We start from the raw sequence: 903,908 nt of genomic DNA, 5'->3' as shown, positions 1-903,908 counted from the left end.
CTCGGGAATCGGGGGTTCAGGGCGTCGGCTTCAACGCCGTGAGGTAATCGATGATGGTCTGCACGTCGGCCTGATCGACCGGTGCCTTGTAGACGTGAACCATCTTGTTCACGGTCTCGGTCCACTGCGCCTTGGTGAGCTTGGGCTGGGTCAGCACCATCCCGGCCGAGTGGCAGGCAAGGCAGTTGTTGTTGACGGCCTCGGCCCCCGGCCCGTCGGGGAAGATCCGGTCGGAGGTCGGCATCGCAATGGATTGCGAGGTGAAGCGCATCGGCTCGGGGGCCGGGGCGGCGAGCGCCACCAGAGGAGACAAGGCGAGCGCGGCGATGAGGGCCGCAGGGCGGATCGGGTTCATGGCTGGTCTCCTCAAGCGGCCTGGAAGGACACGGTCTCTATGCCGTTCTGCATGAAGCCGTTGGCGTTCCAGACCTGGTCCATGCCCTGGGCGACGCCGTTGGTATTGGTGCAGCGGACCTTAACCGCATGGGTGCCGGCGGCCAGCGCCGGCAGGCTGCCGTCGAAGCGGCGGAAGCTGTAGGGGCCCTCGTCCGCGCCGAGTTGCGCCGGAAACCACGTCGCCCCGCCGTCTCCGGAGAAGTCGACCGCCTTTACCCCGCAATCGCCGCCGAAAGCGATGCCGCGAAGGGCCACCGGCGTTCCGGCCGCCACCTTGGCGCCGTCGGTCAGGTTGGTGACGAAGGAGCGCGGCACCATCCTGTTGATCGGCACCGTCTTGAAGCCGGTCTGGCCGGGCTTGATGTTGGCGCCCGGCACGTCCGGGATGCGGTAGGCGGTCTTCATCCAGTACCCGTCGTCGGGCTTGTCCAGCACCTCGATGTCGGACAGCATCTTGACCCAGTAGGTCGAATACCAGCCCGGCACCACGAGGCGGAGCGGGAAACCGTTGAGCAGCGGGAGCTGCTCGCCGTTCATCGCGTAGGCGATCATCACCTCACCATTGTTGGCGTGGTCGAGATCGAGCGACTTCTTGAAGTCCGGCGCGTCGTCGACCACGGGCTCGTCGAGGCCGTTGAAGCGCACCTGCACGGCGCCGGACTTCACCCCAGCGCGTTCGAGCACGTCCTTGAGGCGTACCCCGGTCCAGCGGGCGTTGCCCATCGAGCCGTTGGCCCATTGCGCGCCGGGCACCCGCGGCTCGAACAGCCCGCGTGAATTGCCCGAGCACTGGTTCACCGCGGCGATCTCGAAGCGCGGCAGGCCGGCGATGGCGTCGAGCGAGAGCGAGAGTTCCTTATCGACGTGGCCGTGGACCTTAAGACGGAAGGTGCCGGCATCGACTTCGGTCGGGATCGAGGCCCAGTGCCAACGGACGTAGAAGCGGTCGTTAGGGGTGAACACGCCCTCGTCGAACACCGAGAACGGCGTCTCCAGCAGCGGCGGATGGGTGCGTTGAAGGATCATCTCGGCCTTGCCCGGAAAGGCGGTGGTCAGCGCCCGCTCGTCCGGGCCGCCGGGCAGCGGAAGCTTCACCGAGCCCGCGGCCCAGGCCGGCATGGCGGTGGCGAGGCTGCCGACCCCTAGGCCACCCAGGACGAGGCGGCGGTTCAACGGTTCGTGCAGATGGCGCATGATGTCTCCCTGGAATCGTTTGTTGGGCCGCGTCGGCCGGTCGCTGGATCTCGGTGTCGCCGTCGGCGGACGGCATTGGCGTCGGTCGGGACGGTTCGGTCTCGCCGCCGGAAACTCGGGTCGTCGATCCATGTCATCCCGGCAAAGAGGCGTCCTCTCCGTGAACGAGATGCTACAGCGAGATGATTATTCCACCCAATGATCGTTAGAGATCTGAACGATCTCCGATTGCGATCATCCGAAGATTTCCGATCTCCGATCAATGGCGGGCGGCCGGATCAGATGATCGTCAGCCAGGCGGTGCCGACGGCGGCGACAGTCAGGGCGACCGTCCAGAACAGGACCCAGCGCATATGACCGCTGGTCTCGCCCTGCCGGGCCTCGTCAGTGGTCTCGAAGGTGGGTCGGGTCATGATGGATCTCCCTGTCATTCGGGTGTTCGAAGGCTTCACGTGCCGCCGGACGGATGCCCGGCGGCCAAGGGGGCGCTGTCAGCGACCGATCAGTTCCCGCGCCGGGCCGCCGGTCTCCTGGCCGCGGCCACGGGCGTAGGCCGGGAGTGCCGGGTTCTTGGCGTTGGCGCCATCGGCGTCGCCGTAGATCGGTGCGGATGGGCTGGTGATGAAGCGGACCTGCGGAGCGCGGAGGCCCTGGGCCTGCGAGAGGCCCGTCATGCCGACGAGGGCGGAGGCGGCGAGGGCGACGGCAGCGATCGTACGGGTCATGGTCGATATCCTTCTGGTCGGGTCGTCACGTCGGTTCGTGATGACAAGAAGGTAGCGGCCGACAACCATTCATACTAATGGTTTGATTAGCTAGTTTTAATCGATTGTTTTGATGATTAAGCGCCGCTTGCGAGTTGATGTTTATCGCGGCGGCGCGCGATGCGGGGTCGTGCTAGAGCCGGTGCGTTGACCCTCCGAAGCCCAAGAGCGCCCCGTGTCCGAATCCAGTCTGCTGGCGATCAGCACAGGCCTAAAGCCGCTCTCGCGCCTCCAGCATCCGCGGGACGTGATCCGACAATTCACGCCGAACTGGTTCACCGTGGTGATGGGCACTGGCGTGGTCGCCTTGGCCCTCGACCGTCTGCCGGAGACGCATGCCCTGCTGGCCCCTGTGCCGCTCGGGCTCTGGCTCGCCTCCGTCGTGCTTTTCGCCACCTTCTGCCTAGTCTACGGCGCGCGCTGGATCTTCTACTTCGATGGCGCCCGACGGATCTTCGGACACTCGACGGTGTCGATGTTCTTCGGGGCGATCCCGATGGCACTGGCGACGCTGCTGAACGGGCTGCTGATATTCGGTCCGCCCTATCTCGGCGCAGAGACCGTCCGAATCGCACTGCCACTGTGGTGGTTCGACGTGGCGCTCGCTCTGATCTGTGCTGTCGCGATCCCCTACCTGATGTTCACCCGTCAGGAGCACCGCATCGACCAGATGACGGCCGTATGGCTGCTGCCAGTGGTGACAGCCGAGGTCGTCGCCGTCTCCGGTGGCCTGCTCGCTCCAGCCTTGAGCGGCGAGAGCCAACAACTCGCCGTCATCGTCACGAGCTTCGTGCTCTGGGGCGTCTCGGTCCCGCTGGCGCTGAGCATCCTGGCGATCCTGGTGCTGCGCATGGCGCTGCACAACTTGCCACCGCGTGAGATGGCCGCATCGAGCTGGCTCTCCCTCGGTCCGCTCGGAACCGGGGCGCTCGGCCTGCTCGTGCTGGGGCAGGCCGGTGGCCCGATCCTCGCGGCAGGCGGTTTTGCCGGCGCGCCCGAGATCCTCAGGATCACGGGCCTGATCGGCGCGCTGATCCTCTGGGGCTACGGCGCCTGGTGGTTTCTGCTCTCGCTCGCCGTCACCGTGCGCTACCTACGCGCCGGCGTTCCGTTCAACCTCGGCTGGTGGGGCTACATCTTCCCGCTCGGCGTCTATGCCCTGGCCACCCTGCGGATCGGCGAAGTGACGGCACTCAGCGGGTTCGCCTGGCTCGGAGCGGGCCTCGTCGGCCTGCTGACCCTACTCTGGCTGATCGTGTCCGTGCGCACGTTGCGCGGGGCCTATCGCGGGGAGCTCTTCGTCTCGCCCTGCCTCGCCGGGGCCTGACCGGGCCTCGGGCGCATCCGATCGGTTCAAGCGAGGCCCAGCACGCGGATCAGACCGAGGCTGACGGCGCCGAGTGCGACGAGCGAGGCGACCACCGCCAGGGTCACCCGCGCCCCGGCCTTGGCGACGCTGCGCACATCGACCCCGAGGCCGAGCGCCGCCATCGAGACCACGGTGAGCAGATTGGCGGTCTCCGACATCGGCGCGAGCGCGACCTGCGGAACCAGCCCGGCCGAGCGAAGGCCCGCGAGCGCCAGGAAGGCGAGGATGAACCACGGCACCAAGCGGTGGATCGCGAGGCCGGCGCGAGCAGGGCGGTCGCCAGCGGTGACGCCGGGGGCGGCCTCGTCGGTCTCCTCGCGCAGCCGGCTTGCGCCGAGCGAGAGCATCAGGACGACCGGGCCTAGCATCAGCACCCGGACGAGCTTCACCAGGGTTCCGACCTGGACGCTGAGCGCCGCGACCGGCGCGGTGGCGGCGAGGACTTGCGGAACAGCGTAGACGGTGAGGCCGGCGAGCACGCCGTACTGCATCGGCGACAGACCGAGCAGCGGCACCAGCAGCGGTAGGCCGAGCACCACCAGCACGCCCAGCACCGCGGTGAAGGCGATGGAGGCGGCGACGTCCTCGCCGTCGGCGCCGATCACCGGTGCCGTGGCCGCGATCGCCGAGTTGCCGCAGATCGAGTTCCCGCAGGCCACGAGGATCGCCATGCGCGGATGCAGCCCGAGCGCTCGGCCGATGCCGTAACTCGACAGGATCGCCACCGCGACGACGCCCGCAATGCCGAAGAGCAGGCCCGGTCCGGCGGCGAGGATCGTCGCGAGGCTGAGCGACGCCCCGAGCAGGACGACCGCGATCTCCAGCACGGTCTTGGCCCCGAAGGCGATGCCGGGAAAGAAACGCTGCGACGGGGTCCAGGCGGTGCGAATCGCGCTCCCGAGCAGGATCGCCAGTACCAGGGCTTCGAGCCAAGCGCGACCGAACAGATGCGCCTCGACGGCCTCGAAGCCGACCGCTGCGGCGGTGACCGCCACGCAGAGGCCCAGTCCCGGAAGGATGGCTCTCGTGCCGGCCAAGGCGTGCATCGATCGAGGGTGGGAGAAAAGTCTGGGCGCGGACATGGATGGCTCCGATGTGATGCCGGAGGATCCCAGGGCCCGTTCATTCACTCCAACGGAATGATTAGATGCTTGCCATCACTGAAATAGATGAAAGCAGGACCCCTTCAGAGTTTGCGGAGACCCATTGTGGAGGGCCGACAGGCGGATTCACCCGTCGATCCAGCGGGCCTTGATCGTCGTGTCCGCAGCAAGCTCATAGATCCTGACGGAGCCCGTCGCGAGTTCAAGGTGCTCGACCTCCGCGGGGCTCAGGTCTTCAAGCGCCATGACAAGCGCCCGCAGGCAATTGCCGTGGGCGACGACGAGCACGTCTCCGCCCATAACCGCCGGCTGGATGGTTCGGAGGTAGCATGGGACGATGCGGGCGACGGTATCGCGCAGGCTCTCACCGTTCGGCGGCGCCTCGGCGTAGGAGCGGCGCCAGGTCTCGATCCGCTCCGCCCCCCAGCGCGCATCGGCGGCGATCTTGTCGAGCCCGCTGAGGTCGCCGTAGTCTCGCTCGTCGAGCGCGGCGAAGCGTTGGGGGACCAATCCGGGTTGCCCGAGCGCATCGAGAATAAGCCGGCCGCTCACGATCGCCCGCGTCAGCGTCGAGGTGAAGGCTGCGGAAAAGCGCCAGCTGCGCTCGGCCAAACGCCGCCCGGCTGCCTCGGCTTCCATCCGGCCCTGCTCGGTCAAGGGCGAGTCCAGCAATCCCGTGAACAGGCCGGATCGGTTGGCTACGCTCTGGCCATGCCGGACCAGCACGAGATGTCGCGTGACCGGGGCTTTGCAATCGTGAATCACGCTGTCTCCCGAGGCAGAGCACTTTCGTGCCGGTCGCATCGCCTCTGATGATGTCGGCATCCGACTTCAACGAACTTCGACCATGCGATGGGTTGGACCGTTCATCCGGAGTCGGCGGGTCATCCTAGGTCCGCTTAAGAACGTCTCGCGACTGAAAGCAGCCAAGCTGCTTCCCACCCCAAGCTGACCTCGCGAATGGGTACCAAGCGTCAGATTTCAACCACTAGGGGCCCGCATCCACGGGACCTACGGAAACGGCGCTAGGCAACCATGCTCCGATGGCGCAAAAGAAACCTATGTTATGCGGCAACCTACCGGCCAGGCCGGCCTTTGGTATCCATGCCCCTGCCTGACCCCGCCGATGCCCCCCATGTCCTCGTGGTCGACGACGACGCCCTCATCCTGATGGATGTGTCCGACATCCTGGAGGATGCCGGTTTCGTGGTTCTTGAGGCGATGGACGTCGCCCAGGCGACGCGGGTGCTCGACGAGCACCATGGCAAGGTGCAGCTGCTGTTCACGGACGTGCAGATGCCCGGGCCGGACAACGGCTTCGACCTGGCGCGGCGGACGGCCGTGACGTGGCCCCACATCGCCATCGTGGTCGCCTCCGGCAATGTGCGACCTGAACCCGGGGACCTGCCCGATGGGGCGACGTTCATCGGGAAGCCGTTCAGCCCCTCCTTGGTCCGGCACCACGTGCGCGAGACGATGCCGTCGGAGAAGCACCCCGGGCCCCTTCGGAGGTAAGCCCGGGATCGGTTGGCCGGAGCCCCATGCCTCCTACCGGCTCTCCTCGATCATCGACCGGATGCGAGCGACCCTCGATGTCGGGTTAGGCGAGGTCTTCGAGAATGTCGGAGACCAACATGCCTAACCGTCGGCTCGTCGTCGACCACCAGCATGGTCTCGTCCTCGTTGTCATTCCGCGGCCAAGGGCATCGTGTGCCCCTCGACGGGTTCCGGCTGCATGTCGGATCTCGGCAGTCCCCATCCCTTCACCAGCCCGTATACCGCCGGGATCACGACGAGGGTCAGGACGGTCGACGACACCATGCCGCCGATCATCGGCACCGCGATGCGCTGCATGACCTCGGAGCCCGAGCCGGTGCTCCACAGGATGGGCAACAGCCCGGCTATGATGGCGACCACGGTCATCATCTTGGGCCGCACCCGCTCGACCGCGCCGACCATGATCGCCCGCCTCAGGTCATTTCGCGATAGGGCGCGCCCATCCCGCTCGCACTCCGTCCGGATCTCGGCCAGCGCATGGTCGAGGTAGACCAGCATGATCACCCCGGTCTCGGCGGCGACCCCGGCGAGCGCGATGAAGCCCACGGCCACGGCGACCGATAGGTTGAAGCCCAACCACCACATCAGCCAGACGCCGCCCACCAGTGCGAAGGGCAGCGACAGCATCACGATGAGGGTTTCAGTCAGCCGGCGAAAGTTGAGGTAGAGCAGCAGGAACACGGTCAGGAGGGTCAGGGGCACCACGATCTTGAGCCGGGCCGTGGCGCGGTCGAGGTACTCGACCTGCCCGCTCCACTGGAGGGTGGTCCCGGGTGGCAGGCTCACCTCGCCGGTAACAGCCGCCCGTGCATCGGCCACGTAGCCGCCAAGGTCCCGTCCCGAGACATCGACGTAGATGAAGACCGCGAGTTGCCCGTTCTCGGTCCGGATCTGGGTCGGCCCCCGGGTCAGTGCCACCTTGGCGACTTCGCCCAAGGGGACCGTGCCTCCGCCCGCGATGGGCACCTGCACCTCGGTCGCGATGGATTGTGGGCTCGACCGGAAGGCGCGCGGGTAGCGCACGTTGACGGTGTAGCGCTCGCGGCCCTCGACCGTGTTGGTGACGCTCTCGCCGCCGAGCGCCATGGCGATCACGTCCTGCACGTCCCCGACCGATAGGCCGTAGCGGCCCAGAACCTCCCGGTCGGGCGTGATGTCGAGGAAGTACCCGCCCTGGACGCGCTCGGCATAGGCGCTCGACGTGCCCGGCACCGCCTTCACCACCGCCTCGACCCGGCGGGCGACCTTCTCCATCTCGGCGAGGTCGGTTCCGAGCACCTTGATGCCGACGGGGGTCCGGATGCCGGTGGCGAGCATGTCGATGCGGGCGCGGATCGGCTGGGTCCAGGCATTGGAGACACCGGGGAACTGGAGCGCGGCATCCATCTCGGCTTTGAGGCTCGCCAGCGTCACGCCCGGGCGCCACTCCGCCTTCGGCTTCAGGTTGACGATGGTCTCGAACATCTCGGAGGGCGCCGGGTCCGTCGCGGTCGCGGCCCGTCCGGCCTTGCCGTAGACGGACAGGACTTCCGGGAAGCTCTTCAGGATGGTGTCCTGTCTCCCTAAAAGCTCGCCGGCCTTGGTCACCGAGATGCCCGGCAGGGTGGTCGGCATGTACATCAGGGTGCCCTCGTCGAGATCGGGCATGAACTCGGACCCGAGTTGCAGGGCCGGCCAGACCGAGGCGCCGAGAACGCCCAGCGCGATCAGGATGGTCAGCACCCGCGCCCGCAGGACCCCTGCGATGATGGGACGGTAGAACCAGATCAGGAGCCGGTTCACCGGGTTGCGGTGCTCGGGCACGATGCGGCCGCGCACGAACAGCACCATCAGCGCCGGAACCAGCGTCACCGACAGCACCGCCGCCGCCGCCATCGCGAACGTCTTGGTGAAGGCCAGCGGCCCGAACAGACGCCCTTCCTGGCTTTCCAGGGTGAAGATGGGCAGGAAGCTGACCGTGATGATGAGGAGCGAGAAGAACAGCGAGGGACCGACCTCGGAGGCGGCCTCTATCAGGACCTGGACCCGGGGCTTGCCAGGGTCCGCCCGCTCCAGGTGCTTGTGGGCGTTCTCGATCATGACGATGGCGGCGTCGATCATGGCGCCGACCGCGATGGCGATGCCGCCCAGGCTCATGATGTTGGCGCCCAAGCCCAGCGCCTTCATGCCCGCGAACGCCATTAGGATGCCGACCGGCAGCATCAGGATCGCGACCAGCGCACTGCGGACGTGGAGCAGGAACACGACGCAGACGAGGGCGACGATGGCGCTCTCCTCGATCAGGGTCCCCTTGAGCGTCTCGATGGCCGCCTCGATGAGGTGCGACCGGTCGTAGACAGGCAGGATCTCGGTGCCCTTGGGCAGGCTCGCGGCGACCTCGGCGAGGCGCGCCTTGGCACTCGCGATAACGTCGAGGGCGTTGGCCCCGAAGCGCTGGAGGATGATGCCGCCGGCGACCTCGCCCTCCCCGTTCATCTCGGTGATGCCGCGGCGCTCGTCGGGACCGAGCTCGACCCGGGCGACGTCCTTCACCCGCAGGGGCGTGCCCGCCTCTGTCTTCAGGACGATGCTCTCGATGTCGGCGATGCTCTTGAGGTACCCGCGGCCACGGACGACGAACTCGAACTCGGAGAGCTCGACGGTGCGGCCGCCTACGTCGGCGTTGCTCGCCCGGATCGCGTCCCGGAGCTTCGCCAGGGTGATGCCCTGCGCCCGCAACCGGCTCGGGTCGACGACCACGTTGTACTGTTTGACGAAGCCGCCGACGCCTGCGACCTCGGCCACGCCTTCGGCACGAGAGGCCCCGAAGCGCACGACCCAGTCCTGGAGCGAGCGGAGCTCGGCCAGCGTGCGCTCTTTGGCGACCACGACGTACTGGTAGACCCAGCCGACCCCGGTCGCGTCCGGTCCCAGCGTCGGGGTCACCCCCGCCGGCAGGCGCTTGGCCACGGTGTTTAGGTATTCGAGCACCCGGCTCCGGGCCCAGTATGGGTCGGTGCCGTCCTCGAAGATGACGTAGACGAACGAGACCCCGAAGAACGAGAAGCCGCGCACGACCTTCGACCGGGGCACCGTCAGCATGGCGGTAGTCAGCGGGTAGGTGACCTGGTCCTCGATGACCTGTGGCGCCTGCCCGGGGTACTCGGTGTAGACGATGGTCTGGACGTCCGAGAGGTCCGGGATCGCGTCGAGCGGCAGGGTCCTCAGGGCGTAGAGCCCGGCCCCCACCGCGAACACCGTCCCGATCAACACCAGAACCAGATTCCGGGCCGACCAGCCGATGAGCCGGGCGATCATGGCGCCCTCCCATCGGCCGCCGCCTGCGGACCTGGTTCTACCTTCGGCTCGGAGAGACCCTGCAGCGCCGCCTTGAGGTTGCTCTCGGCGTCGATGAGGAAGTTGGCGGCGGTCACCACCCGGTCGCCTGCCGCGATGCCCTCCCGGACTTCGACGTAGCCGTCGCCGCGGGCACCGAGCTTGACCGGGCGCGGCTCGAAGCGGCCCTCGCCCTTGTCGAGCAGGACGACCTGCCTGGTTCCGGTGTCGATGACGGCGTCGTCGGGGACGGCGACCACGGGCTTGGCGTTCCCGGTCGCGATCTCGACGTCGCCGTACATCCCGGGCCGCAGGTCGCCGTTGAGGTTCGGCAACTCGATGCGCAGGCGGGCCGTCCGGGTCCCCATGGCGAGGTGCGGATAGATCCGCGTCACCGTGCCAGTGAAGGTCCGGTCGGGAAACGTCCGGGCACGCACGGTCGCCGTTTGGCCCTCCGCCACGGACGCCAGGTCGCGTTCGGTCACGTCGACGAGCACCCATACCCGGGTATGGTCGACGAGCTTGAACAGGGTGTCGCCGGACTTGGCGCGCATGCCGTCGGAGACGTTGCGCTCGACCACGACGCCGTCGCGTGGCGCCGACCACGTGATGGTCGCCGGCACTTTTCGGGATCGCTCGATCTCGTCGATGGCCTCGGGCGGGATGCCGAGGTTCTCCAGTCGGCGCCGGGCGCCCTCGTAGCCGATGCCGGTGAGGTACTGCGCGGCGGCCGCGTTCATCTCGGGCGAGAACAGGCGCATGAGCGGCTGGCCCTTGTGGACGTGGTCGCCGGTGGTGACGGCCTCGACCTTCTCAATGAAGGCGTCGGTGCGCATCGCGATGACCGAGATCCGGCGCTCGTCCTCCTCGATGGTTCCAGGAGCCCGCACCGGCATGGATAGGACGCGCCGTGCAGCGACCTCCGTCCGGACGCCGGTTCGCTGGACCTTGCCGGGCGAGAGGGTCACGGTGCCGTCGTCGGTGTCCTCGCCCTCGTAGACGGGGAGGTAGTCCATCCCCATCGAGTCCTTTTTCGGAATCGGCGAAGTGTCCGGAAGGCCCATCGGGTTGCGGTAGAAGCGCACCTTGCGGGCGCTCGCGGGCGTCTTGGCCTGAGCCATGGCCATGTCGCCGTGGCCGGCGTCAGGCATGGCTTCCGCCTCTTCGGGTTCGTCGAAGCGCACGTCCTCGCTGGCGTGGACGGCGCGGTAGTCGCGACCGTCCGCCGTCTGTTTGGGTTCGGAGGCGTAGTCCGGCTTCCCGTCCGGGTCTCGGTAGTAGACCACCGAACCCGTCGCCTTGATCGGAGCCTGCGCGGGCATCGGGGAGGCCGGCCGTGCACCCGGCAGCCAATGGGCGAACCCGGTCCGCGCCTGCTGGACGAGCGCCGGCACGGGGCTGCCCTCATGCCCCGCGCCATAGCCCAGCCCCCCCGCCGCGAGCGCGGCGAGGGTCCCGGCCAGCCATGCCGTCCGGCTCACTTGGTGGCCTTGAACACCAGCTTGTTCTCGACGGTGCCGGTCTCGCCTTGGACCTTGGCCCCGAGCGAGAGGCGCCAGCCGCCGGCCATCGTCAGCTTCGCCTTGAACCGGTAGAGGCCCGGCTCCGGCGAGGGCAGTTGCTCGATCTTGGAGGTCATCTCCTCCATGCTGTCGGGCGCCATATCGATGCGCTTGGCGAAGATGACGGCGTTCGGCACGGGCTTGGACGTGCGCTTGTCGACGAGGCGGACGTCGAGGATGGCCTCGCCCTGCTTGGCTTCGTCCTTCACCAGCTGGAACTCGTAGTCCTTGGTGTCGGCCCGGGCCGCGGCGGTGAGGGCGAGGCCGAGCAGCGCAACCGTGAGGGCGCGCGAAAACGATGTCTTGGTCACGATGTGGGGTCTCCTGAACGCGATGGATGGCCACGCGCGGACGCGCGTCACCGTGCCGGCGCAGGCGCCGACGGCATCGGGTTCAGGCTCGGGGAGGCTCGGAGGGTGGCCCTTGCGAGACGCTGTCGAAGGAGGCGGTGACGGCCCACGCAGTCCCCTCGACGACGGCGACGCGTCCCGGCAACCCTAAGGCGCCGGGCAGGCCGGTGGCGACCTTCGCCAGGCAGAGTGCCATCAGGGGGCAGCCCTTCGAGCAGTCGGGCATGTCCGGCCGCTCCTTGGGGCAGCACGGCATCTCGTCCATGGCCATCCCGGCCATGTCGTCCATGGCCTCGTCGGGCATCGCCATGGCGTGGCCCTGAGCGGCCATCGGCGCATGCATGCCCGCGGCGGCCGCGGATGCGGTCACCGGCGCAAGGGCGAGGCTGAGGACCGCAAGGAGCGGAAGCAGCCGCCGAAGGGCGAGCCAGAAGGTCACGGACGGACGATGCCACATCGCGGAGCGGTGAGGAAGGGAGGTGACTACCGGACGCGCCAGAGGGATACGGCGAGCGCGACGTTCGCGAGGGCGAGCACGGTCAAGAGGGCGTAGGTCGCATCGGCGCCCGCCTGCGTCAGCACGACCGCCCCGAGGGAGGGCGCAAGCGCCTGCGCCACCAGCCCCGGACGGGCGAGCCGGCCAACGAGCGGGGCGTAGCGCTCGGGACCGAACAGCGCGAGGGGCACCGTCCCGCGGGCGATGGAATAGATCCCGTTGCCGGCGCCGTAGAGGACCAGCGACAGCCCCACCACGGGCAGACCAGCCGCCAGCATCGCGACCCCGATGGCGACGAGGACCATCGCCGCGGTGAGGGTCCATAGAGGGTGATGCCGGCCCTTCCCGGCCATCTCGACGATGCGCGCCCCCACCTGTGACGGGCCGATCAGCGCGCCGTATGCGACGGCCGAGGTCAGCGCCACGCCACGGGCCTGGAGAAGGGTAATGAGGTGCACCGAGACCATGGCCATTACGGTGCCGCCGAGGGTCAGGACCCCCGCCATGAGGAGGAAGGCACGCCGCTCGCGTGCATCGAGCCGGACGGCCGAGACCGGGCCCTCGGAACGTGCTGGCCCGTGGGCAGGGGGGTGCGGGATGACGAGCAGGACGAGGGGAAGCGTGACCGCCAGGTGCAGCCCGGCATAGGCGAGGCAGGTGCCGCGCCAGCCTACCCGTTCGATCAGGAAGGCCGAGAGCGGCCAGCACACCGTGCTGGCGAAGCCGCCCCACAGGGTCAGGGTCGTGATGGCGGGTCTTGCCTCGGCGCCGTAGAGCCGACCAAGCGTGGCAAAGGCCGGATCGTACAGGCCGGTGCCCATGCCGAGCCCGACGAGGAGCCAGCCCACCAGGTAGGTCGGCAGGTTCGGCGCGAGGCCGAGGACGCCGAGGCCCAAGGCAAGGACCACGGCCGCGAAGGCCAGAACGGGCCTACCGCCGTGCTCCCCGATGAACGCTCCGACCCGTGGCGAGACCAAGCCCGCGACGAGGAGGCCGAGGGACAGGCCGCCGATGACCCAACCCAGGGGCCATCCCGTGTCCTTCGACATCGGGGTGGCCAGCACCGACAACAGGTAGAACGAGGAGCCCCAGGTCAGGATCTGGACGACGCCTAGGGCCGAGATCACGGGCCAGCGGCGCACCGGGGTCATCGGTCCGCTACCGGGCCCCAAGAACGGGTAGCCACACTGCAAGGGCAGCCAGGGTGACGAGCAGCACCGGAGGGGTGATCACGAGGCCGACCCGCATGTACTGACCCCAGGTGATGCGCTGGCCCTTGATGTCGAGGACGTGCAGCCAGAGCAGGGTCGCCAAACTCCCGATGGGCGTGAACTTCGGGCCGAGGTCGCAGCCGATGACGTTGGCATAGACCATGAGCTCCCGGGTCAGTGGCGAGAGGTCCGGGGCCTGCTGGATTGAGAGCGCGCCCACCAGCACGCTCGGCATGTTGTTCATCACCGAGGACAGGATCGCGGCGGCGACCCCCGTGCCGATGGTGGCCACTAACGGACCGAAGCCCGAGAGCCAGACGAGGCCCTGCGCCAGGTAGTCGGTCAGGCCGGCGTTCTTCAGCCCGTAGACGACGAGGTACATGCCGAGGCTGAACAGCACGATCTGCCAGGGCGCGCCGGCGAGGACCTTACGGATGGTGATGACGCGGCTCCGGTTGGCAAGCGCCAGCAGGACCACGGCGCCGGCGCAGGTCACGACCGAGACCGGCACGCCGAACGGTGCCGTCACGAAGTAGGCGATCAGCAGCAGCCCAAGGAGCGGGAAGGCCGCCTTGAAGACCAGCGGGTCCTTGATCGCGTGGCGCGGCGCTTCGAGCTCGGCCACCGGGTACGTGGCCGGCAAGTCGTGCCGGTAGAACAGCCAAAGCACCACCAGGGTCGCGGCCAGCGAGACGAGGTTCACCGGCACCATCACGGCAGCGTAGCGGCTGAAGGTGATGTCGAAGAAGTTTGCGCTGACGATGTTGACGAGATTGGAGATGACCAGGGGCAGGCTGGTCGAATCTGCGACGAACCCGCAGGCGACGATGAAGGCCAGCGCGGCAGCCGGCTTGAAGTCGAGGCGCAGCAGGATGGCCAGCACGATGGGGGTGAGCAGCAGGGCCGCGCCGTCATTGGCGAACACCGCCGCGATGGCGGCCCCGAGCAGGATCACCAGCGGGAACAGCAGGCGCCCCTGTCCGCCGCCCCAGCGAGCGATGTGGAGCGCCGCCCAGTGGAAGAAGCCGGCCTCGTCGAGCAGCAGCGATATGATGATCAGCGCCACGAAGGTGAAGGTGGCGTCCCAGACGATGTGCCAGACCACCGGGATGTCGCCCACGTGGATGACCCCGGTGGCGAGCGCCACGGCGGCCCCGATGAGGGCGCTCCACCCGATGCCGAACCCCTTCGGCTGCCAAATGACGAAGACGAGGGTGACCACGAAGATGGCGAGCGCGAGCATCGGGACCGTTTCTTGTTCTTGACGGGTGGCGGTTCAGGCGGTGGCGACGCGGCGCCCGTGCTCGTCGACGACGCGCTCGCCATCCTCCTTCACGAACTCGCCCCGCTGGGCCGGGAGGAGGTCGAGGACCGCCTCGGAGGGGCGGCACAGGGCAACACCTAGAGGGGTGACGACCAAGGGGCGGTTCAGCAGGATTGGATGTTCGGCAATGGCATCCAGAAGCTGATCGTCCGTCAGGCTCTCGTCCGAAAGGCCGAGCTCCGCGTAGGGCGTACCCTTCTCACGGAGCAGATCACGGACCTTCACGCCCGCCCGCTCGGCAAGCTGGCGCACCAGGATCCGGTTTGGGGGCGTCTTCAGGTACTCGACCACGTGCGGCTCGATGCCGGCGTTGCGGATGAGGGCCAGGGTGTTGCGGGACGTGCCGCAATCCGGGTTGTGGTAGATCACGACGTCCATCAGGCGGTCTCCGTGCAACATGCGGCGAGGGCAGCGACAGCCGGGGCGCAGACCTCGGGGCGTCCCTGGCAGCAGTCGCGCATCAGGAACTGGATGAGCTCGGACAGGTCCGGGTAGGCGGCGCTGTAGATGATCGAGCGCCCCTCCCGCCGGGACGTGACCAGCCCGGAATGCGAGAGCTCCTTCAGGTGGAACGACAGGTTGGTGCCCGACACGCCGACCGCCTCGGCCAGCATGCCGGCCGCCATGCCGTCAGGACCGGCGGTGACGAGCTGGCGCACGATGCGTAGGCGGTGCACCTGGCCAAGGGCCGCGAAAGCGGCGACGGCTTGCCGTTCGTCCATCATGATGTCAATATCTCAAACATCGTTGAAACATAGAGGAACGAAGCGTCTTGGACAAGCCCCACCAGCTCTTCGCCGATGGCCTGCCGAACCTCAGCGAGGGGCACTTCACAGTCCCGACGCCCGCCGCCCTGCAAATGGAAGCGCCGTTCACCCACGCCCCACGCTTCCTGATCCTATACGGCTCGCTCCGAGAGCGTTCTTTCAGCCGCTTCCTGGCCTACGAGGCGGCCCGCCTGCTGGAGGCGATGGGGGGCGAGGTGCGGATCTACGACGCGCACGGCCTGCCATTGCCGGACGACACGACTGCCGACCACCCCAAGGTTCAGGAGCTCAGGGAGTTCTCGATTTGGTCGGAGGGGCATGTCTGGGTCAGTCCCGAGCGCCACGGCAACATGACCGGGGTCATCAAGAGCCAGATCGACTGGCTGCCTCTGTCAGAGGGCTCTGTGCGTCCGACGCAAGGTCGAACCCTGGCCGTGATGCAGGTTTCGGGCGGCTCGCAGTCATTCAACGCCGTCAACAATCTGCGCATCCTTGGGCGCTGGATGCGGATGATCACCATCCCCAACCAGTCCTCGGTGCCCATGGCCTACAAGGAGTTCGATGACAGCGGTCGGATGAAGCCGGGTCCACTCTACGACCGGGTGGTGGATGTCTGTGAGGAGCTGGTCAAGTTCACCCTGCTCACTCGCGGGCGGGCCGACTATCTCGTGGACCGCTATTCCGAACGGAAGGAGCGCGAGCCTGAGCGCCTGAAGGCCGTGGCAGCCGACATCAAATTCGTGAGGCGGACTTCCTAATCTGCCGGGATACAGCCAGGCTCGCGGTTCCGTGACATGTGAACCTCCCACTAAGCTGGCCCCAGTGATAAACAGACCTACATACCATAGAACCTCGACACCTAGGCACTACGTGAGCATAGAGCGCAGGAAATCAGACCGATTTATTATCAAAAATTGAGGGCATATATTGGGATCACTGGATTTTGATAAGCTTTAACGAGGACGCGTCACTGCCCACTACTCAAGTATTTAGTGTCTCGCCTTCGGCCTTCTAATCTCGACCGGTAACGGGTTTCGCTCGACCTGACCCACACCTCGCTCCATTGGCGACACGTCCATCAATTGACCCTCAATCCTTCGCTACTTATGATACAATTCAGACACCGCGGCAAAGGTCTATGATGAAAAATATTCGTATTAGCACCTCACCTCCGAGTAATCATGAATTTGATGCAGATCATGAAAGCAGTTATTATTGCGACCTTCATCAAGCAGAAACGTGGCTCGAACTTGAAATAATCTCCTCAAACAAATCTATTGAAATATTCCCGGGGTTAGATAAAGTTGAGGCAGTATTTATTACTACGCAATATCTTTTCGATGAAAGACACAAGGAAATCGGCGATATTTTCCAATACATGAGTGAAGATGAGGAGCTTATGTATTATGGGATTGATCACGCTGGAAATGGGAGAATTGAACCTGCCGTAAATGAGGCAGCATGGCATATCGCGAACGCAGGCGAGCCCCTTCCAGACAATCATCGACTAACTCGAATCTCCACTACAAAACGAGCGTGGTAAAAATTATTATTGATTTTTGCTAACATAAAAACATATATATCCAATAATACTACGTCGTTGTACCCTCTATTATACCGAAATTGATGTAATAAATTAATAATCTATTGTCAGTGCTATTAAGTCTGAGATTTCCTCTCGGGAGAACACAAGACTACCTAAACCGGCACTGTTCGCCAACCTAGCGACAGGAGAGATCCTTTGTTGTTTGAGAGATGTAAGTAGCGCATTTAGTAGCGCACCCTTGTCGATCAGCTTATCATATGGAAGTCCGGTCTTCCAAAAATCCTGCATCGGCATCATGCTCCGCGAGAGCTTCGTGATGAATGGTGCATTGGATACGGCTGCGCTTTCGAGTGCGACGACATCTTGAAGCTTTACGTAAGGTCGCTCAGAATAAGACCACCTCGCTCTTGGAAGCACGCCGTCAGGGATCTCGATCAGCATCGCAAAGATGTTTGGCCGAATTCCGAGCCTACGTCTCGCCTCGGAATAAAGCAGGCATGCTTCGAATTCTTTCCGGATGCGGCCGACATCGTGATTATGCAACGCGGTCGGTAGTGCCCTTGCTTCGGGGTCGACCAATTCCCGATAAAGTTTGATCAGGATGTGCCGATCTATTCCAATTTCGCGCTGAGTTTGATGCTTATCGGCGAAGTCAACGTTTTCGTAGCCTGCGCCCAGAAGCTTCGTGGTCGCAGTGACGGGAAGATGCGTTCGCGCAAAGCGGCGGACGAGAGCTAGCAAGGGTCCGTGGCCAAGATCGTCGTTCCCTTTAAGCAACGAGTGTAGCGGATCGAGGAAGGTGTTTATTTGGTCTCGCCCTTTGTCGAACGGCGCTCTTACAGCCATCGCGCTCTCGATTGCCAAGTCGTCCTGCAAGGCGAAGCCGAAGCCGATGCTAGCCAGGGTGGCCATCGGCTTCTCTTCAGGTCTTTGAAGGCCGGCGAGGGCCAGAACGGCTGGGGCCAGAGACACGAAACGCAGGGGGTCGAGCAGTGGAACCGGTGGATGCGGGCGGCCAAGGAGGCGTGAAATATAATATTTGTCCCATTCCCATAGCCGTTCATCTGCCGCTTGGGTTTCCGAGATCAAGTCCTTTCCGCACAAGCAGATGCCTCGTCCGCTATCGATAATAGTGCAGCCGCAGTCGGTGCAGCCGTCAACGAGCGCATTCCCATGTTTTGGGCAACGTTCGATCACCCGAAGGTCCCACCAGCTACGTCGATGGATACCGGTGTTGGAATGTGAAACGAACCTGTCTTCCTCCACGCACCGAGGACACGCACGGATGCTGGACTGCCACTCCTGGTTCCTGAAGGCGGTGGAGCGGAAGGTGGTGAGTTCGCCCCTGCGTTCAAACGTTGCTGCCGCAAGCTGTTGTTGGTCAACGCCGGCGAGTTCGGCAATGGTCGGTGTCATCTTTCCCGCCTTGATCGCAGACCAATTGAGACCGAGTTCCGCCGCGAACTTGCTCGGCCTCGGCTGTCCCATCGCCGTTCCCAAGCGCCGGAACAGGTCGTAGGCCGGCTCGTCAGCGAGGTGCCTAACGCGCACTGGCAAAGATGCTGCCGAGGACAAGTCAGAAATGCCTGTTTACAAACAGCTCCTATAGGTAATAATTATAGTTAATATTCTGTTTCGCATGGACGAAGCAATTTTTGCGGCATGTTTATTTCGAAATGCGTACCCCATGCGGCAGCTTATTTGCGGATTTGCGGTGTTTTCTTTTTATAGACTGAAAATATTGCTTCTTTAAAACAAGCACTTAGCGAAAATTGTGCGGCAGGCTTTTACAGCCCTTACATACGCCGAGGCCGCCTACGACATGATCCAGTTCGGCCTGCGCCTCGGGCACCGCCCGCGCGGCCTCGTCACCACCACGCCCCGGCCGATCCCGCTGCTGCGGCGAATCCTGACGGATTCGCGGACGGTGGTCAGCCGGGCGCGCACCGCCGACAACGCCGCCAACCTCGCGCCGTCCTTCCTCGACGCGGTGGTGGGGCGCTACGCCGGCACCCGCCTCGGGCGCCAGGAACTCGACGGCGAGCTGATCGAGGACCGGGCCGATGCCCTGTGGACCCGCGACGGCCTCGAGGCCCACCGGGTCCCGCGGGCGCCGGGGGATTTGCGCCGCATCGTCGTGGCAATCGACCCGCCGGCCTCCTCTCGGGCCGGGGCCGATGCCTGCGGGATCGTCGCGGCCGGGCTCGACGCCGCCGGCCACGCCTACGTGCTCGCCGACGCCACCCTCGCCCGGGCGGCGCCGGAAGCCTGGGCCTCGGCGGCCCTGGCGCTCTACCATCGGCTCTCCGCCGACGGCCTCGTGGTCGAGGTCAACCAGGGGGGCGAGATGGCGATCGCCGTCCTGGCCCAGGTCGATGCCGCCGTGCCGGTGACGGCCGTGCGGGCCACGCGGGGCAAGTACCTGCGGGCCGAGCCGGTCTCGGTGCTGTACGCGCAGGGACGCGTCCACCATGTCGGCGCCCTGCCGGACCTGGAGGACGAACTCTGCGATTTCGGCCCGGACGGCCTCTCCTCCGGGGCCTCGCCCGACCGCCTCGACGCCCTGGTCTGGGCGCTGACGCACCTGCTGCTGCGGAGCGCGCCGGAGCCGCGCATCCGGCGGCTCTGACACCCGACCGACTCTCATCGCTTCCGCGAGGCCCCGATGGCGAACCTCCTCTCCCGGCTCGTGCGCCGCGCCGCGCCCGACACCAAGGCGGCCCCCGTGCCGGGCCTCGGCGTCGCCTTCTACGGCGAGGGTCGGCCCTCGTGGACGCCGCGCGACATCGGGGCGCTGGCCCGCGAGGGGTTCCAGCGCAACGCCATCGTCCACCGGGCGGTGCGGCTGGTCGCCGAGGCCGCCGCGAGCCTGCCGCTCGGACGGGTGGGCGAAAGCGCCGCCGGACCCCATCCGCTGGAGACGCTGCTGGCCCGGCCGAACCCGCGCCAGGGCGGGGCGGGACTGCTCGAAGCGCTGTACGGACACCTGATGGTCTCCGGCAACGCCTACCTCCAGGCGACGGGCCTCGACGGCGTGCCGCGCGAGCTGCACGCGCTCCGGCCCGACCGGATGCGGGTGGTGCCCGGCCCCGCCGGCTGGCCGGTGGCCTACGATTACGCGGTCGGCGGGCGCATTCTGCGCTTCGACCAGGTGACGGAGGGCGTGGCCCCGATCCTCCATCTCACCCTGTTCCACCCGACCGACGACCATTACGGCCTCTCGCCGATGGAGGCGGCGGCGGTGGCCCTCGACATCCACAACGCGGCCGGCGCCTGGAACAAGGCGCTCCTCGACAACGCGGCGCGGCCCTCCGGCGCGCTGGTGTTCGCCACCGCCGCCGGCTCGACCCTGAGCGACGCGCAGTTCAGCCGGCTCAAGGGCGAGCTGGAGGCCAATTACCAGGGCGCCGGCAATGCCGGGCGGCCGCTGCTGCTGGAGGGCGGGCTCGATTGGAAGCCCCTGGCGCTCTCGCCCAAGGACATGGATTTCGTGGAGGCCAAGAGCGGCGCGGCCCGCGAGATCGCCCTGGCCTTCGGCGTGCCGCCCCTGCTGCTCGGCCTGCCCGGCGACAACACCCTGGCGAATTACGCCGAAGCCAACCGCGCCTTCTACCGCCAGACCGTGATCCCCCTGGTGCGCCGCACCGCCGAGGCTCTGGCCCATTGGCTCGCACCCGCCTTCGGCCCCATCCGCCTGGAACCGGACCTCGACGCCATCGAGGCCCTGGCGCCCGAGCGCGAGAGCCTGTGGCGCCGGGTCCAGGCGGCGGATTTCCTGACCGAGGCGGAAAAGCGCGAGGCGGTGGGCTATGGGCCAGCGCCCGTCGGCTGAGCGAGATCGGTGCGCGAGAAGTCGTCGCCCTTGAACAGGAGCGTCGCACCATGCGCCCGCGCGCAGGCATAGGCATGGCAGTCGCCCATGTTCAGGGCCGCCGGATGCCGACCCTTGCCGAAGCGGGCATAGGCGTCGATGGCGAGATCGAACTCCCGCTCGCCCAGGGGCACGAAGCGGATCGCGCCGGCATCGAGGTAGAGGCGCACATGCGCGCGGGCCGCCTCGACCGTGAAGGCGTAGCTTCGGACCAGACCCGCCACCGTCTCCCAGATCGAGAGGGCGGAACACAGCCGGTCCCGGTCGCTCTCGAGCCGGTCGCTCAAGGCATCGGCGTCCGGCTCCCCGGCGATGATGGCGATCAGGGCCGAGGCATCGACGAAGATCGTCACGCGCCGCTCAGGTCGTCGAAGAACGCCTTGTCGGCCGCTTCCCCGGTCGGCGCGGGCAGAGGGTTCCGGGCGCGCAGGGCCGCGAAGCGTTCGCGCAATGGTACGACCGGGGTGAGCCGGGCCAGCTCGGCCGCGACCGCCCGGTGGACCGCCTCGGATTTCGTCACCCCGGCGGCCTCGGCCAGCTTGGCCACCAGGGCCGCGGTGCGGTCGTCCTTGATGTAGAGCGGCACGCGCACCTCCGGGATATCCTGACACGAGCGAGGATATCCGGCTTCGGCCGGGCTGTCACCAGACCTTCTCAGCGGAGCCCCCCATGGACGGCCACTTCACCGGCTATGCCAGCTTGTTCGGCGTGCCCGATCTCGGGCGCGATGTGGTGGCGCCCGGCGCCTTCGCGCAGAGCCTCGCGGCGCGTAGCGTCGCCGGCGTCCGCATGCTGTGGCAGCACGATCCGGCCGAGCCGGTCGGGCGCTGGCTCAGCCTGCGGGAGGATGCCCGGGGCCTGCGCGTCGCCGGCCAGCTCAACCTCGCGGTCCAGCGCGCCCGGGAACTCGACGCCCTGCTGCGCGACGGTTCGCTCGACGGGCTCTCGATCGGGTTTCGCACGCTGCGCGCCCGGCCCGAGCGCGGCGGCAACCGCCGGCTCGAGGCGATCGACCTGTGGGAGATCTCGCTGGTGACCTTCCCGCTCCAGGCCGGCGCACGGATCACCGCGCCGGCCCAGGCCGCTGCCACGCCAAATCAGGCCGCTGCCACGCCAAATCAGGCTGCCGCGGCTCGCATCCGGGCGGGCGTCGCCCTGGCCAACGACATCCGGGCCCTGGCCCACCGCATGGCGCCGCACCGGCGCGCGGCTTCTCCCTCCACCCGGCCCGGGCCTCGGCCCGGCGCCATCCTGCCCGCCCGCTCAGCGAGGTTCGCATGACCGTTCAGATTCCCGGCCAGATTTCCGGCCACCCCCAGCGTCCGGCACCCGAGGTGAAAGGCCTGCTGCCGCCCCTGGAGGACAAGGCCGCCACCACCGCCGACCCGGCGGTGGGCACCGCGCTGACCGACCTCTCCCGCGCCTTCGAGGCCTTCAAGGAGACCAACGACGCCCGTCTGGCCGAACTCGAGGGCCGCGCCCCCGGCGACGTCCTCACCGAGGAGAAGCTCGCCCGCATCGACGCCGCCCTCGACACGGCCCGCACCCGCCTCGACCGGCTCACCCTCGACCACCGCCGCCCGCCCCTGGGCGGCGGCGCGGCGGCTCCGCGCGACGTGGCCAGCATCGAGCACAAGGCGGCCTTCGACCTTTACGTCCGGGCCGGCGAGAGCGGCGGCCTCAAGCGCCTGGAGGCGAAGGCCCTCTCGGCCGGCTCCGGCCCGGATGGCGGCTACCTCGTGCCGGCCGAGGTCGAGCGCATGGTGCTGACCCGGCTCTCCAACCTGTCGCCGATCCGGGCGCTGGCCACCGTGCGGGTCATCTCGTCGGGCCAGTACAAGCGCGCAGTCTCGGTGCGGGATGCCGTCTCGGGCTGGGTTGCCGAGACCGCGCCCCGGCCGCAGACCGACACCCCGGTCCTGTCCGAGCTGAGCTTCCCCGCCATGGAACTCTACGCCATGCCGGCGGCGACCCAGACGCTGCTCGACGACGCCATCGTCGACATCGACGCCTGGCTCGCCGACGAGGTCGAGACCGCCTTCGCCGAGCAGGAGAGCACCGCCTTCGTCACCGGCAACGGCGTCAGCCGCCCGCGCGGCTTCCTCAGCTACGAGACGGTGGCCAACACCGCCTGGCTGCCGGGCAAGCTCGGGACGGTGTCGACGGGCGTCGCCGGCGCCTTCCCGGCGGCGAACCCGTCGGACGTGCTGTTCGACCTCGTCTATGCCCTGCGCGCCGGCTACCGGCAGAACGCCACCTTCGTGATGAACCGGCGCGTGCAGGCCACGATCCGCAAGTTCAAGGATCAGGACGGCAACTACCTGTGGCAGCCGCCGCTGGCGGCCGGGGCCGCCGCGACCCTGCTGGGCTTCCCCGTCTCGGAGGCCGAGGCGATGCCGAACGCCGCCGCCGGCAGCCTCTCGGTGGCGTTCGGCGATTTCCGCCGCGGCTACCTCGTGGTCGACCGGGCCGGCCTGCGGGTGCTGCGCGACCCCTACTCGGCCAAGCCTTACGTGCTGTTCTACACCACCAAGCGCGTCGGCGGCGGCGTGCAGGACTTCGACGCGCTCAAGCTCCTGGCCTTCGCGGCCTGACACCGGCGCCCCGGGCCGTCCGGCCCGGGGACTCCTTGCGGCTCCTGGGGCTCCTGGAGCTGCGTGGGCGACACGGCCCTGGTCTTGATGAAACGGAAACGCTGTCGCGCGATCGTCAGACCAGGATGTGGATACACTCGGGCGCGGCAGGAAATTCAAGACGCACGCGGGCGCTTAAACAGTTCCGGGGCGCTCCCGCCGGCCGGAGACCTGTCGTCGCGGCGGCGCCCGCGCTCGAAGGGGGCACCATGGACCAGACCAACCGCCGCATGTTTCTCGGCGCGCTCGCGGCCGGAGGCAGCCTGGCCGCCGGCGGGGCACGGGCGGTGGAGGACGGCCATGCGTCGGGAGCCGACGTGGCCCCCGATTCCACCTTCCTGCGCACGATCCCGCGTAAAGCCGGCACCGCGCCCGCCTTCACGGCCTCCCTCGACGGCGGACCGATCAAGGCGACCTCGGGCGGCTGGGCGCGGGAGATCACCACGCACCAGCTTCCCATCGCCACCGGGATCGCGGGCGCCCACATCTTCCTCAATGCGGGCGGCGTGCGCGAGATGCATTGGCACGCCTCGGCCGAGTGGGGCTACATCATCGCCGGCCATTGCCAGGCGACGGTGATCGACGAGGCCGGCGAGATGGAGGTCGTCAACTTCGGACCCGGCGACACCTGGTACTTCCCGGGCGGCCACGCGCACGCGATCCAGACCCTCGGGACCGAGCCGTGCCATGCCATCCTGGCCTTCGACGACGGCCTCTTCGGCGAGCACGGGACCTTCGGGCTGACCGACTGGATGAGCCGGATCGACCCCACCCTCCTACGCGGCACCCTCAATGTGCCGGAGGCGACGCTGGCGGCCCTGCCGGGCGGCGAGACCTACATCATCCAGGGGCCGGTCGTACCCCGCGACAGCGTGGCCGCGCGGGCCGAGCGTCTCCTGCCGCCGGCGCGCAGCCATCGCTTCGCGCTGGCCGATGCCGCTGCATGCGCCGAGGGCGCCGGCTCGGCGATGCGGGTGGCGCCCGCCAGCGCCTTCCCGGTCTCGTCGGGGATGACCGGCTTTCTGGTGCGCCTCGCGCCGGGCGCGGTGCACGCCCCTCACTGGCACACGCGCGCGAACGAGTGGCACTACGTGGTGCGGGGCCGGACGCGCGTCACGCTGTTCGCGCAGGACAAGCACATGGGCGTGGCCGAGCTTGGGCCGGGCGACTGCGCCTACCTGCCCCGCGCCTGCGGACATTCGGTGGAGAACATCGGTGCCGAGACCGCCGAAATCGTCGGCGTGCACGACAGCGGCCTCTTCGACGAAACTCTGCTGGCGACCTGGCTGGCCCGGGTGCCGCGCCCGATGCTCGCCGCCAATCTCGGCGTCCGTGAACAGGTGGTTGCCGGGTTCCCGTCGGTGGCCCAGACCTTCAGCCGACCGGTGAAGGACCGCACCTGAGACCCGCATGACGGGGTGGCGTCGACGCCTGACTGGGGTCGCGCCGGCGCAGACCGGATCAGCGCCGGCCGGGCTTGGCCATCCAGTCCGAGCGGGTGGCGCCGATCGAGGCGCCGGAGGGCATGCGGGCGAACTCGGCGGCGCGCTGGCTGATCCAGCCCGCATGCTCGCCCGTGGGGGTCACGGCGGTGAAGCCGCCGCAGGCGGTGCGGGCCTTGCGGTCCTGGCGCATGGCGCCGCTCGACCAGCTCACCACCCCGACGATCTGGTAGCCGCCGGGGACGGCGCGCAGGATCGGTCCGCCGGAATCGCCGAGGCAGGCGCCGGCCCCCGCCGTCTCGGCCATGCGGCGGCGGTCGGTGACCACCGTGACCCGGTTGGCGACCTGAAGCGAGCCGATCGAGACGAGATGGGCCTGGCGCAGGGTGCGGGCGGTGTTGCGCCGGTTCTCCGCGACGACGCCGAAGCCGGCGATGTCGACGGCGTCGCCGGTGTTGATGGCGCCGCCGCGCGGGTCGAGGGGCAGGAAGTCGTCGCTCAGGGGTTCGGCCAGCTTGATCAGTGCGAGGTCGATTCCCGGCTGGTCCTCCGGCGTGGTGCCGGGCACGAAATCCGGGTGCATGGAGGCCGCGATGGCGTTGATGCGGCGTGAGCGGAAGGCCCGGTCGACCGCCACCACGCTGTAGCCGGCCTGGTGCATCACGCAATGGGCGGCGGTGAGCACGAGGTCGCGGGCGATCAGGGTGCCCGAGCAGATCTCGCCCTGGGTGCTCTCGATCCGCACCACCGAGGCGCGCAGCCCGTTGGGATCGCGCGAGACCTCGCCGTTGATCACCGCCGAGGCCGGCGTCCCGAGGGCCGCCAGCACGAGCGCGGCCCCGGCCAGGGACGCCGCCGTGCGGCCCGTTCCGAAGGAGGCGGCTTGGATAAGAGCGGCTTGGATGAGGGCAGACGGGCGCGGCGCGGTCGGCAACATCGTGTCTCTCCCGCGTCCGGCGATGGTCTGGACGTGAACGGAACGGAGCGTACCGGAACGGAATGGCTCGGCCAAGCTCTGGTTCCGCCCGCCGCCCGATCACCGCAGGTCGAGGGTCACGCGGCGGCGCGGGCGCTCAGGGGGCGGACCAGCGCGCGGCACTCTGCCAGCCCCCCAGGGTGCGGTCGATCCAGGCCTGCTGCGGGGCCAGCAGGATGCCCTGCGAGATGCCGCCGCAGGCTTTGCCGGCGACCCAGGCCGAGACCGCCAGGACGGCCGGTCCGGCGGCGATCGGACCGCCGCTGTCGCCGTGGCAGGCGCTCGCCCCGCCGGGGCCGGCGCCGAGCCAGACCAGAATGCGGCTCGGGCCGTGCGGCGCGACCACGCCGAGATCGACGCTGCGATAGGTGCCGGTGCTGCGGGCATCGCCCGGGGCCGCGACGCCGTAGCCCGAGAGCGTCAGGCGCTCGCCCGCGCCCGGCATCGTGGCGCTCAAGGTCGCCGGCACGAACCGGGCCGGCAGGGGGGCCGCGAGGCGCACCAGGGCGAGGTCGATGGAGCGGCGGCGGCCTGCCACCGCGCCGGCATCGTAGCCGGGGTGGAGGGCGCGGGCGGCGATCTCGGCCAGCACCGGCGCGCCGGCCGCGTCCTTGTAATGCACCCGGTGCTCGGCCCGGGCCGCGACGCAGTGAGCCGCGGTGAGCACCGCATCGGCCGCCACCACGATGCCGGTGCAGACGCCGCCGTTCGAGGACAGCACCATCACGGCCGAGGCCGCCGCCTCCGGGGCCGGGCGGCCGCCCACCACCGCGCCCGCCGGTCCGGCGGCAGCCAGCCAGGCCAGGGCGCCCGACAATGCCAGGCGGACAAGCGGCCTCGATCCGCGCGCCATCGCGATCCTTCCTTCGCGCGCCATCGCGATCCTTCCTTCGAATGTCCCAGACGGAGACGACGATGACCCCGATACGCGTCGATGCCGCCATCGTCGAGCCGGTCACGCTCGCCGAGATGCGCGGCTACCTGCGCCTCGATCCCGACGACGGCGGAGCCGAGAACGCCCTGGTGGAGAGCCTGATCGCGAGCGCCCGGGCGCAGGTGGAGCTGGCCGCCCGCCGCATCCTGGTGCCCGGCCGCTATCGCCTGATGCTCACGGCCTGGCCGCGCGACGGCCGGCTGCCGCTGCCCCTAAGCCCCGTGGTGGCCGTGGCGCGGGCGGGGCTGGTCGACGGCGCGGGCCTCGTCATCGATCTGGCGCCCGGTTTGGTGCGGGTCGGGGCGGACCCCATCGAGGCGCCGGGCCTCATCATCGAACCGGCCGTGCCGGCGCTCATCGGACGCGCCGCCCTGATCGAGGTCGATGCCGGGCACGGGGGCGCCGGGCCGCCGATCCCGCCGGCGCTGGTCCAGGCGATCCGGCTCCTCGTCGCGCACGCCTTCGAGCATCGCGGCGACGGCCCCGGCGACGGGTCGCCGCCGCCGGCGATCGCCGCCCTGATCGACCCGCTGCGCCGCCTGCGCCTGTAGCGCCGTTTCCCGGAGATCGTCCCATGGCTGACCCCTCGACCGGCGTGCCGATCGGCGCGCGGCGCCGCCGTTTCGTGCTCGAACGCCCGCTGGAGGAGCCCGACGGCTTCGGCGGCGTGGTGCGCCGCTACGTCGCCGGGCCGCTGCTGTGGGGCGCGATCGAACCGCTGCGGCCCGTCGCGCGGACGCGCTTCGGGCGGGCCGAGGCGGTCGCCACCCACCGGATCCGATTCCGGTTCGGACCCGAGATCACCCCGGCGATGCGGCTCGCGAGCGGGCCGCGCCGCTTCGCCATCCAGAGCGCGGGCGACCCGGACGGGCGCCGGCGCGAGGTGGTCTGCCAGGTCGAGGAACTCGTCGGCGAGGCCGGTACCGCATGAGCCTGCCCCCCTCCCCCACCAGCCCGCTGCTCGCCCTGCGCGCCGCGATCCTGGCCTATCTCGCCACCGACGCCGCCCTGGCCCGCCTGATGGGCGGCTCCGTGCGCCTCGGCGACGAGCCGCCGCGCGGCAGCGCCCCCGTCTACGCCCTGTTCGGCGATGCCGAGATCCGCGACGATTCCGTCGACGGCGCCCGGCGCCACCGGCACGCCCTCGGGGTGACCGTGTTCGCCCGGCCCGGCTCGATCCGCAGCGCGGTCGATGCCGCCGAGCGCATCGCCGACCTGCTGTACGACGCGCCGCTGAGCCTCGCCGGCCACACCCTCGTGCGCCTCGACATGGAGACCATCGCGGTGCGGCGCGACCCCGCCAGCGGCGAGGCCCGCGCCACCCTGACCCTGCGGGCGATCACCGAGTGCCGGCCCGCCTGATCCCCCCTCCCCCCTCGCCCCCCTCGAACATCCGGAGCTGAACCATGGCAGCGCAACGCGGCAAGGACCTGCTCATCCGCATCGCCAACGGCGGCGCCTTCCTGGCCGTGGCGGGCCTGCGCGCCCGCCAGATCGCCTTCAACGCCGAGGCCGTCGACGTGACCAACGCCGATTCCGCCGGGCGCTGGCGCGAACTCCTGGCCGGGGCGGGGGTGCGCCGCGCCGCCGTCTCGGGCGCGGGCGTCTTCCGCGACGAGGCCTCGGATGCCCGCCTGCGGCAGGTGTTCTTCGACGGCACGCTGGAGACCTACCAGATCGTGGTGCCGGGCTTCGGCACCCTGGAGGGGGCGTTCCAGATCGCCAGCCTCGAATATCGCGGCGACCATGCCGGCGAGGTGACCTTCGACATGGCCCTCGATTCGGCCGGCCCCCTCGCCTTCACGGCCGCCTGATGGCCAACCGCAGGCGCGGCGAGGTGGCGCTCGCCCTCGGAACGGAGCGCTACACCCTCTGCCTCACCCTGGGCGCGCTCGCCGAACTCGAGGATGCCCTGGGTGCCGCCGACCTCACCGACCTCGCGGCCCGCCTCGGCGAGGGCCGCCTCAAGAGCCGCGACCTCATCGCGCTGCTCGGCGCGGCGCTGCGGGGCGGCGGCCACGACCTCGACGCCTCCGCGGTGGCGGACCTGCCGCTGGCCGGCGACCTGGAGACGATGGGCACGGCCATCGGGGCGGTGCTGGCCGCCGCCTTCGGGGAGAGCCCCGACCCCCCTTGAGTCCCACGGGCGGGACGGCGCCGGAGCCCCCCTCCGCCTTCCCGTGGGACGAGGCGCTGGCGCTCGGTCTCGGGCGTCTGCACTGGCGCCCGCGCGATTTCTGGCGTGCCACGCCGCGCGAATTGATGGCCGCCGCCGGCCTGTCCGGCCCCCGGGCCGCCCTCGACGGGACCGGCCTGCGCGACCTGATCGACCGCTATCCCGATCCTCCCTGAGCCGAGAGAATCCGCCATGGCCGACACCGAACCCGGGAGCGGCACCGCCGCCCGTGCCGACACCGCCCGGGTCAAGCAACTGGAGACCCTCGACAAGCTCGCCCAGAAATTCGGCCAGAGCCTCTCGAAGGCACTGACCGGCAATGTCGGGGCCGGGCGCCAGCTCGACAGCGTCCTGGGCAGCCTGACCATCAAGCTTTCGGACGTGGCGCTCAAGGCGGCCCTCAGCCCGGTGAAGGCCGGCATCACCCGGCTGGTCAACGGGCTGATGGGCACGGGCGCCGGGGCGGCCGGGGGCGAGGCCGCCTTCGGCCGCGGCGGGGTGGTGGCGCAGGGCCGGGTGCGCCCGTTCGCGGCGGGCGGCGTGGTGGCGGCCCCGACCTACTTCCCGATGCGCGACGGCCTCGGCCTGATGGGCGAGGCCGGGCCAGAGGCGATCCTGCCGCTGAAGCGCGGCAGCGACGGCCGCCTCGGCGTCGCCGCCGGCGCCCAGGGCGCGAGCCCCATCACCGTCAACATCGCGACGCCCGACCTCGAGAGCTTCCGCCGCTCCGAGGCGCAGGTGGCCGCCGGCCTCGCCCGCGCGGTGGCGCGGGGCCGGCGCGGCCTGTGAGCGGGCGGGGCAGGAAGCCGAGGAGCGCATCATGGCCATCGAACCGCCGAGCGACTTCCACGAGGTCCGCTTTCCCCTCGACGTCGCCCTGCGCGGCAGCGGGGGGCCGAGCCGCCTCACCGAGATCGTCACCCTGGCCTCGGGCCGCGAGCACCGCAACAGCCGCTGGGCCGATTCGCGCCGGCGCTACGATGCCGGCTTCGGCATCCGCACCCTCGATGCGCTGCACGCGGTGCTGAGCTTCTTCGAGGAGCGGCGCGGCCGGCTCTACGGCTTCCGTTACCGCGACCGGGTCGATGCGCGTTCGGGGCCGCCCTCCGGCCCGATCGCCGCCACCGACCAGGTTCTCGGGCTCGGCGACGGGACCACGCGGGTGTTCCAGCTCGCCAAGACCTACGGCACCGGCCCGATGCCCTATCGCCGGATCATCGCCAAGCCGGTGGCCGAGAGCGTGCGGGTGGCGGTGAACGGCGTCGCGGTGGCGCCCGCCCAGGTCGTCTGCGACGGCACCACCGGGCGTCTCACCTTCGCGGCCGACGCGGTGCCGGGTGCAGGCCTCCGGGTCACCGCCGGCTTCACCTTCGACGTGCCGGTCCGCTTCGACACCGACGATCTCACCATCGACCTGTCGGCCTTCAGCGCCGGCGAGATCCCGAAGGTGCCGCTCATCGAGATCGTGCCGTAGCCGGCGCAGCAAAGCGCAGCGGCCACGCGCCCGGACGCCGGATCACCGTGCGGGGGGCGAAGCGCCACAGGCGCTCGGCGCCGGGGAAGTCCGCACAGTCGGGGGCATCGAGGATCACCGTGGGGCGGCCGGTCATCTGCAGCAGGTCGCCGCTGGCGAAGTCGATGACCAGGAGCCCGGCGCGCGGATTGGCCAGCATGTTGCCCAGCGTGTTGAAGAACCGGTTGCCGGCGTAATCCGGCATGCTCAGCACGCCGTCCGATCCGACCCGGACGAAGCCAGCCGGGCCGCCGCGATGCGAGACGTCGACCTGCCGCGTCCCGTCCGCGCCCACCGCGTAGCTGGCGACGAACATCGTCTCCGCGCCTTCGATCAGCGCGCGGGCGCGCGCATCGAGGTGATCCGACACCTGGGCGGCAACCGGCGCCGCGGGGACCGGCTCCGGGGCGGTCCGAACCCGGATGTATTGCGGGCAATTGCCGAAGCTCTGCGCCACGCGGATCGCGAAGCCCTCCGGCCGGTGGCACGCCACGGTGCCGTTGAGGCGGTTGCGCCGCCGGGTGGCGAGGTCGATGCCGAGGAGCCCGATGGCGGCGCCGTCCGCCAGCCCGGCCTCGGCGGGATCGTCGGGCAGGGGCGCCGCCCGCACCCGCAGGTGCTCGGCATCGGGGGCGTCGAGGAAGCCCGGCGCCCCGGTCCGCACCGTCGCCCAGGCCTCGCCGGCCGGGTCGACCGTGCCCAGCACCACGAAGGGCAGATGCGCGTAGAAGGCGCGGTGCTGGTCGATCAGGTGGTCGCGGATCACCCGGGGACCGAGCTCGGCCATCCGCCCGGCGACCCCGACATGCGCCTGGATCGCGACCTCGCCCGGATGCCAGGGCCCGGCGGGGCGGATCTCCGAGCGCGCGTTGGGGAGGGACATGGGGAATCTCCCGAGATTGAGCTTGATCATGATCCGATGAAAGGTCTCGGCGGGATTGGGCACTCCGCCTCCTGACCGGCGCGGTGACGGCGGACGGCACCACAGGGTCTTTCCGGGGCGCCACAGATGAGCCCGGCCCCGGAGGGGCGCGCCGGCGGCGTGCGATCCAGAGCCGCCGACGGCATAACATCTTGCACCGTAAGACAGTCGCCGGGCTCCGCTGCGCGGCCCCGGGATGACGGGGTGCTGTGCGCGTGTTTCCCAGAGGACGAGTCGGATCCGCGCCAGCTTGCGACCGTTCGGAGCCAGCCACCTGCCGGGACGGTCAGGCGGCGCGCAGGCCGGCCGGACTTTGCGGGAACGGCACGAAGCCCGGCAGGGCCTCGATACGGGCGAGCCAGGCGCGGACCTGCACATAGGAGGCGAGGTCGACGTTCCCCTCGGGTGCGGCGGCGACGTAGCTGTAGAGCGCCACGTCCGCGACGGTGGGGCGGTCGCCGGCGAGCCAGGGCCGGTCTGCGAGTTCGGCCTCGACGCGGCCGAGGATGGCGTGGGCACGGGCGATGACCTCCGCGGCGTCGAAGGTGGCGCCGAACAGGGTGACCAGGCGAGCCGCCGCCGGCCCGAAGGCGATGGGGCCGGCCGCCACCGAGAGCCAGCGCTGCACCCGCGCCGCGCCGGCCGCATCCTCCGGCAGCCAGTCGGTACGGCCGAGGCGCTTGGCGAGGTAGACCAGGATGGCGTTGGAATCCGGGACGACCGTGTCGCCGTCGACGAGCACCGGCACCTGCCCGAAGGGATTGAGCGTCAGGAAGTCCGGCGCCCTGTGCTCGCCCCGGGCGAGGTCGACCTCGACGATGTCGCAGGGCTGGCCGACGAGGGACAGGAACAGCCGGGCCCGGTGGGCGTGACCGGACAGGGCAAAGTGGAACAGCTTCATGAGAGATCTCCTGTCGGGCCGGAGCGTCGGCGACATCCGCATTCAAGACCCTCCACCGGACCAGGAGAATGCTCTTTCTTCGGAAGCCACCGTTCCGCAGAATGGAATAGTCTGGACATCGGGAGGCGCAGGCATGGATCGGTGGCAGGCGATGCGGGTCTTCGTCCGGGTTGCGGAGGGCGGGGGCTTCGCCGCGGCCGCGCGCCAGCTCGCCATGAGCCCGCCCGCCGTGACCCGGGCGGTGGCGGCCCTCGAGGACCGGATCGGCACGCGGCTGCTGACGCGGACCACCCGCTCGGTGAAGCTCACCGAGGCGGGCGGGCGCTACCTGGAGGATTGCCGGCGCATCCTGGCGGAGATCGAGGAGGCGGAGGCCGCCGCGGCAGGGTCCTACGCCACGCCGTCCGGCACGCTCACCGTCACCGCGCCGGTGCAGTTCGGCCGCCTCTACGTGCTGCCCGTGATCACCGACTACCTCGCGCGCCATGCCGCCGTCTCCGCCCGCGCCCTGTTCCTCGACCGGGTGATCAACCTGATCGACGAGGGGGCCGATGTCGGCGTCCGCATCGGTCCGCTCGCCGAGTCCGGGCTCACGGCGGTCCGGGTCGGCGCCGTCCGCCGGGTGCTCTGCGCCGCGCCGGGCTATCTCGAGCGGCACGGCCAGCCAGCGACCCTGCGGGACCTTCGCCACCACGCCGTCATCGGCTCGGCGAGCCAGGGGCTCGGGGCGGACGGACGCTTCGGCCCCGAGCCGGGGACGGCCGTCGCCCTGCGGTCCCGGCTGAGCTGCAACACCATCGATTCCGTCCTGGCGGCCGCGCTGGCAGGCCAGGGCATCGCGCAATTGCTGTCCTATCAGGTCGCGCCGGCCCTGGCCGAGGGGCGTCTGCGCCTCGTGCTCGAGGATCCGGCCGCCGCCGCGATGCCGGTCCATGTGGTGAGCCCGGAGGGGCGCCGGGCCCCCGCGAAGGTGCGTGCCTTCATCGACCTCGCCGTGGCGCGCCTCCGGGCTGATCCGCGGGTGAACCCGACCCATTCCTGAGGAGGTTGGACCATGCGCGATCTGCCCCCCGACCTCGCCGCGCATCTCGCCGGCGGGGCCACCACCCTGTGCCATGCCTGGGCGCTGAGCCGGCGCGACGGTGCCCGCCTCGGCTTCACCGACCACGACCGCGACCTCACCTTCGGCGGCCTGACCTACGCCGCCCGGTCCGGGCTGGAGGCCGCCGAGGCCAGCGCCGAACTCGGCTTCGCCATCGGGGGCGGCGAGGTGGCGGGCGCCCTCTCGGCCCTCGGCCTCACCGACGCCGACATCGCGGGCGGGCTCTACGACGGGGCCTCGGTGGAGACCTGGCTGGTGGATTGGAGCCGACCGGAGACGCGGATCCTCCTCGATATCGGCACCATCGGCGAGGTGCGCCGGGCCGGCACCGCCTTCGTGGCAGAACTGCGCGGGCTGATGGACCAGCTCGACGCCGAGCGGGGCCGGACCTATCGCGCCACCTGCGGCGCCGATCTCGGCGATGCCCGATGCCGCGTGAATCTCGCCGACGCGCGCGTTTCCACCACCGGGACGGTGCGTGCCGTGCCGGAACCAGGCACGCTCGGCGTGACCCTCGCGGGCGTGTTCGCACCCGGCTGGTTCACCGGGGGGCGGCTGACCTGGACCAGCGGTACCCAGGTCGGCCAGGAGGGTGACATCCGCGAACAGGCCGACGTTCAGGACCGCACCGGCGACGCGAGGGCGATCCGGCTCGACCTGTGGCAGGCGCCGGCCCGCCCGGTGGCGCCCGGCGACCGCTTCCGCCTCCATGCGGGCTGCGACAAGCGCCTCGCCACCTGCCGCGAGAAATTCGCCAACGTGCCGAATTTCCAGGGCTTCCCGCACCTGCCGGGCAACGACTTCGTGCTGCGCCCCGTCCCGGGCTCCGGCCCGGGCCTCGACGGCGGCAGCCTGTTCCGGTGAGGCACACCATGACGCCTGAAACGGGGATGACGCCCGGGACGATCGTCCTCCTGGCGCGCGGCTGGATCGGCACGCCCTATCGCCATCAGGCCTCGCTGAAGGGCGTCGGCTGCGACTGCCTCGGGCTGCTGCGCGGGGTCTGGCGCGAGGCGTTCGGATCGGAGCCGGAGGCTGCCCCGGCCTACGGCGCATCCTGGGCGGAATCGGCCCCGCCCGGCACCGATCCGCTGGCGGAGGCGGCCGGGCGCCACCTCGCGCCGGTTGCCCGCGCCGAGCCGCAGGCCGGCGACGTGCTGCTGTTCCGGTTTCGCGCCCACCTGCCGGCCCGGCACTGCGCCCTCGCGTCGGGCGCCGGCACGATGATCCACGCCCATGACGGCGCCGTCGTCACGGAGGTGGCCCTGACGGGCTGGTGGCGGCGCCACCTCGCCCACGTCTTCCGCTTCCCGATTTCGGGAGACGGAGGCTAGCCGCACCGCCCCCGCTCTCGCCCCCTCTTCCGGAGTCCGCCATGGCCACGCTGATCCTGCAAACCGCCGGGGCGGCGGCCGGTACGGTGCTGGGTGGCCCGATCGGCGGAATCATCGGCGGCGCCCTCGGGACGATGGCGGGGTCGGGCCTCGACGCGGCCCTGCTGGGGGGCCTCGCAGGGGGACGCACCGTCGAGGGGCCGCGCCTGTCGGACGTGGCGGGCCTGAGCTCGACCGAGGGCGAGCCGATCCCGCGCGTCTACGGCCGGGCACGGATCGGCGGCACCCTGATCTGGACGACGCGGCCCCTGGAGGTGGCGAGCACGGGCGCCGTCACGGCCGCCGGCGGCAAGGCGATCGGGGGCGGCAAGGTCAAGCGCACCGCCTATGCCTACTTCGTCGATCTCGCCATCGGCCTGTGCGAGGGCCCGGTGGCGGGCGTCCGGCGGGTCTGGGCGGACGGGCGCGAGATCGACCTGACCACCGTCGCCCTGCGGTTGCATCGCGGCGCGGCGGACCAGGAGCCCGACCCGCTCATCGTCGCCAAGGAGGGGCCTGAAAACGCGCCGGCCTATCGGGGCCTCGCCTACGTGGTGTTCGAGCGGCTGGCGCTCGCCGAATTCGGCAACCGGATTCCGCAATTCGCCTTCGAGGTGCTGCGCCCGGTGGCGGGCCTCGCCGGGATGATCCGGGCGGTCTGCCTCATCCCCGGCTCCACCGAGTTCGGCCTCGATCCGCTCCGCGTCACCGAGGAGGCCGGCTACGGCACCACGCGCCCCGCCAACCGGTTCCAAATGCAGGCGGGTGCCGACGTCGTCGCCTCCCTGGACGCGCTCCAGGCCCTGTGCCCGCGCCTCACCCGGGTCTCCGTGGTGGCGAGCTGGTTCGGGGACGACCTGCGCGCCGGCCGCTGCACCATCCGGCCCCGGGTCGACAACGCCGCCAAGGTCACCAGCGGCGACACCTGGGCGGTGGCGGGCCTGCGCCGCGACGCGGTCGCGCCCGTCTCGACGGCCCCGGGCGGCGGCCCGGCCTATGGCGGCACGCCCTCGGATGCGGGCCTGACCCGGCTGGTGGCGGAGCTGAATCGGCGCGGCCTCGGCGTGGTGCTCTACCCCTTCGTGATGATGGATGTCGCCGCCGACAACGCGCTGCCGGACCCGCGCGACGGGCAGGCGGGGCGCCAGCCGGCCTATCCCTGGCGCGGGCGCATCACCTGCGACCCGGCTCCCGGACGGCCGGGAAGCCCCGACGGCACGGAGGCGGCCGGCGCCCAGGTGGCCGCGTTCTTCGCCCAGTACCGCACCCTGGCGCTGCATTACGCCGCGCTGGCGGCCGGCTGGGCGGCGCAGGGCCTGCCGCTCGCCGGCTTCATCGTGGGCAGCGAGTTCGTCGGCCTCACCCGGGTGCGGGCGGAAGCCGGGCGCTACCCCGCCGTGGAGGGATTTCGCGATCTCGCCGCCACCCTGCGCCAGCGCCTCGGCCCCGACGTCGCCCTCGTCTATGCCGCCGACTGGACCGAGTACGGCGCCGATGTGCGCGACGGGGGCGCCACTCTCCGGTTTCCCCTCGACGCCCTGTTCGCCGATCCCGCCATCGACGCGGTGGGCATCGACTACTACCCGCCCGTCACCGACTGGCGCGACGGCGCCGCCCATGCCGACCTGGCGCTGGCCGACGCCATCTACGACCCCGCCTACCTGAAGGACCGGGTGGGCGCCGGCGAGGCCTTCGACTGGTACTATGCCGACGCGGCCGACCGGGCGGCGCAGCGGCGCACGCCGATCACCGACGGGCGCTACGCCAAGCCCTGGACCTTCCGGGCCAAGGATCTGGTGGGCTGGTGGACGAACCGCCACGTGGAGCGGGACGGCGGGGTCGAGACCCGCGCGACCGCCTGGGTGCCACGTTCGAAGCCGATCTGGCTCACCGAGATCGGCGTGCCGGCGGTGGACAAGGGCACCAACGGGCCGAACGTCTTTCCCGACCCGAAATCCGCCGAGAACGCCAGCCCGCCCGCCTCGCGCGGCACCCGCGACGACCTGATCCAGGCCCGCGGTCTCGCCGCGATCCTGGGGCGGTTCGACCCGGCCCTGCCGGGCTTCGAACCCGCCCACAACCCGGTCTCGTCCCTGTATGGCGGCCCGATGGTGCCGGCGGAGGCGATCTTCGTCTGGTGCTGGGACGCGCGACCCTACCCGGCCTTCCCGGACTTCGACACCGTCTGGGCGGATGCGGGCAACTGGTCGGTGGGCCACTGGATCACCGGCCGGATCGAGGGGCTGGAACTCGACCGGCTCGTCGCCGCCATCCTGTCCGACCTCGGCATCACGGTGCCGGCGGCGATCACCGCGAACGCCTTCCTCGACGGCTACGTCATCGACCGGCCGATGTCGGCCCGGGCCGCCCTCGAGCCCCTGGCGCAGCTCTACGGCCTCGACGTCTCGGCCCAGGCCGGCGCCCTGACGATCCGGGGGCCGCGCAGGGAGGTGCCGCTGGCGATCGCGGCCGACGACCTCGTGGTGCTGCGCGAAGCCGAAGCCCCCCTCGCCCGGGTCCGGACGGAGGAAGCGGAGCTGCCGCGCTCGCTGGAGATCGGCTTCACCGACGGCGACACCGCCGAGTACCGCCGGGCGAGCGCCGCCGCGATCCGCCCCAGCGGTGCCCGCCGGCGCGAGACCCGGATGGAAGCCGCCGTGGTGACCCGGCGGGCCTGCGCCGAGGCCCTGGCGGAGGCCGCCCTCGATGCCCGCCTCGCGGCCCGGGACACCGCCCGCTTCACCTTGAGCCCGCGCCGGATCGACCTCGCGCCGGGCGACCTCCTCGCCTTGCCGGGCGAGCCCGGACCGCACCGGATCCTGCGCATCGCCGACAGCCCGCGCGGGCGCCAGATCGAGACCCGCGGCGTGCCCCTCCACGGCCGGACGCCCCGGACGGACGACCGCGCCGGGATGCGCCCCCGCCGCGCCGTGCCGGCCCTGGCCGGGCCGCCCTTCGCCGTCGCCCTCGACCTGCCGGCCGATCGCGGCAGCCCCACCGCCCTTCAGGTGCTGGCGGTGGCGGCGGACCCGTGGCCCGGGCCGGTGGCGATCTGGCGCGCCGAGGGTGAGGACGCGGCGCTCGTCCCCCACGGCTTCGTCGATCTTCCCGCCTGCCTGGGGGAGACCCTGACCGCCCTGCCCCCCGGCCCGCTCTGGCGCTTCGATCGCGGCGCCCGGCTCGATGTCCGCCTGCGCCACGCCGGCGATCTCGCCGCCATCGGCGAGGCGGCGGCGCTGGCCGGCGGCAACCTGTTCGCGGTCCGCGGCACGAGAGATGGGGCGATCGAGCTGATCGCGGCCGCCGGGGTGACGCTGATCGGGCCCGGGACTTACCGGCTGACGGGGCTCCTGCGCGGTCTGGCCGGCAGCGAGGCGCAGGCCGCCCGGGCCAGCCCCGCCGGCAGCCTGATCGTGCGCCTCGACGGGGCGGTGGTGCCGCTGGTGGAACGCCTCGACGAGGCCGGACGGCCATTCCGCTACCGCATCGGCCCGGCGACGGGCGAGCCCGCCGATCCGGCCCATGTCGCCCTGCGGGCCACGGCCGGCCTCACCGCCCTGCGCCCCTCGAGCCCCGTCCACCTGCGGGCGCAGCGGGAGCCCGAAGGCGTGCGCCTCGCCTGGATTCGCCGGACCCGGCGCGACGGGGATTCGTGGGACGCCGCCGAGATCCCGCTGGAGGAGCCCGAGGCCTACCGGGTCACGGTGTTCTCGCCCGAGGGCCGGCCCCTGCGGGTTCTGACGGCGGCCGCGCCGGGCCTCCTCTACCCGGCGACGGACGAGGCGGCGGATTTCGGCGGCCCCCAGGGGCGCCTCGACGTCGCGGTGGCGCACGTCGGTCTGGCGGCGGGGGTCGGCCCCGAGACCCGCGCGCAGGTGGCGGTCGCGTCCGCCTGATCCGCCGCGACGCCGCCGGAGATTCTCGACCCTCAAGCCGGAGCCGACCGATGCCCGAGACGACCCCCAGCCTGGCGCTGCCGCTGATCGCGGCGGGTCAGGCGCAGAAGCATGTCACGCACAACGAAGCGCTGATGGGCCTCGACGCGCTGGTCCAGCTCGCCTGCCGCGACAAGGACCTCGGCGCGCCGCCGCCCACCCCCGCCGAGGGCGATCGCTACCTGGTGCTGAGCCCCAGTCCGACCGGGGCCTGGGCCGGTCTGTCCGGACAGATCGCCCGCTTCCAGGATGGGCGCTGGAGCGGCCTCGCGCCCAAGCCCGGCTGGCTCGCCTGGATGCTCGACGAGGACGAACTCTACGCCTTCACGGCAACCGGATGGATCGGACTCCGCTCCGCTCCGAAGCTGCTCCAGAACCTGACGCGCCTCGGCATCGGCACCACGGCCGACGCCGCCAATCCGTTCGCCGCCAAGCTGAACACCGCCCTCTGGACCGCCCTGACGACGGCGGAGGGCGGCACCGGGGACCTGCGCTACACCCTGAACAAGCAGGCCGCCGGCAACATCCTGTCCCTGCTGTTCCAGAGCGCCTTCACGGGGCGTGCCGAGATCGGACTGTCCGGCAACGACGATTTCGCGATCAAGGTCGCGCCCGACACGGGCGGGTTTCGCGAGGCGCTGCGGATCGACCGGGCGTCGGGCCGGGTCGATCTCAAAGGGCCGATGCCGAGCCCGCTCCTCGGCGCGCCCGCCCTGCGCCTGACCCAGGACCTCGCCACGGACGGCAGCCTGCTGGGGGGCGGCCTGACCATGCAGGCCACCAGCGGCGGCACTCCCTGGCCCCTGGCGGGCCTTGCCGGCACGATGGGCACGGCCGGCGCGGCGAGCGGGTATCCGGGCGGCCTCGCGATCTTCGTGAAGCCGGCGGACGGCGCGCGCCCCGGCACCCTGCGCGAGGTGGCGCGCTTCGGCCCGGACGGCAATCTCGGCCTCGGCACCAGCGCCACCCTGACGACCAAGCTCGGGGTAGCGGGCATCATCGCCCACACGGCCGACAACACCTGGAGCCTCGGCACCCCGGCCCTGCGCGCCGCGGTGCTGTATGCCGGCACGGGCGCGATCAACACCTCGGATGCCCGCGAGAAGACGCCCGTCGTTCCCCTGGCCGAGGCCGAGATCGCGGCGGCGCGCGCGCTCGCCCGGGAGATCGGCACCTTCCGGTTCCTTGAAGCGCTGGCGCGCAAGGGCGCCGGGGCACGCCGACATGTCGGCCTGACCGTGCAGCGGGCGACGGCGATCCTCGAAGCCCATGGCCTCGACCCATTCGCCTACGGCTTCCTGTGTCGCGACGCGTGGCCGGCCGTGCCGCCCCGGCCGGCGATCCCCGCCTCCCCCGCCGAGGTCGATGCGGCGGGCGCCGAGATCGTCGCGGCCGTTCCGGCGGAGGACGCGGTGGCGGGCCGCGCCGCCGGGGAGCGCTACGGCTTCCGCACGGACGAGCTGCTGCTGTTCCTGGCCCGGGGCCTCGAAGCGCGGCTCACCGCCCTGGAAGCCGCCCCGAAAGGGGCCTGACCGAAGGGGGCCTAACCGCAAGGGGCCTCGCCATCCCCCTCGCGCCCCTCAGCGCAGGTAGCCCGCCGCCCGCAGATCGGCCTCGACGGCGGCGCACAGATCGGTGAGCGGATTGTCGTTCTCAGCCGGGGGCGGGTCCAGGGGCCGCATGGACGGGAAGGTCCGGTTGAGCGCCGGCGCTGCCCCGCCGCCGGACCAGTCCTGCCCCCCTGATTTCTGCCTCAAAGCAGCCGAGATGAGCTTTCGCAACACATCCCCCTCCTGATCCCGCGTCGGAATCAGTTGTCGCGTAGAGATTCCGGCAAATCAACCGGAACTTCTGCGCTCATCACTTCAGTGCTCTCTCACTTTCATCATCCGGAGACGCGGCATGACCCTCAGTGCCATCGGCGAAGCCGTGCTCATCGCCCGCGAAGGCCGGCGCTTAAGCGCCTATCGCGACAGCGTCGGCGTCTGGACCATCGGGATCGGGCACACTTCGGCGGCGGGTCCGCCCCTGGTGACGCCGGGCCTTCGCCTGACCGAAGCGGCCTGCGACGCGCTCTTCCGCCGCGACGTCGCCCGCTACATCCAGGCCGTCGCCACGGCGGTCGGCGACGATCTGCCGGACCACGCCTTCGACGCCCTGGTCTCGCTCTGCTTCAACATCGGGCCGACGGCCTTCGCACGCTCCACCGTGGTCCGACGCCTGAAGGTCGGCGACCGCGACGGCGCGGGTAAGGCGTTCCTGCTCTGGAACCGTCCGGCGGAGCTGATCCCGCGACGCGGCGCCGAGGTCGACCAGTTCCGCACGCCCTATGCCGAGGCCCTGCCCCGGGCGCGACGGGGCGATGCGGCGGCGATTCCCATGCCCAACGCCGCCACCCCGCCGCTGCCGACCGCGCGCCGGACCGTGCCGCGCCTGCCGTTGTCGCCCCGAGCGCCTGCCCAGGCGCCAACGAAACCTCAGGCGCCAGTCCAGCCCGAGGCTCGCGTGACGCCCGAGACTTCTGTGGCGCCCAAGACTTCTGTGGCGTCCAAGACTTCTGTGACGCCCAAGACTTCTGTGACGCTCAGGATTCCGGTGAAACCGGGCGCCCTGGCGACGCTGTGGTCGGCGGTGCGTCGCCGCCTGCGCGGCGAGGCCTGACGTCCGGCCCTCGCGCCCATCCGCCTCGCCCCGCCCATCCACCGCGTCCTGCCCCGCCCCCGCGTCCCGCCCTGCCCCCGATGGAGTTTCCGATGATCCGTTCTCGCATCCGCCGCGCCGGCTTCCTCGCCGCCACCGGCCTCTTTCTCGTCGCGACCACGCGTCCGGGTACGGCGGCGGAGATGGCCTCCGTCGCGCTGCCCTGGGGCGACGCCGTCGCGTCCGCGATCCAGGGCCTCGGGAGCGTGCTGGTGCCGCTCGCCGTGACCGCCGCGATGGCGGCCGTGGCCCGGCTGACCGGCCCGCTGCGCCTCCTGATTACCGCCAGCCTGGTGGAACGCCTCGTCCGCAACGTCGCCGATTACGCGGTCAACGCGGTGGCGGGCGCGACCCGCGGGCAGACACTGACGGTTCCGGTCGGATCGCTGGTGATCGCGCGCGCGGTCCAGCGCGGCCTCGACGCCGCGCCGGGCTGGCTCATCCGGGCGGCCGGCGGCGGCGCGGGCCTCGGCGAGAAGGTGTTCCGCAGCCTGCCGCTGACCGAGGAGGCGACGGTCGCCAACACCCTGGTGCCGGCCCTGCGCGCAGCCGAGGTGGAAAGCCGGCGTCGGACGCCCTGACCCTGCGGAACCCGGACGCGGCAAGCCGAATGACGCGCGAGGCCGGGCGCGCGAGAGGCCGGGCGCGGAAGCCTGACGACGGCAGGACCGGGCAGGTGCAGAACCGGGCAGACGGAGGACCGGGCAGACGGAGGACCGGATTTGGAAAAGATCGCCTTCGAAGCCGCCCGGCTCCTGGTCTCGCAGGAGGGCGCCGGCTGGATCGTCGCCGTCCTCCTCGGGCTCGCCTGCATCCACCTCCACCGTCAATCCCTGCGCGTGCAGGAGGCGCGCCTCGGCGACATCGGTGCGACCGCGACCGCCCTGGAACGGGCCTCGCAGACCAACGCCGCCGTGGCGGCCGCCCTCGAAAGCCGAACCCACGTGCTCGAAGACCTGTCGCGGCTGGCGACCGAGACCGCACGCGACATCGAGCGCAACGACGCCCGCGCCCGGGAGAAGCTGGACGACATCCTGCGCCGTCTCGCCGAGACCCGGCCCCGATCCTGAGGACGTTCCATGGACCGCATCGCCCATCTCCTGCACGGACGCCGGGACCGCCGCCGGGCGGCAACCCTGCGCCTGTGCGCTGCCCGAATTCGCTTCGACCGCTCGGCGGCGGCCGTGCGCCGCGCCGCGCGCGACCATATCGACGGTCACGCCGTGGCCGGAACGCGCCTGCGCATGGCCCTCGCCCGCCTTTCGGCCCTGGCGGGGACGGCCTGAGCACCGGGTCGGACCGCACGGGAACCGAATGGCCGAGGTTATGCTTGGGGTTGTGCCGAGCAGGGTCGGCGGTTGAGCCGGACCAGGCTTGCCGGGTCGCCCTCGGCCCGACCCCGGCGCGCGCTGGCATTCAGGGCGCATTCAGTGCCTCCCCCTAGACTGTTCCCACATGCGCATCCTCCTCGCCCTGTTGCTGATCGGACTGACCGTCGCGGGCTTCGCGACAGGTTCGATCGACACGTTCGCGGAGGAGACCACGACCGGCACCAGCTCGGTCGCGGCCCCCTTGGTCGCGATCCCCCGCAGCGAGACTTGCCTCAGTCCGGCGGATCTGCGCGAAGCGGTGGCCGACAAGCGGGTGATCGCCCCGGTGGCGGCCATCCGCGCCGCCCGACAGGTGATTCCCCGGGCGGAGATTCAGCGCGCGCGCCTGTGCCGGCAGGACGAGACCCTCGTCTACCTGCTCACGGCCCTGCGCCGGGACGGACAGTTCGTTCACGTCATCGTGGATGCGACCACGGGGCAGGTCAGCGGTCCGTGACGCCGTTTCGCCGCCGGCCGGAGACGGCTAACGTGCGCTGCGCGCCGACCCGCGGGTTCGGGCCATCATCGTAGGAGTTCGATACCGTGCGGTTGCTCGTCGTGGAGGATGACCGGGACATCAACCGGCAGGTGGTCAACGCCCTGGAGGAGGCCGGCTACGTCGCCGACAAGGCCTTCGACGGCGAGGAAGGCGGCTATCTCGGTGAGAGCGAGCCCTACGACGCCATCATTCTCGACATGGGCCTGCCCAAGACCGACGGCGTCAGCGTGCTGCAGAAGTGGCGCCGGGCTGGGATCAAGACCCCCGTCATCATCCTGACCGCCCGCGACCGCTGGTCCGACAAGGTCGACGGCTTCGATGCGGGGGCCGACGACTACGTGACCAAGCCGTTCCACATGGAGGAGCTGATGGCCCGCGTGCGCGCCCTGCTGCGGCGCGCGGCCGGCCATGCCACCAGCCAGATCGCCTGCGGGCCGGTGGTGCTCGACACCCGCTCGGGCCGGGTCTTCGTGGACGGCAACCCGGTCAAGCTGACGAGCCACGAGTACCGCCTGCTCTCCTACCTGATGCACCATACCGGCCGGGTGGTCTCGCGCGCCGAGCTGACCGAGCATCTCTACGACCAGGATTTCGACCGGGATTCCAACACCATCGAGGTCTTCGTCGGCCGCCTGCGCAAGAAGCTCGCGGTCGACCTGATCCAGACCGTCCGGGGCCTCGGCTATCTCGTCGACCCGAACCAGCCGGTGGCGCGGGGGTGATGTCAGGGGCGCGGGCTCATCGCGAGGCGCCTGCCCTTGATCCGCGTCTGCATGGGCGCAAGCACGAGGGCGACGATGCAGCTTCCGTCCGCGGGCTTTCGTGCGATCACCAGGACGGCGGGTCGATCCGTCTGCGCCACCGTTTGACCGTCGCGGTCCTCGTTCGACCAGAGGAAGGCGTAGCGGATCACGGTTCCGACGATCGGCGGCTCACCCGGGATCATCGTCCGCGGCCCGCGCTAATCCGGGTCCGTCAGTCCCCCTGGAACCTTGGCGCTCAAGATCGCGTCGGCGATGTCGTCCGGGATGTCGTCGACCGTGGATGAGCTTGAACAGGTTCATGCCGCGCTCGCACGCAAACAATTATCGCGAACTACCCGTAGATTACGGAAAACCCGCAACAGGCGAGGTGAGACATCCGGCTCGGCGCAGGCTATGATTTGACCGTCGGCGATCTGAAATCGGTTCAGGTCGCCAGCGGTCACGCCACCATCATCAACCGCGACGATTTCCCTTCCAATCTGTGGCTCAGACCTGCAGCCGTGGCGTAGACTTGGTCGACATGATCCCCTCCCCGTCCTGGCTGCCCATGCGCCGCCGCTCGATCGCGGTGCGCCTCGCCACCTCGGCGCTGCTGGCGAGTTCGGCGATCCTGCTGATCGCCGCCTGGATCCTGACCACCCTGTACCGCGAGAACACCGAGCGGGCCTTCGACAGCCGCCTGCTGGTCTATGCCAACAACCTCGCCACCGATCTCGTCTCGCCCAACGACCCGGAGAGCCGGTCCTTCACCTTGAGCGATCCGCGCTTCGACCTGCCCCTGTCGGGCTGGTACTGGCAGATCGGGCGGCCCGACGCGAAGCCGCGCGACCTGCGCACCTCGCGCTCCCTGGTGGGCGTGCCCCTGAAGGCCGCCGCCACCTCCGACAGCAAGGCGGGCATCGGCCAGATCCGCCAGGGCTACGGCCGGGCCCAGGACGAGCGCCGCCTGCGCATCATCGAGCGCGACGTCGATATTGGGGAGGACGGCCGCTACACCGTGCGGGTGGCCGGCCCCGCCGACGAGATCGAGAACGACGTCGACCGCTTCCGCTTCTCGCTGATGGTCACCTTCGGGCTGCTCGGCCTGTCACTGGCGCTCACCACCCTGCTGCAGATCCGCTTCGGCCTCGCGCCGCTGGCCAAGCTGCGCACGGCGCTGGGTGCCATCCGGCGGGGAGAATCGGACCGCATCACCGGCGAGTACCCGCGCGACATCGCCCCCCTGGCGGGCGAGGTGAACCTGCTGATCGAGACCAACCGGGAGATCCTGGAGCGGGCGCGGACGCAGGTCGGCAACCTCGCACACGCCCTCAAGACCCCGCTCTCGATCATCGTCAACGAGGTCGGCGCCGCCGATGCGCCCGGTGACCTCGCGGCCAAGATCCGCGAACAGGCGGCGGTGATGCGCGACCAGGTCAACTACCATCTCGACCGCGCCCGGGCGGCGGCCCTGGCCGGCACCCTCGGCACCTCGACGGAGGTGGAGCCGGCGCTGGCCGGTCTGGTCCGCACCTTCGGCAAGATCTACCGCGACAAGGATATCGCCTACGAGGTCCATGTGCCGCCCGGCCTGCGCTTCCGGGGCGAACGCCAGGATTTCGAGGAGATGATCGGCAATCTCGTCGACAACGCCTCGAAATGGGCGCACGGCCGCGTCGCGATCCGGGCCGAGGCGGTCGGCAAGGACGATTATCCCCACCTTCTGGTGGCGATCGAGGACGATGGCCCCGGCCTCGCCCCGGACGATCGGGCCGCGGTCCTCGGGCGCGGCCGGCGCCTCGACGAGTCGAAGCCCGGCTCGGGCCTCGGCCTCTCGATCGTAGCCGATCTCGCGGCCCTCTACCGCGGCCGCTTCCGCCTGGAGGAGGCCGCGCTCGGCGGATTGCGGGCGGTGATCGAGGTGCCGGGGGACGCGCCGGCGGGCATCGTCCCACACTGACCCGCCGGACTGGGGCGGCCGGACTGGGGCGGATTGATCCGCCCGGCATATCCGCTAGGGTTGCGCGCTCCCCCGAAGGGCTGCGCGTGACACCGTGTCGCCCGACGCCTGCATCGTGCTGGCGGGAACCCGCGTCTACATGCAAGCGGGGCAGCGTTCGGGGCGTGATGACGGCACTTTGGTTCATACTGGCGGTCATGACGGGTGCCGCGGTGTTCGCCCTGCTCTGGCCGATGTCGCGCCGGGCCAATCCCGCCGCCCCGCCCGAGGCCGGCGGTCTCGCCACCGAGACCGGGTTCTACGAGGATCAGCTCCGCGAGATCGAGCGTGACCAGGCCCGGGGCCTGATCGCCGCACCCGAGGCGGAGGCCGCCCGCACCGAGGCGGCCCGTCGCCTGCTGCGCGCCAACCGCGCCGGCGTTCCGGCGGCGCAGGACATCGCCGAGCCGGCCCTGCGCCAGCGCCGGGCGGCCTCGGCCTTCGCCCTCTCGACCATCCCGCTCGTCGCCCTTATCGCGTACGGCCTCTACGGCTCGCCGCACATGCCGGCCCAGGGCCAGGCCGAGCGCTCGGCCGCCCAGACCGGCGACCAGGATCTCCTCAAGGCGATCGGCCAGATCGAAGCCCGGCTCGCGGCCGATCCGACCGACGGGCGCGGCTGGTCGGTGCTCGCCCCCGTCTACATGCGGATGGGCCGGTTCGACGACGCCGCCCATGCCTACGAGGCGGCCGCCCGCCTCCTCGGTGAGACGCCGCAGCGCCTGTCCGATTGGGGCGAGGCCCTGGTGGCGGGCAGCAACGGCGCCGTCACACCCCAGGCCAAGGCGATCTTCCAGCGCGCGGTCGACCTCGATGCTCAGGCGGCCAAGCCGCGCTTCTACCTGGCGCGCGGCGCCGAACTCGACGGCGACATCCCGGAAGCGATCCGGCGCCTGCAGGCCATGGCCGAGGCCGCCCCCGCGGATGCGCCCTGGTTGCCCCTCGTGCGCGAAAACCTCGCCCGACTGAAGGGCGAAGCGGCCCCGGCCTCCCCTGACTCCGATCGCGCCGCCGCACTCCAGGCGCTGCCGCCGGCGAGCCGGGACGGCGCCATCCGGGCCATGGTCGACAGCCTCGACAAGCGCCTCGCCGACCGGGGCGGCACGCTCGAGGACTGGCTGCGGCTGGTGCGCTCCTACGGGGTGCTCAAGGAGACCGACAAGGCGGCCGCCGCCCTCGAGCGGGCGCGCAAGGCCCTGGCCGACGAGCCGGAGGCCAAGAATCGCCTGGACGAGATGGCGCGCGAGATCGCCCTCGGGGCGAATGCCGCGCCGGTCGCGCCGGCGGCCAACCCGGACGAGGCGGGGCGCGCCGGGACCGAGGCCGCCGTGGCGGCCGTCAAGGCAATGCCGGCGGCCGAGCGCGATGCCGCGATCCGTGGCATGGTGGCGGGCCTCGACCGCCGCCTGGCCTCCAAGGGCGGCAGCATCGACGATTGGCTGCGCCTCGTGCGCTCCTACAGCGCCCTCGGCGAGCGCGACAAGGCGGCTCAGACCCTCGACCGGGCCCGCATGGCGCTCAGCCCCGATCCCGGAGCGATCGAGCGCCTCGATGAATTGTCGCGCGAACTTCAGCTTCGCCCTCAGGCACCCCGGCCGGCGCCCAAACCCTGACATCGCAACCCGCCGACACCTCAACCCACGGACGTCCCGATACGGGCTCGGGGCTGCGCCGGAGCCGCGCTGCCCCTGACAATCGGTCCCGGCCCCGGCCCTTGACCGCGCCAGCCACTCGGCCGACACCGTGAGCCACCCGATTTTATCCTGGATCACGTCCACCGGACTGCAACGCCGGCGGGGCACACCCTTCCCGCCGCACCGCCCCGAGCCACCGAACCGGACCCCTTTCCGTGACACGCAAGAGCCGCCGCCTGATCCTGATCGCCGCCTGCGGTGCCGTGCTGGCCCTGGCGCTCGGCCTGATCCTGTCAGCCATGAGCGGATCGATCGTGTTCTTCCGCTCGCCCACCGAGGTGGCCTCCCAGGCGGTCACGCCGGGAACGCGCTTCCGCTTGGGCGGCCTCGTCAAGGACGGCTCCCTTCAGCGCGGGCCGGACCAGACCGTGGATTTCTCGGTGACGGACACCAACGCCACCGTGCAGGTGCAGTATCGCGGCCTGCTGCCGGATCTGTTCCGCGAGGGCCAGGGCGTGGTGGCCGAGGGCACGCTGCAGCCCGGCGGTATCTTCCGCGCCGATACGGTGCTGGCCAAGCACGACGAATCCTACATGCCGCGCGAGGTCGCCGATGCGCTGAAGGCGCAGGGCCGTTGGCAGGAGGGCAAGGGCATGGTCGACAAGGGCGTGGTCGACAAGGGCGTGGTCGACAAGGGCGTGGTCGACAAGGGCGTGGTCGACAAGGGCGTGGTCGACAAGGGTATGGTCGACAAGCCCAGCCCGGCCGCCGAGGCCAAGCCCTCCGTGGGGGACAAGACCCTCGGTCAGCGCAGCGAGCGATGATGCGCCGCCGCGTCCAACATCTCGCCTCGCGACCCTTCGCTTTTCGACCCTTCGCATCTCGACCCTTAGCCTCTCGACCCTTCGCCCCTCGGTCACTCTTTCCCGGAAGGACACCCCAGCCTTGCTGATCGAGGTCGGCCATTTCGCGCTGGCGCTGGCGCTGGCCCTGTCCCTGGTTCAGGCGGTGATGCCGGTCTGGGCCGCGCGTTCCGGCGATCAGGCCCTGCGGGCGGTGGCCACGCCGGCGGCGCTGGGCGCCTTCGCCTGCATCCTGTTCAGCTTCGGCGCGCTGACCTACGCCCATGCCACGTCGGATTTCTCGGTCCAGAACGTGATCGAGAACTCGCACACCACGAAGCCCTTCCTCTACAAGATCTCCGGCGTCTGGGGGAACCATGAGGGCTCGATGCTGCTCTGGGTCCTGATCCTGGCCCTGTTCGGAGCCCTGGTGGCGGTGGCGCGCGATTCGGTGCCCCCGACCCTGCGGGCCAACACCCTCGCGGTGCAGGGCCTGATCACCTTCGTGTTCGTGCTCTTCATCATCACGACCTCGAACCCGTTCACCCGGGTGAGCCCGGCCCCGGCCGAGGGCAACGACCTCAACCCGTTGCTGCAGGATTTCGGCCTCGCGGTGCATCCGCCGCTGCTCTACGTCGGCTATGTCGGCTTCTCGATCACCTTCGCGTTCGCCATCGCGGCGCTGATCGAGGGCCGCATCGACGCCGTCTGGGCGCGGGCCGTGCGGCCCTGGACGCTGACCGCCTGGAGTTTCCTGACGCTCGGGATCGCGATGGGCTCGTACTGGGCCTATTACGAGCTCGGCTGGGGCGGCTGGTGGTTCTGGGACCCGGTCGAGAACGCCTCGCTGATGCCCTGGCTCGCCGGCACCGCCCTGCTGCACTCCACCGTCGTCATGGAGAAGCGCGACGCCCTGAAGGTCTGGACGGTGCTGCTCGCCATCCTGACCTTCTCGCTCTCGCTGCTCGGCACCTTCATCGTGCGCTCGGGCGTGCTGACTTCGGTCCACACCTTCGCCACCGACCCGACCCGCGGCGTGTTCATCCTCGCCATCCTGATCCTGTTCATCGGCGGCTCGTTCACGCTCTTCGCCTGGCGGGCCCCGATGCTGCGCCAGGGCGGCATTTTCGCGCCGATCTCCCGCGAGGGCGCGCTGGTGATGAACAACCTATTCCTGGCCGCCGCCTGCGCGACGGTGTTCGTCGGAACGCTCTACCCGCTGTTGCTGGAGATGCTGACCGGCGAGAAGATCTCGGTGGGACCACCCTTCTTCAACTACACCTTCATTCCCCTGGCGATCCCCCTGCTGCTCATCGTGCCCTTCGGCCAGACCCTGGCGTGGAAGCGTGGCGACGTGCACGCGGCGACGCAGCGCCTGTTCGCGGCCCTGGCCGTCGCCCTGGTGATCGGACTCGCCGTCCTGGCCCTGACCTGGGGCGGACCGATGATGGCCCCGGTCGGCATCGGCCTCGGCGCCTACCTCGTGGTCGGCTCCGCCATGGAGATCGTCTCGCGGGCCCGCGGCTACGGCGCCAATCGCACCCGGGGCGCCGCCGCGATCTGGCGCCGCGCCGCCGGCCTGCCGCGCTCAGCCTGGGGCACGGCCCTGGCCCATGCGGGCGTCGGCGTGGTAGTCCTCGGCATCGCCGCCCAAGGCTGGGCGACGGAAGGCCTGAAGACCCTGAAGCCCGGCGAATCCCTGGCGTCCGGCCCCTACGTGGCCACCCTCGACCGGGTCGGCCCGCGCGCCGGCGAGAACTACGCCGAGACCGCCGCCTTCCTCACCATCCGCAATACCGGCGGCGACTTCATCGGGACGGTGGAGACCGGCAAACGGTTCTATCCGAGCCGCAAGATGACGGTGACCGAATCCGGCCTGCTGACCATCGGGGCGAGCCAGGTCTATGCCAGCCTCGGCGAGGTGCTGCCCGAGGGCGCCATCGGCCTGCGGCTGTACTACAAGCCCCTCGTGCTGCTGATCTGGCTCGGGGCGGTGGTGATGGCGCTCGGCGGCGCGGTGTCGCTGACCGACCGGCGCATGCGGGTCGGCGCCCCGGCGCGGGCGAAGGCCAAGGCGCTGCCCCCCGGCATGGCGCCCGCCGAATGAGCCGCGCGCCCGCCAGACGCGCGGCCGTCGCGCTCGCCCTCTTGCTCGCAGCCACGGGCGGCGCCCGCGCGGTTCAGCCGGACGAGGTTCTCAAGGACCCTGTGATGGAGGCGCGGGCACGGGACATCTCGTCGGGCCTGCGCTGCCTCGTATGCCAGAATCAGTCCATCGACGATTCCGATGCGCCCCTGGCGCGGGATCTGCGCCTCATCGTGCGCGAGCGCCTGAAGGCGGGAGACGACGACGCGCAGGTGCAGTCCTACGTGGTCGGGCGCTACGGCGAATACGTGCTCCTGCGCCCGGTCTTTGCCCTGCACACCCTGCTGCTCTGGCTCACCCCGATCGCGGTGGTGGTCCTCGGACTGTTCGGTCTCTGGCGCCTGTCGCGCCGCCGGGTGGAGTCGGCGCCCGAAGGCCTCAGCGCCGCTGAGCAGGCCGAGATCGCCGCGCTGACCCGGCGGGACTGATCGGAGGCTGCCCCCACGGCCTCCCGGCCCGGCGCCTCGCTTTCGCCCCACTGACCCCGGAGACATCGGATAGCGCGGAGCCACGCGGTCAGCGCCTGTTAACGATGTCTTCACCTTAAGTCGCGAGCGTCCCGTGCCATGCCGATCGCGTCGCCGTTCCGCCTCCTGACCCTCTGCGGGCTGACGCTCGCGGCGTCCGGCCTCGCCACGCCGAGCCTTGCCCATCCGCACGTCTGGGTGACGACCAAGGCCGAAATCGCCTATGGCGAAGGCGGGCGGGTGACGGGCATCCGGCACGCCTGGAGCTTCGACGCCTCCTACTCGGCCTTCGTCACGCAAGGGCTCGACGCCAACAAGGACGGCAAGCTCACGCCTGACGAACTCGCCGGCCTCGCCGCCGAGAACACCGCCAATCTCGCCGAATTCGCCTACTTCACCAAGATGAAGGTCGGCGGCAAGGAACAGGCCTTCGCCGATCCAACCGAGCCCCGCATGGTCATGGAGGACGACAAGCTCACGCTGAGCTTCCTGCTGCCCCTCAAGACGCCCGTGGCGCAGGGGCGCGGCGTCACCGCCCTGGAGGTCTACGATCCGACCTTCTTCGTCTCGTTCGCCCTGGCGGAGGGCAGCGATGCGGCCCGCCTCGCCGGAGCGCCAGCCGGGTGCGCCGCCACGGTGACGCGCCCGAAGACCGATCCGGGAGCGGACGGCAGATCTGCGGACGGCAAAACGGCGGATGCCAAGCCGGGGATGTCGGAAGCCTTCTTCGAGGCCCTGACCTCGGCCTCCAATTACGGGCTCCAATTCGCCAACCGGGTCATCGTCGCGTGTCCGTAGGCACCGCCCTCGAGACCGGATCGCCCCGGTCCGCCCGGCGTCTCGGCCGACAGGCGCTCCTCGCCCTCGGGGCGGTGGTGGCGGCGACACTCATCGTCACCGGCCTCGTCTGGCTGGTGAGCCCCGAGATGCGGGCGCCGGCGCCGCGCTCCCCCTTCGGGATCGGCTTTCGCGAGGCCGCCCCTGCCGCCACCGGCCTCGGCGGCTGGATCCTCGCCCTGCAATCGAGCTTTTCGCGCAGCCTTCAGGCCTCGGTCCAGGCGCTGAAGCAGGACGGCCCCTGGGGGCCGATGATGCTGCTGGGCTTCAGCTACGGCGTCTTCCACGCCGCTGGCCCGGGCCACGGCAAGGCGGTGATCGCCGGCTACATCGTCGCCGGCGAGCGAGCCCTGACGCGCGGCTTCACCCTGAGCTTCGCCGCTGCCCTGCTGCAGGCGCTCGTGGCCATCGCCCTCGTGGGGATCGGCACGCTGGTGCTCGGCGCCACCGCCGCGGGCATGACCCGCGCCGGCACGGTGATCGAGACCGTCAGTTTCGCACTGGTGGCCCTCCTCGGCCTCAGCGTCACCTGGCGCAAGGCCGGACGGCTCGCCGGCCTCGGGAACGCCGCCTGCGCGCCCGATTGCGGGCACGTCCACCTCACCGACGCGACCGCCCTCGCACGCCTCCACACCTGGCGCGAGCGGGCCGGGGTGGTGCTGGCAGCCGGCACGCGTCCGTGTGCCGGGGCCGTCCTGATCCTGGTCTTCTCCGCCTCGCAGGGCCTGCTCGCGGCCGGCATCGCCGCGACCTTCGCGATGGCGCTCGGCACCGCCCTCACCACGGGCGCGCTCGCCAGCCTCGCGGTCTTCGCCAAGGCCTTCGCCCTTCGGCTCGCGGGCGGACGCGGCCAGGCTGGCGCCCGCGCGGTCGGGACGCTCGAACTCCTGGCGGGCGCCTTCGTGCTGGTGCTCGGCCTCGCCATGCTGGCCGGGCTCGCGGCCAATCTCGGCGGCTGAAGGCGGGGGGCGCTCGTCAACCTCTCTCGTGAAGCTCTCTCGCCAAGCCCTGTGCGGCGTGCCAGTCTCCCGATGACCGGCGGGAGATCCTGAGGCATGGCGGCGGGCTTCGAACAGATTCTGAATTGGCGGCTCCTGGCCGGCTCCCATGATTTTCCCGGCCCGGACGGCGGCACCTGCATCAACGAAGCCGCCATCGTGGCGGCGGGCCTGCCCTACCGGGCGATCCGCGCCTCGACCGATTGCCCGCCCTGCTTCTCGCAACCCCTCGCCGCCTATGCCCTCGGGCTGAACGACGCCATGCCGGATGGTGAGCGCCCCCGGCTGATGGCCTTCGTGCTCCGCCTTGCCGGCTCCACCGCCGAACCTGAGACCGAGGCGCGGCGCGTCGCCTTCCTGGCCGAGGCCAGCGTTCGGCGGATCCTGCCTCCCCTCCTCGACACTGCTGGTCTCCCGGCCCTCGCCGCCCGCTGCGACGGCGCGTGTGACCCCGAGGGTGCGCGCGCGGCAGCCCGCGATGCGGCCTGGGAGGGTGGAGCGCTAGCCGATGCCGCGTCGCGACGGGGCGCCTGGACCCAGGGCGCCCGCGCGTCGGCAGTGGCCCGCGCAGCCTCGGCGGCCGTGAAGGCGTTCTGCGATGCGCGCTGTGCCGCCGAGGTTGCGGAAGGGGCCGCTCCCTTCGTCGACGGCACCTGGGCGGTGGCCGCCCAGATCCTCGATGAGGCCCTGGCGCTCGGGCGCGGCGCCCCGGCGATCGATGCGGGGCTGGCGCGGGACCGTTTCGATGCCGCGCGAGCACGGGCTGGCCTGCGCGGTCCGGGCTCGAGTCAGACGAGGACCGGCTCGGCGGTGGGGTCGAACGTGACGGTCTGACAATTGTCGAGCCAGACCCCGGTCAGGTGGTAGAAGAAGGTGCCGTGCCCGACCACCGCGATGCTGCGCTCCGGCCGGGCAGCCAACCAGTCGCGAAAACCGAGGACGCGGGCATCGAACAGGGTGCGGGGCTCGATGTGCACGCCGCTCGCATCCGGCTCGCCCTCGGCGTGCCACCAGATTTCCGGCAGGTGATCGACCGCCACATCGGGGAACTCGGTGGCCAGGATCGAAGCGGCGCGGCCGACGTCGCAACTGCTTTCCTGGCATTCGCGGTGCAGCACCTCCACGAGGATGCGCGGCCGGCTCGGATGGTCGCCGAAGATACCCTGGGTGGTCTGAATCGCCCGGGTCAGCGGCGACGTGACCACGAGGTCGAAGGGGATGTCGTGCAGGGCTGTCCGGGCCGCCTGGACCTGGCCCAGGCCGCGCTCGGTCAGCCGGGCGTCCACATGTCCCGGGTCGCGCCCGGTCAGCCGATGGGCGGCGTTGAAGGTCGATTCGCCGTGGCGGACGCAGACGATGCGGGAGGGAGCCATACCAGTCCGGTGTCAGAGGGGAGACGGGAGAGGCGGCCGGAGCCGCCGGAGCGATCATTCGCCCAGCGATAACCCGGGCCGGTCCCCATCGTTGCGGCACCGCCGCTCACGACCGGAGGAGGACGGCACCGGGACGGCTGCCGCGAACGAAAAAGGCCCGGTTGCCCGGGCCTCGATCGTGGTCTTGCGGGATCCGCCCTCGTCCCGGTTCAGGTCTTGGTTCAGGCCTTGCGGGCCAAGGGGGTGCGGCGACGCAGACGCACGATGACCTCGACGCCGGCGATTTCCATGCCCTCGGGCGCATCCGGCAGCGAATCGACCGTGATCCCGCAATCGGGCATGTCCAGCACCTGCCCCTCGTCCTCAAGGAAGAAGTGGTGGTGCTCGCTCGGATTGGTGTCGAAATAGGCCTTCGAGCCGTCGAGCGCGAGCTGACGCAGCAGGCCCGCCTCGGTGAACTGGTGCAGGGTGTTGTAGACGGTGGCCAGCGACACCGGCACCTTGGCGCGCATCGCCTCGTCGTAGAGCATTTCCGCCGTGAGGTGACGATCGCCCCGTCCGAACAGCAGCCAACCCAGGGACAGGCGCTGACGGGTCGGGCGCAGACCCGCCCGGCGCAGACGATCGCGCAGATCCGACAACGGACATCCGCGACGGCCGGCAGCCGCATCGCCGGCGGAAACGGAAGTCCGCGCGTTCAGCACGGCCTGCAGGGGCAGAAGGTTCGACATCGGGCTGACAAACATCCCACGCGGAAAACAGAACAGAATGAGGGAATATCTATACGGAACCCGCCGTCCTACCGCAACCCGAGCCGCGCGCGGGGCTGCCAGACCGGCCCCTGGGTCCGGCCCATCGTCGGCCTCCCCGTTTCAAGTCCCCCGGCATTCCCGTGCAGTGTTCCTCGGTGGATCTTCCGATCCCAGGCATCGACTTCGGGAGAACTTCGGGAGCCGGGGCAGCTTTGAGGTGCACAGGCCCTGTGTTAACGAAGCGCCGATTTCGCGCCGCATCGCCGGCGGAACCGGCTCGCGCCGGGTCCGCATCGGGGTTGGCGACACGAGCCCCAGGGGCCCCCGCGCCCCGGACCCATCCTCGAGGACCGAACCGCTCATCATGTCTTCCGCTTCCGATCCGAACGCTCCGTCGGGCACCGCCCCGGCGACCGCCGCGCCCCAGCGGGCCTCGCACTATTCCTACGAGGAACTGCTCGCCTGCGGCCGTGGCGAGTTGTTCGGCGCCGGGAACGCGCAGCTGCCGCTGCCGCCGATGCTGATGTTCGACCGCATCGTCTCGATCGGGTCGGAGGGCGGCGCCCACGGAAAGGGCCACGTGCTCGCCGAGTTCGACATCCGGCCGGACCTCTGGTTCTTCGGCTGCCACTTCAAGAACGACCCGGTGATGCCGGGCTGCCTCGGCCTCGACGCGCTCTGGCAGCTCGTCGGTTTCCACCTTGGCTGGCTCGGTGCTCCGGGGCGCGGTCGCGCGCTCGGCGTCGGCGAGGTCAAATTCTCGGATCAGGTCCTGCCCACGGTGACCAAGGTCGTCTACGGCATCGACATCAAGCGGGTCCGCCTCGGCAAGCTGGTGCTGGGCATCGCCGATGGCTGGCTCGAGGCCGACGGCACCCGCATCTACGAGGCGAAGGACCTGCGCGTCGCGCTGTTCCAGGCTCAGGCCTAGATTCCAAGCCTAGGCCCAGCTCTGGACCCAGTTCTAGACCCAAGCCGCGGGCGGCAGAACCCGACGCGGTTGAGATCGGGACGCCCGAGTCCTACCTGAATCCACGCGAAGGTGCCGTCTCAAGAACAAGCACCGCGAAGAACAAGCCCCGGCGGCGGAGAGCATCGTGTCCATGCGGCGTGTCGTGATCACCGGGATGGGCATCGTCTCATCCATCGGCAACAACACCGAGGAAGTCCTCGCCTCCCTGCGCGAGGCCAAGTCCGGCATCGGGCGCTCGGCCTCCTACGCGGAGCACGGCTTCCGCAGCCAGGTCGAGGGGCGCCCGACCCTCGATCCGGAGGGCGTCGTCGATCGGCGTGCCATGCGCTTCCACGGCGGCGGTACCGCCTGGAACCACGTCGCCATGGACCAAGCGATCCGGAACGCCGGCCTCGAGGCGAGCGACGTTTCGAACGATCGCACCGGTATCATCATGGGCTCCGGCGGCCCCTCCACGAAGGTCATCGTCGAATCCGCCGCCATCGCGCTGGACAAGGGTCCGAAGCGCGTCGGCCCCTTCGCGGTGCCCAAGGCCATGTCCTCGACCGCCTCGGCGACACTGGCGACGTGGTTCAAGATCAAGGGTGTGAACTACTCGATCTCCTCGGCCTGCGCGACGTCGAACCACTGCATCGGCAATGCCGCCGAGGTCATCCAGGGCGGGCGCCAGGACATCATCTTCGCGGGCGGCTGCGAGGATCTCGACTGGACCCTCTCGGTGCTGTTCGACGCCATGGGCGCCATGTCGTCGAAGTACAACGACACCCCGGCCCGGGCCTCCCGCGCCTATGACGCCAATCGCGACGGCTTCGTCATCGCGGGCGGCGCCGGCGTGCTGGTGCTCGAGGAATACGAGCACGCCAAGGCGCGCGGCGCGACCATCTACGGCGAGATCGCCGGCTACGGCGCGACCTCGGACGGGTACGACATGGTCGCCCCCTCCGGCGAGGGCGCGGTGCGCTGCATGCGCCAGGCGATCGAGGGTCTGAAGGGCGCCAAGATCGACTACATCAACCCGCACGCCACCGCGACGCCGGTGGGCGACGCGAAGGAAATCGACGCCATCCGCGAGGTCTTCGGACGCGGGGACGCCTGTCCGCCGATCGCCGCCACCAAGTCGCTCACCGGCCACTCTCTCGGCGCGACCGGCGTGCAGGAGGCGATCTACGCGCTCCTGATGATGAACAACGACTTCATCTGCGAGAGTGCCCATATCGACGAGATCGACCCGGCCTTCGCCGACATGCCGATCCTGCGCCAGCGCCGGGACGGGGCCAAGCTCGGCCACGTCCTGTCGAACTCCTTCGGCTTCGGCGGCACCAACGCGACGCTGGTGCTCAAGCACGTCGACGCCTGACCCGCGTGATCCGGAGCGCAGGCGCAGTCGTGCGGCCGCAGCTTAACGGTTCGTTCACGGCTCCGGGGAACCCAAAAGAGTCTTCCGCCGTTCCTTGTTTCTGAAGGATTTCTGGAAGGCTCCGCCATGTTGTGGTTCGCCCTCGGGACGGTCGGCGGCATCGCTCTTGCCGGGACCACCGCCGTCTACATCAAGCAGGTCATGATCGACCGCGCCAACTGCGACACCAACGGCCACTTCTGAAGGCCGCGCCCTCGCGACGCGGCAACCGATCGTTCTCGACAGACCCCGACGCGACCTCACCGCGACGGGGTCTGTGCGTTTTCGGGCCTGCGCGGTCCGGCCCGGGATTGGACAGGGCCACGAGCGCCGCGCTAAGCCTCCCCCAACGGTGATGGGTCCTCAGGCGGCCCGCGTTCTGCGTCCGGGGGAAGTAGCATGACAGGTTTGATGGCGGGAAAGCGCGGCCTCATCATGGGGGTCGCCAACGATCATTCGATCGCCTGGGGCATCGCCAAGGTTCTGCACCGGCACGGCGCCGAACTGGCCTTCACCTATCAGGGCGACGCGCTGGGCCGCCGGGTGACGCCGCTGGCCGCCTCGGTCGGCTCGGACATCGTGCTGCCCTGCGACGTCGAGGACGTCGCCAGCGTCGATGCGCTGTTCACGGCCCTCGATGCGCGCTTTCCGGACGGGCTCGACTTCGTGGTCCACGCGATCGGATTCTCCGACAAGGGCCAGCTCAAGGGCCGCTACGTCGACGTCACCACCCGCGAGAACTTTTCCCGCACGATGACGATCTCGTGCTTCTCCTTCACGGAGATCGCGCAGCGCGCGGCCAAGCGGATGCCGCGGGGTGGATCGCTGCTCACCCTGACCTATGGCGGCTCCACCCGGATCATGCCGAACTACAACGTGATGGGCGTGGCCAAGGCGGCCCTCGAAGCGTCGGTACGCTATCTCGCGGGCGATCTCGGCCCCGACGGCATCCGGGTCAACGCCCTCTCGGCCGGACCGATGCGGACCCTGGCCGGCGCGGGCATCGCCGACGCGCGCCTGATGTTCAACCACCAGAAGGCCCATGCGCCCCTCCGCCGGACCGTGACCCAGGAAGAGGTCGGCGGCTCGGCCATGTACCTGCTCTCGGAGCTGTCGGGGGGCGTCACCGGCGAGATCCATTTCGTCGATTCCGGCTACAACATCATCTCGATGCCGCGTCCCGACGTGCTCCAGGCCCAGGACGAGGCCGGCGTGATCGGCGACGCGGTCTGACCCCTTCGCCGACACCATCGCCCACCTGTTCGCCGATTACCCGGCGAACAGGTCCGGCCTGCGGACCCGCAGGGCCAGCACCAGGGTCAGGGTCTTGAGGTCTGTCAGCTCACAGCGCTCCGCCATGCGGGCGAGGTCGGCCAAAGGCATCTCGACGACGCGGATGTTCTCGTGCTCGCCCTCTGCGCCACCTCCGCCGGCCACGCGGTCGGCCTCGGCATAGGCCGCCAGGAACAGGTGGATGCGCTCCGTCGAGATGCCGCCGCAGGAATAGGTGGCGCCGACGAAGTCCAGGTCACCGAGGCGAAGGCCCGCTTCTTCCAGCACCTCGCGCCGGGCGTTCTCCTCGGGCGTGCCGTCGTCGATCAGCCCGGCCGGTGCTTCGAGCTGGCTCTGCTCCCCGTTGGCGTAGAGGGCGGGAACGCGCAGCTCGCGCACCAGCGTCGCGACCCGGCGTTCGGGATCGTAGGGCAGCACACCGACGGAATTGCCGTGGTCCTCGATTTCCCGCTCGGCCTCGCTGCCGTCGGCGAGGCGAACCCGGGCCAGCGTGTAGCGGCTCCAACCGTCATGGAGGGTGCGCAGGCTGAGGATCTCGGCTTTCAACGGCGATGTTTCCTTAGCCAAAGGGACGATGGCGAAAAGGGGTAATGAGGAACCGGGTGATAGCGAAGGAGGCCGACGCGGCGTCCCGGACGACGGTTCGGCCGGCACTCACGGCCCTCCAGCCAGCGCGCCCTCGATCACCATGATGAGGGCGTCGAGATCGATCCGCCCGTCGACCGTGAGATACCCCGGCTCGCTGGCATCAAGCGTCAGCCCGGGCTCGCCGATCTCGGCCTGACGCTGCAGCTCGGCGATGATCGCCTCCGCGATGGTGCCCTGGATGTCCATGTCGATCTCCCGCGTGCGCGTTCTGTCGGGGCCATCCTGGGCCAACGCCGGGGCGGGACCGAGGTTCGGGTATTCCAGGCCCACGCTCATCGCCCGAGCAGCATCAGGACTGCGATCAGCAGGGCCAGCACGATCAGGCCCGCCACGAGCACCGCGCGCCCGACTCGGCCCTCCCTGACGGGCGGATCGGCCTCGGCCCGTCCCTCGCCGGAGGCTGACGGGGCCTCCTGCCGTGGCTTGGCGCCGGATACGCGCGGCGAGGAGGCGGGCACGGCCGGACTCGCGGGACCGGGGGCGGGCGCGAGCGGCACCGGCGCGATTCCACCCGGATGGGCGAGCCCTGGAACCAGATCCTCCAATTCTACCGCGATGCCGGCGGCATCGAGGTCCAGGACGACCTGCGCGATCGCCTCCGCGCTCATACTCTGGATCGGCAGGGCCGCCTGCAGGTCGGCCGGCGTGAGTTCGCCCCTCTCCCGCCCCAGGGCGATCAGGCGGTCGAGGTCGCGGCGTGCGAAAGCCGGGGCTCCGCTCAATGTCGGCCGCCCGTCATGGCGTTCCCCCGGCGGCCCCGGTCGGCTCCTCCCGGTGCGGGATGATCCGCATCTGCGGCCCGTATGCTGTCGCCGTCGGGCGTCTCGCCGGCCATCCGCCACTCCCTTCGCCAGACGCAGTTCGTGCGCCCCGCGCGACGCTGTGGATCGAGAAACCCGGCTGGCCGTGGCGCTGTTCCCCATATGCCGGAACCGGGTCCGGAGCCGGAGCCGGGTCCGGAGCAGCCCTCACGCCTGGCTCGGCCCCACGCTGTCGGCGGCATAGGCCTGCCGGACGCCCAGCGGCTTCGGGCGTCCCTCGGTGCTGTCGCACCCGGTCTGGCGCTCCATCTCCGAGTTGATCTCGGCCCCCACCAGCATGATCACGATCGACAGCCACATCCAGGTCATGAAGCCGATGCCGGCGCCGAGCGAGCCGTAGATGCGGTTGTAGCTGTCGAAACTCGCCACGTACCAGGAGAAGAGCCCGGAGGCCGAGACCCAGAGCAGCGCCGCCAGGGTGCCACCCCAGGTTACCCAGCGCCACTTCGCCCGGTTCCGGCTTGGGCCGTAGCGGTAGATCAGCGACAGGCTGAGGCTCACGATGACGAGGAGAACCGGCCAGCGCACGATCTGCAGGATCGTGTCGGTGGCGGTGACGACGCCGAGGCGTTCGAGGATCGCCGGGAGGAGCACGACCGCGCTGGTGGAGACGAGGAAGAACACCACGCTGGTGATCGTGAACAGGAAGGTGGTGGCGTAGAAGCGGACCAGGGTGCGCTTCTCGCGCTCCTTGTAGATCACGTTGAGGGCATCGAAGAGCGCGCTGACCCCGGAATTGGCGCTCCACAGGGCGATCAGCAGGCTGATGCCGGATGTGGTGCCGAGGGAGCCTGTGCCACGCTGGGCGATCCGTACGAGCTGATCCGACAGGAGCTGGAGTGCACCAGGGGGCAGGATATCCGCCAGGAGGCTGACATGCTGGCTGATGACGTTGGGGTCCGAGAACAGCCCGTAGATCGAGACCACGGCGACGAGGCCTGGGAAGACGGCGAGCAGGGCGAAGAACGCGACGCCCCCCGCCGTGGTCAGCACCCGGTCCTGCGGTATCGCCCAGACCACCCGCCACAGGATGTCCCGCCACCCGGCCCGGGGGATGTCGGCGGGATCGGTCGCGCGGCGCCCGCGGCCGGGCTCGTGCGCGCGCTGGCGCGCCTGCGCCAGTTCGTCCGGATTCAGCGCCCGGGTGCTGACCGAGCGCCAATCCTCACCCTCGTCCTCGTCTTGCACCATGCCGAGATCCCGCCGGACCGCTCGTCGCCGGAACGCTGCCGCGCGGCGTTCGCCCCGCGCCCTCACACTCTGCCTGAATGCGCATGATCCGTCGCCACCGAGGCGCGCACCCGCGTGGGACGATCCTGCCCGGCCATGCTGCAGATGGCGGCCTGCCGGGCCATCTCCATGCGGACATGCTCGCGGAATAGCCGCACCCGCGCGGGAAGCTCCCGCCCCGCGAGAGTGACGGCCCGCAGGGTTCCGCCCCGGCTCGCCCAGGCGGGCAGGACGCGCACGAGGTCGCCCCGGACCAGGGACTTGGCGGCGACGAGGCTGGGGATGTGGCCGATCCCGGCTCCCGCCAGGGTAAGGCGCAGCACCGTGGCGAAATCCGTCGCCCGTACGGCCGGGCGGAGGGTGACGCCCTGCTCCCGGCCATCGCCGTCGGAGACGAGGATCTGGGTGGCCCCGAGGCGCTCGCGGGCCAGTACCACATCGTGCGCCGACAACGCGGCGATCTCGACCGGGGCCGGGCGTTGCGCCAGATAGGCGGGTGCCGCGTAGAGACCGATGGTCAGGTCGGCGAGGATCGGGGCGGTGTAGCCGCTGTCGGGATGGTCGCCACCGCCGAGACGGAGCGCCAGGTCGACCCGGTTGGCCGCAAGGTCGAGGCGGCTGTCGGTGATGAGAAGTTCGAGGGTGATCTGCGGGTGGCGCGCCCGAAAGCTCGCCACGAGGTCCGGCAGCACTTCGACCCCGAAATCGATCGAGGCCGTCACCCGCAGGTGACCGCTGGGCTGCGTGCGGGCGCCCCGGGCCGTCTGCAGGGCCTCGTCGAGGAGAGCGAGGCTCTCCAACGCCCGGGCATGGAAGGCGAGCCCTTCGGCGGTAGGCGAGACCGCCCGGGGCGTGCGGGCCAGCAGGGTCACCTTCAGCACCGATTCGAGGCGGGCCACGCGCCGGCTGACGCTGCCCTTGGTCTCGCGCAGGACCACGCCGGCCTGGGTCATGCTGCCGAGGTCGACCACCGCGCAGAACGCACGCACGTCGTCGAGGTTTCCAGCGAAGGTTTCCAGATGCGCAACCATGTGTCCCCGATTAGCGCGCTATCGCACCGCGGGGAAGCGGCCTATCTGCGCTCCATCGAACGGCACCCCTCGGTGTCCCACGATCTCGGAGTCGCCACGTGATTCGTCTCTCCTCGTCGCTCATCGCCCTCACCCTCGCGCTCTCGGCACCCGCCCTGGCCCAGACCCCGCCGACCCGCGACCCGGCCCAGATCCAGGCCGGCACCTACGCGGTCGATCCCGGCCACACCCAGGTCGGCTGGACGGTCTCGCATATGGGCTTCTCGAACTACTCGGGCGGCTTCTCGGACGTGTCCGGCACCCTGGATCTGCAGCCGAAGAATCCCGGCGCCTCGAAGTTGTCGATCAAGATTCCGGTCGCCTCGGTGACGACGACCAGCGACAAGCTGACCGGCGAGTTGAAGGGCGACCAGTGGCTCGACGGGGCGAAGTTCCCCGAGATGACCTTCGTCTCCACGAAGGTGACGCCCGAGGGCAAGGACAAGGCCAAGGTCGCCGGCAACCTGACCCTGCACGGCGTGACGAAGCCCGTCACCCTCGACGTCAAGCTCATCGGCGCCGGCGTCAACCCGCTCAACAAGAAGGTCACGGTCGGCTTCGAGGCCACCGGCACGCTCAAGCGCTCGGAATTCGGCGTGAAGACCTACGTGCCGCTGATCGGCGACGACCTGCACCTGACCATCGCGGGCGCCTTCGAACGCCAGGACTAAGCCTCGGCCGTCCACCAGACCACGGAGAGCGTCATGATCGGGACCGCCCGCACTGCGCCCCGGCCGCGCTACACCCGCGTCGCCATCGCGCTGCACTGGCTCAGTGCGCTGGCGGTGCTCGGACTGATCGCGATCGGTCTCGTCATGTCGCATGGGGACCTGGCGCCGATGCGCCGGTTCCAGCTCTATCAATGGCACAAGTCGGTCGGAATCACGGTGCTGGTCCTGTCGCTGCTGCGGCTCGGCTGGCGCCTGACCCATCGGCCGCCGCCCCTGCCCGCGACGCTGCCGGCCCGTGAGCGAGCCGGTGCCCACGCGGCGCACGCCCTGCTCTACGGCCTCCTCCTCGGCCTGCCGCTGATCGGCTGGGCCGTGGTCTCGGTCTCACCCTTCAACCTGCCGACCGTGCTCTACGGAATCCTGCCCTGGCCGCACCTCCCGGTGCTGCCCGAGCTGGCCGACAAGGCTGCCATGGAGGCGGTGCTCAAGCAGGTCCATGCCTGGGGGGCCTGGATTCTTATCGGTCTCCTGCTGCTGCATGTGGGCGCGGCCCTGCGCCACCACCTCGTCCTGCGCGACGACACCCTTCGGCGAATGCTGCCCCAAACCTCGCCTCCCTCTGGATCGTCGCCATGATCATCGTCCGTCTCGCCCTCGCCGCCGCCCTGGCTCTTGCGTTCCTGGCTATCGCTTCCCTGGCGCGCCCCACCGGCGCCGAGGCCGCCGCCTGGACCGTGGATGCGGCCAAGAGCCGGATCGGGTTCTCGGGGGTCCAGGTCGGCGTACCGTTCCAGGGGCGGTTCAAGCGCTTCACCGCCCGGATCGACTTCGATCCCGCGGCCCCGGAGGCCGGGCACGCCGTGGTCGACATCGATCTGGCGAGCGCCGAGACCGGCGACGCCCAGCGCGACACCGCCCTGCCTCAGGCGGAGTGGTTCGACACCAAGGCGACGCCGCAGGCCCGTTTCGAGGCGACGCGGTTCGTCGCCAAGGGAGGCGATGCCTACGAGGCCGTCGGCACCCTGACGATCCGCGGCATCCGCCGCGACGCGATCCTGCCCTTCCGGCTGACCCGCGCGGGATCGACCGCCCGGGCGGTCGGGCACCTCGACCTCGTACGCACGCAGTTCGGCGTCGGACAGGGTCCCTGGGCCTCGGGCCAGTGGGTCGCCCTGGAGGTCGGCGTCGAGATCGACCTGACCGCGACGGAGACGGCGTCCAAGCCCTGAGACAGCGTGACCGGGCGTGCCAGTCATCGATCTCGTCAGGTCGCGCTCCGCTTGCGGCAGATCGCCAGCGCCTGCGTAATCGACAGGGCGTGGTGTCATTGCAGTCCGGTCGAGAAACGCGGACCCGGCAAGATGAGCCCGCCTATTTTGGTGGATTCTCTTCCGGGTACCTGGTCCTGGCACCTGGACATCTCGAGGCTTGCGACGAAATCTGTGGGTATGCTTCCGCTCCGGACGGCCCGTCCGGCCAGCGGCGATGATCTTCGCATCGACGTGGCCAGTTCCACCACGTATGGCGAAGGCCAGTCGAAACCGGGCTCGTCGGCCTTCGCAGGACGAGCGTCATCACACGAAAGACATCGGACCTGACGGCGGAGTTCTCGACCACGCGCTTGATCGTGATCCTGGCCTTCGCGGGCTTCGCCAGCACCTTCGCGGGCCGCTCCATCGAACCGCTCGTCGGCGTGCTGGCGCGCGACCTGCAAAGCGATCCCCATACGGTGGCGCTGCTCTCCACCGCCTTCGCCCTGCCCTACGCGCTGATCCAGCCCATCCTCGGGCCCGTCGGCGACGCCCTGGGCAAGGAGCGGATCATCGCGATCTGTCTCGCCATTCTCACCTTGGCGCTGGCCGGTTGCGCCGTCACCACCAACCTCGACACCCTGTTCGTGCTGCGGATGATCGCGGGAGGCAGTGCCGGGGGTGTCGTCCCGCTCGCCCTGGCGCTGATGGGCGACCGCATCCCGATCGAGCGCCGCCAGGTCGCCATCGGCCGCTTTCTGGTGGCTGTCATCCTCGGGCAGCTCTCAGGCTCGACCTTCGCGGGGCTGATCGAGGGGGTGATCGGCTGGACCGGGGTCTTCGCCATCACCTCCGCGGTGGCGGCCCTGGGCTGCGGCGCGGCCTGGATCGGGTTCGACAGGAGGGACGCCGCGGCGGCCCGGCGTCCGGAATTCCGCACGGCGGTGGCGCGCTACCGCACCATCCTCGGCAATCCGCGCGCCCGCATCCTGTTCGGGGCCGTCTTCATCGAGGCGATCTCGGTGTTCGGGATCTTCCCCCACCTCGCGCCGCTGATCGAAGCGCGCGGCGAGGGCGGCGCCCGCGAGGCCGGACTGGCGCTCGCCGGCTTCGCCGCCGGGGGGCTGCTCTATTCGGTCTCGGTCGGCCTGCTCCTGCGCTTCCTCGGAATGTCGCGAATGCTGATCGGCGGTGGGTTCATTTGCGCCGGGGCTCTCGTCACCCTCGGCCTCGCCGGCACCTGGCAGCTCGACTGTGCCGCCCTGGTGGCCATGGGTCTGGGCTTCTACATGCTCCACAACACCTTCCAGGTGCAGGTGACGGAGGTAGCGCCGACCGCCCGGGCCTCGGCGGTCGCGCTGCACGCCTTCTCGTTCTTCTGCGGGCAGGCGCTGGGCGTGGCGATCCTGGGGGGAGCCCTGCAGAGCCTGGGACAAGGGGCGTCCCTCGGTCTCTGCGCCCTGGTGATCGCCATCCTCGGGGTCGTCACGGCCCGGCGCCTGGCGACGACCCCCTCGCGCTAGAGTTTGTCGCGGATCGGTAGAAACCGGTTCTCCCGACCAGATATACGAAAACGAAAGCCTCGGGGGTCTGGCTGGTTCAGAAAGAACCTGACAGACTCTCGGACCCCCTCGTGCGAGCCGGACCCTACTGGTTGCCGATCGAGGGACCGCCCGAAGTGCCGCCGGTGCCGGGCGGGCCGCTGGTCGGTGTCCCGCCGATGTTGACGCCCGGGGTGCTGCCGGGGACAGAGGTCGGGCTGGGGTTGCCGGGCACCGCCTGAGCCGGGCGGCCGGCCGGACCCGTCGCGTCGGGCACTTCGCCGGGCGCCATCGAGGGCGGCCTCACGCCCGTATTGCCGGCGCCACCGGTGGGCGCCAGCGTCTGGGCGAAAGCGGGTCCGCACAGGCACACGCCCCATGCCGCCGCGTGTACCAGGGTCCGGAAATGCATGGGTTCGTCCGTTTCGGTTGACGTCGGTGACGCAACCGCCGAAACACCCGGAAGTTCATGGGTCTGGACGTTGGTGGCCACGCGTTCCCGGATGGGCGCTCCTGTCTCCGGACCTCCGCGCCACCAGCCCCCTCACGCCCCGACGCCTGTCCGGGCCGGAACGCGGTTCAATCCGGGCGAGACGCCTGGGCTCCAGGTCCGGGTGGCCTGCACAACTGCTGGGCCAGGATTCCGATTTCGGCGGAGACGCCGTTCGCCCTCAGGTCGGCCTGGACCCGCTCCACGAGGGCCTGGCTGCGTGCCCCTTGGATGACCGAGGCCATCAGCTCGTCCGCGTAGGCGTCCGAGCTGAGCCGGTCGACGCCGAGCAGTTCGGCGGCATAGGCCGCCAGCGACTTCACGCCCTGACAATGCGCCAGGAACCGCGCCTCCTCGGAGCGGACGAACCGCATCTCGGCCGCACGCTCGCGCTCCTCGAACAAGCGAGACATCCCCGCCACCCTCCCTGAATATTGGCCAAGTTTTACGCCAAATCCTCTTCGCCTTCATTTACGAGATTGAAGACCAGCGCACCTTCACAAAGATCAAGCAACGGCGCGATCTGGAGCACCCGCAGGGCTTTCCTGGCTTCGACCGGACGCAAGCCGGCGCGACCGGGCCGAGCGCTCTGGATGTTTCGTCATGCTCCCGCGCACTCGGACTTCCGCGCACCGGGAATTGGCGCAGCGGTCGACCTTGGCGTATCTCCCCGATGGATCGAGGATCGGGAGCGGCGTTGGAACAGGCATTGCTCTCATGGATCGGCGCCCTGGCGTCGATTCCCACCGAGGTCGTCTGGCTTGCCGGCGCCACCCTGTCGGGCCTGATCAGCATCCACATCCTCCTGCGCAAGCGCGAGGTCGGCGCGGCCATCGGCTGGATCGGACTGGTGTGGCTGGCGCCCCTGTTCGGCAGCGCGCTCTACGCCCTGTTCGGCGTCAACCGGGTCACGCGCCGGGCGCAGAAGCTGCGCATCAAGCCGTCGCGCCCCAACCCGGCAGACCGCGCGGAGGAGCCCGAAGGGCCGCCCCTCCCCGAGCGGTTCCGCCCCCTCGACCGGGCGGTCCAGCGCATCACCGCCCTCTCCCTCCAGGCCGGCAACCGCATCGAGACCCTGCGCAACGGCGATCAGGTCTATCCGGCGATGCTGGCGGCGATCGGCGAGGCGCAGCACTCGGTGGCGCTCTCGAGCTACATCTTCCGCAAGGATGAAATCGGGCGCGCCTTCCTGTCGGCACTGGAGGACGCCCATCACCGGGGCGTCGCGGTGCGGGTCCTGGTGGATGGAATCGGCAGCGGCTATTTCTTCGCCGCCATCTATGGCGGGTTGCGACGGCGCGGCGTGCCCGTCGGCCGCTTCATGCATTCCGTGCTGCCCTGGCGGATGCCGTTCCTCAACCTGCGCACCCACAAGAAGCTGCTGATCGTCGACGGAGCGCTCGCCTTCACGGGCGGGATCAACATCGCCGACGAGAATCGCGTGGCAACGAACCCGCCCGAGCCGGTGCGCGACGTCCATTTCCGCATCGAGGGGCCAGTCGTGGCGCAGCTCACGGCGGCTTTCGCCAGCGACTGGGCCTTCGTGATGGACGAGGACTTGGAGGGGCCGCTCTGGTTTCCGCCCCTCGGCCCCTGCGGCGAGACCCAGGCCCGGGTCGTCACCTCGGGGCCGGACGCGGACCTGCGCAAGATCGAACTGGTGGTGCTCGAGGCGATCACCTGCGCCCGAACCAGCATCCGCCTCATGACGCCCTATTTTCTGCCGAGCGAGGTGCTGGTCAGTGCGCTCTCCCTCGCGGCCCTGCGCGGCCTCGCCGTGGACGTGATCATCCCGATGGACAGCGACCACGCCGTCGTCGACTGGGCGACGCGGGCCCATGTCGATCCGCTCCTGCGCAGCGACGTGCGGATCTGGCTCGACGATCCGCCGTTCGACCACGCCAAGCTCCTGGTGATCGACGACGCCTGGTGCTTCATCGGCAGCGCCAACTGGGACACCCGCAGCTTCCGCCTGAATTTCGAGCTGAACGTCGAGGCCTACGATCCGGGATTGGCCCGGCACCTCGATGCCTTCATGCGAGAAAAGATGAGCGTTCGGCTGACGCTCGAGGACCTGTCCCGCCGCGACCTCCCCGTCCGGCTGCGCGACGCAGGTGTCCGATTATTGCTGCCATACCTGTAGGCTTGTCGGCCTCCGCCGGGTCCCGCAGGGTGGACCCCTGGGTCGGCGCCAGGTGGACGATGATCGGCCGGTGATCCGATTCCCCGCGCGGCAGCACGCTGCGGCCGTGGCAGGTCAGCCCGCGCACGAGGCAGCGGTCGAGCCGCAGGGGCACGACCCGCGCCATGGCGTGGGTCGGCAGGCGCGGACCGACGTCGCGGAAGCCCGGCAGCAGGGTCGGCCCGACGAGGTTGTAGTCGCCGATGACGGCGGCCCGTTCCGGCAGGCTCTGCTCGATGCAGCGCAACTGGCGGCGGTTGAGCACCTGCCCGTGCGAGAGATGGACGTTGGCGACGCCGAAGGCGCCGAGATCGATGACCTGACTGACCCGGTCGAACATCGCCCCGGCGGGCAGCGCGATGGCCTTCGGGGCCGTGACGAACGGCGTCGGACTCCAGACCGCGAGGCCATGGATGCGCCCGGGCATCTGGGCCCAGGCATAATGGCCGCCGACTTTGGCCCGCAGACCCTCGATCTCCTTCGTGGCCTCCTGCATCAGCACGAGGTCGGGCTGCTCGCGCTCGATCAGCGCGGCGATGCCGGCGACGTTGGCGCCGACCCGCCGCAACAGGTTCCAGCTGACGATCTTGCGCAGGCCCGGCCTGTCCTGGCCCGGGCGCCCATGGGAGGTCTGGAGGGCACGGGCCGTCAGGCGGGCCAAGCGACGATCATTCAGCATTGTCACATAGGTGGGTCAGGCGCCCGTCTCGGAAAGCCCGAGCCGGCGCGTCGTCGGAACCAGCCCCGTCACGACTCCATGAGGACCGCCACGTGCGCGGCGGTGGATTCGGCGAGGCCGCGCAGGTCATAGCCGCCCTCCAGCAGGGAGACGATGCGCCCATTGCAGGCCTGCTCCGCAATCGTCATCACCGCACGGGTCGCCCAGGCAAAATCTTCCGCTTCCAGCATCAGGTTGGCGAGAGGGTCGCGCCAATGGGCATCGAAACCGGCCGAGATGACGATGAGGTCGGGCCGGAAATCCGTCAGGCGGGGCAGGATGCGCGCCGTGAACGCCTCGCGGAACCGCTCGCCGTCCGCTCCCGGCTTGAGGGGGGCGTTGACGATGGTGTCGTGGTCGCCGGATTCCGAGACCGCGCCGGTGCCAGGATAGAGCGGCATCTGGTGGGTGGAGCAGAACAGCACGGCGGGATCGGCCCAGAAGATGTCCTGGGTCCCGTTGCCGTGGTGCACATCCCAGTCGACGATGGCCACCCGCTCCACCCCGTAGGTGACCTTGGCATGACGGGCCGCGATCGCCGCGTTGTTGAACAGGCAGAACCCCATGGCGCGGGTGCGCTCGGCATGGTGGCCCGGCGGGCGCATGGCCGAGAAGGCGTTGCGGGCCTGGCCCGTCATCACCGCGTCGACGCCCTGGACCGCGGCACCGACCCCGCGCAGCACGCAGTCGATGGTGCCGGGCGACAGCACGGTATCGGAATCGACATGGACCAGTCCCTCGGCGGGGGCGGCCGCCACCATGGCCCGGACCCATTCCTCGGGATGGGCCAGCGCAACGGTCTCCAGGCTCGCGGGCTCCGGCGCCCGGCGGTCGAGGGCCGCGAAAGCCTCCGTCTCGAGCGCGTCCTGGACCGCCTGCATGCGCTCCGGCCGCTCGGGATGCCCATGCGGGGTCCGGTGCCCGAGGGCGGCCTCGTGGCTGAAGAGAAGGGTCATGCGGCGCTCCGAAGCCTGCGTCTACTCGTGGTATACCAGATCGTTCGGTGACGGCCAGAGGCGCATTCCACCTCAGAACGTCGGTGGCGTGCATGCGCTCACGACCTCGCAGGCGACGGGACCGACGCAGCGGAAGCGATGGGGACGGCGGCTGTCGAACGAATAGGCGTCGCCCGGTCCGAGGATGCGACGCTCCGAATCGACCGTCACCTCCAGGCGGCCGGACAGGATGATGCCGCCCTCCTCGCCGTCATGGACCAGGGGCACGCGGCCGGTATCGGCGCCCGGTTCGTAGCGCTCCCTCAGCAATTGCAGGCTGCGACCGAACAGGTTGTCGCCGACCTGCCGGTAGGAGATCGGCGCCCGGCCGATCTCGGTGAGTTCGTCTGCGCGGTAGAACGCCTTGCGCGAGCGCTCCGGCTCCACCGCGAAGAACTCCGACAGGCCGATGGGAATGCCGTCGAGAATGCGCTTGAGGGCGCCCACGGAGGGGTTCACACCGTTCGATTCGATCAATGAGATCGTGGAATTCGGGACACCGGTGCGCTTGGCGAGCGCACGCTGCGACAGGCCGTGGGCGGTGCGGACGAAGCGCAGGCGCGCGCCGAGATCGATGCTCATCGGAACCCGTGAGTCGGCCCCAGGGCGGAACGCCCGTTAGGGATGTTCAGGATTCGCCGACATTGCCCGCAGAGCCCCCGTCTTATCAAGCACTTCGTCTCGCGCAGAAAAGGACTTGTCCGGCCGCGACAATCGGCGCTTCTTCGGACGCAGCGACATCTCTGGGTTGAAGATCTTCATGGACCACCACCCGACAGCCAATGCTCCTGGGCTCGATGCCTACTGGATGCCCTTCACGGCGAACCGGCAGTTCAAGGCCGCGCCCCGCATGCTCGCCTCGGCCAAGGGCATGCACTACACCGCCACCGATGGACGCAGCGTCCTCGACGGCACCGCAGGCCTCTGGTGCGTCAATGCCGGGCATGGCCGGCAGGGCATCGCCTCGGCGGTGGAGCGCCAGCTCACCACCCTCGATTTCGCGCCGTCCTTCCAGATGGGGCATCCGGCGGCCTTCGACTTCGCCGAACGGCTCGCCGCCATCGCGCCGGGCGGCCCGGAAGCCGGGCTCGACCGCGTATTCTTCACGGGCTCCGGTTCCGAATCCGTCGACACTGCGCTGAAGATCGCGCTGGCCTATCAGCGCGCCATCGGCCAGGGCACGCGCACCAAGCTGATCGGGCGCGAGCGCGGCTATCACGGCGTCGGCTTCGGCGGCATCTCCGTGGGCGGCCTCGTCAACAACCGCCGCGTGTTTCCGCTGCTGCCGGGCGTCGACCACCTGCGACACACCCACGACCCCGAGCGCAACGCCTTCTCGAAGGGCCTGCCCGCACACGGCGCGGACCTTGCCGACGATCTCGAACGCCTCGTGGCGCTCCACGGCGCCGAGACCATCGCGGCCTGCATCGTCGAGCCGGTGGCCGGCTCCACCGGCGTCCTCCTGCCGCCGACGGGCTACCTGGAGCGCCTGCGCGCGATCTGCGACCGGCACGGCATCCTGCTGATCTTCGACGAAGTCATCACCGGTTTCGGCCGCCTCGGCACGCCCTTCGCGACGGATTACTTCGGCGTGATCCCCGACCTCGTCACCACCGCGAAGGGGCTGACCAACGGCACCCTGCCGATGGGAGCAGTCTTCTGCGCGCGGCGTGTCCACGATGCGCTGATGCACGGCCCGGAGGCGGTGATCGAGCTGTTCCACGGCTACACCTATTCCGGTCACCCGGTCGCCTGCGCCGCCGGTCTCGCGACCCTCGACATCTACGCGCAGGAGGGCCTGCTCACCCGCGGCGCCGATCTCGCCGACGATTGGTCCAGCGCCATGCACGACCTGCGGGGCGCCGGCCACGTCGTCGACATCCGCACGATCGGCCTCGTCGCCGGCATCGAGCTGTCGCCCCGGCCCGGAGCCCCCGGGGCGCGAGCCTACGACGTCTTCGTCGACTGCTTCGAGCGCGGCCTCCTCGTCCGGGTCACCGGCGACATCGTCGCCCTGTCGCCGCCGCTGATCGTGGAGCGCGACCAGATCGACACCATGGCGTCGATTCTCGGCGACGCCATCGCCCGCGCGGCCTGAACTTTTCCGAAGCGCCTTCTGTCAGGACTTACGATGACCACCACGATCTCCCACTTCATCGGCGGCCGCACCGTCGCCGGCACCGGCACGCGCTCCGCCCCGGTCTTCAATCCCGCCACCGGCGAGGAGACCGGCCGTGTCGCGCTGGCCAGCACCGGGGACGTGAACACGGCCGTGGCCGCCGCCAAGGCGGTCGCCCGCACCTGGGCGTCGACCACGCCCCTGCGCCGCGCACGCATCCTCAATGCCTTCCTGCGCATCGCCGAGGACCGGATCGACGAACTCGCCGCCCTGATCACCGCCGAGCACGGCAAGGTGCTGTCGGACGCCAAGGGCGAGATCCAGCGCGGCCTCGAGGTGGTGGAGTTCGCCACCGGCATCCCCCAGCTCCTCAAGGGTGAGGTCACCGAGAACGTCGGCACCCGCGTCGACAGCCATTCGCTGCGTCAGCCGCTCGGCGTGGTCGCCGGCATCACGCCGTTCAACTTCCCCGTCATGGTGCCGATGTGGATGTTCCCGGTGGCGCTGGCCTGCGGCAACTGCTTCATCCTGAAGCCCTCCGAGCGCGACCCGTCGCCCGCGCTGCTGGTGGCGGCCTGGCTCAAGGAGGCGGGCCTGCCCGACGGCGTCTTCAGCGTGGTGCACGGTGACAAGGAAGCGGTGGACGCCCTCCTGCACCACCCCGACATCGCGGCCGTCAGCTTCGTCGGCTCGACCCCGATCGCCCGGTACATCTACGCGACGGCGACGGCCAACGGAAAGCGCGCCCAGTGCCTGGGCGGGGCCAAGAACCACATGATCGTCATGCCCGACGCCGACCTCGACCAGGCGGTGGACGCACTGATGGGCGCCGCCTACGGCTCGGCCGGCGAGCGCTGCATGGCGATCTCTGTGGCGGTGCCCGTCGGCGAGAAGACCGCCGACGCGCTGGTGGCGAAGCTGATCCCCAAGGTGCGGGCCCTGAAGGTCGGGCCGGGCACCGATTCGGATTCGGAAATGGGTCCCCTGGTGACACGGGTCCATCGCGACAAGGTCAGCGGCTACATCGATGCGGGCGTGGCAGAGGGCGCCGAACTCCTCGTCGACGGGCGCGGCCTGAGCCTGCAGGGCTACGAGGGCGGCTATTTTCTCGGCGGAACGCTGTTCGACCGGGTCACCCCGGACATGTCGATCTACAAGGAGGAGATCTTCGGCCCCGTCCTGGCGATCGCCCGGGTGTCGGACTACGCCACGGCGGCGAAGCTCATCAACGAGCACGAGTTCGGCAACGGGACGGCGATCTTCACCCGCGACGGCGATGCGGCCCGCGAGTTCGCCCACGGGATCGAGGTCGGCATGGTCGGCATCAACGTGCCGATCCCGGTACCGATGGCGTTCCACTCCTTCGGCGGCTGGAAGGCGTCGCTGTTCGGCGACCACCACATGCACGGGCCGGAGGGGGTGCGCTTCTACACCCGCCTGAAGACCATCACGACCCGCTGGCCCACCGGCATCCGCGCCGGCGCCGACTTCGTCATGCCGACGATGACCTGAGCGGACCATTGAGCGCCCGCACTCTGTTTGACGACTCCGGCGCGCCGGGGTCGTCGAGGAACGCGGGTGCGATCTCGTCGCCGAGACACAGCGCTGGCGAAGTCACGCAAAGTTTGATGATGGACCGGATTCGGCGCCCGTCCGTAAGTGTACAGTAAAGATTCACATAGCGGGCGTGGCAATCCAAGGTTCAACCCGATGTGTCGGCTGCTTCAACAGCGGCGGCACGCTTCGAATCTTAGGAATATTAATCTTAACGTTGATTCTCATACCGGTGGGTACAACCTGACATACGTTGGGTCACCGCCTCTGAACTAAGAAATCAGTCAACAAAGGTCGACCCGCGCGACTGAAAGCACGAATTTTTTGAATTCATGCTACCGGACACCCAGTCATTGCGCCCGGATCTAACCATCCCAAACCAATGATCGATAGTATTATAGAATAACAAAAACTCGGATTTATTTGATTGATCCTTATGCGTCTGCCCGGGCTTCCGAAATTTTGATCAGCCTTTACTGTGCCGGCGCCTCGCAGATGGGCTCCGATCGCCCGGATTCACGCGAGTTCGCGTGCAGTGCGGCATGTTGCTCGCGACCGGAAATCCGTTTATTGAACGCTACGATCCGTCTTATATTCATCCAGATCCGAACGGATTGCGACAGGCCAGCATAATGCTTCATGTGAAGGGTAGTTCTGCATCCTACCTTGATGCCGATCAGGATGCTGGGAACGAAGCCTTCTCGTGGCTTCCGTCGGCGTTCGCCTTCCTCAGACGATCACGGGTCATCGTTGCCGTTTCAGCATCCTTTCTGCTGGCCCTGGCCATCCTGTATCTTTTCATCGCAACGCCAAAATACGATGCGACCGCGGATATCCTGATCGATCTGCGCCAGGCCGAGCTGTTCCGGCAGCAGAACACCGCCACCGATGCGCAGGTGCTCAATGCCATCGTCGAGAGTCAGACCGAGATTTTGAGGTCGAACACCGCTGCCCTCGGCGCGATTCGACAGCTCGGCCCGTCGGTCGACAAGGAGCTGAACGAGAAAGGCCTGCTTCAATCGCTGTTGGGCCCGGTGATGGGGCTGATGGGCAGCGGCCCTCCCCTCACCCAGGAGCAGCTTGAGCTTGCCGCGGCCGAGAAGCTCATGACGCTGTACTCGGTGCGGCGCGTCGGCATCACCAACATCATCGAGGTCTCGGTCCGTACTCCGAACGCAGCGCGCTCCGCTCGCTACGCCAACGCCATCGCCGACGCGTTCATCGCCGATCAGCTCGAAGCGAAGTACGAGACGACCCGTCGTGGACGCGGATGGCTCGAGGGCCGTCTGGCGGAGCTGCGCGACCAGGCGACGGCCGCCGACCGGGCCGTCCAAGACTACAAAGCCAAGATGAACATCGTCGACACCGACAAGGGTCTGATGAGCGAGCGGCAGGTCGGCGACCTGAACGGAAGCTTGATCGTGGCGCAGGCGAAGACTGCCGAAGCCAAGGCCCGCCTCGACCGCATCACGGACATCGTCGACAAGAACATAACCGATGGCTCGATGACCGATCTCACGCAGAATCAGGTCATTGTTCGTCTGCGTCAGCAATATTTCGATACCGCGAGGCGCGAAGCCGACATTTCGGCCAAGTACGGCACCAACCACGTCGCAGCGGTGAACGCCCGCGCCGAGATGGCGGAACTCCAGCGCTCCCTCCGCAGCGAATTCAACCGCCTCGCGGAAGCCTACAGGAGCGACTACGAGGTTGCGCTCTCGGGTGAGGCGGCCATCAAGAAGCGACTCGACGGCCTGGTGGCCGATGCGGGAACCAGCAATCGCTCCCGGGTCGAGTTGCGGTCGCTGGAAAGCTCCTCGCAGACCTACCGGTCCCTCTACGAGAACTTCCTGCAGAAATACACGCAGGCGGTTCAGGATCAGTCGTTCCCGATTTCCGAAGCCCGCGTAGTCTCCCTGGCCAGGCCTCCCCTGCGGAAGTCATGGCCGAAGGGTTTCGTCATCATCGGTCTGGCCCTCGTTGGTGGCGTCGGCCTCGGGTTGATGATCGCCCTGTTCCGAGAGCTCGTTCGAAGCAGCCTGCGGACGCCGTCGGCTGTGGAACAGGTGACGGGCCTGGCCTGCGTGGCGATGATCCCCCGCGTCGAGACCTTCAAGACCCTCAAGGATATCGTGCCGAGAGCCTTGGCCGCGCTGGGCTTGCGGCCCCCCCTGGTCTCGAGATCTATGCTGGTCGACGCCGTGATCAATCCGAGATCCGGAACGGCGGCGGCCATGCAGGAGGTCAAGATGCTGCTTGATCGCCCGTCGAGCCGCGCCGGGAATGGCGGTCGGGTGATCGGGATGATCTCGGCGATTTCCGGCGAGGGCAAGACGATGGTCGCATCGAACCTCGCCCATTATCTCGCCCATTCCGGAAAGCGCGTTCTCCTTCTCGATTACGACCTTCGCTCGCCGTCGATGTCGCAGGCCCTCGCCCCGGAGGCGGAGACCGGACTGCTCGAGTCGATCAACACCGGACGGCTGCAAGGCCTGGTGACGCTGCAGGCCCGCGGCACCAAACTTCACATGCTGCCGACGGTCGCCGACCCTCAGCTCGATCATGCGTCGGAGATCCTTCGGTCTCCCAACAATGTCGCCCTGCTGAACGCCCTGAGATCATCCTACGATTTCATCATCGTCGACTATCCTCCGGCCCTCGACTTCCCGGATGTCCGTGCGACCGACGAGCTCATCGACGAATACCTGATGGTGGTCGGATACGATCGACCGAGCCGACGTGACCTCGCGGAATGCATTCTGCGCGACCGGTTCGACACGACGCGGGTGCTGGGGATCGTCTTCAACCGGACCGATCCAAATCGGCATACCAAGCAGCGTTCACGGATTGGACGGTACATGCCGTGGAACTCCGAGGGTGGCTCGCGCTACGTCGGCAATACGACGGCATCGTCCTGATCGCCGTTCCCGTCCCGGGCATCGTCCGTCTTCGACGCCCGGGCACGGCCCATGAGCCAGCCACAGACCGCGGCAGCGTTGGCCAGGGTTCGATGACCAAGAATCGATCTTCGCAGCGCGGAACGGTTCGGTCTCACATACATCCGATGACCTCGCGGGCTCCCGCAACGGCGACGTCGCCGCTGGCCGGTGCGCCGCGGCATGACCCGACAGGCTGATCGATGGACGCTCCCTCGAAAGCGGCGCGAACGAGCCGGACGATTGCGGCGTCCGATCCAGGCGGGACCGGCGAGGCCACAGGCGCCCCCCGCATCTCCGTGATCATGGCCAATTATTGCGGTCGGGATCATCTGGCGGACGCGATCGAGAGCGTTCTCGCGCAGACTCTGACCGATTTCGAGCTGATCGTGGTGGACGACCGGTCTCCCGACGACAGCGTCAGCGTCATTCAGCGTTACGCCGAACGTGACTCACGCGTTCGCCTGATCGCACTCCAGGAAAACCTCGGCCCTGCAGGCGCGCGGAATCGCGGGTTCGACGTCGCCACGGGGGACTGGATCGCCATCGTGGACAACGATGACCTGATCCACCCGTCTAGGCTGGCATTCCTGCTCGATGCAGCGCTCGCCGACCAAGCCGATATCGTCGCCGATGATCTGCTGATCTTCAACGACCGAAGCCCCGGTATCACCACGATGCTGCCGGAGGCAGCCGATGCGCCGTTCTGGGTCGATGCGGCGGGCTTCATCCGATCCAACGTGATCTATGCTCCGCGACCCTCGCTCGGCTTTTGCAAGCCGATGATCCGGCGGCAGGCCCTCGGCGCCCTGCGCTATGACGAGACGCTCCGGATCGGTGAGGATGCAGACCTCCTGCTGCGCCTCGTCGTCGCCGGACGCACCTTCCGGATCTACCCCGAACTCCTGTATTTCTATCGCAAGCACAGCGCCTCGATCTCCCACAGGTTCAGCGAGGATGATTCCCGCCGCCTGATCGACGTCGAGCAACGCTTGATGCGCGAGCATGCCAGGCTTGGTGCCGATGTCGTTGCGGCGCACCGGGAGCGGCTCGCATCCCTGGAGCGTGCCGCGGCATTCGCGATGCTGGTCGCCGGGCTGAAGGCGCGATCGCCGGCGGCCGTCCTCGGGGCCGTGCGCGCCGCGCCGGCGGCCTTGTGGCTGCTTCGACTGCCGCTGAAGGCCGCCCTGAAGCGGCGCCTGGGAGCCTGGAAGCGCCCCCCTGCCCTTCAGACCGAGCAGCCCGGAATCCTGGTGCTGAGCCGCCAGCGCATTGCGGGTGCCACCAACGGAAGTTCGGCCTACCTCATCAGCATCGCGCGTTTTCTGCGCCAGCGCGGCTATCGGGTCAGCTACCTCTCGCCCTCTCCGACCACGTTCGGCCGGTGGCCGTTTCTTCGGGTGGTCGACGAAACACGATCGGCGTTCGACGCCTTTGTGGTCCGCGGGAGCGTTCGCGTCGGAAGCTATCTTCTGGTCCGGGATCCCAAGGTCTGGCTGCGGGCCTGCCTGTCGGTGGCCGAGGATCTTCTTCTGCGAGTGGGGATCGTGGCGCGCCGGCGGATGGCGAGCGCGCCGTACGCGGTGAGCCAGCCCCTGACCCGGCAGGATTGCCTGTTCCTGGCGCGACAGGGACGCCAGGGCAACGATGCCATGTTGCTCGACTATGCCTTCCTGGCATCGGCGCGGCCCTATGTGCTGCGGCCGGACGCCCGCTCGCTCATCGTCATGCACGACCTGTTCTCCAGCCGTGTCGCACGCTTCGACAAGGCCAGCGCCCAGGATTCCGTGGCTCTTCTCGATGCCGACCAGGAATACGCCCTGCTCGCCCAGTCCAACGGCGTCGTGGCGATCCAGAGCGCCGAAGCGGAGGCCGTTCGGGCGCGGTTGCCCGACCAACCCGTCATTCTCGCGCCCATGGCGGTGTCCGTCGTGGCCGAACCGGCACCGGGGCAGGACGGAACCCTCCTGTTCGTCGGCAGCAACACAGCACCCAACGTCATCGGGATGCAGTGGTTTCTGGCGTCGGTCTGGCCCATGATCCGCGCGCGGCATCCAACCGCCACCCTGCAGATCGCGGGCTCGGTCGCCCGGAGCCTGTCCAACCTACCGGAGGGAGCGACGTGCCTCGGCGTCGTCCAGGACCTCGCCCCACTGTATCGTGAGGCCGGCGTCGTCATCTCGCCGCTGACGGTCGGGTCCGGACTGAAGATCAAGTTGATCGAGGCCATGGGCGTCGGCAAGGCGATCGTCGCGACATCGACGACGGTGGAAGGTGTCGAAACCCTCGTCGAGGGCGCCGTGGTGGTGGCCGACGAGGCCGCGACCTTCGCGGTGGCGGTGTGCGATCTCCTCACGGCGACGGCGCGTCGGACCCATCTCGCCCGGGAAGCCCTTGCCGTGGCCCGATCCTCTTTCGCAGCGGAGGCGTGTTACGGCCCCCTGCTTCCTGCCTTGTTCCCGAATCGGGAGACGACGCGACCGGGGCTCAGCGCAGAGACCACAGGTGGCTTGACGAGATGACAGACGCCGGACAGGGATTGATCAGCGCTTGCATCGAGGCTGACTGAACCGTTTGACGCCCTCGACGGAACGGCAAGATCCATCCGTTGCCACCTAAGTAATAATCTTCTCTTTCCGAATCCAATCCGACGAACCGACACGACTTGGACAGTGGATTTGGATGAACAGACAATGCAAGGCGTTCACGGACGCGCTTATCCGCAAATTTAGGAACCTACCTTGAAACTACGATACTATCATACCAAGGTTCCCAACTTCGGCGATGATCTGAATGCCAAGCTGTGGCCGCATTTTGCCCCCGATCTATTCGACGACAGCACGACAGAAGCGTTTGTCGGCATCGGTACGATCATCGGCTTCCCCTGCGCGCCGCAAACCAAGCTGAACGTCTTCTCCAGCGGAGCCGGGAACGATCCGCTGAGCCGCTGGTCCGGCCTCGACGTCACCTACTGGTGCGTGCGCGGGCCCTTGTCCGCCCGGCATCTCGGTCTCGCCCCGGATATCGCCATTTCGGATGGGGCGGTCATCACTCCCCTGGCCGAAGGTTTTCCGCGCAAGCGCGTGAGCGAGCGCGGCGTGCTGGTAATCCCGCATTGGGAAAGCCTGAATGATCCGAGCTGGAACGAGATCGCGCGCCTGACCGGATTCGAACTCCTAGACCCGCGCGGCTCACCCGAATCCGTCATCGGTCGCATCGCCGAAGCGCGCTGCGTTCTCACGGAGTCCCTGCACGGTGCCATCCTGGCTGATACCTACGGTGTCGAATGGGCCGCGTTTGCGACAACGGGCAACTTCCAGATTTCCAAATGGCTCGACTGGGCCATGTCCTGTGGCCACAAACTCTCGGTCACGATCGTCCCGCCTCCCACCGCTCAGGGGATCCTCAAGTACGGCCGACCGGGAGCGCCGTTCGGTGACACGATCGGCATCACCGAGGGTGCCGCGATGGAGGAGATGCGGCGGCGAACTTCGGAACCCAAACCGCCGCGTCTTCAGGATCGCGCGAAGGGATGGATCAAGCAGACCGGAGTCATGAGCCGTTTTCTGAACATGTCGCCGGAGCGGACGGCGCAAGCTCTGATTGACCTCTCGTCGCGCCTGACAACGCCCAGTCGTGAATCGACCGTGAAGACGCTTCAGGAACGAATGCTCGATCGCCTCGAGCAGTTGCGGCGCTCCGCGCGCTAACGTTTTCAGGGCTCTTAGACACGTGAACTCGATGCTGCGGATCGTCTCCATCCCTTACCCGGCGGGTGGTCCGTGCGTGACATAGGCTCGACCGGCAACCGGCTCAATCTCGCGATGCCGATGTAGTCGAGGTTGCGTTCATCCGCCCGCTCCAATGCACAGCGTCGGCCGTCAAGGTTAATTTGATACATCGCCGCAGAATTACATAAAACATTGACGCACCAATTAATATTTCGTAAAAATTACACGTTCGAAGGCTGGAGCAGTGAAATGTCATCACCGGATGATGGAGTTATTGTCGTCGTTCCAGTGTTGAACGAGGAAAAGCACCTCAAGACCTGTATTGACGCGCTCCTGCGCCAGGATTGCAAGGCCATCACCGCCATCGTGATCGCGGATGGCGGCAGCACGGACGCGACGCGCCAGATCGCACGCGATCTCTGCAGCGCTCATGCGGTTGTTAGATTGGTGGAGAATCCCAAGCGCATCCAATCCGCCGCGGTCAATTTGGTCGCTGCCTCATCGATGCCGGGTGCAATCCTGGTGCGGGCGGATGCGCATGCCGATTACCCGAACGACTTCGTCTCGCTCTGCGTCGAGGCCCTGCGCGACCATGAGGCCGAAACCGTGGTCGTTCCCATGCGTACGGTGGGCCTTCAGCCTTTCCAGCGGGCTGTGGCGGCGGCCCAGAACAGCCTGCTGGGGAATGGCGGTTCGGCCCATCGGCGCAACACCGAATCCCGATTTGTCGATCACGGGCACCATGCGGCCTTCCGCAGGTCCTTCTTCTTGCGCATCGGCGGCTACGACGAAACCTTCACCCACAACGAAGATGCGGAATTCGATGTGCGGGCGGTCGCGGCGGGCGGCCGGATCTGGCTCTGCGCCGAGGCGATGATCACCTACTATCCGCGCGGACGCCTCGACAGCCTCTCGAAGCAATACTTCAATTACGGGCGGGGCAGAGCGCGAAACATGATCGCACACCGCAGCCGGCCCAAGCTCAGGCAATTGGCGCCGCTGCTGATCAGCGGCTCCGCACTTGCCAGCCTGATCGCGATCCCGGTCATTCCAGAAGCCGCCCTAGTGCCGATCGCCTATGCCTGCCTCTACTCCGGATGGTCGGTCTTCGCGTCGGTTCGCACGCGCGATCCAGCCGTTCTCGGCATGGGGGTCGCCGCAGCCGCCATGCATGTGAGCTGGTCGGTGGGATTCGTCAAAATGGCAATCGAAGCCGGGCTTCGGCGCAGCGCCTCGGCGTAACGACGCTGAGGCGCCAGCCCCGATTCGATCGATCGCCCAATCGATAGACGGCAGAGGCAACCAATTTTTTCGAAGCGGGCGAGACCAGCGGAGGCCGCCGCGCGCCCGTCGAGGGCTTCGCTCACTCGGTCCATCGATGTTGTTCGAGACGTGTCTGCTCCGATGCTGGGCGACGGGTTTACCGTCTTAAGAACAAACTCCGATCGACTTTGGCTGTCAGTTGAGCCGAAACGCAAGATCAGTTATCGATCCTGCTTTGCCGTTTTCAGGATTCAGAAGCGACATCGTTTTTCAGACACGTTCCTATGCCCTTGAAGAAATCGGGTCCTTAATCGGATTCGCAAGTAGAGAACACCCACTCTTGAGTCACCCGCGGAGGGTGCGCTTAATCTTTTCGTGAGCTACATTTCCAGGTTCGCAGCTCGTCTCCGTTCGTCGGTACAAGTTCCAAGTGAGGTCAGGGTTGTGCATAAGACGTCGGATACCCCCGAGATAACGGCAGCCATCAGCAAATGCCGCTTGGCATTTCTGTTCGTGGCGATCACCAGCGGCCTCATCAATATTCTATACTTGACCGCATCGTTCTTCATGCTCGAAGTTTACGATCGCGTCATTCCCAGCCGATCGATTCCGACGCTGGTCGGTCTCGGTCTCCTGGCCCTCGTCCTGTATGCCTTCCAGGGTTTGTTCGAGATGCTCCGGACGCGAATCCTCGGTCGAATCTCCGGGGCGGTCGATGAAGCGATCGCCCACCGGGTTTTCGACGTGGTTGCGCGTGCGCCTCTGCGGGGTCCGTCCGACCATGACGGGTCTCTGCCCATGCGCGACTTCGATCAGGTCCGATCCTTCCTGGCGGGACCGGGTCCGAGCGCGTTCTTCGATCTGCCCTGGATGCCGGTCTATATCGTCATCTGCTCCCTGTTCCATCCGCTGATCGGCGTCGCCGCCGTCGTCGGTCTGGTGATCCTCTTCCTGCTGACACTCCTCAGCGACTGGACCACGAGCCGGAAGATCAAGTCGAGCGTGCACTACGGATCGCGACGCTACCTCCTGGCGGAAGCCGGACGGCGGAACGCGGAGGTCCTGGCCGCCATGGGCATGCGGCGCCGGTTCGGCGCACGTTGGGCTCACGTCAATCGCGAATACATGGATATTCAGCAAAACGTTTCGGACCTTGGCGGAGGCGTCGCCTCTCTCACCAAGGTGTTCCGCATGAGCCTCCAATCCGGCGTCCTCGCCCTGGGCGCGTTCCTGGTGATCAACAACCAGGCGACCGGCGGTGTCATCATCGCGAGTTCGATCCTGGTCGCACGGGCCCTCGCGCCGGCCGAGATGGTCATTGGAAACTGGAAAAGTTTCATCCAGGCGCGCCAATCCTGGAAGCGCCTCTCGGATGCACTGGCCCTCAATGCCCCCGAGAAGGACCTGCAGGTTCTGCCGGCCCCCACCCAGACCATCGCCTTCGAGAACGTGAGCATCTCGCCGCCCGGCTCGCGCCGCGTCGTCGTCAAGGGCGCGACGTTCTCCCTTGAGGCCGGACAGGGCTTGGGGATCATCGGACCGTCGGCCTCCGGAAAGTCGTCGCTGGTGCGCGCACTGGTCGGAATCTGGCCCTGCGCGAGCGGGTCGGTTCGCATCGATGGCGCATCGCTCGATCAATGGACGTCGAACGAACTCGGACCGCATGTGGGCTTCCTGCCGCAGGAGGTCGAACTGTTCGCCGGCACCATCGCGGAGAACATCGCGCGGTTCGAACCGGACGCGACGTCCGAGAGCATCATCGCCGCCGCACAGGCGGCCGGAGTCCACGCCCTGATCCTGCGCCTGTCCGAAGGCTACGAGACGACGATCGGAGATGGCGGCATCGGCCTCTCGGCCGGGCAGCGCCAGCGCGTCGGACTGGCCCGCGCGCTCTATCGCGATCCCTTCATGGTCGTTCTCGACGAACCGAACGCGAACCTCGACCATGAGGGCGAAAACGCCCTGACGTCGGCGATCATGAGTGTTCGCGAACGGGGCGGCATCTGCGTCGTCGTCGCGCATCGGCCCAGCGCCCTGGCGGCGCTCGATACGGTGATGCTGATCTCCGAAGGTCAGATCCAGGCGTTCGGTCCCAAGGATGATGTCCTGAAGCGGATTCTGAAGCCCACGTCGCAGTCCGATGCATCCGAGGCGGAATCCGATCGGAATCGACCACGGCCCACGGGGCAGTTGCGGGCCGATGGCGTGCCCGGCGCCCTGACCTTGCAGGAGAGTGCGTGATGTCCTCGACGAGCGTTCCCTCCCTGAGACCGGGCACCGGTATCGCCCGCTTCGCGCCTCCGCGCTCGCCGGTTCAGCTTCCGCCGGCCCGAGCCCACGGATCGCTGAACCGCCACATGATCCTCCTGGCGCTGAGCTGGGCGGTCCTGGTCTTCGGCGTCGCCGGCTGGGCGGTCTTCACGAACATCTCCGCCGCTGTCATCGCGCCCGGCCAGCTCGTGGTCGAATCCGATGTGAAGAAGGTCCAGCATCCGACCGGGGGCGTGATCGGCCAGCTGCTCGTGCGCGAGGGCTCGAAGGTCAAGGCCGGCGACATCCTCATCCGTCTGGACGAGACGCAGACCCGCTCCAATCTGGAGATCATCCTGAAGGCGTTGGATGAACTGGATGCCCGCCGCGCACGGGACGAAGCCGAACGCGACGGCGTCCGGGCCGTCGTCTTTCCACCGGACCTGATGGAGCGTGCGGCGACCGATCCGTCGGTGGCGCGCCTGATCGACGGTGAGGAACGCCTGTTCAGCACGCGGCTCTCCGGGCGTGAGGGGCAGAAAGCCCAGTTCCGCGAGCGCATCGATCAGCTTCGCCAGGAAGTGAAGGGCCTCACCAAGCAGACCTTTGCCAAGGACCGTGAGATCAGCCTGATCACCCAAGAACTCAAAGGTGTGAATGAGCTCTTCGCGAAGAACCTCGTGCCGTATGCCCGCGTGACCTCGCTCGAGCGCGATGCCGCCCGTCTCGAGGGCGAGCGCGGCCAGCTCTCCGCCTCCATCGCCTCGGCGCAGGGCAAGATGACCGAGATCGAGCTCCAGATCTTTCAGGTCGATCAGGATCTACGCACGGAGGTCAGCAAGGACCTGTCCGAGATCCGCGGCAAATGGTCGGAACTGAGCGAGAAAAAGGTGGCCGCGCTGGATATGCTGAAGCGGATCGATATGCGCGCGCCCCAGGACGGAACGGTCCATGAGCTGACGGTGCACACCATCGGCGGCCTCGTGGTTGCGACCGAACCCGCGATGCTGATCGTTCCGGAAGCGGATCAATTGGTTGTCGACGTGAAGATCCAACCCCAGGACATCGACAATGTGCGCTTGGAGCAGAAGGCCCTCCTCCGATTTCCGGCTTTCAACACGCGCACGACGCCTGAAATCAACGGGGAGGTCTCACGCGTCGCTGCGGATGTGACGCACGACGCCAAGACCGGTGTGAGCTACTACTCGGCGCGCATCCGAATCCCGGAGGATCAGAAGGCGCGTCTGAACAATTTGCGCCTCGTTCCGGGCATGCCCGTCGAAACGTTCATGCAGATCGGCGAGCGCACAGTCCTCTCCTACTTGACCAAACCGCTGACCGACCAGATCGCCAAAACCTGGCGGGAACGGTAGACCTGACGGGAACGCTAGACATGGCGAAAGCGATAGATAAGGCATGAGGGTCAGGCGCCTCAGCCGTGCCGCCCATGCGACACGGCACCTTGAGATCGCGAGACAATGACGGTGCGTAGGTTTTTCTTGAGGCACGCCGCACCGCCAGCCAGGCTCCGGTGCGGCAGGGATGCAGATGGTATGACGGTCTTCGAGCGGTGGACAGTAAGGTTGAACGGACAGCAGACATACGCCACGGCAGCGTCGAAGCGTCCCGCTCATCCGGTGCGGTCCCTTGCGCTGGCGGTCCTTGCTGCGGTCACCGGCTTCACATCACCCGTGAGCGCAGCCGAATACAGGCTCCAGCCGGGTGACACCCTGGAACTGTCGGTGGCCGGCATTCCCGAACTCCGCCAGCGCCTCCCCGTCACGATCGACGGTGATATCTCGGTTCCCCTGGCCGGCGACATCAAGGCCCAAGGCAAGACGGTCGCGGAGGTCAGGGATCTGGTGCGGGAGGCCCTGCCACGCCAATCGCTGAACATGCGAACCTCGGGGAACGGTGAACAGCAGACGGTTGTGGCACCGGGCGAGATTTCGCTGGTCATCGCGGATTATCGACCGATCTACGTAACGGGCGATGTCAGCAAGCCCGGTGAGCAGCGCTACACGCCTGGTTTGAGCGTGCGTCAGGCCGTGTCGCTCGCGGGCGGCTACGACCTGCAGCGCTTCCGGATGGACAGCCCGATCCTGGCGACGGCTGACCTTCGCGGCGAGTACGAGAACCTGTGGATCGACCTCGCCCAGGGGCAAGCGACGATCGCCCGGCTGCGGACGGAACTCGACGGAAAGCAGCAATTGGACGAGACCGGCCTGGAGAAGCTGCCCATTCCGGCCTCGACCCAGGAAAAAATCCTCCAGAACGAGCAGGGCCTGCTGAAGTCGCGGCTCGATGATTATTCCAAGGAAACCGCACACCTCAAGAATGCGCAACGCATCACCGAAGAGCGTTTGACGGCTATTCAGGATCAGTATCGCAAGGATACCGAGGCGGCGAAACTCGACGTCGATGAGATCGAGCGCATCGCCGATCTCAACAAACGCGGCGTGGTTCCGTTGACCCGCGCGGTCGAAACGCGGCGCCTGAGTCTCACGACAGCCACGCGGGCGCTTCAGACGGGCGTCGAAACTGAGCGTGCGAAGCGGGATCTGCTGGAAGCCCAACGCAGTGTCGCGCGGCTCTCCGACCAGCGCCGGGCCGACCTGATGCGCGACATTCAGGATGCAACCGTCAAGCTCGCCCAGACCCGCAGCAAGCTCTCCGCGGTCGGCGAAAAACTCCTCTACACCGGCGTCGTCCGATCACAGATGGTGCGTGGGACCGGCGGAAAGCCTCAGGTAATCATTCACCGTCGGGGCGGTTCTGGTGTCGAGATCCTTCAGGCGGACGAAGATGCGTCGCTTCAGCCCGGGGATACGGTCGAGATTGCGCTGAAACTCGAGTACGAGTTCAAGCCATCCGCCAAATAACGCTGCCCCCCTCTCGACCGTCTCGCCGTTTCCACAACTGACGTGGCTCGGTGCGCAGTGCTCGACGATCGGCTCATCGATGAGACGGTGTGACCAGCTTTTCCACGAGTTCCTATAGGGCTTTGCGCATGATGACAGCGCGGGCCTTGCTCGATCAGGAGTACAGGGACGGGCGCGTTATTCCGGTTTGGATCGGCCTGTGAGCGCGCCTGCTGGGCCGATACGGCTCGGCGCTAATGGGTATTTGCCAGCTGAAGATGCCGGCCCGACCCGGCCTGGCTCAGCAGCCGCGCGAAGTTCTTGCGAATCTCCTCGGCGAGGGAACTGGTCGGGCCCTTCTCACGGTCCTTCGTGCGCTCGGAAACCTCAGTCGAGATTCGCTCCAGATCGATCTCGTTTGCGGCCGCGAGCACGCGCTCTTCGTAGCCCACGAGATCCGAGAAACTCGAGACGGCTTCGCAGAGGGCCTTGATCAGGCGAGCCGACAGCATGCCGGGCTTATTGTTGTTCGTCTGCGTCACGCACCGGAGGGCAATGACCAGATCGTTACGCTGATGCCGACGCAAGCAGGCGCGCAACGCACCCACGGCCATCGTCTGCCCGGGAACCTGACGGTCGGTTGCAATTGGATAGCGCAACAGGTTCACGTCGGCCTCGGAGCAGACATCGGTGATTTCGATCGCCCAGGTTTCGCGGGCCGTCAACGCGGCCGCATACAGAGCCATCGGCGTGATCGGCGTGATCACGCCATTGATCGCCTTGAAGGCGGCCGCTTGCTCTTCGTGAGCCGCGATCACGACCTGACAGGGAACTCTGTCGAATCCGCAGAGTGCTGCCGCCGTCGTGCGGTGCTGCCCGTCGATAATGGCAAACTGGCCGCCCTCTACGGGCGACACCACGACCGGCGCAAAAAAGGTCCAGCGGAAATCCCGAGCAATCCGGGCAACGTTGATTCGCCCACGGCCGACGATGGGGCGCTGATAGGACATATCAACGACGAGATCTTCGATCTTGAGCCATTGCAGCATCGGCGCTGGACCCGGCGCCGGAGCCTGTGGCGGCTCGAACCCATCGACCGAAATTTGGCGCACAACGTCACCCACCGTTCCCTAACCAATCCACGGAATATACATAAAATTTAGAACCATCAAGAATACGAACCTGTTACCCACTGAGCGGCTTGGTAAACTACTTAGTACCGCCTTGTCCTGCATTGAATCGCCATGCAGGCAGTTTTGGTTGTCCGGCAATCAGACGACAGGTGTCCGGGTCTTTTTCTAATGAGTTTGAGCAAATATCAATCCGTCCGCCTCATCATAATGATATCTACAAATTATCGGCTACAGAGTCAGCAATCAATCCAGCTTTACTATTTGTAAGTATCTTATTACATACATGTAAATCCAATAATCAATACATAACAAAAAATTTTGTACGTCTAGGGCCTGCCCCTGCTTCGCCGTTGGTCAAACGCGATTGTTTCAAGGAAATCCACACATCGATTGGAAGCTGACGTTTGAAACTGGCGTGTCGCCGCCAAGATCCCAGACCGTGAAGCACCGTGCGGAAGAGGCTGAGCGGTCAGCTTGTCGGGAGATATGGTTGACAGTCCCCCTCGAAGGCCAAGAAAGCTGGATGAACCAGCAGACTCGGAACCGCGCATGTGGGAATCCAAAGAATCTCTGCAGCGAGACGGTCGGCCTCACTCACGAGAGAGTGTCGGCGAAGGGGACGGGCCTCTGCTGGTCTCCCGATCCCGCTCGTCAATTGGTCGAAAGGCGCGCCATCGCAGCACAGGCGGCCCTTCGGATACGATCGACGTCCGATGCTGGAGGGATGCTTCGCAGTGCCGATCCGCGATGACATCGATCCGCGGCGATTGGCGGAGGCCTCATCCATCTTCCGCGTATGATCTTTTCTCGACGAGAACGAAATAGCAACAGAGTGAAATTCCGCGGCTGTCCGCATTTAGAAATCCGCAACGCTCTCCGCCGCTCGGCCTCAAGTCCGACAGAACGTCGGCACCGGTGGCAGCGACACCACCATGGGTGGAGAGATAGCAATCTGATGGCTTGGCGATGCTCTTCTTGGTCAGGCACCCGGGCGACCAGCCGAGTCTGCGGAACCCTCGCAACCGCGCAGCGGAGCCTTCATCTAAAGATTCGGTTGCCACTGACAAAGCTTCCTCGGTGAGCCATCGCGAGACACGTTCACCATTCTGCCAGCAAGAATGGTGGGCTCCGAGCAGGTGGAGTTCCAGCGCTCGCACAGGCTGAATGGGGTGAGGGGATTCTACACCTTTCCTGGCTTACTCAGGGTTGCGGAGCGGTCTGCGTGGAGCAAAGCGGCGCGTAGGTTCCCCTTACGTCGTGAGACATCCCTGTCGACAGCTCAGACGAATGCGAGGAAAACACCCGTCCGAACCTGGCACCGTGGCGGCTCTCGTCACCAGGTCTCCCTGCGGCGCATCGATTGCGGAAGGCGCGACATTGAAGATCGCATATTTCGTCCACGATCTAACGGATCCGGCTGTTAAGCGGCGCGTCAGCATGTTCAAGGCGGGCGGAGCGGAGGTTCTGCTCACCGGCTTTCGTCGCGGGGCAGTCCCGACATCCGTGGACGGCATCGTGCCTTACGATCTGGGCCAGACCGCCGATGCCCGTTTCGTCGCACGCCTGAGCGCAACGATGCGTCACGCGCTCCTGGGACGCCGGCTCCGGCACCGTATTGCCGGCGCGGACGTCATCGTTGCGCGAAATCTGGAGATGCTGGCCATCGCTCAAAGTGTCCGAGGCCGGCGAACCGCGGTGCCCCTGGTCTATGAATGCCTGGACATCCACCGCCTCATGCTTTCCCCGGGTCCGGCAGGCGTTGCATTGCGCACAATCGAAGGGGCGCTTTCCCGGAACGCCAGTCTGCTGATGACCAGCTCACCGGCCTTCGTCACAAACTACTTCGAGCCGCGCTCAAGCGTGAACCTGCCGGTTGTTCTCGTGGAGAACAAAGTGTTCTTGGGTCAGGCAGACGTGCCTGATCCGCCGTCCGGGACCAGGCTCGATACCGGCTCATGGAAAATCGGCTGGTTTGGCGCGATCCGATGCGCGAAAAGCTTTGCGATCCTCTCGGCGGTCACCCGGCGACTTGAGGGCCGCCTGAGCGTGATCATAAGGGGTCGGCCGGCCTACTCCGAGTTCTCGGACTTCGACGCCATGGTCGCTGCGGAGCCCTTCATCTCGTTCGAGGGTCCGTATCGCAATCCAGACGACCTGATGGCGATCTACCAAGAGGTCGACTTTGCGTGGGTGATCGACTTCTTCGAGGAAGGCCTGAACTCGGAATGGCTCCTGCCGAACCGCCTCTACGAGAGTGGCTGGGCCGGAACGATTCCGATCGTACGGGACGCGACCGCCACCGGACAATGGCTTGCGCGGCAAGGCGCAGGCGTTCGCCTTCCGAATGACCTCGTCGAGAGCCTCGTTGAATTTTTTCGGGAACTCGCGCCGGCTCAGATCGATCGGCTCACGACCGAACTCGCTCAGATCGATCCGAGCAACTGGATCTGCACCCAGGCGGAGTGTCGTGATTTGGTCGGACGCCTGACCACGCGAGATCTGCACGGCTCGCGCCCCACGACTTAAGTCGAACGTCGCGGGAGGAAGGCCGTGCGCCGGCTCCTCCCTGAGCGGTGAGAGGACGAGCAACGCGAGCGTTTTCAGCCGCGTCCGGCATTCAGGGGCACGGAACGTGCTCTGCCAGCACTCCCGATGCAGTACCCTCGTGAAGGCTCAACCCAAAATACGAAGCTTTCATGGAAAGCTCTCGTGTGTCGGTTTTTGCGCCGCTTGTCGGCCTGCCAGTTGGTCCACCACGTGAGCCAAGTCTCGACTCTATCTTTATTTTATAAACAGTCATCTTGCCAGCATCTACTGGGACGCAATGCATCTCACTGCATGCGCCAGCAATGATTAAGCGGAAGGATGTCCACTCTTATCCTCATGCAAGCTGGTCGGCCGCAGTGCGGCGCCGCTTGCTTGGTTAAGATTCACAGACACAGCCCTAGCATTGCTGAAAATCTGGGAATTTCAGAACTGATGCAATTCAGTAACTACGCCATTTGGCTGCGCCAAAACTACCTAGATGCCCATTTGGATGATTGACTCGGTGTCGCCCCCTAGTTAACACGCCGTTAGGGACGTTTCAGTAAATGAACGCCTCTTTCATAGTGCACAAATTTCCTGATTATTGATCATCGTTGCCACGGATGCCGTGCGCACAAGCTCTCGAGGATACGACAATGGCAATGGTTGATGGTGTTACCACCGCTCCCGACGCGAATGGTAAAATTCAGGGTAATGGCGGCGACGTAGACAAGATGGCCGGTGGAAGCGGTAACGATCAGCTTCAGGGGCATGCCGACTTCAACCAGTATTATGGCGGCACCGGCAACGACACCTTCGTTCTGGCTGCGAAGTTCGGTCAGGAAACGGAGGTCGCATCCAAGGATTTCGGGACCCTGGCGACCTACATCACCGACTTCCGCGGCGCGGGTGGCCCCGGCGCCGGCGAGCAGGACTTTATCAATCTGAGCGGCTTCGGTTCCGATGCCAAACTCGACCTCCTCGGCGCCGGCGCTGAGACTGCTTCGGGTGCGAAGGTGTATTACTACAGCATCTTCAACACCAACACGGGCGACTACTACAACTTCGCTGTGAACTCGCTGAACGGCAAGGCGCTCGACACCGGCGACTTCAATTTTTACGCTCCGCACGACGGCGCGTTGGTCTAACACTCGCCTAGCCTTTCAAAGCTAGGGACAGCCTGTGAAAAAAAGGCGGCGCACGCGCCGCCTTTTTTCGTTTGTGTTTTCATGTCTTCTTCTGTCGATGGGAACATCCGATCCGACCGATCGCTCGAACGGGGCTGGGCGGCAACCTGGATATGGCCGGCGTCGTCGGTCACTGGGACGCCAGATCCGGGATGGTGACGGCTGCACAGGCGGCCCGTAGCCCTGTGCCGGGTTCCGGTTGGATTCAATATCCATATTTTTCTAAAGCTCGATCAAGGGTCGCGTTTCTTCGAAGGAGGATCGGTAGCCTCCGCCGCGCGCATGCGTCCCGAAGCTCGCGCATGCGTCCCGAAGCTTTCGTCGAAGGGACGGACAGTCACCGTTGTCTCATGCCGATCCGACCGTAAGGCCCGGGATCAGGCGACTCCTCTTGGAGACGCATTCGCGGAGCGCTTGAAAGAGTGTCTCGCCGCGAGGACCTTCGGTTCGAGGCAGTGTGCAGCGGATGGGCCCGGAGATGCCCGCGCAGACGCATCGCGTCAGCCCGCGCCAATCACGCCCAGCCTCCTCGCTGGTCGGCAGGTTCGGTAAAGGGCGCTGCATGCCGTGGTGCTTATCAGCGGCCTGTTCGGCGTGGCGCTCGCAAGACGCCGGAGCTCTCCCGGGTTCGATTGCTGGCATGCCGGCGTCGCCCGGAGGCGGCTGGCCTTTCCGCCACGACGTCCGGCACTCCCCGTTTCGACAAAGACCGATCGGCGACGTCCTGCTCGAGGCCGTCGCGTCTTCAATCCCTTATCATTTCGGTGCAGCTCGGGATCAAGCCGCGGCCCAACTACAAGGCACCCGCCGGATTCTTTGGGCGAGAGAGATGGAGCAGGCGTCGTGCTACCCGTGTCATCGGTATCTCGAGGGTCCGATACACCAAGAGAGCCAGCGTAATTGATATCGCGTATATGACTAAGATAACTAACAAGCTCAAAGGGAGCGACAGGGGCTGAAGTTTATTCGACAGCTTGATGACGACTTGGGCAACGAACGGATGCGTAAGATAGAGGGAGTAACTTGCGTCACCGATCGCCACGAGAGGACGCCAGCTCAGGGAAAGCCCTCCCCGATCCATGATGAGCGCTGCAACGACCAGAACGGCCGCAGGGATCCCGGCAATCGGCAGCATACTCGATGACAGGACGGCGGCGAGCAGCATCGCCGGAAGAGCGATGATTGCGAGGCACAGTGCGATGACGGCCGCCCGCTTGCTGTGCGGGAGGATCGCATAGATTCGGGCAACGATCATGCCCAGGGCAAACTCAAGGATGACGGGCCGAGTAAAGAAGAGAGCTGGGACATTCTCAAAGGTGATGGCCTGACCCAGTACTGTCATTGAGACCAGCACCCCGATCGCAACCAGGACCCTCAAATTCAGATCTTTGATGAAGAGACAAAGGGCAAACACTGCATAAAACATCATTTCATAATTTAACGTCCATCCCAGGAACAGCAGAGGCGCAACTTTTCCGTCGTCTCTCAAGTAAGGCCAAAAAGCCAGGGAGTTCACGAGATTCGAAAGGCTTGCTTTGGTTGCTCCGAGCAGTTGGGGTTGCAAAACCGCAATGGCGAAGATCGCGATGGTTAACAGCCAGTATAAAGGAGCAACCCTGGCCACGCGATTTGCGAAGAAGCCGAGGGGGGTCGGGCCATTTCGGTCCGACGTATAAACCATGATGAAGCCGCTGATGACGAAAAATAGATCAACCCCCGTGCTCGCGGCGATCCCGATATAATGAAAATTTCCGAACGACTTTATGATCGCTTCGCAGTGGACAATAACGACAAGGAGGGCCGCCAATCCTCGAAGAACCTGAATATTCTGAATCATTGGGCCACCCTCATTTCACTCGCATCAAGCGACAGCGCTTCCACCTCTACCAACATCAGGTCGGCTTCGCCGGGGATCGCTTTTCTGCGATCTTGACGCGCACCAGGTTCGAAATCTTCGAGAGATCACGCCGATAGATCACGAGGACGGACGCCATCGCTAAAACAGAACTGAGGGCGATCATCAGAACTGACGCAGGGATGCCGTGGAGTCCTGTGGGCGCCGATAGGGCGACGGCGCGCGTCGCGCCTGCAGCAATGAGAGAGAACAGCAGCAAGGGAGAGAGCACGTTCCAAAAGCAGGTGGCGATCACCGGCCCGGTTTCCCGGCGGGTCAGATAGGCGGACACGAGATAGAAGACCCAACTCTTCAGCGCGATGGCCAAGGCAACCCACACGAGGCCGTATCGCGAGAGCAATACGACAGAGCCAAGTCCGACAATCATCGAACACAGCGCGTAGATGAGGAGAACGTGATTCCGCCCGCTGACCGAAAGCAGTGAACCGTAGATGCCGCCATAGATCCGCGCCAATCCGGACAGTGCGAGAAGCGCACAGACGGGCGCAGCACTGAGCCAGCGATCCCCAAAGACCCATCCGACCCATTCCTCGGGAAAGGAGACGAAGATGATGATTGGCAGTCCGAACAGCACGGTGGTCAGTCGCATCGCGGTCGTAACGATTTCAGAACGCGGCGCCGCACCCCGGCTCGCGAAGAGCGGTTGATACATGATGACCGAGAAGGACGATGAGGTGCTCATCAAGACCGTCTCGATGCGCTTCGCGAGATTGTATGTTCCGACGAGCGCGGCGGACACAAAGCCTGAAACGACCAGCGTATCCGCATAATTGTTGGCGGCGGCGACGATGCGAACGGCCGACGAGTAGCCGGCCTCGCGAAACAAGGCTTTCAGGGGCGCCGTCCCCAGCGTGGGTCTGACGCGGTCCATCTGGCCCCGAGCCACCAGGAAGAAGTTCAGCATCGACTGGAGGAGATAGTAGAGGATCAAGCCCTCGAGAGCGTGGCCCGCAAAGGCCAGGACCGATCCCACGCCCGCCGCGACGAAATTGGCGATGACCGTCCGCATCGCCAGGCGCCGGAAGGTGAGTTGGCGCGCGAGGGCGGCCTGCGGCTGGACCGACGTAACGTCGAACAGCAATTTCGGCGCGAGGAGAAGTAGGATCGGGCCGATCGCCTGAAGATCCGGCATGTATCGCCCGACCAGAACGATCACGCCCATATAAACCGCGGTTGCGATCAGGCCACTGAGAAGGAGCAGTCCCAGGGAGGCGCATTCCTCTTCGCGCGTCGTCTCCGGACGTAGCAGGACCTCATACAGCCCCTGGGGACAGAAGGTCTTGAGAATTTCGAGGATCGAGACGGCGATACCGACCGCGCCCACCTGGTACGCCTCGCCGGTGCGAGCAAAAATAATGAACAACAGGAAGGGGATGACCACCGTCGCGGCGGTATTCAAAAGCGACCAGATCACTGGGCCGAGCATGTCTCACCAACTTTCGCGCCACCATCGGGATCGCCACGGTCCTGTTAGCCCATGTTTCCAGGGAAGGCGATGAAGCGGTACGCACGGGTTCGCAGCGGATTCCAAGCCGGCGCGGCGCAGCCGTAGGCACCGGAACCAGTGCCGATGCTGGATCGGCAGCGGCCGGGATGACGCCGCTCCAGAATGCCTCCGCAGGCGCGAATCGCAGCCGCGGGAGAATATTCAACCGAGCGGATTTGGTAGGGTTTTCGATTTGGTAGGCATTTGCATCATCCCACGAGAGCAACGCTCGCAAATGCTCCAATGCAAGCAATTTGATCGATCGATCGAACGTTTATTTCGAGCGGATACAACCAGATGTCCTCATCGCATTGAGGACGACCCCGGTGGCCACATATCTCAACTCCGCTGGAAGCACGCTGTCGACGAGCGGGGCAACCAGAAAAGGGTTCATCGCACCTGCCAAAGAGACTCTTGCCGGAACAACCGGAAACGATGCTCTGCGGACAGGCGGTGCCAGCACCCTCGTTGGCGGCCTCGGCGATGACACCTATTTTGTTTATGGCAAGAACGACATCGTTGCTGAGAAAAGCGACGAAGGAACCGATACGATCAACTCGACGGCGAATTATTATGTTCTGCCAGCGTTCGTCGAGAACTTGATCTTAGCAGGGCTCCATTCGAGCGGCAAAGGCAATGCGCAAGACAACATCATCGTCGGCACAGGTTCCGGCAATCAAACCCTGAATGGCGGCGCCGGAAACGACGTGCTGATCGGTAGCGCCGGGAAAAACAGTTTCATCATCGCCAAAAGCGAAGGCTCGGATGTCATCGTTGGATTCGATCATACGAAGGACGTGATCGAGCTTGATAACTATCAAAGCTTGAATAGCTTTGAAAAACTCAAATCTGCGATGTCCCAGGTCGGGGCGGATACGGTCATCAAGCTTGAGACTGGCGAAACGCTGACCCTGCGCGATCACAAGGTCGAAGATCTGTCCGCGGCGAATTTCCGCCTGCCCGTCGATATGTCGAAGTATCAGCTGACCTTCTCGGACGAGTTCAACACCTTTTCGGGATCCGCAACCGGATTCGCGACGACGTGGCAAACGAAGTATCCGCAGGCCGGACTCCGGACCCTGCCCAACAACAAGGAAGATGAATACTATTCCGACAGCTCGGTCGGGGTGAACCCCTTCAGCGTCAAGGACGGCGTCCTCGATATCACTGCCGCGCGCGCGACCCAGGGCGTCGAAACCCCGCTCGGCTCGGGCCTGGATTGGACCTCCGGCGTCATCACCACCTACAAGTCCTTCTCCCAGCTGTATGGCTACTTCGAGGTTCGCGCCCAGCTTCCCGCCGGCAAGGGCTTCTGGCCGGCCTTCTGGCTCCTGCCGGCCGATCTGTCCTGGCCGCCCGAACTCGACGTGTTCGAGGTGCTCGGCGACGAGCCCGGAACGATCTACGCCAGCACCCATTCCAAAGTCGGCGGTCCCAATGTGACCGAGACCCAGACCGTCTTCGGAATCGACACTTCGAAGGGGTTCCATACCTACGGCGTCGACTGGCAGGCGGATACGATCACCTACTACGTCGACAACAACGCCGTCGCCCGGCTTGCGACGCCGAGCGACATGAACAAGCCGATGTACATGCTGCTGAATCTCGCCGTCGGCGATGCGGGCTCGTGGCCCGGGGCCACGGACGCCACCACGCCTGCCGAAGGCCACATGCTCATCGATTATGTGCGAGCCTACACAACCAAGCGTGATGCCACCCCGGTATCGCCTTCGCTCACGCCCCCGGACACCGGAGTGCCGGTCACCATCAGCGCGTTCAAGCTTTCCGGGCTCACCCCGGCCGCCGGTGGGGCAGCCGATGCCGAGCTGGCGGGAACGGCCAGTGGCGGCGCGCTGGTGACCATCTACGATGGCAACAGCATCGTCGCGACTACGAAGGCCGACGACAAGACCGGTGCCTTCGCGGTGACCTTGAAAGACCTCGGGGCCGGCAGCCACATGCTGACGGCGAAGGTCGGTCCGACAGCGGTCAGCAGCGAAGTTCTGATCGTGGTCGGCACAGCATCGTCGGTGGTCGCCCAGTTGCCGGCTCTCCAGGCGTCCGGAAAACTGGCGGCGATTTACCTGTCCGATAGCCACGTCCTCCCGGTCGCGTCCGTCGCAGCCATGACCAGCCTCCTGACCGACAGCAAGGAGGCTTTGGCCGCCATCAGGGACGGCTACAGCTTTGCAGTCACGACCACGGCCGGCAACAACATCAGCGTGGTGAGCTACGATGCCCTCGGTCGGATGACATCGACGGCGACAACGAGCATTGTCGACGGCCAAGTCACGCGCTCGGTCGAGACGAAAGCGGATGGCTCCAGCACGACGCTGGTCTACGCCAAGGGCATCGTCGTCAGCGAAACGCATGTCCATGCCGATCGGACGAAGGACGTCCTGCTCACCAACATCGTCGGCAAGACGTATGTCGCCGAAACCAACAGCTACGATGCGGCCGGAACCCTGATGTCCACCAGTCGGACGCATAGCGACGGCTCGAAGGACTGGGAATTTTCCTTCGATAAGAAGACCGGCATTAAGACAAGCACATCCTTCGATAACGCTGGCGCTGTGGCTATGCATACCATTAATTCGGCTGACAAGATGGTCGAGACCAAATACGTCGATAATCTCAAGACTTCGGAATATACATATTATACGCCAGGATCCGCCGATATCGCCAAGCTGAAGATCTTCACGGCCGGCGTCCTGACCTATGAGACCGTTCGGCACAGCGACCAAACCAAAGACAACTACACCTTTTCGCTCGACGGAAAGAGCTTCGCCGTCAAGCACGAACAGATCGACGCGACCGGTAAGACGGTCATGATTGATCTGACCTTCCAAGATGGATCGCACGCCATCACCGGCCTGAAGGGGAATCTGACGATCGAATCCACGGCGAAGACCTCCGATACGTTGAAGGGCGCAGGAGGCGATACCTTCCTGTTCGAAAGAGATTCCGGCGCTGATACCATCGTCGGCTTCCATCCCGGCAGCGGAATCGGACACGACGTCATCGCGATCGACCATTCCGTGGCCACAAACATGTCTCAACTAGCCCTCAAGACGGTTGGCCAGGATACGGTCATTCAAATCAGTGCGACCGACAGCATCACGCTTCAGCGCGTCAGTCACACTGCGCTGACTCAGGACAACTTCTGGTTCACCTGACCGGCATTACTCGGAAGCCAACTCCGGTTGTCGAGATCGACCAAGACTCCGGTGTTGCATTCTGATGGTCTGGAGCTTGTGTTGAAGTTCGCACCTGATGCCATCCTCGGATCAGACCCTGAAGGCGCGTTCGGCTGTCGCGCCCCAAAGGCTCAGGCTCCGGAGCATTCGGAGGCTTCCGACGTCCGACGGGAGGGTTCCTCATCGACCCGTTTGAGCTTGGGCGATCAAGCGCAAATGCCGTCGAAATCGGCGCAGGTCTGTGTTGTATCAACACCACTTCACACTTCCGTGGAGCGAAAAACTCGAATCCGGAAGACATCCAGGCGGCATAGCTTTAGTTGTGGCGCGACGACCCTACTCGGCCCGGCTTCGGGCGTATCTCCGGGAGGCGGTGTTTGCGCCGTAGCTTTCATTCACGTTCGATCGGTGCTGCGGTAATGGCGTTCCCCGCCAAGGATCACGACGCCGCCCCGCGTCAGGGTGGACGCCTGCGTTTCGTTTTTGCGGCCCTCGCCCTTTCCGTTTCGGCCGCTTTGTCCGCTTGCACCTTCGTTTCCAGCGATGGCCCGAACCGGGGCGAAGTGCGAGCGAACGCGGCGTTGGAGACGGCGCCAACGCCTCCGGTCGGGTACGTCGTTCTCGATCTGAACGCATCCGTTCTGAGGGCGGCCAACGCCAACACGGAGGCGATGGGTCCACGCTTTGCCCGTGTCCCGGCAGGATCCACCGCCCGGCAGGGGGTGATCGGCATCGGCGACATCATCAACATCACGATCTTCGAGGCATCGGCCGGCGGCTTGTTCATCGCTCCCGAGGGTGGAACCTCGCGCGGCGGAAACTTCGTCGCGATCCCGCCGCAACAGGTGGAAACCAGCGGAACGATCACGGTCCCCTATGCAGGCCGCATCCAGGCGGCCGGGCGTACACCACAGCAGGTGTCCAAGGAGATCGCCACACGCCTCAACCAGCGCGCCGTGGAGCCGCAGGTTGTCGTGTCCATCGGCGAGCGTCGTTCCGGCAACGTCAGCGTTCTCGGTGACGTCACGCTGCCGAACCGGGTCAACATCGATCCCGGCGGCCTTCGTCTGCTCGATGCGATCGCCCGGAGCGGCGGTCCGCGCAGCCCCCCCTATGAAACCATCGTCACGCTCAAGCGGGACAACCGGACGACCCAGGCCCTGCTGAGCGCCGTGATCAAGGTTCCGGGGCAGAACCCCTACCTCGAGCCCGGCGACACGGTCTTCCTGACCAAGGAGCCACGCTTCTACCTGACGCTCGGAGCGACCCCGGCCCCCGGATCCATCGGCGGAACGAACAATCGTCGCTTCAGTTTCGAGAACGACACCATGAGCCTGGCCGAGGCCGCAGCCAAGTCCGGCGGCCTCGATCCATCGCGGGCGGACCCGCGCGCCGTATTCCTTTATCGGGTCGAGTCGCGCAAGGTTCTGGAGGACCTGAACGTCGACCTCGCGGGCTATACCGGCGAGTGGATCCCGACGATCTACAATACGGATATGAGCCGTCCGGATGCCCTGTTCCTGGCAAACGACTTCGCGATCCGCAATCGGGATATCATCTTCGTTTCGGAAGCGCCGTCCGCCGGACTTCAGCGCTTTACGACCGCCCTGTCAGGGTTGACCGGCAATGCGAGTGCGGCCGCGGCCGTCCGGTAGGATCGACGGCTTTCTCGTGAGAGCCGCGTCAGAGTCACACCGATACCGAGACGAGGGACACGGGCATGCCTTGGTTTCTGAGCCTACTCCTTCTCAGTGGCGTGCTCATCGGCGGCGTTCAGGCCAAGGAGGTCCGCCGGACGGTGGACGGCAAGGCCGGACAGGATGCGCGGATCGGCTTGTTTGGGAGCATCACCCCGGACTGCAAACCCGAACGGACGCCGCCGGTTCGAATCGTCCATCCTCCGACCCATGGCACGATCATCGTCGGAGCGGGCCAGACTCAGGTTCCGGCCTCTGGCGGAAGTTGCGCCGGCAGCGCCTTCCCGGTACTGGCGATTTTCTACCGTCCGGCGGCGGATTTTGCAGGTGAGGATACGACGATCCTCGAGTTCGATAGCGGCCTGCCGGAGAAGCAGGTTCAGATCGTGGACGTCATCATCCGGCGCTGACCGTCTAAGGACGCCGAGCGAGACCGGGCCAACAAAGTCTCGTTCTTGAGATTCTGCGCTCGATGCTCGGCGTGCCGTAGCGCGAGGGTGGCCGTGCCTATACCGGGACGAACGGATCACCGCTGACGGGTCAGTACATGGTAGCCGGGACGTCCGATCTGGCTGAGCGTCATCCGTTCTCCTTCGAGCAGACCGACGAACCGATCGCCGCCAAGCTCGAAGACGATCATATTCTCAGTCGTATTGAGAATATGCAGCGCGTCCCATTCAAAAGGCCGGGTCGGATTGCGATTGGCCTGCACGGCATCCTCATCGATCGTCAGCGTATAGTCGTCACCGATCCAGCGCCCCTCCAGCGCGTGGCGGCGCCGATGATCGCTGAGAGCGCTGTGTGAGATACCGGGAAGGATCAGACAGGCCGCGAAAACGAGCGGCCGGAACCCGGTCCTGCGCTGCCCTCTGGCGAACACGCATCTCGCCGCCATGGCTGGCCTCTCCCTCTCTGTCGGCTCTGGACTCATAAGCTTTAGCAGACCGTTGCCGCCCCGCAGACAGGGCAGCGAGGGCATGATGCAAGGGGTCCGGTTGCGATGGAGCGGGGACGAGTTGTCAGGCGTGAGTCCCGCGGTCCAAGCCTGCCGGCGAAGCAGATCGGTGTCGAACCCCGTGTCATCCGGAAGATTGAGTGGCGGGCAAACGCTTCGGAAACTGGCCTCGCAATGGCGATCTGCACACGCTCTGCCAGCGCGACAACCCTGCCGCAAGCGCCTGAACGAATGGGGGAGCCGCGCCACAGAGGCTGCGCGCGAAGGCTTCGGACCCCGCATGATGCGGACGAGCCAGGGAATTGCGTGATCGCCGCCAGAAATCGCCGAATCGGCCCTCCGGGTTGTTGCGCATGAATCAACACACTTAAAATTGCAATGTCGTCGCTGGATAGACTCCTTAACACAAAGACGTGAAGACTAAATTCACAGCCCTGCAATCAAGAATTGGAGAGAACCAGTCAGATATTCTCATTTATCTGGCTTGTAGCCTATCGTTAACCATCTTTGGGTATTACCCCCCGCAAAGCATAAGGGGGAATTGGCAAAAATGGCGGATACAGTCTTTTCGACGGCTCAGTACACCTCCGGTACAGCCGGTGCGGACCGGATCGATCTGTCATCGCGCGGGACGCGCGCGCAGCTGATCGCCGGACGGGATGGGACCGACACCATCATCGGGGCGTTGGGCAACGACACCATCAACGGCGGCGCTGGCAACGATGTCATCACCGGCGGGCTCGGCGTGGACAGTCTGACGGGTGGAGCCGGAGCCGATCGCTTCGTGTTCAGCAAGGCGGATCTGTCCGGCTCAGCCGGCCTGACGGGCACGGCCCTCGACCGGATCAACGACTTCCAGGGGGCCGGCATCTCCGGCGGCGACACGCTGGTGTTCCGCGGCTTTGCCGCCGATGCCGATGTGGTCGAGATCAGCACGCAGGGCACGCTGCACACCTACGAGATCCGCGAGAACGGCACGGCCGTCGGCCGCTTCACCGCCATCCATGCCGGAGAGGCGCTCACGTCGGGCGACGTCGTCTTCGAAAACTCCACGACGACGCCTGTCTCACAGCCGCCCGTCGTCGTTGCGCCATCATCGGGGACGGGCGAGGCAGCCCGGGTGAGTGCCACGCCGACCCACACGATCAAGGCTAACAATGCGGTCCAGACCCTCAGCGGCACGGCCGGTCACGACGACATCTGGGGCTGGGACAAGGGCAATGCTGTCCTGAAGGGCGGCACCGGCGACGACACCTACCACATCTGGCAATCGAGCGATCAGGTCGTCGAGGCGCCCGGCGGCGGCGTCGACACGGTCATCATTGCCTGGCGCGACTACACCCTGCCGGACAACGTCGAGAACCTGAGCTTCAGCAACGCCAAGAGCGGCACCGGCAACAGCCTCAACAACATGATCACCGGCGATGGCGGCGCCCAGACCCTCAACGGCAAGGCCGGGAACGACATCCTGACCGGCCGCGGCGGGGCCGATATCTTCGTCATCGCCAAGGGCGAAGGCAGCGACATCATCACCGACTTCGCCTCCGGCGTGGACAAGGTCCGCATGGAGGGGGTCAACCTGCACAGCTTCGCCGAGCTGAAGATGGCGGCCAGTCAGGTCGGGTCGGACACCGTCATCGCGCTCGGCGGCGGCGAGACGCTGACCTTGCAGAACGTGGCGCTCACGAACCTCAAAGCCGGCGACTTCGCCCTGCCGGCGGACCCGTCGCATCCGGGCATGACGTTGAGCTTCGCCGACGAGTTCAACACCCTCAGCGCTTCTGCCAATGGCCAAGGCACGGTGTGGAAGAGCGCGCTCGGCATCGGCAGTGAGTACCGCACTCTGGGGTCCAACAACGAGGCGCAGTACTACTCCGACAAATCCGTCGGCACGAACCCGTTCTCGGTCTCGAACGGCGTCCTGAGCATCACGGCGGCTCCGGATCACGACGGCAACCCGCTGGGCCTAGCCTACACGTCGGGCGTGCTCACCACGGCCAAGTCGTTCGCCCAGACCTACGGCTACTTCGAAATCCGTGCCGAGCTGCCGGCGGGCCAAGGCATGTGGCCGGCCTTCTGGATGCTGAACGCCGACGGCACCGGTACGACCGAACTCGACGTCATGGAGTTCCTGGGCCACGACAAGGACACCGCCTACGCGTCGGTGCATTCCACCGTCGCCGGCCAGAGGCTGACCAGTACGCCGGTGCAGACGGCAGATCTGACGGAGGGCTTCCACACCTTCGGGGTCGATTGGCAAAAGGACACGCTGGAATGGTACATCGACGGCGCGAAGGTGGCCCAGATGGCAACACCGGCCGACATGCACAAGCCGATGTTCATGCTGGTCAACCTGGCGGTGGGTGACACCGGCAGCTGGCCGGGCAAGTACGACGCCTCCATGCCGACCACGCACCTCGACGTCGATTACGTCCGGGTCTGGGCCAACGACGCCATCCACTGAGACCAACTAGCTATCGAGTGCGTGTCCCCGCGATGAAACGCGGAGACACGCACTGTTCGTCAGTGGAAATCGTAGTCCAGGTGCAGCATCGCCCGGGCCGTCGCGCCGGTATCCAGCATCGCACTGTTCGTAACGGCCAACGCACGTCCGCCGGCGTCAACCACAGCGTCGAGGTAGAGGTTGTGATCGCCCGTGCTGCCCCAGCTGTCGCTCAGGTAGCGAACCACGAGGTTATGGTTCCCGGCACTCAGATCGGCATGCAAGTTCACGACGTCCGAGCCCTGACCATGAAGCGCTGACCCGGTCAGCGTCGAGCCAACCTGTTTTCCGTCGAGATAGACGGCGTAGAGTGCGTTGCCGACCACGGCATCCTGGCTGACGTAGAGCTTGAGAGCGGTGTTACCGGTTCCGATATCGTAGGTCTTGCTGACCCCTTCGGTGGCGGGTGGCGGCGGGGGTGGTGGCGGCGGCGGGGGTGGCGATACGGTACCGGTGCTCGAGCCCGTGGTCAGTGTCGCACGCGCGACGTTCCCAACATCGAGAAGAGCGGAGCCGGTGACGGTCAGCGCATTGCCAAATGCGTCCACGGCGCTCTCGACATAGAGGTTGTGGTCTCCCGCACTGCCCCAGCTGTCGCTCAAGTAGCGAACGGCGATCGCGTGCTTGCCGGCGCTGAGGTCCGCATGAACGTTCACCGTGTCGAAGGCTTGCCCATGCAGGGCCGAACCGGTGAGCGTGGTGCCGACCTGCTTGCCGTCGACATAGACCGCGTAAAGCGCGTTGCCCTGGATCGAGTCCTGACTGATGTGCAGAGTCAGGGCCGTCGAGCCGGTACCGACATCGAAAACCTTCCCGGCGGTGCCGCTCGGCGCCGTCGGCTGTGGCGGCGTCACGCTCCCATCTGAGTCGATGATTCCCGAGGCTGTGGTGCGAACCGACTCCGCCGTCCCCATGCCATCGGTGTAGCTCACCATGGCTTGCACAGCGTGACCGACATCGGCCGCACCTAGGGTATAGGTCGACTTCGTCGCACTCGTGATGGTCTGCCAGCCGCCCTTCCCATCGTCGCGCAGCCACTGGTAGTTCAACACGCCGAGCCCATCCGCATCCGCCAGGGTCCCGGGCGCTGCTGTCAGTACCTGACCTTGCCGCGCGGTGCCGGAGAGTGCGAGTGAGCCGGTGGGCAGGTCGTTGATGTTGGCGACCGGAGTGGTCTGGAAGCTGAACACCTCCTCGGAGGCCCCGAAGCCGTCAAAGTAGCTTGCCACGGCCTGGAGGCTATGGCCGACATCTGCTTGGCCGAGCACGTAGCGGTCCGCGGTTGCTCCAGCGATGCTGGTCCAGCCGCCGGCGCCATCGTCGCGCTGCCATTGGAACGCCAGAGTTCCCAACCCATCCAGATCGGCCAGAGTGCCGAGCGAAGCCGTCAAGGTTTCACCCTGTGTCGGCATGCCGGCGAGGGCCAACTGCCCGGTGGGCAGGTCATTGACGTTCGCAACCCCCGCGATGGTGTTGCTGCTGACGACATGCTCGACGATGCCGTGCCCGTCGGCGTAACGGATCATGACCTTGAGATCATGTCCGACATCGGCCTGGGTCAGGACGTACTCACGGCCCTGAGCCTGGTCGATGGTCACCCAGTTGCCGTTTCCGTCGTCGCGCTGCCACTGATAGCGCAGCGTAGTCGGAACCCCGTCTGCATCGGTGAGCGTACCCCGGAGGGCCTGGACCGTCTGACCCTGTGCCGCCGTGCCGGACACGATCGGCGCTCCGATCGGGTCAGCGTTCTCCGTGACCGTGTACTGGTTCTCGTAGACGTGGATGTAATCGATCGCATACGTTGACGGAAAGGTCGTCGCGGCGTTGGTGTTTCCACCCCATCCGCCGACGGCCAGGTTGGCGAGCATGTACATCGCCACATGCATATCGGCCGGAGTCGGCGCGCTCGCCACCTTGTTGCCGTCGAGGTACCAACTGATCTCGCTCGGCCCCCAATCGACGCCGTAGCTGTGAAAGCCCTTTGACAGATCCATGGTCGTATAGACCGCTTGGGTGTTGCCGATCGACTTGCCGCTCGCGTCGGTATGGAAGGTGGCGTAGTAGGTCGCCGGGTCCGACCCAAGCGCTTCGAGTACATCCAGCTCGGTGCCCGATGAGCCATCGGCAGGCAGGAGCCAGAATGCCGGCCAGAAACCGGCCCCAGACGGGATCTGCGCCCGAATCTCGAAGTAGCCGTAGAGCTGAGAGAATGACGCCTCGGAGGTGATCAGCCCGGAATTGTAGGGCAAGCCACGATCGTTGGTGGCACCGTTCGAGACGGTGATCTTCAGCGCGCCGTCCTCGACCGAGAACGGGTTCTGTCCGGCCGTCGCATCGCCATAGTACTGACGCTCGCCATTCCAATAAATGGTCCGGCTGCCGTCGGAGAAGGTCGTGCGCCATCCATCGGTCCCATAGACCGCATTGGGGCTGCTGGTGAAGCTGTCGAACTCGTCGGCGAAGGTCAGGTTGGTCGAGCCGACGGGCAGCCAGAAATCGGCGCTCTTGAGGCCGCTAACCGTCATGTTGCGCAGGGTCAGGCTGTCGCCCTCTCCGAGGTTGAGCACGACGTCCGCGCCCACCTGGGTCATGGCGGCCTGAAGAGACGCGAAGCTGGCGAACTGCGGATAGTTGTTGAGCTGGATGTGGTCGATCCCGGACACGAAATCGGTGACCACGTCATGCCCGGTGCCCTTGGTCAGCACGAAGCCGTCGGCGCCGCCACCGCCCGTCATCACGTCGTTGCCGAGGCCTCCGTCGAAGGTCTGGGCGTCCGCGTTGCCGACGATGAGGTTAGCGGTCGCATTGCCGAAACCGGTCCCCACACCCTGAAAGTTCAGGTTCTCGAGGTTATCGCCCAGCGTGTAGCGCCCGCCATAAACCGTGACGGTGTCGGTGCCCTCACCGGCATTCTCGACGATCTTCGTGTTCGCAGCGGCGATAATGTAGGCGTCATCGCCTGCCCCGCCGACGAACGTGACATCGCTGGCTGTGCTGCGGAACGCATTGTTGCCGGCAGTCCCCATATAGGTCGTACCCTTGACCGAGCCAAAGGTGGCCGCCGTTGTCCGTGGGCCGCTCTCCGGCATCGGGTTGCCGGCATAATCAAGGGTTGCCAATGCGGTGTTCCTCAGAGGCTGGGAAGTGCGGTTAGCCTGTCGTTAACAGGGCTTCCCCTCAGTTTCCACCATAACGTCGTGGGCTCACGAATAGTTTCGCAATTCCTAGGCCTAAGTAGTAAATTTGGCGGCTTGTTGCTGGGTGCGGCTAAATTGTGGCGGCGTCGCTGCGAGAGCTACTCAATGCCTGGGCTACTGCCCTCATCAATTGCAGCGATTCTTCAAATGCTTGGCCCGAGCTGGGCTCGGGAGCATTTTCGTCTCGAACTGTGTCAACGTGGCGCAACCGGGTCAGTCGGTCTTGCGGAGGGATGAGCCCGACGCCTCGGCGTTCCCGTTGGTCAGAGATCGAACGAACCCCCTATGGGGATCCTCCCCAGGCTTTCTCCAAGCGTCCCTGCCGCCCGAAGACCAGTGCCCTGACGCAGCCAGACCCGGACACGAAGAAAGTCGAGCCACGGCAGAACCGCGACCGTTTCCAAACAAAGGTGATTTTACCCAGCGCTGAGGCAACCCATCTAAGTCACCGCCATCAAGTTCGCGACCTTTTGTACATAGTTATCGAGACCGCAGTGCTTCACGACCCAATCACGATTGCGAGAGCCATCTTGGCGCGCCGGGTCGTGGGCGATGGCCAAGGCTTTCGAGACAGCCTGCGCGAGGTCCGTCGGCCGGTGCGGCTTCACGAGCAGCGTCGGATCGATACCATCGAGATAGCCGTCCAGACCCGCCGTTGCGCTGACCACGACGACTTTCCCGCACGCCATGGCTTCGACGAGGCCGGTGACGCCCGCGGCGTAATCAACTTCGTTGAGCGGAACCGCGATCACGTCAGCATCCTGGTAGCTTTTAAGCAGATCCGAGAAGGACACCCGCGGCATCAGCTTGATCCGATCCTGTGCTGATGGATCGACGGTGCCCTGATGCGTCCCATAAAATCCATGGGCGAAGAGTTTGAGATCGGCATCGATAGTTTTCATCGCCTGAACCAGGGTTGGATAGTCACGATTTTCTGCACCGCATGCCATCACGACCTTTGCCCCTGGCGAGGTCGCGCGCGCGATTTCGCGCGGATGAAAAAACCGATCATCCACCCAGTTGTGAACCGTGAGGACCTTCTCGGGCGGTACTTTGCCTTCCTCGATGAGAAGACGTCGCTGCTTCTCGCTCACCACAATGAAGACACCAAACATTTTGTGACCGATAAGCCTAAGTATTTTTGCTTTCTTTGGCGTCATTGCATGGAAAACACAATACAGTCTTCCCTGCCACCCTCTCAACCGCAACAATATGGCTGCAACGATCCCGATATCCTCGCCCGTCACATAGCACCGATCGATTGAACCAGCCTGCAGGACGAAGTTCACGACCGATCCGATGACTGGCTTTCGGCCAAACAGCCGCCCGAACAAAGCACTCCGTTCCGACCGGGCTGTGGCAAACGAAAAAACCTTCGCGTCGATCCTGCGCGCAACGGTAATAAATTCTGTGCGAGGGCCGCCCTCTGCTTCAAAGCCGCGAATTTCATCAGCGTAGCGACCTTTACCAAGCAAGACTGCACTGCGCATGAAAAAACCTTGATTTGCGGGATGGCACGCAGGCGGTTGGCCGCGAGCCGCGAGAAGCATCACCCATATGTCGCAAAGGACTGCAACACAACGGCAAAAGCAGCTGCAAGTTTTCGCGCTTCTGAGAAATGAACTCAGATGGCGGAATTGCCCGTCCAAAGCTTCACTTATTTGCGATTTCGCTCACAGATGGAAAATATAGTTCCTGCCAAATCTGAGTATCTCAGGCAGCGCTTCGGCTTCTTTGAAAATCTGATGCCGGCGCGCAGCGCGGTCTCGGCACTCTGATGCCAGACAAGCGAAAATGACGATCCGTTGCCCGATTGCGGCGCCGGACGGCCTCGCGCTGCGGCGGATATCGAGCTTCACTCCACGGCAGTCCGTCGGCGATCCTCCGGGGCGGAACCTGCCAGACGTCCCGGCCCGTTGGATGGCAGGCGTGCGGAATGATGCCGTCGAACGAGAACCGGGTTCGAAAACGATTGGGGCGCGATCCGTCCGAGGCTTGCGTGTCGAACGACAGATGCAGTCGGTCCGGCGACGTAAAATGAACGCGTTTCGGATGGCACCGTTTGAGGAGGCGCCCGGCTTTCCATAGAAGCTGGCGTTCGCACTCTTACCGAAAGCGCCGGCGCGCCGATTGCGGGTAAAAACATCATGAGCAGTCTGAAATTTGGGACGAGCGGCTTACGCGGTCTCGTCACCGACCTCGTCGGGTGGCCGAGTTACGCCTTCGCCCGCGCCTTCTTTCGTTCTGTTGCGACTACGGCTGGGGCCAACCGCACCGTTGTCATCGGACGCGACCTGCGCGACAGCAGCGAAGGGATCGCCGCGACCGTCGCCGCCGCTGCCGCCGAGGCAGGGTTTACGGCGATTGATTGCGGTCCGCTTCCGACGCCGGCTCTCGCGCTGGAAGGGTTGCGCCGCGGGAGCTGCGCGGTGATGGTGACCGGCAGCCACATCCCTCAGGACCGCAATGGGCTGAAATTCTATCGCCCCGACGGTGAGATCACGAAGGCCGACGAAGTCGCGATCCTGGATGCTCTCGGGGACGTCTCGGCAGTGGGTTCGATGGGGATCGTTCCCGCCACACCGGAATCGAGTGCCCGAGACCGCTACCTCCGGCGCTATCGCGATGTGTTCGCGCAGGACGCCCTCGCGGGACAGCGGATCGCCGTCTACCAACAGAGCTCCGTCGCCCGTGATGTGCTGGTCGACGCGCTCGAATCCTTGGGAGCGCAGGTGACAGCCATCGGCCGCTCGGAGACGTTCGTGCCGATCGACACCGAAGCCCATCGGCCGGAGGATATTGCCTTCGTCCGCGATGCCATGTCCTCCGGCACCTACGACGCCCTCGTCACGACCGACGGCGATGCCGATCGACCGTTGGTGGCCGACGAAGCCGGCCGGATCGTTCGTGGGGACGTCCTCGGGTTGATCACAGCCCGCTACCTGAACGCCGACACGGTTGTGGTTCCGGTCACGGCCGGTTCGGCCATGGAGCGTGCGGGTGGGTTCAGCCGTGTGGTCCGCACACGGGTCGGCTCGCCTTTCGTCATCGCCGGCATGGCGCAGGCCAAGGAGGACGGTTCGGCGCTCGTTGTCGGCTTCGAGGCGAATGGTGGGTTCCTGCTCGGGTCGGACGCCCAGGTGAACGGCCGGACCTTGGCCGCCCTACCGACACGTGACGCGATGCTGCCGATCCTGGCGACCCTGGCGGCCACGCGCGCGAGCGGCCTGACGCTGGCCGGGCTCGTGGCCTCCTTGAATGCCGGGGAAACCGCGAGCGATCGGTTGCCGGAAACGCCGGCTGAACACAGCAGCGCCTTCCTGCAGCAACTCGGCCAGGAGACCTTCCGAAGCCGCTTCCTGCAACCCATCGGAGCCGCACGCGCGGTCGATACCCAGGACGGCGTCCGCATGGAACTCGATGGCGGGCGGACCCTCCATTTCCGCGCCTCCGGGAATGCACCGGAACTGCGGTGCTACGCGGAGGCCAACACCGCGGTCGAAGCTGAAGACCTGGTGCGGTGGGGACTGTCCGCAGCAGCGGATGCCATGACATCATCGGCCGCCGCGCGTCCGTGAGGGATCCAGCGCCGCCCCTTCCAGCCGGAGGCGAGACACGAAGCCTCGCCCATGGGCGGGGCTTCCACTGAAGCAGGCAGAGCGTGGTCCCACAGCCTTCCTGCGGGTCCCCGTATCGCGCTCCCGGTGCCGCGCTCTCGGTAGCGCGGTCGAGCGCGGCAAGGTGCTGATGAGTCTTTCGAAATCAGGCTTCACGCCGCGTCCGCCCGCGCGATTCGGACGTGGCGCAGGGTATCAGCCTCATCGACCGATGTGCTAGAAGCAACAACGTGATCCGCCGCGAGCATTGTCGCCGACGGTCTGAAATCTTACGAATTGTGCAGTCGAAGGGCAGCCTGGATACAGGCAGGGGTGCCCAACGCTACGAGCCTCGGCGCTCCTGGGAATTTGCGGGTCTGATGTCGATGAGCGTTGCTGCCAAAGAGGGAACCGGAGTGACACAGCCAACGCACGCGCAATCCTATAGGAACACGGCGCAGAAAACGTCCGTTTTCAGCTGGTTGTTTGCTGCGCTCTGTCTCAATGGAATGATTTACAACGAGGTAATCGGCTCCGCCTTCTTGTATCTCCTCTTCATCGTGATGATCGTCATCGTCGCCGCGTATCCAACCGCATTTTTGCGGGAGTTCGAGAGCCAGAAGGCCATCCTACTTCTGCTTCCTGCCTACGCTCTGTTGTCGACGTTATGGTCGGCAGTCCCGGAATCGACGGCGCGAACGGCCTTGCAGGCCGTGCTGATGATCGCGTTTGGGGTCATGTTATGTCGTTTGGTCCCCGCCAAACAATTCGTTCATATCATGTTTCTTAGCCTGATCTTGGCAATTTTACTTGGTTTTATCGTCAATCGTCGTGTTCTTGATAGTATGACCAACGAAATAAACTGGTCTGGCATCTACTACAATAAAAACTCGATGTCCATGATCGGAGCGTTGTTCGGCCTGTGCTGCGCCCACCATGCGATGGATTCGAAGAGATTCGTTCCGGTCAGATTGTTTTACCTGGCGATTTTGCCGCTGTCCTATGTTGTGTGCTATTCCGCCAAATCGATCGCCATGATCGTCATTCTGACGATCGGCCTCGGTTTGATGACATCGATCTATCTGGCCTTCCTGCTCCCGCGACGCATGTTTCGATCGACGATCGAGCAGATCTCGATTGTCATCGTGATATTCAGCGGCGTCGGATTTTTTGTTCTCTCGAATTTTTCCGGTGAATTGCTTCAACTCGTCGGCAAATCTCCGACGTTGACAGGCCGCACGGTGCTTTGGGATTGGGCCAGCAAAATCATTCCCACCAAATTCTGGCTGGGATGGGGCTACAACGGATTTTGGGTCCAAGGTAACCCTCTGGCCGAGATGCTATGGCTCGAAAACCATGTTCAAAGTCGTATGGGCTTCCACTTCCACAATCTGTTCTATCAATCCCAGATTGACCTGGGGCTGTTCGGCCTCCTGATCGTGGCGACGATGCTGTCGTGGACATTCTTGATGTGTTACCGGTGGGTTTATTACTCGGCGAACATCACGAGTGTTTTCTATTTCTCCTGCGCCACAGTCATGATCGTCAGCCAATACCAAGATATCCAGCTCTTTGGAGGATTTGGTACGATGAGCCTTCTGTTCACGATTGCCGGTGTCTACGCGTATGATTTTAACGCAAAGGAACGCTCTCGCTCCTCTCACAAAGGCAACGTTCAGTCATCCCGCGTCGGCGGCGCCCTTGTCGGCTCGACACAGGTTCCCGAAGGCACGACGCAGGTCTCGCGCGGATACTGATCAGGGGAGCGATAATGGCCTCTCCAAGTCCGTCACAGCCCCGGCCGTGGTTCTGAATACCGTCAGGGCTTTTCATCATTGCGACGAGTTGGCTGCGCTCCGTCGTTGTGGCGTTGGCATGATAAAGCGGCCATGTCGAACTGCGCCATAGCGCGTGCCTCCACGCCACCGTGAAGCGTGCATCATCAACCCCGGGGCCAACGGCTCAGGTACGCTGGGAACGAGGCCCTGATGCGGATCAGGCCGCAAGCTCACGGTCGGCCTCGCCGCGTGCCGCCTTCAGACAGGCCTCGACGGCATCCCTCAGCGAGGACACGTAGACGTCCGCCCCAACCTGTCGACCAATGGCAGCGTCGGTGAGAATCTTCTCGCCGACGGGCCAAAGGCCCACCAGCACAGGCACGTTCGGCGCACGCCGCCTCAGGCGTTCCAGCAGGTAGCGCAGGTGCGCCGGGTTGCCGGTGATGTCGAGGTAGGAGATGCACACCATCGCCACGCCGTTCAGATCGAGATCACGGATACGGTCGCGTGAAACCGCGTCGTGGTCGGCGACTCGAGCGCCGAGTCCGTGCTTGCGCAGCAACTGAGCCAGCATTGCCGAGGACGCCTCATCGAGAGGACCGCGACCGGCGACGCAGAGGACAGGTGCTTCGCCACGCCACGCTTCCGGCAAGGCCTCGGGAGGCGGCGCGTGACCCGGTACGGCCTCGTTCTTGGGATGGGCGCGCTCGGCCAGGCTTGGAGTCTCCTTCGGGTTGAACGCCTTGGCCTCGCCATCAGGCTCGATGTCGGGATGGGTCTCGAAATCCGCGACCAGCGAGCGGGAGGATGCTCTGATGTTTTCCAGCTGTGCGGGCGTGACGACCCCGCGACCGAAGTCGTTGGCCGCGAGTTGCAGGCCCTTCAACGCCACTTCGTCGTAGTATGAGGAGAGCGAGCGCTCCTTGAGCATCGCCTCGGCGAGATCGCGCACCTCGTCCGGGTCGCCCGCCAGCATCCGCTGGTAGAAGTTCTCGATGGGCGTGAGCGGCGGCCGGTCACCGAGCAGCACGTCAAGGAATTCCAGACTTTCGACGTGGCGTCCGAGGACGACCAGGCACACCGTGAAGGGCGTCGCGAGGATCAGGCCGATGGGTCCCCACAAGAACCCCCAGAACAGGGTCGAGACGACGACTGCGAAGGGCGAGAGGCCGGTGGAATGACCGTAAAGGAGCGGTTCGATGACATGGCCGAACAAGGGCTCGGCAACCAGGAAAAGGGCGGCGGTGGCGATCACCATGCCCCAACCGGGATCGACGGCTGCCGCGAGCGCAAGGGGGAGCAGGGCTGAGATGAACGCGCCGATATAGGGCACGAAGCGCATCAAGGCGGAGAAGACCCCCCACAGGAGCGGATTCGGCACCCCGATGAGCCAGAGCCCCACGCCGATAATGAAACCAAACGCCGCATTCATTCCGAGCTGTGCGAGGAAGTAGGTGCCGAGCCGGCCTGCGGCGTCGTCCATGGCAACGGTCGTCCGGTGCAGGTCGCTCGACCCAAGCAAGCGGATCATACGGTTGCGGAGGTCTTCACGCTGCAGGAGCAGAAACACCACCACGACAAGAACAATGCCGATCGTGGTCAACGGCTCGACGATGGGACCAAGGACATTCCGAGCCAGGGTCAGCGGCGAGACCTCGGGTTCCTGGACCCGAACCAGTTGCGCCTTGGGCGTATCGCCTGCCGGGCCGGTCACCGCAGCGGTACCGGCCGCGTCGGCCTTCTGAGTGGCGTCGTGAACCTGATGGTTGAACTTCTGCAGGACCCGATTGGCCTCCCCGAGCCAGCCCTGCTGCAGGCCAGCGAACTTCTTGTGCACGGTGGCCTGATACTGCGGCAGGTTCCCGGCCAAGCCAGCGACCTGGGTGCCGATGAGAGCGCCGATGCCGCCGATCACCGCGAGGGCAAGGAGAACGGCGACGATCACCGAGGGCACGCGTCCCAGCTTGATCCGCCTCAGGAGATTGACCACGGGTCCCAGGACGAAGCTGAGAAGGACGGCCAGCACGAGGGGGATAAACACCTCGCGCCCGAAATACAGCGCCGCCACGAGAACCACGCCGACCGCGAGCGTCAGCAGCCCACGAAAGCCCGGCACGAGAGGTGGAGGAACCTGCGCAGGCGGGCGGACGGCAACAGCATCGTCGGTGTGCATGCAGAGGACTCCCGGACCGTCGCGCCTGGCTTCACGACACATCCCCTTAACGCGATCGGATCGCTTTCAGCCCCCGTCCGCATCGCAACGCTCACGCTGAGGGTTTGATCAGCTGCCCGTATCGACAACCCGCGCCACTCTGCGGGGGTCACCTTTTCCCGGCACGCGCGTGCGTTGTGTCGCGTAAGACGCCGGTTCAAGTCTTGGCGGTACCCAGATCGAATCTGGGAGGCACCGGGATCGGCCCCCATGGAACCCGAAGGATCGGCTTTTGCTTTCCCGTGTGATTTTGACAGAAACCTGTCGTGCGGAGTGGGCTACGATGCATGAGACCGCCAAGGACCAGCCGCTGGGGTCAGCCGAGACGAGTCCTGAAACGATCGGTGGCTTCGCTGACGAAATCCGGATGCAGGCGGTCGGCTACGCCGGGAAGCGGAAGGCTGATGTGTCTCGGGTCGTGTCGGATGTTGGGGATGCCATCCGGGCAGGTGGGTCCGGCTTTTCCGATCAGCCCAACATCAAGGCCTTCTTCGATGCGGCCGCCGAGGGAATCGAGGAGTTCGCCGACGGCATCAACCGGCGCACGTTCAGTGAAATCTACGACGAGGTGGATGCCGTCGTCCGCCGCCGTCCAGGCGTCACCTTCGCGGCGGCGGCGCTTGCCGGCTTTGCGCTGTTTCGCGTCCTGAAAGCCTCGGAGATCCGTCCGGTCCCGCGTTCGCGCGCTGTCGTTCCCGTCCAGGTCGCTCCCGTCGATGTCGTCCCCCTCGATGTCGTTCCGACCCCGGATGTGTGAGCCGATGCTTGACTGAGCGTGATCATCGACCCGCATAGAGACTCGGCCCTTCTCCGTGTGGACAGGAGGGGCGGTGTTTTCCGGCCACGCGACGCGGTGGGACCCGGCATCCTGCGCAATGGCGACGCGGTCATGCCGCGCCGGCACTGACACGCGCCGGCTCGCCCGGCCGGTGACGTGCGAGCATGCGGACCAGAGCCAGAGTCGCAGAGGTTCGACGATCGGGAACGAGACTCCATCGAGAGCGGTTCGCCTCCCGATGGAAACCTATGTTATCCTCGTCGCCGGGTTCGGTGTCCTGGTGCTTCTGACGGCATGGTTGCCGATGGTGCTTCGGGCACTGCCGTTGTCCTTGCCCATCTGCTGCGTCGGCATCGGTGCGGCCTTGTCGCTGGTCCCTGCCATCGGCGCAGTCACGCCACATCCGGGCACGCACCTCAAGCTCATCGAACATGCCACCGAGGCGGTCGTCGTGATCTCGCTGATGGGCGCCGGTCTGAAGATCGACCGCTTCATCGGCTGGAAGCGCTGGTCGTTGACGTGGCGCCTGCTCGGCATCGGCATGCCACTGACCATCCTGGCACTGACCGTTCTGGGATCGGCTCTGCTGGGGTTGGGCGCCGCGGCAGCCCTGCTTCTCGCCTCGTCACTGGCACCGACCGACCCGGTGCTCGCCTCCGATGTCCAGGTTGGCCATCCGGCCGAGGACCACGAGGACGAGCCGCGCTTCGCCCTCACCTCTGAAGCCGGCCTGAACGACGGGCTCGCCTTCCCGTTCGTGAATCTCGCGATGGCGTTGGCGGGTTCCGGCAGCCTCGCGGATGTGCCCTGGTCGCACTGGTTGGCGGTCGACGTGCTCTGGAAGATCCTCGTCGGCGCCGTCCTCGGCGCGTTGATCGGACGGATTCTGGGATGGCTGACCTTCCACCTGCCCAACCTGTCGAAGCTGTCCCGAACGGGGGATGGCTTCGTCGCCCTGGGGGTGACCTGCATCGCCTATGGCTGCGTCCAGGCTGTCGACGGCTACGGCTTCGTGGGCGTCTTTGCAGCAGCCCTGGCGCTGCGCGCGTCAAGCCACGGGCATGACTACCACCGCAAGATGCACAACTATGCCGAGGAGCTCGAACGGCTGCTGATGATGGTCCTGCTCGTGGGCTTTGGAGCCATGCTCGCTGCCGGAGGCCTGCTCCAGGCTCTCACGTGGCACGCCTTCGTGTTCGCCATGCTGGCGCTTCTGGTCGTTCGACCCCTGGCGTGCTGGATCGGTCTTCTGGGAAGCGGGCGATCCCGGGAGGACCGCGCCGTGGTCAGCTTCTTCGGCATTCGTGGCCTTGGGACGGTCTATTATCTCGCCTTCGCCATGAGCCATGCAACGTTCCCGGAGGCGGATCTGCTCTGGGCGACGGCCGGCCTGACCGTGCTGATCTCCATCCTCCTGCACGGCGTCACGGTCACGCCGGTGTTGCGCGCCCTCGATCGACGGATGGGGCGGGACACGGAAAGCGCCCAACTCGACCTGAGCCTGTGTCAAAGCTGATCCCGTGGGGCCGGGTGATTGGAACGCAGTTGCTTGACCTTGGCTCGGCGCTTTGCGGCCGAACCCAAGGGAAACCATGCAGCAGATCGAACGGAGAGGGACGACGCCGAGCCGTCTCGATGCACGATCCGGCTTCGCCAGTGCCGTCCAGCAAGGAGGTCCGACGAGGGTCGGATTGTCGTTCCAGGCTGCCGGGCATGATCCGGCATCCTGTGTCCCGATCCCTCCGCCGGGCGGACGCGAAGCCTGCGCCGATTCCAGGCTCCCGCGCCATGGGGCAACCGAGAGCGCAGGCCACGGAACAGATGCGCTCTTGATCAATCGCCCGGCGCCGCTTCGCTCGAGGACTTGGCCCCGTGGCGACAGACCCGTCACCGGAGAGTACCAAGCTCCTGAGGCTGGCAATCTGCAGCCAACCGATCGGGGCCGGCTCTGGCCGATTGGAGAAGCCCGCCCCTCAAAGCGAGGGCATAGGAGCGCAGCCTACCCTACCGAGCGCTTGCGCCCGCCGATCGTCCGTTCTTCGCCGACAGGAACTGCACGTTCAGACTCATGCCCAACCGATGCCGCACGGCACAGTCGAACTGGCGTCCGTCGGCATCGATGATGATCTCGAACCGATCCGGCACCTGCGCCGCCTGACCGAGATGCAATCGCGCGCCGCCCTCCGACAGGTCGCGGATGGAGCAGGCAATGCGTTCGCCACCGGGCAGGCGGATCCCGGCCTGCAGGAGGACGCGCGTTCTTCGCTCGGTGCGCCGCTCCTCCATCCCGATGGTCCAGTTGTCCAGCCCCGTGCTGATGCTCGACACCCCGTCGGCGGCCTGCTGCATACTGCCCAGGATCTTGCCCGTGGCCTGCGCCTGCTCATCCATCGAGGCGGTGACGCCATCGACATGCTGGCTGATCGTGCCGATTGCCGCCGTGATTGTCGCCAGGGTCGTCGCGACCTCGGTGGAGACCGCCTGCATACCGGCGATCTCGTCGCTGATCCGGTTCGTGGCGGCCGCCGCCTGACCGGCCAGGTTCTTCACCTCGGTCGCCACGACCGCGAAGCCGCGCCCGGCCTCTCCGGCGCGGGCCGCCTCGATCGTCGCGTTCAGGGCCAGGAGATTGATCTGCTGGGCGATGTCCGTGATCATCGTGGCGACGCCACTCATCGACCGCGCCGCGCCGCGCAGCCGCTCGGTGGCGGCATCCGCCTCGCCGGCCCGGCCATGGATGTCGTCCACCACGGTCTTGGACTGAGCCATGCTGCGGGAAATTTCCAGAGCGGCAGCGTTCATGGCGTCCGCCGCATCCGTGACCGCCTGGACGTTGTCGAGGGTGCGTTCGGCGGCCTCGACCGCAACGGAGCGCGCCTTCATGTTGGCCGAGACGTCGCTAGCGTACTTCACGATCTTGGTCAGGCGGCCGGCGGGATCGAAGATCGGGTTGTAGCTCGCCTGGATCCAGACGGGCCGGCCGCCCTTGCCGAAACGCTGGAACATGCCCGAGGCGTAGTGGCCGGCGCGCAGGCGGTCCCAGAACGCGGCGTAGTCGGCCGTCTGCGCATAGCCGGGCTCGACGAACATCGCGTGCGGCCGCCCCCGGATCTCCTCGATCCCGTAACCGAGCGCCGACAGGAAGTTGGCATTGGCGTCGAGGACCGTCGCGTCGGGCGCGAACTCGATCACCGCCTGCGACCGGTTGACGGCCGCCAGCTGACCCATCGCGTCGGCGACCTGCAGCTTCTGCGCCGTGATGTCGGTGGCAAACTTCACCACCTTGATCGGGACGCCATCCCGGTCGCGGATCGGATTGTAAGTGGCCTGGATCCAGATCTCGCGCCCACCCTTGGCGATGCGCTTGAACTCACCTGAGCGGAACTCGCCTCGGCCAAGATCCGCCCAGAAGGCACGATACGCCGCCCCCTCGCGCTCGGTCGGATCCACGAACAGGCTGTGATGGCGTCCCTGGACCTCGTCGAGCCCGTAGCCCACAGCAGCCAGGAAGTTGGCGTTCGCATCGAGGATCGTTCCGTCGAGGGCAAACTCGATGACGGCCTGGGAGCGTTGCAGGGCTTCGAGCTGCCCGTCATGGTCGATGTTGCGCAGCACCTGCGGGGTCACATCGGTGGCGAGCTTGACCACCCGGGTCACGCGCCCGGCGCGGTCGAGAACCGGGTTGTAGGTGGCCTGGATCCACACCGCGCGGCCGTCTTTCGCGAACCGCTTGAACTCGCGCGTCTGCGGCTCGCCACGACCCAAGGCGTTCCAGAAGGCGCGATAGGCCTCGCTTCCCTGTTCCGCGGGGGACACGAACCGGGCGTGGTGCTGTCCCGTCAACTCGCCGAGGGTGTACCCCATCAGGTCGAGGAAGAGCGTATTGGCGGTAAGCACCGTGCCATCAGGGGTAAACTCGATGCGGGCTCTGGACCTGTCGATAGCGGCCATCAGCGCGCGCAAGTCAGAGTCGAAAAACGCCACGGAGCCGCTCCTGCGATGCGCTTTCGCATCTGGGCTCTCCCTAATCGACTTCGATTAAACAAAACCGAAACATCTTAAAGGCGAGTGCCGATTTACATTCAATCATCAACACAGACTGTTTCACGGCGTTGTGATTTGTACCCGCCAAGTTAGGCTAAACTATGTTGTTGCTTTGCAGGAGAAAGGGGGTCTCGAGCGCGCCACACCCTGGCCGACGAGATCGGCGTCGGCTTCCGCTCCAGGCCTGTGTCGATGCGGCTCGCGTCTCCTGCATGAGCCGTCCCGTCTCATCGACTCGGCAGATCGCGTTTCCTCTAGGGGGACGTCGAGCCCGGCAAAGTACCTCGTGGCTGTTCCATCCTGATGCTGTGGCGATCCAACCTCGACCACGATCTCACATCTCGATCGGAGCAGCCGCCTTCAGCCGACCCGCAGCGTGACCCCAATCACCCCATAGGAACCGGCCCGGGACAGCAGGCCAGGTCGTGAAACAGATTGAGACGCTTCGCTCTCCTGCCCCCCATCACGCGGCGGCTCCGCGCTGACCGCGAAGAGAAGCGCGTGACCCGCAGGAGCGATACATCGGGACCCGGACACATCGATGGGGAGACGCTTGCCTCACGAACCTCCTTTAGAACAGCTCCTCGGTAAGCCAACCAGGACGGTCGTTTCAGTGCACGCATGTTTTCGCGCGAATCGGATGCCCAACGGGGAGGCGGGGGCTCCAGGCCCGCAACCCGCTCCTCCTTCTCTCCATCTCGCCACAGCGGCGTTCCGCGCTCTTGCGACGTGGCGTTCGTTTGACAGGATCGCCTGCGCGATTTGGGCGGCCGTCACCGCTCAGGTGGCCCCACCATCGTCATCGCCGAAGCGCGCGTGTTGCGCTTTTGTTCTAGGCGATGGGCGGGGCAATCGGGCATAGTTTCGGCATGCGCCTGATGCTTTGGTCTGCCCTCCTGCTGATGAGTTTCGCGCCGCAGCCCGCGGTCGCCGAGTCGGGTTCCGGGTCCGAGGTCGGGCTCGCGGCCCTCGAACACGCTTGGCACGACTGCGTCCGGGAGGCCTTCGTCCATCAGCCCCGGACCCAGAGCAGGGCCGCGTCCCAGCGCAGCGCCCTCGACGAATGTCAGGCCCAGGAGGACGCCTTCGTGGCCGCCGCGATGACGGCGGAGACGGCCCGGCCGCAGGAGCGGATCGGCCGGCATCTCGCGCTCGCGGACCGGGCCCGGGCCTGGGCCGCCTCCGTCGCCAGCGACGTCATCGATCCGGTCTCGTCCTGGTTCGGCGCTTGGCGGCGCTGAAGACCCGCGCAGCGAAAGTCGGCAGGTGCGCAGCATGGCTCGACAGGCGCGCAGCATGGAACGCCAGGCCGATCCCGGGACAGCCCACCAGCACGAACAGCGTGATCAGGGCCCGCCCGAGATGATCGGCCCCGAAGACCGTATCGGACAGAAGGCCGAGGAGCGGCGGACCGGTGCCCGAGGCCGACAGGGTCACACCGGCGATGAAGAGCGCGCTCACCCGCCCCCGCAGCGCCACCGGCGTCAGCAGTTGCACCCCCGTGACGGCGGCCGGAGCCGTGAGCCCGAGCATCGCCGTCAGGACGGTGAAGGCGGTCAGCGATAACGTCCGGTCCGGCACCACCGCCATGACGACCGCCGATGGCAGAGCGGCGAGGAGGCCGAGGCCCAGCATCCGCGAGCTCGCCGCCCGCCGACGGGCGCGGTCGATCCGCCCCAGGATCAGGCCGGCGGAAAGGTGGCCGAGCGGACCGCCGATCAGCAGCAGCAGGCCGAGCACGATCCCGCTCTCCGATGGGCTCATGCCGTGGCTGCGGACGTAGAGGGTCGGCCCCCAGGCCACCAGGGTCCGGCCCATGAGGACGGCGCAGGCCGCCGCGACGCAATGGGGCAGGTAGAGCCTCCAGCGGCGGCGCATCCAGGCCCAGGCCGGCCTCAACCCGCCCCGATGGGCCGGCGGAGCCCGGAGCGGCGTCAGGCGGATGGCGGCCAGGATCAGGAGGAGGTTCGGCAGGCAGGCCAGGACGAAGAGCGCCCGCCACGGCGACAGGGCGCCGAGGCCGGGAAAGACCATGCCGCCGCGCCCCGCAAGCCACGCCAGGGTCGCGCCGCCGGCGAGCAGGGCACAGCTCTGGCCCAGGCTGCCGCTCGCGGTGAACAGGGACACGTTGAAGGCCATCCGGCGCGGAGCCGACCCGTGCGCGATCAGCGAGAGGGAGGCCGGGGCGAGGCCGGCCTGGCCGAAGCCGAGAGCCAGGCGGCTGAGACACAGGCCCCAGAACGATCCGGCCAGGCCGAATCCGAGGGTCGCCAGGGTCCAGATCGCGATGCTGGCGACGAGGATTCGACGCTGGTGGCCGCGATCGGCCAGGCTGCCGAACAGCGGCATCGTCAGCGCGTAGAGGGCCACGAAGGCGGAGCCGTGGAGAACCCCGAGCTGGGCGTCGCTCAGGGCCAGCGCCTGCTTCACCGGAGTTGTCACGAGAGTGAGGAGGAAGCGGTCGCTGGCCGCCGAGAGCTGCGCGAGCGCCATCAGCACCAGCGAGCCGACGCCCAGGAGCGTCCGGCTCGGGACCGACGCGGCCGCCCTGCCCGGGCCTTCACGCATGCGCGGCGCGCTGCGGACGGTCTGGGCGGATCGTCCGGGCGGCGCGCATCAATACAGCTCGCTGTGCCACTCGGCGAGAGGCCATGTCTGGTCGCCCCGCACCCCCGTCTGGGTCCGCATCTGCTGCATGGAGGCCCGGAACTGCCCCGGGGGACGGCCGAAGGTCGTGCGGAAGGCGCGGTTGAAGTGCTGCTCGCTGGTGAAGCCGTAGGCGTAGGCGAGCGTCGCGATCGAGCGCGTCTCGCCCTGGCGGCGAAGGGCATCCCGCACCCGCTCGAGCCGTCGCTGCTGGACGAAGCGGGCCACGCCGCCGTCGCGCAGGAACGCGCGATAGAGCAGGCTGCGGGAGATCCCGAGACTGGCCGCGATGGTGTCGGCGCCGAGGTCGCGATCGCCCAGGTGCTGCTCCACATGGACCTCCGCTGCCCGGCGCCGGACCACGTCATCGGAAGCGTCGTGCGTGGCCGCCCAGACCACAGCCTCGGCCGGAGCGGCCTGCCCGCGCAGGGCGGCGGCCAGGAGCATGCCCAGAACGGCGCTCGATCGCGACGCGACCGTGGGATCCAGCGATTCCGAGCGCCGGGTCAGGGAGACGATGAAATCGGCGACCAGGCCTCCGACGCGCTCCGGCAGGATCGCGCCGTGGAAACGGCGGACGTCGGGCGCCAGGGGCTCGATCAGCTCCCGCGCCACCGGCGTCGAGATCTGATGGACGTCGTGGGCCCGGCTCAGGTGCGGCAGCGTGTTGTCGCAGACGAGGATTTCTCCCGGCCGCACCCGGCGCTCCTGTCCGGGAGGCCCGGCCACCAATTCGCCCGCGAGCAGGAGATGGAGGGTGACGTGATCGAAGCCGTCCTGCCGGACGCGCTGCGGAGAGCGGCTGTGCTGGATGCCGTTGAGGTGACGCTTGAACAGGATCATGCGATCCAGGCGGTAGGCCTGGACCTGGGCGCGGAAGTCCGATCCGATCCTGGCGACATCGGCCCCGCCGGAATACAGCTCCCGATACGCCTCGAATGCGAATTCGGGACCCAGCCGCTGCGTGGAGAAGGCGAAGGACGGAAGCGACACGTCTGGCTGAACCCGGTGGGAGTCATCAGGAGGACCGGCCGACCGGGATCAAACGATTCGACCTCAAGTCTTCCTGATTAGGGTGGTTCCCGGATAGACGACAAGGCACGGTTTCGTGAAGTCAAAAAATGCTGAGTAATCTGTTTGATATATCCCAACCCGAGCACCCACAAAGCCCGACCAGCTGCGGTGGGCTTGCCCGATTTGCAATCAAGCGCCAACACAGAATTTCAATAATATTTTTTCTTATTGTCGCCTGTAAGAATCCGAATTGATCCCGTGGCGGTCTTTATTGTTCCAATCCTCGAACCGGCCATGCCGAGACGAGCCAGAACGTGGACCAAGACGTTGACCCGCAAATGGGGCTGGGCGCGGCAACGCCTCGGTAACCGTTACGCCCTAAATCTGGCGAACCTGCCCGCCCTCCCTGATCCGCGATGCGCTGAATGACCAGAGACCAGCTAGCCGCCGAGTTGCTCCGTATTTCCAAACTGCAGCTCAGCGATATCACACGCGCCGTCAAGAATGGAGAGAAGTCGATTGCATTGAACGAAGTGGTCGATCTTGGCAGACGCCTGAACCGACTCGCGGATGCTGTCGCCGGCCGCCCGCCGCAGGCGATCTCACCCCCGCCCGCGGCCCCCGACGAAACCCGCGTCCAGGCGTGAGCGCGGCATCGGAGTGGCGCGCGGCGCGAAACGTCGCGGCGCGCGCCCGGCTCGACCGGGCCCTGCCCGCCGCCTTCCCGGCCACGGTCCTGCGCCACGCCCTGTCGCGGCCGCTGATCCCGCCGACGCCGCGCCTCGCGGTGGAGGGTTATTGGCGCGCCCACCTGATGCGCGCCGATCGCCTGGCCCGGGCGCTGGCCGCGCGCTCGGGCCAGCCCGAGGGCTGGACATGGCGTCTCGGCACCGAGAAGGGGTCGGGCCTCGCCGCAACCTTCCGGATGCCGCCCTCCCCCTTCCGGGAACCGGCCCACGCACGCGGGAAAGGTCATTGCTGCATCTGCGGACAGCCGGTCTACCGCTTCGGCTGGCACCGGGACCTCTGGGGCACGGGCGTGCCGAACAAGAACGCACGCTGGCACGCAGCCTGCGTCGCCGCCTGGAAACTGTGGGTCGCCCCGAGCGACCAGGTCAAGGTGCTGAAGGCGCACCAGCGTCACCGCTGCGCCGCCTCCGGCAAGCGCCTGTTCAAGACCGCCGAAGTGGACCACCGGGTGCCGCTCTACCGCGTCTGGCGCGAGCATCGCGACGCGGCCTGGCCGACCCTGCTGGGCTTCTGGGGCGCCCCGAACCTCCAGGTCGTCAACCGGGCGGTCCACGTGGAGAAGTGCAGCCTCGAAGCCGGCGAGCGGGCCCAGAGCCGGCAGGCCGCGCGCGGCCGGGCGAGTGAGCCGCCTGATCCGGAGTTTGCCCGGGCGCTTGCCCCGAGCCTCGGTCGCGATCCGGTCGGCTGAGCAAGGCCGGCGCCAGCACTCGGCTCCAGCTGTTGCGAGCGGGGCTCTGGCCCTCAGAGGATGCCTTCGATCAGCTCGAGCTGCTGCGCCTCGGTGGCCTCGATGTACCAGTTCTCGGGAGCGCGCCGCAGGACCTCGTCCAGGGACACGCGCGAACCGGCGACGAGGTTGGCGAAGCCCTCGTTCTGGATCTCGATCGAGCACTCGATCTCGTGCAGAGCAGCCTTCACGGAGGCGATGCAGGTGGTCAGGGGGCCGTTGAGCACCACCTGCTTGTCGAGCTTGCGTTCATGGACCATCAGCCGCGTGCCGCGCGTGAGGAAGCGGTTCGGCCGGGCGAAGAAGCTCATGAACGTGGTCCCGGCCGAGTAGATCGCCGCCTTGCCGAGGAACACGAAGCGACGGTCGGTCATCACGCCGCTCTTGAAGCGGATGTCCTCGCCCATCATCCGCGCGACCTCGGGGTCGCCCCCGAGGGTGGTGAGCTCGACGACCACGAGGTCGCGCCCGTCGATCGCATCGAGCTGGCTCCGGAAATCCCGGTACATGTCGTGGTCGACCGGCCCTGACAGCAGGATGGCCGGCGCGTCGAACGCGGATGCGGGCAGAGGGCTGGTGTCCATGGTGCGGCTCCTGTCGCGACCCATCACGGGTCCGTGACAGCGAGAACGCAAATCCCCGGCCCGGGATCGGTTCCCCAGCCGGCCTCAACGTTTCTTAACCGTTCCGTCGGTATGTCGAAGCTGCTTCGCACTTCGGTTAACCCACGAGTTCGCCCCGATGAGCCACCACACGGAAACGCTCGTGATCGGCGCGGGACCGGCCGGCCTGACCGCCGCCTACCTGCTGGCGAAGGCGGGCCGCTCCGTCACGGTCCTGGAGAAGGACCCGGTGCAGGTCGGCGGCATCAGCCGCACCGTCGCGCATAACGGCTACCTGTTCGACATCGGCGGCCATCGCTTCTTCTCCAAGTCGAAGGCGGTGGTCGATCTCTGGGACGAGCTGCTGCCGGACGACTTCATCGAGCGGCCGCGCCTGTCGCGGATCTTCTACAAGGGCAGGTACTACGCCTACCCGCTGAAGGCCTTCGAAGCGCTGCGCAATCTCGGACTCCTCGAGAGCACGGCCTGCGTCGCCTCGTATCTCTATGCCCGGGCCCGGCCGATCGCGGAGCCGAAGAGCTTTCACGACTGGGTCCGCAACCGCTTCGGCGAGCGCCTGTTCTCGATCTTCTTCAAGACCTACACCGAGAAGGTCTGGGGCATGTCCTGTGACGCCATCTCGGCGGACTGGGCGGCCCAGCGCATCAACGGCCTTGATCTCGGCGCGGCGATCCGCGATGCGCTGGTGCGCTCGCTCGGCCTGCGCAAGGCCCCGCGCGCCGGCGAACCGGTGATCAAGACGCTGATCGAATCGTTCCGGTATCCTCGGAAGGGACCGGGCATGATGTGGGAGGCGGCGGCCGCGAAGATCGCCGCCGGGGGCGGCACGCTGCGCCTCGACCGGGGCGTCGACGGCCTGCACTACGAGGCCCGGACCGGGCTCTGGACCGTGACGGCCAAGGGTGCGGACGGCACCCGCGAGACCTACACGGCCCGCAACGTCGTTTCCTCCGCGCCCTTGCGCGAACTCGTCGGGTCGATCTCGCCCACGCCGATCAGCACCTTCCAGGCGCGGGCTCTGCAGTACCGCGACTTCCTCACGGTGGCGCTGATCGCACGCACGGACCGGAACTTCCCGGACAACTGGATCTACATCCACGATCCGTCGGTGCAGGTCGGGCGGGTGCAGAACTTCCGTTCCTGGTCGCCCGAGATGGTGCCGGACGCGGACCATACCTGCCTCGGGCTCGAGTATTTCTGCTTCGAGGGTGACGGCCTGTGGACCGCGTCCGACGCGGACCTGATCGCCCTGGCCAAGCGCGAGATCGGTCAGATCGGGCTGATCCGCTCCGAGGACGTGGTCGATGCCTGCGTGGTGCGGCAGCCCAAGGCCTATCCGGTCTACGACGAGGACTACAAAGCTCACGTCGCCACCATCCGGCGCGACCTCGAACATGCCTATCCGACCCTGCACCTCGTCGGGCGCAACGGCATGCACAAGTACAACAACCAGGACCACGCGATGATGACCGCGATGCTCACGGTCGAGAACATCCTCGCCGGAGAGCGCCGCTACGATCCGTGGTGCGTGAACGAGGACGCGGAATACACCGAGGCGGGCGTCTCGGGGGCGCAGGACGCGCTGGCGAGCGAGCGCCTGGTTCCGCGCCGCGCGGCCTGACGGCGATGGCGCAGGCCGCGACACCGGACCCTGCGGCGGCCGTGGACCCGGCGCGAGGATGGGGCGGGCGCTGGGCGCAGGCTGCAGCGCGCTCCGCCTGGCCTGTCCTCGGGGCGGTGGGCCTCTACCTGCTGATGCATCCCTACGGCGGCATCGAAGGAGATGCGCGCATCTATGTCGGGCGGGCGCTCGCGGATCTCGATCCTGACGGGGTCGGACGCGACCTCATGTTCGCCCTCGACGGACAGTCGCGCTTCAGCCTGTTCCCGATCGTCCTCCGGACGCTGGTGCAACGCCTCGGCCCGGACGCCGCGGCCCTGGCCGTCAGCGTCGCGGGCCTGTTCGCCTGGTTCTGCGCCGCGGCCTTCCTCGCGGGCGCCATCGCGGCGGATCGGCGCCGCTGGGGCATCCTGATTGCCCTGGTGGTGCTTCCCGCCTCGTACGGCCATCCGGGCATCTTCCGCATCGGGGAGGCGCTGGCGACGCCGCGGACCCTGGCGGAAGCGGCAGTCCTGGCGGGCTTGGCGTCCCAGCTCTCGGGCCGGTTCTGGTCGGCCGCCCTTCTCATGCTGGTCGCATGCCTGATCCACCCGATCATGGGACTCGCTGGCTTAGGGGTGCTCAGCATCGTCCTGATGGCGGAGGATCGGCGATGGCTGGCGCTCCCGGCCACCGCGCTGCCCGCGATCGTGCTCGCCGCCTATCTCGGTCTGCCGCTGTTCGGGCGATTGCTGCAGCCCATCGATCCCCAGTACCTGAGCATCCTGCGCCAGCGATGCTCCGATCTCTTCCCCCTGCTCTGGGCGACGCAGGCCTGGGCGTCCCCGCTGGTGCAGGCCGCCTCGATCCTGATCGCCGGCACCCTCGTGCCGCGGCCGGTCCGCCGGGTTCTGTACGCCGCACTCCTGGCCGGCCTCTGCGGCGTCGCGGCGAACATCGTCTTTGAGGAGTTTGGATCGTCGCTCCTGGTGATCCAGGCTCAGCCCTGGCGTCTCCTTTGGGTCACCTCGGTCGTTGGTGCCGCCGCCCTCGGGCTCTGCGTCACCACGCTGCCGCGCGGAGGCGCGGGAGACCGGATGACCCTCGCGCTGCTGGTGCTGGGCTGGGTGTATTCCGACGATCCTCTGATTGCCGGCGGCGCGGGCACCCTCGCGCTCGCCGTTCACGCGGCCGTCCGCCGCCGCTGGATCGGACCCTCACGCGCCCTGATGCTGGCGACCGTCTGGCTGGTCGGCGCGCTCGTTGCCTGCCGCGCCGTGCTGGAAGCCGTCGCCCTGGGTTGGCTGGTCACCCGCCTGCCCCCGGGTGCCTATCTCGAACTCAGTCTCATCCGGAACTTCGGGCTGGCGGCGCCGCTCGCCCTCACCGCCGGCCTCGCCTGGATCGACATGGCGCGAAGCCGACCCGCGCGGATAATTCTCGGGTTGATGCTCACCCTGACGCTCGTGAACTTCTGGGATGAGCGCGCGCCGGTCTTCGGACGGACCGAGGATCGGGTCGCGCGGTCGGATCTGATCCGGGCGGTCGCGGGCCGCCCCGGCGAGGTGCTCTGGCTCGACAGCGGCGCCGAGACCTGGCTGGTGCTCGGACGTCCGAACTGGATCAACACGCTTCAGGGCGCCAGCATCGTGTTCTCGCGCCCCCTCGCCATGGCGTGGTCGGAACGAATGGGCCGACTGATCGCCCTCGGTCTTGCCACCGAGGCCAACCGCGTGCCGTTCGCGCCCCCCGTCCCGCCGCGCGCGCCCGATCTGCCGGTCGGCGCGGTCGAGACCCTGTGCGCGGCACCCGACGCACCGGCCTGGATCGTCCTGCCGCTGCGCGACGGCCAGGTCCCGCCCGATGGGGGCCGCGTGTTTCCGCTTCATCGTCCCTCGGTGAACGCCATACCGGCCGTCGACGGCCTTTCGTGGAACGGCACGGTCGCCTACGGGCTGCTGCCCTGCCGGACCTGACGTCACGGCTCGGGCAGGTTTCAGCGGCTCCAAACCCGTTGCGCCCCTCTCCTGTCAGTCGAGACGCAGGAGCATGAGCCCGATCAGGGCCGCGATTGGAATCGCGAGACACCCGAACGACCAGGCGGCCACCCCGAAGGCGCCCGCCAGCGCCCCGATGGCGAAGGCCAGCACCGCGGGCACCATCCGGCGCAGGCGCCCCCGCGCCGGGCCGTCCGGCGGAACGGCGCCCCGCGCCCAATCCACGAGGTCGATGACCGCCTGGGTGACGTTGACGGTCATCACCGTCGTGGCGGCGAGATGGGCGAGGCCGAGCCGGCCGATGGCGTTCTGGACGCCCATCGCGGCGACTCCCAGCATCCCGACCGTGACCGCCGCCGCGCCGTCGGGCGAGCCGAGGGGCGACAGGGCGAGGCCCATCACGGCGAATCCGGCGAGCAGCACGATTTCCAGGGCGAGGAGCCAGCGCAGGGGCGCCGCCCCGCGGCGCTCCAGCGCCAGGGCGAGCAACCGCGTCACCGCGACCGCGATGACGAAGGCCGGCAGGGCGAGCAGCTTGGCCACCACCCCGACCGAGGTCGACACCAGTTCGGCGCCCAGCAGCACGAAGTTCCCGGTCACATGGGCCGTGAACAGGCCCGCGAGGGCGATGAAAGCCGCTGCATCGACGAACCCCGCCACGAAGGCAAGCCCGATCCCCGCGGCCAGATCCGGATCGACGCCACGCGGCTTCGAAGAGGGGCGGACTTGCGCGGAGCCGCTCGCGCTGGGTGGGCGTGTCGGTGTCATCGCTGCCGTCTGATTGATCGCGCATTGCGAGGGATGGCCGGTTCTGGCCGAAAGTGCCGGTCAACGGAAGCATCCGTCCTCCATCGGACCGTATCCAGGCAGGCGACCTCCGCGCGAGGACGACGGAAGATGACCGGAGATCTGATGCGTCGACCCCGAAGCGCGAAATCTTATGAAAGCTCGTCTCGTCCTGAACCGCGGGCGGAGCTGTTCGTTGTGATGTCATGACAAATTCCTCATCTGAAGTCTCGCCTGCCACTGCCCAGATCGCGGAGGCCCGCCACCGCGAACTCGCGATGGAGCACCTCCTGTTCGGGACGATCCGTTTCCTGGCCCAGGCCCATCCCGACCTGCTGACGAACCTGGATTCCAGCCTCGATCACCTCTGGGACAAGGCCGACGACGACACCCGGGACGACGAGGCCGTGCGGGAGGTGGCGCGCCGCTTCCTGAAGAGCGTGCACGCCGAGCGCTGACGGTCGGCCCGCCCTGTCCTGGCGGACGCGGCACAATGTCAACGAGGAGGGTGTTATGACGAAGACCCAACTTCTCTCGCAGTTATCGCCTTCTCAGTCCCCGCCCTCGCACGGGTCGCGCGCCCTCGTTCTCGCGACGGCGGCGGCAATGCTGGCACTCGGCTTGAGCGGAGTTGCCATGGCCCGCGGCGGCGGCGGAAGCCGCGGCGACGGCCTGTCGCCCTACGCGGCGCTCAGCGGCAACGACCGCTCCGCCGGGGTGAACAACGGCAATTATCGCTCGCCGGCCCTCGACCCGTATCTCGGGGCCTACGAAGATCGCTACGACCGGCCGGTGCGGGGACGCGTCCGTCCGAGCCGGCAGCCCTATTATGGCACGCCGTACTGACGCGCAGCGGCCGGGCGTGACTTTCTGGGGCATTCCCCCAAGCATGATCCCCTTCAGCCGTGCGGATATCGCGTGCGCGGCGCGCTGAACCTCCGCGTGGGCGGGGCCGGTTGTCCCGGTTGAACCGGACGAGGAAGCCCGACGAATGAGCATCGGCGCCACCCACAACCTTCTCCTCCGGTCGCTGCCGGAGGAGGAGCGCGCCCGGATGCTTCCCCTGTTCGAGCGCATCGAGGTCTGGAAAGGCGAACGCCTGATCAACGAGGGCGACCGGATGGCGTTCTCCTACTTCCCGGAGGACGGGCTCTCGTCGAACCTGACCACGGCCAACGGGAGCCGCCGGCTGGAAGTCGGCTGCTTCGGCTACGAGGCGATGATCAGCACCGCCGTGTTCCTCGGGTCCGAGCGCACCCCTCATGAGATCGTCGTCCAGGTCGGCGGCCCCTGGCTGCGCATCGACGCCGCGTGCCTCCGCGACGCCTTCGAGACCCTGCCGGGCCTGCGACGCGTGCTGTTGCGCTACGCGCACATCTTCATCATGACCCTCAGCCAGACGGCCCTGTCGAACGGCGTCTGCTCGATCGAGGAGCGCCTGGCCCGCTGGCTTCTCATGGCGCAGGATCGACTGAGCACCGCCGACTTGGCCCTGACGCACGAGTTCCTGGGCCTGATGCTCGGGACGCAGCGCTCCGGCGTGACCCTGGCGATCCAGGCCCTCGAGGGGGTCGGCATGATCCGGGCCCGGCGCGGACGGATCACCATCCTCGACCGGGACCGGCTCGTCGCGCATGCGGGGGACAGCTATGGGCCCGCCGAGGCCGAGTATGACCGCCTGATCGCTCCGTTCCGACGGCCTGCCGCGCCCTCCCGGTCAGGCCGTCTCGGGTGACCCCTCGGTTGACCCGCTTCGCCGCTCCGGTCAGGGCCGGCGCCGCCAGACCTACAGGCTCTCGGGCAGGGTTGCGGGCAGGATTGCAGGCCTGTCATAGGCCAAGGCTTCGGAGGTGATGCGGTTGACGAGAGCGTCACGGCGCGCCTGCTGGAGCACGATGCGGGCGGCGGCGCGGGCATTGGCCGCCCGCACGCCCGCGTTCGGACTGCCATCCCGGAGCGCCTTCCAGGCAACGGCCCGGAACCAGTTCGCATTGCCGATGGCGATGGCCCGCCGACGAGCCAGGCCCGTCAACTCCGTCGCGTCAGGGGGCATCGAAAGAGACGGTATCAGTAGCGACATTGTGCCGATCCTGGCCAGCTTGCCTGCTTGTCCACGATTGGGACAAGAATTGATATCACCTTTGCGAATAAGCAATATCGGCACCGGATCGTTACGGCCGAAACTGTCCAGATCCATGTCAGCCGTCGCACTCGGAGACATCGGCGCGGACCACGCCCGTTCCCATTGGGCGCGGCACCGATACGATCGGGCGCGGCGGGAGCAGACACGACGGCCATCGACCCGCGCTACGACACCGGACGTCTCGACGCCCGCGTTGCCATCCCATCCCGCTCATCTGACGCCGCCTGGTCGACCGCGGTTGAACCCCCGGGCCGGCAGCGACCATGAAGGGTCAGCCCGTCGGCTCGCTCCCGTCAGACGCTGGCCCCGTTCGCGGCCGGTCGCGAAGCTTCGACAGACCCGACGATTTCGGTCGGGCGACCGCGATCGTCCCATCGCCCAGTCTCAGGAACGCGATCCCGTTCGCCCGCAGGGTATCGAGTGCGATGGCCCGAGATTGCCCGTTGACCGTATCCACATGCTGCTCGAGGCGCTTAATGGTCGACAGCGACAGGCTGCTCCGGCTGGCAAGATCGGACATCGCCCAGCCGAGCATCGCCCGGGCGGCACGCAGGTGCATTCCCGTGACATCCCCATTGACCTCGTCGTCCCCCATCGCGGACGAGAGCGGGGGCGAGGGCGCGAGCGTCTCGCTCAGGGCCGAGAGTACCATTCCGCCCAGGCGCCATTGCAGAGCCAGTTGGGCGTCGGACTGGGCGTCGAACCGAGTATCGGGTCGAACAGCGGAGGCCTCCGATCCGACCGGCGAAAGCGAGACGCGCGCGGCATTCGGGATCTCGATGCCCCGGGCCGCTTCCGGCATCGACGCATCGGCCTCCGGACGAACCCGGGGGCGCGCAGGGCCGCGAAGAACCGGAAAGTCCGATGGCTCCCGAGGTCGCCGATCGACAACGAAACCGGAACTGAAGGTTGCACTTGCTTCGAGACTCAAGTTTCTACTCACAGGAAGAGATAATACGCTTCGATTTTCTGTGCCGAAACTTAGCCTTCGTCAATTTTGCGCAATATTGATCAAACAATGCGCTTTCCTGATAGGATCGCTCCGCAACACTTTTATCCATCTCGGACCCCACCCGCTCTCGTGGGGGCTGCGGCGACTAGCACTACCTGGGCACTTCGAAGGGGTGTGATGCGTTGTCTCTCTGATGGTTCGGGAGGCAGCGATGGATTGGGATCGCGAGGGGACGGACAATCTCGATACCTGGCTTGGGCCGTTCCTTGCGGTGATGGGGCGCAAGACCCGACGGACCTGGGCGCCGCTCTATCTCCGGGGCCTGCTCGGTCCGGGGGATCGCAAGAGCCTTCAGCCGATGGCGGCACGGCTCGGGCTGTCGGGTCACGACCAGTTGCAGCACTTCATCGCCAGCCCGGCCTGGGACGATCGCCCGCTCTGGAGGGAACTGTCCCGTCAGGCGGACCGGCTGGTCGGTGGCCCCGATGCCTGCCTGGTGATTGACGACACCGCCCTGCCGAAGAAGGGCACGCGCTCGGTTGGGGTGGCGCGCCAGTACTGCGGTGCGCTGGGCAAACAAGCCAACTGCCAATCTCTGGTCTCGCTTACTCTGGCGCAGGGCGAGGTGCCCGTGCCGGTGGGCTTGCGCCTGTTCCTGCCCGAGGCGTGGACGAGCGATCCGCAGCGTTGCGCGCAGGCCGGCGTGCCCGAGCCCGAGCCCGCGCCGCGGAGCAAGGGTGAGATCGCGCTCTCCGAACTCGATCGCCTGAGGGCGGAGGGGCTACGCTTCGGCACGGTGCTGGCGGATGCAGGCTACGGCGTCAGCGCCGCCTTCCGTCACGGCCTGGATGCCCGGGGCCTGCGCTGGGCGGTCGGTATCGTCAGGAACCAGAAGGTCTACGCGTCCGACGTGCGGCTTGTGCCGCCGACCGGTCGCGCCCGCAAACCCGCACCGGACCGGGAGCCGCGGGAGGCCGAGGCAGTACTGGCCGATCTGACCTGGCGGCGCGTGACGTGGCGTCAAGGCACGAAGGGCAAGCTCTCGGCTCGGTTCGCCGCCATCCGGGTGCGGGTCGGCGACGGTCCGCTCTGGGGCAACGGCCGGCACCTGCCGGGCGCGGAGGTCTGGCTCGTGGGCGAGTGGCGCTCGTCGGGCGAGCGCAAGTACGACCTGTCCAACCTGCCGCCCGACACGTCACGGCGCGCCCTGGCGGGCACGATCAAGGCGCGCTGGGTCTGTGAGCAGGCCCACCAGCAACTCAAGGAGGAACTCGGCCTCGATCACTTCGAGGGACGGTCCTGGACCGGGCTGCATCGACACGCGCTGATGACGTGCATCGCCTGCGCCTACCTGCAGCACCTGCGCCTCGCCGAGCACCGTCGGACGGGGCGGGGGAAAAATGACGACCCGCCTTCCAGGGCCGCCCCCATCGCCAAGTCTGCCCGCCGTGCGGCAGGCCATCATCGGTCGGCTGTTCGCCAACCTCGTCCCACCCGTCCTGTGCCCCCACTGCCGAAGGCACTTCAGGCTGCCTTCTGACATCAAAGTGCCCAGGTAGTGCTAGTGGCGTGACGGTCCGGCCCTGCCGCTCAGACGCGCGAGAGTCTGTCAGCTTCATTCTGAACCAGCCAGACTCTCGAGCCCTTCGTTTTCGTTTGTCTTGTTGGGATAAACGGTTTCCACTGATCCCTGACAAACTCTAGTTCATGAATCCCTAAACGGTGTTTGGATCGGTTGAGACGGTGGGTCGTTTTCCTTGAGCTTGGAGGAAGCGATGGGACGCTACGATCTGACGGACAAGGAATGGGCAGCGATCGAGCCGGTGCTGCCGACGGACGTGCGCGGCAAGGAACGGGTTGACGACCGGCGTGTGCTGAACGGGATTTTCTAGCGTCCGCGCACGGGCGCGCCGTGGACGGACATCCCGGCGCGGTATGGTCCGGTCACCACCTGCAGCAACCGCTTCCGGCGCTGGCGCAAGCGCGGGGTCTGGGACCGGGTTCTGGCTGCCGTATCGGCGGCTTATGACGGCGACATCCAGATGATCGACACCACGAGCGTGCGCGTGCACCAGCACGCGGCCACCGCCCATTAAAACCTAGGGAGGCAAATCTGACTGTTGGGCGAGGCGTTCGAGGGCGGTGAGGTCGGCGTCGGGATCGGGTCGGAAGCGGGTTCGTGCGACGCGGGCTTGACGCTTGGCGTCGCGGGATCGGCGCAGGGCGCGCCAGCGCGTCCGAACGACCCGACCGAGATCGGGTCCAGACAGGACGTGCGCACGGGTGCCGATGCTGGCCACGCGTCGGACGGACCCGCGCAGCACCGCTCCGGGCGAGGCCGTCTTGCGTCCGGTGGCGCGGCGCGCGCGATAGCACTGCGAGCCGAGCAGTTGCTCCAGGGCATTGGTGGTGCGGGGCAGACCGGGGACGTCGGCGGCATGGAACAGCCCGGGCCGATAACGCCGCGCGACCTTGCGGAAGGGGTCGAGGGCCGCGCCGAGATCAACGACGCGTCGACGGTGTGCGGCATTGCGGCGAGCAGGCCGTCGAAGCGCCGCCGGACCTTGGCACCTGTCTCCGCGGCGGGATTGGCCAGCAGACGGGCGGCGGCATGCACGAAGACGAAGCCTTGCCGGACCGCTGGCCAGAGCGCGGCGGTGCCGGCGAGCGCCCGCCCGATCAGGAGCGCGAGCCGCGCGAGCGGCCGCGAGGCCCCCCTTTGGAGCGCACCCGTTCCAGGCTGCCGGCGACCCTCTCCCATCGCTCCTTCAGCCGCAGCCCTGACGCATCGAGCGGTGCGCGCCCGTCGTCGGTGATCGCGCCGCGCACCAGGTCCGCCACGGCGTCGCGGCATCCCCCCACCGCCCGCTCGATCGGCCGCACGCCGCGCACCGCCTTCTTCGATTCCTTCTTGGCGTGCCGGTCGGCCTCGAAGATCGGCAGCGCCGCCTCTCGCAGGAAATAGAAGTGGCAGAGCTGATGCGGAACCTCCAGGCGGACCGTGGCCACCGCCTTGCAGTTCGAGTGCTGCCCGTCGCTGATCACGCCCGCCAGCGGCACGCCCACGGCCTCGACCCCCTCGCGCAGCAGCGCGCGGCCAGATCCTCGGCCGTGCCCGACGCAGGCTGCGCGCCAGGAGCACCGTGCCGGAGAGACAGTCGCGCAGCACCCAGAGCACCTTGTGGCCGACATCGGGCGGCAGGCCGTCGAGGGCCAGGACGATCCGGTCCTGTCCGCTTAACTGCCGGCGCAGGTGCTGCGGATCGCTGAGCCGGGCGGCCAGAACTTCGTCGTCGCGAGCGAACAGGTTGGTCACGCTGCGTTCGGCGAGGAGCATCCTGCGATTCCGTCGGATCGCGTGTGATCTCCGGCACAGAGCGACGATCGCGGTGGCGCAAGGCGCCGATCAATGTCATCACGTCGAGGCCAAACTCCTGCTGAGGCAGGGCCAGGGCGCCTTCGGCCTTCAGGCGGTCGGGCTTGCGGAAGCGGGCGCAGCCCTCCGCGTCGCAGCGGCGGATCTTCAAACGCAGACGTTGCGTGCCCGAAAGCGTCACCGGCGTGCGGAGGTTCTCGTCGCGGATCCGCATGCTCCGGCCGCAAGACAGGCACAGTCGCCGAGCCGCCTGAAGCACCCGCTCCACATCCGGTAGCCGCAATGGCCTTCGCGACATCCCGCGCCTCCAAAAGGGCGCCCCCAGAACCAAACCGATCAGACAGCCAGCTTTGCCGTCCTAGTTGTTCAGGACGTCGCGCTCCATGCGCGTCCGATCGAGTTCGCGCCGAAGACGAGCGATCTTGGCGGCTTGGTCGGAGAGGGAAGCCACCGGGCTCGCGGATGCGATTCCTGGCAATCCTGCGGTCCGCGGTGGTGGGGAGCCTCCCATCGGCGCCGAGCGCCACTGCCTTAGCATGGAGGGTTGGATCCCAAGTTCGGCTGCGATCTGCATCTGCGGCCGGCCGCTGCTCTCCAGCCGGACCACCGCCTCGCGATTGAATTCGGGGGTGAACTTGCGTCTCGTCTTCGCCATCAAACACCTTCCCCGCCCGTCACGAGCGTATCAGAGGTGTCCGTGGAACCAGGGGAGGATCAGTCTCGCGCCCAGCGCTCTGCCTCGCCCTTCGTGTCGAAGCTCTTCGCTCTCGGCTTCATTCCGAGCCGGCGCACCTGAGCTTGCCATCTACCTCTGAGCTTCCGGATCGTTGCCAAAGCTGCACTCACGACGGTTGTGTCGGTCAGGCGTAGGACAACGGCACAGCCGGCCCAAGGAGGATCCCAGTCGACGCGTCAAACGTCGGATATGTCGTCGAGATCATCCAGAGCAGCAAGCGCGATCTCATCGCCATAGAGCGCCGCCGCCAGCGAGTGACGCACTGGAAGTGGATTGTCCCTCGTCGCAGACGCAACGCAGACCTCTACGAGGTCAGCGTCAGGTATGACCACGATGCCGAAGCCGGCGTGGAACGGGCCGGCATCGAACACGCGCATGGCTATGGTCAGGCCTTCAGGAGCCGACGCCTCGAGACCTTCATCGACCAGCCAGAGCCGACGCTCCGCAACGAGTAAGTCATCGAGCCAAACCCCGGCAGCGTCGTGCCAGCCTGCAACCTGGAAGATCGAGAACGAAGCGGGAGCCATCCGTCGGGCGATCTCCTGGTCGGCGTCATCCAGATGGACGGCCCCCTCCTCGAGGAAACGGTCGTAAACGCGCCTACCGCGCTGATTCGGCTCCATGAGGGCAATATCGCTCAGCATATCCAGGACCGTGCTATCGTCCAGCTGCCTCTGGTCCCAGAGGTTGAGGTGCTTGGCAGCACGATCGAAGTCGGGCTTTCGGCAGCAGCGCACAGCTTGGCGAAGCACCGATTGGATCGCAGCCCGGATGGGGCAATACTGCGCGAGGACGTCCTCGCGGCATGCTAGCGACTGCGTTCCGTCCACATGGTTCTCCACGCGCCTGACGGCAGCGTGCCGTGAGCGTGGCACGATGTCTACCGGCAGCGGGCGAAGCGAAAAACGCAGACATCAGCCGCGACGCCATTTTGCTTAAGTCGCTGAGATTGCTGATCTAAGTGGCGGAGAGGGGGGGATTCGAACCCCCGATGCCCTTGCAGGCATGCCGCATTTCGAGTGCGGTGCATTCAACCGCTCTGCCACCTCTCCGCGAAGGCGCCTCGATGAGACGAGGGGTGACTAGCACGAGTGCTTCGGGTTTCACAAGCGGCGGATTGGGTCGGCGGCGCTTTGCGAGACGGCGCGACGGATTTCGCGTGCGGGGGATCGGTGTGACCGGGCAGAGACAGGGGAGCCCGGGCCGCTCCGGCGCGGCGAAGCGCGCCGTCCGGGGCGAAGCGCAACCGTCTGGAGAGCATGCGGTCGGAGGGACGCGCCCGCGGTCTCCGGCCCCGGCCGCCAGCAGGCTCCAGGGCCATGCGGGAAAGGATTCGTCTGTGCGGCGAAACAGCCATATACTGGAGGGACCTGGCTCCGCTATCGTCGCTTCTTCGCCGGGGCGCGCGATGGTTCTGATCCGGGGTCGTCGCCGTGACGGATTCCGGCGCTTCGCCAACCCGAGCCTGGAGGCCCGAAACTCCCGGTGGTCGGAACCTCCAATGACCGGGACTTTCAGAAACTGGGACTTTCGGTAGCCGGGACTTTCGGTAGCATGGCGTGCATGATGAACGTTCCCCGCGAGACGACAGCGCCACTCACCGATCCGCTGCTCCTCGACAACCAGCTCTGCTATGCCCTCTACGCGGCCGCCCACCGGATGACGAAGTCGTACCGGCCGATGCTGGAGCGCATGGGCCTGACCTACCCGCAATATCTCGTGCTGCTGGTGTTGTGGGAGACGGACGGCATCACCGTCTCGGAGATCGGACGGCGCCTGCGCCTCGATTCCGGCACGCTGACTCCGGTGCTGAAGCGTCTGGAAGCGGCGGGGTTCCTGGTGCGGAACCGGCGGCGCTCGGACGAACGCGAGGTCGAGATCGCCCTGACGCCGCGCGGCCAGGCCTTGCGCACCGAAGCCGCAGCCGTGCGGGAATCGGTGATGTGCCAACTCAACATGTCGGAGCCCGAGGTCCAGGCCATGCGCGCCGACCTCAACGCGCTCATCGCCAATCTCAGCGTCGGCGGGTGATGCGCGGCACCATGGGCCAGACCCGAAACTTTGCCGGTTAAGTTCTTCTTGCCGGGTCGCCGGAAACCCCGCTATGCCGCAGGACATCCTGCCGGCTGCGGCGCGCTGCGGACAGGCCCTTCTTCTCACCTTTGCGGGACCCTGCCGATCGTGAATGCTCAACCGACGGTTCTGCGCACGAGGCTTCCGCGAACCGGATTTTTGCGAACCGCTCCGCCTCGGGCCCGAGCGCTTCGCCTCCACGCCCGCTGGGGGACGCAGGGTCGAGCGGTCCGGCATCGACGGACCAAGGGCGAACTCGCGGTTGCGTTCGGCGTTTCCCAGCCATGAGTGTGCATGGGGGAGACGCGGACATTGACCCGCGCCGGCAGGTCGGCGCGCTGCCGTTCAGGCGGATGCCGGATGGCGGCTACATGATCATGCTGATCACCTCCCGCGAGAGCCGTCGCTGGGTGATCCCGAAGGGTTGGCCGATGAAGGGGCGCAAGCCCTACGATGCCGCCGCGCGCGAGGCCTACGAGGAGGCCGGCCTCCTCGGTACCATCGGCAAGCGCCCCCTCGGCTTCTACCTCTACGAGAAGCGCCTGAAGAGCCGCGACGCGGTTCTGTGTCAGGTGAAGGTGTTTCCCCTGGAGGTCCGCAAGCAGCTCAAGCACTGGCCCGAGCGGCACCAGCGCGAGGATCGCTGGTTCACGCCGTCCGAGGCGGCCGAGGCCGTAGCGGAGGCCGGTCTGGCGGCGATCATCCGCGCGGCCTGCAAGCGCGAAACCGGCGCCCTCGCCTGACGGCGACGCAAGGCCGGATGCGGATTCGAATGCGAACGCGCGAGAAACCGACAAGATTCGCCGCGATGCGATTGCCAAGGGCATGATGATCGGCTAATTGCCCGTCCGTCCGGTTCGCACGGCCTTCGCCGCAACCCAGGACGTTTCGCTGCTGTAGCTCAGTGGTAGAGCACCTCATTGGTAATGAGGAGGTCGACAGTTCAATCCTGTCCAGCAGCACCACCTTTCCCTTATCGAAGCAAGACCTTGGGGACGGTGGTGCCGGCCGCTGGCCGATCCTTCGCTGTCGTGGGGAAGGCCCTTCCGAACGCGCGAGAGATCCGCCTGCATCAACTGGCGCATGCCGCACAGGGTGTTGCCGTCGATGTCTTCGGAACGGTCTTCCGCGCCGACAATCGCCGACGGAGCGGACGCCGCGCCCGCCAGGGTGTAGGGTCGGATGTGGCCGCGAACCGGTGGTCCTGGAGCAAACCGATGAACCGCGCCGTCCTCTCGTTGGCAGCCATCGGCCTCTTCATGGCGGCGCCTGCCGATGCGCAGAGCCTTCAGCCTGGGTCTGACAGCCCGCGCGAGGCGCCGCGCACGAAGCGCGAGCGGGATCTCGATCTGGAGGCGAAGCCGCGGGGGCAGCGGGAGCTGTCGGCGCCCGACAAGGACGGGTACTCGACCGAGGAACCCGATGACGACAGCGAAGACAGCGATCTCGGCGAGGCCCTTCGCGGCGCCGAGCCCTCGAAGCCGCAGCCTCGGTGATCGGCGCCACCGTCATGCGCTTGCTTGCCCTCGCCACAACGCTGATCGTCGCGGCCACCGCCGATGCCCGCGCTGAGCCGGCCTCGACCCTGGATGGGCTGTGGCAGCGGCTCGGCTCCTGTGCGCAATCGGTGGGCGGCCCTGCGGGGTCGGCCGGCTCGGAAGTCACGGTCCTGTTCAGCATCAAGCGGGACGGGAGCCTGCAGGGGCAGCCGCGGATTACTCACGCGAACCTGAAAGGGGATGTCGCTGCGCAAAAGGAGTTCCTCTCCGAAGCGCTCAAGGGCATTGCCGGCTGCTTCCCGCTCGCGATCACGGACGGCCTCGGCGGTGCCGTCGCAGGCCGCCCGCTGCGTCTCCGGGTGATCAACCGTGCACGGGAGCGGGGCGCCTGATCACGGCCAACACTGAGCTGGCATGCATCAGATGCATCTCTAAAGTCGAAAAATCCCGCTCCTTCAGCCCGATGAGAGAGCAGTTCGGCACCGATCGAGCGATCTTTGCTCAGAGTACGGGCCTCGTGAACTCCGTTGCTGAGCAGACGGTTCCACGAAGCTGCGTACTTTTATTGTTTCTACTTTATGAGAATCGATGACAATTGCGTCTCGCAAGGCATCACCTTGCGAGCGGCCTTTTTATGCGTTAGGTGCAGTGCAGCAAGAAATTGTTAACCAGCTTCCCCCCAGCCTGTGAGAGGGTCTGAGACCATGCTGCGAAACGAAAATGCTCTCACCCCTCATTTTGCCTCTCAGCATCGGAACGAGCAGTTGAACGTAGCGGTCCTTACACGTGATACGCCTGTCGGAGAGACTCGCCGCTTGGAGCGTTTGGCCAAGCGTACCCTCGACATCACCATCGCGGGCACGGCATTCGTCCTCCTCCTGCCGCTGCTTTTTCTCATTGGGGCGCTCGTCTGGTCCGCGGATCGCAAGAGCCCGATCTTTCGGCATATGCGCATCGGACAGGGAGGCCGTCGCTTCGGCTGCCTCAAGTTTCGCTCGATGGTCACCAACGGCGATGACGTGCTGCGCGCTTATCTGGCCGTCAATCCCGCGGCACAGCGCGAGTGGGACGAGACCCACAAGCTGACCAACGACCCCCGGGTGACGCCTCTGGGCGCGGTGCTGCGCAAGACCAGCCTCGACGAACTGCCCCAGCTCATCAACGTCCTCCGCGGAGAAATGAGCCTGGTTGGCCCGCGTCCGATCGTAACCGCCGAGTTGGAGCGCTACGGCACGGCGTTCGAGACCTGCTTCTCGGTTACGCCCGGCGTGACCGGGCTCTGGCAGGTGTCAGGGCGCAGCAATTGCACCTATGCGGAGCGGGTCGCGTTGGACCTCGACTACGCCACCCGCTGGAGCTTCGCGCGCGACGTCGCCATCATGCTGCGCACGGTTCCAGCCGTACTCGCGCAGCGCGGGAGCCGCTGACCATTCCCGTGCTCCGGTGAACGATCAAGATCACGGAGCACACCGGCCTGACGCTGGGCCGGTGGAGAAACCCAGTGAAGGCCATCTTACTGAACGTGCTGCTTGGTCTTGGATTGGGGCGGCTTGGCACGATCTGGCAAGCCATCATATTCATCCCCGTCGTCGCTCTTGAGATTGCCTACAGCGCCTATTTCTACGGTCTAAGCCTTGATGGGGGCTTCAGACGTGCCGCCGCACTCATGATCTGCGCCCAGCTGGCCTTCATGCTCGGGGCGTTGCTGCGTCCACTGGGTCGCAAAAACTAAAACCTCACCCGAACACGGCCTTGAGATCCGCCGAGCAGTCCCTCAGGCACAGGCATGCGCCGTCGGTCGCTCGGCCAACGGCGTCCTGTGCCGCGGGCTGCGCCTCCCGAACACGGACGGCGCGAAGTCGCGGTTGACCGCCTTCGTGCAGGCGCCGAGGTCGCCATAGAGCGTATCGTTCGAGGAGAAGACGCGAACCCCGTCGCGCAAGCACGGCTGACGGATCTTGAACCAGGGATCGCCCCTCGCGAGCAGAGCGAAAACGGGACAAGCCCCGCGCTGGGGATTCCATCGGGGCTGACCAGGGAGGGGCTGCGCGAGAGTCTTTTGCTTTCGTTTGTCTGGTCGGGAGAACCGGTTTCCGCTGGGCCCTGACGAACTCTAGCGAAGGCGCAGAAGCCGGGCGGGCAACGGTCAACGCTTCTGCGGAGGAGCCAAAAGCTTCGGCGCTTCAGTGTTCGCGATGAATCGTCCGGGTGGTGCAGGCGATGCCGGGTCTTTCTGCCAACCGATCCGCCCCTCTGCCAAACCGAACTCCAAGAAGTGAGCGAGCGGATTGAAGCCGTTGGCTTTGACATCCGGATTGGCCGTCAGATAGCCGTCACCGCTGAAGCCGGCGCTGGGGTCGCGGCCTTCCTTCCATCCGTGCTGTAGGTAATGCTGCAGAGGCGTTCCGGGGAACTGCGCGACATCGCGATACCAGTATCGGTAGTAGACCTCATCGAAACCCGGCATCCGGCCTTCAGAGGTGTTGGAGGCCAGCTTTTGGATGAGGCGCGAGATCTTCATGGCCGAAGTCATAGCGCAGGCGGTTCGGAGGCGACAAGCGACCCCATGCAAAACCTGCCTCGGAATGTCCTGGGCGGGCGAGCGAGGATGATGGCGCCCGGTGCCCCCCGGAAGGCTGAGGAGACGCATGGGAGCCCTTGCTGTCCGAGGCGGCGAATAGCTCTGCCCTCGCGGGTGAGCTCCGGATCGTCACCTTGTCACCTGCAATCCGGGGTCACCTGCGATCCGGGGTCACCTGCGATCCGGGGTTACCTGCGATCCGGGCGACACCAACCGCGACGGCCGGGTCGTAGCCGTGTGCCGACCGGATTTGCGCCGTCCGTCGTCGCGGCAGATCGAGTCCCGGCGGCCCCAGCCCTCTCCCCCGCACCTATCCGGTCCGATTTCTGCGGTGGTCTGGTGCTTGGCGCCGGGCGCGTGTCCGGAATCGTCGAAACACGCATGCGCCTCGTGGACACGACCGACGTCGTGTCGCGCCGGGGCGGCCGACCGGCACTCGACCGCTCCGGACCTTCGGACGGCGACGCAACCGACGCCCCCTTCAGCAGAGCGGAGCCACAAGCTTCGCGAAAGCAAGATCCCTGAGAGTGCGGCACCATCTTGGGGATTGATGCCATGCTCCGAGCACCCCTCTGTCTCGTGGCGCTGATCTCGTCGATCACTCCGTCGCTGTCAGAGCCGTTGCCGAAACCGATGTTCGTCAGATTGCCGCCGCTTGCCGTCGAGGGCGACCGGGGCGGTGCGGCCGTGCCTCAGACCAGAGGAGCCTTGGAGGCGGCGAACGCCAAGGCGACCGCGCTGATGGACGCCTTCGACGGGCGCGTCGCTCGGAGCGCGCAGCAAGCGATCGCCTCGATTTGTGTCGGCTGCTCGCCCTCCTTTCGGGAGATGAAGGCTCGTCCGCGACGCGTCGAAGCGACCGCGCTGCCTGAGGGACGGATTGTCGATGATCCGGCGCAGGCTCCTGCCAACTGAGCCGCCACAAGTCCCCCGGCGCTCGGAGACGCGGTGATCAGGCGGTCGCCGTCGCCAATCCGTCGACCTGCGTGTGGCGCGACGCGGGCTGCGCATCTCAAATTTCGTCGACCCGGCCAGCCTCCCCGTCAGGCCAGCTCCGCTCCTTGGATGTTCCAGGTCGACGCCGGAGCCAAGGCCTTCAGGCGAACAGCATGCCGTCGCCGGGCGCGTGTACGGTGAAGCCCTTGCCTTCGTCGATCCAACCCGGACCGGCAGCGCCCTGGTTGATGCCGGCGGTTTCCTCGGCATTGCCGGCGAAGTGATGCTGGCCGGTCTTGGTGTTGAAGAACCGCTCCAGCGTCACGGTGCCGGGCGCGCTGGCATCGGCATAAGCCTCGAACGCGACGCCCTCGTATTTGTAGGACGGCGCGGTCTTGATGATCTGGTCGCGCTCGCCGACGCTGGTCGTGAAGAAATGCGCGTTCGTGCCGGTGTCGAAGAACCGGAACACGTCGATGGTGTCGGCCCCCGGGGTCGGGGTCGCCCACGGGGTTCCCTCGTAGGTGAACCACGGCAAGGTCTGGAGGATCTGCGCCTTCTCAGCAGTACTGTTCGTGTAGAAGTGATCACCCGTGCGGGTATCGAAGAACCGATAAACGGCCGTGACGTGGCTCCCCTCCGCAGTAGGGACCCCAGACGTCGAAGCAAGGCCTTGTGACGGCGTTGCCGCCTGCACCGATGCGTTGGATCCTGCAGGATCGTGCCCCCCCGGCACCGGAGACGCATCCTGGACGTCCGCGACGACGCCCGGATTCCGCGCGTAGGCTCGCACATAATCGATGAGCATGTGGCCTTCGGCAGGCGTGGTGGCGTCCGTGGCCCCGGGCCACGAGCCTGCATCGCCGACGGCGAGATTCAGCAGCATGTACATCGGCTTGTTCATGTCGCTCGGCGTCGCAAGCCGGGCGACGGCGTTGTTGTCGACGTAGTAGGTGATCGTATCCGCCTGCCAGTCGACGCCGTAGGTATGGAACCCCTTCGAAGTGTCGATTCCGAAGACGGTCTGGGTCTCGGTCACATTGGGACCGCCGACTTTGGAATGGGTGCTGGCGTAGATCGTTCCGGGCTCGTCGCCGAGCACCTCGAACACGTCGAGTTCGGGCGGCCAGGACAGATCGGCCGGCAGGAGCCAGAAGGCCGGCCAGAAGCCCTTGCCGGCGGGAAGCTGGGCGCGAATTTCGAAGTAGCCATACAGCTGGGAGAAGGACTTGTAGGTGGTGATGACGCCGGAAGTCCAATCCAGTCCCGAGCCGAGCGGGGTTTCGACGCCCTGGGTCGCGCGCGCGGCAGTGATATCGAGGACGCCGTCCTTGACGCTGAAGGGGTTCACCCCGACCGAGCTGTCGGAATAGTATTCATCTTCCTTGTTGTTGGGCAGGGTGCGGAGTCCGGCCTGCGGATACTTCGTCTGCCACGTCGTCGCGAATCCGGTTGCGGATCCCGAAAAGGTGTTGAACTCGTCCGAGAAGGTCAGCTGATACTTCGACATATCGACGGGCAGGCGGAAATTCGCCGCGGACAGATCTTCGACCTTGTGATCGCGCAGGGTCAGCGTTTCGCCTGTCTCAAGCCTGATGACCGTATCCGCCCCGACCTGAGACATCACCGACTTGACCTTGGCAAAGCTTGTCAGGCTGGAATAGGATTGCAGTTGTAGAAAGTCCTTGGCCGCATCGAACCCGATCACGACATCGGACCCTTCGCCTTTCGTGACGATGAAGGTGTCTACGCCGCTGCCACCGATCAGAACGTCGTTGCCGGCGCCGCCGTTCAACGTGTGGCTTCCGGTGCCAGGCGCGCTGATGATGTTGTCGACGTGATTGCCGGCACCGCTTGAATTATTGCCGGCCAGCGTGAGATTCTCGGTACCATTCGGAAGTGTGTAGTATTTCGACGTCGACACGACCGTGTCGATGCCTTCCCGGTCGTTCTCTACGACGACGTCATTTTGGGTGTAAACGAAATAGGTATCATCTCCCAACCCGCCCGTGAGCGTGCTATTGCCTCCGGTGCGAAGGCCGTCGTTGCCGGTCGTCCCTGAAAGGGTTGATTTGGCAGTTCCGACGGAACCACGACCATAGGTTTCGCCCACCGAGAGCAGCGCCCCGGCGGCGTTGAGGTATGTTGCAGGCATCGAGCTCGCCCTTGATGAAGGACGTGACTTCAATTCAACTCTGTGAATTGATCGTTACTTAGCCGAGAAATGCTCGGAATTAACTATAAAATCCCGCAACCAAATTGCGTCGGCGCGACAACTTATCCTTTTGCAGCGCGTGTCGAGCAGAAAGGATGTTGCCGGGGATCGACACGGATGCATGTCGTGCCGACCGGAAGCGGGGTCCGACCGGATTGGATCGGTTGCGGTTTCGAAGGCCGGCGCGGATGTGGAGGTCGACGGTTCGATCCTGTCCGGCAGCTCCACCTTCTGCATCACCGATCAGAGACGTGAATCAGGGACCTGCGTCAGCGACTTGGGAAAGGGGGGGGCGGCCCCACGTCGTGGTGCGCCCCGCACCGGGATGCGGGGCGCCCTTCACGTCTCAGGACAGTTGCGGAGTGGAGGCCCGAGCCGGCAAAGTCCAGTTCGGGCGGATGAAGTGGCAGGTGTAGCCGTCGGGACGCCGCTCGAGATAATCCTGGTGCTCGGGCTCGGCCTCCCAGAACGGACCCGCCGGCGTTACCTCGGTGACCACCTTGCCGGGCCACAGGCCGGAGGCGTTCACGTCCGCGATGGTGTCCTCGGCGATCTGCCGCTGCGTCTCGTCGGTGGTGAAGATCGCCGAGCGGTAGCTCAGGCCCCGGTCGTTGCCCTGACGGTTGGGCGTGGTCGGATCATGGATCTGGAAGAAGAACTCCAGCATGCGGCGGAAGCTCGTCCGGCTCGGGTCGTAGACGATCTCGATGGCCTCGGCATGGGTGCCGTGGTCGCGGTAGGTCGCGTTCGGGACGTCGCCGCCGGTGTAGCCGACCCGCGTGGAGATCACGCCCTCCTGGCGCCGGATCAGGTCCTGCATGCCCCAGAAGCAGCCGCCTGCCAGGATCGCGCGTTCGTGGCTCATGGTTCAACCTCTCTGCGATGAAAGCGTCATCGGGCTTTGCCTTAGATAGGGAGGCGCGCCGGCTTTTGCCGCCACACCGTCAGCCCCCGAGGCGCGGCGTTTCCGGCACGTCTTCGCCGGGCCTGTGCCGCGCCGCACATCGGCGCGGATGGTCCGGGTGCATCACGGGGGTGGCCGTCATCGCCCCCTCGGCGGCCGAAACCAGCGGCGCAGCGGCCCTCGCAGGCCCTGCGCCGTTCGCATGTTCGGTGCTTACATGACCGGCTCTTCCGACCCGACGGGATCTCTCAGGCCGGCGGACTCGCGTCTGCCCCGGAACGGGCCGGGAGCCGCGCGTCTCGACGTCGTGGGGCACCGCCGATGAGAGCGGCCGACAGGGCCCGCGGGCTCGGCCTCGCCCTCCTTCTCCTCGGCACGGGCGCGAGCCAGGCCCGCGACCGGACCGGCGCGGTGGTGCGCGCCTGGGTCTCGGAGGTCATCGATATCATCGACGGGGCCGTCCAGAAGCAGGCCTTCCCGGGCCGGGGCCGCACCGTGACCGTCCGGGTCCAGGTGGCGGCGGACGGCTTCGTGAACCGCGTCGCGGTCGAGCGCAGCTCCGGTTCGGCGGATCTCGATGAGCGGGCGACGGCCCTGATCCGGGCGGCCGGCCCGTTTCGCCCGCCGCCCGCCCCTTTGCTGACCCGGGCGGGCACGACGGATCTGAGCTTTCCGGTGCGGCTGGGCCGCTGAGATCAGGGCGGCGTCGGGCTGCCCCGCATCGGATCGGGCGGACGAAGCGCATCCGGAATGGTCGCGTCTCGAATGGTCCCGTCGTCGGCCGGCCGGCGCGCCCGCGCGCCGATCAGCAGGGTGCGCTGGCCTCGCATGATCTTCAGCAGGCGCTCGGTGCGGCCAAGCTCCGCCTCGGCCTCGGCGGCGTCCCGATCTTCGGCGAGGTGGACGGCGATGCGGAGCATCTGCTCGATCCGCCGTGCCTCGGCCGTGGCGATGATCCGCTCCACCGCGCCGAGCCCCTCGTCCCACGCCGCCGTCATCCGCCGCCCCCAGAGCCTCCTGCGAAGGAGCCACCTTCGGGCATCGTCCGGCGGCCCGCACTCACGTTTGTTGCGCCCCGGCTCCGATCAGGGGTCGGTCGGTGACCGTTGCGGCCCACACCGCTCTGAACCTTGGCCGACCCGGCTTGTTGACGACGGTGAACCCCCACCACGGAAAGGCCGACATGGCAGAGCCCTCGGACATCAAGGCGCAGATGGAAGTGAGATCGTCCGACGGGCTGCATGTCGGCACGGTCGATCACCTGGACGGCGACACCCTGATCAAGCTGACTCGGACCGATCCGGTCGCGCATGGCCGGCACCATCTCCTGCCGCTGTCCTGGGTCGAGCGGGTCGACGAGCAGGTCCACCTCACCGCCACGGCGGCGGACGTCCGCGGCTACTGGGAGGATGCCAGCGCCGTGTGAGGCGGCCATTCCGACATCCCCCGCCGGAACCGACAGCCCGTCGAAGAGCGCTTCGATGCGCCCGCACCAACACGTCATCACCGCCGATCTCTGCTGCGCCGCAAGATATCCGCCGCCGATTTGGGCACCGGGCGCCTAAGATCTGAGCGTATGCCGGCCATCTGCACAAGTGCAGCGCACCATAAATCCGCCCCTTGACGGCCTGCGCCCGCCGATATTCTATGCGTATAGTTTGGATAGTTCGGTCGGCTCGGCCCTCGAGGAGCGGTGTCATGCGGGATCGTCGCGCGTTTCTGAAAACCTCGCTGACGGCGGCGACCCTGGCGGCCTCCGGAGTGCCGATCTCGGGTTTCCTGCGCAGCGCCCGGGCCGCCGAGGGGTCCCTGGTCGTCGGCGCGCCCCTGCCGATCTCGGGCGCCTTCGCGGCCAACGGCAAGTACGCGTCGCTGGGCGCCGCCTTCGCCGCGAAGGAAGCCGGCTCGGTGCTGGGCCGCACCGTCACGATCGCCGACATCGACACCGAGGGTAAGCCGGCCCCGGCCGCCCGCAAGATGCAGGAGGCGATGGCCCAGGGCACGCGACTCTTCGCCGGCGGCATCCTGTCCTCCGAGGCCCTGGTGATGGGCAAGGAGGCGGCGAAGTCCGACGCCGTCTTCATCACCACGGCGGGCGCCGACGAGATCACCGGCTCCGACTGCAACCGCGGCACCTTCCGCTGGACGGTACCGACCTTCGGCGCCATCGCGCAGACCGTCCGGCCCCTGATCGCGCAGATGCCCCAGGCCAAGCGCTGGTACACGATCACCCCGCAATACGTGTTCGGCGAAGGCCTGCTCAGCGCCGCCAAGGCGGTGTTCCAGGAGAAGGGCATCGAGCATGTCGGCAACAGCTACCACTCGCTGGCCGAGAAGGAATTCAGCGGCTACCTGACCAACGCCATCGCGGCGAAACCCGACGTCCTGCTGCTCCTCAACTTCGGCTCGCAATCCTCGGACGCGCTGCGCCAGGCGGTCAGTTTCGGCCTCAAGAAGCGCATGACCATCGTGCTCGCCTGGGCCTCGGGCCTGGAGCAGTTCGAGGCCTTGGGCGCCGACCTGTGCGAGGGCGTCTATTTCGGCGCGCAGTACTGGCACGGCATCGACTCGCCCCTGAACAAGGCCCTGGTCGCCAAGGTCCGCGAGACCGCCAAGATGACGCCGAACTACTCTTTCGCCGGCTCCTACCAGATCACCAAGCTGCTGCTCGACGCCGCCACCAAGGCCGGCAGCGCCGATGGCCCCGCGGTGATCAAGGCGCTCGAAGGACTGCGCTATGCCGGCCTCACCGGCGAGGAAGAAATCCGCGCCGCCGATCACCAGGTCATCAAGGATTACTACCTGCTCAAGGGCAAGGCGAAGTCCGCCATGAAGGACAAGGACGATTTCGCCGAGGTCATCCAGTCCGGCAAGTCGTTCCTCTCGCCCGAGGCGGCCGGCTGCAAGATGGCGTGAGGGCGACCTGAAACCAAGGTTCCTCACCAAACCGGTTGTCGGTCAAGCGCTGCGTCATTCCGGGGCGCCGCAGGCGAGCCCGGAATCCAGAGCCGCTGACGGAGCCAAGCAAGACGCCACCTGTGTTTCTGGATTCCGGGCTCCGCTTCGCGGCCCCGGAATGACGCGATGGCGCGCCGATCGGCGTCGCTCTCGAACCAAGACTTGACGTACACCCGGAGACCCCGTGACCTACCTGTTCCAGATCCTGAACGGTCTCGGCCTCGGGATGCTCTACTTCCTGCTGGCGGTGGGCCTGAGCATCATCTTCGGGCTGCTGCAATTCGTGAACTTCGCCCATGGGGCGTTCTATCTGCTCGGCGCCTACCTCGCTTACGAGGGCGTCGAGCGCGGCCTGAGCTTCTGGGTGGCGATGCCGCTCGCCGCCCTCGTCGTGGCGGTGCTGGCAGGCTTGACCGAGCGGCTGCTCCTGCGCCGGGTCTACAAGCTGCCCCACACCTTCCACATCCTCGTCACCGTCGGCCTCGCCCTGGTGGTGCAGGAACTCGTCATCATCCTCTGGGGACCGCTCGGCGGCAACGTCGCCCCGCCGGAGGAACTGAGCGGCGTGATGATCCTCGGCGACTTCGTCTATCCCGAGTACCGGCTGTTCGTGATCGGCTTCACGGCGATCCTGGCCGCGGGCCTGTGGTGGCTCCTCGACCGGACACGCCTCGGCGCCATCGTGCGGGCCGGGTCGGAATCCCCGTCGAACATGGCGCTGCTCGGCTACGACACCCTGCGCATCAACACGGCGGTCTTCGCCCTCGGTGCCGGGCTCGCGGGGCTGGCCGGGGCGCTGGCGGCCCCCATTCGGGGCGTCGAGCCCTTCATGGGCGTCGAGGCGCTGGGCATCGCTTTCGTGGTGGTGGTGATCGGCGGCATGGGCAGCTACGCCGGAGCGCTGGCCGCCGGCATCCTGGTCGGCGTCGCCCAGAGCCTGATGGCCACCCTGTGGCCGGAGGGGGCGCGCCTCGTCATCTATCTCGGCATGGCCGGCATCATCATGGCGATGCCGCGCGGCCTGTTCGGCCGGGCCTGAGCAGGATCCTTTCGCATGATCCCCTTTCTCGACCGACCCCTCGTCCAGTTCGGCCTCGCGCTCGCCACCGTGCTGATCCTGCCGCTCGCCATGCGCTCGGGCACGCTCGCCAGCGAGATCCTGATCTTCGGATTGGCGGTCGCCGCCTGCAACCTGCTGCTGGGCTATACCGGCCTTCTCTCGTTCGGACAGGGCATCTTCTTCGGGTTGGGCAGCTACGTCGCCGGGCTCGGCCTCGTGCGGGCCGGTCTGCCCGCCCCCGTCATGCTGCTGCTGTCCCTGGCCCTCGGTGCCCTGGTGGCGGCCGCCGTGGGCTGGGTCTCGATCCGGCGCCAGGGCGTCTATTTCGTGATGCTGACGCTGGCCTTCTCGCAGATGTTCTACTTCCTGGCCTACACCTTCAGCGGCGTCACCGGCGGCGATAACGGCCTCCTCGACATCCCCCGTCCGCGCCTCGGCGGCACCGTGCTGAGCGACGCCTGGACCTATTACGCCTACGTCGCCGTGCTCTTCCTCGTGCTGTTCGCCACCCTGCAGCGGGTCGCGCTCTCGACCTTCGGGCGCACGCTGCTCGCCATCCGCGACAACGAGGGCCGGGCCGGGGCCATCGGCTATCCGGTGCGGGCGTTCAAGGTCGCGGCCTTTGCGATCTCGGGCGCAGTCACGGCCTTGGCGGGCGCGCTCCACGCCATGCTGATCGGCGTCGCCCCCCTGTCGAACATCGACTATCACACCAGCGAAACCCTGCTGATCATGACGATCATCGGCGGCAGCGCCAACCTGTTCGCCTCGCTCCTCGGCGCCGGCGCCTACCTGCTCGCCGCCGACGCCCTCTCGGCGATCTGGCCGCGCTGGCTGCTGCTCCTCGGGCTCCTCCTCATCGTCATCACGCTGTTCCTGCAGCGCGGCCTCTGGGGCCTGATCGAGCGCGCCGTCGCCCTGGTGACGCGGGCGCCGCCGCCCGCGGAGAGCCTTCCCCTCCCCCTTGTGGGGAGGGGCCAGGGGTGGCGCCGCCAGCCTCCGCCGGTCGAGGGCCACCCAGCCACCCCCACCGCCAACTCCTCCCCACAAGGGGGAGGAGGGCAGCCTGGTGCCCGGCCGGCCCCGGAGGCGAACCGATGAGCGAGCCCATCCTCGCCACCGACGCCTTGAGCGTCCGCTACGGCAGCTTCGTCGCCCTGCAGGACGTGACCCTGCGCATCAGGCAGAACAGCGTCCACTCGATCATCGGTCCCAATGGCGCCGGCAAGACCACCCTGTTCCACGCGCTCACCGGCCGGATCGCGCCTTCGGCCGGGCGCATCGCCCTGGCCGGCCGGGACATCACCCGGACCGCGGACCACGAGCGCGTGCGCCTCGGCCTCGCCCGTTCGTTCCAGGTCACCAGCCTGTTCCCGACGCTCAGTGTTCGCGAGAACCTGCGGCTGGCGGCACAGGGTCGGACGCCCTGGCAAGCGCTCGCGCCCTGGCGCCGGGCGGAGGCGAACCGGCCGGCCCTCGCCATGGCGGAGGCGATGCTGGACCGCCTCGACCTGATCCGCGTGGCGCTCCGCGCCGCCGGCGAACTCTCCCACGGCCAGCAGCGCCGCCTCGAAGTCGGTATGGCGATGGCGGCCGCGCCGAAGGTCATCCTCCTCGATGAGCCGACCTCCGGCATGGGCATCGACGACATCGCCGCGATGACGGCGCTGATCCGCGACCTCGGCCGCGACCACACCGTGCTGTTCATCGAGCACAACATGGGCATCGTCATGAACATCTCCGACACCGTGACGGTGATGCGCGCCGGCCGCGTGCTGGTGGAGGGGCCGCCGGCCCGGGTCCGCGACGACCCCGAGGTGCGCCGGGCCTATCTCGGCAACATGATCACGGGAGATCTGGTCTCGTGAGTGGTCCCGCCGCCCTCAGCGTGGAGGACGTCCACGGCTATTACGGCAAGAGCCACATCCTCCAGGGCGTCAGCCTGGAGGTGCGGGCCGGCGAGATCGTCTGCCTGCTCGGCCGCAACGGCGCCGGCAAGACCTCGACCCTGAAGGCGATCAGCGGCCTCCTGCCTCCGCGCGGCGGCCGCGTGCGCTTCCACGACACCGACGTGGCGGGTTGGCCCGCCCATCGCATCGCGCGGGCCGGCCTCACCCTCGTGCCGGAGGATCGCGGCATCTTCAGCCTGCTCAGCGTCAAGGAGAATCTCCGCATCGCCGTCCGCAGGGGCTCGCCCTGGGGCATGGCCGAGATCTACGCGATGTTCCCGCGCCTCGAAGAGCGCCGCCGCAACGGGGGCGCGCAGCTCTCGGGGGGCGAGCAGCAGATGCTCTCCATCGCCCGCGCCCTGCTCAGCGGCCCGAAGCTCCTCATGCTCGACGAGCCGGTGGAGGGGCTGGCCCCCGTCATCGTCGAAGAGATCGTGGCCCAGATCCGCGCCATCCGCGACGCCGGGGTCCCGATCCTGCTTGTGGAGCAGAACCTGGCGGTCTGCACGAGCCTCGCCGACCGCCACTACATCCTCGAGCTTGGCCGCGTCGCCTACGCGGCCGGCAATGCCGAATTCAAGGCCGACGACGCCGCGCGCGACCGCTTCCTCGGCGTCAAGGCCGCCTGATCGCGGACCGCGTGAGCACCAGGAAACCCGGGACACCATGTCGAACCTGACCATCAACGCCGAGCGCCTCTGGGACACCCTGACGGAGACCGCCGCGATCGGCGGCACGCCGGATGGCGGCATCGCCCGCCTGACCCTCAGCGAGGACGACCGCCGGGTGCGCGACTGGCTCAAGGCCCAGGTCGCGGCGCTCGGCTGCACCCTCACGGTGGATGCCGCCGGCAACATGTTCGCCCTGCGCCCCGGCCGGAACCCGGACCTGAAGCCCATCGCGTTGGGCAGCCACCTCGACACCCAGCCCACCGGGGGCAAGTTCGACGGGGTGCTGGGCGTGCTGGCCGGGCTCGAAGTGCTGCGCACCCTCGACGGGGCCGGCTACGTCACCGAGGCGCCGCTGCTCCTGGTCAACTGGACCAACGAGGAGGGCGCGCGCTTCGCCCCCGCGATGCTGGGCTCCGGCGTCTATGCGGGCATCTACGACGGCGCCTGGGCCGAGGCCCGCCGGGACAGCGCCGGCACCAGCTTCGGCGCAGCCCTCGACGCCATCGGGTATCGCGGCGCGGCCGTCCCCGGCTCGGTGCCGTTCGGGGCGATGTTCGAACTGCACATTGAGCAGGGTCCGATCCTGGAGGCGGAGGGGGCCACCATCGGTGTGGTTCAGGGCGTGCAGGGCATGCGGTGGTTCGAGGTCACCCTGGAGGGCCGGTCGTCCCACACCGGCTCGACCCCGATGCCGCTGCGCCGCAACGCGCTGGTCGGCGCCGCCCGCCTGGTCGAAGCGGTGGATGCCGCCGCCCACGCGCACGCCCCCGACGCGGTCGGGACCGTCGGCCACCTCACGGTGACGCCGAACTCCAACAACGTCATTCCCGGCCACGTCTTCCTTACCGTCGACCTGCGCCACCCGCAGGACGCGGTGCTCGACGCCATGGAGGCGGCCCTGCGGGCGGCCGTCGAACGCGTCACCACCGACCTCGCCCTGGAAACCCGGCTCGAACCCATTTCCCGGATCGCGCCCGTCGCCTTCGATCCGGACTGCATCGCCTCCGTCCGGCGCGCGGCCGAGAAGGGCGGGCATCCCACCCGCGACATGGTCTCGGGCGCCGGGCACGACGCCGCCCACGTCGCCGCCCTGGTGCCCACCACCATGGTGTTCGTGCCGAGCGCCGGGGGCCTCAGCCACAACCCGGCGGAGTCGACCTCGCCCACCGAATGCGCCGCCGGCGCGCAGGTGCTGCTCGACGCGGTGCTCGACTACGATTCCCGCCATTCCGCCTCGGCCTGATCGAACGACGTGAGTTGCTGCCATGCGTATCGTCACCGCCCGGGTGAACCACGAGACCAACACCTTCTCGCCGCTGGCCACCCCCCTGGCGGCCTTCAACCCGCTCTGGGGGGCGGAAGCTCTGGCGGCGGGGCGCGACGCCACCACGGCGCTCGGCGCCTTCATCCGCTTCGCCGAGGCGCGCGGCGCCACCGTCGTGGTTCCGGTATCGGCCCATGCCAACCCGAGCGGCCCGGTGGCGGACGCGGCCTTCGAGGCGCTGAGCGCGGCGATCCTCGCGGCGATCGGCCCGGGATGCGACGCCATCCTGCTCGACCTGCATGGGGCGATGGTGACCGAGAGCCACGACGACGGCGAGGGTGAATTGCTCGCCCGCATCCGCGCCCTGGCGCCGCACGTGCCGCTCGGCGTCGCCCTCGACCTCCACGGCAACATCACGGCCCGGATGGTGGCGAACTGCGACGCGATCGCGGGCTTCAAGACCTATCCGCACGTCGACATGGCCGAGACCGGCGCCCTGGTCGCCGGCATCGTCGGGCGCATGCTCGACGAAGACCTCAAACCCCACCGCGCCTGGGTCCACCCGCCGATGCTCGCCCACACCCTGCGGATGGACACCCGCGTGCCCGGCCCGATGCAGGACGCCGTCGCGGCGGCCCGCGCGGCGGAGACCCGCCCCGGCGTGCTCGCCGCCACGATCTTCGGCGGCTTCGCCCTGGCCGACCTGTTCGAAGCGGGCGTCTCGGTCACGGTCACGGCCGAGACGCAGGAGGCCGCCGACCAGGCCGCCCAGGATCTCGCCGCGGAACTCTGGTCCGCGCGCGACGCCTTCGTCTACGCCGAGGCGCCGCTCGGCGCATCGATCGCGGCGGCCAAGGCGGCGCTGGCGCAGCCCGGGACGGGTCCGGTGCTCCTCCTCGACCACGGCGACAACTGCATGTCGGGCGGCACCTGCGACGTGATGGACGTCCTCGCCGCCGCCCTCGAGGCGGGCCTGGACGGCCTCCTCGCCGGCCCGATCTGCGATCCCCAGGCCGTCGCCGCCCTGCACGCGGCCGGCCTCGGCGCGGCGGTCGCGATCGGCGTCGGCAACCGCGTGCCGCTCCCGGGGTTTTCCGCTCAGCCCCCCCTGATGGTCGCCGGGACGGTGGCGGCCCTCGGCGACGGCACCTACGTCATCACCGGCCCGACCTATACGGGTCAACGCTGCCGCATGGGCCGGGCGGCGGTGCTGGACACGGGCGCCGCCCGCATCCTCGTCACGGAGGAGCCCCACGAGCCCTGGGACCTCGGCGTGTTCACCAGCCTCGGCCTCGACCCGGCAGCGGCCCGGGTGCTGATCCTGAAGTCGCGGATGTATTGCCGGCCGGTGTTCGAGCCCCTCGCCCGCGCGGTGGTGGACTGCGCGAGCCGGGGCGTCACCAGCTCGGATTACGGCCTGTTCCCGTTCGGCAAGCTGGCCCGCCCGATCTTCCCCCTCGACGCGGACGTGTCCTGGGCGCCGGCGAGCCCGGCGGCCCGATGAGCGCGCCCGAGGACGCCGGTCCGCCCGCGCCGCTGCGGCGGATCAAGCTGTCCGACCAGATCGCCGAGGATTTGTGCAACCGGATCGCCCGCGAGCGCCTGGCCCCGGGCGACCGCCTGCCGAACGAGCGCGCCCTGATGCAGCATTACGGCTGCGCCAAGGGCACGATCCGCGAGGCCCTGAAGGCCCTGGAGGTCCAGGGGCTGGTGACGATGCAGTCCGGCCCCAACGGCGGCCCGGAGATCCGCCCGATCTCGGTGGACGCCGCCGCGCAGCAGCTGCGCCGCTTCCTCCACTTCCAGGAACTCGACTTCGCCCAAGTCTACGCCCTGCGCCGCAGCCTGGAGGTGACGCTCGGCGTCAGCGTGGTCGGCCGCCTCGGGGACGCGGAGTTCCGCCGCCTGGAGGCGAACATGGCGGCCTGCGCGGCCGCCAACGCGGGCGATCAGCGCGGCCTCGGCCGCGTGGTGGAGGTCGATTTCCACGACATCCTGTGCGACGCCAGCGACAACCCGCTGCTGGCCTTCATGTGCCGGTTTCTCAACAGCCTGCTGCGCGACCTCGTGGAGTTCCGCAGCGACAGCCTCACCGAGCACGAAGCCTTCGGCGCCCACAATCTCGAAAGCCACCGCGCCCTCGTGGCCGCCTACCGCGCCGAGGATGCCGAAGCCGTCCGCCGCGAGATGCACAACCACATGTGCTGCGCCGAGCACTTCATGCAGCGCCTCGACGCCAAGTTCCGGAAGGACCTGTTGAGCCGGCGGGGAGCGAACGGCGCGGCGTCGTGAGCAGGACCCGCGCTCGGCTCGACTCTGTCGTTTTCGTTTGTGCGATCGGGATAACCGGTTTCCACGGATCCCTGGCAGACTCTAGAGTTCACGCAGCCAGGACATCAGGCGTGACGCGCGGTCGTCATGCGGGCAGACCTGGTAGGTGGCGTCGACCTCGCTCGGGTTCAGGCCGTACTTGCGCCGGAACGCCCGGCTGAACACCTGCTCGTTCTCGAAACCACTCTCGAACGCCAGTTGCGCGATCTTCGGGCGGCGCCCGCCGGGGGCGGAGGCGATCTGCTGCATGGCGTGCGCGAGGCGCCGGCTGCGGATATAGGCGTAGACCCCCCCATCGGCCTCGAACAGCTTGTAGAGGGGCGTCCGCGACAGGCCGAACTTGGCCATCAGGGTCTCGGCGTCGATCGTGGCGAGGTTTCGGTCGATCGCCTGACGCACGGCGATCCCGAGGACGCCGGTGTGATTGTAGGCGCTGTCCGACTCCGCCACGAACGCCGCGTTGCAGAGGGCGATGGAGGCCTCGGCGAGCCGGTCCTTCTGCAGCGGCGCCGCCGTCCGAAGGCAGGTCCGCAAGCCTTTCAGATGGTCGGCGAGCAGCAGGGTGAGGGGCGTGGTCGTCGGAGGGATGATCCGTCCATGCCAACTCGACGGATCGCCGCGCCAAGCATCCAGGACACGGCGCGGCACGATCGCGCCCAATTCGGCTCCTCCGCCCGCGCGGTCAATCGAGAGTTCCTGAGAAAGATCGAAGACGACCAGCATCTCCTGCTCGATTTCCGAAACGCACCCTCCGGTTGCAATCCGTTTCTGACCTGAAAGCTGAAGCGAGATGCAGATGTGATCGATGTTCTGGTTCGCGATTTGTGGCGATTTTCTCTCCGCGACCTGCTTGAAGCCGTCGGCCTCGGTAAACATCATTTTCTTGAGATTATAATATCTCTGGTATACGGTTTGCGGAACGAAGACATCCTGCTCGCAACGCACCTCGAACAGATCCGCCAAACCATCGATCCAGGCTCTTCGGCGCGTATTATTGTCGGGGATGTTCTGGAACAGATATTCGATCATCCATCCAAGCCAAGAACTGGCCCTCGCTAGTGCCTGAATTACGATAAACAATCCCTGCTTATGTTCCTCGAGAAACTTATTGATCGCCCCAGGCGCCGTGAATAGCGCCGCCGCGTTTCCGCAGGATCCAGGACGGATCGTCCGGATTGACGGATGGAACGTCCGTCCGTGCACACGCCATCATCATCCGCGGACCGGCACGCATCCGCCCTGGTGCACGTTTTGCGTGCAGCGAGGCCAATTGGTCGGCTGAAATGGCACTGGGTCGATTCGCCAGCGCCACACGCACACGGGTTTCGGCGGCGCGAGTCGCTCGACCTGGAGCGTGCCCGCGGCGGGCTCCACGGCCGAAGCCCGTCCGCCCAAGCCTGCAATCTCGGTGGAATCGGCACAGCCATGCAATCGCCCCTCCCGATTGGGATAGAGAAAGATTTGGCGTCGCCTATATTTTCTTGGAGATTCGACACTAGTCTTAAAGAATAGTATCTCTGGGTCAATAGGTTGCGGCAGCGAACCCGATATCCAAATCTAGACAGACTATCCTCCGCTCCTGACGGGACAGATGGCCTGACGGCCCGCGTCGACCTCGGACGACAGCCTGCTCGCATGGCCGCAGGGAAAGCGGAGGCCGAGCGGTTCGAGACCGATGGTCCCGGTCGGACGCTCCAATCGAAGCCAGCAGGATCGGGTTCAGGGCGTGACGACAGGCCAATCCAGAACGTCGCGGGCGCGTGATCTTGGAACGCCTCCCGCAGCATCGGAACGCAATTCGATCACCTTCCATCACGGATCACCGACCCGACATCCAATGCCATTTTCAAGAGACGTTCGATCGAGTTCGAATAATCTCGAAATTACTGAGCTGGCATCGATCCAAGACTTGTCAGATCATCGAAGTCATCGAAATCTCCGCTGCAGAATCCGCTCCCGATGTGCCGGAAGGGATCTGGAGGACGAAGCTGAAGTCGAAGAGGAGGCGGAAGCCGAAAGGGACAAGGCTTCCGGCGATTTCCGCTCGTTCGCGGCGGGGCCGTCCAGCAGGGGTCCGGCCGGGTCCGGGTTTGCCAGACGCACGGTCGAGGAACGTCCGGCCCGCTTGCGGGTCCGACCGGAGCCGAGTGTCGCAAATCCGATCGTCATGAAAATCGCCCATAAGGCAACGCACGTGATCCCGATCCGCACACCCTCCCACGAGGGGCCGGACTGCGTCATCATCAGGGTGGCGCCCATCAGCCCTGCGCCTGCGGCTAGCCATCGGGACAGTTCGGAAACGAGAGCCATGGCCGGCCGGATCATGCCGTGAGAGGGGCCGTGACCGCACGGGCGTGCGGGATTTCCGGGTGCAACTCGGCGCGGTCATCGAACCGCGCCGAGTTGCTGGGTCCGTTTAGCGCAGCAGCTGCAGGATGCTCTGGTTCGCCTGATTGGCGAGGGACAGCGCCGAGACGCCGAGCGATTGCTGAATCTGCAGGGCGTTCGAGTTGGCAGCCTCCTCGTTCATGTCCGCCGCCGTCAGGTTGGAGGCGCCGGTATTGAGGATGTTTGTCATGCTTTTGGTGAAGTCCTGACGCGTCATGATGATCGACATGTTCGAGGAGAGCACGTTCGACTGTGCCTTCAGCGTGTTGAGCGCGTTGGTTAGCGCTTCAGACGCCTTCGTGAGGTCCGCATTGTTCTGAACGCTGAAATTCGCCCCAGCAGCGGATGTAGCCGCGTCCTGCATCAGACCGATCCCAAGGTTGGTCGAGTTGGTCAACGTGCCTTGCACGGTGAGCTTTGCCTGTTCCGGCCCGGTCAGCTCGTTGAAGATGACCGAGGTTTTGTCGCCGTTGAGCAGATTGACGCCGCTGACGCCGGCCCCCTTGGCGGTCGAATCGATCTGGCCGCGCAGGATATTGAACTGATCGACCAGAGCCGTCCGGGCGGCCGATGTGAGGCCTCCGACGACGGCATTCGTCTTCGTACCGAACACCCGCGTCGTCGCCTGTGCGTTGGCGACGAAGCCGGTCGCGGGTGCCGTCGCGGCCCCACCGAGACTGATCGTCAAAGGATCGGAGCCCTCGCCGACCACCTGCATCAAGCCCTGGGCATCCACCGACGCAGTGGCGAGGCCCGACTTGTTGATCTGGCTGACAAGGTCGGCGACCGTGTCGGTCGCCGAGATCGTGTAGCTGTAGCTCGCGTTGCCCGCCGAAATCTGCATCGTGTTGACGGTCGTCGCCAGCCCGACGTTTCCGTTGGGGCCGGCCGTGGCCGGGGCGACTGGGGCTTTCAGGGTCATGCCGAGGGCGTAGTCACGCTGGCTCTTGCCGGCGGTAGTGGCCTGGGCCAAGCTACCGAGGGCTTGGGACCCGGAAATCTTGGGCAGGTTTACAGCGGCGCTGCTCTGGGCCTGCAGCACCATCGCCTGCATCGACTTCACGTAGTCGGAGATCGTGTCGAGGCCGGTCGATGCCGCCTTGATGGTCTGGATGCCGGTGGACATACCCGCGAGCAGGCTCGTGAGGGAACCGGCGCGATCCGTGAGCGCCTGCGCGGTGAAATACTTAACCGGATCATCCAATGCGCTGTTGACGCTCTTTCGGGTGGCGAGGCGTTCCTGATTGGTTGCCATCAGCGACGCGGTTTTCTGCAAAGAGAGCACGCCGTCACGGGCAGACTGGGTTAGACCAATAGAATAGTTCATGTGATGCAATCCTGGTCCGGAGCTATAGATGCCGTCTAGGCACATCAATCTCGGACGGGATTGGTTTATGGGCTTCTAAGTGCAGACTTCCGAATCGATTGATTAGGTGACAGTCCGTCCTTTACTTAGGACGATGCGTACTTTAGCCAAATTCGATCGCTCTGAGCCTCGATCCGGCGTCTCCAGCGCGGCGCGCCGGCGGTCCGTCGGTGCGCTGCGCCCCGGGGACGGACCGGCCGGCGGGAATCGCCGGGACTCGGGCCGCGCCGGATGGTATCCGCCCGCCGAACCAATCCATGGTCGTTTGAGCGCTGGATGGATGCCGGAGACGTGTCGACGATGAGGATCACCGCGTGAATGGGCAGGCACAGCCCCCGTCCCCCGAGGCTCGCCCGGCTCCCGAGGCGCGTCCGGCTCCCGAGGCGCGTCCGGCTTCCAAGACGCGTCCGGCTCCCGGACGGCCCGCCGAGGTGTTCCGGGTGTTCCTCAAGCTCGGCCTGACCGCGTTCGGCGGCCCGATCGCCCACCTGGGCTACTTTCGGGAAGAGCTGGTGCAGCGCCGGCGCTGGATCGACGAGGCGGGTTATGCCGACCTCGTCGCCCTGTGCCAGTTCCTGCCGGGGCCGGCCTCGAGCCAGGTCGGGTTCGCTCTCGGGCTGCTGCGCGGCGGCGGCCTGCTCGGGGGGCTCGCCGCCTGGGCAGCCTTCACCCTGCCCTCCGCCCTGGCGCTCCTGGCCTTCGCCCTCTCGGCCGGCGCCCTGACCGGACCGTGGGCGGCGGCCGTGCTGCACGGCCTCAAGCTGGTGGCCGTGGCGGTGGTGGCGCAAGCCCTGTGGGGCATGGCCCGGTCGCTCACCCCGGACCGTCCCCGCGCCGGAATCGCGGTCGCGGCGTTGATGGGCGTCGTCCTTCTGCCCGGCGCTGTCGGACAGGCGCTGGCGATCGCCCTCGGGGCCGCGGCCGGGCTGCTCCTGTGCCGGGCCGGCGCGGGGCCGGCGGACGGCACCGCCCGGCCCGCCGGCACGCTCAGGGTTCCGGTCTCGCGCCGGGCCGGCGCGGCGGCTCTGCTCGTCTTCGCCCTCCTGCTCGCCCTGCTGCTCCTCGGGCCGGCCCTCCTGGCGCCCGGCTTCGGCGGGCAGGGGCTCGCCCTGTTCGAGGCCTTCGCCCGCGCCGGCGCCCTGGTGTTCGGCGGCGGCCACGTCGTCCTGCCCCTGCTCCAGGCGGAGGTGGTCGGCCCCGGCTGGATCGACCCGGCCGGGTTCCTCGCCGGCTACGGCGCCGCCCAGGCGGTGCCCGGCCCGCTCTTCACCGTGGCGGCCTATCTGGGCGCCGCCGTCGGACCGGCGCCGCACGGCCTCCCCGGAGCCGCGATCGCCCTGGTGGCGATCTTCCTGCCGGGGCTGCTCCTGGTCTACGGCGCGCTGCCGTACTGGCACGGTCTCCGCGCCCGGCCTCGCGCCCAGGCGGCGATGCGGGGCGCCAACGCCGCCGTGGTCGGCCTCCTGGGCGCCGCCCTCTACGATCCCGTCTGGATCAGCGCCGTCGGCAACGCCCGCGATTTCGCCGTCGCCGTGCTGGCCTTCTGCCTGCTCACCGTGGGGCGGGTGCCGCCCTGGATCGTGGTGCTGGTCACCGCCGCCGGCGGCGTCGCCCTGTCCTGGGCCTGAGGGGCGATCACGGGCGCACCGCCGGGGTCTCCACCGGAAGGGGTGCGGCGCGGTCCATCAGGTAGCGCTCGAGGGCGACGAATTCCGGTGCGCCATAGGCGAAGGGCTCGGCCCGCATCCCCGTCATGCAGTTACGCAGGCGCCGCTGCACCGAGCCGAGGCCCTGCCATTCGAGGCGGTAGAGCGGGTAGCCGGTGGGATGGCCCTGCGGGATCAGGGCGGCCCCGAGGCGACGCCCGTAATTGCCGTCGTGGCAGGCGGCGCAGGACAGGCCGAGCTGGCCCATGCGCTGGGTGAACAGCGCTCGCCCCGCCGATCGGGCGGGGCCGAGGCGGGCGTCGGCGGGGACCGTGATCGGCAGGCCCGCGGATTGGGCGGCGACGTAGGCGGTGAGGCCCAGAAGCTCCCGGCTCTCGTAGGCGTAGGGCTCCGCGCCCTGGTGGCGCCGGCGGCAGGCGTTGATCCGGCCCTGGAGGTCGATCGGGGCGGCGGTCGCCTCGTCCCAGGCCGGGTAGCCGGCAGCAACGCCACGCATCGCGGTCGCCGCCTCTCCGTGGCAGCCGGCGCAGGCGGGCCGGTCGTTCGCCGGGGCCGTACTCCAGAGGTCCGCCCCGTCCTGCAGCCAGAGCAGGCCCGGATTGGCGTCCGCATCGCGCTGCATCGCCTGGATGTCCGGGCTCATCCCGTCGAAGCTCGAGCGCCGCTCGGCCGGCGGAATTTCGGCCGGTGGAATCTCGGCCGGTGGAATCTCCCCCGCCCCGGCCGACCCGGTCGCGAGCGCCGCCAGCATCAGGAGCGCGGCCCGCCTCACGTCACCGTCAGGGTCGCGGTCTCGGTCTGGACGAAACCGTTGTCGCCGCGCCAAGTGAAGGTCAGCGTGCCGGTCCGCGTCGCCAGCAGGGTGAAGGTCAGGTAGGGATTGGCGGCGGCGGCCGGAAACAGCTCGGCCCGGAACACCGGCTCGCCGTCGTACAGGCAGGTGAAGTCGGTGATGATGTCGCGCGGCCGGATCCGCCCGTCGGCCCCCGGCCGGAAGCCGGTCTCCATCGGATGCGAAATCAGGGTCTTGATCGTCACGACCTCGCCGGCCGTCGCGGCTTTCGGAACGTTGATCAGGGTGCGGGCCATGGCCGGTCAGCCCTCCAGGCAGGCGGCGAGGGTGACGATGGCATCCGCCGTGGTCGACCAGTAGCGGCCGTCGCTGGTCTCCGCGATGGCGGTGATGCGTTGCGTGTCGGCAAGGCGGATTCGGGTCGTCAAAACCGCGCGACCTCCACGCGACCCCAAGTATACGGTGATGACATTCGGCTGCGGATTCTTGTCGTTGAACACGGCGATGCGGCGGACATGGTCCTCCTCCGTCATCGGGCTGTCGACCGTCACCGTGATGGTCACCGCGTTGCCGTTCTCCACCAGCGGCGGCAGGTCGAGATGGACCCGCCCCGGCCGGATCTCCGCCGCTCCGGCAAAGCGCCGGATGGCCTCGGCGGTGCTCTCGGTACGCGTCGCGGCCTCCGCCGCCACCGGGCGCAGCACCACCGCGGCAGCGGCCCCGGGCCCGAGGGCGAGGATGCGGCGGCGGCTCGGACCCCGGGGATTGTGCGGGCTCACGGCACCGGCCTTTCCGAAGGTGTGTCGCGCAGGGTTATGAGAAAAGCCACAATGTCCTCAATGGCCTGGGCCTCCAGCACCGGCCGGTCGCGCCAGGCTGCGCCGATCCGCACCGTCTCCTGCAGGCTGTAATAGGAGGGCATGATCGTGTCCGGGTTCAAGGCCCGGCCATCGACGAGCCGCAGGCGCAGCGCGCCGGGCGAGAGCCGGCCGCCGACGCCCGAGAGGTCAGGGCCGAGATTGCCCGGAAAGCGCTCCTCGGGAAACGGCCCGGCATGGCAGAGCAGGCACAGGCCCCGGGTGCGGTCGACGACGAGGGTCCGGCCCCGCTCGGGGTCCCCCGGCGCCGTGGTCAAGGGCTCCGGAATTTCCCGACCCACGATGGTGACGGGACGCAGGGCGGCCTCCCCCGCAACCGCCGCCGAGGCCAGGAGCAGCCCGCCGATCCAGACCCATCCGGGGCGTCCGATCACCCGAAAACCTGCCGGGTGATGGTGCGGTACCAGTCGGCGGCATAGAGCGCCTCCTGGGCGCGCAGGGTCATCGGCGCATCGACCGGGCTGATCCCGCCAGCGCCCTCCACGTCAGCGAGGACACCACCCGCGGGATGGTAGACGCCCGCGATCGAGATGCCGTAGCCGGGCGCCACCAAGCTGTAACAGGTGTTGATCAGCTTGGGCGTCTCGGGCGCGCGCCCGGCCAGGAGGTCGATCACCGCATCGGCGCAGACCTTGCCCTGCGCATTGGCCGAGAACGCGGATTTGGGCATCGCCCCGGCAATGGCCGCGTCGCCGATGACGTGGATGCCGGGCATCAACCGCGACTCGAAGGTGACCGGATCGATGGGGCACCAGCCGCTGCGGTCGACGACTCCGGCGATGGCGGCGATCCGGCCCGCCCGCTGGGGTGGGATGATGCAGGCGACATCCGCCTTGTACTCCGCGAAGTCGGTGCGGACGATCATGGCATCCGGATCGACGGCACTGACTTGGCCGCCCTCGGCCAGCGGCACGTATTCGAGCTGGGTCGGGTAAAGCGCCGCCCAGGCCGACTGGAACAGGCGCTGCTTCGAGAAGGTGTCCTTGGCATCGAGCAGGATCAGCTTTGCCCGCGGCTTGCGGGTCTTCAGCACGTGGGCGATCAGGCTCGCCCGCTCGTAGGGGCCGGGCGGGCAGCGATAGGGATTGCCAGGAACCGACAGCACCACGGTGCCGTCCTCCGGCATGGCGGCGATTTGCCGAGCGAGGAGCAGCGTCTGCTCACCGGCCTTCCAGGCATGGGGCATACGGCTGGCAGCGGCCTCGTCGTAGCCCGGGATGGCATCGAAGCGCAGGTCGATGCCCGGCGAGAGCACGAGGCGGTCATAGGGGAGTGCCGTGCCATCGGCGAGCGTCACCCGGCGGGCCCCCGAGTCGATACCCGTGGCGGCTTCGTGCACCACGCGGATGCCGGCGCGGACGAGACCTCCGTAGCCGAAACGCTGCGCCGCCATCGGCTGGAGGCCAGCGATGACCTCGTTGCTGAACGGGCAGGAGACGTAGGTCGGGTTGACCTCTACGAGTGTCACATCGAGGCCACCCCGATGGAGCGCACGGGCGGCCGTAGCCCCCCCGAATCCGCCGCCGATCACCACCACCTTCGGCACGGCCTTCGCGATGGCGGGCCCTACCAGGGCAAGGGCCGCCCCTGTGGCGAGGAGAGCGCGGCGCGTCGGGCTCATGGTCGCTCCTGGCCTGTCGCGTTGCTCTGCCCTACGGCGGCAGCAGGCTGCCGCGACAGATAGGCGGCGATCGCCTGGGACTCCGCGTCCGAAAATCCCTTCGCTATGCGACTCATCACGCTCGCGGGCCGCTCGCCCGAACGATAGGCGGTGAGGGCCGCCGCGATCTCGGTCTCCGGGCGACCGTCGATCGCCCCCATCGCCGCCCCCTCGGCATGGCACCCGGCGCAGGAGGAGGCGCCTGGCGGCGGGCGCTCAGCCGCCAGGGCCATGCCCATCGGTCCGGCCAGCAGCCAGGCCGCGACCATCGACAAGCGCGTCACGCTCGGCGCAGATCCGTGTTCTTCACCGGCATCTGGCGCACGCGCTTGCCGGTGGCTGCATAGATGGCGTTCAGGACGGCAGGGGCCGCGACCGCGATGGTGGGCTCGCCGACCCCACCCCAGAACCCGCCCGATGGCATCACGATCGTCTCGACCACCGGCATCTCCTGAAGCCGCATCACGGGGTAGGTGTCGAAGTTCGTCTGCTCGATGCGGCCGTCCTTGACCGTGCATTCCTGGTAGAGCGCCGCAGACAGGCCATAGACGAAAGACCCCGCGATCTGAGCGTCGATCTGTTGCGGATTGAGGGCGTGGCCCGGATCGGTGGCCGCGACGATGCGATGAACCTTGACCGCCCCATCATCACCGACCGAGACCTCGGCCACCGCCGCCACGTAGGAGCCGAAGCCCATCATCTGAGCGAGGCCTCGATGGACGCCCGCGGGAGGCTTTTCGCCCCAGCCCGCTTTGTCGGCCACCGCCTGCAGCACCGCCCGGTGCTTTGGGTGCTTCTCCATCAGCTTCAACCGGAAGGCCAGAGGATCCTGACCAGCCGCATGGGCGAGTTCGTCCATGAAGCATTCTAGATAGATGGCGTTGGGATTCATGTTCACGCCGCGCCAGAAGCCCGGCGGAACGTGCGGATTGCGCATGGCATGATCGACGAGGATGTTCGGGATCGCGTAGCCGATCGCCGCCTCTGCGCCGCCAGCGTTGAGGCCCTGGAACACCACCGGGTCCTTGCCGTCGACCATTCGGTTCGGTGCAACTGAAACCAGGATCGACTGGCCGGAAATGCGCATGTGCAGCCCGGTCAGGTTGCCGGCCTCGTCCAGCCCGGCACGCATTCGGCACTGCGTGATCGGATGGTAGCGCCCGTGGGTCATGTCCTCTTCGCGGGTCCAGATCAGCTTGATCGGCGTCCCGGGCATCTCTTTCGCGATCAGCACAGCTTGGCGCAGCCAGTCGTGCGTGGCACCGCGCCGGCCGAAGCCGCCACCGAGCAGGAGCTTGTAGACGTCGCACTTGGCAGCCGAGAGACCGGCAGCCTCTGCGACGGCAGCGAGTGCCGCCTCGCCGTTCTGGGTCGGCGCCCAGGCCTCACAGCGCTCCGACGTCCAGCGTACCGTGGCGTTCATCGGCTCCATGGTGGCGTGGTTCTGGAACGGCACGCCATAGGTCGCCTCCACAACCCGGGCCGCGTTCTTCAGGGCGGCTGCGACGTCGCCACCCTTGTTGCCCACGTAGGTTTCCTCGGCATCGAGGCCCTCGCGCAGGGTCGCCGCGATGGTCTCGCTCGAGACCTGCCCGTTCGGCCCGTCATCCCAGACGATCGGCAGGGCCTCCACGGCGGTCTTGGCGCGCCAGAACGTGTCGGCGACCACCGCTACGGCCGAATCGCCGACCGCCACAACCTTCTTGACGCCAGGCATGCCTTCGACCGCCTTGGCGTCGAAGCTCTTCACGGTGCCGCCGAAGACCGGACAGTCGCGGATCGCGGCGTTCTGCAGGCCGGGCATGTTGAGGTCGATGCCGTAGATCTGACTGCCGTCAGTCTTCTCGACGGTGTCGAGGCGCTTCACCGGCTTTCCGGCGATGGTCCAATCCTTCGGGTCCTTGAGGACGATGTCCTTCGGCGGGGTGATCTTGGCCGCCGCCATCGCGACCGCGCCGAAGGTGATGGTACGACCTGAGCCGGCGTGGCTGATCACGCCCTTGTCGATGCGGCACGTGTCCGGGGCCACACCCCAGCCCTTGGCGGCGGCCTCGACCAGCATGATGCGGGCGGCCGCGCCCCCCTTGCGGACGTAGTCCTGAGATTCGCGGATGCCGCGGCTGCCGCCGGTGCCGAAATCGCCCCAGACCCGGCCGCGGGCGACGTTCTGGCCCGGCGTCGGGTACTCGGTGACCACCTTGCTCCAGTCGCAGCCGAGTTCCTCGGCCACGAGCTGGGCGAGTCCCGTGAGGGTGCCCTGCCCCATTTCGGAGCGGGCGATGCGGATCACCACCGTCTCGTCGGGCCTGATCACCACCCAGGCATTCACCTCGGGGGTGAGAACGGTCGGAGCCCCCTGGGCGACGGCCTCACCCGGGAACGGCACATGGAATCCCAGGCTGAGGCCGCCGGCTGAGGCGACGGCACCGGCTACGAACGTGCGGCGGGAAGGCTTGCTGGGAGGCGCGTTCATGGCTCTCTCCTCAACCCGCCTGACCGCCGTTGGCCGCGAGCTTGATGCCGGCCAAGACGCGATTGTAGGTGCCGCACCGGCAGATGTTGGTGATCTCGGAGCGGATCTCCGCGTCGCTGGGATGCGGGTTCTGCGCAAGAAGCGCCGCCGAGGCCATGATCATCCCGGACTGACAGAAGCCGCATTGCGGGACGTCGAGTTCGGCCCAGGCCTTCTGCACCGGGTGCGAGCGGTCCTGCGACAGGCCTTCGATCGTCACGATCTTCTGGTCCGGCGTGACGCTGGACACCGGCATCGAACAGGAGCGCACAGCCGTGCCATCGATATGCACCGTGCAGGCGCCGCACTGGGCGATGCCGCAACCGTACTTCGTACCGGTGAGGCCCGCCTGTTCACGGATGACCCAGAGGAGCGGGGTGTCAGGCTCGGCCTCGACCTCGCGGATGGCACCGTTCACGTTCAAACGGATCATGCGTTTCCTGCCATGGTGTTCGGCCGTGGATTGCGCTCCGCGAAAGGCCGCAGCGCGGGCTCCGCCTTTGGAATGATCGTACGGTACCGTGGTCGACCAAGTCCACAGCCATTCCTCGCGACGAAAGGCGCGCTGAAAACATGTTCGCGCTCGCCTGGCATACGGACATCATCAAAGCGCCATCGATCGGCGCACGCGCTGGCGTTGCGAACCGGAAGTGACCGCGAGATCTGAACGAAGCGAAGCAGACCGACCCGAAGGCACGCTGGACAAGGGGTAAGGGCTCCCAGAACCGCACAACGCCCCCCCGACTGGGGGGGCGATCAGGGTTCGGCGACGGTGAGTCCAAACCGGCATGGGGGACGTTCACAGGAGGCCAAAATCCGCCGGCTCCAAGCTTGTGAGAGGAGGGCTGCAGAAAGAGGCTTGTCGCATCGACACTTCTGATCCGCACCCCCTCGCACCCTGATCGTACATCCCGCTTCCTCAGTCAGCGCCACGATCACATTGGCGTGACATCATGGAGTGGCCGACGGCCCTTTCAACAGCCCTGCTTTTTGTTAATGCAAGATTTGTCGAGACCTGACCCGCCACAGTTTATACTCGCGGCAAGAGGAAGCGTGCGGTGGCGGCGGCGTGGGACGGCGAGCGCGCCATCATGCTCCCATGCTAGGAACGACGCCGGTCGTGCGATCCCCTGCATTCACGCAGTCCCGACGCTTCCGTCCTATCCAAGAAAGGCATCTTCGCAATGAGCTTCGCCGCCGGCGCCGACATCAGCCTGCTCATTCGGAAGCTGGAAACAATCATCACGATCTCGGATGCGGAGCGTCATGCCATCGAGCGTCTGCCGGTGATGCGTCGCCAGCTCGGCGCGCACCAGGATATCGTGCGCGACGGCGATCAACCCACGCAATGCTGCCTCCTGATCGAGGGCTGGGCCTTCCGCTACAAGCTGCTGGACGAGGGCAAGCGCCAGATCCTCTCCGTGCACATCCCCGGCGACATTCCGGACCTGCAGAGTCTCCATCTGCCGGTCATGGATCACAACCTGAGCTCCCTCACCGCGTGCACGCTCGCCTTCATTCCGCATGACGCGTTGCTCGATCTCACCCGCAACCACCCCGGCGTCACCGCAGCCCTATGGCGCGACACACTGGTGGATGCCGCGATCTTCCGAGAGTGGATGACCAATATCGGCCGGCGCTCGACGCTCGGCCGGATCACCCACCTGTTCTGCGAACTCTACCTGAAGCTGGAGGCCATGGATCTCGCTCGGGACCATAGCTGCGAGATGGCTCTGACCCAGAGCGATATCGCCGACGCGATCGGGGTGTCGAACGTCCACGTGAACCGCGTCCTGCAGGAGTTGCGCGGTCAGGGCTTACTCACCCTTCAGGGACAGCGCCTCGTCATTCACGATTGGAACGAGCTGACGAAGCGTGCGGAATTCGATCCGGCCTACCTGCATCAGGAGCGGCGGCCCAGCCCATGATCCTGAGCCTCCAGCCCATCCGGATCCGTACGGAGAGCAACGACGGTGAGGGGCGCCTGGTGCTGGCCGAGGGTGTCCTCGTCGCCATCCTCGTCCGGCTCTCGGCCGATCATGGCGCTGCGGCGGGATACTGGTTCCTGGAGGCGGGGTTCGGCAGCCTAACTTATCCCAGACCACCGGCGTTTCTCGATCTGACGACAGCACTCGACTGGATCACGCAGCGTTGCGATCAGCGCCCCTGAGGGTACTCGCGCGATGACGTCCGGGCACGCCAGCCGAGGGCGAGGAGCGCGGCCCCTCCGACCAGCGCCGCACCGGCAACGCTGAGCGGCCGGGCCGAGGGAACGCCCTTGCGGGCGCGCCAACCGCCGCTTGCCCGGGGCGTATCGCCGAGCGGCGCACGGAGGGCCCCGTGCGTGCGCGGCGCCGGATTCGCCCGATCGAGGGCGCTGTGGATCGCGATGCCCATGAGATGTTCGGTCGGCCCGGGGGCCAGGGCGTAGGCGACCTGCGCCGCACGGGCCGGCCAGCCCACCGCGACCTCGTCGTGCGGGTGGCGGGCGAGGTGCACGAAGGTCTCGGCCACGTCTTCGGGGGCGTAGACCAGGGGGCCGGTGTCGATGGTCCGGCCGGAGACGTTGGCGCCGTGATCCAGACCGGGGGTGTCGACCATGGCGGGAAACACCGAGCAGACGTGGATATCGCGATGGCGGCGCAGCTCCTGGCGCAGGCTGGCGGTGAAGCCGCGCAGGCCGAACTTGCTGGCCGTGTAGGCGGCGGCGAACGGCGCCGGAGCCCAGCCGCCGAGCGAGATGTTGGTGATCAGAGTCCCCCGACCCTGGCGCAGAAAGTGAGGCAGCGCCGCATAGGCGCCGTACATGCCGCCCAGCAGGTTCACCGCGATGGTGCGGTGGTGCAGGTCGAGGGGCGCGTCCTGGTAGGGGCCGAACACTCCGGTGCCTGCATTGTTGATCCAAACGTCGATCCGCCCGTAGGCGTGGTAGGCGGCGCTCGCCAGGGCCTCGACGGCGGACGCGTCGGTGACGTCGGTCGGGACGGCCAGAGCCTCGCCCCCGAGCTTGCGGCAGTCGCGGGCGAGATCGGCGAGCGCCTCGGCCCGGCGGGCGGCCAGCACCACCCGGGCGCCCCGTTCGGCGAAGGCGAAAGCGGCCGCGCGCCCGATGCCGCTCGATGCTCCGGTGATCACCACCACGCTGTTCCGCAGGTCCCGCATGCCTTGGAATTCCCCGTCCCGGAGGCGCCGCGCGCCGCCTTGCGTGCTCGGCCAACCGGACCCGCGGGGGCGCTGTTCCGAAGCGCGGGAGCCTGACGCTCAGGGCAGCCAGAGCCGGTGGCCGTCGGGGTCCTGAAGGCGGCGCGGACCGGCGACCGAGGCTTCACCGGCGAAGACCAGAACCGTGGCGGCGATGTCGTGATCGCCGCAGGTGTGTCCGGCGCGGGGAAATAGCCCTGCGTAGTCAAGGAGTTCGACATGTGGCGTCGGGGCGCCGGGCGGGCGCAGGCCGGTCACCGCCACGCGCGGGTCGGGTACGCCGTCGAGGCGCGCCTGCTCGGGACCGACATTGGTGGAGCGCGACGCCACCGAGAAGCCGAGGCCCTCGTAGAAGGCGAGGCTGGCGGCGGAATCCGCCACCGAGATCGCCGAATGGTCGATGCCGAGGCAGGGATCGGGTCCGCCGCCGCGCCAGGTCTCCGGCTCATGTCCGGCGGGAAACGCAAGCAATTCAAGGGGATGCCCCTCGGGATCGCGGAACTTGAAGGCGGTCACGCCGCCCGAGGCCGCCGGCAGGCGCTCCGGTCCCGCCGTGGAGATCGGGCGCCAGCCCGGGGTCGCCGACAGGCGCGCGAAGGCGGCCGCCATGTCCGAGACCACGATGGCGATGTGCTGAAACAGCGGGCTCCAGCCCGGCACGTCGTCGGGATAGGGACGGCCCGGCCGGTCGAATCCGACGAGGTCGAGGGCCTGGGCACCGAGGCTGAGGGACACCCCATGCGTGCCAAAAGTGGTTCGCTGGTCGACCGAAGGTCGTGTCGAGGTCGTGCGCGAAAACCCGAGTGCGGCCGTGAAATACCGCGCCAGTATTTCAGGGTCGGCGCTGACCAGGCGAATCCGCTCGAGGCGCAGCGGTCCGGCTCCGAGGCCCGGCGTCCCGCCCGCCATCATGGGGTCTGAACCCCACGCCGGTTGAGGAAGATGGCATACAGGGTGTGCGAGCCGCCGATGAACAGGCGGTTCTTCATCCGGCCGCCGAAGGTCAGGTTCGAGACCCGGTGCGGCACGAAGATCTTGCCCATCAGGTTGCCGGAGGGATCGATGCAGTGGACCCCGTCGGCGGCGCTGCTCCAGACGTTGCCGTCCTCGTCGACCCGCATCCCGTCGCAGTAGCCGGGCGCGACGGTGTGGAAGACCTCGCCGCCCGAGAGCGCGAAGTCGGGGCCGACGTCGAAGGCGCGGATGTATTGGCGCGGGTTGGGCCGGGTCTGGTCGCCGGTCTCGGCCACGTAGAGCCGGCGCTCGTCGGGCGAGAAGGCCAGCCCGTTCGGCCCGTCGAAATCACGGGCCATGGCGCGGATGGTGCCCGAAGCCGGGTCGAGGCGATACAGCGCCGGGGGCTGCTCGGAGACTTGGCGCCCACCCTCGTAGTCGTTCGAGATGCCGTAGACCGGGTCGGTGAACCAGATCGCCCCGTCCGAGGCCACCACCACGTCGTTGGGGGCGTTGAGCCGGCGCCCGGCATGGTGGGTGACCAGCGTGGTGACGGCGCCGTCCTGTTCGGTGCGATACAGGCAGCGGCCGCGATGCGCGCAGGCGATCAGGCGGCCCTGCCGGTCGCGGGTCTGGCCGTTGGCGTAGTCCGAGGGCGCCCGATAGACCGAGAGCCCCTCCGCCTCGCTCCACCGCATGGTGCGGTTGCGCGGCAGATCCTGGAACAGCAGGCAGTCGGCGTCGCCGAACCAGACCGGCCCCTCGATCCAGCGGAAGCCGCTGGCGATCTCCTCCAGTTCGGCATTGCCCAGCATGTACCCGGCAAAGCGCGGATCGACGACCTCGAACCCCGGGTTTTGGAGCCTGGACGCCATGGGGCTACCGGAACCGGCACGGGGTGGCGAGGGTCGGCGGCGCATCGAACTGCACCACCATCAGCACGGCGGGCGCGTCGCCGACCGTGCCGGAGAGGTGCCCCTGGCGCCCGTCCACCGCCTTCGTGTTCTGGTCCTCTCCGAAGGAGATCTCGCCGGGACCCATCTCGACGCGGGTCCCGTCCATGGATTCGACGAACCAGCGACCCGAGAGCGGGATGATCCATTGCGGCTTCGGGTTCTCGTGCCAGGCGCCGGTCCACCCCACCGGCTGCACCGTGACCATCACGGTGGCGCCGTCATGGGTCTTGGTGCCCTGCCATTGCGGGTCGGCCGGCGGCTGCATCGACTTCATGTCGAAATCGGTCAGCGCGCAGCGGGTCTGGTGGCTGACGCCCTCGGCGTCGGTCCACAGGTGCCAGTAGGGAACGCGGGGCTTCTCCGGCGTCGTCTCGTCGCTCATGGGTTGGTCCTGACGGTCTCGGGGACAGAGGCGGTGCGGTAGGGCTGCGACGAGGCGAGCGGATCGGCGAGAAAGAGCCGCACCGTGTCGGCCCCGGTGCCGAAGGTGATGAGGAGAAATCCGCCCGCGAGGGCGAAGTTCTTGAGGAAGTCCCAGAACAGGCCCCGGCCCTTGCTGTCGCCGCCGGCCCAGAAGTCGCCGGGGCGCCAGAACTGCTTCCACAGCAGCGCCGTGACGCCGCAATAGCCGGCGAGCACGAAGGCGGCGGCCCGATCGGCGATGCCGGTGAGGATGCCGAGCGACATCACCACCTCGACGAACAGCCCCGCGAGGATGAGCGCGCGGGCGAGCCCGGTGCGGGCGACGCGCTCGCGGGCCTGACCCACCGCGCCCCGAAAATTCAGGATCTTGTCCAGCGCGCTGAAGGGCAGGAACAGCAGGACCAGGAGAAGCCGGACCGCGAAGGCGATGCCGATGCTGAGAGCGACCAAGATTCGGTCCTGACCTGAAAGGAGCGACGCGCCGGGATGAGACGGCTCGGCGGAACGTGATGCTATCGGCGGTTGAACGCGGCACTCGCGCGGGGGTTCAAACGTTCGAAGTCTCGGATGCTGCATCGCGGCATCCGGAACCGACCTACCCGAGACACCGGACCCCGAAGGCCCCCCGTGGAAACCCCCGTGGAAACCCCCATGACTCAGGACCATTACGACGTCGTCATCGTGGGCTCGGGGCCGGGCGGCGGCACCATGGCCTGGCGCCTCGCCCAGACCGGCAAGCGCGTGCTGCTGCTGGAGCGCGGCGGCTATCTTCCGCGCGAGCGCGAGAACTGGGACAGCCAGGCGGTGTTCGTGGATGCGCGCTATCAGGCCCCGGAGAGCTGGTACGGCGCCGATGGCCGGGAATTCCACCCGGGCCTGCACTACTATGTCGGCGGCAACAGCAAGGTCTACGGCTCGGTGCTGCTGCGCCTGCGAAGCCAAGACTTCGACGTGGTGCGCCACCCCGACGGCGATGCGCCCGAATGGCCGGTGAAGTACGACACCTTCGCGCCCTATTATCAGGCGGCCGAGGAACTCTACCACGTCCACGGCCTGCGCGGCGAAGACCCGACCGAGCCCCCGGCGGACAAGCCCTATGCCTACCCGCCGGTCTCCCACGAGCCCCGCATCCAGGAACTGTTCGACGGCTTGAAGCGCGAGGGCCACCGGCCCTTCCACCTGCCGGTGGGCGTGCTGCTCGACGAGCGCGACGGCCAGGCCCTGCCGCATTCGGCCTGCATCCGCTGCGACGCCTTCGACGGCTATCCCTGCCTGACCAACGGCAAGGCCGATGCGCAGATCATCTGCGTCGACCCGGCGCTGGCCCGGCACCCCAATCTCACCCTCTGGACCGGCGCCTACGTGGAGCGCCTCCTCACCAGCCCGAGCGGGCGCCAGATCACCGGCGTCGAGCTGGTGCGCGAGGGGCGGAGCCGGACGGTCTCGGGCGACATCGTGGTGGTGGCCTGCGGCGCCCTGTCCTCGGCCCTGCTGATGCTGCGCTCGGCCAACGACGCCCACCCGCAGGGGCTCGCCAACGCCTCGGGCCAGGTCGGGCGCAACTACATGCGCCACAACAACGCCACCGTGCTGGCGGTCTCGCGCACCCCGAACCCGACGAAGTTCCAGAAGACCCTCGGGCTCAACGACTTCTACTTCGGCTCGGACGACTGGGACTTTCCGCTGGGCCACATCCAGATGGTCGGCAAGTCCGACGGCACCCAGATCCACGGCGAGGGCCTGCCGGGCTTCCTGCAATGGTTTCCCGAAAAGCCGTTCGACTGGATCGCCCAGCATTCCCTCGATTTCTGGCTGACCTCGGAGGATCTGCCGCGGCCGGAGAACCGGATCTTCTACGACGGCGGCCGCGTCCGCCTCGATCTCACCGAGAGCAACATGGAGGGGCATCGGCGGCTGAAGCAGAAGCTGCGCGACCTCTGCGGCAAGCTCGACGTGCATCCGCACCTGTTCGACCGCTCGCTCTACCTCGGCAAGGACACGCCGATCGGCGGCACGGCGCATCAGGCCGGGACGCTGCGCTTCGGCACGGACCCGGCGACCTCGGTGCTCGACCTCGATTGCCGGGCGCACGGCATCGACAATCTCTACGTCACCGACGCGAGCTTCTTCCCCTCGATCGGCGCCGTGAACCCGACCCTGACCATCATCGCCAACGCCCTGCGGGTCGGCGACACCATCGCGGGCCGGCTGTGACCAGCCTGACGGCGCGCCTCGCCGCCCTGGCGATCCGCCTCACCGGGCGGCGGCGCCACCTTGCCCGCGACGACCTCGACCCGGAACGGGCCATTGCCGAGCGGCCCCACCCCGCCCGGCCGAGCCGCGCCCTGCGCCGGCGCCTCGCGGTGACCTGGGGCCTGCGCGACGGCCGCGAGGTCTACACCCTGGCGCCGCGCCCGGGCGCCGGCCGGGAGGCCCGAGCGGGCGGGGTGATCTACCTGCACGGAGGCGCCTATACGAGCCCGATCACCCGCATCCACTGGCGCTTCATCGCCCGGATGGTGGAAGCGACGGGCCTGACCGTCACCGTACCGCTCTATCCGTTGACGCCGGAGCACGCCTGCGCCGACATCACCGCCTTCACGCTGGCGCTCTACCGGGACATGCGGGATGCCGCGCCGATCGCCCTGATGGGCGATTCCGCCGGGGGCGGACTCGCCCTGTCCGTGGCGATGCAGGCCCGCGATGCCGGGATGCCCCTGCCCCGGGGCCTCGTCCTGATCTCGCCCTGGCTCGACGTCTCCACCTCGAAGCCCGCGCAGGCCCGGATCGAACCCGATGACGTGATGCTGATGCGCCCGGGCGTCCGGACCCTCGGGCGCTGGTACGCGGGCGCGTGGGACAGGACGGACCCGCGGGTCAGCCCCCTCTTCGGCACCCTGCGGGACCTGCCGCCGATCGAACTGTTCTGCGGCAGCCACGACATTCTCGTCGCCGATGCCCGCCGCCTCGCCGCCCGCGCCCGAGCGGAGGAAGCCGCCCTCGCCTACCACGAGGAACCCGGCCTGATGCACGTCTACCCCCTGCTCGGCCTGCCGGAATCGCGCCGGGCCGAAGTGCGGATCCGGACGTTTCTCGCGGAGCGGATGGGGCGGGGGTGAAGGGGCGAGCGCGGGTGGCCCTTCGCGCTCCGGAGGCGCCGTGGAGGCCCGTTTCGGATCGAGGGCGGGCGTTAGGCCCGACGCTGTACGTCGGTAATGGGTGGAATGCGGACGTTCGTCGATGGCCTACCGAACGTCCGCATCACGTCTGAAGCGGACGTGACCTGACCTGCTGCGCTCAGGTAAATGTGAGGTACCCGACCGACAGAACGCCGATCAACAAGAACCAATGACAAGCGCAGTACGGTTCAATACGCTGTTGTCTTCGCTAGGAAATAGAACTTTACCGAAGGTAGCGCTGTTGAAAATTTATTTCGACTTCGATAATAGTCGCGCCCCGTTCAGGGATGAGGAAGGCATCGACCTTCCCGACGTAGAGACTGCCCGGACAGAGGTCCTTAGGGCGCTCGGAGATATCGCCAAAAACGTTCTGCCGAGAAGCGATCAACAGGCGTTCAAGATTTCAGCCCGTAATGCCTCCGGAGATATCGTCTACAGCGCAGAAGTGACAGTTTCAGGCGGACGGCACGAACCTCGGTATCCGTGAAATCGCTCTGCGAATTTGCGTAGTCGTCAGGGTGCACAAGATTGGAATTATATTCCACGCTTCGGCGCAACTTTCTGGTGCACTGCCGCTTAGCTCGGCATAGTGGCCATAGGGCATGGCCCGGGAGGGCAGATGCTCAATCCGTTCATCCAGAAGCTTGGACGCCGTTTCGTCCTGTCTGGGTCCGAAGAGAAGGCTCTTACTGATGCGAGTGCGCGCCTTCGCGATGTCCCATCCCGAACCGCACTCATCTCGGAAGGAGACGTGCCCGATCACGTCCACCTGATCCAGAAAGGGTTCGCCTGCCGCTATAAGGTGCTTCCAGGCGGTGGACGGTCGATTGTCGCCTTCCTCATCCCGGGAGATTTCTGCGACCTGAACGTGTCGATCCTCGGCGAGATGGATCACAGCATCGGAACGATCAGCTCCTGCGACGTGGTGCGTATCCCGCGTTCAGTAATGAATGACCTCAGCGGGAAACATCCGGGCCTGAACCGTGCCTTGCAGTGGGCTGGCCTCGTCGATGAAGCAATCTTGCGGGAATGGCTGGTGTGCATGGGCCGTCGTTCAGCCGACGAGCAGGTCGCACACCTGTTCTGCGAGTTCCTGATCCGCCTTCAGGTGGTGGGGCTTGCGACGGAGAACAGCTACCAGTTTCCCCTCATCCAACTCGATCTCGGCGATGCAACGGGGCTGTCGAACGTCCACATCAACCGGGTACTCCAGGAGTTACGACGTTTGGGGCTGGTGGTGTTCAAGGAGAGGCGTGTCACCCTACCCGATGTCGCTGCCATCAAGGCCTATGCCGGGTTCAATCCGAACTACCTCCACCTGCATCCTAAGGCTCCACCATACCCCGCTATGTGAGGTACCCGACCGTTCTCCGGCACCTAGGGGAAAACACCCATTTATTAGTTTTTTGGTCGACATAGCGCCTATATCAAAAGTTATCGCGGCCATACTCTCGGCTTTCCGCGCCTGTGAGACCTCGTGTGCTCCCGCCTGCTGCGCGCGGAGAGCCCTGTGCCTCGTTACTTCTTCGATATCCATGACGGCCAAACGCTTCGCGACGACGAGGGCATGGACCTCGCCGGTCCTGAAGAAGCTGCTCGTCACGCAAAGTCGGTCCTACCCGAGATCGCAGCACACGAGGTGCCAAAAGACGGCGAACACCAAGCCTTCTCGGTTCTGGTAACGGACGAAGATGGGCATCCCATCTACTCGGCCGCTCTGACCTACACGGGCACGTGGCTGATCCGGTGAGTGGGCCCCATCTGCTGAGCCGGATGGGGCCCCGTGCTACCGAGCCGTGATGCTCAACGCTGGCGGAGGCGGGGTTCTGAACACGCCGATTTCGGCCTCGGACGACAGCGAAGCTACGGACAAGGCACGAGCCCTTGTTGATCGGCATGCCGTCGACCTCTGGGATGGCATGCGGTTCATCGACCGGTTCGAACCGCCTCATCCTCTTCCGCGAACTGAGACCATCGCGGCATCCTGAAGGTCACGATTGATTGTCCGCTTAGCGTCAGGTCCAGTCGTTAGAGCCTACGACCTCGAAGGTCTGAGTAGGGTCGGAAGCCGACATTCCGGCCAACAAATCCTCCCACCCGCGCGGCTCCGCGCCCCTTCGGCAACGGAGCGTCAACGCCTCTCGGGCTTCAGTGGCGGCATGGCATCCTCCGCATCCGGCCCCTCCCCGCTGCCCGCCGACGCCCTGGCGTTTCCGGGGGATGCGGGCCTGCGCGCCGAGGCCCTGGCCTGGCAGGACGAGCTCGCCCGGGAGCGGCGCCTGTCGCCCAACACCGTCGAGGCCTATGTGCGGGACCTGCGCCAGTTCCTGGTCCATCGCGCCGGGCGGCACGGCACGCCCGGCATCGCCCAGCTCGTCGCGTTGAAACCGCGGGATGTGCGCGCCTTCATGGCGGCGCGCCGGGCGGAGGGGGTCGGCGGGCGCTCGCTGATGCGGGCGCTGGCGGGCCTGCGCTCCTTTGCGCGCCACCTGGAGCGCGAGGGCCACGGCACCGTGGCGGCCTTGGGCGCCGTGCGCTCGCCCAAGGTGGAACGGCGCCTGCCGCGTCCGATCCCGATCGCCGCCGCGCGGGCGATGAGCAGCCCCGACCTGCGCGCCGGCGAGGCCCGCGAGCCCTGGGTGCTGGCGCGCGACGCCGCCGTGCTGGCCCTGCTCTACGGCTCGGGCCTGCGCATCTCGGAAGCCCTCGGGCTCCGGGCCCGGGACGCGCCCCTGCCGGGCCTCGATTCCGTCACCGTGCTGGGCAAGGGCGGCAAGTCCCGGATGGTGCCGGTGCTGCCGGTGGTCGCGGCGGCGGTGGCCGAATACTGCGCCGCCTGCCCCTACGCCCTGGCGCCGGACGGTCCGCTCTTCGTGGGCGCCAAGGGCGGTCCGCTCTCGCCCCGGATCATTCAATACGCGGTGGCGGCGATGCGCGGCGGGCTCGGCCTGCCCGAGAGCGCGACGCCGCACGCCCTGCGCCACTCCTTCGCCACGCACCTCCTGGCGCGCCAGGGCGAGTTGCGGGCGATCCAGGAACTGCTCGGCCACGCCTCCCTGGCCACCACCCAGCTCTACACCAAGATCGACGCGACCCGGCTGATGGAGGCCTTCGATGCCGCCCATCCGCGCGCGGGCCAGGCCCCGCTCCGGGCGGCGGCGCTGCGCGAGAAAAGCCGTGCGCCGGGTCCCCGCCCCGCGCTAGGACCGGGGGCATGATCCGCCCCCGCCTGTTCGTGCCCCGCCGATGACCCAACACGCTCCCGCGAAACAGGACCTGTTGGCCGCCCTGCGCCGCGGCGACTGCGCCGGGGCCACGGCTCTGCGCTTTCCCCCCGGCCTGACCACGTTTCCGCGCGAGATCCTCGACCTCGGCGACAGTCTCGAACGGCTGGACCTGAGCGGCAGCGCCCTCACGGCGCTGCCGGAGGATTTCGGCCGCCTGCGGCGCCTGCGCGTGCTGTTCTGCTCGGGCAACCGCTTCACCCGCCTGCCGCCGGTGCTCGGCGACTGCCCGGCCCTGAGCCAGGTCGGCTTTCGCGGCACCAGGCTCGTGGAGGTGCCGGGCGAGGCCCTGCCGCCGGCCCTGCGCTGGCTCACCCTGACGGACAACCAGATCGCCACCCTGCCCGACGCCCTCGGGCAGCGGCCGATGCTGCAGAAGCTGATGCTGTCGGGCAATCGCCTGCGGCGCCTGCCCGACAGCCTGGAGGGTGCCGCCAACCTCGAACTGGTGCGGCTGGCCGCCAACCGGCTGGAGGCGCTTCCGCCCTGGCTCGCCACCCTGCCGGCCCTCGCCTGGACCTCCTATGCCGGCAATCCCGTGGCCGACGAGCCGGTGCTGCCCGCGGTGCCGGCGGTGGCCTGGGGCGAGCTCGAACCCGGCGCCCTCCTGGGCGAGGGAACCTCGGGCCGGGTGCACCGGGCGCTGTGGCGCCGCGACGGGGGCGCGGCCGACGCCGTCGCCCTCAAGCTGTTCAAGGGCACCATGACCAGCGACGGCCTGCCCGCCCGCGAGATGGAAGCCTGCCTCGCGGCCGGGGCGCACCCGCACCTCACCGGCGCCCTCGGGCGCGTCGTCGATCATCCGGACGGCAGCGAGGGCCTGCTGATGCGGCTCCTGCCGGAGTCCTGGCGGGTGCTGGCCGGGCCGCCGAGCCTGGAGAGCTGCAGCCGCGACGTCTACGCGCCCGGCCTGACCCTGACGCCGGCGGCGGCCCTGCGCATCGCCCGCGGCACGGCCGAGGCCTGCGCCCATCTCCACGCCCGCCGCATCCTGCACGGCGACCTCTACGGCCACAACATCCTGTGGGACGGCACGGACGGGCAAGCCGTCGTCAGCGATTTCGGCGCCGCCTCGATCCTGCCGGACGGCCCCGTCGGCGCGGCCCTGCGCCGGGTCGAGGTGCGGGCCTGGGGCCTGCTGCTCGGCGAACTCCTGGACCTCGCCGGGATCAGGGGCGGTCCCTGGCGCCACCTCGAAGGGGCCTGCACCCGGCCCGAGATCGGGGAGAGACCGGGTTTCGCCGACATCCTCGCGCATCTCCCGCAGGCCGAGGCGTAGGCGCGCGCCGGCGCTCCGCCTGAGATGCGCAAAGCACAGGCGTCTTCCGTCGCGAGCCGCCGACCGGCCAGACCCGCGCGGCGACGCGGCGCGGCCCCGATTTCGTCACGGTCTCCCGCCAGGGACGCGTCCGGAATCAGGGGGTTAGGGTCATCATGAAGGCAATCACCACCGCGCTTCTGCTCACGGGCGCGCTCGCGGCGCCGCAGGCTGCGCTCGCCGCGAGCAAGACCACGGTCGGCGTCGGCACCGGCGCGGTGGCCGGCGCCCTGGTCGGCGGACCGGTGGGCGCGGTCGTCGGCGGCATCGTCGGCGGCTATATCGGCGCCACCTCCGAGAGCCCCCGCCCGCGCCGCCGCCGGGTCCGCGCCGCCCGCCGGGCCTCCGTGGCACCGCGCAGGCTGCACGTGGCCGAGGAAAGCCCCGCCCCGGTCCGCGCGGCCGGACCGGCCGCCACCGGCAGCCTCACGCCGGTCACGACGGCGCCCGCCACGACCACCTGGCGGAACCCGCGGTAGCGGGATATCTCCACCGTTCGGAACGCGGGCCGACCGTCCGAGTTGGGTGGTTTTCGGCCCTTCCGCTTCCAGGCGGCAGCCGCATCGAAGCGGACGTCACCACTCCTACCGGGGACCTTCAGCGAGACTTTCTCGTCTGGTTCACGAAGGTGGCGAGGGCTTCGATGACACCAGTAGCGAGCGGGAGGTTCGCATTCTGATAAGTCGCAACGTTCGCGGATCGGTCATCCGATGTCACCGTTTTGAGAACATGATTGGTATCCGGTAGCAGGACGATCTCGGCATCTGGACGAGCCCGGTGAAGCTGTTCCGCGTCTACGCGACCGACCTGGATGTCACGGAGGCCCTGAAGGATCAGCACCGGGCCTTCATAGGAAGCGAGGAGTTTGGCGGGATCGAGCGCGAACAAGCTGATGAGGAAGCCCTGCACCTCAGGTCGAAACAGCGGAAGCAAGGCTGGGTGAATGCCATCCGCTGCAACTTTCTCCCCGTGCTCCAGCTGGGCGATGATGGAACTAGCTTGCTCGCGGATAGGGGCATTTGCTGGGTTCGCGGCAAGCTGCTCGCGGAGGACATCGCCGGCCTTACGCCCGGTCGCAGAGACAAGGAGAAGCCCGCAGATGTTCTCGGGGCGCTGAGCCGCGACCAGAGCCGACAAACCACCTTCGCTGTGGCCGAGTACCCAAACACAGGGCGCACCCGTCTTCTCTCGGATCCTGGCAGCCCACAGCCGAATGTCGGCGGCATAATTCTCCATGGTCACGGCGTTGGCATCCGGGACGGCACGAGCGCTCCCGAACATGCCGCGCTTGTCGATACGCACGCTCCTAATCCCACGCGCTGCGAGCCCTTCAGCGATCAAACGGTAGGAGGATGCGCGGACGCCGAGCGGGTTGTTGCCGTCACGGTCGGTCGGCCCCGAGCCAGGAACGATCAGAACGACGGGCGCGTCTAGGTCAGATGGGCCGAGCAAAGTCCCAGATAGTGCCCCGGCGGGACCAGAAGCTTCGATCACCTCGGGGCTGCTCATCGGCGCGGCTTCCAACTTCGGACCGGCGAGGAACGTGACGCCGACCAGGAGATAGATCCTCGTCCTTATCCGCATCACGATACCGTAGGGTTCCAGGTGAGCAAGGCAGAAGATATTGCTGACCATCTCCTAAGCGTTCGTTCGGCCAATCGCGGAATGACCGCTTTCGGGTAGCGCCGCCAACTGTCGGCTTGGCCGGCATGGGTCGGACGCAGACGGTCCCGAACGTCGGGCTTCGGCGGCCTGGACAGTCGCCCAAGCTCCACCATCCACAACGCGCGCCTCAGGCGCCGCCCCACTGCATGGTCAGGCCGCCGTCGACCACCAGGGTGTGCCCGGTGACGTAGTCGGAATCGTCCGAGGCGAGATAGAGGATCGCCTTGGCGATCTCGTCCGGCTGGCCGGCCCGGTGCCAGGGGATGCGGTCCAGGGACTGGGCGAGCTTGTCCGGGTTCTCGAAGCGGTCGCTCGTCATCGGCGTCTCGATCAGGCCGGGCGCCACGTTGTTGACGTTGATCCGATCCTCGGCCAGTTCCCGCGCCAGACTGCGGCAGAGGGAGCCGACGCCGGCCTTGGACATGCCGTAGGGGGCGCTCTCCGGGGTCGGCAGGTGCTGGGCCACCGAGGAGACGATGACGATCTTGCCGCGTCCGCCCGCGGCGCGCCGGACCTTGATGAAGGCCCGGGCGCAGAAGACCGGCGCCATCAGGTTGACGCGCAGGATCTGCTCGAGCGTGGCGTCGTCCATCTCGGCCACCGGCATGCCGCTCATGGCCTGGCCGGCATTGTTGACCAGGATGTCGAGGGCGCCGAGGTCGCGGGCGACCGCCGCGAAGGTCGCCTCCACCGAGGCCGGGTCGCCGACATCGTTCTGGATCACGAGGCAGCGCCGGCCCGCCGCCTCGACCCGGCGCGCGGTCTCGCGGGCTCCGTCCGCATCGGTGTGGTAGGTGATCGCCACGTCGGCGCCTTCGCGGGCGAACAGCTCGGCCGCCGCCTGGCCGATCCCTGAATCCGCGCCGGTGATCAGCGCGCGCTTGCCGTGCAGCTTCATGGTGAGCCGGTCTCCTCGCATCGGGGGTCGATGCGAGGACTAAGGACGCGACGCCCGGTCCTGTTCCGGGCGCCGATCGTCCCGGATCAGGGATGGCTTCGGCTCAGGTGATGACGCTCGGCTCGGAGCGGCCGGTGAGGGCGGCGATGTCGGCCAGCGCGTTCGCCACCGCCACCACCGGGGCGAGCACCTCCGCCACCGGCAATTCGAGCCGGTCGGGGGCGGATTCGTAGCGCTCAAGATAGACCCGCAGGGTCGCGCCCGCCGTGCCGGTGCCGGACAGACGGTAGACCACCCGGGCATCCTCCGCGAAGGTGACGCGGATGCCCTGCTGCTCGGTAACCGAGCCGTCGACGGGATCGACGTAGCGGAAGTCGTCCGCCGCCGCGACGGTGAGATCGCCGAGCTTGGTGCCGGGCAGCGTCGCGAGCTTGGCGCGCAGGCCCTCCATCAGGCGCTTGGCGGCCGCGGACTCGATCTCCTCGTAATCGTGCCGGGTGTAGTAGTCGCGCCCGAACTGCGCCCAGTGGCCCCGCACCACGTCCTGGGCCGGCTTGCCCGTGACCGCCAGGATGTTGAGCCAGATCAGCACCGCCCAGAGGCCGTCCTTCTCCCGGACGTGGTTCGAACCGGTGCCGGCGCTCTCCTCGCCGCAGAGGGTGATGAGACCGGCATCGAGCAGGTTGCCGAAGAACTTCCAGCCGGTGGGGGTTTCGTAGGCCTTGATCCCCAGGGAGGCCGCGACCCGGTCCAGCGCCCGGCTGGTCGGCATCGAGCGGGCGACGCCGGCGAGTCCCTGCGCGTAGCCGGGCGCCAGGTGCGCATGCGCGGCCAGGATCGCGAGGCTGTCGCTCGGGGTCACGAACAGGCCCGGCGCCACGATCATGTTGCGGTCGCCGTCGCCGTCCGAGGCCGCGCCGAGATCGGGCGCGTCGGCGCTCAGCATCAGGTCGTAGAGGTCATGGGCGTGGACCGGGTTCGGGTCGGGATGATGCCCGCCGAAATCCTCCCGCGGCGTCCCGTTGACCACGGTGCCGGCTTGCGCCCCGAACACACCCTCCAGGATGGCGTGGGCGTAGGGGCCGGTGACCGCGCTCATGGCGTCGAAGCGCATGCGGAAGCCGCCGGCGAACAGCCGGGTGATGGCGTCGAAATCGATGAGGTCGCGCATCAGCGCCAGGTAATCGGCGACCGGATCGATCACCGCCACGGCCATGGGGCCGATCCGGGTCTCGCCGAGGGTGTCGAGGTCGAGGTCCGGCCCCTCGACGATGCGGTATTCGGTGAGGGCCTGGGTGCGGGCGTAGATCGCTGCCGTCACGCCCTCGGGGGCCGGGCCGCCATTGGCGGTGTTGTACTTGATGCCGAAATCGCCGTCCGGGCCGCCCGGGTTGTGGCTCGCCGACAGGATGATGCCGCCGATGGCGCCGTGCTTGCGGATGACGCAGGAGGCGGCGGGCGTCGAGAGCAGGCCGCCCCGGCCGACGAGCACGCGGGAAAAGCCGTTGGCCGCCGCGATCCGCAGGGTGGTCTGCACCACCTGCCGATTGAGGAAGCGGCCGTCGCCGCCGAGCACCAGGGTGGCGCCCGCCCGGTCGGGAATGCAGTCGATGATCGCCTGGACGAAGTTCTCGACGTAGCGTGCCTGCTGGAAAACCGGCACCTTCTTGCGCAGGCCGGACGTGCCCGGCTTCTGGTCGTCGAAGGGCGTCGTCGGCACGGTCGTTACGGACATCGTTCTGGCACTCCTCAATCCCGCGCTCAAGAACGCGGTTTGCCCGCGCGGGTCAATCGCCGACGGTCCTGTGGGACAGACCGGGCCTCCGGCACCCGCATCGGCCGGCGTGAGCCAAGCATCGCGCGACCCGATCTGGAGGAACGGCAAGTCGAGGCGAGCAAAGCTGATGGATGTGTCGTTCATGACTTCGCAACCGTTCCTGCGCCCGTAAGACGAGGCCCGCTTGCATCGTCAAGACCACCATGCAAGACCACCATGATTGATAGCCCTCGGCCAGGTGGGTGAGTGTCGAGCCAGGATCCCCGCAAGGATTCGCACGTCCGGTTCAAATCCGGACCCCGGCCTCCATCCGACCTCTCCGCCCGGTCCGCACAACGTCGACTTGCGCGAGGCCGCCGATGCACGGGGCGCACCGTCCCGGCTCGGGATGAATCCCCCCGCTGAGACGTGTTGCCCCGGGAACGATCCGAAACGGTCAAGATTTGTCCTTCACGAATTCGCGCGTGAGGACCATGCATGGAATGCCCCCAGGATGTCAGCCTGCGCGCTGATGCGTCGAGCGCGACCGAAATGCAGCCTCAGGCCGACGACATCCTGCTGGCGCCGCTCGCCGACATTCCGCGCATCAACCTGCGCGAGGCGGGCGAGCCGTGGGACAAGCGCCGCCACGCCGGCAAGGCCCTGCGCGAGGCGGTGCCGCACGCGGCCCACGGGGCGTGGCACCCGCCCGCCAACCGGCCCGACCCGGTCTCGCTGATCGAGGCGGCGCATGACGGGCGCCAGCCGCACCTGATCCCGCTCCGGGTCGCCCGGATGGCGAGTTCGCCCTTCGCCTTCCTGCGCGGCGCGGCGCACGTGATGGCGTGGGACCTCGCCCATACCCCGCGCAGCGGCATCGCGGTGGTGATGAACGGCGACGCGCATCTGGCCAATTTCGGCCTGTTCGGCACGCCTCAGCGCGACATCGTCCTCGACCTGAATGATTTCGACGAGGTGACGATCGGCCCGTGGGAATGGGACCTGAAGCGCCTCGTGGCCAGCATCGAGGTGGCGGCCAGGACCGACGGCGTCGCCAAGCCCGAGCGCCGCGAGGCTGCCCTCGCGGCGGTGGCGGGCTACCAGCACACCATGACCGAACTGGCGCCGCAGGGCCCCCTCGACGTCTGGCATCAGGCGGCGCGGGCCGACCAGCTCGACTTCGCCGGCCTCTCCATCGACGAGGATTCCAAGGCGGTCATCGCCCGGGCGGTGGAGAAGGCGCGCAAGAAGCACAACAAGAGCCTGCTCGCCCGGGTCGGCGAGCGCCGCACCGACGGCGGCTGGCGCTTCAAGGAGGCGCCTCCCATTCTGACCGGCGTCGATGCCGAGACCCGGGAGGCGGTGATCGGAGGGCTGGAGCATTACGCCGAGACCCTGCCGCGCGAGCGCCGCTTCATGCTGAGCCGCTACCACGTGGTCGACGTCGCCCACCGGGTCGTCGGCGTCGGCAGCGTCGGCACCCGGGCCTACGTGGCGCTCCTGTGCGGCAATTCCGACCAGGACGTGCTCTTCCTCCAGGTCAAGGAGGCGGTGACGCCGGCCCACGCGCCCTACCTGTCCGGGATGCCGGATTCCTACGGCGACCACGAGGGCGAGCGGGTGATCTACGGCCAGCGCCTGCTCCAGGCGGTGGGCGATCCGCTGCTCGGCTGGACCACCATCGAAGGGCGGCCGTTCTACGTACGTCAGATGAAGAACATGAAGGGCGACATCCCGGTGGCGGGCCTGACCGGGCAGCCGCTGATCTACTTCTCCTGGGCCTACGGCGCCCTGCTCGCCCGGGCGCATGCGCGCACCGGGGATGCGGCCGCCATCGCGGGCTATTGCGGCCGCGACCGTCAGTGCGACCTGCGCGAGGCCCTGGCCGACTGGGCCTTCGCCTATGGCGACCAGAACGAGGCCGACTACGCCGCCTTCCGGGCGGCCATCGCGGACGGTCGCCTCGAGGCGGCGCCCGACCCGGAGATGTGATCCGAAAAGGCGTCCCGGAGGGCATCCAAGGATCTGTGCACAGGTCTGCCCACAGGTCACCCAGAGGGTGCTGCGACAAACTGGGGACGGCGGGGCGAATGACGGAGCCCGGCCCCCTTGGACCGCGTTGCCTGAGTCCAGATCTCAAGCCGGGCAGCGCACCTCTCCGATGGCAAAACGCAGGACCGAGACGTCTTCCGCACACGCTTCCCCCGCTCCGGCACGCACGCCGAAAACGCCCACGCCGAAAACACCCACGTCGAAAACATCCGCGCCGAAAACACCCGCGCCGAAAACATCCGCGCCGAACACGTCTGCATCCAGAACCCGCCCCCGCAAGGCCGCCGGTCGCAACGCTGTCGCGCCCAAGCGGACCGAGCCGGCCCCGGCCCCCGCCAGTCCCGAGATCGTCGCGCCCCTCGTGCCCACCGGCGCCCTCGCGGTGGCCCTCCTGGGGCTGACCGAGTGCGGCAGGCCCCTGATCCACATGGCCCGCGAAAGCCATCGCCTGGAGGCCATCGCGGGCATCCTCCGGGCGCTGTCGCCGGAGCGCACAGTCGCCCTCTATCCGGAATGGGACTGCCTCCCCTACGACCGGGCCTCGCCCTCGCGCGGGGTGATGGGGGCGCGCACCGGCGTGCTGCGCTGGCTCACCGACACCGCGGCCCTGCCCGACATCGTGCTCACCACCGCCCCGGCGCTGATCCAGCGCGTGCCCCCGGCCGAGACCTGGGCGGGCGCCCACCTGGAGATCCGCATCGGCGACGCCCTCGATCCGCCCGCGATCACCGATGCCCTCCAGCGCCTCGGCTACATCCTCGACGACCGGGTCGACGAGCCCGGCGAGGTCGCGGTCTGGGGCCGCACCGTGGACGTCTTCCCGGCCGCCGCCGACCGGCCCTGCCGCATCGAGTACGAAGCCGGCCGGGTCACGGCGATCCGCTCCTACGACCCGGTCTCGCAGCGCTCGCTGGCCGATGCCGAGGTCCTCGTCATCGATCCCGCCACCGAGATCCTCCTGGCCGAGGGCTCGGAGCACCGGCTGGAGCCCTTCACCGGGCAGGAGCACGGCCTCGCCCGGTTCTATCCGGCCCTCGTCACCGTGCTCGACCAGGTGCCCGACGCCCGCCTCGTCGTCGAGGAGGGGGCCGAAGAGCGGGCGCAGGCCTTCTTCGAGCAGATCGCCGAGGGGCGGGAATCCGCAGCCCGGTCCCGGCGCGGGGCGGCCGACGATGGCGGCCTCTACCTGAGCCCCGAGGCCTGGGCGACCCAGCTCGCCGCGCGGCGCGTCGCCGACGCCGAGACGGCGGAGGGCGAGGATCTCACCATGCCGGCCTTCGTGCGCAAGGCCCGGCCGAACACCGCGCTGGCCGAGACCCTGCGCGAGCGCCTCACGGCGGGCGACCGCATCCTTCTCACGGGGCCGGCCGAGCCCCTGGCGCGGCTGGTGCGCATCGCCGAGCGGGCGCTCGGCCGCAAGGCCCGCCCGGTGGGCGCCTGGGCCGAGGCGATCGCGGCCAAGCCCGGCGCCCTGCTCATCCTGGAAGCCCCGATCGAGGCGGGCTTCCGGGTGCCGGACCAGGGCATGGCGGTGATCGCCGCCGCCGATCTCTTCGGGGCACGCGCCGCCACCGTGGCGAGTGGAGGCCCGAGCGCCATCCTGCCCATCGGCGAGGTGGAGCTGCGGATCGGCGACGTCGCGGTCGACCGCGACAACGGGCTCTGCGTGTTCGAGGGGCTGGAGGCGGTGAGCACCGGCACCGGCGGCCAGGAAGACGCCCTGCGCCTGCGCTTTGCCGGGGACGGCATCCTGATGGTTCCGGTGTCCCAGGCCGACCGGATCTGGCGCTACGGCTCCGAGACCGAGGCCGTGACCCTGGACAAGCTGGAAGGCGGATCCTGGGGCCGTCGTCGCCTCGAAGCCGAGGCCTGCATGGCCCGGGCCGCCCGGGTGATGCTGGCGGATGCCGAGAAGCGCCGGGCGGTCCGCGCACCGGTGCTGGCGCCGCCGGACCGCGAGATGGAGCGCTTCGCCGCCGGGTTCGGCTTCGCCCTGACGGCCGACCAGGCCGGGGCGGTGAGCGGCGTGATGGCCGACCTCGCCTCCGGCCGGCCGATGGACCGCCTCGTCTGCGGCGATGTCGGCTTCGGCAAGACCGAGGTGGCCCTGCGCGCCGCCGCCGCCGCGGTGTTTGCCGGCAAGCAGGTGGCGATCGTCGCTCCCACCACCGTCCTGGCGCGCCAGCACGTGCAGACCTTCACCCGGCGCTTCGCGCGCTTCGGCGTGGAGGTCGCGCACCTCTCGCGCCTCGTCTCGCCGGCGGATGCCAAGCGGGTGAAGGCCGGGCTCGCCGACGGCTCGATCCGTCTCGTGGTCGGCACCCACTGCCTCGCGGCCAAGGGTGTGGCCTTCGCCGATCTCGGCCTGATGGTCATCGACGAGGAGCAGCGCTTCGGCACCAAGATCAAGGAGGGCCTGCGTCAGGCGGCCGGCGACGGCCACGTGCTGACGCTGACCGCGACACCGATCCCCCGCACCCTGCAGAGCGCCCTGGTCGGCCTCCAGAGCCTCAGCATCATCGCCACGCCGCCCTCCGTGCGGCAGCCCATCCGCACCGTGATCGCCGCCTTCGAGGACGCGGCGATGCGGGACGCGCTGATGCGCGAGCATCGGCGCGGCGGCCAGAGCTTCGTCGTCTGCCCGCGCATCGAGGACATCGCCCCGATGGCGGCGCGCCTCGCCAAGCTGGTGCCGGACCTGACGACCATGGTGGCCCATGGCGAGCTCAAGGCCGCCGAGATGGATGACGTGATGGTGCGCTTCGCCGATGGCGAGGGCGATGTGCTGCTCGCCACCAGCATCATCGAGAGCGGACTCGACGTACCGCGCGCCAACACCATGCTGGTCTGGGACGCGGAGCGCTTCGGGCTGTCGCAGCTGCACCAGCTGCGCGGCCGGGTCGGGCGTGGCCAGCGCCGCGGCGTCGTCTATCTGCTGCACCGCCCGGACCGGCCGCTGTCGTCCGCCACCGAGAAACGCCTGCGGACCCTGGAGGCCCTCGACCGCCTTGGTGCGGGCTTCGCCATCAGCGCCCGCGATCTCGACCTGCGCGGCGCGGGCGACCTCGTCGGCGAGAACCAGGCCGGCCACGTCAAGCTGATCGGCCTGGGGCTGTACCAGCACCTGCTGCACTTGGCCCTGCGGGCGGCCAAGGGCGAGCCGGCGGAGGACTGGAACCCCGAGATCCGGCTGGGCCTCTCCGGCTCCGTGCCGGCGGATTATGTGCCCGAGCCCGAAGTGCGGCTGAGCCTCTATACCCGCACCCTGCGCCTCACCAATCCGGAAGAGGTCGAGGCCCTGCGCAGCGAGGTGGTCGACCGCTTCGGCCCGCCGCCCACGCCCTTCGAGGACCTGATCGCCCTCGCCCGGCTCCGAGTCGGCTGCTTGGCGCTCGGCATCCATCGCCTCAGCGGCGGCCCGCAGGGTCTGGCGGCCGACCTCCGGCCCAACGCACCGCCGCTTGCCGTGCCGGCCCACGCCCATATCGAGCGCCGGGACAATCGCGTGCTCCTGCGCCAGGGCCACGACGACCCGGCCGAGCGCGGCCGCCTCGCCGCTGCCTTCCTCGAGCGCCTGACGGCGCAGGGCGAACGCAGAGCCGGTGCGAAGGCCGGCTGACGCGTCGGGCGATCGGGCGGGACGCCCGATCGACACCGTCCGCACCGGTCAGGCGGCCATCCCTGCCGTGGGCGGGATGGCCGCGCCCGGAGCGTCGCGCCGGCGGTCGGCCGAAATCCGGCTGCTGAAGCCGGCATGATGCCTCGTGCACAGGCCTGAATCGCGCGAGCCACCGACGGCGGCCACCGTCGCCTCAACCTTTTCGGCGCGTCACGATCCGGCCCTGCGCAGTCCGGCCACCGCCGTCGCCCCAATCCTCCGGTCTCGCGCCAGCAGATGGCCGCCGATGCAGCCGACTGACGCGTCGTTGGAGCGCTCTCATGTCCAGGCTGCACCCGTTCAACTCGGGATCATCGCCTGTGTCTGGCGCGCAACAGGCGACGGATCAGCAATTTTAAGTACGCATTCGTCTTGCGGATCAATCTGCGGATGATATCGACCTTGATGGCTTTTTCAATCCATCCGGGACTATAGACGATGTCTTCAGCTGCTTCAAAAGCAAAAGATATATTGAAAACGGTTTTTTATAAAGAGGGCGGCCACAAACAGGCGATGATATCGGGGACAAAATTCAACATCCCGATCAATAAAAGTTTCCATTCCCAACACCTCAAATCATACGAAGATTATTTCCATGATTTCATTGAACTATCACTGAAATTGAACCCGGGCCTCTTCGTCGATGTGGGGGTCAATGTTGGGCAGATCCTCCTCAAGATGAAATCCATCGAGCCGGCGCGGGCCTATGTCGGCTTCGAGGCGTCGGTTCCCTGCTGCGCTTACGTGTATGATCTGATCGACGCCAACGCGATCAAGGGGTGCAAGATCATCCCCTTTGGCCTCAGCGATCAGGCCTGCCTGGTGCCGTTCTACTATTCGAGCGCGGTCGATCCCCAGGCCACCATCGTGCAGGGCTTCTGGACCGGCGCGAATCAGCGTTCCTACGAGCGGTTCATCTATGTCAGCCGAGGCGACGAGGTGCTGGCGACCCTGGGGACGGACACCGTCGGGATCATCAAGATCGACGTGGAGGGCGGCGAGCTGGAGGTCCTCAAGGGCCTGGTCGACACGATCGGGCGCGACCGGCCGCTCATCCTGTCCGAGGTGCTGCCGTTCGTCGAACGGCAGAACGTCGCCGAGCAGGCGACGATGCTGCGGCGCAGGCAGCGCTGCGAGGAACTGACCCGCCTGATCGAATCGCTGGACTATGTCTGCCTGCGCGCTCTGCCGGGATTCCAGGTCGAAGAGGTGGAATCCTTCGGCGCGCAGGAGTTCGTGGCCGACCGCACGAACTATGTCATGCTGCCCCGCGAACAGAAGAGCGTGTTCCTGAATGCGTTGCACCGCAAGGCGGCCTGAGGCCGCGCGACGCGTCGGCGGATTGGGGACGTTTCCGCCTTTGCGCCGGCCGCATCACGGGAGCCGGCATCGCTCAACGCCGGCCGTGGAACGAGGCACCGCGCGGGACCGGTTCGGGCGGTCTCGGACCGCGAAGGCGCAGGACCACGATGGCGGCGCGTGCGGCGGTCACCGCGATGATGAGCGAGCGTGGTCAGCCTGTCGGACCGGTCGCGGTTCACAGGCAGGTTCCGCCATACGCTCCGGTCACCGAAGCGAGACGTCCGTCCTCCGCCCGCCAGCCTACGCGCCACGTCAGGGTGCAGGATGGCTCCGAGAGCACGAACCATGCCCGACGCCCTTCGGCCGGATTCGCGGCCGGCGGATCGCTGCTGAAACCTTCGGCCCGCAGGCGCGAGATCAGGCCCCCTTCCGACGAGCCGAGTGGGAATGTGTCGGCGATGCGCGCAGCAAAAGCCGCATCGCCCCGCGCAAACTCGGGCGGAAGGTTCTGCACGAGGGATGGCCGCGCCCGATCCGGCATGGCCGTGAGGACGGCCCAGAACGGCACGGCGACCAAGGTCGTCACCGTGAGAAGGACCGCCCCGCCGAGGAGGATGACGAGCGTCCGGCCCGTCATAAGATTCGCATGGCCTGAGCGATGCCCGCCTCCCATCCGCAGGGAGGCGCCGAGGTTAAACCTCTCTCACCGGAACGCAACCAAAGGATGCAGTAAGCCCTCAGCTTCCGGGCTTGCGCACCGCCGAGGCGACATCGAGCGGCTTCGGCAGAAGGCCGAGGCGGTGGAAGGTGTCGGCGACGCGCTGCTGGTCGGCGGTGGTCTCGGCGTTCAGGGGCGTGACCCCGTAGGTGAGGCGCCGCAGCGCCACCGTGAGGATCGGGGCCGGAATGCCGACCGAGGGCGCGAGCTCGGCCGCCACCGCGTCGGTGTTGTCCTTGGCCCAGGCGTCGATCTCGCCGATGGCGGCGAGCGTGGCGTCGAGGGCCGGGCCGTTGGCCGCCGTGAAGGCGCGGGTCGAGAGGTAGAACTGGCGATTCGGCACGAGGCCGGTGCCGTCGACGAGGATGCGCCCGCCGGTGCTGCGCTCGCCCGAGGCGAGGAAGGGGTCCCAGATCGCCCAGGCGTCGACCGCGCCCCGGGCGAAGGCGGCGGCCCCGTCGGCCGGCGCCAGGAAGGTCGGGCTCACGGCCTCGTAGGGCACACCGGCCTGCTCGAGGGCGCGGACCAGGAAGTAGTGGACGTTCGAGCCCTTGTTCAGGGCGATCTTCCGGCCGCGCAGGTCCGCCACCGTGCGGATCGGGCTGTCCTGCGCCACCAGGATCGCCTCGCCCTTCGGCGCCGCCGGCTCGTGCCCGACATAGAGCAGGTCCGGGTTGGCGGCCTGGGCGAAGATCGGGGGGGCCTCGCCGGCCGAGCCGAGATCGACGGCCCCGGCATTCAGCGCCTCCATCAGGGGCGGCCCCGAGGGGAACTCGGCCCAGGTGACGCGGTAGCCGAGCGGCTTCAGGCGCTGCTCCAGCAGGCCCTTGCCCTTGAGAAGCACCAGCGTGCCGTATTTCTGATAGCCGATGCGGATGACTTTCTCGTCCGCGCTGGCGTGCAGGGTGCCGAAGGTCAGCAGCGCCAGGGCGGTGAGGAGAATCCAGGCGCGGCGCGTGCCGTCGGGGCGGAGCGCAAGGGCACGGGTGGCGGCGGGCATGGGGGGCTCCTTCACGCGGGGATGCTCGGGCTCGATGTTCGATGGATGAACCCAGCCGCTCGGCTTCCATCTGCTCTCCGTCATCCCGGAGCCGCGCAGCGGAGTCCGGGAACCAGAAACACAGGTGGGGCAGAATCCGACGCTGTCGCGGCTCTGGATTCCGGGCTCGCCTGCGGCGCCCCGGAATGACGGTGGCTCTCCTGTCCGCCAAGCTCTCGTCGTTCGGGGACGTCGCCCCCTCAATGCGCCGCGATGCGGCGGCTGGGCACGATGTCGTTGGCGATGACCTCGCCGAAGGGGCCGTTGTTGCGGGCGTTGCTGGGCGCGACGCCGGTGGTGGCCCGCAGGGGGAGCTTCGGGAAGACCAGCTCGGCGAAGCGGTAGGCCTCCTCCAGGTGCGGGTAGCCCGACAGGATGAAGCGGTCGATGCCGAGGTCGATGTATTCCTTCATGCGGTCGGCCACCTGATCGGCCGAACCGACCAGGGCGGTGCCGGCGCCGCCGCGCACCAGGCCGACGCCGGCCCAGAGGTTCGGCGACACTTCGAGCTTGGTGCGGTCGCCCCCGTGCAGGGCCATCATGCGGCTCTGCCCGACCGAATCCTGGCGCTTGAGCGTGGCCTGAGCCTTGGCGATGGTCTCGTCGTCGAGGCGCGAGATCAGGTTTTCGGCAGCGGCCCAGGCCTCGCCCTCGGTCTCGCGCACGATGACGTGCAGGCGGATGCCGTACGAGAAGGTCTTGCCCTTGCGGTCGGCCGCCTCGCGGGCCTTGGCGATCTTTTCCGCGACGCCGGCCGGAGGCTCGCCCCAGGTCAGGTAGACCTCGCAATGCTCGGCCGCGACCTCGATGCCGGCCGGCGACGAACCGCCGAAATAGAGCGGCGGGTAAGGCGTCTGCACGGGTGGGAAGATCACCCGGCCCTCCTCGACCTTGAGGTGCTTGCCCGCGTAGCTGACGGTCTCGCCCGACATCAGCCCGCGCCAGATGTGCAGGAACTCGTCGGTGACGACGTAGCGCTCGTCATGGTCGAGGAAGACGCCGTCGCCGCGCAGTTCGACGGGGTCGCCGCCCGTGACGACGTTGATCAGCAGGCGCCCGTCCGAGATCCGGTCGAGGGTCGCGGCCATGCGGGCGGCCATCGCCGGCTCCTGCAGGCCGGGGCGCACGGCGACGAGGAAGCGCAGGCGCTTGGTCAGGGGCGCCAGCGCCGAGGCCACCACCCAGGAATCCTCGCAGGAGCGACCGGTGGGCAGGAGCACGCCGTAATAGCCGAGCTCGTCCGCCGCCTGGGCGATCTGGCGGAGATAGGCGATCGAGACGTCGCGGGCGCCTTCCTGCGCACCGAGATAGCGGCCGTCGCCGTGGGTGGGGAGGAACCAGAGAACGTCGGTCTGTCCAGTCATGGGGGCTCTCGTGTGGTGGGAGGCGGCGGCGCTCAGGACGGCGCGCGCTCGGACAACAGGTGATCGAGGATGCGGCCTTCGAGAGCCGCGAGGTCGGCGTCGCCCCGGCGTCGGGGCCGGGGCACGTCGACCGTCACGTCGAGGGCGATGCGGCCGGCCTCCACCACCAGGATGCGGTCGGCCATCGCCACGGCCTCGGCGACGTCGTGGGTGACCAGGATGGCGGTGAAGCCCTGCGCCCGCCAGATCCGCTCGATCATCGCCTGCATGTCGATGCGGGTCAGGGCGTCGAGGGCGCCGAGCGGCTCGTCGAGGGCGAGCAATCCGGGACCGCTGACGAGAGCGCGGGCCAGGGCCACGCGCTGGCGCTGGCCGCCCGACAGGGTCGCGGGCCAGTTGCCGGCCTTCTCGGACAGGCCGACCTCGGCCAGGGCCGCTTCGGCCTTGGCGCGCCGCTCGGCCTTGCGCCCCCCCTCGCCGAGACCCACCGCCACGTTGTCGACGACGCGGGCCCAGGGCAGCAGGCGCGGCTCCTGGAACATGATGCGCTTCGAAGGCGTGCGCAGGGCCTCGGATTCGAGGGCGATGCGGCCGGCACTCGGCTGCTCCAGGCCGAGGATCAGCCGCAGCAGGGTGCTCTTGCCGCAGCCCGAACGCCCGACCACGGCGACGAACTGCCCGGCCGGGATGTGCAGGTCGAGCCCCTCGATCACCGTGTGGCCGTCGAAGTCCTTCCGCAAATCCCGGATCGTGACGCCGATGCCGGTGGCGGAGGCCTGCGGCGCGACCCGGGCCGGCGCCTTCGGGGCGGCGACCCCGCGCGGTTTCAGGTCGCGGATCGGCGTGTCCTCGCGAAGCTGGGAATCGTCAGGGACGCGAAGGGCGGTGGCGAGCATGGGGCGGACCGTCGAATGGGAGAAGGGGGTTTTGGGAGCGCCGCTGGCGTGAAGCGGCACGCCTCGAAGGTCTGGTCGAAGGTCTGGCGCTCTCTCCCGCTTGGTGGGGAGGAGAGGCGCCAACGGCGCATCACGCGTTCCGGTAGGCCGGGTTCCAGGCCAGGAACCGGCGCTCCAGCAGGCGGGTGACGCCGTCGGCAGCCTTGCCGAGGCCGGCGTAGATCACGATCGCCAGCACCACCACGTCGACCAGCATGAACTCGCGGGCCTGCATCGCCATGTAGCCGAGGCCGGACGAGGCCGAGATCGTCTCGGCGACGATCAGCGTCAGCCACATGATGCCGAGCGCGTAGCGCAGGCCGACGAAGATCGAGGGCAGCGCGCCGGGCAGGACCACGCGGGTGAACAGGGTGGCCGCCGACATGCCGTAGACCCGGCCCATCTCGACGAGTTGCGGGTCGACCGAGCGGATGCCGTGCAGGGTGTTGGCGTAGACGGGGAAGAACACCCCGATCGCCACGAGGAAGAGCTTGGCCTCCTCGTCGATGCCGAACCACAGGATCACCAGGGGGATCAGCGACAGGTGCGGGATGTTGCGGATCATCTGCAACGTCGTGTCGGTAAGGCGCTCGGACAGGCGCGACAGGCCGTTGGCGAGGCCGAGCGCGAAGCCGATGCCGCCGCCGATGAGGAAGCCTACCGCCGCACGGGCGAAGCTGATCGACAGGTTGGTCCAGAGTTCGCCGCTGCGCGCCGCCTGCCAGCCCGCCGCGACGACCCCCGAGGGGGCCGGCATGAACCGGGTCGAGACGAGGCCCGTGGAGGCGGCGACCTGCCAGCCGAGCAGGATCACGGCGGGCACGAGCCAGGGCGTCAGACGCTCGAGGGTGCGGGTGCCGAGAGAGGGAGTCATGGGTCAGCCCTTGCTTGCCGGAGGTGCCGGCGGCGTCCACACGGCGTCGCGCACGCGGATGGGGTTGGCGATGAGGCCCAGGGCCTGGAAGCGGTCGGCCACGCGTTGCTGGCCGGCGATCACGGCCTCGCTGAGCGGCGCGATGACGTAGACGCTGCGGTCGACGGCGCGCCGGGTCGCATCGAGGGGCACGCCGGTGCCCTTCGACAGCAGGGCGGCCACCTCCGGGCGATTCGCTTCGCACCAGGCCGCCACTTCAGCCAGGGCTGCGACCGCCGCCTGGACCACGGGGGCGTTGGCCTGCGTGAAGTCCCGGTTGCCGAGAAAGAAGTTGGTGGGCCTCTCGATCTCGGCGGCACTGGCCAGGATGCGGGTGCCGGGCTGGCGCTCGGCGATGGCGAAGTACGGGTCCCAGATCGCCCAGGCGTCCACGGCGCCGCGCGCGAAGGCCGCCGCCGCATCGGCGGGCGCCAGGGTCACGGGCTCGATGTCGCTGTAGGTCAGCCCCGCCGTCTCCAGGGCGCGGACGACGAGGTAGTGGGCGCTCGATCCCTTGGCGAAGGCGACGCGGCGGCCCTTGAGGTCGGCGAGCGTCGTCAACGGCGAGCCCTGCGGTACCAGGATCGCCTCGCCGGAGCCGCCGGCATCCTGCGCCGCGACGTACAGGAGGGTGTTGCCGGCGGCCTGGGCGAAGACCGGGGGCGGCGCGCCGGTCTGGCCGAAATCGATGGCGCCCATGCCGAGCGCTTCGAGCACCGGCGGCCCGAACGAGAATTCGGTCCAGCGCACCGTGACCCCGAGGGGTTTCAGCGCCCGCTCGATGGTGCCCTGCTGCTTGGCGACGACGAGGATGCCGTTCTTCTGGTAGCCGATGCGAAAGCTGCCGGCTTCTGCGGCGGCCGGCAGGATGACCGATCCGGGCATGGCGGCGGCCACGGCACCGGCGAGGAGGCTGCGTCGGGACAGCATTGCGGGCGCGCCCTCAACCAGCGCTGGCGAAGGCCGAGACCGGCGCATCGGCCTCCGGCGACGCGGCGCGGGCGGCCCGCGCCGTGAGGAGTTCCGCGAGCTGGTTCGCCGCGTCGCCGATGCGGGCCTTCACGCCGTCATCGACCAGGACGCCCTCGCGAAAATCGGCGTCCGAGCCGTAAACCGCGCTCGGGATGGTGTGGGCGCTGAAGAAGCCGAAGAGCGGACGCAGGGAATGCTCGACCACGAGGGCGTGGCGCGGGCCGCCGCCGGTTGCCGAGAGAATCACGGGCTTGCCCACCAAAGCCGCCGGATCGACGAAGTCGAACAGGTGCTTGAACAGGCCCGTATAGGCGCCCTTGTAGACCGGCGAGCCGACGATGAGCGCGTCGGCGCCCTCGATGGCCTCGACGATGCGGCGGGCCGGCAGCGGCAGCAGATCCCGCGACCAGGCGGCCCCGAGGCCGGTGCCGGCATCGACCATGTCGAACAGGCGGATGTCGGCCCGGACCTGGGCTCCGACCGCCTCGGCCAGCGCCTCGGCCAGAGCGCGGGTCTTCGACGGGCGCTGGAGATTGGCGGTGAAGCCGACGATGCGGGGCAGTGACAAGCGGGGCACAGACATGAGCTCACTCTCGTGGGCGACGCGCTCGGGCTCAACGATCCGATTGGCGCAGTCGAAAAGATCTGGCGTCGGGCTTTTCGGATGCATTGCGTCACCGCTCAAGACGAACGTTGGACGACAACGACTATTCCGAAGATCCTGGCTCAGCAGGGGGAGATATAGGCCCTGTGAAACCAACCGGTTTGTCGGTGTTTTCGCAGCGCCGTTCTGACGAAAACGTGCCCGTTGCGCGCCCGAGAATCAATGAAACGTTCTTTTGAATGCGTGATGCGCCGGAGAGGATCTCTCTGAGTCGCGACGGATCGGGAGATGAACGCGTTCGACACGCATTATCGTGCCGGAATCCTCATCCCTCGGGGTCTTCGCGCTCGGGGGCTTTGTCCTCGGGGTCACCGGGCCGAGATCTGCAGATCTCGGACCTCGGACCTCAGGCGACGGCGTCGGCCAGCGCGCCCTGCAGCACCAGCCGCTGGAAGGCGGCCAGGAGGTCGGAATCGAGCTTCGGCAGCATGCCCTGCATCACCGCATAGGCCTCGCCGTGGGGAAGCGGATCGCGGTACGGCCGCCGCTCGGTCAGGGCCGAATGGATGTCGCAGATCGTGACGAGGCGCACGAGGTCGGGGATCGCCGCCCCGGCGAGGCCGTCCGGATAGCCGCTGCCGTCCAGCATCTCGTGATGGGAGCGCACCACCTCGAGGGTCGCTGCGTCGAAGCCGCTTTGGGCACCCAGCAGGTCGGCGCCGAGCGCCGGATGGGTGCGCATCACCGCCATTTCCGCCGTGGTGAGGCGGCCGGGCTTGTTCAGGATCGCGAGGGGAATCTTGGCCTTGCCGACATCGTGCAGCAGGGCGGCGCGGGCGAGACGCTTCTGGTCGGCGCGGGCCAGCCTCAAGCCGGCCCCGAAGGCGGCGGCATAGCCCGCGACGCTGAGGGAGTGCTGATAGAGCTGCTGGTCATGGCCCTGGAGCACGTCGAGCCAGGTCCGGATGCCGGCCTCCGAGACGGCCTCCAGGATGAGGTCGGTTCCCGCATCGATCTCCTGCGGGTTCAGAGGCTGCCCGGCCTCGGCCGCCCGGAAGGCGTCGGCCACCAGGGCGACGGCGGCCCGCGCCCGCTCGGCGGTGGCGCGAACCTTCCGCCGCCGCGGTGCCTTCGCGGCCGGAGGGAGGATCATCTCGGCCGGCGCATCGGTGGGCGTATGGGCCGGCGTCTCGCCCGGCAACTTGGCCGGCAACTTGGCCGCCGCCTTGACCCCATTGCTCCGGCGCGCCGCCTGCCAGGTCCCGACGAGCCCGAACAGGGCGGCGAGCACCACGGTGCGGGGCGCGTTCGACGGGAGGGTCCGGGTGGCGGCGGCGGACCGGCCCACGCCGACCGGAGGGTGGTTGGTGAGCTGGAGGCTGGCGATGCGGGAGCCATGCAGCCGGGCGATCCAGGTGGCCGCCAGCATGGCATCCCCGCCGATGTCGACCACCGCCACGAGGGGAAGCACCGACGGCAGGGACTCGAACGGCTCGATGCAGCGGCAGGTCACCACGGTCTCGACGGCACGGCACAGCAGGGCCGCAAGTTGCGGTCTGTCCGAGACGATGAGAACGGAACTGTCCTGGGTCACGAGAGGGTCCGTCAACGGATGCGCGGTCCGGCTCCGTCGCCCGACGCGACACATGTGACATGAAATTATTATCGAACAATTCACGGCAAAGCAGCAGGCAATTCATCCGGCCGTCTACGCGATCTCTGCGGATCAGTGAGCCTTTTCGGGCCGCGAGAACCCGTTCTGAAACAGATCAGTTCGGGCGCAGAGCGCACAAAGCTTGCATAGGTTCGGCCCCGCACACGCGGTGAGCGAAGCAGAGCGCGGCCGCGCGTCGTCCGCTGGCGACCCGATCCGGGACAGCACGTCCGGCGCCCTGCTCAAGCGAACAACGTGCCATCCGGGGCCGTGCCAGGCACGGCGTGCCATCCGGGGCCGTGCCAGGCACGGCGTGCCATCCGGAGTCCTGACAGGCGTGGACTTTTCCCGCGCGGTCGCGCACCCCAGCGCCTCGGCGGGGCGCGGAGCGGAGGGCATCGATGATCCCGGGCGGATGGCGGTGACGGAGGGCGAGGCATGAACCGGCGCGAGGTGGTCGCCGCGGCGCTGGCGCGGCTCGCGCCACGCCTGCCCGATTTCGAGACCGAGGCGGTGATCGACCGCGCTCTGGCGAGCCCGGGCCTGCGCAATGCGCAGCCCGAGACCGCCGCCTGGCTCGCCCTGGTGGCCTATGGGCGCCACGTCTTCACCGAGTACGACACCCTGCTGGACGAGGGCTACGATCGCGACAGCGCCCGACACTTCGTCCTCGACGATCTCAATGCGGTGCTCGCCGAATGGGGGTCGCGCCGCCGGGTCTCCGAGGTGGAAACCGCGACGGAGGACGATCCCGAGGCCTGAGCGGCCGCGGCGCTCCGGTTCCGGGCCCGACCTCGGATGCAGGGTTGCGTCGCGCCGCCTTGCACCACGGCTGCCTGCGCGGCATCGTCCCGATCCGCCGGAGGAAACGTCTTCGCCCGGCCCCAAAGAGTTCAAGGATCACGGTTTCATGAAGATCAGCGCGCGCAACGTCCTCAAGGGCAAGGTCGTCTCGGTCGAGAAGGGTGCCACGACGGCACACGTGAAGATCGAGATCGCGGGCGGCCAGCTGGTGACCGCCTCGATCACAAACGAATCCGTTGACAGCCTGAAGCTGACCGTGGGCGGCGACGCCTATGCGGTGGTGAAGTCTTCCGACGTTCTGGTCGCGGTGGATTGAGGCCGATGCGCCGCATCGCCGCGATCGCGGTTTTCGCACTGGTCGCCAGCGCCGCGCAGGCGCAGCAGCCGCCCGCCGATCCGGCAGCCTGCACGCAGTTCGACTGGTCGCTCCTGCGCGAGCAGGCCTGGTTCTCGGCCGCGGGCCTGTCGCGAGTGGAATCCGGCGGCAGGCTGGCGGCAGCGATGCCGGCAGCTCTGCTCGGGCTGAAGCCTCTGGCGGAGGTCGCGTCGCCCTTCGCGCCGTCGCGGGAGGCGAAGCCCGGCACCTATGCGGGCGTGCTCCACCTCGATGCGCCGCTGGCGCCCGGTGCCTATCAGGTCACCCTGTCGGACCGGGCCTGGGTCGATGTGAGCCAGGACGGACACACCACCCGGCCGCCCACGGCGCATACGCAGCGGCACGGCTGCCCGATGCTGGCAAAGAGCGTGCGCTTCCAGCTCGGCACCGCCCCCATCACCCTGCTGGTGAGCAACGCCGCGGCGGACTCGATCCGCATCGCCGTCTCGCCGGTGGACTAGGCCGGGCTTCTCCGTCCTACCCGGGGGCGTTCGCGAACCTTCGCTGCGCGCCCTCGACGGGCCGAGCCCCGATCGACTAGCGTGGCGCCACGATCCAGGATTCACCCCGGGGGTCTCGACCTCGGCCTGGATCCTCGGCCTGATTCACGGCGCCCCGCTCGGTGGGGACGCGATTCCGGGAGCCTTCCGCTGACCCTCCGTCTCCGCCTCGCGACCCTCCTGCTCCTCGCCCCAATCCTCGGGCTGCCCCTGTGCGCCGAGGCCCAGGACCGGGGCAGCGTCAACCCGAAACCCCTGCCGCCACTGGCCAATCCGGACGCGCCGGACACCCCCGCCAAGGCCCTGTTCGGCCGCGCCACCACGCCCGCTCCCGGCCCCGCCGAGGCCTACGGCTCCTACGCCAAGGGCTGCTTCTCGGGCGGCGAGGCGCTGGCCGTCGACGGGCCGAACTGGCAGGTGATGCGCCTGTCGCGCAACCGGATGTGGGGCACCCCGCCGCTGGTGGAATTCCTGGAGCGGCTGGCCGCCAAGGCGCCCCGCATCGGCTGGAGCGGCCTCCTCGTCGGCGACATGTCCCAGCCGCGCGGCGGCCCGATGCTCACCGGCCACGCCTCGCACCAGCTCGGCCTCGACGCCGACATCTGGCTGACCCCGATGCCCGATCACCGCATGAGCCGGGCCGAACGCGAGGAGACCTCCGCCACCAACGTGGTCCGGGCCGACCGCCTCGACATCGATCCGCGGGTCTGGACTCCCGAGCACCTCAAGCTGATCCGGATGACCGCGCAGGAGCGCGAGGTGGCGCGCCTCTTCGTCAATCCGGCGATCAAGAAGGCCCTGTGCCGCGAGGCCGGCGGCGACCGGGCCTGGCTCTCGAAGGTGCGGCCGATGTACGGGCACAACTACCACTACCACATCCGCCTCGCCTGCCCGGCGGGCCAGGACCAGTGCGGCGACCAGGCCCCGCCGCCCTCCGGCGACGGCTGCGGCGAGGAGCTGGCCTACTGGTTCAGCGACGCGATCCTGAATCCGAAACCGGCGACGAAGCCGCCGCGCCCGAAGCCTCCGATGACCATGGCCGCCCTTCCCTCCGCCTGCCGGGCGGTGCTGAAGGCGCGCTGAGGACCCCTCCCGCCGCACCCATCTGGGGAGCGGCCAGCCGGACGACAGGACGCGAGATGGGCGAACGGATTACGATCAGCGCCGGCGACGGCACGCAGGCGGTCATCGACGTCGATGGCGCCGAGCCCGTGTCCTGGCAGGTGGCGGGACGCGAATACCTCTGGAGCGGCGATCCGCAGCACTGGAATCGCCACGCGCCGTGGCTGTTCCCGGTGGTCGGCGCCTCCTCGGGCGGCACCGTGCAGGTGGGCGACCAGGCCTACCCGATGCCGCAGCACGGCTTTGCCCGCGACCTGCCCTTCACGGTGATCGAGCGGGCCGCGGACAGCGTCGACCTGCGCCTGACCGACAGCGCCGAGACCCGCGCGCATTTCCCTTACGCCTTCCGCCTCGACATCACCGCCCGGGTCGGCCCCGGCCTGCTCGACTTCGAGATCTGGATCGAGAACACCGACACGGTACCCCTGCCCTACGGCCTCGGCTTCCACCCGGCCTTCCCGTGGCCCTTCGCCGGCGGCACCCGCGCGGCGGGCGGCGGCTACGCGGTCCGGTTCGAACACCCGGAACGTCCGTTCGTGCCGGAGGTGGGGGACGGCGGCCTCCTCCTGCGCGCGGAGCGGCCGATCCCGCTCGACGGCGACACTCTGCCCCTCGATCCGGCCCTCTTCACCGAGGCCCTGGTGTTCCGGGATGCGGCGAGCGCCTGGATGCGCTTCACCGGGCCCGACGGCGCGGCGATCCGCCTGGCAGTGTCGGACTTTCCCCATCTGGCGGTCTGGACCAAGCCGACGGCCCCGTTCCTCTCGCTCGAATGCTGGACCGGCCATGCCGACTGGGCGGGCTTCACCGGCGACCTCACGCGACGGGATTCGCAGCGGATGCTGGCCCCGGGCCAGCGCGCCCGCCACGGCGTCACCCTATCCTTCGAGCCCGAGAGCCGGGTATGACGAGGGCCGTCTCGACAGACGCTGGATCGGGCGAGGCGTTCTCAGCAGAGGCCTGGGCGCGCAACGCGGAGGCCTACGAGACCATCCGCACCATGCCGTTCAACGCCGAACTCGCCGCCGGCACCCTCACCCGCGCGCGCTTCATCCACTACATCGTGCAGGATGCACATTACCTCGTGGGCTTCGGCCGGGCGCTGGCCCTCGCCGCCGCCAAGGCGCCGGACCCGGACCGGATGGTGCAGTTCGCCCGCGCGGCCGAGACCGCGATCGTGGTGGAGCGCTCGCTGCACGGCGGCTTCTTCCGCGATTACGGCATCGACGCCACGACCTTCGCGGAGATACCGCTCTCGCCGCCCTGCGATCACTACGTGTCGTACCTCCTCGCCACCGCCTACGCGGAGCCCTACGAGGTGGTGCTCGGCGCCCTGCTGCCGTGCTTCTGGATCTATGCCGAGATCGGCCGGGACATCGTTGCGCGGGCTGGCGCCGACAACCCGTACCGGGCCTGGATCGACACCTATGCGGGCGAGGATTTCGCCGAGGCCGTCGCCGCCATGCTCGCCGCCACCGACGCGGCGGCCCGCGGCGCCTCGCCGGACGTCCGGGCGCGGATGCACCGGGCCTACCGCCAGGCCACCCGGCTCGAATACCTGTTCTGGGACGGCGCCTACCGGGATGCGGCCTGGCCGGTCTGACGCCGCCCCCCGGTGTCGTGATGCGCCCGGGTCGCCCGCTTACACCGCCCGCAGGCGTTCCCCGAGGGCGCCGACGCGCGGGCGGGTCTGGCTGCGGAAGCGGTCGCGGGCGGCCCGGGCGGCCTGCTCGACGCTGCGGAACACCGTGCCCTCGAGGGGCGCGAAGTCGCGGCTCGATGCGAAGAAGCGGACCCCGCCCGGCTCCGGCACGGCGATGCCGGCGGTGACCTCGCCGATCTCGATGATGCGGGTCGGCTCGGCATGGAGGCGGTTGCGGGCGCGGTCCGCCCGGTGGTCCGGGAAAGCGGGCGTGGCGTGCAGGCGGTTCAACGCCCGATCGGCGTCGGTCTGGGCATGCGGCATGACGGGAACTCCGGTGGCCGGCTTTGGGCCGGCAGGGACAGGATCGTGGGACGCGACGGAGAAGTCAGCGTCGACAACAACCGCGTTGGAACCGGGCGTTCTGTGGAGATCGGAGCGCAGTGCAGACAGTCACGGCAAGTCATCCTTGTTAAGAAGGACCACGAGGCGCGCGCGCATCGCGGTGCTTTAGCGTTTGATGACGCGGCGCAAGCTACACACTTCAAATCACCGCGGCCCGGCGACCCGATTGGGGGCCACCGAACGTCTTCAAGATGCTCATCCGGCGAGCTTTCGTCAACGGATCGATCTTTCGAATGCAGGGCGAAACGTGGCACAAACGGCCCCGCTCGACGCGCGGGGCGCGTGCTTCTTTCGCGGCGCGCCCGCACTCCGCGCGCCGGAGGCGTCAGGCGGCCGCGATGATGGCGGCAAGGTCCTGATAGTCGCGAAAGATCCGGGCGGCGCCGGCCCGGGTCAGGTCGGCCGCCGCCGGATCGTGGCTCCAGTGACCACCGCCACTGAAGCCGACGACGCGCATGCCGGCGGCGCGGGCGGCGGTGACGCCCGGAACGCTGTCCTCGATCACCAGACAGGCCTCCGGGGCGACGCCCATGGCGGCGGCGGCGTGGAGGAACAGATCGGGGGCCGGCTTGCCCCGCGCCACCAGGGTCGAGGAGAAGATCCGCCCCTCGAACAGGGGCAGCAGGCCGGTGAGTCCGAGGGAGTGGCGCAGGCGCACGGGGTCGCTGCTCGAAGCGACGCAGGACGGCAGGCCGAGTTCGGCCACTGCCGCCGCGACGCCCGCCACGGCGCGCAGCTCGGTGTCGAAGGCCCGCAGGGTATCCTCCTTCACCGCCTCGACGAAGCCTTCCGGCGCCGTGACTCCGTAATCGCGGGCGATGTGGCCCATGATGGAAACCATCGAGGTGCCGGCAAAGCGCGCCCGCACGGTCTCGACGTCGATGGGCACGCCGATGCGGTTGAGACCGGCAGTCAGGCGCCCGAGGCTGATCGGCTCGCTGTCGACGAGGACGCCGTCGCAATCGAAGATCACCAGCGCGAGGGCGGGTGCGGTCTCGCCGGGGGCGGGCACCGGATCGAGGAGGGGGGAGGCGTCGCGCATGGGCTTCGATCGGGTCTCGGGCTGCGGATGGGCCCCGCGCCGCGCGGCCCCGTGCCCGCATATGGCGCGATCGCGATCCCGCGCAAACCGCAGCGCCCGCCGCTCGGACGACGGTGGCTTGCGCACCGCGACGTGCCCTCCTACTCAGCCTCCGGGGCCGGCCCGGATGCCGGCGGTGCGATCGGGTGCGATGGTCCGTTTCCTCAGCCGCTTCCTCGGCCTCGTCTTCCTCGCGGCGGGCTTCGTCTGCCTCGTCTATGACGGCGCGCGCTCCATCGCGAACGACGCCGTGCGCGTCACCAGCGTCAGCGACCTCGCCTTCACCCTGTTCAAGGACCGGGCGAGCGCCCTGCAGGGCACGGTCGAGGGCGTCGCCCCCTGGTTGTGGAAGATCCTGGTTCTGCCGCTCACCCTGGCGCCCGCCGCCCTGGTCGGACTGGTGATCGGGGCCGTCCTGCTCTGGCTCGGCCAGCCGGCCCGCCAGCGGATCGGGTTTCTCAGCGGTCCGTGACGGCACTGCCTGACCGACGAAAGCCGCCCAGGGGTGCCATTTCGCACCTGATCAGGGCTCCGGCGGGGTCCGGCACGGTCAAGGCGCCATATTTTCAAGCGCTGTCCATCGTAGGGATCAGAACGAAGCGAGTGGCGGATCGCCAGGCCGTCAGGCCTGCGGACCGATCCGTCCTTCGGCTCCATGCGCTGAAATCTGTCGGGGATCGTCTGCCCTCATGTCCCGCATCCTTGTCGTTTCGACCCTCGCCGTTCTCCTCGGTGCCGCTCCGGTGCTGGCCCAGCCCGCGCCGGGCGCGCCCGTTCCACGGAACATCACGGCATCGGGCGTGACCAAGCCGCCGAGCGGCGGCGACCGGGGCGGCGCTCCCTACACCCGCGCCTCCACCGAGGCCGACATGGTGAAGGCCCAGCGCGCCTCGGCGGCTCGCGACAAGGCCTGGGACAACAAGATGCGCACCACCATGGGCTCGATCTGCAAGGGCTGCTGAGCCGCAGACCGGCGTGCGTCACGTCGGAACCGTGCCGTGATCCGCCTGGAGGGCGTCAGCAAGCGGTTCCCGGATGCCGGGCGCCCCGCCGTGGACAATCTCGACCTCGCGGTCGCCGAAGGCAGCGTCTGCGCCCTGATCGGCCCCTCGGGCTGCGGGAAATCCACCACTCTGCGCATGGTCAACCGGCTGGTGGAGCCGGATGCGGGCCGGGTCCTCGTCGCGGGCGTGGACGTGATGCAGGGCGATCCGGTCGCCCTGCGCCGACGCATCGGCTACGTGCTCCAGGGCGTCGGCCTGTTTCCCCATCGCAGCGTCGCCGACAACATCGCCACCGTGCCGGGCCTGCTCGGCTGGCCCCGCTCCCGGATCGCCGAGCGGGTCGATGCCATGCTCGATCTCGTGGGACTCGACCCGGCCGAGTATCGCCGGCGGCGCCCGCACGAGCTCTCCGGCGGCCAGCGCCAGCGCGTCGGCGTCGCCCGGGCGCTCGCGGCCGATCCGCCGGTCCTCCTCATGGACGAGCCCTTCGGGGCCGTGGACCCCGTCGCCCGCGACCGGCTCCAGGGTGAGATCGGCGCCATCCTGCGGCGCCTCGGCAAGACCGTGCTCCTCGTCACCCACGACATCGACGAGGCGATGCGGATGGGCGACCGGGTGGTGCTGATGCGCGCCGGCCGGATCGTCCAGGCCGACACCCCGGAGCGCCTCCTCGCCGCACCGGCCGATGCCTTCGTGGCCGGCTTCACCGGTCAGGACCGGGCGCTGCGCCGCCTCGCCCTGATCCCCGCCGGCACTCTGGCGCGCCCCGGTGCCGCCCCGGGCGCGCCCGCCCTCGACAAGGGCGCCTCGGTGCGCGAGGCGCTGTCCCTGCTGCTGGCCACGGGCGCCGACCGGCTCGACCTGACCGGCGACGGCGCGCAGGCCCATCTCACCTTGTCATCGATCCGGGACGAAGCGGCCCAGGCGGGAGACGCCGCAACGCGGGCGTAGACCCGCCTGCTTGCTGCGCGCCTGGAGACCTGTAGCCTGGAGACCTGCGGCTCGCAGACCTGTGGCTCGCAGACCTGCGGCTCGCAGACCTGCGGCTCGTGTGTCTACTTGCACTCGTCGCGGGCGCGCTTCATCGCCTCGGCGAAGCCCGCCAGGGCGTAATCGTCCTGGGTGGGATTGCCCCGCATCGAGGTGGTCTTGATCTGGAGCTTGGCCGTGCGCGTCATCTCGGTGACCACGCGGGTCTCCTCCGCCGGGTTCTGGAGCCAGGCGTTGTTGTCCTTGGTGACGAGGCCGTAGCGGGTGGCGCCGAGGATCAGGGTCGGGTCGGTGGGCGCCGGCCCCGCATTGGCCTTGGCCTGGCTGCTGGCAGGCTTGGCGGGGAAGCCCAGCATCACCGCGACCTCGTTGGCCACGTTCTCGGCTTTGCGCACGGTCACGAAGAGATAGGCCGTGTCGCGCTTCAGGGTCTTGGGCGAACGCGTCTGCGGCTGGGCGATGGCGTAGCAGACGCGGGTCTTGCCCTGGCCGTTGGCGAAGACGTTCCAGTCGCCGAAGATCGCGACCGGCGTGGCCTGCTGCATGCCCGGCGCCGTCAGGGGGGCCTTCTCGCGCCCGCGCCGGCCGCGCTTGCGGCTGGGCGCCTCGGACGCCTCGGGCGCGGCATCCTGCGCCAAAACCTGCGCCGCGCCGAGAAACCCGCCGGGCACGGCCGGCATCGGCAGGAGGGAGACCGGACCGGCCAGGACGATCGTGACGGCCCCGAGCCGGAGACCGCGCCGCAGAACTGGAAGCATGGAGGACCCTTCGGGACGGTGCCGGGCCGGGAGGCCCCGCCACGCGTCCGGACTTGCGGCGCGAAGGCACGCGGACTTCAGGAAACAGGACGATGGCGCCGCCCCCGCTCTGGGGCGCCGCCGGCACGCGTCAGGCGGCGTGCGGCTCCGCCGGCACGGCACTCGGAAAAGCGCTCGGCAGCGTCGCCATCACGGCTGCCGCGAGGCTCGAGACCGTGGTGCGAGCCGGTTCGGCGACGGGCGCGACGGCCTGAGCCTCCCCTTGGACCGGTCTTTGGACCGATACCTGGACTGGTCCTTGAACCGGTACTTGAACCGGTACCTGGACCCGCGGCAGCGCCCGGGGCTTCGGGTCGTTGTAGGGCGTGTTGTAGCACTTGCGCACCGAGGCCCAGAAGGCGGCCCGGTCGGCCTCGGGCAGCCGGCTCAGGGCCACGTCGATCAGGGCCGTGGCATCGGCCGCGAGGGCCGGGACATCATCCGGCGCAATCGCGCTTTCAGGGGTCATGGAAAGATCTCCGAAGGGCTCGGGTCAGGTCCTACACAGCATCACATAGCTAAGCCGTGAACGCACCTGCCCCAAGGCCGGTTCTTGCGGCCTATGCGTCCGCGAGGGCCGCGATCCAGCGTGCGGCCTGGGCGCGCACGTTGTCGGGGGCGGTGCCGCCGTAGCTGGTCCGGCTCGAGACCGAGTTCTCGACGCCCAGCACCGCGTAGACCGCCTCGGTGATGCGGGGCTCGGCGGACTGCATCTCGGCCAGCGACAGGTCTTCCAGGCCGACATTGCGGGCGGAGGCCGTGCCGACGAGGCGGCCCGTGACGTGGTGCGCTTCGCGGAACGGCAAGCCGAGTTCCCGCACCAGCCAGTCGGCGAGGTCGGTCGCGGTGGCGTAGCCGGAGCCGGCGGCGCGGGCGAGCACCGCGGCATTCGGTTCGAGGTCGCGCACCATGCCGGTCATGGCGGCCAGGCACAGCGAGAGGGCCTGGAGCGCGTCGAAGGTGCCCTCCTTGTCCTCCTGCATGTCCTTCGAATAGGCGAGCGGCAGTCCCTTCATCACGATCAGCAGTCCCGTGAGCGCACCGATGACGCGGCCGGACTTGGCCCGCACCAGCTCGGCCGCGTCCGGGTTGCGCTTCTGCGGCATGATCGACGAGCCGGTGGTGTAGCCATCGGACAGCCGGACGAAGTTGAACTGGGCCGAGGTCCAGACCACCAGCTCTTCGGCGAAGCGCGACAGGTGAACGGCGCAGATCGCCGCGGCGGAGAGCGATTCCAGGGCGAAGTCGCGGTCGGCGACGGAATCGAGGGAGTTCGCCGTCGGCCGGTCGAAGCCCAGCGCGGCGGCGGTGGCATGCCGGTCGATGGGGAACGAGGTGCCGGCCAGCGCCGCAGCACCCAGCGGGCACTCGTTCAGGCGGGCGCGGGCATCGCGGAACCGGCCGCGGTCGCGGGCCAGCATCTCGACATAGGCGAGGCAATGGTGGCCGAAGGTGACGGGCTGGGCCGATTGCAGATGGGTGAAGCCCGGCATCACCGTGGCGGCATGGGCCTGCGCCTTCTCGGCCAAGGCCTTCTGCAGGCCGGCGGCCTGGGCGTCCAGGCTGTCCAGGGTGTCGCGCACCCACAGCTTCATGTCGGTGGCGACCTGATCGTTGCGCGAGCGCGCGGTGTGCAGGCGCCCGGCCGCCGGGCCGACGATCTCGGTCAGCCGGCTCTCGACGGACATGTGGATGTCCTCGAGCTCGCGCTTGAACACGAAGCCCCCCGCCTCGATTTCGTCGCGCACGGCCTTGAGACCGTCCTCGATCGCAGCCACATCGGCGGGGGGGAGGATTCCCGCCTGTCCCAGCATCGCCACATGCGCCAGCGAGCCACGGATGTCCTGGGGCGCGAGGCGCTTGTCGAACCCGATGGAGGCGTTGATCTCCTCCATGATCTCGGCGGGGCCGCTCGCGAAGCGCCCGCCCCACATCCGGTTGCTCATGCTCTCACTGACCCTTCCAGCCCTTCGGCCCGTCCATCCGGGCAAGCAACGCCATTCGGGCAAGCAACGATGATGCCCGGCACCCGGGCGATGGTCGCCGGCGGAGCCGCCCTCGTCGCCATCCTCGGCGGATGGCTTGCCGTATACGGGACGGGCTCGACCGGCGGCAACTCCGCTGACCTTTCCGCAACCCCGTGCGCCGACGCATCCGCGACGGCGGCCCGGATCGCGCCGCTGGCCCGGGGCGAGGTCGCCGCGTTCGCGGTCGCACCCCGGCCGGTGCCGGCCCCCGCCCTCGCCTTCAAGGGGCCGGACGGGGCCGACGCCACCCTCGACGACCTGAAGGCCCTGCGCCTGGTGAACTTGTGGGCGACCTGGTGCGCGCCCTGCAAGGCCGAGATGCCGGCCCTCGACCGGCTTCAAGGCAAGCTCGGCGGTCCGGATTTCAGCGTGGTGGCGATCAATGTCGACACCCGCAACCTCGACGCGCCGCCGGCTTGGCTCAAGCAGAACGGCATCCGGCAACTCGCCTACTACGCCGATCCGGCCGGGCGGGTGCTGCCGGCCCTGCAGAAGGCCACCGGCTCCCTCGGCCTGCCGACCACCCTGCTGGTCGACGGACGCGGCTGCACCCTCGGGGTGATGAAGGGACCGGCGGAGTGGGACAGCCCCGACGGCGTCAGGCTGATCGAGGCCGCTCTCGGACGATCCTGACGCCAGGGCGCAATCCGCCCCGGTTCAGAGCAGGGCATCGAGGCTGCGAACCACACGCTCGGGTGGAAAATCCGGGTACTCGTCCGGCACCCCCTTGCGGTTGACCCAGACGGGCCGGAAGCCGAAGGCGGCCGCCCCCGCCACGTCCCAGCGGTTGGAGGAGCCGAACAGCACGGCCTCGGGCGGGACGCCGAAATGCGTCGTGGCGATGCGGTAGGCCGCGGGGGCGGTCTTGAAGGTCCGGGCCGACTCGACCGAGATCACCGCGTCGAGATGGTCGGCGAGCCCCGCCGAGGCGACGGCGCGCTCCAGCATCGCGGCGTCGCCGTTGGACAGGATCGCGGTGCGCCAGCCCGCCGCCCGCAGGGCCCGGAGCGCGCCGGGCACCTCCGGATAGGCATCGAGATCGCGATAGGCATCGAGCAGGGCGGGCCGCAAAGCCCGATCGACGTCGGGATACGTCGCCAGCGCATGGTCGAGCGCCCGCTCGGTCAGGCTCCAGAACGGAACCGGCCGCTGCATCAGGCCGAACACCCAGGAATATTCGAGCTGCTTGGCGCGCCAGGTCTCGGACAGGGCGGCGGCATCCGGGCCGATCGCCCCGGCATGGCGCGACACCGCCGCGTGCACGTCGAACAGGGTGCCGTAGGCGTCGAAGACGGCGACGCGCGGGGATGCTTCTTCTGCCATGCGGTCTCCTCAGGCGCGCCGCAGGCGAACCCCGCACACGCGTAGCGTCGCCAACAACACTCCCGCATAGACCAGCGTTCCGGCGAGCCCCAGCACGCAGAGCACCGCGATCTCGCGCAGGCGCGGCAGGGCCGGCACCACGGATTCGGCGAGCGGCAGGCCATAAGAGGCGGTGGCGGCCAGCGCGGCGCAGGCCACGGTCACGCCCAGGATGGTGACGCCCAGCGTCCGGCCCGGTGCCATCCAGCCGCGCCGCCAGGCGAGCACCACCAGGAGGCCGAGATTGATCCACTGGCCGATGGCGGTGGCGAGCGCGAGACCGGTGACGCCGTAGGGGCCGGTGAGCACCACCTTCAAGGCCACGTTGACCGCGATGGCGGTCAGCGAGGCGATGAGCGGGGTCATCGTGTCCTGCCGGGCATAGAAGCTGGCGAGCGCGCTGCGCAGGAGCACCACGGCCGGCAGGGCGAGCCCGTAGGCGGCCAGCACCGAGGCCGCCCGCGCGGCATCCTCGGCCCCGAAGGCGCCGCGCTGAAACAGGGCCGTCATGATCAGGGCCGGCAGGGTGAGGAACGCCACCGTGAAGGGCGCCGAGAGGGCGAGGGAAAAGCCCGCCGCCCGGTTCTGCGCCGCGTGCGCCCCGGCGACGTCGCCGGCCGCGATGCGCCGGCTCATCTCGGGCAGCAGCACGGTGCCGGCCGCGATGGCGATGACCCCGAAGGGCAGCTGGTAGAGCCGGTCGGCGTAGTACAGGGCCGAGACCGCGCCGGTGGGCAGCAGACTGGCGATGATGGTGTCGGCGAAGGACGAGATCTGGAATCCGGCCGAGCCGATCACCGCCGGACCCAGCACCGTGAAGAAGCGCCGCATGGCCGGGTCGCGCAGGGTCGGCGCGGCCAGGGCCGGGGCGATGCCGGCGCGCCGGCAATCCCACCACACCAGGGCGAATTGCAGGACGCCCGACACCGTCACGCCCCAGGCGGCGGCGTAGGCGGCGTTCGGAAACAGCGATGCGGAGGCCAGGGCGGCCAGCATCGACAGGTTCAGGAGGACCGGCGCCCCGGCCGCCACGGCGAAGCGCCGATGCGCGTTGAGGAGGCCGGAGAACAGGGTCACCAGCGTCATGAACAGCAGGTACGGAAAGGTGATCCGGGTCAGCGAGACGGCGAGCGCGAAGCGCTCCGGGTCCTCGGAGAAGCCGGGCGCCAGGGCCCGGACCACCCAGGGCATCGCCGGCATCGCCAGGGCCAGGAAGCCGATCTGCACCAACAGCATCAGGGTGAAGATGCGGTCGGCGAAGCGCCGGGCCGCGCTCCCCGCCGGGTCGGCCTTCTCGCTCTCCGACAGGCTGGCGTAGCTCGGCACGAAAGCGGTGTTGAAGGCACCCTCGCCGAAGATCGCCCGGAAATGGTTCGGCAGGCGGAACGCCACCACGAACGCATCGGCCACCGGCCCGGCGCCGAGAATCGCGGCCATCACCACGTCGCGGGCGAAACCGGTGATGCGGGAGACCAGCGTCCAGCCGCCGACGGAGAGGATGCTGCGGATCATGGGTGGGGCTGCCGGGGCACGGGGCTTTGAGGATCGGGCGAGCCCTAGACCATGCCGGCGCGCACGGCGCAAACGCGGAACCGTTCGACGGAGAGATGGCTTGCACGTCGCACTGACGAACGGTCGATGATCGCTGAACCGGGTCCGTCCGCCCCCGCGCAGCAGGTCTCCCCGCCTTCACAGGTCCCGGCGCCGTCGCAGGACAAGCGCCTACACCACTACGCCGTCATTCCGGGTCGCCCGAGGCGAGCCCGGAATCCAGAGCCGCCGACCGTGCGAAATCTCGCACCCCCGCGTGTCTGGATCCCGGACTCCGCTGCGCGGCTCCGGGATGACGGCGTGCCGCTGGAGAATTCCGGTCAGCCGGTCTCCGTCAGCGACAGCCCTATCGTTCGGGCGCAAGCGCCTGTCCCGAGCCTCGCGCCGAGGCCGCAGGATCGTGGGGTCTTACGCGGTGGCTTCGCCGTACATCTTCTCGACGTGCTCCCAGTTCACCAGGTTCTCGATGAACGCCTTGAGGTAGTCGGGACGACGGTTGCGGTAGTCGATGTAGTAGGAGTGCTCCCAGACGTCGACGCCGAGGATCGGCTTGGCGCCGTGCACGAGCGGGTTCTCGCCGTTGGGGGTCTTCATGATGGCGAGCTTGCCGTCCTTGACCGCGAGCCAGGCCCAGCCGGAGCCGAACTGGCCGACGCCGGCCTGGATGAAGTCGGCCTTGAACTTCTCGAAGCCGCCGAGATCCTCGTCGATCTTCTTGGCGAGCGCACCCGGAGCGGCGCCGCCGCCATTGGGCTTCATCCACTGCCAGAAATGAATGTGGTTGTAGTGCTGGCCGGCATTGTTGAAGAGCGGCTGGTTGTTGCCGTAGGCGGAAGTCAGGACCTCCTCGACGCTCTTGCCTTCCAGGCCCGTGCCCTCGAGCAGCTTGTTGCCGGTGTCGACATAGGCCTTGTGATGCTTGTCGTGGTGAAACTCGAGGGTTTCCTTCGACATGTAGGGGCCGAGCGCGTCGTAGGCGTAAGGCAGTTCGGGCAGGGTGAAGGTCATGGGCAACTCTCCGGCTCGTGAGTCATCGGACACGATCAGGCGCGCGACCCGCGCGCGATCTTCGCACCAACGCGTCGTTACGTAAGTCGATGCCCGGGTGAAGTCGATGCCCTTCCGGGGCCGGCCCCATTCCCGGTCGGAGCCCGATCCGGTCGATCATCTTGACCGCGCGCCACGTGCGCGGAGGCGCCCGCCGGGCCATTCGGCGTTTTGCAAATGCCGGTCAGGCCTTTAGTGTGCGCGCCGCATCTGTAAGATGCAGGCGTTTGTCGAGAAGTCCATGAGCATCGCGCTGTTCGCGCTGGCCGCCGTCATGATCGTCGGAGGCATCGTATCGGTCATCCAGGGATTCCCCTACGTTCGGCTCGAGAGCGGTCTCGCCATGACCATCGCGGGCGCCACCACGGCTTCGGCCGGAGCCGTGCTGCTCGGCCTCGCCGTCGTCGCCGGCCGCCTGCGCGGGCTGGAACGGACGATGGCGGCCACCCGCGCGCCGGAGACCGCGCCTCCGGAGCCGCCGACGGCGGCGACCGACCCGGACAGCTTCACCGGGGGGATGGAGCCGGGCGTAGGTGCCCGCGGCCGCCCGAGCCTAGCCGCCACGGCTGCCAGCCTGGGCGCAGGATTTGGCGCCGGGGCAGGGCTCGGCGCAGGCGCAGGGCTTGGATCAGGCGCAGGGCTTGGATCAAGCGCGGGGCTTGGGACCACCGGCCGTCACGGCCTCGAACCGACCTTCTTCGATCCCGACCCGCCCTCGCAGCCGCAGCCGCGTGCGGTCGAACCGCTGCTGCCGAACCATCTGCCCGAGGACGCGCGGCCGGACGGCGCCTCCGCCTCGGACCACGACCTCTTCGCGGCTCCGTTGAGGGACACCCTCCGCCCCGGCATGCCCCTCGAAGAAGCCCCGCACGAGGATGCCCCGCACAACGAAGCCCAGCACGACGAAGCCCGGCACGGGACAGCCTTGGTCGAAGGAGCCTCGCCCCCGGACACTTTGCTCCCGCAACCGCCCCAGGCGGAAACCCCGTTCACGGAGATCGAGCCGGACGCAGCGGCGGCGACGCCCCCGCCCGCCGCCCCGATCGAAACGGTGCCGTTCGTGGAGATTCCGGCCGAGGAGCCTGCTCCGGAGAGCGCCCGGGAGAGCGCCCCTGCGAGCGCTTCAGAGACTGCGGCGGTTCCGACCAACGAGGCCGAGCCCGTCCCCGAGCCGGACCATCCGGTCGTGGGCACCTACAAGTCGGGCGGGAACACCTACGTCATGTACGCCAACGGGGTGATCGAGGCGGAGACGCCGCGCGGGCGCTACACCTTCGATTCCCTCGACGAGCTCAAGGCCTTCGTCGAGGCCGGCGGTGAAACCGACAACCGCGGCGCCGCCTGAGCGGCGCCGCGACCGGCACTCAGGCCAGCGGATTGAGCGCGGCGTTGCGGACAGGCAGGGGGGCGAGCATCGTCAGGGCGAAGCCCTCCGCCGGGTAGGCCATCGACACTTCCGCCCGGACCTGGGCCGTCAGCACCCGCTGGAGCAGGCGCGAGCCGAAGCCCTGGCGGGTTGGCGGGCTGACGGGCGGGCCGCCGCTCTCGACCCAGGAGAAGCGCAGGGTCCCGGCCGGGCCGCCGGGTTCCAGCGCCCAGGTGATGGCGACGCGCCCGTCGCGGGTGGACAGGGCGCCGTACTTGGCCGCGTTCGTGGTCAGTTCGTGGATCGCCATGCCGATCGGCACCGCGATCTCGGACGACATGTCGACCGGGGGCCCGGACAGCTGGATGCGGGCATCCCCGTCATCCGTTCCGGTCAGGGCGCCCTCGGCATAGGGCTTGAGTTCGTTGGCCAGCAGAGTGCGCAGGGAGGCGGTCTGCCACGTGTCCTCGGTGAGAACCGAATGGGTATGGGCCAGCGACATGATCCGCCCGACGAAGGCCTCGTAGAAGCTCTCGATGCTGGAAGCGGTGCGGGCGGTCGATCCGACGATGGCCTGGACGGTGGCCAGGGTGTTCTTCACCCGGTGGTGCAATTCCCGGATCAGGAGCGTCTGGCGCTCCTCGGCGAGCCGGCGCTCGGTCACGTCGGCGACGACCCCGATCAGGCGGCGCGGCAGGCGGTGGGGGGCATCGCGCTCGAAGCGCCCCGCGAAGTCGAGGGTGCGCCACGCCCCGTCGCTGAGGCGGCGGATGCGGCCCGAGACCGCCAGGGTGCTGTCCTCGCGCAGGGCCTGGGTGATGGCGGCGCGAAAGGCCGGGCGGTCCTCGGGGTGGAGCACGGTCTCGAGAAATTCGCGCTTGCCCAGGGCGCCGTCGGCGGCGCTGCGCCCGAAGATCGCGAACATGCGCTCGTTCTCCCAGATCGCCTGATCGTCGAGCATGTGCCACTCGAAGATCCCCAGGGCCGCCAGGGAGGTGGCGATGCGCAGGCGCTGCTCGCCGTCGCGCAGGGCGTTGCGGGCCTCGACCCGGGTGGTGACGTCCTCGACCACACCGACGAGGGCGGTGGTCCGGCCATGGCCTTCGGCCGCCGGGATGGCCTGCCCCCGGACCCCCACGTCGACGGCGGCCCCGTCGCGGGCGCGGCGCAGGCGGCATTCGAAGGCGAAGGGCTGGCCGTCCTTCAGGGCGGCGCGGACCTGGACCCGGATGCGGGCGGCCTCGCCAACGTCGAGGGTGGCCTTGAGGGCATTCCAGGACACCGGCATGCCGGGGGTGTAGCCGAGAAGGTGCGCGGCGCGGCGCGAGAGGACGACCCGCCCGTCGGTGAAATCGTAGCGCCACTCGCCGAGGCCCGCTGCCGTCAGGGCTGCTTGATTCTCCTCGGCCCGCACGACCTCGTCCGGGTCGACGGCTTCGACGACGAAGACCTGCCGGTCGTCGCGCATCGGCGAGGGCCGCAGACGCATGTCGAGACCGGTGCCGTCCGCGCGCATCCAGCGCCGGATGCAGGCCCGCGGGGCCACGGCGCCCAGGACCGAGAGAGAGCGCCCGTCGAGGGCACCGGCCGGATAACCCAGGAGGTCGCACAGGTAAGGATTGACGTCGCGGATCAGGCCGGCGCCATCGCTGACGAGAATGCCGATCGGTGCCTGTGCGAAGGCGGTGTCGCGCAGGTCCGCACTCCGATGCGGAGCCTGTTCCGAAGCTTCTCGCAAGCCCGGAGCTTCTCGCGAGCCTGAAGCTTCCTGCAGACCCGGAGCCTTCTGCCGATCTGAAGCGTCGTCCACGCCACATCCTCGCTCAGCGGGGTCCGACCTCGTGTCACGAACTCGCGGGCGAGTCCGACCGACAAGCGCGCACGCCATCGTCGACCATCAGACCGCTGAAGATCGGATGGAATAAGTCAGGAATGAGATGGCAATCCAGATTCGACGAACAACCCCCCTCCGAATGACGGCGTCGGATCTTTGATCCCCTGGGTCGATTTCGTGCGAGAGTTGCAGCCTGTCGGACGATGTCCTGTGCAACATTTTGGGGATGCCGGGGTTCGGCTTCGTTCAGGCGCCCGGTGCGACGCCCAAAACTGTCGCGACGCGGCGGAACTCCAGATAGCTCGGCGGCCGACCGGCGGCCAGCGCCTTGGCCTCGTAGCGCGTGCCGGGCCAGTCGGCCCAGGGCCGGGTCCAGTCTCCGGCCGCTTCGGCGGTCCAGGCCAGATCGGGGCAGCGCGCGGCGCGGACCAGCGTCCAGCCGGCGTAGTCGTCGATGTCGCTGGCGAAGCGGAAGATGCCCCCGGGCTTGAGCACGCGAGCGATCTCGGCCAGTGCGGCGTCGGAGACGAAGCGGCGCTTGCGCTGCCGGCGCTTCGGCCACGGATCGGGATAGAGCAGGTAGACCCGCGACAGGCTCGCCGTCGGCAGGGCCGCGAGCAGGGCCGTGGCGTCCTCGTCCCAGACCCGGACGTTGCGCAGATCGGCCTCATCCACGGCGCGCAGGAGCTTGACCACGCCGTTCACGAAGGGCTCGGCGCCGATGATGCCGGTGCGGGGGTTGGCCGACGCCTGGGCCGCGAGATGCTCACCGCCGCCGAACCCGATCTCCAGCCAGACCTCGTCGGTCGGCACCGGAAACAACGCGTGCGGATCGAGGTGTTCGCCCTGGGGCGGCAGGCTGAGCCGCAGCATCGGCAGCAGCTCCGTCAGGCGCTGCTCCTGGCCGGCGCGCAGGCGCTTGCCCTTGCGGCGCCCGTAGAAGGCGCGGTCGGCGCCCTCCCCTTCGGTCCCGCCTCGCTGGGGCGGGTGTGGATCCCGCCCCAGCGTCATGGGGTCAGGCCAGCGCCGACTTGAGGCTGTCGGCGAGATCGACGCGCTCCCACGAGAAGCCGCCATCGGCCTCAGGGGCGCGGCCGAAATGGCCGTAGGCGGAGGTACGGGCGTAGATCGGCTTGTTGAGGCCGAGCTTGGTGCGGATGCCGCGAGGCGACAGGTCGAAGGCGTTCATCAGCACGTCCTCGAGCTTGGCCTCGTCGACCTGCCCGGTGCCGTGCAGGTCGACATAGATCGACAGCGGCTTGGCGACACCGATGGCGTAGGCGAGCTGGATCGTGGCGCGCGTCGCGAGGCCGGCCGCGACCACGTTCTTGGCAAGGTAGCGGGCCGCGTAGGCGGCCGAGCGGTCGACCTTCGTCGGGTCCTTGCCCGAGAAGGCGCCGCCGCCGTGGGGGGCCGCACCGCCGTAGGTGTCGACGATGATCTTGCGGCCGGTCAGGCCGGCATCGCCGTCGGGACCGCCGATGACGAACTTGCCGGTCGGGTTCACGTGCCAGACCGTCTCCTCGGAGACCCAGTTCTGCGGCAGGGCCGCCAGGATGTAGGGCTCGACGATGGCGCGGACGTCGGCCGAATCGAGCGATTCGTCGACGTGCTGGGTCGAGAGCACGATCTGCGTGACGCCGACCGGGCGGCCGTTCTCGTAGCGGACCGTGACCTGGCTCTTGGCATCGGGGCCGAGCTTGGCGGCATCGCCCTTCCGGCCCTTGCGGGCGTCGGCGAGGTCCTTGAGGATCTTATGGGCGTAGTAGATCGGCGCCGGCATCAGCTCGGGGGTCTCGTCCGAGGCGTAGCCGAACATGATGCCCTGGTCGCCGGCGCCCTCGTCCTTATTACCGGACGAGTCGACGCCCTGCGCGATGTCGGCGGACTGCGCGTGCAGGTGGATTGCGATGTCGTTGTTCTTCCAGTGGAAGCCCGACTGCTCGTAGCCGATGTCCTTGACCGCCTCGCGGGTCAGCTCGGTCAGGTGATCGAAGGTCACCGAATCGGGACCGCGCACCTCGCCCGCGATGACGATCCGGTTGGTGGTCGCCAGCGTCTCGACGCCGAGGCGGGCCTCCGGCATGGCCGCCAGATAGGCGTCGACGACGGTGTCGGAGATCCGGTCACAGACCTTGTCCGGGTGACCTTCGGAGACCGACTCGCTGGTGAACAGGTAGTTGGAACGCGGCATGGAGCCCCCAATGGACTGAGCGCCCGGACGGATGGGGCGCCTTTATCTGAACGTCTCAGGCGCGAATGTCTGGCAGTCACGGCGCAGAGGGTCAAGCCGAAAGACCGGATAAATCCGCCATAGCGAACGAACCGGACGATAGATCAGCCCACGAGCTTGTCGTCGATGACTTGGAGCGCGGCGGCGAACTGGCGGCGCTCCGCCTCGGGAAAATGCGCCCTGACGTGGCGCACCACGATTTCGGCCAGTCCCAGCCAGGGGTTTTCGGAGGCATAGGTCTGCTGGGCCGGCTCGGAGAAACCGGGGCCGCTCCCTTCGCCGGCCGACGCCGTCTCCCCGTGGTCGAGGCCGTCGAAGAAATACGCGATCGGAACACCGGTCATCCGGCTGAAGGTGTCGAGATGGATGGCACTGATGCGGTTGGTGCCCTTCTCGTACTTCTGCAATTGGGCCGCGGACATCCCGAAGCTCTGGGCGACGCGCTTCTGGGTCAACGCAGCCTTCTTGCGCTGCTCCGCGATCCGCTGTCCCACATGCACGTCGCGTGCATCGGTCTTCTGTCCCGCCATTCCGCCCGACCCTCGTAAGCGGGTGAACGGTATGACCGGCACTCCCGGGCGTCAAACCGGCATCCCTGCGCGGCCCGCCTCCGGACCGCCGATCATGTGGACAATCAAACGCCGTCCCGCTTGAGGGCGTGCACGAGGCGGGCCGCGCCGGATTCCGCGTCCGGATTGCGCAGCTCCCGCATGCCCGGCGCCCGGCCGGTCGTCAGGAAGACGATCAGCGTCAGTGCCAGAATGATCTTGGAGCTCATCACCGCGGTCCCATCCGTTCAGGGATGGGCGGTCTAGCTTCGGCGGTGGGACAGAGACGCTGCGCCAGCGCACCTCGATTGGCCCTGGGCAGAAATCCGGGCGAACACGGTTAAGAAACGCTCGTGCCCCCTTCGTCGACCGGATCGGTCAGGAATCTTGACCGATCCTGAAAGAATATGTGGCACGCCTATATTTCTCGCAACTTCCTGATTTCTCAAGGTTTGCAGGATGCAAACCTGCTCTTCCGTGCCTATACTCTCGCCATACGGCACCGCAATGGCAGTGCAGGCAAGGACCCGCGCACAAGGTCCCGACACACGAAGGACTCTGCGACCTATGACGAGTGGACATCACCAGCAGACGGCCCAAATTCTGCCGTTCCGCAGCCGTCGCGATCTGGCGACCGACGCCTCGGGCCTGATCGGCAAGACGGAGGCGAAGGCGCAACGCCTGCCGCCGGCGGTTGCCTTCGACAGCTGGTATCATCAGGCCGCCATCGAGGACGCGTCGCGGACCCGCAAACCCTGACACCCGCACGCCCTGACACCCGCATGCCCTGACGTCGGCTCGCCCACGCTATGGATGCGATGTTCAGATTCGCGTCCACGCTTCACTGACGGGTCTCGCCCCCCCCTTGCCGGGCGGTATCAAGTCGGGCGGTATCAAGTCCTTGGCGAAGGGAAACGTCAGGCTCACGTCGCCGGCCGCATCGACCATCACGAGATGCGCGCCGATCAGGCGGGTGTCATTGGGTAATTCGCCTACCCGGTGGTCGCCGATCTGCGAACACATACCTCACGGCGCATGCGGATCTCACGGCGTATGCGGGCGGCCCTGATCCGTCCCACGCGGGACGCAGCCCCGCCAGCCCGCCAGGAGAAGCGCTCGGCGACGCGACACGTCGCACGCCCGAGCAAAGATGGTGGCGTCCCCGGCAGGTCTCGAACCTGCGACCCCAGGTTTCATCCCACTTCGGCTTCCGCCGCCGCACCCCCGAGGGCGCGTTCGTGGTCTGGACTATCCCTTCACCGTAGACCTCGTCGCCGAAGTCCTTAGGTGCCGCCCGTCTAGTCTCTACACCGTCCCGGTCCCCGTCGGGGCATCGGGCTTGGCTCGGGATTGGCTGTGTCCGCGAGAAGCGGACGTTGAGCGTTCCCCGAATTTGAGCGGATCCGCCGCGCGGTTTCCCCTCGCGACGCCCAATTGTGATCTAGGAAACCTGTGCTCTGTCCAGCTGAGCTACGGAGACTCACCGGGAGCGTTCCTAACACCATCGCACGGGGCCGCCAACCGGGCAGGCGCATTCCGGGCTCCGCCCCAAACTCCTGCGTGGCGATCGATTTGTGTGGCGATCTTGCCGCAACGCGTCCTGAACCGCTCCGAGACACCGAGACTTCCTTGTCTCGGCCCGATCGCGGAGGACAATGGCGCCGGATTCGCAACGGGAGCCGGGGGCCGGGTTCGTGACGATCGCGCAGCGACCATCGCCCTGCCGGTGGAGAGCGGGCTGGCTCCTCGGCCTTGCCATGAGCGGGTTGCCGGCGCTGTCGAGCCCGGCCAGGGCCGTGGCGCCGGAATGCCGTGAGGCGCCCGCGCGGGAGGACCGCCTCGTTGGGCTCGGCCCCCGGGGCGAACTGATCCTCGCCTCGGGCGCGCGGGCCGTGCTCGACGGGGTGCACTGGCCGGACGGCCCGGAGAGCGCCGAAGCCGCGCGGGCCTGGCTCATCGCGCGACAGGGCCGCGCCCTGACCGTCGTGCCTCGGGGTGAAACCGACCGCTGGGGCCGGTCACGGGTCGACGCGATCCCGGTCGAAGCGATCCCGATCCATGCGAGGGCGGGCGAGGCTGAGGCCGGCAGACAGCCGGAGGCCATGGACCTCGCGGCCGGCCTCGTGGCGGGCGGCCTCGCCGAGGTCGATGCGGGTGAGCGGGACAGCCTGTGTCGCCCGGCCCTCCTGGCCGTCGAGGCCGGAGCCCGGAGCCAGCGGCTCGGTCTCTGGAGTCAAGGCCGCCCCGAGGTCCGGGACGGGCCCGCCCTGCGCGAACGGATCGGCCGTTTCGTGGTGGCGGAAGGGACCGTCCTGTGGGTCGGCGAGCGGGCGCGACGGACCTATCTCGACTTCGCCCGCAAGGGTGAGGACGGGCTTACGGTAACCGTGTCGAAACGCACTTGGCGCCAGTTGCAGGAACGTGGTTTGCAGAGACCGGTCTTCCGGGACACGGATGGCCAAGATGTCGTTGGCCAAGATGCGGGTGGCCGGGGTGCGGACGGGAAGACGCCTGCGCCGCGGGCAACCGCTTGGCGTGGACGTCACCTCCGGGTCCGGGGCATCCTCGAAGCTTGGCGCGGCCCGACCCTCGACATCGCGAGTGCCGACATGATCGAAGTTCTGGACGGGGAGCAGGCGCAGCGGCGCTGAACGGCATGGGTTCGATCCTCCGCCTCACGATGCGCGCGACCGCCCGGCCGCGCGCGGCCCGTCGCGGCGCCCGGTGGGGCGTCCGCGCCGGCACCTGGCCGGTCCTCGGCCTGCTGCTCTCGGGCTGCCTTGGCGATCAGACCGGCGCGGTGCCGCAGACGGCAGCGGTCGCGGTGCCACGCGAGGCGCCGCGCACCACCGGACGCGAGCGCACCGCCTCGGATGCCGACCACGCCAAGCTGGTGGCGTCCTTCGGGGGCGAGTATCGCTCGCCGGCCGCGCTCAAGCTCGTCAGCGACGTGACAGACCGCCTCGTGCGCTCGACCGAGCGGCCGGAAGAGACCTACGCGGTCACCCTGCTCGATTCGCCCGTCATCAACGCCTTTGCGCTCCCGAGCGGCCGCCTGTACGTGACCCGGGGCCTGCTCGCCCTGGCCAGCGACACCTCGGAAATCGCGGCGGTGCTGGCCCACGAGATCGCCCACGTCACCCTGCGGCACGCCACGGCGCGCACCGAACTGGCCCTGCGCTCGCAGCTGGTCAGCAAGGTGGTGGCCGACGTGCTCAACGATCCCGTCACCGGCGCGCAGCTGCAGAGCCAGTCGAAGTTCGCCCTCGCCCGGTTCTCGCGCGACCAGGAACTCGAGGCCGACACCGTCGGCGTGCGCACTCTGGCCCGGGCCGGCTACGATCCGTTCGGGGCCGGGCGCTTCCTCACCGCCTTGAACCGCACCACGGCGCTGAAGACCGGCACCGGCATGGCCGGTGAGCCCGACATGCTGGCCACCCACCCGGGCACCACCGAGCGGATCACCCTGGTGACCCGTGCCGGCCGCCTGATCGGTGCGCCGGGCCTCGGCGTCGACGAGCGCGCCCGCTACCTCACGGCCATCGACGGCATCGCCTACGGCGACAATCCCGGCGACGGCGTCGTGCGCGGGCGCCGCTTCCTCCATCCGGGCCTCGGCATCGCCTTCGAGGTGCCTGAAGGCTTCTCGATCGAGAACACCCGCAACGCGGTGCTGGGCACCACCGGCGAGGGCAGCCGCCGCCTGCTGTTCGACCAGGTCGAGAGTCATCCGGGCCAGGGCCTCGACGAGGTGCTGAAGGCGACCTGGAGCGACGTGATCGAGCCCGGCTCCCTGGAGAACCGGATGGTGGCCGGCTACCCGGCCGCCACCGCCCTGTCGCGGGGCAAGGACTGGACCTTCCGCCTCGCCGCGATCCGGACCGGCGAGACGACCTTCCGGATGATCATGGCGGCCAAGGGCAGCACCGATCCGGACGGGGCCTTCCGACGCTGGACCGAGAGCCTGTCGTCGATCGATCCGGCCGAGACCCGCACCCTGCGCGCCCTGCGCCTCGTGGTCGTGACCGCGGGGCCGGGCGACACCGTCGAGACCCTGGCGCAGCGCATGGTGGTACCGGACAAGCCGCTGGAGCGCTTCCAGGTGCTGAACGGCCTCGAGCGCGGCGCGCACCTCCGGGTCGGCCAAGCCTACAAGGTCGTGGTCGAATAGGCGGCGCCGTTACCCGGCTCCGCCGCCAGTCGTCCGCCCCGTCGACCGTGCGCGCCCGCCCCGGATATCGGCTGAAGCACGATAGACTTGAGTTTTCGAGATTAGGAAAAAACCAAAGCACAATTCATGCGCGTAAGAACCAATAAGTCCCAGGCTCGCGCATGACCGAGCTGAAATGGCTCATGATATAGTTTATATTTTTACCTGGAACGACGGCTGATCTTCGGGTTATCCTATTCGGAACGGCCGCCCGCTGCGCCGGACTGATCTGCGGCGGTTGATTCCATCCCGTCGAGACGCGACATGATCGAGACCCTGACCGGCTTCCTCGACGGCACCAGCCTGACTCCCCACGGGATCTGCCTGTCGTGGCGGCCGGAGCTGATCTGGACCCACATGGTCTCCGACGCGATCATCGCGCTGGCCTACTTCACCATTCCGGTCGCCCTCGGCGTCCTCGTCACCCGGCGGCGCGATCTCGTCTTCGGATGGATGGTCTGGGCCTTCGCGCTCTTCATCCTGGCCTGCGGCATCACCCATCTGTTGGCAATCTGGACCCTGTGGGTGCCGGATTACGCCGCCGAGGCCGCGGTCAAGGCGGCGGCGGCCTCGATCGTGACGGCCGCCCTCCTGTGGATGCTGCTGCGCAAGGCCCTGGCCCTGCCGTCGCCCAAGCAGTTGCGCAGGGCCAACGCCGTCCTGCTGGCCCGCGTGCAGGAGCGCGACGCGGCGCTCGCCGCCCTGCACGAAGCCTCGGCCGAGCGCGACCGGGCGGAGGAGATGCTGCGCCAGAGCCAGAAGATGGAGGCGATCGGCGCCCTGACCGGAGGCGTCGCCCATGATTTCAACAACCTGCTCGGCGTCGTCATCAGCAATCTCGACCAGATCGAGCGCTTCCTTCCGGCCGAGAGCGGCATGCATCGCCCCCTGCGCGGCGCTCTCACGGGGGCGGAGCGCGCGGCGGCCCTCGTCCAGAAGATGCTCGCCTTCGCCCGGCGCCAGCCCCTGCGGCCGGCCCGCCTCGACCCGAACGGGTTGATCCACGACCTGACAGAGCGTCTGCGCGGGTCCCTCGGCGCCGTCGAGAAGCCCGAGCTGGTCCTGGAGCCGCAGGCCTGGCCCGTCTGCGTCGATGCGAACCAGCTTGAGAACGCCCTGCTGAACCTGGCGATGAATGCCCGCGACGCCATGCCGGACGGCGGCTGCGCCGTGATCCGCACCCGCAACATCCCGGCCGCCGAAGCGGCGCGGATCGCCGACCTGCCGGCGATCGATCACGTCGCCATCGTGGTGGAGGACAGCGGCACCGGCATGAGCCCGGAGACCCTGACCCGCGTCTTCGAGCCGTTCTTCACCACCAAAGCGGTGGGCGAGGGCACCGGGCTCGGCCTGAGCCAGGTCTTCGGATTCGCCAAGCAGTCCGATGGACATGCCGAGATTGTGAGCCGTCCCGGCCAGGGAACCTCGGTGTGGATCTACTTGCCACGCGACGGAACCCAGCTATCGTCAGTGCCTGCCGATGAAAAGACGGCACCAGCCGACCGCGTATCCCGCCTCGGTTTTGCCTGACGGAACGCGACGACGATGAGCGGCTCGCCCAAACCCAGAATCCTGATGGTCGAGGACGAGGCGCTTCTGCTCGAAGTCATTACCGCCGATCTCGAAGACTTCGGGTTCACGGTCGTCCAGGCCACCACCGCCGAGAGCGCCATGGCCATCCTGGAGGCCGAGACCGCGATCGACATCCTGTTCACCGATATCCGGCTGCCTGGGCAGATGGACGGGTGGCAGCTCGCCGAGGCGGCGCGACGGCTGCGTCCCGGCCTGCCGGTCATCTACGCGACGGGTTTCTCGCAGACGCCGCCCCGCCTGATCGAGGGCAGCGTGTTCTTCGCCAAGCCCTATCGGGCGGTGAGCCTGATCAAGGCGATCGCGTCCTTCGAGGTCGGGCCGGACGCGGCGTGACGCCGCCGAACCGTCCCAACCGCCGGGTCACCCTGGCGGGGCTGGCCGGCACCGCGGCGGCGCTGACGGCTGCGTCGGCCCGGATGGCCCAGGCCGGAGATGGGTCTGCCCCGGACGCACCCGTCCCCGCATCCGCACGGCCGCTGCGCATCGCGATGCTGCTCTATCCCGGCATGACCGCCCTCGATCTGGTCGGGCCGCAGGCGCTCCTGGCCGGGATCGCCGGAGGCGGGCTCCACCTGGTGGCCCGCACGGCCGGACGCGTCGCCTCGGATACCGGGCTCGCGCTCGTGGCCGAGGAGAGCTTCGAAACCTGCCCGCGCGACCTCGACGTGCTGTTCGTGCCGGGCGGCGACGGCACGCCCGGCCAGATGCGCGACGCCGACACCCTGGCGTTCCTGCGCGATCGCGGGGCGCGGGCCGGCTGGATCACCAGCGTGTGCACCGGTTCGCTGATCCTCGGCGCCGCCGGTCTGCTGCGGGGCTACCGCGCCACCTCGCACTGGTGCGTACGGGACCAAGTGCTGCCGCGCCTCGGGGCGATCCCGGTGGAGGCGCGCGTGGTGTTCGACCGCAACCGTGTCACCGCGGCGGGGATCTCGGCAGGCCTCGACTTCGCCCTGGCGCTCTCCGCGCGCCTCGCCGGCGCGGACGCGGCCCGCACGAGCCAGCTCGTGGCGGAATACGCCCCGGCGCCGCCGTTCGACGCCGGAACGCCCGCGGCTGCCGGCCCGGCCATCACGGCCCGAGCCCGGGCGATCCTGGGCCCGCTGATCGCGGGTTCGGAAGCGGCGGCTGCGGCGATGGCTGCGCGCCCGTGACGACCGTTCGGCCCGAAACCTGCAGGTGCGTACGTCGGCATCTGCCACTCATGCGGGCAGGCGCCGGGATCGCAGAGGGCTGGCATACGGATTCATCGCACGAGACTTTCCCGCGAGATCATCGCATCCCGGATCGGCGCGGCGTCGCGCGGATCTTCGCTTCTGACCAGGATAGGACAAACCCATGGCGGCAGGCTTCGCGGGCGACCTCACACGCGTCAAATCGCTGGAACGGCTGAACCGGGACGCGGAAGGGGGCGAGAACAAGCTCACCCGCACCCTCGGTCCCTGGAGCCTCATCGCCCTCGGCATCGGCGCGGTGATCGGGGCCGGCCTGTTCTCGCTCACCGGCATCGCGGCGGCCGAGTATGCCGGCCCGGCGGTGGTGATCTCCTTCGTCATCGCCGCCATCGGCTGCGCCTTCGCGGGCATGTGCTACAGCGAACTCGCCGGCATGATCCCGGTGGCGGGCTCGGCCTACACCTATTCCTACGCCACCATGGGCGAGTTCGTGGCCTGGATCATCGGCTGGGATCTCGTGCTCGAATACGCGGTGGGCGCCGCCACCGTCTCGGTGAGCTGGTCGAGCTACGTCACGCGCTTCCTGCACGACACCCTGGGCATCAACCTGCCCCCGAGCCTCGTCCGCTCCCCGTTCGAGACCTATGCGCTTCCCGACGGCACCCTGGCGCACGGGCTCGTCAACCTGCCGGCGATCTTCATCATCGTGGCGGCCTCGGCGCTCCTGATGATCGGCATCCGGGAATCCGCCCGCGTCAACGCCGTCGTCGTCGTGATCAAGCTCGCCGTGGTGGCGGTCGTGATCGGCGTCGGCCTGTTCTACATCAAGGCGCAGAACTACGTGCCGTTCATCCCCGAGAACACCGGCACCTTCGGCGAGTACGGCTGGAGCGGGATCATGCGGGGCGCCGGGGTGGTGTTCTTCGCCTATGTGGGCTTCGACGCGGTCTCGACGGCGGCGCAGGAGGCCAAGAACCCGCAACGCAACATGATGATCGGCATCCTGGGATCGCTGGCGATCTGCACGGTGATCTACATCGCCTTCGCGGGCGTCCTCACCGGCCTCGTGCATTACGACCAGATGAAGGGCGACGCCGCCCCGGTGAACACCGCCATCGGCCAGACCCCGTTCCCGTGGTTGCGCAGCCTCGTGACGCTCGGGGTGATCGCGGGCTTCTCCACCGTGATCCTGGTGCTGCTGCTCGGCCAGAGCCGGGTGTTCTACTCGATGAGCCAGGACGGCCTGCTGCCGGGCTTCTTCTCCAAGATCCACCCGACCTGGAAGACGCCCTACCGGTCGAACCTGTTCTTCATGGTGTTCACCAGCGCCTTCAGCGGATTCCTGCCGATCTCCGAACTCGGCCACATGACCAGCATCGGCACGCTGCTGGCCTTCATTCTCGTCTGCGTCGGCGTCATCATCCTGCGCCGGACCCAGCCGGATGCGCGCCGCGACTACCGTACGCCCCTGGTGCCCCTCGTGCCGATCCTCGGCATCGTCAGCTGCTTCGCCATGATGGTGTCGCTCGATGCGGAGACCTGGCTGCGCCTGATCGTCTGGCTCGCCATCGGACTGGTGATCTACTTCGCCTGGAGCCGTCACCACAGCCGCATCGGGCGCGAGACGACGACGTAACCCGCCAAGGAGCTGATCGACCGTCCGCCCCTCCCTCGGGACGGGGCGCCCGTCAGGCGCTGCGGGCCAGAGCCAGGGGCGGAACCGCGCGGACCGGCTCGCCCACGGCCACGCTCTGGCGCTCGCGGGCGATGAAGGCGGTGGGCATCACGGCCTGCATGTCGGCCTCGACGCTGCGCAGCATCGCGTCGGTGTGGCACGGATGCAGGTGGATGATGGCGAGCGCCCCGACACCGGCGGCCTGGGCCAGTTCCACGCCCTTCTGCCAAGTCGAGTGACCCCAGCCCCGGCAGACCGGATACTCGCCCTCGGTGAACATGCCGTCATAGACCACGAGGTCGGCGTCGCGCACGAAATCCGTCAGGGCGGTATCGGGCCAGGGGTCGCTGTGCTCGATGTCGCTGATCACGCAGAGCCGCCGGCCCGCATGTTCGAACCGGTATCCGACGGAGCCTTGCGGGTGATTGAGCAGGATGGTGTCGACCGAGGTCCCGTCCGGGAAGGTCAGTCGCTCGCCCGCCCTGAAGCCGTGATGGGCGAGGTGGCACGGAATGATGTCGAGGGTCACCGGAAACAGCGGCGGCGCGAACAGGCGATCGAGGGCCTCCGAGGCGCTGGCGCCGTCGAGATTGCCGCAATAGGTGTTGAGGGTCCGGGTCGGATCCAGCACCACCGGCTTGAAGAACGGCAACCCGGCCGTGTGATCGAGATGCAGGTGGCTGAAGAGCAGGTCGATCGCCTTCGGCATCGCGTCGCGATGGTGCCGGCCGCAGGCATTGATGCCCGAGCCCGCATCGATCAGGAACAGGCGCTCGCCGCAGCGGACCTCCAGGCACGGGGTGTTGCCGCCGAACTCGGTGTAATCCGGGCCGCTGACGGGCGTCGAACCACGCACACCCCAGAAAGTGAGGGTGAGGCCGTCCTCCGCGGCGGGATGGGTGAAGAGGGTCATCGTTCGATTACCATGTGCCCCGATCCCGTTCAGGTCGAGTGCCTTTCGTCGCGCCGACGCGATCCAGTTCGAGCAGATCGGCGATGGGCAGGTGCAGGGATCGAAGTGGAACCCCTCTGAGGTAGTAATACCCCGAGAGCCCCGATGTGCGAGCCCGCACATGGCCGGGAGCGGGATCATCCGCACGACGGTCCGAGGCCGGGTCGTGTCTGACGGGCCACAACACCCCGTCAGCGCTGGGCCAGCACGTCGACGACGTCGCGGATCGGACCCGTCGCGGGCGGCGGCAGAGTGCCCGACAGGCTCAGGCGGACGAGACGCGGCCACGCGACCGGATAGCCACCCGGTTCGGCGCCGGTCGCGGTCAGCACCGGCGCGAAGCGGGCCGCCGGGCGCTCGTGGGCGGGCACGAAGCCGGGCATCCGGGTCCGGGAGAGCAGCGAATCCGGTGCGATCCAGCGCGACCACACCGCCTCGGCGACCTGGACCGGACGCGGCCGGGCGGCGATGACCACCACCTCCTGCCCCGCATAGGCCAGGGCCTCGGGCCGGCTGACGTCCCCGAGCGAGGTGCCCTTGGCGGCGAGCGCCGCCCAGAACGGGTGCTGCGCCCCGTCCGAATAGGTGGTGCGGACGGCCGCGCTGCCCTCGTCCACCAGGGTGGCGATGCGGGCTTCCTCGGCCCTCCGGTGGGCGGCGACGATGGCCTCCTTGGCCGGGTCTCTGGCGGGCGCGAAGGCGTAGCGCCCCGCCACGACGCTGACGGCCGGCTCCTCGCCGAGGGCCTCGAAGCGGTCGGCCCCCTCCTTGAGCTGGCGCCAGAAATCGATGTTCGGATCGGTTCGATGGCGGGCCATGTTCGCGGCATTCATCCGGAACGGATAGGACTGGAACTGGAACGCGGCCTGACCGCCCGCGAAGGCTTCGCGGGCGATGGCGTAGATCTCGCCCGCCACCGGGTCGGTCATGGCAAAGCACCCCATCGACGAGCAGACCCCATGCACCATCACGGCCGAGCCGGTGGAGCCGTGGGCGCGGTCATAGGCGTTGGGGTAGCCGACGTCGAAGGAGAGATAGTAGCGCGAATTCGGGTTCATCTGGCGCTGGGGCACCGTGTAGAAGCCCTCCGGCGTCTGGCGGTCGCCGGTCCTGCGCTTCGGCCCGAGCTGGCCCGACCAGCGGCAGATCGGAAAGGTCTTCACGTGGACGAAGCGGCCGCTGGCGGCCCGCTTCCAGACCTCGATCTCGGATTCCTTCTTGTAGGCCCGGAACAGCACCGGCGCGGCGGCGGTGGTGCCCTTGGCCTGCATCAGCGCCAGGGTGGCGGCCGGAATCGGCGCGAAGGCCTTGCCCGTCGCGGCCGAGGCGGACTCGACGGCGGCCGGGACGGTGATCAGGCCCCCGAGGGCGAGGAGCACCGGGACCGCGAGGCGGTTCGGACGCGTGAGAAGCGAAATCCGGCGGGCCGGGTTCCGGGACAGACAGACCATGCGCGGCCCTGAAGAGCGCCCCGTCCGCTCGGTCGCGGACGGCCGTGCACGATGCACGCCAACCTGCCTATCGCATCCCATTGGGGCGGCAATAGGGGCCGCTCGGTTATCCCGGGGACGTGAGGGGCTCCCGTGCTGCTTCCTCACGGCTTCCTCGGCGATCAGGCGGCCATCACCGTGTTGCGTTCGACGCGCAGCACCGCGTCGAACGGCGCGATCCCGTCGAGCGCCCGGGCGTCGGGCAGGCAGACGACGAGACCCCGGCCGGCCCGGGCGGTTCGAAGGGCTCCGAGGCGGGTCCGGATCTCGTCGGACCGTCCATCCTCGAGCGCGATGGCGATGACGACGATGTCGGGCCGGCGCACCAGGCAGCGGGCGAGATCGATGGCGATGCGCTCGCGCGGGCCGATGGCGTTCTCGCCGAGGCTGGCGCCGCCCCCGGCCAAGCCCGGCTCGACCCGGCTCTCCAGGCCGAGGCGATAGACGGCGGGCTCAAGTCCCTCGTCGGCCAGCACCCGGCGTACCAGGGCCCGCACCCGGGCTTCGGCGCCGGCCTCCTCGCCGTTGATGCGGCCGAACAGGATATTCTCCTCCAGGCTGGCGGCGGCGGTGAGCCGGGCGGGATCGTAGAACTCGACGCTGCCCCGGAGATGCGGCGGCATCAGGCGCGCGAACGAGCGCCGGGCTTCCACCAGCCGCTCCTCGAAGGCGGCGTCGATGAGGCCGAAGCGGTGCCGGGTCTCGCTGTAGCGGAGCGCCAGGCCGATCAGGCGCTTGCGGTCGCGCTGGCCGGCCGGGCCGCGGCGCCAGCCCTTCGCCTCGGGCTGCCGCCCGACGAGATCCTCGAAGAAGCCGCGCTCGGAGGCCGGGAACAGCGAGAACGTCTCGAAGAGCGGGTGGTCGTCCGGCAGGTCGGCGAAGATCTCCACGAGGCTGCGGGCGACCTGAAGCCCGATCTCGGTGAGCGGACGGCTCAGGCCCTCGGCCTCCAGCACGGCGCGCAGATAGGGATGGGCGGCGATGTGGTCCTGCGCGAAGGCCGGCCCCACCGCCTCGCCGAACAGGATGTTCTCGCCGACCGTGGCCTGGTGGTTGTAACGGGCGGGGTCGAAGGGTTCCACCAGGCGCCCGGCCTTGTCGGCGGCCAGGGCCTCGCGCACCGCGTGGCGGGCGGCGACCACCGCGCGGGCGATCTCCGGCTCGGCCGCCGGGTCGACGGTGCCCTCCAGGCCCCGCGCATACGCGAAGGCGTCGAGGCCGGTGATTCGCAGGGTCGCGATGAGTTCGTCGCGGTCGGGCGCAACGGCGGCGCCGTAGAGGATGTTCTGGCGCAGGGTGCCCTCGATCAGGATGGCCTCGGCGCCGGCCAGCGCGATGCGCCGGGCGCGCGCCGCCGGCTCGAAGGCCCGCAGGTCGGTGCCACCGTAGCTGACGGCGCCGGCCGAAGGTTCGAGCTGGCCCGCCAGGATCGCGGCCAGGACCCGGCTGCCACTGCCGCGCTCGCCCAGGATGGCGACGTGGCCGGGCATCGGCAGGGTGGCGTCGACGCCGGCCAGACGCTCGCCGGTGGCGGGGTCGTAGGCCCCCACCCCCTGCGCCACCAGAGCTCCCGACTCCGGCAGGGCCGTGATCGTGCCCGGCCGCACCGGGGCCCGGCCTTCCAGCGCCGGCACGTCGAGGGCGACCTCGCGAAACGGCCCCGCGACGGCCCGGTGGAGGCTGGCCATCCGCAGGGTCACGGTCAGCGCCACCACCGCGAGCGCGAAGCCACCGCCGGCGGCCAGCAGTGCCCCGGGCTCGACCGGCGCGGTGGTGCCGTCATGGCCGCGCCACAGCGCCACCGCGACCACGATCGCCGGAAGCAGGATCGCCAGCGCCATGGATGGCGCGCGGGCGTAGGCCAGGGCGGATTCGGAGGCTTCGAGCGCATCGCGGGTGTGGGCGCCCTTGGCGGCGAGGCGCTGGCGCTCGAAGGCCGCCGCCCCGTGGGCGCGCACCGCCGGCATGCGGCGGATCAGATCGGCCAGGGCGCGCCCGGCCGCACCGCCCGCGCGCAGCCGGAGGGCGGCCCGGTCCTGCATCCGGCGCTGGATCAGCGCCCGGGCCAGCCCGGCCGCCACCAGCCCGACCGCCACGGTGGGGACGAGGCGCGGCGCGGCGAGCCAGGACAGGACCAGGGCGAGGCCGGTGGCGCCGACGGCCAGCGCCGGCACCAGGATCGCCAGTCCGAACAGGGTGTCGAGGCGCGCCAGAAGATCGCCCATGGCCTGCGCCAGGGCACGGGCCTCGTCGCGGGCGCTCGGGGGGGCGTGCAGAATGGCCTCCATGACCCGCCCCTGGAGGGCCGCCACCGTGCGGGTCTGGGCGTGGAAGCAGAGGCGCGCCACGGCCCAGCCGAGGCCGGCGGAGGCCAGCGCCGCGGCCGCGAGTCCGACGAAGGCTGCGCGTACGAGGTCGGCCGGCGGCAAGCTCCAGCCGGCAAAGGCGACGAACGGCCCCTCCGCGGGCGAGCGCCAGGGCAGCGTCGCGGCGATCCGCAGGAACTGGCCCACCGGTTCGGTGTCGTGGACCTGGACGCCGACGAGATCCCGCAGGCACAGCAGCGCGAGCAGCGCCAGCGGCCCGCCCAGGCCGAGCGCCAGCCCGACCGCGGCGGCATGCTCGCGCCGCGCGGTCCGCCAGGTGAAGGCGATCGGGTCGCGGTCCATCGGCACCCTGTCCACGACGCCCCGGGACACGGGGCATGGCTGCGGCTTAGAGGATCGTCCGCCGCGGTGAAAGCGCGGGGACGCACCTCGACCGGCCTCCAGCCCGGTCCTCCGTCACCCGCGGACATCCCGATCGCGGCAATTCAGACACAACCGTAACGCGAAATTCGCAGGGACGGCCCATGACGGCGGGACAGCCGATTCCGTCATGGAACCGTCGTACGGCCAAGCTAGCGCTGCACCGCAACAAGGCTTCGGCCTGCTTTCCGTGCGAGGCTTCGTGTCCAGGCATCTCAAGACCGCCCTGCTGGCTGCGACGGGCCTTCTGCCGCTCGGGGCAACCGCACAGCAGATCCCGACATCCCCGCCGGTGGGCTTCGCCAACAGCACCTCGGTCAGACCCGGAACGGTCGTTCCGCGCGTCCTCGACAGCTTTGTCGGGTTGATGACGGCCAATCCCGCCGTCATGACCCAGAACTACCAGACCGTCGTTCAGATGACGCAGGCCCGGACCGCGGACCAGACGCTGGCGGCCATCCATGACGACCGCACCGGGCAGGCCTACAGCATCCTGAACGGGCTCGGTCCCCTCACCGCCGCCTATCTCACCGGCGCGGGGGCCTCGTTCACCGGCACCCGGCCGGCGAAGCTGACGCCGACCACCTACGCGACCACGACGCTGGCGGATTACGGCCGAAGCCTCAACACCGGTTCGAACGCGAACGGAGGCGCGACGACGTTCGGCGACGGGACGGCGACGCCCCTGGCGGCGGCCGTCGGCTTCATCGACAACACGGTCCGGGCCAATGCCTCGACGGAACCCTCGAAGCGCGTCTTCGGGCGCTATCAGGGCCTCAATCCGGCCCTCGATCCCCTGGCGGCCCGCTTCAACGACTACAATGCCACCACGAACAAGACGGCCCTGTCCGCCGCCGACACGGCGAATTTCGTGGTTCCGAGCTACCTCGCGAACTTCCCCGTCCCGGCGGTCTACGGAACCGCGGAGCGCTGGGTGAAGGGCTTCACCGTGACCCAGGCGATGATCGACGCCAACGGCGGACGCCCCCTCGTGGCCCCCGATGTCGGGTCCTTCAACGCAGCCGGTGCCTTCACCCCCACGACCTTCGGGGTCGGTGCCTACGTGCCGGGAATCGGGACCGCGCCCCGCCCCTACCGCGTCACCACCGATGTCGCCGTGCCGGTGCTGCTGAATCCCCGCAAGAACACCACGAACGCCTACGCGGATGGAGGTTATCCGAGCGGCCACACCAATTCCGGGTATCTCCAGACCCTGGGCGTCGGCTTCCTCGTGCCGCAGCGGATGCAGGAACTCCTCACCCGCGCCTCCGAGCTCGGCAACAACCGCATCCTGGCCGGCATGCACTCGCCCCTCGACGTGATCGGCGGCCGGATGCAGGCGACGGCGATCGCCGCCACCAACATCTACGCCGCCCTCTATGACGCAGCGGGCAACCGGATCGACTGGACCAATCCGGCCAATGCCGGCGCCTACGCGGTCTATCAGGCCTACCAGCAGACGCAGGCCTACCTCGCCGCGAGCTGCGGCGCGGGAACCGTGTCCGGGTGTCTCGCCGGGACGGCAGCCAACCGGGCGGCCGATCCCTTCGGCAATGCCGCGCAGAACAAAGCGGACTACGCCGCCCGGATGACCTACGGCTTCCAACCGGCCGGAGCGGGCACGCCCCTGACGGCCGCGGAGGTTCCGGTCCAGGCGCAGGTGCTCCTCCTCACCCGCTTCCCCTATCTCAGCGACGCGCAGCGCCGGGAGGTTCTGGCGACCACGGGCCTGCCCTCCGGCTATCCGCTGCTCAGCGGCAACACCTATGACGGCTGGGGGCGCCTGAATCTTTTCGCGGCGGCGGACGGGTACGGCGCGTTCAACGACGCCGTGACGGTGACGATGGATGCGGCGCAGGGCGGGTTCTCGGCGCTCGACAGCTTCAACAACGACATCGGCGGCCGCGGCTCGCTGACCAAAGCCGGCACCGGCACTCTGGTGCTGACCGGCACGAACACCTATGCGGGCGGCACCACCATCGCGGGCGGCACCCTCGTGGCCTCCGCCGCCGGTCTGGGCTCGGGCGCCATCGTGGACAATGCCAGCCTGATCCTCGACCAGGCCACCGACGCCACCCTGGCCAACCCGATCGCCGGCCGCGGCACCCTGACCAAGACCGGTGCCGGCAGCCTCAGTCTCACCGGCCTCAGCACCCTGTCCGGCCCGGTCGGCGTCGCCCAGGGCCGGCTCGCTGTCGACGGCAGCCTGGCCAACGCGCTCGTGACAGTGGGCGACGGGGCCAGCCTCGGCGGCACCGGCACGATCGGCGGCCTCGCGGCCCAGGCCGGCGCCGTGGTGGCGCCGGGCAATTCCATCGGCACCCTGACTGTCGCCGGCAACGCCGCCTTCGCGGCCGGCACGACCCTCCGGGTCGAGGCCGACGCCGCCGGCCGGGCCGACCGCCTCGCCGTGGCGGGCACCGCGACGCTGGCGGGCGGCACCGTGCAGGTGCTGGCGGCCGACGGCGCCTACGCTCCGCGCACCCGCTACACCGTCCTGACCGCCGCCGGCGGCGTGCAGGGCCGGTTCGCCGGCGTCAGCGCCAACTTCGCCTTCCTGACGCCGACCCTCGGCTACGGCGCGAACGCGGTCGACCTGACCCTGACCCGCAACGACGTGGCCTTCTCCACCATCGCCCAGACCCGCAACCAGGGCGGCGTCGCCGACGCCATCCAGGCGGCGGGGGCCGGCAGCGCCCTCTACGCCCGCACCGTCGGCCTGAGCACGCCCGAGGCCCGGGCCGCCTTCGGGGCGCTCACCGGCGACATCCACGCCAGCGCCACCGCCGCCCAGTTCGAGACCGCCTTCTTCGTGCGCGAGGCCATCCTCGACCGCCTGCGCCGGGGGCCGGCCCCGAGCGCGGACGAGGCCGAGGATTACGGCGCCCTGCCGGCGACCTATAGCGCCGACCTGCCGGGCCGGGCCGCGCCCGTGGTGCCGGTGCCCATGCGGGTGCTCGACCCGCGCGTGTTCGGGCTCTGGGGCCAGGGCTTCGGCAGCTTCGGCCAGGCCCGCGGCGACGGCAACGCCGCCGCCCTCGCCCGCCAGACCTCCGGCTTCGTGCTCGGCGCCGACGTCCGCCTCGAGACCGGCTTCCGCCTCGGGTTCACCGGCGGCTACACCGTCACCAGCCTCGACAGCGCCGGGCGCCTGTCCTCCGGCACGATCCAGAGCGGCTTCGGCGGCGTCTATGGCGGCTTCGAGCGCGGGCCCTGCGCCCTGCGCCTCGGCGCGGTCTATGCCGACCAGGCGAGCCGCCTGCGCCGGAGCGTCACCTTCGCGGGCTTCTCCGACAGCGACACGGCCCGCTACGGCGGCTCCGCCGTGCAGGGCTTCGGCGAGATCGGCTACCGGATCGTGATGGCGGCGGCCCCGGCGCCCGCGCTCCAGCCGACCTCCCTCGAGCCCTTCGTGGGCGGCGCCTACGTGTCGATCGGGCGCGACCGCTTCGCCGAGACGGGCGGGCTCGCGGCCCTGAGCGGCGCGGCCCAGACCACCGAGGTGGCGACCTCGACGGTGGGCGTGCGCGGCCAGACCAGCCTGGATCTGGGCGCCGGGGCGCCGGTGTCCCTGCACGGGCTGGTGGGCTACCGCCGGGCCTACGGCGAGGTGGTGCCGAAGGCGCTCCTCAGCTTCGGCGCCGGTCCGGGCTTCCTGACGGCGGGCACGCCGATCAGCCGCGACGCCCTGGTGGCGCAGGCCGGCCTCGACGTGCGGGTGGGCCGCGCCACCACCCTGGGCGTGGCCTATACCGGCCAGGTCGGCGAACGCGCCCAGGACCACGCCGTCAAGGGCAACTTCACCTACCGGTTCTGACAGGCGACCGAACCAGGTTTGAGAAACAGGACGCGGGCCGCCGGACCCGATGGGTTCGCCGGCGTTCGGATTCCGAGCTCGCCCTTCGCCGGCGAGCCCGGGGGCGGCCGCACAATCGGCCGGAACGCGCCGCGAGCAGGGCGCGTTCGAAGGACATGGCGTTTCCACCGGGGTGCCGGCTCCCGCGAGCGGGAAAATCCTCTAGAGTGGTGTGCTTCAGAGTGGTGTACTTGGCGGGCTCCCCGACGAGAATGCCGCCGCGCAACGCCTCCTGTCCTTACTCACGCGAAGTCCCCGAACCTCCATGTGCGAACTGCTCGGCATGAGCGCGAACGTGCCCACGGACATCCGCTTTTCCTTCGCCGCCCTGGCCCGGCGCGGCGGCGAGACGGGTCCTCACGCGGACGGCTGGGGCATCAGCTTCTACGAAGGCCGCGGCGCGCGGGCCTTCCACGAGCCGGAGCCGAGCGCGCAATCGGAACTCGCCCGGCTCCTGCGACGGACGCCGATCAAGAGCCGCATCGTCATCGCGCATGTGCGCAAGGCCAATCGCGGCCGGGTCAACCTGGAGAACACCCATCCGTTCAGCCGGGAATTGTGGGGCCGGCGCTGGACCTTCGCGCATAACGGCCAGCTCAAGGGCGTGAAGAAGTGGCCGCTGACCTGGTTCAAGCCGGTCGGCTCCACCGACAGCGAGCACGCCTTCTGCTGGATGCTGGACCAGTTGCAGGCCCGCTGGCCCGACCTGCCGAGCCCCGCCCGCATCGACCGGGCGGTGGCGGACCTGTGCGCGGAGCTGCACGGTCTCGGCGTGTTCAACATGCTGCTGTCGGACAGCCGCACCCTCTACGCCCATTGCGGTAAGCGCCTGTGCTATCTCACGCGCTGCGCCCCCTTCGGCACCGCGACCCTGGTGGACGAGGACTGGCGGGTAGATTTCGCGCAGGAAACCGGGGCCCAGGACGTCGTCACGGTGATCGCCACCAAGGCGCTGACCCGCGACGAGTGCTGGACCGACGTCGAGCGCGGTCACGTTCTCTCCCTGCGCGACGGCGCCGTACGCATTCTGAAGCCGGCCGTGGCCCGGCGCATGTCCCGCCCCGAGCGCGTCCCCTCCCCCTGTGGCTGTTGATGCGGCGCCCCCTGCGACGGCCACGGTTGTCCGGCGGGATGCGTCAACCGCCCGGATGCGCTACAACGCGCGAAATCAGTGGACCGCGCGGGTGCTTCTCGGACACCTCGGGCCGACACCACACCTGACCGCGCCAGATTACGACGAGCCATGACACGCGACGTGACCGACACTGCCTCCGACGTTCTGTCGGCCTCCGCAGACGACAGGCCGAACCTGTCCTCGAATATTCGGACTCACCTCGGCGAGCACCTGCGCACGGTCTACGACCGCTTGCCCGCGGACGAGCAGCCGAGCCGCTTTGCCGAACTCATCGAGCAGCTCGAAGCTGCCCTCAAGGCGCGCGGCGAGGCGATCGAACCCGAGTTTCGCAACGGCCTGCTGGCGGCCGTGCCGTCCCTGCGTGCCTTCGCCCTGTCGCTGACCAGCAACCCGGCCCGCTCCGACGACCTCGTGCAGGACACCCTGCTGAAGGGCTGGCAACACCGGGCCCGGTTCCAGCCGGGCACCAACCTGAACGCCTGGCTGTTCACGATCCTGCGCAACATCTTCTATTCGGACCACCGCAAGCGCGTGCGCGAAGTCGAGGACCAGGACGGGTCCTATGCCGCCCGCCTCGCCACCGCCCCGCACCAGGGCGATCGCCTCGACGTCGAGGACCTCCAGACCGCCCTCGGCAAGCTGCCGCCGGACCAGCGCGAAGCCCTGGTTCTCGTCGGCGCCGAAGGCGTCTCCTACGAGGAGGCGGCCGCGATCATGGGTTGTAAGGTCGGCACCGTGAAGAGCCGGGTCAGCCGTGCCCGCGGGCGACTGGCCGAACTTCTCGGCTATGACGAGGAAGACCTCAGCTCCGACCGGCTGATCCAGTCGGCGATGCCGAAGGATGCATAAGGTCGGCCCGAGGCGGTCCTGAAGACGAAACCCGGCCTTAAGGATCGACGGACCCGCTGCAACTTTTGACGCATCCCTTCCGGGAGTTGGACGTTACTGCCCTGAACCCGGCAGCGCTTCACAGCGTCGCGGGACACTCGTTCAGGAGCGCCATCATGAACTTCAAGACCCTTCTCGCCGCCTCCGCCATCGCACTCACCCTGCCGATGGCCGCCCAGGCTCAGGGCCTCGTCCGCGGCGCCGAGCGCGGCGCACAGGACGGCGCCGATGCGGCCGGTCCGATCGGTGCCATCGTGGGTGGCGCCGTCGGCGCGGCGACCGGCACGGTCGGCGGCATCCTCGGCGTCGATGATCGCCCCCGCTTCCGCCAGTACGTCACCCGCGAGCGTCGCTCGTCCTATGACTACAATGGCGATGTCCGCGTCGGCGCCGTGCTGCCGAGCTCCGGCGTGAGCTATTACGACGTGCCCGCCGAGTACAACGCCCGCGGCGCCCGCTACACCATCGTCAACGAGCGTCCGGTGCTGGTGGATCGCAGCCACCGCATCGTCGAGGTCATCGACTAATCCTCGCCGACCAGGACACGCTCGGCCCCGCGACGACCGTCACGGTGGCCTAAGTCAGAAGGCTTTCGGCGAGGGTTTCGCCGGGAGCCTTTTTTTCATGGTCGCGTCGTGGTTCGTCGTCGCATCGAAATTTGTGACCGGGCGATGCCGCGAGGTACGCCGCATTCCGGAATCTCCCCGCGCCAAACCTAACATAAAGCAACGGGAACGGGTGCGGCGATGCAACGCCCGCGCGCTTCAGCCGTTGCTTGGACAGTCCGACTTTCACGTACCCGTGTGCGGCCGTCCAATTCCCGATCGATGCGAAGGAGTTTTCCCATGGCCGGTGACCTCCCCCCTGATCCCGCCCTGCCGGAGCCGGTGCGGGATCACCTCGGCCAGCAGCTGCGGTCAGTCTTCACCACCGACGAGGTCGTGCCTCAGTATCTCGGCGATCCGATGGTTCCCGAAGCCTTCGAGCCGCAGATCAAACGCCTCGAGGTCCGCCTGAAGACCCATGAGGAGGGTACGGGTGCCGTCGAGCAGGCCCTCGAAGATTTCCTTGGGGCAGACCTCTTGCCGGCAGGAGACGTTTTGCCAGGAGGAAACCTCTTTCCAGCAGGAAACCTCTTGCCAGCAGGAAACCTCTTGCCAGGAGACGACCTCGTGGCCGGCGAAGATTCCCTTCCGGGACAGGATCGCTCCGGTCGCAAGCCCGGCTTCGGCGAGGCCCGGTAGAAGCCGACGCGGCTCAGACCGCAGGTTTCGTCGCCAGGATATCGCGAATTTCGGCGAGCAGCTTCACGTCCGCCGGCACTTCGGCCACCGTCTCGGGCTTGGCCTCTTCCTTGCTGACCAGGCGGTTCATCGCCCGGATGACCAGGAACAGCACGAAGGCCACGATCATGAAATTGAGCGCCACGGTGATGAACTGCCCGTAGCCGATCACCGCGCCCTGCTTCTTGGCATCGGCATAGGCCGCGCCTTTCTGCACGCTCGACGACAGCGGGAGGTAGTAGTTCGAGAAGTCGAGACCGCCGGTAATCGCGCCGATCATCGGCATGAACACGTCCTGCACCGCCGACGTGACGATTGCCCCGAAGGCAGCGCCGATGATCACGCCGACGGCGAGGTCGACGACGTTGCCGCGCAGTGCGAACTTCTTGAATTCCTCGAGCATCAACCGGTCTCCGCTGGATTTGACCTGCAGGACGACGTCAGGCCGCGTGCAGCTTAGTCGAAGACAACCGCTGCGCGACAGCGCCGCCGGTCAGATGTCCACGGCCGGATCGCGCGCGGGTTTCAGCATTTCGACGGCATCGTCGGCAGTTTCCGCTGAGGCTGAGCCATATGCTTCCGCCCTGGCCCGGCGGCGATACTGCGCCGCGCCGATCGGCAGGGTGACGAGGTAGCCCAGCGCCAGCGCCACCATCGCCTCGAACGGGAAGCTGATGAACAGGCCGAACCCGGCCACCACCACGAGGAAGATCGGCAGCACCCAGTCGCGGGGGACGCGCTTGCCCATGGTCTTGCCGGAAAAGGTCGGCACGGTGGAGACCACCAGCAGGGCGATGCACAGCATGTAGCCCAGCACCACGGGCGCCGCCCAATGCTCCATCGGCAGCCCCAGGAAGTTCAGGTAGAGCGGCAGCATCGCGGTGAGCGCCCCGGCGGGCGCCGGCATGCCGACGAAAAAGTCCTTCTTCCAGGCCGGGCGGTTCGGATCGTCCAGCATCGCGTTGAAGCGGGCCAGCCGCAGCGCCATCGCGATGGCGAAGATCAGGGCCACGATCCAGCCGACCGAACGCAGGTCCTTGAGAGCGAAGCCGTAGAGGATCAGCGCCGGTGCACAGCCGAAATTGACGAAGTCCGCCAGGGAATCGAGTTCCGCCCCGAAGCGCGAGGTGCCTTTGAGCATCCGCGCCACGCGCCCGTCGATACCGTCCAGGAAAGCGGCGGCCACGATCGAGATCACGGCCGGCTCGAACTTGCCCTCGAAGGCGAGCCGGATCGCGGTCAACCCGAGGCAGAGCGCCATCAGGGTGATCATGTTAGGCGCGATCATCCGGAACGGCACCGGCTTGAAGCGGCGCGGGCGGGGCTCGTTGGCGTCGGGCGCGAAGGGCGGAAACAGATCGTCCATGGGATGCCTCAGATGCGGCGGAAGACGCGCTCGGGGCCGCCGGCGAGATCGGCCAGCACGGTCTCGCCGGCCACCGCCTTCTGGCCGAGCCCGACGAGCACACGGGTGCCGACCGGCAGATAGACATCGACGCGCGAGCCGAAGCGGATGAGGCCGAAGCGCTCGCCGACGTTCAGGCTGTCATTGGCGTGGACCCAGCCGACGATGCGGCGGGCAACCAGACCGGCGATCTGGACCACGCCGATGCGGAGCGGCTCGCCCTTGTGCGTCGTTTCCATCACGAGGCCGTTGCGCTCGTTGTCGTCGCTGGCCTTGTCGAGCTCGGCGTTGAGAAACAGGCCCGGGGTGTAGTGGATTTGGCCGATGCGGCCGGTGACCGGCACCCGGTTCACGTGACAGTCGAACACGTTCATGAACACCGAGATGCGCAGCATCGGCTCCTGCGGCAGGTCGAGTTCCGGCGGAGGCAGCACTGTCGAGATCAGATTCACCCGGCCGTCGGCGGGGGAGACCACGAGGCCGTCGCCCACCGGGGTGATCCGCTCGGGATCGCGAAAGAAGTAGCATACCCACAGGGTCAGGATCAGGAAGATCCAGCCGAGGAACTGCGCGAAGTAGGCTCCGATCACCGTCAGCACGATGCCGATGACGATGAAGGGATAGCCCTCCTTGTGAATCGGCACGAGCGTCCGGCGAATCGTCTCGAGGAGGTCGGTCATGGGTGTTTTCGGAGCGCTCTCGTCTGATGGGCGGGCCGAAGCCGCCCCGGCCGGGGCCTTCTCATAAGGCACGCGGGCCGATCCGTCATACGGTTTCCGATCAGGGACGCACGAGGCGTCCCGACGCGGTTTCCGATCAGGGACGCACGAGGCGTCCCGACGCGGTTTCCGATCAGGGACGCACGAGGCGTCCCGACGCGGTCTTCGATCCGGGACGCGCGAGGCGCCCGCGGACCGAAATGGCGAACCCGTCAGCCCTCGGCCTGCACCAGGGGCGCCAGGCGCGTCAGCCGCAGGGCGATGACGAGGGCGAGCCCGTAGAGGGTCGCGAAGAACGCCACCACGCCGACCCAGCCGGAATGGTCGAAGAACCAGCCGCCGGCCGTGCCAAGCACCGAGGAGCCGAGATAGTACAGGCACAGATAGATCGACGAGGCCTGGGCCCGGTCGCGCAGGGCTCGCCGGCCGACCCAACTGCTCGCCACCGAATGCGCCCCGAAGAACGCCACCGTGACCAGGACGATGCCGACGATGATCAGGGCGAGATGGCTCGACAGGGTCAGCCCGACGCCGACGAGCCCGAGCAGGATGGCGAGCCACAGCACCTTGCGCCGCCCGAGCCGGCTGGCGATTTCGCCGGTGAGGGCCGAGGAGACGGTTCCGAACAGGTAGACCACGAAGATCGCCCCGATGGCGCTCTGGCTCAGGGAGAACGGCGGCTCCAGCAGCCGGAAGCCGATGTAGTTGTAGATGCACACGAAGCCGCCCATCAGCAGGAAGGCTTCGGCGAAGAGCCAGGGCAGGCCGGGATCGCGGAAGTGGTGGGTGAAGGTGCCGGGCACGTCGCGCCAGCGCATCCGGTTGGCCCGGAAGCGGCGCGAATCCGGCAGCAGGTAGACGAAGGCGATGGCGGCCAGGAGCGCCAGCAGCCCGATGGTGCCAAGGCCCCAGCGCCAGGAGGCATGGTCGGCGATGATGCCGGCCAGCAGCCGCCCGACCATGCCGCCCGCCGCATTGCCGCCGATGAGCAGGCCCATCGACAGGCCGATGGCGCGCCCGTGCATTTCCTCGCCGAGATAGGCCATCGCCACCGCGGGCAGGCCGGACGCCGCGAGCCCCGTAAGGGCGCGCAGAGCCAGGAAGCCGTGCCAGCTCGGCACCAGGACGGCCACGATCGTGAGAAGGGCCGAGGCGAACAGCGACGCCACCATGATGGGCTTGCGCCCCCACACCTCCGAGAGCGGACTGACCACCAGGAGCGCGATCGCCAGCATGGCGCAGGGCAGCGACAGGGCGAGGCTGCTCTCGGCCGGCGAGACGGAAAAATCATCGGCGAAGACCGGGAGCAGCGGCTGCACTCCGTAGAGCACTGCGAAGGTGGAAAACCCGGCGGCGCCCAGGGCGACGGCGGTGCGACGGAAGGCGGGCGTTCCTGCCTCGATCAACCGCTCGCTCGCCTCGTCCATGCACGCTCCTGCGGGGTCGGCCCGGAGACCCGGACACCACGTTCTCGGCGCAGAGGGTCCCGCCGGCAGAAGGCAGGCTCCTCAATCCTCCGCAGCCGCCCCGGCTATATAGGCCGGTGCGGCGATCGGGAAACCGCCGCACCGGATGCGGCGTCCTAGGCCGCCCGGACCGTGGCGAGGAAGCGGGCGACCTCGGCGCCGAGATGCTCGGACTGGCGCGAGAGTTCGCTGGCGGAGGACAGCACCTGGGCGGCCGCGGCGCCGGTCTCCTCGGCGGCCCCCGCCACGCTCGCGATATTGGACGTCACCAGTTCGGTGCCGACCGCCGCCTGCGAGACGTTGCGGACGATCTCCTGGGTGGCCGCCCCCTGCTCCTCCACCGCCGCCGCGATGGTGGTCGACACTCCGCTGATCTCGCGGATCCGGTCGGTGATGCCGCCGATGGCCGTGACCGCCTGTCCGGTCGAGTCCTGGATCTGCCCGATCTGGGTTCCGATTTCCTCGGTGGCCCGGGCGGTCTGGTTGGCGAGTTCCTTCACCTCCGCCGCCACCACGGCAAAGCCCCGGCCCGCCTCGCCGGCGCGGGCTGCCTCGATGGTGGCGTTGAGCGCCAGCAGGTTGGTCTGGCCGGCGATCGTCGAAATCATCGCCACCACGTCGCCGATCCTGGTTGCGGCCGTGCTGAGATCCTGCACCAAGGTGGCCGTCCGCTCCGCCTCGCCGACCGCCGCCTGCGCGAGGTTGGCGGAGCCGACGACCTGACGCCCGATCTCCTGCACGGACGAACCGAGTTCCTCGGCCGCCGCCGCCACGGTGCTGACGTTCGAGGCAGCCTCCTCGGCGGCGGCGGCCACCATGGTGGATTGGCTGGCGGTCTCGGTCGCGGTGCCGGACATGCTCTGGGCCGTTGCCTCCAGTTCGGTCGCCGCCGACGTCACCTGGGTGATGATGCCGCTCACGGCGCTCTCGAAATGATCGGCCATCCGCTGCATCCCGAGCCGGCGCTCCTCCTTCACGGCCAACTCGCGCGCCTCCTGTTGCTGCCGCAGGGTCTCCGTCTCCAGCAGGTTGTCGCGGAAGACCGCCAGGGCCGCGGCCATCGCGCCGATCTCGTTGCGGCTGGACGAGTAGGGTATCTCCCTCGCCAGATCGCCGCCCGCGACCGCCGCCATCGCGCCGGTGATCCGGGCGATCGGACGTGTCACGCCGTAAAGGACGAACACCGCACCGCAGACGCCGATCAGGAGCGAGATGCTGCCCACCGCGACCGTCAGCCAATAGGCGTTGTGATAGTTGATCTTCGAGGCGGCGTCCGCCTCGACGGCTCCGCGGTCGTTGTGGGTGACATCGTCGTCGATGACCTTCATCAGTTCCTGGTAAGCCGGCCGCGTCATCTCGAACGCGTCGACCATGGCGTTCTGGTCACCGGCCCGGAACGAGGCGAGAAACGCGGCGCGCCGCTCGTCATACTCGGCGTAGCGCTTGGCGATGTCGTCGGCGATCGCCCGCTCCTCAGAGCTGGCGATGAAGGGCTGATACGTCTTCAGAGCCGTTTCGACGGCCTTCTCGCGTTCCGCATTGAGCTTTTCGAGCGACGGCGCCGATTCGCGCCCCATGACATACCGAGCATCGACAATCCGTAGATTCGTGACGGCGAATTTGATTTCGCCCAAGCTTCGAACGCTCGGCATCAATTCCCCAGAAATTTTCATCGAACTTGCCCGGATTCTCTCCAGGCTTGTGATGGCTATCCCTCCCTGAATGACCAAGGCGGCGATGATGGAACCGATGATCGAGATCAACATCCACTTCAGCTTGATAGCCATGATCTTTTATCACCTTCTAATATTCTGTCATATCTGCATTTTCCAGAACATAACAGGCCCCTAAAGACCATCTAAATTGAAACTTTATCAATTAAAAAATCGATAATCCGGACTAGATCACCGACAAGGATCACCGCTTTATTCCGCCCCCGGATCGTGGTGATCCGCGTCCCCCGTCCGTCGGTTCGCAGCCTGCGGATTCCCGGGGGAGCGATCCTGCGGAAGGGTCGAGAGGATGAGGGCAGCGCGGGAGCGATTCGAACGGATCAACACCCAGGCGCAATGGACCTCTCGCGGGCAGGCCCCAGAACGGAACAGGCCGGCTCGCGAAGGGAGCCGGCCTGGAAGTTCCGTCGAGATGGCCTGCGTGCCCCGTCCGAGACACGGCTTCACAGGATCGTTCGGATTCGTCGCGTCCGGCCGATCAACCGGCGAAACGGGGTCGGAGAGACGAGCCGGCGTGCAGCGCTCAGGCCGCCCGGGTGGTGGCGAGGAAGCGAGCGACCTCACCGCTGAGCCGCTCGGACTGTCGCGACAGCTCCGAAGCCGAGGCCAGGACCTGGGACGAGGCAGCGCCGGTCTCCTCCGCGGCGCGGGCCACGGTCGAGATCTTGTCCGTCACCTGACCGGTGCCCACGGCTGCCTGGGCCACGTTGCGGACGATCTCCTGGGTGGCCGCCCCCTGCTCCTCGACGGCCGCCGCGATGGAATTGGCCACGCCGCTGATCTCCTGAATCCGGGTCCGGATGTCGCCGATGGCCGATACGGCCTGGCCGGTCGAGGCCTGGATGCGCGTGATCTGATCGCCGATCTCTTCGGTGGCCCGGGCGGTCTGGTTGGCGAGCTCCTTCACCTCGGCCGCCACCACGGCGAAACCGCGGCCCGCCTCGCCGGCCCGGGCCGCCTCGATCGTGGCGTTGAGCGCCAGCAGGTTGGTCTGCCCGGCAATGGTCGAGATCATCGCCACCACGTCGCCGATCTTGGTCGCGGCCATACTGAGATCGCCGATCAGCGCAGCCGTCTGGTCCGCCTCGCCGACCGCGATCTGCGCCAAGGTGGCGGAACCGTCGACCTGGCGTCCGATCTCCTGCACGGATGAGCCGAGTTGCTCGGCCGCCGCCGCTACGGTGTTGACGTTCGAGGCCGCCGCTTCCGCCGCCGCCGCGACGCCGCCCGATTGCTGCGCGGTCTCACCGGCGGTCCCCGACATCATGCCCGCCGTCGCCTGCAGCTCGGTGGCCGCCGACGTCACCATGCCGACGATGCCGCTGACCGCCTGCTCGAAACCGTCCGCCAGTTCGTGCATCGTCGCCTTGCGTCGTGCCGCGTTGGCGGCCTCGAGGTTCGCCTGCTCACCCCGCATGTGCTCCGCCTCGACGAGACCGTCGCGGAAGATCGCGAGGCACGCCGCCATCTCACCGATCTCGTTGCGGTTCGTCGCATGGGGGATTTCGATGGTGAGCCGGCCCTCGGCGATGGTCCGCATGGCGCCGGTGATGCGGGTGATCGGACGGGTGACGCCCAGGAGTACGAAGAGGATGCCGCCGAGGCCGAGCAGGACGGAGCCGCCGCAGACCACCAGCGTCATCCAGATCGCGGTCGCATAGGTCCGCTCTGCGGTTGCCTGCGCAGTCAGGGCGCCCTGATTGTTCAAATCCGCATCGCGATCGACCGTCGTGATGAGTTGGTCGAAGACGGTCCGCGAGCGCGCGAACAGGCTCTCGGCACTCGGGATGTCACCGCTCCGCAGGAGAGCGGGAAAGCCGCGACGAAGGTCCTCATACCGTGCGAAGGTGCCGACGATGTCGGTCCACAGCGCCTTTTCCTCGGGGCTGCTGATGAGAGTCTCGTAGGTGCGCATCGCGGTGGCGACGGCCTGCCTGCGCGTGGCCTCGACCTGCAGCAGCTCGGCCGGCGCTTCCTTCCCATGCATATACCGGGCGTCGAGCAGGCGCAGCCGCGTCAAACTGTACTTGAATTCACCTAAGGCGCGCACGCTCGGAAGCCAGTTAGCCGCAATATCCACTACTCCAGAATTAACAGTGCGAATGTTTGCAACAGCAAACCACCCCTGCGCACCAAGACCCAGCATCATGACTGACAGGATCGTGATCAGTGTTGACTTGAGAGACAGTCGCATCGACGGAGGGGCGCATTGGAAATGCTATCCGGCCTGCGGCGCACAGGAGGGACAGGTCGGCGAAGACCACTATTCCCTATGGCGCCGAACTAAACATTTGATGAATAGAGCCGGCTTTTCCAATTCTTCCCGCCGCGTCGTGCCGATAGCGCTCCCCTTTCTCCAATCCATCGAAGACTGGCCGATGCGGGCGCGGAGCGGGCGACCGGAGGCTTTCGGACCCCGGTCGCCGCATCCTGGTTTCAGCGTGGAGGCGCCGCCTCGCCCTGCTGCTGGATCAGCGGCGTGATACGGCGGACGGTCACCCGCCGGTTCTCGCGCGCGGCGTTCTGCGTGTTCACCTTCAGGTTCTGCTCGCCATAACCCTGCGTGGTCAGGTTCTCGGGCGGCACCTGGAAGGTCTGCGTCAGCACGGTGGCCACCGACTGCGCGCGGCGATCGGAGAGCGAGAGGTTGTCGACGTCGGCCCCCACCGCGTCGGTGTATCCCTCGATGAGGAACACCTCCTGCGGATTGGCCTTGATCGCCCGGTTCATCGCCGCCGCGATGGTGGCGAGGCGCGCGGCCTGATCCGGCGTCACCGTGAACGAGCCGGTGTCGAAGTTGATGGTATCGATGTCCACGCTGCGCATGCGGGCGCGCAGCTGCGGGCTGTAGCGCACCTGATCGAGGGTGTAGCGCCGGTCGACCGCCACCACCGGCGGGGCCGACAGGGCTTCGTAGACGGCACCCTCATCCGCTCCGTCGTAATCGACCACGTAGCGATTGCGGGGGATGCGGATGTCCGGCGGCGGCAGTTCGACCACGTCGTCGTAGATCGGCCGGCGCACGCCCCCGCCGAAGCTGTTGTCGATGATCACGACCTCGCGCCCGTCCCGGAAGCGGCGGGAGCGGCGTACGAGACGGCCGTCATCATCCACGATGGTGACGATCTGCTCGCCGCCGGGGCGGTCGAGATACGTGATGGTGTCGCCGCCGCGCCGTTCGCTGCGATAGGCCCGCCGGTCCAGATCGCGGAAACGCTCGTTCTCGTCGTGACGGATGAAGTAGGTGTCGCGATCGCGCACGATGATGCGGCCGGGCTCGCGGATGTAGGTCCGCCCGCCTTCCGAGAACTCGCGCCGGTCGCGGCGGACCTGATCGTAGTCGCGGACATCGTCGTCATCCCGGAACCCGCCCGGCACGTAGCCCGGGCGCCCCGGCGCGTTGAAGCCGGTGCGAGGCTCGCGCCGTTCGAAGGCGTCCCGCCGCTCGCGGTCCTCTCGACGATCGTCGATGCCTCCGGCGCGTGGATCACCGGAATCACGGCGATCGACACCGTCGCGCCGGGTCTCGGCCGGCCGGGAATCGGACCGAACCGCATCGTCGCGATTCAGCTCGCGGGATCCCTGGGCGGGACCGTCCCGGTCAGGGCGGGATTCGACGGGATTCGCACCCGCACCGGGACGCCCGTCCGGACGCTGCGGGTCCGGGTTCGGAGCACCCGGCGGCGTGAACGGACGGCCGGGTACGCCCGGCCGGGCATTCGGGGCGACCGGTGCCGGCGGATTGGCGTCCGGGGCGGGTGCACGCGGCTCTGCGGGCGGGTTCGGGCGCGCGGGCTGCGTGGCTCCCGGGACGGTCGGGCTGGCGGGGTTCGCCGGATTGCGGATCTCGGGCGCGGTCGGTGTCGGAGCCGGGGCTTGGCGAAGCTGGGGTTGCGCGGGGCGGGCGGGTTCGGATGCGGTGGGACGCTCGGGTGCATTCGGCCGCTCGGGAGACCGCTCGCGTGCGGCCGGCGGCGCACCGGAGCGCTCGCCCGGCGCTTCGGAACCGGGCGCGCGACGATTCTGCGTCGGATCGCGATCGGGTGCCCCGCCGCGCTCCTCCCGCGCCGGGCGATCTTCACGCGTCGGGCGCTCCTGGCGCGGCTGCGGACGCTCCTGGCGCTCCTGGCGCGGCTCCGGGCGCTCCTGGCGCGGCTCGGGGCGCTCTTGGCGGGGTTCCGGGCGTTCCTGGCGAGGCTCGGGACGGGGTGCCGAACGCTCGGGGCGGGGTTCGGGACGCTCTTGGCGCGGCTCCGGGCGTTCCTGGCGCGGTTCAGGGCGCTCTTGGCGAGGCTCGGGACGGGGTGCCGAACGCTCGGGGCGGGGTTCGGGACGCTCCTGGCGCGGCTCGGGTCGATCTCGACCGCCCGGCGGTTGGCCTCCGCGCGGCCCTTCACCACCCCGAGGTCCTTCACCACCCCGAGGTCCTTCGCCACCCCGAGGTCCTTCGCCCGGCCCGCCTTGGGCCAGCAGGATCGCCCCGCCCGGGACGGTATCCGGCCGAGCAGAGCTGGGTCCGGACAGCAGGAGCGCAGGGAGAACCGTGCCGGTCAGCAGGAGGTGGCGGATGCGCCGCATCGAAGGTCACTCACGTCGTTGATGTGGCCTTCGGAACAGAATGCGAGCCGGATGGTTCCCGATACCGAGCATGGCCGTCCGCCTCTCCGGACGGCTTGGCGTCAGGGCGCTCGGCCCCGGATCTCCCAGCCCCGGAGCTCTTGGAACCGGGGCTCTTGGAACCGGGGCTCTTGGAACCGGATCTTCTGACCTCGGATATCCTGGCGTTATTGCACGCCCTGGCGCGTCGCCGTCGAGAACAGGTTCGGGGCGATGATCCGCACCGGCTGGCGCTCCTCGCCGGCGGCCGGGCTCGTGGCGGCTGGTACCGGCGCAGCCGCACTGTCCGTCGCCCCGGCGGCACGGCGGCTGGCGACGTCGGCCGCGAGTTCCGCGGCGGTCTTGTCGGCCCGGCCCACCAGGGTGAGGCGCACCTTGGGCGGACGCGACAGGGCCTCGGCCTGCATCGGCGTGACGAAGATGTCGCCCTTGTGCCGCACCAGCATGCTCTCGGCCTTGACCAGCGACTGCGCCCAGGTCTGTCCCTCGCGCTTGCACGAGCAGTTCGGCGTGAAGGACGTGCGGAACTTGAAGGCGTTCGGCAGGGCCGTGTAGGCACGGCTGCCCTTCAGGGTTGCGGCCTGCTTGAGGGCCTCGTCCCCGTGGGGCATCGAGTAGGCGGCGGCCTCGGCCCCGGGGCAGAGCGCCTGGCACAACTCGTCCGCGCCCTCGCGCCCGTCCGGAAGATTGTTCATCGGAAAGTAGGCGCCGTCGCAGGTGCGGACGCAGACCACCTGCGAGCCACCCCGCGCACGCGCCTCCCCGGCCGGCCCGTCGGCCTTGAGGAGGGTGCGGCTCGCCGCATCGGTGCAGGTGGCGGCGATGGCCTCGGTCAGCTGCCGGCGGCGGGCGGCCGTGACCTCGCCGTTCTCGGCGCCGTAACCGGCATTGAGGGCGCGGATGCGCTGCTCGACCGCGCCGCATTGCGGGGGGCGGGAATCGAAGAACAGGAACTTGCCACCCTCGCAGCTGAGCGTGCGGTAATAGGCGTTCAGTCGCCCGATCTCATTCTGCAGCGCCCGCGCGGTGCTGGCTCCGTCGCTGAGGCTCGCGAGTTCGGAGCGGTAGCGCAGGCAGGCCGCATTCTGCGCCTCGGCGGCCCCCGTCATCGCCAGGGCGACAGGAAGGGCGGCAAGGACGCCGGCGAGCACCCGGACGAGCGTGCGGATCTGGAGAGGGATCAGCGGCATGGCCTGATTGCGAAGGATGGCGGGACGCCGCCGCACGGAATCCGACGGCGGATCTCGGCGAAGCGATGGCGAACGAGGACAACACACGTTACTTAGCGACCCTCGCACGGCGGCGACACCCTTCCCACATGCGCCCCGAACAAACCGAGGGGAATGATACGATGATGTGGCTTCGGGGTCTCACAGGCTGCGCGCTGGCGTTGGGGCTCGGCCTCGTCGCACATCCGGTGCGGGCGGACGATGCGGATCGCATCTTCGACAAGTCGACCGTGTGGCGCCCGCTCACGCCCAACGACAAGCTGGTGGTCTACGGGATCGACGATCCGTCCGTAGCCGGCGTCGCCTGCTGGTATACGCAGCCGGAGAAGGGCGGCATCAAGGGCACGCTCGGCCTCGCCGAGGATGTCTCCGACATTTCGCTGGCCTGTCGACAGGTCGGCCCGGTGCAGTTCAAGGAGAAGTTCAAGCAGGGCGCAGTGGTGTTCAGCGAGCGGCGCTCGCTGATCTTCAAGTCGATGCAGATCGTGCGTGGCTGCGACGTCAAGCGCAATACGCTGATTTACATGGTCTATTCGGACAAGGTCATCCAGGGGTCACCCAAGAACTCGACCTCGGCCGTGCCGCTGATGCCCTGGGGCACCGAACCGCCGCCGCGCTGCGACGCCTTCATGGAGAAGTAGACCGCCTGTGGAGGCCGGCCCCGTGGCGGGGTCGGCGACCAGGCGCAAGAGCGTCGGTGGAGGCGATCAATCCTGGCACGTGATCCGGATCGGGCGCTCGGCGGGCTTCACCACCGGGGCGGCCGGGATCGCGCCGGTATACTCGTCCTGGGCAGCGACGCCGAAGGAACCGGCCGAAGCGAAGCCCTGGGCCTCGCACCAGGCATTGGCCACCACCTGCCCGCAGGCGCTGTCGCCGTTGGTGAGGCAGTCGCCGACACCGTATCCCTCGCTCGACGGGATCAGGAACGTCTTCTCGACGGTGGCCGGCACCTTGGCGGGGTTCTCGCCGTCGCCGGCAGCCAGGGCGACGTGTGCGGTCAGGGCGAAGGCGAGGAGAGCGCCGAGATGGGCGGTCACGCGGCGCATGGGCAGAACCTTGCTGATGTCGGAAGCGTCTGAGGCGAAAACTTCACGGCACGGGGTTAACAAACCCTTTCTCCGCGACAGGGTTTTCGACGAATGCCGGTTCGGCGTCGTTCTCGAATTGCTCATGGATTTGAGGTAGCGCAGGACGTGCCGTCAGGCCGTCGCCTCAGCGCAACAGGTCGCCGGGCGGAAGGCGGCGACGATGTGGCGCCGGCTTGGCCTGTCGCGGCAAAAGCTGCGAGATACCAACGCGGTGCGGGTCTCACGCTCGGACGGGCCGGGTGGGGGTCCGGGACGCAAGGGACGATTCAAGGGAAGATTCATGGCCTCGATGTTGCGGCTCTACAACACGCTGACCCGCGAGAAGGCCGTCTTCACGCCGATCGATCCGACGAACGTGCGGATGTATGCCTGCGGCCCGACGGTCTACGATGCCGCTCATATCGGCAATGCCCGGCCGATCATCGTCTTCGACCTGCTGTTCCGCCTGCTGCGCCACCTCTACGGCGAGGCGCACGTCACCTACGCGCGCAACGTCACGGATGTGGACGACAAGATCAACGCGCGGGCGGCCGAGCGCGGCATCACCATCCGCGAACTCACCGACGGGACGCTGAAGTCCTTCCACGCCGACATCCGCGAACTCGGCGTGCTGATGTCGGAGGATGTGAACGTGGCGGGTCAGCGCCCGCGCTTCATCGAGCCGCGCGCCACCGACCACATCGCCGAGATGCACACCATCATCACCGGGCTGGTGCAGGCCGGACATGCCTATGTGGCGGCGGAGCACGTGCTGTTCGACGTGCCCTCGATGCCGGATTACGGCGCGCTCTCGAAGCGCCCGCTGGACGAGATGGAGGCCGGCGCCCGCGTCGAGGTCGCGCCCTACAAGCGCTCCCCCCTCGACTTCGTGCTGTGGAAACCCTCGAAGCCCGGCGAGCCGTCCTGGCCCTCACCATGCGGGATCGCGGCGCCGGGCCGGCCGGGCTGGCACATCGAGTGCTCGGCGATGTCATGGCGGCACCTCGGCGAGCGCTTCGACATCCATGCGGGCGGCATCGACCTGATCTTTCCCCACCACGAGAACGAGGTGGCACAGTCCCGCTGCTGCTTCGGAACCGACGTGATGGCCCATGTCTGGCTTCACAACGGCTTCCTCCAGGTCGAGGGGGAGAAGATGTCGAAGTCGCTCGGCAACTTCATCACCATCCGCGACGTGTTGAAGGACTGGCCTGGCGAGGTCGCCCGGCTCGCCATGCTGAAGACCCATTACCGCCAGCCGATCGACTGGACCCTGCGTGGCCTCGAAGAGGCCGCGCGGATGCTTGAGCGCTGGTACGGACTCGTGGGCGATGGCGCGCCGGCGCCGGCGCTCCCCGAGACGGTGCTGGAGCCGCTACTCGACGACCTCAATACGGCTGCAGCGCTCGCCGAGTTGCACCGCCTCGACGATCCGGCGGCACTCAAGGCCGGTGCGAACCTTCTCGGGCTACTCACGCAGACCAAATCCGCCCGCGACCAGGGAACGATCCAGGCGGCTGGGATCGACGTCGCCCGCGTCGAGGCCCTGATCGAGGCCCGACGCGCGGCCCGGGCCGCCAAGGACTGGGCGGCCTCGGATCGTGTCCGCGACGAACTCCTCGCGCTGGGCATCGCCGTCAAGGACGGCAAGGACGGCACGACCTGGAGCGTCGTGACCTGATCAGGTCACCGCGACCTGATCGGTCGCCGCGACGCCCCTCGGTCAGAACCGCTCGGCCACCAAGGCCTCGGCGGCCGGAGCGGGTTCGACGGACCCGGCCGCGTCGCGCAGGAGGCCGACCACGTCGGCCGCCTCGGTCGCCACGAGGTAGCTCAGGTCGAGCCCTTCCCGGATGAAGCCCTGCGTTCGCATGTGATCGAGGAGGGTCAGCAATGGGGTCCAGAAATCCGCCACCGAGAGCAGCAGGATCGGCTTGTTGTGCTGGCCGAGTTGGGCCCAGGTGAGCTGCTCCACCAGCTCCTCCAGGGTGCCGATGCCGCCCGGCAGGGCCACGAAGGCGTCGGAACGCTCGAACATCAGCCGCTTGCGGGTGTGCATGTCCTCCACCACGATGGTCTCCTGGATCTCTTCGAGCATGCGCTCGCGCGATTTCAGGAAATCCGGAATGATGCCGGTGACGTGGCCGCCATGGTCGAGGACCGCGCGGGCGACTGTGCCCATCAGGCCGACATTGCCCCCGCCATAGACAAGGCCGATCCCCGCCTCCGCCAAGGCCTTGCCCAGGGTCACGGCCGCCGTGGTGAAGGCCGGATCGCCCCCGAACCCCGAGCCGCAATAGACGCAGACCGTCCTCAACCGAGCCATGCCGGGCCTCTCTGATGCGTCGCAACCAGGACGGACCCGTCCCTGTCCACGAGCCAAACTGCTGATTTTACGGAAGATCCGGCCATGCGACGGCGGATGTGATTTGGTGTTCCGATCATGTTCGCTAATATGTCGCCATCAATCGCCGGTTTGTCGACGGGCTCGATCCGGCGACGACGGTGTTTCGGCCGCCGCGCCGGTCGACGAGGGAGTGGGGTGTCATGAGGGCGGAGTTGCGACGGAGCATCTTCCTGGCCTGCGTGGGGCTTCTGGCGGGCTTCGCCCTCGTGGTCACCCTCTATGGCGCGAGCACCTTGTTCAAGCGCAGTGTCGAGGGCACCGACCGGGACCGTGCAGCCCTGGCGGCGGCGCCCACCGGCGCGACGCGGGAAGCCCGGCCGGGAGCGGTCGCCGGCTCGAGCGCCCAGGCCGAGCCGGACCCGCGCCCCGGGGAGGGGGCGTCGCCGGCGGGAAAGCCCCCGGCGGCGCGGGCGGTCCGGCAGCCCCCGGCGCCGGGACTGGGCGCCTCCGCCGGGACAGAGGCGCCGACCTTCGACATCATCCGGGTCGAGCCCAACGGCGAGACAGTGATCGCGGGGCGCGCCGCGCCCAACACCACCGTGGAGTTGCTGCGCGACAACGCGCCGATTGCCCGTGCGCTCGTCGATCCCTCCGGCCAGTTCGCTATCGTTCCCCCGGCGCTCCCCGTGGGCAACAGTGAGATCACCCTGCGGGCCTCCAGCGCCGATGGGCAGGAGCGCGTCTCGCGGGACAGCGTGGCAGTGGTGGTGGCCCCCGATCGTCGGACCAAGCCCCTCATCGCCCTCACCTCCCCCGATAAACCCACCATCGTGCTCTCCCAGCCGGATCCGGTCGCGACGGCCGCAGCGCCAGGCTCCGGCGCGGCGGAGTCCCGCCAGGCCGAAGCCCGAAGCGCCGCTGCGGACAACCGGCTCGCAACGACCATGCCCGGCCCCGGGGGCCAGAATGTCCCGGGCCTGCAGCAACGGGCGGACACGGGCACCGAAGCCAAGTCGGGCCAGCCGGGCGCGGCCGCGCCGGACCCCACGGCCCCGCTCAAGATCGTCAGCGTCGAGGCGGAGGATGGCGGCCGCCTCTACGTGACCAGTCAGGCCCCGCCGGGCGCGACCGTGCGGCTCTACCTGAACGACGCCCTGGTGGCGCCGGGCAGCGTCGGCGCCGACGGTCGCGTAGCGTTCACGATCGGGCGCGGCGTCCAGCCCGGCGCGTACACGATCCGGGTGGATCAGGTCGACCCTGTCTCCGGCAAGGTGAAGACCCGTTCCGAGGTGCCCTTCACCGTCCCGGTCGCCGCGAAGCCCGGAACACCGACCGCTTCGGCCTCGCCCGCACGGTCCCCCGGTGCGAAGCTGGCCCAGGGGCCGGCGGTTCCGGCCCCGGGAACGCCGGGGACGCCAGCAGCCCTTCCGGCAGCGATGCCCCGAATGGCCGTGGCCAAACCGCCCGCTCCTCCCGAATCGGCAACGCCCGCCTCGCAGGCCCCTGCCGGCCGCGCGGAGGCGTCGGATACGCCGGCCCGGGCCGCCACGGAACGAAGCCCCTCGGTCTTCGTGCCGGAGGTCGGGACGGCACGGATCATCCGGGGCGACAGCCTGTGGCAGATCAGCCGGCGCATCTACGGCACGGGCACCCGCTACACGGTGATCTACGACGCCAACCAGCCGCAGATCCGCAACCCGGACCTGATCTATCCCGGGCAGATCTTCGTCCTGCCCGGCGACGGGACCGCGGCGGTGCCGCAGACCGACCCGCGGGGCTGAGGCGCTAAGGCCCCGGTTCGAGCCCCTATTCCGCCGGTTCCGACGCCAGCACCGGGCGGGCCTTCGGGACCGGCAGCACGTCCTCGCTGCGCTGGAGCACCTCCAGGGCGGCGTCCGCTTCGCGCTGACGGCTCCACATCGAGGCGTAGACGCCGTCCCGCTCCAGAAGCGTGCCGTGGTCGCCGCGCTCGACGATGACGCCCTTGTCGAGGACGATGATCTCGTCGGCATTGACCACGGTGGAGAGACGGTGGGCGATGACCAGGGTGGTGCGGCCCTGGCTCACGGTGTCCAGCGCATCCTGGATCTCCCGCTCGGTGAAGGAGTCGAGGGCCGAGGTCGCCTCGTCGAGGACGAGGATCGGCGGCCCTTTGAGGATGGTGCGCGCGATGGCGACGCGCTGCTTCTCGCCGCCCGAGAGCTTGAGCCCGCGCTCGCCCACGGGCGTGTCGTAGCCCTCCGGCAGGGCGGAGATGAAGCGGTCGATCTGCGCCAGCGAGGCGGCGGCCCGGACCTCCGCGTCGGTGGCGTCCCACCGGCCGTAGCGGATGTTGTAGCCGATGGTGTCGTTGAACAGCACCGTGTCCTGCGGGACCATGCCGACCGCCGCCCGCAGGCTCGCCTGGCGCACCTGGGCGATGTCCTGACCGTCGACGAGAATGCGGCCCGTCTGCGGCTCGTAGAACCGGAACAGCAGGCGCGACAGGGTCGACTTGCCCGCACCGGAGGGGCCGACGATCGCCACCGTACGGCCGGCGGGCACCTCGAAGCTGACGCCCTTGAGGATCGGCCGGGCGGGATCGTAGGCGAAGCGCACGTCCTCGAACCGCACCACGCCGTCCGAGATCGCGAGCGGCAACGCGCCCGCCCGATCGGCGATCTCCGGGTTGCGGTGCAGGATCTGGAACATGTCGTCGATGTCGATCAGGGCCTGTTTGATCTCGCGGTAGATCATGCCCATGAAATTGAGCGGCATTGAGAGCTGCACCAGCATGGTGTTGACGAGCACGAAGCCGCCGAGCGTGGTGCGCCCGGCCATGATGTCGCGCGCGGCCAGCCACATCACGATGGTCATGCCGATGGTGAAAATCACCGCCTGTCCGGCGTTGAGCACCGCCAGCGAGACGTACGTCTGCGTCGAGGCCTTTTCGTACTTCGCCATTGAGGCGTCGTAGCGCTCCGCCTCGCGCTGCTCGGCCCCGAAATACTTCACGGTTTCGAAGTTCAGCAGCGAATCGACGGCCTTGGTGTTGGCGTCGGTGTCGGAATTGTTCATCCGGCGCCGGATCTCGATGCGCCACTGCGTCGCCTTCCAGGTGAAGGCGAGGTAGGCCGCCACCATCACGAACACCACCACCGAGTAGATCCAGTCGAACTCGTAGGCGAGCACGCCGATGACCAGCAGGAACTCGACGATGGTGGGCACCAGCGTCAGCACCATCAGGCGCGACAGCTCCTCGATGCCGCCGCGCCCACGCTCCAGCACGCGGGTGAGGCCGCCGGTCTTGCGCTCCAGGTGAAAGCGCAGGGAGAGCCGGTGCATGTGCTCGAAGGTCTGCAGGGCGAGGCGGCGCACGGCGTGCATCGCCACCTTGGCGAAGAGCCCGTCGCGCACCTGCGTCAGCCCGGCCATGAGGATGCGGGACAGGCCGTAGAGGCCGATCAGCAGCATCGGCGCGGCGAACAGCCCGGTGGGGATGGCCGCACCCGGCTTGGGGTCGGTCAGCGCCACCAGGGCGTCGGTGGCCCATTTGAAGGTGAAGGGCGTCACCATGGTGACGAACTTGGCGACGATCAGCAGGCCGAAGGCGAGGAAGACGCGCCGCTGCAGATCGGGCCGACCATAGGGCCACAGATAGGGCCAAAGGCGACGATAGGTGGCCACGAGGCCGGGCCGCGCGGACGGCTCAGGCCGAACCGGGGCCGCCGGGGCGGGGTCGGTGCTCATACGGATCAGGGGCTCGGGATGAAGATGGCGTCGAGCCCGCATATAGGCGCCCCGGGCCGCCGGTGACAGTCACCTGGTCGAGCGGGAGCATGCACCCGGTCGAGCGGAGCGGGCAGCTGGCCGAGCGGAGCGGGTGTGCGTGCGCTGCAGAGGCGCGCCCGATCACCCCTCGCCCGAGAGGCGCCGTGCCACCGCGTCCCGTCCGATCAGCGGCAACAGGCCGGCGAGATCCGGCCCGTGCTCCAGCCCGGTGATCGCGAGGCGCAGCGGCATGAACAGCGCCTTGCCCTTGGCCCCCGTGGTCGCCTTCACCGCCCCCGTCCAGGCCTTCCAGGTCTCCCCGTTCCAGGGCTCGTCCGGCAGCAGCGCGGCGGCGGCCCCGATGAAGGCCGGGTCGGCGATGACGGGAGCGACCGGGCCGGCGACCACGCGCCACCAGTCGCCCGCCTCCGAGACCTTGGCCAGGTTCGGCTGCACCGCCTCCCAGAATGCTTCGGCGCGCTCCGCCGGGATACCGAGATCCGCGAGCCGGTCGGCCACCTCCGTGTAGGGCATGGCATGGACGAGGCGGGCGTTGAGCCCGTCGAGTTCATGCGGATCGAACTTCGCCGGCGCCCGCGAGATCTGGGCGAGGTCCACCAACCCGGCAAGCTCGTCGAGGCTCGCCACGGCACGGACCGATTCGGCCGATCCGGTGAGCACTGCCAGCGAGCGCACGGCGCCGGGCTCGTAGCCGGCCGCGCGCAGGCCGCGCAGCGAGAGATGGCCGAGGCGCTTGGAGAGCCCCTCCCCGTCCGCCGTGGTCAGCAGGTTGTGGTGCCCGAAAATCGGGATCGCGCTGCCCAAAGCCTCGAAGATCTGCACCTGCACGCCCGTGTTGGTGACGTGGTCCTCACCCCGGATCACGTGGGTGACGCCCATCTCGGCATCGTCGACCACGGAGGGCAGGGTGTAGAGGTAGCTGCCGTCGGCGCGGATCAGCACCGGATCGGAGAGCGAGGCGCAATCGACATGGGCGGGGCCGCGCACGAGATCGTCCCAGGCCACGGTGCGGGCATCGAGTTTGAAGCGCCAGTGCGGCGTGCGCCCCTCTGCCTCCAGGGCGGCGCGCTCGGCCTCCGAGAGAGAGAGGGCGGCCCGGTCGTAGATCGGCGGCTGGCCACGCCCGAGCTGGCGCCGGCGCCGGCGTTCCAGCTCTTCCTGCGTCTCGTAGCAGGGATAGAGCCGGCCCAACGCCTTCAGGCGTTCGGCGGCCGCGTCGTGGATCGCGACCCGGTCGGATTGCCTCGCGAACAGGTCGGGCACGATCCCGAGCCAAGCGAGATCCTCGGCCACGGCGTCGGCGAAGTCTTGCGTCGAGCGCTCCCGGTCAGTGTCGTCGAGCCGCAGCAGGAAGCGGCCGTGCCGCGCCCGCGCGAACAGGGCGTTGAGCAGGGCCGGCCGGGCGTTGCCGATATGCAGGTAGCCGGTGGGGGATGGCGCGAAGCGCACGAGGGGTGCGCCGGCTGGGAGCGTGTCGGCCTGGGGCGAGGTGGCGTGAGTCATGAGGCGCCCTCTAGACCATTTCGCCGGCCCTGAGGACTCCGACGGCGGGCGAAAGCCTCAGCCCCGGGTGCCCCATCTCACGCCCATCCGGCTCGGCGCGTTCGAATCCGGTCCCAGAGCCGGGCCGCTGCCGCTGCGCGGCACGAAGGGCTTCGGTGTCAGGGTCTCGGGGATGGCGCTCTCGAACTCCTGCACCTTGGCGAACTGGCCGGCCTTGCGGAAGCGCCAGAGGTAGCCCGGCACCACCGCCTCCATGGCGGTGGGCTGGAGGCCGATGCCCTCCAGGGTGCGGCCCTCGGCCTTGGCGGCGTCCGACACGACGTTGTCGCTCTGGAGCAGAATGACCTGGTCGCGGGTGAGCTTGAGACTGTCCGGCAAGAGGCCGAGGGTCAGGGTGTCGACCACCTCGAGAGCGCGGGCCTGGAGCATCGCGGCCGGCTGCGGCAGGCCGAGAACCACCCGCTTGCGCAGCGTGACCTTGAGCATGTAGCGCACCAGCGATTCCAGGGTCTCGACCTCGGGACCGCCGAGTTCGTAGACCTTGCCGGCGGGCACGTGGCCCTCGACGGCCCGGGTTACGGCTTCCGCGACGTCGGCCACGTAGACGGGCTGGAAGCGGGACCCGGCCCCGGCCAGGGGCAGCACCGGCAGCGCCCGGGCCAGCGAGGCGAAGCGGTTGAAGAAGCTGTCGCCGGGCCCGAACACCAGGGAGGGCCGCAGGATCACGAAGGGACCACCGGCCTCGGCCACCTTGGCCTCGCCGAGAGCCTTGGTGCGGGCATAGTGCGAGGACGAATGCGCGTCGGCGCCGATGGCCGAGACGTGGACCAGGGGCGCACCGACGGCCGCGGCCGCCCGGGCGATCTCGCCCGCTCCTTCCGCCTGCAACTGCGAAAAGCTCTGCTTGCCGGTCTCCTGCAGGATGCCCACGAGGTTGACGACGATATCGGCCCCGTGGACCGCCCGGGCGATCGACTCGGGGTAACGCAGATTGGCCTGGACGGCGACGATCTGGCCGACCTTGCCGAGCGGCTGCAGGAACAGGGCGAGATCGGGCCGGCGCACGGCCACCCGGATACGGTAGCCGCGCTTGGCGAGCGCCCGCACCACGTGGCGCCCGAGGAAGCCCGATCCGCCGAACACGGTGACGAGCTGCGAGGCGGGGCGGGTCAGGGGAAGGGTCTCGAAGCCGGTCATCGCTCTCTGGGTCTCGAAAAGCGGCCCCTGCGCGCCGTGCCGCACCCCTGAGCGGGGCGACGGACCGGCGCCGGTCCTTAGCCTGTTGCAGCGTATCTAGAACACTTCCATCGCGGACGGGAGATCGCCCGGTGAATTTCGCCCCGGGCTGTTTTCGCAAGGCTAGTCCTGCGGGACTGTTCCTGGGAGGCTTGTCCTGCGGGGTTTGCCTGGAAAAACCAAAACTGTCCGGCCGTGAAACCTCAGCGCAGACGAGGCTGGACCTGCGGACCGGCCAGCGGCATGCGCCGGCTCAAACCCTTGTGAACATGCACCATCAGGGCGATGCCGAAGAGCGGCGTGAGCAGGTTGAGCACCGGCACCACCATGAGACCGGCGAGCAGCGCGCCGGCCAGGAGCGTGGTGCCGCCGTAGTGCCGGCGCATGGCTCCGGCCTCCGTCATCGGCCGGAAGCGCCCGGCGGCCAGCTCGAAATACTCGCGCGACAGCAGGTAGGCGTTGGCGCCGAAGAACGCCACGAGATTGACGCCGGGCACGAAGAACAGGATGAGCGCCACGAGGTTCACCAACAGGGCGAGGCCGGCGAAGCGCAGGGCGTAGAGCATCGCGGTCCCGAGCGGCAGGGCGATCCCGGGCGGGTCGGCGGGGAAGTCCGTGCGCTCGACGATCTCGGCCGCGTCGTCGAGGAAGTAGCCCGCCACCAGGATCGAGACCGCCGGCATGATGTAGGCGAGGCCCACGAACAGCCCCGCCCCGGCAAAGAACACCGCCAGGGTGTCGAGGAAGGGATAATCCACCGAGAGGTGGTGCTGCGACAGGAACCAGTTGATCGCCCGCGTCAGCCCGAACCAGACCAGGACGAGGATGCCCAGGGTGAGCCCGAGAGACTTCCACAGGATCGCGCGTAAGGGGGGTGAGAACACCTGCCGGATGGCGGCGAGGGCGGCGCGGAAGAGCATACCGGGATATCCTGTGGTCTCGTGTCCGTCAGGTTGGTCTGGTCCGGGCTGCGTCGCCCCCGCGCGCGCCGTCTCCGCCCGGTTCTGGCGATCGACGCCCGTCGACGCAAGGGCGCGCCACGCAGGAGCGAACCGCGCAGTGTCCCGCCGCCGCGTCCTCTGGTAGGCCCTCGCGCATCGCCGAGACAGGAACGAGACCGTCATCCATGAGGACGTCACGCCCCGCGCATGAAGGTCGCCGCCCGAGCCTCGCCCCGCGCCTGGCGCCCCTGCCACAGGACCCGGAGGTGATCGTCATCGGCGCGGGAGCCGCCGGCGTCGCGGCGGCCCGGAGCCTTCTGGCGCGCGGGGTTTCGGTGGCGGTGCTGGAGGCGCGAGACCGGGTCGGCGGCCGTCTGCTCACCGTGCCGCTGCGGGGGCACGCGGTCGATCTCGGAGGGCACTGGCTGCATGCGGGACCGATCAACCCGCTGGTGCAGCTCGGGACCGCACGGGGCGAGCCCCTGCGGGTGGCCGCGCAGGCGAGCCATCTCTGGGTCGGGCGCCGACGCGGGCGCCCGGCCGAGGCAGCGGCGCTCGGCCGGGCCTTCGCGGTGGCCGACCGGGCCATGAGCACCCAGGCCGCCTGGCAGGAGCCGGACCGGCCGGCCGCCACCGCCCTGCCGCCCGGGCTCGGGCCCTGGGGCCGGCGGGTGGAGCGGGTCCACGGCCTCGTCTCCGGACAAGCGCTGAGCCGCGTCTCGCTCCAGGACTTCCCCAGCATGGAGTACAGCGACAACCACTTCATCGCCGGCGGCTACGGCGGCTATCTCGCCCGCCTTGCGAACGGGCTGCCGGTCGCCCTGGAGACACCGGTGACTGGCATCGACTGGTCCGGCCCGGGCGTGCGGGTGGAGACGGGGTCCGGGCCCGTCACGGCGAAGGCCGTCATCGTCACGATTCCCACCATGGTGCTGCGGGCGGCCCCGCTCTTCACCCCGGCACTCCCTCCGGAGGTCGCGAACGCGATCGCGGGCTTCACCACCGGCATCTACGAGCACGCGGTGCTGCACTGGCCGTCCTGTCCGTTCCGGGGGGCGGACCGGCTCGCATCCCTTGTCGGCGGACGCGAGGCCAGTCCAGGCCTTCTCACCCGCATCGACGGCACGCCGTTCCACTTCTTCGAACTCGACGCGCCCATGGCCGCCGCCCTCGACGCGCGCCGGGCCGGGCCGGACGGCGTCCGCAGGCTGGTGCGCGCGACCTTGATGGCGCATTTCGGCGCTCGCGCCCTGCACGACCTGACCATCCCGGCCGTGAGCGAGTGGCGTCACGATCCCTGGGCGCGCGGCTCCTGGGCGGTGGTGCCGCCGGGCCATGCCGGCGCACGGGCGCTGCTGCAGGCGCCCGTGGCCGACCGGGTGTGGTTCGCCGGCGAGGCTCTGTCGCGCCTGCAATGGGGCACGGCGGGAGGCGCCTATGCCGAGGGTATGCGGACGGCCGAGGCCGTCGCGGACGCCGTGCGGAGATAGGCGCGGCTCAAGCGAGTGCCCGTCACGCGACGGCACGCTGGAACGGCACCGGGAGGCGCGGGAAGACCTCGCAGAACCGCACCGGCAGGGCGGTGATGAGGTGCGGGATTTCGGCCGCCGGCCGGGCGGGACTGAAGAGGAAGCCCTGGATGTCGTCGCAGCCGCTCGCCTTCAGCATCTGCGCCTGCTCCGCCGTCTCGACCCCCTCGGCGGTGACGGTGATCGAGAGCTTGCGCGCAAGCGCGAGGATCGCTTCGATGATCGCCAGACATTCGGGCCGGCTGTCCATGTCCTTGATGAAGGAGCGATCGATCTTGATCTTGTCGACGGGGAACCGGATCAGATAGCTCAACGACGAGTAGCCGGTGCCGAAATCGTCGAGCGCCACGCGGATATCGAGGGCGCGCAGGGCGTTCAGATTGGCGATGGTGGTTGCGTTCATCTCGAAGAACACGGACTCGGTAACCTCGATCTCCAGGCGCTTCGGTGGCAACCCGCTCGCTTCGAGCGCCTGTCTCACCTCCGCGATGAGGTCGCCGTTCCGGAACTGGATCGGCGAGAGGTTGACCGCGAGCCGGATGTCCTCCGGCCAGTGAGCAGCCTCCCGGCAGGCCTGCATCAGAACCCAGCGGCCGATCTGGCTGATCAGGCCCGAGGCTTCGGCGACGGGAAGAAAATCGGCCGGCGATACCGACTCGCCGGAGCTGCGCGTCCAGCGCAGCAGGGCCTCGAAGGTGTGAATCCGGCCGCCATCGAGGCTGACGAGCGGCTGGTAGTGCAGGGTGAACTCGCCTTGGGCCACCGCGCGCTTGAGATCCACCTCGATCTCGTGCCGCCGGCGCATCGAGGCTTCCAGGTCGGTCGAGAACACGCAGACATTACCCCGCCCCGTGGCCTTGGCGCGGTAGAGCGCGAGATCGGCCTTGCTGAGCAGTCCCTCCGGATTGTGCGCATCGCGCGGCGCCTGGGCGAGGCCGATGCTGGCACCGATCTCCACCTGAACGCCATTGAGGGTATAGGGCATGCTCAGCGCCCCGATGATTCGCTTCCCCAGGGTGATCAGGGCATCCTCGTCCACGCCGGCGAGGAGGATGGCGAACTCGTCGCCCCCGAGCCGTGAGACCTGCGCCCCGGGCGCGACTGTCCCGGTCAGGCGCTGCCCCACCTGGGCAAGCAGGGTATCGCCGAGGACATGGCCGAACGTGTCGTTGACGAACTTGAAGCCGTCGAGATCAACATAGAGCAGCGCACAGGCTTCGCCTGTGGTGCGCGCGCGGGCACAAAGTTGAGCCGCCATGTCCTGGAACAGGGTCCGGTTGGCAAGGCCCGTGAGTGGATCATAGCTCGCCAGGTAGGCGATGCGTGCTTCCGACTGATGCGTATCCGTAACGTCCGAGCCGACGCCCCGAAATCCCAGGAAGGTGTCGCCGTCGTCGAGGATGGGACGGCCGCTGATGCGCCACCAGCGCGTCAGGCCCCCGATCGTGACCTCGACCACGCGCTCGCGGAACGCCCTGCGCTCGGCCACGAGGGTGAGAACATCGGCGATCTCCTGAGTCATCGGGCGTGGATCACGCACGCCGAGGAACAGGGCCTCCAGCGGCGTTTCCCGCAGGAGTTGCGGCGGCTCCCCGGCCACTTCGCCGATGCGTTCGGACACGTGCTGAAGCCGGCCCTCGGCATCGGTCTCCCAGAGCCAGTCGCTGGTGCTCGCCTCGAAATCGTGAAGCAGCAGGCTGATCGTCTCGTTCTGCTCGCTGACCCGGACGCGATCGATGATCCGCTGTTCGGAGAGGCGGCCCATCCGCCCGGCGGTGAAGGCGACGAAGACCGAATAGATCCCCATCAGCATCGCCAGCCACCAGCTGGACACGGCTCCGTCCAGGATCAGGGCTGCGAGACTCCCCAAGGCGAGTGGAACGCAATAGACGAGGCCGAGGTGGGGCAGCGAGCCGAAGGTATAGGTGGTGGCCATCAGGCCGGCGCAGAGAGCCACCACGAAGATCCGGTCGGTGGTGCCCGGAGCCGGGAAGAGGGCCAGCGGCATGCTGCCCCAGGATAGCCCGAGAATCAGCGCGAACAGGACGGCGATCCGATGTCCGGCGACGATGTCGGCCACTTTGAGACGCTGCAGGCGGTAGCGCCAGGCTCCGATCGTCGCGAGGGTGACGGTGAGGACGACGCTGAAGAACAGGGTCGTCAGATAGACCTGGTGAGTCTCACTCCAGAACAGCACCAGGACGGCGCCGGCGATCACCGTATGGGTGAGGGCGAGATAAGGAGCGAATTGCAGCACCTCGTCGAGATGGCCGGCCCGCGCCTCCAGGTCGTAGCGATTCGTCAGGCCGGTCCTCCCCCGGAACACGGCGGGTCTCACTGCCGGCTCCGCGCCGGCAGGGGCCGGGGATCGGATACGATCGCTCACCGAGCGTCCCCGGGCCACATCCGGCAAACGCGGACCGCCGGCGGAGGCCGCAAGCGGTGCGGTGGGCAGGACGGGTCTGGCGCGAAAAAGGTCAGGCGCGCGTGGCATCAGACTCACGATCTTCGGCGATCCGCCGGCAGCGAAGGCTTACCGGATCGGGCTGTCCGAACGGAGGTCGGCGGCCCTCGGATGCGTGCTTCGTCCGCACATCACATCGTCCGGCCTCCAACGGGAAGGCGAGACCGAAGGCTATTCCCCATCATTTGATAAAAGCTTAATTACAGTCCGGGCTTTGACAACGCCTAGATTGCACCAACAAAGATCAGGACCCACCCTCTCTGGTCCATAATGATGCCCGTCTTAGATGAGAACTGATTTGGTTCAGCACAGAGGCCTTCGACAGTCCCAGCCAGGACCATCCTCGCTCACAGCAGGATATGGGGGCCGAGTTCCGCTGCCGGCAGCGGCTGCAGGAACGCCGCACCGATGCCCTCTCCGAAGCAGCGGGCGACCGTCGCAGGCGTCCGGCCGAGCGTGATCTGCGTGCCCGGCTCCAGGGGAACGTCGATCCTCACGGCAGCGCCCGAGGCCGAGACGTTGATCAGGCGACCGGGGATCTGCGTGCCGCACGCCATGGTCACGAGGATGTCCGGATGATCGGGCACGAAACGCGGATGCGCGCGCTGGGGCACGTCGTCACCGTTCTGGTCGGCGGCGAGCTCAAGAAGCCGTCGAACGATAACCGGGAGCGGTGCCTCGGCCCGGAGCACCCGGGTCACGAAGTGCTCCTTGCCGCATTCGATGACCTGGGCTTCGAGGGAGCCCGCGTGGCGAATGCTGCACGACAGGGTTTCACCCGGATCCGGCACGACCGAGGAGCGAAAACGCAGGCCGAGCACCGACACGTCGGCCGTGACCGCGTAAAAATCCGAGCGCTGACGGTTCCAACAGAGGGCGGGCAGGATCAGACGTGTCGATGATGATGTGATAGCTTCGCCCATGACCGTCCTGCAGTTGCAGGATCACTAAGACACCCGCCATCCGATAAACCTTTACGGCAACGCTGAGAATTTGACGGAATAACGGTTTCTTGCAGAGGAAATCAGGACCGTCGCGGCAGCCCCGCGGGCCAAGCGCGAACCGGTGCAAGAGCAGGCGACCCGCGACCCTTCGCCTACGAGCCTTGCTCCGCAAGCGTTGGCCCGCACCCTGGAGACGGGCTCTACCGGACGATCCGCCCCGCCTCAGCGCTGGCAATCGGTGCTGGACGGCAGGGTGTCGAGGCGCGTCAGGTCTCCGACCACGGCGAACTCGCCATAGTTGAGGCGCAGCGCGCCACTGACACCGTTCTCGTAGAGATCGAAGTTGAGGACGTAGATCGGCGTGCGCTCGCCCTGGCCCGGAACATAATAGCTCAGGGTCACGGGCCAGTGGGGCAGGGCTGCCATGGGACCGTCCTTGAGCGGCTTGTCGCGCTCCGCCGCCTTGTCGGTGGCCGCCGGGGCCAGACCCGGCCGGCCGATGACCGCGAGGGTGTCGTAGACCTTGCGCCCGTCATCGGAGCCGTCGAAGACCTTGACCGAGACGGTGGTCTGCCCGTCGCGCCCGGCCTGGATCAGACGGCGCATGTGCAACGTGGGAAACAGGACCTCGCCGGAGTCCTGGAACTGGTCGCGCTTGGGTTCCTTGAGCTTCACCTTCAGGCTGTCAGGCGTCGATTCAGCGGTGCCATCCACGGTCTGGCCCGGCGTTCCGTTGAGCACCGTGCTGGTCTTGAAGCGGTAGCTGTGGCCATCCCCGCTCTCAAAGGTGGTGTTGCGCAGATCGGAGGTCCGGCTGCCGGTCTCGCCGCTCTCCAGCACCGTCACCTGCCGGGTCTGCATCGTGTAGCCCTTGCAGGCGTCGCCGGTGAATTCAATGACGATGCGCCCGCGCGCGCTCTCCACCGCCCGGGTGCCGCTGCTCTCGGCGAGCGAGAGATCGTAGACGGCGCGGTGATTGGCGAGGGTGATCGGCGAGGCGGCCCCCGCCGCAGTGGCGAACAGGACAAGGCCGGCCGCGAGACCGGGACTCGCGACGCGCGCCATCACGGCTTCTGCACTCACGCTGGAACGACGCATGAACTCTCCTGACAGGGTCGGGCCGGGGGTGCGGACACCCGCCGGAGCCCCTGAGATAGGGCATCCCGCCCGCGCGAGCGAGGTTCGTTCGGGTACCGCTGCATTCGCCGCGCCGCAACGCGCGCCCTACCTATCCCCGGAGAAGAGGAAACCCGGAGCCCGACGCGCATCCGGGACGGAACCAACACCGGACGGGAGAGAGGATACGCCCATGGACGCCGATACCCTGCGCTCGCTCCAGGCCCCGATCAAGGACCGCTACCGCAACGCCCCCGGTTCCGCCGTCGTCACCCTGCGCGCCCGCGGCAGCCTCGACGATACGTCGATCGCCTGCAAGGTCGAGACCGGACGCGCCCTCGCGGTGGCGGGCCTGCACCCGGCCACCGGCGGTTCCGGCGCGGAACTCTGCTCCGGGGACATGCTGCTGGAGGCGCTGGTGGCCTGCGCCGGCGTCACCCTGAAGGCGGTGGCCACCGCGATCGGCGTGGAGCTTCGATCCGGCACCGTCAGCGCCGAGGGCGACCTCGACTTCCGCGGCACCCTGGGGGTCGACCGGGAGGCGCCCGTGGGCTTCCGGGCGATCCGGCTCGCCTTCGCCCTCGACACCGACGCCCCCCAGGACAAACTCGACCAGTTGCTCAAGCTGACCGAGCGCTACTGCGTCGTGTTCCAGACCCTGAATCACAAGCCGGATCTGGCGGTGGTCCTCGCGCAGGGCTGAGCCGCGCGTGACGTTTTCGCGCCCGGATGCGTGATCCCGGCGCCGTGATGATGTGTTCCCCACAGTATGATGATTTTCGAGTGGATCGTCGGCGTCCTGTTCGGCGCCGTGCTCCTGGCGGGCCTCGCCCGCCGGCTGGGTGCCCCCTACCCGGTGTTCCTGGCACTCGGCGGGATCGGCCTCGCCTTCGTTCCGGCGGTGCCGAACCTCGTGCTCGATCCGGAACTGGCTTTGGCCCTGTTCCTCGCTCCCGTCCTGCTGGATGCCGGCTACGACACGTCGGTCCGGGACCTGCGCACCCACTGGCGGCCGATCGCCGGCCTCGCCTTCGGAGCCGTGGTGGCGACGACGGCGGCCGTGGCCGTGGTGGTGAAGGGGCTCGTGCCCGACATGCCCTGGGCCGCCTGCATCGTGCTCGGCGCGGTGGTGGCGCCGCCGGACGCGGTGGCGGCTCTCTCGGTGCTGCGCCAGGTCTCCCTGCCGCACCGCCTCACCACGATCCTGCGCGGCGAGAGCCTGCTCAACGACGCCGGCTCGCTGCTGATCTACCGGCTCGGCGTCATGGCGGCCGTCACCGGCAGCTTCTCGCTGACGGAGACGGTGCCGATCCTCATCGGCGAGATCCTCGGCAGCCTCGTCATCGGCCCGGTGCTGGCGCTGATCTACAGTGCCGCCATGCGCCCGGTTGCCGACACGCCGAGCATCATCGTGCTGCAATTCGTGGCCGCCTTCGCGATCTGGATGGGCGCGGAGGCCTTCCATCTCTCCGGCGTGCTCACGGTGGTCACCTTCGCGATCACGGCCGCCCGGATCGCGCCCGGCCGCACCCCACCGCGCACCCGCATCGTCTCGTACGCGGTCTGGGACACGGCCGTGTTCGTGCTCAACGTCCTCGCCTTCGTGCTGATCGGACTGCAGATCGGGCCGATCCTCGAACGCCTGACCCGGGCGCAGCAGATCTCCTATGCCCTGGTCGGTGCGGCGGTGTTCCTCACGGTTGTGGTTGTCCGCCTGGCCTGGGTCCTGCCAGCGGCCCATCTCGCCCGTCTCAGTGCCGACGAGGCCGAGACCCGGGACCGCGGCCTCTCGGCCGGAATCGCCGTGTCCTGGGCGGGCATGCGCGGCATCGTCACCATCGCGACGGCGCTGGCCCTGCCCGAGGGCGCGCCGGCCTTCCCCTATCGCGACCTGATCGTGCTGACCGCCTTCTGCGTGATCATCGGCACCTTGACGATCCAGGGCCTGACCCTGCGGCTCCTGCTCAGCCGCCTCGGGCTCGAGGACAACGATCCCGTCGGCCGCGAGGTCGGGCACGGCCGCACGGAGGCTTTCCGGGCCGCCCTGAAGACCCTGGAGGATGCGGAGGATGCGCCCTCGCGGGCTCTGTGCGAGGAGTTCCGCATCGCCCTGGAGCAGGCCGAGGCGCGCGATACGGGCTTCGCCGCCGAAGCCCTGCCGGCCGATGCCGCCCGACGCCGCGCCATCGAGGCCGCCCGCGACCGGGTTCTGGCCCTGCGCCGCACCGGCGAGATCGGCGACGACGCCTATTATGTGCTGGAGGAGGAGTTCGACTGGGCCGAGCTGAACGCGACGCCCAGGGCCGAGACCTGAAACCCGAGACCGATTTCCCGCGGCAAGCTCAGGCCAGAGGCGCCATCCGGAGGGAGAAATGCGCGCCCTGCACGTCGGGGGCGACCGCGAGGGTGCCGCCCAGCTGGCGGGCCAGACTGTTGATGATGCGCATGCCGAGGCTGGCGCTGCGCGCGGCCGCCGGATCGAACCCCTCCGGCAGCCCGGCGCCGTCGTCCTCGACGGCGAGGATCAGGGTGCCGGCCGCGTCGGGCCGGGCCTCTACCCGAATCTCGCCCTCGCCATCCGGGTAGGCATACTTGATCGCGTTGGTGACGAGCTCGTTGACGAAGAGCCCGAGCGGGATCGCGAGATCGGCGGGAATGTTGACCCGGGCGGCACGACAGACCAGGCGATGGCGCGGAGCGCTCTCCTGCAGCTTGGCGCAGAGCGCTTCGAGGAAGCCCGCGACGTCGATCGCCTCCAGGCTCGGCTGGCGCCAGAGCTGATCGTGGACCTGGGCCACCGCCTCGACACGGGTCCGGGCATCGGCCAGGGCGTTCTTCACGTCGGCATTGTCGGAGCCGCGGGCCTGGAGCCCGAGGAAACCCGCCACCACCGCGAGGCTGTTCTTGACCCGGTGGCTCATCTCGCGGGACAGCAGCTCCTGCCGCTCCAGGGCCGCCTTCAGCCGCGCCTCGGCCCGCTGGCGCTCGATGGCACCGCCGACGAGGTTGGCGAAGCCCTGCATGAAGGCGATGTCCGCCTCCTCGAACTGGCCCTCGCGGGTGTCGTCCACCTCCAGCACACCGTAATTGCCGTCGCGGTTGGCGATCAGCACGTTGATGGCCCGGCGGATGCCGTGGTCGGCCATCAGCTTCGGAGTGCGGAAGCGGGTTTCGTTCTCGAGGTGGTTCGAGATCACGGGACGGCCCGTCTTGAGGGCGTAGCCCGCGGGCGAGGCGAGATCCGCCCCGATGATGGTGGTGCCGACCGCATCCGCCGCCCAGCCGATTCCGGCGCAGACGAGGAGGCAATCCTGATGCGGCTTGTATTCCAGGGCCTTGCAGAACTGCGCCTCCATCCCCTCGGCGCAGAGTTCGGTGGCGCGCTGGAGCAGCGGCAGCAATTCCGTGGCGCGCAGGGCCTCTACGCCGAAATCGGAGAGAATCGCCTGCTGCCGCAACCGGAACGCCAGGGCCTTGGGCGCCAGATCCGCACCTGCCGAATCCATACCTGCCGAATCCGCACTTGCCAGATCGGTCTCCGCCAGGGCGGTCTTCGCCGGCTCGGTCATCGCAACGATACGCTTCTCGGGTTCGGCACGGTCGGGTTGGTCGCCCCCTTGTGCGACACACCGCTTGAGGCCCGCAAGAGCATCCAGCAAGTCCCGACGCAGAGTTGATACCCCGCGCCGCTGGGCTCAGCCGAACGCCACTCAGATTTCGATCTCGGTGCCGACCTCCACGAGTTGGCGGGTCGGCACGCAGAAATGCGCCCCCGTGCGCTCAGCGTTGCGCAGCAGGAAGGCATAGATTTCCTCGCGCCAGGTCGCCATGCCGCGCTGGTCGCTCTTCGGGATGATGGTCTCGTGGCCGATGAAGATCGTCAGGTCGTCGAGACACTCGGGCGGCAGGCGCTTCGACTCGACCGCGCAGCGCAGGCCGTCGGGAACCGAGGCGTCCTCCATGAAGCCGTAGCGCAGGATCACCCGGGTGATGTCGGGCGTGATCGGGATGACCTCGGCGCGCCGGTCGCGGGCCACCGTAGGCTCCTCCTCGTAACGGGCGGTGACGATGAGGACGCGCTTGTGCAGGGCGTGACTGCGGGCGACGAAGCGGGACAGATGCAGCGGGATGGCGCTTGTGGCCGAGGACAGGAAGGCGGCATTGCCCGGCAGCACGATCGGCGGGTCGCGCCGGAGCTGTTCCAGGAACTCGGCCTCGGGCTGGCGCAGCGCGACCCGCGCGGCCTCGACGAGCTGGTTGCCCTTGCGCCAGGTCAGCATCAGGAACGCCACGAGCCCGGCCAGCATGAGGGGAAACCAGCCGCCCTCGAACAGCTTCACGCTGTTGGCGCCGAGGAACACAAGGTCGATGGCGAGGAAGAACCCGTTCACCGCCAGGACCGCCACGGGGTTGTAGCCCCATTTCAGGGCGACGAGAGCGGCCAGCAGCGTGGTGATCGCCATCAGGGAGGCCACCGCGATGCCGTAGGCCCCGGCGAGCGCATCCGATGAGCCGAAGATCAGGACAGCGCTCAGGGTGGCGGCGGCCAGCAGCCAGTTCACCATCGGTACGTAGATCTGCCCGCGCTCAAGCCGGGCAGTGTGGACCACCCGCATCGGCGGCAGGAAGCCGAGCTGGATCGATTGCTGGGTCAGCGAGAAGGCCCCCGAGATGATCGATTGCGAGGCGATCACGGTCGCCAGGGTCGCGAGGCCGATCAGCGGGTAATGCGCCCAGTCCGGGCTCAGACGATAGAACGGGTTCTCGATGGCGTCGGGCTCGACGAGCAGGAGCGCACCCTGCCCGAAATAATGGATCACGAGGGCCGGCAGAACGAGGCCGAACCAGGAGGCGCGGATCGGGCCGGCTCCGAAATGCCCGAGATCGGCATACATCGCCTCGCCGCCGGTGACGGCCAGGAAGGCGGCACCCAGCATGGCGAAGCTGACGTGCCAGCCCGCATGCGTCAGGAACTCGACAGCCTTCAACGGGTTGAGCGCGGCCAGAATCTGCGGCGCGTGCCAGATGCCCCCCAGACCCAGCAGCGCCAGCACGACAAACCACACGAGCATCACCGGCCCGAAGATGCGGCCGATGAAGGCCACGCCCCGGCTCTGGACCAGGAACAGGCCGACCAGGATCAGAACCGTGATCGGCACGACGAAGCGCGACAGGGCCGGCGCCTCGACCTTGAGGCCCTCCACCGCGCTGAGCACCGAGATCGCGGGCGTGATCGCGCCGTCGCCGTAGAGCAGCGCCGCGCCGATGAGGCCGACCACCAAGAGCACACCGGCCCAGGAGCCGGGCTTGGCGTTCCGGGCTCCGAGCAGCGCCAGCATGGCGACGATGCCGCCCTCGCCGCGATTGTCGGCGCGCAGGATCAGCACCGCGTACTTGATCGACACGATGAGGATCAGCGACCACAGGATCAGCGAGACGGCCCCCGTCACCGCGATCGGGGTCGGGGGCGCCCCGGCACTCGCGGCACGGACCGCCTCCTTGAAGGCGTAGAGGGGAGACGTGCCGATATCCCCGTAGACGATGCCGAGCGCCCCCAGCATCACCGCCGGGCGCAGGGCCGGTCGTCCCATCGGGGATTCCTCGTGGGCCACGGGCATGGTCTCCGGCAACGGCGAAGGTTCGCGCCGTCGCCCGCAGGTAGGGGCGGGTTTCCGTCCGACCAGGGGCCCGATCGGTCTCCGGCTTGAAGTGGGGACGGGCGCGTCACTCGATCCGCACCATCACGCTGTCGCTCGCACCCGTGGCATCCATCACCGAGATCCGCGCGAAGCCCGCCCCCTCCGGCTCCCAAGCCGATTGGCGCCGGGGGCCGCCCGCCACCGGCAGGCCGTCGATCATCCAGGTCAGGGGCGGCACGCCGCCGAGCGCCTTCAGGGCGAGGCTGGCTTTCTGGTCGGGACTCGCGAACGGAACGGAATCCGGCTCCGACAGGCCGAGATCGATGCGGGCGCCGTCCGGCGGGTAGGCGATCTGGAGGGCGGCGCCCCACGCGGCCGACAGGGTCTTGGGAATGTCGCGCCGGATGTGACGCAGGGGCGGCGGCAGGCCGGCGGTGGTGGTCACCAGCGCCTCGCGCGGCATCGGCACCGGGTCGGGTTCACCGCCGAAGCGCGCGAAGGCGTCGAACAGGATGGGGGCCGCCGCCACCCGGCCGACGAGGCCCGGCACGGCGTTGCCGTCGGGCCGTCCAACCCAGACCGCGATGGTCACGCGCCGGTCGAAGCCCACCGCCAGGGCGTCGCGGTAGCCGTAGGAGGTGCCGGTCTTGTAGGCGATCCGGTTCGGGAGAGCGTTCTCGGGCGGAGGCGCCCCCCGCAGGCTGTCGGCGACGTACCAGGCGGCGACGCCTTCCGTGATGCGGGCTTCGGCCGTCATCTCGACCGGCGCTTCGCCGAGGCGACGGGTCAGGTTCGGCACCAGTCCCTGCCGGGCGAGGCCGGAGAACAGGCGGGCGAGGTCGGTGAGCGTGATGCCGAGGCCGCCGAGCGCCACCGGCAGGCCCGGCGCGGTGTCGCGGGGCAGCTCGATGCGGGCGCCCGCCGCCCGCAGCCGCGCGATGAAGCGGGCCGGACCGACCACCTCCAGCAGATCCACCGCCGGTACGTTCAGGGAGAGCTGGAGGGCGCGCCGCGCCGTCACGGTGCCCTGGTAGCCGAGATCGAAGTTCTCGGGGGCGTAGCCGGTGAAGCGCACCGGGCGGTCGTCCAGCTGAGTTTCCGGGTGAGCAAGTCCCGTCTCGAAGGCGAGTGCGTAGATGAAGGGCTTGAGAGCCGACCCCGGCGAGCGGATCGCGCCGGTCATGTCGATGGCGCCGGACCGGCTGGCGTCGAGGTAGCCGGGGCTGCCGACCTGGGCGAGCACCGCGCCAGTGCGGTTGTCGAGGGCCAGGATCGCCGCCGAGATTCCCGGCCCGACGGCTGCGGCGCGCTCGGTCGCCAGGGTTTCCAGGCTGGCCTGAAGGCGTCCGTCCAGGGTGAGGCGGAGGACCCGCGCCGCCGGATCGGCGGCATGCGCCGCCTCGGCCGCGTGGGCCGCCAGCATCGGAAAGGATTTTCGCGAGGCCGGCACCGGCTCGGCGCGGGCGGCCTGCGCCTCCGCCGCCGTGATCACGCCCTGCGCCACCGCGATGGCGAGGACCCGGTCGCGGGCACGTCGGGCCGCCTGGGGAAAGCGGTCCGGCCGTCGCGCCTCCGGCGCCTGCGGCAGGGCAACGAGGAGCGCGCTTTCGGCGAAGGACAGCCGCGCCGGCTCGCGCCCGAAATACGCCAAGCTCGCCGCCCGCAGGCCCTCGACCGGACCGCCATAGGGGGCGAGCGCCAGGTAGAGATCGAGCACCCCGTCCTTGCCGAAGCGCCGCTCCAGCTGAACCGCCCGCACCATCTGGCGCAGCTTGGCGCGAAGCGATCGCTCGGAACGCGGCTCGACGAGGCGGGCCACCTGCATCGACAGGGTCGAGCCTCCCGAGACGATGCGCCCCGCCGTGAGCCATTGCCATGCCGCCCGGAGCGTGGCGGCCGGATCGATGCCGGGATGCGAGGCGAAGCGCCGGTCCTCGTAGGCGGTGAGCATGGCGAGGTAGCGCGGATCGATCTGGGGCGCCGTGACCGGCAGGCGCCAGCGCCCATCGGCGGTGGCGAAGGGGCGCAGGAGGCGTCCCTCCCGGTCGAGCACCACCGTGGAGCGGAGCTCGGCCTGGGTCAGGTCGAGGGGCGGGAGGGTTTCGATGAAGCGCCAGAAAGCGATCGCACAGAGGGCGATGACCGCACATGCCCCGAGCGCGACGATCAGAAGTCTCCTCCCCCCTCTGCGGGGGAGGATGTCTGCGGAGCTTGCGGAAGAGGGAGCGATCTCGCCCGATCCGGCGCTCCCCTCTCTCGACCCGCCTCGAGGGTGACCTCTCCCCGCAGAGGGGGAAGGGTCGATGCGGGCCTTCGGGACAGACGGACTTCGCACAGCCCTACTTCGTGCTCACCGTCATCGAACCGAACCCGGTGCGCCCGAAGCGCTCCGGCCGGTACATGTCCTCGATGGTGGCGGCCGGGTGGACGTAGGTGCCGGGCGAGACCGCCCGCACGGTGTAGGCCACCCGGAAGAAAGCCGATTGCTCGGGAGTCCGATCGTAGGCGGCCACGAAGCGGTCGTCGCGGAACTCGGTGTGGACCGGAGCCACATCCGACTTGGCGAAGGCGAGACCGGTGAGCGCGTCGGCATCGAGGAGCTTCGGGTTGTCGATCTCCAGGCCGGCGGGCAACCGGTCGACCAGGAGGAGGCGTCCGGCGCTGGCTTTGGCCTCGGTCACGGTGAGCACCACCACGAGGCGGTCGTTCTGGTGGATTCCCTGCGCGAGATCCACCGGGGACCCGTCGAGGCGGTGGTAGCGCCGCTCGATGGTGTAGCCCCGCGCCTCGGCCGGTTCCGGTGCGATCGGGTTGCCGCTGACGCCGATCACCGCCTGCACCGCCTGGGTGCCCGCATTGACGAGGGTGACGGGCTTTCCCTCCAGGGCGGCGGCGCGGTAGCTGCGCGCCAGGGCGCCGCTCGCCGGCTTGCCGTCCAGGGTGAAGCGGAGGTTGTCCGAGTCCGCGCTCAAGCCCTCGGCGGCCAGCACCATCCAGGCATCCTCCTGCGTGCTGGTCGGTCGTCCGGTCGCCCGCTCGGCCGAGATGATGGCACCGAGCGGCTGGACGCTGTCGCGGGCGAAGCCCGTCTCGGCGGCCAGCGCCAGCAGACCGGCGCTGTCGCGCAGGCGCGAGCCGTAATCCGGCCGGTAGGCCGAAATCGTGGACGCCGTCTCGCGGAAGCCGGCCATCGCCGAAGCGAAGGCTTTGGTGGCCCGGCCCCGATCGCCCAGCAACGCCAGGGCCGCCGCGATCTGTCCGCGCGCCAGGGGGGTCGCGAACGCGGCCAGCTTGGTGTCGGCGAGGTAGCGCAGGTCGCCCATCACCGGGCGGCCGTTGCGCGCCAGCACGTAGGCCGCATAAGCGATGTCCATGCCGCCGTCCCCGACCTCGGTGGTGTTGGCGACCGCGTTGCGCAGACGGTCGAGGGCGCTGGCGAAGGCGATCTGGGGCACGGCGAAACCGCGCTCCCGGGCCCGGGTCAGGAAGTCGGTGACGTAGGCGTTGAGCCAGGTGTCGCTGGCGCCATCCGTGGACCACAGGCCGAAATCACCGGCCGCGTTCTGGCGGGACAGCACGCGCTCGATCGCCTGGCGCACGCGCTCGTCGGCCTTGTCGAGGCCGAGTTGATCCTGACCGAGCGGATCTTGAGCCGCGAGGCGGTTGACGTAGAGCAGCGGCATCGCCCGGCTGACGGTCTGCTCGGAGCAGCCGTAGGGATAGCGGTCGAGCGCCTGGAGCAGGGCCGGCACGTCGATGCCGGCGAGGTTCGAGGCGGAGAGCGAGACCGTCCCGGTGCCGGGCAGGATGTCGGCGAGGAGTTCGTCGGAGATGCGCAGGGACGCGCCGGGTTCGAGAACCTGCACGGAGCGGCGGGCGAGCGCCCCCGTGCCGGGACCGATGGTCAGGGCAAAGCTCTGGCCGACGCCGGCGGGCAGGCCGGGACCGGAGAGCGTGAGGTCGATCCGCGACGGACCCGGTCCGGCGGCGGTGATGGGGATCACCAGGGAGCCCTTGGCGCCCGCCTCCAGCCGCAGGGTCTTGTGCATGGCCTCGGCGCCGACCAGCACGGAGCCGGTCAGGTCGAGGTCGACGGTGTAGTCGCCGGCCTGCCCTTCGACGTTGTCGATGGCGACGTGGAAGCGCGAGCGGTCGCCGACATTGAGGAAGCGCGGCAGGGTGCCGGTGACGACCACGGGATCGCGGATGATCACGTCGGCCTGGGCGGCACCCACCTTGGTCCGGCTCCAGGCGGTCACCATCACCCGGCCTGTGCCGTTGAAGGCCGGCAGGGGGAAGCTGACGCTGGCGCGGCCGTCGGGGCCGACCGTGAGGGGCCCGGAATAGAGCGCCAGCGGCGCCTGGGTCGGAGGAGCATCGGCGAGTTCGGCTGCAGCCCCGTCGCCGCCGGAGCGGATGGCGCCGAGCGTCCCCTGCATGCCGTCGATGAGGTATCCGTAGAGGTCGCGGATCTCGGGGCCGAGAGCCTTCTGGCCGAAGAAGTAGCCGAACGGGTTGGGCGCCTCGTAGCGGGTGAGATTGAGGATGCCGACATCGACGAGGGCCACGGTGACCCGGGCCTCCTCGCCGGCGTTCAGGCCTGCGAGCCGGATCGGCAGGGTCAGGATCTCGCGCGGGCGCACCTTCGCCGGTGCCTCGAGGGTGACGCCGAGGGTGCGGCTGTCCCGGTCGACCCCGAACCACGCGACGCCGAGCGCCCGGCCCGGCAGGCGCTTGGCCGCCTGGTCGAGGGGCCGGTAGGCGGTGGCGACGAGGTAGGCGCCGGACCCCCATTCCGCCTTGACGGGAATGTCCACGGTGGTGCCGGCAGCCGGCACGTCGACGGTGAGGAGCGCGTGCAGCTTGTCGCTGACGACGGCGAGGGTCGCCTGTCCCCTGAACGTCGGTTGCAGGCGGGCGTGGAGCGTCTCGCCGGTGGCATAGGCCGCCTTGTCGAGGCGCAGATCGAGGAGGTCCGGCACATCCGCCGTCTCGCCCCCGCTCCAGCCCACCGTGAAGGTCACGCTCGCGGTGGCGGCGGGCCGGCCGGGGACGCTCGCCTCCAGCCGGTAGGTGCCGTAGCTCACCGTGGCGCTGACGCGGCCCGGTGCGTCGGGGATGAGGTCGAGGCGGCCATCGGCGACGCGGCGGGTGCTGGTCACCGGCTCGAAGGACCAGCGCCCGCCCTCGCGGTACCATTGATAGCTCTTCTCGACGCGCTGGAGCGTCCAGGCCACGTTCTTCTGCGTCAGGCGCTGCCCGTCGGGAGCGGCCATGACCACGTCGAACCCGGCGACGCCACCCTCGGTCAGGTCGCCGGAGAAGCCCTTCCGAATGGCGAGGACCGGCGCGTCAGGCAGGATCGGCAGGGTCAGGCTGCGGCTGAAGGCCCGGCCGCCCGGCTCACCGATCTGCAGGGTGATTCTCGCCTCCACGGGGCGCGGGGCGGCCAGGGCCTGGACCGGCACCACGAGCCGGGCCTTGCCGGCTGCATCGGTGGTGGCACGGGCATCGATCTCGGCCGAGGAGGCCTCCACGCGCTCGTCGTCGAGGCCGACCGAGAAGCCCTCCAGGCCCTTGATCCCGCTGGTCGCCGCCTGCTGGACCAGAACGGTGCCGGAGACCTCCAGCCCGGCGCCCGGGGCGCCGTAAAGGTAGCGCGCCGCTACGTCGATGGTGGCGGGGGCGCCCCTGGTCAGGGCGGGCGTCGCACTCGACAGCGTCACGTCGAGGCGTTCGGGGACATAATCCTCCACCAGGAAGCTCGCCTCCCCGATGGCAGGCGCCTTGGGGTCGGTATAGGCCGCCACCCGCCAGGTGCCGTGCTGCGCGCCGGCCAGGAGGGGCAGCGCCAGGGCGCGGCCGCCCAGGCCCGCATCCGCCACCTGGGCGCGCCGGTACTCGACGCCATCGGGACGCCTGATCACCAGCGTGAGCGGAATTTCCGGCACGGCGGCTCCCTGCGCGTCGCGCAGAAGACCGGTGAGGTTCACGGTCTCGCCCGAGCGATAGACCCCGCGCTCGGGAAACACATAGGCCTCGACGGCGCCGGGCTGCGGGCGTCCCTTCACGCCGCGATCCGTGAGGTCGAAGGCCGACTGGTTGAGGTCGAGGAAGCCGTAATCGTCGCCGATCTGCGCCACCACGAGGCCCGGGCTGATCCCGCCCTCCCCGCGCGCGAGGCCCGGCGCGAAGGCGACGTGCCCCTGCCGGTCGGTCTTGGCGACCGCCAGGACCTCGTTGTTGCGCGCCACCAGCCGGATTTCGGCGCCGGCCACCACGTCGGCCGAGGCCAGCGAGCGGGCAAAGACGTGGACGCCGTCGCGGCCCTTGAAGGCAGTGAGTCCGAGATCCGAGACCACGAACCATTGTGTCGCCTGCTGCTCGTAGCCGCCCTCCTCGTCGTTGGACGCCGTGGTGCCAGCGGGCTGGGCCAGCATGATGTAGATGCCGGGTTCCAGCTTGCCGACCGCCTGCAGCACCGGGAAAGCGGTGACGGCCTCCTGGTTCAGCTCCGCCTTGGCCGTCTCGAGGACGCCTTTCCAGACGCGCTGGCCCTTCTGGTCGGCGATGGTCCGCGCCGTGGCCCCGTTGAGTTGCGACAGGAAGTCCTCGGCCCGCAACGACGGCAGCAGCCCCCGGTCGCCGACCCGCAGCACCTCCACGTCGATCTTGGCCGCGTTGACCGAGACCAGGGGCACGCCGGCCTGACCGGTGCGGGGCAGGACGTAGTTGCGTCCGGTGAAGCGGACCTGAGGCGAGCGGTCCCGGACATAAACCTCGTAATCAGCGGCCTTGAGCAGGGTCTCTCCAACGCTGGAAGGGAGCCCGGAGCGCACCACGAAGGCATAGCGCTCGCCGTGCTTGAGCCCATCGACGCAGACCTGCTGGCCGGTGCCGGTGACGGCGGCGTTGGCCGCGCCCGAGACGGCGATGAAGGGTGTGAAGTCGGTCTTTGGCGCCAAGCCTTCCGAGAACTGGAAGCAGACCCGCGGCGCGGCCGCATCCGAATCGACGGTGTAGTTGAGGATGCGGAAGCCGTGCTCGACGCGAAGGCCCTCGTAGATCTCGCGCACCTCCGCGGCGTCGGCGAGCGCCAGGCTGGCACGGTAGGCCTCGAGCGATGGGCGCCACTCCGATTCGGCGGCGTAAACCTCGCCGAGGGTCGCGAGCGCCTCGGCTTCGGCCGCCGCGCTGCTCGCCCGCAGGTAGCCCTGGTAGGCGGCGGCCCGCGCGTTGCGGCGCAGGCGCAGGCGGCTCGCGTAGTCACCGGTCCGCTCGTCGTTGCCGACCGCGCTCGCGGCGCGCGCATAGGTGAGCCAATTTGCCGATTCACCAGGTTCGAGGGCCACCGCGCGCGCGAGAGGCTTCAGGGCCTCCGCCGGCTTCTCGGCCTCGATCAGGGTCTCGCCCTCAGTGCGGGCCTTCACCGCGGACTTGGTGTCCGGCCGGGGATATCCTGCCTCGCTCGTCAGGGTCGATTCGAGGCGGACGCCGTCGCTGGCGAGGTCGTCGCGCTGAAAACCCTTGGCCAGCGGAGCCCGGGGAAGGACCTTGGCTGCGGTGCGCGCCGTCGATCCCTGCCCTTGACCAGGGACTTGCACCTGGACTTGAGCCTGGGCGGGCAGCGCCAGCAGCCCGGCAAGGGCAAGCACCGGCACGAGGCCCGAGATCCCGACCACAGATCGGGGCGAGCGCCCGTATCCGGATGATCCCGCCATGTTTCCACCCCGTTCGCCGGAGGCCGGTACGTCGCACCGGTCCCGGGCGGAACCGTAGCACTTCGCGCATCGGCCGCAACGGCCTGGAATTCGAGCGCGGCCTCTGCCACACCGGATGGGTTCTCATCGGGAAGACGCGACCCGGCCATGATGCGACGCGATCCGACCATCCGGGACGGAACCGGATGGGTGATGACCCTGACGGCAGCCCTGGCCTCCGTCCAGATGGCTCTGGCTCAGACGCCGCCGGCCCCGGCGCCCGCCCGGGTGAAGCCGAGCGCGCCCGCGCCCGATCCCGCCTTCGAGGCGGCGCGGACCGCGTTCGAGGCTCTGCCGGAGGCCGAGCGCAAGGGTCTGCAGGACGCGCTGGTCTGGACCGGCGACTACAACAGCGTGGTCAACGGCACGTTCGGGCGGCGCAGCTACGAGGCGTTCCTGGCCTACGCGAAGCGGAGCGGCGGGACCGGATTGCCGGATGCGACCGGACGCGCCGCCCTGCTCAAGGAGGGGGCTGCGGCGCGCGCGGCCGTCCGCTTCGTCGTGAAGTCGGATCCCGTCAGCGGCGTCGTGCTCGGCGTGCCCGAGCGCATCCTGCCGAAGCGGACGCCGCAATCCGGGGGCACCCGCTGGCAGAGTGCCGACTGGCGCATCACGCTGGAGACGAAGTCCTACCCGGCCGGCGAGACCGGGCTGGAAGCGGTCTTCGCCCGCATCACTGCGCCGAGTGCGGACCGGCGGATCACCTACAAGCTCCTGCGGCCCGACTTCCTGGTGGTGACCGCCGAAACCGGGACCGGCAGATCCTACATCCGTTATGCCGCCGGCGAAGCGGGCCTGCGCGGCTTCACTCTGGGCTACGACAAGGCCCTGTTCGGGGAGGTCGATCGCCTCTCCATCGCCATCGCCAACAGCTTCGTGCCCTTCCCGGATGTGACTCCCGCCTCGGCACCCGCTCCGGCCGAGACGGTCGTTGCGTCACCCAGCCCGCCCCCCGCGCTGGGCAGCCGGAGGGTTCCGGCCGCGACGGGCCTCGTCGTGGCGCCCGGACGGGTCCTCACCAGCGCGGCGGCGCTGGAGGGTTGCGGGGCGCCGATGATCGCGGGCCTGCCGACGCGGCCGAGCCCCGGCGGCACGGCCGATCTCATGATTCTGGAAACGGGTCCGCTCCCCGGGCGGGCGGCGCTCGCTCCGAGCGTGCACACGGGTGCCATGGCCGACGGTGAAGGGTTGGTGGCGCTGGTGTTCGATGCCGAGGGGGGCGTCCTGGTGGCCCCGGGCCGCTCCGGGCCGGGCGGCGGCCGGATCTCCGCGCCGCTGCAGCCCGGCTCCGGGGGCGCGCCGGTCCTGGATCATGCGGGCGCGCTCACCGGGCTCGTCGCGACGGTTCCGAAACAGCCCCGCCTCATCGCCGGAATCATGCCGCCTGCAAGCTACGGGCTCGTGCGGGGCGACGCGCTTGCGGCCTTCCTCGGCGCCGCGGGGGTGCGGACCGCACCGGCGTCGAAGGCGGCCGGCACGCTTGGCGAAGCCGTCGCGGCCCTGGCGGGCGCGATGGTGGCCATCACGTGCCAGCCGTGAGCGGGATTCTCAGAGTCGTCCGGTCACGAGCAGCACGATCAAGATGATGATGAGCAGACCGCCGAGTCCGAAGCTCGGTCCACGGTAAGCGCCGCCGCCGAGGAAGTTGCCGCCGCCGAGAACGATCAGGATCAGGACGATAAGCAGAATGGTGGTCAGGGTCATGGATGGGAACTCCGTCACGCGCCCAACCGGAATTGCTTGAGCTTGACCGTACAAACGTCGCCGTAGCGATTCCGTTCAACGCGCACAGCGGCATATTCCTCGAAACGCAAGGTTTTTTGCCGGCGTGGAAGTCAGGCCTGCCAATCCGGGAGCGGAGCGGATGAAGCGCTCAGCCAATCCGGGACCGGAAGACCGCGCTCGGCCAGAAAAGCGGGATTGAACAGCTTGGAGGCGTAGCGTGCGGCGCCGTCGCACAGGATCGTCACGATGGTGTGGCCCGGCCCAAGCGCCCGGGCCATCCGGATCGCCCCGGCGACGTTGATGCCCGACGATCCGCCAAGACTCAGGCCCTCCTCCCGCATCAGCCGGAAGACGATGTCGAGGGCCTCGCCGTCGGGGATGCGGAAGCACAGGTCCGGCGTGAAGCCTTCGAGATTGCGGGTGATTCGGCCCTGGCCGATCCCCTCCGTGATCGAGGAGCCCTCGGCCTTGAGGGTGCCGGTGGTGTAGTGGGCGTAGAGGGCAGAACCATCCGGATCGGCAAGACCGATCCGCACACCCGGCATGCCGCTCCCCGTGGCCTTGGCCGCGCGCAGGGCCTGCGCGGTTCCCGCAAGGGTACCGCCGGTGCCGGCCGCACAGATGAAGCCGTCAACGGAGCCGCCGGTCGCCGCGAGAATCTCCGGACCCGTCGTCTCCACGTGGGCCTGCCGGTTGGCGAGGTTGTCGAACTGATCGGCGAAGAAAGCGCCGCCCGGTTCGGTCTCGGCCAAGCGCTCGGCCAGCCTGCGTGCGGCATGGACGTAGTTGTTCGGGTTCGCGAACGGCACCGCCGGCACCTCGACGAGACGGGCACCCGCGAGGCGCAGCGTCTCCTTCTTCTCGGCCGATTGCGTCTCGGGAATCACGATGACCGTGCGGTAGCCACGCACCGCGGCAACCAGCGCCAGGCCGATGCCGGTGTTCCCGGCCGTGCCCTCCACGATGGTTCCACCCGGGCGGATGAGCCCTCGTGCCTCGGCATCACGCACGATCGAGAGCGCTGCCCGATCCTTCACCGACAGGCCGGGATTGAGGAATTCGGCCTTGCCCAGGATGGTGCATCCGGTCTCGTCGGAGGCGCGCGCGAGGCGAATCAGCGGTGTGGCGCCGATGGCCGAGAGGATGTCGGGCGAGGAACGGTCGGACTGCAGGGCCATGCACGGGACTCCGAGGAAGAAGGCGGACCCGATGCGTCTCAGGCGGCCAGCGCCCGGTTCACCGTGGAGCGCAGGTCGGCCAGGGAGAACGGCTTCGTGAGCACGTCGGTCACGATGGCGTCGAGCCCGCGCGCACGCTCGCGCTGGTCGGCAAAGCCGGTCATCAGCAGGATGGTCAGGTCGGGAAAGTCGCGCTTGGCGGCCAGGGCCAGGGCGATGCCATCCATCAGCGGCATGCGGATGTCGGTGAGCATAAGGTCGAACGCGCCGTCCGCCTCGGTCAGCCGATCGAGTCCGTCGCTGCCGTCGGAGGCCGTGACAACGGCATGGCCGTCGATCTCGAGGCCCCGCTTGAGGAAACCCCGTACCGTCTCTTCGTCATCCACCAGGAGGATGCGGGCCATCGCGCGTCTATGTCTCTCTCAGGTCCGGGCCGTCAGTCACGCAAGGGCCGACGCGCCCTGTCAAGGGACGCGTGGACACAGCGAAAGCTTTAAGAGCTAAATTGTTTCAGTTTCACCGTGAGCGCGTGCGCGGCGCCTCACGTCCCGCCGAACAGGTCGGGCTCGCGACTGTCGTAGTCGACGAGCCCGACGAAGGGCAATTGGCGGTAGGCGTGGGCGACGTCCATGCCGTAGCCGACGACGAAGACGTCCGGACAGGTGAAGCCGACGAAATCGGCATCGATGGTCACGGCGCGCTTGCCCGGCTTCTCCAGCAGCACGGCGGTCAGCACCCGCTTGGCGCCGCGCGCCATCAGCAGGTCCTTGGCGAACACGATGGTGCGCCCGGATTCGAGAATGTCGTCGACGAGCAGCACGTCGCGCCCGCGTACCTCGCTCTCGACGTCGCGCAGGATCTCGACCTGGCCCGAGGAGACCGTGGCGGTGCGGTAGCTCGACAGGTGCACGAACTCCGCCTGCGGCTCCAGCCCGACCCGGTGCAGGGCGCGCAGGAGATCGGCGGCGAACATGAAGCTGCCCTTGAGCACCGCCACCACGAGGAGATTCTCAGGGTTGGCAGCGGCGATGGCGGCCGCGAGTTCCTCGGTGCGCCGGGCGATGGCGGTTTCGTCGAAGAGGACGCGGACGCGTCGGGAAGGACTGGTCATGCGCGCTCCTTATCACGGGCTCGGCGCGCTGGCACCGGTCTTCGCCATCGGCTCGGTGGAGACAGCGACGCCGGAGACAGTAGCGCCGGTCCCGACAGCCCCGGTTTCGGTGCCCCCGGACTTGGCGCCCTCAGACTCGGCGGCGGCGAAGTGGACGCGGACCGAGCGGCCCTGGGCCGGGGGTGCCGAGAGGCTCGCGCGAAAGCGGGCGGTCTCGCTCCGCTCCAGCACCGGGCGCGGCGGGGCGATGCGCCAGCGATAGAGCGGCTGGTCGCGCCCGTCACGGACCTCGACCTCGATCGACGGGACCTCGGCTTCGGCGGCGATGCCGACGAGGTCACCCTCGACCACGAGTTGGCCCTGGGCGCCGTCGCCAGGGCTGTGGCCGGGGTTCTGAAATGCGACGACGTCGCGAAACGCGATGCCGCGCAGATTGACCGGAAACCCGACGCGGGCATAGAGACCCGCACTCTGCGGCATGGCCCGGACGACGGTGGCGCGCCCCACCACGGCGAGCCCCAACCCAACCACCACCGCGAGGCCGAGGGCGGCACCAGGCGAGGCCAGCCTCGAGCCGGCCCGCTTCGGCGCAGCCGCTTTGACCTTGCCGCGGGAGCGCGCCTCTTCCGGCGGAACCGAGACGGGCTCGGGCTCCGCTCCCAGAGCCGATTCCCAGGAATCAAGGTCGGCCTGAGCCGTGGCGCGGCTCTGCGCCGCGTCGGGGCCGAGATCGGACGCAGCCATCATGGCCGCCGTCATCTCGGCTTCCAGAGCGGCGGAGACGTCCTCGGGAGAGATGAACCAGGTCTCGCGGCAGGCCGCACAGCGCACCGAACGCCCGTCCGGCCCGACGCGATCCGCGTCGATCTCATACGCACTGGAACAGGACGGGCAGACGATCAGCATGGTATCCCGGCGCCTCGCATCTCGATGGCAGTTGCCGCCAGGGGCAAAAAGACTCAAACGGTTCTCGGCCAACACGGTTAACCGTCCGTGAAGCGAGCGGCCTTTGAACCGAAGCGCACGGGGATCGATCATGGGGGGATCGTGGCGGATCGGGTGAACACGCAGTCGCTTCTCTCGGGAGCCGAGGAGCCGGTGGTCCAGTTCGAGAGCGTCGGCATGCGCTACGGCCTCGGACCGGAGGTGCTGAGCGATGTCAGCTTCCAGATCGCGCCGCGCTCGTTCCAGTTCCTCACGGGGCCGTCGGGCGCGGGCAAAACCACGCTCCTGCGCCTGATCCTCCTGTCGGTGCGGCCCACGCGCGGCCTCGTCTCGGTGTTCGGCGAGGAGGTCAGCGGCATCTCCAGCGAGGCGCTGACCGGTCTCCGCCGGCGCATGGGCGTGGTGTTCCAGGATTTCCGCCTGCTCGACCACCTCACCACCTACGAGAATGTGGCCCTGCCCCTGCGCGTCCAGGGCCGCTCGGAGACGAGCTACCGGGCCGAGGTCGTCGAGTTGCTGCGCTGGGTTGGCCTCGGCGAGCGCATGCACGTGCTGCCGCCCCTGCTCTCGGGCGGGGAGAAGCAGCGCGCCGCCATCGCCCGCGCGCTCATCGCCCGGCCCGAACTGCTGCTGGCCGACGAGCCCACCGGCAACGTCGACCCAGGCCTCGGCCGGCGCCTGCTGCGCCTGTTCATCGAACTGAACCGGCTGGGCACCTCCGTGCTCATCGCCACCCACGACTTCGCCCTGATGGACCTCGTCGATGCCCGGCGCTTCGTCCTGGGGGACGGGCGCCTGACGGTCGAGGCATGACGTCGGGTCAAGGAGGTCGGGTGATGCGGATCGGGCGAGACGGGGCGAAACATGATGGGTGATCCCGGCATACCCTCCGCCCCCCAGGCGGCGACGATTCCTGGCCGCACCGGGGACCGGCCGCCGGTGAAACCGCCGGCACCTCCGGATTCGCGGGCCGCGCCCCTGCCCGCGACCCTGCGCCGGAACGCCCCCCTGGTTCCGACGGATTCAGCCGCGAGCCGGGCCTTGGCCGCCGTGATCGCCATCCTGACCTTCCTGGCAGCCCTCTGCGCGGGTGCCGCCGAGATCGTGGCGTCGAGCGCTGTCCAGTGGCAGGGCACGGTCGCCCAGGAGGTGACGATCCAGGTGCGTCCGAGCCCCGGGCGCGACATCGACGCGGACGTCGCCCGTGCCGAGGCCCTGGCGAAGGCCACCCCGGGCATCGCCGCCGTGCGGGTCTTCTCGAAGGGGGAGGCCGAGCGCCTGCTCGAGCCCTGGCTCGGCAGCGGCCTCGACCTCTCGGATCTGCCGGTCCCGCGCCTCGTCACGCTGAAGCTGGCCGAAACGGCTCCGGACCTGAAGCCCCTGCGGAGTTCCCTCACCGAGGCGCTGCCCGGCGTCGCAAGCCTGGACGATCATGCCCTGTGGCTGCGCCGGCTCTCCACGGCGGCCAACACCTTCGTGGGCGTGGGCATCGGCATCGTCGTGCTGGTGCTGGTGGCGACCGGCCTCGCCGTGGTCTTCGCGACGCGCGGCGCGATGGCGGGCAACCGGGAGGTGGTGGAGGTGCTGCACTTCGTCGGCGCCAACGACGACTTCATCGCCCGCGCCTTCCAGCGCCGGTTCTTCGGACTCGGGCTGCGCGGCGGCATCATCGGATCGGGTGCGGCCATCGCGGCCTTTGCCCTGGCCGGCCTGGTGTCACGCAACTGGCGCTCGGGTCCTGCCGGCGAGGAGATCGAGGCCCTGTTCGGAGCCTTCCACATCGGCTGGCGCGGCTATGCCAGCGTGCTCCTGATCGGCGTGATCGCGTCGGTGGTCACCGGCATCGTCTCGCGCCTCACGGTGCGGCGATTCCTGGCGTAGGAAGTCTGGCCGCAAGCGCCGGACCCGATTCACACATTCGCAAACAGCGGGCGCCTGGCTGTCTCATGCCCGCCCGATCCCGTTAACCCTTCGTGAACCTTTCCAGGCGGAGATGCTTGCCTCGTGAACGCCCCAATCGGGGCTACCTATGGGGCATGACGAGGCGGATGTCAGCCAGCGGCACCATGAAGCCCCCCGAGGCTTTCGGATGGGCCTGGACCGACGTCGCATCCCGCGCGCCGGGGCGGACGCCGCCTCGGCTCCCGGAAGCCGGCGCGCCTGCGCACGCTGGATTCAGCCGGACCGCCAAGGCCGCCCTGGGCACCGCCAGCCTGGGCGGAGTGGCCCTGTTCTGCGGCTTTCTGGCCTTCGTGGCCTGTCTGGAGCGCGACGAGCGCGTACCGGAGGGACGGGCCGACGGCATCGTGGCCCTGACGGGCGGCGCTCAGCGCATCGGTGACGCCATCGACCTTCTGGCCAACGGCTACGGGCGGCGCCTCCTCATCACCGGCGTCAACGAGCGCACGAGCCGCGACGAGATCGCCCGGCTCAACCCGAGCCAGCGCCACTGGATCGAGTGCTGCGTCGACCTCGACTATCGGGCGCGCAACACCATCGGCAACGCGATCGAGACCCGGCGCTGGATGCGCCAGCACCGCTTCAGCACCGTCACGGTGGTGACCTCGAACTACCACATGCCCCGCACCATGGTGGAACTCGACCATGCGCTCATGGGTGCCGACCGCGTCGTACCCTATCCGGTGATCGCGGAAGGCTTTGAGCCCGACCGCTGGTGGTCGCATCCCTCCTCGGCCAAGCTCCTGGCCTCGGAGTACCTGAAGTTCCTCGTGGCCTGGGTTCGGACCCGCTTCGAGCATGATCCTGAGCGCTCGCGGGCCGCCATCCTCATCGGGCGCGGCAAGCCGATCAAGATGGTCGCGGAGCCCCTGTTGCTGCGCGGGCAGCAATAGGCCGGCGGAAGCCCGGTCGGAAGACGAATGCGAGGCTGGACGCGGCAGTCCCGGCCTTCACAGTCCCGGCCTTCACAGTCCCGGCCTTCACAGTCCCTTGCACTGGCTGCGGATCAGACCCGAAAACTCCTTCTCCGAGGTCTGGACCTGGGCGAGGCGTTCCGTGCGCTCGGCCCCCGAGAGACAGCGGCCGTAGACGCTCGCCACCCGGCGCATGGTCTCCACGTGCCGGCGCCAGACGCGACACTGGTCGGCGGCCTCGCTGCCGGCCTGCTCGAGCTGGTCGATCGCCTGGCGCTGCATCGAGCTCGCCACGAGAACGTCACGGGCACACGCGGTGTCGGTCGCGCCGCGCGGCTCCGCGGCGACGGGACCGGCCGCGAGCCCAAGAGCGACGGCCAGGGAAACGAAGCCCGGTACGAGGCGCATGTTCATGCGGCCTGCGAGGTCGAGGTGTGGGTCAGGAGGGCGTAGAGCGCGCTGGCATCCCGGGCGGCCCGGATGCGCTCCAGGATTCCGGGTTCGCGCAGCAGCCGGGCGACCTGCGCCAGAGCCTTGAGATGATCGGCGCCAGCCCCCTCGGGAGCCAGGAGCAGGAAGGCGATATCGACGGGCTGACCGTCGAGAGCATCGAAATCCACCGGCTTCTCGAGGCGGGCGACGAGACCGAACAAGCGGTCGAGGCCAGGAAGCTTGCCGTGCGGGATGGCGACGCCGTCGCCGATACCGGTGGAGCCGAGGCGCTCACGCTGCAGCAGGGTCTCGAACACCTCCCGCTCGTCCAAAGCCGGAAGCTGACGCACCGCATGGGCGCTCAGCTCCTGCAGCATCGACTTCTTGGCGCGGACACGCAGGGACGGCACCACGGAATCCGGAGACAGGAATTCCAGTACTGGCATGAAGGACCGTCGCCCCGTCGGCGGCAGCCGACCCGGCCGCCACTCCATGAAAGGTCGGGCCGCCCGGGCGGCCCTGAGACTCAATCGAGCGGGTTCGGGCTCTGTTCCCGCCCCGCGCCTACGACGCCGCCTCGGCCGGATCGACCCAGCCGATAGCCCCGTCAGTGCGGCGGTATACGACGTTGATGCGTCCGGTGCCAGCGTGAACGAACACGATGACCGGAGCGCCCGTGAGGTCGAGGGCAGTGACCGCCTCGCTTACCGAGTGGCGCTTCAGGGTCTTGGTGCTCTCGGCGACCACGGGCGGGTGTGCCGCCTCGCCATCCGTCAGGTCGTCCTCGTCGAGATCGACCGCATCGGCCTCGCTGGGTGCGGCGAAAACCGCATAGGCCGCCTGCACTGTCGCACCGTCATGGGCGGCCGCGCCGTGATCCTTGAGCTTGTGCTTGTAGCGACGCAGACGCTTCTCGAGCCGATCGGCCGTCTGATCGAAGCTGGCATGGGCGTCATGCGCCGCGCCGGACGCTTCCAGGGTCAGGCCCGAGACGAGGTGGAGCACGCAGTCGGTGCGGTAGGAGGTCCCATCCCGCCGAAGGGTGACGTGCCCCGAACAGGTCTCGCTCATATGGCTGTCGAGGTATTTCGCGAGTGTGGCAGCCATTCGCTCCTCGACACGCCCCCGCAGCGCTTCGCCAAGGTCCAGGCCGTGGCCCGTCACGCGCAATGCCCCCATGATCCCTCCGATTTTCGTTGTGGACGCGCTCTGGTTGAGGAGCCTCATGAGTTAAGGAGCCTCGCCTGGAGAAGTCAACGCGGGGCCGGCCCCGGATCGATCGTCGGCGCTCGATCCGTCATCGAGGCGCCTCGGCTTCGGGATGCGCGTCCTCGGGAGACGGGTTGGAACGGGGCAGCAAGCCGGGTCGGCTCCCACCCCGCGTGCAGGCGTGGCTGGTTGCGGAGGCCGCGCCCTATCCGAAGGCCCCGACCTCGTGCTGGATCATGCCCGAGATCTCCCGCACCCGCTGGAAGCTGCGCCGGATCGGCTCGAACAGCGTCCTGTGCTCGGTCTCGTAGGTTCCGACGTCGCGCGGGCCGGCAGGCTCGCCGAAATTGAGGCCCAGCGTCGGGTCCGGTGTGATCGGGAAGATGTCCTCGAGCAGCGTCAGGCAGCCATCGATATCGAGGCGCAGGAAGCGCTCGATCAGGGCCTCGCGGCTGATCCCCGATTGGGGGCGGAAGCCGGGGATGTGCACCGCCAGGAACCAGATCCGGTGGATCAGCGCGAGCCGGATCGCGTGCAGCAGGGTCAGGCGGGCCGACATCCGCCCGAGGTCGGGAGCCGCGACCTGCAGGCTGAGCCAGTCGCAGGTCAGTTGGCCGAACAGGTGGCGCAGGTCGGGCGCCAGACGCAGACGGTCGAGGGCGTTGGCGATGACGACGAGTTCCTCGCGCCGTCCGTCGCGCTGCGTACGCCGGGCACGCTCCAGCCACACCGCCGGATCGAGGGTGTCGATATAGGCGCGCAGCACATCGAGATCGGAAACGCTGGCGGCGTGCTGGACCATGCGGAAGGCCCGGGAGAAGCGCACGGAATCCCGCCGCATGTCGCGGAACAGGTCCGGCGTCCGACCGGCCGCACGGCCGACCCCGTGCAGCGAATTGGCCAGGAAGCCGAGCTGCTGCAGGATCGCGTTGTTGGGGATCGCCCGCATCTGACGCGGGTGGGTGATCATGGTCGGACCGCCGCCATCGGTCTGGCGGGCGACGGGCCGCGAACCGGTGCGGTCGAGGAGGCTCGGGCCGAAGGTGCCGAGCAGGGCGGCGTAGCCCGCATCGTCCACCAGCGTCTCCATGTCCTGGCGCACCACGGTGAAGAACTCGGCGGCGAAATCCGGCTCGGCGTAGATCGGGTCGTCGGTCTCGTCCGCCCCGCTCGCCGGATCGGACAGGACGTAGTCGGCGAAGCTGTCGTCGTCGGCGACATCGAAGGCGAAGACGTGCTCGGCAATGCGCTCGACGGTCGCCTGGGCCAACGGCAGGGTGCCGAACATCAGGTAGCCGTCCGAGCCCTGGAAGCTCGATTCGAGGCGCACCCGGATGCTCGCGTTCCGGTTGCGCCGGCGCGCATCCTCGGGGGCCAGATAGGCGAGGCGATCGCGCAGGGAGGTCGGGTGAGCGCCTCGGCCGATCGATTCGCCATGGGTGTCGAAGATCGCGAGTTCGACCCCGGTGAGGTCGTTCTGAACCATCAATTCGGTGATGCGCAGGCGCAGGCGCTCGATCCAGAAGCTGGCGGCGAGCTGGCCGACATAGCGCCCGGAATCCGAGTAGCCGAACTGGACGGTAAGGCGGCCGATACGCTTGAGGTACTGGCGCCAGTGCGGGTTGCGCAGGGCATCGTCGAGAACGCGGACGCCCTGTTCCAGGGCACTGGCCGTCTCGAACAGCGGCGTGATCTCGACCTTGTCGGCGATGCCGTAGTGCCGCGCGAGCCAGAGGGCGGCCAGGAGGGTGTAGCCTGTCTCGGTCTCGGCGATGAGGAAGCGCACGGGATGAGAGCCGTCCACGTGCTTGAGGATCTGGGTGATCGTCATCATCAGGCGGGCGGCCGAGGCACGCTCGGCGGCCAGCGCCCCGAAATCCACGTCCACCGCCTGCACGTCGTTGAGGAGCGCGTGGATGCTGGCGAGATGTGAACGGCGCTGCGCCGCGTCTGTCGGCTCGCCCTCGAGGTCGGTCACGCGGCGCACCGCGTTGTGGATCTGGCTGGCATTGAGCCGGAAATGCGGCAGGGCGTTCGAGAGCCCATGGGTGGCGATGCCGGAGCGCAGGAGGGCGACGCTGCGCTTGTCGGCGTCGGAATCGAGGCCGCCGATGGCTCCAGCCAGTCCGGCCAGGATGGCGCCGGAATCGGTCTGTGCCCGCTCACGCTCGATGATCAGCGCGAGGGCGAAGCGGTGGACCGCCTCGAGGGACGGCTTCGTGCCGAGGCGCGGCGCCACCGCGAGCTGGCGGTTCACGGCGGCGAGCGCGCCGCCCGTCAGATCGCGCACCACCTGGGTCGCGGGAACCTGGGGCAGGTCGCGCATCACCCTGTCGAGCTGCATCCGCTTCGATTCGAGTCGGTAGCGCACCGTATCCCACCAGCCGATATCGGTGCGCCCGTCCGTGTCGCAGCCGACCCAGCTCGCGATGGCGAAGGGTTTCGGGACCAGTTCGGTCCAGCGGTCGGGCCAGCGCGCGCGGGCCGCATCCAGCAGGGCAGCGTTGAAGCCGTCGAGGGCGGTGCGTCCGTGGTTGGCCGCGACGCAGGCCTGCTCGAACTCGTCGTCGAGGCTGATCTTGGGATCGGGCCGGGTGGAGTGGCCTGCCGCACGCGTCACCAGCGCCGCGCGGGCCGGTCTGTCGACCTCGCTGGCGGCCTGGGCGATCAGGGCCGCGACGGCGCGTGGCATGCCGAAGGTCGGATGGGCGGTGAACACCACGGCGAAGCCGGTGCGTCCGACGAGATCCCGGAAGCTCTCGAAATCTCCCTGCCGATGCGGCACCGCCGCCACGAGACGGGCGGCCATGCGAGTGTCGGATGCGGCGGCGGCATCCCGGTCGAGGCCGACATAGGCGCGCAGACGCTCGGCCCGGGACGCCAGGGATTGCGCCCGCAGCAGGGGGAACAACGCGTCGAGATCGTCCTCGCCGATCTCGCCCCGATCGAAGCGGCGGGTGATCGCCAGCGTCACGGCGAGCACGGGGTTGCGGAACGGATCCTCCGCCGCCTGCTCGCGCGATTCCTCGATCAGCCTCAAAAGCTCCTGCTCCAGAGGAAGATCCTGTTCCAGGCCTTCGCCCCGCCGCGATGCGAGGCCGGATTCGGTGGCGGCATCGGCCGGATGGAGGTCATGCGGGCGCATCGATCGACCTTGCGGTTCGGGGGCGGGCGAGAGCGTCATACGGCACTGGGACAACGCGAGCGTCGGAACGTCGAGGGATCCATGGCCACGTCGACAGGTCGACGGAAGCCGCGAACCCGGTTGCCGCCCTCGAACACTGGGTGCCTGCGGGCACCGATCTGGGCGCGCGGGGCCGGACGGGAGGCACTGCTTTCTGACATCAGTGCGGGCGACGCAAGGACTGTTCCGGGGCAAGCCGATCATGCGTGCGAGCTTGGCTGTCGCGGGGTCTCCGGAACAAGAACGGGCTCCGGAAGGGTGCAACGCGTCGCGTCCTGGGCTAACGCTGGACCCGGTATGGAAACACTCCTGATCCTGGGGGCCCTGGCCGCCCTGCTGTTCTCCGGGTGCCTCGTGGCCTCGCAGTTGGCGCGCGCGCGCCGCCCCGAACTGCGCATGGCGCGGGAGGAAGATCTGCTGGACGAAGCGGATGGCGCGGACCTGCTGATCCGCGGCCTGGAGCCGCCGCGCGCCAGTCCCATCGATCGCACCGCGACCATCCTCGAGGTCGAGGCCGTGAAGACGCCCTCCCCTCCGACGCTGGCCCCCGATTCACCAGGACCATTGCCGTCGCCCCAGACTTCGCTTCGAGATCGAGAGCTTCGCTGATGGTGTGCTTCCGCACGCGCCGTTGGGCGGTCCTTCCGCCGGCGGCCGTCCTGCTGACGGTGGCCGTCGTGCTGACGGCGGGACCGACCCGCGCACAGGAACCGAACGGGGCGCCCGATACCGAGGCACCGCCGGCGGCGGCGCCGAAGAAGCGGCCCCCGCCTCGCAAGCCGGCTGCGAAACCGGTGTCCAAACCGGCCGCCGAAGTCGTTCCGGCCGCGCCGCCGGCTCAGGAGCCGAGTCGGGAACCGGCTTCGGCTTCGAGTGCTGCGCCGACGCCGGCGGCCAATCTTCCCGGCCTGACCGTGCTGTGCGAAACCAAGGCGGCCCTCTACGAAGGGCCGAAGGACTTCGCCGTCTGGGTCACCCGGACGGGGACCGTCGTGGTCGAGAACCCGCTGCGTCCGCTCACGCCCGAGTCGACGCGGGTGCTCGAGGTGGTCATCGCCGGCAAGGCCGCCACGGCCTATGGCCCCGACCTGTTCGCCCTGCGGCGGGGCGGAAGCCCGGCGGCTCTGGGCGCGCTGCTGGGTGCCCCGGTCCAATGGGACGCCACGCCGGTGCCGCTGCCGGATACGCTGAATATCGTCTCCGAGGCCGGCCAGAGCCTGGCGCAACTCGGTTTCCGCGAATGCGGCACGGCGCCCGCCGTGAAAAGCCCACCCGTCGCGACGAAGGACGGGGCCGGCAAACCCGCGAAGAAGCCCCGGCCCAAGGTGGCCAGGGATGCCGGCGGCAATGCCGGCGCCAAGGCGCCCCCCGGCCTCAGCCTGCCGCAGGGAGCCATCGAGTGAGGCTGTGTTCAGGACGATGCCGATGGGTGCGGGAATACGGGGACAAGGCGGAAACGGACAGGGGCCGACCGCCGCCGAAGTGATCGCGCGCCTCGGGCTCGCTCCGCATCCGGAGGGTGGCCACTATCGCGAGACGTTTCGCGATCCCCGGACGATCGAGGGGCGCTCGGTCGGCAGCGCGATCTACTACCTTCTGGATCTCGGTGAGGTGTCCGAGTGGCATCGGGTGGACGCGGCCGAGATCTGGCACTGGCACGCGGGCGCTCCGCTCGTGCTCACGGTCAGCCCCAACGGGCACGATGCGGCGGCGGCCTATCTCGGTCCGGACCTCGCCCGAGGCCAGCAGCCGCAGATCGTGGTTCCGGCGGGCCATTGGCAGACCGCCACCAGTCTGGGCGCCTGGACGCTGGTCGGTTGCACGGTCTCCCCGGCCTTCGACTTCGCTGGCTTCGAGATGGCGCCGCCGGATTGGCGTCCAACGCCTCGACTTGGAGCCGCTCGCGACGTCCTCAACGAGAAGTAGCGATTTTGTGCCAATGGCCCTTGCCAGGGCGCGTTATAAGGCGCTTTCAGGGCTCCGGTTGCAACCCAGGAATCTCCCGATGCGTCGCCCCGCTCCCCCTGTCGCCGCGTCGCTCGCGTCGGCCCTGCTTCTGCTCGGTACCACGGGCGCGTGGGCAGACCCGACGCCGTCCGCCGCCCCTTCGTCCCTGAAGAGCGAGGGTCCGACTCAGCCGGCCAAGGTTGACGACGGGAGCTATACGGACAAGGACGGCACGCCGACCTACCACGTCACCGAGGGTGGCAAGATGGTCGATTGGCCGGCCATGTCCGGTTACGTGCGCTACAATGCGAATTGCATCGTCTGCCACGGTCCCGACGGCGCAGGTTCGACCTATGCACCATCCCTGGTCGAGGCCCTGAAGCGCGACGATTACGCGACCTTCGTGGGCATCGTCGCGGGTGGCAAGAAGGACGTCAATTCTGCGCAGCAACTGGTGATGCCGGCCTTCGGGGATAATCGGAACGTGATGTGCTACATCGACGACATCTACGTCTACCTGCGGGCACGGGCGGACGGCGTCATCGGTCGCGGCCGTCCTGCCGAGCACGAACCGAAATCCGAATCGTTCAAGAAGCGCGAGGACGCCTGCATGGGCTGAGGCGTGTCCATGGATCGGGGCGCGTCTCGGAATTGAGCAGCGTCAACCGACAGGGACCCTTCCCGCCGCAGCGGGGGCGACGCGCGCCGCCCTCGCTGTGTTTCGAGATCAGGCGATGTACTGGGCGCCGTTGATCGTCAGGGTCGAGCCGGTGATGAAACCCGAATCCTCGGCCGCGAGATATTCCACCGCGCGGGCGATCTCCTCGGCCTCGCCGAGGCGGCCGACCGGGATCGTCGCAATGATCTTGTTGCGGATGTCCTCCGCCACCGCCATCACCATGTCGGTGGCGATATAGCCCGGTGCGATCACGTTGACGGTGATGCCCTTCGAGGCACTCTCCTGGGCCAGCGCCTTGGCGAAGCCGATCACGCCGGCCTTGGCGGCGGAGTAGTTGGTCTGGCCGGCCTGGCCCTTCTGGCCGTTGATCGACGAGATCAGGATGATGCGGCCGAAGTTGCGGGCGCGCATGCCCTCGATGACGGGCCGCGTGCAGGTGAACATCGAGTCGAGGTTGGTCTTGATGACCGCCTGCCACTTGTCGAAGGTCATCTTGTGGAAGGCACCGTCCCGGGTGATGCCGGCGTTGTTCACGAGGATGTCGATCGGGCCGACCTCGGCCTCGACCGCCTTGATGCCGGCCTCACAGGCGGCGGCATCACCCACATCGAACTTGAACACCGGGATTCCGGTCTCAGCCTTGAAGGCATTGGCGGCCTCGTCGTTGCCGCCGTAATTGGCCGCAACCTTGTAGCCCTTTGCCTTCAGGCCCTGCGAAATGGCGGCGCCGATGCCGCGCGTGCCGCCCGTGACGAGTGCAACGCGTTCCTGAGCCATGATTTCCTCCAGAAATTTTAAGATTTTTTGGGTCGAAACCGAACGTCCTGCGACCGGGGCGTGACGATCGAAGTGGGTCGAGCGCGGCTTTAGCTGGCGTTCCGGCCGTCGCGCGACCGATTTAAATTTGCGGCGGTGTCAAGAAAACTGGATCACTCGCTCTGGACCACCGCCGCAGGAGATCGATTCAAACGCGCTCGATGCACATGGCGACGCCCATGCCGCCGCCGATGCAGAGGGTGGCGAGGCCCTTCTTGGCATCGCGGCGCTTCAGCTCGTGCAGAAGGGTGACGAGGACGCGGGCACCGGAGGCGCCGATCGGATGGCCGATGGCGATGGCGCCGCCATTGACGTTCACCTTGTCGGTGTCCCAGCCCATGTCCTTGTTCACCGCGAGCGCCTGGGCAGCGAACGCCTCGTTGGCCTCGATCAGGTCGAGGTCGGAGGGCTTCCAGCCAGCCTTGTCCAGAGCCTTGCGCGAGGCCGGAATCGGGCCGGTGCCCATCACCTTCGGGTCGACGCCGGCGGTGGCCCAGGAGACGATGCGGGCCAGCGGCTTGATGCCCCGGCGCTCGGCTTCCGCTGCCGACATCAGCACAATGGCGGCGGCGCCGTCATTGAGGCCGGAGGCGTTGGCGGCGGTGACAGTCCCGTCCTTGGTGAAGGCCGGCTTGAGCTTGGCCATGGCCTCCAGGGTGGCGCCGTCGCGGATGTACTCGTCGGTGTCGACGATGACGTCGCCCTTGCGGCCCGGCACCGTCACGGGGACGATCTCCTCCTTGAAGCGGCCCTCCTTGCGGGCGGCTTCGGCCTTGTTCTGCGAGGCGGTGGCGAACTGGTCCTGCTGCTCGCGGGTGAGCTGGAAGGCCTGGGCCACGTTCTCGGCGGTCTGGCCCATGTGGTAGCCGTTGAAGGCGTCCCAGAGACCGTCCTTGATCATCGTGTCGATGAGCTTCACGTCACCCATCTTCTGACCGCCGCGCAGGTACTGCGCGTGGGGCGAGAGCGACATCGATTCCTGACCGCCGGCCACGATCACGGTGGCGTCGCCGTTGGCGATCTGCTGCATGCCGATGGCGACCGTGCGCAGGCCCGAACCGCAGACCTGGTTGACGCCCCAGGCGGTGGCCTTCTCGGGGATGCCGGCCTTGATGGCCGCCTGACGGGCGGGGTTCTGTCCGGCACCGGCGGTGAGCACCTGGCCGAAGATCACTTCGTCCACGTCGTCGGCCGGCACGCCGGCGCGCTCGAGGGCGGCCTTGATCGCCACGGCGCCGAGGTCATGTGCCGGCACGGTGTTGAACGCCCCGCCGAACGAACCGACGGCGGTGCGTGCCGCGCCGACGATGACGATATCTTCTGCTGCCATGGTGACGTTCTCCTCATCCCGGCCAGGCGCTCCCTTGACGCTCCTGGGTTGAGCGTGGGCGCCTTTGTGCCGTTCCCTCGGATGAAAGCCGTCGACCTCGCGAAGTCAAGGCATCCAGGAGTTGTTTCAGGGGCCTACCGTAACAGCGAACACGTCGATGCGTGGTATTCCGCGGGATGAGCGATAAATTGCTGTTTTCGTCGGCACGCGAACGCCTTAAGATGAACTTGTGCGCCGCGAGATCGGGCACTGGTCCCAGCCGCCTCGTCAAGATCGCGTGTGGGCACGAACGTGTTGGGAGAGGCGCCCAGAGATGGCGGATAACGGCAAGTCCAATCACACCGTCATCAAGAAATACGCCAACCGGCGCCTCTATCATACCGGGACGTCCACCTACGTCACCCTCGAAGACCTGGCGACGATGGTCCAGAACGGCGAGGATTTTCTCGTCTACGACGCGCGCTCCGGCGACGACATCACGCGTTCGGTGCTGACGCAGATCATCTTCGAGCAGGAGAACAAGGCCGGGGACGACAATCTGTTGCCGGTCGCCTTCCTGCGCCAGCTCATCCGCTTCTACGGCGACAGCATGCGCACCATGGTGCCGAGCTTCCTCGAATTCTCGATGGCGAACTTCGCTCGCGACCAGGAGGGCCTTCGCGAGAAGATGACCCAAAGCTTCGCGCCGACGGCCTTCCAGAGCGCGATGGAAGAGCAGGTCCGCGCCAACATGAGCTTCTTCGGCGATGCCATGAAGATGTTCACCGCCTTCGGCACCGGCCCGCTCTCGGGCATGGGAACGCACCCCTCTTCGGCCGGCAAGTCCGGCGCGAACGTCCCGGTTCCGAGCACGACGTCCTCGAGCACGATTTCGCAGGCCGGAGCCGGCACGGATCTCGACGACCTCAAGCGCCAAATGGCGGAGATGCAGTCGCGCCTCGAGGATCTGGCCAAGAAGTAGGCGCGCCGGAGACGCCCTCCACGCCTGCCATCACGCCTGGCTTCGCGAATTCCCGATTCCCGTGTCGGCCGTGGCGCGTAGTCTTCCGCGCCGCTTCGGCCGGAGGGAAGGTTGACGAACCCTTAACGTCGACCATTTCTGTTCCCAGGCGCCGCGCGGGCGCGGGGAACGGATGCCATGGAGCGCCCCGAATCAGAGTCGCCCCCCGACGACGGAACGCTTACGCGCCGGGATCTCCTCGTGATTGCCGGCCGTGACGATTCGGCCCCGTTGAGCCTGCGTCCCATCCCTGCCCGCCCCATGGCAGGGTTCCTCGCTCAGTTGATCGTGAGCACGGAGCCGACCCTGCGCCCTTCCCGCATCGAGCGCACGCGCTCGGCCGCAGCCCGTTACGCCGAGGCGGCACGCCGCGCCTGACAGGTTCTCCCGTATTGGGCACACGGCCGAAGGTGGCCCGCGCAACGAAAAAAGCCGGACCCGCTGATAGGGGTCTCGGCTTTTAAGCGTCGGAATCGATCGCCGTCCGTCGGGCGCCCGTCAGGCGTCCCGCGAAGCTCAGGCCTCTGCGGACTTCACTTTGAGGACCTGACGGCCCCGGTACATGCCCGTCTTCAGATCGATATGATGGGGACGGCGCAGCTCGCCCGAATCCTTGTCGGTGACGTAGGTCGGGGCCTTGAGGGCGTCGGCGGAGCGGCGCATGCCGCGACGCGAGGGGGAGGTCTTTCGCTTCGGAACGGCCATCGGAAGAGTCCTGTACGGCAAAAAAGGCACCGCTGGCGCGACTTCCTGGGGAAAGCCGCCTCGGCACCGTGGTCAAACGGAGATTCGCTGGCGGCTCTATAACGCCAGACGCCGCTTCTGGCTAGAGCGGTCCGGCGCAAGAGACCGACCCCGGTTCGACGGCGACCGCGCGTGCCGAACCTCCTGACCGACATCCGCACGGTGAAGCTCTCAAGCGTTCGCCAAGACAAGCCGCTATACAGCCTGACCCGGTCGGGATTTCTGCCCGGTCGCCCCTTCGATCCGAGTTCGATCCGAGCCTGAACGCGCGCGAGGACTTTAAGCTGCGGTTCAACTTGGGACTTCTATTCCGGAAGCAGGGTCGCTGCCGCATCGCGCGGAGAGCGATGCTTTCGGGAGACGTCCATGTCCTCATCCCTGCTACGTACCCTCGCTGTGCTGACGTGCTTGGCCGCCGGCCCTGCTCTGGCCCAAACGCCGAGCCCGACCATGCCCTCGCCCTCGCCCTCGCCAAAGACGATGGCGCCGACCGCGCCCACCGCTCCGAAGGCGCCTACCGTCGAGAGCCCCGCTGCCGCGCACAAGGCCGCCCTGATCGACATCAACAGCGCCACCGCCGCCGAACTCGACGCCTTGCCGGGCATCGGCGCGGCCCGTTCCGCCGCCATCATCAAGGGCCGTCCCTATCGCGGCAAGGATGAGTTGCTGTCCAAGAAGATCATCCCGCAGAACGCCTATGACGGCATCAAGGACAAGGTCATCGCCAAACAGAAGTAGCGGCCGGCGCGGCGCGCCTCGTGTCGCGCGCCGCGTGCACATCCTGGATTGTTTGTCTGTCTCACCCCTGTGGGCCTCCCTTGTCGGGGGCGGGAGCGGGTGGTAGGCGCCGGGGATCACACGCGAAAACACCGCTCGAAAACGCCGTTCTTGGCCCGCCACAGATCCCAGCGCAGAAGCCCGTCCGCCATGCCGCCGCATCCCGCCATCCGCCTGCATCGCGGCGACCTGCCAGCCGATTACGTCGCCGGCCCGGCCATCGCCATCGACACCGAGACGCTGGGCCTCAACCCGCATCGCGACCGGCTGTGCGTGGTTCAGATCTCGCGCGGCGATGGCACCGCCGATGTGGTCCAGATCATTCCCGGAGACCCGGCGGCCGAGACGCTCCTGCGCGTCCTCGCTGATCCCGCCACCCTGAAGATCTTCCATTTCGCACGCTTCGACCTCGCCGTGCTGTTCCATGGTCTCGGGGTCATGCCCGCGCCGGTCTACTGCACCAAGGTCGCCTCGAAGCTGGCCCGCACCTACACCGACCGACACGGGCTGAAGGACGTCGTCCGGGAACTCGTGGGCGTTGATCTCTCCAAGCAGCAGCAATCCTCCGATTGGGGGGCAGACACCCTCAGCCAGGCGCAAGTGGATTATGCCGCGTCCGACGTGCTCTACCTGCACGCCGCACGGTCGCGCCTCGACGCGATGCTGGAGCGGGAGGGGCGCACCGAGATCGCCAGAAGCTGCTTCGACTTCCTGCCGACCCGTGCTCGCCTCGATCTCGCCGGCTGGGCCGAGGCCGACATCTTCGCGCATACCTGAATGCCTGTCTGAGTGCCCGTGTGACGGTGGTCGTGCGCCGCCGCACATCTTCGCGGTGGCACCCGGCTTCATTCCGACGATCGATCGGCCGGAGGCTTGATGCTTTGGCAAGCTTCCCGTCATAACTTCGCCACCGCCCCCGGGCATCCGGCGGCCGACCCAGCCGCGGCGCGCCCCTCGCGAGTGCCGACGCCGCCGGGGCACGATGTTGGGAATGTCATGCAGGTGGGCGCGGCGATCGAGACGGGGCGGACGAACGAGGGTCGCGCGGATGCGCGCCGGACTCGCGCCCATGCGCGTGCGCGCAGCCACAGCAGCCATGTGCTCGCCCTGCGCCGAATCATCCCCCTGGCCGCTGGAACCGCCGTTCTGGCGCTCGCGGTCGTCACCCTGTTCAATCCGTTCGGTTCCAGCCTGCCGGACGTGTCGATGGGTCAGGTCAGCCTGTCGGGCAGCAAGGTGAAGATGGAGAACCCCCGGCTGTCGGGCTTCCGCAAGGGTGACCGGGGCTACGAGGTGACCGCCACCGCCGCCTTTCAGGATGTGCGCAAGCCCAGCGTTATCGAGCTTCAGGCGATGAAGGGCCAGCTCAACACCGACGACAAGGGGGGCCTCCTCCACCTCGAAGCCGCCGCCGGCGTGTTCGATTCGTCGCGCGAGTCGCTGAACCTCGATCGCGATATCCGCCTCTGGACCGACAAGGGCGAGGAAGTTCGTCTGAAGACCGCCGCCGTCGACTTCAAGGCCGGCAGCGTCAAGTCGAGTGACACGGTCAAGGTCTCAATGCCGAGCGGCACCATCGTGGCCGATTCCCTCGAGGTGATCGACAGCGGGCACGTGATCTCCTTCGTCGGCAACGTGCATACGGTCCTGCATCAGCAGGACAAGTCCGAAGCCTCCGGCGATGCGTTGCAGGTCGCGCGCCTGAACGATCGGGCGGCGCGCGTCCGCACGACGTCGGCCGAGCCGGAAGACGGGGGGCGTCGTCCGTGACGCAGTCTGCGGCGACCCGAGCCGGCCTGCCCCGGCGCGCAAGCCTCCTTGCCCTGTCCGTCGTGACCGTCATGCTCGCAAGCAGCGCCTCCGCGCAAACGGCGCCCGCTTCTCCCCGCAAGGAGAAGACCGCCTCTCCCCTGGGCAGTCTCGGGGGCGGCGGCAAGGAGCCGATCAAGATCGACGCGGACCGTCTCGACGTGTTCGACCGCGAGAACAAGGCGATCTTCGCCGGCAACGTCGTGGCGGTCCAGGGCGACAGCACCATCCGCTGTTCCAGCATGACGGTGCGCTACAAGCGCGGCAAGGACAAGAAGGAGCCGGCACAGGCTGCGGCCGAGACCGCGAGCCAGGCCGAGCGCGCCGCCGGCCTGAACGAGAACGGCATCCAGCGCGTGGAATGCGCCGGCCCGGTCACGGTGGTGCAGAAGGACCAGATCGCCACCGGCGACAACGCCGTGTTCGATCAGGAGGCCAAGCGCATCGTGGTCACCGGAAACGTCATCCTGAGCCAGTGCCAGAACGTCACCCGGGGTTCGCGCCTCGTCTATGACATGGCCACCGGCCGGGCAAACATGGACCCTGTGGCGGGCGGGCGCGTTTCGGCGCTGCTGGTTCCGCAGAAGGAGGACGGCGCCAAGGGCAAAGGATGCTCGCAGGCTCCCATCGCCGGGCGCGTCGCGAAGCCGCCGGTTGATAGGCCGTCTGCCGATAAAGCCTCCGCTGACAAGCCCACGGAAGCATCCGCCGAGAAGCCCGCCGGCAAGACCCGGGCTCAGACGAATTGAGTGCCGCAGCACCGGCGCCCGCCCTGGCGGAGCGCTCCTCTGAAGGTGCGGACGCACGGCGCCCGACGTCCTTGTTCGGTCGCCTCTTCGGTGGACGCGCGCGCCGCCGTGCGGCGGAGGCCGCCGCCATTGCCGAGGAGGGGGGCGGCCCCGGCATCCTCTGCGTGCGCGGGTTGCGCAAAAGCTATGGCCCCCGCACCGTCGTGCACGAGGCTGGCCTGACCGTCCGCAACGGCGAGGCGGTGGGCCTGCTCGGCCCCAACGGCGCCGGCAAGACCACGATCTTCTACATGATCACCGGTCTCGTCACGGCGGATCGCGGCACGATCACCCTCGATGGACTGCCGATCACCCGGCTGCCGATGTATCAGCGCGCCCGCCTCGGCATCGGCTATCTGCCGCAGGAGGCTTCGATCTTCCGCGGCCTGACGGTGGAGGACAATATCCGCGCCGTGCTCGAAGTGGTCGAGCCCGACCGCAAGGAGCGCGGTCGCAAGCTCGAATCGCTGCTTGAGGAGTTCGACATCGCGCGCCTGCGCAAGTCGCCGTCGATCGCGCTCTCGGGGGGCGAGCGGCGGCGCTGCGAGATTGCGCGGGCACTGGCCTCCTCACCGAGCTTCATGCTTCTCGACGAGCCTTTCGCGGGCATCGATCCCATTGCGGTGGGCGATATCCAGGATCTGGTAAAACACCTGAAGCAGCGCGGCATCGGTGTGCTGATCACCGACCATAACGTGCGCGAAACCCTCGGGTTGATCGACCGGGCCTACATTGCCCATTCCGGCCGTATTTTGACCGAGGGGACGCCGGAAGAGATCGTGGCTAACCCCGAAGCGCGCCGCCTCTATCTCGGCGAAGATTTTCGCCTCTAGGCACGCCCTCGCTCCGGGTGAGCCCTTCGCGATTGGCCGGCCGAACAAGACGCCGCCGGCATCTCCCGCAGATTTTTTCACCCGATCGCGTGGCGGGACCAATTCGGCCCGGGTCTGGCGCGACGCCGACTTTCCCTATCGCAACAAGCTTTTGTTAGCGTGCACAATGCGAGGTTCAGCCCTCGCTTGAGCGTCGGACGCCTGTGGTGTTTCGGTGACGTGCCTAATTTGCGAGCAAATGTTCCCCGGCACGCTTTGACGTGTGCTCGGGTTGCCGCTACACCTGGGAACTGCGAAAAGGAAGCAAGATCTGTGCCGAGGCGGGGCTCACGGCGACGTGCGCGGCTGGCCTAAGGCGCGACTCACTCCGGGGCCACAACCATGAGTCTGCTGCAACGGCTGGAAATGCGCCAGGGCCAAGCCCTGGTGATGACGCCTCAGCTTCTCCAGGCGATCAAGCTCCTCCAACTGTCCCAGCTCGATCTCGCCGCCTATGTGGATGCCGAACTGGAGCGCAATCCTCTCCTCGAACGCGCCGAGGGCGAAGCCGAGATCGAACGTCCCCCCGGTGAGACACCTTCCGAATCCTCCGTCGATCGGGCCGGAGATGGCGAGGATGGCGATTACGACGGTGGCGACGAGCCGTGGATCGCCACGACGCTGACGGCGAGCAGCGCCGACATGGAAAGTGCCCTCGACACCCGCCTCGACAATGTCTTCTCGGACGAGAATCCGAGCCATGCGCGCGAAGCGGCCTCCGGTGACATGCTCTCGCTGACACCGGCTCCCTACGGCAACACCGGCGGAAGCTTCGAGGGGGAGGCCCCCGACTTTGAGGCGACGCTGACCGCCGAGGTCTCTCTGCGCGAACATCTCGGCGCCCAGCTCGACCTCGCCACCCGCGACCCGATGGACCGCCTGATCGGCGGATTTCTCATCGACGCCGTCGACGATGCCGGATACCTGCGCGAATCGATCGACGCGGTGGCCGAGCGCCTCGGCGCCTCGCTTGACCGGGTCGCCCGCGTGCTGAAGCTCGTCCAGAGCTTCGAGCCGGCGGGGATCGCTGCGCGCGATCTCGCCGAATGCCTCGCACTCCAGCTGCGTGACCGCGACCGTTTCGATCCCGCCATGCAGGCGCTGGTCTCGCGCCTCGACCTCGTGGCCAAGCGCGATTTCGCGGCGCTTCGTCGGCTCTGTGGCGTCGATGACGAGGATCTCGTCGACATGCTGGCGGAGCTGCGCCGGCTCGATCCCAAGCCCGGCCGCGCCTTCGGGGCCCGCGCCGTCGAGGTGCTGATCCCGGACGTGTTCGTGCGCGCCGCGCCGGACGGCTCCTGGCTCGTGGAGCTCAATGCCGAGGCGCTGCCGCGGGTCCTGGTCAACCAGAGCTACTATGCCCGCGTCTCACGCGGAGCGGCCGCCGAGGGCGACAAGGCCTTCCTGTCGGAATGCCTTCAGACCGCCAACTGGCTGACCCGTAGCCTGGAGCAGCGGGCCCGCACCATCCTCAAGGTCGCCTCCGAGATCGTGCGCCAGCAGGATGCCTTCTTCCTGCACGGCGTCGCGCACCTGCGCCCGCTCAACCTGAAGACCGTAGCCGAGGCCATCGGCATGCACGAATCCACCGTCTCGCGGGTGACCTCCAACAAGTCGATCGGCACCAGCCGGGGCACGCTGGAGATGAAGTACTTCTTCACCGCGGCGATTCCGGGCGCTGCCGGCACCGCGTCTCATTCCTCGGAGGCGGTGCGCCATCGCATCAAGCAACTCGTCGACGGCGAGGCCCCGAGCGACGTGCTGTCGGACGATGCCCTGGTCCAGAAGCTCCGTGACGAAGGCATCGACATCGCTCGCCGTACCGTGGCGAAATACCGGGAATCTCTGCGAATTCCCTCCTCGATCGAGCGCCGGCGCGAGCACTTTGCCTATGCGGGGCGCTGAGGCGCGGGCTCTGAGCTGCGGGCTCTGAGCTGCGGGCTCCGCGGCCCTCAGGTGAAACGGATACGATGCGCGATCTGCGGCTTCGCTGAGACGTCCTGTGACGGTTCGATGATCCGCATGTCGATGCGTCCCTCCGCGTCGCGGAAGACGTCGTAGATCACGCGATCGGTGACGGTGTTGCCGTCTCCGAAGATCAGGACCTGCGGCTTGCGCGCCATCACGTCGTCGACGGTGCCATAGGTCGAGGAGGCGATGATGATTTCGTCGCCGACCTGGCAAGTCCGGGCGGCCGCGCCGTTGAGGATGCAGCAGCCCGAACCGGCCGGTCCGTAGATGACGTAGGTGCTGATCCGCGCGCCCGACATCTTGTTCCAGATCTCGACGAACTCGAGGGGATCGAGTCCGACCTTCCGGCAGAGATCCGCGTCCAGCGTGATCGAGCCGTGATAGTTGAGGTCGGCCCCCGTGACCCTGATGCCGTGCAGCTTGGCGCGGACAAAACTCTGCATTGCTCGGGTTCCTTTAGGTATCGGGCTGCGCCGGGCAGCCATCGCGGCTCTTGCGCCCGACCGACGCCGGCATCGGCTTCATGAGTGGGCTGGCCGACGAAAGGCAACCCCGAGGCAAACCGGAACACGCCGGAACGCCCCCGTCAGCCGGCGCAAAGCACAGCCGCGTCACACGGGAGCCGGGAGAGCCACCACCGTGAGCAGGGTGCCTTCGACCCCCGTCACCCGGACCCGTATGCCGAGGGGCGCGTCGGGCCCCGCGACGCGCCAGAGCGTGTCGTTGACGCGGATATGTCCCTCGCCATCGACAATGGCGGCGGCGAGCGGGTAGTCGCGCCCGAGGAGGCCCTGAGCGCCCTGATTCAAGGCATTGGCGCCGGCCTGGGTGCGGCGGCTCGCAACCACGGCGAAAGCCACCGACAATGCGGCGAACAGCAGGAGCTGGCCCTGCCAGGGCAACGGCACGAGGAGGATCTGCAGGCCCGTGACGAGGGCCGCGAGGCCGAGCCAGAGCAGGAACACGCCGGATGCGATGAGTTCGGTTCCCATCAGCACGAGGCCGATGAGGATCCAGGTCCAGGCCGGCCCGATCGCTGCCACGAACGCGGCGATCATCGGCCGGCTCCCCCGACATTCGGAGGCAAGCCGGTGCTCTTTCGGGCCTGGGCGCCCTCGCCGAAGACGCTGCGGGTGATTTCTGCGATGCCGCCGAGGGTGCCGGCCAGGGCCGCGGCCTCGATCGGGACCACCACGACGCGCTGGTTCGGGGCCGTGGCGATCGCCTTCACCGCCTCCACGTACTTCTCGGCCACCAGGAAGTTCGCCGCCGCGATGTCGCCCTTGGCGATGGCCTCGCTGACCAGCTGCGTCGCCCGCGCCTCGGCCTCGGCGCCGCGCTCACGCGCCTCCGCATCGCGGAACGCCGCTTCCTTGCGGCCCTCCGCCTCCAGGATCGCCGATTGCTTGCGTCCCTCGGCGCGCAGGATATCCGCCTGCCGGTGGCCTTCCGCTTCCAGAACCGAGGCGCGCTTCTCGCGCTCGGCCTTCATCTGACGGGCCATGGCGCCGGCCAGGTCGGCGGGGGGCACGATGTCCTTGATCTCGATGCGGGTCATCTTCACCCCCCAGGGCGAGGCCGCCGCATCCATCACCCGCAACAGGCGCTCGTTGATCTCGTCGCGGTGGGAGAGCAACTGGTCGAGGTCCATCGAACCGACCACCGTCCGGATGTTGGTCATGGTCAGGGTCATCATGGCGACTTCGAGATTCGAGACCTCGTAGGAGGCCCGCGCCGCATCGAGCACCTGATAGAAGACCACCGCGTCGATCCGTACCCCCGCATTGTCGCGGGTGAAGGCCTCCTGGCTCGGCACGTCGATGACCTGCTCCATCACGTTGACCCGCCGACCGATGCGCTCGACGTAGGGCGCGATCAACCCGAGCCCGGATTCCAGGCTGCGATGATATTTGCCGAACCGCTCCACGGTGTAGACGTGGCCCTGCGGCACGATGTTGATGCCGATGGCGAGCGTGACGACGACAAGCGCCACCAGCACCACCGCCGCGATGCTCACCCCCACAGACAGATCCATTCTTCGAGCCCCCCGATTCCCGCCGGCATTGAGACCGCCGGGACCGGTGGACGCAAGCGGAAGCAAACGCTGGTGGCGAACGAACCAGCCGGTTCGTCGCACGCCGTCGGGGATCGCGGTCAGCGCGCCCAGACGCCCAGACGTTCGGCCCGGGCGTGATCTTCGGCCGCCACGAGGTCGGGGGTCGCCTCGGGGGAGGCGCGGCCACCGCCGTTGAACAGCACCACCTCCGAAAGGTCGCGCCCGTCCACCGCGCAGAGCCGGGCCTCGCTGCCGGCCACCGGCTGGCAGGTCACGGTGCGCCCGGCGAGATATCGGATGAGTTCGTCGGCCTGTCCGCCGCGCACCCACTCGACCCCGAACAGCCGCACCAGCTTGCCGCCGACCCGAAGGGTGGCGGTGTCGATGACCTCCACCGGACCGCTGATCTCGTTGGTGGCGGTCCGCTTCGGAGGGGCCTCCTCGGCCGGGGCCGGGCTCATGTCCGGCGCACTGGGCGACGGCGTCGCGGCGGAGGTCTGGGAGGGAGGCTGCGCGGAGCTTCCAGCCTCGACGGGCGGGGCGTCGGAGGGCGCGGTATCGAGGGCCGTGATTCGTCCACCGAGCAGGGCGGCCAGGCTCACCAGGGCGATGGCGCCGATGCCGAGCAGCAGGGCGGGGCGGGACAGGGCGTCCCGCAGGACGTTGCGGTCGCGGGTGACTTCGCGCAGGCGGGACGCGTTGTCGACGATCCGGCCGCGGGCATAGCCGCCGGCGCGGCGCGCGCCGTCCCGGACCCGGTCCCCGACGAGGCCGGCCCGGCCCGGCGCAGGGGCAGGTGTAGGGGCAGAGACCGGGGCACGGACCTCGGAATCCGACGCGCTGGTATACGCCGAGGTCGCGTCACCCGACGCGAAACGCGCCGCCCGATCACGCCGCAGCGTCGCCAGCCGACCGCCGAACGCGGCGCCGAGGGCGCGACCGCGCCGGGCCGCCCCATCCGCCAGGGCGCGGACGCGCACCGATTGCGCCGCCACGTATCGCGCGGTCGCGGCCCGGACATCCGGGGGCGGAACCACGACGGGCTCCGGCTCCGGCTCCGGTTCGGGAACGGGTCGGAACAGGGCGGGATGACGCTCCCGGAATTCCGCGAACAGGGCCGCGACATCCATCGGCACCGGATTGCCGTCGGGGTCGGTGATGTGGCGCGGGGCGCCGGTCCGGTCGATCACCCGGTAGCCCGGGGGCACCGGGGTCGCGACGAGCGCCGCTTCCGCCAGCAGGGCCAGCGTCCGTTCGGCCACCGGATGGACGCCCTGGCGCGCGATCTCGTCCGCGATCCCGGCGCGCAGGGCCGCGCGGTCCGGATTCGTCGCATCCCGTCGGGCGTCGCTCGACACCGGCGAGGGTGGATTTCGTTCATCCAAGACGCGAACAACTCCGGACATGACGCATCGCCCGCGGCGAGCCGGCTTCAGGCACCGCGCGGAGCCCCCGCTATAGCGCTCTGCGGCCCGGCACCATAGCGGCGCACGACCCGGCTCGATTCGGCGACGATGAGCGGGCGCTCGCCGGCGAAGCTGATGGTGAGGGTCAGTTCGGACACGCCCTGCGAGCGCACGCCGCGCGCCGGATTGTCGGCGCGGAAATCGAAGGTGGTGCGGACGACGCAGGTGGCGCTGGCCGCGTGGCAGGCGGTCCGGGTGGTGCCACCCTGCGTCGCATAATGCCGCTCCGGCCAGCGCCGGACGAAGCGCCGCTTCTCCGCCATCAGGGCCGCCAGCGAGACGGTGCGGCCATGGAAGCGGACGCGTTCCGCGTAGAAGCGGGGCGCGGCGGACACCATCGCGTCACCCGGTGCCGAGACGGTGTCGAGGTAGCGCTCGGTCAGGCGGGTCGCCGCGATCGCCCATTCGGGGAAGCGGGCCTCGGAATCGATGGCCGGAGACGCCATCGGCGTCTCGGCGAGGCGCGGGCGAATGTGCAGGCGATCGGAGGCGGATCGGCTCTCGTGCATCCGGGGCGCGCGCCGGCCCTCGGGCGCGGGCTCGGCGAGGCGGCGGCGCGGCGAGGCCATCGGCGTCCGCTCGGACCGGGTGCCGTCCCGGGCGGGTGCCGCCGCCTGAGCACGCGCCGAGGGCGGAGTGTCGGCGAGGGTCGGTGTCTCGGCCGAGGAGGTCCCGGCCGAGGAGGTTCCGACTCCCGCTTTCCCGAATGCAAGCTTGTCGGCGACCGGCGTCTCGGCCTGTGCCGGCTGGCGTGCCGGCGGATCGACCCAGCCCGGACGGCTCTGGGCCTGGGCAGGTCCGAGGGAAAAGGCAGCGCTCATCAGCACGGCCGACGACAGCAGGCCGAGTCGGCTCACAAGATCATGCCGACCCAAAAGATCATGCCGACCGAAAAGATCATGCCGGCCCGAATCGAGTCCGGGAACGTCGCGTCGGCCGAAGCCGATTCCGTGGAAGCGTGGACCGTGGCGCATGGCATCATCACCGGGGTCGCGGCCTGGATTTCGGAAAGGCGGGTGTCGGACCGGTCGACCGAAATGAAACGTCGGGTGTGCCCGCTAAGTTTCCCTGAACCCGGCGCCGCATGCCGCCGGTTGGCCCCAGTTCCATCAGTCCCTGTGGAAGGGTGCGGGGATTGCGGGCATCGATCGACCGGCGATCCGGTCCCGCTTCCACTGGACCGGCCCGCACCGGCGTCCGATCGGCCTGGGGGCACGCGGCATCGGCGGGCTCTGGCGATCGCCGGGGCTCTTGTGATGGGGGGCTTGTGATGGCGGGGGCTCTTGTGACGGCAGGGACTCTTGTGATCGCCCGAGGCTCTTGTCATTGCCAAGCCTGCGCCCAACTTGTGGTGCGGGTCCGGGCCCCTCTGGCGGTCGAGGCGTTGACCGTGATGTCGGACCCTTCCATGCTTTTGCGCTGACGCGGCGCGAACGCACCGGAGGGTTTCAGACCTCATGGTTCATCGTTGTCTTCAAGGTCCCGGTCTTCCCCACGATCCCGAGCCGGGCAGAACCTTGCCGGGCCGAATCTTGCCGGGCCGAACTTTGCCGGGCCGAGCCCGGTCGCGCCGGATGGGAGCGCTCCGATGAGCGCGCCGTCCCGCAAGGCGCTTCTTCTCGTCAACCCGAAGGCCCGCAACGGCGGCTTCTCCCTGGACGCGGTGCGCGACGTGCTGCGTGCCGGGGGAATCGAGCCCTACGAGCCGCCGGGCGACGCCGATTGCTCCGCGGTGATCAAGCGTCACGCCGCCGGCTGCGACCTCGTCATCCTGGGCGGCGGCGACGGCACCCTCAACGCGGCCGCTCCCGCCCTGGTGGAGACGGGCCTGCCCCTCGGCATCCTGCCCCTCGGCACCGCCAACGATCTCGCCCGCTCGCTCGGACTGCCGGTCGATCCCGTCGAGGCGGCCCGCCTGATCACGGAGGCGGAGGCGCGGCCCGCCGACCTCGGCTGCGTCAACGGGCATTACTACTTCAACGTCGCCAGCATCGGCTTCTCGGCGGATCTCGCCGGCGACCTCACGGCCGAATCGAAGAAGACCTGGGGCACCCTCGGCTACGGCATCGCGGCGATCCGCGTGCTGCGGCGGATGCGGCCCTTCACGGTCTATATCGAGCATGACGGCCAGACCGAGACGGTACGCACCATCCAGGTCTCGGTCGGCAACGGCCGGCACTACGGCGGCGGCATGACCGTGGAGGAGACGGCCACCGTCGATGACGGCAAGCTCGACTTCTACAGCCTCGAGGTCGCCCATTGGTGGCGGCTGCTGATGCTGCTGCCGGCCCTGCGCAAGGGCACCCAGGGCAAGGCGGCCGACGTGCGGGCCTTCAGCACCACCGAGATCGTGGTCAAGACCAAGAAGCCGCGCCCGGTGAACACCGACGGCGAATTGTCGACCTACACGCCGGCCCATTTCAAGGTCGTGCCGAGGGCGGTGCGGATCTTCAGCCCGGCGCCGGCCGAGCGACCCGGCGTGCCGGCGGACCACGCCGACCTCCCGGCCTGATCGCGCAGACCTGCGGAGGGCGTCCCGGGGCCGATGGCCCCTTCTCGAAATCTTCCGGGGGCCGAGCCGGCCCCTCCCCTCTCCCGGGGCATTCCGCGACGCGAACCGATCCGCGGCCATGCCCGACCGACTCGACGAGGCCAACGTGGACAGCCTGCTTCAACTCGCCAACGATCCCACCGCCTGGGCGGCCCTCGCCACCCTGGTGGTGATGGAGATCGTGCTCGGCATCGACAACCTCATCTTCATCTCGATCCTCACCAACAAGCTGCCGCCCGAGCATCAGCAGAAGGCGCGGCGCATCGGCATCGGCCTCGCCCTCATCCTGCGCCTCGGCCTGCTCGCCACCATCGCGTACATCGTCGCCCTGACGCAGCCGGTCTTCGAGGTCTTCGGCAAGGGCTTCTCCTGGCGGGATCTCATCCTCATCGCGGGCGGCCTGTTCTTGCTGTGGAAGGCCACCAAGGAGATCCACCACACCGTCGATCCGGAGCCGGAGGGGCATGACACCCTCGGGGGCAAGGCCGCCATCGGCTTCACGGCAGCCATCGGACAGATCCTGGTCCTCGACCTGGTGTTCTCCATCGACAGCATCATCACCGCGGTGGGCATGACCGAGCATGTTCCCATCATGGTGGTGGCCGTGCTCGCCGCCGTGACGGTGATGCTGCTGGCCGCCGATCCGCTGTCGCGCTTCATCGCCGCCAACCCGACCGTGGTGATGCTGGCCCTGGGCTTCCTCATCATGATCGGCATGACGCTGATCGCGGAAGGCTTCGGCGCCCATGTGCCCAAGGGCTACATCTACACCGCCATGGCGTTCTCGGCCGGCGTGGAGGGATTGAACATGCTGGCCCGGCGGCGGCGACGCGGCCCGTCTTCGACCACGACCTCCAGCTCGCCGGCAGGCCGCCCCCTCCAAGCGGGACGGGGGCCAAGCCTGATCGAACGTGGTTAACGTTTCACGGGAAAACTCGAAGGGCCCGACCGGAAAACCGGCCGGGCCCTTCGGCGTTTACGACAGAGCCTATCGAGGGTGAGTCGACGCCCGACACGGTGGGATCGCCGAGATCGCACGCCCGCCGCAACCCAGTCGGGAAGGTCCGGACCTGGTTTTTGCCCTACAGGATGGAATCGCGGACTACAGGATGGGCTCGCGCGCCGCGGCATCTTCGCGGGCGCAGACCGCCTGATCCGGAGCGGCACCGCCGGAGGCCAGGAGCTTGCCGAGTTCCACCCGCGCCTTCTCGAGATCGGCCCGGAACGTCGCATCGCCCTGAAGCGCGGCGAAGACCGCGCTGCCGGCGGTGCGGCCGGCCTCAATGTCGCTGGCCCAGTGCAGGCCGCAGACGATGCGGCTCTCGCCGTACGAGCGGGCGCGGACGAAGAACTGCGTCGCCTTCTCGGGCATCAGCGCCGCCATGATCGCCGCATAGGTCCAGGATTGCGTCGCGTGGCTGGACGGGAAGCTGAAGGCGTTGCCCAGCTCGGAGGTGCGGACCACGCAGATCTCGGCATCGTTGCCGACGAAGGGGCGCAGCCGGCGGTAATGCAGCTTCGGCGCCCGGGTGGCGTGGGCGATGTCGAGGCGCGCACGCTCCATCAGGGTCATGAGGGCCGGGGCGCGCGACTGCTCGATGCGCTGGCCGATCACGCAGGCGAAATCGTCGAGGATCGCGGAGGCCCCATCGGCCACATCCGTGGTGGCGAGGGCCCAGCGTGGGGTGCCCTTGAGGGCGCGGGTGGCGACGAAGGCGGCCTTGTCGGCCGCCTCGGCCGCCGACTGCCCCCGGGGCGGGGCGCCGAGGATCGCCACGGTGTCGGGGGCCTGCGCATCCGACAGGTAGGGCGCCCGCGCGGGCTTGCCCGGCGTCAGGGGAGCGGCGGAAACGGCCGGGGCCGAGGTGGGCTTCTGGGCAGCCTCGGCCGGCTTGTTCGGCGCAGGAGCAGTGGTGGCGGGAAAAGTGGGGACAGGAGAGGTCTGAGGAGGAGCAGGCTGACCCGGTGCGGTCTGGGCCAGAACGCCCGCCGGCAGCGTGGCGAGCATGGCCGCAGGCATGGCCGCGGCAAATGTCAGGAGAAGAGACAGGCGGGCCATCGGCATCTCGGGTCGGAGGTCAGAACACAGCAAGTGCCACGAGCCTATAGGGTTCCCAGACAACAGGCATGTGGCATTCCTGACCTGAACGTCGACCGAACCGCGCCCTGTTTCCTGAACAATCTCGCCGTGCGGCGACATCGGCGCGGCGGCGGCCAAGGCCGATCCCCGGGACCGTGTCGGCGGGCTGTCTCGAAGGTTGGTGGGGTCCCGCGCCCGCGACGAAACCCCGGGGCGATCGGCCGGCCTCCGGTGCCGCCTCCGGATCGTCTTGGCTGATGGATCGTCTTGGCTGACGGACAGACTTGGGTGACGGACAGACTTGGGTGACGGATCGTCTTGGGTGACCGCCCCGGGTTCAGAGCTTGGTGGCGGTGCGATCCGCGAGGCTGCGGGCCGCGCTCTCCAGGCCGGCATGATCGTGGCCGCCGCTGAGCGCATAGGCCGAGTGGCCGGCGGTCCAGTAGGCGGTCTCGCCGTCACCCGGGCTGGTGATCTCGCTCGGGGCGACGCCGCGGTCGGAACCGCGGGTGGCGAACAGGGAAACCTCGCCGAGGGCGCCCGCGTCGATCATCACCTCGACGCCGGTTCCGTTGCGGGCAGGCACGATCTGCACGTCGCGCACGGTCCAGCCGGCGGGCAGGTCCGGCAGGGCGATGCCGGTGGCGGCCGCGATGCCGGCGCGATCGTAGGCCGGGGCCTGATCGACCCGCTGCGCGGCGATCCGGGCCCGCACCTGCGCCGCCTCGCGGGCGTGGCGCGCATCGGCCATCAGGGCCGGATCGACCGGGGAGGCAAAGGTATCCGGCACGCCGAGGAAGGGGCCATCGGAATGGGCGAGCCAGCCGGTGCCGACCAGGAGCGCGATCACGGCCGCCCGGCGCAGGCGGTCGCCGAACCGGCGCCACGCCAGGGACCGGTCGAGGCGGCGCGCGGCTGCCCGGTTCCGCTCGGGGCCCGGGCCGGGCTGGACGGAGAAGGCCTGCCGCAGGGCGTCGCGGTCATGCAGCTCGGCCATGATTTGCGCCGCGGTCTCGGGATTGCGCGCCAGATGCGCCTCCACGTCGAGGCGGCGCAATCCGTCGAGCTGTCCGTCGACGAAGGCGGTGAGGTCGTCGTCGGTAATCGGATCGATCATCGCGGTCTGGTTCATGGCGTCGACTCCGGTCAGATACAGGGGGCGCGTCCCTGGACAAGACGTCCCGGCCACGCTGGGGGCGGACACGGCACCGTCTGGCCGCTCCTCCCGATTCGCTTCGAAGGTCAGGTGTCGCCGACGGCCCGGCCGGTCCGGCGAAAATCGGTCTCGTCCGCGTCGTCCTGCGCAACGAGGCGGAGGCGTGGACGCTCGGCGGCCAGGCGCTGGCGCCGCTCGGCGACCCCGCTGGTCTGGCGCTCGCCCTCCTCGAAGGCCCGCAGGGCGGCGCGGCCCCGGCCGAGGCGCGACATCAGCGTTCCGATCGGAATCCCGAGGACGGCCGCCGCGTCGGCGTAGGCCATGCCTTCCAGGGTGACCAGGTGGAGCGCGGCGCGCTGCTCTTCCGGCAGGGTGAGGAAGGCGCGGCGGATCTGGGCGAGGCGGACCTGCGCCTCCTGCGCCGGGGGCGCCATGTCCTCGCTCATCTGGACCAGCGTGTCGGCGTGGCGGGCCTCGACGCGCTTCCGGCGCTGGTCGTCGATGAAGACGTTGTGCAGGACCGTCATCATCCAGGTCCGCAGATTGGTGTTCGGCCGGGCCGCCTGCCCCGATTCGAGGGCGCGCACCAGGGCATCGTGCACGAGGTCGTCGGCCCGCAGGGTGTCGCGCGTCAGGGCGCGGGCGTAGCGCCTGAGCGGAACGAGCAGATCGACGATGGCGGTCGGGCCGGGCCGGTTCGGTTCGGTCGTCATGAAGGGATAACGCGCGCGAAGGCCGTTTTAATCCCGCCCGGCGTGCCAGGGCGGGACGAAATCCTCACGCCCGCGGCGCAAGGCGCCTCAGCCCCAGGGCCTCAGCGATAGGTCGCCTCGAGGTCGAGGGTGCAGGTCCGGCCGATCTGCTCGTAATTCTCGGCGATCCAGGCCTGGGCCGCGCCCCGGCCCTTGTCGCGCAGGCGCTCGAACACCCGCCAGCGGGCATCGAGGCGCGAGGAGGCCTGGTACTCGTCGAGGGCGCCGGTGCCGTCGATGCGGTGGACGTATTGCGACTGGTACTCGCCCCGCCCGAGCACGCCCTCGGCGATCAGGTGGTCGACGAAGTCGATGGCCCGCAATTCGCGCATCAGGTTGGCGTTGAAGGTGATCTCGTTGAGGCGGTCCTGGATCTCCTGCGGGGTGCGCGGGGTCTCCCGGCGCTCCACCGGGTTGATCTGCACCAGGACGATGTCGCGGGTCTCGGCGCCGCGATAGAGGGGATAGAGGGGCGGATTGCCGAGGTAGCCGCCATCCCAGTACGGGACGCCGTCGATCTCCACCGCCTGGAACACCGTGGGCAGGCAGGCGGAGGCCATGAGATGGTCGACGTTGAGCGATGCGCGCTCGAACACCGCGAGTTTGCCGGTCCACACGTTGGTGGCCGACACGAACACGGCCGCGGTCTCGGCCGCGCGCAAACGATCGAAATCGACCTGGGCGGCCAGGACCTTGCGCAGCGGATTGTAGTTGAGCGGGTTCGACGTGTAGGGGCTGGTCTTCAGCACCCGGGTCCAGAATTCGGCGACGGGGTTGTTCGACCAGAACTCGAACAGGCCGCTGAAGGCGCGGCGCTGGGCCGGCCACAGGTCGCCGTCGAGGCTGACCTCGCGCCAGAACCGCTCCAGGGCGCGGCGGGCGCCGTCCGGCCCGTCCTCGAGCCAGCCGTCGACCATCACGACTGCGTTCATGGCCCCGGCGCTGGCCCCCGTGATCGCCTCGAAGCCGAGCCGCCCATCCTCGATCAGCGCGTCGAGCACGCCCCAGGTGAAGGCCCCATGCGCCCCGCCGCCCTGCAGCGCCAGCGCCACCGTCTTCTCCGCGCGCGGCCCCGCCATCACCCGGGTGGCGACGGCCGGCTGCATCGGCAGATCGCACGCGACCGGAACATCGGGAAGCGAATCGATCGACGGCTCCTGGTGCGGATCGAGCATGGCGAACTCCAGACGTGAATGTTGCACCGCAATATATGATGCCGCAAGGCCACAAACACGTTGGAACACGCGGCGGTTCCCTGTCCGGCGCGCAGGCCTGCTGCCCGACACCGGCCCCGAACCTCGACATCGCCGCCGGGATGGGACATGGGAGAAGCCGAATACGATCAGCGCGTTCGCTGCGCCGTCCGGTCTTCGGGTGACGCAGCGGACTTGACGCCCGCCCGCCGTCATCTCAGCTAAACGATCGAGGGCGTATTGTCAGCGGCATCGGGCCGCCGCCCGGCCCGGCCCGGTCGACGGCCTCCGGTCGCCGGCGGACGTTCCTCGGAGCGCACAGTCAACGATGGACATCATGGACGCCACCCCCGCCAACCCGATCAGCGGCACCGGCCCCGAGATCGCAGGACCGAGCCCCCGGCACCGCACGGTCGGCGTCACCATCGGGGCCGGCGAGGGCGCCGTGACGGTGGGCGGCGGCGCGCCGATCGTCGTCCAGTCGATGACCAACACCGACACCGCCGACATCGACGGCACCGTGGCCCAGGTGGCCCAGCTCGCCCGGGCCGGCTCGGAACTCGTGCGCATCACCGTCGATCGCGACGAGGCCGCCGCCGCCGTGCCGAAGATCCGTGAGCGCCTCGACCGCATCGGCGTGCACGTGCCGCTGGTGGGCGACTTTCACTATATCGGCCACAAGCTCCTGTCCGACCATCCGGCCTGCGCCGAGGCGCTGGCCAAGTACCGGATCAACCCGGGCAATGTCGGCTTCAAGGAGAAGAAGGACACGCAGTTCTCGACCATCATCGAGCAGGCGATCCGCTACAACAAGACCGTGCGCATCGGCGCCAATTGGGGCTCCCTCGACGAGGCGCTGCTCACCCATCTGATGGACGAGAATGCCCGCTCGGCCCGGCCGATCGACGCCCGCGCGGTGATGCGCGAGGCCATGGTGCAGTCGGCCCTCGGCTCGGCCGAGCGTGCGGTGGAACTGGGCCTGCCGCAGGACAAGATCATCCTGTCGGCTAAGGTCTCGGCGGTGCAGGACCTGATCGCGGTCTACCGCGAGGTGGCGCGCCGCTCGGACTTCGCCATCCATCTCGGCCTGACCGAGGCCGGCATGGGCTCGAAGGGCCTGGTGGCGGCGTCCGCCGCCATCGGCGTGCTGCTGCAGGAAGGCATCGGCGACACCATCCGTTACTCGCTCACCCCCGAGCCGGGCGGTGACCGCACGGTGGAGGTCAAGGCCGCGCAGGAATTGCTGCAGACCATGGGCTTCCGCACCTTCGTGCCCCTCGTCGCCGCCTGCCCGGGCTGCGGCCGCACCACCTCGACCACGTTCCAGGAGCTCGCCCGCGACATCCAGAACTGGATCGTCACCTCGATGCCGGAATGGAAGAAGGCCTATCCGGGCGTCGAGGGTCTCAACGTCGCGGTGATGGGCTGCATCGTCAACGGCCCCGGCGAATCGAAGCACGCCGATATCGGCATCTCCCTGCCGGGCACCGGCGAGACCCCGACGGCGCCGGTCTTCATCGACGGCAAGAAGGCCATGACCCTGCGCGGGCCGACCCTGGCCAAGGATTTCGAGACCGTGGTGACCGATTACATCGAGCGGCGCTTCGGCAACGGGGCCCGCACCGCCGCCGAGTAGCGGCCGGACGCGCAAAGATCCCCGGACACTGTCCGGACCGAACTCCGACGAACGGCAACCGGTCCCAGGTTGCCGTTCTCGCGTACTGCGCCGCATGATAGCGTGAACGCGACCGTCCCCCGCCGCCCGACCCCGTCGGGCCGGCCCCGGCGTTCCCGCGCGCGACCCAACCCGCGCCGCGGGACGTTGGGCTCGCCATGAGCCTCGATCGAGCCGAATGACGCAAACCGCCCCTTCGAGCGCGCCCGCCGCCAAACCCGATGGCGCCGGAGCACCTCCGGCCGCCGGGCCTTCTCCCGCCGGCGAGGCTTCGCCTGCCGGTGAGGCCTCGCCCGAGACCGCACGGGCCCACGGCCCGGCGGGCCTGTGGACGCTGGTCCTCGGGTCCGTCGGGGTGGTCTACGGCGACATCGGGACCAGCCCGCTCTACGCTTTCCGCGAGGCCCTGGTCTCGGCGCGGGCCGACGGCATCCTCCTGCGCGAGGAGGTGCTGGGCGTCGCCTCGCTGATCCTGTGGGCGCTCGTCCTCATCGTCACCATCAAGTACGTCGTCATCCTGCTGCGGATGGACAACAACGGCGAGGGCGGCATCCTCTCGCTGATGGCTTTGGCCCGCAGCGCGCTCGGCGGCTCCCGCGTGGTGTTCATGTTCGGCCTGCTCGGCGCCTCGCTGTTCTACGGCGACGCCATCATCACGCCGGCGATCTCGGTGCTTTCGGCGGTGGAGGGCCTGAAGCTCGTCACCCCGGCCTTCGATTCCTACGTGCTGCCGATCACGATCGCGATCATCGTGCCGCTGTTCCTCATCCAGGTGCGCGGCACCAGCAAGGTGGCCTCGTTCTTCGGCCCCGTGATGGTGGTGTGGTTCGCCGCGATGGCGCTCGCCGCCGTGCCCCACATCCTGGCGAACACCGACGTGTTCTGGGCCCTCAACCCGTATTACGCGGTGCATTATCTCCTTGGGCACGGCACCGGCGCCCTGGTGGCGCTCGGCGCGGTGTTCCTGGCCGTGACGGGAGCCGAGGCCCTGTTCGCCGATCTCGGCCATTTCGGGCGCCGCCCGATCCAGATCGCCTGGCTCGGCCTCGTCGGCCCCTGCCTTGTGCTGAATTATTTCGGTCAGGCCGCCCTGGTGCTGTCGAAGCCCGACACCACCGATCCGTTCTTCCAGCTGGTGCCCGAATGGGGCCTGCTGCCGATGGTGCTGCTCGCCACCGCCGCCACCGTCACGGCGAGCCAGGCCGTGATCACCGGCGCCTTCTCGCTGTCGCGCCAGGCGATCCAGCTCGGCCTGCTGCCGCGCCTGGAGATCCGCCACACCTCCGAATCGCATTCGGGCCAGATCTACCTGCCGCAGATCAACGCGCTGCTGATGGTCGGCGTGGTCATCCTGGCGATCCTGTTCCGCTCCTCGGCGGCCCTGGCCTCCGCCTACGGCATCGCCGTGACGGGCACGATGCTGATCACCGCGAGCCTCGCCTTCCTGGTGCTGTGGAAGACCTGGAAATGGTCGCCCTGGGCCGCCGGCCTCGCGATCCTGCCCTTCGCGGCGGTGGAGTTCCTGTTCCTGCTGTCGAACATGCTGAAGGTGTTCGAGGGCGGCTACGTGCCCCTGCTGTTCGCCGGCGCCCTGATGATCATGATGTGGACCTGGGTGCGCGGCGTCGGCATCCTGATCAACAAGACGCGCAAGACCGACGTGCCGCTGACCGAACTCGTCAGCATGCTGGAGAAGAGCCCACCGCATCACGTGCGCGGCACCGCGGTGTTCCTCACCAGCGACCCCTACATCGCCCCGGCCGCCCTGCTGCACAACCTGAAGCACAACAAGGTGCTGCACGAGAAGAACGTGGTGCTCACCGTGGAGACCGTGGACACGCCGCGCGCCGCCGAGTCCGACCGCATCCACATCGAGCCGATCGGCCCGCACTTCCACAAGGTGGTGATGAAGTTCGGCTACATGGAGACGCCGAACATCCCCCGGACCCTGACGCTGCTGCGCAAGCAGGGCTTCAAGTTCGACATCATGGCGACGTCGTTCTTCCTGTCCCGCCGCTCGATCCGGCCGGCCGCCCATTCGGGCATGCCCCTGTGGCAGGACCGGATCTTCATCACGCTGGCCAAGAACGCCAACGACGCCACGGACTTCTTCCAGATCCCCACCGGCCGCGTGGTCGAGGTGGGGACGCAGGTGACGGTCTAGGGAACGCTCCGACCGGGGCTTCCAGGTCCGAGGGGCCGCGCCGGGCGGGTTCCCGGGCATCCGGACGAAGCGTCGACCGGGCTGCGCGAAAGCGTTGGCCCCCGTCGCGGCACCGGGCCGAGGTCACGGCAGAGGATTACGGCGCCGAGGCTTCCGTCGTTCGGCCCGGACCAGTCTCGCGAATGCCACCCCGCAGCGCCAAGTCGATCGGCCCGCCGAGGTCGGGCAGCGGCGCGGCCAGCCGATGGGCCGGACGCGCGTAATAGGCCCTGAGCAGCGGTGTCCGATCGCGCAGATGCGCTTCGACGCGATCGTTCAGGCGTCCGACCAAGCCTGTCAGTGCATCGAAGCCCCGAGTGAGCGCACGGACAACCGCGCGCGTGCACGCCGTTGCGAGGTTGGCGACCGGCTGAAGCATGTTCATCGGGACCTGCTGGGATGGGCCTGCGGAGAGGGAGAGGCCCGATCTCAGATAGGGTGCACGGCCCCTCCGATCCCCGCGACCGAAAGCGGCACGGTCGCGCCGGAACCGGCGCGGGGTCAGGCTCCGGTCGACTCCGCCATGCGTCCTCGGGCGGGCGAGACCCCGATCACGGCCGGGGCAAGTTGAGAACCGTCGGCGGAGGTGGCTCGGGCGCCAGGGCGGCCGGGGTCAGGGCGAGTCGGTTTCGCGCGCCATGTGCCTTCGCGACGGCCTTGGGCTCGGGCGTCCTGGACGGGGTGTCCTTGGAGGCGGCCGTTTTGGAGTTGGCGGTCTTGGAGTTGGCGGTCTTGGACGCGGCAGTCGTGGGCCCGGTCTTGGCGCCGGTCTCTGGGCTCGCCGACGCAGGACCGGCAACGGCGGCAGAATTCATGGCTCCAGCAGAACGCATGGCCTCGGCAGGATGGGTTGCTCCAGCAGGGCTCGCGGACAGCGCAGGGCTGGCGGCGGTCGAGGGGGCGACGGCCGGCGGTACGACCAAGGTCGGGGAGGTCGCCACCGGCGTCGCGGGCGGCTCGGCGGCGGCGAAGGCCAGGGCGGTCGGAGGGGCGGCCTGCGCCACGGCGCCGGGCTTGCGCTTCTCGTAGAAGGCGTTGCCGCCGGCCACCGCCACGTAGTGCATGTTGTTGTAGGGGAAGCGCAGACCGGCGGTGTGGAAGTACATCGCCCGGCCGACCTTGGGGTGGCGCTTTCCGTCCAGCACCGCATCGGTCACCTCGGCGACCTTCTGCAGGCTCCGCTCGTCCATCTTCTTCGTCAGCACGCCGGGAGCGAACTGCCGGGGCTGGCCGACCACCGAGCAGATGCCGCCATTCGGGAAAGCTGCCGCTTCGAGCCGGTTCATCACCACCGTTCCGACCGCGAGCAGCCCCTCGGAATCGCTGCGGTTCGACTCGAAGTACATGGCGCGGCCGAGGCAGTCGCGCTCCTCGTCGGTGACGGCAACCGGCTTGGCGGCGAGGGTCGTCCCCGTCCCTCCGGAAGTCGGCCCGTAGGTATTACACCCGCCGAGACCCGGGACCGCCAGGATGAGCCCAAGAACAGGCAACGTCTTCGCCGATTGGAATCCCTGCATGCCGGTCCGTTCGCTCCCTCAAGCTTGTCCATGTGGCTTGGCTGCCAAATGGGTTCGTTTTCGGGCAAGCGGAGAACGGAGCGGCTGGGGTCAGGCCTCGCGGTCGTAGCGGAAGGCGTCGGCCACGCGCGGCATGCCGATGTGATCGTAGAAGGTGATGGCGTCCGGGGCCGCCGTCAGCAGCAGCGACGCCCGCGGGCCGACGGCCGCACGGGTGGCGGCGATGAGGCCCTGGCCGATCTTGAGGCCCTGCACCGAGCGGCTCACCGCGAGGTCCGACAGGTAGGCGCAGAACTCGAAATCCGTGAGCGTGCGCGCGATCCCCACCAATGCGCCGTCGCGCCGGGCCGTGACCACGAGATCGGCCCGCTCCAGCATCAAGGCGAGGCGCGGCAGGTCGTCGGACGGGCGCCGGGGCGCGAGGCCCGACTCGACGAGGACGCGGCGGAATTCCGCCGCGTCGAGGTTCGGTTCGATGCCGTAGACGACGCCGGAGGGGTGGCGCTGGGACGGGTCGCGCTGGGACGGGTCGCCCTGAGGCGTGTCGGCGTCAGACATGGTTCAGGCCGACAGCGTGCCGTGGCAGTGCTTGTACTTCTTGCCCGAGCCGCAGGGGCACGGCTCGTTGCGGCCGACGCGCCCCCAGGTGGAGGCATCCTGCGGATCCCGCTCCAGCAAGGCGCCCTCGGCGGACAGCTCGCGGGCGGCGTAGCCGTAGGCCGGTCCCGCACCGCCATCGCTGCCGGTGCCGTACGAGGCCATCTCGTTCTCGCCGGTGACCGGATCGAGATGCTGGCCGAACATCGGCGGCAGGGCGGGCTGGGCGAAGGGATCCTCCGCCGCGCCACCCTCCGCGCCCTCGTACATGATCTCGATGCGCGAGAGCTGCTGGGTGACCTGCTCGCGCAGGGCGGCGACCAGGCCGTTGAACAGCTCGAAGGCCTCGGACTTGTACTCGTTGAGGGGATCGCGCTGGGCGACGCCGCGCCAGCCCACCACCTGGCGCAGGTGGTCGAGGGTGACGAGGTGCTCGCGCCAGAGATGGTCGAGGGTCTGCAGGAGCACCTGCTTCTCGACATAGGTCATCACCTCGGGCGTGTTCTTCTCGGTGCGCAGGGCATAGGCCTCGTCGGCGGCCTGGCGCAGGCGGTCGCGCATCTCCTCGTCGGCGATGCCCTCCTCCTTGGCCCAGTCCTCGACCGGCACGTCGAGGTTGAGCAGGGACTGCACCCGCTCGCGCAGGCCCTCGATGTCCCACTGCTCGGCATAGGCGTTCTCGGGCACGTGCACGGCCACGAGGTCGTCGACGACGCCGTGGCGCATCTCGTCCACGGTGTCGCGCACGCTGTCCTGGCCCATGAAGTCGCGGCGCTGCTCGAACACGACCTTGCGCTGGTCGTTCATGACGTTGTCGTACTTGAGCACGTTCTTGCGCATGTCGAAGTTGCGCGCCTCGACCTTCTGCTGCGCCTTCTCGATCGCCTTGTTGATCCAGGGGTGAATGATCGCCTCGCCCTGCTCGAGCCCCAGGCGGGTCAGCATGCCGTCCATGCGGTCGGACCCGAAGATCCGCATCAGGTCGTCCTGGAGCGACAGGTAGAACTTCGAGCGGCCCGGATCGCCCTGGCGGCCGGAGCGGCCGCGCAGCTGGTTGTCGATGCGGCGGGATTCGTGGCGCTCGGTGCCGATGATGTAGAGGCCGCCCGGCAGGGCGGTCTTGCGGCCGGCGGCCGGGTCGGCCGCCTCGCCGGAGGCCAGCACCTTGGCGCGATTCTCGGCGATCTCGGCGTTGATCGCCTCGATCTTCGCGTCGCGCTCGGGGCCCTCGGGCAGGCCCGCCAGTTCCTTCTCGACCCGCATCTCGACGTTGCCGCCGAGCTTGATGTCGGTGCCGCGCCCGGCCATGTTGGTGGCGATGGTGATGGCGCCGGGCACGCCGGCCTCGGCGACGATATAGGCCTCCTGCTCGTGGAAGCGGGCGTTGAGCACGGCGAAGCGCTTGGTCACCCGGCCTTCGCGGGCAGCGGCGTAGACATCCGTCAGGGCGTTGGGGTCCGAGTAGTCGAGCTGGCGGAAACCGGCCTTGACCAGCATCTCGGCGAGGTGCTGCGACTTCTCGATCGACCCGGTGCCGACCAGGATCGGCTGGTGGCGCTCATGCGCCTTGCCGATCTCGGCGATGATGCCCTGGTACTTCTCATCGACGGTCCGGTAGACCTCGTCGTCCTCGTCGACGCGCTCGACCTCCTTGTTGGTCGGGATGTCGACCACCTCGAGCTTGTAGATCTCGGCGAACTCGTCGGCCTCGGTCGAGGCCGTACCGGTCATGCCGGCGAGCTTCGAATAGAGGCGGAAGTAGTTCTGGAACGTGATCGAGGCCAGCGTCTGGTTCTCGGGCTGGATCGTCACCCGCTCCTTGGCCTCGAGGGCCTGGTGCAGGCCTTCCGAGTAGCGCCGGCCCTGCATCATGCGGCCGGTGAACTCGTCGATGATCACCACCTCGTCGTTCTTGACGATGTAGTCTTTGTCCAGGGTGAACAGGGTGTGGGCGCGAAGCGCCAGGTTCACGTGGTGGACGAGGCTGACGTTGTGCGCGTCGTAGAGGTCGCCCTCCTTGAGCAGGTCGGCCCCGCGCAGGAGGTCCTCGACGAATTCGTTGCCGCTCTCGGTCAGAGAGACGGTGCGCTGCTTCTCGTCGAGGTCGTAATGCTCGCGCTCCAGGTGGGGCATCAGCGCGTCGACCGAGACGTAGAGCTCGGAGCGGTCGTCGACCGGGCCGGAGATGATGAGCGGGGTGCGGGCCTCGTCGATCAGGATCGAATCGACCTCGTCGACGATCGCGAAGTTGTGCCCGCGCTGCGAGAGCTGGCTGAGCTCGTACTTCATGTTGTCGCGCAGGTAGTCGAACCCGAACTCGTTGTTGGTGCCGTAGGTGATGTCGGCCGCGTAGGCCTCCTTCCGCTGGCCGTCGTCGAGCCCGTGCACGATGGTGCCGACGGTGAGACCGAGGAAGCGGTAGACCCGGCCCATCCACTCCGCGTCGCGGGCGGCGAGATAGTCGTTCACCGTGACCACGTGGACGCCGAGCCCCGACAGGGCGTTGAGGTAGACCGGCAGGGTCGCCACCAGGGTCTTGCCCTCGCCGGTCCGCATCTCGGCGATGCCGCTCTCGTGCAGCACCATGCCGCCGATGAGCTGCACGTCGAAGTGGCGCTGGCCGAGCACGCGCTTGGCCGCCTCGCGCACGGTGGCGAAGGCGGGCACGAGGATGTCGTCGAGGCTCTTGCCGGCGGCGAGTTCGGCCTTCAGCATGTCGGTGCGAGCGCGGAGCTGGTCGTCCGAGAGCGCCGCGACCTGCGGCTCCAGGGCGTTGATCTCGGCCACACGGGGACGATAGCCCTTCACGCGCCGGTCGTTGGACGAGCCGAAAATCTTCTTGGCGAGGGCACCGAGCATCGTGAACCTACGGTCGATCGAATAAGTCTGAAGGCGAATGTTGGCCGGGCTTATAGAGGTAAATACGGACCGGCGCATCCGAAAGAGCCGGGCCGTGTGCAGACCCGCCCGCGCCGTCCGTCACCCACGGCGCCGCTCGGCCACCGGCAGAGGCCCCCAACGCCGCAACCGGCCCGTTCGATCCGAGCGGGTCACCGGTGCGACGATCTCCCGGCATCGTGATGGCCGGTCCGGGCCGCCCTCGTGACGGAGCCTTCCGCCCTCGCGGCAAGAGCCTTGGGGAGCGTGGTGCCCTGACGATCGACAGGCTGGAGCGTCCGGATTCGTCAGGCCGGCCCCGGGCCCGCGATTTCCCATCGCGACGACCGCGCTTGCCATCGCGGGGATCGCGCGCCACCTGATGTCGCGGCAGAACCGCGGCGGCCTGCCGCCGCACTTCACCATCGCGACACTTTCGCGACCGACTTTCTCCGACCGCCTCTGCGACGACCTCCGGCCTGCCGGGACGCGAGCGGCGCTCCCAAGGACGCCTCCATGACGATGACCAAGTTCCTCTCGCGTTCCGGCCTCCTGCGCACGGGGGCCGTGGCCCTCGCCCTCGGCCTGCCCCTGGCCTCCGCCCAGGCCCAGACGCCCGCAGCGACGCCGTCAGCGGCGCCGGCCGCTCCCGTGGCCCCCGAGACGGTGGTGGCGAAGGTCAACGGGGCGCCGATCACGGCGGGCGATCTCGCCATCGCATCCGAGGACCCGGCCCTGTCGCTGCCGGGCGTGGACGACGCCCAGAAGAAGAATCTCCTGGTCGACTACATGATCGACCTCAAGGTCGGCGCCCAGGCGGCGAGCGCCGCCAAGGTGGGCGATTCGCCGGACTTCCAGCGCAAGCTCGCCTACTTCAAGGACAAGCTCCTGCTCGACGAGTACCTGGAGCGCGAGGCCAAGAAGGCGGCGACGCCGGAGGCGGCCAAGGCCCTCTACGACCAGACCGTGAAGGCGATGAAGCCCGAGGAGGAGGTGCATGCCCGCCATATCCTCGTGGAGAACGAGGACGACGCCAAGAAGATCGCCGCGCGCATCAAGGGCGGCGAGGACTTCGCCAAGGTCGCGGCCGAGGTGTCGAAGGACCCCGGCTCGAAGACCGAGGGCGGCGATCTCGGCTGGTTCACCAAGGAGCGCATGGTCGCGCCCTTCGCCGAGGCCGCCTTCAAGATGAGCCCCGGACAGGTGTCCGAGCCGGTCAAGACCCAGTTCGGCTGGCACGTGATCAAGCTCGAGGAGAAGCGCACCAAGCCGGTCCCGACCTTCGACGAGATGAAGGAGCAGGTGGACCAGTATCTCACCCGCAAGGCCCAGCAGGACCTGATCCTGAAGCTGCGCGAGGGCGCCAAGATCGAGCGCACCGCCGCCGCCCCGGCCGTCGCGCCCGCGCCGCCGGCCCCCGCCCCGAAGGCTCCGTAAGGGTCCTCGCGGGCCCCGGGCCTCAGGCAACCCGGCGTAAGGTGGGCGGGGCGGGCTCGGTCCGTCCCCGCCCGTTGCGCTTGGCCCGGTAGAGGGCCGCATCGGCCCGGCTGAGCAGGGCGTCGAGCCGACGCCCGGCGCTTCGGCGGGGGGACGGCCCCTCCGCCGTCGCCAGCCCGATGCTGACGCTGATGGCGAGCTGCGGCAGTTCCGGCACGGCGATGCGGGCCGTGGCGCGGCGCAGGAACTCGGCCTTGGCCAGGGCCTCCTCCGGCGAGAGGTTGCGCAGGAGGCAGGCGAATTCCTCGCCGCCCATCCGGCCGAACAGGGCGGAATCCGGCAGCAGGGCCGTCACTGCGTGGCAGAACCCGACGAGGACGCCGTCCCCGACCGCGTGGCCGTGCCGGTCGTTGATGCGCTTGAAGTGATCGAGGTCGAACAGCAGCAGGGTGACGGCGGGCCCCCTCTCGATGAGGGCGGCCTCGGCCCGGGCCACGAAGGCGCGCCGGCTCAGGACGCCCGTGAGGGCGTCGGTATCCGCCGCCTGCCGCTGGAGGTGCTCCGCCCGCTCCTTGGTCAGCGACATGAACACGAAGGCGATCGCCAGGGTGAACAGCATGCCGATCAGGCACAGGATCGTCAGCCAGGGCGATTGCAGCGAATTCGGCCCCACCTGCGGCGGGGCGACCAGGGCGAGCGGCACCCGGATCCCGTAGGCGATGGCGTAGAGCAGCAGCAGGCCGATGCCGGGATAGCGCGACACCAGCGGTTCGGCCCTCGCCCGCCACAGCTCCCGCGCCGCCAGGAAGCAGAACCCGGCGGCGAGGCTGGAGGCCAGGATGACCCGGGCGGGCAGCGAGGCGTAGAAGGCCGGGATCAGGCAGGCGCCGCTCCAGAGCGCCACCGCGACCGCCACCGGCACCGGCCGCGCCCGCCGTCCCTCGAAGGCGCGGGTGCCGCTCCAGATCAGCCCGTAGGCGCCGATCATCACCCCGTTGGCGACGCCGATCGAGATCCCGTCCGGAATGATTCCCCGCAGGGCGAGCAGGGCCGACGCCACCGCGCCGGTGATGTGGGCGACGCCCCAGATCGCGAGAGCGTGGACGTGGCGTGCCTGGCTCCACGACAGCAGGAACAGGCTCCCGACCATGAAGGTCAGGATCACGGTCACCAGCAGCAGGGTCGAGGCATCGAGCAGCATCGATCGGTCTCGTTCCCAGCCCGTTTCCTGATACGAGCGCCGATCGCGCCGTCGATAGGGCCGACAATCCGGCCGTTGCGCTCCACCTTACATCCGGGAGGGTCCGCAGGACCAGACGCCGGCCCCGGTCCGTTGGATTTCGGGCGGCCCACATCCTGGTCCCCGACCGTGAAACCTTTCGGATGTTGCAAATTTCCGGCGTCAGGATTCGGGCTTTACGGCTCCGGCTTGCGCGGGGCGGGTCCCAGCGGCGTGATGCGCAGGGCGGTGATCCGGTTGCGGGCCTTGCGCAGCACCTGGAAGCGGAATCCGTGAAAGTTGAAGGCGGTCCCGGTGTCGGGAATCGCCCTCGCCTCATGGATGACGAGGCCCGCGATGGTGGTGGCCTCGTCGTCGGGCAGGTCCCAGTCCATGGCCCGGTTGAGGTCGCGGATCGGCACGCTGCCGTCGGCATGGACCGAGCCGTCGCCCTGCGGCCGGACGCCGGACACCGTCACGTCGTGCTCGTCGGCGATGTCGCCGACGATCTCCTCGAGGATGTCCTCGAGGGTGACGAGTCCCATCACCTCGCCGTACTCGTCGACCACCAGGGCGAAGTGGGTCTTCTTGGTGAGGAAGGCCTTGAGCTGGTCGCGCAGGGAGGTGGTGTCCGGCACGAACCAGGTCTCCAGCGCCAGGGCCTCGACCTGCAGGCCGGAGGCGTCGCCGCCGGCGGCATCCAGGGCACGCAGCAGGTCCTTGGCGTGCAGCACGCCGACGATGTTCTCCGTCGTGCCGCGCCAGAGGGGCATGCGCGTGTAGGGCGAGGCCAGGACCGCGCGCACGATCTCCTGCGAGGGCAGATCGGCATCGATGGTCCGCATCTTGGTGCGGTGGACCATCACCTCCGAGACCGTGAGGTCGGACAGGTCGAGCAGGCCGCCGAGCATGTCGCGCTCGGCTTTGGCGACGCCGCCCTCGCGGTGGAGCAGGGCCAATTGGCCCCGGATCTCGTCGGTGGCTGACAGGATGGTCTGGCGCTCGCCGATCCGGATGCCAAAGGGCCGCAGCATGGCGCGCACCAGCGCCTCGATGGCCAGGGCCGCCGGCCCCAGCACCGCCACCGCGAAGGCCACCGGCCGGGCCATGACCAGCGCGGCGTTGTCCGGCTTGTTGATGGCGAGGGTCTTGGGCAGCACCTCGGCGAAGATGATGACCAGGACCGACATCACGCCGGTGGCGTAGAGCACGCCGCTCTTGCCGAACAGGGTGGTGAGCACGCTGGTGGTGAAGGCGGAAGCGCCGATCGCCACGATGTTGTAGCCGATCAGCATGGCGCCGATGAAGCGCTCGCGGCTCGCCAGGATGGTGTTGACGAGGCGGGCGCGGACGTCGCCGGCATTCTCCAGGGCCAGCATCCGCGCCCGGGACGCGGCCGTGAAGGCGGTCTCGGCGCCCGCGAAGAAGGCCGAGAGCAGGAGCGAGATGACCACGATGCTCGCGGCCAGCCAAAGGTCGGTATGGGGTTCCATGCGCGCCGATGCCGGAGGATGTTTGAGCCAGAAGAACCGATGACCAGAATCGATGACCGGAACCGTCGACGACCACAACAGGGACAACGAGGGGCGATGACCGCCGGCGCCGGAGCCGCCCGCGACGACGGCGCGAGCCGGCGGTTCGGCGCCCTCACCCCTCGGCGATCAGCTCCCGGATGCGCCCGGCCAGCGCCTCCATCACGAAAGGCTTCGTCAGCACCTGCATGCCGGGATCGAGGTAGCCGTTGCCCAGCACCGCGTTCTCGGCGTAGCCGGTGATGAACAGCACCTTCAGGCCGGGGCGCACGACGCGGCCGGCATCGGCCATCTGGCGCCCGTTCATGCCGCCCGGCAGGCCGACATCGGTGACGAGGAGATCGAGGCGCACGTCGGATTCGAGCACCTTGAGCCCGGCCGCCCCGTCCGCCGCCTCGATGGCGGTGTAGCCGAGATCCTCCAGCACCTCGGTGACCAGCATGCGCACGGTGGGCTCGTCATCGACGATGAGCACGGTCTGGCCCTGCTCGGCCCGGGGTGCATGGGCGAGATCGGCCTCCCCGTCCCGGGTCTCGGCCACCCCGTAATGGCGGGGCAGGTAGAGGCAGACCGTCGTGCCCTGGCCGATTTCCGAGTAGATCCGCACCTGGCCACCCGACTGGCGGGCGAATCCGTAGATCATCGACAGGCCGAGGCCGGTGCCCTCGCCGAGAGGCTTCGTCGTGAAGAACGGGTCGAAGGCCCGGCCGATCACCTCGCGGGTCATGCCGGTGCCGGTATCGGTCACGCACAGGGACAGGAACTGGCCGGGCTCCAGCTCGCGCTCGCGGGCCGCCCGGGCATCGAGCCACTTGTTGGCCGTCTCGATGGTGATGCGCCCACCCTCCGGCATCGCGTCGCGGGCGTTGATGCAGAGGTTGAGCAGGGCGTTCTCGAGCTGGTTCGGATCGACCAGGGCGGTCCACAGCCCGGCCGCCCCCACCACCTCGATGGTCACCTGGGGGCCGACCGTGCGGCGCACCAGATCCTCCATGCCCGCGATGAGGCCGTTCACGTTGGTGGGCTTCGGATCGAGGGTCTGGCGCCGCGAGAAGGCGAGCAGGCGATGGGTCAGGGCGGCGGCCCGCTTGGCCGCGCCCTGCGCGGCGTTGATGTAGCGGTCGAGGTCGGTGACCCGCCCCTGCGCCATCCGGGTCTGGAGCAGCTCCAGGCTGCCCGAGATGCCGGTGAGCAGGTTGTTGAAATCATGGGCGAGGCCGCCGGTGAGCTGGCCCACGGCCTCCATCTTCTGCGCCTGGCGCAGGGCATCCTCGGTGCGGCGCTGGTCGGTGATGTCGCGCCCGATGAGGGTGAAGATCTCGCCGTCGGGGGCCGCCGTCCACATCACGATGCGGCGCTCGCCCGCCTTGGTGAAGACGCGGTCGACGAAGCCCGTCACGGTCTCGCCGCGGGCGAGGCGCCCGACCACCTCGGCCGTCTCGGCATGGTCGGCGGGATCGATCAACACGGCGAAGGGCCGGCTGAGCAGCTCCGCCTCGCTCCAGCCGAGGGTGAGCTCCCAGGCCGGGTTCACGGTCATGAGGTAGCCGTCGAGCCCGGCGGTCCCCATCAGGTCGGTGGTGGTGTCCCAGATGCGGTCGCGCTCGCGGGTGCGGCGCTCGACCTGGCGCTCCAGGCTGGTGTTGAGGCGCGCGAGTTCGGCCGCGGCGGCCTTGCGGTCCTCGATGTCGGTGTTGGTGCCGACCCAGCGCTGGATGGTCCCGTCCGGCGCCCGGATCGGCTCGGCCCGAACCAGGAACCAGCGATAGGCGCCGTCGCTGCGCCGGATGCGGAACTCGGTCTCGTAGGACCGGCTTTCGGCCAGGGCCGCGCCCCAGGTGGCGATCACCGCGGCGCGGTCCTCGGGATGGACGAGCCCGGCCCAGGCGGCGCCGTCGAGGCCCCCCTCCGCCACGCCGCTATAGGCGTAGACCTGAGCGTTGAACCAGTCGAGGTCACCCGCCGCCGAGGCGGCCCAGACGTGGATCGGCACCGCCTGCGCGAAGGCGCGGAACTGGGCGTCGCTGGCCCGGCGCGCGGCGGTGGCGCGGCTGCGCTCGGTGGCGGCCCGGGTGCGCTCGGCCACGTTGCGTATGAAGGCGAGTTCGTCCGGCGACCACGACCGGGCGGTGGCGTGATTGAGGTAGAGGAGCGCCACGAAGCCGCCGTGCTCGGTCAGCGGCATGTTGACGAAGGACTGCGCGCTGATCGCCTTCAGGGCCTCGGCGCCGGCGGCGGTACGCGGGTCGTGATCGGCATCGACGCAGATCACGGTCTCGCCGCGCTTGAGGTCCTCGATATACGAGCCGTAATCGCGAAACTGCAGGGTTCCGGCCAGACTCCGGATGCCGGGAGCGTTCCAGTCGCGCTCGATCACGATGGTCTCGGCCACCGGGTCGATGGTGCCGTAGCCGGCCCGGCTGACCCCCAGGGTGGTGCCGAGGATCTCCGAGGCCGCGAAGGCGATCTCGGCGGTGTCGTCGAGGTCGCGCAGGCGAGCGCCGAGTTCGGCCACGGCGATCCGCCGGGCTTCCGCCGCCCGGCGCTCGTCCATGTCGATGGCGAGGACGAAGAAACCCTCCACGATCCCGGTCTCGGTCCGGCGCGGAATGTACTGGATGGTGCAGGCGCGGCGCCGGCCGTCGCGGGTCGGAAGGAACCCGTCGACGATGATCGCCTCGCCGGCGAGCGCCCGGTCCATGAACGGGCGCCGCTCCGCGAAGGCTTCCGGCCCGAGCACGTCGCGCACGTGGCGGCCGGTCAGGTCCGCGCGGTCGCGCCCGAACCAGGCCTCGTAGTGGCGATTGTTGAAGCGGTAGACGTACGCACGGTCGATCGAGGCCACGAGCACCGGCAGCGCGTCGGTGATGAGGCGCAGTTCCGGTTCGCTGGGGCCCTGCGGGGGATCGCCATGTCCCTGCGGGGGATCGCCATGTCCCTGCGGGGGCTTGCCCTGTCCCTGCGGGGGCTTGCCCTGTCCCTGCGGCGGCTTGCCCTGTCCCTGCGGCGGCTTGCCCTGTCCCTGCGGCGGCTTGCCCTGTCCCTGCGGCGGCTTGCCCTGTCCCTGCGGCGGCTTGCCCTGTCCCTGCGGCGGCTTGCCTTGAGCCTGCGGCGGCTCGCGCAGCCGGCCGATCTCGGCCTCCAGCGTCGCGACGCGGCGGCGCAGGGTCTCGACGTCGGCGGCGCTCAAGCGGCGCTCAATTCGTCGTCGAGGAAGGCGCGGACCGCCGCGCCGTCGATGCCGGGGGCGATGAAGCTCCGGCCGATGCCGCGGGCCAGAATGAAGGTGAGCGCCCCATCGCGGACCTTCTTGTCCTGCGCCATGGCCTCGACGAGCGCGTCGGTATCGCCGCAGCCACCCGGCACCGCCTGGAGCCGGGTCGGCAGGCCGGCCAGCGCCAGGTGGTTGGCGACGCGGCCGGCATCCTGGCCCGGGCACAGGCCGAGGCGGGCGGAGAAGCGGAAGGCGAGCGCCAGCCCGATCGCTACCGCCTCGCCGTGGACGAGGCGGGCGGATTCGTAATGCGTCAGGCGCTCCAGGGCGTGCGCGAAGGTGTGGCCGAGATTGAGCAGGGCACGCTCGCCGTCCTCGCGCTCGTCGCGCACCACCACGCCGGCCTTGGAGCGGCAGCAGATCGCCACCGCCTCGTCGCGCTCCGGCCCGCCCGCGAAGATGCCGGCCCAGTGTGCCTCGCACCAATCGAAGAAGGCGGCGTCGTTGATGAGGCCGTACTTCGCCACCTCGGCGTAGCCGGCCCGCATCTCGCGCTCCGACAGAGTGTCGAGGGTGGCGGTATCGGCCAGCACCAGGCGGGGCTGGTGGAAGGCGCCGATGAGGTTCTTGCCGTGGGGCGAATTGATGCCGGTCTTGCCGCCTACGGAGGAATCGACCTGGGCGAGCAGGGAGGTGGGCGCCTGGACGAAGCGCACGCCGCGCCGGAGCGTGGCGGCCGCGAACCCCGCGAGATCGCCCACGACCCCGCCGCCGAGCGCCACCACGAGGTCGTTGCGCTCGACCCGATGGGCGAGGAGCCCGTCGCACACCGCCGCGTAGGTGGCGTAACATTTCGAGGCCTCGCCCGGCGCCACGGTGACGAGCCCGGAGCGCAGGCCCGCCGCCTCCAGGCTTCCCCGCAGCCTATCGCCGTAGAGAGCGGCCACATTGGTGTCGGACACGATCACGGCCGCCCTGGCCCCGAGGGCCGCGACGTGGCGGCCGGCTTCGTCGAGGAGGCCGCGCCCGATCAGAATGTCGTAGGCGCGCCCCTGGTCGAGGGGCACGCCGACGGTGAGGCGGTCGGTCACTGGGCGGCGATTCCTGGCTGGGAGGGTCGGTTCAAATAGGCGTCGAGGGCTTCCATGACGTCCTGCACCACCCGATCGTGGGCGACGTCGCGGGAGATCACCTCCACGTCGGCGGTGGCGTAGACCGGATGGCGCTGGGCCATGAGCTGGCGCAGGGTCTCCTCCGGGTCCTCGGTCTGGAGCAGCGGGCGCCCGCCGCGCTTGCGCACCCGGCGCATCAGCACGTCGAGCTCGGCCTTGAGCCAGATCGAGACGCCGCCCTCGGCGATGCGGGCGCGGGTGGTCTCGCGCATGAAAGCGCCCCCGCCGGTGGCGAGCACCAGCGGTCCCTCGCGCATCAGCCGGGCGATGACCCGTTCCTCGCCATCGCGAAAGCTCGGCTCGCCGTAGATCGCGAAGATATCGGGGATCGTCAGCTTGGCCGCCGTCTCGATCTCGTTGTCGGCATCCTTGAACATCAGGCCGAGGCGCGTGGCGAGGCGCCGGCCGACGGTGCTCTTGCCCGCGCCCATCAGACCGACGAGCACGATCGACCGGTGACCGAGGGCCCGGCGCAGGCGCAGTTCGATCGGCTCGCCGCCGGTTGCGGCATCCGGCGGGTCGCCCGGGGGCGGGACGCCGCCCTGAGAAGGGACTTCGGTCATCACGGACATCTGCACATCGTTGGGCGGGTCTTAGCGCGTTTTCCGGTGGGGGCGAAGCGTCTGGCGCCGGTCGCGCACGGGAATGCCGCGCCGCCTGTGGCCGTGAAGTCATTGCCATCGGCGCCCGCGCGTGATGCAACCCCAAGCTGGCCGTCCGCCGCACGTCGTTAGCCGCCCATGGCCTGCACGGGCATGCGGCCGCTGAAGCCAGTAGAAGCCACCTGCCCCCCGAGGCGCGCCCTTCGTCTTCAGCGCCGCACGATCGAGGTTCGTCCGAGTGCCGACCCTGTTCCGCTTCCTCGCCATCCTCGCCATCCTGGGCGGGCTCGCCTTCGCGGCGATGTTCGCGCTGGCGACCTTCGTGGTGCCGACCCCGCGCGAGATGAGCGTGACCATTCCCGCCTCGAAGCTTCAGCCGCCGAACCGGTGACCCGGGCCATCCCGTCCGAATCCGGGGCCAGTCCCGAAACGACGCCCGACCCGACGCCCGACACGACGCCCGCTCCCGGCGAACGCCTCATCCGCGACTACCTCGACATGCTCGCCGCCGAGCGCGGGGCGGCAGCCAACACCCTCGCGGCCTACCGGCGCGACCTCTCGGACTATCTCGCCGCCCTGGCGCGCGGCGGCCACGACCCCGTCGCGATGGAGGCCGCCCCCCTCCGCGCCTATCTCGCCGACCTGGAGACGCGCGGCCTGTCGGCGGCCTCCGCGGCGCGGCGCCTGTCCTGCATCCGGGGCTTCCACCGCTTCCTTTATGCCGAGGGCCTCGCCGAGGACGACCCGAGCGCACCGATCGGTGGGCCGCGCCGGGTGCGGGCCCTGCCGAAGGTGCTGTCGGTGGCGGAGGTCGACCGGCTGCTCTCCGTGGCGCGCGAGGCCGCGGCCGGGGATGCGCGCGGCACCCGCATGCTGTGCCTGATCGAATTGCTCTACGCGACCGGCCTGCGCGTCTCCGAGCTGATCGCCCTACCCCGCGCGGCCGCTTCCACGAAGGAGCGCTACCTGGTGGTCAAGGGCAAGGGAGGCCGCGAGCGGCTGGTGCCGCTCACCGAGATCGCCCGCGGCGCCATGCGCGACCACCTCGCCCACCTCGCCGGCGACGGCCCCTGGCTGTTTCCCGCCGACAGCGAGAGCGGGCACCTGACGCGGCAATCCTTCGCCCGGGACCTGAAGGCCGTGGCGAGCGCCGCCGGCCTCCGGGCCGACCGGATCAGCCCGCACGTGCTGCGCCACGCCTTCGCCAGCCACCTCCTCCAGAACGGCGCGGATCTCCGCATCGTCCAGGAACTCCTCGGCCACGCCGACATCTCGACGACGCAGATCTACACCCACGTCCTCGACGAGCGGCTGAAGAGCATGGTCCGCGACCTGCACCCCCTGATGGACGAGTGAGGCCGGGCGCTCAGGCCTCCGCCTCCTCGTGCAGGGTGTCCTCGATGTAGAGCTGGGCCAGCAGCACCTTGGCCACCGCCATCAGCGGCAGGGCCAGCGCGATGCCCCAGAGGCCGAAGATCACGCCGAGCACGAGCTGGCCGGCGAAGATCGTGGCCGGCGGGATGTCGAGGGCCTGCTTCTGGATGAAGGGCGTGAGGCCGTAGCTCTCCAGGGTCTGCACCGCGAGATAGACGCCGAGCGCTCCGAAGAGTGCCGTGGTGCCGGAAGCGAGCGAGGCGAGCAGGATCACCACGCCGGCGATCAGCGGGCCGATGGTGGGGATGAAGGCCAGGAGACCGGCCTGGAGGCCGAGGATGAGGGCACCGCCGATGCCGAGAAAAGCGAGGCCGGCCCAGGTGCAGACGAAGATCACCGCCATGGTGATGAGTTGGCCGAACAACCAGTGTCGCAGGGTCTCGCCCATGCCGTCGAGGAGAGCGGTGGCCCGCTCCCGGTGGGCCGGCGGCACGAAGCGCACGAGACCGTCGCGATAGGCGCCCGGATCGGCCGCCACCGAGAGCCCCAGGAAGACGATGACCAGGGCGTTGCCCAGCGCGTTGAACAGGCCGATCACCACGGTGGCCGCCGGTCCGAGCACGCTGCCGGCATCCGACAGCAGGGAACCGGGGCTCTTCATCGCTCCCGAGGCAAGGCCGGCGAGGCCGCCGGGCTTCCGGTCCGGCGCGCCGGTATCGGCCTCCTCCGGGGCCTCTGAGTCGCCGGCCGCCTTGTCGCCGCCATCGGCCTTCAGGTCGCCAGCCTTGACGTCGCTGGCTTTGGCATCGCCGCTACCCTTGCCGGGTGCGATCTGGGGCACGTCGATGCCGTATTCCTTGAGGCGATCCCGCACCGTGCCGGCCTGGGCCGCCACCGTCTGCCCGAGATCCCGGCCCTGCTGCACGATCGTGGCGCCGCCGAAGGCGATGAGGGCGAGGGTCAGGCCCGCCAGCACGAGGCTGACGAGGCTGAGGCGCAAGCCCCGGCTCGCCGGCAGCACCTGCCCGAGGAGACGGGTCAGGCCGTCGAGAAAGACCCCGAGGAGGATGCCGGCGAAGACCAGGAGCAGGGTCGAGGCCGCCATCCAGGCCAGGGCCAGCACCGCGACGAAAGCCACGACGGCGATGCCGGACACGGCGGGCGACCAGGATTGCGGATGCGGACCGGCGGAATCCGGTCGCAGGAAGGGGATGGCCATGGGCGGGTCGGGCTCCTGGGGTGCCTGGGGCACGCGTGTTCGTGGAGGACCCGTGGAGGATCCCCAGGCGGGGGGATGTCGCCAGCCACGCTTGAGTTCCGCTCCCGGATCGGGCGAGCGCCGGCTTTCGACGATCGCCCGAGTCTCGCCCAGCGGGAGTCTCGCCCAGCGGGAGTCTCGCCCAGCGGGAGTCTCGCCCAGCGGGAGTCTCGCCCAGCGGGAGTCTCGCCCAGCGGGAGTCTCGCCCAGCGGGAGTCTCGCCCAGCGGGAGTCTCGCCCAGCGGGAGTCTCGGCCGGCGGCCGCATCGGCCGATCGCGGGGCTGGCGTTTCTACACCCAGCGCGCTGCGGCCGCGTCATCGGCCTCGGTCGCCTCGACCCAGCCGCCCGTGGTGCCGTCGGCCAGGTGCTCGCGCTTCCAGAACGGGGCCCGCGTCTTGAGGTAATCCATCAGGAAGCTCGCCGCCTCGAAGGCCGCGACCCGATGGCTCGATGCGGTGACCACCAGGACGATCCCCTCCCCGGGGGCGACGAGGCCGTGCCGGTGGATCACGCACACGCCCTGGAGCGGCCAGCGCGCCCGGGCCGTCTCGACCACGCGGGCGATCTCGGCCTCGGCCATGCCGGGGTAATGCTCGAGTTCGAGCCCGGTCAGGCGTCCGCCCTCGTCGCGGCACAGGCCCGTGAAGGTGACGATGGCGCCCGCCCGGCCCCCGAGGTCGCGGGTGAGGCGGGCGATCTCGGCGCTCGCATCGAAGGGCGCGCTCTGGATGCTGACGTCGGGCATGGACCCTCCCCGTTGAACGCGCGTGACCGCGGGACGAAACCGGTTCGCCCGCCTCCGTGCAGGCGTCGGACCCGTCGGGCCGTCGTTCGGGTGGACCCGCGCGCGAAAACGGAACCCTTGACGGACGGCGACGAACCTGCCCTCACGGGCAGGGGCGCTCTATGCCCCCGAATGCCCGGCGACACCACCGGGATGCGAAGGACATTTTCGCCGTGACGCCAGAGCTGATCCTGCCTCATGACGGCCTCCTGCCGGTCTTCTCGGCCCGTCCGGTCTGGTGCGGCCGGGCCAGCACGGTGATCGGCGACGCCACCCTCGGGGCGCAGGCCTGGCTCGGCGACAACAGCGTCATCCGGGCGGACGGCGACCGCATCACCATCGGCGAGCGCTTCTGGCTCGGCCACCGCTCCACCGTGCACATCGCCACCAACACCTACCCCACCGTTGTCGGCGACCGGGTGACGGTGGGCCGCAACGCGGTGGTGCATGCCTGCACGGTCGGCTCGGACGTGGTGATCGAGGACGACGTCATCGTGCTCGACGGGGCGAGCGTCGAGAGCGGCGTGCTGATCGAGGCGGGCGCCACCGTGTTTCCCCGGGCGCATCTCGCCGCCGGCTTCGCCTATGCGGGCAGCCCCGCCAAGCCGGTGCGTCCGATCACCCTGCCGGAGATCGCCGAGCAGGCCGAGCGCCTGCGCGAGGCCTCCGGCGACCTGCCCGCGCTGCTCCCCGCCGACGCGGCCGAGCTGGAGCCCAGCGTCTACGTCGCCCGCACCGCACGCCTGCGCGGCCGCATCGCCCTCGGGACCGGGTCCAGCGTGCTGTTCTCCTGCGACCTCCATGCCGAGGTCGGCCCCATCGTGGTCGGCGCCAACACCAACATCCAGGACAACACCGTCATCCGGACACGGGGCGAGGGCGTCGTCCTCGGGCGCGACACCACCATCGGGCACAACGTCCGGCTCTCCGATTGCCGGATCGGCGCCCGCAGCCTCATCGGCATCGGCTGCGTCGTCGCCCCCGGCACGGTGGTGGCGGACGACGTGCTGCTGGCGGCCGGCGCCACCACCGACCCGGGCCAGCTGCTCGAGGGCGGCCATCTCTGGGGCGGGCGGCCCGCCCGCATCCTCGGTGCCCTCGACGCCGAGAAGCGCACGATGATGGCCCGCGTGGTCGAGGGCTATGTCGCCCACGGGGTCGCCTACCGCCAAGCGGAAGCCGCGCTGCCGTAACGTCCTGCGATAACGTCCTGCGATCGCGCCCCCCTGCGCCGAAGGTATTGCCACGCTGTAGGCGGCGTCTCCGCAAGACCGGAGACCGCCTTTTTTGTTTGCAGCACAGCAACGAACGCGGCGCGGCAACCCGCTTCTTTCGGGAACGCTTCCGGTCAGGCGGACGTTTTCCGGCCCTGAAAGCAGAGATGCCAGATGTCTCGGATACCAGAGACCTCGGATACGAGAGGTTTTGGGTACCAGATATCCTGGCGTTGCATGCAGTGGTGCAAGGAGTTCTTCATGAAAGCCGTCACGCTCGCCCTCGCCAGCACGATCGCCCTCAGCACGGCCGCCCTCGCCGCCGGCAGCGGTCCGGGTTCCGCCAACAATGCACCCGGCCAGGAGATGCAGCAGAACGGGTCGCAGTACGGCTCCCCCGGAGCCTCCGGCTACGCGCCGGGCCAGGAGAAGGGTACGACCACCGGTTCGACAGGCCGCTCCGGCATGTCCGAGACGGGGGCGACCTCGGCGCCGGGCGCCGCCAGCACGAAGTCCGGCAGCGGCAGCCGCTGAGCCGATACGTCGCGAGGGCCCGGATCGCTCCGAGCCCTCGCATCGCTGTTGCCGCTACCCGTGGAGTTTCCTTCAGGCGGCCCGCACGGTGGCGAGGAAGCGATGCACCTCGGTGTTGAGGTGTTCGGACTGGCGCGACAGCTCCGAGGCTGCCCCGAGGACTTGGCTCGCCGCCGCCCCGGTCTCCTCGGCGGCCCCGGCGACACCCGCGATATTAGAGGTCACGGCTCCGGTGCCCATGGCCGCCTGGGCCACGTTGCGGACGATCTCCTGGGTGGCCGCCCCCTGCTGTTCGACCGAGGCCGAGATCGAGGTCGCGACGCCGCTGATTTCCTGGATGCGGGCCGCGATGCCGCTGATCGCCTGAACCGCCTGGGCGGTGGAGCCCTGGATCTGGCTGATGTGGCCGCCGATCTCCTCGGTGGCCCGGGCGGTCTGGTTGGCGAGCTCCTTCACTTCCGCAGCCACCACGGCGAAGCCGCGGCCCGCCTCGCCCGCCCGCGCCGCCTCGATGGTGGCGTTGAGCGCCAGCAGGTTGGTCTGACCGGCGATCGAGGTGATCATCGTGACCACGTCGCCGATCCGGCCCACGGCCGCATTCAGGTTCTGCACGAAGGCCGCCGTCTGGGCCGCCTCCGCCACGGCCGTCTGGGCCATCGCCGCCGAACTGCCGACCTGACGCCCGATCTCCTCCACGGACGACCCGAGTTCCTCGGCCGCCGCCGCCACGGTGTTGACGTTGGAGGCCGCCTCCTCCGCAGCCGCCGCGACGCTGGTGGATTGGTTGGCGGTCTGGGTCGCGGTGCCGGCCATGCTCTGGGCCGTCGCCTGCAGCTCGGTGGCCGCGCTGGTGACCATGGTGATGATGCCGCCGACAGCGCCCTCGAAGCCATCGGCCATCGACCGCATGGCGGCCTTGCGCTGGGCCTCGGCGCCGGCGCGGGCCAGGACGGTCTCCTCCTCCAGCGCCCGCATGCGGATCAGCCCGTCCTTGAACACCTGCACGGCGTCGGCGATGCGGCCGATCTCGGTCGGGGCCCCCTGATGCGGGATGGTCACGGCGAGGTCGCCCGCCGCCAGCGCCTGCATCGGCTGGACGACGGAGCCGATGCCTCCCGTCACGCCGCGGATGATGAGGAAGGCGGACACAGCCGACAGAACGACGGCGAGCAGGACGGCGGCGAGGCCCAGCGTCCGCGTCTGCTCGAAGACGTCCTTGCTGCGGGCCTGGGCCTGATCGGCGCCGTCATTGTTCAGGGTGGTGAGTTTTTCCAATGCGCTCGAGGCGGCCCGGCGGATCTGCAGGCCCTGGGTCTCGTATAACGTGACGGCCTCGGTCTTCTGCCCCTTGCGGGAGAGATCCAGGATGGCCTGACGCACCACCAGGAAGTTCGCCGACGCGCGGACATACGCATCGTAGAGCGCCCGCTCCTCCGGAGAGCTGATCATCGGCTCGTAGGCGGCCCGCTTCTCGGCGACCTTCTTGTCGAAGCGCTCGAGATCCGCCTCGATCGAGGCGACCAGCTGAGGTTCGGTGGCCTGCGCGTGCCGCAGGATGACGGCGCTGGTCCGGGCCGTCAGCGTGTCGATCTCGCCGAGCGTCCGGATGCTCGGAAGCCAGTTGGTCTCGATCTCCACGCCGCGCGCGCGCATGCGCTCGGTTCCCAGAAGTCCGAGGACGCCCACGCCGACGACGAAAACTGTCAGCAGGGAGAACGCCGCGATCAGGCGGACCCGAATGGACATATTCTTGAAGGACACGACCCACCTCATCCCGACGGCAGATCAGCTCGAATCTGCATGCGCGGCCGAGAACAACTGACATGCAAAGCTTAAAACATTGCTTTTGCAGATGGATACTTTCTACTATCGGTTGCATTCTGGGAAACTACAAATCAAACCAAATCATCGCTCAAGTTACATCGGCTCGGAGCGTGGCCGGTGACGACCGATGTCGCTGCCCGCGAGGCGCATCCGCGCCGAAGGGTCTGATGAATGTTGTCGAGGCCTGTATCCTGCGGTGATGCAACGAGACGTCCCGGATCGCAGGGGCGCCGCCGATCCCGACAATTGGAACGGTCCCCTTCACGCCTTCGTGATGGCCTGCGGACGAGGATCGGCGCCATGGCCATCGACATCCTCACGCCGCGCGTCCTCGCCTCGGCCGTCGCCCTCGGGGGGGTGATCACCATGATGGCCGCCCCCGAGCCGAGCTGGCATTCGGTGGGCATCGGCCTCGCCTGCCTGCTGGCCTTCGGGGGACTGTCGCTGCTTTCCGCCCTCGGCCCGGATCAGGCCGAGCCGCGCCGGACGCTGATCCGCCCGCGCAAGGGGCGGCGCAGCGTCGTGGCGCACGCGGAGCGGGAGACCTTCGCGCGCATCGCCCCGGACGATGCCCTGCTGAGACTTCCGCCGCCGCGCGGCCTGAACGATCCCCATCCGGCCCTGTTCAAGGGCCTGCACGTGCGACGCAGCGGGTCTTCCCGCTGATCGCGGGACTTCTCGCTGATCGCAGGACTTCGCGCTGATCACGGGACTTCGCGCTGATCCTGCGGGTCTCGTTCAGACGTCGTGCGGGCTCGGGCCCGCCGAATCCGCCAGGAAGCGCCGGACCAGGAGGCGGGCGAGGTCGCGCGGGGCTTCGGGCGTCAGCACCGCGAGCTTACGCGAGGTCGAGAGCGAGGCGAGGCCGTGCAAGGCGGCCCACAAGGTGGCCACGGCCTGGCGCCGTTCCACGGGGTCGGTGATCAACGGGGCGAGCACGCGGTCGACGAGGTCGGTGGTCTGCCCCAGGGCCTCGGCGTACCAGTCCGGGAAGCGGCTGTCGGGGGCCAGCTGGTGCTCGAAGACGAGGCTCCAGACCTGCGGATCGGCGGCCACGAAGGCCAGGTAGGCGTCGGCCAGGCCCAGGGCCGCGTCGAGCGGCGGCGCCTCGGGCGCGACGGCCGCCTCCAGGGTCGCATGCAGACGCGCCAGGGTGCGGGCATTGACCCGCATCACCACCGTGTCAAGGTCGCCCACCGCGTTGTAGATCGAATTCGGCGCGTAGCCGATGGCGCCGGCGAGCCGCCGCATGCCGAGCCCGCGCAGGCCGTCGTGCCGCACGAGGGATTCCGCCGCCTTCGTCACCAGCCCCAGGAATTCCTCCCGGTTGTGCTCACCGCGCGGGCCGGTCCCCCGCTTCTCTGCGCGTGCCATCGCGGCTCGCCCTCCTCTTCCAATCTGCGCCGATCCCTGCCGATCCCGGACTACGTGCGTCGCCGCACCGGACCATCGCGCAGCATTGCACGGTGTGCAATCCGCAGATTGAACGCCGGCCGTGACCGAGATATGTTTTGAACACCGTACAAAGAATGTCCGGTTCAGCATTTGACGGTATGGCGCCGGGCAGGCAGTCATGCCTCGTTTCGATCAGCGCCGCGTCGCTCGCGCCTCGTCTCAACGTTGCGTCGTCCGAGGAGACCTCCATGTTTCGTACCTTGATGACGACGCGCCGGTTCGCACCGCTGTTCTGGTGCCAGTTCTTCTCGGCCTTCAACGACAACTTCCTCAAGAACGCGCTCGTGTTCCTCATCCTGTTCCAGGTGGGCGGCGCCGGCGGCGGTTCGCCGATGCTGGTGACCCTGGCGGGCGCCGTGTTCATCGGCCCGTTCTTCATCCTGTCGGGTCTCGGTGGCCAGATGGCCGACCGCTACGACAAGGCGCTGATCGCCAAGCGGCTGAAGTTCGCCGAGATCTTCGCCGCCGCCGCCGCCGCCCTCGGCTTCTGGATGCACTCGGTGCCGGTGCTGTTCGTGGCCCTCGGCCTGTTCGGGACGATCGCGGCCCTGTTCGGGCCGATCAAGTACGGCATCCTGCCGGACCATCTGCGCCGGGACGAACTCACCGCCGGCAACGCCCTGGTGGAAGCCGCGACCTTCCTGGCCATCCTGCTCGGCACCATCGTGGCGGGCCTCGCCACCGCCATGGGCGGCGGAGCCCTGGCCTTCAGCACCATGATCATGGTGTTCGCGATCCTGTGCTGGCTATCGGCCCGGGCGATCCCCTCCACCGGCGAGGCCGCCCCGACGCTGCGCATCGATCCCAATGTCGCGCGTTCCACCGGCGGTCTCCTGCGCGATCTGTGGGGCGACACGCGGCTGTGGCGCGGCTCGCTGATCGTGAGCTGGTTCTGGCTCGTGGGCGCCGTGATCCTGTCGCTGCTCCCCGTCCTGGTGCGCCAGAGCCTCAACGGCTCGGAGACCGTGGTGACCACCCTGCTGGCGGTGTTCTCCATCGGCATCGCGGTGGGGTCGGGCCTCGCCTCCTGGCTCGCCAGCGGCCGCATCGTGCTGCTGCCGACCCCGATCGGCGCCCTGTTCATGGGCCTGTTCGGCCTCGACCTCGCCTGGACGGTGGCGCACCTGCCCCCGGTCTCCGGCGCTCCCCTGGGGGCCTGGGACTTCCTCACCACGGGCACGGGCCTGCGCGTCACCCTCGACCTGTTCGGGCTGGCCGTGGCGGGCGGGCTCTACATCGTGCCGTCCTTCGCCGCCGTGCAGGCCTGGACCGACAAGGACAAGCGCGCCCGCGTCATCGGCGCCGTCAACGTGCTCACCGCCGCCTTCATGGTGGCGGGGGCGCTGGGTCTCGCCGCCCTGCAGGGCGCCGGCTGGTCGATGGCCACGCTGCTGGCCCTGCTCGGGGTGCTCAACCTCGTGGCGGGCGCGGTCATCCTGGCCGTGCTGCCGACGAGCCCCTTCCGCGATTTCCTGTCGATCCTGTTCCGGGCCTTCTACCGCCTGGAGGTGCGCGGCCTGGAGAATGTCGAGAAGGCCGGCCCCAACGCCATCGTCGCCCTCAACCACGTCTCCTTCCTCGACGCGCCGCTGGCGCTCTCGCTCCTTGACCAGGAACCCGTCTTCGCCGTCGATCACGGCATCGCGCAGCGCTGGTGGGTGAAGCCGTTCCTGGCGATGACGAAGGCGATGCCGCTGGATCCGACCCGGCCGCTCGCCACCCGCACGCTGATCAACGCGGTCAAGAACGGCGAGACGCTGATCATCTTCCCCGAGGGGCGCCTCACCGTCACCGGGAGCCTGATGAAGGTCTATGACGGCGCCGGGCTGATCGCCGACAAGTCCGGCGCCATGGTGGTGCCGGTGAAGATCGAAGGCCTGGAGAAGACGATCTTCTCGCGCCTGTCGAAGAACCAGGTGAAGCGGCGCTGGTGGCCGAAGGTCACCGTCACGATCCTGTCGCCGGTGGCCCTGAGTGTGGACCCGGCCCTCAAGGGCAAGGCCCGCCGGCAGGCGGCGGGCGCCGCCTTGTACGGAATCATGTCCGACCTCGTCTTCCGCACCGCCGACATCGATCGCGGCCTGATGCAGGCCCTCATCGACGCGGGCGACCGCCACGGCTGGCGCCGCATCGCCGTGGAGGACCCCATGGGGCGCCTGAGCTATTCGCGCCTGGTGATGGGCGCCAACATCCTGGGGCGAAAGCTCCAGGGCCTCGGCGCCCCGGGCAAGCCGCTGGGCGTGATGCTGCCGAACGCCAACGGCGCGGCGGTGACGCTGTTCGCCCTGGCCTCGGCCGGGCGGGTGCCGGCCATGATCAACTTCTCGGCGGGGGCCGCCAACATCCTGTCGGCCTGCCGGACCGCGGAGGTCGACACCATCCTGACCTCGCGCGCCTTCATCGAGAAGGGCCGCCTCGGCCCCCTCGTCGAGGCGATCAAGGGCGCCGTCACCCTCGTCTACCTGGAGGAGATCCGGGCCGGGATCAGCACGGGCGACAAGCTCCGGGGCTTCCTCGCCAAGCGCGCCCCCCTGGTGGCGAGGGCCGGCGACGACCCGGCCGCGATCCTGTTCACCTCCGGCTCCGAGGGGGCGCCCAAGGGCGTGGCGCTGGCCAACCGCAACATGCTGGCCAACACCGCGCAGGTGGCGGCCCGGATCGATTTCGGACCGAGCGACAAGGTGTTCAACGTGCTCCCGGTCTTCCACGCCTTCGGGCTGACGGCGGGACTGGTGCTGCCGCTGGTCTCCGGGGTTCCGGTCTACCTCTACCCCTCGCCGCTGCATTACCGGATCGTGCCCGAACTCATCTACGGCTCGAACGCCACCGTCCTGTTCGGCACCGACACCTTCCTGGCCGGCTACGCCAAGACCGCCCATTCCTACGATCTGCGCTCGCTGCGCTACGTCGTGGCCGGGGCCGAGGCCGTGAAGGATTCCACCCGCAAGACCTGGGGCGAGAAGTTCGGCCTGCGCATCCTGGAGGGCTACGGCGTCACCGAGTGCGGCCCGGTGGTCGCCCTCAACACCCCGATGTTCAACCGCTTCGGCACGGTCGGGCGCCTGCTGCCCGGCCAGGACTGGCGCCTGGAGCCGGTGCCGGGCATCGAGGAGGGCGGGCGCCTGTCGCTGCGCGGCCCCAACATCATGCTGGGCTATCTCCGGCCCGAGCGCCCCGGCACCATCGAGGCACCGCCCGGAGGCTGGCACGACACCGGCGACATCGTCGCCATCGACGCCCAGGGCTTCGTGACGATCAAGGGCCGCGCCAAGCGCTTCGCCAAGATCGCCGGCGAGATGGTGTCCCTGGCCGGCGTCGAGGCCATCGCGGCCGAACTCTGGCCCGACACTCCGAGCGCCGTCGCCGCCGTGCCGGATGCCCGCAAGGGCGAGCGGCTGGTGCTGTTCACCGAGCGCAAGGACGCCACCCGCGCCGCCTATCAGACTTTCGCCAAGGGCAAGGGCGCGCCTGAGATCGCGATCCCCGCCGAAGTGGTGGTGCTCGATCGCGTGCCCATGCTGGGCACCGGCAAGGTCGATCAGGTCAGCGTGGTCAAGCTCGCCCACGAGCGGGCCTCCGGCGAGGCGCCCGCCGCGGCCTGAGACGGCGGGATGTCCGGCCCGGGCGAGGATTCGGCCGGGCGCCGAACCCCGATGCACCGTCTCGGATTCACCGTCTCGGATTCACCGTCTCGGATTCCCAGCGTGCGGGACGTCCGAGGCGGACCCGCCCGGCCGGGTCCGGTTCCGCTCCGGCCTCCGCGCGGCACGTCCGGGTACCGGTTTGGGACGCCGAGACAACAGATTTGGACTCCCAGACCAGCCGGCCGACTCAACCTGGCCGCGCAATCGTCTATGTTGCTGCAGAGGCTGGCGGTCCCGCAACGGGGTCACCGCGGCAAGACGAGATCATGGATGCGCGCGGCGCATCACGCTGGGTCTCAAGCAGATGGCAAAAGGCGTCATGAGCGCGGACATCCACACGATCCCGATGCGCGGCGGCAAGACGGGCACCGATGCCGCCCCAGCGGCGGCGCATGCGTCGGATCGGGCCGTCGCCCAACTGCGTCCCGCGACGCCCCCCACAGGCACGGCCATGTCTCGCACCCTTCAGCAGGCTCGGAGAAGGCTTACGATCGTGACGGAACAGACTCATCCCGAGGCATTCGCCCGCCACTCCCTATCCCAGAACACCCGGTCTCTTGAGATGTCCTCCGACGAGTCGAGTCCGTATGGTGCGGATAGGGACCAGTCCGACATGGACCAGTCCGATATCGACGAGCCCGACATGGACATGACGAGCGCCGACGATGCGCGCTCGGATGCCCCGGGCCGGGACGACGCGTCCGCGACGTTCACCGGGCGGGAGGACGCACCCCAGGCGCTCCGTCGCCGCGGACCGCTCGTCACCCGCTGGATCGGCTTCTCGGCCCAGCGCCGGCGGGCTCGGGAGCGGACGAATCGCCTGCAGCATCACGACACCGGCGCGGCGCGGTCCGGCTCCTGAAACCCGCAGCCCGCGCCCCGGCCCTCAGCGGCGCCGGCTGCGGGTGGGAAGGACCAATGCTTCGATGACGTTGCGCAGCTCGGTTTGGCGCTGCGCAACGTCGGTGACCTGATCGTCGAGGCCGAGCCTCCAGGCCAGATCCCGCCTGTCGGGTTCGCGATGCAGCGCCTCCACCAGGTCGGCCTGGGCCTCGATCGCGCTTCGGTCGCGCGCCAGCCCGGCCTCGACCAGCCCGTCGGCCTGCCGGCGCAGGGCTCCGCCGACCTCGTCGAGACCGATCTCGGGGTGGTACTGCACGCCCCAGAACGTCCCGCCATCGTGCCGGATTTCGGCCGCCTGAACCACGGTGCTGCGGTTGACCGCGAGCAGGACGGCGCCGTCCGGAAGCGTCTCGACCTCGTCGGTATGGATGCTGGGCGCATCGTAGGCGGCGGGCCGCCCCTTGAGGAGCGGATGGGACCGTCCCGCCTCGGTCGGCGTGATGCGGCGCGCGAACCCCGCCTCGGGGCCGTTGCGGTTCTGCCGGACCGTGCCCCCCGCCGCCACCGTCGCCAGTTGCAGCCCGGCACAGGAGCCGAAGGCGGGTGTTCCCGCCGCGAAGGTCGCGCTCATGAAGGCCAGGGACCGTCGGACCTCGGGCGTCTCCTCGTAGAGATGCAGCGGCGAGCCGGACAGGAAGACCGCATCGTAGCCGGCTAGGCTCTCGCCGAACGGCAGGGCGCCGTCGGCATCGGCCGGCTTGATCCTGTGGCAGGTCGCCCCCGGGGCGAGCTGGTTCAGCATCGCCACGTAGGTCTCGCCGGAGGAGCGCCCGACGCTGTCGCGACGCTCTTCGCGGGCCTCCGGCGGCTCGCTCTCGGCGACGAGGAAGCGGAGCCCTGATGGCGATGCTGGCAAGGGACGGATGCTCCGGGGAGACATTCCCCGGAAACCCGAACCGGTGACCGCCACCGGTGTTCCCGGGCGGGCGGACCTGCCGCAGGGCGAAGGGCCGGAGAATTCCGGGTCCGCGACGGGCCGGGACCGGACGCCCCTCCGCGGTCTTAGAGGAACTTGGCGGGGTCAGGGTTCGACGGGGCCGGCTTCACGTCCGACCGGTTCCACCAGCCGCCGCCGAGGGCCTGGAACAGGGCGGCGGTGTCGGCATACTGGTTGGCCCGGGCGCCGGCCGACGTCACCAGGGCCGAGAGGTAGGATTGCTGGGCGATCAGCACCTGCGTGCTGTTGAGGGCGCCGGCGGCGTATTGCTTGCGGATCAGCCCCAGGCTCTGGCCCGTCGCCCGCTCGGCGGCCGAGGCGGCCGCCACCGCCTGGGCATCGGACTGGAGCGCGCGCAGGGTGTCGGCGACGTTCTGGAAGGCGCCGATCACCACGGCGCGGTACTGGGCCTGGGCCTGAACCAGCGTTTCCTCCGCCGCGCGCTGGCGCCGGAACAGGGTTCCGGCATCGAAGATCGGCTGGGCCACGGTGCCGACGATGCCGTAGAACGAGGCCGTCGAGGCCGCGAGCTGGGCGATCCGCACCGCGCTGGCCCCGCCATTGGCGGTGATGTTGAATTGCGGCAGGCGGTTGGCCACCGCGACGCCGATTGCGGCGCTGGCCTGCTGGACGTTGGCCTCCGCCGCCTTCACGTCCGGACGCTGCTGAACGAGGCGCGAGGGCAGACTGACGGGCAGGCGGGTCGGCAGGCGCAGGGAGGCCAGGGTGAAGGTGGCGGCGATCTCCTCGCTCGGCAGGCGCCCGACCAGCGCGGTGAGCAGGTTGCGCTGCTGGGCGAGTTGCTTCTCCAGCGGTGGCAGCAGCTGCATCGAGACCGAGAGGGCGGCCTGCTGCACCACCACGTCGGCCCCGGCGATCTGCCCGAGGGAAAGCTGCTCGTTGTAGAGGGTGAGGACTTCGGTCTGGGCCTGGATCACCTTGCGGGTGGCGTCGATCTGCGCCCGCAGCGACGCCTCCTGGATCGCCGCCAGCACCACGTTCGTGGTCAGGGTGAGGTAGGTCGCCTCGAGCTGGAAGCGCTGGTTCTCGGCCTGGGCCTCCAGCGACTCGATCTGGCGCTGGTTGCCGCCGAACACGTCGGGGGTGAACGAGACCGTCACCTGCGGCGTGTAGAGACTGTAGAAGAGCTGCCGCGTGTCGTTGAGCGGCCCCTGCAGGGCGCCGCCGGGCGCCTTCTGGCGCGAGCCGAGGCCGTTGGCACCGACCACCGGAAACAACGTGCCGCGCTGCGCCTCCACGTTCTCCTGGGCGATCCGGAGCGACGCCTGCGCGGCGTCGAGGTTCGGGTTGTTGGCCAGGGCTTCGGCCACGAGGCGGTCGAGGGCGGGCGAACGGAACAGGGTCCACCACTGCCCGGGCACGTCGGCGCCGGACACGAAGGTCTGGTCGGCCGAGCCGCCGTGGACGGTGCGGACGGCGTCGGCGGCGGTGGGGTTGCCGAGCGGCTCGCGGGTGTAGCGGATGGCGGGCGGATCGGCGGGCGGCACGTAGTCCGGCCCGACCATGCAGCCGCCGACCGCACTCAGGGCCAGGGCGGCGAGGCCGGTGCGGACCATCGGGCGCAGGCTCGGCGCCCGGCCTGGCCGGAGCTTGATCTCGGGGGATGCCGCCATGGTGTCGGAGATTCCTGTCGCCGTCCGAGGCGGTAGAGGTGCCGGGCCGGCACCGAAGTCAACGCGGGCCTTCGCCGGCCCGGAGAAGCGTGATCGCGTCCTCATGCGGGCTCGACCCGGGCGGCCGCGCGGGCGGCCGTCGGCGACAGGGTCGCGGCCGGGACCCGGCGCGAGAACAGCGCGATCAGGATCGGCACCACCACCAGGATGAGGATCGGGGCGAGCAGGATGCCGCCGACCACCACCAGGGCCAGAGGCTTCTGCACCTGCGAACCGATGCCGGTGGAGATCGCCGCCGGCAGCAGGCCGACGCAGGCGGCCACGCAGGTCATCATCACCGGCCGCATGCGCACGTTGGCGGCCTGCCACACCGCCTCGGCCCGCCCCCAGCCGTCCTCGAGAAGCTGGTTGTAATAGGACAGCAGGATGACGCCCTCCATGGTCGAGATGCCGAAGAGCGCGATGAAGCCGATCGCCGCCGAGATCGAGAACGGCGTCAGCGTGAGGACCAGCGCGAAGATGCCGCCGATCATTGCCATCGGGATCACGCTGAGCGTCAGCGCCATGTCGGTGACGGAGCTGAAGTTGACGTAGAGCAGCAGGGCGATCAGCCCGATCGTCACCGGAACCACGAGGGTCAGGCGCTGCACGGCGTCCTGCAGGTTGGTGAACTGTCCGACCCATTCGAGGTGGAACCCGGCCGGCAGGGTCACGTCCTGGGCGATCCGGGCCTGGGCCTCCAGCACCGCGCCGCCGAGATCGCGGCCGCGCACGGAGAACTTCACCGGAATGTAGCGCTCCTGGTTCTCGCGGTAGATGAAGGCGGCGCCCGAGACGAGCTCGACCGTGGCGATCTCGGACAGCGGCACCTGGATCACGCCGCCGGCCGGGTTCGCCGCCCCGACGGTGATGTTGCGGATGGTCTCCAGGCTGCGCCGGTATTGCGGGGCGAGGCGAATACGCATCGGGAAGTGACGGTCCGAGCCGTATTCGTAGAGGTCGCCCGCCGTCTGCCCGCCGATCGCCGCCTGCACGGTGGTGTTGACGTCTCCCGGCGAGAGGCCGTAGCGCGCGGCCTTGCGCCGGTCGATGTCGATCCGCACCGTGGGCTGCCCCAGGGAGGCGAACACCGCGAGGTCGGTGATGCCGGGGACCTTCGCCAGGCTGGCCTTGATCGCCTCCGCCGTCTTCGTCAGGTCGTTGAGGTCGTTGCCGTAGATCTTGACCGAGTTCTCGCCCTTCACGCCCGAAGCGGCCTCCTGGACGTTGTCCTCGATGTACTGGGAGAAATTGAACTCGATGCCGGGGAAGGCCTCGTCCAGCTTGGCCGCGAGGTCGCGGACCAGCCCTTCCTTGTCGAGGCCCTTGCGCCAGGTGTCGAACGGCTTCAGGGGCGCCAGGATTTCGACGTTGAAGAAGCCGGTGGCGTCGGTGCCGTCATCCGGGCGGCCCTGGTGCGACAGCACCGTCACCACCTCGGGCACCTCGGCGATGATCTTGCGCAGGCGCTCGACGGAGGCGTTGCCCGCCTCGAGGGAGATCGAGGCCGGCATGGTGCCGCGGATGTAGAGATTGCCCTCCTCGAGTTTCGGCAGGAACTCGAGGCCGAGGGTCCGGGCGGCGATGCCGGAGGCGCCGAGCAGGGCGGCCAGCAGGAGGAGCGACAGCACCTTGTTGCGCAGGCCCAGGCGCAGGATCCGCACGTGGCCGAAGCGCAGCAGGCGCACGATCAGTGTGTCGCGCTCCTCCACGCGCTTCGGCAGGATCAGCGCCGAGAGCGCGGGCGAGACCGTGAAGGTGGCCAGGAGTCCGCCGATCAGGGCGTAGGCGTAGGTCTTGGCCATCGGCCCGAAGATGTGGCCCTCGACGCCCGTCAGGGTGAAGAGCGGCAGGAAGCCGACGATGATGATGGTGGCCGAGAAGAAGATCGCCCGGTTCACCTCCGCCCCCGCGATCGCGATGGTGCCGAGGCGCCCGGTCAGGCCACCCGGCGGAGGCTGATCCTCGGAATGCTCGGGTTCGGCCAGATGCCGGAACACGTTCTCGACCATGATCACGGTGGCATCGACGATGAGGCCGAAATCGATGGCGCCGAGGGAGAGGAGGTTGGCCGAATCGCCGCGCAGGACCAGGATCAGGATGGCGAAGCCGAGGGCGAACGGGATGGTCGCCGCCACGATGACCGCGCTGCGCAGGCTCCCCAGGAACAGCCACTGCACGACGAAGACCAGCACCACCCCGGAAACGAGGTTGTGCATCACCGTATGGGTGGTGGTGTGGATCAGGCCGCTGCGGTCGTAGATGCGCTCGACCCGCACGTCGGGAGGCAGGATGCCGCTGGCGTTGATCTTGTCGATCTCGGCATTGACCAGACGCAGCGTCGGCAGGCTCTGCCCGTCCCGGCTCATCAGGACGATACCTTCGACAATGTCGTTGTCGCCGTCATGGCCGACGATGCCGAGGCGCGGCGCGTGCGAGACCCGGACCTCGGCGACGTCGCGGACCAGCACCGGTACGCCGTTGACCTGCGTCAGCATCGTGTCGCGGATGTCGTCCATGTCGCGGATGAGGCCGATGCCCCGGACCACGGCCGATTGCTCGCCCACGTTGAGGGTCTGGCCGCCGACATTGATGCTTGAATTGTTCAGCGCCGTGACGAGCTGGACCAGGGTCAGGCCCTGGGCCTGGAGCCGGTTGAGGTCGACCGCGATCTCGTATTCCTTGGTCCGGCCGCCGAAGGCCGTCACGTCGACCACGCCGGGGATCGCCTTGAACCGGCGCTGCAGCACCCAGTCCTGCAGGGTCTTCAGGTCGGTGGAGGAATATCCCTTTGGACCCGTCACCTTGTAGCGCATGATCTCGCCCACGGGGCTCGTCGGCGAGATCTGCGGCTGGGCGCCGTTGGGCAGGGGCGGCAGCTGCGCCAGCCGGTTGAGCACCCGCTGCAGGGCCTCCTGGTAGGTGAAGGCGTAGGTGAACTGCACCTTCACGTCGGAGAGGCCGAACAGCGAGATGGTGCGCACCACGGTGGCGTTGGGAATGCCGGCGAGCTGCACCTCCAGCGGGATGGTGATGTAGCGCTCGATCTCGTCGGCGGATTGCCCGGGATTCTGCGTGATGACGTCGACCAGCGGCGGCACCGGATCGGGATAGGCCTCGATGTTGAGCTGGGTGTAGCTGGCATAGCCGAGCGCCAGCATCGCCACGAACAGCAGGAACACCAGCACGCGCTGGCGCAGGGCGAAGACGATGAGGCTGTTCATGGCGGATTGTTCATGGCTGGCCGTTCATGGCTGGCTGTTCATGTGAGAGGGGCGTGCGGCCCCTCAGGAGGCCTTGTCGCCGCTCGTCGCCCGATCCATGAACACGGCGCCTCGGGTGACGATCGCCTCGCCGGCGGAGATCCCGTCCGTCACCTGCGCCATGCCGCCGGCGGTGAGGCCGAGGGTGACGTCGCGGGCCTCGATGGCGCCGTCGGGCCGGGCGACCCAGACATGCGCGCGCGCGCCCTCGTAGACGATGGCGCCCGCCGGCACGGCCGGTGCCGACTGCTCCGGCCCGGTGAAGAGGGTGAAGCTGGCGAACATCTCGGGCTTCAGGACCTGGTCCGGATTCTCGACCTGGCTGCGCACGGCGAGGCGGCGGGTCGCCGGATCGAGGCTGGCCGCCAGGTAGTCGACCCGCGCCTTGAAGACCCGGTCTCCGAAGCCCGCCACCGTCGCCGCGACCTCCTGGCCGATCCGGACCCGGGGGATCTCGCTCTCCCGCACGTTGGCCACCAGCCACACCGTCGAGAGGTCGCCGATGACGAAGACCGGGTCGCTGGAACTCGACAGGTACTGCCCGAGCCCGACCTTGCGCTGGACGATGGTGCCGGCGATCGGCGCCCGGATCTGGGTCTCGGAACTCAGGGTGCCTTTCTTTTCGTAGGCGGCGATCTCCGCATCGGTCTTGCCGAGCAGGCGCAGGCGGTTCTTCACCGCATCCAGGCTGGCTTCGGCGGTCCGCAGGTCGCTCTGGGCCCCGATCACGTCGTTCTGGGCCGCCTGATAGTCCTTCAGGGCCACCGCCCTGGCCTGGAACAGCTCCTGCTGCCGGGCCGCGATGGTCTGGTCCAGCTTCAGCAGGGCAGTCGCCTTGGCGATCGTGTTGAGTGCGGCCTGGTAGTCGCTCTGGGCCTGGAGCATGTCGGTCGCCTCGAGGGTGAGGAGTACGTCACCCGCTTTCACCTCGTCGCCCGCCCGCACCAGAACCTTCGTCACCCGTCCGGCATACGGCGAGGTGACGGGCACGTTCTCGTCGTCGTTGAGGGCGATGCGGCCCTCCGCCATGCCCTCGGGCCGGAAGCTCCGCACCGTCACGGGCACGATGCCGAGAGCGGCGCGCTGCGCCGGGCTGGGACGGAAGACGCGGGCCACCGGCGCGGCCCGCGTACGGACGACATCCGCAGTCGGGGCATCCGGCGCGGCGAAGGGCGCCCGGATCGAGGCCCCGGCCCAGGTGATGAAGCCCAGGGTCGGGCCGGGCCAGATTCCGGCGGTCACGACGGCGCCGGTCAGCAGCCCGAGGGGAATGACGATCCTGGCGATCGCACGGGGTGTCCTGGTCATCAGGCGCAATTTCGTTTCGGGTTGGTCGTGGAGCGGCATCCGGAGCGATCGCGGATCAGGCGAACGCCACCCCGGACGAAGGCGTCAGGCGAAGGTCGGGGGCGCGTCACCGTCCCGGATCGTCGTCCCGGATCGGCGCGGAGCCGCAATCCGGCCAGCCCCAGGTCCGAGATGGGACCGGGAATCGGAGACCCGGCCGCACCGGACGACGCCATAGCCGGTCCGCACTCCATTTGCGTGACATGGTCCGAGGCGCCCACCACCGATCCGGGCATCCGCAGGACCGTCGCCGGTGCGCGAGCGGGATGGCTGCCGGGGGGCGCGTATCCTCGAAGCCGGGATCGGAGACATGATGGAGTCCGGCTCCGTCGATCGGGCCGGTCGCACCGGCGAATCATGCGCGTTTCACGTGACGCCTCCCAGACGGGAGGGTATCTGCCAGACAAGTTCAGGAATAATCCCGGCAAAAACCGCTTCCCGGTCGATTAACATGCGTTGATGCATCCTTGCATCACGACTTTCGAAATCGTGCTCGAAAACCGTTGGCGCGGCGCACACATGATTCAGGGCGTTGCCCGGAAGGAATAGGTCGCGCCGACTCCGACCGAGACGTGATCGACCGACCCGAAGCGCTGGACGATCGGACTGCGGGCGGCATCGAACAGCAGCCGGTCGTAACGGGCATAGACCAGGGTCTGCCAAGCCTCCGACCAATCATACGCGACGGCGCCCCCGATTCCGGCCGAGCGGAGGCCGCCCTTCGGATCGTAGGATGCGAGACCCGGTGCGCGCCCCGAAACGCCGAAATCAATGCGCTGGGACGCGGCGTCGGCCAGCACAAGGCGCGGGCCCGCGCTCAGGGTGAAGCGCCCGAACCGGCCGATCGCGTCGCCCGCGAGCTTGATCTGGATACCGTCACGGGCGCGGACGCCCTGGGTCACCTCGGCGCGCAGGCGCAGGGTCTCGTCCGCGAACCACAGCTCTCCGAAGACGCCGAGCCCCACCGTGAGGGGCACCGTCGGCAGGCCCGGGGTGAAGTGGACATCCCGCGCCGAACGCCCCTCCCGCAGGTCGATCACCGGCCCCATCCGTACGGCGCCCGCCTCGACCAGGGTGGCGTCGAGGCCATCGTCCGGCGACCACCATTCGGGCGCTTCCCCGGCCCGGCGGAACGATAGGTAGGGCAAGCCCCAGAGCGACGTCCGGTCCGAGCCCTGGAAGCGCGGCCCCGTCCCGGCGAGCGCGCCGATGGTGTAGACGGTGCCGGGCGCGAACAGGCTCCCGAGATCGTCGGCCCGCGCATCCCCCGGACAGGTTCCCGCTGCCGACAGGATCATCGCCGCCACGGCGAGGCGCCCGCGTCCGCCCGGGGGCGCCACCTGCGTTTCACCGGAGGATCGCTCGGAGCCCATCATCATTCCGCTGCCTTCCAAAGCTGCCCCCCAGTCCGGGTCTCGCAAGCCGGGTCCCCCAAGCCCGCAAGCCCGGTTCCGCGCGTCATCGGACCCGGCGAACATGCCGTGTGAGGGGGGGAGAGTGATGGTGGCCGGGAGGACCGGACCATCGATCAAGAGAGCACCGAACCATCAATTGATGGAGTTGGCGCACCAGCCCATCGAAGAGGTCAAGGGGACGGGAAAGTCAATTGCCGCGGCACGCTTCCACAGACTAGCCCAGCACATCCCGGCGGAAATGATGAACGATCCCGCACGCCGGGCGGCCGCAACCCGTCGATCCGCCGCAGGGTGCGGTTCGCGCCGAGGCTACCGGAGTTCCAGCACGCCGAGCCGGTCGGAAGCCGCCAGCGCGATCTGTCGAGCCGGCGGCAGGACGCTGACGCTCACGGACCCGTCGTCGCCGAAGCGGTGCAGCCGCGCCGCGTGCGGCGGCCGCGACAGGCGCAGAGTCACGGATTGCGCCGGGATGTCGGGACGGGGCTCGCGGGCCTGCCGGTCCCAGCCGTCGAGCCCGAGCCAGAACGGCACCAGCGCGGCGCCGTCCGCCCGGTGGAAGCGGGCCGTCACGAGGTCCGGCACCGTTTCGGGCAAGGTGACGCCGATCGGGTCGGGGCCGCCTCCCGCGGCAGGGCCGGCTTCCGCGGCGTGGCCGCCGAACAGACGGATCAGGCTGCGCACGGCGACGAACGAGGCGCCCGGCGTGCCATCGGGGTTCAGGAGCCCGAACCGGCTCTCCGGGTCGGTGTCGCCCCGGTCGAAGGAGGCGATCAGCTCGTACAGGTAGGTTCGCCGCACGCCCTGCAGGTAGCTCCAGAGAAGAAGACGCGGCAGGTAGCGGGCGCGGATGCCCTCCGAGACCGGCAGGTGGGCGCTGCGGGTGGCCAGGGCCGTGTGGTAGCCGTTCTCGGTGACGATCACGGGCGCGGTGCCGAAGACCGGCCGCACGGCCGCGAGGAAACCCGCGAGGCTGCCCGCGCCCCGGGTCTCGGGATGCTCGAGCCCCGGATAGGCGTGGACGTTGGCGAAGTCGACCGATCCGGACAGGTTCTCGGCGGCCGCGATGTTGGCCTGGATGTAGCTCGGCCCGGCGACCTTCACGGCGGGGAAGCGCCGGTCCTCGCGCACGGCGCGGAACAGGGCCGCCTGATGCGCGGCGGAGAGGCGGGCGAGGCCCGGCCCGGCGGCGACCGGCGGCTCGTTGCCGCCCTCCGCGATGACGAGTCCGTCCGCCGCCCAGCCGGCGATCTCGGCGAACCGCTCCGGTGGCACCCGCGGGCCGGGGGTGAGGCCGTCGTAGAACACGAGACTGAAGCGATAGCCCCGGCGGGCGAGGGTGGCGATGCGGGCGAACTGCCCGGCCGGCTCCGACCCGACGAGCACGATGTCGTCGCGCAGGTGACGCACGCCGAGGTCGTCGAGGGCCGCCGCACAGGCCGCGAAGCGCTCCACATAGGGCGTGCCGCCATGGCCGAAATGCACGTTGATCCCGATGGCGTCGACGAGATCCGCGCAGCGATGCGTCGGCACGGTCTCGGCCTCCGCCCGGCCCGCGAGCGCCCCGGCCGTCAGGACGAGGGCCGCGCGGCGGGTGAGGCCGCTCATGCCCGACCCAGGACGACGCGGGCGACGGCGCGCGGGTCGAGGGGGCGCGGGGCGGGCACGGAGTCCGGTCGCGGCGCGTCCTGGACCGCCCGCAGGACCTCGCGCAGATGCCGTCCGAGCAGCGCCTGCGCCTCCGCCGAGCTGAAGTTATGGTCGATGTCCGGAACGATCGTGACCGGCGCGCCAAGGCGGCGGTCCGCCCGTCCGGGGGAGCGGCCGAGATGGCGGCGCAGGGCGGCGAGCCCGGGATCGCCCGCGCTGTAGATCAGGTGGATCGTGGCGCCGCGGCGCCGCAGCCGGGCCACCCGCCGGGCGGCTGAGCCGCCGGGGGAGACGGGCTTCACCAGGCGCCGAAGGCGGCGCAGGGCGGTTGCGAGCCCGCGCCGGGCCAGCGTCGCGCCGATCGCGCCGACCCGGATCTGGCCACTCAGGAGCCGCCGCCAGGTCGCGCCCCGGGTCAGCAGCGCCGCGTAGGTCGAGGTGCTGCCGAAGACCTGACGGATCACGGCATCGACGTCCTGGCCCGGGTCCCAGTCGAAGCAATAGAGGTTGATCAGGAGGGCGCCATCGACCCGCGCGTCCCGGCACAGGGCCTGGAACGCCGCGTAGGCGCCGCTGCAATTGCCGACGAGCACGACGCGGTTGCCGGTCTCGGCGACTGCGTCGAGGGCGCGGCGGATGTCCTCGAACCCGTCCGGGGCGAACGGCGGCTTGCGCGCGTCCGGCCGGTCGCCGCTTTCGCCGATCCCCACGAGGTCGAAGCGGAGCGACGGGACACCGTCGGTCGCGAGCGAGCGGGCGAGATCCGTGGTCTGCCGGCCCCAGCCCGAATGCACGGTCATGCCGGTGGACACGAACAGCACCGTCGGCGCATCGGGTTCCCTCCGTCGGGGCGAGCACCGGATGCCGAACAGGTCCGGGTGGAACCGCACCGGCGCCTCGGTCCAGCCGGGTCCGTCGAGGCGCGCCGGGGCGAGGCGCAGGGGAACGGCCGGCTCGGTGCGCGTCATCCCCGCCGCAGCGAAGGCCGTGACGCGGGCGAAGGCCGCATCCGGGATTTCGGCGAAGATCGGGTCCCCGATGAGCGCGGCCAGACCGGGGAACGGCCCCGCCTCGACTTCGCTGCCGAGGGCAGTCAGCCGGGCCGCCAGGGCCTTGGTCTCGGAGGCCAGGAGCAGGACCTGCGGTGCCGGAGGACGCACGATGGCGCTGGCGTCGAGGTTCTGGAGGTCGGCCAGGAAGGCCGGACCCAGGCGAAAGCCGCCGACGCTGAGGCTGTCGGAGGCCTGAGCTTGGGTCTGGGTCTGGACCGGACCCGGGCCCTCCGCCACGCCCCCGACCGTCCGGGCGCGCAGCCGCATCTCGCGCAGGTAGGCCCGCCCCGTGGCGGCCGGCGCCAGCAGGACGAGATGGTCCACCGGCTCCGCCTGGGTCGCCAGGATGGCGAGGTTGGCCCCGAGCCGCAGGCCGACAAGGACGACCTCCGTGACGCCGGTCGTCTCGCGCAGGAAGCGGACCGCTTGGCCGATCGCCGCGACGCACGTCTCGACCCGCACCTCGCCCGCATCGCCGGAATCGCCCTCGCCCGGATAATCGAAGCGCAGGGTCGGACAGCCCGCCGCGGCGAGCCCTTCCGCCAGCGCCCGCCAGGGCCGGTGGGCGGCCAGTTGCTCGAAGCCGTGCGCGCCGCACAGCACGACGCCGCGCCGGCCCGTGGCCGGGTGGAGCCAGCCGAACAGGCCGCCGAAGGTCACCGGGGTGGCGGCCGAGAGAGCGGAGGAGGAAGTGGACGAGGGGGCGGCCGAGGGGGCGGCACCGCCCGTGATTCCGGGGCGAACATCAGACACCATGACCGAACCTCGCGATGTCCTGACTGTTGAGGGCCGACACCTCCCCCTGCGGGAGGTGGTGGGCGCCGGGAAACGTGACGAACCGCTCCGTCCCGGGCGCGAGGTGGAAACCGTTGTCGCACGGCCGCGCCCCGGGACTTTTCACCCGCACGCCGAGGGCGAGGTGATCCGTCGTGATCCGCAGGGTCGGCATGCGAGCCCCGGCGACGGGCTGCACGCGCAGGCCGATCGCGGTGCGGGCGATCGGTCGCGGGCCGGGGAAGTGGAAGCTCTCGGCCAGGACGGTGCCGCTCGCGTCGGTCAGGCAGGCCTGGGCGACATCGTGGATGCGCGGCCCGAAGCGATAAGCGTCGGTGGCATCGAAGAAGCGGCCGAGCATCTCGGAGGAGGACAGGGTCAGCGAGGCCCGCGGGCCGATCGCGACAGCGCGCTCGGCCTTCGCCGCGACCCGGCCGCTCCGATCCGCGAAGGTCAGGCGCAGGCCGAGGGTCAGCGCCTCGGCGGTCTCGTTGTGGACGTGGAGATGGAGCCCGTTCAGCCCTTCGTCCGACAGGGTGACCTGAACCGGACGAAAAGCGCGCTTCAGGGCGTACCAGCCGGATTTCGGGGCTTGGGTCCGGTCGATCACGCCCCAGCCGGTGCCCGGCCCGAGATCGCGCAGGAACCAGACGAGGCCGCCGGCGGTGGGGGAGCGCGCCCGGCGCCACTCGGCGAAGGTGGCCTCCATCACCTCCGCGACGGCGGCCCGGCCGAGTTCGAGGTAGCGCTGCGGATCGGTGGTGCGCAGGGTCGCGGGATCGACGCCGTAGAGCAGGGCGACATAATGGTCGCGCACCTGCTCGAAGTCCCAGTCGGCCCCCCGGTCGCGGGGAATACCCGCGTCCCAGGCCGGGTCGGACGGGTCCATCCCGCCCAGGGTCTCCGGATCGGGCAGGGTCTCGGGATCGGGCAGGGTCTCGGGATCGGGAAGATTGGCGAAGGCGAGGCACTCGGTGGCGAAGCCCAGCTCGGCCCGGCGGGCATCCTCCAGGGGGCGGCGATAGGCGCCGACGCCGTAATAATGGGTGCAGCCGGCGCTCACCGAGAACGGCAGGTCGCCGCCCGAGGGCGAGTTCGGCACCACCACGAGGTCGGGGCGCATCGTGGCGACCTGCGCCGGCAGGGTCTCGGCACAGAAGGCATCGGCCCAGACGCTGCGCGGGGCGCCCAGCATGGCAGCCTGCTGCCAGACCTCGCTGCCGCCGCAGAGCACCGCGAGGGACGGCGCGAGCTGCGTGCGGTCGAGAAATCCCGCCACCTCGCGGGCGAGGCTCGCGGCGAAGTCCGGATCGTCGTGGGGATAGTCGAAGTTCGCCAGCATCAGGTCCTGCCAGACCAGGAGGCCGGCGGCATCGCAGTGATCGAAGAACTCGGACGACGGGTACAGCGTGGTGCCGGACACGCGCAGCATGTTCATGCCGGCCTCGCGGGCCAGGGCGACGAGGGCGGCGTCCTTCTCCGATCCGAGGCCGACGAGATCCGGCGGCATCCAGTTGGCGCCCCGGCAGAAGATCGGCACGCCATTGACCGCGAGTGCGAGCCCCGCCTCGAAGGGCCGGGTCAGCGACAGGGTGCGAAAGCCGGTCCGCCCAAGATCGAAGGGCATGCCGTCGATATCCACTGTCACCGGGTGGAGATGGGGAGTCCCGTGGGTGTGCGGCCACCAGGGCGCGACGCCGGGAAGCTCCAGGGTGCCAACGAACAGGCCGGGTTCGGCCTCGGTCAGGTGGACCTCCCGCCCGTCGCACCGGAGCGTGACGGAGGCGGCCCTGCCGGGGATGCGCAGCCGTGCGGCGAGAGACCCGGTGGCGCCGTCGAGGGAGGCCCTCAGATCGGCCTCTGCCAGCCGCGACGGGGCCGGCTCCACCGTCACGGGCCGATAGGGGCCGACGCAATCGATCGCTGGGCACCAGCCCGGCATGAAGCCCAGGAGGCTCGTCCGCACGTGGCGCAGGGCGCCGGGAGTGACCATCCGGGGACGCCAGCGGCCGCGCTTCGATGGCCGTTCGAGCTGCGCCGTCAGGGACCGGAAGCAGAGCGCGAGATCCGTTCCTGAGGCGAGATCGGTTCCGGGACGGAGATCGGCGTCGATGACGTAGGCTTCGAACATCGAGCGGGTGACCAGCACCGGAACGCCGTCGAGCCAGATTTCGGCCAGGGTCGCCAGACCCTCGAAGCGCAAGCGCACAGGACCGGTCTCGCGCAGGCTGGTCCGATACCACGCGTCGCGATCGTGGATCGGCGTCGGCGCAGCCTCCGACCAGCGCCCGGCGTCGCGCAGGGCGGCCGCAACGGTGCCGGGGACGGGAGCCGGAATCCAGTCGGTCGCCCGTTCCACCAAGTCGCCCGGTCCGGCGCAGGCGCCGGGCGGCGTCAGGGCGAGGCGCCAGGGGCCGGCTACCGCCCGCGGCGCCACCCCCCCGATCGAACGAAGACGAGCCACGATCCGCCTCGCTCAGCCGGGAACGCGGTCGAGGGCGCGGTCGAGGGCATCGAACACGTCCGCGTAGGTGGCGGCGAGCCGGTCGAGGCGCGGGGTCAGCCCGTCGGCGCTACGCCGGTGGAAAGCCCGGGCGAGCTGGAACTGGAAGGCTTTCGCTTCGGCGCCGAGCCGATGGGCGGCCTCGGATGCGGGACCGAAGAGACCGCGCCCCATTCCCTCGAGCCCGGTGCCGGCGAGCCCGGTGCCGTCGAGCCAGGCGAGATGGCTCGCCAGCAGCTCGAAATTCGCCCCGAGCTGGCGTGTGGTGTTGAAGGCGTAGGCGTGGAAGACGGCGAGCGGGCGGGTCACCAGGGCAGGCGCCGTCGCCGCGAGGGTGTCACGGAAGGCCACGACCGGGTTCCGCTCCGGTGCCCGGGCGCGATGGCGCTTGAGGAGGTCGAGGGCGGCGCCCGGGAGATCGGCCGCGCCCAGGGGCTTGGTGACCGCCTTCACGAATTCGGCGTAGGGCGGCAGCACCGCGGGACCGAAGATGCCCCGGTAATCGTCGCCCGAGAGCCGGAACCGGCCGGCATTGTGGAGATAGTCGAGTTCCCGGGCCTCGGGATCGAGGGCCAGGATGCCGATCGTGGTCTTGCCGTGGTCCCGGCCATAGGTGGTGCCGTGGGTGTCCGGCAGGTGGATCGCATCGACCTCCACCAGCACCGGCCGTCCGCGGGCGGCCAGCGCCCGGGCGTGCGTCTCGAGGCCGTCGTAGACCGCGAGTTCCAGCACCTCCAGTCCGTAGAGCCGCTCAAGGTCGGCGGCGGGCGGCTTGAAGAAGGTGAACTGGTCGCCCTCGAAATCCTGCCGCAGGGTGAAGCCCAACATCGCCTCCGGGACGAAGCCGCGCCCGTGCAGGAGTTCGATCCAGAGGTCGACGTAGCAATTCGTCTCCGGCCAGTTGCGGTCGGCCCCGTGGAGCGGGTGCGGCGCATGGGGCTGGTCGGCGCCGGGCACGGGCGACGTCCGGGCGAGAGCGGCAGTCACCGGATCAGCCCCACAGGGTGTCGCGCACGGAATCCGGCCAGGCGGCGAGGTCCAGGCCGTAATGGCGCAGGAGGGCGAGGGTGATCCGCTCCAGGCCGAAGCCGACGCAGGCGGTGTGGGCCACGCTGCCATCGGCCTGGCGCAGGTCCCAAGTCGTGCCGAAATGATCCTGGTGGTAGTTGAAGCTGAGGCAGGCGGTCGGCTTCTCGACGCTGTTGACCGGCACGTTCAGCTCGAACTTCAGGTTCTGCTGGCGCTGGTTGTTGGCGAGCATGCGCCCGGCGCGGCCGAAGAACGGATCGTTGGCGACATCGATCGCCAGCGGCAGGGCGAGGCTGCGGATCATCTCGGTGCCGCGGGCGAGCCAGGATTCGCGGAAGGCCAGCACCTGCTCGGGGCTGCCCATGCGGACGTATTCGCGCATCCGGAACAGCTGCATCCGGGTCGGCTCGAGGCTCGGCTCGCGCCGGAAACAGTAGGATTGCAGGTCGAACAGGCCGCCCCCGGCGGGCAGGGGGCCTCGCGCAGCCGCGGCGGGATAGAGCGGGTAGCAGGCCGCCGGGGTGAGGACGATATCGGTCGCCCGCTGCTGGCCGGTCCAGTCGTTCCGGGCCTCGACGCAGGCCAGAAGCTCGGCGTGCTCCGCCTCGTTGCCGCAGAAGCTGTGCACCGTGCCGGCAAGGTTCGGGAAGCCCTTCAGGTAGCCGCTGCGCTCGAAGGCGGGCCGGCTCATGGCGGGCGGAAAGCGCATCACCTCGGCCCCATCCGCCGCGCCGAGGCGGGTGATCAGGCGCTCCAGGGCATCCACCACGCTCTCGAAGTCGCCGCTGCGGCCGTAGAGGCCCTCGACGCCGGTGCGGACCAGGAGGCCCTGGTCGAACAGGCGGTCGAGAAAGCTCGGTGCGTCGGTCCCCGCATCGTCGGCGATGGTGTCGGCGGGAAGTGAGAAGGTCGATTCCATCACGCGCTCATGAGCTGTCCGCCACCCTTCTGCACGAGCAGGAGCTTGGCGGTGTTGGCGAGGATGCGGTCGTTCCCGATCATCAGCGGTGCCGACAGGACGTCGCGCAGGGGCCGGCCGAGACTGAAAGGCGTGCCGTTCTTGTACCCAGCGAGGCCGACGATCGCGAGGGCACGCTGCACGATGTCGACGGCCATCTCGGACGCGGTGGTCTTCAAGTTGTTGAGCATGACCGCGAAACCGATGGAGCCGATCGCGTCGGCATCGCCCTGTACGTCCTCGTAACGGACCAGGGCGGCGACGATGGCGCTCCGCAGGGCCTGGAGCGTATTTGAGACCTCGGCGAGGCGCAGGGCCGTGGGCGGGACCTGTCCGGGCTGGCGCCGGGCCTCTCCCTGCACGAAGGCGCGGGCGCGATCGACGGCCGCATTCGCGATGCCGAACCAGACGCTGCTCCACAGGAGATGCGAGGCGGCCAGCATCGACTGGGCGGCGATTTCGGCGAAGGGCTTCGGCAGGATCTGCGCGACCGGGAGGCCCCGGGCCTCCAGGCGAAAGCCGTCGCTGCAGGTGCCGCGCATCCCAAGAGTGTCCCACACGCTCCTGCGCTCCAGGAAGATCTGGTCGGCGAGGAGGGCCACCAGCACCTGATCGGAGCCCGCCGCGTCCGGATGGCGCCGGGCGGTGGCCAGGATGAGATCGGCCTGCCGACCATAGGAGATGACGGACGCATCCTTGCCGAGGGAGAACACGCCGTCCTCCGCCTCCACGGCGCAGAAGCTGGTGCGCAGGTCGCCGCCGATGCCGGCCTCGGTGGTCGAGGAGGCCACGAGCAGCTGCTCGCGAGCGATCCGCTCCATGAGCTGGCAGTGCCAGGCGCTGTCGAGCCCGTGGGCCACGAGGCTCGCGACCTTGATGTGATGCATGGCGAACACCATCGCGGCGTTGCTGCAGGCCTGGCCGAGGGTACTGCAGACCACCGCCACCTGGCGCAGACCGGCGCCCTCGCCCTCGAACTGGCTCGGGATCTGAAGGCCCAGCAGCCGTTCCGCCTTCAGCGCCGCGACCGCCTCCGCGGGGAAGCGGCCCTCGCGGTCGACCGCGTCGGCGTGTTGGGCCGCCACGGCCGCCGCGCGCTGGGCACGCTGGGCCAGGGCGTTCACGCCGCGACCGACTGCAGCACCGCGGACACGGTCTCGCGGATCGCCCGGATCGTGGAGAAGGACCGGCGGGTCAGGAACTCGTCCGGGAACTCGATGCCGAAGCGCTCCTCGAGGGCGAGCATCAGCTGCACAGAGCCGAACGAATCGAGACCGCGGTCGAACAGACTGTCGTCCTCGGCGATCTGCTGCGCAACGGGGGCGAGCGCCTCGTTCGAACCGAGAATCGTCCGAATATCGTCTGAGGTAACCAAGGCACCGCTCCATTCCCGAAGGAGGTCCATGTATTGATCAGCGATCGAGATTGTCAAACGACTAAAGATTAATTGGTAAACCCGCTATTCTTGGCTCCTGGTGCGTCCACAGGTGGACTAGCGCGGCAAACATCCCCTCGCTCGAATCCGCGACATTGAACAGGCTCCGCATTTCCGACATCTCCGGACACGGGCAAGCGTTGCCGTGCGTTCGCGAAGGATGGGCGCAAGACAAGATCGAGACATCCCAGCGATGAATAAACTCTGATCCTGTCCGCCGAAGATCGGCACGATTCAGGATAACCCGCGAAAGTTCGTGACTTCGGAGGCGCCGCGAGGCTTCATTCGACACGACAGGCGCTGGCTGCGTGCCGCCCCTGCCGGGTGGACGACCGCACGCGGTCCGGCGGCGAGACATGATCTACAACCTGCAGATTCTGCGTGCCCTGGCCGCCTACCTGGTCTTCCTGACCCATTTCGGCCTGTACGCGGCCCCGATCCTGCCACGACCGGACGCCCTCGCCTTCGGGGCCGTCGGCGTGGACGTGTTCTTCGTCCTGTCGGGCTTCATCATGTTCGTGAGCACGGCCGGGGGCGGCGAGACGCCCGGGTCCTTCCTGCTGCGCCGGGCCATCCGGGTCGTTCCGGTCTACTGGCTCGTCACCCTCGCGCTGGTGCTGATCGTCCTGGCCGGCCTGAAGCCGATCGGGATCGTCGCGCTCCGGCCCGACTACGTCGTGCAGTCCCTGCTGTTCCTTCCGTTCTCCCGGAACGGCTACGTCGAGCCGCTGAACTCGGTGGGGTGGACGCTCAATTACGAGATGTTCTTCTATGCCGGCTTCGCCGGACTCCTGCTCGTCGCCTCGCTCAAGGCCCGTCTGATCGGGCTGGTCGCCGGCTTCCTCGGCCTCGCCCTTCTCAGCCTCGCGCCGGTGCCGGGCCTGTACTGGGCCTATTACACGAAGCCCATCGTGCTGGAATTTGCCGCGGGGGCGGGCCTCGGCTACGTCTATCTGCGCCTCGGCCAGCCGCCCGCGGGCTTTCCCGTCCGGCGGCTGGCCGGCACGGCCCTCGTTGCCGCGGCCGCCCTCGTCCTCGGCGCCCAGGCGCTGGCCGCCGCGCGCGGTGCGGATCTGGAGATGACGGGCTTCGCCCGGCCGCTGGTCTGGGGAACGGCCGCGTTGCTGGCGGTCGGCGCCGTGGTGCTGCTGGAGCGGGGCGGCGTGGTGCTGCGCTCGCGCTGGCTGCTGTCCCAGGGCAATGCCAGCTATGCGTTCTACCTCATCCACAACCTGATGCTGCACAGCGCCGCGAAGGTGGCGGCTGTGCTGGTCGCACCCGGAGCGCTCCGCGTCGTCCTGGTCTTCGTCATCGCCTTCGGCGCGTCGGTCGCCCTCGGGGAATGGCTGTTTCGATGCGTCGAAGCCCCCATGGGCGCCGCGCTTCGACGCCGGCTCGACCGGCGGCCCCGATCCGCACCACTGACCGGAGCGGTGACACCGTGAAAGGCGCGGCTCCGCAGCGACAGCCTTAACCACCGGTAAATGATGACCGCAATTTCTTCAATAAAGCCCTCCAGCCACGACTTTGTCGCAACTTGGATCGCGCCAGATACCGCTTCTTTACCGGTGGCGACCGTAGTACACCTGAATTCAAGGATCGCGGATTGATATGGCTGGCCTGACGGCAACCGGCCGGGAGTCTGTTCGAACGACCGGCGGGCCGGCGAGGATGGTGCGGATGCGTGTCGCGATCGTTCATGACTGGCTCTATGTTGTCGGCGGCGCCGAGCAGGTGCTTCGGCAACTGCTGAAGATCTATCCACAGGCGGATGTCTATACGCTGTTTGACTTTCTGTCCGAGCGGGACAAGGCGCAGCTCGGGTACAGGGATGCGCGGACCAGCTTCCTCCAGGGCATGCCCTTCGCGCGCAGCCGTCATCGGCACTACCTGCCCCTCATGCCGATCGCCATCGAGCAGTTCGACCTGTCGGGATACGACCTCATCGTCTCGAGCAGCTACGCGGTCGCCAAGGGCGTGCTCACCGGACCCGACCAGCTCCACGTCTCCTACGTCCACTCGCCCATGCGCTACGCCTGGGACATGCAGCACACCTACCTGCGGGAGAGCGGCTGCGCGCAGGGCGTGAAGGGCTTGGTCGCCCGCCTGATCCTGCACTGGATGCGGCTGTGGGACTACAGGACGGCGGCCGGACCGAACGCGATCGTGGCCAATTCGGCGTTCGTGGCACGGCGCATCCACAAGGTGTACGGGCGCACGGCCGAGGTGATCCACCCGCCCGTCACGCTGTCGAGCCAGCGGGGGGACGTGGCGCGCGCGAACCACTTCCTGGTGGCGAGCCGGCTCGTCGCCTACAAGAACGTCGAGGCCGTCGTGCGCGCCTTCGCGCAGCTTCCCGACCTGAACCTGGTGGTGGCGGGCACCGGCCCCGAGGGCGAGCGGCTGCGCGCGATCGCCACCCCGAACGTCTCCTTCACGGGCTTCGTGCCCGACGCGGATCTGCGCCACCTCATGGCCACGGCCCGGGCCTTCGTGTTCGCGGCGGAGGAGGATTTCGGGATTATCGTGGTGGAGGCCCAGTCGGAGGGCACGCCCGTGCTGGCGCTCGGTCGCGGCGGCGTGCGCGAGACCGTCCAGCCGCATGGGCCGCACCGCACCGGCCTGTTCTTCGAGACGCCGGAACCCGAGGCCATCGCGGCCTGCATCCGCGAGTTCATCCGGCAGGAGAGCGGCTTCACCCGCGAGGCCTGCCGGGCCCAGGCCGAGCCCTTCTCCGCCGAGGTGTTCCGGCTCCGGTTCTCGCGCTTCGTCGACGAGCAGATGGCACTGCACCGGGCGGCCTGCGAGCCGCCGCGTCCGTTGCCCCGCCTCGAAGCCGTATCCTGAGGGAAGGCGCGCATGTCCCTCCTCACCCTCGACCTGCCCGATCGGGTCCCGGCCTCCGGGAGCCGCCGCGCCGCGCCCGAACGCGAGCGCGGCAGCCATCTCCTGGCGCCTCTCCTCAAGATCTGGCGCCGCCGCATCCTGTTCGCGACGGTGTTCATCGCGGTCTTCGGGCTGGCCGTGACCCTCCTGATCCGGACGCCCGCGCAATACGTCGCCAGCGGGTCCGTGATCGTGGCCGAGCCCGAGCCGGGCGCCAACAATGCGTCCATGGCCTGGATCCAGAAGCTCGGCGACCCCGCCGATCTCGAGAGCCAGATCCTGGTGCTCCGGTCCCCCCGCCTGATGCGCCTGGCCGCCGACAACGGCCTCGCCGAGGCCGTGATGGCCGAGTGCCGCCAGGCCGTCACCCGGGGGCGGCCCGACCGGATCACCGACAAGAAGGACGCCGCCTGCATCAAGCTCGGCACCGACCGGGATGCGCTCGTCGAGTACCTGCAGAAGCGCTATCTCGTCGGCAGCGCCGGCCGATCCCGCGTCATCGCCGTCGCCTACAAGTCGCCGCTGCCCGAGGTGGCGCAGACGATGGCCAATGCGCTGATCAACGCCTTCCTGGAGGACCAGCGCAATGCGCAGGCCTCGAGCCGCAAGGCCGCGACCGACTGGCTGTTCACCGAGATCAAGCAGCTCGACAGCTCGATCCGCGACGACGAGGCGCGCATCCAGGCCTTTCGGCGCCGCAAGGGCCTCGTGAAGGGTGCGACCGGGCCGATCAGCGCCGAGCGCCTCACCGGCATCAGCCAGCAGCTCGCCGCCGCCGAGGGGTCCAAGGCGGATGCCGCCGCGCGCCTCAAGGAGATCGAGGCCGACCGCCGTCGCGGCTCCGACAGCGCCCCCGCGGTCCTCGCGAGCCGGGCGGTCGGCGACCTCAAGCAGCAGTTGAGCGGGGTCAGCGCCCAGCTCGCCAACCAGAGCACCCTGCTCGGCCCCAACCATCCGTCCGTGCGGGCGCTCCAGACCGAGCGCAACAGCCTGCGCGACCAGATCGAGCGCGAACGGACCAACGTCGCCGACGGCCTGCGCAAGACCTATGAGGCCTCGAACACCCTGGCCAAGGCGCTGCGCGCGCAGATGGACAGCGCCAAGTCCGAAGCCGCCGCCGCCATGGACGACGAGGCCTCGATCGAGGGCATGGTCCGCAACGCGGAGATCAAGCGCGCCCGCTACGCCGACCTCGTGAAGCGGGCGAGCGAGCTGGAGACCGAGCGGCGCATCCTGACCGGCAGCACCCGGCTGGTCAGCCTCGCGGAGATCCCCCAGGAAGCGTTCTCGCCGAAACCCGTGCCGTTCCTGGCGGGCGGCTTCGTGCTGGCGACCGTGCTGGCCGCCGCCGCCGCCCTGCTGCGGGACTTCGCGGACCGGCGGGTCCGCACCCCCGCGCAGCTCGTGGCCGGCACCGGCGCTCCCGTCTTCGCGCAGCTGCCCTGCCTCGATCCGGGCGGCCTCGTCGGCCGCCTCTCCGACCGCCGACGCGAATTGCCCCTGGCCGAGGCCCTGGAGCGGGCGCAGGGACATCCGGCGATGCGGAACGTGCTGCGCACCCTGCATGCCCACCTGTTCCTGGCAGGCGGCAACGGCTCGCGCACGGTCCTGGTGACCTCGGCCAAGCCGCGGGAAGGCAAATCCTTCACGACCTTCGCGATCGCCGGCCTCAGCGCCGCGAGCGGCCGCCGCGTGCTGGTGATCGAGTGCGACCTGCGACGGCCGAATTTCGAGGCGACGCTCGGGCTCGGGCGCAGCTCCGGTCTGGTGGGGGTGCTCCGCGGCACGACCGATCCGGCCGCGGCGGTGGTCTCCTGCGACGGCTTCGACGTCATTCCGGCCGGGCTGCCGACGCCGGACTCGACGGAACTGCTGATGCACCCCCGCATGGCCGGCCTCCTGGCCTGGAGCCGGCGCTACGACCTCGTGCTCCTCGACAGCCCACCCACCAGCCTGCTGATGGACGCCTACATGCTGGCCCGGCACGTCGACGGCGTGCTGTGCTGCACCCGCTACGGCCGCTCGCAGCTCTCCGACACCATCGAGACCGTCACCGGCCTGCGCGAGGCCGGCGGTGCGGTGCTGGGCATCGCCATGACGATGGTGAAGCCGGGCGGCCAGCCGACCTACGAGCCCGCGCCGCTTCCCCTGCCGCACCGCGCGGGGGCCGCCTGATGGCCGGGGCGCTCTCCACCGGGGCGGCCCGCGATGCCGCCGACACGACCGTGCCGAACCGCGTGTCGGACCGCGTGGCGGCCACCCGGCCCCGGGTGCTGTTCGTGAGCCACACCGGCACCATGTCGGGCGCCGAACTCGTCCTGCGCGACGTGGTCCGGCCCTGGGCCGGTTCGACGGCGTTCCTGTTCGAGGGCGGCCCTCTCGCCGACGCCCTGCGGAACGCCGGCCTGACCATCCGCCTCGCCCGCCGGGGCGCAGACCTCACGCGCCTGCGCCGGGATGTCTCGCCCTTGCGCGCGCTTCCGGTGCTCGGGCGCCTCGCCGGACTCGCCCTCGAACTCGGCCGGGCCGCCCGGGCCTGCGACGTGGTCTACGCTAATTCGCAGAAGGCCTTCCTGCTCGCGGCGCTGCCCGCCCGGCTCGTGGGCCGTCCCCTGGTCTGGCACCTGCACGACATCCTCGACGGCGCCCATTTCGGATGGGCGCAGCGCGCGGTCCAGGCCCGCCTCGCCAATGCCTGCGCGGCGCGCGTGGTCGTCCCCTCGCGGGCCGCAGCCGAGGCCTTCGTGCAGGCCGGCGGGCGGCGGGACCGGGTGACGGTGGTACCCAACGGCCTCGACCTGATCCTCGACCCGCGTCCCGCCGCGGATCTGCGGGCGGAACTCGGGCTGCCGTCCGGCCCTCTCGTCGGGGTGTTCAGCCGCCTCGCGCCCTGGAAGGGGCAGGATGTGGTGATCGAGGCGCTGGCGCTGGTGCCGGGTCTGCGCTGCGTGGTGGTCGGCTCGGCCCTGTTCGGCGAGGATGCCTACGCGGCGCGGCTTCGGGAGTTGGCGGCGGCGCGCGGCCTGACCGACCGGGTGTTGTTCCTCGGGCAGCGCGACGACGTACCCCGCCTGATGCAGGCCGTCGATGCGGTCGTCCACCCGTCGGTCGATCCCGAACCGTTCGGGCGGACCCTGGTCGAGGCGATGCTGGCCGGCGTGCCCGTGGTCGCCACGGATGCGGGCGCCTCGGCGGAAATCCTCGAGGGCGGCGCCCTCGGCACCCTGGTTCCGCCACGGCGGCCCGACCGCATCGCCGCGGCCCTCACGGCGATCCTGGCCCATCCCGACGATCTCGCCGCGCGCACCCGCCGGGCCCGCGAGCGAGCCCTCACCCGCTACGGGGCCGCCCGGATGCAGGACGATCTCGCCACGCTGATCCGCCAGGTCGCCGCCCGCGTCTGACGACGCGGCGATCCCCCTCCCCTCTCGTCTCAGAGCCTCCGAGCCACGATGCCCCGCGTCCTCGTCAATATGCCGAGCCAGCATGGCGGCCGTCCGTCCGGGGTGGCGCTGGTCGCCTTCCGGGTGATCGCCGGGCTGCTCGACCGGGGCCAGGTCACGATCGTGCTGCGGTCGCCCTGGACCCGCGACCAGCTTCCCGAAGCGATCCGCGAGCGGGTCGAGGTCGTCACCGTCCCGCGCCCGCGCGTCATGGTGCTCGATGTCCTGCGGCAGGCCTTCGCCGTCCCGGCCCTGTGCCGGGCAGAGGCCATCGATGTGGTGCTCAACGCCGACCCCTACGGCGCTCCCTTCGGCGGCCGGGTGCGCGTCAGCGTCGTGCACGACCTCTACTTCCGCACGATCCCGGACTCCACGGGGCTGCGCGAGGCGCTGACCACGAACCTGATCTTCCGCCTGGTCCTCGGCAACAGCGCCCGGGTGATCGCCGTGTCCGACACCACCCGGACCAGCCTGGAGCGGTTCTATCCGGCGCTCCGCGGCCGGACCCGGACCGTGCCCTCCGCCGCCATGCTCAGGGACGGAGGGGCCACCCGGCCTTCGGAGGTCGCCATGCCTTCGGAGGTCGCCATGCCTTCGGAGGTCGCCATGCCTTCGGAGGTCGCCATGCCTTCGGAGATCGCCGTGCCTTCGGAGGTCGCTCCCGGGCCCTACGTGCTGGCCGTGGGCAACGCCACCCACAACAAGAACTTCGCCACCCTCGCGCGGGCGGTCGCCGCGCTGGCCCCGACCCACCCCGAACTCGCCATCGTCCACGTGGGCGACGACCCGGACGACACTCTCGCGGCCGGCCTCGCGGGGACCCCGGTTCGCCTGACCCGCCTGTCGCGGATCGGCGACGCCCGCCTCGCCGCCCTCTACCGGGGCGCCGCCTGCCTGTGCGTGCCCTCCTTCGCGGAGGGGTTCTGTCTTCCGGTGCTGGAGGCACAGGAACTCGGCTGCCCGGTCCTGTGCTCGGACCGCTCGGCGACGCCCGAGATCGCGGGTGCCGGGGCCCTCACCTTCGATCCCGCCGACGCCTCGGCCCTCGCGGCCGGCCTGCGCCGCCTGCTCCACGAGCCCGGCCTGCGGGCGGACCTGATCGCGCGCGGCCATGCCAATGCCCGCCGGTACGACTGGGCCGAGACCGCCCGGCGCTACGAGGCCGTGCTGCTCGAGGCCCTGCGGGAAACCGTCCGTCCGACACCCACCGGGGAGGCCGCGGATGCGCATCCTGCACCTTAGCTCCCTCTACGCCCCCGAGCAGGTCGGCGGCGCCGAACTGATGGTGGAGACCCTCGCCCGGACCCAGGCCGGCCTCGGCCACGCCGTCGCGGTGGCGTGCGTCTCGCGGCGCCGGGAGGCGCCGACCGTGCAGGACGGCGTGACCGTGTACCGGATCGGGTACGGCACGCCCTTCCACGGGCTGGACTGGCCGCAGCGCGGGCGCCTCGACCGCCTGCGCTACAAGCTGGCCGCCCAGTGGAACCGGTACACCCTGGTGCACATGGAGGCGGCAGTCCGCGACTTCGCGCCGGACGTGGTGAACACCCACTCGATCTCCGAGATCACCCCGGCGGTCTGGCCCCTGCTGCGGCGCCTCGGGCGACCGGTGGTCCACACCCTCCACGACTTCACCAGCCTGTGCACCAATGGCGCGATGGTGAAGCACGGACGCGCCTGCGCCGGGCAGCACCTGAAGTGCCGGCTCTACGCGGCGCCGCACCGCCAGTGCCAGCGGGCCGTCACGGCGGTCGCGGCCGTCGGCACCGACATCCTGGACCGCCACCGCGCGGCCGGCTTCTTCGCGGACGTCCCGGAATCGCTCCGCCGGGTGATCTGGAACCCGATCGCCCCGGGCGGCCCCTCGACGCGCCAGCCCCGCCGGCCCGGCGCACCGGTGGCGTTCGGCTGCCTCGGACGCATCGAACCCGCCAAGGGCACCGACGTGCTGCTGGAGGCCTGCCGCCGCCTGCCGGCGCAGGGATGGCGCCTCGTCGTCGCGGGCCGCGCGGCCGACGGGCTCGACCGCTACCGCGCCCTGGCCGAAGGCTTGCCGGTAACCTTTGTCGGCTATGCCGAGCGGGATGTGTTCCTCGACGCCATCGACTGCCTGGTGGTGCCGCCGGTCTGGCCGGAGGCGTTCGGCCGGACCGTGGCGGAGGCCTATGGCCGCGCCGTGCCGGTGATCGGAACCGCGGTGGGCGGCATCGGCGAGCAGGTCGGCGACGGTCCCTGGCTGGTTCCTCCGGGCGATGCGCCGGCCCTGGCCGCCGCGATGGCGCGGGTCATCGCCGAGCCGGACCGTCTGGCAGAGGGCCTGTCCCGCGCCGGCGCCGTCCGGCAGGGCACCGATCCGGCCGCCGTCGCCGACGCCTATCTCGATCTCTACGCCGCCGTTCGCACGCGCGGCGCAGCCTCTCACCATCGCCGTTCGCCGGCGGCTCTCTCCGAACCCCCGCACCTCGACGAGTGCCGCCCATGACTGGTCCCGCCACGATCGCACCCGACCCGGGCCTCGCCCGCGCCGCGCTGGAGGCCGCACCGACCGGATCGCCGGTATCCCGGGACGAGGAGGCCGTCGCGCGCGCACACACCGGCCCGTTGCGCATCCTGCATCTCAGCGCGCTCTACCCGCCCTACATCGTGGGCGGTGCCGAGCGCTCGGTGGAGCACCTCGCCGAGGAGCTGGTGGCGGCCGGCCACACCGTCGCGGCCGCCTGCATCGCCCGCGAGCCGGAGCCGAAATCGGTGCGCAACGGCGTCACCGTCTACCGGATGGCCCACCACAACGATTTCTGGCTGGAAGACTGGCCGAAGGCGACGCGGGTCGGGCGCACCTGGGCGAAGCTCAAACAGCAGTGGAATTTCGCCGTCGCGGCCGAGTTCGGCCGCGTCTTGGACGATTTCCGGCCCGACCTCGTCAACACCCACTCGCTCCTCGACGTCTCGACCCTGGTCTGGCGCGAGGCGGCCAAGCGCGGCATCCCGATCGTCCACACCGTCTGCGAATACGACCTGATCTGCGGCAACGCCGCGATGTTCCGGCACGGCAAGCCGTGCACGCACTGGCACCTGGGCTGCAAGGTGGTGAATGCCACCAAGCAGATCACCAACCGGGCGGTGGGGGCCGTGGTGAGCGTCGGGACCGAGATCCTGAAGACCCACGTGAACCACGGCCTTTTCCGGCACCTGGCGCCGGAGCGCCGCCGGGTGATCTACTATTCCTGCTCGGTGCCGGGGGGCGACCCCGAGGCCCGGCGCCGGATCGATCGCACCGGCCGCCCCATGACCTTCGGCTATCTCGGCCGCATCAACGTCGAGAAGGGCGTGGGGACGCTGATCGATGCGTTCCGTGCGGTCGGCCCGGGCGATTGGCGCTGCCTCGTGGCCGGTCAGGCGATGGACGACTCGATCGAGCGCTTCAAGGCGCAGGCCGAGGGCCTGCCGATCGACTTCGTGGGCTGGGCCAAGCCCGCCGACTTCCTGAGCGAGATCGACGTGCTCGTCGTGCCCTCGTTCTGGGCCGAGCCCTCGCCGCGGACGATCTACGAGGCCTACATGATGGGCGTTCCCGTGATCGGCGCGGCCTCCGGCGGCATCCCGGAACTGATCGGCGAGGACAATGCCGCGTGGCTGTTCACGCCGGGTGACGACGCGGACCTCGCCGCGCGCCTCCGCACCGTGATCGCCGGGGGCCGCGCCGGCCTGCCGGACGAGCGCAGCTTCCAGCACGTCATCCGCGAATCCACCTCCGAGCGCGTCGCCGAGAAGTACCTCGACCTCTACGCCGAGCTCGTGGCCGAGCGCCGGGCCGGGCGCGCGTGAGCGTCACCGCCCTGCTTCCGGCCGAGGCTTCGACCGCCCCGGCGGCACTCGGACTCGCCGACGAACCGGACGTCTCGGGTCGCTCCTTCGCGGCGGCCCGCTGGGTCGCGCTCGCCTCGGTCGGCAACGTCGTCCTCAGCTTCGGGGTGTTCCTGGTGCTGGCCCGGCTCATCGAGCCCGCCGAATTCGGGCTCGTCGCGGTCGCGGCCGTGTTCATCGACATCCTGCAGATCGTGGCCCGGGGCGGCCTGCCCGACGCGGTGGTCCAGAGGGCGGATCTCGACGAGGACTTCGCCGCCACCGCCTTCTGGGTGACCCTCGCCTCCAGCGTGGCCTATGCCGCGGCGCTCGTCGGCCTGTCGTGGCCGATCGCCTGGCTGCTCGACCTGCCGGAGCTGCGCCCCGCCCTCACCGCGCTGTCCGCCTGCTTCGTGCTCTCGGCCCTGGGCGCGATCCACGAGGCGCGCCTCCAGCGGAGCTTCGGCTTCCGCAAGCTCGCCCTGCGGGCCCTGGGCGCCAACCTCCTCGGAGGGGGCGCCGCCCTGGCTCTGGCCCTGTCCGGCTACGGCGTCTGGAGCCTCGTGATTCAGCGTCTCGTCGCCACCACGGCGACCACGCTCCTGACCTGGGCGGCGATGCCCTGGCTCCCGGCCCGGCGCCTGGATTTCGCGGCGGCCCGGAGCCAGATCGCCTTCGGCTCGCGCATCTTCTCCACCAACCTGCTGCTGATGTTCTCGATCCGCAGCCAGGAGGTGATCGCCGCCTACTTCCTGTCCACCACCGATGTCGGGCATCTGCGCCTCGCCTGGCGCTGCATCGACCTCGTCAGCCAGGTCGCCGTCATCCCCCTCTCGGCGGTCGGCCTCACCACCTATGCCCGCCTGCAGGATCGTCCGGCCGACCTCGCCGCCGCCTTCCACGACTTTACCCGAACCTCCGCCTTCCTGGCCCTGCCGGCCTTCTTCGGCATGGCCGCCGTCGCCCCGACGCTGATCCCGTTCCTGTTCGGCGAGCAGTGGCACGATGCGGTGCCGGTCCTGCGGATCCTGTCGCTGCTGGCCCCGGAATTCGTCGCCACCTCCTTGCTGTGGATGATCTTCACGGCGCTCGGTCACAGCGGCACCGCCCTGGCCCTCGCGGCCGCCCAGTTCGGCCTCGGGGCCGTGGCGGCGATCCTCACGGGACCCTTCGGGCTGACGGCGCTGGTCATCGGCCACGTGGCCCGGGCCTACCTGTTCTCGCCGCTCATCGTGGTCCGGGCCGGGCGCCTCGTGCCGGTGAGCAACGGGCGCCTCGCCCGGGTGTTGATGCCCGCCACGGCCTGCGCGGGCGCGATGGCGGGCCTGGTGCTTCTGGTCCAGGACCCGATCCACCACGCCCTCGGCGACCGCCTCGGCCTGTTCGCCTGCGTAGGGGTAGGCATGCTCGCCTACGGGGGGCTCGCCCTCCTGTTCATGCGCCCGACGGTTCGCGCGGCCCTCGGGTTCTTCGCCCGCCGGGCCGGCTGACCGCCACGGGTCCGACGCCTGCACGCTTCGCAAACCTTTGCGCGCCAGAATGGGCGGGAGGCCGCCGGTGCGCCCGTCCGGGCGGACGGCGTCCTCTCGGAGGCTCCGGGATAATGGCGGGACCAGCGATGCCGGCGGCCGAGACGGGAGGCGCGCGGGCTGTGCCGGTGGCGGCCGACCGCGCCGCCGTCTTCCTGTTCGGAGCCGCCCTGCAGCTCAACGTGCTCACGTCGACCTTCGGGCTGCCGTTCCAGCGCCTGTCCGACCTGCTGCCCTTCCTGCTGATTCCCTGGTTCGGGCTGCGCCGGGCGGTGATCACGGAGGGCCTGCGCCACGTCGTGCCGCTGGCTACCATCGGCATCCTGATCGGTTTGTCGCTGGTGCTGAAGGCGCAGATGCAGGCGGGCGACGTCTACCTGACGCTGGTGCTGCTCCTCTACTTCGTGCTGGCGGCCATCCTGCTGGTGATGTTCCGCGACCGACGCCTCGAGCACGCCTTCTGCTGGGGTCTGCTCGCAGGTCTGCTCGGCTCGCTCGTCGTCCTGCTGCTGTCGACCTCCGGGCTGCCGCTGGACCGCTTCGGCCTCGGCGTGCCCACCGACGGGCTGGACGAGGATCTGAAGCTGTTCGTCGAGGACAAGCAAGGCGGGATCTGGGCCTCGGGCAACGAGACCGGCCACGTCTTCGCCCTGGGCGGGGCCGCCGCCCTCCTGTTGAGCCTGCGGTATCGCCTCAACCTGATCTATCTCGCCTACTTCGCGGCCCTGCTGGCGAGCTTCCCCCTGACCAACAATCGCTCCGGCCTGTTCATGCCGTTGCTGGTCCTGGTCGTCCTGATGCGGCGGAGCATTCGGCTCCAGGTGGTGCTGCCCGTCCTCGCCGGCCTCGGTATCCTGCTCATCGTCTTCTCGATGACGGGCGAGATCCCCCTGCCCCAGAAGCTGGCACAGACCATCGAAACGCGCTTTGCCGGCGACAGCAACGTCACGGGCAACGCCGACGAGCGCTTCCTGTCGGGCTTCACGGCGTTGCAGCTCGTGCTGGAATACCCGTTCGGTGTCGGCGAGGTCGCGCGGCGCGACGAGCTGCGCAACCTCACCGGCCTCGTGACCCCGCATAACGGATTCGTCGCGCTCGCGCTCCAGAGCGGCGTCGCGGTCACGCTGCTCCTCCTCGCCGGGCTCCTGCGGATCGCCCGGTCCCCCGCGGCCGCCGGCCCCTTCGTGGCCTACAGCGCCCTGTTCCTGGTGCCGTCGATGATGTTCGAGGAACTGTCGGTGAACCAGTACTTCCTGTTCTTCATGGCGGTGGTGCTGGCTTCCCTCGCGGTGCGGCCCCGGCTTTCCGACGGACCGGAATCCTAGGGGCGCCGCGTCACCGCGCGGGGGGCGGGCTGCCGATCTGACAGGTCGGGGCCGCCGTGCTCTCGCTGCGCAGTTCCGCCATCATCACGGCGCGGGCCGCCTCCAGCGGCGCGGCGCTGACCGGCATCGGCCCGTCGAACGGGCGCTCGTGCAGGGCGATCACCCCGAGGGTGGTCACCGTGGCGATCGCGAACAGGATCATCGCCACCGCCTGCGGCACCGGCTTGTCCACGTGGATCAGCCCGATGGAGAGGAGGGTGAGCAGCGCCAGCACCATCAGGGTCAGCCATTTCGACTGATCGCCATGGGCTTCGCTCAGGCTCAGCCGGTCGCCCCGCGCCGCGCGCAGGTTCATCACCGCGTCGAGGAGCGCCGAATGGGCCGCGGCGCCGGCCTCGGTGGTGTGGCGGGGGTCGGCCACCGCCTGCAGCAGGCGGCCCAGGGCTTCGCCGGCCGGGCGCGACGATTCCAGCTCCGCCATCTTGGGCCATTCGTCGTCGATCAGGGCGTTGGTGTAGGTCCGCAGCCGCGCCCGGATCTCCGTCATGTCGGAGGCGGTGGCGATGCTGAGGTCCTCCACCGCCAGCAGGTTCATCTTCTCCGACTGGACGATCTTCGAGGCTTGGCGCTGCCGTTCCCAGGCATCGTTGGCGACGAAGCCGGTCAGGAGCGCCAGCATCACCGAGATGGCGCTGAAATACGGTGCCACCAGGCCGAGCCCGAGCTTCGTGATCCCGGGCCGCGTGCCGGACGACACCGACAGGAGGGTGATCACGGCCCCGCAGACCGCGAAGATCGCCGCCAGCAGCGTGAAGATCAGCCAGACCGGCTGATCGAGCCAATAGCTCAGGACCACGTGTGTCTCTCCCCAACGATCAATGGGTCGTCACGATCAATTGGCCACGACGATACGGCCCCGCGCCTACCGAACGGTGAACCCGACCGTCGCGGAACGCCGACATCCGGCCCGCGTGGTCACGACCGCCCCGGTCACGCCGCTCCCGCGCAGCCCTGGACCGTAACGCGCCCCTAACCCTGCCGACAAAGATCTTGCCGGCGAAAGCTGACGGAGATCGGACATCGATTCGGAGAACGACACGGACCATCATCGTCCGATCCCCGTAAACTCAGGAGGCTCGATAAGCTGTCGATCGATACGGAGATCGTCGGCCTCAAGTGTTCGACGGCCTTCGACCGCGATCCTTCTACGTATTCCGGCTGGTTTCACCGGGATCGAAGGTCGCGCGACGCCCCCGATCCGGATCGCGTCTTCCAACCCGCCCCGGTGATCCTGTCGGCCCGCCGGCGCGACCGGGCAATATCGCAGGCGCGGGAGGCGAGACCGGATTCGGCAGCCGAGGCCGGCGCGGGCGAGGCGGCGGCCCCGCCCGCGCCTCTCAGGGTTTGATGACGGGTTCGGCGCTAGATCCGCCCATGACCTCGATTCTCGTCAGCGCGATCGCCTTCTGCTCGATCTTCTTCGGTGCGCTCGCGGGCGTCTGGACCGCGCGCCGGCTCCCGGCGCCGCACCTGTCCGGCGAGACCCGCGCGGCCATCTCGGTCTCCATGGCGGTGGTCGGCACGCTGGCGGCCCTCGTCCTCAGCCACATGCTGTCGAATGCCGGCGCCTCCTTCATGCTGCGCACCACCGCGATCCAGACCCTCGCCGTCGACCTGATCAAGCTCGACCGCGCCCTGAAGCGCTACGGCCCCGAAACGCTCCCGATCCAGGACAACCTGCACACCTACGGGCGGACGAAGCTCGAGGAGCTGTCGACGTCGGCGCCGGACGGCAGCCTCGGCCTCGACAACCTGCATCGGCTCGAAACCCTCAGCGATCAGATCGTCGACCTTCGCCCCACGGGGGACCGGACGCAGCGCGTCCAGGCCCAGGCCCTGCGCATCGTCGACGAGATGGCGGATGCGCGCTGGCTCCTGGTGGAGCGCAAGAGTCTGGCGGTGCCCCTCCCGTTCCTGGTTCTCATGATCTTCTGGCTCTCGATGCTGTTTGCCAGCTTCGGCCTGTTCGCGCCGCGCAACACCACCGTGATCTTCGCGCTGCTCCTCTGCGCCCTGGCGATCTCCGGCGGCATCCTGATGATTCTCGAACTCGGCGCGCCGGCGCGCGGCCTGATCCGCCCCTCGGTGGCGCCGATGACGATCGCCGTCGAGGAACTGGCGCGCCCGTGAAGAACCGGAGGCTCGAAGATCTCGCGATACAGCCCGCGGATTTCGATCGGGTGTTTTCTGATCCCAGAATCACGCTGATCAAGGACATGATCAACGACATCTTCACGGGATCGATCATGGACAGATCTGTCAACCAGAGCCGACCTGTCGCCCTTCATTCGGAAACCATATCGGCGTCGCGAAAATCGGATCATCTGGACAACCGGCGCGCTTCCCAGGAAAAGACCGGGGCGGACGGGGATCGTTCCTTGGTCTTTCGTCGCCGCGATCCGCTGCGTGGCCATCGAGCGTACGGTTGGGAGAGTCACGCGTGACCACATCGTCTCAGCCGGACCCTCGGTCCGGTGGTGCGCGCGCCGATGCGGCGACCAGCCTGCCCGAGGGCGGCGCCCGTCGTCCGACCCGGCCCGGCCCCAAGGGCCGGCTGCTGCGCAACCTCGGGGCGGCCAAGCGCACCAGCGACCCGGTGGTGGGCATGCTCGCGGCCTCGTCCACGCCCGCGGCCAGGCCCTGGACCCTGCCCCTGTGGCTGCTGCTGGTCGGGCGGGAATCGGTCCACCGGCGCTGGCCCCTCGTCACGGGCGCGGGCGTGCTCTGGATCATCCTGGGCCTGGCCCTGGTGGCCGATGCCCTCGACGGGGCGACGCACATTCCGGATCGCTGGTTCGGCCTCCTGCTCGCCCTGGAGGCGGTGGCGGCCTTCATCCGCGGCCTGATCGCCACGGGGGCGGCGCGCCGCCTGCGCCTGCTCAAGGCGGCGCTGCTGTTCGGGGTCGCGGTCCTGACGATGCTGGCCTCGGCCTCCAGCACCTTCCTGCTGGCGATGCTGTTCGGTACGGCCTTCCTGGTCGACGGCGCATCGCGGATCGTCCTCTCGCAGGTGCTGCGGTTTCCGGGCTGGCGCTGGTCGGTGTTCCACGGAAGCCTCGGCGTCGCCCTCGGCCTCCTGACCCTGGAGCCCTGGCCGACCTGGTATGCCGGCACGGTCGGCTTCAGCATCGGCGCCTTCCTGATCCTGGGCGGCGTCAAGGTGGCGCTCCTGGGATTGCGGCTGCGGCGCCTCCCGACGGATGTCGGCCGCTCCACGCCGGAGGGCGGCGCGGACACGGTCACGGTCTATGTCTGGACCCCCACCGGGACGGCCAGCATCCCGGCCCGACAGCGCCTCGTTCACCGCTACGTCGTCTCGGTGAACGGGGGCGGCCACATCTCCACCGGCCACGCCTCGCTGGAGATGTGCGGGCCGGGCGAGACCGGCGGCGCGGAAGACGCCGGGCCGGACACCCCGCTCTACGTGAGCCACTACCCCGCCGTGGAGATCGACCGGTCGCCGGACAATCTGCGCGCGACCCTGCGGGCCGGGCCGGAGAACAACGTGCCGGGCCGCTTCCTGCCGAGCTATCGCGCGGAGGCGGACGATTGGTGCGAGGCGACCGTCACGGTGACGCTGCACGGGGTCGACGGGGCGCGCCTGCGCGCCTTCTGGGCGCGGTATCGGCAGGACACCGCCTATAACCTCGTCGGGCGGAACTGCTCGACGGCGGTGGCCAACGCCCTCGACGCCGCCATCGAGGGCAGCTTCAATCGCCACGGCCGGCCGTGGTGGATGCTGGTCCGGGCCGTGATGAGCCCGGAATTCTGGGCGGCCGCCGTGCTGCGCAACGGGGCCGGGGCGATGACCTGGACGCCGGGCCTCGTGCTCGATTACGCCCGCGCGCTCAGCACCCTGGTCGATCCGGTCACGCCGCTCCCCGCCATCCCCTGGCAGGGCGTCCGTCGTCGCCTCGTGCGCAACTGGCGCGCCGAGGCCGTGGCCCGCAAGCGCGGCTGGCTGGACCAGCGCCGGACCGCACCGCCTTTGTAAGATGGCCGGCGGGGGTGGATCGCGACCCTGTGCAGGCCTCGGAAATCTCCGCTTGCGGGCTGCTGGGTCAGGCCGTGACCGATGGCCGTGAGGGACGGATATCCGCCGGTCCGCTTTGGGGACGTTCAGGAAACGGGGCGCTGATCGATCAATCCGAGGCGGGAGACCACCGTTCCGGGAGCCAGGATGGCGCCGGGCGCAACGACCGCATTCGCGCCGATGCGACATCCGTCGCCCACAAGTGCGCCGAACTTCAGCGTGTCCGCTTCGAGCGTCGTGCCGTTATAGCCGATACGGAGGCGGGGATCGGCCAACTCGTTCCGGTAGTTCGCAATGATCGAGCCCGCTTCGAGATTGACATCCCGGCCAAGGATGCTGTCGCCGACGAAGTTGAAATGGGCGAGCTTCGACCCTCGAAACAGGATGGTCGTCTTGAGTTCGGCTCCGGGTCCGACGATGCAGTCGCTGTCGAGCCAGCATCCACCTCTGATCAAGCTTCCCATAGCAATAAGACACTTCGGGCCAACGATCAGAGGGCCTTTCAGTACGGCGCCGGTCTCGACCCTGGTCGTGCGATGGATGGCGATATCGCCCTCGATCTCGTACTCGGAGCCGAGGGTCTTCAGAAGTCTCGCGACCATGCCAGCCAAGCCGGGGATGACATCCCACGCCTCTCCCGTCGCCCACCCGGCAAAGGGCGCATGACGCCAAGACGCGATATGCGCATCAACGATGGTCATTCGGCACGCGCTCGTGATTCTCACAACCCTCGAGTGTCAGACCGTGTACGGCGTACCAGCCTCGGTCAATCGTTTGCCACGGGCTCGAACGGCAGGTTTCGATCGCCGCGACGGCGTTGGTGAGCGTCCGGGTCGGGGCGGCGCCGGGCCATCAGCTTCCGCATCGAGAGCCATGGTCCGCTATCCACCCGCCTCAAACCGTCAGGCTCCATCGCAACCGTCGAGTTCTGACCGGCAGCGTCGAGGATTTGGATCGGCACCGCTCCGCCGGAGTGGGGCCCTGCGTCTCATTCGGGGGACGGCCTGGCCGTCGGGCCGGTGGGCGATGGGCGTGCGCTGACGCTCTTCGCCTGATCCGGGGGCCTCGCCGATGGTGCCAGGCATGCTCATGTGGCCCGTGCGCCACAACGGCACAGCGATGTCGGTTGATTTAGAACCTTTTTAAAAAGCAACAGAGCGAGATTGAAATGAATGTAAGTCTTCGTCTTGGAAGTTCGATCTGACCAGGTTGACCGGAAATGTTTCTGCCTCGTAACGCACAGCCTCCGAGTTAGTTTTGGTATGCGTCCGTGGCACCCTCCATCAAGAATAAGAAGTCCCACGGTGCTCGCGTGGCATCGACTGCTGTCCTTTCGATGACATCCCTTGTTTCAGTGATCGGCCTTGGATCGAATTCGACCCAAGCTCAGCCCGCCACGGACGCAGCTCAGGCGGTGCAACTCGAAGAACTTGCTGTCGCGGGCAATGGCGGCTCACTTCTCAAGGTCGATGGCTATCTTGCCAAGGACAGCATCAGTGCGACCCGCACGGACACGCCGCTGCGTGAGGTGCCACAAACGGTGGTGGTCGTACCGAACCAGGTGCTCGAAGACGCAGCCGCCACACGTGTCGACACGGCTCTCGACCTGGCCGGAGTCGGTCGCGCCAACAATTTTGCAGGCTTGGGCCTGACCGAGTTCACGATCCGGGGCTTTGCCACCGGCGAATACTACCGCAACGGATTTCCGATCAATCGAGGATTCCCGAATTCGCCCGATGTCGCTTCCATCGAGCGCATCGAGGTTCTCAAGGGTCCATCAGCGTTCCTGTACGGGCGTGGCGATCCGGGCGGCACCTTCAACATCGTCACCAAGCAACCGCTGGCCGAGCGCAGCTTCGCCATCGGTACGCAGTACGGCAGCTACAACCTCAAGCGCAGCACGTTCGATGCGACAGGCGCCCTCGATGAGGACGGCAAGGTCCTCGCCCGCATCACGGGTGCCGTTGAGGACAACGGCAGCTTCCGCGACTTCGTGCGCGGCGACCGTTACTACCTCGCGCCTGTCATAGCCTGGAAGCCGACCGCCGACACGACCGTCACCCTCGAAGGGGAGCTCATCAGCACCAGCCAGACCTTCGACCGCGGCGTCGTGCCCATCGCCGGCAACCTCCGTGCCCTCCCAAGGACCCGCTTCATCGGGGAACCGGGGATCGCCCCGGTTCGCAACGACAACGCCCTCGGCCAACTGCGCATCGAGCATCGGCTCGACCCGAACTGGGTGGTCAGCGCCGGGGCGCAGGTGCTGGCCGGCAATCTCGCCGGCGACGGTGCGGGGGCCATCGGCGTCCTTGCCGACGGACGGACCCTGCGGCGCACGTTCGAGCGGCGTGACCTGACCTGGTCCGATCTCGACCTGCAGGTGAACCTCGCGGGCAAATTCGAGACGGGTCCGTTTCGCCACACACTGCTGACGGGCCTGGACTATGACAGCTATCGCTACCGTGAGGTCTTCAACCGCTCGAACGCGACGACCAACCCGTTCTTCCTCGATCTCTTGACCCCTCAGTACGGCCAGCGCCTGCCCCCACTCACGGCCTCCGTCAGCAACCTGCTGGAGAACACGCAGAGCTTCGCCGGCTACATCCAGGACCAGATCGACATCACGCCGCGCCTCCACGCACTGGTTGGCGTGCGCGTGGAAGACATCGGCCTCGTCTCGACCTCCTTCCTCAACAATCGGACCACGCGCCTGCAGGGTACCGCTGCGACCCCCCGTCTCGGCTTGGTCTACGACCTCTTCGACACGGTCTCCGTCTACGGCAATTACTCGCGCTCGTTTCGGCCCAACACCGGTGCGGACCGGACCGGCCGACCCTTCGCGTTCCAGGAGGGCGAGGGCGTCGAGGCCGGTGCCAAATTCACCCTGCTCGACGGTCGCCTGAGTGCCACGGCGGCCGTGTTCGACATCAAGCGGACCAACGTCCTGACAACGGACCCGCTCGACGTGAACTTCAGCGTGGCCGCAGGCGAGGTCCGCAGCCGTGGCTTCGACCTGAGTTTCGCGGGCTATCTGGCGCCGGGCTGGCGCGTGATCGGCACCTACGCGTATGTCGACGCGGCCGTGAGCCGTGACAACGCGCTTCCTGTCGGGACGCGGCTGGCGAATATCCCCGAGAACAGCTTTTCCGTGCAAAGCGTCTACGAGTTCCAGAGCGGCGACCTTCGGGGTCTCGGGCTCGGCGGGGGCGTCAGTTTTGCCGGGCAACGCGTTGCCGGGACGGCTTTGTCGACCTTCAAGCTTCCCGAATACACGGTCTTCAACTTGATCTCGTATTATCAGATTACGCCGGGCGTCAGAGTCTACCTGAACGTCGACAACCTCTTCGACGAGACGTTCTATGACCGGGCGTTTCAGAACCGCTACGCCACTCCAGGTCTTCCACGCACGATCATGGGTGGCGTTGCGGCTCGCTTCTAAATCCCCGCCACGCTTGTTATCCAATGCCGCTTCGGCACGGCGTCGAGGATCGCGGTCGCGCACAAGGCTGGCACGGTTCCGCGCTCCGCCGGAGTGGGGCCCTGCGTCTCATTCGGGGGACGGCCTGGCCGTCGGGCCGGGTCGGGCGAGGTCGCGCGCGAGGGCGAGCATCACCGCGAGGGTGTCGGCCTCGTCCTGCTCCGCGCCGTGGTCGCTGAGCTTGACGATCACCGTGCCGGTGTCGCGATTGATGTAGACGTACTGGCCGTAGACCCCGATGGCGGAGATGTCCTCGTCGCCGTTCGGAACGTGCCACCACTGCGCCGAGTAGGGCCAGCCGTCGACCTCCTGCCGGGCCGGCGTCTCGATCCGTTCGATCCAGCCCGGCGCCACGATGCGCGTCGCTCCCACCCGGCCGTGATCGGCCACCATCAGCCCCAGGCGGGCGAAGTCGCGGGCGACGGCATTGAGGCAGCAGAACGCCTTCTCGGTCCCGCCGGGCCGGTCGAGATTCCAGGTCGCCTCCGCCTCGGCCCCCATCGGTTTCCAGATCTGCTCCGACAGGATGTCGGCCAGGGGCCGGCCCTGGATCTCGACCAGAATCAGCCCGAGCACCTCGGTGTCGATGCTGCGGTACTGGCCCTTGCTGCCGGGCCGGGACGACAGGCGGGCGTGGTCCCGCACGAAGGCCGGGAGGTCGCGGGTGAGGTACATCCCGGCCGTGCCGACCAGCGGGTCCCAGGGATCGTAGTTCTCCGGCACCGCGAGCCCGCTCGTCATGTCGAGGAGGTCGCGGACGGTGATGCGGCCGAAGGCGGCGGTGTCGCGCAGATCCGGGCGCAGGTCTGGAAGCAGGGCGGAGACCCGGTCCGTCTCGGCGAGCTGCCCCTTCGTGATCGCCTGCCCGACCAGGAGCGAGACCACCGATTTCGCCACCGACCAGGACGGAAAGCGCGTCGCCCCGTCGAAGCCGGGCCGATACCATTCGTGGACCAGGATGCCGTTCTGCGTGACCAGGAGTGCATTGGTGTGGGTCGCGGCCAGCATCTCGGCCAGGGAGACCCGCCCGCCCTTCCACGGCACAGGGTCGAGGATTGGGCGGAGCCGGACCGGCAGGACCCGCGGGGTCGCCGCCGCCGGCACCGGCCGGCGCGCGAACCAGGGTTCGACGGCCGAGGGCTCGAGGACGGTGAGGGCCACCAGGGTGATGGGATTCGGCACGCCGAGGAGGGCCGTGGCCGCCCAGGCGACGGCGCTCAGGAGCCCGGCCGCCACGAGCCCGATCTTCAGGGCCAGGGCCGGGCGCCCCGCGCGGTGGGGGCGGGACCGCGGGCCGCGCTCGGGGTGAAAAAGCACCGGAGGACAGCCCTTCGTGCGGGAGGAGGACCCCATGTTCGGGGGTTGAAAGCGGATCAGTGGGCCGCGCTCTGGCCCGAGGCCAGGATGGTCACGCCCACGGCGATCACCGCGATGCCGGCCATCATCGACAGGGTGATGGGCTCATCGAACAGGAGGGCGCCGCCGAGGGCCGCCCCGACCATGCCGACCCCGGCCCAGATCGCGTAGACGACGCCGATCGGCAGCATGTTCATGCTGTTCGACATCAGCCAGAAGGCGGTGCCGTAGCCCACCACCATGATCACGGTCGGCACCGGCCGGGTCAGCCCGTCGGCGGCCTTGAGGGCCAGCGTCGCGGTCACTTCGGCGCTGATCGCGAAGGCGAGGAGCAGGTAGGGATTCATGCGGGAAGCGTCCGTGGAAGCGGCGGGCCGACGGAGCGCCGGGCGATGCGTGCGCCCGACAGGAACCACCGGGCGCGTTAATTTCCGGTGTGGCGCCCCGTGAATGAGGCGCGCCGTTGCGGGCTCTAGTCTTGTTTTCGCCGGGCGCACGTGTGGCGGATCTTGAGAGCGACCAGTCTTGGGCGGAGTCAACAGGCTCGGACGGGTACAGGTCGGTTTCCAACAATTGGACCTGCCGGGCCGCGTCGCGTTCGGCTATGGAACGCGACACCCGTGGAAATCGCGCCGGCTCCGGGCCGGCACCCCCACGCGATCGGAGCGTTGAGGATGTCTCGGCCGGCAGTGGTTCCCAGCGTCATCGAAACGACGACCTGCGTCGAACCCCGTCAGGCGTTCGCGTTCTGGCGCGCCACCGCGCTGGCGCCCTTCGGCGACGTGGAGCGGGTCCAGGCGCGGGCGCCCTTCCAGGCCAGGCGGCTGGCCGTGGCCGCGGCGGACTGGGCGCTGACGCACACGGCGAGTTCGCCGGTGGGCTTGCGGTTCGGCAGCGGCCATATCGACCGGAACGCCCCCGAGCAGGTCGCCATCGCCCTGGCCCTCGACGGGATCGGCTACCAGGAGCAGCACGACCGCGGCGGGCGGATCGCCGCCGGCGACATCAGCTTCCTGGTCCGGAACCGGCCCTTCATGGCCGGCTCCCAGAACGCCTACGAGGAACTCCGCATCGCCGTACCGCGCCGGATGTTCGAGGCGTGGTTCGGCGATGCCGATGCCCTCTCGGGGCGGATTCTGGCGAGCCGACCCGCGACATCCGCCTTCGCGCCGCAGTTCCGCGCCTTCGCGACCTCGGTGCGGGCGATGTCCCACGACGAGGCGGACGCGGCCCTGGACAGCCTCTTGCACCTGCTGCGGAGCCTCGTCCCGGAGGCGACCGGCCGGTCGCGGAGGGAGCTGTCGCGGGATGCGGTGATCTCCCTGGCGCGGGCGCAGATCGAGCGGCGGCTGCACGACCCGGGCCTCTGCCCGCGGGAGATCCACACGGCGCTCGGGCTGTCGCGAACCCAGCTCTACCGGGCCTTTGCCGAGACCGAGGGCATCGCGGCGGAGATCCGGACCGCGCGCCTGACCCATGCCTACCGCCACCTGGCCTCGCCGGACAACGACGGCCTGAAGATCGCCACCATCGCGTATGGCTGCGGCTTCACCGACGTGCCGACCTTCAACCGCGCCTTCCGCCGGCGCTTCGGCTTCCCGCCCGGCGATCTTCGCAGTCGTGATCCAAGCCTGCGTGATCCAAGCCTGCGTGATCCAAGCCTGCGTGATCCAAGCATCCGTGATCCAAGCATCCGTGATTTTGGCGCCCGACGCTCCGGAGACGCACCGTCGGACGGGACATCCTCTCACGGCAGGTGATACGACACGCCCGCGATCAGCGCCTTCTCCTCGGTGTTGATGGTCCGGCGCGGATCGCCGCCGAACTTGTTGTGCCAGTACTGGAAGCCGGCGAACACCTCGAAGCGGTGGGGCGTGCCGGCGACGAGCTGGCCGACATCCAGCACCAGGTTGGTCTGCGACACGAACTCGACCTGGGTCTCGTTCTCGTTGATGCGTCCGTAGCGGCCCTTGGGCAGGATCACGGTGTTGAAGCCGGCGAGCGACAGGGGCAGCCCGGTGAAGCTCAGGGGCAGCGCATAGGTCAGCTCGAATTCCGGCGTCATCCGGTATTCGACGCTGCGGAAGCGGCCCACCGCGAAGCCGTTGCGCGAGAACTCCTTGTAGGCCTGGACCTTGAGATTCACGTATCCGGCCGGCACGTCGAACGCGAAATTGAGGCCGAAGGTGCCGGCGCGCTTCTCGGAATCGAAGGTCGTGTCCTTGGTGTTGATGTCCGCCCCGAAGGACAGCCCGATATCCTTGACGAGGCCCGGGATGCTGAAGGCGTCGGTGTCGAAGATCTGGTTCCCGCTGAGGACGCCCCGGTAGATCAGGTAGAACTCGGTCGCGCCGACGCCGGGGAAGTTGCCGAACTTGTCGCCCGCCGGGTCCTGGGACCCCGAGCGCAGGATGTCGAGGGAGAGCAGGTTGGTGCCGTAGGTCCAGGTATTGGCGTGGAACAGGTTGACCACGTTCTTGGGCACCGCGCGGGGCTCGCGCCGGCCGTCCGGACCCTGGACGCTGATCCCGGGCTCGGCGGACGGCCCCTGGAACCGGTAGCTGATGATGGTGTCGGAGAAGCTGAAGAGCGAGGGCGCGGGCGGTGCCGCGACCGGCCCCACGGGCGGCGCAGGCGCTGCGGGCCCGTCCGCGGCCGACGCGGTTCCGATGAGGCCGAACCCCGCGAGGCCAAGACCTGCGAGGCCAAGACCTGCGAGGCCAAGACCTGCGAGGCCAAGACCCGCGAGGCCAAGGCCGGCACGGCCGAGCCTGATACGGACATGCCCGCGGCAGGCCAGAAGCAGGCCCCGGCGGGCCGCACACGTAAGCATCGACGTCTCTCCCGTGAATGTCCAAGTCCCGATAAGCCGCCCCATCGGTCGGGCTCGCCGGTTCGGCGCCTGTGCGCCGCCGCGCCGCAGCGCGGGCCGACAGCGGTCGAGCCGGGCTCGTCGCGGTCGTGGTTGATCTCGCCGCTCCGCCCTCGCATCCAGCCGGCCGATCGTCGCCGGGCGCACCATGAACCCGGCCCGGGCGCCGGGCACGGGTCGCATGCGTTGCGAAGCCTGCCGCCGCGCGATCGCTTCGACAGACCGCCGGGGCAGGGTATTCGGTGAACGAGGGCGTTCGATGCCGGGCCGCGAGCCCGCGCGATCCGGCCCTATTTCAGCGGACAGGCGGCGCCGCTGACGATCCAGGCCGCCACCAGGGCACCGGCCTCGGCCTGCGTCCCGGGCGCCGGCGTCCGGCCGTATCCGGGCGCCCAGGCCCATCCGACCAGGGTGTCCTGGCCGATGTGGTGCAGGAGGTCCTCCACCTTGCGCTGGCCGTTGCGCGCCGGATCCTTGATCTGCTCGCAGATCTCGGCGACGCTTCTGCCCTCCCAGGCCATCGAGCGCGGGGCGAGGTGCCAGTCGGAATGCCCCGGCATCCGTCCGGGCTCGAAATTGGCGGCGCCGTGGCAGCTCCCGCAACGCATCGACGCGGTGCCGAAGCCGTCGGGCCCGCGGAACACCGGCGGCTGGTGGGGCCGGCTGTGGTCGCCCTGCCGGGGCCGGTCACCGGCCGGATGGCAGTTGGTGCAGCGGGGACTGGTCAGGACCTTGCCGAGTTCGGTGAAGATCGCCGCCGAGCGCGTGTGGGTGTCGGCGATCGCGTCGAAGCTCTGCGGCGGGGCGAGCCGGCCGGCCGGAACCGGCTCGGCCGCATCGACCCGCACCAGGCACACGGCGAGGACGGCCGCCGCGGCGAGGCCGCGGGTCCGGAGGGAAAAGGTCATCGGCCGGGCTTTCAGAGGAGGTAGCGCTGGGGTTCGGCCAGGATCACGGAGCGGACCGCCTCGTGATATTTGACGTAACCGGTGCAGCGACAGAGATGGCCGTCGAGGGCTTCGGCGATGGTGGATTCCACGTCCGCCCGGGCCACCGGCGTCCGGGCCAGACGCTCGAGCAGCACCTGGCCCTCGTTGAGGAAGCCCGGCGTGCAGTATCCGCACTGGAACGCGAAGTGGTGGATGAAGGCCTTCTGCAGCACGCTGAGCTCGTCGCCCTTGGCGTGCCCCTCGACCGTGCGGATCGTCTTGCCGTTGAAGCTCACGGCCGGGACGATGCAGGTCGGGCTGGTGGAACTCGTCCCGTCCGGTTCATCGACGATGATGGCGCAGCTCAGGCACTGCGCCGCGCCGCAGCCGAACTTGGTGCCCGTCATCCCGAGATATTCGCGCAGGAAGTCGTTCATGGTGAGGTCGTCGCGGACCTCCGTCGGACCATGGACCCGACCGTTGATGGTGATGACCAGTGCCGTCACGCCAGGGCTCCCTTGAGCATGGTGGGGGTGACCGGAAGCGAGTAGAAGCGGTGGCCGGTCGCGTCGAAGATGGCATTGAGGATGGCGGGCACGACGGGGATCATGACCACTTCGGCGATGCCCTTGGGCGGCTCGTCGGCGGAGACCGGCGGCAGCAATTCGATCTCGAGATCGTGCAGCGGCAGGTCCGATCCACGGGCCACCACGTACTGGCCGAGATTCCACTGGCCGTTGCCGGGGCCGCCCTCGTAGAGCGGCAGGGTCTCCAGCAGGGTGTAGCCGACGCCCATCGCGAAGCCGCCCTGGGCCTGGCCCCGCACCACTTCTGGGACCAGGGCGCGGCCGCATTCCACCACCGAATAGGCCTTGGCGATCCGGATCGCCCCGCTGGTCCGATCGATCTCGACGCGCACGACGGTGCCGCACTGGGCTCCGAAGGTGGTGCCGATCCGGTTGTTGCTGGTGGGCGGGAACGCGACGGCGACGCGGGCGACCCGTTCGAACGGGCCGGCGCCGTGGCGGACCGCGAGGGCGTCCGCCTCGGCGCGATAGCGCTTGTCCTGGATCGGGAAGGTGGCGCTGGCGAAGGCCCACCGCGAGAAGCAGTGGGTCATCGCCCCGGTCACCAGCCGGGCCGCATGGGCCTTGGCCGCGAGATCCGGCAGGGACAGCGGCGGCAGGTCGGCGAAGACCAGACGGCCCTCCTGCCACCGCGCCTCGGCCCATTGCTCGGCCCGGTGGTCGGTGGCCGGAATTTTCCACAGCGCGAGGGCCGCCGGCCACAGGCCGAACCGGAAGATGACGCGGGCCGCCTCGGCCGCCGCGTGGGTGCCCACATGGGCGCCGTTCGAGGCCGCGGTGGCCGAGCTGATGGCCGGAACCCAGCGGCTGTTCTTCTCGACGGCGTCCTGCGTCGCCTGATCCATCGTGTACGAATTGCCGGAGGTGACCAGCGCCAGGGCGCCGAAGGCGTCGAGCTGGCCGAGGGCGACCTCGTCGGCGAGGCCGCCGATGTGGATCGCGACCCGGCTCGCCAGCGCGGTGCCCATGCCGTTACCCATCTCGGGCTGATCGCAGGCGATCGAGATGCGGCCCTGGGGGTCGATCTCGATGCGGCCCATGGAGCAGTCGGCGCCGGTGCCGTAATCCTTGGTGACGCAGGCGACGCCGGTGCCGACGACGACGCCGTCGCGCTTCGGCCGGGCCTTCTCCGCCGCCCGCGCCGTCCAGATCGGATGCGCCTCGAGCTTGTCGAGAAGTTCCAGCGTCCGCACCGAGACGGTGTAGCGATTGCCCATCATGGTGCGGCCGTCGGGGGCCAGGGCGTTGCGGCGGCGGAACTCGATCGGATCGAGCGGCAGCGCCGCGGCGGCCTCGTCGATCAGGGTTTCGAGCGCCGTCATGGTCTGCACGGTGCCGTAGCCGCGCATCGAGCCGGCCGTCACGCCGCGGCTGTGCAGGGCCACCGTGGTGACGTCGACCTTCGGGATGTCGTAGATGCCGATGGCCGCCGCCGCCGCCACCGTGGCGACGTTGGTCGAGAAGTTCTGGAGGCCGCCGCCGTCGAGGACGTGGTCGGCCGCGAAGGCCGTGATCTTGCCGGTCTTGCGGCTGATCCCCATCCGCGTGTGCATCTTGAAGGCGTGGCGCTTGATACCGCCCTGGAACTGCTGGAAGCGATCATGCGCCAGGCGCACCGGGCGGCCGGGGAAGAAGATCGCCGCCAGGGTGACGTAGAGGATGAAGGGGGTGTGGTCGCGCCCGCCGAAACCGCCGCCCATATAGGCGAAATCAGCCTCGATGTGCTTGGGCTTGAACGCGGCCTTGGCCTTGCTCAGCAGGGTGGCGATGGCCTCGGCGCCCTCGTAGGGCGACTGGATGCCGAGCACCAGTTCGAGCTTGCGGCTCCGGCCGTCGTACCAGCCGAGGCCGCTCTCGGTTTCGAGGAACATCGGGTCGACCGACTGGGTCTCGAAGCGCCGGTCGAGCACCAGCAGGTCCGGGTCGCCCCCCGTCAGCTCGGCGCGGATGGCCTCGCCGTAACGGGCCGCCTTGCCGTAGGGCTTCGAGGTCTCCCGGGCGTAGGGTTCCCAGACCGGCAGGGGCGAATGCTGCATGCGGCCCGGACTGACCCATCCGGCCAGGATCGGCGAGTAGACGTCGGGCGATTGCGGGGTCGGGCCGGCGACGCGGGTGAAGCGGAAGGCGCCGTAATTCTCGCCCTCGACCGGACCGGTCTCGTCGCCGAACTGGACCAGGGTGCCGTCGCGGAAGGCGAGGCGGGCCCGGTCGAAGGCGTCGAAGCTGTCGAAGATCAGCATCGCGAGGGGCTGGCCGAGATAGAGCGGCGTCTTGCCCACCGGACAGAACAGGTCGCCGGCATAGAAGTCCGGAACCGTGAGATTTGCCTTGGCCACGTCATCCGCCGTCACCACCACATGGGGCTTGAGCGGCCCGTCGAGGCGGGCGAGATCGAGGCCGAGATAGACGCGGGACGCGTCCGGCGCCCGCACCAGCAGGGCGTGGGAGGTGGTCTGCGGCCAGCCCGGCATGTCGGCGGCGCGGAAATCCGAAGCATAGAGCTTCGCTCCCGTCACCTTCGGGCTGCCGTCGATGCGACCGAGGCCGCCGGAGGCGGGATTCCAGTGGTTCCGGCCCGGCAAGGTCTCGCGGGCGGCGAAGCTGGGCTCCTGGGCGGCGGCGAGGCGGGACAGGCTGAGCGAAATACCGCTCGCGGTGACCCAAGTCATAAATTCACGGCGCGACGCGCGCATGGTCCAATTCTCCAGGTTCCGTTCGGCGTTCCATGTCGATCCGGTCGCCGCAGCCCGATCTGGAGCCGACATCTTGCAGAGCCGATCAACACCCCGCCCGCGAGACGTCCTATACGGACTCTATGAACATATATCTTAATGAAATCGATAGATGCCGAAACGCAAAACTGCGGTCAAACCAAAGCGTTGCTGATCTGCCACTGATAGACGAGTTGTTGTTCGGTATAAGTTTTCAAATATATTAGAGATATTGATGGTAGATATTCGTAAATTAACACATGTAATTTAACGTTATTGTAGTGCCGGCAAGGGTCCGAATAAGGACATTGCCGCCGAGGCATACTACTCGGTATCGACTTCGCTCCGGCGGACATCCTCTTCCGTGGCGCCTGGGCGCTCATGCCCGGGACAGCCCCATCCGGCACGACGCGCCGGGCGATGGGGTCCAAGGGTGTCCTACAAGGGGGAATCGAGGCAGCCTCAGGCCGCGTGTTCGACCAGACCTGTTCTCGCATCGGCCCAGGATGGACCGGAAAGGCCGTCGGTGGTGGGCCCGGCAGGACTCGAACCTGCAACCAGACCGTTATGAGCGGTCGGCTCTAACCATTGAGCTACAGGCCCAAGCCGTTGGGACAGCTTGCGTTTCGGTGTCCGAGACGATCTCCAGGACCGCACCCGCGCCGGACACGCCGGGTTTGCCTAGCGCGATCCGTCAGCGGCGGCAAGGCTTCCGGCGCCCGGAGCGTGCCACGGTGGAAGACGCGGCAAGGCGGGCTCATCGAGGGAAAGGTTTGGACGGCAAGGGCCGGCGCCGTAATTCCCGAGACCGGCACGGCGGGGCAGGCATAGAGCGTCAGCCGGCTCTCGATGGTGCCCCCTGGCAGGCTGCCGGGCATCGGCGTCGAGCACGAGGCCAGCGCGACAGGCCGATGGCGTTTCCGGCGCGGCGGGCCTTGCCGAAGCCCCGCTGCAGGGTTCGGCCGGACGCCTCAGGCCGGCGGCCGGTCGGGCGCGAGGCCGAGTTGGGCATCCGCGAGAGCCTCGGCGAGAGCATCCGCGAGGGCGTCGACCTGCGCCGTGTCGTGCGCGGCCGAGAAGGCCACGCGCAGCCGGGCGGTGCCGGCCGGCACCGTCGGCGGCCGGATCGCGACGACGAGGAAGCCGCGCGCCTCCAGGGCGGCCGAGAGGGCGAGCGCCGCTTCCGCCGTCCCGACATGGACGGGCACGATCGGGCTCGTCGCCTCGGGCAGTCCGAGCCGCGCCGTGAAGCGGCGCGCCAGGACCAGGGGTCGGGCGGCGCGCTCGGGCTCCGCCTCGATGATGTCCAGCGCGCACAGGGCGGCCGCGGCCGAGGCGGGCGGCAGGCCGGTGGTGTAGACGAAGCTGCGGGCCCGGCTCGTCATGAGGTCGATGACCTCGCGCGAGGCGCAGAGATAGCCGCCATAGGAGCCCAGCGCCTTGGACAGGGTGCCCATTTCCAGGGGCGCACGGGCGCCCGCCTCCACCACGCCGAGGCCGTGGGCATCGTCCACCAGCGTCCAGGCATCGTGGGCCGCGGCGACCTCCAGGAGAGCGTCCAGGGGAGCCCGGTCGCCGTCCATGCTGAACACCCGCTCGGTGAGGATCAGCGCGCGCCCGTGGCGGCCCCTCCGCGCGACCAGGATGTCCCGCAGGTGGCCGACGTCGTTGTGGCGGAAGCGCAGCATCGTGGCACCCGAGACCTGCGCCCCCGCGAACAGGCAGGAATGGCCGAGCGCATCGATCAGGACCAGGTCCCGGGCGCCCGCCAGGGCCGGCACGATGCCGAGATTGGCCATGTACCCGCTGCCGAAGACCAGGGCGGCGGCCTTGCCCTTGTGGGCGGCGAGCCGGGCTTCCAGCGCGCCCAGCAGGGGGTGGTTGCCGGTGACGAGGCGCGAGGCCCCGGCCCCGGCTCCGTAGCGCGCCAGGGCCGCCTGGCCGGCGGCGATCACCCGGGGGTCGTCGGAGAGCCCGAGATAATCGTTGCAGGAAAACGACACCAGGGTCCGGCCGCTCCGTCGGGCGGTGACGCCGGGGCCGCGCGCGGTGTCGATCAGCCGGCGGCGCAGGGCGCGGGCCTCGAGATCGGCCAGGGTCTCGCGGGCGAACGCGTCGAGGCTGGACGGCGGGGAACCGGTATCGGACGGAGGGGCGGACATGCCGCCCGCATGGGGGCGAGCGGGACGGCCTTGTCAAGGACAGCCCGGTCTATCGCAGCGCCGCAGAGCAGCTCGGGGCCACGACGAAGCCGGACGACAAGATACGACGCGCGGGCAGTTAACCGCTTCGCAATGCGATGCTGCGTAGTTTGCTCGCCAAGGAGCGCCCTAAGCTTGGCGTTCCGGCACATTCCCGGAGTTCCGTGCCCCGCGCCGGCCCTCCCCTGACGGAGCACACCGACTCATGGCCCTCGATCTCGGCATGCCGATCCTCGTCGTCGACGATTATCAGACGATGGTCCGTATCATCCGCAACCTGCTCAAGCAGCTCGGCTTCGAAGAGGTCGACGACGCCTCCGACGGCACCGCCGCCCTGGCCCGCCTGAAGAACCGCAAATACGGCCTCGTCATCTCCGATTGGAACATGGAGCCGATGACGGGCTACGAGCTGCTGCGCCACGTCCGTGCCGACGAAGCCCTGCGCACCACGCCGTTCATCATGGTCACCGCCGAGTCGAAGACCGAGAACGTCATTGCCGCCAAGAAGGCCGGCGTGAACAACTACATCGTCAAGCCGTTCAACGCCGCCACGCTGAAGAGCAAGATCGAAGCGGTCTGCGGCGCCTGATCGATCGCCGACGCACACCGTAAGGGGGGAGCAAGGGACCATGCCACTCGCCAAGCAGGCGCGCAAAGCGAATTCCTCGCCGGACAAGCCATCACTGATCCGCGAACTGGTCGAAATCGCGGATTACATCGCGCACCTGCGCAACGAGATCGCCGCGCTCCGGGCCAACGAACTCACCCGCGACCGCTTGCCGATGGCCCATGAGGAACTCGGCAGCGTGGTGGCCGCCACGGCGGGCGCCACCAATTCCATCATGAACACGGCCGAGGAGATCCTCGGCCTGCCCGACGACAAGAACTACCGCGCCACCGTCGAGGCGCGCATGAACGACATTTTCGAGGCCTGCACCTTCCAGGACATCACCGGCCAGCGCATCGCCAAGGTGGTGGAGGCTCTGCATCAGCTCGAGAGCCGGCTCTCGCGCTTCGCCAGCGCCGTCAAGGCCAAGGACAAGGGCGGCATCGATCCGGAGGAGGTGGAGCGCCGGGTCCGCCGCGAACTCCTCATCCTCAACGGACCGCAGATCAACGGCCCGGCCGTCGCCCAGGACGAGATCGACGCCCTGTTCGCCTGATACCAGACCAGGATCACCAGACCAGGCGCTCGATCACCGCATCCGGCCGGACAGCCTGACGATCGAGCCAGTCGGCGATGTCGCCGAGGCTCGCGTGCGCGGCCGAGACCCCAAGCTCCTCCGCATGGATGCCGCGCGCCACCAGCAGGCTGGGAATGCCGTAGGCCGCCGCCCCCGCGATGTCGGTGCGCAGCGCGTCGCCGACCGCGAGCACCCGGGCGCGTTCCGGCGGCACGCGCCCGTCGAGGCCGCCCGCCAGCGTCAGGGCCGCCTCGTAGACGGGACGATGGGGCTTGCCCGCGTAGGTGACGGCGCCGCCGAGGCCTTCATAGGCTTCCGCGATCAGGCCCGCGCAGGGGACGAGCTCACCCCGGCGCTCGACCACGAGATCGGGATTGGCGCAGATCATCGGCACCGCCCGCGCCCGCATGGCCTCCAGCGTCGCGCGGTAATCCTCGGCGGTCTCGCAGGTGTCGTCGAACAGGCCGGTGCAGACCACGCGGTCGGCCGCCGCCACATCGACCAGCTTCACGTCGAGCCCGTCGAAGATCGTGGCGTCGCGCTCCGGCCCGAGATGGTGCAGGCGCTCGCCCGGATGGGCCGCGATCAGGCTGCGGGTGAGGTCGCCGGAGGTCAGGATGGCGTCGTAGGCGGCGCGGGGCACGCCGAACCCGTCGAGGATCGCCTGCACGCCGGCCCAGGGGCGCGGCGCGTTCGAGACCAGCACCACCCGGCGTGGCCGCCCCGCCTCCGGCAAGGCGCGAAAGCGCATCAGCGCGTCGCTCGCCCCCGGATGGGCGTTGGTGCCGTCATGCAGCACGCCCCAGACATCGCAGAGAATCAGGTCGTAGCGCTCCGCGATCCCCGCAAGACCGTCCAGGGTCGGAACGGGCCGGGAGGCAGCGGAACGTGCGGGCGTCTCGGTCATGCGGGCGGACCTGTCCTGGCGGCGGGCGTGGAGGGAGCGCCGTCCGGTTAGGCGGGACATCCCCGGAAATCAACGCCGCCCGCGGTTCGCCGGTCTCGATCTCCGATCCCCGGCCTTCCCGGCGCCGATCGCTCCCGAAGGGCCCGGCGTCCAGGCGCGCCTCAGCCGGCCCGGCGCAGGAAATCGCGAAACGGGCGGCGCTGCGGCGGCGGCTCCGGGTCCTCGTTGGGCGGCGGCGCAGGCTCCGGCGCTTCGGGCGGGGCGTTGAGCACCTCGGCGCGCACCACACGGGCGGGGGCGAAGACGATCCCCTGCGCCAGCGGCACATCGAGTTCGATCAGATCGGGCACGTCGGTCTCGCGCTCCACCTGCTCGGCGACGAGGCGGATGCCCGCCCGTGCCAGCGACGCCACGAGATCCTCGAGGGCGATGTCGGGCATCGCCTGGCGGGTGCCCGGCCGCAGCAGCAGGTCGACCGGCACCTTCACCTGGGAGACGCCCCGGTCGGCCAGGGCCAAGGGGTCGAGGCGCAGGTCGAGGGGCCGGTCCAGGATGAAGCCGATGCGGCCGCGCAGGTCCGCCAGCGCCCCGGCCTGCTCCGCGTCGAGGCTGCGCCAGCTCAGCTGCGGCAGAGCCAGCATCACCCGCCCGGACAGGTCCGGCTCGCCCTCGACGAGGCGGCCCAGGGAGCGCAGGAAACCCGGCTCGAACAGCGAGCGCGGCGACAGCCCGTAGGCCACCGCCGCCAGGCTGCCGCGCCCGGCGAGATGACGCGCGATGGTGGCGACGCGCTGGAGCATGCGGCGGTCGAGATCGGTGGTGCGGCCATGGCGCTCCAGAACCGGCACGAAGGCCTCGGCTCCCAGGGATTCTCCCGCGAGGCGCAGGCGCGCCACGGCCTCGTAGGACACCACCTTGCGCTGCGGCAGCGACACGATGGGCTGGAGATGAACCTCGAGCCCGTCGCCGTCGTAGGCCGCGACCAGGGCCGCGTCCCCGGTCGGTTCGACCCGGCCCAGGGCGCGCGGGGTCCAGGGGGTTGCCGGGACGGCGGCGGGCCGGCGGGCCGGCTCCGCCTCGGCGACGCGGGTCGCCGGGCGCAAGTCGGGTTCGAAATCGGGGGCGATGCCTCGCGACGGGGGTGGCGAAGCCGGGGGAACCGGTGGGGCCGCCTTGAGCCCGGCGATCTCGCCATCCTGGGCCGCCACCACCGCCGCCAGTTCCCGCACGATCCCGCTGAGCAGGCCGATCTCGGCCGTGACCTCTTCGAGCCCTGCGTTCAGATCCTGGCTGTCGAGGAAATGCGGGCTATCGAGACCGGGAGGCGCAGCGCTCGCGGGAAGCCCGGCCTCGACGGCGCGGACCTGCTGCTCGGCCAGGGCCCGGGTGACCGTCTCCAGGCGCACCAGGCGCTGCGACAGCACGTTGACCTCGCCGGACAGCTTCTCGCAGCGCGCCGTCAGCGTGCTGGCGCGCCGATGCGCGGTGAGCGCCGCCACGAGGCCGAGCCCGGCGAGCCCGAGGCTCGCCCCGAGCGGGCTGAACACCGCCAGCGGCCCGAGGAGGCTGAGCCCGAGCAGGGAGAAGGCCCACAGGCTCGTACGCCGGCCAACGATCCGGGCCATCGGGGTCTTCGATCCTCGAAACATGAAACCAGGGCGCGTGCCGGCCCGCGCCCGCACGCAGCCATTTGTTGCCGAGACGCCGCCGGCCCACAAGGGACCGCCGCCCGCCGGGAACGAATTTCCGGTGGAATGTGGCTTGGCGCGTTGTGTGCGCGCCGTTCAGGCGGGCGTTCCCCGGCAAGACCGCGTTCCGGCCCCGGGTTGGCGCACCAGGTCCGGCACCGCAGTCCAGCAACTTGCATCGGCCCGCCGCCGCATCACAATGCGGCCAACGGCACGAGAAGCCCGGAGCGCACCTCATGGACGCGACGCCATCGGACCTCCTGATACAGGTGGAGGGCATGACCTGCGACGGCTGCGTGGCGGCGGTGTGCCGGGCGATCCGGCACCTCGACCCGGAGGCCAAGGTCGCGGTCGACCTCGATCACGGCTGCATCGCGGTCACGACCACGGCTCAGGCCTCAAGCATCGCGGAGGCGCTGTCGGAGGCCGGATACACGGCCAGTGCCATCACGGGATGACACGCACCTGATCCCAAACAAAATTTTGCCTGCGAATTCAAAATTTCCGACGCGCTTTTGCTTGTCCCTTCGCGCAAATTGATGCGATCGATCCTGTGTGGCCGTTCGGCCGATCCGTACGGCCCAACGTCGACGGATTCGGTCTCTCGGCAGACGACACACGCCAGCGGATGGATCCGGCCCCGCGCCGGGGCCAACCGCGCAAGAACAATCCGGGAGAAACGCAGTATGCCCTCAGATATCGAGATCGCGCGCGCCGCCACGCTACAGCCGATCACCGAGGTTGCCGCCAAGATCGGGATTCCGGACGAGGCGCTTCACCATTACGGTCGGCACATCGCCAAGATCGACCACGCCTTCATCACGTCGCTCGAAGCCAAGCCCGAGGGCAAGCTCGTGCTCGTGACGGCGATCAGCCCGACGCCGGCCGGCGAGGGCAAGACCACCACCACGGTCGGCCTCGGCGATGCGCTCAACCGCATCGGCCAGAAGACCGTGATGTGCCTGCGCGAACCCTCCCTCGGACCCTGCTTCGGCATGAAGGGGGGTGCGGCCGGCGGCGGCAAGGCCCAGGTCGTGCCGATGGAGCAGATCAACCTGCACTTCACCGGCGACTTCCACGCCATCACCTCGGCGCACAGCCTGGCGGCCGCGCTCATCGACAACCACGTCTACTGGGCCAACGAGCTCAACATCGACGTGCGCCGCATTCACTGGCGCCGCGTGGTCGACATGAACGACCGGGCGCTGCGCGCCATCACCCAGTCGCTCGGCGGCGTCGCCAACGGCTTCCCGCGCGAGGACGGCTTCGACATCACCGTGGCCTCCGAGGTCATGGCGGTGTTCTGCCTCGCCAAGGATCTGGACGACCTCGAGGCGCGCCTCGGCCGCATCGTCATCGCCGAGACCCGCGACCGCAAGCCGGTGACACTCAAGGACGTCAAGGCCACGGGCGCCATGACGGTGCTGCTCAAGGACGCCCTGCAGCCGAACCTGGTGCAGACCCTCGAGGGCAACCCGGCCCTCATCCACGGCGGCCCCTTCGCCAACATCGCCCATGGCTGCAACTCGGTGATCGCCACCCGCGCCGGCCTGAAGCTCGGCGACTACGTGGTCACCGAGGCGGGCTTCGGCGCCGATCTCGGCGCGGAGAAGTTCATCGACATCAAGTGCCGCCAGGCCGGCCTGAAGCCTTCGGCCGTGGTCATCGTCGCCACCGTGCGCGCCCTCAAGATGCATGGCGGCGTCTCGAAGAAGGAACTCGGCTCCGAGAACCTCGGCGCCCTGGAGAAGGGCTTCGCCAACCTGGCCCGCCACGTCAGCAACGTGCGCAGCTTCGGCCTGCCCGTGGTCGTCGGCGTCAACCACTTCTACGCCGATACCGATGCCGAGCATGCCAAGCTCAAGGAGCTGTGCCGGGACCAGCTCCAGGTCGAGGCCATCACCTGCAAGCATTGGGCGGAGGGCGGCGCCGGCGCCGAGGAGCTCGCCCATGCGGTGGTCAAGCTGGCCGAGGGCGAGCAGAAGCCGCTGACCTTCGCCTACGAGACCGAGACCAAGCTCACCGACAAGATCCTCGCCATCGCCACCAAGCTCTACGGAGCCGGCGACATCCAGGTGGAATCGAAGGCCGCCACCAAGCTCGCGCAGTTCGAGAAGGACGGCTACGGCCACCTGCCGGTCTGCATGGCCAAGACGCAGTACTCGTTCTCCACCGACCCGAACCTGATGGGCGCCCCCTCCGGCCACCTCATCGCGGTGCGAGACGTGCGCCTCTCGGCGGGTGCGGGCTTCGTCGTGGTGATCTGCGGTGAGATCATGACCATGCCGGGCCTGCCCAAGGTCCCGGCCTCGGAAGGCATCCACCTCGATGCCAACGGGCAGATCGAAGGCCTGTTCTAGCACGGGAAGCCCCTCCCCCGTCGGCGGGGGAGGATGGCCCCGGCGTGATCCGGCGCACGGCCCGTGCTAGCGGGATGGCATGACCGTCTTCATCGCCGGGCCCCGCCCATGATTCCCTGGGTCGTCCTCGACACCGCCCCCGTGCCCGGCGGGTCGGAGCCTCTGCGCCTGCGGCAGCGAGGCACCGAGTTCTCGATCCAGCTCGGCCCCAACGAGCTGATGAACAGCCGGCTCAGCGGTTCGGAGGAGGCGCTGGCGACCTTGACCGCCGAACGCCTGGGCAGCCGGGCGAATCCGTGCTGGCTGATCGGCGGCTACGGCATGGGCTTTACGCTGCGGGCCGCCCTCGACACCCTCGACGCGAAGGCCCGGATCGTGATGGCCGAACTGGTGCCCGCCGTGCTGGATTGGGGGCGCGGCCCGCTGGCGCCCATCTCCTCCGAAGCCTTGGCGGACGCGCGGGTCGAAGCGCGGGTGGCGGATGTCTCGGAGGTGATCCGGGCCGGGCGCGGCGCCTACGACGCCATCCTGCTCGACGTCGACAACGGCCCCGACGGCCTGACCCGCAGCGCCAACGACCGGCTCTACGACGCCGCGGGTCTCGCGGCGGCGCGGGCGGCCCTACGCCCCGGCGGCGTGCTGGCGGTGTGGTCGGCCCATCCCGACCCGGCTTTCACCCAGCGCCTCGCGCGCGGCGGCTTCCGGGTGGAGGCGGTCGGCGTCCGAGCCGGGCGGTCGCGGGGCGCGCGCCACACCATCTGGCTGGCCGAGCGCCCGGCGCGGTGACGGCAGTCAGGCCGAGGCGCCCTGGCGTTCGCGCCGGCGGCTGAGACGGGTCGCGCCGTAGACTTCCGCGAGCTGGCGCCGGGCGGCCTTGACCGGCGCTGCGTTCCGCTCGGCGCAGGCCGCCGCGATGATCCGCAAAGCATCGGCCACCGAACGTTCGAGCAACGCCTCGGCCGGGCGGCTCGTTGCGCCGACGGGCAGCCCCGATGCGTTCGTGAGAAGACTCATCTCGAGCTGGTTCATGACTCGGTCCCTGGGGACTCGACCTCTCGTTGGGCGCTCGGCCTCTCGGGGGCGATGTCTTCGTGCCGAGCATCGGCAGGGCGCAGGGCGACAACAAGGCAGCTTGGCCTTAAGCCTTCGCTGGGGTGGAGACACAGGCCTGACCCGCGATCCCCATCTCGAGGGATCCTCGAGCCGGTGGATCAGTCGCGGCTCTGACCCTCGTTGAACTTGTCGCGGCAGATGTAGCCGACGAAGCATTTCGGATCGTCGCGCGTCATCTCCCAGGAGGGGCGCGTCGTTTCCGGCAGAGGACAGAACCCGACATCGCGCACGAAGCGCGAATAGGTGATCGGCCCCGTGGTCAGCACGATGGCGCCGGCCCGCGTGACCAGCGCCGAGGCCTCGGCGCAGGTCATGGCGGTGACGTCGGGGCGCGTCTGCGCCGAGGCTGCCCCCGGCAGGAGCGCGGCGCAGACGAGGAGCGCGAAAAGGCTTTGGCGAGAGGCATCGGTCATCGAGATCCATCCGTCATCGTGGGTGACCTCCCGGCCGTCGGTCGAACCAGCCCGGCGACTTCGTTGTCCTTTGATACCCTCGTCTCTCGATACTCCGCGGCCCGCGTCCGGGAAAGCCCGCGCTCACGCCGCCGTGAGAGCCAGGGTGAAATCGACCGCCTCGGTCACGCCCTCCTGCCACAGGGAGACCGGAGTCGGACGTGGCAGATGCAGGGCGCCGTCCGCCTCGCCGCCGGTGATGCGCAGGTCCGCCCCGACCTTGTTGGCCAGGCCCTGCATCGGCCGGTTCCAGGCTAGGCAGCGCACGTGCAGGTCGCGGACGCCGCGATTGCGGGCAGCGGCGGCGATGCGGCGGAACAGGGCCTGGCCGAGGCCGTTGCGGCGGAACGGCGTCTCCACCGCGAAGGCGGCCTCCGCCTCCGCGCCGAGGACGAAGCCGGGCGGCGGGGCGGAGGCAGGGCGCAACTCGCCGAGCCCCCGCAGGGTGCCGTCGACGAAGCCACCGAACATCAGGCCCTCGGCACTCATGGCGGTGCGGGCATAGCAGAGGGCGGCCGTGTCGCTCAGGGCCCCCATGAAGCGGTTGGCGCGGGTCTCAGGGTCGAGCCGCAGGAAATAAGCTTCCACCGCCGGGCCATCGTTGGGCCACAGGCGACGGATGATCGGTTGGAAGGTCGGACGCGTCTCAGGCATCGGGTGCCGGTCTCCGGGTTCGGGGCGCGCAGGGCGCGCCGGGTCCGGGCGTAGCCTCCCTCAAGGCTCCGTCGATGTGGCATCGCGGCCACGTTTGTGCAATGCAGCAAAACGCCCCGCTGCCGTGCGTCCGGCGCCGTCCCCCGGGTGGGGCATACCCTGGTCGAGGCATAACCCTGTCGGGGCTTGATCCGGCGGAAGGGCCGCGTCAGACCGGCAGACCGCCGGGCGTGCGATTCCACCGGCCGCCCGTCTCCCGATTCCGATCTCTCCGCGAACAGGTCGACTGCACCGTGAACGCCCCCTCCTCATCCGGTCCGAGGCCGTCGAACCAGGCCATCGCCGGCGCCGTGTCCCCCGGTCCGGTCTCCGACCGCTACGAGGCGCTGGTGCATGCGGGGGCCATCGAGCGCGATCCCGCGCAGGTCCACCTCGTGCGCGCCCTCGACCGGCTGGTTCTGGAGCTTGGTCGGCGCAAGCGCGCCCGCAAGGGCAGCGCGCTCGGCTGGCTGTTCGGACGCCGGGACGACGCCGCGACGCCGCCGAAGGGGCTCTACATCTGGGGCTCGGTCGGGCGCGGCAAGACCATGCTGATGGACCTGTTCCATGAAGCCGCCCCGGAGCCGAAGCGCCGGGTGCATTTCCATGGCTTCCTCGCCGACGCGCATGAGCGCATCCATGCCCATCGCCAGGCCCTCAAGGCCGGCACGGCGAAGGGCGACGACCCGATTCCCGTGGTGGCCGATGCCCTGGCCGACGAGGCGACCCTGCTCTGCTTCGACGAGTTCACCGTCACCGACATCGCCGACGCGATGATCCTGGGCCGCCTGTTCGGCGCCCTCTTCAAGCGCGGCGTCACCGTGGTGGCGACTTCCAACGTCGAGCCCGACCGGCTCTACGAGGGTGGGCTCAACCGCGCCCTGTTCCTGCCCTTCATTGCCGAGCTCCAGGAGCGGGTCGAGGTGCTGCGCCTCGATTCCCGCACGGATTTCCGCCTGGAAAAGCTCGGCGGCGCCTCGGTCTATCACGTGCCGGCAGATGCCGAGGCGGGGGCGGCCCTGGCAGCCGCCTTCAAGGGCCTCACCGGCAAGGCGAAGGGCCGCCCCGCCACCTTGCGGGTGAAGGGCCACGACGTCGCCGTGCCCGAGGAGACCGGCGGCGTCGCCCGCTTCGGCTTCGCGGATCTCTGCGCCCTGCCCCTCGGCGCCTCCGACTACATGGCGGTGGCCCGCGCCTTCCACACGGTCATCCTCTCCGACATCCCCGTGATGGGGCCGGACAACCGCAACGAGGCCAAGCGCTTCATCACCCTGGTGGACACCCTCTACGACGCGCATGTGAAGCTCATCGCCTCGGCGGCGGCCGAGCCGCACAACCTTTACACCGCCACCGAGGGGCGCGAGGCCTTCGAGTTCGACCGCACCGTGTCGCGCCTGATCGAGATGCGCTCGTCAGACTATCTGGCCCTGCCGCATGGGGCGGGCGATTCCGAGGCGTCGGGATCGAGTTCCGGGCTGGTCGAGACCTGACATCGGGACAGGAGCCGGATTTCTCCGAGGCACGTCGGTTTTTCGCGATCGGGGCGCAGGCCGGACGAGACAACATCCTGGACAGGCCCTCGGATCACGCCCCTGTCTTCACACCGTGCGCAACGGCACATGCGGTGCGGATCACCGAATCCGAGACGGATGACGACGCCTCCGTCCGGTTGCGCTGCAACAGCCCCAGCGTTTAATTGTATTCATTCCGAGGTGCGGGGCGTGGGCGCTTCGCGCGCTGCGACGGCTCTCGTGATCGAGCAGCCGGATCCGCCGCCGCATCTCAGGACTCTTCTGCGGGACGGCGACCGATGTCGCCTCACCCGACGCCCGACATGTGACCCTGACGGCTTCCCGCCGGTTGACGGATTGGCGTGACGCCGATCCCCACCGGCCCGTGGCCTGATCCATGACAGGATACACCGATGATCAAACTGACCGTGAACGGAGCTGAACGCAGCTTCGACGGCGATCCCGACATGCCGCTGCTGTGGTATCTGCGCGATGAGGTCGGGCTCACCGGAACCAAGTTCGGCTGCGGGCAGGCCCTGTGCGGCGCCTGCACCATCCACGTGGGCGGCACCGCCGTGCGCGGCTGCGTCACCCCCGTCTCGGCCGCCGAGGGGCAGGCCGTCGTCACCATCGAGGGCCTGTCCCCCGACGGCAACCATCCGGTCCAGGTCGCCTGGCGCGACCTCAACGTGTCGCAATGCGGCTACTGCCAGTGCGGGCAGATGATGCAGGCCGCCTCGCTCCTGACCGACACCCCGAAGCCCACCGATGCGCAGATCGACGAGGCGATGAGCGGGAACCTGTGCCGCTGCGGCACCTATCCGCGCATCCGCGCCGCGATTCACCAGGCTGCCGGTCAACCGTCCGGTGCCGGCCAACCGTCCGGTGCCGGCCAGAAGCCCGCCGCGAACAAGGGAGAGCGCCTGTGATCCACGAAGCTCAGACCATGGCGGACCGCGCCACCGCGCCGACCGACCTCGCCCCCGCCGAGACTGTGTCCGGTCCCAGCGCCCTCGCCAATGTCAGCCGTCGCGCCATGCTCGGTGGCATGGGCGCCCTGGTGCTCGCCCTGTCCTGGCGTGAGCCGGCCCAGGCCGAGGACAAGAAGGACGAGCCCAAGAAATATGGCGCCGATGCCATGCCGCATGGCTGGCAGGACGACCCGAAGGTCTTCATCGCCATCGCGCCCGACGGCACCGTGACGGTGACCTGCCATCGCTCGGAGATGGGCCAGGGTGTCCGCACCTCCATCGCCCTGGTGGTGGCCGACGAGCTGGAAGCCGACTGGGCGAAGGTGAAGGTCGCGCAGGCCTGGGGTGACGAGACCCGCTTCGGCAACCAGGACACCGATGGCTCGCGCTCGCTGCGCCACTTCTTCCCGCACCTGCGCCATGCCGGCGCCGCCGCCCGCGCCATGCTGGTCCAGGCCGCCGCCAAGCAGTGGGGCGTGCCCGCAGGCGAGGTGAAGGCCGAGAACTCGGTCGTCACCCACGCCAAGTCGAAGCGCACCGTGAGCTACGGCGAGATCGCCGCCGCCGCCGCCGATCTCCCGGTGCCGGCCCGCGAAAGCGTCGTGCTCAAGAAGCAGGACGCTTTCCGCTACATCGGCAAGGGCAATATCGGCCTGATCGACAACCACGACTTCACCGTCGGCACGGCGATGTACGGCATCGACACCCGCCTCGACGGAATGCTCTACGGCCTCATCGCCCGCCCGCCCGTCTACGGCGGCAAAGTGGTGAGCTTCGACGACAGCGAGGCCAAGAAGGTCGCGGGCGTCGTCAAGATCTTCAAGATCGACACCCCCGAGATCCCGTCCGAGTTCCAGCCGATCGGCGGCGTGGCGGTGATTGCGAAAAACACCTGGGCGGCGATGAAGGCCCGCGAGGCCCTCAAGATCACCTGGGACGACGGCCCGAACGCCTCCTACGATTCCGTCGCCTTCCGGGGCGAGCTGGAAAAGGCGGCGCGGGCGCCCGGCAAGGTCGTGCGCGACCAGGGCGACGTCGCCGGCGCCATGGCCAAGGCCAAGACGAAGCTCGAGGCCGAGTACTTCGTGCCCCACCTCGTCCAGGCTCCGATGGAGCCGCCGGCCGCCACCGTGCGGATCAAGGACGGGTTCTGCGAAGCCTGGGCCAACACCCAGGCGCCCCAGGCGACCCATGACCGCCTCGCCAAGAAGCTGAACCTCCCCGCCGACAAGGTGAAGGTCCACGTGACGCTGCTCGGCGGCGGCTTCGGCCGCAAGTCGAAGCCCGATTACGTGCTGGAAGCGGCCCTGTGCAGCCAGGCCGTGGACGGCGCGCCGGTCAAGCTGATCTGGACCCGCGAGGACGACCTCCACCACGGCTACTATCACACCATCTCGGTGGAGCGGCTGGAGGCCGGGCTCGACGACAAGGGCATGCCGATCGCCTGGCTGCACCGCTCGGCGGCGCCCACCATCGGGTCGATCTTCGCCCCCGATCCGAAGCACGAGCTGCCGTTCGAGCTCGGCATGGGCCTGACCAACACGCCGTTCGCCGTGCCCAACATCCGCCTCGAGAACCCGGCGGCGGACGCCCACGTGCGCATCGGCTGGTTCCGCTCGGTCTCGAACATCCCGCACGCCTTCGCGATCCAGTCCTTCGTGTCCGAACTCGCCCACGCGGCGGGACGGGACCCGAAGGAGTACCTGCTGGCGCTGATCGGTCCCGACCGCGTCATCGACCCGACGAGCATCAGCGACGTCTGGAACTACGGCGAGGACCCGGCCCGCTACCCGATCGAGACGGCGCGCCTGCGCAAGGTCATCGAGGCCGCCGCCAAGGGCATCGGCTGGGGCCGCAAGATGGAGAAGGGCACCGGCCTCGGCATCGCCGGCCATTACAGCTTCGTCACCCACACGGCGGTGGCGGCGGAGGTGGCGGTCGGCCCGAAGGGCGAGGTGCAGGTCAAGCGCGTCGACATCGCCGTCGATTGCGGGCCGCAGGTCAATCCGGAGCGGATCCGTTCGCAGATGGAGGGCGCGGTCGTCATGGGCATGGGCCTCGCGCTCTCGGCCGAGATCACCTTCAAGGATGGACGCGCGCAGCAGAACAACTTCGACGGCTACGAGATCACCCGCATCGATGCGGCGCCGAAGGAGATCCACGTGCACCTGCTGCCGAACCCGGACTACAGCCGCCCCCTCGGCGGCGTCGGCGAGCCCGGTGTGCCGCCCGTGGCCCCGGCGATCGCCAACGCGATCTTCGCCGCCACCGGCCGGCGCATCCGGCAATTGCCGATTCGCGACCAGCTGAGCGCCTGATCGCGCCGGGAAACACCACCACGCATCGCCGCCACGCATCGCCGTGACGGCGCAGCCCCCGGCCCGGTCCCCCGGGCCGGGGGCTTTTTCATGCGCATAGGTTTTTATGCGCCGGGGTTTTCCTGTGTGTGCCCCGAACCGCAGACCCAATGGCCCCGTCCGACGCCCCGTCGCGCGGTTTTCCCATGGTTTGAGGGAGCCCGGGTCCGTTTCGGACGGTTGAACCCGACAGGGTGCGGCCCTCTCCGGGCCGGCCTTCCTCACCGAATCAAGGACAGCAATCGATGACGCGTTTCGTGAGGCTTGCCGCCGGGTTTCTCGCCAGCGGGGCTCTGGCCGCCGGGTTTGTCGCCACGGGTGCGGCGCCCGCCCTCGCCACGCCGTGCGGCGACCGGATCGCCAAGCTCGAAGGACCCGTGAAGGATCTGGCGAAGGAGGCGATCTCGGCCAATACCAGCGGCAAGGCCGCGGCCAGCGCCCGGGCCGGACAGGGCGTCACCGGAAGCGGTGGCAGCGCCTCGGCGGAGGCTGCACCGCCCGAGAAATCGGCTGAGGCCGGTCAGGGCGGCGACAAGGCGATGCAGGCGAAGGTGGCCCTCGACGAGGCGCGGACGGCCGACCAGAAGGGCGATGCCCAGGCCTGCGCCGCGGCGGTCGATCGGGCCCAGAAGCAGGTGGACACCGCGCCCTGAGGCCGGACGGTCTCTGAGGGATCTAGGATCTCAGGAGTTTCTGGCGTCTCAGGTCTTGGATCGGCCCGACGGACCTCCGCTCGGGCTGATCCGGTGGGCGCTGGCCCCACCATCCGGGGCCGGCGCGTGTGGCGTGCGGGTCGGCGTCCGAAGCGCCCTTGGCCAAGCGGGCGTCTTGGCAAGCAGGCGTCAGGCGCTGGCGAGGGACGCGAGAGCGTGGTCGTTGCCGTTCAGGCCGGCGCAGAGATCGTCGATCTCAGCGAGATCGAGGGCCTCGCCGGAACCGCTGGCGATTGCATCGATCAAGTGATCCTGGTGAGGGCTGAAGGGATGACCCTGCAATCGATAGAATTGGTAATAGCGGAGCGCAGCTAATACAGCATCACGTTCTCGTTCAGTAATGGTAATATTCTGCATGCCAAATATAATTCCCGGTGTTGGTTGCGGGAGTTCGAGAAACAACCACTCTGCGGCGCCGTGAGCTTGGATGTTGTAAGCGAATCCCGGCAGATTCGTCCACAACCTGAAACCCTCCGTTAGCCGTTTCCGCATTGCGACGAACCGCCTGCGAGCGGCCAAGTCGTTGTGCGCGCGCCGTTTCCCCGTGAGGCCAAGCGCGGAGCTTTTTTTTAACGCCCACGCTTTAGCTTAGGGAGTTGACAACCCTCGGCGGCGTGGTCCCGCGCAGGGCGCGGCTCGATCTGCGCGGCCTGGCCTGTACGGCCCGATCTCTGCGGCCCGACCTCTGCATGAGCGTATCCTTAACCGATCCCTGGCATGGTCACGCGTCGGCCGTCCGCCGCGGAGGCCTTCCTTGGCTTCGACAGGATGCGAGCCGCAGATGTCCGGGGTGCGATCCATGCCCAAGACCCGAAGCGAGTGCTCTCCCGCCCCGGAGGCTGCGCGGGCCGCCGCCCCGTCGCTCAGCCCCGGCATCCGGCGCCATCTCGGCCAGAGCCTGCGGACCTTCTACGCCGGCATGCTGGCGGACCCGCCGGGCACCCGCCTGGAAGCACTGATCGCTCGCCTCGGGAAGGCAAAGGGCTGAGGGCTGCCCCCCAGAGAACCTCGACCGAACCAGCCCTGCCCCGAACCAGCTCTGCCCCGAAACCCCGGCCGGATCGGGTGTGACGGGTTTACCGCGTTTCCGGATGTTTCCCCTGCGGGTGCGGGAATTCACGGACAGTTCAGGCAGGAACGGCTAGGGACCCTGCATCAGATGAGCGCCTGCACTCCGCCGCGCTCGTACGCAAAGCAGATCCATGATCACGCTCGCTCTCGTCGTCGTCGGCAACATTCTGCTGGCGTCCCTGTTCTCGCTCATCGCCGTCGCGGCCGACTGAACGCGCGACCGGCTCGCGCCGGGGCCCCGCACCCGGCCCGCTTCGCGCCCGTTCGTCACCCGCCCACAAGCCGACCCCTCCCCCACGCCGCACAATCCGAACACCGTCGACCGGGGGCCTTCCTCGGCCGTAGGCTGTTTCGCGCCGCCTCCGTTTGACCGAGGCTGTCACGGATTCGCGCCCGGGCGCCGTCTGGAGCATGGCTCCGGCACCGGGCTTTCCCACGAGCAGGCTCTGCCCTCGCGTCCTCGGACGGTTCCGGCCCGACCGGGGCTTTCCGGCGATCCGCTCTGCGCGACGTTGATCGAAAAAAACGTCCTTTCTATAGAACCCCCGTCAAGGTAGCATTTTCTTCTCGCACTGGAGGCCGGTCGAGGGGGACCTTTCCTTTTCGGGAAATTGCTCAGCGAGCAGCGCGAGGCCGGCGGAACAATTCTGTTCCCGATCCTCTTTCCTGCCGCACCGCAGCGCTTGACAACGTTCGTTAAAACGAACGAAACCAGCGTCGTCTGGCCTGGGTCGCGTCACCGCTCCAGGTCGGGCCGTACCAGCAGATTTCGGAGATTCCCGTGAGCGAGACCCCTTCCCGGACCACCGGACGCACCCGCCGCCACGCGGTCCTGCTCGGCGCCGGCCTCGCCGCGGCCGTGCTCGCGCCCACCCTCGCCTGTGCCCAGACCGAGCTGCTGAACGTCTCCTACGATCCCACGCGCGAACTCTATCGCGAGATCAACGCGGCGTTCAGCGAGGCGTGGAAGGCCAAGACCGGCGAGACCATCACGGTGCGCGCAGCGCATGGCGGCTCGGGCTCGCAGGCCCGCACGGTGATCGACGGCATTCCGGCCGACGTGGTCACACTCGGCATCCCCTCCGACATCGACGCCATCAGCCGCATCTCGAAGAAGATCCCGGCGGACTGGCGCACCAAGCTGCCGAACCAGGGCCTGCCCTACACCTCGACCGTGGTGTTCCTCGTGCGGAAGGGCAACCCGAAGGCCGTGAAGGACTGGGGCGACCTCGTGAAGCCCGACATCAAGGTCATCACCCCGAACCCGAAGACCTCCGCGGGCGGCCGCTGGAACTTCCTCGCGGCCTGGGGCTACGCCTACGAAAAAGAGGGCAAGAACGCCGACAAGGCCAACGCCTTCGTGGGCGAGGTCTACAAGAACGTCCCCGTGCTCGACACCGGCGCCCGCGGCTCCACCGTGACCTTCGCCCAGCGCGGCCTCGGCGACGTGCTGCCGACCTGGGAGAACGAGGCCTATCTGGTGTTCGAGGAGTTCGGCCGCGACAAGTTCGACGTGGTGGTGCCGCCGACCTCGATCTACGCCGAACCGCCGGTCGCCCTGGTCGATGCGAACGTCGACAAGAAGGGAACCCGCAAGCAGGCCGAGGCTTATCTTCAGTTCCTCTATTCCGACCAGGCCCAGGCCATCTTCGCCAAGCACCATTATCGTCCGTTGAATCGGGCGGCCGCGAAGCCCGAGGATCTGGCGCAGCTGCCCGAGCTGAAGCTGTTCAAGATTGAGGACCTGCAGGGCGACTGGGACGCGATCCAGAAGAAGAATTTCGACAACGGGGGCCTGTTCGACCAGTTGAGCAAGGCGGGGCGCTGAGCCGCCGCGACCTGATCCCCGCCCCCGCCCGGGCGGGGCCCGAGACTTGAGCAGGACACCGCCATGGCCCCGCCCCCGCGCGCCAACCCGCCCACCCGGGCGAAGCGGCGCTTCCTCCGCCCGAGCGTGATCCCCGGTTTCGGGCTCGCCTTCGGCTACACCCTGACCTGCCTCGGCCTGATCGTGCTGCTGCCGTTGGCGGCCCTGGTGACGCGCGCCTCGGGGCTCGGGCTTTCGGGAATCTGGGAGGTCGCCACTGACCCGCGTGTCGCCAGCGCGCTGCGCGTCAGCTTCGGCGTCTCTCTGCTGGCCGCTCTCACCGCCTCGGTGTTCGGCTTCCTCATCGCCTGGGTGCTGACGCGCTATCGCTTTCCGGGCCGCAAGATCGTGGACGCGGTGGTGGACCTGCCCTTCGCGCTGCCGACCGCCGTCGCCGGCATCGCCCTGGCCGCCCTCTATGCGCCCAACGGCCTCGTCGGAGCGCAGCTCGCCCGGATCGGGATCGAGGCCGCCTACACGCCGGTCGGCATCTACATCGCCATGGTGTTCATCGGCCTGCCCTTCGCGGTGCGCACGGTGCAGCCCCTGATCGCCGAGATCGACAAGGAGATCGAGGAGGCCTCCGCCACCCTCGGGGCGGGCCGTGTCCACACCCTGGTGCGGGTGGTGCTGCCGCCGCTGATCCCGGCGGTGCTCACCGGATTCGCCCTCGCCTTCGCGCGCGGCGTCGGCGAGTACGGCTCGATCATCTTCATCGCCGGGAACCTGCCCTACGTCTCCGAGATCGCGCCCCTCCTCATCGTCATCAAGCTGTCCGAGTACGATTACGGCGGCGCCTGCGCCATCGCCACCCTCATGCTCGGCATCTCGTTCCTCACCCTGCTCGCCATCAACCTGATCCAGGCCTGGAGCCGGCGGAGATTCGGCTATGTCTGAGACCTTCGCCCCCGTCGCCCTGGCCGAGGCGCGTCCGGCCAGCGTCGTCACCGAGGGCCGCTGGATCCGCTGGCTGCTGATCGCCGTCGCGATCCTGTTCCTGGCCCTGTTCCTGGTGCTGCCGCTCCTCACCGTGTTCGCCCAGGCCTTCGCCAAGGGGATTGAGGCGTATCTGGCCGCCTTCACCGAGGCCGACGCCCACGCGGCAATCCGGCTGACCCTGCTGACCGCCGCCATCGCGGTGCCGTTCAACCTGGTCTTCGGGATTATGGCCTCCTGGGCCATCGCCAAGTTCGAGTTCTGGGGCAAGAACCTGCTGGTGACCCTGATCGACCTGCCGTTCTCGGTCTCGCCCGTGGTCTCGGGCCTGATCTACGTGCTGGTCTTCGGGGCGCAGGGGCTGCTCGGCCCCTGGCTGCTCGATCACGACATCCAGATCATCTTCGCGGTGCCCGGCATCGTGCTGGCGACCATCTTCGTCACCTTCCCGTTCGTCGCCCGCCAGCTCATCCCCCTGATGCAGGAACAGGGCACGGCGGAGGAGGAAGCGGCCCTGACCCTCGGAGCTTCCGGCTGGCACGCCTTCCGGACGGTGACGCTGCCCAACATCCGCTGGGGCCTCCTCTACAGCGTGCTCCTCTGCAATGCCCGCGCGATGGGCGAGTTCGGTGCGGTCTCGGTGGTCTCCGGCCACATCCGGGGCCTCACCAACACGCTGCCGCTCCACGTGGAGATCCTCTACAATGAGTACAACTTCGTTGCCGCTTTCGCCGTCGCCTCTCTCCTGGCCGGCCTCGCCCTCGTCACCCTCTGCGTCAAATCCGTCCTCGAATGGCGCTATGCCGACGAGATCGCCGCGGGCGCCCGTGGGCACTGAGCGGGCGGGCGGCTCCACCGCCATCCGGGTCGAGGCGCTGTCGAAGACCTTCGACACGGCCGCGGTGCTGCACGACTTCTCGCTGGACGTGCGGGCAGGCGAGCTGCTGGCCCTGCTCGGCCCCTCGGGCTCGGGCAAGACCACGCTGCTGCGCATCATCGCCGGCCTCGACTTTCCCGATGCGGGCCGCATCGTCTTCGGAGCCGAGGACGCGACGCGGTTGCCCGTGCAGCAGCGCGCGGTGGGCTTCGTGTTCCAGCACTACGCGCTGTTCAAGCACATGAGCGTCGCCGAGAACATCGCCTACGGCCTCAATGCCCGGAAGCGGTCCGAGCGCCCGGCCAAGGCCGAGATCAAGCGCCGGGTCGGCGACCTGCTCGACCTGATCAAGCTGTCCGGCTTCGCCGACCGCTATCCGAGCCAGCTCTCGGGCGGTCAGCGCCAGCGCATCGCGCTGGCCCGGGCGCTCGCGGTGGAGCCGCGCGTGCTTCTCCTCGACGAGCCGTTCGGCGCCCTCGACGCCCAGGTCCGAAAGGACCTGCGCCGCTGGCTGCGCGAGATCCACGATCGCACCGGCCAGACCACGATCTTCGTCACCCACGACCAGGACGAGGCCCTGGAGCTGTCCGACCGCGTCGCCGTGCTCGACAAGGGCCGCCTCGAGCAGGTCGGCACCCCCGACGAGGTGCAGGAGGCCCCGGTCTCCGCCACGGTGCTGAAGTTTCTCGGCGACACCATCGAGGTCGAGGCGATCGCGCAAGGAGGCGAGGTCCGGGTCAACGGCCGCCTCACCCCGGTCAGGGCGCCCGAGGGCCTGGTCGGTCCGATCAAGCTCTACGCCCGGCCTTGGCAGCTCCAGTTCGCCGAGGGCGATCAGGCCCATCTCGAAGGCGTCGTGCGCTCGTCCTACCGGACGCAGGGGCGCCAGCGCATCGAGGTCGACCGGCCCGAGGGCAAGACCGTGGTTGTGGAGGCCGCCGACACCAACCGCTTCGCGGCCGGAAGCCCCGTGGGCCTGCGGATCATCGGCGGCCACGTGTTTCCGAACTGACGAAAAATCGCCTTGCGCCCGCGGACGCGATCGGGTGTGACTGCCGCCGTCCAAATCTCAGCGGGGTCGGCATGTCGGGTGGTCACGGGGCGGGGGGAAGTTCGAACAAGCGCGTGGCGCTGCTGATCTCGGTGCTGGCGCTGTTCCTGGCGCTGGCCGAGACCCTGGCGAAGGGTGCCCAGACCGATGCCCTCGGGGCCAACGTCGAGGCCTCCAACCAATGGGCTTATTTCCAGGCCCGCACCATCCGGGGCACCGTCCTCAAGACCGCCGACGAGACCCTGGCGCTGCTGCCGCCGGACGTCGCGAATTCCGAGGCGGTGAAGGCCAAGCGCGCCGAGTGGGCCAAGACCCTGGCCCGCTGGGACAGCGAACCCGCCACCGGCGAGGGCCGCAAGGAGCTGGCCGAGAAGGCGCGGCACTCGCAGGAGGTGCGCGACCTCGCCCTCCACCGCTACCACCATTACGAGTTCGCCTCGGCCGCCTTCCAGATCGGCATCGTGCTCGCCTCGGCCGAGGTCATCACCGGCATCTTCGCCCTGGTGGTCGGTGGCGGGGTCCTCGGCATTGCGGGCCTGGCCCTCCTGGGTTTCGGCCTCTACGCGCCGCACGCGCTGCCGTTCTTCCACTAGAGTTTGTCAGGGATCAGTGGAAACCGGTTATCCCGACACGACAAACGAAGGACTTTAGAGCGACCGGCGGGAGGCAGGCCTCCCGTCGACCGTTCAGCACTGCCGACCGCTCAGCGCTTCGGCATCCCCTTCGCCAGGGCGGCCCGGCGCAGGGCCTCGGCCAGGGCGCCGCCGGGCTCGACAAGGGCGCCGCCGGGTTTGGGGGCCGCCGCCGGCTTCGGCGTCGAAGACGGCCTCGGTGCGGAGGACGGCCTCGGTGCCGAGGACGGTCCCCGGGCGGGGGCGGCCTCCCGCCCGTCACGGCGCGGCCCGCCGGGCTCGTCCGAGCGCATGGTGAGGGCGATGCGCTTGCGGTTGGGATCGACCTCGACCACCCGCACCTGCACGACGTCGCCGGGCTTCACCACGTCGCGCGGGTCCTTCACGAAGCGGTCGGCCAGCATCGAGATGTGGACCAGGCCGTCCTGGTGCACGCCGACATCCACGAAGGCGCCGAAGGCCGCCACGTTGGTGACCACGCCCTCCAGCCGCATGCCGGGCTTCAGGTCGGAGATCTTTTCGACGCCCTCCTGGAAGGTCGCGGTGCGGAAGGCCGGGCGCGGGTCGCGGCCCGGCTTCTCCAGCTCCGACAGGATGTCGGTGACCGTGGGCAGGCCGAAGGTCGCGTCGGTGAATTGTTTGGGGTCCAGGCTGCGCAGGGCGCCCGCATTGCCGATCAGCGCCTGGATCGGCTGGCCGGTGGCGGTGAGGATGCGGCGCACCACCGGATAGGCCTCCGGGTGGACGCCCGAGGCGTCGAGGGGGTCGCTCCCGTCGCGGATGCGCAGGAAGCCGGCGGCGAGTTCGTAGGCCTTGGGGCCGAGCCCCGCCACCTTCTTCAGGCTGACGCGGCTGCGGAACGGGCCGTTGGCATCCCGGTGCACGATGATGTTGGAGGCGACCCGCGCGGTCAGGCCCGAAACCCGGGCCAGGAGCGGCGCCGAGGCGGTGTTCACGTCGACGCCGACGCCGTTCACGCAATCCTCCACCACCGCGTCGAGGGAGCGCGCCAGCTTCCCCTCGGCCAGATCGTGCTGGTACTGGCCGACGCCGATCGCCTTCGGCTCGATCTTGACGAGTTCGGCCAGCGGGTCCTGCAGGCGCCGGGCGATGGAGACCGCGCCGCGGATCGAGACGTCGAGCTCGGGCAGTTCCGCGCTGGCATAGGCGGAGGCCGAGTAGACCGAGGCGCCGGCCTCCGAGACCATCACCTTGGTGAGCGTCAGGTCCGGCTGCTTGGCGATGAGTTCGGCGGCGAGCCTGTCGGTCTCGCGCGAGGCGGTGCCGTTGCCGATGGCGACGAGCTCGACCTTGTGAGCCCGGCAGAGCTTGGCCAGGGCGACCAGCGCGCCGTTCCAGTCGCGGCGCGGCTCGTGCGGGTAGATGGTGTCGGTGGCCATCACCTTGCCGGTGGCGTCGACCACCGCGACCTTCACGCCGGTGCGGAAACCCGGATCGAGCCCGAGGGTCGGGCGCGCGCCGGCCGGAGCGGCCAGCAGGAGGTCGCGCAGGTTGCCGGCGAACACCGAGACGGCGCCGGCCTCCGCCACGGCCCAGAGCCGGGCGCGCAGGTCCGTATCGGTGGCGGGCTTCAGGCGGGTGCGCCAGGCCCGCCGCACCGTCTCCATCAGGAAGGCGTCGCCCGGCCGCCCCTGGTCGCGGATGCCGAAAGCTTTCGCGATGCGCAGTTCCTGCGATCCGGGCTGGCCCTTGGCCGGCGTGTCGCCGACCGCATCCGCGATGGCGAGGTCGAGCACCTCTTCCTTCTCCCCCCGGAACAGGGCGAGGATGCGATGCGAGGGCAGCTTCACGAGGGCTTCCGAGAAGTCGAAATAATCCGAGAATTTCTCGCCCGATGCCGCTTGGCCGGCCTTCACCGTGGCGACCATCCGGCCGCGCAGCCAGCCGGTCTCGCGCAGATTCCCGACCAGTTCCGGGTCCTCGCTGAAGCGCTCGATCAGGATGGCACGCGCCCCCTCCAGCGCGGCCTCGGCATCGGCCACGCCCTTGGCCGCGTCCACGTAGGTCCGGGCCGCCGCCTCGGGAGACAGGTCGGGCCGGGCCAGCACGGCGTCGGCGAGGGGTTCGAGTCCGGCCTCGCGGGCGAGCTGCGCCTTCGTCCGGCGCTTGACCTTGAACGGCAGGTAGAGGTCTTCCAGACGGGCCTTGGTGTCGGCGGCCAGGATCCGCGCCTTCAGCCCGGCCTCGAGCTTGCCCTGGGCATCGATCGCCTCCAGCACCGCCGCCCGGCGCGCTTCGAGATCGCGCAGGTAGGCGAGACGCTCCTCCAGATTGCGCAGCTGGGTGTCGTCGAGGGTGCCGGTGACCTCCTTGCGGTAGCGCGCGATGAACGGCACCGTCGCGCCGCCGTCGAGCAGGTCGACGGCGGCCTTCACCTGCCATTCCGCGACGCCGAGTTCGGCGGCGAGACTCGTGTTGATGGCGGCCATGAGGCGTCTCCGGGTGGGGCCGGGTGTCTACAGGGCTGCGTGCGGACCGGTCAAACCCGCCGCCCCTCCGCCGGTTCAGGCCGGCATGTCCCAGGTCTCGGTCACGGCCCGGCCGTCCTGGACGAGGCGGGCGCGCAGGATCGCGTCGCCCGGCGGCAGCGGCGTCGGTGGGCGCCACTCCACGTAGAGCCGCCAGCCGCCGGTCTGGGGCACGAACTCCACCACGGGATCGACCATCGTGCCGGCGCTGGCGGAGACGTCCGCGGTCGGTGTCGCGCCCCGGTCGGCCGGCAGGCCCGGCCCTTCGAAATCCACGACGTAGAGGCGCCGGCCCGGGCTCGGCGGGGTGGTCGGGCGCAGGCGCTCGGCCGAACCCACCCGGGTCGAGACCACACGGCCGAGGGTGCCGGGCACGACGCTCGCCGGCTCGGCCCCCACCGTCGTGAGGCGGTAGGACACGGCGCGCTCGGTCCCGGCCGGCGCGGGCGCGCCGGGCACGAAGGCAGCCACGATGTTGTCCATGTACTCCTCGCGGGACGGGATCTCGAACAGGCGGACCGCACCGGCGCCGAATCCCGATCCGGGCGTGACCCAGAGCCCGGGCCGGGCCTCGTGCCGGGCCTGGACGTCGAGATAGGCAGGAAAGTCGCGCGTGCGCTGGAGCAGGCCGAAACCCTCCAGCGGGTCGGCGCCGAAGGCGGAGATCTGCGGCTGGGCCCGGCCGTTGACCAGGGGCCGCCACAAGCGCTCCCCACGCGCCACCACCGCGAGCCCGTCGGAATCATGCACCTGCGGACGGAAATCGTCGAAGGGCTCGGCGCCCCGTGCGCCCGGCCCGTTCGCTCCGTGCAGGAACATGCTGGTGAGGGGGGCGAGTCCGAGATGCTCCAGGGCGGTGCGGGGATGGAGCGACGCCTCGACGTCCATCACCGACGGATCGCCCGGCGCCACGCGGAAGCGGTAGGCTCCGGCGAGGCTCGGCGAGTCGAGCAGGGCCCAGATCTCGAGGGTGCGGGCATCGGCCTCCGGCTCGCAGATCCAGAAGGCCGTGAAATCCGGAAATTCCTCCGTGCCCGGCCCCCCGGTGCGGATCGCGGCACCCCGGGCCGAGAGCCCGTATTCCTGGCCGAACCCGCGCAGCCGGAAGTAGGAGGCGCCGAGAAAGACCAGGACCTCCTCCTGGTCCCCCGGCCGATCGGCACCGAAGGCGTAGTGCAGCCGGAAGCCCGCGAAGCCGAGATCGGGGGCGAAGCTCTGTCCTCTCAGGGCCGGCCCGAGGTCGAACAGGTCGGAGGCGTAGGGAATCGGTTGGGCCGGGCCGTTGCGCGGCTGCCGGTACAGGGCGACGCGCTTGCGCTGCAGGAAGCCGCGATGGAACAGCTGGGCCGAGAAGCGGCGGCCGAGGGGCAGGCTCGCCTCCGGCCGGAAGGTGATGGCGCGGTAGCCGTCGTAGGACAGGCCGGCGAGCGGCGCCGGCAGATCGTTCGGCTGGGCCTGGTACGGGCTGGCCGCGAGCGCGCGCGCTTTGGCCTTCACCGCATCAAATGATCGGGAGTCCGGGGACTCGGCGCGCGTTCGGCCCGCATTCAGATCATGCGCGGTAGGCAGGATCATCCCAACGGCCACGCCGAGCGTGGTTCGCAGGGCCTGCCGCCGCGAGAAGGACTCGGTGTCACCGCATCCTTCGAGACCCTCGCCATCGCGCATCGCTTCCCCTTTGCCGGCATCGTGCCCGGTGGTGGATTGCGGTGTCCCTCCTTCGAGTTTCCCGCGCCCCATGTCCCACAGGTTGTCGCACGACGCCCCGGCGGCTGAAATCCCGGGGCCGGTGGAAATCGGGCCGGAAGCGCCGGCCGCCTTTCTGGGCCGCCGCCTGCTGTTGGCCCTGCCGCCGCTGGCTCTCGGTGCCCTTGTCACCGCCCTGGCGCTCGGCGCCTATGGGACGCCGTCCGGCCTCCTCGCCGGTGCGGTGCTCGGGCTGTTCGCCCTCGTGATGACGTGGCAGGCCTTCGTGGCCTGGCAGTACGTCTACGGCCTCGTCGCCACGGCCTTCGGCGACCGGGCGAAATCCGCCCTGGAGCGGCGCTCCCTCACGATCCCGGCGGAGGCCTCGGGCCTGAGCCGCACCGCCGCCGTGGTGGCGATCCACGCCGAGGACGCCGTGGCGGTGTTCGCGGCCCTGCGGGTCATGGCCCGCTCGCTGCAGCAGGCCGGGGGCACCGGCGGCGACATCGACATCTTCGTCCTGTCCGACACGCGGGACGGCGCCATCGCGGCGGTGGAGGAGCACGAATTCGCCCGCATCGAGGCCTGGACCCGCCAGAACGGACCCGGCCTGCCGCGGGTCCGCTATCGCCGGCGCCGCGACAATGCCGGCCGGAAGGCCGGCAACATCGCCGAGTTCTGCAAGACCTACGGGTCCGCGTACGACTTCATGATCGTGCTCGACGCCGACAGCCTGATGACCGGCAGCGCCATGCGCCGCCTCGCCCGGCTGATGGAGGAGAGCCCCCGGGTCGGCCTGATCCAGACCGTGTCCTACGCCACCGGGCGCGACACCCTGTTCGCCCGCATCCAGCAATTCGCCGTGCGGCTCTACGCGCCGCTCTCCATCCGATGCCTGGAGACCTGGCAGGGGCCGGACGGGAGCTACTGGGGCCACAACGCGATCGTGCGGGTCGCGGCCTTCGCCAACAATGCCGAGCTGCCGGTGCTGCCCGGCAAGGCGCCGCTGGGCGGCGAGATCCTGTGCCACGACATCGTCGAGGGTGCGCTCCTGCGCCGGGCCGGCTGGGAGGTTCGCCTGCTGCCGGAGATGGGCGGCACCTGGGAAGAGATGCCGACGAATCTCGTCGACCTCCTCGGGCGCGAGCGCCGCTGGTGCCAGGGCAACATGCAGCACCTGCGCGTCACGGCCATGCCGGGCCTGCGCCCCGCCAGCCGCTGGCACCTCGCCGTCGGCATCCTGTCCTACATGGCCTGCCCGCTCTGGGTGCTGTTCCTCGCCCTCGGCACGCTTCAGGCGTCCCGTACCGGCGATCTCGGCCTGCTCGGCTACGGCCTCACGGGAACGGGGGCTGCCGCCCACGCGCTGGCCGCCCTGGTGGTCACAATCCTGGCTGTGCCGAAGCTGCTCAGTCTCGGCCACGTCCTCGCCTCGGCCGAGCGGCGGGCGGCCTTCGGCGGCACCGCCTCGCTCCTCAAGAGCGCAATCCTCGAACAGGCGATCTGGGTCCTGCTCTGGCCGGTGATGACGCTGTTCGCCGCAGGCGCCGTCGCCACCACCTTCGTCGGCCGGGTGGTGCGCTGGGACGCACAGGTGCGCGACGACCGCCGCGTGCCGTGGACGGAGGCGTGCCGGCTCCAGGTCGACACCCTCGTGGCGGGTGCCCTGCTGACGGCAGGCCTTGCCTGGGCCGGCGATCCCTGGCTCGCCCTCTGGATGGCGCCGGTCGCCCTCGGCCTGCTGTCGAGCCCGGCCCAGAGCGTGCTGACCAGCAGCGCCCGACTTGGCCGGATCTCGCAGGCCCGGCGCCTGTTCCTGACCGTGGACGACACGGCCCGCGCGCCCGAACTCACCGCCCTGGCGCAGAGCCGGGGCGGAGCGGCCGAGGCCGGTCGTGGCCGGGTCGAACCGACCTGGCTCGCCGACGAGGTTCCGGCCTCCTCGAGCTGAGGCGCTACTGCTTCTCCAGCACCTTGATCGGGTCGGTGCGCTGGGCCGGGCTCGGCTCCTTCGTGGCGCTGCTAGTGCCCTGGCCGGCGCGGGCATCGTCGGCCTGTCGCGGCAGGCCGGTGCCGCTGGCCAGTTCGAGGCAGGTGACCATCTCGACGTAGGACGGGAAGCCGCCGGCCTCAAACTGCTTCTCGCACTGCCGCTTGGCGGCGGGCGTGAACTCGTTCCAGCGGCGCTTGACCTCGTCATGCGAGGCCCGCTCGGAGCGCAGGCAGCCTTCCTGGCTGGCATTGTCGCTCACGCTCGCGGAGGCTGCCGACCGGCAGGTCTTCTCGATGTTCAGCTCGGGCGGTCCGGTCTCGGCCCGGGCGGGCGCGCCGAGGAGGAGGAGCGCGAAGGCTCCGGTGAGGAGGGCAGGCTTCGGCATGGTGGAGCGGTCTCTCGGGATGATCCTGCGCACCAACGCGCGAATCCCGTTCCCCGCACCACGCGAAAATATCAGGTGTTCCTGAGGGCCCCGTCGAGGTCGGCGAACAGGTCGTCCACCGCCTCGATCCCCGTGGACAGCCGCAGGAGATCCGGTGGGCACGGGGAATCCGGCCCCTCGACCGAGGCCCGGTGTTCGATCAGGCTCTCGACGCCGCCGAGCGACGTCGCCCGCTTCCACAGCCGCACCCGCGCCGCGGTCGCAACGGCCGCCCCCTCGCCGTCCCGCACCCGGATCGACAGCATGAAGCCGAAGCCGCCCTCCATCTGCCGGGCCGCCACCGCGTGGCCGGGATCGTCCGGCAGGCCGGGATAGAGCACGTGCGAGACGCAGGGATGAGCCTGGAGCCGGCGCGCGAGTTCGGCCGCCGCGGCGGCCTGCGCCGCCGCCCGCAGGGGAAGGGTCCTCAGCGAGCGCATCAGCAGGTAGGCCTCGAACGGGCCGAGAATCGCACCGCCGCCCGAGCGGATCGCGGCGAGACGCTCCCAGAACGTGTCCGCGACCGCCCCGGCGAGCACCCCCGCCACCACGTCGGAATGGCCGTTGAGGATCTTGGTGGCCGAGTGCATCACGATGTCGGCGCCGAGCGTCAGCGGCCGGGTGTGGATCGGCGAGGCAGCGGTGGAATCGACGGCGAGCCGGGCACCCGCCGCGTGCGCGAGGCGGGCGGCCCCGGCGATGTCGGTGATGGTCCAGAGCGGGTTGCCGGGGGTCTCGATCCAGACGAGCTTCGTGGCGCCGGGCCGGATCGCCCGCTCCAGGGCCGTTAGATCGTCCATGTCGACGAAATCGACCGCGATGCGCCGGCGCGGCATCTCGGCGTTGAGCCAGCGCTTCAGGCCCCAGTACATCACCCGGGGCGCCACCACGTGGTCGCCGGGCTCCAGGGCGCTGAACACGGCGGTGGCCGCCGCCATGCCGGAGCCGAACAGCAGGGCGCCGGCCGCCGCATCCTCCAGCATCGCCAGCACGGCCTCCGCCTCCCGCACCGTGGCGTTGTCGGGGCGGGCGTAGGAGAAGCCCGAGCGATAGCCGTTGTCGGGATCGCGCAGGAAGGTGGTGGCCACGTGCAGGGGCGCCACCACGGCCCGGGTCACCGGGTCGACACGGCCCAGGGCCTGGGCGGCGAGGCTGCGCTTCGCGAAGGTGGGCGGGGCATCCGAAGGCGGCTTCGGTGCGTTCGGTTCCGACATGGGGCGTGTCCGTCCGTCAGGGTTGTGTTGACCGGCCGGCGCGGACCGGTGCACGGACCGCGGGCAAGGCGGTCCGTCTCTCTCCAAGGCGTTCTCCCCATCTCAGGGCGAGAACCCCGCCGAAGGCAAGGAATCCCGTTCGTCATGTCCCGTGCGCCCGCATCGTCGCCGATCCATATTCCCACCGAGCCCGCCCTTGCCCTGCCGTGGCGGCTGGCGGTGGCGATCCTGCCGGTGGTGCTGACGGCCGTGCTCGGCTCGTCCGCCACCGGTGCGAATATCGACGGATGGTATGCCGGGCTGACGAAGCCATCCTTCAACCCGCCGAACTGGGCGTTCCCGGTGGCCTGGACCATCCTCTACGGGATGATCGCGCTCTCGGCCTTCCGGCTTCTCGGGGCGAAACCCCGCACGGGTCCGACCCGGGGTGCGTGGCGGCTGGCGCTGGTCGCCTTCGCGGTGCAGCTCGCCCTCAACGCCGCCTGGACCCCGACCTTCTTCGCCGCACATGCCCTGGGCGCCGCCCTGGTGGTCTCGGCCGCGATGTGGGTGATGATCCTTTGGACGATCCGCCTGTCCTGGCGCTTCGACCGGGCCGCGGCGTGGCTGCTGGTGCCCTACGCCGCCTGGGTCGGCTTCGCGACCGTGCTCACCGGCGCGATCTGGCGCCTGAACTGAAGCGCGGCGGCTACTCGGCCGCTTCGACGAACACCGTCCCGGCGCGCGGGAGGTCGAGGGTGTCCCAGGTCTCGGTCAACGCCGCCGTCAGCTTGGCGATGCGGGCATCGTCGTGGAAGGGCGAAGGCGTGATCCGCAGGCGCTCGGTGCCGCGCGGCACGGTGGGGTAGTTGATCGGCTGGATATAGATGCCGTGGTGCTCCAGCAGGTGATCGGCCGCCGCCTTGCACAGCTCGGCGTCGCCCACCATCACGGGCACGATGTGGGTGTCGGTGTGCAGCACCGGAAGGCCGGCGGCCTCCAGGGCGGTCTTGGTCCGGGCAGCCTGGCGCTGGTGCGCCTCGCGCTCGACGGTCGAGCGCTTCAGGTAGCGCACCGAGGCGATGGCGGCCGCCGCGATGGCGGGCGGCAGGGCGGTGGTGAAGATGAAGCCCGGGGCGTGGCTGCGGACCGCGTCGCACAGGACCGCAGATCCCGTGATGTAGCCCCCGACGCAGCCGAAGCCCTTGGCCAGCGTGCCCTCGATCACGTCGACCCGGTGCATCACCCCGTCGCGCTCGGAGATGCCGCCGCCGCGCGGGCCGTAGAGGCCGACCGCATGGACCTCGTCGAGATAGGTCATGGCGCCGTAGCGGTCGGCGAGATCGCAGATCGCGCCGATGTCGGAGACGTCGCCGTCCATGGAATAGACGCTCTCGAAGGCGATCAGCTTCGGGCGGTCGCCCGCCGCGATCAGCAGTTCCTCGAGGTGCTTGAGGTCGTTGTGGCGGAAGACCCGCTTCTCGCAGCCCGAATGGCGCACGCCCTCGATCATCGAGTTGTGGTTGAAGGCATCCGACAGGATCAGGCAGTTCGGGATCAGCTTGGCGATCGTCGAGATGCCGGACTGGTTCGAGACGTAGCCCGAAGTGAAGACGAGGCCGGCCTCCTTGCCATGCAGGTCGGCCAGCTCGCGCTCCAGGTCGACCAGCGGCGAGTTGTTGCCGGCGATGTTGCGGGTGCCGCCGGCGCCGACGCCGCAGCGGGCGGCCGTGCGGGTCATGGCGCCGACCACGTCCGGATGCTGACCCATGCCGAGGTAGTCGTTGGAACACCAGACCGTGATCTCGGAGGTGCCGCCATCGGGTTTGCGCCAATGCGCGGTCGGGAAGCGGCCGGCGATGCGCTCGATATCGGCGAACACCCGGTAGCGGCGCTCGCTGTGCAGGCGGTCGAGGGCGGTGCGGAAATGCGACTCGTAGTCGATCCGGCCCTGACCGATGGACCCCGTCGTGATCGCAGCCTTGATTGCAGACGTGATCGCGGGCTTGGACTCACAGCCCGCTCCCTGGCCCGCTCCCTGCTGGCCCGCTCCCTGCTTGGTGTCGCTGATCTTGATCGTCGCGGGCATGCGGTTCACGGGCATCCGTCCTTCACGCTTGGGCTGAGGGGCCGGCGGTGGAATCGCGGCCTCTGGCGGGATCGTTTCCACGCGGACCCTCGTGCGGGGGGCCCTTGATGCAATCGGTCTCGGTGGCGAGCTTGGCGCACGCTCCATGAAGGAGTTGCTGACGACGCTCGCCCTGACTTCGGGTTTCCCCGACGCGGTCGCGACGATACAGGTGAACTTGGAATTGGTTCAAGTCGACATCCGCATTCCTGGTTTGCATCCATCGACCAGGGGATGCAAAGCCGACACAGCGACGTGGCGACGATGGGTCGCGCGGGGCCTCCCGGCGCGTCGCGGACCACGCTAGGCCCCTCCCCGCCCGATCCCGCTCCACCGGATCCCTGCGACGCATGATGGACGACGAATCCCAGGCCGACACGCAGGCCGCCACGAAAAAGACCCCGCGCAACGCGGCCGAGCAACGGGCCGAGCGCCTGAAGGCGGCCCTGCGCGACAACCTGCGCCGCCGGAAGGCACAGGTGCGCGGGCGTTCGCTCGGTTCCGGACCCGAGGAAACACCCGAGTCCGGCGGCGAAGCATAATCGGACGCGCCGAACCTCCTTTTCGACAAAACTTGGCTATAACGGTGCTGTTTCCACGCGGACGGCGCGCGTCCCGCCCGGTTTCACGTTCGATGTCTCCGGTCAGCGGCGCGACCTGCGCCCCCGGAGGGCAAGATTTAGGCAAGGTTGTAGACACGATGGACCGCATCAACATCATCGGCGGCCGCCCGCTGCACGGCGTGATCCCGATCTCGGGTGCCAAGAACGCCGCTTTGCCCCTGATGATCGCCAGCCTGATGACGGGCGAGACCCTGGAACTCGGCAACGTGCCGCGGCTCGCCGACATCAACGCGCTCCTGCGCATTCTCGGCAATCACGGCGTCGACCACATGGTGGTGGGCAAGCGCCCGGGCCAGACCACCGAGACCGGCCAGACCATCCGCCTCACCGCCTCCAACGTCATCGACACCACGGCGCCCTACGAGTTGGTCTCGACCATGCGGGCGAGCTTCTGGGTGATCGCGCCGCTGCTGGCCCGCTTCGGCGAAGCGCGGGTCTCGATGCCGGGCGGCTGCGCCATCGGGACGCGCCCGGTCGACCTGTTGCTGATGGCGCTGGAGCGCCTCGGCGCCACCGTCGAGGTCGATGGCGGCTACGTCGTCGCCAAGGCCAAGAATGGCCTGCGCGGGGGCGAGATCCACTTCCCCAAGGTCACGGTCGGCGGCACCCACGTGGCCCTGATGGCGGCGGCGCTCGCCAACGGCTCGACCCTGATCGAGAACGCCGCGCGCGAGCCTGAGGTTGTCGATCTGGCGGCCTGCCTCACCAAGATGGGCGCCCGCATCGAGGGCGCCGGCACGCCGCGCATCACCATCGAGGGCGTCTCGCGCCTGCACGGCGCCCGCCACGACGTGCTGCCAGACCGCATCGAGACCGGCACCTACGCCATGGCGGTGGCGATGACCGGGGGTGACGTCACCCTGGAGAACACCCGTGCCGACCTGCTGCATTCGGCCCTCGACGTGCTCTCGACCACGGGCGCCGAGATCACCTCCGGCACCGACACGATCCGCATCCGCCGCAACGGTGGCGGCATCGCCGCCGTGGACATCACCACCGATCCGTTCCCGGGTTTCCCCACGGACCTGCAGGCGCAGTTCATGGCGCTGATGACGCTGGCCAAGGGCCAGTCGAACATCCGCGAGACCATCTTCGAGAACCGCTTCATGCACGTGCAGGAGCTGGCCCGCCTCGGCGCCAAGATCCGCCTCGAGGGCGATCTGGCCATCGTCGAGGGCGTCGAGCGCCTGAAGGGCGCGCCCGTGATGGCGACCGATCTGCGCGCCTCGGTCTCCCTCGTGATCGCAGGGCTCGCGGCCGAGGGCGAGACCAGCATCAACCGGGTCTACCACCTCGACCGCGGCTTCGAGGCCCTGGAGGCCAAGCTCGCCCGCTGCGGCGCGGAGATCACCCGCGTCCGCAGCTGACGGGACCGGCTCGCCGCCCGCTCGGGGCGGAGAGCCGGGTGGATCAGCCGCCGATCTCGCCGTGCTTGCGCCCGAAACCGGGGATGTCGCAGCCGCAGCGGGAGCCGTAGGGCTGCGGGCGGGTGATGCAGTTGCCGCGCTGGGTCAGGCAGAGGCGTCCGAAGCCCTCGCCGCCGTAGCCGCGCGGACGCCGGTCGTAACGGTCCTCGTCGTAGCGCCGGCGCTCGTAGCGATCCTCGTCGTAGCGGCGCTCGTAGCGATGGGGGCGATCGTGGTCGCCGTAATATTGCGCCTGCGCCGCGACGGTTCCGGTGCCAAGCGCCGCCGCGGTGGCGAGGGCGAGGATCGTCGTCTGGATGGTCTTGCGGGTCATGGCATGATCCCCTCGGATGGGCCGTCTCGTTGATCCCCGATCTAGCGACCCCGGGCTGAACGCCGCCTGAGGACCTGCGGTGATCGGAAAAGGGGCATGTCAGCCGAGGAACCGGGTGACCAGGCGCACCGCCGGGAGCACCGCCCGGGCGAGCCGGATCTGGCCGGGCAATTGCCGCGGGCCGAGGGGCCGGTGGACCAGGCGCGGGCTGGTACGCTCGGCCTCGGCCACCGCGTGGCCCGCCAGGGGATGGGCCGCGACGCGGGCGGCCTCCGCCTCGGTGATCCGCAGGGCCTTGGCCCAGCCGCGCTCGGTGCCGAGCCGGCCCGCCGCGTGCAGCCGGCGCAGCCGGCGGCGCCAGGCGTAGCGGAACAGGGCCCGCGGTACCGATTCGAGGCGGGCGTCGCACAGGCTGTCGGGCTTCTCGCAGCGCGCCCGGATGGTGTCGGCGACGCCGCCCGGCGCCCGTCCCACGAGGCGCCCCGAGACCGTGACCAGAATGGCCGGATCGTGCCGGACATGCAGCCCCTGGGCGAGCAGCAGCGCCACGAAGGCGCCATCCTCGCCGAGCGCGATCGCCGGCATGCCCCCCACCGCCCGGTAGGCCGCGACGCTGACGCTCAAGGTGGCGCCGATGGTGGTGCGGTGGCAGGGCCAGGGATCGTGCGGATCGTGGTCGATGCGCGCCTCGGCCTCGGTGAGGAGATCGCTGTAGATGTCCTCCCGGTCTCCGCGCCAATGCAGGGAGGACGGCAGCAGGGCGCGCTCGTCCGCATCGAGCGCGATGCGGCCCGCCACCGCATCGGCGCCCCGGTCGAGGGCGGCCCGGTTGCGCGCGACCCAGTCCGGCGGAACCCGGCTGTCGGCATCGGTCGAGAGGATCATGCCGTCCGCCCCGAGCCAATCGGCCGCCCGGTTCATCGCCTCGCGTCGGGCCCAGCCCGCATGGGCGCCCGCATACGTCACATGGGTGACGCGGACCGGCATCGACATCCGCGGCACGAGATCGGCCACGATCGCCTCCGTGGCATCGGTGCAGTTGTTGAGAAACAGCACGACGCCGAGGCTTCCCGGTGGGATGCCGGTCTGAGCGTCGATGGCCCGCAGGCAGGCCGCGATGCGCTCGGCCTCGTTGCGCACCGGGATGGCGATGACCGCACCCGGCGCTACCAGGGCGGGACCGGTGAAGTGCCCGGAAGGTTCGGCTTGCCCGGAAAGTTTGGCTTGACCCGGGGTGCCGGCGGCCTCGGTCAGAGGGGGAAGAGACACGGTCAAAACTCCGTTCGCCGACACCGACACGGAGCCGGGGCAGCGACGCGTCCCTAGCAGGTCCGGCAAGCGGGACAATGGCAGAGTTCCGAGCCGCCAGTTGCCGTGGGCGGGTCGCCTCGCTACCTACGGCTCCCACACCGCGAGCGGCCGAACCCGCACCGGGCCGGCCCACCGACAGGAGCGCGACACCCGATCATGGAGCTTCTCAGGCTCGCTGCCCTCGACGCCGAAGATCTGGGCGTCATCTCCGCCCACCTGCAGGACGCGATCCTGAAGGGGAGCGACCTCGCCTATCTCAGCGCGCAGCATCGGTTCGTCCTGGTGGCGCGCCGCTTCGACTGGTCGGCGGAGGACGGTGCGCCGCCGCGCCGCCGCCTGACCGGCATCCATTTCGAGCGGGTGCTGAAGGTGCGCACCCGCGGCATCACGCCCGGTGCGGATGCCGAGACGCCCCTCGAACTCCTCGCCATCACCTTCGCGCCGACCGAGGCGCCGTCCGGCATCGCCACCCTGGTCTTCGCCGGCGGCGCGGCAATCCAGCTCGAACTCGAATGCATCGAGGTCCAGTTGAAGGATCTCGGTCCGGTCTGGGAGGTCGAGGGGCGTCCCGACCACGAGGCCGTGGTCGCCGGGCGCGCCGCGATCGCGGGACAGGCTCCAGCGGGACAGGCCCGAGAAGGAAACACCTGATGGTCCGTCTCGATTCCCGCGACGGCGACTTCGCCGCCGCCTTCGCGCGTCTGCTCAGCGTCAAGCGCGAGATCTCGGAGGATGTCGACGAGACCGTGCGCGGCATCATCGCGGGCGTGGTCGCGGGCGGCGACGATGCGCTCGTCGACTACACCCGCCGTTTCGACCGGCTCGGCGAGGACTTCACCGTCGCGTCCCTGCGCGTCACCCCGGCCGAGATCGAGGCCGCCGTCGCGGCCTGCCCGCCCGAGGCCCTGGAGGCCCTGCGCTTCGCCGCCGCCCGGATCGAGGCGTTCCACGCCGCCCAGGTGCCCGCCGACCACAGCGCCACCGACAGCCTGGGGGTCACCGCCGGCTGGCGCTGGACGGCACTGGAATCCGTCGGCCTCTACGTCCCTGGTGGCACCGCGAGCTATCCCTCCTCGGTGCTGATGAACGCGATTCCCGCCCGCGTCGCCGGGGTGCCGCGCGTCGTCATGGTGGTGCCGATGCCGGAGGGCACGATGAACCCGCTGGTGCTCGCCGCCGCGCAGCTCGCCGGCGTCGACGAAGTCTACCGGGTCGGCGGCGCCCAGGCCGTGGCGGCGCTCGCCTACGGCACCGAGACCATCGCCCCCGTGGCCAAGATCGTCGGCCCCGGGAATGCCTGGGTGGCGGCGGCCAAGCGCCGGGTGTTCGGGCAGGTCGGCATCGACATGATCGCCGGTCCCTCCGAGGTGCTGATCCTGGCCGACGCGCACGCCAATCCCGATTGGGTGGCGGCCGATCTCCTGGCCCAGGCCGAGCACGACACCGCGGCCCAATCGATCCTGATCACGGATTCGGAGACGCTCGCCGGCGACGTCGCCGAGGCGGTGGAGCGGGCGCTCGGAACCCTGCCGCGGGCCGACATCGCGCGGGCGAGCTGGCGCGACTACGGCGCGATCGTGGTGGTGCGGGACTTCGACGAGGCGGTGCCGCTGGTCGACCGGCTCGCCCCCGAGCACCTCGAGATCGAGACGCAGGATGCCGAGGGGCTCGCCGCCAAGGTGCGCAACGCGGGCGCGATCTTCCTCGGCTCGCACACCCCGGAGGCCATCGGCGACTATGTCGGCGGTCCCAACCACGTCCTGCCCACCGCCCGCTCGGCGCGGTTCTCCTCCGGGCTCGGCGTGCTCGACTTCATGAAGCGCACCACGATCCTGCGCTGCGACCCGGCGGCCCTCCGGGCGCTGGGGCCTGCGGCCATCGCCCTCGGACGGTCGGAGGGCCTGGAGGGTCACGCCCGCTCGGTGGCGATCCGCCTGAACCTGTGAGGGTGCGATGTCCGGTGCGGCCAAATCCAGCGAGCCCCAATCGCCTCACCGCCTCGCGGTGGTGACCCTCGACGAGGAGTCGATCGGCCGGGGCAACCCGGATCAGGAGCATGAGCGCGCCATCGCGATCTTCGACATCCTGGAGGACAACAGCTTCACGATTCCCGGGCGCGAGGGCCCCTACGCCCTCACTCTCGGCCTGGTGGAGAGCAAGCTCGCCCTCGTCATCAAGCGCGAGGACGGCGAGCCCGTCATGACCCACCTGCTGTCGCTGACCCCGTTCCGCCGGGTGATCCGCGACTACGAGATGATCTGCGAGAGCTATTACAACGCCATCCGCACCGCCTCGCCGACCCAGATCGAGGCGATCGACATGGGCCGGCGCGGCCTGCACAACGAGGCCTCCGACCTGCTGCGCCAGCGCCTGGAGGGCAAGGTCGACCTCGACCACGACACCGCGCGGCGCCTGTTCACCCTGGTCTTCGCCTTGCACTGGAAGTCGTGACCCGCGAGGCCCGAGCGGCGCCCCCTCTCGAAGCGCGAGGCTGAGAAGAAGACCGGATGGCGGACGCGACCGGCCCGAAGAAGACGCGCGTGCAGTCGGCCCTGTTCATGTGCAACTTCAACGCCGTGCGGTCGCTCGCGGCGGAAGCCATCGCACGCCACTACTTCGGCAAGTCGATCTACGTGCAATCGGCCGGCGTCCGCTCGGGCGAGCCCGCCGACCCGTTCATGGTGGCGGCGCTGGACGAGATCGGCATTGATGCCGCGCGCCACAAGCCGCGCACCCTGGCCCAGCTCGAGGAATGGGAGGGCCTGAACTTCGACCTCATCATCACCCTGGCGCCCGAAGCCCACCACGCCGCCCTGGAACTGACCCGTACCAACGCGGTCGAGGTCGAGTACTGGCCGACCCCCGACCCGACCCACATCCAGGACGGCACCCGCGAGCAGCGCCTGGACGCCTACCGCGACGTCCGCGACGGCCTGGTCTACCGGATCAAGATGCGGCTGAAGGGGTGAGCCGCCGGATCGACGTCACCGGCCCGAAACTCTTCTCCCGGATGCGGGCGACGGCCTCGGCGAGGGGCTCCACCGCCACCGCCATGTGGTGGCCGTTGGCGTGGATGAGGCGGGTGACGTCGAGCATCAGCCCCACATGGCCGCGCCAGAACACGACGTCGCCGCGCCGGAGCCCGTCGACGTCCGGGGCGAGCGGCTCGCCGAGCCCGCGCTCCTGCTGGTCGGCGTCCCGCGGCGCCGCGATCCCCGCCAGCGCCAGGCAGAGCTGGACGAGGCCCGAGCAGTCGAGTCCGAGGCTGGTGCGTCCGCCCCAGAGATAGGGCGTTCCGACGAGGCGCTCGGCGGTGCCGGCGTAGTCGGGCTCCAGGACATCGGCTGCCGTGCAATGTCCGGCGAACACGAAGCCCCCGGTCGCGAGGCGATGGTAGTCGCCGACCGAGTCCTGGACCTGGACGCGGGCGCCGAGCGTCAGGTAGCCGGTGGCGGGCAGCTTCAGGTCGGGTCCGGGGTACAGGAAGCTGCGCAGGGCGGTGACGCGGTGGGTCGGCCCCCCGACGGGTCCGAGGGCCGCCTCCGGCAGGTAGCCGACATAGCCGTCATGGTCGAGCTGGACGAAGGCGAAGCCCTCGTCGGCCCCGTAGAAGGTGACCGCGTCGCCCATCACGGCCTCGGTCTCGAGACCGGCATCGAAGCGCGGCGCCCGCGTCAGCGGCGCGGCCGGCACGACGACGCTGCGCGCTTCGCCGACCACGTAGCGGGCGGCGTCGACGCGGCCCCGCAGGCGGATATCGGCGATCTCGGGCCGGGCCGGGACGAGGCGCGGGTCGGACAGGTCAAGCAGGGCGGTCGGCATGGGCGCGACTATCTCCTGGGGTTCGACCCGTCGCAACCGCCGACGCAGCGATCACCCCGTCTGCGTCATGGTGACGCTGGAAACTGCCTGTCCGGTCGGCAACCCGCGTCTCGGAAGGCCGCTCCGTCAGCGCCGAACCCGGATCCCTGATCGAAAATCCATCCGGCTGCCGCGCGACGCGTCCCACTGCGGGAAACGCACGGGGCGCCCGCAAATGTGTGCACTGCACAAACCGGCAAATCGGGATTACAGTCGGTGCATGCCCCCAGCGAGTCGCGCCGTGAAGAAGACCTCGAAATCCTTCCAGGATCTGCCGCCGATCCGCGTGCGGCGCGAGCCGCCGACGATTCCCGAGGCGGTCGCCGCCGCGCAGGATCTCGCCGACGACATCGAACAGCAGGTCGAGATCGCCGCCGGCCTGATCGGCCTGCCCCTCGACGCGGTGCGCGAGCACGTGGTCGCCGCAGCCCAGGCCAAGGTGGAACGGATGCCCGAGCGGATGCCGGAGCGCATCTTCACGGCGGCGAGCCCGAACCGGGCCCCCCGCACCGTCATCGTCGAGCGCCGCCGGCCGCCAGTCATCATCGAGCGTCGCGGGCGTCCGCCGATCGGACGCCCCTGATCGCGGCGTGAGAGGCTACCAGTCGAGCGTCTTGCCGGTGTAGTCGAGATAGGCCGTCCCGGTTCGGCCGAGCCGGGCCGCGATCACGTCGGCCATGCCGGTGACGCTGGTGGCGACGTCGATGTCGGCATCGGCTCCGCCCATCTCGGTGCGGACCCAGCCCGGATGCAGCAGCAGCACGCCGAACCCCGTTTCGCGATGGCGGATCTCGAAGCTGCGCGCCAGGGTGTTGAGGGCGGCCTTGCTCGCCCGGTAGGTCTCCCAGCCACCGGAATCGTTGAGGCCGACGCTGCCGAGGATCGAGCTCATGAAGGCGACGAGACCCTTCGGAGCCAGCCGGTCGAGGAAGACTTCGGCGAAGCGCACCGGGCTGATCGCGTTGGTCAGGTAGACCTGGGCGGCCACGTCACGCGGCACGGCATGGGCCGGATCGTGCGCCTGCGTCGCCACGCCCGCCACCACGAAGACCAGGTCGAAGCTCTGGCCGGCGAGGCGGTCATGCAGGACCGCCACGGCGGCATCGTCGTCGATGTCCGCGGTCTCGATCGTCAGAGCGTCGTCGGCCAGCGCCGCGAGGCCCGGGGAAGCGGAGCGCTGAGTCGCGGTCACCCGCCAGCCCCGCTGCAGGAAGGTTTCGACGAGGCCGAGGCCGAGGCCGCGCGAGGCCCCGACGATGAGCGCGTTCTTCTGGGATGCCATGTGATCGTGTCCCTGGTTCGCGGACGGGCGCGCCGCCCTCGGGCCGGGCCGCCCGACCCTCAGCGGAGGAGGTTGGACGGATGAGCGGTTCCGGCAATCCGGGCCGCCCGCGCCGAGGTGTGCCGGCGCACCTGAGCGGTCAATCCGCCGTCTGCACCGACCAGGTGGCGTGCTCGATTCCGGGCATCCGCTCCAGGGCCGCCACCACGGCGTCGAGTTCGGCGGACGTCACCGCCGTCGCCACCAGGGTCGCCACCACCTCGACGGTGTCCTCGCCGCGCTCCACCACCTCGATGCCGCCGACCGGGTACTTTGCCGCCTCCAGGCGCTCGACCAGCAGGTCGCGGGCCGGGCCGGCACCGTCCGCCGCCACGGTCACCTGAACCTCGTAGGTGGCCTCGGTCTGGCTCTCGTCGATGGGCGCGCGATTGATGGCGTTGACGAGGGGCCGCAGCAGGGTGTTGCCGGCGAGCACGGCCGCCGTGACGAAGGCCGCCTCGAGGGGGAAGTCGGCGCCCGCGAAGGCGCCCACGGCCGCCGAGCACCACAGGGTCGCGGCGGTGTTGAGCCCGCGGACGTTCATGCCCTCCTTCATGATCACGCCGGCGCCGAGGAAGCCGACGCCCGAGATCACGTAGGCCACAGTGCGGGTGCCGCCGGCGGCCCCTTCGAGACGCATGCCGAGATCGACGAAGGCCGCCGCCCCCACCGCCACCAGGACGTTGGTGCGCAGGCCCGCCGTGCGCTGGCGATATTGCCGCTCGGCCCCGATCAGGGTGCCGAGCCCGAAGGCCACGATGAGGCTGATCGCCGAATTGACCGCTTCGGGCAGCGGCCCGGACAGGATGGAACTCATCGCGCTGCCCTGACGGTGTCCCGTGACGGCACCATGACAAGGCGATCCGGCCGGCGGATCACGCCTGCGGATAGTCCGAGATGCCCCCATGCGCCGCCGACCACTTGGCCGGCTCGTGCAGGAAGCTCTCGACCTCGGCCAGCACCTTCGGGTCGAAGTGGCCGCTCTCCTTGGCCACCGCCAGCACGTCCCACCAGGTGGTGAGGTAGTGCAGCTGGATGCCGAGATCGGCCATCGCCTGCCGGCTGTTGGGGAAGATGTCGTAGAAGAACATCACGAAGCAGTGGTCGACCTGGGCGCCCGCGTCGCGCAGGGCCTTGCAGAATAGCGCCTTGCTGCGCCCGTCGGTGGCCAGATCCTCCACCAGCAGGGTCCGGGCGCCCTCCACCACCTCGCCCTCGATCTGGGCGTTGCGGCCGAAACCCTTGGCCTTCTTGCGCACGTACTGCATCGGCAGCATCAGCCGGTCGGAGATCCAGGCCGCGAACGGGATGCCGGCGGTCTCGCCGCCGGCCACGTGGGTGATCGACTCGTAGCCGATGTCGCGCACGATGGTGGCGGCGGCGAAATCGTTCAGCGTCGAGCGCAGGCGCGGATACGAGATGATCTTGCGGCAGTCGATGTAGACCGGGCTCGCCCAGCCCGACGTGAAGGTGAAGGGCGTGTCCTGGTAGAAATGCACCGCCTTGATCTCGAGCAGCATCTTGGCCGCCTCGCGGGCGATCACGGCGCGGTCGATCGGCAGGAAGGAGGTCGTCATGCGCGGGTTCGCTCTCGTGCGGGCGGCGGGCGCGGCCCCGTCCCGCCTCCGGGCGGGGCCGCGCATCCGTCTGAAGGATGGGTTCTCCTTCCCGCCAACTGCCAAGGGCGTCAACCCTGGAGATGTACGCCGCCTCCGGAGAGGGGTGACGCCCTGGAGGTGCCGTCAGGCCGCCTTTACGTCGGCCAGGAAGCCGCCGACCTCGCGGGTCAGGCTCTCCGAGTGCCGCGCCAGTTCCTGGGCGGCGCTGAGCACCTGGGAGGCGGCTGCACCGGTCTGGCCGGCCCCGTCGCGCACGCCGGCGATGTTGACGGTCACCTCCTCGGTGCCGCGCGCCGCCTCCTGGACGTTGCGGGTGATCTCCTGGGTCGCGGCCCCCTGCTCCTCCATGGCGGCGGCGATGGAGCCGGCATAGGTCGACATCTCGGCGATGATCCGGCTGATCGTCTCGATGTCGGCCACCGCCTCATGGGTCGCACTGCGGATCTCGGTGATGCGCTCGCCGATCTCCCCCGTGGCCTTGGCGGTCTGGCCGGCCAGTTCCTTCACCTCGGAGGCGACCACCGCGAAGCCGCGCCCGGCCTCGCCGGCCCGCGCCGCCTCGATGGTGGCGTTCAGCGCCAGCAGGTTGGTCTGGGCCGCGATGCTGGAGATCACGTCGACGAAGGCGCCGATCCGCTCCGTGGTGCCGGCCAGCCGCCGCACGGTCGCGTCGGTGCGCTGGGCGTTCTCCACCGCCTGACTGGCAATGCGCGCCGACAGGCTCACCTGCTGCACGATCTCCTGCACCGAGGCCGACATCTCCTCGCTGGCGGCGGCCACGGTCTGGACGTTGGCGGAGGTCTCCTCGGCGGCGCCGGCGACGATCACGGTCTGCTGGTTGGTCTGGCCGGCGACGCTGCTCATGGATTGCGCGGTGGCCTCCATCTCGGTGGCGGCGCCCGCCAGCCCCTGGGTCAGGGTCGAGACGTTGCGCTCGAAGGCCTGGGTGAGCGCGTCGAGGCGCTGGGCCCGGCGCATCTTGGCCTCGTCCTCCGCCGCCTGCGCGGCCGCGAGACGCCGGGCCTCCACGGCATTGTCCTTGAACACCTGGAGCGACCGGGCGAGGAGGCCGACCTCGTCCCGCCGTTCGAGGCCCGCCACCGCCACCGCGAGGTCTCCGGCCGCCAGGCGTTCCATCGCCGCCGTCATGCCGGCGAGCGGGCGGGTGACGCCGTAGAGCGTGATGAGGGCCAGCAGGCCGACCGCGACGCCGAGGCCGATGGTGGCGGTGAGGATGAGGGTGCGGGTGGCGCTCTGCGCCGTCTCGGTCGCGTCCTGCTTGGCGGCATCGAGATCGCGCAGGTTGGAGGCGACGCGCGTCGCCACGCTCTCGGTGAGCTTGATCCGGGCCGGCCGAACCTCCTGCTTCGAGATGCGGGCGGCGGCCTCGTTCTCGTTGCGGAGCCCCAGGGTGACCGAGCGCTCGGCGGCGGTGAAGAAGCTCTGGAGGTCGGCTCGAACTCCCGTGAGGATGGTCCGGCGCTCCGGCGTATCGGCCAGGGCGATCAGGCGCTCGAGGGTCTCGGAAGCGGTTTTCTGGTTCGCCTGATAGTGGTCGAACTCCGTCTTCATCAGGGTCTCGTCGGTCTCGATGATGGCGTTCTTCTCCGCAATCACCGCTTCGTCGATGGCCAGGGCCAGTTTCTGGGCCAGGAAGAGCCGCGTGGCGCGCACCTCGATGATCTGCGTGGTGTTCTGGTCCAACGTCGCCAGGCTGGAGCGCGCCAGGGCCACCAGGCCCACCGCCACCAGGATGAGGACCAAGCTGGGAATGGCGAGCTTTGCCATCAGCTTGAGATCGTTGAACGCGCGCATCGCAACCCCCGTGGATGACGCCGTCGCGGGACCATGATCGGCCTCTCGGTGACGCGGCGCTCCTCTCACGGTTCTGTGATAATTCGCTGAAACAAGCGTTAACGAAACCGAAATTCGATGCATTTGATGAATCTTATGCGTCCGCTTGGTTGTACCTCCGAAGCATTCAGACCTTGCTCAATCACGCAGCGTGATTTTTCCGGTTCCTTATCCTGCCATGTTGCCGAGGGTTTCCGTTCATCTCGCGCCGGGTCGAGGACCGAACATTTGGGGATGAGGTTCGAGCTATTGTGACGACTTTGAATCGTCGATCTCGTTCCGACGGACACCTGATCGGCCGGCACTTGGTCGCCGGACATCGCGCCCGTGCGCCCTCAGTCCAGGAAGGTCTGGAGGGCGGCCAGGGTCGCGGCGGGGTTCTCCTCGGCCAGGAAGTGGCCGGAGGCGATCTCGGTCGCGACGGCCTTCGGCGCGAAGGTCCGCTGCCAGGCGGCGAGCGGCGTCTCGGTGCTGCGATCGAGATAGCCGTCGCCGGTGAGGATCAGAGTCGGGCAGGCCAGAGCCCGTCCGGCCGCGAGATCGGCGAGGTCGGCCTCGCGGTCACGGGTGGCTCCCGCCCGGTAATCCTCGCAGAAGGCGTGGATGCGCTCGGGCACGCCCCAGGCCTGCCGGTAGAGGTGCAGGGCGGCGGGCGCGAAGGCCCGCAGGGATGTGTCCCCGCTCCAATCCCGCAGGAGCCCCTCGAAATAGGCGTCCGGATCCCGGCCGATGGCCTGCTCGGGGCCCGGTGCCGGCTCGGCCAGAAAGTGCCAGTGCGAGGATGTACGCGGCGAGGGTTTCGGGGGGTCGGCCTCGATCCGCTCCCACTGGACCAGGGTCGGCAGGATGTCGAGGAGCGCCAACCGGGCGATCCGGCCGGGTTCGTCGAGGGCGAGACGGTAGCCGATGCGGGCGCCCCGGTCGTGCCCCACGAGGGCGAAGTGGACGTGGCCGAGGGCTTCCATCACGGCCACCATTTCGGCCCCGAGGGTGCGCTTGGCGTAGGCCTCGTGGCGCGGATCGCCCTCGGGCGCGCTAGACCAGCCGTAGCCCTTGAGGTCGAGGCAGACGACGCGGCGGCGCTCGGCGAGCGCCGGGGCGATCCGATGCCAGCAGGCGTGGCTCTGCGGAAAGCCGTGGAGCAGCAGCACCGGCGGCGCCTCCTCCGGCCCGCCGACGCGTGCGAAGAAGCGTCCGGCCGGGATGTCGATCCAACGGGACGCGAAGGTGGGGAACAGATCCGTGGTCACGGGAGGCGCCTCCGGCAGGGGCCGGGGGAACGCGCGCCCCGAGCCAACGGTTCGCAGTCACGGCCGGTGACGATTCTGTTAGAAGCAGGCGGTTCTCCGGTTCCATCCACCGCTTCACTGCTGACCAACAGGATTTTCGCCGATGCCGACCTATTCGCTGCCGACCTGTCTGACTCCGTTCGTTCTGGCCGCCGGCCTCGCGCTTGCCAGCTTCGTCCCCGCCCAGGCTGCGGGTTGCTGCGGCGGCGGCGCCGGCATGATGTGCGGCAAGAGCAACAAGATGGATCTGCGCGCGGGTGGCATGAAACCGTCCCGGGCCAAGAAGGCCGCCTGCTGCTGCGAAGGCATGGCCGGGCACGGCATGGCCCCCCACGGCATGGCCCCGATGTCGAAGAAGCTCTGATCCAGCCTGGACGAGCGAATCCCGCGGGCAAGGCTGGGCAAGCAAGTCCGGGCAGGCGAGGCTCCGGACCGGATCGTGCCCGAAACGGGGCGTTCGACCGGACAACCCCGGAGCAAGCCTGCAGCCTCGGGCAAGCCTGCGGCCTCGTGGAGGTCGGCGCGGGATTGACGCCCGCCCCGCGCAGCGGGCACACCCGAAGACTGCGGATCGCTCAAGAATTCGCATCCAAAAAAGCCACCGAGGAGACGCGCATGGATCGGCCCACCGTTCCTGCCCCCCAGACGATCCGGGCGATTCGTCCGATCGACGCGAGCCTGCTCGCACCAGCGGCGTTGTCCGCATGAGCGGCGCGATCCTCGCCGAGCGTCCGGCGTCCGGCGCTCCGCCCGTGGATGCCGCCCTGCGCGGGCGCATCCTCGCCCTGCGCGACGGCCTGCTGCACGGGCTCATCGGCGCCGACGCGATGGTGGAGCGCCTGCTGATCGGCCTCCTCACCGGCGGTCATCTCCTCATCGAGGGCGCCCCCGGCCTTGCCAAGACCCGCGCGGTCAAACGCCTGTCGGACGGGCTCGACGGCAGCTTCGCCCGCATTCAGTGCACTCCCGACCTGATGCCGGCCGATCTCACCGGCACCACGGTTTGGCGCCAGGATGCCGGCGATTTCGAATTCCTGCCCGGCCCCCTGTTCCACTCTCTCGTCCTCGTCGACGAGGTGAACCGCGCGCCCCCGAAGGTGCAATCGGCCCTGCTCGAGGCGATGGCGGAGGGGCAGATCACGGTCTCGGGCCACACCCACGCCCTGCCCGACCCGTTCATGGTGGTGGCGACCCAGAACCCGATCGAGCACGCGGGCACCTTTCCCCTGCCCGAGGCGCAGCTCGACCGCTTCCTCCTCCACGTCCTGGTGGAGATGCCGGACGAGGCCGCCGAGCGCCGCATCCTCGATCTCGTCGAGGGCGAATTGAACCACCACGCCGAAGCCATGCCGGTGCGGCTCTCGGTGGCGGAGATCCGGGCTGCCCGCGAGGCTGCCCTCAACGTCTACGTCTCCCCGGCGCTCAAGGACTACCTCGTGCGCCTGGTCGCCGGCACCCGCACCGATGCGGCGGCCCCGGACCTGCGCGCCGCCATCGAGCATCCGGCCTCGCCGCGCGGCACGCTGGCGCTGATGCTCGCCGGCAAGGCGCGGGCCTATCTGCGCGGCCGCGACCACGTCATCCCGGAGGATGTGGCGGATCTGGCCGCCGACGCGCTGGCGCACCGCATCGGCCTGACCTGGCGCGCCGCGGCCGAGGGCCAGACGGCGCGGGGCATCATCCGCGGCCTCGTCCAGCGGGTGCGGGCGCTCTGAGCGCGACGATGTCTGTCCCGAGCCCGGCCCCCGCCGCCCTGTCGGACACCGACCCGCTGCTGGCGCCGGGCATCCACCTCTCCGGCGAGGCGCTGATGGGCCTGCGCCACCTCGCCCGGCGCGGCACCGGCCCGGCCACCCGGACCCTCGCGGGCCTGCCCGGCGGGATCGTGACCCGGCGGCGCGGGCGCGGCTCGGAGCCGGACGACGTGCGCCTGTGGTCCGAGGGCGACGACCGCCGCCACATCGATCGCAACGCCACCGCCCGCACCGGCATCCTGCACGTGCGCACCCACCACGACGAGCGCGACCGCGCCGTGGTGCTCCTCGTCGATCTCCGGCCCTCGATGCTGTTCGGCACCAGGCGGGCGCTCCGCTCGGTGGCGGCGGCCGAGGCCCTGGTGCTGCTCGGCTGGCGCATCGTCGGCGACGGCGGCCGCATCGGCCTCGTGGCCGTGGGGGCCGGCGAGCCCGTGGTGGTGCGCCCGGCCGGCGGCGAGCGGGCCATGACGGCGATCACCGGCGCCCTGGCGCTGGCCCATGCCCGTGCCCTGTCGGAGGCCGGCGGCGCGGATCCGCCCCTGGCGGCGGCGCTCACCCTCGCCCAGAGCCTGCTGCCCTCGGGTGGCCACCTCGTCATCGGCAGCGCCCTCGATACGCCGGGCGCCGATTTCGACCATCTCGTGACCATCATGGCCGAACGCCTGTCGATCCGCCTCGTCCTGGTCAGCGATGCCTTCGAGCGCGCCCGCCCGCCCGGCTTCTACCCCTTCGCCACGCCGGACGGCCGGCGCGGCACCGTCCAGGCGAGCCGGGCCGACACGGCACGGAAGAGCGCCGACGCGCCGCCGAGCGCGGATGCGCGCCTCGTCGCCTATGCCCGGCGCGGCATCGAGGGCCTGCGCCTCGACGTGGAAGCCGGCCCCGAAGCCTACGCCCCGCTGATGGAGCGCCTCGATGCGGTGCTCTGACGTGTTTCACGTGAATCAGGGGATCACCGCGTGAACTCAGACGCCGCTCCGAGCCTCGACCAGTTGCGCGCCCTGCACCTGCCCGCCGAAACCGGGGCCGCGCAGGGCGCCGTGATGCTCGCCATCGCGCTCGGGTTCACGGCCGCCCTCGCCTTCGGCCTGCTGCGCTGGCTGCGCGCCCGGCGGCGCGGTTCGGTGCGGCGGGCCGCCTTGCGCGAACTCGCCGCCGCCAATGCCCTGCCGCCGGAGAGCCGCCGCGTGGCCCAGGCCCAGTTGCTTCGCCGCCTCGCCCGGACGCTCCAGGGCGATGCGGCGGCGGACGCGCAGGGGGCCGCCTGGGCCGCCACCCTCGACCGCCTCTTCGCCACGACCTTCTTCAGCGCCGGCGCCGGCTGCATCTTCACCGACGGGCTCTACCAGCGCGGCGCGCCCGAGCCCGGGCCGGTGGATGCCGAACTGGCCCGCCTGTTCGCCCGGATCGGGGCCTGAGCCATGATGACGGGACTTTTGCCACAAGGGCTCACCGCCCTCGCCTCCGCCTTCGACCTCGCGAGTCCCTATGCCCTGCTGCTGCTGCCCCTGCCGCTGCTGGCCGCGCGGTTGATGCCGGCCGAGCGGGTGGGATCGAGCGGCGCCCTGCGGGTGCCGGCCTCCCTGGTGGCGGAGGCCGCGCGGGGCGAGAGCATCGCGGCGCGCGGTCGGGGTCGCGCCGCCCTGATCTGGACCCTGTGGAGCGCCCTCGTGGTCGCCCTGGCCGGCCCCCGCCTCGTGCTGCCGGCCTCCGCCCTCCCGGCCTCAGGCCGCGAGATCATGCTGGCGATGGACCTCTCCGGCTCGATGGAGCGGCGCGACTTCGCCCTCGACGGCCAGACCGTGACCCGGCTCGCCGCGGTCAAGCGCGTCGGCACCGACTTCATCCGCCGCCGGGCCGGCGACCGCATCGGTCTCGTCATCTTCGCCAACGAATCCTACGTCGCCGCCAGCCCGAGCTTCGACACCGCCACGGTCGCCCGCGCCCTGGACGAGGCGACCATCGGCCTCGTCGGCCGCTCCACCGGCATCGGCGACGGCCTCGGCCTCGCCCTGAAGCGCCTGAGCCCGACGGGGGCCGAGGCCGGGGGCGTGCCACAGGCGGGGGGCGTGCCGCAGGCGGGAGGCGTGCCGCAGGCTGAGGGCGCGCCGCAGGCCACCGCCAAAGTGGTGATCCTGATGACGGACGGCGCCAACAATGCCGGCCAGACCACCCCCCGCGACGTCGCCGGCCTCGCCAAGGAACTCGGCATCCGGGTCCACACCATCGCGCTCGGCCCCCGCGACCTCTCGAATGCCGACGGCGAGCAGGACGTGGTCGACACCGAAACCCTGCGGGACATCGCCGACCTCACCGGCGGCCGGATGTTTCGCGTGAAAACCACCGACGATCTCATGGCCATGGCGGAGGCGATCGATCAGATCGAGGGCGGTCGCGCCAAGGCCCCGCCGGTTCCCCTGCGCAAAGACCTCTGGCCCTGGCCCGCCGCCCTCGCCTTCCTGGCGGCGGCCGGCCTCCTCGCGTCGCGGCGGACCGCATGAGCGTCCTCGACACCATCGCGGTCCTGCGCCCCTGGTGGCTGGTGGCGATCCCCTTCGTCGCCGCCCTGGCGCTGCGCGCCGCCTGGCGCTCGGCGCCGCTCGGCGACTGGACCCGGGCCGTCGATCCCGCCCTGATGGCGCTCCTCGCCAAGCGCGGCGCGGTGCTGGGCGGACGCCGGCAGGCGAACCTCGCCGCAGCCCTCGCGGCCGGCCTGATCGCCCTGGCGCTGACCGGCCCCGCCGTCGAGCGCCCGGACGCCGCCACCTTCCGCAACCTCGACGCCACCGTGGTGGTGGTCGACCTGTCGCGCTCCATCGCGGAGGGTGGGCACCTCAAGGATGTGCGCCAGATCGCCCAGAGCGTGGCCGAGGCGGCCGGGACCCGCAGCGTCGCCGTGGTGGTCTATGCCGGAGACAGCTACCTCGCCGCCCCGCCGACCACCGACCGCGACGCCTTGTCCTCGACCCTGTTCGCCCTCGACGGCGACACCGTGCCCGACCGGGGCACCCACCCCGAGCGCGGGCTGGCGCTGGCCCGCCGCACCCTGGAGGAGGCCGGCGTGATCGCGGGCGACGTGGTCCTGGTCACCGACGGCGACGGCATCGGCGACGCCGCCCTGCGGGAGGCGACCGCGATCCGGGCGAAGGGCTGGCACCTGCACGGTGTGTTCGTGCCCGCCGGACCCGGCCTGCCGACAGGCTCGCCGAAACCCGACCGGGGCGCTCTCGAACGCCTCGCCGATGCGGGCGCCGGGCGCTTCGCCGTCCTCGACCAGCCCGGCCCCGTGCTCGATGCGGTCGGCGTCAGCACGGCGCAGCACCTCGCCGCCGGCGGCTACACCGTGCTGGCCTTCGCCGATCTCGGGCGCTGGCTCGTGCTGCTGGCGCTGCTGCCGGCCCTCGTCCTGTTCCGGAGGGCCGCCTGATGAGGAGCGCCTGATGGCGATCGGTTTGTTATCCGCCCTGCCCGCGCCGCCCCGGGACTGGACCCGGTGGGCCCGCCTCGCCGGCCTCGGGCTCGCGGGCGCCGGCATCCTCGCCCTCACCGCCAGCACCCAGCCGCGCACCAGCCTCGGCCGCACCCTGATGGGCGCCGGACTGCCCGGCGCCGCCGCCTGGGTGCTCGACGATCCGGCCTGGCGCGGCCCGGCCCTCTACCAGGCCGGCCGCTACAACGAGGCCGCTGCGCTGTTCCGCAGCGGCGGCCGCCGCAACGCCTACAACCTCGGCAATGCGCTCGCGAGATCCGGCGACCTGCAGGGCGCCCTCGACGCCTACGACGCCGCGCTGCAATACAATCCGCGCGATGCCGACGCCCAGGCCAACCGCTCGCTGATCGCCCGCCTGGTCGACGAGGGCGCCGGCGATCCCGGCAAGGGCGGGGGCGTGGCCAATGCCACCGCCACGGTGGGCGCGCGCTACAACAAGACCTCGAACCAGGACCCCAACGACGATACCCAGGCCACCTCCAGCGGCGAAGGCCTCGCCGGCAACAAGGAGGGTGGCACCACCTCCTCGACCCCCGGCAACAGCAAGGTCGCCCGCCGCGGCAAGGCCGAGCAGGTCTCGGTGGATTCCGGCAAGGGCGAGGCGCGGGGCTCGGCCAGCGACGCGGCCGGACGCGGCCGCACCGGCGCCGGCTCGGCCATGGTCGCGGCCGCCCCCGAGCGGGAGGTGCGCCGGGTGACCAAGAGCTTCGAGGCCCACGAGATCCGGCCCGACCGCCTCTGGCTCCAGACCCTGCCGGACGATCCGGGGCGCTATCTCAAGCTGCGCCTGAAGGCCGAGCAGGCGGTCCGCATCGAGGCCGGCACCGCCGTGCCGGGTGGGAGCAATCCATGGTGAGCGATCGTTCCGAGCCATCCGCCGCGCGGCCCCGGGATGACGGCGAGCCGACAGGATTCTTGCACCGGCGCAGCATCGTCGCTGCCTGTCTCACGGCCTTCCTCCTCGCGCCCGTTCCCCTCCGAGCCGAAATCAGTCCCGGCGATCTCACCCTCACGGTCACCCCGGAACGCAACGGCAACGCCGATCCGTTCTCGCGGGAGATGGTCCTGCTGCGCATCCACGGCGTCTATCGCCAGGCGATCCTGCTCGAAGAGGTGATCCAGCCGTCGCTCGCCAATTTCAGCTGGACCCAGCTCGGCCGCGACGCCTGGTCGAAGACCCGCCTGCCCGACGGACAGGTGGCGATCGCCTTCGACCGGGTGGTGGCGATCTTCCCGCACCATCCGGGCGACTTCACCATCGATCCCTTCATCCACCGCCTCACCGTCAACGAGGGCGGCAAGCGCGTCGTGGTCGACGTGCCCTCGGCTCCGGTGAACCTGCCCGTCGCCACCTGGACCAAGCCGGTGGGCGGCCCCGACGCCAAGGAGCCGTGGTGGCTGCCGGCCAAGGACGTGACGATCACGGATTCCTGGAGCCCCGATCCCGAGACGGTGAAGCTCGGCGAGACCACCCGCCGCATCGTCACCCTGGAGGCGCAGGGCCTGGTCGCCGAGGGGCTGCCGCCCCGGCCTGTGATGCGCACGCGCGGCATCCTCACCTTCGCCGGACCGGTCACCCGCGAGACCCTCATCACCCCGTCCGGCCCGGTGGCGCGCGCCACCTACCAGTGGGACGTGCGCCCCGCCATCGATGAGGTCATCCCCCTCGACGCGATCGTGATCCCGTGGTTCGACACGGTGTCCCGGACCCTGCGCGAGGCCGAGATCCCGGCCCGCCAGATCGGCGGCGGCCTGCCCGACCGCGACGACGAGGCCAAGCCGATCGTGCCGGCCTCCCCCCTCCTGGTGGTGACGGCCGCCCTCGGCGCCTTCGGGCTCGGCCTCGCCCTGATCGGCGTCGGAACCGGCCGCGACGTCCGCCGCCGCCGTCTCGACGCCCGAACGCGGCGCGCCCTGAGGCGGGCCGCCTCGGCCAGGGACGCGCGGGCCTTTCGCGCCGTGCTCGACCCCGTCCTGTCGGGGCGGCCCGACCTGGCCCGCGCCTGGCAGACGCAGCCGGAGATCGCGGCCGGGCTCGCGGCGCTGGACGACAGCCTCTACGGCCAGGGTCCGGCGGCGGCCCTCGACTTGCCTGCCCTCGACTTGCCCGCCCTCGCCCATGCCCTGGCCAGGCCCGTGACGGTGGCACCGGCGTTGGCGGAGACGCGACCGCGCCTCGCCGCCCTCGACGGTCGCAAGGCACCCTCGGCCGCAGCGCCGCCGGCGCGCTCGGCAACCCCATGACGCTCACCCGGCGCACGATCCTGCGCGCTGGCGCGGTCCTGCCGGTTATGGTCCTGCCGGGCTCGGTTCAGGCCTCGCCGGACCGCTTCGTCGAGGCCGGCGCGGCTCTCGAACAGATCGCGCGCGACCTCGGCGGGCGGGTCGGCGTCACCGTCCTCGACACGGGGGGCGGCCCTTCGCTGCAGCTTGCGGCCGATGCGGCGTTCCCCCTCTGCAGCACCTTCAAGCTGCTGCTCGCCGCCGCGATCCTGGCCCGGGTCGAGGCCGGCCAGGACCAGCTCGACCGCCGGATCGCCTACACGGCGGCCGATCTCGACGTGTACGCCCCGATCACGGGCGGGGCGCTCAAGGAGGGCGGGCCGGAAGCCGGAGCGATGTCCGTCGCGGCGCTGTGCGCGGCCGCGATGGTATGGAGCGACAACACCGCCGCCAACCTGCTGCTCGGGGCGCTCGGCGGCCCCGCCGCCCTCACGGCCTATTGCCGGAGCCTCGGCGATTCCGTGACCCGGCTCGACCGCACCGAGCCCGACCTGAACAGCGCGGAGCCCGGCGATCCGCGCGACACCACCCGACCGGCCGCGATGGCGGCGACCGTCCGGACAATCCTCCTCGGCGACGCGCTCACGCCCGGCAGTCGCGCCCGGCTTGAGGGCTGGATGACAGCGGCCCGCACCGGCACGAAGCGGCTGCGGGCTGGGCTTCCGGGCGATTGGGGCGTCGGCGACAAGACCGGCAGCGGCGCCTACGGCACCGCCAACGTGGTGGCGATCCTGCGCCCGCCGGCCCGGCCGCCCCTGATCGCCGCGCTGTACCTGACGGGCTCTACGGCGTCGGCCGAGGGGCGCGATGCAGCCCACGCGGCGATCGGCCGGGTCATCGCGACCGCCTATGGTTAACGGTCGGTTCACGCCCGCCTGCCAAGGTCGTCCCGCGAGGAAAGGTCGTCTCGCACGAGGGGGACCCGATGCGGCGTGGCTCTGTGGCGATCAGACGGGGCGGGCCGGTGCTCGTGCTCCTGGCCGGACTGGCGCCGATCCCCGCCGGGGCGGCGGATTTCGGCGGCCTCGCCTATCCGACCCCGGGCCGCGCGTTGGACGGCGCCCCGGCGGAGCCCGAGGGCCTGCCGCGCTACTTCCCGCGAGCCGAGGAGGACGGTGGCGTGGTTCACCGCGGACCGGTGCCGCGCCGGCGCCTGACGGGCTGCATCCCCCGGCGGGTTCCCATCCCCACCGATGCCCCCGGCGATCCGAGCTATGTCGGCTCAGCGTATGGGCTCGGCAAGCCGAGCTATTACGGCTTCACCCCGCCGCTCGGCATCGACGATCCCTACGGACGGCCGCTGCGGCCCTATTGTCCCTGAGGCGGCTGGCATCCCGGCGACGGTGCGATTAGGTCTCGCGCGAAACGCGACGTTCGCATCGCGACCGTACCGAAAATCTGCCAAGGACGACCTGCCGATGTCCGATTCCACCGCCCTGCTCCGGTTCACGGCCGTCGTCCCCTTGCGCGCCGAGGCCGCCGCCTGGCGCCGGGCCGGCGAGCGGGTGGTGCTGGTGCCGACCATGGGGGCGCTTCATGCCGGACACCTCGCCCTGATGGCGCGGGCCCGGAGCCTGGGGCAGCGCGTCGTGGCCAGCATCTTCGTCAATCCGACCCAGTTCGGCCCGAACGAGGATTTTTCGCGCTACCCGCGCGACACCGAGGCCGACCTGTCCCTGCTGGCCGAGGCCGGGGTCGACGCCGCCTATCTGCCGGAGGTGTCCGGCATGTACCCCGAGCATTTCTCGACCCGGATCAAGGTCGACGGGCTCACCGAGGGCCTGTGCGGGGCCTACCGACCGGGGCACTTCTCCGGCGTCGCCACGGTGGTGACCAAGCTTCTCAACCAGGTCCAGCCCGACTGCGCGCTGTTCGGCGAGAAGGACTACCAGCAGCTCCTGGTGATCCGCCGCGCCGTACGCGACCTCGACCTGCCCGTGGAGATCCAGGGCGTGCCGACCCTGCGCGAGGTGGACGGCCTCGCCCTGTCCTCGCGCAACCGCTATCTCACCCCCGACGAGCGGGCGCGGGCGCCGCGCCTCCAGGCCGTCCTGTCCGACATCGCCGCGGGGCTGGCGGCCGGGACCAGTGCCGATATCCTGGTGGAGCGGGGCCGGGCCGCGCTGGCGGCGGCCGGCTTCGATCCGGTGCAGTATCTCGAGGTCCGGGACGCCGAGACGCTGGCGCCCGTGAGCCACGCGACCCGGCCGGCCCGGGTGCTGGCAGCGGCCTATCTCGGCCGCACGCGCCTCATCGACAACGTGCCCGTCGGGTGAGGCCTCAAGTTCGCGCCGCCAGGGGGCTGGCCCGGAAGAAGTCGAGCATCGCCCGTGAGGCGTCGGGACCGCGCGGGTCGGTGTAGCTTCCGGCCGCGTCTCCGCCCGACCAGGCATGGCCGAGGCCGCGCACGATCCAGCCCTCCACCGCGACCCGTCCGGCCGCATCGGCGTAGCGGGTGCGGGTGTAGGGCAATCCGCCCGGGCTCGTCGCCTCGGTGGCCTCCGGCGTCAGGCCATCGATGCCGGCCTGGGCCAGGGCCTGCTCGCCGTTGCGCGGGTTGACCGTGCCGTCGCTCTCGCCATGGAACACGATGGTGGGCACCCGCACCTCGGTGGTCGCGCCATCGGCCGACGCAACGGGTCCGAGCCGCATCACGGTCAGGGCCGTCGAGACGTCGCGGGCGCAGCCGGCCGCGAGGCCGGAATGGATGCCCACCGCCGCGTAGAGGTCGGGATAGACCCGGGCGATGTTCACCGCCGCCGCGCCCCCCGCCGACAGGCCCGCGATGTAGACGCGGGCCGGATCGATGCGGTGCTCGGCGATGATGGCGCGGGTCAGACCGGCGATGATCCCGGCCTCGCCCGAATCCCGGCCCTGGTCGACGGGCTGGAACCAGTTCCAGCAGCGCTGGCCGTTGGCGCGCCCGGTCTGGGCCGGGTAGGCGACGAGGAAGCCTTCCGTCTCGGCCAGCGCGTTCATGCCGGTGCCGGCGGCGAAGTCGTCGGGCGACTGGGTACAGCCGTGCAGCATCACCACCAGGGGCAGGTTCGGGCGGGCGTCGCTGGGAACGAACAGCTTGTAGTCCCGCGCCCCGGCCGCATTGGCGAAGCTGTGCTCGGTGAAGGTGCCACCCTCGGTGAGGGGCGCCCGGGCCTGGTTGAAGCCGGTTCCGGATCCGTTGCCCAGACCACCGCTCAAGCCATTGCCCAAACCGTGTTTCAGGCTGCCGCCGAGGCCGGCTGCGAATTGACCCAGGCCGGCGCTGGTCGCTCCCTGGCCGGTCCGTCCGAGCCCGCCGATCACCGGGGCGATGCTCCGGGTCACCGTCTCCACGACCTTGCGCAGCGTCTCGGGCAGGATCGCGGGGAGGATTGCGGCGCGGCCGGGCTCCTCCGGGGCGGCGGCAGTCGGCCGGGCGCGCGCCCCGTTCGGCTCGGGTGCTGGGCCGGCACCGGCCGGAGCCGGGCCGGTTTCAACATGTGCGGCGACGAGATCGATGGTGCGGGGATCGCTCACCGCGGCGCCCATCTCGGCCGGAGGCCGGGCAGCCGACGCACCGCCGGCGAAACCACGCTGGAGCAGATCCGTCGCATCCTGCAGCCGGCCGGCGGCCGTGAGGCGGGTCGCCTCCATCATGTCGGCGAGGCGGTCCTGCATCCGGTTTGAAGATTCGGTCATGGGGTTCGCTTTCCGGTTCGACCGTGAGTCGAACGCTGCGAGGTCGGGAAATGCATCAGAACGGACGTGTCAGCGCAGGCGGTCGGCGAGGGCCGCCTTGACGGCCGGGCTCGCCTGAAGGCTGCCCATGACCTCGATCGACGCGATGGCGTCGCGGGCGAGTTCCGGCGTGACGTCGGGGGCGATGCTGGCGAGTCCGAGCACCCGGATATCCAGGCGGATGCCGCTGGCGCGCGCCGCTTCGAGTTCGGCCCGGTCGTAGCGGCGCAGGCCGAGTTCGACGCCCTTGCGGGCCACGGATTGCCGGGTGACGTCGCCGTGGCGGGCGATCTGGTTGCGCACGGCGGTGCGGATGAAATCGCTCCGATTGGCGTAGACGCTCTCGGATACGAGAAGGTCGATATGGCCGAGATCGACGTAGCCGAGATTGATCGTGATCTTCTCGGTGTCGCCGACCCGGATCGGCGCCCTGGGTTTGTCCTCAAGATCGAGCATCGTACCGTCCCGTCACCATCCAGCTGGATGGTATATGGGGGGTCTTTGCTGCGGCGCAATATGCGGTCTCGTGCGTCGCAGCAATGCGGCGTCGCCCCGCTCCCGTGTGACCCCCTCGGGTCGTACCGGTTCGCTCGGTGCCCTCAGGCGGTCTCTTCGTCGCCGAGATAGTCGCGCCAGACGGCACCACCGCCGCCCAGCGTCGCGATGAAGGCCGCGTGCCGCGTCCGCTCGGCCTCCGTGAGCCGATGGCGCAGCTGGCGCGGACCGACCGGCACGACCTCGCCGCCGTCCCCGATGATGACCACCTCCTCGACTTCCGTCATGGCGAGGCCCAGGCTGGTCTGCTTGCCGCCGAGCAGCTCGACATAGACCTCCGCCAGGATCTGCGCGTCGAGGAGTGCGCCGTGCTTGGTCCGCCGCGTGGTGTCGATGCCGTAGCGCGCGCACAGGGCGTCGAGGCTGTTGGCGGCCCCCGTATGCTTGCGGCGGGCGATCTGCAGGGTGTCGACCACGTCGGCGAGGTCGATGGGCGGGGGTGCCACCGCCCCGAGCCGGGCATATTCCATGTTGAGGAAGCCGACATCGAAGGGCGCGTTGTGGATCACCAGGGGGGAATCGCCGCAGAAGTCGCGAAATTCGTCGACGATGTCGGCAAAGAGCGGCTTGTCGGCGAGCATGGCGTCGGAGATGCCATGCACCCCGAAGGCGCCCTGGGACACCGGCCGGGTCGGGTTCACGAGTTTGTGGAAGACCTTGCCGGTCTGCACGTGATTGATGAGCTCGACGCAGCCGATCTCGATCAAGCGGTCGCCGTTCTTCGCATCCGTTCCGGTGGTCTCGGTGTCGAGAACGATCTCGCGCAGCATCGAAGAATCCTGAGGGTGGGTCCGGGCGACCGGACCATGCGCCGTCCTAAGATCGCGTCAAGGCGCGGACGGTCCGGCGCTCCCGGTCAATTGCCGGATGAGGGCCGCCACCTCGGCCTCCGCGTGCGCGAAGCCGAGGCTGGTGTCGAGGACGAAGTCGGCGCGCGCCCGCTTCTCGGCGTCGGGCCATTGCTTGGCGCGGATCGCCTCGAAGGTCGCGGCATCCATCCCGGGCCGGGCGAGCACCCGGGCGCGCTGCACGTCGGGCGGGGCGGTGACGACCAGGACGCGGTCGCAGCGCGCCGCCGCCCCGGTCTCGAACAGGAGCGGAATGTCGAGGAGCACCAGGGGCGCCCCGACGTGGCGGGCGAGGAAGGCGCGGGCCGCCGCCTGCGCCAGGGGATGGACCAGCGCTTCGAGGGCGGCGAGGCGCTCGGGCGCGCCGATGACGGCCTCGCGCAGCCGCGTCCGGTCGACGGAGCCGTCCGGCGCCAGGGTGCCGGGAAAGGCTTCGCCGATGGCGGGGGCCGCCGCGCCGTCGGCGCCGTAGAGGGCGTGCACGGCGGCGTCGGCGTCATGCACCGGCACCCCGTGCCGCGCGAACATCGCCGCGGTGGCGGACTTGCCCATGCCGATCGAGCCGGTGAGCCCGAGGACGACCGGGCGAGTTCCGGGGACGCTGCTTCCCGGGATGCTCATGCCCGGAATGCTCATGCGGGGGCGAGATCCGCCACGATCCGGGCGCGCAAGGCCGGCGTGACGCGCGGGGTCACCCGGAACCAGCGGGCGAAGCCCGGCACCGCCTGGTGCAGCAGCATGCCGAGGCCGTCGACGGCGGGAAGCCCGCGTGCCCGCGCCGCCGCCAGCAGCGGCGTCTCCAGGGGCGCGTAGACGATATCGGCCACCGCCGCATCCTCGGGCAGGGGCAGGAGATCGAGGTCGAGGGGCGGGTGCCCGACCATGCCGAGCGAGGTGGTGTTCACCAGGAGCCCGGTGCGGGCCATCGCGTCCGGCAGGTCGTACCAGGCGACGGCCTCGACCCGCGCGGGATCGAGGGCGACCAGGGCCTCGGCCCGGGCCGGCGTCCGGTTCGCGACCCGGACCCGCGCCAGGCCGCGCTCCAGGAGGCCGACCACGATGGCGCGGGCGGCGCCCCCGGCCCCGAGCACCAGGGCGGTGCCGCCGCCGCGCCCGGTCCAGTCGAGGCCGAGGCTCTGGTCGAGATGGGCCACGAAGCCCGGGGCGTCGGTGTTGTCGCCGCAGAGCCGTTCGGACCCGTCGAAGAACAGGGTGTTCACCGCCCCGATCATTTCGGCACGCGGCGTCAGCGATTCGACCAGCCGGAACGCCGCCTCCTTGTGCGGGATGGTGACGTTGCCGCCGGCAAAGCCCTTCTCCCGCAGTGAGGCGAGGAACGCCGGGAACGCCTCCGGTGTCACGTCGATGCGCTCGTAGCTCCCGGCGATGCCGTGCTCCTGCAGCCAGTGTCCGTGGATCAGCGGCGAGCGCGAATGCGCGATGGGATGTCCAACGACGAAGGCACGGATCATACGGTGCAATCTCCGGCCAGCGGGCAGGCGGGGCCGCCCGCCTCCTCGATCTGCAGGGTGGTGTGGCCGATGCCGAAACGGGTCCGCAGCTCTTCGGCGGTGGCGATGAGGAAGCCGTTGCCCGGGTGGCCCGGCCCCATCACGAGATGCGCCGTCAGGGCGATCTCCGTGGTGCTCATCGGCCAGATGTGGAGATCGTGCAGGTCGGTCACCCCGGCGCGGGCCCGCAGGTAGGCGCCCACCGCCGCCGGATCGATGCCGGGAGGCACCGCCGAGAGCGACATCACCACGCTGTCGCGCAGGAGGCCCCAGGTCGCCCAGATGATGAGACCCGCGATGACGAGGCTGACCAGGGGGTCGATCCAGGCCGCGCCCGTCAGCACGATGATGAGGCCCGTGACCACCACGCCGGCCGAGACCGCGGCATCGGCCAGCATGTGCAGATAGGCGCCGCGGATGTTGATGTCGCTGCCCTTGCCCGAGGCGAAGAGCCAGGCGGTGAGGCCGTTGATGAGGATGCCGATGCCGGCCACCACCATCACGGTCAGGCCCGCCACCGGCTGCGGCTCGGGGGCGAGGAGGCGGACGGCCGCTTCCCACGCGATGGCACCGGTGGCGACCAGCAGGAACACCGCGTTGAACAAAGCGGCGAGGATCGAGGAGCCGCGCAGGCCGTAGGTGAAGCGCGGCGTCGGGCTGCGCTTCACCAGCACCGAGGCGATCCAGGCCACCAGCAGGCCGAGCACGTCCGAGAGGTTGTGGCCGGCATCGGCCACCAGGGCCATCGACTCGCTGGCGAAGCCGTAGATCGCCTCGATGACCACGAAGGCGACGTTGAGGGCGATGCCGATGGCGAAGGCGCGCCCGAAGCTGGCCGGCGCGTGGACATGGCCACCACCGCCATGCGAATGGCCGCCGCCCCCGTGGGAATGGCGATGGCCGTGATGATCGTGATCGTGCGCGTGCTCGGCCATCAACTCCGCCTCGGATCAGCTCCCTCCCCTCCCCGTTTGGGGACGGGAATGCGTCCTGCCTCGAGAGAAACGCCCGCGTTCGACACGATCACCAAAAACTCGGCTTCACCGCGGCCAGGATCACGATGAGGATCATCAGCAGCGTCGGCACCTCGTTGAGGATGCGGTAGAATTTCGGCGCGCGCGTGTTCCGGTCGGCGGCGAAGTCCTTGACCATCCGGGCGAGCCAGCCGTGGACGCCGCTCATGGCCAGCACCAGCACGAACTTCGCCTGAAGCCAGCCGGCCGCATAGTAGCCGCTCATCCAGGCGAGGGTCAGGCCGAACACCCAGGTGGCGATCATCGCCGGAGTCATGATCGCCTTCAGCAGGCGCCGCTCCATGACCTTGAAGGTCTCGGACTGGCCCGCCGCATGCGGTCCCGGCACCAGGGCGGCGTGGTAGACGAACAGACGCGGCAGGTAGAGCATCGCCGCCATCCAGGAGATGAGCGCGACGAGGTGCAGGGCCTTGAGCCAGGGGTAGAGCCCGTCCACGTCGGCCTCAGCCCCGCAATCGGGCGAGCATGCGCTCGACGTGGGCGATCGGCGTCTGCGGCGTGATGCCGTGGCCGAGATTGAAGATGTGCGGCAGCCCTTCGGTGGCCGCCAGCACCCCGTCCACCGCCGCGTCGAGGGCAGCTCCGCCTTCGATCAGGGTTTCCGGATGGATGTTGCCCTGCGTCACCGTGCTGGCCGGCACCGTCTGGCGAAGCGCCTTGAGATCCACCGACCAGTCGACCCCGACCGCATCGGCGGCGGTCTCGGGCACCACGCGGGCATGGCCTTCGAGCCCGGAGCCGCGGGCGAACACGATGATCCGGGCGCCCGGCACCCGGGCCCGGACCCCGGCGATCATCCGGGCGATGGGCTGGAGCGACCAGCGCGTCAGGGCATCGCGCTCGGTCGCGTCCGGAAGCGCGCTCTCGGCGACCTCGTTGACGGCCTCCTCGGTGATCTCGCCGGCGCCGCGGGCGTCGGGCAGCGCGCCCGCATGCGACTCGAAGATCTGCACCGCATCGGCCCCGGCTTCGAGCTGACGCACGAGGTATTCGGTCTGCACCGTGACGAGGCGGTCGATCAGGGCCTCGACCAGGGCGGTGTCCTGCCGGGCCAGCGCCCGGGAGGGGGCGAGGTCCGGCGTGCCGCGGCCGCCGATCATGTAGCTCGCCACCGTCCAGGGCGCGCCGCAGAAGCCGAGCAGGGTGGTCTCGTGGGGCAGTTGCGCGCGCAGGCGTCGCACCGTCTCGAAGACCGGCTCCAGGTGGGCGAAGATCGCCGGATCGCCGGCCTCGCGCAGGCGCTCGAACTCGGCCCGGCCCGCCATGGGGTCGAGGCGCGGCCCTTCCCCCTCCACGAAGCGCACGGTCTGGCCGAGCGCGTCCGGGATCACCAGGATGTCGGAGAACAAGATCGAGGCCTCGAAGCCGAAGCGCCGGATCGGCTGCAGCGTCACCTCGGTGGCGAAGTCGGGATTGTAGCAGAGGTCGAGGAAGGAACCGGCCCTGGCCCGGACCTCCCGGTACTCGGGCAGATAGCGCCCGGCCTGGCGCATCATCCAGGCGGGGGGACGGGGCAGGGCCTCGCCCGCGAGAACCCGCAGGACCGCCCGGTCCTGTCCCGTGCGGTTCCCTGCAACTGCCTGGCTCATCCGATCTCCCGACGTCCCAATCCCGTGTGGCCGGTATGTAGCACCGAAGCGCCGGATGTCTTCCTCCCGAAATGTCTTCCTCCCGAAACCGTGTCGCTCGGAAAACCTCCTGTCCCGAAAGCGCTCCCTCTCCAAAATCCCGCCTCTTCCGAAAATACGCCTCTTCCGGAAACACACGTCTTCCGAAAACCCGTGTCTCCCGAAAACTCTTGCCGGGTCCGGGTGCCGGATGGGCGCTCCGGACGTCATCCCCACACCGGCTCTCTAAAAGGAAAGAGAGATTCTAGGACTCTGTTTTTTCTTTTAGAGGGCTGGATGGCGGGACCGGAAAATCGTCCACAGGGCGTCCCCGCGGCCGCGGCGTTAATCAGGCTTTAACGGATTGGGTCCAATGTTTGGGATAGGTGATGGCCTACAGTGCCTTGCCCCTGCCCGGGGGCGCCCGACCGGGCTTCGGTCCCGGATTCTCCCAAAACCGCGCGGGAATCGCGCCGGTGTGATCGGGTGTTGACGCCGGAGTCGATAACACGACCCGGGCCCCCGCTGGACCCTTCGGGCAAGCCAGCTTATCCACCCTTATCGACTCCCCTGACCGAGCCCGGTGGACAAGACCATGACGGGTGATCGTCATGCATCCTGGACCTCAGGCCGGAGGAGACAGCCCTTCGATGAGCCGTAGTTATTTCCACCTGCATCTCGTGTCGGATTCCACCGGCGAGACGCTCATCAACGTGGGCCGCGCGGCCGCCGCCCAGTACGAGGGCGTCTCGGCCATCGAGCACGTCTATCCGCTGGTGCGCTCCGCCCCGCAGCTCGAGCGGGTGATCTCCGAGATCGAGGCCGCTCCCGGCCTCGTGCTCTACACCCTCGTCGGCCACGACCTGACCGAGCGGCTGGAGGCGGCCTGCCGCGAGACCGGCTCACCCTGCCTCTCGGTGCTGCAGCCGGTGCATGCGCTGCTGCAATCCTATCTGGGGGCGGATTCGACGGCCCGGCCCGGCGCGCAGCACATGCTCAACGCCGAGTACTTCAAGCGCATCGACGCGATGAACTTCACCCTGGCCCATGACGACGGCAACCTGCCGCTCGACGTCAACGAGGCCGACGTCATCCTCGTCGGGGTCAGCCGCACCTCGAAGACGCCGACCGCGATCTACCTCGCCAATCGCGGGCTGAAGACCGCGAACTTCCCCCTGGTGCCCGGCATGCCCCTGCCCGAAACCCTGGAGACGGCGCGAAAACCCCTCCTGGTCGGGCTGCTCGCCAGCCCGGAACGCATCGTCCAGATCCGTCAGAACCGGCTCCTCAGCCTGAAGGCCGACGATTCCTCGCTCTATGTCGACCGCAGCGCGGTGGCCGACGAGATCGCCGCCTGCCGCCGCCTCTGCGCCAAGCACCGCTGGCCGACCATCGACGTGACCCGGCGCTCCATCGAGGAGACGGCCGCGGCCATCCTCGACCTGCACCGCGAGCACCGCCTCAAGTTCATCGCCTCCTGAGGGGCTGCCCCGCATGACGAGTTCCCTGTGGCGCGGAGCCCTGCCCCTCCTCCTCGCCTCCACCAGCCCGACGCGGCGCGGCCTCCTCGACGGCGCGGGACTGGGGGTCGAGACGGAAAACCCCGGCGTCGATGAGCGCGCGGTGGAGGCGGAAGCGGCCGGGCTCGCCCCGGACGACCTGGCCCGGCGCCTCGCCGAGGCCAAGGCGGGCGCGGTCGCTGCGCGCCGGCCATCGCGCGTCGTCGTCGGGGCGGACCAGGTCCTCGCCTGCGACGGCACCTTGTTTCACAAGCCGGCGGACCCGGCCGCCGCGCGCGAGCAGATCGGCCGCCTCGCCGGGTGCACCCACGCGCTGCATTCGGCGGTGGCGCTGGCCATCGACGGCGGGGTGGTCGAAACCTTCGTGGAGACGGCGCGCCTGACCATGCGGCCCCTCACGGCGGCGCAGATCGCCGCCTATGTCGACTGCGCCGGGCCGGACACAATCCGGTCGAGCGTCGGCGGCTATCAGCTCGAAGGCCTCGGCATCCACCTGTTCTCCGCGATCGCCGGCGACCATTCGACGATCCTCGGCCTGCCGCTGCTGCCGCTCCTGGCGCGGCTGCGCGCCCGGGGGCTGCTGGGTTTCTGACGATTCCTCGATTCACCGACCGCGCGAGGCCACCATGTTTGCGACCGTCCGCCCTCTCCTCAAGGCCCTGCGCTTCGGCGCCCTGCCCCTCACGCTGGCAGCGGCCCCGGCCTTGGCCGCCAGCTTTCCCTGCGACAAGGCCGAGGCCGCCGACGAGAAGGCGATCTGCGCTCACCTGTCCCTCAACGACCTCGACGTGGAGATGGCCACCCGTTTCGAGATCCTGCGGGCCATGCTGCCGATGGGCGGTAATGCCAAGCTGCGCGAGGATCAGGAAACCTGGCTCACCGAGCGCCGCACCTGCGGCGGCGACTTCGCCTGCCTGAAGCAGGCCTATGAAGGCCGGCTCAAGACCCTGCGGGCGGTGTTTTCGGAATTCGCCAAGCAGGGGCCGCTGTAGCGAGCACGAGCGGGCGAGCAAACCCGCCGAGCGTGAAAAGAAAGCCGGCGAAATTCCTATCCGAGCCGGCTCAGCAAACGATCCATCAGCGGGTTGTCGGGGGTGAACGCGTAGTCGATCTTGCGCACGTTCACGGCTCCGGCCCCGGCCTTGACCAGGGCGTCGGCGAGCTCGAACACCGCGTCGACGGGGCAGTGCAGCACCATCTCGCCACGCCCCTCGGGGGCGCCGTAGGGCAGTTCGGCATCGTGCAGAGCGGCGATGCCGGCGAGATCGATGTCGCCGTCGTCCGGCATGGCGGCCCGGACCTCGCGGGTGGTGCGGGCCCGTTCCTCCGCCTGGATGCGGCCGAGCACCGCCCGCAGGGCCCGGCGCTGGGGCTCGCCCCAGGGGGCGTTGAGGGAGGCGACGAGGTTCGCCTCCGAGCGCAGGATGATCCCGTCCTCCAGGATCTTGAGGGCGTTGGCGGCCAGCGTCGCACCCGTGGTGGTGATGTCGACGATGATCTCGGCCGAACCCGCCGCCGGCGCGCCCTCGGTAGCGCCCAGGCTCTCGACGATGCGGTAATCCGCGACCCCGTGCTCGGCGAAGAACCGGCGCGTGAGGTTGATGTACTTGGTGGCGATGCGCAGGCGCTTGCCGTGGCGGACCCGCATCTCGGCGGCGACCTCGTCGAGGTCGCTCATGGCGCGGACATCGATCCAGGCCTGCGGCACGGCGACGACCACCGTGGCCTGTCCGAAGCCGAGCGGCGTCAGCAGCTCGACCTGGCCGCGCGCGTCGGGCAGCGACTCGCGGATCAGGTCCTCGCCGGTGATGCCGAGATGCGCGGCGCCGCTGGCGAGCTGCGCCGCGATTTCGGAGGCCGAGAGGTAGCGCACCTCGACGCCGGGCACCCCGACGAGCTTTCCGCGATAGTCGCGGGCGCCGGTGTTCTGCGCCAGCTTGAGGCCTGCGCGGGCGAAGAAGGCGGCGGCGTTCTCCTGCAGCCGGCCCTTGGAGGGAACCGCGAGGACGAGAGAATCCGGTTCAGCCACGGGCTGCCTCCTTCACGGTTGCGGCGTCCGCGGCGACCCGCGAGAGCCAGACGGCGCAGCCGACGGCGGGGACCGGCACGGGGCTTCCGAGATGCTGGAGCAGGCCGTCGTAGCGGCCGCCGCCGACGAGCGGCAGCTTCGGCGCACCGGGCGCCGTGCCCTCGAAGATGAAGCCGGTGTAGTAGTCGAGGTTGCGGGCGAAGCCCCCGGAGAACCGGAAACGCGCGACGGGCAGGCCGCGCGCGGCCATGAAGCCGGTGCGCTCCTCGAACAGCTCCAGCGCCGCCTCCAACGGGGGATGGTCCAGGCCGGCCTCGCGGACGAGGTCGCGCATGGCGGCGGCGGCGGTGTCGGGGTCGCCCTCGATGGCGCGATAGCGCTCGACCACGGCCCGGTTCTCCGGGTTGAGACCGGAGCCGCCGCTGGCCTGCGCGGCCGCCTTGGCGAGGAAGCGCTCGGCGATCTCGCCGGCGCTGCGGCCGCCGACCCGCGAGATCCCGGCGATCGACAGCACGTCCTCCACGAAGGCGCGCACGCCCTTGGGGTCCTGGCCCTGGATCGCCGCGAGGAGGCCGGCATGCGGGTCCTCGGTGCGCAGGCCGTTGGTGACGGCATCGAGGGAGCGCCCGGCCGCGAGCGCCCGCAGGGTGCGGCGCTTGGCGGTCGGCGGCACCGCGAGGGCGTCGAGCAGCGCGTCGATGAGGCCCATGTCGCCGAGGCGGACGGCGACGTCCGGGCGTCCGAGCAAGGCGAGACCTTCCAGGGCGAGGCCGATCACCTCGGCATCGGCGGCCGGCGTGTCGGTGCGCCCGACCGATTCGATGCCGGCCTGGAGGAACTCGTCGGGCTCGTCGCCGGCCAGCCGGAAGACCGGCCCGAGATAGCTGTAATCGGCGCTGCGCGGGGCCGTGGGTGCGGGCGACGAGGCGCCTGTGGGTGCCAAGAGTTTCGGCGCGTGCGCGAGATGGTGGCGGCACACGGGGATCGTGAATTCCGGCCGCAGGCAGAGTTCGCTGCCCGAGGCGTCCTGGGTCACGAAGATGCGTCGGCGGATGTCCTCGCCCGACAGTTCCAGGAACGGCTCCACCGGCTGCAGCACCGGCGGCGTCACGACGCCGTAGCCGGCGCCCTGGAAATGGGCGAGCAGGCGCAGGTGATCCTGCGATTGTTCGCCCGCGGTTCCCCCGCCTGCCTCCGGTCTGGTCATCGTGTCGCCTGCCGCCTCATCGGGGGCTCTAGTAGCAACCGACTCGGCGCTTGGCGATGGCCCCGGCGCCGCGCGATCTAGAGCCAGCCCTGCAATTCGCGCCGGACCACGGTCTCGATCACCGTCATGCCGAGATCGCTGTCGTTGAGGCAGGGGATGTAGGCGAACTGCTCGCCGCCATTGTCCTCGAAATAGTGGCGGTTCTCGCCGTCGAGCTCCTCCAGCGTCTCGAGGCAATCGGCGGTGAAGCCGGGGGCCACGATCGCCATACGCTTGACGCCGCTCTTGGCGAGGGTCTGGACGGTCTCGTCGGTATAGGGCCGCAGCCATTCCTCGTTGCCGAAACGCGACTGGAAGGTGGTGCGCATCTTGTCGGTCGAGAAGCCCAGGGCCTCGCGGATCAGGCGGCCGGTCTTCACGCACTGGCAATGGTAGGGATCGCCCTTGAGCAGGTAGCTCTTCGGCACCCCGTGGAACGAGGTCAGGATCACCTCGGGCTCGAAATCGAGCTTGGCCAGGCCCTCGCGGATCGAGGTCGCCATCGCGTCGATGTAGACCGGGTCGTCATGATACGGGGCCGAGACCCGGACCGTGGGCTGCCAGCGCATCTGCATCAGGGCCTTGAAGGCCTGGTCGCAGGCGGTGGCCGAGGTCGCGGCCGCGTATTGCGGGTAGAGCGGCACCAGCAGGATGCGATCGCAGCCCTGGTCGAGCAGGGCCTGGATGCGCAGGCGCACCTCCGGCTTGCCGTAGCGCATGGCCCAGTCGACCACCACCGAATCACCCATCGCCGCCTGCAGCCGCTCGGCCTGGCCCCGCGTGATGGTCTTCAGCGGGCCCTCGTTGCGCTCGTTGTTCCACACGCTGGCATAGTCGCGGCCCTTCGGCCCCGGCCGCTTGGTCAGGATGATGAGGTTGAGAAGCGGCCACCAGATCAGGCGCGGCACTTCGATGACGCGGCGGTCGGACAGGAATTCCTTGAGGTAGCGGCGCATCGGCCAGTAGCTCGTGCCCTCGGGCGTCCCGAGGTTCATCAGCAACACGCCGACCCGGCCCCAGCGCACCGGCGGATGCTCGGCCGGCAGGGGCGCGTGCGTGGCGGTGGTCGGGAGCGACAGGCCCTCCTGCGGGGACGGCGGTGCGACGCGTTCGTTCATCGGGTTTCCGTAACGCCCGGGCAGCCGGGCTCGAGGGAGGCGCAGATGGGGACAGGTTGTGTCGGTGCCCATATCGATCTAGAGCACGGAGCCTTCCAGCGATCACGCGATGGATGAAGGCGCGACATGCCGTCTCCCCGGTACTTCTTCAACCACTTCATGCCCTTCACGGGCTATCCCTATACGGGAGGACCGACCGCCTGCAATCTTTGCGGATCGGCGGAATCGGTGGTGGTGGCCGAGAGCGACCGGCGGCTGAAGATCCTGCGTTCCATCGCCTGCCGCCAGTGCGGCCTGATCCGCACCGACCCGATGCCCACCCCGGCCGAGCTGTCGGATTACTACGCCAACGCCTACCGCGCCGATTACCAGCTCGCCTTCGCGGGCGGCCCGCCCCGCGTCCACCTCAAGCGCTCCGCCCGCGAGGCCGCCTTCCGTGCCGGCCTCCTGGCGCCCAAGCTGAAGCCGGGCGCCCGCGTGCTCGATTTCGGTTCCGGATCGGGTGAGTTCCTGGCCGAGGCCCGCGCCAAGGGCTGCGAGGCGATCGGTGTCGAGCCGGGGCGCGACTACGCCAACTACGCCCGCGCCCATCACGGCGTCGAGGTGCTGGACGACGCCGACGAGGATGCGCGCTTCCCCGAGGGGTATTTCGACGTCGTCACGACGCGGCACGTGCTGGAGCACCTGCGCGACCCCGCCGACGTGATGGAGCGTCTGGCCCGCTGGCTGAAGCCGGACGGCGTTCTCTTCGCCGCCGTGCCCGACATGGCCACCACCGGCAAGCCGGCGCATGAGCGCTTCCACTTCGCCCATGTCCACGGCTTCGTGCGCGAGACCTTCGACCTCAACGCCCGCCGGTCCGGCCTCGTGCCCCATCCGGATTACCCGCGCGAGAACACTGCGGTGGTCTACCGCAAGACCGATGCGCCCCCCGTGGCGCTGGCCTGCCCCGGCCTCGCCGAGCGCCTCGCGGTGGAACTGAAGCCGATGCCGCCGGGCGTCTTCCTCGCCTCCGGCGCCTGGCTCTGGCCCATGGTCCGCCGCAACGCCAAGGCCGTTCGCGACACCTTCGTGTCGCGCTGAGGCCGCGCGGGCAGAGCCTCGATCCACCTTCCCCGAAGATTCACCTGTCCGAAACGAGCGCGCGGCCGTGACAGGCGGGCGCGATCCTCGCGGGCTCGGCCCCGACCGTCATAGCGGGATCATCGATGGCGGCCTAGAAAACCGATCGGACGGCGGTCTCCCGCCGGGCCGCCCGCGATGCCGCCAGGACGACCCCATGCCGAGCCCCAACCGCCGCCAGACCTTCGGCCTCGGAATGGGCCTCGCCGCCGGCTTGAGCGGCCCGGCCGTAGCTGCCCCTGTTCCTGCCTCGCTGCCCGATCCGACCTTCACCCTGCTCCTCGTCAACGACGTCTACCAGATGGCCGACATCGACGGCCGGGGCGGCTTCGCGCGGCTGGCCGCCATCGTGAAGGCCGAGCGGGCGCGGGGGGTGCCGATGCTCTACGCCCATGCGGGCGACACTCTCTCGCCCTCACTGATGTCGGGCTTCGATCGCGGCGCCCACATCGTCGAACTCCTCAACCTCGCACCGCCCGACGTGTTCGTGCCGGGCAACCACGAATTCGATTTCGGCCCGGCGGTCTTCGCCCAGCGCATCGGCGAGGCGACCTTCCCGACGCTCGCCGCCAACCTGCGCGACGGGGCGGGCCGGCCGCTCCCCGGCCTGCGCGACCGCATGGTGGTCACCCTCGGCGGCATCCGGGTCGGCGTGGTCGGCATCGCGCTTGCGAGCACGCCGGAGAAATCGCAATCGGGCGACCTGCGCTTCGGACCCGAGATCGAAACCCTGTCCCGCGAGGTCCAGGCCCTGCGCGCCGAGGGCGTCGACCTCGTGGTCGGGGTCTGCCACACGGCCCGGCCCACGGACGACGCCATCGTGGCGGCGCGCCTGGTGGACATCCTGCTCTCGGGCCACGACCACGACCTGATGCTGCGCTACGACGGCCAGACCGTGATGGTGGAATCGAGCTTCGACGCCCATTACGTCACGGCCATCGACGTCACCGCGACGGTGACCGGAACCGGCAAGACCCGCAGCGTCGCCTGGCGCCCGAGCTTCCGGGTCCACGATTCGGCCCAGGTGGTCCCCGATCCCGAGACCCAGGCCGTGGTGCGCCGCCTCGAAGCTACCCTGTCGCGGGAACTCGACGTCCCGGTGGGCGAGATCCGCGGTCCCCTCGACAGCCGCATCGCCACGGTGCGGGCGCATGAGGCGAGCTTCGGCAGCCTCGTGGCCGATGCGATGCGGGCCTCCACCGGTGCCGCGATCGCCATCACCAATGGCGGCGGCATCCGGGGCAACCGGGTCTATCCGGCGGGGGCGACGCTGACCCGCCGCGACATCCTCACCGAACTGCCCTTCGGCAACACCGTCGTGCTCGTGGACCTCAGCGGTGCCCAGATCCATCGCCTCCTCGAAGGCGCGCTGTCCGACTGGGGCCGGCCCGCGGGCCGTTTCCCGCAGGTCTCCGGCCTCGTGGTCACCCTCGATCCCGCCGCGCCGGCGGGGAGGCGGATCGTCGACCTGACCGTGGACGGACGGACCCTGGCGCCCGAGGCGACCTACACGGTCGCGTCGAACAACTTCCTGTACGATGGCGGCAACGGCTACGGCGAACTGGCGCGCGGCCGCACCCTGATCGGGCGGACCGACGGCAAGCTCGTGGCCAATGAGGTCATGGCCTATATCCGGGCCAACGCCCCGCTCCCCGCCCCGACCGAAGGGCGCATCCTGGTCAGCTGATGCCCGACACCCCCGTCGCCGACGCCCTCGCCCGGTTCCGAAGCTCCGGTTCGCCCTGGCTCGCCCTGCCGTTCTTCGCGGACGGCTCCGCCGAGGCGGTCGCCGCCCGGGTCGATGCCCGCATCAAGGCGGGCGCCACCGTGCTGCCGGCCCCGGACGCCATCTTCAACGCCCTCGCGCTGACGCCCCTGGATCGGGTCAAGGCGGTCATCCTGGGCCAGGACCCCTATCCGACCCCCGGCGACGCCAACGGCCTCGCCTTCTCGTATGTGGGTCCCCGCCGGCTGCCCGCCTCGCTCAAGGTGATCCTGGCCGAATTGCCGCCGGGCACCGGACCGTCCACGGAGTCGAGCCGGTCCCGGAGCGGAGACCTGACGCCCTGGGCCCGGCAAGGCGTGCTCCTCCTCAACGCCGCGCTGACGGTGGAGGCCGGCAAGGCCGGCGCCCACCTGCGCTACGGCTGGTCCGCCCTCACCGATCAGGCGGTGGCGGCGATCTCCGCCCGCCCGCAGCCCGCCGTGTTCCTGCTCTGGGGCGCACAGGCCCGCGCCCGGGCCGCGCTGATCGACGGGGAGCGCCACGGCGTCATCGCGTCGGGCCATCCCTCCCCGCTCAACCGGGCGCGGGATTTTCCGGGGTCCCGGCCCTTCGACGCCGCCAATGCCTGGCTCGAGGCGCACAGCCTCGCGCCGATCGACTGGCGGCTCCCCTGAACCGCCGTGCGGTTTGACGACGGGCCGGCGCGATCTATCTCACGCCTCTAAGCGGAGCTTAAGAATCCGCGATCGAGGAAACCCGCCCATGTTCGTCCGTTCCCTGTCGGCCGCCGGCCTCGCCGCGTGCCTCCTGCTGCCGGCCTCCGCCCAGGCCCAGATCCGCAACGCGCCGTCGCCGCGGGCGCTGGAATTCGCCGCCTACATCTTCGCCGCGTCCAACGTCTGCGGCTATCGCATCGGCACCGAGGAGTTCGATGCGCTGCTGGAGAAGCAGAACGTACGCGCGGCCGATGTCGGTCCGCGCGGACCCTTCGGCGGACGGGTCCAGACCATCTTCGCATTGATGTCGAACCAGATGCAGCTCAACCGCGAGAAAGCCTGCCTCGCCGTGGCCGGCGAGTACGGCCCCGAGGGCACCATCACCAAGAACGTTCTGCTGCCGGCCTCGGCCGAAGCGCCTCCGGCAGCGGCACCGGAAACCAAGCCGGCGCAATAGATTGTTTGCCGGTTCATAGACGTCGGTTGATGGGGCACGGAGGCGGGGTCGCCGGTTATGATCCCGGCACAGACCTCACCCGCATTCGCGTTTCGGCCCTGAATCGCCTATATCGGACCCATTCCAAGTCCGAAGGTTCAGTCCATCATGGCGACGGCGTCGTTCGACACCGCCCGGCGCGACGCGAGCGCCGTTTCCGCAATCGAGAAGCTGCCCGAGTTCGAGCCGCAGGCGGCCCCGCTCGGGCGGGCTTCCATCGTGGGGCTCACCCGCGAGCAGCTGAAGGCCCGGCTCGGGGCCATCGGCGTCTCCGAACGCGAGCAGCGCATGCGCTCGGGCCAGATCTGGCACTGGCTCAACGTGCGCGGCGCCAAGGCCTTCGACGACATGACCAATGTCGGCAGGGGCCTGAAGGCTCAGCTCGCCGAGGCCTACACCCTCGACCGGCCGGAGGTGATCACCGAGCAGGTGTCGCGCGACGGCACCCGCAAGTGGCTGATGCGGATGGCGCCCACCGGCAAGCACGACCACAATCGCGGCGCCGAGATCGAGTGCGTCTACATCCCGGGGCGCGGGCGCGGCACCCTCTGCGTCTCGAGCCAGGTCGGCTGCACGCTCACCTGCTCGTTCTGCCACACCGGCACCCAGCGCCTCGTGCGCAACCTGACGGCGGCCGAGATCACGGCGCAGCTCGTCGTGGCCCGCGACCATCTCAACGACTGGGCCGGGCAGAACCCCACCGCCCCCGGCGAGGACGAGACCCGGCGCAAGGTCACCAACATCGTCTTCATGGGCATGGGCGAGCCCCTGTACAATCTCGACAACGTCGTCGATGCCGTCGGCGTCATGGCCGACCAGGAGGGCCTCGGGCTCTCGCGCCGGCGCATCACCGTTTCGACCTCCGGCGTCGTGCCGCAGATGCAGCGCCTCGGCGACGAGGCCCATGCCATGCTGGCGATCTCGCTCCACGCGGTGCGCGACGACCTGCGCGACACCCTGGTGCCGCTGAACCGGAAATATCCCCTGGCCGAGCTGCTGGCCGCCTGCCGGTCGTATCCGGGCCTGAACAACGCCCGCCGCATCACCTTCGAATACGTGATGCTGAAGGGCATCAACGACACCGACGCGGATGCGCGCGAGCTGGTGCGGCTGCTCAAGGGCATCCCGGCCAAGATCAACCTGATCCCGTTCAATCCCTGGCCGGGCAGCATCTACGAATGCTCGGACTGGGATCGCATCGAGCGCTTCTCCGAGATCGTCTATGAAGCCGGCTACGCGTCGCCGGTCCGCACGCCGCGCGGCCGGGACATCCTCGCCGCCTGCGGGCAGCTCAAGAGCGAGACCGAGAAGCTGCGGGCCCGCGCCCGCATGATGCTGGAGGATGGCATCGGCGCCGAGGGCGTCTATGCGGGAGCCGACGACGGCGACGACGACTGACGGGTGCGTCTCCTCGGGCAGCTCTTCGTCGCCGCTTTGGCGCTGGTGCTGGCGATCCCGTGCGGGGCCGCCATCCTGGCCCTCGGAGCGATGCTCGACCCGGAGACCAGCGCGGCCCTGTCGCGCCTCGGCCTCGTCGGCCTCTTCGCGGGCCTGACCGACCTCGCCTCGGGCATCGGCCCCGAGACCCTGCTGTTCGCGTTGGCCGCCATCGCCCGCGCGCTGCTCGTGCTCCTCGTGGTGCCGCCCGTGCTGGTGGCGATCCTCGGCACCGTCCTCCACTGGCGCGCCGCCACCTGGTACGGCGCCGGCACCGGCCTCCTCACCGCCTGCCTGCCCTGGCTGGCCCGCGGCCTGTCGCGGCCGGGGACGGGCTCCGAGGCGCTGGCCCTGGAGGGCCGCATCACCGCCGTGCTGTTCCTCACCGGCGCCGCCTCCGGCCTCGTGTACTGGCTGATCGCCGGCCGGCATTCCGGCGTCCTTTCCGGCGCCCCTTCCGACCGCGACAACGGACGTGCCTGACATGCGGCTCACCCCTTCGCGCCTCGGCCTCGCCCTGGTCCTCGCCGCTTCGGGGCCTGGCGCGGTGCAACAGGGTTTGGCGCAGGGGACCGTTGGGGAGTCCGGCGCCGCGCAGGCCGCACCCGAGCCGCCGCCGATCCAGTCCGACGACGCCCGCCTGCTGCCGGTGCTGGGCGCCCACGGCATGGTCGCGTCGCAGGAGGCGCGGGCCACCCGCGTCGGCGTCGAGATCCTGAAGGCCGGCGGCAATGCCGTCGACGCCGCCGTGGCGGTGGGCTTCGCCCTCGCCGTCACCCTGCCGCGCGCCGGCAATCTCGGCGGCGGCGGCTTCATGATGATTCACCGGGCGGAGGGCGACGAGACCATCGCCCTTGATTATCGCGAGACCGCTCCGGCCGCAGCCCGCTCGGACATGTTTCTCGATGCCGGGGGCGAGCCCGACCGCGCCGCCTCCACCCGCACCGGCAAGGCGGTGGGCGTGCCCGGCACCGTGCGGGGCCTGGCCGAGGCGCATCGTCTCTACGGTTCGGGCCGCTTCACTCTGGCGGCGCTGATCGCCCCGGCGGAGAAACTCGCCCGCGAGGGCATTCCGGTGGAGTCGGGTCTCGCCGATTCGCTGCCCCGCGCCGCCGGGCTGCTCGGCCGCTGGCCGTCCTCGCGAAAAATCTTCTTTGCCGGCGACAAACCCCTTCAGCGCGGCGACCGTCTGGTCCAGACCGATCTCGCCGACACCCTCGCGGCCATCGCGGCTTCCGGCCCGGACGCGTTCCACACCGGCCCCATCGCCGCGCGCATCGCCGCCTCCGTGCAGGCGGCCGGCGGCGTGATGACGGCCGAGGACCTCGCCGCCTATCGCCCCGTCCTCCGGGAGCCGGTGCGCGGCACCTACCGGGGCTACGCCATCGCGTCGATGCCGCCGCCGAGCTCGGGCGGCATCCACCTGATCGAAATCCTCAACGTGCTGGAGGGCTTCGACCTCGCCCGCATGGGCGCGGGCAGCGCCGACGCCCTCCACGTCCTGGCCGAGGCGATGAAGCCGGCCTATGCCGACCGCGCCACCTGGCTCGGCGATCCGGCCCGCACCCAGGTCCCGGTGGAGGGGCTGATCGCCAAGCCCTACGCGGCGGGCCTGCGGGCCGGCATCGACCCGGCCCGCGCCCGGCCCGCCGACGCGGTGAAGGCCGGCGATCCCCTGCCCTTCGAATCCGACCAGACCACCCATTTCTCGGTGGTGGACGGAGCCGGCAACGCGGTTTCGAACACCACCACGCTGAACTTCTCCTACGGGATCGGCCTGGTGGCCGAGGGCACCGGCGTGCTCCTGAACAACGAGATGGACGACTTTTCGGCCAAGCCCGGCGCCCGCAACGCCTACGGCCTCGTCGGCAGCGTCGCCAACGCGGTGGCGCCCGGCGCCCGGCCGCTCTCCTCCATGACCCCCGCCTTCGTGTTCCGGGACGGCCGCCTCGTGCTGGTAACCGGCAGTCCCGGCGGCAGCCGCATCATCTCGACGGTGCTGCAGGTCATCGTCAACGTCCTCGACTTCCGCATGAACCTCGCCGAGGCGGTCGCCGCCCCGCGCATCCACCACCAGTGGCAGCCGGACGTGCTGATGGCCGAGGACGGCCTGTCGCCCGACACCCTGGCGCTCCTGCGGGCGCGCGGACACCGGATCAAGGTCGGGGCCACCTCCGGCTCGGCCAATTCGATCCAGGCCGCCGACGGCCTCCTCGCCGGCGCCGCCGATCCACGCCAGCGCGGCACCCTGGCCGACGGCTACTGAGCACCGGGGCGGACTGGGACCACCCAGCCTCGGTTGGCCTGCGGCCGCACTGCGCGCTACAGGAGAGTCGGGCCGCGCCCCGTTCCGGGGTGTCTCATCCGGGTTCCCGATGCTTCTCGTTCGTTCGCTCGCGTTCAACCTCGCCTTCTACGTCGTCACCACGATCATCGCGATCGCCGGCCTGCCGACCCTCGTCTCCCGTCGGGCGGTGATCCGGCTGGCGCAGGTCTGGGGCCGCGTCACCCTGTGGCTGCTGCGCGTGCTCGGCGGCGTCCGGGTGGAGTTCCGCGGCGTCGAGAACATCCCGCCCGGTCCCCTCCTGGTGGCGGCCAAGCATCAATCGGCCCTGGAGACCCTGGCGCTGGTCACCGCCTTCCCGGATTTTGCCTACATCCTCAAGCGCGAGCTGCTCTGGATTCCGCTGATCGGCTGGTACCTGTCCCGTGCCGGCATGGTCGCCATCGACCGCAGCAAGGGCGCCCGCGCCATGGCGACGATGAACGAGGCCGCCGCCGCCGCGATCCGGGCGGGCCGCCAGCTCATCATCTTCCCGGAAGGCACGCGCCGCGCGCCCGGAGCCCCCCCAGCCTACAAGCTCGGCATCACCCACCTGTATGCGGCCCTCGGGGTGCCGTGCCTGCCGGTCGCCCTCAACACGGGCCTGCACTGGCCCCGCCATCGGCTGGTGCGGCGCCCCGGAACGTCGGTGATCGAGTTCCTGGCCCCGATCCCGCCCGGCCTGGATCGGCCCCGCTTCCTCGAACTGGTGCAGGACCGAATCGAATCGGCCTCGGACGCGCTGGAAGCCGCCGGACGGGCCGAACTCGCAGCCGGCGGCCATCCCGTTCCGGGTGCTGGTCCGGGATCCGAGCCCGACCTTCGGACACGGGTGGACCGGACGGGTTCGCCCGTCGCCTGAGGACGTCTCCGGCCTGTGCATGGCTTGTGGATAACTCCACTCATCCCCATCTCATTGGAGGTCGAGGCGTCGTGCTTGACGCCAACGAAACGTTAAGATTAATGTGGAACAAATGGCGAACAAGAGAGCCCTGTCCTGGTCGGCCGCACTTCGCGACCTGAAGGACGATCGAGCCCGGAGGCAGGAAGTGCGCGAGGAACGCCTGAGGACGACAGCCGGCCTGCGGGGGACACCTGCCCTGGTGCTGAGCGCGTGGCGCGGTCGGTCCGGTCGGCGCTACGTGGTCGGCATTCACGAACTGGCGGAGCCGGAACTCGACGACATGGGCGAGGCCGTGGTGATGGCCGTACGCCGCGACGCAGCCGGGGTCGGCGAACTGATCTCGGTGGCCTCCGCCGGCCAGAGCCCGCGCGAGCGCCTGCACCGCAACTGGATCGCGCGGGCACGCCACAGGGGCGCCACCGAGATGCATGTCCATCGGCTTGCCGAGGACGAGGCCGAGCGCGAGGCCATCGTGGCCGACCTCGGCAGCGACCAGAGGGCCGACGCCGCGAACTGATCGCGGCGTCGCCCGTCGCCCGGAAACGGGTGGCCTGCCCGGCCCGCACGACGCGGGACGGCCGAGACCCGATGGGCCGGGATGAGGGCCCCGCCATGCTTTCGCCGCCGAAACCCTGCCAAGCCTTGCATCCGGGCGGCCTTCCTGAGAGCCGCGATCCCGTGAAGCGAGCGCAGGATACCCAGACGCGATGGCGCATAGTCCGACCCCGACCCGCCCCCCCTCGCGCAAGGGGCTGTTCCTCCCCTACATCCTGCTCGCCGTGCTGGTGACCGCCTGGTCGCTCGGCTGGTTCTACATCCGCCACCGGGCCACGACCGAGATGGACGCGTGGCTCGCCCGGGAAGCCGCCGACGGACGGAACTGGACCTGCGCCGATCGCAGCATCACGGGCTATCCGTTCCGGATCGAGCTGCGCTGCGCCTCCCTGGCCTTCGATCGGTCCGACAGCCGCTTCACCCTGGGGCCGGTCACCGCCGTGGTGCAGGTCTACCAGCCGCGCCAGGGCATCCTCGAGGTCGGCGGCCCGTTCCACGTGGAACAGGGCGACCTGACGGCGGATGCCACCTGGACCTCCCTGGAGGGCAGCTTCCACGGCGCCTCGGATGGCTTCGTGCGGGCGTCCCTGGTGGCGAACGACGCCAAGGGCTCCGTGCGCGGCGCCGGGGCGGACCCGATCGACTTCGACACCGGGCACTTGGAATTCCACGCCCGCCCGACGCCGGGCCGCTTCGCCTCCGAGGGGGCCGTCGACACCAGCCTGCGGGTGAACCGCATCCGCCTGCCCCTGGCCGACGCGGCGCTCGGCAACGTCGATCCGGCCGATCTCGCCCTCGACGCCACCGTCAACCGCGCCACCGCCCTCGGTACCGGCACCGTGGCCCGGGAACTCGAGGATTGGCGTGCGGCCGGCGGCAGCCTGGACCTCGCTCTGCTGTCGCTGGCCAAGGGCGACCGCCGGCTCCAGGCCAAGGGACGGCTCGACCTCGACGCGCAGCACCGGCCGCAGGGCCAGCTCGACCTGCGCGCGGCCGGCGTCGAGGCCCTGGTCGGTCAGGTCATGGGACAACGCTTCGGCGCGGAAAAGGGCGCGCTCATCGGCAGCCTCGTGGGCCAGCTCATGGGCCGGCGCACGCCACCCAGCGCCGAGGCGGGTGTGGCGGCTTCGGCCGACGATGCCCTCAAGCCCCTGCCGCCCCTGCGGCTCGGTGACGGGCGGGTGACGCTCGGCCCGTTCCCGATCCCCGGCGTGCAGCTGACGCCTCTTTACTGAGAGGCCGGATTCCGGGCCGGCGGCGCTTCAGGCCGCCGGGTCGTTCGGCCGACCGCGGCCGAAATCGGCCTCCGCCGTCTCCTGGCCCATGGCGACGATGCCGCGGCGGATGGCGCGGGTGCGGGTGAACAGGTCGTGCAGGGCCTCGCCATCGCCCCAGCGGATCGCACGGGCCAGCGCTGCCAGATCCTCGTTGAAGCGCCCCAGCATTTCCAGCACCGCGTCCTTGTTGGTCAGGAACACGTCCCGCCACATGGTCGGGTCGGAGGCGGCGATGCGGGTGAAATCGCGGAAGCCGCCGGCCGAGAATTTGATCACCTCGGACTGGGTCACCGCCTCCAGGTCGGCGGCGGTGCCGACGATGTTGTAGGCGATGAGGTGCGGCACGTGGCTGGTGATCGCCAGGACGAGGTCGTGATGCTCCGGCGTCATCGTCTCGACGATGGCGCGCAGGCCCTCCCAGAAGCGCTGGACCCGGGCGGTCGCCGCCGGATCGGTGTCCTCGGCCGGGGTGAGGATGCACCAGCGCCCGGAGAACAGGGTCGAGAACCCCGCATCCGGACCGGAATACTCGGTGCCGGCGACGGGATGCGCCGGCACGAAATGGACGCCCTCCGGCAGGTGCGGCGCCACGGCCGCGACCACCGAGGCCTTGACCGAGCCCACATCCGACACGATGGCGCCGGGCTTCAGGTGGGGTCCCATGATCTCCGCGACCGCGCCGACGGCGCCCACCGGCACGCACAGGATGACGAGGTCGGCCTCGGCCACGCCGGTCGCGAGGTCGTCCGTGACCGCGTCGGCGAGGGCGAGTGCCCGCACCCGCTCCAGCACGCCGGGATCGCGGTCGATGGCGACGATGCGCCGGGCCAAGCCGTAATGCCGGGCGCCGCGGGCGATCGAGGAGCCGATCAGCCCGAGTCCGACGATGGCCAGGGTGTCGATGCCGGGCGTATGGACGTCGGGTGTGTCGATCTCAGGCGTCGTGATGTCAGGCACTGGTCTCGCCCCGCACGAAGGCCGTCAGGGCGTCGAGGAAGGCGGCGTTGCCGGCCTCGCCCCCGATGGTGACCCGCAGGGCGTGCGGCAGCCCGTAGGACGAGACCCGGCGGGTGATGACGCCCCGGGCGGACAGGAAGGCATCGGCCGCCTCCGCGCTGCGCCCCGGCTCGCCGGGGAAATGGATCAGGATGAAGTTCGCCACGCTCGGCGTCACCGTGAGGCCGAGCCCCTGCACCGCCTCCGTCATCCGGGCGAGCCAGGTGTCGTTGTGGGCGACAGCCGCCGCCACGTGCACGTCGTCGGCGATGGCGGCCGCCCCCGCGGCGATGCCGGCGCCCGACAGGTTGAACGGCCCCCGGATGCGGTTGACCGCGTCGACCACCTCGGCGGGACCCACCATCCAGCCGATGCGGAGCGCCGCCAGGCCGTGGATCTTCGAGAAGGTCCGGGTCATCACGACGTTGTTGGCCTCGAGCACGAGGTCGAGGCCGGCACTGTAATCGTTCGCCCGCACGTACTCGGCATAGGCCCCGTCGAGGACCAGGAGGACGTTCGGCGGCAGGCCCGCATGCAGGCGCCGGACCGCGTCGAAGGGCAGGTAGGTGCCGGTCGGGTTGTTGGGGTTGGCGAGGTAGACGATCCGGGTGCGCGGCGTCACGGCCGCCAGCAGGGCGTCGACATCGGCCCGCAGGTCGCGCTCCTTCACCACCACGGGCGTGCCGCCGGCGGCCAGGATGGCGATCCGGTAGACCAGGAAGCCGTGCTCGGTGAACACGCCCTCGTCGCCGGCGCCGAGATAGGCGTAGGCCAGGAACGACAGGAGTTCGTCCGAGCCCGCGCCGCAGACGATGCGGGCCGGATCGAGGCCGTAGCGGGCGGCGATCGCCTCGCGCAGCACCCGCGACGTGCCCTCCGGATAGAGTTCGAGCTTGGCCGCTTCCGCCCGCATCGCCGCCACCGCCTTCGGGCTCGGACCCAGCGGCGTCTCGTTGGAGGAGAGCTTGTGCACCGTGCCGAGGCCCGGCGCGCCACTCTTGCCCGGCACGTAGGCCTCGATGGCGAGCACGCCCGGACGCGGCACCGGACGCGATGGCGCGGCGGATGACGGTGAGGTGGAAGACAGTGTGTCGGAAGACATCGTGTCAGAGGACATCGGAGCAGAAGACCTGAAGGCCGCCGGGGCTGGGCTGGCGTCCGTCTAACAAAGCTTGCCCGGCTTTGCGAGCATCGGGCGTTCCATCCCGGCCCCGCCAAATCCTTGCCCCGCCAAATCCTTGCCCGGTCGAATCCCGGCGGGAGGGCGATCCCGGGTTTCACGCGCGCCGGAGCCGCCTCAGGCGGCCGCGATCTCGGCGAGCAGCGCCTCGGACACGGTGAGCCCCTCCGTTCGCGCCCGCGCCCGTAGGGCGAGACGCCGGCTTCCGGGCAGGCGGGCGCCGTCCTGCGCCTCGATCGATTCGGCCAGCAGGGCGAACCGCGATCCCGCCTCAGCCGAGAAGGCGCCGGCATCGAGGGCGATGAGGAGCTGGCCCGTGCCGGGCGGGTCGCCGGCCGCGTCGAGGAACGAGGAGGCTTCGCCGGCAAAGCGCGCCCCCACCAGCCCGGCCGCCAGGATCTCGACCATCAGCGCCAGGGCGGTGCCCTTGGCCTCGCCCAGGGGCACCATGGTGCCGGCCAGGGCCTCGTCGGGATCGGTGGTGGGCCGGCCCTCGGCGTCGAGGGCCCAGCCCTCGGGAAGCGTCTCGCCGCGCCGGCGGGCGGTCACGATGGCGCCCCGCGCCACCTTCGAGAGGGACAGGTCGATGACGATCGGGGCCCGGCCCGGCACCGGGGCCGCGAAGGCGATCGGGTTGGTGCCGAAGACGGCGCGCGCACCGCCCCACGGCGCCATCGCGGCGGGCGTGTTGGCGAACAGGAGGGCGACGAGGCCCTGTTCGGCCAGGGCCTCCACCGGGCGGCCGGCCGCGCCGCAATGGTGCGAGCGCCGGATGCCGGCGGCGGCGATACCCTGGGCGCGTGCCATCGCGGGCAGATGGGCGATGGCGGCATCGAGGGCCGGATAGGCAAAGCCGTGCGCGGCATCCACCGCGAGGAGGCCGGGCCGGGGGGTCTCGACCGCGACCTCGGCCCGCCCCGCGACCTTGCCGGCGCGGACCTGCGCGGCATAGGCCGGCACCCGCGACAGGCCGTGCCCCGCCAGACCGTCGGCCTCGGCCCCCACCAGGGCGCGGGCGGTGCTCTCCGCCGCCGCCGGACCGGTGCCGCAGCGGACCAGCGCCTCCGTCACGCAGGCGTGGGCGTTCTCCAGGGTGAGGATCGGCATGGCCGTGACGGTCTCCGTCGGTGCGGGGGGCGGCGACTGTCGGAAAACGCTTCGGATCCGAAAAACGCCTCGGACCCGAAAAACGCCTCAGACCCGGAAACGCGCGGCGTGGCTGCCGATCTCGTCGAGGGCTTCCGGCGCGGCCCCGGCGCGGGTGAGCGCCTCGTGCAGCTGGCGGGCGCCGACGCCGCCCGGGACGGCCAGGAGCAGGCCGTGTCCGTCGCCGCGCGGGGCGCGGGCGACGACCTCGCCGTAGAGATCCTGCAGGGCTCGAGCGGCGTCCGGCTCCCAGGCCGCGACGCGGGTGGCGTGCAGGACCCAGTCGCGCTGGGCCGCGGCCGGGTCGTCGAGGGGGTTCGACACCACGAAGACCGGGGTGCCGGCCGGGTGGGTGGGGCGCTCGATGAAGGGCAGGCGGGCGATGACCTTGGGGCGGCCTTCCCCGACGAGGCCCTCCCACCAGGGCGCCGCGTCGGAGGGGGCCCCCGAGCCGTCGGGATCGAGGCGGAAGATGCCGAGGTCGCCGCGCGAGGCCGCCACCGCCTCGATCACCGCGAGGCAGGTCGGGTGCGGCCGATAGGGCACCGTGAAGCCGAAGTGGAAGCGGGCGGAATCGCGCATCGGCGCGTCCCCGCCGGAGATGTCGGCATGCACCGAGAACGGCGCCTGCACGTAGGTGAAGGTGGCGATGATGACCCGCCAGATGCCCTCCACGGTGTCGAGCGGCAGCAGCCCGCGATGGCGCTCGGCCACCCGCCGCATCATCGAGGCCTCGCGTCCCGGCCGGAAGGCCGAGCCGCTGGCCGAGGTGCGCTTGACCGTGATCAGCCGGTCGATGATCGATCCGCGCTGGATCAGCAGGGCATGCATCTCGGCGTCGATCCGGTCGATCTCGGCACGCAGGTCGCCGAGGTTGTCGAGGGGCGGCGCGGGTCTCGTGGTGAAGCGCATGCGGGGCTCGCGCGGGTGCGGAGGTGAAGGAAACGACCGGCGGCGGGGTCTCGCCGCCCCGTCACCGCCGCCCGGTCTACGATCGCGCGGGCCGAAGGGCCAGAGCCGAGCGTTGCAGCAGAGCCCTTTCGTTGACGCGTGAGGGGCCGCACACTACCTCAAAGCCACGAGTCGCATGGTCCCTGCGCGAATGCCATACCGGCCTTCGCCGCTCCTGCCCTCAGGGATCGCCGCGCCGCCTCCTCCAACCCGTTCATGCCCTAACCCGTTCATGCCCATGTCGCTGGATACCGCCATCAAGCCAGGCACGCCGGAAGACGAACCGGCGCGCGCCGATGGCACGGGTGCGGAGGGGTCGCAGGCCCGCGAACCGCAGGGCCTCGTGGCGCAGTTCGGCCGGGACGAGCCTCTGGCGATGGATGCCGGCGTGCAGCTGGCGCCGTTCCAGATCGCCTACCGGACCGCCGGCACCCTGAACGCCGACCGCTCCAACGCCGTCCTGATCTGCCATGCGCTGACCGGCGACCAGCATTTCGCCCACACCCATCCGGTGACGGGCAAGCGCGGCTGGTGGGAGACCCTGGTGGGGCCGGGCAAGCCCGTCGACACCGACCGCTACTTCGTCGTCTGCTCGAACGTCGTCGGCTCCTGCATGGGCTCCACCGGCCCGGCCTCCCTCGACCCGGACACCGGCCGGGCCTATGGGCTCGACTTTCCCCTGGTGACCATCCGCGACATGGTCCGCGCCCAGGCGATGCTGCTCGACCGGCTCGGCATCCGCGACCTGTTCCTCTGCATCGGCGGCTCCATGGGCGGGATGCAGGTGCTGCAATGGGCGGCGAGCTACCCCGAGCGGGTCTTCGCCGCGATGCCGATCGCCACGGGTCCGCGCCATTCGGCGCAGAACATCGCCTTCCACGAGGTCGGGCGCCAGGCGATCATGGCCGATCCCGCCTGGGCGGAGGGGCGCTACCTCGAAGTCGGCAGCCGCCCCGCCAAGGGCCTCGGCGTCGCCCGCATGGGCGCCCACATCACCTACCTGTCCGAGCCGGCCCTGCACCGGAAGTTCGGCCGGCGCTTCCAGGGCGGCTCGGCGCCGACCTTCTCGTTTAACGCCGATTTCCAGATCGAGAGCTACCTGCGCCACCAGGGCCTCAGCTTCGTCGAGCGCTTCGACGCCAACGCCTATCTCTACCTCACCCGGGCGATGGATTACTTCGACCTCGCCGCCGACACGGGCGGCGTGCTCGCCAACGCCTTCAAGGGGACGAAGACGCGGTTCTGCGTGATGTCCTTCACCTCCGACTGGCTGTTCCCGACCTCGGAATCCCGCGCCATCGTGCACGCGCTGAACGCCGCCTCGGCCCCCGTCGCCTTCGTCGAGGTGGAGAGCGACAAGGGCCACGACGCCTTCCTGCTCGACGAACCGGTGATGTTCGCCGCCGCGCGCGGCTTCATCGACGCCGCCGCCCGGGCCCGCGGCCTGTGACGCGGCCGGACATGTCCGCCCCCCGGCCCTGGGAGACGGCGCAGACGCTGCCGCGGGCGGAAGCCGGCAGCACCCGCGTCGATCACCTGGTGGTGCTCGATCTGGTGCCCCCGAATGCCCGGGTGCTCGACATCGGCTGCGGCGACGGAGCCCTGCTGGCCCTGCTGCGCGACCGGCGCGGCGTCGACGGGCGCGGCATCGAACTCTCGCGCGAGGGCGTGAATGCCTGCCTCGCCCAGGGCCTGCCGGTGATCCAGGGCGATGCGGATACGGATCTCGCGAACTACCCCGACGACGCCTTCGACGTGGTGGTCCTGTCCCAGACCATCCAAGCGACGCGCAATCCCCGCATCGTGCTGGAGCACCTCCTGCGCATCGGGCGCCAGGTGATCATCTCGTTCCCGAATTTCGGCCATTGGCGGGTGCGCTCGGAACTGGCGCTGCGGGGGCGGATGCCGGTCACGGCCCTGATGCCCGAGGAATGGTACGAGACCCCGAACATCCACCACTGCACCATCCGGGACTTCGTCGGCCTGTGCCGCACGGTCAATGCCGAGATCGAGAAGGCGACCGCCCTCGACGCGCGGGGCCGGCCGATGCGGTTCTCGATGCCCTGGTGGGTGTGGAACCTGATGGGCGCGCAGGGCGTGTTCCTGCTGCGCCGCCGCGAGGCCGGTGCCGGACCTCCGGCGGCCTGAAACGCGCCAGTCCCTGTTGCACTCCCTGTTGCACGTGAAAACCCCCGGCTCGTCCGGGAGTCTCAGGGCTCACGCCGGATGATCAGGGTCGCGACCTCGTAGGTCACCTGCGCTCCACCGGCCTCGAACCGCCGCAGCACCCGCCGCAGGGCGCCCGGAGAGAGCGGCGTCCGCGCTCCCGGCGTGCCGGCCCCGATGGCCCGCAAGGCCCCCAGGAAGGCGCGGCCATCGGCGTGGGATTCGCCGAGGGGCTCGGTCGAGACCGCGAGGGTACAGCCGGGAATGGTCAGTGCCGCCAGATCCGCCCGGGTGGGATAGCGCGGCGTCGCCGCCTCCAGGCCGAGGGCGGCATGAGCCGCCCGCCACTCGGCGAAGGTGCCCGAGGCCAGGGTCGCCACCGCCAGCAGGCCGCCGGGTGCCAGCAGGCCGGCGAGGCGGGCCAGCGTGCCGGCGAGGTCCTCGAACCATTGCGCCGCCAGGCTGGAGGCGATGAGATCGAAGCCGGGTGCCAGGCAGGGCCGCTCGGCATCCATCACGCAGAGGCGGAGGGCCTGCGCGCGGCTGAGCCGCGTGCGGCAGCGCAGGATCATGGCGGGTGCGAGATCGGTGGCGAGGAGGGACCCGTCCGGAAAGGCCCGGTGCAGGGCGCCGGTCAGCAATCCGGTGCCGCAGCCGACCTCGAGGATGCGTGGCTCGGGCGCCAGCGGCGCGGCCGCGATACGCGCCGCCAGCCGGTCGGCGACCAGGGCCTGGATCGCCGCCGCGCCGTCATAGCCCTCGGCCCCGTCGAAGGCCCGGGCCACAGCCTGCTTCCAGGAACGCATCGGGGCGATCGGTGAGAGGCCGGGCGGGGAAAGGCCGGCGCTGGCGCCGGGACGGGGTCGATTCACGGCGTTCTTTCCGGAGCTAAGCTGCCAGCGCCCGCTCGATCATCCGGGCCACCGCGAGGGCGCGGCCGTCGTCGCCGAAGCGGGCGATGATCTGGACGCCCAGCGGCAGGCCGTCGCCCGGGACCGGCACGGTCACGCAGGGGACGCCCATCAGGGTCCAGAGCCGGTTGAAGCGGGCGTCGCCCGTGGTGCCGAGGCCGGCCGGGGCCCGGCCCGGGGCGGACAGGGTCAGGATGACGTCGATCTCGCCGAACAGGTCCTTGAGGACGCGCCGGGCGCGGTGCGCGCTGCGGCGGGCCTCGTCGTACTGGGCGGCGACGAGGGTCTGCGCCGCGTCGAGCTGTTCGCCGAGCTCCGGACTGAGATGCGCGCGGTGATGAGCGTATTCCCAGGCCAGGGCCTGGCGCGCCTCGTAATCCTGGATGACGGGATGGCGGGCCCAGGCCTCGGGCAGCGGCGCCGGCAGGGTCAGGTCCGCGACCCGGGCCCCGGCGGCTTCGGCCGCGCGGGCGGCGCGGTCGAGGGCGGCCAGCGCCGCCGCGTCGGGGGCCGCGGCGAAGCCCTGCAGGCACAGGCCGATGCGCGGGGCGGGCGCGTCGTCGCCGAGATCCAGGGCCGGCCGGTCCGCGATCAGGCTCAGGGCCTGGGCGATGTCGGCGATGCCGGCGCCGAACAGCCCGAGGGTGTCCAGTGCCCACGAGAAGGTCTTCACCCCCACCGTCGGCAGGAGGCGGAACGAGGGCTTGATCGCCGCGACGCCGCAGAAGGCCGCCGGACGAATGACCGAGCCGCCGGTCTGGGTGCCGAGCGCCAGGGGAACCATCCCGGCCGCGACGGCCGCGGCCGAGCCGGCCGAGGAGCCGCCGGGGGTGTGGCCGCGATCGCGCGGGTTCACCGTCGCGGTCGGGTCGTGGCTCGCGAAGGGCGAGGTGGTGGTCTTGACCAGCGGCACCGCCCCGAGCGCCCGCAGCCGCGCCACGATGGCGGCGTCCGCCTTCGGCTGCCAGCCGGCATAGATCGGCGACCCCATCTGGGTCGGCAGGTCGGCCGTGTCGATGATGTCCTTGATGCCCACGGCGATGCCGGCCAGCGGTCCCGTTTCGGAGACCTTCGGCGTGGGATTTCGGCTCACGATCGCCCCGATGCCGGGGTCGTGGGCCGCGATGGCGGCCTCGGCGAGATGGATGGCGCCGGCGGGATCGAGATGACCGGCGGCGATGCGGGTGCGGAGATCGACGAGGGACAGCATGGAGGCTTGGTCCCGTCTCGAAGGGCCGCTGTCAACACCCGTCCACAGCCCACGGGTTCCGCGCCGCATCGTTGACGCATCGTTTACGCAACGCTGCGCATCGTCCGCATCATGTGGCGTAGCGTATTCGCGTTCTCGGCCCTGACGCTGTTCGGCGCGGGCCTCACCGGCTGTGCACTCAACAAGTTTGAGCAGCGCGAGCCCTGGCGTGACCAGACCGAGCAGGCCTGCAACGCCAAGCGTCTCGTGGAGACGACGGAGTTCGTCACCCCGTCCAAGGAGATCAGCGGGCCGGGCGTCTGCGGGATGCTGCAGCCCTACCGCGTCACCCGCCTCGGCAAGGGCACCGTGGCCCTCAAGCAGCGCGTGACCCTGGCCTGCCCGGCGCTGGCCGAGGCCGAGGCCTGGCTCGCCGACACGATCCAGCCGGCGGCCAACCTGTATTTCGGCCAGCCCGTGGCCGAGATCAATGCCGGCACCTATGCCTGCCGGGGCCGCAACAACCAGGCCGGCGCCAAGCTCTCCGAGCATTCCTTCGGCAATGCCGTCGACATCATGTCGTTCAAGCTCGCCGACGGCTACGTCATCACGGTGAAGGGCGGCTGGCGCGGCACCGAGGCCGAGCAGGGCTTCCTGCGCGAGGTCTTCCTCGGGGCCTGCGCCCGGTTCTCCACCGTGCTGGCGCCGGGCTCGAACGTGTTCCACTACGACCACATCCACGTCGACCTCGCCCGCCACGATCCGCGCGGCCTGCGCCGCATCTGCCAGCCGCTGATCAAGTTCGTGCCCCAGCTCGGCGGCGACGGCGTGCCGCGCGCCACCGCCCGGCCGCGTCCGCCGGAGCGGCTGCCGGCCCCGCCGCAGGCCCCGATCGACGTGGAGGAGGACGATCCCTACGGCGTGACGCCGATGTCGGCCCGCCAACCCGCCCGGGCGCCGGCCTCTTCGCCGGCCTCGCAGCTCGCCCGGGCGCCGGCCGCGCCGATGCGCTCGCCCCCGGCGGCTGTTGCCGCCGCGTCGCGCCCGGCGGTTGCGCGCGTCCCGGGCTCGCGCGTCGCGGCCGCCCTGCCGCCGCATGAATTCGAGGCCGAGCCACTCTCGCTCGCCGCCCCGGGTTCGGCCAGTCCCGGCCTCGCCGAACCGATCTACTGACGGCTCGGAACCTCGTGTGACGCGGGGAGCCTCTCCCGCCTGATCAGGTGTGCCCGGCGAACCCCAGGGCGCCCGGAAAACGACGGCGCGGCCGGCGCCGTGCTTGACAGCGCCGAGCCAGGCGCCATCGTCCGGGCAAGCTTCACGGACTCCAGCGGAACAAAGACGCCGGCATGCGCCCGAACCCCCTCTCCACCGCCCTCGCCCTCGGCCTCGTCCTGGCGGGCAGCCTTCAGCCGGCGCTCGCCCGTTCCGGCCGCGAGGAGATCACCCCCGCCGAGGAGCGCGAGTTCAACTACGAGGCCGACATCCCCGGCTGCCAGGCCCCCGAGGTGCTGGAGCGACTCTCGTCGCACTTCGCCGAGAAGGAGACGAAGTTCTGGAACTCGTCCCTGACCATCCTGCGCTACGAGCACATCGAGCGCACGGCCTGGCGGCCCTGGGGCCTCGACTACGTTCCGCGCCGCTTCTGCAGCGCGGTCGCCACCACCTCGGATGGCATCCGCCGCAAGGTCGATTACTCCGTGCGCGACGGTCTCGGGATCATCGGCGCCGATTGGGGCATCGAGTTCTGCGTCCACGGCCTCGATCGCAACCTCTCCTACGCCTATTCCTCGGCCTGCCGCGAAGCCCGCCCGTGAGCCCTGTCGCCGGGCCTGGGGCGCGCGCACGCGGCGCTTTGGCGGGCCTGACCCTGGCGCTGATGGCGTCGCCCGCGCTGGCCCAGGGCTTCGAGCGCGGCGGCACGCCGGGCTCCTTCGACTTCTACGTCCTGGCCCTGTCCTGGTCGCCGACCTATTGCGAGGGGCCGGGCGCCCGGCGCGAGGCGCAGGGCCAGTGCCGGCCGGGACGCGGCCTCGGCTTCGTCGTCCACGGCCTGTGGCCGCAATACACCCGCGGCTATCCGGCCAACTGCTCCTCCGTCGAGCGCTCGCCGACCCGGCAGGCGATCGCGGTGGCGGGCGAGGTCTATCCGAGCGAGGGCCTGGCCCGGCACGAGTGGCGCACCCACGGCACCTGTTCGGGGCTCGACCCGGTCTCCTATTTCCAGGCGGCGCGCGACGCCCGCGCGGCGGTGACCATTCCGGATGCCTTCCAGGCGCCGGAGCGCGACACGCGGCTGGCGCCGATCGAGATCGCCCGGCAGTTCGTCGCGGCCAACCGTGGCCTGCGCCCCGACATGATGTCGGTCACCTGCCGGAGCGGCCAGCTCCAGGAGGTGCGGATCTGCTTCTCCAAGGATCTGCGCGGCTTCACCCCCTGCCCCGAGGTGGCCCGCCAGAATTGCCGCTCGGGCGAGGTTGCCATCGACGCCGCGCGCTAGAGGATGGCGCGATCCCACCCCGCGCCGGAGCGCCGGGGGCGGGGTGAGACAGACCCGGACCCCATGAATTACCGCCACGCCTTCCACGCCGGCAATTTCGCCGATGTCCTGAAGCATCTGGTGCTGAGCCGGGTGCTGGCGCATCTCTGCCTGAAGCCGACGGGCTTCCGGGCGATCGACACCCATGCGGGCCTCGGCTTCTACGACCTCACCGCCGACGAGGCCGGCCGCACCGGCGAGTGGCGTGACGGCTGGGGTCGCCTCGACACGCCCTTCCCCGAGGCCGTGGAAGCCCTGCTCGCGCCCTACCGCGCAGCTGTGGCGGCGGTGCGGGAGCGGCACGGGGCCGACACCTATCCGGGCTCGCCCGCCCTGACCCGGGAGTTCCTGCGGCCCACTGATCAGGGCGTGTTCGTGGAATTGCATCCGGCCGATGCCGAGACCCTGCGGCTGCGCTTCAACCAGGATTCCCTGTCGAAGGTGATGCATCTCGACGGCTGGACGGCGCTCAACGCGCTGATCCCGCCCCCCGAACGCCGTGGCGTGGTCCTGATCGACCCGCCCTACGAGGAGCTGGGCGAGATCGACCGCCTCGGGACCGCATTGGCCCGCGCGGTCGCCAAGTGGCCCACCGGCATCTATCTCGGCTGGTACCCGATCAAGGACGTGGCCAAGGTCGACCACATGGTGGCGCAGCTCGACCGGGTTCTGACCCGCCCGGCCCTGCGCCTCGACCTCCTGGTGTCCGAGCCCGATCCGACCCGGCTCAACGGCAACGGCCTCATCGTCATCAACCCGCCGTGGCGGCTCGCCGAGGAGGCGACGTTGTTCCTGCCGGCCCTGGCCGAACGCCTCGCCCGCACCGATTACGGCGCCTTCCGGTGCGAGGCCTTCGGCGCCGAGGCCTGAAGTCCCGGCGCTTCAGGCGAGCAGGCGCCCCTCCAGCGGGAACACCTTGGCGGGGTTCATCAGCCAGTGCGGGTCGAAGACGTTCTTCACCCGCATCTGCTGCTCCAGGTCTTCCTGGGCATACTGGAAGCGCATCAGCTCACGCTTCTCGATGCCGACGCCGTGCTCGCCCGTGAGGCAGCCGCCGACCTCGACACAGAGCTTCAGAATCGCGTCGCCCGCCGCCTCCGCCTTCTCCATCTCGCCCGGCGTGTTGATGTCGAACAGGATCAGCGGGTGCAGGTTGCCGTCGCCGGCGTGGAACACGTTGGCGACCCGCAGGCCCTTCTCGGCGCAGATCGCCCCGATCCGCTCCAGCACGCCGGGGAGCTGGCCGGTGGGGATGGTGCCGTCCATGCAGATGTAGTCCGAGATCCGGCCGGTGGCGCCGAAGGCGGACTTGCGGCCCTTCCAGATGGCGGCGCTCTCGGCCTCGGATGTCGAGACCCGGATGCTGGTCGGGTTGTAGTCGCGGGCGATGGCCTCGATGCGAGCCAGCATCGCCGTGCACTCGGTATCGGAGCCCTCGACCTCGATGATCAGCATGGCCTCGGCGTCGCGCGGATAGCCGGCCTGGGCGAAATCCTCGGTGATCAGGATCGCCTCGCGGTCCATGTACTCGATCGCCACCGGGATGATGCCGGCGCCGATGATCGCCGCCGTGCAGGCGCCCGCATCCTCCACCGAGCCGAAGCCGACGAGGGCCGGGCGCGCGCCCTCCGCCGCCCGCAGGATGCGCACGGTGGCCTCGGTGACGATGCCGAGCTGCCCCTCCGAGCCGCAGACGAGGCCGAGCAGGTCGTAGCCGGGCGCGTCGAGATGGGCGCCGCCGATCTCCACCACGGTGCCGTCGTTCATCACCAGGGTGACGCCGAGCAGGTTGTTGGTGGTGACCCCGTATTTGAGGCAGTGCGCGCCGCCGGAATTCATCGCGATATTGCCCGCGATGGTGCAGGCGAGCTGGCTCGACGGGTCGGGCGCGTAGAAGAAGCCCTCGTGGCTGACGGCGCCCGAGATGGCCAGGTTGGTGATGCCGGCCTCGACGCGGGCGGTGCGGTTCTCGAAATCGATCGCCACGATGCGGTTCATCTTCGAGACGCCGAGGATCACCGCGTCCTCCTGCGCGATGGCGCCGCCGGCCAGCGACGTGCCGGCACCGCGCGGCACCACCCTGACGCCGTTGGCGTGGCAGAACGCCATCACGGCCGAGACCTCCGCGGTGGTCGAGGGCAGCACCACGGCGAGCGGCATCTTGCGGTAGGCGGTGAGCCCATCGGTCTCGAAGGCGCGGCGCTCGTCCTCGGTCGTCACCAGCGCCTCGGGCGCCACCAGCGGCCGGAGGCCGGCGATGATCGCGTCGCGGCGGGCGACGATGGCGGCGTCGGGCACGGGAAAGGCGATCGACATGGGGCGCTCCTCGCGATGGATTCGTCTTCAGCCTGCGCTCAGGTGCGTCGGTCTAGACCGATCATCCGGAACGCGGAGAGGCGACGATTGTCCGGGATCTTAAGGCAACGGAACGACAACCGCACCCGGGGATCGGCTCTTCGAGAACCGGAGGAACGAAAACTCTGCCGTGAAGCTTCGTTTCGTCGCAGACACCCTCGGCGGAGTCCGCACGTTTCCAGTCTCAATCTGTTCTAAATCGTCAAGCTCTGCCATAAGCAAGGCGGCTTCTGCCGCCCAACGGAGGAAAACAACCATGCGTCACCTCATCCTCGGCGCCGCGCTCGCGCTTCTGCTGCCGCTGTCGGCCCAGGCCCAGGAGGCCGGCGACGCCGCTGCCGGCGAGAAGGCCTTCGCGCCTTGCAAGGCCTGCCACGCCTTCGGCAAGAACGGCGTCGGCCCGGATCTCAAGGGCGTCGTGGGCCGCAAGGCCGGCACGCACGAGGGCTACAACTACTCGGCCGCCCTCAAGGGCTCGGGCATCACCTGGGACGAGGCCAACCTCAAGGAGTGGCTGAAGGACCCCAAGGCCAAGGTGCCGGGCAACAAGATGGTCTATCCGGGCCTCAAGGACGACAAGAAGCTCGCCGACGTGATCGCCTACCTCGGCACCCAGAAGTAAGCACCCCGGACCCGGCCTCGAGGCCGGGCCACCCGGATGCTCCGGAGAGCCGGTCCCGCTGGAACGCGGGACCGGCTTTCTTCGTCTCGGGGACCGTGTCGTCGGATCAGGGCGCCGGGCTGGCACCGGGGGCGTCGGTCGCCCTCTCGGTCGCGAGCGCGTCGTGCAGCGAGGCCCGAAGCTGAACCAGGGTGTCGAGGAGGGCGCGGCGCCCGTCGACATCGAGGCCGGTCATGCCGCCGGCGAGGCCCGGCACGCATTCCATGCGGGCGCGCAGGGCCCGGCCGGTCGCCGTCAGGAAGATGCTGACTTGGCGCTCGTCGGCCCGGTCGCGGGCGCGCCGGACATGGCCGGCCCCCTCCAGGCGCTTCAGCAGCGGCGTCAGGGTGCCGGAATCGAGGAACAGGCGCTGCCCGATCTCCTTGACCGTCAGTCCCTCCTCCTCCCACAAAACCAGCAGCACGAGATATTGCGGGTAGGTCAGGTCGTGGCCGCTCAGCAGCGTGCGGTAGGCGCGCCCGAAGGCATGGGCCGTCGCATAGACGGCGAAGCAGAGCTGGCTGTCCAGGCTGAGGGCATCCGTCGTGTCCGAAGCCGGGATGGGCTCCGGGAGCGTGCGGGTCTGCCGTCCCGACATGATGAGGCTTTCCTTCGCGCTGCGCATCGCACCGAAGCCGACGCGATATCATGGTCTTATGCAAATTTCATATTGCGCACAATCAAGTCCTATGCGAGGAAATAACTAGATTGCGCGCAATCGAAAACGTCGAAGCGGGACCGCGCCCGATCCGTTCGTCCGAGCTTCAGGAGAGATACCCATGAAGGCACTCTACACCGCCCACGCCCATGCCACCGGCGGCCGCGAAGGCTCCGCCGCGACCGACGATTCCAAGGTGGACGTCAAGCTCTCGACGCCTAAGGAGCTTGGCGGCGGCGGTGGCGCCGGCACCAACCCGGAGCAGCTCTTCGCGGCCGGCTACGCCGCCTGCTTCCTCGGCGCGATCAAGTTCGTCGCCGGCAAGGACAAGATCCAGGTCTCGGAGGAGTCCAAGATCGAGTCCAGCGTCGGCATCGGCCCGCGCGACGACGGCACCGGCTTCGGCCTCGTGGTGGCCCTGAAGGCGACCCTGCCGGGCCTCGACCGGGCGGTGGCCGAGGATCTGGTGAAGCGCGCCGACGTGGTGTGCCCGTACTCGCACGCCACCCGCGGCAACATCCAGGTCGACATCTCGGTCGCCTGATCGCCGTCCGGTTGGCCCTCCTGTTCAAGCGTGCAGGCTCGGCGCGGCGCTCCTCCCCCTCGTGGGGAGGAGTTTGGAGGTGGGGGTGGCTCCGCTCGCCTCAGCCGGCAATGGGTCACCCAACCGCTCCCACCGCTGCCCCCTCCCCACAGGGCGGAGGGGGACGCGTGTGATATCGCGACCCTGGATAGGCGAAGCCCGAGGCCTCAGAAGTGGCGCCCCAGGACCTCGCGCACCCGCTCGACCATCTCGGCCACCGGCACCGAGAACTGGGCCGGGCGCGCGGCCTTCCACTCGGCGTTGCTGGTGATGGCGGCCGCGGCCTTGGCCCCCTCGATCAGGTCCTTGATCTGGACCTCGCCGGCCTCGCGCTCGTTCGAGCCCTGGATGATGGCGCACGGGCTGCCGCGCCGGTCGGCATATTTCATCTGCGCCTTCATGCCCGAGCCGCCGAGATAGAGTTCGGCCCGGATGCCGGCCTCCCGCAGGGACGCGACGAGGCGCTGGTAATCGGCGATGTTGTCCCGGTCGAGCACCAGCACCACCACCGGGCCGGGCTTGGCAAGGCCGTCCAGGAGCGGGCTCTTTACCAGTTGCAGGGCCGAGAACAGGCGCGAGACGCCGATGGAGAAGCCGGTCGCCGGCACCGGCTCACTGCGGAAACGCCCCACGAGGCCGTCGTAGCGGCCGCCGCCGGAGACCGAGCCGAAGCGCACCACCTGGCCTTCGTCGTTGGTGACCGGGAAGGTCAGCTCCGCCTCGTAGACCGGGCCGGTGTAGTATTCGAGCCCGCGCACGACGGAAGGGTCGATGCGGATGCGGGCGTCGTAGCCGGCCGCGGCGAACAGGGCGGCCATGTCGGCGAGTTCGCGCACGCCCTCCAGCCCGATGGCGCTGCCCGCCAGGGAGGTTTCGAAATTCGCCAGCGTGGTGGCGGTCTCGGCCGGGGCCGATCCGGGGCCGGTCCAGCCGGTGAAGGCGAGCACCCGGCCGATCGCCTCATCGGCCAGCCCGGCGCCCTTGGTGAAGTCGCCGCTCTCGTCCTTGCGGCCGGCGCCCAGCAATTCGCGCACGCCGGCATCGCCGAGGCGATCCAGCTTGTCGATGGCGCGCAGCACGGTCAGGCGCTGCCCGGCCTTGTCGGGACCGCTGAGCCCGATCGACTCCATCAGGCCGTCGAGCACCTTCCGGTTGTTGACCTTGACCACGTACTGCCCGGTGAGCCCGAGCTTCTCCAGGGTGTCGGCCATCAGCATGCAGATCTCGGCATCGGCCGCCACCGAGCCGGCCCCGACGATGTCGGCATCGAACTGCATGAACTGGCGGAAGCGGCCCGGACCCGGCTTCTCGTTGCGGAAGACGTAGCCGGCGCGAAAGCTCCGGTAGGGCTTGGGGATCGCGTCGAAGTGCTCGGCCACGTGGCGGGCCAGCGGCGCGGTCAGGTCGTAGCGCAGCGACAGCCAGGATTCGTCGTCGTCCTGGAACGAGAACACGCCCTCGTTCGGCCGGTCGAGGTCGGGCAGGAATTTCCCCAGCGCCTCGGTGTACTCCACGAACGGCGTCTCCAGCGCCTCGAAGCCATAGAGCTCGAAGCTCCGGCGGATCGTCTCCAGCATGCGGTGCTGGGCGGCGATCTCGTCCGCGCGCCGGTCGACGAAACCGCGCGGCAGGCGCGGCTTCAGGGTGTCGGCCTTGTTCGAGTCGGCCTGGTTGGAATCGGCCTTGTTGGAATCGGCCTTGGCCATGGGATGCGTGTCCGTCGGGGCTGTTCGGGGTCCCGGGGGCTCTATCGCGGGCGGCGGGGAGCGGCAAGCGCGCAGGCCCCAGCAGGGATGCGCGTCAGAGTTTCAGGGCCAGGAGGGCCGCGAGGCTGAGGAGCGCGATCGGGATCTGGACCGGGCGCAGGCGGGCGAAGAACAGGGGCGCCTCGCCCCGTCGGGCCGCGATCGGGTCGAGCACCGCGATCGCCCCGAATCCGACGAGGAGCAGGACCAGCGCGGCCACCGCCTCGTCCAGGATCGCCAGCGCCAGGGCGACGAAGCCGAGACTGAACAGCCCGATCATGGTGGCCATCTGGGTGAGGGTCGGCCCGCCCTCGGTGCGGAAGCTGAGTCCGCGGCGCACGCCCGACAGGAACAGCAGGATGGCGCAGCCCCACAGGAGGGTCAGGAGCAGGGCGGCCTCGCCCAGGGTGTCGCCGGGCCGGACCCAGGCGATGACGGCGCCGACCACGAAGGGCAGCATCGGGCCGTAGCCGAACACGATGCTGAGCCAGGGCACGGCGCGCGATTCGGTGACCTGGAAGGTTCGGCCGTCGGGTCGATCGTCCATCGTGTCTTCGCTCCAGAGGTGAGTCCGCGCCGCCCGGAGCCTGCGCGCCGCCAGGGCCTCCTCGCCCAACGGAAGCGGACCGGCGCCGTTCCGCCGGGTGGCGATCGGCGCCGGAGCGACGCGGCGTTCAGGCGCCGTGCCGGTCGGCGTCCGGCCCGATCCCGGTCTTCTCGGCTGCCTTCGCTCCGCCCTTCGCCGCGCGGCCCCGGCCCTCGCTGGTGGTGTCGAGCCACAGGACGAGGCCGAGGGCGACGAGGGCGGGTGCCCCCAGCGCCAGGAATGCGCCGGTCCAGCCCAGCACCGCCTGGGCGAGGCCGCCGTACCAGGCCGAGAGGGCGCCGCCGATGCCCTGGAGGGCGTTGAGGGACCCGAGCGCCGTCTGGGTCCGTCCGGAACCCCAGGTCAGGTCGGCGACCACCACCGGCACCGCGACGCCGATGATGCCCGAGGCGACGCCGTCGAGGATCTCGGCCGAGATCAGCCACAGGGGATCGTCGATGAAGGCCGAGAGCACGGCGCGGACCGGCAGCACCGCGCAGGCGGCGATGAGGAGCTGGCGCCGGCCGCGCCGGTCGGCGAGCGATCCGGCGAAGAGCGCCACGGGGATCATCACCAGCTGCGCCGCCATGACGTAGCGGGCGGTCCAGCTCGTGGCGTCGACCGCGGTGGCCACCAGCTTCTGCCCGAGCAGCGAGAGCATGCCGCCGTTGCCGAGGTTGAACAGCGCCAGCGCCACGGCCAGCACCAGGAGCTTGCGGTTGGCCACGATGCTGCGCAGGCCGGCGCGCTCCGGTGTGTCGTCCGCATCCTCCTGCCAGCCCACGGCCCGGCGCTCGCTGTAGCAATGGCCCGGCGTCGTCAGCGTCGCCGCGATGGCCAGCACCGCCATGCCGCCGAGCACCCAGAAGGCGATGGCGGGGCCGAACCAGCCGGTGCCGAGGCTGATGCCGCCGGCTGCCAGCAGGATGCCGAGGTGGTTGAAGGCCTGGTTGCGGCCCTGCTGCTTCGGGAAGCGGTCCTTGCCGACGATGCCGAGAGTCAGGGCCGTGACGGCCGGGAGCAGCAGGGTTCCGCCCGCCGCCGCCATCATCTGCGCGGCGAAGACCGGGAGGACGCCCCGCGCCGGCAAGAGCAGCAGGGTGCCGCACAGGATGGCTCCGCAGGCCAGGGCGATCAGCAGCCGAGGCCGGCCGAGACGGTCGACCAGGGCGCCGAAGGGGCCGCTGAGGAGGAGCGAGCCGATCCCCGCCAGGGTGGTGACGAAGCCGATCCGCGAAGGACTCCAGGCGGCGGATTCCGCGAGCCAGGTGCCGAGGAACGGGCCGAGCCCGCCCTGGATGTCGCCGGTGGAGACGTTGATCAGGGCGAGGTGCTGGGTGGCGAGCATACGCGTCCGGGGCTGGGGCGATCCGCCGGCGCCTCGGGGTCCGAACGCGCCACGGCGCAGATCGGCCGGCCGTCATGGCGGCCGCGACGAAACGGGACGTGAGTAACGGCCAAGCCCGTTCTTCGATCCAATTCCGATCTCGTCCTGATTCAGGCCTCGTGCCGTTTCAGGCTTGGTGCCGCCCCGGGGTCCGGTCGTGGTTCGGCCCCGCCGCGCGGCCGCCCACCGGAGTGCGGGGACTTGCGGCGAGCCGGCGGCCGAAGCCCTGCGCGCGATCGCATCCTCCGCGGGTCCCGCGAGTCCGGCAGTGGAGCGGGCCCGCGCCGGTTCCGTCCCGGGCCGCCACGCCGAATGGGCGCGGCGCGACGGTCGCTATAGCGATCCAGGGGTGTTCGATGCGGCGACGATGCAACGTGTGGCAGCCGCCCGCATCGACCGGCCAAGGGGCCGGCGGATGCGGGACGATCAAATCCTCAGGAGGCGAGCGGTCCGGTCGCGCCCTGGGCCTGCGATTCCATCGCCTTCTGGCGGTAGAGGCCGACGAAGTCGATCGGATCGATGTACAGGGGCGGGAAGCCGCCGTTGCGCACGGCCTCGGCGACGATCTGGCGTGCGAAGGGGAAGAGCAGGCGCGGGCATTCGATCATCACGGCCGGATGCAGCTGATCCTCCGGGATGTTGCGCATGCGGAAGATGCCCGAATAGGTCAGCTCGAAAGCGAACAGCACCTCACCGGCGATCTTGGCATCGCCCTCCAGCGTCAGGTCGACCTCGAAGTCGAACTCGGCGATCTGCTTGGCGTTGACGTTCACCTGGATGTTGATCTGCGGACCGGTCTCCTGCGGCTGCAGCGAACGCGGCGCATTCGGATTCTCGAAGGAGAGATCCTTGCTGTACTGCGCGAGCGCGTTGATCGTCGGCGTTCCGTCGTCGGGCTGCGCCGTGGCGCCACTGTTGCCGTTCGGGTTCGGAGTGTCGGCCATGGCGTTCTGTCCTCTTCCTGGGTCTTCGGTCCGCGGCGGGGCGATATCTTGAGGGGGCGCGGCCTTGGACAGCGGTGCTCCCGGCCCCCGGAACCGGGTCGACCGGCCTGCGCACCGGCACGCCCTCGCCGCCCGGCCGGCGCGATAGCGCGCTATCACGCGCGCTCGCAGGGGACAAGGCGAAGGCGGGTTCGGCCCGGCCCGGACGACCTGACCCCGGACAACCCGACCGTCCGAACCCCGCGGGACAGCCCGGCCGGGTCAAGGCGGCGCAGGCGCGCGCCTTCACCTGGAATCGGCGCACCGGATATCCATATCTTCGCATCGAGAGGCGCCGAGCCGGCCCGCGGCTTGCGCGAGACCCGGCGAATGCGCGACATGGGCGGATATGCGCGACCGGGGTCGAGCGTCTTCCGGCTGAACGGATCTCGGCGGGATGCGGCTCGGTTCGGCGCGTTCCGGTCGAGCGCGACTCGGACAGACACGTCAGCCGAGGAGCCGGGCCGGGTTTCCAGAGCCCCGGGAAGTAACGTATTCGTGCCACGGCCACGATCGGATCGGTAATGCAGGACTCCTTCGACTTGACGACCCTGATCTTTCTCGCCCTGGCGGTCTTCGTCATCTGGCGCCTGCGCTCGGTGCTGGGTCAGAAGACCGGCACCGAGCGCTCGCCGTTCAAGCCGGTGGACCGCAGCCGCACCGAGCCGCCGGCCGCGCGCGGCGAGGCCGACAACGTGGTGCGGCTGCCGGGCGCCGACCGGGCTCAGCCGCAGGCCGATCGCGGCCAGAGTGCGGTGAAGACCGATGTGCGCGACTGGCGCGGCATCGCCGAGCCCGGCTCGGCCATCGCCCACGGCCTCGAAGCCATCGTCCAGGTCGAGCCCGCCTTCGATCCGCGCGCCTTCGTGGAGGGCGCCCGCAGCGCCTACGAGGCCATCGTGATCGCCTTCGCGAAGGGCGACCGCAAGACCCTGCGCAGCCTGCTCTCCCGGGAGGTCTGCGAGGGCTTCGAGCGCGAGATCGATGCCCGCGAGGCGCGCCGCGAGACCGTGGAAACCACCTTCGTCTCCCTCGACAAGGCCGAGATCGTGGCCGTCGACGTCAAGAACCGCGTGGCCCAGGTCACCGTGCGCTTCCTCTCGCACCTCATCACCGCCACCCGCGACGCGCAGGGCCAGGTGACGGATGGCAGCGCCGAAGCGGTGGTGGAGGTGCCCGACGTCTGGACCTTCGCCCGGACGCTCGGCGCCCGCGACCCGAACTGGCAGCTCGTCGCCACGGAAGCCGGCGCCTGAGCCGCCCGGTCGCCAAGGTGCCCAAGGTGTCAAAGGTACCCGAGCGCGCGTGACCCGGTTCTCCCGTCCAGCGGCGGCTGTCCTCGCCGCCCTCAGCCTCCCCTCCCCCGGCTCGGCCGCCCCCGCGGCCGAGCCGTTTCGCGTGGGCGAGTCGTCTCGGGTGGGCGAGTCGTCTCGGGTGGGCGAGTCGTCTCGGGTGGGCGAGTCGTCTCGGGTGGGGGAGTCGTTTCGGGTGGGCGATGCCCTTCTGGAGCCGGTCGACACCGCCGCCCTGCCGGGCTTTCCCGGTGCCGATCCGGCCGCGACCCTCGCGGCCTTCCGGCGGACCTGCCGGACCCGCCCGGCGACGCCCCAGCCCGCCACCGTCACGGGCTCGGCCGAGGCCCTGGCGGCGGCCTGTGCCAGGGCCGAGACCATGCCCGAGACCAAGACGGTGGCCGAGGCCGAGGCGGCGCGGTTCTTTTCCGAAGCCTTCGCGGCCTACCGCATCGTCCGCCCGGCCGCCGGCGGCAACCCGGAGCGGCGAACGGGCTTTCTCACCGGCTACTTCGAGCCGGAACTCGTCGGCTCCGCCACCCCGAGCCCGGATTTCACCGCCGCGGTGCTGGCCCGCCCCGACGACCTCGTCGGGCTCGAGCCCGGCGAGACGCGGCCCGGCCTGGATCCCGCCCTGCGCGCCGCGCGCCGGGTCGGCGACGGGTTCGAGGCCTATCCCGACCGGGCCGCGATCGAGGACGGGGTACTGGGCGACCGCGCGCGGGCCCTCCTCTACCTGCGCGACGCCGTCGACCTGTTCGTGCTCCAGGTCCAGGGCTCGGGTCGGGTCCGCCTGACCGACGGGCGCTCGGTCCGGGTGCTCTATGACGGCCGCAACGGCCGCCCCTACACCTCCATCGGCAAGCTCATCGTGGCGGAGGGGCACCTGCCCCTCGACGGGCTCACCCTGGCGCGCTGGACCGGGTGGCTGCGGGCGAACCCCGCGCAGGCCAAGCGCCTGATGCGAGCCAACGCCTCCTACATCTTCTTCCGTCTGGCGGAGATCGACGACCCGGCGCTGGGGCCGCCGGGCGGGGCCGGCGTGCCCCTGAGCCCCGGGCGCAACCTCGCCGTCGACGCCACCCTGTGGCGCTACGGCCTGCCGTTCTGGCTCGAGGGCCGGATCGCCGGCTCCCCCGATCCGGGGCGTCTCGTCGTCGCCGCCGACACCGGCTCGGCCATCGTCGGCCCGGCCCGCGGCGACCTCTATCTCGGCACCGGCGCCGAGGCCGGCATCGCCGCCGGGAACCTGCGCGATCCCGTCGGGTTCGTGGTGCTGCTGCCCAAACCCGAAACCAACCCGAAGCCCAGCCCCGAGACCCGCCGCGCGCCATGAAGACGCCCCGACGCCCGCGCGGCCTGTCCGGCGAGGACGCCTATCTGTGGGGTGAGATCGCCCGGCTGATCACCCCCTTGCGCGGACGCGGGCCGGGGCGGCCCAAGGCTGCAAACGCCGCTGAGGCCACCGGAATGGGCACCCCTGTCGCTGCGAAGCCCCCTGCGATGAAGGCCGCGACGAAGGCTGCCGGCGCCACATCCGAGCCTCCGAAACCCGCGCCGCCCAAGCCGATGCCTCCGAAGCCGATGCCCCGGACGCTGGCCAAGCGCGCCGCCCTGAAACCGAGCCCGCCGCCGGCGGCGCCGGCCCCCGTGATCGCGCCGAGCCCGGCCCCGGCGCCCGGCCTGGAGCGCCGCGTGCGCCTCGCCCTGCGCCGGGGCGCGCTGCAGGTCGATGCCCGGATCGACCTGCACGGGATGTATCAGGCCCAGGCGCACGGCGCGCTGATCGGCTTCCTGATGCGGGCACGCGCCTCCGGGCACACCCATGTGCTCGTGGTCACCGGCAAAGGCGGCCCCACCTACGACGATGCCTTCTCCGAGCGCGGGGTGCTCCGCCGCAGCGTGCCGCACTGGCTGCGCGCGCCGGACCTGCGCCACGTGGTGCTCGGCTTCGAGGAGGCGGCGCGCCACCATGGCGGCGCCGGAGCCCTCTACGTGCGCCTGCGCCGCCGCTGAGAGGCCCCATCGCGGCGATCTTGCAAAAACCCGGGAAACGCGCTACCGATAGGGCCTCTCCTCGTTACGCCGTGTTGCATCCGTGAGCCCAAGGCTCCGCTAAGACGATGCGCGGGGCCGTTTCCCCTGGAAGCGGACCGCCTGATCGGTGCCGAAACGGCGCCCGGCGACCAAACTCCCCACCTGCCAGTTCCTGTTTCCCTGCCCCGCCTCGCCCTTCCCGCCGGTTCTGAATCCCCATGACGTCACAGTACGATGCCCTCCCCGAGGAAAGCCCGGTCGAGGGCGGAATCGTCGCCGCCGATCTCGACGGCATGCGCGAGGTCAAGCTCCAGGACCTCAAGTCCAAGACGCCGACCGACCTGATCGCGTTCGCCGAGGAGGTCGAGGTCGAGAACGCCTCGACCATGCGCAAAGCCGAACTGATGTTCGCGATCCTGAAGCAACTCGCGGCCAAGGAGGTCGAGATCATCGGCGCCGGCACCTGCGAGGTGCTGCAGGACGGGTTCGGCTTCCTGCGCTCGTCGGAATCGAACTACCTGCCGGGTCCCGACGACATCTACATCTCGCCGACGCAGATCCGTCGCTTCGGCCTCCGCACCGGCGACACCGTCGAGGGCCCGATCCGCGGTCCCAAGGACGGCGAGCGCTATTTCGCGCTGCTGAAGGTCAACACGATCAACTTCGAGAACCCGGAGAAGATCAAGCACAAGGTCCATTTCGACAACCTGACCCCGCTGTTCCCGACGCAGCGCTTCAAGCTCGAACTGGACAATCCGCCGAAGAAGGATTTCTCGCCGCGGATCATCGACATCGTGGCCCCGATCGGCAAGGGCCAGCGCGCCCTGATCGTGGCGCCGCCGCGCACCGGCAAGACCGTGCTGATGCAGAACATCGCGCAGTCGATCACCATCAATCACCCGGAATGCTACCTCATCGTGCTGCTCATCGACGAGCGCCCCGAGGAAGTGACCGACATGATCCGCTCCGTGAAGGGCGAGGTCATCGCCTCGACCTTCGACGAGCCGGCCACCCGCCACGTGCAGGTCGCCGAGATGGTGATCGAGAAGGCCAAGCGCCTGGTCGAGCACGGCCGCGACGTGGTGATCCTGCTGGACTCGATCACCCGCCTGGGCCGGGCCTACAACACCGTCGTGCCGTCCTCCGGCAAGGTGCTGACCGGCGGCGTCGACGCCAACGCCCTTCAGCGCCCGAAGCGCTTCTTCGGTGCCGCCCGCAACATCGAGGAGGGCGGTTCGCTCTCGATCATCGCCACGGCGCTCATCGACACCGGTTCGCGCATGGACGAGGTGATCTTCGAGGAGTTCAAGGGCACCGGCAACTCCGAGATCATTCTCGACCGCAAGGTCTCGGACAAGCGCATCTTCCCGGCCATCGACATCACGCGCTCGGGCACCCGCAAGGAAGAGCTCCTGGTGCCGCCGGACGCGCTCAAGAAGACCTACGTCCTGCGCCGCATCCTCAACCCGATGGGCGTCACCGACGCGATCGAGTTCCTGATGGACAAGCTGCGCCAGACCAAGAGCAACAACGATTTCTTCGACTCGATGAACACCTGAGACGGGGTGACCCCGGGGCTTGCGCTGCCCCGGGGACAAGCATCGTCCTGCCTATTTCCCAAAAATTTTCCGCAAGAAACCAATTTGGTTTGCCGGCATAACGATATTCCGAGACCGGTCTATATTCCGAGACCGGAATTGTCGGGTTGCGGGGCACCGCACGGATGATCGAAACCACCACCCTCTTCGCGCCTGCGACCGGGCCAGCCCGGGCCGCCGTCAGCGTGATCCGGATCAGCGGGCCGAACGCGGCCGCGGTGATCCGCGCCCTCGCCCCTCCCCTGCCGGTTCCCAGGCGCCTGTCGCTGCGCACCTTGCGGATGCCGGACGGCGACCCGCTGGATGAGGCGCTGGTCGCCTGGATGCCGGGTCCCGCCAGCTTCACCGGCGAGGATATGGCGGAACTCCATCTGCATGGGGGGCTTGCGGTCCGTACGGCCGTTCTGCGGGCGCTGGCGGAGATCCCCGGATGCCAACCGGCCGAGCCCGGTGCCTTCACCCGCCGGGCCTTCCTCAACGGGCGCCTCGACCTGACCGAGGCCGAGGGCATCGCCGACCTCATCGATGCCGAGACCGAGGCGCAGCGGCGCCAGGCCCTGCGCCAGCTCGATGGCGCCCTCGGCCGTCAGGTCGCCGATTGGCGCACCCGGCTCATCGATCTCCTGGCCGGCGTCGAGGCGGCGCTGGATTTCTCCGATGAGGGCGATGTCGACGACGCTGCGCTCGATGCGGCGCTGAGCCAGCGGGCGCGGGCAATTCGCGACCAGATCGCCGCCGTCCTGGCGGATGGTCACCGGGGCGAGCGCCTGCGCGACGGTTTCACCGTGGTGCTGGCCGGTCCGCCCAATGCCGGCAAGTCGACGCTGCTGAACGCCTTGAGTCGGCGCGAGGCGGCGATCGTCTCGGATCTTCCGGGCACGACCCGCGATGTCATCGAGGTCCGCTGCGACCTCGGCGGGCTGCCGGTGATCCTGGTCGACACGGCCGGTCTGCGCGCGGCGACGGACGCCATCGAGGCGGAGGGCATCCGGCGAACCCGGGCCCGCATGGCCCAGGCGGACCTGATCGTGATGCTGGAAGGCCCGGACGCCGAGCGGGACTCGACACCCACGCCCGATCCGGGCGGTCCGGTGCTCCACGTCCGGACCAAGTGCGATCTCGGTCTCGGCGATTCCTCGAACGACACCGATTGCATCGGCCTCTCGGCTCTGACGGGCGCTGGCCTCGATCGCCTGCTCGCCGCCATCGAAGCCCGGGCCGCGCAGGCGATCGGAAGCGGCGACGCGCTGATCACCCGCGAACGCCACCGCCTCGGGCTCAGCCGGTGCCGGGACCATCTCGACCGCCTGCTCGCCGGCGCCCCGCTGCCCGAACTGGCGGCGGAGGATCTGCGCCTCGCGGTCCGTGCACTGGGGGAAGTGGCCGGGCATGTCGGCGTCGAGGAGATGCTGGACCGGCTGTTTGCGGGCTTCTGCATCGGCAAGTGACGAGGACCGGCGCAAGGCGCAGCACCCTGTTGTCCTGCGGGCGCACAAGCCTCTTGTTTCACGTGGAAACCGCAATCTTCGCTCGGCGCGCGTTGACCATCCGCGCGCCAGACGCTTAATCCATCGCATGAACCACACACCTAATTCCTACGACGTGATCGTCGTCGGCGGGGGCCATGCCGGCGTCGAGGCTGCGGCCGCCGCGGCCCGGATCGGCGCGCGTACGGCCCTCGTGACCCATCAGGCCGCCACCATCGGCGCCATGTCCTGCAATCCGGCCATTGGCGGCCTCGGCAAGGGCCATCTGGTTCGCGAAGTCGACGCCCTCGACGGCCTGATGGGCCGCGTCGCCGATGCGGCCGGCATCCAGTTTCGCCTGCTCAACCGGCGTAAGGGACCGGCCGTGCGCGGCCCCCGCACCCAGGCCGACCGCAAGCTCTACGCCCGCGCCATGCAGGCCGCCATCGCCGAGACCACGAACCTGACGGTGATCGAGGCGGAGGTCGCCGACCTCACCATCACGCAGGGACGTGTCGCGGCGGTCCTGTTGAACGACGGCCGCGCCCTCCCCTGCGGCGCCGTGGTGCTCACCACCGGCACCTTCCTGCGCGGCTTGATCCATATCGGCGAAACCCAGATCCCGGCCGGTCGTGTCGGCGAGGCGCCCTCGGTGGGTCTGGCCCTGACGCTCGATCGCGCCGGCTTCGCCTTGGGGCGCCTCAAGACCGGGACGCCGGCCCGCCTCGACGGCCGCACCATCGCCTGGTCGCGCCTGGAGATGCAGGCGGCGGACGACGATCCGGTTCCGTTCTCGACCCTCACCGACCGGATCACCACGCCGCAGATCGAATGCGGCATCACCCGCACCACGCAGGCGGTGCATGATCTCATCCGGGCCAACCTGCATCGCTCGCCGATGTATTCCGGCGGCATCGCCAGCCGGGGGCCGCGCTACTGCCCCTCGATCGAGGACAAGGTCGTGCGCTTCGGCGACCGCGAGGGACACCAAATCTTCCTCGAACCGGAGGGCCTGGACGATCCGACCGTCTATCCCAACGGCATCTCCACGGCCCTGCCCGAGAGCGTCCAGCGCGATGTCATCGCGCTGATCCCGGGTCTTGAACGCGCCACGATCCTGCGACCGGGCTACGCCATCGAGTACGACTACGTCGATCCGCGCGAACTCGACGCCACCTTGCAGGCCAAGCGCCTGCCCGGCCTGTTCCTCGCCGGACAGATCAACGGCACCACCGGCTACGAGGAGGCGGCGGGGCAGGGGCTCGTCGCCGGCATCAATGCCGCGCGCCTCGTCGGCGGCTCGGCCCCGGCGATCTTCGACCGGGCCGAATCCTATCTCGGCGTGATGATCGACGATCTCGTCACCCACGGGGTGAGCGAGCCGTATCGCATGTTCACCTCGCGCTCCGAGTATCGCCTCTCGCTGCGCATCGACAATGCCGACGAGCGGCTGACCCCGAGGGGGGCCGCCCTGGGCTGCGTCGGTCGCCACAGGGCCGAACATTTCGCGGCCTCGCAGACGGCGCTCGACGCCGCGCGGGCGCAGCTCGATGCCCTGAGCCTGACCCCGAACCAGGCGCAAGCCGTTGGCATCGCCCTGAACCAGGACGGGATTCGCCGGAGCGCTTTCCAGCTCCTGTCCTATCCGGGGATCGACTGGGACCGCCTCGGCACCGTCTGGCCCGAATTGCAGGCCGTGCCGGCACGGGTGGCCGACCGCCTCTGCACCGATGCGACCTATGCGGTCTATCTCGACCGGCAGCAGGCCGACATCACCGCGTTCCGCAGGGATGAGGCCGTCGCCTTGCCGGTGCGCCTGGATTATGCCGGCATCGCCGGGCTCTCGAACGAGATGCGGTTGAAGCTCGAAGCGGTGCGGCCGGGGACGCTGGGGCAGGCGGCCCGAATCGAGGGGGTGACGCCGGCGGCGCTGACCCTGCTGGCCGCTCATGCGCGCCGGGCCGGTCGGGGTGTCGCGGCCCATGGTTGAGCGCGACCGCGACCGGGTCCTGGCCGAAGCGCATGTTTCACGTGAAACAGCGCGGCGCCTCGACATCTATGTCGAGCAGTTGCGGCGCTGGCAGACCATCAAGAATCTCGTTGGACCCGGTACCCTGTCCGAGGTTTGGAGTCGCCACATCGCCGATGGGCTGCAGCTCCTGGACCTTGCACCGGACGCCGCGACCTGGCTCGATCTTGGGGCAGGGGCCGGCCTGCCCGGTCTGGTCCTGGCCATCGCCGGACACGACCGCCCGGATTTCCGGGTCGACCTGATCGAGAGCAATGCGCGGAAATGCGCCTTCCTCACCGAGACGGCCCGCCTCACCGGGGCGCCGGCCCGGGTTCACAACGCCCGCATCGAGCAGGCCATCGCGGCCCATCAGGGCGTCGCCGTGGTGTGTGCCCGGGCGGTCGCCCCCCTTACCCAGCTTCTCGCCTGGGCCGAGCCCCTGTTGACAACCGGCACGGTCGGCCTGTTTCCGAAAGGACGTGACATCCAGTCGGAATTGACCGAGGCCGCGCAACGGTGGAGATTCGTTTACGATCTCGTGCCGAGCCGAACCGAGTCGGAAGCGCGGATCGTCCGCGTCACGACCCTATCTCGCGTGGATTCATGACAAGCGATCCGACTCCCGTACCGACGGCCGGAGCCCATCCGGATCGGCCGCTGCGCATCCTGGCCCTGGCCAACCAGAAGGGCGGCGTCGGCAAGACCACGACGGCGATCAATCTCGGCACCGCCCTGGCGGCCATCGGCGAGAGTGTGCTGGTGATCGATCTCGATCCCCAGGGCAACGCCTCGACGGGGCTCGGCATCGACCGGCGCCAGCGCAAGGTCTCGACCTACCACGTGCTCGCGGGCGAGGCGTCCCTGGCCCAGGCCTGCATCCCCACGGCGGTACCGCGCCTGATGGTGGCGCCCTCGACCATGGATCTGCTCGGCCTGGAGCTGGAGATGGCCAGCGCGCCCGACCGCGCCCACCGGCTCCGCAATGTCCTCAAGGGCATCGGCGAGACCGGCAGCACGGCCGGCATCACCTACGTGCTAATCGATTGCCCGCCCTCGCTGAACCTCCTCACCATCAACGCCCTGGCGGCCTCTGACGCCGTGCTGGTGCCGCTCCAGTGCGAGTTCTTCGCCCTCGAAGGCCTGAGCCAGCTGCTGCGCACGGTGGAGCAGGTGCGGGGCGCGCTCAATCCGCGCCTCACCATCCAGGGCATCGTCCTGACCATGTTCGATCCCCGCAACAACCTGTCGGCGCAGGTGGTGGCCGATGTGCGCAGCTTCATGGGCGAGAAGGTCTACGAGACCATGATCCCCCGCAATGTGCGCGTGTCCGAGGCCCCCTCGCACGGCAAGCCGGTGCTGCTCTACGATCTCAAATGCGCGGGCTCGCAGGCCTATCTGCGGCTCGCCTCCGAGATCATCCAGCGCGAGGGGCGCCTGCCCGTCGCGGCCTGAGACGGGTGGGGGCGCCCTGCCCTCACCCCATGACATGACCCAGTGCGTTCGGAGTTGAAGCAGGTGGCGATGGCGGATGATGTGGTGCGGCCCCGGCTCGGGCGCGGCCTCGCGGCCTTGATCGGGGATTTCGGCGACGACAACGCCGAGGCGAGCAAATCCCAGGCGCAACGCAAGGTCGCGGTGGAGTTCCTGCGCCCGAACCCACGTAACCCGCGCCGCCGCTTCCACGAGTCGGATCTCGAAGAGCTGGCCGCCTCGATCAAGGTGCGGGGCATCATCCAGCCGATCGTGGTCCGGGCGCTGGCGGGCGTGCCGGACACCTACGAGATCGTGGCGGGCGAGCGCCGCTGGCGCGCCGCCCAGCGGGCCGGCCTCCACGACGTGCCGGTGGTCACCGTCGAGATCGACGACCGCACCTCGCTCGAATTCGCCATCCTGGAGAACGTCCAGCGCACCGACCTCAACGCGATCGAGGAGGCGGCCGGCTACGAGCGGCTGATGAGCGAGTTCCAGTACAGCCAGAGCGAATTGGCCGAGATCCTCGGCAAGAGCCGCAGCCATCTCGCCAATACCTTGCGGCTGCTGCAATTGTCGCCGCCGATCCAGGACCGGGTCGTCGCCGGCGAGATCACCGCCGGCCATGCCCGTGCCCTGCTGGCGGTGCGCGACCCCGAGGGCGTGGCGCGGCGGATCGTGGAGGAGGGCTTGTCGGTCCGCGAGGTCGAGGCCCTGGCCTCCGCCGAGGTGCCCGAGGGCGACGGCCCCCGCCCCGGCCGGCCCCGTCGTGCCGCCGGCAAGGATGCGGAGATCCGCACCCTCGAACAGGCGATGGCGCGGGCGCTCGGCGTCAGCGTGGCGGTGAAGTCGAAGGTCGCGGGCGCCGGCGAGATCCGCATCCGCTACGAGACCGCCGACGAACTCGACGGTCTGTGCCGGCGCTTCCGGGTGACGCTGCCCGAGGCCTGAGACCCCTCTCTCAGGTTCCCCCCCGGGGCCGCCCGGTCAGCGGCGCCGGGCCGCCTCGCCGGCGATGCGCAGGAGCGTGCTCGACGCGTGGGCGTGGGCCAGTTCCGGGTCAGCCCGGCGGCAGGCCAGGACCGAGTCCTGCAACAGCTGGATCGCATGGCGCAGGGCAGGGGGCGACCAGCGCGCGAGCTGCGTCTCCACGAGGGCTTTCCGCCGGAAATGCAGGCCGCGCCAGTTCGCCACCATCTGGCTGGCGCTCGAACCCTCCCCCGCGAGGCGCGTCGCCAGCAGGGTCAGAGCATGGCGGAGGGCCGAGCCCAGCATCACCGACGGATCCATGCCCTCGTGGCGGAAGCGGCGATAGTCGCGCTCGACCTCTCCGGTACGGCCGGCGAAAGCCGCGTCGATCAGGGTGTTGAGCACGCTGCCGGCGACGTCGCTGACCACCGCCTCGACATCGTCCAGGCTCACCTGGCTCTGCCCGCGGGCGTAGATCGCCAGCTTCTCGATTTCCGACAGGCTGGCGCCCCGGTCGCCTCCGAGGCTGGTGGCGAGGATGTCCCGGGCGTCGCGTGCGATGCGCAGGCCCTGATCCTGCAGCGTCCGGTCGATCAGGTCGCCGAGCGCCCGCTCGTCATCCGGGTAGCAGGGCAGGGCGAGGGCCTTCGGCGACTTTTCGCAGAGCGTCCGGAGGGGAGCGGACTTGCCGAGATCGCCGCCCTCGACCACGATCCGGGCGTTGTGGATCTCCGCCTTCAGGGCGGCGTCCACGGCCGGGGCGTAGTTGCGGCTGCCGGCCCGGACCCAGATCGTGCGGGTGCCGCCGAACAGCCCGACCGTGCCGGCCTCGTCGAGGAGGCGGCCGGGGTCCTGCGCCAGCACGTCGCCGTCGATCTTGACCATGGCGAAGGGGTCGCCCGGATCGCTGACGAAGGCTTCGGCCAGGGTCTTGGCGCGGGTGAAGACGAGACCGGTATCGGGGCCGTAGACGAGCAGCACCGCGATACGCGGATCGGGCCCGCGCCGGATCAGGCCATCGACGTCGCCGGCCTTGACGGCGGTCACGCGCGCGTCCCGCTCAGGGCTTCGTCACCAGCACGGAGGCGATGCGGGTCTTGATCTGCTCGGCCAGCACCTTGGCCAGTCGGATCTCGGCGTCGCGGGCGGCGCGCAGGCTGGCGAAGCGCTGAATCGAGCGGTCGTAGGTCGCCGTCGACGTCGCCACGCCCTCGCTGATGATCTTGGTGCCGCTGAGATCTTCCAGGGCGTATTTCACGGTGCCCACGATGGTGCCGGCCTCGGCGCGCCCGGTCAGCGACGAGACGATCGGGGTCTGTACCGATTCGCTGCCCTGCATCTTCAGGCGGTAGCGCTTCGGCGCGGTCTGGCCCGACCCGTCGAGATCGAAGATCAGCTCGCTGCGCAGGTAATGGCCCAGGCGCTCCTGGCCCTGGGCCATGGCGACGTCGTCGACCTGAACCGAGGCGAGCAGGGCCGACATCGGTTCGCCCGAGGCCGTGGGGCCGTAGAGCGGGCGAAAGCAGGCCGACAGGTTGAGCGCCAGGGCGGCGACGGCCACGACCCGCGCGGCACGCCCGATCGTGCTGGTCGCCCGCGTCCGAACCGCCCCAGTGCCGTTTGCCAAGCGCATCATGCCTGCCGTCGTCCCGCTGTCTCGTCCCGTCCGTCTGTACGGCGAACCGGGGTCCGACGACAGCCTATTCGCTGCAAGCTTTACGTTTCCTATCCGGCAGGATCATGGTCGGCGACCGTGTCAGACCACGAGGTTCACGATCCGGCCCGGCACCACGATGACCTTCTTCAGGGCACGCCCCTCGAGGGCCTTCTGCACGGCCTCGTCGGCCAGGACGAGGGCCTCGACGGCCGCCACGTCGGCGGCGCGCGGGACGGTGACGTCGGCCCGCTTCTTGCCGTTGATCTGCACCGGCAGGGTGACCGTGTCCTCGACCAGCAGGCCGCGCTCGACCTCCGGCCACGCCGCCTGCGCCACCATCCCGTCACGCCCGAGCGCCTGCCAGCAGGCCTCGGCGAGGTGCGGCATCATCGGGGCGATGAGCTGCGTCAGGATGCCGGCAGCTTCGCCCGCGACGGGGCCCGAGACACCGCCCCGCAGCGCCTCGTCGAGGGCATTGGCCAGGGTGTAGATGTGGGCGACGCAGCGATTGAAGCGCAGGCGCTCGACGTCCTCCTCCACGGCGGCCAGGGCCTTGTGGGCGGCCTTGCGCAGGGCGGCGTCGTGGGAGCCCGATGCGGTGTCCCCGGCGGCCGCGAGAGAGACCAGACGCCAGACGCGCTGGACGAAGCGGGCCGCGCCCTGGACCCCATCCTCGGTCCAGATCACGTCGCGCTCGGGGGGCGAATCGGAGAGCATGAACCAGCGCGCGGTGTCGGCGCCGTAGCTGGCGATGATGTCGTCCGGGTCGACCACGTTTTTCTTCGATTTCGACATCTTCTCGATGGCGCCGATGGTGATCGGCTCCGCCGTTTTCACGTGAAACGCCTCGCGGGCGCCGGTCTCGCCCGAGATCCGGATGTCGGCGGGCGGCACCCAGGCCCCGGCCGCATCCTTGTAGGTCTCGTGGACCACCATGCCTTGCGTGAACAGGCCGTCGAACGGCTCGGGGACGCCGGACCAGCCGGTGGCCTTCATCGCCCGCATGAAGAAGCGGGCGTAGAGCAGGTGCAGGATCGCGTGCTCGATGCCGCCGATATACTGGTCGACGGCGAGCCACTGGTCGACCGCCTTGCGGTCGGTCGGCGCGTCCTGGAGCCAGGGCGCGGTGAAGCGGGCATAGTACCAGGACGAATCCACGAAGGTGTCCATGGTGTCGGTCTCGCGCCGGGCCGGCTTGCCGCAGGTGGGGCAGGGGACGTTGCGCCAGGCGTGGTCGCGCTCCAGCGGATTGCCGGGCACGTCGAAGGAGACCTCGTCGGGAAGCTTCACCGGCAGGTCGGCCACCGGCACCGGGACGGGGCCGCAGGTGTCGCAATGGATGATCGGGATCGGGCAGCCCCAGTAGCGCTGGCGCGAGACGCCCCAGTCGCGCAGGCGGAACTGCACCTTGCGCTGCGCCACCGGGGCGCCGTCCAGGATCTCGGCCTCCAGCCGGTTGGCCACGGCGTGGAAGGCCTCGTCGGTGGTCATGTCGTCGAGGAAGCGCGAGTTGATCATCCGCCCGTCGCCGTCATAGGCGGTGTCGGTCACCACGAACGTGGCCGCCGCCTGGTCCTCCGGGCAGACCACGGGGGTGTTGCCGAGGCCATACTTGTTGGCGAAGTCGAGATCGCGCTGGTCATGGGCCGGGCAGCCGAACACGGCGCCGGTGCCGTACTCCATCAGCACGAAGTTCGCGACGTAGACCGGCAGCAGCCAGGACGGATCGAGGGGGTGGCGCACCGTGAGCCCGGTGTCGTAGCCGAGCTTCTCCGCCGTATCGATCGCCGCCTGGGCCGTGCCGGTGCGGCGGCATTCCTCGATGAAGCTCTGGAGCGCCGGATGGGCCGGAGCCAGGGCCGCGGCGATCGGGTGATCGGCGGCGATGGCCAGGAACTTCGCGCCGAACAGGGTGTCGGGCCGCGTGGTGTAGACCGTGATCTCCGGCGCCCCATGCGCGGGTGGCGCCGCAAGGGCGAAGCGGACCTCCAACCCTTCCGAGCGGCCGATCCAGTTCTTCTGCATCACCCGCACCTTCTCGGGCCAGCGCTCCAGGCCGTCGAGGGCGTCGTAGAGATCCTGGGCGAAGTCGGTGATCTTGAAGAACCACTGGGTCAGCTCGCGCTGCTCGACCAGGGCGCCGGAGCGCCAGCCGCGCCCGTCGATGACCTGCTCGTTGGCCAGCACGGTGTGGTCCACCGGGTCCCAGTTCACTTTCGCCGTGCGGCGCGTCACCAGCCCCTTGTCGAGGAAGTCGAGGAACATGCGCTGCTGATGCTTGTAGTAATCGGGATCGCAGGTGGCGATCTCCCGGCTCCAGTCGAGCGACAGGCCCATGCTCTGCAACTGGCCCCGCATCGTCGCGATGTTGGCGTAGGTCCAGTCGCGCGGGTTGACCTTGCGCTCCATGGCGGCGTTCTCGGCCGGCAGGCCGAACGCGTCCCAGCCCATCGGGTGCAGCACGTTGAAGCCGCGCGCCCGCTTGTAGCGCGCCACCACGTCGCCCATGGCGTAGTTGCGCACGTGGCCCATGTGGATGCGCCCCGACGGATAGGGGAACATCTCCAGCACGTAGTATTTCGGCCGGTCGTCGTCGTTCTTCGTGGCGTAGATGCCGGCCTCGGTCCAGGCCTGCTGCCAATGCGGCTCGGTCTCCTTGGCGTTGTAGCGCTCGGGCGTCGGGGTGGTCGCGGGGGTGGTCGTCATGGGCCGGGCGCCGGGGTTCGGGAAGCGAGGGGCCGCCCGCGCGTCGTCGCGGGGCCGCCGGGAGGTTTGACGGTCGGACTACCACGGGGAGGGGAGGGGTCAACACGAGCCTGCGCGGAAGCCTCCCGGATGGGAGCTTCCGTCTTGCGGCCTGCGCGGAAGCCTCCCGGATGGGAGCTTCCGTCTTGCGGCCTGCGCGGAAGCCTCCCGGATGGGAGCTTCCGTCTTGCGGCCTGCGTTCGGAATGATAGTCCCCCTGGCAGACAGTCCCCGCCGGACCCGTTCCCCCGACGCATTTCCGAGGCACCATGGCCGACGCCGCTCCCGACGCCCCTCTCGCTGGCGACAGCCCCTCTCCCCTGAGCGCCGCCGACGTGGTGGCCGGGCTCGGGGCGGTGCGCCACCAGATCGCCCAGGCGGCGGAGGATGCCGAGCGCGATCCGGCCTCGGTCGCCCTGGTGGCGGTGTCGAAGACGATCCCGGCGGAGGGCATCCTGCCCGCCCTGGAGGCCGGGCAGCGCCTGTTCGGCGAGAACTACGTGCAGGAATCGAAGGCCAAGTGGCCGGCGTTGCGCGAGCGCTACCCGGATGTCGAACTCCACCTCGTCGGGCCGCTGCAATCGAACAAGGCCCGCGAGGCGGTGGAGCTGTTCGACGTGATCCACGGCCTCGACCGGCTGTCCCTGGCCGCTTCGCTCGCCAAGGAGATCGCACGGACCGGGCGGACGCCGAAGCTGCTGATCCAGGTCAATACCGGCGACGAGCCTCAGAAGGGCGGCGTCTCGCCCGCCGCCGTCGACACTCTGCTCTCCGAATGCCGCGAGACCCACGGCCTGGCGATCCAGGGCCTGATGTGCATCCCTCCGGCCGAGGCCCCGCCCTCCGCCCATTTCGCGCTGCTGGCCCGCATCGCCGCGCGTCACAACCTGCCGATCCTCTCGATGGGCATGAGCGCGGATTACCCGGCCGCGATCCAGATGGGCGCCACCCATGTCCGCGTCGGCACCGCGATCTTCGGCGCTCGCCCGCGCAAGGGGTGAGGCGAGGGGGCGCGCAACGGGGGAGCGACGCTCGGGCCCTCCGCCTCACGTGCTGATCGTGCCGAGACGTCGAGCCCGCTACGCTTCCTTCGACAGGCCGTTGGATTCCTGCATCCAGGTTTTCGGACCTGTGACGCAGCCCTCCTCCCTCCTGCGGGGAGGCGTTTGCGGGGAGGCGTTGGAGGTGGGGGGTTGAGCGACCCTCATGCTGCGGAACCCGCATCACAGAATCTGGACCACCCGCGCCAGGGCGGTGCACAGGTCCGCCGCCTCGGACGCGCCGTAGCGGGCCTCAAAATCCGCCTGGGCCACGCGCCAGAGGGGTTCGGCCTCGGCGAGGCGCTGCCGCCCGGCCTCGGTGAGGTGCAGGGCGCGCGTCCGCCCGTTCGGACCCGGGCCGACGCCCACGAGGCCGTCCCGCTCCAGGGGCTTGAGGGCGCGGCCCAAGGTCGTCCGGTCCATCGCCATCGCGTCGGCGAGCCCGTTGATCGAGATCGGCCCGAGCCGCCGCAGGCCGATCAGCATGGAATATTGCGAGGTGCGCAGGCCCATGGCGGCGAGGTGTCGGTCGTAGAACTGCGTCACCTGCCGGGCGCCCTGGCGGATCGCGTTGCAGTGGCAGATCACGGCGCGAGGCTGAAACTCGTCCACGGGGCACTCCGGCGGGCACGGATCGCTTGTCTAATACGTGCATATGCGCCTATGCAAGGCGCAGCGCCCCGGCAGCCGGCGCCTCGGAGCGACGCGCCATGGCCCCCGATCCCACCCTCCGCCTCTCCGATGCCGTCGCGGCCGGGTTGGCCCGTCGCGGCCTGCATTATGGCTGGGCGGTGGCCGGCGTGACCTTCCTGACCATGCTGGTGACGGCCGGCGCGGTCGGGGCGCCCGGCGTGCTGATCCTGCCGCTGCAGAAGGAATTCGGCTGGGACACGGCGACGATCGGCTCGGCTTTGGCCGTGCGCCTGGTCCTGTTCGGCCTGATGGGGCCGTTCGCCGCCGCCCTGATGAACCGCTACGGCCCGCGCCGAATCGTGCTCCTGGCCCTCCTGCTCATCGCCGGCGGGCTGCTGGCCTCCCTCGGGATGACCCGGGTCTGGCAGCTCGTCCTGCTCTGGGGCGTGGTGGTCGGCATCGGCACGGGGCTGACCGCCCTTGTGCTGGGGGCCACGGTGGCGACCCGCTGGTTCTCGCACCGGCGCGGCCTCGTCGTCGGGCTGCTCACCGCGAGTTCCGCCACCGGACAGTTGGTGGTGCTGCCCCTGCTGGCCGCCCTGACCGAGGCCCTGGGCTGGCGCGCCGCGCTGCTGGTGATCTGCGGGCTCCTCCTGGCGGCCGGCCTCGGCGTGCTCGCCCTGATGCGCGACCGCCCGGAGGATCTGGGGTTGGCCCCTTACGGCGAGACCCCGCCAGCGATGGACAAGATCCCGCCGGTGGCGGGCAAGATTCCGCCCGGGCCGAGCGCCGGCGGGGCCATCGCGGCCCTGCGGGACGCCGCCGCCACCCGGGTGTTCTGGGTGCTGTTCGCCACCTTCTTCATCTGCGGGGCCAGCACCAACGGGCTGATCCAGACCCACTTCATCCCGCTCTGCGCCGATTACGGCATCGGGCCGGTGCAGGGCGCCAGCGTGCTCGCCGCCATGGGGGTGTTCGATTTCGTCGGCACCGTGGCCTCGGGCTGGCTCTCCGACCGCTACGACAACCGCTGGCTCCTGTTCTGGTACTACGGCCTGCGCGGCCTCTCGCTGATGTTCCTGCCGTTCTCGGATTTCTCCTTCGTCGGCCTGTCGCTGTTCGCGGTGTTCTACGGCCTCGACTGGATCGCCACGGTGCCGCCCACCGTCCGGCTGACGGCGGCGCGGTTCGGGCGCGAGCGCGCCAACCTGGTCTTCGGCTGGGTCTTCGCCGGGCACCAGCTCGGGGCGGCGACCATCGCGTACGGGGCCGGCCTCTCGCGCACCGAACTCGCGAGCTACCTGCCGGCCTTCTTCGCCGCCGGGGCTCTCTGCCTCGTCGCCGCCGGGCTGATCCTCACCCTCGGCCGTCCGGCCCGGGACGCTGCCCCGGCGGCCAATCCGGCCCACGCCTGAGCGGCGTGCACGCCCCGCGAGGGTGAGCCAAGCCCCGCGAGGGTGAGCCAAGCCCCGCGAGGGTGAGCCAAGCCCCGCGCGGGTGAGCCAAGCCCCGCGCGGGTGAGCCAAGCCCCGCGCGGGGGCTCGCAACGCCCGCGATCAAACGCGCACGCTCCCCGAGGATGCGCCAAGTCCCGCGCTCTGGTCCGGATGATGCTTGGGGGCCGGCCACCGATGCCGCGCCCGAATTACGTTTTCCCCCGACCCGATCCGAATCGACCCGTGCCCCACGCTCCGCCCCCTCGGCGCGGAGCGTGGGCGCCTGCGTGCCGTAAAGCTGCACCTGCCCGGAAAAGCGGCAAATCTCTGGAAATGTCAGCGTGGGACCCGGCCATGGCCGTCAAGGCCCTGGACCTTCCGCTCAAGGTCTCGGCACTGTCCGACACAGCACCGCCACATTCACGGGCGCGCGCCCGCCTTCTCGCCACGGGCGCTCGCCCGGATGCCCGATCACAGGGGACGACGACGCGATGAACTACAACTGGAACTGGGGCATCTTCTTCGAGGCCTCCCCGGAAGGCACCGGGACCTACGCGGACATGCTGCTCTCGGGCCTGATGTGGACGGTGGTGACGGCGCTCTGCGCCTGGGTCATCGCCTTCTTCCTCGGCTCGGTCGTCGGCGTGATGCGGACCCTGCCGTCGAAGACCGCCAACACCGTCGGCACGGTCTATGTCGAGCTGTTCCGCAACATCCCGCTGCTGGTGCAGATGTTCCTCTGGTACTTCGTCCTGCCGGAGGTGCTGCCGGAATCCTGGGGTAGCTGGGTCAAGCAGCTCCCCAACGCGCCGTTCTACACCGCCGTGGTGTGCCTGGGCTTCTTCACCGCCTCCCGCGTCGCCGAGCAGGTGCGCGCCGGCATCCAGGCCCTGCCGCGCGGGCAGAAGATGGCCGGCACCGCCATGGGCCTGACGGTGTACCAGACCTACCGCTACGTGCTCCTGCCGAGCGCCTACCGGATGATCCTGCCGCCGCTGACCTCGGAATTCCTGAACAACCTCAAGAACACCTCCGTGGCGCTGACCATCGGCCTGCTCGAACTCACCGCGCGGGCCCGCGCCATGCAGGAATTCTCGTTCCAGGTGTTCGAGGCCTTCACCGCCGCCACCATCCTGTACGTGCTCATCAACGTCGTGGTGATCTTCATCTCCGGCTGGATCGAGCGTCGCGTCGCCGTCCCGGGCCATCGCTGAAGGCCCGTCCCCCGCCGCCACGTTCTTCAAGGATCGCCGCGATGCTCGCGAATTTCGACGTCTCCGTCATCACCTCCGCGCTGCCGTACCTGTTCTTCGACGGCATGCGCTTCACCCTGACCCTGACGGCGCTGGCCGCCCTCGGGGGCATCGTCCTCGGCACCCTCATCGCCATGATGCGGCTCTCCAGCATCCCGGTGGTGCCGCTGGTGGCCAAGAGCTACGTCAACCTGATGCGGTCGCTGCCCCTCGTGCTGGTGATCTTCTGGTTCTACTTCCTGGTGCCCTATCTCGGGCAGTGGGTGACCGGGGCCGACCGGCCGATGACGGTGGGCGCCTTCACCTCCTCGCTGGTGACCTTCACGCTGTTCGAGGCGGCCTACTTCTCCGAGATCATGCGCGCGGGCATCCAGTCGATCCCCAAGGGCCAGGCGGCGGCGGCCTCGGCCCTGGGCCTGACCTACTTCTCGGCCATGCGCACGGTGATCCTGCCCCAGGTCTTCCGAAACATGACCCCGATCCTGCTGACCCAGACCATCGTGCTCTTCCAGGACACCTCGCTGGTCTACGTGCTCTCGATCACCGACTTCCTCGGCGCGGCCTCGAAGATCGCCCAGCGCGATGGCCGCCTCGTGGAAATGTATCTGTTCGCGGCCGTGGTCTACTTCGCGGTCTGCTTCATCGCCTCGATGGCGGTGCGCCATCTCCAGAAGAAGATCGCCATCATCCGCTGACGCCCGAGCGTCCCGCCGCATCCCGAGCCTTGAGGATTCCTCCCATGCGCACTCCGCTGAACACGTCGCAGGCCCCCGGCACCGCGGGCCCCATGATCACCATGAAGTCCGTCAGCAAATGGTACGGCGACTTCCAGGTCCTCACCGACTGCACCACCGCCGTGAACAAGGGCGAGGTCGTGGTGGTGTGCGGCCCCTCGGGCTCCGGCAAGTCGACCCTGATCAAGTGCGTCAACGCCCTGGAGCCCTTCCAGAAGGGTGAGATCGTGGTCGACGGCACCGCCGTGCACGACAAGAAGACCAACCTGCCGAAGCTGCGCGCCCGGGTCGGCATGGTGTTCCAGCATTTCGAGCTGTTCCCGCACCTGTCGATCACCGAGAACCTGACCCTGGCCCAGATGAAGGTGCTCAAGCGCGATCCGGGCGCCGCCCTGGATACCGGCCTGAAGCTCCTCGACCGGGTCGGCCTCTCGGCCCATGCCAAGAAGTATCCGGGCCAGCTCTCGGGCGGCCAGCAGCAGCGCGTGGCCATCGCCCGCGCGCTCGCCATGAACCCGGTGGTGATGCTGTTCGACGAACCGACTTCGGCCCTCGACCCCGAGATGGTCGGCGAGGTGCTCGACGTCATGGTCCAGCTCGCCCGCGAGGGCATGACCATGATGTGCGTGACCCACGAGATGGGCTTCGCCCGCAAGGTCGCCAACCGGGTCATCTTCATGGACAAGGGCGAGATCGTCGAGGACGCCACCAAGGACGACTTCTTCGGCAACGCCCGCTCCGAGCGGGCGCAGAACTTCCTGTCCAAGATTTTGGTACACTGATCCTGGTGTATTGAGCCTGGTGCTTTTCCGGCGTCCCTCGCCGGAGAGCCGGTTCCATCGTGGCGGGACCATCTCCCGCCCCGGTCTCCGCTGTCGTCCCTAAGGGGACCTCATGGCGAGGTCGACCATGAACGAGCCCGAGCACCGGTCGCAGAAACCCCGGAGCGTTCTGGACCTCGCTATCGCGATGGCGCTGTTGGTCCTCGTCTTTCCAAAAGCGCGACAAACAGGGACGGGCCAAACGGGACGGGAGCCGGACGGCTCGCGCCGCGCGGCCCTGCGCGCAGGCTGGGCCGAACTCCGCGCCCTGCAACGGGGCCGCGCCGCGGGGCTGCCGTCCCGGCCATCCCATCGTCCTCGCCCCATGGTCCTCGCCCTCGGCTTCGGAGGCGGCGTCGCCCTGCTGGCGGCCAGCCGTGTCGACTGGACTCAACTGACGCCGTCCGAGACGGGCTCGACGGTGCTGTTGATCGTGCTGGTGGGCCTCGCCATTGGCTGGATCGTCCGAACCCAGCGCTGACCCGCACGCCCGGGCGGCCTGATCGTCGACCGGATCGACCGGGCCGACGCGACATGTCCGGAAACCCAGACAAAAAAACTGAAACCCGTAACAAAATTCGCAGACCAAATACGGGGTGATTCCCCGAAGCCATTGCGGCGAAAGGAGAACCGGGCTTGGTTGCAGGTGGCACGAACGCTGCTCAGCGGGGATCAGCCACATAAGCGGGTTCCAAGGCCCGCAGAAAAAGCCTTTAGGAGGATGCCATGGAGCGTAGCCGCGACCTCGATCCCGTCGAGACGCAGGAATGGCTCGATTCGCTGGACGGCGTCCTCGACGTCGATGGGCCGGAGCGGGCGCATTACCTGATCGAGCAGGTCATCGACGGAGCCCGCAAGAAGGGCGCTCCGGTCCCCTACTCGGCCAACACCGCCTACCTGAACACGATCCTGCCCGAGAAGCAGGACCCGCATCCCGGCGACCGGGTCATCGAGCACCGCATCCGCTCGGCCATCCGCTGGAACGCCATCGCGATCATCCTGCGGGCTAACAAGGATTCGTCGGAACTCGGCGGGCACATCGCCAGCTTCCAGTCGGCCGCGACCCTCTACGACACCGGCTTCATGCATTTCTGGCGCGCGGCCGACGCCCACCACGGCGGCGACCTCATCTACGTGCAGGGCCATTCCTCGCCCGGCATCTATGCCCGCGCCTTCCTGGAGGGGCGCCTCACCGAGGACCAGCTCCTCGGCTTCCGCCAGGAGGTCGGCGGCAAGGGCCTGTCGTCCTATCCGCATCCCTGGCTGATGCCGGATTTCTGGCAGTTCCCCACCGTCTCCATGGGCCTCGGCCCCCTGATGGCGATCTATCAGGCCCGCTTCCTGCGCTACCTGCACCACCGCAACCTGGCGCAGACGGATGGCCGCAAGGTCTGGGCCTTCATGGGCGACGGCGAGATGGACGAGCCGGAAAGCCTCGGCGCCATCGCACTCGCGGCGCGCGAAAAACTCGACAACCTCGTCTTCGTCATCAACTGCAACCTCCAGCGCCTCGACGGGCCGGTGCGCGGCAACGGCAAGATCGTCCAGGAGCTGGAGGCCGATTTCCGGGGCGCCGGCTGGAACGTCATCAAGGTGCTGTGGGGGTCGGGCTGGGACGCCCTGATCCAGAAGGATAGCACCGGTATGCTGGCGCGCCTGATGGAGGAATGCGTCGACGGCGAGTACCAGGACTTCAAGTCGAAGAACGGCGCCTATATCCGCGAGCACTTCTTCGGGCGCTACCCCGAGACCGCGGCCCTGGTGGCCGACATGAGCGACGACGACATCTGGCGCCTCACCCGCGGCGGCCACGACCCGCGCAAGGTCTTCGCCGCCTACAGCGCCGCCTCCCGGCACAAGGGCCAGCCGACCCTCATCCTGGCCAAGACCGTCAAGGGCTACGGCATGGGCGAGTCCGGCGAGGGCCAGAACATCACCCATCAGCAGAAGAAGATGGGCGAGGCGGTGCTGCGCCAGTTCCGCGACCGCTTCCAGATCGACCTGACCGACGACCAGCTGACGGAGATCCCCTTCATCAAGTTCCCCGAGGGCAGCCCCGAGCACCGCTACCTGATGGCGCGGCGGGAAGCCCTGGGCGGACCGCTGCCCGCGCGCCGGCGCAAATCGCAGGCTCTCGAAATCCCGCCGCTCTCGGCCTTCTCGGCCCAGCTCAAGGAGACCGCGGGCCGCGAGATCTCCACCACCATGGCCTTCGTGCGCATCCTCAACACGCTGCTGCGCGACAAGACCATCGGCCACCGCATCGTGCCGATCGTGCCCGACGAGAGCCGCACCTTCGGCATGGAGGGCATGTTCCGCCAGTTCGGCATCTTCTCGCAGGTCGGCCAGCTCTACCGGCCGGAGGATGCCAACCAGCTCATGTATTACAAGGAGGACAAGAACGGTCAGATGCTCCAGGAGGGCATCAACGAGCCGGGCGCGATGTCGTCCTGGATCGCGGCCGCGACCTCCTACTCGCATTCCGACGCGCCGACGATTCCGTTCTACGTCTACTACTCGATGTTCGGCTTCCAGCGGGTCGGCGACCTCGCCTGGGCGGCGGGCGACATGCGGGCGCGCGGCTTCCTCATCGGCGGCACCGCCGGGCGCACCACCCTCAACGGCGAGGGCCTGCAGCACGAGGACGGCCACAGCCACCTGATCGCGTCGACCATCCCGAACTGCGTCTCCTACGACCCGACCTTCTCGTACGAAGTGGCGGTGATCGTGCAGGACGGCCTGCGCCGGATGTATGCCGAGCAGGAGGACGTGTTCTACTACATCACCGTGATGAACGAGAACTACGAGCACCCCGGCATGCCCGAGGGCGCCGAGGCCGACATCATCAAGGGCATGTACCTCTTCAAGGAAGGCCCGAAGGAAACGACCGAGGGTCTGCGCGTGCAGCTCCTCGGCTCGGGCACCATCCTGCGCGAGGTCATCGCCGCCGCCGACCTGCTGGCGCAGGATTTCGGGATCAGCGCCGACATCTGGAGCTGCCCGAGCTTCACCGAATTGCGTCGCGACGCCATGGCGGCGGAGCGCTGGAACCTGCTGCACCCGCTCGAGGGCCGGCGCCTCTCCCATGTGGAGACCTGCCTGACCGGGCGCACCGGCCCGGTGGTGGCCGCCACCGATTACATGCGCCTGTTCGCCGACCAGATCCGCACCTGGGTGCCGGGCCGTTACCGCGTGCTCGGGACGGACGGCTTCGGCCGTTCCGACTACCGCGCCCGCCTGCGCGACTTCTTCGAGGTCAACCGGCACTGGGTCGTGGTGGCGGCCCTGCACAGCCTCGCCGAGGACGGCGTGATCCCCGCCCGGACGGTGGCCGACGCCATCGCCAAGTACGGCATCGATACGGACCGGCCGGCACCCTGGACCGTCTGATCCGGCCCGGCGCCGGCGGCCCGATCCGGGCGGCCGGCGCCCCCGAATCCCCGACCTTTCACCGAACACATCACCGGACGAGGGAGCCCGCGAGAGGTTCCGACTCAAGCCAGGGAGAAGCGCAATGGGCATCGAGATCCAGATTCCGGATATCGGCGACTTCAAGGAGATCCCGATCATCGAGATCCACGTGAAGGAGGGCGACACGATCGGACCCGACGACCCGCTGGTCTCGCTGGAATCCGACAAGGCGACCATGGACGTGCCCTCGCCGAGCGCCGGCGTCGTCGAAAAAATCCTGGTCAAGCTGGGCGACAAGGTCAGCGAAGGCTCGCCGCTCCTGGTGTTCAAGGGCGAGGCCTCCAGCAGCCCCGCCAAGGCCTCCAGCAGCCCAGCCAAGGCCGCCGAGGCCCCGGCCGGCGCCGACAGCGCCGCGCTCCTGGCCAAGCAGGAGCAAGCCCCGAGTTCTGCCTCGAGTTCCCGCCCGAGCGCCCCGACTGCGCCTGCGGCGCCGGTCGGCACCCTCCCCGATTTCTCGCAGGTCCATGCCAGCCCCGGCGTGCGCCGCCTCGCCCGCGAACTCGGCCTCGACCTGACCGCCGTGAAGGGCACCGGCGAGAAGGGCCGGATCACCAAGGAGGACGTGAAGGGGCATCTCACCCGCGCGGCCGCACCGGCCGCCGGCGCCTCCGGCACGGCCGCGTTTGCCGGCGGCGGCATGGGCATCCCGGAGATCCCGGCGGTGGACTTTTCCAAGTTCGGCCCGATCGAGACCCAGCCGCTGTCGCGGATCAAGAAGATCTCCGGCGCGCATCTGCACCGGTCCTGGCTCAACGTGCCGCTGGTTACCCACCAGGACGAGTCGGATATCACCGAGACCGACGCCTACCGCAAGGAGCTCGACAACGCGGGCAAGGCGCTGAAGGACAACGGCTACCGCGTCACCCTGCTGGCCTTCCTGATCAAGGCCGCCGTCTCGGCCCTGCGCAAGCACCCCGAATTCAACGCCTCGCTCAGCCCCGAGAAGGACGCGCTGATCCTCAAGCGCTACTACAACATCGGCGTGGCGGTCGACACGCCGGACGGCCTCGTGGTGCCGGTGATCAAGGAGGCCGACCGCAAGGGGATCATCGAGATCAGCCGCGACCTCGGGGCGATTTCGGCGAAAGCCCGCGACGGCAAGCTCGGGGCGGCCGACATGCAGGGCGCCACCTTCTCGATCTCCAGCCTCGGCGGCATCGGCGGCACGTCCTTCACGCCGCTGGTCAACGCCCCCGAGGTCGCGATCCTGGGCGTCGCCCGCGCCAAGATGAGCCCGGTCTGGAACGGCGCCGCGTTCGAGCCGCGCCTGATCGTGCCGCTCTCGCTCTCCTACGATCACCGCGTCATCGACGGCGCGCTCGCCGCGCGCTTCGCCCGCCACCTCGCCCACGTCCTGGAGGACGTCCGCCGCCTCGTCGTCTGACGACGGAGCCCGGCCCGCGCGACCCAACGAGTGAGGTGACCTGATGAGCAGCAACGACGTCCACCTGCCGGATATCGGCGACTTCCAGAACGTGCCCGTGATCGAGGTCAGCGTCGGCCCCGGCGACGTGATCGCGGTCGACGACGTGATCATCGTGCTGGAATCCGACAAGGCCACCATGGACATCCCGTCCCCGGTGGCCGGCACGGTGGCCGAGGTGCGGATCAAGCCCGGCGACAGCGTCAGCCAGGGCGACCTGATCCTGGTGATGGCCGAGGCCGCCGGCACCGGCGCGCCGAAGCCCACGGTGACCGACACGACGACATCCGGTGCCGCGTCCGCCTCCCCGGGCGGCCACGCCCCGGGCGAGGGTCAGGCCGGCTACGGCTCCTCGGCCACCGCGACCGGCGGAGCGGCGCCCGCCCCGGCTCCGAAGGGCGCGGCCCCCGTGTCCGGCGAGGAGATGCGGGCCCAGGTGCTCGTCATCGGCGCGGGTCCCGGTGGCTACACCGCCGCTTTCCGGGCGGCCGATCTCGGCCAGTCGGTGGTGCTGGTCGAGCGCTGGCCGAATCTCGGCGGCGTCTGCCTCAATGTCGGCTGCATCCCGTCGAAGGCCCTGCTGCACGCCGCCAAGGTCATCGACGAGAGTCACGCCATGGCGGCGCACGGCATCAGCTTCACGGCGCCGCAGATCGACATCGACAAGCTGCGGGCCTGGAAGGACGGGGTGGTCAAGCGCCTCACCGGCGGTCTCACCGGCCTCGCCAAGCAGCGCAAGGTCACGGTGGTCACGGGCGAGGCCCGCTTCGTCTCACCGCATCAGGTCGCGGTGGAGCACGAGGGCCGGACCCGCGTGATCGGTTTCGACCACGCCATCATCGCGGCCGGCTCCGAGCCGGTGCAGATGCCCTTCATCCCGCATGACGACCCGCGGGTCATCGACTCGACGGGGGCGCTCGAACTCGACGGAATCCCGGCCCGCCTGCTGGTGATCGGCGGCGGCATCATCGGGCTGGAGATGGCGACCGTCTATCACGCCCTCGGCTCCCAGGTGACCATCGTCGAGCTGATGGACCAGATCATCCCCGGCGCCGACCGGGACCTGGTCATGCCGCTGATGAAGCGCATCCAGAAACAATACGAGGCGATCCACCTCAAGGCCAAGGTCACCGCCGTCGAGGCCACGTCCGAGGGCCTGAAGGTCTCGTTCGAGGGCGGCAGTGCGCCGGCGACCGACACCTTCGACAAGGTGCTGGTCTCGGTCGGGCGGCGCCCCAACGGCCATCGCATCGGCGCCGAGGCGGCGGGGGTCGCCGTCGACGCGCGCGGCTTCATCGCGGTGGACCGGCAGATGCGGACCAACGTGCCCCACATCTTCGCCATCGGCGACGTGGTCGGCCAGCCGATGCTGGCCCACAAGGCGACCCACGAGGGCAAGGTCGCGGCGGAAGTCGCCGCCGGCAAGCCCAGCGCCTTCGACGCCAAGGTCATCCCCTCGGTGGCCTATACCGACCCCGAAGTGGCCTGGGTCGGCCTGACCGAGAACGAGGCCCGGGCGAAGGGGATCACGCTCGGCAAGGGCGTCTTCCCGTGGGCGGCCTCCGGGCGTTCGCTGGCGCTCGGGCGCGAGGAGGGCCTGACCAAGGTGCTGTTCGATCCCGAGACCGACCGCATTCTCGGGTGCGGCATCGTCGGCCCCTCGGCCGGCGACCTCATCGCGGAGGCGGCGCTGGCCATCGAGCTGGGGGCGGATGCCGAGGATATCGGCCTGACCATCCACCCGCACCCGACCCTGTCGGAGACGATCGGGCTGGCGGCGGAGGCCTTCGAAGGCACCATCACCGACCTCTACATGCCGAAAAAGGACGGGCCGAAAAAGGACGGGCCGAAAAAGGCTCACTGACCGCCTGCGAACCGCGCGGCCCCGTCTCCGGGGGCCGCCCAGGCGACGACCCGACCCCGGGCCACGCGGACCGGGAACGGCCGGCCGATGCCCGGACGAGGCACGCGCCGGCCCCGTCGCGGACCCCTTAGCAACCGATCTGTGGAACGAACACCATGAGCAAGGACACCGACCTGCGCACCGCGGGCGCCGCCGCCAACGCCGATGCCGGCACCGAGGCCGCCCTGACCCGGGCCGCCCTCGACTACCACCGCTTTCCGACCCCGGGGAAGATCGCGGTCCAGCCGACCAAGGACATGAGCACCCAGCGCGATCTCGCGCTCGCCTATTCCCCCGGCGTCGCGGCCGCCTGCATGGCCATCCACCACGCGCCCGACGAGGCCTACAGCCTGACCTCGCGCGGCAACCTCGTCGCCGTCATCACCAACGGCACGGCGGTGCTGGGCCTCGGCAATATCGGCGCGCTCGCCGGCAAGCCCGTGATGGAGGGCAAGGGCTGCCTGTTCAAGAAGTTCGCCGGCATCGACGTGTTCGACATCGAGATCGACGAGACCGACCCGGAGAAGTTCATCGAGACCGTCGCCCGCCTGGAGCCGACCTTCGGCGGCATCAACCTCGAGGACATCAAGGCCCCCGAATGCTTCGTCATCGAGACGAAGCTGCGCGAGCGCATGAAGATCCCGGTCTTCCACGACGACCAGCACGGCACCGCCATCGTCGCCGCCGCCGCCCTGATCAATGCCCTCCAGGTGGTGGGCAAGCCGATCGAGACGGCCCGCCTCGTCTGCTCGGGCGCGGGCGCCGCCGCCATCGCCTGCCTCAACATCCTGGTGGGCCTCGGCCTGCGCAAGGAGAACATCGTCGTCTGCGATTCCCGCGGCGTGGTCTCCACCGACCGGATGGCCTCCCTCGACGCGCAGAAGCGCGCCTATGCCCGCGAGACCGAGGCACGCACCCTCGGCGATGCGGTCAAGGATGCCGACATCTTCCTCGGCGTCTCCCAGGGCGGCGTGCTCAAGCCCGAAATGGTCGCCAGCATGGCCGACAGGCCGATCATCCTGGCGCTCGCCAACCCCGACCCGGAGATCCTGCCGGCGCTGGCCAAGCAGGTGCGGCCGGATTGCCTCATCGCCACCGGACGCTCGGACTATCCGAATCAGGTCAACAACGTCCTGTGCTTCCCCTTCATCTTCCGGGGCGCCCTCGACGTCGGCGCCACCGAGATCAACGAGGCGATGAAGCGCGCCGCCGTGCGCGCCATCGCCGACCTCGTCCATGCCGAGCCGTCGGATGTGGTCGCGGCGGCCTATGGCGGCCACGAGCTGCGCTTCGGGCCCGACTACCTGATCCCGCGCCCGTTCGACCCGCGCCTGATCACCACCGTCGCCCCGGCGGTGGCCCAGGCCGCCATCGACAGCGGCGTCGCCACCCGGCCGTTCCAGGACGTCGAGTCCTACCGCCGCTCCCTGGAGCGCCTGGTCTACACCTCCGGCACGGTGATGCAGCCGGTCTTCGCCGCGGCCTCCGAGACGGGCCTGAAACGGATCGCCTATGCGGAGGGCGAGGAGGACCGCGTGCTCCGCGCCGCCCAGGTGGTGGTCGACGAGCGCCTCGCCACCCCGGTCCTGGTCGGACGGGCCGAGACCATCGCCCGGAAGATCGCCGGTCTCGGCCTGCGCATCCGCATCGGCACCGACGTGCATGTCGCCGAGATCGCGCCCGAGACGGCGTCTGAGGCCCGCGCCACCGTTCAGGCGGCCCGGCTCCTCGCCGCCGGCGCGGTCGACGGTCTGCTCTGCGGCACCACCGGCACCTATCCGGCCCACCTCGCGGAGGTGGCCGGGGCGATCGGCCTGAAGCCGGGCGCGCAGGGGCTCGCCGCCATGGGCCTGCTGCAACTGCCCCGGCACACGCTGTTCATCTGCGATCCCTACATCCACCGCGACCCGAGCGCCGCGGAGATCGCCGACATGACGGTGCAGGCCGCTGCGGAGATGCGCCGCTTCGGCCAGACGCCGCGCGTCGCCCTGGTCGCGGCGTCGAATTTCGGCAGCATCGACGATCCGGTGTCGCGCAAGATGCGGGAGGCCCTGGCGCTCATCCGCACCCGCGCGCCGGATCTCGAGATCGACGGCGAGATGTCGGCCGACACGGCGCTCAGCCGGACGATCCTCGGCCGCCTGCGGCCGGATTCGGCCCTCACCGCCGAGGCCAACCTCCTCGTCATGCCGAACCTGGAGGCGGCCAACATCACCTTCAACGCCCTCAAGGTGGTGGCCGGCCAGAGCGTCTCCGTCGGCCCGATCCTGCTCGGCGCGGCAAAGCCGGTCCACATCCTCACCCCCACCGCCACCGTACGGGGCATCGTCAACATGACGGCCCTGACGGCGGCCTCTGGCGCCGCGGCGGCCTCCGCCGCCGTGGCGGGCTGACCGGGCATCCGGCAGCCGGGGTCTTCGGCAGGACAGCGCCGCTCCCTCTTCCCACACAGGGGAGGGGGACGCGGTCCGCCGGCAAGGGTGTGGCGTACACGCGGAGGGGCGCCTCGATCAGGACCTCGGCGACCGTCTCGAAACATCCCGCTCCGGGCCGTCCAGATACGCCTTCAGCCCCCCGGCCAGATGATCGAACAGGGCGCGGATGCGGCGCGTCGTGCGCAGGTCCTCGTGCATGACGAGCCAGATTCCGACCTCGGCCAGGACGATCTCGGGCAGGACCGGCACCAGATCCGGGTCGCGCCGGCCGATGCCGTCCTGGCAGTAGCCGATGCCGAAGCCGGCGCGCAGCGCCGCCAGCAGGCCGAGATCGTCGGCGCAGGAGAACGCGAAGGTCAGGTCGTGGCCGAGGGTCGGGCGGACCCGCTCGGCATGGGCCGCGCGCCCGATCAGGCTGTGCCGGCCGAGATCCGCCGCCGAGGCCGGGACGCCGCGCCGGGCGACGTAGGCGCGGTGGGCGTAGAACCGGATCGGCGCCGTGCCGATGCGCCGGGCCACGAGGGCGCTCTGCGTCGGGGCGACGTTGCGCACGGCCAGATCGGCATCGCGGCGCAGCAGATCCTCGGTCCGGTCGCTCAAGGACAGTTCGAGGTCGACCCCCGGATGGGCGTCGTGGAAGCCTGCCAGCAGGGCCGGCAGCACGGCGCCGCCCAGGAAGGTGCTGGCGGTCAGGCGGATGCGGCCCCGCATCGCGTCGGGGGCGCCCGAGGCCCGCCGCATCAGCGCGGCCGCGGCCGCCGCCATCGCCTCGGCCTGGGGCAGGAGGTCGAGGGCGCGGTCGGTGGGCCGCAGGCCGTCGCTCGATCGGGTGAACAGGGTCAGGCCCAGGCTTCGCTCCAGGGCCGCGATCTGCCGGCCCAGGGTCGGCTGGGTCAGGCTCAGCGCGCGGGCCGCGCCCGACAGGCTGCCCGCCTGGACCACGCCGAGAAAGGCCCGCCACAGGTGCCAGTCCGGATCGGCGTTTCGGTGTTCCATAGGACCATCCATGCATTTTCGTATGGCAGGTCACCGCCTTTCGGCAATGGGCGTAGAACCTCGCCGCCCGCATCCTCGCGTGGATTTCGACAGAGGAGTGAAGGCGATGACGGAGCGATTGGCCCTGGTCACGGGGGCGACAGGGGGGATCGGCGGGGCGGTGGCGGAGGCGCTGCTGCGGCACGGCTGGCGGGTGCGCGGCCTCGCCCGCGACCCCGAAAGGGCCAGACGGAGCGGGCCGGCGGGCCTCGACTGGGTCGCGGGCGACGCCCTGCGGGAGGCCGACCTGGTGCGGGCCGCCGCCGGCGCCCGCGTGCTGTTCCACGGGGCCAACCCGCCCGGCTACCGCAACTGGCGCGGCCTCGCGATGCCGATGCTGGCCCACGCGATCACGGCGGCGCAGGGCGCGGGGGCGCGGCTGCTGCTGCCGGGAAGCCTCTACGTCTATGGTCCGGATGTGTTCACCCCGAAGGGCGGCGCCCGCCTCGGCGAGGACGCGCCCCGCCATCCCCGCACCCGCAAGGGGGCCGTGCGGGTCGAGATGGAGGCGATGCTCGCGGCGGCGGCGGAGGCCGGCCTCGCCTCGCTGGTGGTCCGCGCCGGCGACTTCTTCGGCCCGCGCGCCCCGAGTTCCTGGGTCACCACCGTGCTGATGCGGGAGGGCCGACCCGTGCGCCGGGTGGTCACCCCCGAGGTGCCGGGCGCCGGCCATGCCTGGGCCTACCTGCCCGATCTCGCCGAGACCTTCGCGCGCCTCGCCGACCGGGAGGCCGACCTGCCGCGCTGCTTGAGCCTGCACTTCCGCGGCCATCACCTGCACGGGTGCGGCATGGCCGATGCGGTGGCCGAGGCGGTGGCTGAAGCGGTGGCTGAAGCGGCGGGCCGGGCGCATGGCGCGCGCGCGCCGGTCCGGCCGTTCCGGTGGCTGCCGGTCTATGCCGGGGCGCCCTTCGTCACCTTCCTGCGCGAGGTGATCGAGATGCGCTATCTGTGGTCGACGAGCCTCGAACTCGACAATGCCCGCCTCGTCGCCCTTCTGGGGGAGGAGCCGCACACGCCCCTCGCCATCGCCGTGCGCAGCAGCCTCGCCGCCCTGCAGGCCCGCGCCGCCCGAGGTGCGGGGTTCACTTGATCCGCCGGGATCAACCGATCCCCCAGGATCAACCGATCCACAGGTGCGTGCGCGGGCCGATCCGGCGCAGCAGCCGGACCAGATCGGCGCGCCGGAGGGCGACGCAGCCCTCGGTGGGCAGGAAGCCGGGCCGCGCCACGTGCAGGAAGATCGCCGAGCCGCGCCCGCGTCGGATCGGCCCCCGGTTGTAATCGAGGTCGACCACGAGGTCGTAGAGTCCGTCCTCCCGCCACAGCCGCTCGTGCCCCACCCCCGGTGCCGGCAGGGCGATCGGCCGGTTGTAGCGCCGGTCGCGCGCATCGTCGCACCAGCCGTCCCCCGGCGCGCTCGGCGCCAAGGGGAGGGGGCTCGCCGGGCGGCTCGCGAAGTGATCCGGCCGGTAGACACCGCCGCGCAGGCGGAAGCGGCCGCGCGGGGAGGCACCGTCGCCCTCGCGCTTGGTCTGGGTGATGCCGGCCCGCCCGAGGGCGCAGGGGACGATCGCCCCGCCTGCCAGGAGCTGGCCCCGGCTCCGGTCCGTGACGAGGGCGCGCACGCGCAGGTGTGGCAGGGCGACGCGCTGGGTCGTTCGCTTCGGAGGGCGCTTCATCGGCCGCTTATCGCGTGCCCGCCCGCCGGCTGCCAATTGGGTTTTTCGCTGGGGTGTTTGGCCGGGGTTTTCCGCCGGGGTTGAGCGGCCGGCCGGGCACCTCCCTGATCGGGAGCGCGAAACGCGCCGGCCCGGCCCCTGAAACTTTCGGCCGCGCCGCGCCGTAGGGGCCGGATAGACTGCGCACAACCGTATTGTGCGCAGTTGAGATTGTGGGCTAAGTGTGCACGGTGTGATTTACATAAGGCATGACGATGCCACCGTGTCATCATCGTTGCCTTGGAATGTGCTTGTGTGCCGAAGCCTCGGCGTCATCGTTCGTCTGCAGCCCGACAACCGCAGACGAACCCCGCGAAACTGCCTGAAAGTCCTTCGGTCGATGCCGAACACCCATCGCCTTCTGATCTGTGACGACGACGCCTCGCTGCGCGAGACGCTGATGGAACAGCTCGATCTCTACGACGAGTTCACCGTGCTGACGGCGGTGGACGCCCAGAGCGCCATCGCCCGCGTCACCGACGACCGCATCGATCTCGTGGTGATGGACGTCGCGCTGCCCGACATGGACGGGCGCGAGGGCGTGCGGGCCATGCGCCGCGGCGGCTATCGCGGCCCGGTCATCATGCTGACGGCGCAGGATTCCGAGGACGACACCGTCGAGGGCCTGGAAGCGGGCGCCAACGACTACGTCACGAAGCCGTTCAAGTTCGCGGTGCTGCTCGCCCGCATCCGCGCCCATCTGCGCAGCCACGAGGCCAGCGAGGACGCGGTCTTCCAGATCGGCCCCTACACCTTCCGGCCCGGCGCCAAGCTGCTGGTGGGCGAGCGCGGCTCCAAGCTGAAGCTCACCGAGAAGGAGACCGCGATCCTGCGCTTCCTGTATCGGGCCGGGCGCGAGGTGGTGGGCCGCGACACGCTGCTGGCCGAGGTCTGGGGCTACAACGCCCAGGTCACCACCCACACCCTCGAGACGCACATCTACCGCCTGCGCCAGAAGATCGAGCCGAACCCGGCCCTCGCGGCGATTCTCGTCACCGAGGGCGGCGGCTACAAGCTCCTGCCGTAGGAGCGCTCCTCCAGCCCGATCCTCTCACGGGCATTCGCCGCGGATGTATCGCTCCGCGAGGGCAGCGAGTTCGGCCCGTCCCTTGATCGCGCGCACGCGATGCTGCCGGCTCAGGCTGCACAGAACCTGAACCGATACGAGGTCGTCGTCAGACCCAAGCTGGAAAGCAGCGTCGGCCAGTTCGCGTGCAAATCCCTCGTCCTCAACGATCCCTCTCAGGATCACGTCCATTAAGTTGCGGATTGCGTCGGACACCGGCGAACCTTCCTAGGTCGAGTTCGCCAAAGAACATGGCTTCTTCTTTTAACCTAGATCACAACGACGTGATGTCACGCGATACGGTTCACGCTGGTCTCTCAGGGACTGGCTCAGATCACGCCCGGGTTGGTCCGAAGGGCCGTCCATCGCGTCGCAGGTGTCGAATAGGAAACACCCCGCCGAGGAAGGATGCTATCGAGGGTTATGCCCGCCAAGCACTCCCGCCACATCGCGCTGACCGAGCCGCTCGCCGCGTGGGTCGATGAGCAGGTCATGCGCGGAGAATATGCCTCCGCGAGCGACCTGATCCGCGCGGCCGTGCGCCTGCTGCGATCCCATCAGGAGACGAAGGACGTTCAGCGGATATCGCCGGGCCCATCCTCGAAGCCATGACCGAGCTCGACCGCCCGTCCATGAGCGCAGAGGCTGGCCTTGCCCGTCATCCTGGCGAGGCGCGCTACCGAACGCTGTTCGATTCGATCGAGCAGGGGTTCTGCGTCATCGAGTTCCTGGACGGCCCCGAAGGACCGTTGAGCGACTACATCCACATCGAGGCCAACCCGGCCTACACCGCGAATTCTGGCATCCCGGATGTCGTCGGCAAGCGCCTGCGTGAGATCGTCGGCGCCGAGGCCGACGAGTGGGTGCACCGCTACGCCGAGGTCTTGAGGACCGGCGTGCCGATCAAGTTCGAGCAGCACCTGGTCGCCACGGGGCGGGACTTGGCTGTCACCGCGCATCGCGTCGAGCCGGCCAGCCTGCGGCAGGTCGCGGTGCTCTTTTCCGATATCACCGCACGACGGCAGACCGAACTCGCCCTCCAGCGAAGCGAGCAGACCCTCGATGCATTGATCCGCAGCTCCTCCGAGGTGCGCTACCGGATCAACGCCGATTGGACCGAACTCGACCAGCTCGCGGGCGGTAACTTCATCCCCGACACCTCCAGCGCGAACCGGAACTGGCTGGACGAGTACATCCCGGCCGCCGACCGGGAAGCCGTCCGGGCGGAGATCGCACGGGCGATCCGAACCCAATCGACCTACTCCATCGAGCATCGGGTCAATCAGGTCGACGGCACCATCGGCTGGGCCTTTTCCCGCGCGGTGCCGCTGCTGGATGCCGAGGGCAACATCACCGAGTGGTACGGCGCGGCGTCCGACATCACGGCGCGGCGTAGGGCCGAGATCGCCCTGCGCGAGTTGAACGACACGCTGGAGGCGAGGGTAGCCGAGCGCACCGCCAAACTCCGCCTCTACGGCGATCTCGTCGAGGCGAGCGTCGCGCCGATCTGCGCCTTCGATACGGAGTTCCGCCTCATCGCCTTCAACCAGGCGCACAGCGACGAATTCCACCGGATCTTCGCCTGCCGTGTTCAGCTCGGAGACGTGTTCCCGGACCTCTTCCCGCCCGACCAGGCGCCCGTCATGCGCAATCTCATGGAGCGGGCGTTGACGGGGGAGGCCTTCTCGGTGACCGAGGAGTTCGGCGACCCCGACCGGGTCAAGCCTTACTGGGAGGTGTCCTACTCGCCGCTGCGGGATGATGCCGGTCAGGTCATCGGCGCATTCCATTACGCCCGAGACATCTCGGCCCGCCTGCGAGCCGAAGCGGAACTGACGACCACGCAGGACACCCTCCGACAGTCGCAGAAACTCGAAGCGGTGGGCCAGCTCACCGGCGGCGTCGCTCACGACTTCAACAACCTGCTGACCGTCATCAAGTCGTCCACCGATCTGCTCAAGCGGCCCGATCTCTCCGACGAGCGTCGTGCCCGCTACATCGGCGCGATCTCCGACACGGTCGAGCGCGCCGCCAGACTCACCAATCAGTTGCTGGCCTTCTCACGGCGGCAGCCGCTGACGCCGGAGGTCTTCGACGCCTGCGAGAGCCTACGCCGGACCGGCGAGATGATCCGCACGCTGACCGGCTCCCGCATCAGGATCACCACCGAGCTTTCCCCGGCCCCCTGCTACATCAATGCCGACATGAGCCAGTTCGACACCGCGCTGGTCAACATGGCGGTCAATGCCCGCGACGCGATGGACGGCGAGGGGGAACTGACGGTCGCCGTGCGGCCCGTGGAGCAGATCCCCGTCATCCGAAGCCATCCCGCGCAGAACGGGACGTTCGTATCGGTCTCGGTGACCGACACCGGAAGCGGTATCGCCCCGGAGCAGATGGAGCGGATCTTCGAGCCGTTCTTCACCACCAAGGAGGTCGGCAAGGGCACCGGCCTCGGCCTCTCCCAGGTCTTCGGATTCGCCAAGCAATCGGGCGGCGACGTGGATGTGAGCAGCCGGTTCGGACACGGCACGACCTTCACCCTCTACCTGCCTCGGGCCGAAGGCGGAGCCGGGGTGATCGACTCCGTGGATCCGGATGCGCTGCTGTCGCCGCTGGGCTACGGACAAGGCATCCTGATCGTCGAGGATAACATCGAGGTCGGGCTCACCGCGACCCAGCTTCTGGAAGACCTTGGTTGCCAGACGGAGCTTGTGGTCAGCGGCGAAGCGGCGCTGGAGCGGCTTCAGACCGGAACGGAGACGTTCCGCGCGGTGTTCTCGGACGTGGTGATGCCCGGAATGGGCGGCCTCGAACTCGCCAAAGCGATCCGCAGCGACTTCCCCGGGCTGCCTGTGGTGCTGACCTCGGGTTACAGCCACGTTCTTGCCGGGCAGAACAACCATGGGTTCGAGTTGCTGCAAAAGCCCTACTCGGCCGAACAGGTGGGCCGCGTCCTGCGCCGCCTGATCGGTTCGCCCTCCGGGGCTGCCGACAGCCGACGGAAAGATTGACCGGATGAGCAACGACCGTGACCCGGTGGCCGCTATCGGCAACCCCGACCGCTTGGGGGTGCTGAATGCCTACGCGATCCTCGACACCGATGCGGAAGCCAGCTTCGACGGGATCGTGCTGCTCGCCCGTTCGGTCTGTGCGGTCCCGGTGGCCCTGGTGAGCCTCGTGGCCGCGGACCGGCAGTGGTTCAAAGCCCGCTCCGGCTTCAAACCCTCTGAGACCGATCTCAGCGCGTCGGTCTGTGCCCATGCCCTGGGGCGTCCTGGATTGCTGGTGATCCCCGACCTGACCAAGGACGAACGGACCTGCGCCAATCCCCTCGTGACGGGCGAACCGGGCATCCGCTTCTACGCAGGCGCCCCCCTGACCTCGCCGGAGGGCCAGACCCTGGGCACGCTCTGCGTCATCGACACGGTGGCGCGCCCGGGTGGCCTGAACGAGGAACAGACCGAGTGCCTGAACGCCCTGGCGAAGCAGGTGATCGGACTGCTCAACCTGCGAAGGGTCGTGGAGGTCCGCGACCAGGAAATTCGAGCTTTGAAAGCAGCGTTGGCCGCCGCTTGACGCTGCGTGGACCGTAGGTCTTCCGAAATTTCGGTTCCTGACTGTTCCAAACTGCCCGTCCCCGCACATCCGCCTTCGAGAGCGATACGAATTTCTCGCGACGACGTGGACGGGGTCGGACGCAGCGGGTTCGCTCTACGAATGGGGCGGGTGGATTTTCGCCGGTCTTCTCCTGATCGATAATCTAGGTAAGTAGATATCGCCATCCCACCCGCTCGCAACCTAAGCAGAATTGCCTAGCTTCTTGCGCATGACGATATTAAACGGCTTGAAATCGGCAGCTTCGAAGAAATTCCGTGCGCTCTCATTGAAAGCCCATGTATCTAGCACAACGTCCTTGATACCGCGCACCTGAGCCTCAGCTTCAGCAGCGTCAAGCAAGGATGATCCCACGCCTAGTTTACGTGAGTTTTCACAGACTACAACGTGATGTATGTAGATGCGAAGCCTGGCATTCGTAAATGGAGTTGGTGGACGGTTTTGTATCTCGAACCAAGCATATCCTACAGGAAGTCCGGCCAACTCAGCAATTAAAACGAACGTCTTATCGGCAATGACGAGATTCGCAAAAAAGCTCTGCATTTCGGCATCGCTGGAATCCGCCCTGAACGCGGCAGGTTCAGCGCTAACGTGTAAGGCCTGAACGATTTGGTTCAGTCTCGCCAGGGCCCCAACGTCGTCGGCGGTGGCACGCCTCACAACTACGTCCATCCCCCACCTCCGGATTCGTTTGCAGGATATAACGGCGAGAGGACTGTCCTAAACCCATCCCAACCCAGAGTTGCCGGACGGCCGACGAATGACCGTTTCTTGGAAGCGTCTATGGCGAACCAAGCGATGGGGTTGAGTCGGAAGCCGACGATCCCGGCCATCACACCGCGCCCTGGGCCTCCGGCCCGGACGGGTCGCCACCGGCGGCGGTTGCCGTCCCGGCCTCCGTCCCGCTCTCGGCCGCATAGGCGTTGATGATCGCCGGCAGCAGGCCGGGAAAGCGTGCCTGCACCTCGTCCCAGCGCGAGTGGTTGCGCATCTCCACGCCGTGACGTTCGCTGCGGATCAGACCGGCCTCGCGCAGCACCTTGAAGTGGCTGGACAGGGACGATTTCGGGATGACCCGGTCTCCCAAGGCCGAGACCGCCGAACAGGCCTCGACGCAACCGGTCCGCAGGATGCGGGCGAAGATCGCGGCGCGGACCGGGTCCGACAGGGCGTGGAGGATCGCCTCCGGCCGCACGTCCGCCATCGCCGGATGCACCAGGGGCCTCATCTTTCAACCGACTGGAGGCTTGATTGTCGCACCATTAGTACCGAAATTCCGAACTATGGGAGTTCAGGCGCCAATCCGGCGCCGGCCCAGGTCGAAGGTTAGCACACATGTCGAAGCTGGATGGCAAGGTCGCGGTGGTGACCGGCGCGTCGAAGGGCATCGGGGCCGGGATCGCCAAGGCGCTGGCGCGGAACGGCGCGGCCGTGGTGGTCAACTACGCTTCGAGCCGGGCGGATGCCGACGCGGTGGTGGCGGCGATCGTGGCCGATGGCGGCCGGGCGGTGGCGGTGCAGGCCGATGTGTCGAAGACCGAGCAGGCCCACGCCCTGATCGCGGCGGCGATCCGGGAATTCGGCCGGCTCGACGTGCTGGTCAACAATTCGGGGATCTACGAATTCGCCCCGATCGGCGAGGTGACCGAGGCCCAATACCGCCGCGTCTTCGACGTCAACGTGCTCGGCGTCCTGCTGGCGAGCCAGGCGGCGGCGGCGCATCTCGGCGAGGGCGGCAGCATCGTCACCATCTCGTCGGCGGTGACCAGCGTGCACACGCCGACCACGGCGGTCTATACCGGCACCAAGGGCGCGGTGAACGCGATCTCGCACGTGCTGGCCAACGAGCTGGCCCCGCGCCGGATCCGGGTCAACGTGGTCAGCCCCGGCTACGTGGTGACCGAGGGCACCCACACCGCCGGCATCGTCGGCTCGGAGATGGAGGCCGGCTTCGTCGCCCAGACCCCGCTCGGCCGGGCGGGCCGGCCGGACGACATCGCCGACATCGTCGCCTTCCTGGCCTCCGACGACGCCCGTTGGGTGACCGGCGAGGAGATCACCGCCAGCGGCGGTCTGCGCTGAGGCGCGGCCCGTCCGTCCCGGTGGCGGCCAGGAGGTAGCCCGGGCTGAATTCGGCGATATCCCGGAGCTGCCGGGGCTTGAGCAGCCGCAGGCTCCGGCCCCGGAGTTCCACCAGGCCCTGCCGCCGCAAGTCCTGCAGGGTCCGGTTCACGTGCACGTTCGAGAGGCCCAGGGTGTCGCCCAGATCCGACTGGGTGAGGGGCAGGGGGCAGGCGCCGTCCTGCGCCAGTCCCACCGCCTCGAAGCGGGCCATCACTTCGCAGAACAGGTGGGCCATCCGCTCCAGGGCCGAGCGGCAGCCGAGATTGACGATCCACTCGCGGCTGATGGCCTGTTCGGACAGCCGAGCCGCGCGCAGGGCCTGCCCGAGGGTGGGATGACACCGGATCAGGTCCGTCAGCGCCGGGCGCGGGATGCGCGCCACCCGGGAGGTGGCCAGGGTGCCGACCGCGTGGTTCATGGGGCCTGAAGTCCTGGAGCCGAGATCGGGCGCATCCACGTCGCAGAGGTCGCCGGGCAGCAGGTAGGCCATGATCTGCCGCCGCCCGCCGGCGCGCTGCGTGTAGCGGCAGGCGAAACCCTCCAGCACCACGAAGGCGGCCTCCGGCACGGCGTCGTCGGGCCGGAGATCGACCTGCGGCCCGAGCAGGCGCAGCTGGGCGCTGATCCGCTCCAGGGCCGCGACATCGGAGGCGGTCAGCGCTGCCAGGCCCTGGAACCGGCGCACCAGGGCGTTGCACCCCGACCGTTGGTCCAGATCCGGGATAGGCAGATCCGGGATAGGCAGGTTCGGGATAGGCAGGTTCGGGATTGCAGGTGCGGCGTCGCTCTGGCGAAGGGCAGGCATCGAGGCTGGCTCCCGACAGGCCAGCGGCTCTTCAGCAGGCCGGCAATGAACAGGCATTAGACAAAAGTCTAACCTGCCCAGCAGAGCAATGTTGCTCCTGAAGATATTATCGTGTTGTACCCGACACTTCTCCTATGTCGGGTAGTGAACACAGCGACAATCCGGGTTGTGGTCGGGACGGAACCTATCGATACTCTGTCCATCGTCTGCCGCATAATGGTGCGCAGGCGCTCCAGGAGCCCGCGCAGGCTCTCGCCTGCCCCGGTCCCGCTGCATGGATGCCAAGCCCCTCGATGTCGCCGCCCCAACACGCCACGATCCGCAACCGTCTGCTGCAGCGCCTGTCGGCAGACGATTTCGCCCGGCTCCAGCCGCATCTCCGGCCGATGCCGACCACCCTGCGCCAGAGCCTGATCCACCCGAACGAGCCGGTCACCGAACTCTACTTTCCTGAGACCGGCTACGTCTCCGTCATGGCCGACGTCGCCGGCAATCGCATCGAGGTCGGGATGACCGGGCGCGAAGGGCTGGTGGGCGCGCCCCAGGTGCTGCTCGACGGCGGTTGGGCGTCCTACCACGAGTTCGTGCAGGGTCCCGGCATGGTGCTGGCCATCGGGCGGGCCCCGTTCAGCGCGGCCGTCGCGGACAGTCCGACCCTGCGCCGGCTTCTGCTGCGCTACCTCCACACCGCGCTGACCCAGGCCCGCCAGATCGCCTACGCCAACGCCGCCTATACCCTCGACGTGCGCCTCGCCCGCTGGCTGCTGATGGGGCACGACCGCGTGGACGGCGACGAGATTCCGATCACCCACGAGTTCCTGGCGCTGATGCTCGGCGTCCAGCGTCCGGGCGCGACGCTGGCGGTGCAGACGCTGGAGGGCAACCGCCTCATCAAGGCCCAGCGCGGGCGCATCCGCGTGCTGGACCGGGACGGGCTCGTCGCCCTCGCCGACGACGGCTACGGCATCACGGAAGCCGAGTACGCGCGCCTCATCGAGGAGGCCTGAGACCATGCCGCATTACTACTTCAACCTGCGTCACCGCCCGGGGCCGCAAGGTCTGGCCGTCGACCCAGAGGGCGAGGACTGGCCGGATCTCGCCGCCGTGCGGGCGCGCGCCCTGACGATGGCCCACGACATGATCACCCGGACGCGGACGGATTTCATCCGCGACTGGTCGGTCTGCGTCTTCGAGATCGAGGATGTGGAGGCCCGTCTCGTGCTCACGGTGCCGTTCAGCGCGGTGATCCCGGAGGCCGATTACGGCTGAGCGGTCCGGCCCGCGTCGCAGACCCGGAATTCAGAACAGTGCCACCAGGGCGACCCCGAGGATCATGAAGCCCGCGCCGGCCACCCGCCACAGGCTCGCCGGATGCACCGGAAAGCCGACCCAGCCGAAATGGTCGAGCCCGATCGAAGGGACGACGCCCACGGTCACGATGATTCCCGGGCACGATGATTCCCCGGAAGGTCGCGGCCCGATGGCGGGCGAGGCGTAGAGCTGGGCCAGGATCAGCAGCACGCTGAGGCAGCCGCCGAGCCAGGCCCACCACGGCGCCCGCGGCGATCTGGCGAGTGGGGGGGCGGCATCTGCGCTTCGCCCCGCGCCCCGGCCGGAACCGTGCTAGGAAGGGCTTCGCACGCAAGGTGCGATCCTCACGGGAGGTCAGGCTGCCATGGACGTGGTCCTCACGCCGACAGGCTCTTCGGGAAGCGCCTGGGTCCTGGCGGATCGCCTGGGGCGACGTCTCGGCACCGTCACGACGTCGTCGGGCGCAAGTGGATTTCAGATCCGGCCGGAGGCGTCCGGCCTCTTGAAGGGCGTGAAGCGCGAGCATCCCTCCCTCGACGCCGCGATGTCCGCCATCGCGGACCTCGCCCAGGGAGCCTGCACGCTGGACAGCCAAGACTGGGACTGAGGCGCGGGCGCGGATTGCCGGACCCTCAGATCAGGTCGGCGAAGACACGGTCCGACCACGTGGCGGCGGCGAACCGCCCGGGCGGCGTCGGCCCGGGTTCCCCGCGTGCCGGCCTGGCCCCTCGGGGTCCCGGCGTCGTCTTCGTCTGGCGCCTGGGTTTGTCCGGCCCTCCGACCGCATCGTGCTCGAACAGGAGACACGCGCCGGTCTCGTCCGAGATCCAGCCCCTGTCGGCCCAGCCGATGAAGCGCCCGTCATAGGCGTAGACCTTGTCGTCGTGGAGGAAGGCCGCCGGCTTCCCGTTCCACAGGTAGAGCGCATGCCCGTCATGGCAGAACGCCGCCTCCTGCCCGGCCCGGTCAAAAAACTCGATCATGGCCGATTCCTGGTTTCGTGGTCCACGCTTCAGGAGCGTCGCGTGTCGGGAGCGTCGCGTCCGGGTTTTCCATCAGGCCGGCGCCGTCCGGCTCAGGCGGCCGTGGCCGTTCCCTGAAGGTCCGCCGCGGCCTCGACCTGGATCAGAGCCGCCACCGCCTTGCTGAGACGGTCCTGCATCGCCGCCTCGGTGAGGAGCGGAAAGGCCGATTCCAGGGCGCGGGTCGCCCCGATGACGGCGGCCTTCGCGGCCGATAATCCCGACACGGTTCTGAGTTCGATGATGGGCATGGGGCATCCTGTGACGCATCGACTATGCGCCCCCGCGACGCATTCACCTAACCCCGATCGCGAACCGGCGTGAGAATCCCTTCCCGCCCCGGGCGGCGGACCGAAGGCCGGGCCGGCATTCAGAGCCCTGGCGGGGAGCGGCGGGGCATGGTGGCGCTCCCCGGCGACGCGGCGACCGCCTGCTCCGGTTCGGCGCGCAGGGGCTGCCGGCGTCCGATGTTTCCCGTGAAACACCGGGCGGCGGCGCCTCGCGCGCGCCATATCGTCGGGCCGGCGTCTCGGTTAAGCTCCACCCGCAATCCCGTGGCGCGGCCACGCAGAACAGCAGGGACATCCGATGGGGCTCGACGACGACATCGCGATCCTGAGTGCCGCGCCCCTGTTCGGATTCATGGCCCGGGACGCGCTGCGCCTGCTCTCCTTCGCCGCCGAGCGTCGCAGCCTCGGCGCGGGCGAGCGCCTGTTCGCCCAGGGCGAGCGCGCCGATGGCGGCTTCGTGGTGATGTCGGGCACGCTGACGCTCACCCCCCGGGGCGCCCGCGCCGAGCCGGTCATCATGGGGCGGTCGAGCCTGATCGGGCGTCTCGCCCTGTTCCAGCGCGGCGAGCGCCCCTGCGATGCCGACGCGACGCGTGACGCCGAAGTGATCCGCATCACCCCCACGCTGATGCGCCGGGTGCTGGAGGAATTTCCCGACGCGGCCCGGGCCATCCACGCCGATCTGAGCCAGGATCTCGCGGCCTTCACGACCGATCTGGTCGGGCTCGGCGACCGGTTCGACCCCATCACGCCCTGACCCTCTTTCTATCCCGGTCATGCATCCGGCCGAGGGGTTCGCGGCCGGGCGTAGGCTCGCGGATGCCCCGTTCGCGGAAGCCCGCTGCGTCTCTCCCGCAAGGCGGACCCATCGTCCGATCCAAGAGCGGGGCCGCCGAGGCGCGCGTGCTCCGGCACACCGGCAGACACCAAAAATTCGCTGCGCCCGGAACCGAAAGCGCTCGTCAGGCTATATCTCCGGTCAAAGGAGGATCGTTATCAAATCCAGGTCCGACAAAAGGCTTGATGGCCTGTGTCGAGTATCTTAAAAGTCTGTTGTTTCATTGGTGATCATCAATCAAGTTGAGGATTCGCTGTCATGAACGTCGTAAAAGCAGCCGTAATGGGTCTTGTCGCCAGTGGTTCGCTCTGGCTCGTGGTGCCCGCACAGGCGCAAGAGAGCCTTCAGTCTTCTCTCTTCGCGCGCGATGCCTCTCATTCCTCCAATGTCCGGGCGATTCAGGCGCGCAGAGACCAGCATGCGGCCAACGTTGCTGCGATCAACGGTGATTTTGGCGCCGCCCGGGCATACGCGCATGCGGCCGATGTCCGCCAAGTCCAATCCGACCGCGATGCCCGGCTGGCGCATCGCGCCGATCGCGCCGCCCGCATCGAGCGCGCTTTCGGAGACTGAGAAGGCGGGCGGTGCCGGATCGCCGGTCTGACAGAGGCCCCCGATCCGCACGCCCCGGCCATGCCTCTGCCGGCAACCGCGATCGCGGTTGCCGGACTGGAACGACGCTGCGGATCGTCCGATGCCGTGGTTCGGACCGCGTCGGGATTTTTCGCGTCGGCGTACGCCATCCGGCCGGGCGGCGACCGTCGGGCCGACCCGCTCGAACAACCCGGCGTGCGAAACCCGCATTGCTCTCACGCCGCAATCGCCGAAGAGGCACCTGAGACCCCAAGAAGCTTCCGAAACCCCGAGAAGCTCCTGCGCCCTGGAAGGCTGGCCGACATTTCGCGGGTCGGAAACCATTTGTCATCGAATCCGGTCCAGGCTCGCGCGGCGTAGATTCGGCGCGCGTGAGTCCCCGGCCTCGGCCCTGGGCGGCGCGCCCAGACCCGGTGCTCGGTCGGAGCCCGGGTCCGCGCCGGGCGAAGGGAACAGGCGATGGCGGAGCGCCAGGATGAACGACCGATGGGGCGGGGAACGCGGGCGGCGGGCATCGCCTTCTTCACCACAGCGGTGCTCGGCGCGGGCTACCTGATCTACGAGCAGTCCACCCGCCTGCTGGTCTGCTACGAAACCAACGCCACCCTGTCGGACGACGCCTACGTCGACATCATGATCCGTGACATCGTCAAGAACGGCGATCACGGCGGCCGGTCCTATGCCAGCAAGCTCGCCTATCTGGAGGACAAGACCGCGTGCTGCACCATCGAGCGGGTGCCCAGCGCCCTGATCGAGGGGCGGCCGGTCAAGCGCGAGGTCTCGGTCTCGGCCCGGTACTTCAACACCACCATGCAGGACTACTTCTTCATCGAGCGCCGCTACGACGCCTGCGGCCATGCCAGCTCCAAGCCCATGACGGCGGGATGACGACGGGGGTATGAGGCCACGCCGGATTTCGCCGGCGACACGCCGTTCTTGGACGGCGACAGGAAGGTGACAGGCCGGACGGGCTTTTGTAAGCACGGGACCCGTCCCGAACGCCGCTTCCCGGAAGACCGCCCCATGTCGCACGCCGCGTCCCCCACCGACCTCGCCGCCACCATCGAGACCGCCTGGGAGGAGCGCGCCACCATCGACACCGGCACCAAGGGCGCCGTGCGCGAGGCCGTCGAGGAGGCCCTGAACCTGCTCGATGCCGGCAAGGCCCGGGTCGCCGAAAAGGTCGGCGACGACTGGCAGGTCAACCAGTGGCTCAAGAAGGCGGTGCTGCTGTCCTTCCGCCTCAACGACATGGAGATCATCCACGGCGGCCCCGACGGCGCCACCTGGTGGGACAAGGTGCCCTCGAAGTTCGAGGGCTGGAAGAAGAAGCACTTTCGCGAAGCCGGCTTCCGGGCCGTGCCCGGCTGCGTCGTGCGTCGCGGCTCCTACATCGCCCCCGGCGCGGTGCTGATGCCGAGCTTCATCAACCTCGGCGCCCATGTTGGCGAGGGCACCATGGTCGACACCTGGGTCACCATCGGGTCCTGCGCGCAGGTCGGCAAGAACTGCCACATCTCCGGCGGCGCCGGCATCGCGGGCGTGCTCGAGCCGCTCCAGGCCAATCCGGTCATCATCGAGGACAATTGCTTCATCGGCGCCCGCGCCGAGGTGGCCGAGGGCGTGATCGTCGGCGAGGGCAGTGTCCTCTCCATGGGCGTCTATATCGGCGCCTCGACCAAGATCATCGACCGCACCACCGGCGAGGTCATGTACGGCCGGGTGCCGCCCTATTCGGTGGTGGTCTCCGGCACCACGCCCGGCAAGGACCTGCCGGACGGCAGCCCCGGCCCCGGCCTGTATTGCGCCGTCATCGTCAAGCGCGTCGACGCCGGCACCCGCTCGAAGACCGCCATCAACGAGCTGCTGCGCACCTGATCCGGCGCGGTGCGCGGTCCGGGGCGTCACCCGGTCGCGTGCCGGCGCGGTCGGCGAGGCCCCATCTGGGGCCGGTGATATCGTCCCGCATGCGAGGAAGAGGCGTACGATGATCGACCCGGCCCATTCCGCCCGCAGCTTCGCGCTGAACTTCGCCGGGCGCCGCGTGCCGACGCCCTACGACGTGGTCGGCAACGGTCCCGACGCTCTGCTGCTGCCGGCCCTGTCGTCGATCTCGGCCCGGGTCGAGATGCGGGCACTGGCCAAGGACCTCGGGCACAGCCACCGCTGCCTCGTGCCGGACTGGCCGGGCTTCGGCGACCATGTCCGCGCCCGGGTGCCGATGAACCCCGCGACGATGCACGCCTTCCTCGACGCCCTGCTGGAGGCCGCGCCCGGTCCCTACGCCCTCGGCATCGGCGCCGGTCATTCGGCCGGCTACCTCGTGGCCGCCGCTCGGCGCCATCCGCACCGCTTCGAACGCCTCGTCCTCGTCGCCCCGACCTGGCGCGGGCCGCTGCCCACCGCCATGGGACCGGAGCGCAAGGGCCTGTTCGCCGGCCTGCGCCGGGCGGTGGAGCTGCCGCTGCTGGGCGACGCCCTCTACCGCATCAACATCAGCCGGCCCGTGATCGGCCGGATGATGCGGGCCCATGTCTATGCCGACCCGGCCCACGTCACCCCGGGCATCATCGCCGACAAGCACGTCATCACCCGCCAGAACGGCGGCCGCTTCGGAACCGCCGCCTTCGTCACCGGCGGGCTCGACCCGTTCGAGTCCCGACGGGACTTCCTCGACCTGTTCGAGGCCCCCGGCCTGCCGCCGATCCTGGTGCTGCGGCCGGAGCGGGCGCCGCGCCGCTCCGGCGCCGAGATGGACGCGCTCATCGCCACCGGCCGGGTCGCCCGGGCCTCGGTGCCGGGCGCGCTCAGCCCGCACGAGGAGTACCCGGGCGAGGTCGCGGCCGCGATCCGCGCCGCCTGACGCGACGCGGGGCCGAAACCGCGCGACCGTGACACGACCTTCACCGTATACCAGGGCCTGGATCGCCCTCGTATACCAAGGCCGTCGGGGGCTCACATCTGCTGGGTCTGGGCGCCGCTGTCGGGCCGGGCCGGACCGAGATTCGGCACTTCGCCCATGGGCTCGTTCTGGACCACGGTGAACTCGCCCTTGCCGTCGAGCGAGGGACCACTCGTCCAGCGCCCCGCCGGCGGCGGCGAGCCGTCGCGGGTGGTGGCGAAGAAGTTGTAGTTGAACTTCTCGTGCTCCTTGCTCTGCGGAAAGCTGTTCGGGATCGGCAGGTTGCCTTCGGCGCCGCCGAGTTCCTCGATGACTGCGAGCCACTGCTGCTGGTGCATGGTGTCGCGTGCGATGAGGAAGTGCAGCATGTCCTTCATGCCGGCATCATGCGCTGCATTGAAGAGGCGCACCGCCAGAACCCGGCCTGTCGTCTCGGCGGCGACGTTGCAATACATGTCGGCCGCAAGGTTTCCGCTGGCGTAGACATGGCTCATGTCGAAGGGCACGCCGTCGCAATTGGCCGGGTAGGCGGCCATGCCGGTCGACAGCACGTGCCGATGCAGCATGCCCTCGATGGTATGACGGGGGTTGCCGCCGCCCATCACGGCACCGACGACGCCGTCGGCCGCGCCCTCCTCCTGCAGCGTGGTCGGTGCGGTCTCGAGATTCATCGCCACGGCGGTGGCCAGCATCTCGATGTGGCCGATCTCCTCGGTGGCGGTATTCAGCAGCATGTCCCGGTACTTGGTCGTCGGTCCGCGCGCACCCCAGCCCTGGAAGAAGTACTGCATGCAGACGCGGATCTCGCCCTCGATGCCGCCGATCGCCTGCTGGAGCATGCGCGCGAAGATCGGGTCCGGGCTGTCGACCTTCACCGGATATTGAAGGCGCTTATCATAGTATAACATGCGGTAATCTCGCCATGCTCGAACAAAGAGAGCTCGCACGTCATGATGACGGCGATGCGAAGCAGGTTCATACGGAGGCATTGGCCGCCGGATACCCCAAGAACCGGAAAATTCACCAGGTGTTCAGTTTTTTCGCGCGTGCATTTTGTTGCACAACGCGATGGATTTAGCCTGAGGGACAGGAGAAATTCGTCGAACCGACCTGGAATGCCACGGTTGTCCGAGAGGGCAGAATCGTGTCGGCGCTGGAGCCGGGGAGGACATCGTGAGCGAATGGCGTGCGCGCCCCGGCGCATTGGGGCGGACCTGCCTGCATCTGTGCGTCGACATGCAACGCATGTTCCTGGAGACAACGGACTGGCACACCCCCTGGATGGTCCGGGTGCTGCCGCGGGTGGAGCGCCTCGTGAAGGCGCATCCGGATCGGACCATCCTCACCCGCTTCATCCCGGCGCGGCACCCCGGCGAAGGGCGAGGAACCTGGGCCGGGTACTCGCAGCGCTGGGCCTCGATGACCCGGGACCATCTCGCACCGGGGCTGATCGACCTCGTGCCGGAACTCGCGCGCCTCGTCCCGCCGGCCGAAATCCTCGACAAGACGGTCTATTCGCCCTGGCTCGGCACCGATCTCGATGCGCGCCTCCAGGCCCGGGGCATCGACACCCTGGTGATGACCGGCGGTGAAACCGAGGTCTGCGTGCTGGCCAGCGTGCTCGGCGCCGTCGACCTCGGCTACCGGGTCCTCATCGTCACCGACGCCCTGTGCAGCTCCTGCGACGAGGCGCACGATGCCCTGATGACGATGTATCACCGCCGCTACGGCCAGCAGGTTCATCCCGTGACCACCGAGGAGGTGCTTCTCGCCTGGACCTGACGCTCAGCCGCGCGCCAGCAGGCGCCCCCCGGCGAGGCTGTTGGCGCCGATGACGAGGCCGACGACCACGAGATGCAGGGCGAGGTCCGTCGCCGTGGCGTCATGGGGATGGAACGGCACCAGCAATGCCGCCGCCGCCGCCGCCGCCGAGAGCCCGGCCAGCGCCGCCGTGAGATTGGGGCGTAAGGGGCAGGCCCGTCGCAGCATCAGCACGAGCCCGAGGGAGAGCGGGAGCGAGACGGTGAGCAGGAAGACGAGGCATCCGCTGGCTTCGGGCAGGTCCGGAGCACCCGTGCCAGGGGCCACCCAAGCGCGCAGGCAGCCCAGTCCGCTCGCGCCGATCCAGAGGGCCGCCGGTGCCAGCGGCAGCGTCGCCCAGGCCCATGACCGCCCCGGCACGCTGGTCTGGAAGGCGGCGAGCGCGGCCGCGACGGCAGTCAGCACGGCGCCGAGTGCAGCATAGCGCAGATCCGGAACCGCCATGCGCGTGCGAAGGGCGTCGAGATCCGCGAACGGCATCAGCGCCAGACCGAGGGCGAGGGCCGCCGCACACCAAGTGAACGCTCGGAATTCGGGTGCGGGCAGGGGCCGGACTGGGGTCAGGCCTCGCGCGAGGCTGTCCACCAGGACGTCGTGCGGGATGGTGTGGGCGCGCTCAGACATCGTGTGTTCCTCGCTCCCGAGCGGCGGGATCCGGTTTCGGTCGGCCCAGATCGGCGGAGTCGGGTCCGAGGGCCAGGCGCAGGGCCTTCAGGGCCCGGTGCAGGTTGACCTTGAGGGCGCCCTTGCTGCGCCCCGTCAGCTGCGCCGTCTCGTCGAGGCTTCGCTCCTTCAGGGCGAGGTGCTCCACCGCCTGCCGCTGCCCTTCCGGGAGTCCCGCAACCGCCCGGGCCAGGATGCGCGCGCGGTCCCGCGCCTCCAGGCCCTGGCCGGGGGCAGGCCCGCCGTCGGTCTCGGCCTCGTAGGCGACCGGATCATGGATCTCGCGGGATCGCCGACCGGCGCGACGCATCCCGTCGATGGCGCGGCGCTGTGTGATGGCGCGCAGCCAGGGCAGGAAGGGCCGGGCCGGATCATAGGTCGCCCGAGCCCGATGGATGGTCAGCAGCACATCCTGCACCACGTCGTCCACCGCCTCCGGTCGGACCCCCTGCGCCCGCGCCATGCCGGCGATCACCGGCAGACAGTCGTGCAGCAGGCGGCGATAGGCCTCGGCATCGCCGGCCTGCGCCGCCGCCATGGCGGCCGAGAGCGTCCGATCCTGAGTCATGCGCTCTGGAATTCCATGATCCTCCGCCGGGCGCCGCCGGGCTTCGGTCCAGCCAAACCTCTCCTCGGCCCGCGATGCGGAGCCATCGGGCCGATCGGGTCCGGCCAGGACTGCAAATGCCACGGAATGAAATCCGGCCATCGGGTGAACTCCGCGATCCGGGATGTCGCGCCTCTCATGTCAGGCTTCTTCGCGCCGGGAGCCGGCGCGGTTACCGCCCGCAGGGGCGAGCCCCGGGTCATGGCCGAGATTCACTGGGCAAGACGAAAGCGGTCGACGTCGCGCAGGAGTTCGAGGAAGGCACGGGCTCCATGATCGAGGGCGCGAGCGCCGGCCTCCGCCGTACCGAGGCGGGCATCGCCGATGGCACCGGCCGGGTTGAGGTCCTGTGCCTTCCAGGCAAAGGCCGCGGGGCGACCGGCACGCAGATGCGTGAAGGTTTCAGCCATCGCCACGGTGCGCGGGGTAAAATCGGCGATGTGGTTTCGCCGGACCAAGTCGGGCCGTAGCGCCAGCATCAGGGCGGTCTCAATGCCGCCGCCATGGATGCCGTGGCGGATTTCCGCCTCGGGAAACAGTCCGTCGGGGTAGCCGAAGCGGCTCCAGGCCGTGGTCACCGCCACCATGCCGTGCCGCCCGCGCAACGTCCCGGCCACCAGATCGATCAGGCCGCTGTTGCCCCCGTGAGAGGTGACCAGAACGAGTTTTTCGCAGCCGGCACGCCGCACCCCATCGCCGATGCTTGTCCAGGCCTCCAGGGCGGTGCCGGTGTCCAGGGTCAGGGTTCCGGCAAAGCCATCGTGCTCGTCGGACTTGCCGATGGCCTGAACCGGCAGCAGCAGTACGTCGAGCTCGTCCGCCGGGAGGGCGGCGAGATGGGCCAGATAGCCCTCGGCAATGATGGTGTCGGTGGCGAGCGGCAGGTGCGGCCCGTGCTGCTCGATCGCCGCGACGGGCAACACCGCGATGGCCTGCCCCATGTCACGGTTCCGGATCTCGTTCGTCGTCAACTCGGCCCAGTGGCGTATCGGCATCCTGGCATTCCCCCGGCGAGGCGATCACCCCGCCACGTAACCCTTGGGTGCCACGGATCTCACCTCCGATCCACGGGGCCTCATCCACCGGGCCGCCGCCGCTGGGATCGGCCGAATGCCAAGGGCTGGCGCACGCGAGCGCTCCGCGCGGATCCCATTCCCAACGATTCTCGAAGCCTCTCCCGAAGCCCACGCAAGACCCTTCTCCAATGATGGAACAGGCTTCCGCTGCTGCGTCGCAAACAGAATTAATGCGCCGCAAGAGAAGGATGGAGGCTGCGCCAGTGTCCGCCAGCATCTCAAATTTTTTGGATGCTTAACCCAAAAATTTTGCAGGCGAGCCCGAGGGTTACGCGAGGTATAGATCCTTGAATTCAAAATAACTGCCGATAAAACCGAACACCATAAACCAGAGTTGAGCCGAGGAAGACGCCTATGACCGCGCGTAGTGCTGCGCCTGCTCCCCAGGGAGCGACGTCGATCACGCCCGCTGAGGCTCACGCCGCTCGGGTGGGGTCATCGACCAAGGTGGATGCGCCGCCACTGGGCCGCTGGGGACAGCTGTTCCTCGGCGTGCTGTGCATGTCGATGATCGCCAACCTACAATACGGCTGGACGCTGTTCGTCGATCCGATCCAGCAAAAGTTCGGCTGGGAGCGCACCGCGATCCAGTGGGCTTTCACGATCTTCGTGGTGATGGAAACCTGGCTGGTTCCGATCGAAGGCTGGTTTGTGGACAAGTACGGCCCGCGCCTCGTCACCATCTTCGGCGGCGCCCTCTGCGCGCTCGGCTGGGTGATGAACTCCTACGCCGACACGTTGACCATGCTGTACGCGGCCGCCGCCATCAGCGGCATCGGAGCGGGCGCAGTCTACGGCACTTGCGTCGGCAATGCCCTGAAATGGTTTCCTGATCGGCGCGGCTTCGCTGCCGGCCTCACCGCTGCCGGTTTCGGCGCGGGCTCGGCCCTCACGGTGATCCCGATCGCCAACATGATCCGCGATTCCGGCTACCAGCACACCTTCTTCGTGTTCGGCCTCGGCCAGGGCCTCATCGTCATGCTGGCGGCTTTGCTCCTCGTCTCGCCGAGCACCGCCTTCAAGGACCGGATGCTCGCCGGTCGCACCGCGACCGTGAACACCGTCACCCGCCGGCAGTACTCCACCGCCGAGATGGTGCGGACGCCGGTCTTCTGGCTCCTGTACCTCATGTTCGTGATGATGGCGGCCGGCGGCCTGATGGCGGCGGCGTCCCTGGCGCCCATCGCCAAGGACTTCAAGGTTGCGGGCGTCAACGTCTCCCTCATCGGCATCACCCTGCCGGCCCTGACCTTCGCGCTGACCATCGATCGGGTGCTCAACGGTGTGACGCGGCCGTTCTTCGGCTGGGTCTCCGACAAGATCGGCCGCGAGAACACCATGGTGATCGCCTTCATGATCGAGGGCGCCGGCATCCTGGCACTGGGCATGTTCGCGCACATCCCGATGGCCTTCGTGCTGCTCACCGGCCTCGTGTTCTTCGCCTGGGGCGAGATCTACTCCCTGTTCCCCGCCACCTGCAGCGACACCTACGGCGACAAGAACGCGGCCGCCAATGCGGGCCTCCTCTACACCGCCAAGGGCACCGCCGCGCTGCTCCTTCCGATCCTTCTCATGATCCAGGCCAAGACCGGTTCGTGGCAGAATGTGTTCTACGCCGCCTCCGGCATGGCGTTCCTGGCCGGCTTCCTCGCACTCTTCGTGCTGAAGCCGATGCGCGCCCGGTTCATTGCCCGGAGCTGATGCAGATGGCCCGATGGCTCCGCTACATCCACGACGGCGAGAGCGGCTTCGGCCGCCTCGACGGAGGAACGATCGCCGTCCACGAGGGCGATCTCTTCGCTGACCCGGCGCCCACCGGTGCGACGCTGCCGCTCGCCGAGGTCACTCTCGATCTGCCGTGCCGGCCCTCGAAATACATCGCCCTGTGGAACAACTTCCACGCTTCGGCCGAGAAGCAGGGCCTCACCCGGCCCGAGGTGCCGCTCTACTTCGTGAAGCCGGCGAGCTGTTATCTGGCCAGCGGGCAGACCGTCACGGCGCCGGACGGGGGCGGGCGGTTGCTGTTCGAGGGCGAGCTTGGAATCGTGATCGGCCGGCGCGGCCGCGACCTCACGCCGGAGGCGGCGGCGGCTCACATCTTCGGCTACACCTGCGTGAACGACGTGACCGCTCTTGAAGCCCTGAAAGCCGATCCGAGCTTCACCCACTGGACCCGGTCCAAAGGCTACGACGGCTTCGGACCATTCGGCCCGGTGATCGCCACCGACCTCGATCCCGAGGCCCTTGAGGTCGCAGTGCGGGTCAATGGGCGCGAGCGGCAGCGCTATCCGCTGGCGGACATGATGCGCCGACCCGCCGAGCTGGTGGCCGAACTCTCCCGGGGCATGACCCTGGAGCCCGGCGACCTCATCGCCTGTGGGACCTCGGTGGGCGCCGGGCCGATCCCGAAGGGCGCTACCGTCGAGGTTGAGATCGCCGGCATCGGCATACTGTCGAACGGGTTTTCGTGAGACACCCGACTCCAACGAACCGGACGCGAACCGAACAGGCTTCAAGGATACCCACATGAGCATCGCGATCGTCGGCGCCGGCGCCATCGGAGGATTTCTCGGTGTGCGCCTCGCCCATGCGGGCGAGGACGTCACCTTCATCGCCCGAGGCGCCAACCTCGACGCCATCCAGCAGAACGGGATGCGGCTGATTGAGGAGAACGGCTCCGAGATTCACGTGACGAACCTCAAGGCCACGAAGTCGATGGCCGAGGCGGGAAAGCACGACATCGTGCTCCTCACCGTCAAGGCGCATCAGGTCGGTCCGATCGCGGCCGACCTCCATCACCTCATCGGTCCCGACACGATGGTGGTGACGATGCAGAACGGCATCCCGTGGTGGTACTTTTCGCAAGGTCACGGCGGGGACCTGACGGGCACCCACCTGGAGACCGCCGATCCGGGCGGCCTCATCGCGAAGCATCTCGATCCCAGGCACGTCATCGGCTCCGTCGTCTACCCGGCCGCCGTGCTGACCGAGCCAGGCGTGGTGCAGGTGGTCGAAGGCCACCGCTTCGGCCTCGGCGAACTCGACGGCTCGATGTCGCCGCGTGTGCAATCGCTGGCCCAGACCCTGATCAAGGCGGGCTTCCGTGCGCCGGTGACCAGCGATATCCGGGCGGAGATCTGGCTCAAGCTCTGGGGCAACCTCAGCTTCAATCCGATCTCGGCGCTCAGTCACGCCACCCTGGTCGACATCTGCCAGTTCCCCGAGACTCGGGCACTCGCCGCCGACATGATGCGCGAGGCGGAGACGATCGCGAACCGCCTTGGCATCACCTTCAAGCTCGGCATCGAACGGCGCATCGCCGGCGCCGAGAAGGTTGGCGCCCACAAGACCTCGATGCTGCAGGACGTGGAGGCGGGACGCCCGATCGAACTCGAGGCCCTGGTCGGCTCAATCATCGAGCTCGGGCGCCTTACCGACACCCCGACCCCGCATATCGGCACCGTCTACGCCCTGATGCGCCTCCTCTCCCAGAGCCTGGAGCGGGCGCAGGGGCGCCTCTCCATCATGCCGGCCTGACCCCCAAGACATTCGAGGACGCTTCGCCATGGCCGAGACTTCCCACGCACATCCCGCCGCCACCACCCTGCACGCCCTGATCCAGGCCGGCGCCGCGGACGCGACCGCCCTGTCCAGCCCTGGCGGCGTGCCCCTGACCTTCGGCCAGCTCCGCGGCCTCACGGACCGGACCATCGCGGCCCTGAATGCACAGGGCCTCGGCCGGAACGACCGGGTCGGCATCGTCCTCGACAACGGACCTGAAATGGCGGCCGCCTTCATCGCCATCGGGGCCGGGACCACGGCCGCTCCCCTCAACCCGAGCTACAAGGCCGACGAGTTCACGTTCTACCTTTCCGATCTCAACGCGAAGCTCCTCGTGGTTGCGGACGGCTCCGACAGCCCGGCCATCGCGGTCGCTGCCCGTCTCGGCGTGCCAGTGGTGCGCCTTCGCCCGACCCCTGAGGAAGGGGCCGGCAGCTTCACCCTGTCGTTCGAGGGGGCCGGGGCTTCGCCTGCCGCGCAGGGTGGTCCGGCTCACCCGGACGATATCGGCCTCGTGCTGCACACCTCCGGCACCACATCGCGCCCGAAGATCGTGCCGCTGAAGCAGTCGAATGTCTGTGCTTCGGCCCGCAACATCCGCACCACCCTGGCCTTCACGGCCGAGGATCGCGGCCTCAACATCATGCCGCTGTTCCACATCCACGGGCTGATCGCCGGCATCCTGGCCCCGCTCTCGGCCGGCGGTCAGGTGTCGTGCACGCCGGGCTTCAACGCCCTCAAGTTCTTCGGGTGGATGAGCGAGGTTCGCCCGACCTGGTACACCGCCGTGCCGACCATGCATCAGGCGATCCTTAGCCGGGCCGCACGCAACCGGGAGGCCATCGAGGCCAACCCCTTGCGCTTCATCCGGTCCTCCTCATCCTCCATGCCGCCCCAGGTGATGAAGGAAATCGAGGAGGTGTTCGGCGCTCCCCTGATCGAGGCCTACGGCATGACCGAGGCCTCCCACCAGATGGCCTCCAATCCGCTGCCGCCGCGTCCGCATTACGCCGGCTCGGTCGGCCTCGCGGCCGGCCCCGAGATCGCGATCGTGGACGAGGACGGCGAGCCGATGCCCGCGGGCGAGACCGGTGAGATCGTCATCCGCGGCAACAACGTGATGTCCGGCTACGAGAACAACGACAAGGCCAATGCCGAGGCCTTCACCAAGCAGGGCTGGTTCCGCACCGGCGACCAGGGATCGCTGACGCCCGAGGGCTACCTGTCCATCACCGGGCGCCTCAAGGAAATCATCAACCGGGGCGGCGAGAAAATCTCCCCGCGCGAAGTCGACGAGATCCTGATGGACCATCCGGCAGTATCGCAATGCGTCACCTTCGCGATGCCACATGACAAACTGGGCGAAGACGTTTGCGCCGCCATCGTGCTCCGCGAGGGCCAGCACCTCGCCGAGAAGGAACTGCGCGGCTTCGCCTCGGAACGCCTCGCCGCCTTCAAGGTGCCGGCCAAGATCCTGATCCTGGACGAAATCCCGAAGGGTGCTACCGGCAAGCTCCAACGCATCGGCTTGGCCCAGAAACTCGGACTGGTCTGAGTCCGAGGACCACAAAGCACACGACCCGGGCTTGCCCGGGTCGTGTCGTTTTAAGACAGCCGAGTGTGAGCGCCCGTCAGGCGGACAGGACCGTGCCGACGCGGCCCTCGATTGCGTCCCACACAGAAACCGCCAAGTCCGGCCCGCCGAGGCGCTTGATCGCCCGGATACCTGTCGGCGAGGTCACATTGATTTCGGTCAGGTTTCCGTCGATGACGTCGATCCCGACCAGGATCAGGCCTCGGCGCTTCAGTTCCGGACCAATGGTAGCGCAGATCGCACGCTCGCGCTCGGTCAGGTCGGAGGCCGCCGCCGCCCCACCCCGCACCATGTTCGAGCGGATATCGTTGAGGGCGGGCACCCGGTTGATGGCACCCATCGGCTCGCCATCGACCAGGATGATGCGCTTGTCGCCCTCGGTGATGCGCGGCAGGAATCGCTGCACCACCCACTGCTCGCGGAAGGTGACCGAGAACAGGTCGAACATCGAGCCGAAATTCGCGTCCTCGGGCAGGACCCGGAACACCGCCGCGCCGCCATGCCCGTGGAGGGGCTTCATCACGATGGCGCCGTGCTCGGCCCGGAACGCCTCGATCTCCGCCTTATCGCGGGTGATCAGGGTGGGCGGCATCAACTCGGGGAAGTCGAGGACGAACAGCTTCTCAGGGGCGTTGCGGACCTCGGCCGGGTTGTTCACCACCAGGGTGCGTGGATGGATGCGCTCCAGCATGTGTGTGGCGGTGATGTAGGCCATGTCGAAGGGCGGATCCTGGCGCATCAGAACCACGTCGACACTCGACAGGTCGATGCGTTCGGGGGCGCCCAGGTTCGCGTGTGCGCCCTCCACGTCCTGTACCGTCAGGGCCTCGACCCGCGCCGTCACGGCATTGCCCTGCATCGACAGGCGGTCCGGCGTGTAGTGCAGGAGCCGGTGCCCGCGCGCTTGGGCTTCGAGCAGGAGCGCGAACGTGGTGTCCCCGGCGATCCGGATCGACTGGATCGGATCCATCTGCACCGCGACGGTCAGGGTCATGCTGTCAAACCTCTGTCTGGGAACGGACACCGTCGATGCCCGTCCCGACCGTGATGCGGCGTGCCGGACGGCACCTTACTTCTGGGATTTTCCACCGCTACGGCGGTCATAGTCGCCGATGGCGGCTTTGCACTCGGGGGACAGCCGGGAGCGGTTGCGATCCATGCAGCGCTCCGCGTCCTGGCTGTTGGGATCGACGCCGGCGCAGAGGCGGAAGTAGTCGTTGGCACATCCGAGCTGAAGCCCCTGGTCCTCGCGCTGGGCCTGGGCCGGGCTGACAGCCATCATCAGGAGCGCGAAAGGCGCCAGGCTCAGGGCCGCTTTGAGGCCCCGGTTCGGGCTTGAGAGTCGGGAGATAACCACGCGCATCCGGCGGTGTCCTTCAATCGGAAATGAAATGGCGTTGGGGTGATGGGCGTTCGCGAAAAGTACGACCGTTCGATCGGAAGCGACACGGCATATCGGGCGCGACCCGCCCTTAGCAAGCGCCTCGACCGCCGCGTGTTCCGTGCGTTCGCTCCCGGATCGATCAGGGCCACTAAAGATCCGCGCATGGTCCGCCGAACAAAAAAAGCCCCGCTCGCCGGGCGAGCAGGGCCGAGTACAAGGGAGGAAATGCCCGCCATGGGCAGTCCCGGGGGTGCAAGTCGCGGGCCATACGGACGAAGTGGCTCCGTTGCCTGGAAGCCACGCTGGTCCGGTCCCCTCATGGCCAGTCGGGGAAGACGGTGTTGGCGGCAGCATCGCAAGGTTCCGTTAACCACCCCATGCTGATCTCTGCCGGCACCGCCGCGATACCGGAACGGCCCGGATGCGGTGAGGGCAGGCCTGATGACGGCTCGCTTCAGAGATCGAATGGAATCGGAACCAAGCCGATGAACTCTCCCCGGATGAACGCGCCTCGGATGAACGTCAAACGGTCGCCCGAGACGGGCGGCACCGAGCGCCATCCCGAGCGCCAGACAGCCCAGGTGGTGCCCTTCGCGGGACCTGCCCGCCGCTTCCGGCGTGCGGACGCGGATACTCCGCGCGGTGCCATCCTGCTCTTCACCGGCATCCGCTACGAGCGCATGCCCGAGCCGGACGCGCCCGCCCCGCGCCTGCGTCGTCGTTCCTGACCACGAACTGCTCCGTTCCCGGAGGATGCCTTTGTTCCGAACCGGATGCTTCCTCGCGCGACGGCCGCGCTCCCGGCATCTGACGCCCCTCGCGATCCTGGTGCTTCTGACCGGTTGCGCGCAGCAGGGCGATTTCGGACGTCCTAAGGCCGGCGCCTGGAACAGTCTGGTCGAGACCACCGGAACTCTGGCCGCGCAGGAACGCGAGGAGCCGGCCTCAACCTTTCCGTTCACCGACGAGGAGCGCACCCTGCGCGACCGTGCCTGGCGCTTCCTGATGCCTGCGGCTGGGCACGAGGCCTTCACGGACGCCCTCGCCAACCTGACCCGCACCCGTGTGCTGCCCCCGTCCTGGCGCACCGATGATCCCGCGGCCTACCACGATATCCTGATGGCGGAGGCCTTCCGCTCACCGGTCTCGCGCTACCGGCGGCTGTCGGAGGATATCGGCGCCGATGCGCGGCTGATTCCGCAATTCGTCGCCCTGGCCGTTCGGGTGAAGGAGGCCGATGCCTTGCGCCTTCGCAGCCTGCCCTTCGCCAAGAGCCTTGACGACGGCGATGTGCGCCAGGCCGCCATGCGAGTGGCCGAGAACCGCTGCCTGATCGCCTGGGTTCGACTTGAGACCCGACGGCGCGCCGGGCGCTACCGCTACGCTCTGGAGCATTTGGTGATCGAGGCGCCGGGTCCGGAGCTCACGGCCGTGGCACAGGCCCTGGCGGCCCTCAACGGCCGAAATCCCCTGCTCGACCCCCTGGTGCCCCCGGAGGCCGAGGCGCGATGCGGGCTCCTGCCCGAGGTGACGGTCGAGGTAGCGGCGGCAAAGCCGATCGTCGCCAAGTACTGAGCAGGTCCTGGGGCTACCTTAGCCGCCGGTCTTCTCATCGGCTGGGCTGTCGACCGTGCAGGAGACCGCCTGCACGGCCGCATCCGCGGTCGCGCGCTGACTTGGAAGCGCCGCGATGATCCGCACCACCACGAAGCCCTTGGCGTCGGCGGCGACGATGCGGACATCGTGGCTCACCTCGTCCTCGTCGGCATTGGCGAGCGCCTCGTCGTACTGGGCCCGCGTGAGGACAACCAGATCGAGGGCACCGCGCACGGCCGCCTGATCGGTGACCGCATAGAAGGCGCCACGCGGCCCATGCACCGCCAGGGACAGCATCAGGGGACCGGTGCGGGCAGAGACCCGCATCGGTCCCTCGGTCAAATCGAAGGCGCACAGGCCGACCGCGACCGCAGGATCGGGGATCGGCAGCCATGCCTCAACGGGGGGCGGCGCGTCACCGGTCGCCACCGTGTTCACCGGCATCGGATGGTCGAGGCTCTCTCCCGATCGTGCCCGGGAGAGGGCATCTCCCTCCGCCAGCCTCGGGATCAGCAGCACCGTGGCCACATGCACGAGGCCGGCGATCACCAGCCCCGACAGGGTGGCGACCAGAAAGCGTCCGCGCGGCGTCATGGGGCACATCCGGTTCGGGTGACGGCCGGTACCGCCGAGCGGTCCAGGTTGCCGGCACTGGCCGCCACGGGGGTGTCGTAGAGACGGAGCGCCAAGCGCACAGGACCCTTCGCGCGGGGCATCGGCAGCCAGTTGCCGGGCTGCACCTCGGGCGAAAGCGTGATGGCAAAATGCCCGTCGGTCTCGCGAAGGATCTCCGTGGAGGTGAAGCCTTCGCGCATCGGTGCTGCCTCCGAATCACGCGGCCCGCGCCCGGCGACCGTCACCGTCCAAGCGCGAGCGGGCGGCGTCACGCCCGCCACTTGGTAGGTGCACGCGGCGTCGAGGGTCTGCCCGGATTCGTCCTGCTCCGCGGTCAGCAGCATACCCTCGCCGATCGCCAGGGGGATCTCGCCCCGCCGGGCGTTGACCGCGCGGGCGTAGGGGTCCGCGCCCACAGAGCCAATCTTCGGCCAGGCCGTCCAGGCTCCGACCGGGACGCCCCCGAACGGATAGCCGCCCCGCGTGGCGTAATCGGCGGTGGCCAGCCCGATTCCGGCGCCAAGCGCCAGGGCGTAGAGCATCAGCGTCACGGTCGAGGCCCGGCGCACGCCGCGTCGCAGAGGTCCGGCAAGGCGTCCGGAAACTCCGCTCCGCAGCGGGCCAACGGTGCCTGTGCTTGTTGGCTGGGAAGCGGGCGGGCGGGTCTGGTCCGGGCGCAATCGCGCCACCGTCTCGGCCAATGTCATGCGCATCATCGCCAGTTACGGGGTGCCGATGCGGCCGCCAGCGCGGGTTCCCTCCGCCACCGCGCCCGGTACGCTTGCGGGCTGGAGGGCAGAGGTCTTCTCGGGCGCTCGCTCCACTTGGCGGAACAGGCCGTTCATGCTGCCAATGACCTCGAAGGACCGTCGCGAAAGCTTGCCGGCCGCACTCGCCGCGGCGTTGACGGGTGCCGCGCTCGGGCCGGCCTGGGCCACCGCGCGGCCCGGATCCTTCAGGCCCGGCATCGGCTTCAGCTCGATGCCCTGGTGTGCGACTTCCATGACGTCATGCCAGGTCATGGCGGGCAGCGAGCCGCCGGTCATCTTGTTGGTAGAGGTGTGATCGTCGTTGCCGAACCAGACGGCGCCGACATAATTGCCGGTGTAGCCGACGAACCAGGCGTCGCGATAGGCATTCGTGGTGCCGGACTTGCCCGCCACCTTGATGCCCTCCAGCGCGGCGCGCTTGCCGGTGCCTTCCTCCACCACCTTGGTGAGCATGTAGTTCATATCGGCGACCACCTGGGTCGACAGCACCTGCCGCATCGGCTCGTCGGCATGGCGATAGATCACCTCGCCGGACGAGTTCTTCACCTCCATCGCCGCGTAGGGCTTGGCCTTGCGACCGCCATTGGCGAACACCGCGTAGCCGGCGGCCTGATCGATGACGTTCACCTCGGCCGAACCGATGGGCAGGGAGACGGAATCGGTCAGCTGCGTGGTGATGCCCATAGCGTGGGCGGTCTCGATGATCTTCTTGCGCCCGGCGGCAGCCGCCCGGGCCTCGTGCGAGATGCCCATCGCCTTGCCGAGCGCGATCGAGACCTGAATCGGGATGGTGTTGATGGATTTGGCCACCGCCACGGTCAGAGTCGTGGCGCCCGAGAACGAGCGTCCGTAGTTCTGCGGGCACCAGTTGCCAATGCAGACAGGCCGATCGACGACGCGGGTATCCGGCCGATACAGGCCCGCGGCGAGGCCGGCCGCGTAGACATAGGGCTTGAACGACGAGCCAGGCTGGCGCAGCGCATCGGTGGCGCGGTTGAACTGGCTCTCGCCGTAATCGGCGCCGCCGACCATCGCCCGCAGCGCGCCATCGGGGTCGAGGATCACCATCGCGGCCTCGTCGACCTCGTACTGATCGCCGAGCCGGCGCAGGGTGTTCTGCACCACCTCGTCGGCCCGCCGCTGGATGGTGAGATCGAGCGGCGTCTTGACGGTGAGTACCCGGTCGCTGCGGAAGCGGCCAGCGTCGGCCATTTGCTTGATCTCGCCGAAGGCCCAGTCGAGATAATAGTCCGCCGTGATGTCGCGGGTGCGCGTTACGGGCGTCGCAGGGTTGCGCAAGGCCGTTTGGATCTGGCCCTCGGTGAGGAAGCCGGCCTCGACCATGTTGTGCAGCACATCGACGGCACGGGCGCGGGCCGCCGGTAGGTTCACATGGGGGGCGTACTTGGTCGGCGCCTTGAACAGGCCGGCCAGCATCGCGGCTTCGGCCAGGGAGATGTCCTTGAGCGGCTTGCCGAAATAATAGTCCGCCGCCGCCACGGCGCCGAAGGTGCCGCCGCCCATATAGGCGCGGTCGAGATAGAGCTTCAGGATCTCGTTCTTGGAGAGATGGCTCTCCAGCCAGAGCGCCAGGAAGGCCTCGTTGATCTTGCGCTCAAGCGAGCGCTCGTTCGTGAGGAACAGGTTTTTGGCGAGCTGCTGGGTGATCGACGAGCCGCCCTGGGTGTTGCCGCCGCCGCGCGAGTTCGACACCAGCGCGCGGGCGGTGCCGATGGGGTCGATACCCCAATGCTCGTAGAAACGCCGGTCTTCCGTCGAGACCAGGGCCTTGATCATGATGTCGGGAAAGTCGTCGAGCTTGAGCGAATCATCGTGCTTGATCCCGCGCCGCCCGACTTCGGTGCCGTAGCGGTCGAGGAAGGTCACCGCGAGATCCTGGGCCTTGAGCCAGTTGTCATTGGTCAGGTTGAAGGCGGGCTGCGCCAGCGCCAGCATCAGCACGGCCCCGCCGGTGCCGAGGGTCACCGCCTCGCTGGTCAGGTCTAGGGTGACGCGCTTCCAGCCCCGCACCGCGAACACGTTCATACGCTCTTGGAATCGCTCGTAGGTCTCGCCTGCCGAGCGGCCGCCATCGTACAGGCTCGCGTTCACCCAGGCATCAAAGGCCAGGGCGGCGTGCTTGATCCGCGTCGTCAGCGAGGTCGCTTTGGGCAGGCGCACCTGAGTTCCAGTCCTTCCGTACCCGGCGCCGGCACGAGGCCGGGTCACGCGATCCTAACAACACCTGCGCCCGGCCGCGAGGCTTCGTTGCTGACAACGCCTCGGCAAGGCGCAGAGTCCCGGCGTTGTGGACGATAACCTGGTCTTAACCTTGACGTCGGATTGGGGCGGGTCGGTGGCATCGGGAGGCTTGACTCCGCGCTGCGACGTCGTGCCTTGCGCCGGCAACGCTTGCCCGCAGGTCGGCGTTGCGGCACAGGAACGGATCACCCGGATTTTCGCCGCTCCCAGCCCAAGGTGTTCCCCATGCGGGACCGCTCGGCCGCGCGTTCCCAGACGCCGCAGGCCTTCCCCGAATCCCCTTCCGCCTCGGTCGACGAGCCGTTCTGGCGCACCAAGAGCCTGGAGGCGATGTCCCCGACCGAATGGGAGAGCCTGTGCGACGGTTGCGGCCGCTGCTGCCTCCTCAAGCTCGAAGACGAGGACACGGCTGAGGTCTATCACACGGATGTCGGCTGCACTCTCCTCGACGGCCATGGCTGCCGCTGCCGCGACTATCCGAGGCGCCAGAAGCGGGTGCCCGATTGCGTGCGCCTGACGCCCGAGGCGGTCCGCACGATCCCGTGGCTGCCGCCGACCTGCGCCTATCGCCTCATCCGCGACGGTCAAGACCTCTACGCTTGGCATCCCCTCGTCTCCGGACGCGCCGCCAGCGTGCACGAGGCCGGCATCTCCGTGCGGGGCCGGGTTTCCGGCAACGAGGAGGAGTTCACCGCCGACGAACTGCTCGATCGGATCGTGACCTGGCCCAACCGCACGCCCGACACCGAGGACGAGGCGGATTGATCGAGGGTCAAGCCTCCAACATCGACGGGACGGGGTTCTTGGCGATGATCCGGCGGGCTTCCGCCGCATCGCAATGCATCTGGACGATCAGGGCCTCGGCCCCGTCGAAGCGTACCTCGCCCCGGATGTAGTCGAGAAACTCCACCGCGATCGTCTGGCCGTACAGGTCTCCGGAGAAGTCGAACAGATTGACCTCGAGGAGAGGAGCGCCGTCGTCGAAGGTCGGCCGTCGGCCGTAACTGGCGACTCCGTCCGTCACCCGGCCATCCGGCAAGCGCACCCGTACCGCGTAGATGCCGTGAGCGAGTCCGCAATCCGTCAGCGCCACGTTGGCAGTGGGATAGCCCAGGGTACGCCCGCGCTTGTCGCCGTGGCGGACCTCTCCGGAGACGAACCAGCGATAACCGAGGAGCGCGTTGGCCTGCGCCACCGCGCCCTCGGCCAGGGCCGCCCGGATCGCGCTCGACGAGACCGGTTCCGCGCCTGCGCTCAGGGCCACGGGGGAAATGATACGGCAGGTCAGGCCGGCCTGCGTACAGAGGTCCGCGAGCACGGCCGGCGTGCCCTCCCGGCCCCGGCCGAAATGGAAGTCGTGGCCGATGACGACCCCTGACACTCCGAGGTCACGCACCAGAAGCTCCTCGACGAAGTCTCGGGCGCCGGTGCCCGCCAGGGTGGCGTCGAAGCGGCGTACGATCAGGCCGTCGAGACCGAGATGCGCGAATACGATCTCTTTAGCCAACGCATCGGTGAGACGGAACATGGGCAGGTGCGGCGCAAAATAAGCGCGCGGATGCGGCTCGAAGGTGAGCGCCACCGCTGGGCGACTTGCTGCCTGCGCCGTCTCGCGGACGGCGGCGATCAGAGCGCGATGGCCGAGATGCACCCCGTCGAAATTGCCGATCGCCGCGATGGCGCCAGCGATGGCGGGCGGTACTGGCTCGTCCTCGCGGCAGATTGTGAAGGGTCGCGCACGCGCGGATGCGGCGGGCGGGACGGCGGATTCGTCGCCAGACGACATCGGATCTCGACGGTTGCAGCAGACGGATTGGGCGCTGTGGCGGCGGAACCTGTCGAAATCCGGCCAGGGGGTCAAGCGCGTGGCCTGAGCCCGGAGGTCGCGGCGGCGATCGGCGGGGCCGAGGACCGGCGCCGGGCCTTCGCCTTGCGCCGCCCGATATAGAGCAGCAGTCCCGTCACCAGGAAGAGCGGCATCAACAGGGCCGCGATGAGGAAGATCGGCGGTCCGAGGGGGCCGAAGAAGCGGCCGCTATGCACGTCGAGCATGTTGCCGGCGATCCGGACGCCGAGCGGCCGTTCCCCACCGACCTCGCGCACCAGGATGCGCCCGGTGGCCGCCTCGATCCGGGTGTCGTCACGCCAGCCGTTCGGATTCTCCGAGCGGACGCGCACGGGACCCGTGAAGCCTGCCGGCAGGAGCAGGGTGGCGCGGATGAAATGGCCGTCCTGCACCGCGCGGAAGGCCGCCCAGGCCGTGTCGAGGGAGGGCGCACCGGGGGCGCCCAGGGCTTCCTCCTTCCGGCCCGGCGGCGGCTTGCTCTCAGAGCCGACCGACCGCGGTTTTTCCATGCCAGACTGCGGCTTGCCATCCGCCATCCGGGTGATGGTCTCGCCGCGCGTCAGCAGGGCGGTGACCACGTTGCGATACCCGTCGAAGGACCACCATAGGCCGCTCAGGGCGATGATTAGATAAATCGGCAGCACCCAGGTGCCGGCCACCGAATGCAACGACCAGTAGGTCGGTCGACCCCATTGGCGGAGGTTCGGCTTCAGCCAGATTCGCCAGGACATTACCTTCGGCCAGCGCAGGTACAGGCCGGTGCAGAGCAGCATGAGGAGAGCCAGCACGCTCAAGCCCGTCAGCGTCCGGCCCCAGCCCTTGCCGTCTCCCGAAAGAAGGAGCCAGCGGTGCAAGCGCCGGATGGTGGCGAACACCGTCTCCGTCCGCGCTGCGCCCAGGACGGTCCCGTCATAAGGGTCGAGATAGAGCGAGGGCGGACGCTGGTCGGTGGCGGGGTCGCGGCCGAGGCGCATCATCGCGGTGGTGCCGGGCTCGGCGGACAGCGTGAGGTTCACCACCGTGCCGCGGTGCCGGGCGTGGAACCGGGCGAGGAGCGCATCCGGCGTGAGCAGGTTTTCCGCCCGGGACGCGACCCGGATCAAGTCGGCGTCGACGAACGCGCCGATCGCATCTTCGTAGCTCAGGAGGGCGCCGGTCACGCCCGCCACCGCGAGGATCAGTCCGGCGCCGAGACCCAGCAGCCAATGGATCTGGAATAGGATCGCGCGAAGGCGCCTCACCAGGCCACCCGTGCGGTCACCAGGGCCTGGAACGGTTCGCCCACCGCGACCAGCAGGTTGCTCGCCCCCGACGAGGCATAATAGGTCTCGTCGAACAGGTTCTTCAGGTTGAGCTGGACCGTGGTCGGCAGGCCGTTCACCTGGGTCCGGTAGGCCAGGAAGGCATCGCTGACCACGTAGTCCGGCAGGCTGAAGGTATTGGCGGCGTCGCCGGGCCGCGCCCCGACGTAGCGGGTGCCGAAGCCGACTTCGAGGGAGCCCGGCCCGAGGCGGGTCGAGCCGAATTCCATCGCCTCCGCGACGGCGCCGAGCTGATGGGTCAGGAACAGCGAGGCCGTGACCCGCGGCGTGTTCTGGAGCTCCTTGCCGACGAGGACCGGATCCTCCGTGACGACGGCCTGTGTGAAGCCGTAGCTGCCGATCACGGCCCAGTCGGGCCGGATCTGACCCGCGAAATCGAGTTCGAAGCCGCGCGAGCGGACCCGGCCGGCGGTGGAGCCGAAGCGGTTGCCGTTGACCACCTGGGTGATCAGCACGTTGCTCTTCTCGGCGTCGAACATCGCGCCCGTGATAAGAAGCCCCTCGGCGACCTCCGCCTTGACGCCGACCTCATAGGCTTCGCCCTCTTCCGGCAGCAGCGTGCCGGTGACGTCGAGATCGGTCACGTTCGGGCGGAAGGATTGCGTGTAGCTGCCATAGAGCGAAAGGTTCGGCGAAAGCTTGTAGACGAGACCGGCGCGCGGCACCGGCTTCACACCGTTGATCGCGGTCGAGATAACGGCTGGGCGTCCCGCATAGGCGAGCTGGTCGTAAATCTGGGCACTCATCCCGCCAACCAGAATGAGCCGGTCGGTGAGGTGAAGAGAATCTTGCAGGTACAGGCTGGTGTTGCTGAGACGATCGCGGTTGTTGCTGGACGCGAGCGAGATCCGGTCTGAGGCGCCGAGCAGACCGTAGAGGGGATCGAACGGGTCGAAACCGCTCACGTTCGGCCCGCGCACACTGGTCTTCCGGTAGTAATCAATCCGTTCATACATCACGCCGGCCAGGAGGTCGTGACGCAAGCCGAAGGTATCGAAGCGTCCGATCAGGTCGAGGCGCGCAACGTTCGCGTTGAAGTCGCCTCCGCGCGTCGCATCTGCCCGGCGCGTCAGAAGACGCGTATTGGCGTTGTAGGAAACCGGCCGGATCTGATTGTCGTCGTAACCGAGGTTCGAATAGCTGTAGCCGAGATGTAGCTTCCAATCCTCGTTGAACCGGTGGTCGATATCGATCGTGGCGAGGTGGCTCATAGCCTCGACCCGGCTCACGCGCTCGTCGAAGCGGCGGTCGCGGGGCACCCGCAGGGGGCGGCCGGTGCGCGGATCGAAGGTAGTGCCCCGATCGAATGGGATGGTGTAGTGCGCGAACTCGTAGCCCACCGTCACGCTGGTCTCGTCGCCGCGCCAAGTCACGGACGGGGCCACAACCTGTCGGCGGATCTGTCCGAAGTTGCGCCAGTATTCATAGTCCTGGAAGTCACCAATCACGCGGTAGGCTAGGTTGGTGTCCTTGACCGGACCAGTGAGATCGGTTTGGACGAGGCCGCCGCCGAAGCTCGTCCCCGTCAGCTCAAGAGACCCGCTCGGGGTAAATTCCGGTCGCTTCGAGACGAGATTGATGAGGCCGCCGGGCTCGGAGATGCCGTAGAGGAGCGAGGCCGGCCCCTTGAGCACCTCAACCCGCTCGATAGAATGGTTGAAGTTCTGCTGTAGGACGGTGCGGCGCCCGTCGCGCAGGATCGAGCTGTCGCGGGAAGACCCGAAGCCACGCCTGATCACGGCCTCTTGCGTGCCGCCGAGACTGTTGGTCTGCACGACGCTGCTGACATTGCGCAGGGCCTCGTCGAGGCTCAGGACCCGCTGGTCGCGCAGGACGGCGTTCGGCACGACTGCGATGTTGGCCGGCGTATCAAGGAGAGCGGTCTCCGACCCTGCCCCGAAGCTCGTTCGCCGGGGGGTGTAGCCGAGAACGCCGCGACTGTCGCCGGCGATGTGGATCTCTTCCATTGCGACGTCCGAGAAGTCCGGCTGCTGCGCAGATGCGGACCCCGCGTGAAGCAGAAGGGCTACGCCTGAGAGCAACCCCGTCGCTCCCGCGGCTGCGCGGCTTGTGGAACGGCTGTGCCGGCGACGGCGGACGTGATGAGGCATGATCGCTCCAGATTGAGGCTCGATCTTCCGTAGGATAGTCTTTTATATTTGACAATATATCGGTGATATATTGGAATTAGTCTATTATAATCTGACTTATATCTCAAAATATAGATATGTTTCGCAAAATAAGCTGAATGCCAGATGGTCCCAAGCCGCTGTCAGGCCCACCTCCAGATCTTGACCCTTCCGTTGCGCGAGCCCATCCCGGTCCAGCTATGACCGACCCGCGCACGCACCATCTCTGGCGGCCCTATACGCAGATGCAGACGGCGGCTCCGCCGCTGGAGGCCGTGCGGACGCATGGCTCCCGCATCGTCCTCGCCGACGGACGCGAACTGATCGACGGCATTGCTTCGTGGTGGACCGCCGCCCACGGCTACAACCATCCCCACATCCGCGCCGCCGTGGCCGCCCAGCTGGAGGCGATGCCGCACGTGATGTTCGGGGGGCTCACCCACGCGCCGGCCGAGCGTTTGGCGGCCCGCCTCGCTGGCCTGTTGCCGGGCGACCTTGATCACGTCTTCTTCACCGATTCCGGCTCGGTCGCCGTCGAGGTCGCGCTGAAGATGGCGGTGCAGATGTGGGTCAACCGGGGGATCGCCGGGCGCACCCGCATCCTGGCGTTTCGCGAGGGCTATCACGGCGACACCCTCGGGGCGATGTCGGTCTGCGATCCCGACGAGGGCATGCACCGGCGCTTCGGCGCCTACCTGCCGGCCCAGGTTTTTTGCGATCTACCAAGGACAGCGGTGCAGGTCGCCACACTGGATGCCCGCATGGCCGCCGAGCGCGAGACCCTGGCGGCCGTCATCATCGAGCCCCTGGTTCAGGGCGCCGGCGGTATGCGGATGCACGCTCCGGACGTGCTGGCGACCGTCGCCCGCCTCGCGAAGCGCCATGGGCTGCCGCTCATCGCCGACGAGATCTTTACCGGCTTCGGACGCACCGGCACCCTGTTCGCCTGCGAGCAGGCCGGGATCGTGCCGGACATCCTGTGCCTGTCGAAGGCGCTCACCGGGGGCACCATGGCGTTGGCCGCCACGATCGCCACGAGGGCGGTGTTCGAGAGCTTCCTGTCCGACGACCCCGCCGCCGCCCTGATGCATGGGCCGACCTTCATGGCCAACCCGCTTGCCTGCGCGGCGGCCAATGCCAGCCTCGATCTGTTCGAGCGCGAGCCGCGCCTGGAGAAGGTCGCTGCCATCGCGGTGGCTCTGGCAGAGGGCCTGGAGCCGCTCCGGTACCTGCCCGGGGTGGCTGACATCCGCATTCTTGGGGCGATTGGCGTGATCCAGTTCCGGCAGGCCCCGGATCTCGCCGATCTTAAGCACCGGTTCCTCGCGCTGGGGACCTGGGTTCGCCCATTCGGCGACATCGTCTATCTCACGCCCGCACTTACCATTGCGTCCGAGGATCTGGCGCAACTCCTCGCGGCCATGCGGGCGGTGGTGACGGAGACCACCGCCTGATCGCGGCGGGTTCGGTCCGGCGCGCCTTGCAACCCGCGCCCGCGTCGCTCGTTGGGACTACGTTGCGCTGGCCCTGTGTTCTGAACCGCGTCGTGCAAGCCCGGTGGGGCGCGACGATCCTGGTTCCGGGCAGGGCCTGCGGCCAGACAGGCTGGAGGGTGCATCGTGGTGGATGAGGCGACGAACGCGAACGACGATCGGCCGGTGATCCTACTGGTGGAGGACGAAGCCCTGACGATCATGGACCTCGGCGACGTCCTCGAGAATGGCGGCTACGAAACCGTGCAATGCGCTTCGGCGGAACGTGCCCTCGGCATCCTCCAGGCCCGCCCCGACATCTGCGGCCTCGTCACGGATGTCGAACTGTCCGGCAAGACCAACGGCTTCGAGCTCGCTACGGCGGTGTCCGAGGCTCGTCCCCAACTGCCCATCGTGATCGTCTCGGGCCGCGCCGCGCCCGACCCCGAGCGGATGCCGAAGGGGGCCAAGTTCATCGCCCGACCCTGTACCGGCGAGGACATTCTCTCGCAGCTCAAGGGACTGCTGCCCTGCTGATGGGTTGCTGAACTTCAGGCCGTCGGGCTGCTGTGCGCGCGCCACCACGCGACCGTGTCGTCGAGTCCGCGCTCCAGGCTGAAGCGTGGGCGGAAGCCGATGGCTTCAGTGAGAATCCGGGTGCCCGCCTCGATGGCTGCCGGTTCTGTCGGGTTCAGGAGCCGGGCACCGTAGGCGAGGTGCTCCGCATTCCCGATCCGGGCGGCGAGACCATCGAGAAGTGCGCGCACCGGAACGGCCGTGCCCGAGCCGATATTCACCGGTCCAGTAACGTCGCTCGCCACGAGAGCGGCCAACGCGGCGGCCGCATCCGCGACATGCAGGAAGTCGCGGCGCTGGTGCCCGGTCGAGGTCGGGAACGATGTCCCGGTCATCAGTGCGTGGACCGCATCTGAGACGAGGCGTCCGCGCCGCTCGCCAGGACCGTAGAGGAAGAAGAGCCGTCCCCAGGCGAGGCGGATGCCATGGTTCTCCGCATAGGCCGTGAGGATGCGCCGGGTCCCATCCTTGGCCGCACCATAGAGGGTTGCGGGCTGGCACGGGGTCGTTGCTTCGTCGAATCGGGATGCGCCCCACGCGTATTCGGCACAGGTGCCGGCGCCGACGAAGCGCCGTCCGCCCTGCGCTGCGAAGGCTTTGGCGAGGTCCAGGGTGGCGGCGACCCAGTCGAGATTGCTGGCGGAGGTCCAGTACCGACCCGGCTCCGCGTCCCAGGCGAGATGCAGCAGGTGGCTTGGGCGAAGGTCCGCGATCAATGCGCGGCGCTCGTTCTCCACCAGCAGGTCGGCCGTGTGCATCGCCGTGCCGCCGAGCGGACGGCGGCCGACACCGTGCACCTCGAAGCCCAGGGCCTGCAGGGCCGGAACCGCGTGGCGGCCGACGAAGCCGGTGGCGCCGGTGATGAGGACACGGCCCGTCACCGGACCCAGTCCGGGTAGGTCAGGTCGCGCTCGGCGATCACCGTGATGGGCTCCGGCCACGCGACGTCCAGGGCCGGATCGTTCCAGCGCAGGCCTCGGGCGCTGCCGGCCACGTAGGGCCGATCGGTCATATAGAGCACTTCCGTGCCGTCGCTGAGGGCTTGGAACCCGTGGCCAAAACCCGTGGGGATGTAGAGGGCATGGCGGTTCAGGGCGTTCAGCTCGACCCCGTAGGCCTGCAGGTAGGTCGCAGAATCCGGCCGCAGGTCGACGATGACGTCGTGGATCGCGCCGGCCGTGCAGCGCACCAGTTTGGTCTCCGCGTGCGGCTCTGCCGAGAAGTGCAGGCCCCGCACGGTCCCGCGCCGAGCGTTGTAGGAGATGCTGGATTGCGCGAAGGCGCCGATCAGACCCTGGGCGGCGAAATCATCCGTGCAGGCGGTGCGGGCGAAAAAGCCGCGTGCATCGGCATGGGGTTCCGGGACGACCCGATACGCGCCAGCCAGCGGCAGGGCCTCGAAGCGCATCCGCTCAGAACACCGAGAGGCGCGGGATCGCGGTGACGAAGCGCCCGCCCCAGTCACGGATCGTCGCCATTTCGCTGGCGATTTCGTCCTTGAGGTTCCAGGGCAGGATCAGGACGTAGTCTGGCCGCATCGCCAGCAGCGCCTCTGGCGAGACCACCGGGATGCGGCTTCCCGGAAGGCGCGTGCCCTGCTTGTGCGGGGAGCGATCGGCGACGGCCCCGACCAGTTCGGGGCCGATGCCGCAGTAATTGAGGAAGGTGTTGCCCTTGGCTGCCGCTCCGTAGGCGCAGACGGTCCGATGCGTCAGCCGCAGATCCGCCAGGAAGGCCAGGGTGGCGCACTTGATGGCGACTACATCCTCCGCGAAGGCGGCGTAGCCTTCCGGACCGAACAGCCCGCCCGCCCGCTCCTCCGCCAGCACCCGTGCCACGGCGTCGGTCTCCGCATGGGCTGCTGCCGCATGGCAGAAGAACACCCGCAGGGAGCCACCATGCGTCGGCCATTGCTCGACATCGAACACCCGCAGGCCGTGCGCCGCCAAGATGTTCGAGACGGCGCCGAGGGAAAGATACGAAAAATGCTCGTGATAAATGGTGTCGAACTGGCGCTCCTGGATCATCCGGAGGAGGTGCGGGAACTCGAACGTACCGACTCCCTCGGATTTCAGTAGAATCCGGAAACCTTCGACGAAGTCGTGAATGTCGGGCACATGGGCGAGCACGTTGTTCGCCGCCATCAGGTCGGCCGCGTGACCGTCCGCCAGCAGGCGGCGGCCGGTCTCCTCGCCGAAGAATGCCACTTCGGTGGGGATGCCGCGCTGACGAGCCACTGCCGCCACGTTGGCAGCGGGCTCGATTCCAAGAGCCGGGATGCCGCGGGCGACGACCGCTTGCAGCAGATAGCCGTCGTTGCTCGCCACCTCCACGACCTTGCTGACAGGCGAGAGCGAGAAGCGCGCCTGCATCGCTGCTACGTAGGCCTCCGCATGGGCGATCCACCCGGCCGAGAAACCCGAGAAGTAGGCATAATCGGAAAAGATCGCCTCCGGGGTCTCGAAGGCCTCGAGCTGCACGAGCCAGCAGGAATCGCAGACATAGGCATGGAGCGGGTGGAACACCTCACCCCGGTTCACCCGGTCCGGCGGCACGTAGGCGTTGGCCAGCGGCGACAGGCCGAGATCGGCCACGCTTCGCCGGAGGGCGGCTCCGCATGCCCGGCAGGTGCGTGACGGGCCCGCAGAGGTCGTTTCAGAGGCAATCATGTCCGGAACCGTCATATCCGACATCGTCATCCGCTGAGCGCCTCGTAGGCCTCGATCTGCGCCAGAGTCAGGTCGCGGGCCGAACCGCCATCGGCCTCGGCGCGATGCCAAGCGGCGGTCCAGGCCAGGGCCGCGTCGAGGCGCAGGCGCCGGTCCCAGCCGAGATAGGTACGGGCCTTGGCGGAATCGACCTTGAGGAAGGTGGCCTCGTGCGGGTGGATCGCCGGGGAGAGGTGCCACAGGGCATCCGCCCCCCAGGCCTGGGCGAGTGCATCGACGAGGTGGGCCACCGGCCGGCAGTCCTCGTCAGCCGGCCCGAAGTTCCAGGGCTCGGCGTAGCGCGGCCCGTCCGCGCCCACTAGGCATTCGGCCAGGCGGAGATAGCCGCTCAGGGGTTCGAGCACGTGCTGCCAGGGCCGGGTGGCGTGAGGCGCCCGGATCTCGACGGACTCGCCGCGGGCGAAGGCGCGGACGATATCGGGCACCAGCCGATCCTCCGACCAGTCACCCCCCCCGAGGACGTTGCCCGCCCGCGCGGTCGCGATCCGGCAGTCGCGCTCGGCAAGGAAGGCGTTGCGATAGGCCGCTGCCACCAATTCGGCACAGGCCTTGGAACTGCTGTAGGGGTCGTGGCCGCCCAGCGCCTCCGTTTCGCGATAGCCGTAGGGCCATTCGCGGTTTTCGTAGGCCTTGTCGCTCGTCACCACCACGACGGCCCGCACGGAGGGCGTCGTTCGCACCGCATCGAGCACGTGGGCGGTGCCCATGACGTTGGTGGCATAGGTGCCGAGCGGATCGCGATAGGAGGCACGCACCAGCGCCTGGGCCGCCATGTGGATGACGATCTCGGGGGCGGTGGCGGCGAGGCAGGCCCGCACAGCGTCCGCATCGCGGATGTCGCCGAGATGCGAGTCCATCCCGGCGCCGATACAGGCCGCCTCGAACAGGTTCGGCGCGCTTTCGGGCGGAAGTGCCAGCCCGCTGACGCGGGCCCCCAGGCGCCCCAGCCACAGGCAGAGCCAAGCGCCCTTGAAGCCGGTCTGACCAGTAACGAGCACCCGCCGGCCGGCCCAGAACGCGGGATCGGGATTTGGGTCGCGGGTGCGCGGCAGGGGGAAGGGCGAAGGCTGCACGCTGAAAATCGATCTCCAGGGGGGCGACGAGACTACCAGCACTTCCAGGGCGGCGCCTCGCTCGCCCACAGGGCTTCGAGGTGGTTCTTGTCGCGCAGGGTATCCATCGCCTGCCAGAACCCGGTGTGGACGTAGGCCGCGAGCTGCCCGTCGGCGGCAAGGCCCTCCAGGGGTTCTGCTTCCCACACCGTGCCGTCCCCCGCGATCCGGTCGAAGACGCGCGGCGAGAGCACGAAGAAGCCGCCGTTGATCGTCGCTCCGTCCCCCGCCGGCTTCTCGCGGAAGCGGCGCACCGTGCCGGCCTCTAGATCCAGCGCGCCGAAGCGGCCAGGCGGTGTCACCGCCGTGAGGGTGGCGAGCCTGCCCTGCGCCTTGTGGAAGGCAGCGAGCGCGGTGAGGTCCACGTCGGCAACGCCGTCGCCGTAGGTCATGAAGAAGTCGTCGTCACCCAGATAAGCGCGCACGCGCTTCAACCGCCCGCCCGTCATGGTGGTTTCGCCTGTCTCGATCAGCGAAACGCGCCAGTCCTCGGCAGCGCTGCGGTGAAAGTCGACGTCGCCGCGTCCGATGTCGATGGTGACGTCGGAGAGGTGCAGTCGGTAGTTCAGGAAGAATTCCTTGATAACGTAGCCCTTGTAGCCGAGGCAGATGATGAATTCGCGCACCCCGTGAGCGGCGAAGATCTGCATGATGTGCCAGAGGATCGGACGACCGCCGATCTCCAGCATGGGCTTGGGCCGCGTCACTGTCTCCTCGGACAGGCGCGTACCGAGACCGCCTGCGAGGATGACTGCCTTCATGGGGTCCTGAACGGTCTTCGCGGGGCCTGGAACAGGCGCCGGAGCGGCGTTTCCGCAAGGCTTAGTCGAGGGGATGGACTTCGTCCAGGCGTGGGGCCGGCCGATCGATGAGCCGGCTTTTCCGGTCTCTTGCGGGCTCGCCCGGGGCGCCTGTCATCGCAGCTTCACATGGGCCGGTCATGCCCGGGCCTGAGAGGATCATCCCGGTTGCTCGTGGATGCATCCGGAATGATGGGCGCGGGCGAGGAGCCATCGCGCTAGGGTCGAAGAAGAGGACGTGCGATGTGGGCGGCTGACGAGCGCGGGACGGCCGAGCCTGGCGAGGGCGGCCTGACCCGTGCGGCGATGGCGTCGCTTCCCGGAGCGGGAAACGACAGGGAGGGCGAGCGCAGCATGGCGAAATCCGACAAGCGCCTCCGTCCCCCGGGCGCCAAGAGCGTCGGTTGGGCCCTGGTCCAGGCCGCGCGCCTGCACCGGTCCCGTATCGGTGACCGCTTGGTTGCCCTCGACCTCTTCGCCGGTCAGGAGCAGGTGGTGCAGGCGCTGGCCGCCGCCGGGACCATGACGATGGGGGATCTCGCCGCGATGCTGCGGGTGCGCCCGCCCACCGCCTCCAAGACGATTTCGCGGCTCGCTGCCCTCGGCTTCGTGGAGCGCCGGGCCGAGGCCGGCGACGGCCGCATCGTGCGCGTGCGGCTTACCGAGACGGGGATGGCCAAGGCTGCCGCCATCGAGCGGCTGTGGGATGATGTCGAGGCGGAACTCCTCGATGGGTTCGACGGCAAGGAGAAGCGTCGGCTTCGCAAGCTCCTGCGCAAGGCCGCCCGCAACCTCGCCGAGGCGTCCGGCGTCACCGGCCACGAGGTCGAGGGCGATTCCGAGATGGATGAGGAGGAGGCGGATTCGCTCGTGGTTCCGGAAGCCCTGTAGACGGGCCGCCCTATGGGTCGGAGACCGCCGTACCACCCAGCGGCCGTGTGCGATCAGGACAGTCTCTCCGACCTCCTGCACGACCCGAGGCCATCAAGGCTGCAAGGGACCCTACGCCGGCATGTGCGGCTTGGCGTTGACAGCCTCGGGTTTGGCTTTGCGCATCAAATCGCGCCGATTTCAAACGTGGGTGAATATCGGGTTTCACGTCCCGTGCGATCGATCCCTTCCGGTTCTCCCTTCCGGTTCTCCCTTTCGACTCCTGCTGCCATGGGCGACGCTAGGTCCAGCCCGGTGCAGCTATGCGTGAATGCGGGAATGCGGCTCTGCTCTGAAGCTCCGCGTCACAGGACTGACGCTGGGCCCCACGGCTTTGGCCGAGCTGCGCGCCGAGATTGGGATCGAGCCGTTGGGGATCGATTCGAGGGCCGCCGCGCCCCGGCCAGGGCGCCCGGTCGGCATCGCGCTGACGTGCGGTGCAGGGCCTTCTTCGCCTGCCTCGACGCGTCGGCCGAGACGCTGGCTGGCCTGGGAGGACGACCCACTACTCTCGACCCCCATGCGCTACGCGGTGAACGTCTCCCTGGTCTTGTTGGTCCTGAACCCGCTGTGAGCGCCCGGTGTGGCCCAGACGAATCGGTTCGGTCTCAAGGTCCTGCGCGCGCTGCTGCTGTTCGGAACGACGGCCCTCAGCTTCTGGACCTTGCGCAAGCTCCAACTCGCCGAAACCCCGTCGACCGGGTTCGCCGCGCCCCTGATTGGCACGCTGATCATCGGGCCGCTACTCGGCGAATGGTCGAATCCGCGCCGCTCGGCCTCTTCGGCACGATGGGGCATTGGCGTCTGGTGCTCGCCCACGCCTGAGCGCCCGCAAACGTGCTGGCGTCCTTGATGTCCATCCAACTGCTCTGGTCGTTGGTGCTGGGTTACCTGATCTTCGGCGACGTGCCGGACCGATGGACACTGATCGGTGCGTCCATCGTCATCGGCTCCGAGCCCTACTCTCCTGGCCCAGAAGCGGCGCTCCGCTCAGCGGTGACGGCGATGGTGGGAATGGCCGCGCGACTTCATGCGCGTGCGATAGGCGCGGCGGCCGGGGTCGATGCCGAGCGCCCCGTTCACCGTGCCGACCGCGCCTCCGACCGCACCGCCCACGATGCCGCCCACCGGACCGGCGACCCGATCGCCCTCGGCGGCTCCCCGGCGCATTCCACCGGGCAGGCCCTGTGCTTCGGCCGTGCCCGACAGGGCGACGGCGGACAGGACGAGGCTGGCGGCGATCAGAGCTTTTCTCATGATGGTGTCTCCCGATGACGCTGCGTCTCGGCCCATCCTTCAACCAGGACAGGTCCCGAGCGCGCGAGAAACAACGGCCGAGCTTGGAAAAGGTGGCATCGAAAGTTCGGGCCGAACGTGCGGGAGGTCGGAAAGCTCGCTAGTCTCAGGTCGATGCCGCTGCTAGAAGCCGCCAGATGTGCGTTGATGGTGATCCGTGCGGGTGGTTCGGCGTGCCGGACCGGACGACCCGGTCTCGAATTATGAGCCCGGCCTGCGCCTGAGGGCCGCCGTGGCGGACCCGATGCGAAGGCCGGGAGGGCGATCACTCGCCTCCGTTCCGCTGGCCCTGGGGGCAGATCGCCCACCGACCGCCCGACACCGACCCGCGCCGAAGACCTCACAGACATCCCATGAGCGACCAGACCTCCCCCCCCGTCGTGCCAGCCCGCGACTATTCGAAGACCCTGTTCCTGCCTCAGACCGAGTTCCCGATGCGGGCCGGCCTCCCGGTACGCGAACCTCTGCTTCTCGAGCGATGGGCCGCCACCGGCCTCTATGGACAGATTCGTGCTCAGGCAGCCGGCCGGCCGAAATTCGTGCTGCATGACGGCCCGCCCTACGCCAACGGCAACATCCACATCGGTACGGCGCTGAACAAGATCCTGAAGGACGTTATCGTCCGCGCGCAGGGCGCGCTCGGCTATGACGCCAATTACGTGCCGGGATGGGATTGCCACGGCCTGCCGATCGAATGGAAGATCGAGGAGCAGTACCGCGCCAAGGGCCGCAACAAGGACGAGGTGCCGGTCCTCGAATTCCGCCAGGAGTGCCGGGCCTTCGCGGGGCAGTGGCTCGACGTGCAGCGTGAGGAGTTCAAGCGCCTGGGCGTCACCGGTGATTGGGATCATCCTTACGCCACCATGACGTTCCCCGCCGAGGCCACCATCGCCCGCGAACTCATGGCCTTCGCGATGACGGGCCAGCTCTACCGCGGCTCGAAGCCGGTGATGTGGTCGGTGGTCGAGAAGACAGCTTTGGCCGAAGCCGAAGTCGAATACGAGGACGTCGTCAGCGACGCGATCTTCGCCGCCTTCCGGATCACTGACGGCGCTCCGACGGAGCTTGCACCGGCACGGGTGGTGATCTGGACCACCACGCCCTGGACCATGCCGGCCAACCGGGCGGTCGCCTATTCTAAGAAGGTCGCCTATGGCCTCTACAGGGTCACGGCAGCCGCCGACGACAACTGGGCCAAGGTCGGCGACGCCTATGTCCTTGCGGACACGCTCGCCGCTTCCGTCTTCGCCAGCGCCCGCGTCGAGACCTTCGAGCGCCTGCGCGACGTCGCGCCGGCCGAACTCGCCGGCCTGACCCTAAGCCATCCGCTCGCCGCCCACGTGCCCGGCTACGACTTCGCCGTTCCGCTCCTCGATGGCGAACATGTCACGGACGAGGCCGGTACCGGCTTCGTCCACACGGCGCCGAGCCACGGCCGGGAGGATTTCGAGGTCTGGATGGCCAACGGCCGGATGCTGGCTGAGCGCGGCATCGACACCCGCATCCCCTACACGGTGGATGCCGATGGGATGCTGACCGACGAGGCGCCCGGTTTCACGGGAAAAATCGTCTTGAACCACAAGGGCGAGAAGGGAGACGCCAACAAGGCGGTCATCGCTGCGCTCACCGACGCGGGTACCTTGGTGGCGCGTGGCACGCTCAAGCATAGCTACCCGCATTCCTGGCGATCGAAGAAGCCGGTCATCTTCCGCAACACCCCACAATGGTTCATCGCGATGGACCGCCCAGTGGATTCTCTCGGCAACCGAACCCTGCGTGAGGTTGCCGTCCAGGCGATCGAGGAGACCCAATGGGTACCGCCGCAGGGCAAGAATCGCATCAACGGGATGGTCGCCAACCGGCCAGACTGGGTGGTCTCGCGCCAGCGCGCCTGGGGCGTGCCGATCACGGTCTTCGTCAAGCGCGGCACTCACGAGGTGCTATGCGATGAGCGTGTGAATGCTCGCATCGCTGCAGCCTTCCAGGCGGAGGGCGCCGACGCCTGGTTCACCGATGCGGATGGCGCCCGCTTCCTCGCCCCGGACTACGATCCGGCGGACTATGAAAAGGTCACGGACGTCCTCGACGTCTGGTTCGATTCCGGCTCGACACATGCCTTCGTGCTTGATGATCCTGAGCAGTTTCCAGGTCTCTCCGGCGTCAAGCGCCGCCGCGATGGCGGCACCGACACGGTGATGTACCTTGAGGGCTCGGACCAGCATCGCGGCTGGTTCCAGTCGTCATTGCTGGAATCCGCAGGCACTCGCGGACGCGCGCCCTACGACATCGTCCTGACCCACGGGTTCGTACTCGACCCCAAGGGCCTGAAGATGTCGAAGTCCAAGGGCAACGTCGTCGCGCCACAGAATGTCATCAAGGATTCCGGTGCCGACATCCTGCGCCTGTGGGTTGCGGCCTCCGACTATGCCGATGACCTACGCATCGGGCCCGAGATCATCAAGACCTTTGCTGAGACCTACCGTAAGTTGCGCAACTCGCTGCGATGGATGCTTGGCTCGCTGGCACATCTCGAACCCGGCACCGAGATCGCCCATGCGGACTTGCCCGAACTGGAGCGGCTGATCCGGCACCGCCTCTCCGAACTCGACGGCGAGATCCGCGAAGCTTACGCGACCTTCGACACCAAGCGGGTGGTGGCACTCCTCAACGGTTTCATGACCGGCGATCTTTCGGCTTTCTACTTCGATGTCCGCAAGGACGTGCTCTACTGCGATCCTGCCTCGTCTGCGGTGCGCCGGGCCGCCCTGCAGGTTATCGATGAGACCTTCCGCCGGGTTACGATCTGGCTGAGCCCTGTCCTGGCCTTCACGGCCGAAGAGGCGTGGCTCGACCGCTACCCATCCGAAAACGACTCGGTCCATCTCCAGATCCTTCCGGAGACGCCGGCCGCTTGGCGGGACGACGCTCTGGCGACGCGCTGGCAGACCATCCGCCGCGTGCGTCGGGTCGTCACCGGCGCCTTGGAGATCGAGCGCACGGCCAAGCGCATCGGCGCCAGCCTCGAGGCGGCGCCTACCGTGTTCATCGCGGACTCGGCGCTGCGGGCGATCGTCGAGGGCGTCGACTTCGCCGATATCTGCATCACGTCCGCCATCCGGATCACGGACGGGGAAGGCCCGGCGGAGGCCTTCCGCCTCGACGATGTGCGAGGCGTTGCGGTGGTGCCGGCCCTGGCCGAGGGCCGGAAATGCGCCCGGTCCTGGCGGGTGACGCCCGAGGTCGGCAACGACCCGGACTATCCCGACGTGACCCCACGCGACGCCCGCGCCCTGCGCGAGTGGGATGCTGCCCAAGCCAGCACGAGTGCCGCGTGAGCCAGCGTCCGCAGCACCCCTTCCCCCAGCCAGGGGGGAGGGCCAAACCATGCATGTAACTCCTTTCCGCCTCGGCCTCGGTGCCCTTCTCCTGACCCTGATCCTCGACCAGGCTTCGAAGCTTTGGCTCTATTTCGGCACCGATCTGGTGCTGACCCAGCCCTGGCGGCTCACGCCCTTCGCCGAGTTCCTCGTCGTCTGGAACCGGGGCGTGTCCTACGGGATGTTTCAGCAGGAGGGTGGCCTCGGCCGCTGGGTTTTGGTGGGGGTGTCCTGCCTGGCGGCCCTCGGCCTGATCTTCTGGATGCGGCGAGCGGAGACGCGTCTGCTCGCCGTTGCCCTCGGGCTCGTAGCAGGCGGCGCCATCGGCAACGCCATCGACCGGGCGGCCTATGGCGCGGTGTTCGACTTCGTTCACCTCCACTGGCGCACTTGGTCCTGGTACGTTTTTAACATCGCCGATGCGGCCATCGTCGCGGGCGTTGTTGGCCTCATCCTCGACAGCCTGCGGCCGGTACCTCGGCGCACGGGTTCCAGCCTTTGAAACAGGATCGGCATTTCTAGTCGCCCTGTGATCCGTAAGTCACAGTCGGAATCGTTGTGCGGCCGCGGCTGGTGCGCTGCGGTCAAGGCGCCATACGATCGCCTGAAACCCAGGTCAGGCCGAGAGGGTCGGATCAGGATCGCTGTACACAAGGCGACCATCCGGGCTCGGGCAACCGGGACCCACAACCGGGCGGAGAGCGGGGATAGCATGATCGGGCATCGCGGTTTGCTGTTGGTTATGGCGGGTGTTCTGACCGCCGGGAGCGCGCAGGCGCAGCAGGGCGTCTTCATGCGCGACGCCCTCAGCAACATCGGCCTCATCGAGCCCGAGAAGCCCGCGATCACCTATCGCGAGCGGGCCCCCCTCGTGATGCCGCCCAAGCTCGACGGCAAGGCCCTGCCGGCCCCGCGCCAGCCCGAAGCCTCGGCCCAATGGCCGAAGGATCCCGAAATCGTCCAGCGTGAGCGCGAACGCGAGGAGGCTAAGAAGCCCATCGCGCGAGGTGCACAGGGCCGGATGAACGACAACAACATGACCCTGTCGATCGACGAGATGCGTGGCGGGCGCCGTGCCAGTGCCCAGACCCGTACCGAGCCGGGGCGCCCCGAAGGCGAGAACGATGACCGGAACTCGTTCTGGTCGAATCCCTTCGGCCTGCGCTCCGCCGAAGTCGCGGAGCCGTCGGCGGTCGAGCCCGATCGCGACGTGCTCACCGATCCGCCCAATGGCTATCGCAAGCCGCCCCGTAAGGTTGCCAAGACCAATGGTGACCCTGTGAATAATCCCTACCGCGAGCGCGAAGAATCCGATCCGGGCGCCTATGTGCGTGCGCGCTCAGCGAACTGAATTCCGGGTCAGGCTCGGCGCCGCGCAGGGTGCGGGCGTCGCGAGAGAACCCGTTTCCTGCCCCTCCGACGCACCCCCGTGGCGTGGAGCCGGCGCAATGCCAACATGACGGATGGCCCTCGCAGGCGGCCAGCCGCAGAAGGAAGAGCTTCGATGCATCTGTTCAGGAAGGACACGCCCCTCTTCGGACCGACGCGACGGCACGGCAGCGCCGGTCGGGCGGAAGCCGCTCCCTTCGGACGCTCCGAGGCAGGTGGGCCCGAGGTCAGTGCCTTCGCCCTCGACAATGGACTCGATGTCGTCGTCGTTCCCGATCACCGCGCCCCGGTCGTCACGCATATGGTGTGGTACCGCAACGGCTCGGCCGATGATCCGCTCGGCCAGTCAGGCATCGCCCATTTCCTTGAGCACCTGATGTTCAAGGGGACCGAGCAGCACCCGATCGGCGCCTTCTCCAAGGCCGTCTCCGGCCTCGGCGGCCAGGAGAACGCCTTCACCTCCTACGATTACACCGCCTATTTCCAGCGCGTCGCCCGCGATCACCTGCGGACGATGATGGAATTCGAGGCCGACCGCATGACCGGTCTCGTCCTCGACGATGCCGTTGTGGCGCCCGAGCGCGACGTGGTGCTGGAGGAGCGCCGCATGCGGGTCGAGACCGACCCGTCGGCGCAGCTGTCCGAGGCGATGGCTGCCTCGCTCTTCGTGCATCATCCCTACGGCACGCCGATCATCGGCTGGATGCACGAGATCGAGGAACTGAACCGCACGCACGCTCTCGACTATTACAAGCGCTTCTACACGCCGGAGAATGCCATTCTGGTGGTTGCCGGCGACGTGACCCCGGACGACGTTCGCCGCATGGCCGACGACACCTACGGCCGCGTCACTCCGCAGGGCACCCGGCCGCTGCGCATTCGTGCCAAGGAGCCGGAGCCGCGGGCGCTCCGCCGCCTCGCGGTCGCCGATCCCAAGGTCGAGCAGCCGACCCTGCAGCGCCTCTACCTGACCCCGTCCTGCATTACTGCGCGAGACGGCGAGTGCCATGCGCTCGAACTGCTCGCCGAGGTCATGGGCGGTGGCTCGACCTCCTACCTCTACCGCAAGCTGGTGATGGAACTCGGCGTCGCCGTGAATGCCGGCGCCTGGTACATGGGCTCGGCCATCGACGACACCCGATTCTCGGTCTACGCGATCCCGGCCGAGGGCGTCAGCCTGGAAAAGCTGGAGGAGGAGGTCGACCGCGTCCTCCGCCGCGTTCCCTCCGAGGCCTTGAGTGCGGAAGCGATTGAGCGGGCGAAGACGCGGCTCGTGGCCGAGACGGTCTATTCCTCCGACAGCCAGTCCTCGCTAGCCCGCATCTACGGCTCGGCCCTCGCCATCGGCGAGTCTATTGAGGAGGTCCGGCGTTGGCCCTCCGACATCGAGGGCGTGACGCAGGCGCGCCTCGCGGCGGTGGCCGAGCGCTACCTGACGCCGTCCCGCTCCGTGACCGGTTACCTGACCAAGGCTCGCGAAGCCGAAGCAGCCTGAGGCCTTTCAGGCCGCGCGGCCGATCCGACCCCGCGGCTGGCCGATCCCCTTCGAGAGGCCGCGGCCCTGCCGCCGCGCCCCACGCACAGCATGAGGTTCCCATGAACGTGGCCACCACCGACCTGCTCGACACGTCCGCCACCCGCTCCGCGACCTCGCCGACCCAGGCCGTTCCCGTCGCGACCGCCCCCGGCATCGAGGCGTGGCACGTCGAATCCCCGGTGGTGCCGCTGATCGCCCTGGCCTTCACCTTCGAGGGCGGCGCGGCCCAGGACCCGGAGGGCAAGGCCGGCGTGGCCCAAATGCTCGCTCGCCTCCTCGACGAAGGGGCGGGCGACCTGTCCTCGGACGCCTTCCAGGAGCGCCTCGCGGCCCGAGCCATCGAACTCTCGTTCCATGCCGGCTCCGACGCCCTGGGCGGCTCGCTCAAGATGCTGGTCAAGCATGCGGACGAAGCCATCGACCTCCTCGCGCTCGCCCTGGCCAAGCCGCGCCTCGACCCCGACGCCATCGAGCGGGTGCGGGCTCAGACCCTGGCTGGCCTGCGCTACCAGCAGAACGATCCAGGTGTGATGGCCTCGCGCCGCTTCTTCGCCGAGGCCTATGCCGGCCATCCCTATGCCCGCCCGTCGTCCGGCACGCCCGAGAGCATCGCGGCGATCACCCGCGACGATCTCGTGACGATGCATCGCCAGATCATCGGGCGTGGCGGTTTGAAGGTCGCGGCGGTGGGCGCCATCGACGCCGCACGGCTGGCGGAAAGCCTCGACCGGGCCTTCGGCAGGCTCGCTCTGGCCGCCCCCCTCAAGGCCGTGCCTCAGACCCGGATGCAGAACATCGGCGCGCGCCACGTCGTCGACCTCGACGTCCCGCAATCGGTGATCCGCTTCGGCATGAGCGGCGTGCCCTGGCGCGACCCCGACTTCATTCCGGCTTACGTTCTCAATCACATCCTCGGCGGCGGCTCCTTCACCTCCCGCCTGTTCCAGGAGGTGCGCGAGAAGCGCGGTCTCGCCTACTCAGTGGGCACGTCGCTGGTCAGCCATCGCGCCGCGTCGATGACCTGGGGCTACACCGCTACCAAGAACGAGCGCGTCGGCGAGGCACTATCGGTGATCGGCGAAGAGATCGGCCGCCTGATCACCGAGGGTCCGTCCGACGAGGAGTTGCAGAAGGCGAAGGACTATCTCACCGGCTCCTACGCCCTCGGCTTCGACACCTCGACCAAGATCGCCCATCAGCTGGTGCAGATCGCCTTCGAAGGCCTCGGCATGGACTATATCGCCCGCCGCAACGATCTCGTCGCCAACGTGACCCAGGCCGATATCCGCCGCGCCGGCGCCCGCACCTTCGCGGATGGGAAGATGCTGGTGGTGGCCGCCGGGCGACCCACCGCTTTCTGACGGGTCACCGATTTCCCCAGGCGCTGCGGACGAACCGCCGCGCCGTGGAGCGGGTTCTTGGGACTGTACGCGGGCACGGCGGTTGCTAGGGTGCGGTTGCTAGTGTCTGCCAGAGCGGCGGCGATGCCGCGCCGCTCGCTTTCAAGCTCGGGACAGTCCGGATGACCTCACGCCTTGCCTCCCTGCCGGTTCGCCTTGCCCTTGTGGCAGCGATGGGCCTCGCTGCGACGCCCGCCCTGGCGCATCCGGGCCATGAGGCGGCCAGTGGGTTGGCACAGGGCTTCCTCCATCCCTTGAGCGGCCTCGACCATCTCCTCGCCATGGTGGCGGTTGGCCTCATCGCGGCGCGGATCGGCGGCCGAGCCCTCGTCCTGGTGCCTCTGTCCTTCCTTGGCACGATGGCTGTCGGCGGAGCGTTGGGCGCTGCCGGCATCGGACTTCCCTTCGTGGAAATCGGCATCGCCCTCTCGGTGGTCGTGCTGGGCGCCTCGCTGGCCCTGCGGCCTGCCCTGCCTGTTGCTGCCGCCATGGTGCTGGTTGGCGCGTTCGCGGTGTTCCATGGGCATGCCCATGGTGCCGAGATGCCGGAGACGGGCTCGGGCCTCGCCTACGGACTTGGATTCCTCGGTGCGACGGCGCTCCTTCACGCGGTCGGACTCGGTCTCGGCCTGTCCGCCGGGCGTCTGGCCCGCAGCCTCGCCGCCCTGCGGGTCGCCGGCGCTGGTCTGGCCGTTGCCGGCCTCGGCCTTCTGGCCGGCGCTTTCTGAGCACTACGCCCAACTTCCTTGCACGTCTCCGATCGAACGGCCCCCGCGAGGGGGCCGTTTTGTGTTCGGTGGGCGGCGCACCTATCTGACGGCATCGCCCGTCGCTCAAGGGTCAGCCGATGCAGCTCACCGGAATTCACCATCTCACCGCCATCACCGCGCAGGCCGCAGACAACCTGGCCTTCTACACGCGGGTGCTCGGCCTGCGTCTGGTGAAGAAGACGGTGAACCAGGACGACGTGTCGGCCTACCACCTGTTCTATGCCGATGGCCGTGCCTCGCCCGGCACCGACGTCACCTTTTTCGACTGGCCGGCCCCGCCGGAGCGGCGCGGCACCAACAGTATCAGCCGCACTGGCCTGCGAGTCTCGGGCGCCGCCGCGATCGCGTGGTGGCGCGAGCACTTGGCACGGCAGGGCGTGACCCACGCTGTGCCGATGGAGCGTGACGGTCGCCTCACCCTCGATTTCGAGGATGGTGAGGGACAGCGCCTGATGCTGGTGGATGATGGGGGCGTTGGGGAGGCCCATCCCTGGGCCGGAAGTCCCGTGCCGGCCGAGCACCAGATCCGCGGACTCGGGCCGATCCGCTTGAGCGTGGGACAGATCGCGCGGACTGAAGCGGTCCTGACCGACATCCTCGGCTTGAGCCACGATCGCAACTATGAACTGCCCGAAGGCGAGGTCCGCGTTTACCGCATGGGAGCCGGTGGTCCAGCCGCTGAACTTCACCTCCTCGCCGAGCCGAAGCTCAGCCCTGCGCATCAAGGCGCGGGCGCCGTCCACCACGTCGCGTTCCGGATTCCGGATGCCGAGTATCAGGCTTGGGCCGACCGTCTCCGGGTGCGACGGATTCCTTCCAGCGGGCCGGTGGATCGCTACTACTTCCGCAGTCTCTACTTCCGCGAGCCCAACGGCATCCTGTTCGAGATCGCCACCGACGGTCCGGGCTTTGCCACCGACGAGCCTCTTGAGACGCTGGGCGAACGCCTCGCTCTGCCGCCTTTTCTCGAAAGCCGCCGTGCAGAGATCGAGGCGGGGTTGAAGCCGCTGTGAGGCAAAACCGAAGAATTAAGAACGATTCCAGACCATTGCCCCCAGCGCACCTGCGTACGCGCGCCGCCTTGACGCGCCCACCGCAGGTGCGAGAAGACCCCACGCAAAGCTTCAAGATTCGAGCGAAATTCGAGACGGACCGTCGATGAGCAAGTTCAACGAGGAGCGTGTGCTGAGCGTCCATCACTGGACCGACACGCTGTTCTCCTTCCGCACCACCCGCGATCCCGCCTTCCGTTTCCGTAACGGCGAGTTCGTGATGATGGGCCTTGAGGTCGAGGGCCGTCCGCTCTTGCGTGCCTACAGCGTCGTCTCGGCCAATTACGAGGAGGAACTGGAGTTCTTCTCGATCAAGGTTCCGAACGGCCCGCTCACCTCGAAGCTGCAGCACCTCAAGGTCGGCGACCCGATCATCGTCGGCAAGAAGCCGACCGGTACCCTGGTGCTCGACAACCTGATGCCGGGCAAGAACCTCTACCTGCTCGGCACCGGCACCGGCCTGGCGCCCTTCATGTCGATCATCAAGGACCCGGAAACCTACGATCGCTTCGAGAAGGTCGTCCTCGTCCACGGCTGCCGCCAGGTGCAGGAACTCGCCTATGGCGAGACCATCACGCAGGACCTGCCGAACCACGAATTCCTCGGCGAGGTCATCAGCGCCGGGTTGATCTACTACCCGACCGTGACCCGCGAGCCCTTCCGCAACCGCGGCCGCATCACCGATCTGATGACCTCCGGCAAGCTGTTCGAGGATATCGGTCTGCCGCCGATGTCGGTGCAGAACGACCGCTTCATGCTGTGCGGCTCGCCCGACATGATCCGCGACACTCGCCAGCTGCTCACAGACGGCGGCTACGTGGAGGGCAATCACGGCGAGGCCGGGCACTACGTCATCGAGAAGGCGTTTGTCGAGAAGTGAGCCGGACCTGAGCGGAGCCCGCGCCGTCTTCATCGCCGGTGCCGGGACCGAGATCGGCAAGACCTACGTCACCGCCGCGCTGACGCGGCGTCTGCACGACCGGGGCCGTACCGTACGCACTCTGAAGCCCTTGGCGAGCGGGGTTCCCCCGCTCGGTACCCCCGGTTTTGCGGACAGTGATACAGCGCGCCTGCTTGCGGCGCAGGGGCTACCCGTCACGCTTCGCACCGTCGAAGCCTGCTCGCCCTGGCGCTTCGCCGCGCCGCTCAGCCCCGATCTCGCCGCCGCGCAAGAGGGCCGGACCCTGGCCCTGGATGACCTTATCGACTGGTGCCGGACCGAGATGGCCGGAATCCCGCCCGACGGTACCCTCCTGATCGAGGGGGTCGGCGGTCTGATGAGTCCGGTGACCGGCGACGCGACCGGCCTTGACTGGCTCAAGGCCCTCCGCCTGCCGGCCCTCATGGTCTCGGGGTCCTATCTCGGAGCCATCAGCCACGCCCTCACGGCCGCCGAGACCCTGGGCGCCCACGGGGTTCCACTCCGCGGGATCGTCGTTTGCGAGAGCCCGAACGCGCCGACGTCACCGGATTTCGTGGCGGCGGCACTCCGTCGCCATCAGGGTCGCCATCAGGCTGTCCCGGTCATCGTCATCGCCCGCGACGGCGACTGCCCGGATGCTCTGGCCGACCTCGTCTGACCCGCAGGGCCATCGAACGAGCCCGACAAGACGGACGGGGGCGCTTCCCGCTTCAGAGGACTTGGATCGACAGCGCGCCGGCTGGGCAGATCCGCAACACGTGCGGGCGTTCTGGCACCACGTCCCAAATCCGTACCTCAGCGTAGCGCAGCTGGATCGTCCCGCCCGGCCCAGGTCCGTGGAAGGCATGCTCCAGGGCGAGCACCAGGGTGGGACGCGGTGGATGCGGTCGAAGGGGGGTGTCGACCGTCAGCGTGATCGCATCGGCCGCCGAATGTGCGAAGGCGTCGAAGCTCTGCACCAGCCCGTCGATTTCGGCTCCGTCCAGGGTCAGCACGAGGCAGAGGCGGGGTAGGGCGTTGGGGCAGGCGGTGGCCGGCACGTCCCGTCGCAGGGTCACGCTGAAACGCAACGAACCCTGCGCCGGATAGACCCAGCGATGGGCTTCCCGCACCCCCTGGAAGGGCACCCATTCCTCTGGCTGCGATGCGGAGGGGGCTGCGACCCGGCCCTCGGCCCGGCCGTCCTGGCGGTAATGTAGCAGGGGGTTGACCCCAGCGGCCCCGATATCGGGATAGCGCGCCACATACATCAGGGTGCTGAAATTCGGGTTCGGATCAAGGCCGGCCTTCGCGCCGAAGCGCAGGTAATGGCGCACCGGGTCCAGGCGGATGCGGCCGCTCTGGTGCTTGTAGAAGGCAGTGTCGAAATCGGCGCTGGGGTCGCGGTTCTGCGCCGCCCCGCGCCACACGTAGTGCAGGAACGGGTCGATGCCGGAGCGGGCCACGTCCGGATGCTGGGTCCGGTAGTAACCGGCGTCGAACAGACGGGGCACGCGCCCCAGGGTCACCCGGCGGAACAGAGTGGTGGCGATGCGGATGAGGCGGGGCGGCAGCGGGATCGTCATGTGAAGGTCGGCGCCTCGCACAGGCGGCGCAGGACCGCACCGAAAGTCTCGGCGTCGTCCTCGCGGGCGAGCTGGGCGAGGCCGTTCTGCTGAACCTGGGTCCAAGCGGACTCGGTCTGGTGCAGCTGCGCCAGCGTCTTGGCAAAGCCTGGTGGATCGTGCCAATCATGGACCCGGTACCCCGTGCCGTCCGGCCAACCCATCTGCCCGGCCAGGATAGGCGTGACGACGCTCGGCAGGCCACGTGTCACGGTCTCCAGCACCTTGTGCGGGATGCCGGCGGCGAAGCGCGTCGGCGCCACGGCGACGCGGGCGGCATCGAGCGCGGGACCGATGTCGTCGACCCGACCCAGCACGGTGACGCCGGGCCGGGTCAGCCGCTCGGCAATGGACGGCGCGACGGTGCCGATGATGGTGATGCGCGCCTCCGGCAGGAGCGTCTGTAGAGGAGTCCAGACCTCTCCAAAGAACCAGTCGAGGGAATCGATGTTGGGCTCTCCCTCGCGGGAAAGGGAGCCAATAAAGACGAAGCCCGCGCGGGCCGCGAAGCCGGGGGGATTCGGATGCGGTGCCTGGAGATGGCCGAGCACCACAGGATCGGCGATGCCGGCGTGCCGGAGCAGCCGCGCATCGGCGGGCGAGACGCAGACCACGTTGTCGGCCGCCGCCACCGGCCGGAGTTCCAGTGCCGTGGCTCGAGCCAGCGCCGGTCCCGGGGCCGGTCGGCCCTTGAGGGTAGCGATGACGAAGTCGCGCAGGGCGTAGAGGGATTCGCAGTCGAACACCACGCGGGAGCGCCCGACATCCCGGGGGCTCAGGCCGAGGTCGTGCAGGACCTCGCAGACCATGCGGACATGCGGCGGACGGCTGACCCAGAGCACATCGTAGAAACCGGCGCGCTCGCTGACGAGGCGTCGGAAGCCCTCCCGCCCACAGGGCTCGATCACTTCGATCTGATCCGAAAGGTCACGGTAGGTTCGCGCCGGTTCCTCGCGCTCGCCGTAGACCGAACACACCGTCACCGCGTAGCCGAGATCCGCCATCGCGTTGACGATGGTGTTGGCGCGCGGCAGCCCGGCCCCGAGATCCTGGTGTGGCGCCCGGTCGTCGACATAGAGGATGCGCAAGGCGAAGGGCGCGTCGTCGCGGGGTCCGAACCCGGTGCGTGCCGGCCCCTGCCCAAACAGCCAGCCCCGATGCCGCTCGCGGAAGCGGCTGCGGTTGCGGTCGAGCAACGCTTCGACGTCGGCGCGCCGGACGCTGGTGGCGCTCTCCACGTGGATCGCGATGCTGCGCGGCTGATAGACGACGCGCCGCCCGGCCTGCTGGCAGCGCAGGCACAGATCGGTATCCTCGAAATAGGCCGGCGCGAACCAGTCGTCGAAGCCGCCGAGCGTGGTGAACAATGCGGCCTCAATCATCAGCACCGCCCCGGAGACGTAGCCGACGTCGCGGGTGTAGGAGGCCTCTGGAGCGAAGGGGTCGAGACCGCCCCGCCCATGGGGATGGGTGAGCTGCGGATCGTCCTGGAAGCCCGCGCCGGCCTCCTGCAGGATGCCGCCAGGGAACACCAGCCGGGCGCCGACGATGCCGATATCGTCGGATTCCGAGAAGGTCGCCACCAGGGCCGCCAGGGCGCCGGGCATCAGGTCGACATCGGGATTGAGGAACAGCAGGTACCGGCCCCGCGCCTTGGCCGCGCCCTGGTTGCAGGCCGGGCCGAAACCGATGTTTTCGTCGTTGAGGTGGATCTGCGCCCCGTCGATCCGGCCGAACAGCGCCCGGGTTTCCGGATCGGAGGCGTTGTCGATCAGGATCACCTCGAAGGCCGGGCCGGCGAAGGCCTGCTGCGCGGCGAGCTTGGCCAGCGTCCAGGCCAGCAGGTGCCGGGCCCCGCGCGAGACCATGACGACCGAGACCAGGGGCTCGGTCTCGGGCCGGAACGCGAGGCGTATGTCGTTGAGGAACAAGGCGTTCCAGATCAGGGCGCCCTCGACCAGGGCCGCCTTGCGGCCGGAGGGCGCATCGAGGATGTCGGGGGCAGCCATCATGGCAGGGGTTCCTCTGCCGAGGCGATCTCGGACAGGATGGTGATCCGCCCGATGAGATCGTCGTGCAGGAACAGGATCTTGGACGGACCCGCGTGGACGGGCTCGAGGCCCGCGAAGGTCAGGGCGGCGGGGGCGCCCGGCAGGTCCTCACGGGCCGTGGTATACAGAAGACCCAGGCTGGTATTCAAAGAGGTGACGCGTTGCAACGTGATCTCCCGCGTCGACGCGCCGATCTGGAAGGCCGCGTTGGGGTGAGTCCCGAACGCGAGGTGACGCGGGAGCGACAGGGCGAGCAGCGCCCCCTCTCCGGTCAGGCCGACGAGGCGCGCCTCGGCCTCCCAATCCGCGGCGACATCCGCCAGCTCGGCCGCGAGTTCGGCCCGGAGGGGCGGGGGCAGCCGCCGCTCGCGGACCCATTCCGGCGACAGGGCGAGGTGGAGCCCGGCAAGGCTGGTCTCTTGGCCGGTCTCTTGGCCGGTCTCTGGACTGGTCCCCTGGTCGATCCCTTGGTCGGTCCCCGATGATCCGGCGCCGGCCCTGGCGAACCAGCGCCGGCGCAAGGGGGTGTAGGGGGCGGCGCCCGGCGGTCCGGCGCGCTCGGTGGCGATCAGCCGCCCGAGATCGGGATGGTCGCGGAGGTCCGACCGCAGCGAGGTCTCGCAGGCGAGACGTCCGTGCCGGAGGGGCATGGACACGAGGCTGGACGCGACGAAGGTGGCCGGCTGCGCGGGATCGCTCGACGCCGGCTCGTCCGGGCCGGATGTGTCCGCGTCCCAGGCGGGAAGCATGGCCAGCAAATCGGTTTCCGCCTGCTCGGCTCCCTTGTTGTAGCCGGCAAATAGAGCTTCGCAGGCACGGGTCAGCGCGGCGAGTCCGGTCGCGTCCGAGGCCAGCGCCAGGACCATGTCCTTGACCGCCTGCCCGGTCTGTAGGCGGTGGGCCGGCGCCACCGGGTCGAAGCCCTCGAAGCCGAGAGCGGTGCCGATGACCGGTTTGCCGAAGGACAGGGCTTCGGCGACCTTCATCTTCAGCCCGCTGCCCATCAGGATCGGGGCGACCACGAGGTCGACGTCGTCGTAGAAGTCCTCCAGCCGCGGGACGTAGCCGGCGCGGATCACCCCCGGCGATGTGGCCGGGCCGAGGCTGTTGCTGATCTCGCCGGCGATCACGAGTTCGGGCCGCCCCGGCACCCAATCCGCGCTCCAGGCGGCGGCGAAATGCCGGATCGAGAACAGGTTCGGGTCGTTGCCGTGGCCGAGGAAGCCGATGCGCGTCAGCCGGGTCGGCGCCGCGAACGGGCGTCGGGCCAGGAAGCGGGGCGGCAGGAGGTGGACGCGCCGGTCGGTGAGGGTCCGAAAATAGGCGGCCTCCTCGGATTGGATCGCCAGGACGATGTCGGCGCGGGCGAGGCCGGCCGCCTCGCCGGCCCGGTCGGTGTAGAAGAAGTTCGGCTCGGCCCGGAACGGCCGGTACTGGCGCTGCCGGTCGGCGAAGCGGTCATGCGTGTCGATCAGCTTCAGCATGCCCGGGGGCGCCGCTTCGAGCGCCCGCGACAGGAACACGTAGTTCACCAGAATCGCGCGGGTTTCGGGATAGGCCTGGCCGTACCAGGCCACGAAGGCGCCGACCGCGTCGGGGCACCAATCGTCGATGCCGAAGCCGCGCGCCCGCGTGGTGAGCGGGATCGTGCCCTGGGGCTCGATCCGGAAGGTGTGCCGGAACAGTCCCGCCGCCTCGGCCTCGTCGGTGGGCGGGTGCTGCCCGAAGCGCCGGTAGATCTGATCCTCGTGGGCGTAGGTCGCGAGGTCGATGGCGAAGCCGCCGCGCTGGAGGGACAGGCAGGTGGTCAACAGCCGGCGCCGATTGCCGGCGCTGGTCGGGAAGGCCGGCATGGGCGCCACCACGAGGATCGCAGGGGGGCTCATCCGCGGGGCTTCCCGATCGTGGCCGGAGTGACGCTGCCGGTTCCGAGCAGGAGCGCCTGCGCCACCGCGAGGTCCCGGGGATTGCCCCAGACGGTTTCCAGGCCGAGGCGCGTCTCGGGCGCAGGCCCGAAGCGCAGGTCGGCCCGCACCACCCGCGCGCAGCTCCACGTCGTCCCGGCCCGGACCAGGAGATAGTTCGGCACCCCGGAGCCCGAGAGCGTGGCCTGGCTGTCGCTGTCGCGCGCGATGGCGAGGCGGGGCGCCGCGTCCCGCGCCGGCATGTCCCGCGCCGGCATGTCCCGCGCCGGCATGTCCGGCACCGGCGTTTCCAGGAAGGCGGGGGCCAGGAGCGGGAATAGCGTCGCCAGGGCGTCCAGGGTGGCCGGTGTCACCGCCGCGAGCACGGCGCCCGCCAGGGCCGCGCGCGCGGGCGCCGTCAGCTCGGCGACCGGGCGCGGCTTCGGACATGTGAGGGCCACCTCGCGGAAATGCGTCGCCAGCACCAAGGTGCCGCCCTTCGCCAGGGCCGCCCCGGCATCCGCCAGGACGAGCAGTCCGGCCGGGTCCCGCGCGTCGGCGCCGAAGCCGGTGAAGGCCCAGGTCAGCAGGCCGACGCCCGCCGGCCCCGCGATCCCGAGGGGAATCGGCAGGTCCGTGCCCACGGGGTAGCGGCAGACCAGCACGCCGTTGCCGGCCGCGAACAGGCGAGCCTCGCTGACATCGGGGTGGTCGGGGGGGGCGGTCATGCGGCCTTGGGATGTGATGGGCGGGTGATTGCGCGGAGGTCGGTCGGCCGAGGGTCATCCAAACCCCCCTGCGATCGCCTCGTCACCACAAGGATTCCCGGACCGGCCGGGTTCTGACGGGGCACCGTCGCGCCCGGCGATGGCCGTCGAGCGATTCCCGTCACGCGCGTCCCCGAAGGCGGCGGCCCGAACTCCAGGGTGCGAAACCGCTCGCCACGGGGACGCGGGGGGGGCTTCAGCCGGTCCGCTGCGCGCCGAAAGCCGCCAGGATGCGGGCCCAGGAGCGGGTGCCCTTGTGAAAGCTCGTCAGGTCGTACTTCTCGTTGGGCGAATGGATGCGGTCGTCGTCGAGGCCGAAGCCGATGAGCAGGGTGTTGCGGTCGAGCAGGCGCTTGAAGTCGCCCACGATCGGGATCGAGCCGCCGGCCCCGATGGTCACGGCGGGCACGCCCCATTCCTCGGCCAGGGCCGCGCGGGCGGTCTCGAGCTCGGGCATGTCGAACGGCAGGCTGATGGCGCGGCTGCCCTTGTAGCAGATCACCTCCACCGAGCAGTCGGCGGGGATGCGTTCGCGCACGAAGGCCTCGAAGGTGCGGGCGAGCTGTTCAGGGTCCTGGTCGTCCACGAGGCGGAACGAGACCTTGGCGCTGGCCTGACCGGCGATCACCGTCTTGGTGCCCTCGCCGGTATAGCCGCCGATGATGCCGTTGACGTCGCAGGCGGGGCGCGACTGGATCAGCTCGATCAGCATGCGGCCGCGCTCGCCGGCCGGCTCCGACAGGCCGATGGGACCGAGAAAGGTTTCCGGCGTGAAGTCGAGGCCGCGCCATTGGTCGAGCACCGCCTGCGGCGTCTCGCGCACGCCGTCGTAGAAGCCCGGCAGCGCGACCTTTCCGTCGACATCGTGCAGGTCGGCGATGATCTTCGACAGGACATGGATCGGGTTGCGCGCCGCGCCTCCGAAGAAGCCCGAATGCAGGTCGCGGTCGGCGCAGGTCACCGTCACCTCGAAATAGGCGAGGCCGCGCAGCGAGGTGGTGATGGCCGGCGTGGTGGGGTTCCACATGCTGGTGTCGCACACCAGCACGATGTCGGCGGCGAGCTTGTCGCGATTGGCCGCGACCCATTCGGGAAGGCCCTGCGAGCCGTTCTCTTCGGCGCCTTCGATCAGGATGGTGACGCCGCAGGGCAGCTCGCCCTCCATCGCCAGATGCGCTCGGCAGGCCTCGATGAAGGTCATCACCTGGCCCTTGTCGTCCGAGGCGCCGCGCCCGACGATTTTCTTCTCGCCCTTGGCGTTCAGCGCGAGGCGCGGCTCGAAGGGCGGCGTCTCCCACAGGGCCAGCGGGTCCACCGGCTGCACGTCGTAATGGCCGTAGAACAGCACGTGCGGGGCGCCCGGCTTCGGGGCGTGGGCCAGCACCACCGGGTGCAGGGACGTCTCGTGGATGGCCGTTTCGAAGCCCAGGGCCGTCAGCGTGCCCTCCAGCCACTCCGCCGCCGTGCGGCAATGGGGGGCGAAGGCCGGGTCCGTGGAGATCGAGGGAATCCGCAGAAAGGCGAAGAGCCGCTCCAGGGCGTTGTCGAGGTCGCGGTCGATATCGTTGAGAACGGGGGCGAGCGCGGTCATCGGGCGTCCTTCACGGGGAGGCGAGCGGCGGAACCGGGTTAGCGCAAGGGAGCCGGGCCAAGCAACCGGGCAGGACCGAGCAACCGGGCATGACCCAGCAACCGGGCAGCACCGAGCAACCCGGCTCCACCGAAGCAATCGTCGCATCGTCGAGCCGTACCGCAACGTATCCGTCAGCCGTGCGCCGTGTCGGCCCGTGCACGCTCGGCGGGAACACCCGCTTTTTGGAACTGTTATCGAGTGGACCGGCCCGGGGCGGATGATTTTTCCCCGCCGCGGCCCCTGCGACCCTGTCTCGAAATCCAACGGTGCCGTGCCTGTCCCGGCCCGCAAGTCACGGATACCGCCATGCTCATCGAAAGTGGTTCGCCTCATGCGGCGAACACCATCGGCATCACCCTGACGATCAACGGCGAGACCCGTTCGCTTCAGGTCGCGCCCTGGACCACGCTGCTCGACCTGTTGCGCGAGGATCTCGACCTCACCGGCACCAAGAAGGGCTGCGATCACGGGCAGTGCGGCGCCTGCACGGTGCTGGTGAACGGCACGCGCATCAATTCCTGCCTGACCCTGGCGGTGATGAAGGACGGGGCCAGCATCACCACCGTGGAGGGCCTTGCCGCGAGTGCAGGCCTTGCCGGGAGTGCAGGCCTTGCTGGAAGCGCAGGCCTTGCGGGGAGTGGGGGCGTCGCGGGCGCGGAGGGCCTGCATCCGCTCCAGGCGGCCTTCGTCGAGCACGACGCCTTCCAGTGCGGCTACTGCACGCCCGGCCAGCTGTGCTCGGCGGTGGGGATGATGACGGAAGGCCACGCCCATTCCCGCGAAGAAATCCGCGAGGCGATGAGCGGCAACATCTGCCGCTGCGGCGCCTACACCAACATCGTCGATGCGATCGAAGACGTGATGCACGCGGGAGCCGCACGATGAACCGCTTCGATTACGTCCGCCCGACCACCGTGGACGAGGCGGTGCGCGCCATCGCGGCGGGCGCCAACAGCCGCTTCATCGCCGGCGGCACCAACCTCGTCGATCTGATGAAGTACAATGTCGAGCGGCCGGAGCGCCTCATCGACATCACCCGGCTGCCCCTCGACCGGATCGAGGAGCGCGACGGCGGCCTCAGCCTCGGCGCCCTGGTGACGAATTCGACGGTGGCCTACGACGCGCAGGTCCAGGCTCGCTATCCGCTCCTGTCGAGCGCGATCCTGGCCGGAGCCTCGGGGCAGCTGCGCAACGCCGCCACCACCGGCGGCAACCTGCTGCAGCGCACCCGCTGCTACTATTTCTATGACGACGCCACGCCCTGCAACAAGCGCGAGCCGGGCACCGGCTGCTCCGCCATCGGCGGCGTCAACCGCATCCACGCCATCTTCGGGACGAGCCCGTCCTGCATCGCCACCCACCCCTCCGACATGTGCGTGGCACTGGCCGCGCTGGAGGCCAAGGTCCGGGTTGCGGGCCCGGGGGGCGAGCGCACCATTCCGTTCGCCGACTTCCACCGCCTGCCGGGGGACGCGCCGGAGCGGGACACCAATCTGAGCCCCGACGAGATCGTGCTCGCGGTCGATCTGCCCGACGAGGAGTTCGGCGCCCACCACACCTACCTGAAGCTGCGCGACCGGCTCTCCTACGCCTTCGCGCTGGTCTCGGTGGCGGCCGTGATCAAGCGCGACGGCGACACCATCCGGTCCGCGCGCTTCGCGCTCGGCGGCGTCGCCCACAAGCCGTGGCGCAACGCGCAGGCCGAGGCCTTCCTGGTCGGCAAGCCCGCCACCGCAGAGACCTTCGCGGCGGCCGCCGACATCGTGGTGGCCGAGGCGCAGCCCCAATCCGAGAACGCATTCAAGATCGAACTCGCGCGTCGTGCCATTGCCCGCGGCCTCGCCCAGGCCGCCGCCGGCACGCCGCAGTCGCAGTCCGACAAGCGCATCGCCTGAAGGAACCCTCATGGCCCACAGCATCAGCACCTCAGGCACCGACACCTATGTCGGCACGGCGCAGAGCCGCGTCGACGGCCCGGCCAAGGTCACCGGCCAGGCGAAGTATGCCGGCGAATTCGCCGCCCCCGACCTGACCCACGGCTACGTGGTGTCGAGCGGTATCGCCCGCGGCCGCATCCTGTCCATCGACACCGCCGCCGCTGAGGCGGTGCCGGGCGTCGTCAAGGTGTTCACCCACGCGAACCGGCCGCGCACCGCCTGGCTCGACTACAATTACCAGGACCAGGTCGCGCCTCCCGGCTCGCCCTTCCGGCCGCTCTACGACGACAAGGTCCATTACAGCGGCCAGCCGGTGGCCCTGGTGGTGGCCGAGGATTTCGGCACGGCCCGTTACGCCGCCTCGCTGATCAAGCTCACCTACGAGGCCGAGGCGCCGACCACCGATCTCAGGACCCTGGAGGACGTGGCCTACGTGCCGCCGAAGAAGCGCTCGGGCATCAAGCCCCCGCCGGCGCCCTGGGGCGATGCGGACGGCGCCTACAAGGCCGCGCCGGTCCAGCTCACCAACCACTACCACATGGCCGTGGAGCACCATAACCCGATGGAGCCCCACGCCTCGACCGTGGTCTGGGAGGGCGGCGGCAAGCTCACCGTCTACGACAAGATCCAGGGCGTCTCGAACAGCCTCGGCTACATCACCGGCGTGTTCGGGATGAAGAAGGACGACGTCCACGTCCTCAACCCCTATCTCGGCGGCGGCTTCGGCTCGGGGCTTCGCCCGCAATACCAGCTCTTCCTCGCCGTGATGGCGGCGCGCGAACTCGAGCGTTCGGTGCGGGTGACCCTGACCCGCGACCAGATGTTCACCTTCGGCTACCGCCCCGACGTGCGCCAGACCATCGCTCTCGGGGCCGAGGCCGACGGGGCGCTGACCTCCGTCCGGCACGAGGCGATCTCCGGCACCTCCGGCTTCGAGGATTACCAGGAGGTGGTCGTGAACTGGTCGGGCATCCTCTACGATTGCCCGAACGTCGCCCTCGATTACCGTCTGGCCAAGATCGACACCTACACCCCCTCCGACATGCGGGCGCCGGGTGCGGTGACGGGCGTGTTCGCCCTCGAAATCGCCATGGACGAACTCGCCCACGCGACGGGCCAGGACCCGATCGACCTGCGCCTCAGGAACTACGCCGAGAAGGACCGCACCCAGGACAAGCCGTTCAGCTCGAAATCCCTGCGCGCGGCCTATGCGGAGGGGGCCGAGCGCTTCGGCTGGTCGGGCCGCAACCCTGAGCCGCGCTCGATGAAAGAGGGGCGCGAACTGGTGGGCTGGGGCATGGCCACCGGCATCTGGGAGGCGCTGATGCAGCAATCGAGCGCCCAGGCCACGCTGACGGCCGACGGCAAGCTCGTGGTCGGCAACCAGACCGGCGACATCGGCACCGGCACCTACACCATCCTGACCCAGATCGCCGCCGATGCGCTCGGCCTGCCGATGACGGACGTGACGACGAAGCTCGGCGATTCGAAGCTCGCCAACGCGCCGATCGCCGGCGGCTCCTGGACGGCGGCCTCCTCGGGCACGGCGGTGATGAAGGCCTGTCGCGAGATCGCCGCCCAGGTCTTCACCCTGGCGCGCGGCCTCGACGATTCGCCGCTCGCCAACGTCGATTTCGATCGCGCGGTGTTCAAGGAGGGGCGCATCTCGGTGGCGGGCGACCCATCCCGCAGCATCGCCCTCACGGAGGTGATGGCGAAGGCGGGGATGGACAAGATCGAGGCCACCGGCTCGGCCGGGCCGGATTCCAACCATTCCCAGGACTTCGCCGGCTACACCCACTCGGCCATCTTCGCCGAGGTGAAGGTCGACGAGGATCTCGGCGTGGTGCGCGTCACCCGCGTCGTCTCGGCGATCGCGGCGGGCAAGATCCTCAACACCAAGACGGCGCGCAGCCAGATCCTCGGCGGCGTGGTGATGGGCATCGGCTCGGCGCTGGAGGAGGAATCCATGCTCGACCACACCATCGGCCGGTTCATGAACCACAATCTCGGTGAGTATCACGTGCCGGTGAATGCCGACATCTTCGACATCGACGTGATCTTCGTCGAGGAGGACGACAGGGCCAACCCGATGGGCGTGAAGGGCCTGGGCGAGATCGGCATCGTCGGCACGGCGGCGGCGGTGGCCAACGCGGTGTTCCACGCCACCGGCAAGCGCATCCGCGACCTGCCGATCACCATCGACAAGATCATCGGCTGACGGCGAACCGCCGTCCGTCCCGACGATCGAGAGCCGCGTGCCCCCCGGTGCGCGGCGCTCAGCGCGTCGCGCGGCCGAACAGGCGTTCGGCGAAGCTCGGACCCGCATCGCCGCGTCCGGCCACCACCACGAGGCGGCGGACCTCGCCGCGCAGATAGGACTGGAGGAAGCGGTTGTAGTCCCGGAAGGAGACGCAGCCGTTGGAAGCCCCGCTCGGGCCCAGCATGTAGGTATGGGCCAGGATGCCGTCGCGGCCGTGGATCGCCGCGCTGCCTCCGACCGGGTTGAGCCGGATCGCCCGCACGCCGTGGAACAGGGCCTCGCGCTCGGTGAGGTCGTAGGTGCCGGGCGGGGTCGAGCCGCGCATCCGGCGATGGACGTGGCGCGGGTTGTCCATGCTCTCGCCCAGACCCGAGTGAGCCTCCAGCCGCTCGCCGCTCGGCAGCGTCACGGTGCGGGCGGTGATGTCGTAGACGGCGGTGCCGGCGCTCACCCCCGGATTGCTCTCGATGGTCCGGCGCGGTCCCGGATCGATGGTCGGATCGACCGACGCGTAGGCGAGGGTGGTGCGCGGTTCCGGGTCCGGCGCCGGGCGGGTCCCGAACACCGTGTCGAAGAACGAGCGCTCGGCCTCGGCATTGGCCTGCGCCCGCTCCGTCCGGGTCCGGCGCGTCGTCAGGGCGCGCAGGGCCGGCTCGGACCGAAGGGCGAAGCGGGCCGGCTCGGCCTGACCCGGGACCTGGGCCTGGACCTGGGCCAGGAGCCCGGCCGGACGCGGGACCGGCAGGGGAACGAGCTGGGCCACCGGTTGCGCTATCGGCTGGGATACCCGCATCGGCGTGGCCGGCAAGGCGCGCGGCGTCACCATCGCCAGCACGGTGGCGGGCGCAACCGCCGGGACCAGCGTGGCGGCGAGCGGCAAAGCCTGCGCCAGCCGGGGCACGGACGCCCCGAGCGCCGGGGTCGGGTCGAGCATCCACGCGGCGGCGCTGGGGGCGCGGACCGCCGCCAGGACGGACGGTCCCGGTCCGGCGGGCACCGGCCCCTCCGGCGCGGTCAGGCGCGGGAAGACGCCGCAGAGCAGCGCGACCAGGGACGTCTGGAGCAGCACCCGACCGCGCGGCCGGCGAGGGCGGCGGAGACGGCGGCCGTACGGATACACAGCGTCGTTCATGCGGGCGCTACTCGGATACGCAAGTCCCGAACGGACACCGGTCCGGCTGCGCACACCTGAAGAAAAGGTTAAGCGAAACCAGGATCGGACGAAGGTGCCCGTTGAGGAAACATCAATCTTAACGGGACCACTACAGCCCCAACTTGGTTAATCCGAGATAAACCGCAGCGCATCTTGTCGCCGAAACGATGCGTTGTCCGCAAAACGCCCGCTTCCCGGCCCTTTTCCCGGCCCTTGCTCACCAACTCCCACTTGCCGTCTCTCACGTGCCGGCTTCCACTTTCCCACCGTCGAACCGCCGACGCGAAAAAAGCGGGACCGACCCTGTGGACCTCGGGGGCAAACCGGGATCGGACGACGCACCTGCGGAATTTGGGCGTATGCTGTCGAGCGATCCGGGCCGGTTGCCGGTTTCAGGGAGATCGCGGCCGCATGGGGTTCCTCATCGTCTTTCTCGGCGCCGGTCTCGGCGGCATGGCCCGCCACGGTGTCGGGCTCGCCGCCCTGCGCTTCGGCACGAGCTTTCCCTACGGCACGATGGGCATCAACATCCTCGGGTCGATCCTGATGGGCGTGCTCGCCGGGTGGTACGCCATGCGCAGCGGCAGCCAGCCGATGCGGCTGTTCCTCGCGACCGGCGTGCTCGGCGGCTTCACCACCTTCTCCTCCTACGCGCTCGACGGCATCCTGCTGCTGGAGCGCGGCGAGGTCGGTGCGGCGATCATCTACATCCTGGGCTCGATGGTGCTCGGCCTGGCCGGTCTGCTCCTCGGCCTCATGATCATGCGGATGATCCTGTGACGAAGGCCGAATCGGCCTGAGGCCTGCGTGCCAGGTACCGTGCGGCACGAGACGGCGCGGCGGCCGGACCGAGCCCGGGGCCGTCCCGCCGATCCTTCGGGGCCGACAGTCTGCCGGGGACCAAGTCCGTCCGGGCAAGCGCCGGAAAGATGGCCCGTTTTCTCCGCGCGTGGAATGCCTCCAAATTAAAACTGACCGAATATTGGAATGATGCAAGATTCAATCAATTCCAATCTTGTCTGAATTGCTTGCCAAGCCGAGTGCCAGCTTTCAAACCTTGCCTCCACCGAACAAAAGCCGCCGGGAGAGCAGGACGATGGAACGCACGCTGGACTGGATGCGCGGCTATGCGCGGCTCGCCTGGTGGGACGGCTCGGCCCTCGACCTGCGGCTGCATCGCCTGACCGACATCATCGACGCCCTGGCCGGCGTGCCGGAGGCGGACCCGGCGCTGGTTCCGGCGCACTGGCGGACGCGGGCGGAGGGCCGGGGGATGAGCGATCGGGCGCCCGCGACCTGGGAACCCGCGACCTGGGAACCCGCGACCTGGGAACCTGCGAACTGGGCATTGGGAGAGCGCGCGTGAGCGGTGGAGATGCCGCCCGGACGGTCGCCGGACAGGCCAGGCCGGCCTGCGCCGAGTCGGCGTCGCCCGAGGGTCACCTCGACGAGGCCCTGCGCCGGGCGTTCTGGCAGAGCCTGAACCGCGCGCCATTGCCGGCGATGTCGGCCCTGGAGGTGGCGGCCCGCGTCGTCGGGGCCCTCTACCGCCAGGTGGCTCAGGCTCATGAGGGCCCGAACGGGTGCCGCTGCGGCTGGGAGCCGGACCCGGATTGCGATCTCATCGTGCTGGAGGCCCATCTGGCGGCCGCCCTGATGCAGCCGCCCGAACCGGACCTCGCCCACATGGCGGTGCTGGGGCGGGCCTGAACCGCGCTTCGGTTACGGTTCCCTCACACTCCCGGGGCGATCATGGGCGATGCGGGGCCGCGCGGTCGGCCGGGCATCGCAGCGCCGGAGATGTGAGATGGACGGGTTTTATCGCGGGATCGAGACGGCCCTGCTGGCCTTCAGTCTCGTCCTCGGGCTGGGCGCGCTGGTGGTGTCCGACCGGGCCATGCCGCGGGCCGCCGTCACCGAATTGGCGATCACGCTGCCGATGCTGTCCGTCACGGCGACGCCCTGAGATTTCGGCGTTGCCGAGCAACGATTTATGCTCCGGCAGGTCTCTTGACTGCAACCCTTCAGCCCGCTCGCGACTTAACTGTTCAAGCAGCAACGCAGGCCGTTGCGCAAACCCGACACGTTGAGGGCACGTCCACCGAGGGATGTGCGAGCGAGACTTTTCGATGATGGCAAATCGACTGCGGATGCCCGCACTCGCGGGCGCTTTCTTCTTGATGGGATTCGGCTTCTCCGGCGGTGTCGTCATGGCGGCACCCGCGGCCGATCAGGGGCCGGCCAAGGCCTCCGACTCCAGCCCGACGATTACGCCGGTGGCGGCCGTGACGGAATCCGAGGACGAGGCGGTCAATTGCAGCCGCTCGCGTCGACGCCTGTGGATCGAGGGCGAAGGCTGGATCGTGCGCCGGGTCACCACCTGCCGTTAGGCGGGTTGTTTTCACGTGGTGGGCTGAAAATTTCCAGTCTCAAGACCTGAGGCCGAGATTCTTGACGTGAGACACCGAAACCCTGCCGCCCGGCAGGGTTTTTCGTTTGAACTGCAGTTTCGTGCTGAACTGCTTTTGTCTTGGGCCGCTTCTGTTCCGGGCTGCGTTCGGCGCGTCTTGCCTCGCGCCCTAAGCAGTCTTCGACGGTGTCCGTTGCGCAGGGGGCGGGAACGACCGGCGGAATGGGGTGGTTTTCCTCCGGATCGGCGCGCGTCGGAGTTCGGCACCCCATGACCACTCGCTTCCTGACGGCGCCCCTCGGCGCCCGCCTCCTCGGTGCGGCCCTGGCTCTCGCCGCCGCGACCGGCGCGGCCTGCGCCCAGGATGTCGCGTACGCCGGAACGTCGGGCTATGGCCACCGCTCGCCCTACGGCCAGGCCTTCCCGGATGGGCATGACCAGGGCTACGGCTACGGCGGCGCGCTGATCGAGGGCGCCTATGTCGGGGCACCGTTGACGCGGGTTCCCCGCCCGAGCGAGCTGGTGCCGAGCGCCTGGGGCTACGGCACCTACGGGATTCCGACCGTCGCGGGTATCCGCAGCACCCGCCCGGGCACGCCGACCGTCTATGTCATCGAAGCGCCGCGCGCCGAGGCTCGCGGAACTATCCGGTCCCGGTCCGCGATGGGCCGCTCCAGGGTTGTGGTCCGCGATCGCCGGGGCCGCTGGTCGGAGCCCGCACGGCAGACCGGGCCGGCCTCCGTCCAGGCTGCGCCCGCCGCAGCCGAGATGAGCGGCGGCGCGCGGGTCATCCCGGTTCGCGTCTCGCACCGATAGGCTCGGCCAGGGCTGTCCGCCCACGAACGGACGATGTTTCGGCTCGGGACGCTTTGGCAACCGGTTAATCTGTTCCTGTCATCCTCACGTCAACAACCGTGAAGGTGGTCGGGCCACGCCATGCATATCGTCCTCGTCGACACGAGTCGGGTCGTCCTCAAGATGATCTCGGCCCTGCTGGAACCCAACGGCCACACCGTCACGGCCTTTACCGACTCGGCGGAAGCGCTCGACTATGTCGAGAACACCGCATCGGTGCGGGTGCTGATCACCAGCCTCGAGGTCCGGCCCTTGGGCGGCCTCGAATTGTGCTGGTCCGCCCGTCTGCTGGCGGAGGCCAATCGCCCGCTCTATGTCATCACGATGTCGTCCGCCCGCAACGCGCGGAACCTCGCCGAGGCCCTCGACAGCGGCGCCGACGACTTCATCGAGAAGCCGCCGGGACCGGAGGAGCTTCATGCCCGCCTGCGGGCCGCCGAGCGCCTGACCACGATGCAGAGCGAACTGATCCGCCTGGCCGAGACCGACTCGCTCACGGGTCTCCTGAACCGCCGCGCCTTCCTGCAGAAGTCGCGCGATGCCGCGGAGCGGGTCGGCGATCATGGCAAGATGTCGGCGATCCTGCTTGACATCGACCACTTCAAGCGCATCAACGATGAGTACGGCCACGATGTCGGCGATGCCGCCATCCAGGCCGTCTGCCGCGAACTGGCGCTGGACGGAATCGTCGGCCGCCTCGGCGGCGAGGAATTCGGGATCGTCCTGCCGCACCGGGCCGGTGCCGAGGCCGAGGCCATCGCCACCCGCCTGCGCCGTGCCATGGAGGCCCTGCGCATCCGCGGCGGCCGCGTGCCGATCCGCCTCACCTGCAGCTTCGGCGTCAGCGAATGGTCGGAGGGCGACACCGTCGAGGGGCTTCTCAAGCGCGCCGACATCGCCCTCTACGAGGCCAAGACCACCGGCCGCAACCGCGTCGTCAGCGCCGCATCCGATCTCGTCCTGGCCCGTGCCGGCTGAGCCGGCGCCCGAAGAATTCCCAACCATCCGGCCGCGTCGTCTGTCCCAGTGCGGGACGAGGCCCGCGACCAGGGTGGGGCATCTGCACAACGTTCACCACAGTCTTGCGGGATTTCAGGCGAGTTTCGAAGCAAGTCGACGGGGTTTCGCCCGAGGTTTGGTCAATAAAGCTCTGGAACGGAAATTGATCTGACTCTCCCAAGGGCCGTCGCGGTGTGTCGTGGCGGGACAACGGGGAGTAATGCGGCATGAATGACGCCGTCGGAGTCTTGATCGTCAATGAGCCATCCGGGTTCGCCTCGACCTTTCGAGCGGTGATCGAACATGAGCCGCGTCTGCAGACTTTAAGCGAATCGGATCTCGCGCGCGCACCGGCGCGGAGCGTCGCCCTGGTCTTCGTCGGATCGCAGCCGGAGGCCTCGATTGCCGCCGACATCGCGGCTCTCAAGGAGCGCGCGCCGGGCCTAGACGTTCTGGTGGGCTTCGACCTGCTGCGCGCCGACCTGTTGCGCCAATTGGTGGAAGCGGGCGCCGACGCCTTCGTGGCCCGCAGCGCGACGCCGCGGGACGTGTGCGGCGCCATCCTGAGCCTGGCCGCCCGATCCGAGGCGCGGGGCGCCGAGACGCCGGCGCCGGCCGTGCTGCCCGCCAGCGAGGGCCTGACGCCGCGTGAGGCCGAGATCCTGCGCTTCCTCAGCGCCGGCTTCAGCAACAAGGAGGTGGCCCGCCGCCTGAGCCTCAGCGTGCGCACGGTGGAGACCCACCGCCTCAACCTGCGTCGGAAGACCCAGACCGGTCGCCTGAAAGACCTCGTCGCCCTGGCGCGCCACCTCGGGCTCGCTCCGGTGGTCGAGGCCAGCCCCATGCGGTCGGGCGGCGAGCGCGGACGGGTCCAGCACCAGAGCGAGTGCGTGGCCCGGCTCTGAGCCGGGCCACGGTGCCCCTCAGGCGGGGGTGAGACTTTCGTTGACCGCGGAGAGGGGACGCTTGGGCTTCTGCGCCACGTCGCCGCCGCGCATGGCCTCCTCGAGGGGCTCGGGGCCTTTGCGCAACAGCTTGGCGAGGTAGTAGCTGCCGAAGCCGAAGATGAACGCGTAGGCGATCAGGAAGGCGATCAGGGAGGTCGTCACGGCATTGACCGTCAGGGGCGAATGCGCGTCCGCCGTCCGCAATTGACCGTAGACGATGTAGGGCTGGCGCCCGATCTCGGCGGTGAACCAGCCGAACAGGACGGCGCCGAAGCCGGACGGCGTCATCAGCATCGCCGCCCTGAGGAACCAGCGGTTCGTGTAGAGCGTGCCCCGCCAGCGCAGGTAGAGACTCCACAGGCTCAGGCCCAGCATGGCCATGCCGATCGCCACCATGATGCGGAACGCATAGAACACGGGCCAGACCGGCGGGCGCTGGTCGCGCGGCACGTCCTTCAGGCCCGGCACCACCCCCGAGAAGTCGTGGGTGAGGATGAAGCTGCCGAGCCGCGGGATGCCGATCTCGAAGTCGTTCTTCTCCGCCTCCATGTTGGGAATCGCGAACAGCAGCAGGGGCATGTTCGCCTGCCGGTCCCAGTTGGCCTCGATCGCCGCGAGCTTGGTCGGCTGCAGCTTGAGCACCGCGAGACCGTGGCTGTCGCCGACGAAGATCTGGATCGGCGTGAAGATCACCGCGAACCACAGGGCCATGGACAGCGAGATCCGGGCGCCCGCCACCTTCTCGGCCGGTTCCTTGCGCCCGCGCAGGATCATCCAGGCCGACATGCCCGCAACCGCGAAGGCCGTGGTGAGGAAGCAGCCCAGCACCATGTGGGCATAGCGGATCGGGAAGGACGGGTTGAAGATCACCTTCCACCAGTCGGTGGCGATGGCCCGGCCGTTCTCCACGACGAAGCCGTCCGGCGTCTGCATCCACGAATTGGCGGACAGGATCCAGAAGGCCGAGATCAGCGTCCCGAGCGCCACCATGCAGGTCGAGACGAAGTGCAGCCGGTCGCCGACCCGATCCCAGCCGAACAGCATGATCCCGAGGAAGCCCGCCTCGAGGAAGAAGGCGGTGATGACCTCGTATTGGATCAGCGGCCCCAGCACGTTGCCGGTGAAGTCGGAGTAGCGCGACCAGTTGGTGCCGAGCTGGTAGCTCATCACGATGCCGGAGACGACGCCGAGGCCGAACGAAACCGCGAACACCTTGACCCAGAACCGGTACAGGTTCCGGTACATCGGGTTCTTGGTCCACAGCCACTGGGCTTCCAGGCGGGCGAGAAAGCTCGCCAGCCCGATGGTGAAGGCCGGGAAGATGATGTGGAAGGCCATGGTGAAGCCGAACTGGATGCGCGAGAGCAGGAGCGCGTCGACTTCCATAGGAAACCTCGTCCGATGCGGTGCCCGGAATCAGGGAACCTTGGAACAGCTATAGCGTAGAAGACGCCAAAGCTGCACCCGGTTCACCGGGGCCGCTCAGGTCGCAGCCCGGGGGGGAGACGGAGCCGCCGCGCTCAGGGCTTCCGCAACAGCCGCCGCGGCGCCCGGGCCAGCGCCGCGACGCCGAACAGGCCGAGGGCGACCACGCCGGTCAGGCCGGCGACGAGGAGGTCGCGATCCCGGCTTGTCCAATAGGCGCTGCGGGTGGCCTTGGTCCGGTCCGAAAAGCGCCCGTCGATGCCCACATCGCCCGGCACCGGCGCGAAGAGGTTGCCGGCCTTGTCGGGCGCCGGTTCATCGGTCAGCTGCGCCGACCACATCGTGGCGGCCTTGGCATCGGCGTAGCCCGGCATCAGGGCCTGGGCGGCGGCCATCATCACCGTGCTGTGGCCGACCCAGACCTCGCGGCTCGGATTCTCGGCCGTGGCGACGATGGCCTCGGCGCAGAGGCGCGGATCGTAGACCGGGTCGGGGGCGTACTGCCCGTGGCCGGTGCGGTTGCGGGCCCAGTTGAACTGCGGGGTGTTGACGGCCGGGAGGTAGACCACGCTGAGGGAGACATCGACCGCGTCGTGGATCAGTTCGGAGCGCAGGGCGTCGGTGAAGCCCGAGACCGCGAACTTCGCCGCGCAATAGGGCGCCTGGAGCGGCGCCGCGCGGATGCCGAGGCCGGACGAGACCTGGATGATGGCGCCCCGGTTGCGCGGCTTCATGTGGCGCAGGGCCGCGAGCGTTCCGTAGACCTGGCTCAGATAGGTCGTCTCGGTGACCCGCTTGTACTCGTCCGGCGTGATCCGGTCGGCCGGGTTCACGATGGTCGCCATCGCGTTGTTGACCCAGGCCCGGATCGGCCCGATCTCGCCCTCGATCCGCTCGGCGGCGGCGTCGAGCGCCGCCGCATCCGCCACATCCGCCGAGATCGCCAGGACGGACCCGCCATAGGCCGCGAGCGCGGCCTCGGTCTTCCGCAGGCGCTCCGGATCGCGGGCGATGACCGCGACCGCCCAGCCGCGCCGGGCGAAGAGGTGGGCGGTGGCAAGCCCGATTCCGGCGGTCCCACCGGTAACGACCGCGACCTTGGTCATGATGTTGGTATCCTCAACCCGGGAGAGCTTGCCCAAGACAGCCTGTCCAAGACAGTTTGCCGACGACAGCTTGCGCCAACGGTCTCACGCCAGCGCCGTTGCTCTCAGACCGGCGTGCCCAAACGACACGGGAGCGCGGAAAGCTCCTCGTGGGCGAAACCCGTCGCATGGTTCGGTCTGCTTGCGCCCCTTCACCGACCTCAAGAAGCTCCGCTTCGCAGCAGCTCGGTGGAGGATGACCTACGCCTGAACCGGATGGATTTTTGCCGGTCCGCGTTCGGCGTAAGGGTGGAAGAAGCGGACACCTGGCCGTGCTTTCGACGAACACCCGGGGGCTCTCACAATGCGTTCTCGGCGCAGGCTGACCAAAGAACCATGGATCAGGAGCAAGCGTCCCGTAGGACGCCTGTTTGCTGCGCAGCCAAGCGTTGACCTCAGTTCGCCCGGGCCACCTCGACGAGGTTGTCCGAGAAGGACGGGGCGTGGCCCATGTCGGTGAAGGCCCCCGAGGAGATGCTGTTGACCGTGCCCTCGTTGAGCTGACGCCAGTAGCCGAGCGTCGCGACCACGATGCCGGCCTTCACATCGTCGGTGATGCGCGCCACGCCCTTGAAGGCGCCGCGGTCGTTGGCAACCTGAACCTTGTCGCCGTCCCTGATACCGCGGGTGTCGGCGTCGGCTTGGTTGATCATGACGAACTGCTCGCCCTGGCCCTTCTGCTTGTCCTCCATGTTGGCGTAGCAGGAGTTCAGGAAGTAGTGGCTTTTGGGCGATACGATGTTGAGCGGGAAGCGCTTGGCCAGTGCCGGGTCGTTGGTGTGGGACTCGCGCGGGCCGAGGTAGTCGGGTAGCGGATCGAGCGCTTCGCCCGGCTGGAAGCCCTCGTACATCTGCCGGAACGGTGGCGCGACGAAGTTCGTGGCGCCCTCGACCATGAACATGCACTTGCCGGTCGGCGTCGGGAAGTTGCCCTCGCGGTGGGGCGCGCGGTCGTCCGGCGTGCCGACCTTCAGCCGGGCGAAGCCGTGCTCGCGCATGTACTGGAGGTCGATGCCCTCGCAGGCTGGCGCGTTCCAGTCAACGTAGTGCTCCAGGCACTCCGTGTCGGTCCACTTGAAGTTCTCTTCTTCAAAACCGAGCCGGGCGGCGAGCTGGCGAAAGATCTCGTTGTTCGGGATCGCCTCGCCGGGCGCGTCCGCGCATTTGGTGTTGTAGGTCAGGTAGAGGTGGCCCCAGGACAGGATCATATCCTCCATCTCCGCCCCCATCGTCGCCGGAAGCACGATGTCGGCATAGGAGGCGGTGTCCGAGATGAAGTGCTCGGCCGAGACCATGAACAGGTCCTCGCGCATCAGCCCGGCGACGATCTTGTCGGTCTCGGGCGCCTGCGTGACGGGGTTCGAATTCCAGCACATCATCGACATGATCGGCGGGTCGAGCTTCAGCTCGCCGGTGAGCGCGCGTCCGATCTGAAGGTTGCTGATGACGCGGGTCCCCTCCGGGATCAGGTCGGGCCGGCACATCACGTCGAACTTGTAGGGATGCTCCCAGACACCGAACTGGGTCACGCCGCCGCCGACGTGGCGCCAGGCGCCGGTGAGCGCCGGGATGGACGACACCGCCCGGATGGTCTGGCCACCGCCGTAATGCCGTTCCAGCGCCACGCCCATGCGGATGCCGACCGGCTGCTCGGTCGCCATCTCGCGGGCGAGCTTGCGGATGTCCTCGGCCGGGACGCCGGTGATCGCGGCGGCCCATTCCGGCGTACGCGGAGCGGCCCGCTCCTTCAGTTCTTCGAAGCCGACCGTGTAGTTATCGACATAGTCCTGGTCGACGAGGCCCTGCGCGACGATCGAGTTGATCAGCGCCATGGCAAGTGCGCCGTCCGTGCCGGGCTTCGGTGCGATGTGCCAGTCGGCCGCCTTGGCGGTGCGCGACGCGTAGGTGTCGATGACGACGACCTTGGCGCCTTGTCTCTGGGCGTCTTTCACGATGGCCCAGTGGTGCAGGTTGGTGCTGACCGAGTTGCAGGCCCAGATCACGATGTACTTTGAGTGGATGTAGCTGTCCGGGTCGAGCCCGGCGGTCGGGCCGACGGTGAGCAGCCAGGCCGTGCAGGAGCCCTCGCCACAGAAGGTGCGCTCGGTCACGGTGGCGCCCATGCGGTTGAAGAAGGCATCGCCGCCGTTCAGCCCATGCACCAGGCCCTGGTTGCCGAGATAGCTGTAGGGCGCGATGGCCTGCGGCCCATACTGGTCGATGATCGCCTTCCAGCGCGACACGATGGTGTCGAGCGCCTCGTCCCAGGTGATGCGCTCGAACTGCTTGGAGCCCTTCGGGCCGACGCGCTTCATCGGGTAGAGCAGCCGGTCCGGGTGGTAATGGCGCTTCTCGTAGTCCTTCAGCTTCACGCAGAGGCCGCCGCGGGTCATCGGATGATCCGGGTTGCCGCGGACGCCGAGCAGCTCCCCGTCCTTGACCTCGAAGATCATCGAGCAGGTGTCGGGACAGTCGTGCGGGCAGCCGCCGAAGAAGGTCTCGGTCAGGCTCTCGGCCTGGGCGACCAGCAGGGAGTTGGGCTTGACGATCTCGTTCATGTTTCCTCCACGGCCGAGCGTCCCGCCTTATTTTTCCTGACGGGCCGGCCCGGTGCGTCAGCAGAATGCACTCAAGTGCAAACAATTCCAAATTTTGGTCCGGCGGAAGGACCAAAAGACTGCTGGGCCATGGTACCAACGGTTTTGTCGCGGATCGGCGCGGTCCGCCTGAGGCTTGGTTCGTGACGATAGGGACGGGGGACGCCACGGCCAGCAGGCGACCTCGGGCAGGATGGAACGTGTGGAACTGACGCTCACCCTGGACGCCAAGTCCGAGAAGCCGCTCCAGGCACAGGTGTTCGACCAGGTTCGGGAGATCATCCTGGATGGGCAGATCAAGGCCGGCATGGCACTGCCTCCGAGCCGATTGCTGGCGGAGCGCCTCCGCGTGTCCCGCAACACGGTGTTGCTGGCCTATGAACGCCTTGTGGCGGAGGGCTACGTGAGGGCGCGCGGCACGGCGGGCCTGTTCGTGGAGCCGATCTCGCCGGATAGTCTCCTCCTGATCCAACAGGGCAGTCGGCCCCTGACGAACGGCCCGGTGCCGGACGCATCGAGCGAACCCCTGCTGTGCTTCGCCGGCTCGCCCGGCGGCGGCGGCGACCGACCCGAACTCGACTTCTGGGTCGGGCGGTCCGATCCGGCGGGGTTCCCGCTGGCCATCTGGCGACGGATCGTGACGCGGCTTCTGGCGCGGGAGACGGCCTACCTCACCGATTACTGCGATCCGGCCGGCCTCCCGGATTTGCGCATGGCCATCAGCACGCACCTGCGGCGCGCCAGAGCGGTGGCGGTGACGGAAGATCAGGTCATCGTGACCACGGGTGGGCAGGACGCGCTCAACCTCGTGTTCAACCTGCTGAAGGGACACACCCGGCAACTCTGCATCGAGAATCCCTGCTACCTCGGAGCCTCGCTCATCTTCCGGAACGCCGGTCTGGAGATCCATCCGGTTCCGGTCGACGGCGAGGGGCTGCGAACGGACCTCCTGCCCACGGCCAAAGGCAGCCTGCTCTACGTCACGCCGTCGCATCAGTTCCCCACCGGAGCCACCATGCCGCTGACGCGGCGCCTGGCCCTGCTGCGATGGGCGGAGGAGACAGACAGCTACATCGTCGAGGACGATTACGACAGCGACTTCCGGTACGACGGGCCGCCGCTGACGGCTCTGGCCGGTCTCGACGGAGGCCGGCGCGTCTTCTACGCCGGGACGTTCTCGAAGTCGGTGGGCGCCGGCCTGCGCATCGGCTTCGCCACGGTCCCGCGCATGTTTTGGGACGAGGCGCGGATGCTGAAAGCACGGATGAGCAATGGCCAGGCCTGGCTTGAGCAGGCCGCGCTCGCCGCCTTCATCGACGAGGGGCACTTCGACCGGCACCTGCGCCGCCTGAGGCAGGTCTACAAGGCGCGCCGTGACTGTCTGGTTGGAGCACTTCGCAGGACGTTCGACGGGGCCGTCGTCCTCGGCGGCGAGAGTGGCCTGCACCTGGTCTGGCGCCTCCCGCCCGGCTTTCCGCCCGCTCGGCAGATCCAGATCATGGCGCGAGAGCAGGGCATCGGCGTCTACGCCCTTTCGAGCGGAGCTGCCTACGACTTCGATCCGGGTGCACGGGACGACATGCTGGTCTTCGGCTACTCGTCGCTCAACGAAACGCAGATCGAGACAGCCGTCGGCGCGTTGCAGCGGATCGTGCTTGGGCAAGCAGACCGCAACGAAGGCACGGATTAGGTCTGCGTCAGGGCCCCCGACGAAATCGCTTCTTCGTCGTAGTTGGGTCGGAGGCGGAACGTCCGCTTCAGGGCGGAGGGTGAGGGGCCGCTCCCCCGCCCCATACGGCCATCGCGTGGGCCGGCGGAGCCCGACCCGACCCAGCGTGCTGGCAGTCGTCGGGGCTGACCGAATGGGCGGCGGTGCAGGCAACGACATTTTCCGCATCGCCCTTGGCGACATCGCCGTCAGGGGCGCCACCGACCTGCTCGTGGACTTCCAGGAGGCGGGCCAGACCAGCGGCCACGTGATCCGCTTCACGGGCTTTGCCGCGGGCTCGACGCTGGAGCTGGTGGCGCCTCGGGCCATGCGCGAGTGTACGAGGTGCAGGACGGTGCAGGCCTGTCGGAAGGGCAAATCCTGGTCAGCGCGGGCGGTGCGCGGGGGCAAGTGTCGACGCCCAGCGACGACGCCTTCGCCTGACCCTCGGATCAGGGACCCGGCTCAGTCCGGGTTCCCTGCCTCGGAGCGCCAAGATGCCAAACGGCAAAGTCAGCTCCGGCGTAAAAGCAGGCCGGCAGACATTCACCCGCCCAGGACGTTCGGCGCGGGCCCCGAGGGTCAGGTCTTTCCTACGAGGCTGCGTGCTCCCGTGCGGCGTCGGAGGTTTCAGGGCGCCGGGGCTCCTGTCCCGCCGTCTTCTTTTGCGGGGCCTGCTTGGACGCCGCTTTTTTCGGTGCGGTCTTTCCGTTCGGTGCGGTCTTCGCTTTCGGGGAGGTCTTCGCTTTCGAGGTGGTCTTCCGGCCGGCGACGGCATCGACCGCCTTCGCGACCCGCTTGCGGACGGACTTCCTCGTAACCTTCCCGGTGGCCTGCTCGGCTGTCTTGCCAGCCGCCTTCCCGGCCGCCTTCCCGGCTGCCTTCTCAGCCGCCTTGCCGGCTCCTTGATCCGAGAGGGCTCGGCCCGTGTCGTCCTTCACCTCGGCCAGCCGCGCCTGGAGGAGGCCGAGCACTGCGGCTTCCTCGGGCCTGAGGCCGTCGAGGTCCTCGCGCAGCTCCTCCTCCACCGCGTCCTTGATCTGCAGCAGCAGGGCGCCTTCGAGGTAACAATCCAGCACCTGCGGGTGGATGTAGCACTTGCGGCAGATGGTCGGCGTGTTGCCGAGGCGCGCGGCGACGCCCTCGATGGCGGTGCGCAGGTTCTTCTTGGCCTTGGCCTCGCTGTCGAAGGCCTCGAATTCCTGGAGCGCCAGGGCGGCCAGCACCGTCCCGGCCCAGGTCCGGAAGTCCTTGGCGGTGACGTCCCGTCCGGTGATCTCGCGCAGATACGCGTTCACGTCCGCCGAGGTCACGTCGCGCACGGTGCCGTCCGCATCGCGATACTGGAACAGCTCCTGGCCCGGCAGGTCCTGGCAGGCCTTGACGATCCGGGCCACGCGCCGGTCCTTGAGGCCGAGGTCCCAGGTCTTGCCGCTCTTGCCCTTGAAGCGAAAGGTAAGGTCCGCGCCCTCGATCCGGGCGTGGCGGTCGCGCAGGGTGGTGAGGCCGAAGCTCTTGTTGGTGCGGGCGTAATCGTCGTTGCCGACCCGGATCAGCGTGGTCTCCAGGAGGTGGACCACGGTGGCCAGCACCTTCTCGCGGGGCAGGCCGCTGCGGCCCATATCGGCGTCCACCCGGGCGCGGATGGCCGGCAGCGCGTCGGCGAAGGCCATCACGTGCTCGAATTTGGTCAGGTCCCGGGCCGCACGGAAATCCGGGTGATAGCGGTACTGCTTGCGCCCCTTGGCGTCGCGTCCGGTCGCCTGGATGTGGCCGTTGGCCTTGGGACAGATCCAGACATCGGTATAGGCCGGCGGGATGGCGAGCGCGCGGATGCGGGCCAGAACCGTCTCGTCCCGCACCGGCCGCCCCTGGGCATCCCGGTAGCGGAAGCCGGTGCCGCTCTTGACGCGGGTCAGCCCCGGCATCGCGTCGTCGACGTAGCGCAGGCCGGCTTCCTCGGCCGCGTCGCGCGGATCGGCCACCGTGCCCTCTTCGTCGCGCGCCGTCGCCATGCTGGCACCCATCCCTGACGTTTCTGGTTGTCGATCAACGGGGCCGCGCCATACCGTGTTCCGGGCGCCGACGTGCTACATCCGGTCCGATGGAACACCCCGCCTCCGCCTCCTCCACAGCCTCCTCCTCGGCCTCCTCCCCGGCTGCGTCCCGACGCCTCGTCCTCCTCAGCCCCGACGACGCGACCTTCGCGGCGCGCTTCCCGGTCCTGGTCGAGGCGGCCCTGGCGGCGGGGTTGAGGCCCACGGTGGTGACGCGGGTCGTCGACCATCGCGCCGCGATCGAGGCGCTCGGCGCCCGCGTGGTCCCCTTCGCCCTGGGGGTGTCCCGTCTCAACCCGATGGCGGCCGGCTACGAGGCCGGCCAGCTCGCCGGCATCCTCCGGGCGCTGGAGACCGACCTGATCCACTGCCTCGGCCTGCGCGCCATCGTGGTCGGCGGCTCGGCCGCCGCCATGGCGGGCCTCGGCGCCCGCATCTACCAGCCCGACGACCTTGCCGCCCTCGGCGCCCGCACCGACGCGGCCGGGCGCCTGTCGCGTCTGGCGCTCCGCGGCGTGGTCCGGGGGGCGCTCGCCACCCGTTCCACCCGGTTCCTGTGCGAGACCGCGGCCGATGCCGCCGCCCTGGGGCTCGATCCGGCCGAGACCGGGCTGGCGCTCGTCGGGCCGGACGGGCTCGGGGCCGCGGCCCGGACCCTGTACGAAGACCTCGCCCGCGCATGATCGCGTCCGCCGATCCCCTCGCGTTCATCCGGGCCAACACCCGGCTGCGACCGGTGCCGCACGCGCCCGAAATCGTCCTGCACGTGGCCGACGAGGCCACCGAGCTGTGGCAGAAGACCGAGGACGAGTTGGAGGCGATCGGCCTGCCGCCGCCGTTCTGGGCCTTCGCCTGGGCCGGCGGCCAGGCGCTCGCCCGCTACCTTCTCGACACGCCCGGGATCGTGGCGGGACGCCGGGTCCTCGACTTCGCCTCGGGCTCGGGCCTCGTGGCGATCGCGGCGGCGAAGGCCGGCGCGGTCCACGTCACCGCCAGCGACCTCGATCCCTTCGCGATCCCGGCCATCGGCCTGAACGCGGAGGCCAACGGCGTCGCCGGCCGGATCGAGGCGGTGTCGCGCGACCTCATCGGCTCGGACCCCGGCAGCGCCGTGGTGCTCGCCGCCGACATCTTCTACGAGCAGGATCTCGCGGGCCGCGTCACCGAATGGCTCTCGGGCCTCCATGCGCGCGGCGCCACCGTGCTGGTGGGCGATCCCGGCCGGTCCTACCTGCCGCGCGACCGCCTGACCGAGCTGGCGACCTACACGGTGCCGGTGAGCCGGAGCCTGGAGGATGCCGAGATCAAGCGCAGCAGCGTCTGGCGCTTCCGCGCCTGACAGGCCCCGGGACCGCCGTTCAGATCCGGCCGCGACGCTGGGCGTCGAGGCTCCAGGGGCCGGGACCGGCGGCGACGAGGTAGAGGAAGACGAAGCAGAACAGGATCGCGGCATCGCCGCCGTTGAGCGCCGGGAACGGGCTCTTGGGCGCATGCGCCAGGAAATACGCAACCGCCATCTGGCCCGAGAGCAGGAAGGCCACCGGCCGGGTGAACAGCCCGAGGACGATCAGCGTGCCGCCCACCAGCTCGAGGCTGCCGGCGATGCCCGGCAGGGAGAGCAGGTCGGGCGCGGGTCCACCGCCCATCCGGGCGGGGAAACCGAACAGCTTCTGGGTGCCGTGCTCCAGGAACAGCAGGCCCGACATGATCCGCAGGACGCTGAGCAGGCGCGGCGCCCAGGCGCTCATGGTGGCGGCGAGAGGCATGGCTTGGTCTCCGGAGGGGGGCGCGTCGCGCCCGCAAGGCCGACCCTAGCGCGCCGGATCGGCCGCGGCGACCCGTGCGCCCCGCCTCCGCTGGGGATCGCTGCCTAGAGACCGTCGTCGAAGTCCGGCGGGCCGAGGCGGCGCCAGGCGGCGGCGATGCGGTCCGGCTTGACGTCGAGGGCCTCGGCACAGGCCATGAGCGTCGCCTCGTCACCCATGATATGATCGAGGATGCCGGCCAGGAATCCAGGGTCCTGGGCACTGGCCCGCAAGGTCTCGGGGGTGACGCCGGTGGCGTTCAGGAACGGAAACAGGCGCTCGTCGTCGGTGGCCATCCAGGCGAGGGCCGCCAGGGCCAGGCCTTCGGCGGAGGCGTCTCCGCCATTGGGTTTGCGTTTCGTCAACATGTATCCGCTAAATCTCCTCAGGCGGGGCATGCGTCGAACGACAATGGGCCGTCCACGCATCGGGGACAACGGGCCATGAAGAAGACGGTGCTCATCGTCGAGGACAACGAACTCAACATGAAGCTCTTCAACGACCTGTTGGAGGGCCATGGCTACGCCACGTTGAAGACCGCCAACGGCATCGAGGCCATCGAGCTCGCCCGCGCCCACCACCCCGACCTGATCCTGATGGACATCCAGTTGCCCGAGGTGTCCGGCCTCGAAGTCACGAAGTGGCTCAAGGAGGACGACGACCTCAAGGGGATCCCCGTCATCGCCATCACGGCCTTCGCCATGAAGGGCGACGAGGAGCGCATCCGCGAGGGCGGCTGCGAGGCCTACCTGTCGAAACCGATCTCGGTGGCGAAGTTCCTCGCCACCGTCCGCCAATACCTGGGCGACGCCCGGACCGCCTGACCCGATCGCCTCGCACACCGCGTCCCCGACGGCCTAGAACGAACGACCTTGCGCGAGGAACGATGTCGGCCCGCATCCTGATCGTCGATGATCTCTTCCCGAACGTGAAGCTCCTGGAGACCAAGCTCTCCCTGGAGTATTTCGACGTTCTGGCGGCGATGAACGGACCCGATGCCCTCGCGATCTGCGAGAAGGGCCTCTGCGACCTCGTGCTGCTCGACGTGATGATGCCCGGCATGGATGGCTTCGAGGTCTGCCGCCGGCTCAAGAGCAACCCCAACACCGCCCATCTTCCGGTGGTCATGGTCACGGCCCTCGACCAGCCCTCGGACCGCCTGCGCGGCCTCGATGCGGGCGCCGACGATTTCCTGACGAAACCGATCGACGACACCGCCCTGTTCGCCCGGGTGCGCAGCCTCGTGCGCCTGAAGGCCGTGACGGACGAGCTGCGCTCCCGCGCCATGGCCTCGCGCGACTTCGGCATCGGCGATCCGCTCGCCCTCGCGACCGCCGAGACCGGGCTCGACGCCTCGATCCTCCTCGTCGAGGACCGCCCCGGATCGGCCGACCGCCTCGCCGCGGCGCTGGGCCAGCATCACACCCTGACGGTCGAGGCCGACCCGCACAGGGCCCTGGTGCTGGCCACGGAGGGCAACTTCGACCTCGCTCTCGTCAGCCTCGACATCCAGGGCTTCGACGGGCTGCGCCTGTGCAGCCAGCTGCGCTCCCTCGACCGCACCCGCTCGATGCCCGTGATGATGATCGCCGAGGAGCATGACCGCGCCCGGGTCATCCGCGGCCTCGATTTCGGCGTCCACGACTACCTGATGCGGCCGGTGGACCGGAACGAACTCGTCGCCCGGGTGCGCACGCAGGTGCGCCGCCGCCGCTTCTCGGACGCCCTGCGGGGCGCCGTCCAGGCCTCGATGGAACTCGCCATCACCGACGGCCTGACGGGGCTGCACAACCGGCGCTATCTCGACAGCCATCTCGGCGCGATGTTCAACGAGGCGGCCCTGCGCAACCGGCCGGTCGCGGCCCTGATGCTCGACATCGATCGCTTCAAATCGATCAACGACACCTATGGCCACGAGGCCGGCGACGAGGTGCTCAAGGCCTTCGCGGAGCGCATCCGCACCCATACCCGCGGCATCGACATCGTCGCCCGCTACGGCGGCGAGGAGATCGTCATCATCCTGCCCGATGCCGAGGCCGACGGCGCCTACGCCATCGCCGAGCGCATCCGCGAGCGGATCGAGGCGGCGCCCTTCGCCATCCAGCGCGAGACCCGGACCGTGCCGGTGACCGTCTCCATCGGGGTGGCCTGGCGCCGGGCCGAGGATGCCGGCCCCGCCGACATGCTCAAGCGCGCCGATCTCGCCCTGTACCGGGCCAAGAGCACCGGCCGGAACCGGGTCGAGGCGGCCGCCGCCTGAAGGCGGCAACCGCCAGGGTCAAGAAGCCGCCAAGGTCCGCAACCGCCAAGGTCCGCAACCGCCAAGCTGGGCTTACTGGAGCTGATGGCCCTTCTTGGCCATCTCAGCCCGCACCCGGACCATGATGTATTCCGAGACGTCCTGGGTCCAGTTCTGCATGGCCTGCACCATCTCGTCGAGCACCTGAGGCTGGGTCTCGACGTAGCGCTTGCCGGCGGGCGAGCGGAAGAAGGTCGCGATCTCGTTCAGCTCGGCCTCGGAGAGGCGCGAGGCGTAGATGCGCGCGGCGGTGTCGATCATCGTCTGCTTCTGCATCTCCATCTCGGGTTCGAGGGAGGCCAGCACCGTATCGAGGTCCTTGGTCAGTTCGGGACGGGTCACTGCGCCCTGGCGGATCCGCTCGCTGAAGGCGGGGATGATCGAGTCGAACGAGCGGGCGATGCCGGAATTCAGCATCACCTCCCGGGCGAGCGCCAAGTGGTTCGCCGAGTAGGCGGGCGTCTGAGCGGCGGGCGTGCTCGGCGCCGCGGCGGCGGGGGCGGGCGGCTTGGTGCCGGGCTTGGCGTTGGCGGCCGGCGGCTTCGCTGCCGGGGCCTGGGCCAGGGCAGCCAGGGGGGCACCGGCGAGGACGAGGGCGGCCAGGGCGGCAAGGCGGCGGGACATGGCGGACGCTCCGGGAAGGACAGAAGTCGGGAAGAATTCGAAATCAGGAAAGATTGGGCGGCAGAACGTGAGCGGAACGGCGTGCGAGCTTGCCTTCAGACGGTGCCGAGGCGGGTCACCACCGCCTGTCCGTCCCGCGCCTCGGCCAGGATGGCGCCGGTGGCGAGACCGAGGAACAGGCCGTGCTCGACCACGCCCGGCACCGCCCACAGGGCGCCCGAGAGGGTTTCGGGGTCGGGGATGCGCTGGAGATGGGCGTCGAGGATATGGTGGCCGCCGTCGCTGACGAACGGCGCCCCGTCCTGCATCCGCAGGACGATGTCGCCGGTGCAGCCGCTCGCCCGCAGGGCCGCCGCGACGGCCTTCCGGGTGGCGCCGAGCCCGAAGGCGTTGACCTCGATCGGCAGGGGGAAGGCCCCGAGGGTCTCGACACGCTTGGCGGCATCGGCGATCACCACCATGCGGCGGCTGGCGAAGGCCACGATCTTCTCGCGCAGCAGCGCGCCGCCTCCGCCCTTCACGAGGCGCATCGCGCCGTCGATCTCGTCGGCGCCGTCGATGGTCAGATCGAGCTCGGGCAGGTCCTCGAGGGTGGCGAGGCGGATGCCGGCCGCCTCCGCCGCGACCCGCGTCGCCTCGGAGGTGGGCACGCCGACGACGTCGAGGCCGGCGCGCACGCGCTCACCGAGCAATGCGACGAAGACGTTGGCGGTGGAGCCGGTGCCGATTCCGAGGCGCATCCCGGGCGTGACCAGCCCGACGGCGACCTCGGCCGCGGCGCGGCGCAGATCCGGCCCGCTCACGCGGTGGCTCCGGCGACTTCGGAAGAACGGGCGTGCGGCATGGGACGGCTCGGGCGAGGGGCGGAGAGCGAAGCGCGCCGGTGGCGCGGGAGGATGCGACCGGGTGCCCCTAGCACGCCGGGCCGGCCGGTCCAACGCGGCGTGCCTCCGATGCCGCCTCTCTCCGCCGTGGCTGTCACTGCGCGAGGCTTGGCGTCCGCTGCGCGAGGCTTGCCGTCAGGGGCGTCCGCTCTGGGGCGGCGTGGCGCTCGGCCCGGCCCGCCCCGGCGCGGCCCCGGTGGCCGGGGCTTCGTCCGCGCCCGGACCGGTCGGATTCGCCTGGGCGGTGCAGACCACGGCCTCCTTCTGCAGCTGCACGTAGCAGATGCTCATCTCGCCGGTGCGGTAATTGACCCGGAACACCCCCGCCTCGCGGGTGTGGCGCGAGGCCACGAGACCGTATTCCGAGGGGGCCTGCGCGCTCGCTCCCTCGCCGGAGCCGTAGCACACGGTGACGCCGACGCTGCCGACGGCGCCCTCGCGCAGGCCGTACTGACAGGAGGTGACCTCGCCCGTGACCTTGTCGACGCGGTAGACCCGGTTGAGGTCGATCTGCGGGGCCGGCACGAACTCGAACGAGGCCGCCCGGGCCGGGCTCCCGAGCGCCGGGAGCAGCCCGGTCGTCAGAAGCAGGGCTCCGGCCAGGCGGACAAACATCGGATGCAGGATCGAACGCATCGGGGGCCTTCGTGAATGCTGGGGGGCGCGTGACGGGAGATCGGACGGGGTCCGGCGCAGCGCTAGCGCGGCCTTGCGGCGCAACCGTGACCCATCGGGTATCCACGGCGGCTTCGTGCGCCACGGCCGATTTTTCCCGGCTGGAATCCGCTGAAACACCGCGCGGGCGGGGCGCGCCGCCTCGCCCGCGCGGTGATGCCGCTGGCGTCATTCTGCCAACATGCTAACGGGGTTGGCCATGTTCGACGCCGTCGCCGCCCTCAAAGACATCCTCGAGAACCTGGACCGCGATGCCCGCGAGGCGACGCGTCTGCGGGCGGTGCTGGTGCCGGAATTGCGCCGGGTGATCGAGCTCGGGCGGACCGATGCCGAGGCGCGGCTGCTGGAGGAGCGCGACGGCATCGCCTGCGCCCAGCGCTTGAGCCAGCTCACCGACGCGGTGATCCGCACGATTCACGACGCGGTGGTCTGGCGGCTCTACCCGAACGACAATCCCTCCACCGGCGAGCAGCTCGCCGTGGTGGCCACCGGCGGCTACGGCCGGGGCACGATGGCGCCGGGCTCGGACATCGATCTGCTGTTCCTGCTGCCCTACAAGCAGACCGCCTGGTCCGAGAGCGTCGTCGAGGCGATGCTCTACGTGCTGTGGGACCTGAAGCTGAAGGTCGGCCACGCGACCCGCTCGGTGGAGGAATGCCTGCGCGAGGGCCGGGCCGACATGACCATCCGCACCTCGCTCCTGGAGGCGCGCTACCTGTTCGGCACCCGCGTGCTGTTCGAGGAGCTGGTCACCCGCTTCGACACCGAACTGGTGATGTGGACCGCGCCCGAATTCGTCGAGGCGAAGCTGCGTGAGCGCGACGCACGGGTCTCGAAGGCGGGCGCCTCGCGCTACCTCGTCGAGCCGAACGTCAAGGACGGCAAGGGCGGCCTGCGCGACCTCAACACGCTGTTCTGGATCGCCAAGTACACCTACCGGGTCCGCGACCAGAGCGAGCTGGTGGCCGCCGGGCTGTTCACGCCCGAGGAGTACCGGGTGTTCGAGCGCTGCGACGAGCTGCTGTGGCGGGTGCGCTGCCACATGCACTTCGTCACCGGCCGGGCCGAGGAGCGCCTGTCCTTCGGCCTGCAGCCGAAGATCGCCGAGCGCTTCGGCTACGAGCCGCGCGGCGGCCTGTCGGGCGTCGAGCGCTTCATGAAGGCGTATTTCCTCATCGCCAAGGAGGTCGGCGACCTCACCGCCATCGTGTGCGCGGCCCTGGAGGCGCGCCATGCCAAGCGGACTCCGGTGCTCGACCGCTGGATCGGCCGCTTCCGCGACCGCTTCCGCGCCACCGCCATCGAGGCCGAGGATTTCGTCGACGATCACGGCCGCATCAACCTGCGCGACCCCGACGCCTTCAGCCGCGATCCCGTCAACCTGATCCGGCTGTTCTGGCTCGCCGACCGCCACAACCTGCCGATCCACCCCGACGCCACCCGGGCGGCCAACCGCTCCCTGCGCCTCATCGGCCATTCCCTGCGGGCCGACGAGGAGGCCAACCGGCTCTTCCTCGACATCCTGAGCTCGAAGAACTCGCCGGAGACGATCCTGCGGCTGATGAACGAGGCCGGCGTGCTCGGCCGCTTCATCCCGGATTTCGGCCGCATCGTCGCGATGATGCAGTTCAACATGTACCACCACTTCACGGTGGACGAGCACCTGATCCGCGCCATCGGGGTGCTGTCGGCGATCGAGTCGGGCCGCACCGAGGAGGAGCATCCCCTCGCCACCCGGCTGATCGACACCATCAGCAACCGCCGCGCGCTCTACGTCACGGTGCTGCTGCACGACATCGCCAAGGGCCGGCCCGAGGATCATTCCATCGCGGGGGCCGCCATCGCGGAGAAGCTCGGGCCGCGCTTCGGCCTGACCCCGGCCGAGACCGAATTGATGGCCTGGCTGGTGGAACACCACCTGCTGATGTCGATGACCGCCCAGAGCCGCGACCTGTCGGACCCCAAGACCATCGAGAAGTTCGCCGGCGTGGTCCAGACCCTGGAGCGCCTGAAGCTGCTCACCATCCTGACGGTCGCCGACATCAAGGCCGTGGGCCCCGGCGTCTGGACCGCCTGGAAGGGCACGCTGCTCCGCACCCTCTACGACGAGACCGAGGTGGTTTTGTCCGGCGGGCATTCGGAGATCGCCCGCACCGATCGCGTCCGCCTGATCCAGATGGCGCTGCGCGAGCAGCTCACCGGCTGGGAATCCGAGACCTTCGACGCCTATGCGGCGCGGCACAACCAAGCCTACTGGCTCAAGGTCGACACGACGCGCCAGTACAAGCATGCGGGCTTCGTCAAGGCGCTGACGGCGGAGGGCCGCACCGTCGCCACCGCCACCGAGACCGATCCGGTCCGCGGCGTCACCGAATTGACGATCTACTCGCCCGACCATCCGCGCCTGCTCGCCATCGTCACGGGGGCCTGCGCGGCCTCGGGCGGCAACATCGTCGACGCCCAGATCTTCACCACCACGGATGGCTTCGCCCTCGACTCGATCTTCATCTCGCGGGCCTTCGAGCGCGACGAGGACGAGATGCGCCGGGCCGGCCGCATCACCATCGCGATCGAGAAGGCGCTGCGCGGCGAGATCCGCATCGCCGACCTGGTGGCCGACCGGCACCCGCCGAGCGGGCGGGCGCCGACCTTCCTGGTGCCGCCCGACATGGCCATCGACAACGCCCTGTCGAGCCGCGAGACCGTGATCGAGATCACCGGCCTCGATCGCCCGGGCCTGCTCTACGAGCTGACGACGGCGCTGAGCCGGCTCAGCCTCAACATCACCTCGGCCCATGTGGCGACCTTCGGCGAGCGGGCGGTGGACGTGTTCTACGTGACCGACCTCACCGGCACCCGGGTGACGCAGCCCGACCGGCAGGTGGCGATCCGGGCCGCCGTGATGGAGGTCTTTGCCAGCGACGTGGCGGCCCTGCGTGCCGAAGGTCTTGATGCGCTGATCGACTCGCCGCCGCCCCGCGAAGCCTGAACCGCTGCGCGAAGCCTGAACGGCAGAGCCGGCACGATCGCCCGTGCGCTTGATTTCAGGGCGGCACCGCCTGATATCAGCGCCAACCCCGACACCCGATTCCTGCGACGAAATCCAACGATGGCGAACGACATGCATGACGAGCGGCGCGACCCGACCCAGTCGGTCGAGGAGATCCAGGGGGCCGCGCAGGCTGAGGGTACCCATGAGGCCCCCGATGCCCTGGCGTCGCTGGTGGCCGAGCGCGACGAGCTGAAGGACCGCGTCCTGCGCACCCTGGCCGAGATGGAGAACCTGCGCCGGCGGACCGAGCGCGAGGTCGCCGACGCCCGCGTCTACGCGGTGACGAACTTCGCGCGCGACCTTCTCAACTCCGCCGACAACATCCGCCGCGCCCTGGAAAGCATCCCCGAGGCGGACCGGACCAGCGCCGACGGGTCGTTCAAGGCGCTGATCGACGGCATCGAGCTCACCGAGCGCGACCTCGCCAAGACCCTGGAGCGCCACGGCGTCAAGCTGGTCGAGCCGAAGGGCCAGCGCTTCGATCCCAACCGCCACCAGGCGATGTTCGAGGTGCCCGACCCCGAGGTCCCAACCGGCACCGTCGTCCAGGTCATGCAGGCCGGCTACGTCATCGGCGATCGCGTCCTGCGCCCGGCGCTGGTCGGCGTCGCCAAGGGCGGTCCGAAGCCGAGCGCGCCCCCGGCCGACGCCGCCTGAAGGCCGGCCGAAGCGCCACCCCGACCCTCGCCGTTCGGGCGGGGGGGCGGTGTCGCGCCGTCATTCCGGAGCGCCGTAGGCGAGCCCGGAATCCAGATCCGCCGGCGGCGTAAGGTTCTGCACGCTTTGCGTTTCTGGATCCCGGGTTCCGCTGCGCGGCCCCGGGATGACGCGGCGCTGCGTCTGGGCTTCCGGCAGAACCTTTCGCCAAAGCCGCTTCGCCTCTGCGATCCCCCCGCCCGCAGGGGAGGGAAGCGGTTCGCCCTAGCGCATCTGCACGCTGTCGACGACCTCGCGGAAGCGGGCGAGCACGCCCTCGCGCTTGTCGGCCTTGACCACGCCGACGGCGCGCAGGTAGCCGTCCGGCGCGAAGCGGATCGTTTGCGAAATGACCACCGGCGTGCCGGTGGCGGTGTCGACCGCCCGGGCCACGATCTCGTGCCAGTCGACGCCGTTCTGGCGGTAGCTCTGGGCCCGCTCGATCACGAAGTCCTTCATCGTCTGGTTCGAGTAGAGCGCCGCCCGGGCGAAGGCTTCGCGCTGTTCCGTGGCCGGCGGCGGCTGCACCGCCTGCGCCAGCACCAGGATCGGCTGCTCGAGCCCGAGCATCTCGTCCTTCGCCCCCTGGGTCAGCAGCACCGAGTTGCCGGCCAGCACCCGCACCGGTCGGAAACCGGCATCGTTGCCGATGCGGAACGGCAGGGCATCGACCTGCTGCTGCAGGCTCAGGGCCGGGCGGATGTGGATGCCGGTCAGAAGACGCTTCATCGTCTCCTCTGTCTCGGCATCCGGTGTCGCCTGCGCGATGATGATGCCGGTGACGGTCGGGTCGCCGACCAGCAGCATCCACTTCTTGATCGCCGGGGTCCCGGCCGATTCCACCGCCGGCTGCTCGCCGGTGAACAGCACCGCATCGACGTCGCCCGCGACCTTGATCGCTTGGCGGCTCGAGACGATGAAGCCCTGGGCCTTCAGGTTCTCGTCGGTGAAATTGGTTTCCAGGTCGGCGAAGGCGTTGGCGGGCAGTTCCACCACCGAGACCGTCGCGCCGCCCTCGAGCCGCTCCAGGCCGGAGAAGCGCTTCGAGGAGACCATGTCCGACGGCGGATCGAAGCCGAAGCGCGAGCTCGGCGGAAAGACCGGGTCGGCGGCCAGCGCAGGCCCCGCCAGCCCCAGGGCGAGGGCCAGGATGGAAACGCGACGGACGAGGATACGCAGACGCATCAAATCGGTTCTCCGCAAGGCCCCGGTCTCGCAGGGCAGGTCGGCCGGGTCAGCCCCCGGGAGGCCGATCGCCGGTGAGGCTGACGCGATGGGTCGGCCCACACCCCGTCGCTGTCAAGCGCCTGACGGCCGCGTGACACGGCGCAGGGTCAGGTTGCAGCGGCCGCCTGCCGCCAGGATGGCCGGAACCGGCGCCGGCGCGGCGCCCTGGAGCAGGTCCGGCACCTCCGGGATCAGCCGGTCCACGCCGTGATGGATGAGTCGGGCCGGCCCGCCGATCACGAGCGCGTCACCGGCCCGAAGGCGCACCGAGCGCGTCGGATCGCTGCGCTTCAGGCCGCCGTAGCGGAACAGGGCGGTGGCGCCCAGCGAGAGCGACAGAACCGGCGCATCGCGGGCGTCCTCGTCGCGGTCCTGGTGCAGGCCCATGCGGGCGCCGGCGTCGTAGAGATTGACGAGGCAGGCCTCGGGCGGGGCCGGATAAGCGGCCAGCCTCGTCCAGGCGGCGAGGGCCGTGGCGGGCATGGCCGGCCAGGGCGCCCCCGTCTCGGGATGATGCGCCTGGTAGCGATAGCCGGTCCGGTCGGAGACCCAGCCGAGCGATCCGCAATTCGACATCCGCACCGAGAAGGGCTGGTCGGTGCGCGGCATGCGGGGAATGTAGGCGGGCGCGTGCGCCAGCACGGCGTCGAGTTCGGCGGCCAGGCGCCCCTGCGCGGCCTGATCGAGGTAGCCCGGAACATGGATCAGGCCGGGAGCGAGGACGATCCCGGCCTGTGCGGTCGGCGCCATGCGCCCGCGATCAGGCCTTGTGGTCGATGTCGTGCTCCAGCACCGTCTTGCTCTCCACCGTGGTGTCGGCCTTGAGCTGGTAGACGAGCGGGATGCCGGTGGCGATCTCGAGGCTGGCGATGGTCTTCGTGGTCATGCCGTCGAGCACCATCACGAGGGCCCGCAGGGAATTGCCGTGAGCGGCCACCAGAACGCGCTCGCCCGCCATCACGCGGGGCAGGATCACCTGGATGTAGTAGGGCAGGACCCGCGCGGCGGTGTCCTTCAGGCTCTCGCCGCCGGGCGGGGGCACGTCGTAGGACCGGCGCCACTGATGCACCTGGGCGTCGCCCCAGCGCTCGCGGGCATCGTCCTTGTTGAGTCCGGACAGGTCGCCGTAATCGCGCTCGTTCAGGGCCTCGTTGCGGATCGTCTCGATGCCGCCGAGATCCATCTCCTCCAGGATCAGCGCGCAGGTGCGCTGGGCCCGCTTCAGGTTGGAGGTGAAGGCGACGTCGAAGCCGTAGCCCTGCTCCTTGAGCCAGCGCCCGGCATTGCGGGCCTCCTCGACGCCGCGGTCCGTCAGCTCGGGATCACGCCAGCCCGTGAAGAGCTTCTTGAGGTTCCATTCGCTCTGGCCATGGCGAGCGAGGACGAGAAGGCGATCCATCGGGGGGCGATCCTCTTGGTCTTTTGAGACAACACCCTCGCGAGGCGATGGTGCAATGCAGCGAACGTGCGTTCGGCGGCTCATGGGCGCCCGAATCTGAACGGCGGATGACGGGGCCGCCGTGCCGACGTGGCTTCCGTATTAAAGCCCGAGGACGTCGTCCATCCCGTAGAGACCGGGGGGCCTGTCGAAGGCCCAGAGCGCCGCCCGCACGGCCCCGCGCGCGAAGATCGCGCGGTCCTCGGCGTGATGGCTGACGGTGATGCGCTCGCCGGGGCCGGCGAAGACCACGCTGTGGTCGCCCACCACCGTGCCGCCGCGCAGGGTGGCGAAGCCGATGTCGCCGGGCCGGCGCGCCCCGGTATGGCCGTCGCGGGTGGAGACGCGGGCGTCGGCCAGGGCGACGCCGCGCCCCTCGGCCGCCGCCTCGCCGAGCAGCAGGGCCGTCCCCGAGGGCGCATCGACCTTCATGCGGTGATGCATCTCGACGACCTCGATATCGAAATCCTCGCCGAGGGCCGCCGCCATCCGGCGCACGAGGCCGGCGACGAGGTTGACCCCGAGGGACATGTTGCCCGAGCGCACGATGCGGGCATGGTGGGCGGCCGCTCCGAGCTTGGCGAGGTCGGCCTCCTGCAGGCCCGTGGTGCCGACCACGTGGACGATGCGGGCCTGGGCGGCGAGCTCGGCGAAGAAGGTGGTGGCGGCGGGCGCGGTGAAGTCGAGGACACCCTCGGCCGCTGCGAAGACCGGCAGCGGGTCGTCCGTGACCGCGACGCCGAGGGGCTGAAGACCCGCCAACGTGCCGGCATCCTGCCCCAGGGCATCGGAGCCCGCGCGCTCGATGGCGCCCGACAGCGTGCAGCCCTCGGTCTCCGCCACCGCGCGGATCAGCATCCGCCCCATGCGCCCGTCGGCGCCCACCACCACGAGCCGCATGCCTGGCCTCGTCATCCTGTCGAACTCGCGCCTGCGGTACAGCCTCCGGCGGGCAGCGGCAAGGATCGGCGAGGATCGGCAAAGATTTGCAAGGGTCGGCGCCCCGGAGGGACTTCAGCGCCCCGCCTGCGCCAGCAGCGGCCCGAGCACGTCGGTGACGCCGTTCACGGTGATCTGGGTGCCGACGCAGAGCAGCAGGAAGGCGAAGAGCCGTCCGAGCACCCGCGCGCCGACGGGGCCGATCCAGGTCACCACCCGGTCGGCCGAGCCGTAGGTGAAGCGCACCAGCACGGCGATGGCCAGCGCCGCCAGGGACATGCCGACGTAGAAGCCGATCCGGTCCGGCCCGGGCGCGGGCCGGTTGGAGCCCAGCGCGATCGCCACCGCGATGGTGCCGGGCCCGGTGGTGAAGGGGAGCGTCAGGGGAAAGAATGCGATCTCGGCGAGGTTTCCGGCGGGGTCCCGGGTCACCTCGGCCTGCTTGCGGGCCTCGCGCGCCTCCGGCGCCGTCAGCAGCGTCCAGGCCGAGGCCGCCACCACGAGGCCGCCGGCGATGCGCAGCGCCGCCAGCGAGACGCCGAAGAAGTTGAGGATCGGCGCGCCGGCCCACAGGGTCGAGAGCATGATGAGGGCGGCGTAGAAGCCGATGCGCCGGGCCAGCTCCAGGCGCTCGGCGTGGGAGTTCAGCGCCGTCACCTGCGCGAAGATCAGGGACGAACCCACCGGGTTCACGATGGAGAACAGGGACGAGAAGGCGAGCACGAAGCTCTGGAGCGCGGCCTCCGGCGCGATCAGGTTCAGCATGCGCTCAACCCGGCGAGGGGGCGGGCACCAGGACGCGGGCCGGGGCGAGGCGGGCGACCTTGCGCGCGCGCCGCACGGCGACCGGGCGGTAGAGCTGCTTGGTGGCGTCGATCACGTGCAGCCCGGCGAAGGGCAGGGACAGGCTCGTGCCCATGCGCTCCCAGGCGCTCGCGGTGCGCAGCAGCAACCGGTTCTCCACCGGCGGCATGTACAGGGTCTCGGCCCAGCCCTCGGGGGAGAACTGGGTGCTGCGCATCAGCCGGGCGAGCTGCGAGCGGCTGTAGGGCTGGCCGTGACCGAACGGGGTCGCATCGCGCCGGGCCCAGACGCCGCGCCGGTTCGGCACCACCAGGATCATGCGCCCGCCCGGTGTCAGCACGCGCCAGACGTCCTGCAGCAGCTCCGTCGGGCTCTCGACCGATTCGAGGGCGTGCACCAGGATCACCCGGTCCACCGCCGCTTCCGGCAGGGGCATCATCGTGGGATCGGCCAGCGCCGAGCAGGAGCGGCCGCTGCCGGGCCAGTTCACCACCCCCTGGGTCGCCGGCATGAAGGCCAGGGTCCGTTCGGCGATGACGTGGACGGGGCCGAGATACGGCGTGGCGTAGCCGAGCCCGAGCACGCGCAGGCCCGACACCGAGCCGAGAAAGCTGTGGATCGCGCGCGCGACGATGCGGTGCGTCACGCCCCCCAGGGGGCTCGCGTAGAAGGCGCGCAGATCGGTGACGTCGAGGCGCATGGGACAGGTTTCGAGCGGCCAGGGGGCGGGGCGCGAAAAAACAGGTGCAGGGGCATCAATGGGGGCCGGCACCCCGCCCGACAAGCCCGGATCGGCCCGAGGGGGGCGGGGACCGGGGAAAAACCACCTGGACCCGGCGTCCGCGGGTCCCATGTCCTGCTCGACGCAACGATGTCCTGCTCGACGCCACCATGTCCTGCTCGACGCCGCCATCCCCGAGGACGCTGCCATGACTGCCGCAAAGCCCGAGATCCACACCTTCCTGTGCCGCTCCGACAACATCGGAGTCCTGATCCGCGACCCTGCCACCGGCGCCTGCGCGGCCATCGACGTGCCAGAGGCCGACGCGGTCCTGGCCGCCCTGGCGGAGACCGGCTGGACCCTCACCGACATCCTCGTGACGCATCGGCACGGCGACCATGTGGAGGGCATCCCGGAGGTGAAACGTCGCACCGGCGCGCGGGTGACGGCGCCCCTCAAGGCGGGCGCCGCCGTCCCGGAGGTCGACGTCACCGTGTCGGAGGGCGATGGGGTCCGGGTCGGCGATCTCGCCGCCGAGGTCTGGGAAACGCCGGGGCATTGCGCCGACCACGTCACCTACTGGTTTGCCAAGGCCGGCGTGGTGTTCGCGGGCGACACCCTGTTCACCCTGGGCTGCGGGCGGGTGATGGAGGACGAGCCCGCCACCCTGTGGCATTCGCTGGCGCGCTTCCTGCCGCTGCCCGATGCGACGGCGGTCTACAGCGGCCACGACTACGTCCTATCGAACGCGCGTTTCGCGCTGGCGGCCGAGCCCGGCAACGCGGTTCTGGCCGAACGGGCGGCGGAGGCGGAGCGCGCGAAGGCCGAGGGACGCTTCCTGATTCCGAGCACGATCGGCGCGGAGCGGGCGACCAATCCGTTCCTGCGCGCCGGTGAGGCGGCCCTCGCGCAGGCCGTGGGTCTGGCCCCCGGAACCCAGCCCTCGGTTGTCTTTACTGCACTAAGGGCCTGGAAGAACCGGTTCTAACTCGCTAAAGGGGGCATTACAGAAGGGCGGGTGCTGTCATTGGTTCCCGTCATCTGGACGTTCCGGTGGGTGAGATCCGTTCTGGCAAGACGGACCCAAACGGGAGCCTTGCGCACCCCTGTCTTGCCTATCTCCTGCCTGCCTATCTCCTGCTTGCCGATCCCTTCCACGAGCCCCGGTGTCCCATTGATGCAGCCGCCCGGCCCGCCTTTCGCCTTCGATCACGCGATCAACCTCGGACACGGCCAGAGTTCCGAGCCGCAGGATTCCGAGTCGCACGATTTCAAGTCGCAGGATTTCAAGTCGGAAGATTCCGAAGCACGCGATTCCGGGTCGCGCGACTTCGACCCATCGGGTGAGAGTGCGGCCAACGAGGCCGGCGCCAAGGACATCGGTGTCCGCCTCACGGTGCCGCGCCTGGGGCGTCCGGCGCCCCGGCCGACCGCGCCGTTGGCCGTCGATGCGCGCCTGCTCGCCGTCGCCACGGAACATCTGCGCCGCCTCGGACCCAAGCGCGTGACCGTGGTGGCCGTCGCCGCCGAGGCGGGCATGACCCACGCCAATGTCTACCGCTACTTCCCCTCGAAGGACGCGCTCCTCGATGCGGTGGCGGGGCGCTGGCTGCGCGACGTCGAGGCGGAACTCGCCCGCATCGCCGATGCGCCGGACCCGGCCGACGACAAGATCGAGCGCCTGCTCACCGCCCTGGCGAGCGTCCAGCGCGAGACGCTGGTGCATGAGCCGAACCTGTTCGCCGTCCACCTCGACGCCACCGTGGGCGCGCGCCCCATCGCCCGGCGCCACCGGGTCCGGCTGCGCAGTCTCGTGGAGCGCGTGGTGGAGGAGGGCATCGGGGCCGGCGCCTTCGTCGCCCGGGACCGTGAGCGGGCCATCGCGCACATCTTCGATGCCAGCTACCGCTTCACCCATCCGCTGGCGATTCAGCACGATGCCGACCTGCCGCGCGACCTCGTCGAAGCCCGTCTGGGTGCGGTGATTCTGGCGATCCAGAAGGTGCTGCGGACCGGGACGCTCTGAGCCTCCATGACAGAGTTTTTGATCTGTCACCTGAGCTTCGCCGCCGAACCAAGTCGACGCCCGATCTGCCAACTGTCTGAGGGATCTGCGCTTTTTCGCCGGTGGCCGGTGCCCGCCTGAGAGCCGCCCTGGCCCGAACCCTGCTTTGCCGTTCGTGCCTCGGTTGAAGCCCTGGGCCTTTTCGGCCACACACCGCGGCAGCACTGCGCCGGTGGTCGAGACCCCTCCGCGCGCCGCGACCCGCGACTCAAGGACCGGAGGTTGGTTTCCCCCATGGCACGCAGCAAGATCGCGCTCATCGGCGCCGGACAGATCGGTGGAACCCTCGCGCACCTGGCGGGCCTGAAGGAACTCGGCGACGTCGTCCTGTTCGACATCGCCGACGGCGTGCCCCAGGGCAAAGGCCTCGACATCGCCGAGTCCGCGCCCGTCGACGGGTTCGATGCGACCTACACGGGTGCCAGCGATTATGCGGCGATTGCCGGCGCCGACGTGGTGATCGTCACCGCCGGCGTGCCGCGCAAGCCCGGCATGAGCCGCGACGACCTGATCGGCATCAACCTCAAGGTCATGGAAGCGGTCGGCACCGGCATCAAGCAGCACGCGCCCGACGCCTTCGTGATCTGCATCACCAATCCCCTCGACGCCATGGTCTGGGCCCTGCAGAAGTTCTCGGGTCTTCCCACGCACAAGGTGGTGGGCATGGCCGGCGTGCTCGATTCCGCCCGCTTCCGCCACTTCCTCGCCGACGAGTTCAAGGTCTCGGTGGAGGACGTCACCGCCTTCGTGCTCGGCGGCCACGGCGACGACATGGTCCCGCTGGTGCGCTACTCCACGGTGGCCGGCGTGCCGCTGCCCGACCTGGTCAAGCTCGGCTGGACCAGCCAGGAGAAGCTCGACGCCATGGTCGAGCGCACCCGCAAGGGCGGCGGCGAGATCGTCAACCTGCTCAAGACCGGCTCGGCCTTCTATGCCCCCGCGGCGTCGGCCATCGCCATGGCCGAGAGCTACCTGCGCGACAAGCGCCGCGTGCTCCCCTGCGCCGCCTATCTCAACGGCGAGTACGGCATCACCGACATGTATGTCGGCGTGCCGATCGTGATCGGGGCCAACGGTGTCGAGCGCGTGCTCGAGGTCGCCTTCAACGATGACGAGAAGGCGATGTTCGACAAGTCGGTCGACGCCGTGAAGACCCTGATCGAGGCCTGCAAGAGCGTGAACCCGGCGCTGGCCTGATCGCCGGCCGTCGTTCCGGGGCGCCGCCGGCGCGCCCGGAATCCAGGGCCGCCGACGCGGCAGGCTGGATCGCAACCTGTGTTTCTGGATCCCGGGCTCCGCGTCGCGGCCCCGGGATGACGTTGAGGGTCTGAATCCATGAACATTCACGAGTACCAGGCCAAGGCGGTGCTGAAGGAATTCGGCCTGCCCGTCTCGCGCGGCGTGCCGATCTTCAAGCCCGAGGAGGCCGAGGCGGCCGCCAAGGAACTCGGCGGCCCGGTCTGGGTGGTGAAGTCCCAGATCCACGCGGGCGGCCGCGGCAAGGGGACCTTCAAGGGCGCTCCCGCCGGCGCGAAGGGCGGCGTGCGCGTCACCAAGTCCCTCGACGAGGTCAAGCAGTTCGCCGGCGAAATGCTGGGCCAGACCCTCGTCACGATCCAGACCGGCGAGGCCGGCAAGCAGGTCAACCGTCTCTACATCGAGGAGGGCGCCCAGATCGAGGCGGAGTTCTACCTCTCGATGCTGGTGGATCGCGAGACCGGCAAGGTCGCGTACGTCGTCTCGACGGAAGGCGGCATGGACATCGAGACGGTCGCCCACGACACGCCCGAGAAGATCGTCACCTTCTCGGTCGACCCGGCCACCGGCGTGATGCCCCATCACGGCCGCCTGGTCGCCAAGACCCTCGGCCTCTCGGGCGCCCAGGCCAAGGAAGCGGGCGACCTCACCACCCGGCTCTACGAGGCGTTCACCGCCAAGGACATGAGCATGCTGGAGATCAACCCGCTGGTGCTCACCGGCGACGGCCATCTCAAGTGCCTCGATGCCAAGATCTCCTTCGACTCGAACGCCCTCTACCGCCACCCCGACATCGTGGCCCTGCGCGACGAGACCGAGGAGGACGCCAAGGAGATCGAGGCCTCCAAGTACGATCTGGCCTACATCGCGCTGGACGGCACCATCGGCTGCATGGTCAACGGCGCCGGCCTCGCTATGGCGACCCTCGACATCATCAAGCTCTACGGCGAGGAGCCGGCGAACTTCCTCGATGTCGGCGGCGGCGCGTCCGAGGAGAAGGTCACGGCGGCCTTCAAGATCATCACCGCCGATCCGCAGGTGAAGGGCATCCTGGTCAACATCTTCGGCGGGATCATGAAGTGCGACGTGATCGCCAACGGCGTGATCGCGGCGGTGAAGGCGGTCGGCCTGCAGGTGCCCCTGGTGGTGCGCCTGGAGGGCACCAACGTCGAGAAGGGCAAGGAGATCATCCGGAATTCCGGCCTGAACGTGATCCCCGCCGACGACCTGGACGATGCCGCGCAGAAGATCGTCGCCGCCGTGAAGAAGGGCTGAGAGTACCCATGTCCATCCTGATCGACGCGAACACCAAGGTCATCTGCCAGGGCTTCACCGGCAAGAACGGGACCTTCCACTCCGAGCAGGCCATCGCCTACGGCACCAAGATGGTCGGTGGCACCTCGCCCGGTAAGGGCGGCTCGAAGCACCTCAACCTGCCGGTCTTCGACACGGTGGCGGAGGCGCGCGAGGCCACGGGCGCCGACGCTTCCGTGGTCTACGTGCCGCCGCCGGGCGCGGCCGACGCGATCTGCGAGGCGATCCAGGCCGAGATCCCGCTCATCGTCTGCATCACGGAGGGCATTCCGGTGCTCGACATGGTGCGGGTCAAGCGTGCCCTGGAAGGCTCGAAGTCCCGCCTCGTCGGCCCGAACTGCCCCGGCATCGTCACCGCCGGCCAGTGCAAGATCGGCATCATGCCGGCCAACATCTTCAAGCCCGGCTCGGTGGGCATCGTCTCGCGCTCCGGCACGCTGACCTACGAGGCCGTGTTCCAGACCACCAATGTGGGACTCGGCCAGACCACGGCGGTGGGCATCGGCGGCGACCCGGTGAAGGGCACGGAATTCATCTCCATGCTCGAGCTGTTCCTGGCCGACGACAAGACCGAGTCGATCGTGATGATCGGCGAGATCGGCGGCTCGGCCGAGGAAGAGGCGGCGCAGTTCCTGGCCGACGAGGCCAAGCGCGGCCGCAAGAAGCCCATGGTCGGCTTCATCGCCGGCCGCACGGCGCCTCCGGGCCGCCGCATGGGCCATGCGGGCGCGATCATCTCGGGCGGCAAGGGCGGCGCCGAGGACAAGATCGCCGCCATGGAAGCGGCCGGCATCCGGGTCTCGCCCTCGCCGGCCCGCCTCGGCAGCACGCTGGTCGACGTCCTGCGCGGCTGACACTCCGGGATCGCAGGCCTGCATTGCTCCGGCGTTCAGGTCCGAGACCCCATCTAGGAACGAGCGACGCGGGACAGGGTCCCGCGTCTTTCCCCACACTTCCGATTCCCGACCGCGATCCCGGCGGAACGGATCGGGCAGGGCCTCGCCCCGACGGCAGGCTCCGCGAAGCGGCAGGATGACCCGAACGATGGCACGCCAGGACGCGCTCGAAACCTCGTTCCTCTACGGCGGCAACGCCGCCTACATCGAGGAACTGCAGGCGGCTTACGCCCGTGATCCGAACTCGGTCGATCCCGAGTGGCAGGCGTTCTTCCGCTCCCTGAACGAGGACAAGGGCCTGGCGGAGAAGAACGCCGCCGGCGCCTCTTGGGAGCGGCCGAACTGGCCCATCCACGCCAATGGCGAGATCGTCTCGGCGCTGGACGGCAACTGGGCCACCGTCGAGAAGGCCATCGGCGACAAGATCCGCGCCAAGAGCGACACCGCCTCGGCCCCCGCGAAGGGCGTCGTCGTCGCCTCCGCTCCCGGCATCTCGGTGGAGCAGGCCACCAAGGACTCGGTGCGCGCGATCATGCTGATCCGTGCCTACCGCATGCGCGGCCACCTGCACGCCAAGCTCGATCCCCTCGGCCTCGCGCCGCGCGGCGACCACGAGGAGCTTCACCCGCAGCATTACGGCTTCGAGGAGAAGGACTGGGACCGCCCGATCTTCCTCGACAACGTGCTCGGCCTCGAATTCTCGACCATCCGCGAGATCGTCGAGATCCTGGAGCGCACCTACTGCCAGACGCTCGGCGTCGAATTCATGCACATCTCCAACCCGGAGGAGAAGGCGTGGATCCAGGAGCGCATCGAGGGCAAGGGCAAGGAGATCACCTTCACCCCCGAGGGACGGCGCGCGATCCTGAACAAGCTGATCGAGGCGGAAGGCTTCGAGAAGTTCCTCGACCTCAAGTACACCGGCACCAAGCGCTTCGGCCTCGACGGCTCTGAGGCGATGATCCCGGCCCTGGAGCAGATCATCAAGCGCGGCGGCGCCCTCGGCGCCGAGGAGATCGTGGTGGGCATGGCCCATCGCGGCCGCCTCAACGTGCTCACCAACGTGATGGCCAAGCCGTTCCGGGCGGTGTTCAACGAGTTCAAGGGCGGCTCGGCCAATCCGGCCGAGGTCGAGGGCTCCGGCGACGTGAAGTACCATCTCGGTGCCTCGTCGGACCGCGCCTTCGACGGCAACAACGTCCACCTCTCGCTCACCGCCAACCCGTCGCACCTCGAGATCGTCGATCCGGTGGTGCTCGGCAAGGTGCGGGCGAAGCAGGACCAGCGGGCCAAGCCCACGGTGGAGCGCACCCGGGTGGTGCCGCTTCTGATCCACGGCGACGCCGCCTTCGCGGGGCAGGGCGTGGTGGCCGAGTGCCTCGGCCTGTCCGGGCTGAAGGGCCATCGCACCGGCGGCTCGATCCACTTCATCATCAACAATCAGATCGGCTTCACCACCGATCCGCGCTTCTCGCGCTCCTCGCCCTATCCGTCGGACGTCGCCAAGATGGTGGAGGCGCCGATCTTCCACTGCAACGGCGACGACCCGGAGGCCGTCACCTTCGCGGCCAAGATCGCGATCGAGTACCGCCAGAAGTTCGGCAAGCCCGTCGTCATCGACATGCTGTGCTACCGCCGCTTCGGTCACAACGAGGGCGACGAGCCGGCCTTCACCCAGCCGAAGATGTACCAACGCATCCGCAAGCACCCGACCGCGCTGGAGACCTACGGCAAGAAGCTCGTGGCCGAGGGCGTCCTGAGCCAGGAGCAGCTCGACACGCGCAAGGCCGAGTTCCGCGCCATCCTGGACGCCGAGCTTGAGGTCGCCACCAACTACAAGGCCAACAAGGCCGACTGGCTCGACGGACGCTGGGCCGGCTTCAAGGCCGTGCGCGAGGATGTGGACGATCCCCGTCGCGGCAAGACCGGCGTGCCGGCCGAGACCCTGCGGGAGATCGCCCAGCGCATCACCACGCCGCCGCCCGGCTTCCACCTGCACCGCACGATTCAGCGCTTCTTCGACAATCGCGCCAAGGCGGTCGAGTCGGGTAAGGGCATCGATTGGGCGACCGCCGAGGCCCTGGCCTTCGGCTCGCTGCTCATCGAGGGCCATCGCGTCCGCCTGTCGGGCCAGGATGTCGAGCGCGGCACCTTCTCGCAGCGCCACGCCGTGGTGATCGACCAGGAGAACGAGCAGCGCTACACCTCGCTGAACTCGATCCGTGAGGGCCAGGCGAGCCTGGAGGTCATCAACTCGATGCTCTCCGAGGAGGCGGTGCTCGGCTTCGAGTACGGCTACTCCGCGGCCGAACCCAACGCCCTGGTGCTGTGGGAGGCGCAGTTCGGCGACTTCGCCAACGGCGCCCAGGTGGTGATCGACCAGTTCATCTCGTCGGGCGAGCGCAAGTGGCTGCGCATGTCGGGCCTGACCCTGCTGCTGCCGCACGGCTACGAGGGCCAGGGGCCGGAGCATTCCTCCGCCCGCCTGGAGCGCTTCCTGCAGATGTGCGCCGAGGACAACATGCAGGTCGCCAACTGCACCACGCCGTCGAACTACTTCCACATCCTGCGCCGACAGCTGCACCGCGAATTCCGCAAGCCGCTGATCCTGATGACGCCGAAGTCGCTGCTGCGGCACAAGAAGGCGGTCTCTCCGATCGAGGCGATGGCGGACGGATCGAGCTTCCACCGCGTGCTCTGGGACGATGCCGAGCGCGACGAGGACGGCATCAAGCTGGTCAAGGACGACAAGGTCCGGCGCGTCGTGCTGTGCTCGGGCAAGGTCTATTACGACCTCTACGACGAGCGTGAGAAGCGCGGCGTCAACGACGTCTACCTGATGCGGGTCGAGCAGCTCTATCCCTTCCCCCTCAAGGCGCTCGCGGGCGAGATGGGGCGCTTCCGCAACGCCGAGGTGGTGTGGTGCCAGGAGGAGCCCAAGAACATGGGCTCCTGGGCCTTCGTCGAACCCTACCTCGAATGGGTGCTGGGCCAGGCCCAGTCGCCGGTGAAGCGTGCGCGCTACGTCGGTCGCCCGGCCTCCGCCTCCACGGCGGTGGGCCTGCTCTCGAAGCACCAGGCCCAGCTTCAGGCCTTCCTCAACGAGGCGCTGGCGGTCTGACCGCCGGCGCATCCCGCACCGTTTCTCGATCCGAAGGCGCCGCGTCGAGGCGCCCCAACTCTCCGGACGGACACTGAACCATGGCAACCGATATCGTCGTCCCGACCCTGGGCGAATCCGTGAGCGAGGCCACCATCGGTCGCTGGTTCAAGAAGCCGGGCGACACCGTGGCGGCCGACGAGCCGCTGGTGGAACTCGAGACCGACAAGGTCACCCTCGAGGTCAACGCGCCGGCGGCGGGCGAACTCGGCGAGATCCTGGCCAAGGACGGCGAGACGGTGGAGCCCGGCGCGCTCCTCGGCTCGATCGTCGAGGCCACCGGCGGCGCCAAGGCGGCCCCCAAGAAGGCCGAGGCGCCGGCTCAGGAGAGCAAGAAGGCCGAGGCGCCGGCCCAGGAATCCTCCGCCGGCTACGGCAATCACGGCGACGCCGCGCCCCCGGCGGCCCGCGAATCCGGCGATCACGGCCCGGCGGTCGCCAAGATGGCGCGCGAATCCGGCATCGATCCGTCGACCCTCAATGGAACCGGCAAGGACGGCCGCGTGACGAAGGGCGACATGCTGGAGGCCACCGCCAAGGGGCCCTCCGCCGGGCCCTCCGCCCTCCCGGCGGCCGCTCCCGCCAAGGAGGCCAGGCCGGCCGCTCCGCGCGCACCCTCGAAGCCCGACGATGCGGCGCGCGAGGAGCGCGTGCGCATGACCAAGCTGCGCCAGACCATCGCCCGCCGTCTCAAGGACGCGCAGGACACCGCCGCGATGCTGACGACGTTCAACGACGTCGACATGTCGGCCGTGATGGCGATGCGGAGCCAGTACAAGGACATCTTCGAGAAGAAGCACGGCACCAAGCTCGGCTTCATGGGCTTCTTCACCAAGGCGGTGATCGGCGCCCTCAAGGACGTACCGGCGGTCAATGCCGAGATCGACGGGCAGGACCTCGTCTACAAGAACTACTATCACATCGGCATCGCCGTCGGCACCGATAAGGGCCTCGTGGTCCCGGTGGTGCGCAACGCCGACGACCTGTCGATCGCCGGCATCGAGAAGACCATTGCGGGCTTCGGCAAGAAGGCCCGCGACGGAAAGCTCTCGATCGACGAGATGCAGGGCGGCACCTTCACGATCACCAACGGGGGCATCTACGGGTCGCTGATGTCGACCCCGATCCTCAACGCGCCGCAATCGGGCATCCTCGGCATGCACCGCATCGAGGAGCGTCCCGTCGTGCGGGCCGGCAAAATCGAGGCGCGGCCGATGATGTATCTCGCCCTGTCCTACGATCACCGCATCGTCGACGGGAAGGAGGCCGTGACCTTCCTCGTGCGCGTCAAGGAGGCGCTGGAGGATCCGGCACGCCTCGTGCTCGACCTCTAAGGCCCGGCAGCTGCCGTCCGCCGGCCGCGCCCCCGCGCGGCCGGACGCTTCCGCGCGCTTCGTCCATCGATGGTGGGGCATGACCCGCCGCCCAATCCAGCGAGTCAGAACTCCATGTCCTACGATCTCGTCGTCATCGGCACCGGCCCCGGCGGCTATGTCTGCGCCATCCGGGCGGCCCAGCTCGGTCTCAAGACCGCGGTGGTCGAGAAGCGGGCCACCCACGGCGGCACCTGCCTCAATGTCGGCTGCATCCCCTCGAAGGCGCTGCTGCACGCTTCGGAGGCCTTCGAAGAGGCCTCCAAGCACTTCGCCGACATGGGCGTCATGGTCAGCACGCCCGAACTCGACCTCGCCAAGATGATGACGTTCAAGCAGGACGGCGTCGACGGCAACACCAAGGGTGTCGAGTTCCTGCTCAAGAAGAACGGCATCGATGCCTACCGGGGCACCGCCCGTCTGGCCGGCGCCGGTCGCGTCGAGGTGCTGTCCGAGGACGGCGGCAATCAGCTTCTCGAGACGAAGAACGTCGTCATCGCCACCGGCTCGGACGTCACCAAGCTCCCCGGCGTCACCATCGACGAGACGGTTGTGGTCACCTCCACGGGGGCGCTCGCCCTGGACAAGGTGCCGGGCAAGATGCTGATCATCGGCGCCGGCGTCATCGGCCTCGAACTCGGCTCGGTCTGGCGCCGCCTCGGCTCGGAGGTCACCGTGGTCGAGTATCTCGACCGCATCCTGCCCGGCATGGACGGCGAGGTCGGCAAGCAGTTCCAGCGCATCCTCGGCAAGCAGGGCATCCAGTTCAAGCTGTCCTCGAAGGTGACGGGCGTCGCGGTCGAGAACGACGCCGCCACCGTCACGGTGGAGCCCGCCGCCGGCGGCGAGGCCGAGACGCTGCAGGCCGACGTGGTGCTCGTCGCCATCGGCCGCGTGCCCTACACCGAGAGCCTCGGCCTGGAGACGGTGGGGGTCGGCCTCGACAACAAGGGGCGCATCCAGACCGACAGCCACTACGCCACCAACGTCACGGGCATCTACGCCATCGGCGACGTCATCGCCGGGCCGATGCTGGCGCACAAGGCCGAGGACGAGGGCGTGGCGGTGGCCGAGCTGCTGGCCGGCCAGTCGGGCCACGTGAATTACGGCGTGATCCCGAACGTGGTCTACACCTATCCGGAGGTCGCCTCGGTCGGGAAGACCGAGGAGGAGCTGAAGAAGGACGGCATCGCCTACAACAGCGGAAAATTCCCCTTCACCGCCAACGGTCGCGCCAAGGTCAACCACACCACGGACGGCTTCGTGAAGATCCTGGCCGACGCCACCACCGACCGGGTTCTCGGCGTGCACATCGTCGGCGCCGATGCGGGCAACCTCATCGCGGAGGTCGCGGTGGCGATGGAGTTCGGCGCCTCCGCCGAGGATGTGGCCCGCACCTGCCACGCCCATCCGACCCTGACCGAGGCGGTCAAGGAAGCGGCGTTGGCGGTGGGCAAGCGCGCGATCCACATCTGAGACCCGGTTGATCCCGACCGCTGCGATCCGGCCGTTCCGATATTGGGCGTCCGGTTCCGGGCCTGCTGCCCTGGTGGCGGCCGATCCGGGGGCTGGCACGCCATCACGTCGACGGCCCAGGCGCGGCTTACCCATTCGCGTCGGAATCGATGTGCGCAGGCGGCCCCGCGATGTGATTGACAGGCCGGGATGCGTGCGACCTCTGGCAGAGCCGTCGGGCACAGGGAGAAACATCATGAAGGTCGTCGCGGATCTGTGCATCGTCCCGATGGGCGTCGGCCCCTCGGTTTCGCCCTACGTGAAGGAGATCAAGGCGGTCATCGACGCCAGTCCCCTTCAGGCGGAGATGCATGCCAACGGCACCAATATCGAGGGCGAACTCGGCGACATCTGCGCGCTGATCGAGGCCTGCGAGGCCCGGCTCAGCGAACTCGGCGTCCAGCGGGTCTTCTTCACGATGGCGTTCTCGTCGCGGCGCGACAAGGTGCAGTCCATGGCGGACAAGCTGACGGCGGTGCTCTGAGCGTCGCCCGCCATGGCCGGGACGGTTAGGGCTTCGCCCCAGCCGGTTTCGGCTGATCCAGCCTCTCGCCTGCCGTGCATTCCCGCAGAAAGGTGTCGCGGCCCGCTCCCGTGAGCCCGTTCTTGTCGGCTTGCGTCGCGCAGACCGCCTCGCCGCGCGCCGCGTTGGTCGAGGCGGCTGGCGGTTGGCTGGAGGCCGCCGGCGCTCGGTCAGATGCTGGCGGGGCTTGACCCGCAGCCGGCGTCGCCAACCCGAGGGCGAGGAGCAGCAGCAAGCTCTGTCGAGATGCCATCAAGGGTCCTTCCGTCCGGTTCGGTCCGCGTCGACTGGGCAACGCGGCCGAGCGGCCGCTTGATCCGTGGAGCAAACGGCCCGCGAAAGTTCGTAACCGCATGGCACCCCGGTGGACGGAGGAAGAATTAACCGCCGTCGAGCGATGAAAGAGCCCTGTCGACGGATGTCATTCTTCCGTCAAAGGCGCTCCCTGCTGGATCAACGATGGATGTCAGGGTCCTAACGATGCCAAAGCGACCTATCCTGACGCGGCGATTTCGGTGGACCCACTCGGCCCGATGGCTGAGTACGATCAATTTGCTTTCGGTGATCGGGCTCTGTGCCGTGTCCGCTTTCATGCTCTGGCAGATGCGCCTCGATGCGGCGCGGCGCTCGGAGGTCACCTCGCGCAGCCTGGTCCAGGTTCTGGGGCGCGACATCGCCCGCAACATCGAACTCTACGATCTTTCGCTCCGCTCCGTCGTCGACGGCCTCAAGTTGCCCGAACTGGCACAGGCCGACCCCGAACTCCGGCAGATGATCCTGTTCGACCGGGCGGCCACCGCCGAGAATTTCGGCCACACCCTCGTGTTCGACCGGACCGGCAAGCTCATCATCAGCTCGCGCTCTCTCAATCCGGAGCCGCTGAACTACGCCGACCGCGAATATTTCCAGTACCACGCCACCCATCCGGGCAACGGCCTGCACATCAGCCAGCCCCTGGTCTCGCGTCTGACGGGACGGCGCGTGCTGATCATCAGCCGGCGCCTGTCGGACCCGGACGGCACCTTCGCGGGCGTGGTCCTCGGCTCGATCTACCTCGATTATTTCCGCCAGCTGTTCGCGGCCGTCGGCGCGGATCACGCCGGGACCGTGACCCTCTACGGACCGGGCGGCGCCATCATCATGCGCGAGCCGTACGACGAGGCCGTGATCGGCCAGAGCGTTTTGGCGACGGACAGCTACCGGAAATTCTTCGATACGGACCGGGACAGCTTCAGCGGACCCGCGATGGTGGGGGAGGGCACCCGCGACTTCGTCTTCACGAAGGTCGGGGACCTGCCGCTCCATCTCAGCATCGCCGTGACTCCGGCGCAGGTCTACGCGGACTGGTGGCACCGTGCCCTGGGCCTCGGCGCCGTGGTCCTCAGCCTGTGCGCCACCACCGTGGTGCTCACGGGCCTCCTCCGTCGCGAATTGCGCCAGCGCAGGGCTGCGGAGCGGGCCGCCCACGAACTCAACATCCAACTGGAGAAGCTCGCCACCACCGATGCCCTGACGGGTCTGGCCAACCGGCGACGGTTCGACGACGTGCTCGGCCGCGAGTGGCGCCGCGCCATTCGTAACCAGGTGCCCCTCGCGCTGCTCGTGATGGATGCCGACAACTTCAAGGGCTTCAACGATCGCTACGGGCACCAGAGGGGCGACGAGGCCCTGAGGCTGATCGCCCGCTCGATCGAGGCCAGCATCGGCAGCCAGGCGGACACGGCCTGCCGGATCGGCGGTGAGGAGTTCGCCGTCCTTCTGCCCGAGACCGATGCGGCGGGCGCCGAAGTCGTCGCGAACCGCATCCGCGAGGCCGTTCTGGGCTGGAAGGTGCCCCATGCGGGGAGTCCGAACGGCGTGCTCACGGTCAGCATCGGCGTGGCGCAGATCCCGGAAACGCGTGCCGCCGATCCCGCGGGCTTCGTCGAGGCGGCCGACCAGGCGCTCTATGGCGCCAAGGCGAACGGGCGCAACCAGGTTCAGGTCTACGGCCGGGAGGTGCCGGCGCCCCGCGCGATGGCGGGCTGACGACCCGGCTCGCCCCCTGGGGTACCGTTGCGCCGAGGGCGAACGGAAGGGAGCCAAAACCGGTCTCGCACGCTTGACGTCTATGCGGTGCGATCCGGCGGGCCGCATGCGGCGAACGCCCTGTCGGCGAGCGCCCTCTCCCTCAAGCGAGGCTTCGCCGACGCGACACCTCGCCCACGCGAACCGAAGTGAATGTCATGCGGACCCGATCGAAAATCGGCCTCGCGGCCCTGGCCGTCGTCCTCCTCGGCGGCGCAGCCTTCGTGCGCTTCATCGTCTTCCCCGAACAGGCGACGCTCGAAGCCTCCGCGGGGCAGGGGGCGAGCCCGACCCTGCCCGCCCCCAACCCGACCCTGATGCCGACGGTGAACATCGCCCGCGTGGCACGCTGGGAGAACGGCGCCAAGCCGCAGGCCGCCGCCGGACTTCAGGTCGCGGCCTATGCGGAGGGGTTCGACCATCCGCGCTGGATGGCCCTGCTGCCCAACGGCGACGTGCTGGTGGCGGAAGCGAACAAGCCCCAGACCGACGATCCCTCGACCGGGATCGCCGATTGGGTGGCCGACAAGGTCAAGAGCCTGGCCGGGGCGGGGGTGAAGAGCCCCGACCGCATCGTCCTGCTGCGCGACGCAGACGGCGACGGCGTCGCCGAGGAGCGCCACGTCTTCCTGGAAGGCCTGCACTCGCCCTTCGGCATGGCGCTGGTCGGCAACGATCTCTACGTCGCCAATGCGGACGCCCTGGTGAAGGTGCCCTATCAGCCGGGCCAGACCGAGATCACCGCGACCCCCGAAACGGTCGTCGACCTGCCGTCCGGCATCAATCACCACTGGACCAAGAACGTCATCGCCAGCCCGGACGGCCAGCGGCTGTACGTCACCGTCGGCTCGAACAGCAATGTCGGTGAGAACGGCCTCGACAAGGAGACGGGCCGGGCGGCAATCTGGGAATACACGATCGCGACGAAACAAATGCGTGAATACGCGACCGGCCTGCGCAACCCCAACGGCCTCGGCTTCGAACCCACGACCGGCACCCTGTGGACGGTCGTGAACGAGCGGGACGAGATCGGCAGCGACCTCGTGCCGGACTACATCACCTCCGTGCGCGAGGGCGGGTTCTACGGCTGGCCCTACAGCTACTGGGGCAACCACGTGGATGAGCGTGTGCAGCCGCAGAAGCCCGACCTCGTCGCCAAGGCGATCGCGCCGGACTACGCGGTCGGCACCCACACGGCCTCCCTCGGCCTCGCCTTCTCGCAGGCGAGCAGCCTGCCGGAGGCTTCGAAGAGTGGTCTGCCGGAGGCTTCGAAGAGTGGTCTGCCGGAGGCTTGGAAAACCGGTCTGTTCGTGGCCCAGCACGGCTCGTGGAACCGCCGGCCGAAGAGCGGCTACAAGGTGATCTACGTGCCCTTCCGGGACGGCAAGCCCGCCGGGACGCCGGTCGACGTGCTCACCGGCTTCCTCAATGCCGACGAGAAGGCGCAGGGGCGTCCGGTGGGCGTCATCCTGGACAAGACCGGGGCACTGCTGGTCTCGGACGATGTCGGCAAGACCATCTGGCGGGTCAGCGGCGCCAGCCAGACCCAGTAGCGGCCTGGGCGATCGTCCGCCTCTCGCCCGGCCGCGAACGAACGCGGCTGGTTCGGGTTGACCCGACGGGTACGGCGGTTCCGCCGGTGCCCCGTTCATCGAGCAGCGAAAGTCTTCATGACCGAGACGAAGACCGATCCTTCGCGGCGTGCCCTCGTCGGCGGCCTCTCCGCCGGCATGGTGGCCGCCCTCGGGAGTGCGGCCGGTGCCCAGGAGCAGGTGGCCCAGACCGATACGTCCCCCAATCCGCCCCGGAGCTATCCGCGGCCGCCCTTCGAGCGGCAACAGCAGGATTGGCCGGGCCTCGCGAGCCGGATGGTGCCGCGCCCGGACCACGGCGAGACGACCTACAAGGGCTCCGGCCGGCTTGCCGGCCGCAAGGCCCTGATCACCGGCGGCGATTCCGGAATCGGCCGCGCCGCCGCCATCGCGTATGCCCGCGAGGGCGCGGATGTGGCCATCAACTACCTGCCGGCCGAGGAGTCGGATGCGGCCGAGGTGGTGGCGCTCATCGGCCAGGCGGGACGCAAGGCGGTGGCGCTGCCCGGCGACATCCGCGACGAAGCCTTCTGCCAACGCCTCGTGGCCGATGCGGCCCGGTCCCTCGGCGGCCTCGACATCCTGGTCAACAACGCCGTCTACCAGAAATCGCAGGTTTCGATCCTGGACATCACCACCGAGCAGTTCGACCAGACCTTCAAGACCAACGTCTACGCGATGTTCTGGATCACCAAGGCGGCGCTCGCCCATCTGGGCCTCGGGGCGGCGATCATCAACACCGCGTCGGTGAACGCCTACGAGCCCTCCGAGACCCTGCTCGACTACGCCGCCACCAAGGCGGTGATCGTGAACTTCTCCAAGGCGCTCGCCAAGCAGCTGGCGCAGAGCGGCATCCGGGTGAATGCCGTCGCCCCCGGACCGTTCTGGACCCCGCTCCAGGTCTGTGGCGGCCAGCCGCCCGAGAAACTGCCGGGTTTCGGCAAGGATACGCCGATGGGGCGCCCGGGCCAGCCGGCGGAGCTGGCGGGCATCTACGTCCTCCTCGCCTCCCATGAGGCGAGCTACTCGACGGGGCAGGTCTTCGGCGCCGTGGGGGGACGCGGCGGCCCGTAGCGCGCAGGGGAGGCCGGATCGTTGGCGGACGGAGAAGGCGTGATGAACAAGGCCTATGGTGTGCAGGTGACGGTGATTCCGGCGGGTGCGGGGGAAGCGACCGTGGCGCCGGTGATCGTCGTCGCCCGCGACGAACAGGACGCGGCGCTCGTGGCCGCCGAGGCGGCGGGCTCGGGTGCCCAGGCCGAAACCCTGCGGGAACTGAGCACCAAGGAGATCGCCGAGCACGGGCTCGATCTCCACGCGCATGGCAGCCTCAAGGCCCTGCCCCTGCTGCGACTGTGACCGCAGGGGGCCGCCCGGCGCGCGGCTGAACATCCCCTGCGGCCCGCGGGTTGGACCCCGAGAGTCGACGTTGGACCCCACCCCGAACGGTTCGACGGGCTTGAACGGTTCGACCCCAGGGAGCCCCGATGACCGCGAACCCCGCCATGCTGGACCAGAGCCGCGACGCCACCCCCCTGCCGCGCGCGTCCGGCTTCGACAGCACCCTGGCGCTGCTGGCCGAGGGCTACGCCTTCATCCCGAACCGCTGCCGGGCCCTCGGCACCGACCTGTTCGCGACCCGCCTGATGCTGAGCCCGGTGCTCTGCATGTCCGGTGCCGAGGCCGCGCGCCACTTCTACGACGATCACCGCTTCACCCGACGACACGCCCTTCCGCCGACCGCGTTCGCGCTGATCCAGGACCACGGCAGCGTGATGGTGATGGACGGGGAGGCCCACCGCCGGCGCAAGGCGATGTTCCTCTCGCTCGTCGGCCCCGAGGCGCTGCGCCGCCTCGCCGACCTGACGGTGGGGCATTGGCGGGCGGCCGCTGCCCGCTGGGCGCGGCAGGACGCGGTGATCCTCCTCGACGAGGCGCATGCCGTGCTGACGGCGGCGATCAGCGAATGGGTCGGCCTCCCCCTGGATTCGGGCGAGACCCGCGACCGGGCGACCGAGTTCGCCGCCATGATCGCCGGCACGGGGGCGGTCGGTCCCCGCAACTGGCGCGGTCATCTCTACCGCGCCCGTACCGAGCGATGGGCGCGCCGGGTCATCACCGAGATCCGCGACGGGCGGCGGGCGGTGCCGGAGGGTGCGGCCCGCACCATCGCCGAGCATCGCGACCTCGAGGGCCGCCTCCTCGACGTGAAGACCGCCGGGGTCGAGCTGATCAACGTGCTGCGGCCGACCGTGGCCAATGCCCGCTACGTCGTGTTCGCCGCCATGGCGCTCCGGGACAACCCTGCCTGTCGCGAGGCCCTGCGCGGCGCCGATCCGGGCGCCCTGGCGCGCTTCACCTTCGAGGTCCGCCGCGTCTACCCCTTCATCCCGTTCATCGGCGGCCGGGTGCGGGAGCCGTTCACCTGGCGCGGCCATGCGTTCCAGGCCGGAGCCTGGGTGCTGATGGACCTCTACGGCACCAACCACGATCCCCGCCTGTGGCCCGAGCCGGACCGGTTCGATCCCGAGCGCTTCCGCGACGCGCCGCCCGGCGCCTTCGACCTCGTCTCCCACGGCGCCGGCTCGGCCGCGACCGGCCATCGCTGCCCGGGCGAGGGCATCACCCAGATCCTGGTCGAAACCCTGACCGATCAACTGGCCAACGGGATGACGTACACGATCCCACCGCAGGACCTGACCCTCGACCTCGCGAACATCCCCGCCCGCCCGCGTAGCGGGCTCGTGCTGCGGGACGTGCGGCCGGTCTAGCCGCCGTCCGACTGGTCATGGGGCGCGCTTGCTCTCGGTAGGGGCCCGACGGACAGGAGATTCCGGCACAACGGGCGAGGCCGGCGAAAGTGCTTGAGAGGACCGCCCGGCAATAGAATGAGCGTCACTGGACCGTGGTCTTGCGTCGTCGCGGCGGATCGACTGAGTATCCTCATTCGTCTCCAGTCCGAGTGGTATTATGACATTATCAAATATCAATCCGGCGATGATTATAAAGTAATCGCTTGTCATTAAAATTCTAACGCGATAACTGAAAAAATTGTCGCGGAATTCATCACCGGTCCGCGTCGGGATGCCGCCGAAAGGCATGCTTCGAGGATCGCGATGGGAGTTCCGATGATGTCCGGTATCATGATCGAATCCGTCCTTTCCCACGAAAAGGTCGAGACTTCGACTATCGTCATCATCGATCCTCGAATTTTGTTCCGGGAAAGTCTGCTCTGCCAGATCCAGATGAAGGGCGACGCGCCGAACGTCCTTGGAGTCTGCACGGTCACGCATTGGCAGCAGGTGGCGCCGGCGCATCCGGGCGCCTCCGTCATCGTCATCGCGGCGACCCACCGCCGCGTCGCCCAGATGCGGAGCGAGTTGGACACCCTGGCCATCATCAGCCCGGGCGTCCCCGTGATTCTGTTGTCCGAGATCGAGGACGATCATCAGGTCACCGAGGCGATGCGCCGGGGCTTGCGCGGCTTCATTCCGATGACGAGTTCGCTGAAGGTGGCCCAGAGCGCCATCGCGCTCGTGCTGGCGGGGGGGCGCTTCGTACCTTCCGAACTCCTGTGCGCGATCCCGGCACCGCAGGTACCGGAGCCGCGCGGAGCCGATGCGGTCCGGCTCACGGAGCGCGAGGCGGCCGTGCTCGGCGGCCTGCAGATCGGCAAGCCGAACAAGGTGATCGCCTATGAACTCAACATGTGCACCAACACCGTGAAGGTTCACGTGCGCAACATCATGAAGAAGCTTCAGGCCAAGAACCGGACCGAGCTCGCCTACCTGGTCAACACCCGCGGCGTGGTGTCGTCGGCGCCCCATCTCGGCGGCGCCTGGTTCCATGCGCGTCCCTTGGCAGAGCACGCGGCGGCACAGCCCTCGTGATGCCCGCCCGAGCGGGCGGCACGGCGGGGGCGACCGATTCCGCGCTTCGATGTCACCCCTGCCCGGGCGAGCTGCGGATTCGTGCGCCGTCGAACCGCGCTCCCCAGACACGATCCGATCCCGGGGCGGGGCAGAGATAAGAGATCGGGGGGTTAGAGATAGGGCAGCAACAGCCGCACGCTCGCGTCCCGGAGCCGGACCGGTAGGCTGCGACCGGTCAGCTCGGCGCATTCCAGGCGGGTCGTCATCTTCGCCTGCATGGACCGGCCGAGCTCGGTTGCCAGAGCCGGGTCGTAGAGCTCCAGGTTGAGTTCGAAGTTCAGGCGGAAGCTCCGCATGTCCCAGTTCGCACTGCCGACGAAGCACCAGGTTTCGTCGACGACGAGCATCTTGGAATGCTCGAAGGGCGGATCGTTCAGCCAGATCCGGACGCCGTGATCCAGCAGCGGGCCGACATGGGCACGGGTGGCCCAATCCACGAACCGGTGGTTGCTGGCACGCGGAATGATGACGTCCACGCCGACGCCCCGGGTCGCCGCGAGCAGGAGCGCGATCGTCAGCACTTCGCTCGGCAGGAAGTAGGGGGTGACGAGCCGGATGCTGCGCTGTGCCCCGTTGAGGGCATGCAGCACCACGTGCTCGATCTTCTCGATGTCGGCATCCGGCCCGGAGGTCACGACCCGGGCCATCGTGCCGCCGGCCAAAGCCGCCGTACCGCCGGCCAAGGCCGTGCTGTCGCTGGCCGGGGCGGGTTGCCAGCGGTCGCCGTGGAGATCCTCGCCCGCGGCGAACATCCAGCTTCGGGCGAAGGCGCCCGCGAGCTGCCGGACGACCGGCCCTTCGATGCGGAAGTGGGTGTCGCGGACCGGGTTCGAAGGATGCCAGCCGACGCAGTTCTCGTCCGCGATGTTGATCCCGCCGGTGAAGGCGGTCGCGCCGTCGACGATGAGGAGCTTGGTGTGCGTCCGCAGGTTCAGGAACGGCATGCGCCAGGGCAGGGCCGAGTGCATGAACAAAGCGGTCGGCACGCCCGCCCCCCGCAGGCGCCGATAGATCGGGTGCCGGAAGTAGCCGCCGCCGATGCCGTCGATCAGCACGCGGACCTCGGCGCCCCGGGCCTTCGCGGCGACGAGGGCGTCGAAGAAGGCCGCACCGGTCCGGTCATTGCGAAAGATGTAACTCGACAGGGCCACGGACCGCTGCGCGCGGCCGATGGCGTCGAGCATCGCCGGATAGGCCTCGTCGCCGTTCCGCAGCAGGCGGACGGCGTTGCCCGCCACCAGCGGCAGGCGCGTGATGTGTCGAACGGCGTGGTCGAGCGCCCGAAAGGCCGGGGCGATCGTGGGTGCCTGCGGCGGCTCCGTCTGCGCCGGCGCCGAGGGGGGCACCGCGAGCTGTCGTGCGCGGCGGGTGACGCGGTTGATGCCGAACAGCAGGTACAGCGCGGACCCGGAGAGGGGCGCGAGCCAAGCCAGTCCGATCCACCCGATGGCCGTGCCGACCTCGCGCTTGTGCAGAAGCACGTGGATCGTCAGCAGAAGCGCCGACGCCAGACCGATCCCCATCAGGACGTTGGATCGGATCGACCCGGACGCCGCGATCCACCGATGAAACGCCTCTTCCACAGCCGCCCCGGGGTTCCGATACCGACACCGTGGATACGGGACCGCGGCCGGTTCGCAAACCACGCAGGCATCCCCGCCGTCTCGCGCCGAGCGTTCTGTCCCGCGCAGGCCGTTCGCGAGGTCGTCAGACGGCCAGCACGGCCCAGCGATGGGGTCCGAGACTCACCCGCGCTTCCCGTGTTCCGGCGTCCGTCACGACAGCCTCTCCGGTTTCCACCGAGCGGGCGTCCGGCGCCGGAACGACCGCCGCGTCCTCGGCGAGGTTCAGGGCGAGGAGAAGGCGTCGCGTTCCGTCGCCGACCGACAGCACGAGCTGGGTGTTCGTCAGGTGAAGCGTCCGCGTGCGGGCGCGGTGCAGCCAGGCATGGCGGCGGCGCAGGGCGATCAGCGTCTGGTGCAGCCGGTAGATCGGCCAGCCGAAGGGGGCGAGATCGGCCGGCATGTCCGGAAAAACCGGCCGGATCGCATCGTCCCCGCCGATGCGATCTTCCTTCAGGCCGCGGAAGGCCTGCTCGTCACCCGCATAGATCGAAGGCGTGCCGCCGCAGACGAGCAGGATCGCGAGGGCATGGGGAAGGTGGCGCTCATCCACGAGGCGGCTGGCGATCCGCGTAACGTCGTGGTTGCCCACGAAGGTGAGCGGCACGAACGTATCGAGAAAGGCGTTGTGGCGGTCGAGCGCGTGGGCGAGTTCGAACAGGTTACGGTCGTTGAGCGCGCTCCAGATGGCCTTCCAAAGCTCGTACTGGGTCACCGCATCCAGGCCGGTGTCGCGCACGAGGGCGGCGTAATCGCCGTGGATCACCTCGCCGAGCAGGTAGGTGTCCGGGTGGGCCGACCGCACGCGGCCCAGGACGTCAGCCCAGAAGCGCCGTGGCACGGCGTAGGCCGCATCGAGGCGCCAGCCATCCACGCCGCGGGCGAGCCAGTGCGTCATGACGGAGACGACGTAATCCGCCACCGCGGGCGCGTCGTGATTCAGCGTCACGAGTTGCCGATGCCCTTCGAAGCAGGCGTAGTCCGGCTCCGCGCCCGGATGACCGCCATGCGGCCAGGACAGCTTGAACCACCCGGCCCTGGGTGCTCGCTCTCCCTGCTGCAGAACCTCCTGGAAGGCGGGATGCGCGCGTCCGACGTGGTTGAAGACGCCGTCGAGGAGCACGCGCAGGCCCCGCGCATGGGCGGCCTCGATCAGGGCAACGAGATCGGCCTCGTCGCCGAGGCGGGGATCGACCCGGAAGGGATCGACCGTGTCGTAGCCGTGGGTGGAGGCGGCGAAGACGGGTCCGAGCGCAAGTCCCGTGGCGCCGAGCTCGACGGCATAGTCGAGCCAGGCCTGCAGGTGACCCAGGCGATGCACGACGGGAGCACCCGCTGCAGTCTCGGGCTCGGCGCCGACGAAACCGAGCGGGAAGACCTGCCACCAGATCGTGTGTTCAATCCAATCCGGCACGGCACCGCCTTCGTCCAAGACCGGCAGGAAAACTCGTCAGGTCCGCCTCGGGTGCCATACCGCGCTCTGTTCGCCCATCACGTGTTTGTCGGGCGCGCGAACGGCCGTCGAGGCAGGCTCCGGAGGTCCGATGACACGGTGACGGCGCGCGGCATAATATTGCTGTCTCGGACATGAAGTCTAAGAACCATAATGCAAGATACTTCGACCTGACCGGTTCGCATCCTCATCCATGCAGGACTGGTATATCTGGCATAACGTATCTGGCATACCAGTCTTGGGCGGGAAGCGTCATATCAGCGTCAACGCAAACGCTTCTCGGGACAACCTTCATGCTCACCCTGCTTCTCGTCGTCGCCGCCGGTACCGCCAACATCGCGCTCGTGGCCTTCGTGGCCGATCGGTTGACCCCGAAGAGCACTGCGTCCGTCATTTCGGCCGGCGAACTGGCGATTGTGAACGACAACGTTCCGGCCTCCGCGGTGAAGCTGGCGGCCTGACGGCCCGTCCCCCGGCCCGCATCAGCGGACCCACACGACCGAACCGATCGGCCCCGCCCCTCGAAGGCGGGGCTTTTCTTTTGACCCGTCACCTGTCGCCGCGCCGAGTCGATCAATTCCCGCCGAAACGACGCAAGTCTTGATCGGAACGCAAACCTCGATCGGAACATAAGTCTCGATCGATCAGCTGCCGAGCACGTCCGCCTCTGCCCGGCCCACCGCTGCGGCCTGCTGCTGCGCGATGGCCCTGTCGGACTTGCGCTTGAGAAGGAGGCCGATGCCGACCACCAGCGCGGCCCCGAGGACGCCCATCGCGTGCGGGACGGCCCCCTGCAGGCCTGCGGGCAGCACCACGACCATCTGCTGCTGAACGAGCCGATCCGTGGCGATCATCTCGCCGGCCACCCAGCCGAGCAATCCGCCGCCGAACCAGATCAGGATCGGGAACCGGTCGATCAGCCGGGTGATCAGGCTGGCGCCGACCACGAGGAGCGGCACCGACAAGGCGAGGCCGATGATGAAGAGCTCGTCGTGCCCCTTGGCTGCACCCGCCACCGCTACGACGTTGTCGAAGCTCATCACGGCATCCGCCACCACGATGGTCCAGATCGCCTTGGGCAGGCTGGAATGCTCCTTGACGGCGCTCTCGTCCTCCTCCTCGCCGCGCACCAGCTTGACGGCGATGTGCAGCAGGATGAGTCCGCCCAGAACCTTCAACAGCGGCACCGCCAGCAACTGCGAGATGATGACGGCGAAGAAGATCCGCAGCAGAGCCGCCGCGAAGGCGCCCGCGAAGACGCCGATCCGCCGCTGCCGCTCGGGCAGGCCTCGGCAGGCCATGGCGATGACCACCGCATTGTCGCCCGACAGGATGATGTCGATCCAGACGATCTGGAGGAGCGACAGCAGGAAGGAGGAGGTAAGGTAGGAATCCACGATCAGGCGCCTCTGATGCTCCGGCCCGGTGAAGCGGTGGTGTCCCGTGCCGGCGCCCGTTGTCCTGGACGCCCGTGCGCAGAAGGGCAACCGACGTGTTGAAAGAGCCGGCCCCCGGACGGGAGGCCGGCCCCGAAGACGTTTCAGGGATTGGCTTCGACGGCGGAGCGGAGCACGGGCGTCCACCGCGCCACTTCGCGCTCGACCAGTGCCTGCAGGGCGGCGGGACCCGCTTCGGCCTCCTTCGGCACGGTACCGCCGAGATCGAGGATGCGCTTGGTCGTGGCCGGGTCCTTGAGCGCGGTGTCGAGGGCGGCGGTGAGCTTGGCCCTGACATCCGCCGGCAGGCCCTTCGGCGCGAACACGGCGTTCCAGGCGCTGACCTCGTAGCCGGGCAGGCCCGCCTCCTTCGTCGTCGGCACGTCGGGCAGGCTCGGGGAGCGCTCGGGCGTGGCGATGGCGTAGGCCTTGATCGTCCCGCCGGCGATCTGAGGCGCGACGTTGACAATCTGATCGGTCATGAAGTCGACCTGGTCCGCCATCAGATCGTTCAGCGCAGGCCCCGTGCCGCGATAGACCACGAGCGTGGGCTTGGCGCCGGCGAGGAAATTGAACAGCACGCCCGTCGAATGCGAGACGGAGCCGACGCCCGCATGAGCCTGGTTGATCGCCGGGCCGCGGGCCTTCAGCACCTCGATGAAGCCCTTGAGGTCCTGGGCTGGGAAGCTCTTCTTGGCGACGATGACGATCGGCGTGCCGGCAGCGAGTCCGATCGGATCGAAGCTCTTGGCCGGATCGTATTTCAAGCCCTTGAACAGGGCCGGCGCGGCGCCGTGCGTGCCCATGTGGCCCATCATGATGGTGTAGCCGTCGGGCGCGGCCTGCGCGGCGCGGGTGATGCCGGTGGTGCCGCCGGCCCCGGTGACGTTCTCGATGACGACCTGCTGGCCCAACGCGCGCGACATCGATTCGGCGACGATCCGCGCCACCACGTCGGTCGGTCCGCCGGCCGCGAAGGGCACCACCATGGTGATCGGGCGCTGGGGATAGGTGTCGGCGGCCGCACCGAACGCAGCGAGTGCCGACAGGAGGCCGATGGCGAGTGCCCGTCTCATGTTCCTCATCCTTCTGGTTTCTGGTTGTCGAACCCGTTGCCGCAAGACGCCGAGGCGTCCACGCCGTCAGGCCTCCGTGAACACCGCGTCGCGGCTTCGTCGCAGCGACGGCAGCAGCGCCGCCGCCAGGATGGTGAAGGTGACGAGGAACAGCACTGCGCTGACCGGGCGCTCGAGGAACACCAGGGCGTCGCCGCGCGACAGGGTGAGGGCGCGGCGCAGGTATTCCTCCATCAGCTTGCCCAGGACGAAGCCCAGCAGGAGCGGCGCGGGCTCGAAGCCGAACTTGATCAGCCCGTATCCGAACACCCCGAAGGCCGCGATCAGCATCACGTCGGTCGGCTGCGCATTGATGGAGTAGATGCCGATGGAGCAGAACATCAGGATCGCGGGGAACATCAGCCTGTAGGGCACCTTCAGCAGGCGCACCCAGATGCCGACGAGCGGCAGGTTGATGACGAGCAGCATGAGGTTGCCGATCCACATCGACGCGATCATGCCCCAGAACAGGTTGGGGTTCTTGGTCATCACGCCGGGACCCGGAACGATGCCGTGGATCGTCATCGCGCCGACCATCAGCGCCATCACGGCGTTCGGCGGAATGCCCAGCGTGAGGAGTGGAATGAAGGCCGTCTGCGCGCCGGCGTTGTTGGCGCTCTCCGGGCCGGCGACGCCCTCGATGGCCCCGCGCCCGAACCGGCTCGGATCGCGGGCGAGCCGCTTCTCGATCGTGTAGGCCGCGAAGGGGCCGAGCACGGCGCCGTTGCCGGGCAGGATGCCGAGGATCGACCCGATCGCGGTTCCGCGCAGCGCCGAGGGGGCCGCCTGCCGCAGGTCCGCCCAGCTCGGCAGCAGGCGGCCGATCCGCGCCCGGGCGATCTCTCGGGTCTCGGTCTGATCGAGGTTGCGCAGGATTTCGGCGACCCCGAACAGGCCCATCGCCAGCACCGAGAAGTCGACGCCGTCGGTCAGGAAGCCGAAGCCGAAGGTCATCCGCTCCTGGCCGGTCTCGAGGTCGGTGCCCACCGTGGCGAACAGGATGCCGACCAGGATCATGGCCACGGCCTTGAGCACGGAGCCGTGCGCGAGGACGACCGCGAAGGCGAGCCCCATCACCATCAGGGCGAAATACTCCGCCGGTCCGAAGATCAGCGCGAGGCGGGTCAGCGGTGCGCCGAGGGCCGCGATCAGCAGGGTGGCGACGGTGCCGGCGAAGAACGAGCCGATGGCGGCGATGCCGAGCGCCACGCCGGCCCGGCCCTGGCGCGCCATCTGGTGCCCGTCGAGGGTGGTGACGACCGAAGTCGCCTCACCCGGGATGTTGACGAGGATCGCGGTGGTGGAGCCGCCGTACTGCGCCCCGTAATAGATCCCCGCGAGCATGATCAGGGCGCCGACGGGATCGAGCCCGAAGGTGATCGGCAGGAGCATGGCGATGGTGGCGATCGGCCCGACGCCGGGCAGCACCCCGATCAGCGTGCCGACGAGGCAACCCAGGAAGCAGAGCGTCACGTTCTGAAGGCTCAGTGCGACGGCGAAACCGAGGCCGAGATTGGCGAGGAGATCCGTCACGTGCCGCGCTCCCGATCAGGTCGTCATCGCGTGCGGGGCGACGTCGGTCCGGCTCCGGCGGGTGGAGCGGCGCTCCAGGGCGAGCAGGCCCAGTCCCGCCAGGGCGAGCGCACCGGCCGCGAGCCGCAGCATGACGCGCGACGGAATCGTCCCGCTCGCCGCCTCGATGAGGGCGGTGGGGAAGATGGGAATGGGCAGGTTGAGCAGGTCGCCGAACAGCAGCATGCATCCGGCGGTGAGGAGCAGGGCCAGGATGAGAAGTTCGCGAAAGCGCGCCTCGGGAGTCGCATAGCCTCCGATGATCACCGCGAGCGGTCCCGCAACGATGAGACCGAGGCCCGGACTGGCAACGGAGCCGAGGGCGAAGGGCCGGATCGTGATCGCGAAGGCCAGGATGGCCAGCACGACGGTGAGGGGGCCGCGCAGGCCTGTGGTCTGCAGGCCTGCCCCTTCGCGGGCGAGGCCCGTCACGGCGAGAACGCTTCCGCAGGCGGCGACGCCGATCGCCACCCAATGCGGCAGCATGCCGGGTCCCATGGCGCCGAGGGTGCCCCGCGGCAGATCGCTCGCGGCCCAGAGGCCGAACATCCCGAGCAGGACCAGCCCGAGGCCGGCCACGAAGCTCTGCGGCGCGCGCACCACGGACCTGGTCCGCCGCACGGCGTCGGATGCGTCGCTCATCGTTCCTCCCCTGCGCGCCCCGCCTTCGTTTCTCGGGCGTATGGCACGGCGATATGCGCGTTCCCGTTCGTACCGACGGAAGGCCGGCTCGAGGATGGCCTCGGCAGCCGGCGCTTCCGTTCACACAGGACGATGCGCCCTGTCGGATCGGGATCGTCGAAAATGATTGTTGTCTAGAATCTATGCCGTAACGCGAAGTCTCCACAAGGGCCGGCGTCTACGCATACGCTCGATTTCAAGCTTTGATTTCAGGACATCTAGGCACGTTACAGGGCGCACTTTAATCCGGCTGCGATGGCGGAACCCGCATTGCTGCGCTTCGCTCGGCCGCCACCACGTCCCGCCGTGATCGTCCGATGACGGCGACGCCGCGCGCGGAATGCGGAACGCCCTCGTCGAGCCGGGGAGACCGGTTCGATCCCGGTCTCCCGCCTGTTCGACGCCGTCCGGCCGCCTCAGGCAGCCTTCACCGCCGTCAGGAACGTGCCCACCTCCTGGCGGAGGCTTTCCGAATGGTGCGAGAGCGCCTGTGCCGCGCCGAGCACCTGAGTCGCCGCCGTGCCCGTCGAATCGGCGCCGAGGCGCACGTCGTCGATGCTGCCGACGACCTGTCCGGTCCCGTTGGCCGCCTGCTGCACGTTTCGGGCGATCTCCTGGGTCGCCGCCCCCTGCTGCTCCATCGCGGCCGCGATGGCGTTGGAGGCCGCCGCCATTTGCCCGATCGTGCTGCCGATGGCCTGGATGGCCGCGACGGAATCCTGCGTGACGGCCTGGATGGACGCGATCTGCCCGGCGATCTCCTCCGTCGCGCGCGTGGTCTGACCGGCGAGCTCCTTCACCTCGGAGGCGACGACGGCGAAGCCCCGTCCGGCCTCGCCCGCCCGGGCCGCCTCGATGGTGGCATTCAGCGCAAGGAGATTCGTATGTCCGGCGATCTTGTTGATCATCGCGACGACGGTCTCGATCCGTTCGGCCGCACTGGCGAGCTGCCGGACCAGCCCATCCGTCCGGCGCGCCTCGTCGGCCGCCTGCTGGGCGATGCGGGCCGACTGACCGGCCTGCTGCGTGATCTCCTGGATCGACGCGGACATCTCCTCGGTGGCCGCGGCGACGGTCTGGACATTCGCCGAGGTCTGTTCGGCCGCCCGCATCGCGCCGGTGGATTGCCGGGTCGTCTGCTCCGCGGTGCCTGCCATGCCCTGGGCCGTGGCCTCCATCTCCGTGGCGGCGCCGGCCAGACCCTGCGTGAGAACGGAGACATTCGATTCGAACGCCTTCGTCAGTGCGTCGAGCTGGTCGGCACGCCGCGTCTTCGCGTCCGCCTCCTCGGCGGCCGCAGCGTCGGCCTGCTCCTTGGCGATGAGCGCGTCCTTGAAGACCTGCACCGCCCGCGCCATGGCGCCGATCTCGTCGGCGCGGCGGGCACCCGGCACGATCACGCCGTGATCCCCTGCGGCGAGGCGCTGCATCGCGCCGGTCATGGCCGTCACCGGCCCGGACACGCCGCGGCCGACGCGCCAGGCGAGCAGCCCCCCGATGACCAGGGCGACGGCCCCGATCCCGATCACCCGCTGGCTCAACTGGCTCGCATCCTCGGTCATCACCGTCATGATCTGGCGCTGCTCCTGGACTGCCCGTTCCCGGGTCTCCCGGCCGAGGCCGGTCAGCCCGTCGCCGGTCTGCTTCAGGGCCTGATAGGCGACCTCGACGTCATTGGCCCCCTGCAGGACGCCGTCCAGAGCTGCCTTGAAGGCTGCGACCTTTGCATTCGCCATCTTGAGGGAGGTCTGGAGCAGTCCGGCCTCGTCGAGCTGGGGCAACGCCTGCAGCTCCCGGGTGTAGCGCCCGAACTCGACCGTGGCGGTGCTGGCATCCGCCGGGTTGTTGCTGGAGCGGAACAGATAGACGGCGCTCATGCTGGCCTGGAGCGCCCGATCGGCGCGAAAGGTCGCGGCGGCAAGACCCGGCTCTGGCGCGGCGCGCTGCGCCATCGCGTAACCGGCGTTCGAGAGCGTGGCACCGAGCTTCACCAGGTCGCCGAGGGCGGCTTTCCGCTTCTGCATCACGCTCACCAGGGCATCGGCGCCGGTGACGTAGTCGAGAGCCCGGTTCCGGACCGCCGCGTCCCGGCCGTCCGCCTGTTGGCCGGCAATCTCCGCCTTGAGGGCGGCGAGACCGGTCTTGAGGTCGCTCAACATCTCGCCCTGTTCCGTGCGCATGTAGTTGAGCACCAGGCGCCGCGCCCCGTTGAGGCGCAGCTCGAAGGCGCTCGCCTCCTCGGCCGCCTGCATGCGGGCGCCGGTGGCCTCGATTTCGGCGTTGAGCACGCTGACGCTGCGGAAGGTCATGAGCGCGGACACGGTGAGGAGCAGCAGCACCACGCCGAAACCCGCGAGAATGCGCTGGGAGACCGAGAGGCGGTCGAGGCGGAGGAGGGAGTCCGGACGGAGAAGGGACATGGGCGGGAGCCTCGAAAGCTTTAGCGGACGGACTTGATCTGGCGGATCGTTTCGGCGCCGAACCTGGCGCTGAATCCGGCGGTCGCGGATTGCAGGCTCTGTTCGAAGGCGGCGCGATCGACGGAGGCGACCACGTTCATCCCGGCCTTGCGCAGTTCGTCCACCCCCTCCCGCTCCGCGCGCCCGGCCGCCTCGCGGGAGACCTGGCCCGCAGCCCGGGCAGCCTCGGTGAAGGCCTTCTGCTCGGCAGGGCCGAGGGCGTCCCAGGCCGTCTTCGACATGACGATGACGGCCCAGGAATAGACGTGACCACTGAGGGTCAGGTGCTTCTGGACCTTCTCGAAGCGCGAGGCCGAGATGACCGCGATCGGGTTTTCCTGCCCGTCGAACTGCCCGGATTGCAGCGCGCCGTAGAGTGCCGGGAAGGCCAGCGGCTCCGCCTTCACCCCGAGGCTGCGAAAGCCCGTGAGCATGATGTCCGATTGCGGCACCCGCATCGAGAGGCCCTTCAGGTCCTCCGGGTTCGTGACCGGATGCTTCGAATTGGTGATGTGGCGCATGCCGTTCTCGCCCCAGGCGAGCGCGACCATGCCCTTCTGCTGGAACTTCTTCAGGTAATCCTGCCCGACGGGGCCGTCGAAGACGGCGTGGGCATGGCTGGCATCGCGGAACAGGAACGGGATGTCGAAGATCCCGAATTCGGGGATGATGCTGGAGAAGGGCGCACTGGTGATGAAGGCGATGTCGAGGTGCCCCAGGCGGAGCTCCTCCGCCATCTCGACCTCGCCACCGATGGTGCCGTTCGGATACAGCTCGACGCGGGTGGTGCCGCCGGTGCGCTGGGCGACGTCCTTGGCAAAGCGCTCCGCCCCCGCCCCGAGTTGCGAAGTCTGGGCGAAGAGGAAGCCGAGCCGCAGAACGCGCTCCTCGGCCTGCGCCCGGGTGATGGTCAAGATCGAGCAGAGCCCGACGATCGTTGCTGCAACTCTGAGACGTCCAGGCACCGGCGTATCCTATTCGATAGTCGTCGGGTGCTTAAATGCCTGCGCTTAAAAGATCATTGACAGCGCCGGTGCCGAAGCTGGCCTTCGAGCGCTTTCGAACATCTTGAAGCGGACGCTATCCGCTACTTGAGGGGTCCATTCAGCGGGCGAAGGTGCTTGTCGAAAATCTTCGAAGGTGCGTATCGAAGTTCATGGAGGCTTACCCGACCAGCGAGGTCCGCCAGGCCTGCCGCCGCCGAGCATCCCACCGGTGCTTCACGATCACCGCCCGCGCGCCCGACCCCGTGACCTGTGCCTGAGGCTCCCTCGCACCCATCCCATGGTGCGCGAAGGCCTCCACACCCCCGTTGCGCGGAGCCCCCGCATGGGCTACCAACGCGACACGGTCAGCACCCGTAGCTCAGCTGGATAGAGCGTTGCCCTCCGAAGGCAAAGGTCACACGTTCGAATCGTGTCGGGTGCGCCAATCATTTCAACAACTTAGCTGATTATCGCCGGGCCCCTTGATGGGCTGCGGAAGCGCTGCGGAAGCAAGCTGCATAAAATCAGTGCGGCACGATTTGCTCGATCTCAAACCGTTGAACCCTGTAGCCGATTCGGAGGAGCCTTCCTCTTAGTGGTCTGCCGAGGAAGTGATGGACGGGTAGCGGCAAACCCCAGACCGAAGGAGCACAGCCTGTCCGAGCATCTGAGCAAAGAGCGAATGCGGGCTGAAGCGGCCTTCGCGAAGGAGCAAATTCGGCCGATGCAAGTGCCCGACGAAGAGGCGTCCGTCAGCGACGCGGGAAAGAACTTGGCTCGGCAGAAAGCAGCGCGCCTCGCCAGGGATGCCTGTGATGCCACCGCGGGGAAGCGCTAGCGGACGGACATGACCCTTCAGGAGCAGCGTCGCCTGAGACTGTGCTTCCCATGCAGAGTGGGTCATGTGGTACGCTGGATGCAACTTACCTAAAGACGAAGGGCTATCTAAAATGAGCGATGGCCAACTTCAGTCTAAGGGGCTGGCCGAGGTCATGCGGCTTGCTACCTCGCTTGCCTACCGCATACTCAACACGCAGCTCATAGGAAGTCCGGTTCCGCCCAATCAGGCGAAGGCACTCGTAGAAGCCGCAAGGTTGCTGCACGAAAACGGGGTGGATTGGCCGCCAGGAGTTACCGAGGCTTTGCGCAGGCTGGCCGAAGCTACGACGCCAGCGCCGCCAGCCGCCAACGAACCGGCCGCCGAGGAAATGTCAGAGAGCGATGAGGGTGCTAGCCTTAATCCCGTGAGCCGAGGCCATAAAGTTAAGCGCTTCATCAAATCCTTCAGCAAACGAAACGGCTGAGATCGTCATGCAGCGCTGTCGGATCATTGTGGCATTGCTGATCGGTGCGACACCGGCAATTTCATCTGGGTCTTGGGCTCAATCCGCCCCGACTTCGACCGCAGTCAATAACTGGGCCGAATTCCGAACCGCACTCGTGTCCTGCTGGACAGTGCCTGAGAATACCGAAGGATCGATGATCGCGTTCCGCTTCGGCTTGAACAAGACAGGGAGCCTGCGGGGCCCCCCTCTCGTCACAGCCCGACAGCTTCAAGGCGACAAGGATGCTCGGAAACGGTTTGAGGATGCTGCTGCCGTTGCTCTAGCCCAGTGCCTGCCGATGAAAGTGACGCCCGCCTTCGGAGCCATTCTCGGTGAGAGTCCCATCAGGCTCAGATTTGCCAACACCCCACCAACGGCCGCCTACCAGCTCAACAGCAACATCACGATTTTCGCTCCACGATGAGGTATATTGCGGTCGGCAGGCGTTATTTTCGTTGCGCAGCGTGGCGCGCCCTCCGAGTCAGGTTGCTCAGAGACGTCAAAGAACCTTCTCAGCAGTCCATCCCAAAAAGCCGATCCACGCTATGACGCTGATCAGCACAACTGCCAGAATGCACCATGCCATCAGCGGGATGCGTCGGCGGGTACGAAGGCGAGGAGCTTGCATGGAGGTCTCGAAAAAACTGCCAAGGGAGATCCGGTTGTAGCATGACGCAACAGACCGACGCCCTCTCATCTGACACCAACGACGGCGCATCGGAACGGCTGTCAGAGGTCTCGCGCCTGTCGACGCTTCTCGCCGATCGTGTGCTGGCCGCTCAGGCGGCAGACGAGCCGGTGCCGAAGGCGCACATCAACGCCCTGCTCGACGCAGCCATCATCCTGGATAAGTACGAGATCGACCTACCGATGCCGCTCGGCCAGATTATCGATCAGATCGGCGATGCCGAGGATAAGGATGCTGGCCGACTCGCTTGGCTGTTCCGACCGTTCCAAGGGGCGAGGGGCTAAAACGTGATGCTCGCGGTTGAGCTGACCGATTAACGCCCGCGGTGCATCCTCGAGGAGCTTCAGGTCTGTCGTTACCACCCCGGCCTTGCTGTAGCGCCAGGGATGGTCTCCGGGCGCCTCGCGCCAGGTGCGGGCCACCCCGGCCTGCGCCGCCTTGATCAGCGCCATTGTGTCGTTCGTGGCTTCCGGCAGCGTCACGGTCGTCGAGACCGAGCGCATCGGGTCACCGCGGTCATGCTCGCTCGTGTGGTAGAAGACCGAGACGTGCGTGGTGCCAAGGCTGCTGCGCCGCAGCTTTTCACCGAGGCGCGTCGCGTGCGCGGCAACCGCCTGCTCCAGGGTCTCACGCTCGGTGATGCGGCGGGAGAACGACCGGGTCACGGCGCAGCCTTTGCGCTGGGCCGGCATGAGTTCAAGCGGCAGGCAGGCCAGCCCACGTAGCTCGTAGATGATGCGCTCGCCCACCACCGTCATGGCTTTGCGCACCGGACGCGGGTCGAGGTCGCGCAGATCCGCGACCGTGTCCACGCCGGGGCCGATCAGCTTGGCGAGCGAGGCTCGGCCGATGCCCCAGACCTCGGCCACCGAGATCCGGCAGACCCAATGTTAAGCGTCACCGTGAAGAATAATTATTTCTTGATAGCTTCCATATTTGCTTAGCTACATCGGGATAGTTGCCCAGATAAAATTGCCTAATCATCCCGAGTTGCGGATTAGTTTGATTGGATTTATAAATCCAAGTGCCGCGCAGTACGATTAGCAAAAAAAATTATGTGGGGAGGACAATGTTACGGAAGTTAAATATCATTGATGGCGTTAGTCTCCTGCAGCAGCGTGTTCATAAGGATAATCGAGGCGAACTCATAGCTTATGAGGAATTCGAGAACGTTCCTTTTATACCCAAGCGCACATTTTACATCAAAGTCGAAGTACCTGGTTGTGAAAGGGGAGGTCACGCCAACTCTTGCGATGAGCTCATCACTGTCGTAAGCGGCTCAATGAAGGTTGCTGTCGACAACGGAGGTCAAAGTGCAGAAGTATTCATGTCTAATGTTGACGAGGCTTTGTGGATCAAAAGCGGAATTTTAATAAGAATTTTTGACTTCACTGCCGGCACGATTCTGCTTGTGTGCGCATCCGAGCGTTACGCGGACACACAACATTATATGGATGCGCGATTCAATAAAACCTCCGAGTTGTATTCAGTATGATACCGCAAGCAGCTCCCCCTCTGCGTGTGGCCAGGTACCGGCAAAAAATTAACATAGCGATAGCTGACGTCCTCTCTGGACCAACCTACATCCTAGGCGCAGCAGTCGCCGCCTTTGAAGCAGCCTTCGCAGCTTATGCAGGTGTAGAACACTGCATTGGTGTTGCATCCGGAACGGATGCGTTAGCGTTGGCTCTAAGAACGCTTGGTGTCGGCCAAGGCGACGAAGTAATCCTACCAGCGTTGACCTTTGCTGGCACTGCTCAAGCCATTTTGCACTGCGGAGCAATCCCACGATTTGTAGATGTTGATCCGCATACTCGATGCATCGACCCTGCTGCCGTCGCAGCTGTACTGAACCCACGCACGGTTGCGATTCTTCCCGTACACCTCTTCGGCCACCCGGCTGATATGCCGACCCTGATGAGCTTTGCTAATCGTCACGGGCTGGCGGTAATCGAAGATTGCGCTCAGAGCCATGGTGGCACTCTGGATCGTCAACCGCTAGGCAGCTTCGGTCATCTCGCGGCCTATTCATTCTATCCCACGAAGAACTTGGGCGCGATCGGAGATGGGGGAGCGGTTGTCACTCGTGATCCAGCCCTCGCCGCACGCGTGCGAAACCTCCGCAACTACGGCTTCGAAGGCTCGAACCGCATCAGCCAGAATCTCGGATACAACACACGCCTCGATGAGATTCAGGCGGCGATTCTGCTCGCTCTTCTGCCACACCTTGATGAGGCCAATCACGAGCGCCGCCGCATCGCTGCTCGTTACCGTTCCCTCCTGACTGGATATGATCTCGGCCTACCGCCTGAGGATGCTGGTTGCGTCTACCATCAGTTCGCTATTACCCATCATGACCGAGACGCGTTAATGAGTCGGCTTAATCATGCGGGGATTGGAACAGCGATCCACTATGCGCCGGGTCTTCACCGACATCCGGCTTTTGCTAAAAGCGCGCTGGAATCGCTGCCGGTGACAGATTCTCTCGCTGCGACCTTGCTCAGTCTGCCGATCCAGCCTGAGGTGGCAACAAACGCTGTCGACCAGATCGCGAGAACTGTGGTGGAATGCCTTCCTTGCTTGGCGTGATCCTATACGGAATTGGGTCGCCTATCATTGCAGACGTTGAGGAGAGCCTCTACCGGGCGAAGCGTCCGATCTTCGCGGGTGTACGTAACCATCCGGGGTCGGACTACCTTCCCGAAGGCATACGTATTTTAACGCCCGACGAGCTTGGTCCAGACTCGCTAGACTTGCCATTTCTCGTCCCGCTCTTCACGCCGGGACATAGGCGATCCGCAGTACGAGAGGCAGCCGAGAGAGGTTTGCGACGGCCCTTCACCTTGATAGATCCGAGCGTCGCTGCACCGCGTCACCTCAATTTCGGTCCGGGCAGTTATGTCAACTCTGGCTGCAGCCTCGGTAGCCATAGCACATTTGGAGCTTTTGCCTTTATCAATCGCGGTGTAACGGTCGGGCATCATGCACGGTGCGAAGATTTCGTGTCGATAGGCCCGGGGGCGACACTTGCTGGCCATGTGGCACTTCAAACCGGCGCCTTCGTCGGCGCAGGTGCCACTGTGCTGCCGGAAATTATAATTGGACGGAACGCCGTCGTCGGTGCCGGATCTGTCGTGACCCGGGACGTGCCTGACAGCTGCCTGGTCTTGGGAAACCCGGCTCGGATCGTTCGGCGGAATATTGGTGGATACAAGGGAATCTCTGTCGAATGAAGCAGCCGGTCGTTCATCTCTACACGGTTTGCTGGGATGAGGCGGATATGCTTGGTTTCTTCTTTCGCCACTATGATCCCTGGGTGACCCACTACATCGTATACGATGATGGCTCAACGGATGGCTCAAGGGAGATCCTGGCAGCCCATCCGCGTGTGGAATTGCGAAATTTCGTCCGAAGCGACGCAGACTCGTTCGTCCTTTCGCACAAGGAAATGCAGGATCGAGCGTGGAAGGAGAGTCGGGGTCGGGCGGACTGGATTGTCATTACAGCGATCGACGAGCATCTGCACGTGCCGGGCCGCGCGATGGTGGACTACCTCACCGAAGAGGCTGACCGCGGCGTTACGTTAATCCCGGCCCTAGGCTTTGATATGAACCATCCGGAGATGCCTGACGATTCCGGTTTGCTTATCGACCGTGTCACCCATGGAAGGCCGCGTAACGCCTTCAACAAACTTAGCCTCTTTAAGCCAGAGGCAGTACGAGAAACTGAGTTCGGTCCCGGGCGACATGCTGCAGAGCCACGAGGCGATCTATTACTCCCGATCCGAGACGAACTATTACTATGGCACTACAAGCATCTCGGCTTTGATCGGAACGCCAATCGGGAAGAAGCGCAGGCCCTTCGCCTTGGTAGTGTCGACGTCGCGCAAGGCTTTGGGCAGCATTACCTTTGGGGCCGGGAACGGTTACGCGCCTTCTGGAATGACATGGAGGAGGCCTCCATTGACCTTAGGAGCGTCGCTTCTCAAGATGTCAGCGCGCAACCGCTTTGGTGGGAAGAGCGGGGCATACAGCGAGCAGGATCGATCGCGCTGCCTCCGCTTACCCAGGAAGTTTCTAGCAATTTTCCAACTATCTCGGTACTGATAAAGTCCTACAATCACGCTGCGTATGTGCGACAAGCAATAGAAAGCGTGCTGGCACAAACCTTCCAAGACTTTGAAATTGTGGTTACCGACGACGGCTCGAGTGATGAAACCGCCGATATTGTGCGTAGCTTTGACGACCCGCGTATTCATCTTGATTGCAAGCCATATAATTTAGGTATTTCCGCAGCGATGAATGCGACGATCGCGCGTGCACGTGGACGCTACCTCGCAATCCTAAACTCGGACGACTGGGCGCTGCCGGGACGGTTTCGTCGACAAGTCGCGTTTCTTGATGCCAATCCAGAGGTCTCACTGGTTTTCGGCATGATGCGGCCAGTCGATGAGGAAGGATTACCGACGCAAGCGTTCAACGATTTTACAGTGCCGTTGCGCTTTGCTGACTTCTCTCGGCGCTCTTGGCTGCGGTATTTTTTCTCTTGGGGCAACATTCTATGCGCTCCCACAGCAATGATCCGCCGGGAAGCCTATGAAGCGGCAGGCGCCTATGACGGACGGCTAAACAATCTTCAGGATCTCGATATGTGGATCCGAATGCTAATTTTGGGCCATAATATACATGTTCTTCCGGATAAATTGAGTGCTTTTAGGATAAGGGCTAACAACGCTAACGCGAGCGCGCCAAGTCAGGAAACAATATTGCGTTCCCATTTTGAAACTAGTAAAATACTGGAGAGATTCTGTTCTTTCGATGAGCAGTTGTTTTCAGAAGTGTTTGAGAAGCAGTCTGGCAACTTTAGTGAAGACCCTATACCTCTGCGTATCGCTGAGCTCGCCCGGGAGGTGCCATACGTTGCACATAAAAATTTCGCTGTGAACACGCTCTATGAAGGAGCCAGAAACCAGCAGCAGATGCAACGTCTTCGCGAGTGGAGTGGTAGCATTGATGCACTCAACGTCCGCGAAGTTGAAGCCCGTGGTGCACAGATTGGCGACCTTCATCTCAAATTTGATAGTCTTGAACAGAAACTCAGCAAAACTGAAGCAGAACATGAAGAATTGTTGACTGAGAAAAATCTCTTATTACGTAATATCGCCGAATTATGCTCTACCAATGAAAATAACATAGAATTTATAAATGGATTAAAGAAGAATCATGATAGATTGCTAATGTCTATCAACACCAAAAACCAAGAGCTAAATGAGTCGATCGGAAAGCTAAAACTGCGCAATGCTGAGCTTCAATTGTTAAATTCCGATCTGAATTTTCATCTAGATGCTACATTGCAGTCGTACAAAAAAATGCGTGCGTCATTGTCCTGGCGATCGACTGCTTTCATCCGCTGGCTAGGGCGGCTCAATCGGTAGATTATCCCGGCATGCAGCCTACCATAAATTGAGGCGAAAGCCCTCCGGCTTGGCATCAGGGCCGGCACGTTCCAGGAACCGTCCGAGTAGCGTTGGAAGAAGCGCGCCGACGGCGAGCACGCACGGCCCCAGGCCGTCACGCCGCCGAGCAAAGCGAGCGGACCCGCATCAACGACCGGGCCGGCGGCGAACGGATCTACCACCTCCCCGGCTCGCGTGACTACGAGCGGACCCGCGTCAACGACCGGGCCGGCGAGCGCATGTTTTGCTCCGAGGACGAGGCGGAGGCTGCTGGCTGGCGCGCCGCGCGGGGTTGAGCTTTACCCAAGCGCGGCAACGGACGGCATCAAACTTCTTCGTTGAGGGCTCAGAAGCTATTCGGCTGCAACGCGAAGACGCTCTTGCGAGGTTGCCGGCATTTCGCTCTCGTCCCGCCAGCCGGACCGGACAGGAGCGATCGCAACCTGGTTTCTGCCGGCGTGTTTGGCGCGATAGAGAGCCGTATCAGCCGACTTAACGAGGTCGGCACTGTTGCTCGACGTGCTCGGCACAGAGGACACGCCCAGCGATGCCGAGACCTTCGCACCGTGGGTGCCGGACAGCGCTTCGATGCGCTCTCGGATTTGTTCTGCCTTCACTGCAGCATCCTCCAGGCTGCAGTCGGGAAGAAACACGATCATCTCTTCGCCACCGTAGCGGCAGGCAACATCCGTCTCTCGCAGCGCGCCGACGATCGCAGCGGCGGCCTCCCGCAGGACGGCGTCACCCGTGGCATGGCCGTGCTCGTCGTTGAGCCGCTTGAAGTGGTCGAGGTCAATCATGATGACGGAGACCTTCCGGCCCTCGCGCTCGGCGAGGCGGACGTATCGGTCGAGACTGTCCTCCATATAGCGCCGGTTGTAGAGGCCAGTTAGCGGATCGCGGAGGGCTTGGTTACGCAGCTTCTCGCGCAGAGCGATGTTCGAGAGGGCCAGCGACATGGCGTCCCCGAGCGCTGAACTCAGCGGAAGGATTGCAGCGAGGCGCTCCTCAGCCTCCGAACCCGTCGCGAAAATCTGAAGCAAGCCGAGGTTCTCACCCCGTGCCACCATCGGGATCTCCAGAGCTGCAATACCGGAGGCATGATGCTCGCAGCACAAAGCTTTCGAGCCGCTGCGATTGATGTGCGGCTTGCCGCGCTTCATCGCCCAGCACTGGTTGATTGCGATCGCCTCCGGAAGGTGTGAGCCAGCCTCACAGGCCCACGAGGTCGAAAGGACAAGCCGGTCCCGCGAGTTGTTGAAGACGTAGAGCGCACCGCTGAACCCGCCGATCAACTCGCCGGCCGTGGCGCGGAGGACGGCGTTGGCATCGTGGTGATCGGCAGCGCTCTGCAGCATGTCGGTCATCTCGAACAAATGGCCGACCTGAGTTCTGGACGCGTCCATCTCCTTGATGGCCGTTGCGCGAGCCTGAGCATCACGCGCACTCGACCGAAAGGCGAAGATCATCACAGCGGCAATGAGAAGCTGCGACAGGAGCACGACGCTCTTGCCGATCTCGATGCGCATCTCGTGTTCAGCGAAGTGCGAGTTCCAATCCGCCAGGAAAGCATCGAATGCGTGACGCATTTTGCCGACCAGCGCTGCACTCCTGCGCTCCCTGAGCGAAGCCTGAGCCTCTTCCAGCCTTCCGGCGCGGACCAGTTCGAGGGTGTCTGTCCAGATGGCTTCGAGTGACTTCAGGCCTGCGTCAGCAGTCGTGCTGGTGCCGTCGGGCATTCGAAGGAAAGGATCCAGGCGAGCGAGGTACGTATCCCGTCGGCTGTGAAGCGCTTCGAAGGCGCGGCTATATTCGCTGTACTCGCTATCTCGGTCGCCGACGGCTCTGTTGAGCACGTAGGCCTCCGCATCCATCAGGGCTTCCTGCGCAATGCGCATCTGCCGCCCGCCCTCGCGTAGGTCGATGAGAGCCTGCTGATGCCGGTTGGTGTAGAAAAAACCGGAGAGCACGATCGTGATCATGACCACGATGAGACCGACCTGAGCGGCAAAGCGATGTCTGACATCGATACGGCCGCCGTCTGCCGTCGAATGTCCCGCTTCCACTTCGGTCAGCAACATAGCCAGTCCCAGGATCTCAGCACCGACACAGATCGGCACGCTGAAACCAGAAAGGCACCAAGCTCCTGTCTCTGAGTGAAAAAAGATGGCTAAGAGATCAGTACCGTAGCAGATGTGCTTTAGAGGCAGTCCTGTCTTGGCTCTCTTCATGGACGACGAAGCCCCGGACCGGTGAGGGTTGCGGGGCTCCGAGCATCGGCGCTGGTTGATGGATCAGGCGGCCTTCTTGCGGCCCTGGGCCGACGACTGCTCACCCTCGCTCCGGTCAGCGATCCGGCCGAGGCCAATCGACTTCGCAAGCTCGGAACGACGCGCAGCGTATTCCGGGGCGACCATTGGGTAGTCGGCCGACAAGCCGAAGCGAGCCCGGTAGCTCTGCGGATCCAGACCGTGGGTGCTGAGGTGTCTCTTCAAGGTCTTGTAGGTCTTGCCGTCCAAGAAACTAATGATGCCCTCGGGTGTCACCGACTTGCGGATCTGAGCTGCCGTCGGCTTCTCAACCTCGGGCTCCACTCCGGCTTTTGCGGTGCCGTCATCGAGGCCGCTGATAGCGCCATAGACGTTCCGGATCAGGTCCGGCAGATCGGAAGGACGAACAGGATTGTTCGACACATAGGCAGCGACGATGTCGCCTGTCAGATCAAGGAAATCAGTCGATTGGGTATCTAAGTTCTCAGTCATAATGCTCTTTGATTTCTGCGCCCCCGCAATGGGCATATCGATGATCTAAGACCAGTAATCAAGCGAAGGCGATCACTTTTGCTCAATTACATGCCTGACGTGCATTCAACGGATAAATCGCCTCGGCGAAGTTTTCAGCCCTCGACAACTAAGCGGCCAGCGGGTCGTTGGCTATGGCTGCTCCTCCGAGCCACGCCATAACGGCATCGAGCGTGCCGAAGGTGTGATCGATCTTGCTGAACGGAGGCGGTCGCCTCTCGGGCGCCGGGTCGTCCAGCAGTTCGGCGTGCCAGACATTGTAACCTGTGCCGCCGCGGACCTCGCGGACAACACTGCCGACGATCTCACCGTTGAAAACGAGATCGTAGCTGCCGGGCGCGAGGCGGTACAGGCTGTAGGTCATCTCCGAGCGCTCACGCCGTGGTCTTCACGGCGCCGCTCGACGAACCGAACAGGCCCAGTGCTCTTATCAGCGCGCACCGCGCCGGACTGCCGCCGCTTCCGGTCGCTCCTCTTCGTCGTGGGCCTCGTCGAGCAATCGAATGGCGGTGGTGGCGCGCGCCCCGAAAGCGGTCTGCAGCTCTCGGCGCTTGGCCGAGTAGGTCGCCGGGTTGTAGTCCTCTAGGAGCCGGGCCGCGAGCTCGGGATTCTGGACCACCTCGTCGCGCAGGCGCGAGATCGCACCGGACTGGATCTGCGCCGACTTCCTGCGCAGATAGGTCGCCAGAAGATCGATACCCGCAATCGTCGGCGAGAGTTGGCCGCGGTGAACGCTGCGCAGACGGCTGGAGATCGAAGCCGCCGACAGCGCGGCATCATAGCCTGCCCGCATGCCCTGCGCCGTACCCGATGAGCCGGGCCGCCGGGCGCGCGTGGCGCTGTTAGAGCCGGCCAGCGCGTCGAACACGTCCGTGATGTCCCGGAGCTGCTCCGGCTTGTCGCGGTACAGCACCTCGGCCACGGCCTTGGTCTGCGGGTCGTTCAGGAAGTCGTTGCCCCGCCGGCCGCTGATCTGCTTCGGCTGGTTGACCCCGCCGTCGACCGTGGCCCGGTCCTTCAGCGCTTCCCAGAAGGCTGCCCGGGCGTGCTCCGGGTTCGTGCCGGCCGTCGCCAGGAGCCGCTCGGCCGCTTCCGCGGGCTTCGCTGCGCCGAGCACCGTGCGCATCGAGCGAACCGTGCCGGCCTCGTCGTACCGGAGATAGGCGGCCTCGGGCGAACGGCCCGGGGTCGTGAGATCGCGCCGGGTCGCATCGGCCGCGCCGCGCGCTTCCCCTGCCGTGCGGCTGGCCTGGCCGCCGGCGGTGATCTCGTCGCGCAGCCCGGGCAGCTGGTCGAGCAAGGTGGCGTGCCGATCCAGATAGGCGCCGAGCTGGTCCGGCCGGTCGAGCAAGCCGCGGTCGCGGATGTTAGCCAGGAACTGATCGCGCAGCGCCGGGCGCACGCGCGCATCCCCGCCGGCCTCGCTCATGAGCTGGCGCAGATCGGACAGGCGCCCCTCCTCGGACTGAGCGAACCGGGGCGCGACACCGCTATCGGGCACGTCGTAGACGCCCTGGCGCTCGCCGAGCACCTGCGCCACCGCGTTCTGCGGCCGCTCGAACCGATCGGCGAAGTCCCGCCGGGCCGTACGGGCTGCATCGTACTGGCCCCGCAGGCCCTCCGGGACCGCCGTGTCGAGGTACTCGTCGAGCGCGGTTACGTGTTGGTCGATAATGCGGGCCTCGGCCGGACGATTGGCCGTACGGGCGGCCCGCGCATCGTCCGTCAGGGCAGAGCGCAGCCCCGTCACCTCCCGGAGCGGCTGCTGGCTGTTGCCCGGCGCCGGCTCGCGGGTGATCGGCCGTCCGGACGCATCGAGGATGCCGGTGTCGACCGGCCCGGCGGCCTCCGCGGGGCCAATGAGCCGATCCGGGATGCTGGCCTCGGCCGGACGGAAGCGCTGGCGCTCGGCCACGCTCAGGGCCTCGTCGATACCGCTGAAGCGCTCGGCCAGGGGCGCCACGTCAACGTTCGTCGCCGCCCGGTTGATCGGCTCGTACGCCTGTCGGACGCCCTGTTTGGCCTCGTCGGACGCACGCTGGAGCGCCGCGCGGATGTCGGCGCCCCGGGCCTCGCCGGTCATGGTCGAGGCGAGGCGCTGCGCGTGCTCGTCAAGGGTTCGCTGCGCGATCTCGGCCTGGCTCTCGACCGCAGCGACCCGCCGGTCGACGCCGCCTTGCAGGTCAGCGCGGAACTGACCGGACGACCCCGTCGGCGCGAGCTCGGCCATGCGGTCGCCGATGGCTTGCTGGTTTGACGCCCGCCGGACCGTATCGCCCCCCGGACTAGCGCTCGTATGGCCGAAAACGAAGGCGGCCAAACCCGGATCGCCGGACCGGTCCGCGATGTCGGAGCGATAGCCCGGAATGGTCGATTCCGCCGCGGACGGCCGCCGGAGCTGGTCGGCCAGCGGCTGCGCATCGATGGCGCCGCGGTCGATACCACCGGCCACCTGGCGCTGCGCCGTGGCGGAGTTCGCGAGGAGTTCGTGAGAAACGGCCTCGCGGGCGACATCATCGGCGAAGCGGGTCGAGCCGCGCGCGGCCGAGGCCAGCGAGCCGACGGCGCCGAGGATTGGCTTGGCGATGGCGAGGGCGCTGACCCCTGCGGCCGAACCGGCCAGATCTGAAATCGGGTTCACGTCGTCGCCGGTGACAGCGCGCGCGGCTTCGTTGGCGATGCCGGCCCCGGTCCCGGCTGCGCCAGCGCCGAGGGCCTCGCGGGTCAGCATGCCGGACGGGTTCGCGGCTGCGGCCTCGACGGGGCCATAGGCCAGGGCCGCAAGCGGGTTCTCGCTCGTCGCCAGCGCCCGGGCGCCCTGAACACCGAGACGGCCACCGGCGACGAGCGCGCCGGCCGCAGGAACGGCCGAGGCGCCGATCTCCTGACCGACACGGTTCACGATGCGCTCGATCGGCCCCTGCGGCTCGTACTTTTTCACGCCGAGCGCCCGGCCGGGGGCCTGGATGATGTCGGAGGGCAGGAGCGGATTGTCGCTGATCGGCCCAAACGTCGGCACGATCTCGCGGCCCATGATCTTGTTGATGAGGCCGCCGTTGATGTTCAGCAGCCGCGGCGCCTGGTTGATGATGTTGACGGGCGCATCCATCAGCATCTCAAGGCCGGACACGGCGCCCTGTGGCAGGGCTTTCGCCATGCCGCCGATGGTCGACATGAAGCCGCCGGCCTCGGCCGGTGCCGCGGGGGCAGGGGTGCCTCCCGAGGGACCGCCGAACTTCGCCCGCATCGCCTTCGACATCACATCGTCGGACGTGCCCGCCGGGAACTCGACGATGCTGCCGTCTGGCGCGTCGACCTCGATGACCTTTGAGGCCGTAGGGGAGGGCGTGTTCAGGATCTCCCTGATCTCGTCGTCGGTCGCATCGCCCGGAACGCTGATCCGGCGGCCTTCGAAGCTGATGACGCGGGCCGGCTTGGGCGCCGCTGCAGCCTGCGGCGCATCGGGGAATTCGGCGTAGGGGTCGACGGGTTTCGCGGGGGCTTGCGGAGCGTCTGGAAAGGCGTCCCACGGATCGGCGGATTGGACCGGGGCTGGCGCGCCTGCTGGTCGGCCCATGATCCTGCCGACGAGTAGCTGGTTCAGCGCCGGATCGAAGGCGGGTCGGGTGTTCGGTTCCATCAACCCGCGTCCTTATCGAGCTCTCGGGAAGGGCTCCGGCACCGCCGGAAAAAGTAGCCTTTTTATACTCTGAAAGTCATCGTCAAGCAAACGTCGGACATGGGACTTGCGGCTTGCTGTTCATGCGCCTCGGCGGCCCGTCGATAGACATACAAGGCCGTTCGGCTCCGCTGGTTTGTATGTCACTCATGTTTTCAGGAGGGCATTTTTCTCTGCGTTCGTCGTGCCCGCTCACGAATGCCGCCGCGACCGGTGCCGGGGGGTAGGCCCGGGCCGGGGCAGAGCGCCCCTCAGGCCGCCCGGTCGAGGATGCGAGACACCTGAACGGCCGTCCACGTGCCGCCGCGCGCCGTCTTCACGTTGCGGTCGTTCAGCTCGCTCGCCATCGTGCGCATCGAGGCGCCCTTGGCCTGCATCTCCCGGATAACCGGGAGGACGTTCGCGGCGAAGTCGTCGGCCTTGGCGGCCAGGATCTCGCGGCCCTTGGCTGATGCCTCGGCAAGGTTCGTCCGGTTGCCGAGCACGCCACGGCCAACCATCGGCGCCAGCGCGGCCCGGGTGCGGGCCGAGATCAGCGCGCGCTCCTTCTCGGCCAGGGCGGCATAGATGTGGAGCATGAAGGGGTCGGCATCGGCGCCGAGCTCGGCCACGATGAAGGGGACCCGCTGCGCCATCAGGCCGGCGATGAAGGCGACGTCACGGGACAGCCGGTCGAGCTTGGCGACCACGACGGGGCACTTCAGCTTCTTTGCCCGGGCGAGCGCCTTGGCGAGCTGCGGCCGACGCTCCAGGGCGTCCTCCCCCTTGCCGGAGGCCACGTCCGTGAACTCCTCAACGATCTCGAACCCGTGAGCCGCTGCGAAGGCCGCCAGGGCCGCCCGCTGCGCATCGAGGCCGAGCCCGGACTTGCCCTGCCGATCCGTCGAAACGCGGACGTAGGCGATGGCCGGCTTGGCGAGGGGCAGTTCGGGGTGGATGGTGCCGGTCATCGGGGTCTCAATCGCCTCTGTAACAATCTTATACGACCGTTTAAGAATGTTACGCAATAGGTTTCTGGCTGCTCGGCGCTGATTTCCGGCCCCTCGCGCGAGGCCAATCCGGAATGCGAAAGGGGCGCCGGTCAGGGCGCCCCTCGGGTCTCGATGCCGGCAGGCGCCTACGCCGGAAACAGCACGCGCTTGCATCCGTGGCGCTGCGCCACCTGCATCAGCTCCAGGATCAACGCGCGAGGGCCGACGACCTCGATAAGGCGCCATGTGCCGCCCCCGTGGTCGGTGGCGACATCACACACGGGATGCGGGAGGCCGGCGGCTTCCCCGAGGGCGTTGGCCTCATCCGTGAACGCCGTGAGCTGGGCCTGGTGAATGAGCACCTCAATCGAGGCGTTCGAACTCGGCTCCTCCCCGTCCAAGTCAGGGTATCCGGGGACCAGATAGCCCGGGCACAGGCCGCCCGCCGTGAGGGGATGGGTGAAAAGGTCGAGCGTGTTCGACTGCGCTGCGAAGTGCAGCACGTTGCTGTTGGTGCTCATGATCGGATGCGTCCCGTAGAAGCCGTGTTTCAGACGGCTGTTGCAGATCCGGGGCTTGAAACACCGGACACATCGGCCCTTGCACGCCTTTAGGCTTTCGCCTTGGACATTCGCGTGAAGACCCCGGACCCGCAGGTTCGTTTATGTGTCGCCGAGGTGTTTCAAGCCCCTTAAGATCGTATATACGACAATGAATCAGAATGAAACCTGTACAGCCTGTCTACCTCGTCAATGGACAGAACGTACAAAATTGGACAAATGCTATGCTAAAGTTCAAGCCTGTAAAACCTCTATGCGAAGTTGATTGGGATTGGCCGTCAGATCTTGTCCCTTCGAAACCGACATTCTTTCCGCTTGGACGGGGCGGTAAAATAGGTCGAATGAAAGTAAATCAACCAGCTTCTTACAAGCAAATAATCAGCATACTATTGATATTATTGGAAGAAAACGTCGACCAAAACGGTCCTGACAAGCGAAAATCCGAGCGCGAAAGCCATCTTCTGACGCAAGATGAAGTAGCGGATCGCTTGCGGTGCTCGGTGGCAACGGTGAAGCGCCTCAGGCTAACCGGCAGGCTAAAGTACATACCCGGCAGGCCGACGCTCATCCGTATCGACGATCTGGAAGACTTCGAGCGCAGGGCTGCAAAGTTCAACCTGCAGGACGAAGAACCGACCGCGAGACCTAGCCCTTCGCCAGAGGAACAAGCCGGCATAGACGCGGCGGCTCGGGCTCGGCGGGCCTTGCTCCTGAGAAAGATAGCCGGCCCCATCAAACGCACACGGCTGACAGATGAGGAAAAGGCGCGCCGGGAGGCCTTCCGCCAGGACCAAAGGAAGAAAAGGCAGCGGGCCGTGCTTCGCCGAGCTGCAAAGGCTCGGGCGAAGCACGAAACACCCTGAAGCTGCCCGCCTAGAGCTTATCCGAAGACATCGCACATCATCGCAAGCGCCGCTTCAGTGGCGCGCGTCTCCTCCGCGGCGGCCTGCTCTCGTTTCATCTGCGCCAGGAACATCTCCACCTCGGCGATGTCGGCGTCGCGAGGTCCCGGAGCGTCCGGGCGCGCCAGGAGCTCGCGCGTGGCTTGGTTCTGAGCGGCCGTGCGCCGGGCCGCGGATCGCGCTGCGGGCGGCCCGGGGGCGTGGGTGCGCCTCGAGGCTTCGTATCGGGTGCGTTCCTCGGGCGTCATCGCGGCCAAGCGCTTGGCCAGCTTCCGCGCCCGCTTCACCACGTCGGCGGCCTTCCTGTCGGACTTGGCTGCGCGGGCAGGCGTGTCGGAAGGCGGATATTGAACGGTGTGCCACGCCTTGCCCGAGGGCGTCCGGCCGCCATGGAACCGGCAGCGGCCGTTCGCGAGGGGCAGGTTCTGGCAGGGCTCGCCGTCCGACTTCTTCGTCGCCCCGCACTTCACGGCATCGCGGCGCCGCGCATTGATGCGCTGGCAGGTCCGGCGGCCGATCTCTCGGAACCGGGCCGAGGACCACCACGCGCGCTGCTTAGGCGTTGGCCTCCCCGTGTTCGAGCCACGCCTTTTCATGAAACGCCCCATAAGGGTATCCGCCGCTTCAGGGGCTTTTTACCGGGTACGGCTTTTTGGCCCACGTGGTCCAGGTTGCCATTCGAAATTCCATCTCGCCTAGACCCGCTTAATTTACTGTTATTGCTACTCTTTTTCAACTTAGGTCTAGGAGGTCTAGGAGGTCTAGGTAACTTCTTCACGTGTGGATCTAGGGTGCTACCGTCCTCCCCAGCCCCCACCCCGGGCTGACCCCACGCAATCCGCGCATATAGCGAATTGGTCCCGATGCCTGGACCACCTAGACCACCTAGGAAGTCTCTGGTTTTGTTGTTGTTTTTCAGCCTAGGCAACCGATCTAGGCCTAGGCGAACCTGGACCACTCCATCAGAAAGCATCGGGCGTCTCGTATCGGTCGGACCAAATACGCCGGCAGGTCGCCAAATCCGGAAGGCGATAGCCGTAAGGTCGCTGTCCTCCCTCCAGCCTGAGGCGGATTTCGGCGTCCCACTTGTCCGGCAGAAGCTCCCGGAGGCGCCGTCCCACGTGCACCTTGTTCCAAGGGGCGTTCTCGTGACGGCGCTTATCCAGCCATGCCCGGTACGCGTCGTAGAGGCGATCTCTCGCGATAGGCTCCGCCGTCCCATCCTCTCGCCAGTACGTGGCGTCCTGAAGTTGCTCGAACCACCAGAGATCGAAGTTGCGAAGGCTGGCGAGCTTCTGGTCTCTTAGCCCTTCGGTGTTCGGGACCGCGCGCACATCGAAGTTCGAAAGATCGACAGCCCGAAGGTACGCCAGGAAGGCCGCGGCTCCGCCGTTGTCATGCTCCCGCCAGATCGCATCAAAATATGGGTCGTTCCTGCGCTTGGCCGAGCTGACCCGGCAGACGAAAAAACGCCGCTCGTCGTCAGAGGCAGGAACGACCCAATCCTCGTTCGATGTCATGAACAAACGCAGCTTTGACTTCACCGTGAACGGCGTCAGGCCCTTATATTCGATCGTGAGCGTCGGTGACGTGATGAGGGCCTTGAGCGCGCTTTCGGCCTGTTTGGACCCGGCCCAAATTGCTTCTTCCACGTGCAGGAAGAGCTTATCGGACAAATGTCCGTTGAACCGGCCGGTGATCTGTTCTTGCTGAGAGACGCCAAGGCGCAAGCCCGGCATCACCCCGCCGAGGTAGTAGCCGAGCGTGTCCTTGCCGGTGCCCTTCTCGCCTTGCAGCACCACGCAGACTCCGGGTTTCTTCTCCGGCCGCTGAATCATGTGCGCGAGCCAACCGATGAGATAACGGCTGGCCGCCTCGTTCCTGTCGCAGATGATGTCCCGGATATGCGCCAGGATGAGCTCACACGAGCCGCCCGGGGCCGCGGCGCCGCCGAAGGGCCGGAACCCCGGCCAGAGATTGAACACCCCGGGCTGGACGCCCTCGGGCGCGAACTCCACGCCTTTGACGAAGGAACGCCGGTACGGGTCCTTCATCCATAGCGCCCCCACAGACTGGACGCGCTTATCAACCATCACCGTGTCGTTCTGGTACCGGTCCAGGAACGAGCTTCGATTGGAAAACGTGACGCCGCCATGCTCGCCCTGGTTCAGCACCGCGGATTGGCCGTTGTTCATGACAAAAGCGTGCTCGCGGTTCAGGCGCTGGACATAGTCGGGTGCATCGGCGTCACTCGCCCCTTCCGCTGGCCCTCCCATCTCAGCGAGGGAGGGTGCATCGGGCGAAGGCTCGCCCGCATAGGGCTCGAACACCGCCGCCACGTCGATCGGCTCGCTCATCGGGATCGCGATGTGCGGGCTGTGCGCCTGCGCCAAGCGGAATAGCGTGCCGGCGGACAGATCATTGGGCGGTGACCGGTGATAATGCGCCCAACGGTGATCCACATCGTCCGGATCGTACTTCGCCTCGTTCTTATCGCTCCACGTATGGAAAGCCTCTAGCCCATCCGGTGAGGCGTGTGAGGCATCGTAGAACGTCATGCCGCGCTCGTTCCAATCCTTCCACGGCAAGTCCGGCGGGTTGTGGATCGCTGATACTAGGGCGTTGAGTTGCGTCGGCCCTAGAGGCCTCTCTGTCTTGAAACCGCCTTCCCTTGCCGGGAGGAGCCCAGTCGTTTTAGTGAGATCAACCCCTAGGATCTCGGCCATCGTAGCGATGTAGTCGTCAGCATCCGCTAGGCTGATCTCGTTCTCGCTCTCGCTTTGGATTGTGCAAAGCCTCGGTTTGCCCTTGGTGTGCCAAGACCCTGGCCAGCGCATCGGGTGCGAGATCGGAGCCGCAGTGCCGTCGCCGCCGCACAAGAGGGTCAAACCCTCGCGCACTTTCCGGAGTCGAGACAAATCCTGGGGTATCGAGGCGACTTCCGTGAGCCTCCAATACGCGTGCAGCTTGTCTTCAGGGCCGCTAGGGCCGTTCCACACCCCACCAGATTGGATGACAAGTGTGGGCTCTCCGAGGGTCGACGTTGCCCGGCGCAACATTTCCCTTGGCTGCTCATCAAGTTCTAGGGCAATGACCCGGCACGCAATGACATTGGCTTCTGTAGCGACGGGCTTGCCGTTGCGCCGCTGGTCGCCGAACACGCATACCGGCGGGCAAAACACAGCAACCTCGTCGCCGGTCAGGGCAGCTATCTCAGACGCGAAATCGACAGCTGTGGGGATCAACCCCGGGCCGAAGGGATGCCACCGGATATGGGCCTTTTCCTCGCCAACGTGGCCGAACGCACGAAGGGCCACGTGCCCCCGCCTTGGCTCGATTCCCTTGAAAACCACCGATATGAAACGCCGCATCGTGGCTACATCAGCCTCGGGCCACGCCACGAGGTTCATCGGCTCCACGCTACTCAGTGGAGGCGGACTATCTGACCCGTTGCTTGATGCAGGATCGCGGCCTACATTGTCGAGAGACATCGAAAAACCTTCCTGGCCGGCCACCTTCTCCACAAAGGTGCCGGCCTTTTTCGTGAGCGAATGGGGATGAGCTGCCGCTAACGACGTGGCCACTTTGTCTGTGCAGCAATCGCGCGCAGCTTGCCGGCCGTGACGGGGTCCAGGATCTGCATAAGGTTGATCGTCGCCATGACGCTGGCACGGTTGTTCTTCCGGAGACGACGCGGCATCCAGATGAAGCAGATGAACTCGTGCTCAGAGCCGCTCTCGCGAGCGTACAGGACGGCGTTGCCAGGCCTGCCTTCGCCCCATCCGGCATAGTCCGACTTCAGGAGAGGTCGGATCTGGATGCGGCAGGCCGGGTCCGGATCGAGGAACTCGGCGTTGCCAGCGTGGTAGTTGGGTTCCGGGCTGAAGACAGCCTTCTGGAAGCCGTGATCTCGCAACATGAAGGGCATCAGACAACTCCGTTCCAGGCGGCGAAATCCTGCACGCTATAGCGGGCCCACAAAGGCAAGTTTATCGTGCTCATGCCGCGAGCTCAGACGTGGAGTTCACCCGCTTGCTAAGCTTTGCTACGGCCCACGCATCTAGATCAGGATCGGCATATAGTGGAATGCGGCCCGCTTTGTAGAAAGCCGGTCCGCCGCCGATGCAAGCTAGCTTTGCCAGCGTCTTCGGACTGCAGGGAATGCCGTGCCGCTCGACAATGTACTCGGCGGCTGCCGTGCGGCGGCGCTTTGGACTTACAGGCTGTAGTCTCTGATGTTCGTGTTGCATATTTTCCTCGCTGGCGGTAAGGCCGGCCAAGCGCCGGGCTGCGAGGAGGAACTTGCGGGATACATCGGCGACCTGTCGGCCGAAAATGTTCGAAACTGCTCGTAATTAGTTTTGAGCGGTAGCCTCATATTCACCCAACCATGCACTGACTTTTTTACGTATCGTCGACGAAGCTGGCTCTTGGTCGAAGGACCGTCGACAGAACTCGAGTGCAGAATGCTCAACTGCAGCTTGGTTCGACCAAACCGGATCGGTGCAGCTCGGCATTCCATGATGATCCAACTGGCGGAGGACATGCGCGCGGATCATCACCCAGTCGAACTTTTCAGGCCGACCGCCGGTGCGCCGTAAGCTCGTTGCTTCTTTTCTAGGGAAGCAACGTCGAAGCGCGTCTGCGTCGACCTCAACCCCATACCAACGGCTTTGCTGCTCACCCTGTGGCTCAAGAAGCCAACCTTCGGAGCTCTCGCTGTAACCGTCATCAATCTGAGCCCCGTGTGCCCGCGCGCCGACGACCTGCCGATCCCCACGGTTCTCAAAATTCAGGCCCGGCTCTCCGTTAGCGAGCACTTCATTGTTCGCGATGGATCTGATCAATTCGCACTCGGCCTCGTCGAAGGGTCCTGAGAAGCCAGCAACGCGCAACTTCACGATGAGATGTGTGTACGTTGGAGGTGGACCACCGTCGGGAGCCAGCGCTTCCACGAAAACGACATCGCGCGACAGCACCCAAGCTAGCGCTTGCGCGAGGCTCCATCTTGCTGTGCACGACGCAGGTCCAGCAGCGCTCTTCATTCTGCCGCCTCACAAACGACCTCGCCCCGGCCGGGGCCGCTGCTATTCATCGAGGCCGCGATCACCTCCGACACCTTGTCGGCCGCAGCGACGAGAACGGCGTCGAGGTGGTGCACATAGCGGCTCGTGACCGTGCTGCCCGCATGCCCGAGCATCGCGCCGATCGTGCTGTCGCTGTAGCCGAGATCGCCGGCCGTGCTGGCGAAGGAGTGGCGCAGCGTGTGAGCCCCCACATTAGACAGGCCTGCTCGAACCGTGAGGCGTTCGATCGTCCCTGGCGCACCACCGAATGAAGCGGACCCACGCGGAGCAGGAAACACCCACGGCGAACTTGGCTCTCGTGGCAGCGCGGCGAGCAGCAGTCGGGCTGCTGAACCGAGCGGTCGCGTTGATCCGCCTTCCTTGGTGTCGTCGAGGCGGAAGGCACAGCCGGCAAGGTCAACCTCGGCCCAGCGGAGTCGCGTGACCTCCTGCAGGCGGCAACCCGTTAGCATCAGCAGTCGGGTCACCGCGATGCCCTGCCACGTCTCTTGCCGCGCCTCAGCTTCGGCCAAGCACCGACCCAGCGCTTCGTATTCCTCCACCGATAGCCGGCGCGTCCGTCGCTTATCGGCAGGACGCTTCACTCCAGTCGCAGGATTGGCTGGGATGATGCCCTCGCCAACGGCATAGCTCAGTATGCCGCCGAGCAGCCCAACGGTGCGCGCTGCAGTCCCGGGGCCGCCTTCGACGACCGCCTTGCCCCGTAGCCCCGTCTTAACCACGGCGGCCGTCTTCCCGGACTGCACATCCCGGACGAAGCGCGCAATGTCGCTCGCCTGCAGATCCTTCACGAGCCGCTTGCCCAGGAGAGGCAGTACGTGGCGCTCGATGCGGCCTCGGTCGACGTAGAGCGTCGAGGACTTTTTCGGCATCCGACCTTTGCCCATCACGAGACCGCTTTCCGCGGCCGTGAGGTAGGAGGTGCACAACTCAGCGACCGTGAGTGCGGCTCGGTTCGTCGCCCGATCCTCGGCTGGATCGGCCCCCTTCGCGACCTGCCCAAGGAGCGCGAGGGCTTCCTTGCGGGCTTGCTCCGTCGTCACCGGTCCATGAAGTCCAATCGTCACACGCCGCGTCCGGCCGGCGCTTCGATACTGGACGAGGTAGCTTCGCCGGCCGGAGGCAAACACGCGTACCCCAAATCCGGGGAGCTCGTCGCACCATATGAAAAAGTCGCGGCCTAGGGGCTCAGCGGCGTCGACGATCCGCTTCGTAAGCTTCGGCATCCATTCATCCCAGCTTCCGCGGAAGCGCTGCGGAAGCAGCAGGTGGTAAAACCCAGAAAGAAGGAGATACGACCGTTGCCTACCGGCGATGGCTTGAGATTACCGAAAACAAGGGGTTAGTAAACAGCGGCGGCAGCGCGGAAGCATCGGAAACCTACGGTAAACACGAGAGCGTTGCCCTCCGAAGGCAAAGGTCACACGTTCGAATCGTGTCGGGTGCGCCAATCATTTCATCACCTTCGCCCGATCTGGGTGGTTATCCTTGAGTGAGGGTTGTCCCGTGCGCGCCTTGCGGTGGGGATTCCGCTCGGTCCAAGATGGACGCCGGGAGATTACCACGCCGGCCCGTGAGACCTCCGACATCTGACAGCCTTTCAAGCCTGCTCCAGTGAGCGTCGGCGTCACTCGGGGGGGCTTGGCACTGGGGGTAAATGCCCGAAGATTTCCGCCCAGAACAACGCGTGGCTGGAAGTATTCGGGGTTTGCAGGGAAGGTATCGGCCGCCACGCGCGATTCTGCCGTGCCGGTTGGGGGCGTGCGTGGCGGACACGTCGGGGCGGAGGGCACGATCGAACTGGGACGGATCCCCTCGAAGACCGGCGATGCGTATGCCGGTCGTCAACCGCGATCCGCGCTGGCTCAGCCCACCAGCCAGTGCGCCACGAGCATCACCGCAGATCCCGCAACGGCGAAGCCGAGCAGCGTGACACTGCTGACCTGATCGACCTTGTCGACGGTATTGCCGACCCGGTGCTCGCGCTTCATGGCGGTGCTGTCCAGCCCCTCGCGGCTGGAGCCGCCGTCGAGGATTGCGGACGTCGCCTGGTGCGGCTTGGCATCGAGATGGGTGAGTGTGGTCATGAACATGTCCGATCTAGCGAGAACGACGACGGGGCGGTTGTTATGGAAACGGTGATCGGCGGGGCTTGAGACGCAGCGGTCAGGAAAACGAGCCGAAACCCTCGAAATCGGACGACGGGGGAACCGTCGTGCGGGCTAGGCTGGAACCGGTGCCGACGACTGCGCCGCGATGATGGCTGCGGGCCAGGTCCGAGGATTGATGGCACCCGCCGCGGGGTCGCTGGCTCAGTGCTATGGTCGCGGATGACCGTGCCCGTGGATCGGGCGTGATATGGTTGCGCATGCTGGAAACCCTGCTGGTATGCCAGGACTGACTGGATGTGAGCAGAGAATGTCTCGCGGGAAGGGACGTTCCGCCGGTCGCGGACGCAAGGAGTCGCAGGCGATCTTGGTCTCCAAGCCTTGAATGAAGCGCGCTCTGCAGCAGGTGCGGCAGCCTCTCATCTCCCTAGACCGATCACCAAGGTATGATTGAGGGATCGCCAAAATCCAGGTATGGCCAAGATCCAGGCATGGCCAAAGTCCCGAAGCCGCAGCGCCGGGCCGACATCGTTGGTGGGTCGAGCCTGCACGGGCTGCCCCCTGCATTAAAAAAACCCCCGACCGCGACGCGGCCGGGGCTCCTTCATCGCGCGTCAGACATCGCGTCTCGACGCGAGCCGTGTCATGCCGATCAGGCGATCAGCAATCGTCGCCCGACTTGCCGACAGCCTGGTTCGCACCGGTGTTGTTCATCGCGCCCACGGTCCCTGGCGCGGCCGGCTGCTGGCCACCCGCGAGGTTCTTGCTCGCGGGATCCTCATTGCCCTTGGCGGCCGTACCCGAACCCGGCTTCTCACCGACACCCTGATTGGCGCCGACATTGTTCATGGCACCGACAGTGCCGGGGGACGCCGGCTGCTGGCCGCCCGCGAGATTCTTGCTGCCCTGATCGACGCTCGAGCTCTTGTCGTTGGCCGCGTGCTGCTCAGGCGTCTTGCCCTTCACCGCCCCGGTGTTGCAGGGAGCCGCCAGGGATGCTCCGGACGTCAGCGCGAGAATGGCAGCGGCGCCGGCAATCATCGAGAATTTCATCGTGCGTTCCTCCAGATTTGTTATCGGGAAGAATAATTCCGCATCGCGAACTTCGGTTCCCATCCGGCAGGATCGTTTGGCAAGTTTGGCTGCCACCATATCTTTGTCCCGGCCCTGAAGACTCGCTGCAGCGCAGACCACCTCTCATATCAGCGTTGGGGTGCGCCCCTCAGGCCGGGAGCGGTGCTTCGTGGTCCGCCAACGCTGCCAGCCCCAGGCGGTAGGTCAGGTCGCTGTAGGCCTGCGAATCCGCCATGAACCGATTGAAAGCGGTGATCCACGCCGGCATCAGGCGGATGAACTGTCGGCGCTCGCCGTGATGGCCGATGAAGCCCCGCTCCTTCGCGGCGCGCAGAATGTTGCGGATATGCGTGCGGGAGACGCCGAATTGCGGCGCGATCTCGGAAAGGTCGGCCTCCTCTCCGCCCATGCGACAGAGCGTGAACAGGATCGACAGAGCGCCCGTGGCGCTGAGAAAGAACACCACGTCGAGATTGCGCCATGCCACCATGACGGCGCCCTCGAAGACTGCGACCGAGGGCTGCCATGGGCCTTCTGAAAGCGCGGGTCCCGCTCGAGGGCGAGGACATAGCCGGGATCCGGAAACATGACCTGCAGCGGTGCGAACACGTGCTGCTGCAGTTCCACGCGTCCGGCGAGAGCCGCTTTGCGGTCGGACGCCGCGACGTCCGGGTGCAGGCGGGGCAGATGGTCCTGTTCGACCTGTCCCAGCCGGTCGTCTGCGAGGCGCAGGCCGTTTCGGCCACCGACGTCATGATTCCCCGCAAGCTGCTGGGCGATCGCATCGCGACGGTGGAGACTCTGCACGGCCAGTCCCTCGACTGCCTGTCGGCCCCGGCCCTGCGGATGTTCCGGACCTACCTGTCCGGCCTAGTGAATTGTGCCGACACCGTCGAGCCCGGCCAGGCGCTTCACCTGTCGCAGGTCGTGGCGGCCCTGTGCGCCGCGAGCTTCGAACCGGTGAAGGGGGACGCCCGCGCCGCCGATCTCATGATCGACCTGGAGATGCGGCGTTTCATCGAATCCGAACTGGGCAACGAGGGCTTCGGCGTGGAGACACTCCTGAGCCGGTTCGATGTCTCGCGGACGACGCTGTACCGGCACTTCGAGGGCGATGGCGGCGCTGCGAATTACATCCGCGAGCGGCGTCTGCTTCACGCTCTGCGTCTCCTGACCCGGTCCGGCACCCGGCCGCGGATCTCGGCGGTCGCCTACGCAGTCGGCTTCTCCGACGAGAAGACGTTCAGCCGCGCGTTCCGGCGCCGGTTCGGGTTTCTGCCCCGCGACGCGAGCGTCGGCGAGGCCTCCCCGCGCACCCGCGGGCGGGACGAGCCGGTTCTCCTGTCCTGGATGATGACCCTGACGGTGTGACGGATCGGGGTGCGCCGTCGCGGAGTCGCGCGAAACCCGTCCCCCGGCGGTTTTCGAACTTCGCGCCCGCCGCGACGAGAGGCGATCCCTCGCAAGAGCCGAACATCTTCGACCGGACAACCCGGAGGTCCGCGCCCGTCACCGTCCGGAGAGTTCTGGAGGATCCCCATGAAGGCTCACCTGATGCCAAACCCTGAAGCCATCGATCTGCTCGGACGCGCCCTGCTTCCGAACGGGACCGAAGAAGCCTGCGCGATCCGGTGTCGTGACGCCGATACCATGGAACTCGTTCTGGCTTCGGCCGTCCAGCCGGGCATACCCCTGCTCTGCCATGTGGAAAGCTTGGGCGTCATCGAAGGCATCGTCGCCGAGAACACCCCAGGGGGCCGATGCCTGATTCATGTCCAGGCCACCACCGCGCATCTCTCCCGGCTTGGTGCGCGCCTCGCATGGCATCGACGCCGAGCGACGGAAGCGGGCCGGGCGCGCGATCACGACGGCGTCATCCCCCGGTTCAACACAGTCCGCGTGCGCACCGAAACGGGTTCGGACACGACCGGGATTCTTCTCAGCCTCTCGATGACCGAAGCGACCGTGCGCCTGACGACCCACGTCGAGATCGGCACCACCCTCGCCATTGGGCGCCGAAGGGCGACCGTCGTCCGGTATACCGATGACGGTCTCGCCGCGCGGTTTTTCCTGCCGCTTCGCCCCGAAGACGTCACGCCCGACATTGTTTGGTAGATCTCACCTCAGGGCTTCTCCGAGGGGCGTGATCGGGAGCGGCTCCTGCTGTCGGCACGATGATCGGACGAAGATCGTCATCCAAGTCCACAGCCTCGATCTGGAGGCAACGTCCTCGTGCGTCGAGCTCTGCACCAGACGGAAATCCTGCTCTCTTCGCCACGCACGCCCTGCCTCGGCGCCATGAAAGCTTGCGCTGCCGCGCATCATTGCGGGTGCGCCGAGAAAGCTCCGCCAGTCCGTCACGCTGGTGCCGACGACCGAGGTGAAGCCTTCCGTCGAGCACGCCAGGACCGATCCAGTCGACGGCTCCGGCACTACAGGCCGATATGGCCGAGCGCGGGCAGCTTCAGGGCCGGACGCCGGATGTCGATCCCCGCGACCGCACCGAGGAGATTCAGTTCGATGCCTTCGATCCATCCCACGGTCAGGCCGCAATAACCGCCGAGATTGAGCCGAATTCCCGTGCGCGAGGGCGTCAAACCGATCCAGCGACCGTCATAGGGGAAATCCTTGCCGATGGCGGTGGACGGAAGGCTGGCCTTCATCTCGGGGACGGCACTCATCACGGCGGCGACGAAGGTGTTCGAGTTCGGACCCGGCCACACCGTGTAGTCGCCTGGCTGCGCGTAGCGGTAGGTCCGAATCGTTTCGCGGATCTTCGGGATCATGCTCTCGGCCGTCTTGCCATCGGCTGCGAAGATGGTCTCGGGGATGCTTCCGAACCAGCGCCCGTCTGGCACGAAGCGGTCGATCCAGATCGGTTCGCCCCAGGCCGTGTAGTCGAAACGCTGATAGGCCTTGGCATCGGCCGTCTTGATGACGATCCAGCTATGGGTCGCGATGATGCCGCGCCAACTCACCGTCCGGGCCGAGAAGACGCGGACAACGGCGTCCGGATTCGTCCTTGCCGGTGGCAGCAGCCCCGTACTGGAGCGATCGGCCGAACGCCAGTCTCCCCGGGACTGGCTGACATAGACGATGGCGGACAAGGCGATGGGGACCAGATACAAGACGATGAAGGCGAGCGCAGCGATCTTCAACACGAGGGTTCCGCAGGCGTGAACGAACCTCGAATATGGGGTGCCGCTTCAGCGGACTCCAAGCGTCTGAAGAGTCGCGTCGCCGTCCTGCAAAAACGGTGTGTTCCGACGGCTGCGGCGGCGTGCGGGAACCGCTTATGGTCGCCTGAGAGATGCGCCCATCGAGCACCGGAGCGGGGCAGGCCTCAAAAATACTTTGACTGACTTGAAATTGTATTTTGACTTGAGAAATTGCAGATTTCAGCTCCCTGCATTTGAAGCATGCCTTCGATCTTCAGACTGGCGGGGCGTACGCTCGCGCGAATGTCTTATAAATCCCCCGAGACCCGCCGCACGCGTTATGTTGCGTTGCAAAATGAGCAGACCGCACCGCACAAATCTATGGTTCAATCACTCCATCGGCCACGCCATCGCGTCGGTCGTTTCGGAGATCTGTCATGCGTGTCGTTTACGCCCTCACCGTCGCGGTTCTCGCCGCCGTTCCCTTTGCCGGCACTGTCGCGCTGGCCGATGAGGCACTGTACCTGACGCCGCCCCTGTATCGGGATCAGGCCCGCGCGCTGCAGCAGACCCGGAACCTCAGCGACCTCACCACCACCCCGCAGCCGGTCGCCGCTTCAAAGCCGATGATCGCGTCGCGCACCGTCCGGATCGTGGCCGACGCCGCAGCCAACCGTGCGGATTGACGGGATCGCCGCTGTCCGGAAGGCATTGCGATCGCCCCAGTGCGACGCGTATCCGTCGTCCGCTCTCAGCCAAACCCCAGCGGCATCTGCGCTGCGGGATGCCGCGGTGGCAGCATCCAGGCATTTCGGGCTCTGACCAGACACGTCGTGCTGCGGCAAAGAGGAGCGACTCGCTCTTCTGCCGTCAAGTACCCAGCGCGGCCCTGACCAGATCGGCGAAGTTCTTTGCACCCAGCTTCTGCCGGATCGATGAGCAGACGTTGACGACGGTCTTGTACTTCATCGACAATTCGGTTGCGATGTCCTGGTAGGAGCGCCGCTCTTTGATCAGAGCGAGCACCTGAAACTCGCGCTCGGTCAGGTTCGACATTCTCGGCTGCTGCGTGTCCGCATTCAGCATGGCGATCCGCAAGGCAAGCTCATGTTCGAGGTAGTGCCGGCCGGTCCGAACGCACGCGAAAGCCTCGAGAAATTCCTTTGCCGGCGCGTCCTTGAGAACATACCCGGTCGCTCCGCTTTCCAACGCGCGCGCAACGATCATCGGATCGTCATGCATGCTGAAGGCAAGGATTCCAGTTCTGTGCTCCAATTTTCTGATGCGTCGGATCAACGTGAGACCCGAAACCCCTTGATCGCCGAAGGTCAGATCGCAGACGACAATTGTGGGATGTTGGCGGCAGAAGGCCCGGTAAGCGTCCACGACCGTGCTCGCCTCGAGAATGGTCTCGACGCCGACATCTTCCATGAGGGTGCGAAATCCCCGAAGGATCACCGGATGATCATCGGCGATGAGGACACTGGTCATCGCCTGATGGACGCCCCGTTGCACGGCCAGGTCCTCATTGTGCATCGCCCTCTGTGATCGCCTGGGCGGCGTAGCGGTCGGTCAGACGTACGAGAGCCTTGGTTCGGTCCAGGCCCTGCTGGCGAGAGTTGTAGTAATGTTGGCACAGCTCGCCGAAGAGCTGTTTGCGGTGGCTCGTGGCTGCGGCTGCCTCCAGACCATCGAGAAGGGCGCTGTAATCTTCGCCCTGTCCGGCTTCCGCAAGCATCTGCCCGAGCTGCACCGTGCGGTTGGCGATCATGCGAGGGTCTTCGATGAAGGTCCGCTTGGCACGCGCGAGGCTGTGCCTCAGGTGGTCTGTTCGCTCCGTGATGGTCTCGGCCGATTGTCGAGGTTCTTGGCTGGCGAGCCACAGCGCCGGTTCGGTCGCATCCGTGGGCGAAAGCCATTTGGGTCCCTCGGGACCGGATTTCGTCGCAACGACCGCCGGCTCCGCGGGCTGCTCGCCGCCATCGCAACCGGCCAGGAGGAGAGAGAGCAGGAGGAGCGCCTGCGACGCGGCGGACCTCACCGGTCCCCTCCGCGCGCCACAGCGAGGCTACGCGGACCGTCCGGCACGGCGATCCGTGCCGTCTCCCGCAACGTCGCCATGTCGATCACCGACACGGAATCCGAGAACCAGTTGGCGACGTAGGCGGACGCCTCGGCGATGACGACGCCTTCGGGATAGCGCCCGACCGGTACCGTCGCCCGCCACATACCATCGGTCGCATCGACGACAACGAGGGTTCCGCCCTGCTGGTTGGTGACGAGGATCAGGCCGCCATCCGGGCTTACGGCGACACCGTAGGGCATGCCGCCGATGGCAAACGTCGCAATGGTCCGCGAAGCGACCGTGTCGATGACGCTGACGGTACCACTGCGCACATTCGCGACGTAGAGGCGATCCTCGGTGGGATCGAGCGCCAGGGCGAACGGGGCCTCGCCCACGGGTATCGTCGCGATGCGCTCCAGGCGCAGGGAGTCGACCACGCTGACCTGCCGGCTTTCGCGATCCGCCACGTAGAGCCTGCCGCGCCGATCGAGGACGAGGGCCGCGGGTTCCTTTCCGACCGAGACGGTTCCCTCCAGCGCGCCCGTCTCGGCCGAGAGGCGCATCACCCGGTCGCCGGCCCAATCGCCGACGAAGAGCCGTGCGCCATCGGCCGAGACCGCGATGCCGAAGGGCTGCCCGTCCACCGGGAAGGTCCGGACGAGCGATCCGCGCCGGGCGTCGAAGACCGAGATCTGTCGCGCGTCGGGATGGGTCAGGTACAACAGCCCATTCGGGCCTGGGACGACCTGTGCGGGCGAGCGGCCCACGACGACGGGGCTTGCGCTCACCGATGGCCCCGGTGCCAGAGCGACCAGGGTGCCGGCGCCCTGGCTCGCCACGTAGACGGGCGAGGCCTGCACCCCGCCGGCGCCGAGGACGACGAGCAGGCCCACCAGAGCACAGCGCCAAGTCATGGCGCCGGCTTTCCTTCCACGCGGGCCTTCAGACCCTTGAGGCCGTCGGCGAAGTAGCGGTTCATGGCGGCCTTGCCGGCCTCGTCGCTCAGGTTCTCCGGCGGCTCGTTGCCGGTATCGCCCCGGTAGAAGCGTCCGAGCCATTCGACCTTCGAGCCGTCACCCTCCGGCGAGACCGTGAGGGTCGCCGTGTAGGACGAGACCGGCAGCCCTTTCAGGTCGGGTTCGGACAGACGGTAGGAGTAGCTTCGGGCAGCGGCGTCCATTTCGTCGAGACCCTCGTCGAGGGTGCCGCCGGACTTGAGGGTGACCTTGCGACTGCCGCCGGATTTGTTTCCGCCGCTGCCCTCGCTCCTGGCCACGTCCGGGTGCCAGCGATCGATGCCGGCGAACTCGCCCACGACCTTCCAGACGGCGTCGGGTTTGGCCGCGATGACGATTGTCTGATCCACCTTCTGCGGAGTCGGGCCATGCGCCAGGGCTGCCCCGGACAGGAGGGAGAGGGAAATCGTGAGGACACCGAGACGCATCGATCAGGCCTTTTTCCAGGTCGGGAATCCGCGCGCGCGCAAAAGGGCGGAAAGGAAGGTTGCGAGGAGGAGGAGCAGTGCCATCGCGCCCAGCACCGGGCGCGGATCGAAGTGCCCCGGGACGGGACGCGGCGTGGCTTCGGCGGCGAGAGCGGAGGCGAGACCGGCCGGTCCGGCGAGAGGCGCGTAGGCGAGACCCGTCTCGCGGCCGAGCGCGCGCAGGTAGGGCTCGCGCACCGAGGACAGGTGCTCGATGCCGGTCGCGGCCGCGGCGCCGAAGGGGGCGTTGCGCGGGTTATAGCCGTCGCGGCTCTCCGCGTCGGCGGGTGGCGGCCCGAAGCGGTTCTCCTGCTGCACGTCGCCGGGGCCGTAGAATCCGGTCTCCCGGCCCCGGTCGTTGTAGCGCGGGATTGGCGACAGGCCGGAAGCCCCCGCTCCGAGGATCAGGCCCCGAACGGCGCCGGGCCTGCCGTCGAAGCGAGGACCGCCGCTGCTGGGGAGGGGAGGCGCCTCCTGGCCGTCGGTGATGAAGACGAGGTCGGTGCCGAGTTCGGCCGCCAGGTCGATGCTGCGGAACAGGCCGGCGGAGATACGACTGTCGCCCTCCCAGGCCATGCGCCAATCGAGAGCCGCCAGCGCTCCGTCGATCGGCGCGAATCCGCTGCAGGTCTCGATCGGTGCGAACAGCAGGAAGGGGCGCCGCTCGGTGAAGAGGCCGAGCGCCAGTCGCGACCCGCACGGCAAGCGCGCCAGGAGGTCGCGCAGGACCGTTTTCGCGGTCTCGATGCGGCTCGCCGGCTGTCCATCGGGATTGACGTAGTCGCGGACGTTCATGCTGCCGGTGATGTCGACGACCGCCAGGATGGATACGCCGTCGCGGGTCAGGTTCAGGGGCGGGACCACGAAGGTCAGCGCCACCAGGCCGAGGGCTCCGGCAAGGCCGCGTAGACGCCAGTCCCGCAAGTTGCGGGCGATCGGGCTGCTGGCCGTCACGGCTCGCCCCTGGGCTGGCCCGGGATGTCGGTCCAGATCTTCTTCGGCTCGGCCGCCAGGGCATCGCCGGACTTCCGATCGAATTCGGGAAAGTCACGGAGCAGGCGCGAGGCCACGTCGAGGTTGAACTTGGCGTCCCAGAACGTTGGCCGGCCCTGGAGCGCCCGCCGGTACGCCTGACGCGCCAGGGTGATGCGGGGGCCGGCCGGATCGAGGTCGCCGCGCTCGAGATGATCGAAGGCTTGGCGCAGATGGGCGTTGGCTAAGGCGTAGCGGGCACGCGAGGCTGCATCCACCGCGCCGCGCGTGTCGAGGGCCTCGACCAGCGGCTCGATCGCCTCGGTGGCGCCACGCCGGGCGAGGTGTAGGACGCGCGCGAGCACGAGCGAGGGCGCCGCCTCCGCCGAAACCGCGATGTCCCGCCCCTCGGACAGGGCGCGGATGGTTGCGGTGTCCCGGCTGATCCGCCAAGCAACGGCCGCGAAGCCCAGGGCGCAGGCGAGCAGCAGCATCGGTAGCAGGGCGAGGAGGATCGGACGGGCGCGCGCCCACCCGGTCCGAAGCGGCACCCGAACGAGCCGGGCGAATCCCAAGGCAGGGCGTGCAGGGATCGCGGGCGGTCGCGCCGGCAGGGTGACGCGCGTCGTCATGCGGCCAGTCTCACGGGGAGGCTCCGGTTCGGCGCGGCATCGGATGAGCCGGTCCGGCGCAGGTCGGCCTCACCGAGCTTGGCCAGGACGAGGATCAGCAATCCGATCAGGGCCATGCCGTAGGCAAAGCCGGCCAGGTCCCGACGCGGGCGCTGCTCGGTGTAGGGGATCGGGTCGCGCTCGAGCCGCTCGATCTGCGTGATCGCATCGGCGACCGCCTCGGCGCCCTCGGCCTCGAAGGCGCGGTAGGGGGTGCGCAGGCTCTTGAAGAACAGGTCGAGGTGGCGCTCGGGCGCCGCCTGCGGGGTATCCTCGCCTTGCGGTCTGTCCGAGATCGAGGGGGAGCCCTTGGTGCGCAGGAAGAGCCAGTAGAGGTTCGGCCGGAGGCGGGTGAAGGCGGCCCGCAGCGTCTCCTGCACCCGCGGGTCGATCACGGCCGCACCGTCCGAGACCAGCAGCAGGGCGCGCGAGGTCGAGGGGCTGGCCGCACCGAACTGCGACAGCCCCATGGCGAGCCCGCGCGCGATGTTGGTGTAGTCGAGCCCCGGGCGGTCGATGGCCGCGATGGCGGCGCGGACCGCGTCGTGCCGGTCGGTCATCGGCACCACCAGCATGGGCGCCGTCGAGAAGGCCGTGACGGCGAACTGGTCGTGCGTGCGGCTGCCCACGAAGGCGGCGAGGAGGCGCCGCGAGGCGGCGGCCTTCGATTCCTCGGCGCCCGAGGGCTGCCGGCCCGCGAAGGTCTCGTTCATGCTGCCCGAGCGGTCGATCAGGATCGAGACCTGGGCTCCGATCCCGGTCCGGGTCAGGGTCTCGCCCTGCCGATAGGGGCCGGACAGGGCGAGGATCAGGCCCGCGAGAGCGAGGATGCCGCCGAGCCGCACGATCACGCCGACCGCCCGCGACAGGCCGTCCGGCGGGCCGGCCGCGATGGAGGCCACCGGCGTCGCGCGCTGGGCCGAGGCCAGCAGCGGCAGCAGGGCGAGCGGCAGCAGCCAGAGCAGGAGCGGGTGATCGGCGGAAAGGCGGGCCAGGGCGTCGGTCATGCGGATCGCTCGACGCGGGCGAGGCGGCGCGCGAGGCTCGCCAGATCGGCGCCCGAGAGGGCACCGGACTTCGCCTCCGCCTCAGGCCCGAAGAAGGTCCGGCGGGAGGCCTCGAAGAAGCGGGCGAGATCGGGACCCCAGCGCTTAAAGGCTTGGTGGCCTTCGAGAAACGCCCCGAGGTCGTCGGCCAGGAGCCGGCGCCCGGCGCTTGTGTCGAGGGCTTGATGCAGGGCCAGCAGCGCCTCCCGCGGCGCCGCATCGCCCTCGGTCCGGCGGGTGAGAGCGCGGATGCGGCGGGCCGCGACGGCGAAGGGGCGGCTGCGCCGGGCCTGGAACGGCCACCAGGTCCGGTCGTGGGCGAGGCCCGCGAAGGCCAGCAGCGCGAGGGCGGTGGAGGCGGCTGCGCCCAGCAGCAGGGGGCGCGGATCGCCGGGGCCGACCTGGCCGTCGGGACGCAGGTAATCGCGCGGGTCGCTCCGGGCGGGGGGCTGGACTTCCCGCAAGGGGGAGACGTTGAAGGACCAGGCCGGCACCTCGGCCTTGACGGTGGTGGCGCCGTGGTCGCTCTCGCTGACGAAGGTCACGGTGAAGCCCGGGATCTCCAGGGCGCGGGCGTCGAGGGCGGCGTAGAAGGTCTGGTAGGTCAGCGCGATTCGGACGCGTTGGGCGTCGCCGTATACCGACGCGGTCGCGTCGAGGTCACGCAGGTCGAGCCAGTAGGTGAGCGCGCCGGGCTGCGGCAGCGACGCGCTCTGGAGTCGGAAGCCCGGTTCGACCACGAGGTCGACCTGGGCCTGGACGAGATCGCCGAGGAAGTAGCCGAAGGGACGCGGTGTGCGGACCTCCACCGACCGGACCTGCGCCTCGGCGGCGGCGGACAGGGTCAGGGCCGAGAGAATCAGCGCGAGGCGGATCGCGGGGGGGATGGGCATGGCCGCCTCAGGTGCCGAGGAGGTGGCGGCTGACCGCGTCGGGGTCGAAGCGGCCGGCGAGGCGGAAGGGCGGACGACCATGGGCGGTCGCGATGCGTCGCAGGGACTCGGCGCGCGCCGCCTCCCGGGCGATCCAGCGCCGGCGCAGCGCGGGGCGCATGAACACCACCCGGCGCCCGGCGCCCTCGAGATCGTCGAGTTCGAGCAGGCCCCACTCCGGCAGGCCCTCGGCCTCGGCGGTATCGCCGAGCACCACCGGGACGAGGTCGTGCAGGCTGAGGGCGGCGAAGACCTCGGCGATCAGCGGCTCCGGCCAGCGGAAGTCGGAGACCAGGAACACCATCTTGGGGCGGCCGGTCAGGCGGCGGGCCGCGGCCAGGAAGCCGTCGGCGCGGTCGCCGGTGCAGGCGGCGTCCGCGAGGCGGCGGCTCACCGCCGCGACCTGGCTGCGAGCGCGGCTGGCGGGCAGGAACACGTCCTCCCGCATGGCGCCGTCGCAGCCGATCAGCCCGAAGGGATCGCCGATCCGGGTGGCCGAGGCCGCGAGGCCGCGGCAGAAATCGGAGGCCAGCACCCCACGGTCGGCCTCGCCGGAGAAGCGCATCGAGGCGGAGAGGTCGACGAGCGCCCAGACCTCGATGGGGGTGCGGGCCTCGAAGCGGCGCACCACCGTGCCCTCGAAGGGGTCGCGCAGGGTGGCCCGCACGTCGATGCGGCGGGCGTCGGGCAGGCGCAGGAACGGCACCTGATCGCGGAAGGTGCCGAGGCCGCCGGATTCGCGGCCGCGATGGGCGCCGGGGCGGGTGCCGGGCGGACGCCCGCGCGGGCGGTAGACGATGTCGGGCTGGCGCGATTCCCTCATGGCGCCGGCACGGTCTCGAACACGGCCCGGCACAGCTCGGGCACGATCGCGGCGCGGCGCATCTCGTAGATCGGTTCCAGGAAGACCCGGTGGGCCATGACCTCCGGGAAGATCGCCCGGATGTCCTCCGGCACCATCCAGTCGCGCCCCTCCAGCCAGGCGCGGACGCGGGCGGCGCGGACCAGGAAGGCGACGCCGCGCGGCGAGGCCCCGCCCTGGACCAGGGCCTCCATGTCGAGGCCGGGCAGGCGGATGCCGGCCTGCGCCGGCCGCACCAGCGCGTCCCAGAGCCCGATCACGTAGGCCTCGATCGCCGGGCTCGCCTGGACCCCGTGCTGGATCGCGGCGGCGATGCCCGGCAGGGCGGCGTGATCGAGGACGCCGGCGTCGAGGCCGGCGATGAGGGCGTCGGTGTCGTGGAAGCGGGGATCGAAGACCAGGGCGCGCCGGCTCTCGGCGTCCTGCGGCGCCTCCAGGCCGATCTCCATCAGGAAGCGGTCGCGGGCGGCCGCCGGCAGCTCGAAGGTCTCCTCGCGCTCGACGCGGTTGCGGTCGGCGAAGACCTGCAGGTTGGGGAACCGGTACTCGCGGTTGAAGGCGGTCAGCGTGCGCTCGGCCATCAGGCGCAGGAGCAGGGCATGGACCTGCGGCCGGGCCCGGTTGATCTCGTTGAAGAAGAAGATCGACAGGTCCTCGGATTGCCGCAGCACCGGGCCGGGTTCGACGCGGGGGCGCCCGTCCTCGGCGAGGTAGGTGTGGTAGACGAGGTCGGTGGGCATCATGTCGACGGTGCCCTCGACGCGCTCGTAGGCACCGCCCAGCGCCCGCGCCACGGCCCGCAGCAGGGTCGTCTTGCCGACGCCGACATCGCCCTCCAGCAGGACGTGGCCGCGGGCGAACAGCGCGATGGTGAGGAGCCGGATCGCCCGCGTCTGCCCGAGCACGGCGCCGTCCAATGCGGCCTCGAAGCGGCCGGCCGCCCCGCGCCAGTCGGTGAGCATCGCATCGCCGGAGCGGACCTGATTCATCATGCTCAGCCTTGGGGGAAACGAAGACCCCGGGGGGAAACGAAGACCCGGGGGGAAACGAAGACCCGGGGGGAAGCAGGACCCGGGGGGAAACGAAGACCCCGGGGGGAAACGAAGACCCCGGGGGGAAACGAAGACCCCGGGGGGAAACGAAGGCCCCGGGGGGAAACGAAGACCCCGGGGGGAAACGAAGACCCCGGGGGGAAACGAAGGCCCCGGGGGGAAACGAAGACCCGGGGGGAAACGAAGACCCGGGGGGAAGCAGGACCCGAGGGAACAAAGACCCGAGGGAAGGAAGACCCGGGGCAACAGCGTCCCGGGGGAACGACGACCCGGCGACGGCAACCGGTGCGACCCGGGACGGGGCGTCCGGACGGCCGCCCCGCCGGGTCGCGAAGGATCGGGACGGCGTGGTCAGTTCGACGACAGCTTGGTGACGTCGTACTCGAACTTGCCGGTCTTCTTGGCGGCCTCGATGCGCCTCTTGTTGCGCTCTTCCATCGCCTTGATCGACTCGGACTGCTTGTTGAGTTCCTTCGGGTCGTGCTTCGGGTCGTACTTGGTGCCGGCGATCTTCTCGGGGAAGCCGGGCTTCGGCTCCCAGCAATTGCCGGCCGCCTTGCACTTGGTGCCGTCATAGGCCATCGCCGGAACCGCGAGCAGCGCGCCCGCGCCGATCGCCAGGGCTGTGATGAAAGTCCGCATGGTCGTCTCCTCTGTTGATCGGTGTTGTTTCGATCAGTGTTGCGGCTGTGCGCGGTGGTGCCTCACGGATGGCGCCGTGACTTCCTCGGACGTTACTCTTCCAGCGGCGGGCACTGGCCCTTCACGTCCTTGGGGAAGGTCTCGCCCTGCTTGTAGGGCGTGTAGTTCTTCTTCTGCGCGTCGTTGAGCCAGACGGCATCCTGGACCGGGCCGGTATAGAGATGCCGGATCCAGGCGATGACCTGGAGCATCTCGTCGGGGGTCAGGTTCTCGTTGTGCGGCCCCATCATGCCGTTGGCGCCGCCGAAGATCGTGGCGAACAGGCCGGTATCCTCGGTGTTCGACGGATAGGTCCAGTAATTGTCGTTGAGGCCGGGTCCGAGCTTGCCCTCGGCCAGATGGCCGTGACAGCCGGAGCACGAGGTCGCGAACAGGGACTCGCCGTTGCGCAGGCAGGACTTGTCGTCGATGTAGGCGTTCTTGCCGGACTGGAAGAACTGCTTCACCGCCGGGGTGTCGCGGCCGCCCTCCTTGCCTTCGGCGACGTTGAGCTGCTCGCCCGTGACGGTGTTGCGGAAGACGAAGCCGGTCTGGGGACCGGCGGCCGGCTGGGCCAGGGCCGCGACGCCGCCCAGGACGGCGGCGACGCTGAGGCAGATGGCCAGGAAGCCTTTGGAATCACGCATGACGATGACCTGATGACGCCGAGGGGCGAAACGGCCGGGCTCGGAGGCGAGCGCCGGACAAGGGAGTGGCGAAGGAAAGGGCGAAGGCGAGGGGAGGGCGGAGGCGAGAGGAGGGTGAAGGGGGGCCGGCGGTCCGCGCCGGGCCGGCCTCAGTTGGTGGCGGGCACGAGGGGCACGCCGTCCTGCTTCAGGATCGCCTCGATCTGCGGCTTGGCCTTGACGATCGCCGCATCGAGGGCCGCCTTCAGGGCGGTGTCGTCCCGGCGCACGCCCATGGACTGATCGAAGCTTTGCGGCATCTTGCGGCCGTCGCTGCGGGTGGTGTCGTCGGGCACCAGGCTCAAGCGCAGGGGCTGGGGGGAGTCCTTCACGTAGCGGGCGACGTCCGGGCCGAAGGCGACCGCCACGTCGGCCTTGCCGGTGGCGACCTCGCTGATCATCCGGGCCGGATCGATCTGCGTGTAGGTGTTGCGGGCGGCGCGGAAGTTCACCAGCGAGTAGAGGTACGCCATGTCCTCCTCGTAGCGGCCGATATCCTTCAGCATGACCTCGCCGGGCGTGCCGAAGCCGACCACCATGTGGTCGACGGTCTTGAGCCGCGGATCGGCCCAGGACTTCACGTCGAGGTCGCGGTCGGCGCGGGTCACGAAGACGTAGCCGCTGCGGTAATAGGGCTTCGTCGTCAGCACGCGCTGGTCGTCGCTGTCGAGGCCCACGACCACGTCGCAGAGCTTCTTGTCGAGGCTGTCGCGCACCAGATAGATCGCGGCCTTGTCCGACCAGACGAACTCCGCCTTCCGGCCCATGGCCTCGGCGACGGCGGAGGCGATGCGGTTCTCCAGCCCGCTGCCGTCCTTCAGCGAGAGCGGCGGCTGGTTCGCGGCGCAGACCCGCAGGATCCTGTCGTCCGGCCCGGCTTTGGTGTCGCCTTGCGCGACCGCGGCCCCGCCGAGGGCGAGAAGAACCGCAGCGGACAGGCATCCTGTGGCGAAGGAGCATCCTGTGGCGAAGGACATGGGAGCGTTTCCGTTGTTCTTGTTGGTCGGAGTCTTCTGGGACCGGGGCGCGGCTCCGCGGCCCGTTGCGGCAGAGCAATCACAGATGAGGCACACCGTCATTCCGGGTCGCCGTCGGCGAGCCCGGAATCCAGAGCCGCCGACAGCGTAAGAAATGGCACCCCCTGCGTTTCTGGATCCCGGGCTCCGCTGCGCGGCCCCGGGATGACGGGGTGCTGAAATCAGTCGTTCGGCAAGCAGATCGCAGACAAGCAGATCGCAGATGCGATCACCCGACCCTCGGGGGAGGCGTGAGTGGTGGGGGTGGTCGGTTGATCCTCGACGGACGAAGGCCAGCGGAGCCACCCCCACCCCTGACCCCTCCCCACAAGGGGGAGGGGGACACGCTCACGAGGCGGGCGCTGCCGTGTCGTGCTGCCTACTTGGCCGCCGCCGTCTGGTACTCGCCGACGTTCGGGTCGTCGTAGGGGCCCTTGCCGTTGAGCGAGAACACCATCACGCCGCCGCCCATCTGGGTGTAGTTGGCGAGCTTCTTGAACGCGCCCACCGCGCCGAGGCCGGCGGTCGGGTCCTGAAGGTCGAACACGAGGCCGACACCCGGCCAGCCGCCGACGCCGTAGTAGATGGCGACGTACTGGTCACCCTTGTGGGTGTAGGTGATCGGGTAGCCGATGGCGCCGGACGGCATCTTGAACTTCCAGAGAAGGTCTCCGTTGTCCGAGTTGCGCGCCTTGATGTAGCCGTCGAGGGTTCCGTAGAACACCAGCCCGCCGGCGGTTGCCGTCGTGCCGCCCCAGACCGCGAAGCGCTCCATCTTCTCCCATTTGAACTCGCCCGTGATGGCGTTGTAGCCCTTGATCTGGCCCAGACCTTCATAGTTCTGGCGATCGCCCTTCGGGCCGGGATACATGTTCAGGGTCGCGCCGACGAAGAACTGACCGGCACGATAGGGCAGCATGAAGGGCTCCCAATCCATGCAGATGTGGTTGATGCCCATGAAGAAGAGCTTCCGCTCGGGATCATAGGAATCGTGGCCCTGGTTGTGGTAGCCCATCGCCGAAGGACAGATGTCCTTGCCGAGATGGTCCATCCGGGTGCCGTATTCGGGATCGCGCACCGGCTGGCCGGTCTTCAGATCCACCGACTTGAACACGTTGACGGTGTCGTCGATCTTGTTGGCCGAGACCAGCGAGCCGTCCGTCCGGTCGAGGGTGTAGACGATGCCGTTGCGGTCCGGATGGGTCAGGAGCTTGCGATCCTTGCCGTCCTTGTCCTTCTGGTTCGACAGCATCATCACGTTGACGCCGGCATAGTCCCACTCGTCGTGCGGGGTCTTCTGGTAGCCGAACTTGGCTTCGCCGGTATCGGCGTCGCGACCGAAGATCGTCATGGTCCACTTGTTGTCGCCGGGACGCATGGTCTCGTTCCACGGCGCCGGGTTGCCGGTGCCGAAGTAGATCAGGTTGGTGCCCGGGTCATAGGCGTACCAGCCCCAGTTGGTGCCGCCGCCGATCTTCCAGGCATCGCCCTCCCAGGTCGCGGTGCCGAGGCCCTTCTGACCGTAATGGGCGTTCTTGATGTTGAAGTCGTCGGCCAGCAGCAGGTCCTTGTCCGGGCCGGTGGCGTAGGCGCGCCAGACCTGGGCACCGGTCTTCACGTCGTAGGCGGTGAGATAGCCGCGCACGCCGAGCTCGGCGCCGGACGAGCCGATGATGACCTTGTCCTTGACCACGTAGGGCGCGATCGTCAGCGTCGAGCCGACCTTGATGTCGGAGTTCTCGACCTTCCACACCGTCTCGCCGGTCTCGGCGTTGAGCGCCATGACGTTGCCGTCGAGCAGCGTCTTGAGGATCAGGGCCGGGGTCTTGCCGTCGCCGGGCCAGTAGGCGAGGCCGCGATTCACCAGATCGCAGCAGGCGACCGCGCGGGCGGCCGGGTTCTGCTTGGGCTTGTCCTGCCACAGGATCTTGCCCGGATCGTCGAGGCCGAGCGCGAAGGTGTTGTTGGGGAAGGAGGTGTGGACGTACATCTTGCCGCCCACGACCACCGGGGCGCCCTCGTGCCCGTTGAGCAGGCCGGTCGAGAAGCTCCAGGAGACCTTCAGATCCTTCACGTTGCTGGTGTTGATCTGCTTGAGCGGGCTGTAATTGTCCGAATCGTAGTTCTTGCCGGGCATCACCCAGTTGGCGTCGTCCTTCGCCATGTCGACGAGCTTGTCGTTCGCCGAGGCCATGCTCGGCAGGCCGATCGGCGCGAGGGCGCCGATCGCCAGCACCGAGACCGAAGCCAGAAACCTGTTCATTCGACCGTCTCCTACCCTGAATGCCGCTCCCGTTGACCGTTCGGTTCGGGGCAGCGTTTGATTTCGCCGGATCAGAGAAGGCCCCTGTATTGAATTCAGGGTGTCCTCATATTCATAAGACTATCCTGAGGCAGGATCGTTCTTATAAAGTTTTTATTACTGATCGGCTGGCTATTCATAAAAGCATTTGTCTTGGTCCCTGTCTGCGGGATGTTGGCACTTTTTTATCGGGATCAATCGGCAATCCCGGGGGCTTGGATTCGGAAGAGCGCAAGTGCAGATCCGCCCCTGTCGTTGAGCGGAAAAGTCTGAATTGACACGGCGACCTGAGACGATCGAAGGTGTACATCGCTCGACGACAGATCATCGCACGGTTCGGCATTTTCCATGGTTCGACATCTTAGATTTATCTTATTGCTGTCTTGCGGGTTGTGCGCGACGGCGGAGGCGGCGTCCTTGACCCTGGACGATCCGGTCGCCCGCTGGCCGCGCACGCCGACCCCGGACAAGATCGCCTTCGCCACCCGGATGGCGAAGGCGTTCGCGACCGTCTCGCCCGAACTCGACCGGAACTACTTCGTCCGCTGCCTCGAGGAGACGGCCAACATCGGCAATCCCCGCGACATCAAGCTGGAGCAGGCGGTGAAGATCTGCGTCGCGGTGCACCAGAAGGCCACCGAATAGGCCGAGCCCCAGGCGGACAGGCGGACAGGCGCGGCGCGGATGCGGGGCTCGCGGCACATGCACGACATCCGGCCCGGCCAGGGCTTGCGGCTCCGATGGATCATCGGGCGCGGCCTGCGGGCGTGCAGCCGGCTGGCGATCGGGTCAGGGCTGATCGCGTGGGGCGCTCCCGGCCTGCTCGCCGCCGCCGGGCCGGACCCGGCGGACCGGGTCGCGGCCCTCTATCCGGAGGACGGGCGGCGCGAACTGGCGGGCGCCGATTACGCGCGCTATCCCGGCGCCGGCGTGCTCTACTGCCGGGCCGAGGGCATTCCCCGCAAGGCCGCGGCGGCCTGGCTGATCGGGAGCCGGCGCCTGGTGGTGATGAACGCCCATAACTTCCGCAGCCGGCACCTGGAGCCGACGCGGGACATCGCCGATTGCTTCTTCCAGATCGGCGGACGCAACTACGCCTTCCGTCCCGCCACGCTGCATTTCGGCACGGTGCCGGGCGCCCTCTCGCTCCACATCACCGACGACTGGGCCCTGGTCGAACTGGCGGAGGCGGCCGAGGGCGTCCGTCCGCAGCCGATCCCGGCCGCGCCCGACCTGCCGACCGGGACCGGGACGGTGCCGGTGGTGATGGTGTCGCCCGGGGGGCACGCCAATTATCCCGGCCAGACCAGCCTCGAACCCTGCGCCATCCGGCAGATCGATCCGCCGAGCGAGGACGCCATCCGCCGCGTCCGGCACGATTGCAACAACGGCTATGGCGGCTCGGGCTCGGGCCTGTTCGACACCCACGGCCGGCTGGTGGCGCTTCACAGCGCCTCGCTGTCGATGAACTCGCGCCGGGTCTTCGACATCGAGTACCATTACGGCTCCGCCCTGATGTTCGAGGGCGCCCTGCTCGATGCGATCCGCGCCCGGGTCGCGCCGGAGGACATCGGGCCGCCGGCGCCATGAAACCCGGCGGCCAGCGCCATGACATCGGGCCGCCGGCGCCGTGACATCGATTCAGCGCAGGCCGCGCGCCGCCATCTCCTCGGGGGCGAGCGGAGCGGCCTCCTGGCGCGCCAGCAGCGTCGCCAGGTCGAGCGGGCGGTAGTCGCAGGCATCGGCGCCGACATCGCAGGACCGGCTGGTATCCGGCAGGCAGGCATGGGTGTGGCCGTAGAGATGGCGGGTCTCGCGCCAGAAGCCGGGCCAGGACCGGTGCGGATAATGCGACAGGAAGAGCCGCCAGGGCCGCCCGAGGGCGTCCGCGACGGTGAGGCGGGCGCTCTCCACCGGCGGCTCGGCCCAGGGCAGTTCGAGGACCCGGTTGGTGTCGTGGTTGCCCCGCACCAGGCGCTTGATGCCGTTGAGGCGGGCGAACACCGCGGCGCAATGCGGGCGGCTGGCCCCGGCGGCGAAGTCGCCGAGGTGCCAGACCGTATCGCCGGGCGCCACCACCGCGTTCCAGCGGGCGATCAGGGCCTCGTCGTGGCCCTCGACCGAGCCGAAGGCGGAGCGGCGCCGCGCGACCAGGGGGGCATCGCCGAAATGGGTGTCGGCCGTGAAGAAGGTTGTCATCCTGCCGATCATCGCGTGTCCGGACGGGGCCAGATGGCGTTCCCCGGCCGGGCGGCAACCCGGTGCGCTGTCGCGCCCCGGATGAGGGGTGGCCGCTCAGGCCTCCGCCGCCGGGGCGATCAGGGGCGGGGTCTGCTGATGCTGGACCACCCGCCACACCTCGGGCGAGAGCCGGCGATAGGTCGAGGTGCAGTTGGCCTCGTAGGTCTCGTCGTCGCGGGAGGCCTTGGCGTGGTAGGCGATGACGATGAGGCCCTCCTGGGGTCGGGAGATCCGCCCCTCGGACAGTTCGACGCGGGACCAGCGCGGGGTGTCGGCCACCGCCTCGATCGCCTGGGCGCCGCCGAGCACGAAGGGGGGCTGCGGCAGCACCATCAGGCATTCCTCGTCGACGAGTTCGCGGTAGTGGTCGGCGTCGCCGACCCACAGGCTCTCCTCGAACGACCAGACGCGGGCATCATCCATCGGTGTCTCCTCGATCTGTCACGAATCGACAGGATGACGCCGCCTGGGAGCGGTTCGTTCCGTGGCGGTCCGCAGGTCGCGGTGCCCGCCCTACGCGTCGGCCGCGATGGTGAAGGCCATGCCGCGTCCGGGTCCGAGATCGGCATAGTCGACGAGGACGTAGCCGCGCTCGGCCAGGGCCGCGTCGAGGCTGTCGCGGTGCTTGCGGAAGGTCTGGCCGATCGCGAGTGGCGTCAGGCGCGGATTGGCCTGACGCAGGGGGTCGACCCCGATGGTGAGGGGCGCGCCCTCCCGGTCCGCGATCCGGATCAGCGCGGAGGCCAGGTCCGCCGCCTTCGTCTCCGCCGCCGATTTCGCCTTGAAGGCCATCCCGTCATCCTCGTCCCGCCCGCACCCATCCTAGACGTTTTTCGCCGACGGATCGCCACGCGGCCGGGGGTGCGGCGAACCGGCGCCGGCCCGCGCTTCGATCGGGTGTGAATCACAAAAAAGTGAGCGACAGCCGCGCCGCAACAAAGGATATTGATCTGTGTTGCGGAAGTATTCCGATCCAGAAAATCGTAAGTCCTCGTTTACGTAAGCGCTTGAGGAAGAGAAAAGATCTGGCCCGCTAAGAGGGGCGCATGATGCTTACCTTCGTCACGCTGATCGAGGCCCAGGCGTTCAGCTTCGTCCTGGCTGCCGCGACCATCTGTGCCCTCAGCGCCTGGCTGATGGTCCACCTGCTGCGCAGGGTCGAGGCGGCTCCGGCGGGACGCCCCATCTGGCTCGCCGGCACGGCCGTGGCGGCCGGCCTCGGCGTCTGGACCACGCATTTCATGGCGATGCTCGGATACCGGACCGACATCATCCTCGGCTACGATCCGGCCACCACGCTGGTCTCCGTCCTGATCGCCGTGCTGGCGGTCGGGCTGCCCTTCGGGCTCTCCGCCCTGCCGGCGGGCCGGGTCGGCCGGGGCCTCCTCGGCGCCGCCTCGGGTCTCGGCATCGGCGCCATGCACGTCACCGGCATGGCGGCCCTGGAGGGCTGCACCCAGAGCCAGTCGGTCTGGGCCAATGCCCTGGCCGGCCTCGTGGGGGCGACGCTGATGGCGGTCGCGCGCCTTCTGCCGGACCGGCGTTCGCCGGACGCGCCAGTGCCTGCTTCGCAGGGGCCTGCCTCGCAAGTGCCGGCTTCGCAAGTGCCGGCCTCGGATGGGTCCGGCTGGCGCAATTCCGGCCTCCTGGCCTGCGGCCTGATCGTGCTGGCGGTGTGCGGCACGCATTTCATCTCGCTGGCCGGCACCGTCGTAACCGGGCAGCGCCCCGACGGACATCTCTCGGACATCCAGGTCGCCCTCAGCCTGCTGACCGCGGCGGGTGCGGCGATCCTCATCCTGGGCGCCGTCGTGGTGCTGGCCGCGACCCGGCGATTCGAGGCCCAGGAGACGGCCCACCTGACCGTGCTGGCGACCGCGCTCCAGAACATGTCGAACGGCATCCTCAAGATCTCGTCCGGCGGCATCGTCGAGCTCTACAACCAGCGCCTCTGCACCATGCTCAACCTCGCACCGGACACCATGCGGGTGGGCATGCGGGTCGATGACTTTCTGGCCGCCACCGGCCGGGCCAACGGCTGGGATGCCGCGCGCGTCGCCCGGGTTCTGGAGAACCACCGGCTCTGGATGGAGCGGGCGGAGGAGACCCTGATCGAGCATCGCTTCGACGACGGCCGCATCCTGTCGATCGCCTGCCAGCCCGTCGCCGGCGGCGCCGTCCTGACCTACGACGACGTGACCCGGGACCGGCGCGCCCAGGAGGAAATCTCGCATCTGGCCTACCGCGATCCCCTGACCGGGCTGGGCAACCGGCGGGCGCTCAACGAGCGGATGCGCGCAGCCCATCGCGACGGCGAACGCGTCGCCCTGCTGCTGATCGACCTCGATCGCTTCAAGGCGGTCAACGACACCTTCGGCCATACGGTCGGCGACCAACTCCTGGTGGCGGTCGCGGCCCGGCTGCGCGACTGCGCCGGCGACGGTTTCATCGCCCGCCATGGCGGCGACGAACTTGCGATCCTGATTCCGGGCCGGGATGCGGATGCGAGCCAGGACCTGACGACCACCCAAGACCTGACGACCACCCAGGCCGTGACGACCGCCAACACACTGGCAACGGCCAACACCTTGGCAACCGCCAAGACGTTGGCGGACCGGATCGTGCGGGCGATCGAACGGCCCTACAGCCTCGACGGAGCCACGGTCGTGATCGGGTGCAGCATCGGGCTGTGCGTGCGGGCGGGCGACCCGAAAGGCCTCGCCGGCCCGGACGCCCCGGCCGGCCCGGACGACCTCCTGCAGCGGGCCGATATCGCCCTCTACGAAGCCAAGCGCCGCGGCCGCGGCCAGGCGGTCTGCTACGCACCCGGCATGATCGAGGCCCTGGCCGAGCGCGGACGCCTCGAGGCCGACCTGCGCGGCGCCCTCGTCCGCCAGCAGTTCCATCTGGTCTACCAACCGATCCTGTCCCTCGCGAGCGACCGGATCGTCGCGTTCGAGGCGCTGATCCGCTGGAACCATCCCCATCGCGGGCTGGTCTCGCCGGCCGATTTCATCCCGCTCACGGAGGAGAACGGCCTGATCGTGCCGATCGGCCGGTGGGTGCTGGAGCAGGCCTGCCGCGACGCCGCCGGCTGGCCCCCGGAGCAGCACCTCGCCGTCAACGTTTCGGCGGTCCAGCTGCGCTCGCCCCAGTTGCTGTCGCACGTCACCGAGGCCCTGGCCCGGAGCGGCCTGCCGGCGAACCGCCTGGAGCTGGAACTGACGGAAACCGCCCTCGTGGAGGATGGACCGCAGATCGCCCACACCCTGACGGCCCTGCGCCGCCTCGGCATCAAGATCGCGATGGACGATTTCGGAACCGGCTACTCGTCCCTCGTCCATCTGCGGGACCTGCCCCTCGACCGGATCAAGATCGACCGGAGCTTCGTCGCCGCGGCCCTGACCGACCGGCAATCCCTGGCGGTCATCCGGGCGGTGACCCAGATGGGCCGGGACATGGGCATCCCGACCCTGGCGGAGGGCGTCGAGACCGCCGAGCAGCTCGCGCTCCTGCGGACGCTCGGCTGCGACGCGGTCCAGGGCTACCTGATCGGCCGCCCGGCCCGCACGTCATCGAATTCTGCGTCGAACACTTCGTCGAACCCCGCGCCGGACCCGCTCGGCCGCGCGGCGTAGCGCCGGGTCCAGGCCGCCGTCATTCGGTCGCCGTGACCCCTTGCGCGAGCAGAAGGCCGGCCTGTGCGAGGACGGTTTCGCGGAAGCGCCATGCGCTGGCACGCGCGCGCTGGGAACGCTCCGGGCGAGGCCGGCCCGTCTGTGTGACGGACCGGCCCCGGACGGTGGAAACCCGGCGGGGTGCCGCGGCTTACGGCAGGTCGGCCAGGGAGGCCGGCCCGTTGCCCGGGGTGATCAGGGTCGGCCATTGGTGTGAGCCGAAGGGGACGCGCGGCGGCAGGTTCGTCGGCAGGCCGCGCGCCTTGGTCTCGGCCACGATGGTGTCGCGGGCGTCGCCTCCCATCAGCTCGTAATCCATCAGGAAGGCGTTGCCGAAGAAGGTCTCGCCGACGGTCCGGTCGGAGATGATCCGCGTCAGGGATTCCAGCATCTCGCCCGGCGTCGTGGTGAAGCCCATCGTCTCGATCAGCATCAGCCGCGCATTGATGTCCTCGGGCTTGAAGAACTGCGCCAGGGTGCTGAAGAGCACGTTGTTCTGGCGCGCGACGTAGATGGTGTTGCTGGCCGCATAGACCTTGCCCCAGTCGGGGCCGAGCTGCTGCTTCCAGTCGGAGAGCACGCCCATCCAGTGCTTGACCTGCATGTCGGCGGCCCATTGGATGGGACCCGGTCGAGCGTGAGCAGACATCGCTCCGCCCGTGGTTGAGCGTTCGGTCATCGGCACCCGGCGACGGTCGCAGGAGGGGCTGAATGCCTCGGCGGGTGATCCTTGGTTCTTCCTGGGTCGTCATCTCGGCGCGTCCTCCGGGACCGGAACCTTGACGGGATCCCGGGCGTCCCGATCCCGGAGGCGCGCCAAGGGCCGGCCGGCGCCCGGAGCGGAGCGAGCCCAGGGCGCGAATCGGCGGCAGGCCCGCCCTTCAGAATCGCGGTCCCTGGCTGTTGCCGTGCGCCCCGAGGCCGATCCCCGTATTGGCGCTGCGCCCCGAGCCGCCGCCCATGTTGCCCATGCCGCCATACAGGCTGCTGACGCCCTGCCGCTGAATGATGCCCAGGGGGTCGCGCCGGCGGTCGGCCTCGCTGCGGACGGCGTGTGGCGGCTGCTCCGTGATGGCGGGCAGGAACGGGCGGCTCTTGCGCCGTGCGGGCTCTCCCGCAAAGGCGGGCAGGGCCATGAGGATTGAGAGGGCGACGGAGATCGATGCGGCTTTGTTGATCACTATGATGAACCTCGATGCAGTTTGGCGTCACATCAAGGGAGACGGGCGGCCGGAATTGCCTATTCCGAGTGCTTAATGCATTCAAGATAGGCAGGTGCCTGAAGGCACGGATCGAAGCCGTCATCGGTCGAAAGGGTGTCGACCAGGGGATGAAGGCCGTGCGACGGCTCGGGAAGAGCCCGTTCGTCCCGATCCGGCCGGCACCGGAGGCGCGCACGTCATCGAGGGCCGGCCGCAATGCCGGGACAGCAACGCAGGCCTCACAGGTTCATCGCTTCGAGGACGCATGCCCGGACCGGTGTCGTGATGGTCGGACGTGATGGTCGGAATGGAGACACGCGCCCCCCGGCAATGTGACAACTGTACCCCTTTCCTGATCAGAAACAGTCCTTAGAACCGATCTCATCAGGAGACCGATCGGCGCATGAGCGACCACGACGACGGCGCGCGCATCGACGCCGAAATGACCAGCACGGTGCCGGGCTCCGATCCGTTCGCGGCCGCCGTCCGGGCCACCCGGATGCCGATGGTGATCACCGATCCGCAGCAGCCGGACAATCCGATCATCTACGTGAACGACGCCTTCGTGACGCTGACCGGCTACGCCCGCGACGAGATCGTCGGCCGCAACTGCCGCTTCCTGCAGGGGCCGGAGACGAACCTCGCCGACGTGGCCCGGGTGCGGGAGGCGATCGAGCGGCGCGTGACCATCGAGATCGACCTCAAGAACCACCGCAAGGACGGCACCGCGTTCTGGAACCGCCTCCTGGTCTCGCCGGTGTTCGACCCGGACGGCACGCTGACCTACTTCTTCGCCTCGCAATACGACGTGACCCTGGAGAAGGAGCGCCTCGTCCTGCTCCAGAAGGATCGCGATGCCCTGGAGGCGGAATCCGAGCGCCGCTCCCTCGAACTGATCCACAGCGAGGAGCGCCTGCGCTTCACACTCAAGGCCGGGCGCCTCGGCGCGTGGTCGCTCGATCTCGGCGTCATGCGGCTGCTGGCCTCCGACGGCTTCAAGGAGAATTTCGGCCGTCGGCCGGACGAATCCCTGACCTACGACGAGATGCTGGCCACGATCCATGCGGATGACCGGGACCGGAAGCTGGCCGCCACCGCCGCCGCCATCGACGGGCATTCCGACTACGACATCGAGCTTCGGGTGGTGACGCCCGGGGGCGAGATCCGCTGGCTCCAGATCCGCGGCCAGGCCTCCTACCGGGCCGACAACACGCCCCTGAGCATCGCCGGGATCAGCCTCGACATCACCGACCGCAAGCGCGCGGAGGAGCACCGCGACCTCCTGGCCAAGGAGCTGAATCACCGCATCCAGAACACCCTGGCGACGGTGCAGTCCATCGCGCGCCAGACCCTCCGGGGCGCCGCCTCCCTGGAGGAGGCCCAGGTCGCCATGGAATCCCGGCTCCGGTCCCTGTCGGCCGCGACCGAGATGCTGACCCGGGGCAGCGGCGACTGGGCGACGCTGACCGAGGTGGTGATCGCGGCGCTGCATCCCTTCGGGGTTGAGCAGGACCACCGCTTCAAGGTCGGCGGGCCGATCCTGCGCTTGGCGCCGCGGGTCGGCCTCGCCTTCGCGCTGGCGATCCACGAACTCGCGACGAATTCGGTGAAGTACGGTTCGCTCTCGCGGGATGCGGGGCGGGTCATCGTGAGCTGGGACGTGGTGGACGGATCGAGCCCGGCGCGGCTCTGGTTCCAGTGGCAGGAGGTGGGCGGCCCGCGGGTGTCGCGGCCGACCCGGACGGGCTTCGGCTCGCGCATGATCGAGCGGGCTCTGGCCCAGGAGATCGGCGGCACCGCCGAGATCGACTACCGGCCGCGCGGCGTCGTCTTCACGGCCGAAGCCCCCTTGCCCGAAATCACGCGCGATTGAGACCTTGAGCGATCAGGGTCGCGGACGATCGCGTTTCAGAGCAGTCAAGATTTCAGGCGAATGAAATCTTAAGTGATCAAGATTTCGTGCAGTCAAGATTTTTGGGGTCGAAATCACGCGCGATCAAGCGGCCGCGCGGAGCTTTTCGCGGCCTCGGGCGTATCGCCCAGATGGCAAGCACCCGATCCTCGTCCCCTCCGTCGTTCGCCCTGGTGGTCGAGAGCAACGCCCTCGTGCGGATGGACGCCGTGGACATCCTGGAGGATGCGGGCTTCCGGGTGCTGGACATGGCCACCGGCGACGCGGCCGTGGTGATCCTGCGCCAGCACGGCGCCGCCGTGACCCTGCTGTTCACCGCCGTCGGCCTTCAGGGCGCGCATGACGGCTTCGCCCTGGCCCGCGTCACCGCTGCGGACTACCCACATATCAGCATCGTGGTCGCCTCCGGCCACGAGACACCCGGCCCGGGCGATCTGCCGGAGACCGCCTGCTTCATCGAGAAGCCCTTCAGCGCCGGGATCGTCCACGCGCACCTGCAGCGCATTCTACCGGAGGACAGGAAGCCCGGGCCGCTGAAGGAGCAGGCGAAGCTCGACCGATAGTCCTATGTGTTGCAGCAGACATAATTCAAACGACCCGTAATATCCGCGACAGATGGTCGATCTTATCGTATGATTGTTGAAGTTTATCCCTATTCCAGAGCCCGTGTTTCATGCAGAGATTCTATTTCGACTTTGATTGTAATCACTTGCGTGTGGTCGAAGGCGACGCCTTCGACCTTCCGGATGCGGCTGCGGGCCGCGACGAGATCCTGAAGGCTCTGGCGGAGATCGTGAAAGACGCCTTGCCGAAGAACGATCAGCAGACGTTCCAGGCCTCCGTACGCGATGAATCCGGCCATCTCGCCTACACCGCGACCGTGACGATGACGGGCCTCTGGCACGCGCCGTACACGACCTGAGCGCCTCTCCTCCGACGACGCGTTCCCGGCCACCTTGCCGGCGGATCTGCTGATGGAGCGCGGCGCGGCTGGAGGGTCGATCCGGGTCGCCGCGGTGGGCGCGCCGGTGAAGGAGAGTGTGGCGTGAATCTTAACCGAACCGGGCCATCAAGCCTGCGGGGACCGGCGGCGGGGGGCACTGCGGAACCCTCTCCGACGCCGATCGCCGTTCGCGAATGCCAGGTCCTTCGATGCACACCGATGCCCGGTCGTTCAGCCTCCCGTCCTGGCGCCTCACGCGCTGGCTGACGGATGCGGGTCCCGACGTTCCCCTCGAGATCCGCGCGGCCCTGATCCGCAGCCTGTTCGGCACGTTTCCGATCTTCGCCGGCGGCGTTCTCAACACGATCGCGGTCTCGACCCTGGTGGCGCTCCGGCTGCCCCGGCCGGAATTCCTGATCTGGTGCGCCCTCGAATACACCATCTGCCTCACGCGCCTCGTCGTGCTGGTGATCGCCCAGCGTGCCGCGACCGCGCGGCGCCGGACACCAACGGATCTGTACCTGGTGCTCGGGCTCGCCTGGGCGGCCAGCGTCGGCTACGGCACCCTGATCAGCCTGATCAGCGGCGACTGGGTGGTGGCGACCCTGGCCTGCCTCTCGGCGGCCGCCATGGTGGGCGGCATCTCGTTCCGCAATTTCGGGGCGCCGCGCCTCGCCGGCGCGATGATCGTGCTGACGCTGGGCTGCTGCTGCCTCGCCGCGCCGTTCACCGGCGAGCCGATCCTGCTCATCACCTTCCTGCAAATCCCGTTCTACCTCGCCAGCATGAGCGCGGCGGGCTTTCGCCTGAACAAGCTGCTGGTGGCGACCATGCGGGCCGAGCGCGAGAACGCCTTCCGGGCCCATCACGACATCCTGACCGGCCTGCCCAACCGGGCCGGACTGGCGGAGGCGATCGAGGCGCGCGGCGATGCCCCGAAGGCGCTGCTCTACCTCGACCTCGACGGCTTCAAGACCGTCAACGATACCCACGGGCATGGGGTCGGCGACGCTCTGCTGCAATCCGTCGCCGATCGCCTGCGGGCGGGCACGGGGCCGGGCGACGTCGCCGCCCGGCTCGGCGGCGACGAGTTCGTCGTCCTGGCCGACGGCCTCGCCCCCTCGGCGCTGATCGGTTTCAGCGAGGCGATCGCGGCCCGGATCTCGGAGCCCTATGCCCTGGAGGGCGGCCGGACGGCACGGATCGGCGTCAGCATCGGCATCGCCCTGGCGCCCGAACACGGCACCGACCTGCCCCGACTGCTCTCCGTGGCGGACAAGGCCCTCTACGAGGCCAAGGCCCAGGGCAAGGCCCAGGGTGAATCCCGCTGTGCCATCGCACCACTGACGCGGGCCGCCTGAAGGAGGGCCGCTTCGAGGGATGGCGTCGGCGTGAAACAACCGAACGGATGCGCCCGCCGGTTCGCCTACGCGCCGGACCCGGATGGCGGCAGGCCCTGCTCGGGGGTCGGCACCACGCCGAGGCCGCCGGCCGCATCCGGCGGGGCGGCACCGAGACGGCGCAGCAGGGCTTCGTAAGTCTGGACGGCCGGGCCGTCGGGCTGGCGTTCCCGCGTGACCTCCAGGAGCTGGCGGACATCCGCGGCGAACCGGCGCTTGGCCTCGTCGCCGCCCGGGACCGTTTCGAACAGCCGGCCGATGGCGACCTCGTACAGGCCGGTCAGAAGTTCGAGCTTCTGAACCTCGCGCTCTCGAACCTCGCGCTCTCGCCCCTGGGGCGTCTGGACATCGTCCGCCATCGTCGGGATCAGGCCTGCCGTTCGAGCTGCTTGGCCAGCCGCTGAGCCTTGAGCCGCTCCGTCTTCTCGTCGCGCGCCTGGAGCGATTCCCGCAATTCGGACCAGGCCGCCTCGGCGACGCGGTCGCGCTCGGCAAGCTTGGCCGCCTTGGTCTCGATGCGGTCGACGACGTGGCTCGGCGGTGTCGGCATGGGCGCTCCTCATTCCTGCTCCCAAAGAAGATAGGGCAGCGAGCGCGGAAGTCTGCGTTTCGTGGTCAAGTCTGGGTTTCGTGGTGACGTCTGCAATCGGTGTTGCGGAAAGGATTCATCAACGCTGCGACGCCCGCGTGCCGGAAAAATCCGGAACAGACGGGAGCGGGCAGGATTTCTCCGATCATGTCGGATCGTGTCACGTCAGAGCTGGAAGTGGTCGTCGCACGCCTGAGGGCGGAGCAGGACGTTCTGCTGCTGGACGCCGAGGCCGACGAACGGCCTCCCTGTCAGGCCGTCCTCCAGCGGATCGTCGAACTGGAGACGAAGATCCAGTCGGTCGAAGACCTGATCGAGGATCGCTGAGGCCACGGCGTCGACCGACCGAACCCGCCGCGGCCGGAACCGGGCGGGCGTGAGAAGGCCAAAGCTTGATCAGGTTACGGCTCGATCGGGCTACGGCGCGATTGGGCTACGGCTCGATTGGGCTATGGCTTGGGCTTGATCATCTCGTAGCCCATGCGCTTCTCGCCGTTGAAGGCCCAGATGCTCTTGTAGCCACCCGCGTCGTCCTCGACGAGAAGTGCCGTTCCACTGGTGCCGTCGCTGGTGAAGCTCGCCGCCATGATCCGGGCGTCCCCCACGGCGTAGCCGGTGTACTTGTCTCCGGCAATGTTCCAGTTCAGCTTGAAGGTGTCCTTGCTGGTCTGGACGATGATCAGCGTGCCGGAATATTCGGTGTCCGGCTCTCCGTTGCTGCCCTTGACGCTGTAATTGCCGGCGCCGCCTGCCAGAGCAGGCAGACTCGCGCACAGCGCGAGGCCGAACACAGCCGATGTGCAGATCCTCGATGCAAATCTCTTCATGATAGCGATGCCCCCGATGACGTTGATCTTGTGCGCCCGAATTTTCGGGCTCCCGGACTTACGCGGCTGGACTTAACAAACCGAACGCCTGAGCCACGGCGACGCCATCGGTCCGGGTTCCGCCGGGTCTCCGTTGCCGCTTCGATTCTGAGATGGCCGCCACCGACACGGAGCCCACGGGAGGAAACCACGCCAGCAACCCGTCCGGCGCCCGGCGCTGCGCCGGCGCGGCCGTGATCTTCGTCATCAGGCGGATCAGGCTCTCGGCCGGTGCGTGGCCGGACGCCTGTTCGGCCCCCGGCACCCGGCGTGGGTCACCCTCCGGGGCGGTGCCGTCTCGCCCGGATGGCACGTCCGGGAGCTTCGGACCTATCCGGTCCGCATCACCGGCACGGGAATCGACGTGTGGATCGATGGGGGCCGCTGAGGCCTGCCCATCGCGGCGCCTCGTCCGTTCATCGTCAGCGCGCGGTCCTGAGACCGGCATAGCGCCCGACCGAGGCGTGACTGCCTCTGAAGCGGGGCGGTGTCATGACCGATGCGGGCCGCCCGGCCGATGCAGCCAGCCCGGTCGACGGCGGCTGCGTTCTCCCGGCGCGCTCTCCCGGAACCGAGGCGAGCAGCGCGCGCCGCAGAGCCGTCACCTCGCTGCGCAGCCGTGCATTCTCGCGCTCGACCTCTCCGAGGTGCAGGACGCCGGCCGGCGGCAGACCCCCGAAACGTCGGCGCCAGCGGTAGAAGGTCCCGACCGAGACATGCGCAGCGGCGCAGATCGCCGGGATGGCCGTTCCGTTCTCCGCCTCCCGCAACAGGAAGGCGATCTCTTGATCGGTATGTCGGGATCGCCGCATGCGCAGGAGCCAATCGAGTCGGTATCCGGAACGGCCTCCAGCAAGAAACGAACCGTCGGTCAATCGACGCGCAAAGGTGTGCCGTCCGGCCGATTGTGCAACTTTTGACGTTTGTCGCACCCGGGCGCACTCACCTTGAGCGGAACGCCTGGGTTTTACGCAAGGCACGGGCGCCGTGCAGCCTATTTGGCCTTCCTCCTCACGCCCTCAGCTCGGACAATCGCGGCGTCACGGAACGAGGCGAGAGCGATGGTCGAATTCACGAGACGCAGCCTTCTGGGAGCGGCGGCGGCCCTGGCCGCCCCGGCCCTCATCCGGCCGGCCTGGGCCGCCGACACGGTCAAGCTCGGTTGCCTGTTCTCGTCCTCGGGCACCATGGCCAACATCGAGGGCCGCCTGAACCACGTGGTGCGGATGGCGGCCGAGGGCCTCAACGCCAAGGGCGGCGTCAACGGCCGGCGCATCGAGGTGGTGACCTCGGACCCGGCCTCCGACTGGCCCCTCTACGCGCAGATCGGCCGGCAGATGCTGCAGCAGGAAAAGGTCGCGGCCCTGTTCGGCTGCTGGACCTCCGTCTCGCGCAAATCCGTCCTGCCGGTGGTGGAGCAGAACGACGGGCTGTTGTTCTACCCGCTGCATTTCGAGGGCGACGAGAACTCGAAGAACATCGTCTACGTGAACTCGCCCCCGGCAAGCTCGGTGCTGCCGGCGGTCGATTACCTGATGGGAGCCGAGGGGGTCGGCGCCAAGCGCTTCTTCATGATCGGCTCGGACTACGTCTGGCCGCGCACCATCAACAAGCAGCTCAAGGCCTACTGGACATCCAAGGGCGTGCCCGAAACCGCGTGGCGCGAGGAATACGTGCCGCTGGGCTTCTCCAACTTCCAGACCCTGGTCAACCAGATCCGCAGCTTCGCCGCGCAACCCGGTGGGCAGCCCATCGTGGTGCTCACCGTGGTCGGCTCGTCGATTCCCGATTTCCTGCGCGAATTCGCCAACCAGGGCATCCGCGCCACCGACGTGCCGATCCTCGGCCTCGACATGGTGGAGGCCGACCTCGAAGGCCTCGATACCGCGCCGCTGGTCGGGCACCTCAATTGCTGGGCCTATCTTCAGGCCGCCAAGGCCGAGGCCAACACCCGGTTCCTGTCCGAATGGGCGGCCTACGTGAAGGCCAAGTCCGTGCCCTTCAGCGCCGACACCGTCATCGACCCCATGGTCTCGGCCTATGACAGCGTCCAGCTCTGGGCGCTCGCCGCCGCCAAGGCCGGCAGCTTCGACGTGCCGGAGGTGCGCAAGGCCTTCCCGGGCCTCAGCTTCGCCGATCCGTCCGGCTACACCCTGACCATGGGGGCCGAGAACAACTACGTCGCCCGCGGGGTCTTCATCGGCTCGGTCAACGAGAAGCAGGGCTTCGACATCCTCTGGCAATCGCCCGACGCCCCCAAGCCCGTGCCGTTCAGCCCGTATGGTTGAGGGGGTGAGACGGCTCGGTCTCGTCGCCCTCCTGGCGTGGGGCGCAAGCCTGGTGATGCCGCCGGCCCTCGCGGCGGATGCGCCGCTCGAGCGCGGCCCCTTCGCCGCAGCCCTGTGCGGGGACGGCGCGGCGCAGACGAAGGCCGTCGAGGCCTTCCTGCACCGCGCCGCGGAGGCGGAGGCCGCCGAGATCTCCTGGGCCGGCGCGGCCTTGCGCGCGCTCCTCGACCGGCGCCTCGCCTGCCTCGGCGAGACCGCCCTGCTGCTCGACCGTGCCGGCGCCGCCGAAGGCGTCGAGGCCACCACCGGGACGGCGCGTCCGGCCGCGGGCGGGCGCTCCCCGGTGCTCGGCCTGCGCCAGCGCGCCCTCGTGGAGACCGCCTCCGGGGCGGCGGCCCTGCTGACCGGGCCGAGCGTCGAGGCGCGCCGGGCCGGCCTGTCCATCCTGGAGCGCCGCATCGGCGCCGTGCCGGAAGCGTTCCTCCTGCGCGCGGCCTCCGCCGAGACCGATCCCGGCCTCGGGGCCAGCCTCGCGGCCGTCGCGCAATCCGCCGCCCTGTCGTCGCCGGACCCGGCGCGCCGCCCCGCGGCGATCCGGGCCGTCTCGGAGGCGCCCTCGGGCGCGGCGTTCTCGCGGCTCTCCGCCCTCAAGGCCGACGCGGCCTACGGCAGCGATCCCGCCTTCCGCAGCGCCCTCGACGCCGCCCTCGCCCGGGTCGAGCGGGCCGTGTCCATCGGCAACGGTCTCGCCGTGCTCTACAACGGCCTGAGCTTCGCCAGCATCCTGTTCATGGCGGCCGCCGGCCTCGCCATCATCTTCGGGCTGATGGGCGTCATCAACCTCGCCCAGGGCGAGTTCATCATGATCGGCGCCTACGCCACCTACGGCGTGCAGGAGGTCCTCCGGCGTTTCGCCCCGGCCTGGCTCGATGCGTACCTGCTGGCCGCGATCCCGGTGGCGTTCCTGGCCTCGGCGGCGGTCGGCATCGCCATCGAGGCGCTGATCCTGCGCCACCTCTACCGGCGCCCGCTGATGAGCCTGCTCGCCACCTGGGCCGTGAGCCTGTTCCTCATCAACGGGGTACGGGTCGCGGTCGGATCGCAGAACCTGCAATTCGCCATGCCGTCCTACGTCAGCGGCGGCGTGCCGCTCTATGCCGACTTCGTGGTGACCTGGAACCGCCTCTTCGCCATCGCCTTCGCGGTCGCCACCCTGGCGCTGACCCTCGTGATCCTGAAGCGGACGCCGCTCGGGCTCGACATCCGCGCGGTGACGCAGAACCGCGACATGGCCGCCTGCCTCGGCATCCGCACCCGGCGGGTCGACCGGCTCGCCTTCGGCTTCGGCTCGGGGCTGGCCGGCCTCGCGGGCGTCGCCCTCTGCCCGATCTACAGCGTGAATCCCGGCATGGGCGCGAACTTCATCGTCGACAGCTTCATGGTGGTGGTGCTCGGCGGCGTCGGCACCGTCGCGGGCACCCTGGTGGCGGCGCTCGGCATCGGCAGCGCCAACGTGCTGATCGAGCCGCTCTACGGGGCGGTCGCCGCCAAGGTGATCGTGCTCGCCGGCATCATCCTGTTCCTGCAGCGCCGGCCCGAGGGCCTGTTCGCCCTCAGGCGCCGGCGATGAGCGGCGCCGTGGACCTGTCGCCGCGTGTCCCGGCCGTCCGGCGGATCGGCCCCGCTCTGGGAAGCGACCCGCTGCTGGCGAGCCTCGTCGTCCTCGTGCTGGCGGCGGCCCTCGGCCTCGTGCTGCTCCAGCCCGCCCCCTACCTGGTCAACATGGTCGGGCAGCTCGCGGCCTTCGCCATCCTGGCCGTCTCCCTCGACCTCGTCTGGGGCTATCTCGGCATCCTCAGCCTCGGGCACGGGCTGTTCTTCGCCATCGGCGGATACGTCTGCGCCATGCACCTGCTGGCCCATGCCTACGCGGTCACCGGCACGGCGCCGGACCTCATGCAGTTCATGGGCTGGAAGAGCCTGCCGGCCTACTGGACCGGCCTGACCAGCGCGCCCTACGCCCTGGTCCTGGCGCTGGGTCTGGCGGCGGCCGTCGCCTTCGTGTTCGGCCTTGCCTCGTTCCGCTCGCGGGTGAACGGCGTCTACTTCTCGATCATCAGCCAGGCGCTGGTCTACGTCGCCATGCTGCTGATGTTCCGCAACGATACCGGGCTCGGCGGCAACAACGGCATGACGGGTTTCTCCGTCCTGTTCGGCTGGCCGATGGGCAGCCCCGGCGTGGTCACGGGCCTCGCGGTGGCGGCCCTTCTGACCCTGGCGGGCGTGCTCGTCGGTGCCAAGGTTCTCGTGGCGAGTCCGATCGGCCGCCGCATGCTCGCCTGCCGGGACGACGAGGCGCGGCTGCGCACCCTCGGCTACAGCACCACCCGCCTGAAGCTCGGCATCTGGTGCCTCTCGGCCGTCATCGCGGCGCTGGCCGGCCTCCTCTACGTGCCCCAGGTCGGCATCATCAATCCGCGGGTGCTGAGCCCCGACCTGTCCATTGAGATCGCGGTCTGGGTCGCCATCGGCGGCATGGGCCGGCTCGGCGGCGCGGTGATCGGCGCCGTGGCGGTGAACGCCCTGAAGTTCTGGCTCAGCGCGGCGATGCCGGAGGCCTGGCCCTTCATCCTCTCGGGCCTCGTCCTCGCGGTGGTGCTGGGCCTGCCCAACGGGCTGCTCGACCTCGCCGCGCTCCGGCTCCGGCCCGCATCGCTCAAGCCCACATCGCTCAAGCCCACATGGCTTCGACGCGGAGGCGGACTTCGATGAGCGCCCTTGTGGTCGACAGCCTCTCCGTGGTGTTCGGGGCCTTTCGCGCCCTCGACGGCCTGTCGCTCGCCGTCGATGCCGGCGAGGTCCGGGCGGTGATCGGCCCCAACGGCGCGGGCAAGACCACGCTGCTCGATGCCATCACGGGGATCACCCGGCCGCGATCCGGGCGCATCGTCCTCGGCGACGGTCTCGATCTCACCCAGCACGGGGAGGCCGCGATCGCCCGGGCCGGCGTGCGGCGCAAGTTCCAGAAGCCGAGCGTCTTCCCGGCCCTGACGGTGCGCGAGAACCTGAGCCTCGGCTGCGGCCCCGGATGCCCGCCGGGCGCGCAGGCGGACCGCATCGCTGCGGCGCTCGCGGAGACCGGCCTGGAGGCCCGGGCCGGTGCGCTGGCCGGTGCCCTGGCGCATGGGGAGAAGCAGTGGCTGGAGATCGGCATGGTGCTGGCCTCCGAGCCGCGCGTGATCCTCCTCGACGAGCCGGTGGCGGGCCTGTCGGATGCCGAGACGGCCCGGACCGCCGAACTCATCGCCACCCTGCGCCGGCCCGATCGCGCCATCCTGGTGATCGAGCACGACATGGCCTTCGTCGAGGCGGTCGCCGACCGGGTGACGGTGCTGCACGAGGGCCGCACCCTGTTCGAGGGCGGCATGGCCGCCGCCCGGGCCGATGCCCGCGTGATCGAGGTGTTCCTCGGCCGATGAGCACGCCCTGTCCCCCCCGCCCGGCCGGCCTCGCGGTCTCGGGGCTCGACCAGCATTACGGCAGCGCCCAGGTGTTGCGGACCGTCGACCTCGCCGTCGCGCCCGGAGCCTGCCTCGCCGTGCTCGGCCGTAACGGCGCCGGCAAGACCACGCTGCTGCGCTGCCTGACCGGGCTGATCCCGGCGAGTGGCGGGACGATCCGTCTCGACGGCGCCGACATCACGCGCCTGCCCTCCGACCGGCGCGCCCGCGCGGGCCTCGCCATCGTGCCCCAGGGCCGCGAGATCTTCGCCGACCTCACCGTGGCGGAGAATCTGCGCGTCGCCGCGCGCGCGCACGGGCTGGAGCGCGGCGACGCCGTCGACGAGGCGATCGCCCTGTTCCCCGCCCTGCGCGACCTCTGGCATCGACCGGGTGGAAACCTCTCCGGCGGCCAGCAGCAGCAGCTCGCCATCGCGCGCGCGCTGGCGACGCGGCCGCGCGTCCTGCTCCTCGACGAGCCGACCGAGGGCATCCAGCCCTCCATCGTCTCGGCCATCGAGGGCGTGATCGCGGGTCTCAAGGGCCGGATCACCGTGGTGCTGGTGGAGCAGTACCTCGATTTCGCGATCCGCCTCGCCGATGCCTTCGTGGTGCTCGCGCGCGGAAGCGTGGTCGAGCATGGCAGCCGCGAAACCCTGAACCACGACGCCGTCTCGCGTCACATCACCGTCTGATCCGACACAGCAAGGACCCCGTATGTCGCAGCACCACGAGATTCCCGCGACCCCCGAAACCATGGCGCTGGGCTACTTCGACGCCGCCCTGCCGCCCGTCCTGGAGATCGCCTCCGGCGATACCGTGACGCTGCACTCGTTTCCGGCCGGCGGCCGGGAATCCCTGCACCCCGATCCCGCCCGCGTACCGGCCGATTATCGCCTCGCCCTCGACACGCTCGCGCAGGGACCCGGCCCCCACTTCGTCACCGGGCCGGTCCATGTGCGCGGGGCGGAGCCGGGCGACGTGCTCCAGGTCGAGATCCTGGACCTGAAATTCCGCATGGATTGGGGCTTCGTGGCGATCCTGCCGCTCCTCGGCACCCTGCCGGACGAGTTCACCGACTACGAGACCATCCACCCCGACATCGATGTGGCCCGCGGCGTCGCCGTGCTGCCCTGGGGTACGGAGCTGCCCCTCGATCCGTTCTTCGGCATCATGGGCACGGCGCCCCCCGCCGCCTGGGGCCGGGTCGGCACCCCGGTCCCGCGCGGGTTCGGCGGCAACATGGACAACAAGGAACTCAAGGTCGGCACCACCCTCTACCTGCCGGTCTACAATGCGGGCGCCGGCTTCTATGCGGGCGACGGCCACGGCGTGCAGGGCGACGGCGAGGTCTGCATCACCGCCCTCGAAACCGGCTTGACCGGCACCTTCCGCCTCACCGTGCGCAAGGACCTCGGCTATGCCTGGCCCTTCGCCGAGACGCCCACCGACCTGATGTCGATCGGCCTGCACGAGAGCCTCGACGAGGCGATGCGCCAGGCCGTGCGCGAGATGGTGCGGCACGTCTGCGATCGCACGAGCCTCACCCGCAACCAAGCCTACATGCTGTGCTCGCTCGCCGGAAACCTGCGCATCACCCAGACGGTGGACGGCAACAAGGGCGTGCACATGCTGATGCCGAAGAGCGCTCTCGCGTCGCCGGGGGCGTCGCCCGCGCCGACGCAGGCCGCGCCGAAGGGCTGAGCCGTCGAGGCCGGAAGCTCCCTTGGGCGCGAACCTTGCACGCGACTCAACCTTGCACGCGACTCACCTGTGCATGCGCGGTCGCCGGGTCGCGTATGATGCGATGGGGAGGAGGGACGGGCTCGGGACCGGATGGCCTCGGCGCGCGTTAGACCTGCATTCAGCCCCGCGAGAGAGCCCCGATGCAGACGAACCGACTGGCCGAGACCGAAGCGGTTCTGGCGCGCACCGATCAGGCCTGGCGTTCCGAGATGACGCGTCTCTACGGTCCGGACGGCGTGCTCCGGTTCGGCTACAGCCAGGAGGGCCGCGGCGCCGACGGCACGCCCGTGCGCCGGGCCTACGAGGCGCGCCGGCATGCGGTCGCGCTCTGGCGGCATGAGCGGCGGGTCGAAGCCTAGATCGCCCGGCGGCATCCTGGGGGCGTGCCGCGCCGATGGGGATGATGTCCGTCCTCGCCCTGTGGTCCGCGTACTGGGCGGCGATGTTCGCCCAGGTCGCCTATCTGCGATCCCTGGACGACGGCGAGGGCGTTTCCGGATTCTCGTTCCTGTCGAAAAGCCTTCTCGTCATCGGCGCAGCTCTGTTCCTGCTGGGCAGAGGGAGCGTGACCACGTGAGTCTCACCGGTCGGCCGAGCGATTGCGCCGGCCTCTGATCCGGCTGGACGGAACCGCCGGAAACCGGCCCCCGATCCGTCATGCGGGCGAGGACTCCGTCATGCAGGCGAGGACTCCGTCATGCAGGCGAGGGCGGTCGCCCCGTTGGCGCCCCGGATGCGCCCGATCTCCAGCGAAGCGTGACGCCGACGAGCAAGGCCGCTTCGGGGACGATCCTCACCCTCTCGCCTCGGGATGGAACCGCTGACGGAAGGCCATCCGCCACCGGCCACCCTTGCCCCTAAGCCTTTGAGCGAAAGGGTTCGATTAATTTGTCGGCCTGGCGGTACTCTTCTTTAACGAGAGAAATACTCTGCCGATTCAGACGATGGAACCAAAGGCAGTATTTGCTCTGTATTAACTTAGCCGTTCTCATGATCCGTCATCGATCGCAAGAAAGTCAGCGACCCATGGCGGACACGGCATTGTTTTCGGCTCAGTACACCTCCGGCACCGCAGGTGCGGATCGGATCGACCTCTCGTCGCGCGGGACGCGCGCACAACTGATTGCCGGCCAGGATGGTGACGACATCATCATCGGTGCATCAGGCAACGATACAATCAACGGTGGCGCCGGAAACGACATCATGACCGGCGGGCTCGGCGTCGACACCCTGACGGGCGGAGCCGGGGCCGACCGCTTCGTGTTCAGCAAGGCGGATCTCGCCGGTACGGCCACCCTGACGGGCGCCGCCCTCGACCGGATCACCGACTTCGAGGGCGCCGGCGTCGCCGGGGGCGATACCATCGTCCTCCAGGGCTTCGCCACCGATTCCAGTGTGGTCGAGGTCAGTCGGCAGGGCGCGCTGCACACCTACGAAATCCGCGAGCACGGCGTCGCCGTCGGCCGCTTCACCGCTGTCCATGCCGGAGAGGCGCTCACGTCAGGCGACTTCGTGTTCGAGGCGTCGGAGGCGTCCGTGGTCAAGCCTTCTCCGGAAGCGCTGATCACGCCGGCGGCGTCGAGCACGCTCGCGCCGGTGGTTTCCGCAACCGCACCGGTCAGTTCGAGCAGCGGCCCGATCGCACCCCTGGCGGCCCAGTACACCGCCGGCACCGCAGGTGCCGACCGGATCGACCTCTCCTCGCGCGGGACGCGGGCGCAGCTCATCGCCGGCCAGGACGGTGACGACATCATCATCGGGGCGTCGGGCAACGACACCATCAACGGCGGCGCCGGCAACGACATCATCACCGGTGGGCTCGGCGTCGACCTGCTGACGGGCGGGGCCGGAGCCGACCGCTTCGTGTTCAGCAAGGCGGATCTGGCCGGGACGGCCGGCCTGACGGGCACGGCCCTCGACCGGATCACCGACTTCCAGGGGGCCGGCGCCGCCGGCGGGGACACGCTGGTGTTCCGCGGCTTTGCCGCCGATGCCAACGTGGTCGAGATCGCCCGTCAGGGTACGCTGCACACCTACGAGATCCGCGAGCACGGCGCGGCCGTCGGCCGCTTCACCGCCGTCCATGCCGGGAATGCCCTCACGTCAGGCGATTTCGTCCTGGAGGATTCCGTGGCGCCCGAAACGCCGCCCGTGGTCGTTGCGCCCCCCGGGCCGCAGCCTCCCGAAGTGGCCGTACCGCCGGCGCCCCCGGAGCCGCCGGTCGTCGTCGCTCCGCCCGTCGTCACCCCGCCCGTCGTCGACCCGCCTGTGGTCGTCGCTCCACCCGTCGTGGTGAACGAGCCGGCGCGGGCCAGCGTGGCACCGACGAGCACGATCAAGGCCAACAATGCCGTCCAGGCCCTCAACGGCACGGCCGGGCACGACGACATCTGGGGCTGGGACAAGGGTGGTGCGGTCCTGACCGGCGGCACCGGCGACGACACCTATCACATCTGGCAATCGAGCGATCAGGTCGTGGAGGCGCCCGGCGGCGGCGTCGACACGGTCATCATTGCCTGGCGCGACTACACCCTGCCGGACAACGTCGAGAACCTGAGCTTCAGCAACGCCAAGAGCGGCACCGGCAACAGCCTCAACAACATGATCACCGGCGATGGCGGCGCCCAGACCCTCAACGGCAAGGCCGGGAACGACATCCTGACCGGCCGCGGCGGGGCCGATATCTTCGTCATCGCCAAGGGCGAGGGCAGCGACATCATCACCGACTTCGCCTCCGGCGTGGACAAGGTCCGCATGGAGGGGGTCAACCTGCACAGCTTCGCCGAGCTGAAGATGGCGGCCAGTCAGGTCGGGTCGGACACCGTCATCGCGCTCGGCGGCGGCGAGACGCTGACCTTACAGAACGTGGCGCTCACGAACCTCAAGGCCGGCGATTTCGCCCTGCCGGCGGACCCGTCGCATCCGGGCATGACGTTGAGCTTCGCCGACGAGTTCAACACCCTCAGTGCTTCGGCCAATGGCCAAGGCACGGTGTGGAAGAGCGCACTTGGCGTCGGCACCAGCCAGGATCGGACCCTGGGGTCGAACCACGAGGCGCAGTACTACTCGGACAGCTCGGTGGGCACGAACCCGTTCTCGGTCTCGAACGGCGTCCTGAGCATCACGGCGGCTCCGGATCACGACGGCAACCCGCTGGGCCTGGCCTACACCTCGGGCGTGCTCACCACGGCCAAGTCGTTCGCCCAGACCTACGGCTATTTCGAGATGCGCGCCGAGCTGCCGGCGGGCCAGGGCATGTGGCCGGCCTTCTGGCTGCTGAACGCCGACGGGACGTGGCCGGCCGAACTCGACGTTCTGGAGTTCCTGGGCCACGACAAGGACACCGCCTACGCCACGGCGCATTCCTCGATCGGCGGTCACACCCTGACGAGCATGCCGGTGCAGACGGAAGACCTGACGGAGGGCTTCCACACCTTCGGCGTCAACTGGCAGAAGGACACGCTGGAATGGTACATCGACGGTGCGAAGGTGGCCGAGACGGCAACGCCGGCCGACATGCACAAGCCGATGTACATGGTCGTCAATCTGGCGGTGGGTGACACCGGCAGCTGGCCGGGCAAGTACGACGCCTCCATGCCGACCACGCACCTCGACGTCGATTACGTCCGGGTCTGGGCCAACGACGCCATCCACTGAGATCCGCGCGCTCGACGACCCCGATGCGCGAACCGGCGCGGTTCCCGCGCCGGGACCGGTACCGGCGGGCGGTCCCCGTCTGCCGGCGGGATCGGTGCAGCGCTGCGCCCGTGACGCTGGAAACGCAAGACGGCTCCGACGCAGGACGCGCCGGAGCCGGTCAGGTCGCTCTCGCGCGAGAGCAGGGTCAGGAGCAGGGTCAGACGATCAGGATGTGCCCGGCATCGAGGGTCGACAGGCTGAGGTTCAGAAGCTCCATCGTGTCCGAGCCATGCGTGATCACCACGTCGTCGATCGCGCCGTCATGATCGGCATCGACGAGGTGGCTTGCGGATTGGACGGCCGCGACGCTGGTGAAATCCGCCTTGGAGATGCGGAGCAGGTCCTTGTCGGAGCCGGAACCGCCCTGGAAGTCGAGCACCCGGTCGTGGCCCGACCCGAACACGAAGATGTCCGAGCCCGCACCGCCCTTCAGCACATCGTTGCCGGCGCCGCCGTCGAGGGTCTGACGCCCGGCACCGCCCTGGATGACGTTGTCGAGGCTGTTGCCGGTGGCCGTGGTGTTGGCACCGAACGCGAACAGGTTCTCGACATTGGCGGCCAGGGTATGGTTGGCATAGGCGATGACCGTGTCGGTGCCGCCGCCGCTGCTCTCCACCACCTTGTCCTTCGAGACGTAGTAGGTGTCGTCGCCGGCGCCGCCCGTCAGCGTGGAGGTGCCGTTGCCTCGGAGCGCATCGGCGCCCGATGTGCCCGTGAGGGTCTGGTAGCTTCCGCTGGCGACGAAGCCCTTGGTCGCGACAGCGCTCTCGTAGAGGGGCTTATCCTCGGCATTGAGCGCGAACAGGGTGCCGCCGGTCGGGCTCTTGTCCGGAGAGGAGGGGGCGGGCGTCGGGGTGACCGGAGTTGTCGGGGCGGCCGCGGTGCCGTCACCGGAATAGACGTGGATGTAGTCGATCTGCATCTTGGACGGAAACGTCGTCGTGGCGTCCGGATTGCCCGGCCAGGTCCCACCGACCGCGAGATTGGCGACCATGTACATCGGCTTGTGCAGGTCGGCCGGGGTGGCGATCGAGGCGACTTCCAGGCCGTCGAAGTACCAGCGGATGGTGTCCTTCTGCCAGTCGACGCCGTAGGTGTGGAAGCCTTTGGTCATGTCGGCGACGGTCGAGCCGATCGAGGTTTCGACCAGCGATCCCGTCTGCATCGACCGAAGCGTGGTCACCAGCGAGGTCGGCTTGCTTCCGACCACCTCCATGATGTCGAGCTCGGGGGGCCAGGTGCCATCCTGCGGCATCAGCCAGAAGGCCGGCCACAAACCCTGCCCGGCAGGAAGCTGGGCGCGCATCTCGAAATACCCATAGGTTTGGGAAAACGATTGATGCGACTGGATCATGCCGGACGTGTAATTGTAATTATTGATATAGGGCTTGATCGCGGCCGGAGCTTTCGCGGCAGTGATTTCAAGGACGCCGTTGTTGATCGTCCAGGGCTTGACCGAAGCGGTCGGCGTGTAGTTGCTGTTGATGTACCATTCCAGCTCTTTGTTGCCGGCCAGTGTGCTGCCGTTGACGTTGAGCGAAGATCCTGCCTGGGTCGTCTCCCAGGTTCCCGACTTGCCGTTCCACAGGCTCAGGCTGTTGAACTCGTCCGCGAAGGTCAGGGTGCGGCCCGCGGTCGATACCGGAAGCTGGAAATCGTCCGCGGTGAAGTCTGCAATCTTGTGGTTGCGGAAGATGAGCGACTCGCTCCCGCTCAAGGCCAGCTTGACGTCCGATCCGACCTGCGACATGGCCGACTTCACCTGGGCGAAGCTCGTCAGGCTGTAGCCGTCGAGCCGCGCCAGGTCGCCGGCCCCGCTCGTCTGGAAATCGACGATCACATCGCTGCCGTCGCCCTTCGTCACCAGGAAGGTGTCGCGCCCGCCGCCGCCGATCAGGACGTCGTTGCCCAAGCCGCCGTCGATCGTCTGGGCGCTGCTGTCGCCGCGGATGATGTTGGCGAGGCCGTTGCCCTCGACGCGGGCGATGCCGTTGATGTTCAGATTCTCGATGTTGTCGGCCAGGACGTAGTCGCGCCACCAGGTGGTCACGGTGTCGACGCCGCCCCCGGCCGCTTCGATGGGCTTCGTCTTCAGGTCGGGCAGCGCGTAGCTGTCGTCGCCTGCCCCCCCGGCCAGCGATGACACGGTGTTGGCCTTACCGGAAAGCGAGTCGGCGCCGCTGGTGCCGTTGAGGGTCTGACCGCCATAGGAAGTGGTGAACCACTTCGCCGGAGATGTACTGTCTCTCAGTGCAACACCAGATGAATTGAGCCAACTTGCCATACAACCTCACAATAGTGGTGAACGAATACGCAGGTCCAAGTCACGGATACGCGCTCAAAATGGCTAACAAACGATTGATGGTGCGATCAAGGTCGCTGTTCCTAAAAGGGCACACCCCCGCAGGAATCTGAGTGTCGAACAGCGGCTAAGCCTTCGTCGGACGCGAAGGGTCGTGCCGGCTCGCACGGGCGGGTCGCAAGCGCCATCGCGGCGGCCTCCCGCGTCACCCCCAAAGGCGCCCGCACGGCCCGAGCGGTTCCGGCGGCCGCCCGCGATGTCGTCGGCGACGCCGGCCGCCAGCGCGCGGCGCATGCGAAGGCCGATTTGAGGGGGCGGCCCGGCGGGGGAGGGGCCTGCCGGGCCTGCCAGCGATCGCCCGGTGCCGGCGCGGCCGATTCGGTGGCCGGACCTCGGGCCTCGATGCGTGCCCGCGCGGGGCCGGCCCCGGCACTCCGAAGCCCGGCGAAGGTCGCCGCTGCGGCCTCCGTCCGGGTTGTACGGCACGTCTGCAGCCGGGGGCGACAGGGGATGTCCGACAATTCCAGGGGCCCGCGCAGGCAAACGGCAGCTTGGGACTTTCGGTTTGGCGTGAACCGTCCTCCCCGAAGGCCGTTTTCACCTCCACAGGAGGGACCGTCATGACCGTCGTCGCGTCGAACAAGATCTGGCTGGAGGGCAGTGCCGCGCGGAGCGAGGGCCAGCCCGTCTCCGCCAACCCGTATCCGGCGGGATCGCAGGAGAGTGCGGACTGGCTGGAAGGGTACACGACCGTCGAGGCCGAGCAGCTCGTGGCCAGTCCCGAGCCTGGCGAGAACATCTAGCCTTCGGCGGATCGGTCGCCGTTGCGGTTCGATCAACGAACGCAACGGCGCCGATGCAACGCGCGATCGCAGAAGGACCGCTCGACCCGAGGGCGGGACCGGTCCGCCTGGGCGATCCCCCGAACCGATGCAGGGCGCCGTCCCGGCTTGCCGCGCACCTGCGATCTGCCTCTGCCCGGCCGAAATCTCCCGTCCCGTGCCCGATCACGCGCCGCTGCGCGGCGGCTCGCAGGCCTCACGCTGACCGTCGCGGTCGCGAAATCGGCGGGGCGGAGACCCCTTCCCGCACCGCGCGAAAGTTCCTCCACAGCTCGGAAACATGCTTCGGACCCGTTTGGTCGGACGCGCGTTCGCTGCTCACCAGCGTTTGGATAGAGGAACACCGCCATGACCGACACCAGTCAGATCCAGGAGCACATGCCCGTCGTCGGCTCCGATGGCGGACATGTCGGAACCGTGGATCACCTCGACGGGCAACGCATCAAGCTCACCCGCACCGATCCCGAGGCTCAGGGCCAGCATCACTTCATCCATATCGACTCGATCGCCGCCGTCGAGGGCGGCGAAGTCCGGCTGAATCGCACGACCGCGGAAGCCAAGGATGAGTGGGGCACGGCCGAGTAACACGATCCTGTCCCAGGGTAGGGAGCCGATGGCCCCCTACCCCCATGGGCGACGGACGGCTTATCGCCTGGTCCCGCAAAGTATTTTTGCGAAGTCCGAAAAGTTAATTTTTGGACAGCATTGCTGATTTTGGGCGGCCTGCACTCAGGACATGTCTTTCTTCGGTCATCATTGGCCCCGTGCCCTTGCAAAGCTGCGATATAGTGGTCATCGGACGGCGGGCGGGCATTATGCTGCGTTGCAAAATCAGCAAACCGCAGCGCACAAAAATGTGGTTCAATCTCTTCAACGGCGGCCCCTTGCCAGCCGATCAGGAGATTTCCCATGCGCGTCGCTCGCCTTCTCACCCTGACCGTTCTCGCGTCGGTGTCCTTCGCCGGCGGTGCCGCCCAGGCGGGTGAAGCCCTCTACCTGACGCCTCCGCTGTTTCGCGAGCAGGTGCGTGAAACCCAGCAGGTGCGCAGCGTCAGCGACCTGACCACCACGCCTCAGCCGACCGCTTCGGCCGGGCCTGCGGCGCCGCCGCGGAGCGCGCAGGCGGCGGGAGAGGTGGAAACGACCGGCTCTTTCTGAAGAAGACCGACGGCGTCGACCCTGCGGGTCCACCGCTGACCGCCTCGAACCGGGCTCATCGAGCGATTCCCGCGGGGATCTTCCTCGGTGAGCCGGTTTCGTTTTCGGGCCGGCATCGGTCCGGTTCTGGCAGGTATCCCCGTGAGCCTGTCGCGACGATCCTCGGCCCCAGCGCCACACGCATCCGGGACCGCCTCGTCCCCATCCGTGGCGGTCCACCCGGTCCCGAGTTCGGAATGCCGAGTTCGGAGTGCTAAGTTCGGAATACCAAGGGCCGGAAGGGACCTTTCGGTGTGACGGTTCGGCGTGAACGTGGAATCCCGGACGGGCTGCTTGGCCCGAGGCGCCGGGTTAGGATTAACGATATCTTAAACCCGTCATCGACCTATGCTCAGATCTGTGATGTTCTGAAACGAGCAGACAATCGCGCGCGTGTTGGCGAGGACCCATCGTGATTCCCGACGAAGATCCCCTCTGGTACGATCGCGAGGAATCCGACCCGCCGATGCAAAGATTGGCGATGCTGTGCGGCCTGGTCCTCGTTTCCCTGGCCTGCATCCTGTTCTTTCCGCTTCGCCTGTGGGAGAAATTGAAGAGGGGCGTCGTGGTCGCCTTTCGGGATGTGGAGCCGGTGTCCCGCAGGCCTTGAGCTTCCGGCGACGGGTCGGCGCGGCGCCGTTCGATCCGCCACCCGCGACGTTGCAGGGCTCAGCGTCCCGCCTTCCGTCCTGATCTGCGCCCGCAGGTCCGATCCGAGGGCTCCACGAGGCGGATTCTTGCGCGGGCGCGGAGCGGCCAGGAGGGTAGGATGGTGGATCGCGCATCGGCTTATCCGTCCGCAAGGCAGCCGCCGCGTCGGCTCGCCGCCCATATCGACTCCCTGCGGCAACTCCAGGCCTTCAACGATCGCGGCGGGATCCCGGTCCATTTCGACGTGATGCGCTCGATCGCGCCGGAGATCGAGATCGACGGGCGGGTCGACGCGTGCATGAGCCTGTGGGAGACCCACACGATCAGCGGCTTCGTCACCAAGCCGAAATACGACGCGGCCGTGATGACGTTCCGCTTCGTCACGCGCGGCCACGTCACCTACCGCCACCGCGCCGGCAATTCGATCGGAACACCGACGCACGCGACCCTCGTGGGATTCGAGGATCTGCGGGAAGTTCAGGCCTCGGGCAGCTTCAGCGCCCTCAGCGGGACGATCGCCGTCGAGACCCTGACGGCCGCCGATGCGGCCCTGATGGGTGATTCCCGCGGCCTGTCGTCCCTCGCGCCGGTCGCCGACATCGCGACCCCGGGCATGAAGGCCCTCGCCTGCTCCCTGCGCGATATCCAGCGTCGGGTCCAGGAGGCCGATCCGGCGTGTGACTACGTCCTGCCCCTGGTTCAGGAAATTCTGAGCTATCAGCTGCTCTCGGCCTGGCCGAAGCGGGTGGAGCCGAAGGTTTGCGACAGGGTCGACGTTCCGTCCCGCAGCCTCCGGATGGCGCTCGACTATATCGAGGCGAACCTGTCCGGCCCCCTCACCTTGGCGGACATTGCGGCCGCCGCCGGGATCAGCGTCCGCGGCCTGCAGACCCGGTTCCGCCGGGACGTGGGACAGACGCCATTTCAATTCCTCATCGATCAGCGCCTGAAGCGGGTCCATCAGGATCTGATCAGCGCGCGCAATGCCGCCCTTCCGGTGGCGGTGATCGCGAAGCGCTGGGGCTTCGCCCACATGAGCGACTTCGGCCAGCGTTACCGGCGGCTCTACGGGTGCACGCCCTCCGAGACCCGTCGCTCGACTGCCTAGAGGCTATTCCTGAACGGGCCGCGGGTTCAGTGGCCTGTTCGTGCATGAGGCAGGCGAAGGCGACTCTGGGAGGTTTGCTCGCGTGCTGGGATTGCGCTCGTCATCCTTGACGAGGCGGCGAAAGCACGTGGCCCAGGCGAAGGAGCGCTCGACGACCCCCCCCGGCGCGGCAGCAGGACGAAGCTGCGCTTGGTCTCCGGCGGTTTCGCGACCTCCCGTTCGATCCCGTGGGCGCGGGCGGCCTTGGCCGACTTCTCAGCCGTCCGGCCCGCTCGCCGCTCTCGGGTGAGGAGCGCAGGGTCCGGCTGTCGAGGATGGCCGAACGCGGCTCGGGCGAACGTCCGGAGGCCAGACGCAGAAGGGCCCGCAGATCCGCGGCCGGTTGCTCGAAGCACCCGGCCGCCAGCCAGCGCTGCGCCTGCTGGTAGACGGCCTCCCAGGGCGGAAGGTCGTTGGGGCATCCACCGCCACGGCGCGCCCGTCTTCACCACATCGCGCAGCCCGTTGACCACCGCGCGCAGGCTGTGCTCACGCTGTCCCGCATCCGCGCGCAGCAGCATCAGACAGGGGGGGGCGACCAGCGCCCATTCGTCATCGGAGACGTCGGACGGGTAGGCTTTGCGTGAAGAGGTCATGCCCCTTCATCTGGAATCCAGCCGTCATAGGTCCATAACAGCCTCTAAGACTAAATCTGAGACAAACAAACCGATGGGGGTCATGTGAGCCAAACAATCCACGCGCTCTATGTTCCGCCTGAAACGTACGAACTTCAAATATCCATCCTAAACTGTTATACCTCAGAGGCTGGATAGCAAGACAATCAACGGACGACCCGTGACCCTGCGAGTATGGTGATGAGCAAGGATCAGCCCTCAGCGTCGAAGTACCAGCCCTGGACGCGAGCCCAGGTGATCGAGGCTCGTCCAGACGTCATCGCGCGGGCACGGGCGCTCAATGACCTGCTCGTCACGCCCCCCGGCGTTCTGCCTCAGGCGGAGGGCGATCCCGTCCGAGTGTTCGCGGTCGGCATCCACGATACGTTCGCGGTCTGCCGCAGGCCGGAGGTAGACGAGGCGACCGTCGCCAAGACGCTGGGGGCGTATGTACGCACGTTCGCCTACCGGCTGGCGATGGCCCAGCCCAACTCGATGCGGCACGACGTCGATGGAAACCCCGTCGAGGCCGTGCGCGACACAGAACGTCTACGCGCGCAGGAAGATTGCCTGAAGCTGATGGCCCGTGCCCGGCTTCGACGGGCCCGCGAAGAGATCCCCGTACAGTCTACGTAGTGCTCGGAGGGCACGCAAACGCGATCTATGGTGTCTCGGCTGCAGGCAACGGTCCTCGCGATAGCAATGAGCCTGACCATAATTGGCGGGGCCTCCGCGCAGATGGCGCGGTTTCGTATTGAGGGCCTGCATGGAAGCAGGACCCATTGACGCCACCTCCGACCCGCCCTCGCCGTTAAGCAAGTCCTGCCCAGAGCTTGAAAGCGGACGTCACCGCCGGGTGAGGCCAGCTAGGATTACCGATAGAGCTGTGAGCGCATCGATCAGTATACGGGTGCGATTGATCCGCGGGCGGCCAAGAACGTTTAGAAACAGGGGAGCGGAGTCTGGCATGGATCTCACCAGGACTTGCTTCATCGTTCCAGCGGCAAACAGATCGTTGGCGCGCCAGATGTGCGCTGCCGCGATGCCGCGCCCTTGGACCAGAGCCTTGCGGGCGGCCAAGCCGTGATCGCCCATAAGGCTGCCAGTGAAAGGAACGAGGACCATTGCACCACCTGGTCCTCGCAGTGAGAACATCGCACTTCCGGCGATGTTGCACGGCCAACGACTTGGATACCGAATAAACCGAGGCGATCGATCGAGAGGGCTCGGTCGGTCGCGTTCGAGCCGCACGGTGAAGCCCGGTGACGCTGGCCCGCCTGACCGCCGGCAGGACGAGTAAAGAGTTCCGCCGTCTCACTCCGCAGATGGCGACGCAACGTGCTCACAGCGCAACAGACGAACATATTCATATGATTCCGAAGCCCGGTCGCCGGAGACCCTTGAGTTCCGAACGGGAACGTTTCGCCGGAAATGCAGAGCCTTGCAATGCTTGGGCTATCCTTGTTTAGAGCTCATATAAACTATTGAAGAGCTTGCATAATTTTCCCTCATCTGCTTCCTGGGCCCATCGAGATCGAGCAATGGTGCGATCATCTGGGGTTATGGGAGGGGGCCATGCAGCCGACATTGATCGAAACGCTGCATCGGAGCGAGGGCGTCAGGCTTCGGCGGTTCCTTCTGCGCCTGCTTGGAAGCGCCGATGCGGCGGCTGACGCCCATCAGGAAACCTACCTGCGGATGCTCGGCGCCCTGTCCCGCACGACCGTCGAACATCCCTCCGCATTCCTGTTCCAGATCGCCAACAACGTGGCGTTGCGGATGCGAAACAGGCGAAGCCTCGAAGGCGCGCTGTTCCAGCCGGTGACCGATCTCGACCTCGCGCAGATCGCGGATGGATACGCCATGCCGGAACGCCAGGTGATCGCGCGCCAGGAACTCAGGCGGCTCGCCGCTGCCATCGACGCGTTGCCGCCCCGGTGCCGGGAGGTCTTCCTGCTCGTCCGCTTCGAGAACCTGTCGAATGGCGAGGCCGCCGCCCGTCTGGGCATCAGCCGCAACATGGTCGAGAAACACCTCATCCGGGCGCTTCTGCACTGTCGCCGCCAATCCCAGGCCGCCCATCTCAGGAGCGCATCAGGGATCGCGTGATACCGTCGAGGTCCAGACGTCAGGATCTTGCCAGTTCGCGGATCTAAGGGTGTAGGAGCGTGAGACTGGGCCGTCCGGGCTTGGTGAGCCCGGATGGAGCAGAAGGCGTGGCCAGCGGCGACGGCACCGATGTGCGCGAGGTGGAGCGCGAAGACCCGGTCTACGAGGTGGCTGCGGGTTGGGTCGCACGCCTGTCCTCGCCCGATGCGACGGAGGCGGATCGGGGCGCATTCGAGGCGTGGCGCGCAGCCGATCCGGCACATGCCGAGGCGTATGCCGAGATGGAAGCCCTGTGGCAAACGCTCGGCCACGTTCCCGGTCGCCGGCACCGGCGCTCGGTGCCCAAAGGGCTGGCAGGCGTCGTCGTCGCCATCGTCCTCTGTGCCGCCCTGGCCTTTCAGCTCGGTTTCATCGATCGCCTGCGGTCCGACCTGTGGAGCGGCGTCGGCGACATCACCCATGCGACCCTGACCGACGGCAGCCGCATCGACCTCAACACCGATACCGCCATCGCCCTGCATTTCAGCGAGACCGAACGCGGGATCGAGCTTCTGCGCGGAGAGGCGTTCTTCGACGTCGTCCCCGATCCGCGCCGTCCGTTCGTCGTTCGGAGCGGCGGGTTGCGCGTCCGTGCCGTGGGGACACGCTTCTTCGTCAGGGCCGGCGATACGGATAAACCCGCCGGCGTCGTCGAGGGCAGTGTCGATGTCGCGGCCTCGGAGCGTCCGGTGCGCGTGTCGGCGGGCGAGGCGCTTTACCATACGAACGGTGCTCCTCTGTCCGTCGCGCGGGCCGATGTGGATCGGGCGACGGCGTGGCGGACGGGACGCCTCGTCTTTTCCGGCGAGCGCCTGTCCACGGTCCTGGCCGAACTCGACCGGTATCGCCGTGGGGCCATCGTGCTCCTGGATGCCGCGGCCGGCGAGCGGCGCGTCACCGGATCGTTCGATCCTCGGGACACGGACGAGGCCCTCGACGCCATCGCATCGAGCATGGGCGTGGGCATCACCCGGCTGTCGCCCCTCCTCATCCTTGTCGGATCGCCGCGCCGAAATTCCTGAAGAAAGTTTGGCCGGGGACGTCAGGAGATTGCGGTCCCGTTGATCTCAATCGGTGAGGACGAGCCGGCGCGACGCAGGTCGTCTTCCCGCGAAAGGGTCGTCCTTCCGCGAGAGATGGACAGGACTCGGTATGACGGCGCGTGGGCGGGGGGTGAGATGTGAACGCTTGGCTGGATCGGCCCTTGCCGGCGTGTCGATGCTGGCCATGGTCCCGGCCGCCGGGCAGGCCCGTGAATCGCAGGGTCAGCCGGTGCGCGGTAGCCGGGCGGTCGTGGAGCGCTCGGCGAACATCCTTGCCTACGACGCATCGGCCGCGGGGGCGGGGGAACGCGTCGCGCTGACGATCCCGGCGGGATCCCTCGAAGCGGCCCTCGTCGCCTTCTCCGAACAGACCGGCGTCAAGCTCGTCTATGCCACCGATCTCACGGCACGGCTGACCACGGCCGGCGTCGCGGGTGCGTTCGAGCCCCGCGACGGCCTGGAACGGATTCTGGCCGGAACCGATCTGAGCTTCCGCACGGCGGGGACCTCCACCATCACCCTGGTCAATCCGCGCTACGTCCAACTCGGCGCTGCGACCGCTGGCGCGGTGGCCCTGGAGGAGTTGCACGTGGCCGGACAGGGGCAGGCCCCCGGGCTCGTCTCCGGCCTGCCGCCCCGCTCCGGCACCGTGGGGCAACCGCCCGTCCCCTATGCGGGCGGTCAGGTCGGCACCGGCACGCGGGTCGGCCTGCTGGGCAACCGCTCCGTGTTGAAGACGCCCTTCAACGTCACAGGCTACACCGAGAAGCTCATCGAGAACCAGCAGGCGCGCTCCGTCGGCGACGTCGTGCTGAACAATCCCTCCGTCCGGAGCGACGCCCCCCCCTACAGCGAACGCGATTCGTACTTCATTCGCGGCTTCTCGGTGACCAACCTCGACACCGCTTTCGACGGCCTGTTCTACATCGCCAACCCACGCCGCAGCTTCACCGAGGGGCTCGAGCGCGTCGAGGTCCTGCTCGGGCCGACGGCGCTCCTCAGCGGCGGCACCGGTCGCGTCGGCGGTACCATCAACCTCGTGCCCAAGCGCGCCTTCGACGAGCCTCTGACGCGGGTGACCACGAGCTATTTCAGCGACAGCCAGTTCGGAACGCATCTCGATGTCGGCCGTCGCTTCGGCATCCAGAAGGAGTGGGGCGTCCGTTTCAACGGCGCTTATCGCAACGGCGACACACCGCTCGACAAGAACGCCATCGAGGTCGGCGTCGCGGCCCTCGGCCTCGATTATCGCGGCGATGGCTTCCGCGCCTCGGTGGATCTCAACCACTCCACCCAGAACGTCACGGCGCCGACCTCCCTGTTCAACGCGGTGGCACCGGGCATCCCGGTTCCCCGGGCTCCGAACGCCCGGCGCAACACGGCGAATGCCTTCGAATTCAATGACAGCCGCTACAACATGGCCGCCGGCCGGGTCGAATACGACATCCTGCCCGACACCACGATCTACGCCGCCGGCGGCCTCAGCCGCTACAACGAGGACTTCCTGACCTCGAACTACTTGGTGCGGAATCCCAATGGCCAAGCCCTGAACTCCCTGGCGATCCAGCCCCTGGAACTCGAAGGATTCACGGGCGAGGTCGGATTCCGGTCGAGCTTCCAGACCGGCTTCATCGGGCATCAACTCACCGTCGCGGCCGTGGAGGCCATCAACAAGAACCGTTCGCGTGGCTTCACCCCCTTCGCCCTGCCGAGCTACCTGACCAACATCTACAACCCGGTCGACCTGCCGTTCGGGTCGGTGGCCACCGCCAACCTTCCCCGCTCCAACCAGCAGCCCCTGTTCTCGGAGCTCTACGCCCGCAGCGTGGCCATCGCCGACACTCTCTCGCTTGGTGACGACCGCTTCCTGCTCACCCTCGGCGGCCGCTTCCAGGAGATCGATCTCCGGAGCTACAACACCCGGCCTGGTCCGACCCGGGGCGCCGTGGCGTCGAGCTACGTCGAGAGCCGGTTCAGCCCCGCCATAGCGCTCGTGCTGCGGCCATTCGAGAACCTGTCATTCTACGGCAACTACATCGAGTCCCTCGATGCCGGGCCGTCGGCGCCCGCCACGGCGCTCAACAACAGCCAGATTTTCGCCCCCGTGGTGAGCCGGCAGAAGGAAGTCGGCGCGAAATACGATTTCGGGACGGTCTCGCTTACGACCTCGCTGTTCGAGATCGAGCAGCCCAACGCCTTCACCGATCCGGGCACCCGAATCTTCTCAGTGAGTGGCCTGCAGCGGAACCGCGGCGTTGAGGTCAACGTGTTCGGCGAACTCGTTCCGGGCGTGCGGCTGCTCGGCGGCATCACCCTCATCGACGCCAAGCTCGTGAGTACCGTGGGTGGCGCGAACGATGGACGTGCCGCGCCCGGCGTGCCCGACACGGCGTTCAACCTCTATGGCGAAGTCGATCTGCCGCCGTGGCTGGCGCCCGGCCTCACCCTCACGGGGCGGGCGATCTACACGAGCAGCATGTTCTACAATCAGGCCAACACCCAGTCGGTTCCGGACTGGACACGGTTCGACGCGGGCCTGCGCTACACGTTCGAGGGGGTGAACGGAAAGCCCGTGGTGATGCGCGCCACGGTGCAGAACATCCTCGACGATTCCTACTGGGCCTCGGCCGCCCGTGGCTACCTCGCCGTCGGCGCTCCCCGGACGGTGATCCTCTCGGCCACCGTCGATTTCTGAGGTGTCGGGGCAGACCGAGGCGCGAGGGACCAGGGGCAGGGGGTACGCCGCGAGCCCTCGCGGCGTGCATCCCGTCATAGGCTCGGAGGGCGTGCCATGATGGGAAGCTTTCGTCAGTCCATGGCGTGGCTGCACACCTGGTCCGGCCTCGTTGTCGGCTGGGTGCTTCTCGCGATCTTCGTCACCGGGACCGCGAGCTATTACCGCGCCGACATCTCACGCTGGATGCGGCCCGAACTCGCCTGGGCCGAGCCGCTGACAGCGGCGGAACTCGGGGCGGCGGCCGAACGCGCCACGGCGTACCTCACCGTCCATGCCCCGAAGGCGCGCAGCTGGTTTATCGGCATGCCGGGGCCCGACAAGCCGGTCCTCGACCTGTTCTGGCGCACCGGGCCGGGGGAGCCCCCGGGCCATGTGCTTCTCGACCCCGCGACGGGACGCGAGGCGCGGGTCCGCGAGACCGAGGGCGGCGACTTCCTCTACCGGTTCCACTTCGAACTGCACATGGCGCCCCTGTGGGGACGCTGGATCGTGGGCATCTGCGCCATCGTCATGCTGGTGGCGCTGATCTCCGGCATCATCACCCACCGGCGCTTCTTCGCCGACCTCTTCACCTTCCGGCGGGACAAGGCCATCCGGCGCAGTCTTCTCGACGCCCACAACGTCGGCGGCGTTCTCGCGCTGCCGTTCCACCTCATGATCACCTATACGGGGGTGGTCACCCTGGCGACATTCTACATGCCCTGGGGCGTGACGGCGGCGTATCGCGGCAACGCCCCGGCCTTCTTCGCCGACGCGGCCTGGATCACGACCCCGCGCCGCCCGGCCAACCGCCCCGCTGTCGGAACGCCGATCGGCTCCGTGGTCGAGCGCGCGGTCGCGCTGGTCGCCGAACCCCTGCAGCGCCTGACCGTCGTCAGTCCGGGCGACGCCAACGCCACCGTCGTTGCGGTGTTCGAAGAACCGCGCGGCATCGCCCGCCGCCAGCCGCAACTCGCCTTCGATGGCGTGACCGGCGCGGTCCTGGAGGCGAGGGGCCTCGATCTCAAGCCCGCCGCCCAGACCTTCACGGTCTTGACGGGCCTGCACGAGGCGCAGTTCGCACGCCCCGCCCTGCGCCTGCTCTTCTTCCTCTGCGGGGTGATGGGAAGCGTCACCATCGCGACGGGGATCATCCTGTGGTCCCTCGCGCGCCTGCCGCGCGCGGGTGAACGACCCTTCCCCGGCCTTCGCCTCGTCCAGGCGCTCAATGTCGGGACCGTCGCGGGCCTGCCGGCAGCGGTGGCGGCCTACTTTATCGCCAACCGGCTCCTGCCCGTCGACCTCGACGGTCGGGCCGAGTGGGAGATCCGCGCCTTCTTCGGAACCTGGATCGCGGTGCTCCTGCTCTCCCTCGTTCGCCCGCACCGCCGCGCCTGGGGCGAGGGGTTCGCCGCCGTCGCACTCCTCTGCTGCGCCGTCGCCACGGCCGACATCCTCACCCTGCCGCAGCACCCCCTGCGCCGCCTCGGGGGCGATCCCCTGTACCTGTGGTTCGACGCCGCGATGTTGGCGCTCGCGGTTCTGTTCGCCGTCGCGGCCCGCAAGGTGGTTCGCTACAAAGCCCCCGCGCCGCGCCGGAGGAAAAGCGACGGGGTGCAAACCGCTTTTCCGGGCGCCTCACGCCCCCATGGCCTGTGAGCGATGCCGGCGCATCGGGATCGGGGCGACGTGTTCCGTCAGCGAAAAAAGCGCGCCGTTCGAGGGCTAGATTTTCAAGTATCAATCAAGAATAATTCCAGCATAGTATGGAAATCGCAATTTTTTACCGAATACTATTGACGTATTTGCACAACTTGTTGAAAGAGGACGCGGTTTACGTGTCTTTCCGGAGCCTGATGGCTCAAATCGACATCGCGACAGCGTCTGAAACCGGCCGGATGCAGAGATCGATGTGAGGTCCGAAAGCATCTCTATCGGTGTCTGCTGATCGAATACGAACATTTGCCGTTCACCATCGGGCCCGTGCGTGGCGCGATGTGTCATCCAGGGCTCGAACGAGGTTCGGTCGTCATGCCACCATCGTCCCAGCAGGCCGCCGAGGCGGCGGCGTTCCGCAGTTTCGCCAATGGCTACCTGCGTGAGATCGACCCGGGGATGCCTGTCCGCCACACCCTGCCCGACGGGCCTCCGGCGGCGTGCGTGGAATGGACCCTGCGCACCCGCCGCCTCGCCATCCGGGCCGAGGTGCGGTCGCCGTCGCTCTGCGGCGCGCAGGGTTTCGGCCGGATCTGGACCCGGCATCTCCACGAACCGCGCTGGCGCGCCGCGCCGCCCCTCTCGGCGCTGCAGGAACTCCTCGGCGAGGCCTATGACCGCCTCGGGGCGGGCGAGGCCGCCCGGACGCAGGAACTCGAACTCCTCGGGCGCATCCTCGACAGCTACCGCGAGACGGCGCGCCAACTCAACATCGCCCTGGCGGACGAGGGCGAGGACGGGAGCTTCATCGGGGCCGAGCGGACCCTCGTGTTCGGCCATTGGCTGCACCCGACCCCGAAGAGCCGGCAAGGCCTCACGACCTGGCAGGCGCGGACCTATGGCCCCGAGGAGGCGGGCACGTTTCAGCTCGCCGTATTCGCCGTCGCGAACGACCGGGTCCGCCACGATTCAGCGGGTCCGCGCTCCGCGCCCGAGATCGCTAGCGAACTCCTGGGACCTGAGGCCGGATGCCTGCCCCTGCGCGCCGGGGAAATCGCCCTGCCGATGCATCCGCTTCAGGCCGACGCCCTCATGCTGGAGCCGCATGTCGTCGCGCTGATCGAAGCAGGCCTCGTCCGGCCGCTGGGCGCCTTCGGGCCCCGCTACACCGCCACCTCGTCACTCCGGACCGTCTACGCGGCGGAGAGCCCCTGGATGGCGAAGTTCTCCCTGCCCGTCACCCTCACCAATTCGCTGCGGGTGAACCGCTTCGCCGAACTCGAAGCCGGAGTCGCCATGGCGAGGCTGCTCACCGCCAGCGGGTTCGGCACGCACCATCCGAACTTCCGGATCGTGTCCGACCCAGCCTACCTCACCCTGCGCTGCCCCGACCGGCGCGAGAGCGGGTTCGAGACCGTCCTGCGCGAGAACCCGTTTCGCGGCGGCGCTGAGCAAGGCATCGCCACCCTGGCGGCACTCACCGCCGAGCCTCTGCCCGGCCGCCCCTCGCGCCTCGAGGCGCTCCTACGCCGCCTCGCCCCCGGCTGCGGCGAACGCGCCCGCACGGCGCGGGCCTGGTTCGGCCGCTACCTCGACTGCATGCTGGAGCCTATCGTGGCCCTCTACGACGCGCACGGCATCGCCCTCGAGGCCCACCAGCAGAACACGCTCCTCGATGTCGCCGCAGGCTGGCCGCGCCGGGGGTACTACCGGGACAACCAGGGCTTCTACCTGTCCGAGGCCGCGCGCCCCCGGCTCCTGCGGCGGGCGCCCGAAACCGCCGCCATTGCCGGCCTCTACTTCCCCGAGGACGAGATCGACCGGCGCCTCGCCTATTATCTCGTGGTCAACCAGATCTTCTCCGTCATTGCGCGCATGGGGCATGACGACATCCTGCCGGAGACCGTTCTTCTCGACGATCTCGCCCACCGCCTCGAAGCGATGGCAAGCCGGATGACCGGCGCCGGACGGAGCTTCGCCCGCTCGGTGCTGCGCGGGACGACGCTCTGCACTAAGGCCAACCTGCGCGTCCGCCTCGCGAACCGCGACGAACTCGCCTCGGGCCACGAGGCGGGCAACTACATCGACATGCCCAATCCCCTCCGCGCCCGCGCGGTTTCTCGCGGCGAGGCCGACCGTGCCCTCGCGTCCTGAGGCCGTAACCCCGCCGGACGAGCGGGTCCTGCGCCAACTCGCGGAGGCGGTGCTGTTCGAAGGCCTCGGCGTATCCGAGCTCGAAGACGGCGCGGCGACCCGCAGCTTCGTCTGGCGCATCGGTGTGCTCAAGCTGCGCGCGGATGGCGTCGTCGGCCCGTTCGGCCGCCCGCGCCTCACCCCGGGGACGATCGAGATGGCGGGGCCGGACGGGTCCTGGCGCGGCGCCGACATCGCCACCCTGGTGGAGGCCCTGCCCGCCGGCCGCGCGCAGCGCGATCGCCTCCTCGCGGAACTCCGGCAGACGGTCGACCTCTGTCGCTGGAACGCGGCCGAACTGCCGTTCGGCGACCGCCGCCCCCTCCCTTTCGCCGCTCTCGACGCGGCGATCCGAGAGGGCCACCCCTACCATCCCTGCTTCAAGGCCCGCACCGGCTTCACCCTGGAGGACCATCGCCGCTTCGGGCCGGAATGCGCCGCGCCGTTCCGCCTCGAATGGCTCGGCCTGCCGCGGGACGCCGTCGCGCTGTCGCTGCCGGACACGGAGAACGCCTTCTGGCGGGCCGAACTCGGCACGGAATGGGATGTCCTGGCGCACCGCCTCCAGGAGGCGGGGCACGGCTTCGACACCCACGCGCTCCTGCCCGTCCACCCCTGGCAGATGCGCCAGCTCGAAGCCGGTGTCCTTGGACGCTGGCTCGCCGAGGGGCGCGCCGTGGCGCTGGGGACGGCCGGCGCGCACTACGGCGCCAGCCAGTCCCTTCGCACCCTGCACAACCTCGACGACCCGGAAGCCGCCAGCGTCAAGCTCGCCTTGAGCGTCGTCGCCACCTCGAGCCTGCGCATCCTCGACCCGCGTTTCGTGCTGACGGGGCCGGCTCTGTCGGACTGGCTCGCAGGAATCGTTGCCCGCGACCCGCTCCTGCATGGGCGCTACCGGCTTGGGATCTTGCGCGAATACGCGGCGATCCTCGCTGACCGCGATGGTCCCCTCGCGGGCCAGCTCGCCGCGCTCTGGCGCGAGAGCCTCCGCTTGTCCCCCGGTGAGGCGGCTCTGCCGTTCAACGCCCTGATGCTGTGCGAAGCCGACGGCGCCGCCTTCGTCGCCCCGTGGCTGGCGCGCCACGGCGTGTCGGCCTGGCTCGACCGGCTGGTGGAGGTCGCGGTGCTGCCCGTTTGGCACCTGTTTGTGGCCCACGGCGTCGCCCTGGAGGCGCATGGCCAGAACATGATCCTCGTCCACCGTGACGGCTGGCCCGAGCGGGTGGTCCTGCGCGACTTCCACGAGAGCGCCGAATACGGGCTCGACTTCGTCGCGGAACCCGACCGGGTGCCGGATTTCGGCGCCATCGACCCCGCTCATGCCGGGCCCGTCGACGACCGCTTCCATGCCATGCGCTCGCCCGCCGTGCTCGCCGAACTGGTGACGGACAGCCTCTTCGTCTTCAGCCTGTCCGAGGTCACCCATCTGCTCGGCCGGCGCCACGCGCTGGACGAGACGGCGTTCTGGCGGGCCTTGGGCCGACGCCTGCGCCGCCACGCCGCCGAGCACGGCCTTGCGGACCGTTTCGCGCGCCTTCGTGTCGACGGCCCCCGGCTGACCGTCGAGGCGCTGCTGTCGCGAAAGCTCGGTCTCGGGGAAGCGCAGTGCAGCCGCACCGTGGCCAACGCACTGTTTCCGGCCCCTCACCATCCCTCTGGAGACGCCATGATCGAGATCGACGGACGCACGATCGCCGCGGACGAAATGGAGGCTGCGATCCGGCGCATCGGGGCGCGAGCCCGCCTCGCGGGCGGCGACGGGGAGCGCGTCGCCGTGCGGTTGCGCGACACCACGGAGAGCCTCGCCTTCATCCTCTCCGCGCGCCGCCTCGGTGCGACGCTCCTGCCGATCCACCCGGCCGTGCCGGACGACGGCGCGCGCCGGCTCGCCGAACGCGCCGGATGCCACCGTCTGTTCCTCGACGATCTCGACGGGGAAGCCCTCGCCGGCGCGTCTCCGCCGGTGCCGGGGGATGGACAACTTCTTCAGATGAGTTCCGGCACCACGGGCGAGCCCAAATGCATCGCCCGCGCCTGGAGCGCCGTGGAACGCGAAGTCGAGAGCTACGTCGCTGCCTTCCCAGAGCCGGACGGCATGACGCCCGTCGTCGCCTGCCCGATCACCCACTCGTACGGGCTCATCTGCGGCGTGTTCGTCGGGCTGCGGCGCGGCCGTGTGCCGGTCCTGCTCGACACCACCAACCCGAAATATCTGCTGCGCCGCCTGCGCGAGATCGACCGGCCGCTGCTCTATACGGCGCCGGCCCTCTTGCACACGCTCGCGCGCCTGCTCCCGGACGGGGAGCGCATCCATGCGGCCATGGTCTCCGGCACCCTGCTGCCGGCCCCCTGGTTCGCCGCGATCCGCGCCCGGGTCGATCGGCTCTTCCAGCAATACGGCTGCTCGGAGGCCGGCTGCATCGCCATCAATCCGGATCTGGGCCAGCCCAACGCCATCGGCCGCCCCCTGCCGCACCACAGGGTCAGCGCGGGCGCGGGCGCCGAGCAGCCGGCGGAGATCGTGGTGGAGACGGAGACCGGGGCGGTGCACACCGCCGACCTCGGTTATCGCCGGCCCGACGGCATGCTGGTCTTCGTGTCCCGCCTCGACGACACGATCAACGTGTCGGGCCTCAACGTCTATCCGGGCGAGGTCGAGGACGTGGTCATGGCCATGCCGGGAATCACCGACGCCGTGGCCTTCGCCCGGCCCGATCCCTTCGCGGGCGAGCGCGTGACCCTGCTCTTCAGCGCCGAGGCGCCGGTGCCGCCCCGCGCCCTCCAGGACTGGTGCCGCCGCTGGCTCGCCGGCCATCAGGTGCCGGGCGAGGCACGGCAGGTGGGGGTGATCCCCCGTCAGGCCAATGGCAAGATCTCCCGCCGCGCCGTGGCCGAGGAATATCGCAGCGGCGCGCTCGCGGAGGTCGACGCATGACCCCCGAGACCATCGTCGCGGCCATCGGCACGGTCTTGCGCGACGAGATGAGCCATTGCCACCTCGACGGCTTCGGCCCGCAGGCGCGATTGAACGAGGATCTCTACCTCGATTCCGTTCAACTCCTGCAGCTCATCCTTGCCCTGGAGATGACTCTCGGCCTCGCCATCCCGGAGACGGCGATCAACCGGCAAGATGTCGCCACCGTCGCCGATCTCGCCAAGCTCCTCGCACCCCGTACGCCGGCTGCGCCTACGGTCGACAAGCCGGCGGGCGCCTCCGAGGGCGTTCATGGGGACATGCCCTACGATCTGAAAATCCACTGCTTCGTCAGCTGCGTCTGCGACGGGTTGAAGACGCGCGGCATCGACCACCGGCCGTTCTACGCCCTGATCTGGGACGCCGAGTTCGCCATCACGGAGGATTTCCGGCTCGCCTACCATTCGGACGCCATGGACCACGAGGCGTTCCGCCACTGGTTCCAGCGCCTCTACGGCGTCCCGCTGCAGGTCTGGTACGACCACGCGGCCTCCAAGGACGCCAATGTGGCCACGCTCCTCGATCTGCTCGCGCGGCGGGCACCGGAGGAACGCATCATGGTGATGCTGGACATGTTCCACCTGCCGGAGCGGGAGAACAAGTTCAACCAGAACCCTTTCCCGCACTATCTCCTGGTGGAACTCACCGACGATCCCGACATCTGGCAGGTGCGCGACCCGGACTTCCGCTGGGAAGGCCCGATCGCCCGCGAAGCGCTCCTCACCGCCATTTGCCAGCCGAGCGTCGCCGGCGGGTACCGGTTCGATCCCTCCGTCGCCCGCCCGCCGGCGGATGCCGATCTCGCTGCGTTCTTCGCGGCCTGCCTGCGTCCCGACGCCAATCCGCTGACCGACGCCGTGCGGGCCATCGTCCTTGCCCATGCCGAGGGGTGCTGCGGCCTTCGCCTCGCAGATGTGGGCGCGGCCCTGCGCGAGTTGCCGGTCATCACCATCCGCAAATGGGCCTACGAGCACGGCTTCGCCTTCTTCTGGCGCGCGCTGCGCTGGCCCGACGCCACCTTCCAGCGGGTCTGCGACGACATCGAGGCGCTGGTGAACGGCCTCACGGCGCTCCATTACGCCGTCCTCAAGCTGGCGAGGACCGGGGATGCGAGCCTCGTCGCGCCGATCCTCGCGCGGCTCGACACCCTCGACGCCGCCGAGTTCGCGATCAAGCGGACGCTCGGGACGGCCTTCGACGCCTGGCGCGCGGGCAGCCCGGCCCTGCGCCCAGAAGCCCGTATCCCTGAAAGGCTCAAGGCATGAGAATCTCCCTCTGCACCATCAGCTTTCGGCATCACCTCCTGTCGATCGGCGAGATCGCCCGGTTCGCGCGTGGCAGCGGGTTCGACGGCATCGAACTCTGGGGCATCCATGCCCGCAATCTCGGGCCGGGCGATCACGGCGCCTGGCTCGCGGATTACGGCCTGCGCGTGCCGATGATCAGCGATTACCTGCCCCTCGACGCACCGCCCGAGACCCTGACCGAGCGCCTGGACGATCTGTGCCGCCTCGCGGAGATCTGGCAGGCTCCACGCCTGCGCACCTTCGCCGGCACCAAGGGCAGCGGCGCGACCTCGCCGGCGGAGCGGGCGCATGTCGCGCGCAGCCTGCGCTGGTCGGCCGGGTATCTGGCGGATCGCGGCCTGAGGCTCCTCGTGGAGACTCATCCCGACACCCTGGCCGACACGACGGCGTCTCTCGAACAGTTGCTCGAGGCGGTCGACCACCCGGCCCTCAAGGTCAATTTCGACATCCTCCACGTCTGGGAGGGAGGCGACGACCCGGGCACGGTGCATGGGCGCCTCGCCGAACACGTCGACTACTACCATCTCAAGAACGTCCGCGACCGCGCCGACCTCCCGGTCTTCGCGCCGGCCAACGTCTATGCCGCCGCCGGGCGGCGAGAGGGCATGACCGGCCTCTTCGATGGGGCCTTCGATTACGGAGCGTTCCTCGAAACCCTGCCGCCGGATGCGGAGGCCTCCCTCGAATGGTTCGGCGAAGCCTGCTTCTCGGTCCTGCCGTCCGATCTTCTCGGGGTCCGGCATGCCACCGCCAGGCGCCGCAACGAAACGGCCTTCCACCTCGATATGGCGCAGTGAGCGCGGTCTTCCGCGCCGGTCGCCGACCCAGTTCAGAGGACCATCCCATGCCCCAAAGCCGCGCCGTCGTCAGCACGCCGCATGCGAGCCGCTACCTCCTCCAGCTCTGCAAGCATTGGTCGCACAAGTTCGAGACGGAGTTCACCGAGACGCACGGCCGCATCGTCCTGCCGCTGGGGGAGACGCGCCTCGGCGCCGATGCCGAATCCCTGACCATCGACCTCTCGACCGAGGACGCGGACGCACTTCCGGATTTTCGCGATGTCGTCGCGCGTCACCTCGAACGCTTCGCCTTCCGCGAGACGCTGCGTTTCGAATGGTCATGACGAGGCGCGGGACGAACTTATGGGACGTGAAGCATGGAACGCGAAGAAGGTTCGGACATGACGTTGGTCGAAGGCAGCCCGGATGTGAGCATCAGGGCCATGGGCGAGGCGGATGTGCCAGGTCTGTTCGAGATCTACAATCAACCGGCCTTTCGCTCCGGAACGCTCGCGCTACCCTATGAATCCTTCGAGGCGGTCAGGACGTGGGCGCAGCCCCGGTCCCCGCGCGACCTGCATCTCGTGGCGGATCTCGACGGACGCGTCGTCGGTGCCGCAGCCCTGCGCCCCTTCTATGGGCGGCGGGCGCACGCGGCGGAATTCTGGATCGCGGTGCATGCCGAGTTCGTCGGCAGGGGCATCGGCTCCCGCCTGCTGACCGCGATCATCGATACGTCGGACAACTGGCTCAACATCCTGCGGATCGAGATGACGGTCTTCACCGACAACCTGCGGGCGATCGCGCTCTATGAGAAATTCGGGTTCGAGGTCGAGGGCACGCATCGGGCCGCCAGCTTTCGCGACGGAGTCTTTGCCGACGCCCATTGCATGGCGCGGCTGCGCCCGTCCCGTGGGGCCTGAAGGCATGGCCATCCTCCCGCCGAAGCGCGCGCGAACCGCGAGCCGCGAGGGCGCTTTCCCATGCTGAAGGCCTTCCTTGCCTATTATCGGCCGCACCGGACGCTGTTCCTGGTCGATTTCGGCTGTGCGATCCTCTCCGGCCTGCTCGAACTCGGTTTCCCGATGGCGGTCAAGGTCTTCGTGGACGTGCTGCTCCCACGCCAGGACTGGCAGATCATCGTGCTCGCCGCCCTCGGCCTCGGACTGGTCTACGTGGCCAATGCCGGCTTGATGGTGGTGGTGACCTACTGGGGCCACGTGCTCGGCATCAACATCGAGACCGAGATGCGGGCGCGTGCCTTCGAGCACCTCCAGCGGCTCTCGTTCCGCTTCTACGACAACCAGAAGACCGGCCACCTCGTCGCTCGGGTCACCAAGGATCTGGAGGAGATCGGTGAGGTCGCCCATCACGGCCCTGAGGACCTGTTCATCGCCGTGATGACGTTGTTCGGCGCCTTCGCGCTGATGTTGTTCGTCCATCCGCCCCTCGCCGTGATGACGGCCGCGATCCTGCCGGTGATCGCTTTCGTGACCCTGCGCTATGGCGGTCGCATGACCCGGAACTGGCAGGCCCAGTACCGCCGGATCGGCGCCTTCAACGCGCGCATCGAAGAGAATGTCGGGGGGATGCGCGTCGTTCAGGCCTTCGCCAACGAGGCGCACGAGCGGCGTCTCTTCGCCTTCGACAACGCGCGCTATCGCTCAACCAAGCTCGACGCCTACCGGATCATGGCGGCGAGTCTGTCGATCAATTATCTCGGCATGCGTCTGGTGCAGATCGTGGTGCTGCTCGGCGGCGCAGCCTACGTGGTGCGGGGCGAGTTGAGCGCCGGCGGCTTCGTCGGCTTCCTGCTGCTGGTGGGCGTGTTCTACCGGCCTCTGGAAAAGATCGGGGCCGTCGTCGAGACCTACCCGAAGGGCATCGCCGGGTTCCGGCGCTACAGGGATCTCCTGGCCACCGCGCCCGATATTGCGGATCGTCCCGACGCCGTTGCGGTGCCCAACCTCCGGGGCGACATCCGCTTCGAAGGCGTACATTTCGGTTACGGCGGGGGTCGTTCCGTCTTCGGGGACCTCACCCTCTCGATCCGGGCCGGGGAGACCGTGGCCTTCGTCGGCCCTTCGGGGGTAGGCAAGACCACGCTGTGTTCGCTGATTCCGCGCTTCTACGAGGTCGAGGCCGGCCGCATCACAATCGACGGATTTGACATCCGCGACGTCACCCTCGCGTCCCTGCGGCGGCAGATCGGCATCGTGCAGCAGGACGTGTTCCTCTTCGCGGGCACGATCCGGGAGAACATCGCTTATGGCCGCCTCGACGCCGACGATGCGGCGATCCGGGAGGCGGCGAGCCGGGCCCGCATCGACGGGCTGATCGCGAGCCTCCCCGACGGTCTCGACACCCTGATCGGCGAGCGCGGCGTGAAGTTGTCGGGCGGACAGAAGCAACGCCTCGCCATCGCGCGGGTCTTCCTCAAGAACCCCCCGATCCTCATCCTCGACGAGGCCACCTCGGCCCTCGACACGCAGACCGAACGTGAGATCCAACGCTCGCTGGCGGAACTCGCCGAGGGACGCACGACCCTCGTCATCGCCCACCGACTGGCGACCATCCAGCAGGCGGACCGGATCGTTGTGGTGGGTGAGAACGGTATCGTCGAGGAGGGGCGGCACGAAGCCCTGCTCGCGTCCGGCGGCGCCTATGGCCGGCTCTACGCCGCGCAGTTCACGCAAGGGCGACAGGCGGCTCGAACCTGAGGCGCGTCTCGCAACCGGCGTCGCGTTCTGCCGTCGGGACACAATATTGCTTCAGGCTGCATCCGAAGCCAGCGACGGCCGTGCTTAACCACCGCCATAGGCATCACCGCGCTGCCAGAACTCTCCGTTCCGCGCGACGGATCTTACGGCAGATACTCAGCGTCGCCCGGCCGCTCGGGCCGAAAACAGACAGGCTGGAATCCACCCATCACAATGCTCCTATATCCGTCAAGCGGGAGCCGGACCTACGGAGGCAGCCCGAAGACGCCCGCAGAGATGGGTGTAGACCTCGCGGGCAACGAACCGTTTCAAGCCGCGGATGATCTCGCGTTTTGTCAGTCCCTCGGCGAGCCGTTTGCTGAGATAGGCGAGGGTCGGCGGATGGCGGCGCAGACGTACGACGACGACACGATAGAGGGCCGCATTGGCCTGTCGATTGCCGCCGCGGTTCAGTCGATGCCGGCTCGTCTTGCCGCTGGAGGCGGGGACCGGGCAAGCCCCGCACCGTTTTGCAAAGGCCGCCTCCGAGCGGATGCGCTCAGGGTTGTCGCCGACGAGGATCAGCATCTCGGCCACCGTGCCCGTCGCGATGCCAAAGGCCGCCTTCAGGCCCGGTGCGCAGGTGTCCGTCAGGGCATCGAGGGCAGTGTCATGCTCCTTGATTTCGGCATCAAGCCTGAGCCAGCGCCGCGCGAGAGCCTTCAAGGCAACCTTGGTCGACGCGGTCGTCGAAGTCAGTGGGCCAGGGTGTAGAGCAGCCAAATGTCGAACCAGAGCCACGCGACCGGTGAGGCGATCGAGCTGCTCGCGGAGGGCTGCTGGCGGAGGGCTGCTGGCGCGTTCACGATCAAGGTCTTGAGCGTGATCATGGCCCGGGTCCGGCTCTTTACGGCCGTGTCGCGCACGACCTTGAGCTGGCGGATCATCTCCACGGCGCTGGTGCCGCTCTTGGGGCATGCCGTGGCCTAGCCTGCAGGCACGGAACGCGCCGCACCCTCGGCATCGAGCGGGTCGCTTTTGCCCTGTTGGTGGCGCAGCTACCGATTGGGACGGTTCACCTCGACGACGGTGTGCCCTTGCGCCACGAGGGCACGCGAGAGACCGGCACTGTCGGAACCCGTGCCCTCGATGCCGAAGGCGCGGACGCATCCGAAGGGACGCGCCCAGACTTCGAGTTCGCGATAGCCCTTCGGGCTCACAGGAATGCTCGTTGTGCCGAGCCGTGCACCCAGCCCGTTGAAGGCGACAGCCGCGTGGATGTGCTTGTGGGTGTCGACACCGACAATGACGTCGGCAGGAGCGATGGTTTCCATGGGTCGGCTCTCCGCGAGATGAGAGCCTGGCCGGCAGGTGAGCGGACAGGACTGTGACGGGAGAGGGTCCCCCACGCTCCTATGAGGTCACGTCTCCTCCCACCGTCAGGCGCCGCCCGGCGAACCGACACGTCAATGCGAGGACACGAAGGTCAATCGTAAGCAAGGGTCAGGTCCTCCGGGCGACGCTCACAGTCCTCCGGGCGACGCTCACACTCTCACAGTCGTAGCTGTCGCCGACCGACCACATCGAGGGTTGCACGCCCGCCTCCTGGCAGAGGCTGCCAAAGGCCGGCCAAGTATATTGCGATCCCCGGTCGGAATGATGGATCACGTCACGAGGCCTGCGCTGGGTGATGGCCATCTCCAGTCATGGAGCTTGCAGGAGAGGGCTGTTGGCGGGTCCGCGGAAGCGGACCGACAGATCGGCCTGGAGCCGGGGCGGGGGAGCCGGCCCAAGGAAACAGGCACCGGTGGGTCGGCCGGTACAGACGAAGGTGGCCGCGAAGCGCGGATCCGAGGCGACGAGTTGCCCGGCCGGTGTGATGTCGAGACGGAGGGGTAGGGTGGAAACGAACGCCCAGCCGTGGCGGCGCTCGACCCGTTCTGCGGTGCTGGCCAAGCCGGTGGCGTCAGGGGCGATCGTCGTGGGCGGGGCAGCAGGCGGGACGGTGACCACACGTGGGAAGACGGTAAGGTCGGCCCCCTGATAGGTCACGGCGTAGTTGGCCGAGGCGGCCAGCGAACCCTGGCCGATGGCGTAGGTGCCCACGTCCGAGGTCGCGACCGCTGCGGTGGTGAGGGCACCGGAGAGGGTGTCACCGTTGACGAGGCCACTGCCGCCGATCCGATAGGTCAGGGCCGGATTGGCGTCGCCGTACGCACGGCTCTGCGCATCCGCCGTCAGGGTCAGGGCGCGCTGGCCTACCGTGAGGTTCGCCCCCTGATACGTCACGGCGTAGTTGGCCGAGGCAGCCAGCGAACCCTGGCCGATGGCGTAGGTGCCGGCGTCCGAGGTGGCGACCGCTGCGGTGGTGAGGGCACCGGAGAGGGTGTCACCGTTGACGAGGCCGCTGCCGCCGATCCGATAGGTCAGGGCCGGATTGGCGTCGCCGTAGACGCGGCCCTGCGCATCCGCCGTCAGGGTCAGGGCGCGCTGGCCTACCGTGAGGTTCGCCCCCTGATAGGTCACGGCGTAATTGGCCGAGGCGGCCAGCGAACCCTGGCCGATGGCGTAGGCGCCGGCGTCCGAGGTCGCGACCGCTGCGGTGGCGAGGGCACCGGAGAGGGTGTCACCGTTGACGAGGCCGCTGCCGCCGATCCGATAGGTCAGGGCCGGATTGGCGTCGCCGTACGCACGGCTCTGCGCATCCGCCGTCAGGGTCAGGGCGCGCTGGCCTACCGTGAGGTTCGCCCCCTGATAGGTCACGGCGTAATTGGCCGAGGCGGCCAGCGAACCCTGGTCGATGGCGTAGGCGCCGACGTCGGAGGTGGCGACCGCTGCGGTGGCGAGGGCACCGGAGAGGGTGTCACCGTTGACGAGGCCGCTGCCGCCGATCCGATAGGTCAGGGCCGGATTGGCGTCGCCGTACGCACGGCTCTGCGCATCCGCCGTCAGGGTCAGGGCGCGCTGGCCTACCGTGAGGTTCGCCCCCTGATACGTCACGGCGTAGTTGGCCGAGGCGGCCAGCGAACCCTGGCCGATGGCGTAGGTGCCGGCGTCCGAGGTGGCGACCGCTGCGGTGGTGAGGGCACCGGAGAGGGTGTCACCGTTGACGAGGCCGCTGCCGCCGATCCGATAGGTCAGGGCCGGATTGGCGTCGCCGTAGACGCGGCTCTGCGCATCCGCCGTCAAGGTCAGGGCGCGCTGGCCTACCGTGAGGTTCGCCCCCTGATAGGTCACGGCGTAGTTGGCCGAGGCGGCCAGCGAACCCTGGCCGATGGCGTAGGCGCCGACGTCCGAGGTGGCGACCGCTGCGGTGGCGAGGGCACCGGAGAGGGTGTCACCGTTGACGAGGCCACTGCCGCCGATCCGATAGGTCAGGGCCGGATTGGCGTCGCCGTACGCACGGCTCTGCGCATCCGCCGTCAGGGTCAGGGCGCGCTGGCCTACCGTGAGGTTCGCCCCCTGATAGGTCACGGCGTAATTGGCCGAGGCGGCCAGCGAACCCTGGTCGATGGCGTAGGCGCCGACGTCCGAGGTGGCGACCGCTGCGGTGGCGAGGGCACCGGAGAGGGTGTCACCGTTGACGAGGCCGCTGCCGCCGATCCGATAGGTCAGGGCCGGATTGGCGTCGCCGTACGCACGGCTCTGCGCATCCGCCGTCAGGGTCAGGGCGCGCTGGCCTATCGTGAGGTTCGCCCCCTGATAGGTCAGCACATAGTTCGGGTTGGCGGCGGCCATCAGCGTTCCGACGGTGATCGCGTAGGCGCCGACGTTGCTCGTCGCATCCGCCACGGTGGTCAGCCCGCCCGCCAGCGTGGTGCCGGCGCCCAGCGACGTGCTCGTGTAGGTCAGGACCGGGTTGGCGTCGCCGTACGCGCGGCCCTGCGCGTCGGCCGTGACCGTGACCGCGCGCTGGCCCACCGTGAGGTTCGCACCCTGGTAGGTCACGGCGTAATTCGGGTTGGCGGCCGCCGTGAGGCTCCCCTGGGTGATAGCATAGGTGCCGACATTGCTGGTGGGCGTCGCCGCGCTGGCCAGGGCGCCGGTCAGCGTGTCGCCATTGACGAGGCCGCCGCCGCCGACCCGGTAGGTCAGGGGCGGATTGGCGTCGCCGTAGACGCGACCCTGCGCATCGGCCATGACGGTGAGCGCGCGTGGAACGATGGTCAACGTGCCGGGCACGTAGACGATGCGGTAGCGCCCGCCGGTCGCGCTCGTGACCACGCTGTTCGTGGCGTTGACGGCATGGGCGCCGGCGTTCGACGCCACCGTGGCGGTCGTGGTGACTTGGCCAAGCGTCGTGACGAAATCGCCGGCTCTCACGCCCGCATAGCTTGCGGCCAGACCCGGGTTGGCGTCGCCGTAGACGCGACTGGTACTGGCGGGGGAGACCGCCACGACCTTCGAAAGGCTGTAGAGCTCCGGATGGAAGGCGCTGCCCTGGCCGCCCTGCCCGGCCTGGTTCGGGGGCGCCCAAACGTCGGTAAAGTCGAAGCCGGCATAGGTGGTCCGGAATGCGGTCAGGTCCTGCATCTGCGCCGTGCTCCAACCGGTGGCGCCGCTGCTCGATCCCGTGCCGACGCCGTTGGCCTGCCCGGTGGTCGCTGTGTCCCAGTAGGTGCTCGCCAGCGTGCCACGTGCATTGAAGCCAACCAGCCCGCCCACATTGGTGCTGCCCGAGACGGTGCCGGTGGCGTAGGCTTGGCTGATGGTGCCGCTGGCGTTGTAGCCGACCAGCCCGCCCACGGCGTTGCTGCCCGAGGCGGCGCCGGTGGCGTAGGCTTGGGTGACGCTGCCGCCGTTGTAGCCGACCAGCCCTCCCACCTCGATGATTCCGGAGACGGCGCCTGTGGCGTAGGCTCGGGTGACGCTGCCGAAGTTGTCACCAATCAGCCCTCCCACGACGGTGCTGCCGGAGACGGCGCCGGTGGCGTAGGCTTGGGTGACGCTGCCGCCGTTGTAGCCGACCAGCCCGCCCACGGTGCTGCTGCCCGAGACGCTGCCCCCGATTAGCCCGAGGTCGGTCACGGTGCCGCCACTGCCGAGACTGCTGATCAGCCCGACGTAACGCTGGTTCGGGCGGTTGATGGTCAGCCCGGTGACGGTGTAGGCCGCCCCGTCCAGGCTGCCGGTGAACGGGGTGTCGTTGTTCCCCACCGGAACGAAACCGCCGGCGCCGAAGACGTCGGCGGTGTTGGCGTTCTGATTGGTCGCGGAGGCGTCGATGGGGCCGGCGAGGCGGTAGCGGCCCGCCAAGTCGGCCCCCATCAAGGCGAGCTGGTGCAGGTTGGACACCGCGACCACCCCGCCCACGGCCGGCGCGGCCTCCGAGCGCAGGATCGGACGCATGTCGCCGGCCTGATACCAGACGTTCGCGAGATCGAAGCCGGCGTAGCTCGAACCGGTGCGTGCCTGCGCCGAGGTCAGGCCGGTCCCGCCGGTGCGTGACCCACTGCCGAACCTGTTGGCCTGTCCGGTGGTTTCAGTGTCCCAGTAGGTGCTTGTCAGATCGTTGGTATTGAAGCCGACCAGCCCGCCCACGCTGGTGCTCCCGGTGACGGCGCCGGTGGCATAGGCTTGGTCGATGGTGCCGGAGTTGGCTCCGCTCAGCCCGCCGACTTGTCTGCTTCCGGAAACGGCGCCGGTGGCATAGGCTTGAGTGAGACTGCCGTTGTTGTCGCCGACTAGCCCTCCCACTCGGTCACCACCGGAGACGCTGCCGGTGGCGTAGGCTTGAGTGATGCTGGTAAAGTTGAAACCGACCAACCCGCCCACTTGGGTGCTACCGGAGACGGCTCCGGTGGCATAAGCTTGACTGGCGCTGCCGGAGTTGTTGCCGACCAGTCCGCCCACTTGGTCGCTACCGGAGACGGCGCCGGTGGCGTAGGCTTGGCTGAGGCTGCTGAAGCTGAAATTAAAGCCGACCAGCCCGCCCACGGTCTTGCTGCCGGAGACGGTGCCGGTGGCGTAGACTTGGCTGAGGGTGCCGGTATTGAGCCCGACCAGGCCGCCCACGTTGTTGCGGCCCGTGATGCTGCCCCCCACCAGTCCGAGGCCGGTCATCGTGCCGCCACTGCTGAGAACGCCGATCAGCCCGACGTAATCCTGGTTCGGCCGGTTGATGGTCAGCCCGGTGACCGTGTAGCCCGCCCCGTCCAGGCTGCCGGCGAACTGGGTCGTGCCGTTGCCCACCGGCACGAAACCGCCGGTGCCGAACACGTCGGCGGTGTTGGCGGTCTGGTTGGTCGCGGAGGCGTCGATGGGGCCGGTGAGGCGGTAGCGGCCCGCAAGATCGGCGCCCATCAGGGCGAGTTGGTGCAGGTTGGACACCGCCACCACCCCACCCACGGCCGGCGCGGCCTCCGAGCGCAGGATCGGACGCATGTCGCCGGCCTGATACCAGACGGTCGATAGATCGAAGCCGGCGTAGCTCGAACCGGTGCGTGCCTGCGCCGAGGTCAGACCGGTGGTGCCAACGCTTGATCCACTGCCAAAGCCGTTGGCCTGCCCGGTGGTCTCGGTGTCCCAGTAGGTGCTCGCCAGCGTGCGGCCACTGGTATTGTAACCGATCAGCCCGCCCACGATGCGCGCGCCGGAAACGGCGCCGGTAGCATAGGCTTCGGTGACGCTGCCGAAGTTGTCGCCCACCAAGCCACCAACGTCGCTGATGCCGAGGACAGCGCCGGTGGCGTAGGCTTGGGTGACGCTGCCATTGCGGTTCAAGCCGACCAGCCCGCCCACGATCGTGCTTCCGGAGACGGCGCCGGTAGCATAGGCTTGGCTGATGCTGCCGTCGTTGATACCCACGAGCCCGCCCACGATGGTGCCGCCGGCAACGGCGCTGGTGGCATAGGCTCGGGTGATGCTGCCGTCGCTGATACCGGCCAGCGCTCCCACGTTATTGCTGCCTGCAATTCTGCCCCCGACCAGCCCGAGGTTGGTCACCGTGCCGCCGCTGCCGAGATAGCCGATCAGCCCGACTAAATTCTGGTTCCGGCGATTGATGGTCAACCCGGTGATGGTGTGGCTTGCCCCGTCCAGGCTGCCGGAGAACACGGCTGTGATATTGCCGTTTTTGCCCACAGGCACGAACCCCGCGCCGGCGTTCCAGGCGGCGGTGCCGGCCGCGTCGACGTCGCCGGCCAGCCGGTAACGCGCCGCCAGCAGTGCCGTCGACGTGCCCATGCCCTGCAGGCCGTAGATGTCGGCGAGGCGGTACGGGTCGGCGATGGTGCCGACGCCGCCGGCCGCGCGCAGGAACGACCCGCCCGCGACCTGGAAGTCGCCCGCGGCGAAGCCCGGCAAGGTGGCGGCGTTCTGGACCCAGGCGCCCGAGGCCAGGGTGAAGCGTGCCACCGCGATGGCGCCCGTGGCCGTCGAAGGGCTCCCCGTCCCGGCTGCGAGGGTCAGCCCGCCGGCCGCCGCCGTGACGTCGCTGCCGAGCGTCACCACGCCCGCCGCCTGCAGGGTCAACGTGGCGCCGGAGCTCCAGGCGAGCGGGGTGGCCGCCGCGAGGGTGATGTTGCCGGCCTGTGCGCCGGCCGAACCCGTGACCCCGGTCGAGACCGTGACGTTGGCGGTGGCCAGCGCGGTGAGCAGCGTGCCCGCGTTGATCACCGAGCTGGTTCCGGTCGCAGCGAAGCCGGACTGGTTGGCGTCGGGACCGGACGAAATGGTGATGTCGTAGGGATCGAGCAGCAGCGTGCCGAACGCGCCCTTCCGGGCGGTGAGGTCCGTGTGGCCGCGATAGGCGAGCACGCCTTTGCTGGAGACCTCTGCTTCGCCGCCGTCCCCGCTCTGCGCGCCGCCACGTGCCGTGATCGTGCCTGCAAAGCGCGTGGCCGCGTCCGACCATACCACCACGTCGCCGCCGCGGCCCGCCTGCCCGGCATCCGCCTTTATCGTCGTCGCCGCGTCCACGTCGACGGTCTGCGCGTGCGCGAGCCGCCCCTGGCCCTGGCGGCCGCCGCCGAGCCGGACCGTGCCACCGCCCGTCGCGCCGGAGGCCTCGATCCGCGCCGCTTGCGTGGTGATCGCCGGTGCGGTGAGGATCACCCGTCCGCCCGGTCCGGAATGGCCGTCGGCCCGCACCCGGCCCGACAAGGTCGCATCGCCGGAAGCCTTCAGTCGCACCCGCCCGCCGCTGGTACCCGACACGTCCACGGTCCCGGCCACGGAGAGGCGCCGGCCTTGGATCCGCACGCGCCCGCCACCGGCATCGCCGAGGCCGGAGGCGTCGAGCCGGGCGCCGGAGGTCACCGCCACCGTGCCGTCCCCGCCCGACAGGGTGATGCGGCCGTTACGGCCCGCCACCGAGCGCGCCTCGACTACGCCCGACAGGTTCACCGCCTGGCGGGCCATGTCGCGGGCGGCCGCCGCCGTCAGGGTCACGCTGCCTCCATCGGCCGCGATCGTGCCCGAATGCTCCACCAACGCGCCGCGGCCCTTGGCCTGCGTCGGCACCGCGACCTGCAGGAAACCGTCGCCGGACAGATCCAGCGTCGCCCGCTCGCCCGCGCCGAGCCCGACCCGGCCCATCGGCACGCGGATGGTGCCGGTGTTCGCGACCTCGCCACCGATCAGAGCCGCGTAGCCGCCTTGCCCGATCGTGATCCTCCCGTGGTTCGCCACCGATGCCGAGGCGCCCGAGCCGCGGAACTGGCGCCGGCCGGCCCGGAAGTCCTCGTCCGAGGTGTTCAGCGTCGAGGCGACGAAGCCGGCCGCGTTGACCTGTCCCGAGCGGGTGATGGCGATGCCGTTGGGGTTGACGAGGTAGACCTGCCCGTTGGCGTTGAGCTGGCCGGCGATGGTCGAGGGCGTCGTGCCCGTGACCCGGTTGAGGATCGCCGCGCTGGCGCCGGGCTGGCGGATGTCAACGCGGTTGTTCGCTCCGATCGAGAAGCCCTGCCAGTTGACGATGGCATTCTGGCTCGACTGCGTGATCGCCAGGGCGCCGTTGGCCGGCGTGCCGATGGCGATTCCACCCGAGACCACCTGCCCGCCGATGGGCAGCGCGGACTGGGCCAAAGCCGGCCCGACCAGGGCCGTGGAAGTGAGGAGCGCCCAGCCGAGGCGGGCCACAGGGCGCATGGCGCCGGAGGTCACGGCTGTAAAGGTCATGGCGGCCGGCATCCTAGAACTGCAGCGCGACGGTGAAGGTGAGGCGGTCGTCGGTGGGCAGCCGGTCCGAACGCTCCGAACGGCCGTATTCGAGCGTGGCCGAGAGGTTGGTGAAGCTGGCCTCCGGCGCGGCCCCCAGGCGCAGGCCGACGCCGTAGGACCCAGCCCGCACGACGGCGTGCTCCAGGGCGGTGGGGCGCTGCTGGCGTACCGTGCCAAAGGCGCCAAAGCCGTAGGGGGCGATCACGACGAGGGCGGAGGTGGTCTCGCTGCCCGGTAGGCCCGAGCCGAGCTGGGCTGGAATCGACGGCAAGCCGAAGGGCAGGCTCACCGGTACCAGGAAGGGGACCTGGACCTCGCCGCGCACGACGTAGCCGTCGTCGCCCTGGAACAGGCCGGCATCGAAGCCCGACAGGCCCGAGAGAGTGGCGAGTCCGATCTGCTCGGAGCGGGGCAGCGCCTGGTTGAATGCGGTCTGGGCGCGGGCGCGCAGGTCGAGGGTCAGGTGCTCGGCCAGCGGCTGGGTGTAGGCCAGCGTCGCCTCCAGCTTCTGGAACTCGGGCCGGGCACCTTGGCGCGAGAGCGGCTCGCGCTCCGAACCGGCCGGAGGCGGGCGGCGGGCGCCGAGCCCGTCGATCCCGAAGGCGCCCATCAGCCGCCCGCTGACGACCCCCTCCCACGGCGTGAACCACAGGACGTCACCGCCCGTGCGGGCGATGCGGAGCCGATCGAGGGAGAGCGGCGCGGCCATCGGACTGACCACGGTGACGCGCTCCTCCTGGGCGTCGAAGGCGGCCTCGGCATTCAGGGTGAAGCTGCGCGCGCGGATCAGGGGATAGCGCAGGCGGGCCGAGGACCGCGAGAAGTTCGAGGTGAAGCCGGGGCTGCCGGTGACGGGGCGCGGGGTGGTGCGCGCGTCGGTCGCCTCCAGGTTCAGGGTCAGCCCGTCGATCCCGAGGGGCAGGATGAGTCCGGCTGCCAGCGCCCGGTTGCGCGGGTCGCTCCCGAGGAAGGCCGCACTGCCGCCGGGATAGGGAGCGCCCGAGGCGCGTAGGTACAGGGTCTCGCCGTGGCCGGTGGGGGCGTTCAGGTCGAGGCCGGTGCCCAACGTGTTGGTGCCCAGGCTCTGCGCCAGAACGTTGTCGGTGGAGACCAGTCCGGTAACGGGCTTGTAGCGCGCCTCGACCACCAGCACGGTGCCGCCCGTCCGCGCGCCGGCCGCCAGGGTCGAGTGTAGCACGGTGCCGGGCGTGTCGCCGGCCAGGAGCAAGCGCCGCTCGATCTCGGCCAGGGTGAGGCCGGGGCGGCCGACCAGGGGGGCAAGCACCGCCGCGACCCGGGCGCGGATCTCGCGCGGCAGGGCCGCGTCGTCGACGGCCTCGATGATGCCGTCGACGACGAGGAGGCGGGCGTCGCCGCCGTCCCGGATCTGTTGGGCGGGCAGGACAACGCGGACCAGTCCGAAGCCGTCCGTGGCGTAGGCCCGTTCGAGTTCGCGCGCGGCAGCGAACAGCTCCGCGACAGTTACGCTGCGGCCCGATAAGCGCGCGACGAGCGCGGAAGCAAGGCTCCCGGCGGCCGTGCTCCGGTCCGGTGGCAGGTCCTCCACGCGCAGGCGGCCGAGGCGCAGCGAGAGCCGCTCGGCCCCCTCGGGTGCCGTCGAGCCAGCCCCTTCGAGAATGGCGAAGCCGCCGTCGTTGCGCTGCACCGGCGGGCTGAACGAGGGCGGGGTGATCTGCGAGGCCGTCTGAGCCAGGGCAGCGGCCGGGAGCAGCGTTCCCGCGGCGAGGCCGAGGGTCAGGCCGGCGATCCGTTTCCACCGCTGAGTGTGCGAACGGATCCGCGTCATGTCGATCGTCTCAAGATCACGTTCATCTATTTCTGGAAACACCTGATTTTCTGCAATCAAAAGATGCCGAAACGATAGTTGATGCCAGCTTTTATCTGATTTATTTTGAGTCCGGACTTGAAAGTCATTACCGATTGGCCTGAAGTAATTGCAATGTTCTTGTCAAAATCCGCATACATATACTCGCCCTTGAGCGAGACGTTCGGTGAAATTGCGAATTCGAGGCCTGCGCCGACCGTGTAGCCGTCGAATGCGCTGGCCCGCGCGAAGGTGCCCGCAAGGGCAACGGCGGGGATCACGGCACTGGATTCAGCGCCGATCCGCGTGAACGCCCACCCTCCCGTGGCATAGGCGAGCAACGGCCCCCACGCGTAGCCGAAACGCCCACGCAAACTGGCGAAGTACGTGTCGGTCTGTACTCCGAGGCTGGCTGCCCCGAGAAAGGGGATGCTGATCTGCGCCTGATTGTGGATGTCGGCGTAACCAGCGTCGCCTTCAACGCCGACAACCCAGTCGGATCCCGGCTTGGGCTGATAATTGTAGCCGACAGTACCGCCAGCCACGTAGCCGGCAGCCGAGAGCCGGCCCGCACCCAATGGCAGCGGCGGGAGCGTGGATGCCTGGAAGTCGCCGCCGACGACACCGCCGGCGTTCACGCCGATGTACGGCCCGGTCCATGTGAAGGTTGGGGTCTCCTGCGACAGCGGCATCGCCGTGCGCCCCGGCACATCCGCAGCCCACGCTTCAGACATCAGTCCCAGGATGGTTGCGGACCCGAGCAGAACGCGCCTCATGTCTCTCTCCGCAGGTGTCTGTGTTCTGGACGCTCTACAGTCCGAGCAAGACTTGTTCGGCACCGCCGTGAGATTTATGGCTTAGCTTGAACGAGGCGTTCGAACTTGATCGAACTTGCGGTTCGGCTTCGCGCAGAGGCACGATGGCAAAACATCCGGCAGATCAGATCACGTGGGAGCAGGATCTCCTCGTTCGGGATCCAAGGATCGCACCTCGCACGCCGGGCACACCGAAGCGGCCGCCGCCGCTCATGCTCGACGAGCCCCGGATTGCACGGGCGATCCGCCTTATCGAGCGCACGCCGGCCGAGAAGATCGGCCTGTCCGACATCGCGCGTCATGTCGGGCTCAGCCTGTTCCACTTCCAGCGCTTGTTCCAGCACGTGATGGGTGAGACGCCCTCTGCCTACATGCGCCGGACGCGCCTCGACCGCGGCGCCATGAACCTACAGATGAGCGGTGAGCCGATTACCCGCATCGCGCTGAACGCCGGCTATGCCAGCCACGAAGCTTTCGTGCGGGCCTTTCACCGCCAGTTCGGCGTCGTGCCCTCGCAGTACCGGATGTTCGCACAGCGCGCGCTGCCCGCGCGCTCCGTTGCCCGCTCGACCGGCAGTGAACCGGCGCTCGTCGGAGAGCGGCAACCCTGTACGCTTCTTGCCATGCGCTTTCACGGGCCTTACGCGCGCTTCGAATCGCACTGGACCACCTTCTGCCATTACATCGCGTCGATCGGCATCGACCCGGATCGCGCCGAGGCTGTGGGCATCACGTACGACACGCCACTGATCACGCCGGACCACTTGTTCCGGCACGATTGCGCGATCGTCGATCGCGGGCTTGAGGTGAAGGATCCGCTTCTCCAGCCCCTCGAATTCCGGTCCGGCCGCTACGTCAGCATGCGGCATCGGAAGCCGTTTGATTCCATCTTGGAAACCTATGCGAGCGTGAGCCTGGATTGGCTTCCCCGATCGGGTGAGATGTTTCTGCCGGATGGTGGCGGTGGCTATAAAGTCTATCTCCAGCCCCCCTGGAACAACGTTGGCCGCGCGCACGATCTCTGCGTGGTTCTGCCGCTGGAGTCTGTCTGCGGATAATAGAATCGGCTGGTCTGGCGTTCGGCGCTGTTTTCTAATTCCGTATGACTGTTGGCAGGAGGCTCTCAGCGATGCCGAAGCCGCTCTCTTTGGATCTGCGCAGCCGAATTGCCGCGGCAGCGGTGGGGAAGGAAACAGTTCGCTCTGTCGCGCGACGATCCGATGTGCTGGCGACGAGTGCGTTGCAGCCTGGGCAGAAGCTCCGTGCGGGTTCTGATCTGACGCCTGCCAAGCGGGGTGGGGGGCGCCCGTCTGCGATCACGGCGAGCGTTTCGAATCGGCTGCGCCAAAGGTTGGCGGAGAAGCCGGACCTGACCATGCGGGCGCTGGCGGGCGAGTTGCGCGAGCGGGGAACGTCCACCACGCATGACACAGTCTTGGCAACCCATTTGCGGAGCGCCTTCACGTCAACTTTTGGCTGTTGTCGCAGCGGATGCTGGGTCGTGTCCCTTGGCGTGGTGTAGCTCGGTGAGGGCCACTACGATGACCAGCTTGGGCGGGGAGGATCAAGCGGCCAGGGTCGGCAGGCTGACGAGGGGATCATCGCCGATCGGGGCGATGCTTTCCAGGGTGATGGAGCGGGAGCGCTGGACGGCCCATTCGTCGTTTTGTTCGAGCAGGATCGCGCCAACGAGACGTGTGATGGCCGCCTCGTCGGGGAAGATGCCCACGACCTCGGTTCGGCGCTTGATCTCGCCGTTCCGTCGTTCGAGGGGGTTCGTGCTGTGGAGCCTGGCCCGATGAGCGGCCGGGAAGCCCATGTCGGCCAGCACGTCGGGCTCGGCCGTGTCCATCAGGGTCGCGAGCTTGGGCACCTTGGGGCGGAGCTGATCGGTGACCCGCCGCCATTGCAGACGGGCCGCCTCGGCGTCGTGCCGCGAGCGAACGCGGTGGCGATGAAGGCCGAGACGACGCGGCGACCCGAGCGGCCGGAATGGGCGAGGACATTCCTGATGAAGTGGACGCGGCAGCGTTGACAGGTTGCGTTCATCACCTTGGCGACCGAGGCCTTGATGCCCTCGTGGGCGTCCGAGATCACCAGTTTCACACCACGCAGACCCTGGCGCGCCAGCTTCCGGAGGATTGCTGCGGGTCGGCGCAGGCGATGCACGTCATCAGCGCGTGTCGATGCAGCCCGGTCCAGGACCGCCCCTCGAAGTAATCGAGCCCGAGTTCTTCCTTGAGCTGCTGGTGAACCTGCTTGCAGACCCAACGCGCCTTGATCGTACCGGCCAGCGCGCGTCGTGACGTGCCGGGCGGTAGGTTGGACAGGTAGTCCTTGCGCGCGCCCGACGAGCGCCCCTCGCCCACGAGCCAGACCTCGGTGCCCGGCAGGTGCCGGTTGTCCCCCGACCGGACCGTCGCCGACCCGCACCCGGAGGGCGGCGAACCGGGCCGGGAGCTTGCGCTTCGTGCCCTGGCGCCACGTCACACGCCGCCAGGGCAGATCGGACAGCATGGCCTCGGCGTGCCGCGGCTCCTGGTCCGGCACGGGCTTGCGGACGCGCCGCGTCGGCGGCACGAGGCGCATGTCGGCCGCGTAGACCTTCCGGTTCAGGCCGAAAGGCTCTCTCTGCTGAACCCCAAGGATTGCGCGAAGCTAGCCAAAGCCCTATTTTCACAGGGCTTTAGCCAAGATTTTGGTGGTGCCGGTTGCGGGACTTGAACTCGCGACCTACCGCTTACAAGGCGGTTGCTCTACCAGCTGAGCTAAACCGGCGTGCCGCCTTGCGCTAGCAGGGCCGTCAACGGCGCGCAAGTCCGGTGCGGGGGGGGGCGGGACGGATCGTCGGTCGGGAGACGGCGAGCCCGTGGCTAGGCGACGAGATCTCCCAGCCGGCGCGTGTCGGAGAAGGTGCGGCCATCCGGGAAACGATAGCGAACCGCTTCCGTCAGGCGACCGTTCGGCCAGATTTCGATCGCCTCCGGGCGGGTGAGGGCATCGGTCTGCTCCAGGGCTTCGGCGGCGGTCATCGGCGCGTCGCGCCCGCCCCCGAGATGCCGCCACCACTGCACCGCCTTCTCGCGCAGGTAACCGGCCTGGGCGAGACCGATGACGATCTGGTGGTGCCGCCCATCGCGCAAGTGGAAGGTCACGGCGAGGTCGTCGGGGAAGCCGGGGCGCGGACGGGCCGCGAAGCTCCAGTCGGCGATGGGCTCCCAGGTGGCGGAGGTCCGGGCCGGCCCCGGGTTGGAGAGGATCGGGTGTGCATCGTCGGCGGACGCTTCGTGGCTCGGGCCGGCCTCCTCCCCGTCGGGCTCGACCCAGCAGGCCTCGCAGGTGCTGGCATTGAGGGCGATCAGGGCGCCGCAGCCGGGGCAGGCCTTGGCGCGGATCTCGCCCTCGCGGCCCCGGATCGCCGCCGCGCTGCGGGCGGTGACGATGTCGACGGGGCCGTGCATCCGCACCAGCCCGGCATAATCGAGGATGAGCGCGTCGGTCTTGCCGGGCGCGCGCCGCAGGGCCCGGCCCACCTGCTGCACGTAGAGCCCGGTGCTTTGCGTGGGCCGCAACAGCGCGATGAGATCGACCTGGGGTACGTTGAAACCAGTGGCGAGCACGCCCACCGAGGTCAGGCAGCGCACCCGGCCCTCGCGGAAGTCGCGGACGATGCGGTCGCGCATCCGCTTCGGCGTCTCGCCCGAGAGGGTTTCGCAGGAATACCCTTCGTCCCGGATCGCGTCGCGGACGGCCGTGGCGTGGGCGATGCCGGCGCAGAACGCGAGCCAGGCGCGCCGCCCGTGCCCGTAGCCCACCAGTTCCTCCACCGCCGCGCGGGTGATCCAGTCCTGGTTCACCGCCGCCTCGAGGGCACTGGGAATGTAGTCGCCGCCGCGCCGCGGCACGCCGCTCACGTCGAGGGCGGTGATGGTGGCCTTGGAGACCAGGGGAGCGAGGTAGCCCTGATGGATGAGGTCGCCGACATTGGCCTCGTAGACGATGTCCTCGAACAGCCGGCCCGCACCCGCGTCGAGACGGCCGCTGTCGAGGCGATAGGGCGTGGCGGTGAGGCCGACGACGCGCAGATGGGGGCGTGCGGTTCGCAGGGCGGCGAGGAAGCGGCCGTAGCGGGTTTCCGCGTCGCGCGGGATGAGATGGGCCTCGTCCACGATGACGAGCTCGAACGGGTCGAGGTCGTGCGGGTCGAGGTCGTGCGTCCGGTTCCAGATCGACTGGATGCCGCAGAACAGGACCTGCGCGCCGGCGTCGCGGCGTCCCAGCCCGGCGGAATAGATGCCCGCGGGGGCCTCGGGCCAGAGCGCCAGGAGTTCGCGGTGGTTCTGCGCGATCAGCTCGCGGGTGTGGGTGACGACGACGATGCGGTGGGCCGGATCGCGATCCAGCACCTCCCGCACCAGGACCGCGATGACGAGCGACTTGCCGGCTCCGGTGGGCAGGACGATGAGCCCGGCGCCGGCCCGGCGCGTCCAGGCGGCGTACAGGGCATCGAGGCTGGCACGCTGATAGGGTCGAAGGTCCATCGGCGGAGGTTCTAACGCCCGCGGGCGTCGCCGTCCGTGGCCAATCTGCCGCGTCCCGCGTCGGCGCGATGGCGGGTCCGGGAATGTCCCGCCGGCAGGCGCCCGGCCGATCGTCCCGGCGAGATGCGCCCGCCGGGATATCCGGTCGTTCCGACGACCGCGCTCAGGCTGCCGCGAGAGCCGCCGCCATCTTCTGCGCGAAGGCGACCGGATCGCGCGGCGTGTCGCCGTCCTGGACGCGGGCCAGGTCGAGCAGCGTGCCGGCCGCGTCGGCGATATCCTCCTGCGCCTCGATCCGGGCCCCGAGGGAGCGGATCAGCGGATGGCGCGGATTGATCTCGAGGACCGGCAGGCCGCCGGCGCCCCGCCCGGCGCGACGCAGCAGGCGCTGCATCTGCAGGTCGGGGCCATGACCCGAGGCGGACAGCACCACGGCGCTCTCGACGAGCCGGTCGGTGGCTCGTACGTCCGACACATCCGCCGCCAGCGTGGTCTTCAGGGCGGCGACGAGCGCCTCGACGGAGGCCGGAGCCTCCTCACCCTCGGGGGTCTCGCTGGCGAATTTCGACAGGTCGACCGACCCCTGCGTGACCGAGCGCAGGGGCTTGTCGTCGAAGCGCCCGAGTGCCTCCGGCCAGAACGCGTCGACATGGTCGGAGAGCAGCAGCACCTCGACCCCGCGCGCCCGGAAGCCTTCGAGCTGCGGCGAGCGCCGGAGGGCGTCGGCATCGTCGGCCACGAGGTAGTAGATCGCGTCCTGGCCGTCCTTCATGCGGGAGACGTAGTCGGGCAGGGAGGTCCAGCCCTCGACGGCCGATGAGTGGAAGCGCAGCAGCGGCGCGATCTCGGACCGGCGCTCGTGATCCTCGTAGATGCCTTCCTTGAGGACCGGGCCGAAATTCTCCCAGAACGGCCGGTAGCCCTCGGCGTCCTTCGCCCGGGTGGTGAGTTCGGACAGCACCCGCCCGGTGACGGCGCGACGGATCTTGGTCAGCACCGGCGTCGCCTGCAGCATCTCGCGCGAGACGTTGAGCGGCAGGTCCTCGGTGTCGACCACGCCCTGCACGAAGCGCAGCCAGGAGGGAAGCAGTTCGGCTTCGTCGGTGATGAACATGCGCCGGACATGCAGGCGCACCTTGCTGGCGCGTTCGCCCTCCACCGCCTGGAACGGCTTCATGCCGGGCACGAACAGCAGGGCGGAGAATTCCAGAGCCCCTTCGGCGCGCCAGTGCAGGGTGGCCCAGGGCTCGTCGAAGTTCATGCCGACATGGCGGTAGAACGCGGTGTACTGCTCGGGCGTCACCTCGGACTTCGCCTTGCGCCACAGAGCCGTGCCCTGGTTGGCGTTCTCCTCCTTGCCGTCCTCGCCCTGGATGGCGATCGGCACGGTGATGTGGTCGGCCCATTTGCGCACGACGTGGTCGAGCCGGTAGCTTTCCAGGTACTCGTCGGCATCGTCCTTGAGGTGCAGGACGATGTCGGTGCCGGGCTCTGCGCGGGTGGCGGGCTCCAGGGTGTAGCTGCCCTGTCCCTCGGAGGCCCAGGTCCAGGCCTCGTCCGAGCCGGCGCGGCGCGAGGTGACGGTGACCCGGTCGGCGACCATGAAGGCCGAGTAGAAGCCGACGCCGAACTGCCCGATCAGGCTCGGCTTGTCCTCGGGCTTGGCGTCTCCCAGGCTCTGGCTGAAGGCCCGGGTGCCCGAGCGCGCGATGGTGCCGAGGTTCTGGGCCAGTTCCGCCTTGGTCATGCCGATGCCGGCATCCGAGAGCGTCAGGGTCCGGGCCGCTTTGTCGGGGACGATGCGGACCTTGGCATCGGGCGGCAGGGCGGAGGCCTGGTCGGTCAGCGCCTCGAAGCGGCGCCGGTCCATGGCGTCGGCGGCATTGGCCACCAGCTCGCGCAGGAAGATCTCGCGGTCGGAATAGAGCGCGTGGACCACGAGGTCCAACAGGCGGCCGACTTCGGCACCGAATTCGTGCCGTTCCACGGTGTCGCTCAAGGGAACGCCTCCTGATGGCGAAAAGAATGAGAAGCGAGCGCGATATGCCTCCGCGCCGGGGCGAATTCAATGGCGGCCCAGGTCGAGTCCGCGATCCCGGCGGACGGATGTCTCCGGTGACGATCGGGCCGCCATGGCGGATGCGCTTCGATTCCGCCGTGCTGCGATGCAACCTTCGCGGGTCTGGGGCGTAGCCGTGCCTTCACACCCACCCAGAGCGAGACGGCACCGATGGAACCGATGAAGCCGATGGCCCCCATGAAGCCCATGGAACCGATGAAGCCGATGAAGGGATCGGATCCCTGGTGGCCGCAGGAGCTGGGCCAGCCCTCCACCAGCGGCGGCCAGAACGACATGCGCTACGCGTTCTTTCCCGACAAGCATCGCCTGCTGATCGAAGCCGACGGCAAGCTCACCACCTACGACAGCGGCGACCACCAGATCAGCGGCGTCTCGCAGTCGAACGGGCGATCGCCGACCTTCTCGAGCCAGAACGGCGATGTCGCCGTCGACGACCTCAAGGTGGTCGACTGACCGTCGGGCCGGCGCGGGAGACCGCTCCCGCGATGCCCGGAGCCGTCCGACACGATTGCACTTCCGGGACGAAGACCTGTCTCAGGCAGGGGCCTGTTTCAGGCCACGGCCCGCCCGGTCTCGCCGGTCCCGCGCGACCAGCGCTCGATCGCCTTCGGAACTTCGCTGGCCGGGCTCGGCCGGGCGAAGTAATAGCCCTGGCCCTCGTCGCAGCCCTCGCTCCGCAGGCGCTCGAACTGCGCCTCGGTCTCGATCCCCTCGGCGGTGGTGCGCATGCCGAGGCTGAGGCCGAGGCCGATCACCGCCCGGACGATCAGGCCGGAATCGGTCTTGTTGGTGATGTCGCGCACGAACGACTGGTCGATCTTGATTTTGTCGAACGGGAAGCTGCGCAGGTAGCTCAGGGATGAGTAGCCGGTGCCGAAATCGTCCATGGCGATCCGCACTCCGAGGCGGCGCAGGGCGTAGAGCGTCGCCAGCGTGGCCAGGTTGTCCTTGAGCAGCACCGACTCGGTGATCTCCAGTTCGAGCCGTCCCGGGGGGAGGCGGCTCGCCGACAGGGCCTGGCGCACCGCCTCGACGATGACCTCGTCGCGGAACTGCACCGCCGAGACGTTGACCGCGACCTTGATGCCGTCGGGCCAGCGCATCGCCTCGGTGCAGGCGGTGGTGAGGCACCAGGCTCCCAGCGGTACGATGAGGCCGATCTCCTCGGCGACGGCGATAAAATCTCCGGGGGGCACGAGACCGCGCACCGGATGGCGCCAGCGAACCAGCGCCTCGAAGCCCCCGACGCGGCGGGCACGGAAATCGTAGATCGGCTGGTAGTGCAGCTCGAATTCTTCGCGCGCCAGCGCCTCGCGCAGATCGAGTTCGAGGGCCCGGCGCGCCTGCAGGCTGATATCCATTTCGGCTTCGAAGAAGCGCCAGGTTCCGCGCCCATCCGCCTTGGCGCGGTAGAGGGCGACATCGGCGTTCTTGAGGAGCTTGTCGCAGGTCGTGCCGTCGCCGGGCGCGAAGCAGACGCCGATGCTCACGCCGACGCTGGCGCGATGGCCGTCGATCTCGTAGGGCGCACTGACCACCTCGACGATCCGGCGGGCCAGCACGGCGGCCTCCTGCGGGCGGCCGGTCTCCGACAGGATGATGGCAAACTCGTCGCCGCCGAGACGCGCCACGGTGTCGACGTCCCGCACGCAGGCCCGGAGTCGATCCGCGACGGCCCGCAGGAGGGCGTCGCCCACCGGATGCCCCAGGGTGTCGTTGACCTCCTTGAAGCGATCGAGGTCGAGGCAGAGCACCGAGAACGGGCTGCCGGCGCCGAGATGCGCCACCGCCTCCTCGATCCGCTCGCCGAACATCGCCCGGTTCGGCAGGCCGGTGAGAACGTCGTGGCGGGCCATGAAGGCGATGCGGGCATCGGCTTCCCGGCGCTCGGTCACGTCCTCGTAGGTCGCCACAAGGCCGCCCCCGCGCACCGCCTTGTGCGAGACGGCGACCACCCGGCCATCGCCGAGATGGAGGAAATCCGCGTCCACGGTGCCGCCGCTCGCGGTTTCGGCCTGCGCGCGGACGAAGGCGTCCGGCGCCGGCTCCGGGTAGTCGCACCGCGCGGCGCTCAAGGACGCGACCTCGTGGTAGGTCAGGCCGAAGGGGAGCTGCGCCGAAGCGAGGCCGAAGATCTCGCAGTAGCGCCGGTTCACGACGGTGAGCCGCCCGGTGGAATCGAACAGGCACAGGCCCTGGGACATGTTGTCGAGGGCGGTGTCGAGCCGCAGGTTGGTGGATTGGAGGGTCGCCTCCTGGATCTTGAGCAGGGTGATGTCGCTGCAGACCGCGATGAACCCGCCGGTGCGGGTGTCGCTCCGGCTGATCCGGAGCCAGCGGCCGTCGGCGAGGCGGAGTTCGCTGCGCTCGTCGGTGGCGGACAGGAGAGCCCGGGCGAGCGGGCCCGAACCGCCGCCATGGCCCTCGGAGAGACGGGCGATCGTGCTGCCCGGTGCCAGAGTACCGGAGGAGAGGCCGAGATAATCCTCCGCCTGGCTGTTGGTCAGGGTGATCCGTCCGGCCTCGTCGACGACGACGATGCCTTCCCGCGAGGTCTCCAGGGCGTCAGCGAGCTGGTCCTCGGCGGAAATCCGCTGCGCGACCTCCTTCTCCATGGCATGGCGGATGTTGTCCCGCATGGTGCCCATGGCGGCCAGCAGGGTTCCGACCTCGTCGCCGCCGCCGGCCGGCATGGTGCCGCTGAGATCGCCGCCCGCGATGCGGGTGGCCGCCCGCGAGGCATCGGCGAGCGGGTTCATGATGCGGCGTGCCAGGCAGAACGCCACGGTGCCGGACAAGAGCACGGCGATGAGGGTTCCGAGGAGATTGAACCGGGTCTCCCGAGCCACGATGGCGCGGGCCTGCTGACGATAGATGAAGCCGTCGCCCGCGGTGTAGTTGATGAACAGGTCGAAGTTTTCCTCCGCCACGGCGGCGTGGCGGTCCAGGTCCGCATAGGCCGCTTCGTCCCGGCCGAGATCGGTGATCCTGGCCCGCGCCTCCGTCCAGGCGGCGACCGCCTGCTCGGCCGCCTGCGCCGCTCGCGTCGCCCGCTCGGACTGGGCGCGCTCCACGGCGATCTCAAGGTCCTCGGCGAGCAGGCGCTGCAGACCGACGAGGCGCTCGTCGAGAACCGTGCGGGCCGCCGGGTTGGTGACCATCCAGCGCCGCGCTTCGGCCGTCCGCATCCCGGCGAAATCGGTGGCGGCGGCGCGCGCGTAGTTGATCGACATCAGCGAGCGGTCGAAGGTCTGGCTGACGAGTTCGTCGGTCCGGCGGATGCTGGAGGCGGCCGACAATCCGAGCGCTCCGGTGATCGCGCTCATGATCAGGAAAGCGATGACGATCCATCCCCGGATCGTGCCAAGCAACTTGCCGGTTATCGTGCCGAATGCTTCCATCAAACTCCGGCGGCCTCGGAAACGCGACGGCATCGGGGTTTCCGGAAACGTCATCACTGCTGTCCCGTTGCCCCTGCCAAAGAAGAATAATCGAGATATGTTAAAGCGATCTTGCTGCATGCCTTGAGCGTTTCGACCTTAACCGCCCGTTCACTCCGTTATGACAGGGGTCGTGGTGCCGAGTCTTCCCGTCGATTGTCCGGTCGTTCGTTCGATGTCGACGGGCCAAGCGGAAGGCCACGGCATTACGAGCGGATGGAGAACGGATGCGGCGCCTGACCTCATTCTGCGTGGCGTTCGGATTTCTGGGGGCGGCCAGCGCCGGCCTCGCTCTGGCGGCCGTCGGAACTCCGAGCCTGCACGTTTCGCAGAAGGGGCGCGCCTTCCAGCCGAACGCCCTGAATGTGTCGCGGGGCGCGCGGGTGGAGATCGTCAATGACGATGGCGACCTCCTCCACCACGTCTACATCGACGCGCCCGACTTCAGCTTCGATTCCGGGGACCTGAAGCCCGGAAGCCGGACCCAGGTGGTCTTCACCGTACCCGGGACCTTCGCGGTTTTGTGCGGCATCCATCCCAAGATGCGCCTGACCGTCCGCGTCGACGGCCACTGAGGTCCCGCGGGAGCCTTCCGCCTCCCGCCGCCGAGGCGGTCTCGGCCGCGAGAGGCTTTCGTTTGTCGTGTCGGGATAACCGGTTTCCGCTGATCCCGGACACCCTCTAAAGCACGGTCGAGCCCTGCAGCAGCGCATGGGCGCCGTAGTAGAGCCCGATGAAGGCCGCGAGGGCCGCCCCGAAGCCCACGGGCGTCAGGGCCAGGCTGCGCAGGCGGTAGGGCGCCGTGGCGTTGTCGGCGGCGATCGCCACCATGGCGACGATGATCGGGGCATGGCCGATCGCGTCGATCTTCCCGAACTCGAAGATCGCCGTGACGAAGGTGGCGGCCAGCAGGATCGCGGCGACCCGGCGGACGAGCGGCGTGCAGACCAGCGCGAAGGCGAGCGCGAACTCCACCGCCCCGGCGGCCTTCATGAAGAACTCGCCCGTGAACCCGAGTGTCATGGCGGGATGTTCGATGAAGAGCGGATAGGACCATTGAGGATAGGCCCATTTCTCGACCGAGGCCCACATCAGGGTCACGGCGGCGGTGTAGCGCACGAGATCGAGCGGCCGGACGTTTCCGGGCAGCGCGCGGCCGAGGCCGGTCAGGGCGCAATAGCCGGCGAGTCCGAGGAAGATCGGATAGTCGGCGAGGTGGAATGCGCCGTACTCGGCCACCGCGGTCGCGAACAGCACGACGATCCCCAGGGCCGAGAGGGGCATCGTCCGGCGCCACAGGAACCCGGTGGCGATGGCGAGCTGGAACCAGGGCAGGGCGGTGTTGGCGGTTTTCAGCTCTGGAGTCAGGATAATGCCGCCCAGCGTCCAGAGCGCGACGAAGAAGGCGCCCAGTACCGCCCGGAACATCAGTTCGGTGTTGGCGCGCGCCCAGGCGGTGGTGCGGTCGAGGGATCGGATCAGTGCTGCCCCCAGCACCGTTCCCTCGAGGAGCCCCCCCACCAGCAGGGCGAGGACCGAGAGGCCGACCAGCTTCTCGAAATCCGCGCACAGGACTTCGTCGAGGCCGCGCGGGGCGCCGACGAGATCGTAGGCACAGAACCATTTGACGTGCGCCATCGCGGCATTCGTGCCGGCGAGGGTGAGGAGCGTCGTCGTCATCATGACTGCGCCATGCGGCAGCCAGCGTCTTCCAGGGTGCATGGGGGAGGCCTTGTTCACGACGCCGGCGCGGGGGCTTGCCGGTCGGTAAAAACTACGCGTCTTTGTTCTTTCGCGGAAGGAATTCGTTAACGGATCTTACCAAATGGTTAACTTGTCCGGGCCCTGATTCACAGCGATCGCGAAGTATTCCTCGCATCCGACCCTCGGCGGTCAGAGTTTGATGACGGTGGCGAACGAAAGGCTATGGCGACAACTGGCCTGCCAAGCTTGGCAAAGTTAGACAAGAACCATGACCTGCCGTTTCGTCCGAAGGGCCCGATGATCGCAGCTTTGAGCCTGTCGAGCCTGATGCTGGGAACGGGCCTGTCCTACGCGGCCACGCGGAGACCGGACCGGGCCGATCGCCTCGAACTCTGGTCCGGGCGCCTGCTCGTCGGCGGACTCGGACTTCTGGGCGCGAGCCTGCCGCTGTTCCGCTGAGGGCGAGCTTCGTCGGAGGGGCGCGTCGTCAGTTGAGGCGATGCTGGGCAGCGACGGCCGCCGGACCATCGGCCGTCAGGGAGGTCAGGAAGGCGATCAGGTCCTGCTTCTCGGTATCGGTCAGGCCGAGCGGCCGAATTGCGGGCGAGCGGCTCGGCCGGTCGATGCCGCCGCGATCGTAGAGATCGATGACCTCTTGCAGAGACTGCAGCGAACCGTCGTGCATGTAGGGCCCGCGCTCGGCGACATCGCGCAGGGTCGGGGTCTTGAAGGCGTAGCGCAGCTGCTCCGAGTCCGGGAAGAACGCGGCCCGGCCGATGTCGCCACCGGTGCCGGCGCCGATGTCGTGGAAGGAGCCGTCGGTGAAGGTCCAGCCGGAATGGCAGGCCGCGCACTGGCCCTTGCCGTTGAACACCGCGAAGCCGGCCTTTGCGCTCGGGCTGATGGCGTCCTCGTTTCCGGCGACCCAGCGGTCGAACGGGGCTTCGCCGGATACGATGGAGCGCTGGAAGGTGGCCAGGGCCAGCTCGACGGTGCGGCGGCTGATCGCGCTTTCAGGGGGAGCGCCGGGGGCGGAGGCTGCCGTGGTGTGATCCGGGAAGGCGTCGGCGAAGGCCCGGACGTAAGTGGGCTCGGCCCGGAGGCGCTGCATCAGCGTGTCTTCGGGCAGGTTCATCGCGCTCGCGCTCGTGATCGGCGTGAAGGCGACATTCTCGAGATCGCGAAACTTGCCGTCCCACCCCAAGATCGGGATCTGGGCGACGTCGAGGAGGGTCGGCGTGCGCACCTTCATCGCCGCACCGGTCTCGCCGATGCCGCGCGGCCGGCCATCGCTCCACGACCGGGACGGAATGTGGCAACTGGCGCAACTCATCGTGCCACCGCCCGAAAGCCGCGGATCGAAGAACAGGCGCTGACCGAGTTCGGATTTCGCGGCGCTGTAGGGATTGTTCGCCGGATGGACCGGCTCGTCGACGCGTCGATAGGTTTCGCGCAGGGCCGCAGCCTCGGCCTGCACCGTGCCGGCCCTGGTTCCCCTCGGCTCGCCCGCCCCCAAGGACCCGATGCCGAACCCCGACGCCATGGCGGCAATCAGGGCGGCGCCCGCGAGCATGCTCCCGACCTGTCTGCGCATCGCGATCTCCTGATCCTGCCAGCGCTAGTGGGAACCCGTTAAGGAAATCTCACGCCGGTTGTTATGGTCCATTTGCCGCATCCCGGGTTCCGGAACGTCTGGCGCGATCGTTGCTTAGGCCGGCCCAGCCAGCGATGGCTGCGCATCCGCTCAGGTGTCCTCGGATGTCGCATCGCTACAGGACGAGAGGCTCGGCATGACGAAATACAAACTCGAGTATATCTGGCTCGACGGCTACACCCCGGTGCCGAACCTGCGCGGCAAGACCCAGATCAAGGAGTTCGACGGGTTCCCGACGCTCGAGCAGCTTCCGCTCTGGGGCTTCGACGGCAGCTCGACGATGCAGGCCGAGGGCGGCAGCTCCGACTGCATGCTCAAGCCCGTGCGGCACTTCCCCGATTCCACCCGCAAGAACGGCGTGCTGGTGATGTGCGAAGTCATGATGCCCGATGGCGTCACGCCGCACGCATCGAACAAGCGCGCCACCATCCTGGACGATGACGGCGCCTGGTTCGGCTTCGAGCAGGAGTATTTCTTCTACAAGGACGGCCGCCCGCTCGGCTTCCCCGCCGCCGGATACCCGGCTCCGCAGGGCCCGTACTATTGCGGCGTCGGCTACAAGGAAGTCGGCAGCATCGCCCGCAAGATCGTCGAGGAGCACCTCGACCTCTGCCTCGACGCCGGCATCAACCACGAGGGCATCAATGCCGAGGTGGCCAAGGGCCAGTGGGAGTTCCAGATCTTCGGCAAGGGCTCCAAAAAGGCCGCCGACGAGATGTGGGTCGCCCGCTATCTGCTCCAGCGCCTGTGCGAGTCCTACGAGATCGACGTCGAATACCATTGCAAGCCGCTCGGCGCGACCGACTGGAACGGCTCCGGCATGCATGCCAACTTCTCGACCGAGCACATGCGCACGGTGGGCGGACAGGCCTATTTCGAGGCGCTGATGGCGGCCTTCAAGGAGAACCTTGACGACCACATCGCCGTCTATGGCCCCGACAACCACATGCGCCTGACCGGCAAGCACGAGACCGCGGCCATCGACCAGTTCAGCTACGGCGTCGCCGATCGCGGCGCCTCGATCCGCGTGCCGCACAGCTTCGTCAACAACGCGTACAAGGGCTATTTGGAAGACCGCCGGCCCAACAGCCAGGGGGACCCCTACCAGATCGCTTCGCAGATCCTGAAGACGATCTCGTCGGTTCCGACCGAGACCAGTCAGAAGGCCGCCGCCTAAGATTTAGGCGATTTCCGTAGATACTTGCTCGATTTAAAATCACGGCCCGTCGCATCACCTGCGGCGGGCCTTCTTTTTTGCCTGTTTCGCAGGCGCTAAATCCTTTCGCTGGCACCTTTGCGCCGGATGCGGCCAGGCCAGTTGGGCCGTGGCCAGACACCGCGCGCCGAAGTCGGCAGACAAGCGTGCGCTGGGGCGATCCGTGCAGCGGTCGATCCAGGCGTCGAGGAGTGGGTCGCCGGACTTGTCGAATCACGCATAGGGCGAGTGCCGCAGCAGGTCCGGCAGCCGGAGCCCGGATCGAGCACGAGCGTGGCTACGGCTATCGCCTGATCGAGGATGGAGCGCTGCCGCCTCAGATCTTTGACCGGATCGAGATCGAGGCCCTGGTGCTCGGCCTGTCGGAGGTGCGGCACAGGGGGGACGGCCGAGTCAGAAGGACAAGCCCCCGCGCCCTGTGGCGTGTAGCGGTCCGGAGGTCGAGCGTCCTTTACGCCCCGAAGATCGACCATCCGAGACGCTTCGTCAGCATCTCCAGGGCGATCCGCCCGAGGTGTGAGTTGCCCGAGGTGTCGAGTCCGGGCGACCAGACGGCGATCGAGGCCTTGCCGGGAGCGATCGCCAGGATGCCGCCGCCGACGCCGCTCTTGCCGGGCAGGCCGACCCGGTAGGCGAACTCGCCGGAACCGTCGTAATGGCCGCAGGTGAGCATCACCGCGTTGATGCGGCGCGCCCGCTCCGGCGAAACCACGGAATGTCCCGTGGAAGGATTGCGCCCGGAATGGGCGAGGAAGCGCCCGGCCATGGCGAGCTGGCGGCACGACATGGCGATGGCGCAGTGGTGAAAGTAGACGCCGAGGGTGAAATCGACCGGGTTGTCGAGCACCCCGAAGGATTTCATGTAGTTGGCCAGCGCCATGTTGCGGAAGCCCGTGCGCAGTTCCGAGGCCGCGACGGCCTCGTCGATGGTGATGGTGGGGTCCTGGGCCAGGAACTGCAGGAAGCGCAGGATCTCGCCGAGGGCCTCCCGAGGCTGGTGGCCCGAGAGGATCAGATCGGTGACCGCGATGGCGCCCGCATTGATGAAGGGATTGCGCGGGATGCCGCGCTCGCGTTCCAGCTGGACGATGGAATTGAACGGGCTGCCGGATGGCTCGCGCCCGACGCGGCGCCAGAGCCGGTCGCCGGCCATGCCGAGGGCGAGGGTCAGGGTAAAGACCTTCGAGATGCTCTGGATCGAGAACGGCACGTCGCAGTCGCCGCCGGCCGCGACCCGGCCCTCGGCGTCGATCACCACGAGGCCGAAGGCCCCGGCATCGACGCGCGCGAGTTCGGGTATGTAGGTCGCCACCTCGCCGCGGTCCTGCCGATCCCGCATCTCGTCGGTGATCTCGCGGACGACACGGTCGAGGTCGGGCACGTCTGACGGCATCGGATGGGAGTTCCGCTGGAGGCTACGAAGGGCGGGCAAAGACCCGGCAAGCGTCAGGCAAGGATCGGGCAAACGCCGGGCCACGGCGAACGCGAAGCGTGCGGACGGGTGAGCCGCCGGTCGTTGCCGGTGCACAGGTCGTTCGCGGCGGCGTACGGTTCAGCTTAGCGACAGCATCCGTGGACTATACCGCTGCCATGGTGATGCTTGATTGAGAGTTCAAGTTTGTATCTAATCGTTTCCGGATAAAGGGCATGGTCTTTCGGCTGCATTCGCAGACTTAAGATCCGATGAATGCGTTTTTCAGTGGCCGTTAAATCGCGCAGCCGTAGCACGGCGGCCGAAATGACGGCGCTCCGGGCTCTCCCGAAGCTGCCGTCGAGCGATGGGCAGCGATGAGCACTGATTCGAGCGAACCGAACCTGAGCCTCCTGGGCGGCAATTCGTTCTCCGGCACGCCGGCTCTCTGCATCGCCGCCGATGCATCGAGAGTCCCCGCGGCGGCGACAGAGGCGGTTCTCGGTGGTCCTGCGGGTGTCGTGCCCCACGCCCTGTCCGTCCCTCGGCGCGCTTCGCAGACCGGCATGACGCCGGAGGCCCGCCGGCGCATCGGCCGCAACCTGCGCCTCCTCTACGCCGAGGTGCTGCAACAGCCCCTTCCCGACCGTTTCGACGCACTCCTCGCCGATCTGGCCACCCGCAGCAACACGCGAGGATCTTCATGAACGCCGCGATGCAGAGCCCGGTCGGTACCCCACGGGGCGCCGATGACGAGATGCGCAATCTGCTGCTCGGCGCGATTCCCGCGCTGCGCGCCTTCGCCTTCTCGCTGACCTACGATCTCGACCGCAGCGACGACCTCGTGCAGGACACCCTGGTGCGCGCCTGGACCAAGGCCGACAGCTTCACGCGGGGGACCAACCTCACCGCCTGGCTGTTCACCATCCTGCGCAACCTGTTCTATTCGGAGCAGCGCAAGCGCAAGCGCGAGGTGGAAGATGCCGACGGTGCCCTGGCGGGGCGCCTCACGAGCCTGCCCGAGCAAGAGATCCGCGTCGAGATGCTCGAGTTCCAGGAAGCCCTGAACACCCTGCCGTTCAGCCAGCGCGAGGCCCTGGTGCTCGTGGGTGCGCAGAACTTCACCTACGAGGAGGCGGCCGAGATCTGCGGCGTGGCCGTGGGCACCATGAAGAGTCGCGTCAGCCGGGCGCGCGGACGGCTCATCGAGAGCCTGGGCATGAACGGCACCGACGATATCGGCGCCGATGCCTTCACGCGGGCGGCCCTGGGGTCGCCCCCCGGGTAGCGAGTTCAGACCAGGGCGCTTCGCACTGCGCGGGCGATCTTGTCGGCCGGCACCTCGCTGCGGTCTCCGAGCAGGCGCCGGCCGGAGGCGATCACCTGCAGGGCCTCGCGGCTGCTGCCCTCCCGCAGGGCCACAGCCTCGAGATCGCGCAGGTATTCGATCACGCCTTCGCGGACCTGGCCTTCACGAACCTGGCCTCCGCGAGCCTTGCCCTCACGAGCCTTGCCCTCACGAACCTTGCCTTCACGAATCTGGCCTTCGCGAGCCAGCACCGGCTCGACCCGTGACGTGACGTCGTGCGCCACCGAGGCCCAGAATGCGGCCGGTCCGGCGGAATTCTCGTGCATCGTCTCGCTTCCCTGACGTGTGTTGACGCGTAAGGGGTGACGGCCCGCGTCGAGCCACCCGCGTCGGGCATGGCGAACCTCGCCTCCCTCTGCGCGCTGCGACGCGAATCCGAACCCCGTGATCCCGTTAACAAGAAGGAAGCGGAGCGTTAAATAACTTGGATCAAGTCGTAATTGAAAACCACTCTGGGTTGTCGCTCGAAAAGTCATGGGGTGACTTATTCTGTGACCAAATCAATGGTTGATCCTGGCCATCAGGGAACACGGAGCGCAAAGGACCGGTTTTCATGTCGTGCTCGCCTAAATTGCTGCGGCCGGTCAGCTGAAGTCATGGTTTGTCGAAGCTTCACTCGTGTCGAAGTTCCGCGTTGCCGAAACCTGGAATCGCGCTCGATCGACATAGGGGACAGCGAACCTGCCGCGCGGCGGCGAGCACGAGGGGCGCACCGGACGGTCATTGCCAGCCCCTTCGAAACCGCACCGGACACCAGTGGAGGCACGCATGGGCCTGTTCACCCGAGACATCAAAACCCTCGACGATCTCTTCGTTCACACCCTGCAGGACATCTACTACGCCGAGAATCAGATCACGAAGGCGTTGCCCAAGATGATCGCCAAGGCGACGCATCCGGAGCTGAAGCAGAGCTTCGAGACCCACCTGCGCCAGACCGAGACCCAGATCCAGCGCCTGGAGAAGGTCTTTCAGATGCATGGCCACAGTCCGAAGGCCGTGACCTGCCCGGCGATCAACGGCATCATCGAGGAAGCCAACGAGGTCGCCGGCGAGATCGCCGACAAGGATGTGCTGGATGCGGCCCTCGTCGCCTCCGCGCAGGCCGTCGAGCATTACGAAATCACCCGCTACGGCACGCTGATCGCCTGGGCCAAGCGCCTGGGGCGCGACGATTGCGCGGGTGTCCTCCAGCAGAACCTCGACGAGGAGAAGGCGACCGACCACCTGCTCACCGCCATGGCCGAGCGGCAAGTCAACCAGCGCGCCGCCTGACCGGCGCGCCGCGCACGAAGCGGTCACCAACCGGCCGACGTGGGGATCTTGCGCTGATGCGGGCCGTTGCTTTTTGGGCCGCGTCCCGCGCACCCTGGCGCGGCCCGGTCGCCCGTCCGTGGCGGTGAACGACTCCCCGACGAGAGCCCATGGCCCGCAAGCGCGCGCGACCGACGAACGAGATCCTGGCCGAGGTAGCCATGCGCCTCGGCCTGCCGCCCCGGAGCGTCGAATTGGATGCCCTGCGGCTCCATCTCGGCCTGCCCGAATATGGCGGCTTCGTCGAGGATGCGGTGGTGGCCAAGGCGCTGCGCGAGCTGAAGGCGCGCCGCGCCTTCTCGGAGGGCGGTGTCGCCACCGTGAGGAAGGCGGTGCCGGCCCTGCGCGCCGCGGTGATGCGGGATGGCAGCATCGCCTGGACGATCCGGACCCTGATCCCCATCCTGGACGGGGGCCGCCTCGACCTCCGGGTCGATGCGGCTCCCGAGACGGGAATCGCCGGCATCCTCTCCGGGATGGCCCATCGCAACGACCCGAGCTGGCGCCTCGACGAACTGCGCGCCGCCGTCGCCGAAACCGCGGTCCGGAGCGCGAAGTCCCTGCGCCGGGCGGTGGAGCGCCTGCGCGACCAGGTCGCAGAGGACTTGCGCGAGGTCGGCGCCGACGCGGTGACCTATATCGACCATCTCGACCGCTCGCTGCGGTCGCGGGCCTTCCAGCTCTCGCCGAACCTGAATCAGTCCCTGACCGACACGCTCAAGGGCGTGCGCGCCCGCGCCCGCAACGTGGCGCGCGAGGATTCGCGCCTGCGCCGCCTGCGCGACCAGGTGGGCTTCGGCGCCTACATCGAGAAGTTCACCGCGGCCCGACGCCTCAGCCGGCGCATCATCTTCCACATGGGGCCGACCAATTCCGGTAAGACCTATGCGGCCCTGGAGATGCTGCGCGCCGCGCCCACCGGCACCTACTTGGCGCCCCTGCGCCTCCTCGCCCTGGAGAACTACGAGGCTCTGGCCGAGCGCGGCCTGCGCGCCGGGATGGTGACGGGCGAGGAGACCCTCGGCGACCTGAACCCGACCCACACCGCCCGCACCATCGAAACCGCCGACCTGACGCGGCCCGTCGACGTCGCGGTCATCGACGAAATCCAGATGATCGCCGACCCCGACCGGGGCTGGGCTTGGACCAACGCCCTGTTCGGCGTGGCCGCCCGCACTGTGGTGGTGTGCGGCTCGGACGATGCGCTGGCCGCCGTGCGACGGGCGGCGGAGGCAGCCAACGAATCCCTCGAGGTCGTCACTTTCGTGCGCAAGACCCCCCTGGTGTTGCAGGAGGTGCCGGTACCCCTCGAAGACGTGACGCCGGGCGACGCGGTCGTGGCGTTTTCGCGAAGGGCCGTCCACGAGAATCGCGAGATCCTGGTGGCGGCGGGCCACCGGGTGGCGACAATCTACGGCGCGCTCTCACCGGAGGTGCGCCGGGCCGAGGCCGCGCGCTTCCGCGCGGGCGAGGCCGACGTCCTGGTCACCACGGATGCCATCGGCATGGGCCTCAACCTCGGCCCCCTCAAGCGGGTCGTATTCTCGGCCGTGCGCAAGTGGGACGGGGTCGGGGAGCGGGCGTTGACCAATTCGGAGATCCGCCAGATCGCGGGCCGCGCCGGGCGCTTCGGGCATCAGGACGAGGGCTACGTCGCTGCCGTGGACGAGACCGGACTGGAGCCGATCCGTGCGGCGCTCGCGGGAGCGCCCACGGCGCCGGCCGCCGATACCCGTTTCTTCGTGCGGCCCGACCTCATCGCCATCAACTCGGTGGCCGAGGAGATGCGCACGGACAGCCTGCGCGAGGTGCTGGCGCATTTCGCGCGTGCCACCTTCTATGCCGGATCGCCGTTCCAGCCCTCGGCCCTGGAGGAAATCCTGGAGATCGCCCGAGTGGTCGACAAGGCGCGGCTGCCGATCGCGGAGAAGTTCGCGTTCTCGGTCTGCCCGGTGGACCGGCGCGATCCGGTCTCCCTCGGCATGCTGGAGCGCTGGACCCAGGCACGGGCGGCTGGCACGACGGTGCCTGCCCTGCGCGCGAACCTGGCGGGGGAACTCGTCTACCAGGAGCGGACGGTGAAGCTCGCCAGCGCCTATCTCTGGCTGTCGCGGCGCTTTCCCGAGACCTTCGACGATGCCGAAGCGATGCGCGCCATGCGAGGACGCGCCAACGGGGAGATCGAGCGCCACCTGCGGGAGACGGCAACCCGCAAGGTCGAGCGGCGCACACGCCGCGCCGGCAGTGGACGCTGAGCGCCCGGCGCCGCGTTCGATCGCCGGACGGCCCAGGGGAGGGGCGACCCCTCCCCGACGCCGATCCGGATTTTGCGTTCAGGCCGACTTGAGGTGCGCGGCGAGGTGCTTGTTCATTTCGAACATGGTGCACTTGTCCTTGCCGAAAACCTTCTTGAGCTTGTCGTCGGCCAGGATCTCGCGCTTGTTCTCGGGGTTCTGGAGGTTGTGCTTCTTGATGTACTCCCAGACCTTGCTCACGACCTCGCCGCGCGGCAGGGACGCGTCGCCGACGACGGCGGCGAGCTCGGGCGACGGCTTCAGAGGCTGTTGCAGCGCGTTGGGCTTGGCGCCTTCACCCTTCGGAGCGGCGACCTTCTTGCCCTTGGCGGCCGGCTTCTCGGCGTCCTTCCCGGCCGCCTTGGGTGCAGCCTTCTCGGCAGTCTTCGTGGTGCTCTTTGCCATGGGATGTTCCTCCGGATGTCGACGGTGAGCGCCGGTACGCCCACGGCCCGTGGCCTCGCAGCGCATAGGTGCAACAACTAAGCGGTGCCGCGAGCGTTCCAAGGGAAAACCGCCCGCTGCGCCCGCGTCATCCACAGGCGTGCAGACGAAAGGGCCTGCGAAGGGCCTGCGAAGGGCTGGCGGAGAGTGGGCGAAGGGCCGGTGCGGGACGCGACAAACCCCGCTCCACCTGCGCGGAAACGCGGTCTCGGCGATCTGTACTTCCGCCCGACGCCAAGGCGCCAGCGGATCGGATCCAGGCGGGTATGTCGGGCGAAAGACGTGAGTGCAGAGGAGGTTAGGGCGACTTCTCGGCCTTCGTCTAGGCGCAGGTCCCGGGCGGAGGCCGCCGTTCCCTCGCGCGGGCGGCGTGTCGCCCGTGCAGGCGGGCCGGGCGGCCGACGCTCAAGCCCGAGCGCTTCGTTCAGCGGAACGGTCGGTTCCGCCGAGAACATTCCACGACCGGTCGGAATTTTGGCAGACAGAGCGCCTGACCCCGGGCGGATTCGGGACATCGCCCGATGGGTACCGTCACCGAACCTTAAGGGCGATCGGTGAATCCAGGGTCATGATCCTCCTTGCCTTCACGCTCTCGCTGGGCGCCGCCGCCGCACTCATCATCGGACTGGGCACGCTGGTGTCGGTGGAGGCGCAAGGCCATCCCGGTACCCGGGCGGATGCGGGCCTGATCTGACGCCGGTCTGACACCGCACGGGCGAGCCAGACGGAGCTGACGACCGACCCCTGTCCTGGAACCCCCGCGCGGGTCGCGGCTTGTCCGGTCGAGCGCCGGTCCCGGCGCATCCCCCAGCCACGAGGAGTTTGCATGCCGACGGACCTCCCGAACGAGCGCAGCATCCGTCCCGCCGGCTCGATGGAGCTCGATCCCTCCGCCGAGGGCGTCGCCATCGACGAGACCTCGCGCCTGATCGCCTCGAACAAGGTCGAGGGCACGGCCGCCTATCGCCGCGACGGCGAGCATATCGGTACGGTCTACAATTTCATGGTCGACAAGGTCTCGGGCCAGGTCGCCTACGCGGTCCTGTCCTTCGGGGGCTTTCTCGGCCTGGGCGAGAGCTATCACCCGGTGCCCTGGCGGGCGTTGACCTACAGCGTCGAACTCGGCGGCTACATCGTCGACATCGACCGCGACACCCTGGAGGGCGCCCCGACGCATGGCCCCGGCGAAGACCCCTTCGCCGATCCGCGTTACGGCGAGCGCGTCGACGGCCATTACGGCGGCTCGAAGGTGCCTACTGCCTGAAGAACGTCCGATGCCTGGCAAATCCCCGCCGATTGAAAGATCTCCGCCCGCCGGTTCACGATTCCGGCGCGGCCACGATCCGGTCGAAGTCGAGGAGCGCGGTCTCGATCACGATCTGCGTGCGGCTGATGACGTCGAGCTTGCGTAGGATTTCAGAGACGTGCGCCTTCACGGTCGAATCCCCGACCTGAAGCTCGTGGGCGATCTGCTTGTTCAGCATCCCCTGCCGGATCATCGCCAGCACCCGCACCTGTTGCGGGGTCAGGCTCCCAACCCGCTCGGCGATCGGGGCCTTGCGGGCCGTTGAGGGGATCGGGGGCGCGGCCGGCAGGCTCGCCGGCACCGAGAGGCCGCCGGCCAGGACATCGGCGATGGCTCGCGTCAGCGTCGCCTTGTCGACCGCCTTCGGCACGAAGCCGGCGGCGCCGTGGTCGAGGGCTTCGCGGATGATCCGCGGATCTTCCAGGCCCGACACGACGAGGATCGGGACGCGCGGGGCCTGCGCCCGGATCGCCAGCAGGCCCTCGAAGCCGGTAACCCCCTGCATCGACAGGTCGAGGAGGATGATCTCGGTGGCGGGCTGCCGGGCCAGCACCGCGCAAGCGCCGACGATCCCATCGGCCTCGTGCACCGTCGCGTCCGGATAGGCGAGCCCCACGGCGCTCGCCAGCGCCTCACGAAACAGCGGGTGATCGTCGACGATGAGGAGATGCATGCCCGTTCCGCCCGGTGCGTGCGCCCCTGTGCCGGAGCCGTTCGGCGCTGCATTGCGCGGCCACCGGTCGCCCGACATACTCGTGTCATCGCGGAGAACCGGGCGTCAAGCCCGGCCCGCGCCGGGCAGCGAGGGAACGCGCGTGACAGAGGGGACGCGGGTGCGCACGCACCGGTGCGGCATCACCACGACCTGGACCGACGCCGCCGACGCCGAAACGGCACTGGCGGAGATCGGCGCGGCCATCGGCACCGGCCGGGTCGCCCAGATCGTGGCGTTCTTCTCGGCCGACTACGACGTCGACACCCTCAATCGGGGCTTCTCCACCCGCTTTCCCGGTGCGGGCATCGCCGGGTGCACGATGTCCGGCGGCATCTCCCCGGCGGGCGGCCTCGATCGCGGCCTCGTGGTCATCGCCTTTCCGTCCGACGGCTTCCGCATCGTCTCGACGCTGCTCGACGCCATCGACCATCTCGACGTCGAGCGCACCGCCTCGAGCGTGCGCGCCCTGCGAAGGAGTCTCGACGGGGCATCCGCCGATCCGATCAATGGGCGCCGCTTCGCCCTGTCGCTGATCGACGGGCTCGCCAATGCCGAGGAGACCGTGGTCTCGGCCATCGCCTGGGCCCTCGACGGCATCCCCCTGGTGGGCGGCTCGGCCGGTGACGACCTTACCTTCCGTGAGACCGTGCTGCTGCATGACGGCGGCATTCATCAGCGCGCCGCCGTGCTGCTGCTGGTGGAATCGGATTTCCCGGTCCAGATCTTCAAGAGCGACAATTTCGAGCCGACCGCGACCCGGTTCGTGGTCACCGCTTCCGACGACGAGCAGCGCACCGTCCACGAACTCAACGCCGAGCCGGCCGCGCGGGAATACGCCATGGCGGTGGGGCTCGACCCGGAGCGTCTGTCGCCCATGAGCTTTGCCGCCTATCCCCTCGCCGTGAAGGTGGGCGGCGAGTATTTCTGCCGGTCGATCCGGCGCATGAATCCCGACGGCTCGCTCAGCTTCTTCTGCGCCATCGACGAGGGCGTGGTGCTGACCCTGGCGCGACCGCGCGACATCGTGGCGGCGACAGAGGCCGAGCTGTCGCGCCTCGACGCGGCGCTCGGCGGCATCGACCTCGTCATCGGCTTCGAATGCGTGCTGCGCCGCCTCGACGCCGAGAGCCGTCAGGTGCGCCACGGCATCGTCGACCTCTACCGGCGCTACGACGTCGTCGGCTTCGACACCTACGGCGAGCAGTACCGTTCGATGCACCTGAACCAGACCTTCACGGGCATTGCCATCGGGCGGGGCGGAGTGGACCGGTGACGGTCCCGTCCCCCGAAGCCCAGGGGGGTGCGCCGGGCGAGAGCGCCAACCTGCGGCGGATCGCCAAGCTGGAGCGGATCAACGCCGCCCTGATGGCGCATGTGGAGCGCAGCATGGACCAGCAGGGCGGTGCCTACTCGCTGTTCCAGACCGCCACCATGCTGGAGGGGCGCGTCCGCAGCCGCACCGAGGAGCTAACCGGCCTCATGCACCGCCTGGAGCGCTCCAACGAGGCCTTGGTGGCCGCCAAGGAGGAGGCGGAGAACGCCAACCGCTCCAAGACCCGCTTCCTCGCCGCCGCGAGCCACGACCTGCTCCAGCCCCTGAATGCGGCGCGCCTCTCGGCCTCGGCGCTGGCCGGCCTGGCCCTCGGGCCGGAGGCGGTGGCGATCTCCGGCCGGATCGAGCGCGGCCTGCAGATCATCGAGGATCTGATCAAGACCCTCCTGGACATCTCGAAGCTCGATGCCGGCGTGGTGCGCCCGGCGATCAAGCCGGTGGCCCTCGGCGACCTCCTGGCCGGCATCGCGGCGAGCTTCCGGCCCTTCGCCGCGCGCAAGGGCCTGCGCCTCGTCGTCCGCGGCCCCGACCTCGTCGTGGCCAGCGATCCGCTGATGCTCCAGCGCATCGTCCAGAACCTCGTGTCGAACGCCATCCGGTACGCGCGCGCGGGCGGGGTGCTGGTGGCGGTTCGGCGGCGCGGCGCATCCTGCCGGCTCGAGGTGCTCGACACCGGTTGCGGCATCGCCGCGGCGGAGCGGGACCTCGTCTTCGAGGAATTCTTCCGCGGCGGTGCCGAGGGGGAGGGCGGTGAACCCGGCCTCGGCCTCGGTCTCTCAATCGTGCGCCGCATGGCGCAGGCCCTCGACCATCCCCTCGAGCTGACCTCGCAGGTCGGGCGCGGCACCCGCATGGCCCTGACCCTGCCGGTCAGCCCTACGCCGCCCGAGCGTGTGGTGCCGGCGCCACCCGTGGCGACCCGGCTCACCGGCGCACGGGTGCTGGTGGTGGAGAACGATCCGCCCACCGCCGATGCCCTGGAGCGCCTCCTGCGGGCCTGGGACGCCGAGGTCTCGGTTCATCGCGATCTCGCAGGGGTGGAGGCGGCGCTCGCCGCGGGGCTGGACCTGCCGGACCTTCTCGTCCTCGACTATCATCTCGACCACGGGGCCTGCGGCCTCGATGTGGCGGCCCACCTGCAGGCCCGGATGTTGACGCCCCTGCCGGTCATCGTGACCACCGCCGATCATGCGCCCGAAATCGCCGCGCAGGTCGCGGCACTGGGAGGGCAACTGATGCACAAGCCGGTTCGCCCGGCGCAGTTGCGGGCGCTCCTGACCTACCTGCTGGCATGACGAAGACGGGCTAGAGTATTTTGAATAATCCTATGGCGTCGCAAGGCATCGCAACCCTAACAAAAGAGCCTTCCCCGCCGTTGCGCGTCTGTCTTGCTGAATGTCTCCAGTCAAATTTGAGGCTGCATTGAAAAATTTGCAGCGCACCAAGATATAATTGCACTGCGGCGATAGTAGTGGCGCCCTTGCGAAGCTTCGCGCGGGTCTTTACGCTTCCGCCCCAGAACAAGACTGCCCCTGCACGCCTTTCGCCAGGATGAATCCTGTCGCTCGTCGTCGCTGTGGGCGCGCGGAGGACGGCCCGGTTCATGAAGAAAAACAAGGTCATCACGGCCGGCGAGGCGATCGCGCTGATCCGGCACAACGACGTGGTCACCACGACGGGCTTCGTCCAGAGCTGCATCCCGGAAGCGTTGCACGCGGCCCTGGAGAAGCGCTTCGTCGACACCGGCGCACCCCGTGACCTGACCCTGATCATGACGGCGGGAGCCGGCGACAGCAAAGGCCTCGGCACCGGGCGTCTGCATCACGAAGGCTTGCTTCGCCGCGTCATCGCGGCCAATTTCGGCCGCATGCCGAAGGTCGCCAAGGCCGCGCAGGAAGACAAGATCCTGGGCTACAACCTGCCTCAGGGCGTGATCTCGCAGCTTTACCGAGCCTGTGCCGCCGGCCAGCCTGGGCTGTTCTCCAAGGTCGGCCTGCACACCTACGTCGATCCCCGTCACGGCGGCGCCCGCGTCAACACCGTGACGCAGGACGAGATCGTGAAGCTCGTCGAGGTCGATGGCGAGGAATGGCTGTTCTACACCGCCACCAAGATCGACGTCGCCTTCATCCGCGGCACCTCGGCCGATCCGTCGGGCAACATCTCCTTCGAGAAGGAGGCCCTGACCCTCGATTGCCTCGCCCAGGCCATGGCGGCGCGCAACAATGGCGGCATCGTCATCGCCCAGGTCGAGCGCATCGTCGATGACGGCTTCCTGCTGCCGAAGGACGTGCGCGTGCCCGGCATCCTGGTCGACTGCGTGGTGCTGGCCGAGCCCGAGATGCACCGCATGAACTACGGGGTGCAGCACGATGCGGCCCTCGCCGGCCAGATCCGCGTGCCGGTCAGCGGCATGAAGAAGATGCCGCTTGATGCCCGCAAGGTCATCGCCCGCCGCGCTGCCTTCGAGCTGCCGCCGAACGGCGTCGTCAACCTCGGCGTCGGGGCGCCCGAGGGCATCTCGGCCGTGGCCAACGAGGAGAAGGTGACACCCTACATCACCCTCACCACCGAAGCCGGCGCGGTCGGCGGCGTGCTTGCATCGGGGTCGAGCTTCGGCGCCGCCACGAACGCCGATTGCGTCATCGATCAGAACCAGATGTTCGACTTCTACGACGGCGGCGGCCTCGACATGACCTGCCTGGGTCTGGCCGAGTGCGACCAGCACGGGAACGTCAACACCAGCATGTTCGGGGGCCGCCTCAACGGCTGCGGCGGCTTCATCAACATCAGCCAGAACGCCCGCTCGGTGGTCTTCGCCGGCACCTTCACGGTGGGCGGCCTGGAGACCGCGATCGAGGACGGCAAGCTCCGCATCGTCACGGAGGGCCGCTCGCAGAAATTCCTGCCCCAGGTCGAGCAGATCACCTTCAGCGGGCATTATGCGCAGATGCGCTCGCAGCCGGTCATCTACGTCACCGAGCGCTGCGTCTTCCAGCTCACCGACGAGGGCCTGGAGCTCATCGAGGTGGCACCCGGCATCGACATCGAGCGGGACATCCTGCCCCATATGGGCTTCCGGCCGATCATCAAGCAGCCGATGCCGATGGATGCCCGCCTGTTCCGCGACGAGCCGATGGAACTGCTCGCCGACCTGCTCAACCTCAACCTGCCGGAGCGGGTGAGCTACGACCCCGAGCGCAATATCCTGTTCGTGAACCTCGAGGGCTGGCATGCCCGCGCCAAGAGCGACCTCGACGACCTGCGCATGGTGCTGGTGGGCGCCTGCAAGAAGGCCGGCCAGCGGGTCAACACCGTGGTCAATCACGACGGGTTCCGCATCAACGAGAACCTGTACGACGACTACGCCCACATGATCCAATACCTGCAGGCCAACTACTATCTCACCACCACCCGCTACGCGACCAGCGCCTTCCTGCGCCTCAAGATGGAGGAGGCCCTGAATCGTCGCGGCCTCGCGCCCCACGTCTTCGAGCGCAAGGAGGACGCCCACGCCTTCCTCGAGGGCGCCGGCAAGGTCCGCCGGGCCTCGACGGCGATCGCCTCGGCGGCGTGAAGGGCGGGGCCGGCCCGACGGGCCGGTCCTTCCGCGACCGTGCGGCGTCCTCGGCGATCCAAGCCGATCCCGTGCTCCATCTGAGCCGGAGGCGGGCGTTTGTGCCCCGCCGGGGTTTATGCCCGGCCGGTCCCAGGCCGCGTCCGCATGCGGCTGCGCGGCCAGTCGGCTGCCGGACCCGGGCGCGTCGCGGAGGCGCGGCAATTGCCGGGGTTCGCTTAATCCGAGACAACAGGCTCCATGATCGTCCGTTCGCGCCCGAGCCTGTTCGATATTCTGTTCACCCTGCGCGGCTCGATCCTGCCGCAGGTGGCACCCAAGGTGCTGAGCATCACCCTCATCGCGGTGATCGTGGTGGCGGTGGAGCGGCGCTGGCCCGAGGCGTTCCCGATCACTGCCGGCGTCGGCCCCTTCACCCTCATCGGGATCGCCCTGTCGATCTTCCTCAGCTTCCGCAACAGCGCCTGCTACGACCGCTGGTGGGAGGGGCGCCGGGCCTGGGGCGGCCTCGTGGTCGAGACGCGCGGACTCGCCCGGCTTCTCAGCGCCCTCCTGCCCGGCGAGGCCGACGAGCCCTTGCGCGGACGCGCCCTGCGGCGCCTCTCGGCCTTCGCGCATGCCCTCCACGCCCAGCTTCGCGGCGGCGACGTGGCCGCGGCGGCCAAGCCCTGGCTCCCGGGCGCCGAGGCGGAGCGCCTCGCCCGCCACCCGAGCGCGGCCGATGCGGTGCTCGCCGGACTCACCACCGACCTCGCCAAGGCCTATCGCCGGGGGGCGCTGACCGACGTCCTGTTCGCTGCCCTGGAGCACAAGATCGCGGCCCTGGCGCAGGTCCAGGTGGTGTGCGAGCGCATCCAGAACACGCCGCTGCCCTTCGCCTACACCCTGCTCCTCTACCGCACGGCGTGGATCTACTGCCTGCTGCTGCCCTTCGGCCTCGCAGCCTCCCTCGGCTGGGCGACGCCGGTGGCCACCGCCCTGGTCGCCTACACGTTCTTCGGCCTCGATGCGCTGGGTGACGAACTGGAGGAGCCCTTCGGCCTGGCGCCGAACGACCTGCCGCTCGATGCCTTGCTGCACACCATCGACGGCATCGTGCTCGATGCCCTGGGCGAGACCGCGCCGCCGCCCCTGGAGCCGGAGCGGTATCTGCTGACGTGAGGGGCGAGGCCGCGCGCGTGCTCGTCGCGGAAGCGCCTCGATTGTCGATCATTCGAGCGGGTGAAGGGCCGGTCAGTCGTTGACGAGCGGTTGAGGCGCGACGACAGCCATGAGATGCCGTCTGATTTCGTCTGCAACCGCCCGGACATGTGTCTGCGCCAAATCGTGGTTCGCCCCCAGCAGGATGCAAAGGCGGGCATTCGGCAAGAGAGCAGCCAGCCTCTTCCCGACGGCGACCGGGCTGATCGAATCCGAGTCTCCCCACAACAACAGGACCGGAACTCGGATGGACGGCAAACCGGAAGAGAGATCGGCGATCGGATCGGCGATCCACTTCGCAGCGCGTGGGAAGGCCCTGAAGTAGTCCGGCCGCCAATCCGATCCGCCCAGATCGACCATCGGCACGCCGCCGGATGTCACCGTCAACACCAAGCTCTTGACGAGATCGGGAAATGCCAGCGCCACCTTGATCGCGATGATCCCGCCCATCGACTGAGCGACGATGGCCACCGGCTCGCGAATTTCAGTGGCGACCAGAGCGACGAGATCGTCCAGCCCGTCCACGTCCTGCCGAGGGGGCTCTGCGCCCAATCCCGGCCATCCGAAAAACACACCATCCAATCCGGCCTGGGTGGCAACGGGCCTCCAGAACGAAGCACTTCCGGATGCACCGGGTAGAAACAGCGTTTTCATTACGGTTCATCCGCTCATCGTCGCTGAAGTGCGGACGTGACGAGGGTAACCGGCCATGTCGGGTCGAGGACGGACGCGTCCATGGCGTCGACGCTCGACCCGCGCTGCTCAATACTCCCAGAAGATCCGCTGCAGTTCCTTCGAGTCCTGCGTCTTCGTCAGAGCGACGGCGGCCAGGATCTTGGCCTTTTGCGGGTTCAGGTCGTGGGCCACCACCCAGTCGTACTTGTCGTCGGGCTGCTCGGCGTTGCGCAGGACGAAGCCGTCGCCGACGCGGGACGAGCGGATGATCTGCACGCCTTTGGAGCGGATGTCCTTCAGGGTGTCGACGAGGTAGCCCGCCACCGAGCCGTTGCCGGTGCCCGCATGGATGATCGCCTTGGCGCCGCCCGCCACCGCCGAGGTATAGGGCTCCGGGTGCATGTTGCCGGAGCCGTACACGATGGCGACGTCGGGCAGGCTGTCGATGGTGTCGATGTCGAACTCGGAGGTTGTGCCATGGCGCTTCACCGGGGCGCGGAACCAGTAGGTCTTGCCCTCCACCACCATGCCGAGGGGGCCCCACTGGCTGAAGAAGGCCGAGGGCTTGATGTTGATGCGCTTGGTGGTGTCGCGGCCGGCCTGAATCTCGTCGTTCATGGTCAGCAGCACGCCCTTGGCGCGGGCGTCCCTGGCGCCGGCCACGGTCACGGCGTCGAGGAGGTTGAGGGCGCCGTCCGCCGAGATCGCCGTGGAGGGGCGCATCGAGGCCACCATCACGATGGGCTTGTCGGTCTTCACCACGAGGTCGAGGAAGTAGGCCGTCTCCTCCACCGTGTCGGTGCCGTGGGTGACGACGACGCCGTCGACGTCGTCGCGCTTGACCAGGGCCGAAATCTTCTTGGCGAGCTCGATGAGCTGCGCGTTGGTGAAGCTCTCGGAGGCGATCTGGAAGGCCTGCTCGCCGCGCACGTCCGCCACCTGGGCGATGGCCGGCACGGCGGCGATCAGCTTGTCCACCGGCACCTTGGCGGCCTGGTAGGTCGCGCTGTTGGCGGCGTCCGCGCCGGCGCCCGCGATGGTGCCACCCGTCGCCACGATGACGACCCGCGGCTTGGCCGCAGCGGTCGGCGCCGGTGCCTCATTGCCAGGCTTGACCGTTGCGCCGGGCATCACCGTTGCGCCGGGCTTGGCCGGGATCGGTCCCTCCAGCGCGCGCGCGGGCAGGACGGTGCCGGCCATCAGGGCCATCAGGGCGATCGGCAGGGTACGGCGCATGCTGAGACTCGGGTCGTTTCGGGAGTGGCATTGTGACCCGCACCACCGATAAGGCCAGCCGAAAATCACGCCGTGCCTCGCTCAATCCCGATGCAGCCCGATCCGCGCGCCGCCAGCGCCGAGACGACCGGCGGGGGCTCGGATCCCCCGGCCTGGGGGCCGGGAGATCCGTCGTCGAGGTCGCGCGTCGTCACGGCGGGGGCCTCAGTTCAGGGCCGCGGCCTCGCGGGTCACGGTCGGCTTGGCGCGGGAGACCGAGACGCTGTCGCCCGTGCGGAGGATCTCGATCGCCTGGGTCTCGCCGCCGAGGTCGCGCGGCGTCGAGAGGGTGACGCTCTGGCCGTTGGCCAGCACGGTCTCGAAGCGCACCGGGCCGGCGCTCTCCGTGCCGGCGAGGGTGACGACGACCCGGTAACCCGTGGTCTCGGGGGTGTAGTAGGCGACGCCGGCCACATCGCCGAGGCTGACGCTGCCGCCGGCGCGGGCCTTGATCGGCTCGGCCTGGGCTGCACCCGCGAGGGTGGCGAGCACGGTGGCGGCGGTGAGGAGTGTGGTACGAACGGACATGATCGAAGGTCTCTGCTCTGGGGCAAGGCGCCCGATGCCCTTGCTTCTGAGGCGAATATGCTGTGCGTTGCACCATGGATCAAACAGAACGAATCGATAATGACTATTGATCACGTCGATCTATCCCGGGTCGACCTGAACCTGCTCGTGGCCCTCGACGCGCTCCTGTCGGAGCGGAGCGTCACCCGGGCAGCCGCCCGCATCGGCATCGGCCAGTCGGCCATGAGCAGCAGCCTCGCCCGTCTCCGAACCCTGTTCGGCGACGAACTCCTGACCCGGTCCCCGGAGGGGATGCGGCCGACGCCCCGCGCCCTGGCGCTGGCCGAGCCGGTGCGGACGCTGCTGCGGCAGATCCAGGCCCTGGTGCGGCGCGATGCGGAGTTCGATCCCCGCACCGTGACCCGCACCTTCACCATCGGGCTGCCGGACAGCGCCGAGGTGCTGATCGGCCCGCGCCTGCTGGCCCATCTGCGGGCGGAGGCGCCCGGCATCAGCCTGCTGCTGCGCTCCATCGACCGCATCCGCATCCTGCAGGAACTCGATGCCGACCGGGTCGACCTCGGCATCGGCTTCTTCTCGGAGGGCCAGACGCACCACAAGCAGCGCCTGCTCTATCGCGACAGCTACCTGTGCATGTTCAACGCGGACCTCGTCGGGCTGTCGCCGCCGATCTCCCTCGACGATTACCTGCGCTTTCCCCACGTGCTCACCAGCCTGAAGGAGACCGCGCACGGGGTGGTGGACGATGCGCTCGCCAAGCTCGGACGCAGCCGGACCCTGGCGGTGACCACGCCGCGCTTCCTCGCGGTGCCGTTCCTGGTGCGCAGCGCCCCGGTCCTGACCACGATGCACGCGCGACTCGCCACCTTCTTCGCCGGCGCCCTCGGACTCACCGTGAGCCCGACGCCCGTGGCCCTGGAGGACGTCGCGGTCTCGATGCTGTGGCATGCCTCCTATGACGACGATCCCGCCCATCGCTGGCTGCGCCGGACGCTGCTTACCCTGGTGGAGGCACCGACCGGAACGATCTGACCCGGCGTGCCGGGCGGCGGCCCGAAGGGGTATGATCGTCCCGGGGGCCTGCGTGGGACGGGACTCGGCAGGGAGATCTTGAAGTGAGGATCTTCAAGGATGCGTGAGGCAGCGCACAGCCGGGGGGCTGACAATCATCGATTCTCTTACCGTTCATCAACCGTTCGGTGATTCTCTCTCACTGTGACGCTTCTGATTTGACGCAAGCTCTTCGGGATTGAAGGAACGGAGCTATGAAGAATACGCTGGTCGCGGCCCTGGTGGCCGCCATGGTCGCCGTCGTGGCCGTTCCGAGCGCCCAGGCGCGCGACGGAATTGGGGCGGGCGGCGCGGCCGCCCTCGGCGTGCTTGGCGGCCTCGCCATCGGCGGCGCCATCGCCTCGTCGCAGAACGACGGCGGCTACTACCCGGGTCGCCCGGTCTATCGCGCGCCGCGCCCGGTCTATGTCGAAGAGGAGGTGTGCCACATGGAACGCCGCGGCTTCATCGACGCCTACGGCTACGAGCACATCCGCCGCGTCCGCGTCTGCGAATAGGACGCGTCGCCGCGACGCATCTCGGCGCGGTAACCGACGGCGCTGCTCTCCACGAACGATCCCAACGGGCTCCGCCATCGCAGGCGGGGCCCGTTTGCATGTCAGGCAGCGGCATCGCCCCCGGAGCGAGATGAAAGCTTTCGCCCGTCCGCTTGTCGGGCATGTGGATGTGTGTCTTCCAGTATTTCATTGTACTGATTCTAAGATGTTGCCTTGCGAGCACGGCGTGAAATGATCAGTTTTCGGTCCCGTCTGGATCGTTGACCGTCTGATTTTTTCATTCCAATGCACCAAAATAATCTTTGGTCGCAGGTCCGCACGTGCCAATCATCTTTGGGTTTCTGCTCGCGCACAAGTTGAATAGCGGTGCCGTTCTTCGCCGGACACTGATCGGTTCGACGGCTGCCCTCGTGACCTGCATGGCGGGTCCGGTGGTCGCGCAGCAATCCAGCCCGCCGAGCGCTTCGAACGTGACGCTTGACACCCTGGAGGTCGTCGGCGATCGCCGGGGCGTCACTGTGATCGGTGCGGCCGAGGACCCGCGCGGCCCCGTCGCCGGTTACGTCGCGACCCGTTCCGTCTCCAGCACCAAGACCGACACCCCGATCCTCCGGACGCCGCAGGCGATCTCGGTGGTGGGACGCCAGCAGATCGACGACCAGAAGCCGACGAGCTTGGCCGAGGCGACGCGCTACGCGCCGGGCATCCGCGGCGAGACCTTCGGCGCCGATCCGCGCAACGACTGGTTCCTCATCCGTGGCTTCACCGCCCAGGAATCCGGCTACTTCCTCGACGGTCTGCAACTGTTCACCTCGGCCTTCGCCACCTGGAAGCTGGAGCCCTTCGGCCTGGAGCGCCTGGAAATCCTGCGCGGACCGAATTCCGGCCTCTATGGCGGCGCTAGCCCGGGCGGCATCATCAACGCGGTGAGCAAGCGCCCGCCGATCGTGCCGATCCGCTACGTCGAGGCCGGAATCGACAATTTCGGCAACGCCTATGCGGGCTTCGACATCGGCGGTCCCGTGGAGGCCGGCACCGAGGGCAAGCTGTTCTATCGCCTCGTCGGGCTCGGCCGGGGCGGCGGAACGCAGGTCGACTTCGTCAACAACGACCGCTTCTTCTTCGCGCCCTCGATCACCTGGAAGCCGGACGCAGACACCTCGCTGACCCTTCTGGCCCAGGTGCAGCGCGACCGTGCCGGCACCCAGAACTTCCTGCCCTACGAGGGCACGGTGACACCGGCGCCCTTCGGCTTCATCAAGACGAGCCGCTTCACCGGCGACCCGGCGACCGACCGCCTGACCCGTTCACAGGACATGGTGGGCTACGAGTTCGAGCATCGCTTCGACAATGACATCAAGTTCCGGCAGAACGCACGCCACGGCACGGTCACGGTCAATCTGTCCAACCGTTACGGCGGCGGCTACGCCACCACGCCGGCCGCAGCCGACCTCAGCCGCTTCGACTTCTTCACCCGTGGCGCGGCGGTGCAGAGCGACATCGACAACCAACTCGTCATCCCGTTCCGCACGGGCGATTTCGGGCATACGGTGCTGGCGGGCTTCGAGTACCGGCGCTACCAGATCGACGACTACCAGGCCTTCGGCTTCGGTCCGTCGCTGAACCTGGTCCGGCCGATCTATCCCAACACCCCCCTCAACCTTGGCGCCCCCTACCAGAACGCACTGATCACCCAGAACCAGTTTGCGGCCTACCTGCAGGACGAGATCACCTTCGGCAATTTTTCCCTCGTGCTCAGCGGCCGCCACGACTGGGTCGCCACCGACAACGTCGACCGGCTCGGCGTCAACAACGCCACCCGGGACACCAGCGCCTTCAGCGGCCGCGTCGCCCTGATCTACAACGACGAATCCGGGCTCGCTCCCTACGTCTCCTACGCGCAGGGCTTCAACCCGACCGTCGGCCTTAACGGTGTGACCGGCCAGCTCCTCCTGCCCGAGAGCAGCGAGCAAACCGAGATCGGTCTGAAGTACAAGCCTCCGGGTTTCGACGGCTACTTCGCCGCCGCACTGTTCGACCTGACCCGCTCGAACGTGCTGACCACCAACCCGCTCAACATCCAGCAGGTGGTCCAGACCGGTGCCGTGAACTCGCGCGGCGCCGAGGTCGAGATGGTGGCCAACCTCGCACCCGGTCTGCGGGCGGTGGCTTCCTACACCGCCTACGACCTCTCGGTGACGCGGGACCTGAACACCGCGCTTCTCGGCACCACCCCGACCAACACGCCGGAGCAGTACGGCTCGCTGTTCCTGGACTACACCTTCCAGAACGGCGTCCTGCGCGGCTTCGGTCTCGGCGGCGGCGTGCGCGGCGTCGGGCGCTCCTTCGCCGATCAGGCCAACCAGTTCCGGGTGCCGGGCTACGTCGTCGGCGACCTCGTCGCCCATTACGACTGGGAAGGCTGGCGCTTCGCCCTCAACGTCGCGAACGTCTCGGACGAGCGCATCGTCAACAGCTGCAGCACCGTTACGGCCTGCTACTACGGCGAGCGCCGCCGGGTGCTCGGCAGCATCGGCTATCGCTGGTAGCCGGCCGGGGCCGGCTTGCGCGGGGCAAACCCGCGGAGGCCGGTCACAACGGCTGGTAGGTGTGCTCCTCGGCCGGGAAGGTGCCGGAGCGGACCTCGTCGGCATAGTCCCTCACGGCGGCCTCGATCTGGCCCCGCAGGGTGCCGAAGCGTTTCACGAATTTCGGCACCCGGTCGCTGAGGCCGAGCATGTCCTCGAGGACGAGGATCTGTCCGTCGCACGCCATGGTGGCGCCGATGCCGATGGTGGGCGTGGTGATCTCGGGGGCGGTGGCGATGGCACGGGCCACCGGCTCGACGATGCCCTCCATCACGATGGCGAAAGCGCCCGCATCGTTGATGGCGCGGGCATCGGCCATCAGGCGACGCTCGCCGTCGGCCTCGCGGCCCTGCACCTTGAAGCCCCCCATGGTGTTCACCGATTGCGGGGTCAGGCCGATATGGCCCATTACCGGCACGCCGCGCTCGACCAGGAAGGCCACGGTCTCGGCAAAGCGCGCGCCGCCCTCCATCTTGATCGCCCCGGCCCCCGTCTCCTTGAGCACGCGAGCGGCGTTGAGGAAGGCCTGCTGCGGGCTCGCCTCGTAGGAGCCGAACGGCATGTCCACCACGATCAGGGCCCGGGAGGTGCCCCGGATCACGGCCTGCGCCTGGACGATCATCATCTCCAGGGTCACCGGCAGGGTCGATTCCATGCCGTGCATCAGCATGCCGAGGGAATCGCCGACTAGGATGAAGTCGCAATAGGGATCGAGGATGCCGGCCGTGTGCGCGTGATAGGCCGTGAGCGCGATAATCTTGCGCCCCTCGGCCTTGCGCTTGGCCAGGTCGATCGCGCGGATTCGGCGGGACTGAACGGCTTGCGACATCGAACTCCACCCGGCTGGTTCGGGCCGCCGGAACGCGGCGGACCGTCTGCTGGTGGAGGCTCTATACACCGCCTCGGCGGAGATGGCGCGGGCCGGTGTGACGCTCCCGCACGATTGTCGCGCCGCAAGGCCTTCGTCGTGCAAGTGATATATCAGATATCAGACCGCCCACCGCAGATATTGCCGGCGAATGTCACTGCGTGGAAAGTCTTGTCCGGGGGTATCGGTAACAGCGATGGCGTCGCTGCTCCGAACTCTCTCCGGGCGTTTCCTCCCTAGACTTTCGGGCGCCGTTCGATGCCTTTATTCCGCCACAACCGGCTCCCTGTCAACTGCGTTCACACTGGGGGCTGAGTATCCGCATGCTGATTGTTTGAGCGCAGGCCGGCGAAGACGGGAAAAATCCCGCAGGGCGAGACGCTTAACCTGATCGGAATCTGACGTTCGTCCTGGCCGCGGCTCGGCCCGCGCCTCAGCGCTGGGCCTCGCCGCCGCTCCGGGCCGTCCAGGCGGCATCCTCGGTGATGACCGTGGTCGGGTGGCGCTCCTGCCAACCCTCGATGCCCTCGGGGAACCAGTGCACGGCGCGATAGCCTTCGAGCACCAGCCGCTTGGCCGCGTTCCAACTGCCCCAGCATTCGGGATGACAGAAGGCGACGATGGCCCGGTTCTTGTCACCCACGGTCAGGTCCGCCACGCGTTTCAGGAACAGGGATTCGTGCGCCGGATCGAGGGGGGCGGCGCCCGCATTGGGCATCCACACCGCCCCGGGCACCGAGCGGTGGGCGGGCAGCCAGGGACGGTCGGACGGAAAGCCCGCCGGGCGCCGGTCGGCCAGGGACACGTCGAGCAGGACAGGCTTGTCACGGGCTATCAGGGCGTCGAGGGTGTCGATGGTGAGGACCGTGGCGCCCGACAGGGTGGCGGGGGTGTAGCCCCGCTGCGGCCCGGTCCAGATCCCGTCCGGCTCCGGCACGTTGACGGGGGAATCGGCCGGGCTCGCCGCCGCCAGGACGAAGGCGGCGGCGCCCGCGAGCGCGAGCCGAACGAGGCGCAGCATGATGGGGCGCCCGCTCAGTTGGTCGCGCTCGGGGCGGGGAAGCTGTGCTCCCACCGGCCGTTCTGGTTGTCGGAGGCCACCACCTGGATCGGCCCCTGGCCGTCGGGCTTCAGGGCGAAGTTGAGGACCGGGTTCGACGCGATCGAGATGTCGCCGTCCAGGGTCAGGATGGTCTGGCCGCCGCGGCTGATCGCGATCTTGTTGATGTAACGGGCCGGCGTGTAGTCGCGGGTGATCTGGTTCATCTGCATGCCGCTGAAGTTCGGATGGCGGATCATCAGCGTCGCCTCGACCGGCTGGCCGGGCTGGCTCTCGGCGAACTTCATCTTCATGTCGCCCATGCCCTTCATCGCCTCCTCGTCGCTCATGCCCATCGGGGCCGAGCAGCCGCCCGAAGCCTTGACGAACTTCGTGGTCTCGAAGAGTCGGCCGTCCTTGGTCTCCACCACGGCGTGGATGTTGGTGTAGTTGTTCACCCGCACCCGCAGCTTGAGTTCGTTCGCCTCGGCGCCCGGCCCGAAGGTGACGTGCGCCGCGTAGGGCGACGGGTTGTCGTCGATGATGAGGTGGACGCCCGCGACCGTGTCCTTCTCCGGCATGGTCAGGGTGATCGGCACCAGCGAGGCATCGAGCGCCCGCACCGGCGCGTCGATCGTCACGAGGCTGTCGGTCGGCGCGATCGTCTTGTCGCCGAAGATCGATTTCTGGATCTCCTTCCAGCGGGCGAGACGCTCCGACTCGTCGTCCGAAGCCCCGGCGGCGAGGCTCGGACCCGTCCCCAGCACGGTGCCGGCGCCGACCAGCGGCAGGGCGAGCGACAGGGCCGTCAGGATCGAGCGGACGAGAACAGGTTTGGTGATTGAGCGGGTCACGGCGTTTCTCCTGTGGGATGATCGTTCTTCTTGCGACATCCGTTCTTCTTGCGAGATCTCTGATATCATGTGGCGCGGGGCGGGATCAGCCTCAAGTCACAGTCTTGAGCCACGGCCTCATTCCCATTCCAGTTCCTTGAAGGCCTGGGTGACGTTGCGGCCATTGTAGGTGTCGAACAGGACCCACTTGTCGCGCTCGGCCTGTCCGACCGTCTGCACCGCCTTCTCGATCGGCAGGTCCGCCGCGATGGCCTTGCGGGTCTCGTCGCGAAGCACCGTCAGGTAGCGCGTCAGGTCGTCCATGGCGGGGGCGAAGTCGACCAGGGTCGGTCCGTGGCCCGGGACGGCCTTGGTCGCGCCCAACGCGCGCAGCCGGTCGGCCTCCTTGAGCCAGCCCACGAGGCTGCCGTCGAGGGAGGGGATGCGGGTGACGAACAGGAGGTCGGCGGGAAACAGGATGCCGCTGGCGGAATCCCGCATCGAGAGATCGCAGCTCGTATGCGCCGGGCCGTGGGCGGTGACGCGCAAGGTGCGGCCGCCGAGGTCGATGTCGGCGCCGTCCGTCACCTCCAGGGTGGGGTAGACCACCGTGCCGGCGCGGTCGGCGCCGAGGATTTCGACGAGGCGGCCGCGATAATATTCGCCCCGCGCGTCGAGGGCGGCCCGGAGGGCGCCGTGCCCGACATAGACCGGCTTGTCCTCGGCGAAGGCCGCCGCCCCGAAGCAATGGTCGGGGTGGACATGGGTCAGCACCACATGGCCGATCGGCTTGTCCGTGCGCTTCCTGATCTCCGCGCGCAGCCAGGCCCCGTCGGCGAGACTGCCGCCGGATTCGGTGACCAGGACCGAGGTCTCGCCCACGATGAAGCCGATATTGGCGATGGCGTCGTTGTTCTCGGGGCTCGCTTCCGCGTCGGGGCCGCGCCGGATGAAGATGCCGGGGCCGACCTCGTGCAGGTCGAAGCCCTCCGCCGAGCGCCCGAGGCTGGGCAGGCAGCACAGGCACAGGCCGCCGAACAAGGCGCCGCGACGCGTCGGATTCCAGCGTGATCGGCCGGCCTCAGCCCGCATGTATGCCTCCCGTTTTTTGTTCTACCAAGTAGTAGGTAGATTTCCGCCGACGTCAACGGCATAAGGCGGAGCCTCCACGTCCCGGCGATCACGGTCCCGCGCGCCGGAATGTCCAAGTGTCCAAGTGTCGAAGCGTCGAAAGGTCCGGGGCGGACGAGATGGAGCGGGCAGGGGAGATCATGGGACGATGAGGGATACCCGCGCCGCGCTGCTGCTGGAGGCCGAGACCCTGGTGCGTCGCCGGAGCTATGCCGGCTTCAGCTATGCCGACCTCGCCGAGGCGGTGCAGATCCGCAAGGCGAGCATCCACCACCACTTCCCGACCAAGTCCGATCTCGCCCGCGCCCTCGTGGCCGTTTACGATGCCCGCTACGACGCGGCTCTGGCCGAGATCCGGGCCGGCGAGCCCGACGCGATCCGGCGGATCGAGGCTTACGGCACCCTCTATCTCGGGGGCGTCGAGGCCGGGCTGGGCTGCCTCTGCGCCGTCCTGGCGATCGAGGGCGACGCCCTGCCGGAGACGCTGCGCGCCGACATCGCCCGCTTCTTCGAAAAGCACATCGCCTGGCTGGAGGCGGTGCTCGCCGAGGGCATCGCGACCGCAAGCGTGCGGGCCTCCCTCGATCCCGCCGCCACGGCTCGCATGGTCATTGCCGCCCTCGAAGGCGCCCTCCTGATGGAGCGCCTGCTGGCCGGACCGGCGGGCTTCCGCGGCACCCTCGCGGCGCTCTGCGACGGGCTGCGGGCTGCCGGGGTTTCATCCGACCGGGGTTTCATCCGAACCGACTGATACAATATAACAGGTCGCAGCGACGCCTCCCGCGCGGGCGACCCCGTGCCATCGACGAAGAGTCACCATGTCCGACAGCCCGAACCCCGCCACCGCGAAGATCCCCGTCACCGTGCTCACCGGCTATCTCGGCGCGGGCAAGACGACGCTTCTCAACCGCATCCTCACCGAGAACCACGGCAAGCGCTACGCCGTGATCGTCAACGAGTTCGGCGAGATCGGCATCGACAACGACCTCATCATCGGCGCCGACGAGGAGGTGTTCGAGATGAACAACGGCTGCGTCTGCTGCACCGTGCGCGGCGACCTGATCCGCATCATGGACGGCCTGGTGAAGCGGCGCGGCAAGTTCGACGCGATCATCGTCGAGACCACCGGCCTCGCCGATCCCGCCCCCGTGGCCCAGACCTTTTTCATCGACGAGGATGTCGGCGCGGCCGCCCGCCTCGACGCGGTGGTGACCGTGGCGGACGCCAAGTGGCTGTCGGACCGCCTGAAGGACGCGCCGGAGGCCAAGAACCAGATCGCCTTCGCGGACGTGATCCTGCTCAACAAGGCCGATCTCGTGGAGGAGGCGGACTTGGCCCGGGTCGAGGGCCAGATCCGCGCGATCAACCCCTACGCCAAGGTCCACCGCACCGAGCGCTGCGTGGTGCCGCTGGAGGCGGTGCTGGAGCGCAATGCCTTCGATCTCGGCCGCATCCTCGACATCGAACCCGACTTCCTCGAGGAGGGCCACCACCATCACCACGACGACGACATGCAGTCGGTCTCGGCCAAGATCGACGGACCGGTCGACCCCGAGAAGTTCATGCCCTGGATCTCGACCCTGACCCAGGTCCAGGGCCCCGACATCCTGCGCTGCAAGGGGATCGTCGCCTTCCCGAACGAGCCGCAGCGCTTCGTCTTCCAGGGCGTCCACCAGATCCTCGACGGCGACCTTCAGGGGCCGTGGAAGGACGACGAGCCGCGCGTCTCCCGCGTGGTCTTCATCGGCCGCAAGCTCGATCCGGAGGCGATCCGCGCCGGGTTCGAAGATTGCAAGGCGGCCTGACGCCCGGCCTTCCGGGGGGCTCGCGATTACGGGGGACGCGCGTGCGTCCCCCGGGCCGTCAGGCGGCCTTCACGCCGGCCAGGAACTGCGACACCTCCTGGCCGAGGTTTTCCGAATAGCGCGACAATTCCTTGGCGGCGCTCAGGACCTGGCTGGCGGCGGCGCCTGTCGAGCCCGCGCCGGCGCGGACATGCTCGATGTTGCTGGTCACCTCCTGGGTGCCCTGCGCGGCCTCCTGGACGTTCCGGGCGATCTCCCGGGTGGCGGCGCCCTGCTGCTCCATCGCGGCGGCGATGCCACTGGCGTAGGTCGACATGTCGGCGATGGTCCGGCCGATGCGCGTGATGTCGGACACCACCTCGCCGGTGGCCCCCTGGATCTCGCCGATCTTGGTGCGGATCTCCTCCGTGGCGCGCGCGGTCTGCCCGGCCAGTTCCTTCACTTCGGTGGCCACCACGGCAAAGCCGCGGCCCGCTTCGCCGGCGCGGGCCGCCTCGATGGTGGCGTTGAGCGCCAGCAGATTGGTCTGGCCCGCGATATTCGTGATCATGGCGACGACGTCGGTGATGCTGGCCGCAACGTCGGTCAGGCGCTTCACCGTCGCCTCGGTGCGGTGCGTATCCTCGACGGCCTGGTTGGCCATGATGGAGGATTGGCTGACCTGGGTTACGATCTCCTGGATCGAGGCGGACATCTCCTCGCTGGCGGACGCCACCGTGTGGACGTTGGCCGAGGTTTCTTCCGCCGCGCTCGCCACCGTCGTCGCCTGCTGGATCGACTGATCCGCCGTGGAGGCCATCGACTGGGCGGTGGCTTCCATCTCTGTGGCGGCCCCTGCCAGCCCGTGCGTCAGGTTCGAGACGTTGGCCTCGAAGCGCTTGGTCAGCCCGTCGAGCACTTCGGCCCGGCGCATCTTGGCCTGGTTCTCGGCCTCCTGCTCGGCCGCCAGGCTGCGGGCCAGGATGGCGTTGTCCTTGAACACCCCCAGCGACCGGGCCAGCAGACCGATTTCGTCCTTGCGCGCCATGCCCTCCACGGTGACCGTCAGGTCGCCGCTCGCGAGACGGCCCATCGCGGCGCCCATGGCGTTCACCGGACGGGCGATCGCGTAGATCACGATCAGGCCGGCACTGCCCAGGGCGGCCAGCAGCCCGACGACGGCCGAGGACACCAGCATGGTCGTGGTGCTTCTGACGATCTCGTCGGCGTGAGCGGCGCTCGCCTTCAACTCAGACTCGACCAGGGTGATCCGCTGATTGGCCTGCTCGCGCAGCTTGGCCCGCAACGGTGCCGCCTCAGCCTGCGCGATCCTGTTTCCGGTCGCTGGATCGTTATTCAGGGCGGCCTCGGAGGAGCGGTTCAGAACGGTAAAGTAGGATTCCAGCCCACGCCGAAGATCGGCGTTCGCCGCGATGCGCTCGGGCGTATCGGCCAGGGCGGCAAGTTTGGCCTGCGCCTCGTAGGTCGCCTCGATGGCGCCGGCTTGCCGGGCCTTGAAGTCCTGGCTCCTCGGCCCGGTCGGATCGATGAGGATGTTGCGGTTCTGGAGTGCGGCTTCGGTCAGGGTGATCTGCAGGTTGAGCGCGTAGCCCTGACGTGCCGTCTGCACCTGGACGATCTCCCGCGTCTGATCCGCAATCTGGGACAGGGCGTAGCGGGCGTAGATCACGAGACCGAGGGCGACCAGGGTCGTCATGACCAGCGGGATGATGATCTTCACCAGAAGGCTGAAGTTATTGAACGTCCTCATCAAAAATCCCGTCCTGCAGATCGAAGATTGAATTCACCTACTTAAGAATAGCGTTTCGCGATAAAATAAATCTTAATGTTCGCTATTCTGTCCGGATAAGCGAAGCAAAATCTGCGCGATGCGCCAAAGTCTCGGATCTTATGTGAGTAAGAAATTGGTCTATGCTGGATAGCAGTAATCCATCGCAATCAGTATTAGAATTGTCTGTTTTTGGGAGGTGGGTGTAGAAAAGAAGAAATCGTGCGTGTTTCCGCACGCAGGACCTTGGAAATCGATGGACGTTCCTGGCTCGACGAGGAGGCAAGTGCGGGAGAGGGTTTGTGCGAATGCGCTGGAGCCCGAGTGAAACCTTCTCGAAGCGCCAGCTCTTCGAACGGCCCGACCCTCGGGACAGGCGAAGCTTCGACGGCGGATCGCAACACTTGGTTTACCATTCCGGCACAGGATTGAATTCGTGCCGGCCTGACGCCGCCGGCCGCGATCGGCTGCCCTGCCCGGGCGCCGTGAGGCCCCGGAGAGTGCTGATCCCATGATGTCCCGAGCGGAACGCACGCCCTTGACGGACTGGTGGTGGACCGTCGACCGCGGCCTCCTCGCCGGCCTCGGCGCGCTCATGGTGGCGGGCTTGGTCTTCCTCATGGGCGGCGGGCCGCCCGTGGCCGAGAAGATCGGCCTGCCGACCTTCCACTTCCTCAATCGGCAGGCGCTCTATCTTGCGCCCACCATCCTCATCATCGTCGGCGTGTCGTTCCTGTCCCTGCGCCACATCCGCCGCGTCGCGCTCTTCACCTGGATGATGGGCGTCGCGCTCTGCATCCTGGCGAGCAAGTTCGGCCCGGAGATCAAGGGCGCGCACCGCTGGATCCAGTTCGGTGCCATCGGCATCCAGCCGTCGGAATTCGTCAAGCCCGCCTTCGTGGTGGTGGCGGCCTGGGCCTTCTCGGAGGGCGCGCAACGACGCGACATGCCGGGCGGCCTGCTGGCGATCCTGCTCCTGCCCATCACCATCGTGCCGCTCGTGCTCCAGCCCGATTTTGGCCAGACCATGCTCATCACCATCGTGTGGTGCGCCCTGTTCTTCGTGGCCGGCCTGCACTGGTTCTGGGTGGCGGGCCTCGGCGTCGGCGGCCTGATCGGCGTCGCCACCGCCTACCGCTTCCTGCACCACGTGCGCGAGCGCATCGACCGCTTCCTCGACAGCGATTCCGGCGACAACTTCCAGGGCTACTGGGCTCGACAATCGTTCAATTCCGGCGGCTGGTTCGGCACCGGCCCGGGGGAGGGCGTCGCCAAGCGCCACCTGCCCGACGCCCACACCGACTTCATCTTCTCGGTGACGGGTGAGGAGTTCGGCACCATCGTGTGCCTCGGCCTCGTCCTGCTCTTCGCCTACATCGTCATGCGGGGCCTGAAGCTGGCCCGGCGCACCGACGACACCTTTTCGCGGTTGGCGATCACGGGTCTCACCACGTTGTTCGGGCTGCAGGCTTGCATCAACATGGCGGTGAACGTCCGCCTGATGCCCGCCAAGGGCATGACCCTGCCGTTCGTCTCCTACGGCGGCTCCTCGCTGATCTCGCTCGCCCTCGGCATGGGCTTCCTCGTGGCCTTGACCCGCAAGCGCCCCCGGACCACCACCCTGAGCCAGAAGCCGCCGGGCACCGCCCCGGCGACGATAGCCGGAGTGATGCGTTGACCGTTGCCACCGCCACGATCCTGCTCTGTGCCGGGGGCACCGGCGGGCATCTGTTTCCCGCCGAGAGCCTGGCCCACGCCCTGCGCGCCCGCGGCGTGCGGGTGGCGCTGGCCACCGATGCCCGGGTGGATTCGATCGCCACTGGCTTCCCGGCCTCCGAGATCGTCACCATCGCCTCCGCCACGCCCTCGGGGCGCTCCCTGATCAAGCGCGGCACCGCGCTCCTCACCCTCGGGCGCGGCTTCGGCGTCGCCGCGCGGGAGATCCGACGCATCAACCCGGCCGCCATCGTGGGCTTCGGCGGATATCCCACGGTGCCGCCGATGCTGGCGGGACAGATCCTGCAGGTCCCCACCATCCTGCACGAGCAGAACGCCGTGATGGGCCGGGCCAACGCCTTCCTGGCGCGCGGCGCCCGTGCCATCGCCACCGGGTTTCGCGACGTGCGCGGCGTGCCGGTCAAGGCCCTCGCGCCCCGGACCCATACGGGCAACCCGTTGCGCCCGGCGGTGCTCGAGGCCGCGAAAATCCCTTATCCGCCGGTCGGTCCGGGTGATCCGCTGCATCTCCTGGTCTTCGGCGGCAGCCAGGGCGCCCGGGTGATGGGCGAGGTCGTGCCCGCCGCCATCGCCAACCTGCCCGCCGATCTGCGCGCCCGGCTCCATCTCGTGCAGCAGGTGCGGGCCGAGGACCTGACGCAGGTCCAGAACCTCTATCTCGGCCTGGGCCTCGCCGGCTTCGAGGCCGCCCCCTTCTTCAAGGATTTGCCGGCCCGGATGGCGGCGGCGCACCTCGTCATCGGTCGCTCCGGGGCTTCCACGGTCTCGGAACTCGCCGCCATCGGGCGGCCCGCCATCCTGGTGCCGCTCCCCGGCGCCCTTGATCAGGATCAGGCGGCCAACGCCGCGACGCTCGCCGCCATCGGCGCCGCGCAGGCGATCGCGCAATCCGCCTTCACGGCGGATCGCCTCACGGCGGAGCTGGTCGACCTCTTCACCAATCCCGGAAAATTGACCGCGGCGGCCTCAGCCGCCAAAAGCGCCGGAATTCACGACGCGGCCGAGCGGCTCGCCGACATCGTCATCGCGACGGCGGCCCGCACCTGACGGCGTCCGCCGATTGACCCCGTTCGGGCCGGTTCGTCCGGACCCCCGACGCCCCTGAGACTGGTCCTTCCCATGAAGCTGCCCGACAAGCTCGGTCCCATCCACTTCATCGGCATCGGCGGCATCGGCATGTCCGGCATCGCCGAGGTGATGCATAATCTCGGCTACACCGTGCAGGGGTCGGACGCCAACGACAACGCCAATGTCCGCCGGCTCTCCGACAAGGGCATGCGCACCTTCATCGGTCACGAGGCCGGCAACGTCGAGGACGCCGCCCTGGTGGTGGTCTCGACCGCGATCCGCCGGGACAATCCCGAGCTCGTCGCCGCCCGCGAGCGCCGCCTGCCGGTGGTGCGCCGGGCCGAGATGCTGGCCGAGCTGATGCGCTTCAAGTCCTGCGTCGCCATCGCGGGCACCCACGGCAAGACCACGACGACCTCCCTGGTCGCCACCCTGCTGGACGCCGGCAACCTCGACCCCACCGTGATCAACGGCGGCATCATCAACGCCTACGGCACCAACGCCCGCATGGGCGAGGGCGAGTGGATGGTGGTGGAGGCCGACGAATCCGACGGCACCTTCCTGAAGCTGCCGGCCGACGTCGCCATCGTCACCAACATCGACCCCGAGCACCTCGACCATTTCGGCTCGTTCGACGCGGTCAAGGACGCCTTCCGGCGCTTCATCGACAACATCCCGTTCTACGGTTTTGCCGTCATGTGCATCGACCACCCGATCGTGCAGGACCTCGTCGGCCACATCGAGGACCGTCGCATCATCACCTACGGCGAGAATCCGCAGGCCGACGTCCGCCTCATCGACGTGGACCTGCGCGGTGGCCAGAGCCGCTTCCGCGTCATGATCCGCGACCGCCGCCCCGGCTTCCGCCTGGAGATGGAGGACCTCGTCCTGCCGATGCCGGGCAAGCACAACGCCCTGAACGCCACCGCGGCCCTCGCCGTCGCGCACGAGCTCGGCGTCGAGCCCGAGGCGATCCGCAAGGCGCTGGCCGGCTTCGGCGGGGTCAAGCGCCGCTTCACCCGCACCGGCGAGTGGAACGGGGCCCTGATCTTCGACGATTACGGGCACCATCCGGTGGAAATCAAGGCGGTGCTCAAGGCCGCCCGCGCCTCCACCGAGAGCAACGTCATCGCCATCGTGCAGCCGCACCGCTACACCCGCCTCGCCTCGCTGTTCGACGATTTCTGCACCTGCTTCAACGATGCCGATACGGTCATCGTCGCCCCGGTTTACGCGGCGGGCGAGGCGCCGATCGAGGGCATGGACCGCGACGGCCTCGTCTCGGGCCTCAAGTCCCGCGGCCACCGCGACGCCATCGCGCTCCAGCGTTCGGAAGACCTCGCCGGCATCGTCGCCGGCCGCGCCAAGCCGGGCGACTACGTGGTCTGTCTCGGGGCCGGCAACATCACCCAATGGGCCTATGCGCTCCCGGGCGAACTCGCGGCTCTGGATGGTGTGAAGGCGTGAGACGCCGATGCGCGCTGCCTCGAAGGCGTGCACGCGCTTCCGCCGGATCTTGCGGGCCAACGAAACTGAGGCCGAACGGCGTCTCCGGTCGCACGTGAGGGATCGGCGCCTTGCTGGTTTCGAGTTCGTTCGGCAGGCGCAGATCGGTCCCCACATGGCCGACTTCGGCTGTCGCGAAGCGCGGCTCATCGTCGAGGCGGATGGTAGCCAGCACGCTGCGAACACGCACGATCAGGCCCGAGATGCCTGGTTGATAGCGCGCGGCTATCGTATCCCAAGCTTCTGGAATTCCGACATCATGCATCAAACCGATTGCATCACCGCGACGATCCTCGCGGCCCTCCCAGCCTCTCCCTGCTTGCGGGGAGAGGACGCCGAACCTCTCGCCGCGTTCGGCGTGAGCCCGAAGGGCGGAGGTGAGGGGGCGTTTCTCAGGGACGCACAGCCCCTGTCCCCGATGTCCCCTCACCCACGCTCCGCGCGCTTCGCCCCCAACAAAGGGAGAGGGGAGGTGCTCGCATGACCGCCTTCCCGGACATCACGCCCGACATCCGTGCCCGGGCGCCCGGCCTGCGGGGGCGGCTGATCGCCAACCAGCCGCTCTCGGACCTGACCTGGTTCCGGGTCGGCGGTCCTGCCCAGGTGCTGTTCACCCCGGCCGATGCGGAGGACCTCGGCGTTCTGCTCGGCGCCCTCGACCCCGAGACCCCCGTCACCGTGATCGGCCTCGGCTCGAACCTCATCGTGCGGGACGGCGGCGTGCCCGGCGTGGTGATCCGGCTCGGCGGCAAGGCCTTCGGCACGGTGGCGATCGACGGCGAGACCCTGCGGGTCGGCACCGCGGTGCCGGACATGCGCCTCGCCAAGACGGCGGCCGAGGCCGGGCTCGACGGGCTCGCGTTCTTCCGCGGCATTCCCGGCTCGGTCGGCGGCGCCCTGCGCATGAACGCCGGCGCCCATGGCGGCGAGACCACCGACGTGCTGGTCGAAGCGCACGGCGTCGACCGCCAGGGCAACCCGCGCCGCTTCAGCCACGCCGAGATGGGCTTCGCCTACCGGCACAGCGGCGCCCCCGCCGACGTGATCTTCACCCAGGCGTTCTTCCGGGGCCGTCCGGGCGACCGCGCGGCCATCGAGGCCGAGATGGAGCGGGTGACGGCGGCGCGCGAGGCGGCCCAGCCGATCCGCGAGCGCACCGGCGGCTCGACCTTCAAGAACCCGCCCGGCGGCAAAGCCTGGCAACTCGTCGACGCGGCCGGCTGCCGTGGCCTCACGGTCGGCGGTGCGCAGGTCTCGGAGATGCACTGCAACTTCCTGATCAACCGCGACAACGCCACGGCCGCCGATATCGAGACCCTCGGCGAGGAGGTCCGCCGGCGGGTGCGCGAGACCTCCGGCATCGAGCTGCACTGGGAGATCAAGCGCATCGGCCGGTCGACACCCGCGGAGTAAGGCGGTAAGACGTAAGTTTTCTGCTGGAGAGTGGCCGATGACCGGTCGGGATGTTCTGACGACCTATTCGAAGGTCTCCGTGAAGAGCCAGACGGTGCTCCCGGCCGAGGTCCGCGAACGCCTCGGCATCGGCCCGGGTGACCGTCTTCGCTACGTGATCACGCCGGACGGTATCCGCATCGAAAAGGCGCGTCCCGAGGGCGAAGATCCCTTCGTGACCTTCACGGAATGGGCTGGGGCCGCCGACGAAGAAGCCTATGGCAGTCTCTAGGGACCCGATCGGAGGCATGCTTGCCGCAGGCGCCGTCGTGGTCGTCCCGTTTCCTTATTCCGACCGTCTCGCCGAGAAGCGTCGCCCGGCCGTCGTGGTCTCGGGACCGGCCGTCGCCGAGACGGGATTCGTCTGGATCGCCATGATCACCAGTGCGAACAACCCCGCCATGCGGGGCGATCAGGCCATCGACGATCTTGCCGCTGCCGGGCTCGATGCGCCTTCGGTCGTCAGACCCGTCAAGCTGGCCTGCATCGAACCGGCACGTATCCTCAAGCGCATCGGGACATTGCCGCCGGTGGTGGCCGGCGCCGTTTTCGATGCGATCCACGACAGGATCGGCCCCGGACGGCCGGCGTGATGCCGCAATCCATGTCTGCGCAAATCTCAGGAGTCCCCATGTCCAAGCACGTCGCCGTCCTCATGGGCGGGTGGTCCTCCGAGCGGCCGGTCTCGCTGAATTCGGGCCAGGCCTGCGCCGACGCCCTCGAAGGTCAGGGCTTTCGCGTCACCCGCGTCGACGTCCAGCCCGACATCGCCACGGTGCTGACCGCCCTGCGGCCCGACGTGGCCTTCAACGCGCTGCACGGACCGGCGGGCGAGGACGGCACGATTCAGGGCCTGCTCGAACTCCTGCGCATCCCCTACACCCATTCCGGCGTACTCGCCTCGGCGCTGGCGATGCATAAGGAACGTGCCAAAGTGATCATGCGGGCGGCCGGAGTCAGCGTTCCGGAGGGCCGCGTCGTTAACCGTCATGAGGCCGCCAAGTCACACGTGCTGACGCCGCCCTACGTGCTCAAGCCGGTGGCCGAGGGCTCCTCCATGGGGGTCATCATCGTGCGCGACGGGCGCACCCATCCGCCCCAGGAAGTGGGCCGGGCCGATTGGGGCTATGGCGATGAAATCCTTGCGGAAACCTATGTCGCCGGGCGCGAGCTGACCTGCGCCGTGATGGGGGACAAGGCCCTCGGGGTGATCGAAATCAAGCCGGCTTCCGGGGAGTGGTACGACTTCGATGCGAAGTACGCCGAGGGGGGGTCGATCCACGTCCTCCCGGCAGAAATTAAACCAAATCTTTACCAGCGTGTCCAAGAGTTGTCGTTAACGGCGCATCAAGCACTCGGGTGCCGGGGCATCAGCCGTGCGGACCTTCGTTACGACGACACACCGGGTGGAACCGGTGCCCTCGTCGTCCTGGAGGTCAACACGCAACCCGGCATGACGAAGACGAGCTTGGTCCCGGAGATGGCAGCCCATGCGGGCTATGGTTTCGGTGAGCTCGTCCAATGGATGGTGGAGGACGCAACGTTGGGCCGGTAGGGGCCGAAGGTCCGCTCGGCGGTCCTGGCCCGCTGGGTCAAGGCTCGCTGAGTCAGGGCTCGCTGGGTCACGGCTCGCTGGGGCCCGCCGCCGGCACGGTCGCCTCCGTCCGCGGGGCGCTCGCCGCCCGCCTGCGCCGCTTCACGCCCCCCGGCCGCCGCCCCCGCCTCGCGCTTCCGATCGAGCGCCGGGTTCCGCGCCACCTCGGCACGGCGGCGATGTCCGTTTCCTTCGCGGCCCTCGCCCTCGCCAGCTTCGTCGGCACCGGCGCCTACGACCGATTCGTGGCCGAGAACGGCCGTCCCCTCGACGTTCTGGCGCGCCTCGCCGGCTTCGGCGTCGAGCGCGTCACTATCTCGGGCATCGCCCGGCTCTATGAGCGCGAGGTGCTGCAGGCCGCCGGCATCGACGGCCACTCCTCCGTGGTGTTCCTCGACGTGGCCGAGGCCCGCGAGCGCCTGCTGGCGGTGCCGCTGATCGCCAGCGCCTCCGTGCGCAAGGTCTATCCGAACGAGATCGTCATCACCCAGGTGGAGCGTGAGCCCGCCGCCCTGTGGCAGCGCAACGGCGAGATCGCCGTGATCGCGGCCGACGGCACGGTGATCGACCAGATGCGCGACGACCGCTACGCCGCCCTGCCGCTGGTGGTCGGCGACGACGCCAACTTCAAGCTCAAGGACTACCTCGCCCTGATCGAGGCGGCCGGCTCGCTCGCGGAGCGCGTCAAGGCCGGGACCTACGTGTCCGGCCGGCGCTGGACCCTGAAACTCGACGGCGTCGACATCCGCCTGCCCGAGACCGGGGCGACCGAAGCGCTGGCCCGGTTGGTCAAGCTCGAGCGCGACAATCGCCTGCTCGAGAAGGACATCATCGCGGTGGACCTGCGCATGCCCGACCGGATCGTGGTGCGCCTCACCGAAGAGGCCGCCGCGGCCCGCGCCGAATCCCAGAAGAAGTCCAAGACCAAGGGGACCAGCACATGAGCCGCACGATCCGTCCGGCGCATCCCGCGTCCCGCCCCCGCCACACCCGTTCCGCCCGGTAGCCCGATGCACGACCCGCACGGCCTCACCCCACGCCTGAAGCCTCTCTCCGCCCGGCGCAGCACCACCCTCTCGGTGCTCGACATCGGAACGAGCAAGGTCGTCTGCCTCATCGCCGAGCTTCAGCCGGCCGAGGCCCTCACCACCCTGCGCGGACGCACCCATTTCGCCCGCGTCATCGGCATCGGCCACCAGCGTTCGCAGGGGCTCAAGGGCGGCGTCATCGTCGACCTCGAGGCCGCCGAGAGCGCGATCCGCCAGGCGGTCCACGCCGCCGAGCGGATGGCCAAGGTCGAGGTGCAGTCGGTCATCGTCAACATGTCCGGCGGCCGCATCGGCTCGCAGCACTTCGAGGCCCGCGTCGGCACCCGCACCGGCACCGTCACGGGCTCCGACGTGGAGCGCGTGCTGGAGACCGCCTCCGCCCACGGCGTCAGCCCCGGCCGGGCCGTGCTCCACGCCCTGCCCACCGGCTACGCCATCGACGGCCAGGGCACGGTCATCGATCCGTCGGGCATGATGGGCGATGCCCTCGGAGTCGACCTTCACGTGGTCACCGGCGAGGCGGCGGCCGCCCGCAATCTCATGCTCGCGGTCGAGCATTGCCACCTCGGCGTCGAGGCGGTGATCGCCACGCCCTACGCCGCCGGGCTCTCGGCCCTGGTCGACGACGAGGCCGAAATGGGCGTCGCCGTGGTCGACATGGGCGGGGGCACCACCAGCGTCGGCGTGTTCTCCGGCGGCCATCTCGTCCACGTCGATGCGGTCGCGGTCGGCGGCCATCACGTCACCATGGACATCGCCCGCGGCCTCTCCACCCGGGTCGCCGCGGCCGAGCGCCTCAAGACTCTGTACGGCTCGGCCATCGCCACCGCCTCCGACGAGCGCGACATGATCGCGGTCCACGGGGTCGGCGAGGACGAGGGCGACGCCCCCACCCATGTGCCGCGCTCGCAGCTCGTGCGGATCATCCGCCCGCGCGTCGAGGAGGTGGTGGAGCTGGTGCGCGACCGCCTCCGGGCCGCCGGCTTCTCGGCCCAGGCCGGGCGCCGGGTGGTGCTGACGGGCGGCGCCAGTCAGCTCGTGGGTCTGCCCGAGGTGGCCCGCCGGGTCATGGAAGGCCAGGTCCGCATCGGCCGCCCCCTGGGCATCCGGGGTCTGCCGGAAGCCGCCAAGGGCCCCGCCTTCTCGGCGGCGGTGGGCCTGCTGGTCTACCCGCAGGTGGCGCATGCGGAACATTTCGAGCCGCGGGGCCATGGCGCCTTCGCCGGCACGGGAACGGACGGCTACCTCTCGCGCGTCGGACGCTGGATCCGCGAGAGTTTCTGAGAACGACCGCCGTCGCGCCCCAAACCCCGGGTATCGGGGTGGGTGCGAACGGCCAGACGAGAATCGGCGCCTCCCTCAACCGAGGCGTCAAATGAAACGTGAAAGGCACGAGAGGCTCGACACCATGGCCATCAGTCTGCAGGCGCCGGATATCCGTGAACTCAAGCCCCGCATCACCGTCTTCGGTGTCGGCGGAGCCGGCGGCAACGCCGTCAACAACATGATCGAATCCGGCCTTCTCGGCTGCGAGTTCGTGGTCGCCAACACCGACGCCCAGGCGCTCACCTCCTCGAAGGCCGAGCGCGTGATCCAGATGGGTCTCGGCGTCACCCAGGGGCTCGGCGCCGGTTCGCACCCCGAGGTCGGCTCGGCGGCGGCCGATGAGGTCATCGACGAGATCCGGGACCAGCTCTCGGGCGCCCACATGTGCTTCATCACCGCCGGCATGGGCGGCGGCACCGGCACCGGTGCGGCCCCCGTCATCGCCCGCGCCGCCCGCGACATGGGCATTCTCACCGTCGGCGTCGTGACCAAGCCGTTCCAGTTCGAGGGCGTGCGCCGCATGCGTACCGCCGAGGCCGGCATCCAGGAGCTGCAGGCCGCCGTCGACACCCTGATCGTCATCCCAAACCAGAATCTGTTCCGGGTCGCCAACGAGAAGACCACCTTCGCCGACGCCTTCGCGATGGCCGACCAGGTGCTCTATTCCGGCGTCGCCTGCATCACCGACCTGATGGTCAAGGAAGGCTTGATCAACCTCGACTTCGCCGACGTCCGCGCCATCATGCGCGGCATGGGCAAGGCCATGATGGGCACCGGCGAGGCCTCGGGCGAGAACCGCGCCAATCGCGCCGCGGAAGCCGCAATCGCCAACCCGCTCCTCGACGACGTCTCGATGAAGGGCGCGCGCGGCCTGCTGATCTCGATCACCGGCGGCAACGACCTCACCCTCTACGAGCTCGACGAGGCTGCCACCCGCATCCGCGAGGAAGTGGATTCGGACGCCAACATCATCCTGGGCGCGACCTTCGACGAGAGCCTCGACGGCATCATCCGGGTCTCGGTGGTCGCCACCGGCATCGAGCCGGCGCTGATCGCCGCCAACTCCCAGAACAACCCCGACATCGTGCAGACCGAGCAGCGCATCGCCGAAGTCGCCGAGCGCCTGCGTGCGGAAGCGAGGGCGCGGGCCGCACAGCCCGCGCCGACCTTTCGCCCCGCCGGACAGGACGGTTCCGTAGCGGCTCCGTCCGCCCCGTCGGCCGCTCCGGCTCCGGTTCAGGCCATTCCGGCCCAGGCCCCGGTGCAGCAGACCCTCCGTGCGCCCGAGCCGGTGGCCCTCGCCCCCGAGCCGATGCGGGTGGAGCTGCCCCAGGCTCCGGTGATGCGTGACGAGGTGATGCTGACCCAGACGCAGCCCCGCGCCGCCATGGCCTACGAGCCCGCGCCGCTGCCGGCGCCCGAGCCGGTCCTGCAGCATGCCGCCGGCCCGTTCGTGCCGCCGCGCCCGGCGGTGGCGGTCGCCCGCGCGCCGCGCATGCCGCAGATCCAGGACCTGCCGCTGCCGGCCCAGGCCCAGCTGCGGGCCCGCGAGGAGCAGCCGGCGGCCGAGCCGGCCGGCGACTCCAAGCGCATGACCCTGCTGCGGCGTCTCGCGACGGTCGGCTTCGGTGGACGCCGCGAGGAGACCGAGGCCGCGCCGGCCCCGCAGATGCGGGCGCCCGCCGCTCCGGCTCCCCAGGCGGCCGCTCCGGCCGAGTATCCCAAGCGCGCCCCCGTCCAGGCTCCGCCGGCCTACCGTCCGGCTCAGGGCAACCTCGATCCGCAGGGTCGCGTCGCGCCCCAGTCCCGGATGATGGACGACGATCAGCTCGAAATCCCGGCCTTCCTGCGCCGCCAGGCCAACTGAGACGGGGGCCGACCGGCCCTCTACCCGCCGGCTGAGATATTTCAGCCACAGGCCCGGAGCCTCACAGCTCCGGGCTATGCTTGTTGTTAACCTACTGTGCCAAAATGGGTTTCTGATTCGCTGTCGGAAACCGGGACTGTAACAGAGCGTAAGAATCCGTGATTTGGCCTGCCTTTGAGGCGCGGCTATACGAATTTTGGAACGAAAAGGCGCGGCGGTTTCGGCCGTCAAGCGCCGGCAGGGGCTTCAAGCAGCGGACGGATCGACAAGGGCGAAAAGCGCATCTCAACGGGATGGGCGCGCCTGATCACGGCCGAGGGCTATGGAATGCGAACGAACCAACAGACAACTCTCAAAGCCCCCGCGACCCTGAGCGGCATCGGCGTCCACTCCGGGAACCCGGTCGAGATCACGCTGCATCCAGCGCCCGCCAATCACGGAATCGCCTTCCTCCGCACCGGAATGGCCACCGGCAACGACCGGCTCATCAAGGCCCACCACGCCTGCGTCTCCGCCACCGAGCTCTGCACCGTGATCGGCGACGTCGAGAGCGGCGCCGTCGCCACCATCGAGCACCTGATGTCGGCGCTCTACGGACTCGGGATCGACAACGTTCTGGTCGAGATCGACGGCCCCGAGATGCCCATTCTCGACGGCAGCGCGCGTCCCTACGTCGAGGCCATCGACGCCGTCGGCATCGGTCCCTGCGGCGCCCCCCGTCGCTGGATCAAGGTCCTCCGCTCCGTCCGCATCGAGGTCGGCCGCGCTTTCGCCGAACTCCGCCCCATCGACCGGGGCTTCCGCCTCGATGTCGAGATCGATTTCGAGAACCCGGTGATCGGCCGCAGCCGCAAGGCGATGGACCTGACCCCCGCCGCCTATCGCCGCGAGATCGCCGGCGCCCGGACCTTCGGCATGATGCGGGATGTGGAGCGCTACTGGAAGGCGGGCTTCGCCCTCGGCGCTTCCCTGGAGAACACCGTCGCGGTCGGGGAGACCGCCGTGGTCAACCCCGAGGGCCTGCGCTACGCCGACGAGTTCGTCCGGCACAAGTTCCTCGACGCGGTCGGCGACCTGGCTCTGGCCGGCCTGCCGATCCAGGGCGGCTACCGCTCCTATTGCGGCGGCCATCGCATGAATGTCGGCATCCTCACCGCCCTGTTCTCCGATCGCGCCAACTACGCCATCGTCGAGGCGCCCGGCGCCCGCCGCGAGACCAGCCTGACCGAATTCGGAGCCAGCCTCGGCATGGCCGCCTTCGTCGGCGATCTGTAGCGCTACCGACACATCGGTCGTTTCTGTTAAGGGTTCAGCCCGCCCGCCGCTTTCACGCCCAAATCGCGCTTCACGGTGAAACGAGCGTGAAACGGGACGTCCGTCCGGTGTGCAGCGCACCCGGATCGTGGCATGAGGCCGTCAGCCACGCGACCGACCTTTAGTGATGGCGTTACGACGCGCGTCCGAAAACGGACCCGTCTGTTGGGGGAAGACCGGAATGCGCCTTACTCATCCCAACCGCGGTGCGATGGCGGCCGTGCTGGTGACCGTGATGGGCTTCGGGCTCGGCGGCTGCGACGCCCTCGATTCGATCAATCCCTTTGCCGAAAAGTACAAGCCCGAAGTCATCCCGGATGTTCCCGCCGACAAGCTCTACAGCGAGGGCTTGGCGCGGATGGAGGACAAGGACTACGAGGGCGCCTCGAAGAAGTTCGGTGAACTCGACAAGGCCTACAGCTACTCGGACTGGTCGCGCAAAGCGCTGCTGATGACCGCCTACTCGAATTATGAGGGCGCCAAGTACGACGACGCGATCAACGCGTCGAAGCGCTACCTTCAGCGCCATCCGGCTAGCAAGGACGCGGCCTACGCCCAGTACCTGATGGCGATGTCGCACTACAAGCAGATCCCCGACGTGACCCGCGACCAGGACCGCTCCGAGAAGGCGCTGGCCGGCCTGCAGGAGCTCGTCCAGAAGTATCCGACCTCGGAATACGCCGCCGACGCTAAGGCCAAGATCCAGATCACCCGCGACCAGCTCGCCGGCAAGGAGATGGAGGTCGGTCGCTTCTACCTGGAGCGCCGCAACTTCCCGGCCGCGATCAACCGGTTTCGCGACGTGGTCAGCAAGTACCAGACGACCCGGCACGCCGAGGAAGCCCTCGAGCGTCTGACCGAGGCCTACATGGCTCTCGGCCTGACTCAGGAGGCTCAGACCTCCGCCGCCGTGCTCGGGCATAACTTCCCCGACAGCCCCTGGTACAAGGACGCCCACGCGCTCCTGCAGAACGGGGGCCTGGAGCCGCGCGAGGAGAAGACCTCGTGGATCAGCAAGGTCTATCGCGGCGTCATCGGGCGCACCGCCGAGGCCCAGTAGGCCCGACGCCGTTCCGGCGCCCGTCCGGCGATCCGCGTGCCGCTTTGCCGCTCCCCGTGGGGGCGGCATCTTTTTGCGTGAAGCCGGCGGCACTTCGCCGTAAAGACAGCGCCAGCGTTCACAACGGGACCCCAGACGCGGCATGCTGAGCCAGCTCGCGATCCGCGACATCGTTCTCATCGACAAGCTCGTCCTGAATTTCCGCGAGGGCCTCAGCGTCCTCACCGGTGAAACGGGTGCGGGCAAGTCGATCCTGCTCGATGCCTTCGCGCTGGCCCTCGGCGGCCGCGGCGACGGCCGCCTCGTGCGTCATGGGGAAGGGCAGGGCGCCGTCACCGCGGTGTTCGACGTGCCCCTCGACCATCCGGCGCGCACGCTCGCGGCGCAGGCCGAGATCGACACCGAGGGCGACCTGATCCTGCGCCGCGTGCAGATGGCCGATGGGCGCACCCGGGCCTTCATCAACGACCAGGCGGTGGGCGTGCAGGTCCTGCGGGCCATCGGCGCCGCCCTGGTGGAGATCCACGGACAGCACGACGACAGGGCCCTCGCCGATCCCACCACCCACCGGGCCATCCTCGATGCGTTCGGGGGCCTGCAGGGGCCTCTGACCCAGGTCGGCGAGGCGGCCCGGCGGGTGAAGGCTGCCCGCAGCGCTCTGGCCGAGCACCGCGCCCGCGTCGAGGCCGCCGCCAAAGAATCCGATTTCCTCCGGCACGCCGTGGCGGAACTGGAGACGCTGGCCCCGGAGCCGGACGAGGAGACGACGCTGGCCGAGCGCCGCACGGTGATGCAGCAGAGCGAGAAGGTCGCCCGCGAACTGAACGAGGCGATCGAAGCCTCGGGCGGCGGCATCGTCTCCCACCTGTCCTCGGCCCTGCGCAAGCTGGAGCGACGGGCGTCGCAGCTGCCGGCCCTGGTCGAGCCCTGCGTCGCCGCCCTGGATGCGGCCCTGACCGCCCTCGACGAGGCCCACACGGTTCTCGACGCGGCTTTGCGCGAGGCGGAGTTCGATCCGCGCGAGCTGGAACGGGTGGAGGAGCGCCTGTTCGCGCTCCGTGCCGCCGGGCGCAAGTACCAGGTGCCGGTGGACGACCTCGCGGCTCTGCGCGAGCGCTACGCGGCCGATGTGGCGGCAATCGACGCCGGCGCCGAGGCCCTGGGTGGACTCGAGGGCACCCTCGCGGCAGCCGAGGCGGCCTACGCCAAGGCGGCCGCCAAGCTGACCGAAGGGCGCAAGCGCGCCGCCAAGGCTCTCGACGCGGCGGTCAAGGCCGAGCTGCCGCCGCTCAAGCTGGAGCGCGCCCGCTTCATCACCGAGATCGCCACCGATCCGGACTCGCGCGATCCCTCCGGCTATGACCGCGTGGAGTTCTGGGCCCAGACCAATCCGGGCACCCGGCCGGGACCGATGATGAAGGTCGCCTCGGGTGGCGAGCTTTCGCGCTTCATGCTCGCCCTCAAGGTGGTGCTGGCCGACAAGGGCTCGGCCCCGACCCTGATCTTCGACGAGATCGACACCGGCGTCGGCGGCGCCGTGGCCGATGCCATCGGCGCCCGGCTCGGGCGCCTCGCCACGCAGGTGCAGGTGGTGGCGGTGACGCATGCGCCGCAGGTCGCTGCCCGGGCGGAAACGCATTTCCTGATCGCCAAGGACCCGGTCAAGGGCAGCGACCGGGTCGCCACGCAGGTCTCGTCCCTGGAAGCCCCGGCCCGCCGTGAGGAGATCGCCCGCATGCTCGCCGGCGCCACCGTCACCGACGAGGCCCGGGCCGCCGCAGCCCGCCTGCTTCAGGCAGCCGAAGCCTGATGGCCAACGTCTGACCGCCAACGCCTCTCGCAGCTGGGCAACCCAGAGTTAACGTTTTCTTAACCATGTTCGGTGACACTCGCTAAACCACAAGTGCGCTCCGATTCGGCGCCGGCGTTGGATCGCTCGAACGAGGGACTGAGACGTTGGACCAGAGAGTAAGCGACGGCGACATGCGGGAGGACGGTATGAACGCCTGCCAGCCCAGCCTGACCGACGACACGCGTCATCGTCTCGGGACCGCGCTCCGTTCGATCTACGAGGAGACCTGCGACACGCAGCCGATTCCCGACAGCCAGATCGACCTTCTCCTGCGCCTTCGGCACAAGGAGCGCGACCGGCGTCGCTTCGACTGAGCGCGTCTACCAGCGTCGCGCGTTCGGCAGGCGCTTATATTCGGCGGCTCGGATCAGAGTCATGACCCGGTCCAGGCTGACCAGCAGGGACTGCTCGTCGGCCGTGGCCTGATCGATCGCATCCTGACCGGGGCCGAACTGCCGCTTCAGCTGAACCAGCGCCAATTGCCGCTCCAGTTCCTCGCGCTGCCCATGCAGGTCGAGGAAAGCGGCTTCGTCGGCATCGATCGTGCTCGTCGGCTCCGTCACGGCGCGTCACCTTCTTGCGCCGATCGGGAACCGGCGACGGGGATCAACGCACGAAGTCTCGAAACCGTGCCGTCTCGCGGGACTTTGCCGGCAGGGCTTTTGGCCCCTCTGCCTCGGCCCGCAAGGTGTCGGATCAGCGAAAGCCGCCCACGCGCCGGTCGCGCTTGCGCTCGGCCGCCGGCTGATAGGCGATCTGCGCGTGGGCGGTGCAATAGGGCAGGCCGGTGATCGCGCGATCGCCGCAATAGTGGAAGTCGGGCGAGGTCGGGTCGCCGATCGGCCAGCGGCACATCGACTCCCGCAGGTCCATGATCGTCACCCGACGGGTGATCGACAGGGACACCGGTGCCACCAGCGTCGGTGCGGCGGGCGCGCCTTCGAAGCGGGCAGGCGCGCCGTCCGTCTCGGCGACAACCGCGACGGGCATCTCCGCCTCCGGCTCCGTCTCACGGCCGATCTTGCGCGGCGCCACGCCGGGCGTCTCCGCCGACTTGACCCGGCCCGAGAGCCCGAGCCGGTGCACCTTGCCGATCACCGCATTGCGGGTGACGCTGCCGAGCTGCGTGGCGATCTGGCTGGCGCTCAGGCCGTCTTCCCACAGGCGACGCAGCAGCTCGACCCGCTCGTCTGACCAACCCGGGACCGTTTCCATCATCGCCCCCTCCGAAATCGTCCGCATCTGCCCCAGCGACTCGCAAAACGCCCCGAACCCCGGCCGATGGCACGGGCAGAAGGGCGATTCTCGGTGATGGGCAGCGGCCCCCCGGCCGTCGATGGAGGGGACCGTACAGGAGCCTGAGACGCGGAGGCAAGTGCGACGGCGACGGAGGTTCCATGCCCGGCGCACCTGTCCACCGCCAAAGGCCAAGCCTTTCGGGGCCAATGGCAGCAAGCCTTTCGCGGCCGGCGGCGGCAAGCCCTTCGGAGCCCCCGCGGCAGCACACATCTCGCGGCGCGCGGCAGGATGGGGTACAGCCCCGGCATCCCCCCGGCCTCACGCCTGCGGCGATGGTCCCCGTCCCGATCCGCCTCGCGGCGCCTTCCGTCCCGCGCGCGTCCCTTCTGCGAGTGCCCATGACTGCCCCTCCGCCCATGACTGCCTCCCCGTCCATGACTGCCTTGCCGCCCATCGCCGTCTTCGACCTCGACGGAACCCTGGCCGAGACCGCCGGCGATCTCATCGGCACGCTCAACGTCATCCTGCGGCGCGAGGGGCTTCAGGCGCTGCCCCTGGAGCAGGCCCGCGACATGATCGGCGCCGGTGCCAAGGCGCTGATCCAGCGCGGCTTCACCACGGCGGGCGAGCCCCTCACGACCGAGCGGCTGGAAGCGTTGTTCTCGGACTTCATCGCCCATTACGGCGACCACCTGTGCGAGCAGTCGCACCTGTTCCCCGGCGTGGTCGAGGCGCTCGACGCGCTCGACGCGCGCGGCTTCCTCCTGGCCGTCTGCACCAACAAGTACGAGGGGCAGGCCATCCGGCTGCTGCAACTCCTCGGCATCGCCGACCGCTTCGCCACCATCTGCGGCCGCGAGACCTTCCCCTATTTCAAGCCCGACCCGCGCCACATCACGATGACCATCGCGCAGGCCGGCGGCGATCCCGCCCGCGCCGTGATGGTGGGCGATTCCCGTGCCGACATCGACGCGGCCAAGGCCGCCGGCATTCCGGTGGTGGCGGTTCCGTTCGGCTACACGGACCGGCCGGTCACCGAACTCGGCCCCGACCGGGTCATCGCCCATTTCGACGACCTCGGCGCGGCGGTGGCGGCCCTCGTGCCAGCCGCCTGAACCTGGGCGAAAGCCGCTGCGACGGGCTGCGTCCCCGGCGCAACAAAAAAAGGCCGCCCCATGGGGCGGCCCTTCGGCATTCAGAACGGAGACGACGCGCTCAGTTGATGCGGTCGGCCAAGTTGGCCGAGTGGGCGTGCTCGCCGGCGATGTAGGGCAGCGCCTGGTTGGCGAACTCACGACCCTGGGCGTTGTCGCCGTTGCGGGCGTAGGAGGCGTAGAGGCCCAGGGTGCGGGCGTCCGACCGGGCCTGCTGGTCCACGTAGGTGCGGTCGAAGTCGCGTCCGGCGCGGGCCGACTTCAGGCGATCGATACGACCCTGACCTTCGGTGCCGATGGCGACGCGGCGACCCGGCTCGGAGGGGCTGTTGTCGATGAGGCCGACGCCGCCGAGGACGCCACCGACCACGCGCTGGGCGATGCCGGCCGAGATGGTGACGGGAGCGAGGATCACGCCGACCGGGTTGTCGAGGCGGGTCTCGAAGGGCTGGGAATCCGACACCACAGTGCCGCCAGCGGTCAGCGAGGTGCCCTCGGGCAGCAGCGCCTGAGTGGTGGCCTTGCGCTCGACGAGGACGTTGTGAGCGTACTGGCGCACGCGCGGGTTGCGCGACCGCTCGAGGGCGATGCGGCTCGACTCGATGCTGACGGCGTCCGAGCGAAGAGCTGCGGCGCGGAAGTCGGAGGTGTCGGTCACGGCCGGCTGGTTGCCGTCGAACTGCGGGGCGACGCGGAACGACAGGGGCTCCTGGGCCAGGGCCGGGGTGGCGAGGGCAGCGACCGACAGGCCGAGGGCGGCAAGGAAGGTTTTGGTCATGGCGGGTTCTCTTTCCGTGGCGCCCTTGGTGGCGCCGTTGGCGAACATCGTTTGCGGTGCGGCAACACCCGACGTCCGGAGCCGTTCCAACCCTGCGTCGCATTGGAGCATTGCGTGGGGAGGGGTGTCAGGCCGTGGCCGCCACTCCAGCCTAAGGTCCGGTCGCGCGGAACGACGTCGCCCCGCGGCGCCATCCGCGCGTCAGTGCGCCTCCTCCCAGTTCATCGCCGCCCGGGCCTCGACCACCAGCGGCACCTTGAGGGTCAGGGCCGGGGCCGGGGCCTCGACCATGATGCGGGTGATGACGGGCAGCGCCTTCTCCACCTCGTCCTCGGGGGCCTCGAACACCAGCTCGTCATGCACCTGCAGCAGCATGCGCAGGTTCAGCTTTTCGGCCTTCAGAGCATCCTCCATCCGGATCATCGCCCGGCGGATGATGTCGGCGGCCGAGCCCTGGATCGGGGCGTTGATGGCCTGACGCTCGACGCTGGCCCGCTCGTTCGGGTTGTTCGATCGGATCTGCGGATAGTGGCAGACGCGGCCGAACAGGGTGGTGACGTAGCCGAGATCGCGGCACCGGCGCTTGGTGTCGTCGATATAGGCGCGGATGCCGGGGAAGCGCTCGAAATACTGCTTGATGAAGGCGCCGGCCTCCTCGCGGCCGATGCCGAGGCGGTCGGCGAGGCCGAAGGCCGAAATGCCGTAGATGATGCCGAAGTTGATGGTCTTGGCGCGCCGCCGCAGGTCCGGCGTCATCTCCGACAGGGGCACCCCGAACATCGCGCTGGCGGTGGCCGCGTGGATGTCGATGCCGTCCGCGAAGGCTTGGCGCAGCTGTGGGATATCGGCGATGTGGGCGAGCAGGCGCAGCTCGATCTGGCTGTAATCGGCCGAGATCAGGCGGTTGCCCTCCTGGGCCACGAAGGCGCGCCGGATGCGGCGCCCCTCCTCCGTGCGGATCGGGATGTTCTGCAGGTTCGGCTCCGAGGAGGAGAGCCGGCCCGTGGTGGTGGCGGCGAGCGAGAACGAGGTGTGGACCCGGTCGGTCTCGCGGTTGGCGTGGACCTGCAGCGAATCCGTGTAGGTGGATTTCAGCTTGGCGAGCTGGCGCCATTCGAGGATCTTCTTCGGAAGGTCGTGCCCGGCCTGGGCCAGCTCCTCCAGCAGGGTCGCGGGTGTGGCCCACTGTCCGGACGGCGTCTTCTTGGCACCGGGCAGTCCCATCTTGCCGAACAGGATGTCGCCGATCTGCTTCGGCGACGAGACCTGGAATGTTTCGCCCGCATCCGCCTGGATCTCCTCCTCGAGGCGCACCAGGATCTGCGAGAAATCGCCCGACAGGCGGCTCAGCATGTTGCGGTCGATGCGGATACCCTCCGCCTCCATCCGGGCGATCACCGGCACCAGCGGACGCTCCAGGGTCTCGTAGACCGCGACCCGCTTCTCGGCCACGAGGCGGGGCTTCATCATCCGCCACAGGCGCAGGGTGACGTCCGCATCCTCGGCCGCGTAGGCGGTGGCCTTGTCGAGGGGCACCCGGTCGAAGGTGACCTTGGCCCGCCCGGTGCCGGCCACGTCCGAGAAGGTGATGGGCTGGTGGCCGAGATGGCGGCGGGCGAGCTCGTCCATGCCGTGGCCGCCCTTGCCGGCATCGAGCACGTAGGAGATCAGCATGGTGTCGTCGAAGGGCGCCACCCGGATGCCGGAGCGGCCGAGCACGGCGAAGTCGTATTTCAGGTTCTGGCCGACCTTGAGCACGCCGGGATTTTCGAGCAACGGCTTCAGGCGCTCGATCACGACCTTGACGGCGATCTGGCCCGCCAGCGGCTGGAACACGTCGGTGGCCGCCTTGGCGTCGCCGAACAGGTCGCCCTCCGCACCCGTCACGGGCTCCACGTGCCGGAGCGGGATGTAGGCCGCCCGGCCCGGTGCGACGCAGAGCGAGATGCCGACGAGGTTGGCGCTGTTGGCGTCGAGGGAATCCGTCTCGGTGTCGACGGCGATCACGCCGGCCTCCTCGGCCTCGGAGATCCAGGCATCGAGTTGTTCGACCGACCCGATCGTCTCGTAGGCCGCCGTGTCGAACGGCTTGACCGATTCCGCCGCCCGGGCCGCCACGAGGTTAGCGGGCGTCGGCTCGGACGACCCGCGGGGCTTCGGGGCGACGTCGGGCAGGCCGAGATCGGCGAAGGGGTCGATCTCGGCCTGCCCGGCGCCGGACGCGGTCTCGGGATCGACCGGAACGGGATCGCCGTGAGCGTCGGGGAAGAACGGTGCGTCGGGCTCGGGCTCCCGGTTCGGCAGCAGGGCCGGGTCGGGCTGCACCGCCTCCGGGTCGACATGGAGCATCTGGGCGATGCGCCGCGTCAGGGTGTTGAACTCCATCGCCTTGAGAAAGCCGACGAGCTTCTGCGGATCGGGCTTGGGCAGCCGCAGGTCGTCGAGGGGGATCGGAACCGGCACGTTCTCTTCGAGCGCCACCAGCTTTCGCGAGAGCCGGGCCTGATCGATGCTGGCCAGCAGGGTTTCGCGGCGTTTGGGCTGCTTGATCTCGGCGGCGCGCTCCAGCAGCGCGTCGAGGCTGCCGTATTCCTTGATCAGGGCGGCGGCCGTCTTCAGGCCGATACCGGGCACGCCCGGCACGTTGTCCGAGGTGTCGCCGATCAGCGCCAGGGCATCGCCGATCTGCTCCGGCTGAAGGCCTTCCCACTTGGCGATGATGGCGTCGCGGTCGAGATTGCGCTCGGGCCGGTAGCCGGCCTTGCCCTTGGAGCCGGATTCGAAATCGTAGAACCGCACGAGGGGGCCGACGAGCTGCATCAGGTCCTTGTCGGAGGACACGATGATGACGCCGGCGCCCCGCGCCTCGGCCTGACGCGAATAGGTGGCGATCAGGTCGTCGGCCTCGTAGCGGATCAGCTCGATCGGCTGCAGGCCGAAGGCCCGCACCGCGTCGCGCATCAGCGGCATCTGGCGCTTGAGGTCGTCCGGCGCATCCGGCCGGTGGCCCTTGTAGTCGGGAAACATCTCTTTGCGGAACGAGCCTTCCGACTTGTCGAACACGATGGCGAGGTGCGTCGGCATCACGCCGGCGGCCCCCTCCTGCACGAACTGGGCGATCTTGGTGCAGAACAGACGCACCGCCCCGGTCGGCAGGCCGTCCGACGGCCGGGTGTTGTACTTCTGGTCCTGGTTGATCGACTGGAAGTAGGCCCGGAAGATGAATGACGAGCCGTCGACCAGGATGATCTGATCGCCGGGGCCGACGGGAGCGGAGGCGGGAGCGGTCATCGATCCATCAATGGAAAGAGAAAGGAAATGGCGATGGCGCCACGACAATCATTCGTCGGCGTGCAGTTCGTTCCGGCATACCGTGAGAATGTCAGGCAATGCCTCATGGACGGTCCCCCAGAGGAGCTTTGCCGAGACACGCTCGTATCGATGCCGATAGACGTTCCCCGAATCGGCGATCTGCCGCCATGGAATATGGGGGTTCCGTCTCCGTGTTTCTTCGTCGACGCGCCGGCTCGCCTCCGAAATGATCTCGAGGCAACGCGTCACGCCGTAGAGGAGGAGCCGGTTGTCGGCGAAATCTTCGAAGCTCAGGTCTGCGGTGAAATCCTGAGCGGCCTCGACATTTTCGATGATGCCGAGAAGGGCGCGACGTCCACGCTCAGAAAGCATGGATCGCGTCGCGCTCGGCTCTGGGACGTACGTGAGGTCTCAGCATCGAGCGCGTGGCGACGTCCACTTCGATGGGGAACAGATCGGCGATGAACCCGATGACGCCGACATATCCGTAAACATCCCGGATGGTGGTCTCATCGATGTCGATCAGGATATCGAGATCGCTTCCGGCATGCGCCTCGCCGCGCGCAACCGAGCCGAAGAGGGCGGCATGCAGGACGCCCCGCTCGCGCAACGCAGCCTCGTGTGCACGAAGGATATCAAGGGCTGTGCTGCGATCCATGCCGCGACCGTACTCGAAATCGGGGCCGAGCTGAAGGGCTCCCCTCAGGTCGCCGCCCCCACCGTATCGGCCATCTGGGCGTCGCGGGTGCCCAAAGGCTGCTCGGGTCCGCGGGTGGTGTCGGCCTCGGTCTGGTGCTCCATCTCGGCGTTGATCTCGGCGCCGACGAGCACGATCGTGGTCGAGATCCAGATCCAGGTCATGAAGCCGATCACGGCGCCCAGCGAGCCGTAGGTCTCGTTGTACTTGCCGAAATTGGCGACGTACCAGGAGAAGCCGAGCGAGGTGACCAGCCAGGCCACCGCCGCGACGGCGCTGCCCCAGGTCACCCAGCGCCAGCGCGGCGCGTCGCGGCTCGGGCCGTAGCGATAGAGCAGGGCGAGGCCGCCCAGCACGCCGGCGAGCAGCACCGGCCAGCGCAGCAGGGCGATGTACCAGGCCTCCGAGCTCAAGCCGATGATGTTGATCGCGGCCGGCACCACGACGATGCCGACCAGCGCCAGGATGATGAACAGCAGCGCGCCGCCCGTGAAGGCGAGGGAGCGCAGGTTGAGCCAGATGAAGCTGCGCGTTTCGCGCTCCTCGTAGACGATGTTGAGCGCGGAGAAGACCGCCTTCATGCCGCCGTTGGCGCTCCACAGCGAGAGCACGATGCCGGTGAAGAAGGTCAGCCCCAGCGTGGTGTCGCCCTTGGCGGCGATGCGCTTCACCTGCTCGCCGATGATGTCGAGGGCGCCGGAGGGAACCACCCCCTGCAGGGTCTGCAGGTGCTCGTTGATGGTGACCACGTCCGCCACAAGCCCATAGCAGGACACCAGGGCCGCGATGGCGGGGAAGATCGCCAGCAGCACGTAGAACGTCACTCCGGCGGCGACCGAGACGATGTTGTTCTCCGAGACGTCGTGGAACACCCGCAGGCCGATATCCTTCCAGCCCTTGGCGGGAATGTCCGAGGGCGTCCGGGCGCCCCGGCCGCGGTCGGCCTCCCGCGCCGCCACCTGCCGTGCCTCGGGGCCGGCATGGGACGGGGAAGTTTGGCGGGACGGGTCGGTCGGGGTCGCTGGAGAAGGCCGTGCGACCGTGCCCCCCGTCCGGCGCGGCAGGGCGACCAAGCCCAGCAATGCGCTGGCGAGCGCGACGGTCCAAAGCGTCGAATGCATGTCCCTGGTTGTATTCGTGGTGGTTGATGTCTCGTCGGGTAATGTCATCGATCGTCTGTTCCGCCGGATGGAGCGTACTTGCAAGATGACGCATGAATTCGTCACGCGCGCATACCTTGACTCGACAACGGAGGGTGGCGGCTGAGAGTTTCATCCGCCCTCACGGAATCGCGAGGCGGCGGCGCGTGGCGGGTTTATTCCCCGAAACCCGCCGCGCGCGCCGAGCGTTGTGCGTCGCGGCACCCGAGGCGCCGCGGGCTGCGGAATTTCGGGCGCATCTCGGACGTGAAGCCGGTTGGCCGCTTGCCCTGGCGGGCGGCAGGCGGCACGGCCCTTGAGCCCCTGTCCCTCGACCCGGAGACCCCAGACCCGTGCCGCACGCGACCGAGCTGATCGCCATCATCGCCCTGGGCCTCGTGCTGGCCTTCGTCTGCGGAATGGCGGCGCAGCGCCTGCGGTTGCCGCCCCTGGTCGGGTATCTCCTCGCCGGCGTCCTGGTCGGCCCCTACACGCCGGGCTTCGTCGGCAACAGCCAGCTCGCCGGCCAGCTCGCCGAAATCGGCGTGATCCTGCTGATGTTCGGCGTCGGCCTGCACTTCTCGATCAAGGACCTGATGGCGGTGCGCGCCATCGCGCTGCCGGGTGCCATCGTGCAGATCGTGGCGGCGACTGCGATGGGGGGCGCCCTGGCGCTGGCCTGGGGCTGGGGCCTCGGGGCCGGCCTCGTCTTCGGCCTCGCTCTCTCGGTGGCGAGCACGGTGGTACTGCTGCGCGCGCTCGAGGAACGCCGGCTTCTCGACAGCGACAAGGGCCGCATCGCGGTCGGCTGGCTCATCGTCGAGGATCTGGCGATGGTCCTGGCCCTCGTGCTGCTGCCAGCGCTCGCCCCGTCCCTCGGGGGCGACGGCGCGGGCGCCGCGCACCATGCGGGCGACGGCAACCTGTGGCTCACCCTCGGGCTCACCCTCGCCAAGGTCGGGGTCTTCGCCGCCGTGATGCTGGTGGGCGGCCGCCGCTTCGTGCCCTGGCTCCTCGACCAGGCAGCGCGCACCGGTTCGCGCGAGCTCTTCACCCTGGCGGTGCTGGCGCTCGCCCTCGGCATCGCCTTCGGCTCGGCCGAACTCTTCGGCGTCTCGTTCGCGCTCGGCGCCTTCTTCGCCGGCATGGTGCTCGCCGAATCCGACCTCAGCCATCAGGCGGCGGCGGATTCGCTGCCGCTGCAGGACGCCTTCGCGGTGCTGTTCTTCGTCTCGGTGGGCATGCTGTTCGATCCCGGCATCCTGATCCGCGAGCCGCTCTCGGTGCTGGCCGTGCTGGGCGTCATCCTGGTCGGCAAGTCGCTGGCGGCGGTGGCGATCGTGCTGGCCTTCAAGCATCCGCTCGGCACCGCCCTCACCATCGCGGCGAGCCTGGCCCAGATCGGCGAGTTTTCGTTCATCCTCGTCAGCCTCGGCCTGTCGCTGAAGCTCCTGCCGGAGGAGGGGCGCGACCTCATTCTCGGCGGCGCCATCCTGTCGATCACCCTCAACCCGCTGTTCTTCGCGCTCACCGACTGGGTCGGGCGCAAGGTCGCGGAGCGGCCCGACCTCGCCGCCCGCTTCCAGCGCAAGGACGTCGCGACGCTGGCGGTGTCGACCGAGGGCGAGCCCCATCGCGGCCACGCGATCATCATCGGCTACGGCCGGGTCGGCAGCACCATCGGCAAGGCCCTCAAGGCCTGGGACCTGCCCTACATCGTCCTCGACCGCGACCGGCGTCGGGTGCTGGATCTGCGCCAGGAGGGGATCGAGGCGGTGTTCGGCGACGCCACCGCGCCGGGTATCCTCCAGGCTGCCGACATCGCCCAGGCCCGGCTCATCGTGGTGGCGACCCCCGAGGCGCACACGGCCCGGCGCATCGTCGAGCTGGCCCGCGAGGCCCGGCCCGACATCGACACGCTGGTGCGGACCCACAACGACGGCGAGCGCCGCCACTTCGAGGAGCAGGGCGTCGGCCTCGTCCTGATGGCCGAGCGCGAACTGGCCTTCGGCATGACCCTCTACGCCCTGCGCAGCCTCGGCCTGAAGGAGGGCGAGGCCCGCATCTTCGTCGACAGCACGCGCGTCGAGAGCCGTTCGGCACCGGTGGAGACCGCCATCGATCAGGTCACGCCGGAACTGCGCCCGCACAAGGAGGAGGGGGCCTGACCGGGCGTCCGTTCGCTCGACACGGGCGGCCTGTCGGCGAGCCCGTGCAAAGCGTAAGCGGGATCGAACTCCGCCATCGCGACGGTGATGCCTCTCCGAAGGACTCGATGAGAGTTCGGACGAGGCCTCAGGCCGCCAGCGATTGCCCGAGATCGTGGACCCGGCGCAGGTCGTCGACGAAGGCGGCGTAGGCCTCGGCCTTCGCGGCGTCCGGCAGGCGCAGCAGATAGGACGGGTGCACCGTGATGAAGCCCTGGAACGGCTTGGCGAAGTCGGCGGGGCCGCGCGCCCGGGTGATCGGGATCGCCTTGCCGGTCAGGGCCAGCACGGCGGTGGCGCCGAGCGCCACCACGAGCTTGGGCGCCACGAAGTCGAGTTCCCGCTCCAGCCACCAGCGATAATGGCTGACCTCGCCGGCGGTGGGCTTCTGGTGAATGCGGCGCTGGCCGCGCTCCTCGAACTTGAAGTGCTTGACCGCATTGGTGAGGTAGGCCGCGCCGCGCACGATTCCCGCCTCGCCCATCGCGCGGGCCAGCAACTGCCCCGCCGGCCCCACGAAGGGCCGCCCCTGGCGGTCTTCCTGGTCGCCGGGCTGCTCGCCCACGAAGGCGATGGTGGCGCCGACCGGGCCTTCGCCGAGAACGGCCTGGGTCGCGCCCGGCACCAGCGGCTCCGAGCGCCGGATGATGGCGTTGAGCGCCTCCAGCGAATCCGGGGCCTGATCGGCCATGGCCGCCACGGCGCGGGCGGGATTGCGCTTGACCGGCATTTGCGGCTCCCTCTCGATCATGGCGCCCGTGCGGGCCGCCGCCTGCCGGACGAGGCCCGGGATCGCGGCGGTCTCCGGCATGTTGCGCCAATACTTCTTCGGCATCTCCGCCCGCATCGCCGCGAGGTTGGTGCGGGCGGGATTGAAGGTGCTCTCGTAGTAATCGCGCCAGCCCGCCTCGAAGCCGTCCGCCTCCGGTGCGTCCTCGCGTCGCCCCGGCGGACCGAAGGCGAGGCTGGTGCCGTCCCAGCGGGCCGAGCCCTCCGGCGTCAGGATGGTCCAGTTCAGGGAGCGGAAGCGCTCGACGAAGAACGGGGCCGCCGCTCCCAGGATGTGATGGTCGGGCTCGAACCACGCCACGAAGCGCTCCGGGCCGTCGCCCTCGACCCGGCGGAAGCGCAGGAAGGCGTGCATCTTGTGCAGGTCGCGGGCGATGGCCTTGCCCATCCGCTCGAGCCGATGGACCAGGGGATCGCTCGACACCTCCAGGAGCCGGCGCTCCCCGTGCAGGATGCGCCAGATCAGCCCGTAGAGCAGGGCATAGCGCTCCGGGTCGCGGTGCGGCACCACCCTGCCGACCATCGCGCCGACCCCGCGCGGCAGGCTCAAGGGGGGCTCGTCGGCCAGGGCCGGACCCTGCGCCCCGAACAGCCCAGGCGTCTCGCCGATGGACCACAGCACCCGCTCCGGCGGAACGCCCCGGCCCGCGAGACGGCGGGCTGCGGCGCGGAAGCCGTCGAGATCGGCGCCCGGTCGCAGATCAACGGCGTCGAGGGACGAGGTCCCGAACCCGCCGCCCTCCGCAGGCGAGTCGCCCCGGCCCTCTTCTTTCGGGAGAGGGGCACCGTGCTGCCCGCGTGCTGTCTGGGTATGGCCGTCCTCCACCGTCGGATCGGAGGGCGCTCGCGTCTTCATCCTCAGAACAGGCTCAGCTGCTTCGGAGGGTCGGCCAACCGTGCCCGAAGATCGAGCCGGTCGGTGAGCCCGCCCGCCGGGTGATAGTCGGCGGCGATGAGAAAGGGCCTTGCCCGCTTGAGGGCCGAGGTCAGGCGGGCGACGTCGTCGAGACGCAGGCGCGTATGGCGCCGGGCGCGGATGATCTTGTCGACGGCGCGCGCCCCGAGACCCGGCACCCGCAGCAGCATCTCGCGGTCGGCGGCGTTCACGTCGACGGGAAAGCGCGCCCGGTGCTTCAGAGCCCAGGCCAGCTTCGGGTCGATGTCGAGGGAGAGCATGCCGTTCTCGGTGGCGTCGGCCACGTCGTCGGGCGTGAAGGCGTAGTACCGCAGCAGCCAGTCGCCTTGGTACAGACGGTGTTCGCGCTGGAGCGGGGGCGCGGCCAGCGGCAGGATGGTGGAGCCGTCGGGAATCGGACTGAAGGCCGAGTAATAGACCCGCTTGAGGTTGTACGAGCCATAGAGCAGGGCGCTCTTGCGGATCAGCGCCTCGTCGGTGGTGGCGTCGGCCCCGACGATGACCTGCGTCGATTGTCCGGCCGGCGAGAACCGGCGCTTCTCGGATTTCGCCTCGGCGATGCGCTCGCCGATCTGCGCGATGGCGTTCTGGATGACGGCGCCGTCCTTCTCGGGGGCCAGGCGCTCCAGGCTCGCCTCGGTGGGCAGTTCGACGTTGATCGACAGCCGGTCGGCATAGAGGCCCGCCTCCTCGATCAGCCAGGGGCTCGCCTCCGGGATCGACTTCAGGTGGATGTAGCCGCGAAAACCGTGGTCGCGCCGCAGGGATTTGGCCACCCGCGTCAGCAGTTCCATGGTGTGGTCGGGCGACTTGATGATGCCCGACGAAAGGAACAGGCCCTCGATGTAGTTGCGCTTGTAGAACTCCACCGTGAGGGTCACGACCTCCTCGACGGTGAATTTCGCCCGCTGCACGTTGGAGGAGCGCCGGTTGACGCAGTAGGCGCAGTCGAACAGGCAGTAATTCGTCAGCAGGATCTTCAGAAGCGAGATGCAGCGCCCGTCCGGCGTGTAGGCGTGGCAGATGCCGGCGCCGGTGGTCGAGCCGAGCTCACCCTTGCCGGCCGTGCGCTTGGGCGCCCCGGACGACGAGCACGAGGCGTCGTACTTGGCGGCATCGGCGAGGATGCGCAGCTTCTTCGCGAGGAGTTCGTCCATCGACACGAAATGCGCCTCGTTCGCCTTTCGTTCAAGTTTTCGCGCGCGAATTCCCGCCTCGTCCGCTGGCGCGATGTCGCAGCCTCAGACGTCCGCCTCGCCGCCATCCTCGGCCTCGATCACCCGCCGTCCCAGGGCGTAGCCGAAGCCGGCCCGCGCCATCGCGGCGAGGTCCCGGTCGCGATGGGCCTCGCGGGTCCCGGGCCGCCGCCAGGGGCCGAGCCGGCGGCGTTTGGCATAGGCCTGCGCGGCCGCCTCCTCGAGGTCGACGCCCTCGTCCGCCGTCTCGCGCTCGTGCTCCATCGCGCTCGCCACCTGCTCGCGCGACACGCCCTTGGCGGCGAGCTTGGCCGACAGGGCGCGGGCGGAGGCGCCGCGCCGGCGCAGGGCCGCGAGGCGGCCGGCGGTGAAGCGGGCATCGTCGACCAGACCGGCGCTGACGGCGCGGGCGACCGTGGCCTCGATCGCCTCGGCGAAGGCGCCCGCCTCCTCGCCGCGCATGCGGCAGCGCTTGTCGACGCGCCGCTTCAGGGTCTGCCGCAGCATCGCCACGGAGGCGCTGTAGCGTTCGAGATAATGCAGGGCGGCTCGCTCGAGATAGGCGGGCGTCACGGGGGGCGGCGGCTTCGCCTCGGTCGATCCATCGGGGGCGGACCGGCGGGGCGCAACGTTTCGCGGTGTCATCGGTTCTTCACGATCCGGACGGGTTGCGGAAGTGGGTTCGGCAGATATGGTGATCACGCTGGATAAAGGCTCGATCCTGCCATGCCGGCAATCGTCGTGAGACGCGAGTGGCTCCTCGTTCTCCTGGCCCTGGGCTTCGCCCTGGTGGCGGGCATGCTGGTCTATCTCTCGCGTCCGACCACCCTCACGGTGGCGGTCGGCCCCCGTGACGGCGCCGAGGCGACGCTGCTCCAGACCTACGCCCAGGCGCTGGCCCGCGGCCGCGAGGATGTCCGCCTCAAACTCGATTTCTACGACGACGTCCGCGACAGCGCCGAGGCGCTTCAGCGCAACAAGGCCGATCTCGCCGTGGTGCGTCCGGACGTGCTCCTGCCCGAGAACGGGCTGACCCTGGCGATCCTGCACGACGAGGCCCTGCTGATCGCCGCGCCGGAAGCGGCCGGCCTCGAAAACTTCCCGGATCTCGCGCGCAAGCGCCTCGGCGTGGTCGAGCGCCACGCCGCCGACCTGCCGTTCCTGACCAATCTCCTCGCCTTCTACGATTTCGTCTCCCAGCCGGCGGCCGAGACGGTCCCCGAGGGGAGCGTCGGGCCGGCCCGCGTGGCGCTGGTCCCGCTCACGCCCCAGGAGGTGACGAGCGCCATCGCCGAGGGCCGCGTCGATGCGGTGGCGGTCATCGCCGCCCCGGCCTCGAAGGCGGCGATCACGACGGTGCGGGCGGTGGAGGCGGCCTCGGTCGACAAGAAGATCAACTTCGTCTCGGTCCCCGACGGCGAGGCGATCATCCAGCGGATGCCGGAATTGCAGTCGGTGACGATTCCCGCCGGGACCTTCGGGGGACGCCCCAAGCGCCCCGACGAGGACGTGAAGACCGTGGGCGCCTCCTACCGCCTGATGGCGCGGGGCGGCGTCAGCCGCTTCACCGTGGCGTCGGTGACCCAGCACCTGTTCGAGTGGCGCTCGAAGCTGGCGCCGCGGGCGCCGATCGCCAACCTGATGAAGGCGCCCGATTTCGACTCGACGGTGGCGGCCACCAGCGCCCGCCTGCCGAACCACCCCGGCGCGGTGGATTACTTCGAGCGCGAGCAGCAGACGGTCTTCGAGCGCTACGAGGATTACATCTACCTGCTCGCCTTCTTCGGCGGCACCGTCGGCTCGGGCGTGGCCTGGCTCGCCCAGCGCCTCGCCCGCAAGCGCCGGGAGCGCATCGACGTCGTCCTCGACCGGCTGCTCGACATCCTGCGCGAGGTCCGGGCCTCGACCTGCAAGGCCGATCTCGACGGACTGGTGCGCGAGACCGACGACCTCGTGGCCGACGTCGTACAGCATGCCCGCGAGCGCAACATCGACAACCGCACGGTGAGCGCCCTCATCCTCGCCATCGACGCGGTCCATGCGGCGATCAACGACGAGCGTCGCACCCTCGGGGATGCCGGCCCCGAGACCGGTCGCGCCGTGGACCATGCCCGCACCGCCCGGCTTCTGTCCCTGCACACGCCGGCGGCCGAATAGGCTTCAGTACCGGATCGTCCCCCGCAGCCCGAACACCGCCGCGTTGCGGATGCGGGCGCCGTTGGCGTCGCGCGGGTTCGGGAGGCCGCCGCCGGGGCGGAAGACGTACTGGAAATCCGGCTGCAGGGTGATGCCGGGGCCGAGCACGGCCTGGTAGGTCGCCTCCAGCACCGCCTCGCTGCCTCGGCGCGTCCTGGCGACCCCGGTCGCCAGGACGGTGTCGGTGTCGAGGCCCCGGGCCTGGGGCGAAATCCGCGACAGGCCGAAGGCGAGGCCGACCGTGTCGTCCGAGCGGCCGGGGAGCAGCCCCTTATAGGCGATGCCGATATCGGCGTAGACATCCACGAGGCTGCGATCGGCCTGGGAGCCCGAGACGCGCACGAACACGCTGGCGCCGTCGTTCGGGTCGTCGGGCTCGCGATAGACGGTCTGATCGATCAGGCCGTAGAGGCCGGCCTGGCCCCGGAAGCGCCGGGCGATCCCGGAGCTGGCCGGATCGGCGAGCGACACGCCGTCCCCGTCGAAACGCAGGTGGTCGAAGCGGCCGAAATGGTACCAGCCGCCCAGCGTCACCGTCCCGGCCTCTCCGGCACTGCCGGGCGCGATGTTGTAGGCGTAGGAGGCCTCCGCGATCACCAGGGCGGGATCGGTGGTGCGGAAGTTGGTGCCGGTGCGGTTGCGCCTTTGCGGGTCGGGATCACGGCTTCCGCGCGCCGGCCCGGCCGGATCGCCGTCGAACACCCCGACCTGGAACGACAGATTGGCATTGGGCACGTATTTGGCCCGTACGCCCGGCACCGCGAGGGGGTAGATCGGCCCGCCGCTCGGGATCACCACCGCCATGTTGTTGGGCCAGCCGAAAGTGGAATTCACGAACACCGTGCCGGTCTGGGTCACGGCGAACTCGGTGTCGGCGGCGATCTGCCCGATCTTCAGGCCGAATTGGTCTCCGAAGGCCTTCTGCTCGAACCACAATTCGTAGACCCGCGAGGACGGCAGTGCTTCGATGCCGCTCACCGTGATGAGGTTGCCGATCGCGCTGCGCGAGAGGCCGGCACCGTGGATCTGGAACAGGTTGGTGTGGAGCGCACCCCCCTGCCAGCCGATCAGGGGTCCGAGATCGACGTCGATCTCGAGATCGAGCAGTCCTTCGGTGATGCCGCGCCGGCGCAGGCCGCCCGAGACGTTGCCGAGGCTCTCGGCGATGTAGGTCAGACTGTAGGTGACGCCGCGATCCTTGAGGTAGGCCCGGAATCCGAACGGGTCGGCATAGGGACCGAGCTGGTCGGCGATCGAGGTGTCGAGGTTGGCCGATGGGCGCGACGAGGTGACCGACTGGGCGACCGAAGTCTGCGGATCGCCGCCGGCGCCCCGGGGCGAGCCGATGGCGCGGCCTTCGAGCGCCAGGCGCGCGGCCGTCTCGGCCGGCGTCTCGGCCCGCGCGAGCCCCGCCAGGTGGCAGAGCAGGAGAATCCCTCCGGCGAAGGCCGTCATCGGCCGTTGCCGGAGGAAAGGGAGGTGATGGGGGGCCAAGCGTCTCGTGATCCCGGGGCGCTGGGGTGCCGCCGCGATCTGAGCCTATTCGTTTCAAATGACGGACTGGCAACCGTCTGGCGGCCGGATCAGCCCGCGTCGTCGAGTTCCGGCCCGCGTGTGACATCGGGGCCGCCCGGCGCGCCGGCCGGCGGGCCGACGGTGACCGGCCGTCCCGTGCGCGCCGCCTCGTAGATCGCCTCCATCAGGACATGGTCCTGAAGGCCCTCCTCACCGGGGGTACGGGGGCGCCGGTCCTCCTGGATGCAGCGGGCCATGTGGTCGATCTCGAGAGCGAACTGGTTCTTCTGGGGCAGGATGCGGGTGTCCTGCGATTCCACCGCTCCGTCCGGCCGTGCCACCACGAGGCGCTGGCCCCGATACGCGAAGGCGTTCTGGAGATCGATGTCGGCCCGTTCGGTGTGGAGCTGGAGCCGACGCGACTCGTGCACGCCGTAGCTCGTCATGCACTGGGCGATGAGGCCGGACGGGAAGCGCAGGGTGAAGGAGACGGATTCCTCGACCTCGGCGAATTTCGCGTCGCCCGAAGGCGAGTGGATCTGCGCGTCGATCGAGACCGGCTCCTCGCCGGTCAGCGCCCGCACGCCGTTGAGGCAGTACAGCCCGATATCCGGCAGGGCGCCCCCGCCCGCCAGCGCCTTCTTGAGGCGCCATTGCTGCGGCAGACCGGTGGTCTGGCCGTTGAAGGCCTGGATCAGGCGCGGCTTGCCGAATTCGCCCGAGCGGGCGAGCCGCACCACCTCGCGGTTATAGGGCTCGTACTGGCAGCGATAGGCGATCATCAGCTTGACCTTGGCCGCCGCGCAGGCCGCGATCATGTCGCGCGCCTCGGCCGAGGAATTCGCCATCGGCTTCTCGCACAGCACGTGCTTTCCGGCCTTGGCGGCGGCCAGCACATCGCCCCGATGGATGGCGTTCGGCGTCACCACGTAGACGGCCTGGATCGCCGGATCCTTCGCCAGCCGGTCCCACGCGTCGTAGCCGTAGACCGCCTCCGGCGCGATCCCGTATTGCTCGGCGACGAGCTTGGCCTTGGCCGGCGTGCCCGACATCAGCGCCACCACGCGTGCGCGCTTGGTCTCGCCGAAGGCCGGGAGGATCTCCTCCAGGCTGAGCCGCCCGAGGCCCACGATGGCGAAGCCCACCCGCTTGCCCGGTGGCATCGGAGCCGGCGGCGGCGGAGGCGCCCGGTCTCCCGGGCCGCGCCAGTTCGGGAACAGCACCTTGCCGCCCTGAACCGCGCCGGTATCGGCCGGAACCGAGGGACCGGGCGGTCCGGATTGCGCGGCCGCGCTCGTCGCCCCGAGGGCGAGGCCGGTCAGCGTGGCGCTGCCGGCCCGAAGGACGTTGCGGCGGGAGAGCGGGAGGTCATCCGTCATGAAACTCGCTGCGGGTTCCGGGGAGGGAGCGGCGTCCGGGAGCCCCGAAAGCGCGGGGGCCGCAGGTTGCCTGTCCCCCGGGAACGTCAGCCCGGCGGGGCGAGTTCCGACCCCCTTGCCGACCTCCTTGCCGGGTGCCCCGCCCGGCCGGGCGGGCGTTCAAGCGTCCCGGGACGGGTCGCCGGAGCCGGTCGGAGCCTCCACCTCGCCGCGCTCCTGCAGGACCAGGGCAACGAACCAGCACAGGGCGGCCCAGGCGGCGCCGACGCACCAGCCCGCCACCACGTCGCTCGGCCAATGCACCCCGAGATAGATCCGGCTGATGCCGACCAGCAGGGTGGTGGAGACGCCGATGATCAGCACCAGCAGCTTGACGGCGCGCTGGCGGTCGACGCGGGCGATCAGGCTGGCCAGGGTCAGGTAGGCGATGGCCGACATCATGGCGTGCCCGCTCGGGAAACTCGCGGTGAACACCTCCATGCCGTGGGGCACGAGGTCCGGCCGCGGCCGGTGGTAGAACAGCTTCAGCACCGTCGAGGCGAGTTCGCCGCCGCCGATCGCCGCGACCACGAAGACGGCGATGCGCCGGCGCCCCGTCATCGCCAGGTAGGCGCAGGCCGCCGCCGTCACGAACACGATGGTGAAGACGCTGCCGAGCCCGGTGATGTCGCGCATGGTCTCTTCCAGCCAGCGCGGTCCGATCGGGTCCGAAAGATCGGCCGGGTTGCGCAGGGCCAGCAGGACCTTGCGGTCGAGGGCGGCGGTGGAGCCCTCGCCGACCTCGTTGGCCAGGGCGAAGAAGCCGTAGCCGAGCAGGCTGACCGCCAGCAGCGCGATGACGGGGCCGACCTCGTTGAGGCGAAGGGCCAACCGCAGGGCGTTCACCCGCGTGACGAGCGGGTTGTTCCGGTAGCCGGAGGGCAGGACGTTCATGCGGGCGACTTCTATGGATCGTTCGTCGGTCGGGACCGGGAGCGTGCCGGCGCGGGAGGCCTCCGACGGCGCGAAAGCTCCCCGAGACACCAACGCCCCGCTCACGGAGCCGTTCGGCATAGACGAACGGCGGACAAGGCTCCATCCCGACACGGTTTCTGAGCGCGCGACGTCTCTCATCGGTCGCTCGCCCCTCGAAGCCTGATGGGCCTACCCGAACGAAACGCTGGCCCGGCGCTCCCAGGGGCCGCCGAGATAACGCCACAGCAGCAGGCCGGGCGCCGTGAATCGGAACGGCGTGAATTCCGCCTCGAGTTCGGCGTGCAGGGCCCGCGCGGTGGCCGGGTCGACCTTGTTCTGCACCGTGACGTGCGGGCGCCAGCCCTGCCGGTCCTGCGCGGTCAAGCCGTCTTCCAGGGACTCGAACTGCTCGGCGAGGCGAGCCCGGAAGGCCGAGAGGGCGTCCGAGGCCAGCACGTAGGCCACCCCTCGCCCGGTGAAGCGCAGGCCGGTCACCGCCACCTCCGGCGGCGTCTGGCTGCGCATGAGTGCCGCCAGGGTCTCGACGATACCCGGCTCGCTCAGGCCCGGCAGGTGATGGAACAGGGTCGCGTGGGCGGGGATGTGGTTCAGCGCCTTGGGGAAGTGCCGGCGCCGCAGGCCGTCGAAGCGCGCGAAGGCGTCGGGCTCCATCGCCAGGGTGAGGATCAGCGGGTCGGGCGTCGGGCTGCGGTCTGTCATGATCCGTTCGAGATGGCGCGGCCGCGGCCGCATTCCAGGGCTTGGACGGGCCAAGGCTCGGGCGGGCGATGTCTCCGGCGCGCGATGTCTCGGGCGGGTCAAGTTTCGGGCGGGTCAAGTTTCGGGCGGGCCAGGTTTCGCGTGGGGCGCCATCGTCCCGGCCCGAGCGTCCGACCTGTTCAGAGGCGCCCGGGCCGGGTAGACAGCCCCCATGCGGCGCAGACACCGGGAGATCGTACATGTGGGGCGGGATGGCTGGCTCTTCCTGATCGGAGGCACCAACGGGGTCCTCGAGCAGTATCGCGCCACCCTGTCCCGCTGGTGGCGCCTGCGCGGCTGGGTCAAGCTCATCGAGACGCGGGCCGCCCGCGCCCAGGCGCTCGGCATCCGCTACCTGCACGTGGTCGTGCCGGAGAAGCTGTCGGTCTACGACGACCGCACCGTGGATCTGCGCTACGATCCGCGCCAATCCCCCGCCCGGGTGCTGGGGCGGCGCCTCATCAACAACCCCGCCTATGTCGACCTGCTGTCGCCGATGCGGGCGGCCCGCGACGGGCCGGTGCCGCTGTACTACCGTACCGACACGCACTGGAACTACGAGGGCTGCCGCTTCGCCTACCGCGAATTGATGCGGGCCTGCGGGGCCGTGCCCCCGGCCGATCTCGACGCGCGCCAGCGCTACGAGACCACGCGGGTGCGCGACCTGGGCGAGAAGCTGCCGGACAAGCCGGTCGAGACCGCGAGCCACGCCGTCCTCGACCGCGACGCGCAGCGCGTCTACGCCAGCCCCCTGGTCGCCGCCTACGAGGCTGCCGGCCGCGCCCCCGACCTGCATGTCGGCGCCCATGTGTGCTTCCGCAACGACCGTCCCGACATCGATCCCCGCACCCTCGTGCTGTTCGGCGATTCCTACGCGCATTTCGCGCCGATCATGCTGACCGGCATCCTCGCCGAGAGTTTTCGCGAGGTTCACTTCGTGTGGTCGTCGAGCATCGACTGGGCCTATGTCGAGCGGGTGAAGCCCGATCTGCTGCTGTTCGAGATGGCGGAGCGCTTCGTCACCCGGCTGCCGGACGACACTTTCGACATCGCCACCTATCAGACGGGCCAGCACCTGGCCGCCGCCGATCCGGTGGCGCCGCCGGTCCAGGCACCAGAGGGCGAGACGCCTGAGGGACTTCCCGTCCAGGCCTGAACGCCCATGTTGGGCCTCAGGCGTGACGAAGGGACAGGATCATGGGGCTGCTCGTCGACGGGGTCTGGCAGGACACCTGGTATGACACCAAGGGCACCGGGGGGCGCTTCAAGCGCACCGACGCCAAGTTCCGCAACTGGGTGACGGCGGACGGCGCCCCCGGACCGACCGGGGCGGGCGGCTTTCCGGCCGAGGCCGGGCGCTACCACCTCTACGTCTCCCTCGCCTGCCCCTGGGCCCACCGCACCCTGATCGTGCGCGCCCTCAAGGGCCTGGAGGACGCGATCTCGGTCTCGGTGGTCGACCCGCATATGGGGGCGGAGGGCTGGGTCTTCGGCGACTCGCCCGGCGCCACCCCCGACACCGTCAACGGTGCGGCCCGTCTCTACGAGGTCTACCTCCGGAACGATCCCGGCTTCACCGGCCGCGTCACCGTGCCGGTGCTGTGGGACAAGCGGCGCGCCACCATCGTGTCGAACGAATCGGCCGAGATCATCCGCATGCTGAACGGCGCCTTCGGGGGGGCGGGGCCGGACCTCTACCCGGCCGACCTCGCCGAGGCGATCGATGCCGTCAACGCCCGCGTCTACGATGCCGTCAACAACGGGGTCTACAAGGCGGGCTTCGCCACCGAGCCGGATGCCTATGCCGAGGCCTTCACCGCCCTGTTCGCCGAACTCGACGCCCTAGAGGCAAGGCTCGACGGCGCCCGCTACCTCTGCGGCAGCCGGCTGACGGAGGCCGACATCCGCCTCTTCACCACCCTGGTGCGGTTCGATGCGGTCTATGTCGGGCACTTCAAGTGCAACCGGCAGCGCATCGCCGACTATCCCAACCTGTCGAACTATCTGCGCGATCTCTACGCGCTGCCGGGCGTCGCCGGCACGGTGAACCTCACCCACATCAAGCGCCACTATTACGAGAGCCACCCGACCATCAACCCGACCGGCATCGTGCCCCTCGGGCCGGCTCTCGACTTCGACGCGCCGAACGACCGCGCCCGGCGCTTCCCGGCCTGAGCGCACTTGGCGCGCCGCCGCAGACCCTCGACGAATCGCAACCCAGCCTTACATCGGAGTCATGATGCTGCTCTCGACCGCCCGCCTCGTCCTCGCCGCCCTGCCGCTGATCGCGGCCGCGCCCGCCTTCGCCCAGACGGCCGTCAAGCTCGAGGGTCGCTGCGAGAAGCTCGTGATCGCCGGCAAGGACGTGTCGGCGACCTGCAAGAACACCCTGATGAACACGGTCTCGCGCAACCGCACGAGCTTCGACTTCGCGGCCGAGGGCCGGTCCCTCAGCTTCAGCGGCAACGGCGCCCAGCAGGAGCGCACCGAGGAGACCGATCCGCTTCAGCCGATCAACCTCGTGATCCCGAGCGAGACCACGAAGGACGGCGTGGTCCAGGGACCCCTGGTGGCGGTCGGCTCCTGCGCCTTCAGCACGCCGCAGCCGGGCAAGACCGCGATCACCTGCGAGGCGAACGCCGCCAAGGGCACCTACCAGGGCGTCTTCGTGACGGATACCAAGGCGCCGGACGAGACGGCGGGCGGAAGCGCGCCGGCGCGTTAAGGGCCCGGCCTCCGGGCGCGTCGTCGGGGCGGGGGCAGGGCCTGCAGGCTGCCGCTCTGGTCCAGACGCGCGGAGTTCCCATCTCTTGCTCTTGACGCGGGAGGCGATGGGTGGACAGACCCGGCCCTCCATCGATCCAAACCAAGGCCTCGAGGACGTGATGCTGAACGATGCGCCGATGCCGGGCGAACCCACCAAGGATGTGACCACGGCGAGCTTTCGCCAGGACGTCATCGCGGAATCGATGCACCAGCCGGTGCTGGTCGATTTCTGGGCCCCGTGGTGCGGCCCGTGCAAGCAGCTCGCGCCCGTGCTGGAGAAGGTGGTGGCAGCCTCCGCAGGCCAGGTGAAGCTCGTCAAGATGAACATCGACGAGCATCCCTCGATCGCGGGCCAGCTCGGCATCCAGTCGATCCCGGCCGTGATCGCCTTCGATAAGGGCCAGCCGGTCGACGGCTTCATGGGCGCCGTGCCGGAAGCCCAGATCAAGGAGTTTATCACGCGCCTCGCCGGCCCTGCCGGTCCGAGCCCGATCGAGCAGGCCATGTCCGAGGCCGAGGCGCTTCTCGGCACCGGCGACGTGGCCCAGGCCGCGCAGCTCTACGCCGCCGTTCTGTCCGAGGAGCCCGAGAACGTCGACGCGATCGCGGCGCTCGCCAAGATCCAGCTCGACGCCGGCGATATCGAGAACGCCAAGCAGCTGGTCGAGATGGCGCCGGCCGACAAGGCCTCCCATGCGGGGCTCGCCAGCGTGCGCGCTGCGATCGAACTGGCCGAGCAGGCCGCCGCGCTCGGCGACCTCGGCAGCTTCCAGACCCGGATCGAGGCCGATCCGAACGATTTCCAGGCCCGCTTCGACCTCGCGCTCGGCCTCAACGGCCGCAACATGCGCGACGAGGCGGTGGACCAGCTGATCGAGATCGAGCGGCGGGACCGGACATGGAACGAGGGCGCGGCGCGCAAGCAGCTGCTCACGTTCTTCGAGGCCTGGGGCCTCATGGACAAGGCCTCGATTCGCGGGCGGCGGCGCTTGTCGACGCTGGTCTTCGCGTGAGGCAGCCAAGCAACGGCGGGGGGACGCGATGAGCACGCATGCGGGCTACAAGGGACCGGCCGACTGCCCCGGAGTGATCCCGGTCTTTCCCCTGCCCGGTGCGCTGCTGCTGCCGCGCGGACAGATGCCGCTCAACATCTTCGAGCCGCGCTACCTCGCGATGATCGACGATGCCCTGCGCACCGACCGGATCATCGGCATGATCCAGCCGGACGTGGAGGCCGGCGCGTCGCCCATGACCCCGAAGCTGTTCCGCGTCGGCTGTGCCGGGCGGATCACCCAATTCGCCGAGACCGGTGACGGGCGCTATCTCATCTCGCTCACGGGCATCGCCCGGTTCCGGATGGAGAGTGAGCTGGCCACCACCACGCGCTACCGCCGCTGCCAGGTCTCGTACGACGACTTCGCCTCCGATTTCGAGCCGCGCGCCGGCGAGGAGGCGGTGGACCGCGAGGGCGTGCTGAAGGCCCTGCGCGATTTCGTCGAGGTCAACGACCTCAAGGTCGACTGGGCCGGCATCGAGGAGGCGCCCAACGAGGCGCTGGTCAACGCGCTCTGCATGATGAGCCCGTTCGGCGCCCGCGAGAAGCAGGCCATGCTGGAGGCCGCCGACCTCAAGACCCGGGCCGAGGTCTTGATCGCGGTGACCGAAATGGAGTTGGTGCGCGGGTCGGGCTCCGAGCCCACGCTCCAGTAGTTTTCTCCCGCGAAGGATACGCCCCAGATGGCCGATGACACCCCGAGCCCCGTCGAGGCCACACGCGTCGACCCCAAGCTCCTCGAGCTTCTCGTCTGCCCGCTGACGAAGACCACCCTGGAGTACGATGCCGCCCGGCAGGAGCTGGTCAGCCGCTCCGCCCGCCTCGCCTACCCGATCCGCGACGGCATCCCGATCATGCTGCCGGAAGAGGCGCGCGCGCTCACCGACTAACCGGCGCCGTATCATGGCCGAGCGCTCCGTCAGGGCAGGGCGACCCACCATCGCCATCGTCGCCACCGGCGGCACCATCGCGATGCGGAACGATCCCGTCACGGGGGCGCCGGTCCCGGCCCTGACCGGGGCCGATCTCGCCGCCGCGGTGCCGGGCCTCGCCGATTGGGCCGCGATCGAGGTGGTGGAATTCGCCAACGTGCCGAGCGCCTATATGGGCCCGGCCCTGTGGCCGGACCTCAGCCGCACGGTGGCGGGGCTGCTCGACCGGCCGGAGATCGCCGGCGCCATCGTCCTGCACGGCACCGACACCCTCGACCAGACCGCGTACTTCCTCGACCTGACGCTCAAGAGCGACAAGCCGGTGGTCATGGTCGGCGCCCAGCGCAACGCGTCGGATGCCGATGCCGACGGCGCGCGCAACCTCCTCAGCGCCGTGCGCCAGATCCTGGCCCCGGGCGCAGGTCGCATGGGCGTCACGGTCACGCTCAACCACAACATCAACGCCGCCCGCGACGTGCGGAAGACCCACACCCACAACGTCGAGACCTTCAACTCCGGCGAGGCCGGCTTCCTCGGCCATGTCGATCCGGACCGGGTGGTGTTCACCCGCCAGTCCCTGCGCCGCCAGACCCTGCCGCTGCCGGACCGGCTCGCGCGGGTCGAGTTGGTCGCCATGGCGGCGGGCAGCGACGGGCGCCAGCTCCGCCACGCGGTGGCGGATGGCGCCGAGGGCGTGGTGATCGCCGCCTACGGCTTCGGCAACGTCAACGAGGCCCTCCACGACGCGGTGGTGGAGGCGATCGCCGCCGGGGTCACGATCGTGGTGGCGAGCCAGGTGCCTCATGGCCGGGCGCTCCCGGTCTATGGCTTCAAGGGCGGCGGCAGCACGCTTCGGGCGGCCGGCGCCGTCTTCGCCGACGACCTCTCGCCGGACAAGGCCCGCGTGTTGGCGCTGCTCGCCCTCCCGATCACCCGCGATCGGGAAGCTTTGCAGCTGTATTACGATCGATAAAGGCCAGGCTTTCGGCCTGTTGTGCCCTGTTCAGGCAGTTTGAGACATACGTCTCGTCATGTGGTTGCGGCGTCTGTCACAATCTTGCCGCTTCGGCGGGTATGCTCGACGCACTCTCAATCGATCGTCTGCTTGGAACGTCGGCGTGCCGCCTTGCGGCCGCGCCACGCACGGGCGCTGTTTGCCGAAGGATGATGCATGACCAAATTCGTGGTGGTTCTGGCGCTCGGAGCCGGCCTGTCCTCGCCCGCGATGATCCCGGCCGCCGCGCGTGACGGCGGAAACTTCAACGGGGCGTGGTCGGTCGAACTCGTGACCGAGACCGGTATGGTCTGCGACAGCCGCTATACCTACGCGGTGTCGGTGCAGGAGGGGGCCGTGCGCCTTGCGTCGGCCTCCGGTTCGGCCAGCGTGAGCGGCCGGGTCGGCCCCGACGGCACGGTCGGCCTCAACGTCTCCAACGGCACCGCCTCGGGCGCCATCTCGGGCCGCCTCCAGTCGCAGAGCGGCGGTGGCACCTGGAAGGTCTCCTCGCTCTGCTCGGGCCGCTGGACCGCCCGCCGCCAGACGACGCGGACCGCGCAGGCGGACTGAGCGCGCGGGCGGTGCGCCGCGCCGCGTCCGTGACAGCAGACTCGCGCATCTCGAAACGCGACGTGGGCCTCCTCCTCATTGAATCCCGGGCCTGCCCGAGATCCGTCGGACGTGTGGGGAAGCGTTGGAGGTTGGAGGTGGCTCCGCCAGCCTCCGCCAGCTGAGGGTCACTCAACCACCACCATCCCGAGCCTCTCCCCACTAAGGGAACCTCTCCCCATAAGGGGGAGAGGGACGGGCGCTCTGGATTTGGTCCCAGAAATCGATTCAGCCCCTCAGGCGGCGGCGAGCCACTGGCGCGCTTCTTCGATATGCGCGCGGTCGAAGGTCTTGATCTGGGCCGGGGAAACCTTGCCGAAGGTGTCGGCGATCATCCGCAGCCAGGAGGCGTCGGTCACCAGGGCGACGTGGCTGACGCCCTTCATCATGGCGAGGCCGAAGCGCGGGTCCTTGAAGAACGCGGCCGGCTCCATGCCCTTGAACTCACGGACGTCTTCCAGGAGCTTGATCTTGCCGCCCTTGTCGAGGTCGGCCTGCATAGCGGTGATGACGGTGTTCATGTCCGCATCGGTGATCTGTCCGTCGACCACGATCTCGGCGACGCTCGAATCCGGCTTCTTGGTGTAGGTCAGCACGTGGGGCACTCCTCAGGGGATCGAACGCTACCCAAGCGAACGTCGCGCCAGCGTTATAGGAAACTCTGCGGGTCCACGTCGATGGCGACCTTCACGTTGCCGCGAATCTTCGGGCCGCGTGCCAGCCATTCGCGCAGGTAGGTCTGCAAATCGACGGCGCGCTCGGTCTTCACCAGCAGCCGGAAGCGGTAGCGCCCGCGGATCAGCGCCAGGGGCGCCTCGGCCGGCCCCAGCACCATCACGCCCTCCGGCGGCTCGGCGGCGCGGGCCAGCGCCTGCCCGTGCGCCTCGGCCACGTCGCGCTCGTTGGCCGAGACGATCAGGGCGGCCAGCCGGCCGAAGGGCGGCAGCCCCGCGGCTTCGCGGGCGCCGATCTCCTCCTCGTAGAAGCGCTCCGAATCCCCCGACAGCAGCGCGGCGATCACCGGGTGGTCGGGCTGGTAGGTCTGCAACAGGGCGCGGCCCGGCTTCTCACCGCGCCCGGCCCGGCCGGTGACCTGCTGCAGCAGCTGGAAGGTGCGCTCGGCCGCGCGCGGGTCGCCGGAGGTCAGCCCGATATCGGCGTCGAGGACGCCCACCAGGGTCAGGTGCGGGAAGTTGTGGCCCTTGGCCACGAGCTGCGTGCCGATGACGATGTCGCAGCCGCCCTCCGCCACGGTCTGGAGTTCGGCCCGCAGGCGCTCGGCCCCGCCGGGAAAGTCGCTCGACAGCACGATGACGCGCTTGTCGGGAAAGAGCTCGGCGACCTCCTCGGCGATGCGCTCCACGCCGGGGCCGCAGGGGGTGAGATTGTCGAAGGTGCCGCATTCCGAGCAGGAATCCGGGCGCCGCTCGGCATAGCCGCACTGGTGGCAGACCAGGGCCCGGCGGAAGCGGTGCTCCACCAGCCAGGTCGAGCAGTTGCGGCACTGGTAGCGGTGGCCGCAGGCCCGGCACAGGGTGAGGGGCGCGTAGCCGCGCCGGTTGAGGAACAGCAGGGCCTGGTCGCCCGAATCCACGGTCTCGCGCACCGCCGCCACCAGGGCCGGGGCGATGAAGCGGCCGCGCTCGGGCTTGTCGGCGCGCATGTCGATGGCGGCGATGTCGGGCAGGCGCCGGCCGCCGAAGCGCTCGGGCAGGGCGACCCGGAGGTAGCGCCCGCGCTCGGCATTGACCCGGGTCTCGATCGACGGGGTGGCGGAGGCCAGCACCACCGGGCAGTTCTCGATGCGCCCGCGCACCACCGCCATGTCGCGGGCGTGGTAATGCACCCCGTCCTCCTGCTTGTAGGCGGCCTCGTGCTCCTCATCGACCACGATCAGGCCGAGATCGGCGAAGGGCAGGAACAGGGCCGAGCGGGCGCCCACCACCACGGCGATCTCGCCCGCCGTGACCCCGGCGCGGATGCGCTCGCGGCGCTTGCCCCCGACGCCCGAATGCCAGGTCGCCGGGCGTACGCCGAAGCGCTCGGCGAAACGGTCGAGGAACTGCGCCGTCAAGGCGATCTCGGGCATCAGAATCAGCGCCTGATGGCCGCGCCGGACGCAATCGGCCACCGCCTCGAAATACACCTCGGTCTTGCCCGAGCCGGTGACGCCCTCCAGCAGCACGGTCGGCGCCTTGTGCTCCACGCCGGGTGGCGCGACCTTGCCGTCCGCCGGCAGGGGATCGCCGATCGCGTCCGTCGCCGCCGGCTCGGCCGAGGCGGGGTTCATCAGCGCCACGAGGTGGCGCACCGCCGCCTCCTGCGCCTCGGAGAGCGGCACCCGGGCATGGTCCGGGTCCGGCGGCAGGGCGACCGGCTCGGGGGCCAGGGCGAGCGCCTCCAGGGCGCCGTCATCGATCAGGCCGTCGACCACGCTCAAGGAGACGCCCGCCTCCTTGGCGAGCGCGCTCTTGCCGCGCAGCGTCCCGTCCGCCGCCACGGCGAGCACCTTGGTGCGGGCGGCGGTCGGCCGCGCCGGGGCCTTGCCGGAGGCCCGCACCCCGATCCGCACGGTCTCGGTCAGGGCCGATTCGTCGGGCAGGCGCAGGGCCATGGCCAGGGCGGAGCCCTTCGGCGCCAGGGTGTAGCGGGCGAGCCAGTCGACCAGTTCCCGCAGGGCGTCCGGCAAGGCCGGCACGTCGAGCCGGCCGGTCACCGGGCGCAGGTTCGAGCCGCCGGGGCTCTGGCGCACGCCCCAGACGACGCCCACGGTCTCGCGGGGGCCGAGGGGAATCTGCACGACCTCGCCGACCGCCAGATCGAGCCCGGCCGGAACGGCGTAGCTGTAGGCGCTGTCGAGCGCCAGCGGGATCAGGATCTCGGCGATGCAAGGCATCGGGCGGGGCTTTGATGGAACATAACCGGAATATAGGCATCCTGGTGGTAATGCGCGACCGCTGCGCAGCCGATCGTCGCGAGGAGGTGCACTAGGATGGACGAATCCGGACGATCCGCGCCCGGCGATGCGGACCTCGAGGGGGTGCTGCTTCTACACGGCCTCGCCCGGCGGGCCGCCTCCATGACCCGGCTGGAGGGTACGTTTCGCGCGGCCGGGTTCGCGACGCTGAACCTCGACTACCCCTCCCGCAAAGCCGGTCTCGGCGATCTCGTGACGGTCATCGGACCACCCGCAGCCGCCTTCGCCGCCCGGGTGCGGACCCTGCACGTGGTCACCCACTCGATGGGTGGCCTCCTCGCCCGGGCGTGGCTCCACACGCAGCGGCCGGCCAATCTCGGACGAGTGGTGATGCTGGGGCCGCCGAACGGCGGGAGCGAGGTCGCCGACCGGCTCCACGGCTTTCGCGCCTACCGGCGCTTCTTCGGTCCGGCCGGAGCCCAGTTGACGACCCGGCCGGACGATCGCCTCCGCGACCTCCTCGGCGCCATCGACTATCCATTGGGAGTCATCGCGGGCGACCGCACGCTCTATCCCGTGGAATCGTGGCTGATGCTGCGGGCTGCCAATGACGGCCGGGTCACCGTCCAGCGCACGCGGGTCGCGGGCATGGCCGACCACATCACGTTGCATGCCAGCCACGGCCTGATGATGCGCAACCCCGCGGTCATCGCCGAGACCCTCCGCTTCCTGCGGACCGGAGGGTTTTCGCCGTCGGCCCGCGGTGACACAAGGCTCGCATGAGCTTCGATGCGCCCCAGCCCGCCCCCACGCCGCCGCGCCTCGATCTGCGCGGCATCGGCCTGCGCTTCGGCGCGGTGCGGGCGCTCGCCGACGTCTCGCTCCAGGTGCAGCCCGGCGAGATCCTGGCGCTGCTGGGCGATTCCGGCTGCGGCAAGAGCACGCTCCTGCGGGCTATCGCAGGGCTGGAGCAGCCGGACACCGGCACCATCCGCCTCGACGGCACGGTGGTCAGCGAGGGCGGCCGCGGCGTTCCGCCGGAGGCGCGCGGCGTCGGGCTGATGTTCCAGGACTATGCGCTGTTCCCCCACCTGACGGTGGCCGAGAACGTCCGCTTCGGCCTGCATGCCCGGTCCGCCGCCGAGGCCCGCGTCCTCGCGGCGGCGCGCCTGGAGCAGGTCGGCCTCGCCGACCGGTCCAACAGCTATCCGGGCACCCTGTCGGGGGGCGAGAGCCAGCGCGTCGCGCTCGCCCGCGCGCTGGCGCCGGGACCGCGCATCCTCCTCCTCGACGAGCCGTTCTCGAATCTCGACCGGCGCACCCGCGACCGGGTCCGCGACGACACCCTCGCGGTGCTGCGCGCCAGCGGCACCACCACGCTCCTGGTCACCCACGATCCCGAGGAGGCCCTGGGATTTTCCGACCGCATCGCCCTGATGCGCCGGGGCCGCATCGTGCAGGTCGGCACCGGGCGCGACCTCTACGAGCGCCCCGGGAGCCACTTCGCCGCGCGCTTCTTCGGCGACCTGATCGCCTGGGCGGGCCCCTGCCGCGCGGGCGCCCTGGCGACGCCGTTCGGGCCGGTGCCGGCGCCGGGACGGGCCGAGGGGACGGCCCTGCGCTACTGCCTGCGCCCGGAAGCCCTGCGCCTCGGCGCAGCGGGGGCGGGCCTCGACGCGGTGGTGACCGGGCGCCGCTTCCTCGGAGCGCATGCGCTCCTGACTCTGGCTGTCGAGGGCTTCGCCGAGCCCCTGCGGCTGCCCGTGCCCGACGCGGATTCCCGGCAGCCCGGCGACCGGGTCGGCCTCACCGTCGCGCCGGAGAGCGGTTTTATTTTTGGCGGCGAACGGGATTAAAAGACGATCCGCGCCTGCCCCGGCGCCTAGTCTGCACCTGTTGTTTGGAATTGGTTTAAGTCTAAGACATCATCCTTGCTTTTTTCGCCGTGATGCTTCTGAACACCCGTCGGGTTCAGCGGAGAGGGTATCGGCGATGGCGGGCGGGATGCGGGTGATCGGGTTCGCGGGGCTGATGCTGGCGACCGTGATGGGCACGGCCTCGGCCGCGGAGGTGAACCTCTACACCACCCGCGAGCCCGGCCTGATCCGGCCTCTGCTCGACGCCTTCACGGCCAAGAGCGGCATCACCGTCAACACCGTCTTCGTCGAGAAGGGCCTCGCCGAGCGCGTGGCCGCCGAGGGCGCCCGCGCCAAGGCCGACGTGCTGATGACCGTCGATGTCGGCAACCTCATCGACCTCGTCGACCGCGACCTCGCCCAGCCGGTGCGCTCCGGCGTGCTGGAGGCGGCGGTGCCCGCCACCCTGCGCGACGCCGAGGGGCGCTGGTTCGCCCTGTCGATGCGCGCCCGCGTGCTCTACGCCGACAAGGACCTCTCCGATCTCACGGCCATGACCTACGAGGGACTGGCCGATCCGAACTGGAAGGGCAGCCTGTGCCTGCGCTCGGGCCAGCACCCCTACAACACGGCGCTGATCGCCCATTACCTCGTCAAGCACGGGCCCGAGAAGACCGAGGCGTGGCTGCGCGCCCTCATGGCCAACCTCGCCCGCAAGCCGGCCGGAGGCGACCGCGACGTCGCCCGCGACATCCTCGCCGACACCTGCCAGATCGGCCTCGGCAATTCCTACTATGTCGGCCTGATGCGCTCCGGCCGCGGCGGACCCGAGCAGCAGAAATGGGGCGACGGCATCAAGGTGGTGATGCCCACCTTCGCGGGCGGCGGCACCCATGTGAACATCTCGGGCGCGGTGGTGTCCAAGACCGCGCCCAACCGCGACGAGGCGGTCAAGCTCCTCGAATACCTCGTCTCCGACGAGGCCCAGGGCCTCTACGCCAAGGCCGATTACGAGTACCCGGTGAAGGCCGGCGCCCCGATCGACCCGCTGCTCACGGCGCTCGGCCCGCTGACCATCGATTCCGTGCCCCTGGTGGAGATCGCCCGCAACCGCAAGGCGGCGAGCCTCCTCCTCGACAAGGTCGGCTTCGACAATTGAGGGCGCTCCAACCCTCCCCCTTCCGCGGGGGAGGGGGCCTGCGCAGCAGGCGGGCCGAGACGAAGTCCCGCCAGAGGGGAAGCCCTCTCCGGGCATGTCGCGCCCCTCACCCGACCCGCTGACGCGGGCCACCCTCTCCCGCAGAGGGGAGAGGGACGCGCGCAACGCCTTCACGGCGTGCGAGCGGGCCGGTCCCTGCGGGAGAAGCGCCCACACGTTCGGCCGATCCATCGCAGACGCATTCGAGACCCGCATGACCGGGGCCGCCCCCGCCCTCTCGTTCACCCGCAACGCACGCGGCCTCGCCTGGGGCGCCGCCGGGCTGGCGTTGTGCGTGTTGGTACTGAGTCCGGTCGTCGCCCTCCTGGTGGCGGCCGGAGAGGGCGCCGGTGACGCGGCGGGCGGGGCCCTGTGGCCCCATCTCGTCGCCCACGTGCTGCCGCAGGCGCTGCGCGACACCGCCCTGCTGCTCGCCGGGGTCGGCGTGCTGGTGATCGCCCTCGGGGCCGGATCGGCCTGGCTGGTGGCGGCCTACGACTTCCCCGGGCGGCGCCTGCTCGAGGCCGGATTGCTGCTGCCGATGGCGGTGCCGACCTACATCGTCGCCTTCGCGTATCTCGACCTGCTGCACCCGATCGGACCGGTCCAGACCACCCTGCGCGATCTCCTGGGCTATGCCCGCCCGCGCGACCTCGTGCTGCCGGAGATCCGCTCGCTGCCCGGCTGCATCCTGCTCCTCGGCTTCGTGCTCTACCCCTACGTCTACCTGCCGACCCGAGCGCTGTTCCTGATGCAGGCCGCCAACCTCATCGAGGCGGCGCGGATGCTCGGGCGCTCGCCTTCCGGGACCTTCCTGCGCGTCGCCCTGCCGATGGCGCGCCCGGCCATCGCGCTCGGGGCGAGCCTCGCCCTGATGGAGGCCCTCAACGACATCGGGGCGGCGGAATTCCTCGGCGTCCGCACCCTCACGGTCCAGGTCTATGCCACCTGGGTCAACCGCTCGGATCTCGCCGGCGCGGCCCAGATCGCCCTGGTCATGCTGGTGGCGGTGGTGGCCCTGGTGGCGGTGGAGCGCTGGGCCCGGTCGGGCCGGGGCTTCGCCGGCACCGCCCAGCGCCCGCGCCGGCTCGCCCGGCAGCGGCTGTCGGGTCCGCGCGCCTGGGCCGCCCTGGCCCTCGGGCTCGTGCCCGTGGCGATCGGCTTCGCGATTCCCGCGAGCTACCTCGCCCATGCCGCCCTCCGGCGGGTGCTGCGCAGCGGCCTGCCCGAGACGATCCTGCCCGAGATCGGCTACACCCTGCTGTATGCGGGAATCGCCACGCTCCTGGCGGCCGCCCTCGGCTTCCTGGTGGCGGCCGGCCCGCGCCTCGTGGCGCGCCGCTGGGGCGAGGCGCTGATCCGGGTGGCGAGCGTCGGCTATGCCCTGCCGGGCGCGATCCTGGCCATCGGCCTGCTCGGCCCCCTGGCGCTCGCCGACACGGCCCTCTCGGCCGGCACCACGCAGCTCTTCGGCATCGCCCCGGCGCTGATCGGCCTCGGCACCGGCGGCGCCCTGGTCACGGCCTACCTCGTGCGCTTCCTCGCGGTCAGCATCGGCACCTGCGAGGCCGGGCTGGCCCGCGTGCCCCGCAGCCTGCCCGATGCCGGGCGGATGCTCGGGCGCGGCCCCGGCGCCACCCTGTGGCGGGTGCAGTTCCCCCTGGCCTGGCCGGCCGTGCTCAGCGGGGCCCTCCTGGTCTTCGTCGATTGCGTCAAGGAATTGCCCGCCACCCTGCTGCTGCGCCCTCTCAACGTCGAGACCCTGGCGACCCACCTCTACGGCGAGGCGGCACGCGGCACCTACGAGGACGGCACCGTGGCGGCCCTGCTCATCGTCGCCGTCGGGCTCGTGCCGGTGGTGATCCTTCTCCGCCTCGGGACCCCGCGCCCCGAGGCCGGGCCGGAACGCGCCGGAGCCGGGGTCAAACCCGCCGAGCCCGCGACAGAACCTGCCGATCAGCGCTTGACGCCGCTGCGCCCATAGCCCTAGAAGGCCCTCGGTCCGGGTGCGTAGCTCAGCGGGAGAGCATTCGCTTCACACGCGAAGGGTCACAGGTTCGATCCCTGTCGCGCCCACCATTCCCTCCGAAGCCGCCCCGACGCTTGGACGATCCCCTCAGAAGATCGAAACCAGCACCAGGCCGCCGACCATCAGCAGGCAGCCGAGGATGCGCCCCGTCCCGGCCGCGTGCTGGGCGAAGCCGAGCCATCCGTGATGGTCGAGCAAGGTCGAGGTCAGGATCGCCGCCGTCACGGTGATGCCGGTGAAGACCGCCGCGCCGAGGCGCTCCGCCAGGAAGATCATCGCCAGCACGTAGGCCCCGCCCATGGCGCCGCCGGCCCAGGCCCACCAGGGCACCCCCGCGACCCGTGCGGTGCCGGGCCAGGCGAGGCCGACGAACGGCACGGCCAGCAGATAGACTGCCGCATTGGCCCCCGTCACCACGAAGGCGGCGAGGATCGGCTGGCCGAGTGTCCGCGCCAGGGTGGTGTTCGCCCCCGCCTGGACCGTGTTCAGCACGCCCGCGGCGGCCGCGATGAAGGCGATGAGGAGGGGCATGGCGTGTCCGTCTCGGTCCCGGCATCCGACCGGACGCGGAGGCGTGCCGGTCTGGCGTTGCTGCCACTCGCGACAACCGCTGCGCCGGCCCGAGCTTTCAGACCTGCGACGTTCGTGCGCAGTCGGGGAGACGGTGTCCGGAACGGTGTTGTCGAAGCGCGGGCTCTTCTCTCCCCCTCTGCGGGCTGGTGTGGGGAGTGTCCGGAGCGGTCACACACCTCACCCCAGGCCTCTCCTTCCGGGAGAGGGAGCCCCGTGGGGCCTGAATCCCATCCGCAGATGACCTCCAGAACACTCCTTTCCCGCCTGCTTACCCAGCAGGGTGACGTGCAGCACGCGGACGGCACCAGGATGGGCGCGCCCGAGAGCGCGCAGGCAGGCGGGCGCCCCCGCTCGTCCCGGCCAGCCCCCTCAGCGGGCGCGTTCGGTCGCCCCCACCTCGCGGCGGGGTGCGACCAGCAGCACCAGCGCGCCGGCCAGCATGCAGACGATCGATCCGGCCAGAACGCCGACCTTGGTCTCGGATTCGAGCTCCGGCGCGCCGGCGAAGGCCAGGAGTCCGATGAACAGGCTCATGGTGAAGCCGATGCCGCACAGGAGCGAGACCCCGTAGATCTGCAGCCACCCGGCCCCCGCCGGCCGCTGGGCGAGGCCGAGTTTCACCGCCAGGACGACGAGACCGAACACCCCGGCCTGCTTGCCGACGACGAGGCCGAGGGCCACGCCCAGGGTCACCGGATCGAGCAGCATCCCGGGCGTGAAGCCCGCGAGGGACACGCCCGCATTGGCGAAGCCGAAGATCGTCAGCGCCAGGAGCACGCCCGCGACCGTGGCGTGAATGCCGGATTTGAGAACGAAGACCCAGAGCACCAGCCCGAGCAGCAGGTAGGGCGACAGGCGGCTGATCCCGGCCCGGTTCAGGCCGTAGAGCAGGGCCAGCGTCACGGCCGCTCCGCCGAGCATCGGCACCGACAGGTCGGCGGTGTAGAACAGCGCGATGATGATGACGGCGCCGAGGTCGTCGATGATCGCCAGGGCGGTCAGGAAGATCTTGAGCGAGACCGGCACCCGGGACCCCAGCAGCGCCAGCACCCCGAGGGCGAAGGCGATGTCGGTGGCGGCCGGGATCGCCCAGCCTCGCATCGTCTCGGGCGAGTGCCGGTTCACCGCCAGGTAGACCAGGGCCGGCGCAGCCATGCCGCCGAGGGCGGCAAGCCCCGGCAGGATGCGGTCCGGCCAGGTCCGCAGCCGCCCGTCCAGCATCTCGCGCTTGATCTCGAGGCCGACCAGCAGGAAGAACAGCGCCATCAGGGCGTCGTTGACCCAATGCAGCACAGTCAGGCCGCCGAGCTTCGCCTGGAGCGCCGAGACGTAGGCCCCGGCCAGGGCGGAATTGGCCACCCCGAGGGCGAGGGCGGCGCTCGCCATCAGGACGAGGCCGCCACCGGCCTCGCTGGTGAGCGTCGAACGGAGGGCCGAGAACGGCCGCCGGAGCGGGGACGGGGCGTGCATGCCCTCCGGCTTACAGGGATCGGGCGGGGGTTCAACCGTCCCGCCGGCGAAACCCCCTCAGCGCAGGTTGGCCGAGCGCGTCCCCGCCCGGTCGCGGGAACCCGCATCGAACACCGTGCGGCAGCCGGGGCTGAGGCTCGCCCGGTTCACACGCATGCAGGAGACGATCTGGTCGCGGTTCGGCACGGCGCTCAGGCACAGGCGCATGACGTCGCCGCGGCACAGGGCGGCCTGCTCCTCCTCGCCCGCGAAGGCGGCGCCCGAAGTCAGGGCCGGAAGCGCGAGCAGGGTCGCGAAAGCGAGTCGGCCGAACATCTGCGTTTCCCCCGGCAATCCACGATCCCGGCTTGCCTCCGGGATCGGCGCGGGCATGCCGCCCAGCCGCGGTGGGAATGCAAAGGGGCTGGGGAAGTTCCTCATCCCTCAGCAGCGGGATCCAGCGACCGACCCGGCGTCACACATCGGCGGAGGGGCCGTTACGCGTGCCGGCGAGCCGCCTCGCGGACCCGCAGCGTTTCCCTCTCGCCGAGGGCCGACGCGCTTGCCCAGCCCGTGCGCTCCTGGCAATGGACCGGGGGGCCTCGCCCCGCACGCCTTGATCCCCGGGCCAAAGGATTCGACCTATGCCGCACGTGACCGTGAAGCTCTACCCCGGCAAGACGGACGAGCAGAAGACGCAGATCGCCGACGCGATCGTGGCCGCCGTAATGGCGAGCGCCGGGGTGCCCGAGGCGGCGCTCTCGGTGGCGATCGTCGACGTGCCCGAGGCGGATTGGGCGGCGACGGTCTATCACCCCGAGATCGTCGGGCAGCCGGACGTTCTGGTCCGGAAGCCGGGCTACACTCTGCCCTGAGCCCCGCTCAGCGCTTCGCGCCCTGGAAGGGGCGCAGGAGCCAGGCCAGCCGGCCGGCATCGTCGTCCTGGACCTCGGCCGGTGCGGCATCCGCCGGCCCCGCGTTTCCGGACTCCGCATCCTCCGGCTGCGCCTCGGGGGCCTTCGGCGTACTGGCATCCTGCATGATCTGGTCGAGCGGCGACGGCAGTTCCGCGCCGTACTCGTTCAGTAGAAGGGCCGCGTCGAGCAGGTAGCGGATCTGGTCGTCCGGGACCGGGCGGCCCGCGATCTGGGCGTCCAGCACCGTCGCGGCGAAGCGGGCTGCGAGCCGCGACAGCTCGGGCAGGCGGTCGGCCGGCGTCGTGGCCCCGATCGATATTGCTGGAGCGGCACTCACCCGCACTCTCCCTCGGTTTGGTTCAAAACTGGCGCGACCGCGACGAACGCTCGCGTGTATTCCACGAACTCTATCGCACGTTCCTCACCACTTCGTTGAACCGCGCCGACCTCTTCGCCGCAGGGTAAGCTCCGGCGCTCAACGGGCCGGCGGCGCGGTGATCAGGCGCGCCCCCCGGCGATAGGTCAGGTAGCGCCACAGCCATTGCAGCGACACCCGGGTCCGCTGGGCGAAATCCACCAGCAGCACCACGTGCACGGCCGCCCAGAGCAGCCAGGCCGGGAAACCCTTGAGCCGGCGTCCGCGCCCGAAATCGAAGATGGCCGCATGCCGCCCCACGATGGCGGCGTTGCCGCGATTCTGAAACGTGAACGGCGGCAATGGTTTACCCTGGGTCAGGGCCTCGCGCAGGGCGCGACCGAGATGGCTTCCCTGCTGCTGGGCGACCTGGGCCAGACCCGGCAGGGGCTCTCCCGCCGCATCGCGGATCAACGCCGTATCGCCCAGGGCGAACACGTCCGGACACCCGGTCACCGAAAGGTCGGGCTCGACGGGGATGCGCCCGTTCCGGTCCGGCGTCACCCCGAGCCACCCGGCCGCCGGCGAGGCGCGCACCCCGGCCCCCCAGATCACGGTGGCGGCCGGGACGACCCGCCCGGCGAGCGTCACGCCCTCCGAATCGATGTCCTGCACCGCCTGGCCCGTCATCACGCTCACCCCGAGGCGCTCCAGGGAGCCGAGCGCGTAGGCCGCCAGCGCCTCCGGGAAGGCCGTCAGCAGGCGCGGGCCGGCTTCGACCAGGATCACCCGCGCGGTGGTCGGATCGATGTGGCGGAAATCGCGGGCAAGCGCGTGGTGGGCGAGTTCGGCGATGGAGCCGGCCATCTCGACGCCGGTCGGACCGCCGCCGACGACTACGATCGTCATCAGGCGCGCGCGCTCGGCCGGGTCCTGGGTTCGCTCCGCCCGTTCGAAGGCCTGCAGCACCCGCGTGCGGATGGTCCGCGCCTCCTCAAGGCTTTTCAGCGACGGGGCGTGCGGCGCCCAGGCGTCATGTCCGAAATAGGTACTCGTCGAGCCCGTGGCGATGACGAGGCGATCGTAGGCGATTCCGCTCCCATCCGCGAGCAGTACCTGCCGGGCTCCCTGGTCGATGCCCGTGACCCGCCCCATCACCACGTTGACGTTAGCGGCTCCCGACAGGATGTGCCGGATCGGCTCGGCGATGTCGGCGGGGGAGAGCGCTGCCGTCGCCACCTGGTACAGCAACGGTACGAACAGGTGGTAGTTGTGCTGGTCGATCAGCGTGACCGCGACTTCTGACCCCGCCAGGGCCTTGGCGGTCGCGAGGCCGCCGAAGCCGGCGCCCACGATGACGACGCGAGCGGTGACTGCTCCGGATGACGATTGTTCCTGACTCATGCTGGCAGAACTGGAGCCGGGCCGGAATGTATCCCCGAGGATCCCTCAGGCTTGCGCGAGCATCGCCCCCAGCGTCGTGGCGAGGTTCGCTGGAACGTTCGGTTTAAGCAGGAAGGCCGCTCCCTCCGTCAAGAATCCGGAAGTGGGATCGGAATGGCCCGACATCAGAACCACCGCGAGATCCGGCCTCAGCGCGCGGGCACGCTGCGCCAACTCCCAGCCATCGATCGCGCCCGGCACATGCGCGTCGGTCACCAGCCCTCGGGCGTCCGGTGTCGCGTCCAGCAGGCGCAGGCCCTGGTCCGTCGTCTCCGCCCCCAGGACCGCAAGGCCCGCCCGATCGAGCATGTCGGCGATGGCCCGGCGCTGGTCAGGCTCCTCCTCGACCAGGATGACGAGGGCGCGGTGTTCATCGGGGTTCATGGCGGGTGCTCAAGGGAGGAGGTCTGGTGCGGTGACCAACCTCGTCGTGCGCGGGCTGGTTCAGCTGCACCACGACCGACCCGCGGGCCTTCAGCGGAATGAGGTTTCGCCGTCCGGGCTTTCGGGATCGGCGGGTGGATCGAACGCGCCGCCTGCCGCCGTCAGCTGCAGGCGCGACTCGGCCAGACGTGATCGCAGCGCGGTGTCGAGGCGGTCGAGGGCACCCGCCCGGTCGACCCACCAATCCGTCGACCAGACGCGGACCAGCGACCAGCCGAGGCCTTCCAGGATCGTCGCCCTGACCCTATCGCGATCGCGCGCCGTGGCAGCAGCGTGGTAGGTTGCCCCGTCGCACTCGACACCCGCGAGATAGTCGCCCGGCCTGTCGGGATGCACCACGCCGAGGTCGATGCGGAAGCGCGATACCCCGATCTGCGGAACCACGACCCACCCCCGACCCGACAAGGCCGCAGCGACCGCCTCTTCGAAAGGAGATTCAGCGCCGCCGAGCGAGCCCTGGACGGCCTCGGCCAGGGCGCGAGGTCCGCGCTCGGCGAATTCGAGGAAGTGCTTCAGGTCCCTGACCGCCGGTGCGCTGGTCCGATTGAGGTCGATCATTCCTGGTTCGAAGGAGGTGAACACCACCATTTCGCGACGGGCGCGTGTGAGGGCGACGTTCAGGCGTCGCCATCCGCCATCCCGGTTGAGCGGACCGAAGTTCATGGACATCGTGCCGGCCTCGGCCTCTGTCGGCCCGTAGCCGATGCCGAGCAGGATCACGTCCCGTTCGTCGCCCTGCACGGTCTCCAGGTTCTTGACCACCACGGGTTCCGGAACGTCCTCGCCGAAGGCGTACTCGATCTCGGGACGCCGTTTCCGCTCGAGGTCGAGAAGGTTCTCGATCAGCGCCTGCTGCTCGGTGTTCAGCGTGATGACGGCCAGGGTATGGGCGTGATCCACACAATCGGGGTCGGTCAGGCGCCGGACGATCTCGGCAACGATCGCCTGGGCCTCGATCTGGTTCGTCCGCCCCTTCCCCTTTGCGTAGACGCCCGAGACGCGCCGCCATTCGACCGCGCTGGCCCGGGTCTCCGCAGCCGGAAAGGTGATGAGGGCGCCGTCGTAGTAGCGGTGGTTGGAGAAGGCGATCAGGCTTTCGTGCCGGCTACGATAGTGCCAGCTCAGCCCATGGCTCGGGACGCCGGCCGCGAGGCATTCGTCGAGAATGCTGGCCATATCGGCCTCGACCTCGTCCGCATCGTCGGCATTCGCGGATCGCGTGAAGAAGCTGGTCGGCGGCATCTGTCGCGGATCGCCGGCGACGACGACCTGCCGTCCGCGGGCGATCGAGCCGATCGCGTCCCAGGGGGCGATCTGCGACGCTTCATCGAAGATGACGAGGTCGAACAGGGCCTGATCCGGCGGTAGGTACTGAGCGATCGACAGGGGACTCATGAGCATGCACGGCGCGAGGCGGGTAAAGGCCTCCCCCATCTCGGCCGCGAGTTGGCGGATGGGTTTGTGTGCGCGCTGCTTGCGCAGTTCATGCTTCAGGACGCCGTATCCACCCTTGCGCCCGACCGTGTCCTTGTCGGGGATCAACCCGCAGATGCGTGCCCGGACCATGCGGATCACGAGCGCGTCGAGGCGTTCGTCCAAGCGGCGAAAGGCGTCGATCGCATCGCCGTGCTCGGCCGTGACAAGATCCCGCAGTTCGGGCTCGGCATCGATGCCGCGCGCCGCGAACCAGCGGGCATGGATCGTCTCGAACAGGGCGAGCGCGCCGCCCTCCGCCACGGTTCCGGCCTCCAGGGCTAGAACGACCGCGCGCAAACCCGCGTCGAGGGCAGTCTGCCGAACCCGCTGCCAGTCGCACCATGGCTTGAGCCCGGCGGGCGCCGTCATAATGGCGGCCCCCAGGGCCGATATCCCGTCGAGGTCTCGGCTCGCCAAAGGGCCGAGGGCCAGCAGGACCGCGAGATGGCCCGCTGTGTCCTCCCACGCAGCGAGGCGAAGTCCGAGGTCGGCGGCCGCCCCGGCGATCCGGCCATCCGGGCTCAGCAGATCGTTGGCTTCGATCACCAGGGTGGCGGTTACCCGCGCAAGCGCAGCGAGCGTGTCGGCATCGGCGGCGGTTGCGGAGAGTGCCGATCGCAGCGCCTCGGCGATATCGGCCGTGCGCCGCATCGCAACGGTGTCGTGGCCGGCGTCGCACCCGAGCGGACCGGCGAGGTCCGGCGCGGCGGAGGCGACGAAGCTCTGGAAACCTGCCATCCGGCGCAGCACCGGCAGGTCACGTGCAGGGTCGGGCCGCGCAATCGCGTGGCCTTCCCTCCGAAGTCGCGCGGTGACGCGGCGGCGCGCGAGAACGTTGAAGGGCCAAACGCTCCGCGCTGCTTCGGCCCACGCGGCATCCAGCCGGTCGAGGTCCAGGCGCCGCAGCCCGTCCGCTGAATAGGATGTCGATAGGCTCCTCTCCGCCGCTCGGAATCCGTCGATCGCATCGGCGACGGTTCGGACACGTGCGATGCGGGCAGTGGCGTCGGGCGCGAAGGCAAAGCGCAGATCCTGGCCCGATGCCGCGAGCAGTGCCGTGGCCAGCCGATGGAGCTTGGCGATCGTATCGAGGTCGGTCGCCGGATAGCGCAGGCGCGTGGCGGCCAGGATCCCATCCCGCGCCTCGTCGAGGGCGCTGCGCGCTGGCGCGATCGCCCGTGCGGCGGCCAGGGTCCGCGCCTGCCAGCCATTCGACCACGCCTGGTGCCGAATGGGCGCGACGGCGTCGGGGATGACAGGAATGGCGCTGTGATGCAGGTCCAGCCGGTGGACGGTCTCCCGCAGGGCATCGAGGGACGCTTTGTCGTGCGCGACGTCTTCGGTCCAGCCGAGGTCCGGCAGGTCGGGCGACCAGTCCCGCACCACGCGCCCGATGGCGCCGTGCAGCGTCAAGCCGTTCCCATGCCTCTCGTGCAGCAGTCGGACAACTGCGTTGAGACGATCCCGCAGCCTTCGGACCTGAGCGGCTTCGCGGGCCCATTCCTCGGGGGACAAGGCATCCCGAGCCTCCCAGGCGCGTTCAAGGCTCTTCAGGACCTCGAGCTTCGATGCCCTGTTCGAATGAAGTTCTAGGCAGAACGTGCCGAGACCTTTCTCCGTGAGCCGCCGATGGACCACGTCGAGGGCGGCGCGCTTCTCCGCCACGAACAGAATGCGCCGTCCGAGGGCGAGATTATGCGCGATCATGTTGGCGATGGTCTGTGACTTGCCCGTCCCGGGCGGTCCGTCGAGGACGAAGTCGCAGCCCCGCGCGGAGGCGACGACCGCCGCGATCTGCGAGGAATCCGCCGGAAGGGGAACAAAGAGTTCTGACGGGTCGATCGCGTCGTCGAGGTGCTCTGGTCTCGGAAAGGGCGGCCCCTCGGGAAAACGCTCACGCGCCCGCTCGATCAGATGCCGCACGACAGGGCTCGCAGCCAATTGATCACTTCGGTCCGCCAAGTCCTTCCACATCAGATATTTGGCGAAGGAGAAGGTGCTGATCACCACATCCTCGGTGACCTCGAAGCCCGGCACGTCCCGCACCGCCCGCCGCACGAGGTTCCAGATCCCAGCCACACCCAAGCCGCTCGCATCCATCGGCAGGGAGCCGTCCAGTCCCGGGATCGGCAGCGCAAAATCCTGGCGCAGCATTTCCAGAAGCGTGAGATTGAAGCGCGCCTCGTCGTCATGGCGCAGCAGGGCGACTCCGGACAGGGCGCTCATCCGCTCCAGTTTCACCGGCAGGAGGATGAGGGGCGCCCGGTAGACCCGCGTGTCGGCGCCCGAGCGGCGCCACTTCAGGAAGCCGAGAGCGAGGTAGAGCGTGTTGGCTCCACCTTCCTCCAGATCGGACCTCGCCTTCCGGTAGAGGTCGATCAGCATCGGATCGAGGTGTTTCACATCGAGGTGTTTTACATCGCGATGCTTCGCGTCGCCGACGGCGACGACCTGATCGCGTTCGAGGGCGGCGCGGGCATAAGCCGCTCGCTGGTCCTCGCCGTCCGGGAGCGGACCGGAGGTCTTGCCGGGTCCGCCGTTCCCGAAGTCGGGTTCGGCGATGACGCGAATTCGTTTGCCCGCCGACAGGCGGTCCTCCAGCCTCGCCGGTTCCGGGCAGGCGAGCCGGACGGCCTTCGCACCTTCGGGCAGGTTGAGCAGCCGGTTGCGCGTTGTGAGGTCCAGCAGACGGCGCTGCCAGAGCGCGATCCGGCCGGCCGGCGTGCTCGGCTCCGCCGTCACCTCGACGTCGAAGGCGGGAAGGGGCGGGGCTGCTTCGAAGGACGCGAGCGTTCCGACCCGCACGGCTGAATCGTCCGACGGGTTGTTCGGGGGGCTGTGTCGCGGGGTGTCGAGCGGGTGGATGCGGCGCAGGCGCGCGCGGCGGATGTCCAACGCCATGGTGAAGGTGGAGTCGGCATCCTCCGCGATCCGCCGGCGCGCTCCTGCCAGGGCGCTGCCGAAGCCGGGCGGATGAGCCTGCCCAGTCAGAGCCGTTTCGAGCAACACGAGATCCTGGAGATCGGCCCGCTTCCGAAGGGAGGCCGCCTCGTCCGTAACGAGGGCCGCAAATTCCTGTGGCTGCAGCCAGGCTCCCGCAAGGGCCTGTTCCCCGGTCAGCACCACGAGGGGGTTGAGGCCGGCTTGTTCGACCACGGCGGCGAACAGGAGCGCCAGATCCAGGTCCGTCGCCCTTCCATCCTTCAGGATGTCGGTCGGAGAACGCACTGCCTGACCCTCGGTCGCAAAGCCGGCAGGCGATCGCTCTCCGACGAGGCGCAACCCGCAGATGGCGGACCAGATCGCCGAGGTGACATCCCAGGCGCGGCTCCGCGAGCGGTCCGCATAGCCATCGAAGCCATCCGGTTTACCCGCACGCCGGAGGATTCCCGAGGTTTCCAGCAGAATGCCATCGACCGCCGAATCGGTCGGCCTCACGAAGGCGGCGAGCAACTCGCCCATCGACGCCGCCCCGCCCCATTCGGATGGCTTGAGAAGCGTAACCGGATGCTCGCTGACGGCCAGCGTTCGGTCCGCATGAGACACACGCAGCATGACCGTGCCGGTGACCGTTTCGTTCAGGTCCGCCAGGAAACCTGCGGCGAGCGAAATGTCGCGGTCAGCCAACCGGACGGACCCGCCTGGACGGATGCAATCGATCGCCCAGGAGCGCGGCTTCAGAAAGGACGGGTCGGCCGTCAGCGTCACGACGAGATCCGCGTGGACTTCGTCGTCGCCGACGATCTCCAGTTCGTTGAGAACCGGACGGGCGTTCTGGTGCGAGGCGAGACCAATCCTGCTCGACACATCTGCCCGCACCGCAACCGCCATTGCGCTTCCTCCCGGCAGCCCGAAGATTCCTGCCGATCAGGATTCCCGCAGATCATCCTGTCTGCAGGTCAACGCTCTCGGGCGTGCCATGGCTTGGTTGTACGCGAGGTCGCACGCAAGGAAAAACCACAGGTTGTGAACTGGGGCAGGGGTAAGAGCTTGGAGGCCCGATGCCTAAGCACGATCGAATTCGATCGGTTCGTTGGATGCGTCAGCGGTGGAAAGCCCGGTCGGGAGAAGCAGACCGAGGCGAGTCCGGGCCACCGTTATGCCGGGTCGGAGCGCCGTACTACGTCGCGCCGCTTCGCGGTCTGTGGCTGGGGCATCCCCCGGCCCGGTTCTTTAGCGGCCTTAATGAATTTCCCGAGAGAGATCCCCAGGGGAATCGAGAGCACGAGCCACTTCAAAAGAAACCTGACCATGTCCACTGCCCCTATGCCACATCACCTTACACGATCCGGCAAGGCGCAACGATGAAGCGATGTCACAGCCGATGAGCGGGCCCCGCCGGAGCCCGAGCCAATTGCCTCGTGAACCTTAACGGGGAAGTCCTTTGAGAACGGCGTTGTGTAGGGTCCGAAGCCAATGAAGCGCTTCCTTGGCCTTGGCCTCCGCGATTTCCGCACGCATCTCCGCCTGTACGATGGCGGATCGGCTGGCATTGCTGGCATCGACGATCGCTTCGACGTTGGCCAGTGTTACCGACCAATCAAAGTCATCATCCGCCGGTTTGCCGGTCTCTGCTCTCTGAGCGATGGTCTCGGTAAAATTGCTTGGGAGAAGGCGCTCCAGGCTTCCGTCCGTCTGTTGGAAGGATTCTTTGAAGATCTCCCGGATGCGATCGGCCTCTTCATTGACGGTGGCTTGGCTCGCAAGCTTCCTCTCGGCCTCCATCTCTGAACCTCCTCTCAAAACACAGGTGGGGATCGCGGCAAGAAAGCATCATGCGGTGAATTATTGTTTAACTCGCGCCGGGGTTTCGATCATTCGGCCAAACTCAACCGTCCGACGCATGCAGAAGGGCGTCCCGCCCAATGCCGGCCGTGAGCGCCGTCCGGCACGCGCCGGGCATCCACGCCATCATGGCCGGGTGCCGGCCAAAACAGCTTTGACGGCGGGGGCGACCCGCGTGCCGAGCAGCGTGATCGAACGCTGCATTGCGTCGGTCTCCAGCATGGCCGAACTCATCTGGAAGGTGACGCGGGATAGGCCGCCCAAGGCCTCGTTCGCAGCCAGGATCTTGGCGCCGACCGTTTCGGCCGAACCGATCAGGAAGGTACCGTCCGGTCCGCACATCGCGTCGAATTGGACACGGTTGGCTCGGGCCCAGCCGCGCTCGCGCCCGATCTCGGTGAACATGTGTGCCCAACCGGGGAAGAACGCATCGCGCGCGGCCTGATCGGTGTCGCCGACGAAGCCCATGGCGTGGACTCCGACGCGGAGCGTGTCCGGCGCATGTCCAGCCCTGCGGCCCGCCTCCCGGTAGAGATCGACGAGGGGACGGAAGCGCTGGAAGCTGCCGCCGATGATCGCCACCATCAGGGGCAGGCCGAGCGTACCCGCGCGCGCGAAGGATTGCGGGGTACCTCCGACCCCGAGCCAGATCGGAATCTGGGCCTGATGGGGGCGCGGATAGACACCCTGACCGCTGAGCGGGGGACGGAAGCGTCCGCTCCAGGTCACATGGACCTCGTCGCGCAGCGTCAGGAGCAGGTCGAGCTTTTCCGCGAACAGGGCGTCGTAATCCTCCCTGGCGAACCCGAACAACGGATAGGCCTCCCCGAAGGAGCCGCGACCGACGACGATCTCCGCGCGGCCTCTGGCGATGAGATCCACGGTTGCGAATTCCTGGAAGACCCGTACCGGATCGGCGGCGCTGAGCACCGTAACGGCGCTGGCGAGCCGGATACGCCGGGTTCGCGCCGCGGCCGCGGCCAGGATGACGGTGGGGGCCGAATCGAGGAACTCCGTGCGATGGTGCTCGCCGATGCCGAAGACGTCGAGGCCCACCCGGTCGGCGGTCTCCACCTCGGCCAGCAGCGCCTCCATCCGGTCCGCCGGCGAGACTGTTCGGCCCGTCTCCGGATCCGGCATGGTAGCGGCGAAGCTGTCGATCCCGATTTCCATCGTCATGCCCTCGTGGTGGTTGTCGGCGTCCTGGCCTGTTTCCCCTTCATGACAGGCGGCCATTTTCAGACCAGCCGGTCTCTTGCGATGCGATCCATCGTCAGCGACGATGGTTGCCACGCCGGTCCGTTGATGGCGACGGACGTCTTCGTCCTGAGATAACCCGTCATGTTCACAGTGCTAGGCGATGACATCGGGCTGGTTTTGATTTTATCCATCGGGCTGGCCGATGGAGGCGTCTGACCATGCTCGACGGAGTCTCGCTGGACCAATTGCGGATCTTCCAGGCGGCGGCCGATGAGGGCAGCTTTTCCGCGGCAGCCCGTCGTGTCCGGCGGACGCAATCGGCCGTCAGCGAAACAATCGCCAACCTCGAAGCGCAACTCGGCGTCACGCTGTTCGATCGGAGCGGGCGCTATCCCCGCCTGACGACCGAGGGCGTCCTGCTTCTCGCCGATGCCCGCGCGATCGTCGCCGGGGTCGACGGCATGAAGGCGCGGGCCAAGGGGATGGCCGGCGGGCTCGAGGCGGAATTGACCGCCGTGATCGACGTGTTCTTCCCGATCCGGGTTCTGGCCGACACCGCCCGCGAGTTCCGCGTGCAGTTCCCGGCGACGCCGCTGCGTCTCTACGTGGAGGCGCTTGGGGCGGTGATTCAACCCGTCCTCGATCAGCGGGCGAGCTTCGGCCTGGTGGGCTCGCTTCCGACCCTGCCCGCAGGCTTGACGGTCGAGCGGATCGGGACCGTCGAGTTCGTGATGGTCGCGGCGTCCGATCACCCGCTGGCGGCACATCGCGACATGATTCCGAGAGACGTCCTGGCGCAGCATATCCAGCTCGTCCTCACGGATCGCTCCGAGCTCTCGGCCGGACGCGAGTTCGGTGTGATGTCACCGACGACGTGGCGCCTAGCCGATCTGTTCGCCAAGCACGCCTTTCTTGTCAGCGGGCTCGGCTGGGGCGGCATGCCGCTGCATTCGGTCCGCCAGGATATCGCCGAGGGCCGCCTCGTCGAACTGGCGATCGAAGACGTTCCGCCGGGAGGGCTGTCCCTCCCGATCTCGGCGGTTTACCGAACCGCCGCGCCGCCCGGACCGGCTGGGCGCTGGATGATTGAGCGCCTGAAACGGCGCTCGACCGATGGGGAGCCGGACGGGGACCCGTGAAGGCCCACCGGCCGGCAATCAGGCGAAGTGGCTGACCACCAAGGCATCCGCCTGATTGCCAAATACGGTGCTGTCTTTGAGGGCGAAGTTCCAGTTTACGGCCCCGGAATTGGTATTGGGTGTATCGGCCGTCAGAGCGAAGCCATTCCTGATGGTGGCTGATTGTGCTGCGTCGAGAGTGTATTCTGCACCCCTCGCGCCCTTGTACACGGTGGTCTGACCCACCAATGTCGCGTCCGGACGATCGGTCAGGTCAGCGTCGCTGAAGGCGATGCGTCCGGAGGTCTGGTCGAGAGCGGCATTGCCGGTCGTGCTTGACCGCTCGCGCACCGTTTCGCTGGCCAGGCTCTGAGCCTGGGCGATCGTCGGCGCATCGTTGGCGCCCGTCACCATGATTTCGACGGCCTGCAGAGACGATGAGCCAAGGCCGCCCGCCACCTGAACGTCGTAGATGACGGTCAAGGTCTCGTCCCAGGCCAGGAAATCGAGGGTCTTGTCGACCGTGCCGTACGCGAACTGAACACGACCCGCGCCGGTGCCGGTGCTGTCGGTCACTTGCAGGCTGAATGTGCTCGCCGCCGTCAGCAACGTGACTTGATCCATGGTGAGTTGGCCGCCGGACCATGAGAAGCACGCGGGGCCGGCCGTGGTGACGTGCGTTTCAGACAGGTCGGCATCGTGGAAGCGCAAGTCGCCGCTGGCGGCCTGCGCCGCGAGACTTCCGGTAACTTTTGCGGTCTCGCTCAGGCGGTGAGGACCCGAGGCATCGGCGTCCAGCACCACCGCATCGTTGGTGCCGACGATGTCCAGGGTGACGGTCGCGGTGCTGACGCCGCCATGCCCGTCGCTATCGAGTAGGTGAACCGATCCGTGCCGTGCTCGCCTTCGGCAAAGGCAACCTGGTTCGATGCGGCGTAGGACAGAAGATCCCTCGCTGCGTCGAAGGCAACGCTGCCCATGGTGCTCCCGGTCTCGACGCTGGTGATGTGGAGGGAGTCGCCCTCGTCGATCGCCCGGTCATTGGCGAGAAGGAGCGTCGACAGCTCCCACGTCCCGGCATCGAACCCGACCGAGATCCTGCCGTCGTGGCACTCGGCATTACGCGGATCGATGTCCCGTGTTTTCGGCGCCGATAAGGACGGTGTTGTTGCCGTTGCCGAAAACCACTTCGCCGCGCTTGGACCCGTCCAGCGTGATGGCATGGTCGAGGTTGTCTGAGAGATGAATTCAGGCGTCGCCTCAGTTCTGGAGCACCAGCCTCGTTCCGCTGAACTCGGCGATCTCGATGCCGCGGCTCGAATTCCAAGCTTGATTGAGAGAGATAACCGCGGTCGCGTCGCCCTGCCAGTCCGGCGACATCATGTTTACGCCGGATACGGTGCCGGCGGTGATGCTGTCGCTTGCGAAGCTGAGATCACCATATTCCGAAGAAAATATATGGGTGCTCGCGCCCGTATCATCTGAGGCGCTCGCGCTGTGTTGCGGGATGTCAGATTTAGGATCATCTGTATAAGTATAGTAGATGGCAATCCTGAGTCAAAGGGCGGAATGGGGTGATCATTTGTAGCAGAAGAGATCCAGCCCGGTTCCATGGCTCCATGCGCAACCGTCAGCGAAACGACACTCATTCCTGAAAACGTTCTGGATGTTATAATTAATGAATCATTTATATGGGGATTCTGGTGCGATCGATGGGGTGAACTACCGATCTGAACGACAAGACCTATTAGTTTTAATTGCTCGAGCAAACTCGGGTTTGCCCAGTCCCACGCGTCATGGTCCTGTGACGATGTCGCTGAAGTTGTCGTTTTGTCGGTCGAAATCTGCCAGAATGTAGATCTGTCACTTTATCGAAGCAAAACTCGCTGCGCGGATCCGGCGCAGGGACGAATTTATACCAATGGTGTGATGTCCCGGTGCCGGCGCGTGATTCCTTATCGACGTCCCGGGAGCGCACGCTGCTCCAGGATTCTGATCCGCTCGGGCCCGCATTGTCCGGCGTCGAGCGACCGGACGGAGTTGTCGGCCTCCGTCGACGCAGATCCGGCGCGCAGGTGCCGTTCGGTCCAATGCGGAAGTCCGCGTCGCAATCGTCAAAGGCCCCCGGTCATCCCGCCCTCGATGACGCGGATCCGAGACCGCAGATGAATCGCCTTGAGGGCGCGCTGGGCGGACCGGCGCAGGAGCTTCGCGTAGGTCTGCCGCTGGGCCGAGATTTGGCTCGGCGCCGGATCGGCACCCGGAGTCACCACTCGCACAACGTCCAGCAGGACGCGTTCGACCAGGGTCCAGGGCAGGTCTGCGGCTTTCATGATCAAAAGCGCATGATGCCGCGTGGGGCCGGTCCCTGTCACAGATCGCGCGAGGACATCGATCTCGGTCTCCGCGAGGTAGGCAATCACGGCCAGCGCTTCGGCGAGGTTCTCCCGCGTCAGGGCGTCGGCGATGTCGACGGGTGCGAGCGGACGTTGCGCTTCCAGGCTTCGCACGCGCGCTACCGCCGCGCGCAGTCGGCGGTCGGAGAGCGCATCGCCCGCCGAGACCTGCGGAGCCAGGATGGCGGGCATGCGGCTGCTTTCGAGGCTGAGGCCGGAATTCTCACCGCAGAAGGGAGGCTGCCGCGTCTCGACCATCTGCCTGAACTGCGTGAGGAGCACCTTCCTGGTTTCCGGTGGGACATCCTGGCGTTTCGTCAGGGCCACGGTGATGTGGCCGTCACCTTGCGAGATCGCGACAAGGCGGAGCAATCCCCCGTGCGACAACCGAGCGGTCCGGTTGGCCGACAGCGTTCGGAGAACCGGCCAGGTTCCGCGCCAGACCACGACATCCGTGACGGGAATGCTGACGTGAGGCCGCTTGGCGATGGCATCCAGGTGTTGCTGGCTCCGGACATGAGCAATCGCGATCAGATCCTCGTCGAGCGCCAGCACCGAACCGGACAGGAGCGGGCTGGCGACTTCGCTGTGCAGATCATAAGATAGTTCTTTCACTGTTTGTGCCGGGCCGCGACTGAGATGAGATAGGCTACGGGCGAGCTTTGCACGAACACTGAGTGTCTCAATTCTTGACATTCGTAGAAGAATTTCATCGAAGACACGAACTTCATTGTCGGATAGCGGATTGTCGAACTGGTCTGCGATCTTCAGTGCAGACGAACTTGGCGCATTCGCAACAAAGCTTTCAAGAAGACGCATTAATTTTGCGTCTTCCATGAATTGATAGGGCAAAGCTTAAGCTCCCGCGTCAACGGCCGAATGAGTCGCCTGGATTTGATCTTGATTGTCCTTTTCACTGCTTTAGAAAGCCGTAGCCTAATTAATCATGGCCGCAACCTTCGGCATTTGAAGCAAATTCGAGCCGCCCAGCGTCAATGCGTTGGCGCTCAAGCAAAAACTGGCTGTGACGTTCTTTTCCCCACCCCGCGTTTAGAAAGGGCTTTCGGAAGCGCTTGGGAGGCCACTCGTCATACGGCCGAACGGTTCGACGCAGCTGCGCCATCCGGTGCATTCGCGCGGCGTTCGAGCTGATCCAAAGCGCTGCCCGCCTCGCGGCCGAGCGTTTGATAGAATTGGAGGCGGACGGTCGGACGGATGCGCCTGACAGGGAGGACCCGCAAACCCCGGCTGGTACAGTCGAGTTGCGCAGTCTCCGCTTGCGCAGGATTTGCTGCTTTCACGGCTTCCTGGAGCCTCGGCCCCAGGATGCTTTTGGCGAAATGCCGGTGCCGGGCTGCGCGGCGGTCGCAACGAAGTCGAAGAGCGCGGGTGCAACGACAAGGCTGCCGAATCTTATCCGGCCCACCTTCGATTCACTCGGCATGATATTGCTGCGGACTGGTAAATACTCTAGCAGAGGCAAAAAATCGGTGTAGGACGACTAGTCTTTATCGGAAAACTAATTTTCTCGGTACCTGGTGAGTCCCGAAATGGCTGACCGATCGTCACCCTGCCGGAAGCCGCACGCACGAGGCATCGCAACTCCGAAAGCCACCGGGATTGATCCAGCGCGCCACGGGGCCTCCGCTCTGACTCTCTTCGTCCAGCATCAGAAATCGAGCGCTCGACCGTCCTGGATCTGTATCGCCCAGGGCACCTCAAACGTGAACTCTTCCAAGTTCACGCCCGGCCCGGCCCGGTCGATCACGATGAAGTCTTGAGGGGCACCGAACGGGGTCAGCACACCATGCCACGTGCCCATGGCGTAGCAGACGCCCTGGCCGGGCGCGGTGACGAAAGCACGTGGCCTGCCGGGGCGCCCGCCCGCGTCGGGGCAGACCACGACGAGAAACGGCGCGGCGTTCAGGGGCAGGAAGGCCTGCGCTCCGAGGGGATGGCGCTCGACGAGGCTGACCGCGAGGGGCAAATCGTAGGGTTCGGCTTCGACGTAGCCGATCACCACGTGCCCGTCCTCGCCCACCACCCCCACCTGGGCGAGATCGTGGAAGCGGCGGGCCTTTCCGGCGTTCATGGGGCGCGGTGCGACGGCGCCCTTGTCGATCACGGTGCCGAACGGGGCGAAGGCCTTCTGCGTCAACGGCTCGGCGACAATTCGGTGATCACTCATCGGGCCGTCCGGAATGGCGCCAGGGCGGCGTGGCGGTTGACGTCCTTGTAGAGCAGGTAGCGGAACGGGCCAGGGCCGCCAGCGTAGCAGGCCTGCGGGCAGTAGGCGCGCAGCCACATGAAATCGCCGGCCTCCACCTCGATCCAGTCGCGGTTAAGCCGGTAGACCGCTTTCCCCTCCAGCACGAACAGTCCGTGTTCCATCACGTGCGTCTCCTCGAACGGAATCGATGCGCCCGGGCGCATGACGACGATGTTGACGTGCATGTCGTGGCGCACGTCGTCGGAGGCGACGAAGCGGGTCGTGGCCCAAGCCCCGTCGGTGCCAGGCATCGGTGCCGGCGGAACGACGGATTCGTGGGTGACGAAGGCTGGCGGAACCTCGATGCCGGGCACCCGCGCGTAGGCTTTTCGGATCCAATGGAAGCGGGTGGTCGCGGCCCCGGCGTTGCGCAGGCTCCAGGAAGCGCCGGGTGGCAGGTAGGCGTAGCTGCCGGGCACAAGGTCATGCGCCTGCGCGTCGACGATCAGGTGGGCCTGTCCCTCCACCACGAACAGCACGCCCTCGGCGTCCGGATCAGGCTCAGGCTGCGAACTGCCACCGCCGGGGGCGACCGCCATGAGGTATTGTGCGAAAGTCTCGGAGAAGCCCGAGAGCGGCCGGGATAGCATCCAGGCCTGGGTACCCTCCCAGAACGGCAGCACGGACGTGACGATGTCGCTCATCACCCCCCGAGGGATGACCGCGTAGGCTTCCGTGAACACCGCCCGGCCGGTCATCAGCGCAGTTTGAGGCGGGAGGCCGCCGCACGGCGGGTTGTAGGGCGATGCAGTCATCAGGGGTCTCCGGTGATCCGGTTGGAACGTCGGGAGTCGGCCTAGCAGCCGCGCTGCCGCCTTTGGCAGGTGTCGCGGCGTCGCCGTCAGGCCGAGTGCAGTTCCGCGACCGGCGCGTCGAGGATCACGGCCGTATCAGTCGGAGCTTGGCCATTGAGAACGCGCCGAGCCTGCGCATGGTCGATGTCGCCCTCCCACACGGCGATCACAACCGTCGCCACGCAGTTGCCGATCAGGTTGCCAAGGGCGCGTGCGATGCCGACGAACCAGTCGATCGACAGCACGAGCACCAATCCGATTACGGGAATTTCCGGCACCGCCGATAGGGTGGCGGCCAGCACGACGATGGCCGAGCCCGGAACGCCGTGTGCTCCCTTCGAGGTGAGAAGTGCAATGCCGAGGATCAGCATCAGATGACCGAAGGAGAGATCCGTGTTGGTGGCCTGGGCGATGAAGACCGTGGCCAGGGTCAGGTACAGCGAGAAGGCATCGAGATTGAACGAGTATCCGGTCGGGATCACGAGGCCGACGGTCGAATCCTTGATGCCGAGGCGCTCCAGTTTGCGCATGACCTGCGGCAAGACACAGTCCGAGGAGGCCGTGCCGGCGACGACCGTCAGTTCTTCGCGCAGGTAGGCGAGGAGCTTGAGGATGCTGAATCCGGATACGCGCAGGATGCTGCCGAGCACCACGAAGACGAAGAATGCCACGCCCGCGTAGAACAGCACCACCAGCATTCCAAGCTGCTTGAGCGAGCCGACGCCGTACTTGCCCACGGTAAAGGCGACGGCACCGAGCACGCCAAGCGGCGCGAGCCTGACGATGAAGCCGATAATCTTGAACAGGACCTCGGTGATGCGCTCCAGACTGCCGGCCAAGGGCTTGCCCCGCTCGCCCAGGAGGGAGAGACCGGCCCCGAACAGAATCGCGATGATGAGAACCTGAAGGATATCGCCCTTGGCGAAGGCATCGACCAACGTGGTCGGGATCAGCTTCATCAGGAAGTCGACCGTCCCGGTGACCTGACCGACGCGATCGGTGTAGCCGGCGATCGCCTTCGCGTCCAAGGCCGTCACGTCGACGTTCATGCCCTGGCCCGGTGCGAACGCGTAGGCCAGAACGAGACCGAGCACGAGGGCGAGCGTCGTCACCGCCTCGAAGTAGATCAGGGATTTGAGCCCGACGCGTCCGACCTTCTTCAGATCGCCGGCCCCGACGATGCCCTGTACGACCACGCCGAAGACGAGCGGCGCGATGGCCATCTTGATCAGCTTGATGAACCCGTCGCCGAGGGGCTTAAGGGTCACTGCAAAGTTCGGCCAAGCTATGCCCAAGACGATGCCGAGGACGAGGGCGGCGACCACCTGCCCGAACAACGAACGGAAGAACCGCATCATCATACCCCAGTCCGTGGTCGAGTCGTTCCATGCCGGGCTCAGCCCGTTTTGTTCAAGCACGATCCACGCCGCAGGCGCTTTGGTCGGTCGACCTGAGCCTGCAGAGCTTCGAACGCTCGTCTTGCACGGTGGCACCATGTTGCCAGCACATCTAGACGTCAAATATTCCGTATGTCTCGATTAAGATTTATGAGATATCAATGGGACGATGGAACTTCGCCACCTCCGCTATTTCGTCGCCGTTGCTCGGCACTTGAGCTTCACCGCTGCCGCCGAGAGCCTCGGCGTCGCCCAACCGCCGTTAAGCCAGCAGATCCGGGATCTCGAGGCCGAGGTTGGCACCGCGTTGTTCGAACGGACGACGCGGCGGGTGTCGTTGACGAGGGCGGGCGTCGATTTCCACGCACAGGCGCTCGACATTCTCGAAAGGTCCGGTGAGGCCGTGGAGCGAGCGCGGGCCATCGGTACCGGTATCGCCGGCATCGTCAATGTCGGTCTGACGGGATCGATGCTGGCCGGCCCGCTCGGACGCGCCATCCGCGACTTCGCGATGATCTATCCCGACGTGGATTTGCGTATTCACGAGATGTCGCCGGACCGACAGATCTCGATGCTGAAGGCCGGGCAGACCGACGTCAGTTTCCTGCGCAGTCCACCCCCAGACGTCGACCTCGTCAGCGAACGAGCCTGGTGTGAGACCGTTACCCTTGTCCTGCCGAGAGGCCACCGCCTGGCGCGGAGAGGGGCCATCGACCTTGCCGACCTGGATCGGGAGCCGTTCGTGTTCTTGCGGCTCTCGGACTCGCTGTTCGCCAAGCACCTCCGGCAATGCTGCGTCAACGCCGGGTTCGTCCCGAACATCACGCACCAAGTCGTCGAAGCTGCGTCGTTGACGAGCCTCGTTGCGGCTGGGCTCGGCATCGCCATCATCCCAGAGTTCGTCGCCCGACTGGCGCACGCGGACGTCGTATACACGCCTGTCAGTGGACAACCGATCCGCGCCGACGTCTACGCCCTATGGTCAAGAGAAAAATCGGGACCATCGATCAGAAACTTTCTGGATGTTGTTCGATCAACAACGATCGCGAACAGCGGAAATGACGTCTGAAAGCCTGCTGAAGGCCTGCCTCTGAGTTCGCATTGTGGATGGTGTTGGCGTTCGCGCCGCAGGCGACGTGAAATGGTGTGCGATCGGGACCGCATTCGACCGCTTGCGGCAAGGTTTCAAGACGAGACGCATTTCGACGCCTCGCGAGTTCTCGATGGGCGGTGATGGGTCGATGGCGACACGGCCCGTCAGCACAATCATCTCGCCTGCACTCCGAAGTAGAATCTGCTGCTTAGCTGCGTCACCCTATGTATAGTCGAAAAATATTACGTAATTATTTGCGATTAATGCTCAACAGTTCATGATCTGTCAAATTACAAAAATGGAAGCTTGACCATAAGAGGGTTTGATCGTATGGCGGGTTGCTTAATTGACGCATGTTAATGAATCGAAATGATTGACTCGGTCTGATTTGCGCGATATTGTTAACTTCATAGTTTGATAAAAATACAGTTTATCCGCTGAGGATTTAGAAAAGTAGCGAGGTCTCGCCAATCTCGTTGCGCCGAGGAAAACATGTCCTACGTCGTGATACTCAACGAAACGTTCTCGTCATCCTCGGTTCTCACCAAAGGTGCCGCCTATGGAACGGTGGACCAGGGCGACATGATCTGGTTCCATCCCAACAACTCTGGAACGGCTTTCGCCAACGGTGACATGACGTCGGGTCATTGGCTGAACCGTCAGTTTGATCCGGTGAGCATTGCGGATGGCAACCTCGTCGTCACAACTCGGCCGGTGCCGAATGCGACGGGGGAGCGCGATGGGTTCACGACCATCGGAGGTATCGTCACCATTGATCCTGGCGCCCTCGATCCGAGCAAGGGCATGTCCTTTGGCTATGTGCAGATGGACAGCTTTGCTATCCCCAATGAACTCGGGCGCACGGGTTGGTATGGTGGAGCGCTGTTCGGCAAGAACCGCGCAGATTGGCATGAAGAGATTCAGCTGAGCGAGGCTTCCAATAACCGTTTGGCGGTCGGAACGCACTGGGACATGCTTGGTCCGAATCCTTATAACGATGCCTTATTCACAAGTAACGCTGATATCGGCATGGCCACGCTCAACAACGTATGGGTGACCACACGTGCCACGTTCGGCGTCGAGGGTGGTGTTCTCTGGGAGGTCGGTCTGCAGGGCGAGCCGCTGCACGCGACCTACCGCAGCGAGATGCCCGAGCAGGGCCGTCCCAGTGACCTCGAGCTGGTCATTCAGACGCAGGTTCCGCGGGGTAATCAGTTCGAGACGCAGACCCAAACGCAGAAGTTCGACAATGTGATCTTCGCCGAAGCAGGTCTTGAGAATGGGCGTGTTGTCGATGTAGTCAGCACCCGACTGGATCTCAGCGACCACAATTTCGCCGCGCTCCACTACCTCGGAAATCACACCTGGGAGATCGATGACAATCTGTGGGTTGGCAAAGCGATTGCCAAGACGATCATCGATGTGAGGACGGATACGGGCTCGCACATCAGTGCCAGTGGCGTTGATGCAGATTTCTACCAGGCCGCGTACGGCGATCGGCTCGCCCAAACGGGCATGACAGCGGATCAGCACTACAATACGATCGGCTGGAAGACTTTGCTCGATCCCAATGCGGTGTTCAACACCGCCTACTATCTCAGCACCAACCTTGATGTGGCGGCTCTTAATATCAACCCGCTTCAGCACTACCTTGAGGTTGGCGAAGCGGAGGGCCGCAAGCCAACCAGTGAATTGTTCGATCCGGACAACTATTATGCTGCTCATCCCAATGTGAAAGCAGCTGGTCAGAGTGCCATGATGCACTTCATGACGTCGGACAACATCCACGATCTGTCTTCGGACCTCAACTACGAGGGCGCCTATCCCGGAGGCAATCACCCGCCTTCCGCGATGGCCGACATCCTGTTCATGCAGGCAGGTACGCCCCTGATGCTCTCGGCATCTGCGCTGCTGGCCAACGACACCGATGTGAACGGTGATACCCTGAGCCTGACCGGTGTCACCGCCGGTCTGAACGGCACGGTCCTGCTCAGCGGCGATCACGTCACCTTCATCCCGACGGCGGGCTTCTCTGGCGTGGCTACCTTCAGCTACACCCTTTCCGATGGAGCCCAGCACAGCGCGATCGGCAACGTGACCGTCAACGTCGCGCCCGCCCCTCCGCCACCCCCGCCGCCTCAGCCGACCCAAACCACGGCGCAGTATACGACGGGCGACGACGGCGCGAACGTCATCAACCTCTCAGCCCGATCGGCACCTCAGCTGATCGCCGCCAAGGGCGGCAACGATATCGTCACTGGGGGGGGCGGTAACGATACGATCAACGGTGGCGAGGGCAATGATGTCCTCACCGGCGGGCTCGGTGCCGACCGCCTGACGGGTGGCGCGGGCGACGATCGCTTCGTATTCACCAAGGGAGATCTGGCCGGCACCACTGTCGCGACCGCCGTGCTCGACCGTGTGGACGATTTTGGCGGCGCCGGTATGCCCGGCGGCGATGTTCTCGTCTTCCAGGGCTTCGATCCTGGCGCCGCCCTCATCCACATCAGTGCCAGCAACACGCTTCACAGCTACGAGGTCAGGGAAGGCGGAACGGCGGTCGGCCGCATCACCGTGGTACACTCCGGCCCCGCGCTCCTTTCGGACGACGTCTTCTTCGAGGGCGCCGCGCCGCCCACCCCGCCTCAGACGGCTCAGTACACCGCCGGGACGGCCGGTGACGATCTCCTGGACCTATCGTCCCGCGGGACGCGGCCACAGCTGGTCAACGGGCAGGACGGCAACGACACCCTGATCGGCGCGTCAGGCAACGACACCCTGAACGGCGCTGCGGGCGACGACCGGATCGTCGGAGGCAGTGGTAAGGATACCCTGACCGGTGGGACCGGCGGCGACACGTTCGTGTTCAGGAGCGTCGAGGAAGCGGGGAACGGCACGAATACGACCACCGGGCGGGATGTGATTACGGATTTTCTCAGCACTCAGAGTGATCGGATCGATCTTTCAGCCATCGATGCGGTGGCGGGTGGGAGCGACGATGCATTCAGCCTCATCGGGACCGCAGCTTTCACCGCTGCAGGGCAAATCCGGTACGTCGTATCGGGCAATACAACCATCATCGAAGGCAACGTCTCGGGAGCCGACGGCGCTGAGTTCCAGATCCAGATCTCGAAGGCGATGCTGCTGACGGAAATCGATTTTCATCTTTGATGCCGGTGCCCGGCCGAGACGCTCTTGGATCGGTCCCATAAAATCCAGCCAAGAACGGCTCTGCATCACCAGAGTCATGGTGCGTTCAGATCACCGCTCTTGAGTTCCGACCGATCGGTCGTGATCGGTTTTCACATCAGAGTACCAATCCCGCTTACGCTATGCACTGGGTTAGGGATATCATCGCGCTGGATTCCGAACTTTTTGCGAGCCAGATCGACTGCGTAGCCCTGCAGCAAGGCGGACTCGCTTTGGCCATGCGGGGCATACTCGACGCTGTGTGTCGTCGGAAGCGTCAGAAAAGATGTGTTCAAGGCGAGGGTCGCATCGTCAGAACCTCAAACTGTCGAGAGCATAGTCAACATCCACCCGAATGGTTGCGCGGGCTCCCGTGTCGCCAGCGCGCAGGTTGGGCGGGGCGAACTCACGCTTCGTTCCGGGCGTGACGAGACCTCTCGAATACGCAGGCTTGTAAGGTCAGCCTGTCAACAGCATTCAGCCGTCCTGCTGTGGAATTCGTTCGCCTCGCCCAATGTAGCGATTTGGGTTCGAAAACCGGATCTTGCTTGGGTAAATTCATGTTCGGTTATCTTCATTAAGCAGGTAGCAATATTAAAGGCGTGCGCCTGTGGGGAAAGCCTGCGGTTGAGGGAATTTCCTACGTCGTCAAAAAATTTCTAACTTTTCCAATCAGCCAGGGGAAATGGAAGCTTCGCGGCTGCAGAGGAGGTGGCCTTGGAATCAAGGGGGCTCCTTGCATCCGATCCGGGTCGGCCATCTTCGCGCCTCACAAAGACTGCCGGGCGCACGAGAGTCTCGGCAACCTCACGCCTCCTGACGTCTACTTCGGACGCGGCGAAGTGATCCTAGCCGAGCGGGAACGCATCAAGCGTCAGACCCTCATGGGCTGCCGCTTGCGTCACCACGCGCTGGTTGCCTAACTCCTCAACCCCAGATGGATCAGAGCCTCCGCTCCTGAACTTAGCAGACAGTCCCAAATCATCTGACGACGGACAGTAACCCGCGACGGCATCACCGAGGGGTATCGTTGGCGCATCGAAACTTGGGCCGTGCCTCCCCACCCCGGGCCTCCAGTGCCCGCAATCCCCCTCGGGCGACCGCTCCGGCCGCACCTCTCTCCGCCACGACGCCAGCAGAGGACCCACCCCGGAGCGGTGGAGAGACGACAGCCACCGCAGGACGAACCGATGTGCAACCCAACCTCACCGCTCCCCGGTCCTGGACCTCCTGCATGTCATGGTGGAGGTGGTCACGCCCTCAGGGCGGCGCGATCGCCTGGAAGGCCTCATCGCCCAAAGCGCCGTACCGGCGGCACCGGAGCGGTGAAGCAGGAACATCCCTGATCGAAGTCCTGGCGGCGCTGGTGATCACCGGTCTGTTGGTGGGCCTGTTCCTGCCCTTCGTCGCCCAGACATTGACCCGTTGGACGGCCGGCGTGGAGTGGAGCGAACGCAGCGATCAGGTGTTGCGGGCCGCGATCCGGTTGCAAGCCGATTTCTCCGCGGCCGCCTCCCTTGACGTGGCGTCGCGCGGAGCGCAGCAGGCATCTCTGGCGTTTGGCGGGAATTCGCAATCCTGCTGGTTCGTGCGCGCGGTTCCGGAGGGGTTCGGCGTCGTCCTGCAGAGCATCACCTTGAGCCTCGACGAGAGCGCGAAGGGGGCCGCCTTGATCCGGAGGTCCGCGCTCTTTGACCCTGACCGATTCGGTCGCGATCCGCGTGCCCTGGAAGCAGCCGTCGCCGTCATCTCCGGCGGCTACCGGATGCACTTCAACTATGTTTCGCGCGACGGAACCCGAACCGACATCTGGACAGAGGCGGCGGAGCTTCCGGCGCGCGTGGAGCTGTCCATCCGCTCGCTCGATGGTCGCGATCCGATCCCGGCGCCCCTCAGCTTGATCTTCTTCAATCCGCCGCAGCGCCGGCATCTTTGACGGGAACTTGCGGCCGTTTTGGACGGTGCCGGCGAACGCTTCCGTGGGGTCGTGTGCCTTGGCGCGGTGTAGCTCGCTGAGGGCCAGCACGATCACAGGTTTTGGCCGGGGGGATCAGCCGGTCTTGTCTCACGTTAAAGGTCGCTTGGCGCATCAACAGCCTGGGCGTGATCGAGGCTCTGGCTGACGCGATGTGCCTCTACGGCATCCTTGAGCACATCCGCTGCGACAACAAGCTGGAGATGATCTCAAAGCCGCTCCGCAATTGGCTCGCCGAGCCAGGTACTAAAGTCCAGTAAGTGATATGAGAAATTTAATAAAATAATGAGGGCATTTAGATTTTATGTAGTTAAATCAATAACATTTCCTTGATAAATGATACTTTCTATTCGAAATATGATGATAAAATCCTGTTGCTGGGCTGGGCATCGCCTAATATTGCATCATACAAATATACTAATAGTACGTACAGGCAATATACAATTTCAATTTCAGAAGTTTTAGTTTAGAATATCCCATTATGGCTGCGATGTAGTAGCATTTTAACTGAATCGGTCAAGACTATCGCTCAGGTCCAATGTTCGGCGCCATTTCAAGGCTGCCCGGGTGAACACCCTTGGGAGACACGATGCTCGACCGCCTTCGCCACCCCTCCTTGTCCCTTGGGGCGCGCGCCAGCCTGATCGGCACGGTCTTGATCGTGCTAGCCTGCGCCAGCGCCCTCGGGCTGACGGTGCTCGACTTGCGCTCGGACATGCTGAGCCGCGCCGGGACTGCTCTCGACCGCAACCTCAAGCTCCTGCGCACCACGCTCGCCGACGAGGGCGGCCACTCCACATTCAATCTCAAGGACGGACGCTTGACTGTTGGAACCCACGTCATCGACGAGGCCGAGCCAGCCGTCGACCGCGTCAAGGACATCCTGGGCGGCACCGCCACCGTCTTCCTTGGCGATACGCGCGTGGCCACCAACGTGATCAATGCCCAGGGGCAGCGCGCCGTCGGCACCAAGCTCGCCGCAGGACCGGTCCGCGATACCGTGCTGGTCCGGCGCGAGACCTATCGTGGCGAGGCCGACATCCTCGGGACCGCCTATTTGACGGCCTACGAACCCATCCTCGACGCCAAGGGCGAACCGCTCGGCATCCTCTTCGTCGGCGTGCGCAAGGCCGATTACCTCGCAAGTCTCGACGAGACCGCCCTGCGCGCGGCGGGTGTCGGCGGCCTGCTCTGCCTGATCGGCAGCGGCGTCCTGTGGTTCGCCCTCCGGCGCGCCACGGCGCCCCTGCGCGGCCTGGAGACCACGATGCGCCGGATGGCCGAGGGCGACACGGCGGCTGCGGTGCCCGGGATGGAGCGCCGCGACGAGGTCGGCGCCATGGCCCGTGCCGTCGACGTGTTCCGCGTCGGTCTCGCCCGCACCCGGGCGTTGGAAGCCGAGACCGCCCAGGTTCGAACCGACGGCGAGGTCCAGCGTCGGGCCGCCCTCCAGGCGATGGCGCGGGACTTCGAGAGCGCGGTCGGCGGAGTCATGGCTGGCGTCACCGTAGCCGCGACCCAGCTTCAGGTGACGTCACACGGCATGGCCGGGACCGCGACGGAGACAGCGACCCAGGCGACCAACGTTGCCGCAGCAGCCGAGCAGGCGGCCGTCAACGTCGCCATCGTCGCTGCGGCGGCCGAGGAGCTCGGGACCTCCGTGGAGGAGATCGGCCGGCAGGTCTTGGGTGCCGCCGGCCTAGCCCATGCCGCAGTCGGCGAGGCGGACGCGACGGGGGGACACGTGCGGGCGCTCAACGAGGCGGCTGGCCGCATCGGCGACATGGTGCAAGTCATAGCCGGCATCGCTTCCCAGACCAACCTTCTTGCCCTTAACGCCACCATCGAAGCCGCGCGCGCCGGGGAAGCCGGAAAGGGCTTTGAGGTTGTAGCCGCCGAGGTCAAGACCCTGGCGGGCCAGACGGCGAAGGCAACGAGCGAGATCGGGCTGCAGATCGGCCAGATCCAGGCTGCGACGACGCAAGCCGTGGATGCGATCGGGGATATCGCCGGACGCATCGGTGAACTGGATTCCGTCTGCACCTCCATCGCTACCGCCGTGGAGAAGCAGGGTGCTGCGACCCGGGAAATCGTACGGAACGTTGCGCAGGCCGCCGTCGGCACCGGCGAGGTCACCTCCAACATCGCGGGCGTGGCGCAGGCATCGGATGAGACCGGGGCCGCCGCCAACCAGGTCCTGGCCTCATCCTCTGACCTCTCGGTCCAAGCCGAGCGCCTCGGCAGCGAGATGCAGCGGTTCCTAGCAACCGTCCGGGCCGCCTGAATGAGGGGCGCCAGCGTCGTAAACGGCGCCAGCCAGTTGCTCGCTCCATCCACTCAGAGAAGGCTCTGAGGCATTCGCCGCCGGTGCAGGCCCGATCGGCTGTTCTGAGACCAGGCGGCCGGATCGCTTTCGGTCGAGCTTGCGTTACCGTCGGTCGAGAAAGGCAAGCTGCACCTCCCAAAGGGTGCGGGGGCCGGAACCTGGGAAGAGAGAACTGTTCATGGGAACGATAGCGGGAACGCTGGCGACGATCGCTGCATCAACCTATTCCGATACCCTCGCCGGACTTCCCGCAGGCTTCGTGCCTCTCTCTGGCGCCGGGCTCACGAACGGCACCTACGCCAATCAGAACGCCTACGGCGCAGCCGTGACGGGGACCTTCGGCAATCAGTCCGTCGTCGTCCTGAGCTTCCGCGGCAGTGACGACCGCCAAGATTGGCTCAACAATCTGCGCAACATCAACGCCGATTATGACAAGCTCACGCCGCTCGTTTCGGCCGTCGACAGTTACGCCGCGCAGAACGATGCAACGGTGATCGTTACGGGCCACAGCCTCGGCGGCGCCCTCACTCAGGTCTTCATGGCCAACCACCCGGACACCGGCGACGTCCTCTATCAGGCGGCCACGTTCGGGTCGCCGGGTGCGCTGATCTCTTCGTCTGTCGATAATCGCATCATCAACTACGAAATCGCCGACGACCCGGTGCCCTATCTGGGGATGTACAGGGCGCAGATCGGCCAGGCCGCCAGTTCCGATCCGATCTACGCCGCCACGGTGTCTGTGGGGCTCTCCACCGCCATCGGAGACGGTGTCACGGCTCAGGATGTGGCAGCCTCCATCCCGAGCCTGACGGCCGACTACGTCAACCGTGGCGCGATCGACTATCTGCCCGGCCTTGACGGGACAGAAACCACCCTGACACCGTCCCAATTCCTCGATGCCGGAAGGTTTGTCGACACCTTCGTGCGGTACGGTGCTGAGCACGACGTGTCCGTCTATGCGGCTCGCGGAAGTAGTTCGACGGTTGCGGATCCTGTGATCCGGAGTTCCGGTGTGGACCAGCCGGATCCAGTGTTTCGCTTCTTCGACACCAAGACCGGCGATCACTTTTATACGACGAGTGCAGGGGAAAAGGCGCAAATTCAATCAACGATACCGAATTTTACCTATGAAGGCTCGCCCTGGTCGACACCGGACGAGAGCGTCAACACCCATGATGTCTTCCGATTCTTCGATACGAAGACGGGCACGCACTTTTATACCGACAGCGTCAATGAGCGCGACGGCATCATCGCGAACCTCGCCAACTACAAGTTCGAAGGCGTTGCCTTCGAGGCGTACAACGAGGCAGCGGGCGTGGGGCATATTACGCTCGAGCGCTTCTTCAATACGCAGACGGGCCAACACCACTTCGCCGCGAATGCCGAGGAAGCGGCCAGCATCAACATGGGCCAACAGGGGGCCGGCTGGGTTGATGAGGGCAAGGCTTTCACGGTCCACGTATCGACCGATGGCCTATTGAACGCTTGAGGGACGCGTGTTTTCACGGCACACATGAGCCAATTTGTGGGGCCTGAAAGCCTGCTTTGGGCTTTCAGGCCCTCATCCGCATCTCCCTCGTCTACACACAGGAAGATGGCCGACCCTACGAGGGCGGATTCATCCCGTCCGACCTCGCGCCGAGTTCTATCACGCACGAGCTGCGAACAAAGACCGGTTCCTTCACCGCGCAGGACCGGAAGCTTTTCTCTGGGTCTTCGACTTTCCGAGAGCGTGTTCTGGCCGAACAGTCCCCGATCTCCGGAATGCGATCGGGGTCCCGTTCTGGCGCTTCACGTCAGTCGAGTTCCGACGTTGCTTCGCTGTCGCTCGGTCAGATTCCTTCGATCCGACCTGATCGGATGCCGCTTTAGAAATCCCGCTGGACTCGGGCCGTCACGTGAACCGTGTCCTCGCTGGTCTTCGTCTGGAGCGTATTGACCGGATTATTGACGAAAGCCGCGTTCTGGGACGGGAAACGGCTCAGGTCTCCAAGCAGCTTCGTGACACGGTGACGCTCGCCAGCGGCGAGAACGGGCACGGCCCGCGGGCTGAGACCCACCTCCGTGCAGACCAGGACGACGTCGTAGGCGCCTGAAGAGACCCGATCGAAATCGTGGTGCGGAGCGGCGGCGCTGTTCCACTCCGTCTCGCCTTGGCGGGCGCTCCACCGCAAACATGCACTGGGTAAAGCGAAATCAGCGATTACGAGTTGGTTGGAGCGGGCGATCGGGATCGAACCGACGACATTCAGCTTGGGAAGCTGACGTTCTACCACTGAACTACGCCCGCGCGACGACGCCCGAGGGCGGCGGCGGTGGTCTGTGCGGCCACGAGCGGAACCTTATCAGACGCGCCGTCGATGTCCACGGGCTCCGCGCTGTCGGTTCGCGCGAAGGACCATGCGCGTTCCCAAGCCCGGGGCTTTCGATTAGGGTCCCGGCCGTCCGTCCGGCGCAGGCCGCCTCGCGCGAATGCCGTTGACGCCCCGTGCGATCCGGCGTGCGCGACGGGGCGTCCGCCGGATCGGTTTTGCCCCCTGAAGGATGCCACCCCGCGCATGACGGCTCGTACGTGACGACCCCTGACGACATCCCCGCCGCAGGCCGGAGCGCCCGCCTCATCCTGGCCTCGGCCTCGCCCCGGCGTCTCGCCCTCCTGCAGCAGGTGGGCATCGAGCCGGACGCGCTGCTGCCGGCAGATATCGACGAGACGCCTCGCAAGTCGGAGACGCCGCGTGAGTTGGCCCGGCGCCTGGCGCGAGAGAAGCTCGCCGTGGCCGGCGCGGCCGCACGCCGGCGCGATGACATGCGGGAGGCTTACGTGATCGCCGCCGACACCGTGGTGGCGGTCGGGCGGCGCGTCCTGCCCAAGGCCGAGTTGCCCGACGAGGCGGCCGATTGCCTGCGGCTCCTGTCCGGTCGGCAGCATCGGGTTTACACGGCCGTGTGCCTCCTTTCGCCACGGGATGTGCGCCGGGAGCGGGTGGTCGAGACCCGGGTCCGCTTCAAGCGCCTGTCGTCGCGGGAGATCGAGGCCTACCTGGCGTCCGGCGAATGGCGCGGAAAGGCCGGTGGCTACGCCATTCAGGGGCTGGCCGGCGCTTTCGTGGTCAAGCTGGTGGGATCGCACAGCGCGGTGGTCGGGTTACCCCTCTATGAAACCCTCAGCTTACTCGACGGCGAGGGATTTCCGGTTCGCAGCACCTGGGGAGGGCTTGCATGAACGATCCATCGTCCGGCCGGGCGCGCGCAAAGCCGGCTCAACCCGATCCCTGCCCCATCTGCCGCAAGCCGTCCGAGCCCGCCTTCGTGCCGTTCTGCTCGGCCCGCTGCGCCGATGTCGACCTGGGGCGCTGGCTGACGGACCGCTACGCCATCCCCACTGCGGACGACGAGGACGAAGATGCGGAGGGCACCGGCGGCGTCTCGCGGCCTCGGGATTGAGGCCACCGGGCGCGCCGTGATTTTCTCTTTCGAACGAGGCTGGACAGTCCGCAATCGACCCCCTATACCCCCGCTCCAGCCGGTGCCGCTCACGCGAACCGGCAGAGGCCCAGGTAGCTCAGTTGGTAGAGCATGCGACTGAAAATCGCAGTGTCGGCGGTTCGATTCCGTCCCTGGGCACCATCTGTTTTCCGATCGATGATCGTGATCTGACGCCGTCCCTCGACGCTTCTGCGAGAGGGCGGAAGACGGCGGGCCGGCGCCCGGTGTTTCGCCACTCTGACGATCCGCCTCCTGCCCTGTACATCCTGAAACGCCTTCGGGTACATCGGAGCCATGGCGCCTTCACGCTCCCTCATGCCGAGCGCTGCGGTGGCCGACCTTGCCGCGCGCATGCGAACCTTCCGCAGCCTCGGCGGCAATTGCGAGTTCGGCTTCGTCCAGCGCTATTGCGGCGTCGAGCCATCGGGCCTGCTGCGCTTTGCCTACACGCCGATCGACGCTCTGGTGCGCGGCCTCGGATGCGCGTTCGAGGGGTTCGGTGTCCCCGGCGATCTGTGCATTGAAGAAACCGATACAGGCGCCTTCTATTGCCGCAGCGAGCGCTACAACATCTGGTGGAACACCATGCAGCTCGTCGGCTCCGTCGCACCGGAGGTGCTGCTGGAGCGGGAATATGGCCGGGCCGCCCATCTCCGGGCCAGCTTCCTGGCCGAGTTGGCGGCTGGGTCCCACATCCTGGTTCGGACGGAAAGCCAGGGCGAAACGGATGCGGATTTCGCGCGGCTGTCTGCGGCCCTGCAGGCTCACGGGGCTGCCCCGCTGCTGCGGGTGAAGGCCGTCGGCGCGGCGTGGAAGCCGGAGCCCGTCCGCCAGGTGGGGCCCCATCGCTTCGAGGGCTCCGTCCGACGCTTCGCCATCGAGGAGGCTTGGGCTGTCGATTTCGAGCCCTGGGTTCACCTCTGCGATGCAGCCTATGCCGCGCGGCACGATTTGCCCGCTTCGGCGTTGGCGGCGGCGCCGGTTCCCAGCCCCATCACGTTCCGGACTCGGCTCCGGTACCATGTCGGGAAGTCTAGCGCCGGGGGTTCCACCCCCGGGCCGCCGACGCAGGACAGTCATACGTCCTTCATGAAGGCTGTCGATCCGGCAGCGTTCGAGCCGGCGCGGGTCTATGTCTTCAGCGCCTGGGTCTGGATTCCGGTCGATTGCACGGCCACCCGGATTTTTGCCGCCTGTGGGCTTCGCAGGCTGGCCTGGCGCGACGCGGATCTCACCGTCCGCGAGCGTTGGCAGAGAGTTTGGGCGGCGGGCCGCTTCGAGCCCGGGGAGGCACCCGGCGCCCCGGTCGGCCTCGGCATGATCGGAGGCCGGCAAGGGGGATTCTGGTCCTGCCGGTCTGTCTGTCACGAAGGCGCCCTGCCGCGCCCCGTCGAGCCACCGCGGATTCGTCCACAGCCTGCGCCGGCCCGTTGGATCACGCGCTGGTTCGATCGTGAGCAGACGCCGAGAACAGCCTCGTCGGCATCAGGGGACGTCGCCCAGCCTTAGGCGCTTCGGCCGGGAGACTCGCTGTCAGGGAAAGTCCGCTGTCAGGGAAGGTCTGCCGTCAGGGGAGGCATCCGGTGCAGATACCCCCGGTAAGGGGTACGCCGCCATCCCTGCCCAGCCTCAGACGGCTGCGCGCCTTCTGCGTCCGCGCCATGGCCCTGCGCATCCGGACCGCTTCCCGTTCAGGCGGCTCCGTACCCTTGAGAGACGGCTTGGGTTCGGGATCGCGGCGGCGGCGTTGTGCCCCTTGAACCTCGCGCAGAAGGGCCCGGGCCTCCTTCCCCGCATCGACGATCCTGCGATCGTCTGCGGACCTTGTCTCGGCGAAAGCCGCCGTATCCGGTCCGATCAGGATCAGCCACGTGCCGAGGAGGAGGCGCAGGCGGCCGTCGCGCCATCCTTCCGGCCGGCGGCGTTCCGCGAACGGCGTGTCACGCATGGGAACGTCTCATGACCCTGATCTCCGGATGACCCATTTGAAAACGCGCTCCGCCGTGAGACGTCCCATCCGTGTTGCAGTGAGGCACTGCCGCACAGACCGCAGGCGGTCGTGTCGCACCTGCCGGTCGGCGGACGGCATCGGCCGAAAAGTCGGGTCGGTGAAATGACACCACCGATCTTGTCCATCGCCAGCGATGTCCGTTGAAGAAAATGCGTAAATTTCTCGGAAAAAATTAGCGTATTCCGCAGGTTTTCGAAGGCATGCGGTTGGGGTCATGTCAACGTTGTCTTCTGAACCGGACCGGAATCGATGGTTTCGATCATGAAAATCTTGATTGAGGTGGCGCAAAGCCTCGGCAACGGTTCCGTTCCCTGCGGCGTTGATGAGGCTGGTCCTGACGGTTACGTGCATCATCGTCCATCGAGGGGCTTCCCGTGACGATCGACATTCGTAGTACGAAAGCTAGTCATTCGGAGCGTCGCGTGGGTGCTATCAGGCGGTGTCTCAAGCTCCTGACATCGTGGCCTGTGCTCCGCCGGATGCCCGGCTCGCTCCTGATCGGCCTCGGTCTGGGAGCAACCCTGGCCTGGACTGTCCTCTTGTGCTGGATTGCCTATACTTTCGTGAGCCTCTTGCTGGGATGACCGCTGCACTGCAGCATGTCTGCCGCGTAGCACAATTTTGCCTTGTATTTAAACTTGTAAACCACGACAACTTAGGTAGTCTCCGGGGTGATCACGACGGTGTCACCATGCTTTTGATGTGTTTTATGTCTCTCGGCGCCGCAGCCAGCCGCGCTGTCAAATTGCCGGGGTTGCTCCTTATCGTGTCGCTGCTCGCGATCGCTATCGGTCTCGAGGGCGCGATGAGTCATCGTACCGCGGCGACTGTTCTGGTCGACGCCGTCCTGATGCTGTTCGTGGTCGAATCGGCCTATGTCGCCGCGTCCGTGCTGTGGTTCCGTGCCGCTCAAGTGGGCCAACACCGTAAACTCTGACACGACGACGCCCGCTTCCCCGTGAAAGGTCCGGGCGGCCGATCCGCTCGCCATCTCCCCGCATCCGATCTTGGCTGTCCTGCGACGCATTCCGGTCGAACGGGATGCGCCGTGTTCGCGTTGACCGCGTGATGGACGAGGGAGAGCAAGATGGATGGCGGGCTCATCTGGTTGAGCATCATCGGGGGGGCGCTGCTGCTGAGCGCGGCGGGCTACCTGTTCGCCTCTTGGGCCAAGGCGAGGCGGGGCGGCTGAAGCCGTACCGGCCGATGGCCACAACTGCCGCGTCCCGCAGGGTCGTCTTCAGGACCCACAATCGCTGGCGGAGCCGCGGTCCTGCGGCGGCCGGAATCTTCTGAGAACCATCGGGACCGATGACGACCATTCTGTACGCCCGGGTCTCGACCAGCGACCAGTCGAGCGACCATCAGTACGCGCAGGCGGTGGCGGCCGGCTTCACAATCGACACGGTGGTGGCGGACGATGCGGTGTCCGGCCTCACGACGTGTCTCCGCGACCGGCCGCAAGGGCGCCGCCTGTTCGATCTCCTGCGCCGGGACGACACCCTCGTGGTGCGCTGGGTCGATCGCCTGGGGCGCAACTACGTCGACGTCTGCGACACCTTGCGCGAGATGATGCGGCGCGGCGTCGTCGTCCGCACGGTCATCCACCGGCTGACCTTCGACGGGGCCACGCAGGACCCGATGCAGCAGGCCGTGCGCGATGCCCTGATCGGATTCATGGCGGCGACCGCGCAGGCACAGGCCGAGGTCACCCGCGAGGCGCAGAAGGCCGGCATCGCCCAGGCCCGCGCGCGCTGCGATGCCTATCGCGGGCGCAAGCCCAGCTTCAGCCGGGCGCAGTTCGAGGCGGTTCGCAATGCGTTGAGCCAGGGGACCGGGATCTCGGTCATCGCCGCCGCCACCGGCCTGAGTCGGCAGACGGTCTATCGCATCCGGGACAAGGCCGGGGATGCTGAAGCCGCCCTCGCGCGCTGGGCGTAAGCGCCGCAGCCCAGGCTCCCTCGGGCCGCTGCTTCGTATCGTCGCCTCGCGCGGCCGAGCGCGTGCGCTACCCTGGCACCCTGACGCAGCAGGGTGACTATGGGCGCGATGTCCTTTCTCGGCCTCACCACATTGGCGTTTCTCGCGCCGCTTCCGCCGCAACGGTTCGAGCCGCCGGTTCCGCCGCCGCGCGGGGTCGGCTTGACGATCTGCGCTGTGGCAGCCCTTCTCCTGGTGGTCACGGTGGTGCCGCTCAGCCTCGCCTTGGCCGACAAATGGGCTATGGACGCCGACGCTGAGGCTTGTCGCGCCGAGGGCGGGCGCTTCGTTCCGATCGTCTCGGCTGGCGGCCGACACTACCGTTGCGAGCGTCCGCGATCGTAGGAAGCGCGCAGGCGCCCGCTTCAGAAATCCGCGTGGATGCGCGTCCCGAAGAAATTCGCCGGGCCGCGATCCCGGTTGTAGGCCGGGTTCTGAACATGCTGGTAATTTAGCGACAGGGTCAGGGTCCTGTTGAGGCTGAAAGCGTAATAGACCTCCACGGCGCGCTCGGGGGCGTAGTTGAGGCGTCCGTCGCCGATCAGCAGGCCAAGGCCGCCATTGGCGAAGAAGGCGCGATGGCTCGGCGAGATCCCGTTCATCGAAGTGCCGAGGCCCACGGTGTCGGCGGGGCGGCCCCAGGCGGTGCCCTTCAGCGAGACGCCGCCCGACACCGACCGGTCGATATCGGTGAAGGACAGGCTCTCGGTGCGGCCGTCATTGGCGCTGAACCGGGCGAACACCCCGAGGTCGGGTGTCACCGCCTGCTCCAGGTTGAGGTAGAAGCCGGTCTTGCGCCGGGCGGCGCGGGTGGCGGCCGCTGCGTCGTTGATGTCGCCGAACACGCCCGCCTTGGTCAGCGCCACCACATCGCGAAAGTCGGCGGTGTTACCCACGTTGGTGAAGAACCCGATCCGCAATTTGCCGGGCTGGTCGAGCCCCGGCAGCACGTGGCGTTCCTCGAACTCGATGGTGGTCCCGGAGCGCCGGAAGACACGCGGGTCGAGGACGTCGCTCGACGGTTCCTTCGGCACTTGCGTGTAGGCTGCGCGGATCGCGAATGCGGCGCGGTTGTACTCGACCATCACACCCTGCGTGAAACCCGGCAGGTTGGCGGGAAAGTCGTAGGCGCCCGAGGCCCAGATGCCCCAGTTCATGAAGTCCACCCGTGGATCGTGGGCGTAAACGTTGCCGTCGAAGTAATCCCCCAGGGCGAACTTGCCCGCCACCACGGTGATCCGCTCGATGTCGCGCCGGGTCGCCACCTGATTCGGACCGTCCGGCACGTCCTCGGTCTCGCCGCCGAGGCCGAAAGTCTGACGCACGAAGTAGCGGTTGGAGCGCAGCTTCGGGAACGGTGCGCCGGCCTTCTGCGCCTCGCCGTTGACGAAGCCCGCCACCCCGAGGGTCCGGCTCAGGCCGAAGCCCTGCGAGAATTCCGGGTTGTAGTAGAGTTCCGTGCCCTCCAGGAGCTTGAGGCCCACAAAGGCGGTGGCGGTGGTGGTCGCCTGGACCTGATTCCCGATCAGGCTCGCCGGACCCGTATAGGGCGCCCGGAAGCCGGGTACGCCCTGCGCGACCAGCGTCGTCTGGCCGTGAAGCGAGAAGCGGTCGCCGGAGCCGTCGCCGGGATCGTGCGGGGCGACCTCATCGACCTCCGGCGGCAGCACGAAGCCGCCCGGATGCCAGGACAGGCGCGCCATCATCTGGTGCGCGGTGTTCGCCGCCACGGTGGAGACCGGGCCGCCGGCGAGGCCCGGAGCGACGCCGAGATCGAAGCGGCCGCTGCTGCCGAGGTCGAGATAGCGGTAGTCGATGCCGAGGGCGAGGTGGTCGGTCACGGCGAACTGCACCCCGGCCCCCAGGGTGAAGCCGAGGCCGGAGCGGTCTGCCCGCGCCATCGACGCGAGGCCGCCGTCGGGACCGGGATAGCTCGCCAGGACGCGGGTGCTCGCGCCGGCAAGGCCGAAGCTCGCATAGACCAGAGCGCGCTCGAAGGCGTAGCCGAGGCGGCCCCGTACGGTGCCGTAGAGATCGGTCTTGGCCCGGATCAGGCCGGCGGCGGGGTCGCCGTCCGCCGTGACGCCGAGGGCCGGCAGCAGGACGGAGCGTTTCAGGTTGGCGCCCGCAATGTCGGCCTCGACGCCGTAGACCCAGGGACCGGTCTGCCAATTGTAGCCCGCGAACACGCCGCCGACCACCGTGGTGGCGTTCCGGCCGAGGTCGGACCGTCCGGTGCTGTCGCCCGTCTTGAAGGCCGGAACCGGCCGCCCACCGATGGTCGTGCCGCGAAAATTGGTGGCGCCGTAGGAATTGCCGGCGCTGCCCTCGACCCCGAGATAGGAACCCGACCAGTCGACGAAGGCCGGAATGGCCGGCGCGGGGCGTGGCGCGCCGAGATCGGCCGCCCGGGCGCCGGATGCGACTGCCAGCGTGAGCAGCGCCAAGCCCACGGGCGCTCGCTGGTTCGGGCCTGCGCTGCCGAAGCGATCCCATCTCAGCATATCGCCCCCCAGCGTTCAGGTCCGCGACGGGTATAGGCGATGCTATAACTGTGACAATGATGTTTAACGGGCACGCTGCAGGATCGACCGCGCTGTTGCCGAAACGCCGCAGAACGGGTCGTGTCACCCTCCGTTCGCCCGTTTCGATCCCTAGAAAGACAATCGGAACCGAAGCTCTAAGCGCCGCGTGCGAAGCCTGGATGACGCCACGCCCGCGTCGTCCGCCCGTGTCCGACTGCCGGACACGCCCCCTGTGTGACGTGGCGTACGGGCATTATCCCGAACCGACGCCCCCTCGGGTTTCGGTCCTGTCGAGCGCCGCCCCCCATTTGGGGGATGCCGGCGACCGGAAACGCCTCTAGCCTGGACATCTCCAAGGCTCAGGACCGTCTCGACCCGCAGGGGTTTGCCCCTGCGGGTCCTTTTCCCGGTCTCCGGCGGGTTCGGCCGCCGAGTCTCCCGCCCGTTGCCGACAACCGATCTCAGGCGTCGCCGCCGTCGATCTGTGCGATGAGGGCGGTCAATTCGCCGATGCGCAGGCGCAATCCCTCCCGCGTGCTCTCGTCGGTGTCGCGCAAGGCGTAGCCGTCGACGAACTGGCGCTTCTCCGTGTGTGCCTCCTGACCCATCGCCTCAAGTTCTGCGATCAGGCGTTCGCGCTCGGCCAGATACTGCGTCTTCCGGTCATCCATGGCAGGCATGATCATCCCTCCGGTGGCAGGCTTTCACGAGAAGAGGCGCCGCCTCGATCGCCTGGCCCGATCGCGGGCGGGCCTGGCACCTGAAACGCCAGACCTGACTCTCCGGTTCATGCGCCGGGCAGCCTCCATCGTGGCCCGTGGTGTGACGACATTGGGCAAAGCATCCGCCGGCACCGGAACCATAAAGCCTTCTGACTGTTTGTTCGACGACCCAAGCTCGAAGACCCTTTCCCCGCCCGGCTCACGCCGAGGCGGGTTTTTTTTCGGATCCACGAGGCCTGACCAACCACTTTACGAATGACCCCGCCTCGCATTGCCGTAGCTGGAACCGCTTCCGAGGGGAGAATCACTATCATTTGATAGAAATTATGTCTTCGTCAAACAGTCGCATAAGGAGAAGCATTGTGCGATCTAAAGCAAATATAGTGCATCTTATTGGGGTTACGGTGGAAATTCTAGGCAAAGGTAGGCTATTAACAGCCCCTTAAGTTCCGTCTAGCTACCGTCGTGCCGGTCAGAGTTCGGAGATCTCCCGTGGCATTGCTCGCGCGATTCAGCATCATCACCAAACTGATCGCCGTGGTGGGGCTGATCGGGCTCATTGTCAGCGGTTGCCTCTGGTACGCGACCACTCAGATGTCGGTCATCGACAGTGCCTACACCCGCTTCGTCGCCCAGGATACGAAGGCCATCGCCGATCTGAGGACTGTAAACCGACTGATCTTCACCTTGAGCTACTTCAATTTCCGCAACATCGCGGAGGTGAGCCCCGAGGAAATGCTCCGGACGGATAAGGGATTCGACGAGGCGACCGAGCGCCTGAACCGGGTGCTGGTCGAATTGCGCGACGAGGCACCGAGCTTCGCACCGCGAATCGATACCCTCAAACAGAAGATTAACCGCTTCGTCGCCGACAGCTCCGAGGCCAGGACCCTGGCGAGCAGCGGCCTGAAGACCGAGGCCGTCGCCCTGCTGCACCAAGCCGTCGACCCGACCTTCGACGCCATGGTGGCGGAGGGGGCGACCCTCGGGCGGGACATGCGGACCTTCGTCGATGCCGGTGCGCGTGATCTCACGGCGATGACGGAGCAGACGCGGACGAACACCCTGTTGCTCGGCGGATTCGGGCTTCTCGCCGGCGTGCTGGCAGCCGGTTTCGTCGCCGTGTTCGGCATCACCCGGCCGATCCGCCGGCTGGTCGAGGCGTTGCGGCGGATGGCGGCCGGCGACAGCGAGGCCGTCATCCTTGGTCGCGATCGGCGTGACGAGGTCGGCGCCGTGGGCCGCGCGGTCGAAGACATCCGCGCCCTCGTCGCCCGAAAGGCCGCCGAGGAGACGGAGCGCCAGCAGGTTGCCGATGCGGCGGCGGCCGCCGAGCGCCAGCGCACCATGCACGAATTGGCCGATGGCTTCGAGGCGGCCGTGGGCTCGATCATCGGGACGGTCTCGGCCTCGGCCGGCGCCCTGCAGGAGACCGCCGAGACGATGAGCGCGAACGCGGCCCGTACGACGGACCAGTCCGTGGCCGTGGCGGCCGCGGCCGAGGAAGCGGCCTCGAACGTCGGTACGGTGGCGGCGGCGGCCGAGGAACTCGGCTCCTCCGTTCAGGAGATCGGCCGTCAGGTCGACGGCTCCGCAAACCTGGCGCTGCGGGCCGTCGAGGAGGCGGCGCAGACCGCCGGTCTGGTCCAGGACCTCAGTACCGCCGCCGCCCGGATCGGTGACGTGGTGGCCCTTATCACCAGCATCGCGGGCCAGACCAATCTGCTGGCGCTCAACGCCACCATCGAGGCGGCCCGTGCCGGGGAGGCCGGGCGCGGCTTCGCCGTGGTCGCCGCAGAGGTCAAGGAGTTGGCCAACCAGACCACCCGCGCCACCCACGAGATCGAGGAGCAGATCGGCCGCATCCAGTCCTCGACGGAGCACGCGGTCGGGGCGATTCGCACCATTTCTGGGCGGATCGGAGAGATCAGCCACATGACGACGACGATCGCGGCGGCAGTGGAGGAGCAGGGCTCGGCGACACAGGAGATCGTCCGCAACGTCGCTCAGGCGGCCGCCGGCACCGGCGAGGTCACCGAGAACATCGCGGGGGTCGCTCACGCGGCCGATCAGACCGGGGTCGCGGCGCGGCGCGTTCTGCATTCGGCCTCCGACTTGACCGTCCAGTCGGAGCATCTCTCCCGGCAGGTCAGTCGTTTCCTGGAGACGGTCCGGGCGGCGTGAGGTCGCCGCTGGATTCGACGGGCGCCCCGGGTTTCGCGAAGCGCGAGGGCGGACGGCTGACGAAACGGGCGCCGGCGAGCAGGAAGCGCCACGGCGTTTCCACCGCGCGGGAGATTCCGATCCGGCGATCGGCGATCCAGTCCGGTGCCCCGCGTGCGGCGGAGAGCCGAAAGGGCGGCTCTTCGAGGGACAGGCCGTCGAGCGCGGCGGTGACGCCGAGCGCCTGACACAGGCGCCCCGGCCCGGCACAGAGCAGGCGCGGCGGGGTGAGTCCGCGCCGTTCGGCCATGGCGGCGAGCCCATGGCGCGGCTCCAGTGCGCGGATCAACACGGCACTGCCCGGTTCGCAGACCAGGTTGAGGCACCAGTGCATGCCGTAGGAACGGTAGACGTAGGCGTGCCCCGCCGGCCCGAACATGCTCGCGTTGCGCCGGGTCGGGCCGTTGACGCTGTGCGAGGCCGGGTCGCTGGAATCATAGGCCTCGGTCTCGACAATCGTTCCGCCGATGCCGTCCACCTGCAGGTCGCAGCCGATCAGGGCGGCGGCCACCTGCGGCGCCGGTCGCGCGAAGAAGGCGGCCGGGAGGGGCCGTCCCAGGGTGTCATCCGCCAGCGTCACGCGCCGGGTCCGGCACCCTTGGCCGGACCCAGGCTCGCGCGAGTCCGCTCCAGTCCCTCAGGTCCAAGGTCGATGGCCAGGCGCACCGCCCGCTCCACATAGGCCTGCGGCGTCAGTCCGGAGGCCTTCGCCGCGCGGGAGACTTCCAGGCCGAGGCCGAGATCGAGGGGAATCGCGCTGGTTCGCGACGGGGGCGGCTCGGACGCAGCGACGGGAGACATAGGCGCCTTTGCCAGGGCGGCCGGGGAAGCGGCAGCCCGCAGGGCGGCGGTGCCGGTGAGGAGCGGCGCCGCCGGGCTTTCCGAACGCGCCGACGGCAGGCCGAGCGCCTCGCGCCGGCCCTGCGCCGCCAGCCGGTCGGCGCGCTCGTTGCCGACCTCGCCGGTATGGCCCCGCACCCAGGTCCAGCGGACGTCGCGCCGCGCCGCGAGGGCATCGAGTTCCTGCATCAGCTCGACGTTCTTCACCGGCCCCGTCGCCGTGCGCCAGCCCTTGGCCTTCCAGCCCCGCATCCACTCGGTCACCGACTTGATGACGTACTGGCTGTCGCACCGCATCTCGATCTGCGCGCCCTCGGGAAAGTAGCGCAGGGCGTTGATCGCCGCCGTCAGCTCCATGCGGTTGTTGGTGGTGGCGCGGTCGCCGCCGCAGAGTTCGACCCGTCCGGTCTCAGCCTCGATCACCACGCCCCAGCCGCCGGGGCCGGGATTGGGATCGCATCCGCCGTCCGCATAGGCGATGGTTCGCATGGGTTCGCTTCGACCTGTTCACGATGGGGCCGCCCTCGGATCGAGCGGCACCGGAGCTTCCGGGCGCCGCCCATAACACGGGGACGTGCCCCGACGGCAGCCGTTTCAGGTGCGGGCGGGGTCGATGCGGTAGCGGATCGGCTTGAAGCTGTTGTTGTTGGATTGCAGGGCCGAGCAGGCGGTGAGACCGATGACGAGGTCGCATTCCGCTTCGAAGGTGACGTGATCACCGGCCCGGCTCAAGGGAGGCTCGACCTTCAGTTCGCCGGTGCCACCGTCGACGGTGACGTTCATGAACACGTTGAAGGCGACCGGAATCCGGTCCGGCACGATGCCGTAGGGAGCGAGCGCCGCCGCGAGGTTGCCGAAGCAGCCGCGATGCGGGTGGGCATCGCCATAGATGATCCGGAAGGTGTCGGCCGAGCACGGCGTGAGCAGGAAATCGTGCCGCCCCACCGTATCCTCGACGATGCGCAGGAGCACGTTCGAACGGTTCGAATAGATCGGATCGCCGGAGGTCAGATAGATCCGGCTGGCATAGTCGAGCGTCCGGCCAGACGAGATGACCTCGTCGAGATCGCCGCGTACGAAGGCCAGAAGGTCGGCCACCTGTTCGCCCTGCGGGTCGATCACCGTCAGACGCTCGCCCTTGTCGAGGGTGAAGGCTACGCCGGAGCGCGGTGCGATCTCGTGGGTCTGCGCCTCAGGCGGCATCGCGGCTCTCCCGGGGGCCGTCCTGCTTCGTTCCGTCCGGAGCCGCGCCCGATGTCTTGCGACCCTGAAAGGGGCAGACCCAGTCGGCTCCGACGACCCGGCCGCTGTACTGGCGCGCTTCCGAGGCGTCGCCGTGGCGCGCCAGCATCGGGTTGATCGATCCGGCGAGTGCCTCGTCGCGGGACAGGATGGCAGCCCGCAGTTTCTCGTAACGGCCTTCGGCCCGCAACTGCTCGAATTGAGCCCGCAGGTTGAACACGAGCACCGGGTGCGTGAAGCGCCGGGCCGGCCGGCTCGCGCCCGGATGCATGCCGACCACGAAGAAGGCTTCGCCCCCGAACGAGAGCGAGAAGTGCGGATCGTCCGGGTCGGCCTCCACGCGGCTGTCGTAGCGCTGTCCCAGGAAGGCGTCCTTGTCCGAGAGCGACTGGACCCTGTCCCAGAGATGCCGCTCGAACGCTTCCTCGTCGATCGCGTTCGGTCCCTCGAACACCACGGCGAAGCTCTGGAACAGGTCCGGCTTGTCGCGATAGCGGCAGATGAAGGCAAGCAGCGCCGGATAGAGACGCGGATCGTCCCAGCCCGAAGTGATGTTGCGGGCCACCACGATCTTCATCTGGCCCTTCGACAGGGCGGACTTGGCACCGACACAGGGGAACGGCTGGCTTCGGATGAAGTCCTGGAACGCAACGGCCAGGGGATGGTCATTGTCGTCGGAGGGAAGCTCCAGGGGCAGGCGAATGGCCGGCAGCTGACCGAAGGGAAGAGGATCGGCGAAGGCGTGGTCCATCGGGGGCAGATGCATAAGAACTCGACGCTGGAGAAACGCGGGCAATCCCCCCACAACGGCCGATCCCGGATCGAAAAATCCGGGTCGAGCCCTGTGGGGGGTGCTGGCGTGAACCGGAGGCGGGGAGGGGAGTTCCGCGAACGCGACCGGATGGCACGCGGTGTCCACAGAGTTCGGTGTCGCGGCATCAGCCCACCGCTGAGGCAACAAACCGCCCTTGAGACAAGACACCACGGACGATGCCGAAGACCGGGGGTCGAGAGGCGTGCGGGCAAACGAACCTTCTCCGGCATCAGGCATTGAACCCGCGATGCTGCGAGGCGGGCCCTGAACCCAGTGATATCGTACCGATGAACACCCCGTCCGGAACCAGCGCCCCAGATCCTTCGGAACAGGATCCTTCCGAACAAGGTCTCCCCGAAAAAAGGCCTTCGGCGAAAGGTCGGCTGGCGAAAGGCACCCTGCGGGCGCTGCGCCTGCTGGCCAAACCCGTTCGCCGGTCCCAGGGCAAGGCCGGGACTGTGATCGAGACCTATCGGGGCTACGGCTCACGCGAACAGGTCTTCCTGATCGGCCGTGTGTTTCGCCAGTCGCAGCGCGCCGGCAACGCCCCGAATGCGGGCTGGACCGCCGAACTGCGTGACATTCGGCGCCGGATCACACGCCGGAAGGTCGCCGGCGCGGTCCTGACGGCACGGTTCTTCGGCTGCGAGGAGCAGGTGGTTACCGATCGCGACGGCTATTTCCGCATCCATCTGCATCCGCGCCTGCCGGCTCCGCCAGAGGCGTCCTGGCACCCGATGGACCTCGATCTTGCCGGCCCGGTCCCGGTGCGCGCGAAAGGCCAGATCTTCATCCCGTCCGCCGAGTGCCGGCGGGTGGTGATCAGCGATATCGACGACACGATCATGCGAACCGGCGTCGCCAACAAGGCCAAGATGCTGTGGCGCCTGTTCGTCGAGGATGCCGAGAACCGGGTCGCTTTCCCGGGCGCCGCCGCCCTCTATCGCGCGCTGTATACAGGACCGTCGGGCGCCGAGGGCAATCCGATGCTGTACGTCTCGAGGGCGCCCTGGGGCATCTACGACATGCTCAGCGAGTTCTTCGCCATGCACCGGATTCCCGTCGGGCCAGTGCTGTTCCTGCGCGAATGGGGGCTGTCCTGGACGAGCCCGCTGCCGCGCCGGGCGGAGGACCACAAGCGCGATCTGATCGAGCGTATGCTGGCGCTCTACCACGACCTGCCCTTCGTGCTGATCGGCGATAGCGGCCAGCACGATCCCGAGGTCTACGCCCAGATCGTGGCGGCTCATCCCGGCCGGGTGGCGGCGGTCTATATCCGCAACGTCTCGCGGGATGCCGAGCGCCTCGACGAAATCGCCCGGCTGGCCGAGGTGGTCGAGGCGGCCGGCAGCAGCCTTGTGCTGGCCGCTGACAGCCTCGCAATGGCCGAGCACGCCGCCGAGCGCGGGCTGATCGGCCGAGACGCCGTCGATGAAGTCCTGCGCGAATGGAGCGCCGACGGGACGGTCCCACAGACGCGCCGCCATGCCGGCCGCCTGCGCGCTCGCGCTCTCCGAAAGATTCTCGGCGGGGCCGGAGCGACGCCCCCGAACCTCGTCGTCGAGCCCGGCCGGTCCGATCCGCCGGCCTGAGAGCGGGGCGTTCTCGGCTATTGTGCAGAGGTTCCAAGCGGGATCATCATCGCCGCCCCGGCCCACCGCTCTCGACGTTCTCGATCATCCGGTAGGACCGGTCGTCGCCATGTCGCTCGATCACCATCCAGCACATTCACGCCTCGGCGGCGGATCACAGCCCGACGATCAATCCGTTCATTGCCATGTCGGTGATCTCCGACAGGAGTGAGCCCAAAGCCGAAAGCCGCCGGATGACTCCGCCCGCGCCCATCGTCACGCTCTCAGCCAACCTTCTGGCCGATCTGCCTGATGCTCGGTCGGGCGAGGTCTTCACCGAATTCCTCGCGCGTCCCGGATGCCGGATCGAACGGATCGTCTCCCAGGGCCAGGTCACGCCGCTGGATCAACCCTATCGGCAGGACCATGACGAGTGGGTGCTGCTCCTGGCGGGCGCGGCGCGGGTGGCCATGGGGGACGCGGAGACCGTTTGGTGCCCGGCGATCCCCTGTTCATCCCGGCCGGTACCACCCATCGGGTCACCTTCACCGATCCGGACCGGCCCACCATCTGGCTCGCGATCCATCTCGGCGAAACGGGGATGCCGATCGGGACCTGAGCCGGGCCGGCCGAGGTCTCAGATCGCCGCCGCCGGATCGCCGCCGAGGGGATTGCCGGCATCCTCGTTGCGCGTATCCCCGTCACGCATATCCGCGGCGTGCCGATCCCGGCGCGTGCGGCTGCCGCGATCGAGCAGCGAGCGGCCCAGTGCCCGGAAGGGCGCGGTGAGGCGGCGCGCATCGTCGGCTCGCTCCATGAAACGCTCGCCGTTGCGGATTTCCTTGTCGAGGCGCGCCATGGTGCGGGCCAGCGCCGGATCCTCGTCGTCGAGCCAGACCTCCACCGTGCGGGCGAAGGCGATGACCACGCCCTGGAGCTTGAGGCGGCCGAGTGGCCCCTCGGTGTTGATGCCCGCG

At 68.8% G+C, this 903,908-nt stretch carries 803 protein-coding genes, 10 tRNA genes and 17 pseudogenes (1 of these 830 running past the window's edge); 440 read left to right on the top strand and 390 right to left on the bottom strand.

Going from position 1 to position 903,908, the window contains the following annotated elements:
* Nucleotides 1-16: 16 nt before the first annotated feature.
* The 4 genes from ACV7NL_RS06285 to ACV7NL_RS06270 all read right to left on the bottom strand — a co-directional run bounded on the left by ACV7NL_RS06285 (nucleotide 17) and on the right by ACV7NL_RS06270 (nucleotide 2,315).
* Nucleotides 17-355 carry a c-type cytochrome gene (locus ACV7NL_RS06285; protein ID WP_018044299.1) on the bottom strand — a complete coding sequence of 113 codons (339 nt, stop codon included), beginning with the start codon at nucleotides 353-355 and terminating at the stop codon, nucleotides 17-19.
* An 11-nt stretch (nucleotides 356-366) separates the two neighbouring features.
* The gene (locus tag ACV7NL_RS06280) at nucleotides 367-1,590 is read right to left on the bottom strand and encodes a molybdopterin-dependent oxidoreductase (protein WP_463355210.1); all 1,224 of its coding nucleotides are present in this window, start codon (nucleotides 1,588-1,590) and stop codon (nucleotides 367-369) included.
* A 278-nt stretch (nucleotides 1,591-1,868) separates the two neighbouring features.
* The gene (locus tag ACV7NL_RS06275; RefSeq protein ID WP_018044301.1) at nucleotides 1,869-2,003 is read right to left on the bottom strand and encodes a hypothetical protein; all 135 of its coding nucleotides are present in this window, start codon (nucleotides 2,001-2,003) and stop codon (nucleotides 1,869-1,871) included.
* Nucleotides 2,004-2,081: 78 nt separating this feature from the next.
* Nucleotides 2,082-2,315 (bottom strand): hypothetical protein, encoded by a 234-nt coding sequence (locus ACV7NL_RS06270; protein WP_018044302.1) that lies wholly within the window; start codon nucleotides 2,313-2,315, stop codon nucleotides 2,082-2,084.
* Nucleotides 2,316-2,529: 214 nt separating this feature from the next.
* Between ACV7NL_RS06270 and ACV7NL_RS06265 the strand changes: the two genes are divergently transcribed.
* Nucleotides 2,530-3,681, top strand: a complete 1,152-nt coding sequence (locus tag ACV7NL_RS06265; RefSeq protein WP_018044303.1) for a TDT family transporter — start codon at nucleotides 2,530-2,532, stop codon at nucleotides 3,679-3,681.
* A 26-nt stretch (nucleotides 3,682-3,707) separates the two neighbouring features.
* Here ACV7NL_RS06265 and ACV7NL_RS06260 read toward each other — a convergent pair whose 3' ends face one another.
* Nucleotides 3,708-4,769: a YeiH family protein gene (locus ACV7NL_RS06260; RefSeq protein WP_018044304.1), complete on the bottom strand. Its 1,062-nt coding sequence runs from the start codon at nucleotides 4,767-4,769 to the stop codon at nucleotides 3,708-3,710.
* A gap of 183 nt (nucleotides 4,770-4,952) precedes the next feature.
* A complete protein-coding gene (locus ACV7NL_RS06255; protein ID WP_018044305.1) occupies nucleotides 4,953-5,591 on the bottom strand; it encodes a 2,3-bisphosphoglycerate-dependent phosphoglycerate mutase in 639 nt (212 codons plus the stop codon).
* 339 nt (nucleotides 5,592-5,930) lie between these two features.
* Here ACV7NL_RS06255 and ACV7NL_RS06250 point away from each other — a divergent pair, with 339 nt between their 5' ends.
* Entirely contained in the window at nucleotides 5,931-6,341 is a 411-nt protein-coding gene (locus ACV7NL_RS06250; protein ID WP_051074325.1) for a response regulator, read from the top strand.
* Nucleotides 6,342-6,512: 171 nt separating this feature from the next.
* Here the strand turns inward: ACV7NL_RS06250 and ACV7NL_RS06245 are convergent, their stop codons facing one another.
* From ACV7NL_RS06245 to ACV7NL_RS06210, 8 genes are all read right to left on the bottom strand, one after another.
* A complete protein-coding gene (locus ACV7NL_RS06245) occupies nucleotides 6,513-9,680 on the bottom strand; it encodes an efflux RND transporter permease subunit (RefSeq protein ID WP_018044307.1) in 3,168 nt (1,055 codons plus the stop codon).
* Nucleotides 9,677-11,179 (bottom strand): efflux RND transporter periplasmic adaptor subunit, encoded by a 1,503-nt coding sequence (locus tag ACV7NL_RS06240; protein ID WP_018044308.1) that lies wholly within the window; start codon nucleotides 11,177-11,179, stop codon nucleotides 9,677-9,679. Before ACV7NL_RS06240 ends, ACV7NL_RS06245 begins: the two co-directional genes overlap by 4 nt.
* Entirely contained in the window at nucleotides 11,176-11,571 is a 396-nt protein-coding gene (locus tag ACV7NL_RS06235; RefSeq protein WP_018044309.1) for a FixH family protein, read from the bottom strand. Before ACV7NL_RS06235 ends, ACV7NL_RS06240 begins: the two co-directional genes overlap by 4 nt.
* 82 nt (nucleotides 11,572-11,653) lie before the next feature.
* The gene (locus tag ACV7NL_RS06230; protein ID WP_018044310.1) at nucleotides 11,654-12,049 is read right to left on the bottom strand and encodes a hypothetical protein; all 396 of its coding nucleotides are present in this window, start codon (nucleotides 12,047-12,049) and stop codon (nucleotides 11,654-11,656) included.
* A gap of 44 nt (nucleotides 12,050-12,093) precedes the next feature.
* Nucleotides 12,094-13,257, bottom strand: a complete 1,164-nt coding sequence (locus ACV7NL_RS06225) for an MFS transporter (RefSeq protein WP_056172881.1) — start codon at nucleotides 13,255-13,257, stop codon at nucleotides 12,094-12,096.
* A 7-nt stretch (nucleotides 13,258-13,264) separates the two neighbouring features.
* Nucleotides 13,265-14,560, bottom strand: a complete 1,296-nt coding sequence (locus tag ACV7NL_RS06220; protein ID WP_056172876.1) for an arsenic transporter — start codon at nucleotides 14,558-14,560, stop codon at nucleotides 13,265-13,267.
* Between the two features lie 33 nt (nucleotides 14,561-14,593).
* Nucleotides 14,594-15,019, bottom strand: a complete 426-nt coding sequence (gene arsC, locus ACV7NL_RS06215; RefSeq protein WP_056172874.1) for an arsenate reductase (glutaredoxin) — start codon at nucleotides 15,017-15,019, stop codon at nucleotides 14,594-14,596.
* The gene (locus tag ACV7NL_RS06210; protein ID WP_056172871.1) at nucleotides 15,019-15,366 is read right to left on the bottom strand and encodes an ArsR/SmtB family transcription factor; all 348 of its coding nucleotides are present in this window, start codon (nucleotides 15,364-15,366) and stop codon (nucleotides 15,019-15,021) included. The genes arsC and ACV7NL_RS06210 overlap by 1 nt, the downstream gene beginning before the upstream one ends.
* 47 nt (nucleotides 15,367-15,413) lie before the next feature.
* Between ACV7NL_RS06210 and arsH the strand changes: the two genes are divergently transcribed.
* Together arsH and ACV7NL_RS06200 are read left to right on the top strand one after the other, a co-directional pair.
* Entirely contained in the window at nucleotides 15,414-16,166 is a 753-nt protein-coding gene (arsH, locus tag ACV7NL_RS06205) for an arsenical resistance protein ArsH (RefSeq protein WP_056172868.1), read from the top strand.
* A 380-nt stretch (nucleotides 16,167-16,546) separates the two neighbouring features.
* A complete protein-coding gene (locus tag ACV7NL_RS06200) occupies nucleotides 16,547-16,951 on the top strand; it encodes a hypothetical protein (protein ID WP_156630141.1) in 405 nt (134 codons plus the stop codon).
* A gap of 93 nt (nucleotides 16,952-17,044) precedes the next feature.
* Here ACV7NL_RS06200 and ACV7NL_RS06195 read toward each other — a convergent pair whose 3' ends face one another.
* Nucleotides 17,045-18,505 carry a TniQ family protein gene (locus ACV7NL_RS06195; RefSeq protein ID WP_244473818.1) on the bottom strand — a complete coding sequence of 487 codons (1,461 nt, stop codon included), beginning with the start codon at nucleotides 18,503-18,505 and terminating at the stop codon, nucleotides 17,045-17,047.
* 253 nt (nucleotides 18,506-18,758) lie between these two features.
* On the opposite strand from ACV7NL_RS06195, the pseudogene ACV7NL_RS06190 reads away from it, so the two are divergent.
* Nucleotides 18,759-19,583 (top strand): annotated as a pseudogene (locus ACV7NL_RS06190) (phage terminase large subunit family protein); the annotation flags it as partial.
* A gap of 36 nt (nucleotides 19,584-19,619) precedes the next feature.
* The gene (locus ACV7NL_RS06185) at nucleotides 19,620-20,786 is read left to right on the top strand and encodes a phage portal protein (protein ID WP_463355209.1); all 1,167 of its coding nucleotides are present in this window, start codon (nucleotides 19,620-19,622) and stop codon (nucleotides 20,784-20,786) included.
* Here the strand turns inward: ACV7NL_RS06185 and ACV7NL_RS06180 are convergent.
* Together ACV7NL_RS06180 and ACV7NL_RS06175 are read right to left on the bottom strand one after the other, a co-directional pair.
* Nucleotides 20,762-21,178 (bottom strand): type II toxin-antitoxin system VapC family toxin, encoded by a 417-nt coding sequence (locus ACV7NL_RS06180; protein WP_463355208.1) that lies wholly within the window; start codon nucleotides 21,176-21,178, stop codon nucleotides 20,762-20,764. The two genes, ACV7NL_RS06185 and ACV7NL_RS06180, sit on opposite strands and share 25 nt — an antisense overlap.
* Complete coding sequence (locus ACV7NL_RS06175) at nucleotides 21,175-21,417, bottom strand: type II toxin-antitoxin system VapB family antitoxin (RefSeq protein WP_463355207.1); 243 nt, start codon at nucleotides 21,415-21,417, stop codon at nucleotides 21,175-21,177. Before ACV7NL_RS06175 ends, ACV7NL_RS06180 begins: the two co-directional genes overlap by 4 nt.
* Before the next feature lie 77 nt (nucleotides 21,418-21,494).
* On the opposite strand from ACV7NL_RS06175, the gene ACV7NL_RS06170 reads away from it, so the two are divergent.
* The 3 genes from ACV7NL_RS06170 (at nucleotide 21,495) to ACV7NL_RS06160 (ending at nucleotide 24,861) form a co-directional block, all read left to right on the top strand.
* Nucleotides 21,495-22,106 (top strand): HK97 family phage prohead protease, encoded by a 612-nt coding sequence (locus ACV7NL_RS06170; protein ID WP_463355206.1) that lies wholly within the window; start codon nucleotides 21,495-21,497, stop codon nucleotides 22,104-22,106.
* Complete coding sequence (locus ACV7NL_RS06165) at nucleotides 22,103-23,419, top strand: phage major capsid protein (protein ID WP_463355205.1); 1,317 nt, start codon at nucleotides 22,103-22,105, stop codon at nucleotides 23,417-23,419. The genes ACV7NL_RS06170 and ACV7NL_RS06165 overlap by 4 nt, the downstream gene beginning before the upstream one ends.
* Nucleotides 23,420-23,667: 248 nt before the next feature.
* Nucleotides 23,668-24,861, top strand: coding sequence for a cupin domain-containing protein (locus ACV7NL_RS06160; RefSeq protein ID WP_463355204.1), 1,194 nt, complete (start codon nucleotides 23,668-23,670; stop codon nucleotides 24,859-24,861).
* Between the two features lie 58 nt (nucleotides 24,862-24,919).
* Here the strand turns inward: ACV7NL_RS06160 and ACV7NL_RS06155 are convergent, their stop codons facing one another.
* Together ACV7NL_RS06155 and ACV7NL_RS06150 are read right to left on the bottom strand one after the other, a co-directional pair.
* Entirely contained in the window at nucleotides 24,920-25,837 is a 918-nt protein-coding gene (locus ACV7NL_RS06155) for a S1 family peptidase (protein ID WP_082507658.1), read from the bottom strand.
* Between the two features lie 136 nt (nucleotides 25,838-25,973).
* On the bottom strand, nucleotides 25,974-26,729 hold the full coding sequence (locus ACV7NL_RS06150) for a trypsin-like serine protease (protein WP_463355203.1): 756 nt from the start codon (nucleotides 26,727-26,729) through the stop codon (nucleotides 25,974-25,976).
* A 62-nt stretch (nucleotides 26,730-26,791) separates the two neighbouring features.
* Between ACV7NL_RS06150 and ACV7NL_RS06145 the strand changes: the two genes are divergently transcribed.
* Genes ACV7NL_RS06145 through ACV7NL_RS06110 form a run of 8 tightly spaced genes read left to right on the top strand, consistent with a single transcriptional unit; the run spans nucleotide 26,792 to nucleotide 30,460 of the window.
* Nucleotides 26,792-27,361: a head-tail connector protein gene (locus ACV7NL_RS06145; RefSeq protein WP_056484424.1), complete on the top strand. Its 570-nt coding sequence runs from the start codon at nucleotides 26,792-26,794 to the stop codon at nucleotides 27,359-27,361.
* A 23-nt stretch (nucleotides 27,362-27,384) separates the two neighbouring features.
* Nucleotides 27,385-27,741, top strand: coding sequence for a head-tail adaptor protein (locus ACV7NL_RS06140; RefSeq protein ID WP_056483518.1), 357 nt, complete (start codon nucleotides 27,385-27,387; stop codon nucleotides 27,739-27,741).
* Nucleotides 27,738-28,172, top strand: a complete 435-nt coding sequence (locus tag ACV7NL_RS06135; RefSeq protein ID WP_463355202.1) for a DUF3168 domain-containing protein — start codon at nucleotides 27,738-27,740, stop codon at nucleotides 28,170-28,172. The genes ACV7NL_RS06140 and ACV7NL_RS06135 overlap by 4 nt, the downstream gene beginning before the upstream one ends.
* A gap of 44 nt (nucleotides 28,173-28,216) precedes the next feature.
* The gene (locus ACV7NL_RS06130) at nucleotides 28,217-28,624 is read left to right on the top strand and encodes a phage major tail protein, TP901-1 family (protein WP_056178576.1); all 408 of its coding nucleotides are present in this window, start codon (nucleotides 28,217-28,219) and stop codon (nucleotides 28,622-28,624) included.
* The gene (locus ACV7NL_RS06125; RefSeq protein WP_463355201.1) at nucleotides 28,624-28,947 is read left to right on the top strand and encodes a gene transfer agent family protein; all 324 of its coding nucleotides are present in this window, start codon (nucleotides 28,624-28,626) and stop codon (nucleotides 28,945-28,947) included. Before ACV7NL_RS06130 ends, ACV7NL_RS06125 begins: the two co-directional genes overlap by 1 nt.
* Complete coding sequence (locus tag ACV7NL_RS06120; RefSeq protein WP_056178570.1) at nucleotides 28,944-29,162, top strand: phage tail assembly chaperone; 219 nt, start codon at nucleotides 28,944-28,946, stop codon at nucleotides 29,160-29,162. The genes ACV7NL_RS06125 and ACV7NL_RS06120 overlap by 4 nt, the downstream gene beginning before the upstream one ends.
* Nucleotides 29,163-29,178: 16 nt before the next feature.
* Nucleotides 29,179-29,775 carry a phage tail tape measure protein gene (locus tag ACV7NL_RS06115; protein ID WP_463355200.1) on the top strand — a complete coding sequence of 199 codons (597 nt, stop codon included), beginning with the start codon at nucleotides 29,179-29,181 and terminating at the stop codon, nucleotides 29,773-29,775.
* Nucleotides 29,776-29,806: 31 nt separating this feature from the next.
* Nucleotides 29,807-30,460 (top strand): DUF2460 domain-containing protein, encoded by a 654-nt coding sequence (locus tag ACV7NL_RS06110; protein WP_056483509.1) that lies wholly within the window; start codon nucleotides 29,807-29,809, stop codon nucleotides 30,458-30,460.
* On the opposite strand, the gene ACV7NL_RS06105 is transcribed toward ACV7NL_RS06110, so the two are convergent.
* Both ACV7NL_RS06105 and ACV7NL_RS06100 read right to left on the bottom strand, forming a co-directional pair.
* Nucleotides 30,441-31,382, bottom strand: coding sequence for a pyridoxamine 5'-phosphate oxidase family protein (locus tag ACV7NL_RS06105; protein ID WP_463355199.1), 942 nt, complete (start codon nucleotides 31,380-31,382; stop codon nucleotides 30,441-30,443). The genes ACV7NL_RS06110 and ACV7NL_RS06105 overlap by 20 nt on opposite strands.
* 325 nt (nucleotides 31,383-31,707) lie before the next feature.
* On the bottom strand, nucleotides 31,708-32,322 hold the full coding sequence (locus tag ACV7NL_RS06100) for a glutathione S-transferase family protein (RefSeq protein WP_056178560.1): 615 nt from the start codon (nucleotides 32,320-32,322) through the stop codon (nucleotides 31,708-31,710).
* A gap of 133 nt (nucleotides 32,323-32,455) precedes the next feature.
* Between ACV7NL_RS06100 and ACV7NL_RS06095 the strand changes: the two genes are divergently transcribed.
* From ACV7NL_RS06095 to ACV7NL_RS06075, 5 genes are read left to right on the top strand one after another with little or no spacing between them, the layout of a single operon-like run.
* A complete protein-coding gene (locus ACV7NL_RS06095; RefSeq protein WP_056483504.1) occupies nucleotides 32,456-33,364 on the top strand; it encodes a LysR family transcriptional regulator in 909 nt (302 codons plus the stop codon).
* 12 nt (nucleotides 33,365-33,376) lie between these two features.
* The gene (locus tag ACV7NL_RS06090) at nucleotides 33,377-34,288 is read left to right on the top strand and encodes a DUF2163 domain-containing protein (RefSeq protein ID WP_463355198.1); all 912 of its coding nucleotides are present in this window, start codon (nucleotides 33,377-33,379) and stop codon (nucleotides 34,286-34,288) included.
* An 8-nt stretch (nucleotides 34,289-34,296) separates the two neighbouring features.
* The gene (locus ACV7NL_RS06085; protein WP_463355197.1) at nucleotides 34,297-34,758 is read left to right on the top strand and encodes an NlpC/P60 family protein; all 462 of its coding nucleotides are present in this window, start codon (nucleotides 34,297-34,299) and stop codon (nucleotides 34,756-34,758) included.
* Nucleotides 34,759-34,799: 41 nt separating this feature from the next.
* Nucleotides 34,800-38,693: a baseplate multidomain protein megatron gene (locus ACV7NL_RS06080; protein ID WP_463355196.1), complete on the top strand. Its 3,894-nt coding sequence runs from the start codon at nucleotides 34,800-34,802 to the stop codon at nucleotides 38,691-38,693.
* A gap of 50 nt (nucleotides 38,694-38,743) precedes the next feature.
* A complete protein-coding gene (locus ACV7NL_RS06075) occupies nucleotides 38,744-40,264 on the top strand; it encodes a DUF2793 domain-containing protein (RefSeq protein ID WP_056483491.1) in 1,521 nt (506 codons plus the stop codon).
* A 48-nt stretch (nucleotides 40,265-40,312) separates the two neighbouring features.
* On the opposite strand, the gene ACV7NL_RS06070 is transcribed toward ACV7NL_RS06075, so the two are convergent.
* A complete protein-coding gene (locus tag ACV7NL_RS06070; protein ID WP_463355195.1) occupies nucleotides 40,313-40,513 on the bottom strand; it encodes a hypothetical protein in 201 nt (66 codons plus the stop codon).
* 121 nt (nucleotides 40,514-40,634) lie between these two features.
* Here ACV7NL_RS06070 and ACV7NL_RS06065 point away from each other — a divergent pair, with 121 nt between their 5' ends.
* The 6 genes from ACV7NL_RS06065 (at nucleotide 40,635) to ACV7NL_RS06040 (ending at nucleotide 44,023) form a co-directional block, all read left to right on the top strand.
* Nucleotides 40,635-41,393: a lysozyme gene (locus ACV7NL_RS06065; protein WP_463355194.1), complete on the top strand. Its 759-nt coding sequence runs from the start codon at nucleotides 40,635-40,637 to the stop codon at nucleotides 41,391-41,393.
* A gap of 92 nt (nucleotides 41,394-41,485) precedes the next feature.
* Nucleotides 41,486-42,013, top strand: a complete 528-nt coding sequence (locus ACV7NL_RS06060; RefSeq protein WP_056178542.1) for a hypothetical protein — start codon at nucleotides 41,486-41,488, stop codon at nucleotides 42,011-42,013.
* Nucleotides 42,014-42,154: 141 nt separating this feature from the next.
* A complete protein-coding gene (locus ACV7NL_RS06055) occupies nucleotides 42,155-42,502 on the top strand; it encodes a hypothetical protein (protein WP_463355193.1) in 348 nt (115 codons plus the stop codon).
* Between the two features lie 9 nt (nucleotides 42,503-42,511).
* Nucleotides 42,512-42,718 carry a hypothetical protein gene (locus ACV7NL_RS06050; RefSeq protein WP_463355192.1) on the top strand — a complete coding sequence of 69 codons (207 nt, stop codon included), beginning with the start codon at nucleotides 42,512-42,514 and terminating at the stop codon, nucleotides 42,716-42,718.
* A 169-nt stretch (nucleotides 42,719-42,887) separates the two neighbouring features.
* Complete coding sequence (locus tag ACV7NL_RS06045) at nucleotides 42,888-43,259, top strand: PepSY domain-containing protein (protein WP_056178533.1); 372 nt, start codon at nucleotides 42,888-42,890, stop codon at nucleotides 43,257-43,259.
* A gap of 86 nt (nucleotides 43,260-43,345) precedes the next feature.
* Nucleotides 43,346-44,023: a response regulator transcription factor gene (locus ACV7NL_RS06040; protein ID WP_056178530.1), complete on the top strand. Its 678-nt coding sequence runs from the start codon at nucleotides 43,346-43,348 to the stop codon at nucleotides 44,021-44,023.
* A 2-nt stretch (nucleotides 44,024-44,025) separates the two neighbouring features.
* Here the strand turns inward: ACV7NL_RS06040 and ACV7NL_RS06035 are convergent, their stop codons facing one another.
* Nucleotides 44,026-44,247 (bottom strand): hypothetical protein, encoded by a 222-nt coding sequence (locus tag ACV7NL_RS06035; RefSeq protein WP_056483477.1) that lies wholly within the window; start codon nucleotides 44,245-44,247, stop codon nucleotides 44,026-44,028.
* Nucleotides 44,248-44,585: 338 nt separating this feature from the next.
* Here ACV7NL_RS06035 and ACV7NL_RS06030 point away from each other — a divergent pair, with 338 nt between their 5' ends.
* The 8 genes from ACV7NL_RS06030 to ACV7NL_RS05995 all read left to right on the top strand — a co-directional run bounded on the left by ACV7NL_RS06030 (nucleotide 44,586) and on the right by ACV7NL_RS05995 (nucleotide 53,801).
* Nucleotides 44,586-46,004, top strand: a complete 1,419-nt coding sequence (locus ACV7NL_RS06030) for a sensor histidine kinase (protein ID WP_056179889.1) — start codon at nucleotides 44,586-44,588, stop codon at nucleotides 46,002-46,004.
* Between the two features lie 167 nt (nucleotides 46,005-46,171).
* Nucleotides 46,172-47,656, top strand: coding sequence for a c-type cytochrome biogenesis protein CcmI (gene ccmI, locus ACV7NL_RS06025; protein ID WP_056178524.1), 1,485 nt, complete (start codon nucleotides 46,172-46,174; stop codon nucleotides 47,654-47,656).
* A gap of 236 nt (nucleotides 47,657-47,892) precedes the next feature.
* The gene (ccmE, locus tag ACV7NL_RS06020; protein ID WP_463355191.1) at nucleotides 47,893-48,501 is read left to right on the top strand and encodes a cytochrome c maturation protein CcmE; all 609 of its coding nucleotides are present in this window, start codon (nucleotides 47,893-47,895) and stop codon (nucleotides 48,499-48,501) included.
* Nucleotides 48,502-48,622: 121 nt separating this feature from the next.
* Nucleotides 48,623-50,626, top strand: coding sequence for a heme lyase CcmF/NrfE family subunit (locus ACV7NL_RS06015; protein ID WP_056178517.1), 2,004 nt, complete (start codon nucleotides 48,623-48,625; stop codon nucleotides 50,624-50,626).
* Nucleotides 50,623-51,093, top strand: coding sequence for a cytochrome c-type biogenesis protein (locus ACV7NL_RS06010; protein ID WP_463355190.1), 471 nt, complete (start codon nucleotides 50,623-50,625; stop codon nucleotides 51,091-51,093). Before ACV7NL_RS06015 ends, ACV7NL_RS06010 begins: the two co-directional genes overlap by 4 nt.
* 138 nt (nucleotides 51,094-51,231) lie before the next feature.
* Complete coding sequence (locus ACV7NL_RS06005) at nucleotides 51,232-51,930, top strand: DUF1007 family protein (RefSeq protein WP_463355189.1); 699 nt, start codon at nucleotides 51,232-51,234, stop codon at nucleotides 51,928-51,930.
* Entirely contained in the window at nucleotides 51,921-52,928 is a 1,008-nt protein-coding gene (locus ACV7NL_RS06000; protein WP_247636337.1) for a nickel/cobalt transporter, read from the top strand. Before ACV7NL_RS06005 ends, ACV7NL_RS06000 begins: the two co-directional genes overlap by 10 nt.
* A gap of 96 nt (nucleotides 52,929-53,024) precedes the next feature.
* Entirely contained in the window at nucleotides 53,025-53,801 is a 777-nt protein-coding gene (locus ACV7NL_RS05995; RefSeq protein ID WP_463355188.1) for a hypothetical protein, read from the top strand.
* On the opposite strand, the gene ACV7NL_RS05990 is transcribed toward ACV7NL_RS05995, so the two are convergent.
* On the bottom strand, nucleotides 53,756-54,340 hold the full coding sequence (locus tag ACV7NL_RS05990) for a histidine phosphatase family protein (protein WP_056178504.1): 585 nt from the start codon (nucleotides 54,338-54,340) through the stop codon (nucleotides 53,756-53,758). The genes ACV7NL_RS05995 and ACV7NL_RS05990 overlap by 46 nt on opposite strands.
* Before the next feature lie 221 nt (nucleotides 54,341-54,561).
* Nucleotides 54,562-55,071, bottom strand: a complete 510-nt coding sequence (gene irr / locus ACV7NL_RS05985; RefSeq protein WP_056178502.1) for a Fur family transcriptional regulator Irr — start codon at nucleotides 55,069-55,071, stop codon at nucleotides 54,562-54,564.
* Between the two features lie 385 nt (nucleotides 55,072-55,456).
* On the opposite strand from irr, the gene fabA reads away from it, so the two are divergent.
* The 3 genes from fabA to fabI all read left to right on the top strand — a co-directional run bounded on the left by fabA (nucleotide 55,457) and on the right by fabI (nucleotide 58,694).
* Nucleotides 55,457-56,023: a 3-hydroxyacyl-[acyl-carrier-protein] dehydratase FabA gene (gene fabA, locus ACV7NL_RS05980; RefSeq protein ID WP_056178498.1), complete on the top strand. Its 567-nt coding sequence runs from the start codon at nucleotides 55,457-55,459 to the stop codon at nucleotides 56,021-56,023.
* 172 nt (nucleotides 56,024-56,195) lie between these two features.
* Entirely contained in the window at nucleotides 56,196-57,422 is a 1,227-nt protein-coding gene (gene fabB, locus ACV7NL_RS05975; RefSeq protein WP_056483458.1) for a beta-ketoacyl-ACP synthase I, read from the top strand.
* A gap of 438 nt (nucleotides 57,423-57,860) precedes the next feature.
* The gene (gene fabI, locus ACV7NL_RS05970; RefSeq protein WP_463355187.1) at nucleotides 57,861-58,694 is read left to right on the top strand and encodes an enoyl-ACP reductase FabI; all 834 of its coding nucleotides are present in this window, start codon (nucleotides 57,861-57,863) and stop codon (nucleotides 58,692-58,694) included.
* 36 nt (nucleotides 58,695-58,730) lie between these two features.
* Here the strand turns inward: fabI and ACV7NL_RS05965 are convergent, their stop codons facing one another.
* The 5 genes from ACV7NL_RS05965 to ACV7NL_RS05945 all read right to left on the bottom strand — a co-directional run bounded on the left by ACV7NL_RS05965 (nucleotide 58,731) and on the right by ACV7NL_RS05945 (nucleotide 62,484).
* Nucleotides 58,731-59,300 carry an NUDIX domain-containing protein gene (locus ACV7NL_RS05965; RefSeq protein WP_247636339.1) on the bottom strand — a complete coding sequence of 190 codons (570 nt, stop codon included), beginning with the start codon at nucleotides 59,298-59,300 and terminating at the stop codon, nucleotides 58,731-58,733.
* Nucleotides 59,301-59,408: 108 nt separating this feature from the next.
* Entirely contained in the window at nucleotides 59,409-59,678 is a 270-nt protein-coding gene (locus ACV7NL_RS05960) for a hypothetical protein (protein WP_463355186.1), read from the bottom strand.
* The gene (locus ACV7NL_RS05955; protein WP_463355185.1) at nucleotides 59,675-60,124 is read right to left on the bottom strand and encodes an RNA polymerase sigma factor region1.1 domain-containing protein; all 450 of its coding nucleotides are present in this window, start codon (nucleotides 60,122-60,124) and stop codon (nucleotides 59,675-59,677) included. Before ACV7NL_RS05955 ends, ACV7NL_RS05960 begins: the two co-directional genes overlap by 4 nt.
* A 246-nt stretch (nucleotides 60,125-60,370) precedes the next feature.
* Nucleotides 60,371-61,414 carry a YihY/virulence factor BrkB family protein gene (locus tag ACV7NL_RS05950; RefSeq protein WP_463355184.1) on the bottom strand — a complete coding sequence of 348 codons (1,044 nt, stop codon included), beginning with the start codon at nucleotides 61,412-61,414 and terminating at the stop codon, nucleotides 60,371-60,373.
* A gap of 62 nt (nucleotides 61,415-61,476) precedes the next feature.
* Nucleotides 61,477-62,484: a LysR family transcriptional regulator gene (locus tag ACV7NL_RS05945; protein WP_463355183.1), complete on the bottom strand. Its 1,008-nt coding sequence runs from the start codon at nucleotides 62,482-62,484 to the stop codon at nucleotides 61,477-61,479.
* Nucleotides 62,485-62,585: 101 nt separating this feature from the next.
* Here ACV7NL_RS05945 and ACV7NL_RS05940 point away from each other — a divergent pair, with 101 nt between their 5' ends.
* The 4 genes from ACV7NL_RS05940 (at nucleotide 62,586) to ACV7NL_RS05925 (ending at nucleotide 65,967) form a co-directional block, all read left to right on the top strand.
* Nucleotides 62,586-63,194, top strand: coding sequence for a YceI family protein (locus ACV7NL_RS05940; RefSeq protein WP_056179883.1), 609 nt, complete (start codon nucleotides 62,586-62,588; stop codon nucleotides 63,192-63,194).
* Nucleotides 63,195-63,227: 33 nt separating this feature from the next.
* On the top strand, nucleotides 63,228-63,830 hold the full coding sequence (locus ACV7NL_RS05935) for a cytochrome b (RefSeq protein ID WP_056483449.1): 603 nt from the start codon (nucleotides 63,228-63,230) through the stop codon (nucleotides 63,828-63,830).
* A complete protein-coding gene (locus ACV7NL_RS05930) occupies nucleotides 63,827-64,423 on the top strand; it encodes a YceI family protein (protein ID WP_463355182.1) in 597 nt (198 codons plus the stop codon). Before ACV7NL_RS05935 ends, ACV7NL_RS05930 begins: the two co-directional genes overlap by 4 nt.
* 365 nt (nucleotides 64,424-64,788) lie before the next feature.
* Nucleotides 64,789-65,967 (top strand): MFS transporter, encoded by a 1,179-nt coding sequence (locus ACV7NL_RS05925; protein ID WP_056178473.1) that lies wholly within the window; start codon nucleotides 64,789-64,791, stop codon nucleotides 65,965-65,967.
* A gap of 124 nt (nucleotides 65,968-66,091) precedes the next feature.
* Here the strand turns inward: ACV7NL_RS05925 and ACV7NL_RS05920 are convergent, their stop codons facing one another.
* Both ACV7NL_RS05920 and ACV7NL_RS05915 read right to left on the bottom strand, forming a co-directional pair.
* Nucleotides 66,092-66,397, bottom strand: coding sequence for a hypothetical protein (locus ACV7NL_RS05920; protein ID WP_056178469.1), 306 nt, complete (start codon nucleotides 66,395-66,397; stop codon nucleotides 66,092-66,094).
* A 167-nt stretch (nucleotides 66,398-66,564) separates the two neighbouring features.
* Entirely contained in the window at nucleotides 66,565-66,888 is a 324-nt protein-coding gene (locus tag ACV7NL_RS05915; protein ID WP_463355181.1) for an ATPase inhibitor subunit zeta, read from the bottom strand.
* A 284-nt stretch (nucleotides 66,889-67,172) separates the two neighbouring features.
* On the opposite strand from ACV7NL_RS05915, the gene ACV7NL_RS05910 reads away from it, so the two are divergent.
* Nucleotides 67,173-68,618, top strand: a complete 1,446-nt coding sequence (locus ACV7NL_RS05910) for a phospholipase D-like domain-containing protein (RefSeq protein WP_463355180.1) — start codon at nucleotides 67,173-67,175, stop codon at nucleotides 68,616-68,618.
* Here the strand turns inward: ACV7NL_RS05910 and ACV7NL_RS05905 are convergent.
* The 3 genes from ACV7NL_RS05905 to ACV7NL_RS05895 form a co-directional block, all read right to left on the bottom strand.
* On the bottom strand, nucleotides 68,509-69,309 hold the full coding sequence (locus ACV7NL_RS05905) for an endonuclease/exonuclease/phosphatase family protein (RefSeq protein WP_463357065.1): 801 nt from the start codon (nucleotides 69,307-69,309) through the stop codon (nucleotides 68,509-68,511). The two genes, ACV7NL_RS05910 and ACV7NL_RS05905, sit on opposite strands and share 110 nt — an antisense overlap.
* A 95-nt stretch (nucleotides 69,310-69,404) precedes the next feature.
* A complete protein-coding gene (locus ACV7NL_RS05900; RefSeq protein WP_056483429.1) occupies nucleotides 69,405-70,331 on the bottom strand; it encodes a histone deacetylase family protein in 927 nt (308 codons plus the stop codon).
* Between the two features lie 72 nt (nucleotides 70,332-70,403).
* A complete protein-coding gene (locus ACV7NL_RS05895) occupies nucleotides 70,404-70,952 on the bottom strand; it encodes a cupin domain-containing protein (RefSeq protein ID WP_056178454.1) in 549 nt (182 codons plus the stop codon).
* Between the two features lie 178 nt (nucleotides 70,953-71,130).
* Here ACV7NL_RS05895 and aptA point away from each other — a divergent pair, with 178 nt between their 5' ends.
* The 9 genes from aptA (at nucleotide 71,131) to ACV7NL_RS05850 (ending at nucleotide 87,105) form a co-directional block, all read left to right on the top strand.
* On the top strand, nucleotides 71,131-72,468 hold the full coding sequence (aptA, locus tag ACV7NL_RS05890; protein WP_056179877.1) for an omega-aminotransferase AptA: 1,338 nt from the start codon (nucleotides 71,131-71,133) through the stop codon (nucleotides 72,466-72,468).
* Between the two features lie 33 nt (nucleotides 72,469-72,501).
* The gene (locus ACV7NL_RS05885) at nucleotides 72,502-74,001 is read left to right on the top strand and encodes a CoA-acylating methylmalonate-semialdehyde dehydrogenase (protein WP_463355179.1); all 1,500 of its coding nucleotides are present in this window, start codon (nucleotides 72,502-72,504) and stop codon (nucleotides 73,999-74,001) included.
* Between the two features lie 683 nt (nucleotides 74,002-74,684).
* Nucleotides 74,685-76,961, top strand: coding sequence for an AAA family ATPase (locus ACV7NL_RS05880; protein WP_463355178.1), 2,277 nt, complete (start codon nucleotides 74,685-74,687; stop codon nucleotides 76,959-76,961).
* A 221-nt stretch (nucleotides 76,962-77,182) separates the two neighbouring features.
* A complete protein-coding gene (locus tag ACV7NL_RS05875; RefSeq protein WP_463355177.1) occupies nucleotides 77,183-79,501 on the top strand; it encodes a glycosyltransferase in 2,319 nt (772 codons plus the stop codon).
* Between the two features lie 219 nt (nucleotides 79,502-79,720).
* Complete coding sequence (locus tag ACV7NL_RS05870) at nucleotides 79,721-80,689, top strand: polysaccharide pyruvyl transferase family protein (RefSeq protein WP_463355176.1); 969 nt, start codon at nucleotides 79,721-79,723, stop codon at nucleotides 80,687-80,689.
* A gap of 213 nt (nucleotides 80,690-80,902) precedes the next feature.
* The gene (locus ACV7NL_RS05865; RefSeq protein ID WP_244476913.1) at nucleotides 80,903-81,952 is read left to right on the top strand and encodes a glycosyltransferase family 2 protein; all 1,050 of its coding nucleotides are present in this window, start codon (nucleotides 80,903-80,905) and stop codon (nucleotides 81,950-81,952) included.
* A 465-nt stretch (nucleotides 81,953-82,417) separates the two neighbouring features.
* A complete protein-coding gene (locus ACV7NL_RS05860) occupies nucleotides 82,418-84,214 on the top strand; it encodes a type I secretion system permease/ATPase (protein WP_463355175.1) in 1,797 nt (598 codons plus the stop codon).
* A gap of 116 nt (nucleotides 84,215-84,330) precedes the next feature.
* Nucleotides 84,331-85,596, top strand: a complete 1,266-nt coding sequence (locus ACV7NL_RS05855) for an HlyD family type I secretion periplasmic adaptor subunit (protein ID WP_463355174.1) — start codon at nucleotides 84,331-84,333, stop codon at nucleotides 85,594-85,596.
* Between the two features lie 180 nt (nucleotides 85,597-85,776).
* Nucleotides 85,777-87,105, top strand: coding sequence for a polysaccharide biosynthesis/export family protein (locus tag ACV7NL_RS05850; RefSeq protein WP_247636354.1), 1,329 nt, complete (start codon nucleotides 85,777-85,779; stop codon nucleotides 87,103-87,105).
* Between the two features lie 233 nt (nucleotides 87,106-87,338).
* On the opposite strand, the gene ACV7NL_RS05845 is transcribed toward ACV7NL_RS05850, so the two are convergent.
* The gene (locus ACV7NL_RS05845; RefSeq protein WP_056483414.1) at nucleotides 87,339-88,133 is read right to left on the bottom strand and encodes a ParB N-terminal domain-containing protein; all 795 of its coding nucleotides are present in this window, start codon (nucleotides 88,131-88,133) and stop codon (nucleotides 87,339-87,341) included.
* Between the two features lie 1,404 nt (nucleotides 88,134-89,537).
* Here ACV7NL_RS05845 and ACV7NL_RS05840 point away from each other — a divergent pair.
* A complete protein-coding gene (locus ACV7NL_RS05840; RefSeq protein WP_463355173.1) occupies nucleotides 89,538-90,743 on the top strand; it encodes a glycosyltransferase family protein in 1,206 nt (401 codons plus the stop codon).
* A gap of 656 nt (nucleotides 90,744-91,399) precedes the next feature.
* Complete coding sequence (locus ACV7NL_RS05835; RefSeq protein WP_156376106.1) at nucleotides 91,400-91,891, top strand: calcium-binding protein; 492 nt, start codon at nucleotides 91,400-91,402, stop codon at nucleotides 91,889-91,891.
* An 832-nt stretch (nucleotides 91,892-92,723) separates the two neighbouring features.
* Here ACV7NL_RS05835 and ACV7NL_RS05830 read toward each other — a convergent pair.
* Nucleotides 92,724-93,767, bottom strand: coding sequence for an acyltransferase family protein (locus tag ACV7NL_RS05830; protein ID WP_082503881.1), 1,044 nt, complete (start codon nucleotides 93,765-93,767; stop codon nucleotides 92,724-92,726).
* A 55-nt stretch (nucleotides 93,768-93,822) separates the two neighbouring features.
* A complete protein-coding gene (locus tag ACV7NL_RS05825; protein ID WP_056483405.1) occupies nucleotides 93,823-95,271 on the bottom strand; it encodes an oligosaccharide flippase family protein in 1,449 nt (482 codons plus the stop codon).
* A 386-nt stretch (nucleotides 95,272-95,657) separates the two neighbouring features.
* Between ACV7NL_RS05825 and ACV7NL_RS05820 the strand changes: the two genes are divergently transcribed.
* The 3 genes from ACV7NL_RS05820 to ACV7NL_RS05810 all read left to right on the top strand — a co-directional run bounded on the left by ACV7NL_RS05820 (nucleotide 95,658) and on the right by ACV7NL_RS05810 (nucleotide 100,635).
* Nucleotides 95,658-98,507: a family 16 glycosylhydrolase gene (locus ACV7NL_RS05820; RefSeq protein ID WP_463355172.1), complete on the top strand. Its 2,850-nt coding sequence runs from the start codon at nucleotides 95,658-95,660 to the stop codon at nucleotides 98,505-98,507.
* Between the two features lie 440 nt (nucleotides 98,508-98,947).
* A complete protein-coding gene (locus tag ACV7NL_RS05815) occupies nucleotides 98,948-100,183 on the top strand; it encodes a polysaccharide biosynthesis/export family protein (RefSeq protein ID WP_463355171.1) in 1,236 nt (411 codons plus the stop codon).
* A 65-nt stretch (nucleotides 100,184-100,248) separates the two neighbouring features.
* Nucleotides 100,249-100,635: a hypothetical protein gene (locus ACV7NL_RS05810; protein WP_463355170.1), complete on the top strand. Its 387-nt coding sequence runs from the start codon at nucleotides 100,249-100,251 to the stop codon at nucleotides 100,633-100,635.
* Nucleotides 100,636-100,751: 116 nt separating this feature from the next.
* Here the strand turns inward: ACV7NL_RS05810 and ACV7NL_RS05805 are convergent, their stop codons facing one another.
* Entirely contained in the window at nucleotides 100,752-101,120 is a 369-nt protein-coding gene (locus tag ACV7NL_RS05805; RefSeq protein ID WP_056185619.1) for a hypothetical protein, read from the bottom strand.
* 610 nt (nucleotides 101,121-101,730) lie between these two features.
* Here ACV7NL_RS05805 and ACV7NL_RS05800 point away from each other — a divergent pair.
* Entirely contained in the window at nucleotides 101,731-103,644 is a 1,914-nt protein-coding gene (locus tag ACV7NL_RS05800; protein ID WP_463355169.1) for a family 16 glycosylhydrolase, read from the top strand.
* A 59-nt stretch (nucleotides 103,645-103,703) separates the two neighbouring features.
* Here ACV7NL_RS05800 and ACV7NL_RS05795 read toward each other — a convergent pair whose 3' ends face one another.
* From ACV7NL_RS05795 to ACV7NL_RS05785, 3 genes are all read right to left on the bottom strand, one after another.
* Entirely contained in the window at nucleotides 103,704-106,802 is a 3,099-nt protein-coding gene (locus ACV7NL_RS05795) for a family 16 glycosylhydrolase (RefSeq protein ID WP_463355168.1), read from the bottom strand.
* Nucleotides 106,803-107,320: 518 nt separating this feature from the next.
* Nucleotides 107,321-108,370 carry a glycosyltransferase family 4 protein gene (locus ACV7NL_RS05790; protein ID WP_463355167.1) on the bottom strand — a complete coding sequence of 350 codons (1,050 nt, stop codon included), beginning with the start codon at nucleotides 108,368-108,370 and terminating at the stop codon, nucleotides 107,321-107,323.
* 183 nt (nucleotides 108,371-108,553) lie between these two features.
* On the bottom strand, nucleotides 108,554-108,739 hold the full coding sequence (locus ACV7NL_RS05785) for a hypothetical protein (protein ID WP_463355166.1): 186 nt from the start codon (nucleotides 108,737-108,739) through the stop codon (nucleotides 108,554-108,556).
* A 288-nt stretch (nucleotides 108,740-109,027) separates the two neighbouring features.
* On the opposite strand from ACV7NL_RS05785, the gene ACV7NL_RS05780 reads away from it, so the two are divergent.
* Both ACV7NL_RS05780 and ACV7NL_RS05775 read left to right on the top strand, forming a co-directional pair.
* Nucleotides 109,028-110,458 carry a phosphohexomutase domain-containing protein gene (locus ACV7NL_RS05780; protein WP_463355165.1) on the top strand — a complete coding sequence of 477 codons (1,431 nt, stop codon included), beginning with the start codon at nucleotides 109,028-109,030 and terminating at the stop codon, nucleotides 110,456-110,458.
* A gap of 221 nt (nucleotides 110,459-110,679) precedes the next feature.
* Nucleotides 110,680-112,233: an O-antigen ligase family protein gene (locus ACV7NL_RS05775; RefSeq protein ID WP_463355164.1), complete on the top strand. Its 1,554-nt coding sequence runs from the start codon at nucleotides 110,680-110,682 to the stop codon at nucleotides 112,231-112,233.
* Nucleotides 112,234-112,471: 238 nt separating this feature from the next.
* Here the strand turns inward: ACV7NL_RS05775 and ACV7NL_RS05770 are convergent, their stop codons facing one another.
* On the bottom strand, nucleotides 112,472-114,427 hold the full coding sequence (locus tag ACV7NL_RS05770) for an AI-2E family transporter (RefSeq protein WP_463355163.1): 1,956 nt from the start codon (nucleotides 114,425-114,427) through the stop codon (nucleotides 112,472-112,474).
* A gap of 271 nt (nucleotides 114,428-114,698) precedes the next feature.
* Here ACV7NL_RS05770 and ACV7NL_RS05765 point away from each other — a divergent pair, with 271 nt between their 5' ends.
* Together ACV7NL_RS05765 and ACV7NL_RS05760 are read left to right on the top strand one after the other, a co-directional pair.
* Complete coding sequence (locus tag ACV7NL_RS05765) at nucleotides 114,699-115,223, top strand: hypothetical protein (protein ID WP_244478423.1); 525 nt, start codon at nucleotides 114,699-114,701, stop codon at nucleotides 115,221-115,223.
* 259 nt (nucleotides 115,224-115,482) lie between these two features.
* Nucleotides 115,483-116,760, top strand: a complete 1,278-nt coding sequence (locus ACV7NL_RS05760; RefSeq protein WP_056185601.1) for a cation:proton antiporter — start codon at nucleotides 115,483-115,485, stop codon at nucleotides 116,758-116,760.
* 488 nt (nucleotides 116,761-117,248) lie between these two features.
* Here the strand turns inward: ACV7NL_RS05760 and ACV7NL_RS05755 are convergent, their stop codons facing one another.
* Nucleotides 117,249-119,195, bottom strand: a complete 1,947-nt coding sequence (locus tag ACV7NL_RS05755) for a methyl-accepting chemotaxis protein (protein ID WP_463357064.1) — start codon at nucleotides 119,193-119,195, stop codon at nucleotides 117,249-117,251.
* Between the two features lie 971 nt (nucleotides 119,196-120,166).
* Here ACV7NL_RS05755 and ACV7NL_RS05750 point away from each other — a divergent pair.
* Complete coding sequence (locus tag ACV7NL_RS05750; protein WP_463355162.1) at nucleotides 120,167-120,529, top strand: hypothetical protein; 363 nt, start codon at nucleotides 120,167-120,169, stop codon at nucleotides 120,527-120,529.
* Here the strand turns inward: ACV7NL_RS05750 and ACV7NL_RS05745 are convergent.
* Nucleotides 120,486-121,856: an MFS transporter gene (locus ACV7NL_RS05745; protein WP_463355161.1), complete on the bottom strand. Its 1,371-nt coding sequence runs from the start codon at nucleotides 121,854-121,856 to the stop codon at nucleotides 120,486-120,488. The genes ACV7NL_RS05750 and ACV7NL_RS05745 overlap by 44 nt on opposite strands.
* A gap of 48 nt (nucleotides 121,857-121,904) precedes the next feature.
* The gene (locus ACV7NL_RS05740; RefSeq protein WP_247636609.1) at nucleotides 121,905-122,927 is read right to left on the bottom strand and encodes a helix-turn-helix domain-containing protein; all 1,023 of its coding nucleotides are present in this window, start codon (nucleotides 122,925-122,927) and stop codon (nucleotides 121,905-121,907) included.
* Between the two features lie 446 nt (nucleotides 122,928-123,373).
* On the opposite strand from ACV7NL_RS05740, the gene ACV7NL_RS05735 reads away from it, so the two are divergent.
* Nucleotides 123,374-123,595, top strand: coding sequence for a hypothetical protein (locus tag ACV7NL_RS05735; RefSeq protein WP_056480711.1), 222 nt, complete (start codon nucleotides 123,374-123,376; stop codon nucleotides 123,593-123,595).
* Nucleotides 123,592-124,386 carry a hypothetical protein gene (locus tag ACV7NL_RS05730; protein WP_463355160.1) on the top strand — a complete coding sequence of 265 codons (795 nt, stop codon included), beginning with the start codon at nucleotides 123,592-123,594 and terminating at the stop codon, nucleotides 124,384-124,386. The genes ACV7NL_RS05735 and ACV7NL_RS05730 overlap by 4 nt, the downstream gene beginning before the upstream one ends.
* 53 nt (nucleotides 124,387-124,439) lie before the next feature.
* Here ACV7NL_RS05730 and ACV7NL_RS05725 read toward each other — a convergent pair whose 3' ends face one another.
* Nucleotides 124,440-125,009 (bottom strand): hypothetical protein, encoded by a 570-nt coding sequence (locus ACV7NL_RS05725; RefSeq protein ID WP_056185583.1) that lies wholly within the window; start codon nucleotides 125,007-125,009, stop codon nucleotides 124,440-124,442.
* A gap of 157 nt (nucleotides 125,010-125,166) precedes the next feature.
* On the opposite strand from ACV7NL_RS05725, the gene ACV7NL_RS05720 reads away from it, so the two are divergent.
* Nucleotides 125,167-126,669, top strand: coding sequence for an NAD(P)/FAD-dependent oxidoreductase (locus ACV7NL_RS05720; protein WP_463355159.1), 1,503 nt, complete (start codon nucleotides 125,167-125,169; stop codon nucleotides 126,667-126,669).
* Between the two features lie 41 nt (nucleotides 126,670-126,710).
* On the top strand, nucleotides 126,711-128,624 hold the full coding sequence (locus ACV7NL_RS05715) for a hypothetical protein (RefSeq protein WP_463355158.1): 1,914 nt from the start codon (nucleotides 126,711-126,713) through the stop codon (nucleotides 128,622-128,624).
* 54 nt (nucleotides 128,625-128,678) lie between these two features.
* Here ACV7NL_RS05715 and ACV7NL_RS05710 read toward each other — a convergent pair whose 3' ends face one another.
* The gene (locus ACV7NL_RS05710) at nucleotides 128,679-129,413 is read right to left on the bottom strand and encodes a YoaK family protein (RefSeq protein ID WP_056185572.1); all 735 of its coding nucleotides are present in this window, start codon (nucleotides 129,411-129,413) and stop codon (nucleotides 128,679-128,681) included.
* 224 nt (nucleotides 129,414-129,637) lie between these two features.
* Here ACV7NL_RS05710 and ACV7NL_RS05705 point away from each other — a divergent pair, with 224 nt between their 5' ends.
* From ACV7NL_RS05705 to ACV7NL_RS05695, 3 genes are all read left to right on the top strand, one after another.
* A complete protein-coding gene (locus tag ACV7NL_RS05705; RefSeq protein WP_463355157.1) occupies nucleotides 129,638-129,889 on the top strand; it encodes a hypothetical protein in 252 nt (83 codons plus the stop codon).
* Nucleotides 129,890-129,944: 55 nt separating this feature from the next.
* Complete coding sequence (locus ACV7NL_RS05700) at nucleotides 129,945-130,277, top strand: hypothetical protein (protein WP_463355156.1); 333 nt, start codon at nucleotides 129,945-129,947, stop codon at nucleotides 130,275-130,277.
* A 145-nt stretch (nucleotides 130,278-130,422) separates the two neighbouring features.
* Entirely contained in the window at nucleotides 130,423-131,166 is a 744-nt protein-coding gene (locus ACV7NL_RS05695; RefSeq protein ID WP_463355155.1) for a Crp/Fnr family transcriptional regulator, read from the top strand.
* 51 nt (nucleotides 131,167-131,217) lie between these two features.
* Here the strand turns inward: ACV7NL_RS05695 and ACV7NL_RS05690 are convergent, their stop codons facing one another.
* Together ACV7NL_RS05690 and ACV7NL_RS05685 are read right to left on the bottom strand one after the other, a co-directional pair.
* Entirely contained in the window at nucleotides 131,218-131,484 is a 267-nt protein-coding gene (locus ACV7NL_RS05690; protein ID WP_463355154.1) for a hypothetical protein, read from the bottom strand.
* Nucleotides 131,485-131,845: 361 nt separating this feature from the next.
* The gene (locus ACV7NL_RS05685) at nucleotides 131,846-132,376 is read right to left on the bottom strand and encodes a hypothetical protein (RefSeq protein ID WP_463355153.1); all 531 of its coding nucleotides are present in this window, start codon (nucleotides 132,374-132,376) and stop codon (nucleotides 131,846-131,848) included.
* Between the two features lie 361 nt (nucleotides 132,377-132,737).
* On the opposite strand from ACV7NL_RS05685, the gene ACV7NL_RS05680 reads away from it, so the two are divergent.
* Both ACV7NL_RS05680 and ACV7NL_RS05675 read left to right on the top strand, forming a co-directional pair.
* Nucleotides 132,738-134,066: an IS701 family transposase gene (locus ACV7NL_RS05680; RefSeq protein ID WP_463355152.1), complete on the top strand. Its 1,329-nt coding sequence runs from the start codon at nucleotides 132,738-132,740 to the stop codon at nucleotides 134,064-134,066.
* A 235-nt stretch (nucleotides 134,067-134,301) separates the two neighbouring features.
* A pseudogene (locus ACV7NL_RS05675) lies at nucleotides 134,302-134,613 on the top strand (IS5 family transposase); the annotation flags it as partial.
* Nucleotides 134,614-134,625: 12 nt separating this feature from the next.
* Here ACV7NL_RS05675 and ACV7NL_RS05670 read toward each other — a convergent pair.
* The 5 genes and pseudogenes from ACV7NL_RS05670 to ACV7NL_RS05650 form a co-directional block, all read right to left on the bottom strand.
* Nucleotides 134,626-136,116 (bottom strand): annotated as a pseudogene (locus tag ACV7NL_RS05670) (ISNCY family transposase).
* 153 nt (nucleotides 136,117-136,269) lie between these two features.
* Nucleotides 136,270-136,557, bottom strand: a pseudogene (locus ACV7NL_RS05665) (transposase); the annotation flags it as partial.
* 62 nt (nucleotides 136,558-136,619) lie between these two features.
* Nucleotides 136,620-136,736, bottom strand: a pseudogene (locus tag ACV7NL_RS05660) (site-specific integrase); the annotation flags it as partial.
* 78 nt (nucleotides 136,737-136,814) lie between these two features.
* The gene (locus ACV7NL_RS05655) at nucleotides 136,815-137,282 is read right to left on the bottom strand and encodes a hypothetical protein (protein ID WP_463355151.1); all 468 of its coding nucleotides are present in this window, start codon (nucleotides 137,280-137,282) and stop codon (nucleotides 136,815-136,817) included.
* A gap of 318 nt (nucleotides 137,283-137,600) precedes the next feature.
* A tRNA-Ser gene (locus tag ACV7NL_RS05650) sits at nucleotides 137,601-137,690 on the bottom strand.
* Nucleotides 137,691-138,204: 514 nt separating this feature from the next.
* Here ACV7NL_RS05650 and ACV7NL_RS05645 point away from each other — a divergent pair.
* From ACV7NL_RS05645 to ACV7NL_RS05615, 7 genes are all read left to right on the top strand, one after another.
* Nucleotides 138,205-138,669, top strand: coding sequence for a MarR family winged helix-turn-helix transcriptional regulator (locus tag ACV7NL_RS05645; RefSeq protein WP_200935818.1), 465 nt, complete (start codon nucleotides 138,205-138,207; stop codon nucleotides 138,667-138,669).
* Between the two features lie 326 nt (nucleotides 138,670-138,995).
* Complete coding sequence (locus ACV7NL_RS05640; protein ID WP_056185555.1) at nucleotides 138,996-139,454, top strand: NUDIX hydrolase; 459 nt, start codon at nucleotides 138,996-138,998, stop codon at nucleotides 139,452-139,454.
* A gap of 147 nt (nucleotides 139,455-139,601) precedes the next feature.
* A tRNA-Thr gene (locus ACV7NL_RS05635) sits at nucleotides 139,602-139,676 on the top strand.
* A 252-nt stretch (nucleotides 139,677-139,928) separates the two neighbouring features.
* Complete coding sequence (locus tag ACV7NL_RS05630; RefSeq protein WP_156375966.1) at nucleotides 139,929-140,207, top strand: hypothetical protein; 279 nt, start codon at nucleotides 139,929-139,931, stop codon at nucleotides 140,205-140,207.
* Nucleotides 140,204-140,602, top strand: a complete 399-nt coding sequence (locus ACV7NL_RS05625) for a hypothetical protein (protein WP_463355150.1) — start codon at nucleotides 140,204-140,206, stop codon at nucleotides 140,600-140,602. The genes ACV7NL_RS05630 and ACV7NL_RS05625 overlap by 4 nt, the downstream gene beginning before the upstream one ends.
* A gap of 312 nt (nucleotides 140,603-140,914) precedes the next feature.
* On the top strand, nucleotides 140,915-141,637 hold the full coding sequence (locus ACV7NL_RS05620) for a sugar transferase (protein WP_463355149.1): 723 nt from the start codon (nucleotides 140,915-140,917) through the stop codon (nucleotides 141,635-141,637).
* Nucleotides 141,638-141,711: 74 nt separating this feature from the next.
* Nucleotides 141,712-141,942, top strand: a complete 231-nt coding sequence (locus tag ACV7NL_RS05615; protein ID WP_056185545.1) for a hypothetical protein — start codon at nucleotides 141,712-141,714, stop codon at nucleotides 141,940-141,942.
* Nucleotides 141,943-142,356: 414 nt separating this feature from the next.
* Here ACV7NL_RS05615 and ACV7NL_RS05610 read toward each other — a convergent pair whose 3' ends face one another.
* Complete coding sequence (locus ACV7NL_RS05610; protein WP_082507950.1) at nucleotides 142,357-142,731, bottom strand: hypothetical protein; 375 nt, start codon at nucleotides 142,729-142,731, stop codon at nucleotides 142,357-142,359.
* Between the two features lie 639 nt (nucleotides 142,732-143,370).
* On the opposite strand from ACV7NL_RS05610, the gene ACV7NL_RS05605 reads away from it, so the two are divergent.
* Nucleotides 143,371-143,706, top strand: a complete 336-nt coding sequence (locus tag ACV7NL_RS05605; protein WP_463355148.1) for a hypothetical protein — start codon at nucleotides 143,371-143,373, stop codon at nucleotides 143,704-143,706.
* A 181-nt stretch (nucleotides 143,707-143,887) separates the two neighbouring features.
* Here ACV7NL_RS05605 and ACV7NL_RS05600 read toward each other — a convergent pair whose 3' ends face one another.
* Nucleotides 143,888-145,840 (bottom strand): family 16 glycosylhydrolase, encoded by a 1,953-nt coding sequence (locus ACV7NL_RS05600; protein WP_463355147.1) that lies wholly within the window; start codon nucleotides 145,838-145,840, stop codon nucleotides 143,888-143,890.
* 448 nt (nucleotides 145,841-146,288) lie between these two features.
* The gene (gene msrA / locus ACV7NL_RS05595) at nucleotides 146,289-146,807 is read right to left on the bottom strand and encodes a peptide-methionine (S)-S-oxide reductase MsrA (protein WP_056184647.1); all 519 of its coding nucleotides are present in this window, start codon (nucleotides 146,805-146,807) and stop codon (nucleotides 146,289-146,291) included.
* 360 nt (nucleotides 146,808-147,167) lie between these two features.
* Here msrA and ACV7NL_RS05590 point away from each other — a divergent pair, with 360 nt between their 5' ends.
* The gene (locus tag ACV7NL_RS05590) at nucleotides 147,168-147,539 is read left to right on the top strand and encodes a TonB family protein (RefSeq protein ID WP_463355146.1); all 372 of its coding nucleotides are present in this window, start codon (nucleotides 147,168-147,170) and stop codon (nucleotides 147,537-147,539) included.
* 2 nt (nucleotides 147,540-147,541) lie between these two features.
* Here ACV7NL_RS05590 and ACV7NL_RS05585 read toward each other — a convergent pair whose 3' ends face one another.
* On the bottom strand, nucleotides 147,542-147,844 hold the full coding sequence (locus ACV7NL_RS05585) for a hypothetical protein (RefSeq protein WP_056184651.1): 303 nt from the start codon (nucleotides 147,842-147,844) through the stop codon (nucleotides 147,542-147,544).
* Between the two features lie 185 nt (nucleotides 147,845-148,029).
* Here ACV7NL_RS05585 and ACV7NL_RS05580 point away from each other — a divergent pair, with 185 nt between their 5' ends.
* The 9 genes from ACV7NL_RS05580 to ACV7NL_RS05540 all read left to right on the top strand — a co-directional run bounded on the left by ACV7NL_RS05580 (nucleotide 148,030) and on the right by ACV7NL_RS05540 (nucleotide 157,040).
* Nucleotides 148,030-148,272: a DUF2171 domain-containing protein gene (locus tag ACV7NL_RS05580; RefSeq protein ID WP_463355145.1), complete on the top strand. Its 243-nt coding sequence runs from the start codon at nucleotides 148,030-148,032 to the stop codon at nucleotides 148,270-148,272.
* A 272-nt stretch (nucleotides 148,273-148,544) separates the two neighbouring features.
* Nucleotides 148,545-149,762 carry an ABC transporter substrate-binding protein gene (locus ACV7NL_RS05575; RefSeq protein ID WP_463355144.1) on the top strand — a complete coding sequence of 406 codons (1,218 nt, stop codon included), beginning with the start codon at nucleotides 148,545-148,547 and terminating at the stop codon, nucleotides 149,760-149,762.
* Nucleotides 149,763-149,988: 226 nt separating this feature from the next.
* Nucleotides 149,989-150,843, top strand: a complete 855-nt coding sequence (locus tag ACV7NL_RS05570; RefSeq protein ID WP_082503692.1) for a branched-chain amino acid ABC transporter permease — start codon at nucleotides 149,989-149,991, stop codon at nucleotides 150,841-150,843.
* Nucleotides 150,844-150,858: 15 nt separating this feature from the next.
* On the top strand, nucleotides 150,859-151,965 hold the full coding sequence (locus ACV7NL_RS05565) for a branched-chain amino acid ABC transporter permease (protein ID WP_082507903.1): 1,107 nt from the start codon (nucleotides 150,859-150,861) through the stop codon (nucleotides 151,963-151,965).
* Entirely contained in the window at nucleotides 151,962-152,732 is a 771-nt protein-coding gene (locus ACV7NL_RS05560; protein ID WP_463355143.1) for an ABC transporter ATP-binding protein, read from the top strand. Before ACV7NL_RS05565 ends, ACV7NL_RS05560 begins: the two co-directional genes overlap by 4 nt.
* The gene (locus ACV7NL_RS05555; RefSeq protein WP_463355142.1) at nucleotides 152,729-153,442 is read left to right on the top strand and encodes an ABC transporter ATP-binding protein; all 714 of its coding nucleotides are present in this window, start codon (nucleotides 152,729-152,731) and stop codon (nucleotides 153,440-153,442) included. Before ACV7NL_RS05560 ends, ACV7NL_RS05555 begins: the two co-directional genes overlap by 4 nt.
* A gap of 37 nt (nucleotides 153,443-153,479) precedes the next feature.
* Nucleotides 153,480-154,727: a Zn-dependent hydrolase gene (locus ACV7NL_RS05550; RefSeq protein WP_056480664.1), complete on the top strand. Its 1,248-nt coding sequence runs from the start codon at nucleotides 153,480-153,482 to the stop codon at nucleotides 154,725-154,727.
* A gap of 22 nt (nucleotides 154,728-154,749) precedes the next feature.
* Nucleotides 154,750-156,252 (top strand): M81 family metallopeptidase, encoded by a 1,503-nt coding sequence (locus ACV7NL_RS05545; protein ID WP_463355141.1) that lies wholly within the window; start codon nucleotides 154,750-154,752, stop codon nucleotides 156,250-156,252.
* Nucleotides 156,249-157,040, top strand: a complete 792-nt coding sequence (locus ACV7NL_RS05540; RefSeq protein ID WP_056480660.1) for a FadR/GntR family transcriptional regulator — start codon at nucleotides 156,249-156,251, stop codon at nucleotides 157,038-157,040. The genes ACV7NL_RS05545 and ACV7NL_RS05540 overlap by 4 nt, the downstream gene beginning before the upstream one ends.
* Nucleotides 157,041-157,121: 81 nt before the next feature.
* On the opposite strand, the gene ACV7NL_RS05535 is transcribed toward ACV7NL_RS05540, so the two are convergent.
* Both ACV7NL_RS05535 and ACV7NL_RS05530 read right to left on the bottom strand, forming a co-directional pair.
* On the bottom strand, nucleotides 157,122-158,282 hold the full coding sequence (locus ACV7NL_RS05535; RefSeq protein WP_463355140.1) for a helix-turn-helix domain-containing protein: 1,161 nt from the start codon (nucleotides 158,280-158,282) through the stop codon (nucleotides 157,122-157,124).
* A 1,213-nt stretch (nucleotides 158,283-159,495) separates the two neighbouring features.
* The gene (locus ACV7NL_RS05530) at nucleotides 159,496-160,794 is read right to left on the bottom strand and encodes a flagellin N-terminal helical domain-containing protein (RefSeq protein ID WP_463355139.1); all 1,299 of its coding nucleotides are present in this window, start codon (nucleotides 160,792-160,794) and stop codon (nucleotides 159,496-159,498) included.
* A 470-nt stretch (nucleotides 160,795-161,264) separates the two neighbouring features.
* Between ACV7NL_RS05530 and chrA the strand changes: the two genes are divergently transcribed.
* Nucleotides 161,265-162,461, top strand: a complete 1,197-nt coding sequence (gene chrA, locus ACV7NL_RS05525; protein ID WP_463357063.1) for a chromate efflux transporter — start codon at nucleotides 161,265-161,267, stop codon at nucleotides 162,459-162,461.
* 7 nt (nucleotides 162,462-162,468) lie between these two features.
* On the opposite strand, the gene soxA is transcribed toward chrA, so the two are convergent.
* Genes soxA through ACV7NL_RS05485 form a run of 8 tightly spaced genes read right to left on the bottom strand, consistent with a single transcriptional unit; the run spans nucleotide 162,469 to nucleotide 168,776 of the window.
* Entirely contained in the window at nucleotides 162,469-163,251 is a 783-nt protein-coding gene (soxA, locus tag ACV7NL_RS05520) for a sulfur oxidation c-type cytochrome SoxA (protein WP_463357062.1), read from the bottom strand.
* 17 nt (nucleotides 163,252-163,268) lie between these two features.
* Nucleotides 163,269-163,589 (bottom strand): thiosulfate oxidation carrier complex protein SoxZ, encoded by a 321-nt coding sequence (gene soxZ / locus ACV7NL_RS05515; protein ID WP_463355138.1) that lies wholly within the window; start codon nucleotides 163,587-163,589, stop codon nucleotides 163,269-163,271.
* Between the two features lie 6 nt (nucleotides 163,590-163,595).
* On the bottom strand, nucleotides 163,596-164,072 hold the full coding sequence (locus ACV7NL_RS05510) for a SoxY-related AACIE arm protein (RefSeq protein WP_056480653.1): 477 nt from the start codon (nucleotides 164,070-164,072) through the stop codon (nucleotides 163,596-163,598).
* Nucleotides 164,069-164,545, bottom strand: coding sequence for a sulfur oxidation c-type cytochrome SoxX (gene soxX / locus ACV7NL_RS05505; RefSeq protein WP_463355137.1), 477 nt, complete (start codon nucleotides 164,543-164,545; stop codon nucleotides 164,069-164,071). Before soxX ends, ACV7NL_RS05510 begins: the two co-directional genes overlap by 4 nt.
* Nucleotides 164,542-165,792 (bottom strand): FCSD flavin-binding domain-containing protein, encoded by a 1,251-nt coding sequence (locus ACV7NL_RS05500; protein WP_463355136.1) that lies wholly within the window; start codon nucleotides 165,790-165,792, stop codon nucleotides 164,542-164,544. The genes soxX and ACV7NL_RS05500 overlap by 4 nt, the downstream gene beginning before the upstream one ends.
* Nucleotides 165,789-166,115, bottom strand: a complete 327-nt coding sequence (locus ACV7NL_RS05495) for a c-type cytochrome (protein WP_244478401.1) — start codon at nucleotides 166,113-166,115, stop codon at nucleotides 165,789-165,791. The genes ACV7NL_RS05500 and ACV7NL_RS05495 overlap by 4 nt, the downstream gene beginning before the upstream one ends.
* Complete coding sequence (locus ACV7NL_RS05490; protein ID WP_463355135.1) at nucleotides 166,112-168,304, bottom strand: xanthine dehydrogenase family protein molybdopterin-binding subunit; 2,193 nt, start codon at nucleotides 168,302-168,304, stop codon at nucleotides 166,112-166,114. Before ACV7NL_RS05490 ends, ACV7NL_RS05495 begins: the two co-directional genes overlap by 4 nt.
* A 10-nt stretch (nucleotides 168,305-168,314) precedes the next feature.
* Nucleotides 168,315-168,776, bottom strand: coding sequence for a (2Fe-2S)-binding protein (locus ACV7NL_RS05485; RefSeq protein ID WP_056184687.1), 462 nt, complete (start codon nucleotides 168,774-168,776; stop codon nucleotides 168,315-168,317).
* A 751-nt stretch (nucleotides 168,777-169,527) separates the two neighbouring features.
* On the opposite strand from ACV7NL_RS05485, the gene ACV7NL_RS05480 reads away from it, so the two are divergent.
* Together ACV7NL_RS05480 and ACV7NL_RS05475 are read left to right on the top strand one after the other, a co-directional pair.
* Complete coding sequence (locus ACV7NL_RS05480) at nucleotides 169,528-170,271, top strand: Crp/Fnr family transcriptional regulator (RefSeq protein WP_056480644.1); 744 nt, start codon at nucleotides 169,528-169,530, stop codon at nucleotides 170,269-170,271.
* Nucleotides 170,268-170,513, top strand: coding sequence for a hypothetical protein (locus ACV7NL_RS05475; protein ID WP_463355134.1), 246 nt, complete (start codon nucleotides 170,268-170,270; stop codon nucleotides 170,511-170,513). The genes ACV7NL_RS05480 and ACV7NL_RS05475 overlap by 4 nt, the downstream gene beginning before the upstream one ends.
* Here ACV7NL_RS05475 and ACV7NL_RS05470 read toward each other — a convergent pair.
* The 5 genes from ACV7NL_RS05470 to ACV7NL_RS05450 form a co-directional block, all read right to left on the bottom strand.
* Entirely contained in the window at nucleotides 170,501-171,505 is a 1,005-nt protein-coding gene (locus ACV7NL_RS05470; RefSeq protein ID WP_463355133.1) for an SDR family oxidoreductase, read from the bottom strand. The two genes, ACV7NL_RS05475 and ACV7NL_RS05470, sit on opposite strands and share 13 nt — an antisense overlap.
* Before the next feature lie 99 nt (nucleotides 171,506-171,604).
* A complete protein-coding gene (locus ACV7NL_RS05465) occupies nucleotides 171,605-172,456 on the bottom strand; it encodes a VOC family protein (protein ID WP_463355132.1) in 852 nt (283 codons plus the stop codon).
* Entirely contained in the window at nucleotides 172,453-173,373 is a 921-nt protein-coding gene (locus ACV7NL_RS05460) for an SMP-30/gluconolactonase/LRE family protein (RefSeq protein WP_056184697.1), read from the bottom strand. Before ACV7NL_RS05460 ends, ACV7NL_RS05465 begins: the two co-directional genes overlap by 4 nt.
* 4 nt (nucleotides 173,374-173,377) lie before the next feature.
* Nucleotides 173,378-173,836 carry a cupin domain-containing protein gene (locus ACV7NL_RS05455; RefSeq protein ID WP_056184698.1) on the bottom strand — a complete coding sequence of 153 codons (459 nt, stop codon included), beginning with the start codon at nucleotides 173,834-173,836 and terminating at the stop codon, nucleotides 173,378-173,380.
* Nucleotides 173,833-174,327: a DoxX family membrane protein gene (locus ACV7NL_RS05450; protein ID WP_056184701.1), complete on the bottom strand. Its 495-nt coding sequence runs from the start codon at nucleotides 174,325-174,327 to the stop codon at nucleotides 173,833-173,835. The genes ACV7NL_RS05455 and ACV7NL_RS05450 overlap by 4 nt, the downstream gene beginning before the upstream one ends.
* 201 nt (nucleotides 174,328-174,528) lie before the next feature.
* Here ACV7NL_RS05450 and ACV7NL_RS05445 point away from each other — a divergent pair, with 201 nt between their 5' ends.
* The 8 genes from ACV7NL_RS05445 to ACV7NL_RS05410 all read left to right on the top strand — a co-directional run bounded on the left by ACV7NL_RS05445 (nucleotide 174,529) and on the right by ACV7NL_RS05410 (nucleotide 182,137).
* Nucleotides 174,529-176,091, top strand: coding sequence for a GMC family oxidoreductase (locus tag ACV7NL_RS05445; RefSeq protein WP_056184702.1), 1,563 nt, complete (start codon nucleotides 174,529-174,531; stop codon nucleotides 176,089-176,091).
* On the top strand, nucleotides 176,088-176,996 hold the full coding sequence (locus ACV7NL_RS05440; protein WP_463355131.1) for an alpha/beta hydrolase fold domain-containing protein: 909 nt from the start codon (nucleotides 176,088-176,090) through the stop codon (nucleotides 176,994-176,996). The genes ACV7NL_RS05445 and ACV7NL_RS05440 overlap by 4 nt, the downstream gene beginning before the upstream one ends.
* 229 nt (nucleotides 176,997-177,225) lie before the next feature.
* Complete coding sequence (locus ACV7NL_RS05435; RefSeq protein ID WP_463355130.1) at nucleotides 177,226-177,543, top strand: DUF6894 family protein; 318 nt, start codon at nucleotides 177,226-177,228, stop codon at nucleotides 177,541-177,543.
* A gap of 132 nt (nucleotides 177,544-177,675) precedes the next feature.
* On the top strand, nucleotides 177,676-178,410 hold the full coding sequence (locus ACV7NL_RS05430; RefSeq protein WP_463355129.1) for a Crp/Fnr family transcriptional regulator: 735 nt from the start codon (nucleotides 177,676-177,678) through the stop codon (nucleotides 178,408-178,410).
* 156 nt (nucleotides 178,411-178,566) lie between these two features.
* On the top strand, nucleotides 178,567-178,806 hold the full coding sequence (locus ACV7NL_RS05425; protein WP_056184712.1) for a DUF6894 family protein: 240 nt from the start codon (nucleotides 178,567-178,569) through the stop codon (nucleotides 178,804-178,806).
* 409 nt (nucleotides 178,807-179,215) lie between these two features.
* A complete protein-coding gene (locus tag ACV7NL_RS05420; RefSeq protein WP_463355128.1) occupies nucleotides 179,216-180,274 on the top strand; it encodes a tyrosine recombinase XerC in 1,059 nt (352 codons plus the stop codon).
* 28 nt (nucleotides 180,275-180,302) lie between these two features.
* The gene (locus ACV7NL_RS05415) at nucleotides 180,303-181,619 is read left to right on the top strand and encodes a leucine-rich repeat-containing protein kinase family protein (RefSeq protein WP_463355127.1); all 1,317 of its coding nucleotides are present in this window, start codon (nucleotides 180,303-180,305) and stop codon (nucleotides 181,617-181,619) included.
* A gap of 155 nt (nucleotides 181,620-181,774) precedes the next feature.
* Complete coding sequence (locus ACV7NL_RS05410) at nucleotides 181,775-182,137, top strand: hypothetical protein (protein ID WP_463355126.1); 363 nt, start codon at nucleotides 181,775-181,777, stop codon at nucleotides 182,135-182,137.
* A gap of 118 nt (nucleotides 182,138-182,255) precedes the next feature.
* Here ACV7NL_RS05410 and ACV7NL_RS05405 read toward each other — a convergent pair whose 3' ends face one another.
* The 3 genes from ACV7NL_RS05405 to ACV7NL_RS05395 all read right to left on the bottom strand — a co-directional run bounded on the left by ACV7NL_RS05405 (nucleotide 182,256) and on the right by ACV7NL_RS05395 (nucleotide 185,956).
* Nucleotides 182,256-183,293 (bottom strand): alpha/beta hydrolase, encoded by a 1,038-nt coding sequence (locus tag ACV7NL_RS05405; RefSeq protein ID WP_463355125.1) that lies wholly within the window; start codon nucleotides 183,291-183,293, stop codon nucleotides 182,256-182,258.
* A 157-nt stretch (nucleotides 183,294-183,450) separates the two neighbouring features.
* Nucleotides 183,451-184,221, bottom strand: a complete 771-nt coding sequence (locus ACV7NL_RS05400; protein ID WP_056480610.1) for an SDR family NAD(P)-dependent oxidoreductase — start codon at nucleotides 184,219-184,221, stop codon at nucleotides 183,451-183,453.
* 103 nt (nucleotides 184,222-184,324) lie between these two features.
* On the bottom strand, nucleotides 184,325-185,956 hold the full coding sequence (locus ACV7NL_RS05395) for an alpha-D-glucose phosphate-specific phosphoglucomutase (RefSeq protein WP_463355124.1): 1,632 nt from the start codon (nucleotides 185,954-185,956) through the stop codon (nucleotides 184,325-184,327).
* Between the two features lie 274 nt (nucleotides 185,957-186,230).
* Here ACV7NL_RS05395 and ACV7NL_RS05390 point away from each other — a divergent pair.
* Nucleotides 186,231-186,307 (top strand) — tRNA-OTHER (locus ACV7NL_RS05390).
* Nucleotides 186,308-186,529: 222 nt separating this feature from the next.
* Nucleotides 186,530-187,969, top strand: coding sequence for a DUF2252 domain-containing protein (locus tag ACV7NL_RS05385; protein WP_463357061.1), 1,440 nt, complete (start codon nucleotides 186,530-186,532; stop codon nucleotides 187,967-187,969).
* A gap of 144 nt (nucleotides 187,970-188,113) precedes the next feature.
* Here ACV7NL_RS05385 and ACV7NL_RS05380 read toward each other — a convergent pair whose 3' ends face one another.
* Nucleotides 188,114-188,281: a hypothetical protein gene (locus ACV7NL_RS05380; RefSeq protein ID WP_463355123.1), complete on the bottom strand. Its 168-nt coding sequence runs from the start codon at nucleotides 188,279-188,281 to the stop codon at nucleotides 188,114-188,116.
* A 130-nt stretch (nucleotides 188,282-188,411) separates the two neighbouring features.
* On the opposite strand from ACV7NL_RS05380, the gene ACV7NL_RS05375 reads away from it, so the two are divergent.
* Complete coding sequence (locus ACV7NL_RS05375) at nucleotides 188,412-191,648, top strand: helicase-related protein (protein ID WP_463357060.1); 3,237 nt, start codon at nucleotides 188,412-188,414, stop codon at nucleotides 191,646-191,648.
* A gap of 477 nt (nucleotides 191,649-192,125) precedes the next feature.
* A complete protein-coding gene (locus ACV7NL_RS05370; RefSeq protein WP_463355122.1) occupies nucleotides 192,126-193,007 on the top strand; it encodes an FkbM family methyltransferase in 882 nt (293 codons plus the stop codon).
* Between the two features lie 217 nt (nucleotides 193,008-193,224).
* Here the strand turns inward: ACV7NL_RS05370 and ACV7NL_RS05365 are convergent, their stop codons facing one another.
* The 8 genes from ACV7NL_RS05365 to ACV7NL_RS05330 all read right to left on the bottom strand — a co-directional run bounded on the left by ACV7NL_RS05365 (nucleotide 193,225) and on the right by ACV7NL_RS05330 (nucleotide 201,128).
* Entirely contained in the window at nucleotides 193,225-193,626 is a 402-nt protein-coding gene (locus ACV7NL_RS05365; protein WP_463355121.1) for a hypothetical protein, read from the bottom strand.
* Between the two features lie 100 nt (nucleotides 193,627-193,726).
* Complete coding sequence (locus ACV7NL_RS05360; protein ID WP_463355120.1) at nucleotides 193,727-194,707, bottom strand: sulfonate ABC transporter substrate-binding protein; 981 nt, start codon at nucleotides 194,705-194,707, stop codon at nucleotides 193,727-193,729.
* Nucleotides 194,708-194,946: 239 nt separating this feature from the next.
* Nucleotides 194,947-196,110: an FMNH2-dependent alkanesulfonate monooxygenase gene (ssuD, locus tag ACV7NL_RS05355; RefSeq protein WP_056480595.1), complete on the bottom strand. Its 1,164-nt coding sequence runs from the start codon at nucleotides 196,108-196,110 to the stop codon at nucleotides 194,947-194,949.
* Nucleotides 196,111-196,142: 32 nt separating this feature from the next.
* Nucleotides 196,143-197,006: an ATP-binding cassette domain-containing protein gene (locus tag ACV7NL_RS05350; RefSeq protein ID WP_463355119.1), complete on the bottom strand. Its 864-nt coding sequence runs from the start codon at nucleotides 197,004-197,006 to the stop codon at nucleotides 196,143-196,145.
* Between the two features lie 130 nt (nucleotides 197,007-197,136).
* The gene (ssuC, locus tag ACV7NL_RS05345) at nucleotides 197,137-197,919 is read right to left on the bottom strand and encodes an aliphatic sulfonate ABC transporter permease SsuC (protein WP_463355118.1); all 783 of its coding nucleotides are present in this window, start codon (nucleotides 197,917-197,919) and stop codon (nucleotides 197,137-197,139) included.
* A 3-nt stretch (nucleotides 197,920-197,922) separates the two neighbouring features.
* Nucleotides 197,923-198,888, bottom strand: a complete 966-nt coding sequence (locus tag ACV7NL_RS05340; RefSeq protein WP_463355117.1) for an aliphatic sulfonate ABC transporter substrate-binding protein — start codon at nucleotides 198,886-198,888, stop codon at nucleotides 197,923-197,925.
* A 13-nt stretch (nucleotides 198,889-198,901) separates the two neighbouring features.
* Nucleotides 198,902-199,513: an FMN reductase gene (msuE, locus tag ACV7NL_RS05335; RefSeq protein ID WP_200935815.1), complete on the bottom strand. Its 612-nt coding sequence runs from the start codon at nucleotides 199,511-199,513 to the stop codon at nucleotides 198,902-198,904.
* A 427-nt stretch (nucleotides 199,514-199,940) separates the two neighbouring features.
* A complete protein-coding gene (locus tag ACV7NL_RS05330; protein ID WP_244478402.1) occupies nucleotides 199,941-201,128 on the bottom strand; it encodes an HD-GYP domain-containing protein in 1,188 nt (395 codons plus the stop codon).
* A 498-nt stretch (nucleotides 201,129-201,626) separates the two neighbouring features.
* Between ACV7NL_RS05330 and ACV7NL_RS05325 the strand changes: the two genes are divergently transcribed.
* From ACV7NL_RS05325 to ACV7NL_RS05300, 6 genes are all read left to right on the top strand, one after another.
* Complete coding sequence (locus tag ACV7NL_RS05325; protein WP_056184739.1) at nucleotides 201,627-201,950, top strand: DUF2293 domain-containing protein; 324 nt, start codon at nucleotides 201,627-201,629, stop codon at nucleotides 201,948-201,950.
* Between the two features lie 148 nt (nucleotides 201,951-202,098).
* A complete protein-coding gene (locus tag ACV7NL_RS05320) occupies nucleotides 202,099-202,308 on the top strand; it encodes a TOBE domain-containing protein (RefSeq protein ID WP_056184741.1) in 210 nt (69 codons plus the stop codon).
* 5 nt (nucleotides 202,309-202,313) lie between these two features.
* Nucleotides 202,314-202,829 (top strand): hypothetical protein, encoded by a 516-nt coding sequence (locus ACV7NL_RS05315; protein ID WP_463355116.1) that lies wholly within the window; start codon nucleotides 202,314-202,316, stop codon nucleotides 202,827-202,829.
* A 189-nt stretch (nucleotides 202,830-203,018) separates the two neighbouring features.
* Entirely contained in the window at nucleotides 203,019-203,951 is a 933-nt protein-coding gene (mepA, locus tag ACV7NL_RS05310) for a penicillin-insensitive murein endopeptidase (RefSeq protein ID WP_082507915.1), read from the top strand.
* 56 nt (nucleotides 203,952-204,007) lie between these two features.
* Nucleotides 204,008-204,898 (top strand): aldose 1-epimerase family protein, encoded by an 891-nt coding sequence (locus tag ACV7NL_RS05305; protein ID WP_463355115.1) that lies wholly within the window; start codon nucleotides 204,008-204,010, stop codon nucleotides 204,896-204,898.
* Nucleotides 204,895-205,593, top strand: a complete 699-nt coding sequence (locus ACV7NL_RS05300) for a TenA family protein (RefSeq protein ID WP_463355114.1) — start codon at nucleotides 204,895-204,897, stop codon at nucleotides 205,591-205,593. Before ACV7NL_RS05305 ends, ACV7NL_RS05300 begins: the two co-directional genes overlap by 4 nt.
* A gap of 39 nt (nucleotides 205,594-205,632) precedes the next feature.
* On the opposite strand, the gene ACV7NL_RS05295 is transcribed toward ACV7NL_RS05300, so the two are convergent.
* Both ACV7NL_RS05295 and ACV7NL_RS05290 read right to left on the bottom strand, forming a co-directional pair.
* A complete protein-coding gene (locus ACV7NL_RS05295; protein ID WP_463355113.1) occupies nucleotides 205,633-205,956 on the bottom strand; it encodes a hypothetical protein in 324 nt (107 codons plus the stop codon).
* Between the two features lie 406 nt (nucleotides 205,957-206,362).
* Nucleotides 206,363-207,079, bottom strand: coding sequence for an HAD family hydrolase (locus ACV7NL_RS05290; protein WP_463355112.1), 717 nt, complete (start codon nucleotides 207,077-207,079; stop codon nucleotides 206,363-206,365).
* A 190-nt stretch (nucleotides 207,080-207,269) separates the two neighbouring features.
* On the opposite strand from ACV7NL_RS05290, the gene ACV7NL_RS05285 reads away from it, so the two are divergent.
* The 3 genes from ACV7NL_RS05285 (at nucleotide 207,270) to ACV7NL_RS05275 (ending at nucleotide 209,073) form a co-directional block, all read left to right on the top strand.
* The gene (locus ACV7NL_RS05285; RefSeq protein ID WP_056184751.1) at nucleotides 207,270-207,590 is read left to right on the top strand and encodes a hypothetical protein; all 321 of its coding nucleotides are present in this window, start codon (nucleotides 207,270-207,272) and stop codon (nucleotides 207,588-207,590) included.
* Between the two features lie 217 nt (nucleotides 207,591-207,807).
* A complete protein-coding gene (locus ACV7NL_RS05280) occupies nucleotides 207,808-208,080 on the top strand; it encodes a hypothetical protein (RefSeq protein WP_056184753.1) in 273 nt (90 codons plus the stop codon).
* 36 nt (nucleotides 208,081-208,116) lie between these two features.
* Complete coding sequence (locus tag ACV7NL_RS05275; protein ID WP_463355111.1) at nucleotides 208,117-209,073, top strand: ABC transporter ATP-binding protein; 957 nt, start codon at nucleotides 208,117-208,119, stop codon at nucleotides 209,071-209,073.
* 104 nt (nucleotides 209,074-209,177) lie between these two features.
* Here ACV7NL_RS05275 and ACV7NL_RS05270 read toward each other — a convergent pair whose 3' ends face one another.
* The 3 genes from ACV7NL_RS05270 to argH form a co-directional block, all read right to left on the bottom strand.
* Nucleotides 209,178-209,870 (bottom strand): invasion associated locus b family protein, encoded by a 693-nt coding sequence (locus ACV7NL_RS05270; RefSeq protein ID WP_463355110.1) that lies wholly within the window; start codon nucleotides 209,868-209,870, stop codon nucleotides 209,178-209,180.
* A gap of 130 nt (nucleotides 209,871-210,000) precedes the next feature.
* The gene (locus ACV7NL_RS05265; RefSeq protein WP_463355109.1) at nucleotides 210,001-210,378 is read right to left on the bottom strand and encodes a hypothetical protein; all 378 of its coding nucleotides are present in this window, start codon (nucleotides 210,376-210,378) and stop codon (nucleotides 210,001-210,003) included.
* Nucleotides 210,379-210,469: 91 nt separating this feature from the next.
* Nucleotides 210,470-211,855 (bottom strand): argininosuccinate lyase, encoded by a 1,386-nt coding sequence (gene argH / locus ACV7NL_RS05260; protein WP_056184759.1) that lies wholly within the window; start codon nucleotides 211,853-211,855, stop codon nucleotides 210,470-210,472.
* A 72-nt stretch (nucleotides 211,856-211,927) separates the two neighbouring features.
* Here argH and tlpA point away from each other — a divergent pair, with 72 nt between their 5' ends.
* Nucleotides 211,928-212,569 (top strand): thiol:disulfide interchange protein TlpA, encoded by a 642-nt coding sequence (gene tlpA, locus ACV7NL_RS05255; RefSeq protein WP_247636610.1) that lies wholly within the window; start codon nucleotides 211,928-211,930, stop codon nucleotides 212,567-212,569.
* Nucleotides 212,570-212,593: 24 nt separating this feature from the next.
* Here tlpA and ACV7NL_RS05250 read toward each other — a convergent pair whose 3' ends face one another.
* From ACV7NL_RS05250 to ACV7NL_RS05240, 3 genes are all read right to left on the bottom strand, one after another.
* The gene (locus ACV7NL_RS05250) at nucleotides 212,594-213,259 is read right to left on the bottom strand and encodes a haloacid dehalogenase type II (protein WP_463355108.1); all 666 of its coding nucleotides are present in this window, start codon (nucleotides 213,257-213,259) and stop codon (nucleotides 212,594-212,596) included.
* A 9-nt stretch (nucleotides 213,260-213,268) separates the two neighbouring features.
* The gene (murJ, locus tag ACV7NL_RS05245; protein WP_056184768.1) at nucleotides 213,269-214,810 is read right to left on the bottom strand and encodes a murein biosynthesis integral membrane protein MurJ; all 1,542 of its coding nucleotides are present in this window, start codon (nucleotides 214,808-214,810) and stop codon (nucleotides 213,269-213,271) included.
* A 447-nt stretch (nucleotides 214,811-215,257) separates the two neighbouring features.
* Complete coding sequence (locus ACV7NL_RS05240; RefSeq protein WP_055946939.1) at nucleotides 215,258-215,857, bottom strand: superoxide dismutase; 600 nt, start codon at nucleotides 215,855-215,857, stop codon at nucleotides 215,258-215,260.
* A gap of 280 nt (nucleotides 215,858-216,137) precedes the next feature.
* On the opposite strand from ACV7NL_RS05240, the gene ACV7NL_RS05235 reads away from it, so the two are divergent.
* Nucleotides 216,138-217,241: an ICP22 family protein gene (locus tag ACV7NL_RS05235; protein WP_463355107.1), complete on the top strand. Its 1,104-nt coding sequence runs from the start codon at nucleotides 216,138-216,140 to the stop codon at nucleotides 217,239-217,241.
* A 19-nt stretch (nucleotides 217,242-217,260) separates the two neighbouring features.
* On the opposite strand, the gene ACV7NL_RS05230 is transcribed toward ACV7NL_RS05235, so the two are convergent.
* From ACV7NL_RS05230 to ACV7NL_RS05210, 5 genes are all read right to left on the bottom strand, one after another.
* Nucleotides 217,261-219,000, bottom strand: coding sequence for a sensor histidine kinase (locus ACV7NL_RS05230; protein WP_056184772.1), 1,740 nt, complete (start codon nucleotides 218,998-219,000; stop codon nucleotides 217,261-217,263).
* A 342-nt stretch (nucleotides 219,001-219,342) separates the two neighbouring features.
* Nucleotides 219,343-220,107: a tRNA (guanosine(46)-N7)-methyltransferase TrmB gene (trmB, locus tag ACV7NL_RS05225; protein WP_463355106.1), complete on the bottom strand. Its 765-nt coding sequence runs from the start codon at nucleotides 220,105-220,107 to the stop codon at nucleotides 219,343-219,345.
* 4 nt (nucleotides 220,108-220,111) lie between these two features.
* Complete coding sequence (metK, locus tag ACV7NL_RS05220; protein ID WP_056480554.1) at nucleotides 220,112-221,290, bottom strand: methionine adenosyltransferase; 1,179 nt, start codon at nucleotides 221,288-221,290, stop codon at nucleotides 220,112-220,114.
* 143 nt (nucleotides 221,291-221,433) lie between these two features.
* Nucleotides 221,434-221,859 carry a helix-turn-helix domain-containing protein gene (locus ACV7NL_RS05215; RefSeq protein ID WP_056480553.1) on the bottom strand — a complete coding sequence of 142 codons (426 nt, stop codon included), beginning with the start codon at nucleotides 221,857-221,859 and terminating at the stop codon, nucleotides 221,434-221,436.
* A 104-nt stretch (nucleotides 221,860-221,963) separates the two neighbouring features.
* Nucleotides 221,964-222,107: a hypothetical protein gene (locus ACV7NL_RS05210; RefSeq protein ID WP_200935813.1), complete on the bottom strand. Its 144-nt coding sequence runs from the start codon at nucleotides 222,105-222,107 to the stop codon at nucleotides 221,964-221,966.
* Between the two features lie 337 nt (nucleotides 222,108-222,444).
* On the opposite strand from ACV7NL_RS05210, the gene ACV7NL_RS05205 reads away from it, so the two are divergent.
* The 7 genes from ACV7NL_RS05205 (at nucleotide 222,445) to ACV7NL_RS05175 (ending at nucleotide 230,491) form a co-directional block, all read left to right on the top strand.
* The gene (locus tag ACV7NL_RS05205) at nucleotides 222,445-222,636 is read left to right on the top strand and encodes a DUF2735 domain-containing protein (protein WP_056480551.1); all 192 of its coding nucleotides are present in this window, start codon (nucleotides 222,445-222,447) and stop codon (nucleotides 222,634-222,636) included.
* A gap of 998 nt (nucleotides 222,637-223,634) precedes the next feature.
* On the top strand, nucleotides 223,635-224,528 hold the full coding sequence (locus tag ACV7NL_RS05200) for a thermonuclease family protein (protein WP_463355105.1): 894 nt from the start codon (nucleotides 223,635-223,637) through the stop codon (nucleotides 224,526-224,528).
* 29 nt (nucleotides 224,529-224,557) lie between these two features.
* On the top strand, nucleotides 224,558-226,048 hold the full coding sequence (locus ACV7NL_RS05195; RefSeq protein WP_463357059.1) for a M48 family metalloprotease: 1,491 nt from the start codon (nucleotides 224,558-224,560) through the stop codon (nucleotides 226,046-226,048).
* A gap of 303 nt (nucleotides 226,049-226,351) precedes the next feature.
* A complete protein-coding gene (locus tag ACV7NL_RS05190) occupies nucleotides 226,352-227,617 on the top strand; it encodes a sensor histidine kinase (RefSeq protein WP_463355104.1) in 1,266 nt (421 codons plus the stop codon).
* A gap of 15 nt (nucleotides 227,618-227,632) precedes the next feature.
* Complete coding sequence (locus ACV7NL_RS05185) at nucleotides 227,633-228,013, top strand: response regulator (protein WP_056186984.1); 381 nt, start codon at nucleotides 227,633-227,635, stop codon at nucleotides 228,011-228,013.
* Between the two features lie 155 nt (nucleotides 228,014-228,168).
* Nucleotides 228,169-228,834, top strand: coding sequence for a DJ-1/PfpI family protein (locus ACV7NL_RS05180; RefSeq protein ID WP_463357058.1), 666 nt, complete (start codon nucleotides 228,169-228,171; stop codon nucleotides 228,832-228,834).
* Between the two features lie 184 nt (nucleotides 228,835-229,018).
* The gene (locus ACV7NL_RS05175; RefSeq protein WP_056186987.1) at nucleotides 229,019-230,491 is read left to right on the top strand and encodes an amino acid permease; all 1,473 of its coding nucleotides are present in this window, start codon (nucleotides 229,019-229,021) and stop codon (nucleotides 230,489-230,491) included.
* Between the two features lie 52 nt (nucleotides 230,492-230,543).
* Here ACV7NL_RS05175 and ACV7NL_RS05170 read toward each other — a convergent pair whose 3' ends face one another.
* From ACV7NL_RS05170 to ACV7NL_RS05160, 3 genes are all read right to left on the bottom strand, one after another.
* Nucleotides 230,544-231,443 (bottom strand): MBL fold metallo-hydrolase, encoded by a 900-nt coding sequence (locus ACV7NL_RS05170; protein WP_056480543.1) that lies wholly within the window; start codon nucleotides 231,441-231,443, stop codon nucleotides 230,544-230,546.
* Nucleotides 231,444-231,673: 230 nt separating this feature from the next.
* Nucleotides 231,674-232,933, bottom strand: a complete 1,260-nt coding sequence (locus ACV7NL_RS05165; RefSeq protein WP_463355103.1) for a L,D-transpeptidase family protein — start codon at nucleotides 232,931-232,933, stop codon at nucleotides 231,674-231,676.
* 161 nt (nucleotides 232,934-233,094) lie between these two features.
* Entirely contained in the window at nucleotides 233,095-235,641 is a 2,547-nt protein-coding gene (locus tag ACV7NL_RS05160) for an ABC transporter transmembrane domain-containing protein (RefSeq protein WP_463355102.1), read from the bottom strand.
* Nucleotides 235,642-235,921: 280 nt separating this feature from the next.
* On the opposite strand from ACV7NL_RS05160, the gene ACV7NL_RS05155 reads away from it, so the two are divergent.
* The 5 genes and pseudogenes from ACV7NL_RS05155 to ACV7NL_RS05135 form a co-directional block, all read left to right on the top strand.
* Nucleotides 235,922-239,536 (top strand): autotransporter outer membrane beta-barrel domain-containing protein, encoded by a 3,615-nt coding sequence (locus ACV7NL_RS05155; protein WP_463355101.1) that lies wholly within the window; start codon nucleotides 235,922-235,924, stop codon nucleotides 239,534-239,536.
* A gap of 304 nt (nucleotides 239,537-239,840) precedes the next feature.
* The gene (locus ACV7NL_RS05150; RefSeq protein WP_056187975.1) at nucleotides 239,841-240,668 is read left to right on the top strand and encodes a class II glutamine amidotransferase; all 828 of its coding nucleotides are present in this window, start codon (nucleotides 239,841-239,843) and stop codon (nucleotides 240,666-240,668) included.
* 150 nt (nucleotides 240,669-240,818) lie between these two features.
* A complete protein-coding gene (locus ACV7NL_RS05145) occupies nucleotides 240,819-241,559 on the top strand; it encodes a NepR family anti-sigma factor (protein WP_056187973.1) in 741 nt (246 codons plus the stop codon).
* 155 nt (nucleotides 241,560-241,714) lie between these two features.
* A complete protein-coding gene (locus ACV7NL_RS05140) occupies nucleotides 241,715-242,125 on the top strand; it encodes a DUF1236 domain-containing protein (RefSeq protein ID WP_056187970.1) in 411 nt (136 codons plus the stop codon).
* 300 nt (nucleotides 242,126-242,425) lie between these two features.
* A pseudogene (locus tag ACV7NL_RS05135) lies at nucleotides 242,426-242,674 on the top strand (hypothetical protein); the annotation flags it as partial.
* A 181-nt stretch (nucleotides 242,675-242,855) separates the two neighbouring features.
* On the opposite strand, the gene mscL reads toward ACV7NL_RS05135, so the two are convergent.
* From mscL to ACV7NL_RS05095, 8 genes are all read right to left on the bottom strand, one after another.
* Nucleotides 242,856-243,284: a large conductance mechanosensitive channel protein MscL gene (gene mscL, locus ACV7NL_RS05130; RefSeq protein ID WP_056187966.1), complete on the bottom strand. Its 429-nt coding sequence runs from the start codon at nucleotides 243,282-243,284 to the stop codon at nucleotides 242,856-242,858.
* A 90-nt stretch (nucleotides 243,285-243,374) separates the two neighbouring features.
* Nucleotides 243,375-244,247 carry a CDP-alcohol phosphatidyltransferase family protein gene (locus ACV7NL_RS05125; protein ID WP_463355100.1) on the bottom strand — a complete coding sequence of 291 codons (873 nt, stop codon included), beginning with the start codon at nucleotides 244,245-244,247 and terminating at the stop codon, nucleotides 243,375-243,377.
* 8 nt (nucleotides 244,248-244,255) lie between these two features.
* Nucleotides 244,256-244,966: a phosphatidylserine decarboxylase gene (locus ACV7NL_RS05120; protein WP_056187959.1), complete on the bottom strand. Its 711-nt coding sequence runs from the start codon at nucleotides 244,964-244,966 to the stop codon at nucleotides 244,256-244,258.
* Between the two features lie 251 nt (nucleotides 244,967-245,217).
* Nucleotides 245,218-246,432, bottom strand: a complete 1,215-nt coding sequence (locus tag ACV7NL_RS05115) for an MFS transporter (protein ID WP_056485903.1) — start codon at nucleotides 246,430-246,432, stop codon at nucleotides 245,218-245,220.
* Nucleotides 246,433-246,587: 155 nt separating this feature from the next.
* On the bottom strand, nucleotides 246,588-248,258 hold the full coding sequence (locus ACV7NL_RS05110) for a methyl-accepting chemotaxis protein (RefSeq protein ID WP_463355099.1): 1,671 nt from the start codon (nucleotides 248,256-248,258) through the stop codon (nucleotides 246,588-246,590).
* A gap of 469 nt (nucleotides 248,259-248,727) precedes the next feature.
* Complete coding sequence (locus ACV7NL_RS05105) at nucleotides 248,728-250,398, bottom strand: methyl-accepting chemotaxis protein (protein WP_463355098.1); 1,671 nt, start codon at nucleotides 250,396-250,398, stop codon at nucleotides 248,728-248,730.
* A gap of 242 nt (nucleotides 250,399-250,640) precedes the next feature.
* Nucleotides 250,641-251,582, bottom strand: coding sequence for an OmpA family protein (locus tag ACV7NL_RS05100; RefSeq protein WP_348772980.1), 942 nt, complete (start codon nucleotides 251,580-251,582; stop codon nucleotides 250,641-250,643).
* Nucleotides 251,583-252,988: 1,406 nt separating this feature from the next.
* Nucleotides 252,989-254,011 carry a DUF2865 domain-containing protein gene (locus tag ACV7NL_RS05095; RefSeq protein ID WP_082504170.1) on the bottom strand — a complete coding sequence of 341 codons (1,023 nt, stop codon included), beginning with the start codon at nucleotides 254,009-254,011 and terminating at the stop codon, nucleotides 252,989-252,991.
* A 161-nt stretch (nucleotides 254,012-254,172) separates the two neighbouring features.
* Here ACV7NL_RS05095 and ACV7NL_RS05090 point away from each other — a divergent pair, with 161 nt between their 5' ends.
* A complete protein-coding gene (locus ACV7NL_RS05090; RefSeq protein WP_056187942.1) occupies nucleotides 254,173-254,691 on the top strand; it encodes a CreA family protein in 519 nt (172 codons plus the stop codon).
* A 66-nt stretch (nucleotides 254,692-254,757) separates the two neighbouring features.
* Here ACV7NL_RS05090 and ACV7NL_RS05085 read toward each other — a convergent pair whose 3' ends face one another.
* Nucleotides 254,758-255,099 carry a hypothetical protein gene (locus ACV7NL_RS05085; protein ID WP_463355097.1) on the bottom strand — a complete coding sequence of 114 codons (342 nt, stop codon included), beginning with the start codon at nucleotides 255,097-255,099 and terminating at the stop codon, nucleotides 254,758-254,760.
* A gap of 322 nt (nucleotides 255,100-255,421) precedes the next feature.
* Between ACV7NL_RS05085 and cysS the strand changes: the two genes are divergently transcribed.
* The gene (cysS, locus tag ACV7NL_RS05080) at nucleotides 255,422-256,801 is read left to right on the top strand and encodes a cysteine--tRNA ligase (protein ID WP_463355096.1); all 1,380 of its coding nucleotides are present in this window, start codon (nucleotides 255,422-255,424) and stop codon (nucleotides 256,799-256,801) included.
* A gap of 42 nt (nucleotides 256,802-256,843) precedes the next feature.
* Here cysS and ACV7NL_RS05075 read toward each other — a convergent pair whose 3' ends face one another.
* The gene (locus ACV7NL_RS05075; RefSeq protein ID WP_056187932.1) at nucleotides 256,844-257,446 is read right to left on the bottom strand and encodes an LOG family protein; all 603 of its coding nucleotides are present in this window, start codon (nucleotides 257,444-257,446) and stop codon (nucleotides 256,844-256,846) included.
* Nucleotides 257,447-257,667: 221 nt separating this feature from the next.
* Between ACV7NL_RS05075 and ACV7NL_RS05070 the strand changes: the two genes are divergently transcribed.
* Nucleotides 257,668-259,248 (top strand): LysM peptidoglycan-binding domain-containing protein, encoded by a 1,581-nt coding sequence (locus ACV7NL_RS05070; protein ID WP_463355095.1) that lies wholly within the window; start codon nucleotides 257,668-257,670, stop codon nucleotides 259,246-259,248.
* A gap of 25 nt (nucleotides 259,249-259,273) precedes the next feature.
* Here ACV7NL_RS05070 and ACV7NL_RS05065 read toward each other — a convergent pair whose 3' ends face one another.
* The 4 genes from ACV7NL_RS05065 to ACV7NL_RS05050 all read right to left on the bottom strand — a co-directional run bounded on the left by ACV7NL_RS05065 (nucleotide 259,274) and on the right by ACV7NL_RS05050 (nucleotide 264,897).
* Nucleotides 259,274-261,196: an ABCB family ABC transporter ATP-binding protein/permease gene (locus tag ACV7NL_RS05065; protein WP_463355094.1), complete on the bottom strand. Its 1,923-nt coding sequence runs from the start codon at nucleotides 261,194-261,196 to the stop codon at nucleotides 259,274-259,276.
* Between the two features lie 162 nt (nucleotides 261,197-261,358).
* Nucleotides 261,359-262,741 carry a glutamate--tRNA ligase gene (gene gltX / locus ACV7NL_RS05060; protein WP_463355093.1) on the bottom strand — a complete coding sequence of 461 codons (1,383 nt, stop codon included), beginning with the start codon at nucleotides 262,739-262,741 and terminating at the stop codon, nucleotides 261,359-261,361.
* A gap of 57 nt (nucleotides 262,742-262,798) precedes the next feature.
* Nucleotides 262,799-263,938 carry a complex I NDUFA9 subunit family protein gene (locus ACV7NL_RS05055; protein ID WP_056485878.1) on the bottom strand — a complete coding sequence of 380 codons (1,140 nt, stop codon included), beginning with the start codon at nucleotides 263,936-263,938 and terminating at the stop codon, nucleotides 262,799-262,801.
* Between the two features lie 242 nt (nucleotides 263,939-264,180).
* A complete protein-coding gene (locus ACV7NL_RS05050) occupies nucleotides 264,181-264,897 on the bottom strand; it encodes a sulfate transporter family protein (protein WP_056187918.1) in 717 nt (238 codons plus the stop codon).
* Between the two features lie 206 nt (nucleotides 264,898-265,103).
* Here ACV7NL_RS05050 and ACV7NL_RS05045 point away from each other — a divergent pair, with 206 nt between their 5' ends.
* Nucleotides 265,104-266,408 (top strand): flavin monoamine oxidase family protein, encoded by a 1,305-nt coding sequence (locus ACV7NL_RS05045; RefSeq protein ID WP_463355092.1) that lies wholly within the window; start codon nucleotides 265,104-265,106, stop codon nucleotides 266,406-266,408.
* Between the two features lie 22 nt (nucleotides 266,409-266,430).
* Here ACV7NL_RS05045 and ACV7NL_RS05040 read toward each other — a convergent pair whose 3' ends face one another.
* The 3 genes from ACV7NL_RS05040 to ACV7NL_RS05030 form a co-directional block, all read right to left on the bottom strand.
* Entirely contained in the window at nucleotides 266,431-268,785 is a 2,355-nt protein-coding gene (locus tag ACV7NL_RS05040) for a putative bifunctional diguanylate cyclase/phosphodiesterase (RefSeq protein WP_463355091.1), read from the bottom strand.
* Between the two features lie 473 nt (nucleotides 268,786-269,258).
* On the bottom strand, nucleotides 269,259-269,834 hold the full coding sequence (locus ACV7NL_RS05035) for a PilZ domain-containing protein (protein WP_056187908.1): 576 nt from the start codon (nucleotides 269,832-269,834) through the stop codon (nucleotides 269,259-269,261).
* A 243-nt stretch (nucleotides 269,835-270,077) separates the two neighbouring features.
* The gene (locus tag ACV7NL_RS05030; RefSeq protein ID WP_056485869.1) at nucleotides 270,078-270,920 is read right to left on the bottom strand and encodes a cell envelope integrity EipB family protein; all 843 of its coding nucleotides are present in this window, start codon (nucleotides 270,918-270,920) and stop codon (nucleotides 270,078-270,080) included.
* A 244-nt stretch (nucleotides 270,921-271,164) separates the two neighbouring features.
* Between ACV7NL_RS05030 and ACV7NL_RS05025 the strand changes: the two genes are divergently transcribed.
* Together ACV7NL_RS05025 and ACV7NL_RS05020 are read left to right on the top strand one after the other, a co-directional pair.
* Nucleotides 271,165-271,674: an OsmC family protein gene (locus tag ACV7NL_RS05025; protein ID WP_056187905.1), complete on the top strand. Its 510-nt coding sequence runs from the start codon at nucleotides 271,165-271,167 to the stop codon at nucleotides 271,672-271,674.
* Between the two features lie 66 nt (nucleotides 271,675-271,740).
* Nucleotides 271,741-273,285: a cation:proton antiporter gene (locus tag ACV7NL_RS05020; protein WP_463355090.1), complete on the top strand. Its 1,545-nt coding sequence runs from the start codon at nucleotides 271,741-271,743 to the stop codon at nucleotides 273,283-273,285.
* A 28-nt stretch (nucleotides 273,286-273,313) separates the two neighbouring features.
* On the opposite strand, the gene ACV7NL_RS05015 is transcribed toward ACV7NL_RS05020, so the two are convergent.
* The 4 genes from ACV7NL_RS05015 to ACV7NL_RS05000 form a co-directional block, all read right to left on the bottom strand.
* Complete coding sequence (locus ACV7NL_RS05015; RefSeq protein ID WP_463357057.1) at nucleotides 273,314-274,477, bottom strand: sensor histidine kinase; 1,164 nt, start codon at nucleotides 274,475-274,477, stop codon at nucleotides 273,314-273,316.
* 204 nt (nucleotides 274,478-274,681) lie between these two features.
* On the bottom strand, nucleotides 274,682-276,589 hold the full coding sequence (locus ACV7NL_RS05010) for a potassium transporter Kup (RefSeq protein ID WP_463355089.1): 1,908 nt from the start codon (nucleotides 276,587-276,589) through the stop codon (nucleotides 274,682-274,684).
* Between the two features lie 106 nt (nucleotides 276,590-276,695).
* On the bottom strand, nucleotides 276,696-278,840 hold the full coding sequence (gene pbpC / locus ACV7NL_RS05005; RefSeq protein WP_463357056.1) for a penicillin-binding protein 1C: 2,145 nt from the start codon (nucleotides 278,838-278,840) through the stop codon (nucleotides 276,696-276,698).
* 109 nt (nucleotides 278,841-278,949) lie between these two features.
* Nucleotides 278,950-284,331 (bottom strand): alpha-2-macroglobulin family protein, encoded by a 5,382-nt coding sequence (locus ACV7NL_RS05000; protein ID WP_463355088.1) that lies wholly within the window; start codon nucleotides 284,329-284,331, stop codon nucleotides 278,950-278,952.
* 147 nt (nucleotides 284,332-284,478) lie between these two features.
* Between ACV7NL_RS05000 and ACV7NL_RS04995 the strand changes: the two genes are divergently transcribed.
* On the top strand, nucleotides 284,479-285,909 hold the full coding sequence (locus tag ACV7NL_RS04995) for a serine protease (RefSeq protein WP_463355087.1): 1,431 nt from the start codon (nucleotides 284,479-284,481) through the stop codon (nucleotides 285,907-285,909).
* 9 nt (nucleotides 285,910-285,918) lie between these two features.
* Here ACV7NL_RS04995 and ACV7NL_RS04990 read toward each other — a convergent pair whose 3' ends face one another.
* From ACV7NL_RS04990 to ACV7NL_RS04970, 5 genes are all read right to left on the bottom strand, one after another.
* A complete protein-coding gene (locus tag ACV7NL_RS04990; RefSeq protein ID WP_156376221.1) occupies nucleotides 285,919-286,074 on the bottom strand; it encodes a DUF3309 domain-containing protein in 156 nt (51 codons plus the stop codon).
* A 131-nt stretch (nucleotides 286,075-286,205) separates the two neighbouring features.
* The gene (locus tag ACV7NL_RS04985) at nucleotides 286,206-287,273 is read right to left on the bottom strand and encodes a cysteine synthase A (RefSeq protein WP_463355086.1); all 1,068 of its coding nucleotides are present in this window, start codon (nucleotides 287,271-287,273) and stop codon (nucleotides 286,206-286,208) included.
* A 38-nt stretch (nucleotides 287,274-287,311) separates the two neighbouring features.
* A complete protein-coding gene (locus tag ACV7NL_RS04980; RefSeq protein ID WP_056187890.1) occupies nucleotides 287,312-287,677 on the bottom strand; it encodes a response regulator in 366 nt (121 codons plus the stop codon).
* A 137-nt stretch (nucleotides 287,678-287,814) separates the two neighbouring features.
* On the bottom strand, nucleotides 287,815-288,384 hold the full coding sequence (gene hpt / locus ACV7NL_RS04975; RefSeq protein WP_056187887.1) for a hypoxanthine phosphoribosyltransferase: 570 nt from the start codon (nucleotides 288,382-288,384) through the stop codon (nucleotides 287,815-287,817).
* A gap of 12 nt (nucleotides 288,385-288,396) precedes the next feature.
* Nucleotides 288,397-289,290 carry a zinc-ribbon domain-containing protein gene (locus ACV7NL_RS04970; RefSeq protein ID WP_463355085.1) on the bottom strand — a complete coding sequence of 298 codons (894 nt, stop codon included), beginning with the start codon at nucleotides 289,288-289,290 and terminating at the stop codon, nucleotides 288,397-288,399.
* Between the two features lie 153 nt (nucleotides 289,291-289,443).
* Between ACV7NL_RS04970 and ftsE the strand changes: the two genes are divergently transcribed.
* From ftsE to ACV7NL_RS04955, 3 genes are all read left to right on the top strand, one after another.
* Nucleotides 289,444-290,142, top strand: coding sequence for a cell division ATP-binding protein FtsE (gene ftsE, locus ACV7NL_RS04965; protein WP_200935890.1), 699 nt, complete (start codon nucleotides 289,444-289,446; stop codon nucleotides 290,140-290,142).
* A gap of 51 nt (nucleotides 290,143-290,193) precedes the next feature.
* Entirely contained in the window at nucleotides 290,194-291,210 is a 1,017-nt protein-coding gene (locus ACV7NL_RS04960; RefSeq protein ID WP_244477006.1) for a cell division protein FtsX, read from the top strand.
* A gap of 167 nt (nucleotides 291,211-291,377) precedes the next feature.
* Complete coding sequence (locus ACV7NL_RS04955) at nucleotides 291,378-292,181, top strand: YdcF family protein (RefSeq protein WP_244477005.1); 804 nt, start codon at nucleotides 291,378-291,380, stop codon at nucleotides 292,179-292,181.
* An 87-nt stretch (nucleotides 292,182-292,268) separates the two neighbouring features.
* Here ACV7NL_RS04955 and ACV7NL_RS04950 read toward each other — a convergent pair whose 3' ends face one another.
* The 4 genes from ACV7NL_RS04950 to ACV7NL_RS04935 form a co-directional block, all read right to left on the bottom strand.
* Entirely contained in the window at nucleotides 292,269-292,610 is a 342-nt protein-coding gene (locus ACV7NL_RS04950) for a hypothetical protein (protein ID WP_156634251.1), read from the bottom strand.
* Nucleotides 292,611-292,612: 2 nt separating this feature from the next.
* Nucleotides 292,613-293,080: a PTS IIA-like nitrogen regulatory protein PtsN gene (ptsN, locus tag ACV7NL_RS04945; RefSeq protein WP_056187880.1), complete on the bottom strand. Its 468-nt coding sequence runs from the start codon at nucleotides 293,078-293,080 to the stop codon at nucleotides 292,613-292,615.
* A 118-nt stretch (nucleotides 293,081-293,198) separates the two neighbouring features.
* Nucleotides 293,199-293,813, bottom strand: a complete 615-nt coding sequence (gene hpf, locus ACV7NL_RS04940) for a ribosome hibernation-promoting factor, HPF/YfiA family (protein ID WP_056187877.1) — start codon at nucleotides 293,811-293,813, stop codon at nucleotides 293,199-293,201.
* A 235-nt stretch (nucleotides 293,814-294,048) separates the two neighbouring features.
* A complete protein-coding gene (locus ACV7NL_RS04935; protein WP_463355084.1) occupies nucleotides 294,049-296,988 on the bottom strand; it encodes a phosphoenolpyruvate carboxylase in 2,940 nt (979 codons plus the stop codon).
* A 336-nt stretch (nucleotides 296,989-297,324) separates the two neighbouring features.
* On the opposite strand from ACV7NL_RS04935, the gene ACV7NL_RS04930 reads away from it, so the two are divergent.
* From ACV7NL_RS04930 to ACV7NL_RS04915, 4 genes are all read left to right on the top strand, one after another.
* Entirely contained in the window at nucleotides 297,325-297,636 is a 312-nt protein-coding gene (locus ACV7NL_RS04930) for a hypothetical protein (protein WP_056187874.1), read from the top strand.
* Nucleotides 297,636-298,430, top strand: a complete 795-nt coding sequence (locus tag ACV7NL_RS04925) for a hypothetical protein (RefSeq protein WP_244478480.1) — start codon at nucleotides 297,636-297,638, stop codon at nucleotides 298,428-298,430. Before ACV7NL_RS04930 ends, ACV7NL_RS04925 begins: the two co-directional genes overlap by 1 nt.
* Nucleotides 298,431-298,452: 22 nt before the next feature.
* Nucleotides 298,453-298,953, top strand: coding sequence for a cupin domain-containing protein (locus ACV7NL_RS04920; protein ID WP_463355083.1), 501 nt, complete (start codon nucleotides 298,453-298,455; stop codon nucleotides 298,951-298,953).
* A 79-nt stretch (nucleotides 298,954-299,032) separates the two neighbouring features.
* Nucleotides 299,033-299,593 (top strand): c-type cytochrome, methanol metabolism-related, encoded by a 561-nt coding sequence (locus ACV7NL_RS04915; RefSeq protein WP_056187868.1) that lies wholly within the window; start codon nucleotides 299,033-299,035, stop codon nucleotides 299,591-299,593.
* Nucleotides 299,594-299,701: 108 nt separating this feature from the next.
* Here the strand turns inward: ACV7NL_RS04915 and phbB are convergent, their stop codons facing one another.
* Both phbB and ACV7NL_RS04905 read right to left on the bottom strand, forming a co-directional pair.
* Nucleotides 299,702-300,430, bottom strand: coding sequence for an acetoacetyl-CoA reductase (gene phbB / locus ACV7NL_RS04910; protein WP_247635261.1), 729 nt, complete (start codon nucleotides 300,428-300,430; stop codon nucleotides 299,702-299,704).
* Between the two features lie 187 nt (nucleotides 300,431-300,617).
* On the bottom strand, nucleotides 300,618-301,799 hold the full coding sequence (locus ACV7NL_RS04905) for an acetyl-CoA C-acetyltransferase (RefSeq protein ID WP_056187861.1): 1,182 nt from the start codon (nucleotides 301,797-301,799) through the stop codon (nucleotides 300,618-300,620).
* 313 nt (nucleotides 301,800-302,112) lie between these two features.
* Here ACV7NL_RS04905 and phaR point away from each other — a divergent pair, with 313 nt between their 5' ends.
* Nucleotides 302,113-302,760 carry a polyhydroxyalkanoate synthesis repressor PhaR gene (gene phaR, locus ACV7NL_RS04900; protein WP_056485845.1) on the top strand — a complete coding sequence of 216 codons (648 nt, stop codon included), beginning with the start codon at nucleotides 302,113-302,115 and terminating at the stop codon, nucleotides 302,758-302,760.
* A 270-nt stretch (nucleotides 302,761-303,030) separates the two neighbouring features.
* Entirely contained in the window at nucleotides 303,031-303,177 is a 147-nt protein-coding gene (locus ACV7NL_RS04895; protein ID WP_156634229.1) for a hypothetical protein, read from the top strand.
* Nucleotides 303,178-303,315: 138 nt separating this feature from the next.
* Here the strand turns inward: ACV7NL_RS04895 and rpmF are convergent, their stop codons facing one another.
* Nucleotides 303,316-303,504 (bottom strand): 50S ribosomal protein L32, encoded by a 189-nt coding sequence (rpmF, locus tag ACV7NL_RS04890; RefSeq protein ID WP_056187853.1) that lies wholly within the window; start codon nucleotides 303,502-303,504, stop codon nucleotides 303,316-303,318.
* A 405-nt stretch (nucleotides 303,505-303,909) separates the two neighbouring features.
* Here rpmF and ACV7NL_RS04885 point away from each other — a divergent pair, with 405 nt between their 5' ends.
* From ACV7NL_RS04885 to rpoN, 6 genes are all read left to right on the top strand, one after another.
* Nucleotides 303,910-304,281: a ComEA family DNA-binding protein gene (locus ACV7NL_RS04885; RefSeq protein WP_463355082.1), complete on the top strand. Its 372-nt coding sequence runs from the start codon at nucleotides 303,910-303,912 to the stop codon at nucleotides 304,279-304,281.
* A 189-nt stretch (nucleotides 304,282-304,470) separates the two neighbouring features.
* Nucleotides 304,471-305,097, top strand: coding sequence for a ribonuclease D (locus ACV7NL_RS04880; RefSeq protein ID WP_247635259.1), 627 nt, complete (start codon nucleotides 304,471-304,473; stop codon nucleotides 305,095-305,097).
* Nucleotides 305,098-305,316: 219 nt separating this feature from the next.
* Nucleotides 305,317-306,090, top strand: a complete 774-nt coding sequence (locus ACV7NL_RS04875; protein ID WP_247635258.1) for a lipopolysaccharide-assembly, LptC-related protein — start codon at nucleotides 305,317-305,319, stop codon at nucleotides 306,088-306,090.
* 71 nt (nucleotides 306,091-306,161) lie between these two features.
* Complete coding sequence (locus tag ACV7NL_RS04870) at nucleotides 306,162-306,878, top strand: LptA/OstA family protein (protein ID WP_056486215.1); 717 nt, start codon at nucleotides 306,162-306,164, stop codon at nucleotides 306,876-306,878.
* Nucleotides 306,875-307,750: an LPS export ABC transporter ATP-binding protein gene (gene lptB / locus ACV7NL_RS04865; RefSeq protein WP_463355081.1), complete on the top strand. Its 876-nt coding sequence runs from the start codon at nucleotides 306,875-306,877 to the stop codon at nucleotides 307,748-307,750. The genes ACV7NL_RS04870 and lptB overlap by 4 nt, the downstream gene beginning before the upstream one ends.
* A gap of 381 nt (nucleotides 307,751-308,131) precedes the next feature.
* On the top strand, nucleotides 308,132-309,694 hold the full coding sequence (gene rpoN / locus ACV7NL_RS04860) for an RNA polymerase factor sigma-54 (RefSeq protein WP_463355080.1): 1,563 nt from the start codon (nucleotides 308,132-308,134) through the stop codon (nucleotides 309,692-309,694).
* Nucleotides 309,695-309,741: 47 nt separating this feature from the next.
* Here rpoN and panD read toward each other — a convergent pair whose 3' ends face one another.
* From panD to ACV7NL_RS04835, 5 genes are all read right to left on the bottom strand, one after another.
* Complete coding sequence (panD, locus tag ACV7NL_RS04855) at nucleotides 309,742-310,203, bottom strand: aspartate 1-decarboxylase (RefSeq protein ID WP_463355079.1); 462 nt, start codon at nucleotides 310,201-310,203, stop codon at nucleotides 309,742-309,744.
* A 168-nt stretch (nucleotides 310,204-310,371) separates the two neighbouring features.
* The gene (locus tag ACV7NL_RS04850) at nucleotides 310,372-310,818 is read right to left on the bottom strand and encodes an NfeD family protein (protein WP_463355078.1); all 447 of its coding nucleotides are present in this window, start codon (nucleotides 310,816-310,818) and stop codon (nucleotides 310,372-310,374) included.
* Nucleotides 310,815-311,795, bottom strand: coding sequence for an SPFH domain-containing protein (locus tag ACV7NL_RS04845; protein WP_056187830.1), 981 nt, complete (start codon nucleotides 311,793-311,795; stop codon nucleotides 310,815-310,817). The genes ACV7NL_RS04850 and ACV7NL_RS04845 overlap by 4 nt, the downstream gene beginning before the upstream one ends.
* A 119-nt stretch (nucleotides 311,796-311,914) precedes the next feature.
* Nucleotides 311,915-313,201, bottom strand: coding sequence for a thermonuclease family protein (locus ACV7NL_RS04840; RefSeq protein WP_463355077.1), 1,287 nt, complete (start codon nucleotides 313,199-313,201; stop codon nucleotides 311,915-311,917).
* A gap of 47 nt (nucleotides 313,202-313,248) precedes the next feature.
* On the bottom strand, nucleotides 313,249-314,103 hold the full coding sequence (locus tag ACV7NL_RS04835; protein WP_463355076.1) for a hypothetical protein: 855 nt from the start codon (nucleotides 314,101-314,103) through the stop codon (nucleotides 313,249-313,251).
* A gap of 767 nt (nucleotides 314,104-314,870) precedes the next feature.
* Between ACV7NL_RS04835 and ACV7NL_RS04830 the strand changes: the two genes are divergently transcribed.
* Nucleotides 314,871-315,794, top strand: a complete 924-nt coding sequence (locus tag ACV7NL_RS04830) for a lipid kinase (RefSeq protein ID WP_056187824.1) — start codon at nucleotides 314,871-314,873, stop codon at nucleotides 315,792-315,794.
* A 145-nt stretch (nucleotides 315,795-315,939) separates the two neighbouring features.
* Nucleotides 315,940-316,752, top strand: coding sequence for a TerC family protein (locus tag ACV7NL_RS04825; protein ID WP_463357055.1), 813 nt, complete (start codon nucleotides 315,940-315,942; stop codon nucleotides 316,750-316,752).
* 183 nt (nucleotides 316,753-316,935) lie between these two features.
* On the opposite strand, the gene ACV7NL_RS04820 is transcribed toward ACV7NL_RS04825, so the two are convergent.
* The 4 genes from ACV7NL_RS04820 to ACV7NL_RS04805 form a co-directional block, all read right to left on the bottom strand.
* Entirely contained in the window at nucleotides 316,936-317,841 is a 906-nt protein-coding gene (locus ACV7NL_RS04820; RefSeq protein WP_056486209.1) for an acid phosphatase, read from the bottom strand.
* Between the two features lie 409 nt (nucleotides 317,842-318,250).
* Nucleotides 318,251-319,045 carry an anti-sigma factor family protein gene (locus ACV7NL_RS04815; RefSeq protein WP_244478477.1) on the bottom strand — a complete coding sequence of 265 codons (795 nt, stop codon included), beginning with the start codon at nucleotides 319,043-319,045 and terminating at the stop codon, nucleotides 318,251-318,253.
* 110 nt (nucleotides 319,046-319,155) lie between these two features.
* Nucleotides 319,156-319,782, bottom strand: a complete 627-nt coding sequence (locus tag ACV7NL_RS04810; RefSeq protein WP_247635250.1) for a sigma-70 family RNA polymerase sigma factor — start codon at nucleotides 319,780-319,782, stop codon at nucleotides 319,156-319,158.
* A 101-nt stretch (nucleotides 319,783-319,883) separates the two neighbouring features.
* Nucleotides 319,884-320,996: a patatin-like phospholipase family protein gene (locus ACV7NL_RS04805; RefSeq protein ID WP_463355075.1), complete on the bottom strand. Its 1,113-nt coding sequence runs from the start codon at nucleotides 320,994-320,996 to the stop codon at nucleotides 319,884-319,886.
* A gap of 346 nt (nucleotides 320,997-321,342) precedes the next feature.
* On the opposite strand from ACV7NL_RS04805, the gene ispG reads away from it, so the two are divergent.
* On the top strand, nucleotides 321,343-322,650 hold the full coding sequence (gene ispG / locus ACV7NL_RS04800) for a flavodoxin-dependent (E)-4-hydroxy-3-methylbut-2-enyl-diphosphate synthase (protein ID WP_056485803.1): 1,308 nt from the start codon (nucleotides 321,343-321,345) through the stop codon (nucleotides 322,648-322,650).
* Between the two features lie 217 nt (nucleotides 322,651-322,867).
* Complete coding sequence (locus ACV7NL_RS04795) at nucleotides 322,868-324,853, top strand: potassium transporter Kup (RefSeq protein WP_463355074.1); 1,986 nt, start codon at nucleotides 322,868-322,870, stop codon at nucleotides 324,851-324,853.
* Nucleotides 324,854-324,989: 136 nt separating this feature from the next.
* Here the strand turns inward: ACV7NL_RS04795 and ACV7NL_RS04790 are convergent, their stop codons facing one another.
* The 4 genes from ACV7NL_RS04790 to secA all read right to left on the bottom strand — a co-directional run bounded on the left by ACV7NL_RS04790 (nucleotide 324,990) and on the right by secA (nucleotide 329,865).
* A complete protein-coding gene (locus tag ACV7NL_RS04790; protein WP_156634227.1) occupies nucleotides 324,990-325,277 on the bottom strand; it encodes a hypothetical protein in 288 nt (95 codons plus the stop codon).
* Between the two features lie 166 nt (nucleotides 325,278-325,443).
* Nucleotides 325,444-326,409, bottom strand: coding sequence for a cell wall hydrolase (locus tag ACV7NL_RS04785; RefSeq protein WP_463355073.1), 966 nt, complete (start codon nucleotides 326,407-326,409; stop codon nucleotides 325,444-325,446).
* Between the two features lie 90 nt (nucleotides 326,410-326,499).
* Complete coding sequence (locus tag ACV7NL_RS04780) at nucleotides 326,500-326,967, bottom strand: GNAT family N-acetyltransferase (protein ID WP_463355072.1); 468 nt, start codon at nucleotides 326,965-326,967, stop codon at nucleotides 326,500-326,502.
* 3 nt (nucleotides 326,968-326,970) lie between these two features.
* Nucleotides 326,971-329,865 (bottom strand): preprotein translocase subunit SecA, encoded by a 2,895-nt coding sequence (secA, locus tag ACV7NL_RS04775; RefSeq protein WP_463355071.1) that lies wholly within the window; start codon nucleotides 329,863-329,865, stop codon nucleotides 326,971-326,973.
* Nucleotides 329,866-330,399: 534 nt separating this feature from the next.
* Between secA and ACV7NL_RS04770 the strand changes: the two genes are divergently transcribed.
* Nucleotides 330,400-331,320, top strand: a complete 921-nt coding sequence (locus ACV7NL_RS04770; protein ID WP_463355070.1) for a peptidylprolyl isomerase — start codon at nucleotides 330,400-330,402, stop codon at nucleotides 331,318-331,320.
* 22 nt (nucleotides 331,321-331,342) lie between these two features.
* On the opposite strand, the gene ACV7NL_RS04765 is transcribed toward ACV7NL_RS04770, so the two are convergent.
* The 5 genes from ACV7NL_RS04765 to ACV7NL_RS04745 form a co-directional block, all read right to left on the bottom strand.
* Nucleotides 331,343-332,521, bottom strand: coding sequence for a GGDEF domain-containing protein (locus ACV7NL_RS04765; protein ID WP_247635243.1), 1,179 nt, complete (start codon nucleotides 332,519-332,521; stop codon nucleotides 331,343-331,345).
* Between the two features lie 215 nt (nucleotides 332,522-332,736).
* Complete coding sequence (locus tag ACV7NL_RS04760; RefSeq protein ID WP_056188090.1) at nucleotides 332,737-334,032, bottom strand: HlyC/CorC family transporter; 1,296 nt, start codon at nucleotides 334,030-334,032, stop codon at nucleotides 332,737-332,739.
* A gap of 154 nt (nucleotides 334,033-334,186) precedes the next feature.
* A complete protein-coding gene (locus tag ACV7NL_RS04755; protein ID WP_463355069.1) occupies nucleotides 334,187-337,261 on the bottom strand; it encodes a PAS domain S-box protein in 3,075 nt (1,024 codons plus the stop codon).
* Nucleotides 337,258-338,376: a 3-dehydroquinate synthase gene (gene aroB, locus ACV7NL_RS04750; protein ID WP_463355068.1), complete on the bottom strand. Its 1,119-nt coding sequence runs from the start codon at nucleotides 338,374-338,376 to the stop codon at nucleotides 337,258-337,260. The genes ACV7NL_RS04755 and aroB overlap by 4 nt, the downstream gene beginning before the upstream one ends.
* Nucleotides 338,373-339,020 (bottom strand): shikimate kinase, encoded by a 648-nt coding sequence (locus ACV7NL_RS04745; RefSeq protein ID WP_463357054.1) that lies wholly within the window; start codon nucleotides 339,018-339,020, stop codon nucleotides 338,373-338,375. The genes aroB and ACV7NL_RS04745 overlap by 4 nt, the downstream gene beginning before the upstream one ends.
* A gap of 277 nt (nucleotides 339,021-339,297) precedes the next feature.
* Between ACV7NL_RS04745 and ACV7NL_RS04740 the strand changes: the two genes are divergently transcribed.
* Nucleotides 339,298-339,450, top strand: coding sequence for a hypothetical protein (locus ACV7NL_RS04740; RefSeq protein ID WP_056187786.1), 153 nt, complete (start codon nucleotides 339,298-339,300; stop codon nucleotides 339,448-339,450).
* An 89-nt stretch (nucleotides 339,451-339,539) separates the two neighbouring features.
* A complete protein-coding gene (locus tag ACV7NL_RS04735) occupies nucleotides 339,540-340,415 on the top strand; it encodes a site-specific tyrosine recombinase XerD (RefSeq protein WP_463357053.1) in 876 nt (291 codons plus the stop codon).
* A gap of 10 nt (nucleotides 340,416-340,425) precedes the next feature.
* Here ACV7NL_RS04735 and ACV7NL_RS04730 read toward each other — a convergent pair whose 3' ends face one another.
* Together ACV7NL_RS04730 and ACV7NL_RS04725 are read right to left on the bottom strand one after the other, a co-directional pair.
* Nucleotides 340,426-341,652: an AI-2E family transporter gene (locus ACV7NL_RS04730; RefSeq protein WP_463355067.1), complete on the bottom strand. Its 1,227-nt coding sequence runs from the start codon at nucleotides 341,650-341,652 to the stop codon at nucleotides 340,426-340,428.
* A gap of 330 nt (nucleotides 341,653-341,982) precedes the next feature.
* On the bottom strand, nucleotides 341,983-342,438 hold the full coding sequence (locus ACV7NL_RS04725) for a molybdenum cofactor biosynthesis protein MoaE (protein WP_056485779.1): 456 nt from the start codon (nucleotides 342,436-342,438) through the stop codon (nucleotides 341,983-341,985).
* Between the two features lie 212 nt (nucleotides 342,439-342,650).
* Between ACV7NL_RS04725 and ACV7NL_RS04720 the strand changes: the two genes are divergently transcribed.
* Together ACV7NL_RS04720 and ACV7NL_RS04715 are read left to right on the top strand one after the other, a co-directional pair.
* On the top strand, nucleotides 342,651-343,670 hold the full coding sequence (locus tag ACV7NL_RS04720) for a gamma carbonic anhydrase family protein (protein WP_056188081.1): 1,020 nt from the start codon (nucleotides 342,651-342,653) through the stop codon (nucleotides 343,668-343,670).
* Nucleotides 343,671-343,952: 282 nt separating this feature from the next.
* Nucleotides 343,953-344,225, top strand: coding sequence for a hypothetical protein (locus ACV7NL_RS04715; protein ID WP_463355066.1), 273 nt, complete (start codon nucleotides 343,953-343,955; stop codon nucleotides 344,223-344,225).
* A 72-nt stretch (nucleotides 344,226-344,297) separates the two neighbouring features.
* Here the strand turns inward: ACV7NL_RS04715 and ACV7NL_RS04710 are convergent, their stop codons facing one another.
* Nucleotides 344,298-345,986, bottom strand: coding sequence for a methyl-accepting chemotaxis protein (locus ACV7NL_RS04710; protein WP_463355065.1), 1,689 nt, complete (start codon nucleotides 345,984-345,986; stop codon nucleotides 344,298-344,300).
* 363 nt (nucleotides 345,987-346,349) lie between these two features.
* Between ACV7NL_RS04710 and ACV7NL_RS04705 the strand changes: the two genes are divergently transcribed.
* Nucleotides 346,350-346,715: a hypothetical protein gene (locus tag ACV7NL_RS04705; protein ID WP_463355064.1), complete on the top strand. Its 366-nt coding sequence runs from the start codon at nucleotides 346,350-346,352 to the stop codon at nucleotides 346,713-346,715.
* A gap of 72 nt (nucleotides 346,716-346,787) precedes the next feature.
* Here the strand turns inward: ACV7NL_RS04705 and ACV7NL_RS04700 are convergent, their stop codons facing one another.
* Nucleotides 346,788-347,423, bottom strand: coding sequence for a TetR/AcrR family transcriptional regulator (locus tag ACV7NL_RS04700; protein WP_463355063.1), 636 nt, complete (start codon nucleotides 347,421-347,423; stop codon nucleotides 346,788-346,790).
* 269 nt (nucleotides 347,424-347,692) lie between these two features.
* Between ACV7NL_RS04700 and ACV7NL_RS04695 the strand changes: the two genes are divergently transcribed.
* Nucleotides 347,693-351,106 carry an acyl-[ACP]--phospholipid O-acyltransferase gene (locus ACV7NL_RS04695; RefSeq protein ID WP_463355062.1) on the top strand — a complete coding sequence of 1,138 codons (3,414 nt, stop codon included), beginning with the start codon at nucleotides 347,693-347,695 and terminating at the stop codon, nucleotides 351,104-351,106.
* A 655-nt stretch (nucleotides 351,107-351,761) separates the two neighbouring features.
* Nucleotides 351,762-352,010, top strand: coding sequence for a hypothetical protein (locus ACV7NL_RS04690; protein WP_156376219.1), 249 nt, complete (start codon nucleotides 351,762-351,764; stop codon nucleotides 352,008-352,010).
* Nucleotides 352,011-352,034: 24 nt separating this feature from the next.
* Here the strand turns inward: ACV7NL_RS04690 and ACV7NL_RS04685 are convergent, their stop codons facing one another.
* The 12 genes from ACV7NL_RS04685 to ACV7NL_RS04630 all read right to left on the bottom strand — a co-directional run bounded on the left by ACV7NL_RS04685 (nucleotide 352,035) and on the right by ACV7NL_RS04630 (nucleotide 370,024).
* The gene (locus ACV7NL_RS04685) at nucleotides 352,035-352,907 is read right to left on the bottom strand and encodes a type 1 glutamine amidotransferase (protein ID WP_200940994.1); all 873 of its coding nucleotides are present in this window, start codon (nucleotides 352,905-352,907) and stop codon (nucleotides 352,035-352,037) included.
* Between the two features lie 146 nt (nucleotides 352,908-353,053).
* The gene (locus ACV7NL_RS04680) at nucleotides 353,054-354,622 is read right to left on the bottom strand and encodes an efflux transporter outer membrane subunit (RefSeq protein WP_463355061.1); all 1,569 of its coding nucleotides are present in this window, start codon (nucleotides 354,620-354,622) and stop codon (nucleotides 353,054-353,056) included.
* 101 nt (nucleotides 354,623-354,723) lie between these two features.
* Nucleotides 354,724-357,885, bottom strand: a complete 3,162-nt coding sequence (locus ACV7NL_RS04675; protein ID WP_056485761.1) for an efflux RND transporter permease subunit — start codon at nucleotides 357,883-357,885, stop codon at nucleotides 354,724-354,726.
* 63 nt (nucleotides 357,886-357,948) lie between these two features.
* Entirely contained in the window at nucleotides 357,949-359,232 is a 1,284-nt protein-coding gene (locus ACV7NL_RS04670) for an efflux RND transporter periplasmic adaptor subunit (RefSeq protein WP_463355060.1), read from the bottom strand.
* Nucleotides 359,233-359,795: 563 nt separating this feature from the next.
* Nucleotides 359,796-360,650: a MipA/OmpV family protein gene (locus tag ACV7NL_RS04665; RefSeq protein ID WP_463355059.1), complete on the bottom strand. Its 855-nt coding sequence runs from the start codon at nucleotides 360,648-360,650 to the stop codon at nucleotides 359,796-359,798.
* Nucleotides 360,651-360,995: 345 nt separating this feature from the next.
* Complete coding sequence (locus tag ACV7NL_RS04660; RefSeq protein ID WP_463355058.1) at nucleotides 360,996-362,291, bottom strand: hypothetical protein; 1,296 nt, start codon at nucleotides 362,289-362,291, stop codon at nucleotides 360,996-360,998.
* Complete coding sequence (locus tag ACV7NL_RS04655; protein ID WP_463355057.1) at nucleotides 362,288-364,141, bottom strand: alpha/beta fold hydrolase; 1,854 nt, start codon at nucleotides 364,139-364,141, stop codon at nucleotides 362,288-362,290. Before ACV7NL_RS04655 ends, ACV7NL_RS04660 begins: the two co-directional genes overlap by 4 nt.
* Nucleotides 364,131-366,623 carry a glycosyl hydrolase 2 galactose-binding domain-containing protein gene (locus tag ACV7NL_RS04650; protein WP_463355056.1) on the bottom strand — a complete coding sequence of 831 codons (2,493 nt, stop codon included), beginning with the start codon at nucleotides 366,621-366,623 and terminating at the stop codon, nucleotides 364,131-364,133. Before ACV7NL_RS04650 ends, ACV7NL_RS04655 begins: the two co-directional genes overlap by 11 nt.
* A gap of 12 nt (nucleotides 366,624-366,635) precedes the next feature.
* A complete protein-coding gene (locus ACV7NL_RS04645; protein WP_463355055.1) occupies nucleotides 366,636-367,649 on the bottom strand; it encodes a DUF1839 family protein in 1,014 nt (337 codons plus the stop codon).
* 4 nt (nucleotides 367,650-367,653) lie between these two features.
* Complete coding sequence (locus ACV7NL_RS04640; RefSeq protein ID WP_463355054.1) at nucleotides 367,654-368,610, bottom strand: amino acid--[acyl-carrier-protein] ligase; 957 nt, start codon at nucleotides 368,608-368,610, stop codon at nucleotides 367,654-367,656.
* Complete coding sequence (locus ACV7NL_RS04635; RefSeq protein ID WP_463355053.1) at nucleotides 368,610-369,773, bottom strand: acyl-CoA dehydrogenase family protein; 1,164 nt, start codon at nucleotides 369,771-369,773, stop codon at nucleotides 368,610-368,612. The genes ACV7NL_RS04640 and ACV7NL_RS04635 overlap by 1 nt, the downstream gene beginning before the upstream one ends.
* Complete coding sequence (locus tag ACV7NL_RS04630; RefSeq protein ID WP_156376217.1) at nucleotides 369,770-370,024, bottom strand: acyl carrier protein; 255 nt, start codon at nucleotides 370,022-370,024, stop codon at nucleotides 369,770-369,772. Before ACV7NL_RS04630 ends, ACV7NL_RS04635 begins: the two co-directional genes overlap by 4 nt.
* Before the next feature lie 416 nt (nucleotides 370,025-370,440).
* Here ACV7NL_RS04630 and ACV7NL_RS04625 point away from each other — a divergent pair, with 416 nt between their 5' ends.
* From ACV7NL_RS04625 to ACV7NL_RS04585, 9 genes are all read left to right on the top strand, one after another.
* Complete coding sequence (locus ACV7NL_RS04625) at nucleotides 370,441-371,529, top strand: acyltransferase family protein (RefSeq protein WP_056485743.1); 1,089 nt, start codon at nucleotides 370,441-370,443, stop codon at nucleotides 371,527-371,529.
* A 235-nt stretch (nucleotides 371,530-371,764) separates the two neighbouring features.
* A complete protein-coding gene (locus tag ACV7NL_RS04620; RefSeq protein WP_056188066.1) occupies nucleotides 371,765-372,931 on the top strand; it encodes a glycosyltransferase in 1,167 nt (388 codons plus the stop codon).
* Nucleotides 372,932-372,943: 12 nt separating this feature from the next.
* Nucleotides 372,944-375,145, top strand: a complete 2,202-nt coding sequence (locus ACV7NL_RS04615; RefSeq protein WP_463355052.1) for a GumC family protein — start codon at nucleotides 372,944-372,946, stop codon at nucleotides 375,143-375,145.
* Between the two features lie 122 nt (nucleotides 375,146-375,267).
* Nucleotides 375,268-376,374 (top strand): glycosyltransferase family 4 protein, encoded by a 1,107-nt coding sequence (locus ACV7NL_RS04610; RefSeq protein ID WP_463357052.1) that lies wholly within the window; start codon nucleotides 375,268-375,270, stop codon nucleotides 376,372-376,374.
* A 48-nt stretch (nucleotides 376,375-376,422) separates the two neighbouring features.
* On the top strand, nucleotides 376,423-377,655 hold the full coding sequence (locus ACV7NL_RS04605; RefSeq protein WP_463355051.1) for a glycosyltransferase family 4 protein: 1,233 nt from the start codon (nucleotides 376,423-376,425) through the stop codon (nucleotides 377,653-377,655).
* Nucleotides 377,636-378,895, top strand: coding sequence for a glycosyltransferase family 4 protein (locus ACV7NL_RS04600; protein ID WP_463355050.1), 1,260 nt, complete (start codon nucleotides 377,636-377,638; stop codon nucleotides 378,893-378,895). The genes ACV7NL_RS04605 and ACV7NL_RS04600 overlap by 20 nt, the downstream gene beginning before the upstream one ends.
* Entirely contained in the window at nucleotides 378,892-380,238 is a 1,347-nt protein-coding gene (locus ACV7NL_RS04595; RefSeq protein ID WP_463355049.1) for a glycosyltransferase family 4 protein, read from the top strand. Before ACV7NL_RS04600 ends, ACV7NL_RS04595 begins: the two co-directional genes overlap by 4 nt.
* Nucleotides 380,235-381,746 carry a lipopolysaccharide biosynthesis protein gene (locus tag ACV7NL_RS04590; protein ID WP_463355048.1) on the top strand — a complete coding sequence of 504 codons (1,512 nt, stop codon included), beginning with the start codon at nucleotides 380,235-380,237 and terminating at the stop codon, nucleotides 381,744-381,746. Before ACV7NL_RS04595 ends, ACV7NL_RS04590 begins: the two co-directional genes overlap by 4 nt.
* A 113-nt stretch (nucleotides 381,747-381,859) precedes the next feature.
* Nucleotides 381,860-383,110: an O-antigen ligase family protein gene (locus ACV7NL_RS04585; protein ID WP_463355047.1), complete on the top strand. Its 1,251-nt coding sequence runs from the start codon at nucleotides 381,860-381,862 to the stop codon at nucleotides 383,108-383,110.
* Nucleotides 383,111-383,120: 10 nt separating this feature from the next.
* Here the strand turns inward: ACV7NL_RS04585 and ACV7NL_RS04580 are convergent, their stop codons facing one another.
* Complete coding sequence (locus ACV7NL_RS04580; RefSeq protein WP_056187718.1) at nucleotides 383,121-383,966, bottom strand: bestrophin-like domain; 846 nt, start codon at nucleotides 383,964-383,966, stop codon at nucleotides 383,121-383,123.
* A gap of 578 nt (nucleotides 383,967-384,544) precedes the next feature.
* On the opposite strand from ACV7NL_RS04580, the gene ACV7NL_RS04575 reads away from it, so the two are divergent.
* From ACV7NL_RS04575 to ACV7NL_RS04565, 3 genes are read left to right on the top strand one after another with little or no spacing between them, the layout of a single operon-like run.
* Nucleotides 384,545-385,300: a bestrophin-like domain gene (locus ACV7NL_RS04575; protein WP_056187716.1), complete on the top strand. Its 756-nt coding sequence runs from the start codon at nucleotides 384,545-384,547 to the stop codon at nucleotides 385,298-385,300.
* Nucleotides 385,297-385,614 (top strand): hypothetical protein, encoded by a 318-nt coding sequence (locus tag ACV7NL_RS04570; RefSeq protein ID WP_247635216.1) that lies wholly within the window; start codon nucleotides 385,297-385,299, stop codon nucleotides 385,612-385,614. The genes ACV7NL_RS04575 and ACV7NL_RS04570 overlap by 4 nt, the downstream gene beginning before the upstream one ends.
* Nucleotides 385,611-387,164, top strand: coding sequence for an HdeD family acid-resistance protein (locus ACV7NL_RS04565; protein ID WP_056187713.1), 1,554 nt, complete (start codon nucleotides 385,611-385,613; stop codon nucleotides 387,162-387,164). The genes ACV7NL_RS04570 and ACV7NL_RS04565 overlap by 4 nt, the downstream gene beginning before the upstream one ends.
* A gap of 125 nt (nucleotides 387,165-387,289) precedes the next feature.
* Here ACV7NL_RS04565 and ACV7NL_RS04560 read toward each other — a convergent pair whose 3' ends face one another.
* Nucleotides 387,290-387,904, bottom strand: a complete 615-nt coding sequence (locus ACV7NL_RS04560) for an LbetaH domain-containing protein (protein ID WP_056187710.1) — start codon at nucleotides 387,902-387,904, stop codon at nucleotides 387,290-387,292.
* 635 nt (nucleotides 387,905-388,539) lie between these two features.
* On the opposite strand from ACV7NL_RS04560, the gene ACV7NL_RS04555 reads away from it, so the two are divergent.
* A complete protein-coding gene (locus ACV7NL_RS04555) occupies nucleotides 388,540-390,642 on the top strand; it encodes a TonB-dependent siderophore receptor (protein WP_463355046.1) in 2,103 nt (700 codons plus the stop codon).
* A 108-nt stretch (nucleotides 390,643-390,750) separates the two neighbouring features.
* Here ACV7NL_RS04555 and ACV7NL_RS04550 read toward each other — a convergent pair whose 3' ends face one another.
* Together ACV7NL_RS04550 and ACV7NL_RS04545 are read right to left on the bottom strand one after the other, a co-directional pair.
* Nucleotides 390,751-391,998: a serine hydrolase domain-containing protein gene (locus ACV7NL_RS04550; RefSeq protein WP_463355045.1), complete on the bottom strand. Its 1,248-nt coding sequence runs from the start codon at nucleotides 391,996-391,998 to the stop codon at nucleotides 390,751-390,753.
* Between the two features lie 56 nt (nucleotides 391,999-392,054).
* Nucleotides 392,055-392,384, bottom strand: coding sequence for a DMT family transporter (locus ACV7NL_RS04545; protein WP_056187707.1), 330 nt, complete (start codon nucleotides 392,382-392,384; stop codon nucleotides 392,055-392,057).
* A gap of 327 nt (nucleotides 392,385-392,711) precedes the next feature.
* Here ACV7NL_RS04545 and ACV7NL_RS04540 point away from each other — a divergent pair, with 327 nt between their 5' ends.
* The gene (locus ACV7NL_RS04540) at nucleotides 392,712-393,797 is read left to right on the top strand and encodes a helix-turn-helix domain-containing protein (RefSeq protein ID WP_463355044.1); all 1,086 of its coding nucleotides are present in this window, start codon (nucleotides 392,712-392,714) and stop codon (nucleotides 393,795-393,797) included.
* On the opposite strand, the gene ACV7NL_RS04535 is transcribed toward ACV7NL_RS04540, so the two are convergent.
* The 6 genes from ACV7NL_RS04535 to ACV7NL_RS04510 all read right to left on the bottom strand — a co-directional run bounded on the left by ACV7NL_RS04535 (nucleotide 393,785) and on the right by ACV7NL_RS04510 (nucleotide 401,298).
* Nucleotides 393,785-394,870, bottom strand: a complete 1,086-nt coding sequence (locus ACV7NL_RS04535; protein ID WP_463355043.1) for a hypothetical protein — start codon at nucleotides 394,868-394,870, stop codon at nucleotides 393,785-393,787. The genes ACV7NL_RS04540 and ACV7NL_RS04535 overlap by 13 nt on opposite strands.
* Before the next feature lie 329 nt (nucleotides 394,871-395,199).
* Nucleotides 395,200-395,817, bottom strand: coding sequence for an Isoquinoline 1-oxidoreductase subunit (locus tag ACV7NL_RS04530; protein WP_463355042.1), 618 nt, complete (start codon nucleotides 395,815-395,817; stop codon nucleotides 395,200-395,202).
* A gap of 11 nt (nucleotides 395,818-395,828) precedes the next feature.
* Nucleotides 395,829-396,344 (bottom strand): (2Fe-2S)-binding protein, encoded by a 516-nt coding sequence (locus ACV7NL_RS04525; protein ID WP_056187700.1) that lies wholly within the window; start codon nucleotides 396,342-396,344, stop codon nucleotides 395,829-395,831.
* Nucleotides 396,341-399,118 (bottom strand): xanthine dehydrogenase family protein molybdopterin-binding subunit, encoded by a 2,778-nt coding sequence (locus ACV7NL_RS04520; RefSeq protein WP_463355041.1) that lies wholly within the window; start codon nucleotides 399,116-399,118, stop codon nucleotides 396,341-396,343. The genes ACV7NL_RS04525 and ACV7NL_RS04520 overlap by 4 nt, the downstream gene beginning before the upstream one ends.
* A gap of 545 nt (nucleotides 399,119-399,663) precedes the next feature.
* Nucleotides 399,664-399,739, bottom strand: a tRNA-Ile gene (locus ACV7NL_RS04515).
* A 368-nt stretch (nucleotides 399,740-400,107) separates the two neighbouring features.
* Nucleotides 400,108-401,298 (bottom strand): aminotransferase class I/II-fold pyridoxal phosphate-dependent enzyme, encoded by a 1,191-nt coding sequence (locus tag ACV7NL_RS04510; RefSeq protein ID WP_056485722.1) that lies wholly within the window; start codon nucleotides 401,296-401,298, stop codon nucleotides 400,108-400,110.
* A 244-nt stretch (nucleotides 401,299-401,542) separates the two neighbouring features.
* Between ACV7NL_RS04510 and ACV7NL_RS04505 the strand changes: the two genes are divergently transcribed.
* Both ACV7NL_RS04505 and ACV7NL_RS04500 read left to right on the top strand, forming a co-directional pair.
* Entirely contained in the window at nucleotides 401,543-401,926 is a 384-nt protein-coding gene (locus ACV7NL_RS04505; protein WP_018046001.1) for a response regulator, read from the top strand.
* 40 nt (nucleotides 401,927-401,966) lie between these two features.
* Complete coding sequence (locus ACV7NL_RS04500) at nucleotides 401,967-402,500, top strand: protein phosphatase CheZ (protein ID WP_056187692.1); 534 nt, start codon at nucleotides 401,967-401,969, stop codon at nucleotides 402,498-402,500.
* A gap of 13 nt (nucleotides 402,501-402,513) precedes the next feature.
* On the opposite strand, the gene ACV7NL_RS04495 is transcribed toward ACV7NL_RS04500, so the two are convergent.
* A complete protein-coding gene (locus ACV7NL_RS04495) occupies nucleotides 402,514-403,428 on the bottom strand; it encodes a TIGR01459 family HAD-type hydrolase (protein WP_056485719.1) in 915 nt (304 codons plus the stop codon).
* A 161-nt stretch (nucleotides 403,429-403,589) separates the two neighbouring features.
* A complete protein-coding gene (locus ACV7NL_RS04490) occupies nucleotides 403,590-405,053 on the bottom strand; it encodes an EAL domain-containing protein (RefSeq protein WP_463355040.1) in 1,464 nt (487 codons plus the stop codon).
* 299 nt (nucleotides 405,054-405,352) lie between these two features.
* On the opposite strand from ACV7NL_RS04490, the gene ACV7NL_RS04485 reads away from it, so the two are divergent.
* From ACV7NL_RS04485 to ACV7NL_RS04475, 3 genes are all read left to right on the top strand, one after another.
* Nucleotides 405,353-405,574 carry a heavy-metal-associated domain-containing protein gene (locus tag ACV7NL_RS04485; RefSeq protein ID WP_056485713.1) on the top strand — a complete coding sequence of 74 codons (222 nt, stop codon included), beginning with the start codon at nucleotides 405,353-405,355 and terminating at the stop codon, nucleotides 405,572-405,574.
* Nucleotides 405,575-405,802: 228 nt separating this feature from the next.
* Nucleotides 405,803-407,476, top strand: a complete 1,674-nt coding sequence (locus ACV7NL_RS04480) for a formate--tetrahydrofolate ligase (RefSeq protein ID WP_056485710.1) — start codon at nucleotides 405,803-405,805, stop codon at nucleotides 407,474-407,476.
* A gap of 108 nt (nucleotides 407,477-407,584) precedes the next feature.
* Entirely contained in the window at nucleotides 407,585-408,262 is a 678-nt protein-coding gene (locus ACV7NL_RS04475; RefSeq protein ID WP_463355039.1) for a polyamine aminopropyltransferase, read from the top strand.
* A 6-nt stretch (nucleotides 408,263-408,268) separates the two neighbouring features.
* Here ACV7NL_RS04475 and ACV7NL_RS04470 read toward each other — a convergent pair whose 3' ends face one another.
* The 3 genes from ACV7NL_RS04470 to ACV7NL_RS04460 all read right to left on the bottom strand — a co-directional run bounded on the left by ACV7NL_RS04470 (nucleotide 408,269) and on the right by ACV7NL_RS04460 (nucleotide 409,695).
* On the bottom strand, nucleotides 408,269-408,490 hold the full coding sequence (locus tag ACV7NL_RS04470; protein ID WP_056486176.1) for a hypothetical protein: 222 nt from the start codon (nucleotides 408,488-408,490) through the stop codon (nucleotides 408,269-408,271).
* 197 nt (nucleotides 408,491-408,687) lie between these two features.
* Nucleotides 408,688-409,002, bottom strand: coding sequence for a hypothetical protein (locus ACV7NL_RS04465; RefSeq protein ID WP_463355038.1), 315 nt, complete (start codon nucleotides 409,000-409,002; stop codon nucleotides 408,688-408,690).
* 123 nt (nucleotides 409,003-409,125) lie between these two features.
* Nucleotides 409,126-409,695, bottom strand: a complete 570-nt coding sequence (locus ACV7NL_RS04460; RefSeq protein ID WP_463355037.1) for a GNAT family N-acetyltransferase — start codon at nucleotides 409,693-409,695, stop codon at nucleotides 409,126-409,128.
* 338 nt (nucleotides 409,696-410,033) lie between these two features.
* Here ACV7NL_RS04460 and zapE point away from each other — a divergent pair, with 338 nt between their 5' ends.
* The 4 genes from zapE to ACV7NL_RS04440 all read left to right on the top strand — a co-directional run bounded on the left by zapE (nucleotide 410,034) and on the right by ACV7NL_RS04440 (nucleotide 415,226).
* Nucleotides 410,034-411,224 carry a cell division protein ZapE gene (gene zapE / locus ACV7NL_RS04455; protein ID WP_056486173.1) on the top strand — a complete coding sequence of 397 codons (1,191 nt, stop codon included), beginning with the start codon at nucleotides 410,034-410,036 and terminating at the stop codon, nucleotides 411,222-411,224.
* A gap of 434 nt (nucleotides 411,225-411,658) precedes the next feature.
* A complete protein-coding gene (locus ACV7NL_RS04450) occupies nucleotides 411,659-412,174 on the top strand; it encodes a (2Fe-2S)-binding protein (protein WP_056485701.1) in 516 nt (171 codons plus the stop codon).
* Complete coding sequence (locus ACV7NL_RS04445) at nucleotides 412,171-414,534, top strand: xanthine dehydrogenase family protein molybdopterin-binding subunit (RefSeq protein ID WP_463355036.1); 2,364 nt, start codon at nucleotides 412,171-412,173, stop codon at nucleotides 414,532-414,534. Before ACV7NL_RS04450 ends, ACV7NL_RS04445 begins: the two co-directional genes overlap by 4 nt.
* Nucleotides 414,535-414,818: 284 nt before the next feature.
* Complete coding sequence (locus ACV7NL_RS04440) at nucleotides 414,819-415,226, top strand: hypothetical protein (protein ID WP_463355035.1); 408 nt, start codon at nucleotides 414,819-414,821, stop codon at nucleotides 415,224-415,226.
* Nucleotides 415,227-415,415: 189 nt separating this feature from the next.
* Here the strand turns inward: ACV7NL_RS04440 and ACV7NL_RS04435 are convergent, their stop codons facing one another.
* The gene (locus tag ACV7NL_RS04435; RefSeq protein WP_056187662.1) at nucleotides 415,416-415,643 is read right to left on the bottom strand and encodes a hypothetical protein; all 228 of its coding nucleotides are present in this window, start codon (nucleotides 415,641-415,643) and stop codon (nucleotides 415,416-415,418) included.
* A 442-nt stretch (nucleotides 415,644-416,085) separates the two neighbouring features.
* On the opposite strand from ACV7NL_RS04435, the gene ACV7NL_RS04430 reads away from it, so the two are divergent.
* From ACV7NL_RS04430 to ACV7NL_RS04405, 6 genes are all read left to right on the top strand, one after another.
* Nucleotides 416,086-416,274, top strand: a complete 189-nt coding sequence (locus tag ACV7NL_RS04430; protein ID WP_056485692.1) for a hypothetical protein — start codon at nucleotides 416,086-416,088, stop codon at nucleotides 416,272-416,274.
* A gap of 864 nt (nucleotides 416,275-417,138) precedes the next feature.
* Complete coding sequence (locus ACV7NL_RS04425; RefSeq protein ID WP_463355034.1) at nucleotides 417,139-418,185, top strand: sulfate ABC transporter substrate-binding protein; 1,047 nt, start codon at nucleotides 417,139-417,141, stop codon at nucleotides 418,183-418,185.
* Between the two features lie 63 nt (nucleotides 418,186-418,248).
* Entirely contained in the window at nucleotides 418,249-419,121 is an 873-nt protein-coding gene (gene cysT / locus ACV7NL_RS04420) for a sulfate ABC transporter permease subunit CysT (protein WP_056187656.1), read from the top strand.
* The gene (gene cysW / locus ACV7NL_RS04415; RefSeq protein ID WP_056187653.1) at nucleotides 419,114-419,998 is read left to right on the top strand and encodes a sulfate ABC transporter permease subunit CysW; all 885 of its coding nucleotides are present in this window, start codon (nucleotides 419,114-419,116) and stop codon (nucleotides 419,996-419,998) included. Before cysT ends, cysW begins: the two co-directional genes overlap by 8 nt.
* Nucleotides 419,961-421,049, top strand: a complete 1,089-nt coding sequence (locus tag ACV7NL_RS04410) for a sulfate/molybdate ABC transporter ATP-binding protein (protein WP_463355033.1) — start codon at nucleotides 419,961-419,963, stop codon at nucleotides 421,047-421,049. The genes cysW and ACV7NL_RS04410 overlap by 38 nt, the downstream gene beginning before the upstream one ends.
* A gap of 71 nt (nucleotides 421,050-421,120) precedes the next feature.
* Nucleotides 421,121-421,681, top strand: coding sequence for a DUF4337 domain-containing protein (locus ACV7NL_RS04405; RefSeq protein ID WP_056187647.1), 561 nt, complete (start codon nucleotides 421,121-421,123; stop codon nucleotides 421,679-421,681).
* A 110-nt stretch (nucleotides 421,682-421,791) separates the two neighbouring features.
* Here the strand turns inward: ACV7NL_RS04405 and ACV7NL_RS04400 are convergent, their stop codons facing one another.
* Together ACV7NL_RS04400 and ACV7NL_RS04395 are read right to left on the bottom strand one after the other, a co-directional pair.
* The gene (locus ACV7NL_RS04400) at nucleotides 421,792-424,170 is read right to left on the bottom strand and encodes a Tex family protein (protein ID WP_463355032.1); all 2,379 of its coding nucleotides are present in this window, start codon (nucleotides 424,168-424,170) and stop codon (nucleotides 421,792-421,794) included.
* 75 nt (nucleotides 424,171-424,245) lie between these two features.
* On the bottom strand, nucleotides 424,246-425,706 hold the full coding sequence (locus ACV7NL_RS04395; RefSeq protein ID WP_463355031.1) for an OpgD/OpgG family glucan biosynthesis protein: 1,461 nt from the start codon (nucleotides 425,704-425,706) through the stop codon (nucleotides 424,246-424,248).
* A 241-nt stretch (nucleotides 425,707-425,947) separates the two neighbouring features.
* Between ACV7NL_RS04395 and mdoH the strand changes: the two genes are divergently transcribed.
* The gene (gene mdoH, locus ACV7NL_RS04390) at nucleotides 425,948-427,846 is read left to right on the top strand and encodes a glucans biosynthesis glucosyltransferase MdoH (RefSeq protein WP_056187640.1); all 1,899 of its coding nucleotides are present in this window, start codon (nucleotides 425,948-425,950) and stop codon (nucleotides 427,844-427,846) included.
* A gap of 4 nt (nucleotides 427,847-427,850) precedes the next feature.
* Here mdoH and ACV7NL_RS04385 read toward each other — a convergent pair whose 3' ends face one another.
* Both ACV7NL_RS04385 and ACV7NL_RS04380 read right to left on the bottom strand, forming a co-directional pair.
* Nucleotides 427,851-428,273, bottom strand: a complete 423-nt coding sequence (locus ACV7NL_RS04385; protein ID WP_056187637.1) for a hypothetical protein — start codon at nucleotides 428,271-428,273, stop codon at nucleotides 427,851-427,853.
* Between the two features lie 71 nt (nucleotides 428,274-428,344).
* The gene (locus ACV7NL_RS04380; protein WP_463355030.1) at nucleotides 428,345-429,526 is read right to left on the bottom strand and encodes a trans-sulfuration enzyme family protein; all 1,182 of its coding nucleotides are present in this window, start codon (nucleotides 429,524-429,526) and stop codon (nucleotides 428,345-428,347) included.
* Between the two features lie 144 nt (nucleotides 429,527-429,670).
* Here ACV7NL_RS04380 and ACV7NL_RS04375 point away from each other — a divergent pair, with 144 nt between their 5' ends.
* Nucleotides 429,671-430,204 (top strand): TspO/MBR family protein, encoded by a 534-nt coding sequence (locus ACV7NL_RS04375; RefSeq protein ID WP_247635964.1) that lies wholly within the window; start codon nucleotides 429,671-429,673, stop codon nucleotides 430,202-430,204.
* Between the two features lie 10 nt (nucleotides 430,205-430,214).
* Here ACV7NL_RS04375 and hemA read toward each other — a convergent pair whose 3' ends face one another.
* On the bottom strand, nucleotides 430,215-431,603 hold the full coding sequence (gene hemA / locus ACV7NL_RS04370) for a 5-aminolevulinate synthase (protein WP_443136772.1): 1,389 nt from the start codon (nucleotides 431,601-431,603) through the stop codon (nucleotides 430,215-430,217).
* 380 nt (nucleotides 431,604-431,983) lie between these two features.
* Between hemA and ACV7NL_RS04365 the strand changes: the two genes are divergently transcribed.
* Both ACV7NL_RS04365 and murA read left to right on the top strand, forming a co-directional pair.
* Nucleotides 431,984-432,175, top strand: a complete 192-nt coding sequence (locus ACV7NL_RS04365) for a hypothetical protein (protein WP_463355029.1) — start codon at nucleotides 431,984-431,986, stop codon at nucleotides 432,173-432,175.
* A 158-nt stretch (nucleotides 432,176-432,333) separates the two neighbouring features.
* The gene (murA, locus tag ACV7NL_RS04360) at nucleotides 432,334-433,623 is read left to right on the top strand and encodes a UDP-N-acetylglucosamine 1-carboxyvinyltransferase (protein ID WP_056187622.1); all 1,290 of its coding nucleotides are present in this window, start codon (nucleotides 432,334-432,336) and stop codon (nucleotides 433,621-433,623) included.
* Between the two features lie 43 nt (nucleotides 433,624-433,666).
* Here murA and ACV7NL_RS04355 read toward each other — a convergent pair whose 3' ends face one another.
* Together ACV7NL_RS04355 and ACV7NL_RS04350 are read right to left on the bottom strand one after the other, a co-directional pair.
* The gene (locus ACV7NL_RS04355) at nucleotides 433,667-433,996 is read right to left on the bottom strand and encodes a hypothetical protein (RefSeq protein ID WP_463355028.1); all 330 of its coding nucleotides are present in this window, start codon (nucleotides 433,994-433,996) and stop codon (nucleotides 433,667-433,669) included.
* A 99-nt stretch (nucleotides 433,997-434,095) separates the two neighbouring features.
* Nucleotides 434,096-435,169 (bottom strand): glycosyltransferase family 2 protein, encoded by a 1,074-nt coding sequence (locus tag ACV7NL_RS04350; protein WP_463357051.1) that lies wholly within the window; start codon nucleotides 435,167-435,169, stop codon nucleotides 434,096-434,098.
* Between the two features lie 294 nt (nucleotides 435,170-435,463).
* On the opposite strand from ACV7NL_RS04350, the gene ACV7NL_RS04345 reads away from it, so the two are divergent.
* From ACV7NL_RS04345 to ACV7NL_RS04330, 4 genes are read left to right on the top strand one after another with little or no spacing between them, the layout of a single operon-like run.
* Nucleotides 435,464-435,958 carry a DUF2948 family protein gene (locus ACV7NL_RS04345; RefSeq protein WP_056485667.1) on the top strand — a complete coding sequence of 165 codons (495 nt, stop codon included), beginning with the start codon at nucleotides 435,464-435,466 and terminating at the stop codon, nucleotides 435,956-435,958.
* Entirely contained in the window at nucleotides 435,958-437,253 is a 1,296-nt protein-coding gene (gene hisD / locus ACV7NL_RS04340; RefSeq protein ID WP_463355027.1) for a histidinol dehydrogenase, read from the top strand. Before ACV7NL_RS04345 ends, hisD begins: the two co-directional genes overlap by 1 nt.
* A 7-nt stretch (nucleotides 437,254-437,260) precedes the next feature.
* Nucleotides 437,261-437,758, top strand: coding sequence for a UPF0262 family protein (locus tag ACV7NL_RS04335; protein WP_056187612.1), 498 nt, complete (start codon nucleotides 437,261-437,263; stop codon nucleotides 437,756-437,758).
* A 56-nt stretch (nucleotides 437,759-437,814) separates the two neighbouring features.
* Complete coding sequence (locus tag ACV7NL_RS04330) at nucleotides 437,815-438,276, top strand: arsenate-mycothiol transferase ArsC (protein WP_056187609.1); 462 nt, start codon at nucleotides 437,815-437,817, stop codon at nucleotides 438,274-438,276.
* Here ACV7NL_RS04330 and ACV7NL_RS04325 read toward each other — a convergent pair.
* Nucleotides 438,254-439,117: a C40 family peptidase gene (locus tag ACV7NL_RS04325; protein ID WP_463357050.1), complete on the bottom strand. Its 864-nt coding sequence runs from the start codon at nucleotides 439,115-439,117 to the stop codon at nucleotides 438,254-438,256. The two genes, ACV7NL_RS04330 and ACV7NL_RS04325, sit on opposite strands and share 23 nt — an antisense overlap.
* Before the next feature lie 271 nt (nucleotides 439,118-439,388).
* Here ACV7NL_RS04325 and ACV7NL_RS04320 point away from each other — a divergent pair, with 271 nt between their 5' ends.
* Nucleotides 439,389-439,751 (top strand): hypothetical protein, encoded by a 363-nt coding sequence (locus ACV7NL_RS04320; RefSeq protein ID WP_056485661.1) that lies wholly within the window; start codon nucleotides 439,389-439,391, stop codon nucleotides 439,749-439,751.
* A 15-nt stretch (nucleotides 439,752-439,766) separates the two neighbouring features.
* Here the strand turns inward: ACV7NL_RS04320 and ACV7NL_RS04315 are convergent, their stop codons facing one another.
* From ACV7NL_RS04315 to ACV7NL_RS04295, 5 genes are all read right to left on the bottom strand, one after another.
* Nucleotides 439,767-440,450 carry an SDR family oxidoreductase gene (locus ACV7NL_RS04315; RefSeq protein WP_463355026.1) on the bottom strand — a complete coding sequence of 228 codons (684 nt, stop codon included), beginning with the start codon at nucleotides 440,448-440,450 and terminating at the stop codon, nucleotides 439,767-439,769.
* Between the two features lie 139 nt (nucleotides 440,451-440,589).
* The gene (locus ACV7NL_RS04310) at nucleotides 440,590-441,306 is read right to left on the bottom strand and encodes an MgtC/SapB family protein (RefSeq protein ID WP_056187599.1); all 717 of its coding nucleotides are present in this window, start codon (nucleotides 441,304-441,306) and stop codon (nucleotides 440,590-440,592) included.
* A 58-nt stretch (nucleotides 441,307-441,364) separates the two neighbouring features.
* Nucleotides 441,365-442,066: an orotate phosphoribosyltransferase gene (locus ACV7NL_RS04305; RefSeq protein ID WP_056187596.1), complete on the bottom strand. Its 702-nt coding sequence runs from the start codon at nucleotides 442,064-442,066 to the stop codon at nucleotides 441,365-441,367.
* A gap of 165 nt (nucleotides 442,067-442,231) precedes the next feature.
* A complete protein-coding gene (locus ACV7NL_RS04300) occupies nucleotides 442,232-443,923 on the bottom strand; it encodes a methyl-accepting chemotaxis protein (RefSeq protein WP_463355025.1) in 1,692 nt (563 codons plus the stop codon).
* Between the two features lie 374 nt (nucleotides 443,924-444,297).
* Nucleotides 444,298-445,212, bottom strand: coding sequence for an alpha/beta fold hydrolase (locus tag ACV7NL_RS04295; protein WP_463355024.1), 915 nt, complete (start codon nucleotides 445,210-445,212; stop codon nucleotides 444,298-444,300).
* 142 nt (nucleotides 445,213-445,354) lie between these two features.
* On the opposite strand from ACV7NL_RS04295, the gene ACV7NL_RS04290 reads away from it, so the two are divergent.
* The 11 genes from ACV7NL_RS04290 (at nucleotide 445,355) to panC (ending at nucleotide 455,057) form a co-directional block, all read left to right on the top strand.
* Nucleotides 445,355-445,615: a hypothetical protein gene (locus tag ACV7NL_RS04290; RefSeq protein ID WP_463355023.1), complete on the top strand. Its 261-nt coding sequence runs from the start codon at nucleotides 445,355-445,357 to the stop codon at nucleotides 445,613-445,615.
* A 340-nt stretch (nucleotides 445,616-445,955) separates the two neighbouring features.
* Nucleotides 445,956-446,966, top strand: a complete 1,011-nt coding sequence (locus ACV7NL_RS04285; protein WP_056485642.1) for an AAA family ATPase — start codon at nucleotides 445,956-445,958, stop codon at nucleotides 446,964-446,966.
* Nucleotides 446,967-446,974: 8 nt separating this feature from the next.
* A complete protein-coding gene (locus ACV7NL_RS04280; protein ID WP_463355022.1) occupies nucleotides 446,975-447,937 on the top strand; it encodes a DUF58 domain-containing protein in 963 nt (320 codons plus the stop codon).
* Nucleotides 447,938-447,967: 30 nt separating this feature from the next.
* On the top strand, nucleotides 447,968-448,426 hold the full coding sequence (locus ACV7NL_RS04275) for a DUF4381 family protein (RefSeq protein ID WP_247635973.1): 459 nt from the start codon (nucleotides 447,968-447,970) through the stop codon (nucleotides 448,424-448,426).
* Nucleotides 448,427-448,432: 6 nt separating this feature from the next.
* On the top strand, nucleotides 448,433-449,509 hold the full coding sequence (locus tag ACV7NL_RS04270) for a VWA domain-containing protein (RefSeq protein ID WP_247636010.1): 1,077 nt from the start codon (nucleotides 448,433-448,435) through the stop codon (nucleotides 449,507-449,509).
* Nucleotides 449,506-450,435, top strand: coding sequence for a vWA domain-containing protein (locus tag ACV7NL_RS04265; protein ID WP_463355021.1), 930 nt, complete (start codon nucleotides 449,506-449,508; stop codon nucleotides 450,433-450,435). The genes ACV7NL_RS04270 and ACV7NL_RS04265 overlap by 4 nt, the downstream gene beginning before the upstream one ends.
* A gap of 13 nt (nucleotides 450,436-450,448) precedes the next feature.
* Nucleotides 450,449-451,354: a tetratricopeptide repeat protein gene (locus ACV7NL_RS04260; RefSeq protein ID WP_463355020.1), complete on the top strand. Its 906-nt coding sequence runs from the start codon at nucleotides 450,449-450,451 to the stop codon at nucleotides 451,352-451,354.
* Nucleotides 451,348-452,742, top strand: a complete 1,395-nt coding sequence (locus ACV7NL_RS04255) for a hypothetical protein (protein WP_463355019.1) — start codon at nucleotides 451,348-451,350, stop codon at nucleotides 452,740-452,742. Before ACV7NL_RS04260 ends, ACV7NL_RS04255 begins: the two co-directional genes overlap by 7 nt.
* Nucleotides 452,739-453,638, top strand: coding sequence for a class A beta-lactamase (bla, locus tag ACV7NL_RS04250; protein ID WP_463355018.1), 900 nt, complete (start codon nucleotides 452,739-452,741; stop codon nucleotides 453,636-453,638). Before ACV7NL_RS04255 ends, bla begins: the two co-directional genes overlap by 4 nt.
* A gap of 68 nt (nucleotides 453,639-453,706) precedes the next feature.
* Nucleotides 453,707-454,102 carry a hypothetical protein gene (locus tag ACV7NL_RS04245; RefSeq protein WP_463355017.1) on the top strand — a complete coding sequence of 132 codons (396 nt, stop codon included), beginning with the start codon at nucleotides 453,707-453,709 and terminating at the stop codon, nucleotides 454,100-454,102.
* Nucleotides 454,103-454,199: 97 nt separating this feature from the next.
* Nucleotides 454,200-455,057 carry a pantoate--beta-alanine ligase gene (gene panC, locus ACV7NL_RS04240; RefSeq protein WP_463355016.1) on the top strand — a complete coding sequence of 286 codons (858 nt, stop codon included), beginning with the start codon at nucleotides 454,200-454,202 and terminating at the stop codon, nucleotides 455,055-455,057.
* 4 nt (nucleotides 455,058-455,061) lie between these two features.
* On the opposite strand, the gene ACV7NL_RS04235 is transcribed toward panC, so the two are convergent.
* The 8 genes from ACV7NL_RS04235 to ACV7NL_RS04200 all read right to left on the bottom strand — a co-directional run bounded on the left by ACV7NL_RS04235 (nucleotide 455,062) and on the right by ACV7NL_RS04200 (nucleotide 462,035).
* Entirely contained in the window at nucleotides 455,062-456,459 is a 1,398-nt protein-coding gene (locus tag ACV7NL_RS04235) for an extracellular catalytic domain type 1 short-chain-length polyhydroxyalkanoate depolymerase (protein ID WP_463355015.1), read from the bottom strand.
* Between the two features lie 69 nt (nucleotides 456,460-456,528).
* Complete coding sequence (locus tag ACV7NL_RS04230; protein ID WP_056187558.1) at nucleotides 456,529-456,954, bottom strand: hypothetical protein; 426 nt, start codon at nucleotides 456,952-456,954, stop codon at nucleotides 456,529-456,531.
* A 143-nt stretch (nucleotides 456,955-457,097) separates the two neighbouring features.
* Nucleotides 457,098-457,823 (bottom strand): DNA polymerase III subunit epsilon, encoded by a 726-nt coding sequence (dnaQ, locus tag ACV7NL_RS04225; protein ID WP_056187554.1) that lies wholly within the window; start codon nucleotides 457,821-457,823, stop codon nucleotides 457,098-457,100.
* A 57-nt stretch (nucleotides 457,824-457,880) separates the two neighbouring features.
* Nucleotides 457,881-458,537 carry a dephospho-CoA kinase gene (gene coaE / locus ACV7NL_RS04220; protein WP_463355014.1) on the bottom strand — a complete coding sequence of 219 codons (657 nt, stop codon included), beginning with the start codon at nucleotides 458,535-458,537 and terminating at the stop codon, nucleotides 457,881-457,883.
* The gene (locus ACV7NL_RS04215; protein WP_463355013.1) at nucleotides 458,534-459,373 is read right to left on the bottom strand and encodes a shikimate dehydrogenase; all 840 of its coding nucleotides are present in this window, start codon (nucleotides 459,371-459,373) and stop codon (nucleotides 458,534-458,536) included. The genes coaE and ACV7NL_RS04215 overlap by 4 nt, the downstream gene beginning before the upstream one ends.
* On the bottom strand, nucleotides 459,370-460,347 hold the full coding sequence (locus tag ACV7NL_RS04210) for a cation diffusion facilitator family transporter (protein ID WP_082508023.1): 978 nt from the start codon (nucleotides 460,345-460,347) through the stop codon (nucleotides 459,370-459,372). Before ACV7NL_RS04210 ends, ACV7NL_RS04215 begins: the two co-directional genes overlap by 4 nt.
* Nucleotides 460,348-460,435: 88 nt before the next feature.
* Nucleotides 460,436-460,882, bottom strand: coding sequence for a protoporphyrinogen oxidase HemJ (gene hemJ, locus ACV7NL_RS04205; protein ID WP_463355012.1), 447 nt, complete (start codon nucleotides 460,880-460,882; stop codon nucleotides 460,436-460,438).
* A gap of 7 nt (nucleotides 460,883-460,889) precedes the next feature.
* Nucleotides 460,890-462,035 carry a uroporphyrinogen decarboxylase gene (locus ACV7NL_RS04200; protein ID WP_056485612.1) on the bottom strand — a complete coding sequence of 382 codons (1,146 nt, stop codon included), beginning with the start codon at nucleotides 462,033-462,035 and terminating at the stop codon, nucleotides 460,890-460,892.
* A 668-nt stretch (nucleotides 462,036-462,703) separates the two neighbouring features.
* Here ACV7NL_RS04200 and ACV7NL_RS04195 point away from each other — a divergent pair.
* Genes ACV7NL_RS04195 through ACV7NL_RS04185 form a run of 3 tightly spaced genes read left to right on the top strand, consistent with a single transcriptional unit; the run spans nucleotide 462,704 to nucleotide 464,565 of the window.
* Nucleotides 462,704-463,534, top strand: a complete 831-nt coding sequence (locus ACV7NL_RS04195) for a pyruvate, water dikinase regulatory protein (RefSeq protein ID WP_056187538.1) — start codon at nucleotides 462,704-462,706, stop codon at nucleotides 463,532-463,534.
* A 13-nt stretch (nucleotides 463,535-463,547) separates the two neighbouring features.
* Nucleotides 463,548-464,165, top strand: coding sequence for a Maf family protein (locus ACV7NL_RS04190; RefSeq protein WP_463355011.1), 618 nt, complete (start codon nucleotides 463,548-463,550; stop codon nucleotides 464,163-464,165).
* A 34-nt stretch (nucleotides 464,166-464,199) separates the two neighbouring features.
* A complete protein-coding gene (locus tag ACV7NL_RS04185; protein WP_463355010.1) occupies nucleotides 464,200-464,565 on the top strand; it encodes a lysozyme inhibitor LprI family protein in 366 nt (121 codons plus the stop codon).
* 56 nt (nucleotides 464,566-464,621) lie between these two features.
* Here ACV7NL_RS04185 and hisG read toward each other — a convergent pair whose 3' ends face one another.
* The 3 genes from hisG to hemH all read right to left on the bottom strand — a co-directional run bounded on the left by hisG (nucleotide 464,622) and on the right by hemH (nucleotide 467,966).
* Nucleotides 464,622-465,602 (bottom strand): ATP phosphoribosyltransferase, encoded by a 981-nt coding sequence (hisG, locus tag ACV7NL_RS04180; RefSeq protein WP_056187525.1) that lies wholly within the window; start codon nucleotides 465,600-465,602, stop codon nucleotides 464,622-464,624.
* Complete coding sequence (locus tag ACV7NL_RS04175; protein ID WP_463355009.1) at nucleotides 465,595-466,809, bottom strand: ATP phosphoribosyltransferase regulatory subunit; 1,215 nt, start codon at nucleotides 466,807-466,809, stop codon at nucleotides 465,595-465,597. The genes hisG and ACV7NL_RS04175 overlap by 8 nt, the downstream gene beginning before the upstream one ends.
* Nucleotides 466,810-466,886: 77 nt before the next feature.
* Nucleotides 466,887-467,966, bottom strand: a complete 1,080-nt coding sequence (hemH, locus tag ACV7NL_RS04170; RefSeq protein ID WP_056187510.1) for a ferrochelatase — start codon at nucleotides 467,964-467,966, stop codon at nucleotides 466,887-466,889.
* Nucleotides 467,967-468,092: 126 nt separating this feature from the next.
* On the opposite strand from hemH, the gene ACV7NL_RS04165 reads away from it, so the two are divergent.
* The 10 genes from ACV7NL_RS04165 (at nucleotide 468,093) to ACV7NL_RS04120 (ending at nucleotide 478,480) form a co-directional block, all read left to right on the top strand.
* Entirely contained in the window at nucleotides 468,093-469,049 is a 957-nt protein-coding gene (locus ACV7NL_RS04165; protein WP_056187506.1) for a class I SAM-dependent methyltransferase, read from the top strand.
* A gap of 196 nt (nucleotides 469,050-469,245) precedes the next feature.
* Nucleotides 469,246-470,775 (top strand): bifunctional metallophosphatase/5'-nucleotidase, encoded by a 1,530-nt coding sequence (locus tag ACV7NL_RS04160; protein WP_463355008.1) that lies wholly within the window; start codon nucleotides 469,246-469,248, stop codon nucleotides 470,773-470,775.
* Nucleotides 470,775-471,488, top strand: coding sequence for a uracil-DNA glycosylase (locus ACV7NL_RS04155; protein ID WP_056187500.1), 714 nt, complete (start codon nucleotides 470,775-470,777; stop codon nucleotides 471,486-471,488). The genes ACV7NL_RS04160 and ACV7NL_RS04155 overlap by 1 nt, the downstream gene beginning before the upstream one ends.
* 88 nt (nucleotides 471,489-471,576) lie before the next feature.
* Nucleotides 471,577-471,987, top strand: a complete 411-nt coding sequence (locus ACV7NL_RS04150; RefSeq protein ID WP_247635989.1) for a hypothetical protein — start codon at nucleotides 471,577-471,579, stop codon at nucleotides 471,985-471,987.
* 147 nt (nucleotides 471,988-472,134) lie between these two features.
* Nucleotides 472,135-473,424, top strand: coding sequence for a dual-specificity RNA methyltransferase RlmN (gene rlmN / locus ACV7NL_RS04145; RefSeq protein ID WP_463355007.1), 1,290 nt, complete (start codon nucleotides 472,135-472,137; stop codon nucleotides 473,422-473,424).
* A gap of 3 nt (nucleotides 473,425-473,427) precedes the next feature.
* On the top strand, nucleotides 473,428-473,946 hold the full coding sequence (locus ACV7NL_RS04140) for a hypothetical protein (RefSeq protein ID WP_463355006.1): 519 nt from the start codon (nucleotides 473,428-473,430) through the stop codon (nucleotides 473,944-473,946).
* 1 nt (nucleotide 473,947) lies between these two features.
* A complete protein-coding gene (gene ggt, locus ACV7NL_RS04135; protein ID WP_463355005.1) occupies nucleotides 473,948-475,729 on the top strand; it encodes a gamma-glutamyltransferase in 1,782 nt (593 codons plus the stop codon).
* Nucleotides 475,730-475,838: 109 nt separating this feature from the next.
* Nucleotides 475,839-476,648: a lysophospholipid acyltransferase family protein gene (locus ACV7NL_RS04130; protein ID WP_056187490.1), complete on the top strand. Its 810-nt coding sequence runs from the start codon at nucleotides 475,839-475,841 to the stop codon at nucleotides 476,646-476,648.
* Between the two features lie 112 nt (nucleotides 476,649-476,760).
* Nucleotides 476,761-477,207, top strand: a complete 447-nt coding sequence (locus ACV7NL_RS04125; protein WP_463355004.1) for a hypothetical protein — start codon at nucleotides 476,761-476,763, stop codon at nucleotides 477,205-477,207.
* Nucleotides 477,208-477,397: 190 nt separating this feature from the next.
* Nucleotides 477,398-478,480, top strand: a complete 1,083-nt coding sequence (locus tag ACV7NL_RS04120; RefSeq protein ID WP_463355003.1) for a DUF2125 domain-containing protein — start codon at nucleotides 477,398-477,400, stop codon at nucleotides 478,478-478,480.
* A 27-nt stretch (nucleotides 478,481-478,507) separates the two neighbouring features.
* On the opposite strand, the gene ACV7NL_RS04115 is transcribed toward ACV7NL_RS04120, so the two are convergent.
* The 4 genes from ACV7NL_RS04115 to ACV7NL_RS04100 form a co-directional block, all read right to left on the bottom strand.
* Entirely contained in the window at nucleotides 478,508-479,479 is a 972-nt protein-coding gene (locus ACV7NL_RS04115; protein ID WP_463355002.1) for a prephenate/arogenate dehydrogenase family protein, read from the bottom strand.
* Nucleotides 479,472-480,620 (bottom strand): pyridoxal phosphate-dependent aminotransferase, encoded by a 1,149-nt coding sequence (locus tag ACV7NL_RS04110; protein ID WP_463355001.1) that lies wholly within the window; start codon nucleotides 480,618-480,620, stop codon nucleotides 479,472-479,474. Before ACV7NL_RS04110 ends, ACV7NL_RS04115 begins: the two co-directional genes overlap by 8 nt.
* Before the next feature lie 195 nt (nucleotides 480,621-480,815).
* On the bottom strand, nucleotides 480,816-481,805 hold the full coding sequence (locus ACV7NL_RS04105) for an Ldh family oxidoreductase (protein ID WP_056485574.1): 990 nt from the start codon (nucleotides 481,803-481,805) through the stop codon (nucleotides 480,816-480,818).
* An 87-nt stretch (nucleotides 481,806-481,892) separates the two neighbouring features.
* Nucleotides 481,893-482,756: a chorismate mutase gene (locus tag ACV7NL_RS04100; RefSeq protein WP_056485571.1), complete on the bottom strand. Its 864-nt coding sequence runs from the start codon at nucleotides 482,754-482,756 to the stop codon at nucleotides 481,893-481,895.
* Nucleotides 482,757-483,033: 277 nt separating this feature from the next.
* On the opposite strand from ACV7NL_RS04100, the gene metX reads away from it, so the two are divergent.
* Both metX and metW read left to right on the top strand, forming a co-directional pair.
* The gene (gene metX / locus ACV7NL_RS04095; protein WP_463355000.1) at nucleotides 483,034-484,245 is read left to right on the top strand and encodes a homoserine O-acetyltransferase MetX; all 1,212 of its coding nucleotides are present in this window, start codon (nucleotides 483,034-483,036) and stop codon (nucleotides 484,243-484,245) included.
* Between the two features lie 11 nt (nucleotides 484,246-484,256).
* Entirely contained in the window at nucleotides 484,257-484,943 is a 687-nt protein-coding gene (metW, locus tag ACV7NL_RS04090) for a methionine biosynthesis protein MetW (RefSeq protein ID WP_056188009.1), read from the top strand.
* Between the two features lie 62 nt (nucleotides 484,944-485,005).
* On the opposite strand, the gene ACV7NL_RS04085 is transcribed toward metW, so the two are convergent.
* Together ACV7NL_RS04085 and ACV7NL_RS04080 are read right to left on the bottom strand one after the other, a co-directional pair.
* Nucleotides 485,006-485,767 (bottom strand): methyltransferase domain-containing protein, encoded by a 762-nt coding sequence (locus ACV7NL_RS04085; protein ID WP_463354999.1) that lies wholly within the window; start codon nucleotides 485,765-485,767, stop codon nucleotides 485,006-485,008.
* Between the two features lie 82 nt (nucleotides 485,768-485,849).
* Nucleotides 485,850-487,082, bottom strand: a complete 1,233-nt coding sequence (locus tag ACV7NL_RS04080) for an amidase (RefSeq protein WP_463354998.1) — start codon at nucleotides 487,080-487,082, stop codon at nucleotides 485,850-485,852.
* Nucleotides 487,083-487,193: 111 nt separating this feature from the next.
* On the opposite strand from ACV7NL_RS04080, the gene ACV7NL_RS04075 reads away from it, so the two are divergent.
* From ACV7NL_RS04075 to ACV7NL_RS04060, 4 genes are all read left to right on the top strand, one after another.
* Complete coding sequence (locus ACV7NL_RS04075) at nucleotides 487,194-488,234, top strand: extensin-like domain-containing protein (RefSeq protein WP_463354997.1); 1,041 nt, start codon at nucleotides 487,194-487,196, stop codon at nucleotides 488,232-488,234.
* Nucleotides 488,235-488,407: 173 nt separating this feature from the next.
* The gene (locus ACV7NL_RS04070; RefSeq protein WP_056485557.1) at nucleotides 488,408-488,875 is read left to right on the top strand and encodes a hypothetical protein; all 468 of its coding nucleotides are present in this window, start codon (nucleotides 488,408-488,410) and stop codon (nucleotides 488,873-488,875) included.
* A gap of 62 nt (nucleotides 488,876-488,937) precedes the next feature.
* Nucleotides 488,938-489,558 (top strand): ribonuclease T2 family protein, encoded by a 621-nt coding sequence (locus ACV7NL_RS04065; RefSeq protein WP_056188004.1) that lies wholly within the window; start codon nucleotides 488,938-488,940, stop codon nucleotides 489,556-489,558.
* A 63-nt stretch (nucleotides 489,559-489,621) separates the two neighbouring features.
* Nucleotides 489,622-490,467 (top strand): 23S rRNA (adenine(2030)-N(6))-methyltransferase RlmJ, encoded by an 846-nt coding sequence (locus ACV7NL_RS04060; protein ID WP_463354996.1) that lies wholly within the window; start codon nucleotides 489,622-489,624, stop codon nucleotides 490,465-490,467.
* A gap of 12 nt (nucleotides 490,468-490,479) precedes the next feature.
* Here the strand turns inward: ACV7NL_RS04060 and ACV7NL_RS04055 are convergent, their stop codons facing one another.
* A complete protein-coding gene (locus ACV7NL_RS04055) occupies nucleotides 490,480-491,913 on the bottom strand; it encodes an FAD-linked oxidase C-terminal domain-containing protein (protein WP_056485551.1) in 1,434 nt (477 codons plus the stop codon).
* Nucleotides 491,914-492,208: 295 nt separating this feature from the next.
* Between ACV7NL_RS04055 and ACV7NL_RS04050 the strand changes: the two genes are divergently transcribed.
* Nucleotides 492,209-492,574 carry a c-type cytochrome gene (locus ACV7NL_RS04050; protein WP_056187453.1) on the top strand — a complete coding sequence of 122 codons (366 nt, stop codon included), beginning with the start codon at nucleotides 492,209-492,211 and terminating at the stop codon, nucleotides 492,572-492,574.
* A gap of 106 nt (nucleotides 492,575-492,680) precedes the next feature.
* Here ACV7NL_RS04050 and ACV7NL_RS04045 read toward each other — a convergent pair whose 3' ends face one another.
* Nucleotides 492,681-493,211, bottom strand: coding sequence for a MarR family winged helix-turn-helix transcriptional regulator (locus tag ACV7NL_RS04045; RefSeq protein WP_082504156.1), 531 nt, complete (start codon nucleotides 493,209-493,211; stop codon nucleotides 492,681-492,683).
* 181 nt (nucleotides 493,212-493,392) lie between these two features.
* Here ACV7NL_RS04045 and ACV7NL_RS04040 point away from each other — a divergent pair, with 181 nt between their 5' ends.
* Nucleotides 493,393-493,815 (top strand): organic hydroperoxide resistance protein, encoded by a 423-nt coding sequence (locus ACV7NL_RS04040; RefSeq protein ID WP_056187450.1) that lies wholly within the window; start codon nucleotides 493,393-493,395, stop codon nucleotides 493,813-493,815.
* Nucleotides 493,816-494,021: 206 nt separating this feature from the next.
* Here the strand turns inward: ACV7NL_RS04040 and hisS are convergent, their stop codons facing one another.
* The 4 genes and pseudogenes from hisS to secB form a co-directional block, all read right to left on the bottom strand.
* Nucleotides 494,022-495,560: a histidine--tRNA ligase gene (gene hisS / locus ACV7NL_RS04035; protein ID WP_056485548.1), complete on the bottom strand. Its 1,539-nt coding sequence runs from the start codon at nucleotides 495,558-495,560 to the stop codon at nucleotides 494,022-494,024.
* A gap of 94 nt (nucleotides 495,561-495,654) precedes the next feature.
* Complete coding sequence (locus ACV7NL_RS04030; protein WP_247636002.1) at nucleotides 495,655-496,146, bottom strand: DUF3429 domain-containing protein; 492 nt, start codon at nucleotides 496,144-496,146, stop codon at nucleotides 495,655-495,657.
* 165 nt (nucleotides 496,147-496,311) lie between these two features.
* Nucleotides 496,312-497,533, bottom strand: a pseudogene (locus tag ACV7NL_RS04025) (MFS transporter); the annotation flags it as partial.
* A 473-nt stretch (nucleotides 497,534-498,006) separates the two neighbouring features.
* The gene (secB, locus tag ACV7NL_RS04020) at nucleotides 498,007-498,516 is read right to left on the bottom strand and encodes a protein-export chaperone SecB (protein ID WP_056187442.1); all 510 of its coding nucleotides are present in this window, start codon (nucleotides 498,514-498,516) and stop codon (nucleotides 498,007-498,009) included.
* Nucleotides 498,517-499,079: 563 nt separating this feature from the next.
* Here secB and ACV7NL_RS04015 point away from each other — a divergent pair.
* From ACV7NL_RS04015 to ACV7NL_RS03975, 9 genes are all read left to right on the top strand, one after another.
* Entirely contained in the window at nucleotides 499,080-499,811 is a 732-nt protein-coding gene (locus tag ACV7NL_RS04015; RefSeq protein WP_056187439.1) for a Tim44/TimA family putative adaptor protein, read from the top strand.
* Nucleotides 499,812-500,043: 232 nt separating this feature from the next.
* Nucleotides 500,044-501,183: a murein transglycosylase A gene (gene mltA, locus ACV7NL_RS04010; RefSeq protein ID WP_247637205.1), complete on the top strand. Its 1,140-nt coding sequence runs from the start codon at nucleotides 500,044-500,046 to the stop codon at nucleotides 501,181-501,183.
* Complete coding sequence (locus tag ACV7NL_RS04005) at nucleotides 501,180-501,863, top strand: Smr/MutS family protein (protein ID WP_463354995.1); 684 nt, start codon at nucleotides 501,180-501,182, stop codon at nucleotides 501,861-501,863. The genes mltA and ACV7NL_RS04005 overlap by 4 nt, the downstream gene beginning before the upstream one ends.
* A gap of 239 nt (nucleotides 501,864-502,102) precedes the next feature.
* A complete protein-coding gene (gene rho / locus ACV7NL_RS04000) occupies nucleotides 502,103-503,443 on the top strand; it encodes a transcription termination factor Rho (RefSeq protein WP_056187430.1) in 1,341 nt (446 codons plus the stop codon).
* 164 nt (nucleotides 503,444-503,607) lie between these two features.
* A complete protein-coding gene (gene mnmE, locus ACV7NL_RS03995; protein ID WP_463354994.1) occupies nucleotides 503,608-504,930 on the top strand; it encodes a tRNA uridine-5-carboxymethylaminomethyl(34) synthesis GTPase MnmE in 1,323 nt (440 codons plus the stop codon).
* Nucleotides 504,931-505,057: 127 nt separating this feature from the next.
* Entirely contained in the window at nucleotides 505,058-506,938 is a 1,881-nt protein-coding gene (mnmG, locus tag ACV7NL_RS03990) for a tRNA uridine-5-carboxymethylaminomethyl(34) synthesis enzyme MnmG (protein ID WP_463354993.1), read from the top strand.
* Complete coding sequence (gene rsmG / locus ACV7NL_RS03985) at nucleotides 506,931-507,566, top strand: 16S rRNA (guanine(527)-N(7))-methyltransferase RsmG (RefSeq protein ID WP_463354992.1); 636 nt, start codon at nucleotides 506,931-506,933, stop codon at nucleotides 507,564-507,566. Before mnmG ends, rsmG begins: the two co-directional genes overlap by 8 nt.
* Nucleotides 507,563-508,411 (top strand): ParA family protein, encoded by an 849-nt coding sequence (locus ACV7NL_RS03980; RefSeq protein ID WP_056187421.1) that lies wholly within the window; start codon nucleotides 507,563-507,565, stop codon nucleotides 508,409-508,411. Before rsmG ends, ACV7NL_RS03980 begins: the two co-directional genes overlap by 4 nt.
* 69 nt (nucleotides 508,412-508,480) lie before the next feature.
* Complete coding sequence (locus ACV7NL_RS03975) at nucleotides 508,481-509,380, top strand: ParB/RepB/Spo0J family partition protein (RefSeq protein ID WP_463357049.1); 900 nt, start codon at nucleotides 508,481-508,483, stop codon at nucleotides 509,378-509,380.
* Between the two features lie 36 nt (nucleotides 509,381-509,416).
* Here ACV7NL_RS03975 and holA read toward each other — a convergent pair whose 3' ends face one another.
* The 3 genes from holA to leuS form a co-directional block, all read right to left on the bottom strand.
* The gene (holA, locus tag ACV7NL_RS03970) at nucleotides 509,417-510,445 is read right to left on the bottom strand and encodes a DNA polymerase III subunit delta (RefSeq protein WP_463354991.1); all 1,029 of its coding nucleotides are present in this window, start codon (nucleotides 510,443-510,445) and stop codon (nucleotides 509,417-509,419) included.
* 13 nt (nucleotides 510,446-510,458) lie between these two features.
* A complete protein-coding gene (lptE, locus tag ACV7NL_RS03965; protein WP_463354990.1) occupies nucleotides 510,459-511,034 on the bottom strand; it encodes an LPS assembly lipoprotein LptE in 576 nt (191 codons plus the stop codon).
* Nucleotides 511,035-511,154: 120 nt separating this feature from the next.
* A complete protein-coding gene (leuS, locus tag ACV7NL_RS03960) occupies nucleotides 511,155-513,761 on the bottom strand; it encodes a leucine--tRNA ligase (protein WP_463354989.1) in 2,607 nt (868 codons plus the stop codon).
* Between the two features lie 308 nt (nucleotides 513,762-514,069).
* On the opposite strand from leuS, the gene ACV7NL_RS03955 reads away from it, so the two are divergent.
* Nucleotides 514,070-514,801, top strand: a complete 732-nt coding sequence (locus ACV7NL_RS03955) for a YggS family pyridoxal phosphate-dependent enzyme (RefSeq protein WP_463354988.1) — start codon at nucleotides 514,070-514,072, stop codon at nucleotides 514,799-514,801.
* Nucleotides 514,802-515,023: 222 nt separating this feature from the next.
* Here the strand turns inward: ACV7NL_RS03955 and ACV7NL_RS03950 are convergent, their stop codons facing one another.
* Entirely contained in the window at nucleotides 515,024-515,452 is a 429-nt protein-coding gene (locus ACV7NL_RS03950) for a MarR family winged helix-turn-helix transcriptional regulator (protein ID WP_056187412.1), read from the bottom strand.
* Nucleotides 515,453-515,550: 98 nt separating this feature from the next.
* On the opposite strand from ACV7NL_RS03950, the gene ACV7NL_RS03945 reads away from it, so the two are divergent.
* The 9 genes from ACV7NL_RS03945 (at nucleotide 515,551) to ACV7NL_RS03905 (ending at nucleotide 528,907) form a co-directional block, all read left to right on the top strand.
* The gene (locus tag ACV7NL_RS03945; RefSeq protein ID WP_463354987.1) at nucleotides 515,551-516,888 is read left to right on the top strand and encodes an MFS transporter; all 1,338 of its coding nucleotides are present in this window, start codon (nucleotides 515,551-515,553) and stop codon (nucleotides 516,886-516,888) included.
* Between the two features lie 512 nt (nucleotides 516,889-517,400).
* Nucleotides 517,401-518,123 (top strand): amino acid ABC transporter permease, encoded by a 723-nt coding sequence (locus tag ACV7NL_RS03940; RefSeq protein ID WP_056187406.1) that lies wholly within the window; start codon nucleotides 517,401-517,403, stop codon nucleotides 518,121-518,123.
* Nucleotides 518,124-518,164: 41 nt separating this feature from the next.
* Nucleotides 518,165-518,857 carry an amino acid ABC transporter permease gene (locus tag ACV7NL_RS03935; RefSeq protein ID WP_056187403.1) on the top strand — a complete coding sequence of 231 codons (693 nt, stop codon included), beginning with the start codon at nucleotides 518,165-518,167 and terminating at the stop codon, nucleotides 518,855-518,857.
* 92 nt (nucleotides 518,858-518,949) lie between these two features.
* Nucleotides 518,950-519,678: an amino acid ABC transporter ATP-binding protein gene (locus tag ACV7NL_RS03930; protein ID WP_056187987.1), complete on the top strand. Its 729-nt coding sequence runs from the start codon at nucleotides 518,950-518,952 to the stop codon at nucleotides 519,676-519,678.
* A gap of 127 nt (nucleotides 519,679-519,805) precedes the next feature.
* Nucleotides 519,806-520,198 (top strand): hypothetical protein, encoded by a 393-nt coding sequence (locus ACV7NL_RS03925; protein ID WP_247637193.1) that lies wholly within the window; start codon nucleotides 519,806-519,808, stop codon nucleotides 520,196-520,198.
* Between the two features lie 245 nt (nucleotides 520,199-520,443).
* Nucleotides 520,444-523,107: a pyruvate dehydrogenase (acetyl-transferring), homodimeric type gene (gene aceE, locus ACV7NL_RS03920; protein WP_463354986.1), complete on the top strand. Its 2,664-nt coding sequence runs from the start codon at nucleotides 520,444-520,446 to the stop codon at nucleotides 523,105-523,107.
* Between the two features lie 124 nt (nucleotides 523,108-523,231).
* A complete protein-coding gene (aceF, locus tag ACV7NL_RS03915) occupies nucleotides 523,232-524,572 on the top strand; it encodes a dihydrolipoyllysine-residue acetyltransferase (protein ID WP_463354985.1) in 1,341 nt (446 codons plus the stop codon).
* A gap of 43 nt (nucleotides 524,573-524,615) precedes the next feature.
* Complete coding sequence (lpdA, locus tag ACV7NL_RS03910) at nucleotides 524,616-526,475, top strand: dihydrolipoyl dehydrogenase (RefSeq protein ID WP_463354984.1); 1,860 nt, start codon at nucleotides 524,616-524,618, stop codon at nucleotides 526,473-526,475.
* Nucleotides 526,476-526,630: 155 nt separating this feature from the next.
* Entirely contained in the window at nucleotides 526,631-528,907 is a 2,277-nt protein-coding gene (locus tag ACV7NL_RS03905; protein ID WP_463354983.1) for an NADP-dependent malic enzyme, read from the top strand.
* Nucleotides 528,908-529,024: 117 nt separating this feature from the next.
* Here ACV7NL_RS03905 and ACV7NL_RS03900 read toward each other — a convergent pair whose 3' ends face one another.
* On the bottom strand, nucleotides 529,025-529,945 hold the full coding sequence (locus ACV7NL_RS03900; RefSeq protein WP_056485513.1) for a LysR family transcriptional regulator: 921 nt from the start codon (nucleotides 529,943-529,945) through the stop codon (nucleotides 529,025-529,027).
* 106 nt (nucleotides 529,946-530,051) lie between these two features.
* Between ACV7NL_RS03900 and ACV7NL_RS03895 the strand changes: the two genes are divergently transcribed.
* A complete protein-coding gene (locus tag ACV7NL_RS03895) occupies nucleotides 530,052-531,077 on the top strand; it encodes an NAD-dependent epimerase/dehydratase family protein (RefSeq protein ID WP_463354982.1) in 1,026 nt (341 codons plus the stop codon).
* 28 nt (nucleotides 531,078-531,105) lie between these two features.
* On the opposite strand, the gene ACV7NL_RS03890 is transcribed toward ACV7NL_RS03895, so the two are convergent.
* Nucleotides 531,106-531,666, bottom strand: a complete 561-nt coding sequence (locus ACV7NL_RS03890) for a L,D-transpeptidase family protein (protein ID WP_056187385.1) — start codon at nucleotides 531,664-531,666, stop codon at nucleotides 531,106-531,108.
* Nucleotides 531,667-532,045: 379 nt separating this feature from the next.
* Here ACV7NL_RS03890 and ACV7NL_RS03885 point away from each other — a divergent pair, with 379 nt between their 5' ends.
* The gene (locus tag ACV7NL_RS03885; RefSeq protein WP_056187383.1) at nucleotides 532,046-532,732 is read left to right on the top strand and encodes a response regulator transcription factor; all 687 of its coding nucleotides are present in this window, start codon (nucleotides 532,046-532,048) and stop codon (nucleotides 532,730-532,732) included.
* Nucleotides 532,733-532,756: 24 nt separating this feature from the next.
* On the opposite strand, the gene ACV7NL_RS03880 is transcribed toward ACV7NL_RS03885, so the two are convergent.
* On the bottom strand, nucleotides 532,757-532,987 hold the full coding sequence (locus ACV7NL_RS03880) for a hypothetical protein (RefSeq protein ID WP_056187380.1): 231 nt from the start codon (nucleotides 532,985-532,987) through the stop codon (nucleotides 532,757-532,759).
* Nucleotides 532,988-533,194: 207 nt separating this feature from the next.
* Between ACV7NL_RS03880 and ACV7NL_RS03875 the strand changes: the two genes are divergently transcribed.
* Genes ACV7NL_RS03875 through ACV7NL_RS03865 form a run of 3 tightly spaced genes read left to right on the top strand, consistent with a single transcriptional unit; the run spans nucleotide 533,195 to nucleotide 536,350 of the window.
* On the top strand, nucleotides 533,195-533,383 hold the full coding sequence (locus ACV7NL_RS03875; protein ID WP_463354981.1) for a ribbon-helix-helix domain-containing protein: 189 nt from the start codon (nucleotides 533,195-533,197) through the stop codon (nucleotides 533,381-533,383).
* A 20-nt stretch (nucleotides 533,384-533,403) separates the two neighbouring features.
* A complete protein-coding gene (locus ACV7NL_RS03870; RefSeq protein ID WP_463354980.1) occupies nucleotides 533,404-535,785 on the top strand; it encodes a PAS domain-containing protein in 2,382 nt (793 codons plus the stop codon).
* Between the two features lie 4 nt (nucleotides 535,786-535,789).
* Complete coding sequence (locus ACV7NL_RS03865; protein WP_463354979.1) at nucleotides 535,790-536,350, top strand: GAF domain-containing protein; 561 nt, start codon at nucleotides 535,790-535,792, stop codon at nucleotides 536,348-536,350.
* A 222-nt stretch (nucleotides 536,351-536,572) separates the two neighbouring features.
* On the opposite strand, the gene ACV7NL_RS03860 is transcribed toward ACV7NL_RS03865, so the two are convergent.
* A complete protein-coding gene (locus ACV7NL_RS03860; RefSeq protein ID WP_463354978.1) occupies nucleotides 536,573-537,061 on the bottom strand; it encodes an N-acetyltransferase family protein in 489 nt (162 codons plus the stop codon).
* A gap of 160 nt (nucleotides 537,062-537,221) precedes the next feature.
* Nucleotides 537,222-537,617, bottom strand: a complete 396-nt coding sequence (locus tag ACV7NL_RS03855) for an ArsR/SmtB family transcription factor (RefSeq protein WP_463354977.1) — start codon at nucleotides 537,615-537,617, stop codon at nucleotides 537,222-537,224.
* Nucleotides 537,618-537,724: 107 nt separating this feature from the next.
* Between ACV7NL_RS03855 and ACV7NL_RS03850 the strand changes: the two genes are divergently transcribed.
* The gene (locus ACV7NL_RS03850) at nucleotides 537,725-538,471 is read left to right on the top strand and encodes a glucose 1-dehydrogenase (RefSeq protein ID WP_056182642.1); all 747 of its coding nucleotides are present in this window, start codon (nucleotides 537,725-537,727) and stop codon (nucleotides 538,469-538,471) included.
* On the opposite strand, the gene ACV7NL_RS03845 is transcribed toward ACV7NL_RS03850, so the two are convergent.
* Nucleotides 538,446-539,318, bottom strand: a complete 873-nt coding sequence (locus ACV7NL_RS03845; RefSeq protein ID WP_463354976.1) for a Crp/Fnr family transcriptional regulator — start codon at nucleotides 539,316-539,318, stop codon at nucleotides 538,446-538,448. The two genes, ACV7NL_RS03850 and ACV7NL_RS03845, sit on opposite strands and share 26 nt — an antisense overlap.
* Nucleotides 539,319-539,611: 293 nt before the next feature.
* Between ACV7NL_RS03845 and ACV7NL_RS03840 the strand changes: the two genes are divergently transcribed.
* Together ACV7NL_RS03840 and ACV7NL_RS03835 are read left to right on the top strand one after the other, a co-directional pair.
* Entirely contained in the window at nucleotides 539,612-540,325 is a 714-nt protein-coding gene (locus tag ACV7NL_RS03840; RefSeq protein WP_463354975.1) for a Crp/Fnr family transcriptional regulator, read from the top strand.
* Nucleotides 540,326-540,329: 4 nt separating this feature from the next.
* Entirely contained in the window at nucleotides 540,330-540,587 is a 258-nt protein-coding gene (locus ACV7NL_RS03835) for a DUF6894 family protein (protein ID WP_463354974.1), read from the top strand.
* Between the two features lie 30 nt (nucleotides 540,588-540,617).
* Here the strand turns inward: ACV7NL_RS03835 and ACV7NL_RS03830 are convergent.
* Nucleotides 540,618-540,887, bottom strand: a pseudogene (locus tag ACV7NL_RS03830) (DMT family transporter); the annotation flags it as partial.
* A gap of 106 nt (nucleotides 540,888-540,993) precedes the next feature.
* Here ACV7NL_RS03830 and ACV7NL_RS03825 point away from each other — a divergent pair.
* Nucleotides 540,994-541,236 (top strand): hypothetical protein, encoded by a 243-nt coding sequence (locus ACV7NL_RS03825; RefSeq protein WP_463354973.1) that lies wholly within the window; start codon nucleotides 540,994-540,996, stop codon nucleotides 541,234-541,236.
* 25 nt (nucleotides 541,237-541,261) lie between these two features.
* Here ACV7NL_RS03825 and ACV7NL_RS03820 read toward each other — a convergent pair whose 3' ends face one another.
* Nucleotides 541,262-541,612, bottom strand: coding sequence for a 4-fold beta flower protein (locus ACV7NL_RS03820; RefSeq protein WP_463354972.1), 351 nt, complete (start codon nucleotides 541,610-541,612; stop codon nucleotides 541,262-541,264).
* A gap of 92 nt (nucleotides 541,613-541,704) precedes the next feature.
* A complete protein-coding gene (locus ACV7NL_RS03815) occupies nucleotides 541,705-541,902 on the bottom strand; it encodes a hypothetical protein (RefSeq protein WP_056182628.1) in 198 nt (65 codons plus the stop codon).
* A gap of 337 nt (nucleotides 541,903-542,239) precedes the next feature.
* Here ACV7NL_RS03815 and ACV7NL_RS03810 point away from each other — a divergent pair, with 337 nt between their 5' ends.
* The 5 genes from ACV7NL_RS03810 (at nucleotide 542,240) to ACV7NL_RS03790 (ending at nucleotide 546,236) form a co-directional block, all read left to right on the top strand.
* Nucleotides 542,240-542,698, top strand: coding sequence for a cyclic nucleotide-binding domain-containing protein (locus ACV7NL_RS03810; RefSeq protein WP_463354971.1), 459 nt, complete (start codon nucleotides 542,240-542,242; stop codon nucleotides 542,696-542,698).
* A gap of 339 nt (nucleotides 542,699-543,037) precedes the next feature.
* Nucleotides 543,038-543,352, top strand: a complete 315-nt coding sequence (locus ACV7NL_RS03805; protein ID WP_156376214.1) for a hypothetical protein — start codon at nucleotides 543,038-543,040, stop codon at nucleotides 543,350-543,352.
* A 507-nt stretch (nucleotides 543,353-543,859) separates the two neighbouring features.
* A complete protein-coding gene (locus ACV7NL_RS03800; protein ID WP_056485483.1) occupies nucleotides 543,860-544,261 on the top strand; it encodes a hypothetical protein in 402 nt (133 codons plus the stop codon).
* A 135-nt stretch (nucleotides 544,262-544,396) separates the two neighbouring features.
* The gene (gene dapD / locus ACV7NL_RS03795; RefSeq protein WP_056182614.1) at nucleotides 544,397-545,251 is read left to right on the top strand and encodes a 2,3,4,5-tetrahydropyridine-2,6-dicarboxylate N-succinyltransferase; all 855 of its coding nucleotides are present in this window, start codon (nucleotides 544,397-544,399) and stop codon (nucleotides 545,249-545,251) included.
* Nucleotides 545,252-545,360: 109 nt separating this feature from the next.
* Nucleotides 545,361-546,236: an alpha/beta fold hydrolase gene (locus ACV7NL_RS03790; RefSeq protein ID WP_463354970.1), complete on the top strand. Its 876-nt coding sequence runs from the start codon at nucleotides 545,361-545,363 to the stop codon at nucleotides 546,234-546,236.
* A 92-nt stretch (nucleotides 546,237-546,328) separates the two neighbouring features.
* Here the strand turns inward: ACV7NL_RS03790 and ACV7NL_RS03785 are convergent, their stop codons facing one another.
* Nucleotides 546,329-547,183, bottom strand: a complete 855-nt coding sequence (locus ACV7NL_RS03785) for a manganese catalase family protein (RefSeq protein ID WP_056485481.1) — start codon at nucleotides 547,181-547,183, stop codon at nucleotides 546,329-546,331.
* 262 nt (nucleotides 547,184-547,445) lie between these two features.
* On the opposite strand from ACV7NL_RS03785, the gene ACV7NL_RS03780 reads away from it, so the two are divergent.
* Nucleotides 547,446-548,057 carry a cysteine hydrolase family protein gene (locus ACV7NL_RS03780; RefSeq protein WP_443136739.1) on the top strand — a complete coding sequence of 204 codons (612 nt, stop codon included), beginning with the start codon at nucleotides 547,446-547,448 and terminating at the stop codon, nucleotides 548,055-548,057.
* Nucleotides 548,058-548,060: 3 nt separating this feature from the next.
* On the opposite strand, the gene ACV7NL_RS03775 is transcribed toward ACV7NL_RS03780, so the two are convergent.
* From ACV7NL_RS03775 to ACV7NL_RS03765, 3 genes are all read right to left on the bottom strand, one after another.
* Nucleotides 548,061-548,720, bottom strand: a complete 660-nt coding sequence (locus ACV7NL_RS03775; RefSeq protein WP_463354969.1) for an NrsF family protein — start codon at nucleotides 548,718-548,720, stop codon at nucleotides 548,061-548,063.
* Nucleotides 548,713-549,327: a sigma-70 family RNA polymerase sigma factor gene (locus tag ACV7NL_RS03770; protein WP_056485477.1), complete on the bottom strand. Its 615-nt coding sequence runs from the start codon at nucleotides 549,325-549,327 to the stop codon at nucleotides 548,713-548,715. The genes ACV7NL_RS03775 and ACV7NL_RS03770 overlap by 8 nt, the downstream gene beginning before the upstream one ends.
* Before the next feature lie 251 nt (nucleotides 549,328-549,578).
* Nucleotides 549,579-550,361: a creatininase family protein gene (locus ACV7NL_RS03765; RefSeq protein ID WP_463354968.1), complete on the bottom strand. Its 783-nt coding sequence runs from the start codon at nucleotides 550,359-550,361 to the stop codon at nucleotides 549,579-549,581.
* Nucleotides 550,362-550,796: 435 nt separating this feature from the next.
* Between ACV7NL_RS03765 and oxlT the strand changes: the two genes are divergently transcribed.
* Genes oxlT through ACV7NL_RS03745 form a run of 4 tightly spaced genes read left to right on the top strand, consistent with a single transcriptional unit; the run spans nucleotide 550,797 to nucleotide 555,558 of the window.
* On the top strand, nucleotides 550,797-552,143 hold the full coding sequence (oxlT, locus tag ACV7NL_RS03760; RefSeq protein WP_082507802.1) for an oxalate/formate MFS antiporter: 1,347 nt from the start codon (nucleotides 550,797-550,799) through the stop codon (nucleotides 552,141-552,143).
* A gap of 5 nt (nucleotides 552,144-552,148) precedes the next feature.
* Complete coding sequence (locus ACV7NL_RS03755; protein WP_056486115.1) at nucleotides 552,149-552,913, top strand: fumarylacetoacetate hydrolase family protein; 765 nt, start codon at nucleotides 552,149-552,151, stop codon at nucleotides 552,911-552,913.
* 55 nt (nucleotides 552,914-552,968) lie between these two features.
* On the top strand, nucleotides 552,969-553,979 hold the full coding sequence (locus tag ACV7NL_RS03750; protein WP_463354967.1) for a ketopantoate reductase family protein: 1,011 nt from the start codon (nucleotides 552,969-552,971) through the stop codon (nucleotides 553,977-553,979).
* Nucleotides 553,980-554,007: 28 nt separating this feature from the next.
* A complete protein-coding gene (locus tag ACV7NL_RS03745) occupies nucleotides 554,008-555,558 on the top strand; it encodes an acyl--CoA ligase (RefSeq protein WP_463354966.1) in 1,551 nt (516 codons plus the stop codon).
* Between the two features lie 76 nt (nucleotides 555,559-555,634).
* Here ACV7NL_RS03745 and gshB read toward each other — a convergent pair whose 3' ends face one another.
* Both gshB and ACV7NL_RS03735 read right to left on the bottom strand, forming a co-directional pair.
* A complete protein-coding gene (gene gshB / locus ACV7NL_RS03740; protein ID WP_056182585.1) occupies nucleotides 555,635-556,591 on the bottom strand; it encodes a glutathione synthase in 957 nt (318 codons plus the stop codon).
* A 75-nt stretch (nucleotides 556,592-556,666) separates the two neighbouring features.
* A complete protein-coding gene (locus tag ACV7NL_RS03735; RefSeq protein ID WP_056182581.1) occupies nucleotides 556,667-556,960 on the bottom strand; it encodes a hypothetical protein in 294 nt (97 codons plus the stop codon).
* 536 nt (nucleotides 556,961-557,496) lie between these two features.
* Between ACV7NL_RS03735 and ACV7NL_RS03730 the strand changes: the two genes are divergently transcribed.
* On the top strand, nucleotides 557,497-557,709 hold the full coding sequence (locus tag ACV7NL_RS03730) for a hypothetical protein (RefSeq protein ID WP_056182578.1): 213 nt from the start codon (nucleotides 557,497-557,499) through the stop codon (nucleotides 557,707-557,709).
* A gap of 25 nt (nucleotides 557,710-557,734) precedes the next feature.
* Complete coding sequence (locus tag ACV7NL_RS03725; protein ID WP_443136738.1) at nucleotides 557,735-558,556, top strand: hypothetical protein; 822 nt, start codon at nucleotides 557,735-557,737, stop codon at nucleotides 558,554-558,556.
* Nucleotides 558,557-558,574: 18 nt separating this feature from the next.
* Here ACV7NL_RS03725 and ACV7NL_RS03720 read toward each other — a convergent pair whose 3' ends face one another.
* Genes ACV7NL_RS03720 through ACV7NL_RS03710 form a run of 3 tightly spaced genes read right to left on the bottom strand, consistent with a single transcriptional unit; the run spans nucleotide 558,575 to nucleotide 562,143 of the window.
* On the bottom strand, nucleotides 558,575-559,171 hold the full coding sequence (locus ACV7NL_RS03720) for a DUF1254 domain-containing protein (RefSeq protein ID WP_056182577.1): 597 nt from the start codon (nucleotides 559,169-559,171) through the stop codon (nucleotides 558,575-558,577).
* Entirely contained in the window at nucleotides 559,168-559,908 is a 741-nt protein-coding gene (locus tag ACV7NL_RS03715) for a DUF1214 domain-containing protein (protein WP_443136737.1), read from the bottom strand. The genes ACV7NL_RS03720 and ACV7NL_RS03715 overlap by 4 nt, the downstream gene beginning before the upstream one ends.
* Before the next feature lie 6 nt (nucleotides 559,909-559,914).
* Entirely contained in the window at nucleotides 559,915-562,143 is a 2,229-nt protein-coding gene (locus ACV7NL_RS03710; RefSeq protein WP_056182574.1) for a transglycosylase domain-containing protein, read from the bottom strand.
* Between the two features lie 306 nt (nucleotides 562,144-562,449).
* Here ACV7NL_RS03710 and ACV7NL_RS03705 point away from each other — a divergent pair, with 306 nt between their 5' ends.
* Nucleotides 562,450-562,989: a YcgN family cysteine cluster protein gene (locus tag ACV7NL_RS03705; protein ID WP_082504095.1), complete on the top strand. Its 540-nt coding sequence runs from the start codon at nucleotides 562,450-562,452 to the stop codon at nucleotides 562,987-562,989.
* A gap of 7 nt (nucleotides 562,990-562,996) precedes the next feature.
* Here ACV7NL_RS03705 and ACV7NL_RS03700 read toward each other — a convergent pair whose 3' ends face one another.
* The 3 genes from ACV7NL_RS03700 to ACV7NL_RS03690 form a co-directional block, all read right to left on the bottom strand.
* Nucleotides 562,997-564,010 carry a bifunctional riboflavin kinase/FAD synthetase gene (locus tag ACV7NL_RS03700; RefSeq protein WP_247635109.1) on the bottom strand — a complete coding sequence of 338 codons (1,014 nt, stop codon included), beginning with the start codon at nucleotides 564,008-564,010 and terminating at the stop codon, nucleotides 562,997-562,999.
* 71 nt (nucleotides 564,011-564,081) lie between these two features.
* Nucleotides 564,082-565,311: a PepSY-associated TM helix domain-containing protein gene (locus ACV7NL_RS03695; protein ID WP_463354965.1), complete on the bottom strand. Its 1,230-nt coding sequence runs from the start codon at nucleotides 565,309-565,311 to the stop codon at nucleotides 564,082-564,084.
* The gene (locus ACV7NL_RS03690; protein WP_463354964.1) at nucleotides 565,308-567,359 is read right to left on the bottom strand and encodes a TonB-dependent siderophore receptor; all 2,052 of its coding nucleotides are present in this window, start codon (nucleotides 567,357-567,359) and stop codon (nucleotides 565,308-565,310) included. Before ACV7NL_RS03690 ends, ACV7NL_RS03695 begins: the two co-directional genes overlap by 4 nt.
* Before the next feature lie 362 nt (nucleotides 567,360-567,721).
* Here ACV7NL_RS03690 and ACV7NL_RS03685 point away from each other — a divergent pair, with 362 nt between their 5' ends.
* Together ACV7NL_RS03685 and ACV7NL_RS03680 are read left to right on the top strand one after the other, a co-directional pair.
* Entirely contained in the window at nucleotides 567,722-568,975 is a 1,254-nt protein-coding gene (locus ACV7NL_RS03685; RefSeq protein ID WP_463354963.1) for an adenosylmethionine--8-amino-7-oxononanoate transaminase, read from the top strand.
* Nucleotides 568,976-569,140: 165 nt separating this feature from the next.
* The gene (locus ACV7NL_RS03680) at nucleotides 569,141-569,530 is read left to right on the top strand and encodes a response regulator (RefSeq protein ID WP_244476991.1); all 390 of its coding nucleotides are present in this window, start codon (nucleotides 569,141-569,143) and stop codon (nucleotides 569,528-569,530) included.
* A gap of 14 nt (nucleotides 569,531-569,544) precedes the next feature.
* On the opposite strand, the gene ACV7NL_RS03675 is transcribed toward ACV7NL_RS03680, so the two are convergent.
* The 5 genes from ACV7NL_RS03675 to rfbF are packed head-to-tail and all read right to left on the bottom strand — an operon-like array spanning nucleotide 569,545 to nucleotide 574,171.
* Complete coding sequence (locus ACV7NL_RS03675) at nucleotides 569,545-570,450, bottom strand: NAD-dependent epimerase/dehydratase family protein (protein ID WP_056182556.1); 906 nt, start codon at nucleotides 570,448-570,450, stop codon at nucleotides 569,545-569,547.
* Nucleotides 570,447-570,977, bottom strand: coding sequence for a dTDP-4-dehydrorhamnose 3,5-epimerase family protein (locus ACV7NL_RS03670; RefSeq protein ID WP_463354962.1), 531 nt, complete (start codon nucleotides 570,975-570,977; stop codon nucleotides 570,447-570,449). Before ACV7NL_RS03670 ends, ACV7NL_RS03675 begins: the two co-directional genes overlap by 4 nt.
* Before the next feature lie 4 nt (nucleotides 570,978-570,981).
* Nucleotides 570,982-572,238: a methyltransferase domain-containing protein gene (locus ACV7NL_RS03665; protein WP_463357048.1), complete on the bottom strand. Its 1,257-nt coding sequence runs from the start codon at nucleotides 572,236-572,238 to the stop codon at nucleotides 570,982-570,984.
* Between the two features lie 26 nt (nucleotides 572,239-572,264).
* Nucleotides 572,265-573,371: a CDP-glucose 4,6-dehydratase gene (gene rfbG / locus ACV7NL_RS03660; protein ID WP_463354961.1), complete on the bottom strand. Its 1,107-nt coding sequence runs from the start codon at nucleotides 573,369-573,371 to the stop codon at nucleotides 572,265-572,267.
* Nucleotides 573,372-573,403: 32 nt separating this feature from the next.
* Nucleotides 573,404-574,171, bottom strand: a complete 768-nt coding sequence (gene rfbF / locus ACV7NL_RS03655; RefSeq protein ID WP_056182549.1) for a glucose-1-phosphate cytidylyltransferase — start codon at nucleotides 574,169-574,171, stop codon at nucleotides 573,404-573,406.
* 345 nt (nucleotides 574,172-574,516) lie between these two features.
* Between rfbF and ACV7NL_RS03650 the strand changes: the two genes are divergently transcribed.
* Nucleotides 574,517-575,101: a MarR family winged helix-turn-helix transcriptional regulator gene (locus ACV7NL_RS03650; RefSeq protein WP_463357047.1), complete on the top strand. Its 585-nt coding sequence runs from the start codon at nucleotides 574,517-574,519 to the stop codon at nucleotides 575,099-575,101.
* 622 nt (nucleotides 575,102-575,723) lie between these two features.
* Nucleotides 575,724-575,993: a hypothetical protein gene (locus ACV7NL_RS03645; RefSeq protein ID WP_463354960.1), complete on the top strand. Its 270-nt coding sequence runs from the start codon at nucleotides 575,724-575,726 to the stop codon at nucleotides 575,991-575,993.
* A gap of 137 nt (nucleotides 575,994-576,130) precedes the next feature.
* Here the strand turns inward: ACV7NL_RS03645 and ACV7NL_RS03640 are convergent, their stop codons facing one another.
* A complete protein-coding gene (locus ACV7NL_RS03640) occupies nucleotides 576,131-576,397 on the bottom strand; it encodes a hypothetical protein (protein WP_056182540.1) in 267 nt (88 codons plus the stop codon).
* A 392-nt stretch (nucleotides 576,398-576,789) separates the two neighbouring features.
* Here ACV7NL_RS03640 and ileS point away from each other — a divergent pair, with 392 nt between their 5' ends.
* From ileS to bioD, 9 genes are all read left to right on the top strand, one after another.
* Nucleotides 576,790-579,771, top strand: a complete 2,982-nt coding sequence (ileS, locus tag ACV7NL_RS03635; protein WP_463354959.1) for an isoleucine--tRNA ligase — start codon at nucleotides 576,790-576,792, stop codon at nucleotides 579,769-579,771.
* Between the two features lie 49 nt (nucleotides 579,772-579,820).
* Nucleotides 579,821-580,315, top strand: coding sequence for a signal peptidase II (gene lspA / locus ACV7NL_RS03630; RefSeq protein ID WP_463354958.1), 495 nt, complete (start codon nucleotides 579,821-579,823; stop codon nucleotides 580,313-580,315).
* 210 nt (nucleotides 580,316-580,525) lie between these two features.
* Complete coding sequence (locus ACV7NL_RS03625) at nucleotides 580,526-581,164, top strand: hypothetical protein (protein ID WP_056485446.1); 639 nt, start codon at nucleotides 580,526-580,528, stop codon at nucleotides 581,162-581,164.
* Nucleotides 581,165-581,317: 153 nt separating this feature from the next.
* Nucleotides 581,318-582,697, top strand: coding sequence for a M16 family metallopeptidase (locus tag ACV7NL_RS03620; protein ID WP_463354957.1), 1,380 nt, complete (start codon nucleotides 581,318-581,320; stop codon nucleotides 582,695-582,697).
* Nucleotides 582,698-582,798: 101 nt separating this feature from the next.
* Nucleotides 582,799-584,100, top strand: a complete 1,302-nt coding sequence (locus ACV7NL_RS03615) for a M16 family metallopeptidase (protein WP_463354956.1) — start codon at nucleotides 582,799-582,801, stop codon at nucleotides 584,098-584,100.
* Nucleotides 584,101-584,261: 161 nt separating this feature from the next.
* On the top strand, nucleotides 584,262-584,867 hold the full coding sequence (locus ACV7NL_RS03610) for a HupE/UreJ family protein (RefSeq protein WP_463354955.1): 606 nt from the start codon (nucleotides 584,262-584,264) through the stop codon (nucleotides 584,865-584,867).
* Nucleotides 584,868-584,986: 119 nt separating this feature from the next.
* On the top strand, nucleotides 584,987-585,922 hold the full coding sequence (locus ACV7NL_RS03605) for a ring-cleaving dioxygenase (RefSeq protein ID WP_463354954.1): 936 nt from the start codon (nucleotides 584,987-584,989) through the stop codon (nucleotides 585,920-585,922).
* Between the two features lie 145 nt (nucleotides 585,923-586,067).
* Nucleotides 586,068-586,841: a ferredoxin--NADP reductase gene (locus tag ACV7NL_RS03600; protein WP_463354953.1), complete on the top strand. Its 774-nt coding sequence runs from the start codon at nucleotides 586,068-586,070 to the stop codon at nucleotides 586,839-586,841.
* Nucleotides 586,828-587,541 carry a dethiobiotin synthase gene (gene bioD / locus ACV7NL_RS03595; RefSeq protein WP_463354952.1) on the top strand — a complete coding sequence of 238 codons (714 nt, stop codon included), beginning with the start codon at nucleotides 586,828-586,830 and terminating at the stop codon, nucleotides 587,539-587,541. The genes ACV7NL_RS03600 and bioD overlap by 14 nt, the downstream gene beginning before the upstream one ends.
* A 52-nt stretch (nucleotides 587,542-587,593) precedes the next feature.
* Here bioD and ACV7NL_RS03590 read toward each other — a convergent pair whose 3' ends face one another.
* The 5 genes from ACV7NL_RS03590 to ACV7NL_RS03570 all read right to left on the bottom strand — a co-directional run bounded on the left by ACV7NL_RS03590 (nucleotide 587,594) and on the right by ACV7NL_RS03570 (nucleotide 594,800).
* Nucleotides 587,594-588,448, bottom strand: a complete 855-nt coding sequence (locus ACV7NL_RS03590; RefSeq protein ID WP_463354951.1) for a hypothetical protein — start codon at nucleotides 588,446-588,448, stop codon at nucleotides 587,594-587,596.
* Nucleotides 588,445-590,499, bottom strand: coding sequence for a glycosyltransferase (locus ACV7NL_RS03585; protein ID WP_463354950.1), 2,055 nt, complete (start codon nucleotides 590,497-590,499; stop codon nucleotides 588,445-588,447). The genes ACV7NL_RS03590 and ACV7NL_RS03585 overlap by 4 nt, the downstream gene beginning before the upstream one ends.
* Nucleotides 590,496-592,424 carry a glycosyltransferase gene (locus ACV7NL_RS03580; protein ID WP_463354949.1) on the bottom strand — a complete coding sequence of 643 codons (1,929 nt, stop codon included), beginning with the start codon at nucleotides 592,422-592,424 and terminating at the stop codon, nucleotides 590,496-590,498. Before ACV7NL_RS03580 ends, ACV7NL_RS03585 begins: the two co-directional genes overlap by 4 nt.
* On the bottom strand, nucleotides 592,421-593,170 hold the full coding sequence (locus ACV7NL_RS03575; protein WP_463354948.1) for a hypothetical protein: 750 nt from the start codon (nucleotides 593,168-593,170) through the stop codon (nucleotides 592,421-592,423). Before ACV7NL_RS03575 ends, ACV7NL_RS03580 begins: the two co-directional genes overlap by 4 nt.
* A gap of 235 nt (nucleotides 593,171-593,405) precedes the next feature.
* Nucleotides 593,406-594,800 (bottom strand): M20/M25/M40 family metallo-hydrolase, encoded by a 1,395-nt coding sequence (locus tag ACV7NL_RS03570; protein WP_056485429.1) that lies wholly within the window; start codon nucleotides 594,798-594,800, stop codon nucleotides 593,406-593,408.
* A gap of 348 nt (nucleotides 594,801-595,148) precedes the next feature.
* Between ACV7NL_RS03570 and ACV7NL_RS03565 the strand changes: the two genes are divergently transcribed.
* The 3 genes from ACV7NL_RS03565 to ACV7NL_RS03555 are packed head-to-tail and all read left to right on the top strand — an operon-like array spanning nucleotide 595,149 to nucleotide 599,000.
* Nucleotides 595,149-595,727, top strand: coding sequence for a (2Fe-2S)-binding protein (locus ACV7NL_RS03565; RefSeq protein WP_463354947.1), 579 nt, complete (start codon nucleotides 595,149-595,151; stop codon nucleotides 595,725-595,727).
* Nucleotides 595,724-596,737 (top strand): FAD binding domain-containing protein, encoded by a 1,014-nt coding sequence (locus tag ACV7NL_RS03560; protein WP_463354946.1) that lies wholly within the window; start codon nucleotides 595,724-595,726, stop codon nucleotides 596,735-596,737. The genes ACV7NL_RS03565 and ACV7NL_RS03560 overlap by 4 nt, the downstream gene beginning before the upstream one ends.
* Before the next feature lie 10 nt (nucleotides 596,738-596,747).
* Nucleotides 596,748-599,000, top strand: coding sequence for a xanthine dehydrogenase family protein molybdopterin-binding subunit (locus ACV7NL_RS03555; protein ID WP_463354945.1), 2,253 nt, complete (start codon nucleotides 596,748-596,750; stop codon nucleotides 598,998-599,000).
* A gap of 58 nt (nucleotides 599,001-599,058) precedes the next feature.
* Here ACV7NL_RS03555 and ACV7NL_RS03550 read toward each other — a convergent pair whose 3' ends face one another.
* On the bottom strand, nucleotides 599,059-600,174 hold the full coding sequence (locus ACV7NL_RS03550) for a DUF2778 domain-containing protein (protein ID WP_463354944.1): 1,116 nt from the start codon (nucleotides 600,172-600,174) through the stop codon (nucleotides 599,059-599,061).
* Between the two features lie 432 nt (nucleotides 600,175-600,606).
* On the opposite strand from ACV7NL_RS03550, the gene crcB reads away from it, so the two are divergent.
* From crcB to ACV7NL_RS03510, 8 genes are all read left to right on the top strand, one after another.
* The gene (gene crcB / locus ACV7NL_RS03545; RefSeq protein WP_056182479.1) at nucleotides 600,607-600,975 is read left to right on the top strand and encodes a fluoride efflux transporter CrcB; all 369 of its coding nucleotides are present in this window, start codon (nucleotides 600,607-600,609) and stop codon (nucleotides 600,973-600,975) included.
* A 316-nt stretch (nucleotides 600,976-601,291) separates the two neighbouring features.
* The gene (locus tag ACV7NL_RS03540) at nucleotides 601,292-601,561 is read left to right on the top strand and encodes a hypothetical protein (RefSeq protein WP_463354943.1); all 270 of its coding nucleotides are present in this window, start codon (nucleotides 601,292-601,294) and stop codon (nucleotides 601,559-601,561) included.
* A complete protein-coding gene (locus ACV7NL_RS03535; protein ID WP_056182471.1) occupies nucleotides 601,558-601,905 on the top strand; it encodes a hypothetical protein in 348 nt (115 codons plus the stop codon). Before ACV7NL_RS03540 ends, ACV7NL_RS03535 begins: the two co-directional genes overlap by 4 nt.
* A gap of 97 nt (nucleotides 601,906-602,002) precedes the next feature.
* Nucleotides 602,003-602,161, top strand: a complete 159-nt coding sequence (locus ACV7NL_RS03530) for a hypothetical protein (protein ID WP_463354942.1) — start codon at nucleotides 602,003-602,005, stop codon at nucleotides 602,159-602,161.
* A gap of 163 nt (nucleotides 602,162-602,324) precedes the next feature.
* Nucleotides 602,325-602,585 carry a hypothetical protein gene (locus ACV7NL_RS03525; protein ID WP_463354941.1) on the top strand — a complete coding sequence of 87 codons (261 nt, stop codon included), beginning with the start codon at nucleotides 602,325-602,327 and terminating at the stop codon, nucleotides 602,583-602,585.
* Between the two features lie 290 nt (nucleotides 602,586-602,875).
* Entirely contained in the window at nucleotides 602,876-603,421 is a 546-nt protein-coding gene (locus tag ACV7NL_RS03520; protein WP_056182467.1) for a hypothetical protein, read from the top strand.
* 120 nt (nucleotides 603,422-603,541) lie between these two features.
* Nucleotides 603,542-604,438 (top strand): diguanylate cyclase domain-containing protein, encoded by an 897-nt coding sequence (locus ACV7NL_RS03515; RefSeq protein WP_463354940.1) that lies wholly within the window; start codon nucleotides 603,542-603,544, stop codon nucleotides 604,436-604,438.
* Between the two features lie 248 nt (nucleotides 604,439-604,686).
* Entirely contained in the window at nucleotides 604,687-605,364 is a 678-nt protein-coding gene (locus tag ACV7NL_RS03510) for a response regulator transcription factor (protein WP_463354939.1), read from the top strand.
* An 18-nt stretch (nucleotides 605,365-605,382) separates the two neighbouring features.
* On the opposite strand, the gene ACV7NL_RS03505 is transcribed toward ACV7NL_RS03510, so the two are convergent.
* The 3 genes from ACV7NL_RS03505 to ACV7NL_RS03495 all read right to left on the bottom strand — a co-directional run bounded on the left by ACV7NL_RS03505 (nucleotide 605,383) and on the right by ACV7NL_RS03495 (nucleotide 610,534).
* Nucleotides 605,383-606,792, bottom strand: coding sequence for a cytochrome ubiquinol oxidase subunit I (locus ACV7NL_RS03505; protein ID WP_056182457.1), 1,410 nt, complete (start codon nucleotides 606,790-606,792; stop codon nucleotides 605,383-605,385).
* A 134-nt stretch (nucleotides 606,793-606,926) separates the two neighbouring features.
* Nucleotides 606,927-607,937: an SDR family oxidoreductase gene (locus tag ACV7NL_RS03500; RefSeq protein WP_463354938.1), complete on the bottom strand. Its 1,011-nt coding sequence runs from the start codon at nucleotides 607,935-607,937 to the stop codon at nucleotides 606,927-606,929.
* Between the two features lie 434 nt (nucleotides 607,938-608,371).
* Nucleotides 608,372-610,534, bottom strand: coding sequence for a molybdopterin-containing oxidoreductase family protein (locus ACV7NL_RS03495; RefSeq protein WP_463354937.1), 2,163 nt, complete (start codon nucleotides 610,532-610,534; stop codon nucleotides 608,372-608,374).
* A gap of 241 nt (nucleotides 610,535-610,775) precedes the next feature.
* On the opposite strand from ACV7NL_RS03495, the gene pdxR reads away from it, so the two are divergent.
* Nucleotides 610,776-612,263, top strand: a complete 1,488-nt coding sequence (pdxR, locus tag ACV7NL_RS03490; protein ID WP_463354936.1) for a MocR-like pyridoxine biosynthesis transcription factor PdxR — start codon at nucleotides 610,776-610,778, stop codon at nucleotides 612,261-612,263.
* Between the two features lie 962 nt (nucleotides 612,264-613,225).
* Here the strand turns inward: pdxR and ACV7NL_RS03485 are convergent.
* Nucleotides 613,226-614,296, bottom strand: a pseudogene (locus ACV7NL_RS03485) (DNA topoisomerase IB); the annotation flags it as partial.
* Between the two features lie 89 nt (nucleotides 614,297-614,385).
* On the opposite strand from ACV7NL_RS03485, the gene ACV7NL_RS03480 reads away from it, so the two are divergent.
* Nucleotides 614,386-615,021 (top strand): hypothetical protein, encoded by a 636-nt coding sequence (locus ACV7NL_RS03480; RefSeq protein WP_463354935.1) that lies wholly within the window; start codon nucleotides 614,386-614,388, stop codon nucleotides 615,019-615,021.
* Nucleotides 615,018-615,677: a class I SAM-dependent methyltransferase gene (locus tag ACV7NL_RS03475; RefSeq protein ID WP_056485413.1), complete on the top strand. Its 660-nt coding sequence runs from the start codon at nucleotides 615,018-615,020 to the stop codon at nucleotides 615,675-615,677. The genes ACV7NL_RS03480 and ACV7NL_RS03475 overlap by 4 nt, the downstream gene beginning before the upstream one ends.
* Nucleotides 615,678-615,696: 19 nt before the next feature.
* Here the strand turns inward: ACV7NL_RS03475 and ACV7NL_RS03470 are convergent, their stop codons facing one another.
* Nucleotides 615,697-616,104: a DoxX family protein gene (locus tag ACV7NL_RS03470; RefSeq protein ID WP_056485411.1), complete on the bottom strand. Its 408-nt coding sequence runs from the start codon at nucleotides 616,102-616,104 to the stop codon at nucleotides 615,697-615,699.
* A 104-nt stretch (nucleotides 616,105-616,208) separates the two neighbouring features.
* Nucleotides 616,209-616,511 (bottom strand): DUF3572 domain-containing protein, encoded by a 303-nt coding sequence (locus ACV7NL_RS03465; RefSeq protein WP_056485409.1) that lies wholly within the window; start codon nucleotides 616,509-616,511, stop codon nucleotides 616,209-616,211.
* A 75-nt stretch (nucleotides 616,512-616,586) separates the two neighbouring features.
* Here ACV7NL_RS03465 and ACV7NL_RS03460 point away from each other — a divergent pair, with 75 nt between their 5' ends.
* Both ACV7NL_RS03460 and ACV7NL_RS03455 read left to right on the top strand, forming a co-directional pair.
* Nucleotides 616,587-616,967 (top strand): response regulator, encoded by a 381-nt coding sequence (locus ACV7NL_RS03460; protein WP_056182436.1) that lies wholly within the window; start codon nucleotides 616,587-616,589, stop codon nucleotides 616,965-616,967.
* 62 nt (nucleotides 616,968-617,029) lie between these two features.
* Nucleotides 617,030-618,403 (top strand): PleD family two-component system response regulator, encoded by a 1,374-nt coding sequence (locus ACV7NL_RS03455; RefSeq protein WP_056182433.1) that lies wholly within the window; start codon nucleotides 617,030-617,032, stop codon nucleotides 618,401-618,403.
* Nucleotides 618,404-618,475: 72 nt separating this feature from the next.
* Here ACV7NL_RS03455 and ACV7NL_RS03450 read toward each other — a convergent pair whose 3' ends face one another.
* From ACV7NL_RS03450 to ACV7NL_RS03440, 3 genes are all read right to left on the bottom strand, one after another.
* On the bottom strand, nucleotides 618,476-619,066 hold the full coding sequence (locus tag ACV7NL_RS03450) for a DUF2059 domain-containing protein (protein ID WP_056182422.1): 591 nt from the start codon (nucleotides 619,064-619,066) through the stop codon (nucleotides 618,476-618,478).
* Between the two features lie 95 nt (nucleotides 619,067-619,161).
* On the bottom strand, nucleotides 619,162-619,869 hold the full coding sequence (gene rpiA / locus ACV7NL_RS03445) for a ribose-5-phosphate isomerase RpiA (protein WP_056182418.1): 708 nt from the start codon (nucleotides 619,867-619,869) through the stop codon (nucleotides 619,162-619,164).
* A 216-nt stretch (nucleotides 619,870-620,085) separates the two neighbouring features.
* Entirely contained in the window at nucleotides 620,086-620,586 is a 501-nt protein-coding gene (locus ACV7NL_RS03440) for a hypothetical protein (RefSeq protein ID WP_443136736.1), read from the bottom strand.
* A gap of 238 nt (nucleotides 620,587-620,824) precedes the next feature.
* Between ACV7NL_RS03440 and ACV7NL_RS03435 the strand changes: the two genes are divergently transcribed.
* Together ACV7NL_RS03435 and grpE are read left to right on the top strand one after the other, a co-directional pair.
* Entirely contained in the window at nucleotides 620,825-623,614 is a 2,790-nt protein-coding gene (locus ACV7NL_RS03435; protein ID WP_463354934.1) for a [protein-PII] uridylyltransferase, read from the top strand.
* A gap of 120 nt (nucleotides 623,615-623,734) precedes the next feature.
* A complete protein-coding gene (gene grpE / locus ACV7NL_RS03430; RefSeq protein ID WP_056182414.1) occupies nucleotides 623,735-624,334 on the top strand; it encodes a nucleotide exchange factor GrpE in 600 nt (199 codons plus the stop codon).
* A gap of 264 nt (nucleotides 624,335-624,598) precedes the next feature.
* Here grpE and ACV7NL_RS03425 read toward each other — a convergent pair whose 3' ends face one another.
* From ACV7NL_RS03425 to ACV7NL_RS03400, 6 genes are all read right to left on the bottom strand, one after another.
* Nucleotides 624,599-625,558 carry a hypothetical protein gene (locus tag ACV7NL_RS03425; protein WP_056182412.1) on the bottom strand — a complete coding sequence of 320 codons (960 nt, stop codon included), beginning with the start codon at nucleotides 625,556-625,558 and terminating at the stop codon, nucleotides 624,599-624,601.
* Nucleotides 625,559-625,672: 114 nt separating this feature from the next.
* Nucleotides 625,673-626,350 carry an alpha-ketoglutarate-dependent dioxygenase AlkB gene (locus tag ACV7NL_RS03420; RefSeq protein ID WP_463354933.1) on the bottom strand — a complete coding sequence of 226 codons (678 nt, stop codon included), beginning with the start codon at nucleotides 626,348-626,350 and terminating at the stop codon, nucleotides 625,673-625,675.
* Between the two features lie 10 nt (nucleotides 626,351-626,360).
* Nucleotides 626,361-626,999: a 2,3-bisphosphoglycerate-dependent phosphoglycerate mutase gene (locus ACV7NL_RS03415; protein ID WP_056182406.1), complete on the bottom strand. Its 639-nt coding sequence runs from the start codon at nucleotides 626,997-626,999 to the stop codon at nucleotides 626,361-626,363.
* Nucleotides 627,000-627,140: 141 nt separating this feature from the next.
* Nucleotides 627,141-627,938, bottom strand: coding sequence for a 4-hydroxy-tetrahydrodipicolinate reductase (gene dapB, locus ACV7NL_RS03410; RefSeq protein ID WP_247635196.1), 798 nt, complete (start codon nucleotides 627,936-627,938; stop codon nucleotides 627,141-627,143).
* Nucleotides 627,939-628,052: 114 nt separating this feature from the next.
* On the bottom strand, nucleotides 628,053-628,742 hold the full coding sequence (locus ACV7NL_RS03405) for a MarC family protein (protein WP_056485401.1): 690 nt from the start codon (nucleotides 628,740-628,742) through the stop codon (nucleotides 628,053-628,055).
* A gap of 4 nt (nucleotides 628,743-628,746) precedes the next feature.
* Nucleotides 628,747-629,481 (bottom strand): class I SAM-dependent methyltransferase, encoded by a 735-nt coding sequence (locus tag ACV7NL_RS03400; protein WP_056182398.1) that lies wholly within the window; start codon nucleotides 629,479-629,481, stop codon nucleotides 628,747-628,749.
* 229 nt (nucleotides 629,482-629,710) lie between these two features.
* On the opposite strand from ACV7NL_RS03400, the gene gloB reads away from it, so the two are divergent.
* From gloB to ACV7NL_RS03325, 15 genes are all read left to right on the top strand, one after another.
* Entirely contained in the window at nucleotides 629,711-630,490 is a 780-nt protein-coding gene (gene gloB, locus ACV7NL_RS03395; protein WP_463354932.1) for a hydroxyacylglutathione hydrolase, read from the top strand.
* 408 nt (nucleotides 630,491-630,898) lie between these two features.
* A complete protein-coding gene (locus tag ACV7NL_RS03390) occupies nucleotides 630,899-631,528 on the top strand; it encodes a TetR family transcriptional regulator (RefSeq protein ID WP_338011498.1) in 630 nt (209 codons plus the stop codon).
* A 273-nt stretch (nucleotides 631,529-631,801) separates the two neighbouring features.
* A complete protein-coding gene (mdh, locus tag ACV7NL_RS03385; protein WP_463354931.1) occupies nucleotides 631,802-632,764 on the top strand; it encodes a malate dehydrogenase in 963 nt (320 codons plus the stop codon).
* A gap of 138 nt (nucleotides 632,765-632,902) precedes the next feature.
* Nucleotides 632,903-634,099, top strand: a complete 1,197-nt coding sequence (sucC, locus tag ACV7NL_RS03380) for an ADP-forming succinate--CoA ligase subunit beta (RefSeq protein ID WP_056485398.1) — start codon at nucleotides 632,903-632,905, stop codon at nucleotides 634,097-634,099.
* 8 nt (nucleotides 634,100-634,107) lie between these two features.
* A complete protein-coding gene (gene sucD, locus ACV7NL_RS03375; protein ID WP_463354930.1) occupies nucleotides 634,108-634,992 on the top strand; it encodes a succinate--CoA ligase subunit alpha in 885 nt (294 codons plus the stop codon).
* Between the two features lie 190 nt (nucleotides 634,993-635,182).
* Nucleotides 635,183-638,155 (top strand): 2-oxoglutarate dehydrogenase E1 component, encoded by a 2,973-nt coding sequence (locus ACV7NL_RS03370; RefSeq protein ID WP_056485396.1) that lies wholly within the window; start codon nucleotides 635,183-635,185, stop codon nucleotides 638,153-638,155.
* 80 nt (nucleotides 638,156-638,235) lie between these two features.
* The gene (gene odhB / locus ACV7NL_RS03365) at nucleotides 638,236-639,528 is read left to right on the top strand and encodes a 2-oxoglutarate dehydrogenase complex dihydrolipoyllysine-residue succinyltransferase (protein ID WP_463354929.1); all 1,293 of its coding nucleotides are present in this window, start codon (nucleotides 638,236-638,238) and stop codon (nucleotides 639,526-639,528) included.
* 114 nt (nucleotides 639,529-639,642) lie between these two features.
* Complete coding sequence (gene lpdA, locus ACV7NL_RS03360; RefSeq protein WP_463354928.1) at nucleotides 639,643-641,043, top strand: dihydrolipoyl dehydrogenase; 1,401 nt, start codon at nucleotides 639,643-639,645, stop codon at nucleotides 641,041-641,043.
* A gap of 235 nt (nucleotides 641,044-641,278) precedes the next feature.
* Nucleotides 641,279-641,566, top strand: a complete 288-nt coding sequence (locus ACV7NL_RS03355) for an MTH1187 family thiamine-binding protein (RefSeq protein WP_056182372.1) — start codon at nucleotides 641,279-641,281, stop codon at nucleotides 641,564-641,566.
* A gap of 618 nt (nucleotides 641,567-642,184) precedes the next feature.
* A complete protein-coding gene (locus ACV7NL_RS03350; protein ID WP_463354927.1) occupies nucleotides 642,185-643,633 on the top strand; it encodes a sensor domain-containing diguanylate cyclase in 1,449 nt (482 codons plus the stop codon).
* Nucleotides 643,634-643,830: 197 nt separating this feature from the next.
* Nucleotides 643,831-645,225, top strand: a complete 1,395-nt coding sequence (locus ACV7NL_RS03345) for a PQQ-dependent sugar dehydrogenase (RefSeq protein ID WP_463354926.1) — start codon at nucleotides 643,831-643,833, stop codon at nucleotides 645,223-645,225.
* A gap of 117 nt (nucleotides 645,226-645,342) precedes the next feature.
* Nucleotides 645,343-646,338, top strand: coding sequence for an SDR family oxidoreductase (locus ACV7NL_RS03340; RefSeq protein ID WP_056182359.1), 996 nt, complete (start codon nucleotides 645,343-645,345; stop codon nucleotides 646,336-646,338).
* A 42-nt stretch (nucleotides 646,339-646,380) separates the two neighbouring features.
* A complete protein-coding gene (locus tag ACV7NL_RS03335) occupies nucleotides 646,381-646,623 on the top strand; it encodes a hypothetical protein (RefSeq protein ID WP_463354925.1) in 243 nt (80 codons plus the stop codon).
* Nucleotides 646,624-646,751: 128 nt separating this feature from the next.
* Complete coding sequence (locus ACV7NL_RS03330) at nucleotides 646,752-648,035, top strand: cytochrome P450 (protein ID WP_463354924.1); 1,284 nt, start codon at nucleotides 646,752-646,754, stop codon at nucleotides 648,033-648,035.
* 357 nt (nucleotides 648,036-648,392) lie between these two features.
* Nucleotides 648,393-649,154: a response regulator transcription factor gene (locus ACV7NL_RS03325; protein WP_463354923.1), complete on the top strand. Its 762-nt coding sequence runs from the start codon at nucleotides 648,393-648,395 to the stop codon at nucleotides 649,152-649,154.
* Nucleotides 649,155-649,306: 152 nt separating this feature from the next.
* Here the strand turns inward: ACV7NL_RS03325 and ACV7NL_RS03320 are convergent, their stop codons facing one another.
* Nucleotides 649,307-650,779 carry a phospholipase D-like domain-containing protein gene (locus tag ACV7NL_RS03320; RefSeq protein WP_463354922.1) on the bottom strand — a complete coding sequence of 491 codons (1,473 nt, stop codon included), beginning with the start codon at nucleotides 650,777-650,779 and terminating at the stop codon, nucleotides 649,307-649,309.
* A 124-nt stretch (nucleotides 650,780-650,903) separates the two neighbouring features.
* On the bottom strand, nucleotides 650,904-652,232 hold the full coding sequence (locus tag ACV7NL_RS03315; RefSeq protein WP_463354921.1) for an alpha-amylase family protein: 1,329 nt from the start codon (nucleotides 652,230-652,232) through the stop codon (nucleotides 650,904-650,906).
* A 332-nt stretch (nucleotides 652,233-652,564) separates the two neighbouring features.
* On the opposite strand from ACV7NL_RS03315, the gene ACV7NL_RS03310 reads away from it, so the two are divergent.
* Nucleotides 652,565-652,732, top strand: coding sequence for a hypothetical protein (locus ACV7NL_RS03310; RefSeq protein WP_200935886.1), 168 nt, complete (start codon nucleotides 652,565-652,567; stop codon nucleotides 652,730-652,732).
* Between the two features lie 183 nt (nucleotides 652,733-652,915).
* Here ACV7NL_RS03310 and ACV7NL_RS03305 read toward each other — a convergent pair whose 3' ends face one another.
* From ACV7NL_RS03305 to ACV7NL_RS03280, 6 genes are all read right to left on the bottom strand, one after another.
* Entirely contained in the window at nucleotides 652,916-653,668 is a 753-nt protein-coding gene (locus tag ACV7NL_RS03305) for a TerC family protein (protein ID WP_056485382.1), read from the bottom strand.
* Nucleotides 653,669-653,811: 143 nt separating this feature from the next.
* Nucleotides 653,812-654,783, bottom strand: coding sequence for a tripartite tricarboxylate transporter substrate-binding protein (locus ACV7NL_RS03300; protein WP_463354920.1), 972 nt, complete (start codon nucleotides 654,781-654,783; stop codon nucleotides 653,812-653,814).
* Nucleotides 654,784-654,849: 66 nt separating this feature from the next.
* Nucleotides 654,850-656,355 carry a tripartite tricarboxylate transporter permease gene (locus ACV7NL_RS03295; RefSeq protein ID WP_056485386.1) on the bottom strand — a complete coding sequence of 502 codons (1,506 nt, stop codon included), beginning with the start codon at nucleotides 656,353-656,355 and terminating at the stop codon, nucleotides 654,850-654,852.
* A 15-nt stretch (nucleotides 656,356-656,370) separates the two neighbouring features.
* Nucleotides 656,371-657,036 carry a tripartite tricarboxylate transporter TctB family protein gene (locus ACV7NL_RS03290; RefSeq protein ID WP_056182336.1) on the bottom strand — a complete coding sequence of 222 codons (666 nt, stop codon included), beginning with the start codon at nucleotides 657,034-657,036 and terminating at the stop codon, nucleotides 656,371-656,373.
* Nucleotides 657,037-657,491: 455 nt separating this feature from the next.
* Nucleotides 657,492-659,495: a methyl-accepting chemotaxis protein gene (locus tag ACV7NL_RS03285; RefSeq protein ID WP_463354919.1), complete on the bottom strand. Its 2,004-nt coding sequence runs from the start codon at nucleotides 659,493-659,495 to the stop codon at nucleotides 657,492-657,494.
* A 20-nt stretch (nucleotides 659,496-659,515) separates the two neighbouring features.
* A complete protein-coding gene (locus tag ACV7NL_RS03280) occupies nucleotides 659,516-660,499 on the bottom strand; it encodes a DctP family TRAP transporter solute-binding subunit (protein WP_463354918.1) in 984 nt (327 codons plus the stop codon).
* Nucleotides 660,500-660,888: 389 nt separating this feature from the next.
* On the opposite strand from ACV7NL_RS03280, the gene ACV7NL_RS03275 reads away from it, so the two are divergent.
* Nucleotides 660,889-660,965: transfer RNA gene (locus tag ACV7NL_RS03275), tRNA-Arg, on the top strand.
* 457 nt (nucleotides 660,966-661,422) lie between these two features.
* Nucleotides 661,423-661,824, top strand: coding sequence for a hypothetical protein (locus ACV7NL_RS03270; RefSeq protein WP_463354917.1), 402 nt, complete (start codon nucleotides 661,423-661,425; stop codon nucleotides 661,822-661,824).
* 1,002 nt (nucleotides 661,825-662,826) lie between these two features.
* Here ACV7NL_RS03270 and ACV7NL_RS03265 read toward each other — a convergent pair.
* Nucleotides 662,827-663,423, bottom strand: a pseudogene (locus ACV7NL_RS03265) (DinB/UmuC family translesion DNA polymerase); the annotation flags it as partial.
* Nucleotides 663,424-663,557: 134 nt separating this feature from the next.
* Here ACV7NL_RS03265 and ACV7NL_RS03260 point away from each other — a divergent pair.
* The 5 genes from ACV7NL_RS03260 (at nucleotide 663,558) to ACV7NL_RS03240 (ending at nucleotide 668,284) form a co-directional block, all read left to right on the top strand.
* Entirely contained in the window at nucleotides 663,558-664,028 is a 471-nt protein-coding gene (locus ACV7NL_RS03260) for a sugar 3,4-ketoisomerase (RefSeq protein ID WP_463354916.1), read from the top strand.
* Entirely contained in the window at nucleotides 664,025-665,122 is a 1,098-nt protein-coding gene (locus ACV7NL_RS03255) for a DegT/DnrJ/EryC1/StrS family aminotransferase (protein WP_463354915.1), read from the top strand. The genes ACV7NL_RS03260 and ACV7NL_RS03255 overlap by 4 nt, the downstream gene beginning before the upstream one ends.
* Complete coding sequence (locus ACV7NL_RS03250; RefSeq protein ID WP_463354914.1) at nucleotides 665,101-665,766, top strand: LbetaH domain-containing protein; 666 nt, start codon at nucleotides 665,101-665,103, stop codon at nucleotides 665,764-665,766. The genes ACV7NL_RS03255 and ACV7NL_RS03250 overlap by 22 nt, the downstream gene beginning before the upstream one ends.
* Nucleotides 665,763-667,967 (top strand): glycosyltransferase family 2 protein, encoded by a 2,205-nt coding sequence (locus ACV7NL_RS03245; RefSeq protein ID WP_463354913.1) that lies wholly within the window; start codon nucleotides 665,763-665,765, stop codon nucleotides 667,965-667,967. Before ACV7NL_RS03250 ends, ACV7NL_RS03245 begins: the two co-directional genes overlap by 4 nt.
* Nucleotides 667,968-668,059: 92 nt before the next feature.
* Nucleotides 668,060-668,284 carry a sunset domain-containing protein gene (locus tag ACV7NL_RS03240; protein WP_463354912.1) on the top strand — a complete coding sequence of 75 codons (225 nt, stop codon included), beginning with the start codon at nucleotides 668,060-668,062 and terminating at the stop codon, nucleotides 668,282-668,284.
* A gap of 57 nt (nucleotides 668,285-668,341) precedes the next feature.
* Here the strand turns inward: ACV7NL_RS03240 and ACV7NL_RS03235 are convergent, their stop codons facing one another.
* The 6 genes from ACV7NL_RS03235 to ACV7NL_RS03210 all read right to left on the bottom strand — a co-directional run bounded on the left by ACV7NL_RS03235 (nucleotide 668,342) and on the right by ACV7NL_RS03210 (nucleotide 675,960).
* Nucleotides 668,342-670,069: a GGDEF domain-containing protein gene (locus ACV7NL_RS03235; protein ID WP_463354911.1), complete on the bottom strand. Its 1,728-nt coding sequence runs from the start codon at nucleotides 670,067-670,069 to the stop codon at nucleotides 668,342-668,344.
* Nucleotides 670,070-670,282: 213 nt separating this feature from the next.
* The gene (locus tag ACV7NL_RS03230; RefSeq protein WP_463354910.1) at nucleotides 670,283-670,750 is read right to left on the bottom strand and encodes a Ros/MucR family transcriptional regulator; all 468 of its coding nucleotides are present in this window, start codon (nucleotides 670,748-670,750) and stop codon (nucleotides 670,283-670,285) included.
* A 148-nt stretch (nucleotides 670,751-670,898) separates the two neighbouring features.
* Nucleotides 670,899-671,153 carry a hypothetical protein gene (locus ACV7NL_RS03225; RefSeq protein ID WP_463354909.1) on the bottom strand — a complete coding sequence of 85 codons (255 nt, stop codon included), beginning with the start codon at nucleotides 671,151-671,153 and terminating at the stop codon, nucleotides 670,899-670,901.
* Between the two features lie 66 nt (nucleotides 671,154-671,219).
* Nucleotides 671,220-674,429 (bottom strand): hypothetical protein, encoded by a 3,210-nt coding sequence (locus ACV7NL_RS03220; protein WP_463354908.1) that lies wholly within the window; start codon nucleotides 674,427-674,429, stop codon nucleotides 671,220-671,222.
* A 290-nt stretch (nucleotides 674,430-674,719) separates the two neighbouring features.
* Complete coding sequence (locus ACV7NL_RS03215) at nucleotides 674,720-675,418, bottom strand: recombinase family protein (protein ID WP_463354907.1); 699 nt, start codon at nucleotides 675,416-675,418, stop codon at nucleotides 674,720-674,722.
* Nucleotides 675,419-675,585: 167 nt separating this feature from the next.
* On the bottom strand, nucleotides 675,586-675,960 hold the full coding sequence (locus tag ACV7NL_RS03210) for a hypothetical protein (RefSeq protein WP_463354906.1): 375 nt from the start codon (nucleotides 675,958-675,960) through the stop codon (nucleotides 675,586-675,588).
* A gap of 200 nt (nucleotides 675,961-676,160) precedes the next feature.
* On the opposite strand from ACV7NL_RS03210, the gene ACV7NL_RS03205 reads away from it, so the two are divergent.
* Nucleotides 676,161-676,862 carry a helix-turn-helix domain-containing protein gene (locus ACV7NL_RS03205; RefSeq protein WP_463354905.1) on the top strand — a complete coding sequence of 234 codons (702 nt, stop codon included), beginning with the start codon at nucleotides 676,161-676,163 and terminating at the stop codon, nucleotides 676,860-676,862.
* 17 nt (nucleotides 676,863-676,879) lie between these two features.
* Here the strand turns inward: ACV7NL_RS03205 and ACV7NL_RS03200 are convergent, their stop codons facing one another.
* The 5 genes from ACV7NL_RS03200 to ACV7NL_RS03180 form a co-directional block, all read right to left on the bottom strand.
* On the bottom strand, nucleotides 676,880-677,497 hold the full coding sequence (locus tag ACV7NL_RS03200; protein WP_463354904.1) for an HGGxSTG domain-containing protein: 618 nt from the start codon (nucleotides 677,495-677,497) through the stop codon (nucleotides 676,880-676,882).
* Nucleotides 677,498-677,863: 366 nt separating this feature from the next.
* Complete coding sequence (locus tag ACV7NL_RS03195; protein ID WP_463354903.1) at nucleotides 677,864-680,311, bottom strand: DUF5906 domain-containing protein; 2,448 nt, start codon at nucleotides 680,309-680,311, stop codon at nucleotides 677,864-677,866.
* A gap of 158 nt (nucleotides 680,312-680,469) precedes the next feature.
* Nucleotides 680,470-680,829: a hypothetical protein gene (locus ACV7NL_RS03190; protein WP_463354902.1), complete on the bottom strand. Its 360-nt coding sequence runs from the start codon at nucleotides 680,827-680,829 to the stop codon at nucleotides 680,470-680,472.
* Nucleotides 680,830-681,256: 427 nt separating this feature from the next.
* Nucleotides 681,257-681,880 (bottom strand): hypothetical protein, encoded by a 624-nt coding sequence (locus tag ACV7NL_RS03185; protein ID WP_463354901.1) that lies wholly within the window; start codon nucleotides 681,878-681,880, stop codon nucleotides 681,257-681,259.
* Between the two features lie 62 nt (nucleotides 681,881-681,942).
* Nucleotides 681,943-683,214 (bottom strand): tyrosine-type recombinase/integrase, encoded by a 1,272-nt coding sequence (locus tag ACV7NL_RS03180; RefSeq protein WP_463354900.1) that lies wholly within the window; start codon nucleotides 683,212-683,214, stop codon nucleotides 681,943-681,945.
* A 143-nt stretch (nucleotides 683,215-683,357) separates the two neighbouring features.
* Here ACV7NL_RS03180 and ACV7NL_RS03175 point away from each other — a divergent pair.
* Nucleotides 683,358-683,438 (top strand) — tRNA-Ser (locus ACV7NL_RS03175).
* 415 nt (nucleotides 683,439-683,853) lie between these two features.
* On the opposite strand, the gene ACV7NL_RS03170 is transcribed toward ACV7NL_RS03175, so the two are convergent.
* From ACV7NL_RS03170 to ACV7NL_RS03160, 3 genes are all read right to left on the bottom strand, one after another.
* The gene (locus ACV7NL_RS03170) at nucleotides 683,854-684,075 is read right to left on the bottom strand and encodes a hypothetical protein (protein WP_463354899.1); all 222 of its coding nucleotides are present in this window, start codon (nucleotides 684,073-684,075) and stop codon (nucleotides 683,854-683,856) included.
* A gap of 681 nt (nucleotides 684,076-684,756) precedes the next feature.
* Nucleotides 684,757-685,149: an exopolysaccharide production protein YjbE gene (locus ACV7NL_RS03165; RefSeq protein WP_247635197.1), complete on the bottom strand. Its 393-nt coding sequence runs from the start codon at nucleotides 685,147-685,149 to the stop codon at nucleotides 684,757-684,759.
* Between the two features lie 169 nt (nucleotides 685,150-685,318).
* Nucleotides 685,319-685,660 carry a hypothetical protein gene (locus tag ACV7NL_RS03160; protein ID WP_463354898.1) on the bottom strand — a complete coding sequence of 114 codons (342 nt, stop codon included), beginning with the start codon at nucleotides 685,658-685,660 and terminating at the stop codon, nucleotides 685,319-685,321.
* A gap of 35 nt (nucleotides 685,661-685,695) precedes the next feature.
* Between ACV7NL_RS03160 and ACV7NL_RS03155 the strand changes: the two genes are divergently transcribed.
* On the top strand, nucleotides 685,696-686,541 hold the full coding sequence (locus ACV7NL_RS03155; protein ID WP_463354897.1) for a helix-turn-helix domain-containing protein: 846 nt from the start codon (nucleotides 685,696-685,698) through the stop codon (nucleotides 686,539-686,541).
* Nucleotides 686,542-686,820: 279 nt separating this feature from the next.
* Nucleotides 686,821-687,285 carry a PilZ domain-containing protein gene (locus tag ACV7NL_RS03150; protein ID WP_463354896.1) on the top strand — a complete coding sequence of 155 codons (465 nt, stop codon included), beginning with the start codon at nucleotides 686,821-686,823 and terminating at the stop codon, nucleotides 687,283-687,285.
* A 317-nt stretch (nucleotides 687,286-687,602) separates the two neighbouring features.
* On the opposite strand, the gene ACV7NL_RS03145 is transcribed toward ACV7NL_RS03150, so the two are convergent.
* On the bottom strand, nucleotides 687,603-688,331 hold the full coding sequence (locus tag ACV7NL_RS03145; protein WP_463354895.1) for a DUF3750 domain-containing protein: 729 nt from the start codon (nucleotides 688,329-688,331) through the stop codon (nucleotides 687,603-687,605).
* Between the two features lie 434 nt (nucleotides 688,332-688,765).
* Between ACV7NL_RS03145 and ACV7NL_RS03140 the strand changes: the two genes are divergently transcribed.
* The gene (locus ACV7NL_RS03140; RefSeq protein ID WP_056185637.1) at nucleotides 688,766-689,014 is read left to right on the top strand and encodes a hypothetical protein; all 249 of its coding nucleotides are present in this window, start codon (nucleotides 688,766-688,768) and stop codon (nucleotides 689,012-689,014) included.
* Between the two features lie 184 nt (nucleotides 689,015-689,198).
* On the opposite strand, the gene ACV7NL_RS03135 is transcribed toward ACV7NL_RS03140, so the two are convergent.
* The 14 genes from ACV7NL_RS03135 to ACV7NL_RS03070 all read right to left on the bottom strand — a co-directional run bounded on the left by ACV7NL_RS03135 (nucleotide 689,199) and on the right by ACV7NL_RS03070 (nucleotide 702,057).
* Nucleotides 689,199-689,864, bottom strand: coding sequence for a response regulator (locus ACV7NL_RS03135; RefSeq protein WP_463354894.1), 666 nt, complete (start codon nucleotides 689,862-689,864; stop codon nucleotides 689,199-689,201).
* The gene (locus ACV7NL_RS03130; RefSeq protein WP_463354893.1) at nucleotides 689,854-690,369 is read right to left on the bottom strand and encodes a hypothetical protein; all 516 of its coding nucleotides are present in this window, start codon (nucleotides 690,367-690,369) and stop codon (nucleotides 689,854-689,856) included. Before ACV7NL_RS03130 ends, ACV7NL_RS03135 begins: the two co-directional genes overlap by 11 nt.
* A complete protein-coding gene (locus ACV7NL_RS03125) occupies nucleotides 690,366-691,307 on the bottom strand; it encodes a YncE family protein (RefSeq protein ID WP_463354892.1) in 942 nt (313 codons plus the stop codon). Before ACV7NL_RS03125 ends, ACV7NL_RS03130 begins: the two co-directional genes overlap by 4 nt.
* The gene (locus ACV7NL_RS03120; RefSeq protein ID WP_056485284.1) at nucleotides 691,304-691,837 is read right to left on the bottom strand and encodes an SRPBCC family protein; all 534 of its coding nucleotides are present in this window, start codon (nucleotides 691,835-691,837) and stop codon (nucleotides 691,304-691,306) included. Before ACV7NL_RS03120 ends, ACV7NL_RS03125 begins: the two co-directional genes overlap by 4 nt.
* Before the next feature lie 3 nt (nucleotides 691,838-691,840).
* Nucleotides 691,841-692,830, bottom strand: coding sequence for a VWA domain-containing protein (locus tag ACV7NL_RS03115; protein WP_463354891.1), 990 nt, complete (start codon nucleotides 692,828-692,830; stop codon nucleotides 691,841-691,843).
* A complete protein-coding gene (locus tag ACV7NL_RS03110) occupies nucleotides 692,827-693,480 on the bottom strand; it encodes an MxaK protein (protein ID WP_463354890.1) in 654 nt (217 codons plus the stop codon). The genes ACV7NL_RS03115 and ACV7NL_RS03110 overlap by 4 nt, the downstream gene beginning before the upstream one ends.
* Nucleotides 693,477-694,526 carry a vWA domain-containing protein gene (locus ACV7NL_RS03105; protein WP_463354889.1) on the bottom strand — a complete coding sequence of 350 codons (1,050 nt, stop codon included), beginning with the start codon at nucleotides 694,524-694,526 and terminating at the stop codon, nucleotides 693,477-693,479. The genes ACV7NL_RS03110 and ACV7NL_RS03105 overlap by 4 nt, the downstream gene beginning before the upstream one ends.
* Nucleotides 694,523-695,458 carry a nonribosomal peptide synthetase MxaA gene (locus ACV7NL_RS03100; protein WP_463354888.1) on the bottom strand — a complete coding sequence of 312 codons (936 nt, stop codon included), beginning with the start codon at nucleotides 695,456-695,458 and terminating at the stop codon, nucleotides 694,523-694,525. The genes ACV7NL_RS03105 and ACV7NL_RS03100 overlap by 4 nt, the downstream gene beginning before the upstream one ends.
* 7 nt (nucleotides 695,459-695,465) lie before the next feature.
* Nucleotides 695,466-696,320, bottom strand: coding sequence for a DUF58 domain-containing protein (locus ACV7NL_RS03095; protein WP_056485276.1), 855 nt, complete (start codon nucleotides 696,318-696,320; stop codon nucleotides 695,466-695,468).
* Nucleotides 696,317-697,348: an AAA family ATPase gene (locus ACV7NL_RS03090; protein ID WP_463357046.1), complete on the bottom strand. Its 1,032-nt coding sequence runs from the start codon at nucleotides 697,346-697,348 to the stop codon at nucleotides 696,317-696,319. Before ACV7NL_RS03090 ends, ACV7NL_RS03095 begins: the two co-directional genes overlap by 4 nt.
* Before the next feature lie 414 nt (nucleotides 697,349-697,762).
* Nucleotides 697,763-698,053 (bottom strand): methanol dehydrogenase [cytochrome c] subunit, encoded by a 291-nt coding sequence (locus ACV7NL_RS03085; RefSeq protein ID WP_463354887.1) that lies wholly within the window; start codon nucleotides 698,051-698,053, stop codon nucleotides 697,763-697,765.
* A 92-nt stretch (nucleotides 698,054-698,145) separates the two neighbouring features.
* Nucleotides 698,146-698,739 carry a cytochrome c(L), periplasmic gene (moxG, locus tag ACV7NL_RS03080; protein ID WP_056185670.1) on the bottom strand — a complete coding sequence of 198 codons (594 nt, stop codon included), beginning with the start codon at nucleotides 698,737-698,739 and terminating at the stop codon, nucleotides 698,146-698,148.
* Nucleotides 698,740-698,888: 149 nt separating this feature from the next.
* Nucleotides 698,889-699,755 (bottom strand): methanol oxidation system protein MoxJ, encoded by an 867-nt coding sequence (gene moxJ, locus ACV7NL_RS03075; protein ID WP_463354886.1) that lies wholly within the window; start codon nucleotides 699,753-699,755, stop codon nucleotides 698,889-698,891.
* Between the two features lie 418 nt (nucleotides 699,756-700,173).
* Nucleotides 700,174-702,057, bottom strand: coding sequence for a methanol/ethanol family PQQ-dependent dehydrogenase (locus ACV7NL_RS03070; RefSeq protein WP_056185676.1), 1,884 nt, complete (start codon nucleotides 702,055-702,057; stop codon nucleotides 700,174-700,176).
* Between the two features lie 456 nt (nucleotides 702,058-702,513).
* Between ACV7NL_RS03070 and ACV7NL_RS03065 the strand changes: the two genes are divergently transcribed.
* Nucleotides 702,514-702,741 carry a hypothetical protein gene (locus tag ACV7NL_RS03065; RefSeq protein WP_156376203.1) on the top strand — a complete coding sequence of 76 codons (228 nt, stop codon included), beginning with the start codon at nucleotides 702,514-702,516 and terminating at the stop codon, nucleotides 702,739-702,741.
* Nucleotides 702,742-702,843: 102 nt separating this feature from the next.
* Nucleotides 702,844-703,686 carry a trypsin-like peptidase domain-containing protein gene (locus tag ACV7NL_RS03060; RefSeq protein ID WP_463357045.1) on the top strand — a complete coding sequence of 281 codons (843 nt, stop codon included), beginning with the start codon at nucleotides 702,844-702,846 and terminating at the stop codon, nucleotides 703,684-703,686.
* Between the two features lie 51 nt (nucleotides 703,687-703,737).
* On the opposite strand, the gene ACV7NL_RS03055 is transcribed toward ACV7NL_RS03060, so the two are convergent.
* The 3 genes from ACV7NL_RS03055 to ACV7NL_RS03045 all read right to left on the bottom strand — a co-directional run bounded on the left by ACV7NL_RS03055 (nucleotide 703,738) and on the right by ACV7NL_RS03045 (nucleotide 705,129).
* Nucleotides 703,738-704,295 (bottom strand): metallophosphoesterase, encoded by a 558-nt coding sequence (locus ACV7NL_RS03055; protein WP_247635175.1) that lies wholly within the window; start codon nucleotides 704,293-704,295, stop codon nucleotides 703,738-703,740.
* Between the two features lie 96 nt (nucleotides 704,296-704,391).
* A complete protein-coding gene (locus tag ACV7NL_RS03050) occupies nucleotides 704,392-704,760 on the bottom strand; it encodes a DUF4440 domain-containing protein (protein WP_056485270.1) in 369 nt (122 codons plus the stop codon).
* 90 nt (nucleotides 704,761-704,850) lie between these two features.
* Nucleotides 704,851-705,129, bottom strand: a complete 279-nt coding sequence (locus ACV7NL_RS03045) for a hypothetical protein (RefSeq protein ID WP_056185686.1) — start codon at nucleotides 705,127-705,129, stop codon at nucleotides 704,851-704,853.
* A 254-nt stretch (nucleotides 705,130-705,383) separates the two neighbouring features.
* Here ACV7NL_RS03045 and ACV7NL_RS03040 point away from each other — a divergent pair, with 254 nt between their 5' ends.
* Entirely contained in the window at nucleotides 705,384-707,975 is a 2,592-nt protein-coding gene (locus ACV7NL_RS03040; RefSeq protein ID WP_463354885.1) for a putative bifunctional diguanylate cyclase/phosphodiesterase, read from the top strand.
* A gap of 190 nt (nucleotides 707,976-708,165) precedes the next feature.
* On the opposite strand, the gene ACV7NL_RS03035 is transcribed toward ACV7NL_RS03040, so the two are convergent.
* The gene (locus ACV7NL_RS03035; RefSeq protein ID WP_463354884.1) at nucleotides 708,166-708,663 is read right to left on the bottom strand and encodes a hypothetical protein; all 498 of its coding nucleotides are present in this window, start codon (nucleotides 708,661-708,663) and stop codon (nucleotides 708,166-708,168) included.
* Between the two features lie 232 nt (nucleotides 708,664-708,895).
* Complete coding sequence (locus ACV7NL_RS03030; RefSeq protein WP_463354883.1) at nucleotides 708,896-709,195, bottom strand: hypothetical protein; 300 nt, start codon at nucleotides 709,193-709,195, stop codon at nucleotides 708,896-708,898.
* A gap of 424 nt (nucleotides 709,196-709,619) precedes the next feature.
* Between ACV7NL_RS03030 and ACV7NL_RS03025 the strand changes: the two genes are divergently transcribed.
* The 4 genes from ACV7NL_RS03025 (at nucleotide 709,620) to ACV7NL_RS03010 (ending at nucleotide 713,432) form a co-directional block, all read left to right on the top strand.
* Nucleotides 709,620-711,089 (top strand): PAS domain S-box protein, encoded by a 1,470-nt coding sequence (locus ACV7NL_RS03025; protein WP_463354882.1) that lies wholly within the window; start codon nucleotides 709,620-709,622, stop codon nucleotides 711,087-711,089.
* A 170-nt stretch (nucleotides 711,090-711,259) separates the two neighbouring features.
* Nucleotides 711,260-711,691, top strand: coding sequence for a response regulator (locus tag ACV7NL_RS03020; protein ID WP_056185700.1), 432 nt, complete (start codon nucleotides 711,260-711,262; stop codon nucleotides 711,689-711,691).
* A 110-nt stretch (nucleotides 711,692-711,801) separates the two neighbouring features.
* Nucleotides 711,802-712,050: a DUF6894 family protein gene (locus ACV7NL_RS03015; RefSeq protein ID WP_463354881.1), complete on the top strand. Its 249-nt coding sequence runs from the start codon at nucleotides 711,802-711,804 to the stop codon at nucleotides 712,048-712,050.
* A 230-nt stretch (nucleotides 712,051-712,280) separates the two neighbouring features.
* The gene (locus ACV7NL_RS03010) at nucleotides 712,281-713,432 is read left to right on the top strand and encodes a GGDEF domain-containing protein (RefSeq protein WP_247635181.1); all 1,152 of its coding nucleotides are present in this window, start codon (nucleotides 712,281-712,283) and stop codon (nucleotides 713,430-713,432) included.
* A gap of 65 nt (nucleotides 713,433-713,497) precedes the next feature.
* Here the strand turns inward: ACV7NL_RS03010 and ACV7NL_RS03005 are convergent, their stop codons facing one another.
* Nucleotides 713,498-713,830 (bottom strand): hypothetical protein, encoded by a 333-nt coding sequence (locus ACV7NL_RS03005; RefSeq protein ID WP_463354880.1) that lies wholly within the window; start codon nucleotides 713,828-713,830, stop codon nucleotides 713,498-713,500.
* 8 nt (nucleotides 713,831-713,838) lie between these two features.
* Entirely contained in the window at nucleotides 713,839-714,021 is a 183-nt protein-coding gene (locus tag ACV7NL_RS03000; RefSeq protein WP_056185710.1) for a hypothetical protein, read from the bottom strand.
* Nucleotides 714,022-714,207: 186 nt separating this feature from the next.
* On the opposite strand from ACV7NL_RS03000, the gene ACV7NL_RS02995 reads away from it, so the two are divergent.
* Complete coding sequence (locus ACV7NL_RS02995; protein WP_463354879.1) at nucleotides 714,208-714,387, top strand: hypothetical protein; 180 nt, start codon at nucleotides 714,208-714,210, stop codon at nucleotides 714,385-714,387.
* Nucleotides 714,388-714,509: 122 nt separating this feature from the next.
* On the opposite strand, the gene ACV7NL_RS02990 is transcribed toward ACV7NL_RS02995, so the two are convergent.
* From ACV7NL_RS02990 to ACV7NL_RS02980, 3 genes are all read right to left on the bottom strand, one after another.
* A complete protein-coding gene (locus ACV7NL_RS02990; protein ID WP_463354878.1) occupies nucleotides 714,510-714,851 on the bottom strand; it encodes a hypothetical protein in 342 nt (113 codons plus the stop codon).
* Nucleotides 714,852-714,945: 94 nt separating this feature from the next.
* Nucleotides 714,946-715,239 (bottom strand): hypothetical protein, encoded by a 294-nt coding sequence (locus ACV7NL_RS02985; protein WP_463354877.1) that lies wholly within the window; start codon nucleotides 715,237-715,239, stop codon nucleotides 714,946-714,948.
* A 109-nt stretch (nucleotides 715,240-715,348) separates the two neighbouring features.
* The gene (locus tag ACV7NL_RS02980; RefSeq protein WP_056486050.1) at nucleotides 715,349-715,738 is read right to left on the bottom strand and encodes a transposase; all 390 of its coding nucleotides are present in this window, start codon (nucleotides 715,736-715,738) and stop codon (nucleotides 715,349-715,351) included.
* Nucleotides 715,739-715,987: 249 nt separating this feature from the next.
* Here ACV7NL_RS02980 and ACV7NL_RS02975 point away from each other — a divergent pair, with 249 nt between their 5' ends.
* The 9 genes from ACV7NL_RS02975 to ACV7NL_RS02935 all read left to right on the top strand — a co-directional run bounded on the left by ACV7NL_RS02975 (nucleotide 715,988) and on the right by ACV7NL_RS02935 (nucleotide 726,117).
* Nucleotides 715,988-717,214 carry a transporter substrate-binding protein gene (locus ACV7NL_RS02975; RefSeq protein WP_056185722.1) on the top strand — a complete coding sequence of 409 codons (1,227 nt, stop codon included), beginning with the start codon at nucleotides 715,988-715,990 and terminating at the stop codon, nucleotides 717,212-717,214.
* A 4-nt stretch (nucleotides 717,215-717,218) separates the two neighbouring features.
* On the top strand, nucleotides 717,219-718,844 hold the full coding sequence (gene urtB / locus ACV7NL_RS02970) for an urea ABC transporter permease subunit UrtB (protein WP_463354876.1): 1,626 nt from the start codon (nucleotides 717,219-717,221) through the stop codon (nucleotides 718,842-718,844).
* On the top strand, nucleotides 718,841-719,986 hold the full coding sequence (gene urtC, locus ACV7NL_RS02965) for an urea ABC transporter permease subunit UrtC (RefSeq protein ID WP_056485247.1): 1,146 nt from the start codon (nucleotides 718,841-718,843) through the stop codon (nucleotides 719,984-719,986). The genes urtB and urtC overlap by 4 nt, the downstream gene beginning before the upstream one ends.
* Nucleotides 719,983-720,693: an ATP-binding cassette domain-containing protein gene (locus ACV7NL_RS02960; RefSeq protein ID WP_056485245.1), complete on the top strand. Its 711-nt coding sequence runs from the start codon at nucleotides 719,983-719,985 to the stop codon at nucleotides 720,691-720,693. The genes urtC and ACV7NL_RS02960 overlap by 4 nt, the downstream gene beginning before the upstream one ends.
* Complete coding sequence (gene urtE / locus ACV7NL_RS02955; RefSeq protein ID WP_056485243.1) at nucleotides 720,690-721,409, top strand: urea ABC transporter ATP-binding subunit UrtE; 720 nt, start codon at nucleotides 720,690-720,692, stop codon at nucleotides 721,407-721,409. The genes ACV7NL_RS02960 and urtE overlap by 4 nt, the downstream gene beginning before the upstream one ends.
* A 22-nt stretch (nucleotides 721,410-721,431) precedes the next feature.
* The gene (locus tag ACV7NL_RS02950; RefSeq protein WP_056485241.1) at nucleotides 721,432-722,418 is read left to right on the top strand and encodes an acetamidase/formamidase family protein; all 987 of its coding nucleotides are present in this window, start codon (nucleotides 721,432-721,434) and stop codon (nucleotides 722,416-722,418) included.
* Nucleotides 722,419-722,600: 182 nt separating this feature from the next.
* On the top strand, nucleotides 722,601-722,819 hold the full coding sequence (locus ACV7NL_RS02945; RefSeq protein ID WP_056185735.1) for a hypothetical protein: 219 nt from the start codon (nucleotides 722,601-722,603) through the stop codon (nucleotides 722,817-722,819).
* Nucleotides 722,820-722,860: 41 nt separating this feature from the next.
* On the top strand, nucleotides 722,861-723,037 hold the full coding sequence (locus ACV7NL_RS02940; RefSeq protein ID WP_200935884.1) for a hypothetical protein: 177 nt from the start codon (nucleotides 722,861-722,863) through the stop codon (nucleotides 723,035-723,037).
* A gap of 449 nt (nucleotides 723,038-723,486) precedes the next feature.
* Nucleotides 723,487-726,117, top strand: a complete 2,631-nt coding sequence (locus tag ACV7NL_RS02935; RefSeq protein WP_463354875.1) for a family 16 glycosylhydrolase — start codon at nucleotides 723,487-723,489, stop codon at nucleotides 726,115-726,117.
* Between the two features lie 199 nt (nucleotides 726,118-726,316).
* Here the strand turns inward: ACV7NL_RS02935 and ACV7NL_RS02930 are convergent, their stop codons facing one another.
* Nucleotides 726,317-728,443 carry a family 16 glycosylhydrolase gene (locus ACV7NL_RS02930; protein ID WP_463354874.1) on the bottom strand — a complete coding sequence of 709 codons (2,127 nt, stop codon included), beginning with the start codon at nucleotides 728,441-728,443 and terminating at the stop codon, nucleotides 726,317-726,319.
* A gap of 638 nt (nucleotides 728,444-729,081) precedes the next feature.
* Here ACV7NL_RS02930 and ACV7NL_RS02925 point away from each other — a divergent pair.
* From ACV7NL_RS02925 to ACV7NL_RS02905, 5 genes are all read left to right on the top strand, one after another.
* Nucleotides 729,082-729,264: a hypothetical protein gene (locus ACV7NL_RS02925; protein WP_056181925.1), complete on the top strand. Its 183-nt coding sequence runs from the start codon at nucleotides 729,082-729,084 to the stop codon at nucleotides 729,262-729,264.
* Nucleotides 729,265-729,651: 387 nt separating this feature from the next.
* The gene (locus ACV7NL_RS02920) at nucleotides 729,652-729,888 is read left to right on the top strand and encodes a DUF2171 domain-containing protein (protein ID WP_056181921.1); all 237 of its coding nucleotides are present in this window, start codon (nucleotides 729,652-729,654) and stop codon (nucleotides 729,886-729,888) included.
* 324 nt (nucleotides 729,889-730,212) lie between these two features.
* Nucleotides 730,213-730,461, top strand: a complete 249-nt coding sequence (locus ACV7NL_RS02915; protein ID WP_463354873.1) for a hypothetical protein — start codon at nucleotides 730,213-730,215, stop codon at nucleotides 730,459-730,461.
* A 451-nt stretch (nucleotides 730,462-730,912) separates the two neighbouring features.
* Nucleotides 730,913-731,110, top strand: coding sequence for a hypothetical protein (locus ACV7NL_RS02910; RefSeq protein WP_463354872.1), 198 nt, complete (start codon nucleotides 730,913-730,915; stop codon nucleotides 731,108-731,110).
* A gap of 159 nt (nucleotides 731,111-731,269) precedes the next feature.
* Entirely contained in the window at nucleotides 731,270-732,259 is a 990-nt protein-coding gene (locus ACV7NL_RS02905; protein WP_463354871.1) for a helix-turn-helix transcriptional regulator, read from the top strand.
* A gap of 69 nt (nucleotides 732,260-732,328) precedes the next feature.
* On the opposite strand, the pseudogene ACV7NL_RS02900 reads toward ACV7NL_RS02905, so the two are convergent.
* Nucleotides 732,329-732,894, bottom strand: a pseudogene (locus tag ACV7NL_RS02900) (transposase); the annotation flags it as partial.
* A gap of 219 nt (nucleotides 732,895-733,113) precedes the next feature.
* On the opposite strand from ACV7NL_RS02900, the gene ACV7NL_RS02895 reads away from it, so the two are divergent.
* From ACV7NL_RS02895 to ACV7NL_RS02840, 12 genes are all read left to right on the top strand, one after another.
* A complete protein-coding gene (locus ACV7NL_RS02895; protein ID WP_463354870.1) occupies nucleotides 733,114-733,548 on the top strand; it encodes a ProQ/FINO family protein in 435 nt (144 codons plus the stop codon).
* Nucleotides 733,549-734,487: 939 nt separating this feature from the next.
* Nucleotides 734,488-735,021: an RNA polymerase sigma factor gene (locus ACV7NL_RS02890; RefSeq protein ID WP_463354869.1), complete on the top strand. Its 534-nt coding sequence runs from the start codon at nucleotides 734,488-734,490 to the stop codon at nucleotides 735,019-735,021.
* Between the two features lie 107 nt (nucleotides 735,022-735,128).
* Nucleotides 735,129-736,082: a FecR family protein gene (locus ACV7NL_RS02885; protein WP_463354868.1), complete on the top strand. Its 954-nt coding sequence runs from the start codon at nucleotides 735,129-735,131 to the stop codon at nucleotides 736,080-736,082.
* A gap of 166 nt (nucleotides 736,083-736,248) precedes the next feature.
* On the top strand, nucleotides 736,249-738,798 hold the full coding sequence (locus ACV7NL_RS02880) for a TonB-dependent siderophore receptor (protein WP_463354867.1): 2,550 nt from the start codon (nucleotides 736,249-736,251) through the stop codon (nucleotides 738,796-738,798).
* Between the two features lie 96 nt (nucleotides 738,799-738,894).
* Entirely contained in the window at nucleotides 738,895-740,478 is a 1,584-nt protein-coding gene (locus ACV7NL_RS02875) for a PepSY-associated TM helix domain-containing protein (RefSeq protein ID WP_463354866.1), read from the top strand.
* 372 nt (nucleotides 740,479-740,850) lie between these two features.
* Nucleotides 740,851-742,629, top strand: coding sequence for an IucA/IucC family protein (locus tag ACV7NL_RS02870; RefSeq protein WP_463354865.1), 1,779 nt, complete (start codon nucleotides 740,851-740,853; stop codon nucleotides 742,627-742,629).
* Nucleotides 742,613-745,606 carry an IucA/IucC family protein gene (locus tag ACV7NL_RS02865; RefSeq protein ID WP_463354864.1) on the top strand — a complete coding sequence of 998 codons (2,994 nt, stop codon included), beginning with the start codon at nucleotides 742,613-742,615 and terminating at the stop codon, nucleotides 745,604-745,606. The genes ACV7NL_RS02870 and ACV7NL_RS02865 overlap by 17 nt, the downstream gene beginning before the upstream one ends.
* Nucleotides 745,603-746,910 carry a DUF6005 family protein gene (locus ACV7NL_RS02860; protein ID WP_463354863.1) on the top strand — a complete coding sequence of 436 codons (1,308 nt, stop codon included), beginning with the start codon at nucleotides 745,603-745,605 and terminating at the stop codon, nucleotides 746,908-746,910. Before ACV7NL_RS02865 ends, ACV7NL_RS02860 begins: the two co-directional genes overlap by 4 nt.
* Entirely contained in the window at nucleotides 746,907-747,749 is an 843-nt protein-coding gene (locus ACV7NL_RS02855; RefSeq protein WP_463354862.1) for a sugar phosphate isomerase/epimerase family protein, read from the top strand. The genes ACV7NL_RS02860 and ACV7NL_RS02855 overlap by 4 nt, the downstream gene beginning before the upstream one ends.
* 47 nt (nucleotides 747,750-747,796) lie before the next feature.
* On the top strand, nucleotides 747,797-748,075 hold the full coding sequence (locus tag ACV7NL_RS02850) for a DUF2218 domain-containing protein (protein WP_463354861.1): 279 nt from the start codon (nucleotides 747,797-747,799) through the stop codon (nucleotides 748,073-748,075).
* Nucleotides 748,076-748,108: 33 nt separating this feature from the next.
* The gene (locus ACV7NL_RS02845; RefSeq protein WP_463354860.1) at nucleotides 748,109-748,654 is read left to right on the top strand and encodes a GNAT family N-acetyltransferase; all 546 of its coding nucleotides are present in this window, start codon (nucleotides 748,109-748,111) and stop codon (nucleotides 748,652-748,654) included.
* A 60-nt stretch (nucleotides 748,655-748,714) separates the two neighbouring features.
* On the top strand, nucleotides 748,715-750,451 hold the full coding sequence (locus ACV7NL_RS02840) for an ABC transporter ATP-binding protein (protein ID WP_463354859.1): 1,737 nt from the start codon (nucleotides 748,715-748,717) through the stop codon (nucleotides 750,449-750,451).
* Nucleotides 750,452-750,679: 228 nt separating this feature from the next.
* Here the strand turns inward: ACV7NL_RS02840 and ACV7NL_RS02835 are convergent, their stop codons facing one another.
* On the bottom strand, nucleotides 750,680-751,156 hold the full coding sequence (locus tag ACV7NL_RS02835; RefSeq protein ID WP_463354858.1) for a transposase: 477 nt from the start codon (nucleotides 751,154-751,156) through the stop codon (nucleotides 750,680-750,682).
* A gap of 57 nt (nucleotides 751,157-751,213) precedes the next feature.
* Here ACV7NL_RS02835 and ACV7NL_RS02830 point away from each other — a divergent pair, with 57 nt between their 5' ends.
* On the top strand, nucleotides 751,214-751,420 hold the full coding sequence (locus tag ACV7NL_RS02830) for a hypothetical protein (protein ID WP_463354857.1): 207 nt from the start codon (nucleotides 751,214-751,216) through the stop codon (nucleotides 751,418-751,420).
* 68 nt (nucleotides 751,421-751,488) lie between these two features.
* Here the strand turns inward: ACV7NL_RS02830 and ACV7NL_RS02825 are convergent, their stop codons facing one another.
* The 5 genes and pseudogenes from ACV7NL_RS02825 to ACV7NL_RS02805 all read right to left on the bottom strand — a co-directional run bounded on the left by ACV7NL_RS02825 (nucleotide 751,489) and on the right by ACV7NL_RS02805 (nucleotide 762,193).
* A complete protein-coding gene (locus tag ACV7NL_RS02825; RefSeq protein ID WP_463354856.1) occupies nucleotides 751,489-751,764 on the bottom strand; it encodes an IS110 family transposase in 276 nt (91 codons plus the stop codon).
* Nucleotides 751,765-751,987: 223 nt separating this feature from the next.
* Nucleotides 751,988-752,134 (bottom strand): annotated as a pseudogene (locus ACV7NL_RS02820) (IS3-like element ISMxa1 family transposase); the annotation flags it as partial.
* Complete coding sequence (locus ACV7NL_RS02815) at nucleotides 752,135-759,550, bottom strand: MBG domain-containing protein (RefSeq protein WP_463354855.1); 7,416 nt, start codon at nucleotides 759,548-759,550, stop codon at nucleotides 752,135-752,137. It abuts the pseudogene before it with no gap.
* Between the two features lie 13 nt (nucleotides 759,551-759,563).
* Nucleotides 759,564-761,399 carry a ShlB/FhaC/HecB family hemolysin secretion/activation protein gene (locus ACV7NL_RS02810; RefSeq protein WP_463354854.1) on the bottom strand — a complete coding sequence of 612 codons (1,836 nt, stop codon included), beginning with the start codon at nucleotides 761,397-761,399 and terminating at the stop codon, nucleotides 759,564-759,566.
* A 56-nt stretch (nucleotides 761,400-761,455) separates the two neighbouring features.
* A complete protein-coding gene (locus ACV7NL_RS02805) occupies nucleotides 761,456-762,193 on the bottom strand; it encodes an outer membrane protein (protein WP_463354853.1) in 738 nt (245 codons plus the stop codon).
* Between the two features lie 143 nt (nucleotides 762,194-762,336).
* On the opposite strand from ACV7NL_RS02805, the gene ACV7NL_RS02800 reads away from it, so the two are divergent.
* Entirely contained in the window at nucleotides 762,337-763,290 is a 954-nt protein-coding gene (locus tag ACV7NL_RS02800; protein WP_463354852.1) for an AraC family transcriptional regulator, read from the top strand.
* A 506-nt stretch (nucleotides 763,291-763,796) separates the two neighbouring features.
* On the opposite strand, the pseudogene ACV7NL_RS02795 reads toward ACV7NL_RS02800, so the two are convergent.
* The 5 genes and pseudogenes from ACV7NL_RS02795 to htpG all read right to left on the bottom strand — a co-directional run.
* A pseudogene (locus ACV7NL_RS02795) lies at nucleotides 763,797-764,371 on the bottom strand (transposase); the annotation flags it as partial.
* 14 nt (nucleotides 764,372-764,385) lie between these two features.
* Nucleotides 764,386-764,845, bottom strand: a pseudogene (locus ACV7NL_RS02790) (IS701 family transposase); the annotation flags it as partial.
* Between the two features lie 89 nt (nucleotides 764,846-764,934).
* Nucleotides 764,935-765,010 (bottom strand) — tRNA-Thr (locus ACV7NL_RS02785).
* A 95-nt stretch (nucleotides 765,011-765,105) separates the two neighbouring features.
* A complete protein-coding gene (locus ACV7NL_RS02780) occupies nucleotides 765,106-766,773 on the bottom strand; it encodes a DEAD/DEAH box helicase (RefSeq protein ID WP_463354851.1) in 1,668 nt (555 codons plus the stop codon).
* A 163-nt stretch (nucleotides 766,774-766,936) separates the two neighbouring features.
* On the bottom strand, nucleotides 766,937-768,772 hold the full coding sequence (htpG, locus tag ACV7NL_RS02775; protein ID WP_056181895.1) for a molecular chaperone HtpG: 1,836 nt from the start codon (nucleotides 768,770-768,772) through the stop codon (nucleotides 766,937-766,939).
* A 231-nt stretch (nucleotides 768,773-769,003) separates the two neighbouring features.
* Between htpG and ACV7NL_RS02770 the strand changes: the two genes are divergently transcribed.
* A complete protein-coding gene (locus tag ACV7NL_RS02770) occupies nucleotides 769,004-769,306 on the top strand; it encodes a hypothetical protein (protein ID WP_056181892.1) in 303 nt (100 codons plus the stop codon).
* A 98-nt stretch (nucleotides 769,307-769,404) separates the two neighbouring features.
* On the opposite strand, the gene ACV7NL_RS02765 is transcribed toward ACV7NL_RS02770, so the two are convergent.
* Nucleotides 769,405-772,254: an EAL domain-containing protein gene (locus ACV7NL_RS02765; protein WP_463354850.1), complete on the bottom strand. Its 2,850-nt coding sequence runs from the start codon at nucleotides 772,252-772,254 to the stop codon at nucleotides 769,405-769,407.
* A gap of 266 nt (nucleotides 772,255-772,520) precedes the next feature.
* Between ACV7NL_RS02765 and ACV7NL_RS02760 the strand changes: the two genes are divergently transcribed.
* Nucleotides 772,521-772,868, top strand: a complete 348-nt coding sequence (locus tag ACV7NL_RS02760; protein ID WP_056485102.1) for a cupredoxin domain-containing protein — start codon at nucleotides 772,521-772,523, stop codon at nucleotides 772,866-772,868.
* A 106-nt stretch (nucleotides 772,869-772,974) separates the two neighbouring features.
* Here the strand turns inward: ACV7NL_RS02760 and ACV7NL_RS02755 are convergent, their stop codons facing one another.
* Nucleotides 772,975-773,976, bottom strand: a complete 1,002-nt coding sequence (locus ACV7NL_RS02755; RefSeq protein WP_463354849.1) for a hypothetical protein — start codon at nucleotides 773,974-773,976, stop codon at nucleotides 772,975-772,977.
* 318 nt (nucleotides 773,977-774,294) lie between these two features.
* On the opposite strand from ACV7NL_RS02755, the gene ACV7NL_RS02750 reads away from it, so the two are divergent.
* Entirely contained in the window at nucleotides 774,295-774,456 is a 162-nt protein-coding gene (locus tag ACV7NL_RS02750; protein ID WP_200935883.1) for a hypothetical protein, read from the top strand.
* A 28-nt stretch (nucleotides 774,457-774,484) separates the two neighbouring features.
* On the opposite strand, the gene ACV7NL_RS02745 is transcribed toward ACV7NL_RS02750, so the two are convergent.
* A complete protein-coding gene (locus ACV7NL_RS02745; protein WP_463354848.1) occupies nucleotides 774,485-775,591 on the bottom strand; it encodes a cytochrome-c peroxidase in 1,107 nt (368 codons plus the stop codon).
* Between the two features lie 196 nt (nucleotides 775,592-775,787).
* On the opposite strand from ACV7NL_RS02745, the gene ACV7NL_RS02740 reads away from it, so the two are divergent.
* Together ACV7NL_RS02740 and ACV7NL_RS02735 are read left to right on the top strand one after the other, a co-directional pair.
* Nucleotides 775,788-776,828: a glutamine synthetase beta-grasp domain-containing protein gene (locus ACV7NL_RS02740; RefSeq protein WP_056181877.1), complete on the top strand. Its 1,041-nt coding sequence runs from the start codon at nucleotides 775,788-775,790 to the stop codon at nucleotides 776,826-776,828.
* A 284-nt stretch (nucleotides 776,829-777,112) separates the two neighbouring features.
* Nucleotides 777,113-777,298 (top strand): annotated as a pseudogene (locus tag ACV7NL_RS02735) (transcriptional regulator); the annotation flags it as partial.
* A 20-nt stretch (nucleotides 777,299-777,318) separates the two neighbouring features.
* Here the strand turns inward: ACV7NL_RS02735 and ACV7NL_RS02730 are convergent.
* Complete coding sequence (locus ACV7NL_RS02730; RefSeq protein ID WP_056182011.1) at nucleotides 777,319-778,248, bottom strand: glutaminase; 930 nt, start codon at nucleotides 778,246-778,248, stop codon at nucleotides 777,319-777,321.
* 407 nt (nucleotides 778,249-778,655) lie between these two features.
* Here ACV7NL_RS02730 and ACV7NL_RS02725 point away from each other — a divergent pair, with 407 nt between their 5' ends.
* Complete coding sequence (locus tag ACV7NL_RS02725; protein ID WP_463354847.1) at nucleotides 778,656-778,985, top strand: NepR family anti-sigma factor; 330 nt, start codon at nucleotides 778,656-778,658, stop codon at nucleotides 778,983-778,985.
* Entirely contained in the window at nucleotides 778,982-779,566 is a 585-nt protein-coding gene (locus ACV7NL_RS02720) for a sigma-70 family RNA polymerase sigma factor (RefSeq protein WP_463354846.1), read from the top strand. Before ACV7NL_RS02725 ends, ACV7NL_RS02720 begins: the two co-directional genes overlap by 4 nt.
* A 5-nt stretch (nucleotides 779,567-779,571) precedes the next feature.
* Here ACV7NL_RS02720 and ACV7NL_RS02715 read toward each other — a convergent pair whose 3' ends face one another.
* Nucleotides 779,572-779,913, bottom strand: a complete 342-nt coding sequence (locus ACV7NL_RS02715) for a hypothetical protein (protein ID WP_056181867.1) — start codon at nucleotides 779,911-779,913, stop codon at nucleotides 779,572-779,574.
* A 502-nt stretch (nucleotides 779,914-780,415) separates the two neighbouring features.
* Here ACV7NL_RS02715 and ACV7NL_RS02710 point away from each other — a divergent pair.
* Together ACV7NL_RS02710 and ACV7NL_RS02705 are read left to right on the top strand one after the other, a co-directional pair.
* Nucleotides 780,416-780,919, top strand: coding sequence for a YciE/YciF ferroxidase family protein (locus tag ACV7NL_RS02710; RefSeq protein WP_056181863.1), 504 nt, complete (start codon nucleotides 780,416-780,418; stop codon nucleotides 780,917-780,919).
* 149 nt (nucleotides 780,920-781,068) lie between these two features.
* Nucleotides 781,069-783,213 carry a helicase-related protein gene (locus tag ACV7NL_RS02705; protein WP_463354845.1) on the top strand — a complete coding sequence of 715 codons (2,145 nt, stop codon included), beginning with the start codon at nucleotides 781,069-781,071 and terminating at the stop codon, nucleotides 783,211-783,213.
* Between the two features lie 78 nt (nucleotides 783,214-783,291).
* Here the strand turns inward: ACV7NL_RS02705 and ACV7NL_RS02700 are convergent, their stop codons facing one another.
* Nucleotides 783,292-783,657: an SWIB/MDM2 domain-containing protein gene (locus tag ACV7NL_RS02700; RefSeq protein WP_463354844.1), complete on the bottom strand. Its 366-nt coding sequence runs from the start codon at nucleotides 783,655-783,657 to the stop codon at nucleotides 783,292-783,294.
* Nucleotides 783,658-784,264: 607 nt separating this feature from the next.
* On the opposite strand from ACV7NL_RS02700, the gene ACV7NL_RS02695 reads away from it, so the two are divergent.
* Nucleotides 784,265-784,390 carry a hypothetical protein gene (locus tag ACV7NL_RS02695; protein WP_463354843.1) on the top strand — a complete coding sequence of 42 codons (126 nt, stop codon included), beginning with the start codon at nucleotides 784,265-784,267 and terminating at the stop codon, nucleotides 784,388-784,390.
* A 132-nt stretch (nucleotides 784,391-784,522) separates the two neighbouring features.
* Entirely contained in the window at nucleotides 784,523-784,960 is a 438-nt protein-coding gene (locus ACV7NL_RS02690; protein ID WP_056485090.1) for a PRC-barrel domain-containing protein, read from the top strand.
* A gap of 55 nt (nucleotides 784,961-785,015) precedes the next feature.
* Here ACV7NL_RS02690 and ACV7NL_RS02685 read toward each other — a convergent pair whose 3' ends face one another.
* On the bottom strand, nucleotides 785,016-785,675 hold the full coding sequence (locus tag ACV7NL_RS02685) for a response regulator (protein ID WP_082504051.1): 660 nt from the start codon (nucleotides 785,673-785,675) through the stop codon (nucleotides 785,016-785,018).
* A gap of 142 nt (nucleotides 785,676-785,817) precedes the next feature.
* On the opposite strand from ACV7NL_RS02685, the gene ACV7NL_RS02680 reads away from it, so the two are divergent.
* The 4 genes from ACV7NL_RS02680 (at nucleotide 785,818) to ACV7NL_RS02665 (ending at nucleotide 791,788) form a co-directional block, all read left to right on the top strand.
* Nucleotides 785,818-786,990 (top strand): FIST N-terminal domain-containing protein, encoded by a 1,173-nt coding sequence (locus tag ACV7NL_RS02680; protein ID WP_463354842.1) that lies wholly within the window; start codon nucleotides 785,818-785,820, stop codon nucleotides 786,988-786,990.
* A gap of 92 nt (nucleotides 786,991-787,082) precedes the next feature.
* Nucleotides 787,083-788,345 carry an ATP-binding response regulator gene (locus ACV7NL_RS02675; protein ID WP_463357044.1) on the top strand — a complete coding sequence of 421 codons (1,263 nt, stop codon included), beginning with the start codon at nucleotides 787,083-787,085 and terminating at the stop codon, nucleotides 788,343-788,345.
* 308 nt (nucleotides 788,346-788,653) lie between these two features.
* Nucleotides 788,654-790,627 carry an acyl CoA:acetate/3-ketoacid CoA transferase gene (locus tag ACV7NL_RS02670; RefSeq protein WP_056181840.1) on the top strand — a complete coding sequence of 658 codons (1,974 nt, stop codon included), beginning with the start codon at nucleotides 788,654-788,656 and terminating at the stop codon, nucleotides 790,625-790,627.
* 240 nt (nucleotides 790,628-790,867) lie between these two features.
* A complete protein-coding gene (locus tag ACV7NL_RS02665; protein ID WP_056485083.1) occupies nucleotides 790,868-791,788 on the top strand; it encodes a bestrophin family protein in 921 nt (306 codons plus the stop codon).
* Nucleotides 791,789-791,860: 72 nt separating this feature from the next.
* Here ACV7NL_RS02665 and ACV7NL_RS02660 read toward each other — a convergent pair whose 3' ends face one another.
* The 3 genes from ACV7NL_RS02660 to ACV7NL_RS02650 form a co-directional block, all read right to left on the bottom strand.
* Nucleotides 791,861-792,481: an alpha/beta fold hydrolase gene (locus ACV7NL_RS02660; RefSeq protein ID WP_463354841.1), complete on the bottom strand. Its 621-nt coding sequence runs from the start codon at nucleotides 792,479-792,481 to the stop codon at nucleotides 791,861-791,863.
* Between the two features lie 108 nt (nucleotides 792,482-792,589).
* Nucleotides 792,590-793,738, bottom strand: coding sequence for a type II asparaginase (locus ACV7NL_RS02655; RefSeq protein WP_463354840.1), 1,149 nt, complete (start codon nucleotides 793,736-793,738; stop codon nucleotides 792,590-792,592).
* A 204-nt stretch (nucleotides 793,739-793,942) separates the two neighbouring features.
* Nucleotides 793,943-794,305: a hypothetical protein gene (locus tag ACV7NL_RS02650; protein WP_463354839.1), complete on the bottom strand. Its 363-nt coding sequence runs from the start codon at nucleotides 794,303-794,305 to the stop codon at nucleotides 793,943-793,945.
* Nucleotides 794,306-794,404: 99 nt separating this feature from the next.
* Here ACV7NL_RS02650 and ACV7NL_RS02645 point away from each other — a divergent pair, with 99 nt between their 5' ends.
* From ACV7NL_RS02645 to ACV7NL_RS02635, 3 genes are all read left to right on the top strand, one after another.
* Nucleotides 794,405-795,337: a LysR family transcriptional regulator gene (locus tag ACV7NL_RS02645; RefSeq protein ID WP_463354838.1), complete on the top strand. Its 933-nt coding sequence runs from the start codon at nucleotides 794,405-794,407 to the stop codon at nucleotides 795,335-795,337.
* A gap of 233 nt (nucleotides 795,338-795,570) precedes the next feature.
* Nucleotides 795,571-795,873: a hypothetical protein gene (locus ACV7NL_RS02640; protein WP_463354837.1), complete on the top strand. Its 303-nt coding sequence runs from the start codon at nucleotides 795,571-795,573 to the stop codon at nucleotides 795,871-795,873.
* A gap of 419 nt (nucleotides 795,874-796,292) precedes the next feature.
* Complete coding sequence (locus tag ACV7NL_RS02635; RefSeq protein WP_463354836.1) at nucleotides 796,293-798,422, top strand: TonB-dependent siderophore receptor; 2,130 nt, start codon at nucleotides 796,293-796,295, stop codon at nucleotides 798,420-798,422.
* A 43-nt stretch (nucleotides 798,423-798,465) separates the two neighbouring features.
* On the opposite strand, the gene panB is transcribed toward ACV7NL_RS02635, so the two are convergent.
* From panB to ACV7NL_RS02615, 4 genes are all read right to left on the bottom strand, one after another.
* Nucleotides 798,466-799,290 (bottom strand): 3-methyl-2-oxobutanoate hydroxymethyltransferase, encoded by an 825-nt coding sequence (panB, locus tag ACV7NL_RS02630; RefSeq protein ID WP_056485068.1) that lies wholly within the window; start codon nucleotides 799,288-799,290, stop codon nucleotides 798,466-798,468.
* A gap of 472 nt (nucleotides 799,291-799,762) precedes the next feature.
* Nucleotides 799,763-800,350 (bottom strand): rhodanese-like domain-containing protein, encoded by a 588-nt coding sequence (locus ACV7NL_RS02625; protein WP_463354835.1) that lies wholly within the window; start codon nucleotides 800,348-800,350, stop codon nucleotides 799,763-799,765.
* Nucleotides 800,351-800,364: 14 nt separating this feature from the next.
* Nucleotides 800,365-801,180, bottom strand: a complete 816-nt coding sequence (locus tag ACV7NL_RS02620; protein ID WP_463357043.1) for a quinoprotein dehydrogenase-associated SoxYZ-like carrier — start codon at nucleotides 801,178-801,180, stop codon at nucleotides 800,365-800,367.
* 159 nt (nucleotides 801,181-801,339) lie between these two features.
* Nucleotides 801,340-802,293 carry a quinoprotein relay system zinc metallohydrolase 2 gene (locus tag ACV7NL_RS02615; RefSeq protein WP_463354834.1) on the bottom strand — a complete coding sequence of 318 codons (954 nt, stop codon included), beginning with the start codon at nucleotides 802,291-802,293 and terminating at the stop codon, nucleotides 801,340-801,342.
* 187 nt (nucleotides 802,294-802,480) lie between these two features.
* Between ACV7NL_RS02615 and ACV7NL_RS02610 the strand changes: the two genes are divergently transcribed.
* Together ACV7NL_RS02610 and ACV7NL_RS02605 are read left to right on the top strand one after the other, a co-directional pair.
* Nucleotides 802,481-803,083 (top strand): TetR/AcrR family transcriptional regulator, encoded by a 603-nt coding sequence (locus ACV7NL_RS02610; RefSeq protein WP_463354833.1) that lies wholly within the window; start codon nucleotides 802,481-802,483, stop codon nucleotides 803,081-803,083.
* Between the two features lie 67 nt (nucleotides 803,084-803,150).
* Nucleotides 803,151-804,137: a CobW family GTP-binding protein gene (locus ACV7NL_RS02605; RefSeq protein ID WP_463354832.1), complete on the top strand. Its 987-nt coding sequence runs from the start codon at nucleotides 803,151-803,153 to the stop codon at nucleotides 804,135-804,137.
* Between the two features lie 58 nt (nucleotides 804,138-804,195).
* Here the strand turns inward: ACV7NL_RS02605 and ACV7NL_RS02600 are convergent, their stop codons facing one another.
* Nucleotides 804,196-805,887, bottom strand: coding sequence for a methyl-accepting chemotaxis protein (locus tag ACV7NL_RS02600; protein WP_463354831.1), 1,692 nt, complete (start codon nucleotides 805,885-805,887; stop codon nucleotides 804,196-804,198).
* A gap of 529 nt (nucleotides 805,888-806,416) precedes the next feature.
* Between ACV7NL_RS02600 and ACV7NL_RS02595 the strand changes: the two genes are divergently transcribed.
* From ACV7NL_RS02595 to ACV7NL_RS02525, 15 genes are all read left to right on the top strand, one after another.
* Nucleotides 806,417-807,583, top strand: a complete 1,167-nt coding sequence (locus ACV7NL_RS02595; protein ID WP_056181796.1) for an FtsW/RodA/SpoVE family cell cycle protein — start codon at nucleotides 806,417-806,419, stop codon at nucleotides 807,581-807,583.
* Complete coding sequence (murG, locus tag ACV7NL_RS02590; protein WP_247635846.1) at nucleotides 807,580-808,689, top strand: undecaprenyldiphospho-muramoylpentapeptide beta-N-acetylglucosaminyltransferase; 1,110 nt, start codon at nucleotides 807,580-807,582, stop codon at nucleotides 808,687-808,689. Before ACV7NL_RS02595 ends, murG begins: the two co-directional genes overlap by 4 nt.
* A 72-nt stretch (nucleotides 808,690-808,761) precedes the next feature.
* Entirely contained in the window at nucleotides 808,762-810,177 is a 1,416-nt protein-coding gene (murC, locus tag ACV7NL_RS02585) for a UDP-N-acetylmuramate--L-alanine ligase (protein WP_056181790.1), read from the top strand.
* Nucleotides 810,178-810,184: 7 nt separating this feature from the next.
* Nucleotides 810,185-810,700, top strand: coding sequence for an endonuclease domain-containing protein (locus tag ACV7NL_RS02580; protein WP_463354830.1), 516 nt, complete (start codon nucleotides 810,185-810,187; stop codon nucleotides 810,698-810,700).
* Complete coding sequence (murB, locus tag ACV7NL_RS02575) at nucleotides 810,697-811,629, top strand: UDP-N-acetylmuramate dehydrogenase (protein WP_463354829.1); 933 nt, start codon at nucleotides 810,697-810,699, stop codon at nucleotides 811,627-811,629. The genes ACV7NL_RS02580 and murB overlap by 4 nt, the downstream gene beginning before the upstream one ends.
* A 37-nt stretch (nucleotides 811,630-811,666) precedes the next feature.
* Nucleotides 811,667-811,900 (top strand): AbrB/MazE/SpoVT family DNA-binding domain-containing protein, encoded by a 234-nt coding sequence (locus tag ACV7NL_RS02570; RefSeq protein ID WP_463354828.1) that lies wholly within the window; start codon nucleotides 811,667-811,669, stop codon nucleotides 811,898-811,900.
* A 16-nt stretch (nucleotides 811,901-811,916) separates the two neighbouring features.
* Nucleotides 811,917-812,261 (top strand): type II toxin-antitoxin system PemK/MazF family toxin, encoded by a 345-nt coding sequence (locus ACV7NL_RS02565; RefSeq protein ID WP_156633889.1) that lies wholly within the window; start codon nucleotides 811,917-811,919, stop codon nucleotides 812,259-812,261.
* 38 nt (nucleotides 812,262-812,299) lie between these two features.
* A complete protein-coding gene (locus tag ACV7NL_RS02560; protein ID WP_056181774.1) occupies nucleotides 812,300-813,223 on the top strand; it encodes a D-alanine--D-alanine ligase in 924 nt (307 codons plus the stop codon).
* Nucleotides 813,190-814,206, top strand: coding sequence for a cell division protein FtsQ/DivIB (locus tag ACV7NL_RS02555; RefSeq protein WP_463354827.1), 1,017 nt, complete (start codon nucleotides 813,190-813,192; stop codon nucleotides 814,204-814,206). Before ACV7NL_RS02560 ends, ACV7NL_RS02555 begins: the two co-directional genes overlap by 34 nt.
* Before the next feature lie 66 nt (nucleotides 814,207-814,272).
* A complete protein-coding gene (ftsA, locus tag ACV7NL_RS02550) occupies nucleotides 814,273-815,595 on the top strand; it encodes a cell division protein FtsA (protein ID WP_056181771.1) in 1,323 nt (440 codons plus the stop codon).
* A gap of 124 nt (nucleotides 815,596-815,719) precedes the next feature.
* Nucleotides 815,720-817,504, top strand: coding sequence for a cell division protein FtsZ (gene ftsZ / locus ACV7NL_RS02545; protein ID WP_463354826.1), 1,785 nt, complete (start codon nucleotides 815,720-815,722; stop codon nucleotides 817,502-817,504).
* Nucleotides 817,505-817,831: 327 nt separating this feature from the next.
* Nucleotides 817,832-818,779, top strand: a complete 948-nt coding sequence (lpxC, locus tag ACV7NL_RS02540; RefSeq protein ID WP_247635841.1) for a UDP-3-O-acyl-N-acetylglucosamine deacetylase — start codon at nucleotides 817,832-817,834, stop codon at nucleotides 818,777-818,779.
* 220 nt (nucleotides 818,780-818,999) lie between these two features.
* The gene (locus tag ACV7NL_RS02535; protein ID WP_056181763.1) at nucleotides 819,000-819,878 is read left to right on the top strand and encodes an outer membrane protein assembly factor BamD; all 879 of its coding nucleotides are present in this window, start codon (nucleotides 819,000-819,002) and stop codon (nucleotides 819,876-819,878) included.
* Between the two features lie 142 nt (nucleotides 819,879-820,020).
* Complete coding sequence (gene recN, locus ACV7NL_RS02530) at nucleotides 820,021-821,688, top strand: DNA repair protein RecN (RefSeq protein ID WP_463354825.1); 1,668 nt, start codon at nucleotides 820,021-820,023, stop codon at nucleotides 821,686-821,688.
* A gap of 146 nt (nucleotides 821,689-821,834) precedes the next feature.
* A complete protein-coding gene (locus ACV7NL_RS02525) occupies nucleotides 821,835-822,044 on the top strand; it encodes a hypothetical protein (RefSeq protein ID WP_244477027.1) in 210 nt (69 codons plus the stop codon).
* Between the two features lie 6 nt (nucleotides 822,045-822,050).
* On the opposite strand, the gene ACV7NL_RS02520 is transcribed toward ACV7NL_RS02525, so the two are convergent.
* Together ACV7NL_RS02520 and ACV7NL_RS02515 are read right to left on the bottom strand one after the other, a co-directional pair.
* Complete coding sequence (locus ACV7NL_RS02520) at nucleotides 822,051-822,293, bottom strand: hypothetical protein (protein ID WP_056181753.1); 243 nt, start codon at nucleotides 822,291-822,293, stop codon at nucleotides 822,051-822,053.
* Between the two features lie 133 nt (nucleotides 822,294-822,426).
* A complete protein-coding gene (locus ACV7NL_RS02515) occupies nucleotides 822,427-822,948 on the bottom strand; it encodes a GcrA family cell cycle regulator (RefSeq protein ID WP_056486019.1) in 522 nt (173 codons plus the stop codon).
* Between the two features lie 455 nt (nucleotides 822,949-823,403).
* On the opposite strand from ACV7NL_RS02515, the gene ACV7NL_RS02510 reads away from it, so the two are divergent.
* Nucleotides 823,404-824,084, top strand: a complete 681-nt coding sequence (locus ACV7NL_RS02510) for an HAD family hydrolase (RefSeq protein WP_056485042.1) — start codon at nucleotides 823,404-823,406, stop codon at nucleotides 824,082-824,084.
* Between the two features lie 100 nt (nucleotides 824,085-824,184).
* Here the strand turns inward: ACV7NL_RS02510 and ACV7NL_RS02505 are convergent, their stop codons facing one another.
* The 5 genes from ACV7NL_RS02505 to ACV7NL_RS02485 all read right to left on the bottom strand — a co-directional run bounded on the left by ACV7NL_RS02505 (nucleotide 824,185) and on the right by ACV7NL_RS02485 (nucleotide 830,031).
* Complete coding sequence (locus tag ACV7NL_RS02505; protein WP_056486016.1) at nucleotides 824,185-824,901, bottom strand: DUF4142 domain-containing protein; 717 nt, start codon at nucleotides 824,899-824,901, stop codon at nucleotides 824,185-824,187.
* 201 nt (nucleotides 824,902-825,102) lie between these two features.
* Nucleotides 825,103-828,192, bottom strand: a complete 3,090-nt coding sequence (gene polA, locus ACV7NL_RS02500) for a DNA polymerase I (RefSeq protein WP_056485040.1) — start codon at nucleotides 828,190-828,192, stop codon at nucleotides 825,103-825,105.
* A gap of 48 nt (nucleotides 828,193-828,240) precedes the next feature.
* Nucleotides 828,241-828,585, bottom strand: a complete 345-nt coding sequence (locus ACV7NL_RS02495) for a HepT-like ribonuclease domain-containing protein (RefSeq protein ID WP_056181738.1) — start codon at nucleotides 828,583-828,585, stop codon at nucleotides 828,241-828,243.
* The gene (locus ACV7NL_RS02490; protein ID WP_056181735.1) at nucleotides 828,575-828,871 is read right to left on the bottom strand and encodes a nucleotidyltransferase family protein; all 297 of its coding nucleotides are present in this window, start codon (nucleotides 828,869-828,871) and stop codon (nucleotides 828,575-828,577) included. Before ACV7NL_RS02490 ends, ACV7NL_RS02495 begins: the two co-directional genes overlap by 11 nt.
* A gap of 44 nt (nucleotides 828,872-828,915) precedes the next feature.
* Entirely contained in the window at nucleotides 828,916-830,031 is a 1,116-nt protein-coding gene (locus tag ACV7NL_RS02485) for a YihY/virulence factor BrkB family protein (protein ID WP_463354824.1), read from the bottom strand.
* A 371-nt stretch (nucleotides 830,032-830,402) separates the two neighbouring features.
* Between ACV7NL_RS02485 and ACV7NL_RS02480 the strand changes: the two genes are divergently transcribed.
* Entirely contained in the window at nucleotides 830,403-832,217 is a 1,815-nt protein-coding gene (locus ACV7NL_RS02480; protein ID WP_463354823.1) for a cation:proton antiporter domain-containing protein, read from the top strand.
* A gap of 127 nt (nucleotides 832,218-832,344) precedes the next feature.
* Here ACV7NL_RS02480 and ACV7NL_RS02475 read toward each other — a convergent pair whose 3' ends face one another.
* The 3 genes from ACV7NL_RS02475 to ACV7NL_RS02465 form a co-directional block, all read right to left on the bottom strand.
* Nucleotides 832,345-833,901: a UdgX family uracil-DNA binding protein gene (locus tag ACV7NL_RS02475; protein ID WP_463354822.1), complete on the bottom strand. Its 1,557-nt coding sequence runs from the start codon at nucleotides 833,899-833,901 to the stop codon at nucleotides 832,345-832,347.
* Between the two features lie 2 nt (nucleotides 833,902-833,903).
* Nucleotides 833,904-835,118, bottom strand: coding sequence for a putative DNA modification/repair radical SAM protein (locus tag ACV7NL_RS02470; RefSeq protein ID WP_056181727.1), 1,215 nt, complete (start codon nucleotides 835,116-835,118; stop codon nucleotides 833,904-833,906).
* Between the two features lie 84 nt (nucleotides 835,119-835,202).
* Nucleotides 835,203-835,802, bottom strand: coding sequence for a regulatory protein RecX (locus ACV7NL_RS02465; RefSeq protein WP_463354821.1), 600 nt, complete (start codon nucleotides 835,800-835,802; stop codon nucleotides 835,203-835,205).
* A gap of 81 nt (nucleotides 835,803-835,883) precedes the next feature.
* Here ACV7NL_RS02465 and ACV7NL_RS02460 point away from each other — a divergent pair, with 81 nt between their 5' ends.
* A complete protein-coding gene (locus ACV7NL_RS02460) occupies nucleotides 835,884-837,314 on the top strand; it encodes a TAXI family TRAP transporter solute-binding subunit (RefSeq protein ID WP_056181722.1) in 1,431 nt (476 codons plus the stop codon).
* 3 nt (nucleotides 837,315-837,317) lie between these two features.
* On the opposite strand, the gene ACV7NL_RS02455 is transcribed toward ACV7NL_RS02460, so the two are convergent.
* The 4 genes from ACV7NL_RS02455 to ACV7NL_RS02440 all read right to left on the bottom strand — a co-directional run bounded on the left by ACV7NL_RS02455 (nucleotide 837,318) and on the right by ACV7NL_RS02440 (nucleotide 841,921).
* On the bottom strand, nucleotides 837,318-838,808 hold the full coding sequence (locus ACV7NL_RS02455; RefSeq protein WP_463354820.1) for a carbohydrate porin: 1,491 nt from the start codon (nucleotides 838,806-838,808) through the stop codon (nucleotides 837,318-837,320).
* A 128-nt stretch (nucleotides 838,809-838,936) separates the two neighbouring features.
* Entirely contained in the window at nucleotides 838,937-840,247 is a 1,311-nt protein-coding gene (locus ACV7NL_RS02450; protein WP_463354819.1) for a Gfo/Idh/MocA family protein, read from the bottom strand.
* Between the two features lie 159 nt (nucleotides 840,248-840,406).
* Nucleotides 840,407-841,180 carry a phosphatase PAP2 family protein gene (locus tag ACV7NL_RS02445; protein ID WP_056181716.1) on the bottom strand — a complete coding sequence of 258 codons (774 nt, stop codon included), beginning with the start codon at nucleotides 841,178-841,180 and terminating at the stop codon, nucleotides 840,407-840,409.
* 210 nt (nucleotides 841,181-841,390) lie between these two features.
* Nucleotides 841,391-841,921, bottom strand: coding sequence for a 2'-5' RNA ligase family protein (locus ACV7NL_RS02440; protein ID WP_056486010.1), 531 nt, complete (start codon nucleotides 841,919-841,921; stop codon nucleotides 841,391-841,393).
* 211 nt (nucleotides 841,922-842,132) lie between these two features.
* On the opposite strand from ACV7NL_RS02440, the gene ACV7NL_RS02435 reads away from it, so the two are divergent.
* The 8 genes from ACV7NL_RS02435 (at nucleotide 842,133) to ACV7NL_RS02400 (ending at nucleotide 848,279) form a co-directional block, all read left to right on the top strand.
* Nucleotides 842,133-843,116, top strand: coding sequence for an alginate O-acetyltransferase AlgX-related protein (locus tag ACV7NL_RS02435; protein WP_247635827.1), 984 nt, complete (start codon nucleotides 842,133-842,135; stop codon nucleotides 843,114-843,116).
* A gap of 41 nt (nucleotides 843,117-843,157) precedes the next feature.
* The gene (locus ACV7NL_RS02430; protein WP_056181713.1) at nucleotides 843,158-844,135 is read left to right on the top strand and encodes a glutathione S-transferase family protein; all 978 of its coding nucleotides are present in this window, start codon (nucleotides 843,158-843,160) and stop codon (nucleotides 844,133-844,135) included.
* 64 nt (nucleotides 844,136-844,199) lie between these two features.
* The gene (locus ACV7NL_RS02425; RefSeq protein ID WP_056181992.1) at nucleotides 844,200-844,685 is read left to right on the top strand and encodes a hypothetical protein; all 486 of its coding nucleotides are present in this window, start codon (nucleotides 844,200-844,202) and stop codon (nucleotides 844,683-844,685) included.
* 160 nt (nucleotides 844,686-844,845) lie between these two features.
* Entirely contained in the window at nucleotides 844,846-845,739 is an 894-nt protein-coding gene (gene trxA / locus ACV7NL_RS02420) for a thioredoxin (RefSeq protein ID WP_056181989.1), read from the top strand.
* 28 nt (nucleotides 845,740-845,767) lie between these two features.
* Nucleotides 845,768-846,436 (top strand): LON peptidase substrate-binding domain-containing protein, encoded by a 669-nt coding sequence (locus ACV7NL_RS02415; protein WP_056181708.1) that lies wholly within the window; start codon nucleotides 845,768-845,770, stop codon nucleotides 846,434-846,436.
* Between the two features lie 27 nt (nucleotides 846,437-846,463).
* Nucleotides 846,464-846,670, top strand: a complete 207-nt coding sequence (locus ACV7NL_RS02410) for a Trm112 family protein (protein WP_056181705.1) — start codon at nucleotides 846,464-846,466, stop codon at nucleotides 846,668-846,670.
* A 13-nt stretch (nucleotides 846,671-846,683) separates the two neighbouring features.
* Nucleotides 846,684-847,685: an asparaginase gene (locus ACV7NL_RS02405; RefSeq protein WP_463354818.1), complete on the top strand. Its 1,002-nt coding sequence runs from the start codon at nucleotides 846,684-846,686 to the stop codon at nucleotides 847,683-847,685.
* Nucleotides 847,686-847,883: 198 nt separating this feature from the next.
* The gene (locus tag ACV7NL_RS02400) at nucleotides 847,884-848,279 is read left to right on the top strand and encodes a hypothetical protein (protein ID WP_056181702.1); all 396 of its coding nucleotides are present in this window, start codon (nucleotides 847,884-847,886) and stop codon (nucleotides 848,277-848,279) included.
* 275 nt (nucleotides 848,280-848,554) lie between these two features.
* On the opposite strand, the gene ACV7NL_RS02395 is transcribed toward ACV7NL_RS02400, so the two are convergent.
* Together ACV7NL_RS02395 and ACV7NL_RS02390 are read right to left on the bottom strand one after the other, a co-directional pair.
* On the bottom strand, nucleotides 848,555-848,914 hold the full coding sequence (locus tag ACV7NL_RS02395; RefSeq protein ID WP_056181699.1) for a SpoIIAA family protein: 360 nt from the start codon (nucleotides 848,912-848,914) through the stop codon (nucleotides 848,555-848,557).
* Nucleotides 848,915-848,967: 53 nt separating this feature from the next.
* Nucleotides 848,968-851,214: a primosomal protein N' gene (locus tag ACV7NL_RS02390; protein ID WP_463354817.1), complete on the bottom strand. Its 2,247-nt coding sequence runs from the start codon at nucleotides 851,212-851,214 to the stop codon at nucleotides 848,968-848,970.
* 96 nt (nucleotides 851,215-851,310) lie between these two features.
* Between ACV7NL_RS02390 and ACV7NL_RS02385 the strand changes: the two genes are divergently transcribed.
* The 5 genes from ACV7NL_RS02385 to ACV7NL_RS02365 all read left to right on the top strand — a co-directional run bounded on the left by ACV7NL_RS02385 (nucleotide 851,311) and on the right by ACV7NL_RS02365 (nucleotide 856,368).
* Nucleotides 851,311-852,018, top strand: coding sequence for an alpha/beta fold hydrolase (locus ACV7NL_RS02385; protein WP_056181690.1), 708 nt, complete (start codon nucleotides 851,311-851,313; stop codon nucleotides 852,016-852,018).
* The gene (locus ACV7NL_RS02380; RefSeq protein WP_463354816.1) at nucleotides 852,015-853,091 is read left to right on the top strand and encodes an ABC transporter ATP-binding protein; all 1,077 of its coding nucleotides are present in this window, start codon (nucleotides 852,015-852,017) and stop codon (nucleotides 853,089-853,091) included. Before ACV7NL_RS02385 ends, ACV7NL_RS02380 begins: the two co-directional genes overlap by 4 nt.
* 148 nt (nucleotides 853,092-853,239) lie before the next feature.
* The gene (locus ACV7NL_RS02375) at nucleotides 853,240-854,250 is read left to right on the top strand and encodes an extracellular solute-binding protein (protein ID WP_463357042.1); all 1,011 of its coding nucleotides are present in this window, start codon (nucleotides 853,240-853,242) and stop codon (nucleotides 854,248-854,250) included.
* Between the two features lie 253 nt (nucleotides 854,251-854,503).
* Entirely contained in the window at nucleotides 854,504-856,273 is a 1,770-nt protein-coding gene (locus tag ACV7NL_RS02370; protein WP_463354815.1) for an ABC transporter permease, read from the top strand.
* 20 nt (nucleotides 856,274-856,293) lie between these two features.
* A tRNA-Val gene (locus tag ACV7NL_RS02365) sits at nucleotides 856,294-856,368 on the top strand.
* Between the two features lie 37 nt (nucleotides 856,369-856,405).
* Here the strand turns inward: ACV7NL_RS02365 and ACV7NL_RS02360 are convergent.
* The 3 genes from ACV7NL_RS02360 to ACV7NL_RS02350 all read right to left on the bottom strand — a co-directional run bounded on the left by ACV7NL_RS02360 (nucleotide 856,406) and on the right by ACV7NL_RS02350 (nucleotide 858,676).
* Nucleotides 856,406-856,849, bottom strand: a complete 444-nt coding sequence (locus ACV7NL_RS02360) for a DMT family transporter (RefSeq protein WP_463354814.1) — start codon at nucleotides 856,847-856,849, stop codon at nucleotides 856,406-856,408.
* Between the two features lie 411 nt (nucleotides 856,850-857,260).
* Nucleotides 857,261-858,361: a Na+/H+ antiporter NhaA gene (gene nhaA / locus ACV7NL_RS02355; RefSeq protein ID WP_463354813.1), complete on the bottom strand. Its 1,101-nt coding sequence runs from the start codon at nucleotides 858,359-858,361 to the stop codon at nucleotides 857,261-857,263.
* Between the two features lie 57 nt (nucleotides 858,362-858,418).
* Complete coding sequence (locus ACV7NL_RS02350) at nucleotides 858,419-858,676, bottom strand: hypothetical protein (protein ID WP_056181679.1); 258 nt, start codon at nucleotides 858,674-858,676, stop codon at nucleotides 858,419-858,421.
* Nucleotides 858,677-858,984: 308 nt separating this feature from the next.
* On the opposite strand from ACV7NL_RS02350, the gene ACV7NL_RS02345 reads away from it, so the two are divergent.
* Nucleotides 858,985-859,215: a tautomerase family protein gene (locus ACV7NL_RS02345; protein ID WP_056181677.1), complete on the top strand. Its 231-nt coding sequence runs from the start codon at nucleotides 858,985-858,987 to the stop codon at nucleotides 859,213-859,215.
* 7 nt (nucleotides 859,216-859,222) lie between these two features.
* Here the strand turns inward: ACV7NL_RS02345 and ACV7NL_RS02340 are convergent, their stop codons facing one another.
* From ACV7NL_RS02340 to ACV7NL_RS02315, 6 genes are all read right to left on the bottom strand, one after another.
* Nucleotides 859,223-859,594 (bottom strand): hypothetical protein, encoded by a 372-nt coding sequence (locus ACV7NL_RS02340; protein ID WP_244476968.1) that lies wholly within the window; start codon nucleotides 859,592-859,594, stop codon nucleotides 859,223-859,225.
* A 138-nt stretch (nucleotides 859,595-859,732) separates the two neighbouring features.
* Nucleotides 859,733-861,016, bottom strand: coding sequence for an NAD(P)/FAD-dependent oxidoreductase (locus tag ACV7NL_RS02335; protein WP_463354812.1), 1,284 nt, complete (start codon nucleotides 861,014-861,016; stop codon nucleotides 859,733-859,735).
* Between the two features lie 45 nt (nucleotides 861,017-861,061).
* On the bottom strand, nucleotides 861,062-861,439 hold the full coding sequence (locus ACV7NL_RS02330) for a response regulator (RefSeq protein ID WP_463354811.1): 378 nt from the start codon (nucleotides 861,437-861,439) through the stop codon (nucleotides 861,062-861,064).
* A gap of 90 nt (nucleotides 861,440-861,529) precedes the next feature.
* Complete coding sequence (locus ACV7NL_RS02325; RefSeq protein WP_463354810.1) at nucleotides 861,530-866,782, bottom strand: DUF4011 domain-containing protein; 5,253 nt, start codon at nucleotides 866,780-866,782, stop codon at nucleotides 861,530-861,532.
* A gap of 561 nt (nucleotides 866,783-867,343) precedes the next feature.
* Nucleotides 867,344-867,700, bottom strand: coding sequence for a hypothetical protein (locus tag ACV7NL_RS02320; protein WP_056181669.1), 357 nt, complete (start codon nucleotides 867,698-867,700; stop codon nucleotides 867,344-867,346).
* Nucleotides 867,701-867,886: 186 nt separating this feature from the next.
* A complete protein-coding gene (locus tag ACV7NL_RS02315) occupies nucleotides 867,887-868,933 on the bottom strand; it encodes an LLM class flavin-dependent oxidoreductase (RefSeq protein ID WP_463357041.1) in 1,047 nt (348 codons plus the stop codon).
* Between the two features lie 245 nt (nucleotides 868,934-869,178).
* Here ACV7NL_RS02315 and ACV7NL_RS02310 point away from each other — a divergent pair, with 245 nt between their 5' ends.
* Nucleotides 869,179-870,099, top strand: coding sequence for a LysR family transcriptional regulator (locus ACV7NL_RS02310; protein ID WP_247636913.1), 921 nt, complete (start codon nucleotides 869,179-869,181; stop codon nucleotides 870,097-870,099).
* An 18-nt stretch (nucleotides 870,100-870,117) separates the two neighbouring features.
* Here the strand turns inward: ACV7NL_RS02310 and ACV7NL_RS02305 are convergent, their stop codons facing one another.
* Both ACV7NL_RS02305 and ACV7NL_RS02300 read right to left on the bottom strand, forming a co-directional pair.
* Nucleotides 870,118-870,879: a VCBS domain-containing protein gene (locus tag ACV7NL_RS02305; RefSeq protein WP_463354809.1), complete on the bottom strand. Its 762-nt coding sequence runs from the start codon at nucleotides 870,877-870,879 to the stop codon at nucleotides 870,118-870,120.
* Nucleotides 870,843-871,085 (bottom strand): hypothetical protein, encoded by a 243-nt coding sequence (locus ACV7NL_RS02300; protein ID WP_463357040.1) that lies wholly within the window; start codon nucleotides 871,083-871,085, stop codon nucleotides 870,843-870,845. The genes ACV7NL_RS02305 and ACV7NL_RS02300 overlap by 37 nt, the downstream gene beginning before the upstream one ends.
* Here ACV7NL_RS02300 and ACV7NL_RS02295 point away from each other — a divergent pair.
* The gene (locus ACV7NL_RS02295; RefSeq protein ID WP_463357205.1) at nucleotides 871,057-871,317 is read left to right on the top strand and encodes a hypothetical protein; all 261 of its coding nucleotides are present in this window, start codon (nucleotides 871,057-871,059) and stop codon (nucleotides 871,315-871,317) included. The two genes, ACV7NL_RS02300 and ACV7NL_RS02295, sit on opposite strands and share 29 nt — an antisense overlap.
* A gap of 21 nt (nucleotides 871,318-871,338) precedes the next feature.
* Here the strand turns inward: ACV7NL_RS02295 and ACV7NL_RS02290 are convergent, their stop codons facing one another.
* The 5 genes from ACV7NL_RS02290 to ACV7NL_RS02270 all read right to left on the bottom strand — a co-directional run bounded on the left by ACV7NL_RS02290 (nucleotide 871,339) and on the right by ACV7NL_RS02270 (nucleotide 876,895).
* Entirely contained in the window at nucleotides 871,339-871,461 is a 123-nt protein-coding gene (locus ACV7NL_RS02290; protein ID WP_463354808.1) for a hypothetical protein, read from the bottom strand.
* A 731-nt stretch (nucleotides 871,462-872,192) separates the two neighbouring features.
* Entirely contained in the window at nucleotides 872,193-873,326 is a 1,134-nt protein-coding gene (locus ACV7NL_RS02285) for a DUF2336 domain-containing protein (protein WP_463354807.1), read from the bottom strand.
* An 817-nt stretch (nucleotides 873,327-874,143) separates the two neighbouring features.
* The gene (locus ACV7NL_RS02280; RefSeq protein ID WP_463354806.1) at nucleotides 874,144-874,662 is read right to left on the bottom strand and encodes an ureidoglycolate lyase; all 519 of its coding nucleotides are present in this window, start codon (nucleotides 874,660-874,662) and stop codon (nucleotides 874,144-874,146) included.
* Nucleotides 874,659-875,498, bottom strand: a complete 840-nt coding sequence (locus ACV7NL_RS02275) for a bifunctional allantoicase/(S)-ureidoglycine aminohydrolase (RefSeq protein ID WP_463354805.1) — start codon at nucleotides 875,496-875,498, stop codon at nucleotides 874,659-874,661. The genes ACV7NL_RS02280 and ACV7NL_RS02275 overlap by 4 nt, the downstream gene beginning before the upstream one ends.
* Before the next feature lie 86 nt (nucleotides 875,499-875,584).
* Nucleotides 875,585-876,895, bottom strand: coding sequence for a dicarboxylate/amino acid:cation symporter (locus ACV7NL_RS02270; RefSeq protein ID WP_463357039.1), 1,311 nt, complete (start codon nucleotides 876,893-876,895; stop codon nucleotides 875,585-875,587).
* 208 nt (nucleotides 876,896-877,103) lie between these two features.
* On the opposite strand from ACV7NL_RS02270, the gene ACV7NL_RS02265 reads away from it, so the two are divergent.
* From ACV7NL_RS02265 to ACV7NL_RS02235, 7 genes and pseudogenes are all read left to right on the top strand, one after another.
* Nucleotides 877,104-878,003: a LysR family transcriptional regulator gene (locus tag ACV7NL_RS02265; RefSeq protein WP_463354804.1), complete on the top strand. Its 900-nt coding sequence runs from the start codon at nucleotides 877,104-877,106 to the stop codon at nucleotides 878,001-878,003.
* 516 nt (nucleotides 878,004-878,519) lie between these two features.
* Nucleotides 878,520-881,198, top strand: a complete 2,679-nt coding sequence (locus tag ACV7NL_RS02260; protein ID WP_463354803.1) for an Ig-like domain-containing protein — start codon at nucleotides 878,520-878,522, stop codon at nucleotides 881,196-881,198.
* A 788-nt stretch (nucleotides 881,199-881,986) separates the two neighbouring features.
* Nucleotides 881,987-882,139, top strand: a pseudogene (locus ACV7NL_RS02255) (IS3 family transposase); the annotation flags it as partial.
* Nucleotides 882,140-882,408: 269 nt separating this feature from the next.
* The gene (locus tag ACV7NL_RS02250) at nucleotides 882,409-883,152 is read left to right on the top strand and encodes a PulJ/GspJ family protein (protein WP_463354802.1); all 744 of its coding nucleotides are present in this window, start codon (nucleotides 882,409-882,411) and stop codon (nucleotides 883,150-883,152) included.
* 116 nt (nucleotides 883,153-883,268) lie between these two features.
* A pseudogene (locus ACV7NL_RS02245) lies at nucleotides 883,269-883,448 on the top strand (IS3 family transposase); the annotation flags it as partial.
* A gap of 332 nt (nucleotides 883,449-883,780) precedes the next feature.
* Nucleotides 883,781-885,475, top strand: a complete 1,695-nt coding sequence (locus tag ACV7NL_RS02240; protein ID WP_463354801.1) for a methyl-accepting chemotaxis protein — start codon at nucleotides 883,781-883,783, stop codon at nucleotides 885,473-885,475.
* A 220-nt stretch (nucleotides 885,476-885,695) separates the two neighbouring features.
* Nucleotides 885,696-887,006, top strand: a complete 1,311-nt coding sequence (locus ACV7NL_RS02235) for a lipase family protein (protein WP_463354800.1) — start codon at nucleotides 885,696-885,698, stop codon at nucleotides 887,004-887,006.
* Between the two features lie 726 nt (nucleotides 887,007-887,732).
* Here ACV7NL_RS02235 and ACV7NL_RS02230 read toward each other — a convergent pair.
* Nucleotides 887,733-887,807 (bottom strand) — tRNA-Gly (locus tag ACV7NL_RS02230).
* A gap of 282 nt (nucleotides 887,808-888,089) precedes the next feature.
* Between ACV7NL_RS02230 and ACV7NL_RS02225 the strand changes: the two genes are divergently transcribed.
* The 4 genes from ACV7NL_RS02225 (at nucleotide 888,090) to ACV7NL_RS02210 (ending at nucleotide 890,512) form a co-directional block, all read left to right on the top strand.
* Nucleotides 888,090-888,740 carry a Maf-like protein gene (locus ACV7NL_RS02225; protein ID WP_056181570.1) on the top strand — a complete coding sequence of 217 codons (651 nt, stop codon included), beginning with the start codon at nucleotides 888,090-888,092 and terminating at the stop codon, nucleotides 888,738-888,740.
* Nucleotides 888,737-888,961, top strand: coding sequence for a DNA gyrase inhibitor YacG (gene yacG, locus ACV7NL_RS02220; protein WP_056181567.1), 225 nt, complete (start codon nucleotides 888,737-888,739; stop codon nucleotides 888,959-888,961). Before ACV7NL_RS02225 ends, yacG begins: the two co-directional genes overlap by 4 nt.
* A gap of 107 nt (nucleotides 888,962-889,068) precedes the next feature.
* A tRNA-Phe gene (locus ACV7NL_RS02215) sits at nucleotides 889,069-889,144 on the top strand.
* Nucleotides 889,145-889,333: 189 nt separating this feature from the next.
* Complete coding sequence (locus ACV7NL_RS02210) at nucleotides 889,334-890,512, top strand: hypothetical protein (RefSeq protein WP_463354799.1); 1,179 nt, start codon at nucleotides 889,334-889,336, stop codon at nucleotides 890,510-890,512.
* 58 nt (nucleotides 890,513-890,570) lie between these two features.
* Here ACV7NL_RS02210 and ACV7NL_RS02205 read toward each other — a convergent pair whose 3' ends face one another.
* Nucleotides 890,571-890,951 (bottom strand): hypothetical protein, encoded by a 381-nt coding sequence (locus tag ACV7NL_RS02205; protein WP_463354798.1) that lies wholly within the window; start codon nucleotides 890,949-890,951, stop codon nucleotides 890,571-890,573.
* A gap of 643 nt (nucleotides 890,952-891,594) precedes the next feature.
* On the opposite strand from ACV7NL_RS02205, the gene ACV7NL_RS02200 reads away from it, so the two are divergent.
* The 3 genes from ACV7NL_RS02200 to ACV7NL_RS02190 all read left to right on the top strand — a co-directional run bounded on the left by ACV7NL_RS02200 (nucleotide 891,595) and on the right by ACV7NL_RS02190 (nucleotide 893,339).
* Nucleotides 891,595-891,951, top strand: a complete 357-nt coding sequence (locus ACV7NL_RS02200) for a hypothetical protein (protein ID WP_463354797.1) — start codon at nucleotides 891,595-891,597, stop codon at nucleotides 891,949-891,951.
* 374 nt (nucleotides 891,952-892,325) lie between these two features.
* Entirely contained in the window at nucleotides 892,326-892,955 is a 630-nt protein-coding gene (locus ACV7NL_RS02195; RefSeq protein WP_056181554.1) for a recombinase family protein, read from the top strand.
* Nucleotides 892,956-893,063: 108 nt separating this feature from the next.
* Nucleotides 893,064-893,339 carry a hypothetical protein gene (locus tag ACV7NL_RS02190; protein WP_463354796.1) on the top strand — a complete coding sequence of 92 codons (276 nt, stop codon included), beginning with the start codon at nucleotides 893,064-893,066 and terminating at the stop codon, nucleotides 893,337-893,339.
* Between the two features lie 20 nt (nucleotides 893,340-893,359).
* Here ACV7NL_RS02190 and ACV7NL_RS02185 read toward each other — a convergent pair whose 3' ends face one another.
* Nucleotides 893,360-895,498, bottom strand: a complete 2,139-nt coding sequence (locus ACV7NL_RS02185) for a carbohydrate porin (protein ID WP_463354795.1) — start codon at nucleotides 895,496-895,498, stop codon at nucleotides 893,360-893,362.
* A 482-nt stretch (nucleotides 895,499-895,980) separates the two neighbouring features.
* The gene (locus ACV7NL_RS02180; RefSeq protein ID WP_463354794.1) at nucleotides 895,981-896,199 is read right to left on the bottom strand and encodes a hypothetical protein; all 219 of its coding nucleotides are present in this window, start codon (nucleotides 896,197-896,199) and stop codon (nucleotides 895,981-895,983) included.
* 534 nt (nucleotides 896,200-896,733) lie between these two features.
* Between ACV7NL_RS02180 and ACV7NL_RS02175 the strand changes: the two genes are divergently transcribed.
* Entirely contained in the window at nucleotides 896,734-898,425 is a 1,692-nt protein-coding gene (locus ACV7NL_RS02175; protein WP_463354793.1) for a methyl-accepting chemotaxis protein, read from the top strand.
* On the opposite strand, the gene ACV7NL_RS02170 is transcribed toward ACV7NL_RS02175, so the two are convergent.
* From ACV7NL_RS02170 to gntA, 4 genes are all read right to left on the bottom strand, one after another.
* Complete coding sequence (locus tag ACV7NL_RS02170; RefSeq protein ID WP_463354792.1) at nucleotides 898,391-899,044, bottom strand: DNA-3-methyladenine glycosylase; 654 nt, start codon at nucleotides 899,042-899,044, stop codon at nucleotides 898,391-898,393. The genes ACV7NL_RS02175 and ACV7NL_RS02170 overlap by 35 nt on opposite strands.
* Nucleotides 899,041-899,793: a ribonuclease HI gene (gene rnhA / locus ACV7NL_RS02165; protein WP_463354791.1), complete on the bottom strand. Its 753-nt coding sequence runs from the start codon at nucleotides 899,791-899,793 to the stop codon at nucleotides 899,041-899,043. Before rnhA ends, ACV7NL_RS02170 begins: the two co-directional genes overlap by 4 nt.
* A gap of 105 nt (nucleotides 899,794-899,898) precedes the next feature.
* The gene (locus ACV7NL_RS02160) at nucleotides 899,899-900,507 is read right to left on the bottom strand and encodes a DUF1989 domain-containing protein (RefSeq protein ID WP_247637040.1); all 609 of its coding nucleotides are present in this window, start codon (nucleotides 900,505-900,507) and stop codon (nucleotides 899,899-899,901) included.
* Nucleotides 900,497-901,237, bottom strand: coding sequence for a guanitoxin biosynthesis heme-dependent pre-guanitoxin N-hydroxylase GntA (gntA, locus tag ACV7NL_RS02155; RefSeq protein ID WP_056485985.1), 741 nt, complete (start codon nucleotides 901,235-901,237; stop codon nucleotides 900,497-900,499). The genes ACV7NL_RS02160 and gntA overlap by 11 nt, the downstream gene beginning before the upstream one ends.
* A 299-nt stretch (nucleotides 901,238-901,536) precedes the next feature.
* Here gntA and ACV7NL_RS02150 point away from each other — a divergent pair, with 299 nt between their 5' ends.
* Together ACV7NL_RS02150 and ACV7NL_RS02145 are read left to right on the top strand one after the other, a co-directional pair.
* Nucleotides 901,537-902,952 carry an App1 family protein gene (locus ACV7NL_RS02150; RefSeq protein WP_463354790.1) on the top strand — a complete coding sequence of 472 codons (1,416 nt, stop codon included), beginning with the start codon at nucleotides 901,537-901,539 and terminating at the stop codon, nucleotides 902,950-902,952.
* A 472-nt stretch (nucleotides 902,953-903,424) separates the two neighbouring features.
* Nucleotides 903,425-903,550 (top strand): cupin domain-containing protein, encoded by a 126-nt coding sequence (locus ACV7NL_RS02145; RefSeq protein WP_280138766.1) that lies wholly within the window; start codon nucleotides 903,425-903,427, stop codon nucleotides 903,548-903,550.
* Between the two features lie 18 nt (nucleotides 903,551-903,568).
* Here the strand turns inward: ACV7NL_RS02145 and ACV7NL_RS02140 are convergent, their stop codons facing one another.
* On the bottom strand, nucleotides 903,569-903,908 hold the 3' end of the coding sequence (locus tag ACV7NL_RS02140) for a TetR/AcrR family transcriptional regulator (RefSeq protein ID WP_244477014.1). The gene runs 434 nt beyond the window's last position; only the last 340 of its 774 coding nucleotides appear in the window; its start codon lies beyond the right edge, outside the window; the stop codon is at nucleotides 903,569-903,571.

It is taken from the genome of Methylobacterium sp. Ger2507 (assembly GCF_055231875.1).
The sequence above is the reverse complement of the archived record's forward strand: the minus strand, read 5'-3'. Positions and strand labels throughout refer to the sequence as shown.

Coding starts and splice junctions, on each gene's coding strand:
- ACV7NL_RS04705 (WP_463355064.1), top strand. CDS start 346,350: ATGGCCATCGACATCCTCACGCCGCGCGTCCTCGCCTCGGCCGTCGCC.
- ACV7NL_RS04640 (WP_463355054.1), bottom strand. CDS start 368,610: ATGGAATCGACCTTCTCACTTCCCGCCGACACCATCGCCGACGATGCG.
- ACV7NL_RS03495 (WP_463354937.1), bottom strand. CDS start 610,534: ATGAACGAGATCGTCAAGCCCAACTCCCTGCTGGTCGCCCAGGCCGAG.
- ACV7NL_RS02825 (WP_463354856.1), bottom strand. CDS start 751,764: ATGGAAACCATCGCTCCTGCCGACGTCATTGTCGGTGTCGACACCCAC.
- mscL (WP_056187966.1), bottom strand. CDS start 243,284: ATGCTCGAGGAATTCAAGAAGTTCGCACTGCGCGGCAACGTCGTCGAC.
- ACV7NL_RS04725 (WP_056485779.1), bottom strand. CDS start 342,438: ATGCCCGACGTCAGCATCCAGAGCGCGCCCTTCGATGCGAGCGCCGAG.
- ACV7NL_RS02660 (WP_463354841.1), bottom strand. CDS start 792,481: ATGAAAACGCTGTTTCTACCCGGTGCATCCGGAAGTGCTTCGTTCTGG.
- ACV7NL_RS03045 (WP_056185686.1), bottom strand. CDS start 705,129: ATGGCCTTCAAGGCGAAATCGGCGGCGGAGACGAAGGCGGCGGACCTG.
- ACV7NL_RS03725 (WP_443136738.1), top strand. CDS start 557,735: ATGCCTTTGTTCCGAACCGGATGCTTCCTCGCGCGACGGCCGCGCTCC.
- ACV7NL_RS05810 (WP_463355170.1), top strand. CDS start 100,249: ATGCCTTGGTTTCTGAGCCTACTCCTTCTCAGTGGCGTGCTCATCGGC.
- ACV7NL_RS04075 (WP_463354997.1), top strand. CDS start 487,194: ATGTGGCGTAGCGTATTCGCGTTCTCGGCCCTGACGCTGTTCGGCGCG.
- ACV7NL_RS04175 (WP_463355009.1), bottom strand. CDS start 466,809: ATGACCAGACCGGAGGCAGGCGGGGGAACCGCGGGCGAACAATCGCAG.
- ACV7NL_RS03625 (WP_056485446.1), top strand. CDS start 580,526: ATGATCGGGCATCGCGGTTTGCTGTTGGTTATGGCGGGTGTTCTGACC.
- ACV7NL_RS04560 (WP_056187710.1), bottom strand. CDS start 387,904: ATGACCATCGTTGATGCGCATATCGCGTCTTGGCGTCATGCGCCCTTT.
- tlpA (WP_247636610.1), top strand. CDS start 211,928: ATGCCCGGCACCCGGGCGATGGTCGCCGGCGGAGCCGCCCTCGTCGCC.
- ACV7NL_RS03170 (WP_463354899.1), bottom strand. CDS start 684,075: ATGACCACACTCACCCATCTCGATGCCAAGCCGCACCAGGCGACGTCC.
- rlmN (WP_463355007.1), top strand. CDS start 472,135: ATGGCGACGGCGTCGTTCGACACCGCCCGGCGCGACGCGAGCGCCGTT.
- ACV7NL_RS02195 (WP_056181554.1), top strand. CDS start 892,326: ATGACGACCATTCTGTACGCCCGGGTCTCGACCAGCGACCAGTCGAGC.
- ACV7NL_RS03555 (WP_463354945.1), top strand. CDS start 596,748: ATGGCCCACAGCATCAGCACCTCAGGCACCGACACCTATGTCGGCACG.
- ACV7NL_RS02920 (WP_056181921.1), top strand. CDS start 729,652: ATGACCGACACCAGTCAGATCCAGGAGCACATGCCCGTCGTCGGCTCC.
- ACV7NL_RS06105 (WP_463355199.1), bottom strand. CDS start 31,382: ATGTCCCTCCCCAACGCGCGCTCGGAGATCCGCCCCGCCGGGCCCTGG.
- ACV7NL_RS04880 (WP_247635259.1), top strand. CDS start 304,471: ATGCCGCCGCATCCCGCCATCCGCCTGCATCGCGGCGACCTGCCAGCC.
- ACV7NL_RS02840 (WP_463354859.1), top strand. CDS start 748,715: ATGCTGAAGGCCTTCCTTGCCTATTATCGGCCGCACCGGACGCTGTTC.
- ACV7NL_RS02685 (WP_082504051.1), bottom strand. CDS start 785,675: ATGCATCTCCTCATCGTCGACGATCACCCGCTGTTTCGTGAGGCGCTG.
- ACV7NL_RS03750 (WP_463354967.1), top strand. CDS start 552,969: ATGAGCATCGCGATCGTCGGCGCCGGCGCCATCGGAGGATTTCTCGGT.
- ACV7NL_RS03935 (WP_056187403.1), top strand. CDS start 518,165: ATGCTCGCGAATTTCGACGTCTCCGTCATCACCTCCGCGCTGCCGTAC.
- ACV7NL_RS03150 (WP_463354896.1), top strand. CDS start 686,821: ATGGAACTCGTTCTGGCTTCGGCCGTCCAGCCGGGCATACCCCTGCTC.
- ACV7NL_RS03730 (WP_056182578.1), top strand. CDS start 557,497: ATGAACGTCAAACGGTCGCCCGAGACGGGCGGCACCGAGCGCCATCCC.
- mdoH (WP_056187640.1), top strand. CDS start 425,948: ATGTCCCACAGGTTGTCGCACGACGCCCCGGCGGCTGAAATCCCGGGG.
- ACV7NL_RS04450 (WP_056485701.1), top strand. CDS start 411,659: ATGATCAAACTGACCGTGAACGGAGCTGAACGCAGCTTCGACGGCGAT.
- ACV7NL_RS03875 (WP_463354981.1), top strand. CDS start 533,195: ATGCCCGCCAAGCACTCCCGCCACATCGCGCTGACCGAGCCGCTCGCC.
- soxZ (WP_463355138.1), bottom strand. CDS start 163,589: ATGGCCCGCACCCTGATCAACGTTCCGAAAGCCGCGACGGCCGGCGAG.
- ACV7NL_RS02415 (WP_056181708.1), top strand. CDS start 845,768: ATGAGCACGCATGCGGGCTACAAGGGACCGGCCGACTGCCCCGGAGTG.
- ACV7NL_RS06185 (WP_463355209.1), top strand. CDS start 19,620: ATGGCGAACCTCCTCTCCCGGCTCGTGCGCCGCGCCGCGCCCGACACC.
- ACV7NL_RS04305 (WP_056187596.1), bottom strand. CDS start 442,066: ATGACGACCTCCTTCCTGCCGATCGACCGCGCCGTGATCGCCCGCGAG.
- ACV7NL_RS04770 (WP_463355070.1), top strand. CDS start 330,400: ATGACGATGACCAAGTTCCTCTCGCGTTCCGGCCTCCTGCGCACGGGG.
- ACV7NL_RS03870 (WP_463354980.1), top strand. CDS start 533,404: ATGAGCGCAGAGGCTGGCCTTGCCCGTCATCCTGGCGAGGCGCGCTAC.
- ACV7NL_RS04520 (WP_463355041.1), bottom strand. CDS start 399,118: ATGCGCGCGTCGCGCCGTGAATTTATGACTTGGGTCACCGCGAGCGGT.
- ACV7NL_RS04245 (WP_463355017.1), top strand. CDS start 453,707: ATGCGGCGTGGCTCTGTGGCGATCAGACGGGGCGGGCCGGTGCTCGTG.
- ACV7NL_RS03525 (WP_463354941.1), top strand. CDS start 602,325: ATGATGGCAAATCGACTGCGGATGCCCGCACTCGCGGGCGCTTTCTTC.
- ACV7NL_RS03105 (WP_463354889.1), bottom strand. CDS start 694,526: ATGACCGACGCCCTGGCCCGCCTTTCCGCCGATCACCCGCTCCTGCTC.
- ACV7NL_RS02350 (WP_056181679.1), bottom strand. CDS start 858,676: ATGTTCGGCCGACTCGCTTTCGCGACCCTGCTCGCGCTTCCGGCCCTG.
- ACV7NL_RS02710 (WP_056181863.1), top strand. CDS start 780,416: ATGGGCCTGTTCACCCGAGACATCAAAACCCTCGACGATCTCTTCGTT.
- ACV7NL_RS06165 (WP_463355205.1), top strand. CDS start 22,103: ATGACCGTTCAGATTCCCGGCCAGATTTCCGGCCACCCCCAGCGTCCG.
- ACV7NL_RS05950 (WP_463355184.1), bottom strand. CDS start 61,414: ATGGTGCAAGACGAGGACGAGGGTGAGGATTGGCGCTCGGTCAGCACC.
- secB (WP_056187442.1), bottom strand. CDS start 498,516: ATGGCCGACACTCCGAACCCGAACGGCAACAGTGGCGCCACGGCGCAG.
- leuS (WP_463354989.1), bottom strand. CDS start 513,761: ATGACGACCACCCCCGCGACCACCCCGACGCCCGAGCGCTACAACGCC.
- ACV7NL_RS06010 (WP_463355190.1), top strand. CDS start 50,623: ATGAGCCGCGCGCCCGCCAGACGCGCGGCCGTCGCGCTCGCCCTCTTG.
- ACV7NL_RS05465 (WP_463355132.1), bottom strand. CDS start 172,456: ATGATGGCGGGCGGGACGCCGGGCCTCGGAGCCGGACCGCTGCGCCTC.
- ACV7NL_RS04130 (WP_056187490.1), top strand. CDS start 475,839: ATGCTTCTCGTTCGTTCGCTCGCGTTCAACCTCGCCTTCTACGTCGTC.
- ACV7NL_RS03250 (WP_463354914.1), top strand. CDS start 665,101: ATGCCTTCCTTGCTTGGCGTGATCCTATACGGAATTGGGTCGCCTATC.
- ACV7NL_RS05920 (WP_056178469.1), bottom strand. CDS start 66,397: ATGCATTTCCGGACCCTGGTACACGCGGCGGCATGGGGCGTGTGCCTG.
- ACV7NL_RS04690 (WP_156376219.1), top strand. CDS start 351,762: ATGGACCAGTCCGATATCGACGAGCCCGACATGGACATGACGAGCGCC.
- ACV7NL_RS05720 (WP_463355159.1), top strand. CDS start 125,167: ATGAGCCACCACACGGAAACGCTCGTGATCGGCGCGGGACCGGCCGGC.
- ACV7NL_RS04405 (WP_056187647.1), top strand. CDS start 421,121: ATGTCGGGTGGTCACGGGGCGGGGGGAAGTTCGAACAAGCGCGTGGCG.
- ileS (WP_463354959.1), top strand. CDS start 576,790: ATGAGCGACCAGACCTCCCCCCCCGTCGTGCCAGCCCGCGACTATTCG.
- ACV7NL_RS03165 (WP_247635197.1), bottom strand. CDS start 685,149: ATGAAATTCTCGATGATTGCCGGCGCCGCTGCCATTCTCGCGCTGACG.
- ACV7NL_RS05285 (WP_056184751.1), top strand. CDS start 207,270: ATGGTCCGTTTCCTCAGCCGCTTCCTCGGCCTCGTCTTCCTCGCGGCG.
- ACV7NL_RS02725 (WP_463354847.1), top strand. CDS start 778,656: ATGAGCACTGATTCGAGCGAACCGAACCTGAGCCTCCTGGGCGGCAAT.
- crcB (WP_056182479.1), top strand. CDS start 600,607: ATGGGGTTCCTCATCGTCTTTCTCGGCGCCGGTCTCGGCGGCATGGCC.
- ACV7NL_RS02565 (WP_156633889.1), top strand. CDS start 811,917: ATGCTTGCCGCAGGCGCCGTCGTGGTCGTCCCGTTTCCTTATTCCGAC.
- ACV7NL_RS03455 (WP_056182433.1), top strand. CDS start 617,030: ATGTCGGCCCGCATCCTGATCGTCGATGATCTCTTCCCGAACGTGAAG.
- ACV7NL_RS04780 (WP_463355072.1), bottom strand. CDS start 326,967: ATGTCTGACGCCGACACGCCTCAGGGCGACCCGTCCCAGCGCGACCCG.
- ACV7NL_RS06035 (WP_056483477.1), bottom strand. CDS start 44,247: ATGATCCCGGGTGAGCCGCCGATCGTCGGAACCGTGATCCGCTACGCC.
- ACV7NL_RS04005 (WP_463354995.1), top strand. CDS start 501,180: ATGAAGACGCCCCGACGCCCGCGCGGCCTGTCCGGCGAGGACGCCTAT.
- ACV7NL_RS05150 (WP_056187975.1), top strand. CDS start 239,841: ATGTGCGAACTGCTCGGCATGAGCGCGAACGTGCCCACGGACATCCGC.
- ACV7NL_RS06060 (WP_056178542.1), top strand. CDS start 41,486: ATGATCCGTTCTCGCATCCGCCGCGCCGGCTTCCTCGCCGCCACCGGC.
- ACV7NL_RS02240 (WP_463354801.1), top strand. CDS start 883,781: ATGCTCGACCGCCTTCGCCACCCCTCCTTGTCCCTTGGGGCGCGCGCC.
- ACV7NL_RS03865 (WP_463354979.1), top strand. CDS start 535,790: ATGAGCAACGACCGTGACCCGGTGGCCGCTATCGGCAACCCCGACCGC.
- ACV7NL_RS03460 (WP_056182436.1), top strand. CDS start 616,587: ATGAAGAAGACGGTGCTCATCGTCGAGGACAACGAACTCAACATGAAG.
- ACV7NL_RS05685 (WP_463355153.1), bottom strand. CDS start 132,376: ATGCCGGAAGCGGCCCGGGGCATCGAGATCCCGAATGCCGCGCGCGTC.
- ACV7NL_RS05035 (WP_056187908.1), bottom strand. CDS start 269,834: ATGGGCGAAGCTATCACATCATCATCGACACGTCTGATCCTGCCCGCC.
- ACV7NL_RS02275 (WP_463354805.1), bottom strand. CDS start 875,498: ATGACTGCATCGCCCTACAACCCGCCGTGCGGCGGCCTCCCGCCTCAA.
- ACV7NL_RS05115 (WP_056485903.1), bottom strand. CDS start 246,432: ATGGACGAGGCGAGCGAGCGGTTGATCGAGGCAGGAACGCCCGCCTTC.
- ACV7NL_RS02505 (WP_056486016.1), bottom strand. CDS start 824,901: ATGACCAAAACCTTCCTTGCCGCCCTCGGCCTGTCGGTCGCTGCCCTC.
- ACV7NL_RS04510 (WP_056485722.1), bottom strand. CDS start 401,298: ATGTCCGCCCCTCCGTCCGATACCGGTTCCCCGCCGTCCAGCCTCGAC.
- ACV7NL_RS03220 (WP_463354908.1), bottom strand. CDS start 674,429: ATGGAACCGAACACCCGACCCGCCTTCGATCCGGCGCTGAACCAGCTA.
- ACV7NL_RS06030 (WP_056179889.1), top strand. CDS start 44,586: ATGATCCCCTCCCCGTCCTGGCTGCCCATGCGCCGCCGCTCGATCGCG.
- ACV7NL_RS05405 (WP_463355125.1), bottom strand. CDS start 183,293: ATGGTCAGCAATATCTTCTGCCTTGCTCACCTGGAACCCTACGGTATC.
- ACV7NL_RS05170 (WP_056480543.1), bottom strand. CDS start 231,443: ATGACCCTCTTCACCCATCCCGCCGCGGAGGACGGCCTCACCCTCACT.
- ACV7NL_RS06140 (WP_056483518.1), top strand. CDS start 27,385: ATGGCTGACCCCTCGACCGGCGTGCCGATCGGCGCGCGGCGCCGCCGT.
- ACV7NL_RS06125 (WP_463355201.1), top strand. CDS start 28,624: ATGGCCAACCGCAGGCGCGGCGAGGTGGCGCTCGCCCTCGGAACGGAG.
- ACV7NL_RS05805 (WP_056185619.1), bottom strand. CDS start 101,120: ATGGCGGCGAGATGCGTGTTCGCCAGAGGGCAGCGCAGGACCGGGTTC.
- ACV7NL_RS05365 (WP_463355121.1), bottom strand. CDS start 193,626: ATGACGGGCCGGACGCTCGTCATCCTCCTCGGCGGGGCGGTCCTTCTC.
- ACV7NL_RS05455 (WP_056184698.1), bottom strand. CDS start 173,836: ATGAGCGACGAGACGACGCCGGAGAAGCCCCGCGTTCCCTACTGGCAC.
- rpmF (WP_056187853.1), bottom strand. CDS start 303,504: ATGGCCGTTCCGAAGCGAAAGACCTCCCCCTCGCGTCGCGGCATGCGC.
- msrA (WP_056184647.1), bottom strand. CDS start 146,807: ATGAGCCACGAACGCGCGATCCTGGCAGGCGGCTGCTTCTGGGGCATG.
- ACV7NL_RS04820 (WP_056486209.1), bottom strand. CDS start 317,841: ATGCTCGCCACGCTGCCGGCGGGCGTTCTGGCCCAGACCGCACCGGGT.
- ACV7NL_RS04215 (WP_463355013.1), bottom strand. CDS start 459,373: ATGATCCGTGCCTTCGTCGTTGGACATCCCATCGCGCATTCGCGCTCG.
- ACV7NL_RS06050 (WP_463355192.1), top strand. CDS start 42,512: ATGGACCGCATCGCCCATCTCCTGCACGGACGCCGGGACCGCCGCCGG.
- ACV7NL_RS05045 (WP_463355092.1), top strand. CDS start 265,104: ATGAGGACGTCACGCCCCGCGCATGAAGGTCGCCGCCCGAGCCTCGCC.
- ACV7NL_RS02570 (WP_463354828.1), top strand. CDS start 811,667: ATGACCGGTCGGGATGTTCTGACGACCTATTCGAAGGTCTCCGTGAAG.
- murA (WP_056187622.1), top strand. CDS start 432,334: ATGGACCGCATCAACATCATCGGCGGCCGCCCGCTGCACGGCGTGATC.
- ACV7NL_RS05565 (WP_082507903.1), top strand. CDS start 150,859: ATGATCCCCTTTCTCGACCGACCCCTCGTCCAGTTCGGCCTCGCGCTC.
- ACV7NL_RS03340 (WP_056182359.1), top strand. CDS start 645,343: ATGACCGAGACGAAGACCGATCCTTCGCGGCGTGCCCTCGTCGGCGGC.
- ACV7NL_RS02490 (WP_056181735.1), bottom strand. CDS start 828,871: ATGGATCGCAGCACAGCCCTTGATATCCTTCGTGCACACGAGGCTGCG.
- ACV7NL_RS03480 (WP_463354935.1), top strand. CDS start 614,386: ATGGAACACCCCGCCTCCGCCTCCTCCACAGCCTCCTCCTCGGCCTCC.
- ACV7NL_RS02385 (WP_056181690.1), top strand. CDS start 851,311: ATGGACGAATCCGGACGATCCGCGCCCGGCGATGCGGACCTCGAGGGG.
- lspA (WP_463354958.1), top strand. CDS start 579,821: ATGCATGTAACTCCTTTCCGCCTCGGCCTCGGTGCCCTTCTCCTGACC.
- ACV7NL_RS02200 (WP_463354797.1), top strand. CDS start 891,595: ATGACCGCTGCACTGCAGCATGTCTGCCGCGTAGCACAATTTTGCCTT.
- ACV7NL_RS05025 (WP_056187905.1), top strand. CDS start 271,165: ATGGACGCCGATACCCTGCGCTCGCTCCAGGCCCCGATCAAGGACCGC.
- ACV7NL_RS03810 (WP_463354971.1), top strand. CDS start 542,240: ATGGGGCTCGACGACGACATCGCGATCCTGAGTGCCGCGCCCCTGTTC.
- ACV7NL_RS05215 (WP_056480553.1), bottom strand. CDS start 221,859: ATGGCGGGACAGAAGACCGATGCACGCGACGTGCATGTGGGACAGCGG.
- ACV7NL_RS05620 (WP_463355149.1), top strand. CDS start 140,915: ATGCTGCGAAACGAAAATGCTCTCACCCCTCATTTTGCCTCTCAGCAT.
- ACV7NL_RS04785 (WP_463355073.1), bottom strand. CDS start 326,409: ATGCAGGGATTCCAATCGGCGAAGACGTTGCCTGTTCTTGGGCTCATC.
- ACV7NL_RS03300 (WP_463354920.1), bottom strand. CDS start 654,783: ATGAGACGGGCACTCGCCATCGGCCTCCTGTCGGCACTCGCTGCGTTC.
- ACV7NL_RS04605 (WP_463355051.1), top strand. CDS start 376,423: ATGCCCCGCGTCCTCGTCAATATGCCGAGCCAGCATGGCGGCCGTCCG.
- ACV7NL_RS03210 (WP_463354906.1), bottom strand. CDS start 675,960: ATGAGCACCAACAGCAACGTGCTGCACTTCGCAGCGCAGTCGAACACG.
- ACV7NL_RS04030 (WP_247636002.1), bottom strand. CDS start 496,146: ATGGACGATCGACCCGACGGCCGAACCTTCCAGGTCACCGAATCGCGC.
- gshB (WP_056182585.1), bottom strand. CDS start 556,591: ATGACCCTGACCGTCGCGGTGCAGATGGATCCGATCCAGTCGATCCGG.
- ACV7NL_RS04440 (WP_463355035.1), top strand. CDS start 414,819: ATGACGCGTTTCGTGAGGCTTGCCGCCGGGTTTCTCGCCAGCGGGGCT.
- ACV7NL_RS02260 (WP_463354803.1), top strand. CDS start 878,520: ATGTCCTACGTCGTGATACTCAACGAAACGTTCTCGTCATCCTCGGTT.
- ACV7NL_RS06085 (WP_463355197.1), top strand. CDS start 34,297: ATGACGCCTGAAACGGGGATGACGCCCGGGACGATCGTCCTCCTGGCG.
- ACV7NL_RS02830 (WP_463354857.1), top strand. CDS start 751,214: ATGTCGAACCAGAGCCACGCGACCGGTGAGGCGATCGAGCTGCTCGCG.
- ACV7NL_RS02645 (WP_463354838.1), top strand. CDS start 794,405: ATGACTATTGATCACGTCGATCTATCCCGGGTCGACCTGAACCTGCTC.
- ACV7NL_RS03715 (WP_443136737.1), bottom strand. CDS start 559,908: ATGATGCGCATGACATTGGCCGAGACGGTGGCGCGATTGCGCCCGGAC.
- ACV7NL_RS03140 (WP_056185637.1), top strand. CDS start 688,766: ATGCGTGTCGTTTACGCCCTCACCGTCGCGGTTCTCGCCGCCGTTCCC.
- ACV7NL_RS03215 (WP_463354907.1), bottom strand. CDS start 675,418: ATGACCGGCACCATCCACCCCGAACTGCCCCTCGCCAAGCCGGCCATC.
- ACV7NL_RS03345 (WP_463354926.1), top strand. CDS start 643,831: ATGCGGACCCGATCGAAAATCGGCCTCGCGGCCCTGGCCGTCGTCCTC.
- ACV7NL_RS04070 (WP_056485557.1), top strand. CDS start 488,408: ATGCGCCCGAACCCCCTCTCCACCGCCCTCGCCCTCGGCCTCGTCCTG.
- ACV7NL_RS03290 (WP_056182336.1), bottom strand. CDS start 657,036: ATGAGCGACGCATCCGACGCCGTGCGGCGGACCAGGTCCGTGGTGCGC.
- ACV7NL_RS06250 (WP_051074325.1), top strand. CDS start 5,931: ATGCCCCTGCCTGACCCCGCCGATGCCCCCCATGTCCTCGTGGTCGAC.
- ACV7NL_RS03885 (WP_056187383.1), top strand. CDS start 532,046: ATGCCGAACACCCATCGCCTTCTGATCTGTGACGACGACGCCTCGCTG.
- hemH (WP_056187510.1), bottom strand. CDS start 467,966: ATGAACGAACGCGTCGCACCGCCGTCCCCGCAGGAGGGCCTGTCGCTC.
- ACV7NL_RS04730 (WP_463355067.1), bottom strand. CDS start 341,652: ATGGCCATCCCCTTCCTGCGACCGGATTCCGCCGGTCCGCATCCGCAA.
- ACV7NL_RS05725 (WP_056185583.1), bottom strand. CDS start 125,009: ATGGACACCAGCCCTCTGCCCGCATCCGCGTTCGACGCGCCGGCCATC.
- ACV7NL_RS02770 (WP_056181892.1), top strand. CDS start 769,004: ATGGAACCGATGAAGCCGATGGCCCCCATGAAGCCCATGGAACCGATG.
- ACV7NL_RS04915 (WP_056187868.1), top strand. CDS start 299,033: ATGCGTCGCCCCGCTCCCCCTGTCGCCGCGTCGCTCGCGTCGGCCCTG.
- ACV7NL_RS04315 (WP_463355026.1), bottom strand. CDS start 440,450: ATGGCATCCCAGAAGAACGCGCTCATCGTCGGGGCCTCGCGCGGCCTC.
- ACV7NL_RS03770 (WP_056485477.1), bottom strand. CDS start 549,327: ATGACTCAGGATCGGACGCTCTCGGCCGCCATGGCGGCGGCGCAGGCC.
- ACV7NL_RS02580 (WP_463354830.1), top strand. CDS start 810,185: ATGCGCGCTGCCTCGAAGGCGTGCACGCGCTTCCGCCGGATCTTGCGG.
- ACV7NL_RS05705 (WP_463355157.1), top strand. CDS start 129,638: ATGACAAATTCCTCATCTGAAGTCTCGCCTGCCACTGCCCAGATCGCG.
- ACV7NL_RS03355 (WP_056182372.1), top strand. CDS start 641,279: ATGAAGGTCGTCGCGGATCTGTGCATCGTCCCGATGGGCGTCGGCCCC.
- ACV7NL_RS04495 (WP_056485719.1), bottom strand. CDS start 403,428: ATGACCGAGACGCCCGCACGTTCCGCTGCCTCCCGGCCCGTTCCGACC.
- ACV7NL_RS05350 (WP_463355119.1), bottom strand. CDS start 197,006: ATGCTCGCCACCGCCCTTCGCGTCCCTGACGATTCCCAGCTTCGCGAG.
- ACV7NL_RS04200 (WP_056485612.1), bottom strand. CDS start 462,035: ATGAGCCAGGCAGTTGCAGGGAACCGCACGGGACAGGACCGGGCGGTC.
- ACV7NL_RS02860 (WP_463354863.1), top strand. CDS start 745,603: ATGACCCCCGAGACCATCGTCGCGGCCATCGGCACGGTCTTGCGCGAC.
- ACV7NL_RS02595 (WP_056181796.1), top strand. CDS start 806,417: ATGATGTCCCGAGCGGAACGCACGCCCTTGACGGACTGGTGGTGGACC.
- cysW (WP_056187653.1), top strand. CDS start 419,114: ATGTCTGAGACCTTCGCCCCCGTCGCCCTGGCCGAGGCGCGTCCGGCC.
- ACV7NL_RS04950 (WP_156634251.1), bottom strand. CDS start 292,610: ATGCGCCTCGTACCGGGCTTCGTTTCCCTGGCCGTCGCTCTTGGGCTC.
- ACV7NL_RS02205 (WP_463354798.1), bottom strand. CDS start 890,951: ATGCGTGACACGCCGTTCGCGGAACGCCGCCGGCCGGAAGGATGGCGC.
- rho (WP_056187430.1), top strand. CDS start 502,103: ATGACGTCACAGTACGATGCCCTCCCCGAGGAAAGCCCGGTCGAGGGC.
- ACV7NL_RS02760 (WP_056485102.1), top strand. CDS start 772,521: ATGCGGCGCCTGACCTCATTCTGCGTGGCGTTCGGATTTCTGGGGGCG.
- ACV7NL_RS05545 (WP_463355141.1), top strand. CDS start 154,750: ATGCGTATCGTCACCGCCCGGGTGAACCACGAGACCAACACCTTCTCG.
- ACV7NL_RS05735 (WP_056480711.1), top strand. CDS start 123,374: ATGACCAGAGACCAGCTAGCCGCCGAGTTGCTCCGTATTTCCAAACTG.
- aceF (WP_463354985.1), top strand. CDS start 523,232: ATGGGCATCGAGATCCAGATTCCGGATATCGGCGACTTCAAGGAGATC.
- ACV7NL_RS05490 (WP_463355135.1), bottom strand. CDS start 168,304: ATGAACGCGCCTCCCAGCAAGCCTTCCCGCCGCACGTTCGTAGCCGGT.
- cysS (WP_463355096.1), top strand. CDS start 255,422: ATGGCCTCGATGTTGCGGCTCTACAACACGCTGACCCGCGAGAAGGCC.
- ACV7NL_RS04430 (WP_056485692.1), top strand. CDS start 416,086: ATGCCCAAGACCCGAAGCGAGTGCTCTCCCGCCCCGGAGGCTGCGCGG.
- ACV7NL_RS05320 (WP_056184741.1), top strand. CDS start 202,099: ATGAAGATCAGCGCGCGCAACGTCCTCAAGGGCAAGGTCGTCTCGGTC.
- ACV7NL_RS04120 (WP_463355003.1), top strand. CDS start 477,398: ATGGCGCATAGTCCGACCCCGACCCGCCCCCCCTCGCGCAAGGGGCTG.
- ACV7NL_RS04080 (WP_463354998.1), bottom strand. CDS start 487,082: ATGCTGTCCCTCGTCGATCTCCGCACCCGCATCGCCGCCGGTCATCTC.
- ACV7NL_RS05500 (WP_463355136.1), bottom strand. CDS start 165,792: ATGAGCCCGACGCGCCGCGCTCTCCTCGCCACAGGGGCGGCCCTTGCC.
- ACV7NL_RS03785 (WP_056485481.1), bottom strand. CDS start 547,183: ATGTTATACTATGATAAGCGCCTTCAATATCCGGTGAAGGTCGACAGC.
- ACV7NL_RS05070 (WP_463355095.1), top strand. CDS start 257,668: ATGAGGGCGGAGTTGCGACGGAGCATCTTCCTGGCCTGCGTGGGGCTT.
- ACV7NL_RS04585 (WP_463355047.1), top strand. CDS start 381,860: ATGGCGGGACCAGCGATGCCGGCGGCCGAGACGGGAGGCGCGCGGGCT.
- ACV7NL_RS03475 (WP_056485413.1), top strand. CDS start 615,018: ATGATCGCGTCCGCCGATCCCCTCGCGTTCATCCGGGCCAACACCCGG.
- ACV7NL_RS04375 (WP_247635964.1), top strand. CDS start 429,671: ATGTCCCGTGCGCCCGCATCGTCGCCGATCCATATTCCCACCGAGCCC.
- ACV7NL_RS03070 (WP_056185676.1), bottom strand. CDS start 702,057: ATGAACAGGTTTCTGGCTTCGGTCTCGGTGCTGGCGATCGGCGCCCTC.
- ACV7NL_RS03590 (WP_463354951.1), bottom strand. CDS start 588,448: ATGACGATCCCGCTGCCGCCCCGCCTCATCCGCATCGCCACCACTCTG.
- ACV7NL_RS03900 (WP_056485513.1), bottom strand. CDS start 529,945: ATGGAACACCGAAACGCCGATCCGGACTGGCACCTGTGGCGGGCCTTT.
- dnaQ (WP_056187554.1), bottom strand. CDS start 457,823: ATGCTGCGCGAGATCGTTCTCGACACCGAGACCACCGGAACGGATGCG.
- ACV7NL_RS04765 (WP_247635243.1), bottom strand. CDS start 332,521: ATGCTGCTCGATGCCTCGACCCTGCTGCTGGTGACCGTGATCCTGACC.
- hpt (WP_056187887.1), bottom strand. CDS start 288,384: ATGACCAGTCCTTCCCGACGCGTCCGCGTCCTCTTCGACGAAACCGCC.
- ACV7NL_RS02980 (WP_056486050.1), bottom strand. CDS start 715,738: ATGCGGCGATCCCGACATACCGATCAAGAGATCGCCTTCCTGTTGCGG.
- ACV7NL_RS02755 (WP_463354849.1), bottom strand. CDS start 773,976: ATGATGACGACGACGCTCCTCACCCTCGCCGGCACGAATGCCGCGATG.
- ACV7NL_RS05815 (WP_463355171.1), top strand. CDS start 98,948: ATGGCGTTCCCCGCCAAGGATCACGACGCCGCCCCGCGTCAGGGTGGA.
- ACV7NL_RS02700 (WP_463354844.1), bottom strand. CDS start 783,657: ATGGCAAAGAGCACCACGAAGACTGCCGAGAAGGCTGCACCCAAGGCG.
- ACV7NL_RS05560 (WP_463355143.1), top strand. CDS start 151,962: ATGAGCGAGCCCATCCTCGCCACCGACGCCTTGAGCGTCCGCTACGGC.
- ACV7NL_RS03580 (WP_463354949.1), bottom strand. CDS start 592,424: ATGAGCCCCCCTGCGATCCTCGTGGTGGCGCCCATGCCGGCCTTCCCG.
- ACV7NL_RS05655 (WP_463355151.1), bottom strand. CDS start 137,282: ATGCTGAGCGATATTGCCCTCATGGAGCCGAATCAGCGCGGTAGGCGC.
- ACV7NL_RS03085 (WP_463354887.1), bottom strand. CDS start 698,053: ATGCGGACTTTCATCACAGCCCTGGCGATCGGCGCGGGCGCGCTGCTC.
- ACV7NL_RS04660 (WP_463355058.1), bottom strand. CDS start 362,291: ATGAGCGGCCTCACCCGCCGCGCGGCCCTCGTCCTGACGGCCGGGGCG.
- ACV7NL_RS04845 (WP_056187830.1), bottom strand. CDS start 311,795: ATGGATCTGTCTGTGGGGGTGAGCATCGCGGCGGTGGTGCTGGTGGCG.
- ACV7NL_RS03435 (WP_463354934.1), top strand. CDS start 620,825: ATGTTCGACGCCGTCGCCGCCCTCAAAGACATCCTCGAGAACCTGGAC.
- ACV7NL_RS02495 (WP_056181738.1), bottom strand. CDS start 828,585: ATGCTTTCTGAGCGTGGACGTCGCGCCCTTCTCGGCATCATCGAAAAT.
- ACV7NL_RS02935 (WP_463354875.1), top strand. CDS start 723,487: ATGGCGGACACGGCATTGTTTTCGGCTCAGTACACCTCCGGCACCGCA.
- ACV7NL_RS04480 (WP_056485710.1), top strand. CDS start 405,803: ATGCCCTCAGATATCGAGATCGCGCGCGCCGCCACGCTACAGCCGATC.
- ACV7NL_RS02995 (WP_463354879.1), top strand. CDS start 714,208: ATGTCGGATCGTGTCACGTCAGAGCTGGAAGTGGTCGTCGCACGCCTG.
- ACV7NL_RS04665 (WP_463355059.1), bottom strand. CDS start 360,650: ATGATGATGGGCTCCGAGCGATCCTCCGGTGAAACGCAGGTGGCGCCC.
- ACV7NL_RS06005 (WP_463355189.1), top strand. CDS start 51,232: ATGCCGATCGCGTCGCCGTTCCGCCTCCTGACCCTCTGCGGGCTGACG.
- ACV7NL_RS03615 (WP_463354956.1), top strand. CDS start 582,799: ATGAACGTGGCCACCACCGACCTGCTCGACACGTCCGCCACCCGCTCC.
- ACV7NL_RS05935 (WP_056483449.1), top strand. CDS start 63,228: ATGATCGGGACCGCCCGCACTGCGCCCCGGCCGCGCTACACCCGCGTC.
- ACV7NL_RS04210 (WP_082508023.1), bottom strand. CDS start 460,347: ATGGCCGAGCACGCGCACGATCACGATCATCACGGCCATCGCCATTCC.
- ACV7NL_RS02890 (WP_463354869.1), top strand. CDS start 734,488: ATGCAGCCGACATTGATCGAAACGCTGCATCGGAGCGAGGGCGTCAGG.
- ACV7NL_RS03020 (WP_056185700.1), top strand. CDS start 711,260: ATGGCAAGCACCCGATCCTCGTCCCCTCCGTCGTTCGCCCTGGTGGTC.
- ACV7NL_RS06145 (WP_056484424.1), top strand. CDS start 26,792: ATGACCCCGATACGCGTCGATGCCGCCATCGTCGAGCCGGTCACGCTC.
- ACV7NL_RS04885 (WP_463355082.1), top strand. CDS start 303,910: ATGTCCTCATCCCTGCTACGTACCCTCGCTGTGCTGACGTGCTTGGCC.
- ACV7NL_RS05420 (WP_463355128.1), top strand. CDS start 179,216: ATGGCATCCTCCGCATCCGGCCCCTCCCCGCTGCCCGCCGACGCCCTG.
- ACV7NL_RS05800 (WP_463355169.1), top strand. CDS start 101,731: ATGGCGGATACAGTCTTTTCGACGGCTCAGTACACCTCCGGTACAGCC.
- ACV7NL_RS05360 (WP_463355120.1), bottom strand. CDS start 194,707: ATGCCCGCCGCCACCCGTGCCCTTGCGCTCCGCCCCGACGGCACGCGC.
- ACV7NL_RS02320 (WP_056181669.1), bottom strand. CDS start 867,700: ATGGAGGCCGAGAGGAAGCTTGCGAGCCAAGCCACCGTCAATGAAGAG.
- ACV7NL_RS03850 (WP_056182642.1), top strand. CDS start 537,725: ATGTCGAAGCTGGATGGCAAGGTCGCGGTGGTGACCGGCGCGTCGAAG.
- ACV7NL_RS02360 (WP_463354814.1), bottom strand. CDS start 856,849: ATGCCCCTCCTCATCGCCTTCATCGCGGCCGCCGCGGGCGTGCTGAAC.
- ACV7NL_RS03090 (WP_463357046.1), bottom strand. CDS start 697,348: ATGAATCAGGTCCGCTCCGGCGATGCGATGCTCACCGACTGGCGCGGG.
- ACV7NL_RS03325 (WP_463354923.1), top strand. CDS start 648,393: ATGATGTCCGGTATCATGATCGAATCCGTCCTTTCCCACGAAAAGGTC.
- ACV7NL_RS02945 (WP_056185735.1), top strand. CDS start 722,601: ATGCAGACGAACCGACTGGCCGAGACCGAAGCGGTTCTGGCGCGCACC.
- ACV7NL_RS03470 (WP_056485411.1), bottom strand. CDS start 616,104: ATGCCTCTCGCCGCCACCATGAGCGCCTGGGCGCCGCGCCTGCTCAGC.
- ACV7NL_RS02940 (WP_200935884.1), top strand. CDS start 722,861: ATGATGTCCGTCCTCGCCCTGTGGTCCGCGTACTGGGCGGCGATGTTC.
- hisD (WP_463355027.1), top strand. CDS start 435,958: ATGGTCCGTCTCGATTCCCGCGACGGCGACTTCGCCGCCGCCTTCGCG.
- ACV7NL_RS05145 (WP_056187973.1), top strand. CDS start 240,819: ATGACACGCGACGTGACCGACACTGCCTCCGACGTTCTGTCGGCCTCC.
- murJ (WP_056184768.1), bottom strand. CDS start 214,810: ATGATCCGCAGCATCCTCTCCGTCGGCGGCTGGACGCTGGTCTCCCGC.
- ACV7NL_RS03610 (WP_463354955.1), top strand. CDS start 584,262: ATGACCTCACGCCTTGCCTCCCTGCCGGTTCGCCTTGCCCTTGTGGCA.
- ACV7NL_RS04695 (WP_463355062.1), top strand. CDS start 347,693: ATGTTTCGTACCTTGATGACGACGCGCCGGTTCGCACCGCTGTTCTGG.
- ACV7NL_RS04610 (WP_463357052.1), top strand. CDS start 375,268: ATGTCGGGCGCCGAACTCGTCCTGCGCGACGTGGTCCGGCCCTGGGCC.
- ACV7NL_RS03845 (WP_463354976.1), bottom strand. CDS start 539,318: ATGCCTGCCCTTCGCCAGAGCGACGCCGCACCTGCAATCCCGAACCTG.
- ACV7NL_RS04680 (WP_463355061.1), bottom strand. CDS start 354,622: ATGGCGGCATCCCCCGAGATCAAGCTCCGGCCAGGCCGGGCGCCGAGC.
- polA (WP_056485040.1), bottom strand. CDS start 828,192: ATGACCGCTCCCGCCTCCGCTCCCGTCGGCCCCGGCGATCAGATCATC.
- ACV7NL_RS03135 (WP_463354894.1), bottom strand. CDS start 689,864: ATGCACAATGAGGACCTGGCCGTGCAACGGGGCGTCCATCAGGCGATG.
- ACV7NL_RS05200 (WP_463355105.1), top strand. CDS start 223,635: ATGAGCGGGTTGCCGGCGCTGTCGAGCCCGGCCAGGGCCGTGGCGCCG.
- mnmE (WP_463354994.1), top strand. CDS start 503,608: ATGATCGAAACCACCACCCTCTTCGCGCCTGCGACCGGGCCAGCCCGG.
- ACV7NL_RS02675 (WP_463357044.1), top strand. CDS start 787,083: ATGGCGCATGTGGAGCGCAGCATGGACCAGCAGGGCGGTGCCTACTCG.
- ACV7NL_RS06280 (WP_463355210.1), bottom strand. CDS start 1,590: ATGCGCCATCTGCACGAACCGTTGAACCGCCGCCTCGTCCTGGGTGGC.
- ACV7NL_RS05430 (WP_463355129.1), top strand. CDS start 177,676: ATGCTCAATCCGTTCATCCAGAAGCTTGGACGCCGTTTCGTCCTGTCT.
- ACV7NL_RS03925 (WP_247637193.1), top strand. CDS start 519,806: ATGAACGAGCCCGAGCACCGGTCGCAGAAACCCCGGAGCGTTCTGGAC.
- bla (WP_463355018.1), top strand. CDS start 452,739: ATGACGCTCACCCGGCGCACGATCCTGCGCGCTGGCGCGGTCCTGCCG.
- ACV7NL_RS05050 (WP_056187918.1), bottom strand. CDS start 264,897: ATGCTCTTCCGCGCCGCCCTCGCCGCCATCCGGCAGGTGTTCTCACCC.
- ACV7NL_RS06075 (WP_056483491.1), top strand. CDS start 38,744: ATGCCCGAGACGACCCCCAGCCTGGCGCTGCCGCTGATCGCGGCGGGT.
- ACV7NL_RS04190 (WP_463355011.1), top strand. CDS start 463,548: ATGACGAGTTCCCTGTGGCGCGGAGCCCTGCCCCTCCTCCTCGCCTCC.
- ACV7NL_RS05030 (WP_056485869.1), bottom strand. CDS start 270,920: ATGGCGCGCGTCGCGAGTCCCGGTCTCGCGGCCGGCCTTGTCCTGTTC.
- ACV7NL_RS05090 (WP_056187942.1), top strand. CDS start 254,173: ATGATGTGGCTTCGGGGTCTCACAGGCTGCGCGCTGGCGTTGGGGCTC.
- ACV7NL_RS04155 (WP_056187500.1), top strand. CDS start 470,775: ATGCCCGACACCCCCGTCGCCGACGCCCTCGCCCGGTTCCGAAGCTCC.
- ACV7NL_RS03805 (WP_156376214.1), top strand. CDS start 543,038: ATGAACGTCGTAAAAGCAGCCGTAATGGGTCTTGTCGCCAGTGGTTCG.
- ACV7NL_RS03775 (WP_463354969.1), bottom strand. CDS start 548,720: ATGTCTGAGCGCGCCCACACCATCCCGCACGACGTCCTGGTGGACAGC.
- ACV7NL_RS03570 (WP_056485429.1), bottom strand. CDS start 594,800: ATGACCGCGCTCGCCCCCGTTCTCAACGATATCGACCGCGACCTCGAC.
- ACV7NL_RS04345 (WP_056485667.1), top strand. CDS start 435,464: ATGGAGCTTCTCAGGCTCGCTGCCCTCGACGCCGAAGATCTGGGCGTC.
- ACV7NL_RS03400 (WP_056182398.1), bottom strand. CDS start 629,481: ATGCGCCTCGACGTCACCGATCTGCGCGCCTTCTACGCGAGCCCCCTG.
- ACV7NL_RS03945 (WP_463354987.1), top strand. CDS start 515,551: ATGGCCCCCGATCCCACCCTCCGCCTCTCCGATGCCGTCGCGGCCGGG.
- ACV7NL_RS04715 (WP_463355066.1), top strand. CDS start 343,953: ATGAAAGCCGTCACGCTCGCCCTCGCCAGCACGATCGCCCTCAGCACG.
- ACV7NL_RS03330 (WP_463354924.1), top strand. CDS start 646,752: ATGACCGCGAACCCCGCCATGCTGGACCAGAGCCGCGACGCCACCCCC.
- nhaA (WP_463354813.1), bottom strand. CDS start 858,361: ATGCACGCCCCGTCCCCGCTCCGGCGGCCGTTCTCGGCCCTCCGTTCG.
- ACV7NL_RS04160 (WP_463355008.1), top strand. CDS start 469,246: ATGCCGAGCCCCAACCGCCGCCAGACCTTCGGCCTCGGAATGGGCCTC.
- trmB (WP_463355106.1), bottom strand. CDS start 220,107: ATGACGCTGGGGCGGGATCCACACCCGCCCCAGCGAGGCGGGACCGAA.
- ACV7NL_RS03310 (WP_200935886.1), top strand. CDS start 652,565: ATGCTCACCCTGCTTCTCGTCGTCGCCGCCGGTACCGCCAACATCGCG.
- ACV7NL_RS05435 (WP_463355130.1), top strand. CDS start 177,226: ATGACAAGCGCAGTACGGTTCAATACGCTGTTGTCTTCGCTAGGAAAT.
- ACV7NL_RS05690 (WP_463355154.1), bottom strand. CDS start 131,484: ATGCCCCCTGACGCGACGGAGTTGACGGGCCTGGCTCGTCGGCGGGCC.
- ACV7NL_RS03450 (WP_056182422.1), bottom strand. CDS start 619,066: ATGTCCCGCCGCCTTGCCGCCCTGGCCGCCCTCGTCCTCGCCGGTGCC.
- ACV7NL_RS06275 (WP_018044301.1), bottom strand. CDS start 2,003: ATGACCCGACCCACCTTCGAGACCACTGACGAGGCCCGGCAGGGCGAG.
- ACV7NL_RS04930 (WP_056187874.1), top strand. CDS start 297,325: ATGGAAACACTCCTGATCCTGGGGGCCCTGGCCGCCCTGCTGTTCTCC.
- cysT (WP_056187656.1), top strand. CDS start 418,249: ATGGCCCCGCCCCCGCGCGCCAACCCGCCCACCCGGGCGAAGCGGCGC.
- ACV7NL_RS03650 (WP_463357047.1), top strand. CDS start 574,517: ATGGCGTCGCTTCCCGGAGCGGGAAACGACAGGGAGGGCGAGCGCAGC.
- ACV7NL_RS04280 (WP_463355022.1), top strand. CDS start 446,975: ATGTCTGTCCCGAGCCCGGCCCCCGCCGCCCTGTCGGACACCGACCCG.
- ACV7NL_RS05590 (WP_463355146.1), top strand. CDS start 147,168: ATGAGAGCGGCCGACAGGGCCCGCGGGCTCGGCCTCGCCCTCCTTCTC.
- phbB (WP_247635261.1), bottom strand. CDS start 300,430: ATGGCTCAGGAACGCGTTGCACTCGTCACGGGCGGCACGCGCGGCATC.
- ACV7NL_RS05770 (WP_463355163.1), bottom strand. CDS start 114,427: ATGCACACCGACGATGCTGTTGCCGTCCGCCCGCCTGCGCAGGTTCCT.
- gloB (WP_463354932.1), top strand. CDS start 629,711: ATGACTGCCGCAAAGCCCGAGATCCACACCTTCCTGTGCCGCTCCGAC.
- ACV7NL_RS02905 (WP_463354871.1), top strand. CDS start 731,270: ATGGTGGATCGCGCATCGGCTTATCCGTCCGCAAGGCAGCCGCCGCGT.
- ACV7NL_RS05790 (WP_463355167.1), bottom strand. CDS start 108,370: ATGCGCAGTGCAGTCTTGCTTGGTAAAGGTCGCTACGCTGATGAAATT.
- ACV7NL_RS03600 (WP_463354953.1), top strand. CDS start 586,068: ATGAGCAAGTTCAACGAGGAGCGTGTGCTGAGCGTCCATCACTGGACC.
- ACV7NL_RS03335 (WP_463354925.1), top strand. CDS start 646,381: ATGAACAAGGCCTATGGTGTGCAGGTGACGGTGATTCCGGCGGGTGCG.
- fabA (WP_056178498.1), top strand. CDS start 55,457: ATGTCTTCCGCTTCCGATCCGAACGCTCCGTCGGGCACCGCCCCGGCG.
- ACV7NL_RS02475 (WP_463354822.1), bottom strand. CDS start 833,901: ATGAAGACGCGAGCGCCCTCCGATCCGACGGTGGAGGACGGCCATACC.
- msuE (WP_200935815.1), bottom strand. CDS start 199,513: ATGTCTGTGCCCCGCTTGTCACTGCCCCGCATCGTCGGCTTCACCGCC.
- ACV7NL_RS05875 (WP_463355177.1), top strand. CDS start 77,183: ATGGACGCTCCCTCGAAAGCGGCGCGAACGAGCCGGACGATTGCGGCG.
- ACV7NL_RS05885 (WP_463355179.1), top strand. CDS start 72,502: ATGACCACCACGATCTCCCACTTCATCGGCGGCCGCACCGTCGCCGGC.
- ACV7NL_RS02370 (WP_463354815.1), top strand. CDS start 854,504: ATGACCGGGGCCGCCCCCGCCCTCTCGTTCACCCGCAACGCACGCGGC.
- ACV7NL_RS02615 (WP_463354834.1), bottom strand. CDS start 802,293: ATGCGGGCTGAGGCCGGCCGATCACGCTGGAATCCGACGCGTCGCGGC.
- ACV7NL_RS04100 (WP_056485571.1), bottom strand. CDS start 482,756: ATGCGCTTCACCACGAGACCCGCGCCGCCCCTCGACAACCTCGGCGAC.
- ACV7NL_RS05210 (WP_200935813.1), bottom strand. CDS start 222,107: ATGAGCTCCAAGATCATTCTGGCACTGACGCTGATCGTCTTCCTGACG.
- ACV7NL_RS05010 (WP_463355089.1), bottom strand. CDS start 276,589: ATGCCCGTGGCCCACGAGGAATCCCCGATGGGACGACCGGCCCTGCGC.
- ACV7NL_RS06065 (WP_463355194.1), top strand. CDS start 40,635: ATGACCCTCAGTGCCATCGGCGAAGCCGTGCTCATCGCCCGCGAAGGC.
- ACV7NL_RS05195 (WP_463357059.1), top strand. CDS start 224,558: ATGCGCGCGACCGCCCGGCCGCGCGCGGCCCGTCGCGGCGCCCGGTGG.
- grpE (WP_056182414.1), top strand. CDS start 623,735: ATGGCGAACGACATGCATGACGAGCGGCGCGACCCGACCCAGTCGGTC.
- ACV7NL_RS05680 (WP_463355152.1), top strand. CDS start 132,738: ATGGATTGGGATCGCGAGGGGACGGACAATCTCGATACCTGGCTTGGG.
- ACV7NL_RS05915 (WP_463355181.1), bottom strand. CDS start 66,888: ATGTCTCGCTTGTTCGAGGAGCGCGAGCGTGCGGCCGAGATGCGGTTC.
- ACV7NL_RS03665 (WP_463357048.1), bottom strand. CDS start 572,238: ATGATTGCCTCTGAAACGACCTCTGCGGGCCCGTCACGCACCTGCCGG.
- ACV7NL_RS03790 (WP_463354970.1), top strand. CDS start 545,361: ATGATCGACCCGGCCCATTCCGCCCGCAGCTTCGCGCTGAACTTCGCC.
- ACV7NL_RS05585 (WP_056184651.1), bottom strand. CDS start 147,844: ATGACGGCGGCGTGGGACGAGGGGCTCGGCGCGGTGGAGCGGATCATC.
- ACV7NL_RS04265 (WP_463355021.1), top strand. CDS start 449,506: ATGAGCGTCCTCGACACCATCGCGGTCCTGCGCCCCTGGTGGCTGGTG.
- ACV7NL_RS04050 (WP_056187453.1), top strand. CDS start 492,209: ATGCGTCACCTCATCCTCGGCGCCGCGCTCGCGCTTCTGCTGCCGCTG.
- ACV7NL_RS03735 (WP_056182581.1), bottom strand. CDS start 556,960: ATGCGCGTGGTTATCTCCCGACTCTCAAGCCCGAACCGGGGCCTCAAA.
- recN (WP_463354825.1), top strand. CDS start 820,021: ATGCTGAGCCAGCTCGCGATCCGCGACATCGTTCTCATCGACAAGCTC.
- ACV7NL_RS03955 (WP_463354988.1), top strand. CDS start 514,070: ATGGCCGACGCCGCTCCCGACGCCCCTCTCGCTGGCGACAGCCCCTCT.
- ACV7NL_RS04105 (WP_056485574.1), bottom strand. CDS start 481,805: ATGCCGATCCTCACCCTGGAGAACGCCCACGCCTGCGTGACGGAGGCG.
- ACV7NL_RS04980 (WP_056187890.1), bottom strand. CDS start 287,677: ATGGCCCGCATCCTCCTGGTGGATGACGAAGAGACGGTACGGGGTTTC.
- ACV7NL_RS05110 (WP_463355099.1), bottom strand. CDS start 248,258: ATGGCTATCAAGCTGAAGTGGATGTTGATCTCGATCATCGGTTCCATC.
- ACV7NL_RS04185 (WP_463355010.1), top strand. CDS start 464,200: ATGTTTGCGACCGTCCGCCCTCTCCTCAAGGCCCTGCGCTTCGGCGCC.
- ACV7NL_RS04385 (WP_056187637.1), bottom strand. CDS start 428,273: ATGCCGAAGCCTGCCCTCCTCACCGGAGCCTTCGCGCTCCTCCTCCTC.
- ssuD (WP_056480595.1), bottom strand. CDS start 196,110: ATGACTGGACAGACCGACGTTCTCTGGTTCCTCCCCACCCACGGCGAC.
- ACV7NL_RS04620 (WP_056188066.1), top strand. CDS start 371,765: ATGCGTGTCGCGATCGTTCATGACTGGCTCTATGTTGTCGGCGGCGCC.
- ACV7NL_RS05645 (WP_200935818.1), top strand. CDS start 138,205: ATGAACGTTCCCCGCGAGACGACAGCGCCACTCACCGATCCGCTGCTC.
- ACV7NL_RS05315 (WP_463355116.1), top strand. CDS start 202,314: ATGCGCCGCATCGCCGCGATCGCGGTTTTCGCACTGGTCGCCAGCGCC.
- ACV7NL_RS02555 (WP_463354827.1), top strand. CDS start 813,190: ATGGATGGTGGAGGACGCAACGTTGGGCCGGTAGGGGCCGAAGGTCCG.
- ACV7NL_RS04700 (WP_463355063.1), bottom strand. CDS start 347,423: ATGGCACGCGCAGAGAAGCGGGGGACCGGCCCGCGCGGTGAGCACAAC.
- ACV7NL_RS05750 (WP_463355162.1), top strand. CDS start 120,167: ATGCTTTGGTCTGCCCTCCTGCTGATGAGTTTCGCGCCGCAGCCCGCG.
- oxlT (WP_082507802.1), top strand. CDS start 550,797: ATGACCGCGCGTAGTGCTGCGCCTGCTCCCCAGGGAGCGACGTCGATC.
- ACV7NL_RS04270 (WP_247636010.1), top strand. CDS start 448,433: ATGACGGGACTTTTGCCACAAGGGCTCACCGCCCTCGCCTCCGCCTTC.
- ACV7NL_RS06115 (WP_463355200.1), top strand. CDS start 29,179: ATGGCCGACACCGAACCCGGGAGCGGCACCGCCGCCCGTGCCGACACC.
- ACV7NL_RS03225 (WP_463354909.1), bottom strand. CDS start 671,153: ATGACCTACAGCCTGTACCGCCTCGCGCCCGGCAGCTACGATCTCGTT.
- ACV7NL_RS05835 (WP_156376106.1), top strand. CDS start 91,400: ATGGCAATGGTTGATGGTGTTACCACCGCTCCCGACGCGAATGGTAAA.
- ACV7NL_RS05900 (WP_056483429.1), bottom strand. CDS start 70,331: ATGACCCTTCTCTTCAGCCACGAGGCCGCCCTCGGGCACCGGACCCCG.
- ssuC (WP_463355118.1), bottom strand. CDS start 197,919: ATGACTCCCTCTCTCGGCACCCGCACCCTCGAGCGTCTGACGCCCTGG.
- ACV7NL_RS03560 (WP_463354946.1), top strand. CDS start 595,724: ATGAACCGCTTCGATTACGTCCGCCCGACCACCGTGGACGAGGCGGTG.
- ACV7NL_RS02330 (WP_463354811.1), bottom strand. CDS start 861,439: ATGAACCCCGATGAACACCGCGCCCTCGTCATCCTGGTCGAGGAGGAG.
- ACV7NL_RS03860 (WP_463354978.1), bottom strand. CDS start 537,061: ATGGACGTAGTTGTGAGGCGTGCCACCGCCGACGACGTTGGGGCCCTG.
- ACV7NL_RS06095 (WP_056483504.1), top strand. CDS start 32,456: ATGGATCGGTGGCAGGCGATGCGGGTCTTCGTCCGGGTTGCGGAGGGC.
- ACV7NL_RS04760 (WP_056188090.1), bottom strand. CDS start 334,032: ATGGAACCCCATACCGACCTTTGGCTGGCCGCGAGCATCGTGGTCATC.
- ACV7NL_RS04505 (WP_018046001.1), top strand. CDS start 401,543: ATGGCCCTCGATCTCGGCATGCCGATCCTCGTCGTCGACGATTATCAG.
- ACV7NL_RS04625 (WP_056485743.1), top strand. CDS start 370,441: ATGATCTACAACCTGCAGATTCTGCGTGCCCTGGCCGCCTACCTGGTC.
- gltX (WP_463355093.1), bottom strand. CDS start 262,741: ATGACTCACGCCACCTCGCCCCAGGCCGACACGCTCCCAGCCGGCGCA.
- ACV7NL_RS04500 (WP_056187692.1), top strand. CDS start 401,967: ATGCCACTCGCCAAGCAGGCGCGCAAAGCGAATTCCTCGCCGGACAAG.
- ACV7NL_RS02335 (WP_463354812.1), bottom strand. CDS start 861,016: ATGAGTCAGGAACAATCGTCATCCGGAGCAGTCACCGCTCGCGTCGTC.
- ACV7NL_RS04935 (WP_463355084.1), bottom strand. CDS start 296,988: ATGCGCCCGCATGACCTCCATCCGGCCGATGCCGCCACCGAATCCGGC.
- hisS (WP_056485548.1), bottom strand. CDS start 495,560: ATGGCCAAGGCCGATTCCAACAAGGCCGATTCCAACCAGGCCGACTCG.
- ACV7NL_RS05460 (WP_056184697.1), bottom strand. CDS start 173,373: ATGGCGTCCAGGCTCCAAAACCCGGGGTTCGAGGTCGTCGATCCGCGC.
- rfbF (WP_056182549.1), bottom strand. CDS start 574,171: ATGAAGGCAGTCATCCTCGCAGGCGGTCTCGGTACGCGCCTGTCCGAG.
- ACV7NL_RS02450 (WP_463354819.1), bottom strand. CDS start 840,247: ATGACGGATGACCTCCCGCTCTCCCGCCGCAACGTCCTTCGGGCCGGC.
- ACV7NL_RS05445 (WP_056184702.1), top strand. CDS start 174,529: ATGACTCAGGACCATTACGACGTCGTCATCGTGGGCTCGGGGCCGGGC.
- ACV7NL_RS05710 (WP_056185572.1), bottom strand. CDS start 129,413: ATGACACCGACACGCCCACCCAGCGCGAGCGGCTCCGCGCAAGTCCGC.
- ACV7NL_RS05475 (WP_463355134.1), top strand. CDS start 170,268: ATGATCCTGAGCCTCCAGCCCATCCGGATCCGTACGGAGAGCAACGAC.
- ACV7NL_RS04670 (WP_463355060.1), bottom strand. CDS start 359,232: ATGACCAGGACACCCCGTGCGATCGCCAGGATCGTCATTCCCCTCGGG.
- ACV7NL_RS03100 (WP_463354888.1), bottom strand. CDS start 695,458: ATGCCCATCCCCCCCGCGATCCGCCTCGCGCTGATTCTCTCGGCCCTG.
- moxG (WP_056185670.1), bottom strand. CDS start 698,739: ATGCGTGATTCCAAAGGCTTCCTGGCCATCTGCCTCAGCGTCGCCGCC.
- ACV7NL_RS04795 (WP_463355074.1), top strand. CDS start 322,868: ATGACGCAAACCGCCCCTTCGAGCGCGCCCGCCGCCAAACCCGATGGC.
- ACV7NL_RS05855 (WP_463355174.1), top strand. CDS start 84,331: ATGATCCTCCTGGCGCTGAGCTGGGCGGTCCTGGTCTTCGGCGTCGCC.
- ACV7NL_RS04260 (WP_463355020.1), top strand. CDS start 450,449: ATGGCGATCGGTTTGTTATCCGCCCTGCCCGCGCCGCCCCGGGACTGG.
- ACV7NL_RS02800 (WP_463354852.1), top strand. CDS start 762,337: ATGGCAAAACATCCGGCAGATCAGATCACGTGGGAGCAGGATCTCCTC.
- ACV7NL_RS03420 (WP_463354933.1), bottom strand. CDS start 626,350: ATGGCGCCGACCGCACAGGCCGGGATCGTCCTCGCTCCCGGCCTGATC.
- ACV7NL_RS04545 (WP_056187707.1), bottom strand. CDS start 392,384: ATGAATCCCTACCTGCTCCTCGCCTTCGCGATCAGCGCCGAAGTGACC.
- ACV7NL_RS04465 (WP_463355038.1), bottom strand. CDS start 409,002: ATGACCGATGCCTCTCGCCAAAGCCTTTTCGCGCTCCTCGTCTGCGCC.
- ACV7NL_RS03895 (WP_463354982.1), top strand. CDS start 530,052: ATGACGGAGCGATTGGCCCTGGTCACGGGGGCGACAGGGGGGATCGGC.
- ACV7NL_RS05325 (WP_056184739.1), top strand. CDS start 201,627: ATGAACCGGCGCGAGGTGGTCGCCGCGGCGCTGGCGCGGCTCGCGCCA.
- aceE (WP_463354986.1), top strand. CDS start 520,444: ATGGAGCGTAGCCGCGACCTCGATCCCGTCGAGACGCAGGAATGGCTC.
- ACV7NL_RS02315 (WP_463357041.1), bottom strand. CDS start 868,933: ATGGAAATCGGGATCGACAGCTTCGCCGCTACCATGCCGGATCCGGAG.
- ACV7NL_RS05290 (WP_463355112.1), bottom strand. CDS start 207,079: ATGCGCGACGCCTCCCCCCTCCTCGATCCGGTGCCCGCCCCCGGCGAG.
- ACV7NL_RS04380 (WP_463355030.1), bottom strand. CDS start 429,526: ATGTCGGAACCGAACGCACCGAAGCCGCCTTCGGATGCCCCGCCCACC.
- ACV7NL_RS05930 (WP_463355182.1), top strand. CDS start 63,827: ATGATCATCGTCCGTCTCGCCCTCGCCGCCGCCCTGGCTCTTGCGTTC.
- ACV7NL_RS04805 (WP_463355075.1), bottom strand. CDS start 320,996: ATGCTCGATCCGCACCAGGAGCCGTCGATCGATTCGCTTCCCGATGTT.
- ACV7NL_RS02610 (WP_463354833.1), top strand. CDS start 802,481: ATGAGGGATACCCGCGCCGCGCTGCTGCTGGAGGCCGAGACCCTGGTG.
- ACV7NL_RS03000 (WP_056185710.1), bottom strand. CDS start 714,021: ATGCCGACACCGCCGAGCCACGTCGTCGACCGCATCGAGACCAAGGCG.
- panC (WP_463355016.1), top strand. CDS start 454,200: ATGTCCGATTCCACCGCCCTGCTCCGGTTCACGGCCGTCGTCCCCTTG.
- panB (WP_056485068.1), bottom strand. CDS start 799,290: ATGTCGCAAGCCGTTCAGTCCCGCCGAATCCGCGCGATCGACCTGGCC.
- urtC (WP_056485247.1), top strand. CDS start 718,841: ATGAGCGGCGCCGTGGACCTGTCGCCGCGTGTCCCGGCCGTCCGGCGG.
- ACV7NL_RS04235 (WP_463355015.1), bottom strand. CDS start 456,459: ATGACCGAATCTTCAAACCGGATGCAGGACCGCCTCGCCGACATGATG.
- ACV7NL_RS03565 (WP_463354947.1), top strand. CDS start 595,149: ATGCTCATCGAAAGTGGTTCGCCTCATGCGGCGAACACCATCGGCATC.
- ACV7NL_RS05075 (WP_056187932.1), bottom strand. CDS start 257,446: ATGGCTCGGTTGAGGACGGTCTGCGTCTATTGCGGCTCGGGGTTCGGG.
- ACV7NL_RS03540 (WP_463354943.1), top strand. CDS start 601,292: ATGGAACGCACGCTGGACTGGATGCGCGGCTATGCGCGGCTCGCCTGG.
- ACV7NL_RS05895 (WP_056178454.1), bottom strand. CDS start 70,952: ATGAGCATCGATCTCGGCGCGCGCCTGCGCTTCGTCCGCACCGCCCAC.
- ACV7NL_RS03700 (WP_247635109.1), bottom strand. CDS start 564,010: ATGTCGTCTGGCGACGAATCCGCCGTCCCGCCCGCCGCATCCGCGCGT.
- ACV7NL_RS02560 (WP_056181774.1), top strand. CDS start 812,300: ATGTCCAAGCACGTCGCCGTCCTCATGGGCGGGTGGTCCTCCGAGCGG.
- ACV7NL_RS04355 (WP_463355028.1), bottom strand. CDS start 433,996: ATGACCCGCAAGACCATCCAGACGACGATCCTCGCCCTCGCCACCGCG.
- ACV7NL_RS06155 (WP_082507658.1), bottom strand. CDS start 25,837: ATGTTGCCGACCGCGCCGCGCCCGTCTGCCCTCATCCAAGCCGCTCTT.
- ACV7NL_RS04960 (WP_244477006.1), top strand. CDS start 290,194: ATGATGGGTGATCCCGGCATACCCTCCGCCCCCCAGGCGGCGACGATT.
- ACV7NL_RS06245 (WP_018044307.1), bottom strand. CDS start 9,680: ATGATCGCCCGGCTCATCGGCTGGTCGGCCCGGAATCTGGTTCTGGTG.
- ACV7NL_RS03200 (WP_463354904.1), bottom strand. CDS start 677,497: ATGAAAAGGCGTGGCTCGAACACGGGGAGGCCAACGCCTAAGCAGCGC.
- ACV7NL_RS04085 (WP_463354999.1), bottom strand. CDS start 485,767: ATGCGTTCCTGGAAGCAGGCTGTGGCCCGGGCCTTCGACGGGGCCGAG.
- ACV7NL_RS06100 (WP_056178560.1), bottom strand. CDS start 32,322: ATGAAGCTGTTCCACTTTGCCCTGTCCGGTCACGCCCACCGGGCCCGG.
- dapB (WP_247635196.1), bottom strand. CDS start 627,938: ATGCGGCTCGTGGTGGTGGGCGCCGACGGGCGCATGGGGCGGATGCTG.
- odhB (WP_463354929.1), top strand. CDS start 638,236: ATGGCAACCGATATCGTCGTCCCGACCCTGGGCGAATCCGTGAGCGAG.
- ACV7NL_RS02235 (WP_463354800.1), top strand. CDS start 885,696: ATGGGAACGATAGCGGGAACGCTGGCGACGATCGCTGCATCAACCTAT.
- ACV7NL_RS06220 (WP_056172876.1), bottom strand. CDS start 14,560: ATGCTCGCGCTCGCCATCTTCGTGGTCACCCTCGTCTTCGTCATTTGG.
- ACV7NL_RS02460 (WP_056181722.1), top strand. CDS start 835,884: ATGCCGGCAATCGTCGTGAGACGCGAGTGGCTCCTCGTTCTCCTGGCC.
- ACV7NL_RS03120 (WP_056485284.1), bottom strand. CDS start 691,837: ATGCGTCTCGGTGTCCTCACGATTTCCCTCTCCCTCCTGTCCGGGGCA.
- ACV7NL_RS05760 (WP_056185601.1), top strand. CDS start 115,483: ATGGAAACCTATGTTATCCTCGTCGCCGGGTTCGGTGTCCTGGTGCTT.
- hpf (WP_056187877.1), bottom strand. CDS start 293,813: ATGGGGGCATTGCGCGTGACGGGCCACGGCCTGGACCTTGGCGAAGCG.
- ACV7NL_RS02435 (WP_247635827.1), top strand. CDS start 842,133: ATGCGGCGCAGACACCGGGAGATCGTACATGTGGGGCGGGATGGCTGG.
- ACV7NL_RS04875 (WP_247635258.1), top strand. CDS start 305,317: ATGCAGGTGGGCGCGGCGATCGAGACGGGGCGGACGAACGAGGGTCGC.
- lpxC (WP_247635841.1), top strand. CDS start 817,832: ATGCGAACGAACCAACAGACAACTCTCAAAGCCCCCGCGACCCTGAGC.
- ACV7NL_RS05205 (WP_056480551.1), top strand. CDS start 222,445: ATGACGAGTGGACATCACCAGCAGACGGCCCAAATTCTGCCGTTCCGC.
- ACV7NL_RS03035 (WP_463354884.1), bottom strand. CDS start 708,663: ATGTCTGCTCACGCTCGACCGGGTCCCATCCAATGGGCCGCCGACATG.
- ACV7NL_RS05540 (WP_056480660.1), top strand. CDS start 156,249: ATGAGCGCGCCCGAGGACGCCGGTCCGCCCGCGCCGCTGCGGCGGATC.
- ACV7NL_RS05960 (WP_463355186.1), bottom strand. CDS start 59,678: ATGAGCGTGGGCCTGGAATACCCGAACCTCGGTCCCGCCCCGGCGTTG.
- ACV7NL_RS02295 (WP_463357205.1), top strand. CDS start 871,057: ATGGTGCTCCCGGTCTCGACGCTGGTGATGTGGAGGGAGTCGCCCTCG.
- ACV7NL_RS02455 (WP_463354820.1), bottom strand. CDS start 838,808: ATGACGGCCTTCGCCGGAGGGATTCTCCTGCTCTGCCACCTGGCGGGG.
- ACV7NL_RS02635 (WP_463354836.1), top strand. CDS start 796,293: ATGGCGGGTCCGGTGGTCGCGCAGCAATCCAGCCCGCCGAGCGCTTCG.
- ACV7NL_RS02780 (WP_463354851.1), bottom strand. CDS start 766,773: ATGGACCTTCGACCCTATCAGCGTGCCAGCCTCGATGCCCTGTACGCC.
- ACV7NL_RS04255 (WP_463355019.1), top strand. CDS start 451,348: ATGGTGAGCGATCGTTCCGAGCCATCCGCCGCGCGGCCCCGGGATGAC.
- lpdA (WP_463354984.1), top strand. CDS start 524,616: ATGAGCAGCAACGACGTCCACCTGCCGGATATCGGCGACTTCCAGAAC.
- ACV7NL_RS05780 (WP_463355165.1), top strand. CDS start 109,028: ATGAGCAGTCTGAAATTTGGGACGAGCGGCTTACGCGGTCTCGTCACC.
- ACV7NL_RS04835 (WP_463355076.1), bottom strand. CDS start 314,103: ATGAGCGCTGCCTTTTCCCTCGGACCTGCCCAGGCCCAGAGCCGTCCG.
- rpoN (WP_463355080.1), top strand. CDS start 308,132: ATGAGTCTGCTGCAACGGCTGGAAATGCGCCAGGGCCAAGCCCTGGTG.
- ACV7NL_RS04040 (WP_056187450.1), top strand. CDS start 493,393: ATGAAGGCACTCTACACCGCCCACGCCCATGCCACCGGCGGCCGCGAA.
- ACV7NL_RS05140 (WP_056187970.1), top strand. CDS start 241,715: ATGAACTTCAAGACCCTTCTCGCCGCCTCCGCCATCGCACTCACCCTG.
- ACV7NL_RS05265 (WP_463355109.1), bottom strand. CDS start 210,378: ATGACCCCTGAAAGCGCGATTGCGCCGGATGATGTCCCGGCCCTCGCG.
- ACV7NL_RS03500 (WP_463354938.1), bottom strand. CDS start 607,937: ATGACCAAGGTCGCGGTCGTTACCGGTGGGACCGCCGGAATCGGGCTT.
- ACV7NL_RS02655 (WP_463354840.1), bottom strand. CDS start 793,738: ATGCGCCGTACCCTGCCGATCGCCCTGATGGCCCTGATGGCCGGCACC.
- ACV7NL_RS05175 (WP_056186987.1), top strand. CDS start 229,019: ATGGCGGCAGGCTTCGCGGGCGACCTCACACGCGTCAAATCGCTGGAA.
- ACV7NL_RS02470 (WP_056181727.1), bottom strand. CDS start 835,118: ATGGACGAACTCCTCGCGAAGAAGCTGCGCATCCTCGCCGATGCCGCC.
- ACV7NL_RS05745 (WP_463355161.1), bottom strand. CDS start 121,856: ATGCGTGAAGGCCCGGGCAGGGCGGCCGCGTCGGTCCCGAGCCGGACG.
- ptsN (WP_056187880.1), bottom strand. CDS start 293,080: ATGCCAGTACTGGAATTCCTGTCTCCGGATTCCGTGGTGCCGTCCCTG.
- ACV7NL_RS03670 (WP_463354962.1), bottom strand. CDS start 570,977: ATGCGCTTCGAGGCCCTGCCGCTGGCTGGCGCGTATCGGGTCGTCCCG.
- ACV7NL_RS02430 (WP_056181713.1), top strand. CDS start 843,158: ATGGGGCTGCTCGTCGACGGGGTCTGGCAGGACACCTGGTATGACACC.
- ACV7NL_RS05065 (WP_463355094.1), bottom strand. CDS start 261,196: ATGAGCACCGACCCCGCCCCGGCGGCCCCGGTTCGGCCTGAGCCGTCC.
- aptA (WP_056179877.1), top strand. CDS start 71,131: ATGGACCACCACCCGACAGCCAATGCTCCTGGGCTCGATGCCTACTGG.
- ACV7NL_RS02975 (WP_056185722.1), top strand. CDS start 715,988: ATGGTCGAATTCACGAGACGCAGCCTTCTGGGAGCGGCGGCGGCCCTG.
- ACV7NL_RS04595 (WP_463355049.1), top strand. CDS start 378,892: ATGACTGGTCCCGCCACGATCGCACCCGACCCGGGCCTCGCCCGCGCC.
- ACV7NL_RS04065 (WP_056188004.1), top strand. CDS start 488,938: ATGGCGTCGCCCGCGCTGGCCCAGGGCTTCGAGCGCGGCGGCACGCCG.
- ACV7NL_RS02915 (WP_463354873.1), top strand. CDS start 730,213: ATGCGCGTCGCTCGCCTTCTCACCCTGACCGTTCTCGCGTCGGTGTCC.
- ACV7NL_RS04490 (WP_463355040.1), bottom strand. CDS start 405,053: ATGGCCCGGATCGTTGGCCGGCGTACGAGCCTGTGGGCCTTCTCCCTG.
- ACV7NL_RS04850 (WP_463355078.1), bottom strand. CDS start 310,818: ATGATCGCCGCGTTCGTGGCAGCGATCGGGCCGGCCTGGACCTGGATC.
- ACV7NL_RS04530 (WP_463355042.1), bottom strand. CDS start 395,817: ATGACCTTTTCCCTCCGGACCCGCGGCCTCGCCGCGGCGGCCGTCCTC.
- urtE (WP_056485243.1), top strand. CDS start 720,690: ATGAGCACGCCCTGTCCCCCCCGCCCGGCCGGCCTCGCGGTCTCGGGG.
- ACV7NL_RS03765 (WP_463354968.1), bottom strand. CDS start 550,361: ATGCCGATACGCCACTGGGCCGAGTTGACGACGAACGAGATCCGGAAC.
- ACV7NL_RS03440 (WP_443136736.1), bottom strand. CDS start 620,586: ATGCGTTCGATCCTGCATCCGATGTTTGTCCGCCTGGCCGGAGCCCTG.
- ACV7NL_RS03010 (WP_247635181.1), top strand. CDS start 712,281: ATGCACACCGATGCCCGGTCGTTCAGCCTCCCGTCCTGGCGCCTCACG.
- ACV7NL_RS05120 (WP_056187959.1), bottom strand. CDS start 244,966: ATGACCGACCTCCTCGAGACGATTCGCCGGACGCTCGTGCCGATTCAC.
- ACV7NL_RS05015 (WP_463357057.1), bottom strand. CDS start 274,477: ATGGATTCGGCAGGTGCGGATCTGGCGCCCAAGGCCCTGGCGTTCCGG.
- ACV7NL_RS03605 (WP_463354954.1), top strand. CDS start 584,987: ATGCAGCTCACCGGAATTCACCATCTCACCGCCATCACCGCGCAGGCC.
- ACV7NL_RS02690 (WP_056485090.1), top strand. CDS start 784,523: ATGCCGACGGACCTCCCGAACGAGCGCAGCATCCGTCCCGCCGGCTCG.
- ACV7NL_RS04410 (WP_463355033.1), top strand. CDS start 419,961: ATGCCGACGAGATCGCCGCGGGCGCCCGTGGGCACTGAGCGGGCGGGC.
- ftsZ (WP_463354826.1), top strand. CDS start 815,720: ATGGCCATCAGTCTGCAGGCGCCGGATATCCGTGAACTCAAGCCCCGC.
- ACV7NL_RS03720 (WP_056182577.1), bottom strand. CDS start 559,171: ATGACGCCGCGCGGACGCTTTCTGGTCGCCACCCTGTCGGGGCTGGTG.
- ACV7NL_RS03980 (WP_056187421.1), top strand. CDS start 507,563: ATGACAAGCGATCCGACTCCCGTACCGACGGCCGGAGCCCATCCGGAT.
- ACV7NL_RS03230 (WP_463354910.1), bottom strand. CDS start 670,750: ATGACTGAGAACTTAGATACCCAATCGACTGATTTCCTTGATCTGACA.
- ACV7NL_RS02640 (WP_463354837.1), top strand. CDS start 795,571: ATGAAGAATACGCTGGTCGCGGCCCTGGTGGCCGCCATGGTCGCCGTC.
- dapD (WP_056182614.1), top strand. CDS start 544,397: ATGTCGCACGCCGCGTCCCCCACCGACCTCGCCGCCACCATCGAGACC.
- ACV7NL_RS02765 (WP_463354850.1), bottom strand. CDS start 772,254: ATGGAAGCATTCGGCACGATAACCGGCAAGTTGCTTGGCACGATCCGG.
- ACV7NL_RS05235 (WP_463355107.1), top strand. CDS start 216,138: ATGAGCATCGCGCTGTTCGCGCTGGCCGCCGTCATGATCGTCGGAGGC.
- ACV7NL_RS05575 (WP_463355144.1), top strand. CDS start 148,545: ATGCGGGATCGTCGCGCGTTTCTGAAAACCTCGCTGACGGCGGCGACC.
- ACV7NL_RS03095 (WP_056485276.1), bottom strand. CDS start 696,320: ATGAGGGAATCGCGCCAGCCCGACATCGTCTACCGCCCGCGCGGGCGT.
- ACV7NL_RS02625 (WP_463354835.1), bottom strand. CDS start 800,350: ATGCTGCGCCTCGTTCGGCTCGCGCTCGCGGGCGCCGCCGCCTTCGTC.
- ACV7NL_RS03835 (WP_463354974.1), top strand. CDS start 540,330: ATGCCGCATTACTACTTCAACCTGCGTCACCGCCCGGGGCCGCAAGGT.
- moxJ (WP_463354886.1), bottom strand. CDS start 699,755: ATGTCCTTCGCCACAGGATGCTCCTTCGCCACAGGATGCCTGTCCGCT.
- ACV7NL_RS02180 (WP_463354794.1), bottom strand. CDS start 896,199: ATGCCTGCCATGGATGACCGGAAGACGCAGTATCTGGCCGAGCGCGAA.
- ACV7NL_RS05830 (WP_082503881.1), bottom strand. CDS start 93,767: ATGATTCAGAATATTCAGGTTCTTCGAGGATTGGCGGCCCTCCTTGTC.
- ACV7NL_RS04535 (WP_463355043.1), bottom strand. CDS start 394,870: ATGCTTACGTGTGCGGCCCGCCGGGGCCTGCTTCTGGCCTGCCGCGGG.
- ACV7NL_RS02345 (WP_056181677.1), top strand. CDS start 858,985: ATGCCGCACGTGACCGTGAAGCTCTACCCCGGCAAGACGGACGAGCAG.
- ACV7NL_RS05280 (WP_056184753.1), top strand. CDS start 207,808: ATGTCCCGCATCCTTGTCGTTTCGACCCTCGCCGTTCTCCTCGGTGCC.
- ACV7NL_RS03125 (WP_463354892.1), bottom strand. CDS start 691,307: ATGACTTGGCGCTGTGCTCTGGTGGGCCTGCTCGTCGTCCTCGGCGCC.
- ACV7NL_RS05610 (WP_082507950.1), bottom strand. CDS start 142,731: ATGAAGATCTCGCGCCTCATCCAAAAGCTGGCCTCCAACACCTCTGAA.
- ACV7NL_RS05400 (WP_056480610.1), bottom strand. CDS start 184,221: ATGAAGCTGCACGGCAAGCGCGCGCTGATCACCGGCGCGGATTCAGGG.
- ACV7NL_RS03370 (WP_056485396.1), top strand. CDS start 635,183: ATGGCACGCCAGGACGCGCTCGAAACCTCGTTCCTCTACGGCGGCAAC.
- ACV7NL_RS02665 (WP_056485083.1), top strand. CDS start 790,868: ATGATCGTCCGTTCGCGCCCGAGCCTGTTCGATATTCTGTTCACCCTG.
- ACV7NL_RS03815 (WP_056182628.1), bottom strand. CDS start 541,902: ATGCCCATCATCGAACTCAGAACCGTGTCGGGATTATCGGCCGCGAAG.
- ACV7NL_RS05085 (WP_463355097.1), bottom strand. CDS start 255,099: ATGCGCCGCGTGACCGCCCATCTCGGCGCTCTCCTCGCCTTCGCCCTG.
- yacG (WP_056181567.1), top strand. CDS start 888,737: ATGAACGATCCATCGTCCGGCCGGGCGCGCGCAAAGCCGGCTCAACCC.
- ACV7NL_RS04675 (WP_056485761.1), bottom strand. CDS start 357,885: ATGAACAGCCTCATCGTCTTCGCCCTGCGCCAGCGCGTGCTGGTGTTC.
- sucC (WP_056485398.1), top strand. CDS start 632,903: ATGAACATTCACGAGTACCAGGCCAAGGCGGTGCTGAAGGAATTCGGC.
- metX (WP_463355000.1), top strand. CDS start 483,034: ATGTCGCTGGATACCGCCATCAAGCCAGGCACGCCGGAAGACGAACCG.
- ACV7NL_RS04990 (WP_156376221.1), bottom strand. CDS start 286,074: ATGACCCTGACCACCATTCTGCTTATCGTCCTGATCCTGATCGTTCTC.
- ACV7NL_RS04300 (WP_463355025.1), bottom strand. CDS start 443,923: ATGCGCGCGTTCAACGATCTCAAGCTGATGGCAAAGCTCGCCATTCCC.
- ACV7NL_RS04365 (WP_463355029.1), top strand. CDS start 431,984: ATGATGGACGACGAATCCCAGGCCGACACGCAGGCCGCCACGAAAAAG.
- ACV7NL_RS02695 (WP_463354843.1), top strand. CDS start 784,265: ATGATCCTCCTTGCCTTCACGCTCTCGCTGGGCGCCGCCGCCGCACTC.
- ACV7NL_RS02265 (WP_463354804.1), top strand. CDS start 877,104: ATGGAACTTCGCCACCTCCGCTATTTCGTCGCCGTTGCTCGGCACTTG.
- sucD (WP_463354930.1), top strand. CDS start 634,108: ATGTCCATCCTGATCGACGCGAACACCAAGGTCATCTGCCAGGGCTTC.
- ACV7NL_RS06210 (WP_056172871.1), bottom strand. CDS start 15,366: ATGATGGACGAACGGCAAGCCGTCGCCGCTTTCGCGGCCCTTGGCCAG.
- ACV7NL_RS05020 (WP_463355090.1), top strand. CDS start 271,741: ATGATGATTTTCGAGTGGATCGTCGGCGTCCTGTTCGGCGCCGTGCTC.
- ACV7NL_RS02720 (WP_463354846.1), top strand. CDS start 778,982: ATGAACGCCGCGATGCAGAGCCCGGTCGGTACCCCACGGGGCGCCGAT.
- ACV7NL_RS03505 (WP_056182457.1), bottom strand. CDS start 606,792: ATGGAAGTCGACGCGCTCCTGCTCTCGCGCATCCAGTTCGGCTTCACC.
- ACV7NL_RS03025 (WP_463354882.1), top strand. CDS start 709,620: ATGAGCGACCACGACGACGGCGCGCGCATCGACGCCGAAATGACCAGC.
- ACV7NL_RS05700 (WP_463355156.1), top strand. CDS start 129,945: ATGACGAAGACCCAACTTCTCTCGCAGTTATCGCCTTCTCAGTCCCCG.
- ACV7NL_RS02925 (WP_056181925.1), top strand. CDS start 729,082: ATGACCGTCGTCGCGTCGAACAAGATCTGGCTGGAGGGCAGTGCCGCG.
- ACV7NL_RS04045 (WP_082504156.1), bottom strand. CDS start 493,211: ATGTCGGGACGGCAGACCCGCACGCTCCCGGAGCCCATCCCGGCTTCG.
- ACV7NL_RS02895 (WP_463354870.1), top strand. CDS start 733,114: ATGAGCAAGGATCAGCCCTCAGCGTCGAAGTACCAGCCCTGGACGCGA.
- ACV7NL_RS06225 (WP_056172881.1), bottom strand. CDS start 13,257: ATGACCCCGGTGCGCCGCTGGCCCGTGATCTCGGCCCTAGGCGTCGTC.
- ACV7NL_RS02850 (WP_463354861.1), top strand. CDS start 747,797: ATGCCCCAAAGCCGCGCCGTCGTCAGCACGCCGCATGCGAGCCGCTAC.
- ACV7NL_RS03840 (WP_463354975.1), top strand. CDS start 539,612: ATGTCGCCGCCCCAACACGCCACGATCCGCAACCGTCTGCTGCAGCGC.
- ACV7NL_RS06200 (WP_156630141.1), top strand. CDS start 16,547: ATGATGAAAAATATTCGTATTAGCACCTCACCTCCGAGTAATCATGAA.
- ACV7NL_RS05990 (WP_056178504.1), bottom strand. CDS start 54,340: ATGGCTCCCTCCCGCATCGTCTGCGTCCGCCACGGCGAATCGACCTTC.
- ACV7NL_RS03530 (WP_463354942.1), top strand. CDS start 602,003: ATGGACGGGTTTTATCGCGGGATCGAGACGGCCCTGCTGGCCTTCAGT.
- ACV7NL_RS05305 (WP_463355115.1), top strand. CDS start 204,008: ATGGGCGAACGGATTACGATCAGCGCCGGCGACGGCACGCAGGCGGTC.
- ACV7NL_RS03905 (WP_463354983.1), top strand. CDS start 526,631: ATGAGCAAGGACACCGACCTGCGCACCGCGGGCGCCGCCGCCAACGCC.
- ACV7NL_RS05850 (WP_247636354.1), top strand. CDS start 85,777: ATGACGGTCTTCGAGCGGTGGACAGTAAGGTTGAACGGACAGCAGACA.
- ACV7NL_RS02440 (WP_056486010.1), bottom strand. CDS start 841,921: ATGACAGACCGCAGCCCGACGCCCGACCCGCTGATCCTCACCCTGGCG.
- ACV7NL_RS05055 (WP_056485878.1), bottom strand. CDS start 263,938: ATGACCGGCTTCGAGACCCTTCCCCTGACCCGCCCCGCCTCGCAGCTC.
- ACV7NL_RS02960 (WP_056485245.1), top strand. CDS start 719,983: ATGAGCGCCCTTGTGGTCGACAGCCTCTCCGTGGTGTTCGGGGCCTTT.
- ACV7NL_RS02535 (WP_056181763.1), top strand. CDS start 819,000: ATGCGCCTTACTCATCCCAACCGCGGTGCGATGGCGGCCGTGCTGGTG.
- ACV7NL_RS04060 (WP_463354996.1), top strand. CDS start 489,622: ATGAATTACCGCCACGCCTTCCACGCCGGCAATTTCGCCGATGTCCTG.
- ACV7NL_RS04920 (WP_463355083.1), top strand. CDS start 298,453: ATGGGTGCGGGAATACGGGGACAAGGCGGAAACGGACAGGGGCCGACC.
- ACV7NL_RS03755 (WP_056486115.1), top strand. CDS start 552,149: ATGGCCCGATGGCTCCGCTACATCCACGACGGCGAGAGCGGCTTCGGC.
- ACV7NL_RS03190 (WP_463354902.1), bottom strand. CDS start 680,829: ATGCCCTTCATGTTGCGAGATCACGGCTTCCAGAAGGCTGTCTTCAGC.
- ACV7NL_RS04400 (WP_463355032.1), bottom strand. CDS start 424,170: ATGGCCGCCATCAACACGAGTCTCGCCGCCGAACTCGGCGTCGCGGAA.
- ACV7NL_RS03940 (WP_056187406.1), top strand. CDS start 517,401: ATGAACTACAACTGGAACTGGGGCATCTTCTTCGAGGCCTCCCCGGAA.
- ACV7NL_RS05415 (WP_463355127.1), top strand. CDS start 180,303: ATGACCCAACACGCTCCCGCGAAACAGGACCTGTTGGCCGCCCTGCGC.
- ACV7NL_RS03160 (WP_463354898.1), bottom strand. CDS start 685,660: ATGGTGGCATGGCGCAATCTCGACGTGGTGTTCTTTCTCAGCGCCACG.
- mnmG (WP_463354993.1), top strand. CDS start 505,058: ATGAACCACACACCTAATTCCTACGACGTGATCGTCGTCGGCGGGGGC.
- ACV7NL_RS05270 (WP_463355110.1), bottom strand. CDS start 209,870: ATGCTTCCAGTTCTGCGGCGCGGTCTCCGGCTCGGGGCCGTCACGATC.
- ACV7NL_RS03245 (WP_463354913.1), top strand. CDS start 665,763: ATGAAGCAGCCGGTCGTTCATCTCTACACGGTTTGCTGGGATGAGGCG.
- ACV7NL_RS02400 (WP_056181702.1), top strand. CDS start 847,884: ATGACCAAATTCGTGGTGGTTCTGGCGCTCGGAGCCGGCCTGTCCTCG.
- rsmG (WP_463354992.1), top strand. CDS start 506,931: ATGGTTGAGCGCGACCGCGACCGGGTCCTGGCCGAAGCGCATGTTTCA.
- ACV7NL_RS02270 (WP_463357039.1), bottom strand. CDS start 876,895: ATGATGCGGTTCTTCCGTTCGTTGTTCGGGCAGGTGGTCGCCGCCCTC.
- ACV7NL_RS05300 (WP_463355114.1), top strand. CDS start 204,895: ATGACGAGGGCCGTCTCGACAGACGCTGGATCGGGCGAGGCGTTCTCA.
- ACV7NL_RS03415 (WP_056182406.1), bottom strand. CDS start 626,999: ATGGATCGCCTTCTCGTCCTCGCTCGCCATGGCCAGAGCGAATGGAAC.
- ACV7NL_RS02845 (WP_463354860.1), top strand. CDS start 748,109: ATGGAACGCGAAGAAGGTTCGGACATGACGTTGGTCGAAGGCAGCCCG.
- ACV7NL_RS03550 (WP_463354944.1), bottom strand. CDS start 600,174: ATGAACGACGCTGTGTATCCGTACGGCCGCCGTCTCCGCCGCCCTCGC.
- murB (WP_463354829.1), top strand. CDS start 810,697: ATGACCGCCTTCCCGGACATCACGCCCGACATCCGTGCCCGGGCGCCC.
- ACV7NL_RS05995 (WP_463355188.1), top strand. CDS start 53,025: ATGGCGGCGGGCTTCGAACAGATTCTGAATTGGCGGCTCCTGGCCGGC.
- ACV7NL_RS06160 (WP_463355204.1), top strand. CDS start 23,668: ATGGACCAGACCAACCGCCGCATGTTTCTCGGCGCGCTCGCGGCCGGA.
- ftsA (WP_056181771.1), top strand. CDS start 814,273: ATGCACGACCCGCACGGCCTCACCCCACGCCTGAAGCCTCTCTCCGCC.
- ACV7NL_RS04470 (WP_056486176.1), bottom strand. CDS start 408,490: ATGAGTCTTCTCACGAACGCATCGGGGCTGCCCGTCGGCGCAACGAGC.
- ACV7NL_RS02160 (WP_247637040.1), bottom strand. CDS start 900,507: ATGCCGCCTGAGGCGCAGACCCACGAGATCGCACCGCGCTCCGGCGTA.
- ACV7NL_RS02510 (WP_056485042.1), top strand. CDS start 823,404: ATGACTGCCTTGCCGCCCATCGCCGTCTTCGACCTCGACGGAACCCTG.
- lptE (WP_463354990.1), bottom strand. CDS start 511,034: ATGATGCGCTTGGCAAACGGCACTGGGGCGGTTCGGACGCGGGCGACC.
- ACV7NL_RS03270 (WP_463354917.1), top strand. CDS start 661,423: ATGTGGTACGCTGGATGCAACTTACCTAAAGACGAAGGGCTATCTAAA.
- ACV7NL_RS02875 (WP_463354866.1), top strand. CDS start 738,895: ATGATGGGAAGCTTTCGTCAGTCCATGGCGTGGCTGCACACCTGGTCC.
- ACV7NL_RS03180 (WP_463354900.1), bottom strand. CDS start 683,214: ATGCCGAAGCTTACGAAGCGGATCGTCGACGCCGCTGAGCCCCTAGGC.
- ACV7NL_RS06135 (WP_463355202.1), top strand. CDS start 27,738: ATGAGCCTGCCCCCCTCCCCCACCAGCCCGCTGCTCGCCCTGCGCGCC.
- ACV7NL_RS06045 (WP_056178533.1), top strand. CDS start 42,888: ATGCGCATCCTCCTCGCCCTGTTGCTGATCGGACTGACCGTCGCGGGC.
- ACV7NL_RS05410 (WP_463355126.1), top strand. CDS start 181,775: ATGAAGGCAATCACCACCGCGCTTCTGCTCACGGGCGCGCTCGCGGCG.
- ACV7NL_RS05485 (WP_056184687.1), bottom strand. CDS start 168,776: ATGATCCGTTTGAACGTGAACGGTGCCATCCGCGAGGTCGAGGCCGAG.
- ACV7NL_RS05845 (WP_056483414.1), bottom strand. CDS start 88,133: ATGCTGCAATGGCTCAAGATCGAAGATCTCGTCGTTGATATGTCCTAT.
- ACV7NL_RS02810 (WP_463354854.1), bottom strand. CDS start 761,399: ATGACGCGGATCCGTTCGCACACTCAGCGGTGGAAACGGATCGCCGGC.
- ACV7NL_RS03745 (WP_463354966.1), top strand. CDS start 554,008: ATGGCCGAGACTTCCCACGCACATCCCGCCGCCACCACCCTGCACGCC.
- irr (WP_056178502.1), bottom strand. CDS start 55,071: ATGTCGAACCTTCTGCCCCTGCAGGCCGTGCTGAACGCGCGGACTTCC.
- ACV7NL_RS04435 (WP_056187662.1), bottom strand. CDS start 415,643: ATGCAGAATATTACCATTACTGAACGAGAACGTGATGCTGTATTAGCT.
- ACV7NL_RS02375 (WP_463357042.1), top strand. CDS start 853,240: ATGCGGGTGATCGGGTTCGCGGGGCTGATGCTGGCGACCGTGATGGGC.
- ACV7NL_RS02705 (WP_463354845.1), top strand. CDS start 781,069: ATGGCCCGCAAGCGCGCGCGACCGACGAACGAGATCCTGGCCGAGGTA.
- ACV7NL_RS02185 (WP_463354795.1), bottom strand. CDS start 895,498: ATGCTGAGATGGGATCGCTTCGGCAGCGCAGGCCCGAACCAGCGAGCG.
- ACV7NL_RS04995 (WP_463355087.1), top strand. CDS start 284,479: ATGATGCGACGCGATCCGACCATCCGGGACGGAACCGGATGGGTGATG.
- ACV7NL_RS05165 (WP_463355103.1), bottom strand. CDS start 232,933: ATGGTCTGTCTGTCCCGGAACCCGGCCCGCCGGATTTCGCTTCTCACG.
- ACV7NL_RS05580 (WP_463355145.1), top strand. CDS start 148,030: ATGGCAGAGCCCTCGGACATCAAGGCGCAGATGGAAGTGAGATCGTCC.
- ACV7NL_RS02855 (WP_463354862.1), top strand. CDS start 746,907: ATGAGAATCTCCCTCTGCACCATCAGCTTTCGGCATCACCTCCTGTCG.
- ACV7NL_RS04125 (WP_463355004.1), top strand. CDS start 476,761: ATGGCGAACAAGAGAGCCCTGTCCTGGTCGGCCGCACTTCGCGACCTG.
- ACV7NL_RS05530 (WP_463355139.1), bottom strand. CDS start 160,794: ATGAACTATTCTATTGGTCTAACCCAGTCTGCCCGTGACGGCGTGCTC.
- ACV7NL_RS03930 (WP_056187987.1), top strand. CDS start 518,950: ATGATCACCATGAAGTCCGTCAGCAAATGGTACGGCGACTTCCAGGTC.
- ACV7NL_RS03235 (WP_463354911.1), bottom strand. CDS start 670,069: ATGTTGCTGACCGAAGTGGAAGCGGGACATTCGACGGCAGACGGCGGC.
- ACV7NL_RS05370 (WP_463355122.1), top strand. CDS start 192,126: ATGTCTTCAGCTGCTTCAAAAGCAAAAGATATATTGAAAACGGTTTTT.
- ACV7NL_RS02650 (WP_463354839.1), bottom strand. CDS start 794,305: ATGTCCGTTCGTACCACACTCCTCACCGCCGCCACCGTGCTCGCCACC.
- ACV7NL_RS02750 (WP_200935883.1), top strand. CDS start 774,295: ATGATCGCAGCTTTGAGCCTGTCGAGCCTGATGCTGGGAACGGGCCTG.
- ACV7NL_RS05825 (WP_056483405.1), bottom strand. CDS start 95,271: ATGCTCGGCCCAGTGATCTGGTCGCTTTTGAATACCGCCGCGACGGTG.
- ACV7NL_RS03285 (WP_463354919.1), bottom strand. CDS start 659,495: ATGTCCCTTCTCCGTCCGGACTCCCTCCTCCGCCTCGACCGCCTCTCG.
- ACV7NL_RS03050 (WP_056485270.1), bottom strand. CDS start 704,760: ATGGATGATGCCCGCGTCTGGTCGTTCGAGGAGAGCCTGTGGGTCGGC.
- ACV7NL_RS05000 (WP_463355088.1), bottom strand. CDS start 284,331: ATGGCGGGATCATCCGGATACGGGCGCTCGCCCCGATCTGTGGTCGGG.
- ACV7NL_RS02405 (WP_463354818.1), top strand. CDS start 846,684: ATGGCCGAGCGCTCCGTCAGGGCAGGGCGACCCACCATCGCCATCGTC.
- ACV7NL_RS03705 (WP_082504095.1), top strand. CDS start 562,450: ATGCGGGACCGCTCGGCCGCGCGTTCCCAGACGCCGCAGGCCTTCCCC.
- ACV7NL_RS05470 (WP_463355133.1), bottom strand. CDS start 171,505: ATGCGGGACCTGCGGAACAGCGTGGTGGTGATCACCGGAGCATCGAGC.
- ACV7NL_RS06130 (WP_056178576.1), top strand. CDS start 28,217: ATGGCAGCGCAACGCGGCAAGGACCTGCTCATCCGCATCGCCAACGGC.
- ACV7NL_RS04905 (WP_056187861.1), bottom strand. CDS start 301,799: ATGGCAGCAGAAGATATCGTCATCGTCGGCGCGGCACGCACCGCCGTC.
- ACV7NL_RS03465 (WP_056485409.1), bottom strand. CDS start 616,511: ATGTTGACGAAACGCAAACCCAATGGCGGAGACGCCTCCGCCGAAGGC.
- metK (WP_056480554.1), bottom strand. CDS start 221,290: ATGCCGCGTTCCAACTACCTGTTCACCAGCGAGTCGGTCTCCGAAGGT.
- ACV7NL_RS03510 (WP_463354939.1), top strand. CDS start 604,687: ATGAATGACGCCGTCGGAGTCTTGATCGTCAATGAGCCATCCGGGTTC.
- ACV7NL_RS04790 (WP_156634227.1), bottom strand. CDS start 325,277: ATGAACATGCTTCAGCCGGTCGCCAACCTCGCAACGGCGTGCACGCGC.
- ggt (WP_463355005.1), top strand. CDS start 473,948: ATGCGGCTCACCCCTTCGCGCCTCGGCCTCGCCCTGGTCCTCGCCGCT.
- ACV7NL_RS02715 (WP_056181867.1), bottom strand. CDS start 779,913: ATGCACGAGAATTCCGCCGGACCGGCCGCATTCTGGGCCTCGGTGGCG.
- ACV7NL_RS02290 (WP_463354808.1), bottom strand. CDS start 871,461: ATGATGTCGCCGGACTGGCAGGGCGACGCGACCGCGGTTATCTCTCTC.
- phaR (WP_056485845.1), top strand. CDS start 302,113: ATGGCGGATAACGGCAAGTCCAATCACACCGTCATCAAGAAATACGCC.
- ACV7NL_RS04165 (WP_056187506.1), top strand. CDS start 468,093: ATGCCGTCTCCCCGGTACTTCTTCAACCACTTCATGCCCTTCACGGGC.
- ACV7NL_RS06150 (WP_463355203.1), bottom strand. CDS start 26,729: ATGGCGCGCGGATCGAGGCCGCTTGTCCGCCTGGCATTGTCGGGCGCC.
- ACV7NL_RS04330 (WP_056187609.1), top strand. CDS start 437,815: ATGGCGGACGCGACCGGCCCGAAGAAGACGCGCGTGCAGTCGGCCCTG.
- ACV7NL_RS05480 (WP_056480644.1), top strand. CDS start 169,528: ATGAGCTTCGCCGCCGGCGCCGACATCAGCCTGCTCATTCGGAAGCTG.
- ACV7NL_RS03040 (WP_463354885.1), top strand. CDS start 705,384: ATGATGCTTACCTTCGTCACGCTGATCGAGGCCCAGGCGTTCAGCTTC.
- ACV7NL_RS04290 (WP_463355023.1), top strand. CDS start 445,355: ATGCCGACCTATTCGCTGCCGACCTGTCTGACTCCGTTCGTTCTGGCC.
- ACV7NL_RS05340 (WP_463355117.1), bottom strand. CDS start 198,888: ATGCTGTCCCGACGCAGCCTCCTCGCCGGTGCCGTGGCCGCCGCCATG.
- ACV7NL_RS06110 (WP_056483509.1), top strand. CDS start 29,807: ATGGCCATCGAACCGCCGAGCGACTTCCACGAGGTCCGCTTTCCCCTC.
- ACV7NL_RS03685 (WP_463354963.1), top strand. CDS start 567,722: ATGACCGACCCGCGCACGCACCATCTCTGGCGGCCCTATACGCAGATG.
- ACV7NL_RS03155 (WP_463354897.1), top strand. CDS start 685,696: ATGGGCCTTCTGAAAGCGCGGGTCCCGCTCGAGGGCGAGGACATAGCC.
- ACV7NL_RS04460 (WP_463355037.1), bottom strand. CDS start 409,695: ATGCCTGAGACGCGTCCGACCTTCCAACCGATCATCCGTCGCCTGTGG.
- ACV7NL_RS03825 (WP_463354973.1), top strand. CDS start 540,994: ATGGACGTGGTCCTCACGCCGACAGGCTCTTCGGGAAGCGCCTGGGTC.
- ACV7NL_RS04055 (WP_056485551.1), bottom strand. CDS start 491,913: ATGTCGATCGCCTTTCCCGTGCCCGACGCCGCCATCGTCGCCCGCCGC.
- ACV7NL_RS03800 (WP_056485483.1), top strand. CDS start 543,860: ATGGGGCGGGGAACGCGGGCGGCGGGCATCGCCTTCTTCACCACAGCG.
- ACV7NL_RS04285 (WP_056485642.1), top strand. CDS start 445,956: ATGAGCGGCGCGATCCTCGCCGAGCGTCCGGCGTCCGGCGCTCCGCCC.
- ACV7NL_RS04575 (WP_056187716.1), top strand. CDS start 384,545: ATGACCTCGATTCTCGTCAGCGCGATCGCCTTCTGCTCGATCTTCTTC.
- ACV7NL_RS05095 (WP_082504170.1), bottom strand. CDS start 254,011: ATGCCGCTGATCCCTCTCCAGATCCGCACGCTCGTCCGGGTGCTCGCC.
- rnhA (WP_463354791.1), bottom strand. CDS start 899,793: ATGCGAACCATCGCCTATGCGGACGGCGGATGCGATCCCAATCCCGGC.
- ACV7NL_RS05160 (WP_463355102.1), bottom strand. CDS start 235,641: ATGGACCGCGACCCGATCGCCTTCACCTGGCGGACCGCGCGGCGCGAG.
- ACV7NL_RS02950 (WP_056485241.1), top strand. CDS start 721,432: ATGTCGCAGCACCACGAGATTCCCGCGACCCCCGAAACCATGGCGCTG.
- ACV7NL_RS03890 (WP_056187385.1), bottom strand. CDS start 531,666: ATGAAGCGCCCTCCGAAGCGAACGACCCAGCGCGTCGCCCTGCCACAC.
- fabI (WP_463355187.1), top strand. CDS start 57,861: ATGACAGGTTTGATGGCGGGAAAGCGCGGCCTCATCATGGGGGTCGCC.
- ACV7NL_RS04745 (WP_463357054.1), bottom strand. CDS start 339,020: ATGACCGAAGTCCCTTCTCAGGGCGGCGTCCCGCCCCCGGGCGACCCG.
- ACV7NL_RS03405 (WP_056485401.1), bottom strand. CDS start 628,742: ATGCTGAACCTGATCGCGCCGGAGGCCGCGCTCCAGAGCTTCGTGCTC.
- soxA (WP_463357062.1), bottom strand. CDS start 163,251: ATGCTGGCGGCGCTCGCGACCGGGTCGGCCGGGGCGGGGGAGATTCCA.
- ACV7NL_RS03425 (WP_056182412.1), bottom strand. CDS start 625,558: ATGCGTCTGCGTATCCTCGTCCGTCGCGTTTCCATCCTGGCCCTCGCC.
- ACV7NL_RS03205 (WP_463354905.1), top strand. CDS start 676,161: ATGAAACCTGTACAGCCTGTCTACCTCGTCAATGGACAGAACGTACAA.
- ACV7NL_RS02380 (WP_463354816.1), top strand. CDS start 852,015: ATGAGCTTCGATGCGCCCCAGCCCGCCCCCACGCCGCCGCGCCTCGAT.
- ACV7NL_RS03515 (WP_463354940.1), top strand. CDS start 603,542: ATGCATATCGTCCTCGTCGACACGAGTCGGGTCGTCCTCAAGATGATC.
- ACV7NL_RS04320 (WP_056485661.1), top strand. CDS start 439,389: ATGCCCCCAGCGAGTCGCGCCGTGAAGAAGACCTCGAAATCCTTCCAG.
- ACV7NL_RS05105 (WP_463355098.1), bottom strand. CDS start 250,398: ATGCGACTGTCTCTCAAGTCAACACTGATCACGATCCTGTCAGTCATG.
- ACV7NL_RS03975 (WP_463357049.1), top strand. CDS start 508,481: ATGGCGGATGATGTGGTGCGGCCCCGGCTCGGGCGCGGCCTCGCGGCC.
- ACV7NL_RS04475 (WP_463355039.1), top strand. CDS start 407,585: ATGATTCCCTGGGTCGTCCTCGACACCGCCCCCGTGCCCGGCGGGTCG.
- ACV7NL_RS04810 (WP_247635250.1), bottom strand. CDS start 319,782: ATGACGACCGAACCGAACCGGCCCGGCCCGACCGCCATCGTCGATCTG.
- murC (WP_056181790.1), top strand. CDS start 808,762: ATGAAGCTGCCCGACAAGCTCGGTCCCATCCACTTCATCGGCATCGGC.
- ACV7NL_RS05185 (WP_056186984.1), top strand. CDS start 227,633: ATGAGCGGCTCGCCCAAACCCAGAATCCTGATGGTCGAGGACGAGGCG.
- ACV7NL_RS04150 (WP_247635989.1), top strand. CDS start 471,577: ATGTTCGTCCGTTCCCTGTCGGCCGCCGGCCTCGCCGCGTGCCTCCTG.
- panD (WP_463355079.1), bottom strand. CDS start 310,203: ATGCAGAGTTTTGTCCGCGCCAAGCTGCACGGCATCAGGGTCACGGGG.
- lpdA (WP_463354928.1), top strand. CDS start 639,643: ATGTCCTACGATCTCGTCGTCATCGGCACCGGCCCCGGCGGCTATGTC.
- ACV7NL_RS04485 (WP_056485713.1), top strand. CDS start 405,353: ATGGACGCGACGCCATCGGACCTCCTGATACAGGTGGAGGGCATGACC.
- ACV7NL_RS04970 (WP_463355085.1), bottom strand. CDS start 289,290: ATGCTGATCGTCTGCCCGTCCTGTTCCAGTGCGTATGAGATCGACGCG.
- metW (WP_056188009.1), top strand. CDS start 484,257: ATGTCCGCCCCCCGGCCCTGGGAGACGGCGCAGACGCTGCCGCGGGCG.
- fabB (WP_056483458.1), top strand. CDS start 56,196: ATGCGGCGTGTCGTGATCACCGGGATGGGCATCGTCTCATCCATCGGC.
- ACV7NL_RS06260 (WP_018044304.1), bottom strand. CDS start 4,769: ATGCACGCCTTGGCCGGCACGAGAGCCATCCTTCCGGGACTGGGCCTC.
- ACV7NL_RS05695 (WP_463355155.1), top strand. CDS start 130,423: ATGAGCATCGGCGCCACCCACAACCTTCTCCTCCGGTCGCTGCCGGAG.
- ACV7NL_RS03690 (WP_463354964.1), bottom strand. CDS start 567,359: ATGGAAGAGATCCACATCGCCGGCGACAGTCGCGGCGTTCTCGGCTAC.
- ACV7NL_RS04310 (WP_056187599.1), bottom strand. CDS start 441,306: ATGAGTTCCATCCTGTCCGGGCCGCTGCCCGAAGCGGTCAATTCGGCG.
- trxA (WP_056181989.1), top strand. CDS start 844,846: ATGCTGAACGATGCGCCGATGCCGGGCGAACCCACCAAGGATGTGACC.
- ACV7NL_RS02390 (WP_463354817.1), bottom strand. CDS start 851,214: ATGCCTTGCATCGCCGAGATCCTGATCCCGCTGGCGCTCGACAGCGCC.
- ACV7NL_RS03255 (WP_463354915.1), top strand. CDS start 664,025: ATGATACCGCAAGCAGCTCCCCCTCTGCGTGTGGCCAGGTACCGGCAA.
- ACV7NL_RS03820 (WP_463354972.1), bottom strand. CDS start 541,612: ATGATCGAGTTTTTTGACCGGGCCGGGCAGGAGGCGGCGTTCTGCCAT.
- ispG (WP_056485803.1), top strand. CDS start 321,343: ATGGACATCATGGACGCCACCCCCGCCAACCCGATCAGCGGCACCGGC.
- ACV7NL_RS02870 (WP_463354865.1), top strand. CDS start 740,851: ATGCCACCATCGTCCCAGCAGGCCGCCGAGGCGGCGGCGTTCCGCAGT.
- ACV7NL_RS03195 (WP_463354903.1), bottom strand. CDS start 680,311: ATGAACCTCGTGGCGTGGCCCGAGGCTGATGTAGCCACGATGCGGCGT.
- ACV7NL_RS03620 (WP_463354957.1), top strand. CDS start 581,318: ATGCATCTGTTCAGGAAGGACACGCCCCTCTTCGGACCGACGCGACGG.
- ccmI (WP_056178524.1), top strand. CDS start 46,172: ATGACGGCACTTTGGTTCATACTGGCGGTCATGACGGGTGCCGCGGTG.
- ACV7NL_RS03855 (WP_463354977.1), bottom strand. CDS start 537,617: ATGAGGCCCCTGGTGCATCCGGCGATGGCGGACGTGCGGCCGGAGGCG.
- ACV7NL_RS04230 (WP_056187558.1), bottom strand. CDS start 456,954: ATGCTCGATCTTGAGGACAAACCCAGGGCGCCGATCCGGGTCGGCGAC.
- ACV7NL_RS04335 (WP_056187612.1), top strand. CDS start 437,261: ATGTCCGGTGCGGCCAAATCCAGCGAGCCCCAATCGCCTCACCGCCTC.
- ACV7NL_RS04870 (WP_056486215.1), top strand. CDS start 306,162: ATGCTCGCAAGCAGCGCCTCCGCGCAAACGGCGCCCGCTTCTCCCCGC.
- ACV7NL_RS02310 (WP_247636913.1), top strand. CDS start 869,179: ATGCTCGACGGAGTCTCGCTGGACCAATTGCGGATCTTCCAGGCGGCG.
- mdh (WP_463354931.1), top strand. CDS start 631,802: ATGGCACGCAGCAAGATCGCGCTCATCGGCGCCGGACAGATCGGTGGA.
- ACV7NL_RS05295 (WP_463355113.1), bottom strand. CDS start 205,956: ATGCCGCATGCCCAGACCGACGCCGATCGGGCGTTGAACCGCCTGCAC.
- ACV7NL_RS05180 (WP_463357058.1), top strand. CDS start 228,169: ATGCTGCTCTATCCCGGCATGACCGCCCTCGATCTGGTCGGGCCGCAG.
- ACV7NL_RS05550 (WP_056480664.1), top strand. CDS start 153,480: ATGTCGAACCTGACCATCAACGCCGAGCGCCTCTGGGACACCCTGACG.
- ACV7NL_RS04195 (WP_056187538.1), top strand. CDS start 462,704: ATGAGCCGTAGTTATTTCCACCTGCATCTCGTGTCGGATTCCACCGGC.
- ACV7NL_RS02410 (WP_056181705.1), top strand. CDS start 846,464: ATGGCCGATGACACCCCGAGCCCCGTCGAGGCCACACGCGTCGACCCC.
- ACV7NL_RS03110 (WP_463354890.1), bottom strand. CDS start 693,480: ATGACGACGCGCGTCACCCTGCCGGCGCGACCGCCCGCGATCCCTGCA.
- ACV7NL_RS06270 (WP_018044302.1), bottom strand. CDS start 2,315: ATGACCCGTACGATCGCTGCCGTCGCCCTCGCCGCCTCCGCCCTCGTC.
- ACV7NL_RS04110 (WP_463355001.1), bottom strand. CDS start 480,620: ATGTCTTCCGACACACTGTCTTCCACCTCACCGTCATCCGCCGCGCCA.
- ACV7NL_RS04540 (WP_463355044.1), top strand. CDS start 392,712: ATGTCTCGGCCGGCAGTGGTTCCCAGCGTCATCGAAACGACGACCTGC.
- secA (WP_463355071.1), bottom strand. CDS start 329,865: ATGCTCGGTGCCCTCGCCAAGAAGATTTTCGGCTCGTCCAACGACCGG.
- ACV7NL_RS05640 (WP_056185555.1), top strand. CDS start 138,996: ATGAGTGTGCATGGGGGAGACGCGGACATTGACCCGCGCCGGCAGGTC.
- ACV7NL_RS03520 (WP_056182467.1), top strand. CDS start 602,876: ATGACCACTCGCTTCCTGACGGCGCCCCTCGGCGCCCGCCTCCTCGGT.
- ACV7NL_RS06285 (WP_018044299.1), bottom strand. CDS start 355: ATGAACCCGATCCGCCCTGCGGCCCTCATCGCCGCGCTCGCCTTGTCT.
- ACV7NL_RS02150 (WP_463354790.1), top strand. CDS start 901,537: ATGCCGAAGACCGGGGGTCGAGAGGCGTGCGGGCAAACGAACCTTCTC.
- ACV7NL_RS03575 (WP_463354948.1), bottom strand. CDS start 593,170: ATGACCGCCCCCCCCGACCACCCCGATGTCAGCGAGGCTCGCCTGTTC.
- ACV7NL_RS02485 (WP_463354824.1), bottom strand. CDS start 830,031: ATGCATTCGACGCTTTGGACCGTCGCGCTCGCCAGCGCATTGCTGGGC.
- ACV7NL_RS02465 (WP_463354821.1), bottom strand. CDS start 835,802: ATGACACCGCGAAACGTTGCGCCCCGCCGGTCCGCCCCCGATGGATCG.
- ACV7NL_RS02425 (WP_056181992.1), top strand. CDS start 844,200: ATGCTGCTCTCGACCGCCCGCCTCGTCCTCGCCGCCCTGCCGCTGATC.
- ACV7NL_RS04925 (WP_244478480.1), top strand. CDS start 297,636: ATGGTGTGCTTCCGCACGCGCCGTTGGGCGGTCCTTCCGCCGGCGGCC.
- ACV7NL_RS03640 (WP_056182540.1), bottom strand. CDS start 576,397: ATGAGAAAAGCTCTGATCGCCGCCAGCCTCGTCCTGTCCGCCGTCGCC.
- ACV7NL_RS02930 (WP_463354874.1), bottom strand. CDS start 728,443: ATGGCAAGTTGGCTCAATTCATCTGGTGTTGCACTGAGAGACAGTACA.
- ACV7NL_RS02280 (WP_463354806.1), bottom strand. CDS start 874,662: ATGAGTGATCACCGAATTGTCGCCGAGCCGTTGACGCAGAAGGCCTTC.
- ACV7NL_RS02515 (WP_056486019.1), bottom strand. CDS start 822,948: ATGATGGAAACGGTCCCGGGTTGGTCAGACGAGCGGGTCGAGCTGCTG.
- ACV7NL_RS02600 (WP_463354831.1), bottom strand. CDS start 805,887: ATGAGGACGTTCAATAACTTCAGCCTTCTGGTGAAGATCATCATCCCG.
- ACV7NL_RS04655 (WP_463355057.1), bottom strand. CDS start 364,141: ATGGTGTCTGATGTTCGCCCCGGAATCACGGGCGGTGCCGCCCCCTCG.
- ACV7NL_RS02745 (WP_463354848.1), bottom strand. CDS start 775,591: ATGCGCAGACAGGTCGGGAGCATGCTCGCGGGCGCCGCCCTGATTGCC.
- ACV7NL_RS02670 (WP_056181840.1), top strand. CDS start 788,654: ATGAAGAAAAACAAGGTCATCACGGCCGGCGAGGCGATCGCGCTGATC.
- ACV7NL_RS04815 (WP_244478477.1), bottom strand. CDS start 319,045: ATGAACCAGACCGCGATGATCGATCCGATTACCGACGACGACCTCACC.
- ACV7NL_RS05385 (WP_463357061.1), top strand. CDS start 186,530: ATGCAGCCTCAGGCCGACGACATCCTGCTGGCGCCGCTCGCCGACATT.
- ACV7NL_RS02605 (WP_463354832.1), top strand. CDS start 803,151: ATGTCCGACAGCCCGAACCCCGCCACCGCGAAGATCCCCGTCACCGTG.
- ACV7NL_RS04830 (WP_056187824.1), top strand. CDS start 314,871: ATGAGCGCGCCGTCCCGCAAGGCGCTTCTTCTCGTCAACCCGAAGGCC.
- ACV7NL_RS04985 (WP_463355086.1), bottom strand. CDS start 287,273: ATGGCCCTGCAGTCCGACCGTTCCTCGCCCGACATCCTCTCGGCCATC.
- ACV7NL_RS05240 (WP_055946939.1), bottom strand. CDS start 215,857: ATGACCTTCACCCTGCCCGAACTGCCTTACGCCTACGACGCGCTCGGC.
- ACV7NL_RS02805 (WP_463354853.1), bottom strand. CDS start 762,193: ATGAGGCGCGTTCTGCTCGGGTCCGCAACCATCCTGGGACTGATGTCT.
- ACV7NL_RS05630 (WP_156375966.1), top strand. CDS start 139,929: ATGAACCGCGCCGTCCTCTCGTTGGCAGCCATCGGCCTCTTCATGGCG.
- ACV7NL_RS02815 (WP_463354855.1), bottom strand. CDS start 759,550: ATGACCTTTACAGCCGTGACCTCCGGCGCCATGCGCCCTGTGGCCCGC.
- ACV7NL_RS02445 (WP_056181716.1), bottom strand. CDS start 841,180: ATGAACGTCCTGCCCTCCGGCTACCGGAACAACCCGCTCGTCACGCGG.
- ACV7NL_RS05190 (WP_463355104.1), top strand. CDS start 226,352: ATGATCGAGACCCTGACCGGCTTCCTCGACGGCACCAGCCTGACTCCC.
- ACV7NL_RS06170 (WP_463355206.1), top strand. CDS start 21,495: ATGGACGGCCACTTCACCGGCTATGCCAGCTTGTTCGGCGTGCCCGAT.
- ACV7NL_RS03015 (WP_463354881.1), top strand. CDS start 711,802: ATGCAGAGATTCTATTTCGACTTTGATTGTAATCACTTGCGTGTGGTC.
- ACV7NL_RS02740 (WP_056181877.1), top strand. CDS start 775,788: ATGACGAAATACAAACTCGAGTATATCTGGCTCGACGGCTACACCCCG.
- ACV7NL_RS06090 (WP_463355198.1), top strand. CDS start 33,377: ATGCGCGATCTGCCCCCCGACCTCGCCGCGCATCTCGCCGGCGGGGCC.
- ACV7NL_RS06080 (WP_463355196.1), top strand. CDS start 34,800: ATGGCCACGCTGATCCTGCAAACCGCCGGGGCGGCGGCCGGTACGGTG.
- ACV7NL_RS03005 (WP_463354880.1), bottom strand. CDS start 713,830: ATGGCGGACGATGTCCAGACGCCCCAGGGGCGAGAGCGCGAGGTTCGA.
- ACV7NL_RS05125 (WP_463355100.1), bottom strand. CDS start 244,247: ATGGACGATCTGTTTCCGCCCTTCGCGCCCGACGCCAACGAGCCCCGC.
- ACV7NL_RS04615 (WP_463355052.1), top strand. CDS start 372,944: ATGTCCCTCCTCACCCTCGACCTGCCCGATCGGGTCCCGGCCTCCGGG.
- ACV7NL_RS05755 (WP_463357064.1), bottom strand. CDS start 119,195: ATGGCCGCTATCGACAGGTCCAGAGCCCGCATCGAGTTTACCCCTGAT.
- ACV7NL_RS03055 (WP_247635175.1), bottom strand. CDS start 704,295: ATGACAACCTTCTTCACGGCCGACACCCATTTCGGCGATGCCCCCCTG.
- argH (WP_056184759.1), bottom strand. CDS start 211,855: ATGAGCAACCGGATGTGGGGCGGGCGCTTCGCGAGCGGCCCCGCCGAG.
- ACV7NL_RS04555 (WP_463355046.1), top strand. CDS start 388,540: ATGACATCCCTTGTTTCAGTGATCGGCCTTGGATCGAATTCGACCCAA.
- ACV7NL_RS05945 (WP_463355183.1), bottom strand. CDS start 62,484: ATGGTTGCGCATCTGGAAACCTTCGCTGGAAACCTCGACGACGTGCGT.
- ACV7NL_RS04015 (WP_056187439.1), top strand. CDS start 499,080: ATGCAGGACTCCTTCGACTTGACGACCCTGATCTTTCTCGCCCTGGCG.
- ACV7NL_RS05395 (WP_463355124.1), bottom strand. CDS start 185,956: ATGTCCGTAACGACCGTGCCGACGACGCCCTTCGACGACCAGAAGCCG.
- ACV7NL_RS05250 (WP_463355108.1), bottom strand. CDS start 213,259: ATGGCAGAAGAAGCATCCCCGCGCGTCGCCGTCTTCGACGCCTACGGC.
- coaE (WP_463355014.1), bottom strand. CDS start 458,537: ATGAGCATTCCGGGCATGAGCATCCCGGGAAGCAGCGTCCCCGGAACT.
- ACV7NL_RS04600 (WP_463355050.1), top strand. CDS start 377,636: ATGCGCATCCTGCACCTTAGCTCCCTCTACGCCCCCGAGCAGGTCGGC.
- ACV7NL_RS03585 (WP_463354950.1), bottom strand. CDS start 590,499: ATGATGGCTGCCCCCGACATCCTCGATGCGCCCTCCGGCCGCAAGGCG.
- ACV7NL_RS04955 (WP_244477005.1), top strand. CDS start 291,378: ATGTCAGCCAGCGGCACCATGAAGCCCCCCGAGGCTTTCGGATGGGCC.
- arsC (WP_056172874.1), bottom strand. CDS start 15,019: ATGGACGTCGTGATCTACCACAACCCGGATTGCGGCACGTCCCGCAAC.
- ACV7NL_RS02190 (WP_463354796.1), top strand. CDS start 893,064: ATGTCCTTTCTCGGCCTCACCACATTGGCGTTTCTCGCGCCGCTTCCG.